Here is an 896,503-nt window from a genome sequence, read left to right on the forward strand (position 1 = left end):
CGGGCATGCCGGTGACGGAGCCGCGCGGCGCGATGGTGGTGGATATCGGCGGCGGCACCACCGAGGTGGCGGTGCTCTCGCTGCAGGGCATCGCCTACAGCGCGTCGGTGCGCGTGGGCGGCGACCGGATGGACGAGACGATCGCGTCGCACGTCCGCCGCGCGCACAATCTGATGATCGGCGAGATCACGGCGGAACGGGTCAAGCATGGTATCGGCGCTGCGACGATGCCGGCGGGCGAGGGGCGGCGGATGACGGTGAAGGGCCGCCATCTCGTCACCGGCCGGCCGTCCGAGATCGAGATCACCGAGGCCGAGGTGGCGGAGGCGCTGATCGAGCCGGTGGGCCAGATCCGCAGCGCGGTGATGGCCGCGCTGGAAAACACCGCGCCGGAGCTGTCGGCCGATATCATCGACGAGGGCATCACGCTGACCGGCGGCGGCGCGCTGCTGTCGCGGCTCGACCAGGCGGTGGCGGAAACCACCGGGCTGCCGGTCAAGGTGGCGGAGAACGCGCTGTTCTGCGTCGCGCTTGGCGCGGGCGCCGCGCTGGAGAACCCGATCTACAACGGGGCATTGTACAGCAGCTGAGCCGCGGTCGGGTAGTGTTTCAGTTTGAAATGCCCCCTGCCAATCGTCGCTGATCCGGTTATATTGATGGCATGACCGTTAGATCACCCGGAACCAACGCGCCGCTCCACCGGCGCACAGAAAAGGCCCTTGAGCGGAAGGCTGCACTTGTCGCTCGCTATGTCGGCGAGGGCATGACGGAAGAGGACGCAGCCGAGCGCGCGCATACTGAAATGCGCGACAACGGCAAGGGCGATTGGCGGCGCGGATGAGCGCCAAGACACCCAAGCGCCCGCGCGATCCGAACCAGCTGGCGAAGCTGATGGTCGATATTGCGACTGGCGAGGAGCAGGACGCTGGCTCAACTCCAGATCAACTGAAGCTTTCCGCCGCCAAGCGTAAGGGGGCAACCGCAAGAGCCCTCTCCCTTACCCCTGAAGAACGCTCCGAAATCGCCAGCATCGCCGCTGCCGCGAGATGGAAGAAAAAGGACTAGGCGGCATCGTCTTCGTCGTCTGCCGCCTTGCGCCATTCCACGTCAGGGCCAAAGTCCGTTTCAAGCACAATCGGCTCTTCATCGGGGTTCGCCGCAGCCCAGTGATCCAAGTCAAAGGTCAGCTGCACAACATCGCCAACCACCTGCTCACGGCGACGGTTAGTTGATCGGACCATTTGGGCGCGGGTAGCGTCGTCGATGTCCACCCAAAAGAAAAATGTTTCCTGACCCTGCTTAACCGGCAGGGAGTGGTATGCGCGGTAGGGGCGTCCGGTCTTACGGTCCACCCGCATTTCCTCGCGCGCTGCCTCGCTGACCTGTTTGATCAGAAGCTTCATGGGATCAGCGGGGGTCGGAAGTTCGACTCCGTTCAGCACAGCAAACTTGGCAATCTCGGCAGGATCAAGTTCGGTTTTGCCGGTCTTGATCTTGTAGAGCTTGATCATTTTCTGGAGCGTTTTATGTCCAGCCATATTGAATCATCCTTTTTCTATAGAGAGACTTAATCGTCGATGGGGTGGATATCACCCCATCCATCCACTTCTGCTGCAGGGATTATGTGCTCGCGCACGCCGACCAGATGCTTGCGGAACTTATTGTATTGGTTCGTTCGACGCTGGATTTGCCCTGCTACAAGGCCGGGGTGGACTTGCAGCGAACGTGCGAAGCCAATCAGGTCGCGCTCCGAAAAGTAAGGAGCCTTCCGACGAATGAAGGCATCCATCATGGATGCAGGAACACAGAACTCCGAGGCTGCCCCGTCAGCAATGGCTTCTTGCTGCTCAACGCTTGCGCTCAAGTGGACGCGCGCATCATGGCCGATATCAATGTCGAGCATCGCAGCACCGTCCATGCCGTCGCGATTTTTCACGTGCTCCAACTCGTGCCGGAGAACGAATAGAAAGTTGTCAATCCGGTCGAAGCGAAGCGTCATGCCGATCACAGGCGACTTCTCGTTGAGCCAGAAGCAAACGCCGTCAATTTTCCCGCCCCGAAGGCCTTCAACAACGACAAAGCGAATGCCTGCTTCTGCAAGTATCCGAGGCACGCGCCGCATATGTTCGGGGTGGCTGCGAAGGGGCTTGATAGCGGCAATTGCTGCTTCAACAGATTGCGGTGAATAAGTAGCAACCAGCATCCCCTCGGCAATGGCCTTTACGCGGTAAAGCCAAGCAAGCTGAGCCGGGGTCGCTTCCACGCTTGTTTGGGTTTTCTTGGCGGCGTGGGGAACCAATATTTCCGCATCTTCAAGCCGGTTCACTTTGAAAAAGCGGCAGAGTTCCCGTTCGACATTTTCCGTGTCTTTCATGCTCTCGGCAACGATCCAGCCGCGTTCAATCATGTTGGCGACTGGCAGATCGCCGTAGATTGTGGCGCGTCCAGCGCGGGCAGGGTCGGGCATCGCTTCAATCCGCGCTTTCGCCAGATCGTATTCGTGTTGCAGTTCCAAAAACCGTTTCGCCTCAACGCCAAAAACCTCTTCCAAAATGATGGCGAGGCCCGCGCTAACTCGGCTTTGTCCGGAGATGACCTTATTCAAACTGCCTTCGCCCATGTCGAGGATCAGCGCGAGCGAGCGCTTCGTCCATCCTCGGCTCTCCAGAAGAGCCTCAATCAATTGTCCTGGCGTGCGGTATTCCATGTGTGATCCCCGTAGCGATTCCGCGTTTTATATCAGTTTTCCCAAAAGGGCAAACTGACCTTTATGCTTGCATATTCTGATGGGCCAGCTAGAACAGCGTCATGAACAAGCTGACCATCGAAGAGCGCGCAAAAATCCTCCACCTTCTTTGCGAAGGCATGAGCATCCGCGCCATTACGCGGCTGACCGGCGCGAGCAAGAACACCGCCTCGAAGTTGCTGATCGACGCGGGCAAGGCGTGCGCCGCGTATCACGACGCCAACGTGCGCGACGTGAAAGCGAGCCGGGTGCAGGTCGATGAAATCTGGTCGTTCACCTACGCCAAGCAAAAGAACGTCGCGAGCGCGAAGGCCGCGCCGGACGCTGCTGGCGATACGTGGACGTGGACCGCGCTCGACGCTGACAGCAAGATGATCGTGTCCTATCTCGTTGGTGGTCGCGATGCGGAATACGCCATGGGGTTCATGGACGATCTGGCAGCGCGCCTTGCCAACCGCGTGCAGCTGACCAGCGACGGACACCGCGCCTATCTTGAGGCAGTCGAGGGCGCATTTGGATGCGACGTGGACTATGCGCAGCTGGTCAAGATTTACGGTCCCACGCTCACGGCACCCGGCCGCTACAGCCCCGCCGAATGCACTGGCGCGAAGAAAATCCGCGTCGAGGGAAGCCCTGATATCGCGCATGTTTCGACCAGCTACGTCGAGCGCCAGAACCTGACCATGCGGATGCACATGCGCCGCTTCACCCGTCTGACCAACGCTTTCTCAAAGAAGGTCGAGAACCACGCCCACGCGGTCGCGCTGCACATGATGTATTATAATTTCGTCCGCATCCATAAGACGCTGCGCGTGACCCCGGCGATGGCCGCTGGCGTGGCGGATCGCCTTTGGGAGATTGCCGATATTGCGCAGCTGGTCGCGGACGCCGAGGAAGCTCCCAAGAAGCGCGGGCCGTACAACAAGCGGACATAAGACTCGACTCTAGGTTAATAGAGAGTAGCTTCTCTTCTCCCGTCTGGGAGAGGAGAACTAATATGGGGCAATACCGTAAGCGCAACGGCAATGACACGTGGCACTGGTGCTCAAATTGCAGCAATTACCCGACCAGCGGGTATACAACGAGTCCCGGGAAGCCAAGCTCTGGTGAGCTTTGCAACGAATGCCAGTCCAAGCAAAAGGCTGGCACCTGTAGCTAAAGGGCCACTCGGTTTTTCACGGAAAACTCAAAAACCGCTTTGTCACCAGCGAAGCAAAGTTCGCCGAGGCTAGAGGCGTATTCGACGCCGCGTGCCTCGGCGAACGCATCGAAGCAAAAAAGGCATAAGGCCGCGCCGTCAAAGGCGCTGGGTACAACCTTGCCCCATATCTCATCCGGTACATGGAAGTTAAATTTGTCTGGCCGCTGACAGAAGCGGCAGCGCTGGCGACCGTTCGCGTTCATGCGACCCTCACTTTTTCAAACTGACCACTACCCGCGGTCGGCATCTGATGACTGTTCTCTTTTTGTTCTCTAATATGACCGGATGCGACTCGGCCATGACCGGACGATCTTCCTTGCGTTGTGCGTGCTCGACGATGCCGCCGAACGGTGCCGGCGCGCGCCGGTGGCGCCGACGCTTGCGCTCCGCCTCGCGCTCGCCTGCCTGCATGCCGCAAGCGATGGTGATCGCGGGATGCATGATCGCTTCTGGCGGGTCGTGTGCGGGCGGGATCGGCCGACCGCGGATCACAGGCGGGGGCAGCAGCGCTGGAACGCCGCGCGCGGGCTGATGGCGCATATCGCCGCCCGCGCCGGGCTCAAGCCCACCGCGGCGCTGTTCGTAAGGATCGGCCGCGCCCGCCGCGTGCCACCGCGGACGGGGCCGGCCGGCGTCGGGCGCGCGGCAGCGGCGAATGCGGCCGAAGATGACGAGCGGCAGCGAGAAAGATGGTGCGCGATATAGGGTCAGGCGCGCCAGTCGCCGAGCGAGAGCCGGGTCGGCAGAATGCCGATCTCCGTCCGGCCGGCACCGTCGCCATCGGACCGCGCGGCCAGTTCGCGTATGCCGCGATCGTCATATTCCTCGATATGGCCGGGGACGTCGACGCGGATCAGAAGCCCGCGCTGGCGGTCACGCGGCATCTCGATCACGGTCGCGACCAGCGCCTCCAGGGTGTCGCGGGCGACCAGCCTCGCCTCCGGTTCAGGCACGCCCTGGCGCGAGACCCGCATCAGGGTGGCGCGGGGGTCCCGGTGCAGGTCGCGCATGGCCGGTCTCCGCGGTCAGTCCTTGACGTGCTCGGGCTTCCCCTTGCGTTTCGTCTCCGCGAACTCTTCGAGCTGCTGCTCGCTCATCGACTTTTCCATCTCGCGGGATGCGCCCTTGAGCTTGCTTTTGGGCGTGTCGCCCCGCTTGGCGGACAATGCGGCACCCGCCGCCTTTTGCTGCGCCGCTGACTTGGCCGGCATGAGATCCTCCAGGCTGTCGCCATCGATGCAGGAACAACGGACGAGCCGGGCCGCGTCTCCCGCGCGCGCCCGTCATTCCGTCGATGATTCGGAACGGCCGGCCGATATGGTCACAATCGAATGACGATGGTCGCACCCGTGGCCTCGGCATCGATGTCGATCGTGCCGCCATGCGCGACGACGATCTGGCGGGCGAGGTTGAGGCCGATGCCGCTGCCCGACCGGCGCGTGGTGAAGAAGGGCAGGAACACATCCTCGCGCAGCGCTTCGGGGATGCCGGGCCCGTTGTCGGCGACGCTGATCACCACATCGTGCCGCGCATCCCCGGCGATGCGCAGCACGACCGCCGGGTCGGCGCGATGCTCGCCTGCGGCCTGCGCGGCGTTGCGCAGCAGGTTGATCAGCACCTGCGTCATCAGGTCGAGGTCGGCATGGATCATCAGATCCTCGGGCACGACGGTGCGGGTGAGCGGCAGGTTCGGCCATTCGGCGGCGATCAGCCGCACCAGTTCCTCCGCCCAGTCGCGCGCAGCGAAGCGCTGCCGCTTCACCTCGGGCGGCTGCGCCACCGCGCGATAGCCCTGCACGAACTCGGTCAGGCCATGCGCGCGGCGCGCCAGCGTGGTGATCGCGGCGCGCGCATCGTCCAGCGTCGCCGCGTCGCCGGGTTCGAGCGTGTCGATCAGCATCGATGCAGTGGCGGCGAGCGACGTCACCGGCGTCAGCGAATTGAGGATCTCGTGCGTCAGCACGCGCACCAGATCCGACTGCGCGGCCATTTCCACCGCATCGAACGCGCCCTCGGCGGGCTGCACCGTGACCGCGCGCAGCGCGACGCCGAGCCGCGAAACCTCCGCGGTGCGCACGATCGCGCGCTGCTGGCGGCCTTCCAGCCGCAGCACCAGCGTTTCCTCCGACGTACCGGTGCCGCCGAGCCGGCGCGCAAAGGTGGCGCCGTAGCGGCGATAATCGTCGATCGTGGTGGCATCGTCATGCCCGAACAGCCGGCGCGCGGCCTTGTTCTGCTGCTCGACCGAACCCGAGGCGTGGACGACGAGCAACGCCACCGGCACGTCGTCGAGCAGCGCCTGCAGGAAGCGGAGTTCGTCGGCATCGGCCAGCTTTTCGGCGCGCAGGCGGCCGAGCGCGGCGTCGAACGCCGTCGCCACTTCGGCGAAACTGCGGCCGCCGGTGCCGTCGAAGCGCATCGCCACGTCGCCCGCCGCGAGCGATTCGACGAAGCGCGCGAGTTGCCGGTTGGTGCGCGTCACATGGTTCCACAGCCACAGCATCGCGCCTGCGACGAGCCCCGCGGCGACGATCCGCGCGGCGCCGAGCCCGGCGACCTCGAGGCTGGCGGAGAACAGCAGGATGGCGAGCGCGAGCGCGACCACGCGCAGCGCCAGCGCCGCGGCGAAGCGGCGGTCAGAGCCCATATTTTTCCATCCGCCGGTAGAGCGCGGCGCGCGACACGCCGAGATCGGCGGCCGCCAGCGAAATATTGTAGCCGTGCCGGCGCAGCGCGGATTCCACCATCCGCTTCTCCGCCCGGTCGAGGTTGAGATCCTCGCCGCCCGGCGCGGCGGGTGCCGTCGTGATCGATGGCGCCGCGACCGGGGCGGGGGCGGCGGCGGGTGCGGGTGCGGGTGGAGCCAGCGAGGGGGCGGTCCGCGATTGGGTGCCCGAGGTGAGCGGGAAATCCTCGGGCGCGAGCGGCGCGTCGCCGGCCAGGATCACCGCGCGTTCCACCGCGTGGCGCAGCGCGCGGACATTGCCGATCCAGTCATGCGCGACCACCGCCGCCATCGCCGCGTCGCTGACCTCGGGCACCGGCCGGTTGTAGCGCCTGGCATAATGATCGAGGAAATGGGTGAGCAGTTGCGGAATGTCGTCGCGGCGCTGCCGCAGCGGCGGCAGTTCGATCTCCACGGTGTTGAGCCGGAACAGCAGGTCGGTGCGGAACACCCGCTCGTCGGCGAGCCGGTCGGGCGAGAGGTTGGTCGCGGCGATCACGCGGATGTCGACCGGGATCGGCTGGTTGGCGCCGACCGGCGTCACCTTGCGCTGTTCGAGCACGGTCAGCAGCTTGGGCTGAAGGTGCAGCGGCAAATTGCCGATCTCGTCGAGGAACAGGGTGCCGCCGTCGGCGGCCTGGATGCGGCCGATGCGATCGGTGCGGGCATCGGTGAAGGCACCCTTCACATGGCCGAACAGCTCGGAATCGATCAGTTCCTCGCTGATCGCGCCCAGATCGACGGTCAGCATCACCTTGTCGGCGCGGCGGGACTGGCGATGCAGTTCGCGCGCGACCAGTTCCTTGCCGGTGCCGTTCTCGCCGAGAATCAGGACGTTGGCCTCGGTGGGGGCGGCGCGCGCGATCAGTTCCCCCACGCGGCGCATCGGCTGCGAGGCGCCGAGCAGCGTCGATCCGGGGGCGCCGGCGCCGGCAATCGTCGCGACCTTGCCGCGCTCGGTGGCGACGGTGCGGCGCGACCGCCGCAGCGCGGCGGCGGTGCGCGCGGTGGCCAGCAGCCGCTCGTTCGACCAGGGCTTGGAAACGAAGTCGGTCGCGCCCTGCTTCATCGCCGCGATCGCCACCTGCAGCCCGACATGCGCGGTGATCATCACGATCACCATCTCGGGATCATGCGCCAGCAGCTTGCCCAGCCAGGCAAGCCCTTCATGCGCATCGGTGGCGCCGCGCGCGAAATTGGCGTCGAGCAGGACGAGATCGGGGGAGCGCTGGGCGATCGCCGTCATCGCCTCGTCGGGGTTCGGAAAGGTGCGCACCTCCGCGAACAGCTGACGCAACAACAGCCGCGCGGCGATGAGGATGTCCTCATCGTCGTCGACGACGACGCACAGATCGAATTCGGGTTTGGCCGGCATGTCGTCCCTTCTCGTACGGTGTGCGGAAACGGACAATCAAAATACGTGCCAAGTGGCCAAGCCCATCTGGCACGCTTCCTGCGTCTTCCCCGGCATGATCTCTTGGGAGGAGCGCATCATGAGGATTCCCGTCGGCATCAGGACGATGACCGTCATCGCCCTGTTTCTCGCCTGCATCGCCGCGCCCACGCTGGCGCCGAGCCACGCCGTCGCCTGCGACGACGCTGCCCCCAAGGTGCCGCTGGCGTGACCGGAAACGGCCAGCGACTGTTCGCGAACGGACAATGCTGTCCGGAAACGGACGGTCGCTTTGCGCGAATCCGGGCATATGCCTCGCCATCGACTGGCACGGTGTTTGCGTCATGAACGATATGAGCGTCATTCGTATCACCCAGGAGCAGAAGCTGGACCGTCCGCAAAGCGGCAGCGGCATGGATCGCGTCGTCGCGAGGCGGGGTATTCCCCTTAACCTCCGCATCGCCGTCGCCGGGGTTGCGGCGATCCTCGTGCTGGCCGCGATCTGGTGGCTGATGCCGCGCACGGGCAGCCAGACGATCGCCGCCGACCGGGTGAAAATCTCCACCGTCTCGCGCGGGACGTTCGAGGATTTCATCCCGCTGCGTGCGCGGGTGACGCCGCTCGTCACCGTCTATCTCGATGCGATCGAGGGCGGGCGCGTCGAGAAGGTGCTGGTCGAGGATGGCGCCACCGTCGCCGCCGGCCAGCCGATCGCGATGCTCTCCAATGCCGAGCTGCAGCTTTCGGTGCTCGCCCGGCAGACCGAGGTGACGCAGCAGCTCAACACGATGCGCAGCCAGGAACTGGCGCTGGCGCAGTCGCGCGTCACCAACGAGCGCACGCTGCTCGAAGCCGAGACCGATCGCCGCAAGGCCGAACGCCAGCACGACCGCGAGGCGGCGCTGATCGGCCGGGGCTTCGTGAGCAAGCGCCAGTTCGCCGACACGCAGGACGATCGCGACTATCAGCGCCGCCGCGTCGCCGTGCTCCGCAACGGCCAGGCCACCGACGAACGGCTGCAGGCGAGCCAGCTCGCGCAGCTCCGCTCCGCCGCGCAGTCGCTCGAATCGAGCCTCACCCTCGCGCGGGCCAACCTCGATGCGCTCAACCTGCGCGCGCCGGTGGCGGGCGGCCTCTCGGGCTTCTCGATCCAGGTCGGCCAGTCGCTGTCGCGCGGCGAGCGGATCGGCCAGATCGACAGCCCCGGCCGCAACAAGCTGGTCGCCGGGATCGACGAATTCTATCTCGGCCGCGTCCAGGTGAACCAGGCGGCGGTGCTCGAACGCGGCGGCAAGACGTTCCGCGCGCGGGTCACCAAGATCTATCCGCAGGTGCAGAACGGCCAGTTCACCGTCGACCTGCAGTTCATCGGCCCCGAGCCGGCCGATCTCCAGCGCGGCCAGACCTTGCAGGCGCGGCTGACGCTGGGCGATCCCGCGCCGGCGCTGCTGGTGCCCAACGGCGCCTTCTATGGCGAGACCGGCGGCAACTGGATCTTCGTCGCCACGCCCGAAGGCACCAGCGCGGTCAAGCGCCCGGTGCGGATGGGCCGGCGCAATTCCGAAGTGATCGAGGTGCTGGAGGGCCTGGAGGCCGGCGAGCGCGTGATCACATCCCCCTACACCGGATTTGCCGACAAGGATCGGCTGGACCTGACACGATGAAAGGCAAGGAGCATATGACCGGAACCCCGCTGCTGCACATGCGCGCACTGAGCCGCGTCTACCGCACCGACACGATCGAGACGGTGGCGCTCGACGCGATCGACCTCGACATCGCCGAGGGCGAGTTCGTGGCGATCATGGGCCCCTCCGGCTGCGGCAAATCGACATTGCTCAACCTCGTCGGGCTGCTCGATAGCCCGAGCTCGGGCAGCTATATGTTCGACGGGCGCGAGGTGGCGGGGCTCTCCGAGGCGGAGCTGGCGTCGGTGCGCAAGGCCGGCATCGGCTTCATCTTCCAGAGCTTCAACCTGATCGACGAGCTGACGGTGCGCGAGAATGTGGAGCTTGCGCTGCTCTATCACGACGTGCCCGCCGCCGAACGCCGCCGCCGCACCGACGAGGTGATGGACCGCGTCGGCATCGCCCACCGCGCGCGCCACCGGCCGACGCAGCTTTCGGGCGGCCAGCAGCAGCGCGTCGCCGTCGCCCGTGCGCTGGTCGCCAGCCCGCGGCTGATCCTGGCGGACGAGCCGACCGGCAACCTCGACACCAGCCATGGCGACGAGGTGATGAACATGCTGAAGGGCCTGAACGCCGAAGGCGCGACGATCGTGATGGTCACCCACTCACCCGCGCATGCCGACTATGCCAGCCGCGTCGTCAACATGCTCGACGGCCGCGTGCTCCAGGAACGGCGCCGCGCGGCGTAAGGGGAAGGGGATCACCACCATGTGGCGCAACTATCTGACGGTCGGTATCCGCGCGCTGGCGAAGAACCGCACCTATGCCTTCATCAACATCTTCGGCCTCGCGCTCGGCATCGCCGCGTGCCTGCTGATCCTCACCTTCGTCCGCTACGAATTCAGCTATGACAGCTGGCTGGAGGATGCCGACCGCACCTTCCAGGTCCAGAGCTTCTATGAGGCGACGCCGCAGGGCGGCGAGGCGTTCGAGCTGCAGATCACCAGCTATCCGGCGGGGCAGGCGCTCAAGAAGGATTTCCCGCAGATCGAGACGTTGGTCTACCTGACCTCGCCGCCGATGACGGTGGTTCAGGATGGCAAGCCGAGCAAGGTCAGCAACGGCATCTATGCCGACGGCAACCTCTTCGACGTGATCCGCGTGCCGTTCGTCCGCGGGGATCGGGCGACCGCGCTCGATCGCCAGGACGCGGTGGCGCTCAGCGAGGCGGAAGCCATCAGGCGCTTCGGCACGGCGGACCCGATCGGCAAGACGCTGACGATCACCACCGGCAAGTTGACGCAGGATTATCGCGTCACCGGCGTGTTCCGCGACCTGCCCAAGAACACGCACATGGCGATGGAGCTGGTCGCGCGCGTCGATATCCCGACGCTGTTCGGCGATCGCCATTTCATGCTGACCTCGTGGAACAGCCAGGGCGGGCAGGTCTATTTCCGGCTCAAGCCCGGCGCCGATATCGGCGCTATCACGCGCGGCCTGCCGGCCTGGGAAAAGCGCAACATTCCCGACGACGTCTCCGATTCCAGCCGCTCCAACCCGGCCGACTATCAGCATTGGGAGATGACCAATGTGCGCGACATTCACCTCGGCCGCGCGCAGGACGCCGCCGAAAAGCCGGGCAGCGACAAGCGCACGGTGCTGACCTTCGCGATCATCGCGATGCTGATCCTGGGCATGGCCTGCGTCAACTTCACCAACCTCGCCACCGCGCGCGCCTCCCAGCGGGCCCGCGAGGTCGCGCTGCGCAAGGTGCTGGGGGCGACGCGCGCGCAGCTCATCACCCAGTTCATCGGGGAATCGATGATCGTGGCGATCATCGCGATGCTGATCGGCCTCGCGCTCGTCGAGATCACGCTGCCGGGCCTCAACGCCTTCCTCGACGCCGACATGACCATATCCTATCTCGGCCTGCACGGCCTGCTGCTGCCGGTGATCGGGCTGACCATCCTCGTCGGCCTCGCCGGCGGGCTCTATCCGGCCTTCTATCTCTCGCGCTTCCAGCCGGCGCAGGTGCTCAAGGCCAACAAGTCGGCCGCGGACGCGCAGGGGTCCGGCCGGTTGCGCAACCTGTTGGTCGTCGCGCAATTCGCGATCTCGATCGCGCTGATCATCTGCACGGCGGTGGTCTACGGCCAGACGATCTACGCCCGCACCGTCGATGCCGGTTACAAGCGCGACGGGCTGCTGCAGATCGCGGCGCTGTCGACGCCGCAGGCGCAGGCGGTGGGCGAGGCGCTGGTGCAGGAGATGCGCAACATCGAGGGCGTGTCCGCCGTCGGCCGCGGCACGATCGCGCTCAACAGCGGCAACAACAATATCACCTCGGTGCGCCGCGCGGGCACCAGCGGCGAACAGCGCGTGGCGCTGGGCATCTATGCGATGGATGCCGGCTTCATCCCGTCGCTGGGCGGGCGGCTGATCGCCGGCCGCAACTTCTCCGCCAGCCAGCCGATGGACGACGCCACCCTGCCGACCCCGAGCACGCCGGAGGCGGAGCGGGCGCTGATGCAGCGCGGGATCAACGCCGTCATCTCCGAAGCGGCGGTGACGCGGCTGGGCTATGACAGCCCGCAGGCCGCGATCGGCAAGCAATTGCTGGTCGCCTTCTCGCCCGGCGATACCGACCTCGGCAACACGCCCGCGACGATCGTCGGCGTCGTCGGCGACGTGCGCTACCGCAGCGTCCGCGATCCGCTCCAGCCGATCATCTATTATCATCGCACCAGCGGCTATTCGGACATGCTGGTGCGCTTCAGCGGCATCTCGCCCGCGACGATGAACGCGCGCGCGGAGGCGGTGTGGCAGCGGCTGGTGCCCGAGATTCCCTATTCGGCCCGCCTCGTCGACGACATCGTCAACGACATGTATGTCGCCGACGAGAAGCGCGCGCAGCTGTTCGGCATGTTCGCGATCCTCGCCGTGGTGATCGGCTGCCTCGGCCTGTTCGGCCTCGCCGCCTTCACCGCGGAGCGGCGCACCAAGGAAATCGGCATCCGCAAGGTGCTGGGCGCGAAGACGATCGACATCGTCCGCCTGCTGGTGTGGCAGTTCACCCGGCCCGTCCTGATCGCCAACCTCATCGCCTGGCCGATCGCCTGGTGGGTGATGCGGGATTGGCTCAACGGGTTCGACATGCGCATCGGGCTGGGGCCGGCGCCCTTCCTGACCGCAGGGCTGCTCGCGCTGGTGATCGCGGTGCTGACGATCTCCGCCCATGCCTGGCGGGTGGCGCGCACCAACCCCGTCCACGCGCTGCGCTACGAATAGCGCCGGCACCGCCGCTTGCCGCCGGGTTCGGGCGGCCGGCGGCGGTGCCGGTGCGCGCCGCGCGCATTCCGGTTTGTGCCGCCACTCGCTTGATCCAGATCGCGCAGGCGCGCAAAGCTGCCGCCCTCGCCGTGCCGTCGCGGCCGGTTGTGATGAGGCGTAGACAGATGGGCGATCCGGTCGAGGTTGAGCTGAAGCTCGAATTCAGCGCCGGCGGCGACGCCGCGCTGCGTGCCGCCGAGGAACTGGGCGCCGCGGACGATGCCGCGGAGCGCCATCTCGTCGCCACCTATTTCGACACGCCCGCCGCCGACCTCGAACGGGCAGGGCTCAGCCTGCGCATCCGCCGCGACGGCCGCCGCCACATCCAGACGCTGAAGGCGGGCGGCAAGGCGGCGGGGCTGTTCGTCCGCCCCGAATGGGATCTGCCGGTGCGCGGCTGGACGCCGGTGCTCGACGATCCCGGCTCGCCCTTTGCGGCCATGCTCGATCCCGCCTGGATCGAGCGGATCGGGCCGGCCTTCACCACCGACGTCCACCGCCATCGCCGTCGCTTCGGCTTCGACGGCGCGCGGATCGAATGCGCGATCGATACCGGCAGGGTCGATAGCGGTGCGCACAGCGATACCGTCGCCGAGCTGGAGCTGGAGCTGCTCGACGGCGACGCGGCAGCGCTGTTCGCGCTCGCCCGCGCGCTGGATCGCCACGCGCCGCTGCGCCTCGGCGTGCTGTCCAAGGCGGAGCGCGGCTATCGCCTGCTCGATCTTGCCGCGGGCGCGGGCGCCGCGGTGCGCGGGGAGCCGATCCGGCTGGGTGCCGAAACCGATGCGCGGGGCGCGTTCGCCGCGATCCTGACGGCCTGCCTTCGCCATTATCGGCTGAACGAGGCGCTGATCCTCGCCGCCGATGGCGATGAACTCATCCACCAGGCGCGCGTGGCGCTCCGCCGGCTGCGCTCCGCCTTCACGCTGTTCAAGCCGCTGTTCGGCGACGACGCCGATGCCGCCCGGTTGCGCGGGGAATTGCGCTGGCTGGCCGGCGAACTGGGCAGCGTGCGCGACATCGATGTGCTGATTCCGCGGGTCGACGCCGCTGCGCAGGCGCTGCTCCGCGCCGAACGCGCGCGCCGCTTCTCCGGATTGCGCGCCGCGCTCGATCTGTCCCGCGCACGCGCGCTGCCGCTCGACCTCGTCGAATGGATGGCGCTGGGCCGGTGGCGGGATGCGGCCGAACTGCAGGCGGTTCAGCACGCACCGGCCCGCGAATTCGCGGAAGCCGTGTTGGCGAAGCGGTTCCGCAGCGTGCGCCGCAAGGGCCGGGATCTCGTCGGGCTGGACGACGAGCATCGCCATCGCGTGCGGATCGATGCGAAGAAGCTGCGCTATGCCGCCGACTTCTTCGCGTCCTGCTTCGGCGGGGACGAGGCGGCGGCACAGCGCCACGCCGCGTTCGTGAAGGCGCTGGCGCGGCTGCAGGACAAGCTTGGCGAACTCAACGACGTGGCGATGGGCGCCGAATTGCTCGCCGGCCTGGGGATCACCGCGACGCTGGCACCGGAAGGCGCCCCGCGGGACAAGGTGCTGGGCAAGGCGGCCAAGGCGTTCGATCGGCTTATCGACACGCCGCGCTTCTGGAAGGACTGAGCGCCCGGCGCCCCGCGACATAGGTGGCCGCCACCGCGCGGTCGTCGCCAAGGATCTGCAGCGCGAACAGCGTGTCGGCGATCGACGCGCCGGCGGTGCGGCGCGCGAGCAACGGCGTCGCCGCCGGATCGAGCAGGACGAAATCGGCCTCCTGCCCCGGCCGCAGCCCGCCGATCCGATCGCCGAGGTTGAGCGTGCGCGCGCCGCCCGCGGTCGCGAGATAAAGCGCGCGGAACGGATCGAGCACCTGGCCGCGCAACTGGCAGACCTTGTACGCCTCACCCAATGTATGGAGGATCGAGAAGCTGGTGCCGGCGCCGACATCGGTGCCGATCCCGATCTTGATCCCCGCCGCGTCGGTTGCGGCGAGATCGAACAGGCCGGAGCCCAGGAACATGTTGCTGGTCGCGCAGAAGGCGATGCCGGCGCCCGCCGCCGCCATGCGGTTGCGCGCGCGGGCGTCGAGGTGGACGCAATGCGCGAACACCGATCGATCGCCGACCAGCCCGAAGCGGTCATAGACGTCGAGATAGTCGGCGGCGTGCGGGAAACGCGCGGCGACCGCGGCGATCTCGCCCCGGTTTTCGGCCAGATGGGTGTGCATCAGCACGTCCGGATGCGCGGCGACGAGCCGGCCGGCATCTTCGAGCTGCGCGTCGGTCGAGGTCAGCGCGAAGCGGGGGGTGACCGCATAGCCCAGCCGCCCGCGCCCCCGCCATCGCGCGACCAGCGCCTCGCTGTCCGCCCGGCCGCCGGCGACGGTGTCGCGGAGATCGGCGGGGCCCAGATCCATCAGCACCTTGCCCGAGACGATGCGCATGCCGCGCGCCAGCGCCGCCTCGAACAGCGCGTCGACCGACTGGGGGTGGACGGTCGGGTAGACCAGCGCGGTGGTCGTGCCGTTGCGCAGCAGTTCGTCGAGGAAGAAGGCGGCGATGGCATCGGCATGCGCGCGATCGGCGAACGCGGCCTCGGCGGGAAAGATGTGGCGGTCGAGCCACTGCAGGAGCTGCTCGCCATGCGAGGCGATGCGCTCGGTCTGCGGATAATGGATGTGGGTGTCGACGAAGCCGGGCACGAGAATGCCGGCCAGCCGCTCGGTCGGCACGTTCGCGAACCGCCCGGCCAGATCCGCATGATCGCCGCAGGCGGCGACGATGCCGTCCTCGACGACGAGCAGCCCGTCCGGGTGATGGCGGATCGCCTCCGCCCCGGCGCGCAGCGGATCCTCCGGCACGGCGAGGATTTCGGCGCGGTAGGCGATGGCGGTCATGCAGCGGGTCTCATGGCAAGCAGTTGCGCGGCGACCGCGATGGCGATCACGTCCGGTTCCTTGCCGGTGATGCCGGGCAGGCCGATCGGGCAGGTCAGCCGCGCACGGGCTTCGCCGTCGAACCCCTCCGCCGCCAGCCGGGACAGGAAGCGCGCGCGCTTGGTGGCGGAGCCGATCAGGCCGACGAAGCCCGCCGCGCTGCGCAGCGCCGCGGCGGTCAGCCGATAATCGAGGCCATGGTCGTGGGTGAGGATGAGCATTGCGGTCTCCGCGCCGGCCTCGCCGATGCAATCGACCGCTTGATCCTCCGCGACCGGCATCACCCCGGGGAAGCCGGCCTCGGCGGCGCGGGTGTCGAACCAGGCGAGGGCGATCGGCAGGCGCGCGACGGCGCGGGCGATGGCGCGGCCGACATGACCGGCGCCGAACAGCATCACCGGCAGCCGGCGGACGTCGGCGGGTTCGACGAAGCGTGCGCCGGCGGCGGGGCGTTCGCCGCGCGCGGAGGGCAGGGGGGCGGCATCGCCGGGGACGCGCCGGACGGTATCGTCGGCCAGCGTCGCGATCAGCGCCTCGCCCTCATGCGCGATCCAGCCGCTGGCGGCCGGATCGACGCGCTCGACCAGCAGGCGGACGCGGCCGCCGCAGCATTGGCCGAGCAGGGGGCCGAGCGGATAATCCTGCACGCGCCAGCGTCCCGGCGCGAGATCGAGGATCGCCCGCGCCTGCTCGATCGCCCGCAGCTCGAGCGCGCCGCCGCCGATCGTGCCGGCGAGGGCGGTGCGGGTGACCGCCATGCGCGTGCCGGCGCCGCGGGGGGCGGAGCCTTCGGTGGCGAGGATGGTGACGAGCGCGACGGGGGTGTCTTGCGCTGCGGTCAGGGCGAGCGCGGCCCAGTCGGAGACGGGGGTCACCGCAGGGGGTCCGCGGCGCGGAACTCAAGCCCCTCCCCTTCAGGGGAGGGGTTGGGGTGGGGGCGAGTGCAGCGCGCTTCGGCGTGAGCCGAAAAAGCGTTGCCGGGGGCATTGAGCCCCCGCCAACGCTGCCCCACCCCTTTCCCCTCCCCTGAAGGGGAGGGGGGCAAACTGCGCCACTCACCCACGCCGCCGCAGCGCCTCGATCGCCATCAGCACGCGTTCCGGCGTTGCCGGCGCATCCAGATCCGGCAATCCCTTGCCGGGCACCGCCGCGGCCACGGCATGGGTCAGCGCCGACAGCACCGAGATCGCCAGCATCAAGGGCGGTTCGCCCACCGCCTTGGAGCGGTGGATCGTCGCCTCGGCGTTGCGGCCGCGCTCCCACAGCCGGATGGTCATCCGTGCCGGGCGGTCGGAGGCGGTGGGGATCTTGTAGGTGGAGGGGGCGTGGGTGAGCAACCGGCCGTCGTCCGCGAACACCAGTTCCTCGGTGGTCAGCCAGCCCATGCCCTGGATGAAGCCGCCCTCGACCTGCCCCAGGTCGATCGCCGGGTTCAGCGAGCGGCCGACATCGTGGAGGATGTCCACCGCCAGCACCTTGTGCTCGCCGGTCAGCGTATCGATCACCACCTCGCTCAGCGCCGCGCCATAGGCGAAATAGAGGAACGGGCGGCCGCTGTGCGTCGCGCGGTCGTAATGGATCCTGGGCGTCGCGTAGAAGCCGGTGGCGGAGAGCGAGACGCGGCCGAGATGCGCCATCCGGCACAGCGCGTCGAACGGCAGGATCTCGTCGCCGGCGACCACGCCATCGGGCGTAAAGCGCACCGAACCGGCATCGCAGCCGAATTTTTCCGCCGCGAACGCCGCCAGCCGCTCACGCACCGTCTGCGCTGCGTTGAACGCCGCCATCCCGTTGAGGTCGGCGCCCGAGGAGGCGGCGGTGGCGGAGGTGTTGGGCACCTTGTCGGTGCGGGTCGAGGTTACCCGCACGCGCTCGACGGGCACCTGGAACACCTCGGCGACGATCTGCGCCACCTTCACCATCAGGCCCTGGCCCATCTCGGTGCCGCCATGATTGATCTGGATCGATCCGTCGGCATAGACCAGCACGAGCGCGCCGGCCTGGTTGAGGTGGGTGGTAGTGAAGCTGATCCCGAACTTGACCGGGGTGAGCGCGAGACCCTTCTTCAGGATGCGGTGGCCGGCGTTGAACGCGGCGACCGCCTCGGCACGCGCCGTATAGTCCGCCGCCTCCGCCAGTTCGGCGATCAGTTCGGGCGCGACATTGTCCTCCACGGTCATGCCATAGGGCGTCACGTCGCGCCCCGGCCCATAGAGATTGGCCTGCCGCACCGCCAGCGGATCGCGGCCGAGACGGGCGGCGATCGCATCCATCACCCGCTCGATCCCGACCATGCCCTGCGGCCCGCCGAAACCGCGAAACGCGGTATCGGAGACGGTGTTGGTCTTCAGCCGGTGCGAGAGAATCTCGACCGCGGGGAAATAATAGCTGTTGTCCGAATGGAACATCGCGCGGTCGTTGATCGCCGGCGACAGGTCGGTGGTGGCGCCGCAGCGCGATGCGAGCTCCAGCCTGATGCCGGCGATGCGGCCGGCATCGTCGAAGCCGACATCATAGTCGATCTCGAAGGCGTGGCGCTTGCCCGTCATCACCATGTCGTCGTCGCGGTCGGCGCGGACCTTGACCGGGCGGCCGGTGCGCGTGGCGGCCAGCGCGCACGCCACGGCGAAGGCGGCGGCCTGGGTTTCCTTGCCGCCGAACGCCCCGCCCATCCGCCGCACCTCGACGGTCACGTCGGCATGGCTGCGGCCGAGCACCTTGGCGATCAGGTGCTGGATCTCGCTCGGATGCTGGGTGGAACTGAGCACATGGACCTGTCCATCCTCGCCGGGAAGGGCGAGCGCGGCCTGGCCTTCGAGGTAGAAATGCTCCTGCCCGCCCATCGCGATGCGGCCGGCGAGGCGGTGCGGGGCGGCGTCGAGCGCGGCGGGCACGTCGCCGCGGCCCATGCGCTGGCTGGGCTCGATCAGCGATCCCGCCGCGCGCGCCGCGGCGATCGTCAGCAGCGCGGGGAGGGGCGTATAGTCGACCTTCGCCAGCCGCGCGGCGACGCGCGCCGCCTTGGTGCTGGTGGCGACCACGGCGAACAGCGGCTGGCCGACATAGAGCGCGCTGCCCTCGGCGAACAGGCGGTCGTCCCCAGCGAACGGGCTGACATCGTTGACGCCGGGGATGTCAGCCGCGGTGAAGATGGCGACGACACCGGGCGCGGCGCGCACCGCGTCGAGGTCGATCGCCTCGATCCGCGCATGCGCCTGCGTCGAGAGGCCGAAGGCGAGGTGCAGCGTGCCCGGCGCCTCGGGCATGTCGTCGACATAGCGCGCGGTGCCGGCGACATGCGCCCCGGCGCTGTCATGGCGCAGCGGCGCGGCGACGAAGCCGGTACCGGCGCCGGGGCGGGGGATGTCGGCCTCAGCCACAGGCGAGCACGCTGACCGGTTCGGCCGGCGCTTCCCATTCGGCCCACAGCCGCCGCAGCAGATTGGCGGCGACGAGGCGGCGATAATCGGCCGATCCGCGCAGGTCCGACAGCGGCTGATAGTCTTCGGCAAGCGCCGCGGCGGCGGCCTCGACGCTGGCCGCGCTCCAGGGCTGGCCGATCAGCGCCGCCTCGCAACCGCTTGCCCGCGCCGGCACGCCGGCCATGCCGCCGAAGGCGATGCGGGCGTCGGTGACGGTGCCGTCGGCGATGGTCAGCGCGAACGCGCCGCACACCGCGGAAATGTCGCTGTCGAAGCGCTTGGACACTTTGACGATGCGGATCAGCGCGTCGGGGGCGGGGCGGGGGACGTGGACGCTCTCGACGAAGTCGCCGGGCTGGCGATCCTGCCGGCCGTAGCGGATGAAGAAATCCTCCAGCTTCAGCGTCCGCCGGGTATCGCCGCGCCGCAGCGTTACCGTCGCCCCCAGCGCGATCAGCGCGGGCGGCATGTCGCCGATAGGCGAGCCGTTGGCGATGTTGCCGCCGATCGTGCCGGCGTTGCGCACCTGCAGCCCGGCGATGCGGCGGACGAGTTCGCCGAGGTCCGGATGGAGCCGCGCCAGCGCTTCATGCGCCTCGGCATAGCGAACGCCCGCGCCGATGGTGAGCCCGCTCCCGTCCTCGACGATGGTCCTGAGATCGGCGATGTCGGCGATGAAGATCAGCGTTTCGAGCACGCGATGCTGCTTGGTCACCCACAGCCCGACATCGGTCGCGCCGGCGACGATCCCTGCATCCGGATGCTCCAGCAGCAGCGCGGCGAGATCGTCGGCGGTCTGCGGCACATAGGCACGGCGTTCGCCGCCGGTCAGCGGATCGGCGTAGCGGATCGCGGTCGTGCGCTGGATGTCGGCGAGCCGCCGCGCGGTTTCGGCATCGTCGCGCGGCGCGATCGCCAGCGCCTCGCCGGCGGCGAGGATCGGGCCATAGCCGGTGCAGCGGCAGAGATTGCCGCCGATGACGTCGGCCACCGCGGTGCCGCGGGTGCCGCAGGCGCCGATGCTGCGGCCGTAGAGCGACATCACGAAACCCGGCGTGCAGAAGCCGCATTGCGATCCATGGTCGTCGGCCATCGCCTGCTGCACCGGATGGAGCATGCCGTCGCGGCACAGGCTCTCGACGGTGAGCAGCGCCTTGCCGTCGAGCATCGGCAGGAACAGGATGCAGGCATTGACCGCGCGCCATGCGACGGCGCCGTCTTCGAGCGTGCCGAGCAGCACGGTGCAGGCCCCGCAGTCGCCCTCGGCACAGCCTTCCTTGGTGCCCGTGCGACCGAGCCGGTAGCGCAGCAGGTCGAGGACGGTGCCGGTCGGGTCGACCGGGTCGATGGTGACGAGGTCATCGTCGAGGAGGAAGCGGATCATGATCGTCCTCCCCGGAACGGGGAGGATCTTAGCCCCTCCCCTTCAGGGGAGGGGTTGGGGTGGGGGCGAGCGAAGCGAGCCTCCGGCAACGCCGGAAAGAGCGCCGCCGGGGGCATTGAGCCCCCGCCGCCGCTCCCCACCCCCGTCCCCTCCCCTGAAGGGGAGGGGCTTGATGCCCGGTGCTTCACGCCACTCATCAGCTCCCCCTGTAGGTCGAGTAGCCAAACGGCGAGACCAGCAGCGGCACATGATAATGCCCCGCCGGCTCGGCCACGCCGAAATCGATCGCGACCACATCGAGGAACGGGGGCTCGGGCAGCACGATGCCCTGCGCGCGGAAATAGGCCGCCACCGAGAATTCGATGCGGTAGCGGCCTTTCCGCAGTTCGGTCTCGTTCATCAGCCCCGGGCAGCGGCCATCCTCGTTGGTCGCGCCGCGGAACACCGCCTCGCCCTCATGATAGAGCGTCAGCGCCACGCCTGCCGCGGGCCGGCCGTGGGTGGTGTCGAGCACATGGGTGGTGAGGCCGGTCATCGCGCCGCCTCCCGCGCGCCGCGGGGCCGCCATTCGGCGAGGAATTCGGGTTCGGCATAAGCGAAATAGGCGGCGAGGATCTCGTCGCGATCGTCGAGGAAGAGCTGGTCGGCGATCGCCGAAACCAGCCGTGGCAGCGCATGGTCGAGGCCGGACAGCGCGGCGGCGGACAGCCCCATGCTGACGAGCGCCGAATAGTTGAACGCGAACAGGCCGTGCAGCGCCGCCGCATCGCCGGGCTCACGCGGCAGGAACTGGAAGCCCGGCCCGAGATAGGGATGCGCCTCGATCAGCGGATTGCGCACGCCGTCGTCGGCGACGTGGCGGTCGCCCCAGCGCGCGATGCGGCTTTCGACCAGCGCCAGTTCGGGGCGCAGCGCCGGATCGGTGACGAGCCCGGTCGAGAGGATCAGGAAGTCGTAGGTGAAGCGGCCATTGGGCGTCGTCACCGCCACCGCGCCGTCCGCGGTCTGCTCGACCGCGGTCCACGGGCTGCCGAGGTGGAGGTGAAACCCAGCGAATGTCGCCGCACGCTCGAACATGTCGGTGGTCGGCGGCTGGTTGCGATCGAAGAAGGACGCCATCACCGCATATTTCGCGCCATCGTCGAGCGCGGGGAAACGCCGCGTCATGCCCGCGCGCTCCATGAAGCGGATGGGGTTGATCCGCGGCATGTCCTTGCGGCGCATGAAGACATGGACATGGCCGACGCCCGCCTCGAGCGCGGCGGTGGCATTGTCGAACGCCGAGGCGCCGCCGCCGAGAACCGCGATGCGGCCGCCTGCGAGCCAGCCGAAATCGATCGGCTCGGACGAGTGCGCATAGAGGTCGCGGGGCAGCGCCGCGATCATCGCCGGCGTGTGCCATTGCCCGCCGCCCTGGATGCCGGTGGCGAGCACGACCTTGCGCGCGCGCAGCGTCTCGCCATCGGCGAGCCTGACGAGATGGAGCCCGCCATGCGGCTCGATCAGGCCGACCCGCGCGTCGTTGCGCACCGGCAGCGCCAGCACCCGGCGATACCAGCGCAGATATCCCATCCAGTCGCCGCGCGGGATCTTGTCGAGCGCATCCCAGCCGTCGCGGCCATGCTGCGCTTCGTACCAGGCGCGGAACGACAGCGCGGGCAGGCCCTGCTCGATCGTCGAGAGATGCTTGGGCGTGCGCAAGGTGCGCATCCGCGCATAGGTGTCCCACGGGCCTTCATAGCCCGCCGGGTTCTCGTCGAGGATCAGGATGTTGCCGATCCGCTCGCGCATCAGCCCGAACGCCGCGCCGAGCCCGCTCTGGCCGCCGCCGACGATGATCACGTCATAGACATGGCCATCGGGATGCGACATCGGCGCGAGCCAGTCCGGCTCGCCCCAGTTGAGCTGCGCGAGGTCATGCGCCAGGCGCGCTTCGAGGTCGGCGAGGCTCATGCCGGCGTCTCCAGCCGCAGCCGCACGATCTCACCGATTTCGGCGATCGCGGTTGCGATCTCGGCCTCGCGGTCATTGTCGAGGCGCCGTTGCATCGCGGTCAATATGCCTGCCTTGTTGGTCCGCCGGACGCAGATGATGAAAGGAAAGCCGAACCGCGCGCGATAGGCGGCGTTCAGCGCATGGAAGCGATCATATTCCTCGCGCGTGAGCCGGTCGAGCCCCGCGGACGCCTGCTCGGCGGCGGAGGACTCGGTCAGGCTGCCGTCGATCGCGGCCTTGCCGGCCAGTTCGGGGTGCGCGCGGATCAGCGCGAGCTGCTCGCCGCGCGTCGCTTCCTGCACCACGCTCATCAGCCCGGCATGGAGGTCCGCGAAGGGCAGGCGCGCCGCGGCGCGCTCCACCACCCACGGGCTATGCTCGAACAGTCCGCCATAGCGGTCGACGAAAGCGGTGCCGTCCTGCGTCACGAGGTGCTGCCCTCGAGCGAGACATGCGCGGAGACGACCTTCCAGCCATCGGGAAAGCGCACCCAGGTCTGGCTCTGGCGGCCGCGCCGATCGCTGCCCTCGCGGAAGAACTCGACATTGGCGGTGGCGAGGTCGCTGCCATAGGTGGCGATCGCCAGCCGGCCGAGCCTGCGCTGCGGCGATCCGCCGCGACCCTTGCGGAATGCGCGGATCTCCTCGATCCCGTAGAGCACCTCGCCGACGCCGTAGCGCACGGTGGTGGGGCTGTGGTGGAACAGCGCGTCCATCGCCGGGATATCGTCTTCCATCAGCGCGCGCTCATAGGCCATGAAGGCGGCGGTCACTTCGGCGACGATGGCGGGGTCGTTCAGGGTCATGCGGGGTGGGTCTCCAGCCAGTGGCGGGCGATGTCGATGCGGCGCGCGATCCACGCGTCGCCGCTCGCCAGCACATGATCGAGGAAGCGGGCAACGGCCCGCGCGCGCGCCGGGCGGCCGGCGATGCGGCCATGCAGCCCGATCGACATCATCCGGCCGCCTTCCTCGCGGAGCTGGTCGAACGTGTCGCGCAGATAGCGGAAGAATTGCTCGCCCTCGGTGAAGCCGTTGAGCGCGACCATCTTCATGTCGTTGGCGTCGAGCGAATAGGGCACGATCAGCTGCGCCCGGCCGTGCGTCCGGTCGTAATAGGGCAGGTCGTCGGCATAGCTGTCCGCATCATAGACGAACCCGCCCTCCTCGGCGACGAGGCGGGCGGTGTCGGGCGAGGTGCGGCCCTGGTACCAGCCGAGCGGGCGGCTGCCGGTGACGCGCCGGTGCGTCTCGATCGCGCGGGCGATATGCGCGCGCTCCAGCGCCTCCCCGGCATATTGATAGTCGATCCAGCGATAGCCGTGGCTGGCGATTTCCCAGCCGGCGGCGAGCATCGCCTCGACCGCGGCCGGGTTCATCTCCATCGCCAGCGCGACGCCGAAGACGGTGACGGGCACCTGCCGTTCGGTGAACAGCCGGTGCAGCCGCCAGAAGCCGGCGCGGCTGCCATATTCGTAGAGGCTCTCCATCGCCATCGCACGCGCGGGATGGCTGGCGGCACCGACCATGTCGGAGAGGAAGGCCTCGGAGCCCTTGTCGCCGTTGAGGACGCTGTTTTCGGCGCCTTCCTCATAGTTGATGACGAACTGCACCGCGACGCGGGCGCGGTTCGGCCAGCGCGGGTCGGGCGGGGTGGCGCCGTAGCCGACGAGATCGCGGGTCATCGTGACCACCCCTCTCCCCTCCGGGGAGAGGATGGGAGAGGGGCAGATCGTGCGTAGCGCGATCTGCGGGATGCCGTCAGGCAGCCCGGTGCCGGGTATGACGACGCTGTACGCTCCGCGCGACTGCCCCTCTCCCCGGCCCTCTCCCCGGAGGGGAGAGGGAGAAGAACTTTAGCCACCCTCATCCCCACGCCTCCAGCGCCGCATCGACGCCGGCGCCGGCCGGCGCCTTATATCCCTCCGCGCGCAGCACCGCTTCCAGTGCGCCGAGCGTGATCAGCACCTTGTGCTTCATCGCGTTGTAGCCCATCGCGCCGATCCGCCAGACCTTGCCCGCCAGCGGCCCGAAGGCGGTGCCGATCTCGATCTCGAAATCCTCGCGCATCCTCAGGCGCACGCGCTCGCCATCGACGCCTTCGGGGATGTAGATGCCGGTGACGTTGGCCATGCGATGGCGATCGTCGCCGAACACGGTCAGCCCCAGCGCGCGGGCGCCGGCGGTGACGGCGCGGCCGGCGGCGGCGTGGCGGGCGTAGCGCGCCTCCAGCCCCTCGCCGAGCGCGACGCGCGCGCATTCGCGGGCGCCGTAGAGCATCGTCGTCGCCTCGGTATGGTGGTTGAGGCGCTTCTCGCTCCAATAATCCATCACCATCGCGAGGTCGAAATAGTTGGAGGCGATGCGCGGGCCGGGGCCCGCCACCAGATCGTCGCGGGCGATGCCGCGCTCGACATGGCGGCGCTCGAAGATATGCGCGGCGGCGCGGTCGGAGACGGTGATCGGCGCCGAGCCGGAGGGGCCGCCGAGGCATTTCTGCAGCCCGCCGGTGACGACGTCGACGCCCCAGCGGTCAACCGCCAGCGCCATGCCGCCGATCGTCGCGGTGGCGTCGACATAGGAAAAGGCACCCGCCGCTGCCGCCAGCGCGCCGATGCCGTCGAGCGGTTGCGCCATCGTCGTCGAGGTGTCGCCATGCACCGAGGCGACGAGGCGCGGGCCGGTGCGGGCGATCGCGGCCTCCACCGCTTCCAGCGGCACGACCTCGCCCCACGGCACCGAGAGCATCTCCACCGTCGCGCCGATCCGCTCGCCGATCTCGCGCAGAAGCAGCCCGAAACGGCCGAAATCGATCACCAGCATCGTCTCGCCGGGCGCGACGAGGCTGACCAGAGCCGCCTCGATGCCGGCGCGCGCGGTGCCGTCGACCAGGAAGGTCCAGCGATTCTCCGTGCCGAAGAGCGGCCGGTAGAGCGCCATCACCTGCTCCATATAGCCGGTCATCTCCGGATCGAACTGGCCGAGCAGGTCTGCGGACATCGCGCGCAGCACGCGCGGATGCGCGTTGACCGGGCCGGGGCCCATCAGCAGCCGCTGGGGCGGATCGATCTCACCGAACAGGAAGGGGTCGAGGTCAGGCAAAGCGCTCTCCAAGCCGATCGATGAAGCCGAGCATAACCGCCAATACGATCTCGGCATCGGCAGGATCGACCCGCTCGGCGGGGTTGTGGCTGATGCCGCCCGCACAGCGCAGGAACAGCATCACCGTCGGGCATAGCGATGCCATGATCATCGCGTCATGCCCAGCGCCGCTGACGAGCCGGCGGACGGGCTGACCCGCCGCTTCGGTCGCTTCGTCGAGCAGGTCCATCAGCATCGGGTCGGACGGTGCTGCCGGCAGGTCGTGGATCAGGGTGCTGGTCAGTTCGACGCCGCGGCGGTCCGCGATCGCGCGGATGTCGCCGAGGATCGCCGCCGCGGCGGCGTCGCGCCGGTCGGCCTCGCCCGCGCGAACGTCGATGGTGAAGGCGACCCGGCCGGGGATGACGTTGGGGGCGCCCGGCGCGACCTCCAGCTTGCCCACGGTCGCGACCAGATCCGACGCCGCCGCACGCGCAACGCGCTCGACCGCAAGGACCATCTCCGCCGCCGCCGCCAGCGCGTCGCGGCGCAGCGGCATCGACGCGGTGCCGGCATGGCCCGCCAGACCCTCGACGACGACCTGATAGCGGTGCTGCGCGGCGATGCCGGTGACGGTGCCGACCGCGCGGCCTTCCGCTTCCAGCACCGGCCCCTGCTCGATATGCGCCTCCAGATAGGCGATCGTCGAACCCGCCGGCCGCGCCGCACCGCGCATGCCGCCATGGCCGCGCAGCGAGAACAGGCCGAGCGCCGCGCCCAGCGTCACGCCGTCGGCATCGGCCATGTCGAACGGCATCCGTTCGAGCGTGCCGGCCACCGCGCGGCTGGTGAGCATCGCCGCGGGGAAGCGCGATCCTTCCTCGTCGCCGAAGGCGATCACCTCGATCGCGAAGGGCAGGCGGCGGCCCGCGGCAGCGAGCGCCGCCACCGCCTCGATGCCGAGCATCACCCCCAGCGGCCCGTCATAGGCGCCGCCATCGCGCACGCTGTCGACATGGCTGCCGATCAGCAGCGCCGGCGCCGCGGGATCGATGCCGTCATAGCGACCGATGAGGTTCGCCGCGGCGTCGATATGGACGGTCATCCCCGCTTCGCGCATCCACACCGCGATCGTCTCCAGCGCGGCAGCGTGCGCCGGCGTCAGATAGGCGCGGAACAGCATGTCGGCGGCGCTGCTGTAGGGCGGGCGCGCCAGCAGGTCGCAGCGCGCGACCGCGCGCGAACCACCGGCTGCGCCCTGGCTCACCACGCGGCGACCGCCCCGTCGCTGCGCGGATCGGTCGCGCCCTCGAACTGGCCGTCCGGGTGGCGGACGATCGCGCCGGCATGGCCCATCGTCGCGGTGAAGGCGGGCAGCAGCTCGACCGCGTGGCCGGCGGCGCGCAGCGCCGCGTACAGCGCCGGATCGAAGCGGTCCTCGAGCTTGAGGCTGGTCGAGTCCTCGCCCCAGGTGCGGCCGAGCAGCCAGCGCGGGCGGGTGATCGCCTCCTGCAGGTTGATGCCGTAGCGGGCATAGCGGCTGAACAGCGCCGCCTGCGTCTGCGGCTGGCCCTCGCCGCCCATCGTGCCATAGGCCATCACCCGCCCGTCGTCGAAGCGGGCGAGCGCCGGATTGAGCGTGTGGAAGGGCTTGCGGCGCGGCTTCAGCGCGTTCCAGCCGGCCTCGGCGAGGCGGAAGCTGGCGCCGCGATTCTGCCAGGTGATGCCGCTGCCGGGAAGCACCAGCCCCGATCCGAACTCGAAATAGGTGCTCTGGATCGCGCTGACGACGCGGCCCTCGGCGTCGGCGGCACCGAACCAGCAGGTGTCGCCCAACTGGCCTGGCTGCGGCCAGGGCAGCGCGCGGGCGGGATCGATCCGGCCCGCCATCGCATCCAGCGCGGCGCGATCGTCGAGCAGCGCCTGCGGGTCGATCGTCATATAGGCGGGGTCGCCGACATGGGTGTCGCGGACGAGGAAGGCCTGCTTGGTCGCCTCGACGAGGCCGTGGACGTGCGCGAAGCCGTCCGCGTCGCCGGCTTCCAGACGGTCGAACAGCGCGAGGATCAGCAGCGAGGCGAGGCCCTGCGTGGGCGGCGTCATGTTGTAGAGCGTGGCGCCGGCGATCTGCGCGGAGAGCGGCACGGGCAGTTCGACGCGGTGCATGGCGAGGTCGGCCGCGGTCACCGGGCTGCCCAGCGCTGCGAGATCGGCGGCGATGTCCGCGGCGAGCGGGCCTTCGTAGAAGCTGCCGAGCCCCTCGTCGGCCAGCCGCCGCAAGGTGGCCGCGAGCAGGGGCTGGCGCAGCAGTTCGCCTTCGACGAGCGGGCGGCCCTCGGGTTCGAAGATGCGCGCCCAGAGGCCGGGCTGGCGGCGCAACTCCGGCCCCTTGGCGGCCGCAATGTCGGCACCCCCGCGCGTAACCGCGACGCCGGCCTCGGCATGGTGGATGGCGTCGCGCAGCAGCCGCTCCAGCGGCAGCATCGCGCGTGTCGCGACGAGCGCGGCCTCCCAGCCGGAGATGGTGCCGGCGACGGTGTTGGCGGCGAGCGGCCCGCGCCACGGCACCGCGGACAGGCCTTCGTAGAGCGCCAGGTCGGCGGCGGAAGCGGCACCGCCGCAGCCGGAGATCGCCTCCACCCGGCCGTCGGGCTCGGCGATCAGCCAGAAACCGTCGCCGCCGATGCTGGTCATGTGCGGATAGACGACGGCGAGCGTCGCGGCGATGGCGACGGTCGCCTCGGCCGCATTGCCGCCGTCCTGCAGGATGGCGAGCCCCGCCTGGGCTGCGAGATGATGGGGTGCGGTCACCATGCCGCGCTGCGATCGTACGGAGTGCAGCATCAGGCGGCCGCCAGCCAGACGAAGCGTGTCACGAACAGCGCGGACAGGATCAACAGGAACCAGTCGCCGCGGCCGATCTTCCCGCGCAGCAGCTTGAGCAGCGCATGCGCGGTGATGCCGAACGCGAGTCCGTTGGCGATGGAAAAGGTGAGGGGGATCAAAGCCACCGTGAGGAAGGCGGGGATCGCCGCCTCGGGATCGTCCCACGCCACCTCGATCAGCGGCGCCATCATCAACGCGCCGACGAGGATCAGCGCCGGCGCGGTCGCGGCGAGCGGGACCAGCTGCGCATAGGGCGCGAAGAAGATCGCGAGCAGGAACAGCACGCCGGTGACGATCGCCGTCAGGCCGGTGCGCCCGCCCGCCTGCACCCCCGCGGCGCTTTCGACATAGGAGGTGACGGTGCTGGTGCCGGCGGTGGCGCCGATCATCGTCGCGATCGAATCGGTCACGAGGATGCGGTTGAGCCGCGGGATGCGGCCATCGGGCCCGATCAGCCCGGCGCGCTTGGTGACCGCCACGAGCGTGCCGAGATTGTCGAACAGGTCGACGAACAGGAACACGAACAGGATCTCGACGATGCCGATGCCGCCCTGCGCGGTGAACACGCCGGCGAGGTCGAGTGCGAAAGCGGTCTCGCCCAGCGCCGCGAAGGAATAGGGGGCGGGCGAGAACTGGACGAGGCCGGCGGCGATGCCCGCGAGCGTCGTCGCGACGATGCCGATCAGCATCGCGCCGCGCACCTTCCACGCGCTCAGCACCGCGATCGCGACCAGCCCGAACAGGGCGAGCGCGGCGCCGCCGGCGCGCAGATCGCCCAGCGCGACGCTGGTCGCCGGGTTGGAGACGACGATGCCGCCGTTCCTGAGGCCGATGAAGCCGATGAACAGGCCGATGCCGCCGGCGACTGCGGCGAACAGGTGCTGCGGGATGGCGGCGACGATCATCTGGCGCACGCCCGCCAGCGTGAGCACGAGGAAGGCGACGCCCGAGACGAACACGCAGCCCAGCGCGACCGGCCAGGGAATGCCCATCTGCTGGACGACGGTGAAGCTGAAATAGGCGTTGAGCCCCATGCCGGGCGCCAGCGCCAGCGGCGTGTTGGCGATGAAGCCCATCATGATGCTGGCGACGCCGGCGGCGAAGCAGGTCGCGGCGGCGACGGCGGCCACCGGCATGCCGGCCTGGCCGAGGATCGCCGGGTTGACGAGGATGATATAGGCCATCGTCAGGAAGGTGGTGACGCCGGCGAGGATCTCGGTGCGCGGCGTGGTGCCGCGTTCGGTCAGCGCGAAGCGGCGCTCCAGCCAGCCGGCGGGTGGCGCATCCTGCATCGCTGATCCTGGCTCAGCCGTCATCAATTCCCCCTGCAGATCGATAGCTCGCCCCTCCCTGGCCGGTCGTTGCCGGACGGCGATGGAACATAACGCCGGTTCGCGCCGTGGGAAGGGGGTGGGTGAAGGGGCCGTTACCGGGGAAATATCGTCGATTCCGGCTGTTTATCCCCCGCGACAAGCGGATCGAACCTCGCTAGAGGGGCGCCATGGCGAAGTCGGCGACAGATGTGATGCAGGAGATCCTGTTCTCCGCGGTGATCGATTCCATCGCGGCGATGAAGATCGCCTCGAAGGGGCTGCCCAACACGCTGCTGCGCGATCTCAACGCGCTGCACGACAATGTGACCTTCGCCGATCTGTCGCCCGAACTGCAGGCGGCGATCGCCACCAACGTCCGCGCCGCGTTCACGCGTCTGCAGAAGGAAGGCTATTCGGTGTCGAGCGGCGCCCCGGTGCAGCCGCGCACGCCGCCGCTGCCGCCCCGCCGCGACACGATGGGCCATGGCGGCCGCGACCGCCGCCCGCCGCCCCCGCCCAAGCGTGACGGCGGGCCGGACGGCAAGGGTGGGGCGCGTCCCGGCGGCGGCGCCGGCCGTCCGCCGCGGGGGCCGCGGCCGAAGAGCTGAGGCTCTTCATTTTCCACCAGTCCCAAAGGGCCAAAGACGTTCGAGACGGTCGCCGAATTGCCCTCTCCCCTTGGGGGAGAGGGCTTTATCCGCGCTCGCCGCGCAGCCGGTTCCAATGGGCGATCCGCTCAGCGATCTTCGCCTCGAACCCGCGCTCGACCGGCGCGTAGAAGGTCTGCGGCGCCATCTCTTCCGGCCAGTAATTGTCGCCCGAAAAGCCGTCTTCGGCGTCATGGTCGTAGGCGTAGTTCTTGCCGTAGCCGATATCCTTCATCAGCCGGGTCGGCGCGTTGAGGATGTTCTTCGGCGGCATCAGCGATCCGGTTTCCTTCGCCGTCTTCCACGCCTTGCCCATCGCCTTGTAGGCGGCGTTGGATTTGGGCGCGGTCGCGCAATAGAGGCAGGCCTGCACGATCGCGAGCTCGCCTTCGGGCGAGCCGAGGAAGTCATAGGCTTCCCTGGCGGCGATGCACTGCACCAGCGCCTGCGGATCGGCGAGGCCGATATCCTCGCTGGCGAAGCGCGTGATCCGCCGCAGCACGTAGAGCGGTTCCTCGCCGGCGGTCAGCATGCGCGCCAGATAATAGAGCGCCGCCTGCGGATCGCTGCCGCGCAACGATTTGTGAAGCGCCGAGATCAGGTTGTAATGCCCCTCGCGGTCCTTGTCGTAGACCGCCATGCGGCGGTGGAGCAGCGCTGAGAGGCCGGCGGCGTCGAGCCTCTCGGCACCCGCCACCGAAAACAGGGTCTCGACCTGGTTGAGCAGGAAGCGCCCGTCGCCATCCGCGCTCGCGACCAGCGCCGCGCGGGCATTCTCGTCGAGCGGCAGCGGCTTTGCCTCGATCGCCTCGGCGCGGGCGAGCAATTCCTCCATCGCCGACGCATCGAGCCGGTTGAGGATCAGCACCTGCGCGCGGCTGAGCAGGGCGGCGTTGAGTTCGAAGCTGGGATTCTCGGTGGTCGCCCCGACCAGCACGACGGTGCCGTCCTCGACATAGGGCAGGAAACCATCCTGCTGCGCGCGGTTGAAGCGGTGGATCTCGTCCACGAACAGCACTGTCTTTTCGCCCATGCGGCGATGGTCGCGCGCCGCGGCGAACACCTTCTTGAGGTCCGCGACGCCGGAAAACACCGCCGAGATCGATTCGAATCGCATGCCCACCGCATCGGCGAGCAGCCGCGCGATCGTCGTCTTGCCCGTGCCCGGCGGCCCCCACAGGATGATCGAGCCGAGCTTTCCCGCCGCGACCATGCGGCCGATCGCGCCGTCCGGCCCGGTCAGGTGACGCTGGCCCACCACTTCTTCGAGCGACTGCGGGCGCAGCCGGTCGGCCAGCGGCCCGGCGGCGGGGGCGGGTATGTCCTGCGGGTCGGGAGCGAAAAGGTCGGCCATGCGATGTTCGATATAGGTTCTCTGGCGCCTGTGGAAAAGTTTGCGCCGTCCATCGCAGGGGTCTTGTATCTTGAAAGCATCAAGATATATCGAATCCATCAACGCAAGATATATCGGAGAAAGATCGAAATGCGTTTTGGAATGGGATATGGGAGCTGGACCGAAGGGTTCGGCATGAAGGAAGGCCCTGGCTTCGGCCATGGCCGTCACGGCCATGGGCGGCATGGCGGCGGGGGCGGCGGCGGCGGCGGTGGCCGCGGTCGTCGCCGGCTGTTCGATGGCGGTGAGTTGAAGCTGGTGCTGCTGCGGCTGATCGCCGACCAGCCGCGCCACGGCTATGACCTCATCCGCGAGGTCGAGGAGCGCACCGGCGGCGCCTATGCGCCGAGCCCGGGCGTGGTCTATCCGACGCTGACGCTGCTCGCCGACATGGGGCTGATCGAGGAGGCCAGCGAAGGCGGTTCGCGCAAGGCGTTCGCGATCACCGGGGCCGGCACCGCGCACCTCGCCGAGAACGAGGCCGACGTTAAGGCCTTGTTCGAGCGGCTCGCATCGCTGAGCGCGATGCGCGAGAAGACCGACGGCGCCCCGATCCGGCGCGCGATGGGCAATATGCGCCAGGTGCTCCACGACCGCCTCAGCCGCGACGATGTCGATGCCGAGACGCTCCACCAGGTTGCCGCGATCCTCGACGATGCGGCGCAGAAGATCGAGAGGCTGTGATGACCAGTGCCATTGCCGACGTACCGACCACCAATGGCAGCCGCTATCTTCAGCAATTGCTGAAGCACTGGTCGCACAATCTCGCGGTCGAGTTCACCACCGAACACGGCACCGTGACCTTCCCCAGGGATGCGCGCGGCGCCGATTATCCGGGCGATGCGGTCGCCACCTTCGATGCGCGCGCGGAGACGCTCGGCGTGCGCATCGATGCGAGCGCGCCCGAGCAGCTCGAAGGGCTGAAGGGCGCGATCGCGCGGCATCTCGACCGGTTCGCGTTTCGCGAGGCGCCGCTGGCATTTGCGTGGCAGGCGGTGGGGTAGGAGGATTCCCCACGCTACCCGCACCACCGCTCGGGACGAACGGCGGACGGGTGGCGCTGCTTGCGGGCGGTTAAGGCACCCGGCTCCGCGCCGGGCCCTTGCCGCCCGCACGGCGCTGGCGAACCAGCCGGACATAGGTGTCGACCAGCTGCTGGTTGACCGCATCCCAGCCGAACCGCACCGTTTCCGCCTCGCCGGCCTTGCCGGCGGCGCGGCGGGCGTCGGGATGTTCGCAATAATAGCGCAGCGCCTCGGCGAAATCGCCGATCGCGCCGGGGGTGACCAGCCGGCCGGAAACGCCGTTGGTAACGAGGCTCTGGCTGCCCGTCGCGATCGCCGCGACCACGGGGATGCCGGTCGCCTTGGCCTCGAGCGTCACATTGCCGAAGGTCTCGGTGACCGAGGGATTGAACAGGATGTCCGAAGAGGCGACCGCGCGGCCGAGGTCGGCGCCGCCCTGGAACCCGACGAACACCGCATCGGGCAGGCGCTTCTCGAACCAGTCGCGCGCCGGGCCGTCGCCGATCACCAGCACCTTGTGACGCACGTTGCGCTTGGCGAGGAGATCGATCGCATCGGAGAAGACGTCGAGCCCCTTCTCCATCACCAGCCGGCCGACGAAAGTGATCACGACATCGTCGGCGGCGATGCCCAGCGATGCGCGCCAGGCGAGATCGCGCCGTGCGGGGGTGAAGATCTCCTTGTCGACACCGCGCGTCCAGATGCCGACATCATAGCTCATGCGCTGATCGCGCAGCAGTTGCGCCATCGATTCGGAGGGCGCGACGATCGCGTCGCAGCGGCGGTAGAAGCGGCGCAGCGCGGCCTCGACGACGGGCTCCATGAAGGCCAGGCCGTAATAGCGCGGATAGGTCTCGAACCGGGTGTGGACGGAGGCGACCACCGGCAGGTTATGCTTGCGCCCATAGCTGACCGCGCGGTGCCCGAGTATCTCGGGGCTGGCGACATGGATCAGATTGGGGGCGAACGCCGCGAGATCGCGCTTGGCGCGCGGCGGGATCATCAGCGGCGCGCGATATTCGCCGCGCCCGGGGAAGGGGAGCGCGGGGATCGGCACGACATCGCCGGTCGGCGGAAAGTCGGGATTCTCGACGACGGGGGAGTAGATGCGCACCGCGGCGCCCTGCCGCAGGAGATAGCCGACAAGGCGGTTCAGCGCCTGGTTCGCGCCATCCCTGACATAGTTGTAGTTGCCGCTGAACAGCGCGATCCGAAGGTCTGAAGTCTCCATTGCGGATGGCCAGATAGTCGGTGCCGCGGGAAAAGACCATCACCCCCGCAGCACCGTTCATCGCCCTCGTCGAAAAGCTCAGCCCGTCCAGCTGACCGTGTCTCCCTCGGCGATGCCGAGTTCGGCGGCGCGGCCCCCGGCCAGTTCGAGCACGGCCGCCACCGGCTCGCCCGACTGCACCGGTTCGAGCGATTCGGGCGTCGTGTTGTCGGCGATCCGCGCAATCGTGCCATCCTTGCGGATGAAGATCATGTCGAGCGGGATGAGCGTGTTCTTCATCCAGAAGCTTGCGGGGCGCGGCGGATCGTAAGGAAAGATCATCCCCCGATCGCCGGCCAGCGACGTGCGGAACATCAGCCCGCGCTCCTGTTCCTCGGGGGTGCGTGCCACCTCGACCGTAAATTTATGCTCGCCTGCCGCGGTCTGGATGCTGAGCGGGACGAACTTCGCGCTCGGTTGGGTGTCGGTCTGGGATCCGGACGTGCAGGCGGTCAGGCTCGCCGCCGCGGAACATGCGACGAGGGCGGCAATAAAGTAACGTACCAACGCTTTACTCCGGTCGGGTAACGACCACTGCGAGCGGGCCCTTGCGGCCCTGGACGATGCGCGCGACCAGTGGCTGATCGGGCTCGACCTCGGCGATCTGACCGCGCCGCAGCGTTTCCATATGCACGAATATATCGGGCGAGCCGTCATCGCGCATCAGGAATCCATAGCCCTTCAGCCGGTTGAACCATTTGACCTTGACGTCCAGCGGCGGCCCCGCGTCCGAAATCAGGCTGACCGGATCGACATGATCGGCCGGGCGCCGGTCGATCGCGTCGGCGTCCGGACCGGTAGCGGTGCTCAGATCGAACGAGACCACGATCGTCGCCTGCATGCCGCGGTCGCGCTGGACCGCCTTGCAAACGACGCGCGTGCCTTCGGGCAGGCTGCGCCGGCCATGATCGCGCAACGCCGAAAAATGAATCAGGATGTCGCCGGCGCCGGGCGTGTCCGGCACCATGAACCCGAATCCGCGCGTCGTATCGAACCATTTGACGAGGCCGCCATGCAGCTCTCCATCGTCGATATCGTCATCTTCCCGATGCCCGCAGCGCGCATCCGCGCCAGAGGATTCATGCAGCCCATCCGAGGTTTCCGGTCGAAAATCGACCATCGCCTCGCGTGGTGGCGATTCAGCGACCTGTTCGTTTCTCATACGCCACTCCCCCAAGCGACTCCTTACTGTAACACGTGCAGGGAGGGGTGTGGAACCTAAACGTAAATTCCTTGTGAACGTCTCCGCTTCGCCGCCGGATTCAATCCGGATCGGCGTCGCCCGGCGCGAGGGCAAGGACGCGCCGCGCCACATCGGGATCGTGCCCCGCGCGCATCAATGCGGCGAAGGCGCGCCGCCGGGCCGCGTCGTCGGGCGGCGCCGACGCGAACGGCCCGATCCGGCGGCGGCGCGCGAAGGCGAGGGCGACCGTCATCGCGGCATCGCCCGCATCCCCGTTTCCGTCCTCGACATCGTCCCGGTCTCCCCGGATCGCCGCATCGGCATCGTCCGCGTCGATGCCGGCGCCCGCGAGCGCGGCGGCGACGCGGCGCCGGCCATAGCCCTTGCGCGTGAGCGCGTTTGCGCGCGCGCGCGCAAAAATCCGGTCGTCGACATAGCCCAGCGCCGCCAGCCGTTCGACGATCGCGGCCACCGGCGGCGCGCCGTCGTCCGCCCAGCCGCGCTGCTCCACCTTGCGATCGAGGTATTGGGAAAGGCGCGCGCGCGTCGTCGCGAACCGCGCGACATAGGCCAGTGCGAGGCGATCGAGGGCCGCGCGATCGAGGGGCGGACGGCGGGATTTGGAGGTAGCCGGAAACACGCGCCACGTTTATGCCACAGTCGGGCCGGAATTAGAACGCTTGTCGTCGGCTAGTACGGCAGGCTTGGATGGTTAATCGGCGGCGGGGGGCCGCCCGGTCGTTAGAGATTGAAAGGGCATCCGAGGATGCTGGAAACGCACGGCTCCGTAAAAGAGAGCGAGGGGATTATGGGCACCTTGTCGCACACGCCCACCGATGATGCGCTGACGCGCCGCTTCTCTGACTTCGCCACGCTCGGCGAGGCGCTGGATTATGCCGCCCGCGGCGTCCGCGGGCTCAATTTCCACGATGCGCGCGGCGGGCTCAAGCGGCCCTATCCGTATAGCGAGCTTCGCGCGGATGCGATCGCGCATGCCTATCGGCTGATCGCGCACGGCATCGTGCCCGGCGATCGCATCGCGCTGGTCGCCGAGACCGCGCCCGAATTCGCCGCCGCCTTTTTCGGCGCGGTCTATGCCGGCGCATGGCCGGTGCCGCTGCCGCTGCCGACCAGCTTCGGCGGCCGCGACGCCTATGTCGATCAGCTCAAGCAGCAGCTCGGCAGTTCCGATGCGCGGATGTTGCTGTTCCCGCAGGAGCTTGCGGCGATGGCGTCGGTCGCAGCCGAGGCCGCGGGCGTGGAAGGCCATGCCTATGAGGCGTTCGCCGAGCGCGCCGCGCCGGAGGCGCCGCTGGCGCAGCCGCAGTCGAGCGACATCGCCTATCTGCAATATTCCAGCGGCTCGACGCGCTTTCCGCATGGGGTGGCGGTGTCGCACAGCGCGCTGCTCGAAAATCTGGCGGCGCATTCGCACGGCATGGAAGTGCGCGAGGGCGATCGCTGCGTCTCGTGGCTGCCCTGGTATCACGACATGGGGCTGGTCGGCTGCCTGCTCTCACCGGTCGCCAACCAGGTATCCGCGGATTACCTGAAGACCGAGGATTTCGCGCGCCGGCCCTTGGCGTGGCTCGACCTGATCACCCGCAACGAGGGCACGACGCTCAGCTATTCGCCGACCTTCGGCTACGACATCTGTGCGCGCCGCATCTCCAGCCAGACCAACATCGCCGATCGCTTCGATCTGTCGCGCTGGCGGGTCGCGGGCAACGGCGCGGACATGATCCGGCCGGACGTGATGCAGGCGTTCGTCGATGCCTATGCCGATGCCGGTTTCAAGGCGTCCGCCTTCCTGCCGAGCTACGGCCTCGCCGAAGCGACGCTGGCGGTCTCGATCATGCCGCCGGGCGAGGGCATCGTCGTCGAGCTGGTCGCCGAGACCGAGCTGTCGGGCGCCGCCGGGCATGAGGATCGCCCGCAGCGTTTCCGCGCGATCGTCAATTGCGGCAAGCCGGCGCGCGGCATGACCGTGGAAATCCGCGAGGAGGATGGCACCCCGCTGCCCGATCGCGCGATCGGCAAGGTGTGGTGCAGCGGCGGTTCGGTGATGGAGGGCTATTTCCGCGACCCCGAGGCGACCGCTGCCTGCATGGTCGATGGCTGGCTGGACACCGGCGACATGGGCTATCTGTCGGATGGCTATGTCTACATCGTCGGCCGCGCCAAGGACATGATCATCGTCAACGGCAAGAATCACTGGCCGCAGGACATCGAATGGGCCGTGGAGCAGCTGCCCGGCTTCAAGGCGGGCGATATCGCCGCCTTCGCGATCACAACCCCGGGCGGCGAGGAAACCCCCGCGGTGCTGGTGCAGTGCCGCACCTCCGACATGGAGGAGCGCGCGCGCCTGCGCGACGAGATCCGGGAGCGGGTGCGATCGATCACCGGCATGAACTGCGTCGTCGAACTGGTGCCGCCGCGCACCTTGCCGCGCACCAGTTCGGGCAAGCTCAGCCGCGCCAAGGCGCGCAACCTCTACCTCTCCGGCGAGATCCAGCCCTACGATCTGGCCGCCTGACGATCTGCCGCCGGCGCGCCCAGCCGGCGGCATCGTCCCTTCGACGATGGCCGAAACAGCCGCCCTGCGCCGCCCCGCGCGGGGCGTCTGCGCGCATGCGTCGTTTTTGTGAAAATTGCGAGCGAATCGCAATTTGCCGCCTGGATCGCCGTGCTTCTTGCGCGTCTGGCCGCCCGATAGGGGGTTTCGGGATCAATATGCGCGCCCAGGCGCTGGACGTGCCGCGCGAATCGTGCAAACCTTCCTCTTGCGGAAGACCGGGAAAGGTGGAAACCTCCAAAACCGGCGCCATTCGAGGGGGAAGAGGATGCCGACCATGTTCACGAAGCTTGACGGACTTGCGAACAACACCTGCTCGATCGCGCTGGCGATCGTGACGATTTACCTCGCCGCGCAGATCATCATCTATCTGACCGGTCTGTAAAAGGCGCCTTGCGCGCCATGACAGCGCCCGCTAAGGCGCACCCTCTTCCGTGACGCGGAGGAGTGTAGCTCAGTTGGTAGAGCATCGGTCTCCAAAACCGAGGGCCGTGGGTTCGAGTCCCTCCACTCCTGCCAGTCATGGCCTGCAGTCGATCGACGGCTCCAACCTTGCGAGGTCGGGGGCGCCGACCTAGGTTGCAGGGCAGAGAGGTAACGAGGTCAGGGCGGCTCCGGTCGAAGGACCGGACAGGCTGCCGGTGGCCTCGTATCTGCGTTTGGCAAGGAACGGTTTCGGTGGCGAAGTTTAATCCCGGTCAGTTCGTGAACCAGGTCAGGGCAGAGACGGCCAAGGTCGTCTGGCCGACGGGCCGTGAGACGGCTTTGACCGCGGTGATGGTCGTTATCATGACGACGCTGCTGGGCGTCTTCTTCTTCGGTGTGGATCGGCTGTTCGGCTTCGTCATGAAGGCGCTGGTCGATCTGGTCGCCGGCTGAGCACAAGGATTTCAGGAACGAGCATGTCGCGCTGGTACATTATCCACGCCTATTCCGGCTTCGAGAACAAGGTTCGCGATTCGATCGTGGCCGAAGCGGCGCGCATGGGTCTCGAGGCGCTGGTCGATTCGGTCGAAGTGCCGACCGAGACCGTGACCGAGGTTCGCCGCGGCAAGAAGGTGCAGTCGGAACGCAAGTTCTTCCCCGGCTATGTGCTGGCGAAGCTCGAGATGAACGACGACGTCTACCATCTCGTCAAGAACACGCCGAAGGTCACCGGCTTCCTCGGATCGAGCGGCAAGCCGCAGCCGATCAGCGAGGCGGAGGCTGCGCGCATCCTCAACACCAAGGAAGAAGCGGCGGCCGCGCCGAAGACCAAGATCAAGGTCGATTACGAAATCGGCGATTCGGTCAAGGTGCTCGACGGTCCGTTCGCCAGCTTCAACGGCGTGGTCGAGGAACTGGATTTCGATCGCAGCCGCGTGAAGGTGTCGGTGTCGATCTTCGGTCGCGCGACGCCGGTCGAGCTCGAGTTCGAGCAGGTCGAGCGCGCCAAGTAAGGCGTGCTCCCGGACGAGCGGGCGTCGTTTTGAAAATTTCCGGCTGAAACCGGGAAAACCTGGCGGGAGCGGGCCTTCGGGGTCGCGGATGGACCGCTAAGCTTGAAACAGAGTGAGTAGGTAAAATGGCAAAGAAGATTACGGGCTATATCAAGCTCCAGGTGAAGGCGGGCTCCGCCAATCCTTCGCCGCCGATCGGCCCGGCGCTGGGTCAGCGCGGCGTGAACATCATGGAGTTCTGCAAGGCGTTCAACGCGGCGACGGGCGATCTCGAAAAGGGCGCGCCGATCCCCACGGTGATCACCGTCTATGCGGATCGCAGCTTCTCGTTCGAGACCAAGACGCCGCCGGCGTCGTTCCTGATCAAGAAGGCCGCGAACCTCAAGTCGGGCTCGAAGGAGCCGGGCAAGGTCTCCGCCGGACAGATCTCGCGTTCGAAGCTCACCGAGATCGCCGAGCTCAAGTTCAAGGATCTGAACGCCAACGACATCGACGCGGCGACCCGCATCATCGAAGGCAGCGCCCGCGCGATGGGCCTCGAAGTGGTGGAGGGCTGATTCCATGACCAAGCTGACGAAGAAGGCGAAGATCATGGCGTCCGCGGTCGACCGCGAGAAGCTGTATGGCGTCGATGAAGCGATCGCGCTGGTGAAGACCAACGCCACCGCCAAGTTCGACGAGACCGTCGAGATTGCGCTCAACCTGGGTGTCGATCCGCGTCACGCCGACCAGATGGTCCGCGGCGTGGTGACGCTGCCCAAGGGCACCGGCAAGACCGTGCGCGTCGGCGTGTTCGCCCGCGGCGCGAAGGCCGAGGAAGCGACCGCTGCCGGTGCCGACGTGGTCGGCGCGGAAGACCTGCTCGAGATCGTGCAGGGCGGCAAGATCGACTTCGATCGCTGCATCGCGACCCCGGACATGATGGGTCTGGTCGGCCGTCTCGGCAAGATCCTCGGTCCGAAGGGCCTGATGCCGAACCCGAAGCTCGGCACCGTCACGATGAACGTCGGTGAGGCGGTCAAGGCGGCCAAGGGCGGCCAGGTCGAGTATCGCGTCGAGAAGGCCGGCATCATCCATTCCGGCATCGGCAAGGCGTCGTTCACGGCGGAAGATCTGCGCGCGAACTTCGACGCGCTGGTCGACGCGGTGGTCAAGGCCAAGCCGTCGGGCGCCAAGGGCAAGTATCTGCGCAAGGTCGCGCTGAGCAGCTCGATGGGCCCGGGCGTCAAGATCGACGTCGCCGAGGTCGCCGCGGCCTGATCGCGGGTCTCAAGCGAACATGAAGCGGGCCGGGGGCAACCCCGGCCCGTTTTGCTTTCAGCCGGCGCCGCGCGTCCGCGCGGTGGCGATCGCGGCGATCGCCCCCACCGCATAGAAGCCGATCTGGGTCACCACTGCGCCGGCATAGCTGCCGGTGTTGACATAGAACCATGCCCCCACGGGCACGCCGGCGACGAGGAAGGGCAGGGTGAGCAGGCTCGACAGCCCGAACGCGCGCCCGAAGCTGGCGGCGCCGAAGCGCTGCGAGAGGGCGAGGCCGAACACGGCGGTGATGGCGGCGGCATGGACGCCGATCAGCGCGATGACGACCAGCATGATCGGGAAGGTGGGCTTGAGCAGCAGCACCGCCCACAGCAGCCCCTGGTTGACGCAGTTGATCGCCAGCGCGATCGCGCCGCCCAGCCGATCCGCGACCCAGCCGAACAGCAGCGATCCGGCGATGCCCGCCAGCGCCATCACCGACAGCAAGGTCGCGCCCTCGGCGACGTCGAACCCCCAGCCGCCGACCATCGGCGCGAGGTGCGTGACGAGCAGCGTACCGCCGGTGCTGATCGCCGCCGCCGCCAATGTCAGCGCCCAGAAGCTGGGTTGCCGGAGCAGCGCCTTTTCCGAAAGGCCCGCGGCCCCGGCATCCTGCGCGACGGCGTCGGCCATCGCCGGCGGCCGATCGACCACCGCGAGCAGCGGCAGCAGCAGCAGCGCCATGCCGCCGGCGAGCATCATATAGGTCGCCGCGAGCCCCGCCGCCGCCAGTACCGCCGCGCAGGCGAGCGGCATCGCCGCGACGAGGAGCGGCATATGGACGAGGCCCAGCGCCCGGCCGCGGCCCTGATCGAACCAGCGCGTCACCAATGTCGCCGGGCTCACCGTCGCGACCAGCGCAAGGCCGGGGCCGATCAGCAGGCCATAGGCGGCGAGATAGGTGCCGACCGAGCCCGCGACCGCGAGCAGCGCATAGCCCGCCGCGCTCATCGCCGCGCCCGCCATCATCAGCGTGCGCAACGAGAAGCGCGCCGAAAGCGTGCCGACCAGCGGCGCGCACAAGGCCATGCCCAGCATCACCAGCGCCATGCCGAGCGAACTGGTGTCGCGGGCGATGCCGAGCTTGGCTTCCACCGGCTCGAGCAGCAGCCCGAACGAGCCGAACATGAAGCCGACGCCGGCGTTCTGCGCGACGAAGGCGATCGCGGCCATGCGCACCGCGAGCGGATGGTTGGGGGCGGCGATCGTGCTCATCCGACGATCACCGGCCGGTCGATCGCGCAGAAGCTGTGGACCAGCAGCGGATGGACGAGATGCTCGGTATATTCCGGATCGAACCAGCGCTCGACATGCGCCCAGTGCGCGGGGTGGAGCATGTAGGTGCCCTCCAGCCCGGCACGGTCGGCATATTCCTGTTCCCACACATGCGTCCAGGCGTGCAGCCCAGATGCCTCGTCCGTATCGGCGATCTGCCAGCGCCGGATCGTGCAGATGTGGCGCGGCAGGCTCGCCGTCTGCGCGGCGAACGCCGCCAGCCGCTCGGCATCGGGGCGGATGCTCGCCCGGAACAGCGCGACGCGATAGAGCCCGCTGCCGTCGGCCGGCCCGCCGATCGCGCCCGATTCGAAGCCCACCCGGTCCTGATGGACGGTCACCGCAGGATCGGCGAGCAGCGCCGCGGCCGGCGCCCAGGCCGGGCCCGCCATCGCCGCATCGCCTGCCGCGCGGTCGGCGAAGGTCACGCGCCACAGCGCGTCGCCGCCATTGTAGACGCCGGGCAGGGTCGGCGCGAACAGCCGCGATTCGGCGTCGAGCGCCGCGGTGGCGGCGGCGATGGTCGCCATCGCCGCGGCGCGGGCGCCATCGGCGAAGGTCGGGACGATCAGGCGGCTATACATCGGCCAGCGCCTCCAGCACGTCCGCGCCTGCCAATGTCGCGCGGCGGCGCGACAGCAGGAAGGGCGGCGCCTCCTCGTTCCACCACTTATCGACCGCGGCGTCGCCGCGCGCCTGGTGCTTGGCCGCCCACACCGCGCCGGCATCGGCCGCCTCCCACACCAGCAGCAGCCGGTTGGGGGCATCGTCCAGCCACATCGCCGGCTCGACCATCCGGTGTGCCAGCCGCAGCCCGCGGGCGGTGTTGCCCGGTGCGTAGCGGGTGAGGTAGGCGTCGAGAAACGCAGCACCCATGCCGGGCTTGGTCTCCACCTCGTCGATGATCCAGATCATGCGAGCGCCTCGTCCACCGCGAGCAGGATCTTGCCGCGGACATGGCCGGCGGCGACGCGGCGATGCGCCTCGCCGGCTTGGTCGAGCGGCAGCACGGTCAGTTCGGGGGTGTGGATGCGGCCGGCGGCCAGCGCGGCGACAAGCGCGTTCAGCTGGCGTTCCTGGTGCGCGAAATCGGCGATGGTGGGGATGATGCGCACGCCGCGCTCGGCGGCGCGGGCGGCGTCGAACATCGGCTCGTCGGCGATCAACGTGGCGATCGGCGCGACGATGCCGCCGGGGCGGACCATCTCGACCGCATCGAGCAGGCTGCCCTGGCCGACCGTATCGACGACGAGATCGACGCCCTCCGGCGCCCAGGCCGCGACGGCTTCGCGCACGCCACCTTCGCGATAATCGATCGCGCGCTCGGCGCCGAGCGACCGGACATAGTCCAGATTGGCGGGGCCGCAGGTGGCGCAGACGCGCGCGCCGGCCATCCGCGCGAGCTGGATCGCATAGCCGCCGGTGCCGCCGGCGCCGCCATTGACCAGCACCGTCGATCCCGATTGCGTGCCGCCGACGTCGAACACCGCCTCCCACGCGGTGATGCCCGCGGTCGGCAGCGCCGCGGCGTCGCGCAGGCCGACATGGTCGGGCAGCATCACCACGCGCTCGCGGTCCGATGCAACATATTGCGCATAGCTGCCGCGCTCACCCTTGCCCTGGTTGGAGGCGGTGACGACGCGGTCGCCCGGCGCGAGGCCGGTCACGCCTTCGCCCACCTCGGCGACGATGCCGGCGGCGTCGAAGCCGACCACGAAGGGGAAATGATAGTCGAAATAGCGCGAGAGCCAGCCTTCGCGCGCCTTCCAGTCGGCCGGATTGACCCCGGCATAGGCGACCTGGACGATCACCTGACCCGGAGCGGCGCGTGGCCGGTCGATCGTCGCCAGCGCCAGCACCTCGGGCCCGCCGAAGCGGTCGAGTGCCATCGCCTGCATGGTCTGCGCCTGCATGCTGATTCCCCTCCTGACTTGCTGTTTCGCAGCATGGTGGCGAATGAAAAACGCAAATGCAAACATAATTGGGCTTCGATGCGCTAAATGCGTTTATGTCTGTTGAAGTTGATGCGCCATCGCGATAGGCGTGAGTCGCGCCCGGCGGCAGACCGGGAACTGGCGGAGAGGCGAGGATGTTCGATTTCAACGGCAAGGTCGTGCTCGTGACGGGCGGAGGTGCGGGCATCGGCCGCGCCACCGCCGAGGCGTTCGCCGCGGCCGGCGCGCAGCTCGCGATCATCGAGGTGGATGGCGATCGCGCTGCCGACGTTCAGGCCGCGCTGGGCGACGCCGCGCTGGTGGTGACGGGCGATGTCACCGATCCCGCGGCCGTCGCAAGCCTCGCCGCTGCGATCGAGGCGCGCTTCGGCGGGCTCGACGTGCTGGTCAACAATGTCGGCGACTTCCTGATGCTGGCCAAGCCGTTCGAGGCGCTGACCCCGGACGAGATCGGGCGGCTCTACGCAACCAATCTGGGCCAGGTCTTCGGCGTCACGCACGCGATGATCCCGCTGCTGCGCAAGCGGGGCGCGGGCGGCAGCATCGTCTCGGTCTCCTCGATCGAGGGCTTCCGCGGCATTCCCAACTGCGTGGTCTATGCCGCGTGCAAGGCAGCGCTGACCGGCTTCACCAAGAGCCTCGCGCTCGAACTCGGGCCGTCGGGCATCCGGGTCAATCTGATCGCGCCCGAGACGACGGACACGCCGCAGGTGCCGGTCTCGCTGATGGTGCCCGAGGAGCATCGCGACCATATCCCGCGCTGGATCCCGCTCGGCCGCTTCGGCACGCCGGCGGACATGGCCTCGGGCATCCTGTTCCTCGCCAGCGATCAGGCGGCGTGGATCACGGGCACCGCGCTGCACATCGATGGCGGCGCGCTGGCCGCCGCGGGCTGGTACCGCGACCCGCGCGACGTGTGGACCAACCTGCCGGTGCTGTCGGGCAACGGCCTCAATTTCTGATGCGAAGGGGCGAACCCATGAAGATACTCGTCGTCGGCGGTGCCGGCATGATCGGCGGCCGCGCCGCGCTCCACCTCAAGGGCAAGGGGCATGACGTCACGATCGCCGGCCGCACGCCGCCGGCCCCCGGCACGCCGCTGGGCGACCTGCCCTTCCTGCGCGTCGACTATATCAACATGGCGTTCGACCGCGAGGCGCTCGGCCAGTTCGATGCGCTGGTCTTCGCCGCCGGCAATGACGTGCGCCACAAGCCGCAGGACATCGACGACAGCTATTGGCACGACGCCAATTCGGTCGGCGTGCCGCGCTTCTTCGCGGCGGCGAAGGAGGCCGGTATCCGCCGCGCGGTCAATGTCGGCAGCTTCTATCCGCAGGCCGCGCCCGAGCTGGTGGCCACCAACGCCTATGTCCGCTCCCGCAAGGAATCCGACGATGGCGTGGCGGCGCTGGCCGACGATAATTTCGCTGCGATGAGCGTCAACGCGCCGTTCGTGGTCGGCGCGGTGCCGGGGCTGACATTGCCGATGTTCGCGGCCTATACCCAATATGCCGAGGGCAAGTTCGCGCCGATGCCCGAATTCACCCCGCCGGGCGGTACCAACTTCATCTCCACCCAGTCGCTCGCCGAGGCGATCGAGGGCGCGCTGGAGCGCGGGGAGCCGGGCGCGTCCTATCTGGTCGGCGACGAGAATCTGAGCTTCCAGGACTATTTCGGGGCGTTCTTCGAAGGCGTCGGCCGCGCCAAGCCGCCGGTGCGCGACGAGGAGCATCCGATGCTGCCCGATGGCGCGCTGTTCTTCGGGCGGGGCAATTCGCTGTTCTACGAAACCGACCCGAAGGTGGCGGACCTGCTTAGCTATCGCCGGCAGGACGTGAAGCCGGCGATCGCGGAGATCGTGGCGCAGTATCGGAGTTGAGCTGTTCCCCTCCCGCTTGCGGGCTACGACATTCACACATCTCGATTGCGGCCGCTTTTTGCCCTCGCCCCTATGGGGAGAGGGAAAGGTCCGCGTAGCGGACCAGGGAGAGGGGCAGTCGCGCCAAGCGTAAAGGCCTGACGGGTTCGCTCTAAAAATGGGCCAACCGGGCAGCAGTGCCAAGCCCTCCGAACCTTTACGCGGAGCGCGACTTCCCCCTCTCCCCGTCCCTCTCCCCGTAGGGGCGAGGGGGCGCGGCGGCAGCCCCTCTCAATCCATCTACGAAGTGTGAATCCTGTAGCCCGCTTGCGGGAGGGGGCTTGGCCCGTCAGATCAGCAGGCGAAACGTCAAACTGATGCGACCGCCGGTGCTTGGGGTCTTGGGAATGGCGTGAAGCCACTCCCGCTGCATGGCGCCCGGCATATACAGCAGTGAGCCTGCGGGCAGTTCGTATGATAGTTCGATCGAACTATCAGCCTTGTTGCGGAAAATGATGTGACGATTTGCGCCGAGCGAGACGATGCCAACGCCTGTTCCGCTCGCCAATTTGGCCGTGTCATCCGAGTGAAAGCCCATCGATGAGGTGCCGTCGACATAGTGGCTGGCAAGGCAGTTGTTGGGGCGAAAGCCGAGCTCCGATCTAAGCTTGTCGCATAGCGCTTCCAGAGGCGGCGGCATCGGCGCCGATGGATATTGCATCTGGGAATAGTTGTAGGCGACCCCGAAGCTGGCGGTACGGCGCGATGACATTCGTTCATCCCACTCGATTGAATCCATCAGGTCATCGAAAAGCCTGTCGGTATCCGAAACGAAAGATCCAATGAGCGTGATGGGAGGCGTCATCCGCTGGAATATAATCCAGCAGATAATGGTCGTCAGCGCAAAATGCCCCGTGTCGCTGCAACTTAGGCGCGCTTTCCTCCCTCATGGTGCCGGTGCCGAGCATAGGAATGTCATGCCGCAGAGCAACAACGCGGGTCGCGTCTTGCGCGGCACGGCATCGCCTGCCACGTGGCGCATCCGATCGAGGAGATGGACCGTGGCCGAGCCGACGCAGAAGCAGCGCATGCTGAATGGCGATCTCTATCATGCGAGCGATCCCGAGATCGTCGCCGATCACCAGGCGGCGCTGGAATGGACCGAGCGCTACAACGCCGCCTCGACCTTGCCTGCCGCGACGCGCGAGGCGCTGCTGCGCGAAATGCTGGGGTCGGTCGGCGCGGGGGCGGTGGTGCGGCCACCCTTCCATTGCGACTATGGCTACAACATCCATCTCGGCAGCGGCGTGTTCCTCAACTTCAACTGCATCATCCTCGATGTGGTGAAGGTGGTGATCGGCGATGGCACGCAGATCGGCCCCGGCGTGCAGATCCTGACCGCCGACCATCCCCGCGACCCTGCCGAGCGGGCGACGGGGCTGGAATCGGGCCGGCCGATCACGATCGGGCGCAATGTGTGGATCGGCGGCGGCGCGCTGATCCTGCCCGGCGTGACGGTGGGCGACGATGCGATCATCGGCGCGGGCAGCGTGGTGACCCGCGATGTGCCGGCCGGCGCGACCGTCGCCGGCAATCCGGCGCGCCAGCGCTGATCGCGGGCGGCTGAGCTATCGCGGGCGGCTGAGCTATCGCGGCCCGGCGGCATCGTCCGCCGGCGCGACGCCCTCGACATCCACCAGATCGGCGCCGGCCATCACCCCGACGATGCGGACGCGCTTCTCGATATGATCGACCGGCACGCGGTGGAGGTTGAGCAGCCAGCGGCCGCCGCGATCCCGCCGCAGCACGAAGCCGCCGCCGTCGCGCACCAGCGTGCCGGTTTCATCGACGGGGTCGCCGGGCGCGCTCACGATGCCAGCGCCGTCTGTCGCGCGAGCTTGCGGGCGCTGCAGCCTTCGAGGATGTCGAGGAACCGGCGGCAGCAGACCGAGGGCGAATCGTGCGTCACGATCCACAGCCGGCTGATCGCATCGCTATCCTTCAGCGGACGATAGGCGAGGCCCTCGATATGGATCGCGGCGAGCGACCGTGCGATCACGGTCACGCCGAAGCCGGCGGAGACCAGCCCCAGCAATGTGGCGAGACCGCCGGTTTCCTGGATGACGTTGAGGGTGAAGCCGGCGGCGCGGCAGAGCTTGGCGATATGATCGTTGAAGCCGGCCCCCAGCGCGCGCTCGTAAAGCACGAAGGGCTGGTCGGCGAGGTCGGCGATGCCGAGCAGGGGGCGTTCGGCGAGCGGATGATCGTCGCGCAGCGCGACGATCAGGTCTTCCTCGATCAGCATCCGCGCCGACAGGCCTTCCGCGAGCACCGGCATGTCGAGGCCGCGGACGAAGGCGATATCGAGCTGGCCGCCGATCAGCGCGTCCATCTGGTCGTCGAGATTGAGCTCGCGCAGCGCGAGCCGGATGCGCGGATGCCGTTCGCGAAACGCCCGGAACGCGCTGGCGATCGTCTCGATCAGCGGCGCCGAGGCGACGACGCCCACCGCCAGCGTGCCGATCTCGCCGCTCGCCGCGCGGCGTGCCTGATCGACGGCATGCTCCACCTGCGCCACCGCCTTGCGCGCTTCCTCCACGAACAGCCGCCCGGGCTCGGTCAGCAGCACGCGCCGGCTGGTGCGCTCGAACAGGGTGACGCCCAGTTCCTCTTCCAGCGCGCGGATCTGCTGGCTGAGCGGCGGCTGCGAAATGCCGAGGCGCGCGGCGGCGCGGCCGAAATGCATCTCGTCGGCCACGCAGATCGCATAGCGCAGGTGACGCAACTCCATGGATCATGTCTTTCTGTGTATGGATCGAGGCGTATTATATATTAGACGGCTAACGGATGAATGTGCATCTAAAAAGGGTTCCATTTCGGGACGCATTCGGCACGCGGTTCGCCGCGCTGCACGATCAATGACATAGCGGAGGGGAACGGCTGGTCGGTATGCAGGCGCTCCCGCGTGGGCGCCCGTTCTCGTCTGTGGAGTAGCGAATGATCGGGGTCGTCAAGGTAGCGCTACAACGGCCGCTCACCTTCATCGTCATGGCCATCCTGATCGCGGTTGTCGGCGTGATGGCCGCGGTGCGGACGCCGGTGGACATCTTTCCGCCGATCCGCATTCCGGTGATCGCGGTCGCCTGGACCTATTCCGGCCTGCCGCCCGAGGATATGGGCGCGCGCATCATCACGCCCTACGAGCGCGTGCTGACCACCACGGTCAACGATGTCGAGCATATCGAGAGCACGTCGCTGCAGGGCGTCGGCATCGTCAAGATCTACTTCCAGCCCGGCGTCGACATCCGTACCGCGACCGCACAGGTCACCTCGATCTCGCAGACCATCCTGCGCCAGATGCCGCCGGGCGTGAACCCGCCGCTGATCATCAACTACAACGCCTCCACCGTGCCGATCCTGCAGCTTGCGCTGTCGGGCCGGGGACTGAGCGAACAGCAGCTGTTCGATACGGGGCAGAACCAGATCCGCCCGCAGCTCACCAGCGTGCCCGGCCTCGCCATGCCCTTCCCGTCGGGCGGGCGGCAGCGGCAGGTGCAGGTCGATCTCAACCCGCTCGCGCTGCAATCCAAGGGGCTGTCGGCGCAGGATGTGGGCAGTGCGATCGCCGCGCAGAACCAGATCAACCCGGCCGGCTTCGTCAAGATCGGTTCGCTGCAGTACAGCGTCCGCCTCAACAACGCGCCGGATTCGATCGCCGCGCTCAACGACCTGCCGGTGAAGGTGGTCAACGGCGCCACCATCTATATGCGCGACGTCGCCTATGTGCGCGACGGATCGGCGCCGCAGCAGAACGTCGTCCACGTCAACGGCACGCGCGCCGCGCTGCTCACGGTGCTCAAGAATGGCAGCACCTCGACCTTGTCGATCGTCGAGGGCGTGAAGCAGGCGCTGCCGCGTATCCAGGCGGGGCTGCCCGATACGCTCAAGATCGATCCGATCGGCGACCAGTCGCTGTTCGTCGAGGCCGCGGTCGAGGGCGTCATCCACGAGGGCCTGATCGCCGCCGCGCTCACCTCGCTGATGATCCTGCTGTTCCTCGGCTCGTGGCGCTCGACGGTGATCATCGCGCTGTCGATCCCGCTCGCCATCCTGGCTGCGATCGCCGCGCTCGCCGCGTTCGGGCAGACGCTGAACGTCATGACGCTGGGCGGGCTCGCGCTCGCGGTCGGCATCCTCGTCGACGATGCGACGGTGACGATCGAGAACATCAACTGGCACCTCGAACAGGGGAAGGGCGTGATCGAGGCGATCCTCGACGGCGCCGCGCAGATCGTGGTGCCGGCCTTCGTCTCGCTGCTGTGCATCTGCATCGTGTTCGTGCCGATGTTCTTCCTGCCAGGCGTGTCGGGCTATCTGTTCGTGCCGCTGGCGCTGTCGGTGGTGTTCGCGATGATCGCCTCGTTCATCCTGTCGCGCACGCTGGTGCCGACCCTGGCGATGTACCTGCTGAAGCCGCACAAGCCGGGCGATGAGGATGAGCATCTTGCCGGCGGCGCGACCTCGCGCAACCCGCTGGTCCGCTTCCAGCGCGGCTTCGAACGTCGCTTCGAGACGGTCCGCAGCGCCTATGTCGGCATGCTCAACCGCGCGCTCCATGCCCGCAAGCCGTTCATGCTCGGCTTCATGGCGGTGGTCGTGGTCTCGTTCGGGCTGCTGCCCTTCCTCGGCAGCAATTTCTTCCCCGACGTCGATGGCGGCCAGATCGCGATCCACGTCCGTGCGCCCGTGGGCTCGCGGCTCGAGGATACGGCGGTGCGCTTCGACAAGGTCGGCCGTGCGATCCGCGAGATGATCCCGGCGGGCGAGCTGGCATCGGTGACGGACAATATCGGCCTGCCGGTCAGCGCGATCAGCACGGTCTATTCGAACACCGGCACGATCGGCCCGCAGGATGGCGACATCCTGATCACGCTGGAGCATGGGCACGCGCCGACCGCGGGCCATGTCGCGACCCTGCGTCGCGAACTGCCGCGCCGGTTCCCCGGCATGAACTTCGCCTTCCTGCCCGCCGACATCACCAGCCAGATCCTCAACTTCGGCGCGCCCGCGCCGATCGACATCCAGGTGACCGGCAAGGATGCCGCCGGCAACCGCGCCTATGCGGAAAAGCTGCTGCGCAAGATCTCGACGATCTCCGGTCTTGCCGACGCGCGCATCCAGCAGCCCGCGCGCGCGCCGCAGCTCAGCGTCGACGTCGATCGCGCGCGCGCCGGCCAATATGGCCTGACCGAGCGCGACGTGACCACCAGCCTGGCAAGCTCGCTCGCCGGCACGGCGCAGACCGCGCCGGTGTTCTACGTCAATCCGGAGAATGGCGTGTCCTATCCGGTGGTGGCGCAGGCGCCCGAATATCTGGTCGATTCGGTCAGCGCGCTGGAGAATGTACCGGTGTCGACCGCGGCCGGGGGCCCGTCGCAGCTGCTGGGCGGCCTTGCCGGCGTGTCGCGCACCACGACGGTGCCGGTGGTCAGCCACTACAACATCCAGCCGGTCATCAACCTGTACGGCGCCGTGCAGGGGCGCGATCTCGGCGCGGTCGCGGGCGATGTCGAGGCGGCGATCCAGTCGCTGGAGAACGAGAAGCCCAAGACCGCGACCGTCACGTTGCGCGGCCAGTACCAGACGATGAACACGGCGTTCTCGGGCCTCGGCTGGGGTCTGCTGGGTGCGGTGGTGCTGATCTACCTGCTGATCGTCGTCAACTTCCAGAGCTGGATCGATCCGTTCGTGATCATCACCGCGCTGCCCGCGGCGCTGGCCGGCATCGTCTGGATGCTGTTCACCTCGGGCACGCCGCTGTCGGTGCCCGCGCTCACCGGGGCGATCATGTGCATGGGCGTGGCCACCGCCAATTCGATCCTCGTCGTCAGCTTCGCGCGCGAACAGCTCGAGACGCTGGGCGACGCGACCGAGGCGGCGCTTTCCGCCGGCGCGGTCCGCTTCCGCCCGGTGCTGATGACCGCGCTCGCCATGATCATCGGCATGGCGCCGATGGCGTTCGGCATGGGCGAGGGGGGTGAGCAGAACGCCCCGCTCGGCCGCGCGGTGGTCGGCGGCCTGATCGCCGCGACGATCGCGACATTGTTCTTCGTGCCGACCGTTTTCTCCTTCGTCCACCGCAAGCGTGCCGCCAAGGCGGCCCCGATGGAAATGAAACCCGCCCATGCCTGATCCCGCCCACACCTCCGAAACCGGCGCCGCGGCGCCGATCCATGCGTCTGCCGGCCCAAGCAACAAGACGCTGAAGCGCGCCGGCATCGGCGCGGTGATCGCCGCTGCCATCGTCGTCGGCCTGGGCATCGCCAGCCGCAACGGCGATGCCGCGGATCTGGCCGCGACCAGTGCCGACGCCGCGGTGCCGACCGTCGCCGTCGTCATGCCCGAGACGGGCGGAAACGGCAGCCCGCTGGTGCTGCCGGGCAATGTGCAGGCGTTCAACAGCGCGGCGATCTTCGCGCGCACCAACGGCTATGTCCGCCGCTGGGTGGCCGACATCGGCGACAATGTCCGCGCCGGGCAGACGCTGGCGATCCTCGACGCGCCCGAACTCGACCAGCAGCTCGCGCAGGCAAAGGCGGATTACCAGACCGCGCTCGCCAACCAGCGGCTCGCGGCCACGACCGCGCAGCGCTGGTCGACGATGCTCGCCAAGGATGCCGTCTCGCAGCAGGAAGCCGACGAGAAGAATGGCGATCTCGCCGCGCGCTCCGCGCTCGCCAACGCGCAGCTCGCCAACGTCCGGCGCCTGCAGGCGCTGCAGGGCTTCACCCGCCTGTCCGCGCCGTTCGCCGGGGTCGTCACCAGCCGCTCGGCGCAGCTCGGCGCGCTCGTCGTCTCGGGCAATGCGGCGGCGCAGCCGCTGTTCACCGTATCGGACACCCACCGCATGCGCATCTTCGTGCGTGTCCCCCAAGTCTATTCGGCGCAGGTCTGCCAGGGCCTCACCGCCAAGCTGAGCCTGCCCGAATATGCCGGCCGCGCGTTCTCCGCGACGGTCACCCGCAGCGCCGGCGCGGTGGACGCCCAGTCGGGCGCGGTGCTGGTCGAGCTGCAGGCGGACAACCGCGATGGCGCGCTCAAGCCCGGCGCCTTCGCGCAGGTGCGCTTCGACGTGCCGACCGCCGGCGGCATGCGGCTGCCGGGCAGCGCCGTGCTCTATGGCAACAGCGGCCCGACGGTCGCGGTGGTGGGCGGCAATGGCCGGGTGACGGTGAAGCCGATCACCATCTCGCGCGACGAGGGCAGTGTCGTCGAGGTCGCGACCGGCCTCGCGGCGGGCGACCGCGTGATCGATACGCCGCCCGACGCGATCCGCTCCGGCGACGTCGTGAAGGTCGCGGCGCCGGCCAAGGGCAAGTAAGGGGCGCCGTGATGCAGGTCTCCCTGGCTGTCCGCGCGCTGCTCGCCGCGACTGCGCTGTCGCTCGCCGCCGGCTGCTCGATGGCGCCGGACTATCGCCCGCCCGAAACCGCCGCGCCCGCGACCTACAAGGAGGTCGCCGGCTGGATCGCTGCGGCGCCGATGGACGCGGCACCGCGTGCGGCCTGGTGGGAGACGTTCGGCGATCCGGTGCTGGACGATCTCGAACGGCGCGCCGAGACCGCCAGCCCGACCCTGGCCGCGGCGCTCGCGCGTTACGACCAGGCGCGGGCGATCGCGCGCGACGCGCGTTCGGACCTGTTCCCGCGCATCGATGTCGGAGGAGACGTGTCGCGCACCCGCGCGTCGGGCAACGGGCTGGGCGGCAGCGGCGTGCCGCGCACCTATACCGGGATCACCCTGGGCGGCACGCTCGATTACGAGATCGATCTGTGGGGCCGCATCCGCAACGGCGTGTCCGCCGCCCGTGCCGATGCCGACGCGGGCGGGGCGGATCTCGCGGCGGCGCGGCTCAGTCTGCAGGCATCGCTGGCAGACGCCTATTTCCGGCTGCGCGGGCTCGATGCCGAGGAGGCGCTGCTGCGGCAGACGGTCGAGGCCTTCGGCCGCGCCTATGAGCTGACCTCGACCCGCCATGAGGGCGGCATCGCCTCCGGCATCGACGTCAACCGGGCGCAGAGCGTGCTCGCGAGCGCGCGGGCGCAGATCTCGGCGGTCGCGCAGGAGCGCGCGGCGGTGGAGCATGAGATTGCGGCGCTGGTCGGCGCGGTCGCCTCGAACTTCTCGATTCCGGCCGAGGTCAAGCCGCTGCAGCCGCCGCAGCCGCCGATGACCGGCGCGCCCTCCGAACTGCTCCAGCGCCGGCCGGACATCGCCGCCGCCGAGCGCCGCATGTTCGCCGCCAATGCGCGGATCGGCGTCGCCCGCGCGGCCTGGTTCCCCTCGCTGTCGCTCGGCCTTTCCGGCGGCGTCGCGACGACGCGCGGCGACCTGTTCTCGACGCCGAGCACCTTCTGGGGCCTCGGGCCGCTTTCCAGCGTGCTGACGCTGTTCGACGGCGGCCGGCGCCGCGCGCAGGTCGCGCTGTCGCGCGCCGATTATGACGAGCAGGCGGCCGGCTATCGCGAGACCGTGCTCGGGGCGTTCCGGCAGGTCGAGGATGCGATCGCCGCCAACCGCTATCTCGCGACGCAGGGTGACGACCAGCGCGATGCCGCCGCCGCCGCCGGGCGCACCCGCGATCTCGCCATGACCCGCTATCGCGACGGCGCCTCGGACTATCTCGAGGTCGTCACCGCGCAGACGGATGCACTTGCGGCGGAACGCGCGGCGATCTCGATCCAGGCGCAGCGGATGCGCGCGCATGTCGCGCTGGTCCGGGCGCTGGGCGGCGGGCTGGGTGACGGCGCCCAGGGCTCCTGATCGGGCGGCGATCGAGCATCTGCTCGGTCGCGCGGTCGCCGCGCTCGAGCCGCTGGCCGGCGGCGATATCTCGGGCATCTGGCTGGTCACGCCGGTCGATGGCGAACGCGTCGTCGCGAAGGCCGGCGACACCGCGCGGGCGGAAGCGGAGATGCTGGCGGCGCTCACGGCAGCCGGCGGACCCGCGCCGGCGGTGCTCGCCGTCTCCGACACGCTGCTGCTGATCGAGCATGTGCCCAATGACGGGCGGCTGGCCGGGCCGGCGTGGGAGGCGCTGGCGGCGGCGCTGGCACCGATCCATGCCGCGACGGGCGCCGCCTATGGCTGGCACCGCGATCACCGCTTCGGGCCGGTGGCGATCGAGAACGGCGAGGCCGCCGACTGGCCGGCGTTCTGGGCCGATCGGCGATTGCGCTGCCATCTGCCGCACATCCCGCCCGCGCTCGCCGGCCGGATCGAGCGCCTCGCGGAGGGGCTTGGCGATCGCCTGCCGGCGCGACCGCCGGCCTCCCTGCTCCATGGCGACCTGTGGGGCGGCAATGTGCTGGTCGACGGCAAGCGCATCGGCGGGCTGATCGACCCGGCCTGCTATCATGGCGACCGCGAAGTCGATGTGGCGATGCTCACCCTGTTCGATCGCCCGCCGCCGCGCTTTCTCGACGCGATGGCGCTCGACCCCGGCTGGCGGGATCGGCTGCCGGTCTACCGGCTCTGGCCGCTGCTCGTGCATCTGCGGCTGTTCGGCGCCGGCTATGCCGGCGCGGTCGATGCCGAACTGGATCGGCTGAGGGTGTGATCGGCGCGGACGAGGGCGATGATATCGGTCTCGCGCTGCAACGCGAAGCCCGGCGTTCGATGGAGCGCGATCGTCGCGACATCGCTCTGCCCGGTACCGCGCAACGGGGTCTGCCCGCGTCGCCGGCCGGTTTCGTCGATCGCGGTCTCGACCCATCCGTCGGCTTCGAGCCCGGCCGGGGCCATATTCCGATCCGGCACGGGATGCTCTAAGGCTCGTGTCGTGCGGATCCTGATCGTCCCGATTGCAGCGCTGGCCATCGCTGCTGCTCCGCCCGTGATCGCGCCCCCCGAACCGGCGCCCCCGATCCGGATTCTGCCCGCACCCGCGCCAGCACTCGTCGAAACGCCCATCGAGGCGCTGGCGCGCGACGCCGCCGAATATGCCGCGCTCTACGACGTGCCGACGACGGTCGCGCTGCGCCGGCTTCATGCCCAGGCCGAAAGCGTTGCCGCGACCGAGCGGATCGAGGCGCGCTTTCGGGGGCGCCTCGCCGGCATTTCGATCGAGCATCGCCCCGCCTATCGCATCAACGTCTATCTCACGGGCGCCGAGCCGGTCGCGCCCGAACATCTGCACGTGGGCGGGCTGGACGTGCCGGTGATCTTCCGCATCGGCGCGCGCGCCACGCGCGATCGCGTCGTCTGGGCGATGACCACGCATCAGGCGGAGATCCGCGCACTGTTCAGCCGCGCGCCGTCGATGGGCTTCGATCCGCGCACCGGCGAACTGGTGATCGCCGTCAACCAGTCGACCGCGCGCAGTCGCGGCGGCGCCGACACGCTGCGGGAGAAGATCGAGGCGATCACCGGCGTGCCGGTACAGATCCGGTTGCAGGACCGCGAGGACCGCAACCTCGGCGTCGAAGGGGGATCGCGGCTCATCGGCGTCGATCCGGACGACGAGCGGCGCAAGCTCTGCACCACCGGCTTCGTCGTCACCGACGGCGTCCGGCACGGCATCGTCACCGCGGCGCATTGCGTCGACACGATCAGCCATTTCGACCCGGCCGGCGGCGAGACCCCGCTCGATTTCGTCGCGCAATGGGGTTGGGGCTATCGCGACGTGCAGGTCCATCTCGCGCCGGGGCCGCTGCAGCCGCTCTTCTACGCGGATACCGCGCGCACCCGGCTGCGCCCGGTGACCGGCCAGCGTTCGCGCGAGGCGACGCGGGCGGGGGATTTCGTCTGCCATCGCGGCGAGAAGACCGGCTATCATTGCGCCGAGGTCGAACTGGTCGATTTCGCGCCCGCGGGCGAGCTTTGCGGCGGCGCCTGCCTGCCGACGTGGGTGACGGTGGCGGGGCCGCATTGCCGCGGCGGCGACAGCGGCGCGCCGGTGTTCGTCGGCACCACCGCCTTCGGCATCGTCAAGGGCGCGAGCTATCGTCCGGACAAGAGCTGCGCCTTCTATTTCTACATGTCGACCGACTATCTGCCGGCCGGCTGGTCGCTGCTGCTGGAGCCGCCGCCGCCCGCGACGAACGCCAGCGCCGCATCCCGCGCCGCCAGCCAGTGAAGCTGCTCCACGCGCGCGTCGGGCAGCGCGCGGTGGGCAGGGTCGTCGTCCCGCGCGCGGACGTCGAGCAGCGTCAATATGTCCTCGACCAGGTCGTCGAGCGAGGCCGCGCCGACATGCGGGGCGATGATGCCGGCGACGGTTTCCCTGCGCGCCGCCTCGGTCGCGCGCAGCCGCAGCGTGTGACGCGGCAGTCCTGCCGCCCGCAGCAGCGCACTCAGCCATTTTCCGTCCCACGAGGGCGCGCTCGCGAACAGGTCATGCCCCTCCAGGCATTCGATCATCCGCTGCGCGACGACATCGTGCGGCGCCCCCTCGCGGACCAATGTCTCGCGCGCGATGCGATGGATCGCCTCGGCCTCGGCGGACCAGTCGGTCCAGCCGGGGGCGGGGCGGATCAGGTGGCTTTCCGCCCTGCCATCCTCGAACACCCATGCGACCTCGATGGGCACGCCCTGCTTGCCGAGCGACGAGGCTTCGAAATCGAGGAAGGCGTGCATCGCTCGCTCCGCGCCTGGGTTCAGGCCGCCACCGGCGCGAGTTCCTCGTCGGGATAGGTCTCGGTTTCGACCCAGGCCTGCATCGCCGCGTTGTAGCGCGGGCCGCGGATCGCGCCGGGCACGAACAGCGCGTCGACCGCGGCGAGGAGATCCGGCGCGAGCCGGATCGTCGCGGCGGCGATGTCCTCGTCGAGGTGCGCGATGCTGGTGGTGCCGGGGATCGGCACGATGTCGCCGCCCTGCGCCAGCACCCAGCCGATCGAGAGCTGCGCGGGGGTGATGCCGGCTTCGGCGGCCAGCGCGTCGAATGCATCGACGGTCTTGAGGTTGTGCGCGAGATTGGCGCCGGTGAAGCGCGGCATGCCGGCGCGGATGTCTCCCGGCGCATAATCGGCGTCGCGCACGGCACCGGCGAGCATCCCGCGCGCGACCGGCGAGAAGGAAACGAAGCCGATGCCGAGCGCGCGGCAGGCGTCGAGCACGGCGATCTCGGGGTTGCGGACCATCGGCGAATATTCGGTCTGCACCGCGGCGATCGGATGCACCGCCTGCGCGCGCCGGATCGTCGCGGCGGACATTTCGGACAGCCCGATCGCGCCGATCTTGCCCGCCTCCTTCGCGCGGACCAGCGCGCCGACCGACTCCTCGATCGGCACGTCGCGGTCGAGGCGGTGGAGATAATAGAGATCGATATGGTCGGTCCCGAGACGGCCGAGCGCATTGTCCAGCGTCCGCGCGATCATCGCCGGCGATCCGTCGAGCCCGCGCGGGCCATCCTCGGCGTGGAGCACGCACTTGCTGGCGAGCGTGAAATATTGCCGGCGATGCATGATCGCCCTGCCCACCAGCCGTTCATTGTCGCCCGAGCCGTAGACCGCGGCGGTGTCGAAAAAGCTTATGCCGCGATCCAGCGCGTGCTGCAGCAGCGCAATGCCGTCCGCCTCGCTGGGGGGTACGCCATAGGCGTGGCTGAGGTTCATGCAGCCGAGGCCGATGGCGGAAACGGTGAGCGGGCCGATCGTGCGGGTGGGCAGCGTCGTCATGGGACCTCCTTGGCAATCCTTCAGGTCCCTAGGCGACGTCCCCGAATCGCGACAAGAGCGGATCGCCGTGGCATAGGCGCGCCGAGACAAGGGAGACCCTGCGATGAAGACCCGTGCCGCCGTAGCGTTCGAAGCCAGGAAGCCGCTGGAGATCGTCGAGCTCGATCTCGAAGGGCCGAAGCCCGGCGAGGTGCTGGTTGAGATCATGGCGACCGGCATCTGCCACACCGACGCCTACACGCTCGACGGGCTCGACAGCGAAGGCCTGTTCCCCTCGGTGCTGGGCCATGAAGGCGCCGGCATCGTTCGCGAGGTGGGGGCAGGGGTGACCAGCGTGAAGCCCGGCGACCATGTGATCCCGCTCTACACGCCCGAATGCCGCCAGTGCAAAAGCTGCCTGTCCGGCAAGACCAACCTGTGCACCGCGATCCGCGCCACGCAGGGCAAGGGGCTGATGCCGGACGGCACCAGCCGCTTCAGCTACAAGGGCCAGACCATCTTCCACTACATGGGCTGCTCGACCTTCTCGAACTTCACCGTGCTGCCCGAGATCGCGGTCGCCAGGATCCGAGAGGACGCGCCGTTCGACAAGAGCTGCTACATCGGCTGCGGCGTCACCACCGGCGTCGGCGCGGTGGTGAAGACCGCCAAGGTCACCCCCGGCAGCAACGTCATCATCTTCGGCCTGGGCGGCATCGGCCTCAACGTGATCCAGGGCGCCAGGATGGTCGGGGCCGACAAGATCATCGGCGTCGACATCAACGACGCGAAGGAGGAGTGGGGCCGCCGCTTCGGCATGACCGACTTCGTCAACCCGACCAAGGTGGAGGGCGATCTCGTCCAGCACCTCGTCGCCTTGACCGACGGCGGCGCCGACTACACCTTCGACTGCACCGGCAACACCGGCGTGATGCGCACCGCGCTCGAGGCCTGCCATCGCGGCTGGGGCGAGAGCATCATCATCGGCGTGGCCGAGGCCGGCAAGGAAATCTCGACGCGCCCGTTCCAGCTCGTCACCGGCCGCGTCTGGAAGGGCTCGGCGTTCGGCGGCGCCAAGGGCCGGACCGACGTGCCGAAGATCGTCGACTGGTACATGAACGGCAAGATCGAGATCGACCCGATGATCACCCACGTGCTGGGGCTGGAGGAGATCAACAAGGGGTTCGACCTGATGCACGCGGGCGAGAGCATCCGCAGCGTGGTGGTGTTTTAACACAAAGAAGGCAGAGCCTCGCTGCGCTCGGCCCCTCACCCCGACCCTCTCCCCCAAGGGGAGAGGGAGGGCTGCCAGCCCTCTCCCCTTGGGGGAGAGGGTTGGGTGAGGGCCTTCTTCTTCCTACCTTCGCTCTGAACGAGCCGGAGAATCTGATGGAAACCCTTTCCACCACCAAGGCCCATGGCGGCACCCAATATGTGTACCGCCACGATTCCACGATGACGGCGACGCCGATGACCTTTTCGGTGTTCGTGCCCGAGCATGAGGAAGGCGCGAAGCTGCCGGTGTTGTGGTATCTCTCCGGCCTCACCTGCACCCACGCCAACGTCACCGAGAAGGGCGAGTATCGCGCCGCCTGCGCGGAACATGGCATCATCTTCGTCGCGCCGGACACCAGCCCGCGCGGCGATGGCGTGCCGGACGACGCCGAGGGCGCCTATGATTTCGGGCTCGGCGCCGGCTTCTATGTCAACGCCACCGAGGAACCCTGGTCGGCGAACTACCGGATGCGCGCCTATATCGAGGACGAACTGCCCGCGCAGATCGCGACGCATCTGCCGGTGGCGGACCTCACCCGCCAGTCGATCACCGGCCATTCGATGGGCGGCCATGGCGCGCTGACGATCGCGCTGCGCAACCCCGACCGCTTCCGTTCGGTCTCCGCCTTCGCGCCGATCGTGTCGCCGATGAACTGCCCCTGGGGAGAGAAGGCGCTGACCGGCTATATCGGCGCCGATCGCGAGGCGTGGCGCCCCTACGATGCCTGCGCGCTCATCGCGGATGGGTCACGCGTGCCCGAAATCCTCGTCGACCAGGGCGAGGCGGACAGCTTCCTCGAAACCCAGCTCAAGCCCGAACTGCTGCGCGAAGCCTGTGCCGAGGCAGGCATCGACCTCACCCTGCGGATGCAGCCGGGCTACGACCACAGCTATTATTTCATCTCCAGCTTCATGGCCGAGCATGTCGCCTGGCATGCCGAGCGGCTGAAGCGCTGAAGCCGGCGGCATGACCGCATCCGCGATCCCGCTCGACACCAGGCGGGTCGCCTTCGATGGCGGCGCGGATGCGGCGCTCGCCCGCGAGATCGCGGTCGAGGCGCCGGTCGCGATCGAATATAACGGCATCGGCTACGCCGTGATGATGGCGACCCCGGCGGACCTCGAGGATCTGGCGGTCGGGCTGACCTTGTCCGATGGGTTGGCGGAGGCGGCGGAGAATATCGACGCGGTCGATGTCCATGCCGTCGCCGGCGGCTGGATCGTCCGCATCGCGCTGGCGCAGGACGGGATGGAACCGGTGCTGGCGCGCGCGCGGACGCGCGTGTCCGAAAGCGGCTGCGGCCTGTGCGGTATCGAGAATATCGAGCAGGTGCTGCGGCCGCTGCCGCCGGTCACGTCGCGGATCTCGACCGACCGCGCCGCGATCGCCGCGGCGCTCGACGCGCTGCCGGCGCATCAGCATCTGAGCGCTGCCACCGGTGCGGCGCATGCGGCCGCCTTCTGCGACGCCGATGGCCGCATCCGCCTCGTCCGCGAAGATGTCGGCCGCCACAACGCGCTCGACAAATTGCTCGGCGGGCTGGTCCGGGGCGGCATCGCGGCAAGCGACGGCTTCATCCTGCTCAGCTCGCGCTGCAGCTACGAACTGGTCGAGAAGACCGCACGGGCGAACTGCCCGCTGCTCGTCACCATCTCCGCACCGACCAGCCTCGCGGTCGAACGCGCGCGGGCGGCAGGGCTCACATTGGCGGCACTCGCCCGGCGCGATTCGATGCTCGTTCTCAGCGATCCCTGGGGCAGCATCGCATGAGCCGGCTGGGCGTCGTCCTCGCGGGCGGCCGCTCCAGCCGCTTCGGGTCCGACAAGGCGTTGGCGCGTTTCGAGGGACGTACCCTGCTCGATCATGCGCTGGCGGCGCTGCGTCCGCATGTCGATGCGGTCGCGGTCGTCGGTCGTGCGGCGGGCGACGTGCCCGGCATCGCCGACTGGCCGGCGCCGGACCTCGGCCCGCTCGGCGGCTTGTGCGGCGCGCTGCGCCATGCCGCGGCGGAGGGTCACGACGCGGTGCTGAGTTGCAGCGTCGATTGCCTCGATGTGCCCGCCGCCCTGCTCACCACGCCGCCCTGCTATCTCGCCGCACAGCCGGTGATCGGGCTGTGGCCGGTGTCGCTGGCCGGCGCGCTCGCGGCCTTCCTCGCGACCGATCCCCGCCGCTCGGTGCGCGGCTTCGCAGCGTCGGTGGGCGCGACCGCAGTCGAAAGCGACCAGCCCCAGCCGAACATCAACACGCCGGCCGACCTGGCAGCGCTCGGCGCGTTCCGGCCGGACGCGGGCTGAACGCCATCGGCGCGGCGCTGCCGGACCGCGCCCGACCGCGGCGGTGCCATTTACCCGGCCACCATCTGTGCCATCGTCACATAGTCGAGCTTGCCGGTGCCCAGCACCGGCAACGCCTCGACCGACCGGATATCGCGCGGGATCGCGAGTTCGGCGACGCCATTGGCCCGCGCCCAGCCCTGCAGCTCCGAGACCGCCGCATTGGCGCGCGTGGTGAACAATACGAGCTGTTCGCCCTTGCGCGGGTCGGCGCGGGTGACGACGGCATGTTCGGCCTCGGGCCAGACCGCGCCGGCATAACCCTCCACCGCGGGCAGCGAGACCATCTCGCCGCCGATCTTGGCGAAGCGCCTGGCGCGGCCGCGGATGGTGACGAAGCCCAGATCGTCGATCGTCACGATGTCGCCGGTGTCGTGCCAGCCCTCCGCGGGCGGCTGCAGCACGCCCGGCGCGTCGGCCTTCAGATAGCCCGCCATGATGTTGGGCCCGCGGATCGAAAGGCGGCCGCCCTCGTCGATCCCCGGCACCGGTTCCACCCGCGCCTCGATCCCCGGCAGCAGCCGGCCGACGCTGCCCGCGCGGAAGTGCATCGGCGTGTTGACGGCGATCACCGGCGCCGCCTCCGTTGCGCCATAGCCCTCCATGATGCGGATGCCGAACTTCTCGCTCCACGCCTTGCGCGTCTCGTCCCGCACCCGCTCGGCGCCGGCGAACACGTAGCGCATCGCGAAGAAGTCGTAATTGCCCGCCATCCGCGCATAGCCGGCGAGGAAGGTATCCGTGCCGAACAGGATGGTCGCGTTGGCATCATAGGCCAGCGCGGGGACGATCCGGTAGTGCAGCGGGTTCGGATAGAGCAATGTCCTGATGCCGTTCAGCACCGGCAGCAGGGTGCCGCCGGTCAGCCCGAAGCTGTGGAACACCGGCAGCGCGTTGAGCACGACGTCCGCCGCGTTGAAGTCGATTCGCGCCGCCAGCTGGTGGCAGTTGGCGAGCAGGTTGCGGTGGCTCAGCACCACGCCCTTGGGCAGCCCTTCGGATCCGCTGGTGAACAATATCACCGCCGGCGCGTCGGCAGATATCGCGCGGCGGCTGTGGCTGCGGCGGGCGAAGCGCGATGCGATCAGCGCGCGCAGTTTGGCGCCCGTGCCGATCTCGCCGGCGACATCCTCCAGATAGAGGACGGCGATGCCCTGCCCGGCGAGCGCCGCGATCAGCGGCTGAAGCTTGCCCTGTTCGACGAACGCCTTCGCGGTCAGCACCGTGCGGACCTCGGCAGCGGTGCAGGCCGCCTGCACATTGGCGGCGCCCGCGGTGTAGTTGAGCATCGCCGGCACGCGGCCGATCGCCTGCAGCGCGAAGAAGGTCACCGCCACCGCCGAGACATTGGGCAGCAGCACGCCCACCGCCTCGCCGGCGCGCGTACGCGGCTCGATCCGGCGGCCGAGCGCGAGCGCGCCGGCGATCAGCCGGCCATAGCTCAGCGGCGTGCGCTTGATGTCCTCCACCACGTGCGTTCCGGCGCCATGAATGTGGCGCGCGTCGAGCAGCGCGGTGAACAGCGACCGGTCGATGTCCGAGGTCGCGAAGATCATCCGGCTCATCTCGTCGTAGAGACGGCGGCCGGCAATGGCGCGGCGGGTGCGCGCGGTCATCTCGCCCTCGATCGCGAAGCGGCGCGGCGGCAGCACCGTCAGGCTGATCTTGGGAAACAGCCGGCGGTTCACCTTGCCCGCCAGGCGCGAGAACGGGCTGAACTGCGCGCCGTCGATCCGCACCGGCACGATCGGGGCGTCGGCCTTGTCGGCGACCATGCCGGGGCCGTCGAAAACCTTCATCAGCGCGCCGGTCACGGTGATCCGGCCTTCCGGGAAGATCACCAGCGTATTGCCCTCGCGCACCGCCTTCACCATCGCCTTGGCGGACATCGGGTTGGTCGGATCGACCGGGAAGGCGCGGAACAGACTGAGCGCCGGCTTGATCCACCAGCGCGCGACGACCGCGCTGTGGACCGCGAACAGCGGTTTGCCGGGCAGGAAGGCGGCAAGCAGCAACCCGTCCAGCCAGGAGACATGGTTGACCACCACCACCGCGCGCTCGCCCGGCGCCGGCATATTCTCGGCGCCCGTCACCTCCACGCGGTAGAGCAGGGTCAGCACCGAGCGGACGAGCGACTTGATCATCGTTTCGGGCAGCAGCCAGCAGCTGATGAGTGCGATGGCGAAGGTGGCGAAGCCGAGCGCGCCGATCACGCCGGGGATGCCGGTGCCGGTCGCCTGCAGCGCCACCGTCACCGCGACCACCGCCACCGTCACCGCCGCGTTGACGATGTTGTTGGCGGCGATGATGCGGGAGCGTTCCTCGGGCGGGCTGGCGCTCTGCAGGATCGCGTAGAGCGGCACGATGAACATGCCGCCCGCGAACGAGATGCCGACCAGGCACAGCAGGATCGGCCAGCTCGCCGGCGCGCGCGCGAAATCGACGACATCCGCGGCGATCTGCGGGGTCGGATAGTTGCGCGTGGCCAGCCAGAGGCCGACCATGAACGCCGCCATCAGCAGCGCGGAGAGCGGCACGTAGCGCGCCGAGACCTCGCCCTGGAGCAACCGGTTCACCATCAGCGATCCGACCGCGATGCTGATCGAGAAGATCAGCAGGAACAGGGTCGCGACCTGCTGCTCCGCGCCCAGCACGCTCGAGACCAGCGGCGCGAAGCCGGCGAGCAGCACCGCGCCGACCGAGAAGAACCAGCTGATGCCGAGGATGCACAGCCAGATGCCGCGCCCGCCATGCGCCGCCGCCAGCACGTTCCAGGTGCTGCGCAGCGGATTGCGATCGATGACCACGTCATGGCGCAGCGGCGGGGCGGGGGGCACCGCAAGGCTCGCGGCGAAGCCGAGGATGGCGAGGCCGGTGGCGGCAAGCCCCGCCTCCCAGGGCGGCAGCACGCCCGCGAGCAGCTGCCCGCCAAGGATGGCGAGGAAGGTGCCCGCCTCGATCAGCCCGGTTGCGCCCATGATCTCATGACGGCCCAGATGCTGCGGCAGGATCGAATATTTGACCGGGCCGAACAGGGTAGAATGGCAGCCCATCAGGAACAGCGCGAGCAGCAGCAGCGGCAGCGACTGGAACCAGAAGCCGGCGAGGCCGATGCCCATGAACAGGATTTCGGCCGCCTTCACCAGCCGTACCAGCCGCGCCTTGTCCCACGCGTCGGCGATCTGGCCGGCAAGCGCGGAGAACAGGAAATAGGGCAGGATGAACAACCCGGTGGCGATCGTCGCCAGCAGCTCGGCCTTCTCCGGCGCGTCGCGGAACAAGGTGAAGCTGGCGAGGAACAGCATCGCGAACTTCAGCACATTGTCGTTGAACGCGCCGAGGAACTGGACGACGAAGATCGGGGCGAAGCGGCGCTTGGCCAGCAGCGAGATATCGGGCGCCGACATCAGTTAGCTCCTTCTTTCATCGTTTTTTCCGGGGCTTGATCGCGGCTGAGCTGGCGGCTGTAAAGCCAGCCGATGCCGATCAGGCTGAAGCCGAGCGCCACGAAGGATCCGATCCGCGCCAGCCCGTCGAGCCCGGCGGCATCGAACAGGAACACCTTGATCACCGCCGCGATCATCAGCAGCAGTGAAGCGACGCGCCACAGGCGGGCGCGTTTGGCGATGCCCCACAGCAGGAAGCCGATCGCGAGCGCGATCGTCACCACCGAGCGCGAGATATCCTCCAACGCGCTGACGCCGGAAACGGTCAGCAGGTTGCCGGCGAAGATCTGGCGCAGCACCGAGGCGGCGAGCACGCCGATCAGCAGCATCTGCGCGATCGCACGCGGCGTCGCGAAGCGGCGCACGGCCTCCGCTTCGTAGCGGCCGGACGCCCACAGCAGCCCCAGCGGCAGGCCATAGGCGGGCAGCAGCCAGCTCAGCACGGGCAAACCGCCCACCGCCTGGTCCCACCACAGCGGGTTGTGCACGATCAGCGTGTACCAGCCGAAATGGGCGAGCGCCGCGCCGATGACGATGCGGCCGGTGATCCGGTGCCGGCGCCAGATCGCGATGCCGGCGGCGGCGAGCAGGGCCTCCCAGCAGGTCCGCTCGACCAGGCCGAGGCGGGTGAAGGCCTCCTGGCTGTCGATGTCGAAGATCTGCTTGAACAGGATGTGGCCGGCGCCGATCGCCAGCGCGAGGCCGGCGGCGGCACCGATCCGGCGCGGGATGGAGGTGAGTCGGGGGGCAAGCAGCGACAGCGCCCCGCCGATCGCGATGGCCGGGATCAGCAGCCGCAGCAGCGTGTCGCGCAGCGCCGGCAGATCGGTCGTCAGCAGCGGTTCGCCGATCAGCGAGACATAGGCCGGCCCCGCCCAATGGGCGAAGGGCAAGGCGGCCCAGGCGAGGATGAGGAACAGCGCCGCGCCCAGCGCCGGCAGCATCGGCAGTTGCGGCCGCGCCCGCGCCGCCGCCGCGATCGCCACGAGCAGCCCGGCGGTGACGAGCGGCAGCGGCGTCGGCGGGACGACCTGCGCGATCAATCCATAGCCGAACAGCAAAGCCAGCACCTGCGCGACCCCGCGGGTGATGCGGTGGCCGGCGCCCCAGGCATAAAGCCCGGCGACCGCGGTCAGCGCCCCCCGGCGCAGCAGCGCCGGCACGAGCGTGACATGCGCCGGCAGGCCGGCGATGCGGTTGAACTGGTCGATCACGTCATGATCGCCGGCGACCAGCAGCAGGGTGGCGCCGAGGCCTGCAACCCAGCCGACCGGCTCGATCCGTCCGTCACCGGCTGCGCGGCCGAGCAGCAGCAACCCGCCCGCGATCAGCGCGATCATCGGCGTCCAGCTCCATTCGGCGAGGCCCAGGATGATGGCGCTGCCGATCAGCAGCGCGACCGCGCTCACCAGCGTGACGAAGCGGAGGTCGTTGCGCCGCTCCGCCGAACGCCAGCCGAGCGCGGCGGCGAACGCGGGCAGCAGCGCCGTCGCCAGCGCGATCAGGGCGAGCGGGGTGTCGCGGCTCATGTCGCCGAGGCGGAACTGGAACAGGGTGACGGCATGGCCGGCGAGCGCGATCGCGGCGATCTGCGCCGCCTCGACGATGCTGCCGCCGCTGCGCCACAGCCGGACCAGCGCCGGGATGGCGTAGATCAGGCCGAGGCCGATCGCGGCAATGGCGAAGTCGCGGATCGCGGGATCGGGCCAGGTGCCGAACAGCAGCAGCGCGATGGCGACCGCGAGCACCGGCAGGCGCGCGAGCTTCGCGTCACGCGTCGAGAGCCAGATGATCGCGAGGGAGATCAGCGCGAACAGGCCCCAGTGCAGCAAGGTGAAGCCGCCGGTGGCGACCAGCGTGGCGATCTGCGCCGCCGCGACGAGCGGGGCGACGCCGCGGATCAAGGTTTGCAGCTTGCCGCTGGCGATGAGCATCGGCAGGCCGACGCCCAGCAGCACGAGGAACAGGCCGAGCGAGACCGCGCTCAACCGATCGAGCGCGCCGGTCAGCAGCAGCACCGCGCCCCAGCCGAAGCCGCCGATCAGCGCGCCGACGCCGAGCCACACCCAGCGCTGGCCGCGCGAGAGCGTGCCGAGCCCGCCGATCGCGAGCGCGAGATAGGTGACGAGCAGCGGCACATTGGGTTCGGTCGAGCCGACCAGCGCCGGCGCCGCAAGGCCGCCGATCAGCCCGAGCAGCGCGCTGGGCGCACCGAAGCGCAAGGCAAGGCCGAGCGCGAGCGCGGTGGTGCCGGCGAGCCCGAAGAACGCCGATGCCGGCGAGATCAGCCCATAGAGGTTGGCGGCGATCAGGATCGACGCGTAGAGGCTGGCGATGCCGGCGCCCGACAGCGCCTGCGCGACCCGCGGATCGCGGACCTTGGCCTCGAACCGCCGCGCCGTTTCGGCGCCGCCGATCAGCAGCGCGCCGAACAGCAGCCCCATGATCACGCGGACGAGCGGGGAGAGCAGCCCGGCATCGATCGAATATTTGACGATCAGCACGCCCGCGACCGCGAGCGTCGCGCCGCCGGCCCAGATCGGCAGGCGGCGGCCGAACAATTCCTCGAAGCTGATCCGCTGCCGCGGCGGCCTGGGTGCGCGGACGGGCCGGGGAGGGGCGGGGGGCGTTGCGTCCGGCGTTTCCTGCGCGCCCGGCGCCTCCGGGGCGACCGGCTTTTCCAGGGCGACAGGCGCCGCGTTGGCTGCGGATTGCGCCGCAGGCTGTTCGATGGCGTCGTCGGGTTCGCCGATCGGGTCCGGTGCGTATTCGCCAGCGCGGGTCGGTGTCGGGGCGTCGCCCGGCGCTGCCGCCGGTATCGGCCGGGACTGCCCTTCCCGACCGCCCACCGGCTGCGCGACGCCGGCAGCTTCGGGCGGTCGTGGCATGCGGTCGCGGCCGTCCAGCAGGTCGAGTCGCTGCCGCAATGCGGCAAGCTTGCTGCGGGTGTCGAGCAGCAGCACCGCGAGGACGATGATCAGCGCATAGGCGAACAGCATGAACGCATCTCCAGATATGCACCGACCGTCTAATCCACAATTGATCACCGTTCAATTAAAAAATTGGACAGTGATCAATTTCACGCCTAGGCGGACCGCCATGGGCAGGCGATCGGATCATAGCCGGGCTGAGCTGGAAAGCCTCATCGTCACCGAAGGGCATGCCCTGATGGCGGAGGTCGGCTTTGCGCGCTTCTCCGCGCGCGAGGTGGCCAAGCGGATCGGCTATTCGGTGGGCACCGTCTACAATGTGATGGGCACGCACGACCGGCTGATGCTGTCGATCAACACGCTGACCTTCCGCCTCTGGGCGGAGCATCTGCGCAGCCGCCTGGCCGACCGGCCAGACGATCGCATCGCGGCCCTGGTCGGCGGCTATTTCAGCTTCGCGCGCGAGAACACCAACCTGTGGATGGCGATCTACGACCATCGCCCGCCGGCCGGCGAGCCGATGCCCGAGGATTATGCCGCCGAACGCGGCGAACTGACCGGCATCGTCGCCGCTGAGATCGCCCGCGTGCTGCCGCCGACCCGGGTCGGCGAGGCGCCGGCGCTCGCCCGATCGCTCGTCGCAACCGTCCATGGCCATTGCTTTTTCGAGCTGAACGGCACGTTCGCGTTGCTCGGCGAGAAAGAACCACAATCCACCGCGCTTTTGCGGGTGCGGGAGTCGCTCGCCGCCGCCGTCTAGATCAGTGAACGATTGCAACATGCGGCGTGAGGACACATGAGGGGCGCTATCGCCGTCACGAACGGCTCCGATCGTATGGTACCGATGAGCGCGAGACCGCTACGCACTGTCCTGGGTTTGCCATGGTGGCTCCTGCAACTTGCAACAGGAGCAAAATCGTTCAAGGACAATCCCCTGATCGGCTCGAAGCGGCTGAACCGCGCCGGGCTGCATGTGCGCCGCATGGCGTTCGCCCACCGCATGGCGGGTATTCGCCGGGCGCGCATGGCGGCGCGGCTGACGCCCGAGCAGCTTGCCGAATTCGATGCCAACGGCTTCGTCCGGATCGACAACGCCCTGCCGCAGCCGGTGTTCGACGCGCTGCGCGAGGCAGTGCTGAACCATGAAGCACCCGCGCGCGAGATGCTGCAGGGCGATACGATCACCCGTCGCATCGCGATCGACAGCGCGTTTCTGCGTGCGGTTCCCGGCGTTTCGGCGCTGCTCGACGATCCGCGCTGGCGCGGGTTGGCGCGCTATGTCGCGAGCCACGACAGCGAACCCGTCCATTATGTCCAGACGATCCTGACGCATCGGGCGGATGCGCCGGCCGATCCGCAAACGGCGTTCCACGCGGACACGTTCCACCCGACGATGAAGGCGTGGTTCTTCCTCACCGACGTTGCCGAGGATGAGGGGCCGCTGTGCTACGTACCGGGCTCGCACAGGCTGACGCCGGAGCGTTTGGCGTGGGAGCGGCAGCGCAGCGTGCTTGCCCCCGATGGGGTCGATCATCTGTCGGCGCGTGGCTCGATGCGGGTGTCGCCCGAAGACCTTCGCGCAATGGGGTTGCCGGAGCCGGCCGCGTTTGCCGTCCGGGCCAACACGGTGATCGTCGCGGATACATGTGGCTTCCACGCACGCGGCCATTCGGTTAGACCGTCGATCCGTGTCGAAATCTGGAGCTATAGCCGCCGCAATCCGTTCCTGCCGTGGGCGGGGTTGGACCCGGCGACGCTGCCGGGCCTTGCGGCGGATCGCGTGCCTTTGATGTGGCGTGCGCGCGATGTTCTTTCGCGCTGGATCGGCCAACCGTGGCAAAATGTCGGCAGGAAGCGTCCAGCTGTTCCCTAGGCTGATGAGTATTCTCGACAGTCCGGGTGCGAACGCATAGTCCTGTCACAAGAAAATTGATCGAAAAATACGTTGGGGTTGCGTAATGACTACGTCCATGATCACCGATACAGCTATCGACGTCGTCGAAGAAGGGCTGGCGGTGATCCGCCAGGAGGCTGCCGCCCTCAAGGAGCTTGCCGACACGATCGATGCCGGCTTCGCCGATGCGGTTCGATTGCTCGTCGCGACGCCGGGACGGATCATCGTGGCCGGAATCGGCAAATCCGGTCATATCGGCCGCAAGGTCGCCGCGACGCTCTCCGCGACCGGATCATCCGCCTATTTCCTGCACGCAGGCGAGGCGATGCACGGCGATCTCGGCATGCTGCGCGCGGGTGACACCGTCGTCGTCCTGTCCAATTCGGGAAAGACGCCGGAATTGCGGCCGCTGGTCGATCATGCCCTGGCCCTCGGCGTGCCGATGGTGGCGATCGTCGCCGATCCCCGATCGTGGCTGGCGGAGGCGTCCGACTATGTCCTGCTGCTCCCCACCGTGCCGGAAGCCTGCCCGGAGCGGATCGCGCCCACCACCTCGTCGACGATGATGCTGGCGCTGGGCGATGCGCTCGCGGTCGCGGCGATGCGGCTGCGCGGCGTTTCGCGTCGCGAACTGGTCGGCTGGCATCCGGGCGGCAATATCGGCCGCGATGCGATGCCGGTCGGCGTGGTCGTGCGCCGCGGCGATCCGTTGCCGCTGGTGGTGTCGCACGCTGGCATGCGCGATGTGGTCTTCGAGATGACCTCGGCGGGCAAGGGCGTGGCGGGCGTGGTCGACGATGATGGCGCTCTGATCGGCATCATCACCGACGGCGATCTGCGCCGTGCGTTCGATCGGATGCTGATCGCGACCGCGGGCGAGATCATGACCGCGCATCCGCTCACCGTCCCGGGCTCGGTCACCGTCGCGGAGGCCCGGCATCTGATGACCGAGGCGAAGATCACCGTGATGTTCGTGATGGACGCGCAAAATCCAGCGCGGCCCGCGGCGGTGCTCCATATCCACGATCTCGCGCCCGCCGGCTGAAGGCGTTCGCCGCATGGCGCAGCCTCTCGCCTCGATCGTCATCCCGGCGCGCTTTGCGTCGAGCCGCTACCCGGGCAAGCCGTTGGCGGCGATCCGAGGTGCGACCGGCATCGCCAAGCCGTTGATTCAGCGCAGCCATGAGGCCGCATCGCAGGTCGGCGGGATCGCATCCGTTCACGTTGCGACCGACGATGAACGGGTCGCGGCAGCGGCGAAGCGGTTCGGCGCCGGGGTGATCGACACGCCGTCGGTGTGCGCGAATGGAACCGAGCGGGTCGCTGCGGCATTGCATCTGCTGCCGGAGGAGACGGAGATCGTCGTCAACTTTCAGGGAGACGCCTTGCTCACGCCGCCGGCTTATGTCGAAGCGCTCGTCGCCCACATGCGGGATCATCCCGGCTGTGCCGTCTCGACAGTGGCGGTCCCTTGCACGGCCAGCGCCTATCGTCACCTCGTCGACGATCAGGCAGCCGGACGCAGCGGGGGAACCACCGTGGTGGTCGATGCGGAGGGTGATGCGATGTACTTCTCCAAGCGGGTCATCCCCTTCGTTCCCGAGGACCGGTTGGCGGATCCGCTGCCGGTGCTGATGCATCTGGGGCTGTACGCCTATCGCCGCGACGCGCTGGCGCGCTATATCGCCGCGGCGCCGGCGCCGGTCGAAGCGCTCGAAGGGCTGGAGCAGCTCCGCTTCCTCCACCATCGCGTGCCGATGGCGGTGGTACGCTGCGAACCCGCCGGGTGGGACAGCATCGAACTCAACAATCCATCCGATCTGGAGCCGATCGAGGCTATTCTTGCTGCGCGGGGCATCGCATAGGGCTATGATGCGCTTCCGAAACAATGAGATAGGTGCCGGTCATCCGATGTTCGTGATCGCCGGGCCGTGCGTGATCGAGTCCGAGGCGATGTCGCTGAGCGTGGCCGAAACGCTGCGCGCAATCTCGGACCGGCTGGGGCTGGCGCTGGTTTTCAAGAGCAGCTTCGACAAGGCCAATCGCAGTTCGTCCGCTTCCTATCGCGGCCCGGGCGAGCAGGAAGGGCTGCGCATCCTCGAAAAGGTGCGCGACGCGACCGGCCTGCCGCTGCTGACCGATATCCACACCCCCGAGCAGGCGCGCGCCGCCGCCGACGTCGTCGATATCATCCAGACGCCGGCGTTCCTCGCGCGGCAGACCGACCTGATCGTCGCGGCGGTCGAGACCGGCATTCCCGTCAACATCAAGAAGGCGCAGTTCATGGCGCCGGGCGACATGCGACAGGTCGTCGACAAGGCGCGCCGCGCCGCGGCCGCTGCAGGCGTGCCTGCCGACAACGTCATCCTTACCGAGCGCGGCACGTCGTTCGGCTACAACAATCTCGTCGTCGACATGCGCAGCCTGGCGATCATGGCGGAAACGGGCTGCCCGGTGGTGTTCGATGCCACGCATTCGGTGCAGCTGCCCGGCGGCCTCGGCGACCGCTCGGGCGGCGAGCGCCGTTTCGTGCCGCTGCTCGCGCGGGCCGCGGTGGCGGCGGGGGTGGACGGGCTGTTCATGGAAACGCATCCCGACCCCGATCAGGCGCTGTCCGATGGCCCCAATGCGTGGCCGCTCGATCAGGTCGAGCCCCTGTTCCGGCAGCTGCTTGCGATCCGCGCGGCGTCGATGCCGCTGCCCGCGCGAGAACTGGCGCACGCATGATCGCGCCCCGGCCGCTGCTGCGCGTGCCGCCCTTTCCGGGCGCACGGGTGAACGACGTCGCCGTCCGCGGGAGGGGCGGCGCGCAGGCGTCGCCGGCGGCCTGCGTCCGGGCATTGCGGCAGCACCGCGTCGGCGGCAGTTTCTGGGCGGCACAGCCGGCGCTGGATCCCGACCGCCGTCTTGTCGCGCGTCCCGCCAGTGCGGTGCAGGCCGAAGCGATGCTGGAACGGGCGCGCGCGGAGAAGACCGAGCACAAGCTGCTGTTCTGGCTACCGGCCGCGCTGTCGTGGCGGCCGACGCGATCGTCGGTGCCGTGCGTAAACGATCCTTGCGACCCGTGGCATATGCTCGCGCACGCAGAGATGCTGTGGGCCGATGCGGCGGACGAGGCGATGCTGATCGCGCGTATCGCCGGCGGGGCGGTGACGCCGTTCGGCGCCGGTCCCTATGCCATCGGGACGGCGGAGGCGCTGGTTGCGCGTCATGTCGTGGCCGGTCTCACCTATATCGATCCGTTCGAGGGCGACGAGAGCGACGCGCTGGCGACCATCGAACTGCTGGGCGGCTGGCGCAGGCTGATCGACAGCAATCGGGCGATCGGCGCGGCGGTGGGCTTCGCGCGCTGGAAGCGCGAGACGGTAGAGCCGTTGCTGTGGAACGGCAGCGACCGCGTGCGCTTCGTTCCGGCCAATCCGGCGATCCTGTCCGAACTCGCGCCGGGGGAGAGCCTTGCCATCTGGAAGGCGCGGGTCCCCGAAGCGTTCCTCGCGGCCGCCGAAGCGGCGCCGAACGACCTTCATGAGGTGGAGGACGGCTTCATCCGCTCCATCGGCCTCGGCGCCAATTGCGTGCCGCCATTGTCGGTCGTGGTCGATCCGGTCGGCGTCCATTATGATCCGTCGCGGCCGAGCGCGCTCGAGAATCTGCTCGAGCATGCCACGTTCGACGCGGCGACGCGCGATCAGGCGGCGCGCCTGCGCGTCGCGATCCGGCTGTCGGGGCTGAGCAAATATGAAATCGGTTCGGGCGCCCTGCCGCGGCCGGGCGGCGCACGCCGTCATATTCTCGTGCCCGGCCAGGTCGAGGATGACCGGTCGGTGCGCGCAGGCGGCGGCACGGTGGCCGGCAATCTCGATCTGCTGCGGCGCGTCCGCGCGCTGAACCCGGACGCGTTCATCCTCTACAAGCCGCATCCCGACGTCGAATCCGGGCATCGCGCCGGCCGCATCGCCGAGGCCGAAACGCTGAGCCTGGCCGATCTGATCGTGCGCGATGCGGCGATGTCGCAATTGCTCGACATGGTCGACGACGTCCATGTCCTGACCTCGCTGGCGGGCTTCGAGGCGTTGTTGCGCGACAAGCCCGTCACCACCCACGGCGTGCCTTTCTATGCCGGCTGGGGACTGACCGAGGATCTGGGTGACGTGCCCGCGCGCCGCACGCGTCGCCGAAGCGTCGACGATCTCATCGCCGCGGTGCTGATCGCCTATCCGCGCTATCTCGACCCGCTGACCCTGCTGCCCTGTTCGCCCGAGGTCCTCGTGCGCCGGCTGGCCGGCGGCGCACGGCGGCAGAACGAGGCGATCGTCTCGTGGCGACGCCTGCAAGGCGCATTGCGCCGAACCTTTTCGCGCATCGGAGCGACGGCATGAAACCGATCGATATCGGCCAACGGTCCTTCCTGTTCCTGCAGGGGCCGCCGGGACCGCTTTTCGCGATGCTGGGCGAGCGCCTGCGCGCGCGCGGCTGCGCCGTGCACCGGATCAATCTGAACGGAGGCGATCGCTACGACTGGCCGGAGGGCGCGGTCGATTATCGCGGCCGACGCTCGCGCTGGTCGCTGTTCGTCAACCAGTTCATGCGCGATCATCGCATCACCGATCTGTTGCTGTTCGGCGATTGCCGACCGATGCACGTGGCGGCGACCGGCATGGCGAAGCTTCGCGGCATCAACGTTCATGTGCTCGAGGAAGGCTATATCCGGCCCGACTGGATGACGCTGGAGCCCGACGGCGTGAACGGCCGCTCGACCCTGTCGCGCGATCCGCGCTGGTTCCTCCAGCAGGCGGCCATGCTGCCGCCGGTGCCGAGCCTGCCGTCGATCACCGCCAGTTTCAAACGCAGGGCGCATGACAGCTACTGGTATTATCACCATGTGGTGACGGGAAAGCTGCGCTTTCCCTTCTATCGACCGCACCGGCCGGGCTCGATCGTTGCCGAAGGGTTGGGATGGCTCGCCAAGTTCGCGCGCGCCAAGCGCCGCGCGCGCCAGTCAAAACGAACTCAGGAAGCGGTCGCCGGAAAGCGCTACTTCTTGTTCCCGCTGCAACTGACTTCCGATTATCAGATCCGCGCGCACTCGCCGTTCGACGACATGGCGACGGCTGTCGAATATGTTCTGGAGAATTTCGCGCGCCATGCTCCGGCTGATACGCTGCTTTTGGTGAAGGAGCATCCGCTTGATTCCTCCTTCTTCAACTGGCGGCGGTTCCTAGCGCGCAAGGCGCTTGCGCTGGGCTGCGAGCATCGCGTGCTGCACATTGATGGCGGAGACCTTGGGGAACTGTCCCATGGATCGTCTGGCATGGTTTGCGTGAACAGCACTTCGGGTACCCTCGCGCTGGGCGCAGGCATCCCCGTAATGGTGCTTGGCGAGGCGATCTACGCCCTGCGTGGCGTGACGCATCAGGCAGGTCTTGATCGCTTCTGGATCGCTCCGCAGGAGCCCGATTCCCGCGTCTATGGCGCGTTCAAACAGGTGCTGCATGCGCGCTGTCTGGTGCGTGGCGGACTCGCAAGTAAATCGGCGATCGATATCCTTATCGATTCGATTGAGGAGCGTCTGTTCGGAGACTGGCAGCATGCTGTGCAGCGCTCAGCCTGATCGATCAGCGCGGTGGCAGCGTTTCCAGCCATTGATTGACGGTGGCGAAATGCGCTGCCCAAGTCGGTGCGTGGAAGCCGGCGAGGCGTGCTATCTGCTTCGCGCGTGCGCGGCTATCGTCGGGCATGTATGCCTCTATCAATGTTCGCCAGCGACGCCCATCAGTTGGCGCCGCATAATCTGGCACCGGGCCCGCCAATTCTCCGAACACGTCGATCTGGCTCGCAATCACCGGCGTGCCATGCGCCAGGGCCTCGACCAGCGGCATGCCATAGCCTTCAACGAACGACGGGAAGATGAGCGCGCGCGCGCCGCGCAGCAGAACCGCCAGTTCGTCGTCGCTGCAGCGTGGAAGCTCGGAAACGACGCCCCGTAGCGCCTTCGTACGATCAATCATCGCAAGGGCCTGATCCGCTTCCCAACCACGCTGCCCGACTATCAGAAGCCTTGGTGCCGCGCTACCGTGCATTTCCACCAACTCGCGCCAGATCTGGAGCATGAGCAGGTGGTTCTTGCGACCTTCGATCGTTCCAAGCATCATAAAATAGGCACTATCGCGCGCGTTTGACACCGTGGCCGCGGGCAGGGGTGTGGTGCCCAGCCAAGCGACGTGGGTAGGCGGCAACGCGAGGCCGTGGCGTCGTGCATAGACCTCGGTCGCTGCATGCGTTGCTGCCGAGTTACAGATCAATCCGGCGCCGGTCCTTAGCATGGTTCGCACTCGGGCTTCATGGCGCTCGTGTTCGCCGGGGCGGCAATATTCCGGATGACTGATCGGGATGACGTCATGAACCATGAAAACGGGACGCATTCCAGACACTGTCAGCCATTCTTCGAGCCCGGGCTGGTCGAGGCCGGTGTGGCCAATGTTCAAATAGATCGCGCCGGCAACACGTTGCGGACCGGCCAGCCCGGAGAGTGAACGCAGTGCCAGGCGAGTCGCGTCACGCCGGAAGCGGTCGCTGCCGGTAAGGATGAGGTCGAACAGCTTTGCCGATAGCGCTACGGGAAGAACGCGGCGCATCGTTCGGTACTGGATCACCGCGCACGCTCTATGCCGGTAATGCTCGACATAAGCCAAGCAGACACGATCGATGCCGGTTGGCAGTCGGCCTGTAGAAGCGCGCCAGATCAGGCGGCTGACGTCCAGCAGGATGGGCGGGTTCGTCATGGCACCGCCTTTGCTTGCGCCCGGTTTGCTCCAAGGCTTCTTACGGTGGAGTGCAGAGGCGCAGTGGACGCGATCATGACCACAGACTTTAGTTCAACTCATGCTGTTTTGTGAATGCAGGCGGTCTCGTCGCATGCGCATCAGCCCGCCGGCTCCAGCCCCGCCTCGTCAAAATGCCCGCGCGCCCGCGCCGCGTTGAAAACGCGGTTGAGCAGCGGGTTGGACCAGCCGCAATTGGTGCTGAAATCGCGCTTCAGCGTGTCGTGGTGAAGCTGGTGCGCTTCCGGCGTCATCAGCAGGCCGGCCTTGCGCATCGCCCGCACGATCCACGGATTGTCGGTGCGGTGCAGCGTGCCGTGGAAATATTGGGCGAAGCTGCCGCCGATCAGCAGCGCCACGAACCCGGCCATCACCCAGCCGGGCAGCCCCACCGTCAGCCAGGCGAGGTTGAGCAGCAGCGAGACGGGCAGGGTGCCGGCGATTACCGTCGATCCGATCTGGCGCCACATCGCGCGGCGGCCGAGCGCATCGGGGCGGGGGTGGTGGTTCTTGAAGTCGTAGACCAGCCGCTCGAACGGGTTGAGCGGCGTCATCGTCGCACGGAACAGGCGGACATACGCGTCCGACGCGCGCGAGCCCTCGTAGAAATAGAGCCGGTCCAGCCCGCGGCCGGGCGGGCAGGGGCGATAGTCCATATACATGTGGATCGCGCCCGAGAGCAGATCGGCGACATACCAGCCGACGAGCAGCGCCGGCAGCGCCAGCCAATGCGGGTCTGCAACCATCCCCGCGATGTTCAACGCCATCGATCCGCCGAAAATGGCGACGATCGCGGCGGTGGCTGCGCTCTTCATCGACCCTGCGTCCATGCCATACCGACGAAGCCGCCATGTCGGTTCCGCACCCCAAAGTCAAAAATTCAGCGCATCGCCCGGCGCGGCGACGGGGCGATCGGGCGGATTGGCCAGCAGATTTCGGTAAAGTGCAATATATTGCTCAGCCATCCGATCGACGCCGAACCTGCGTGCGACGGCGGCGCGGCAGGCGGCGCGATCGAGTTCGTGAACGCGTTCGACGGCGGCGATCGCCTCGTCGAAACTCTTAACGAGATAGCCGGTCACGCCATGTTCGATCAGTTCGGGCATCGATCCCCTGGCATAGGCGATCACGGGCGTGCCGCACGCCATGGCTTCGATGACGGAGAGGCCGAAGGGCTCGTCGAAACCGATCAGATGGAGCAGGCAGCGGGCTCGGCCCAGCGTCTCCCCGCGGACCGCGCCGCCGACCGCGCCGATGTGGCGGATATGGTCGCCGTCGAGGTGCGGCGCGACCTCCCGGGCGTAATAGGCCTCGTCCTGGACGATCCCGGCCATCACCAGCCGGCGGCCGGTGACCTGCGCGGCGCGGACCGCATCGGCCGCGCCCTTGTCCGGATGGATGCGCCCGAAGAACAGCAGGTCGTCGCTGCCGGCCGGATCGAAGGGGAAATCCTCCAGCCTGATGCCATGGTGGATCGTCGCGGCGTAGCGCAGGCCGGGGTGGCGATCGGCGTCGCTGATCGCGACATAGGCGACGCGGTCCTCATAGCGCTTGTAGACCGGCACGATCCGCTCGGACGACATGCCGTGGATCGTCGTCACCATCGGCGTGTCGACCAACCGCGAAAAGGCGAGGGGCACGAAATCGGCCTGGTTGTGGATGATGTCGAAATCACCCGCACGCTCGAACAGATGGGCGATGTGCAATATCTCGCACACCTTCGCGTCCGCATCCGGCGTTTCCGAATAGCCCGCGGGGATCACCCCGTCGAGCCGGCCGCGCGTCTGCGAATCGAGGGTCGCGAACAGCGTCACATCCACGCCGCGCGCAACCAGCGCCTCCGTGAGCAGGCTCGTGACCAGTTCCCAGGGGCCATAATGCCGCGGCGGGGTGCGCCACGAGATCGAACTGAGCATCGCCACGCGCATCAGGGTGCAATCTCCACGATCAGGCCTTCGTTGGGCCGCAGGGTCACGGTCGCGCCGATCGTGCGCGGTGCATCGGCGAGGGTGGACAGCAGGACGCGGCCCGGCGCTGCCTCTGCCGCGTACGGCGCGTCGCCGAGGTTGAGCAGCATCTGGAGCCGCTCCCGCTGGTGGGATCGCTCGTAGCGCAGCACCGGGCCGTCGTCGGCGATCCGCGCGATCGCGCCGATCGACAGCGCGTCATGGGCATGCCGCACGGTCAGCAATGCCCGATGAAGCGAGAGGATCGACACGGGATCCTGCCGCATTCCGGCGACATTGCGCGTTCGCCAATCGGGGTTGAGCGGCAGCCACGGCGTCCCGGTGCTGAACCCGGCATTGCCGGTGTCGTCCCATGGCATCGGCGTGCGCACCGGATCGCGGCCGAGGCCGAGCCCCGGTTCGCGCAACTCGCGCGGATCCTGCACCTGGTCGGGCGGGATCGGCACATCGGCGATGCCCAACTCATCGCCATAATAGAGCGTCGGCGTGCCGCGCAGCGTCAGCAGCAGCATCGCCGCGACACGCGCCTGCGCCTCGCCCAGCCTGGCGGCGACGCGCGGGCGGTCATGATTGCCCAGCACCCAGTTGGGCCAGGCCCCGGCCGGCAGCGCCGCCTCATAGGTCGCGATCAGGTCGGCCAACACCCTCGCATTCCACTGCGCGTCGATGAGCTGGAAATTGAAGGGCAGGTGCACGCCCGGCGCCTCGCGCCCGTAATACTGCATCAGCCGCTCGACCGGCAGGTAGATCTCGCCGATCAGCACGCGTTCCCTGCCGGGCGTCGTCCCGAAACCATCCGCCAGCGCGCGCATCTCGGCCGCGATCGCATGCACGTCCGGCTGGTCCGTCGAGTGATGCTGCAGCACCTTGAACATCTCGGCCATCCCGGGGCGATAATCCGGGTTGGCCGGATTGTCGGGGAAGTCGGCGGACTTGATGATGTGCCACAGCACGTCGATGCGAAATCCGTCGACGCCGCGGGCCAGCCAGAAGCGCAGCGTGTCGATCATCTCGGCGCGCACCTCGGGGTTGCGCCAGTTGAGGTCGGGCTGCTCCTTCAGGAAGGCGTGGTAATAATATTGGCCGGTCGTCGCATCCCATTCCCAGGCGCTGCCGCCGAAATCGCTGATCCAGTTGTTGGGTGGCCCGCCGTCGGCGGCGGCATCGCGCCACAGATACCAGTCCCGCCTGGGATTGTCCCGCGATGCGCGGCTCTCGACGAACCAGGGGTGCGCGCTGGAGCTGTGATTGGGCACGAAATCGAGCAGCAGCTTCAGGCCCCGCGCATGGGTGGCGGCGAGCAGCCGGTCGAAATCCTCGAGCGTGCCGAAGTCGGGGTGGATGCCGCGATAGTCGGCCACGTCATAGCCGAAATCGGCCATCGGCGAGGGAAAGATCGGCGAGAGCCAGATCGCGTCGACCCCCAGCGCCTGGACATCGTCCAGCCGCCGCTCGATCCCCGCGAGATCGCCGATGCCGTCTCCGTTCGAATCCTGAAACGACCGCGGATAGATCTGGTAGATCACGCCGCGTTGCCACCAGGTCCGGCTCATCGGAAACGCTCCTTCGCGATGCGGGTGATGCGGCAGGCGAGGTCCGCCTCGCCGCCGGCGACGATGTAGTGGTCGCCGGCGTCGGCGATGCCGGTGGTGAACACCACCGGGGTCGGCAGATAGAGGCGCTCGGCGATCGGCGCGGTCAGCGCGGCATTGGCCTCCAGCAACGGCACCTCATCCTCCAGACGCAGCACCTTCGAGGGATCGTCGCGGTCGAGCAGCGCCCAGAAGCTGCGATAGATGCCGACGGTCTCGCGCGTCTCGACGCCGTGGTAGATCATCAGCCAGCCCTCGGGGGTCAGCACCGGCTGGCTGCCGCCGCCCAGCTTCATATTGGCGAGCGAACCGCGCCTGGGGATCAGGAAGGGCTGGTCGAGCGGCTTCCAGTGCAGCGCGTCGGGCGATTGGGCGAGGTTGATCGAGGGGCCGCCGGCATAGGCGCTCTCAGGCGCCCAGGCGAAATAGAGCTCGCCCAGCGGCCGGGTGAGCGCCATGAAGCGGCCGCCGACCTTGCCCTCGAACAGGATCATGTCCTTGTTCTGATGGTCGAGGACGACGCCCTCCAGCCGATAGTCGAGGCCGTTGTCGGACGTGTAGAGCGTCGTGCAGTGGCGCTCGGCCGAAACCGCGCAGGTCGTCATGTACCAGCGTCCGTCGATCCTGCTGATCCGCGCATCCTCGATGCCGTAGTGCTGGAAGGATGCGGCGGGCTGGATCGCCTTGTCGTAATGCACGGCGATCACGCGGCCGCCGTCGGGGGCGAGTTCCACCGGCAGCAGCCAGGAGAGCGAGGTCAGCGCGAGCATGCGGTGGGTGGCATGCGCGGTTTCGAACTGGCGCGGATCCTTCATGCTGACGCCCGCAAGCGGGTGCCGGTCGAGCGCATAGCCTTGCGGCGTCCAGCGGATCGCCAGCACATGCTCGCCGGTCACCGGCTCCTTCAGCGCCTCGGCGACGCGCACCATCAGCAGCAGGTTGCCCGACGGCAGCACCGCGAGCCCCGGATTGAACGCGCCCAGCACATAGGTGGGCGCGTCGAGCGACCCCCGCAGCGGCGATCGCGCGAGATCGACATCGTCAGGCCCGAAGATCAGGAAATCGTCGCTCATGCCGCCCTCCCGCGCGCGTCCTCGCCCCTCAATGCTTGGCGCTTCGGAAGGGTGCATGGCAATGGCGGCGCGGCGGCGGTCGGCACGGATCAGCCGTCGAGCATGAAGCGGTAGCGGCCCGTCAGCGGATGCGCGAGCAGCGCATCCTCCTCGCGCGCGCCGGCGCCGATATTGTGGATGATCGCCCAGTGCCCGCCGGGGCCGCGCCGGTCGGAAACGATGCCGATATGCGGCAGCCGGCCGCCGACGAGGCTGGTGACGATGTCCCCGGGCCGCCAGCCGCCGGCCCCGGCGGGAACCGGCAGCCTGGCGCCCTTGCGCGCCATGAAGGCCTGCAGGTTGGGCACGCGGCGATGATCGATGTTGCGATCGGGGCGGCGCAGCCCCCAGGTCTTCGGATAGGCGGCGAAGGCCGCCTTCATGTCGGCATTGACCAGCGCCTGCAGGTCGATCCCGAACGCGTCGCGATAGGCGCGGATCACCACGTCGGTGCAGACGCCCCTGCCGCGGGGCACGTCGCCGTTGGGGAAGGCGAGCACCGAATAGGCGGGGTCATAGCTGCGCGTAACGCCCACCTGGCGCCGCGCCGCGGCGATCAGTGCGGTGGCGGTCCGGTGCTGCGGCTGGGCCGGCGCTGGCGCGGCGAGGCTCGCGGCAAGGCCGGCCAGCACGGCGCGGCGGTCGAGGAACGGGATGGTCATGAGGGCGAGGCTGCCGCCTCTTCGCCGAATGCGCAAGGAACCGCGCAGGGCCCTATCGCCGCATGAAGCCTCTCCACCGCAGCCAGAAATAGGTCGCCGCGGCCGCCATCGCCGCCAGCACCGTGGCGTGGAACGTCCCCCACGGCCCCTCGGCCAGCGGCAGCCCGCCGGTGTTCATCCCGAAGATGCCCGTCACCAATGTCGCGGGCAGCAACAGCGCGGTGACGATCGACAGGATGTAGAGGTTCTGGTTGGTCCGCTGCGCTTCCTGGATGTCGAGTTCCTCGCGCAGCAGGCGGAGCTGCCCCTGCACCTCCAATATGTCGGCATCCAGCGATTGCAGCCGCTGCGTCAGCTTCTCTACCGTCGGCAGCAGCGGCGCGGGCAGTTCCTCGTCCCTTTCCAGCCGCTGGAACACGCCGCGCATGCCGGAGAGCAGGCGGTGGATCTGCGCCAGCCGGCGGCGGATGCCGATCAGGTCGCGGGCGCTGGGCGGATGATGGCCGTCGAGGAAGGCATCCTCGGCGTGCTGGACGTCGGCGGCCAGGGTGCGGCTGATGTCGGTGATGTTGTCGCCGATCGCGCCGACGAGCAGGTCCAGCGCCTGCGCGGGGCCGATCGGCGACGCGCTCCTGGAGAGCCGGCTCTTGGCGATGTCGGCGGAGCGGAGCGGGTGCAGCCGCGTCGTCAGCATCAGGCCGGGCGTCAGCGCGATGCGCAGGGCGCCGACGCGCGCGGTATCCGCCACGTCGAAGTCGCGCTCGAAATCGTGCAGCACGCAGCCGACGGTGTCGCCATCCACCAGCGCGCGCTGGTGCGTGTCGGGCGAGAGCAGCAGTTCGCGCACGTCGGCCGGCAATTGTTCGGCACGCGCGATGAAGCTGCGCGTGCCATGGTCGGCCAGCGCGAGGTGCAGCCAGCGGAAACGGCCGGCGGGTTCGGCCTCGCAGCGCTGCACGGGCAGCACGCCATCCTCGGTGAAGTCGATCCCCCAGATCAAGCCGGGGCCGATCCCCCCGAGCGAGAGGGGCAGGGGCACGAATCCGGGCGGTTCCGCGACGATGGCAGCCTCCGCTTGCTAGATCAGTTGGGCGAACGCCATATACAACAGGCCGGCCAGGATGATCGAGGCCGGCAATGTGAGAACCCAGGCGGTCAGCAGGTTGCGCACCGTGCTGGCCTGCAGGCCGGACCTGTTGGCCGCCATCGTCCCCGCCACGCCCGATGACAGGACATGGGTGGTCGAGACCGGCAGGCCCAGATGGTCGGCGCCGAAGATCGTGCCCATCGCGACCAGCTCGGCGGCGGCACCCTGCGCATAGGTCAGGTGGGTCTTGCCGATCTTCTCGCCGACGGTGACGACGATGCGCTTCCAGCCCACCATCGTGCCGAGGCCGAGCGCGAAGGCCACCGCCACCTTCACCCAGGTGGGGATGAAGCGCGTGCCGGCGTCGAGCGAGCCCTTGTAGGTCTTGAGCGTCGCCTGCTGCGGTTCGGAAAGGCCTGCGGCCTTCTCGCTGCCCAGCCGCTTGATCGCCTCCGAGGCGAGATACATGTCGTTGCGCATGTTGCTCACCGCGGCCGCGGGCACCTTCGCCAGCGAGCCATATTCGGTGACCTGCCGGTCGACATCATGGACGAGCACGGCGAGCGCGCCCGTCGTGTCGGGCGTGAAGCTCTTGTCGGCGATGTAGCGCGTCACCTCGCGCCGTGCGGCGGCGGCATCGGCATCGGCATCGGCATCGGCGGCGACGGGGGCGGGGGCGGGGGCGGGCTGCCCCAGCGCCAGTTGGACGGCGCGCGAACGCTCATGGAACTCGGTGGTATATTGCGCCGGCACCGCGCGGTTGAGCGCATAGGCGGTGGGCACCGTGCCGATCAGGATCAGCATGATCAGCCCCATGCCCTTCTGGCCGTCGTTGGAGCCGTGCGCGAAGCTCACGCCGGTGCAGGTGAAGATCAGCAGGCCGCGGATCCACGGCGGCGGCGGCACGCCATCCCTGGGCGCCTCGTACAGCGCCTTGTTGCGCACCAGCAGCTTCATCGCGATCAGCAGCAGCGCCGCGACGCCGAAGCCGATCAGCGGCGAGACGAGCAATGCGTAGCCGATTTCGGTCGCCTTGCTCCAGTCCACGCCGGCGGTGCCGCTCTTGCCGTGCATGAGCGCGTTGGCGACGCCGACGCCGATGATCGAGCCGATCAGCGTGTGCGAGCTGGACGACGGGATGCCCAGCCACCAGGTCGCGAGGTTCCACAGGATCGCCGCGATCAGCAGCGCGAACACCATCGCGAAGCCGGCGTTGGAGCCGACCTGCAGGATCAGTTCGACCGGCAGCAGCGAGACGATGCCGAACGCCACCGCGCCCGACGACAGCAGCACGCCGAGGAAGTTGAAGAAGCCCGACCACACCACCGCGACATTGGCGGGCATCGCGTTGGTATAGATCACCGTCGCGACCGCGTTGGCGGTGTCGTGGAAGCCGTTCACGAACTCGAAGCCGAGCGCGATCAGCAGCGCGACGAAGAGCAGGGCGAAGGGCAGATAGGTGGTCGGCTCCACGCCCGCCGCGGCGGCATCGGCATAGATGCTGTAGGCGACGTAGACGAGCGCCGCGACGATGGTGGCGAGGAAGCCGATCTTGCCGGCGATGCCCAGCCCCTTGTCGAGATCGGGCCGCCCGAGATCAGGCCGCCCGAGATCCGGCTGCGCGCCCGCCGCATCCATCGCCACCGTCGCGCTCATCGAATCGATTCCCCAGCCTGCCTGCCCTTGGCCGCTAGGCGCGGTTGATGACACTTATGTTGCAGGGCTTGCCCGGGCGCGGTGCGGCGGACGATGGCCGAAGCGGGCTTCGGCACGAAGGGAAGCACCGGAAATGCGCCTTTGCTGCCGCCCATGACGAAGCCCGGAAAGACGCACGCGACGCGCCTGTAGCGTTCGCGGGGGTCCTTCGGCGGACGCTTTCCGCGGTCGCGATCTCGGGCATCGGCGCCGTGGATGGAAACCGTGCCGTTCAGGCGTTGCATGTGCCTTGTCGGCCGCTTTCGGCAATCTGAATGCGGCACCGGCTACTGTCGTAACGCCGACGCCTCGCCATGCAACGTCACGGTAGGCGGCCGAGCGCAAGAATTGTCAATGTGATGAGAACCTTAGCGATAAACGAATATGCGAAAGCGAGTTTTGAATGATCGAACATACGGGTCTTGAGACTGATCGATCGCGCCTTGCAGGCGGCGCTGAGGACCGATCTGTTGATGAGGTGCAGCTTCTCGAGAAGATCGATCTTCTGGCGGCTGAGATCATATCCCGAGCGGGCGAGGCCGAAACCGATCGGCACCTGCCGTCGTCCATAATGGCCGAGCTTGGAGCGGCAGGCCTGTACCGCGCAACCGTGCCGAAGAGCCATGGCGGCCTCGAACTCCCCCTCCCGATCATCGTGAGGATACTCGAGCGGCTCTCGAAGCTCGACGGCTCGCTTGGCTGGATCAGCCATGTGCGCTTTCTCGCGCCGCTCGGGCTCGCGCTGCTTCCGCGCGAACGCTTCGATGCGATCATGAGCGGTGGCCCCGACATCGTCGGTGCCGCTGTCACGCAGCCGACCGGCACGGCCGAAGCGACCGACGGAGGATGGCGTATCACCGGGCGCTGGCCTTTCGCGAGCGGATTCGATGATGCTGACATCGTGGCGTTGCACTGCGTCGTGACGGAGGGCGGCGATCCATTGCCCTCCACGCGCTTGATCTATGCGCCGACCCGCGACCTGCAAAGGGAAGATAGTTGGCATGCGTTGGGGCTGAAGGCGACCGCCAGCCACCATATCGTCGCGAACAACGTGATGGTGAACGCGGCCGACGCCATCGATCTTGCAACCGCTCGGTCAAGTTTGCCCGGGCCGCTTTACAGCGGCATATTCCAGATTTCGACGCTGTTTCACTGCCCGATGGCGCTCGGCGTCGCGCAAGCTGCGGTGGATGATCTCGTGGATCTGGCGCAGGGCGGACGGCGCCAGTTCGGCGCTGCGACCCAGCTCAAGGACTCCGAGACGTTCCTGTTCGAATTGGGCAAGGCGCAAGCGGCGCTGCGTGCGGCGCAGGCCTTTACGGACACGGAAGCGCGCCGGATATGGGAGCAGGCGCAAGCGGGTGTGCTTTCCAGCGGGCTGCCCGAGGCGAAAATCCTGCAATCCGCCATCTGGGTTACGCAGACCTGCCTGCAAGTCGTCCAGTCATGCTTCAGCCTTGCGGGCGGCGCCGCCGTCTACAGCACATCGTCGTTGCAGCGGCGGCTGCGCGACATCCAGACAATGGCGCAGCATGTGAATGTTCATCACCGGCATTATGTGGAGGCAGGAAGAGCGCTTATCCAGACGCAAGGCGTGTAACTGCGAGTTGGAGGACGGCCGCCTTCAATCTCGCGCACGCGTTGCGACAGCGATGTTTCGGGGACACAAGATGTTTCGGGAACACGATATAAAATAGGCGCGATCGGAGCCCGCAGCGGCTTCTGTACGGAGTTTTGTATTGTGTCCCCGTAATACCATGCCACAAAATCCCCGACGTTCCATGTGACAGAGTGGTTCTCGATTGTCGGCTTCGTGTGGCAGCGCTTAGTATGCCCGCCATGCGAACCGCCCTCGATGCCCTACCCGAAACACTGAGCGCGTCTGAAAAAGCGTTCGTCACGATGATTCGGGAGAATGGCTTTTTTCGCACCGAGGTGCTCGGCGACGATGAGGGGCCTGGTTTCTCGTTCACGACTGGCTTCTGGGTCACAGCCAAGCACCCCGAGTTGATCATGTTCAGCATGACGGGTGACATAGCGCACGACATATTTTGGGATCTTTTTAAGGATGCCAGATCGGCTCGATCGCTGCCCGTCGGACGTAGAACCGATCAGGTGTTCGCCAACCTCCCTGCTTACGCGTTTCCCGTAGCGAAACGGCACTATGCCGACCATCTCGGCTGGAGCCGGTGGTTCTACGGCGACGATAAGTTTCCCTGCATCCAGATCGTTTGGCCCGACCGCGGCGGCGTGTTTCCTTGGGAGAAGGGTTTCGACGCGACGTTCGTCAATGACCAGCCTGATCTTAGCGAACACGGGTGGGTGAAGTCGCTTGCAGTTTAAATGCCGGCAACGAGCGCGCCGCAATCCCCAGTTCCTCATGAGGAGGCAGCCCGGCGGCTCAGGCGTACGGCCGTGTGTTTCGGGGACATTGTGTTTCGGGGACATTGTGTTTCGGGGACATAACATGAAATAGGTGCGATCGGAGCCTGCAGCGGCTTCTGAACGGAGGTTTGTGTTGTGTCCCCGTAATGCCGTGTCGGATGAAACCGTGAACAAAACCCGCTCCGGCTGTCGCTACTCCCAAGAGAAGGTTGTGCGCAATTTGCAGCCTGAAGGGGACTGCCCCTCTTCAAATAGCTCCACGCGATCAATCGCATCCAATTGGGGCTGGGTGGATGGTATTGACGATTTGAAATAGGCAGCGCCGTGCGAGCCATTCCAGATTGCTATTTGGTAGACGCCTTCCACTCGTTTTTGCGCAAAGCGTGCAGGGCTGCTGGAATGGCGAGCTTTAACAATCCGACCTGTCGGACGACTGGCCCAGCCAATTCCATACACTTCAAGGGTGCCGAAATCGCCTTCCCAGCGGAAGCTGCCTCCGTGTATACCACCTTCCAAAGTCATGACCTTCTCACCATCGAGCAGATCGATAATCGGCGAATAGCCGCAGAACCGGCCCGGACCCACAATGTCGATGGCGTTGGCTGGAGTGCCGACAAATGCGGAAAGCACCACCGCTGCTGCGACTATTATCTCCACGCTGTCCTCGCTAGCAAACCGGGGTTGTGGAGCGGCGTGCAAAAGGGACCCCGTTATGGGGGTGATCGGCGTCTAAAAGGGACCCCCATCTCGATGGTTTAGGTGCGTCCGCTTGGTTGTAGCCAGGCGGCGGGATCGGGATGTTGATTTTGGAGACGGTGGTAAGGATTCGGCGCGAGCACGCCGACGGTAAATCGATCAAGGCGATCGCGCGTGACCTGCGGGTGTCGCGCAAGGTGATAAGGAAGGCGATCCGAGCCCCGGAGGCGGGCTTTGCTTATCGGCGGTCGGTGCAGCCGCTTCCCCGGATCGGTCCGTTCCAGGAGCGCCTGGATACTCTGCTGACGGAGAACGAGGCACGGCCGCGGCGCGAACGGCTGCGGATGACGCGGATTCACGACCTGCTGCTGCGCGAGGGGTTCGACGGCTCCTACGATGCGGTCCGGCGCTATGCGAAGCGCTGGCTGGACGACCGACGCAAGGATGCCGGCGACGGCGCCGCGGCGTTCATCCCGCTGATGTTCCGGCCCGGCGAGGCCTACCAGTTCGACTGGAGCCACGAGGATGTGGAGATCGCCGGCAAGCCGATGCGGGTGAAGGTCGCGCATATGCGGCTTTGCGCGTCGCGGGCGGTGTTCGTGCGGGCCTATCCCCGCGAGACGCAGGAGATGGTGTTCGACGCCCATGCACGGGCGTTCGCTTTCTTCGGCGGCGTGCCGACGCGCGGCATCTACGACAACATGAAGACCGCGGTGACGACGGTGTTCACCGGCAAGGAGCGGGTCTTCAACCGCCGGTTCCTGATCATGGCCGATCACTACATGATCGAGCCTACCGCCTGCTCGCCAGCAGCGGGTTGGGAGAAGGGCCAGGTCGAGCACCAGGTGCAGACGATCCGGGGGCGGTTCTTCCAGCCCCGATTACGCTTTGCGAGCCTGGAGGAGCTGAACGGGTGGCTTGAGGCCGAGTGCCGCCGCTGGGCGGCGCTGCACCCGCATCCCGATCAACGCGAGCTGACCATCGCCGAGGCATGGGACGCCGAGCGCCCCTCGCTCCAGGTGATGCTGGCGCCGTTCGACGGCTTCCACGAGACGCCGCACGCGGTGACCGGCACTTGCCTGATCAGCTTCGACCGCAACCGCTACTCGGTCATGGCCAAGGCGGCCCGGCGGGCGGTGCAGGTTCGCGCCTATGCGGACCGGATCGTGGTCCGCCTCGACGATGAGGTGATCGCCGAGCATCCCCGCTTCTTCGGCCGGGATCGGATGATCCTCGATCCCTGGCACTACCTGCCGGTGCTGGCCAAGAAGCCGGGCGCCTTGAGGAACGGAGCACCGTTCCAGGACTGGGATCTCCCGCCGGCACTGGCGCGGCTCAGGCGCAAGCTGGGGACAGGCGATGAAGCCGACCGCCGGTTCGTGCGCGTGCTCTCTGCCGTGCTGACCGATGGCCTCGAAGCGGTCGAGGCCGCGATCCGCGAGGCACTCGCCGCCGGCGCTGCCAGCGATGACGTAATCCTCAACATCTTGGCACGGCGGCGAGAGCCGCCCCGGCCACTGACCATCGCCACGTCCGAAGCGCTAGCGCTCAGCCACCCACCGACCGCGGACTGCGCTCGCTATGACCTTCTGCGAGGCGCCCGTGCAGCGGCATGAGATGATCGCCGCGATGAGCGGCCTGGGCCTCAAGGGCATGGCTGGCGCCTTCGACGAGGCGGTCACCACGGGCATGCAGCGCAAGCGCACCGCCATCGAGATCCTGACCGATCTGCTACGCGCTGAGGCTGCTCATCGCCATGCGGCATCGATCCGCTATCGCATGACCGCGGCCAGGCTTCCGGTGGTGAAGGACATCGATGCGTTCGTGTTCGAGGGGACGCTGATCGATGAGCAGCTGGTGCGCTCGCTGCATGCTGGCTCGTTCCTGCCCGGTCAGCGCAATATCGTCCTGGTCGGCGGCACCGGGACCGGGAAGACCCACCTGGCCGTCGCAATCACTGCCAGCGTCGTGCGTGCCGGCGCCCGCGGCCGCTACTACAACACCGTGGATCTGGTGAACCGGCTCGAGGAAGAGAGCCGCCTCGGCAAGGCCGGCGCGCTTGCGGCCCAGCTCTCCCGCCTCGATCTCGTCGTGCTCGATGAGCTTGGCTATCTGCCGTTCGCCCGCTCGGGCGGCCAGTTGCTGTTCCACCTCGTCAGCAAACTCTACGAGCGCACCTCGGTGATCATCACGACGAACCTGGCGTTCGGGGAATGGCCGACCGTGTTCGGCGATCCCAAGATGACGGCCGCGCTGCTCGATCGCATCACCCATCACTGCGACATCGTCGAGACCGGCAACGACAGCTGGCGCCTCAGAAACCGAAGCTAAAACCCTCCCCCCGGACCCCCCACCCGGCGGTTGACCCGGTGGGTCCACAGGAACCTCCCACGGCCGGCACCGCCAGCGCTTGGGGGGCGCGCAGCGCCGGCCGTGGGTCCCTCCTATGGACTACCGGGACAACCGCCCGGCAACCCGAAAAGGGGGTCCCTATTGCACGCCGATATGGGGTCCCGGTTCGACGCCTATTTACAGTCCGGCTTCTCGCATCGACTAGCAGCGCGGGAGCTAGGGCCTGTCCGAGGCAACTCATGCTGGCCCCGAACAGCCGCACACCCATCGCGCTCGCAAACTCGCGGAAGTGCGTGTTCCGGTCCGTGATCGCGCGAAGGCCGGTACGCCCGCCGAAGATCATGTCGGCCAGCACGCTGCTCTCGGCCGCCGCTGGCGCGGACGCCGGCGCGTCCTGCGTGACGACGATCCATTCCAGGATCGTCGAGGGCACGTCGAGCCCGCTTGCACGCTCGAGGCCCTGGAAACCAGGGGCGGAATTGGCTTCGCAGATCCGGTAGCCCTCCTCGTCGAACAATATGTCGATGCCGGTGATGTCGAGGTCGAGGATATCGGCCGCCTTGACCGCCAGTTCTGCCATCTCCGGGGGCGGGTTATAGGCGACGCCCACCCCGCCCAGCGACACGTTCGACTTGAAGCCGCCAGTGAGCGAGCGACGCTCCATGGCTGCAACGACCCGCCCGCCGACGACAAGCACGCGAACATCGCGGCCGTGGCTTGCGCGGACATAGTGCTGCAGAATGAAATCGGCCTTCGCTTCCGCGCTTTCGAGAAGGCCCGCGAGATCCTCGAACTGGCTACGGTTCTCGCATTTGAGGACGCCTGCACCCCGTGTGCCCTTGAGCGTCTTGACGATCACGGGGAAGCCAAGCTCCCGCTCAACGAGATCGACGTCCATAGGGAAAGTCCCGAGGATTGTGCGCGGGATCGGAAGACCCGCCCGGTTCAGGCTTTGTAGCGTGTGGAGTTTGTCGGCCACGCGCTCGATCGTCGCCGGCCCATTGACCAACCGCACGCCGCGTCGCTCGAAATGTCGTAGCAGCGCGAGCGTGTAATAATCGGTCTCCGCGCCCGTCCGGCAGATGATGAAGTCGGGCCGCCCCATCGGGCTGTCATTGTAGGTGACCGCCCAGTCCTCGTCTCCGCCGACAATCAGGTCGAAGCGATGGGGATCGTAAACTGTCAGGTCGATGCCCATGGCGCTGGCGGCTTCCTGAAAGCGCAGGATTTCGGGCACCTCCGGGATCGCTGGATCCAGTTCGTGATGGAAGAGGATCCAGCCGCGCAGCATCTTTGCTCCCGTTTCCTGTTTTGATCCCCGATAGGCTGGCGGCGATCTGCAGTGCGATGCCACGCCCTACACGACGCTTGAAAGCCTTTCGTGACAGCCTTTCCGGCCCCAGGCTTCGATCATGATGGCATTGCGCTAGCATATTTGGTCCAGGATTGCCCGTACTGGATGTCGGGCACCATCAATGAACGATGAGGATCGGCGTGGTGTGCCGGTTGCGAATGACCTCATCCGTCACGCCGCCAAACACGCTCTCCCTTATCGGTGAATGCCCAAATCCACCCAGAATGATCAGGTCGGCATTGCCCGCCACCGCCTGTGCCAGCAGCGTGGCAGCGACGCTCGCATGCTCTGCGCGCGCAAGGCTTTGCCTAGCACTTAGGTTCCTTTCCTGGAGCCGGGTGCACATATCCTCCGCCGGAGTGCGCAGGGTGGGCGGCGCCGTCAAAGGCAGGACCGAGATCAGATCGATTTCAGCGTCGCTCGCACACAGCGTCAAGGCGCAGTCCAGTGCCCGCGTCACTTCGCGCATTCCGTCCCATCCCACCGCGAGACGACGAGGGCGGCCCTCCAGGCCGGCGGGCGGCAGAAGAAGAATCGGCTTGCCGGACAGGAGGAGGAGTTTTTGGAGGAGCATGCGATGCAGTTCTGCGTCGGCGAACGTGTCGATCGGACCGACAAGCAACATGTCGTGGCAGCGCGATTGACGTACCATGGCGCTCAGAGCGGCGTCGACCAGATCCACGAAGATTCGGACCTCGCAATTCTCCTTGCGCGCAACGCTCCAAAGGCGTTTTTCCTTGGCTTCGACAAGTTCGTTGAAGCGTTGGGTGGTAAGGTGCTTCGGATATGCACGTTCTCCCGCAACGGGCGCGGGCGCCAGAAGCGCGAGGGTCAATTCTGCGTCGAATATTCTGGCCACGCCCAGCATAGTATCAGCGAACCCATCGGTCGCTTCCGTGGGGTCGGAAATCGCCAATATGGAAGAAATCGTCATAGAACGGCCTCGTTGGGGTGGTTGCCCGCGAAAGGCTCCAAATCACGCGCTCTTGCGCAATCGCAAGAGCATGATACCGGGCAAGAGGGGCAGCCAAAGCGTGAAAAGGCGTGTCAGCATCGTGCCGGCGAAGGCCGCTTCTAGCGGAACGCCGAGGAGATGGAGCGCCGCCGTGGACGTCGCCTCGAAGCTTCCGAGGCCCAGCGGGACAGGGCCAAGCGTCACGACGATCGAGGCCATGATAAGCGCGATAAACGCCGTCGCGAAGGGCAGCGGCTGGCCGACGGCGCGAACGCATACCCACAATGTCGCTGCGTCTGCCAGGAAGATAAGCGCGTTGAAGCCCGTGACCTTCAGAATGAGAGATCGGTCGCGGAGCAGTTCGGGCGGCGCTTCACCGACCGTCTGCATCAGTGTCCGCGCAATGCCGATTTGCCCCAACGCCGGAGGAAGTGGATGGCGCCCCCTATGACTGAGCCAGAGCGCAAAGGTGGGAATGGCGAACGCGACCGCCAGGAATAAAGTCACGAGACCGGCAATGAGCGGAGACGCCGCCGCATCTTGCCAGAGCAGGAGCAGCATCAGCAGGGCAAAAGTCGCGAATGCGGCGTAAAAGCCGATCATCGATATGAGCAACGCCGCTACGGCAGCGCCTCGCGAAGCACCCAGGGCATGAAGCTGATCGACGAGCAGGACATTCCCGCCCATTCCGGCGCTCGGTATCGCCTGATCGGCAAACAGCTTGAGGACCGCGACCCGCATGAGCCGGGCGAGCGGTTGAGCCGAGTCAGCCCGGTGCAGTACGAGCCGCCAGCCACTGGCCACGCTCGCATAGGTAGCAAGCTGGAGACAGATGGCCAGCACCAGCCAGCCGGGCCTGGCACTCTCGATCAATTCCGCGAACTGTTCAATCTCACCAAAATGCAGGACAGCTGCAAGAACCGCGCCCGCAAGCAGGATAGCCGGAAACCAGCGTCTCAAGAACCGCCCGGCCGTGATTGCGGAACGGCCGTTCTTCCCCGGCGTCAGACCGTCGGTCATGTCGTACGTCGCAGGGCAGACCGCTTCATGACCTCCGAGAGCAGAAGATAGACGACGACCAGCAGGGCGATCACGGCAATAACCGTAGCGCTCGGCGGGGCGAAGCCAAGGAACGCGGCGAAGGGGAGAAAGGGCAGGGCAAGCGCCGCCAACAGTCCGCCGAATGCGGTCACGACCAGCGCACTATGCGCCCGCCCCGTCCAGGCGGGCCCCGTGGTGCGGATGATAAATATTACCAGGATCTGGGTCGCCATCGATTCGATGAACCAGGCCGAGCGGAAGGTCGCGACATCGACGTGGAAGACCTTGAGCAAAAGCACAAAGGTCGCAATGTCGAACAGCGAGGACAGCGGTCCCATGATGGCCGTGAAGCGCACGAGACCCGGCATGTCCCATCCGCGCGGCTGGGCAAGATCGCTCGCGTCCGCGCTGTCGAAGGGAATGCCGATCTGGGAGAGGTCGTAGATGAGGTTGTTGAGCAGGACCTGCACCGCGGTCAGCGGAAGGAAGGGCAGCACCAGCGACGCCAGCGCCATGGTCAGCATGTTGCCGAAGTTCGAGCTCGTCCCCATGCGGATATATTTCATGATGTTGGCGTAGGTGCGGCGGCCCTCAACCACGCCGTCGGCAAGAACGCCGAGATCGGGTGCCAGCAGTATCATGTCGGCCGCCTCCCGCGCGACGTCGGTGGCGCCGTCCACCGAGAGGCCCACGTCTGCCGCGTGGATGGCGGGCGCGTCGTTGATCCCGTCGCCCATGAAGCCCACCGTATGGCCGCGCGCACGAAGCGCCCGCACGACCCGCACTTTCTGATCCGGCGTCACCCGCGCGAACAGATCGACGGTGTCGACCCGCGCAGCGAGCGCCGCATCGTCCAACTTGCCGATCTCCTCTCCCGTGAGCAGGCCCTCGACGGGAAGCGCCAGGCTCGCAACGAGGTGTTCGACGACGGCTCCGGCGTCACCCGATATGACCTTGATACGGATGCCGGCGGCCTCGAGCCTGGCGACCGCCTCAGCCGCGCTTGGCTTGGGCGGATCGACGAACACGCAATAGCCCGCGAAGATGAGGCCATCTTCATCCGCGTCGCCGATGCGATCCTGCTCCGGTGCCGGCTTCCAAGCGACACCAAGCAGGCGCAAGCCCTGTGCCGCCCGCTCATCGTGCAGGGCGATCAGACGACTGCGAAGTGCTTCGTCGATCGCGACAAGGTCGCCCGAACGGTCCTGAGCCCGGCTGCAAAGCGCGAGCATCGTCTCGGGCGCGCCCTTGACGATCTCGATCCGCTCACCTTCGCGCTCGGCCAGCACCGAGACGCGTCGCCGCTCGAAGTCGAACGGCCGTTCGTCGAGTTTTGTCCAGTCGTCGAACGGCCGGCCAGTCATGTGCGTAATCAGTGCCTCGTCGAGCGGGCTTTTGAGGCCCGTTTCGAATCGCGCGTTGATCGCCGCCAGTTCGGCGACGCGATCATCATCCTCGCCGTCGATGCCGGGACGTCCGACGAGCGTGATCCGCGCTTCGGTGAGCGTGCCCGTCTTGTCGGTGCACAGCACATCCATCTCGCCGAGATCGTGGATCGCCGAGAGGCGTTTCACCACGACCTTGGCGCTCGCCATGCGCTGTGCCCCGCGCGCCAGCGACACCGTCATGATCATCGGCAGCAGTTCGGGCGTCAGCCCGACCGCCAGTGCCATGGCGAACAGAAAGGACTGAAGGGGCGGCCGGCCGAGCGCCAGATGCGCCAGCAGCACGAACAGGACGAGGAAGATTGTGAGGCGGGCAATGAGCATGCCGAGCTTGTGGATGCCGCGCTCGAAGGCGGTCGGAGCAGGTGCGGCCGCAAGGGATTGCGCGATCGCGCCGAAACGAGTCCGCGCCCCCGTCTCCACGACCAGCATCGTCGCGGTGCCTGCGATCACCGATGTGCCATGGAAAAACGCACCGCTGGCCTCGGCGGGTGTCGAGGCGTCGGGATCGGGTCCGACGCGCTTCTCGACCGGATAGGGCTCGCCGGTCAGCAGTGCCTCGTTGACCTGCGCGCCGTTGGCCTCGAGCACAATCCCGTCGGCTGGCACAAGGTCGCCCGCACGCAGCTGCAACACGTCGCCAGCCACGATAGCGCTGACCGGAAGTTCGATCGGATCACCGTCGCGCAGCACGGTGGCATGGAGCGCGATCGAGCGCTTGAGCGCCGCGGCCGTGGCTTGCGCCCGATGTTCCTGCACCATGTCGAGCAGCGTCGAGAGGATCACGACCACCAGAATGATAAGGAAGCTTGCAAGATCGCCGGTGAAGCCAGCGATCGCGGCAGCGACGAGCAGGATGGCGACCAGCGGATTGGCGAGGCGGTGGAGGAGATCGACTAAGATGTGCCGCCGGGCGGTTTCCCCGATCTCGTTGGGGCCGTCGCGGGATAGCCGCGCGCCCGCCTCGGCCTCAGCCAGACCTTCGCGAGCAGAGTCGAGGCGCGTCAGCAGGGCCTCCGGGCCATATTGCCAGAATGCGCCGCCGGTGCCCGAGGACGGGGACGATGCGGCCAGGGTCCGGGACAAGTCAGTGGCCGAGAATGAGCGGCAGCTTGCTGTGCGCGAGCATCCGCTTGGTGACTCCGCCGAACGTCTCCATCAGCCGTCCACGGCCATAAGCGCCCATCAAGATGTAGTCCGCATGCCAGTTAGCGGCCTCGTCCGCGATGAGCTGATCGGCAGGGGTCAAGCCATCGTCGACGATGCGGATGGAGGCATGGATGTTGTGCCGCGACAGATATTGGGCGGCTTCGGTCGGCTCGGTCTGCTCGGCGCCGTCGCGGGCCATGAAGATCTGCACCTCTTCGGCTAGCGCCAGGAGCGGGACACACGCCCGCATGGTCGCTGCGGCCGCCCCCTGTCCGTCCCAGGCAATGAGCGCGCGGCCAAGTTTAAAGCCCCTCACGTCGTCCGGGACGGCGACGACGGGCTTGCGCGCCTTCACGACGATGCTGCTCGCCAGCTCCCGCATGTCCGGATAGGGGAACTGATCGAGCTTGCGGTTGAGTATGATGAGATCGGCAAGCGCCGCCGCCTCGATAACGGCCTCAGCGGCGAAACCCGTCACATCGCTCCAGCTCCACACGACATCCTCGGACACCAGGCGGGCTTCAAGACTAGCCTTGTTGGCGGCTTCACGGTCGCGTTCGTCGCCAAGTAGCATGGCCGACCCGATACCGTCATAGTCGCCCGCGATACTCGGGACCATCGTGACATCGATGCAGGACAGGTGGCCGTTCAACGCCCGGGTCAGGTCGAGCGCCGCCTGCAGCCGGGCTTCCTGACCCTCATCGTCATGTATCAGTAAAAGGATGTTCTTCATCGTCACCTCCGTCTTGATGGGCGGAAGCTAGGACTGCAGAATCGCCGGCAATATGCGGGATATTACGGAGATGAATGGTGCGCGCAATGTCACCATTGGAGGTTGCGAACCGGCAGGTCTGATGCTCTCGTCAGTTAGTGGTTGTAAGCAAAGTCGTCTTCGAGTATCTGACAAGCTCTTTCGCGTGTTCCCCATCAGTGCTCCGCATCTCTGGCTTTTAATCGCGGTCAGATCGATATGCTTCACCACATCAAACGTTCATCAAGACCGATGTGGCTGCGTCGAGAAGATGTCGGACAATTGCTCAGCAATGGTGCAACATCGACCCGGTTTCGATAAAACGCTGATGCCAGGACAGGGCCTCGCCCGGCAGGGAGGGCGATTGCTGGCCGTAGGAGCCTTCGCGCGCGCGGCGGTAATAGTCCGCGAGCGCGGGCCGGTAGTCGGGATGCGCGCATTTCTCGATGATGAGGGCGGCGCGCTGTTTTGGGCTGAGACCCCGGAGATCGGCAAGCCCCTGTTCCGTGACGAGCACCTGAACATCCTGGCTGATATGATCGACATGGCTCGCCTGTGGCACGATCGCGGAAATCTTGCCGCCCTTCGCCGTGGAAGGCGTGACGAAGATCGAGACATAGGCGTTGCGCGCGAAGTCGCCCGACCCGCCAATGCCGTTCTGGATGCGCGATCCCATGACGTGGGTCGAATTGACGTTGCCGTAGATGTCGGCCTCGATCAGCCCGTTCATTGCCAGGCAGCCGAGCCGCCGGATCAGTTCAGGATGATTGCTGATTTCCTGTGGCCGCAGGATCATCTTGTCGCGATAGCGGCTCATGTCGGCATTCAGCCGCGTCGCGGCCTCCGGACTCAGCGAAAAGGCGGTGGCGGACGCCATGCGTAGCTTGCCCGAATCCAGCAGGTCGAGCATCCCGTCCTGGATGACTTCGGTATAAGAGGTCATATTCTCGAACGGGCCGGTGACCAGCCCGGAAAGCACGGCGTTGGCGATATTGCCCACGCCCGATTGCAGCGGAAGCAGCGACGCGGGCAAGCGGCCCTTGGCGACCTCGTGCCGGAAGAACTCGATCAGGTGGCCGGCAATGGCATTGGCGGCCGCATCGGGCGCGGCGAAGGGCAGGTTGCGGTCTGGCGCATCGGTCTCGACGATCGCGATGATCTTGTCCGGGTCACAGCGGAAATGGGTGTCACCGATACGGTCGTCTGGGCGGACCAGCGGGATCGGCACGCGGTGCGGGGGCAGGGCGGTGCCGTAATAAATGTCGTGCATCCCTTCCAGGGCCTGGTTCTGCCAGCGATTGACCTCCAGGATTACGCCTTGTGCGCGGTCGAGCCAGGTCTTGTTATTGCCGACCGAAGAGGATGGGATCAGCGATCCGTCCGCCCGGATGCCCGCCACTTCCACCACCGCGACGTCGAGCGGACCCAGAAAGCCCTGCCACGCCATCGGCGCGACCTGGCTCAGGTGCATGTCGAAATATTCCATCTCGCCGCGATTGATCTTGTCGCGCGCGATCGGATCGGAATTATAGGGCAGGCGGAACTCGATGCCGTCGGCCCTGGCCAGCGCACCGTCGAGTTCGGGGCCGGTCGATGCGCCCGTCCAGACCCGGCAACGAAAGCGTTCGCCCGCCGCGTGTGCCGCCTCGATCCGCTTGGCCAGCGCCACGGGCACTGCCTTGGGATAGCCCGAACCGGTGAAGCCGCTCATGCCGATCGTCATGCCGTTGGAAATCAGGCTGGCGGCTGCATCCGCATCCATGATCCGGTTTGCGAGGCCGGCATTGGCGATACGATTTCCCTGCATGTCTTTCTCCCATTGCCTGACAGCCGCCCTGAGCCCGGCGGGCCTTTGATTGTTATTCGGATAGAGCCATTCCGGAAGGGCGACTTATTGTGGGTGCGCCAGCGCGTCCCGAAAATCCGGGTGCGCGATGCCGATGAGCGCGCGGGCTCGTTCGCTGACGCTCTTTCCCTTGAGGTCGACCCAGCCATATTCGGTGACGACGATGTGGGTATCGTTGCGCGGCGTCGTCACCGGCCCGGACAAAGCCGGGACGATGCGCGACACCGTGCCGCGAGCAGCCGTCGAATGACATGCGATGATCGACCGGCCGCCCCTGGACGCATAAGCGCCGCGAACGAAGTCCAGTTGCCCCCCGGCGGCGCTGTACTGGCGTCCGTTCATGAATTCGGAATTGCAGGCACCGTCCAGATCGACCTGCAGGGTGGCGTTGACCGAGACCATCCGGTCGTTGCGGGCGATCACCGCCGGGTCGTTCACATAGTCGACCGGGTGGGCCTCCAGCAGGGGATTGCCGTCGATATAGTCGTAAAGCGGCGCGTCGCCCATCGCGAAGGTGAACACCGAACGACCGGCGTGTTGCTGCTTGCGGCTGTTGTCCACGACCCCGAGGCGCATGAGTTCTGCCATGCCGGGGGTCATCAATTCGGTATGGATGCCCAGATGCCGATGACCGTGCAGCGCCGAACAGACCGCGTCGGGCAAGGCGCCGATACCCATCTGGAGGCAGGCACCGTCCTCGACCAGCCCCGCGATGATCTTTGCAATCGCCAGGTCTTCTGCGCCGGGGGCCGCCTCCGGCAGCGCGAGCAAAGGCGTCGCATGCTCGACCAGCGCCGTCACCTGCGAGACATGGATCACGCAATTGCCCTGGACCCGCGGCATGTGCGGATTGACCTCGAGGATGACCCGGCGCGCAGACCGTGATACGGCAAGGGCATAGTCGGTGTTTGTTCCAAAGCTGAAATTCCCGTCCTCATCCATCGGCGATACGGTGGTGAGGAGCGTATCGACGCCGATATGCTCCGTCAGCATGCGCGGCACCTGGCTGAACGCGACCGGGATCACCTCTACCGGAGGAACATTCTCCCGAAGGCCGATCGCATCGAGGGCGCGTTCCACCCCGCTGTGGAACAGGCTGACGGGCCTGATGCGATCGCGCAGTTCGTAGCGGAGCACGGTCTCACCGGCGATGGCGGTTGCCAGCATGTAATAGAGCGAAATATCCGAGACTTCACCCGCGCTGGCGCGCCTGGCCAGTGCCTCCAGAAGCGCCGGGGGTTGCGACACACCCAGCCCCATCGCGACCTTCGAACCCGGTGGGATCAGGGCCGCCGCCTGGTCGGACGATATGCGCTTGCTGGTGTAGAGGGTAGCGAAGAGATCGCTCATGCCGCCAGTTCCTCGGCGGTCAGGGCATAAAGTGGGGCCGACCCCGCCAGGGCAGCGGCCCTCAGGCCGATCGCCTCGGGCACGATCTGGTCGAGATAGAAACGGGCTGCGGCGATCTTGGCCTTCAGGAAGGTGAGATTTCCCTCGTCCTTGGCGCTGAGCGCTGTGGCGACCGCTGCCTGCCGCGCCATCAGCCAGCCACAGGTCAGCGTCGCCACCATGGTCAGGAAGGAATAGCTTCCGGCCAGGCGGTCGTTCACGCTCGCCTCGTTCAGCATCCACGCGGCGATCTGCTCGACGGCATCGGCCAGCGCGACAAGCGTGGGCTCGTTGTCGATTTCCGCGTGGATGTCGGTAAGCAGCGCCCGCAGCGCCGCGCCGCCGTCGCCGGTCAGCTTGCGCCCGACCAGGTCGGCGGTCTGGATGCCGTTCGTGCCTTCATAGATAGGGGTGATGCGAGCATCGCGATAATGTTGCGCGGCGCCGGTCTCCTCGATGAAGCCCATGCCGCCATGCACCTGCACGCCCAGCGATGCGACCTCGCAGCCGATATCGGTGCCATGCGCCTTGACGAGCGGCGTCACCAGATCGACCCGCGCCTTTGCCGCCGCATCGCCCATATGCGCGCGATCGACCTGACCGGCCGCATAATAGAGCAAAGCGCGCACGGCCTGGGTCTGTGCTTTCATCCGCAGCAGCATGCGGCGCACGTCGGGATGCTCGATGATGGCGACTGATGCCTTGCCCGAAGTGCCATCGGCGCTGGGCGACTGGATGCGGTCGCGGGCATAAGCGATCGCCAGCTGGGTCGCGCGCTCAGCCACCTGTACGCCCTGGTTGCCGACATTGATCCGCGCATTGTTCATCATCGTGAACATCGCCCTGATGCCCGCGCCTTCAGCGCCAACCAGTTCGCCGATGCAATCGTCATTGTCACCATAGGACATGACACAGGTGGGCGATGCGTGGATGCCCAGCTTATGTTCGATAGACACACAATGGACGTCGTTCCGCACGCCCGGCTCGCCGGCTTCGTCAAGCCGGTATTTGGGGACGAGGAACAGCGAAAGGCCTTTGGTTCCCTGCGGCGCGCCGGGTGTGCGTGCCAGTACCAGATGGACGATATTGTCAGCGAGGTCGTGTTCGCCGAAGGTGATGAATATCTTCTGACCCTTGACCCGCCATGTGCCGTCCGGCGCCTGCGTCGCGGTGGTGCGTATCGCGCCCACGTCCGAACCGGCCTGCGGTTCGGTCAGGTTCATGGTGCCGGGCCACTCGCCCGTGATCAGCCTGGGGAGCCAGGTGGCCTGCTGTTCCTGACTGCCATGGGCGACCAGCGATTCGATCGCGCCGGGGGTAAGCATATTGACCAGGGAGAAACCCATATTGGCCGTGCCCAGGTCCTCCATGACCACCGTCGCCAGCGAAAAGGGTAGCCCCTGTCCGCCGAACGCCACCGGGCCTGCGAGCGTGCCCCAGCCATTGTCCACAAAGGCCCGATAGGCTGCCCGGAAGCCCTCCGGCATGGTGACGACACCATTGTCCCATCGCGCTCCGACCGTGTCCCCTGAACGCAGCAGGGGCGCATACTCCCCCTCGGCGAAGGCAGCAGCGCCCTCCACGATGGCATCGACCATGTCTTCACTGGCTGCTGAAAAACGCGGATCGGCGCCGATCTCGCCAATCCGCGCGATGTGGGTAAGCACAAAGCGCTGTTCATCAACGGGAGCCGAGTAGGTCATGAAATCCTCTTCCAGATATAGGCTTCAAGGTTCCTCTTTCGAGGCGGTGTCTTCCTAGATATTGATGTCGTGCTGCGGATTTCAGTTGGCTTCACCCCTCCGGCTACTCCAGGTCGGATGGCTCACTCATCCTGTTTTCGAGAATCCTGAAAATGCGCTGGGCCGCCTCGATGTCTTCGTCGGGAACGCCCGCCAGCAGCGTGCGGCGCTGCCGCGCGAACCGGGCTTCGACATCCGCTGCAACCCGCCGCCCCGCGATGGTCAGATACAGATTCCTGGCACGCCGGTCGGCCGCATCTTCGACCCTCTCCACGAGGCCCAGCGCACATAGCCTGTCCAGTTGCCGAACGAGGGCAGGACCTTCCACGCCCAAAGCTTGCGCCAGACTTCCCTGGCGCGTTCCCTCTCCCATGCGGCTCAATATTGCGAGGGGGATAGCGCTCGAACCCGACAATCCCAGGTCATCGACAACCTTGTCGAGTTGCCGGGAGTAATGGCGCCCCAACAATATCAGTCCGGTCGTCAACTGCTGCTCGCTCAGGGTGCGCTTGTCTGCCATGTCAGATTGATAACGTGATAATTATTAACCTGCAATCTATTGTCACGCAGGAATTTTGCCCAGCCGAGCCGTGCTATCTCTTCAATACGAAGGATACTCGTTGTCCGGTTGACCCGAGCAACCGGATCAATCGTGCGGCGCCTGTTCATGCTGTCAGATCGAGAACGACGCGGCCCTCGATCTGACCTTTGTGCATGCGCTCGAACACGGTGTTGATGTCCGACAAGCCTGCCGTCTCCACCGTCGCTCGAACCTTGCCCTGCGCTGCAAAATCGATCGATTCCTGCAGGTCGAGGCGCGTTCCCACGATCGAGCCACGCACGGTGATGCCGTTCAGCACCATGCCGAAGATGTTGAGCGGGAAATCTCCGGGCGGCAGCCCGTTGAGCGCGACTGTGCCGCCGCGGGCGACGACGCCAACGGCCTGCGCGAAGGCCTTCTCGCTGACTGCTGTCACGAGGACGCCGTTCACGCCCCCGCCGGTTTCGCGCTTGATGACCTCAGCCGGGTCTTCGTTGCGGGCATTGACGGTGATGGTCGCGCCAAGTCGCCGGGCAAGATCGAGCTTGGCGTCATCGATGTCGATCGCCGCCACATTGAGCCCCATCGCCTTGGCATATTGCACGGCCATGTGGCCCAGCCCACCGATGCCGCTGATCGCGACATAGTCGCCGGGCTTGGTATCGGTCATCTTCAGCCCCTTGTAGACCGTGACGCCGGCGCACAGGATCGGGGCGATCTCGATGAAGCTGATGTTGGCGGGCAGATGGCCGACATAATTTGGGTCGGCGACGACATAGTCGGCAAAGCCGCCATTGACGGAATAGCCGGTATTGAGCTGGGTTTCGCACAGCGTCTCCCAGCCGCCGAGGCAGTGGACGCAATGACCGCACGCACTGTAGAGCCAGGGGACGCCCACCCGGTCGCCCTCCTTGATATGGGTCACGCCCGCGCCAACCTGCGATACGAAGCCCACGCCCTCATGGCCGGGGATGAAGGGCGGATTGGGCTTTACGGGCCAATCGCCTTCGGCGGCGTGGAGATCGGTATGGCAGACGCCCGAGGCCTGGATGGCGACCTGTATCTGGCCGGGACCTGCTTGGGGTACGGGCACTTCGTCGATAGTCAGCGGCGCGCCGAACTGGCGGACGACCGCGGCCTTCATGGTCTTAGGCATTGGGTGTTCCTTTCGGAGGGAATGGCCTCGCCTCAAGCGGCGAGGGCAAAATTATCAGTGGCCGAGAATGAGCGGCAGCTTGCTGGTGCTCAGCATTCGGCGTGTCACGCCCCCGAACAGGGCTTCGACGAGCCGGTTGTGGCTGAATGCACCCATGAGGCAGTAACTTGCCTCCCATGTGGCGGATTCCTCCGCGATGATATCGTCGGCATGCCGGTGCTTGCCGGCGACGCGCCTGATCGTGGCATGGACGTCGTGGCGTGAAAGATAGGCGGCCGCCTCTTCGGCGGGGACTCCTTCGCCTCCATCATCGATCGTCAAGAGCATGACCGCCGCGGCGAGCTTGAGGAGGGGTATGCAGGTCCGCATCGTGGCCGTCACCGGATCCGAGCCGTCCCAAGCGATCAGTGCGCGGCCTGTGACGTCGAGGCTTCGGACATCGTCGGGCACAGCGACCACCGGTGTCCCGGAGCGAACGGCGATCGATGCGGTGACGCCGCGCATGTCCGGCTCTGGAAAGACATCGAGCTTGCGATTGACGACGATGAGGTCGGCAAGTCCGGCCGCACGGGTAACGCATTCTGCGAGACCGCCGCTGCTCTCGATCCAGTTCCATTGCACGCCTTCATGGGCCAGCCTCGCCTCGAGCGTCACGCGATTGGCGGCTTCCCGCTCCCGCTCGTCCGCCATCAGCATCGCGGTTGCGGCGCCGCCCGAATAATCGCCAGCGATCACTTGCACCTGCGCGACGTCGAGACAGGTCAGATGGCCTTCAAGCGCGCGGGTGATGTCGAGCGCGGTCTGGAACCGTGCCTCCTGTCCCGCGTCGTCGTGCACGAGGAGCAATATGTTCTTCAATTCCCGTCTCCATCCACGCGGCATCCGCGTTTCATTGATACGGCTATGCGGGTTCGATTGACCCTGTAATTAGTAAGTCTACGCATCCTCTATTCAGAGGAAGTCGTCATAGACCACATGGAGATCCGTTCGGGAGACAGCACATGCTGAGACTTTGCCACGAATCTCGCCCGGTCGCGGCAAGCGGTCTAGAAGGTCGGTCAAGACGAGGGTCAGCTCAAGCTCGTTCAGCACCATAGCCTGCATTAGATGTCAGACCTTCGGTAGCTCGATCATCAGTGGGACAGGAGAGCGCATCGGCTCGCAGCCATGAGGAGATCGGCGGTCACACCCCCCAGCACCCACTCGCGCAGACGGCTATGACCATAGGCACCTGCCACGATCACGCCGGCGGATTCCTCCCGTGCAACGGCTTCGATCGCGGATGCATCATCACCTGTGGCGCGCACCACAAGAGGAACGGCAGCGATACCATGTCGCTTGAGCCAGTCCGCGACATCGTCGAGCCGCTTGCCAGCCTGCGCCGTCTCGTCTTCCGAAGCGATCTCGACGAGCGTGACGTGCGATGCCATTTCCAGCAGAGGCAGGGCGTCGAGCGTAGCCCGCCTCGCTTCCCTGCTATCCTTCCACGCGATCATCACCCGTTCAGGCGAGAGCCTGGTCGCGCCGGTGGGCACGAGAAGAACCGGCCGACCGGCGCGGATGATCAGGTCGCCGATGTCGACTTTTCGCGTCCGGTCGAGCAGCGAGCCGCCCCGGTCCGGTTTGGTGATCAGGAGATCCGCGCTGCGCGCTTCTTCGCCGATAAAGTCGGCGATCGACGCGCTGGTGATCGCAAAGCGCCAGTCGAGGTCTGTCACCCTGCCGCCAAGCACCGTCCGGAATTCCGTTTCGGCAGCGTCGGCCTCCTTTTGAATCTCCGCGAGATTCTGGTCCAGCACTTCGCCGGATATAAAACCGTCGCCATACACATACTGGATGGGTTGGCATGCAGCGATGCCGATCACGCTAGCCTGAAACCGCTCGGCGAGATCGCCGGTGATCTTCAACAGGTCGGCGTTCGACTTGGCGAGTTCGAGGTGGACCATCAGCGTAGCGTAGCTCATCGGGTCATCTCCAGTAGCTGCCCGCGTTCGCGTGTCGCCGGGCCGGCATCACAATCAATGCGCACTGAATCTACGCTGCACGTCCCCGGCCAAGTATCGGGTGATATACTTATCTCCGCGCCAGCGACGTGATCGTGCGCGTGTGTTCGCCATGCCAGAAGATTACGTAACCTTACCGATTTGAGCGCCGCGGACCCGCGAATAGGAGGGGCTGATAAGCTTCACGGTTCTGCCTCGGGGAAATAGCGTGTGAGACAGCTGTATGGCCGCCCAAAACCTGGACATAGCGGCTGCGATCGTCGCCATCGTGGTCGTGTAGCCGGCGGTTCTTCGGGCGGAAAAGGACAAGATGTGAGTGTTTCGACGATTGTTCGCTGCGCCGTGACGGGACTATTTGCCGCCACAGGATTGTGCAGCGTACCGGGCGCACTTTTTGCTCAAATTCCCGAAGCCACCAGAACTGTTCCTGCAGAACTACCTCTCGGTTTCACCCCTGACGGTGACGTGCTGGTCCACACAGCCAGCGGATTTCGCTTTCCTGCACAGGTTGCGGGCTTCACGCGGATGAAGGAGAGCGGGTCAGATCTGAGTGGCGAATATGTCGCGATCGGATATGAGCGACAGCTCGGCCGGGACGACAAGATCATCGTACGGATAGCGATCGTCCACCTCGTGGATATGACGGCTGCAGAACATTACACCATTATGAAACCGTTCGCGATGTCCCATTTTTCTGCGGCTTCGGTCGTGTCCGAGACCAAATTCTCGGTTGGGGGGCAACCGGATTTATCCGGATATCGCGGAGTCTTTGCAGGTGAACGAGACGGACAGCCCTGGCGCTTCAGCTTGACCACTGTGGACTTCGGCTACTGGGATGGACGCCTGGCGTCGGCATATCCGGCTGCACAGGCGAGCGAAGCCGAGAGTTCTTTAGACGGGCTTCTTTCCGCGTTCCGCTGGCAGCGTCCGGTCACACCTGAGCGGTAATGTTCGCGCCGGGATATGTGGTGGAACTGCTCAATTGGCGGGAACAGACATGGCGAATGGATGGGCGCGTGACGGCGCCGTGCAGGATCAGATCAACGACACGGTCATCGATGCCCTTTTGCGTGCTCGCGGCATGATGCCGATGGCCGAGGGCAGCGATGAATGCGATGATTGCGGCGAGGACATTCCGTCGGCGCGCCGCGCCGCACTGCCTCGCACATGCACTTGTGTCGCGTGCCAGGCGAAGCGCGATGCGAATACACGCGCTGTGGGAATTAACCGGCGAGGCAGCAAGGACAGCCAGCTGCGATAGCCTTGCCGACGTGATTCGAGCGTTCGTTCATTGGGCGCCCGATCATGCTCGGACGGGGTAAAACCCTCGACCTTCATGGCTTTGCTTTGTTCTGCGTTGCCGATGGGGCTTTGCGGTGCCGTGCCGGTTTCGGGGCAAGCTCGATCCAGACCGGCGCATGATCGCTTGTCTTCTCCCAACCGCGCACATGCATATCGACCTGAGCGCCGGCGAGGCGGTCGGCGAGCGCCGGGCTGAGGAGCAGATGGTCGATGCGTAGCCCGGCATTGCGGGCATAGGCGTTCCGGAAATAGTCCCAGAAGGTGTAGATGGTCTCGCCGGGATGGAGCGTGCGCAGCGCGTCGGTCCAGCCCTGGCCGAGCAGCCGGAAATAGGCCGCGCGCACCTCGGGGGCGAACAACGCATCGTCGAGCAAGCGCTCGGGTTTGTAGACATCCAGCTCGGTCGGCATCACGTTGAAGTCGCCCGCCAGCATCACCGGCAGGCCGGTTTCGAGCAGGCGGGCGGCATGGTCGACCAGCCGGTCGAACCATCGAAGCTTATAGTCGAACTTGGGTCCGGGCCGCGGATTGCCGTTGGGGAGATAGAGTCCGCCGACGAGGATGCCGTTGACCGCGGCCTCGATGTAGCGGCTGTGGCTGTCGTCGGGATCGCCGGGCAGGCCGCGCCGTGTTTCGTGAATCTCGCCGACGCGGCTGAGGATCGCGACGCCGTTCCAGCTTTTCTGCCCGTGCCAGATCGCATCGTAGCCAAGATCGCGGATCGCGCTCAGCGGGAATTTCTCCTGGGGCGCCTTCAGCTCCTGCAGAACGACGATGTCGGGCTGGCGTTCGGCCAGCCAGCGCAGCAGCACCGGCAGCCGGCCGTTGACGCCGTTCACATTGTAGGTCGCGATGATCACAGGTCGGGGAGGATCTGGTCGGCGCGGCCCCAATGGGCGAGGTTCTTCGACGCCGCACGCTTCACCATCTCCGCCGCATCGCCGATATGCCAATGCGATGGCTTGTCGAGGTCGCGCAATTCCTCCCAGGTCAGCGGCACCGAGATCGGCGCATATTCGCGGGTCCGCGCGCTGTAGGGCATGACCGCTGTCGCGCCGCGCTGGTTGCGCAAATAGTCGATGAAAATCTTGCCCGTCCGCTTGGCCTTCGCCAGCGCCGCGGTGAAGCGCGCCGGCTCCGCCTGCGCGAGCGCCAGGGCGAAACGATGCGCGAAGTCCTTCACCACGGGCCATTCGGCCGAGGGGGTGAGCGGCGCGATGACATGCACACCCTTGCCGCCGGTGACCATCGGGAAGGTGGTAAGCCCCATCTGCGCCAGCACGTCCTGAACATGGAAGGCGGCCGAGACGACATCCTGGAAGTCGAGCCCCTCGTCCGGATCAAGATCGAAGACGAGCCGGTCGGCCTTTTCGACGTCCTCGATCCGCGCGCCCCAGCCATGAAACTCGATCGTGCCCATCTGCACACAGGTGAGCAGTCCCGCAGGCGTATCGACGTACAGATAGGGCTCGTCATGCCCGTCCTTCTCGCGGATGCCGACCTGCTTGACGTCATCGCCGAAACTGCCGGCATCGTGCTTCTGGAAGAAGCATTTCTTCGATCGGCCCTGCGGACAGCGCACGAGGCTGATCGGGCGGCTGCCCGCCCAGGGCAGCATGATCGGAGCGACGATCTCATAATAGTCGGCAAGCTGGCCCTTGGTGAGCTTGCCCTCGGGAAAGATCACCCGCTCGCGGTTGCTGATCTTGACGCTGCTGCGCGCCGGGGCGGTGGCGATTGCCACCGGCGTCTCGGTCTCGATCACGACGGCTTCGGGCTTCTTATCCTCGCGCAGGCCAAGATAGCTGGGATGGCGAAGCACGCCTTCATCGGTGAACTCGACATAGGCGATTTCCGCGACCAGCTTCGGCTCGATCCAGTGCGCGCCGCGCACGGCGGCGCGAGGCGCGTCCACGGTCGGGCCTTTGCGTTCGAGCGGGGCCATGATCTCCATCAACCGCTCGATCTCATCCCCCGTGAAGCCCGTCCCGGCCTTGCCGGCATAGCGCAGCCTGCCATTCTCGTTGACGCCGAGCAGCAGCGAGCGGAATCCCCGCTGCTTGTCTGACGGAGTCCAGCCGACGATGACGAACTCCTGCCGGCGTATGCATTTGGTCTTGAGCCATGTTCCGCTGCGTGAGCCACTATAACGCGCGTCTGCGCGCTTGGAGATGACGCCCTCGACGCCCGCACCGCAAAAACTGGCGAGCAGCTTCTCGCCATTCCCCACGATATGATCGGAATAGCGGATACGCTCTTTGGTATCGCCGACGAGCGCCGCCAGCTTCTCTTTGCGCTCGATGAGCGGCAGACTGGTCAGATCCTCGCCATCGAGCTCGAGCAGGTCGAACGCAAAATAGTCGATTGTCTCAGGATTGCTCTTCAGCGCGGCCTGCAAAGCCTGGAAGCTGGTGCAGCCATCGGAGAGCGTCACGACGGCTTCGCCGTCGATCAGCGCGCTGCCGACATCCAGCTTCAGCGCCTCGGCGATCAGCCCGGCGAAGCGGTCGGACCAGTCGAGGCCCGAGCGGGTGTAGGCGCGCCCCTCGCCGCCGCCGATCGCGATGAGAGTTCGATAGCCGTCATATTTGAGCTCGTGGAGCCAGCGATCGCCAGGTGGCACATGGTCGACGAGCGCGGCTAGTTGCACGGGCTGAAAGGGGGGCAGCACACCGGCTTTCTTGCGGCGGGGTGGCTGCGCGGCGGGCAGGGTCTTTTTGGCAGCGGTCGCGGCAGTGGATGTTTTGGCGTTCGCCTTGCGCTTGGGCACGGCCTTGCCGGCGGCGATCTCCTCCATCGTGCGGCCGCTATCGACGCTGGTGAGATGGGTGCCGATGAGGTCGTCCGAGCCGCCGGCATACGCATCCTGCACCTTGCGCAGGATCCAGTTCTCGGCGTCCGAGCCGCCGGCATACGCATCCTGCACCTTGCGCAGGATCCAGTTCTCGCCCTTTTCCTTGCCGCGCGGCTTCAGGCGAAAAAGTATCCATTCACCCTGCATCCGCCTGCCGTGCAGGATGAAGTGGAGGTGACCTTCGGGGAGCGTCTGACTGGGGTCCTTGCCGGGGATCGGTTCCCACGTACCATTGTCCCACAGCATCACCGTGCCGCCGCCATATTCGCCCTTGGGAATGGTGCCTTCGAACCGGGCATAGTCGAGCGGATGATCCTCGGTGCGAACCGCGAGGCGCTTGTCGTCGGGGTTGCTGCTGGGCCCGCGCGTGACCGCCCAGCTCACCAGCGTGCCGTCCAGTTCGAGACGGAAATCATAGTGCAGGCGCGAGGCCGCATGCTTCTGGACGACAAAGCCGTTGCCAGCGGTAGGCTCGGTAGCGCCGGACGGCTCGGCCGTGCGCGCGAAGTCGCGCTTTTCGCGATATTTGGCGAGACGCTCTTCTGCGGGTGTGACTTTGGCTGTCGCGGCTCGTGGCATGGTGGTTCCGATCGATATCCTCTTCAATCCGTGCGCGTGCGGACTCGTTCCCCGGACGACTGCTCTTCAATGCCACGAACGAAGCGGTAGCTCGTTTGCTCGAACTTCAGCGAGCGGAAGAAATTATGGCTGTTGTTGATCGTGATGTCGCTCATCGCCTCGACCTGGCGGCACCCGGCCTTGGCCAGCGCGGTCTCGGCCGCAGCGAGCATCTCGGTTCCAATGCCGCGGCGGCGGTGTCCCTTGTCGACCACCAGCGCGGTCAAGCGCCCGATCGCGCCGCGATGGACGGTCGCGACGACCGCCCAGCCGCAGCAGCCGACGATCCCGTCCAGATCGGCGACGACCATGCCGGCCTTTGCCTTGCGGGCCGCGGCCAGATTGTCGGCGACCTCCGCGCTATCCAGCGACACGCCGTTCAACTGGCTGAGCAACGCCGATAGAGCATCGCTATCGGCCGAGGTTGCTGCCCGGACCCGCAGCACTGGCGCGGGCGCAGGTTCTGCTTTTGGCTCGGGTTTCGGCTTTGGCTCGGCTTCGGCCTTAGGAACGAGTTTAAGCGAGGGTTTAGGCCGAGCCTTCGCCGCAGATTTTTGCAGTTCCGGCGCTGAATCTTCGCGTGCGCCCGGTGCGGAACGATCCACCGGCGCCCGCTTGGAGCGGCGACGGACGGGTCCGTCTTCACCATCGGGCACGGGCGAGCGCGGCTTTTCCGGGGAAGCGGGTCGGTCCGGCGTCGTGTCGGCCGATTGCTTCCATGTGCTCTGCTCGCTGGTACGGAGATAGTCCTGAATGTCTTGCGCGCTCGCGGTCAGGCCATCGTCGCCGATGCCGAGCAGCGCCTTTCCGCCCGCATCGGTCAGTCCATATTTGCCGAAATCCCCAGTTCCGGGCTTGCGCCGCCGCGACTTCACCAGCTTCAGCCCGCGGTGCTCCGCCATCTCGCGGAGCTGGTCGTCGCCGACCTCCGCCACCTTACGACCAGCCCGCCACGGCAGCATGTGTAATTTCTGCGGCGTCGCCTCGGCGTCTTGAGAATTCAAGATGGCGTAACGACCGGAACGGCATCTGGTGATGTGCGCTCCTTCCCGTATGCGCGCGCACCGCTTCCCTCAGTCCTCGATGATCGCACGCATCGGGTACGACGAGGAGACCGGCATCCTGTCGATCTCTTTCCACGATACCGGCAAATATCTCTATTACGACGTGCCCGTGGCTTTGTTCGAGGAGTTCTGCCGCGCGCCATCGGCGGGGACATTTTTCAATGCGCGTATCAAGGACGATTTCCGCTGTCGACGCGATCCCGAGCGGCGGCGCTTCGGACCGAACGCCTGACCGGTCAGGCTTCGCCAAGCGCACGGTATACCGACATCAGGTGGCGCGAGGCGACCGCACGAGCGCGCGGTGAGCGGATCGTCTCCTCGTTGGTCTCGTGCAGCATGGTGAGCATGTCGAGCACCTCCTGGCGCGGTGTGCCCGTCTCACGCAGATGCGTTCCGATCAGCGTCAACAGATTGGCCCAAAGCGTGATCGCGCCTTCGGCGAACGCGGCATCGTCGTCCGTGACCGTCGCCGCCTCGTCCGATCTGTTCGCCACGGGTCAGGCCCGCTTGCGGGCAGATGGTTTCGCCGCCGGCTTGGTCTCGGCCTTCTTGGCGGCTGGCTTCGCGGCGGTCTTGGCCGCCGCCTTCTTTGCCGCCGCCTTGGACGAGCCGCCGCCCGACGACCCGAGCGAGTTCTTGAGCGCCGCCATCAGGTCGACGACATTGGAGCCGCGCGGATCGCCGCCCTTGTCGTCGCTCTCGATGTTGAGCGTCTTGCCCTTCTTCTTGCGCTCGATCAGCTCCTTGAGCGCATCGGCATAGCGATCGTGGAACTCGCTGGCATCGAACTTGCCGGTCTTCTTGTCGATCAGCGTGGTGGCAAGGTCGAGCAACTCCTCGTCCGGATCGGCGTCGCCGATCTCGCGGAAATAGCTCGTCGCCTTGTTGACCTCGTCGGCGTAGCGCAGCGTCTCCATCACCATGCCGCGCCCACACGCCTTGATGCTGACGACATATTCGCGGCCGCGCATCGCGAGCTGGCCGAGGCCGATCTTGCGGGTGCGACGGAGCGCCTCGCGCAGGACGATGAACGCCTCTTCGGCGAGATCGTCAGCCGGGACGACATAATAGGGCTTCTCGAAATAGATCGCATCGATGTCATGGCTGTCGACGAACTGGGTCAGCTCGAGCGTCTTTTTGCTCTCGAGCTTGACCCCCTCGATCTCCTCGTCGTCGAGCAGGACATATTCGCCCTTGGCATATTCGAAGCCCTTGACGATCTCGTCGAGGTCGACCGGACCGATGCCCGGCACGACCTTTTCATATTTGATGCGCTGGCCCGAGGGTTCGTGGATCTGGTTGAACGCGATCGTGGCGCCGCTCTTCGTTGCCGAATAGATTTCGACCGGGATTGAGACGAGCGCCAGTCGGATCTGGCCTTTCCAGTAGGGACGTGCAGCCATTGATCCACTCCTTCGCGCAGAGTCACCTAATCCGCGATGCCTCTCGCTCGTTCCCGCGCAAACTACATCAATGCGATGAGTCGACGAAGACTTTGGGCTCCGAAGGGCTGAGGGTTGATCGATCGACAGGGCTTCCACGCGGTGAATGAACCACTCCACCCAACAAACTGGCGAGAAAGGCGTTGTGAGGGGTCCTTCGACACTGGAATCATCGTCATCGTCATCGTCATCGTCATCGTCATCGTCATCGTCATCGTCATCGTCATCGTCATCGGTGGCGGCCCGGCCGGGCTCACAGCTGCGCTTTATCTCGCACGCTACTGCCGGCGTCGTCGTCCGCCACGACGGGACCTGCCGCGCGCTGCGGATTACCAGGACGCATAATGCGCCGGGCTCTCGAGACGGCTTCGCATGCGGCGGGGTTTGGAGGGCAGAGCGATGAGGCAGCGATCTCGCCCATCGAGCGGACGGTCAATGGCTTCCGCCTGATATCGGACGAGGGCCTGTGCTATTTAACTGCTGTGCCAGGAAGTGCGGGCTGCGTGCGATCCATCCGTGAATTCCCGTATTTCGGCAGGGCGGTCGTTCGGCCACGCTGAGTTGAAAGACGCGATCAGCGACGATCCGGCTGGCTCATGTGAGCAAACCTGCTTGTCCGTCCTACGGATCCTGCTCGTGAGCCGACGTCGCGTCTCGCGAACGACAAGAGGAGATCGTGACATGCCGGCCCGCAAACCGCTTTCGCCAATCGCGACGACCGAGCCCGCCGGGGGAGGGTTCAATATCGTTGCGTGCGTGGGTCGTGGTCCGCATGCCGACTTTATCGTTCCGCACGCACTTGCGGTGGGCAAGGCACTGGGTGCGCCGGTGACATTGCTGCAGGTTCTCGAGGCCCAGGCTGTGCGCGACCCCCGGCCTGACCCGATCGAATGGGATATGCGGCGTCATGACGCTCGCAAACTGCTGGGTGGCCTCGCAATGGTCGCTGGCGACCCGTCGGGACGCGCCGACATCGCCCTTGCGGAAGGCCGGACTGTCGATGAGATTTGCCGCTACGCCAACGGAAAGGCCGAATGCGTCATCATTCTTGGCCGTGGCGCCGGGGAAGACGTCGATCCACGTCGGATAGGTAGCACGGTCCACAACGTAGCAGGGCGCGCGCCTGGCTCGATCCTGCTCGTGCCCAATGATGCCAACGCCGATCCGGCACCGCGCTACCGGCGGATCCTGGTGCCAGTGGATGGCTCCGCCTGGGCCGAAAGCGTGCTTCCGCTGGCAGTCCGGATGGCAAGAGCCAACGATGCCGAACTGATCCTCGTTCACGTCGTGCCGACGCCTGAACTGACCGAGATCGGTCCGCTCGAGCCCGATGACATCCAGCTCCGCGCCCGTGTCGTCGAACGCAACGAGCGCACGGCGAAAGCCTATCTGGCGCGGGTCCAAGCCTATCTGGCGCAGAATGGCGTCCGCGTGCGCACGCTGTCGCATCGAAGCGACGACGTTCGGGCCTCCCTGGTCGACCTGATCCGCAGCGAGGCGGCAGACCTGGTCGTTGTCTCCGCACGGGGACATGGTGGAAGGCACCATGCCGACCTGCGCTACGGCAGCGTCTCGGCCTATCTGATGGCGCAATCGCCCGTGCCGCTGCTGATCGTGCGCCCGCGTGAAAGCGAGACCGCAGGACGGCAGGACGAAGGCATCTATCTGCGGCGTCCTTCGGCCGTGCAAGGCTGAAGCATGGCGGACATCGAACGGTCGGTCGCGCCACTTGCAGCGTCGGCTGATGAAAGTGCGATCCGACACCGGCTGGCCGGACGGATGCCGCGTGCCGAGCCGGTGCCGGCCTGGGCCGAGCTTTCTTCGCTACCCAAATGGTTGAGGCGCGCACGAGAGGCAGCAAGCACCGCTGACAGCCGGAATGCCGTCGCCGCGGAATGGCTGCTGGACAATGATTATCACGTACAGCGCGCGATCCTGCAGATCGACGAGGACCTGCCCCCCAGCTTCTACCAGCGCCTGCCGGGCATTGCCGGAGAGCAGGCGAGGGGAGCCCCGCGTGTTTATATGCTCGCCCATGCCTTGCTGCGCGCATCGCATCTGCAGATCGCGCTTGGCTCGGCGGTGGAGTTTATCGACCGTTATCAGGACGAAGAGCGGCTCAGCATTGCCGAGCTCTGGGCATTCCCAACAATGCTGCGGCTGGCCTGCCTGGAACTGCTGACCGCGGGCTTCGGACGGCTCTTCGAGGATGTACCGCCACCCTTCGAGGTCCATCCCGAGGGGCAATTGTCGGCAGGCACAGACGATACAGAATGCGTATCCAGGGCGATCGCCAATCTGGCGGTCATCTCGTCAATCCCCTGGAAAATGTTCTTCGATCGGGTCAGCAGGGTGGAAGCCATCCTGCGGCGCGATCCGGCAGCCGTCTACGCGCGTATGGATTTCGACACCCGCGATCGGTATCGGCACGCCGTCGAACAGCTCGCAGCCCACAGCGGCCTCCCCGAGTGGGATGTGGCGGCGCGGCTGCTCAGCCAGTGTCACACCGAGGGCGATCTCCCTACTGGTCACATCGGCTACTGGCTGGTGGGTGCCGGCCGGCCGGCGTTCGAGGACGCTCTTCATGCGCGCCCGCTGACATTTGTCTCGCTTGGCCGCTGGTTGGCCCGCTATCCTGCCGCGCTCTATACGGCCGCCCTCATTCTGGTCGGCATCGCCGGCTTCGCATTGCCCGCCGCCTATCTTCTGACCGTCGAGGCGAAGCTCTCCTCGTGGTTGATCGGAATCGCTTTGATCACGATCCCGGCGTCGGTCCTGAGCGTGACCTTCGTCAATTGGCTCGTGACCTTGCTGGTCGCGCCGCGCGTGCTGCCCAAGCTCGACTTTGAAAAGGGCATCGCCGCCGATTGCCGGACCGCTGTGGTCATGCCCGTCATTGTTGGAAATGTCGCGGACATTACACCGTTGCTGCAACGGCTCGAAAGCCATCGGCTCGCCAATCCCGATCCATCCCTCCGATTTGTTCTGCTCAGCGACCATGTGGATGCCGACAGGGCGATCATGCCCGGCGATGCGGCGATTGAACGGGCACTGGTCGAAGGAATTGAGCGCCTCAATCGACGCTACCCAGGCCCGGACGGCAAGGGTCCCTTTCACCTCCTGCATCGCCCGCGGCTGTACAACGCGGCCCAGGGCTGCTGCATGGGATGGGAGAGAAAGCGTGGCAAACTCGCGCAGTTCAACGCACTGATCCTCCACGGGGCGTGCGCACCGTTCAGCGTTTCGGTCGGCGAGACCGCCCGTCTTGCCGGGATCCGCTTCGTGGTGACCGCCGACGCCGATACGCGTTTGCCACCCGGCGTCGTCAACCAGATGGTGGCCACGCTCGCGCACCCCCTTAACATCGCCCATTTCGATCCGCGCTCCGGCCGGGTGTCGAGCGGATACACCATCCTTCAGCCGCGCGTGGAGATCGCGCCCGAGAACAGTGGGCGGTCGCTGTTCACGCACTTCTTCGGGGGTGACACGGCGATCGACATTTATTCCCGCGCCGTTTCGGACGTCTATCAGGACATTTTTGGATCAGGCATATTCGTCGGCAAGGGCATCTACGACGTGGCGGCCTTCGAACGCAGCCTTGCGGGCCGTGTTCCGGAAAACACGCTGCTTAGCCACGATCTGTTCGAAGGTCTGCACGGACGGGCAGGGCTCGCCAGCGACATCATCGTCTATGAAGGATTTCCCGCAGGCTATCTCGACTATAGCCGGCGCTGGCACCGGTGGGTCCGCGGGGACTGGCAGATCCTGGCCTGGCTGTTCCCGCTGGTCCCGGGCGCCGATGGCAGCCGCGTGCGCAACCGCCTGACATGGTTCGACCGGCTCAAGATCTTCGACAATCTGCGGCGCAGCGTCGTTCCGGCGAGCCTTGTTGCCCTACTGATCGGCGGCTGGTTCCTGCTCGGGGGTAATCCCCTTGTGTGGACATTGCTCGCGCTGGCAGCGCCGGCTGCCTATCTGTTTACCGACCTCGTGACCGGCCTTGCCCAGGGCCGGCGACGCGGCGTGCTCCAGGGGGTGTTGCGGCGCTTGTCGGACCATGCCGGCCGGTGGGCGCTTGCGATCACCTTCCTGGTGAGCGACAGCGCGATCGCATTCTCCGCCATCGCGACCACTCTCACCCGGCTCACTACCAGGCGCCGGCTTCTCGAATGGACGGCGGCCGCGCAGATGTCGGCGCATGTCGCGACACTCCATCCCAGGTGGGCCGCGTGGCGCGCAATGTGGGTGTCGCCACTTTTCGCGATCGTTGTTGGCGTAGCGCTGGCATTGATCGAACCAAAGGTCCTCTTGATCGCCGGCCCTATCTTGCTGCTCTGGCTGCTCGCGCCCGAGATCGCCATCTGGATCACGCGGCCGATCGCGCGCTCTGTCGAGACGCTGGATGATGAGGATCGCCTGTTTCTGCGTCGCCTCGCGCGGCGAACGTGGCTGTTCTTCGAGACATTCGTGCGGCCCGAGGACAACTGGCTTCCGCCTGATAATTATCAGGCGCCTCCGGACGAAGCGACCGCGCACCGTACATCGCCGACCAATGTGGGCATGATGATGCTTTCCACGCTGACAGCATGGAAGCTCGGCCATATCGGTGCGAACGAAGTCGCTGTCCGCCTGCGGAACGTTCTCGATACCCTCGACCGCCTCGAGCGGTATCGCGGCCATATGCTGAACTGGTATGATACGCGCACCGGACAGGCGCTTGAACCACGTTATGTGTCAGCCGTCGACAGCGGCAATCTGGCGGTCAGCCTGGTGGTCGCCAGGAGCGCATGCCGCGAGGCGGCGCGTGCGCCGATCCTTTCGCTCCAGCGCTGGGATGGTCTTGTCGATGTGCTCGATCTTCTCGCCGAGGCGCTCGGCGTGGAGGGCATCGATGGCGACGGCGCCTGCCGCAAACTCGTCGCCGCGATGCGCGAATCCGCGAGGACTGCGCCCGGGCAACCTGCAGCCTGGCATCAGCGCCTCGGCACCCTGCTCGAGCGGGATTGCGGGCAGCTGCAGGACAAGGTCCATCACATCATCGCCATGGGGGACATGCTTCCGACCGACGCGCTCCACGAAGTCCAGGTCTGGGTCGAGCGCGCGGATCATCACCTTCGGGCGATGCAGCGCGATGTCGACACTCTGCTGCCGTGGCAACCGTTCCTCGAGGCGCCGCCCGAAGGCTGCTTCGAAATCGCCGATGAGCTCCTTCCGATGCTGGTCGATGCCTTGTCGGCCGGCTCGGAAGCGACCGCCCTGCGTGCTCGCGCGACCATCGCCGCCTTCGAACAGAAGCAGGGGGAAGGCGATACCCGCGATTGGGCGCGCGAACTGGGCGCTGCACTCGACCTGGGCGCGGCCGCGTCGGCGGCGCTGCGCGATGATCTCGAACGCCTTGCGTCGGACGCGGCGCGGCAAGCTGATGCGATGGACTTTGCCCTGTTGTTCGATGCAACGACCAAGCTGTTCAATATCGGCTATAATGTGAGTGCCGATCGGATCGATCCGCACCATTATGATCTGCTCGCGAGCGAGGCGCGGCTGGCAAGCTTCTTTGCCATCGCCAAGGGCGATGTGCCCGCCGAGCATTGGTTCTCGCTTGGCCGTCCGATCACCAAGCAGGCCCATGGGCTTGCGCTGGTGTCCTGGAACGGCTCGATGTTCGAATATCTGATGCCGAACCTGTTCCTGCGCAGCGATCCGGAGACATTGTTGGGGCAAAGCGATCGCAGCGCCGTCGATCTGCAACGGGATTATGGCGCTGCGCGCAACATCCCCTGGGGTATCTCCGAATCCTCCTTCGCATCGATGGGTGCCGATCGCGTCTATGGCTATCACGCCTTTGGCGTTCCCGCGCTCGGCCTGCGCCGGGGCCTGTCGCGGGACCTGGTGGTGGCGCCCTACGCGACCGCACTGGCGCTGGCCGCGCGGCCGGGGCTCGCGATCCGGAACATGCGCGATCTCGCAGCGCTCGGACTGATTGGTCGTTACGGCTTTTACGAAGCGGTCGATTTCACGCCGGAGCGGGTTCCCGCAGGCGACCGCTTCGCGATCGTCCGTTCCTATATGGCCCATCATCAGGGCATGGCATTGGCGGCGATGGGCAATGCCTTGTGCGGCGACATGTTCGTCGACTGGTTCCACGCCGATCCGCATATCCGCACGATAGACCTGCTGCTGAATGAGCGCATCCCCTGGGAACTTCCCCCCGAAATCTCGCGGATCGAAACGCGCGAAGCCGCGCCGGTGCCGGAAGGCGCCATCCCCCCTCTGCACAGCTGGCCGGCGGAGAGCTCGGGTCGAACGATCGCCGTTCATGTCATCGGCAACGGCCGCATGGCGAGCCGCCTGACCGAGGGCGGGAGTGGCAGTCTCCACTGGCATCGGCACGCGCTGACACGGTCGGATGCGTCTCCCTCCGGCAGCGGCATATCGATCTACCTGCGGGAACGGGCTTCCGGCGCGCTATGGTCCGCCGGTCCGGAGCCGATCCGCTCGGGAGCGACGGACGTTCACACCCGATTCCACGGACATCAGGTCGAGTATCACCGCCGCGATCATGGCATCGCCACGAGCATGACCGTCTCGATCCCGCACGGCGACGATGTCGAGATCCGCCGGATCATGGTCGTCAATGAAACCGATCGGACGCGCACCATCGATTTCACGAGCTATGCCGAGGTCGTTCTGGCGCCGCCCGCCGATGCCGCGCGCCACCCTGCCTTCAGCAAGCTGTTCGTCGGCAGCGAAATGCTCCCCGCAATGGACGGTCTTCTGTTCAGCCGGCGCGCGCGCGACCCGAAGGAAAGCCCTCCGGTGCTCCTTCACCGCGCGATCGCCGATGAGCCAGGCCTGCGCGTGCGAGGCGTCGAAACCGATCGCCTGGCATTCCTGGGCCGGCACGGTCATGAATCAGCGCCGGCGGCATTGAACGGCGACACCTTGCCTGGTGGTCTTGGCTGGACGCTCGATCCGGTGATCGGCCTGCAGGCGGAAATTGAGATACCGCCCTTCGGCCGACGCGAAATCGCCTTCCTGACGATCGCGGCCGGATCACGCGAGACCGTGCAGGAGATCGCGGAGCGGTACACGACGATTCCATCCATGGACTGGGCGGTGAGCGACGCGGCAACCGCAGTGGCGCGCGAGATGCATACGCTCGGGCTCGCGCCGCATCGCGTTCCCGAGGCCCAGAAGCTTCTGTCCCGGCTGCTTCAACCTGTATCGCCACGAGCGACTTACGAGGGTGTGGGCAGCGGGAGAGCGAGCCGCCAGGATCTCTGGGCGCTTGGTATATCAGGCGATCATCCGATCCTCCTGCTAGGCGCTGGAGACGCGGAGCGGCCGGGCCTGCTGCGGTTCCTGCTTTCCGCGCATCAGCTCTGGCGGCATCGCGGCGTGGCCGTCGATCTTGTCATAATGCACGAAGGCGCCGAGGGGTATCTCGAGCCGGTACGCGAACGTTTGCTCGCGGTCCTGCGGGATGCGGGCGTCCAGGATCAGCTGGGCCAGAATGGCGGCGTCCATCTGGTCGGCATCGACCGTGCCGATGGCGATCGCGCGCGGCTGCTCGGGCGCTCTGCGCATCTTCGGCTCGATGAGCGGGGAGGGTCTATCGCCGATCAGCTCTCGCGTCTCGACGCGGAGCCGTTGTCGGGCCCTCGGTTCACGCCTGTCGTGCCGGACGGGCCGGTCGAGGTGTCGGCGCCAGGAGCGTCACCTCCGCGGGAGAGCCTCGCCTTCGATAACGGACTGGGCGGGTTCAAGGACGGCGGGAGGGAGTATGTCGTCGCGCTTGCGCCTGGGGTGCAAACGCCGGCGCCCTGGTCCAATGTGCTCGCCAACAGCGGGTTCGGCACGATCGTCACCGAGGCGGGGCTCGGGTTCAGCTGGGCGACCAACAGTGGTGAGAACCGCATCACTCCCTGGCATAACGACCCCGTCAAAGACCCGCAGGGGGAAATCCTCTACGTACGAGACGAGGAAAACGCGCGGGTGTGGACGACCACGCCGCAGCCGGCCGGCGGCGATTCCGCCGCGCGGGTACGCCACGGCGCCGGCTACACGATCTGGGAGCGGGAGAGCGAGGGCCTCGCCCAGGAACTGACCGTCGCGGTTCCGACCGACGATCCGGTGAAGCTCGTCCGCCTGCGTCTGCGCAATCTCCTGCCCCGAACCCGCCGGGTCACAGCGACCTATTATGCCGAGTGGCTGCTCGGGGCGGTACGCGGCGAATCCGCGCCGCTGCGTGCTGCGGACTATGATGCGGGCGCGCATGTGCTTCTCGCCACCAATCCTTGGAACGAGGAGTTCCAGGATCGGACAGCCTTTCTGACGAGCACGGTGCCGCCACACAGCCTGACGACGTCTCGCTCGGACTTCCTCGGGCGTGACGGCGATGTGCGCCGTCCGCAGGGTCTGGACAAATGGGACCTGGGCGGGCGGCAGCAGGCGGCCGGCGGCGATTGCTGCGCGGCGCTGCAGGTCCATCTCGATATCGCCCCGGGTGAGACAGCCGAGGTTTGCTTCGTGCTCGGACAGGGCACGGACCGCGCCCATGCGGTCGCGCTCGCGCAAAGCTGGCAGGATCCTGCGGCGATCGATCGCGGAATGGTGCAGGTGCGCGAAGCCTGGGAGACCCGCCTCGGCGCGGTTTGCGTGACCACGCCTGACCCCGCGTTCGATATCATGGTCAATCGCTGGTTGCCTTATCAGGTGACCAGCGCCCGGGTTCGTGCGCGCGCCGGCTTCTATCAGGCTGGCGGTGCTTTTGGCTATCGCGACCAGTTGCAGGACGTGCTGGCGCTTCTTCACAGTGATCGGGGGGCGGCCCGGGCGCAGATCCTCGCGGCGGCCGCGCACCAGTTCGAGGAAGGCGATGTCCTCCACTGGTGGCATCCGCCGTTCGATCGAGGTGTGAGGACGCGCTGCTCGGACGACATGCTCTGGTTGCCCTATGCGACCGCGACCTATGTCGAGGCGACAGGTGACCGCGCGATCCTCGATGAAGAGGTGCCCTTCCTGCGCGGCCCGCAGCTTTCCGAAGGCGAATCCGATCGCTATGCCCGCTTCGACGTAACCGACCACCCGGTGTCACTGTTCGAGCATTGCGAACGCGCGCTCGATCGCGGTTATCGCCTGGGCGCACACGGTCTCCCGCTGATGGGCGCGGGCGACTGGAATGACGGGATGAACCGGGTCGGCGAGCATGATCGCGGTGAGAGCGTTTGGCTGGGGTGGTTCCTCATAACGGCGATCGATGGTTTTGTGCGGCTATGTGGCGGCAGAGGCCGGACCGATCTCGCCGACCGCTGGACGCAGCGCGCGCGCAGGCTCGGGGAGGCCGTCGAAAGGTCCGGATGGGACGGCGACTGGTATCTGCGCGCGTTCGACGATGACGGCCGACCCTGGGGATCGCATAACGACGAGGAATGCCGGATCGACGCGATCGCGCAATCCTGGGCGGTTCTGTCCGGCGCGGGCGACAAGGCGCGCGCGACACGCGCCGTTGCCGCCGCGAGACGGGAACTGGTGCGTGATGACGATCGCATCGTCCGGCTGCTCACACCGCCGTTCGACCGGACGCCGCGCGATCCAGGTTATATCAAGGCCTATCCGCCCGGTATCCGCGAGAATGGTGGGCAATATACGCATGCCGCCGCATGGCTTGGCATTGCCACCGCGCGCCTGGGCGACGGGCAGGGCTCCATGGCGCTGTTCGAGCGCATCAATCCGATCAACCATGGCCGTAGCCCTGTCGAGACCGCGCAGTACAGAACCGAACCCTATGTGCTTGCGGGCGATGTCGCCGGAGCGGCCCCGCATGTCGGACGCGGGGGCTGGAGCTGGTACACCGGCGCTGCGGGCTGGATCTGGCGCTGGGCGGTCGAAGAGATATTGGGACTGCGGCTGGTGGAGGGCGGCATCGCCATTTCGTGCTGCCTGCCGCCGACCTGGCCGCATTTTGACGCACGGATCACATGCGCTTCGGGAAGCCTGCAGATCCGCGTGGATAATCCGGCAGGCATCGCGACCGGAGTGGAACGGATCAAGGTCGATGGGGCGGCGTGGGACGGGCCAATAATCCCGTTCCCCGATGATGGCAGCACGAGGATGGTCCATGTCGAGCTCGTCCCGCCTTCCGAACCGTGAGAGCGGCGCGGAAGTCGATCTGCGGGCTACTCCGTCAACTGGGCAAATAGCCGTTCCACATCATCGCGGTGGCACAGATCATTGCCCGGCGTCATCACTGCCGCTGTTCCTGCAGCCAACCCGTACCTGAAGGCGTCGTGCGTGCTTCTCCCGGTGGCCAGAGCATGGGTCATCGCACCGACGAAACTGTCGCCTGCACCAACCGCGCTTTGCGCCGTGACGGCGATCGCCGGGAGGCGAAATATCCCATCCGCGTTCGCAAGCAGGGCGCCTTCGTGGCCCATTGTCACGGTGAGATGGACTGTGTCTCCCTTGGCAGTGAAGGACAGGGCGGCAGCCGCCAGGCTGTCGGGATCACGCAGACGTTCGCCAATCAGCTGCTCGAATTCTCCCAGACTCGGCTTCACGAGGAAAATTCCGCCGGCCGCCAGAGTGGTCGCGAGCGCCGGTCCCGATGTGTCGAGGATCACGCGTGCGTTGCGCCGCCTCGCGATCTCGCCGGCCTGCACATAGAAGTCTTCCGGAACGCCTCGTGGCAGCGAGCCGCTCAGCACGAGCCAATCGTAGACCTGAGCCTCCAGAGCCTTCAGACACGCCTGCCATTCGGTTTGGGCAATGAGCGGCCCCTCCGGCACGAAGCGATATTCCCGACCCGTACTGGCCTCATGAACCGCGAGACTGATCCGCGTGTGATCTTCGATATCGATGCACAGCCGCGGGAGCGCGTATTGGTCGACGAGACCGTTTAGCACCGTTCCCGTCGCCCCGCCGGCAAGATAGACGGCAAGCACGTCTCCGCCCAATCTTTGTATGACCCGGCCGACGTTGATCCCGCCACCGCCTGCATCATAGCGTTCATTGGTGGTCCGAATCTTATGGGTATGCCGCACTTCCTGCGCCGCACATGCGCCGTCGATGGCGGGGTTGAGGGTCACTGTCACAATGTTCGTCATCAACGCTCCTGGTCATTCTCGTTTCGTTGGGCGGCTCTTCTGACACCAGGAGTGGCGCAGCAGACGTGGGTTTTCCTCCATCATTCCGTCGGTCATCCAGCGTGCCTGGAAGGACGCCAAGGTCGATCTGCGTAATCTTCGAGACGAGCAGCTATATCCGGCGGTCAGGCGTTCATGAGTCCGGAAAAGCACTTATGGCATCATTCGAACGCTACAACCTCCCGCGATTTTCGCCGGAACGTGCCCATTGCCACATCCTTTGCCGCGCAGGTCATCGTCGATGATCGCCGGTTGAGCGTGATTATCGGGGACATTTCCAGCGTCGGGGTGCTGGTCAAGGGAGACGCGCCGCTTGCCCTTGGTGCGAAGGTCCGCCTTCGCGCCATCGGACGCGACGAGGTAGCGCGCGTGATGTGGGTTCATGACGGTCTGTTCAGCATTTCCTTTACACATCCGGTCAGTCCTCTCGCGATTGCCCGCGACAACACCTCCTTCTTCCGCGACATGCATACATGGTCGGGCGATACCATTTTGGCGTCCCAGCCATGGGAGAATTGGTCGATTGTCCCCTGAGAAACCGCGTGCTTCAACTTGTTGTTGCCGATGGTAAGCGTATGGCCGGTCATCGGCTCGAACTTGGGGATATCACTTATATCCATGCATCACTGAAGCGTCATTCTGCGGCCATGCAGAACCATACCGCCAGCGCAGTTCGCCACCCATCGGACGACTCCTTACTTGCTCACCGAGGCAGTCCCTACATCGTCTGGTTCGAAGATGCCCGCAAGTCGGACGTCGCCAAGGTCGGAGGCAAGAATGCTTCGCTTGGGGAGATGATCAGCGCACTTCGACATCGGGGTATCCGGGTTCCGGGTGGGTTTGCCACGACCGCGAATGCCTACAGGGCTTTGGTCGAGGCGCACGACATTCGATCGCCGCTCAATGCTTGTATCGAGACATTTCGGGCGGGGCGATCCACCTTGCAGGAGACCGGCGAAGCGATCCGCCGCCTGTTTCTCGATGCGGACCTGCCCGAAGACGTGGCAACCGCTATTCGCGATGCCTATCGCGCGCTGTCCCAGCGGTCCGGCAAGAAGGAAGTCGCGCTCGCGGTGCGGTCGAGCGCGACCGCGGAGGATCTGGCGGATGCAAGCTTTGCGGGGCAGCAGGAGACATTCCTGAACGTCGTGGGAGAACGAGCGCTGCTCGATGCCTGTCGGCGGTGCTACGCCTCGCTGTTTACCGATCGCGCGATCGCCTATCGCGAGGCAAAGGGCTTCGACCATCTTGATGTCGCGCTGTCGATCGGCATCCAGCTCATGGTGAGGTCCGATCTCGCCGGGGCGGGTGTGATGTTCTCGATCGATACCGAGACCGGCTTTCCCGATGTCGCCGTCATCAGTGCGGCGTGGGGCCTGGGGGAAACCGTGGTCCAGGGATCGGTCGATCCTGACGAATATGTCGTCTTCAAGCCTCTCGCTCTTGATGGCCGGTGCCATCCGATCATCGAAAAGCGCCTGGGCGAAAAGGCGCGCAAGCTCGTCTACGCATCAGGGGGCAGCGCGCGGACGACCGTCGTCGAAACCGTTCCGTCGGAACGATCGCGTTTCGTTCTGGACGACGAAGAAATCCTCGAACTGACGCGCTGGGCTATCATCATCGAAGAGCATTACGGCCAGCCGATGGACATGGAGTGGGCGAAGGACGGCGAAACGGGTGACCTGTTCATCGTTCAGGCCCGGCCGGAGACCGTGCAATCCCTGCGCGATATGACGACGCTGAGAACCTATCGGCTCGACCATTCCGCCACGCCGATTCTGACCGGGGCAGCGGTAGGGGAGGCGATCGCCAGCGGCGAGGTGTGCCTCATCCGCGACCCCAGGGACATTGCCAGCTTCCGCGATGGAGCTGTTCTCGTCGCTGAAATGACCGATCCCGACTGGGTGCCGGTAATGAAGCGTGCTGCCGGCATCATCACCGATCATGGTGGTGCCACAAGCCATGCCGCCATCGTCAGCCGCGAACTCGGCGTCCCCGCTATTGTGGGAACAGGCACGGCCACCCAGTTGCTGCACGAAGGGCAGGCGGTAACGCTCTCCTGTGCAGAAGGGGATCGGGGGGCAGTTTATGATGGTGTAATTCCGTTCCAGAGTGAGGAACTGAACATCGGTGACCTTCCCCATGTCCGGACCGACTTGATGGTAAATGTCGCCAGTCCTTCGGCGGCGTTCCGCTGGTGGCGGTTGCCCAGCAGCGGCGTCGGTCTTGCCCGCATGGAGTTCATCATCAGCAACCTGATCAAGGTCCATCCGATGGCGCTTTTCCATCCCGAGCAGGTCAGGGATGCCGCGGCACGCAGGGACATCGACGCCCTGACGAAAGGCTTCCCTGATGGAAAGGCCTATTTCATCGAGACACTGGCGCGCGGGATCGCGCGGATCGCGGCGGCCCATCATCCCAAGCCGGTCATCGTTCGGCTGAGCGATTTCAAAACCAATGAATATGCGCATCTGATCGGGGGAGCCGCATTCGAGCCGTCCGAAGAGAATCCGATGCTCGGCTTCCGGGGCGCGTCGCGTTATTATGACGAACGGTATCGCGACGGCTTCGGGCTTGAATGCCGGGCGCTCAAGCGGGCCCGAGAGCATATGGGCTTTAAGAACATCATCGCGATGGTACCGTTCTGCCGGACTCCGCTCGAGGCCGATAGGGTGCTTGCTGAAATGTCGCGGCACGGCTTCGGGCGGCACGATGAAGGACTGCAGGTCTACATGATGTGCGAGATTCCCTCGAACGTGATCCTAGCGGAGGACTTCGCGGCGCGTTTCGACGGCTTCTCCATCGGGTCAAATGACCTGACCCAGTTGCTGCTCGGCGTGGACCGGGATTCAGCTCTCCTTGCGCCTCTTTTTGATGAGCGCAATGAGGCGGTGACCCGCGCGATTGCCGATGTCATCCAGCGTGCCCATGCCTGCGGCATCAAGGTTGGAATTTGTGGTCAGGCGCCGAGCGATCACCCCGATTTCGCGGCCTTTCTGGTCGAGCAGGGGATCGATTCGATTTCGCTCAACCCGGACAGTTTCGTGTCGACGCTGCTGCATGTAGCCGACGCGGAACACGCCGGGTCCGAAGGGCGATAATCACTGGTAAGGAAATTCTGGGCAGGTTGTACCGGGCCATTCGCAGCCAAATACCAGTTGATTGGACCGGCTTCGCAGCCGACTGCATGAAAGCCGGAGCCGTCTGCGACGATGCCCTCTCCCCGAGAGGGGATGTTGGCGGTGAGTATCAGCAGTCTGAGCGGGGCAGGGGGGCGACAGAGGTCTTGCGTCGATGGGACCGTCGCTTGCCTGTCGGCAGCAGGATTGAGGCTTCGCCCCCGCGTGCGTGCAGATATCATGCCTGCTCACGCGATTACGCGCCATTCCGTTGTATGACATCGCGGTAGAGCTCGACTACTTGGCCAAAGGAAGCTGGATTTTGGCGGCCGACGAACCGGATGTTTGCGCCGAGCGTGATGCTCATGATCACTGATCGTAAGAATTCCACTTCGCGCGCATCGCCTTCTCCTGAGCAATATACATAGCGCTTGAAAGTGCCAGCAGCTTTCACATCGATCCTGAATTGGCGGCCGCGATCGTTCGACTGACTTCGATTCGGATTGCCGCAGGAAGCTGCTGTACATCGAGATTGAGAAACCCCTGAATGATGAGATCCCGGGCTGCGTCCTCGCTCATGCCGCTCGCCATCAGGTAGGAAAGCTTGCTCTGGTCGATCATACCGATGGAGGCCTCGTGCGACAATTGCGCCTGGGCATTGCGGGCTCGCAACGCAGGTACCGACAGAATCTCGCCATCGTCGGTGAGCTTCAGTCCGTTGCAGCCGAGGAAACCCCGAGTGTTGCGCCCTTCGCCAACGAGGGTTGTGCGATTGGAGATGGTGCCGCCGCCTGTCACCATGCGTGTGATGCTCTCCGAGCGAGCGCCGACGCCCTTGAGGTGTATCTCGCTCTCCATCACGCGCTCGGTGCCGTCCGGCGCAAAGATAACAGACTGGTCGTTCGCGACACCGCCGTCTTCGATGACCGTGCGGCTCTGCGAGAAATGATGCTTGAGCGGAGCCACCTGGATGTTGTTTTCGATGATGCGCGCGTCCTTGCCGACGTGCGTGCGTGCGTAACTATGGACCTCCATCGCCGATCCCCAGTGCTCGATGGATACGGAGCGGCATGTCGCGCCCTCCCGGAGGTAGGTCTCGGAGATCGAGAGATGGTGTCCGGCATGAACCGACGCCGGGACCGCGGATCCCGAGATCATTTCCACTTCGGCGCCTTCCTCGACGACCGTGATGTTGTGATGGAACTGCCGGCCCTGCGGCGTTTCGAGCAGCGTGAAGACCTGCACGGGTAGCTGTACTTTGGCGCCCTTGCGGATACGGATGAAGTGACCGACCGGGGCGTGGCGGCTTTCGGCAGCCTGGGCGACGTGTTCGTTCTCGGCAGGATCGATCAGGTTGAACATGAGATCCTGTACCCAGTCGTAGCGCGCGAGCGCATCACTCAGCGGGAGGATCTCGACGTCGGGATCATTTACCGTGATATGGCGAACCTCCTGGTTCACCAGCACGCAAGTCGCGCTGTGCTCGCCTTCGATGCTATAGCCGACGGGCGTCAGCTGCTGCTTTTCTTCCGGAGAGATATCGGCGTCGAGTGGAGTGGCCATGAAAAATTCCTTCCTTCAGATCACTTGCTGAACATCTGCGTCGGCCGGCGGCAACGAGTAGCCGTGCGCCTTGATGTGGCGGAACAGAGTGCGCGGATCTCCGGCGCCGACGATCCGGCCGTCGATCATCAGATGGCCGACATCGGCTTGGACATAGTCGAGAATGAAGCCGGTGTGCGTGATCACAAGCGCGGTGCGATGCGGATCGGCGGGTGTATCGGCGCCGAGCAACCTTTCGATGGCTTTGCCGACGGCCGCGATATGTTCAAGGTCCACCCCGCTCTCCGGTTCGTCGAAAAGGCACAGATCGGGACGCTTGAGGAAAAGCTTCAGGATCTCCCACCGTTTGATCTCGCCGCCCGAGAAGCGACATTGACATCGCGTTCGGCAAAACTCCCAAAATCGAGCGCCGAGGCTTCCGCTTCCAGCAGCGCGGTGGACCCGATCGCTGCCGTGAAGGCCTCGACCGTAACGCCGTCCAAAGCCGGCGGACGCTGGAACGACATGCCGAGGCCCATCTGCGCTCGCTGATCCACGGGGAGCAGATCGACACGCTGACCCTTGAACCAGATCTCTCCCGCCGTGACCCGATAGGGCGAAAGACCCATGATCGTCGCGAGAAGCGACGATTTGCCCGATCCGTTCGGGCCGAACAGCACATGCGTCTCGCCGGTCGGGATCGTGAGATTCACGCCGTGCAGGACAGGCAGGCCGTCCGCTGACACATGCAGATTGCGGATGTCCAAAAGGATATCGGTCAAACGTAAATCTCCTTTGCTCCCCAAGCTCCCACGTCGATGCCTCCCGGAATATCTGTAAGGATACGTAGTTCGGGGTGGCGCAAACGATGCGCATTATAGGGCGCACGCAATCATTTGGTTCGGGTCGAAATGAACTACCCTGTGGACAGGCGCCGGCTAAAATCATAGCGTGCGCCGGCCTTTCCGATCTTGATCGTGAGGAAAAGGTCGCAAATGGCGCGTTGAACATAGGCTCTCGGCTTCGGTCGGGCGGCCTGCGAAATAGAAGACCTTCGGGGAATACGCAGGGCGCGTTTTCCTATGTTTGCGCGCGATCAACCGTCCCGGCTGGCGGGGCGGCAGCGGGAGTGCGTCATGTCTCTGTCCTCTTCGATGCGATACGCGGGATGGTTCGCCGCCCATCCAGAGCGCCGCCGTTCTGCGCGAGCAACCGTGTGGCTTTGGCTATCGTCTTCCGACATTGGATTATCAACCGGGCTACTTGTGGGTCGTTGGTGAACTCATGGTGGCCGGTAGTGAGACACAGGTGAAGCGCTCCCAGGCGTTGGCGTCGATCCTCACGGTAACCACAGTCCTGATCGCAATCGTTGCTCGCTACACGCTTAAACCCTGGCTCGTTGCCGGCGAGCCGTATTTCCTCTTCTGCGTGGCCGTGTTGTTCGCTGCTATCGCCGGGGGCGCGCGCCAGGCGCTGCTCGCTGCGATCCTGTCGGTTGTCGCTGCAACGGTGCTCGAACTGGCCGAACCGTCCACCATGTTCGATACGATCAGCGTTGTAACAGCCCTGGTGCTGGCCGGCGGCATCATATTGTTCGCCGCGGGCAATGCGCCCTGGCAGCGGCGTTCACGCCAGGAGAATGAGCGAGTCGCGGCCCGTCTGCGTGAGGGAGCGGCCGCTGCCGAAGAATTGAATCTGTTGATAGACGGCGCGGAGGGTTATGCGATCTACATGCTGGATCCCGGGGGCCGGGTCACGATCTGGAACGAGGGTGCCGAGAGGCTGAAAGGCTGGAGCGAGGCAGAGATCGTCGGCAAGGATTGCTCGATTTTCTATCCCCTCGACGCAGTGGAGGCAGGCAAGCCAAGCGCAGATCTTGCGCGCGCACGGGAGCTGGGCAAATTCGAGGAAGAGGACTGGCGGGTCCGCAAGGACGGTTCGGAGTTCCTGGCGCACGTCTCGATTACTGCGCTGCACAACGAGGATGGCACGCTTCGCGGGTTCGGCAAGGTCGTGCGCGACGCCACCCAGCAGCGGGCTGCGGAAAGGGCGCTGCAAGCAAATGCCAGCCACCTGCGCTCCATCCTGGCAACGGTCCCCGATGCGATGGTCGTTATCGATGAGCAGGGCAGCATCCTTTCCTTCAGCACTGCCGCCGAAAAGCTTTTTGGCTATGCGGAAACCGAGGTTGTCGGATCGAATGTCAGCCGGCTCATGCCGTCGCCAGATAGAGAGCGGCATGACGGCTATCTCGAACGCTATCTTGTCAGCGGCGAACGCAGGATAATCGGTATTGGCCGCATGGTTCTGGCCAGTCGGCGTGATGGCTCGACCTTTCCCATGGAGCTCTCGGTGGGTGAGGCGACCAGCGACAAGCAGCGCGTGTTCACTGGCTTCATACGCGATCTTTCCGAGCGACACGAGACGGAGGAACGTCTTGAGGAGTTGCAATCCAAACTCATCCATGTCGCCCGCGTCAGCGCGATGGGTACGATGGCGTCGACCCTGGCACATGAACTCAACCAGCCGATCACGGCGGTTGCGAACTATGTGGAGGCTGTGCGGGATTTGCTGGCCGAGGGCAATCCCGACGATCTGCCGATGATCACCGAGGCGCTGAATGATGCAGCAGGCGAAGCGATCCGCGCGGGACATATCGTTAGGCGGCTGCGTGATTTTGTCGCACGCGGCGAAGTCGAGAAGACGGTTGAGAACCTGCCTGACCTGATCGCGGAGGCGGCAGCGCTCGGATTGATCGGTGCGAAGGAGAAGGGCGTTCGGTCCCATTTCGATTTCGACGCTGGCGCAGCGCTGGTACTGGTCGACAAGGTGCAGATACAGCAGGTTCTGATCAACCTCGTCCGCAACGCGGTCGAGGCGATGGCAAACTCGCCTGAGCGCGAGATATGGGTCTGCACGCGGAAGGAAGAAGACGGGATGGTCCGCGTCACGGTGGCGGACACGGGCCCGGGTGTCGCTGAGCATGTTGCACAGCAGTTGTTCACCGCCTTCGTGACCACGAAGAGCGAAGGTATGGGCCTTGGGCTGTCGATCTGCCGGACGATCGTCGAGGCCAATGGGGGACGAATTTTTCTTGAGCCGCGCAAGGGGGGCGGATCGCAGTTTCATTTCACGCTCGTCGGAGCGGACGCGGAGAATATGAATGACGGATAGACGGATGATCCACATAGTCGATGATGAGGAGGCGATCCGGCGCTCGGCGGGGTTCATGCTCAAGACGTCGGGATATACGGTCGCCACCTATCCGTCCGGCACCGCATTTCTGCGTGAGGTTCGCCATGTCGAGCCAGGCTGCATCCTCCTTGATGTCCGGATGCCGGACATGGACGGGCTCGAGGTGCAGAAGGTTTTGATCGAGCGCGGCGTCGCGATGCCGGTCATCATCCTCACCGGCCATGGCGACATTTCTATCGCTGTGCGTGCCATGAAGGCTGGAGCGGTCGAATTTATCGAGAAGCCGTTCGAAAAGGCGACGCTGATCGAGGCGATTTCCGCCGGCTTCGAGCGGCTCGACGGTTTGGGCAGGCGTGCTGAACGCGGTGCGGAAGCGGCCCTGCTGATTGCCGGGTTGACGAGCAGGGAGCAGGATGTGCTCAAAGGACTTGCCGATGGGCTGCCGAACAAGACGATCGCCTTCGACCTTGGCATATCGCCGCGGACAGTTGAGGTGCATCGGGCGAACCTCATGGCGAAGCTGAATGTGAAGAGCCTGTCCGAAGCACTGCGCATCGCCTTTGCGGCCAATCTTGGCGATAGAAACGCCTAGGACCAATACGTAATGACGCAACGGGCACCTGTGCGTCATCTGACCGATCCGGCATGGCTACAGCCGGCGTGTCAGGATTATCATGAACGCACATCTTCCAACTCTCGATGCTACCCGGCCATTCATTATGCTCGTCGAGGACGACTCGGCTGTCCGTCGTTCTGCTCAGCTCCTTCTTCACGCAAAAGGTTACGGTGTTCGATCCTATGCCTCGAGCAAGGCGCTGCTTGCCGATCCGATTGCCTTGGGAGCTGCATGCCTCGTCACCGACTATCTGATGCCGGAAATTGACGGGCTTGGCGTTCTGCGGGCGCTACGGAGTCATGGCTGGAAGGGACCGGCAGTGCTCGTTTCCGCCTATCATTCGGCTCGTCTGGTTGAACTGGCAACACGGGAAGGATTTGCCAGCGTCATCGAAAAGCCGCTGCGTGAGCATCGCCTCGCGGACACTGTTTCCCGGCTCGTTGCGGAAAGCAGGGGACCATCGGGCGGATCTGGGGGATAGGCAGAGCAAGCGCTCGTTATTGTCCCCGCTGTCGAAGATCGCGAGACGGAGCAAGGGGAGCGGATGCGCCATCGCACTGGTATTCGATCGAGGGACGGTGATGAACACGGAAGAGTCTGTTTCGCTCACATTTCATGGCGCTGGGCGCACAGTGACCGGTTCGTGTATGGAAGTCGCTCATGGTAAGCGTCGCCTTCTGATCGACTGTGGGTTGTTTCAGGGTTCACGTAGCCTGGAAGGGCTGAACCATCGTGCGTTTGCGTTCAGGCCGAGCGAAATCGACGCCGTGATCGTGACGCATGCTCACATGGACCACTGTGGGTTACTGCCCAAACTCGTTGCGTCGGGTTACGCCGGCAAGGTCTGGTGTACTGCGCCGACACGTGATTTGCTCGCGTTCATGCTGCCCGATGCGGGCAGGATCCAGGAGAACGATACGGCGCGGCGTAATCGGCGGCAGGATCGCGCTGGCGAGGAGCCGTTCGAACCCATCTTTACGGAGCACGACGGGACACAGGCGGCACGCCACGCTTGTGCGGTGCCACTGGAGACCTGGTTCGAGCCGGTGCCGGGCATTCGGGCTCGCCTATGGAATGCAGGACATATCCTCGGTTCTGCTTCGGTCGAACTGGTTGTCGGCGGACAGCGTTTGCTATTCTCGGGGGATCTTGGCCCCGAGCACAAGGCGTTCCATCCAGATCCGGCCGCTCCCTCTGGCTTCGACCATATTGTTTGCGAGAGCACCTATGGCGACCAGACGCGGAAGCAATACACCATCCGCCAACGCCGTACCTTGCTCCAAGGGGAGATCAGGGAGGCCATCGCGGCGGGCGGGAACCTCGTCATTCCGGTATTCGCGCTCGAGCGAACGCAGGAGTTGCTCCTCGATATTGCCAGCCTGATCAACGCGGGCAGGCTGCCTCGCGTACCGGTTTACATCGATTCGCCCTTGGCTGGGCGAGCGACAGAGGTGTTCGGACGCCATGCTGACGCGCTCGAAGACATGGGGAAGGGCAGGATCTTCGATCATCCTGCGTTTCACTATGTCGAAACTTCGACGGATTCGATCGCGCTCAACGCTGCGTCGGGGGCGATTATCCTGGCTGCGTCCGGGATGTGCGAGGGTGGCCGCATCCGGCATCACCTCTGGCATAATCTGGCGCGTGCGGACTCGACGATTCTCTTCGTAGGATTTCAGGCCGCCGGAACGCTGGGACGCACCATCCTCGATGGTGCAAAGCGCGTGCGCATGTCGGGCCGCACGATCGTCGTCCAGGCCCGGATCCGGCAGATCGAAAGCTACACCGGGCACGCTGATCGCGATGGCCTTATCGGATGGATTGAGGACCGGCATCCTATCACGGGAAGCCTTTTTCTCACACATGGCGAAGCCCGAACCATCGAATTGCTGGGCGCCGAACTGGCTGCGCGCGGTGCGGCAAGAGCGGTCATGTCCCCTGCCATTGGCGATTGCTACCATCTTGCTCGCGCTGGCGCGGCTACCCTCATCGATGGAACCCATGACGAAGCCAACGAGGCAATCGGCCTAGACTGGCGAAACATGTGCGCGGGTCTCCTCGCCAATCTCAAGGAGGAACTCAAAGCGCTTCCGACGAACGCCGCGCGATCAGCCGCGCTGCGCGGCATGATGGACGCCCTGGCTCGACCGGCGGACTGAAAGAGGGCTTGGCTTGGACATCACCGGAAGCTTGGGACGATCGACTATGGGTTTGTCGCACCGGTGATCAGGAGAGGGACGTTAAGGGGAAGGGCGCGCGCAAGCCGAATCGGAAAAAGCCTCGATCCTGCGGGTGGGGCTCAATGGCCGGCGCAGCATCCCGCTGGTGCGCGCTGCGGATGATATGCTCAAAGAGGGAGCATATTTCCCGCCCGCTTGCCCGTCGAGCTGAAGAGACTTGCCGGGCGAGAATGCGAAGTGGTGGCTCCAATTGGGCAGCGCCTTGTCGAGCCTCGTAGGGGCAAGGCCTGATTTCATCCGGGCAACTGCTGCCACCACTGTGCGGTGGAGAGACTCTGCGATCCTATCCAGGGGGCGGGCACGTGCATCAGGGCACCAGCGGCCATCTCGAGATTCGCTCCTCCAGAGTGATCCGCTAGTGCAGATGCAGCAGGGAAATCGCACTACGTAGATGTCCTCTCGCAAGGAGGACGGCTCGTATCCGGTGCCCCGGACCTTAGTAACTTCCCGGATATTTCCACTTCGGGCGCAGCGCTAGCAACGTCGGCGAAACTACCATTGGGAGGCTATGATGACGGATCGCAGACGTGCCGCGGTTGCCGGTCGGATCGAACAGAGTCGTATAAGGCTGCAGGTCGGTCTAGGTCTCTTCCTGAGCATATTGCTCGTTCAAGGCGTCGTCTCGATGACGCTGCCTGGCAAGCAGGGGACAGAGGTCGCCAACGTGCAAGACCGCTTTGCCGTGGCCGAGTTGTCGGCCCGTTGAGCCAAGCCAACCGCATCGCAAATCCCGCGCTCGCCAAGAAGGTGACGCCCGCCGAGGCCGCTGCGGCGCTCATCGGGCACAACTGTTGCTACGAGCGGCCTTTCCGGGTTCCGGCTATTCATAGGGCGCAGGCTTAATAAATCGGGCAAAAGCTAGTCCCTAACCGGACCTGTCAGGTCTGAACCTTGCAACGCGCCAGAAATAAAATGCCAGCAGGCAGGCCATTATGATGCTGCTGGCCGGTCCCAGATAGCGATCCACCGCGTCAAAGCGTTCGCCGAGCGCATATCCCGCCAGGCCCAATGCACAGGTCCATAGCCCGGAACCGAGAATTGTCAGCGGGATGAAGCGAACGAGCGGAATCTCGAATATGCCGGCCGGGATCGAAATCAGCGTTCGCAACCCGGGGATGACGTGGGCGCTAGGGACGGCCCAGTTTCGATGCCGGCAGAACCAGTCTTCGAGACGGCTGATATCGTTCCCATCCAGGGTGAGCCAACGTCCATGTCGATCGGCCCAACGTCGGAGCCGTTCTTCGTTCACGATGCGAGCGACGCTATACCAGAATAGCGCACCTGCGACCGTGCCGGTCATTCCCGACAGCAAAACGCCAACGAGGCTGAGCTTTCCCTGGGCGGCGCTGTAGCCAGCCAAAGGCATGATAAGCTCCGACGGGATCGGCGGGAAGAGATTCTCGAGGAACATGAGCAAGCCTATGCCCAGATAGCCCATGGATTCGACGAGATCGGAGATCCAGTTCGTCACGATCGATGGCTGCCAAAACGCATTGTATTATGAATCCTCAGTCCTGTGCCGGCAGGCCGGCAAGCAATGCCAGGCCAAGCGCGAACGAGACGATCACCGCCGCGGAATCCAGACCCATTCTGAAAATCGTCCGGTCCCGATGTTCCAGGAGACCGACCATGAAGATACCGATGAGCACGGCGCCGAGCAGCGCCGAGAGGGTTTCGAATGGACCAAGCATATTCACCACCGGCTCGCCATCAAAGATCCAGTCACCAACCGGAAGCAGGGACAGATTGATGAAGTTGGTGCCGAGGATCTGGCCGAACGCCATTTCGGGCCGACCCAGCTTCAGCGCGGCGATCACGGTTACCAGTTCAGGCAGCGAGGTCGCTGTGCCAATCAGCGCAAATCCGACGATCGCGCTGGTCAGCCCGGCCTGCTGCGCGATCGCGTCTCCGGTCTGGGATAGCGCGTAGCCCGCGGCAAACAACAGCGCGCCATGGAAGGCAACGCGCGCCCACAGAATAGCGAGCGGGGCGGTGGACACCTCCTCTTTCCCCCTCTTTTCGGGGGCCCCTTCCTCCTTGAGCGCCCAGCTGGTGCGCTCGTCATGTCCGGCGGCCAGCCACAGAAAGGCAAGGCAGAGAATGCCGATAGTCAGGCCGCCGATGCCCAAAGGCCCCACAGCCATGTCGCCAAGAACGATAAGGCCGGCGATCGCGATCAGGATGATCATGCAGAGAGCGGCCATCATCATGGTCGATGGCTGGACAACGATCGATGTCACCGCCTTGCGGCCGACCAGGCCATCGGCAATCGCCAGCAGCAAAATGTTGATGGCGGCCGAGCCGAGAAGGTTGTTGACCGCGAGAGAGGGGTTGCCGATGCTCGAGGCGGTCGCGACGTTGGCCAGTTCGGGAAGAGAGGTGATGCCGCCGAGCAGAAGCATGCCGACAAAGACATGTTCGAGCCGTGTCCTCGCTGCGATCGCATCGAGCGCGCGGGTCAGCCGCCCGCCCGACACCCAGATCACCGCCCCTGCTGCGGCGAAGATCAGGACATTGACCCATATCGGGTAATCGGCGGCGTTTGAAAGCGGCATGGTAGGCAAACTGCCGCCTCCTCACGGCGTTCCCGCTTCGACGTTCTGCGCATGTCGCTTCGGGACGACTTTGCATCCCTGGTGCGGCGTCCGACCGCGAGACGGCGGGATAACATCTGCATCGCGGCGCGCCGAGATCGGTCAAGTTGTCGGGTACACGCCGGCACCGGCGCTGCGGTATCCACCGTGCGTTGGTGTGCGTTTCGCAACGCTTGGGGATTACGGACCGCGCCTGCCTCATGCCTCGACCTGGAAACTTCCGCGGCTGGAACGGTTACTACTCGTGGACAGGGAATGATTTTCCCCAGATGGCCGCCCGGGCCATCCGTTACACCCACCGCTTTGGGGATGCCGATGACCGACAAACCCGTTGTTCTGATCACCGGCGCTGCCGGGAATATCGGCCGTTCATTGGCCGGTGCGCTGCAGGATCGCTATCGGGTGGTCGGCCTCGACGTGACGAAGGGCGACACGAACTATCCCGTTATCGAAGTGGACCTGACCGACGAGAAAAGCGTCGTCGAGGCGCTCGAGCGGATCGGAACCGAGCACGGTCGCCAAATCGCCAGCGTCGTTCACCTAGCCGCCTTCTTCGACTTCAGCGGCGAGGACAAACCACAATATAAGTCCGTCAACGTCGAGGGCAGCCGCAATCTCATCCGCGGCCTGCAGCGCTTCAAGGTCGAACAGTTCGTCTATTCAGGCACGATGCTGGTGCATGAACCGTGCTCTCCAGGTGAGCGGATCGACGAGAGCCGCCCCATCGCGCCGGGCTGGGCCTATCCCCGTTCCAAGGCCGAAGCCGAGCAGGCGATCAGTGCTGCGCGGGGCGGCATACCGGTTGTCTTCCTGCACCTCGCCGGCGTCTACGACGAACGCACGTCCGTTCCGACCTTCGCCAACCAGGTCGCCCGGATCTATGAACGCGATTTCCAAAGCCATCTTTATTCCGGCGATACCGATGCCGGGCAGGCGATGATCCATCGCGAGGACATGATCGACGCCTTCGTCCGTACGATCGACCGTCGTGACCAGCTTGCCGGTGAGACCGTCATCCTGGTCGGCGAACCCGATGCGATCGGCTACGACGACCTGCAGGACCGCCTGGGTGCGCTCATCCATGGCAAGGACGAGTGGGCCACGCTGCGCGTGCCGTCCGCCGTCGCGGGAATCGGAGCGTGGGTTCAGGACAAAGCCGAGCCGGTTATCCCGGACGCGATCGACCAGGGCACGCGTCCGTTCATCCAGCCGTTCATGACAAGGATGGCGAGCGACCATTATGCGCTCGATATCAGCCGCGCTCGTGCGCTCCTCGGATGGGAACCCAGGCACCGCCTCGAAGACGAACTGCCCGCCATCGTCGCCGCGCTGAAGAACGACCCTGCCGCCTGGTACGAGGGCAACCGCATTCCGCCGCCCGCATTCGTCACCGAGGCCGAAGCGATCGGCGAGGACCCCGAGGCGTTGCGCGTGCGCCACGACGAGTGGCGCCGCAAGGCGCACGGCGACACGCGATGGGCGCATTTCGTCAATATCGCGCTCGGATGCTGGATCCTGGTCCAACCTGTGATCGTCGAAGTCGAGGAGCCGGCGCTTTTCTGGTCGGAGATCATATTCGGGACGGCGCTGATCGTCTTTTCCACCCTGTCCCTGTCCTGGCGCATGGCCTGGGCGCGCTGGGCATCCGCCGCGGTTGCCGCCGGCATCATGGCGATCCCCTTCCTGTTCTGGACGGCCAATCCGGCCGCATTCCTGTCCGACACGCTGGTCGGGGCGTTCGCTTTCGGCCTCGCGGTCGGCACGCGCCCCGAACCCGGAACCTCGATGGTCGCGGCGATGACCGGGCCGGATATCCCTCCGGGCTGGAGCTACAACCCTTCCGCCTGGACGCAACGGTTGCCGATCATCGTCCTTGCGCTGATCGGACTACTGGTCGCACGTTATCTGACGGCCTATCAGCTTGGTCATATCGAGAGCGTCTGGGAACCGTTCTTCCCCGGTCTTCCGGACGAACCGGAGAAAAACGGCACCGAGGCGGTGATCACCTCTTCGGTATCCGAAGCGTTTCCGATCCCCGACGCGGCGCTCGGCGGATACACCTATGCGCTCGAGATCGTTACCGGCATCGTCGGCGCTCGCGCGCGCTGGCGCACCATGCCATGGCTGGTATTCCTGTTCGGGCTTATGATCGCGCCGCTCGGTATTGTCTCGATCCTGTTCGTGATCATCCAGCCCATCGTCATCGGAACCTGGGCGACGCTGACATTGATCGGCGCTGCCGCCATGCTGATCCAGATCCCCTATTCGCTCGATGAGCTGCTTGCGACCGTCCAGTTCGTGCGGAGACGGACACGCGCCGGACGTCCGTGGCTGCGGGTCTTCCTGTTCGGCGACACCGACAGCGGCCAGCGCAAGCCACGGACCGATGAGTTCGAACGGGGCCCTGCCGAGGTGCTTCGCGAGATGTGGGCGGGCGGCGTCAATCTTCCCTGGAATCTCGCGCTCGCCGCCTTGCTGGCAACATCGCTCTTGTTCACGCGGCTGACGTTCGGGGCGGACGGGACGATGGCCCACTCGGATCACCTTGTCGGCTTTCTCGCGTTGACGGTGATCTCCCTGGCTGCCGCGGAAGTGGCGCGGCCGGTGCGCTACTGTCTCATTCCGCTTGGCGCATCAACGATGGTGACGCCGTTCCTGTTCGGCGCCGACGCCACGCACAGCGTCGCAAGCATCGTGGTCGGGGCTTTGCTCATCGCGCTCAGTTTACGGCGCGGCGAGATCAGGGAGCGCTATGGAAGCTGGGATCGCTGCATTGTCTGACCGGCGCGCACCTGGGCATCGTCAGCCTTGCTTTTGGCGAGCGCGCCGGCCCGCTTTCGGCTTGGGCTCGGTCACGGATCTGGGCGGCTTCCCTTGCTCTGCGGGCGGGCAGATCATCTCATTCTCCACCTCGCGATTCTGGGGTCTTTTCTTGAGGTCGCTCATTTCCATCTCCTGAAATGACGTTGACCGATCGCCAGAGGCGCCCATGCGCCCCTGGCCTCTCTTGCGGCTTCGGTCAGGACCGCTTGTCCGAAAGAGGTTCGCCGCCGTCCTCCTCTTCAAGTAGCACTGCGGCATCCCCCGCCGCCGACAGACGGACCTGGTTGCCTTCGACCGCAGCGACGAGACCGCCTGACAAATAATGGTGGTGATCGCTATGGGAGCCGCTGTCGGCCTTCGTCATCTTGATGCGATCCCCTTCCACCTTGTCGACCGTGCCGATGTGGACGCCGTCGGCACCGATGATTTCCATATGCTCCTTGATCTCACTCAGATCGGCCATGTCCGTTCTCCTGTCGCTCGGATGTCGGTTTACGATGAACGTGCGAGCCATCGGTTCGGCCACCATGGGCGCAACACTTCGGCGCAGAAATGGCTCTTGCCGTTTGGTCTCCTTGCACAATGGGACAGGCTGTAGCGGGATCGAATGCCTGCGGCTGCTGTTGATTGTCATATCGATCGCAGCCCGAGGTCAAAGTGCCGATCACGACGAACCCGGAATGGCAGCAAATGGCGCTCTATGCCGGCGGCGCCGCTCTATTGCTGATCCTGCTGTTCAAACTTCCCTATGTCGGCCGGCTCCTGCGGTCGCTTTTCTCCTTCGCATTGTTCGCCTTGTGCCTTTTGCTGCTCTTCCAGCAGGCCCCCTTCGATCCCAATCTCGCGCGCCTGACAGCCAGGCTCGGGCTCGACAGCCAGGACGTCGTCGGCGGTGGAGTGCGCATCCGCATGTCTCGCGATGGCCATTTCTGGGCGCAGGTATCAATCAACGGCCTCGAACGGCGCATGCTGGTAGATAGCGGCGCGACGATCACCGCCCTCTCGCAGCCCACCGCGGAACTGGCCTCGGTGCCGCACGGCGTCGGACTGTTGCCGGTGATCCTGCGGACGGCGAATGGCGCAGTGCAGGCTGAGACCGGCACCGTCGATCGGCTTAGCCTCGGCAGCATCGAGGCGCGAAACCTGAAGGTCGTGATCTCGCCGGCGCTCGGCAATGCGGACGTGCTTGGCATGAAGTTTCTGTCTCAGCTGGCATCCTGGCGGGTCGAGAACCGTGTGCTGGTCCTCGTGCCTAAGAAACCAGTTGAAACAGCCTTCCACAAAAGAGGATGATCGATATTGCTTGGCGCCGCCGGCTGATCTCGCAGCACCGTTCGTCCTCATAGCGGCGACTGTTCGCTGAAATGGTGAAGGGTGGAGCGACTCCCAAGCGCGATGGGCGCCGACCAGCGCCCCGGATCTGTGCCGACGGCGCCAAAGCCGGAGAACTCCCTCCAGCTGCCGTTGCGATGTTCGATTACGTCCCCGCCGGCCGCGCGTACGAGCGCCAGACCTCCCGCCACATCCCAGATGTTCGGACGCTCGAACCACGCCATCTCCAGGATTCCCGCTGCGACAAAGGCGCACTCGATGGCAGCGGACCCAGTCTTCCGCCCGTCCCAACCATGAATCGCACCGGCGCGGGCATAGGGCTCGCCGCCAAGCCGCCGCCGGATCGCGGGGTTGAGCGCGCTGTCGAGCGGTGTGCCGTTGAAGCGAAGAGGCCCTCCTGCCGCTGCGTGATAGACGCCAGGTTCCAGAGCATGGCTTGCGCTGCACCAGACCGCGCCGACGATTGGCTGGCCGCGATAGAGCACGCCCACCGAGGAGGCAAAGAGAGGGAAGCTGTTGATGAAGTTGGCGGTGCCGTCGATCGGATCGACGGCCCACAGAAAATCGTGACCAGGGCTTGGCCGGTGATCGATTTCCTCGCCAACGATGTCGTGTGTCGGAAAGGCTTCACCCAGGCGGTCGCGAATGAGCGCCTCTACACGGCCGTCAATCTCCGAGACCGGGTCCTTGAGGTGCATCGGGTTCTCTTCCGTCCCCTTATACTTGATCCGCAACAGGTTGCCCAGCGCAGCGCGGATTTCAGCGCCACCCAATTGCGCCAGTTCGACCGCAACGCTTTCGATGCGGGATAGCAATTCCGGCTCGGGCTGAGGAAAGCGATCCTGTGTCACACGAATACCTTGGGCTTAAGAATCTTCACCGCGGGCACACGGATGCGAATGTCGACGGTTCCCGACAAATCTTCGTTCGGCGAGCGATCATCTAGACGAAACGGGCGCTCCTTGACGGCCATGAGGATCCTCGCCGCCTGCCTTGTCGGGATCGGACAAGGCTGGTCATCGGGCGTCACCGCCCAATGGAGGAGGCTGTCACGCTGATCCGGAGTGACGATCACAACGTCGAGTATACCGTCGCCAGGCAAGGCGTTTCGGGCAAGCGCAAGGCGGGAGCCAGCGTAGCCGATATTCATCACCTCGACCATCAGACACTCGCCTTCCCACGACCATTCGTCCGCGTCGATGGCACAGTGGAAGGGATTGGCCTTGGCGAGCGCAGCTCGAAACGCCGCTCGGCCATTGGCCTGCTTCTCCGCAGTTGAGGACGGTTCCTCCTCCGCCTTGTCGACAGCGTCGGTCAGCACGCCCGACCCCAATGCTTCGACGAACCGCTTGCAACCCCAGGGCCCATCAGCCTCGCATCGATCCAGCCATGTCCACTGGTCCATCGACCACCGTCCCGGCAAATCGCGCCAGGGTCCATCAACGCCCAGGGCATGGGCGATGTTGTTGGAACCGCCCAACGGAAGGATCGCGATCGGGCAATCGGCATTCTCAAACGCAGAGACGACATCGGCAACCGTGCCGTCACCACCCGCAGCGATGATGAAATCGACAGGGGCTTGCAGCGCGACCGCCAGATCTTCGTCGCCGTGAGCGCAATAGATCGTTTTGATGCCCGCTGCCTCCAGCACCGCTTCGATCGCCTCTCGCGGATCGGGATCAGTGCCGGCATTGTCGTTATGGACGAGAAGCGCGCGCATGAGGTTCCTGCAGGCGGAGACGAGTACAAGTCCGGAAAGCCAGATGCCCCGATTTCGTTCCGGATACCTCTAGCGATCAACCAGAGCAGTGAACCCTGTGCCGCCATCGGTCCGCTTGGAGCGGGGCCTCGTGCACTTTGCTGTCCGGCGAAACTTCATCCAGGGCTGCTCGTTTATCGGGAATGTCGACAATGAATGAGAGCAGTTGATGGCCACCTCTTTCGATATTTCTGATAAGGAGGGCGCCTCGCGTAACCGTAACGGCGGGGGACTCCAAGTCTCCATTCGCGAATTTCTACGCCGCCCCAATCTTGTCGGATCGGCCTTCCCTGCATCGCGCTATTTGGTCAAAGCGTTGTTGGAACCGGTCGACTGGATGAATGCGCGCGTCGTTGTAGAATTTGGGCCGGGCACCGGACCTCTCTCCCGAGCCCTCCTTCAAAGGATGCCGCGAGACAGCCGGTTGGTAGCCATCGATGTCAGCCGGCGATTTACCCGCCATCTGCGCCGAACCATCGATGATTCTCGCTTGCTGGCGGTTCCCGCGCCCGCCGCGTCCGCCGACCTCATCCTGGAAAAGCATGGGCTTGGATCCGCCGATCTCATCGTCACCGGCATTCCATTTTCGACAATGTCCGCCGAGGAGGGCGCTCGCACTCTCGATATAAGTGCGCGGATTCTTCAGAGACAAGGGGCACTCCTCGCCTATCAGATGCGCTCGACGATAGCTCCACTGCTCGCCGAGCGTTTCGGAGGCGTTGAAACATCCTATGTTTGGCGGAATATTCCGCCCTGCCACGTTTATCGCGCGGAACGCCCTCGCAAGGCTTGAATCCTATGATTTAAGGGAAAGCAGTTGCGAAAACAGCAGGGGCGCGCGTGTTTCATTGCCATCGACCCGTATCCAGCTATCAGCGGCTACTACCGACGACAGGATATGGGACCGCTGATCGCCCTCGAGCTCGATACCCAGAGCACCATAGTCATCATGGTGGGCACGACCCCGCAAGAATAATGTTGTTCCGGGACGGCGCGGTATTCGGGTTTTGATCGGGATGCCGGCTTCGATCGGAACGCGAAGCATTTCGCGCAGCAAAGCGCCAAAGAAGAAGCGGAATCCCACGGCGGCGGCGACAGGATTTCCCGGCAGGCCCAAAAATGGCCTGTTATCCGCTAGCGTCGCGAACAATATTGGTTTGCCGGGACGCATGGAGACGCCGTTGAAATGGATGGTCGCACCGAGTTTTTCGAGCGTGCCGGGGATCAGGTCATAGTCGCCAGCAGACACACCACCTGTCGAAATGAGGATATCCGCATCCCCGTCGATCAGGCCCTTTTCAAGTTGATCCGCCTCATCGGCCGCATGGTGACAAGAATGGTACGGCAATCCAATTTCACGCAATGCTGCCATTAGCATGGGCCCGTTACTGTCGGGAATGCGCGCAGGATGATCCAGTGACGCCGCATCGGCCGCCAGTTCTGAACCAGTGCAGACGAGCCGCACCCGCGGCCAACGCCGGACCTCCACCTCGGACACTCCCGCCGCCACCATCAACCCGATACCGGCGGGTGAGAGCAGCTTGCCCCGCGCCACCAATGGGGCTCCGGCAAGCACATCTTCGCCCTGCAGGCGGATATTGCTTCCCGCGGGCACCGGCATGGTAAGCGATAGCCGGCGGCCGCCACCAACCATGGTGCTGACAGTCTCTTCCTTGATCAAGACTGAGTCCGCTCCGTTCGGAACGGGCGCGCCAGTCGCGATGCGTGCCGCCTCACCCGCGCGCAGACCTTCCGCAGCTACGCCTGCCGCTCCGTATCGCTCGACAACCAGCATATGAACAGGATCCTCTGCCGAAGCTCTTAAGGTGAAATCGCTAGCCAGCGCGAACCCGTCCATGGCCGATGCGCGGAATCTGGGGACTGGCAGTTGAGCCAGTGGAGGCGTAGCAACGACCCGGCCGGAAGCAACGAACACCGGCACCATTTCTGTGGTAAGTTCGGGCGCGTTATCGCGCAGTATCCGCAAAGCCGTATCGACGTCGGGTTTTGCTCTAACCATGAGACCCCAGCGCCATCAAGTCCGTCGTTCGATTGATGTTGGGAAGTTGCTCTCCCTCTAGCAGTCTGGCGGAGTCAGCGGCGATCAAGCCGGTCCATTCCCGCATGGAGCCGCGAATGTTGCCGGCTAAATGACGATCGAGCGTCGCAGCGAGCGCGCTCGGCCAAATTCCGATCACAGGATGCTCCTGAAGATAGGTCGGTTCATCGCACGCTTTCAAGCGCCGCAAAAGGCTGTCCGGCAGGGTCGGGACATCGCATGGGACGCTCAAAACCCGATCGAGGCCGTGACACGTAGCGTAAGCCATGGCAGCATTAAGCCCACCCAGAGGACCGCGGCCCGGTTCGGGAATATCGGGTGCCGTTATCTCCTCGTTCCATTCCCGGCCGCATATGAGTATCGTATCGACGTGCGGCCGGAGCGTGCCAATCACATGGTCGATCAATGAATGGTTTTTCCACGCCGCCAAAGCCTTGTCGCTGCCAAACCGCCGTGATTGACCACCCGCCAGCACGGCTCCCAGCAGGGTCATCGGGCAAGAAGCGCCGCGTCCGGGCGGACCAGTGAAATCAGCGGTAGCCCAGCCTCGGCGGCTCGAGCAATGGCAAGGTCCGTCGGCGCAGAGATGGTGGCCAGTAACGGACAATTGGCAAGTGCCGCCTTTTCCACCAACTCATAGGAACAGCGCGAACTGAGCAGTGCGAATCCTCCGGACCAATCCATCTGCCTGCGCGCCATGGCGCCGATGAGTTTGTCGAACGCATTGTGCCGACCGACGTCTTCGCACACCAACCTGATCGTGCCTTCATGATCGCAAAGTGCGGCCGCGTGGACCGCCCCGGTGAGATGGTTCAACGGCTGGAGATCGCGCAAGCTGGCGATAGCGGTGAAAACCGCCCGGTGCGAACCGGCGAAGCTGTTATGAACTTTCGGCAACGGACGCATTGCTTGCTCGAGATTTTCAATCCCGCACAAACCACACGAGCTTTCCGATGCACGGTGCCTGACACGATCATGCACGCGGCTTGCCAAATGCGCGGACAAGGTGACGCGTATGATCCATCCGATGGCGCTGTGATAGACATAGATGTCGATGATGTCCCTAGCATTGTCCGCCAATCGCTCGCTAAGGGCAAAACCGGTGGCGAGCTCTTCGAGTTCGGCCGGTGTCGCCATCAAAACTGCGTAGCCGATGCCGTTGACTTCAATGGCAACGGGGCTCTCCACAGCGATAGGGCGATCGCTCGGGGCGCCTTCGTCCGACGGGAACAACCGCTCGAACCTCTGACAGATCGAAACGGAACTGGAGAGGTCGTCCCCCACGTCAGGAACATAAGGTAATGATGGCAGTCGGTCCCTCATTCCAGGGATGCGCCTCTGCTTGTAGAGGAACGACGACGAATATTCTTTTTCCGTACATAAAATGGCCGCCCCAAATAAAGCGCGAATGGTTGCATTCGTTCCAGAGGGTTGGTCACAGGCAGGCGGATACCAAAGCAATGGGTGCACCGGTGATGATTGTGCCGGCGAAACCAGCATATGCCGACGCGACAGCCAGGCGCCTTTCGAAACCAACCAGCGCTTTCCAGGTCCACCAGATCGTCCCGATGCCGGCGCCCAGGGCCAGGAACCAGACTGTTCCCAGCACCCAAATGAACAGGTTCGCTTTGCCTGGCCACATGCTGTTCCAGCCACTGGCGCATCCCAGACCGTGGAGGGCATAGAGAAGCGAAAACCCCGCCGCCCAGACGATCAGTCCGGCGCTGGCCCGTGCCAGAAGCTTCACTGCGCCACTCCCGGGCCAAAGAGGCAGGCAAGTACGACCAGCGTCGCCATACCGGCAAAATCGCCAAACAGCCGCGCTAGCGACAGTTCCAGCACCCGAGCGGGAGAGACGTATCGAGCGGCGATCCGCGCGCGGCCGAACGCGGCGCACAGACCGGCGAGAGCGGCATGGAGCGCGCCATAGGCCAGCAACACCCAGGTAATTGCCGCATAGGCATGGCTGGCAGGAGTCGGCAGCGACGTGATCCCGATCGCGATCATTCCCACGAGCGCGGGTATCTGAGCAATCGCTGCAAGCAAAGCCGCCCCGGAAGCCGAAGACAGTTCATCCGTACTCGCCTTACGTTCTGCTCTGCGTGCCAGCAGCAGGCCAGCCATGGCCGCGAGTGCCGTCACGATCCCGATAGCGTGCCCATCGTTGATAATCTGCGGCGGCGGCCAGCCTGGGGCGACGACCCAGAGAAAAGCGTAGCCAAAGAGCAGTGATGCCAACAGAACCCCATCGGCGACCAGAAGGAAGATACTGCCCCACCAGCCCGGCGCTCCGGCCGCCTCGCGGTGGATCGGCGCGGTCTTTCCGCATCCGATCGAGACCACGCCGACATCCTCGCGCGCGCCCAGCTTCCATGCCCAGCACCAGCCCAGAGCGACGACCCCGGCAAAAGGTACGAGCGTGAGCCAGTAATATCCAAACAGCACGGACAGGAAAAAGCCGCCCGTCACGGCTGCGGTAACGATGGGAAGGCGGGTGTTGCCCGGCAGAATCACGACATGGTCGATCGCCCCGCTAACAGAGTCGACCGCCATGGTCTCACGCCAGCCGTGCCGCGCCTCGGCCAGATAGCCCTCTCCGCGCGCCAGATGAAGCGCGAGCCCCGGATCGATGACGAGCGGCTCGCGGTCGGTGACGTGCGGTTGACTGGCGATGTTATAGGTCGGTGCCGGGATAGGCATTGCCCATTCCAGCGTGCCGGCGCGCCATGGATTGCGCCGGGAGCGGCGGGAGAGGAAAATCTGCAAGCCGACGTCCAGCGCAAACAGCGCGAAACCGAAAGCCATGATGAAGCTGCCGACCGACGACAGCAGGTTGAGCGCGGTCCAGCCCATCTCCGCCGGATAGGTATAGATGCGGCGCGGCATGCCGAGCAGCCCGGTCAGGTGCATCATGAAGAACGTCAGATTGAAACCGATCAGGATCAGCCAGAATGCGGCCTCGCCGAGGCGCGGGACGCGCGACCGGCCGGTGAAATGTGGCAGCCAGTAATAGGCGCCCGCCAGCATCGGAAAAATGAACCCGCCCACCAGGACATAATGCAGATGCGCGACGACGAAATGGCTGTCATGGGCCTGCGCATCGAAGGGGACCATCGCCAGCATCACGCCGGTCAGCCCACCGAGCACGAACACGAGGAAGAAGCCGACGAGGTAGAGCATCGGCAGCTTGAGTTCCGGCCGGCCGTTCCACAACGTCCCGATCCAGGCGAAGATCTGCAACGCGGTCGGCACCGCAACCAGCGCGGAGGCGGCCGAGAAAAATCCCAGCGCCAAGTGCGGAATGCCGGTGGTGAACATGTGATGCACCCACAGCCCGAAGCTGAGAAACGCGAGCGCCAGCAGCGCGGCGACGATCCAGCCATAGCCAAGGATGCCGGTGCGGGCCATGACGGGGAGCACGGTGGAAACCACCCCGGCGGCCGGCAGAAAGATGATGTACACCTCTGGATGTCCGAACAGCCAGAAGAGATGCTGCCACAAGAGCGGGCTTCCCCCCCGGGATGGATCGAAGAACGGCCAGCCGAACGCCCGCTCCACCTCCAGCAGGATCGATCCCAGGATCAGCGGCGGAAAGGCGACGATCATCATCAGCGCGGTGATGAGCAGATACCAGGCGAACAGCGGCATCGTGTCCAGCCGCATGCCCGGCGCGCGGATTTTGAGGATCGAGACGCTGATCTCGATCGCCGCGGCTATGGCCGAAATCTCTACGAAGGTGATGCCGAGCAGCCAGACATCGGCGTTGATCCCGGGTGTATAGGCTTTCGACGACAGCGGCGTGTACATGAACCAGCCGCCGTCAGGTGCCACACCGAGCGCCAGCGCCGCGATCAGGATCGTGCCGCCGAACAGATAGCACCACCAGCCATAGGCGGAGAGCCGGGGAAATGCCATGTCGCGGCTGCCGAGCATCTTGGGTAGCAGATAGAGCGCCAGCCCCTCGAACATGGGGATCGCAAACAGGAACATCATGATGCTGCCGTGCATCGTGAAAAGCTGATTGTAGACAGCAGGACCGACAAAGGCGCTGTCCGGCGTGGCCAGCTGCGCCCGGATCAGCATCGCGAGCACGCCGCCGATCGCGAAGAAGGCAAAGGCAGCCAGGATGAAGCGCTTGCCGATGTCCGAATGGTTGACCGATACCAGCGTCCCGCGCCAACCCTTGGGCGCGCGCCAGATCGCGGTAAGCGCCAGATGACGACGCAGCGCGGTCATTGGCCAGCGCCTTGCCGGAAAGCTGCCCAGCCTGCGGCGTCATGCGCGATGACGCGGAAGCGGTGACTCGCGTGATCGAGTCCGCAGAACTCGGCGCATTGTCCCTCATACAGTCCCGGCCTGTCGGCCACGATCCGCAGCACGTTCACCTGGCCGGGGATGGCATCCATCTTGCCACCGAGGCGTGGCACCCAGAAGCTGTGGATCACGTCGGCAGAGACCAGATGGACATCTACGGGCCGGCCGACGGGAATGTGGAGCGTCCCGCGTGTGAGGATCGGCGTGCTCGCGCCGGGTTGGCGGAATGTCCATTGCCATTGCTGTCCCGTCGCATGGACGACGACGAGGTCGGGTGCGGCACGGGGCAAAGAGCGGTTGCCGAGCACGAGCGCATAACCGAGAAGCGCCGCAAGGACGGCGCCGGGCATGGCCACCCCCAGCCAGCCAAGCCAGATCGCGTCACCGCCCTTCCCGCCAGGCCCGCGCCGGCGGAACGACAGCGCCAACAGCGCCAACACCAGGATCGTGAGGGCGGCAGCACCCGCCAGCATCACCCACCACAAGGTGGCGACACCGGATGCGCCCGGCCCGTGCGCATCGAGCGTGGACATTGGCGAAGCGCAGCCGCCCACGATCAGGGCTGGCCCTATCCGGCAAAGCCGGTGCATGATGCGCCAATGGTCTTGAACAACGATGATGCCGCCGATCCCCTTGAAACGGATGGCCCACTTGTCGATCCGATCGCGGATCAGCCGCATTTCCATCGCACCGAATCGAAGATCGCGGTGGCCGGACACCCGATCCACGCCATGCTCGTGGCCTTTCCCGTGGCGCTGGCGATTAGCACCCTCGGGGCCGACGGCTTCTACTGGTGGACCGGCGACCTGTTCTGGGCGCGGGCGGCGCTGTGGGCTGGCGGCATGGCCTTTCTGCTCGGCGTACTTGCCGGGATATCCGGTACCGTAGAGTTGCTGCTCGTCTCCGGTATCCGCGCGCGGGCTGCAAGCTGGACCCATTTCGTCATCGCCGTCATGCTGCTCTCCGTGCTTGGGGCGAATTGGGGCTATCGCCTGACGACTGGCTTTGAGGAAGCGGTGCTGCCCTGGGGGCTGCTGCTGTCGGCCTTTGCGGCAGCCTTCACCGCGATCACCGGTTGGCATGGCGGCAAGCTGGTGTTCGACTATCAATTAGGCACCTCGTCCACCGGCAAGGGCTGATCCTGCGGCTGGAGAAGCCATTCGGGAACTAGCTGCTCGTCAATCAGCGGTTTGCCCAGTACCAGCAACAGAATGACGATCGCCGATAGCGCCGCTGCGATAAGGGGGGTGAACGGCCAACCGCGTGGCGGATCATAGCTGCCCTGGCGTTCCCCGGCGAGCAGGGTGACGTGCCCGATCCACGCATGAAGCAGGACGAGCGCTCCCACGCCGACCAGCTTCGCGAACATCCACGGCACGAATACGCCGCGCATGAAGAGAAGCGCAGTGCCCGCCGCGATCGCGAAGACGGCCGCCGGCGTTACAAGTCCGATATAGGCATGGTGCGTCAGTATCCGCAGCCGACCATATTCCTCCTGATCGTGACTGGCATCATGGCGTGCCAGCAGCAGCGGTAGACCCACTAGCCCCGCGGACCAGATGCACAGGGCCGCAAGGTGCAGGAATTTTACCGCGGTAATCATGACGTCGCTGCGATGGAGGCCCAGCCGCGCTTGGCTATGATCGCCAGAACGAGCGCATAGGGGATGACGCCGGGCACCCACATGATGAGACCGGCCAGTTGCTGGTCGGTCAGCGGTGACATGCCCCACGCCAGCGTCGTTCCGGCATGGGTAGCGTAAAGCGCGGTCGGCGCGAAAGTGAGCAGTGCGCCCAGCATTCCCATCTGGGCCATCGCAGTGATCGTCATGAGACTGGAGGAAACGGACGGAGCCGCGAACAGACAGCGCCAGAACCAGATGGCGGAGACAAGCAGGCTCAACTGCATGACCCAGTAGACCAATGTGTCCATCAACGCCCGATCGTACAGAGCCGGGAGGTGCCACAGCCACAACAAGGCGGTAGCCGAAACGAATGCGCAACCCAGCGCGCCGGATCGGCGGGCAGGAAAGGCCAGCGCGATAAGAGGAGCGGCCACCGCGACGATCAGGATATGATGCAGTGCCCGGGCTGAGAATAGCGCCACGCTTATGGCGCACAATGGCGACACGAACACTATCGCCAAAACGGCCACGCCGGCCAGTGCGGGCCTAGGCCGGGCTGTGCGTCCGATCAGTACGATTGCCATCGCCAGGCCGGCGAGCAGCACCGGGTCCGTGTTCCAGGCATTCATCGCTTCGGCGGGAAGGGGCGCAGGGCCGCAATAGCTGGTCACTTGCATGCCCCCATCGCTTGAATCACCCGGCTTCGCTCAGAGCGTCATGACCATAGGCGAGCCCAAGAGCCAGTATGGCGCCACCCACGATATTTCCCGCCGTGCTGATGGCCAGATTGGCCACACCACCCGCAATGGCGACTGCGGACCCTGCTTCGGCAAGCCAGCCGAGGGGGAGGATCGACATATTGGCGACCGAATGCTCAAGCCCGGCCGCGACAAAGACCGTCACCGGGCCGACGATCGCGAGGATCTTGGCCGGAATCGTCTGCGCGCCCATCGCCATCCATACCGCCAGGCAAACGAGGATGTTGGCGAGGATGGCTGACGAGAATACGCTGGCCGCTGGCTTCGCTAGCTTGGATTGAACAAGTGCGATCGCAGCATCGCCCACGCCATCTGTCAGCCCTCCTGCAGCGGCAAATAGCAGTGCGATCATACCACTGCCTATCAGATTACCGGTCCAGACGACTGCCCACGCCTTGGCGAGCCGGCCGAATCCAAGATCACCGGTAATGGCCGGAAGCACCTGCATGGTGTTGCCGGTAAACAGCTCTGCTCCAACGATCATGACCATGATCAGGCCAACGGAAAACGCCGCCCCTGAAGCAATGTTCACCAAACCGGTATCAGCCATGGCCGCTTGCGATACGAGCGCGGCGATTGAACCCATCGCGATGAACGCACCAGCGAAGATAGCGAGGATCATCAGGCGCGAAACGGCCTGCTGAGCCTTGGTCGCCAGGGTGGAGGACGCCGCCTGAGCGATCGCCTTGCCGACAGGATCTTCGAAGGATTGCTCCGCCAAGTTCAGCCCACCTTCTCGATGCGGACAGGCACGGCCTTGCTGGCCGGAGTTTTGGAGTTCCTGTCGTGGTGGGCAAGGGCGATCAGCGGATTAAGTTCCGGGTAGTAGCCCACGATTGTGCCAGCCGGCAGATCGAATGGCACGATCTCCAGATCGTCGATGCGGCGAAGATGCTGGTCGCAGGCGTCGCCCACCAGCGACACGCGCTGCCCGGCCGCCAGTCCCGCCCGCTCGATGTCGACAGGGCTGATCAGGATGACATCCCGCTTGCCTTCGATTCCTCGCATGCGGTCGCTATACCCATAGATGGTGGTGTTGAACTGGTCGTTCGAGCGCACGGTGACGAGGCGATAGCGGCCATCGGCGTCGGCGACATCGGTGGCTGCCAGCATCTCAGGAGCGGTGAACTCCGCCTTGCCGCTTTCCGTTTTCCAGATCCGTTCGCGTGCATCGTTGCCCCGATAGAATCCGCCCGGCTCGAACATCCGCGCGTTCATGTCGTGAAACTGCTCGTGATAGGTCTCGGCGATCAGATCGCGCACGAGGCCATAGTCGTCCGTCCACTCGTCCCAGCGTAGCTTGGGATTTGCAGACAGGGTTGTCTTTGCGATGCCAGCCACGATCGCCAGTTCCGATTTCAGATGCTCGCTGGCCGGCTGGCGATGGCCAAGCGAGCCGTGAATGTGGCTGAAGCTGTCTTCGACTGTCACTGTCTGAGGACCACCAGCCTGCATGTCTTCCTCGCTTCGGCCCAAGCAAGGCAGGAGATAGGCGGTGCGCCCGTTGAACAGATGTGAGCGGTTGAGTTTCGTCGCGATCTGCACTGTCAGATCAAGCTGCTCCCATGCTGGTTCGATCCGGCCCTGGTCGGGAATGGCACGCAGGAAATTGCCGCCCAGACCGATGAAAGCGCGGACCGATCCGTCGAGTACGCCTTCACAGACCCTGACCGTCGTCATGCCCTCGTCGCGCGGCGGATCGAAATCGAACTGCTCGGCGAGCTTGTCTAGTGGAACGAGCTCGGGTTTCTCGGAGATGCCAACTGTACGTTGACCCTGAACGTTGGAGTGGCCGCGCACCGGGCAAATACCGGCCCCCGGCCGTCCGATATGCCCACGCATCAGCAGCAAGTTGAGCAACATCGCGATATTTTCGAACCCGTGGACATGCTGGGTCAGGCCCATGCCATAGACGCCGATCACGCGGTCCGCCTCGACATAGACCCGTCCGGCTTCCTCGATATCGGCGCGACTGAGCCCCGATTCCTGTTCGATCCGCTCCCAAGACGTCGCTTCCGCCTTTGCGCGGAAGGCATCATAGCCGGTGCAATGCGCTGCGATGAAATCATGATCGATCACCGTTCCGCCGCGCTGTTCATCCGCAGCCAGAACATATTTGCATAGCCCCATGATCGCGGCGATGTCGCCGCCCGCCCTGACCTGCAAATATTGACAACTGATCTGTGTGTTACGCCCGGTCAGCATCTGGCCGGGCCGTTGGGGGTTGGTGAATTCAAGCAATCCCTTCTCGCGGATGGGGTTGAACGTCACAACCTTGCATCCACGCTCCACCGCTTTCTGCAGCGGATGGAGGAAACGTGGACTGTTCGTTCCCGTATTCTGGCCGAAGAAGAAGATGGCATCGCATTGCTCGAAATCGTCGAGCACGCAGGTGCCGACCGGCGACCCGATCAGTTTGTTGAGCGTGACCGACGTCGTTTCGTGGCACATGTTGGAACTGTCGGGCAGATTGTTGTGCCCATAGAGGCGGGAGAACAGCGCATAGAGATAGGAGGTTTCAAGGCTCGCCCGCCCCGACGCATAGAAAACAGCGGATTTGGGCTCTATAGCCTTCAGTCCCGCGCCTATCGCCGAGAATGCCTCCTCCCAACTGCACGGCACATAACGGTCGCTCGCCTGGTCGAAACGCAGAGGATGGGTCAAACGCCCCTGCTGCTCGAGATCATGGTCGCTCCATTTTCGCAGCTCGGTGACGCTGTGTTCGGCGAAGAAGTCCGGCGTGCAGCATCGCGTCGTCAGTTCCCACAAGGTCGCCTTGGCGCCGTTCTCGCAGAATTCGAAGGCATGGGGATGCTTCGGTTTGCCCCAGGCGCAGCTGGTGCACATGAAACCACCGGTCTTGTTCTGTGTTCGAAGCGTCGCTAAAGCGCCCGGCGAGGACATTTCACGGGCCATCGTTTGGACGATGCCGCGGAGGGATCCCCAACCACCGGAAGTTCCCTCGTATTCGGTGGGCTTAGTATCATCCGTCATCGCAGGCTCTGTCCTCCTACATGCCCCCCCTTCCGTAAGTCTCCCTGCGGTCGATCGGTTGCGCCGTCACATAATGTAACAGTACGGACAAACGATCGAACCAACCCTTAGTGACGAATTAACGCAGGTTGTGTGCGTCAATGTCTGCAAAAAGGGCGGCCGTGACGGACTGGTCAGGCTGCTTGGCGTAGCTGGCTTTTCTTGAGCTCCCTGAGATCGTCCATGTTGAGATATCGATGGGCCTCGAGCCAGTTTTCGTGTGTCTCGACGGCGAGAGCACGGACGAGCCGACGGCATGAGTCGGAGTTTGGAAAGATGCGCACGACGTAGGTTCGACGGCGAATTTCCTCGTTGAGCCGCTCAAGCATGTTGGTGCTTTTGAGATGCTTATGATGCCGTCGCGGCAGCCTGTAGAAGGTCAGCGTCTCCTCGATCGCCTCCTCCGCCCAGGCGACGAGCTTGGGATATCTTCCGCTCCATTTGGCGATCCAGACGGCGAGGTCGCGCCGGGCCTCTTCGACCGAGCGGCGATCGTAGAGCCAGCGCAGTTCCTGCAGGCAATCGTCGTCGGCCTTGCGGGGCAGATGGTCGAGGGCATTGCGCAGGAAGTGGACATAACAGCGCTGGAAGGCGGCCTCCGGCAGCACCTCGCGAACCGCGGCACGCAGGCCGGCATGATCGTCTGCAACGATGAACTCGACGCCATGCAGTCCGCGCTTGCGCATGCCGAGCAGCAGGTCCTTCCACGACGAGCGGCTCTCGCGATTGGCCATCTCGACGGCGAGGATCTGGCGACGTCCGTCCCAGTCGATGCCGATCGCGATCAGCACCGCCTGGCTGGAAACGATCCCGCCCTCGCGTACCTTTTCGTAGCGCGCGTCGAGGATCAGATAGGGAAAGGGCTCGGCAAGCTGGCGACCGGCGAAGGCCGCGAGGCTCGCGTCGAGCCGCTTGTTGATCGCCGAGATCGCTGACGCCGAGACGCTGTGGCCACACAGTTCCTCGGTGATCGCCTTCACCTTGCGCGTCGACACGCCCTGCACATACATCTCGGCAAGCGTCGCAACCAGCGCCTGTTCCGAACGCTGGTAACGCTCGAACAGTTCTGTCGAGAAGCGACCGTTGCGGTCTTGCGGAACCCGCAGCTCGAGTTTGCCGACGCGCGTCACCAGCGTCCGGCTGTAATAGCCCGAACGATAGCCCAGGCGCGTCTCTGTCCGCTCGCTCTTGCTCGCGCCAAGGGCGTCATCCATCTCCGCCTCCAGCATCGCCTGCATCACGCTGCGAACAATCTCTCGCAGACCTTCTCCGCTCTGCGTCAAAAGCTCTTGGACGGCGGCTACCGACGGTTTAACTTCCTTCCCGGTCATGGTGGGTCTCCTTGGTGACGTTGAACATCACCAGCCTGCCATGGCCGCCCCCCGCTCAAAGCGGTTTTTGCAGATACTCCCGCACACTACCTTAACGCACTTTCGTCGGTGATCGGCGCGCCGCCATCTTTCTCTTCGAGCAGCACCGCCGCCGGTCGGTCGTGCTTCACTCCTTCATATGACATTTCATCACTGCTGCTCGGGATAATCTTCCGGCTTGACCGTGCCGACCACCGGGCGATCCTCCACTTTCTCCTGCGGCTGTCCACCACCAGTGCGGTCATCGCCTTCCGCGGCGTCGGGCCGTGCATCGCCCAATGGCCCGCGCGGCATCTCATCAGGGTTCTTCTTGTCTTGTTGATTATCCATTGTCGCCTCCATCGGTTGGCGTGCGCCCATCAGCGCCGGCCGGCGCCTTCACGGCCCGCTCTGGAATCCTCTTCCTCGCCCTCGCGAGTCATCGTCTGCGGGTCGTAATCATCGGGAATGCTCCCGCCGCTCAGCGGGTCGCGCTTCGGCTCGCGGTCGAGCGTGTCGCTCGGCCGCCGCGCGGCACCCTCGGGCTGGTTCTCGGTCGAGATATTGGGATTGCGCACCGTCTCGGTGGGGACGTCGCGCACCGTGCGGTCATCATTCATGGGCCTTCTCCTTATGTGCATCTTTCGGTGCCTTGCCGAATGCCTTGCGCAGCTCATCCTTGGCGCTCTCCAGCACCTGTCGCTGGCCCTCGCCGAGATTGTCACCCGCGCGGTTGATGTAGAAGTTGAGCATGCCCATTGCCGATTGGAGCGGCGTACCCTTGCGACGCTTGCTGTGCTCAGCCGAGCGCTTGAGCGAGGCCGCGATCTTCGCGGCGTCGTCCTGTTTGAACACGCCATCCTCGAGATCGAGCGCGTCCGAATGCTCGGTCACGTCCTGCGACCATTTTTCCCCGGGCATGGCTCAATCCTTCCCGCTGCCGGGTTCGGCCATGCCGCGATGCATTTGCGCGAGCGTCGATTGCGGCACGACGCCCGATGCGGCGACCTGAAGCTTGTTGGAAAGGCCCGAAACGATATGCCCTTTGCCGGAGAGCATCGCCTTCCAGCCGTCGCGCGCCACCTTGGCGGGATCGGCCTTGTCCCGCTGGCCGACATCGGTATCTAGCATGCCCGCGCGCTCGAAAAACTCGGTCTCCGTCGCCCCCGGCATCAGCGTGGTGAGGGTGACCCCGTCGACATCCTTGATCTCGTTGCGCAGCGCCTCGGTGAAATTGTCGACGAACGCCTTGGTTGCGTTGTAGACCGCGTTGAAGCTGCCCGGGATGTAGCCGGCGATCGATCCGGTCACGAGGATCTTGCCGGCGTTGCGGGCGACCATGTCCGTCAGCACTTTCTGCAGCAGATAGATGGTGCCGGTGATGTTGGTATCGATGGAATGGCGCCAATGCGCCACCTCCTGCTCCAAAAAGGGGCCGCCGGTGCCGACGCCGGCATTGGCGCAAAGCACGTCGACCTGGCGGCCCTCGGTCGCGGTGAGGAGCCGGTCGACGCCTTCGAATGTCGCAAGATCGGCCTGGACCGATCGGACATCGACGCCGTGATCCTTGAAATCCTGCGCCGCGGCTTCGATCAGCGGCTCATCGGCGACGACGAGCAGATCATAGCCGTCCTCCGCGACAACATGCGCAAGTTCGAAGCCGATGCCGGTCGAGGCTCCCGTGATGATCGCGAATTTATCGGCCATGCCCATCTCTCCTTACGCGGCAACCCGATCGAGCCCGGGCTTCAGGACCACCTTGGTCACGTCGTTCTGATGATCGTGGAAGATCTTGTAGCCATCGGGCGCCTCGCTCAGTGGCATGCGATGGCTGATCAGGAAGGTCGTATCGATCTTCCCCTCCATGATCGCATTGAGCAGCCCCGGCAGATAATGCTGCACATGGGTCTGGCCGGTCTTGAGGGTCAGGCCCTTCTCCATGAAGGCGCCCAATGGAAACTTGTCGACGAAGCCGCCGTAGACCGCCGGCATCGAGACGCGCCCGCCTTTGCGGCAGGCGATGATCGCCTGGCGGATCGAGTGGGTGCGATCGGTGCCCGTGAAGGTCGAGACCTTGATCTGGTCCCAGACATTGTCGGCGAACAGGCCGTGCGCCTCCAGCCCGACCGCATCGATGCAGGCGTCGGGGCCGATGCCGCCGGTCATCTCCATCAGCGCCTCGTAGGTCTTGCTCTCTTCGAAATTGATCGTCTCGGCGCCGAACTTCGCCGCCAGTTCGAGCCGGCGCGGGAAATGATCGATGGCGATCACGCGTTCGGCACCCATCAGGAACGCCGCCTGCACGCAGAACAGCCCGACCGGGCCGCAGCCCCAGACCGCGACCGTGTCGCCGGGCTCGATCTCGGCATATTCCGCCGCCTGCCAGCCGGTCGGCAATATGTCGGAAAGGAACAACACCTTGTCGTCCTCGACCCCGTCGGGGATGACGATCGGGCCGACATCGCTGAACGGCACGCGGACATATTCGGCCTGACCGCCCGCATAGCCGCCGGTCATATGGCTGTAGCCGAACAGCCCGCTCATCGGCTGGCCGTAGAGCGTCTGGGCGATGTCCTGATTGTCGGCCGGGTTGGCGTTGTCGCAGGCGGAATATTGGTGCTTACCGCAATGGTAGCAGCCGCCGCACGCGATCGTGAACGGCACCACGACGCGCTGGCCCTTCTTGAGCGTCGACCCGGGACCGGTCTCCACCACCTCGCCCATGAACTCATGCCCAAGAATGTCGCCGGCTTGCATCGTCGGGATATAGCCGTCGTAGAGATGCAGGTCCGATCCGCAGATCGCGGTCGAGGTGACCTTGATGATCGCGTCGCGGGGGTTGAGGATCTCGGGATCGTCCACCGTATCGACGCGGACGTCATGCTTTCCGTGCCATGCCAGAGCGCGCATCAGGCCGTCTCCTCTTCGAATTGCTTTCGGGTGCGAGCCGCCGTGGCGATCTCGCCGGTTTCCATGAGCTGCTTGAAGCGCCTGAGGTCACGCCGCGCCTGGATGGCAGGCTCGCGCTGGAACATTTTGGCGATGATCTTGCCGATGAACCCCGCGGGCGGATCATAGAGAATCGTCGCGGTGACCACCGTGCCGCGATCGCCCGCATCGCGGAAATCGATCCGGCCGCTATTGGGCACGTCAGCGCCGTCCTTGGACGCCCAGGCGATCAGCTCATTAGGGCGCTCTTCGGTGATGACCGCATCCCACTCGACCGTTTTCCCGCCCGGCGCCTTGACCACCCAGTGGCTGGTCGCATCATCGATGACATCGACCCGCTCGACATTGTCCATGAAGCTGGGAAGCCGACTGAAATCGCGCCAGTAGGCATAAAGCTCTTCACGCGGGCGCTTGATGGTGACCGAGCGGCCCACAAGACTATCGCCCTTCGCTTCCACCAGATTGCCTGTCGCATCGCCAATCTTGTCGGACCGTTTCGACGTCGTGATCGGCGCGTCGTCATCACGCAGTTCGGACATTTCGCTTCTCCTGCGGGTGTTGTGCTCAGTGAAGAAACAAGGCATTCATGACGCCGTTCCTGCGTGAAGAACGTCCCGTCACGATAGCGGCTCGCCTCGCGTCATTGTGTAGGTGCCGACATCTTCAACGAACCCGCCCCTAACCGTTGAGTTGCCTGTCAGCGCCGCCGCTTAACAATGATCATAGCGAAACTTCACCTCGGCTGGATCGGCCAGGCCTCATCGCTCGTTCAGACCATGCGTTCTTTATTCAGGCAGATTGTCGGATGTTGATGGACCGACTCCTCGCGAACCGACGCGGCGTCGCTCTGACGCCCGAGGAGCGTGCGCGGCTGGAAAGCACGATCAGCGAGGTCCGGACCTTCGAACCGCTGTCAACGGCGGAGCAAAACCCGGCCAGCGGGGCGGAGTAAAAGCAGGCCAGCGGTCGAGGCGTGATGACGATATGGAAAGGGCCCCGATCGGGGCCCTTTCCATATCGTCGCGACCGTTTTCTCCCGGCTATGGCGACGGGATCTCGCCGGTGTTCGGGTCGGCCGACACGGTGGCCTGGTTTTGCTCCGCCCTTCTGGCTGATCGCCGGCCGGCGGACTGTTTGAGGCGGTAGCTGTCGCCGTTCATGGTGAGGATGGAGACGTGGTGGGTGAGCCGGTCGAGCAGCGCGCCGGTAAGCCGTTCTGAGGCGAGGACCTGGGTCCAGTCCTCGAACGGCAAGTTCGACGTGATGATGGTCGAGCCGCGCTCGTAGCGCTGCGACAGCACCTCGAAGAGAAGTTCGGCGCCAGTCGCCGACAGCGGCACATAGCCGAGCTCGTCGACGATGAGCAGCTTCACGGCCGCCAGTTCCCGCTGGAGCTTGAGCAGGCGCCGCTCGTCGCGCGCCTCCATCAGCTGGTTGACCAGCGAAGCGGCGGTCGCGAAGGCGACGGTGAATCCCTTCTGGCAAGCAGCCAGGCCGAGCGCGAGAGCGACGTGCGTCTTGCCCGTGCCGCTGTTGCCCAGCGCAATGACGTTCTCCCGCCGAAGGATATACTCCGAGCGAGCGAGCTCGAGCACCAGCATCTTGTTGAGGCTGGGGATGGCTGTGAAGTCGAAGGTGTCGAGACTCTTCACCGCCGGGAAGCGGGCGGCGCGGATCCGCCGCTCGACCGTGCGCCGCTCCCTGTCGATGAGCTCAAGCTCGATGAGGCGCAGCAGGTAGCGTGGGTGGTCGACACCGTCGCGAGCGCATTCGCGCGCGACCTTCTCATATTCGCGCAGCACGGTCGGCAGCTTGAGCTGCTTGAGGTGGTGGGCGAGCAGCACCTGGGGTGTCCCGCCGGTCGTGCCGGTCGGCATCTTGTCGCCGGTCATGCCGCCAGCACCCCATAGTCCGCCGCCCGTGTCGTCTTCACGTCCGTCCGGGGCAGGTGCGGATAGGCGGCCAGATCGAGACGGGGCGGTCGCCGTTCGATACGCGCCAGCGCGATGAGCTTCACCGCGTCGAAGCCGATGGCGCCGAGCTGCACGGCCTGCGTCACCGCGTCGGTGACGACGGCGAGCGGCAGGGCTTCGAGCAGCCGCAGCACCTGGATGAACTCGCGCTTCCCCTTGGTGCCCATACGAGCTTCCAGAAGGTGGCGCAGATGCTGGAAGATCTCGGGCAGATCCCAGCCCTGCAAGGCGGCCGCCTGGTCGAGCGCGCCGGGCTTCTGCTCGATGAGCGCGAGATAATGCAGCGGGTTGGCGACGAATGCGCCCTCGCCATAGCTGCGCGGATGCCGGGCGATCTCCTCGCCGGCGATGCTGATGACCACCTCGTCGACGAACCCCTTCACCAGGACGTCGCGGAAGCCATAGACGGTTGGCACCGAATAGTCGTTGGTCCGATAGCGCACCAGCGCGGTCGACGATACGCGCGCCGACCGCTTCTCGCACGGCTCCAACGGCACCGCCGGCAAGGCCCGGAAGGCCTGCCGGTCGGCGACGAGGCGCTCGGCGATGGTGTCGGCATGGCGCCCGGCATGCCCGTTCTGTCGAGCCAGGCAATCCTTCGCCAGGCGCTCGTTCAACTCGTCGAAGCTGCGCGCTACCGGAATGGGCACCATGAACATCGCGCGGGCGTGCTTCACCAGCGCTTCGACCTTCCCCTTGTCGTTGCCCTTGCCGGGACGACCGAAGCGGTCGGCAAACAAATAGTGGCTGACCAGCTCGGTGAAGGCCCGCGTGCGCTCGCGCTTGCCGTCGCCGCAGATCCTCGCCACCGCGATCTTCAGATTGTCGTAGAGGATGGACAGCGGCACGCCGCCGAAAAAGGCGAAGGCCGAAACATGACCGTCGAGGAACGCCTCGGTCGTCTCGCGCGGATAGGCCTTCACGAAACACGCATCTGAGTGCGGCAGGTCCATGCAGAAATAATGGACCTTCTGCCGCATGCCGCCGATCTCTGCCCACGCCTCGCCGAAGTCGACCTGGGCATGGCCCGGCGGGTGTGCCAGCGGCACGAACGTCTCGCGGCTGCGTGCGCGGCTCTGCCGGACATAGTCCTTCACCACCGTGTAGCCGCCGCCATAGCCATGCTCGTCGCGCAGCCGCTCGAAGATCCGCTTGGCGGTGTGCTGCTGCTTGGCCGGCGACAGGCGATCCTCGCGCAGGATAGCGTCGATGACCGGCAACAGCGGACCTAGCTTCGGCTTCTCCGGCGGCTTCGTGCGCCGGTAGCCCGGCGGCAGCGAGAACGCGCACATCTTCGCCACCGTGTCCCGGCTCAGACCGAACGCCTTCGCCGCCTCCCGGCGGCTGTGACCTTCCACGAACACAAAACGCCGAACGGCCGCGTAACTCTCCAAGGCAAACATCCCCGCCGCCCCAAAACGAGCAGCTTACCACTGGCAGGATTTCTCTCCGCCGCACCGGCACCTATGCCGGCGCTCCCGTGGCCGGGTTTGTCACCGCCCTACACACTTCATCCATAAATATGAGCTGCAGAAGGAGCTTGGGCGGGTTCCGGACGACACCAGCCTGCTGATCGACCTTTCCTCGACCAACTATGTCGACCTGGACAATATCGACATCATCAACGCCTTCATAAAAGGCGCGGCCTACCGCAACATCAAGGTCACCGTCCGCGGCGATCTCGCCGAGCGAAGCGCGCCGCTGATCAACGCTCCGCTCGCGGGAGTCCGTTTCGCATGAGGGCCTATCGTCAGCTCCTCCTCGCGAACAAGGCCTGGGCTGCCGAGCTCAAGGATGAGCATCCCGAGTTCTTCTCCCGGCAGGTCATCGGGCAGCAGCCCGAGTTTCTGTGGATCGGCTGCTCGGACAGCCGGGTCAGCCCCGAGCAGATGACCATGACGCCCCCTGGAGGGATGTTCATCCACCGCAACATCGCGAACCTCGTCCATGACGACGACCTCAACCTCCTTTCGGTTCTGCAATATGCCGTCGCAGTCCTTCGCGTGAAGCATGTGATCATCTGCGGGCATCATGGCTGCGGCGGCGTGAAAGCGGCCATGACGGGAGGGACCACGGGATCGGTGGATGCGTGGCTTGCGAACGCGCGCGAGGTGCTGGTCGATCATGCCGCCGAGATTGCCGCCGCGGGCGAGAAGGAGGCGCAGATCAACCGCTTCGTCGAGGTGAATGTCCGCGATCAGCTCGTCAGGCTGGCCCGCACGGACACGATCCAGGAAGCGTTTGCCGCGCAGCAACCCTTGCAGCTTCATGGCTGGGTCTACGACATTCGCGACGGCCTCATCAAACCCCTGATGGAAATCGAGGCTTCGACGAGGCTGGACGATGTCGGAGCCCCACATAAGGTTCTCTGACCAACCAGTGGCCATGTGTCTGCCGCATTGTAAGAAAGAAGATTCTCGATCGCAGCCAGGATCAGCTGCCGGAATGCGAAAGTTCGTCACGGTGATAGGCAGGCCTGTCGACTGTCCAATGTATGCGGTTTCGGGCCGTGTAGCATAGACTTTCCTCTCGGCCGACCGCACGTCATTTAATGGGATGTCCTGTCTGATTTAGCGGCTTCGCGCATTTAACGGTGGCTAGCAATGATATCGGATGGTTTGTCGCTCGTCTCATCGATAGACAGGTCTCATGGTCCGGCTCGCGGTGACTGGAATGAAGACAGGCTTGCCACAGCCCTTGTTGACTCTTGTTGAAGTGGAGAACATTTAGAGAACATAAATCTGTTTCGAATGTTCTCTGATGTATGGAATCGCCAACAAATCCGCAGATCGCCGCGCTTCGCGAGCGAATCGCGCGTATCGAAGCGAGCGGCCGCCGTCCATGCGGCGTGCTGCCGTTCGGTCTTCCCGTCCTCGATCGCAAGGTGCCGGGGGGCGGGCTGCAGCTCGGCGCGCTCCACGAAATTGCGGGCGGGAGCAATGGCGCCGTGCATGGTGCGGCGGCTGCGCTGTTCGCGGCCGGGATCGCCGCGCGCACGCCGGGCCAGGTGCTCTGGTGCGTGACGCGCGGCGACCTGTTCGCACCGGCGCTGGCGCAGGCCGGTCTCCATCCCGATCGCGTCATCTATGCCGAGGTGGGCGACGAAAAGGGCGTGCTGGCCTGCATGGAGGAAGGCCTGCGCCATGGCGGGCCGACGGCCGTGGTGGGCGAGCTGGCGCGCCTGCCGATGGTCGCCTCGCGCCGCCTCCAGCTCGCCGCCGAAGGATCGGGCACGATCGCGCTCGCCATTCGCCGCTGGCGCCGCATGGCCGAAGCCGCGGATTTCGGGCAGCCGACCGCGAGCGTGACGCGCTGGCGCGTCACCGCGCTCCCTTCCGCTCCGCTGCCCGTGCCTGGCGTCGGCCGCCCCCGTTGGCTGGTCGAGCTGATTCGTGTGAGAGCGGGGGAGTGCGCCGATTTCGAGCTGGAGGCGTGTGATGACGCGGGCCGTCTCGCTCTACCTGCCGAGTTGGCCCACGGACCGGCTGATGCGGAGCCTGGGCGCTTCGGCGCCGTCGCCTGACGCGCCGCTGGTCCTGGTGGGCAGCACGGGGAGCAAGCGCGCGATCCTCGGCCTCAATGCCACCGCGCTGGAGCAAGGGGCTATGCCGGGCATGGCGGTTGCGAAAGCGCAGGCGCTCATTGCCGGTCTCGACGTGCGCGAGGCCGATCCCGCCGGCGACGATGCCGCGCTGGAGCGGCTCGCGATATGGGCGCTACGGCGTTATTCGCCGATGGTCGCCGCCGATCCGCCCGATGGCCTCCGCCTCGATATGGCGGGCGCTGCGCATCTGCTGGGCGGGGAGCCTGCGTTCCTTGACGATCTTGCGCGACGACTGGCCGAAGGCGGTATCGCCGCGCGGATCGCGATCGCGCCGACCTATGGCGCTGCCCATGCGCTCGCACGTTACGCGGCGTCGCCGTCGATCGTCGACCCGGCAACGCTCGAGGCCAGCATCGCGCCCTTGCCGGTGGCCGCGCTGCGGCTCGACACGGCCACGGTGGCGGCGTTGCGGCGGCTCGGTGTCGATAGCATAGGCGAGCTGGCAGCGCTGCCGCGCGCGCCGCTCGCCCTGCGCTTCGGCCCGGAGGTTTCCCGAAGGCTCGATCAGGCGTTCGGCCGCGCCGCCGAGCCTTTCGAGCTGGTCGAGGCACCCGAGCTGGTCCGTGTGCGGCGCGCCTTCGCTGAACCGATCGCCGCGCCCGAAACGCTGGCGCGCTATACGGGAAAGCTCGCGGGGCAGCTCTGCGAGGCATTGGAGGCGAGGGGGCTTGGCGCCCGGCGGCTCGATCTGCTGTTTCACCGGGTCGACAACCGCATCGAGGCGATCCGTGCCGGGACGGCCAAGCCGCTGCGCGATGCAGGCCGGATGACGCGGTTGCTGTGCGACCGCATCGAGACGATCGCGCCGGGCTATGGCATCGAGCTGATGGTCCTGACCGCGACCATCGCCGAGCCTCTCGACTATCGCACGGGCCTTTCGAGCCTGATCGATCCGGCTGCGCCCGATCTCACCGATCTGGTCGACACGCTTGCCAACCGCATGGCCCATGGCCGGCTCTATCGCTGCGCGCCGACGCAGAGCGAAGTGCCCGAGCGCGGCGTCTGCCGCGTGGAGGCGATGGCGCCGCCGGTCGGCGTCACCTGGCCCGCCGACTGGCCGCGCCCGTCGCGGCTCCTCGATCCCCCGGCGCCGGTCGAAGCCATGGCGCTGCTGCCCGATCATCCGCCGGCGAGCTTCACCTGGGCTGGCGTGCGCCGCCGTGTCCGGCGTGCCGATGGCCCGGAGCGGATTTTCGGCGAATGGTGGGTGCGCGATGGCGAGCTGGCGGCCGTGCGCGACTATTTTCAGGTCGAGGATGAAGCGGGCGAGCGGTTCTGGCTGTTCCGGCGCGGCGACGGCGAAGATCCGGGCACCGGCGATCATCGCTGGTATCTCCATGGCATCTTCGCATGACGCGCTATGCCGAACTGCAATGCGCGTCGCATTTCTCCTTCCTGCGCGGCGCGAGCAGCGCGGAGGAAGTCTTCGCCACGGCCGCGCAGCTCGGGATCGAGGCGCTGGCGATCACGGACCGGAACAGCCTCGCCGGAATCGTGCGCGCGCACGAGGCGGCGAAGGCGGCCGGCGTGCGCCTCATCGTCGGCGCGCGGCTGATCCTCGCCGATCAGAGCGATATCGCCGTCTATCCGACCGATCGGTCCGCCTATGCGCGGCTGTGCCGATTGCTCTCGATCGGCAAGGCGCGCGGCGGAAAGGGCAAGTGCGAGCTGCATTGGGACGATCTGCGGCAGTGGGGCGAGGGCCTGGTCGCGATCCTCGTTCCCGATGCGGCCGACGATCTGACCGCGCTGCGGCTGCGGCGGATCTCGGAGATATTCCCTGGCCGTGCCTTTCTCTCGCTTACCCTGCGCCGGCGGCCGCGCGATTTCCTTCGCCTGCACGATCTGGTGAACATGGCGGCGCAAGCGGGCGTCCCGACCGTGGCGACCAATGACGTGCTGTTTCATAGCGCCGACCGGCGGATGCTGCAGGATGTCATGACCTGCATCCGCGAGGGGCTGACCATCGACGATGCCGGTTTCGCGAAGAACCGGCACGCCGACCGCTATCTTAAGCCCCCTGAAGAGATGGCGAGGCTGTTCCGGCTGTGGCCGGAGGCGGTGGCGCGCAGCGTGGATATCGCCGATCGCTGCCGCTTCAGCCTTGATGAACTGGCCTATCAATATCCGCATGAGGTCGTGGATGAAGGGCTGAGCGCGCAGGAAACCCTTGAAAAGCGCACATGGGAAGGCGCGGCCACACGCTATCCCGAAGGCCTGCCCGATGAGGTGGCCGCCACCCTTCACCACGAGCTGGGCCTGATCGCCAGCCTCGACTATGCACCCTATTTCCTCACCGTCGATGCGATCGTGCGGCAGGCGCGCGCGCTCGGTATATTGTGCCAGGGACGCGGCAGCGCGGCCAACTCGGCGGTCTGCTATGTGCTGGGCGTCACGTCGATCGATCCCTCGCGCAACAATCTCCTGTTCGAGCGTTTCGTGAGCCAGGAACGGCGCGAGCCGCCTGATATTGACGTGGATTTCGAGCACCAGCGCCGCGAGGAAGTGATCCAGTGGGTCTATGAGACCTATGGCCGACATCGCGCCGCCCTCTGCTCGACGGTGATCCGCTACCGCGCCAAGGGCGCGCTGCGCGATGTCGGCAAGGCCATGGGCCTGCCCGAGGACATGATCGGTCTGCTCTCGTCGCAGATATGGGGCTGGTCCACCGAAGGCGCCGAGCCCAAACATGCCGAGGAACTGAACCTCAATCTCGACGATCGGCGTCTGAAGCTCACGCTCGAACTTGCTCGGCAGCTCATCGGCACGCCGCGCCATCTTTCGCAGCATCCCGGCGGGTTCGTGCTGACCGAGGACAGGCTGGACGAACTGGTCCCGATCGAGCCGGCGGCCATGGAGGACCGCCAGGTGATCGAATGGGACAAGGATGATGTCGATGCGCTGAAGATGATGAAGGTCGACGTGCTGGCGCTTGGCATGCTGTCGGCCATGCGGCGGGGCTTTGATCTGCTGCGCGAGCATAAGGGCATCGACATCGATCTGGCCTCGGTGCCGGCGGAAGATCCGCGCACCTATGCGATGATCCGCAAGGCGGATACGCTGGGCACGTTCCAGATCGAATCCAGGGCGCAGATGGCGATGCTCCCGCGCATGAAGCCGCGGACCTATTACGATCTCGTCATCCAGGTGGCGATCGTGAGGCCGGGGCCGATCCAGGGCGACATGGTGCATCCCTATCTCCGGCGGCGCGAGGGGCTGGAATCGGTCGATTTTCCGACACCCGAGCTGGAACGGGTGCTCGGCAAGACGCTGGGCGTCCCGCTCTTTCAGGAACAGGCGATGCAGGTCGCCATGGTCTGCGCCGGGTTTACGGCAAGCGAGGCCGACCAGCTCCGCCGCGCGATGGCCACCTTCAAGCATACCGGCGGCGTGGTGCATTTTCGCGAGCGGCTGATGAGCGGCATGATCGAGCGCGGCTATGGCGAGGAATTCGCCGAGCGCACGGTCAGCCAGCTCGAAGGCTTCGGCAGCTATGGCTTCCCCGAATCGCATGCCGCCAGCTTCGCGCTCATCGCCTATGCGTCGAGCTGGCTCAAATGCTGGCATCCCGAGATCTTTTGCGCGGCCTTGCTGAACAGTCAGCCGATGGGTTTCTATGCCCCGGCGCAAATCGTCCGCGATGCCCGCGAGCACGGTGTCGAGGTGCGGCCTGTCTGCGCCAACAGCTCACGCTGGGACTGCACGCTGGAACAGGCAGCCGAGGATCGCTTCGCGGTCCGGCTCGGCTTAAACCGGGTGGCGGGCCTCGCCAATGCCGACGGCGCGGCGATCGTCGCGGCGCGGGCCGCGCAGCCGTTCGTGGATATCGACGATCTGTGGCGCCGTGCCGGGGTGCCCGCCGCCGCGCTGGTCCATCTTGCCGAGGCCGACGCCTTCAGGCCCGCCTTCGGCCTTGCACGGCGCGAGGCGCTATGGGCGATCAAGGCGCTGCGCGACCAGCCTCTGCCCCTCTTCGCGGCGGCTGCCCGGAGCGATGAACGTCCAGCGCCGGAAGTCGTGGAAGAGGCCGTGCGCCTCAAGGCGATGACGGCGGGTCGCGAAGTGGTCGAGGATTATCGCCATACGGGGCTCACGCTCAGGCAGCACCCTGTATTCTTTTTACGTGCCGAGCTGGAGCGCGAGCGTTTCGTTTCCTGTGCTGCCGCCAATGGGCTGAAAGACGGCCGTCCGGTGCGGACAGCCGGGCTGGTGCTGGTGCGCCAGCGGCCGGGATCGGCGAAGAACGTCACTTTCATCACGCTCGAGGACGAAACCGGCATCGCTAACCTCGTGGTCTGGCCGGACTTATACGAGAAACAGCGGCGGATCGTGCTCACCGCGTCGATGCTTGGGCTGCAGGGCCGGGTGCAGCGCGAAGGTGATGTCATCCACTTGATCTGCGCGCGGCTGTTCGACCTGACGCCGCTGCTCTCCGGCCTGGGCGAGTGCGACGGCAGCTTTCCAAAGGCGGGCGGCCGCGGCGACGGCGCCCGCTTCGGAGCGACCGACGATCCCCGCGAGCGCCCGCCGCGCCTCGCCGGGCTGCGCGGCCCCGATCGACATGAAGGCGCGCTCCGGTTGAAAGCGAGGGATTTCCGTTAGGCTCGTGTGGTTGTCCGGGATTTTCGTCGCGGTTTTCCTGGGGTGGTCGCCGCTGAGAGTTGTTCGGTGGAGTGTTGGTAGCTATTCCCGACTCCCCTCGACCTTGTTGCGGGCCAGTTCCGCCGAGCGAAGTGATCTTCTGGTCAAACGGGCTTGCAATGCGCCCTATAGTCTACCAGATTAGTGGGGAATAAAGAAATTCTATTCCGCCGTGGCGGAGTCGATGCGTTAGTCTGCGGACTGGGTATCGCGTCGGCGCGGTCCAGTGCCTTTGGATCCCGTAGGGTTGTGTGCGTCAATGTCTGCAAAAAGGGCGGCCGTGACGGACTGGTCAGGCTGCTTGGCGTAGCTGGCTTTTCTTGAGCTCCCTGAGATCGTCCATGTTGAGATATCGATGGGCCTCGAGCCAGTTTTCGTGTGTCTCGACGGCGAGAGCACGGACGAGCCGACGGCATGAGTCGGAGTTTGGAAAGATGCGCACGACGTAGGTTCGACGGCGAATTTCCTCGTTGAGCCGCTCAAGCATGTTGGTGCTTTTGAGATGCTTATGATGCCGTCGCGGCAGCCTGTAGAAGGTCAGCGTCTCCTCGATCGCCTCCTCCGCCCAGGCGACGAGCTTGGGATATCTTCCGCTCCATTTGGCGATCCAGACGGCGAGGTCGCGCCGGGCCTCTTCGACCGAGCGGCGATCGTAGAGCCAGCGCAGTTCCTGCAGGCAATCGTCGTCGGCCTTGCGGGGCAGATGGTCGAGGGCATTGCGCAGGAAGTGGACATAACAGCGCTGGAAGGCGGCCTCCGGCAGCACCTCGCGAACCGCGGCACGCAGGCCGGCATGATCGTCTGCAACGATGAACTCGACGCCATGCAGTCCGCGCTTGCGCATGCCGAGCAGCAGGTCCTTCCACGACGAGCGGCTCTCGCGATTGGCCATCTCGACGGCGAGGATCTGGCGACGTCCGTCCCAGTCGATGCCGATCGCGATCAGCACCGCCTGGCTGGAAACGATCCCGCCCTCGCGTACCTTTTCGTAGCGCGCGTCGAGGATCAGATAGGGAAAGGGCTCGGCAAGCTGGCGACCGGCGAAGGCCGCGAGGCTCGCGTCGAGCCGCTTGTTGATCGCCGAGATCGCTGACGCCGAGACGCTGTGGCCACACAGTTCCTCGGTGATCGCCTTCACCTTGCGCGTCGACACGCCCTGCACATACATCTCGGCAAGCGTCGCAACCAGCGCCTGTTCCGAACGCTGGTAACGCTCGAACAGTTCTGTCGAGAAGCGACCGTTGCGGTCTTGCGGAACCCGCAGCTCGAGTTTGCCGACGCGCGTCACCAGCGTCCGGCTGTAATAGCCCGAACGATAGCCCAGGCGCGTCTCTGTCCGCTCGCTCTTGCTCGCGCCAAGGGCGTCATCCATCTCCGCCTCCAGCATCGCCTGCATCACGCTGCGAACAATCTCTCGCAGACCTTCTCCGCTCTGCGTCAAAAGCTCTTGGACGGCGGCTACCGACGGTTTAACTTCCTTCCCGGTCATGGTGGGTCTCCTTGGTGACGTTGAACATCACCAGCCTGCCATGGCCGCCCCCCGCTCAAAGCGGTTTTTGCAGATACTCCCGCACACTACCTCCCGTAGAACGTTCGGGGGGCGGCAGGGCCGATGACACTCCTGAGGGGGCGACGAGCAAAAGGGGGCTTCCGGCCTGCCTCACCAGAGGTGGTCATAACCGGCCGCGCTGCGCGGCACAGAGATGACGCTGATGGATCTTGCTGCGATCGATTTGGAGGCCCGTTGCCTTCCCCGACCTGACTGGTCCCTTGTGATCGAAACGGAGATCCCGGGCGCGTGCGCGATGGGCGCCGGTCGCCAGCTCCTTGCCCATCGAGCACGTAGGGCCTTCGCCCGGCGAATGGCGCGCGAGGCGCGCGCGATCGTCAGCTATCTCGAACAAGGAGCAGGCCTTGAGCAGCATTCCCTATAAAAGCGCCCTCATCGTCGGCACCGGTCCCGGCATCAGCGCTTCGCTGGCGCGCCAGTTGTCGCAGGCAGGGCTCAAGGTTGCGGTGGCGGCGCGCAACGTCGACAAGCTCCAGGGGCTGGTCGAGGATACCGGAGCGCAGGCTTTCGCGGTCGAGGCCACCGATCCAAAGGATGTGGCAGACCTGTTCGCGTCGGTCGAGGCGGGGATCGGCGTACCCGAAGTCGTGGTCTACAACGCCAGCGGCCGGGTTCGCGGGGCCATTGTCGATCTCGATCCCGAAGAGGTGCGCCGCGCGATCGAGGTGTCCGCCTATGGCGGTTTCCTGGTCGTCCAGCAGGCGGCCAGGCGGTTGCTTCCCCTGGGCAAGGGCGCGATCCTCCTCACCGGCGCCACCGCCAGCGTCAAGGGCTTCGCCAATTCTTCCAGTTTCGCGATCGGCAAGTTCGGCCTGCGCGGTCTCGCCCAGAGCACAGCGCGGGAACTGGCGCCCAAGGGCATTCATGTCGCCCATTTCGTGATCGACGGCGGCGTGCGCGGCGCGGCGCGTCCCGACCCCGCCGATCGCCCCGACAGTACGCTCGATCCGGATGGGATCGCCCAGAGCTATCTCACCGTGCTCGCCCAGCCACGCAGCGCCTGGAGCTGGGAGGTCGAACTGCGACCCTGGGTCGAGAGTTTCTGAAGCGATGGCCGGCGACATCATCGTGCTCAGCGATTTGTCTGCCTGCTTCAGGGATGGGGAGGGGCGCATCCGGCCGATGCGCATGCTCGTGGCCCGCGATGATCCCGATGCGCACCGGCGCCATCGGGAAGTGGCCGGCCCGCAATCCTATCAAGGCTGCCTCATGGCGGCGCGCTACGACGGATGGAGACCATAGGAACCGATGACCCGAACCCGCCAGCTCCATCTCGGCGCCTTCATGCGCCCGGTGTCGATCCACACAGGCGCGTGGCGTTATCCGGGCGCCTGGCCCGACGCCAATTTCAACCTCGCTCATCTCAGACGCCTCATCCAGACGCTCGAGGCGGCCAAATTCGACGCTTTCTTCATGGCGGACCATCTCGCCGTGCTCAACATGCCGATCGAGGCCTTGAAGCGCAGCCACACCGTCACCTCGTTCGAGCCGTTCACCTTGCTGTCGGCGCTCGCCATGGCGACGGAGCGGATCGGGCTCATTGCCACGGCGTCGACCACCTATGACGAGCCGTTCCACATCGCCCGGCGGTTCGCCTCGCTCGATCATCTAAGCGAGGGGCGCGCCGGCTGGAACATCGTCACCACCGGAAATCCCGAGACCTCGCACAATTTCGGCAGCGACCAGCATCGCGCACGCCACCCGCTATGAGCGTGCCCGCGAATTCTACGACGTGGTGACGGGGCTGTGGGACAGCTGGGCAGACGACGCCTTCGTGCGCGATGTGGATGCCGGCATCTATTTCGATCCCGATAAGCTCCATGTGCTCGATCACAAGGGGCCGCATCTCTCGGTGCGTGGACCACTCAACATCGCGCGGCCGGTCCAGGGCTGGCCGGTGATCGTGCAGGCCGGGGCTTCCGAGCCCGGCCGGTGGCTCGCGGCGGAGACGGCCGAGGTGATCTTCGGCGCGGAGCAGACGATCGAGGGCGGCAAGGCCTTCTATGCCGATGTGAAGGGTCGGATGCGCGCGATCGGCCGCGATCCCGACCATCTCAAGATCCTGCCCGCCGCCTTCGTGATGGTGGGCGACACGATCGAGGAAGCACAGGCGAAGCGCGCGCATCTCGACAGCCTCGTCCACTACGACAGCGGCATCCGCTCACTCTCGATCATGCTCGACTATGATGTCGCGGGCTTCGATCCGGATGGACCGCTCCCCGAAATTCCCGAGAGCAACGCCAGCAAGTCGAGCCGTGACCGGGTTGTCGAGGCCGCGCGCGAGAAGAATCTCACGATCCGGCAGCTTGCCGCGAGCGCAGGCAGCTATGCGGGGCTGGCCTTTGTGGGCACGCCGGACAGTATCGCCGATGAGATGGAGGCGTGGCTCGAGGAGCGAGCCTCGGACGGGTTCAACATGATGTTCCCCTGGCTCCCCGGCGGCCTCGACGACTTTACCGGCCGTGTCGTGCCCGAGCTGCAAAGGCGCGGCATCTTTCGCACCGAATATGGGGGCAGCACGCTGCGCGATCATCTCGGATTGCCGCGGCCGGAGAACCGCTTGTTCGCGACCGGGCAGGTCCCGGTGGCGGTTAGAGCGTGACATCTGACCGCATATCCTGGAGCGACGCTGCAAACATGATCCGCGAAATCCTCAAGATGGGCGATCCCCGACTGCTTAAGGTCGCGCGGCCGGTCGATGATCTCGCCGATCCGGCCCTCAAGACGATCATAGCCGATCTCTACGAGACGATGCATGCCGCGAACGGGGTCGGCCTTGCCGCGCCGCAGGTCGGCATTGACCAGCGCGTCATGATCTTCGGGTTCAAAAGCAATCCACGCTATCCGGAGGCCGAGCCGGTGCCGGTGACGACGCTGATCAATCCCTGGCTCGAGAACCTCACCGACGAGACCGAAGAGGATTGGGAGGGCTGCCTGTCGGTGCCGGGCATGCGCGGGCTCGTCCCGCGCAGCACTCATATCCGCTATGGCGGTACGCTCGAGGACGGGACGCATGTCGAGCGCGAGGCGCACGGCTTTCATGCCCGTGTCTTCCAGCATGAGTTCGATCATCTGGAGGGCGTGCTCTATCCGCACCGCATTCGCGATCTCACCCGCTTCGGCTTCATCGAGGCACTATTCCCGCAGAGCGATCTCGCCGCTCTGGAAAAGGCGCCGGACGCCTCCCAACCCCCTTTGACAACGATCGGAGATGCGGCATGAGCCAGCTCGACCTCGTCGACAATGACGTCCCCCAGACGCACGAGGATGCAGTCTCGTCCGCCTATGTGCCGGTACTGCAAGTGACGGCCGGTCAGCCCGGGCCGATCGCGGCCAATGGCGGGCGCTCCTACATGGCGTTCGACCGGAATGGCGACGCGGGCACCGGCAAGGCGCTCGAGGACGCGCTCGCGCTGATCGCCGAAGGTGAAGGCCGGCGCGCGGTCGAGCGGATCGCGCAGGCCCCCGCCACCGGTCTCGAGACTGAATTGGGGCTCGGTTTTCGCAGCTATGAAGAATGCCTTGCTCACATCCGGCAGGCGGGCCTTGCCGCGCCGGAAGGGGGCGTGGTGACGCCGCTCCCCTATACGATCTACGAGCAGCCGACCTATTCGGTGGTGCCCTCCCATGCGATCTGGACCGATCCCGCGCGTGCCGATGTCGCGGCGATCCTCCAGCAGAATGAGGACGATAATCTCAGGCGCGACCTGTGGTTTCCCCAGGTCCTTCGCGATGCACGCCGGATCGGCGACAAGTATCCCGGCCTGTCGCCCCGGAGCCCGGAGAGCATGGACCGGCTCGGCGTATCACTCGCCCATCTCGAATCCGCCTGCACCAATTTCTACGACGCGGCCGAGGTCGAGCGGGTGTTCTACCCCGAGATCGAGAAGCTGCTGCTCGACTTCTTCCCGGGCGCGACCGACGCTCTGGTCTATAATCACGATGTGTTCGACGCCGACTATGCCGGTGACCGGACCGAGGATCAGGCCGCAAAGAATCCGGGCGTCAATGCGCGCTACGCCAATATCGTGCACAACGACCTCAACGATAATAGCGGGCGGGTCCGCTGCCGCGAGTTGCTGACCCGCAACCTGCGCAATTTCGGCCGCACGCAGCATTACAGCGAGGAAGAGGCCGACGCGAAAATGGCGCGCCGTTTCATGTCGATCAACCTCGCCAAGCCGATGGAGACGGTCGAGCAATATCCCTTCGTGCTTGCCGCTTGGCCGTCCTTCGCCGACCAGCCGTATGTCACCAATTACCGCATCTACGACGACCGCGTCGGAGAGACGCAGCGCTTCACCTTCCGGCCGACCCACGAATGGTACTGGTTCCCGCAGCAGACCCCTATCGAGGTGTCGATGCTCAAATGCTATGATTCGATCACCGACGGCTCTGTCTCGCGCTGGTCCTTCCACACTGCCGCGATCGATCCGACCGCGCCGGCGAACGCCCGCTGCCGCAAGAATGTCGTTGTACGCTCATTCGTCTTTTTCTGAGCGTTAAGGGCGCGCTGCGCAGGATGGACCCGGATATGCGCCAAGCAGCTTCGTGCCAGGAGCGGGTCGGCACGTGCTGGCGAAAGCTGCCCGGCAGCAAGCGTCGCCTCTCAGCCCTTCAGACCGCCGATCCTGAAAGTCGCCCTTGACCCTGTAGCTGCTACAGGCCTTATGAACCCTTCCGTACCCGGCCCTCCAAGCCGGGCGGGAACGGGGGCGATGTGAGTTTGATGTTTCTTGGCGGCAGGACGTCTGCCGGGAGCAGCGCGCTGGTCATTGCGGCCACCATGGCCAGCCCAGCCTACGCGCAGGCCGACGCCGATCAGGCCGAAGAGGCCGAAACCGAGATTGTCGTTCAGGCGACGCGCACAGGTCGCCGGGTTCAGGACGAGCCAATCCGCGTGGAGGTCATCAACCGCGAAGAGATTGAGGAGAAGCTCGTCATGCGCCCCGGCAACATCGCCATGCTGGTGAGCGAGACGCCGGGCGTACGCGTTCAGACCACATCGCCCGCCCTCGGAGCGGCCAATGTCCGCATCCAGGGCCTCAAAGGTCGCTACGCCCAGATCCTGGCCGATGGTTTGCCGCTTTACGGCGGGCAGACGCCTTCCATCGGTTTGCTGCAAATCCCGCCAACCGATCTAGGTCAGGTGGAGATCATCAAGGGCGCCGCATCGGCGCTTTATGGCCCCTCCGCGCTTGGCGGCGTCATCAATCTCGTGTCGCGTCGGCCAGCGAGCGAACCGCAGGGCGAACTCCTGCTTAATGCCACGAGCCGTGATGGACAGGATTTGACAGGCTATGTCGCAGCACCGCTCAGCAGCACACTCAGCGGCTCGCTGACGGCCGGCTACGACCGGCAAAGCCGTCAGGATCTGAACGACGACGGCTGGGCCGACATGCCCGGCTATGAGCGCTTCACAGTTCGGCCCCGCCTGTTTCTCGATGCCGCCGATGGCACCAGGGCGCTGATGACCTTCGGCGCTATGGCCGAGCAGCGCGATGGCGGGACCATGCCGGGCGCAAATGCACCGGACGGATCGCCTTTTGCACAGACGCTGCGCAGCCGACGTTACGACCTGGGTCTTACGGCCGAGACACCGCTGGGAGGCATCGGCACGTTGCATCTGCGCGGCTCGGGCGTGACCCAGTCTCATCGCCATATCTTTGGCGACGCGGTGGAGAATGACCGCCACCGCACGGCATTTGCCGAGGCGTCGGTCGGCGGCGAGGCGGGCGCTACGACATGGCTGGTAGGCGCTGCATTCCAGTTGGACGACTATCGGTCCAGAACATTCTCCGCGTTCGACTATAGCTACACCGTGCCCGCCCTGTTCGTGCAGGGCGAGCAGGAACTGGGCAACAGGCTGACGCTGGCAGGCAGCCTGCGCTGGGATGCACACAGTGACTATGGCTCGCATTTCAGTCCGCGTGTGTCCGCGCTCTATCGCCCCGGCCCTTGGACGATCCGCGCTTCATTGGGGCGCGGCTTCTACGCGCCGACACCGTTCGTCGAGGAAACGGAGGCCAATGGCCTCGCGCGCCTGCTGCCCTATGGAAAGCTCAAGGCGGAGCTCGCCGACAGCGGTTCGATCGACTTCGGCTATGCCAGTGGGCCGTTGGAAGCGAACCTCAGCCTGTTCGCTTCCAACATCGACCATGCCCAGCAGTTGCAGACGGTGGACGCCGATCATGTCACGCTGGTCAACGCCGATGGCGTCACCCGAACGCGCGGCACCGAAGTGCTGTTGCGCTATCGCTGGCGGACGGTGTCGGTGACAGGCAGCTACGTCCATGTCTCCGCGAGCGAACCGGACCCAGACGGACCCGGTCGGCGGATCGTACCGCTGACGCCGCGCGACAGCGCAGGTCTTGTCGGCATGTGGGAGAAGGAAGGGCGCGGCCGCTTCGGGGTCGAAGCCTATTATACCGGGCGGCAGTCGCTGGACGACAATCCCTATCGGACGCGCAGCAGGCCCTATGTTCAACTGGGTGCGATGGGCGAACTGATACTCGGCAAGGTCAGCCTGTTTCTAAATGCCGAGAACCTGCTCAATGTGCGGCAGACGAAGTACGATCCGCTCCTCCTGCACCGCCGGGCGGCGACGGGCGCGTGGACGGTCGATGCGTGGGCACCGACCGACGGGTTCGTCCTCAATGGAGGGGTGCGACTCCGCTTTGGCGGCGAGTAGGCGTGCGCCTCAGTTCCCCGTAAGCCTGACGGATGATCTGCCAGCCGCCCGACAAGGCCAGCGCGGCCATGACCACCGCGACCGCGATGTCGGGCCAGCCCGTGCCGGTGCCGAATACGCCGAGCGCGGCGGCGACCACGGCGATATTGCCGATCGCATCGTTGCGCGAGCAGATCCAGACCGAGCGCCGGTTGGCGTCACCCTCGCGGTGGCGCCATAGCATCGCGGCGCAGGCAAGGTTGGCGACAAGCGCGATCATGCCCACAATACCCATCGTTTCGGCAGCAGGAACTGTGCCTAGTGTGGCCATCCAGACGGTGCTGCCCAGCACCCACAGGCCGAACAACAGGATCGACACGCCCTTGACCATCGCGGCCCGCGCCCGCCATGCCAGCGCCATGCCTGCAACGCCAAGGCTGATCGCATAGTTGGCGGCGTCACCCAGAAAGTCGAGCGCATCGGCCTTGAGCGATGCGGACCCGGCAGTGACCCCGGCGACTATCTCCACGCCGAACATGACCGCGTTGATCACAAGCGCGATCCAGAGCACGCGCCGCCATGCCTGATCGGTCAGCCGCTCCGCATTATCCTGTGATCCGCCGCAGCATCCGCCGGCCATGTGCATCTCCTGTTTCGGTGATGCTGGACTATATAGGGCCTGTAGCAACTACAGGGTCAAGGGCATGGCATTCACGATCGGCGACATGGGAAAGGCGACGGGGACGAAGATCGAGACGATCCGCTACTATGAGAAGATCGGCCTGCTACCCAAACCCGCGCGCACGACGAGCAACTACCGCGATTACGGGTAAGCGGAACTCGGCCGGCTGTCGTTCATCCGCCGCGCCCGCGATCTTGGGTTCTCGCTTGATCAGGTGCGCGCGCTGCTGAGCATCTCGGGCGATCGCAGCTGCGATTGCGCGGGGATCGACCGGATCGCTCGGGAGCATCTGCTGGAAGTTGACCGCAAGCTGGCCGACCTTGCCGCGCTGAGAACGGAACTGAAAGCCGTGATCGATTCCTGCGATGGCGGCATCGTTGCCGATTGCCGCATCATCGAAGCATTGAGGCCTGCGCTGCCAGTCTGAAAATGACAGCTGTTACCTTCCCTGGCTCACCCCCCCCTCTCCTGACGGGCATAGCCGGCCACTTCACCATTGTATGGAAAATCGCTGTTTTTGGCGCCGGGGCGGGTCAGCCGGCGCTTAGACCCCATGACTGCCGGAGCCTCGGAGGCTCGCATCTGAGATGCTGACTATGGATTTGTCAGCAGCGGAGACGAGTCATGACGGAGGCGGTGAAATACGTTGGTCTGGACGTTCATAAGGAAACCATCGCGGTCGCGGTTGCCGATGGAGAGCGCGGAGGAGAGGTACGTTTCGTTGGCACGGTCGCGAACGAGGATGATGCGATTAGAAAGCTGGTCAAGCGGCTGATGGGACCGGGCGTGACGTTGAACGTCTGCTATGAGGCTGGCCCCTGTGGCTATGGCTTGCATCGGCTGCTGACGAAGCTGGGGCAGGATTGCATCGTCATCGCCCCTTCAATGATGCCGCGACGCCCAGGCGACCATGTGAAAACGGACCGGCGTGACGCGATGACGCTGGCGCGGTTGTTACGTGCCGGCGAACTCACCGCGATCTGGGTGCCGGATGAAGCGCACGAGGCGGTACGCGATCTCATCCGCGCGCGACGTAGCGCACAGGACGATGCCATCGGGGCCAAGCAGACGGTGCGCAGCTTCCTGCTGCGGCATGATCGTCGTTTCAGCGGCAAGGCGGCCTGGACGAAAATGTATTGGCGGTGGTTGTCCGAGCAGCGGTTCGATTTTCCCCATCAGCAACTGGCATTCGAGGAGATGCAGAAGCGGGTGCTGGAAGCGCAGGCGCGGGTTGGAAGGCTGGAGGCGGCGCTGGCCGAAGCGGTGGATTCATGGTGTTTCGCGCCACTGGTCCGCAATCTGCAGGTGCTGCGCGGTATCAGGCTGGTCAGCGCCGCGACGTTGGTGGCCGAGGTCGGGGATCTCACCCGCTTCGACAATCCCAAGCAGTTGATGGCGTATGTCGGCCTGGTGCCGTCCGAGCACTCCAGCGGTGCCCGGACTAAACGGGGCCGGGTCACGCGCGCGGGCAACGCGCAGGCACGGACCATGCTGATCGAGGCTGGCTGGTCGTATCGACTGCCCGCACGCGAGGAGCGACGCTACCGTGAGCGGGTCATCGACCTGCCAGAGGAAATCCAGGCGATCGGGTGGAAAGCGCAGGTTCGCCTGTGCCAGCGTTACCGTCGACTGGCCGCCACCGGCAAGCCGCAGCCCAAGGTGACGACTGCGATCGCGCGTGAACTCGTCGGCTATGCTTGGGACATCGCAAGGCGGGTGTCACCGGTCGTGGCTGGCTGATCGGGGCACAACGATCGAGAAAGGAGGCGCCAGCACACCAACTCATAGCCTTGGCCGGCGTGCCGCGGGCACCCGACTGTGATGGGCAATCCAAGGTGTACGGTGGGGCAGGTTCGTCCGACGCCCGAACTTAGACGGAGGATAGGCCCAGCGACGGATACGGGTAGTGCGGTAACCAACCCGCGGATGAGAGCATGATCAATCGTCGTCGATCAGGCGTCCGCGGCACACCCGCCAAGGTCAATGTAACCGCTGGTCTCGCGGCCAGCGAAGGCGTAAACTCGGCTAGCGTCTCGGATGGCAGTCATGAGAGCGTACATCCGGGTTCGTCCTATGTACCGCTCCCGTCTTGGTGCGACGGGAGGACGTCGATTGGCCGAGCCATCGTGTCACCTTGATGGCTGTCGGGAAAGCCAGATTGGACGAAACCCTTCCGTTGTGGCGAGAGGCCCAGAACTGTATTGAAACGGCCTATGGCTCCGCCAGGGTTGCAGAGCTTCCGCGGGCCTTGGCGGAAAATCTGCACCGATGATTTCGCGGATGCGTTCGCAAGGGCCGACGCTATGCAGCGATAATCTTTCTACGACAGTCAGGCGGTCACGCCCGAAATCGTCTCCGCCAGCGCGACGAGTTTGCGGTCGAGTTCGCGGACGGCGTCAGCAAGATCGTCGTCGACGATGAACGACATGAGCGAAGAGGGCAGATCGTAGGAGACGAGCGTCTTGCCCTCCGGATCTTCATGGATCGACAGGCGCACGGGCACATTGAGGCCGGCCGCCACGTCGTGCCGTAACATTGTCCACGCGATCAGCGGATTTCCCAGGACGATCATGAGGGCTTTGGCCTGGCGGCCCATGACAGCGAGCCACCGACCGTGGTCGATCACGCTGAAGCGCATGAAACCGCTGCTGCCCTCTCGCGCCCTGAACGCGGCTTCGAACTCGGGCTGCGTCGTAGCGCCAGCGGCGACAACGCCGAACCCTTCCTCGACCGACCCGGTGGCTTTCATGAACGCAGCGACCACCTCGTCGAACGGACGATCCGACAGGTGGACGCAGTGCTGAACCTCTATCGTGCTGATCATGCGCTAAGCTCCTCGAACCAACCGAGGCGGCGCATCAGGAGCTTTTCGGCTTCCAGGCAGAGGAACAACGTGGCGCCCAGGGCGACGATGAGTGCGCCGTCTCCCAGGGTGAGCGCCCGGCTTTCGAAAATAGCCTGCATGAAAGGCGCATAAGTATAGACCAGCTGTGCGATTGCCACCACTGTAATCGCGCCGAGCACCGCGGGTGTCCCGACCGCGCCGCGCCAGGTGAGAGATCGCATGTGCAAATAGCGGACGTTGAAGAGATAGAAGATTTCCGCGACCACCAGCATGTTGACGACCATGGTGCGCGCCGTCTCGAGATCGCGACCTTGTCCCAGTGTGTGGAAGAAGACGCCGAGGCTGAGCGCCGCCAGAAGCATGGAAACCAGGACGACCCTCCAGAGCAGGAAGGGCGAGAGCAGCGGCGCATTCGCGGCCCGTGGCCGCCGCTCCATCGTCCCAGGCTCGCCCGGCTCGAAAGCCAGCACCAGGCCTAGTGTCACCGCCAGCACGAGGTTGATCCACAAAATCTGGGTCGCGGTCATCGGCAAGGTAAAACCGATGAGGATAGCCAACACCACAGCAACCGCTTCGCCGCCGTTGGTCGGCAGCGTCCATGCGATGACCTTGCGGATATTGTCATAAACGGTGCGGCCTTCGCGGACAGCGGCCACGATCGATGCGAAATTATCGTCGAGCAGCACCATCTCGGCCGCTTCCTTGGCGGCTTCGGTGCCTTTATGACCCATCGCGGTCCCGACGTCCGCCTGTTTGAGGGAAGGCGCGTCGTTCACGCCATCGCCGGTCATCGCGACGATCAGGCCATGGGACTGCAGCGCCCGGACGATCCGCAGCTTGTGTTCGGGGCTGCTGCGCGCGAACACATCCACCTCCAGCACCCCCGCCGCAAGGGCGTCGTCGGAGAGGGTCTCCAGTTCCTTGCCCGTGAGACCTTGTACATTTTCGTTGATCTTGAGCTGGCGTCCGATCGCGAGCGCCGTGCCAAGATGGTCGCCGGTAATCATCTTGACCGCAATACCGGCGGAGCGGCATTCGGCGATCGCAGCCTTGGCTTCTTCACGCGGCGGATCGATGAAGCCCATCAGGCCGAGAAACACGACGCCGTCGCCGAGATCATCGAACGTGATGCGTGCCTTGGCCGCGGGCAGCCGTTTCATTGCAAAACCCAGCAGGCGCTCGCCATGATCCGCAGCCTGTGCAATGCGCTGTTCCCACAGCGCCGGGTCAACTCCGGCGATCGCCATCACCTCCTCAGGCGCGCCCTTGAGAAATATCACATGCTCGTCGGCCGGCCCGGAATGGAGGGTTGCCATGATGCGATAGGCGGCGTCGAACGGGATTTCGTCGAGCCGCTTCCATTCGTTGCGCAGATGATCGGGATTGAGACCCGCCTTCATCGACAGTGCGACGAGCGCGCCTTCCATGGGGTCGCCGTCGACCTTCCATTGCCCGCCGTCGTTCCTGAGCGCGGCATCATTACAGAGCAGCCCGCAACGGATGATCGCGCTGGCCGCTGCTACAGCGGTAGCATCATCCTGTGCCTCCTCGCAGGTGAGGCCGCCCTCGGGCGCATAGCCGGATCCGCCGACCAGAATATCGTGGTTTTGGATCAGGACCCTGCGCACCATCATCTCGTTGCGCGTGAGCGTACCGGTCTTGTCGGAACAGATGACCGAGGTGGCGCCGAGCGTTTCGACGGCGGGGAGACGACGGATGACGGCGTTGCGTGCAGCCATCCGCTGGACGCCGATAGCAAGCGTGATCGTGATCACCGCAGGCAGTCCTTCGGGAACGACGCCGACAGCGAGGGCAACGACGGCGATCAGGGCGTCGATCCAATGGAATTCCCGCGCGAGGACCGCGAATGCGAACAGAAGCAGCGCGCCCGCCATCACGAACCAGGTGAAACGCCGCGCGAAGCGATTGATCTGGCGCAGCAGTGGCGTCGTCACCGTTTCGACGGCCTGAATCAAGCTGCTGATTCGACCGATCTGGGTAGCGGTGCCAGTGGCCGCAACCACGCCGCTCGCCTGGCCGGAGGCGACGAGCGTACCGGAAAAGGCCATGCTGTGCTGATCGGCGATGCCGGCGATCGCGTCGACCGGCTCTTCCTGCTTCTCGACAGGCACCGATTCTCCCGTGAGCGGCGCCTCATCGATGAGCAGTCCGCGCGCCTTTAGCAATCGCAGGTCGGCCGGCACGCGGTCGCCGGCCTCCAGCATGACGATGTCGCCGGGTACAAGATCGGGGACTGCGATCGTTCGCCGGGCGCCGTCGCGCAACACTGTCGCATGCGGAGCGATCATGTCGCGGATCGCGCCGAGCGCGCGCTCGGCTTTGCCTTCCTGCACGAATCCGACGATCGCGTTGACGAGAACCACTGCGGCGATGACGAGCGCATCCACCATATGGCCGAGCATGGCGGCTGCGAATGCGGCGGCGAGCAGAAAATAGATCAGCGCATTGTTGAACTGGGCAAGAAAGCGCAGAACGGGATGTGCGACCGTCGAGGTCGGTAATGCGTTCGGACCGTGCGCTGTCAATCTTGCCGCGGCTTCACTGTGGCTCAGGCCAGAGACATCGGCGTCGAGACGTTGGAGGACCACTTCGGTCGTCAGGGCATGCCAGTCCGCAAACTTCTCTGGCTTCACCGCTGTCACCCCTTTGTCCGTTGTACCTGCGCTCAGGATCGGGAACAAAGCATCCCGGCTCTATACGGGATCATACTAGGGTTCGCTGCAGGCACTTGCGACCATCCTGGATGAATGAGCGCGCGGTACATCTGCACAGGAACGTCGACAACGACATCGCGCGACAACGCAAACGTGGTTTGGAGAATTCCAAGGTGCCTGCTGGTCGGCTGCTTGGACGGTCATCGCCAGGAACGGAAAGCGCGACATCTTGTTGCCAAGATCTCTTGGCGCTTCGCAAAACGAGACGAGCATGCCTTGCCGCGCCGCCCGATCAGCGTCTCACCGCATCAATGGATCCAACAGAAGCCGCGCGCTGCTTGCCAGCGTTTCAAGCGATGCGTCGCTGGTCAGCCGCGCCCAGTTTGCCGGGATGCTCGTCAAATTCTGCGATTGCGCGCGTACGACGTCGGCAGTGGCATCGGATGCGTCGGGAGGTCGTTCCGCGACCCTCGTAATCCTTCCTTCTTCCGCAAGCTCGAGCCAGAGACCGGCGAAAGGGCAGTCTGCGCGGCGCGCGACCTCCTCGATCGCCTCGCGCTCCTCGGGCAGGCCGAAAACGGCGTCGGCGATCACGGCGTGTCCCGCCGCAAGGGCGGCCCAGGCAAGTCCATCCAGCGCCCTATATGTCGCATGACTGGCTTCGGGGGTATAGCCGGAGGCGGGAAGGGGCGTTTCGGCGAAGATGCCGGCAAGGCGCTTACGCAGGACATCGCTGCGCAGGATGCGGGCGCCGGGTGGCCTGCCGAAGTCGGCTCCAAGCGCTCGCGCCAGTGTCGATTTTCCGGTCCCGGACAAACCGCCTATCGCGATCAGCTCCGGCCGTTCGTCGATGACGAGCCGGCAGGCAAGCTCCAGATAATGTGCGGCGTCTTCACGGACATCACCAGCGCCGCCGCGTTGCGCCCGCGCCGCCGACACATGGGCCCGGATACACGCTCGTACGCTCATGAACAGTGGCATCAGACCGACGGCGCCTTCGTCGTCGGGCGAGAGATCGAGATAGCGATTGAACACCATATTGGCTTCGCGCCGCCGACCCCGCTGCCAGAGATCCATCAGCAGGAAAGCGAGATCGTAGAGGATGTCGGTCGTCGCCAGCTCGGCGTCGAATTCGAGGCAGTCAAACGGAGTAGGGACGCCATCGATCGTCGCAATATTGGCGAGGTGGAGATCGCCGTGAACGTGCCGGATGCGTCCCGCCTTTCCGCGTGCGTCGAGCAGGCCGCTGTTGTGATCTATAAGACGGACAAGTCGCTCGGTAAGCTCGCTGACGGATTTCGGGTCGAGAATATCGGGATAGAGTGCCATAGCCTCGGCATTGCCGGCGACGATCTGGCCAATACGATCCGCGCCATCGCCGGGCCAGGCGATCTGCGATCTGGAATGAAAGTCGACAAGCGTATCAGCCAACTTCTGTAGCGCCGCTTTCTCGAGGGCGTTCGCGTCTGCCAGGTCACTCCAGAGCGCGCCGTCCGGAAAGCGGCGCATCTCCAGGATCCAGTCCACGACGTCGCCGTTACCGTCGATGGCAAGCGCACCGTCCTGATCGCGCGCGACCGGATGCACCGCTTTGTAGAGATCCGGTGCGGTCCGCCGATTGAGCTTGAGTTCGGCGTCGAGAGCCGCCCGGCGCTTGTCGGGCGTGGAGAAGTCGAGATACCCCAGATCGACGGGGCGCTTGATCTTCCAGGCTGTATCACCACTCAGGAAAATGCTCGCGGCATGGGTGTCGATGCGCCGGACAGTCCCTGATGCTGCGAAGGCTTCGCCAGAGGCCAGCCATTGCGACAGATCGGAGGCATCAGTCATGGGAAGCGGTCGCAGTGTCCTCGCGTGGCGGGATCAGAACCGCCGCGCCCGAGAGCGCGCCGCTCCGCAAGCGATCGAGCGCGACATTGGCCTGCTCGAGCGGGAAGGTCTTGGTAATTGTATGCAGGCCCGACCGGGCTGCCATCTCGAAGAAGGATGTGCCATCGTCGCGCGTCAAACTGGCTACCGACAATATTTGGCGCTCTTCCCAGAGATCCGAATAGGCGAAGCTCGGGATATCGCTCATGTGGATGTCGGCGCAAACGACGCGCCCGCCCTTGCGCACCAGCTTCAGGGCGGCCGGAACAAGCGCGCCCACCGGGGCGAATATGAGGGCGGCGTCGAGTTCGACAGGTGGCCGCTCCGTCGAGGGACCGGCCCAGCAGCAGCCGAGCGACCGCGCGAAGGCTTGCGCCTGTACATCCCCTTCGCGGGTGAAGGCATAGACCTCGCGCCCCTGCCAGACGGCGACCTGGGCGATGATGTGGGCGGCCGCGCCGAAGCCGACGAGGCCGATGCGCTGGCCGTCGCCGGCAAGGCGCAGCGCCCTCCATCCGATAAGGCCCGCGCATAGCAGCGGCGCCGCTGCGACATCGGAGAAGCTTTCGGGCAGCGCGAAGCAGAAATGCGCGTCGGCAACGACATGGGTCGCATAGCCGCCGTCGCGGGTGGCGCCTGTGAATTCAGGCGCATCGCAAAGATTTTCTCGGCCGGAAAGGCAATAGCCGCACTGGCCGCACGTGTGGCCAAGCCAGGGCACGCCGACGCGCTGACCGATATGGAAGCCTTCGACCTCCGCGCCGATTTCGAGGACGTGGCCGACGATCTCATGCCCGGGGATAACGGGATAGCGTGCAGGAATCTCGCCATCGGCGACATGCAGATCGGTGCGACAGACGCCGCAGGCGATGACTGCGATGAGTAGCTGGCCGGCGCCCGGACGCGGTACGGGACGCTCGACGCGCCGCAACGGCGTGTGCGGCGCGTCGATCTGCATGGCGACCATCACCGCCATGCTATTGCAACTCCAGCAATGAATTGTCGGCGTCGCTGATGGTGCATGCGCTTATGTTCCGCTGGTTGCGCCTCCTGCAAGGTCGGCCTCCACGAGGATGAGCGTGGGGTCGCCGGGATAGGCCCGCGCGATGAAGCCCAGATCGCGCTCGACCTCAATCGCCTCATGATTGTCGCGGCTCTCGATCGACTGCAAGCGCAAGATGCCCCGGGCGTGCGCAATTTGCGCCGCATGCCGCAGCAAGCTCCAGCCAATGCCTTGCGCCTTTCGGTCGCGGCGGACCGAGATGGCCACCTCGGCCGTCTCGCCTCGCGCATCTGCGGCGAGCGTCGCAACGCCGACAAGCTCTTCATCCTCGTCGAAGGCGAGCACAGTTCCTGCCTGCTTGTCGCTGCGCAGCATCGCGAGGATCTGGTCATGGCCCACATGCTGGACGGCCGAAAGGAAGCGAAAGCGCAAATCCTCGAGCGTCACATTTTCGAAGAAGGATGCGAGCACGCTTTCATCGGCAGCGCTGGCCGGACGAAGGCGCAGCTGCAATCCTGTGCCCGTCGTGAGGCTCGTCTCCGCTTGCGGACTCGATTGTTCGGAAAAATGAGATGCCATTGGGGGAAGCTCCAAAAATCGTAGCCCGCTGTCGAGAGAGGAAGCGATCAATTCCCCAGAAGAACGGGTATGGGCGCGCCATCGACCAGATCATGGGTGACGCCGCCGAGGAAGAGCTCGCGTAGCCGTGAATGAGCAGAAGCGCCGATCACCAGCAGGTCGGCGCGATGACGCCTGGCAAAATCGACCAGGACAGCCGACTGATTCTCGCCTTCGGAGACCAGCGCATGGACCGTCACGTCGAACCCGTGCCTGCTGAGATTGCGGGCGATGTCGGCGCCCGGCTCGGAGCCATGCCCCTTCGTGCTCGACCTGGCATCGACCACGAGCACATCGATTTTTGCGCCGGACTGGACCAGCTTCAACGCATCGCCGAGCGCACGGGTCGCCTCGCGCGTCGCATTCCATCCGATCGCGAGATGCGCGAAGGAGCGCGGCTTCCACTGTGCGGGCAGAACGATCACCGGCCGCCCTGAAGAGAGCGCAATATTCTCGAAGAGCCGGCGCCGCAGATGCGCGTTGCCGTAGGCATCGACCGGCCCAAACAGGACAAGATCCGCATAGCGGGCCTGGACGGGCGCCTTGTCGAGCAGGGCGCCGGACTCGTCACTCAGGACCCGCACCTCGAAACCGTCCCGCTCGCCGAGCCTGGTCACCTTGGCCTGCTTTTCCTCGGCCGCCTCGACATAGTCTGCCAGGAGGAAATAAGGTTGTGCGTAGGCCATGGCATAATCCGGCGTCGGCACTGCCGAGAGGATTGCGACCGTGAGATGGGCGTCATGAAAGCGTGCGAACTCGCGTGCATCTTTCAGAAACTGTTCGTCCTCATCGCCGGTGTCGACGATCGCCAATATGTCCTTCACAGTCATGCTGTCCTCACGTGAAAGTTTCGGATCGATCATCGATTATCCTGCGGCATCCCGCATTCGTGGAATATACTTAGGACCATGTCCCTGCGCCCCACTACAAGCGGTCCCGATGCGAAGTCCGGCGCGCCGCAGCAACAGGCGCTTCTCCTTCCTGACAACCGGCAAGCAGCGTCATGGTCAGCACTCTTTTGTCGCATGATCGACGCAGGTGCAAAGCCGATGTTCGAGGATGGGCTTCTGCAGAATATCGGCGAACAGCGCCTGCTGTTGCTGCTGGAAATAGGCGGCGCGCTGGGTGGTAAGGAGGATAGCAGGACGATGCCATCCTGCCGCGCGCAGTGCCCGCAGCAAATCCACGCCACTCATTTCCGCCATATGATGATCGGTGATGAGGCATGTGGCCTGGAGAACGGTTGGATCCGCCAGGGCATGGGCGCAGCTGGCAAAAGCGCGTACATCGTAGCCGCGGGCTCGAAGGGTCAACTGTAGCGACCTTCGAAGCGCGCTTTCCTCTGCGACGAGCAGGATATAGGGTCGCTCCTGTTTCGTAGAGCTGATGGGATCGGGCATCGGGTAATCCTGCTGGGGTAATGAAGTCTGTCGCCAGCTTCCGTCGGGCACGAGGCGCCGTCCCTACGTAATCATCCCATTTCCGCCCGGCGTTTCCATTCGGTTCGCACCTCGACACGACGCGATAGTCCGCGAGGTCCGGAAGGATGCCATCGCTGCCGGCGACGTTATGAGGCTCGTGGGAAAGAATTTATGATTGCAGAATACGCCAACGCGGTGGCGTAGGTGAATTGTCACGCGGAAGCTCTTGGAGCCCCGACGGCGGATAACTTTGCGAAGACATATGCCCGCAATGGGCGACTGCTGACGAGTTGTTCTTGAGGGAAGATATATAGGATGAAGCGTCTCAGGCTCATACTCCATGGCAAGATCGCACAGGACGAACGGGTGCGTGCAGCTGTGCGTTCTGTTCGCCAGGATGGGCATCAAGTCAGTGTGCGCGTGACCTGGGAAGCTGGTGATGCCGCACGCTTGACGCTCGAGGCTGTGGCGGAAGCCAGGCGGGGCGAGATTGATCGGATCGTCGCGGGCGGCGGTGACGGGACTGTCGACGAGGTATTCGTGACCGCGCACCGGTCCGGGGATTTTGGCGCTTGCTCCTTCGGCATTTTGCCGCTCGGCACAGCCAATGATTTCGCCCGATCGGTCGGGCTCAGGATCGACGATATGACTGCGTGTCTGCGTCTCATCGTCAATGAGCCCGCCACGAGGATCGACCTCGGATTGTTGGGCGAGCGTCCGTTCGTCAATGTCGTCACGGGAGGTTTCGGCGCCCGGGTAACGGCAGAGACAGATCCGGCGTTGAAGAAGTCCCTCGGGGGCCTGGCTTATCTTCTGACGGGTGTGAGCCGCGCCCGCGAGTTCCAGCCATGCCGGGGTCGTTTTCGGGCCGAGGGCTTTGCTTGGGAGGGGATGTTTCTGGCACTGGCCATTGGGAATGGCCGCCAGGCCGGCGGCGGCATTCCGCTTTGCCCCGACGCGCTGATCGATGATGGCCTGCTCGAACTGCTTATCATGCCAAAGATCGATCTGACCGCCGGGCGCGAGGCCATGACGGTGCGCGCGCGTAGCCCTTGGATCGAGTTTGAGGCGGATGAAAACGTCAGCATCAGCATCGATGGGGAATCCGATCAGGTGCGAGGCTTTCGGGCCGAATGCCGGTCGAGGGCGCTGCCAGTGCATCTTGGCCATGACTTGCTGCTGACCGGCCGCGGATAGAGCGGCGTCCGATCCGATCGCACTGCCGACCGGGATCATATTCCCCGGCCGCCACCGTTGGTGGCAAACCACTGTGCTTGCCGTAGCGGCGTCTATGATGGCGACTTACGACGCCATCGTCGAATGGGTCCCGACATGGCGTGACGCGCGGGCAACGGCATCGTTCCGCGCGCTCAGGATATATGCCCGGCCGGGGCGGGGGCCGCAGGCGCCGTTTCGCATCCTCCCATACGCGCGCAGAAGCGCTTCTGGGTGTCGGCGAAAACGCCTGGCACGACATCGGCAATCGCCTGGGCAAGGGCAGGGCGCATGAGGATGCGGCCCTTCTCGAGCCATGCCCGACCGGCGCTGCTTTCGTAGAAGGCGTTGATGCCGTTCAATTCGTCGACCGTGAAGGCCGCCGCGCAACTCTCCTTCATCCGCGCCAGGACGGGCGCCTTCGCCGCTCTCATCGCCTCGGCGAAGGAGTCCCTGTAGGCTTCGACCGCCTTGGGATCGTCTGGAAAGGTGGCGGTCAGATCCTTGAAGGATGCTTGGAGCGCGCTTTGAATATTCTGATCCATTTCCTGCTCGAGGCCCGACAGGGCGACCGAGCGCGCGCACAGGGTCTGGCGTTGCGTCAGGTCGGATCGCTCGGAAGCGGCTTGCGCTGCGGCTGCCGGTGCTGGACAGAGCTGGAGCAAAGCCGTCGAGGCAAGGATGCTGGTGGCTCGTGCAAGGCGGCTCGGCGTGGATGCGGTTGTTCGTTGGTTCATCAATTCCCTCCTTCGGCGTGGGATGGCCTGCCGCTCAAAGGCTCGGCCCGAGGCTTGCCGCGGCGAGAACAGGTTGATAGTGGAAGGCATATATCGGCTCAAAATGGGCGACGAGCGCGCTTCTTCCGGCGCTGCTTGCGCGATCCGCCGAAGATCGTCAGGTGCGGCGCGTAGAGGCCGGCGATGCAGGAGAGCGCGAGAAAAACCAGCGCCACGACCATCGCGATCACCCAGAATCTGGGATCTTCGCGTGAAACGAACCAACCCGCCACGATGGCCGGAACGGCCAGAAGCAGTCTTGCCAGCCAGGCCACGATCAATCTCCTTTGATTGCGTTCGAGCATTGAAGCCAGGGCGATAACGCGGACCGAACCTGGAAACGTATAAGTAATGATACTGCCTCTCCCGTGAGCCTGCGAAGTTTCCGGTCGTCACGATGGGTTATCGTTGGAGGGCAGATCGATGTCCCGCGCTTCGCAGATGGAGCGCAAGCAGCACGAGAAACAAACCCCGGACGAAGAAGCTGAAGCCAATTGCAATCAATGCGCTGGAGGGACCCGCCAAAAGCAGACCAAGGCCAGCTATGGTGTTGAAGAGGCCCATGATCGCAACCCATCCGCGTTGATGTACCGAACGGATAGCGGTGATGATCTCCAGCATGCCGATGAAGAGCAGCAGGATAGCGACCATCCAGACGAGCGGGACGGTCTCCCGGAATGGCTCGACAAGCACGAGCGATCCAAGAAGCGCGCAGAGTGAGCCGAAAATGGCGTCCAGCCAATTGCTTTGCGATCCCGTGGTGGGAAAGGTCGTGGCGGCCGCCCCGGCACCGCCGGCGATCAGGATCATGCCAGTGAAGCGACTGCCGAGGAATTCCGTCACGCCCGGTTGGGCCAAGGCGAATGCGCCGACGATGACGAGCAGCAGCCCCGAGGCGAACGATCGGGTCCAGTCGTTGATCGCACCGCGGTGCGCCGGGTCATCCGGTGTGAGCGCTGCCAGACGCGTGTCACCCGACATTCACTGGCTCCTGCCGGCCGCAACGGGCGGTCGCGTCTGAGCGGTGCCGACCGACCAGCCGACGATCTCGATCGAGACCCGGCCGACGGCTTTGTCGAAGGCTGCCACAATTGCTGCTTTTGCGTTGAGCGTGGCCGCTTCCTCGGCAGAAAACCGACGTCTTTCGATGATCTGCCGGGTCATCGGATCGAGCAGTTCCGCGATTGCCGACACCAGAATGACGGGCGGCGTGTCTGTCTGGACGTCACGTCCATATCGCGCTTCGAAACGATCGACGTCGAGGCGCAGGACAAGCGCATCGGCCGATCCTTCTCGCAGCGTGCGGAGACGAACATGGGGGGCTTGCGTCGCGAACTGGCGTGCCAGGGCCTGGCTGAAGAGATCCGGGGCAGGGGCGGCCCAGCGGGCATCCTTGATGTACAGAACGCTGTCGCCGCGCGCGGTCAGAATCCGGTCGCCCTCGATCTCGGGGGCAAATCTGATGCGTGCCAGCGAGAGGGTGACAGGGGCGGCGTTGGCAGTCCCGGCCTGCGCGTCCTCCCGTTCGGGCACACCGAAACGAAAAAGGTTGTCAGGCTTTCCGCTGCCCAGCATGGCGCCGCATGCGGCCAGCGGCATGAGTAGCGCCAAAGCGCAATATCCGCGCCTGAGCTGGTTCTGTTTCATTGCGGTAACTCCAGTTCCTTGCCGCTATCCTTGCCGATCGCCTGTCGCGGGTTCTGGCGGATCTGCCGGACCAGCGCGTCGAGCGATTCGGCCGTTTCCTGCAGGCTTTGCATGGTGGCGTTGACGGTCGGCAGCGTTCGCGTGCCGATGGCGTCGGTCTGGCGGCCGATATCGGCGATGGTGAGCCGCGCTTCTCCAATTGCGACCTTGAGCTCCCTGGCCGCGCCGGACACTTCCGCCACCGCATTGCGGCCATCACCATCGATAATCCCCCGCGCTGAAGCGGCTGTGCGTTCGATGTCGTCGGCCGCACGATCGAGCTTGGCCAGCGTGGACGCTGCATGGCCGAACATGGCACGGTTGGCGGAGAGTTCCTGCGTCGTGAGCTTGAGATCCTGGACCATGGCGCCGATCGCATCGATATTCCGGTCGGAGAGAAGTCTGTTCACCCGCTGCAGCGCTTCGCCGGCATTCTGAACGACCTGGCCCCCGCCCTGGAGCAGGGACGAAAGCGCGTTCGGCCTGCTCTGGATCACGGGGCGCCGCTTCTGACTTGCCTTGCGCAGCAGGGGCTTTGCCGGTGTTCCCGCGCTGATCTGGACGATCGAGACGCCCGATATGCCTTGTGTCTCGGTCGATGCGAGGGAATCGGTCCTGACCGGCGTGCCTCGCGTCAGAATGATGTCCGTCACCACCCGGTTCGGATCCTCTTCATCCAGACGGATGCGTTCGATCTGTCCGACCTTGATGCCGTTGAACTGCACCTCCGCACCGACGCTCAGACCCCGGACCGGACCGTGGAAGATGATGCGATAGGGATCGTCGGATCCTCCCACGCGGTTGCCACCGAGCCAGACGACAAAAACGATCGCGGCGACGAGCAGCGCGGTCGAGATGATGCCCACAAGGGCATAGCTTGCATGGCGTTCCATCAACGATCTTTCTTGGCGTCATGCGCCGCGCGGCCGCGCGGCCCCAGAAAATAGCGCCGGATCCAGGGGTGATCGGATTGTTCGAGATCAGCGACCGGCGCGACGGCAACGACTGTCCGGTCTGCAAGGACGGCCACGCGGTCGCAGATGGCATAGAGCGTGTCGAGATCGTGCGTGATGATGAACACCGTCAGGCCCAGCGCGTCGCGCAGCGTGCGGATGAGCTCGTCGAACTCGCTGGCGCCGATCGGATCGAGCCCTGCCGTCGGCTCATCCAGGAACAGGATCGCCGGGTCGAGCGCGAGCGCACGCGCGACGCCGGCGCGCTTGCGCATCCCGCCGGAAAGCTCGGAGGGTCTGAGCGCCCCGGCGCCAGGCGGCAGTCCCGCCAGCCTGATCTTGAGACGGGCGATGTCCGCGGTGATGGGCAGGGACAGGCCGCTATGCTCGATGAGCGGGGCCTCCACATTCTCCTGGACGGTGAGGAACGAGAACAGCGCGCCCTGCTGGAACATGACGCCGACGTGGCGACCAACCCACGCCTGGGCATCTTCGTCCTCGATGTTCCGTCCGAGAATTTCTATCGTGCCGCCATCGGGCTGCTTGAGCCCGAGGATGGTGTTGAGCAACACGGATTTGCCCGAGCCCGAGCCGCCGACCACGCCCAGTATCTCGCCGCTGCGGACCTCGAGATCGAGATCCTCGTGGATGATCTTTGGTCCGAACGCCGTGCGCAGACCCCTGACGCGGATTGGCGGGGCGTCGGTGCCGGGGCCGCTCACAGATCGAGAACCATGAAGATGACCGCGAAGATCGCGTCGAACATGATGATCATGAAGATCGACTGGACGACGGCAGCGGTGACCTGTCGGCCAAGGCTCTGGACATCGCCTCCGACCATCAGGCCGTGGCGGCAACCCGCGGCGGCGATGATGATCCCCAGGAACGGCGCCTTGCTCATGCCGATCCAGAAATGGTTGATGCTGACCGTCTCGAGCGTGCGCTGGACGAAGAACAAAGGATTGATGTCGATCGTCACCCAGCTGACGAGCAGGCCACCGAGGATTCCGCCGATATCGGCGAAAAAGGTCAGAAGCGGCATCATCAGGATCGCGGCAAGCACGCGCGGAACGACGAGCGCGTCGAACCGGTCGATGCTCATGACCTGCATCGCATCGGTTTCCTGGTTCATGCGCATGGAACCCAGCTGTGCGGCAAAGGCGGAGGCGGAGCGTCCGGCAAGCAGGATGGCGGCGATGACCACGCCGAATTCGCGCAGGATCGCAACGCCGACGAGCTGCACCGTGAAGACCTCGACGCCAAGGCTGGTGAGCAGATTTGTACCGACGAGCGCAATGATGGCGCCGATGAAGAAGGTCATGATGAACACGATCGGCAGCGCATTGACGCCCGCGTCCTGCATCATGGCGACGGTCGGGGTCAGGCGCAGACGGCGGGGGTGAAAGAGCGTCCTTGCCGCCGCGACAATCAGTTGGCCGGAAAAGACCTGCATCGCATAGGCGTCGGCGCCGAGCGAGACGATCTGCCGCCCGAAACGCTCGAAGAATGCGAACAGGCCCTTCTTGCCGGTGGGCGCAGGGGGTTCGTCTTCCATCGCGGACCCGACGAGGTCGGTCAGGCGCTTCAAATCGTCACGCCCTGACGCAGAGAAATCATGACCCGCGTTCATACTGCGGAGCAGGACGAGCGTTCCGGCGGTGTCGATATGACCGAGCCGCGTGACGTCGATCCGTTCGGAGCGCGTTTCCCCCAGCGCTGCTCGCAGTCGCTCGGCCAGGTCTCCCATGGCCAGCGCGGTCCAGTCGCCGATCGCGTGGAGTGCGGCACCCTCTTCTGCGTGTTCGATGCGAAAGTCCGCCGCGCTCATCGCACCAGGGCCACCCCGATGCGCAGCCGGCTCATGCGGCGATTATAGTCGAGCAGATTCTCGCCATAGCCGACGAAGCTCTGGCCGAAGAGATAGAAGTCCGGGCCGCCACCAAGGATCCGTCGGAGCGGATAGGAGATGTCGGCGCTGACCGCACCCTTGCCACTGCGAAAGTCGAACCGGGTGGAGGTGGAGAGGCGCAGTCCTTCATCCTCCCCGACCTCCATAAACAGACCTGTGTTGCCGCGATACTGGCGAATGTCGGGATTGTCCGACCTGTCGCCGACGAACAGGGACAGGCGCGGTGCGATCGACAGCCTGTAATCGCCGCCCAACGGAATTGCTGCCATCGGCGCTACATAGATACTGTTGATGCTCCGTGAGGCGTCGCCATCCCTGCCGTTCGATTCGTGCCGGATGCCGCCCTGGGCGCTCAGCGATATGCCGTTCGACAGCGTCGCCGACGGCGTCAGGTAGAAAAGTTCGGGCTGAAAGTCGATGTTCCGGAAAGGCGAGGAATGCGCGCCCAGATCCCAGAACATGCGCTGCGTGTAGCCGAAATGCAGCCCGTCGCGCCAGGAACGTGGCAACCCTTCGGCGCGCCTGCTTCCGAACAGCTGATATTTGAAGCTGAACTGGATGCGGGCTTCGCTGTTGGTGTCGGGTCCGTAGACGGCATAGATGGGTTCATAAGCCGACAGGTTGGCGACGAACGCGTTGCCGGCGGAGCGGTCGGATGGCGGCGGCGCTGCCGTCGGCGCCCCGACCCCGTCCTGGCTCGGCGTCGGCTCTACCGCCGCCAATGCGGGAAGGGCGGACAGCGGCCGCAAGGCAATGGCGATCTTCCGCGGCGTCCATGCAGGGATCGAGATATCCGCGCCGTCGAGGGTCTCGTCGAATGCGGCGGCGGTCCGATAGCGCGCCCGCATAAAACCGCCAGCCGGAACGGTCAGGCTGTCCGGGAGATTGGTCGCGCGATCAAGCCACACGCGATCCGTTCGACCTTCCCGCTCGACGACGGCTTCGATGCGGTCGGGCAGGGCGAAGGTTTGCGCTTGGTCGCCATCGTTCAACAGTCGTAGATCGACCCACACCGCGCCATCACCATCCCGCTCGCCAGCGTCGCGAATAAGGACGTCGATTGATGGGGCAGCATGCGCCGGCGCGGCAACAGCCAAAATTGCGGCTGCCATGGTCCATTGGGGGGCGGAGAGCGTCATGCGATCAGATGCTGCCCGCCGTCGACCGGAATGATCGTACCCGTGATCCGCTTCGCCGCATCGCTGACGAGGAAGGCCGCGAGTGCGCCGACATCTTCCACATCGACTGGCCGGCCGCCGGGAACCTCCGAGGCTGCGCGTTCGAGCAACTCATCGAAACGTTCGATGCCGCTGGCCGCGCGCGTCGCGATCGGCCCTGGCGATATGGCATGGGCGCGTATGCCCCTGGGACCGAGTTCGGCCGCGACATAGCGCGTGGCGCTTTCGAGCGCGGCCTTGACCGGCCCCATCAGATTATAATGCTCAACCACGCGCTCGGACCCGTAGAAGGTGACGCAGAGAAGGCAGCCGCCATCGGCCATCAGTGGTTCTGCGAGCTTCGCCATGCGCAGGAAGCTGTGGCAGGAGACATCCATCGCCACAGCAAAGCCCTCGGCCGAAGAATCGACGACCCTGCCGTGCAGATCTTCCCTGGGCGCGAAGGCGATGGAATGGAGCAGGAAATCAAGTCCGCCCCATTTGCGCGTCACCTCGTCGAACAGGGCCTCGAGCTGCCCCGGCTCGCGGACGTCGCACGGCGCGAGCCATTCCGCGCCGAGACGCTGTGCGACGGGCTCGACCCAGCCTTTCGCCTTCTCGTTCAGATAGGTCGCCGCAAGCCGCGCTCCGCATTGTGCAAAGGCTGCGGCACAACCCGCCGCAATGCTCTGTTCGTTCGCGATGCCGATCACCAGGCCGCGCTTGCCTTCCAGATCCACGAGCGGCTTCATTCTGCTTTCTCCACGATCTTGAGGGTATGCAGCGCGATCATGCGCTCCTCGTCGGTCGCAATGACATAGGCTTTGACCTTGCTGTCAGGCAGGCTGATCAAAGGCCCGTTGCCGGCATTGGCGATCTCGTCGATCTCCAGCCCCAGCCATTCGAGCCGGCGGCAAATGCGACTGCGCATGGCGGCATCATTCTCGCCGATGCCGGCAGTGAAGACGATCCCGTCCAGCCCGCCAAGCGAGGATGCAAGCGCGCCGGCCTCCCTGCCAGCCCTCCAGGCGAAAAGGTCCATCGCCTCTTCAGCTTCTGCTGTGCCGGCTTCGGCGAGCGTACGCATGTCGCTCGACAGCCCCGAAACGCCGAGCAGCCCGGATCTCTTGTAGAGCAGCTCCTCGACCTGGGCGGCGCTCATGCCCATCTGGCTTTGCAGATGCAGCACGGCGCCTGGATCGAGGCTGCCGCAGCGCGTGCCCATCATCAGCCCGTCAAGCGCGGTAAACCCCATGGTGGTGTCGATGCTTCGCCCGGCGTCCATGGCGCAAAGGCTGGCGCCATTGCCCAGATGCGCGGCAATGACCCGGCCGGATGCAAGCGCGGGGTCGATCTCGGCCAACCGCCGGGCAATATATTCATAGGACAGGCCGTGAAAGCCATAACGGCGCACGCCCTGATCGTGCAGCGCGCGCGGGATTGCGAGACGCGCAGCGAGGGCGGGCTTGTCGCGGTGGAAGGCCGTGTCAAAGCAGGCCACCTGCGGCAGATCGGGGGAAAGCGCCGCGATGGCGCGGATCGCAGCAAGATTATGAGGCTGATGGAGCGGCGCAAGCGGGCAGAGGGCCTCCAGCGCGTCGAGCAGGTCCGGTTCGATAAGCCTGGGCGCGGCGAATTCGGTGCCGCCATGCACGACCCGATGCCCGATCGCGATGATCTCCCGGCCTTCCAGCGGATACTCGGCAGCCCAGGCGAAAAGGTCGGCCAGCAGATCGGCATGGCTGAGCGACGCGCCGTCCGGCCAGTCCCGTTCGAGCAGGATCGCCCCCTCGACAGACCTGACCTTCAGGCTCGGCGCAATGCCGATCTTCTCGATCTTGCCGCCCGCCGAGAACTGCAGCGCTCCTTGCGTATCGAGCACGAACAGCGAGAATTTGATGCTGGAGGAGCCCGAATTAAGGCTGACGACCGCCTTCATGCCGGCGCGCTTTCAGGGAGACCTGGCGCGGCCTTGGTCGCCGCCCGGGCCATCAGCACCGCCACGGCGCAGGAGGCGAGTCGCGTGCGCAGGCTGTCGGCGCGGCTCGTCAGGATGATCGGCACGCGCGCGCCCAGTACGATGCCCGCCGCGTCCGCGCCGCCAAGGAAGGTGAGCTGCTTGGCGAGCATGTTGCCCGCTTCGAGATTGGGGACGACAAGAATTTCGGCTTTGCCGGCGACCGGGGAGACAATCCCCTTCTCGCGCGCCGCTGCCGCGCTGATCGCGTTGTCGAAGGCGAGAGGGCCGTCGAGCAGGCCACCGGTGATCTGACCACGATCGGCCATCTTGCACAGGGCGGCCGCCTCGAGCGTGGAGGGCATGTCGGGATTGACGGTCTCGACCGCTGCAAGGATCGCGACTTTGGGTTCTTCGATGCCGATCACATGGGCAAGGTCGATCGCGTTGCGGATGATGTCGGCCTTTTCAGTGAGCGTCGGCGCGATGTTGATCGCCGCGTCGGTGATGATGAGCGGCGTCGGATGGTCGGGCACGTCCATCACATAGGCGTGGCTGATCCTGCGCTCTGTTCGCAGACCCGTTGCGGACGGGACCACCGCCCCCATCAGTTCGTCGGTGTGCAGCGAGCCTTTCATGAGGAGCTTAGCTTCGCCCGAGCGGATCAGCACGACGGCCTTTGCCGCCGCGTCATGGCTGTGGTCGGCGTCGACAAGGCGGAAGCGCGCGATATCCTTGCCTGCTTCCTGCGCCGCCTTTCGGATCCTGGCTTCAGGCCCGACAAGGATGGGCGTGATCAGCTTTGCTTCTGCCGCCTCGACAACCGCCAAAATGGCGGCCGGGCTGCAGGGATGGGCCACAGCGGTGCTCTCGGGCGTGCCGCTCGACGTCAGCTCGATCAGACGCCGATAGCCGTCATGATCGCGAAGCTGCACCTCGGGGAGAGTAGCGCGGGGGCGACGCACCTTTTCGGTCGGCGCCTTCACCTCCGCCTGGCCTGAGATGACGACGTCCCCTTCCTGATTGGCGCAGCGGCAGTCGAACAGCACGATGCGATGTTCGGCCCGCTTTTCCGCGACCGTCACCGACGCGGTGATAGTGTCGCCGAGGCCCACCGGATGTGAAAAGCGCAACGACTGGCTGAGATATATCGCGCCGGGGCCGGGCAGTTCGGTGCCCAGCACGGCGGAGATCAGCCCGCCGCCCCACATGCCATGCGCGATGACCCGCCGGAACAGGTCCGTCGCCGCATAGTCGGCGTCGAGATGGGCCGGATTGACGTCGCCCGACACGAGCGCGAAGAGCTGGATGTCGCGCTCGCCCAGGGTGCGCACGATGCTCGCCGTCTCGCCGACCTCGATTTCGTCGAACGTTCGATTCTCGATCATGCCCGCGTCGCTCATCGTTCAGCGCTCCAGAACATAGTGACCGGGCGCATCCGCGATCGGGGCATAGCCCTTGTCGGGGGCGCCTAGCGGCGGGGGCGCAACCGGGTTTCCCGAATGGCGGGCAAGCCATTCGCCCCATTCGATCCACCAGCTGCCGTCTTTGCGCTCGGCGCGTTCCTGCCATTCCTCCGGATCATAAGCGAGACCTTCCGCCTCCCGCGTCTTCACCTTGAAGCGGCGGCCTTTATGGCCGGGTTCGGAGACGATGCCGGCATTGTGGCCGCCGCTCGTCAGCACGAAAGTGATTTCCGCATCGGTCAGAAGATGGATCTTGTGAACCGAGCGCCAGGGCGCGACATGGTCGCGCTCGGTGCCGACCACGAACAGGGGCTTGCGGATCGAGGAGAGCGCGATGCTCTTGCCGCCGGCTTTGTATTTGCCCTCGGCGAGATCGTCGTCGAGATAGAGGCGCCGCAGATACTGGCTGTGCATGGCGTAGGGCATGCGCGTGCCATCGGCGTTCCACGCCATGAGGTCGTTCAGCGATTCGCGCTCGCCCATGAGATAGGTGCCGAGCACGCGCGACCAGACGAGGTCGTTCGATCGCAATATCTGGAATGCGCCGCCCATCTGGCTGCCGTCGAGATAGCCGCGGCTCCACATCATCTTCTCGAGCAGGTTGAGCTGTCCCTCGTCGATGAAGAGGCCAAGCTCGCCCGGCTCGCTGAATTCGGTCTGGGTCGCCAGCAGCGTGGCGCTGGCGATCCGCTCGTCGCCGTCGCGCGCCATTGCGGCGAGCGCGATCGAGAGCAGGGTGCCGCCGATGCAATAGCCGACCGCATGGACAGACGATGCGCCGGTGATCGCCGTGACCGCGTCGAGCGCGGCCATCGGCCCCATCAGTCGGTAATTCTCCATGTCGAGATCGCGGTCCTGTGTCCCCGGATTGTGCCAGGAGATCATGAACACGGTATAGCCCTGGCTGGTCAGCCAATTGACCATCGAGTTCTCGGGCGAGAGGTCGAGAATATAATATTTCATGATCCAGGCCGGGACGATCAGGATCGGTTCCGGGCGCACCTGATCGGTCGTCGGTTCATACTGGATCAGTTCGATAAGCTGGTTTCGATAGACGACCTTGCCCTTGGCCGTCGCTACCGTGTCGCCGACCCGGAAATACTCGACACCAACGGGAGGCAGGCCGCGCACCAGATGCTCCATGTCCTCCATGAGATGCTGGAAGCCGTCGACGAGGCATTTGCCGCCGGTCTCGATGATCCGCTGCTGAAGCAGGGGATTGGTCGCCAGAAAATTGGTCGGCGCGACCATGTCGAGCATCTGCCGTGCGGTGAACTGAACCATATGCTCATAATGGCCGTTGACGCCGCCCACGCCCGTCGTCGCGGCATGCCACCATTGCTGATGGAGGAGGAAAGCCTGCGAGAGGATGTTGAAAGGCGGCTTTCGCCAGGCGGGATCGGAGAAACGGCGGTCCTGCGGCAGCGGCTCGATGGCGAGCGCCGCATCGCTGTCGGACGCGCTGCGCGCCGCATAATCGAAGAGGCGCATATGCTTGCGGCCCATCTTCGCGGCCAGCTGCAACTGCTTGCCCGGTGACAGCGCGAGGTGGAGGGCCCAGTTCGAGAAGGCCTCGTATAGGGTTGCGGGCGAGAGGCCGAGGGTCACCTGTGCGATCGCGCCGCCCGCGGCGTTGTCCAGCGTCTGCGCGATCCCGTCGAGCGGGTCGGGCGGCGATGTCGGGGTGTCAGCGCTCATGATGGGTCCTTCTCGTTCGGAACAGGTTCGGGCTAAGCTCGTGATAGCCTGGTGATTGTCGATGTCTTGGTTCGCCGGGCCTTCCATGTCTGGCGCAACCATCGGTAAGAGTGCAGAGGCTGCCCGGGCGGCATGTCCTGTCGATGGCCGGCGTCACTCCTCGAAATCCTCACCCAGATAGAGCCGCCGCACGTCGGGATCGTGAAGGACAGCTTGCGGCGCGCCGGCGAAGAGGAGCCTGCCGGCATGGATGACATAGGCGATCAACCAGTTCGAGCATTTCGTGGACATTGTGATCGGTGATGAGAATGCCCACCCCGCGCTGCTTGAGCTGGCGTACCATCGCCTTGATGTCGGCGATCGACATGGGATCGATCCCAGCGAAGGGTTCGTCGAGCAGGATGACCTTCGGGTCGGCCGCCATGGCGCGCGCGATCTCGCAGCGCCGGCGCTCGCCGCCCGAAAGGGCGGGGGCGGGCAAGGCACGCAGCCTTGTGATGCCGAAATCGCCGAGCAGCTCGTCCAGCCTGCGGTCGATGGCGTCGTTGTCGCGCAGGCGCAGTTCGAGCACAGCGCGGATATTCTCCTCGACGCTCATGCCCCGAAAGATCGAGGCTTCCTGCGGAAGATAACCAAGGCCGCGCTTGCCACGCCCATCCATGGGCAGGGCTGTCACATCCTCGCCGCCGAGCAGTATCTGTCCTCCGTCGAGGCGGTTGATGCCCATGATGCCGTAGAAGCAGACGGTCTTGCCCGCACCGTTGGGCCCGAGTAGGCCCACCACCTCGCCCGCCGCGACATCGAGCGAGACGCCGTCCAGGACCTTGCGCGATCCGAACGATTTCTCGAGCCGCCTTACCGAGAGCGCGAAGGTGACCGCAGGCTTGGGTCCGCCGCCGCCCGGACGCGCGGCGTCGGGATCGTGCGCCTGGCCTGATCCCGACCCACTGTCGAGCGACGGAGCCTCGTCGAACATCCTCAGATCTCCGACGGGGGTAGCGTCACCGCGGGGAGCCTCGTTAGGCCGCCCCCCGGCATCAGATGGTCTCCACCGCGAGCGCGACGCCCTGGCCGCCGCCGATGCACAGGGTGACAAGGCCGCGCTTCAGTCCCTCGCGTTTCAGGGCATGCAGCAGGCGGGTGGTCAGCACAGCGCCGGTCGCGCCGATCGGATGGCCATGGGCGATGGCGCCGCCCTCGACATTGACGATGTCCTCGGCGACCCCGAGCTCGTGCGTGACGGCGATCGCGATCGCGGCGAACGCCTCGTTGATTTCGACGCGCTCGAGATCGGAGACCGACCAGCCCGCGCGGTCCAGCGCCTGCCGGACGGCGGGAACCGGGCCCAGGCCGAAAAGGCCGGGCGCCACCGCGCCGACGCCGAAGGCGACGAGACGGCCCAGGGGCGTGACGCCGTTGCGGTCGGCCCAGTCCTCGCTCGCGACGATCATCGCCGCAGCACCACTGTTGAGGCCCGGCGCATTGCCTGCCGTGATCGTGCCTTCGGGGCGGAAGGCGGGTTTCAGTTTTGCGAGGCTTTCGAGGCTCGTGTCGGGCCGGTTCTGCTCGTCCTTGCCGAAAATGATGGGACCCTTGCGCGAAGGGATTTCGACCGCGACGATCTCCTCTTCGAAGCGGCCGGCGGCCTGGGCCGCGCTGAAATTCTGCTGCGAGCGGACCGCCCAGGCATCCTGCGCATCGCGCGTAATCTGGAACTTGCTGACCAGATCCTCGGTGACCCAGCCGGAATGCTGGTTGCAGAAGGCGTCATTGAGACCGTCATGGAGCATGGCGTCGACGAGCTTGCCGTCGCCCATGCGGTAGCCCCAGCGCCCTTTCTCGATGACGTAGGGCGCCTGATCCATATTCTCCATGCCCCCCGCGACGACAGCATGGCTGAAGCCGAGCATGATCTCCTGCGCGGCCGAGGCAATCGCCTGCGCGCCCGAGCCACAGACACGGTTGACCGTGAGGGCCGGTACTCTGTCGGGAAGCTTGGCGCCGATGGCGGCCTGGCGCGCCGGGTTCATCTTCGCGCCGGCCTGGACCACCTGGCCCAGGACGACGGCATCGATGGCATCAAGGCCGACGCCGGCGCGTTTTACGGTCTCGGCGATCGCGATGCTGCCAAGAGCCGGCGCGGCCATCTCCTTGAGGGTCCCGCCATAGGCGCCGATCGGGGTCCGGACAGGCGCGCACAGAACGACATTGCTGCTCATGGGAATTCCTTTCCTTGGGCCCTTAGGCCAGATATTTGCCGCCGTTGACCGAGAGGGTCGCGCCGGTCACGAAACCCGCCTCATCCTCGACCAGGAAGAGGACGGCGCGCGCGATCTCTTGCGGGGTGCCGAGACGTCCGACCGGCACACCGGCCAGTACGGCCTTGAGCGCCTCTTCGGGCACGGCGGCGACCATGACCGTATCGGTATAGCCCGGCGCGATCGCATTGGCGGTGATGTTGCGCGACGCGCCCTCGAGCGCGAGCGCCTTGGTGAAGCCGATCACGCCGGCCTTGGCCGCGGCGTAGTTGGTCTGGCCGAACTGGCCCGAGAGGCCGTTCACCGAACTGATATTGACGATGCGGCCGAATCGCCGCTCGCGCATGCTCTCGATCACGGCGCGGCACATGTTGAAGCATCCGCCAAGGTCCACGTCGATGACGCTGCGCCACTGCTCCTCGGTCATCTTGTGGAGCGTGCCGTCTCGGGTGATGCCGGCATTGTTGACGAGAATGTCGATCGGACCGATATCCGCGACGACTTTTGCGACGCCCTCCTGGCTTGCCGTGAAGTCCGCCACATTCCAGCTATAGGCCGGGATGGATGTATCTTTCACGAACTGCTCGGCTTCCTCGTCATTGCCATAATAGTTGACGGCGACGAGATAGCCTTTCTCCTTGAGGAGCCTGGCGGTCGCGGCGCCGATGCCGCTGACGCCGCCGGTGACGAGCGCGATTCTGGCCATGATCATTGTCCTTGAAGCTGGAAAGAGAGGCGGGTCATTGCGCGAGATAGCCGCCGTCGACGGGATAGTAGCTGCCGGTCATGAACGAGGCGCGATCTGACAGCAGGAAGGAGACGAGCCCGGCAACCTCTTCGGGCTGGCCCAGGCGTCCTACCGGATGGTGCGCGATCATCTCGTAGGGCGGGTGGCCGTCGGTCGTGGCATCGACCATCGGCGTGTGGATGAAGGCAGGCCCCACCGCATTGATACGAATATTCTGCTGGGCATATTCAAGCGCGGCGGTGCGGGTCATGCCGATCACGGCATGTTTGGCTGCCGCGTAGCTGATTGATCCGGGCGCCCCGACCGATCCGTAGATCGAACTCATGTTGACGATCGTACCGCCGCCGCCCGCCAGCATCGCGGGGATCTGGTAGCGCATGCCGTAGAAAACGCCGTCGAGATCGACGCTGATGACCCGGCGCCATTCATCCAGATCATATTCCCCGGTCGGCTTGGTGACGGAGCCCACGCCCGCGTTGTTCACCGCGGCGTCGAGCCGTCCGAAGCTCTTCAGGGTGAAAGCCACCAGCGCTTCGACTTCGGCCGCCTCGGCGACGTTGACCCGCAGCGCCTTTGCGCGGTCCGGACCGATCTCGTGCGCAAGGGCGTGGGCCTTGTCCTCGTCGATATCGGCAAGCACGAGCCGCGCGCCGGACGCTGCAAGTTCGCGGGCGATCGCCTCTCCCAATCCCATGGCGGCGCCTGTTACGATTGCGACCTTGTCCTCGAAATCGGGCATGCATGTCTCCGGCTTTTGCGAGCCACCGGCCAGAAAAAGGGACCCGCATAGCGGGCACGGACACACTCCTGGCCGGGAGTCTTACCGCGCGCATTTCGCGCAACCTCTCCGGATGCCCCGCTTTCTCACGGTCGAAACGGCGTGGCGCTTCTTTCGCCGTGAACCCGGCGGCGCGCCATCAGTAACTATACTTATAAGTTTCGTATTCCGGTCGTCAAACCGCTTGTGGACCGCCTCCCGCCGATTGACCCGTGCCCGGGAGCAGGCGGGCAGCTCAGTCCGTCCCCGGTCTGGTAGGGGGGCGTTAGCTGAAGGGGGCGAAATCCTGCGCTCTCATGACTGCCATCCGAGACGCTAGCCGAGTTTACGCCTTCGCTGGCCGCGAGACCAGCGGTTACATTGACCTTGGCGGGTGTGCCGCGGACGCCTGATCGACGACGATTGATCATGCTCTCATCCGCGGGTTGGTTACCGCACTACCCGTATCCGTCGCTGGGCCTATCCTCCGTCTAAGTTCGGGCGTCGGACGAACCTGCCCCACCGTACACCTTGGATTGCCCATCACAGTCGGGTGCCCGCGGCACGCCGGCCAAGGCTATGAGTTGGTGTGCTGGCGCCTCCTTTCTCGATCGTTGTGCCCCGATCAGCCAGCCACGACCGGTGACACCCGCCTTGCGATGTCCCAAGCATAGCCGACGAGTTCACGCGCGATCGCAGTCGTCACCTTGGGCTGCGGCTTGCCGGTGGCGGCCAGTCGACGGTAACGCTGGCACAGGCGAACCTGCGCTTTCCACCCGATCGCCTGGATTTCCTCTGGCAGGTCGATGACCCGCTCACGGTAGCGTCGCTCCTCGCGTGCGGGCAGTCGATACGACCAGCCAGCCTCGATCAGCATGGTCCGTGCCTGCGCGTTGCCCGCGCGCGTGACCCGGCCCCGTTTAGTCCGGGCACCGCTGGAGTGCTCGGACGGCACCAGGCCGACATACGCCATCAACTGCTTGGGATTGTCGAAGCGGGTGAGATCCCCGACCTCGGCCACCAACGTCGCGGCGCTGACCAGCCTGATACCGCGCAGCACCTGCAGATTGCGGACCAGTGGCGCGAAACACCATGAATCCACCGCTTCGGCCAGCGCCGCCTCCAGCCTTCCAACCCGCGCCTGCGCTTCCAGCACCCGCTTCTGCATCTCCTCGAATGCCAGTTGCTGATGGGGAAAATCGAACCGCTGCTCGGACAACCACCGCCAATACATTTTCGTCCAGGCCGCCTTGCCGCTGAAACGACGATCATGCCGCAGCAGGAAGCTGCGCACCGTCTGCTTGGCCCCGATGGCATCGTCCTGTGCGCTACGTCGCGCGCGGATGAGATCGCGTACCGCCTCGTGCGCTTCATCCGGCACCCAGATCGCGGTGAGTTCGCCGGCACGTAACAACCGCGCCAGCGTCATCGCGTCACGCCGGTCCGTTTTCACATGGTCGCCTGGGCGTCGCGGCATCATTGAAGGGGCGATGACGATGCAATCCTGCCCCAGCTTCGTCAGCAGCCGATGCAAGCCATAGCCACAGGGGCCAGCCTCATAGCAGACGTTCAACGTCACGCCCGGTCCCATCAGCCGCTTGACCAGCTTTCTAATCGCATCATCCTCGTTCGCGACCGTGCCAACGAAACGTACCTCTCCTCCGCGCTCTCCATCGGCAACCGCGACCGCGATGGTTTCCTTATGAACGTCCAGACCAACGTATTTCACCGCCTCCGTCATGACTCGTCTCCGCTGCTGACAAATCCATAGTCAGCATCTCAGATGCGAGCCTCCGAGGCTCCGGCAGTCATGGGGTCTAAGCGCGCAACAGTCTCCTGGACGTCGGAATTCACCTGATTTTCGGTGCTGACTGCCCTGCAGTGGACGTGGTCGGTCGATATTATGAGGCTAACCATCGCTCGCTGTTGGGCGACGTCGCACATTTTCTGCATATTGAATTTTGATTATCGGGAGAACCATATGAGGTGTCTTGCCACAAGCAGCGCGGTGAGCGCCGCTCTGCTTCTTTTCAATCAGTCGGCACAGGCTCAATATGCGCCCGTCGATCCAATGCCGATGGGGCAAACGGCGACCAGTACGATGGCGAATAAACTGTCTGGCGACATCGCCAACGGGAACTCGCGGTCCAATTCGGTATCGGCCCGATGTCTTGCTGATTCTGGTCCGGGACCGGAGAGGCGCGCGATGGAAGCCGAATATAAGCGCCGGTTAGCTGCAAAGGGAACCGCGAATGCGAATGCATGGCGGGCCGAACATGGTCGCCGCTATCGTGCGGCTCTCGTTGCAGCAGGGAAGTGCAAATAGTTAACCGAGTTTGCCTGCTATTCCGGTAGGCGGCAATCACATGTTTTCCGACAGGGTAGCATCGCAACCAGGCTACGCCTCGACAACCATGGTTGATTTTGCACGACAAACCCTGTCGCTTTGATCTAGTGCGCGACAACATCAATTTCAGGGTTTGTCGCACATGCTCATCGGGTACATGCGTGTCTCATCGGTCGATGACCGTCAGTCGGTTGACCTTCAACGCGATGCCCTCCTCGCCGCAGGTGTCGATGAGCGCCATCTCTATTCCGACAAGGCATCGGGCGCCCGGGATGATCGTCCCGGCCTGAAGGCTTGTGACCTGCCCCCCGAAGGATCCCTCATTCTGATGTAGAGTCTGCCCACGAGAAGGAGCAGACGCATGAGGAAGAGCCGTTTTACCGAGGCGCAGATCATCGGGATGATCAAGGAACAGGAGGCCGGACTTCCGACGGTGGAGGTTTGCCGCAAGCACGGCCTGAGCACGGCGACCTTTTACAAGCTGAAGGCGAAGTACGGTGGCATGGAGGTATCGGACGCCCACCGGTTGCGGCAGTTGGAGGACGAAAACGGCAAGCTGAAGCGGCTCCTGGCCGACAGCATGCTGGACAACGCGATCCTGAAGGACCTGCTGGGAAAAGGCTGACGACGCCGGGCCAGCGGCGCGACGTGGCGCTCGGCGTGATGCGGGACTACCAGGTCTCACAGCGTCGGGCCTGCGTGCTGATTGGCGTCGATCCCAAGACGGTCAGGCGCGAACGCCCGCCGGACCACGGAGCGATCCGCGAAGCCATGCGGGAGATCGCAGGGCAGCGCCGTCGGTTCGGCTATCGCCGGATCGGCGTCATGCTGGAGCGCAAGGGCATGAGCATGAACCACAAGAAGCTCTACCGGCTATATCGGGAAGAAGGCTTGTCTATACGCCGACGACGCGGCCGCAAGCGCGCCCGAGGCAGCCGGACGCCGGTGCCGGGAGCACTTCGTCCTGGTGACCGCTGGTCGATGGACTTTGTCGCCGATACGTTTGGTGCGTCGCGCAAGTTCAGGATTCTGGCGATCAACGATGATTGCTGCCGGGAGAACCTGTGCTTGGCCGCGGACACCAGCATCTCGGGAGCTCGGGTGGCGCGCGAACTGGATGCGCTGGTTCGCCTGCACGGGAAACCTGCTTGCATTGTCAGTGACAATGGCACTGAATTTACGAGCCGGGCGATCCTGCAATGGGCCAGCCAGAACAAGGTTGAGTGGCATTACATCGATCCCGGTAAGCCCCAGCAGAACGGCTTCATCGAGAGCTTCAACGGCTCATTGCGCGATGAGCTGCTCAACGAGGAGCTGTTCGACAGCTTGGCTGACGCCCGCCGGAAGCTGGCCATCTGGCGCTACGACTACAACCATGTTCGCCCCCACTCATCGTTGGGAAATCGAACGCCTGCACAAGCGCGTCGGACGTTCGTGCAGGACGATAGCATCACGCCCGGCGCGCTTGTGCAGGCGAGCATACCGGAATATTCAACCGCAAGACTCTCGTTATGATCGAGGGACCGCCGGGGGGCAGGTCACTTGCCTCGAATTCCTGAAGGCCGGCGACACCTTGGTCGTTTGGAAACTCGACCGTCTCGGGCGATCATTGACCAATCTTCTGGCGATCATAACCGATCTGAAAAATCGAGGTGTGGCCTTCCGATCGCTAACGGAGCAGATGGACACAAGCACGCCCCATGGTGAATTGCTGTTTTCGCTCTTCGGCGCGCTCGCCCAATATGAACGCGCGCTCACGCGTGAGCGGGTGATGGCAGGCTTGGTCGCAGCTCGACGACGGGGCCGGCGCGGGGGCCGGCCGCCCAGCATTGACGCGGAAACGATCGAGCAGATCACGGCAGCCCTCGATGCCGGCGCAAGCAAGGCGTCGGTGTGCCGATCATTCAAGGTGCCGCGATCGACCCTCATCGGCACGCTCGATCGCATTGGCTGGACGGGACCGGTCAAGGCCTGACCCGATACCCCGCCGCTCTGTTCTGACCGAGGCGCAACACGCCGAGTTGTTCGCCTTGCCGGAGAGCGAGCCAGATCTGGTGCGATACTGGACGCTCAGTTCCGCAGATCTGCGCGTCTTCACGAGCCGGAGGCGTCCCCACAACCGCCTCGGTTTTGCGCTGCAGCTCTGCGCCTTGCGATATCCTGGCCGATTGCTGAAACCCGGCGAATTCATCCCTGATGCTCCTCTCAGGTTCGTCGGGGATCAGCTCGGCGTCGAGCCGGACGCGCTTGCCGATTATGCCACGCGTGGTCCCACCCGGTATGAGCAACTCGATACGCTGCGCGAGGTATTCGGTTTCCGGCAATTGAGCCGTCCGATCCATGCAGAACTGCAGGCTTGGCTCTTGCCGATCGCACTGACCATGACCGGTGGAATCGATCTCGCGCGGATCCTGATGGAAGAATTCCGCCGCCGGCAGATAATCGTGCCCGGTATCACGTCCCTGGAACGCATGGTGAGCAAAGCTCTGTTAGATGCCGAGCGGAACGTGGGCAACCTGCTGACGGGAAGTCTGACTTCAGTGCAATGCGGCCTGCTGGACTCGCTGCTGCTGCAGCACAATGCAGGCCGCATCAGCATTCTTGCCTGGATCCGCCAACCACCCGGTAGACCGGGACGACGTGCCTTCGCGGAAATTCTCGAGCGATTGTCCACATTGCGGGCAATCGGCTTGGAGCCTGTCCTGCTCATCGCCTGGTTGATGCCGATCGTGACGCTGGGCCTGGCGCTGCTGCTCCTCGGGATCGTCATCGCGCTGGGCCGCACCGCCTGGCCACGCTGGTTCGCAGCGCTGGCCAATCCCGTCTCGCTGGTCGCGATCGGCATGCTGATCGCGCGCATCCTGCCCGAGCCGGCGCACACCTGGCTTGACGGCGCCGCGTTCAACCTCGGCTGGCTCGTTGTCTATGCCGTCTCGACGGCGCTGCTCTGGAATGGTGGCCGTTCGCCGGTCGCATCACGGGACGAAGCAGCATGACCGAAGCTGCGACAGCGACAGGCGACGAACAAGTGGGGGAGGAAGCATCAGGCGCTTTCAGCATGAAGCCACTGATGTTCGAGACCTTCGTCTGCTCGATGGCGATGATGTCGTTCGTGGCGCTCGCGGGCCCCATCGCGCGCGTGCTTGGCCTCGAGCCATGGCAGGTCGGCGGGGCGATGACCGCGTCGGGCATCGCCTGGATGATCATGGCGCGGTTCTGGGGCGGCCTTAGCGATCGGCGCGGCGCTCGTCGCTTGACGGCTTAATTGGATCGGGGGCGCCGCGATCAAGCGTTACCGCTCGGTTAGAGAATGGGATGACCAAATTATCGCTGCAACTTTGCCATCGCTTCCACTTCGATGGTTGTAAGCTCGTCGATTGTCAGGTCGAGCGCAGAGCGCTGCGTCTTCAAGTCGACCAACCTTTCCCGGATGCGGGCAATCAATCGCTCCATTTGCTCCTTATGCTCGGGATCGGCATCGTAGAGATCGAGAAACTCCTTGATTTCCTTGATGGAGAAGCCAAGGCGTTTGCCGCGCAAAATCAGCTGTATGCGTCCGATCTCACGCCTGGAATATGCCCGGGTGCTGCCTACCCGTTGAGGGGCGATGAGCCCCTCCTTTTCGTAGAAGCGTAGCGTGCGAAGTGTCAGTCCGAGTTCCTGAGCGACATCCTGGATGCCGTACACTTGTAAATCCGCATCCTTTGCGCGGGTTCTCCCCTTGTGCGTGGGGTTGTCGCGACCCGCGTCCTTAAGCGTTTCATCGTCCTCGGCGAGGTGGAGCGAGTTCCCCATGCCATCCACTCCCTGTCCTCCAATCACGGCTACCCTACCACTCAAGCGCATAAGCTTTGTAGCTTGACAGGGGATAGAGGCTCAGGCGAGCTTTTTGTTCTCCTCTTCGATCAAATCCTTCTTCGAAAGTTTGCCGATCAGCGTTTTGGGCAGGCTGTCCCGGAATTCGAAAGCCTTGGGTAACTCGATCTTGCTGAGGCGATCCTGCAAAAAAATCTTGAGTTCATCGACGGTCAGGTTTGCCCCCTCGTGCAGTGCGACGAACAACTTGGGAGATTGACCTCTGTAGGCATCGGGTATCGCGATTGCGATCGCCTCCTTTACCGCCGGGTGTTGGTAGGCCGCATCCTCGATGATCCGGGGATATACATTATATCCGCCACAGAAGATGATGTCCTTGATGCGGTCGACGAGGAAGAGATAGCCATCCTCATCAAAATAGCCGATATCGCCGGTTCGTAGCGCGCCATCGACGAAGACAGCACTGGTCTCTGCAGGGCGCTGCCAATAGCCCTTCATCACCTGAGGGCCGCGGGCGCACACTTCTCCGCGTTCTCCCTGGGGAAGAACCCGCGAGGGATTCTCCGGATCGCGGATCTCGATGATGGTGCCGGGGAAACTTGGGCCGCAGCTATTATCCTTCACCGTCCCGAACAACGGGTTGCAGGCGATGATTGGGGCGGTTTCGGAGAGCCCATATCCTTCCACGACCCTGGCACGCGTGCGTGCCTCGAACTCCTCGCGTACCTCGAGCGGGAGCGGAGCGCCGCCGGATATACAGGCGCGCACGGCCGAGAGATCGGGTATCTCGTCGTCCGGAAGCGCGTTCAGGGCAACATAGATGGTAGGGACGCCGAAGAACTGTGTCGGTGGCTTGCGCTTCATCGTCCTGAGAACCTGCTTCATCTCAAACCGCGGCAGCAGGACGATTTCGGCGCCGATTTCGACCGAGAAGTTGAGCACCGTCGTGAGTGCGAAGACGTGAAACATGGGCAGGACGCCGAGAGTTCTCTCCTGCTGCGGGCGAAGTCCTCCCACATGCACCACCATCTGGGCGCTGTTCGCCGTGAGGTTGGCATGGGTCAGCATTGCGCCCTTGGGCACGCCGGTTGTGCCTCCGGTATATTGAAGGACCGCGACATCATCAGGGTGACGTTCGACCGCGTCAGGTTCGGCATCATGGGCGAGAAGCGCCTTGAGGCGGACATGAAGGCCTTCGTCGAGTATCCGCGCGTGGTCTTTTCGCTTGAATAGCGCAAAGCCCAGGCCTTGCAGCCAGGGCAGCATATCCCTCATGCCGCACAACACGATCTTGTCCAGCCCGGCACGTGGCGCGACGGCTTGCACTTTCTCGTGGATTATCCGGACGTCCGGTACCGCCATCATGCGCGTTCCCGAGTCCCGGATCTGATGCTCCAGTTCGCGCTCCGTGTAGAGCGGGTTGAAGTTGACCACGATCGCACCCACGCGCAGCGCGGCGAAGTACAATATCACGAAATAGGGGCAGTTCGGCAGGCACAGGCCGAACCGATCGCCCTTGCGCAGCCCCTGATCCTGCAATCCACGTGCTGCACGACGAACGAGTTGCCCCACCTGCGCATAAGTCCAGGTTCGCCCGAGAAAGTCGATGGCGACGCGTTCGGGATAAAGGTTCAACGCATTGTCGAGGAGGTCGGTCAGGAGCCGTGGCGGAATTGCCGGTTCCGGTATCGACGGGAAGGCGCTGATGGCGGGCTGGGGCATGGCGATCTCCAGCATCAGAAGTGGAAACGTCCGCCGAGCGACAGCACGACGGCGTGCGCGTCCTCGAGCTTGCCGTCCATCAGGATCGGCGTCTGCACGGCCGTGCCGGCATAGGCCGCTGTCGTGCGATCAATAGTCGTATCCTTGAACGTGATATACGCTGCGCCCGCATCGAGCGTGAACCGGGAAGACACGGCATAGCTTGTGCCGGCAGCGAAATTCCACCGGTTGCTGTCGGGCACTCGAGCGTCCCGATTGCCGTTGCGCGTCGGGGTCTGGGCGTGTTGAACGCCGGCACGAACGGTCCAGGCCGGTGTGACCGCATAATCGATGCCGCCTGCGAAGCTCCACGTGTCCCGGTAATTTTCCGGGATTGAAACGTTGAGCGGCGCGCCGAGCCGGATAGCGTCGAATTTCGACCAACCCATGCGGGTCACCTGACCGTTGAGGGTGACCTTGGGCGACACCGCCACGCGCGCTCCGAAGATCGCCTGCCAGGGGGTCTCGAACGTGGCGTTTGCATTCACTACGCTGTTTTGCCCGGCGAGCGGACCAAGAAGACCGGTCGTCGTCACCGAACCATCGAGATTATGCTTCACGCTCGACTTGTAGCTGGCGCCCAGTTGCACGGGGCCGGCGCGATATTGCAGCCCGGCCGACCAGCCCAGATCCCAACCATTGCCTTTCAGCTCCTGGTGGCCGTCGGCGAGAAGAGGCGATAGGTTCGGCAGATAGTTGGACAATGATGCGTCTGCATATTCGATATTGAGCGCGGCGCCGATGCTGAGATTTGGCGTAACGAGGTAGGCGATCGATGGCTGGATGTCGTATGTTCGCAGCTTGGTCTTGTCGGCGCTATACCGTGCCCAGCTGTCGGCATCATAATTGGTTGTGAAGCTATAAGGGGAGGCGACGGTCAGCCCCAAAGCGAGCCGTGATGTCAGGCCGACGGCTATCGCGCCGGAGGGTAGTACGCCATTATTGATCGGATCACGAGAGCGTTGGCTCCCGCCTACAGCCGCAGCCGACTGCCCGGGACGGACAATGAGCGTGTTGACATTGTCAACCGACCCTTTGGGAAGGATTATGCTTACGGCCTGGTGGGCATCGACTCCTTCCATGCCTGCGATCGCAGCGGGATTCCACCAGAGGGACTGTACGCCCTGGTCGGCGACCTCGCCCGAAAAGGCTCGTCCGGCACCTCTGGACGATTGTTCCTGAAGGTAAAAGGCCTGCGCGCTCGCGGCTTGCGGCGCGAGCAATCCAGCCGCCAGGGCCGATGTTGCGATCCCAACTTTCCAATTTTTGCCTGCCACGCCCGTCTCCCCTTTCGTGATTGTCAAATTCCTCGTGCTTATCGGATGCGCGTCCATGTCTGCGTCTTGCAAAGGGGCCAGACGATGCAGCCCTTGAGGCGCAAATGATCCCGATCGGCTAATGTGACCGTCGCGCTGTATGTGCCGCCATCCTCAGCGTTGTAGATGGAGCCACCCGACCAACTGCCCGACTTCCACGTAAAACCCTGCAGCATCTGCAATCCACGAAGCGGACGACCGCGCAACGCAGCGGTCTTGTTCTTTTCGTCACGTAGTTCGGGGTTGGCTTTGATCCCGTCGGAACTGATCAAGGCACCACAGATTGATTGCCCGCAGCGGGTGATTTCCACGACGCCATGATGGCTCTCGGTTTGCCAGCGACCGACAACGGTGTCGGCGGGCAATGCAGTGCTCGAAGCCAGTAGTGTCAGAATGATCGACATCGTTCCTCTCCGCGCGCCTTCAGGCGACCGTCTGTTTCACGTCTGGAGCCAATATGCGGCGAATCAGCGTCCCATAACCATCTCGATGACGTATAGGTAAGTCAATAGCTCAATGCGTCATCAAAATGCCTATTAGGTTGTGTGCGAATTGGAGGGTCAGGCGCTGCTGGCCCCGTCGTCAGCGTTCGGGCGTGTTCGTGTGTGACGCCGTCAAGCTATTGATCTTTGCGCGCCTTCAAGCAAGGAAAGATTGCGATAATTGCCCAGTTCCTGAATGCGCTGGATGGAACGCGACACTTCGCCGTCAGCCGCCCCGTTCGCGGCAACGACCAGGCGCCCGTAGCCGCCGGCGTGAATGCGAAAGTCGCTCCAGATCCGGACGCTATCCCCGATGATGCAGGAGACGAGATGGCCCGGATGGAAGTCGGCCCGATCGACAACCGGCTCGGCGTAGCTATCGTTCGCCACAACGACGATGTGGGTTGCGCGGATGACCAGGCCCGGCAGCGTTTGCATCCACTGCAAGGTATCACTGAAGGGGCCGACGTCGGGAGCAGACCAGAACTGCGCGTCCGCGCTGACCGAGGTTGACGTTAGCGTCGTGGTGACCGCTTCACTGTGCCTTTCCCAGGCCAGCCGCCCGTTGGCGGACCACTCCGTTTCCAGGTGGCGCAGGTTGCGATCGAGTCCAGAGGCACATCGCTGCTCCAGGATCAGCCATTCCTTCTCCCGGTCATTCTCATCGACCAGGCGAACCGTCTGAAATGCCATGGCGGGCAATTCGAGTGCAGGAAAACGGCGCAGATGCATTTCGCCGACGATCTGACGCCGGAGGGGATGCTCAGAAAATCGCATGTGTGCGCCTTCGAAAACAGGTGCAGTGGCGCTTGGGGAGAGGCGCAGCCGTCGATAAGACGGGCGCGAGCATCATCGCCGGGATGAGAGTGCGCGGTTTTTCACTGGCGAGCATCCGTACGTTCCTCGGCCAAGACCTCCGATATCAAGCCTCCCGGGAACCGGTGCATGACGATTCCCTCGACGGCGTGAGAAGAGTGCCAAAGATTTTAGTTGACGTAAACGTCATTTCACGCACCATTAGGTAATCAGATGTCCGATTCCCTGGAGAGGCTATCATCGATGCGTAATGTGGTTGTTGCGGGCTATGCCCGGTCCCCCTTTCACCTGGCAGGCAAGGGCGCGCTGGCGCGCGTCCGCCCTGACGATCTGGCCGCTCAGGTCATTCGCGGACTGATTCAGCAGACCGGCGTGAAGGCCGAAGATATCGAGGATATCGTGCTGGGCTGCGCTTTTCCTGAAGGCGAGCAGGGCTTCAACATCGCGCGCCTTATCGGTCTTCTCGCCGACCTGCCGCTCTCTGTCGGCGGCATGACCGTTAATCGCTTCTGCGGATCGTCGATGAGCTCGGTCCACATCGCTGCGGGCCAGATTCAGCTTGGCGCCGGCGAGGCCTTCATCTGCGCGGGCGTGGAGTCGATGAGCCGCGTGCCGATGATGGGGTTCAATCCGCTGCCGAACCCCGAGCTCGCGAAGAAGAGCGCCGCCTATATGGGCATGGGCGACACGGCGGAGAATGTCGCGACCAAATATCAGATCACCCGTGCCCAGCAGGAAGCCTTTGCGGTCGCCAGTCAGGACAAGGCGGCCGCGGCTATCGCGGCCGGCAAGCTCGAGGCCGAGATCGTGCCGATCACGACCAAGGCGGGCGTGGTCGACAAGGATGGCACGCCGCGTGCCGGCACGACGACGGAAACCCTCGCCGGGCTGAAGCCGGCCTTCAGCCAGGACGGCACGGTAACGGCGGGAACGTCCTCGCCGCTGACCGATGGCGCAAGCGCAATCCTGGTCACGAGCGAGGATTATGCGCGCGCGCATGGACTGCCGATCCTTGCCCGCATCAAGTCGGTTGCTGTCTCTGGCTGCCAGCCGGAGATCATGGGCATCGGACCGGTCGAGGCCTCGCGCAAGGCGCTGCAGCGGGCGGGGCTCAGTGTGGACCAGCTTGACGTTGTCGAGCTCAACGAAGCCTTTGCGAGCCAGTCACTGGCCTGCATCAGCGACCTGGGGCTTGACCAGTCGAAGGTCAATCTGGACGGCGGCGCCATCGCGATAGGCCACCCTCTGGGGGCGACCGGTGCGCGGATCGTGGGCAAGGCCGCGGCTCTGCTGAAGCGCGAAGGCGGCAGCTATGCGCTTGCCACCCAGTGCATCGGCGGCGGTCAGGGCATCGCCACCGTGCTGGAGGCGGCGGAATGAGCGAGCAGGCCATCAAGCCAGTCGGCGCCCCGCCGGAAACCATCAAAAAGGTCTGCGTGATCGGCGCAGGCGTCATGGGCGCCGGCATCGCAGCGCAGGTCGCCAATGCCGGCGTGCCGGTGCTGCTGCTCGATATCGTGCCCAAGGAGGGCGGCGATCGTGACGCCGTGGCGAAGGGTGCGGTCGCGAAGATGCTGAAGACCGATCCGGCGCCCTTCATGTCGAAGGCTGCGGCGAAGCTCGTTGAAACGGGCAATATCGACGACCATCTCGAGCGGGTGGCCGAATGCGACTGGATCGTCGAGGCGATCGTCGAACGGCTCGACATCAAGCAGGCGCTCTACGCCAAGCTCGAGCAGCTCAAGCGTCCGGGCACGGCGGTATCGTCCAATACCTCGACGATTCCGCTTGGCCATCTGGTCGAGGGGCGGGACGATCAGTTCAAACAGGACTTCCTGATCACCCATTTCTTCAATCCGCCGCGCTACATGCGGCTCATCGAAATCGTGACCGGCCCCGACACTGATACGGCTGTGGCGAGGCGCGTCTCGGATTTCGTCGATCGAAAGCTCGGCAAGCGCATCGTGCCGGCGCGGGACACGCCGGGCTTCATCGCCAATCGCATCGGTACCTACTGGCTGGCCGTCGCGATCAATGCCGCGATGGACCAGGGGCTGACGGTGGAGGAAGCCGACCAGATCGGCGGAAAGCCGATGGGCGTGCCCAAGACCGGCATTTTCGGCCTTGTCGATCTCGTTGGCGTCGACCTCATGCCGCTGCTCACGAAGAGCCTGTCCTCGACGCTGCCGGCAGGTGACGCCTATTTCGACACGGTGAGGCCGATGCCGCTCGTCGACAGGATGATCGCGGAAGGCTTTACCGGGCGGAAGGGCAAGGGCGGTTTCTACGCGTTCGACAAGGCGACGAAGACCAAGAAAGCGCTCGATCTCGCGACCGGCGAATATCGCGTATCGGTGAAGCCGGCTTCCTTGCCGGGCCGGGCCGAGAAGGACCTGGCAGCATTGGTTGCTGCGCCCGGCAAGGTCGGCGCCTATGCCTGGGAAATTCTCGGCAAGGTTCTTTCCTATGCCGCGAGTCTGGTCGGTGAAGCTGCGGACAACATCGTCGGCATCGATGACGCGATGAAGCTCGGCTACAACTGGAAGTTCGGGCCGTTCGAACTGATCGATCGCCTCGGGCCGGGCAAGCTCGCCGAACGGCTGGCGGCCGAGGGGCGGGATGTTCCCGCGATCCTCAAGGTAGCCGGAGATCGGCCATTCTACCGGGTGCAGGACGGCCGTCGGCAATATCTCGATGCCGCCGGCGACTATCATGATGTCGTGCGGCCCGAGGGCGTGCTGCTGCTGGAAGACATCAAGCTTCATAGCCAGCCGATCCTCAAAAATGGCTCGGCGGCACTCTGGGATGTCGGCGACGGCGTTGCCTGCCTTGAGTTCACCGGCAAGATGAACGCGCTCGACGGCGATGTGATGAAGCTGATCGGTCAGGCGATCCCGGTCGTGCAGGACAAGTTCAAGGCGCTCGTCGTCTATAATGAGGGCAGCAATTTCTCTGCTGGCGCCAATCTCGGCCTTGCCCTGTTCGCGCTGAACATCGCGGCATGGGGCGAGATCGAAAAGCTCGTCGCGGGCGGGCAGCAGGCCTACAAGGCGCTCAAATATGCGCCGTTCCCGGTCGTGAGCGCGCCGGCCGGCATGGCGTTGGGCGGTGGTTGCGAGATCCTGCTCAACAGTGATGCCGTGCAGGCCCATGCCGAAAGCTATGTGGGTCTGGTCGAGTGCGGCGTGGGCCTGATCCCTGGCTGGGGCGGATGCGGTGAAATGATCGATCGCTGGCGCTCCAGTCCCGGCATGCCCAAGGGGCCGATGCCGGCCGTTGCCAAGGTGTTCGAGACGGTATCGACGGCCACTGTGGCAAAGTCGGCCGCCGAGGCGAAGGAGCATGGCTTCCTGCGTCCGTCGGACGGCATCACGATGAACCGCGACCGCCTGCTGGCGGATGCCAAGGCGAAGGCACTGGAACTGGCGGACGGTTACAAACCGCCCGTGGCTCCGGAATTCCGCTTGCCTGGCGCGGGAGGCAAGTCCGCTCTTTCGATGGCTGTCGAAGGATTCCAGGCCCGTGGCCTCGCAACCTCCTACGATGGTGTCGTGTCCGGCGCGCTCGCCGACGTCCTGACGGGCGGCGAGAAGGATCTGATCGACATCGTGACCGAAGAGGATCTGCTGGCGCTCGAGCGCAAGGCCTTCATGCAACTGGTGCGCGACCCGCGGACCCAGGCGCGCGTCGAGCAGATGCTCGTCACCGGCAAGCCGCTGCGTAACTGATTGGCGGCCGGCGGCCCGAGGGCCGACTGGTCAGGAGATATAAATATGCAAGTCTATGACGCCCCGTTGCGCGATATGCGCTTCGTGCTCAACGAACTCCATGCCGATGACGGCTTCGGGGACATTCCCGCGCTGGCGGAGTTCACGCCGGATCTGACCGATGCCATCCTCGAGGAGGCGGCGCGCTTCTGTCGCGACGTGCTCTTGCCGATCAATCGGTCGGGCGACGAGGAAGGATGCCATCTGGAAAACGGCGTTGTGCGGACGCCGGCGGGGTTCGCGCAAGCCTATAAGCAATTCGCCGAAGGTGGCTGGACCGCGCTCGCATCCGATCCAGAATGGGGTGGGCAAGGGCTGCCGGAAGCGGTCAACAAGCTGGTCGAAGAGATGATCTGCTCGTCCAACCTTTCCTTCGGCCTCTATCCGGGCCTCACCCATGGTGCCACCACTGCGATCGAGGGCCATGGGAGCGACGCGCTCAAGCAGGCCTACCTGCCCAAGATGGTAAGCGGTCAATGGTCCGGCACGATGTGCCTGACCGAGCCTCATTGCGGTACCGATCTCGGGCTCCTGCGCAGCCGCGCGGTCCCGCAGGGCGATGGCAGCTACAAGGTCACCGGCTCCAAGATCTTCATCTCCGCCGGTGAGCATGACCTGACCGAGAATATCATCCATCTCGTGCTCGCCCGCCTGCCCGACGCCCCCAAGGGCGTAAAGGGCATCAGCCTGTTCCTCGTTCCCAAATATCTTCCCAAGGAGGACGGCACTCCCGGTCAATCGAACGGCGTCGCCTGCGCCGCGATCGAGCACAAGATGGGTCTCAAGGCGTCGGCGACCTGCCAGATGAACTTCGACGATTCGACCGGTTGGCTGGTCGGCGAGCCGGGCAAGGGCATGGCCGCCATGTTCACGATGATGAACACTGAGCGCGTCTCTGTCGGCATTCAGGGCCTCGGTGTCGGTGAAGCCGCGTATCAGGCGGCCGCCTGGTATGCGAAGGACCGTATTCAGGGCCGGGCGCTCTCGGGCCCCAAATATCCCGAACAGGCTGCCGATCCGATCATCGTCCATCCCGATGTTCGCCGCATGTTGATGACGATGCGGGCCTATAATGAGGGGTGCCGGGCGCTCTCGGCCTGGGTCTCGCGCGCGCTGGACGCGGAAAAACATTCTCCCGAACCCGAAGTGCGCCAGCGTGCGAGTGACTTCATCGCGCTCATGACCCCCGTCGTCAAAGCGCTCTTCACCGACCTTGCGTTCGACAGTGCGAACCTCGCTGTCCAATGCTATGGCGGCCACGGCTACATCCGCGAAAGCGGCGTCGAGCAATATGCCCGTGATGCCCGGATCACCATGATCTATGAGGGGACGAACGGCGTTCAGGCGCTCGATCTCGTCGGCCGCAAGCTCGGCGCCCATATGGGCCGCTATCTGCGCAGCTTCTTCCATCCGGTGTCGGCTTTCATCGAGGAAAACAACGTCGACGGACCGATGAAGCCGATGGTCGAGGCGCTCGCCAAGGCGTTCGGGGCGCTGCAGCTTTCGACGGCCACGGTCGCGCAGCGGGCACTCAAGGATCCCGAAGAGGCGGGCGCGGCGTCGGCGGACTATCTGCGTCTGATGGGCCTGGTGGCCATGGGCTATTGCTTTGCCAAGGCGACCAAGATCGCAGGCTTGCAGCTCTTCTTCGGCAGCGAGGACAAGCGCTTCTACGATGCCAAGATCAAGACGGCGACGTTCTTCTTCGAGCGCATCCTGCCGCAGGCGACGGCCAGCTTCCTGGCGATCAAGGCGGGCAAGAAGTCGCTGATGGCGCTGGAAGACGACGTGTTTTGACGCTTCCGGCAAGCCTCGAAAAGCGGCTGGCCATTCCAGCCATCGTTGCGCCGATGTTCCTTGTGTCGGGACCGGACCTTGTCGTCAGTTGCTGCGAGGCGGGACTGCTTGGCACGTTCCCGGCGCTCAATCAGCGGACCAGCGAAGGTTTCGGTGAATGGCTGGATGAAATCGAGGAGCGGCTGGCTCCCATGCCGGGAGCGGCGCCCTTCGGCGTCAACCTCATCGTCCATAAGAGCAATCCGAGGCTCGACGCCGATCTGGAACTGATCGTTCGGCACCATGTGCCATTGGTCATCACCTCGCTCGGCGCCGTCGCGGATCTTGTCCAGGTGGTTCAGGGCTATGGCGGGCTGGTCTTTCACGACGTGACGAACGTGCGTCATGCGGAAAAGGCGCTCGAAGCTGGCGTCGACGGTCTGATCGCGGTCGCTGCCGGCGCGGGGGGACATGCCGGCACGATGAGCCCGTTCGCACTGGTTGACGAGATACGGCGCTTCTTCCAGGGGCCGCTGGCGCTTTCCGGCGCCATCACGCGCGGCCACCAGATCGCGGCCGCGCAGATGATGGGGGCCGATCTTGCCTATATCGGATCCCACTTCATCGCGTCGGAAGAGAGTCTCGCCTCGCCGGCACAGAAAGACATGGTGATCGGGGCCGGACCAGCGGATATCGTCTATACGGACCGGGTCACCGGCGTCGGGGCCAATTTTCTCCGGCCCTCGCTGGAAGCCGCGACTCTCCCTGAGCCACATGGCGCGCTTTCGGTTTCGGAGGAGGCCAAGGCCTGGAAGACGATCTGGTCGGCAGGCCACGGTGTCGGCGCTACCACTGCCGTCCAACCGGCCCGATCCATCTGTGAGAGACTCATTGCCGAATATCAGGCGGCATTACAATCAGAGTAGGATTGATCCATGAAGGTGCTTGTGCCCGTCAAGCGGGTTATCGATTATAATGTGAAACCGCGCGTGAAGGCGGATGGGACGGGCGTCGATTTGGCGAACGTGAAAATGTCGATGAACCCGTTCGACGAGATCGCCGTCGAAGAGGCTATCCGCCTCAAGGAAAAGGGAGTCGCGACCGAAATCGTGGTGGTGTCGATCGGCGTCGCCAAGGCGCAGGAAACGCTGCGCACCGCGCTCGCCATGGGGGCCGACCGCGCGATCCTCGTCCAGACTGACGATGAGGTCGAGCCGCTCGCCGTCGCCAAGATCCTGAAGGCCATCGCCACCGAGGAGGCTCCGGGCCTGGTGATCCTCGGCAAGCAGGCCATCGACGATGATGCCAATCAGACCGGCCAGATGCTGGCAGCCCTTCTCGGTTGGGGGCAGGGCACATTCGCCAGCAAGGTCGAAGTATCGGGCGAGACTGTCGCGGTGACCCGTGAGGTGGATGGCGGTCTGGAGACCGTAAGCCTCAAACTGCCGGCGATCGTGACGACCGATCTGCGTCTCAACGAACCGCGCTATGCGAGCCTGCCCAATATCATGAAGGCCAAATCCAAGCCGCTGGCGACGAAGACGCCGGCCGATCTCGGTGTTGAGATCGCCTCGCGCCTCAAGACGCTCAAGGTGACCGAACCCCCCAAGCGCTCGGCGGGCATCAAGGTGGCCGACGTCGATGAATTGGTCGCCAGGCTCAAGGAAATGGCGATTTGATAAACTTTCAAACGCGCCGAACTTGCCGAACCTCTCCCATGCAAGTGACGGCGCACCCCGCTTCATCCTGTGCGCACAGAGATGAAGCGGGGGCGGATTTCTCGGAGAATAAGTTATGAATACGCTCGTCTGGGTTGAACATGACAATGCGTCAGTCAAGGATGCGACGCTATCGGCCGTCACCGCCGCTGCCAAACTTGGTGAGGTCCATCTGCTGGTTGCCGGTGCGGGCATCGGCGGCGTGGCCGAGGCTGCTGCGAAGGTCGCGGGTGTCGCCAAAGTCGTAACGTTCGACGATGCGGCGTTCAAACACGCTTTGCCCGAGAATGTCGCGCCGGCCGTCGCGGACCTGATGCGCGGCTATGACGCGTTCGTGGCGCCTTCCACTTCGAATGGCAAGAACATCGCGCCGCGCGTGGCGGCCTTGCTTGATGTGATGCAGGTCAGCGACATCCTGTCGGTGGAAAGCGCTGACACGTTCACGCGTCCCATCTACGCGGGAAATGCGATCGCGACGGTCCAGTCGTCTGATGCAAAGAAGGTTATCACGGTGCGTGGCACAGCCTTCGAGAAGGCGGCCCGCGAGGGTGGCTCGGCCAGTATCGAGGCTGCGACGGGCACGGATGCGGGACTTTCCAGCTTCGTGGGTGCCGAGATCGCCCAGTCCGAGCGCCCGGAACTCACCTCGGCCAAAATCATCGTCTCGGGCGGGCGAGCGCTGGGCTCGGCCGGGCAGTTTCATGGCGTGATCGATCCGCTGGCCGACAAGCTGGGCGCGGGTGTGGGCGCAAGCCGCGCGGCGGTCGATGCTGGCTATGCGCCCAACGATTTTCAGGTCGGCCAGACCGGCAAGATCGTGGCGCCGGAAGTCTATGTCGCCGTCGGCATATCGGGTGCGATTCAGCACCTTGCTGGCATGAAGGATAGCAAGACCATCATCGCGATCAACAAGGATGAGGACGCGCCCATCTTCCAGGTCGCCGATATCGGCCTGGTCGGCGACCTCTTCAAGATCGTTCCTGAACTGACCGAAAAGCTTTGAGGTAAGCGATGACCGGTCTGGAAGAGATCGAACAGTTCATGGCGGCCGGCACCCGGCCGCCCATGATGGACCTGTTCGACATCGATCTGCTTGAGGCGGAGGAGGGGAAGGTCGTCTTTGTCGCGACGCCCACCTCGCAGACCTACAATTTCATGGGCATCGCCCATGGTGGCTATGCCGCGACGCTGCTGGATTCGGCCTGCGGCATCGCGGCGAACTCCGCGGCCCAAGTGCCCATCAACTGCGTCACGCTCGAACTCAAGGTCGCCTATCATGCGCCCTTGACCGACAGGGTCGGGATGGTCCGTGCAATCGGCCAGGTGGTGTCGATGGGCAAGAGGGTGGCGCATACCGAGGCGCGTCTGATCGACATGGCCGGCAAACTCTATGCCTCCGCGACATCGACCTTGCTGCTCGTCGATCGGGCGGCCTGAACAGGAAAGAAGATATGGAAGTCGTTATCCCGCACAGCCTTGGTAAAATCGAAGCGAAGAGCAGGATCGAGGCCGGCCTGCCCAAGCTGGCAGCGCATATCCCGGGAGGCGGTTCGCTCAGTTCCGAGTGGGTATCGGACTACGCACTACACTTGGTCATCGGGGCGATGGGGCAGAATATCCCGGTGCAACTCGACATTGAGGATAGCGAGATTCGCGGCGACGTCAGCGTACCGCTGTTCCTCAAAATGATGTCAGGACAGATTTCGGATTTTGTGAAAACGAGCGCCGAGAAAATGCTCAGCAAGGCATGATGAATTTACTGGCCGCAGGACAATATCGTTGCTCTGCGATGATTGAGTTTACGAGAATCTGCCCTGTTTCCTAGCCGATAGTGTCCGCGCGAGGGCTTTGTGATGGAAGAAATCGCTCCCCGAGTTTTCAGGATCATTAGCCGTCAGCTCGGCGTCTATCCGGATCAGATTGCCCTTGCTTCGTCTTTCTACGATGACATCGGCGTGGATAGTCTCGATGTGCTGGAAGTTGTGATGGCGCTTGAAGACGAATTCGGACTCACTATCCCGGATGAAGCCGCCGGTGAGGTCAAAACAGTAGAGGATGCGGTCAAGCTGGTCGAAGCATGGATAGCCAAGTGAGATAAAACCCACGATCCTCTGAAACCGCAATTCACGACGACAATGAAATCTAGATAGCTCTTTGGTCGCCTGACGTATCACTTCCATGATCAAGGCTACCGTGATCGCGCATAGCCGCCATATGCTTTGCGCCAGAAACGGGATTTCATCTATCGCTTTGCCCACTCGATGACGGAATGGTGTTTCCGAAAAGAATATAGCGAACCATGTTATCTAATGACGAATCGCTGTCTTCTCACATTTGACGAACTGGCTGGTAACGTCGGAGCGGGAAGATGCATGAAAGAGGTAGATCATGCGATACCGTTCATTAGGCCTGGCTACAGTCTTGATTGTCACGAGCACCGCTTGGGCGCAGACGCCGTCGGATAACCAACATGCGCTGATCGGACCGCCCCAACTCCACGCCCTTCCCGTCACCGCTCCGACGCTCGTCGAGGCCTATGGTCCTGATCCTCTGCAGATCGGTGAACTGCGCTTGCCTGCAGGTCCTGGCCCGTTTCCCGTCGTCATGGTCATTCACGGTGGCTGCTGGACCAAAGGCTATGAGACACTGGCAGGCACGGCGCCGTTGGCGAGCGCCTTGACGGACAAGGGCGTGGCGACATGGAATATAGAGTATCGACAGGTTGGTGACACCCGCGGCGGGTGGCCTGGGACCTTCCAGGATTGGGGAGCGGCGCTCGATCACTTGAGGGTGCTGGCACGAACCCAGCCTCTGGACCTGAAGCATGTGGTGACGGTGGGACATTCGGCCGGCGCCCACGCTGCCCTGTGGCTGGCGGCCCGTCCCAGATTGCCTGCCGACAGCGAGGTCCGCGGCGCTGATCCACTGAAGGTTTCCGCCGCGGTCGCCATCGACGGCCCAGGCGACCTGCGAACCCTGTACGGGTTCGACAAGGAGATTTGCGGCCGCCCGATCTTCGTCAACCTGTTCGGGGGCGCTCCTGACGCACAGGCGGGCCGCTACCGTCAGGCAAATCCGATCGAATGGCTGCCTCTGGCCGTGCCTCAATTCATGGTCGCTTCCGTCGTGCTGGAGCCTTCAGCCGCGCAAGCCTATGCAGCAGCCGCACAGTCGGCCGGCGATAAGGCGACGGTGATCACCCTGGAGAATGCGGGCCACTTCAACATGCTTTCGCCTGCGGACCCCACCTGGGCGCCGGTAGAGGCCGCGATCCTCGCGGCGGCGAAAGCAGAGCAATAGTCGAGGCAGCCTCCGGTTTATCCCCATCTCGGTGATCTCTATCTGATGAAGCCCTGCAGAGGTCCGCTTCGAACACCTCCCCCTGGGTTGCGCCAAGGTCGCGTCGGCCGGGGCGAGAGGGTTGCACTTGGGGTGCCCCTGACGATCTCGTTCCATTGAGGCGTCAGTCAGGCTTGAGAGGCTGAAGGTCCGGCGCGGAAATCTTCGTGAAGCGCCACCAGGCCAGGCCTCCGTAGACCAGAATGAGGATGGCGAGGTTGAGCACCTCCCGCGTCTGCTCGGCAAGGCTCGCGCCCATCTGATTGAGCCCGACCATGAGATGAATGCCCGCGGTGGTTGGCAGGAGGCGCGCGAGGAGCGCCAGCCAGGCCGGCGTCGCCTCCGCCGGCCAGGAGAGACCCGCGAGGAAGAAGATGGCGAGCGACGTGCCCATCCACAGTTGCAGGGGTCGTTCCCGTGTCCGGAAGAGGCTGGCCAGCGCAAGCGCCGCCGCCACAGTCGCGCCCACGAACAAACTGCCGCCCACGATCAAGGCGCCAGGAGAGCCGGCGGCGCGGGGATAGTCCTGAAACCAGAACACAAAACCCGCATAATAGGCCACGTCGGCCCAGCCGATCACGAAGAAGGCCAGGGCAATTCCGATAAGGGTGCGCGAGGGCAGACGAAAGCGTCCCAGTGTCTCGCGCAGGGTGGCGGCGAGCATCGTCAGGCCCATCAGCAGGGTCTGGTGAATGATGAGGAAGCCGACCCCGGGGAACACCGTGCTGCCATAGCCTTCGCGCGTGTTGAACAGCGGGCGCTGAACGAGCGACAGGGCAGGGCGGGCGGGTGCGCCCTGCGCCATGGCCTGATCGCTCGCCGCCTCGCCGGCGATCGTGGTGACCGCCAGGCCGATGCCTGACAGCGCCGTGCTGCTGCGCAGCAGATAGGCGCCGTTGCCGTAGAGCGCGACCGTGCCCTGGGCGCCGTTCAGAATATGTCGCTCGAACCCCTCGGGGATGATGACCACGGCCCCTGCGCCGGTCGTCTCGAGCCAGAGCCGGGCGGCTCCTGGAGAGGCCGGGCGCGCGGCAAGATCGGCCTGCTGGAGCGCTGCGATCCGGCGCACGAGACTGCGGCTTGCGCCGCTGTCGTCGAGATCGACGACGGCCACCGGAATGCGGACCGCGACCTCCCCGGAATAGGCTGAAGGGTAGAAGAAGGAATAGAGGATCGTCGACACGACGATCAGCATGAAGGCGGAGCGGTCGGAGAGAACGGCGCGGAAGGTAGCGAGGAAGGCGCGGCCGGTCATCGTCGTCCCCAGACCTCCGGGCTCATCCGCGCCGAGACATAGCGCGGCAGCCCGGCGCCCGAGCCGACGACGAGAAAGGCAAACAGCGCCAGGATCGATCCAAGAGATGCGAGCACGGGTGCGCCGATCATCCATTGCTCCGCGACCAGCCGCGCGAAGCGGGTAAAAGGCAGCAGCGCGCTCCATAGCCGGGCGAAGGCGGAGGCCGACTCGATCGGGAAGATCGCCCCGGCGAAGGCGAAGGAAGCGCCCGCATAGAGGGCGGTCATCGACAGCGCCTGCCCCATGGAAAGGGTGGCCCCGACGATGAACAAGGCCATGCCCGCATAGGCGAGATAGAGGGCGAGATAGCCGCCCATCAGCATCGCCACGCTCCCTTGCACGGGCCAGCCCCGGTAGACCGCGAGATAGCCGGTCGCAAGCGCCCCCCAGAGCAGGAAGATGAGGATATAGGGCGCGATCTTGCCGGCGACGGCGGCGACCGCCTCGCCTCGAGGCCCTGCAAGCCATGCTCCGATGGTCCCGTCCCGCAGCTCGCGACCGAGCGCGCTCACGACCGCGATCATGAACAGCAGGTGCAGGAGTGCGGGGTGGATCAGGGCGACGAGTTGCAGCTCGTAACTGGCCTGCGGGTTGTAGAGGATCCGGCTCTGCACGCTCACCGGCTGCGGCCGCACACGCGCGGGACCGGCGATCGCGGCGCTTTGCTCCCCGGCCAAGGCCTTTGCGTGGGCCTGGACCACGGTGCCGACTTCACGCAACACCGAACCCGAGGGCGTGGAATAGCTCGCATTGTAGAAGAGGAGGATCTTGCCGGTCTCGCCGCGCAGCACGGTGCGCTCGAGATCACGCGGGATCAGGACCACGGCATAGGCGGCGTTGGAGCGGACCAGATGCTCGGCCTGTGCCATGTCCGGTGGCCGCGCCGCGACCTTGAGCCCGGGTGACGCCTCCAGCTTGCGGGTGAGGTCGCGCGCGACGCCGCCGCCGTCCTCGTCGACCACGACGATCGGCAGGTTCCGCATGACGCCTGCCGACAACTGGACCGCGACGATCGCCAGCAGCAGCAGAGGCAGCCAGGTGACCAGCGCCAGATCCCAGACGCTGCCGCGCAGGAAGGCGGTTTCGCGCCGGGCGCTATCGACGAAGGCCCGGATCATTGCGGCCAGTCGAACAGGACCGTCATGCCGGGGCGCAGCCCATCGACCCGCGACACGGGCGACAGGCGCACGTCAAAGCTCTTCACGTCAAAGCCGCTCGACTGGCGGGTCGCGCGCCATGTCGCGAAATCGCCGGCGGGCGCGATGTAGAAGACCCGAAACTGGGCGCAACGATCGCCGAGCGCAGGTATGCGGCCGGTCAGGACCCGTCCCCGGCGGATCGCACTGAACTGATCTTCTCTCAGGGTGAGCGTCACCCAGGGATGATCGATGTCGGTCAGGACGAAGACGGGAAATCCCTGCGGCACGAGTTCGCCCGACTGCGCCAGCCTGCGTCCGATCTCACCGTCCGACGGCGCGAACACCCGGGTTTCCTTCTCGGCCGCCTCGACTTCGGCCAGGGCGCCGCGCGCCTGGCGCACCTGTCCGCTCGCGGCCTGCCGATCCTGTCGCCGCGCCCCGGCCAGCGCCAGATCATATTGCGCGCGCGCCGCTCGGGCCGCTTCATTGGAGGCCAGGGCGTTTGCGCGGCTCTCGTCGCGTTTCTGCCCCGCCAGCACACCCTGTTCAAAGAGGCGCTCGGTGCGCTGATAGGTGGTCTGGGCGAGGTCCGCCGCCGCCTGCGCGCGTCGCCACTGGGCCTCGGCAGCCCGGATATCCTCCGGCCGTGCGCCTTCATCGGCCTTGTCCGCATTCGCCTGCGCGGCGGCGAGCGCGCCGCCGGCCTGTTCGGAGCGGGCTTCGACCTCGGGACTGTCGAGCGTATAGAGCAGCTGTCCCGTCTTCACCGGCTGGCCTTCCTCGACATGAAAGGCCGTGATCCGAGCCGAGACCTTGCTCGTGATCCGCAGTTCGCGGGCCTCGACCATGCCCTGGAGCTGATCGGGAACCGGGCGATAGGCCAGCCAGAGACCGAGGCCGAGAATGACCACGACGAGGAAAGCAATGAGCGGCAGCAACTTGCGCTTCCGCCCGGTCGGAACCGGCGGAGCCGTCTCGTCCGGGGTGACCAGGGTTTCCGATGTGGCGGTCATGGCGTGACCCTTTCACCCTGGTCGATATAGTCCGGCAATGTGGCGATCTGACCGCTGACGTGGAGAAGCTGGGCGAGCGCGACAACGAAATCATATCCGGCCTGGGCGCGCTGGATCCGGGAGCGGGCAAGACCGAGCTGCGCATCGATCACGTCGAGCGAGGTTGTCTGCTGCTCCTGATAGCCGAGGGTCTGGACCCGCAGATTCTCCTGCGCCGCAGTGATGGCCGTGTCGGTCAGCTCAAACCGCCGTCGCGCGGCTTCCGCATCGTTCCAGGACCGCGTGACGCCGATTTCGATCTGGGTGCGGGCTTCGCGCAGGCCCGCATTGGCTTGCGTCACCGTTTCCCGCGCGGCCTGCACCGCTTGCGAGCGGCCCACACCGGAGAAGAGCGTGTAGCGCAGCCCGACGCCCACCGACCAGTCGGGATCGGTCAACAGCGTGTCGCGCCGATCGAAATTATACTGGGCGAAGCCATAGATCGTAGGCCGGAGCTTGGCGCGCTGAAGGGCCACCCCCGCTTCAGCCTGGTCTTCCAGCGCGCCGAGCCGATCCAGTTGGGGATGGGCGCGCAGGGCCGCGTCCACATAGGTGTCGAGCGAACGGAGCGGCTGACGGATCACGAAGATCGGGGAGACGGGATCGACGCCGGACGGCGCCCGCAGCGCGCCGGCAAGCGCTACCTGCGCACTCGCGAGATCGGCCTGCGCCTTTTCCAGTTCGCGCGCGGCGTCGTCGCGCGCTACCTGCGCCTGGAGGCGTTGGGCCCGGCTTATGAACCCTTCCTGTTCGAGCTTGAGGGCGTCCGCGACATGCCGCTCTAATCCCGCAAGCGCATCACGGCGAACATCGCGCACGCGCTCGAGCAACTGCTGGCCGAAATAGAGCTGGGTCATCTGCAACAGACCGTTGTCGATGACGATCTGGCGTTCGGCGCGCGACTGTCCCAGTTGCGCCGCGGCGCCCGCCTGGGCGGCGGGAATCTGGCCGCCGGAATAGAGCGGCAGCGTCGCCGTCACGATCGGCCGGGTGCTGGTGCGCTCGATCTCGAAGCGCAGGGGGTCAGAGATGGAATAATCCTGGGCCACGTCCGCCAGCGGGCCGAGCGGCAGATAGAGGGTTTTCTGATAGCGGATCATCTGTCCTTCGAACTCGACGGTCGGACGCCGCAACGTGCTCGTGGAGCCTTTCTGGGCCTCCTTGCTGCGCACATCGGCGTCGGCGCCCTGGATCGCGTCCGACCGCTCGAGCAGCCTCGCCTGGGCGCTTCGATAATCGAGATCAAGCCTGTCGATCGTTTGCGCCTGCGCGCCCTGACAGACCGCAGTCGCCAGCGCGGCAACCAGCATCGAACATCGCAAGGTCATGAAGAACGTCTCCTGCTCCCGCACGGTAACGTTGACATCCAACCGACTCAATACATATTTGTATCGAAATGCTCCCGCCCGTGATCCCGTGAGCCGCCGCCCGGCACGAACGCGCCCGACCCGGGCGCAGACCCGGGAGCGCATCCTGGATGGCGCTCTCGAGGCCTTCGCCGAACGTGGCTTCCATGGCTCCACCCAGGAAGATATTTGCGAGCGCGTCGGTCTGAGCCGGGGGGCCTATAATTCCAGCTTCCGATCCAAGGACGAATTGTTCTTCGCCCTCTATGACCGGGTGATCGAGCGCTTGCAGTCGAGGCTGGAGGAGGCGACCGCTTGCGCCCTGTCCATGCCCGGCTCGACGGCCGACAATTTCCTCAAGGCCTTTATCGCCAGCTATCCGTTCGATCGAGACTGGTATCTGCTCCAGGCCGAGTTCGGCCTCTATGCCCTACGCCATCCTGCCATGGCGAGCCACTATGCCGAACGGCAAGGACGGATCCTCGCCATCATCGAGGGCGCGCTCGCTGACATCCTTCGCGAGGACTCCCGCATCGTTGCCCGGGGCCTCCCGCGCATCGCGCGACTGATCCTGGCTGTCCACGAGGGAAGCATGTTCCAGGGCCTGCTCGAACCGCACGAGGTCGCAAGCGGAGAGCTTCTGGACTTTCTCGTGGATCTCATGCTGGCGAGGGCGGCAACGAGAGTCGACTAAGAATGGATTGCTGATCTTGCCTTGCGGGAGGCCGCGCAACAGCATGCCTGCCTCTATTTGTGACGTGGGAGATCGTTTAGTGAAGGAGACCGCGCTGTATCGCCGTGGCGACGGCCTGGGTGCGCCTGTTGACAGCGAGACACTTGAAGATCGCGCGAAAATGCCATTTTACGCCATCTTCGCCGATACCCAATATGTTGGCGATCTCCGCGCTCGTAAGACCATCCCGCGCCAGGCCGAGGATATGGAGTTGGCGGCGAGACAGGTCGGATCCTTCGGTATGTTGTGAACTCGGCAAGTGATGTTGTGCTGCGGACCGATCAAACCTCGCCTTTACGGCCCATCCCGCGTGAATATGCTCCAGGATATTCCGGAACTCCCGCGCTGTTTCCTTCAGTCCTGTGCTGTCGCGAATTTCCGAGGCCTCTTCCGCTGACCGTATGGAAAGTTGCAGCGCCTCTTTACGTAGATGCAGCACCGAACGCAGCATGAGGGTTTTGAGTATGATATGTTGCCATCCTGCCCTGCGGATGCGGGCCAGGATACGGTCCGTCAATTGGCGCGCGAGGTGATCCTTCCCGTCGGCAAGCGCCCGCGTCGCAGACAGAAGCATGCACTCGACGTCCGCAATGGCGAGGTGAGCCGAAGTGATGGCGTCGTTCCTGGGAATATTGGGGATGGTGACCGATCGACCCGACGCCATTTCATGTTCGGCAGTCAGGATATCGGCCATGAGTTGCAGTCGCGGCATGTGGTCGCGTACGGCTTTCACGTTCAGTTCGGTCAGGATTTTTCCGCAGAGGTCCGCATCTCCGGCCAGACGAGCGGCTCGTAATATGGCCCGTGCCGTATGAATCTGGACGTCGACGATCTGGTCGCAGAAAAGCAACGGCCATTCCAGTTCTGCCAGAGGCACGCCGCTTTCGGCCAGCACAGCGAGGCGCAATCTTTTCAGCGTCTCCTCGGCAACCGGGGAGACCATATCCGTCAGATGCGCGTCGATCCTATTTCGTGCGGGAATGATCTGCCCCTGCGTCAGCAGGAGCAGCACTTCGGCAATCTTTGCCCAGTCGCGGGCAAAGCCCTGATCGGCCAGGGCACAAGCTTGATCCAGTAGGGGACGCAGTGCCGCGAACTCGGCCTCGTTCGACTGACTCGCCACGATGCTCGCGAGACAGGCCAGGGCGGAGGCCTTCATCATTGGGTTTTCCCGGGCGTGCAGTTGGAGCCATTGCCGGCAGAGCCTTTCCGCCCGCACGACATCGTCCCTCAGCGCCGCTGTCGTAGCACCGAGCAGCGTCAGCAATTCCTCATGCGTGTCCGTGCGTGACAGCAACTTCAGAAGGTGCGTCGCCCCTGCATGCTGCTGCTGGAAGGAAGGACCCATATCTTTCCCAGACCAGCCATGGGATTCGTCAGCAACGCTGTGTCGGGCACGCCCTCGAGCCAATGGGCCAACTCGTTGATACGGCCTTGTCGCAAAGCGACATCCATGACGATCTCACCGCCCAGTCCCCGCGCCCAGGCCGGATCGCCGGCGCGCAGCGAAAGTGCTATTGTTTGCGCTGGCCGGCCGGCGCGCCAGTGATGAAAAGCAGCCCGTTTTAAAAGATGGCTTGGCGAGAAACGAAGCTGCGACTGTCCGCTCAAGGCAAGATGGTGTCGCAGCGCCGGATTGAGCGCAAACATTCCGTGCTTGTCCGGCCTCAATAGGAGACATTCGCGTTGCGCACGTGCGATCCATTGCGCGCCGTCGTGGATGCGCAGGGCAAAATCGTGGCTTTCGGCATCGAGGGGAGCGATCAATGCCGCCTTTTTCAACCATGTGCGCAGAGCGGGCGATAAGGGCGCCAACACGATCTGATCGAGATAACAGATGATCTCGGGCCATACATGCAGTGGCTGCTTCCGGTCGGATACACGACACGCGATGCGGCACAATGCGGGCCAACCCTGTGTGTCCGACATGATCCGGTCGAGGGCTGAAGGGACCCGGGTCAGTTGCTTCAGATCCTGGGCGCTGCAGGCCAGGCCATCGGGGCCGACTTCCTGCCAGTCGGCGTTGAGGACGCCAAATCCCCAAGGGGCGGAGGTTGCAAGGACCGCCCGCCAATCATCGGGAAGAGCATCCACCAGGTCTCTGGTCAGCGTTTCGAGATGTGGCGCTTCCTGAACATCATCGAGGCAAATGATCCCGGGCCTGTCCTGATGCCATATCCATTGCAGAATGGAGTCGATGTCCGCGGCGGTTCCGGCCTGAAGAGCGAGGCGATGCAGGGTGCTCTTCGCCGTGTCGTCGCTTGCAAGCTTTGTCCAAAGCGCCGGGCGACCAGTGTCCGCCGCCTCCTTCCAACCGGCCGCAAGTGTCGCCGATTTGCCGTAGCCGCAAGGCGCACGCAGCAGGCTGACGCGCGCGGTCAATTTAACAGGGCGAAGTGCCGTTTCCGCCAGTCGCGAAAGCAGAGTTGGAGTCCATTCCCTTTCGTGATCCATGACAGGTCGATACTACATGTTCGTGTAGTTCCCTATTGCTATTGTGCTCGTAAGACTCGCGCGAAGCTCATGTTTCGGACGTGAATGAGATGATTGAAGAGAGACAGTCGATTTCGCAGGAACCCTGTGATGGCCGCCCGGTGGAAATGCTCTTCACCGCGCAAAAGGCAATGTCGGACGAGCGCCGGATGCGATTTGGCCTTGCTGAGAGGCGCGCCGCGCTGGCGCGCCTCGCGCTTGCCATACGAAAGTTCGAAGCGGATATCGTTCAGGCCATGGCGACCGACTTCGGCAAGCCGGAGGCCGAAGTGTTTCTGACGGAAATTCTTCCGGTCATGCAGGAAATCCGCCACAGCCGTCGTAATCTGCGCCGATGGATGCGGCCAGTCCATGTCGGATCGACATTGATCGGCTTCGGCACGGCCGGACGGATCGTGCCACAACCACGCGGCGTGTGCCTTATCATCGCGCCCTGGAATTACCCATTCAATCTCTGCCTGGGGCCGCTTGTGTCCTGCCTTGCTGCCGGCAACAGCGCTATCCTGAAGCCTTCAGAGATGACACCTGCTACCTCGGGCGTCATCGCGCGGCTGATCGCCGACACATTTCCGCCAGACCTGGTTACCGTCGCCCTCGGCGGGAAGGAGATGTCTCAGGCCCTGCTCGCGCTGCCCTTCGATCATATCTTCTTCACCGGCAGCCCCGAGGTCGGGAAAGTCGTAATGCAGGCAGCCTCCCGCCACCTGACCTCCGTTACGCTGGAACTGGGTGGCAAGTCGCCCACGATCGTGGGACCGGATGCCGACATAGAGACGGCCGCCAGTTGGATCGCCTTCGGCAAATTCTCCAATGCCGGTCAAACCTGCATCGCGCCCGATCATGTGTTCGTCCACGCTTCGATCCGCGACCGGTTCGTGGAAGCGCTGCGCCGCCGGATCGCCGCCGCTTATGGTTCGGGCATGACGAGCCCCTATCTCGCAAGGATCGTCAATGATCGCCATGCGGACAGACTGGGGGGCCTGATTGCGGATGCCCTGGCCACGGGCGGGCGGATCATTGTCGGCGGCGAAAGGCAGGGAAGGGCGCTGGCGCCCACAGTGCTGGAGGCGATCGCTCCCGAGGCGGCGATCGACCATGAGGAGGTATTCGGTCCCGTCCTGCCGGTCCTGACCTATGATGACATTGAAACCGTGATCGGTCGGATCAACGCAAGACCCAAGCCGCTGGCGCTTTATGTGTTCGATCGTGACCGGGCGAGAGTGGATCATATCCTGGCGGCCACGACTTCCGGCAGTGCAGGCGTCAACCTTACCATCGTCCAATACGTCCACGATCATCTGCCGTTCGGCGGTGTGAACAATTCCGGGATCGGGGCGGCACATGGCCATCACGGGTTCCGGACTTTCAGTCATGAGCGCGCCGTTCTCCAGAACCGCTTCTCCGCTCTGCCTCTCGTCTTTCCTCCCTATTCGGGCCGGGCAGCGCGTCTGATCCGACTTGCCAAACGCTTTCTGGGGTAAATCCATGTACGACTATATCACGATAACCGATAGCCTAACTATCTAAATTAACGTGGCTTTTCCTGCCTTCTGGCGGTCGCCAGCATCTCACGGCGAAGTATGGCGTTCATGCGGGCTTGGTAGCCCTTACCCTGCGATTTGAGCCAGGCGAGCACATCAGCATCAAGGCGTGCCGTCACCTGCTGCTTGATGGGCTTATAGAAGCGCCCACGCTGCCCGTTCCGCCAGAAATCCTCTGTCAGCGCCGGAGAGTCGCTATAGTCGATCCCGCTATCCGGCATCGCCTGCAGGGCATCCAGTTCGGCCTGTTGCGCTTCGGTCAACGGCGGCAGATTGTCCGGATCGAGTTGGAAACGGACGGTATCAGCGTCTTTCTTCTTCATAACGTCGCCTTTCCGTTCGATCGGCCTTTCGAGCCGAAATGATATGAATGATCTCCACATACTCGCCGTCATCGTCTTGCTCGACGACAGTGTGGGCCACGAGGAGGAGCAGATGCCCTTCCACGAGGCCCAAGGTTTGCCATCGTCGCTCGCCACCTTCGATCCGATCCTGATCGCTCAGCGCGAAACGATCTGTGAACGCACGAGTAGCGATCGCAAAGCTGACGCCGTGCTTCTTCAGATTGCTCTCGGCTTTGGCCGGATGCCAGGAGAAGCGCATGGATGGCATTACGGAAATATAATTATGTTTTTGTCGTTACGCAAGGCGCGGCGGTTTGAGCCATCCGGCCCGCGCGAGCGTATCTGCGAGGGTCGATCGGGGCACGTTGAACGTGCGGCTGATCGACGACTTGCTAGCGCCACCGGCAAGGGCGGCGGTGATCTGATCGAGCTTTTCCGCATCGATCGTTCGCGGGCGGCCACCGTAGCGCCCGCGCCGTCTGGCGGCCGCAAGGCCTGCCATGATGCGCTCGCGCGTCAATGCCCGTTCATACTGGGCCAGCGCGCCGAACAGCGAAAACAGCAGCTCGCCATGCGGCGTTCCCGTGTCCATCTGCTCGGTCAATGACCGGAATGACACGTCACGCTCCCTGAGATCGGTCAGGATCGACAGCAAATGCGGCAGGGAGCGGCCGAGCCGATCCAGTTTCCACACGACCAGCGTATCGCCGGCTGCGAGATATTCGAGGCAGGCCCGCAGGCTCGCCCGGTCCTCGCGAGCGCCGGATGCCTTGTCGGAATAGAGATGCCGGCTATCGACGCCGGCTGCGATCAGCGCATCGCGCTGAAGATCGACCGATTGCCGGTCATCTGTGGAAGAGACGCGCATGTAGCCTATAAGCATGTCGGAAAACCCCTGATAGCTTGTTGTGGGACAGTCCTCCTTTCCGGCAGAGTTTATCGGACGCTACGGATTTTGGGCGTGCGTAGATTGCTGGAATTTCCGGGGGGATGCCTGCTAGCGGCGGCATGTGTCGTCGGGCGCATCAGGCGGGGCGCTTATCGTGTGATTTCCATTAGGTTAATCTGTTCGTGCAGCCGCTGCCGCAGCGGACCGTCTTCTGGCCGCGACGATCAATAACGGATTATCCGCCTGCTTACGCTGACCAAGTCGCATGCCCGTCGCCGAATTGATCCCGTGGCGGCTGCACACATCGCTGTCGCCATGCCCGCTTCCTGCTCCGCGCCTCTTCAATTTATCGTAGAAGCTTTTGATGTGTCTTATTAAAATCCTTGGCTTGCCGCTCTCGGTCAGACGATGATTGGACGGATTTCAGTTCACTTTCGTCCATATCTGCGATTTGCACATGATCCGCCCTGTCAGGCACCCCTTTCCCTCCATCCGCCGATCGTCGAGCGTGGTGATTGTTCCAGAGAAGGTTTGGCCGATGTCGGGTACAAAAACACTGCCGCGCCACACGCCCTTCTTTTCAGGAACAAAATCGCGAAACAGGATCAGACCTACCAGATCGTTTGTCCCGCCGCGCCGCGCATCCGCCTTGGCTTTGTCACTTGCCCAGACCACGACCCCGCACATTCTGCTTCCGCACGGCTGGGCTCGCACATGTACGCTGTCCTGCGGATTCTTCCACACTCCGAAAGAAGCGCGCTGTGCCTCGACGGACGCAGATGCTGCAAGTAGCAGCATGGCTGCCAATACGAAACTGAACCTCATCGCCATTCTTCCTCAAGGCCGGATCATCATTTGCGCGACATTTTCCGCGATCGCCATGGTAGGCGCGTTAGTGTTGCCCGACACGATCGACGGCATGATCGATGCATCGACCACGCGCAAACCGTCAATGCCACGTACACGGGCTGCCGGATCGACCACGGATGCCGAGTCACTGCCCATGCGGCATGTTCCTACCGGATGATAGATTGTTTCAGCGCGCGCGCGGATGTCGTCGATCAGAGCCTCGTCGGTCTGGACCGCGGGTCCCGGTCGCACCTCCTCGCGCAAGTGACGGGCGAGCGCCGGCGCATGAAGGAGCTTGCGGGCTAGCTTCGCGCCATTCAGCAAGACGCCCACATCATCGGGATGACTGAGATAATTGCCCTCTATGCGCGGATGAGCCGTGGGATCGGCGATCTTGAGCCCGATCCTGCCGCGGCTCTTCGGTAGAAGGTCGCAGACATGCACGGTCATTCCGTAGCCGAAGGCTGTCTTGCGGCCATGGTCACGCAGGATCGCCGGCAGGAAATGGAATTGAAGATTGGGCCGCTCCCGGCCGGCGTCGGATTTGAGGAAAGCGCCGCCCTCCGAGGCATTTGACGTCAATTCGCCTTCATGATGAAGGAAATAGCTCCATGCGCCGCGTATCGCACGAGGCAGGAAACTGGGCGCCACCCCAAATCCTTCGCGATCGGCCGTGGTTGCCACAGCCGTATAGTCGAGGTGATCGGCGAGATTGGCTCCGACTTCGGGCGCATCCAGAACGATCTCTATGCCATGCTGCCTGAGTTCGCTCGCCGAGCCGACGCCCGACAGCATCAGAATCTGCGGCGAATTGACCGCGCCAGCCGAAAGGATCACCTCTCCACCGGGGCGCAGCAGCAGGTCCCGGCCGCCGACGCGGACCCCGATGGCGCGACGGTCCTTGAACAGTATCCGTTCGACGAGGCCGTTCGTTTCGATGGCGAGATTCTTGCGCGAGCGAGCCGGATCGAGAAACGCTCGCGCCGTGCTGAACCGTTGCCCGTCTTTCTGGGTCACCTGATAGACACCAAAGCCTTCCTGGCTCACGCCATTGAAGTCGGGATTTCGCGGGTAGTGCAGTTCCACCCCAGCTTCGACGAAGTCTTCCGTAAGTGGGTTCACTCGCCCAAGATTGGAGACGCAAAGTGGCCCGGCATTGCCATGATGCTCGTCGTGGATAGCCTGATTGTTTTCGAGCGCGATAAAAAGCTCGCGCATGCGCGGCCAGTCCCAGTCAGCTCCGGCGGCCGCCCCCCAGCCCTCATAGTCCGCCCGATCGCCGCGAATGTAGACCATTGCATTGATCGAGCTGCTGCCACCCAGCGTCTTGCCGCGCGGCCAATAGAGCCGCCGGTTGTTAAGGTGAGGCTCGACTTCGGTCTCACAGTTCCAGTTCACCCATCCCGTGCGGGCAATGACGCCGACGCCAAGCGGCATGTGAATGAAGGGATTGCGATCGCGCGGCCCCGCCTCGATGAGGCAGACAGCTTTATCCGAATCAGCAGAAAGGCGGTTGGCCATGACGCAGCCGGCCGAGCCGCCGCCAATGATGTGGTTTCCGTCAGCGCCGAACCGTAACATCTAGCTACTCCTCTTCTATCCCCATCGCTTTCAAGTCCAATCCCAATTCCTTTAAACTGGGCAGGGGAGGAGGATCGAAGGCTACCAGTGCATCGATAAAGTCATGAAAGCTGTCGTATACGGGGGTTATCGCCCTAGAAGGCAGAGCTTCATCGTGCAGCCATACGGATATCTTTCCATCAATTCTGTCAATTAACAGCATATTACCCAGACCGATTTCCGCAAAAACCACAGATGTTTTTGGAATCTGCATGGATAATTGTTCGTTTATGCGAATTATTCCTAAGCTTCCGTCAGCAGGGCCATATATAACTGAAACGCCAATTCTTCCTGAATCTTCGGAATAGGCGCATTTTTCCGCAGGAAATTCAACATCCTTATTGAAAACTATCGCTGATCCGAATTCAATAAATAAATCACGAAGCTCAGAGGGCAGCAATATCCTTAATGAACTCTCTATCTGGTCTAATTCGATCAAAGAATCTCCCGGCATGTGGAGTGATTCTGCATCGAATGATGGATCAAACTGAAAGGTCATATATTTTCTGCCTTACATCATTAGGGCGTCGCTATCGTGTCCGTTCCGCACCGCGCCTCAATCACGCCACCTGATTGGTATAGCCGTTAGCGGAGGGGCACGACAATCAGGTCAATCTTGGCGCGTCGATGCTTTGATTGGTGCTGCGCTCCATCTACGATTGAATATCCGCCATCCGACTAAGCCCGCGACAACGCCCAGCAGGCCGCCCACGAGATAGGCGGTTGGCGCATCATTCGGCACAAAAAAGAAGCCGCCAGCAACATAGCCGCCGATTACGGCGGTGCGTGTCACCGCACCATAGATCGCGGCGACCTTGCCATGATCGGCGGGCGGGCATTCCGACTGGAACAAGGTTCGGACAGCGACGTTGTGGATGCTGTTTGCGCCGCCGCCTAGGATGAAGGCGACGGCAACGATTGCCAGCCCGATCGGCGCAAGGCCGATCCACAGCATGGTCGCGCCCATGACAGCGGCCGTGCCGAACGCCGCCAGTCCGACCCTATGGCCAATAACCCTTTCGGCCAGCCCAGCGCCGATCAACATCCCAACCGCCCATAGTGCCGTCAGCATTCCAAACGCGGTCGGCCCGCTCCCAGCGTCACCATCACGAGAAACACGAAAGCAACGTCGGCTATGGCGGTCGCAAACACTTCGAGGCTGAGCGCACCCGTAACCACCATCAACCGTCGATTGCGGAGCAGCGGCAGGTAGTCCGCGAACAGGGTCTCCTCCTCCTGATCGTCCCGTTGTGGCTTGCGGCGAAGCCTGCTCGCCATCACGACGAGGGCCAAAAGGGCATAACTGGCGGCATCGGCTAAAAGCGCATTGCGCGATCCGATCCATCCCACCAGTACGCCCCCAGCGACTGGACCAGCGAGCATTCCAAGGCTGCGAACCATTTCCATAAGGGAATTGGCGAGTGCGAGGTCATTCCAAGCCGCTCGCCAGCACTGGAATCAACGCGAATGTTGCGGCGCTGCTGATCGTGAACAGCACGCTCAACAGCGCGGCCCCGGCGAGCGTGAACATGGGATAATAGGCGATAAATGCTATCACGCCCGCTTGCAGAACTGACACCATGACCAGAATGCGGGCCGCCTCCCGGCGGTCGATCAAGCGGCCCGCCCAGGGTGCGGCGATCAGACCGGGTAGCAGCTCCGCGGTCAGCAGCGTCGGCACCGCATAGCCGGATGCGTTCTCGGCAGTGCGGAACATCAACGTCAGCAACGTGATTTCATCGCCGGTCGTCGAAATCGTAAGCGCCACAAGGACCAACCATCCCCAGCCTTGCCGAAACTCAACTCCCACTCACTTAACCTTCCGCACAGCCCCGCACTTTCCGGGTCACTCTGCACACTTCAAATCTCAACCGACAATCAGGTGAATAGCTTTAGCGTTGTTCTGCCAACCACTTAAGCGCCGATAGGCTTGGCATGAACAGATATTCGCCTCCCTTCATGACATTGAAGGTCTGCACACCGTCGATGCGCTTGCGCGCAGGCGCCTGCGGGATCGTGAACCGGCCGTCCTCCTCATGCAGACCAACGATTGGATCGCGCTCCTCGCCGAGGTCGACGAAATTGCCGCGGTTGATCCATTCCTGCTGCATGAACTCGATCGTGTCGTAAGCGCGCGCGCTTATGAAGATGAAGAACAGGCCGCGATCGCCTTTGGCATCGTCTTTCGGCGCCACATCCTCGGAATAAACCGGCCCGAAGGTCGAGGAACGGCGGATGATGCGGTGAATGTTGACGTCGGTGAGCAGTGTCAGCTCGGAATCGCGGGGATTGAGCCGGCGCATATGACAGCCGAGCGGCACGACGCGGCCTTTGGGGTCGTCCTTGAAATTGAAGTCGTTGTTGCGCTGCGGATCGGCGCCGAGGTCCGGGTCGTCATGATCCGGCGACAACGTCAGTGGAGCGCCTGACCGCCAGCGACCGAACATCTTGGCGGCAAGACGTTCGCGGTCCTCCGCCGTCTCGCCATGGGCCTTGAGGAAGGCGTTGAAGCAGCCGACCCGGCTGTTGTACTTGCGCAGGACGACGAAGGTGCCGTTCTTTCCCAGCGCCGCAGGTTCAGGCATGCCGAGCGGCTGGCCGTTCTCGCTCTCGTATCCAAGGATGAACTCGCCCGCCTTGATCGCGCGTTCCTCGCCGGGCAGCGGATCGACGCCGCTGCCTTCGACGGCGGGCTGGGAGATCGAATCCCGGAAGCCGAACGGGTTTTTCGCGCCGTCCGGCGCGCCGAAGCGATGCTCGCCGATCAAGGTGACGCCGCTGCTCTGGTCGAGTTCGGTTCGCGCGGTCGCCAGCGCCTTGTCGAGCGCCGCATCGTCGACCGCGTAGATGGTCAGCGCGAGATGGCAGTTGCCCGGCTTGAACACGTCCTCCCAGTTTTCCGGCGCGTTGGGTCCGAAGTCGCGGAGCTGCTCCGAGCGCGCCGCCATGCCCTGCTGAAAGGGGAGCGGGAATGTCTTGAGCTGCGCTTCAGGAACGCCGAGCGCCTTCAGTCCCTCGAAGCTGAGTGCAGCGCCTATCCAGAAATCGAGATCCTCGTTCCAGTTGTCGGCGGATGCGATATGGGGCGCGAGCCGGCCCAGCAAAGCGCGCGCGCCCTCGGCCTCGTCGAAATGGAGCATCGCATGGATGCCGACATAGGGCTCCGGCCGGCTTCGCAGGATCAGCGCCTGGATATCGTGCAGGTCGAGCGTAACGCTGTCCCTCGAGAAGCGCTCTTTCAGCTTTTGAAGGATCGTCATCGCTCAGCCCACCTTGTCCAGGAATTCGTTGACGGCATGTTCCATCCGCTGAAGCCGACGCACGTCGACGACCGTGACCTGCGGGTTGGCGACGAACCATCCGGCGGCGGTGATCTGATGTTCGGCGATGAAATCCTTGACCTTCGGGCTCGCGATGCCCGGCCAGCCTTCGACCGAGGCGAAGAGCAAATCCATCAGGTCAGGGATCTTGGTGGCGAAGTCGTTGATATAGGTGTCCCAGTCGCCGTCATAGGCGGTGGCGAACAGGATGCGGGTGTCGTTGTCGAAGAAGACGAACCGCATGTTGTGCAGGGTGCCGACCTTCTGCGCCCCGTCGAAATTGCCGTTCACGAGTCCGAAGATGCGTTTCAGCCGGTCCGCGCCGCCCGGCTTGAGGTTGGCGATGGCGGTGAGCTCGGAGACATTGCCGGACTGCGCGCCGACGCGACCGGCCGAGCCGGCCGTGCCCTTGAGGTCGGGATTGTGCTTCGTCACCATCTGCTCGAGCGCGAGCTTGGCGAGCTGCGGCGCGTCGCCGGCCACTTCCTCGATCCGCCGCCGGATGGCCTGAAGGCGGGTTTCGTCGATCTGCGGGTTTTCTTCGGTCTCGGCCATGACTGGCCTCCTTTCGTGATTGCGTGTGTCGATCGGTGCGTCAGTCCGGGATGGCGTCAATGTTTGTCGGCTCGACACGCGGCTGCGCGTTCATCTCATGGCGGTAGCGGGTGGATCGCTCATAGGCGGCGATGCGCACCCGCATGATCGATCCGAGCGGCTGGTGCTCGCGGATACCGTGCCAGGGATTGAACGACAGCACGTCATCGCCATAGACCCGCCGCGCCGGCGAATAGGCGTCCTGCGGCGGGATGCGCAGCGTGGCGATCGGCTGGTGTGGCGACAGCTCTTCGGGCCAGAGCACCGCCGCGTCCTCGACAGGCATCTTGTCGAGATCAGCGCAAAGTTGGGCGCGCAGTTGATACTCAGCACCCTGGTCGCGGAAATGCTCGACAACCAGATCGCGCATCGTAGAATCCTCCACTGTGCCGACGTCCTTGCCGGTGAGCGCGCGGACATTGTCGGAAAGCGGCGCGGCGCTGATCTTGGCGATGTGATCGCCAAAGCGGATCGCCGCCATCGAGTGATAGGTCTCGCCGAGCAGATGGTCGTTGTCGCGCGCGAGCCCGCGCAGCGTCGCGCCGGGCTCGACGCCGACCGCTTCGACCGCGGCTTCCACGCCACGCGCCACCCCGGCCATGGCGCGTTGGAGGAAGGCGGGGTTCTGCGCATTCTTCTCCAGAAGGCCAATGAGCTGGCGATATTTACCGATCGTGCCGAAGCTCAAGGTCGGGATGTTGACGAGCAGGAAATCCTGATTGCGGCCCTGGTCGTCGGGCAGAAGCCGCTCTCCCTCCACGCCGATGACCTTGATCGCCATGCCGCGTGGGGCGGGGATGGTGTCCGAGTGGATATCTCCGGGCGCTGATGAGAGGCGGATCACCACGGAATAGGTGGCCGGGCGAGCGAAAAGCCCCTGGCGCAGATGCTCCGGCAGTTCCGGGACGACGAGTTCGCCCTTCAGGAACCCGTGGCTCTTGGCATGGGCGTCGCGCACCGCATGCCGATGGCGCTCGAACGCCTTGCGGTTGGTGCTCGCCATGATTTCGAGGATTTCGGCGGTGAGCCGCTCCTCGTCTTCGCCGAGCACTTCGACGCTGGTGGAGTAGGGGATATAGGTCTCAGCCAAGGGCGATCCTTCGAACCGGATTTTCGTTGCATTCGAGATATCAGGTGATATCTGGTTTTACGGTGAACGCCGACATGGGTAAAAGGTTTCCATGCCGTGCTGAATTGGAGGTCGATCGCTCATGCGCCTCACGCGAAAGGAAACGCAGCGCCAGACGCGGGATAAGCTGCTCGCCGCAGCACATTCGTCCATTGTGGAAGAAGGGGTGGCGGCCATGTCGATCCGCAACATCTGTAGTGCAGCGGGTCATTCGCAGGGGGCCTTCTATTCGAATTTTGCAAGCAAGGACGATCTGCTGGTCGAGATTCTGCAGGCTCATATCCAGGACGAGGTCGTGCTTCTGCGCGATCTGGTCGCCCACTGCTCCGGCGATGATATCGAGGCGACTCTGCAAGTGCTTGCGGCGCGGCTGGCTAAGCTGGCTGACGAACAGCATTGGTCGCTGCTTTCGATCGAATTGCAGCTTCATGCGCGGCGGGACCCCGCGTTCGCTGAACGGCATCGCGAAGGAAAGGCCGCCTGCCACCATTTGTTCGGAGAACTTGTGGCGGATCTGACGCGGCGCTTTGCGCTTCGGCCTGCCTTGCCGCCGCTGCAGACCGGGATCGGCCTCTATGCACTGTGGATGGGACTGGCGGTCCAGGGCGATGTCGAAGGCGCTATTCCCCGAGAGCAAATGCTTGTCGGCTTCTTTCGCGCGATGGCAGGCCTCGATGCGCCATCCACCCGGTCATGAGCCTTCCTGGCGAAGGACGCCGCAGGATCGGCTGCGATGCTTCAGGCGTGCCCTTGGCTGGAAAAGTGGACGAACGTCGGCGCTTCCATATCCGTTTCCAGGCAACCGAAGAAGACATCGATGAACTCGGCCATGTCAACAATGCGGTCTGGGTGACCTGGATTCAGGATGTGTCGGTGGCGCACTGGCTGACAGCCGCGCGTCCGAGGGATGCCGACACCTATGTTGCTATGGTGCTCAGGCACGAGGTCGATTACCGCGGCAATATCCGGGCGGGCGAAGAGACCTTTGCCATAACCTGGGTCGAAGGGAAGCCGCGCGGAGCGAGATACGCCCGGTGCGTCGAGTTCAAAGACAGTAACGGTCAGACGCTCGTCGCGGCCCTGTCGCAATGGGTGCTCATCGAGAAAGCTACCGGCAAGCTGGTTCGCGTGCCCGCCGAAGTCGCTGCGCCGTTTCTCTATGAAACCCGACGCAAGGAAGAGAATGAATGAGCGACATCCTGAAAGTGACGGTGCTAGGCACCGGTGTCCTCGGCAGCCAGATCGCCTTCCAGGCCGCCTATAGTGGCTTTGACGTTACCGCTTATGAGATCAGCGACGAAGCACTCGACCAGGCGAGGCATCGGTTCGAAACGCTTGTAGAAACCTACGTGAAAGAGGTGACGGGTGCGGCTGACGGCAAGGCAGCCGAAGCTTCGAGACGCATCACGCTCACCGCCGATCTTGGGGCTGCGGTTGCGAATGCCGATCTGGTCATCGAAGCGGTTCCGGAAGTGCTCGAGATCAAGCAGGCGCTCTACGAGAAACTGGCGGGGCTCGCGCCTGACAGAACGATCTTCGCCACCAATAGCTCGACTTTGCTGCCGAGCGACCTCAAAGCCTTCACCGGCCGCCCGGACCGTTTCCTGGCGCTGCACTTCGCCAACAGCATCTGGAAGTTCAACACTGCCGAGGTGATGGGTACGGACGACACCGATCCGGCCGTGTTCGATACCCTGATCGCCTTCTCCTCCGCGATCGGCATGGTGCCGATCCCGGTGCGCAAGGAAAAAGCGGGCTACGTCCTCAACTCCCTGCTGGTGCCGTTCCTGAACGCGGCCACCGATCTGGCTGCCGGCGGCTATGCCGAGCCGGAAGATGTCGACAAGGTCTGGCGGATCGCCACCGGCGCGCCGATGGGGCCGTTCCAGATCTACGACATCATCGGATTGAACACCCCCTACAACATCCTGTCGCACGGTGATGAGCACGCACAGTCGCTCGCCGCGTGGCTGAAGGAAAACTACATCGACAAGGGCAAGCTCGGCATCGCGTCGGGCGAAGGCTTCTACAGCTACAAGCCCGCCGACTGATCCCAACAAGAAAAACAGGAGTTTGCCATGCATTATAGCAGTGGAAACTATGAAGCCTTTGTCCGTCCACGCAAGCCGGAAGGCGCCGACAAAAAGACGGCGTGGTTCGTCGGCTCGGGCCTCGCGGGGCTCGCCGGCGCCGCCTTCCTGATCCGCGACGGCGGCGTTTCGGGCGACCGCATCACCATATTGGAAGAGCTGGAAATCCCCGGCGGCGCGCTCGATGGTCTGGACGTGCCCGAAAAGGGCTTCGTCATTCGCGGCGGCCGCGAGATGGAGGAGCATTTCGAGTGCCTGTGGGACCTCTATCGCTCGATCCCCTCGCTGGAGATCGAGGATGCCAGCGTGCTCGACGAGTTCTACCGGCTCAACAAGGACGATCCCAACTTTTCGCTGCAGCGAACGACGCAGAACCAGGGTCAGGACGTGCCCGACAAGGCGCTGCTAACGCTCAACGACAAGGCGCAGAAGGATCTCCTCTCGGTCTTCCTTGCGACGCGGGAGGAGATGGAGAACAAGCGCATCAACGAGGTCTTCGGCGAGGACTTCCTCAAGAGCAATTTCTGGCTCTACTGGCGCACCATGTTCGCCTTCGAGGAATGGCATTCCGCGCTGGAGATGAAGCTCTACCTGCACCGCTTCATCCATCACATCGGCAGTCTCGCCGACTTTTCCTCGCTCAAGTTCAATCGCTACAACCAGTATGAATCGATGGTCCTGCCGCTGGTGAAGTGGCTGACCGATCACGGGGTTAAATTCCGCTACGGCGTCGAGGTCACCGATGTCGATTTCGACATCCAGCCCGGCTCCAAGCAGGCGACGCGCATCCACTGGAAGGAGCGCGGCGTCGAAGGCGGCATTGATCTCGGGCCCGACGATCTCGTCTTCATCACCATCGGCTCGCTGACCGAGAATTCCGACAATGGCGACCACAGGACACCGGCGAAGCTCAACGAAGGACCGGCGCCGGCCTGGGACCTGTGGCGGCGGATCGCGGCGAAGGATCCGGCCTTCGGCCGCCCGGACGTATTCGGCGCCCATATCCCGGAGACGAAATGGGCCTCCGCGTCGATCACTGCCCTCGACGCCCGCATTCCGGCCTATGTCGAGAAGATCACGAAGCGGAACCCCTTTACCGGCAAGATCGTCTCCGCCGGTATCGTCACGGTGAAGGACTCGGCGTGGCTGCTGAGCTGGACGGTTCATCGCCAGCCGCATTTCAAGAAGCAGCCCAAAGATCAGATGATCGCCTGGTTCTACGCGCTCTTTGTCGATTGCCCCGGCGACTTCGTGAAGAAGCCGATGCAGGAATGCACCGGTGAGGAGATCACCCAGGAATGGCTCTATCACCTCGGCGTGCCGGTCGAGGACATTCCCGAACTCGCGGCATCCGGCGCCAGCACCGTTCCCACGATGATGCCCTATATTACCGCCTTCTTCATGCCGCGCCAGGCGGGTGACCGGCCGGACGTGGTGCCGGAGGGCGCGGTCAACTTCGCCTTCATCGGCCAGTTCGCGGAGTCGAAGCAGCGGGACTGCATCTTCACCACGGAATATTCGGTGAGAACCCCGATGGAGGCCGTCTACACGCTGATGAATGTCGAGCGCGGCGTGCCCGAGGTCTTCAACTCGACCTATGATATCCGTACACTTCTTGCTGCGATCGGTCCGCTGCGGGACGGCAAGGGCATCGATCTTCCCGGGCCGGCCTTCCTGCGCAAACTGCTGATGAAGAAGCTCGAAGGCACCGAGATCGCCAAGCTGCTCGAAGAGTTCCATCTGATCGAGGAGTGAACAAAGACCGGAAGGCACGCGCGGCGTGCGAAAGGTGATGAATGGCCGACGACGATCAGAAGAGCGAACGCGCCGCCGAGGTGACTGGGGCGCACGGCCATCATCACCATCATGAGCCGGACGGCGAAACGCCGTCCGGTCACGTCGACCATGATCCGGTCTGCGGCATGGTGGTCGATCCCGCCAGGACCGCTCACAATGCTGAGTATGAAGGCGAGCGCTACGTCTTCTGCTCGGCCGGCTGCAAGGCGAAGTTCGACGCCGACCCCGTGCATTATGCGGCACTGGCAGCGCATGCTGCACATCACCATGAGGGTGCTGCCGCCCATGGCGATCATTCCCACCATAGCCACACGCATGGACCTGATACCCATGAGCATCACCACGTTGCGGCAGTAACGGCAACCGCAACGGAAGGGACGATCTGGACATGCCCGATGCATCCGGAAATCCGCCGGGATGCGCCGGGTAGTTGCCCGATCTGCGGCATGGCGCTGGAGCCGCTGATCGCGGCGGCGGATGCCGGATCAAGCCCCGAACTCGCCGATATGACCCGACGCTTCTGGATCGGCCTCGTGCTCGCCTTGCCCGTGTTCCTGCTGGAGATGGGCGGTCACCTGATCCCGGCGCTGCACCATTTGGTGCCGATGCGCATCTCGATCTGGATCCAGTTCGCGCTGGCGACGCCGGTGGTCCTGTGGGCCGGATGGCCGTTCTTCGAACGTGGCTGGGCGTCGATCGTCAACCGCAGCCTCAACATGTTCACGCTGATCGCGATGGGCACCGGGGTCGCCTGGGGCTACAGCATCGTCGCGACATTCGCGCCGCAGCTCTACCCGCAGGCTTTCCGAGGCGCCGATGGCACGGTCGCGGTCTACTATGAGGCCGCGGCCGTGATCACCGTGCTGGTGCTGCTCGGTCAGGTCATGGAACTGCGCGCCCGGGAGCAGACCTCCGGCGCAATCCGCGCGCTTCTCAATCTCGCGCCGAAAACCGCCCGGCGGATCGGGCGGAACGATGCTGAAGAGGATATTCCTGTCGAAGCCGTCGTCATCGGTGATCGGCTCAGGGTCCGGCCCGGTGAAACCGTGCCGGTTGACGGCGTGGTCGAGCAGGGTCGCTCATCGATCGATGAATCGATGGTGACCGGCGAATCCATGCCGGTGACGCGTGTAGTCGGCGAAGCGGTCGTAGGAGGTACGCTGAACCAGACCGGCGCGCTCGTCATCCGGGCTGAAAAAGTCGGGCGCGACACCATGCTCGCCCGCATCGTCCAGATGGTCGCGGATGCCCAGCGCTCGCGCGCGCCGATCCAGCGCATGGCTGATCAGGTGTCGGGCTGGTTCGTGCCGGTCGTCATCGCCGTCGCGCTGCTCGCCTTCGCGGCCTGGGGTGTATGGGGGCCGGAGCCGCGGCTGGCGCATGGCCTGATCGCGGCCGTTTCCGTGCTGATCATTGCCTGCCCCTGCGCGCTCGGGCTCGCGACGCCGATGTCGATCATGGTGGGTATCGGCAAGGGGGCGGCCGCCGGCGTTCTGATCAAGAACGCGGAGGCGCTCGAGCGGATGGAGAAGATCGATACTCTGGTGGTCGACAAAACCGGGACGCTTACGCAAGGAAAGCCGGCGGTGACCCGGATCGTCGTGGCCCCGCGATTTGTCGAGGAGACCATCCTGCGGCTTGCAGCCGGCGTGGAGAAGGCGTCCGAGCATCCGCTTGCGCGGGCGATCGTGGCGGCTGCCGACGAGCGAAAGATCACCATCCCCGATGTCGCCGACTTCGACTCGCCGACCGGCAAGGGGGCGATCGGTCGTGTCGAGGGCCGGCATGTGGTGCTCGGCAGCACCACCTTCCTCGCCGAACATGGGGTTGATACAGCGCCGCTCGCGGCACAGGCCGATGAGCTACGCCGCGACGGCGCAACCGCCATCTATATCGGCATCGATAAAGCCATCGGCGGCATCTTCGCCATCGCCGACACGATCAAGGCGACCACGCCTGAGGCACTGAAGGCCCTGCATGCGGAAGGCATCCGCATCGTCATGCTGACCGGTGACAATCGCACCACAGCCGAAGCCGTTGCGAGAAAGCTCGGCATCGATGAGGTCGAGGCCGATGTGCTGCCGGACCAGAAAGCCGCGGTCGTCGAGCGCCTGAAGGCGCAGGGCAAGGTGGTGGCGATGGCGGGTGACGGCGTAAATGACGCGCCGGCGCTTGCCGCCGCCGATGTTGGTATCGCCATGGGATCGGGGACCGACGTTGCGATCGAAAGTGCGGGCGTGACGCTGCTCAAGGGCGATCTCACCGGCATTGTCCGCGCGCGACGCCTGTCGCAGGCGACGATGGCCAACATCCGCCAGAACCTCGCCTTCGCGTTCATCTACAATGCGGCAGGCGTACCGATTGCGGCCGGTGCGCTCTATCCCACGTTTGGGCTGCTGCTGTCGCCGATCATCGCTGCTGCCGCGATGGCGCTGTCGTCCGTCAGCGTCATCGGCAATTCGCTGCGGCTCCGGACAGTGAAGGCATGACGGACCAAGGCCCCGACCTTGTGGCGGGGTCTTGCGTGGGGTCTTAGTCGGCGCGCCTGCCGTTGGGGCGGGACCAGATCAGCGAGAAGGTGTCTTCGCCCTCGTTGTCGAAGAGGTTGGCATAGATCAGAGCGCCGATCTTCTCATGATGCCCTCGGCTGTCAGGGCGTCCGCGATCTGACGGTCGAGTGATCCCACAGCATTGAGCGTTCGCACCATCTCCTCGATGCGTGCGAAGTGAGCCAGATCGTCATAGTTGGCGGTATTGCGGATGATCACATGCTCTGTTCGCGCGCCGGTCTGCCACAGGATCGCGAACCAGATACGGCCTTGCGCACGGCTCTTGTCGACCGTCACGCTGTCGATCACGAGCCGCATCATCTCTTTGCGTTCGTCGATGCCAGCCCGCTTCGAGAACGCGGGCAACAGGGTCGGCAATGGTCAGGATACGCGTTCGCGCGGCGGCGGCCAGGGCGTTAACCTGCTCGACATGCCACCGCGCGTAATCCTGTTAGACGCGTCGGCTTCGCGTATTTTCTCTTCCCACAACGTTTCCAGCGAACGTGCGACGAGCCGCTTTTCCGACTCCACGGCATCATATTGTCGGCGTGCACGCTCCGCTTCGTAATGCGCCTTCTCCCGATTCAGCGCCCATTGACGTTCCAGCAGCCGGTTTTCGCCGTTCATCTGTTCATGAGCCGCAAGCGCAAGGTCGATGCGATCGGGTTGCAGAGCTTCGATCAACAGCCGCTCGACCTCTGCATCAACCTGGTTTGCGCGCACATTCTGGCAGTGCCCGCTCTGCTCGCTATCGATGCAGTGATAGACGGGGGTCTTCTTATGGGCAGAGTGAGTGAAGACCCATGCGGTGTCCGCATATCCCGCAGACCACGATGCCTTGAAGCATCGCTGCGCCACGCAGGGGCGCTCCGCGCCGGCCAGCGCTGAAGTTGCCGATATTGTCGGCGAGCCGCCCGACGTTGCTCATATATGCCTCCCATTGGCTATGCCGATGAGCCCGCGTAGGTGGTGACGCCATAGCCATATAGACGACTGGTCTATTATTCGTTATATATGCTGATCATGAATTTGACACCCAAAGCAGAAGCGACCCGGCAAAACATCCTCGACACGGGCTACAGCCTTGTGTTGAGCAAGGGCTTCTCCGCGCTCGGCCTTCAGGAAATCTTGAAGGTTTCCGGCGTGCCGAAGGGGTCTTTCTATCATTATTTCCCGTCCAAGGAGGCGTTCGGCTGCGCACTTCTTCGTGATTACGTGGACGGTTACGGCAAGAAACTGGACTCGCTGTTATCCGCGGAAGCCATAAGCGGTCGCGAGCGGTTGATGCGCTATTGGCGAGCGTGGCTCGATGATCCCGGGGAAGGTGATCAAGCCGGAGACGGCTGGGCCGAGGATTGCCTCGCCGTCAAACTGTCCGCCGAAGTCGCGGACCTGTCGGAGGCCATGCGGGCCGTTCTGAGCGATGGCGTCGCACGATTGCTGCAACGCATCGCCTCCATGATCGCCGAGGCGCGCGAGGACGGATCGCTTCCACCGGGGGCGGAGCCGTCCGCGCTGGCGCAGGTTCTCTACCAGATGTGGCTTGGCGCTGCGCTGCTCGCCAAACTCACCCGTTCTCGTGCGCCGATGCAACGGGCGATGATCGCCACCGAGCAGATTCTGGTCTGCACGCCGCAATCCAACCATCCGTGAAAGGAACCGAAGAATGAAAATTTTCTACAAGACCCGCGCAACGGCGACCGGTGGCCGTTCAGGCCACACGGCGCTCGACGACGGCAGCCTCGGCCTCGATCTCGCCATGCCGAACTCCGGCAAGCCGGGCGCCAACCCGGAGCAGCTGTTCGCGATGGGGTATGCAGCTTGTTTCGACAGTGCGCTCAACCATGTCGCCCAGCAGAAAAAGCTGGCGCTGATGGGTAGCAAAACGTCCGCGGAGGTCGGAATCGGGCAGACGCCTGAGGGCGGCTTCAAGCTGGACATCGACATTCATGTGGAAATCGCGGGTCTCGATGAGGCCGCCGCGCAGGAACTGGTCGAGGCGACGCATCGGGCCTGCCCCTATTCCAACGCCACACGCAACAACATCGACGTGCGCCTGCACGTCATCACGGTTTAAGGAGGCGTCATGCGTAGCGCCATTCACACCACATTCGGCGAACCGGCCGACGTTCTCGCTTTGGAAGAAAGCCCGGTTCCCGAACCCGGCCCGGGCCAGGTGCGGATCAAGACGATCCTTTCGCCGATCCACAATCACGATCTTTGGACCGTGCGCGGCAGCTACGGCTACAAGCCTGAACTGCCCGCTATTGGCGGTTCGGAAGCCGTCGGTACGGTCGATGCGCTCGGTGAAGGCGTGACCGGCATCACCATCGGTCAGCGCGTCTCGGTCGCCTCGGTTCATGGCTCATGGGCTGAATATTTCCTCGCGCCCGCTGCCGGGTTGGTCCCTGTCCCGGATTCGATCTCCGATGAGGCGGCGGCGCAGCTTATCGCCATGCCGTTCAGCGCGATCACTCTTCTGGACTTCCTCGAAGTGGCAAGTGGCGACTGGGTGATCCAGAACACCGCCAATGGCGCGGTCGGCAAAACGCTGGCAATGCTGGCGGCCGCGCGCGGTGTGCATATCGTCAATCTCGTGCGCCGCGATGCCGGCGTGGAAGAGCTGGCGGCTCTCGGCATCGCCAATGCCGTCTCGACTGCGACCGATGGTTGGCAGGATCGGGTGCGTGCGATCACCGGCGATGCGCCGATACGCGCGGCTGTGGATTCGATCGGCGGACAGGCCAGCGCTGAACTCCTGTCGCTTCTGGGTGAGGATGGGCTGCTGGTGTCCTTCGGCACCATGGCCGGAGAGCCGATGCAGATTTCCTCTGGCAATCTTATTTTCAAACAGGCCGTCGTGAAGGGCTTCTGGGGCTCCAAGGTGAGTGCCGCCATGCCCGCCGAAGCCAAGCGCCGGCTGCTTGGAGAACTTATCCGCCTCGTCGCCAGTGGCGAGCTGAAACTGCCGGCAGGGGCGGTATTCGGGCTGGATCAGGTCGCTGACGCCGTTCGCGCATCGCTGACAGCGGGCAAAGCAGGCAAGGTTCTTCTCAAGCCCTGAGCGACGAAGGAAAGACCGGCGATCGCCAACATCCTGATGTTCTCCAGCCATCAGCGTTGCCAAGGGCCAGACTATCCGTGGTTTGGTCAGGCGACGGAGAGGACGATCTTGCCCTGGATATTGCCACGGGCGGCGCGTTCGTGGGCACGGGCGGCGTCGGCGAGCGGGAAGATGCTGTCGACGACGATGCGGATGGTGCCGTCGTCAAGCAGGCGGGCCGCCTCGGCCAGTTGCGCGCCACTCGAACGGACCTGTGTCGTCGAGACGGTAATGCCCAGCGTCTCGGCTTCGGCATGTCCGGTGAAGCCCAGCGGATAGACCGGGTATAGAGAACCGCCACGCTTCAGGGTGCGGAAGAAGCGGCCGGTATCCGGTCCGCCCACGGCGTCGAGCACGACGTCCACGTCGCGCACGATCTCGTCGGCCGCCGTCCTGGTGTAATCGATGAACTGATCGGCGCCGAGCTCGCGCATCAGCGCCTCGTTCCTGCCCGACGCGACCGCGATGACGCGCGCGCCCTTCCACTTCGCCAGTTGCACGGCGAGGTGCCCGACACCGCCGCCGGCGCCGTTGACAAGGACCGTTCGGCCTTCGAGCTGCGCGTGTGCATGGGTAAATGACTGGAACGGGTTGGGTTCGTCATGACCCAGATCGATCAGGAACTGCCAGGCCGTCAGCAGCGACATGGGCGCAGCCGCCGCGTGAACATGGTCGATGCCCGGTTTGCGCGCGAGGTCCGATGCCGGCACGCTGACATATTCGGCATAGGCCTTGCTGCCTTCCATGACGTTTTGCGGGAAACGGACCATCGCGTAGACCTCGTCGCCGACGCTAAATCCCTCCACGCCATCGTCGAGCGCGGCGACGACGCCGGACACGTCCGATCCGAGGATCAGCGGAAAGGCGGGATGCGGTTGCCACTCGGGGGGAAGCGAGCGGTAGCCGTCACGGAGATACCAGTCCGGCGGATTGAGGCCGACCGCGTGGACGCGGACCAGTACCTCACCAGCCGCCAAGGTGGGGCGGGGCGCATCCTCGTAGCGGAGCACGTCCGGGCCGCCGAACGCGTGCAGGCGAACCGCCTTCATTGTCTCGCTCATCATTGCCTCCTTCGGAAACTTCTAAACTGAAGGAGATGTGGCGACGCGCATTAAGATTGATAATATTGGTAGAAATCGTTTTAGTATTTCCATGAAGGAACAAATAGCATTTGAGCGCCTCACGGGGTTGATCGCCTTCGCCCGTGTCGGGTCGCTGGGCAGCTTCACGGCCGCCGCCCGGTCGCTGTCGATTTCGCCATCGGCGGTCAGCAAGAGCGTCCAGCGTCTCGAGCAGACGCTTGGGGTGCCGCTTATCACGCGCACCACCCGTTCGTTGGCTCTGACGCCCGAGGGCCGGGATTTGCATGAACGGGCGCTCCTGCTTCTTCGCGACGCGGAGGAGATCGAGCAGATGGCGATCACGGCGCGCTCGGAGCCGGCTGGCACGCTGAGGATCGCCGCCTCGCTGCCGATCGGCATCCATGTGCTTGCTCCGAAGCTGCCCGCATTCCGGGAGCGCCACCCCCAGGTGATGGTCGAGCTTCGCCTGAACGACCAGTTCGTCGACCTCGTCGAGGCCGGGATCGATATCGCGGTACGGATCGGCGATCTCGCGGACACGCGGCTCCTGGCGCGCCGGCTCGCGCCGCATCGCTTTTGCTGCTTTGCATCGCCCTCCTATCTGGCATCCCGGGGCAGGCCGTCCCATCCGGACGAACTGGTTGGCCACGATACGGTGAACCTGCGCTACCAAAGCAGCGGCCAGGTGTTGCGCTGGCCTTTCCGCGTCGGGGATCGCGAGGTCGAGATCGTGCCGTCGTCGGGTATCGTCATGGACGCCAGCGAGGCGCTGATGGCGGCGCTGGCCGCCGGTGGTGGTGTCGGCATCAGCGCGGACTTCGTCGCGGCGCCTTACGTGGCGCGCGGCGAGCTGGTGCCGGTTCTGTCGGAATTCGCTGTCGAGCGGCACAATATCACGGCCGTCTGGCCGGAGAGCCGTCGCACCAATCCGGCGGTGCGCGCTTTCCTGGCCCATCTGCAGGGCACCATGCCACGATCAAAGAATATCCACCCCTCATGATCTTCGGCCGCGATGTGATCTGCCATCGCCATCTCGGTGGCGCGGCGCAGGAAAGCCGCCGGATCGGCCCAAGGTAACGCGCTGCCACCGGAGGCCAGTTCTTCGGCTATGATGCGACGGCCACGTTCCTCGACGATTGTACGGCCGCGCGCGCTCAACTCAGCCAGAAGAGTCGATTTCCCGCCGCTTGAGCAGCCCGAAATTGCCACAAGGCCTTTGTTCAACAAGCACCATCCTTTCGTGCCACGTCGGTGGCTGCGAGACGGGCTTCCAACCGCTTCCTGGCCGAAAGTCGCGACCACCGTTTCGATAGACAGAAACAGGGTGCGGCTGTCCTGCGGATAATCGATGAGTTCGGCGCAGCGCAAATAGAAACGACGTGCAGCGTTGTCCTTCGCGTGGACCATCACCGCGCCGAAGCCGATAATCCGGGACGGCGATGCGATCCGCCTCAGCGCATCCGACAGCACGTTCTCCCCAAGCCCCTGGCCGGCGTGATCGAAGCTTACCGCCAGCCGTCCCAACGGGAGCACATTATGCGGCACACGGGGATGCTTCTCTTGATATGCCAGCGTTACGTGTCCAAAACATCAGCAAAGGCTTCCAGATCCTTGGCAACGAAGTCCCAATCCTGCTCGGCAGAAAGATCGCTCGTTTGTTTGGGGCCGTGTTCGGTAATGCGGGGCACGCAAGCAGTCCTGAAGCCGCAATTCCTCGCGGCGAGAAGATCGCTGTTGTGCGCGGCCACCAGACAGACCTCGTCAGGACGCATTCCCAGTATCTCCGCGGTCCTCAGATAGGCTTCAGGGGTCGGCTTATAGGCGCGAGCGACTTCGGCACCCAGGATGGCGTCCCATGGCAGGTTTGACCGCCTGGCAATGTCGATCATCAGGCTGATGTTGCCGTTTGAAAGCGGAGCTATGATGAAACCGGACTTCAGCCGCCGAAGACCGGAAACGACGTCGGGCCAGGGGTCGAGCTTGTGCCAGGCCATGTTCAACGCGTCAATTTCCGAGGACGGGATCGTCTCTGGATCGAGCCCGACATCCAACAACGTCAATTCCAGATTCTCCCGATGCAGAACGTCCAGCCGGGTAAAAGGCCGGCGGCCACTGCGCACTTCCTCCATCGACGGGGAATAACGGCGGCGCCAGGCATCGGCGAACTCTGCCGGATCGCAAGCTACTTCGTATCGGCGGAGGAATGGCGCCACTTCACGCGCAACGCCGCCGCGCCAATCGACAAGGGTGCCAAAAACATCGAACACGAGGGCTCGCACGCCTTTCAGGATCATGGCGCCAAATCTCCGCTGTCAGTCTGAGACAATACCCGGTCGAGAGCAGCGATGAGCGTCCTGTCCGCGTCCTTCGCTATGCTCGCGAAGATTTGGGAGGCTGCATCGAAAATGCCGGAGGCCGGATCGTTTTCTCCCAGGAAAGCGGTGATCTCGCGCATTTCCGGAACCCATCGGTAGGCTTTGCCATACATGTCCGGAATAGCATGCATCAACTGGCCCCGGAGGTTGGGGAGGCTTTCACTCATTTGCTGCGACAGGGCCTGTGCGCAGCCGGCGCGCTCCGAAGCCAGAAACATCGCGGTCCCCAAAGCAACAAGTCCTTTGTTGATCCCGGCGTAGACCATCTTCAATGCCGATGCTGCACCCACCGGACCATCGATCTGGCGCAGCTTCAGGCCAAAGCTGGCGAGGACATCGGCACGACCGTCCGGGTCGCCGCTGATGTAGAATGTCGGGCCGTCCCGGCCCTGTTGCGGAGGAAGGCCGATGATCGCTCCATCCAGCACATCGCAGCCCGTTCCGGACAGTGCCGCCGACACGTCTTGCATGGTAGCCGGATTGATCGCGTTGAAATCGATGAACGCCGGTTTCGTCGGGCTCTGGCGCAGCACGGGTGCCAGCATTTGCGCCAGACCGATCGCCGCGTCCGGCGGAACGATCGACAGGATGAGGTCGCAGCCGGGCAGATCGGACAGGTCGGCGGCGATCATGCCTGCATCGCGTGCGCGCAACGTGCTCCGCTCACTGCGGCTGTCGATGACGGTCAGAACCTGCGCGCCTCTGCCGACAAGTTCGCGTGCGACAGCACTTCCCATCGCTCCCGGCGCGATGACGGCGAGACGCGTTGTCATCTGGTCTCCCTTCAGGTTGCCATCGTTGTGCTTTGAACTGTACATTCATCAAACGAGATTGTTTATGATATCTGCGATCTCGAATCTGGATGACAAAATGAACACGCTCGATCTCGATGCGGTGAAAATCTTCCTGATGATCGTCGAATTGCGCAGCTTCACCAAGGCAGCGGCGGCAATGGATCTGGCGCAGTCGGCGGTCAGCACAAAGCTCCGGAAACTGGAAACGGAACTCGGCCACCAACTGGTCGAGCGTACCCCGCGTTCCGTGCAGCTATCGGCAGCCGGTGCAATGTTTCTCCAGCCTGCCCGCGACCTGATCACTGCCCATGATCTGGCCCTGAGCTCCTTCGGCAGCCGACAAAGAAGGCTCTCCATTGGCTTCAGCAATCATATCTTCGGTCCGCAGATCCCGGCGATGCTTTCCCGCCTGCATTCTCAGGACCCCGGCCTCGTTCTGGAAATGAAAGTCGGTACGACCCGTGAAATCATGGAAGCAATGGATTGTGGTTCGATCGGTGCGGCCTTCGTGCTCCCGCTCGATGAAACGAGACGCGGGGGAGAGGTCGTCGGACAACAGGCGTTCGGCTGGATGGCAGCACCGGGATGGACATGGGACCGTTCGACGTCCTTACCCATCGCCGTTCAGCCTAGCCCCTGCGCCGTCCGGGCGATGACAATCCGTGCGCTTGAGGATGCATCTATTCCATGGATGGAAGCCTTCGTCGGCGGCGGGGTTGCGACGATTGCGGCTGCCGCCGCCGCGGGGCTGGCTGTTGCCGCCCTTGGGCGGCAGGTCGCACCAGCGGACGTGATCGACATGGGGGCGGCGCTGCACCTGCCACCATTGCCTGCTCAGGATATCCTTCTGTATTCCAGCTTGTCTGACGGAGCTTCGAGAAAGTCGCTGCGTCTGATCGGCGCTATGTTCGGCTCGGTCCTGTGACGCGGCACAGAGGAAAAGTCGCCTGACGTCATAAAGATCAGCGATTTCACACCGTTTCCCCTCAGCTTTGGATCAGGAAGGGGAGGGGAAATCGCTGGTCGACTGCGTATCCGACGCAAACAAGGTCGAGCAGTGTCAAGGCTGCGCCATGCGAATTGTCCTGCCCCGATCGGGAGCAACGAGGCCTCCGCGCTCCATGAAGGTTGCAAAGCGCCCCGTGTCGCGCTCGCTCGTCGGCTCGCGGTCATCATGCATGCCATGCTGCGCGATGGCACTTTGTTCCAGGCGTGAGGTAGGATAGAACCAGTTTGCCAGCGGTGCAGCGTCAAAGCTGATCCGAGGGCGGTGTCCGCAGAGGGAACGCAGGGACGAACGATCTGCGAAGGCAGTCAGTTGTTTCAAAGCCCGCACCGAGTCAATGCAACGTTCGCCTCTGTGAGACCCGATACAGCACGACCAAGCTCCAGTTCGGCCAGATCCATGAGAACCTTAAACGATCGGCACCGCCTAGCAACTGCAATTACAGATCCTGACCCTGAAGCGCGGGGGCGTCGCGGCGCTCGATTGCATGCATGCCACGAAAGACTATGGGCAGGGCATTGGTCATCGGCTAGATCGGGGCTGATCCGTTGCTCCTGAAAGATAGCGCAGTCCCTCTGAAGGTCATCACCAAAGCAGCCCCAGGAGGCTGTTCGCCCACTTGACGTATTGCCATGCAACCAAGTGTACCCGCGCTATCGCTTGGGAAGGTCAGCAAGTAATGCTGGTCTCGATCAGACTGACGCCATGACGTTCGCATGTGGAACGGAGATTCGGATCGTCGATCCGATCAGTGACGAAGAAATCGATCACATCCATTCCACACACGCGCACTGGAGCCGAGCGCCCCACCTTGCTGGAATCAGCTACAAGGATCACCTTGCGCGCGTTACGGATGATCGTCTGCGAGACTTCCACTTCATCGATCGCGAAATCGAGCAGACTTCCGTCAATATCGATCGCCGAGATGCCGATGAGCGCATAGTCGACGCGAAAATTTTCGATGAAGCGCATTGCGAGCGCTCCCACCACGGCACGATCGCCGGTGCGCACCTTGCCGCCTACGCAGACAAGTTCCATCGCCTGATGATCTGAAAGGGTGTCAACGACGTTGAGATTGTTCGAGACCACCATGAGGTTGCGATGATGCACAAAATTTGCAGCCACAGCCTCGGTTGTGGTGCCGATATTCACGAACAGGGAAGCGCCATTGGGGATCAGCGCGGCAGCTGCTGCCCCAATACGAGCCTTCGCATTCGATGCGACAGTCCGACGTGCGTCATAGGCCAGGTTGTCAACGCCGGAGGTCACCAGCGCTCCGCCATGAATGCGGGAAAGCAGCGACTGTCCGGCTAGCACGTTCAGGTCCTTGCGGATCGTTTGCGGTGTTACGCCAAGCCGCTCGGCTAGATCTTCAACGGCAACGCTGCCAGCGCTGCGGGCTATCTCCAGGATATGCTCTCGACGTGCTACGACGACATCGCCTTCAGCCGCGGTTCCTCGCTCCATTGCTCCTGCTTCCTGTTTCCTTGTGATCTTGCTGATCACTAAAGCGAAGCGACGCACCGGGAAAGTGTGCTGTAAGCGGGTCCGCGACCCCACCTTGCGGCGCTGAAGCACAGCGCCGAGTCTCCGCGCCCTGATTGGGTGGAAGCTGGTGCTATGACGATGTCATGTGATGATGCTGGCACTAGCCGGGTAACGCGCTTCGAAGTGTTCACCGGCGCGGGGCGCCGTCGGGATTGGCCGCCGGATGTGAAGGCATCGATCGTGGCCGAGAGCTTCTCCGGGCAGGAGACGGTCTGCTCGGTCGCGCGGCGCCATGGCATGAGCCCGTCGCAGCTGTTCACCTGGCGCCGGCAGCTCCGCAAGCAGATGGAGAGCCAGGGTGCGGGTGTGCCGGCATTCGTGCCCGCCGTGGTCGATGTTGGCTCGGCAGAGGAGCCTGGGGCAGCGATCCAGCGGCCGAAGCAGCGGCGGCGCTCGAAGGCGAGCGCCGTGGAACTGGAGATCGACGGCGTAGCGGTGAAGATCAGCCACGGTGCCGACGCCGGGGTGATTGCCGCGGTGATCGAAGCGCTCCGGGCCACCCGATGATCGGACCCGGATCAGGTGCGAAGGTGATGGTCGCCACGCGCCCGGTGGACTTCCGCAAAGGCCCAGATGCGCTGGCTGCGTTGGTAGGTGTCGAGTACGGCGGTGATCCCTATTCCGGCGTGATCTACGTGTTCCGGGCTAAGCGCAGCGATCGGATCAAGCTCGTCTGGTGGGACGGCACCGGGTTGTGCCTGATGGCCAAGAGGCTGGAGTCCGGCGGGTTCAAGTGGCCGGCAATCCAGGATGGCGTGATGCGGCTGACGGCGGCGCAGTTGGGCGCCTTGCTTGAGGGGCTGGACTGGCGCCGTGTGCACGGCGGACGCCGCCCGATTGCGCCGCAGATTGCTGGTTGACGGGATGTTCTGCTCCTGATTCACTGCTTCCATGCCCATGGAAGCGGACCTTCCCAACGATGTCGAAGCGCTCCGTGCGCTCGTCCTCGAGCAGGCCCGCGAGCTCGATGCACTGAAGGTTTTCCAGGCCGAGGTTGAACGCCTGAAGGCGATCATTGAGGCCCTGCAGCGGCACCGGTTCGGCCGCCGGTCCGAGCAGCTCGATCCCGATCAGTTCGAGCTTGCTCTGGAGGAAGTCGAGACGGCCTTGGCCCAGGCCCAGCACGCCGTGGACAAGGCGAGCCGGGCATCTGCGGATCGCCCGCGCAAGGCCAACCGCGGTTCGCTGCCGCCCCATCTCGAGCGGATCGAGCAGGTCGTCGATGTCGAAGATAAGGCCTGCCCCTGCTGTGGCGGCGCGCTCCACCAGATCGGCGAGGACGTGGCTGAACGGCTCGACGTCGTGCCGACCACCTTCCGCGTGCTGGTCACGCGCCGCCCGCGCTATGGCTGCCGCTCGTGCGAGGGCGCGATTGTCCAGGCACCGGCGCCGGCGCGGATCGTCGAGGGTGGTATCCCCACCGAGGCGCTGATCGCACAGGTCCTGGTCGCCAAGTACGCCGATCACCTGCCGCTGTACCGCCAAGCCCAGATCTACGCCCGCCAAGGTATCCAGCTTGACCGGTCCACCCTGGCGGATTGGGTCGGCCGGGCAGCCTGGTACTTGCGCCCCTTGCGCGATCAGATCCTAGAGCGATTGCGACGATCCGAGCGGCTGTTCGCCGATGAGACCACGGCGCCAGTGCTCGATCCCGGGCGTGGTCGGACCAAGACCGGCCAGCTCTGGGCCTATGCCAGGGACGATCGACCATGGGGCAGCGAAGATCCGCCTATGGTTGCCTATGTCTACGCCGCTGACCGCAAGGGTGAGCGGGCCGAGGCCCATCTCGGTGACTTCGCCGGCATCCTGCAGGTCGACGGCTTTGGCGGCTATGCCGCCCTGGCCAGGCGCCGGCAGCAAGTGAGCCTCGCCTTCTGCTGGGCGCACGTGCGGCGCAAGTTCTACGAACTGGCCGAGAGTTCGCCGGTCGCGGCCGAGGTGCTACGCCGGATCGCCATGCTCTACGCGATCGAGGACGAGGTTCGCGGCTCCTCGGCGAAGCAGCGCCGCGCCGTGCGCGCCGAACGGGCCCGCGTCATCGTCGATGACCTGCACATTTACCTCGCGGCACGGCTCCGTCAGGTCAGCGCCAAGAGCAAGCTCGCCGATGCGATCCGTTACGCGCTGACCCGCTGGGCCGGGCTGACGCTGTTCCTCGACGATGGCCGCGTCGAGCTGGATTCCAACACAGTCGAGCGGTCGGTCCGGCCGCTGGCCCTCAATCGCAAGAATGCGCTGTTCGCCGGCTCTGACGAGGGTGGCGACAACTGGGCAGTGATCGCCACGGTGATCGAGAACTGCAAGATATCAGGCATCAACCCGCATGCCTGGCTGACCGAGACGCTGACCAAGTTGGCTCATGGGCATCCCGCGAACAAAGTCGGCGAACTCATGCCGTGGACCGCCGTGGCCTGAGCACACCGCTTACAGTGTGCTGAGATAGGCATCGATTTCAGTCTCGGTCCCAGGCGGCACATGCAAGCCCAGCTTCGAGCGTCGGTAAAGAATATCCTCTGCTGTACGCGCCCATTCGGCCGCGAACAGATATTCTATCTCGGCGGCGTGGAGCCCGGCCCCGAAGTCCTCGCCCAGGTCAGCCGGAACGCTTGCGGCGCCAAGAATCTGGATCGCTTCTGTGCCATATGCCCGAGCGAGGCGGCGAAGCAACTTTGAGGGCATGGCTGGCCACCGCGATGACAGGTCAGCCACAAACCGATCAAAGTCCTGCCCCGGCAGATTTCCACCGGGCAGCGGTTCACCTGCTGTCCAGGCCTTCCCGGCAGTTGGGAACACTTCAGCTATATGCTCCATCGCATGCTCAGCCAATTTGCGATAAGTGGTGATCTTTCCGCCGAAGATACTGAGTAGTGGCGCCCGTGTTTTCTCGGGTTTCTCGAAATCGAGCACATAGTCACGCGTTACCGCAGAGGCGTTGGCAGCATGATCGTCATAAAGCGGGCGGATGCCGGCATAGCTCCACACGATATCGGACGGTGTAATCTCCTTTTCGAAATAGCGATTCACCGTCGCGCACAGATAGTCGACTTCGCCCTGGCTGATTTCAGCCTTGCCGGGTTCGTCCGTCCAGGGCTCATCGGTGGTGCCAATCAGTGTGAATTCGCCTTCATAAGGAATCGCGAAGACGATGCGACGGTCCGGATTCTGCAGCATGAACGCATGGTCGCCATCGTAGAGGCGCGGCAATATCATATGACTGCCCTTGACGAGCCGCACGCCGCGATTGTTGTTGCTGCGCCCGATACGGCCAAGAACCTTATCGACCCATGGACCGGCGGCATTGACCAGCATCCTTGCGCGCACCTGACGGACTGTACCGGCTTTCGTTTCGAGCGTTGCAATCCACTCGCCATTTTCGTTTTGTGCTTGCGTTAGCTGTGTGCGTGTTTCGATCCGGGCGCCGCGGGCAGCCGCATCCATTGCGTTAAGTACGACGAGCCGGCTGTCTTCCACCCACCCGTCTGAATAGACGAAAGCCTTGCCCCGTTTCTTGCCCTTCTGGGGCTTGAGCCCGATCCCGCCCGGGCTCCGGTCGAGGTTTATCGTTTCGGTTCCGGGCAAGTTCTTCCGGCCACCCAGATTATCGTAAAGGAACAGGCCAAGTCGGACCATCCAGGCGGGGCGGGGGGAAAGTGATTGCGGGAGGACGAACCGCAGCGGCCACATGATGTGCGGCGCCATAGCCAGTAACCGCTCGCGTTCGATCAAAGCCTCTCGGACTAGGCGGAATTCGTAATATTCCAGATAACGCAGCCCGCCGTGGATTAGTTTTGTCGATGATGAGGAGGTATAACTGGCCAGATCGTCCTGCTCTACCAGCAGGACCGAAAGTCCGCGGCCGGCGGCGTCGCGTGCTATCCCGGCGCCATTCACGCCTCCCCCCACGATCAACAAATCATAGGTTTCGACGTGCATACCGGTAGCAGGAGAGGGGGGCGGGCATGCGGTCATTCGATCTTCTCTCGATAGGAAGGCGGCGGAAGTGTCCTGGTTCGATCCGAAGGGCATCATTCCCAGGTTTCTTTCGATAGAAAATAATATGCCGAAACCGAAAATGCAAACGAAAGAGTTGACGTTAATATGAAAGCGTGTGCAGATGGGGCAGTTTCAGATGAAAATTGTTCCAACGTGGGGAGACTTGAAGGTGGAATATCGCCGCGCCCTGATCGGCGAACTCATCTCCGAGGCCTTGGCGGTCGCGATCATAATCCTGATCGGTGATGGTGCGGCAGCCATGATCACCCTTTATGACCCGAGTCCCTACGCTCAGGCCTATTGGGGCGTTTGCATCGCCTGGGGGCTGGGCGTGACAATCGCGATCTATGTCACGGGTGCCGTTTCCGGAACACACGCCAATCCAGCGGTCACGCTGGCGCTCGCTTTTTTCCGTGGTTTCCCCAAACGCAAGATTTTGCCTTATTGGATAGCGCAGGTGATAGGTGGGTTCATCGGTGCCAGCCTGGTGCTGCAACTCTATCATCCGGTGATTGACGCTTATAATGCAGCCCATGGCTTGACGCGTGCGACAGGTGGCGCCGCTGGGGTATTCTTCACTCATCCCGGGGAACATATCACCCCGATCCACGCATTCTGGGATGAAGTGATCCTGACCGGCCTCCTGTTGCTGGGAATCTTCGCCATCACGGACGAGTTCAACGATGTTGCGCCACGGGCGAATTCGAGCGCTCTCATGATCGGTCTGCTGGTCGCGACCATTGGCGCGTCCGCAGGATATCTGGAAGCCTGGGCACTCAATCCCGCTCGCGATTTTGGGCCACGGCTTCTGGCTTGGCTCGCCGGATACGATCAGGCCGCTTTTCCAAGTCCCGAGAATTACTGGTGGGTCCCGATTGCCGCGCCGTTACTTGGTGGAACGCTCGGCGCTGGTCTCTATCAAATTGCCGTCAAGCCATATTTACCTTCGCGAAGCAAGTCAGGTGCGCCGGGCGATACGGACATGCCTGTCAAGTAAACCTTTGAAGAAAAGCCCGGAGAGCCGCCTAATGCCTCAGCCTGTGCACATTCTGGCCATCGATCAAGGCACGACATCGACGCGCGCCATCGTGTTCGACAGGCACGCGCGTCCCGTTGCAAGCGCGCAATGTGAGTTCGAACAACATTATCCCGACCTGGGGTGGGTGGAGCATGACCCGGAGGACATTTGGCGCGACACCCTCCGTCTTGCCAAAGAAGCTATCGAGAAGAGCGGGGTGGGTACCGGCGGCATTGCCGGCATCGGCATCACCAACCAGCGCGAGACAGTGGTCGTTTGGGAGCGCGGTACTGGGAAGGTGATCCATCGCGCCATCGTGTGGCAGGATCGCCGTACCGCCAGACTATGCGCCGAACTCAAGGGAGAGGAAGGATTTGAGGCGGAAGTGCGCTCGCGTACCGGCCTTCTCGTCGATCCCTATTTTTCGGGCACCAAGCTCGCCTGGATTCTTGATAATGTCGGCGGCGCCAGAGAGCGCGCTGAAAGGGGTGAGCTTGCGTTTGGCACCATCGATAGTTTCCTGATCTGGCGCCTGACGGGTGGGAAGGTTCATGCCACGGACGTGACCAATGCTGGTCGGACGATGCTCTACAACATCCGCGAGCAACGTTGGGATGAGGAAATGTGTCGTCTGCTGCGTGTGCCGATGCAGGTGCTTCCCGAGGTGCATGATAATGCGCATCATTTCGGCACGACTGACGCTGCGCTTCTGGGCGCAGCAATCCCCATTGCCGGTGTTGCCGGGGATCAGCAGGCCGCGCTGTTCGGTCAGGCTTGCTTTGGCGTGGGAATGGCGAAGTCGACCTATGGCACCGGTTGCTTCATGCTCCTCAACACGGGTACCGAGGCATTGGAATCAAATAACCGCCTCCTCACGACACCAGCCTATCGCCTGAACGGGCAGATGACCTATGCTCTTGAGGGTTCGATTTTCGTTGCTGGCGCGGCGGTGAAATGGTTGCGGGACGGGATCGGCGTCATCACGCATGCTCGTGAAACGAACGATATGGCTACGCGGGTTCCCTCCAGTCATGGTGTCTATATGGTTCCGGCTTTTGTGGGACTTGGCGCGCCTCACTGGGATCCTGATGCGCGTGGTGCGATTTTTGGCCTGACGCTTGACGCGACCCAGGCCCATCTCGCTCGCGCCGCGCTTGAGGCGGTCGCCTACCAGACTATGGATCTTGCAGAAGCGATGGTCTCAGATGGCGGCGCAGCCCCTGCCAAACTGCGCGTCGATGGCGGTATGGCCGCCAATGACTGGCTTTGCCAATTCCTTGCCGACATGCTCGAGACGAAGGTTGAGCGGCCCGTTCATCTTGAGACGACAGCGCTTGGCGCTGCTTTTCATGCGGGCCTTGCAACAGGGCTCTGGGCGGATCTCAACGCTCTGGCCGAAACCTGGACGCAGGGACAGATTTTTGAACCGAAAATGGCGAATTTTGAACGCAAAACGCTCGTTGCCGGATGGCAAGATGCAGTTCGCCGTACGTTGCGTTAGCAAGACGATCTGAGCCAGAAATGCTATAACGGCGGCATTACTAATCTGATATCGGACGTGTCGTCGTACTTCGTCGCCATGATTGCGCAGCTCAACCGTGAGCGCTTCTTGCGGAAAGTCCGGCAATGATGTGCCAAAGCGAACGGGCAAGAGCACGCTGGCCGGCGGTTCTCCGCACAATCGCGGGAACGCTGGGGGCCTACGGCGTGACATCGCTTGCAACCGTGGCCCTCTCGCTGCTGTTGGTCCGGATCGGAATGGGGCAGGCCGAGGCCCTTATAGTCGCAACTTTGGCGAGCTTCGCAATGTTTGCCTTCATTGCCATGGCGACCTTCCATTTCCGCGGTGTTGCTGGTGTGTGGGGGTGGCTGCGACGCTTTCCGTTGTGGCCGGCATTGTCATCCTGCTGACGGCGCTCGGAACAAAGGTATGACGCTTGTGATACCCCAACCGCAACCCGCGCAATGCGGCGCGGCCCTGTCCGGGACAAGCGCTGCGCCGGCTATGCCGCCCGTATATGCATCAGCGTGGCAGCCTTCGAGCCGGTATGCCGATCAACCCATGAGGCTGGGGACGCGACAGTTCGGCATTGGGGGCGTGTCGGTGATCGGGCTGCTGATCCTGTGTGCGGCGTTGTTTACCTGGCGGACCTATAGCGCACCGCCTGCATCGACTACCCTTAACGTGTTCGACGTCCGGGCTCCCGCATCACCCCCAGAGATTCAGCCGGAAGAGAAGGATGCGCTCAGGCCGGTCGAGAGGACGGAAAAGTCTACGGAGCGGCCCAAGGTGCAACTGGTTGAACGCACGATCGTGCCGATCCCGCCGGTGTCGGTGCCCTTACCGCGAGTGACGCCCACGCCCACTCATCCGGCGCCAACGGAACCGGAGACGGCCGCGCCCGAGACCATGCCCGCGCCATTGGCGCCTCAGGTGGCAAGCCACGGAGCCGATAGCTGGGAAGGCCGCGTCCTTGCGGCGCTCAACAAGCATCGCCAATATCCGCGTGCGGCGATGGCGCGGGGGCAACAGGGAGCGCCCTGGATTCGTTTCGTGATGGACCGCGAAGGCAAGGTCCTATCATCCCGCCTCGAACGGTCTTCGAGCTTTCCTGACCTCGATCGCGAAGCGGTTGCGCTTGCAAAACGGGCATCACCACTTCCCAAGCCGCCCGACGACAAACCCGGCGAAACGCTGGAACTGGTCGTGCCGGTGGAGTTCTCCCTGACCCGGTGAAGGCGAGGTAACGTGATGGGCACCGTGTTACACCAGGCAGACCAAAAGTTTCTTCGATTACGCCCCTTCATCGACGATCAGGGGTGATATCATCCCATTCCATCTGATAACTGCTCCATTCTCATCGAGCTGAGGATGTGCCCGACTTCTCATGAGGAGATAATTTCCTCCCGTTTGCGCCATTCGAAATGTGGTCGAAAACGGTCGCACTGACGGCAACCAGGCAAGCCATTCCGCACGAACCCGTGCGAGATCGTCCGTGTGCATTTTGCTATACCAGCGATCAATTCTCTTTTGCATTGCTTCGCCCTCGATGTCCGTCGCTAATGGGCTGATATAATCTACGGTTCCATCAGGCCTGGCTGCCCAGGCAATCGTCGGACTCACTTCTGCAAGGTGCCGGAAATGCGCATCGCTAAGGTGAAGCTTGCGAATGATGTGCTTCTGTTCTGTGACATCGACTGTCACTAACGAAAGACCGATGACGTCGCCGCCTACATCGACAACCTTTTGTACAAATACTTGATAGTCTCGTTCGGCTATAACGACTTCCTGAGTGGGAGTATGGTCATTTTTCAGCGCTGCGTTCAATATTTCTCGGAGTTGGTCGAGAGTGGGGTCGGATAATACCTCATCAATTGTCTTACCCGTAATTTGAAATGAACTGGCTCCCAGCATCTTGGCGAAGAGATCGTTCACGCGTACGTGGCGCAAGTTCACATCCAGGAAGCATAGCCCCGCGGGGGACTGTTGGTACAGGGATCGGAGCTGATGGAGTTGCTGAAACGGCGAGGCGTCGAGTAAAGGTGGGGTATCGGTGTGAGGTGTTCCCAGTCCATCTACCATCTCGCGAGCCTCGTGGGCCGGCACTCCCGCACCAAAAAGCCAGCCTTGGCCCAGCGGACAACCAAGATCCGATAGAATCGAGGCTTCCTTCTCCGATTCTACGCCTTCTGCGACAACGGTAATTCCAAGGCTTTGTCCGAGACCAATGATGGCAGCTGCAATTCGCCGCTTCCCCGCATCCCGGTCCAGGCCACGTACAAAGCGAGCATCGATCTTGAGCTTTCTGAACGGAAAGGCTTCCAGTCTTGCGAGACTGGAATAGCCGGTCCCGAAATCATCGATCGACACTTTAACGCCCAGGGAATCCAGTTTCCGAAGCGTAGCGTATGCTGTTTCCTCCTGAGAATGGAGCGATCCTTCGGTGACTTCAATCTGAAGACGATTCAGTGGAAAACCTGCCCGAACTTCTTCCGCCATGAGCCAGTCAGGCATTTCCTCATGCAGGAGTTGACATGGGGAAATGTTGAAAGCGATGAAGAATGTGCCGGGCCAATCTCTGGCCTGCGCACATGAGGATCGTATCAAAGCCTTGGTAAGATCATCAATCAGATTATGCTTTTCCAGCAGCGGGATGAAGTGATCTGGCGGAATGTTCCTTCCCCCGGATGCCGTCCATCGAGCCAAAATCTCGAAACCTGCGAGATGTCCGGAGTCAATTGATACAATAGGCTGAAAAGCGGGCCAGATATTCCCGTTTGAGATTGCCGATTTGAGTCTGGCTTTAATATAATTATTGCTAAATCCTCTTGTTGATCTTCCTTCTACCGAGAAATTTACAGTGCGATTTGCTTTCGCAGGATTCGTTGCTATGGCCTTCTGTTTTCCATAAATCGCCATGTCATGGGCGACTCGGCTTACTCTCCGCCCCAAAGTTTAACTATCAATAAACTATAAGAGCCCGATCGGAAATTAAGTTGAGTGGTATCAGCAGGTTAGCTTGACGGCCTGACCTGTCGTTGATTCATGAGTTTCGCCAAAAACTACCATGGATACAACGATGTGGACCGATACCACTCGCGCCCTTCATGCGCGAAGCGGGCTGACTTTGCCAAGTGATATGACTGATGCCGAGTGGGCGGTTCTGGAACCATTGCTGCCACCAGCATCACATGTCGGGCGACCTCGCAAATGGTCGCTGCGGCGCATTGTCGAGGCTATCCTATACTTGCTGCGCGGGGGCTTGCCCTGGCGGATGCTGCCGCCTTGCTTTCCGCCTGTTTCGACCGTGCGGCACTGGTTCTACCTTTGGCGCGACAACGGGCTGTGGCTGACGATCAATCACACACTGCTGATGGTTGCACGCGAGGCGCACGGCCGGGAGGCTTCGCCCAGCGCCGGCGTGATCGACAGCCAAAGCGTGAAAACCACGGAAAGCGGAGGGCCTCGTGGCTATGACGCGGGCAAGAAGGTCAAAGGGCGCAAGCGCCACGTCCTCACCGACACCGAGGGAAATCTCGTCCATGCCGTGATCCACACCGCCGACATCCAGGACCGCGACGGCGCGCCGATGGTGTTGGCCGAAATCATTCGGCGCTTCCCCTGGCTGCGCCATGTTTTCGCTGATGGAGGCTATGCCGGAGACAAGCTCAAGGACGCTCTGCGCCGCTTCGGCAAATGGACCATCGAGATCATCAAGAGGTCCGATGCAGCGAAAGGCTTCGACGTGCTGCCCCGACGCTGGGTGGTCGAACGCACGCTGGCATGGCTGAACCGGAACCGGCGGCTCGCCAAGGACTTCGAACAAACCATTGCGTCGGCAGCCGCATGGCTCTTCATCGCATCGATCCAGCTCTTTGCCCGACGCATCGCAAGATCATGAAATCCGCGACGATAATTTTGAATCAGACACTAAGGGACGCATTCTGGGACTGGTTATATCAATCGTAATTCTGAGAGCAGCGATCAATGCTCAGCCCTGTTTGTTGGGCGCCTCATATCAGATGGCGATCGTTCAGGCCGCAATCGGCGCCTGGAACCATTCCCAACCACCCATGCGCTGCGATTTTCGACGGTAAAGCGCCTCATCAGCGCGCTTCACCAGAAGTTGCAGTTCATCGCCGTCCTGGGGGTACAGGCTTGCACCGACACTGGCGCCGACCGCGGCTATGCTTCCATCGATTATGACCGGCTGGCGCAGGGCCGCGTCAATCCGCTGGCAAATTGGTTCGACGGGCCATGGGCTTCGCAGGCCGGGTAGCAGTACAGCAAATTCATCGCCTCCTATGCGGCAAACGAGATCGCCTTCCCGAACGCATTCCTTGAGCCGCTGAGCCACAGTTCTCAGCATTTCGTCGCCTGCATCATGGCCCAAACGATCATTGATCGCCTTGAAGCCGTCCAGATCGATCACAAGTACAGCCATCATATTGTCTGCGATCGCGCCCCGTGTTGCGTGCTCTGCCCATAGATCTTGCAGCACCCGACGATTGGCAAGACCGGTTAGCGGGTCCTCAAACGCAATGCGACGTAATGCGTTCTCGGCCTCACGTCTGCTCGAAATGTCATCGAATAGCGCGATGCCGATGCCCATCTCGTGAAGGAGAATTCCGCGATGCTGAGCCGTTCTGATCCTGTTGTCAGCGCATAAAATTTCGACCTCGCAAACATCTATTTCCGAAATACCATCCGACTGCGCGAGCCAAAGATCGTGCCAAAGCCGACGGGTTTCCCGGCGGTGATGCTCATGCGGATAGGCCTTATCGATCCAGTCACTGACGTTTGTGAAAGTCCCTTCGGCGTAGCCGAACGTCTTTGTAAAAGCCCGGTTGACGAACTGAATCTCTCCTTGCGGTAAGGTGGCCCAGGACAGAGGAATCGGGAGCGCATCCAGAATGACGTGCAAGTCACGGAACGACAGGGCGCCGGCATTCGCCGCGCGTTCAAGAAATTCCTTCATGGTATACCTACTTCGCTAGGCTCGCTGAGGCCTTCATGGCTCCCATGCATACGCAATAGCATGCTTAACCGTTAAATCTTAACCCCGCATCTATGATCCGGGGTCGTGATCGGAAAAATAGACAAAATCGGTCCGGGGCGGCTTCGAAATTGCCTACAGGGGCGTAGGCCTCACCTGCAATCAGATGGACAGTGCGGCCTGCCCAAAAAACGGCGGTTGGCGTTGCTGTCCAGTTTTTACCAGCCACCTCCCAACGCCCGATAGAGCTGAACGGTCGCCGTTCCTTGCGCGATGCGGGTTTGCTCCATCTTGTCCTCGTCCGAGAGGGCATCCAGTCGGGCCTGCAACACATCGCCCAATTGGGTGCGTCCGGCATCGTACAATATCGCCAGTTGGTCGGCGCGTCGGCGCGCCATGTCGGATGTACGGATAAGCCCGGCCAGGCGTTCGTCCAGCCCCGTCCGAAAGCCATAAGCGGATTCAACTTCCTCGAGCGCCGACAGCATGGCCTGGTCATAATTGGCGAGAGCAGCCTCAAGTTCGGCATCGCCCGCCTTCACTCTGGCCTGCAACCTTCCGGCATTGAAAAGCGGCATCGATGCGGAAAGGCCGACCAGACCTCCGGTTCCGCCATAACCTGGCAGGCCGCCCAGTTCGATATGCCCGTTCTGCCCAAGGAAATGGATGGCGAAACGCGGAAGCAGATCGGCCTTCAGGCTCTTGAGGCGCGCCGCGCGCGCGTTCACCAGCCAAGATCGCGCCGCGACATCAGGCCTGCGAGCAAGAATGTCGGAAGGTAGCTGCCCCGTGGGCGCGCCCGGCGTCTCAAAAGTGGCGGAGGCGATCATGGCCGGCGCCTGTTCGGGCAGGTCGCCCGCCAGCACGGCCAGTCGCCGCCGGCGCGCATCGATGAGGGATGTGAGAGCCGGGCGGGAGGCGCGCAGCGCCTCAAGGCCATTGCGAGCGCGGGTGACATCGGCCGCTGTCGCAGCGCCCGTCCGCTGTCGGGCGGCTGCATAATCGACAAGGCGGCCCGCCGTCGCCTCGCTGCGATCAAGGACGGCGAGGCGACGTCTCAGCCCCTGCAACTGCTGATAATTCTCGACGACATCGGCGGCGACCATGAGCCTGACGGCATCAGCCGTTCGTGCGGCACTTTCGGAAAGCGCGCGCGCCATTTCGGCGTCTGCGTGACTTCCACCGAACAGGTCAGCCTCCCAGGTGGCTCCAAGACCTACCAGATATCCACTGCCGCTGTTTCCGGACAGCGATGGCAGCATGGCCTGCCACTTGTCATCGAGCCCGGCATCGCTCTGACTGGCCCAGGCTGTGCCATTTGCGGCAACGGTAGGATAAAGTGCGGATTCCGCGACAGTGACCAGCGCTCGCGCGGCGGCGACATGGGCCTTTGCAGCGCGGATATCGGCGTTTACTTCGAGCGATTTCTCGATCAGCGCATCAAGAGCGGGATCGCCCCACGCCGTCCACCAGCGGTCTGTCCCGGTTATTGCCGCGTCGTTCGCCGCCGCTGCGTCGAGGCGAGCGGGCGGAGTGACGCGTGGCGCGTGAGAAGACGTGTTAGGAACGCTGGCACAGGCGGTGAGCAGCAGCGCGAGCGAGGGGGGAAGCAATCGGCTATGCATTCTGATTTTCCTGGGTGATGTCATCCATGACCTTTAGCCCTGCCTTGAGAGCATCGAACGGAAGCGGCTGACGGCCATCGCCACGAAGAACACGCCCGAGCCGCAGATGATCGCGAGTTCCGGCAGGATCGTTCGCACGCCCGCGCCGCGATAGAGGATCGCCTGGGAGAGGCTGACGAACTGGGTGGTCGGCAGACACAGTGCAATCGTGCGGATCGCCGAGGGCATGCTCTCGAGCGGCGTCGCCGCCCCCGAGAGCAGATAGGCGATGGCATAGACGGGCACCGCGAAGAGCCCGAACTGCGGCATGGATGGCGCGAGCGTCGCCATCCACATGCCGAGCGAGGTGACCGAGAAGAGATAGAGGAACATTGCCGCTGTAAAGAGCAGGAGAGATCCGGTCAGCGGCACGCCCACAGCGCCATGAACGACGAACCAGAGGGACGCGATCGAGGCCAGCAGGATGACGAGGCCGTTGGCAAGGATCTTGGCGAAGGCGATCTCGCTGGCGCGCACGGGCATCACCAGCAGATGCTCGATCGTGCCATGCTCACGCTCACGGATCACCGCCGCGCCGACGAGGATGATCGAGAGCACCGTCACATTGGTGACGATCTGCATGACCGAGGTATACCAGGCCGACTGGGCGTTGGGATTGAAATGCATCCGGCTTTCGACCTGGACCGGCAGCGCCTCCAGGAGGCCCCGGGCATGGAGGAAGTCGAGCGTTTCCTGAGCGAATATCTGCTGGAAATAGGCAGCGCCCAGACCTGCCTGCGTCATGGCAGTCGCGTCGACGAGAATCTGGACGGAGGGCGACCGGCCCGCGAGCGTATCGGCTTCGAAGCGGGGCGGGATCTCGATCACGAAGATATATTGGCCGCTGTCCATCGCAGGGCCGATCGCGGATCGCTCGATGTCCTCGGGTGGTTTGAAATAGGGCTGCTGGATGGCATCGCGCAGTCGGCGCGACAGTTCGGAATGATCCTCGTCCATGATCGCGACCGAAGCGTTCATGACCTCTGCGCGCACCCCGTTCGCAACAAGCTGGATCGCCACGGTGAAAGCGAAGAGGATAAGCGCCATCAGCGTCACATCCTTCATGACACTGCGCAGTTCCTTGCCGCTCAGAAGCGCGACGTTGAGAATCCAGCGCGTCATTTCTCCTGCTTTCCCAGCATCAGGCGTGCGCCGCCCACGAAGAGCAATGCGAGCGCCATCAGGGCCAGATAGGCCTGGCCGAAACTGGCCATGCCCAGACCCTTGGTGAATGTGCCCAGACTGACGATCTGGAACCAGGAGGAGGGAAATGTCAGCCCGATCATATGGCTCGGGCCTGTCAGGGTCGAAACGGGGTAGAGGAGCCCTGAGAAGTTCACCGACGGGATGAGGCAGATGAGCGACGTCGCGAAGATGGCGGCGACCTGCGAGCGCACAAATGCGGAGATCATCAGCCCGAGCCCGGTGACTGACAGGATGAAGAGGAAGCCACCGATCAGAAGGGCCGGCAAGGACCCCTTGAGCGGCACTCCCAAAATGAAGACAGTCACGAGGATCAGCGTCACGAAACTGATCATCGCCAGAAGGGCATAGGGCATCTGCTTGCCGACCAGGAATGCGCCCAGGCTCGCCGGCGAGGCGTAGAGATTGGTGATCGAACCGATCTCCTTCTCTCTCACGACCCCAAGGGCCGTCAGCATTGCGGGAATGAGGATCATGCAGAGCATCAGGACGCCCGGCGCCATGGCGTAGATGCTGCGAAACTCCTGGTTGTAGATGAAGCGGGGTTCGATCGTGGACGAAAGATCAGGGATTGCGAAGAGCTGCGTGGACCGCAGTTGATCGATCGAATAGCGAAGGAGAATGGCCTCGGCATAAGCGCGCGCGTTCGACGCGGGGAAGGGGCTTGCGCCGTCGATCCGCACGTCGATCGCGGGCCGCCGCCCTGCGGCCAGGTCGCGTCCGAAGCCGGGGGGTATGTCCAGCACCATCTTGGCCGATGCCTCGCGCAACGCCTGCTCGGCGGCGGCGTCGCTTTGAAGTTCGGGCTCAACCCGGAAATAGCGTGACCCTTCAAAATAACGTTGCAGGTCGCGGCTCGCGGCACTGCAGTCATGATCGAGCACGGCAAGGCGGATATTCTGGACGTCGAAGGAAATGCTGTAGGCTGCAATGCACAGCAGGATGATCGGGCCGATCAGCGCGAAGGCGAGCCGGATGCGATCGCGCATGAGTTCGGTCGCTTCGCGCCGGGCAAAGGCCCAGGCAAAGCCCGGCCAGTTGCCGGCAGCGGTCGGCAATCGCGGCACGCCCATAGCCATCGCTCGCGCACCGGCGGCCACAGTCGGGGAAGCAGCCGAAGTGTCGGTCGGCAAGGTAGCGGGGGCCGCAGTCGGCACTTCGTCATTATCCTTCTCGAGGACAGCGATGAACGCATCCTCGAGCCGCTCCGCATCATAACGCTGCGTGAGTTCCGCCGGCGCGCCGACGGCCAGAACCCGACCACGATGCATCAGCGATATGCGGTCGCACCGTTCCGCCTCGTTCATGAAGTGGGTCGAGACGAATATCGTCACCCCTTCGTCGCGCGAGAGCCGGATCAGGTGACGCCAGAACATGTCGCGCGCGGCCGGATCGACGCCGGATGTCGGCTCGTCCAGGATGAGGATCTCGGGTCGATGGAGGCAGGCGGCAGCGAGTTGCAGGCGTTGCCGTATGCCGAGCGGAAGCGCCGAGGGAACGGCGTCGGCATGGGCCTCGAGCTCGAACTGGGCAAGCGCGGCCGAAACCAGTTCGCCTGCCTGCGCGCGTGGCACGCGATAGAGCCGCGCATGAAGGACCAAGTTCTGGCGAACCGAAAGCTCTTCATAGAGGGAGAAGGCCTGCGACATATAGCCCACGCGCATGCGCGTCTCCATGTCTCCGGGGGCGATCGGCCGCCCAAAAAGGCTGGCCGTCCCGTCCGTTGCATCGAGCAGGCCGGTCAGCATTTTCATGGTCGTGGTCTTGCCGCAGCCGTTCGAGCCCAGAAAACCGAATATCTCGCCGCGTCCGATGCGAAAGTTCACATGATCGACCGCTACGAAATCGCCAAAGCGCCGGGTAAGGTCATGCGCCTCGATTGCCGGCGCCTCGCCCTTGTCCTGCCAGGCCGGCACGACCAGCGCGTCGCCCGACGGCCGCTTGTCTTGCGGGAGCAGGCGTACATAGGCGGCTTCCAGCGTATCCGCGCCCGCTTCACGCATGATCTCGCCTGTATCCCCTTGCGCGATCACCTTGCCATCATCCATCGCCACGAGGTGGCCGAAGCGCTCTGCTTCTTCCATGTAAGCCGTGGAGACGAGCACGGTCATGTCCGGCCGCTCCGCGCACATCGCATCCACCAGTTCCCAGAACTGCCGTCGCGACAGGGGATCGACACCCGTGGTGGGCTCATCGAGGATGAGCAGGTCGGGATCGTGGACCAGCGAGCAACACAGGCCCAGCTTCTGCTTCATGCCGCCCGAAAGCTTGCCGGCGGGCCGGTCCGGAAAGGGAGCGAGTCCCGTCGCGTCCAGCAGGCGCCGCAGATGCGCTTCCCGCTCGGCTGCGGACAGTCCGAAGAGGCGCCCGAAGAAGTCGATATTCTCGCGGACGGAAAGCGTCGGGTAGAGATTGCGACCAAGCCCCTGGGGCATGTAGGCGACGCGGGCAAGGAAATCCTCCCGCTTGCGACGCTCGGCAAGATCGAAGCCGAGAACCGAAAGACGTCCCGTCTGCAGCTTTTTCACGCCGGATATGAGGCCGAGCAGCGTCGACTTGCCGACACCGTCGGGCCCGACCAGCGCGGTGGTCTTCCCCTTGGGCAGGGAGAGCGAAACCTCGTTCAGGGCGACGATACCACCGTATCGATGCGAAAGGCTTTCGATCCGTATCGCCTCTTCGGGGAGGATCTGAGCGGGCGGGATCATTTGTCGATCTTGGTGAGGTCGGGCCAGGGCTGGTGCGTATCGGTGCGCACGAACCCGTCCGCCGTCATGCCGGCCTTCAGCCTTCCGTCCAGGCGACGGGCGAGATCGGGCGCGATCTGCAGCTTCACCCGGTAGGACAGGTTCTCGCGTTCGCTGGCCGTCTCGACGAATTTGGGCGTGAACTGCGCATCGGGCGCCACAAAGCTGACGCGCGCGGGAATGGCGTCGCCAAAACCCTGCGGAAGAATGCGTGCCTCGTCGCCGATCCTGATCTTGCCGGCGACCGAGGCGGGCAGGAAGATGGTGAGCCAGGCATCCTCGGCATTGACCAGCGACACGATCTTGCCGCCCGGCGGCAACATGGTTCCAGGCTCGACGATCCGATATTCGACGCGCCCGGGCGTCGGTGCGATGATCCGCAGGTCGGCAAGGCCGGCTCTGGTTTGCGCGATCAGGGCGTCGGCCTGGGCAATGGCCGAGCGTGCCTCGCCGACACCGCCGCCCGCCGCCTGCGCGCCACCTTGCGCAGCGCCCAATGCCAGGCGACGCTGCTCCAGCTCGACGTTCGAGACCATGTCGCGATCACGAAGCTTGGCTGTCTCGACCCAGTCGATGCGGGCGAGCTGGGCCTGGCTGTCCCGCGCGGCGAGCTCCCCTTGCGCGCGCATGAGGGCGGACACTGCCTGTTCGCGCTTGGCAAGCGCTCCGGCGAGTTGTGCCTTGAGGTCTACGTCATCCTGCCGGGCGATGACCTGACCCGCCCGGACGAGATCACCTTCATGGACGTCAAGCGACATCAGGCGGCCGGGATATTTGGCGGCGATATCGGTGCGCGTCATCTCGAGACGGCCGTTGCCGCGCACGATGGTTTCGGGGAGCTTGTCGGTGCGTCCAAACATCCACCACAGCCCGAAAGCCAGGGCGATGAGGACGACGGCCAGAATGGGAATGACGATACAGGCCCGCAGCTTCACGCTATGCCTCCTTGAGCGTTCATCGCACAAGCGCCACGCCGATCCGCAGGCGCGTCACGTGCTTGTTATAGTCGAGCAGATTTTCGCCGTAGCCGGTGAAGCCCTGGCCGAAGAGATAGAAGTCCGGGCCTCCGCCCAGGATACGCCGGAACGGGTAGGAGAGATCGGCGGTCAGAGCTCCCTTGCCGCTACCCAAGTTCAGACGGGTAGAAGCCGAGACGCGCAGCCCATCATCCTCGCCGGCCTCAATGAAAAGCCCGCTATTGCCGCGATATCGGCGAATGTCAGGATTGTCCGAAAGGTCTCCGAGATAGAGCCACAGCCGCGGCGCGATCGTCAGCCTTCGGTCCTCGCCGAGCGAGAAGACGGCCATCGGGGCCACATAGAGCATGTTGAGGCTGCGCGAGGCCGCGCCATCGCGTCCATTGGACTCATGGCGAAGGCCGATCTGGCCGCTGATCGTGGCCTTTTCTGACACGGGCAGGGCAGGCGAGAGATAGAAGAGCTCGGGTTGATAATCGATATTTCGGAAGGGTGAGGATTTCGCCGCCACGTCCCAGAACATGCGCTGGGTATAGGCGAAGTAGAGGCCGTCGATCAGCGAGGGAGAGCGGTCCATCCGCGCTCGACTTCCGAACAGCTGATATTTGAAACTGATCTGGATGCGCGCGTCGCTGTTGGTGCCGGGGCCATAGACCGCATAGATCGGTTCGTAGACCGAGAGATTGGGGATGAAAGCATTGCCCCGGGTTCGGTCTGCCGGCGATGGTGTGACAGGGGCTGGCGATATCTGCGTAGAGGTCGGGGGTGTGAGCGAGGGCGCCATAGCCAGGGCGGCAGGTGCAGAGCGGTCGGCTTCAGGATCGACGCCGATCGTCAGCAGGATTTGCTGCGTTGACCAGGAGGGAATGGACAAGACCGCGCCGTCCATGACGTCCTGAAAGTCGATCCGGTAGAGCGCCGCCGCGAAGCCATTGGCCGGGATCGTCAGAACCGCAGCCTGTTTTTCGCCTCGTTGCAGCCAGACCTTTCGATACGTGCCGTTGCTGACCAGATCGGCCGCAACCTTGTCGGGAAGGCGAACCTCCTGCGCGGCTGCCCCGGCATTGAGAACGCGCACATCGACAAGGATATACCTGCTCTCATCGCGGTTGCCGGCGCGCTGGACGACATATTCCAGAGCGCCTTGCGCGTGCGCCTGCGGCGCCAGTACGGCGCTGGCCGCAAGGGCAAGAGGGGCGGCCCGAACGATCACGCGAAAAGATGCTGTCCGTTATCGACCGGAATGACCGTGCCGGTGATCCCCTTCGCGGCATCGCTGACGAGGAAGGCGGCCAGCGCGCCGACGTCGCTGACGTCAACCAATTTTCCTGCGGGAACCTGCGCGGCAGCCCGATCGAGCAGTTCGTCGAACCGGTCGATCCCGCTCGCGGCGCGGGTGGCGATCGGCCCCGGTGAAATGGCATGTGCCCGGATGGCTTTGGCGCCCAGTTCCGCGGCGACATAGCGCGTCGCGCTTTCCAGCGCCGCCTTGACGGGGCCCATCAGGTTATAGTGCTCGACCACCCGCTCCGAACCATAGAAGGTCACGCAAAGCAGGCATCCGCCCGTCGCCATCAGCGGTTCGGCGAGCTTCGCCATGCGAAGGAAGCTGTGGCAGGACACGTCCATCGCGATCGAGAAGCCTTGCGCACTGCTGTCGACCACCCGACCGTGGAGATCCTCCTTCGGCGCGAAGGCGATCGAGTGCAGCAGGAAATCGAGGCCGCCCCAGCGTTCTTGCACTTGGGCGAAAAGCGCCTCGAGTTCGCCGGGGATGCGTACGTCGCACGGCGCAGTCCATTCGATGCCGAGCTGGTCGACGACAGGCTGGACCCAGTCCTTTGCCTTGTCGTTGAGATAGGTAGCGGCAAGCCGGGCTCCGCATCGGGCAAATGCCTCCGCGCACCCTGCCGCGATGCTATGTTCGTTTGCGATGCCGATAACGAGGCCGCGCTTCCCTTTCAGATCCACAAGCGGTGTCATCAAGCAAACCCCTCCAACAGATTGTCTCTGTGAATTGCGATCATGCGTTGAATTGCGATCGTGCGTTTCTCGGCGATATGGTTCTGCCAACGCTTCGCGTGCCTCCGTGGCGCTCTGCATCGCGCCGTTGTCCAGATGCACAGCGAAACCGCGTCCGTCGGCAATCGCTCTGAAGCCTTTGAAGGCGTCGAGCGGCTTTGCTCCTTTTTTACCGTTGCGGCGGGCATGGCTCGCCGTGAAGCAACGTTTCGACAATGGTTTCTGCAATGAGGATCCGCGCGGCATCCGCAGGTATTTCAGGGGCAAGAGATTGCAGGACGGTCGGAAAACTTGCAGGTTGATTGGCTGCGGCACTTAGCAATGCGAAAAAAAGTGCTGGGTGACTCGCCCGGATAATGCCTTGAGCGATCCCGTCCTCGTAAAGGGCACGGCAGCTTTCATAGGCGGGATAAATGAGTTGCTCCGTGACCAACGTTGATCGTTCAGACCTGTCTGCAGCGTGCCGAACGACAAAGTCCCTGACGTAGGGGTGATCGGAGTAAAAATAGACTATGCGAGGAAGTACGTCGCAAAGGCGGTCGTGAACCGAACGGCTTTCGTCGGAGGCAATTTTCGAGATCTCGGAAATTATCCCGGCCGCACTTTTCGTTATTGTGTCAAGGCACGCATTCCAGAGCTGAGCCTTGTTTCCAAAATGCACGCGAATCAGGTTCTGGCTGACACCGGCCGCCGACGCGATTCCTCTCAGATCCGCGCGCTCAAACCCGTCATGCGAAAATGCACAAATGGCGGCAGCCAACAACTCTTGCCTGCCTCCTGCCATATCCTTGGGCCTACGCCCACGGGGCGGAGTGGCAGGAGGAAAGATGACTTCACTCGACATGCGTGCTCCATGATATGTTCAGTTGAACATATATGACGTATTGCGCCGGCACAATGCTCGTTTCAGATTTGGTGGAACGGCGGTCGCCTCATTGACCGCCAAATCCACAAGCGGCCTCATGCAAGCTTCTCGCTCAATATTTGCAAGGTGTGCAGCGCGATCATGCGCTCCTCGTCGGTCGGAATAACATAGACCTTGATCAGGCTATCGGGCAGACTGATCAAAGGGCCGTTGCCAGCATTGGCGATCTCGTCAATCTCGAGCCCGAGCCATTTCAGGCTGTTGCAGATGCGACTACGCATGCCGGCGTCATTCTCGCCGATACCGGCGGTGAACACGATGCCATCTAGGCCGCCAAGTGAGGACGCGAGCGCCCCGGCCTCCCGGCCAGCCCGCCAGGCGAAGAGGGCGATCGCTTCCTCTGCTGGCGCGGTCGTGCTCGCGGAAAGCGTGCGCATATCACTTGATAGGCCCGAGACACCCAGCAGACCGGACTTCCTGTAGAGAAGATCTTCGACTTGCGCGGTAGTCATGCCCATCTGTGTCAGGAGATGCAGCACTACGCCGGGGTCCAGACCGCCACAGCGCGTGCCCATCATCAGCCCATCGAGCGCGGTGAAGCCCATTGTCGTATCGATGCTTTGCCCCGCCTGCATGGCGCACAGGCTGGCGCCATTGCCGAGATGCGCGGCGATCACGCGCCCTGCCGCAAGCTCCGGATCGATTTGCGCGAGGCGCCGGGCGACATATTCATAGGACAGGCCGTGGAAGCCGTAGCGGCGGATGCCCTGGTCGTGGAGCGCGCGCGGCAGGGCGAAACGCGAGGCCAGCGCGGGCTTATCGTGATGGAAGGCGGTGTCGAAGCAGGCGACCTGCGGCAGTCCGGGACGGAGCCTTGCGATCGCGCGGATCGCGGCCAGATTATGGGGCTGGTGTAGCGGCGCCAGCGGGCACAGTGCTTCAAGCTTGTCGATGAGGGCGTCGTCGACGAGGAGCGGCGCGGCAAAATCGGGGCCGCCATGGACGACCCGATGTCCGATCGCGATGATCTCCCGGCCTTCGAGCGGATGATCCGCCGCCCAGGCGAAGAGGTCCGCCAGCAGATCGGCATGGCTGAGCGAAGCGCCGTCGGGCCAGTCCCGTTCGAGCACCATGCTACCATCAGCCGAACGGGCCGCAAGGGTCGGCGCAATTCCGATCTTCTCGATCTTGCCGCCGGCCGAGAGCTGAAGCGTGCCGGCCGGATCGACGACAAACAGCGAGAATTTTATGCTGGAGGAACCCGAATTCAGGCTGACGACCGCTTTCATGTATGCGGCTCCTGCGGCAGGCCCGGCGCGGCCCTGGTCGCCGCGCGCGCCATCAGCACCGCGACCGCGCAGGAGGCAAGCCGCGTGCGCAGGCTGTCGGCCCGGCTCGTCAGGATGATCGGCACCCGCGCGCCCAGCACGATGCCCGCGGCATCCGCACCACCCAGGAAGGTCAACTGCTTGGCCAGCATATTGCCGGCTTCGAGATTGGGGACGACCAGGATATCCGCCTTGCCCGCCACCGGCGAGACGATGCCCTTTTCTTTGGCTGCTGCTTCGCTGATCGCATTGTCGAAAGCGAGCGGGCCGTCGAGCAGGCCGCCGCTGATCTGTCCCCGATCGGCCATCTTGCACAGCGCCGCTGCGTCCAGGGTCGACGGGATGTCGGGGTTGACGGTCTCCACGGCGGAAAGGATCGCGACTTTGGGTTCTTCAATGCCGATCACCTGGGCAAGGTCGATGGCGTTGCGAATGATATCGGCCTTTTCCTGCAGCGTCGGCGCGATATTGATCGCGGCATCGGTGATTATGAGAGGGGCAGGGTGGTCGGGTACGTCCATGATATAGGCATGGCTGATCCGGCGCTCGGTGCGCAGACCAGTGGATGAACGAACCACCGCGCCCATCAGTTCGTCGGTGTGGAGCGAGCCCTTCATCAGCAGCCTGGCCTCGCCTGACCGGACGAGCGCCACGGCCTTGGCGGCGGCATCATGGCTATGGTCGGCGTGGACGATCCGGACGCCCGAGATATCCTTGCCGGCCTCTTGTGCCGCCTGCCTGATCCTTGCGTCGGGTCCGACGAGGATCGGGGCGATCAGTCCTGCTTCGGCCGCTTCGATGGCGGCGAGGAGTGCCGCCGCGCTGCACGGATGGGCAACGGCGGTGCTCTCCGGCTCGCCTTTCGTGAGGTCGATCAGCCTGCGATAGCCGTCATGATCGCGCAGTTGGATTTCGGGTAGCGTCGCGCGTGCGCGCCGGACTTTCTCCCTGGGCGCCTTGACCTCGGCCTGGCCGGAAATCACGAGTTCCCCATCCTGATTGACGCAGCGGCAGTCGAATATGACAATGTCGTGGTCCGGGCGCTTCTCAATGACTGTGACCGAGGCTGTAATCGTGTCCCCCAGGCCCACCGGCCAGGTGAAACGGAGCGACTGGCTGAGGTAGATGGCGCCCGGGCCCGGCAGCTCGGTTCCCAGCACGGCGGAGATCAGGCCGCCGCCCCACATGCCATGGGCGATCACCCGCCGGAACAGATCGGTCGCGGCATAGTCCGCGTCCATATGGGCCGGATTGACGTCGCCGGACACCAGCGCGAAGAGCTGGATATCCTGCCCGGTCAAGGTGCGGACTATGCTTGCGGTATCGCCGACACCGATCTCATCGAAGGTGCGGTTCTCGATCATGGCGTCTTCGCTCATGGCTCAGCGCTCCAGGACATAGTGACCGGGCGCATCCATGATCGGCGCATAGTTCTTTTCGGAGTTTCCGGTCGGCGGGGGTGCTACCGGCTCGCCGGAATGACGGCCAAGCCACTCGCCCCATTCGATCCACCAGCTTCCTTGCTTGCGCTCAGCGCGTCCTTCCCATTCCTCGGGGTCATAGGACAGGCCATCCGCTTTCCTGGTCAGCACCCGATAGCGGCGGCCCTTATGGCCCGGCTCGGAGACGATGCCGGCATTGTGACCGCCGCTAGTCAGCACGAACGTGATTTCCGCGCTGGTGAGGAGATGGATCTTGTGGACCGAGTGCCATGGGGCGACATGATCGCGCTCGGTGCCGACGACGAACAGCGGCTTGCGGACGGCTGAAAGCGCGATGGTCCTGCCATCGACCTTATACTTGCCTTCAGCGAGATCATCGTCGAGGAAGAGCCGCCGCAGATACTGGCTGTGCATCGCATAGGGCATGCGTGTGCCATCGGCATTCCACGCCATAAGATCGTTCATGGGCTCGCGCTCGCCCATCAGATATTCGCTGAGGATGCGCGACCAAACCAGGTCGTTCGATTTGAGGATCTGGAAGGCGCCGCCCATCTGGCTGCTGTCGAGATAGCCGCGCCCCCACATCATCTTCTCGAGCAGGCTAAGCTGCCCCTCGTCGATGAAGAGACCCAGTTCGCCCGGCTCGCTGAACTCGGTCTGCGCAGCGAACAGGCTGACGCTCGCCAGGCGGTCGTCGCCATCGCGCGCCATGGTGGCAGCCGCAATCGAGAGCAGGGTGCCGCCCAGGCAGTATCCAACGGCGTGGACCGACGACGCGCCGGTGATCGCGGTCACCGCATCGAGCGCGGCCACCGGCCCCATCAGGCGATAGGCCTCCATGTCGAGATCGCGATCCTGCGTTCCAGGATTGTGCCAGGAGATCATGAAAACAGTGAAACCCTGGTCCGTCAGCCATTTGACCAGGGAATTTTCGGGCGAGAGATCGAGAATATAATATTTCATGATCCAGGCGGGGACGATCAGGATCGGCTCCGGGCGGACCTTCTCCGTCGTCGGGTCATATTGGATCAGTTCGATGAGGCGGTTGCGGTAGACGACCTTGCCGGGCGAGACGGCAACATTCTCGCCGACGCGGAAGTTCTCGACGCCGACGGCCGGCAGTCCCCGGGCGAGATGCTGCATGTCTTCCAGCAGATGCTGGAATCCATCGACAAGGCATTTGCCTCCGGTCTCGACGATTTTTTGCTGAAGCAAAGGATTGGTCGCCAGGAAATTGGTCGGCGCCAGGACATCGAGCATCTGCCTGGCGGTGAATTGAAGCATGTCTTCATGATGGCTGGTGACGCCGCTCACGCCGGTGGTTGCGGCATGCCACCATTGCTGGTTGAGAAGGAAGGCTTGCGAGAGGATATTGAAAGGCGGCTGCTTCCAGGCCGGATCTGCAAAGCGCCGGTCCTGCGGCAAAGGTTCGATCGCGAGTGTCGCCCCGCTGTCGGTTGCGCTTCGCATCGCATAGTCGAACAGCCGGGTATATTTGCGCGCTACCTTGGCGCCCAGCTGCAACTGCTTTCCCGGAGAAAAGGCCAGGTGCAGTGCCCAATCCGAAAAGGCTTGCAGGAGCGTTGCAGGGGCGAGCCCGGCAGTCACCTGCGCAATAGCGGCACCTGCGGCATTGTCGAGGGTCTGGGCGATGCCGTCCAGCGGGTCGGGCGGTGATGTCATAGTCTCAGCGCTCATGATCGATCCTTGTCTTGTCGCGATAATTTACGGGTGAGTGACGCCGCCGCGGACTGGCTTGGCCTGGAGGCGGCTGCATATGTCTTCCTGGCGTGGCACCGATCGGCGGGCCGGCTCGAAATCAAGCGTCATTCCTCAAAATCCTTGCCGAGATAGAGCCGGCGCACGTCAGGGTCATGGAGGATCGCCCGCGGCTCTCCTTCGAAAAGCAGCCTGCCGGCATGGATGACGTAGGCACGATCGACCAGTTCGAGCATCTCGTGGACATTGTGGTCGGTGATGAGAACGCCGACATTGCGCCGTTTGAGCGCGCGAACCATGGCCTTGATGTCGAGGATAGACAGCGGATCGACACCCGCGAAGGGCTCGTCGAGGAGAATGACTTTCGGATCGGCGGCCATGGCCCTTGCTATCTCGCACCGGCGGCGTTCGCCTCCCGACAGCGCCCCGGACGGCGTATGGCGCACATAGGCGATGTTGAACTCGCCGAGCAGCGCGTCCAGCCGCTTCTCCAGCGTCGCTCGATCGCGGCAGCGCAGTTCCAACACCGCGCGAATATTTTCCTCCACGCTCATGCCCCGGAAGATCGAAGATTCCTGTGGCAGATATCCCATGCCCCGCTTGCCGCGTTCGCTCATCGCAAGTGCGGAGACATCTTCTCCTGCAAGCAGGATGCGGCCACCGTCCAATCGGAGCAGGCCCATGATCCCATAGAAGCAGACCGTCTTGCCCGCCCCATTGGGGCCAAGGAGCCCGACGATCTCACCGGGTGCGACATCGAGCGAGACGCCGTCCAGCACCTTGCGCTTTCCAAACGTTTTCTCGATGTTCATCACACGCAGCATGGGCGTGGGCGTGTCTTCGGGGCCGATGGCGCAGCCCTGTTGTCCGCCGACATCGATCTGGCAAGCGGGATCATCCGGTTTTCCGGCGAGCCATGCATGCGCTTCATCGAACATGCTCACCCTTTCGGGCAGCAGACCGCCCAGCCAAGGGCAAGCCCGGGATTGCCGTGTGCGCTGACCTCATGAGACGGCTTCGAGTGCGAGCGCGACGCCCTGGCCGCCACCGATGCACAAGGTGACAAGCCCGCGGCGCAGGCCCTCGCGTTTCATCGCGTGCAACAGCCGGGTCGCGAGCACGGCCCCGGTCGCGCCGATCGGATGACCATGAGCGATGGCGCCACCCTCGACATTGACCACATCCTCGGCGAGCCCGAGTTCGCGCGTCACGGCTATGGCGATGGCGGCGAACGCTTCATTGATCTCGACGCGGTCGAGATCAGCGACCGACCAGCCCGCCCGTTCCAGCGCTTGCCGGACGGCCGGAACAGGCCCGAGCCCGAACAGGCCCGGAGCGACCGCGCCGACACCGAAGGCGACGAGGCGCCCGAGCGGTGCCACAGCGTTGCGCTCGGCCCATTGTTCGCTGGCGACGATCATGGCTGCCGCGCCGCTGTTGAGGCCCGGGGCATTACCGGCTGTGATCGTGCCCTCCGGCCGGAAAGCCGGCTTGAGGCGTGACAGGCTCTCGAGGCTCGTTTCGGGCCGGTTCTGCTCGTCCTTTGCGAAGACCGTCGGCCCTTTGCGCGAAGGGATCTCGACCGCCACGATCTCCTCGTCGAACGTGCCGGCCGCCTGGGCGGCGCTGAAATTCTGTTGCGACCGGGCCGCCCAGGCATCCTGCGCCTCGCGTGAGATCTGAAACTGCGCGACAAGGTCTTCCGTCACCCATCCGCTATGCTGGTTGCAAAAGGCGTCGTTGAGGCCATCATGGAGCATGGCGTCGATGAGCTTGCCGTCGCCCATGCGGTAGCCCCAGCGTCCTTTCTCGATGAGATAGGGGGCCTGGTCCATATTCTCCATGCCGCCTGCCACCACGGCCTGGCTTAGGCCCAGCATGATTTCCTGCGCGGCCGACGCGATCGCCTGTGCGCCCGAGCCGCAGACGCGATTGACGGTGAGCGCGGGGACGCTGTCGGGCAGCCCGGCGGCGATGGCGGCCTGGCGGGCGGGATTCATTTTCGCGCCCGCCTGGACTACTTGGCCCATGACGGCGGCATCGATCGTGCTGGCGCCAACGCCCGCGCGCTTCAGCGTCTCGGCGATCGCGACGCTGCCCAGGGAAGGCGCGGTGATGTCCTTGAGCGTTCCGCCATAGGCGCCGATGGCGGTGCGGACGGGCGCACACAGGAAGACAGGGCTGGTCATGGGGAAGTCCTTTCCTTGATCCTGAAGCGATTCCCAGACAGTTGGATTGACCTGCCGACTTGGACGATCGCTTCGTGGCGATGGCGGTCAGCCACTACTGAAGATATTTGCCGCCGTTGATTGACAGCGTGGCACCGGTCACGAACCCTTGCTCGTCCTCGACGAGGAAAAGCACGCCGCGGGCAATCTCCTGCGGGGTGCCGAGCCGCCCGACCGGCACGCCCGCCAATACCGCCTTCAGCGCCTCCTCCGGCACGGCCGCGACCATTCCGGTGTCCGTGTAGCCCGGCGCGATCGCATTGACGGTGATGTTGCGGCTCGCGCCTTCGAGCGCGAGCGCCTTGGTGAAGCCGATCACCCCCGCCTTGGCGGCGGCATAATTGGTCTGGCCGAACTGGCCGGAGAGACCATTGACCGAGCTGATGTTGACGATCCTTCCGAAACGCCGCGCACGCATGCCCTCGATAACGGCGCGGCACATGTTGAAGCAGCCGCCAAGGTCCACGTCGATGACGCTTCGCCATTGTTCCTCGGTCATCTTGTGGAGCGTGCCGTCGCGGGTGATGCCGGCATTGTTGATGAGGATGTCGATCGATCCGAGTTCCGCGACGACCTTGGCGATTCCGTCCCGGCTTTCCGAGAAGCTGGCGACGTTCCAGCTATAGGCAGGAATGCCCGTCTCCTCGACGAACCGGTCGGCTTCCTCGTCATTGCCGAAATAATTGACGGCGACGCCATAGCCCTTCTCTTTGAGGAGCTTTGCGGTTGCGGCACCGATTCCGGTGACGCCGCCAGTTACGAGCGCAGTTCTGGGCATGGGCAATATCCTGGATTGAGGGAGAAGAGGACGCATCACCGGACGAGATTGTCGCCATCGACAGGGTAGCGGCCGCCGGCATTCAAGGAGGCTTGGCCTGAGAGAAGCGGGGTCCTGCGCCATTGCGTCGCCAGGCCCCATCGCAGCGCTGTCAGAATCACTGCCTTGCCCTCGAAATCGGACATGTGTGTCCTCCCGGCCGATATGAGCACCGCCCCGAAACGATATCGAAGGCGGCAAGGAGGAGCTTCAGGCCAGAAGCGACACTCCATGCCGAGGGCATACTCTCCTTGAGATTTCTGAGGCTTCTTGTGGCGCTTTTGTCGACGCGAGGCAGCGCGTCCGCCATTAGTAACTATACTTATAAGTTTCGTATTCCGCTGGTCAAACCGGATGGAGCACGGCCGCCCCTGATGGGGCGCGACATGCGACGGAACGAGCCTTGGCGGCGATGAAAAATCCACCGGTCAGATTTTAACATTTGCACAATTATATTGTGTAAAATATATCAACGCCTCAACCTGATCAAGGAGAACCTGGATGAGCGCGCTCTACAGTACCAAGGTGACTGCGGTGGGTGGCCGCGCCGGAACCGTCAAAAGCGACGATGGCCTGCTCGATCTTTCTCTCGCTCTGCCAAAGCCTCTCGGCGGCAAGGGGGACGCGACCAACCCCGAGCAACTCTTCGCGGCCGGCTATGCCGCCTGCTTCGAGAATGCTGTCATCCATGTGACGCGTGCGACGTCGGACAAGGTCAAGGACGACGATATCATCGTAGTGGCCGAAGTCGGCATGCAGCCGAACGGGCAGGGCGGCTTTGCACTGACTGTCGCGCTCGATGTGGCTATTACCGGCCTCGATTCAGCGACGGCCGAGGACATCGTTGCCAAAGCCCATGCCGTCTGCCCCTATTCCAACGCGGTCAAGGGCAATATCGATGTCGCTATCTCGGTGTCGGTGAACTGAGGATCAATGTATGAGCTTGCCGGTCAGCGACGACCCACTCGATCTCGATCGGCAGGTCTGCTTTCCTCTTTATGCCGCGTCGAACCTGCTGGCTCGGCTCTATCGGCCTGTTCTGGCCGATCTCGGGCTGACCTACCCACAATATCTGGTCATGCTTGTGCTGTGGAAGCACGCGCCGCAGACGGTCGGCTCGCTCGGCGAGGCGCTATATCTCGACAGCGGAACGCTGACGCCCTTGCTCAAGCGGATGGAGCAAGCGGGCCTGATCCAGCGGGCGCGGGACCCGCAGGACGAAAGACGGGTGCAGATTGATCTGACTCCCGAGGGGCGCGTCTTGCGTGCATCGGCCGAGACGGTGCCGGCGACGCTCGTCGCGGGCCTTTCCATCACAGAGGGCGAAATCGTGGGCCTGCGCGACCAGGTGCGGGCGCTCGTAGGCATCATCCACGGTTCGCTTGTCGAACGGAGTTGAACGATGACCCAAGAAACTGCCATGCTGACAGTCCACCATCTGGGAGTTTCGCAGTCCGACCGCATAGTCTGGCTCTGTGAGGAACTCCAGATCCCTTACTCTCTCATCCGGTACGATCGCGATCCCGTCACACGCCTTGCGCCCGCGGCCTATAAGGCGCTTCATCCCTCCGGCACCGCGCCGGTTGTGACAGAAGGCGGGCTTTGCCTCGCCGAATCGGGCGCGATCATCGACTATATCGTTGCGCGCCATGGTGGAGGGCGGCTGACCCTTCCGGCCAATCACGCTGACTTTGCAACCTATCTCTACTGGTATCATTTCGCCAACGGTTCGTTTCTGCCTAGCATGATGCTGTTGATGGCGAGCGGGGACATGGCGGCGCTGATGAAGCAACGATTTGATCGAGGCATCGCCGCGCTTGAAGCGCATCTTTCCCAGACTGGCCCTTGGTTGGCAGGCGAGGTGTTCACGGTCGCCGACATCATGATGATCTTCCCTCTTACGACCATGCGGGAATTCGTGCCGCTCGATCTCGCGCCCTATCCCGCTATTCGGGCCTATTTGCACCGGATTGCGCAAAGGCCCGCTTTTGTCAGGGCCATTGAGAAAGCGGATCCGGGGCTGCAACTCAAACTCGAGTGACGTCCAGGTGCATCAGAACTCTGCTGCGTTTGCGCGATTTCACGGATGTGCGGCGTGATCAGCCTTTGTCGGCGGACTGCCAAACGATTGACGCCGCGAACCCTCCTTCGAACGCTGGGCCAGATCATTTTGCGAAATACCGGCCTGGCCAGAACCGCCAACGCAAGGTTTACCATTCGATCTCAGGTTCCGCCGTAAGAACGTTTGTTGCCGTTCGGATATCTGAAAGGCCAAGGACCGCTTATTGCGCGGAGCAACCATCGCAGTTGCTTTCGCCTGTCGCGGAAAGATCCGATACCGCGTTCGTCGCGGCAATGACCGGTTGATTACCGTTCCAACCAGTCATCGGGCGTTCCAGAAGATCTGAGAAGTGTCTCCTTGTGAAAGACACGGGACCGAACGAGAGGGCATAACAAGCCTGTTGTTGGGGAAAGCCCGCCGGCGGCCCGATCTTGCTCGCGACGAAGACTTAAGCGAGACCGGCGGCGAGGGAGCAAGCCTGACCAGGCTTTGCAGTTCGCTTTTGCGTTCAATTCGTCTATTTCCCAGCGAGGAGAGGAACAGCTTGGGCGACCAAGTCCATCGTCCGCTCAAGATAGTCTGCCTTGGCCTGGGCAGTATTGGCCAAATCTCGTCGCCAGAGAATGCGTGTCCTTGGAGCTCCGACAAGTGCATCGAAAACGAAGCCTGCAATAAATGGCAGGTCGTCATCCCGAGAGTCGAGGTTAGAAGCGGCTTGCCGGAGGATGGGCAGGATAACCGATACTCCTGCCGTCGCGCCGATTGAGGGCCGCGGCCTGTTCGTTTCCAGTCCCTGCTTTGCAATCCAATCCACAAGGGTTTGTATGCCGATCAGTTCTTCACTGAGCGAAAGATCGAGCAGCTTCCTTGCGACATGGAGAACCTGTTCCCGCGGCGTTCCGTGCGGAATGGCCGACCTGATCGGCTTGAGGTGGCGAGCGGTTCCATGTTCGGTCGCCGCAACGAGAAGTGCCTTTTTCGAACCATAGCGCGTATAGAGCGTACGCTTCGAGACATTCGCCGCCGCCGCGATCCTGTCCATGCTCGCTCCTTCGGCGCCCTCCGTGATGAACTGCCGAAGGGCAACCTCGAGAATATGCTCGCCAAGGCGTGCCGCCAATTCAAGCGACGGCCGTCCACCCCTGGGATCGCGCGGCGGGAGAGGTTGGGGCCGAGATGGTTTCCTTACTGCCATATGCCTTGATAGCGGCTTTCGATCCGTAAGGGAAAGACTGCACCTGATCGTGGCCTGCTCCGGCGCAATAACAAAACCACTAAGTATACTTACGCATTTTCCGAAAGGGCGCTGCGATCGACTGTCGCTGCGTAACCTCAAGAAGGAACCGGAGAATCATGACGCATATTGCTCTCGTAACGGGTGGAACCCGCGGCATCGGCGCTGCCATCGCGCGGTCGTTGAAAGCCGCGGGATGGAGCGTGGGTAGCGTCTATCATGGCAACGAGAAAGCAGCCGACGCATTTCTGCACGAGACCGATATCCCGATATTCCGCTGGGATGTCGCGGACGAAGCGGCATGTCGGGATGGTCTGGCGAAGGTTGAAAGCGAACTCGGGGCGGTGAGTCTCCTCGTCAACAACGCAGGAATTACGCGGGATGGAATGTTCCACCGCATGACCTGGGCGCAGTGGCGCGACGTGCTGGCGACCAATCTCGATTCAATGTTTACCATGACCCGTGCAGTGATCGAAGGCATGCGCGAGCGAGGTTTCGGGCGGATCATCAATATTTCTTCGATCAACGGTCAAAAGGGTCAGGTCGGACAAGTGAACTACTCGGCCGCCAAGGCCGGGGTCATCGGCTTCACCAAGGCATTGGCCCAGGAAAATGCCGGGCGCGGGATCACGGTCAACGCAGTTTGCCCCGGCTATGTGGATACTGAGATGGTTGGCGCCGTTCCGCAGGAGGTCCGTGCGAAGATCATCGCCAGCATTCCAACCGGCCGGCTGGGCTTGCCAGAGGAAATCGCCGAAGCGGTGGCATTTCTCGCGTCACCTGGTGCCGCATTTTGTACGGGGTCGGTGCTGACCGTTAACGGTGGGCAATATATCGCTAACGGCTGATAGCGGCAGAGCCCAAGGCACTGCCACTACGTAAGAATCCCAATATCGCGCCGATTCACGGGCGCGGAAACTACCCTAACCAGTTCCCTTTATGAAAGGATCACTTCATGACTTATCCATTTGATCAGATCGCCGCCCTCGGCAAGGCCAATGGGCAGCTGGTTGTCGCGCTGGTCAATATTGGCCGGGAAAACAGCGAGACATATGCGCGTATTGGGGGCAAGACGACGTCCGCGCTTGTCGATCAGTTCAAGGATTGGAAGCTCGGCACTGTTCCCGACTTCAAGAGCGAGCCGCTCTCCATCTGTTACAGCGAGTTCCAGTCGTGCGGGGAGGACGCGGTTTCCCGAATCAAGTCCGCGTTCGATGAATGGCAGGAATGTAGCAGGGATGCGCTCACGCAGGCAGCAGAGGGACAGCAAGGTTTCGTGCAAACATGGGCGTCATGGATTCGCCCGGCTTGGCAAGCCTCTCCAGTTGAGCCGGCCGCGACCAAGAAAGCGCAGAAGAGCACGGCGAGTGAAACCTTGACGGCATCCTGAAGGTCGCGACTTCAGGTCGTCGGTCCCCTCTCGCAGGCGGGGCCGACGATCGCCATTTTTCAGCAACCGGATTCGATCAATCCTATGCCTTAGTTGCGATGAATATTGCTAGGCAGAAGCAGGGATGAGGTACTCTCGATCCAGACCATCGGTACGCTTTTTCTGAGCTGCCATTCGTTCGCGTCCATCCAGTGCCTACCCGCCGCGGTGGGTGACCTTACGTTCCGACCTGCGAAACTCAGATACGCGGAAAGACAGGCAGGCGTTCGAACATGAGTGACGCCAGGCTCCAGATGCTGGTGGCGACCAGCAGCACCCCGACAAGTTGCAGCAGTAGCTTGGGCGGCATGCGCCGTGTCAACCAGGCGCCGAAAGGCGCTGCCACGAGGCCGCCGATCAGGATGCCGGTCGCGGCGTTGGTGAACTGCAGGCCGTGAATGCCGACGAAGGCAGTGAGGACCGTGACGGTCACGAAGAATTCCGCAGCATTGGCCGTACCGACGGCTATGCGCGGGGTCATGCCCTGGGCCAGGAGATTACCGGTCACCAGCGGCCCCCAGCCGCCACCGCCTGAGCTGTCGAGGAAACCTCCGAGAAAGCCTAGCGGAGCAACCAGCCTGATCCTGCGGAAGGCAAACGGCCTGCGCGGCGCGCGCCATAACAGGTAGGCGCCGACCGCGATCAGATAGACGAGCAGCACGGGCCGCAAAATATCGCTCTTGAGGAAATAGAGCACCCAGATCCCTGCGACACCGCCGATTACGCCCGGGACTGCGAGCCGGGCAAAGAGCGGCCAGTCGACATTGCGCTGCAAGATATGCGCCATGCCCGCCGCGCCGCTGGTGAAGCTCTCGGCCGTGCGCGTCGCGGAAGAAGCCGCGATCGGTGGAGTGCCGAACAGGACAAGCAGGGAATTGGACAGCACGCCGAAACCCAACCCCAGCGCACTGTCGATAGTCTGGGCGAACAGGCCAATGAGAATAAAGGGCGCAAGCTCGGCCCAGGGGATCGCCGCTATGTCCATCAGCCGCGGTCGCTTTTCGCGAGCGCGGACACCGATCGACCGACCCGGCCGGTCGGCGCGGTCAGCGCATAGAGAAGCGGGAAGCATAGCGCCATCAGCGACAGGAACCCGCTGGCCATCGCGCCGGCGTCCGCGATCCAGGGGAGAATCGCTGCCCATATGGCGAGCGCCAGAACAACGATCAGCGTGCGCTCCTGTTCGCTGTCGTCGAGCGCGGAGAGATCGGTTCGCGACCGGCCTTCGAACAGCGCCCGCAAGCCGAGGCCCGTCCTGCTTCTGGCGTCCACCAACAGGGCGGGCGCCAGAGCCTGTCCCAGACAGTTCATGCTCGCCCCGAACAGCCGCACACCCATGGCGCTCGCAAACTCGCGGAAGTGCGTGTTGCGGTCGGTGATGGCGCGCAGGCCCGTGCGCCCGCCGAAGATCATGTCCGCCAGCACGCTACTCTCGGCGGCCGCTGGCGCGGGCGCCGGTGCATCCTGCGTGGCGACGATCCACTCCAGGATCGTCGCAGGCACGTCAAGCCCGCTTGCGCGCTCCAGCCCCTGGAAGCCGGGCGCGGAATTGGCCTCGCAGATCCGATAGCCTTCCTCATCGAACAATATGTCGATGCCGGTAATGTCGAGGTCGAGGATATCGGCTGCCTTGATGGCCAGCTCGGCCATCTCCGGGGGCGGGTTATAGGCGACGCCGACCCCGCCCAGCGACACGTTGGATTTGAAGCTACCGGTGAGAGAACGGCGCTCCATCGCCGCCACGACGCGCCCGCCCACGACGAGGACGCGAACATCGCGGCCGTGGCTTGCGCGGACATAGTGCTGCAGGATGAAATCGGCCTTCGCTTCCGCGCTTTCGAGAAGGCCCGCGAGATCCTCGAACTGGCTCCGGTTCTCGCATTTGAGGACGCCAGCGCCGCGCGTGCCCTTGAGTGTCTTGACGATCACGGGGAAGCCAAGCTCGCGCTCGACCAGATCGACATCCATCGGGAAGGTCCCGAGGATCGTGCGCGGGATCGGCAGGCCCGCCCGGTTCAGGCTTTGCAGCGTATGGAGCTTGTCGGCCACCCGCTCGATCGTCGCGGGCCCATTGATCAGCCGCACGCCGCGCCGTTCGAAGTGCCGCAGCAGCGCGAGCGTGTAATAGTCGGTCTCAGCGCCCGTCCGGCAGATGATGAAGTCGGGACGCCCCATCGGGTTGTCATTGTAGGTGACAGACCAATCCTCGTCGCCGCCGACGATCAGATCGAAGCGATGGGGATCATAGACCATGAGATCGATGCCCATCGCACTTGCCGCTTCCTGAAAGCGCAGGACTTCGGGCACCTCCGGGATCGCCGGATCCAGTTCATGATGAAAGAGAATCCAGCCTCGCAAATCTCTCACTCCCAGCCTCTTCTGATCCTTGACAAGATCGTGGGGGAAACCGGTACGACGCTATGCCATCAGATCGCCATGGACAGTATGAGATTGGACCATGGCGTTGCCATTACGTGAACGGCTTGATCACCCGTCGCTCGAAAGCCTTTCCCGACGCTCATGGCGCTCCTGGGCGTTGATCGTCATCGTGGCGATTGGGCGGGCTTCGAGCCGGCGAAGCGAGATTGGTTCACCTGTTACCTCGCAATAGCCATATTCGCCATCGTCGATCCTGCGCAAGGCGGCAGCGATCTTGGCAAGGAGCTTGCGCTGGCGATCACGCGCTCGCAGTTCTATCGACCAGTCTGCTTCACTTGAGGCGCGATCATTGAGGTCCGGCTCTCGCAAGGGCTCCATCTGCAAAACGTTGAGCGTGGCCTCAGAGTCATCGAGAATCTGCTTCTTCCAAGCGAGCAGGCGTTGCCGGAAATATTCGAGCTGCAGCGGATTCATGAACTCTTCTTCCGAAGACGGATTGTAGTCGATCGGGACTTGCACCTGAGGGTCAGTCCTGAGTGCAATTCCCTTTAGATTGGCGTGGTCGGGATTCACATTGATGGTGCTCACGATTCCAACTCGCATGTGATTTTTGCTGCGTGAGACATGACATGCATTGTCCCGCTGCAATCTTACCAAAAAACGGCGCTCTGCTCGTAATAGTCACTTTGTGGTCCCAGTGCCACGATAACAGGACAAGTGTATGCATTTTCTAAAGCAAATGAGGATCGGACCACGACATTCATTCGACGTCCGGAGTCCGGTGCCGCGGTCGGACCGGTTCAGGCCGTATGGAAAGACCAGCGGGAAACCGGGCCATCAGTCAGCGCATCATGGCATTTGAGCATCGATTTTTTAACAATGTCGAAATCCATCCAGAACGATCAGGTCGGCATCTTGCCGTATCCTCGCTTCCATTCGTCGCACGAAGCGGGATGTCGCCACGGACGCGGCCCATCTTTCATGACGTAGACCGAAGAGCAAAACGCTTCATCCCTTCAGAGATCACCAGGTAGGCGAGTACCAGAAGGGCGATCGCGCCCAGCAGCATGCCGCTCGGCGGCGCGAAATCCAGAAGCGGCGCGAAGGGAAGGAATGGCAGGGCAAGCGCTGCCAGCAAGCCGCCCAGAGCGGTCACGACCAGGGCAATATGGGCACGACCCGTCCAGGCGGGTCTGGCGGTACGAATGATGAAGACCACCAGGATCTGGGTCGCCATTGATTCGATGAACCAGGCCGACCGGAAGGTCGCGACGTCGACGTGAAAGATCTCGAGCAGGAGGGCGAAAGTCGCAATGTCGAACAGGGAGGAGAGCGGACCCATGATGGCGGTGAAGCGCACGAGGCCGGTCATGTCCCAGCCACGCGGCCGTTCAAGATCGCTCGCATCCGCGCTGTCGAAGGGAATGCCGATCTGGGACAGATCGTAGATGAGATTGTTGAGCAGCACCTGAACCGCGGTCAGCGGCAGGAAAGGCAGCACCAGCGAAGCGAGCGCCATGGTCAGCATGTTGCCGAAGTTCGAGCTCGTCCCCATGCGGATATATTTCATGATGTTGGCATAGGTGCGCCGTCCTTCAGCGACCCCGTCGGCCAGAACGCCGAGATCGGGCGCGAGCAGGATCATATCAGCCGCTTCCCGCGCGACATCGGTGGCGCCGTCCACCGATAGGCCAACGTCCGCTGCATGGATGGCGGGCGCGTCGTTGATCCCGTCGCCCATGAAGCCCACCGTATGGCCCCGCGCGCGCAGCGCCCGCACGACGCGCACCTTCTGGTCCGGCGTTACCCGCGCGAACAGATCGACGCTGTCGACACGGGCGGCAAGCGCTGCATCATCCAGCCTGGCGATCTCCTCTCCCGTGAGAAGGCCTTCGACGGGCAGCGCGAGGTTTGCAACGAGGTGCTCGACGACGGCTCCAGCGTCGCCCGAAATGACCTTGATACGGATGCCGGCGGCCTCGAGCCTGGCAACCGCATCGGCTGCGCTCGCCTTTGGCGGGTCGACGAACACGCAATAGCCCGCGAAGATAAGGCCATCCTCATCAGTGTCGCCGATGCGATCCTGGTCCGGCGCGGGCTTCCAGGCGACACCAAGCAGGCGCAAGCCCTGCGCGGCGCGTTCGTCGTGCAGGGCGATCAAGCGGCTTCGCAGTGCTTCGTCCATCGTGACAAGAGCGCCGGACCGATCCCGCGCCTGCCTACAGAGAGCGAGCATCGTCTCGGGCGCGCCCTTGACGATCTCAATCCGCTCGCCTTGGTGCTCGGCCAGCACCGACACGCGTCGCCGCTCGAAGTCGAACGGCCGTTCGTCCAGCTTCGTCCAGTCGCCCTGCGGCCGACCGGTCATATGCGTGATGAGCGCCTCGTCGAGAGGACTTTTGAGGCCCGTTTCGAACCGGGCGTTGATCGCCGCCAGTTCGGCGACGCGATCGTCATCCTCGCCGTCGATGCCCGGGTGGCCGACCAGCGTTATCCGCGCCTCGGTGAGTGTGCCCGTCTTGTCGGTGCACAGCACGTCCATCTCGCCAAGGTCATGGATGGCGGAGAGGCGCTTCACCACGACCCTCGCGCTCGCCATGCGCCGTGCGCCGCGCGCCAGCGACACCGTCATGATCATCGGCAGCAACTCGGGCGTCAGACCGACCGCGAGCGCCATGGCGAACAGGAAGGATTGCAGGGGAGGGCGGCCGAGCGCCAGATGCGCTAGCAGCACGAACAGTACCAGGAAGATCGTGAGCCGGGCGATCAGCATGCCAAGCTTGTGAATGCCACGCTCGAACGCGGTGGGTGCGGGCGCGACCGCCAGGGATTGCGCGATCGCGCCGAACCGCGTCCTGGCGCTTGTCTCCACGACCAGCATAGTCGCGGTGCCGGCGATCACCGACGTCCCATGGAAAAGCGCGCCGGTGGCTTCGGCGGGAGTCGAGGCTTCGGGATTCGCTCCGACGCGCTTCTCGACCGGATAGGGCTCGCCGGTCAGCAGTGCTTCATTGACCTGCGCGCCATTGGCGGCGAGCGCGATCCCGTCGGCGGGAACGAGATCGCCCGCGCAGAGCTGAACGACGTCGCCCGCCACGATGGCGTTGATCGGGATCTCGGTCGGGTGGCCATCGCGCAGCACGCTGGCATGGAGCGCGATCGAGCGTTTGAGCGCCGCAGCCGTGGCTTGCGCGCGGTGTTCCTGCACCATGTCGAGCAGCGTGGAGAGGATCACCACGGCCAGAATGATGAGGAAGCTCGCAAGATCGCCGGTGGCCCCAGCGATGGCAGCAGCGACGAGCAGAATGGCGATCAGCGGATTGGCGAGGCGGTGGAGAAGATCGACGACGATGTGCCGCGGCGCGGTTTCTCCGATCTCATTGGGGCCGTTGCGGGTCAGGCGTGCGTCCGCGTCCGTCTGAGCCAGGCCTTCACGTGCAGACAAGAGGCGCGCGAGCAGCGCATCCGGGTCGGATTTCCAGAAAGCGTCCCCGACATCCGCCGAGGGAGCCGGGGCGGCCAGGGCCCGGGACACGTCAATGGCCGAGAATGAGCGGCAGCTTGCTATGCGCGAGCATGCGTTTGGTCACGCCGCCGAAGGTCTCCATCAGCCGTCCTCGTCCATAAGCGCCCATAAGGATATAGTCCGCATGCCAGTTGGCAGCTTCGTCGGCGATCAGCTGGTCGGCTGCGGTCAAACCATCGTCGACGATCCGGATCGAGGCATGGATATTGTGGCGCGAGAGATATTGCGCGGCTTCGGTCGGCTCGGTCTGCTCCGCGCCGTCGCGGGCCATGAAGATCTGCACCTCTTCGGCCTGCGCCAGCAGCGGAACGCACGCCTGCATTGTCGCAGCCGCAGACCCCTGTCCGTCCCAGGCGATGAGTGCGCGGCCGAGGTTGAAGCCCCTGACATCGTCGGGCACGGCGACGACGGGCTTGCGCGCCTTCATGACGATGCGGCTCGCGAGCTCAGCGAAGTCGGGGTACGGAAACTGATCGAGCTTCCGATTGAGGATGATGAGATCGGCAAGCGCTGCCGCGTCGATCACGGCCTCGGCGGCGAACCCGGTCACATCGCTCCAGCTCCACACGACATCCTCGGAGGCCAGGCGGGCCTGGAGGCTGGCCTTGTTGTGGGCTTCGCGGTCGCGCTCGTCACCAAGCAACATCGCCGAGCCGGTGCCATCATAGTCACCCGCGATATTGGGCACCATCGTGACATCGATGCATGACAGGTGGCCATCCAGCGACCGGGTCAGGTCAAGCGCCGCCTGCAGCCGGGCCTCCTGACCCTCGTCGTCATGCACCAACAAAAGGATATTCTTCATGCGCGCCTCCGTCTCGATAGGCGGAGGCTATGGCGCGTCCCTGGCCGTCTATATGCGGGATATTACGGAGGTCGATCATATCTCCGCACAGGTGATTTCACTTCACGAACAGACGTTTGGACTATTCTTTGGGGTTATAGTGTACGATGAGCAGATCGCCTTCGAGTGTCTCGATGAGATTCTTCGCCGTGCTTCCGATCAAAGCGTCGAACAGCGCGCCGCGTCCATGGCTTCCAATGACGGTCAGATCGACATGCTGGTCCTCGACATAGTCGCTGAGCAAGCGCTCGGGGCTGCCGTGCTCGATGACGACATCCGTCCTGTCCCTAAGGCGACTGTCGACCCGATCGTCGGCCAGGAATTTCGTGCCAAGTTCTTTCTCCATGGCGCCGAGATCGCGCTTGAAATCCTGTTCGTCGAGATAGCCCGAGAAGGGGACGTCATAGCCATGGAACAGGGTCAGCGCGGCCGCCGGGAAGAACTGCGCCGTCAGCAACAGCGCCTGGAGCGATGCCTCGGAGAAGTCGGTGCCGACGACGATGTCGCGATAGTGCCGGACAGCGCGATCATGGACGACGAGCACCGGCGCCGGCGACCCGCGCACCAGCCGGTTGACGGTGTTACCGAGGAACATGCGGCCCAGCGTCTCGTCACGGGCAATGCCGGTGACGATGAGGTCGCAGCCCTCGCGCGCCGCCATGGAAAGGAGCACCTCGGCCGGCTCGCCTTCCTCGACCAGGATGCGAATGGTGTCGGCCGCCGTGCCCAGATCACGCTTGAGGCGCCATTTCATCCGGTCGACGGGGCTCGGAAGCCGCCGCCAAGAGGCGGGCGTCCGGTCGAACCGGAACTGACGGGTCTCCGCTGGATCGATGACATAGGCTGCGATCAGCTCGGCCTCCCACTCCTGCGCCAGTTGCACGGCCCTGTCGAGCGCCCGGTCGCAGCGGCAGCTCATATCCGTGGCCAGCAGGATTTTTCGCGGACGGGCTGGCGTGGTCATACAGCTTCCTTTCGAGAGTGAGGGAACTGGCAGTCAGTTGAGTTCCTCGAACCAGCCGAGGTGGCGCATCAGCAGCTTTTCGCCTTCGAGGCAGAGAAACAGTCCGATGCTCAGGGCGATGATGAGCGCACCATCCATCAGGGTCAGCGAGCGGCTTTCGAAGACCGCCTGCATGAACGGGGCATAAGTGTAGAGAAGCTGCGCCAGCACCACGACGGCGATCGCGCCGAGGACGGCGGGCGTGCCAAGCGCGCCGCGCCAGGTCAGCGATCGCATGTGCAGATAGCGGACGTTGAAGAGGTAGAAGATCTCGGCGACCACGAGCATGTTGACGACCATGGTGCGCGCGGTCTCGAGGTCGCGTCCCTGTCCCAGCGTGTAGAAGAAGACGCCCAGCGCGAGGACGGCCAGAAGGACCGACACCAGCAGCACCCGCCACAGCATGAACGGAGAAAGTAGAGGCGCAGATGCCGGCCGCGGGCGCCGCTCCATCGTGCCGGGTTCGCCAGGCTCGAACGCCAGAACCAGACCGAGCGTCACCGCCAGCACCAGATTGATCCAGAGGATCTGCGTGGCGGTCATCGGCAGGGTGAAGCCGATCAGGATCGCCAGCACCACGGCTACGGTCTCGCCGCCATTGGTGGGCAAGGTCCAGGCGATCACCTTTCGGATATTGTCGTAGACGGTGCGGCCCTCGCGGACCGCGGCGACGATCGACGCGAAATTATCGTCGAGCAGCACCATCTCGGCCGCTTCCTTGGCCGCCTCGGTGCCTTTGTGCCCCATCGCAGTCCCGACATCGGCTTGCTTCAGCGATGGGGCGTCATTGACGCCATCCCCGGTCATCGCGACGATCAGGCCGTGCGACTGCAGCGCGCGAACGATCCGCAGCTTATGTTCGGGGCTGGTGCGCGCGAAGACGTCGATGTCGAGCACGCGCGCGGCAAGCGCGTCGTCCGAGAGGGTTTCCAGTTCCTTGCCGGTGAGGCCTTGCGGATCCTCGCTGATCTGAAGCTGACGCGCGATGGCAAGCGCGGTGCCGAGATGGTCGCCCGTGATCATCTTGACCGCGATGCCGGCCGAGCGGCATTCGGCGATCGCCGCCCTGGCCTCTTCGCGCGGTGGGTCGATAAAGCCCATCAGGCCTAGGAACTCGACGCCGCCTTCAAGGTCATCGAAGGCGATGCGCGACTTGCCGGCTGGTATCCGTTTCATCGCGAAGCCGAGCAGCCGTTCGCCATGATCGGCCGCCTGTGCGATCCGCTGTTCCCAGTTTCGCGGATCGATCCCGGCGATCGCCATCACTTCCTCGGGCGCGCCCTTGAGGAAGATTACATGTTCGTCGGCCGGTCCCGCATGGAGCGTCGCCATGAAGCGATAGGCGGCATCGAACGGGATTTCGTCCAGCCGCTTCCATTCATCGCGCAGGTGACCGGCATTGAGTCCCGCCTTCATCGCCAGCGCGAAGAGCGCCCCTTCCATAGGATCGCCATCCACCTTCCACAGGCCGGCGTCACGCTTCAGCGTCGCGTCGTTGCAGAGCAGCCCGCAGCGCAGGATCGCGCTCGCCGCCGCAATCGCATCCGCATCGTCCTCGGCGACATCATCCTCGGCGCCTTCGCTGGTGAGCCCGCCCTCGGGCGCATAGCCCGATCCGCCGACGAGGATTGTGGCGCGCTCGATAAGCAGGCGCCGGACCATCATCTCGTTGCGCGTTAGCGTGCCTGTCTTGTCCGAACAGATCACCGAGGTTGCGCCCAGCGTCTCTACAGCCGGCAGGCGCCGGATGACGGCGTTGCGCGATGCCATCCGCTGCACGCCGATGGCAAGCGTGATGGTGATGACCGCTGGCAGGCCTTCGGGGATGATACCGACGGCAAGGGCCACGACGGCGATTAGGGCATCGATCCAGTGAAACTCGCGCGCAATCACGGCGAACGCGAACAGCAGCACCGAGCCGGCCATCACCAGCCAGGTGAAGCGGCGTGCGAAGCGATTGATCTGCCGGAGCAGAGGGGTGGTCACGGTCTCGACGGCCTGCAGCAAGCCGCTGATCCGGCCGATCTGCGTTTGCGTGCCGGTGGCCGCGACGACGCCGCTCGCCTGGCCGGAGGCGACCAGAGTGCCGGAGAACGCCATGCTGCGCTGGTCCGCGATGCCGGCCGCGTCCTCGACGGGCTCTTCCTGTTTCTCGACCGGCACGGATTCGCCCGTGAGTGGCGCTTCGTCGATCAATAAGCCGCGCGCGCGGAGCAGGCGCAGGTCGGCTGGAACACGATCGCCGGCTTCGAGCATGACGATGTCGCCGGGCACGAGGTCCGGGACCGAGACTGTCCGGCGCGCGCCGTCGCGCAGGACGGTCGCGTGCGGGGCGATCATGTCGCGGATCGCGCCCAGCGCTCGCTCTGCCTTGCCCTCCTGGGCGAAGCCGACGATTGCGTTGACCAGGACGACGACGCCTGTGACCAGCGCGTCGACGAGGTGGCCCAGCAACGCTGCCGCGAAAGCCGCTGCGAGCAGGAAATAGATGAGCGCGCTGTTGAACTGGGCGAGAAAGCGTAGGAGAGGGTGCGTCGCCGCGGTGCTCGGCAGTGCATTCGGCCCGTGACGGGCCAGCCGTTCTTCGGCTTCATGCTGGCTGAGGCCCGCGATATCGGCTTCCAGCCGGTCGAGCACCGAGTCAGCCGCCAACGCGTGCCAGGCTTCGATCTTTTCCAGCTTCACGCGTCTACCCCGCTCATCCGTGCAACTTCCCGGAAAGATCAGGGTCGGCGTGGCTCGGGAATATACGGGATCATACTAGGGCCGACCCGGGGGCGCTTACGGGAATATGCGTAATGCGAACCAGCAGGCCGTGTCGCAGGCTTGCCTGGGAAAGGGCGAGGACCGTGCTGGACAATGACCACAGCTATTATCTGAAACGCGTGCTGTTTCATCGACGTCGGCTTGAACAGGCCGGTTGCCCTGAAGCACGCCTTTGCCATGCCCAATTGGTGAAAGCCTATCAGCGCCGTCTGGCGGAAATCCGTGGCAATCGAGCGCTGGCTCCGATCAAGGCACCGATGGCGCTGTCTGCCCGCCCGACTTTGTCCCTCTTCAGTTCCGGCGGTGCGAAGTCCCCCATGAAAGAAACATGCTGAGAATGTCATGCGAACGGCACTTGTAACCGGCGGTACGACCGGCATCGGCGCGGCCATCTGCACCGCGCTTCAGGCTGCAGGCGCTCGTGTCGCTGCGACATATAGCGGCAACGAAGCGCGCGCGGCCGACTTTCCGCTGGGACGTGTCCGACCATGCGGCCTGCGCGGCAGGCGTCGCGCAGGTTGAAGCTGCGATCGGTACCATTGATATCCTGGTCAACAATGCGGGCATCACCCGCGGTTCCAGCTTGCTCAAGATGAGCGAAGAGGCCTGGAAACGGGGTGCTCGGTGTTGATCTCGACAGCTGCTTCAACATGGCGCAGGCCGTTGTAGGCGGCATGAAGGCGCGGCGATGGGGACGCATCGTCAATATCGCTTCGATCAACGGCCAGACGGGTCAGTTCGGGCAGACCAACTATGCTGCCGCCAAAGCCGGCATGCTTGGCTTCACCAGGCCCTGGCGCTCGAGGTGGCGCGCGATGGCGTGACGGTGAACGCGGTCGCGCCGGGCTATACCGACACCGAAATGGTCGCGGCCGTACCGCCCGAGATCATGGAGACGATCGTGGCGCGCATCCCGGTCGGGCGCCTCGCGCAGCCTACGGATATTGGACGCTGCGTTGCCTTCCTCGTTGCCGAAGAGGCGGGGTTCATCACGGGATCGACGCTGTCGGTCAATGGTGGCCAGGCCATTATCTGATGGTGAAGGCGCGACCGCGTCGGTGCAGGGGCTTGTACCTGCCCGCCTTGACGTTCACGGTGAAGCCGGCTGGTGTCCCGCCAAGCTCATTGCGATGCGTTCGCAAGGCATGTCACCAGGTTGAGCAGATCATCGTCATCGAGGGCGTATTGCCGGGGTTCAGCGACGACGGCGGCAATTCCGTAAATCATCATCTTCGCGCGGGCCTCTTCTGCCCGTGTATTGTCGTAGGCGAGAAGCACGGCGAGTTGGTCGACAAGGAGATCGACTTTCCCGGACAGGACGGAGCCGAGTGCCGGGCGATCAAAGAAGACAGTGCTGATGATGTCACGATGCTTGACCGTGAAGGCAGCATAGAAGTCCAGGGCGGAGCGAAAGTGTTCTTCGCGGGGCAGATCGCTAATCCGTGCAATCGCAGTTTCGGCATCCACCACCACCGGTTCCATCAACGCCTCGATGATGTCGTCGCGGGATTTGAAATGATGGTAGATGGCCGCCTTCGACACACCGAGCCTGTCCGCGATCATCTGCAGCGACGTACCCGCGAAGCGATGGGTTCGGAAAAGGTCGGTCGCCGCTTGAAGCAAGCGCTCGCGCCCGCCTCGCGTCCGTTTGAGCGATTGAAGGGCTGGATCGGTTTGACTCATCGTCACCCCATGCACGAAAACTTGACGATCGGTAAGTTCCTAAATACTTGCCGATCGTCAAGTTAGGCCGATAGCGCGGAGTCGCTTCGATGTATGATCAACTCATGGCCGCGTTCCGGCTCGACAACACGCCGCTGCTTGCGATCACGGCGGTGACCTTCCTGTTCGGCTATCTCGAATATATCTACAGCTTCGCGCTCATCTTCCGGGAGAAGAAGGCGCCCTATCCGATCTGGATGCATACCTTCTATCTGGCGCATGACAGCAGCTGGGCGATCATCATGTTCATGGCTGCGGCCAGCCATGAATGGCACTGGTTCTTCACCGCCACGGCGATCGCGCTGCTGGTCTGGAACATATTCGAGATCATCAACATATACATGGTCATCACGGTTGAGCGGCAGGAGGTTTTCGGGGAGGTCTTTTCCCGCCCGGTTACGCTCGGGAACGCACTGCTGAGCGTGGGCCTGCAATGTGGAGCGGCGTGCAAAAGGGACCCCGTTATGGGGGTGATCGGCGTCTAAAAGGGACCCCCATCTCGATGGTTTAGGTGCGTCCGCTTGGTTGTAGCCAGGCGGCGGGATCGGGATGTTGATTTTGGAGACGGTGGTAAGGATTCGGCGCGAGCACGCCGACGGTAAATCGATCAAGGCGATCGCGCGTGACCTGCGGGTGTCGCGCAAGGTGATAAGGAAGGCGATCCGAGCCCCGGAGGCGGGCTTTGCTTATCGGCGGTCGGTGCAGCCGCTTCCCCGGATCGGTCCGTTCCAGGAGCGCCTGGATACTCTGCTGACGGAGAACGAGGCACGGCCGCGGCGCGAACGGCTGCGGATGACGCGGATTCACGACCTGCTGCTGCGCGAGGGGTTCGACGGCTCCTACGATGCGGTCCGGCGCTATGCGAAGCGCTGGCTGGACGACCGACGCAAGGATGCCGGCGACGGCGCCGCGGCGTTCATCCCGCTGATGTTCCGGCCCGGCGAGGCCTACCAGTTCGACTGGAGCCACGAGGATGTGGAGATCGCCGGCAAGCCGATGCGGGTGAAGGTCGCGCATATGCGGCTTTGCGCGTCGCGGGCGGTGTTCGTGCGGGCCTATCCCCGCGAGACGCAGGAGATGGTGTTCGACGCCCATGCACGGGCGTTCGCTTTCTTCGGCGGCGTGCCGACGCGCGGCATCTACGACAACATGAAGACCGCGGTGACGACGGTGTTCACCGGCAAGGAGCGGGTCTTCAACCGCCGGTTCCTGATCATGGCCGATCACTACATGATCGAGCCTACCGCCTGCTCGCCAGCAGCGGGTTGGGAGAAGGGCCAGGTCGAGCACCAGGTGCAGACGATCCGGGGGCGGTTCTTCCAGCCCCGATTACGCTTTGCGAGCCTGGAGGAGCTGAACGGGTGGCTTGAGGCCGAGTGCCGCCGCTGGGCGGCGCTGCACCCGCATCCCGATCAACGCGAGCTGACCATCGCCGAGGCATGGGACGCCGAGCGCCCCTCGCTCCAGGTGATGCTGGCGCCGTTCGACGGCTTCCACGAGACGCCGCACGCGGTGACCGGCACTTGCCTGATCAGCTTCGACCGCAACCGCTACTCGGTCATGGCCAAGGCGGCCCGGCGGGCGGTGCAGGTTCGCGCCTATGCGGACCGGATCGTGGTCCGCCTCGACGATGAGGTGATCGCCGAGCATCCCCGCTTCTTCGGCCGGGATCGGATGATCCTCGATCCCTGGCACTACCTGCCGGTGCTGGCCAAGAAGCCGGGCGCCTTGAGGAACGGAGCACCGTTCCAGGACTGGGATCTCCCGCCGGCACTGGCGCGGCTCAGGCGCAAGCTGGGGACAGGCGATGAAGCCGACCGCCGGTTCGTGCGCGTGCTCTCTGCCGTGCTGACCGATGGCCTCGAAGCGGTCGAGGCCGCGATCCGCGAGGCACTCGCCGCCGGCGCTGCCAGCGATGACGTAATCCTCAACATCTTGGCACGGCGGCGAGAGCCGCCCCGGCCACTGACCATCGCCACGTCCGAAGCGCTAGCGCTCAGCCACCCACCGACCGCGGACTGCGCTCGCTATGACCTTCTGCGAGGCGCCCGTGCAGCGGCATGAGATGATCGCCGCGATGAGCGGCCTGGGCCTCAAGGGCATGGCTGGCGCCTTCGACGAGGCGGTCACCACGGGCATGCAGCGCAAGCGCACCGCCATCGAGATCCTGACCGATCTGCTACGCGCTGAGGCTGCTCATCGCCATGCGGCATCGATCCGCTATCGCATGACCGCGGCCAGGCTTCCGGTGGTGAAGGACATCGATGCGTTCGTGTTCGAGGGGACGCTGATCGATGAGCAGCTGGTGCGCTCGCTGCATGCTGGCTCGTTCCTGCCCGGTCAGCGCAATATCGTCCTGGTCGGCGGCACCGGGACCGGGAAGACCCACCTGGCCGTCGCAATCACTGCCAGCGTCGTGCGTGCCGGCGCCCGCGGCCGCTACTACAACACCGTGGATCTGGTGAACCGGCTCGAGGAAGAGAGCCGCCTCGGCAAGGCCGGCGCGCTTGCGGCCCAGCTCTCCCGCCTCGATCTCGTCGTGCTCGATGAGCTTGGCTATCTGCCGTTCGCCCGCTCGGGCGGCCAGTTGCTGTTCCACCTCGTCAGCAAACTCTACGAGCGCACCTCGGTGATCATCACGACGAACCTGGCGTTCGGGGAATGGCCGACCGTGTTCGGCGATCCCAAGATGACGGCCGCGCTGCTCGATCGCATCACCCATCACTGCGACATCGTCGAGACCGGCAACGACAGCTGGCGCCTCAGAAACCGAAGCTAAAACCCTCCCCCCGGACCCCCCACCCGGCGGTTGACCCGGTGGGTCCACAGGAACCTCCCACGGCCGGCACCGCCAGCGCTTGGGGGGCGCGCAGCGCCGGCCGTGGGTCCCTCCTATGGACTACCGGGACAACCGCCCGGCAACCCGAAAAGGGGGTCCCTATTGCACGCCGATATGGGGTCCCGGTTCGACGCCTATTTACAAACCGGGGTGGCAGTATAGCAGTTCGCCGTCCGATAGCGGAAGCTCTGCAAACCACCATATTTCGACGATCGGCGCGACCGTTTTCCGGTAGTGCGGATGACCTGATGTTTCGGAGATGAAATAAAAATGGGTGCGATCGGAGCCTGCAGCGGCTTCTGACCGGAATTTTATATTGTGTCCCCGTAATGCAGGTTGGTTGGCGCCCAATTGCCGACGTTGCATCAAGGCTCTAGAACGTACGCATGCAGCCCCCTTGGTCCGTTTTCCCCGACATTCCGCGAGGGTCAATCGGTTGGAGAATGGGGCCAGGGGAAGACTATTACGATGAATTTTATCGCTGGTTTTCAAACCTCTCCGCCGCCGAACAGGCGCATTATGCTTTGAACAATCCGCCGCCGGTGGATTGGGTTGATCTGTATGAAATAATCAAGGAACATCCTTGGATCTAACGATAGCTGCTCGCCATGTTCACGCGGGGTCAACAGCTTTCGGCCGCTTTCAGGTGCGCTGGAGGGTGCCGCGGGCAGCGGCTTGTGGCGCGAAGCGGACGAAAAGGCTGCGAACGGTGTAGCAGCCTCTGTCGCCCATTTGTGGACGTTGGCGCCTCGTCATCATCACGCGTCGAAGCCGATCAGGTTCCGATGCTTCTCCATGCGTTGTCCATCAACCATCAGGACGCAGATGTACGCGCGGTCCTGAAAGGTTTCTCCTATCGCGCCGGCAAAGGCACGAGCATTGTCCTCGCATTGTTGAATGCCAGTCGCATGTCCGATCATCTGGTTGTCCTTCTCGTCATCTGCTTGGAGATGTTGCCAGTACCAAACCTCGTAATCGGCCCTGTTTTCAACATACGAACACGAGTATTCAGATGCGTACTTGGAACAACCGCACGCGCTGAGCACGATGCCACTCACAAGCGATGCAAACGCCCTAGTCCTCATAACGTCTGCTCCTCACAGTTCTCCTGCAAACCGATAGCGCAACGAATGTCCGCTTCCCACCATTCCGCGCCGACGGACAGATGGGCGGGAAGCCCGCAGTCGCCGTCAGCGATGTTGGGCCGTGATCGAGGTCTACTTTCGGGCGCGCCGGAAATGCTCTGCCATAGCGGAAATTGGCGCGAAGCGGACCTCGCGCTGGATGCGGGTATCGGCCGAAATGGAAGGACAGTTCTGCGGTCTGCAAATGTGCGCCGATCTGGCGCCTTGCCTGGTAGAGCCCTTACCGCCATCCCCTATTTGACGCCAAATGGGCCTGACGGGGGAAAGCGACGTGAACGACGGGCGCGGGAAATGAGCCATATGGAAGACAAAGATGTGGACCGTCGCGTAGCGATGCTTCTGAAGCGTTATTCAGAGCCGGCCATTCTTCTGAACCGGCCCTATCCGCCCCAGCCTGCGCCGAGCGGGCGCTCCTACTTCGGCGGCCTCCCAACGTTGCCCGATGGTTTCGAATGGCCCCGTACAACCGGAGGCGTGCCGCTGCATTTCCTCTGCCAAGTGGATTGCGCGGATATAACGTGGCAAAATCCGTTACCGAACCGCGGGGTCCTGTTCTTCTTCGGTCGTGACGATGCTCAGCAAATATGGGGCGAGGGCGCTTTGGAAGACGATTGTCGCGTGCTCTACGCTGCAGAAAGTCGCGTGCTGGGTAAGGCAATGGAACCTCCAGCCGATCTGCCCCCAATCGGCTGGAGCTACCCGCGGAGTTCGTTCTGCGACATCTCTCTTGAAAGCGATTCGCCCCAGCGGCTGCATGTCAATTGGCCAGCGCAGCCACTGCGAATGGCTACCTTTCCCGACACCAGCGGCTTACCACCGGCCATCGCCGACACTCAACAGTCTTACTATCGCCTTATTTGCAAAACAACTATTGACGAAATTATACCCTACCTCAATCCGAGTCTTATTACGCGCTCGCTATTAGAAAGAGAGCCGGCAGATCGCCCGGCCTGGGATAGATATGACGAAGTTCTTCCCTTGGCACGCGCGCAGGCCTTTGAAGAAGCGACAGGACAGAAAACGTTTGAAGATCGACTCTTAGTCGGAATGTATGATGGCGCGCGCCGGATGTTCGACGATAAGTCATTCCCACAGTTTTGGATATTGATACATTTCTTCGCAAGAGCGGTGCTCCGTCGACATCGCGGCACCAGCGTGTTTGAAGATCCCGCGCTAACCCCCGAGCAGTTGACGGCGCGAGCAAGCGCAGACGACTTGCTCGATGAAGAGGCGCGAAGCTGGTTTGATCGCTCCTGCATTGTTCCCCTCTCGACGGTCACTAGTGACGACGAGCGTCGCGAATTTCGGGCATGGGCTGCCGGCATTCAGCGCTACCCAAGCGAAACGTCGCCCAGTTATGATACGCTGAAATGGTTGCAACTGGCTGCGTTGTGGGCAATCCGATTATGGGCTGGAGACCCCCATCTCGCAGCCAAACTACCTTCGTCGACCTATGAATGCGTTGCAGCCGAGTTTCACCTCAGCAGAGTTCAGAGGAGTCACGAGAGAGACTGGTATACGTTCGAATTCTCGCAGATGCTTGGACACGCTCCTGCGGCACAGGATGCGAAACCTGCCGATGATCCCTTGGTCTGTCTCCTCAATATCGCCACCGATCGAGGGCTTGGCTGGTCGTTCGGCGACGGTGCGGCATGCAGCTTCTGGATTACACAAACAGATCTCGCGGCGCGTGACTTCAGTCGCGTCCGCGGTACGATCGAGGGATACTGAGGCGGAAACTTGGTGCTTGTACAATGCGATGACCTCGCCTTGGCGGGCGCAGCAGGACGATCAGATGGTTTGGCGGCCGCTGAGGTGGCATTCGATACCTTTTCTGTTTGAACGATGGCAGACGTCCGATGCAACCGACGTCCGCAATGGGAACGTTTCCGACGGTCTGCTTCACGACGGCATCGCGGGGAAAGCTGCCGCCGCGGTTTTCGGCGGAAGGCCGCGACCGGACGATTCGCGCCCATCCGCAAGCCGCTCTTTCCCACCTCAGCGATCATAATCCGGCGGCGTCAGCTTTACCGGCCTGGGGTTGAGCGCCACCCATGCCACCGCCAGTTCGCACATCCGCCCTGGTTCGCCCGCGCGCTTGCGGATTGCCGCCGCCAACGCCGTGGCTTCGGCGAGATCGGCGGCGGGCAGGGGCTTGCCCGATCCGACATGCGCCAGCCACGTGTCGGTCATCCGGCGATATTGCGCGTCCCAGTTGACGCCGCCATTGCCGTCCAGTTCGCGGGCGATCCGGCCGGAGAGGCGGATCACCTCGCCCTGCACCGTCTCGGCCGCGCCGCTGGAGGGCACGAGCAGCTCCCACAATTCCTGATGCCGGTCTTCCCAGCGCGCGGCGGTGGCGACGATCGGCGCCCTGCCGTCGTGCAGCGCGCGGCGCGGCACCGGAGGCACGCCGAACAGCGCGTAGAGGCGCTGCAGGCCGGCGTCGGTCTCTTCCAGATAGTCCGGGTTGAAGCCGGCGCGGTGGAACTCGAAATTGGTGCCGATGCGGGTGATTGCCTCCGCCGCGCGATCGGTCTTCGCAGCGCCGGCCTGAAGCAGGAGGTCGGCCAGCTTCGCCCTCTGCGCAATCTCCGCGTTGCTGCAGCGGATCAGCGCATGTTCGAGGGGTGTGTGGCCCGACCGGTCGAGCGCATCGACATGCGCGCCATGCGCCAGCAGCACGCGGGCATTGTCGACATGGCCCGATCCCGCGGCGTTGTGCAGCGGCGTCCCGCGGCCGCCCTCGCCGGCATTCACGTCCGCACCGAGTTCGATCAGCACGTCGAGCCCGCCGCGCCAGTGACGCGCGCGCGAATGGAGCGGCGTTTCGCCATAGCTGTCGCCCGCGCCGATGTCCGCACCCTCGGCGACCAGCCAGCGCGACAGATCGTCCGGGCATTCGCTGAACGCCAGCGCGGTCTGCTTGAAGACGCCGCCGCGCGCGTCGCGTTCGCATGTCGCGAACACCGCCTTCAGCGCGGCGACATCGCCCGCCTTGAGCAGATCCTCGAAATCCTTGGGGAGCATCTTCTTCTTGCGGGCCATGCTTCGCTCTCCGACGGTTGATCCGCTGTCCTCCTCCGTGCCGCCGCAGCGGGTCAATCCGCGGGAAGGCAGGTGGAGGTGATGCTGCGTCAAAACATGGCTATGGCGATGCGGTGCATGCACCGTTCACCCGCTTCGCCGTCGCCGACTGGTCCGGCGCCAAGGGCAGCAGCCACAAGGGCATCGCGCTGGCGCTGTGCGAGGCGGGGCGGGCGGCGCCGGTGCTGGTGCCGCCGCCGGGGCGGGCCTGGTCGCGCGAGGGGATCGCCGAATGGGTGGAGGCGCAGGCGGACACGCGGTTGCTGATCGGCTTCGACTTTAGCTTCGCGCCGCCGCTTGTCGAACGCGGCGCCTATCTGCCGGGGGAGGGGGCCGACGTCCCGTCCGCGGCGAAGCGCTTCTGGGCCTATGTCGCCGCCTGCTGCGCCGATAGCGATCCCGATCTCGGCGCCGCCAGCTTCCTCGAACGCACGCACCGCCGCCATTTCTATTTCGGCGCCGCCGATGGCCGGAAGGCGGATTATATGCATCTGCGCCGCTGCGAGGCGCACTACAACGCGGGCGGCGGCGGCAAGCCTTCCACCGTCTATGACGCGATCGGCGCGGCGCAGGTTGCAAAGGCGAGCTTCGCGGGGATGCGGCTGCTCGACCGGCTCTCGCGCCGCGTGCCGGTGTGGCCGTTCGATCCGGTGCCGGCCGAGGGTGCGCTCGTCGTCGAGATCTATACGGCGATCGCCGCCCGCGCCGCCGGGCTGCGCAAGGGGCTGAGCAAGCTGCGCGACGGCGCGGCGCTCGACGCGGGCCTTGCGGCGCTCGGTTCCGAGCCCCACGTGCCGCTCGCCCGCTATGACGATCATGCCACCGACGCGATCCTCACCGCCGCCTGGCTGCGCGCCTGCGCCGCACGCGCCGACCTGTGGCATCCACGCGCGCTCACGCCGCAGATTGCCGAAACCGAGGGCTGGACCTTCGGCGTCGTCTGACGCATGTGGACCGCAGTGCCGCCTTAGCTCAGTTGGTAGAGCAACCGCCTTGTAAGCGGTAGGTCATCCGTTCGAGTCGGATAGGCGGCACCATTTCTGAACCCTGCCTGATCCGCCCCGTGCTTTGTGCGCAGGCCCCCATGTGCATTTCGCACGCATCGGATCGTCGTGCCGATGAAACATTTCGCCGCTCATGCGTTTTATCCCGACGATGGTCAGGGAACGTGACATGAGAGACATGGATGCGGAAGCGGGGAAGCGATTGGGCGGTTCCTTTCGGTTCCTCTATTATGATGGCGAAGAAAATCGCTGTCCCGGTTGCGGCGGCAAGCATTGGACGATCGGCCGGTTGATGGCCGAATGCGCCTATTGCGAAACCGCGCTGCCGCTGCAGTCGGCGCACGGCTTCGGCCATACGATGCGCATCTTCGGCCATGGCGCGCCCGGCTATGAGCCGGACGGCAGCGAAGCCTTGGCGATGCATTGATCTTTCCGCCGCGCAGGCTGCGCGGTAGGCTATGCCTGACCATCCGTCGCGGGCGCATCCCGCGCGCGGGGTCCGGAGGGAGCGGCCAGGAACGGTGATGCGCTACGCGATCGGCTATCTTGCGACGGCGCTGGTCTTCGGGCTGCTCGATTTCGTTTGGCTGACCCGCGTCGGCCCCGGCCTCTATCGGCCGATCCTGGGCGATCTGCTCGCGCCGCAGCCGCGCGCCGCCCCCGCCGCGATCTTCTACTTCCTCTATGTACTGGCGATGATGATCTTCGCCGTCGGCCCCGCGCTTAACGGCGGCGGCTGGCGGGCGGCGTTGCTGTGGGGCGTGCTGCTCGGCTTCTTCGCCTATGCGACCTATGACCTGACCAACCATGCGACATTGCGGGTGTGGTCGGTGAAGATCACGCTGCTGGACATGGCCTGGGGCAGTTTCGCGACCGGGCTGGGGGCGCTTGGGGGGTATTGGCTGACCGTGTTCGCGACGGGGCTGGTGACGGGCACGCGCACGGGCTGAGCTTTGGTCAGCATGTGAGCCCGGTCAGCAGGGGCGCAGCCGATAATGGCTGACGCCCCATTCCTCGCCCCTGGCGTGGCCGAACAAGCCGGCGGTGGCGAGGAAGAACAGCCGCCAGCGCCGCTCCCACAACTGCGCTTCGGCGCCATAGACCTCTGCCAGGATCGGCCGGATATCGTCGATCGCGCGGTCGTATCGCGCCAGCCAGTCTTCCGCGGTGCGCGCATAGTTGCGGCCGTTCCAGCGCCATTGCGCGTCGATCGCGAAGAGATCGCCGAACTGGGCCATCAGCCCGTGCGCGGGCATGATGCCGCCGGTGAAGAAATGCTGTGCGATCCAGTCCGCGCGGTTGGCCTGGTCGAAGCGATAGCTGTGCGCGCGGTGGGTGAAGATGTGGACGAACATCGCCCCGTCGCGTTCCAGCCAGCCATGCGCGCGTTCGAGCAGCGCGCGCCAGTTGGACATATGCTCGAACATCTCGACCGAGACGATGCGGTCGAATCGCTCGTCCGTGGCGAAATCGTTCATGTCGCACGTGACGACGCGCAGGTTGGTGAGGCCGCCCGCGATCGCCGCGCCTTCGATGTGGCGGCGCTGGCCGTGGGAGTTGGAGACCGCGGTGATCCGCGCGCGCGGAAACATCCGCGCCATGAACAGGCTGAGCGATCCCCAGCCGCAGCCGAGTTCGAGGATGCGCTGCCCGTCTGCCAGCGCGGCGCGCTCCACGCTGATCGCCAGCGCGCGCTGCTCCGCCTCCGCCAGCGACGTCGCGCCATCCTCATAATAGCAGCAGCTATATTTGCGCGCCGGGCCGAGGACATGGCCGAAGAAGGCGGCCGGCAGTTCATAATGCTGGGCGTTGGCGTCGTCGGTGTGCGTGGCCACCGGATAGTGCATCATCGTCGCGGCGAAGGCGCGCTCGGCGCCGGCACGGCCCGCCAGCCGCCGCCGGGTGCGCGCGCACAACGCATGGATGCCTGCGCGGGTGACGCGATCGGGCAGGGCGGTGCGCTCGACGAGACCGATGGCACGGGCGACGGCGGTCATGCTTCACGCCTCGGTGGCCAGGGAAAGAAGGCGCTGGTGCGCGCCTGATAGGTGCGGAAGGCCTCACCCCGGCTGCGCAGCATATGCGCCTCCAGCGGCGGGATGCCGCTGGCATGAACCAGCAGCACATAGATCAGCACGGGCGCGACCAGCGCGGCCCAACCCCACGGCCACGCGCCGGACAGGTCGATCGCCATGACCGGCCAGGCGAGCCAGCCCAGCCATTCGAAGAAGTAATTGGGATGGCGGGACCAGCGCCACAGCCCGCGATCGCAGACCTTGCCGCGATTGGCCGGATCGGCAGCGAAGCGGCGGAGCTGCGCATCCGCGATCCCCTCGCCGACGATGGCGACGGCGAGGATCGCGGCGGCGATCAGGTCGCGCAGGTCGGGCGCCGTGCGCGGCGCGTGCGCGCCCGCGAAGACCGCCAGCGCCAGCCCGAAGCCGCACAGCGCCTGGATCATCAGAAAGCCGTAGAGGCGCTGCGGCAGCCGGTCCCCCCATTGCCGGGCGAGATCGGCATAACGCGGATCGTCGCCGCCCCTGGCCGCGCGCAGCGCGATATGGCCGCCCAGCCGCAGCCCCCAGCCGCCCACGAGCAACGCCGCCAGCAGCATCCGCGCCGGCTGGCTGTGCGGCGTCGCCGCGCCGAGCGCGAGCAGCACCCCCGCCGCGGCGGTGGCGATCGACCAGCAGGCATCGATCCAGCCCGAATTGCCGGTGCGCATCCGCACGCCCCAGGCCACCGTCATCGCGGCGATGAGCACGACCAGCGCGATGCCGAGCGCGGCGGATGCCGCCATGACTGCTCCCTCCCGAACGTCGTTCCCGCCCAGCTACGCCGTTGCACCGGGTGCGGATGCGACGCTGCCGCGCGATTTAATCTGAAACTAGCACATGTTATTGACAATCACCTGTCCGGCCGAAGCATCCGGGAAGCGTTCCGATCCGTAGCTTGCCGAAGGGACAGGATCGGGCGGGGGACCATGCGGACAGTGGCCGATGGCAAGCGGATCGCGGTGATAGGCAGCGGCATTGCAGGCCTCGCGGCGGCGTGGAGCCTGTCGCGGCAGCATCAGGTGACGCTGATCGAGGCCGCGCCGCGCGTCGGCGGGCACAGCCGCACCGTCGATGTCCGCCTGCCCGACGGAAGCGCGCATGCGGTGGATACCGGCTTCATCGTCTACAACGACACGACCTATCGCAACCTCAACCGGCTGTTCGCGCATCTCGGCGTTGCCAGCCGGCCCACCGACATGTCGTTCGCGGTCTCGCTGGACGACGGCCGGCTGGAATATGCCGCGCGCGACGGGTTGCGCGGGCTGTTCGCGCAGCGCAAGAACATGGTCTCGCCGCGCTTCTGGCGGATGCTCCACGATCTGCTGCGCTTCTATCGCGAGGCGCCTGCGCATGCCGGCAAGCTGGGGCTGGCGACCCTGGGCGATTTCCTTGCCGAGCGCCGCTACAGCAGCGCCTTCCGCGACGATCATCTGCTGCCCATGGCGGCGGCGATCTGGTCCGCGCCGGCGCTGGCGATCCTCGACTATCCGGCGGAAGCCTTCATCCGTTTCTGCGAGAATCACGGCCTGCTGCGCCTTGCCAACCGCCCGCAATGGCGCACGGTGGTGGGCGGCAGCCGCGCCTATGTCGAGGCGCTGCTGGCCGATTTCGCCGGCACGGTCATCACCGGGCGGCGGGTGGTGCGGATCGAGCGCGACGGCTTCGGCGCGACCTTGACCGACGACGCCGGTCAACGCGAGCGGTTCGACGTGGTGGTGATCGCGACGCATCCGCCCGAGGCGCTGGCGATGCTCGCCACGCCCGGCGACGCCGAGCGGGCGTTGCTCTCGCCCTTCCGCTACACCCGCAACCGCGCGGTGCTGCATGCCGATCCGGCGCTGATGCCGCGCCGCCGCTCGGCCTGGGCGAGCTGGAACTATCTCGGCCGCGGCGCGGGCGAGGGGCGCGCGCTCAGCGTCAGCTATTGGATGAACGCGCTGCAGGGGCTTGAAACCGCAACGCCGCTGATCGTCACCCTCAATCCCTGCCGCGAACCGCGCCCCGATCTGGTGTTCGACGAGGCCAGCTTCGACCATCCCCTGTTCGATGGCGCGGCGCTGGCCGCGCAGCGCGAGCTTTGGCGGATCCAGGGCGCGGATCGCATCTGGTTCGCCGGCGCGTGGCAGGGCGCGGGCTTCCATGAGGATGGGCTGCAATCCGGGCTGGCGGTGGCGGAGGCACTGGGCTGCAGGCGGCCGTGGCAGCTCGACGATGCCGACGACCGCATCGTCACCGGCCCGCCGCTGTCGGACGCCGCGTGACGTGACCGCCTCGGCGCTTTACCGCGGCATCGTCGTCCACCGCCGCACCCGGCCGCGGCGCCACCATCTGCGCTACCGCATCTTCCAGATGCTGATCGATCTCGACGAGGTCGCGGCGCTGGGCGACCGCCTGCGGCTGTTCGCCCATAACCGCTTCGGCGTGACCGCCTTCCACGACCGCGATTACGGTGACCGCTCCGGCCGGCCGCTGCGCACGCAGGCGCAGGAGATGCTGGCGCGCGCCGGGGTGGTTGCGCCGCTCGGTGCGATCCGCCTGCTGACGATGCCGCGCGTGCTGGGCCATGGCTTCAACCCGCTGACGATCTGGTTCTGCCACGCTCAGGACGGTCTCCTCGTCGCGCTGATCCATGAGGTGACCAACACCTTCGACGAGCGGCACAGCTACGTGATCGCTGTCGCGGACCCCCACGCGCCGATCATCCGCCAGCGCTGCGACAAGCGCTTCTACGTCTCGCCCTTCCTCGATCTCGATCTCGTCTACGACTTCGCGATCCGCCCGCCGGGGGAAGGCGTCGCCACGGCGGTGACCGCCAGCGACGGGGAGGGGGCGTTGATGGTCGCGCGCTTCGAAGGCGAACGCCGCGCATTGACCGATCGGACGATCCTTGCCGCATGCCTCGCGCATCCGCTGCTCACCGTGAAGGTGGTGGCGGCAATCCATGTCGAGGCGCTGCGGCTTTGGCTGAAGCGCATCGATGTGCGGCGCCACGTGAAGCCGGTGGAGACGAAGGGATAGTCGGCAGCGCCGGCGGGTTCCGCCGCTGATCGCTGAAACGGCACGACTCGTGTATTTGCAAGGCACTTCATACTTAGCTACTCATTAACCAATGCGCGCCATCATAAGCGGCGGGGCATGGGAGGAATGATGAGGGACGATCGAACCTTCCGCCGTGCGGCGGGCTGGGCGGCCATGCTTGCGCTGGCCTCATGCGCGAAGCCGGCGCGTCACGTCGAGGCGCCGCCACCGCCGCCGCCGGTACCCGAGCAGGTGCCGCCGCGTCCGGCGCCGCCGATGGGGGCCTCTGCCACCACCCGCGTGCCGCCGCGCGCTGCCGATGGTCGCTTCCTGACGGTCAATCACGCGGTCGCGCCGGCGGAGGCGGCCTGGCATCTGCGCGCCGGGCTGAACGTCGCGGCGCTGGGCTGCACGGGCGCGCAGGGCGCGGCAATCACCGCAGCCTATAACGCCATGCTGCGCAGCCGTGCGAAACCGCTCGCCGCCGCCGATGCCGCGATCAAGGCGCGCCTGCGGGCGGAGCGCGGCAAGGATTGGCAGGATGCGCATGACGATCGCATGACCCAGCTCTATAATTTCTATGCCCTGCCGCCGGTGCAGCCGGGCTTTTGCGCAAAAGCGGCGGCGATCGCCGCGGCCGAGCCGGCGGTGGATGCGAACGGGTTCTCCGCCTTCGCAACCCAGGCACTGGCCGAACTCTCGGCGCCGTTCGACAGCTTCTATGCCGCCTATGACGACTATCGCGTCGCGCTCGCCGCCTGGGAGGCGCGCTACGGTGCCGGCGCGCCCACCCGTGTCGCTGCCAATGCGCCGGCCTCGGCGCGGGCGGCGGCGGTGGTGGAGGTCGATCTGCCGCCGGCGATCCCGGCGCGCACCGCCGGCCCGCGCATCGCCTATGAAAGCCAGGCCGCGCTCGACGACATCGGGGGCAGCGCGGCGATCAGTTGCGGCGATTGCACGCGGACGGCGGGCCGGCTGGCCGCGCGCGCGGTGACGTCGCGGCCGTGACCGGTGGGCGTCGCGCCCCCGACCGGCGGCGTGGCGTTCAGCGCGGCTTGATCGCGACGCTGCGGATGGTGAGCGTGGTGGCGCTGCCGATGGTGGATGCGCCGGCCTCGGCCGTCAGTCGCTGATAGGGGCAATCGTTCGCCACCGCGAAATCGAACTGCATCGCCGTCGCGCCGGCGCCCTGGCTGATCTCGGCCGGCGCAGCATCGGCTTCGACGCGTGAGGGCAGGCATTCGACGGTCCAGCGGATCAACTCCCGCGCTTGCGGGACGGCGCCGGCGAGCCGGGCGTCGAACCGATAGGCGCCCGCCGGAAGCGCGAGCAGTTGCTGGGCCACGGTGCCGCGACGCCGCGGATCGATGGCGATCGTCAGTCCGCCGGCGGGATCGAAGCCGGTGGTGATTCCCAGGGGTGCGCTGATCGTCCAGTCGAACGACTGGGCGGGGGAGGTGGTCACGTCGCCGCGCGCCGCGCTCTGGCGGAAATCGGGGTCGTGCAGGCGGTTGCCGTCCGCCGCCTTGGTCGCGCCGAACGCCAGATCGTAGATGCGATAGGCGCTGCCGATCGCGCCGGCGCGGATCAGCGTGTCGATATAGGGCGTAATCTCGGCGCGGGTCACCGGATGCGGCGTGCGGCGCAGCGCGCCCACCAGCGCCTCGACGCCCTGGCGCTGTTCTTCGGACATGGTGCGCGCATCGAGAAACAGGCGCGGGCGCCAGCCCGGCGCCTCCGCGAGCCGGGCGAGGATCGCCGGGCGGATCTTGGGATCGAGCGCGCCGGCGCGGACGAAGCCGAGCACCTGGTCCGAATATTCCTGGCGGCGCAGCAGCGCATCGGCGCGCTGCAGCGCGATTTCATACTCGCCGAGGCGCGAGGCCTTGTCGATGTACCAGAGCTGGGTCAGCGTATCGCGCCAGCCGAGCTGGCCGGCCAATGCCATATAGCTGGCCGCCGATTCGTCATCCGCGCTGATCGCCTCTCGCGACAGGCCGGCGACGCGCCACGCGACGACGTTGAACAGGCTGTGGGTGAGGGCGCGGTCGGCCAGCGCGCGGGCTTCCGCGTAGCGGCGGTTGCGGAAGGCGGCATCGCCGGCGGCGGCAAGCGTCTCGTCGGTGGGGTGCTGCGCGGCGGCGGTGGCCGCGTCGTTGCGGCTGAGCGACAGTGCCGAAAGCGAATCCGGCACCATCACCCAGGCCAGCGCCAGACCGAGCAGCCCGGCACCTGCCCGGGCTGCCCAGCGGCGGGCATCAGCCCGCGTTGGCGCGGTTTCCATATTCGTAGCTGTAGCTGTAGTTGTAGTTGTAATAGCCCAGCGCCGGGGCGTCGAACTTGGTCAGGATGGCGCCGACCACATTGGCGCGGCTGGTGACCAGGCGGCGGATCGCGGTCCGTGCGGCACCACGGTGCGCCACGTCGGCCTCGACCACGAACACCGTGCCCTCGGTGATCGCCGCGATCAGCGGCGCGTCGGCGAAGCCCATCACCGGCGGGGCGTCGATCACCACCACGTCGTAATGCGCCAGCGCATCGTTGAGGAAGCGGTTGAGCGACGCCTCGCTGAGCAGTTCCGCCGGGGCAGGCGGCAGCGGGCCCGACGAGATGAAGTCGAAGCCTTCCAGTCCGGTCGGCTGGCGCACGTCCATCACCGTCTTCTGGCCGGTCAGCAAGCTGACGAAGCCGGCATTGTTCTTGAGGTCGAGGAACTTGTGCAGCGTCGGCAGACGAAGATCGGCATCGACGAGCAGCGCGCGCTTGCCGGTCCGCGCCAGGTTCTGCGCGGTGGCGGTGGCCGAGGTCGACTTGCCTTCCGACGGGCGGCTGGACGTGAACACCAGGCTGCGCGGCACGCCGTGCGCGGTCGAGAGTTCCAGCGCCGTGCGGATCGACTGATAGGCTTCCGCCATCGCCGAGCGCGGGTTGCTGATTTCCTCGAACGGGTTCTCGCCGGCCTTGAGCAGCGGGACGGCGCCCAGCGCAGGCACGTTGAGCATGCGCTGGACATCGTCGGGCGTGCGGATCGCGTCGTCGAGATTTTCGCGGGCGAAGACGAACAGCGCGGCAAGGCCGAGGCCGATCGCGAGCGCGATCGCCATATTGACCAGCGGCCTCGGCTTGATCGGGCTGAACGCGGGCTCGGCCCGGTCGATGATCGAGACGTTGTTCGATTCGACGCCGGCCGTCGCGCTCAGTTCCTTGAAGCGCTGGAGAAGGCCGTTGTAGAGTTCGCGGTTGGTGTCGACCTCACGCTGCAGGATGTTCATGCGGACCTGGCGGCCCTGTTCCTCAAGCGCGGTGGACCGCAGCTGGCCGACGGTGGTGTCGAACTGCTGTTCCTGGCCGACGGTGAGCTGATAGGCCTCGCGGATCGAGTCCCGGATGTCGGTGGCCTGGCGATTGATCTGCGCATCAAGCTCGGCGATCTGCGCGTTGAGCTGGATCACCTCGGGGTGATCGGCCTTGTGGCGGCGGCGCTGCTCCTGCAACTCGCCGCGCAGGGTCGCGCGCTGGCCGACGAGGGCCTGCACCGCGCCGTTTTCGATCACTTCGGGCAGGCTCATCAGCGGCGCCCGCTGCGCGGCGCGCCAGCGCTGCTCGGCCTTGATGCGCTCGGCACGCGACGCCGTGTAGGCGGTGTTGAGATCGAGCAGCGCCGCCGAGGTCAGCGACTGCGGCTTGGATACACCCTCACCACCATTGGAATCGCCGCCGCTGGCGCCACCGGCGCCGCCCACCGTCACCAGATCGGATTCGCGGGCATAGGCGATCATCGCCCGCTCGCTGTCCTCGAGCCGCTGCTTCTGTTCGGCGAGCTGGCCGGCCAGATAGTCGCGTGCGTAGGCCGAGGTGTCGAACTTGCGCTCGAGGTTGCCGGTCACATAGGCATCGGCGATGCCGTTGGCGACCTGCGCGGAAAGGCGCGGATCGGGCGAGTCGAAGCGAAGCTGGGCGACGCGCGAGTTGGTCGGCAGTTCGACGCTGGTGTTGGTGCGCAGCAGGTTGATCACCATCTCGCGACGCTGACGGATCGCTTCGGGCGTGTTGGTCTGCGCGGCATCTACCTTCACGCCCATCGCGACCAGGAAGTTGCTGTTGTCGAACAGCTTCATCCGTTCCGCGGTGCGGATCGCGAGGCCGCGGCTCTGCAGGATGGCGAGCTGCGTGTTGAGGAAGCGGTTGGCGTCGGCGATCGATGTCGCCGGCTCCAGCATCTGCGTGTCGACGATCTTGGCGGTCTGCTGCTCGATCTGCACGCTCGCCGCCGAGCGATAGATCTTGGTGGCGAGCAGGGTCGCGACGAGACCGGCGATCAGCGCGAGCGCGACGATCACCGCCACCGGGATCCAGTTGCGGCGGAGGATGCCGATCAGGGCGCCGATGTTGAGGCGGAAGCCCTGATCCTGTTCATCATAGTCGGCGACGTAGGCCTGATAGCCATCATCGCGCGCGCGCACGGCGTGTCCGCCGTTTCCGTCGCGGCGATCGGGGAAGCTGGAGTCGTTCATCAGATCACCTTGAACGGAGCGGTTGTGAGGCGCGTGCGCATCAGAAGCGGGTGAAGACGCCGATCAGCGGCGCGGCCGAGATAAAATCCCGATAGACTTGGCGGAGGCCCGAATAGCCGACCACGACGACATCGTTGGGTTCGATGCGCGGATCGACCGCATCGCCGCGGCGGATCGCGGCGATGTCGAACACCGCGCCCATGCGCTGCCCGTCGACGGTGCGGAACACGATCACCTCGTCGAGACGGGCGACCTGGGTCGGCCCCTTGGCGAGCGCGAGCGCTTCGATGAGGGTGGTCTGCGGCCGGATCGGGAACACGCCGGGGCTGGTGACCGAGCCTTCGACGACGACCTGGCCCGGGGTGGCGGTGGTCACGTAGACCGAGACCTTGGGCGAAACGAGATAGTTGCGGCCGAGCGACTTGGCGATCTCGTCGGCCAGCTCGAAGCTCGTCTTGCCGGCCGCCTGCACGCGGCCGATCAGCGGTATGGAAAGGCTGCCGCCGGCATCCACGGGAACGTCCTTGATCGAAAGATCGGGTTCCTGGAACACGATGACCGACAGCGTGTCGCCCGCGGCGATGCGATAGTCGGTCACGACGGTCGGGGCATCGGATGCCTTGATGGTGCTGTAGGCCACCGGTCCGCGCGGCAGCGAGGAACGTTTCGTGCCGGCGCACCCACCCAACGTCAGCAGCGTGATTGCCACGGACACTGTAACGAACCTGCTCATCTCTTCCCCTTTACCGTACCCGCAGCGTCAATCGGCTCTTCCGGCCATCCGCCCGCATCGGCCACCCCGCGTGGAAGCAGATGCGGTATAAGTGTGAACGGTGGCCGATGCAATTCTCACACAGCCCCGCGCGCAAGCTCTTTCTACGCCATTTCATCCTCCTCTGCGCTCGAAGCCGGGCGCAGCGCCCGCACCAGCAGGCCACAGAGCAGAGCGAATAATGCTGCAACTGCGAAGGTGCGCAATGGATAATCGACGAGGCTATGCAACATTGCGAGGAATATCCCTGCCAGCGCGATCCAGCCGCGGCCGCCTTCGGGCCCCGGCTGCCGATGCCGCAGCATGCGCCATGCTGCGACCAGGAGGAAGAGCGCGAACAACGCCATCGCCACCACCGCGGGCAGGCCGCCTTCCAGCGCCAGTTCCAGATAGTCGTTGTGGGCATGGTTGATGAAATGGCTGCCCAGCGAATCGAGGCTCTCGATCGAGCGGAAATAGGGGTCGAACGTGCCGTATCCCGAGCCGAACGGCCACACCGAGCCGATCGCGTAGGTCACGTCGGGCCAGAAGTGAAAGCGGTTGTCGTCATCCAGCGCGAAGCGGCCCATCAGGCGCTGGAACGCGCCGGTCTGCACCAGGATCGCGACCAGCAGAACGGTCACCCCGGCGATGCTGCCGCCGATCAGCGCAGAGCGGCGGCGATGGCGCACCACCATCGGCACGAACACGGCCGCGAGCGCGAGCAGCAGCAGCACCGAGCCGGTGCGCGAGGCGGTGGCCAATGCTGCGGCTGCGAACAGCGCCATCAGCCCGAACAGACCCCATCGTATCGCCAGCGCGCGGCCCTTGCGCCGCCGGTCGCGCGCGAGCAGCCAGGCCGTGAGCAGCGCCAGCACCATCAGCAATGCCTGGTGATTGCGGTTGGCGAACACGCCGGTGGGCAATCCCTGCTGCGAGGTGTTGTAGAAATAGACGGCGTCGCTGTCGCCGAACACCGCCTGCACCATCGCGAGCAACGCGCCGGCAACCGCCGCACCGACGACGACCCACAGCAGCAAGCGGATCTCGCGTCCGTCCGCCTGCAGCACGGCGACGAACATCGTGACGGGCACGATCAGGGTCAGCCACATCGACACCGTCGCATCCGGAATCAGGCTGAGCGGGCGCGGCTGGTCGAGCGTGCCGGTGAAGTCGGCGGCCTGCAGCAGGAAATCGCGGCCCGGCAGTGCCCGCCAGGTCGCGGGCGGCAGCGGGATCAGTTGCACCAGCGGCAGCAGCAGCACCAGCAGCACGAAGCCGATTCCCAGCCAGTCGAACAGCGCGGCCCGGTCGCGGCGATATTCCGCGAGCATGTACACGAGCACGATCAGGGCTGTGCACTGCACAACGATCTCGGTGGCGGGGAAGCGCGCGCCGCCGCCGCCAAGGATCAGCGCGATGCCCAGCAGCGCCGAACTGAGGAAGGTGCGAACGGGCTGGCGCGGCAGCGGCTGGCCGATCGGGCGGAAGGGGGAAGTCGCCATTCTGCTCCGGTCTTGCTGCGGTTGGACCTGCGGTTGGCCGTCGATGTTCGCAGGCGCACATAGCCGGGTGCGGCATGTCCTGTCGAGCCTTGGCGTGCACCGCCCGCATCCTTGGACCGATTGCGGGTGCGGGCTATGCACCTCGCAGCGCAGCGGAAACGGCTGGTCATGCTGCATCTGCGTGATTAAGGATCGGCGCTCGACGAGGCTGCCGGAGGTCGGCGGTGCAGGCGGCGGGGGGCTCCGGCGATGGGCGTGGTCGGCAAGGCGATCGACAAGGCGAAGCTGTTCCGCTGGTTGCGCGATCAGGACGAGAATCGGGATTTGCGCCGGTTCTTCCGCGAACGGCACGGCATCGATGTCGGGCTGCACAGCTATGGCTGCTTCGATCGCTGGCGGATGCCGGGGCCGCTCGTCATCGGCCGCTATTGTTCCTTCGCGAAGACGGTACGCGTGGTCGATGCCAACCATCCGCTCGACGCGATCACCACCCACCCGATGCTGTACGAGAAGCGCTTCGGCGTGATCGAGCAGGACATGATCCATGCCGAGCCGCTGGTGATCGAGGATGATGTGTGGGTGGGCCACAACGTCGTGATCCTGCCCGGCTGCAAGTTCATCGGCCGCGGTGCGGTAATCGGCGCCGGTGCGATCGTCACCGCGAACGTGCCGGCCTATGCGATCGTCGCGGGCGTCCCCGCCAAGCAGATCCGCTGGCGCTTCGACGCCGAACTGCAGGCGGCGCTCGAGGCGAGCCGGTGGTGGGAGCTGGAGCCGCCGGCGATCCGCGCGCTGCTGCAATCGGACCCCGACGTCATTCGCAACCCGACCGCGGCGCGCGTCGCGGCGGTATTGCCGCCCAGAGGCTGATCCCGGCGCGCGAGCGCGTCAGGCTCAGCGCGTCAGGCCCGCCAGGGGCTCGTCGCCCGGCGCGCATTCACCGACATGGCGCGCGGTGACGCGCATCGTCACGATCACCGGCGCGGGTTCGGCCGGGCTTTCGGTCACGATGTCGAGCGCATAGCTGCCGGCATCGTAGCGGCCATTGCCGGTGAGGGTGAGCGGCCCGGCCTCGTCGGCAGTGCAGCGGCCGCGAAAACGGACCACGCCGCCGGCGATCTCGCTGTCGACGATCGCGCAATCGACGTTGGCCGGCGGCAGGATCAGCCGCGCGGCATTGGCCGCCTCCGGCGGCACGCAGCGCCGCCGGACGTCGGGTTCGGATCCCGCGTCGGGAACCGGCTTGCCGTCTTGCGTGGCGGAGACGAATTCGGTCCGCCGCTCCCACGCGCCGGGCCGCATCGCCTCGTCACCGGCGCCCGCGAGCAGCAGCGCCGCAGCCGCCAGCGCCGCGGCGGCGCGCATCGCGCTCAGGCGGGGCCGACGCGGAAGGCGCACAGCTTGTTCCCGTCGAGATCGCGGAAATAGGCGGCGTAGAAGGCCTGGTCGCCATCCCCGCCACGCACGCCGGGGCCGCCCTCGCAGGTGCCGCCGAGCTCGAGCGCGCGGGCATGGAGCGTGTCGACGGTCGGCCGCTCGCTGGCGACGAGCGCGATCATCGTGCCGTTGCCGATGGTCGCGTCCTGCTGGTCATAGGGCCGGGTCACGCCGAACATCGGCTTGTCCATCGCCACGCCCCACGCGCACATTTCACCCATTTCGAGCACCCGGCCCGCGCCGATCGTCGCGAACAGCGCGTCGTAAAAGCCCTTGGCGCGATCGAGATCGTTGGTGCCGACGAGCGTGTATCCGATCATGTCTGGTCTCCATGGAAATATCGGCGGATCAGGCCTTGCATTCGCCGATCCGCTCGGACCGGCTCTTGAGGCGCATGGTGATCGTCTTGCCCTGCTGCGTCATCACCATCTCGGCGGCGACGTCATAGCGTTCGGGCTGGTAGTTGCCGGACATGCTGATCTGCATCTCGCCCGGCTGCTCGGTGCCCTTGCAGCGCATCACCGCGTCGATCTTGCCGCCGCCCATCTGGAAGCGGTCGTAGCGGCACTCGCCATTGTCGCGCGCCAGCATCTCCTGCGGCTTGTCCGCCTCTTCCTGCGTCACGCAATCCTCGGTGGTCGAACTCTTCGCGGCCGACTGGCCGATCTGGTCGGCGACCTCCTTGGGCAGGCCCGGCACGTCGATCGAGACGAGTTCCGCGGTGGTGCGCCATTGGCCGGGTTTCAGCTTCACCGTCGTGGCCTTGTCCTTCGTCGCTTCCGCGACGTCGGCAACCGAGGCGTTTTCGAGCTTCACCTCGTCGCTCTCGCCGCAGGCGGCGAGCGCAAGCAGCGCGATGAGGGCGGAAGACGCGGTACGCATGATACTCTCCATCGACATGGAAAAAGGAATGCGACCCGTCCGTGCGGCGTTTTGCGGCGATGCTAGCAGGCCGCACGGCCAAGTCGAGGCCGGATCGCTCAGCCTGCCGGGCAGTCGCCGATGCGCTTGCCGGTGAGCTTCGAGGTGATGCTGACATCGCCGTCGCTGGCGAGCTGCGTCTCGACGATCTGCTGCGCGTCGATCGTCGTCGCGGTATAGCTGCCGCGCACGGTTGCGCCGATCGCGCCGTTCAGCCCGTCCTTCCGGCAACTGATCTGTGCCTGCAGCGTGCCGTCGGAGAAATAGTCGTTGGTATAGGTGCAGCTCGTCATCGAGGGCATGAAGAAAGCCGGCTGCGGCTTGGCGGCGTCGGCCGCGGCCAGGCAGACCTTGCTGGTCTCGGTGGCGCCCGCCTCGATCGGGAACACCGCCTTGCCCGTGTCGGTGTTGCGGCCGCTTTCGACGACCGTTATGATTTCCCACTGGCCCGCCTGCAGCGAAATCGGCCCGGCGGGCGCCGCCTCTTCCGTCGCGCCGCCCGAGCATCCCGCCAACATCGCGACCGCGATGGCCGCTGCCATCATCGTCTTCGTCATCCTCTTCCCCCTCCGTCCATAGTGTTTCAGCCGGTTTCCTCGTCGCCGCGGCACGCGCCGGTGCGGCGGCCATCCAGCGCCGCCTCGACGGTCAACTGGTGATCGCCGGCCGGGCCGCTAGCCGCCATCGTCATGCGGTAGCTGTCGCGGGTCCAGTTGCCCTGCGCAGCCAGGTCGCGGGGGCCTTCGTCGCTGGTCGCGGTACATTGCGCGCGGATCGTGAAACCGGCGGCCCCACCGGTCACCTGCGGCGCCGCGCACCCCACCTCGCGGCTGAGGATGAAGCCGAGCGGATCCTTGCTGCGCTCGGGCGTGACGCAGCGCGCGCGGGTCTGCGCCATCTTCGCCACCATGTCGGGGCCAAGCGGCGCGCCATCGAGCAGGACGCGCGAGGGGACGAAGCGCTCTTCCCAGCGGCCCGCCTCGATCGTCACATCTGCCTGCGCGATCAGCGGCAGCGCCAGTGCGGGCAGCGCGAGCCGCCCAAACCCTCTCATCGTGAAACCCGTCCCCGCCCGATTCGTGGCGGCAGACTAGCATTCCGTCGTCACGGTCGCGAACGCGTTTCGCACAGGGTTTTTCCAGGCTTATCCACAGCTTCATCCACGACCGTCGACCGCAGGCGCTACGAACCGACCCTCCTTCCCGAGGGGCAGGCGTTGCTCGACCGGTTGTTCGCGATCATGGCCAAAGTGGAAAGCGGCGTGCGCGCGGAACGCAGCGCAGAAGAACGGCAGATCTTCGATGCCGCGCGCGATCATATATATGCGGTGTTCCACCGATAAGCGCCGCTGGATATCGCTTTCGGACGAGTTGACGGCACCGTCAAATCATGGCCATCACGCAAGCGATGTCTCGGGAAAATACGAAGATCGGCGCCCTGGCGCCTTTGGTGGGTTATCATCTGCGGCGCGCGTCGAGCGCCTTCGCGGTCGACTTTGCGGCAGCGATGGAAGGGACCGGGATTCGCCAGGTGCCGTTCGGCATCATCGCGGTGGTCGCGGGCAGCCCCGGGATCAACCAGGGCGCGGTTGGGCGCGTGCTGGGCATCAAGCGCGCCAATATGGTGTCGCTGATCAACGAACTGGTCGACATGGGCCTCGTCGACCGCACCGTCGATGAGACGGATCGTCGCGCCTTCGCGTTGACCCTGACCCCGGCCGGCACCGCGATGCTGGAAGATTGCCTCGCGCGCATCGATGCGCATGAGCGGCGAATGCTGGCGAGCTTCTCGGATGACGAGAAAGCCCTGCTGCTCGATATGCTGCGGCGGATCGAGAAGGCACGGGTGATCCCGCTGAGCTGACGATCGCCTGCGGGGGGCGCTTCACTGCAACCCCAGCACCCGCGCGGCATTGCCCTTCAACATCTTCTCCCGCAGTTCGGGCTTGAACCCCGCCTCGTCATACGCAGCGATCCAGCGGTCGGGCGGGATCAGCGGGAAATCGGAGCCGAACAGGAATTTGTCGCCGAGCTGCGTGTTGGCGTAGCGCATGATCTGCGGCGGGAAATATCTGGGGCTCCAGCCGGACAGGTCGATGAAGATGTTGGGCTTGTGCAGCGCCATCGAGAGCGATTCATCGGTCCATGGCCAGCCGGGATGCGCCAGGATGATGCGGATGTTGGGGAAGCGCACCGCAACCTCGTCCACCAGCATCGGCTGGCCGTAGCGCAGCCGGATGCCGCCGCCGCCGGGCATGCCGGTGCCCATGCCCGAATGGCCGGTGTGGAAGATGGCGGGCAGGCCATAATGGTCGATCACCTCGTAGAGCGGCCACGCCATCGGATCGCCGGGATCGAAATCCTGCAGCGGCGGATGGAATTTGAAGCCCTTCACGCCATGCTTCTCGATCAGGTCGCGCGCCTCGATCGCGCCGCGCTTGCCCTTGTGCGGATCGATCGAGGCGAAGGCGATCATCACGTCGCCGTTCGCCGCGGCGGCCTCCGCGATCTCCTCGTTGCGCATGCGCTTGATGCCGGTCCCCGCTTCCATGTCCACCGTGAACATCACGAAGCCGATGTTGCGCGCGCGATAATAAGCGATGGTTTCGGGAATGGTCGGGCGCCGGCGATCGGCCTTGAAGTAGCGCGTGCTGGCATCGAGAAATTCGCCGAAGATCGGATCCTCCTGGTCGCAGCAGGAAACCTCGGCATGGACATGCACGTCGATCGCGGCGAGCTTGCTCACGTCCATGCGCATCTCTCCTATTCGGCGAGGATCAGCGCATCGAGCGCCACCGCGCCTTCGCCCTTGGGATAGACCACCACCGGGTTGAGGTCGACCTCGCGGATCGCGGGCGTGCCGGCCAGCGCACGACCCAGCGCGGCGATCAAGGTCGCGACCGCCTCGACGTCGAGCGCCGGGGAGCCGCGATAGCCGTCGAGCAGCGCGCCCTGTTTCAACAGGCGCAGCTCGGCGGCGATGGCATCGGCGGTGAGATCGACCGGCAGCAGCCGCACGTCGTGGAGCAGTTCGGCGGTGACGCCGCCGAAGCCGACGAGGATCACCGGCCCCCATTCGGGATCGTTGCGCGCGCCGACGATCAGTTCGGTCCCGCGCTTGCCCATCGCCTCGATCAGCGCGCCATCCAGCGCGATGCCGGGATCATAGGCGGCGACATTGTCGTAGAGCCGCGCCCAGGCGGCGTCGAGCGCGGCCGCATCGGCGATGTTGAGGATGACGCCGCCGGCATCGCTCTTGTGGCTGAGCGCGGCGGCCTGCGCCTTGATCGCGACCGGATAGCCGACCCGCGCCGCGACTGCCCCGGCCTCCTCCGCGGACGCCGCGAAGCCGCCCTTGGGGAAGGGGATGCCGAGCGGTGCCAGCAGCTCCTTGGCGCGATATTCGGGGATCACGCCGCTCGGCAGGTCGAGCGTGACCGGCTCGGCCCCCGCGCGGGAGACGTCGCGCTCTGCGGCGCGGGCGAGGTGGCGCAGCGCGCGGAAGGCGCGGTCGGGCGACGGGAAATAGGGCACGCCGATCGCGCGCAGCCGCTCGATATAGGCGGCGGGCACCGGCGCGCCGTCGTCCAGCCCCGCGAAGATCACCGGCTTGTCCGGCGCCAGCCTGGTCACCGCGTCGATGATCGCGGGGAATTTGCGCGCGCTGGTCGCCTCGTCGGTCTGGATGATGCCGAACACGAGCGCGGCGAAATTGTCGTCGGCCAGCAACGGTTCGAGCGTGCGGCGGTAGAGGTCGGGATCGACCAGCGCCTGCGCGGTCAGGTCCATCGGGTTGGAGACGGGGATGAAATCGGGGATCGCCGCGCGCATCGCACTGGCGGTGGCGCCGTCCATCGGCGGCAGCGCGAGGCCGATCTGCTCGGCCAGGTCGAGCGTCAGCGCCTTGAACGCGCCGGATTCGGTCAGCACCGCGGTGCCGCCGCGCCTCACCGGTTTCGCGCGGGTGACGAGTTCGAGCACGTCGCCGAGCGCTTCGAGGCTGTCGACCAGGATCACGCCGGCGCGCTCGACCTTGGTCTTCATCAGCTGCCAGTCGCCTGCCATCGCGCCGGTATGGGTGGCGGCGGATTCGCGCGCGGCGCTGGAGGTGCCCGGGTGGAGCAGCACGATCGCCTTGCCGGCGGCGCGGGCGCGTTCCGCCAGCGCCAGGAAGCGCGCCGGCTTGCGGAACTGCTCGACGATCATGCCGATCGCCGGCGTCGCCGGATCGTCGATCAGGTGCTCGACATAATCCTCGACGCCGCTCGCCGCCTCGTTGCCGGTGGAGACCGACACGGTGATGCCCAGCCCCTTCGCCATCAGGGTGGTGCCCAGCACCACCGCCATCGCGCCGGACTGGCTGACGATGCCAACCGAAGGCCTGCCCGCGAGATCGAGCACCGGCGCCTCGACGAAGGTCAGCGGCACGCCCGCGGCATAGTTGACCATGCCCAGGCAATTGGGCCCCTCGATCACCATGCCATGTTCGGCGGCGATCCGTGCCACCGCGGCCTGCGCGGCGAGCCCTTCCTCGCCACCCTCGGCGAAGCCCGCCGAGAAGATGATCGCAGCCCCCACGCCGCGCGCCGCCAGCGCCTCGACCGCCCCCAGCACCGCGCCGCCGGGGATCGCCAGCACCGCGGCGTCGACACCCTCGGGCAGTTGATCGATCGACTTCAGGCAGGGGCGGCCGCCGATCTCGTCGCGCTTGGGGTTGATCAGGTGGATCTCCCCCGCGAAGCGATGCCGCTCGAGGTTCTGCAGCACCGAATTGCCGAGCGCGCCGGGGGTAGGGGAAGCGCCCACGATCACGACCGAGCGCGGGGTGAGCAGGCGGGACAGGTTGGGCATGGTCATCCGATCCGTTCGGGCCAGTAAGCAGGGGGGCACGCACCTCCGTTCGCCCTGAGGAGCCATCGAGCGTGTCGAGATGGCGTATCGAAGCGCCCGGCTCCGGGCATGTCCTTCGATACGCGTCTTCGACTTCGCTCAGCCGCTGCTCAGGACGAACGGCTAAGCGTCGATCAGCCCGCGCGGTCCTTGTCATAAGCCCCGAGCCCGGGCTTGTAGCTCTTCTCGTCGATGAACTGGCGGATGCCTTCCTTGCGGCCGTCACTGTCGTAGGAATTGGCCGCTTCCTGCGCGCGGACCAGATAGTCCTCGGCATCGTCATAGCTCATCACGCTGACGCGGCGCACGGCGTCCTTGGTCGCCTTCAGCGCCACCGGGTTCTTCTTGAGCAGGACATTGGCCACCTCGATCACCCGCGCCCTGAGCGTTTCCAGCGGCACCGCTTCGTTGACGAGGCCCCATTCGGCGGCGGTGGCGCCGTCGATATTCTCGCCCATCATCGCGTGGTACATCGCCTTGCGGAACGGCATCAGTTCCACCGCCACCTTGGTCGCGCCGCCGCCGGGCAGGATGCCCCAGTTGATCTCCGAAAGGCCGAAGGTCGCCTCTTCCGCAGCGAAAGCGAGATCGCAGGCGAACAGCGGGCCATAGCCGCCGCCGAAGCACCAGCCATTGACCATCGCGATCGTCGGCTTCTGATACCAGCGCAGGCGGCGCCACCAGCCATAGCTCTCGCGCTGCGCCTTGCGCGTGCCGGCCAGGCCGAGCGCCTCGGTCTCGCGGAAATATTCCTTGAGGTCCATGCCGGCCGTCCATGCCGCGCCTTCGCCCGAAAGCACCAGGACGCCGACATCCTCGCGGAACTCGAGCAGATCGAGGACCTCCATCATGTCGCGGTTGAGCGTGGGGCTCATCGCGTTGCGCTTGTCCGGACGGTTGAAGCGCACCCAGGCGATCCCGTCCGCGACGTCATAGGCGACGACGCCGTTGCTGCTCGTTTCGGTCATAGCGTGTTTACCCCTAGGCCGAGCCCGATCGGGCTCATTCGACGATGTAGAATTGGATGAGAACATGGTCCGGCATGCGGATGCCGCGACCCACGAAGATCTTCTCGCGCAACCATTGATGCTTGCCTGGTGGCGGATCGAACACCGGTGCACTGCGGAAATAGTAGCTGGATGGATCGACCGTCTCGCCGCGCGCGATCCGCTCGCTCACTTCGGGACTGGCGACGCGCATCCCCGGATTGTGAATGCCGATCACCGTGCCGTCGGCCGCCTTGAGGAAATAGCGGGCCTCCACCCGGGTGAACCCGCCCGGATGGATGGTCTGCCAATCGCCGCCACCGTTCAGCACGGTGCCGTTCAGCCTCGGCCCCGTGACCGTGCCGCCGGTGATCGGCACGAAGCGGCGGCGGCCGCCGTCGATCTCTCCTTGCTCCACCGGCGGCGCCAGCTCGACGCGCACGGTGAAGGCGTAAGTGAGGGCGGGCGGTGTCTCGGCCGATACCGATGGCGCCGCGGCAAGCAATGCTGCTGCCAGTCCCGTGAAGCCTGTGCGAAGATCCGCCATCTGCGTCGGCCTCAGATCGGATAGTGCCCGGGCTCGGTCTCGATCGTGATCCAGCGCAGTTCGGTGAAGGCGTCGATGCCCGCCTTGCCGCCGAAGCGGCCATAGCCGGACGCCTTCACGCCGCCGAACGGCATCTGCGCCTCGTCATGCACGGTCGGCCCGTTGACGTGGCAGATGCCCGACTTGATCTGCCGGGCGACACGCAGCCCGCGCGCGGTGTCCCGCGTGAACACCGCGGCGGACAGGCCATATTCGGTGTCGTTGGCGAGTTCGATGGCATGTGCCTCGTCCCGCGCGCGGATCACGCCGACGACGGGGCCGAAGCTCTCGTCGCGGAACAGCTTCATCGCCGGCGTCACCCTGTCGATGACATGCGCGGGCATCAGCACGCCGTTCGCCTCGCCGCCATTCACCTGCACCGCGCCGGCGCCGACCGCATCGGCGATGAGGCTGCGGACATGATCGACGGTCTTCCGGTCGACGACCGCGCCCAGCGGCGTCTTGCCCGCGCGCGGATCGCCCACCGGCATGCTCGCCACCTTGGCCTGGAACCTGGCGACGAAGGCGTCGGCAACGGCCTCGACGACGATGATCCGCTCGGTCGACATGCAGATCTGGCCCTGGTTCATGAAGGCGCCGAACGCGGCGGCCTTCACTGCCTCGTCGAGATCGGCATCCTCGAGCACGATCAGAGGCGCCTTGCCGCCCAGTTCGAGCAGCACCGGCTTCAGATGCTCGGCCGCGCGCCTGGCGATGATCTTGCCGACCGCCGTGGAACCGGTGAAGTTGATGCGGCGGATGTGCGGATTGTCGATCAGCGCGCCGACGATCGCCGGCGCATCCTGCGGCGCGTTGGTGACGATGCTGACCGCCCCCTTGGGCAGCGCCTCGTCGAACGCCTCGGCGATCAGGCTGTGCGTGCGCGGGCATTGTTCGCTGGCCTTGAGCACCACCGTGTTGCCGCAGGCGAGCGGGGTGGCGACGGCGCGGACGCCGAGGATAATCGGCGCGTTCCACGGCGCGATGCCCAGCAGCACGCCCACCGGTTCGCGGATCGCCATCGCGATGCAGCCCGGCTTGTCGGAGGGGATGACTTCGCCACCGATCTGGGTCGTGAGCGCGGCCGCTTCGCGCACCATCGACACGCCCAGCATCAGGTTGAACCGGGCCCAGCCTTCGGTGGCCCCGATCTCTCCCATCATCGCGTCGACGAACTGATCCGCCCGCGCCGCCAGCGCATCCGCCGCCTTGCCGAGCGCGGCCCGCCGCGCATTGGGGCCCAGCGCGGACCAGGCGGGGAAGGCGGCCGCTGCCGCCGAAACCGCCGCATCGGCATCCGCCACCGTCGCCGCCGGCGCGGTGGTCGCGACCGCGCCGGTCACCGGGTTGAGTCGATCGAACGTGGCCCGGGTTTCCTGGGCCGGCGGTGCGAGTGTAGCCATCTGCGCCTCTCCAAATATTGTTATGTGATATAACCTAAGCGTCGCGCGTGCAAGCGCCTTCAATCAAGCCAGGCCGCAGCGGCGCGCAAGAGCGGCGCGTCGAGGATTTGCGCTGCAATCGCCGTGGCTTGCGCGGGCATGACCGGCGCGGCGGCATGGCCGGCGCAGCCGATGAACTTGGCGACCAGCGCCGAATCGGACAGCGGCCAATCGGGGTGGCCGGCGGCCTGCATCACGCGATGGAACAGGCGGCTGCCATCGTCGAGCAGGATGGTCAGGCTGCCGCTGGCGGCCTCGGCGCGGCCCCACTCGGGATTGCGGCGTTCGATCACCGACGCGCCGATGCGATGGAGGCCTGGATCGGCAAGCCGATCGGCGGTGAAGCTGTCGAGCGTGACGGCGCCGTCGCGCACTGCGGTGGCCACGGTGAAGGGGATGCTGAAGCGCGCGTCGATCGCGCTGGCCGGCTGCGCTTTCGCCGGTTGCGGGCGGATCAGCATCTCCTGGATGGGGCCGGTCTCGGCCTCGATCCGGGTGATCCGCGCAAGGTCGAGCGATGGGCGCAGCGCCAGCGCCGCCTCGATATAGGCATGGGTGCCGCGGCAGGCCGGCCAGGGCTTGAAGCTGACGAGATCGCCGAGGAAGCGTTCGCCCAGCCCGTCGGTGAGCGCGGCCGTGGGCGCGCCACCGGCATAGACGGCGAAGAAGCCCGCCTTGCCGCCCAGCGGGTCGGCAAAGGCGCGCGCGCCGCCGGCGGCAAGCAGCGCCGCTTCCACCGCCGCGCGCGCGACGAAGCCTTCGCGCACGCCCCGCAAGGGAGACGTGGAATCATATTTGATCTCGCCCGGGAAGGCGCCCTGCATCAGCGCGAGGCCCATTGCGTGACGGATGCCATCCGCGCCGAGCCCCAGCAGCTTGGCGCAGCCGGCCGCGGTTGCGATCAGGTTGACCAGCGGCGGCGGATACCAGCCGCGCGCCTCATAGGGGCAGGGCGCGGCGACGGCGAGGCGGCAGGCGAGGTCGCTCGCGCCCGCCATCGCGGCAAGGAAGCGGCCGCCATCGATGCCGCGGTCGGCGTCCGCCAGCGCGAGCAGCGCGGGGACCAGCGCGGCGTTGGGATGCGCCGGGCCGGCGTCGAAGGTGTCGCCGAAATCGAGCGCATGCGCGAGCGCGCCGTTCGCCAAAGCGGCAAGCGACGGGCTGGTTCGTCCGCTGCCGCCGAGCAATCGCGCGGGGCCGGCGCCTTGCTCGGCATGGCGGCGATAGGGGCGGGCGTCTTCGGCCAGCCCGCTTGCGGCGAGCATGACGCCGAGCGCGTCGAGCAACGCCCGGCGCGTGGCGTGGAGCGTGGCGGCGGGCAGCGATGCGGTGTCGATCGCGGCGAGATGGGCGGACAGAGTGCCCGAGATTGTTTCGTCACAGAACATTCTATGCAAACGCTTTCATCAACCCTAAGATCGATGCAAGCGAAAAGGAGAGGATATGCGCAGATCGATCGTGCGTGCGGTGGCGCTGATGCTGGCGACGGCGGTTCCGGCCGCCATCGGGGCCGATGATGGCGGCGTGCTGCCGGCGGGTGCGCATTGGGATGCCGCGGTTCCCGCCAACTGGAACGGCACCTTGCTGCTCTACAGCCGCGGCTACAGCGCCAATCCCGGCGCGCCGGAGGCCGCGCCGAAACCCCATCGCCAGGCGCTGCTCGATGCCGGCTATGCGATCGCCGGATCGGATTATGGCGCTTCGGGCTGGGCGCTGGAGGAGGCGGTGCCGGCGCAGCAGGCGACCGTCGCCGCGTTCGCGGCGCGTCACGGCAAGCCGAAGCGGGTGATCGCCTGGGGATCGTCGATGGGCGGGCTGGTCACGACCGCGCTCGCCGAACGGCGTGGCAGCGGCATCGATGGCGGGGTGGCGATGTGCGCCTCGATCGGCGGCGCGCTCGGCATGATGAACATGGCGCTCGACGGCGCCTATGCCTTCCGCACCCTGATCGCGCCCGATGCGGATATCCGCATCGTCGATGTCGATGACGATCGCGCGAACGGCCGGCGCGTCGCCGCGGCGCTCGCCAGCGCGACGCAGACCCCCCAGGGCCGCGCGCGCATCGCGCTGGCCGGGGTGCTCGCAGGCATTCCCGGCTGGACGCGTGCCGACGGCGCCGAGCCCGCGCCCACCGACTATCGCGCGCAGGTGGACGAGATCGCGAAGGCGTTCGTTATGGGCGTCTATCTGCCGCGCACCGATCAGGAGAAGCGCGCGGGTGGCGCCTTCTCGTGGAACAGCGGCATCGACTATCGCGCGCAGGTGGCGCTGTCGGGCCGGCAGCCGCTGCTCGCCGCGCTCTATCGCGAGGCGGGGCTGGATCTCGACGCCGATCTGGCGAAACTCAACGCCGGGCAGCGGGTAACGGCGAAGCCGGCGGCGGTGGCCTATATGCGCGCGCACTACACGCCCAACGCCCGCCCGCTCGTGCCGCTGGCGGCGGTGCAGATGATCGGCGACGGGCTGACATCGCCCTCATTGCAGCGCGGCTATGTCGAGGCCGCGAAAGGCGCCGAGAGCCTGTGGGTGCGCGGCGCGGGCCATTGCGGCTTCGATACGCCGACCGTGCTGGCGGCGATCCGCCATGTCGAGGCGCGGATCGAGAGCGGGCGCTGGGGCGCGCGGCCCGCGGGGTTCGTGGCCCATACGCCGCCGCCGATGCTGCGGCCCTGCGTGCGGGGCGGAACGTGCCGCTAGCCCGGCCCGAAGGTGGAGACTGACGCCGGCCGCTCGATGGATCAGGAAGCCTTCGTCCCGGATTGCCGGAACAGGTCGAGACAATGACAAGACGGCAGCCTATCCCGGGCCGTCATCGTTTTCGGGATGGCAGCTATCGCCCCGTACCGCCGTGCTCCCAGGTAAATCGATCTCCGACATCCGCTTCCGAAAGCACAAAAAGCGCTATCCCGGGCTGCGCCCGGGACGATGACATATCTGGATGGAGTCTGTCCGGATTGTCAGCCGCCGACATACATTTCGGGGATCATGCGTCATCCGCGTCTGTATAACATTATGTCACAAAATTTCCTTTGAACGATTTCTGGTCGATCGGCATTCTACAGCCACTCCCGGCTGATCGGCACCATCACGCTAGAGGGAGTGCCTCATGTCCAGAATGCCCGAAACAGCAAAAATTTTGCCTTTTCCTCCAACTTCTTCTACGCCGGTGGCGGTGACGGCGGGCCTGCAGGGGCCGCGTCGCCAGCCGGAGACCATGATGTCGTCGACGCTTCTCGACACGGTCAACGCCTTTGTCGAGGAACGCGGCGGGGGCGAGGGGCATTTCAGGACGCCGATGGCCGGCGTCCACATCATCCGCTCGTTCGCGCAGCGCATGCCGATGCGGCAGATGTACCGGCCGTCGCTGTGCGTCGTGGTGCAGGGCGCCAAGCAGATCATGTTCGGGGAAGACAGCCTCGATTATGGCGCGATGGAGTGCCTCGTGGTTTCCATGGAGCTGCCCGGCATCGGCCGCATCGTGCAGGCCAGCCCGACCGAGCCGTTCCTCGGCCTCACCATCGAGTTCGACATCGCGATGGTGCGCGAGGTGCTGCAGCAGATCTCGACACCGCCGGAGCCGAGCACGTCGGGCGGCCCCTGCGTGTTCGTGGGCAAGGTGGATGCCGGGCTGGCGGATTCGATCGTCCGCCTCGTCCGCCTCGCCGGCACGCCGGATGCGGTGGCGGTGCTCTACCCGTCGATCATGCGCGAGATTTCCTACTGGCTGCTCGCCGGGCCGCATGGCGCCGAATTCTGCAAGCTGGCGCTGCCCGAAACCCATGCCGAGCGTGTGGCCAAGGCGATCTACCTGCTGCGCGACAATTACAACCAGCCGGTGCGCGTGGAGCAGCTGGCGGATACCGCGGGGATGAGCCCATCCTCCTTCCACCAGCATTTCAAGGCGCTCACGGCGATGACGCCGCTGCAATATCAGAAGCAGTTGCGGCTGCTGGAGGCGCGGCGGCTGATGGTGGCGGATGCGGCGAATGTCGGCGAGGCGGCCTACCGCGTCGGCTATGAAAGCGCGTCGCAGTTCAGCCGCGAATATGCCCGCATGTTCGGCGTGGCGCCCAAGCGCGACGTGATGAACTACAAGGCGCTGCTGGCCTATGGGTCGCGGTGAATAAGCGTTTTCCTCCCCGACGCCGCGCGCCGGGGAGGAAAAAGAGGCCCCGCAGTATCAGGCAAATTTTCTCCCGGTTCCGGCATGGCGCTCCGCTGCCCCGGCCATATGTCCATGCGAGGCTTTTCGAAGGACATATCCATGGCGCGTTGGACGATCGCAGACATTCCGCCCCAGCATGGCCGCACCGCGGTGGTCACCGGCACGGGCGGGCTCGGTTATGAGGATGCGCTGGCGCTGGCGCGCGCCGGGGCGGCGGTGATCCTGGCAGGGCGGAATCCGGCGAAAGGCGCGGCGGCGATCGCGCGGATCCGCGCCGCGGTGCCGCCCGCCACGATCCGCTTCGAGGCGCTGGACCTCGCCAGCCTCGCCTCCGTCGCCACCTTTGCGGAGCGGCTGGGCGGCGAATGCGAGCGGATCGACCTGCTGGTCAACAATGCCGGCGTGATGCGGCCGCCGCGGCGGCTGGAGACCGCCGACGGGTTCGAGCTGCAGCTCGGCACCAACTATCTCGGCCATTTCGCGCTCACCGCGCGGCTGATGCCGCTGCTGGCGAAGGGGCAGGGCGCGCGCGTCGTCACCTTGTCGAGCATCGCCGCCGGCCGCGGCGCCGTCATCCATTTCGACGATCTCAACGCGCGGCGGCGCTACGATGCGATGTCGTGGTATAGCCAGTCCAAGCTCGCCTGCCTGATGTTCGCGCTCGAGCTGGATCGGCGCAGCGCCGCGCGGGGCTGGGGCATCGCCAGCCTCGCCGCGCATCCCGGGCTTTCCCGCACGGACCTCATCCCCAACGCGCCCGGGCCGCGGACCTTCACCAACACGCTCTTCTCGGCGCTGCGCCTGCTGATGCAATCCCCCGCGCAGGGCGCGCTGCCGACGCTCTACGCGGCGACCGACCCCGGCGCGCAGGGCGGCGGCTATTACGGGCCGGACCGCCTGAGCGAAACCCGCGGCCACCCCGCGCTGGCCGCGGTCCCCGCTCGCGCGCTGGACCAGGCCGCCTGCGCGCGGCTGTGGCAGATTTCGGAGGAGCTGACGGGGGTGGGGTTCGGGTAAGCGGGCTCACGCCACGCCCAGCCGCCCCCGATCGCCCTCGCGCGGCGTCGCCAGATCCTCCGGCGTCAGCAACGCCGCGAGGTCGGCGCCCTCGAAGAACGGCCGGATCTCGATCTCGCACGGGCCCGGCGCGGGATCGGGGCAGCGTTTGGCCCAGGTGACGGCCTCCTCGATGTCCTTCACCTCCCAGATCGAAAAGCCCGCGATCAGTTCGCGCGCCTCGGCGAAGGGGCCATCGGTCACCGTGCGCCGGCCGCCGTCGCAGAGGATGCGGCGGCCGTGCGCGCTGGGCTTGAGCCCCGCGCCCGCCACCAGGATCCCCGCCGCGACCAGGTCCTCGGTGAACCGGTCCATCGCCGCCCAGGCCTCCGCGGTGGGCGGTGTGCCGCGCTCGCTGTCCTCGGTGGCTTTCATGATCACCATCACCCGCATCGTCCATCTCCTCGTCGAGCCCGCCCGCGTGGCGCCTCACCGGCATGACGAAGGGGAGGGCCGGGAATCGACATCGGTGGCGCGGAGTGTGGATGATTTTTCGGGGGCGGGCGAATGCGGTGGCGTTGAACCCCTCGCGCGCGACGTTCAGGACGTCACCGCTGATCCGGCGCCGCGCCCTCCCGCGCCAAGGCCAGCGCCTTCACCGCCTCCTTCGCCGAATGCGTCTCCGGATCCAGCGCCAGCGCGCGTTCCAGCAAGCGGATCGCGCGCGCATCGTCGCGCGGGCGGCCCTTGCCGGTCTGATAAGCGCGACCGAGGGTGAAGCAGCTTTCAGCCTCGCCCAGGGCGCAGGCCTTGTCGAACAGCGCCAGCGCACGCGCGCGATCCTTCTCCACGCCGCGGCCATCGTTCACCAGCATGCCGAGATTGCCGCATGCGCTGGCATCGTCCGCCTCGCAGCTCGCGCCGAACAGCGCGGCGGCGCGCCTGAGGTCGCGCCGCACGCCCAGCCCGTCGCGATGGAGCACGCCGAGATTGTAGCAGGCATGGTCGTCGCCCTTGTCGCAGGCCTGGCGGAACAGCCCGGCGGCGCGGCGCTGGTCCCGCCGCACGCCCTTGCCCAGCGAATAGGAGGCGCCGAGATTGGCGCAGCCGGCGCGGCCGCCGAGATCGCAGGCCTTCCGGAACAGCGCGGTGGCGCGCCGGGCATCCCGTTCCACGCCATCGCCATCGATGTGCGCGAGGCCGAGGTTGGAACAGCCCGTCGCCTCGCCGCCGTGGCAGGCCCAGGCATAATAGTCGACCGCGCGCTCGATCGACTTTGCCGCGCCGCGGCCCTCGCCATAATAGAAGCCCGCCATCGCGCAGCCGCGCATCGCGCCGAGCTGGCAGGCGCGCGCGAACAATGCGAGCGCGGCGGCGTCGTCCTTCGCCACGCCCACGCCCACGCCCTCGCCTTCGGCATGGGCATCGGCCGCGGCAAGGCAGCCATCGGCGTCGGCGGGGTCGGCCGGGTTGGCTTCGGCGTCGTCCATCGGGCAGGCGGGGATCGCCGCTTCGGGCGCCGCAGGCTCGGCCCCGTGCGCGAATACGGGTGGCTGCAGGCCCAGCCACAGGGCGAGCGCGGCGAGGACCGGGAATTTTCGAGCGATGAAATTTTGAGCGATGACCATGGCTTGACCTAGCCCATGGCGCGGGCCGGGCAATGCCGGCGGTCACAGCCTGATGGCCGGATCGGCGCGCCGATGGCGATCAGGCGCAGCGATGGGGATCGGGCGCGGCGGGCGACCGCCGCGCTACGGCAGCGCTCAGCGGCTGCCCGGCGCCGTTTCGGTGGCCGTCGCCGCATTAAGCGCGGCCTCGACCGTGGCGCAGCTTTCCACGCCCTGCACGGCGAGGTCGATCGGGCGGCCGCCGAGCGTGTCGTCATGCGTGTTGAGGAAGGCGATCGCGCCGTCGCGACCCAGCCGGGCGAAGGCAAGCCGAGAGATGCGGCCCTGCCGTTCGGCTTCCTCGGGGGTGAGGCGGGGGGCGTTGAAGCGGCTCTTGAAGGGCTTGTTCATCGATTGGCGTCCTGCTGGCGCTGCTTGTCTGCGGCCTGGCTCTGCCGGCCCTGCTCGTTCCGGATCAGCCGGTCGGCCATCGCCTGCCATGCCGCCTCGGCGCGCAGGCAGCGCTCGCGGACATTGGAAAGGTTGGTCTCACGCGCGGCCCGCGCACTCTCGGCGGCCTGCGCGAGGTAGAATTCGCTGGTGGTGGAGATCGGCTTTCTCCTCGATCGGGGGGCAGTCGGCCCGGCGGGCCGGCGACGGTGCGAAGAAGAAGGCCTTGGCCGCGGCGCGGTGCACGTCGGCACCGCGCGCGGGTAAGGAGCGGTGCGACCGGCGGGATCCTGCGATCCGCCCGGCCGCCGCGCCTCAGGCGGCTTCGAGGTTGACCGCGGAGCTCTTGCCGCGACGATCGACTTCGATCTCGTAGCTCAGACGCTGGTCCTTCTGCAGCGTGACCATCCCGGCGCGCTCGACGGCGGTGATGTGGACGAAGCTGTCATTGCCGCCATCCTCAGGCGCAATAAAGCCATAGCCCTTGTCTGCATTGAAGAATTTCACGGTGCCGATCGGCATGGGGGATTCCTTTCAAGGAATGGATTATTCACCCGCAGAATCACGGGTGAAGCTGGGAGCGCGAGAAAGGAAAAAGAGCCGCAAGGCATCAAATTTCGTCGCCAGCGACGGTAGCGGGTCCAATATAGGCACGGGTACCGCAAAAATCAACGTCGATGGCAGCGCCGGGGAAACCGACGATCAGGCGATCGCCGATGTCGTGATACAGGCCGGAAATGATCCCGATCGCGCGCGATGACAGCAGCAGCCGCGCGGAATCCTTTGCGGCACCCGCGGGAAGCGACACCTGCCAGGCCGTGCCTTCGGCAATCCGGACGTCGCGATACAGGCTGGCGGCGTGCACCACGCCGCCGCAATGGTGCAGGCAGGCGCTGATCCGGCCGATCGCGTACAGCCGCCTGGTTTCGCCATCGATGGCGGGCGCGCGTTCGACGCTTTGCAGCTTGTGCGCGGTGTTGCGCATCCGCGCGATGCGGCGGCGGTCGCTGCCGGGGCCTTGGTGCAGGCCGGCGACGGCGTCGATCAGCACCGACAGCAGCCGGTCGAGTTCCCGCAGATGATTGCCCTGCACCCGGACCCGCGCCAGTTCCGCCAGCGGCGAGGCCGCCGGCAGCCGTTGCGGCGGTTCGCCCGCGACGAACGCGCAGCCCGCGGCAAGCGCGGCGTGCGCGCGGCGCAACTCGGTGAGGCGCTGTTCCATGCGCATGCTCCTGTTACAAGCGGGAGCATGATGCTCTCTCGGTCGCCGGCGCTTGGCCCCGGGCCGGCGATGCGCTGGCGATAGCAGAGGCGGTGGGCGGCCGACAGGGGCAATGGCGGCAAGGGCAAGGGGGGCGGAATGCCGCGCCGTCACACCATCCCGTTGGGATTCGCGCTTGTATCCGGGATGATCTGCAGCACGTCCCAATGCTCGACGATGCGGCCGGCTTCGTCGAGGCGGAAGATGTCGATGCCGGCATAATCATGGTCGCCGGGCCAGTGCTGCAGGCAATGGAGGATCACATGATCGCCGTCCGCAAAGGCGCGGCGGATCTCGACGCGCTTGCCCGGCCAGTCCCGCGCCATGCGTTCGAAATAGGCGATGAAGCCGGCCTTGCCGGTTTCGACATGCGGATTGTGCTGGATATAGTCCGCGCCGGCATAGCGCTCGATCGCCTCGCGCGGGCGGCACTGGTTGAACATCAGGTCGTAGAAGGCGATGACATTGGCCTTGTTGCGGGCGAGGTCGGGCATGGCGGCTCCTTCATGGACGCTTCGCGGGGCGGGACAATTGCAGGATCGCACCGTTTTGGCATGCAATTTCAGTGCGATATCGCGCTCGAACCGTGCCATGAGCGTCGACCTGGGGCAGTGGCGGGGAAACAGGGTTCATGAACGGAAACGGGTGCCGGCGTCGTGCCGCAACGGGCGCGGCGTATCGCCGGGCGATCCATAGCACGGCGATGGCCGCGCTGGCGCTGCTCGCATCCTGCGGCGGTGGCGACGACGACGCGCCGCCCGCGCCTCCACCGGCGCCCAATCAGGCGCCGCGCTTCACCTCGGCCGCCACGGCGCGCTTCGAGGAGAATGGCGCGGATATCGTCTATCGCGCCGCCGCTACCGATGCGGAAGGAAGCCCGGTGACCTTCTCGATCGCCGGCGGGGCGGATGCGGCCCGGTTCGCCATGGAGGCGAACGGCGAACTGCGCTTCGCGGCGCCGCCCAATTTCGACCTGCCCGGCGATGCCGATGCCGACAATGTCTATGAGGTGCAGCTCCAGGCGAGCGACGGCAGCGCATCGAGCAGCCTCGCGCTGAGGGTCAGCGTCACCAATTCGACCGAGGGCGTGACGGTGCGGCGGATTGCCACCGGCTTCGTCGATCCCGTGGCGGTGGCGCCGACCTCCCAGTCGCTCGGCGTCATCCTCGTGGCGCAGAAGAATGGCGCCATCTATCGCGTGACGGTGACGACGGGTGCGCGCGAGCATCTGATCACCATCCCCAATGTCGGCGGCGTCGGCGTGGTCGCGATCGCAGCGGGCCAGGACTATGCCGGCAACGGCAGGTTCTACGTGATGTACGCGACGGGCGGCGGGGTGGTGCTCGGCGAATTCGGCCAGCGCGCCGGCGGGCCCGTCTTCCAATCCGACTTCCGGCTGATCAGCGTGCCGGCGCCGGACTATGCCGGCGGCGGCTGGATCGCCATCGACGGTCGATCGCTGATGGTCGGCCTGGGGGATGGCGGCGGCACCGGCGATCCGACCGGCAGCGCGCAGAACGATGTCTCGCCGCTGGGCAAGATCATCCGCTTCGATCCGAACCCCGATCCCTATGCGGGCGCCTCGCCGAACTTTTATCTGAGCACGGTGATCGCCAAGGGGCTGCACCGGCCGGTCGGCGGCAATTTTCATGCGTCCGATGCATGGCTGGTCGTCGATGCCGGTGAGGACGTCGCCGATGAGGCGACGCTGCTGCAGGGAATCGGTCCGGGCAAGAATTTCGGCTGGCCGTTCAAGGAGGGCAGCAAGGCCGTGCGCGGTGCGCCGCCGTCCGGCCTGGTCGAGCCGGCACTCGAGCATCCGCGTACGGCGGGCGGGCAGGGCTCGGCGCTGATTGGCGTCGCGTTGAACTGGTCCCAGCAGGATTATGTGCTGATGGATCGATCGGGGGCCGTTTATGTCGTCCCCCGATCGTCGGTTGCGCCGGGCGCCGCGCTGCCCTTGGCGAACTTCGATCGCCGCACCGCCGATTTCGTGCCCGATCAGGGGAAGATCGACCGCCCGGTGCAGATTCAGAGCAGTGCCGGCTCGCGGATCTACATCGTCGATGGCGACGGCGATATCTTCGAGGCCGACCTGCCCAGCCGGCCGTCCGGCTGATCGCCGCGCGGTCACGCGAAGATTCTGCCCGAATGCAGGCGCCGGCGGACGGGTCCAGTGCGGCGTAGATCCTTGCTCGATCGCCGCAGCATTCTCGTCGCGCCCATCGCGCTTGCGCCCTGGCCGATCGCGGCTCGGGTTGCGCCGCTGGACCACCCCTGCGCGGTCCCGCCCGTCGCGCTCGTACCGTGGCAGCCGCCCATGGTCGTCAGCTTCGGCGACGGGCGGGCGAGGCTGCGCTTCATCGCCGCAAACCATGGCGCCGACCCGAAGGATGCCACGCACGGGCTGGTGCGGCGGGAACTGGCGCGTGGCGCTCCCCTGGTCATCGTGGAAGGCGTGCCGTCCGCGCTCGGGCCCAATCCGGCGCGGGTCATCGCCGATGGCGAGCATAGGCTGCGCGATGGCCGCATCGCCGAGCCGCTCTATGCATCGGTGCTCGCGGCGCGACGCGGATTGTCGTTCATGGGGGGCGATCTTGCGACGCCGGACCTCATTGCGCACAGCCGGCGCGCCGGCTTTGCCGACGCCGACATCCTCGGCGCACACGTGCTGCGCCGCCTGGCGGGCGAGCGCGATGCGTCGCCCGCCGCGCTGGTCGAACGCACGCGCCGCTTCCTGCCCGACGTCGACGCGTCATTCGATTTCGGGGCCTGGTTCCGGCGGGCCTACGATGGTCCCTATTCTCCGGCCGCGGCGCGCGGGTTGGGCACGGCCTGCGGCACGGATCTGGCCGCACGGATCGTGCGGGTCGAAACCGACGCGCGAAATGCCCATCTCCGGCAATTGATCATGCGCCATCTGGATCGGGCCGAAGAACTGCTGGTCGTGTTCGGCGCCAACCATCTCCTCGCACTTTACCCGGCGTTGAAGGGCCGTTTGCCGGAGGTGGGCGTTGAGCGGGAAGCGGCGTGAACACCAACTCCGAAGCGATGTCGCTGGGGCAGGTTCTGTTCTCCGATCATCCCATGCGCAGCGGAACTAGTTTCAGGGACACAATATGAAACTCTTCGACACCGCCCATGGACACTAGTTTCGGGGACGCAATATCCCTACTGCGTCATAAAGATCGGATATTGGATTGAGGCGCGAGACAGCAGGGACATCGAGCTAGGCGCCTGACGATGGCGGCGGCGAGGTGGATGCGGATGGTGGCGATGGAGTCATGGACATGGCGCTGCGGCCGAACGGGGAGCGCCGCGCGGGATATAGGCTTTGGGAATGGGAGGTTTTTGGCGGGATAGCGGATGGTGGAGGGCTGAGGGGGGAATCGTCTCCATTTGGGAGATGAGGAATCCGTAGGCGGCGATGCATAGGGTGACATGGTGGTGGAAGCCGCGCCATCCGCGGCCTTCATAGTGGCCGAGGCCGCATTGCTGCTTGAGATCGAGATAGTCGCGCTCGATGCGCCAGCGCAGCTTTGTGAGGCGGACGAGTTCGGTCGTGGCGATGTCGGCTGGCAGGGTGGAGAGCCAGAAGCGGGCGGGTTCGGGGTCGCCTTGTGGCCATTCGATCATGAGCCATAGCTCGGGGGAAGGATTGGCGCGCAGGCCATCGCCATTGGCACAGCATAGCCGCAGGAAAGCGAAGCGTCCGCCGAGCGGTTCGCTCGATCCCTGGCGGCAGGTCACGGTCTGCCACGCGCTGTCGGGCAACTCGAGCGCGAGCGCCTTGACCTGAACCGGTTGATGAGCGTGCTTGGGCAGCTTCTGCTCACCAGGCCGAGGGCCACGGCGGTGCGTTCTGGAGCGTGGCGGCGGCGCCTCGCCGGGGCGCCAGACATTGGTGATGGGGCGGATCGCGACCGCGTAGGCTAAGCCCAGATCGGTCACGCCCTGGCGGAAATCGGCGGCGCCGCCATAGCCGGCATCGGCCAGCACGACGCCTGGCGGCAAGCCTTGCGCGATCGCCGCCGCGAGCTGATCGAGCGCGATCCCGGTCTTGGACCGGAAGGGGATATCCTCGGGCACCCTGGCCTTGCGCCGCCGCTCGGCGTCGTTCGCCCAGGCCTCCGGCAGGAACAGCCGGTGCGCAACCGGCAGGCTCGCCGTCTCGGTCGCCAACGACAGGCTGACCATCACCTGGCAGTTCTCGGTCTTGCCGAGTTGTCCGCAATATTGCCGCGCCACGCCGACCGAATGCTTCCCCTTCTTGGGAAAGCCCGTGTCGTCGATGATCCAGGCCTCGACCGGGCCGTCGCGCTCCACCACCGGCAGAACCTGCTCGCGGACACACGCCATCAGCGCCTCGTCCGACCAGCCGCCCTGACCCACGAAATGCAGCAGCGACTGGTGTTTCGCCGATACCCGGTCAGGCCGAACCACCGCCGCCAGCGGCTCCACGCTCTTGCGCTCCACGGGAAGCAGCAGTCCCGTGCAATAATCCCTCAACGGTTCGGCTCGGTCCGCATGCCCGATCACTTTCACAAGACGATCGACATAAGCGTCAAAACGCGCTTCAATCTCCTCCGTCCAGCGACCCTCCATCCCGACCCTCCAGCTCAGTTTGAATCACCGAGCCTATCACATCTGCGCCGGTACCGAATCCCCCCTTCTTCTGACTCAGTAGGGATATGAAACTCTTCGACACCGCTGATCGCGGCGTTCGGCACCGCGGTTTTACATTATGTCTCCGAAACTTGCCGCGGATCTATTTCCTATTGTGTCCCCGAAATCACAGCCACGCGGGCAGGTTGATGGAAAACAGGCATTGTAAGGCGAAGGCGCCGCGCGCGATGTCGCGGCGCTCTCCTTGCCCGGCCGGCTCAGATCGTCTGCCCGCCGGACACCTCGATCCGCTGCGCGGTGACCCAGCGATTGTCCGGCCCCAGCAGGCTGGCGACCATCGGGCCGATATCGTCGGGCATGCCGACGCGGCCCAGCGCGGTCATGTCGGCGAACTGCTTGTTGAGGTCCGCCATGTCGCGCACCGCGCCACCGAGGAAATCCGTCTCGATCGCGCCTGGGGCGACGACGTTGGCGGTGATGCCGCGGCTGCCGAACTCCTTCGCCATGTAGACCGTCAGCGTCTCGACCGCGCCCTTGGCGGCGGAATAGGCAGCAAAGCCGGCGACCGACACGCGGGTGAGGCCGGACGAGACGTTCACGATGCGGCCGCCGTCCGCCAGGACGGGCAGCAGCGCCTGCGTCAGGAAGAACACGCCCTTCACATGCGTGTCGAACAGCGCGTCGAACTGCGCCTCCGTGGTGTCGGCGATGCTCGCCATCTCGCCCTGGCCGGCATTGTTGACGAGATGGTCGAAGCTGTCGCGGTTCCAGGTGGCGGACAAGGCGGCGCGGACATCGGCGGCGAAGGCGGGGACGCTGGCGACATCGCCGACGTCGAGCCGAAGCGCGACGGCCTTGCGGCCGAGCGCCTCGATCTCGGCGACGACGGCCCTTGCCTGTTCCTCGCCGTTGCGGAAGGTGAGGATGACATCGCCGCCGCGCCGCGCGATGCTGAGCGCGATGTTGCGGCCAAGGCCCCGATTGGCGCCGGTGACGAGCGAAATGGTGGTCATGGGAACGTCTCCTTGGGGTGGGGTTGGAACCCCATCCTTGTGCCGTGCGGAGGCGGTGCGTGGTTGCCGGATCCGACGGTTCTCTTGCCTGATCCTGCGGATGCGTTGCCAGCCCTGCCGCGAATAGCGGGTGCTGCGCCCGCCGGCGCCGTCCTTTGCCAATATGCCAGGCTCGAACGAATCGTTGATGTCGCACGGTGCGGTGTCGGACGATTTCGTTCCGATGCCGGGGTTTCGAAATGGACGCGCTCCCGGCCATTCCCCAACGGCCGGCGATCACCCCCGCCCCGCGACACCCCCGCGCCGGAGGTCCGCCACCGGTGCATTGCCGAACATCGCCTTATACTCCCGGCTGAACTGAGACGGGCTCTGGTAACCCACCTCGAACGCCACGCGCTCGACATTGGCGCTGCCGGCGGCGAGCAGCTTGCGCGCTTCCAGCAGGCGCATGTGGCGCTGGAAGGCGAGCGGGCTGTGGCCCGTCACCGCCTTGAAATGCCGGTGGAACGAGGTGACGCTCATCCCTGCCGATGCCGCAAGGTCGGCGATGACGACGGGTGCGTTGTTGTTCGCGCCCAGCCAGTCGGCCGCGGCCTTGATCTGCCGCACGCGATCGTCGCGCTGGCCGATCTGGCGCAGCGTGTCGCCCATCGGGCTCTGCAGCAGGCGGTAATAGAGTTCGCTCTCATAGTTCGGGGCGAGCATGGCGACATCGTCGGGGCTGTTCACCAGCCCGACGAGCCGCGCGAACGCATCGCCGACCGTGCTGTTCAGGTCGCCGGCGGCCACCGCGCAGGTCCAGCGATTTTCGCCCTTGGGCATGCCGAGCATGACCCGCGTCAGCCGGTCGATATCGAGATGGAGGCTGATCCCGACATAGGGCAGGCCGGGCGCCGCGCCGGTCAGTTCATGGGCATAGGGCAGGCCGAAGGACGAGGCCGCGCACGCGCCCGCCACCAGTTCGAAGCGGTTGGCGCCCATCGTCAGCACCTTGGTGCCGCGCGCGACCGCGTAGAACATCGGTTCGAACACCGCCGATACCGGCGCGGTGTCGCTCGTGCTCGACCAGACCATCAGCCGCGTCACCGGCGTCTCACGCCCCACCAGCCCCGGGCCGGACGCGGTCCAGGGGGCGACATCGTCAAGCAGGCGACGGGTGATGCGCTGGGGATCGGACATGGGCGGTAGATAGGCACTTGGCAGGATCAGGCAAGACTAAGGCATGATCGGGAATGTCGTTCCGGTCATCGCTCTCTATCTCCCGATCGACACGACATCCTCACCCAAACCAACTTTGGTAGAAAAGGACAGACCATGATCGATCTGAACGGAAAGCGTGCGCTGGTGACGGGCGGCTCGCGGGGCATCGGCGCCGCGATCGCGCTGGCGCTGGCGGAAAATGGCGCCGACGTCGCCTTCACCTACCAGAACTCAGCGGAAAAGGCCGCGGCGGTGGCCCGATCCATTGAGGGCACCGGCCACCGCGCCTTCGCCATCCAGGCCGACAGCGCCGACCCTGCGGCGATCGCGCGTGCGGTTGACGAAGCCGTCGCTGCGCTCGGCGGGATCGACATCCTCGTCAACAGCGCGGCGATCGGCGTCGCCGGCCCGATCGCCGACCTCGACGTGGACGCCTGGCAGGCGATGATGGACGTCAACGTCCGCGCGCCCGTGCTGTTTGCGAAGGCGGTGATCCCGCATCTCGGCGACGGCGGCCGCATCGTCTCGATCGGCTCGGGACTGGGCGAGCGGGTGCCGTTCCCGGGCGTGACGGCCTATGCGATGTCCAAGGCGGCGCTGACCGCTTTCACCCGCGGCCTCTCGCGCGAACTCGGACCCGACGGCATCACCGTGAACCTCGTTCAGCCCGGCTCGACCGATACGGATGCGAACCCGGCCAATGGCGATGCCGCCGATTTCCAGCGCGGCATGACCTCGCTGGGGCGCTATGGCGAGCCGCGCGAAGTCGCCAACGCGGTGGTGTTTCTCGCAAGCCCGGCGGCGAGCGTGATCACGGGGGCCGTACTGACGGCGGATGGCGGCGCGCTCGCCTGAACGGATCCGGCCATCGCCCGCGCGCCAGTCTCCCGTTTCCGGCCTCCCGTTTCCGGCGCGGCGTGGGCGGGGGGCAGCCTGCGCGCGCGCATGGACCTTCGCGACGCGTCCCCGAGTCTAGCCGAGGCCGGCAGATCAGTGTAGCCGGGATATGAGGGCCCTGGGCCGAGCGTTTTGCCCGGGCCGTTTTCCCGAGTGAAGGAGCGACCGACATACCACGCAAACCGAACTATGACTTCGAGCGGCGCGAGCGCGAACGCGTCAAGGCAGCCGAATCCGCGAAGAAGGCGCTGGCGAAAGCGGAGAAGCGCGCCGCCGGGCAGGAAACGCCCGATGCGGATCCGTCAGGCGATTGACCGGCCCGCTGACCCGATGACGGCAACGTCCGGATCCGGTCTCGCCCAGCTCGGCTGGAAACCCTTCTTCAGCGAACAGGTTTCCGCCGGGCCGGGCCACCATTGCGCGCCTGCCCGCGTCGTGTCGGTTCATCGCGGACGGGTGACCGTCTCGGGCGAAGGGTTCGCGGACTCGATCTCGTCCAGCCTGCCGGTGCGCGGCGGCGCGGAGGACCGACCGACCGTGGGCGACTGGCTGTTGATCGATCGCGACAGCCGGACCCTCGTGCGCATCCTCGATCGGGCGAGCCTGCTCAAGCGGCCCGCGCCGGGCGACGACCGCCGGGTCCAGCTCATCGCCGCGAATGTCGACACGCTGTTCATCGTCACGTCCTGCGACCAGGATTTCAACATTTCGCGGCTCGAACGCTATCTCGTGCTCGCGCGCGAGGCGCGCGTCCGGCCGGTCATCATCCTCACGAAAGCCGATCTCTCACCCATGCCGGGGAGCTTCGTCGATGCGGCGCGCGCGCTCCAGCCGGGGTTGCAGGCGGAACTGGTCGACGGGCGCGATCCGGCGAGCGCCGCGCGCCTCGCCGGATATTGCGGCTTCGGAGAGACGGTCGCGCTGGTGGGATCGTCCGGCGTCGGCAAGTCGACGCTCGTCAACACGCTCAAGGGATCGGCCAGCATCGCCACCCAGCCCGTCCGCGAGGGCGACGGCAAGGGCCAGCACACGACAACGGTCCGCGAGATGCATCGCCTGTCCGACGGCGCGGACGGCGGCGGCTGGCTGGTGGATACGCCCGGCATGCGCGAGCTGCAGATGTCGGATGTGGCGTCCGGCGTAACCGAGGTGTTCGAGGACGTCACCGCCGTGGCGCTCGCGTGCCGGTTCGCGAACTGCACCCACGCCGACGAGCCCGGATGCGCCATCCAGGCCGCGATGGCGGAAGGGAGCCTCGACCCAGCGCGCGTCGGACGGTGGCGCAAGCTGGCCGAGGAAGATGCCGTGAACAGCGGCGCCGCAGCGGTTCGCCGCTCCCGCCCGGCAAAAGGTGGAAACAGGAGATGATGCGTGGCTGATCTTTACCTTCGCGCGCTGGAGTCCGAGCGCAAGCGCCTGTGGGCCGAGTGCCGGCTGAAGGGCCTCTCCCGGGGCACGCCGGAGCGGCTCCGGATCGAAGAGCTCGATACGCTGCTGGCGGAGCATCGGGCGAAACGGGCTGGCTAGGCGGTTCCGGGGATGAACGGGCGTCCGCCGCTCGGACACCGCCGCGAACTGGGGCCCAAGCTCATCACCGTGAACCTCGTCCAGCGCGGATCGACCGACACGGATGCCAATCCGGCGCGGACGGCGACGCCGCCGATGTCCAGCGCGCCCTGACCTCGCTCGGCCGCTACGGCGAACCCAGCGAAGAGGCGAGCGCGGTGGTGGTCCTCGCGAGCCCGGCGGCATGTGTGATCGCGGGGAGCGGTGCTGACGGGGGATGGCGCCGCCATCGCCTTAAGAAAACCTCTACCTAAGCCTGCGCACCGATCACCCGCTTCAGGCGGATTCGGCGCCTCGTGGGCGATGCCGATCGGTCGATCGTGGCCGTCGTCGATGCCCGTACCGGCGCATTTTGTATCCCTACTGCGTCATAAAGATCGGATATTGGATTGAGGCGCGAGACAGCAGGGACATCGAGCTAGGCGCCTGACGATGGCGGCGGCGAGGTGGATGCGGATGGTGGCGATGGAGTCATGGACATGGCGCTGCGGCCGAACGGGGAGCGCCGCGCGGGATATAGGCTTTGGGAATGGGAGGTTTTTGGCGGGATAGCGGATGGTGGAGGGCTGAGGGGGGAATCGTCTCCATTTGGGAGATGAGGAATCCGTAGGCGGCGATGCATAGGGTGACATGGTGGTGGAAGCCGCGCCATCCGCGGCCTTCATAGTGGCCGAGGCCGCATTGCTGCTTGAGATCGAGATAGTCGCGCTCGATGCGCCAGCGCAGCTTTGTGAGGCGGACGAGTTCGGTCGTGGCGATGTCGGCTGGCAGGGTGGAGAGCCAGAAGCGGGCGGGTTCGGGGTCGCCTTGTGGCCATTCGATCATGAGCCATAGCTCGGGGGAAGGATTGGCGCGCAGGCCATCGCCATTGGCACAGCATAGCCGCAGGAAAGCGAAGCGTCCGCCGAGCGGTTCGCTCGATCCCTGGCGCCAGGTCACGGTCTGCCACGCGCTGTCGGGCAACTCGAGCGCGAGCGCCTTGACCTGAACCGGTTGATGAGCGTGCTTGGGCAGCTTCTGCTCACCAGGCCGAGGGCCACGGCGGTGCGTTCTGGAGCGTGGCGGCGGCGCCTCGCCGGGGCGCCAGACATTGGTGATGGGGCGGATCGCGACCGCGTAGGCTAAGCCCAGATCGGTCACGCCCTGGCGGAAATCGGCGGCGCCGCCATAGCCGGCATCGGCCAGCACGACGCCTGGCGGCAAGCCTTGCGCGATCGCCGCCGCGAGCTGATCGAGCGCGATCCCGGTCTTGGACCGGAAGGGGATATCCTCGGGCACCCTGGCCTTGCGCCGCCGCTCGGCGTCGTTCGCCCAGGCCTCCGGCAGGAACAGCCGGTGCGCAACCGGCAGGCTCGCCGTCTCGGTCGCCAACGACAGGCTGACCATCACCTGGCAGTTCTCGGTCTTGCCGAGTTGTCCGCAATATTGCCGCGCCACGCCGACCGAATGCTTCCCCTTCTTGGGAAAGCCCGTGTCGTCGATGATCCAGGCCTCGACCGGGCCGTCGCGCTCCACCACCGGCAGAACCTGCTCGCGGACACACGCCATCAGCGCCTCGTCCGACCAGCCTCCCTGACCCACGAAATGCAGCAGCGACTGGTGTTTCGCCGATACCCGATCAGGCCGAACCACCGCCGCCAGCGGCTCCACGCTCTTGCGCTCCACGGGAAGCAGCAGTCCCGTGCAATAATCCCTCAACGGTTCGGCTCGGTCCGCATGCCCGATCACTTTCACAAGACGATCGACATAAGCGTCAAAACGCGCTTCAATCTCCTCCGTCCAGCGACCCTCCATCCCGACCCTCCAGCTCAGTTTGAATCACCGAGCCTATCACATCTGCGCCGGTACCGAATCCCCCCTTCTTCTGACTCAGTAGGGGTATTATGTCCCCGAAACTGTGCGTCGCTTCGGCCGGCTGGCGCCACCTCGCTGATGACCAGTTTCGGGGCATAATGCTAACTCCAGCGACGCGTGCAGGCATTTAAAAACAGGGTTTGAGTTTTATATTGTGTCCCTGAAATTCACCACTAATTTCGGGGACATAATACTAAACTCCGGACCGCGCTCCAAGCTCAGGACTCGTCTTGCCCGTGATTTGTATTGCGGCGCCGACATTCAGAGGGAGGAGATCCGCGCCCGTTGGCATATGGTCAACTGCCAAGCTGTAGTGGGGCCGGTAGCCGGAGTGACCGATGATGGGTGATGTGGCGCAGAGATTTGCGATGTTTGTCGCGCTGGCGGTCCGTTTGGGTCAACGATATGCTTTGTTCATCGCAATCTTTTCCGGCCTTATCGTCGTGAAACTCGTGCTGCCGGATGATGCGAGCGATTGGCTTTCACTGTCAGTCAGTCTTCCCGTTACGCTGATCGTGTTTCAGCTGCTCTACAAATATGGCGCCACCAGCAATCGGCCCGGTCGGCACAAATGATGCTGGCAGTTGGAATGGCCGGGCGGAGAACTTGCGCTTCAAGGTCATAATGCGAAACGTTCCAGCGCAGTTAAGCCACCGCCGCCACGAACCCCTCCGCATCCACCCCGCATCCCGCAAGATACGCCAGCACCTCCGCCCGCGCAGCGTGATAGCGTTCGGCCGCGTCGTCGCGCTCGGTGGCGGGGCGGGTGCGGAGATCGGTCCAGCTGGTGGTGAGGGTTTGGGCGAGGGTGATGAATTCGGGGGCTGGTGGCATCATCGCGGGCTCCGTATCGAATGGCAGCGAATATATGAAAATCATATTCAAACGTCAACCGCAACGCGCAGTCGCGTCCAGATCGGATAGGAAAATTCCTGCGATGTTCCTTGCGGAATAGGAAAGCAACCGTCAGAACAAAAAGAGAACAAGGGAGTCGAGTCGCCCATGCGCGAGCTGGAGCGCGTCACTTTGCCCGATCCGGAATGCGAGGGCGGTTGCCAGCCCTGCTATCTGGATTGCGCGATGTGCCGCATCGTCATGATGGCAAGGCTTCGCGAAATCGAAGCGCTGCTGCGCGAGCGGCCATCGCGATCTGATCCGAAGAGGGCTCAGTGGAACCTTCGGATGGCAGAAGCTGAAGCGCATGTCGCAATGCTAGAGCCAAGGCTTCAGCAGCTGACGCCGACAGCGGGCCGGGCGGCGCCAGCGGCACAAGTGCCTGTAAAACCGGGGCGAGCGCGGCTGCACTGATCGGCGCGGGGGCGGGGGGAGGGCTGGTGCGCGCGCCGGCCGCGGCCCCCTCCGCCGCCCCGTCTCCCGCCGCGTCCAGGTCGAAGGCGGCGATCAGCGCCACCGCCTCGTCATAGCCCAGCTTGCGCCGCCGGCCGGTTTTCGCCGGATTGTAGAGCGTGGCCACATTGGGCTGCGCCACGCCCAGCACGCGCGCGATTTCGGCCTGGGTCACCCCGCGCGCCTTGAGCAGCGCCAATATCTCCTGCGCGGATTGCATGGCCAAGATCTACCGGCGCCGGTGGCGATCGTCCACCCACAGACGGGCTTGCATCGTATATACGATAATCGTATATTTCGACTCATGCTACAGACTCACCCCCCGGCCGGCGCCCCGCCGGCGATGAACCCGCGGATGGAGGCGCGCGCCCGCGCGCTGCTGTTCGCGATGTCCGGCACCGCCACGGTGCGCCAGCTTCGCGCCGAGGGCTTCGGCGTCAGTGTCGATGCGATCCGCCGGCTGCGGCGCGAGATGGTGGCCGATGGCAGCGCCCGCCGCCTCGGCGCGCGCGCCGACGGCCCACCGGTCGAGGACGAGGCCGATGACGAGGAGGAGCATCCCGCGCGCTGGGCGGAGCAGGGATCGCGGCTGCTGCTGCTGCGGATGCTGGAAACCGGGCAGCATGCGCTGGCCGATCGCGCCGCGTTCGAGGCGGCCTGCGCGGCGGCGGGCCTCGATCCGGCCGGCATCGGCGCGGGCAGCGCGGGCGGCGCGCGGTGAGCCGCGGCGGCGGCGATGATGCGGGCGCGCTCGTCGCCGCGCTGGTCGACGCCGGGCTGGCGCCGGCGCTGCTGGCGCGCGTCGCGCGGCTGCTCGGCCGGCTGGACGCGGCGGACGCCGCGCTAGCCGCCGCCGCGATCGATCCGGTGGCGGAGCGTCGCCGGGCCTATGATCGCGAACGGAAGAGCGCAGGGGCAGGGGGCGGGCGCTCCACTGGAATTCCGGCGGACCGCGCCGCGCCACCCCCCGATAAAGAAACGCCCCCCACACCCCCCAAAGAAATTAACCCCCTCATCGACCCCGCTGGCGGTGCGCCGCGTGCGCGCCGCCGCACCACCGCATCGCGGCTGCCGCCGGACTGGCAGCCCGCGCCGCTCACCCCCGGCACCATCGCCCACGCCACCGTCAACGCGTGGGAGCCGGGGCGGATCGAGCGCGAGCTGGCACGCTTCCGCGATCATTATGCCGCCGCCCCCGGCGAACGCGGGCTGGCGGCGGACTGGCAGGCGCGCTGGCGCACCTGGATCGGCAACGCAGAACAATGGGAACAGCATCGCAATGACAACCGCACGCGCCATCGGCCCCCGCGCGAACGGCCGCTTCACCGATCTTCCGCCGGATCCGCCGCCGCTGCCGGTGACGATCCCGCCTTCAACAACCCGCTGCTGGGCGCCGTGCTTGCCGCCGCGGCTGGGCGCAGCGCTGGAGGGGGCTGAGCGATTGTTCGACCTGCCGCTGCCGACGCCCGCCGAACGCGGCGCGCTGGCCCGCGCCATCGCCGAGATCGAGGCGGCGGGGCGGGGCGCGCCGGTGGCCGCGATCGACATCGCCATCGGCAAGCTCGCGCTCGCCTTCCCGCCGGTGAAGCAGAGCGAGGCCGCCGCCACCGCGCGGCTGGCGCTCTATCGCGAGGCGCTGGCCGACCTGCCGGCGGACATATTGGCGGAGGCGGTCGCCGCCTGCATCCGCCGCTGCCGCTTCTTCCCCACCGTCGCCGAGATTCGGGAGGGCGCGCGCGGCCCGCTGGCGCTGCGCGAATGGCAGCTCGGGCGGCTCAGGATGCTGGCGTGGCGGCATGACCGGGAATTTCGAGGAGAGAAGCAATGACCAGTATCGCAGGCCATGCCGGGCTGACCGGGCTGTCGTGGAACGAACTGACCATCTACCGCGCGCTGGCGGAGGCCGCGGCGGCGGGGGCGCAATGCCCCAATGCCGATGCGCTCGGCGCGCTGATCCGCTGCGCCTCGCCCAGCACCACGCCCACCATCGTCGGCCGGCTGGAGCGCAAGGGGCTGATCCGCGTCGAGCGCTACCAGCGCAGCCGCCGCGTGCAGATCGTCGCGACGGGGGCGTGGACGGCGGAACCGCCCAACCAGTCCCCCCACTGGCGCGAGCGGCCCAAGGCGGGCGTGCCGGCGCCGGCGCGCACGGTGGTGGCGACGCACCAGCCGACGGTGGCGGCCGAGATCGCGGCGTGGGCGCAGAAGCGCGGCGTCTCACTGGCGGACGCGCTGTGCGACCTGGTGTTCGTGGGATGGCAGGTGGAACAGGAGCGTGGGTGAGGGGGCGCTTGTTGGTAGCCCCTCCCCTTCAGGGGAGGGGTTGGGGTGGGGGCGAGCGAAGCGAGCTTCCGCGGCAGCGGAAAAAGCGTCGCCGGGGGCATCGAGCCCCCGCCGACGCTGCTCCACCCCTTCCCCCTCCTCTGAAGAGGAGGGGCTGAAGAAGGGCAAGGAAGGGGAGGGGCAGAACAAGCTCCCCCGCCGCTATGACCGCGCCGCCGTCATCCCGCGCATCTTCGCGGAGGTCGCCACCGGCCGCTCGCTCTCCGCGGTGCTGCGCGCCGGTGCCGAGCGGATGCCCGCCGAGCGCACCTTCTGGGGCTGGTACATGGAGGACGAGGCCGTCCGCACCGGCCTCGCCCGCGCGCGCGCGGCGGGGGCGGAGGCGATGCTCGACCAGGCGCTCGACATCGCCGACGGCGTCACCGAGACGGGCAAGGACGCCGCGGAAGCGGTCGCACGCTCCAAGCTGCGCATCGACACGCGGCTGCGCTACGCCCAGCTCGTCGCCCCGCGCCGCTATGCCGGCCGCGATGACGGCGGCGCCACCCCCGAAGACCCGCCCGAGCCGATCGACGAGGTGCTGGCGCTCACCCGCCTCGCAGCCCTTGCCGATGCGCTGCAGCGCCGGCTGGGGGCCAAGGAACCATGCGACGCGGAGGAATGAGCTGATGATCCCCAGCACCCCGGCCGAATGGGAGCGGCTGCTCGCCATCGCCTCGCCCGCGGAACGCGCCGAGATCGAGGCGATCCTCGCGGCGGACCTGCGCGACATGCCCTGGCGCCCGCAGGTGGGGCGGCAGGCCGAATGCGCGCAGAGCGCGGCGTTCGTCACCGGCTATGGCGGCGCGGCGGGCGGCGGCAAGACCGATCTCATCGCCGGCCTCGCGCTCACCCGCCACCGCCGCAGCGTGATCTTCCGGCGCGAGAAGATCCAGACCGAGGGCGTCATCCAGCGCCTCGCCGAACTGCTCGGCTCCACCGCCGGGCACAACGGCCAGAAGGGGGTGTGGCGGCTGCCCGGCGGCGGCATGGTGGAATTCGGCGGGCTCGACGCGCCCGACGATCACCGCAAATGGCAGGGCCGCCCGCACGACCTGAAGGCCTATGACGAGGTGACCGAGATGCGCGAGGCGCAGGTGCGCTTCACCATGGGCTGGGCGCGATCGGCGGACCCGGCGCAGCGCTGCCGCGTGCTGATGACGTTCAACCCGCCCACCACCAGCGAGGGCCGCTGGGTGATCGACTATTTCGCGCCCTGGCTCGATCCCAACCACCCGCGCCCCGCCGGGCCGGGCGAGCTGCGCTGGTTCACCACGCTGGGTGGGCGCGACGTGGAGGCGGCGGGCCCCGAGCCGTTCGTGCTGTTCCGGGGCGAACCGCTGACCGATTTCGATCCGGCCGAATTCCCGCCCGAGAAAGTGATCGTGCCGCTCAGCCGCACCTTCATCCCCAGCCGCGTGACCGACAATTATTTCTACGTGAAGTCGGGCTATCTCAACACGTTGCAGGCGCTGCCCGAGCCGCTGCGGACGCAGATGCTGCAGGGCGATTTCGCCGCCGGCGTGGCGGACGACCCGTGGGCGGTGATCCCGGCGAGCTGGGTGGATGCGGCGATGGCGCGCTGGCGCGCCGGCCCTGCGGCCCCGCCCGGCGCGATGGACAGCCTCGGCGCCGACATCGCCGCCGGTGGCCGCGACGACATGGTGATCGCGCGCCGCCACGGCGCCTGGTTCGACGTGCCGATCATCATCCCCGGCCGCGACATCCCGCAGGACCGCGCCGGCCCGGAAGCCGCCGCGCGGGTGATCATGGCCCGGCGCGACCGCGCGGTGGTGCATGCGGACGTCGTCGGCTGGGGCCTTTCCTGCGTCAATTTCCTGAGCGCCAACGACGTGCAGGTGGTGCCGGTGAACTTCGCCCGCGCCAGCCGGGAACGCACCGCGGACGGCCGCCTGGCCTTCGCCAACCTGCGCGCCGAAACCCTCTGGCGCCTGCGCGAAACCCTCGATCCCACCGCCGCCACCCCCGCCGCACTCCCCCCACACCCCCAGTTGCGTGCAGACCTCACCAGCTACCGCTGGGACCTGCGCCCGACCGGCATCTTCATCGAACCCAAGGAAGCGCAGAAGACGCGGCTGGGACGATCGCCGGACTTCGGCGACGCCTATGCGATGGCCAACATGGCGACCTTGAAGACGGAGACCTGGAAAGAACTGCGCGCGGCGGCGAAGGGCGGGGACCGCTATGCGGAGCTGGAGTGAGCTGAAAGCAGCGATTGCCGCACGCCCCGAGGGGAGGGGGGATGGTTTGGCGCCTGTCTCAACATTCCGGGCAAACAAAAAAGGCGGCGCCGGAGCGCCGCCCTTATCTGGTGCAGACTGGCTGCTTGTTAACCGCCAGACCACGATCTCTGAAGTGCTCAGGCTAGCTGTTCGAGGTCGCCGGTCAAGCCCTGATGACGAAATCTCATCGGGTTTGGAGTGAATCCAGGCTTGCCCCGCCCGCCGAACCCTGATCGGTTCCCCGCATTGGGGGAGGATGGATATGGCGTGGCGGCTCGGGCTCGATCTTGGCACCAATTCGCTTGGCTGGGCGGCGCTGTCGCTCGATGCGGCGGGGGCGCCGGATGCCATTCTGGCAGCCGGATCGCGCATCTTCGGTGATGGCCGCGATCCGCAGTCGGGCACGTCGCTGGCGGTGGATCGCCGCGCGGCGCGGGCGGCGCGGCGGCGGCGGGACCGGTTCAAGCAAAGGCAGCGCGCGCTGCTGAAGCATCTCGAGGCGGACGGGCTGTTCCCCGCCGATCCCGAGGTGCAGCAGGCGCTGGCCGCGCTCGATCCCTATGCGTTGCGCGCGCGGGCGCTGGACGAGGCGCTGAGCCTGCATGAGATCGGCCGGGCGCTGTTCCACCTCAACCAGCGGCGGGGCTTCCAGTCCAACCGCAAGGCGGATCGCGGCAAGGATGAGGATGCGGGCAAGATCGCGATCGGCGTCGATCGGCTGAAGGATGCCATCGCGGCGGCGGGCGCGCGGACGTTCGGCGAATTCCTCCGCCAGCGCCGTGCGGGCGCCACCGGCGAGAATCAGATACCCAGCGTGCGGACGCGGCTGCGCGCCGAGACGGGCGAGGGGGCGAAGGGCAGCGGCTATGATTTCTATCCCAGCCGCGCGCTGCTGAAAGACGAGTTCGACGCGATCTGGCATGCGCAGGCGGAGCATCATCCCAAGGTGCTGACCGACGAGGCCTATCACCGCCTCCACGAGATCGTCTTCCGCCAGCGCCCGTTGAGGGCGCCGAAGGTGGGCGCCTGCACCCTGGTGCCGGGCGAAGCGCGGCTGCCCAAGGCGCACCCGCTGTTCCAGCGCCGCCGGCTGCTTGAGGAACTGAACGCGCTGATGATCGTCCGCGCCGGCGCGGTCGCGGAACGGCTGACGCCGGAGCAGCGCGACCTGCTGCTGCTCAAGCTGAAGGACAAGGGTAAGGTCACGTTCAAGAGCCTGCGCGAGAAGGTGCTGAAGCTGGACGGCGATGCGCGTTTTAACAAGGAAAGCGAGCACCGCACCGAGTTGAAGGGCGATGAGGTCGCCGCGGAAATGGGCGGCAAGACGCGCTTCGGCTCCTTGTGGCCGCACCTTTCCACGGAGCAGCAATGGACGGTGATCGAGCGGCAGCAGGCGCTGGAGAGCGATGCCGACGAGGCGGCGTTCCGCACCTGGCTGGTCGAGACGCACAAGCTGACAGCCGAGCAGGCGAGGGCGGTGGCGGGCGCGCGGCTGCCCGCTGGGCATGGCCGCTTCGGGCTCACCGCCACCGCGGCCCTGCTCGCCGCGTTGCGCGATGGCCGCACGCCCGAGGGGCGCGGCCCGAATGCGCCCGCGACCGAAGCGGGCCGGGTGGTGGTCTATAGCGAGGCGGCGGCGATCGCCGGCTATCATCACAGCGATCACCGCAGTGGCGAGGTCTTCACGGACGCCAAGGGCCGCCCGGCCTTGCCCTATTATGGCGTGCCGCTGGATCGGCATATCGTGCCGGGCACCGCAGACCCCGACGAGCCGGATGAGGCGGCGCGCATCGGCCGGCTGACCAACCCGACCGTGCATATCGCGCTCAACCAACTCCGTCGCGTCGTCAACCGGCTGATCCGCGTCTATGGCCCGCCCGCCGAGGTCGCGCTGGAACTGGCGCGCGAACTCAAGCTGTCCGAGGATGAGAAGAAGGAGCGCAACCGGGAGAACAGCCGCAACCGCCTCGATGCCGAGAAGCGGTCCTCCAAGCTCGCCGAACTCGGCCAGCGCGACAATGGCGGCAACCGCGCGCTGCTCAAGCTGTGGGAGGAACTGAACCCCGAGAATATCCTCGATCGGCGCTGCATCTATTCGGGGCGGCAGATCTCGATCGGCATGATCTTCTCGGGCGCGGCGGAGGTGGACCATATCCTGCCTTTCGACGCCACGCTGGATGATTCCAACGCCAACAAGATCCTCTGCCTGCGCGAGGCCAATCGCGACAAGCGCAAGCGATCCCCGTTCGAGGCGTGGGGCGGCACCCCGCAATGGGAAGAGATCGCCGAGCGCGCTTCCCGCCTGCCGCGCAACAAGCGCTGGCGGTTCGAGCCCGACGCGATGGAGCGCTTCGCCGAGGAGGGCGGCTTCCTCGCCCGCCATCTCGTCGACACGCAATATCTCGGCCGGATCGCTCATGACTATCTGCGCTGCCTCTATCCCGACAAGGGAGACGGCAGCAGCCATGTGTGGGTTTCGCCAGGCCGGCTGACCGAGATGGTGCGCCGCAAGCTGGGGCTGAACGGTCTGCTCGGCGACCATAATCTCGGCGCCGAACAGCCCAAGAACCGCAAGGATCATCGCCACCACGCGATCGACGCGGTCGTCACTGCGATCCTCGATCGCTCGATGCTCCAGCGTATCCAGCGGGCTTCGGGCGAGGGGGCGAGCGATGCCGAGCTGCTGCGCATCATCGTGCCCGAACCCTGGACGGGGTTTCGGGACGACCTGCAACGCGCGGTTGACCGCATCGTCGTGGCGCACCGTGCGGACCATGGCACGGTGGCCAAGGCCGCGACGCGGGGACGGGACCAGACCGCGGCCCGGCTGCACAACGATACTGCCTACGGCTTCACCGGCGAGGCGGATGCCAAGGGCACGCCGATTGTGGTCCATCGGGCGCCGCTGGGGGCGCTCAAAAAGCCCGAGCATATCGATCAGGTGCGCGATCCGCTGCTGCGCGCGGCATTGCACGATTTCACGGCGGGGCTGAGCGGCAAGCCTTTCGAGGATCGCATCGCCGCCTTCCCCCGGCTTGGGCCGCTCGACTATCGCGGCATCCGCCGGGTGCGCGTGGTGGAGCCGCTGCAGGTGATCCCGATCCGCGACGCCGCCGGCCGCGCCTACAAGGGCTATAAAGGCGATTCCAACTATCGCTACGATGTGTGGGAACTGCCCGACGGTAAATGGGAGCAGCGTGTGCTGCAAATGTACTACGCGCATCAGTCCGGCGAGCCACCGCGCCCGCATCCAGCGGCGCGCAAGGTTCTGAGCCTGCACCGGGACGATGTGCTCGCGATCGAGCGAGGGGAGGGGGGGCGAGAACTCGTCCGCGTCGTGAAATTCTCGACCAATGAGTTCACGCTAGCGCCGCTGAATGAGGGCGGGGCGCTGAAGTCGCGTCATGCGGACAAGGGAGATCCGTTCAGATATCTTTATCCCTCACCCTCGACTTTGAAAGCGTGGCGCGCACGGGAGGTGCGCGTGGACGAACTCGGCCGGGTGCTCGATCCCGGCTTCCCCGCGCGCAAGCGGCGGCGGGTCACGCGGCCCGGCCGCGCGGACGCGGATTGAGACGCGGCGGCGATGGAACGGATCGTCGACATCGCCACCGATGGCCGCCACCTCTCGGCGCATCGCGGCTTCCTGATCGTGGCGGAGGATCGCACCGAGGTGGGCCGCGTGCCGTTGGACGATATCGCCGCGGTGATCGTCCATGCGCACGGCGTCACCTGGTCGACCAATCTGATCGTCGCGCTGGCGGAGCGCGGCGCGGTGATGCTGCTATGCGGCAGCAACCACCACCCGGCCGCGATCTGCCTGCCGATCGACGGCCATCATGCGCAGAACGGCCGGATGCGCGCGCAGTGGGAGGCGAAGCGGCCGCTGGCGAAGCAACTCTGGCGTTCGGTGATCGTCGCCAAGATCCGCTGGCAGGGCGCAGTGCTGGAAGCCAACGGCCGCACCGCCGGCGCCTTCGATCTGCTCGCGCGCAAGGTGGGATCGGGTGATCCCGACAATGTCGAGGCGCAGGCGGCGCGGCGCTATTGGGGCCTGCTGATGGGCGATGATTTCCGGCGCGACCGGGAAGCGGGCGGAACCAATGCGCAGCTCAATTATGGCTATGCGGTGATGCGGGCGATGTGCGCCCGCGCGGTGGTGGCGGCCGGGCTGCATCCTTCGATCGGCATCCACCACGCCAATCGCGGGAATGCCTTCGCGCTGGCGGACGACCTCATCGAACCGTTCCGGCCGCTGGTCGATGCGCTGACGGTGCGGCTGAACGCGGCGGGCATCGCCGAGGTGACGCCGGCGGCGAAGCGCGCCTTTGCGGGCCTGATCGCGCTCGATCTGCCGGGAGCGGGCGGGTGACCACGACCGTTTCGATCGCCGCCACGCGTGCCGCGCAAACGCTCGCCAAATCCTTCCAGAGCGGCCGCGCCGCCGATCTCGTGCTGCCGCAACCACCCTCGGCGCTTGAACTCGCCGGGCTCGACGCACTGATGCGATGAGCGCTAGCCAATTGAGCGGATATCGGCTGATGTGGATCTTCGTGATGTTCGATCTGCCGGTGGGGACCAAGGCGCAGATGCGCGCCGCCACCAAGTTTCGCGAATATCTGCTCGACGAGGGGTTCGAGAAAAGCCAGTTCTCGGTCTATGCCCGCTTCTGCAACGGCAAGGAGCAGTTCGAAGCCTATATGCGGCGGATCGAGGCGAACCTGCCCGACAAGGGCGACGTTCACATCCTGAGCTTCACGGACAAGCAATATGAGAATATCATACGCTATGCCGGCCAGCGCCGCCGGCGGACGCGAAAAAATCCGGACCAGCTCGCGCTGTTCTGAGGAGATTCGAGGATGTTCCTGCTATGCCGACCGGCGATTATCTCTTGCGTTTGCAAAGGGATAATCGCCGGTCGACCATAGCTGTTCAGAGATCGCGGTCCAGCGGCAACAGCGCGGCATCGCCACCGTCTATTTCGCCGACCATAGCTGTTCAGAGATCGCGGTCCAGCGGCAACAGCGCGGCATCGCCACCGTCTATTTGGCCGACCATAGCTGTTCAGAGATCGCGGTCCAGCGGCAACAGCGCGGCATCGCCACCGTCTATTTGGCCGACCATAGCTGTTCAGAGATCGCGGTCCAGCGGCAACAGCGCGGCATCGCCACCGTCTATTTCGCCGACCATAGCTGTTCAGAGATCGCGGTCCAGCGGCAACTGCTCGCTTGCGTTGGCGTTATCACCTTTACCATAGCTGTTCAGAGATCGCGGTCCAGCGGCAACAGGTGGGTGAGGCGATCATCAAGAAGCGCGACCATAGCTGTTCAGAGATCGCGGTCCAGCGGCAACAAGACGAACCCGTGAGCATCATGGTCCTCCACCATAGCTGTTCAGAGATCGCGGTCCAGCGGCAACATGTGGCATAAGGTGCGGGCTGCGGGACGGACCATAGCTGTTCAGAGATCGCGGTCCAGCGGCAACACAGCACGAACCACAGTCTTTGCCACCCGCACCATAGCTGTTCAGAGATCGCGGTCCAGCGGCAACCCGGAAGCCTGCGGAGCGCCGCGCTTCGGCACCATAGCTGTTCAGAGATCGCGGTCCAGCGGCAACATTCGGCACCGAGGCTGATCTTGTCGTCCAACCATAGCTGTTCAGAGATCGCGGTCCAGCGGCAACCGGTGACGAGGGCGAGTGGGATGGCGTCAAGACCATAGCTGTTCAGAGATCGCGGTCCAGCGGCAACTTCGATAGCTGCGCGCATTACGACGCCAAGACCATAGCTGTTCAGAGATCGCGGTCCAGCGGCAACGCAGTTCGCTCTCACTGGTCATGGGTGGTGTACCATAGCTGTTCAGAGATCGCGGTCCAGCGGCAACGTCACCGCGGCACAGGCGTTGCGCAGCCCAACCATAGCTGTTCAGAGATCGCGGTCCAGCGGCAACGATCCTCGAGCCGAGCATCGCCCAGGCAGAACCATAGCTGTTCAGAGATCGCGGTCCAGCGGCAACTCCCGCTCATGCAGCAGGACACCTCGCAGACCATAGCTGTTCAGAGATCGCGGTCCAGCGCAACGAGATGATCCTCGTCACGACAATGCGGCGCGCCCATCCGCGCGGACCATGGGTTCGGTCGGCTTTCGCCATCGCCGCCACCCCCGCGAAACCCCCACCTACCCAAGCCCGTCGAAATGTCCGATCATGTTCTTATGATAGAGGGGGAAATCGAGAAGGCTGCGGCCGCCTTCGGCTGTTCGCTGGAAACCGCGCGGGCGGTGATGGTGCAGGCGCGGTGTCAGGCGCATGCGGCGCGGACCATATTGGTGCGGCAGGGGGAGCGGGCGGAGGAGGTGATCCTCATGCTGTTCGGGCGCGCGCGCGCGGTGATGGTGACGATGGACGGGCGCTCGTTCCGGCTGGGCGACTACAAGGCCGGCGACCTGTTCGGCGCGGTCGAGCGCGGGGCGAGCCAGCGCGCCGACGTGACCGCGACCGAAGCGACCGAGACCGCGCGGTTCCACGCGCCGGTCTTCTTCGAACTGGCGGAGCGGCACAATTGCGTGGCGCTCACCCTCTCGCGCTCGCTGCTGCGGCAGATCGCGCATCTGTCGGACCTGCTCGGCGCGCGGGTCAGCCTGTCGGCGGCGGGGCGGGTCTATGCGGAGCTCGCGCGGCTGGCGGATGCGGGCGGGGCCGCCGCCGGGATCGGGGCGGGCGGCGTACAGCGCGTCAGCCCGCTGCCGTCGGTCACCGAACTCGCATCGCGCGCGCAGACCACGCGCGAGACCGCCTCGCGGGCGCTGAGCGCGCTGGAGCGGCGCCAGATCGTCACCCGGCGCGGCACCGCGCTGGATATCGTCTCGCGGCGGCGGCTGGACGAGCTGATCGTGTGAGCTGATCGTGTGACTGGCGCCCGTGGCGTCAGGCGCCCGGCGCCATCACGCTGTACAGCTCCATATCCTCGCGATCGGCGCTGCCGGGAAGTTCGCCGATGAATTCCATCCGCGCGCCCTCGCTGCCCACGCCGCGGGCGGCGGCGGCGAAGGTACCGCTGGCGAGGAGGGTGTCGGGGCCGGCGAGCTCGGCGATGCGTTCGGCGAACTCGAAGGCGGGGCCGGCGAGGATCGTGTCCGTGCCCGGCGTGGCGCCGATGCCCGTGCTACCGATCCCCGTGCCCCCGATTTCGGTCACGATGCCGATGTGCAGCCCCAGCCGCACCGGCCCGGGCGCGGCGGCGCGCAGCGCGAGGCCGGTGCGCAGCGCCTCGGCGGGATCGCGCCAGGCGAGCAGCAGCCGGCTCGACGACCAGCGCGGCGGTGCCGCCGGCGGCGCGGCGGCAAGCAGGGGGGCGGCCGCCGCCAGCAGCGCGTCCGCGCCGGCCAGCGCGGCGAGGCGCGGCGCATCCTGCGCGCCAGGCACCACCGCGAGGATCGCGACGAGGTGGAGGCGGTCGGCGGGCGGTGCCACCGGGCTGTCGGTGCGCGCGCTGGCGATGATGTGCTGGCGGCGGCCGGCACGGCGCCACAGCCCGGCGCTGCGCGCGCTCTGGCCGGGCGACGGCGGCTGGCCCGGCGGGCAGGCGACGGGGCCGATCACCAGCTGCACCGCCTCCGACTGGAGCGCCGCCGCGTTCATCACCGCGCGGCCGGTGGCGACGAGGTCGGTCAGCCCCACCAGCAGCGCGAAGCCGCCGTCGCCGGCATCCTTCGCCTCGTCGACGATGATGGTCTGGGCCGCCGCGTCCAGCGCGCGGTCGAAGCGGCGCACCCACTGTTCGCCATGCGGGCGCACCGATCGCTCGACGAAACCGGCGACGTCGAGCGGCAATATCAGGTTGAGTTCGGCGCCGCGCGCCAGCAGCCGTTCGGCGACGATGATGTCCGCCCCCGCCGCAAGCGCGCCATAGCCGAAGCCGATGCCCTCCGCCGCGAGGATGCGGTCGATCCGCGGCACGATCTCGGCCTCGGGCAGGCTCAGCGCGAGGTGGCCGGTATAATGGAGGCTGCGCGGCGGGCGCAGCGGATCGAGCCAGCCGGCGTCGCCGCCGCGTTCGCGCAATATCGCGGCGAACTGGCGCAATGTGGAGGCATGATCCTCCCACGCTTGCGGCGCCGCGGCGATCGCGCGGGTCAGCGCCGCCTTCGCGCCGGCCTCGTCGCCCTTCAGCAGCAGCGCTTCCGCCTCGGTGGCGGTGAGCCAATAGGGCGTCTCGTCGGGCACCCCCTGCGCGATCAGGCTCAGCGCCTCGTCCGCGCGGCTCACCGATTCCGCGCGGTCGCCGGCGATCAGCGCGAGGGTCGCGGCGTTGATCAGCGGGTAGGGGGCGGGCTGGCGCGCGGCGGATGCGGCATAGGCATCCCCCGCGCGCCGCGCCTTTTCCCGCCGCGCGGCGCCGCCTGCCAGCAGCGCCTCGTCCTTCAGCAGCCGCCCCTTGAGGTTGAGGATGGCCGGGTCGTCGTCGATCCCGTCGAACCCCGCCGCGCGGAACATCTGCCAGGCATGGTCGAGCGCGCCGCTACGCGCCGTTGCGATGATGCGGAAGATGGCGGGGCTGGACGCGGTCATGCTCTATCCTCGCAGCGAGAGGTGCGGCTTCTGGCGGACGCGGACGCGGACGGGGCGCGGCGATCAGATCGGTTCGGGGATCAACTGCGCGCCGGGATATCGCACGCCCGGATCGAAGATCACCGGCAGGCGCCCCGTGGGCGACGGGCTCCCCGGCGAAACGTCCTGGATCAGGTCGATATTATAGTCGACCAAGTCATGATACTGGGTGGTGCCGATGGGCGGCTTCACCTTCACCGCGAAGCGCGCATAGACGCAATCCGGGATGGGCGTCACGCTGCCCTGGCCCGCCGCGTCGTAATGCATGATGCCGCCATAGCGCAGCGCCGGAAACTTCTTCAGGTCGAATGCCGGCACCGTGTCGCTGAAGCGCATGTTCACCAGTTCGTGGAAGCCGATATAGACCCAGCTGTCGCCGTTCAGCACGATATCCAGCGGCTCTTCGCCCAGCGTGGGTTTCGCCGTCGCCGGCCTGGTGAGCATGAAGGCGTGCGCGTCCGCCTCTGCCGCGAAGATCTGCCCGGTGAAATATTCGAAGGCGAGGCTGACCGGGGTCGAAGCCGCGCCGATCGTCAGGCAGATATGGTCGGGCGTCGCGCTGAACCCGGTGGGCAGCGCGGCGGAAATGGGAATGTCGGTCATTCAATTGTCCCCTTGGTCGTCAAATCCGATAGCAGGCGTTCGACATGCTTGCCGCGATTGGCCCAGATCGCGTTGGCGGGATCGAACGCGCGCATCTCGGTGATGACCGTGCGCGCGCGGAGCAGCCGCGCCCGCGCCTCGGCCGCGCGACCCGTCTGCGCCTCTATCCTGGCGACGCTGAATGCCGTCACGACCGCAATCTCGCGCAGGTCCATGTTGCGCGGGTCGTCGGCGAGCAAGCGGTCGGTGATCTGCGCCTGCGCGAGATAGTGCGCCTCGGCTTCCTTCGGATCGCCCGCCATCAGCAGCGCGCCCGCCAGCCACGCGTGATAATTGCCCACCTGCACCATCACCGGGTCGACCTTGTCGGCCGGGGTGCGGCGCGCGGCATCCTGCATCAGTTCGAGCGCGCTGCGGCAGATGGCGACGCGCGCCTGCGCCGCGGCCTTCTTGTCCTCATGGCTCAACGTGCACAGATTGCCGTCCGCATAGGCGGCCTCCTGCCGATAGGTCGGGTTCGCGGGATCGATCGCGACGAGCCGCTGCGCGAGCCGGCGATAGGCCTCGAAATAGGCGCGCGCGGTTCGCAGGTCACTACGCTGGAGCGCTGCGAAGCCCAGCCAGAATTCGCTCTGGGCGTGGCCGAAGATGCGGTCCCTGTCGTCGGGCGCGCGCGCCAGCAGCGCCGCGGTGGCGCGGTGCGCCTCGCGCCATTTGGGCACCGCGCGGTCGAGATGCCCCGCCCGGTCCTCGTCGGCGCCCATCAGGTGGAGCAGCCGCGCGCGCCGCTCGATCGAATCGACGGGCAGCGCATCCAGATCCTGCGCGGCATAATAGGCATGCGCGCGATCGTTGACGGTGCCGAGCACGTCGAGCCGGCCGACGCCTTCCAGCTTGCCGCGCAGATCGGTCAGCATGAATTCCACCAGGCCCTCCGCGCGGTCGCGCTCCGCACTGGCCTGACGCTTCGCGTCAAACGCCACCACCGCGACCGCCGCGAAAATAAGCATGCCGAGCAGCGCAAGCAGCGTGACGGCTATCACGCGGCGCAGCCGGCGCTGCGCATCGCGCCGCACCAGCGCATCCAGCGGCACCCCGGCAATGCCGGCGACGAGCTTGAGCAGCCCGTAGCGCGCGCCGTCGCCGGCCGGGTTGAAATCCGCCGCGATCGGCTCGCCATCGCCGAACAGGTCGGCCAGGCAGGATGGATCGGCGCCCGGCACCAGCGCCGCCAGGATCGGGCGGCCGGGGGCGACCTCCTGGAACATCTCGATCTCGCGCCGCACCCAGCGTGACTGCGCCGCGGCGGGGGAGCACAGGATGATCAGGCTGGCGGCCTGGGTGAGCGCGCGGCCGACCTCTTCGCTGAGGTCGGCCGCGGCGGGAAGCTCTTCGCGGTCGCGAAAGATCGGCGCCAGCGTGGGCGGCAGCGGGCCGAGCGCGGTGGGCCGGCCGACGATCGCCCTGGGAATGCGCCAGGTTTCCAGCCGCCGGTGGAGCCGCGCGGCAAATCGCGCATCCCTATGGCTGTAGCTGAGAAACGCGCGATAGCGCGTGCCGATCACGGCCCGAGATGCGTCCATTTCTGCCACCCCCCCGAGCGCGTTCTGCAATGCGGTGGCACGCTCTCAGGAATCGTACCGCGATGCAATGGATATGCGTGCGCGTGACGGCCGTCACGCGCAAAGCCGGCTGCGAATCGCCAGATGGTCTGCACCGCATCGGGGCGAAAGGCCGTGCCCGACCGGGGAGATGGGGAGAATCATGATACCGTCCGACTTGACGCGCGAGGAAGAAGCCGGGTTGCGATCGGTGCTGCAATCGCTGGGTTTGCGCACCGATGGCGACATCGAGACCGTGGTTGCGGCGGCGCTGCCCGAATTGTTCGGACGATATTGGCCGATCGCGCGACGGATACTGGAAGCGATCATCGGCATCCCGATGATTCCGCAAGGCGTGCAGGACTGGCTGACCGGCTTGACGCGCTTTCTCGACATGATGTCGAAGCTGATCCGCCGCGGACCGACGCATTGAACGCATAAACCGTCGGCCCTTGTCCGTGGGGACGGGACGGGGCCGTGGTTTTCGTGGGGGGGGCGTGCACGGCAGCGTGCGATCGCCGGGGTCCGGAGCCCCGGGGGAGCGCCGCGCCGTGCCGCCTCTTCACCCCGTTTCGGGGTGTGCCCGGAGCGCCCGTGGCGTTGCGGTACGTGAGACCAGACCGTACCGAAACGCCGCGTGCCAATGGGAGGGTGGGTAAGGGGATCTCGGTTTCCCCTCTCCGGCGAGCAGACGCCGGGGAGGGGAAATTGCGTCGTTCCGATGGTTGTTTTCGCCGCGGTGTCGCACCGGATTTGCGGCGATGGCCACCAGACCATCGGTCATCCCGGCTCGAGACCGGGATGACCTGGAATGGGGCATGTCCGACGTCAGGCCCGCGGAGACGCGATGACGACCCTGACGCGATGACGATCCTACAGCGTGACCTTGCGCGGTTCGCTGGTTTCCGCGGCGTCGGGGCCGCGCACCTTGGCGGCGGTCATCAGCGCAGGTGCGCTCTTGAGGACGCCGCCGAGGCCATTCACCTGCAGGCCAAGCAGCGACCCCGCGGTCTTGAGCGAGCCGACGCGCGAGATCGTCTCCGGATTGGCGCTGGCGCTGCCGACCATGCCGCGGGCCTGGCCGGCAAGCTTCACGTCGCGCGCGAGGCCGATCAGGAGGTTGCCGACCGCCACCGAGATCAGATCCTTCTGCTTCTTGTCCGACGCCTGGTAGGCCGCCGAAACGTCCGCCGACAGATCCTTGCGTTCGTTGAGGACGGCCATGTCCTTCTTGAACTCGGCGGTGTGCGCGTTGAGTTCGCCGATCGACTGCGCGTTCTGCAGCGCGTCGATCTGCGCCTTGCGGCTCACCATCTGGGTGCGGTCGGTCACCGCCTGCGCGAGCAGCGCGGCGGAGATCATGACGTTCTTGGTGGAGAGCGTGGCGTTCTGCAGGAAGCCGTCCGGATCGGCGGCGGCGCTGCTGCCGGAGCCGCCGATGCCCAGCTTTTCCTTGGCGGCGCCCAGCGGGTTGAAGCCGCCGAACTGCGCGAAGCCCTGCGCGGGCAGCGAGAGCGCCAGGGTGGCGGCAAGCATCAATATGGTTTTCTTCACGAAAATACCCCTTCGTTGCAGATGATCAGTTGACGGGCTTGAGGGCGGCGGCGGCGCTGATCGCAAGCGGCAGCGCGTTGGCCATGAGATCCTGTTCGAGCATTGCGGAGCGGCTGGGCGCGGGCGTGCCCGCCGGCACCTCGGTGGGCGAGAGCATCGCCTCCAGCCCTTGCCCCGCGACCTTGGTGGCGCCGCGCATCAGCGTGTAGCCCACGGTCATGCCATATTGCGCGCCGCCCTTGCCGCGGCCGGGATCGAAGGCGATCACCGGGCGGAAGCATTGATCGGTGGTGACCGGCTGCGCCGGCGCGAAGCTGTCCCACCCCGCGAAATCGGTGCGGTAGCGCGCGAGCAGCCCGGGCAGGCCGGCGATCCGTACCGGCGCGGCGAACTGGCCCGCGAACGCGCTTTCGGCGGCGATCGACCACCAGCCCGCCGCCACCGATCCGCGATCGTCGACGGGGGCGGCGCACTGCACCAGCGCGCGGCGCGCGAGCAGCGGCTTGCCCGCCTGGTCGATCGCCACGACATCCTTCGCGCGCAGCGAGATCTTCGCGGCATCGGCGTTGACCGCGATCAGCCCGCCCTCCGCCAGCTCAACGGTGCGGACGAGGCCGACCGGCGCGAACACCGGCCCCTCGATGCCGGGCTTGCGCCCCTCGTTGCGCAGCACGACGAGCTGTGCGCCGAGCGGCAGCGCGCCGCCCTTGTCGGCGATGAGGATGCGGTCGGCGCCGGCCGTGGCGATCGGCAGCTGCAGCGGCTGCGGCTTGAACCTCGCCAGCTTGGCGGCGGCATCGATCAGCGCGTTGCGCACCACCGTGTCACGGCGCTGGTCGGGCGAGAAGCGGGTGTCGCCGGAAATCTGGTCGGTGATCAGCCCGGTGCCATGCGCCGAATAGACGACGCGGCCCGAGCGATCGACGAGATCGACGAACGCATCCGCCTGGTGCCGCTCGATGGTGACGCCGGGGATGTTGCTGGCGAACACCGCGGAAGGCAGCGGCACCACCGAGACGCGCGCGACATAATCGGGCAGCGCGCGCTGGCGGCCGGCCTCGGCACCCGCTTCGCCCACCGCCGCCGCGCGCAGCCGCGCAAAGCCGGGGGCGACGGGCATCGGCGCGAAGCCGCCGCCGGCGCCCAGCGCATCCTGCAGGATCTCGGTGAGGTAGAGGCGGCCATAGCCGCGCGGCATCCGATCGACCGCGACCAGCACCGAAGGCTTGGCGAGCAGCGCCACCGGCGTCACCGCGGTGCGCGTCAGCACCTGGCCTTCCCGATAGTCGCCGAGCAGCGGGCGGACGATCGCATAGCCGGCGCCGGCATAGGCGACCTCGCCCTCGGCGACATCGCTGCCCACCGACGCACCGGCGCGGATGCCCTGCGCACGGCCGCGATCGATCACATAGCCGGCATCGACCTTGCCGACGATCTTCGCCGACTGCGCATAGGGTTTCCACGCCGCCGCCGCCTCGGTGACCAGCGCCTGCATCGTCGCATCGAGATGCGCCGGCAGCTCGGCGCGAAGCCGCTGTTCGACCTGCGCGGTGGGATAGACGCCCTGGCCGACCGCGGAACGCGAGCGGGTGAACACCACCTCGCCGGTATCGGCATTGGCGATGTCGAGCGTCAGCGTGACCGGCAGGAAGCCGTCGCTGCCCGCCGCCTTGTCGACCCGCCACATCGTCGCGCGGGTAAGGCGCAGCGAGGCGATCAGGGTCGCCTTCAGGCGGGCGTTGGGGGTGGTGCCCGCCGGCAGCGACTGCGCGAACTTCGCCTCAGCGCCGGGGAAGCGCGCGAGCATCGCCTGCTGGAACCGCTCGGCAAGCGGCGCCTGCGCCGCCGCCACCGTCGCACAGAATTCGGGCGCGATCATCGCGGCCTCGAGCCCGGCCTCGGTGCCGCAGCTCTGCGCATCGAAGCCATAGACGCCGCGCACCGCCCACACATGCGGCGCCGAAACCTGCGCCGCGGCGGGGGAGGCGGCGGCAGCGGCCGTCACCGCCGCCGCCGTCGCCAGCAGAAGGCCGCCGCGCATCAGCGTGCCGAGCCGCAGCCGGAGAGGCAGAGCAGCACGCTGCGGCCGTTGGCGGTCGACTGCATGTTGGCGAAGCCGGGGCGCCCGCGCAGCTTCTGGTAGAGCGCGAGCTGCAGCGGCACCGATCCGGCGTAGCGCACGGTGAAGCGCATCTCGTTGCCCGCCTGCGAGACGAAGTTCTGGCTCTCCACGCCCTGCGTCGCCTGCAGCGCATCGAGGATGTCCGCCTGCATCGCCATGTCGAGCCGATCGGAGCGCAGGGTCAGCGCATAGTCGTTGAGCTGCTGGGTGTTCTGGCCGCGCGCCGCCTCCACATTGGCGATGCGGCGCCAGTAGTTCTGGATGCGCGGGCCTATCGAGGTGGCCGCGGCCAGCGCCAGCCGCTTGGCGACGACGCCCTCGCACAGTTCCGGCGTGGTCGCGCGTGCCTCTGCATTCACCGTGTCGCTGCCGATGTCGCGGCCGTCGGCGGTGGCGGAGGCGCTGGCGTCGAGCGTGCCGGTGCACACCGCCTCGCCCGTCGCCGGATCGCGGCCGGCATGGGTGATGTTCATCGTGCCGCCCATGAAGAAGGGGGCGTTGCGGCTCTGCAGGCTGTCGAGGAAGCCCTGGTAGCGGGCGTCGCGCTTGAGCATGTCGTAGCGCGGCGGCTGGCCGTCGAAATAGCCCGAGAGCGCCGCCCAGGAATCCGCGAAGGCGACGCCATAGTCGCTCAGCGACCCGCGCAGCGCCGCCATGCCGGTGTCCGCGGCGGAGCCCTGCGGCGGGCGCTGCCAGATGGTGTGGCGGCGATAGCGGACGCGATCATATTCGGACGCGCGCACGTCGCTCTTGCTCGCGCTGGCCTGGGACGTGCGCGCGGCGGCGGAGGCGCTGTTGGCATAGCCGCCCGCTTCGCGGCCCGAATAGCCCGGGCCGTCCTCCGCCGCGCCATAGCCGCCCGCGCTGCGCACGCTGACGCCGCTCGCCGACTTGCTCTGCGAGACCTGCGCGGATTGCGCGCTGATCGCGGCGCCCGAATCGCGCTGATAGTCGACCGTCTCCTCGACCGGGCGGGAATCGTCGCGCGCGGTGCCGGTGTTCTGGTCGAGCATCACGAAGATCAGGTAATTGTCGTTCATCGCGCGCTGCGACGAACTGTCGATGCCCTTGTTGGAGAGCAGCCCGCGGAACCAGGCGCCGTCGATATCGGCGGTGAAGCGCACGAAGAAGTCGTTGCCCTCGCGGCCGCTCTCGCGATCGGTGATCATCTCGGGGCGGATCTGCGCGGCGAGATCGTCGATCGTCGCCTGCGGCACCTCGGCCACGCGCGGCGCGCCGATCGTCGCCTCCAGCATCTGGACCACCACCGCGCGGCGCGCCTCGCGCTCGGCGCGGACGCGGATGGTTTCGACATCCTTCGACTTGCCGACCGGCACGGTGCCGGTGCCGCTGACGACCTCGGCGGAAAGCGGCGCTGCGGCGAGCAGCAGCGGAATCAACGACGCACGAGCGAGCTTGGTCATTTCGATATGTCCTGTGAAGGAAGGGGTGAGGACGGCCGGACGGCCGCCCGGGATCAGAACGGGATCAGAAGTCGCTGCCGAGATCGACGTCGCCGGCGCGGACGACATCGTCGCCGATCTCGACGTCGCCGGCGCGCATCGGCTTGAGCGGCTTGAGCGGTTCGAGCGGGGCGATGCCGCCGTCGCCGGCGGGTGAAGCGGCGCGGCGGCCCCCGCCCGCCGCGCGGGCGGTGGGCGCCGCGGTGGCGGCGACCTCGGGCGTGTCGGACACGGGCCGGTTGAGTCTCTGCGGAGCGGCGCGCCCGGCGATCGCGGTGAAGCGCACGGTGCGGCGGATCTCGTCGAACGCGGGATCGCGGAAGGTGGCGACGGTGCCCGGCAGCCCGGCGGCGATCGCCTTCTCCAGCGCGGTCACCGCGCGGTTCTCGTTGCCCAGCAGCGCCTCGGCGCGCGCCAGCTCGAACAGCACCTCGGGATCGTCGTCATGACGGATCGCCAGGGCCCGTGCCTGCTCCACCGCCACGCCATAATCATGCGCGACGATCGCCGAACGCACCTCCGCCAGCGCGGCCTTGGTATCGCCGGGCAGAAAGCTGCTCACCATCCCGCAGCCGGCCAGCAGCAGCGCCGAACACGGCGCGAGCCATCGCATACTCATCGAACCCCCTTGGGCGCTTAATCCTGCTCGGACGGCGGGTTACAACCGTAACGCGCCCGAGTCTGTGCAAAATATCACTTCATGTTGAGCGGGTTGCGGGTGGCGGCAGGGGGAGGGATGGGGGCGCCGGTTTCCGTCGTTCCGGGTATGGGGCGGGGTGATCGCAGGCGTCGCGACGCCGCACCTGTCGGGAGGGGGCGAGCGGCGGATCAAGCGCGCGCCGCCGAACGCAGGTTTCGGCAAACTGCCGCCGGTGCAACGACGATGGCGCACTCATCGCGCATGGCCCGGATCGTTCCTGCGACAACCGGTTCGCGTGGAGACCTGCATCCGTTCATTGCGATCGGCAGATCGCTTGCCGCGCCGCGCGCGGCGGTTCTGCGCGCCGTGCCCGCAGATGGTGTCGCCAAGGTCCGCGTCGCCGGGCAGCGCCGATCCTGCCTGGCGACGCGACCATCTGTGCGCGGCTGGACATGGGCCGGGAAGAGGCGGCCGCCGTGCATTACGGGGACACAATATAAAATTCTGATCAGAAGCCGGTGCAGGCTCCGATCGCGCCTATTTCGCATTGTGTCCCCGAAATATCTTGTGTCCCCGAAATATCCCGACGCTGGAGAGGCGCCGTATGTTGACCGATATGGTTAGTGGGGGCAATCTCGCGCCCGTGGGGCTGATATCGCCGCTTTGCATAATGGTCACTTAAATCTGTTATTTCATAGTACTGCATTGCGGTGGAAAAGATGAGGGGGATTAAATGAACGCGCTAAAGATGTTCTGCGCCGCATTATGCGTGATCTGTTCACAGTGTTTGACCCAGGCCGCGCATGCAAAATCGGAAACCGCCGTCTCTACGTGGATCGTTGAACCTCCTCAGATCACGTCTGAGCCTATCACGCTTACGAAGGGCGATTTTCTGCAGCGTGCACGATTGCTACCTATCGGGCTTATCGAACTGACTGCAGATGCCCACGTAGGTCCGAACGTCGACGATGTAATCCGTGCAGGTGAGCAACTCTTCGAGTTGGCGGGTGGGACGATGTATAGGCCAAGCCGGTCATCGGCCGGCGTATTTTGTCAAGTAAGAACATTTGATACGGAATCAAAAGGGCTGATAGGAAAAACAATAGTATCGTATAGGCATTGTCTCGTCGATCGCGAACGGGACGGCCAGATCGACGATGCTGTTCTAGCTTTCTCATGTCCATACGATATTCCGATTGTCGGGGTAAAGGTGCCTAGCGGCCCGCCAACACTTGCGGGACCAACCTACCGTCGTCTATCTATCAAAGAGTTTCGCGATGGGCCGATGGTCGGCATTGCATTTGGCGGGATTGCGCTCTTGGATGGCGATCCGCGGTTCATCCGGGCTTTCGGTTCTGGGAACCCGATCCCGCTTTTTGGCGAAAAGCACAGTCGATCGGGCGATGATCCCGGCCAGCGAACTTCCTTTGGTGCGGCTTTTACGATACTGCGCGTTGAGGAGCAGACGGTTACGATCCGCAACGACAGGCCGATTCCCGTGCAGCCGTTTGGAATCATCCGCACAGGCCCTTGCAAGCGCTGATATGCCGAGATCGGCACTGTTCTTCGTAAAACGGGGTGTGCTTTGCGCCAAGAACCGCCCGCCCGCGCGCTTCCAGCCCCGTCTAGAAGCGGACATGGCATTACGGGGACACAATATCAAACGCCGGTCAGAAGCCGCTGCAGGCTTCGATCGCACCTATTTCATATTATGTCCCCGAAATATCCTGAAACGTCAAGGTCAAAAGAATGCTTAAGACTCTTGCAGGCATCGTTGGCGCAACGATGCTCGTTCTCCCTTCTTCTGCTCAGAAACCGGCCATCCCACAAGCGCGTGAATCAATCGCTAGCCCCGCTGAGGCGGCTTCTTCTGCCATCGCGCTTTGCGAGAGCTCCGTAACGACTGGAAAAATGATCGGGAAATTTAAAACTGATGTTTACACCGAATATGAGGTTGCAAGTAGAGTAAAGAAAATTGCCGACTTGCCTGCACTGGTGACAAGATTCATTTTGACAAACGGCAATGGAGCTCATCCGAGCTTGGTGTTGAATATTCTGACACAGGGAGGGGGTGTCTGGGCAATCCCACGGCGGGGCCAAGCATCCTGTGATATCTTGATCACTGGATTTCACGACAGGTCATTCGAGAGCCAAATGCTGTCAGGTTTTTCGACATCGGCTGGGTGGCAAGTCGTCGACAGAGGATCTAAAGATCCCTCTGCACATCTTAAACAATACTATTTTATCAAGCGAATGCCCAATGCTGAATCTGATGCTTTCGGCGTTCTAGTGGATTGATTCCAACGTTTGGTGCCCGCGCCTGACGGCAGCGATAATGTGATCGGGATCAGCCTTCCATACAAACGGCCTGGGTTCCTGATTATGCTCTTTGATGAAGCGGTTGATGGCGGCCTGGAGATCGACGACGGAGCAGAAGACGCCGTTCTTCAGGCGCCGGCGGGTCAGCTTGGCGAAGAAGCCCTCGACGGCGTTCAACCAGGAACACGACGTAGGCACAAAGTGGAAAGTCCAGCGCGGATGCCGGGCGAGCCAGGCGCGAACCTTCGGCTGTTTGTGGGTGGCGTAGTTGTCAAGGATGACGTGGACGGCCTTGTCTGACGGCAGTTCGGCCTCGACCGCGTTCAGGAAGCGGATGAACTCCTGGTGCCGATGCCGCTGCATGTTGCGCCCGATCACCGAGCCGTCGAGGACGTTCAGCGCCGCGAACAACGTGGTCGTCCCGTTGCGCTTATAATCATGCGTCATGGTCGCCCCCCGGCCGCGCTTGAGTGGCAACCCCGGCTGTGTGCGGTCGAGCGCCTGGATCTGGCTCTTCTCGTCCACCGACAGCACGATCGCGTGCGCCGGCGGCGAGACGTAGAGGCCGACCACGTCGTGCAGCTTCTCGGCAAACGCCTTGTCGTTGGACAGCTTGAAGCTGCGCCAGCGATGCGGCGCGAGGCCGTGGTCGTGCCAGATCTTCACGACCGAGGACGCTGCGATGCCCGCCGCCTTGGCCATCGCGCGCACCGTCCAGTGCGTCGCCTCCTGAGCCGGCGCCTCGAGCGTCAACGCCACAACCTTGTCGACGAGCGTCGTCTCGAGCGGCGCGATGCCAGGGGGGCGGGTTTTGTCGCGGAGCAGGCCATCGACACCTTCGGCCATGTACCGCTCCTGCCAGCGCCACACGCACGTTTTCGACTTGCCCGTCTGCGCCATGATCGCAACGGTGCCCAGCCCATCATCCGTCAAAAGGACGATCCGCGCGCGCCATACATGCTTCTGGGGCGACCCACGGGCCGAAACGAGAGCTTCAAGCCGCGCCCGATCCGGTGCCGTGACGACGAAGGTGATACCACTACGCATACCGACTCGTCGCACAATGTCGCGCTCAGCGGAATCCACAAAACGGACTCTTCCGTTCCGATCAATCCACTAGCACATGTTAGGAGCCTTGGCACTGATGCTGCGACCTCTGACGGTGTCCAAATGGACGTCAACATGATTGCAGGCGCTATCCAGTTGCCGTCATCCGATCGCACGGGCTTATCAAAGCCTCAATAAACGAGATTACATTATAGAACGTGACCAATGCCTAAAGTTTGCGACAGACCCAGTTGCCGGTTGGACGTCCGCTTCGCGCCAGAACCTGCTGCCGCGTAAGCGTCTACCCTTGAATGTCGACGTCAGGAGCGGACGATATTGCCAACGTTGCCGTGAATCGCGCTCATTATGTTTGGCCGACGCATGGCGCTAGTCAGTTTCACGCTTTTCGGCTTTGCGAACGAACTCGACTGTCTCGACTTCGATCTCGCGCCAGTAGCGACCGCAGGTTTTCTTGTAGCTCATGCTGAACTCGAGGCCGTCAACGAAGTGATCATGGCGACATCCCGGAATTGGCACCTCGCCATCGGCATCGCACGAGATGACGGTCGCACCATTTTCGAGCTGATCAGTGTTCAAGAGGCAGACGAAGTCCCTAGTCGGCGAAATTGAGCGTGGATCGACCTTGAGGCAGTTGAGGCCATTCCATCGAATTGGCGCTTTGGGCTTGAGCGTGTAACTGAGATAGTTGTCGATTTTGCGTTGAGCATACGCTTGAAGTGTATCGCCTGGATAGGCCTCCCCCAGAAGCAGTCGCGTTCCAACGTGAACCGGCGTCCCGCTAGGCGTGTAGGTTCGGCATTCCTTCTCACGCTCTCGGCTGGACGGGATTTCCAGCAAGATCGCACTTGGCATATTGGGACGTGGGTCCGGTGGACTATCAACCATTGTCAACGGGAAGCAATATGTGCGGTCAGCAATTCTCTGGCACGCTTTGGTCCCTTCGATTCGCCACCCGTGGTTTGCAGTGACGTCTCGTGCTGCTTGCGATCCATCGCAACTGGCGCACAACGGCATAGCGAGAAAAACGCCCACCAAGCGCCAATTTAGGGCTGACAAAATTAAGCCTAGACGCATCGTCCGAGACTGTCCGATGCGTTGAAGGCGGTCAAGACTGATCGTCCCCTGGTTCGGCGGACACGCCGGTTTTCCCGTCATGCTCTGCTCGGCTTGTTCGGTGCGAGATAGCCGAGTGCATGCGGTGCCGGTTGTGATAGCCTTCGATTTATCCAACATTGCTTGCCTCGCTTCTGCATGCGTCGCCCATCGAATTCAATGTCAGCAAATCGTTCGCCATCGCTCGAGCCTAGGGCCGCAGGATCCAGTCGGCCGCGCCCCATCCGCTGGTCACGGCGATATGGCTGTCGATCTGCATTTCGAGCAGCGCGGCGCGTCCCGGCTGCCCACCGGCGATCGGTAGAATCCGGCTCTGCTCGTTTAGCGTAAGACCGCCGCCCTCGCGCATGCCCTCCCGCGGGCCCGCCTTGGGACTAGCACAAGGAGCATGACTGATCGGGCGAACGTCCGCAATTGAGCGCCAACCGCCGCACCACATTCGCCGCACCCGATGTCCGCTTTGCGCCAGTTCCGGTCGACCAGCGCTGCTCGGGCCGTGCCTGGAAGCTCACGCTCAGGTTGACGGCCGCGTCAATTACAGCTTCCCTGCAGTCCATGCTCCTTGAGGTGGGCGCGGCGCGTTTTTGAGGCGCGTGGCCGCACGGTGCCGACGAGCCAATTCTGGCCGTCATTTGCCGGGATGCCGATGCCGATACGGACCGGCGATCGGCACGCCCCGAACGGATTGGGTAGACGCATCGCCGATCAGCCGGCCGCAATGCAAGGCGGATATCAGCCGCAACGCCACCTGAGCGCATCGGCGAGCGCACGCAGCGCGGGCGTCACCTGACGGCTGGGATAATATAGGAACAGCCCGGGGCCGACCGGGCAATATTCGTCCAGCACCTTGATCAGTCGCCCGTCGGCGACCTCCTCGGCGACGTCGCTCTCCCACATATAGCCCAGCGCCATGCCCGCGCGGACGGCGGCGGACGCCACCGTCTCGTCATTGACGATCAATTGTCCGCCGGGGCGGCATCGAACATCGCGGCCGTCCCGTTCGAACTCCCACGGCAACAACCCGCCGCCGACCATGCGATAGTTGGCGCAATTATGGGTTTCCAGTTCCTCGGGCACCAAGGGGCGCGGATGTCGCGCGAAATATTCGGGCGTGCCGACCACCACCGTGCGGAGGTCCGGGCCCACCCGCACCGCGACCATGTCCCGCTCGACGCTCTCCCCCAGCCGGATGCCGGCGTCATAACCTTCCGCGACCAGATCGACCAGGCGGCTGTCGACGTTCACTTCGACCGAGACGTGCGGGTGATCGATCAGGAACTGCGGCAGCTTCGCCGCCAGGATCATGCGGCCGGCGGACGAGAAGGTGGTCAGCCGAATACGCCCGGATGGCTCTCCGCGCCAATCGGCCAGCGCCGACAGGCCGCGCGCGACCTCCGCCAGCGCGGGGTCGAGCGAGCGCAGCAAGCGCTCGCCCGCCGGCGTCGGCGCAACGCTGCGGGTTGTGCGGGCCAGGAGCCGCACGCCCAGGCGCTGCTCCAGCCCTCGCATGGCATGGCTCAGCGCCGACGGTGAAAAGCCGAGTTCGGCCGCGGCGCGCGTGAAGCTGCGGGTCCGCGCCACTGTCGCGAACGCCGCCAGATCATCCAGTTCGCCACGCTTCATTGCTGCAAATCCTTCACAAACCCATGCGGCGAACACCCGCTAATAACACCGACCGTCCGGCACTACCTGCTGATCCATCGCAGGAGATGCAACGATGAGCCTCACCAATTACCGAACCCTTGGCCGCTCCGGACTGGTCGTCAGCCCGCTTGCGCTCGGCACCATGACCTTCGGGGCCGGCCGCTGGGGTGCCGACGAAGCGGCCGCGCGCGCGATCTTCGACGCCTATGTCGGCGCCGGCGGCAATTTTCTCGACACCGCCGACGTCTATTCCGGCGGCGAGAGCGAGGCGATGCTGGGGCGCTTCCTCGCCGAGACGGGCGCGCGCGACCGGCTGGTGATCGCCACCAAGTCGGGTTTTCCCCGCCGTCAGGACACGCCGCTCGCCGGCGGCAACGGCGTGCGCAACATCCGTGACGGCATCGAGGGGTCGCTGGGGCGGCTGGGCATCGACTTCATCGACCTCTACTGGACGCATGTGTGGGATCGCACGACACCGCCCGAGGAAGTGCTCCGGGCGCTGACCGACGCGGTTGGTCGCGGCGACATTCTCCACTACGGCTTCTCGAACGCCCCCGCCTGGTATGTCGCGCAGATCGCGACGCTTGCCCGCGCGCACGGCCTGCCGCAGCCGATCGGACTGCAATATTCCTATTCGCTCATCGATCGCGGCGTGGAACTGGATCTCATCCCGGCGGGCAGGGCGCTCGGCCTGGGGCTGGTGGCGTGGAGCCCGCTCGCCGCGGGGATGCTCACCGGAAAATATGGCCGCGAGAAACTGGCCGATGCCGGCCCCGCCGGCAGCCTGCCCAACCGCTCTGCCGAGACGCGGGAGGGCGGCAGCGACGGGCGGCTGAACGGCGATAATCCCTATGGCGGCATGTTGTTCACCGAAGACAATTTCGCCATCGTGGAGGTGCTGAGGACGGTTGCGGCGGAGATCGGTCGCCCGATGGCGCAGGTTGCGCTGGCATGGGTGGCTCGCCGGCCGGGGCTTTCGGCGGTTCTGATCGGCGCCAGCCGCGTGGCGCAGGTCGAGGAGAACATCGCCTCGCTCGACATCGTCATCTCGCCGGAGCAACAGGCGCGGCTCGATGCCGCCGGTGCGCCGCCGATGCTCAACCCCTACTTCATCTTCGACCTGCCGCGGGACCGCATCTTCGGCGGCCATGCCGTGGAGGCCTGGACATCGGCCGGAACCTGACGATCCGCCCCGCTATCTCGTCGGGTCCGCCTTTCGGTCGATGCGGATGAACAGCGCGCTGGCGGATCCATGCCAAGTGCGAACCTTCGCGGTCGGGTGACCGCGATCCTGAACGAACGGCGGCGTTGCGGGAATATGCGCCGGGCGTCGCAGCGTCGCGCCAGTAAATCGTCCTCATCTCCGGTCGTTGCCGGTGCCGGGCAGGGGCGTGTCGGCGATCAGTCGGCCCGCAGCACCCGGTTGCCCGCGCCGGTCGCCTGAACCTTCACCCTGGCGTCCTTAGGCGCGGTCCAGCGAACGCGATTGCTGGCGCCGACCAGCGTGATCGTGCCGCCGGGCGCCATATCGACCTGGATGGTGTTGGATGCGCCTTCGACCTCGAGGGCGGTGCAGCCCCCGGAGATCGACACCTCGTTGCTCGCGCCTTCGATGCGCAGGCTGCCGCCGTCGCAATCCAGCGCCGTGCGCTGGCCGGCGCCGCTGAACGTCTGGTCCGCCTCCGCGCGTGCGGGCGTCGCAATCACCATCGCCGCGACGATTGCCAATCCGGTGTTGCGCATCATTCGCCTCCTGCCCGTTGCGGGCATTGGCCAACGCCTTCCCGGCGCGTCGGTTCCGGCGGCGCGAGGAGGGGACTGCGGATGCGTCACCCCGTCGGCCGCCCCCGCCGCGCCGCCACCGCCTGGCTGACGCGCCGGCCGAGCGCGGCGGAAAGATCGCGCGCGGCATAGGGCGAGCCGCTTGCCTGCGCGGCGGGTGCGCTGTGGTCGATCGCGGTGGCCAGCCGGTCGATCGCGGCGCGGCCGTCGCTGCGCCACGCACGGCATTCGGCCGCGTCGAGCGCGATCAGCCACGAATAGCCGACGGCGCCATGGTTGCAGTTGACGTCGAGATAATAGTGCCCGTCCTGTTCCAGCAGGAACCAGTGATGCGGGGCGTGATCGACGACGGTCATGGCGGCCATGGCGCGCTCAACCGCCGCGCACCGCCGCGAACGCCATGGCCACGGCGAGCGGTCCCAACGAGACCAGCGCGAGCGACGGAAGCGCCCATCGGCTCGCGCGCGCATAGAGGATGACCGAAAGGACCAGAAAGCCGGGGAGCGATGCGGCGTAGACGCGGAATCCCCATGCGTTCCGGGCAAAGCAGGCCTCGATCTCGGCCTGCGTGTTGCTGAGCTGGCACTCGTTCATCGCGAACGGAAACGCGAAGATGAGCGCCGGCACCAGCGCGACGATCGCGAGCAACCAGAATATCACGTGCCGCATCGCCCAAGCCTTCTTCGCCGAATGGATGTCGCAGGTGCTTCAACGTCCGCTGCCGGGCGCAGGTTTCAGGCGCACCTGATGGGGTTTCGGCAAGGCTGCGCGCGCCGGGAACTGTGGAGAGATTTGTATCCCTACTGAGTCAGAAGAAGGGGGGATTCGGTACCGGCGCAGATGTGATAGGCTCGGTGATTCAAACTGAGCTGGAGGGTCGGGATGGAGGGTCGCTGGACGGAGGAGATTGAAGCGCGTTTTGACGCTTATGTCGATCGTCTTGTGAAAGTGATCGGGCATGCGGACCGAGCCGAACCGTTGAGGGATTATTGCACGGGACTGCTGCTTCCCGTGGAGCGCAAGAGCGTGGAGCCGCTGGCGGCGGTGGTTCGGCCTGACCGGGTATCGGCGAAACACCAGTCGCTGCTGCATTTCGTGGGTCAGGGCGGCTGGTCGGACGAGGCGCTGATGGCGTGTGTCCGCGAGCAGGTTCTGCCGGTGGTGGAGCGCGACGGCCCGGTCGAGGCCTGGATCATCGACGACACGGGCTTTCCCAAGAAGGGGAAGCATTCGGTCGGCGTGGCGCGGCAATATTGCGGACAACTCGGCAAGACCGAGAACTGCCAGGTGATGGTCAGCCTGTCGTTGGCGACCGAGACGGCGAGCCTGCCGGTTGCGCACCGGGGTTTCGCACAGAGTTTGGTATTATGTCCCCGAAACCGATGTTCCCGAAACCGAGAATGTTTCCGGCCCGCTTCAGGAACCGGCCAGCGGATCCCCGCCGCGTTGCGGAGCGGGCTCCAACCCTGCACCCTCGTGCCGTTTTGCCCGCGGTACCGCCACCAGCACCCCCAGCGCGCACAATGCCGCGACGATGGCGATCGCGAACACCACGCCCGGGAAGCGGAACGGCGCCTCCGCGCTCGTGAACCACGCCAGTGCCGGGCTGTAGGCGATCGGCGCCACGATCGCGCCCAGCGACATCAGGCTGCCGCCGAACCCCTGCAGTTCGCCCTGCCGGTCCGCCGGCACGCGGCGCGACAGCATCGCCGAGAGCGCGGGCTGGACGACCGATTGCAGCGCCACCACCGCCATCGCCGGGAAGGCCATCCAGCCCTGCGGGATCAGCATGAACAGCGCGAAGCCTATGATGGCGCCGACGATACCGATCTCCGCGGTGCGCCGTTCGCCCACCGCCGCGACGATCCGGCCGGTCAGCCCCACCTGCACGATCACCATCGTCAGGCCGACGAAAGCGAGCGAAGCACCGATCATCAGGCTCGACCAGCCGAAGCGCACGATCGCGAACCACGACCAGGCGGTGGGGTAGACGAGGCTGGCGAGCTGCCAGAGGAAATAGACCGCCGCGATCGGCAGCAGCCCGGGAATGGCGGAAAAGGAGATCAGCGCCCCCAGCGGATTGGCACGCTTCCAGTCGAAGCGCCGGCGAAGTGCCGGCGGCAGCGTTTCCGGGAAGAAGAACAGCCCGTAGAGCAGGTTGAACGCGGCGAGCGCCGCCGCGGCATAGAAGGGCGCACGCGGGCCGAAGACGCCGAGCAGTCCGCCGACCGCGGGTCCTGCGATGAAGCCGATGCCGAACGCCGCGCCGATATAGCCGAACAGCTTCGCGCGATCGGCCGGCGCCGTGGTGTCCGCGATCGCCGCCTGCGCCGGGCCATAGGTTCCGCCGAACACGCCCGCCAGCGCGCGGCCGACGAACAGCCAGGCGAGCGTCGGCGCGAATGCCATCAGCACATAATCCACGGCATAGCCGGCGAGCGCGCCCAGCAGGACCGGGCGCCGCCCGAAGCGGTCGGCGAGGTTGCCGATCGCCGGCCCCAGCAGGAACTGGAACAGGGCGTAGAGCAGCGCCAGCCAGCCGCCGATCCGCGTCGCTTCGGCAAGCCCGACCTTGCCCACCGTCATCACCAGATCGGGCAGGACGGGAATGACGATGCCGAAGCCGATCGCGTCGATCAGGATCGTCACCAGCACGAAGCGAACGGCGGGGGAGGGCGCGGACATCGCGGTTGATAAGCGGTGCGCGATGGGCGACGTCAATCGGCGGATTGCGGCTGAGCGGCGGGGACGCGAAAAGATGATCAACCGGCTGGCGATTGCAGGGTATCGGTCGTTGCGCGACATCGTCGTGGAACTCGGCGCGCTCACCATCGTCACCGGCGCGAACGGCGTCGGCAAGTCCAGCCTCTATCGCGCGCTGCGGCTGCTCGCGGAAATCGCGCAGGGGCGCGCCATCGCCTCGCTGGCGGCGGAGGGCGGGCTGCAATCGACCTTGTGGGCGGGCCCCGAAAAGTTCAGCCGGGCGATGGTCGAGGGCAAGCAGCCGGTGCAGGGCACCCGGCGATCGGCGCCGGTCGCGCTCAGGCTCGGCTTCTCCGCCGATGATTATGGCTATGCGATCGACCTCGGGCTGCCGATCCCGTCGCTGTCGCGTTTCGCGCAGGATCCCGAGATCAAGGCGGAGGCGGCTTGGACGGGGCCGATCATCGGCCGTGCGAACGTCTTCGCGGAACGGCGCGGCGGTCATATGCGCCTGCGCAGCCTCGTGGATGGCCGCTGGCGCGACCTCGACCACCCGCTTGCCAGTCATGACTCCATGGTTACGCATGCCGCCGATCCGCGCGAGGGGCTCGACCTGCTCCTCCTCAGGGAGCGGATGCGGGGCTGGCGCTTCTACGACAATCTCCGCACCGATCGCGACGCGCCCGCGCGGCGCGCGCAGGTCGGTACCTACACGCCGGTGCTGGCGGGTGACGGCAGCGATCTCGGCGCCGCGATCCAGACGATCATCGAGGTGGGCGAGGGCGAGACGCTGGGCGAGACCATCGCCGACGCGTTCGACGGCGCCACCCTGGCGGTGGGGGATCGCTTCACCGTCGAGATGCGGCAACACGGGCTGTTGCGTCCGCTCGATGCCGCAGAGCTTTCGGACGGCACCCTGCGCTACATCCTGCTCGCCGCGGCTTTGCTCTCGCCGCGCCCGCCCGAACTGATGGTGCTCAACGAGCCCGAGGCGAGCCTGCATCCGGACCTGCTGGCCCCGCTCGCGCGGCTGCTGGTGTGCGCGGCGCGGACGACGCAGATCGTCGTGGTGTCGCATGCCGCGGCGCTGGTCGAAGCACTGGCGGCCGCGGGCGATATCCGTTCCATCCGCCTCGCGAAACGTCTCGGCGAAACCATCGTCGACGATGCGGCGCCGGCGTGGTGCTGGCCCTCACGTTAATCCGTTTGGCGAGGGTGACGATGGCGTTTTCAGCGCCTATGTGCGGTGCACCATCCCAGCCAGATGCAGTGCGAAACAGAACAGGAGACGGTTCATGAGCGAGCTTCACCCCGAAATTGCCGCGGTCACCGCGCGCGTGGTCGAGCGTTCCGCTGCGAGCCGCGCCGCCTATCTCGATCTGATCGCGCGCGAGGCCGACCAAGGCATGGACCGCGCGCATCTTTCCTGCGGCAATCTCGCGCACGGCTTCGCCGCCTCGGGAGACGACAAGCCGGCGATCCGCGGCGGCCGCGCGATGAACATCGGCATCGTCACTGCCTATAACGACATGCTCTCGGCGCATCAGCCCTATGGGCGCTATCCCGAGCAGATCAAGATCTTCGCTCGCGAGGCCGGCGCCACCGCGCAGGTGGCGGGCGGCGTGCCGGCGATGTGCGACGGCGTGACGCAGGGCCAGCGCGGCATGGAGCTGAGCCTGTTCAGCCGGGACGTGATCGCGCTCTCCACCGGCGTCGCGCTCAGCCATGCGATGTTCGAAGGCGCGCTGCTGCTGGGCATCTGCGACAAGATCGTCCCCGGCCTGCTGATCGGCGCGCTGCGCTTCGGCCATCTGCCGATGGTGCTGGTGCCCGCAGGACCGATGCCCTCGGGCCTCGCCAACAAGGAAAAGGTCCGCATCCGCCAGCTCTATGCGGAGGGCAAGGTCGGCCGCGAGGAACTGCTGGAGGCGGAGTCCGCCAGTTATCACGGCGCCGGTACCTGCACCTTCTATGGCACCGCCAATTCGAACCAGATGATGATGGAGGTGATGGGCCTGCACGTGCCCGGCGCCGCCTTCGTCAACCCCGGCACCAAGCTGCGCACCGAGCTGACCCGCGCCGCTACCCACCGCCTCGCCGAGATCGGCCATGGCGGCAATGATTTCCGCCCGCTCGGTCGCGTCGTCGACGAGAAGGCGATCGTCAACGCCGCGGTCGGCCTGCTCGCCACCGGCGGATCGACCAACCATGCGATCCACCTGCCGGCGATCGCGCGCGCCGCGGGCATCGTCATCGACTGGACCGATATCGACCGGCTCTCGGCGGCAGTGCCGCTGATCGCGCGCGTCTATCCCAACGGCCAGGGCGACGTGAACCATTTCCAGGCGGCGGGCGGCATGGCCTTCACCATCCGCACCTTGCTCGATGCCGGCATGCTCCACCGCGACGTGCTGACCGTGTGGGACAGCGATCTCGACGCCTATACGCGCGAACCGGTGATGCAGGGCGATGTGCTCGCCTGGTCCGATCCCGTCGCGGAAACGCGCGACGAGGCGATGCTGCGCCCGGTCTCCGCGCCGTTCCAGCCCGATGGCGGGATGCGGCTGGTCGAGGGCAATCTCGGCCGCGGCGTGATGAAGGTGAGCGCGGTCGATCCGGCGCGCTGGACGATCGAGGCGCCGGCGCGGATCTTCTCCGAGCAGGATGAGGTGGTGAAGGCGTTCAAGGCGGGCGAACTGGAGCGCGACGTCGTCGTCGTCGTGCGCTTCCAGGGGCCGCGCGCCAACGGCATGCCCGAACTGCACAAGCTGACGCCGCCGCTCGGCGTGCTGCAGGATCGCGGCTTCAAGGTCGCGCTGGTCACCGACGGCCGCATGTCGGGCGCGTCGGGCAAGGTGCCGGCGGCGATCCACATCAGCCCGGAGGCGCTGGGCGGCGGCCCGCTCGCCAAGCTGCGCGACGGCGATGTCGTGCGGGTCTCCGCCGAAACCGGCGAACTGACCGCGCTGGTCGACGCGGCCGAATGGGAAGCGCGCGAGCATGCGCCGGCGCCCGCCCCGACGATGGGCACCAGCCGCGAGCTCTTCGCGTTCATGCGCCATGGCGCCGACGAGGCCGAGCGCGGCGCCTCGGCGATGCTCGCCGCTGCCGAGCTCTGAGCCCATGGAAATCGTAGCGGTCGACATCGGGGGGACGCATGCCCGTTTCGCGCTCGCCGAGGTGGAGGGCGGTCGCGTCCTCTCGCTCGGGGAGCCGGTCAAGCTCAAGACCGCCGAACATGCCAGCTTCAAGACGGCGTGGTCGGCCTATGCGCAGATGCTGGGGCGGCCGATCCCGCGCCACGCCGGCATCGCCGTCGCCACGCCGATCGGCGCGGCGACGCTGAAGTTCACCAACAATCCCTGGACGATCCAGCCCGCGACGCTGGACGAGACGCTGGGCATCGACAGCCATGTGCTGGTCAATGATTTCGCCGCGGTCGCCCATGCAGTGGCGCGGCTGCCCGACGACGCCTTCCAGCATGTCTGCGGACCGGATGTGCCGTTGCCGGAAAAGGGGCCGATCTCGATCCTCGGCCCCGGGACCGGGCTCGGCGTCGCGCAGCTGCTGCGCACCGGCTATGGCTATCATGTCATCGCCACCGAGGGCGGCCATATCGATTTCGCGCCGGTCGATTCGATCGAGGATGCGATCCTCGTGCGGCTGCGCCAGCGCTACCGGCGGGTCTCGGTCGAGCGGATCGTGTGCGGGCCGGGGCTGGTCAACATCTATGAGGCGCTCGCCGCGGTCGAGAACCGGCCGATGCTCGTTCGCGATGACAAAAGCCTGTGGGCCGCGGCGCTCGAAGGATCGGATGATCTCGCGGTCGCCGCGTTCGACCGCTTCTGCCTGAGCTTCGGCACCGTCGCCGGCGACATCGCACTGGCGCAGGGCGGGCAGGCGGTGGTGATCGGCGGCGGCATCGGCCAGCGCATCGCCGATCGCCTGCCGCATTCGGGCTTCGCGCAACGCTTCACCGCCAAGGGGCGGTTCGAGGCGATGATGGCCGGCATTCCGGTCAAACTGATCCTTCACCCCGAGCCCGGCCTGTTCGGTGCCGCGGCCGCCTTTTCCAGGGAGCATGGTTGATGAATGTCGAGCAGGTAATGCGGCTCGCGCCGGTGGTACCGGTGCTGGTGATCGAGGATGTCGCGCACGCGGCGCCGATCGCCGAGGCGCTGGTGAAGGGCGGCCTCAAGGCGCTGGAAGTGACGCTGCGCACCCCGGCCGCGCTCGACGTCATCCGGGAAATGTCGAAGGTGGAGGGCGCCGTCGTCGGCGCCGGCACCGTGCTCAATCCGAAGCAGCTCGATGCGGCGCTGGAAGCGGGCGCGACGTTCATCGTCTCGCCCGGCCTCACCGAGCCGCTCGCCAAGGCGGCGATCGCGGCCGGCACCGCCTTCCTCCCCGGCACCGCGACCGCGGCGGACATCATGCGCGGGTTGGATCTCGGCCTCACTCACTTCAAATTCTTTCCCGCCGAAACCTCGGGTGGCCTCAAGGCGCTCAAGGCCTTGGCCGCGCCGTTGCTGCAGGCCCGCTTCTGCCCCACCGGCGGCATCACCGTCGCGACCGCGCCGGACTGGCTGGCGTTCGATCCGGTGCTGTGCGTCGGCGGTTCGTGGGTGGTCCCGGCTGGCGCGCCGGACGTGGCGCTGATCGAGGCGCGCGCAAAGGAAGCCGCGGCGCTGGGGCGGTAAGGACAAAGGGCCGGAGCCAGCGCGTTTCCTTCCCGGCGCGGCGCGCCGGGAAGGAAAGATGTTGCGCTCCACACACCCCACACAAATCCATCAGGGGTTACCTTCGCGCCCCAACCCGTCTATCCGCCCCCAATGCAGTCAGACGCTCTCGTCATCGCGCTGATCGGTGCGCTTGGCATCGGCGCGCAGTGGGTGGCGTGGCGAACCGGGTGGCCGGCGATCGCGTTGATGCTCGCCGCCGGTGTCGTCGCGGGCCCGATCGCCGGGCTGGTCGAACCCCATGCGCTGTTCGGCGAGTTGCTCGAACCGATGATCTCGATCGCGGTCGCGCTCATATTGTTCGAAGGGGGCCTCAGCCTCAATTTCCGTGAGCTGCGCAAGACCGAGGGGGCGGTGACCCGGCTGGTCGCGGTCGGGGCGCCGGTCGGCTGGGTGCTCGGCACGCTTGCGCTCTATTATGTCGCAGGGCTGGTCTGGCCCGTCGCGATCCTGTTTGCCGGCATTCTCGTCGTCACCGGGCCGACCGTGGTCTTGCCGCTGCTTCGCCAGAGCAATGTCGCCGCGCGGCCGCGCGCGATCCTGAAGTGGGAAGCGATCGTCAACGATCCGATCGGCGCGCTCCTGGCGGTCGTCACATATGAGTATCTGCGCCGGTCGGAGGAGGGCGGGACGCTGATCGCGGTGGTGGTGGCGATGATCGGCGCGGCCATCGTCGCCGCGCTTATCGGCTATGCCGCCGCACGCGCGATCGCCTGGGCCTTTCCCCGCGGCCATGTGCCCGAATATCTGAAGGCGCCGGTGCTGCTCGTGTCGGTGATCGGCACGTTCGTCATCTCCAACCTGATCCAGCAGGAAACCGGGCTGCTCACCGTCACCGTGATGGGCATCGCGCTGGCCAACATGCGGCTCGATAGCCTGCGCGACATTCATCCGTTCAAGGAGAATGTCACCGTCCTGCTCATCTCCGGCCTGTTCGTCCTGCTGTCCGCCTCGCTCAATCTCGAGGTGCTGCAGAAGTTCGAATGGCGCTTCCTTGCCTATCTGTTGGTGCTGCTTTTCGTCGTTCGTCCGCTGACGGTGATGATCAGCCTGGCCTTCACGCGGGTGCCGTGGAACGAGCGGATGCTGATCGCGTGGATCGCGCCGCGCGGCGTCGTCGCGGTCGCGGTCTCCGGCCTGTTCGCGCTGCGGCTGACGCATCTCGGCTATGGCGACGGCAGTATCCTCGTCACATTGTCCTTCGCCGTCGTGATCGCCACGATCATCGCGCACGGCTTCAGCATCCGCATCGTCGCGCGCTGGCTGGGCGTGATCGGCGCGATGCAGAAGGGGCTGCTGATCGTCGGTGCTACGCGCTGGAGCCTGTCGCTGGCCGAGCAACTGCGCCAGCTCGGCGTGCCGGTTACCGTCACCGATACCAGCTGGCAGCGGCTGGCGCCGGCGCGGCAGGCCGGCATTCCCATCTTTCACGGAGAAATCCTGGCGGAATCGACGGAAGAGAAGCTGGATCTCGACCAGTTCCAGGTTCTCGCCGCGACCTCCGACAATGAGGCCTACAACGCGCTGGTGTGCAGCGAATTCGCGCCGGACATCGGCCGCGACGCGGTCTACCAGTTGGGCGACGCCGCACGGGACGATCCGCGCAGCCTGCCCGAAGCGCTCAGGGGACGGGCGCTGTTCACCTCCGGGCTGGGCGTGGAGGAGATCGCAGCGCGCGAAGCGGCGGGCTGGGCGTTCCGCAAGACGCGGATCAGCGACCAGTTCGATTTCGAAGCGGCGCAGGCGCATCTGCCCGACGATGCCGACATGCTGCTGCTGGTCCGCAAGAATGGCGCGCTGCGCTTCTTCACCCACGCCTCGCGCCCGACGGCGCAGCCCGGCGACGTGGTGATTTCCTATGCGCCGCCCAAGCATGCCGAAACCGGGGCGGCGATCCCGGACAAGGAACTGGAGAAGGAGAACTCATGAGCGCGCGATCGATCGGCAGGGTGGCGGTGGTGGCGTTGGCCGGATGCGCGGCATCGGCATGCCAGCCGCAACCGGCGCCCGAACCGGTGGTCAACGAGGCCGATCCCGCCGCCAATGCGAACGCGGTGGAGGCCCCCGAGCCGGCCGTGGTCGCAAGCCCGTCGCCCAAGTCGATCATCCGCGAAGGCGTGTCCGCGGAGGCCGATGAGGATGCGGTGCCGCCGCTCGAACCCGCGAGCCTGACGGTGCCCTTCGGCGACCGCATGACGACGACGCTCGACGACGCCGCCCGCGCCGCGATCGACGGGCTGCTGGCGAATCCGGTGGTCACGGCGGGCGGCCCGATTAGCGTGCGCGGCCATTCTGACACGCGCGGCAGCGACGGCGACAATCTCGCTGCGTCGCGCCGCCGGGCGGAGACGGTGCGCGCCTATCTGGTCGAAAAGGGCGTGGATGCGAAGCGCATCACCATCGTCGCGCTGGGCGAGAACCGCCCCGTCGCACCCAATATGAAGCCGGACGGCAGCGACGATCCGGAAGGCCGCGCGAAGAACCGCCGCGTCGAGGTGGAGGTCCAGCCGCCCGCCCCCGCGGCCGATTGAACGACCGCGACCGTCCAGCGTTTCTCCTGGGCGGGTGGCCACGGAGAAACGCATGAGCAAGGTCTATGACGAAGTCGGCACGGTCACCGCATCGGAAGGTCATGTGCTGGTAAGCGGCCCCAACGGCGTCGCGGTGACGCTGACCGCCGACGCCGCATCGGCAATGGCCGAACAGCTTCGCGAAGCCGCGCGCATGGCCCGCGAGCAATTGCCGGGGAATGAAGGCTTCCGCGCCGGATAGACCCCTCATTCTACCCCGGTAAACACCAGTTTCTGCACCCGTCGTCCCGTGTTTACCTCGGTGACATAGAGATTGCCCTTCGAATCCACCGCCATGCTGTGCAGCCAGGTGAATTCGCCGGCATAGCGGCCGATGCGGCCGATCGCGGCGATGGGTTCGTGCGTCGCGCGCAGCAGGATCCAGATCCGGCTGTTCATCATGTCCGCGACGTAGAGATATTTGCCGTCGGGGGAGAGGGCGATGTCGGTCACCGTGCGGGTGCCGCCGGTCTTGGGTGCGATCACCACGTCGCGCACGAAGCTGAGCGTGCCGTCCGCGGCCTGCCGGAACAGTTGCGCGCGGTTGTTGCGGCGGTCGCAGACATAGACATGGCCGTCGCCCGTCGGCACCACACAATGGACGATGTCGCCGAAGCGCCGCGAGGCGGGGTTCGCGCCGCCGTCCGCGGTGCTCGATGCCTGGCTCTGGTCGAAATGGCCCGAGCGGCTCTCGCCCGATGGCGCCTCGGCATAGGCGCCCCAGAAGCCGCCGAAGCTGCCATCCTTGCCCAGAAAGCGGATCACCCGCTTGTTGGTATAGCCGTCCGCCACCAGCACCTGGCCGTTGCCGGCATAGACGTCCGCGGGGTTGCCGAGCAGCGCCTGGTCCTGGTTGCCGTTGGTCCGCTCGCGCTTGCCAAAGCTGCGGATGAACGTGCCGTCCGCGGTGTAGTTCAGCACCGCATGGTCGCCGTCGCCATTGCCGCCGAACCACACCGTCTTCGCCGCATCGACATAGATGCCGTGCACGCTCTTGGGCCATTGGTTGACGCCGTCGATCGTCGGCGCGCTCTCCGGTCCGCCCCAGCCGGCGAGGTAGCGCCCGTCATTGGCGAAGCGGACGACGGTGGGCGCTGGCTTGCAGCAGACCGCGATCGGCGGGCTCTGCGCCGCGCCCGTGTCGGTCGGCGTCAGCGAATGCGGGCGGTGGACGACCCAGACATCGTCATCCTTGTCCACCGCCACGCCCGAGACCTGGCCGAGCAGCAGGTCCGCGGGCAGTTGCGGCCAGGCGGCATCCACCTTGAAGCGGGGGAAGGGTTTGCCGGCGGCGATCACCTCGGTCGCCATCGGCACCAATGCCTGCGGCGGCGCGGCGGCCTTCTGCGCGGGGAGCGAGCTGCCCGCCAGCGGCGCGGCTGCGGCGATGACGAACAGGCCGATGCGGGTGATCGTCCGGCCAAGTGCGCGCATGTTCCTGCCTCCCTGTATTGTTCTATCCCGCGAGAATCATGGGGTGCATGATGCGGTGCGGCAGGATCGAGGGCAATGACGGGCGCGCATGCGGGCAAGGAAATGGCATGAGCCGTCGTGACGGCGGCGAAATGGCGGTTTATGCGGCGCCATGATCGTTCAGATCGAAACCCTGCTGCGCGTGCTCGACATCGCCGGCATCGCCGTGTTCGCGGCGTCGGGCGCGCTGGTGGCGGCGCGCGGCCGGCGCGATTTCGTCGGCGCCTGCTTCTTCGCGCTCATCACCGCCACGGGCGGCGGCACCGTGCGCGACCTCCTGATCGGCGCCCCCGTGTTCTGGATGCACGATCCGACGCCGGTGGTGCTCTGCGTGGTGATCGCGGTCGCCGCCTGGGCGATCCCGCTGCGCTGGTGGCCGGCGCGCGCGCTCGACTGGTTCGATGCCCTGGGGCTCGCCGCCTATGCCGTCTACGGCGCGGGCAAGGCGCTGCATTATGGCATCAGCCCGCTCGCGGCGATGACCGCGGGGATCATCACCGCCTGCATCGGCGGCGTGATCCGCGATATCACCGCGGGCGTCCCCTCGATCCTGCTCCGGCATGAGCTTTACGTCACCGCCGCCTTCGCCGCCGCCGCCACCTTCATCGCGCTCACCGCGCTGGGGCTGCCGGCGCCCTGGCCGGCGCTGATCGGCGCGGTGCTCGGCTTCGCGATCCGCGCTGCGTCGATCCACTGGAAGATCAGCCTGCCCCCGCACCGGGGGCATTGACCGTGCAGCGGGCGCGCGGCGAATCCCGCTTGTGAACAACAGTCACCCCGTCCGATCCGGAGCCATGATGCGCCTCGCCTCCCTCACGATGTTCCTCGCCGCCTGTCTCGCCCAGGCGACACCCGCCGCCGCAAAGCCGGCCGCGCCGCCGCCAGCCGCGCCGCCCAAGCGCCTCGTCATCGTCGACGACGACATCATCGGCCTCAACGGCGTGCCGCTGCTGATGCTGCAGGCGCCCGATGTCGAGCTGCTCGGCATCACCACCACCAGCGGATCGGTGTGGCGCGACACCGCCACCGCCTATGCGCTGCGCACGTTGGAGATCGTCGGCCGCACCGACGTGCCGGTCGTCCCCGGCGCCGTCGTGCCCTTGGTCAACACCGCGGAGGCGACGAAAGCGTGGGAGGCGCAGTATGGCCGCCTCGTCTTCAAGGGGCCGTGGACCGATTACTGGCCCGAGGGCACCCTCCAGGACCATCCCGGCGCCGCGCGGCCGGAGGTGGTGCCCGCGCTGCCGATCGGCAATCCGACGATCGAGGCGAAGGATGAGATCGCCGCCGCCTTCCTCGTCCGCATGGTCCGCGCGCATCCCGGCGAGATCACCCTGTTCGCCACCGGCCCGATGACCAACATCGCCATCGCCCAGAGCCTCGATCCCGGCTTCGCCGCCAATGTGAAGGAGCTGATCTACATGGGCGGCAGCCTGCTGCCCCGCCAGACCTTGCCCGGCGCCTCCGCCGAGCAGTTCGCGCGCGAGTTCGTCAATTCGCCGCGCCGCGAATTCAACATCCGCTGGGATCCGGAAGCCGCGCGGATCATGGCGCACGCGCCCTGGCGCAAGGTGACGATGATCCCGGTCGATCCCTCCACCGGCACCCAATGGACGACGGACTTCTTCGCCAGCCTCAAGCCCGCGGGCACCCGGCTGACCGAACTGATGCAGACCGCGATCGAGCCGGGCTTTCCGATGTGGGACGAGATCGCGGCGATGGTCTGGCTCGATCCCGCGATCGTCACGCATGAGGCGCCGCTCTACATCGATTTCGAAACCAGCCAGACCGCGGCCTATGGCGACACCTTGTCGTGGACCGAGGCCTATCGCCCGAAGCTGGGCGAGCGCGAGCAGCGCGTGATCCTGTCGGTGGACCGGGCGAAGATGGAGGCGGGGATGCGCGCGCTCTACATGCGGCGAATCAAGTGAGCCAAGGGGCGAGTAATGGCGGGCCGCGCCGGCCCGTTCCCAAGCAGAACGCGGCGCATCTGGCCCGCGGTTCACGCTGAACAAGGTTCCAAGATAGCCGGCTTCGTTCAGGGCGTACAGCAATTTCGTGATTTCTGTAGGCCGACAGTGAAAATGAACGCGGGTTACGAAATTTAGAGTGTATCCCTCGGGAATTCGATTGACCGCGTCCATTCTCCCCTTAATTTGCGGGTGAGAGGATGACAGTGTTTCTGGAATTTCTTGGGCAGGGTGAGAATATCGCGTTCAGTGTCGCGCTGGCGCTGATGGTTTTGATCGGACTGGTCGAGGCATTGGGGCTTGGTGCGGCATCGATCGATGTCGATCTTGATCTTCACCTGCCCGATGCGGCCGCGCCGCTTCACTGGCTGGGCATCGGCCGCGTGCCGCTGCTTGTCCTCCTCATCGCCTTTCTCGCCGCGTTCGGGCTGGTCGGGCTCGCCGGCCAGCAGCTCGCGCAGGAACTGACCGGCACGCTGGTCTCCCCCTGGCTCGCGATCCCCGCCGCCGCGGCGGCGGCGCTGCCGGTCACCGCGGCCGGCAGCCGCCTGCTGGCGCGGGTGCTGCCGCAGGACGAGACCACCGCGATCGACGTCGCCACATTGGTCGGGCGCACCGGCCAGATCGTCGTCGGCACCGCCCGCCGGGGTGCGCCCGCCCGTGCCCGCGTGCGCGATGAACATGGCCAGTCGCACTATGTGCTGGTCGAACCCGATAATGACGGACAGGCGATTGGGGAGGGCGAGACGGTGCTTCTCGTCCGCCGCGAGGCGAACCTGTTCCGCGCCATCGTCTACGACTCTCCCCGCTTCTCCAGCTGGACGGAATGATGACCGACATTTTGCCTGCCACATCCGCTTCTTCCGGTTTGATGACCATCGGCTTCATCGCCGGCGGCATCTTCGTCGTGCTGCTGATCATCGGCCTGCTGATCGCGCGGCTCTACCGGCGCGCCTCCAAGGAAATCGCCTTCGTCCGCACCGGCTTCCGGGGCGAGCAGGTGGTGATGAACGGCGGCGCGATCGTGCTGCCGGTGCTGCACGAAACCATGCCGGTGAACATGAACACCGTGCGCCTCGCGGTTGAGCGCAAGAACAATGACGCGCTGATCACGCTCGATCGCCTGCGCATCGACGTGAAGGCCGAATTCTACGTCCGCGTCCGCCCCGATCGGGAGGCGATCGCCACCGCCGCGCAGACGCTGGGCATGCGCACCATGCACCCGGAACATCTGAAGGAGCTGGTCGAGGGCAAGTTCGTCGACGCGCTGCGCTCGGTCGCCGCCGGCATGACGATGAACCAGCTGCATGAGCAGCGCTCCGACTTCGTGCAGAAGGTGCAGCAGGTCTCCTCGTCGGATCTCGCGATGAACGGGCTCGAGCTGGAATCGGTGTCGCTGACCGGGCTCGACCAGACCTCGATCGAGCATTTCAACGCCAACAACGCGTTCGACGCCGAAGGTCTCACCAAGCTCACCGAGCAGATCGAACTGCGCAAGAAGGCGCGCAACGACATCGAGCAGGACACCCGCGTCCAGATCGAAAGCAAGAATCTGGAGGCGCAGCGCCGCTCGCTGACGATCGCGCGCGACACCGAATTCGCGCGGCTGGAGCAGGAACGCGAGATCGAGGTGCGCCGCGCCGAACAGTCGGCGGAGGTCGCGCGCGAACAGTCCGAACGCCAGCGCGAGGCCGATCAGGCGCGCATCGTCGCCAAGCAGCAGACCGACTCCTCCCAGATCGAGGCGGATCGCACGATCCAGCAGGCCAAGATCGCGCAGGCGCAATCGATCGAGATCGCGCGGCAGGAACAGCAGATCGCGGTGCAGAACAAGAGCCGCGAGGAAAGCCAGGCCAAGGCGGAGGCGGACAAGGCCCGCGCCGCCGCCGTCGCCGCCGAGGAACAGGTCGTCACCGCGCGCGAGACCGAGGTTGCCGAGCGCGTCAAGCGCATCGAACTGATCGACGCCGCCCGCGAGGCCGAACGCGCCGCGATCGCGGTGAAGGTGCAGGCGGAGGCCGAGAAGAAGGCCGCCACCGACCGCGCCGAGGCCGTCCGCGCCGTCGCCCAGGGCGAGGCCGAGGCCGAAAAGCTCCGCGCCGAGGCCGCCCGCGTCCGCTTCGAGGTGGAAGCCGCCGGCCAGCGCGCGGTCAACGAGGCGGCGAACCTGCTCTCCTCCGACCAGATCTCGCTGCAGACCAAGCTGGCGCTGCTCAAGGTGCTGCCCGAGGTGATCCGCGAGGCCGCCAAGCCGATGGAAGCGATCGACAGCATCAAGATCGTCCAGGTCGACGGCCTGACCGGCAGGGGCGCCGGTGGCGGCAGCGAGGCCGGCGCGGGCGCGGGCGGCGGCGACGGCAACCTCGCCGACAGCGCCGTCGCCGCGGCGCTCCGCTACCGGGCGCAGGCGCCGGTGCTGGACGGGTTGATGAAGGAATTGGGGCTGGACGGGAGTTCGCTCAACAGCCTGGTTGGTGGGGCTGCGGCGAGGGGGGAGTAAGGGGTCTCCATTCTTCTCAGCTCTTATTGAGATGGGTGGTAAGTTCCGACCAAAACGCGTCGTTCGCGCTCGGATTTTGAACGTCAGCTCCTGCCAGAACCCGCCGCTTGCTAAGGGCGATGCAGCCTGACAGCGACGCGCCATAGATTCGGTCATTCCGCGAGGCCTGGTGCGATCCTAAAACCTGCCGCGAGTTCATCCAACCTCGAGTGGCGGCCCGAACGAATGACATTGGAACTTTCCTCATAGCAGTCGCTCGCCTCAACTGCTCGTAGCCCTCAGCGCATCAATCACCGCGCGAAGTCCAGCGGAAATATAGCGTCGTGTTGGATAGTACAGATAAAGCCAGTCCTCTGGCACGATCCAGTCGTCGAGGCAGGCGATCAGCCGCCCGGTTTCGACATAAGGCCGCGCCCGATCTTCCCACACATAGACCAAGGCCACGCCCGCCAGAGCCGTTTCGATCATAAGCTCATGATCGTGGAGAGCGACCGGGCCTTTGACCTCAACATCGATCTCCTCACCGTTGCGCCCAAAAGACCAAGGATAGCCAACCCCGCTCGGGTACATATTGCGCACGCAGACATGGTTGGTCAGGTCGGCCGGAGTCTTGGGCACCGAGCGCTCGGCAAGATAGTCGGGCGATCCCACCACAGCGAACTTCAGCCGCGGCTTGATCTTCACCGCGGTCATCCCGTCGCGCAAGCTTTCACCTAGTCGGATGCCGGCATCGAACCCCTCCTCGACGATGTCGACCAGCCGGTCGGTTGCGACGATTTCCAGCTCGAGGCTGGGATTGGCGGCGATCAGCGGCCCGATAATCGGCCCCAGCACGAACGGAGCGATTGAATTGGGCGCGTTGATCCGCACCTTGCCGAAAGGCGTGTCGCGAAACTGGTTGAGCGCATCGAGCGCCGAGCCGATGTCGCCAAACGCTGGCGAGAGCTGCGACAACAGCATCGCCCCGGCATCTGTCAGCGACACGCTGCGCGTGGTGCGGTTGAGCAAACGGATGCCGACCCGCGCTTCCAGATTGCTGACCGCATGGCTGATCGCGGAAGCTGTGACGCCGCGCTCCTCGCTCGCTCGGCGGAAACTGCGGTGCCGCGCGACCGCGTCGAAGGCGGCAAGTTCTGAAAGATCGGTCGTGCGCATTGCTGATTCTCACTCAACACTGATTGGAATACTCATCGTCTAATCGCAGCGATCAAACCAGCGCAAATAGCTCCTGTCAGCCGGACAACGGCAAACAGGAGCAAGACGATGACCCTCACGATCCAACAGGCAGATGCGATGATCGTCGCCGGCTCCGCCCGTGCCCATGATCTCGGTATCGCCGCCAATATCGCGGTACTCGACGCCGCCGCCCATCTTAAAGCCTTCGCTCGGATGGATGGCGCGATGCTCGGCTCGATCGACCTCTCGATCGGCAAGGCGCGCACCTCTGCGCTATTCCAGATCAGCAGCGAAGCGGTCTGGGATTACTGCAAGCCCGGTGCTCCCGCGCACAATCTTGAAGCCAGCAACGGCGGCCTGATGCCCTTCCCGGGTGGCCTCCCGGTTGCTGCAGCCGACGGCACCATCATCGGCGCAATCGGCGTGTCGGGCGGCGCCCCGTCCCAGGACCTCGACATCGCCGAAGCCGCGGTCGCCGCGCTCATCGGCTGAACCCTCAACATCGCGACCAACCCTCACGTAAACACGAAAGGATATTCGATATGACCAAGACCATCCTCATCACTGGCGCCGGTTCGGGCTTCGGCGAGGCCGCTGCGATCGGAATGGCCAAGGCTGGCCACAACATAATCGCGACCGCACAGATATCTCCCCAGGTGGCAGCGCTGCGCGAAAAGGTCGCCAAGCTCGGCCTAGACAATCTGCGCGTCGAGAAGCTCGACCTGACCGACCCCTATGATATGGCTTTCATCGCGAAGCTGGATATCGATATCCTGTGGAACAACGCCGGCTATGGCGAGAGCGGCCCGGTATCCGAAATCCCGCTCGATTTGGTCCGCAAGAATTATGAGATCAACGTCTTCAAGCCGCTGGAGCTGACCCAAGCGTTCATCAAGCGCTGGGTCGTCGAAGGCGGAAAAGGCAAGAAGATCGTCTTCACCTCGTCGATGGGTGGGCTGTTCACGCCGGCCGGCTGGGGCACCTATGTCTCGACCAAACACGCGCTGGAATCGATTGCCGAAGCGATCGCTCAGGAAGTCGCACCCTTCGGGATCAAGGTCCAGACGATCAACCCGGGTGCCTATTACACCGGCTATAACGAGACGATGGCGGACACCGCGTTCCGTTGGCTCGATGCCGACAAGAACTTCACCAAGCCGGCTGAGCTTCGCACCACCTTCGATGCGCTGCTCGCCAGCCCGATGGGCCATATGGACGCGCAGGAACAGATCGACCGCATGATCGCGATCGTCCCCGCCGATACCGGCAAGGTCCGCAACGTCAGCCCCAAGGCGGTCGAGGACATGCTGAAGGAAGCACAGGCTGCCGCTTGGGACGCTGAAATCTAAGCCCACCCCCCGGAGCGGCGGTACCCCCTCCGCCGCTCCCGCCATCACCGGAGAAAGACAATGACCAGCAATACCCGTTTCTGGGCGCCCTTTGCCGCGCGCTTTACCCTTGGGGTCGCCGCCTCCAGCGTGGCGATCCTCGCCCTTACGCCCCGCGCCGAGGCGCACACCCCGGCACAGAACAAGGCAGTGGTCGAAGCGAGGTTCGACGCTTGGAAGGCCGGCACCGGCAATCCCTTCGAACTGCTCGCCGATGAAGCCAACTGGACGATCGAAGGCAATTCGATCGTATCCAAACGGTACCCGGCCAAGGAGGATTTTCTCCGCGCCGTCATCCGCCCGTTCAACGCCCGGATGTCGGTCGGCATCAAGCCCGCCGTCCGCAGCATCACGGCCGAGTCCGACCGGGTCGTCATCCTATTCGATGCCGCAGGCACAGCCAAAGACGGCAAGTCCTACGTCAACACCTACGCCTGGTTCTTCCGCATGAAGGCCGGGCGCGTGGTCGAGGCCAACGCCTTCTTCGACGCCATCGCGTTCAACGACCTCTGGGCGCGCGTCACGCCCACCGAGTGATCCCCCGGACGCACCATCAAGCCACCTGAACTCAAGAAAGGACAATCCTCATGGCTGACTTCATTCCTCCTGCGCCGAACAGCGCCTCACCCTTCGCAGATATGCGCGGCCACCATGTCGCGGTGCGCACGCCGGACCTTCAGGCCGCACTCGACTTCTACGTCGGCACGCTCGATTTCCGCGTCGTCGCCAAATGGGACTATGCCGACGAGCAGCTCGCTTATGTGTCGCCCGCGACCGACGATCATTTCTACGTCGAGATCCTCGGCGGCGGCGATCCCCAGCCGCAGGAGGTGCGGACCTATACCGACCTCGGCAGCAGCCTCGGCTGGGCGGGCTATCACCACTTCTGCCTGAACGTCGACAGCGTCGAGGCGACCGTCGAGACGCTCCGCACTCGCGGCGTGACCATCGTCGCCGAGCCGTTCGTGCTCGAAGCGATCAGCCGCAAGCTCGCCTTCTTCTGCGACCCCTTCGGCAATCTGATCGAGCTGGCCGAGGTGCTCGCCTGATCTCCCCCACACGCTGACCGGCCGTCCCTTGCATGAGGGGCGGCCCGCCGCACCAAAACGCAAGGAATACCCCCATGTCCAACTCCATCATGATCATCGGCGCCGGCCCCGGCATCGGCCAAGCGGTTGCCCGCAAATTCGGCCGCGAAGGCTGGCAGGTCGTCCTGACCGGCCGCAACGCCAACCGGCTCGCCGACCTGAACGCTGAACTCACCGCCGATGGCATCATTGCCCGCGCCATCCCCGCTGACGCCACCGATCCCGCCGCGCTCCGCGCCGCCGTCGCCAAGGCCGAAGCGCTGACTGGTGGCCTCACCGCGGTCCACTTCAACGCCGGCGTCGTGCGCAACCAAGACCTGTTCTCGATGACTGACGCCGAGATCGCGAACGACCTCGCGATCGATGTCACCGCCGGGTTCAACACCATCCGCGCCGCCACCGAAGGCTTCGGCGCTCGCGGTGGTACCATCCTCGTCACCGGCGGTGGCCTTGGCGTTCACCCCAGCGCCGACTGGGCCGTCCTCGGCGCCGGCAAGGCGGCTTTGCGCAACATGGTGCAGGGCCTCGCCGAGCCAATGGCTGAGCGCGGCATCCGCATTCGCCTCGCCACCGTCGCCACGCTGGTCGCTCCCGAGTCCAACGAAGCTCGCGGCGCTGCCGATGTCTTCTGGACCCTCGCCACCGATCCCGCCGCCGCCTGGGAGGCGGTCTATCCAGCCGCCTGATCCCGCGCGCCGCAATGGAGTAATGTCATGACCAAGACTATCGTCATCACCGGCGCGACCTCGGGCATCGGCTATGCCACCGCGCTCGCCTTCGCCCACACAGGCGCCAATGTCGCCATCTCGGGCCGCCGTGCCGACCGCGGCGCGGATGCCGTCGCCGAGATCGAGCGGCTCGGGGGCACCGGCTGGTTCCAGACCACCGACGTCCAGGACGCCAGTCAGATCGAAGCCTTCATCGCGGGCGCTATGCAACGGTTCGGACCGATCGACACACTGATCACCAATGCCGGGATCGAGCCGCCGCATGTGCTGCCGCTCGCCGAACTCAGCATCGAGGATGTCGACGCGGTGCTGTCGACCAACCTACGCGGCACCTTGCTCACCGCCAAATATGCGATCCCGCATCTGCGCCGGCCGGGCGGATCGATCATCACCGTCTCCTCGCTCTGGGGCCGTCAGGGTGGCGCGCTCCTCCCGGTCTATTCGGCGACGAAGGGCGGCTCGGAGTCACTGACCCGCGCGCTTGCGGTCGAACTCGGTGGTGACGGCATCCGCGTCAACGGCATCGCACCCGGCTTCATCAAGACCGAAATGTCCGATCGCTTCACACAGGGACGCGACATGCGGCACTTCTACGAATTCAATGTGCCGCTCGGCCGGATCGGCGAAGCGGATGAGATCGCCGACGCCATGGTCTGGCTCGCCTCCGACCAGGCCTCCTACGTCAGCGGCCAGACCATCACGGTCGATGGCGGTCATAACATCAAGATGTCGGTCGCCAATCTCTGACCCGGCCATCCCCATCCATCAAAGGAACACCATCATGACTTCGCAACTGACCCTGATTGCCCGCCTGACCGCCAAGCCAGGGACCTCCGACGAGCTCGGCAATGGCCTCAAGGCCCTGATCGCACCGACGCTCGAGGAAGAGGGCGCCATCGGTTATGTGCTCCACCGCGACAATGACGATCCCAATGTCTGGGTGCTGTACGAGACGTGGCGAAGCAAAGCCGATCTCGATGCTCACTTCGGGCAGCCCTACACCAAAGCGATGATGGATCGGTTTCCCGATCTTCTCGCCAAGGAGATGGAGCTGACCTTCGCCACGGCGATCGACCTGCGCAGCTGATCCCCCTCCGGTCGGTCACCCTATGAAGGGCCGTGCAGTCAGGCTGCCCGGCCCTTCTCTTTGCCCGCCATTCCGATTGATGAACTTCGCTCAGCATGGATCGGAATGTTCATCGGATTATCGCGCCAATGCCTAGGTCGTATTTCAGATCTCAAGCCGAACGGAACCTCCGGCACCGGCCAAGCTGAAAGGAAATCCCCATGAAGACCTGGTTCATCACCGGCGCCTCGCGCGGCTTCGGCGCCCTCGTCACCAACCTCGCTCTGCAGCAGGGCGACGCGGTCGTCGCGACCGCCCGCAACCCGCAGCAGATCACCGATCGCTTTGGCGACCATCCCAATCTCCTCGCCGTCGCGCTCGATGTGACTGACGAGACCCAGGCCAAGGCAGCAACTGATGCCGCCATTGCCAAATTCGGCCGGATCGACGTGCTGCTCAACAATGCCGGCTTCGGCCTCATGGGCGCGGTCGAGGAGGCCAGCGCCGCCGAGGTGGAGGCGGTCTATCGCACGAATGTGTTCGGGCTGCTCAATGTCACCCGCGCCGTGCTCCCGCACATGCGCAAAGCGAAAGCGGGCCGCATCCTCAACATCTCGTCGATCGGCGGCTATCGCGGCGCGGCGGGGTTTGGGGTCTACTCGTCGACCAAGTTCGCGGTCGAAGGCCTGTCCGAAGCGCTCCACGCAGAACTCGAACAGCTCGGCATCCATGTGACGGTCGTCGAGCCGGGCTATTTTCGGACTGACTTCCTCGACGCGACGTCGCTCAGCGTCAGCCCGACCGTCATCGAGGACTATGCCACGACCGCCGGCCGCGTCCGGGGTGTCGCAACGGGCCTCAATCATAACCAGCCCGGCGACCCGGCACGCCTTGCCCAGGTGCTGATCGACTTCGCGGATGCGCCCAATCCGCCGGTGCGCCTGCCGCTTGGCAGCGACACGGTCGCCGCGATCGAGGCCAAGCATGTCTCGGATGCCGCGATCCTCACCAACTGGCGGCAGGTGTCGGTCTCGACCGACTTTCCGTCCGACGCTGCAGCCGCCTGACCCCGGGCGACCGCGTGCCCGCCACAAGCTGAGCGCCGTCGGTTCACCACTGGCGGCGCAGGAGATCGACCATGTCCGCTATCACGCTCGCCAGCCCCTGCTCCCGCACCGTCACACCTGTCCCGACGGGCTGGTCGACCACGCATCGGGGCATCGCATTCGGCCTTGCCGCCGCGCTGATCTGGGGCAGCTATATGGCGTTCTCCAACCACGCCGTCGCGGCAGGCCTGTTGCCGAGCGATCTCGCGTTCATCCGTTATGCGACCGCCGGTCTGATCCTGCTGCCCTGGCTGATCCGCCATGCGCCGCTTCGCTTAGGCGGTATCGGCTGGGGCAAGGGTTTCGCGCTGGCTGTGCTTGCCGGACCGCTGTTCGTGCTGATCGGCACCTCGGGCTATCGCTTTGCGCCGTTGGCGCACGGCGCGGTCATTCAGCTGGGGTCGCTGACCGTCGCGAGCTTCCTCCTCGCCTCTGCACTGGTCGGCGAACGCGCCGGCCGGCGGCGCCTGACGGGCCTTGGCATAATCATCGGCGGCCTCGTCGTCACGGCGGGACCGAGCCTGCTCGCCGGCGGCTCGACCGCCTGGGTGGGCGATCTGCTGTTCATCGTGGCCGGCGTGATGTGGGCGCTGTTCACAGTACTTCAGCGCCGCTGGGCAATCGATCCGATGGCTGCGACCGCAGTGGTGTCGGTGGTGTCGGCCGCGCTCTATGTACCGGTCTATCTCGGCACCGAGGGCCTCTCCCACATTGCTGCGGCTTCGCCCGCCCTGCTTGTTGAGCAGATTCTTGTCCAAGGCGTGTTCGGCGGCGTGGTCGCGCTGTTCGCGTTCAGCCGCGCGGTGCAAGATCTGGGCGCTGGACGCGCGGCACTTTTCCCGACGTTCGCGCCGGCCATCGCCATGCTGGTTGGCATCTCGTTCGACGGCGGTGTCCCTACGATAGTCCAACTCGCGGGCCTGCTGATCCTAACGGCCGGCATGCTGGTCGCGGTCACGTCGACCAGGTCGGCACCGAAGAGAGCCTGATCACGCCCGCTGCCATGTTTCTAAGTGGCGTCGTGCTTGGCAGTTGAAGGACCCTTCCCGACTGGCTCATTGATTTAGGTGTTGTCGCCGCGATCCGTGCCAAGGCGATGGCAGCTGTCACGATCCCGCCAACCTAAACCTTCGGCTCGATCTCCGTCGCTTTCCGGTGGGGGTTGGGGCAGACCCGGATGTCTGCTTTTGGTGAGATTTGCCGTTCGACACGTCGCTGGGGAACGGCAGAAATGTCCGTGCGCCGTGCCAAGGCGGCGCTTTCCAGTGGGTGAAAGCCCCACCCGGCAACATGCTCCAGCCGGAAGCAACCGGGGCAGGCATGGAGGTGACGAAATGTCTGAAGCCCCCGGATGACGGTCACATAGGTGACCGTGCGAGTGTGCAGGCCGCAACGTGAGTGAACGCTGAGCAAACCTCGAAAATGCCGATGTGTGGGCCGACCCGGCCGGACTTCCGGGGAAGGCTGATACGGATGGGGGAGTTTGAGCGACGCTGAACCCATCCGCCACACCGGGGTAGTGGCGGCAGCATGTACACAAGGAAAGCGCACGCAACACGGGAAGCCCCATCACGTGCTCGGGGACGAGCAACCGGACGCCCGCGAGGGATGGGACGGGCGCGGTGGGGTGGCGGAGAGGCCCGTAGTACCGGGGAAGCCGGGTAATGCCGGTGGAGGGAAGGAGCCTCAGTTCAAGGCGAACGCACCAAGTAGTGAGGGACCGCGAGATTGGGAAACCTATCAACTCCGAAAAGCGTCCAGAAACTGCAGACGGCGTTGCACGCGAAAGCGAAGGTGGAAGCCGGCTACCGCTTCTACGCGCTGTACGACAAGATCAGCCGCGACGACATTCTGGCTCATGCCTATGCCCAGTGTCGCTCCAATAAGGGCGCACCGGGGATCGACGGTCAGGACTTCGCGGATATCGAGGCGTACGGCGTCGAGCGGTGGCTGGCGGAACTGACGCTTGCCATCAGAGAGGAGACGTATCGACCGGAACCGATCAGACGGGTCCATATACCGAAAGCCAACGGCAAACTCAGGCCGCTGGGCATTTCCACCGTGCGGGATCGGGTCTGCATGACAGCAGCGATGCTGGTGCTGGAGCCGATCTTCGAAGCCGACCTTCCGCCAGAGATCTATGCCTACCGAACTGGGCGTAACGCCCAGCAGGCCGTGATCGAGGTGGAAGACCAGCTGTTTCATGGCCGTCCCGATGTCGTGGACGCCGACCTCGCCGACTATTTTGGCAGCATTCCCCATCCCGAACTGATGAAGTCCGTCGCCCGCCGGATCGTCGATCCGCGCGTGCTGCACCTGATCAGGTTGTGGCTGGACTGTGCTGTCGAGGAAACCGACGACAAAGGCCGGAAGACACGAACGACGGCGGCCAAGGATCAGCGACGCGGCATCCCGCAAGGCTCACCCATCTCACCCTTGCTGGCAAATCTTTACATGCGCCGGTTCGTGCTGGGATGGCGGAAGCTCGGTCTTGGGCAACGCCTCGGCGCTCGGCTCGTCACTTACGCTGATGACCTCGTCATCCTATGCCAGAAGGGCAACGCGGAAGCCGCGCTCGATCATATGCGCAGGTTGATGGGCAAGCTGAAGCTGACCGTGAACGAGGAAAAGACCCGCATCTGCAAGGTGCCGGACGAGACGTTCGACTTTCTGGGATACACCTTCGGTCGGATGTACTCTCCGACGACAGGAAGGGCCCGCATGGGCTACCGACCGTCGAAGAAGAGCATCAAGCGCACCGTGGATAAAATCCACGCGCTGACCGAGATGACGTCGACATGGCAGGATCCCGCAGTACTGATAGCGAAGATTAACCGGGCGCTACGCGGTTGGGCCAACTACTTTTCGGTCGGCACAACAAGCAAGGCGTACCGGGCCGTCGACAGCTACACGTTGGTGCGGGTGCGTCGGTGGCTGCGTATCAAACATCGAGGCAAGCGACGCAGGGCTCGGGTTTATCCAGACGAGTACCTCTACGAGACCATTGGACTCGTACGCCTGACCAGACTTGGACGTAGCTCGCCATGGGCGAAGGCGTGATGTCTTGTTCGAGAGCCGGGTGCGGGAAATCTGCACGCCCGGTTCGCCGAGCGGGGGGTGAAAACGGAACGTCTGGTAAGCCCTACAGGCGCACCGCACGTCACCGCGTCACCTCCCGACTCTACCAATTCTCGCTATTTTGTGTGGTTCAACGCGATCTGTATCCATATTGCGGCCGTGGACTCCCACCCCGGAGGCCATCCCAGCCTCCGGCGCAAGTCACCCAACCCTCAGCTATGCGTCGCGATCCATTCCTCCAGCACCGGCGCAATCCGCGTGCGCCACTTGCTGCCGTTGAAGATGCCGTAATGGCCCACGCCCGCGGCCATGTGGTACTTCTTCTTGTCCTCGGGCAGGCCCGTCGCGATGGTCAGCGCGGCCCTGGTCTGGCCGAGGCCGGAGATGTCGTCGCGCTCGCCCTCGATCGCCAGCAGCGCGATGTCCTTGATCGCCGCCGGGTCCACGCGGCGGCCGCGGTGCATCATCTCGCCCTTGGGCAGCTGATGCTCCTGGAACACCACCGTGATCGTCTGCAGGTAGAACTCGGCGGTCATGTCGCAGACCGAACGATATTCCTCGTAGAAATCCTTGGTCGCCTCGGCGCTCTCGTCGTCGCCGGCCACGAGGTGCTTGAACATCTCCCAATGGCTCATCAGGTGGCTGCCGAGGTTCATCGTCATGAAGCCCGCGAGCTGGAGGAAGCCCGGATAGACCTCCCGCCGGGCGCCGGGATATTGCAGCGGCACCGTCGCGATCACATTCTGCGCGAACCAGCTGTGCGGGCGCTCGGTGGCGAGGCGGTTGACGGTGGTCGGCGCCTCACGCGTGTCGATCGGGCCGCCCATCATCGTCAAGGTGCGCGGGCGGTTGGGGTTCTCGTCCGCTGACATCACGCAGGCCGCGGCATAGCAGGGCACGGTCGGCTGGCACACCGCCAGCATGTGCGCGCCCGGGCCGATCTGGTCGAGGAAGGCGATGATGTAATCGACATAATCGTCGAGGTCGAAGCGGCCCTCGCTGGTCGGCACCAGCTTCGCGTCGCGCCAGTCGGTGATGTACACGTCATGCTTGGGCAGCATGCGTTCCACCGTGCCGCGCAGCAGCGTGGCATAGTGGCCGGACATCGGCGCGACGATCAGCAGCTTGGGGCCGCCCTCCACGCCTTCGCGCACGAAGCGCTTGAGCTGGCCGAACGGCTTGCGCAGCACGATCTCCTCGCGCACGGCCACGGTCTTGCCGTCCACCACCGTCTCGGTCAGCCCGAAGGCGGGCTTGCCGCGCGGCGCGGATGCGTGCGCGAACACCTCGAGCGCGGATGCGAACACCGGCCCGCCGCCGAAATAGGCGGCCGGATTTGCCGGGTTCTGCAACAGGTTGGCGCTCATGTCGGCAAAGGCGCTGACGCCCGCCAACAGCGAACGCTGCATCTCATAAGCTTGGTAAAGCATCTGGTCCTATCCCACAGACTCGACCGCGCGTTCGCGTGACGAGTCGGACTTTCTAGCGCCCTGGATCATGGTGGTGCAACGTCGTACTGTGGATTTGCGTTCCAGAATGCGACGAATTTCATGCCGCAGGTGCGAACGACGCAAGCGATCCCCGCATTCCCGTTACTTGCGCGGCGCGCCTGGGCGAAGGCCTCTGCCGCGAAGTGCAGGAAAGGGCGATTCGGCGTATGTTTCGAATATCGGCGCCATTCCCGCACCCTCTCCGGTCTGGGGATCCGATGGCCCGATCCTAAGCGCCATTGAGGGCCGCCGCGCGCGCTGCTACGCCCCGCCCATGGCGGAGACCAAGGCAGTGGCCAGCGAGAACAAGGCAGTAGCCATCGAAAATGCGGCCCGCGACGCGGGCGGGGGAGGGGGCGGGCGCCGGCTGGGCAGCCTCGCGATGGTGTGGACGGCGGCGATCCGCTATCCGGGCCATATCGTCGCGGCCAGCCTCGCGCTGCTCGTCGCCGCGGGGGCGACGCTCGCCATCCCCAGCGGCTTCCGGCTGGTCATCGATCGCGGCTTCGCGGCGGGGGCGGATATCCATGAGATCGGCCGCTGGTTCACCTATCTGCTCGGCATCGTCGCCCTGCTCGCGCTGGCGACCGCGTGCCGCTTCTATTTCGTCTCCTGGCTGGGCGAGCGCGTCGTGGCGGACGTGCGGCTGGCGGTGCAGCGCAACCTGCTGCGGCTGTCGCCCGCCTTCTTCGAGGAGAACCGCCCGTCCGAAATCGCCTCGCGGCTGACCGCGGATACCACGATCATCGAGCAGCTCGTGGGCACCACCGTCTCGGTGGCGCTGCGCAACATCATCATGGTGGTGGGCGGCATGGGCTATATGCTCTCGCTCAGCCCCAAGCTGACCGGGCTGATGCTGGTCGGCATCCCCACCGTCGTCGTGCCGATCGTGCTGCTCGGGCGGCGGCTGCGCACCGTCTCGCGGGACAGCCAGGATCGCGTCGCCGATGTCGGCACCCAGATCAACGAGGTGCTGGGGGCGATGAAGATCGTCCAGGCGTTCGGCCAGCAGGCGCGGGAGGTGGCGCGCTTCGGCGCCGCGGTGGACAGCGTGTTCGCCACCGCGCGGCGGCGGATCCTGTTGCGCGCGGCGATGACCGCGATCGTGATGGGGCTGATCTTCGGCGCGATCACCCTGGTGATGTGGCAGGGCGCGGTGGACGTCGCCTCGGGCCGGATGTCCGGCGGCACGATCGCCGCCTTCGTGCTCACCGGCGGGCTCGTCGCGGGCGCGTTCGGCGCGTTGAGCGAGGTCTATGGCGATCTCGTGCGCGGCGCGGGGGCGGCCAGCCGCCTCGCCGAACTGCTCGCCGAGCAGCCGACGATCGCCGCCCCCGCCAGCCCCGCGGCGCTGCCGCAGCCGGCGCGCGGCGCGCTCGCCTTCGATCGCGTCGATTTCCGCTATCCCACGCGGCCCGAACTGCTCGCGCTCGACGGCTTCTCGCTTTCGGTGTCGCCGGGGGAGACGGTCGCGGTGGTCGGCCCCTCGGGCGCCGGCAAGTCGACCCTGTTCCAGCTCATCGAGCGCTTCTACGATCCCGAGCGCGGGCAGGTGCTGCTCGATGGCGTGGCGCTGACCGCGGCGGATCCGGCGGAGGTGCGCGCGCGCATCGCGATGGTGCCGCAGGAAACGGTGATGTTCGCCGCCTCCGCGCGCGACAATCTGCGCTACGGCCGCTGGGATGCGGGCGACGACCAGCTCTGGGCGGCGGCGGAGGCGGCCAACGCGGCCGATTTCCTGCGCCGGCTGCCGCAGGGGCTCGACACCTATCTCGGGGAGGGTGGCGCGCGCCTCTCCGGCGGCCAGCGCCAGCGCATCGCCATCGCCCGCGCGATCCTGCGCGACGCGCCGCTGCTGCTGCTCGACGAGGCGACCTCCGCGCTCGATGCCGAATCCGAACGACTGGTGCAGGTCGCGCTGGAACGGCTGATGCAGGGGCGCACGACGATCGTCATCGCCCACCGCCTCGCCACCGTCCGCTCCGCCGACCGCATCGTCGTGATGGACCATGGCCGCATCGTCGAGGAAGGCGCGCATGACGTGCTGATCGGCCGCGGCGGGCTCTATGCGAAGCTGGCACGGCTGCAGTTCGACGGGCTGGCGGCGTAACGGCGGGGTGTCGCTGGCGTTGCCGGGCGCATGCTGTTCGAGGATGGAATAGGCAATTCTGGCACAAGAGCTGCCGCCCCCCTTCTCTCTCTCTCTCTTTCTCTCTTTCTCTCTCTTCTGACTCAGTAGGGGTATTGTGTCCCCGAAATAAGTCAGGGCAGCGAGTTTAGTATCCCTACTGAGTCAGAAGAAGGGGGGATTCGGTACCGGCGCAGATGTGATAGGCTCGGTGATTCAAACTGAGCTGGAGGGTCGGGATGGAGGGTCGCTGGACGGAGGAGATTGAAGCGCGTTTTGACGCTTATGTCGATCGTCTTGTGAAAGTGATCGGGCATGCGGACCGAGCCGAACCGTTGAGGGATTATTGCACGGGACTGCTGCTTCCCGTGGAGCGCAAGAGCGTGGAGCCGCTGGCGGCGGTGGTTCGGCCTGACCGGGTATCGGCGAAACACCAGTCGCTGCTGCATTTCGTGGGTCAGGGCGGCTGGTCGGACGAGGCGCTGATGGCGTGTGTCCGCGAGCAGGTTCTGCCGGTGGTGGAGCGCGACGGCCCGGTCGAGGCCTGGATCATCGACGACACGGGCTTTCCCAAGAAGGGGAAGCATTCGGTCGGCGTGGCGCGGCAATATTGCGGACAACTCGGCAAGACCGAGAACTGCCAGGTGATGGTCAGCCTGTCGTTGGCGACCGAGACGGCGAGCCTGCCGGTTGCGCACCGGCTGTTCCTGCCGGAGGCCTGGGCGAACGACGCCGAGCGGCGGCGCAAGGCCAGGGTGCCCGAGGATATCCCCTTCCGGTCCAAGACCGGGATCGCGCTCGATCAGCTCGCGGCGGCGATCGCGCAAGGCTTGCCGCCAGGCGTCGTGCTGGCCGATGCCGGCTATGGCGGCGCCGCCGATTTCCGCCAGGGCGTGACCGATCTGGGCTTAGCCTACGCGGTCGCGATCCGCCCCATCACCAATGTCTGGCGCCCCGGCGAGGCGCCGCCGCCACGCTCCAGAACGCACCGCCGTGGCCCTCGGCCAGGTGAGCAGAAGCTGCCCAAGCACGCTCATCAACCGGTTCAGGTCAAGGCGCTCGCGCTCGAGTTGCCCGACAGCGCGTGGCAGACCGTGACCTGCCGCCAGGGATCGAGCGAACCGCTCGGCGGACGCTTCGCTTTCCTGCGGCTATGCTGTGCCAATGGCGATGGCCTGCGCGCCAATCCTTCCCCCGAGCTATGGCTCATGATCGAATGGCCACAAGGCGACCCCGAACCCGCCCGCTTCTGGCTCTCCACCCTGCCAGCCGACATCGCCACGACCGAACTCGTCCGCCTCACAAAGCTGCGCTGGCGCATCGAGCGCGACTATCTCGATCTCAAGCAGCAATGCGGCCTCGGCCACTATGAAGGCCGCGGATGGCGCGGCTTCCACCACCATGTCACCCTATGCATCGCCGCCTACGGATTCCTCATCTCCCAAATGGAGACGATTCCCCCCTCAGCCCTCCACCATCCGCTATCCCGCCAAAAACCTCCCATTCCCAAAGCCTATATCCCGCGCGGCGCTCCCCGTTCGGCCGCAGCGCCATGTCCATGACTCCATCGCCACCATCCGCATCCACCTCGCCGCCGCCATCGTCAGGCGCCTAGCTCGATGTCCCTGCTGTCTCGCGCCTCAATCCAATATCCGATCTTTATGACGCAGTAGGGATATAAAACTCAGGCAAAGCGCTGTGCGCGCAATGCAGGCCAGCGAGTTTAGTATTGTGTCCCCGAAATAAGTCGTGTCCCTGAAATAGGTCAGCTCACCACCCCGCTGCCGCTTTGACGCCGCTGCCCGTCGCGGGCATGTCGTGCCGCACTGACATCCCCCACGAGGCAAGGCCCCCCATGATCACCCTCGATCCGCACGACCTTCAGATCTGCCTGCGCGCAGGGGAGGATGTCGCGGGGCAGGGCGGCATGGTGTTGCCGCCGATCGCGCAGGCCTCGCTGTTCCGCAAGGCCAGCATCGAGGATCTCCATCGCGATCTCGCGCAGGAGCATCGCGCGAGCACCTATTCGCGCGGCACCAACCCGACGGTCAGGGTGCTGGAGGACGTGCTCGCCGCGCTCGAGCGGGGGGAGGCGTGCAAGTGCTTCGCCTCGGGCATGGGGGCGATCGGGGCGCTGCTGTTCGGGCTGCTCAAGGCGGGCGACCATGTGCTGTTCGTCAACGACGTCTATGGCCCCACCTTGGAGCTGGCGCGGCGGCTGGAGGATTTCGGCGTCAGCCACAGCCAGAGCTTCGCCGCCACGCCGGAGGCGATCGCACCGCTGCTGCGCGCGGAAACGCGGCTGATCTTTCTCGAAAGCCCGGGATCGACGCTGTTCCGCCGCGTCGACCTGCCCGGCATCGCCGCACTGGCGCGCGCCCGCGGCATATTGACCGCGATCGACAATACGGTGGCGACACCGCTGCTGCAGAAGCCGATCGACCTCGGTTTCGATCTCGTCGTCCACAGCTGCTCCAAATATATCGGCGGGCACAGCGATGCGGTGGGCGGCGCGCTGGTCGGGTCGGCCGCGCTGATCGAGCGCATCTTCCATTCCGCCTATATGCTGCTGGGCGCGGTGATGCCGCCGTTCGAGGCGTGGCTGTTCCTGCGCGGGCTGATGACCTTGCCCGTGCGCATCCGCCAGCATCATGACGACGCGCTGGCGATCGCGCGCTTCCTTGCGCAGCATCCCGCGGTCGCCGCGGTGTATCACCCCGAACTCGATGCGGCGGACGCGCCGCCGGGCAACTGGCGCGGCCATTCCGGGCTGTTTTCCGTTGTGCTCGCCGAGGGCGGCTTCGCGCGCGCGGTGGCGGTCGCCAACCGGCTGCACTTGTTCGGCAAGGCGGTGAGCTGGGGCGGGGCGGAGAGCCTCGTCATCACCGGGCACAAGCGCGATCCGGGCGACGCCCCCGCGCGCGTGCCCGCGGGGCTGCTGCGGCTGTCGGTGGGGCTGGAGGGGCGCGAGGCGCTGATCGCCGATCTCGATCGGGCGCTGGCATGATCGTCGAGGAGGAAGCGGCGGCGCGGCGCCTGCCGCTCGCGCGCGCGCTGCTGCCGATCCTCGCGCTCGCCGCCGCGATCGCGCTGGCGATGGCCACCGGCGGGATGGGCGGCGACGCGCTGCTGCTCGCGATCCTCTTCGCCGCGACCGTCGCCGGGCTGGTCGCGCGCCACGCCGGCGCGGGGTGGGAGGCGGTGCAGGCGGAAACCGGGCGGCAGGTTGCCGAGGCGCTGCCCGCGATCCTCATCCTGCTCAGCATCGGCGCGCTGATCGGCGCCTGGATGTTCGGCGGCACCATCCCGCTGCTGGTGGTGCTGGGGATCGACCTGATCGACCCGCACTACATGGCGCTGACCGCCTTCGTCGCCACCGCGATCATGTCGCTGATCTCGGGCACCTCCTGGGGATCGGCGGGGACGATCGGGGTGGCGCTGATGGGCGCGGCGGCGGCGATGCAATTGCCGCTGGCGCCGGTCGCCGGCGCGGTGGTGTGCGGCGCCTATCTCGGCGACAAGCTATCGCCGCTGTCGGACATGACCAACATCTCCGCGATCGGCGCGGGCGCCGAACTCTACGCGCATATCCGCCACATGATGTGGACGAGCGTGCCGCCGGCGCTGGCCGCGCTGGCGCTGTTCGCCGCGCTGGGGCTGGCGGGCGGGCCGGCGCCGGCGATGGCGGCGGGGCAGGCGGCGCTGATCCGCACCGAATTGCTCGCCGCCTTCCGCCTCGGCCCGATCGAGGCGCTGCCGCTGCTGGTCGCGCTCGGCGGCATCGTGCTGCGCAAGCCGCCCGCGCTGGTGATCATGGCCTCGTCCATCCTCGCGCTCGTCATCGGCGTGGCCCACCAGGGCTTCGGCGCGGCGCAGGCGGTGGCGTGCGTCGTCAACGGCTTCGATGCCGCCGCCGCCTTTCCCGGCCGCGCGTTCGCGCCCGCGATCGACATCCTGCTCAACCGCGGCGGGCTGATGGCGATGGCGGGCACCCTGCTGTTCATCGTCGCCGCCTTCCTGCTGGCAGGGGCGATGCGGGTGTCGGGCGCGCTCGACCGGCTGCTGGAAGCGCTGCTGGGCATGGCGCGCTCGGCCGGCGGCCTGATCGTCGCGGCGATGGCGGCGGGCGCGGTGATGGTGGGGGTGACCAGCCATGGCGGCGTCACCGCGCTCGTCGTCGGCGGGCTGTTCCGCAAGCCCTTCGCCGAGCGGCTGCTCGCGCCCGAGAACCTGTCGCGCGCGGTCGGGGATTCGGTGACGGTCACCGAGCCGCTGATGCCGTGGACGGTTTCCGCGGTGTTCATGGCGACCACGCTGGGCGTGCCGACGCTGGACTATGCGCCCTGGGCGCTGTTCTGCTGGGCGAGCCCGCTGGCCTCGCTGGCGGTGGCGCTGTGCTTCGCGCCGGCGGCGCGGGGGCCGGTCAGGCTGGTCGCGGAATGAGGCTCAGCGCTCGCTGACCAGCGGATGGTCGAGGCGGACGGTGTCGAGCAGGCTCTCGACCGCGGCGATCTCGCCCGCGCTGCCGGTGGGGTGGAGCGACCAGTTGCAGTGCGGATGCGTCGCGCGGTCGTGGATCTGCAGCGGCCCCAGCACCTGCCGCCAGCGGCGCTGGTTGCCGCCCACGCGGCGCAGCAGGATGGTGACGATATGGTTGTGGAGCTGGGTGGCGTTCATGGCCGGCGCTATGCGCGCGCAAGGGGCTGTGGCGCAACCGGGGCGGGCGCGCCGAGGCGCCGGGCGGCATGCGCCTCCGCGCGGGCGAGCAGCAGCACCAGATCCTCGCGCGCGACGTCGAAGGTTTCGCCGAGGTCCGCCAGCGCCTGGTCGACATCCGCCATCACGATGCCGGCGGGCGGGGCGGGGGGCGCCTCGCGCCACTTCACCGGCACCGGGCGGTGCGGATAGCTGTGCCCCGAATAGCGGTGGAACGCCCAGCCGAGCGCGACCAGCAGCACCGAATTGATCAGGATCGGCGCAGCGAAGGCGGCGAGGTCGGGCGCGGTCAGCGCGGGCGCGGCAAGCACCGTGCTCAGGGCAACCGCGCCGCCCGGCGGGTGGAGGCAGCCGGTGAGCGACATGGCGAGGATCGCCAGCGCGATCGCCGGCGCTGCCGCCAGCGGTTCCTGCGGCAGCAGCGCGATCACCGCGATGCCGACGACGAGCGAGATCGCGTTGCCGCCCACCACCGACCAGGGCTGCGCCAGCGGGCTCGCCGGCACCGCGAACACCAGCACCGCGGAGGCGCCGATCGGGGCGGCGAGCAGGGGCGTGGGGAAGGGCGAGACCTCGCGATAGGTCAGCGCCGCCAGCAGCACCCCCACCAGCGCCCCCAGGCAGGCGACCATCCGGTCGCGCAGCGTGCCGCCCGCCAGCAGCGGCGAGAACCGCGCGTTCCAGATCCGCCGCATGATCTTCCTTCCGTTTGCCGCTGCGGGCGGCGGATAGGGGCTGCGCGCCGGGCCGGGAAGCGAGGAAGGCTTTCAGGGGCTAAAGAGGGTGGGCTTTCATCCTATTTACGGCCGCTTTTCCCCTCGCCCCTACGGGGAGAGGGACAGGTCCGCGCAGCGGACCAGGGAGAGGGGCAGTCGCGCCAAGCGTACAGGCCTTACACGTTCGCTCTGAAAAGTCGGCGGAGTCGCAATGCTGAACCCTCAAAACCGTTCCGCCTTGCGCGACTTTCCCCCTGTCCCTGTCCCTCTCCCCGTAGGGGCGAGGGAACGCAGCGGCAGCCCCGCTCAATCCATCGAAGATGTGTGAATCTGATAGCCCCCGAGGGGCGACGAACCCTGTCCTCAGCGCCCGTCGCTGCGCAGCGTCAGCACTTCCACCCCGTCCGCCGTCACCGCCACGGTATGCTCGAACTGCGCGGAAAGCTTGCGGTCCCTGGTCACCACCGTCCAGCCATCCGCCTCGGTGGCGACCAGCCGGGTGCCCTGGTTGAGCATCGGTTCGATCGTGAAGACCATGCCCTCGCGCAGTTTCATGCCGCTGCCGGGGCGGCCATGGTTCAGCACCTGCGGTTCCTCGTGCATCGCGCGGCCGATCCCGTGGCCGCAATAGTCGCGCACCACCGCATAGCCATGCTTCTTGGCGTGGCGCTCGATCGCGAAGCCGATATCGCCCAGATGCGCGCCGGGGCGGACCTGGCCGATGCCCTTCCACATCGCCTCCTGCGCCACCCGCACCAGCCGCCGCGCCGCCGCGGGGGCGTTGCCGACGATGTAGGTCTTGCTCGAATCGGCGATGAAGCCGTTCTTTTCCAGCGTGATATCCAGGTTGATGATGTCGCCGTCGCGGATGATCTCGGCCGCGTCGGGCACGCCATGGCACACGACATGGTTGATCGAGCAGTTCAGCACATATTTGAAGCCATATTGCCCCTTGCTCGCGGGGCGCGCGGCGAGATCGACGGTGATGAAGCGCTCGACCATGTCATTGACCGCCATCGTCGACATGCCGGCCAGTTCCTGCGTGTCGAGCATCTCGAACACCTGCGCGAGCAGCCGGCCGGAGGTGCGCATCAGCGCAATCTCGTCGGACGTCTTGACCATCAGGCGGCGGCCAGCGTCGCGCCGAAGCCGGGGGCGGCCGCGGCCTCCATCTGCAGGCGCACGATCTCGGTGAACGGCAGCGTCGGGTTGGCCTCCGCCAGCATCCCCATCCGCATCCAGAACTCGGCCTGCGCGTTGATCGAGCGGCACATCACCGTGCTGGCGCGGCGCGCCTCCTCGTGCAGCGCGTCGTCGATCTTCACGATGCCCATCTCGCCTCCGGCACTATGGTTGATATACGAATCATATATTCTCCATATATGTTCGATATGCCGCTGCGGCAAGCAGGACCGCGGGCGCCAGCCGCCACGCTTCCTCATCGGCCGGCAACGCTGCGGCAATGCAATCCGCCGAAATGGAGTGCACCGGCTGCACCTAGACGGCCGGACAGACCGCAGGAGAAAGCAAGATGAGCATGATGATCGTCATTCTGGCGGCGGCGCTCACCCAGCCGGAGCCCCATCGCATAACCGTCGACCATGGCGGAAAGGCGCTCGAGGTCGTCTATCGTGGTGAGGTGACGACGCGCACCCGCCCGGTCGGATCGGCGCCGCCCACGCGCAGCGGCCATGTGCGCTGCGACTGGACGGCGACGGTGCGCGTCCACCGCCAGCTCGCCGGCGATGGCGCCGCGGCGGCACATCCGGTGGCGGGCGAACGCCGCATCAAGGGCAGCCGCGCCGGCGACTGCATCACCAACCGCGCCGCGATCCGCCGCGACATCGCCGCGCGCAGCGCCGAGGTGCAGACCCACGTCGCCGCGCTGGCGGCCGAGGATCGCCCGGCACTGATGGCCGCGCTCACCGCCGGCGGCCAGCGCGAGGTGCATTGAGCCCGGTTTCCCCTCCCGCGTGCGGGAGGGGAGATCACGGCACCGCGATCGGCTCCTCCGCGGGTTGCGGGAAGCGGCGGAACAGCGCGCCGGCGAGCTTCACCGCGACCTTGTCCTCCGCATTTTCGGGCGAACCCTCCGTCTGCACCGTCACCGCGCGGCCGCGCCACACCGGCTGGCCATCCTTGCGCGACACGATCGTCACGTCGAGTTCGGTCGCGATCAGGTCGCGCAGCTTGCCCTTGTCGGCGGGCAAGGTGACCGAGAGGCCCCAATTGCCGGCGCGGGCGCGCGCAGGATCGCGCTGGTCCGCGGTCACCTGGCCGCGGCTGGTGCGCGTCACCGCGACGCGGGCGAGGTAGCGGCTGGCGCCGCGATTGGGCAGGGTCAGGAATTGCGCATCGAGCAGCCCGGCCTCGACCGCGTCGACGAACGGCGATTGCGTATCCGCATCGGCATCGCTGCCCTCGATCACGATCGTGCCGGGCTCGACCGGCCCCGACGGCGCATCCGGCGCGGCACCGGCGGCGAGGATCGTCAGCAGGGTCGCAAGCGCGAGCGGCAGGGCCATAACCATCTCCATGCCCGAACGGGGCGGGCCGCCACCCTAGAGCCAAAGCGCCGCCCCGGCCACCGTCGCGACGCTGTGCACTATAGTGCACATCAGCCTTTTCCGCCCGGATAGGGGGCCGCCTTCAGCAATCCGGCCAGATGCGCGGCATTGCCCGCGACCATCGCCGCGGCCTCGCCGATCTTGTCGGGCGTGCGCGCCAGCGCTGTCAGCGGCATCGATCGTCTCCCCGGCCATGGGCTGCCGCGGGAATGCGATCAGCCGTTCACGGCCGGGAGAACTCCCGGCGGGCCGAAGGGTTCTTGTACGCAAAGGAGATGCCCCATGGCCGACACCGACGAGATGATCCACGAAGACGCGCTGCCCGGCCACGAGAGCCGGCTGGAGCCCAAGCCCGAATGGCAGCCGCGCTACCCGGGATCGGGCAGGCTCGCGGGCAAGGTGGCGATCGTCACCGGCGCGGACAGCGGCATCGGCCGCGCGGTCGCCGCACTCTATGCCCGCGAAGGCGCGGACATCGCGATCGTCTATCTGCTCGAAGACGATGATGCGGCGGAGACGAAGCGCATCGTCGAAAGCGAGGGGCGCAAGGCGATCACCATCCGCGGCGACATCGGCGAGAAACGCTTTTCCGAAACGGTCGTCGCGAAGACGATCGAGGCGTTCGGCCGCATCGACATCCTCGTCAACAATGCCGGCGAACAGCATCCCGACAAGGACATCCGGGACATCACCGAGGAGCAGCTGCGCCGCACCTTCCAGACCAACATCTTCGGCATGTTCTTCCTCGTCCAGGCGGCGCGGCCGCACCTGAAGACGGGGGCTGCGATCGTGAACTGCACGAGCGTGACGATGTACCAGGGCAGCAAGGAACTGCTCGATTACAGTTCGACCAAGGGCGCCATCACCGCCTTCACCCGTTCCCTGTCCGAAAATCTGGTGGGGGAGGGGATCCGCGTCAACGCGGTGGCGCCGGGCCCGATCTGGACGCCGCTCAACCCGTGCGGCGGCGCGACCCCCGAGAAGCTGGAGACGTTCGGCGAAAGCACGCCGATGGGCCGCCCCGGCCAGCCCAACGAGGTCGCGCCGGCGTTCCTGTTCCTCGCCTGCGAGGATTCCAGCTATATGTCGGGGCAGGTGCTCCACCCCAATGGCGGCACGATCGTGAACGGCTGACGCGCCGGTCCGGATGCCGCTCCCGCTCAGGCGGGGGCGGCGATCCAGCGGTCGACCTGCGCCTCCAGCACCGGCAGCGGCACCGATCCGCGGCCGAGCACGCATTCGTGGAACCTGCGCTGGTCATAGCGGCTGCCCAGCGCCGCCTTGGCCTTGTCGCGTAGCGCCAGGATGCGCTGCATGCCCACCTTGTAGGAGGTGGCCTGCCCCGGCATCACGAAATAGCGGCGGATCTCTGAGCGGATCTTGCCGATCGGCTGCGGCGAATTGGCCGCATAATAGGCCAGCGCCTCGTCCTCGCTCCACCCCTTGGCGTGGATGCCGGTATCGACCACCAGCCGGATCGCGCGCCAGATCTCCCGCCCCAGCCGGCCGAAATCGCTGTAGGGATCGGTGTAGAACCCCATCTCCTTCGCGAGCCGCTCGACATAGAGCGCCCATCCCTCGGCATAGGCGCCGTAGGAATAGTTCTTCCGGAACTCGGGGGTGCCGACCATTTCCTGCGCCAGCGCGATCTGCATGTGATGGCCGGGCAGGCCCTCATGATAGACGGTACCCTCGATCTCGTAGGTCGGCGTCGCGCGGGTGTCCGCCAGATGGACGTAGAAGATGCCGGGGCGCGAGCCGTCCGGCGCGGCGTGCGCATAATGCGCGGCACCGCCCGGCTCCTCGCGAAACGCCTCGACGCGCTTGACGATCAGGCCGGCCCTGGGCAGCCGCCCGAACTGCTCGGGCAGGCGCGCGCGCATGCCGGCGAGATAGGTATCTGCCAGCTTCAGATAGGCGGCGCGGCCGGCATCGTCGTTGGGCACGTAGAAACGGTCGTCGCCGCGCAGCAAGACGAAAAAGTCCTCCAGCGTGCCGGCGAAGCCGATCCGCGCCTTCAGCGCCTCCATTTCGGCGCGGATGCGCGCGACTTCGGCAAGGCCGAGCGCGTGGATCTCGTCAGCGGTCATGTCGGTGGTGGTCTGCCGGCGCAGCGCCGCGCGATAATAGGCCGCGCCATCGGGCAGCGCCCCCGCGCCCTGCGGCTGCGCGCTGGCCTGCGCGCGATCCGCGGCCAGCCAGGCGCTCAGCCGGTCATAGGCGGGCTTCATCGATCCGGTCATCGCCCCGGCGACGCGCGCGGTAAGCGCATCCGCCGCCGCCGCGTCGATCCTGCCCGCGGCAACCAGCCCCGCCGCCTTCTTCTTCGCATCGGCATAGAGCGCATTGTCCGCCCCGCCGTCGAACGGCGCGCCGCTGACGAGCCGGCCGATCATGTCGATCGACTGGTCATAGGCGAAGCCCGGCATGCGGATGCCCCTCGCCGCCGACGCCTTGGCGCGGACGAGATAGGCATCGAGCGTGGGGCCGAGCGCGGCGACGCGCGCGACATAGGCCTCCATATCCGCGGGCGTATCGACGCGATGCTTGTTGATCAGGAAGTTGGGCAGCCCGGTGTGCGGCCCGTTGCGATCGAAGATATACTCATGCCCGCGCCACTTCAGCGCGTCCTCGGCGCGTTCCAGCTCCAGCACCCACATGTCGTAGGACACCAGCGCATCCTCGCCGAGCGCGGCGCGATCGAACCGCGCCCTCATCGCCGCGACATTCCCCCGCCGCCACGCCAGCCGCGCCGCCGCGGCGGCATCGCTGGGATCGGTGAACCGATCCTGCTGCTCCTTGCGCCCGAGCCCGGTGAGCTCCTCCGGATCAAGCGCCAGCTGCGCCTCGAACGCGGCATCGAGAAAGGCGGTGAGTGCGGCGTCGGTGGTGCCGGCGGCTGCAGGCGCCGCTGTGTTGCCGGCGGCGCGTGCCGCAGGCGCCAGGACCATGCTGGACGCCAGCGCCAATGAGAAATCGCGTCGTGACAGGGACACGGGAGCCCTTTCCTTATGCTTCATGGGGGCGGGGGTACCGTGGGGGAGGGATCGGGGCCAAGGGTAAAGTTGGGTGGGGCCGCGTCGCTCATTGGGACAATCCTGCCGGTTCCGAGTGACGTTTGTATCGGCAGCTAGCAGTGAAAGCCGACGTTAGGCTCGGCGCAATGCGAGCATCATTGTCACGGGGCTTCGGGGACGCTGCCTTTCGCTGCGTCGCGCGATGTACACTTATGAAGTTGGGCGTGCGCATACCGTCGCGAGGAGAACCACCGACATCTGCTAGGCACGATCGCACCGCTACGTTGCAATTTGGATCTGCGCCTGCGCCATTGCTGCGATGCTGGTCTGGACCTCGGCGTACAGCTCGGCTTCGATGTTCTCGGCATCGATCTCGACAATCAATGCGAAGCGAGCCTTGGGCGGCTCGCCTTTGAGCAGGGCCTTGTTTTTCCACCAGCCGGCGACCGGATGGACAGCGATCAGATTGCGGCGCGCGAGATCCGATGCCTTGCTGGTCAGTTGATCGATGTGCAGCGAGCCTACGTCTCGCCGGACGCTGCCGAAATCCCAGCTGTCGTCTTCCTCGCTCATTGGACCTTCCACGGGATCGGCCAGTTTGCTTATGCGCGCGAGAAATTGCTCGGCCTTCTCGCTCGCCCGATTTAGCTTGAAGCGAAGATTGTGTGACGCATAGCGGTAGCGAGAGCCACGGGACGCTTCCGATGGGTTGGGCTCGACGAACGAACTCAGCGCAACGCGAAGAGTGATTTGCGCATTGCCGAGTTTGCGTAGTTCCTCGACTGGCCAGGGGAGCTCGAAAAGCCGCATTTCCTTGTGGATATCGCCGCCGGTAGCGTCGGAAAGTCCATAGGGAATGATCTCGTCCTGGATTACCAGGGTCAACGCGTTGGACGCGCTGCGTCGCGCACGCGCCATATCTGGCACGCCATAGCCGTAACGCCGGAACAGCGGCGCATACGCTCCCTTGACCGCGTTAGCGGGCAGATGCGACTTCATCTGATCGGTCCAGCGCGCCGAGGCGACATATAGCGCACGGATCGTCTCGGGCCAGAGCTGGGGATATTCCGACCACAATTGCGTGACCTGTCCCGCCGCCAAAGCGGTCGCCGCGCTGGTATCGTGGCAGAGGGTGAAGGAGCGGATCGGATATTGGTGACTGGTCGTCAGCAGTGAGAGAGCGCCATGGGTCATCGGAGGTGTGGCCGAGGTCCAGTTGCCGCCTTCCATAACGATGTCGGGCTTGAGCGGCCACTGCGACGACCAGGACGCAGTTCGCGAGGCCGGCGAGAGATCACCGAATGGTGCCAGCGCGGCTATCGCCTCACCGGGAGGCATCATGGTCTTCTCGGTGAATGCACCTACACAGATCGCGTTCCAGGCCTGCGCGGGCGACTCTAGTTCACTGTCCGCGTGATCGCAGGTCTCGAGATAATGACCAGCCCCGAAGCTGTTCGCGTCGGTATTGCCGGCCGAGTTGAGGATCAGACGTGGCGCATCGCCGATGCCCGATACACCCGCCGCGAGTTGATCGATCTCGCTCGACCATGAGGTCGGCGCGCCGTCATGCGGCGTGTCGTCGCTAGTCGTCGTTGCCAGAGCGAAGGTTCGCCTTCTCTCGGTCACTTCGACAGCATCGACACCATTGCGGGTAACAGCACCCAACAAATGATGCGGATTGAAGCCAGCGTCAGGGATCAGCTTCACTGACTCCAGTCGATAACCGACTGTGAACGGAAGCATATCTTGAAGCCGGGGCGTCAAGTCTCCGAGCAAAGCGAGACCGGCGAGCGCGGTACCATGTCCCTTTAGATCTTCCACGCCCCAGCCCGGATTGGCGGCATGCCGGTCCTCGGCAGCCAGCACAGGCTGGATCAGCGGATGTGCCCGGCTGATGCCAGTATCCATCAAGGTCAAATAACCGACATCCGCGCCATCCGGCCAATTCGCACGCTGCGCGAGGTCGCTGACCCAAGCGGCTTGTTCGACAATGTCGAGCTCATCGAAAAAGTCCGCGGTGACCGTCGGCGCCGCTAGCGCGCGAACCGCGCCCAATCGTCGCACGGCGAGCGCGAGCTGGTCGCGGCTGGCCTCGCCCGTAACGACCGTGTCCTCGGGAAAATGCAGGCGATCGGCACCTATCGCGATGCCATAGTCTGCCGCCCTGGTTACGAAAGCCTCGGCCTGATCCGGCTCGAGCCAGATTTCCCAATGCACGGAACCCGCATCGGTGGGAAACTTGTCAGGCGGGCTCCGCCAGAGCGCTCGCAATCCGGCTTCGACGATTGCCCCCAGGCTCTGCACCAGATCAGCGTTCTTGGGCCGTCCAGGCACCGTCACGCCGTCCTTTTCCTTGTCCGGCATGTTCTCGGCGCCGAACTGCTCGACCTTCTTACGGAGATTTTCGACGCCTTTGGCGGTTGCGAATACCGTCGCGGTCTCAGTTGTGACGCCGTCGGCCACTTCTGACGCGACGCGCAACAGCTCGACGCCGCTTGAGCCCAAACTGTCCTTCTTCAGCTTTTCCCCCGGCCGGCTTCCGACCTCAAGATAGAGGCCCGGCATTTCCGTAGATATTGCGGGTAGCGTGTCGATCGCGTGGAGCAGGGCCTGGGCATGCCCGGCGCGATCCAGAACGTCACTCGGAGGCTTTCCCCCGCCGCCTCCCTTTGACCGGAACGGCTGCGGCGTTCCCAGACCCTGCAGAAGAAAGTGCGGTAGATCGCGTGCCATTGCCGCCTCGTCCTAATCCTTGCAGCGAGCGGCGGCGCTCCAGCGACTCCAGCAAGTCTACGGTGGTTATACGTTCACGATCGCCAAGGACCGCACGCCGCGCGGCGTCTTCGGCGGCCGCGATAACGTCGGCGGTGGAAAGACCGTTTGCGCAGTCGGTGACCCTCTTCCACGACAAATGCGCCGTAGAGAAACCGATCAGGCGCCGCTCAAGGGCATGGCGGATCGAGGCAGTGTCCGGTAGCTCGTAGGAAAGCACGAGATCGAACCGGCGTAGCACCGCGCGATCGAGGATCTCGGCGAGATTGGTCGTGGCGATCACCACGGACGGACCGGTATCCTCGTCGAGAAATTGCAGGAATGAGTTCAGGACGCGACGGGCTTCTCCCACATCGTTGCCGTCGCCACGCGTCGCGGCCAGTGCGTCGATTTCGTCGAACAGATAGACGCCGCGGGTTGACTTTACGGCATCGAAAACGAGCTTGAGCTTTTGCGCGGTCTCTCCCATGAATTTGGTGATCAGCCCGTGCAGCATGACCGTGAACAAGGGGAATTGCAGTTCGCCCGCCAGGCCGTGCGCGCTGAGAGTTTTGCCCGTGCCGGGAGGGCCTGACAGCAAGATACGGCGACGCGGCTTGAGGCCCTTCTCCTCCAGCTTATCCCGCAGCTTCTGCTCGACGACGATGTGCCGGAGTTCATCCTCGATTAGCTCGGGCAAGATTAAGTCACCGAGCCGCGTCGCGGGATAGGATGCTGCCAGAAACTGGGCCAGATCGCCGCGCGGGGCAGCGATCGGCGTCAGCTTAGGCCCTGCCTGCGACGGACGCTGCCCGGCATGCGCCCATTGCCGCAGCTGCTCGGCGAGGCGCGTATGCCCCTTCTGATCCTCGGCCGCAGAAAGCTGCATCGCGAGATCGAAGAATCGATCGGCGTCACCTTCCGCGTGGCTCTTGACGAGACCAATAAGCTGTTGCGCCGATGCCATGCCCCAACATGTATCGCGGGATCACCGCAGATACATCCCCTTTTGGGCCTCCATATCGGAAGCTCGGCTCGGCGTCAGCCTCCGACGCCTAACATATGGCACTTCGGAAGGTCTAGAATCAGATTGGGGTGCGTCGCTGTCAGACGGCTTCGTGCTGAGCGAATGGTAGATTCTGACAAGAGCTGCCGTTCAAAGCCTGCCCGGCGGATAGCGGATTTTGGTCGGGAGCAGCCGGAAATTGGGTCAAGTCGCATCCGCGGTGCACCGCAGCCGGCCGTTCGGGTCCATCGACCGGCTGCCGGGAACCCGACATCGAGGGTCGGGTGCGCCGTCGGAGGGCCGGGAAGCGTTCAGCCGGGACATCGGCCGAATGGCGACGTGGCTCGGTCTCCATGCCGGCGTCGCTTCGACCGGCGCTTACGGCTGAGGCGCTGCCTCATCCTGGCCCGGCGGTTGGGCCGCTTGCGCCTTGCGCATTTCCTCGATTTCAGCCGCGGTCTTGAAATCGATCAGCTCGACCTGGAAGACGAGGTCGGAATTGGCCGGGATCGTTTCCGATGCCTGCGCGCCATAGGCCATCGCCGCCGGAATGCAGAGCCGCACGATCGCGGTTCGGCTCAGCAACTTCAATCCTTCCGAGAAGCCCGGGATCACCCCGCCGACCGGCATCGGCGTCTGCATGTTCTGGTCGAACACCGCCCCGGTCGCGGCGAGATATCCGACATAGTTCACGAGGACCATGTCCTCCCCCGCCGGCTGCGCGCCCGTCCCCGCACGCAGCATCGTGTAGCCGAGCCCGGACGGCGTTTTGGCGGTGCATGCGCGCTGCGACGCGGGCACGATCGGCATCAACGGTAGCGGGATGATCCCGGCATTCGGTTCCGCCGGCTTCGGCGAAGCGGTGGCGGGCGCCGCTGCGCGAACGGCCGGCACGCCGGCGAGCAGCGGCATGACCAGCAATGGCATTACCAGCAATGGCAGGGAGATCCGGGAGATCAGGCGGGGCGTCAAGCGACGGAAGGCGTTCATGATCGGGCCATAGGCAGGATCGACGCGTTCGGGCAAGCGGAAGGCGATGGGCCGGCCCCAAACGAAATCGCCGGAAGCAGCGCAGGCAAAGCACCCACGCCACCCCCGGCAATCCTCACATCACATCCCACGCGAAACGCGCGCTATCCGTCAGTCTCTCAGAACTGAACCGACCGGCCCCCCACCGCGCCCACCGCCGGCGGCGCGAACTTGGTCAGCTCGATGCCGTCGACGGCGGCCTTATATTCCGCGGCGCTCGGGGTGCGGCCGAGGATCGCCGACAGCACCACGACCGGGGTCGAGGCGAGCAGCGATTCACCCTTCTTCTCGGCAGAATCCTCGACGACGCGGCCCTGGAACAGGCGGGTGGAGGTGGCGAGCACGGTGTCGCCCTTCTCCGCCTTCTCCTGGTTGCCCATGCACAGGTTGCAGCCCGGCCGCTCCAGATAGAGGATATTCTCATATTCGGTGCGGGTGGCGGTCTTGGGCTTCACGTCGTCGAACTCGAAGCCCGAATATTTCTGGAGGATATCCCAGTCGCCCTCGGCCTTGAGCTCGTCGATGATGTTGTAGGTCGGCGCGGCGACCACCAGGGGCGCCTTGAACTCGACCTTGCCCTCGGTCCTCTCGATGTTCTTCAGCATCTGCGCGACGATCTTCATGTCGCCCTTGTGCACCATGCAAGATCCGACGAAGCCCAGATCGACCTTCTTGGTGCCGCCGTAATAGGAAACCGGGCGGATCGTGTCATGCGTGTAGCGCTTGGAGACGTCCGGGTTGTTCACGTCCGGATCGGCGATCATCGGCTCGTCGATCACGTCGAGGTCCACCACCACCTCGGCGAAATATTTCGCGTTGGCATCGGGGGCGAGCGCGGGCTTCTCGCCCGAGCGGATCTCGGCGATGCGCGCGTCGGCCTTGGCGATCAGCCCCTGCAGCGTGCCCGCGGCGTTCTCCATGCCCTTGTCGATCATGATCCGGATGCGCGACTTGGCGATCTCCAGCGACTCGATCAGGGTCTCGTCCTGCGAGATGCAGATCGAGGCCTTGGCCTTCATCTCGGCCGTCCAGTCGGTGAAGGTAAAGGCCTGGTCGGCGAGCAAGGTGCCGAGATGCACCTCGATGATCCGGCCCTGGAACACATTGTCGCCGCCGCACTGCTGGAGCATCTGCGCCTGGGTCGCGTGGACGACGTCGCGGAAGTCCATGTGCGGCTGCATCGTGCCCTTGAAGGTCACCTTGACCGACTGCGGGATCGGCATGGTCGCCTCGCCGGTGGCCAGCGCCAGCGCGACGGTGCCCGAATCCGCGCCGAACGCGACGCCCTTGGACATGCGGGTGTGGCTGTCGCCGCCGATGATGATCGCCCAGTCGTCCACGGTGATGTCGTTGAGCACCTTGTGGATGACGTCGGTCATCGCATGATAGACGCCCTTCGGGTCGCGCGCGGTGATCAGCCCGAAATTGTTCATGAAGGCCATCAGCTTGGGGATGTTCGCCTGCGCCTTCTTGTCCCACACCGAGGCGGTGTGGCAGCCGGACTGATAGGCGCCGTCGACCAGCGGCGAGATGACGGTCGCCGCCATCGCTTCCAGTTCCTGCGCGGTCATCAGCCCGGTCGTGTCCTGCGAGCCGACGATGTTCACCTTCACGCGCACGTCCGATCCGGCGTGCAGCACCTTGCCCGGCGTCACGCCCACAGCGTTGCGGTTGAAGATCTTCTCGACCGCGGTCAGGCCCTGGCCCTCGACGCTGATTTCCTTGTTCGGCGCATAGACCGGGGTCGGCTCGACGCCCAGCGTCTCGGCGGCGAAGGTCTGGAGCTTCTTGCCGAAGACGATGGCATAGGAACTGCCCGCCTTCATGAACTCCATCTTCTGCGGCGTGAAAGCGGCGGCGATGTCGACCAGTTCCTTGCCGGCTTCGTCGCGGAGCTTCTTGCCCTTCACGTCGATCTTCAGCACGGTGCCGGTCTCGACCGAGAACTGCTCTTCCAGCACCGGGTTGCCGTCATTGTTGAGGATCGGCTTGCCGTCCGCGTCGAGCTTCCTGGTCCAGTTCTTCAGGTTGATGCCGATGCCGCCGGTCACGTCGACGGTGGTCGCGAAGATCGGCGAGATGCCGTTGGTGCCCGCGACCACGGGCGCATAGTTGACGAAGGGCACATAGGGGCTGGAGCGCTTGCCGGTCCACAGCGCGACATTGTTCACGCCCGACATGCGCGAGGAGCCGACGCCCATCGTGCCCTTTTCGGCGACCATCATCACCCGCTTGTCGGGGTGCTGCGTCTTGAGCGCGACGATCGCCCGCTGCGCCTCGGGCGACATCATGCACTGGCCGTGCAGCTCACGGTCCGATCGCGAATGCGCCTGGTTGCCGGGGGAGAGCAGGTCGGTCGAGATATCGCCCTCGCCGGCGACGAAGGTGACGACCTGGATCTCGTCCTCGACGTCGGGAAGCTTGGTGAAGAACTCCGCCTTCGCATAGCTTTCCAGCACATCCCTGGCGACCGGGTTGCCCGCCGCATAGGCGCCGCGCAGGCGGAACATGTCGGCGTCGTAGAGGAACACCTGGGTCTTCAGCACCGCGCCCGCCTGCGCGGCGATGGCGGCGTCGTCGCCCAGCGCGATGTCGAGCAGCACCTTGACCGAGGGGCCGCCCTTCATGTGCGAGAGCAGGTCCAGCGCGAAGGCGGGGCTGATCTCCGGCACGATCGCCTCGCCGAGGATGATCTGCTTGAGGAAGGCCGCCTTGGCCGCCGCGGCGCTCGTGGTACCGGGCAGGGTGTTGTAGACGAAGAAATGGAGCGCATCGGCGCGATGCGCGCTGCCGGCATCCTCGATGAGGGCGACGATCGCCTCGATGAGTCGGCCGTCGTCGATCGGCTTGGGCGCGAGCCCCTGGATTTTCCTGCTTTCGATTTCGGCGAGATAATCCAGGTAGATGCTCATTATAAATCCACTGCCATGAAGTGCATGAAGCCGGGCGCAGCACCACCGGCCGGCCGTGTTCGGCCCGGCCTGCGGCTGACGGCTCGCGCGTACGCCAACCGCGCCTGACTGGCAAGGCGGCGCACGCCCGCAAAACAGGCGTTTCGGGGGTGCGCCGGGGGCCGCGCCGCATCGCACCGGCGCTGCCCCGCATCGCGATCATGGCCAACGCCGTCCATCGCCGTTAGGCTCGCGCCGGCCGCCCGCTCGCGCCCCGCCCGGAACATCCGGTCGCGTTCGCGAGTCTGGCCGGCGCGCCGGTACATTGGATCGAGACTTTCGGATGAACGCTGCAGCCAGAATATCGCCCTTTTTCACCACCGCGCGGCTCGGTGCCGCCATCCTCGCGCTCGGGTTCGCGGCGAGCGCCCCCGCGGTCGCGCAGACCTATTCCGCGAAGGAGGTCGGCAACTGGACGGTGGCGGCGAGCAAGGACGGGCAGGGCTGCTTCCTCACCCGCACCTATGAGCGCGCGGGGCGCACGACCTTGCTCGTCGGGCTCGAGGTCGATGGCGGCAACCATGTCACGCTGCTCAACGCCAACTGGTCGATCAAGCCGAAGGACCAGGTGAAGCTCGATTTCCGCCTCGCCAGGGCGCGCTATGCGGATCATTTCGCGGTGGGGATGGAAGCGGCGGGCAAGAAAGGCTTCGTCACCAGCTTCGATGCGAAGTTCCTCGCCCATTTTGCCGCCTCGGGCGCGCTCGACGTGTCGCGCGGCAAGGTGCCGGTGGAAAAGCTCGCCCTCGACGGCAGCGCCGCGGCGGTCAAGGAATTGCGGCGCTGCGTGTGGATCCACAAGGCCAACGGGCTGGGCATCGAGACCGGCAAGGACCGCGCGGACGGCATCCCGGCGGACCCGTTCGCAGCCGATCAGGGCCGCAAGCCGAAGAAATGATGTGGGTGGCATGGCCGGAGATTCGCGCGGTTTGCGGCGAGTGGTGCCGCGCTCACGCCGAAAAAATGGCGGTTTTCCGCTGATCGGAACGGATGCACGGCCGGTCAGAATCCGATTGGCGGAACTTTGGCGGTCCGCTTGGATTGTACCGTTGGATTAACGATACGGAATAATATATGTCGCACTCTCTGATGAAACTGGCTCCCGCGGTTGTGCTTCTGGCCGGCGCGGTCGGCCTCAGCGGCTGTGCAACCAAATCCTTCGTGAGGGAGCAGATCGCGCCGGTCAGCCAGCGCGTGGACACGCTCGAAGCAAGGCTTCAGGAGACCGACGGCACCGCGAAGACGGCGCTGGCGGAGGCGCAGGCCGCCTCGCAGACCGCGCAGGCCAACGGCCAGCGCATCGACCAGCTCGGCGCCCGCGTCGATGGCGCCGAACAGCGCATCGCCGCACAGGAAAACGCGCGCAAGCGCCCCCGCAACTAATGGTTTCGGGTCGGCCCCTGCCTGCCGGCCCCGCATGATGAGTCCCCCGAGACGGTCGTCGCTTCCCGTGGCGGCCGTTTCCTTTCGAGCGCTTGGACATCGATGATCAACAGCTTTCCGGCGCTGGCGGCGCTGGCACTGGTCCTTCCCACCGCGGCCGTGGCGGTTCCCCCTGAAGCGACGCAGCAGGCCGCGGAGAGCGCCGTCGTCGAGGAGAAGCCTGGCCCGTCGATCGGCGCGCAACGCGTCGCGGACTGGATCGCCTCCTCGGGTGACAATGCGTCGCTGCCCTATCTCGTCATCGACAAGCCGACCGCGTCGCTGCGGCTGTTCGATGCCAAGGGCAAGATGCTGGCCGAAGCGCCGGTGCTGATCGGCATCGCCGCCGGCGACGACGCCACTCCGGGCATCGGCGCCAAGAACCTCTCGGAGATCGGCCCGGCCGAAAAGACGACGCCGGCGGGGCGCTATCTCGCCAAGTTCGGGCTGGCGGTGGGCAGGGAACGCGTGCTGTGGGTCGATTATGCGACCTCGGTGGCGATCCACCCGATCCCCAAGACCGCGCCGAAGAAGGAGCGCCGCCGCCAGCGGATGCTCTCGGCGACGTCCGACGACAATCGCATCACCTTCGGCTGCATCAACGTGCCGATCGCCTTCTACGGCAAGACGCTGCGGCCGCTGTTCCAGAAGAAGGGCGGCTATGTCTACGTGCTGCCCGACACCAAGACGGTGGAGGAGGTGTTCCCGCGCCTCCGCGTCGAGGCGCTGAGGGCCGGCAGCACGGGCTGATCCGCGCCGCCGGCCCGCCGCGCCCGATCAGGCGGCGGCGTATGTCGGCTGGAGCACGGCTTCGACCAGCGCCGCCTCGCGCAGGTGGCCGGCCTTCTCGTCATAGTCGGGATCGGCGACCATGTCCGTGAACGCCTTGCGGCTCGGGTAGCGCACGAGCGCGACCATGTCCCACGCCTGGCCCTCCTCCGCCGACAGCGCGGGCAGGCCCTCGCCGACATAGACCAGCTCCGCGCCATAGCGCCCCAGCAGCGGGCCGACCGCGGCGATATAGTCGTCATAGCGCGCGCGCCCGCCATCGGGGCGGAAGCGCAGCAGGTTGAGCATGACGATGGGCCTGTCGTCCTCGACGGCGGCAAAGCGCTGCAATTCGCTTTCGATCAGCGTGATCATGGTCGTTCCTCTTGGTTGTGGCCGGCGGGTTGGGACGCGAGGCCCGCCAGGAACCCCGTCAGCACCGCATTCACCTGCGCCGCCGCTTCGAGCTGCGGCCAGTGTCCGGCCTGTTCGATGGTGAGAAAGCCGCGCAGCCCGGGCAGCGCCGGGCGCAGTGCCGCTTCGCTGGGCTGGCGCACCGCGTTCAGCCCGTCGCGCCCGCCCGTCAGGAAGAAGGATGGCTGCCGGATGACCGCGCCGGCATAGGCGCGCCCGGCAAGCGCGTAGAACGGGTCGATCGCGCGGTAATAGTTGAGCCCGCCGTGGAAGCCGGTTTCGGCGAAGCGCGCCACCGCTTCCGCGATATAGACGGGGTCGATCGCGGACAGCGGTTCGGGCGCGGGGCGCAGCAGCCCCCGTGCCGGATCGAACGGATCCCAGCGCAGCGCCGCGGGCGCCTGGCCCGACGTCCAGTAATAATTGCCAGGGATAGTGGTGGCGGCATCCACCCAGGCGGCGTCGGCTTCGGGCCGGATCTGCGCGAACATGTAGAAATCGTCCATACCCGCGGCGCGCAGTTCGTCGAGGAAGGTCGGGCCGCCGGGCTGGATGAAGGGCACGCTGATCGCGAACACCGCGGTGAAGCGGTCCGGCCGCAGCATGGCCGCGTTCCAGGCGACGTTCGCGCCGAAATCGTGCCCGGCGACAACCGCGGTCGCGATGCCCAGCGCGTCGAGCACGGCGACGAGATCGCCCACGCAGTGCACCGCCATATAGGCCTCGGCCTCCTCGGGCGCGTCGCTCTCGCCATAGCCGCGCATGTCGAGCGCGATCGCCCGCCAGCCGGCATCGGCCACCGCCTGCATCTGCGAACGCCAGCTCGACCAGATCGCCGGAAAGCCGTGGCAGAACAGGATGGCGGGGCCGCTGCCCTGTTCGACGACGTGCAGCCGGATGCCGGCAGCGTCGATGTGGTGATGGCGCATCTCGCTTCTCCTCGGCGACCCTGCTAATACAGATGTATTGGCTTGGCAATACGAGTGTATTGGAGAAACTGCGTGGCGGACGATCAGCGGGAGGCTTTGCTCGAAACCGGGGTGGCGCTGGCGCATGCGCGCGGCTTCGGCGCGACCGGGGTGCGGGAGATCACGGCGGCGGCGGGGGTGCCGCAGGGCTCCTTCACCAATCACTTCCGCTCCAAGGAGGCGTTCGGCGTGCTGCTGCTCGATCGCTACGCCGCGCGCATCGAGGGCATCATGCGCGAGACGCTGGAGAATGAGGCGCTGGCGCCGGCCGACCGGCTGACGGGATATTTCGATCGGATCGCCGCGAATGCCGCAGCGCTGGAATGGCAGCGCGGCTGCCTGGTCGCCGATCTCTCCGCCGAGAGCGCGTCGCACGGCGAGGCGATGCGCGCGGCGCTGCAGGCGGCGCTGGAACGCCAATCGGCACGGTTTGAGGCGACGGTCGCCAAGGTTTTTCCAGGGAACGATAGCGATCTTGGCGCCGTTCTGCTGGCGGCGTGGCACGGCACGCTGCTGCGCACCAAGGTGGAGCAGACGCCGGCGGCGATCGATCGCTTCCGCCGCGTGCTCGCCGGGCTGATCGCAGCGAGCCAGAAAGGATAGGGTCGCAATGTCGGATAATCCACGGTCGGTCTCTTTCAGGAATGGCGACATCGACATCGCCGGCGCGCTGCACCTGCCGCCCGGCTTCGATGTGCAGCGCCGCTATCCGGCGCTGGTGATCGCTACGCCCGGCAGCAGCGTGAAGGAGCAGATCGGCGCGGTCTATGGCCGCGAGCTGGCCGCGCGCGGCTTCGTCGCGCTGGTCTTCGACCCGGCCTATCAGGGGCAGAGCGGCGGCTTGCCGCGCGACCGCGAGGATCCGGCGACGCGGATCGAGGACATACGCTGCGCCGCCGACCATCTCGTCACCCTGCCGTTCGTGGCCGAGGACCGGATCGGGCTGCTCGGCATCTGCGCGGGCGGCGGCTATGCGGTCAGCGCGGCGATGATCGACCGGCGCTTCAAGGCGCTGGGAACGGTGGTGGCGAGCAATATCGGCCGCGCGTTCCGCCAGAACGAGGCATCACCCGACGCGGTCGACGAGATGCTGGAGGCGGTCGCCCGCCAGCGCACCGCGGAGGCGCGCGGCGCCGCGCAGCGCCGTGACAACTGGCTGCCGGACACGCCCGAGGACGCCGCGGCGGCCGGCATCACCGATCGCGACATGCTCGACGCGATCGACTTCTACCGCACCCCGCGCGGCCGCAGCCCGCATTCCACCAACCGGCTGCATTTCGAAAGCATGAGCCGCATCCTCGGCTTCGATGGCTTCCACCTCGCCGAACAGCTTCTCGTCCAGCCGGTGCTGGTTGTGGTCGGCGGCCGCCCCGGCACGACCTTTTCATACGCAGACGGCAAGCGCCTCTATGAGCAGGCGCGCAACCGTCAGGGGTTCGTCGCGGTCGAAGGGGCGGGGCATTACGACCTCTACGACAAGCGCGAATATGTCGATCAGGCGATCGAAGCGCTCTGCCCGTTCTTCAAGACGCAGATCGCCGCCGCCTGACGCCGACACGCTCACCCGCTCGGCATTCGCGGCTCCAGCGCCGGGAATGCGTGAATTACGGTGACATTGCCCTTTTCTTGATCTTTGGCCAGCGCCTGGCGGGCCTTGGATCTCGTTCGGCGCCGCAATGGTCAGCCAGCGGGTCGCGATACAGGCGATAATCCTCGTCGCGGAAAAAGACCCGCTGCCGGCCGTTGCCCCGCTGCGTCACATGGTGGGGGATGCCGGGAATGATGAAGCGGGGCAGTTGTGCCATTCCGCCTGGCTCTGCTCAACCGGGGAGCCCGTCAATTTGTGCATTGTCACCGTTCCTCGAGACCAATCATCGAGGCATGGTGGAAAGATTATCCAACCGTTGCAGGTGAGACTTACGCGCGGCACTCTGCAATTAGACGCTCTATTTTGCCAGCAACCTCATGGAGGTCACTCTTTAACATAAACGAGTTGATCCTGACGGAACCACAATCGTAGATACGAAGCCGTCTGAACAAAACATATTCTCTATTGAAATTTGACGGATGTCTCGCACAGCGATTTTGCGATGCCCCAAGATTGATATATATCCATCGCAATAAACCATATATTGGCGCCGATGTCTTATGTTCGAGGCAAATTCAAGGCCAGCGTAAGCCATGGCTCCATAGAACATAGGGTACACTAAATATCCGAAAGCATCAAAAAAGATGGTTTTTTCAGACCGATACCGTGAAAATCAAAATATACAGTCGCCACTACAAAAGCCGAAACGGAAGTTACGACAGCCGCATTTGTCAATACATTGGACTCGGATATAACAATTTTGCGCTTGTGCGTCATATTTGCTACGTGCCAATTTATTGGACGATCGGAATTACGGTGACGCTGCACTTTTCGTGATCTTTGGCCAGCGCCTGGCAGGCCTTGGATCTCGTTCGGCGCCGCAATGTTCAGCCAGCGGGTCGCGATACAGGCGATAATCCTCGTTGCGGAAAAAGACCCGCTGCCAGCCGTTGCCCCGCTGCGTCACATGGTGGGGGATGCCGGGAATGATGAAGCGGCGCAGTCGTGCCATTCCGCCTGGCTATGCTCAACCGGGGAGCCTGTCAATTTGTGCGCCGTCAACGTTACACGTGCACCGTTACCCGTGCCGATTCGAAAGTCGACGGAAACCTGCCGTTATCCCTTCGCGAAATTCGGAGAGGTTGGACCCCGCCCAGCTTCTGCTGGGTCAAGCAATCGAATTTCAGGAGGCTCAGCGCTGATCACATCCAAACAATGGTTCAGTGTTGATAAGGCCCAATGCTGTAATGGTCCGGGATAGTCATCGGTCGCGAAAGTCGTAGAAGTCACGTATCGCATGAACGCCGAATTAATGCGACGAGAGAGGTGTCCGGAAAAATCTGGCTCGCCCTCTTCGCGAATCCAGTAGCTCTCGTTTCTTACAGCATATGCAACATAGTTACTCCAATAAAGCTCCCATGTGAGACTTTGGCTTGTCACCTCAATCTGACGAACGTTCTCGATCGCAAAGATCGGGTCGTCGATGATCGTGCTTTTGCCAAGCGAAGCCTGCCGAACGACGATTCGAAGCTGGTTATCGAGCGGTTCGCCAATCTCGGTTAGGTACAGGTCGAGCCGTCCCGGGGGAAATTTTATATCGTCTTGGTCGGTTGCCATGTGAACAGCCTAGCCGATGTGCGAACGACCGTAAATGAGCGCGGACGGCCATGATCCGCTTCCCGGCCTTCCGTCTGTTTTGTGCCAGATCTCGCTGCCATCGACGCCTGCCAGCGCGCCTGAAAGCGGCCAAAGCCCGATGACCTGACGTGAGCGGCAGGTCTTGGCTACGCTGCACCGAAAGCGGCCGAGCCGGTTCGCCCCCGAAGGAGGCTCCCAACGAAAATGAGCTTTGCGTTGGCTAAGAAGGGCAGCGCGCGTAGCCGGCAATGCCGATGTCAGCGAGACGTGGTTGGTCGACTCGCGCCTGCATTACGGCTGTTTCATCACTGATCACAATGGCATTATCGTGATTTCTATCGATAAACACGCCGTACAAGACGGCCCTACCGGTCTGCAGATCTTTTATCCATAAATGATAATGGTCACGTTCGCCAAATTTTATCTGAACGAGTGGGTGAATTTTACCGTAGCCCCAGTCCAATCCGCTTGAACTAATTACAAGATATTTCTCACCCGGCTTATCTCAGGCCGGCCTTGCGGTTAGATTTGTGGCGAGGTATTTGCCAAAGACATCGGCGTCTGTCTTCGTGTCCTGGACGGCGAGCATCGAGCCAAGGATGAACAGCAGCAGCATGCGACGCCCCTTGAGGCAGGAAATGCGCGGGGGGCAATATCCACCTTTGTCACATTGTGTAGCGCGACCGGCCAATGTCAGCAATTGAGACCGAGGAGCTATGGTCCAGCTTTCCGGCGTTACGACCGCTTTGCGGCAAGCCTCGTCGTCGCGGCCGCCCGGGCGGCCCGAAACCGGACCGTGCCAAGCGGCCACCAGCAGGGCATTACGGGGACACAATTTAAAACTCCGGTCAGAAGCCGCGGCAGGCTCCGATCGCACCTATTTTATATTGCGTCCCCGAAACATCGGCGTCCCCGAAACATCGCGTCCCCGAAACATCCCCGGACGCTTCTAACTAAACCTGCCGCGATGCTCGCAGAGATGCCCCAATGTAGGGCGAAAGCAGTCGATCGAATTCTTGATCACTCAAGCCGTCCTTCCCTACAAGCTGCTTCGATGTGCTCGCTTCCATCAATGTGCGAATCGGTGTACAGGTAAAGGCAAGCTTGAAGTAGCTGATGAATTCAAACTGGTTTGGAACTCTGCCAATCTCTTGCGAGAGCGTTTGAATTAGCATGTGAGGCAAGGCATGAGCTGCTTGTTCTTTCAGCCTTGTCGCGACTTGTTCATTCATCGCAGCGCAAATTCACACGGATAGTGGGTGATCGTCGTGTTCTACGTACTCCTAAATTCGTCCGCAATAGGGCGCGAGCTGCCGCCGAATCATTTTTGGCCCATGATGTCCGCTTCGCGCCAGAATCCGTCGATCTGGCGCCGTCAGGCCGCGCCCGAGAGCGGCGATAGCGCCGGCTAAGGGCGGATAGCGGCTCGCTGCCTCCAGAGATCGAATCCCGGGCAGACGATCATTTCGCCTTCAGCCCGGACCGCCCCGCCAAGCCGTTTGATCGGAGCACGGACGAGCAATTGCTGGCGCCGGCGATCGCTCTCGGCGCTCTCGGTGGCGGTGCCGCAGGCGTCGGTGGACGCGCGATTTTCCTGCGTCAGGATTCAGAGATCGTTTCGTCCTCGATCGCTGCCAGAATCATCCGCTCCCAGATGGCAAGGTCGCCGACGGCTGCCATCCTTCCACTGGGCTCGCGCAACGTTCTCAGCACTGCGAGCGCTGCACCGGTAAAGTCCGGCCAGAGCTTATTCACTGCCTCACCCGCCGATTCCATATCTCCCTCGCCATTGCGGCTGAGTTCATACCCTGCAAGAACGCGGGCGACACGCTCGACGGGAGCGGTATTGGCCGTGTCCATATGTCGCCTCCATTCACACCGATCCAGCACGTCCAACGATCCGGGCCTGGCCAAGTTGCGGCAACACGAAATGTCTCTGGTGAGGCCGGCCGCCCGGTCGCGTTGCGCAGCCTCGATCCGATCGATCGGTGGCTATCCCGAGCCCGGACGCGACGCCCATTGGCCGCTGTAGCAGACGGACGCGTCATCGCTCGATCGGATACCAACGCCTGGTGCCCACGCCTGACGGCGGCGATGATCTTGTCGGGGTCGGCGGTCCAGCGAAGGGGCTTTGTGCCGACGGCATGGTGCCCGGCGACGAAGCGGCCGATGGCGGCCTGGTATTCGATGAGCGCGTGGAAAGCGCCGCCTGGCCTCAGCGCGCTTCCCCCGGCAGGCTCAGGATCTGCGCCTCCGCCGTCAGCCGGCTGCGCAGCTTGGCATAATCCACATCCTGCACCGCCACCTTGTCCGCAATCGCGATGTCGGCGGCGGCCGCGGCGGACTGGCCGAGGATCATGAACACCGGCTCCATCCGGATCGATCCATAGGCGATGTGCGAGGCGGAGAGGGCGACGGGGACGAGCAGGTTGGTCGCCTCGCGCTTCTTGGGCACGATCGCGTCATAGCTGATCGGATAGGCGCCGCCGGGATCGACCTCGATATTGCCCTCGTTGCGGGCGAAGCCGCGGGCGTCGACGATGCGCTGCACATTGTGCGAATCCATGTTGTAGGATCCCATGCCCACCGGTCGCGGCGTCTCTTTCGTGCCGCGCAGATGCGGCTCGGCCATCACGAAATCGGAAACCATGCGCCGCGCCTCGCGGACATACATCTCGCGCGGCCAATGGCCGTTGGCGGCGAACTCGTCCCTGCACAGCCCCCAGCGCGACATTTCCGCGCGGGTCTCGGCGGGCACGCCCGGATCGTTGGCCATGAACCAGAGCAGCCCCTGCTGGTAGGTGCGATGCTCCGCCGCGATCGCCGCGCGCTCGGCGTCGCTGCCCTCGGGGTAGCGATAGTTCATCCCGATATTGTCGAAGGAGAAGGCGCCGTAATTGTTGGTGTCGGTCTTGCCGTTGGGGATGCGATCGAACTTCTTGAAGAAGGTGCGATAGCCGGCATCCATATAGCGCTTGAGCAGCGCGTACTGGCCGGCGTCGTAGCCCGCCGGTTTGGGCAGCGGCACGCGGTTGGCGGCGACGTCGGTCAGGCACATGCGGAAGGTATAGGCCTGGATCTTGTCGTCGGCGGTGCCGTCCGGCGCCGGGCGTTCGGCGCTGATCCGCGGCAGCAGGCCGGACTTCGGATCGCCGGGCACGCGATAGGGATCAACGTCGCGTTCGAACTGGTGGTTGGTGGTGTTGGCGAGCTGGACGCCGTTCAGCGTCTCGCCATAGGTCGCATTGGCCTCGCGCCCCACCGCGAAGCCGACGCCCGCGCCCGCCATCAGATCGCCCTCATAGCTGGCGTCGATGAAGACCTTGCCGGCAAAGCGCGTGCCCGCGGTCGAGCGGAAGGCGATGATGCGGCCGCCGCTGGTCTCGACCCCGCCGGCGCCGCGGTCGATCGGCTGGGCGCGGACGACGGTCGCCCCCGCCGCCTTCACCCAATCCTCGAGGATGCGTTCGGCGACATGCGGCTCGAACTGCCACATCGCCGCGCCATCGACGAAATTCTCGGCACGTTCGGGGCGCTTGGCGAGCGTCCACGCGGCGGGATCGTCATAGTGGCGCTTCACCCGGCGGTAGAATTCCAGCGAGAGTCCGCCGATCGCGCGGTGGTTGCCGGTGTCCGACCAGCCGAGGCCGTTGGTGGTCATCCCGCCGAGATAATCGTCGCGGCAGACGAGGGTGACGCTGCGGCCGAGCCGGCGCCCCTCGACCGCGGCGATCACCCCGCCCGCGGTGCAGCCATAGATGACGATGTCCGCGGGCGGCGGCGGCGTTTCCGCCTGCGCGGGGGCCACCGGCGCGAGCAGCGTCAACAGGGTTGCCGACAGTGCGGCGGTGCGGGTTCTGGCCATGACTAGGTTCCCTGGGTCGTCTCGCGTTGAAACTTGTCCGTTGGTGCCGAGCAGCGGCTGGGCGAAGCCGAAGACGCGTATCGCAGCACCCGCTCCGCGCCCGGCCCCTCGATACGCCATTTCGACTTCGCTCGATGGCTGCTCAGGCCGAACGGGGTTGGGGGAGCGTCGCGCTTCAGAACGTTGCCGCGACGCCGAAGAAGATGCGGCGATCCTCGCGCGAGGAATTGAGCAGGCGCGCGCGCGTCTGCAGATATTGGCGGTCGATCTCGCGGGTCAGGTTGATTGCCTCCACCGTCAGCCGGATGTTGCGGGTGAGGTTGATCTGGCCGGAGATGTCGAGCTGCCCGCGCGCCTCGGCATAGGAACTGCCGCCCGCCGCGGCGCCGCCCTGGCCGAGCAGGTAGGAGCTGCGGTAGATATAGGCGGCGCGCAGCGAGAAGGTCTCGTCCTCATAGAAGCCGATCAGGTTGTAGCTGTGCTTGGAAAGCCCGGGCAGCGGCAGTTCGGCCTGCGTCGCCTCGTCGATCAGAGGCGTCTCGCTGTCGACATAGGTGTAGTTGGCCTGGATGCCGAGATTGTCGAACGGCGCCGGCAGGAAGCGCAGCGACTGCTGGTAGGCGACTTCGAACCCCTTGATCTTGCCCGCCTCGCCATTGACCGGCTGGGTGATCTGGAACGTCCCGAACTGTTCGGAGAGGCCGGGGATGAATTCCTCCTGGGTCACGTTGATCGTGAAGGAATCGACGTCCTTGTAGAAGGCGGCGAAGGTCAGCGCGCTCGACGGCTGGAAATACCATTCCAGCGTCACGTCATATTGCGTCGCCTCGAACGGCCGCAGATTGGGGTTGCCGCGCGATCCGGTGCGCGAGACGAACAGCGGCACGAAGCTGACGCCGACGTCGCTGAGGCTGGGCCGCGCCACCACCTTCGCCGCGGCGGCGCGCAACGTGAGGTTGCGGGTGAGGTCGAGCGACGCGTTGGCGCTGGGCAGCCAATAGTCGAAGCGCGATTTGGATGCGGTCGCCTCGGTATCCGAGAGGAAGCCGGACGAGATGCGCTCGAAGCTGATATAGCGCACGCCGGCATTGCCGGAGATCGGCAGCGATCCGATCTCGCCCTCGAAATTGCCCTTCGCGTAGAAGGCGATCGTGTCCTGATCGACGTCCTTGATCGAGACGCGGCCGAACGGGATGTTCTCCGCGCGGGGGATCGGCAGGTCGAAAGCGTCTCGCGCGGCATCCTTGTCGGTGGTGCCGCCAAGGAAATCACGGGGGAACGTGCCGCTGACGCCGGGGAAGTAGCTGCCCTGGCTGTTGTCGTAGACCAGACCCGGCAGCTCATCGACGGTCAATATGCCGTCGCCGTTGCGGTCGCCGATGCCGAGCAGGCTGGCGGCGGAGGGGATGTTCTGCGGCGCTTCCGAATAGAATTGGATCGTCTCGAAGCGGGTGCCGGTCTCGATCGATTTCAGCGGGCCGAAATCGGTCATGATCTCGAAATCGACGCGCGCGTCATAGCCGACATTGTCGGTGATGAAGTCGTTCTCGAAGATCGAGGCGAGCTGATACTGGCCGGGATCGTCGCGGTTGAAATTGGTGTCGAGCGACAGGTCCGGTACCGGATTGCCCGCGGAGAGATCGTAGCTGGCGTTGGTGACGTTGCCCGCGCGCGGCACGACGACATAGGTGAAGGAGGCGCCGGGGCCGCCATCGGTGCCCTGACCCTTGCTGTAGGAGGCATCGACCGACACCTTCACCCGATCGCCGTCATATTTGGTCGAGAAGCCGAGGTTGGTGGAGCGGAACTCGGTGGGCTCGTCATAGATCAGCGGGCGCAGGGTGACGCCGTTGAAGGTGCCGCTGACGACGGTGCCGTTCTCGTCCGCCACCGCGCCGACGTCATTGTCGTTGAACAGCACCTGATAGTTCTGGCTGTTGCGCTCGCGCTTCAGCCGCGAATAGGTGCCGTCGAGGATGATCTCCCAATCCTCGGCCGGGCGGTATTGCAGCGATCCGTTGAGCGTCAGCCGCTGTTCCTTGCGGTCGTAGATGCGCGCCATGAAGCGGTTGGGGCGGAACAGGCCCGGATCGTTCACCCCGTCGCCATCGCCGTCGATATTGTTGGTCCGCGTCCAGCCGCCGCTGTCATAGGAATAGCCGCGCGTCTGGATGTCCGAATAGGCGGCGCTGGCGAGGACGCCGAAGCGGTCGCCGAAATTCTTGGAGATCAGGGCCGATCCGCGATAGCCGAGATGATCGGCCTGATCGGTATAGGCGCCCTGCAGCCGGCCGCTGGCGACGAAATCGTCGAGTTCCAGCGGGCGCTTGGTCTTGAGGTTGACGGTGGCGCCGAGCGCGCCCTCGGGCATGTCCGCCGAGGGCGATTTGGCGACGACGATGCTCGAGATGATCTCCGGGCTCACCGACTCCAGCGAGGCGCTGCCGCCGGCGCCGGGCCCCAGGAAGGTGCGGCCGTTGATCTCAAGCCGGTTCTGCGAAATGCCGCGCACGGTGAAGTTGGATCCGTCGCCCTCGCGCCGGGTGATCTGCACGCCGGTGATGCGGCTCATCGATTCCGCGACATTCTGGTCGGGCAGCTTGCCGATATCCTGCGCGGTGATGACGTCGACGATCGTATCCGCGCGCCGCTTGACGTTGATCGATTCCTGCAGCGAGGCGCGGATGCCGGTGACGACGATGTCCTCGGCCGGCGCCTCGGGCGCGGGGGGCGGGGGCGCGTCGGCGGGCGCTGGCGCGGGCGCATCCTGCGCGGCGAGGCTGGCGGGGGCGAGCGTGGCGCGCGCCACGGTCTGGCGCCGCTTGAGCACGATCGCGCCACCCGCCTTCACCGGCACCAGATCGGTGCCCGACAGCAGCATGGAAAGCGCGGTGTTGACGTCGATCGTGCCGCGCACGGCGTTCACGGTGATGCCGTCGGCGATCGGGCCGGAAACGAGGATCTGGATGCCCGCCTGGTGCGCGAACAGCGGGATGCCGGTCTGCGCGGCCTGCGCGGCGACGTCGAACCGCCGGACCTGCGCCGCGGCGTGGGTGGGGGCAGCCGCGCACATGATCGTCGTGGCGATCGTGCCGAGCAGGTAGCGCCGCATATGGGCCATCATCGTCTCTCCCTGTTGGTCGGACGCACCTGTCCCCGGTGCGCTCCCGACGATACGAGTCGGTGCGGCGGCGTTTCCGTCAGGGTGTCGGCGGTTTTTTGCGCGAAAGCCGGATTTCGGTGGGCGTGCTCGCCACCTCGACGTCGATCGAAGTGGAGAGCGTCGCGGCGAAATCCTCCGGCTTGTCGATCTGGAACAGCCCGACGAGGCGTTCGCCGGCAAGGCTCGGATCGGCGATGACGAGCTGGCGATGGTTGTAGCGGTTGAACTGCTCGACCGCGCTCGCCAGGCTTTCATTCTCCAGCGCGATCTCTCCGCTGCGCCACGCCAGCGCGCGCTCGATCCGTGCCGGCGCGGTGCCGACGGCGGGGGCGGCGGCGCTGGCGGTGAAGTCGGCAAACTGGCCGGCCTTCAGGATGGTCATCGTGCCGTCCGCGTCGCTCGGCCAGACCGCGACGATGCCCTCGGTCACCGTCACCTGCACGCCATCCGCGCCGCGGCGGACCGAAAAGGCGGTGCCCACCGCGCGCGCCTGGGCGATGCCGGCGTCGACGATGAAGGGGCGGGTGCGATCCTTGGCGACCTGGAACCAGGCCTGCCCGCTGTCGAGCGCGACGCGGCGCGTCTCGCTGCCCAGCATCACCCGCATCTCGCTGTCGGTGTTGATCGTCGCGACCGATCCGTCGCCCAGCGGCAGCCGGCGGATCTCGCCGCGCGCGGTGACGAAGCGCTCGCCGCGGGTGCCCCGCCAGCCGATCATCCCGGCGACCGCGGCGGCCATCGCGCCGCCGATCCCGGCGAGCAGCAAGCGGCGGGTGGGCTGGCGATCGTTCGCCGTCTCGACGTCGGCCGTCTCCGGCACCAGCGCCCGTTCGATCGCGCTCAGCCCCGCCATCGCGCGCAGCAGGGCGCCGGCATGGCGCCGGTCACGGGCGAGCCACGCGTCGAGCGCCGCCTGTCCCTCCGCGTCGAGCGGATGGCGCAGCGCCCATGCGGCGGCTTCCTGCTCAGCGCGTTCGTGCACGGGATGCTGCCTGTTTGGCGGGAGCGCTCTGGCCCTCGGCGGGTTCGGTCATCAGCTTCAGGATCGCGCGCAGGCTGCGGCTCGCCTCGTTCTCGACCACCATCTCGCTGATCCCCAAGGTCGCCGCGATCTCCTTCTGGCTGATCCCCTCGACGCGCCGCATCAGGAAGATGCGGCGGGCACGATCGGACAAGGTGGCGAGCGCCGCCTGGACGCGCCCCAGTTCCTGCCGTGCGACCGCGACGCGCTCGGGCGAGGGAAGGTCGCTGTGGAGATAATCCTCATCTGCGTCGGCCAGCGGATCGATGCGCACCACGGTGGCGGTGCGGCGCTGGCGATGCGCCAGGTTGCGCGCCATCGTGAACAGATAGGCGCGCGGCGAGCCGATCCCGGACACGTCGGGCAATTGGGCGAAGCGGCAATAGCATTCCTGCACGATATCCTCCACGTCGTCCGCAGCGACGAAGCGCCGCTGCAGCCAGACCCGCAGATCGCGTTCATGCGGCAGGATCTCGCGCCCCACCCACTCAGCCAACGCCTCGCGTTCCGTGATTCTTCTCCTCTCCCATCCCCCTTGAGCCGCGGGGGACGATATTCCGTCAGCGGGTGCGGATAAATTTGGGGGCGGGGCCAGCTAGCCCGACTTCGCCGGCACCGGCAAGGCCGGCCCGGCCGGTCGCGATCACCGGCAGCCCCGCCTCGCTCGGCATCGGGATGCCGGAATTCCCGGCAAAGGACGCCGCCCCCCGCCACCCCGGCGGGGGGCTACAGCGCCTCAGAACTGCGCGCGAACGCCCAGGCTGATGCGGCTTCCCGAGAATTCGTAGGTGGTCGGGAAGGCGGGATCCATCGTGTAGCCGGTGGTCTTGGCGTTGCCGATGTTGATGCCCTGCAGCTCGACGCGGAAATTCTCGGTCAACTGATAGCTCGCGGCCAGGTCGAACTGGCCATAGGCATCGCGATAGACCGGATACATGTTGCGCTCGATCCGCTCCACATAGGCGCCCTTGCGGTTGTAGGAGACGCGCATCGCGAGCGGTCCGCGTTCGAAATAGATGGTTGCATTGTACGTATTGTCGGCAAGGCCGATCGGGGAGGTCGGGATGCCAAGGTCGGACTGGCCGGTCAGCGAACTGTCGAGGAAGGTATAGTTGGCGTTGATGCCGAAGCCTTCCAGCCACGGCGTGAACATGCCCAGCGGCACGATGGCGTTGAGTTCGACGCCGCTCACCTTGTACGATCCTTCGGCATTGACCGGCTGGTAGACGTCGAAATCATAGACGCCGTCGATTGTGCCATTGGCGTTGTACTTGGTCACATCCGGAACCACGCCGGTCAACTCGCTCTGAACGACGCCCTTGATCTTCTTCCAGAAATAGGATGCGGCAAGGATGCCCCCGCCGCCGAGATATTTCTCGACGCCCGCTTCCCACTGGTCGGCATAGGTGGGCTTCAGGTTCGGATTGCCGTCCGTGAAGCGGAAGTCGTTCCAGCTTGCGGTGCGCTTGTAGGCAAGGTCGGTCAGCGCCGGGCGGATCAGCGTCTGCGAGGCGGCGGCGCGCAGATAGAGGCTGTCGGTCAATTCGGCATGCGCGTTGAACGCGGGCAGAAACTTCTCGTAGCGGCCGCTGCTGGAAATCGGGGCGTCGGTATAGCCGGTCGAACCGTCATCGTTCTGGACCTGGTGGAAGCCTTCGGAATGGACCGTGGTGCGGACGTAGCGACCGCCCGCGTTGACGAACAGCGGCACCGGGCCGATGTCGAACTCGAAATCGATCATGGCATAGGCGGCGAGGGTTTCTTCCTTCACCTGATAATATTGGCCGTCGTCGAACGGAGTGACGAAGCCGTCGGGCCGGAAGAAATCGCGCGCATAGCTGTTTGAAATCTGCTGCCAGTCGAGCTCTCGGGCCTGATAGGATTTGCCGCCGACGATGTCGGTCACGCTCTCGAGCGGGCTGTCTCCCAGGGTGCGTGTGTTGACATAGGCGACGCTGCCGCGGGTCGGGCCCTGGATCTTCTCCTCGCCATAATGCCGCTCATTGGCCTTGTTGGTGTAGCGGCCACCGACGTTGAAGCGCTTCAGCGCGGGGAAGGCATCGAAGTCGAAATTGTAGGTGACGTCGATCTGGGCGGCATATTTGTCGTCCTTGATCCGCTCGAGCGTCGTTTCATAGGCCTCGAACAGGTAGGAATCCGGCGCATTGTACATGTCGATCGTGCGCGGATCGTCGCTCGGGATCGTCTCGCCGCCATTCTCGGTATAGCGCGTGCGCGACGGTGCATAGGCGACATGCTTGAGATTGGATGCGTCCAGCGTTTTCCGTGCGCCCGAATAGCCGCCGAGCAGGTTGATACGCCAGTTGCCGGTCTCCCAGTTCATCTCGCCGCCGAACTGGCGATAGTCGGTTTTGTTGATGAACTCCTTGCTCAGGAATTCGTGCTGGGTGTTGGTGTAGGAGACGTCCCGCAGCACGACGATCCCGTCATCCGACAATGTGGTCGCGTCGAAGTCGTGGATCGTATCCAGCGTCGAATTGCTCGATGCGGAATAGCCCGCCGCATCATATTCATCCTCGACCGTGTCGTAGGAGCCGATGAAAGCATCGAAGCTGAGGCTGAACTGGTTGCTGGGCTTGTACTGGATGGAGCCGGAAATGCCGAACCGATCCTGATCGTTGAGGTAGACGCGGTCACCCACCTTGTCGAGAAAGACGATGCGGTTGACCTCGTCCTGATCTTTGACGTCGTCGATGGTCACGCCGGCATCGCGTTGCAGCACGGCGATCGCCTGCCGGGCATTGGCATTGTTGCGATCGGTCCAGCGCGAGATCGGGCGGAAGTTGATGCCCGAATTGGAATCCGTGCGGTTTGTGCGCTTCTGCTTGGCGACCGAGATGAGCACGCCGAAATCGCCGAACGTGTTGCTTGCGAGGAAGGAGAATTGCGGATCGACCTTTTCGGAGATCGAGTTGTAGGCGCCCTCGGCCGAGCCGACGACCCGCAGGCCGGGATTGTCGAACGGGCGCGCGGTGCGGATTGCGACCGATCCGGCGATCCCGCCTTCCTCGTCGGCTGCGGTCGGTGACTTATGGACGGTGACCGACTGGATCAGCTCGGATGCGAAGATGTCGAATTCGACGTCACGGCCGCCCGACCCGGACGCTGTCGCCAGCTTGTTGATCGAGACGAAGGTGAATTCGGTCGGCAGACCGCGCACGTTGACTCGCGTGCCGAGACCCTTGTCGCGCTCGATCGTCACGCCGGGCAGGCGCTGCAGTGCTTCGGACAGGTTCTGCTCGGGGAAATCCGCGATGTCGGTTGCGATGATGGAATCGGAGAAACCGATCGTATTGCGCTTCATGTCGATCGCTTCTTCGAGGCTGCGGCCATAGCCGGTGACCACGATATCGCCGTCACCGGCCTCCCCGGCCGGCGCTGGCGCGGTCTGTGCAACGGCCGGCGCGGCGGCCAGCGCGGCAATGGCTGCGCCGAGCAGAAGCGGCGTCATTCGGCCAAGGCGATTGTCCATGCGGTTCATCTGAATTCCCCTTGTTGATTGGTCGGCCGGCGTTCGCCGGATGGATCGCAAATCGATCCCGCCCCCCGTCCGTCGAAACGTCGGGGATTGTCGTGGGCTGGGCAGTGTCGTGGGCTGGGCGGTGCCGTGGGCCGGGCAGTGCTGCCGGCGGGGCGGAGGCCGCCCGGCGTTCAGCGGATCGCGATGATCATCGGCGTCGGCCGGTCATTCCGGAGCCGCTGTCACGCAGCGGCGCCGGTGCGCGGTCATGACTGTAGGAACGGCGAAATGCCGGTGTGCGATACACTGCAACCCCCTGCCTTTGTGGCTTGCCGAGCCCGGTGGGGGAAAGTTGTGACGTGGATGTTACGGTGGCCGAGATTATTCGAAGCGCGATGCCGGTGCTCAGTTTCACGACAGCGTGGCTGTCGCCCTATGAATCACGCATCTGCGGCGTTCCGGGGATATATCCGTTCACACCGTCTGCATGTCGTAAACCACCACCCGCTGCCACAGATGGCTGCAATTCTTCACGAACGCCTGGTGGATCTCATGATCCTGATACGTCTTCTGGTCGGCGGCGTTGTCGAAATACATCAGTTCCGACACGTCGTAGCTCGCGTCCACCACGTCGCGGTTTTCGGTGGGGGCGGGGGTGCCGATCAGCAGGGTGCGGATCACCGGGATCGCGCGCAGCGTCTCGAGGCCGGCGATCAATTGCGCGCGGTCGGCCGCGGCGCCGGGGTTCTTGAGCCAGAAGAAGACGTGGTGGACGAGCGCCGCGGTGGGCGGGGCGGCGCTAGCCGTCGTCGGTCCCAGCGCCGCGCCGGCGCCGCCAATGGCCATCATCGCTGCAATCTCCCTTCGGGTGACGTCCATCCATAGTCTCCTGTGATCGGTTGCGGCCGGGGGGCCATCGAGGTGGATTCGCGCTCGACGATGCTGTGTTCGAACAGTTCGTCGGCGGTGGTTGCGCTGCCCATGCCGTCGAGCGCGGCGATCAGGCATTGGGTGGCGCGATGGGCCATGTCCTCCACGGGCTGGCCGACCACGGTCAGCGGCGGCCAGATGCGCGAGGCGACGATGGTGTCGTCGAACCCCGTCACCGCAAGATCGGCGGGCAGCCGCAGCCCCAGATGATTGGCATGGGCGATCACGCCGGCGGCGAGATCGTCGCTGGTGCAGATGATCGCGCTCGGCGGGGCGGGGCGCTCCAGCAGCACGCGCCCGGCGAACAGCCCGGCGGCATGGTCGAATTCCAGGCCGTGCAGCACGAGTTCCGGATCTTCGTCCAGGCCGTGCGCGGCGAGCGCGGCGCGGAAGCCGCCGAGCCGCGCCTGCACCACGCTATATGCGTCCGGCCCGGCGACATAGGCGATGCGGCGATGGCCGCGCGACATCACGCGCTCGGTGATCGCGACCATCGCCGCGCGATTGTCGATCCTGACGGTGGTGACGCCGGGCAGGCGGGTGCCGGTCGCGATCGCCGCCACCGGCACGTTGAGCGCGGCCAGCGCGGCGGAGCCGCTCAGCAGTTCGGCGACGGGCGGGATCAGCAGCAGCGCGTCGGCGCCGGCACGGACCAGATCCTGCGCCATCCGCTCCGCCTCCGCCCGGTCGGCCCCTTCGCCGCCGCGCAGGGTGAGCTGGAGCCCGTGCGCATTGGTCGCGCGCAGCGACCCCACCAGCACCGCGTCGAGGAAGGGGGTCCGGCGGTTGCAATAGACCAGGCCCACCGTCGTCGCGTGCGCCTTGGCGAGCCGCCGGGCGGCGAGGTTGGGGACATAGCCGAGCTCGGCGATCGCCGCGCGCACGGTGGCGACGGTCGCCTCGCTCGCGCGGTTGACGCCGTTGATCACGTTGGAGACGGTCATTGCGGACACGCCCGCGCGTTCCGCCACCGCCCGGATCGTCACCCCTTCCTGTCGCCGCCTCGCCATCCGCCCCGGTTCCTTCGCGCACCCTGATAGCGCATTCCGGCCGCCCGCAAAGGCGATGGCGGGCCGGGGTGCGGATTATGGCCACGGCTTTCACGCATCGGCGCTGGCAGCCGCAATTTCCCTCAAATCGTCCCCGCCTTCATCGCCGCCACCGCATGGTCGGCGGCGCGCGCGGTCAGCGCCATGAAGGTCAGCGACGGATTGACGCAGGCGATCGACGCCATCTGCGCGCCGTCCGTCACGAACAGGTTGGCGGCATCGTGCGCCTGGCTCCAGCCGTTGAGCACCGACTTGCGCGGATCCGCGCCCATGCGTGCGCCGCCCATCTCGTGAATGGCGTCACCGGGCACATGCTCCTTTTCCTTCACCTTGACGTTCTTCAGCCCGGCAGCGCGCAGCATCTTCTCGCCTTCCTTGCCCGCGTCGGCGATCAGGCGGAGCTCGTTGCTGCGGAAGGTGACGTCGAAGCGCAGCATCGGCATGCCGAAGCGGTCGAGCTTGTCGGGGTTGAGCGAGATGCGGTTGTCCTCATAGGGCAGGCATTCGCCGAACGCGCCGATGCCGAACTTCCAGCCGCCATAGCGGCGCATGCCATGCTTCATCGACGCGCCGAAGCCCTCGGGCTCCGCCGGCTCGCGATAGGCGCCGCCCTGATAGCCATAGCCGCGGCTGAACCCCAGCCCCTCGTCCTTGCCCAGATTGCGGAAGCGCGGGATGTAGATCGCGCCGGGGCGGCGGCCATATTCGATATACTCCTCCATCCCCGGGATATCGCCGCTGACGCCGACGCGGAAGATATGGTCCATGATGTAGCGGCCGAGGGTGCCGCTGCTGTCGAAATGGCTGCGGTCGCTGCCCGGCGCGCGCGAGTTGAGCAGGATCTGGGTGGAGGCCATCGCCGACGCGCACAGGAACACGATGCGCGACCGCACGACCTCGGCCTGCCCGGTCTTCGCATCGACGAAGCGCACGCCCGTCACCCGCTTCGTCGCCGGATCATATTCGAGGTTGGTGACGACGGAATCGGGCCTGAGCGTCAGCCGCCCGGTGGCGCGCGCGGCGGGCAGCGTCACCGCCTGCGTCGAGAAATAGGCGCCGAACGAGCAGCCGTTGCTGCACTGGTTGCGGAACTGGCACTTGGTGCGGTTCTGCTCCGGCTTGTCCTCGGTCATGTTGGACACGCGGGCGTTGATCATCTTGCGGCCGGGAAATTCGCTTTCCAGCCGCTGCTTCAGCCATGTCTCCGCGACGTTCATCGGGATCGGCGGCTGGAACTCGCTGTCGGGCAGATAGGGCAGGTTCTCGCGCGAGCCCGAGATGCCGGCATATTTCTCGACATAGGAATACCAGGGGACGAGATCGTCATAGCCGATCGGCCATTCGCCATCGATGCCCTCGCGCTTGTTCGCCGCGAAATCGTCGGGCGACCAGCGGAAGCTCCAGCGCCCCCAGATCAGCGACTTGCCGCCGACCGCGGCGGGGCGGATCCAGTAGAATTTCTCGCCATTCTCGTAATCGTAGGGGTTCAGTCGGTCATTGTTGTAGAAGGCCTGGTTGCTGGGCGAGACATAGCCGTGCTTGGCGATGAAATAGTCGCTTTCCTCCAGGCGCTCGGGCATCTGGTTGCGCGCGGGCACCTCGTAGGCAGGGCGCCCGTCATAGGTATAGCCCTCGCCATGTTCGACCATGAAGCCGCGATCGAGCATCAGCACGCGCAGGCCCTTCTCGGTCAGCTCCTTCGCCGCCCATCCGCCGCTGATCCCCGATCCGATGACGATCGCGTCGTAGCTGTCGGTTGCTGCCATATGTCTGTCCTTCCTGTCCGACGCGTTCAGAAGCGCAGCGCGCGCAGCGTCTGGAAGCTCTTGGTGATGTCGGGAATGTAGGGCGCCGGGGCCTGGTCGTTCTCGACGTAGAAATGCTGCACCCCGGCGGTCGCGTTGAGCGTGAACAGGCGGGCGAAGTCGATCGTGCCGGCGCCGACCGCCGTCATCTTCCGGTCGGGGCGCATGTCCTTCACATGATAGGAATAGATGCGGCCGGGGAAGCGCTTGATCAGCGCCTCGGCATCCTGCCCCGCATAGATCGCCCAGTAGAGATCGAGCTCGATCTTCATCAGCGCGGGGTCGACCGCCTTCACCAGCCGGTCGAACAGCGTCTCGCCGCCCGGCGCCACCGTGAATTCGAAATCATGGTTGTGATAGGCGAAGCCGAACCCGGCCTGCTGGATCTGGCCGGCGATGCGCGCGATGTTGGTCACCGCGACCTGCCACGCCTCGGCGGTGCGATGCTTGTCGACCATATAGGGCAGCACGATCGTGTCGGCGCCCAGCGTGCGGGCCATCGCGACGCTCGCATCGAACTGTTCGAGCAGCGCGTCATAGCCGATGTGGACGGAGGGCGACTTCAGCCCCAGCCGGTCCATCGCGCCGCGCAGCATCGCCGGGTCCATCTTGTCGTAGCCGCCGCCGCCGAACTCGACCTCGCGATACCCGACCGCCGCGACCTTCTGCAGCGTGGCGACGGGATCGGCGGCGAACAGGTCGCGCACCGTGTAGAGTTGCAGCCCGATCGGGCCGAGCTTCGCCTTGGCGGCGGCGAGGGCGGCGGGGGCGAGGCCGCCGAGCATGGCGGCGCCCGCCGCGCCGAAGATGAGCGAACGACGATCGATGTTCATGCCGAATAGACCTTGTTGACCTGCGAATAGGGGAAGGCGCCGTTATATTCGCCGGGCACCGGCAGATATTCGCGTTCCTGGGTGATGCCGATCTCGGACGTATAATAGCCGGTGATCACGAGCTGGCGGAAATCCTCGAAGAAATCCTCGCCATTGGGGATGCGGTTGTTCATCGCCAGGGTCAGCAATGCATCCTGCTGTTCGGGCGTCGCCGCCGCGCCGGAGACCTCGTAGTCGCGCTGGCTGCGCGCCTCCAGCGCATCGAGCCCTGCCTTGATCGGCTTCAGATCCTTGGGAAGCGCCCAGTCCGCGAGCAGTTTCTCGATATAGGCCGGCACTCCCGCGGCGATCGCGCCCGGCGTATCCGTGGTGGGGATGATCCGCTCGCACAGCGCGGTCATCAGCGCGCGCTGTTCCGCGGTGAAGATCTGGACGCTGGGCGGCCCCTGGTCGATCACCGGCGGGATGCCCGGCGCGGGCACCCCCGCGGCGCGGGCGATGGGGGCGAAGAGATTGGCGCCGAACATGGCGACGACGCCGGCGAGGGCGGTTCTGCGGTCGATCATGGCCGGTCCTTCCCGAGATCCTGGGCGATGGCGTCTTCCGGCAACGGGCGGACCCAGATGTTGCGGAACGACACCGGGCTGTCATGGTCCTGAAGCTGGATCGGCGCGGCGTCGCCATGCGCCTCGTAGCGCCCGACCTTGCGCCACATCGTCGTGCCCAGCATCGCCTGATGGTTCTGCACCAGCACGCCGTTGAGCAGCGCGGTCACATAGGCGGGGCGGACGAGGCTGCCGTCCGCGGCGAAGCGCGGCCGTTCGAAGATGATGTCGTAGCTCTGCCATTCGCCCGGCGGCCGCGACGGGTTCACCAGCGGCGGCTTCCACGCATAGACCGCGCCCGCCGCGCCGTCGGCATAGGTCGGGTTGTCATAGCTGTCGAGGATCTGGACCTCGTAGCGCTGCATGAACCAGATGCCGCTGTTGCCGCGATCCTGCGAGCTTTTCTCCGCCGGCTTGGGTGAGCGGAACTCGAGGTGCAACTGCACGTCGCCGAAGCTCTGCCGGCTGATCAGGTTGTTCTCGCCGCCGCTCTGCGCGCGCGTCGGCACCGTCATCACCCCGTTCGCGATCGTCCACGGGCCGCGCTCGCCGCGCCACGCGTCGAGCGACGTGCCGTCGAACAGCACGACGGCATCGGAGGGGGCACCGCCGGGCTGTGCGGGGGGCGTGACGACCGTTGCCGGGGGGCGATCGGGGTCATGGACGTGCCACTTGCCGCCCGGCAGCATCGGCGTGTCCTTGAACCCCGGCTTCTCCTGCGCGGTCGCGGCCGCGGCGGAAAGCGTCAGCATTCCCGCCAGCAGCGCCCGTTCGATGCGGATGCGCGTCATCGTCCTTCCCTCCCTCACGCCGCGTCGATCGCGCGATAGGCGGCGACGAGCCGCTCCTCACCCGCGCGGTCCGCGACCGAATTGCCATGTTCCATGCCGATCACGCCGCCATAGCGGCGTGCGCGCAGCCAGCGGACGATGTTGGCGTAGTTGATCTCGCCGGTCCCCGGCTCCTTGCGGCCCGGATTGTCGCCGAACTGGATGTAGCCGATCTCCGGCCAGCAGGCCTCCATGGTGGGGATCAGGTTCCCCGACTGGATTTGCTCGTGATAGAGATCGGCGAGGATCTTCACCCCGGGGCTGTTCGCCCCCCGCGCCACCGCATAGCCGCGCGCGATCGACTGCATGTAGACGCCGGGATGGTTGGTGCGGGTGTTGAGCGGCTCCATCACCAGCACCAGCCCGTGCGGCGCGACGATGTCGCCGGCGCGGCGCATCAGGTCGATCACCCGCGCGGTCTGGATATCCTCGGGCACGCGGCGATCCATGAAGCCGGTGACGACGGTCATGTGCTTCGCGTCGAGCCGCTTGGCGATCTCGACCGACGAGGTGATGTCGGCGAGGAACGCGTCGCGCTCCGCATCGTCGTTGCCGCCCAGCAGCGGCCGGAAATCGGCCCATGCGGGCATGCTCGCCACGAACACGCCCATCGTCATGCCGCGGTCGGCAAGCGCCTTCGCCATCGCATTCTGCTGCGCGATCGGCCGCTTGCGCGCTTCATTGTCCTCCCAGGCGCGAAAGCCCTGGTCGGCGGCGAAGGCGATCTGTTCGATCAGCCCGCCGCGGCTGGCGAAGCTGCCCTCGTGCGGGGCATAGGCGAGCGAGAAGCGCGCGGCGTTGGCGGATCCGCCGCCGCCCTGCGCCGCGGCCAGCGCCGGCGCCGCGGCCGCGGCGATGCCGGCCGCGATCATCGTCCGGCGCGAAACGATCATGCCGGCTGCTCCGTCCGGCGCGCCGCGCGCCGGTCATTGATCCAGATGAGGCCGAACACCACCAGCAGCACCAGCGGCACCAATGCCAGCCGCGCGAAGGATTGCGACGCGGCCGCATCCTCCACCGCGCGCAGCGCATCGCCGGTCAGCCGGGTGAAGGCTTCGGAGCCGCCGGCGATCTCCACCTTGGCCTGGTCGAACATCTCGCCGAGACGCGGCAGCACGAAGAAGCTGGCGAGCGCGCCCGCCGAGCCGACGAGGCCGAGCGCCCAGGCGTCGCCGCGCGGATAGCGTTCGGCGACCGAGGCCAGCATCGTCGGCCACATCGCGCACACGCCCAGCCCCCACACGGTCGAGGCGATGAGCGCGGAGACCGGCGATTGCGCCTGCGACAGCATGTAGAGCCCGATCGCGGCGAGCAGGCTGGAAATCCACAGCAGGCCCGGGTTCGAGAGGCGCCCCGCCAGCTTGCCGGCGAAATGGCGGAACACGAACATCAAGGCGCTGACATAGACGAGCAGCAATATGCCGCGCATGCCGACGCGGTTGCTGAGCGCCACGTCGAGCCACTGGCCCGGCGCCAGTTCGGACGAGGCGGTGAGGAACATCGCGCCGAACCAGATGAAGAAGCTGGGGCGGCGGACCACCTCCAGCATCATGCCCTTCATGCCGGCGGAGGTCGCGGTGGCCGGCGGTGTCGGGAAGCGGGTGGTGAGCGCGATCAGGATCACGCCGATCGCGGGCAGCAGCACCAGCCCCATGATCGCCTGCCAGGGCAGCAGGGAGGCGAGGAAGACGCCGGCGAGCCCGCCGACGATCATGCCGCCGGGAAACCAGGCGTGGAGCACGTTCAGCCGGTGGGTGGTGTCTTCGGGATAGAGTCGCGCGGTCAGCGGGTTGATCGAGGCTTCGGCCAGCCCCCAGCCGACGCCGCTGACGAGCATGCCCAGCCAGACGAGATGATAGATCGCCATGCCGCTGGCGATGCTGCCGGCGCCGACGATCAGCAGGGTGCCGGCAACGAAGCACAGGCCGCAGCCGGTCAGGATCCGGCGCATGCCGATCCGGTCCAGCAGCGCGCTGGCGACGAACAGGGTCAGCGCGAAGCCGAGGAAGGCGGATCCGAGCGCAGCCCCGATCCGTTCACCCGCCGCGATCGGATCGATCGGGTCGATCCATTCCGCCTTGAGGCTGCTCGCCACCGCGGAGCGCAACGCGGCGCTGACCGATGCGGTGAACAGCGCAAGGACGCTCAGCCAGAACAGCCTTCGTCGATCGACACCCATTTTATCCGTCCTCTCCCTTGGTCCCGTTCGTGTTTTATGAATCAGGATCGCGACGTTTCCGTCAGTCCAGCCCCAGCCAGCGACGATTATCGGCGGGATCGCTGCCGCCGGCGAAATCGTCGAACGCGCGTTCGGGGCGGCGGATCATGTGCGCCTCGATGAAGGGCGCGCCCTCGCGCGCGCCGTCTTCCGGGTGCTTGAGGCAGCATTCCCATTCGAGCACGGCCCAGCCGGCATAGTCATATTGCGTCAGGCGGGAGAAGATGCCGGTGAAGTCGACCTGCCCGTCGCCCAGCGAGCGGAAGCGGCCGGGGCGGTCGACCCAGTCGGCATAGCCGCCATAGACGCCGGCGCGGCCGGTGGGGTTCAGCTCCGCATCCTTGACGTGGAACATGCGGATGCGGTCATGATAGATGTCGATGAACTCCAGATAGTCCATCGCCTGCAGCACGAAATGGCTGGGATCGTAGAGGATGTTGGCGCGGGCATGGCCGCCGACCGCGTCGAGGAAGCGCTCGAACGAGAGCCCGTCGTGCAGATCCTCGCCCGGATGCAGCTCGAAGCAGAGGTCGATGCCCTCGTCCTCGAACGCGTCGAGGATCGGGCGCCAGCGCTTGCCGAGTTCGCCGAACGCCTCGTCGACCAGCCCGGCCGGGCGCTGCGGCCAGGGATAGATGAACGGCCAGGCGAAGGCGCCGGAGAAGGTGGCGTGCGCCGACAGGCCGAGCCGGCGGCTGGCGCGCGCGGCGAATTTGAGCTGTTCCACCGCCCAGGCCTGGCGCTCGGCGGGCTTGCCGCGCAATTCGGGCGGCGCGAACGCGTCGAACGCCTGGTCGTAGGCGGGGTGCACCGCGACGAGCTGGCCCTGGATATGGGTGGAAAGCTCGGTGATCGCCACGCCCGCCTCGCGGCAGCGGCCGGCGAGCTCGTCGCAATAGGTCTGGCTTTCGGCGGCGAGCGCGAGATCCATGCAGCGCGGATCGTTGCTGGGCACCTGAATGCCCTTGTAGCCGGCGGCGGCCATCCAGCGCGCGGCATTGTCGATCGTGTCGAACGGCGCCGCGTCACCCATGAACTGCGCGAGGAAGATGGCGGGCCCGCGCATCACTTCGCCGCCTTCAGATAGGCGATGATCGCCGCGCGCTTCGCCGGATCCGGCGTGGCGATCGGCATGCGCGTGCCCGGCACCTTCTTGGCCGGGCCGGCGAGATAGGCGTCGAGCGTCGCCTCATCCCACTTCAGCTTCGACGATTTCATCGCGGGCGAATAGTTGAACCCGGGCACCGACGCGGCCGGCCGGCCGACGACGCCGTAGAGATTCGGGCCGAGCCCGCTCTTGGCACCTTTCTGCACGACATGGCACGCGCGGCAGGCGTTGAACGCCGCCGGCGCGGCGGGAGCTGCGGTCTGCGCGCGGATCGGCGCGAGCGCCGCGGCGGTTGCCATCACGGCAACCGAAAACAGGATCAAACGGGTCGGCTGACTCACCCTCGACTCTCCAGTCGTTTATCGTTGGCTTCAATTTACCGGTAAACTATGCAGGATCAAGGCGGTGCGAAAAGATTGTCGCCTTGGACGAGGAAGGATGGAAGATGGCGAAAGGTCGTAAACTGCGGCTGGGCATGGCAGGCGGCGGCGAGGGCGCGTTCATCGGCGCGATCCACCGCGCAGCGGCGGCGCTGGACGGGGACTGGCAGCTGGCCGCAGGTGCGTTCAGCAGTGACGCGGCGCGCAATGCGCGCTCGGGCGAGGCGCTGGGGCTGGATGCGGCGCGGGTCTATCCCACGTTCGATGCGATGCTGGCGGCGGAGCGGGCACTGCCGGCGGATGCGCGAATCGATGCGGTCGCGATCGTGACGCCCAACCATCTCCACATGCCGATGTCGGTCGCCGCACTCGGCGCCGGCTTTCACGTGATGTGCGAGAAGCCGATGGCGCTGGACCTGGCGGAGGCGGAGGCGATCGCCGCGGCCGCGGCGGCGTCGGGGCGCCAGTTCGCGCTCGCCTTCACCTATAGCGGCTATCCGCTGGTCGAGGAGGCGCGGGCGCGGGTGGCGCGCGGCGATTTCGGCGCGATCCGGCTGGTGCAGGTGGAATATTCGCAGGGCTGGCTCAGCCGCCCGATCGATCGCGACGGCAATCGCCAGGCCGAATGGCGGACCGATCCCGCGCGCGCCGGCCTTGGCGGCTGCCTGGGCGATATCGGCACGCACGCCTTCCACCTGGCCGAGCATGTCTCGGGGCTGCGCGTCGAATCGCTGTGCGCGGACCTGACGACGCACGTCGCCGGTCGCCAACTCGACGATGATGTATCGATGCTGCTGCGCTTCGCCGGCGGCGCGCGCGGCGTGCTGAAGGCGACGCAGGTCGCGGCGGGCGACGAGAACGGCCTCAAGCTGCGCGTGCATGGCGAGTCGGGTGGCCTCGAATGGTCGCAGATGGAACCCAACACGCTGGCGCTGCGCTGGCTGGACCGCCCCGCCGAACTGGTGCGCGCCGCCGGCCCCGGTCTCGCCGACACCACCGCGCACCGCCTGCGCACCCCCTCGGGCCACCCCGAAGGCTATATCGAAGCCTTCGCCAACCTCTACCGCGCCTTCGCGGCGCGCATCCGCGCGGGCGAGGGCACGCCGGAGCCGGCGCTGGGCGCCGCCGACTGGACGCCCGGCGTCGCCGACGGCCTGCGCACGATGCACTTCGTGGAGCGGACGATCGCCAGCGCGGCGTCTGAGAGCAAGTGGACGGCAGTGTAGGGAGGCGATCGAGCCCGCTGGCGCGACGCGCATCGGCGGGCTGACGCGGAGAATTCACAATCGGCATCGACAGTGGCGACGCGTCGGGGCGGTACATCCGCCTCATGTTCGTCGCGTGGATGATGTCGGAGGGTGGATGAACTGGATCATCGGGCTGTCGCTGGTTCTGGCTGCACAGCCGCTGGCCGCCGGCGATCCGACGCCGCCGGCGTCGAGCACGATCGAAGCCGATCTCGATCGCCTGGCGCAAGCGGGCGCGTTGCTTGTCGTCAACCGGCAGGAAGACGGCACCCGCACCGAGAAGCGCGTCCAGAAGGTGATGCTGATGGACTGCGACCTGTGGCTCCAGATCGGCACCTTGCCGAACGGCGGCCTCGTCATATCCGGTGCACGGCTGGGTGAGGGCAGCACGATCGGGCCGGCAGGGCCGGGCGGCGAGATCGCGATCCAGGGCGCAAGCGCATCCGACCGCGCGACGATCAGGGTGACACGCTCCGCGGATGCGGTGGTTGCGTCGCTGCAGGCGGCCCAGCGCAAATGCGCGGAGCCGGCGATCTTGTTTCCGGCACCGGGTGGTGGGCGCGGTAGGCGCCCCGGCTAGGCGCTGCTTGCGCCTTCGTCCAACTCACGGATGCGCTCGACGATGGCAGCCTCGAGCTTGTAGATGTCGGTCAACGCGCTCACCCTGTGACGCGTTTCCGCTTTCCCGCTGAACGTGCCGACATAGCGTGTCGTCAGGCTGTTGAAGTGCAGCCGGGCAAGGGGCTTTCGGTTGTTGTCGTCCAGCAGGATCGCGCAGTAACTCTTCGAATCCCTGATGATCGCCCGCTGCGGATCGATGTGCCGGGCCGCGATTGCCTGAACGATGCGGAAGCCGGCAATCTCATCCTCGGTCGTGATGATCCCGTCACCGGCGTCGGACATATCGTCCGTCTCCCCTTCGGGAATGACCTCGGATGCGGGGTTGGCGACGTTCAGAGCGCTGGTGAGGCGATCGTTGACGCGGTCTCGGATCAACGATCCGATGGATGCGACGATAACAGGTTGAAGCTGCTCCTTCACCGCCGCAGTGAACCTGCTGCCCGGCAGAACGCGCGCCGCCATGAGCCGCACGAACTCGTCTGACGGAGCGGCGAACTCCTTTTCGACTTCTATCCTCATGAGAGAGGCCAGTTTCAGCCTGCCAGCCTCCGCCACGATCGCGTCGATGTCGAACTGGCTCTTCGCGAAGCGCTCCAGCGTCGCGGGATCGGAGCGGCGGATCCCATCCATCGAGAAAATGAAGAATGGCTTCGCATCCATCACGTTCGGCTGTTCGATGTCCGAATAGAATTGATAGGTCACGCCGTTGGTCAGGACCGCGATCCGCGCCGGCGTGGTCGAGAAATAGCGATAGAGCTGGCTGGCGTGCTTCGGGTCGAGATCGACGGATGAAGGCTTGCACTCGAGAAGAAGTGATACCTTGCCGTCGATGCACAGCGCATAATCGACCTTTTCGCCCTTTTTGATGCCGACGTCGGCGGTGAATTCTGGAATCACTTCGGCCGGGTTGAACACGTCATAGCCGAGCGCCTGAAGGAAAGGCATCACCAGCGCGGTCTTGGCAGCTTCCTCGGTCAGCAGCAGCTCGCGATGCTGCGCCGTCCTCTTTTCGAGTTCGATGAGTTTTGTCGCCAGATCCATGACCATGCCCCTCCGTTGTGTAAAGAATATGCAAAACTTTGGTGCATAGGGAAGGGCATATGATGCGCCATGCCGAAGACGGTTGGGCGTTCGTGAAATGTACCGATGATTGTCGTTTGTCTTACTCGGTTATGGCTATGTCAGTGCATTGTCGCACTGTGCGTCGTATTACGTGCGGCCTAGGTCAGGTATAAAACGGGGGGTGTGTATGGAAAATAAATTATGGAAAGTGAACGCGGATCAGATGGCTTGCTACAATGTTTATCGAGCGAGGGTTGAAGCCGAGGATCGATGGATTGTGGCCAGAATACAGATCGTCGTTTTGAGTCAGGGATTTTTGTTTGCAGGACTTGCTGCTTTCTCTCCGGCGATTATTAGATCTGACAATATATATGATCTTAAAGCGGCATTGGTGATTTCCGTGATCGGATTCTTGATCGGATTGTTTGGAGTTTGGGGTGTTCACGATGCAGTTGCGGAGATAGGTAATCTAGAAAAGCAGTATGAAGCTGCTCAATATCGCGATCGTCTTGTGGGCTTGCCGTCGTTGCATTCCCATTCCATCCTTCATCGGGGTGGCGCTTATAGGGCGATAGCTTTCAGCTATCTTCTCGGCGCAACCTGGCTCGGATTGTTGATATTCATCTTGTCCCGATTGTGAATCAGATCGGCGGGCCAACGCGCGTGGCGAGGCAGAGTCGCGGGCGCGACGGTAGGGCAGGGCGTGTCGGTCTCGGCATCCGTGAGGCTTCCGGCGCTTGGATCGTTCACCGAGGGCACCATGGCCGGCCGGCTGCGCCGGCGCGATATTACCTGCGCTTCCATTGGCTTATCTCTCTGCAGGATCATGTCGCGATCCCGGTCTATTCTGCGCAATAGCCTCTGCACCCTGATTGCGCTAAGAAAAGGCGGGGTGCAGGAGCCCGCGAAGAACAAGGTGAGGAGAGGGCAGGATGGGATTCATCAGCGGCTATGACGTGGTCATCGACCGGGCGACCGGGCGGCTTGACCTGACGATCGGCTATGTGGTTGCCGGGGCCTATTACCCGGAGATCGGCGAATTCGGCGAATATCTCTATTCGTCGGACTGGACGGGCACCTATGTGGAGGAGACCGTTCCCGGCCAGCGCCTGTTTCAGGGCGGGCGTTATCAGGAGCTGGAAGGCAATGCCACCGCCGGGCCGATGGCGCTGGGGCTCGATCCGAACCCGGCCGGCCCGCGCACCTATCTGCTCAGCTTCTACGCGGTGGAAAGCACGGGCGATAGCAGCGACGACGTGATGCAATATTTCCAGGTGCAGAGCGCGGCCTATCTCACGTCCGGCGTGACGCTGGTCGGCCGCGACTCGCCCGACGGGGTGTTCCCCAGCTCCGACATATTGATCGGCGGCAGCGGCGCGGATCTGCTGCAGGGGCTCGCGGACGACGACCTGCTCGATGGCGGCGCGGGCAATGACCGGCTGGAGGGCGGCGACGGCGATGACGTGCTCGACGGTGGCGACGGCCGCGACGTGCTGGTCGGCGGCGCGGGCGACGACGTCTATATTGCAGAGTTTGGCGATACGTTCGTCGAACTGCCCGGCGGCGGCAACGATCGGGTGGAGACCTATGCCAATGCGATGACCTTGGGCGACAATGTCGAGACGCTGGTGCGGCTGGGCAGTGCCAGCTTCCGCGGCACCGGCAGCGCGACCGCCAACACCATCATCGGCGGCAGCGGCATCGACATCCTCGATGGCGCCGCCGGCAATGACGTGCTTCAGGGCGGCGCGGGCAACGACACGCTGGTGGGCGGCTTCGGCAGCGACGTGCTCGACGGCGGCGACGGCTTCGACACCGCGGATTACAGCGCCTCGAACCGGGGGCTCTCGGTCAACCTCGCGCTCGACATCGTATCGGGCGGGCAGGCGACGGGCGACACGCTGATCGGCATCGAGGCGATCAGGGGCACCGCCTTCAGGGACATCCTGCGCGGCGACGGCGCGATCAACGCGATCTACGGCAATGATGGCGATGACGACATTCGCGGCGGCGGCGGCAACGACGTCCTCGTCGGCGGCGCCGGTATCGACTGGCTGGCGGGCGAGGCGGGCAATGACCGCCTGACCGGCGGCGCGGACACCGACGTCTTCCTGTTCGGCGGCAATGGCGGCCGCGACTTCATCACCGATTTCGGCGCCGGCGCCGCTTCGGGCGACCTGATCCGCATCGGGCCGGGGCTGGCGTTCGACACGTTCGAGCAGATCATGGCGGTGACCGCGCAGCAGGGCGCGGACACGATCATCCGCTTCGATGCCAGCAATTCGGTGACCTTGCAGGGGGTGACGATGACCGACCTCAATGCAGGGGATTTTCTGTTCATCTGACGGATCGGCGTTCCTCCCCGAACTCCCTCGGGGAGGAACGTCACCCGCTCTCCCGATAGGACTGTCATCACCCGGCATCATTTACCTCTGAAAGATTGCGACAGCATCTCAATAGCGCTAGGGCCCGCCGCTATCGGGAATGACTCGCAATTGAGAAGGGGTGAATATGCAGGGGATCAGGCGGTCGGCGCTTGCGGGCGTGGCGCTTTCGATGCTGTGGAGCCAGGTCGCGCGCGCGGAGGATGCGGCGCCGGCGGAGGGTGAGGATGATCGCATCATCGTCACCGGCGTGGTCACGCAATCCTATGCCGGCACCAAGACGGATACGCCACTGATCGAAACGCCGCAGCCGATCACCGTGGTGACCGAGGAGATGTTCACCGCGCAGGGCGCGATCAGCGTGTCGGATACGCTGAACTATGTCGCCGGCGTTACCGCCAACACCTATGGCCCGGATTCGCGCGTGGACGGGGCGACGGTACGCGGCGTCGATCCGCTGCAGTTCCGCGACGGCATGCGCGACATCTTCAGCTATTATGCCAGCATCCGTTCGGACCCGTTCAACTTCTCGCGGATCGAACTGGTGCGCGGCCCCGCCTCGGTGCTGTTCGGGCAGGGCTCGATCGGCGGCATCATCAACCTGGTGTCCAAGACGCCCGAGTTCGAGACGCGCGGCAGCGTCGACCTCGTCTATGGCAGCTTCGACCGCAAGGAGGCGCTGGTCGACGTCACCGGCCCGCTGGTCGACGGGCTGGCCGGGCGGATCGTGGCGCGGGTGCGCGATGCCGGCACGCAGGTGGATCATGTGCCCGACGATCGCGTGATGATCGCGCCCTCGCTCACCTGGCGCGCCAGCGACACCACCGAGATCAGCTTGATCGGCCTTTATCAGGAGGATGATGGCGGATCGACCTCGCAATTCCTGCCGATCGTCGGCACGCTCTATCCCAACGGCACCAACCCGCGGCTGCCCAACAACACGTTCATCGGCAAGCCGGGCTGGGATCGCTATGACGGGCGCCTGCTGCAGGGCACCGGCATCGTCCGCCAGCAGCTCGCGACGGACGTGACGCTGAGCCTCAAGGCGCGCTACATCGACAGCGACCTGACCTATTTCACCCATTATCCGGACAGCTACAGCAACCCGGCCGACCCCTATGTCGAGGGCAGCGGCGGCCGCGTGATCGGCCTTTACAGCGATGCCAGCATCGCCCGGATGAACATATTCTCCACCGATAACAATATGCAGGCCAAGTTCAACACCGGTGCCGCGATCGAGCACACCCTGCTCGCGGGCATCGACTATAGCTGGAACGAGGTCACCAAGCGCGGCGGCATTGGCTATGAATTCATCGACATCTACGACATCGACTATGACGCGCTGACCGTCCCGACGCCCGATCAATATGCCACCCGCGAAACGCAGAAGCAGCTCGGCGCCTATGTGCAGGATCAGATGCGGCTGTGGGATCGCGTGTCGGTGGTGCTGGGCGCGCGGCGGGACTGGGTGCGCACGGGATCGGACAGCAGCGAAACCCGCAAGGACCACGCCACCACCCTGCGCGCGGGCATCATCGGGGAAATCGGCTGGGGCTTCTCGCCCTTCTTCAGCTACACCGAATCCTTCTTTCCGATCGCTGGCACCAACAGTTCGGGCAACGCCTTCGTGCCGCAGCGCGGCACCCAATATGAGGCGGGCATGAAGTGGCAGCCCGACGCCTGGACCCTCGTGACGGTGACGGGGTTCCATATCAAGGAAAGCAATCGCCCGATCGACGACCCCTCGACCCCCGATCCCACCGACCGCACCCAGTCCGGCGAACTGACGACGCGCGGCTTTGAGATCGAGGCCTCGCGCAACCTGCCGGGCAATTTCGACATCCTGCTGAACTATGGCTACAACAAGCTGAAGGCGAACGACAACGCCTCCGCCTTCAGCTACCTGCCCCGCAACACCGCCTCCGCCTGGGGCACCAAGACCTTCAAGGTGAAGGACGGCCTGTCACTGCGGCTGGGCGCCGGCGTGCGCCACAACAGCTCCAGCACCTCGGTCGGCAGCTGGACGATCCGCACCCCCGCCTACACCCTGGTCGATGCGCTCGCCTCGATCGACTATGGCGACTGGCGCTTCTCGCTCAACGCCAACAACCTGCTGGGGGAGACGTTCTACGCGTCGTGCCTGGCGCGCGGGGACTGCTTCATCGGCGCGGATCGGAATATCCGGGCGACGGTGGGCGTGCGGTTTTGATCGCCGCGGCGGGCCGGTTTCCGGCCCGCCTTTACAGGCCGGCCGCCGACTTGCCGGGCTGACGTTCACCGGAAGAGGGAGGTGCCGCGATCCGGTGCGTCGCATCCCCCCGCACCGGCGCCATCGCCCGCCGCTCCACCATCCCGGCGCCGAACAGCTCCGCGAGCGCCAAGTCCTTCAAATGGCTGTACCCGATATGGCAGTTGCAACTCAGCTTCGGGCACGTCCGCGGGCGTAGCGCCTGCTCGAACCCCGCGTCGTAGATATTGCCGATCGGCGTATCGACGAAGTGGCAGCGGCGGGCCTCGCCGTCGCCGCGGACCGAGATCGCGGTTTCGCCCGCGGCGCAGGGGCGGCCGAGGCTGGGCCAGGCGCGGTTGTTGAGTTCGAACAGGGGGTCCACCGCCACCAGCCGTTCGACCTCGGCTTCGGTGTAGCAGCCCTGCAGCGCCTCCTCCGCGTTGATCCAGAGATAGGCGTTGGCGGGGAGGTCGGCGCGGAGGCGTTCGATGTCTTCGAAGTGGCTGCGCAGCGCGACGACGCCGACGCTGTAGCGCACGCCCATCGCTTCCAGCGCGTGGATGCGCTCGAGGAAGCGGGGGCGGTTGGTTTCGCCGGGGTGGTAGGTCGTCCAGAACGCCGCCGAGCGGCGGTCGCACGCGGCGATCCAGTCGATCGGGGTCGAGAGGTTGGTCTGTACCGCCACCGTCTGCACATGCGGTGCGTGGCTGAGGCGGGCGATCGCGTCGCGATAATGGCGACGGACCAGCGCCTCGCCCCATGGCGTGAACAATATGGCAAGCGGATAGGGGCGGGCGAGCGCCCAGTCGGTGAAGCGCTCGAGCTGGGCGCGATCGGTCGCCAAGGTCGCGCGGCTGTCCTTGCGCTTGGCGAAGGGGCAATAGCCGCAGGCATAGTTGCAGCTCGAAAGCGGCCCGCGCCACAATATGGTGAGCGCGGGATCCATCAGTCGATGCGCGACGCCCGCATCAGCGCGCGCACCGCATCCGAATAGAACAAGGGCGGGATCGCGTCCGAATGTTCGAGGCCGCTTTCGGTGAGACGGATGGTGCCGGCCTGCGTGTCGGTCAGCCCCATCGCATCGAGCGTCGCGAAAGCGGCGAAGGCCTGTTCGGGCGTGCGGCCGAACAAGGCGGCGAAGCGCGCCGCGTCCAGCCCGTCGCGGTGGAGCAGCGACTTGAGCACGAAGCGCCGCATCGCCTCGTCCGGCGTCATCGCGATGCCGTGGTGGGCGTGGCGGAACGCCTGTTCGTCGCTCGCCGCGAACGCATCGAGAATGTCGAGCACGCCGCGCCGCGTCACCGCGTAGCGCGAGCTGTAATGCGCCGCCTGCGTATAGGATCGCGCGCCGGTGCCGAGCCCGAGCACGCCATCCTCCTGGCACGAAAATTCGCTGTCTGCCGCCCCGCCGCCGCCCGCCACCGGCCGCCGGAACGCGCGCATCGAGACCTGCTCATAGCCTTCCGCCAGCAGCAGATCGCGCGCGGTGCGATAGAGGGTGCGGCGATGCTCGTCCTCCACCGACGCGCGCCGGTCGAGCCCGGTGCGCGCGCGGACATAGAGCGGGTAGAGGAACATCTCCTCGGGCGCCCAATCGAGCGCGCGGCGGATCGAGTGGGCGAGGCTTTCGGGCGTCTGGTTGGCGGCGCCATAGATCAGGTCGATGTTGAGCCGGCCGAAGCGGTGGGCGCGGATCGTGTCGAGCGCCTGCGCCACGCCCGCGGGGTCCTGCGGGCGCCCCATCGCGCGCGTTTCCGCCTCGATGAAGGATTGCACGCCGATCGAGATGCGGTCGAAGCCGCGTTCGGCGAGCAGCGCGATCGTCTCCGGCGTCGCCGTCTTGGGGGAGGTCTCGATGCCGGCGGATACGCGCGCGGGATCGCCGTTCAGCCGCGTCGCCACCCGATCGAGCAGGCGGCCGAGCGCCCGCGCGCCGAGCAAGGTCGGCGTGCCGCCGCCGATCGCCATCTGCACCGGGCTGACCGCGCCCAGCTCGTCGCGCGCCGCCTCGATCTGGCGGTCGAGCGCGGCGAGATAGTGTTCGGTGCGCGCATCATCGGGGTTGGCGGCGGTGAACAGGTTGCAGAAGCCGCAGCGCATCTCGCAGAACGGGATGTGCAGGTAGAGGAAGATGCGGTCCTTGCGCTCGCCCGCCCACAGGTCGCCCAGCCGCAGCGGGGCCGCGAAGCTGCGATAGGCGCTCTTGTGCGGATAGCCATAGGCATAATCCTGGTAGAGCGGGCCGAGATCGGCGGGCGTCGGGCGGGCCGATGTGGCGAGGCTGCTCATGCGGCCACCCTCACGCGCTGCGGCAGGAGGGTCTGCGCATAGGGCACCTCCCACACCGCGGGGTGGCCGATGCGGTGGCCCTGATAGCCATCCTCGCCGAAGGTGGTGCCGTGATCCGAACAGAGGATCGCCAGCACCGGCGCGCGCGCCTGCAGCGCGGCGAACAGCGCCGGCAACTGCCGGTCGACCGCGGCCAGCGCAGCGCGCTGGCTCTCGGCGGAATCCTGCTGACCGGCGCCGCGATAGAAATGATGGGGCGGGTGGCAGGCGGCGATGTTGACGAACAGGAACAGGCGCCGGTCCGCCGGCTGCGCGGCGATCCGCGCAACGGCACAGCCGATCTGGTTGGCGGCGGAGTCGCGGCAGGCGACGCCGAGATCCTCGTCCCACCAACTTTCGTCGAACAGGCCGGGCAGCACCGATCCCAGCGGCGAGCGCTTGTTGAAGAAGCCGGTGCCGCCGATGCAGACCGTGCGATAGCCATGGCCGGCGAAGCCCGAGACGATGTCCGGCGTGTCGAACACCAAGGTGCCGCCGCCGGTGGTCTCGCTGCCGGGGAAGCGCGCGGCGAACAGCCGGTGATGCGCGGCCGGGTCGGCCTCGCGCGGGGCGGCGGGGGTGGGGAGGAAGCCGGCGAAAAAGGCCTGGTGCGCGGCGAAGGTGAAGCTGGCCGGCGAATGGCGCTTCTCCCAGCCGCCACCGGGCAGGATCGCGGCGAGGTTGGGCGTCTCGCCCGCGGCGAGCGCCTGCGCGGCGACGTCGAAGCGCAGCGTGTCGAACGTCATCAGCAGCAGGTCATGCGTGCCGAGGCAGGCGGCGGCGTCGATCCTCATCGTCATGCCGCATCCCGTGCCGGGCAGGCGGCGCGCGCGTCAAGCCGGGCGCGGATGCGCTCCACCTGCGCCTCGTGCGGGGAGAGGCCGCCGATGCTGAGATCCTTCACGAAATCGCCGAAGATATTGGCCTCCAGCACGGCGTGGCGACGGCCGTCGGCGAGCACCGCGATGTCGATGCCGAGCGCATGGCTGGCGGGGAAGGCGGCTGCGGCTGCGCGCGCGGTGTCGAGCACCGCCGCCCACGCCGCCACGCCGATGCGCGCGACCAACGGCGCCACCGGACCACGATCGCCGCCGAGATGGAGGTTGGTCATCGGATGCCGGCTGGTCCTGAGCACGGGATAGATCGCGCCGCCTTCCACCAGCACCAGCCGCAGGTCGGCGACGCGGCCGGCGATACCGATCTTGGGCAGCCACGCCTCGACGTGCAGGCCGAGCGGCGCGAGCCGGTCGACCAACGCGGCGATGGCGGCGCGATCGGTGAGGCGCCGGACGGCGCGGGTGGCGTGGAGGCGGCCCTGGTCGTCGCACACCGCAGTGGTTACCGCCTGCCAGCGATCGCCGGCGCGGGCGAGCGCGACCATTCCCGCCGCCGCCGAACCATGGCGCAGCTTGACGAATACGCGAGCGGTGCCGGTGGCCGCCATCGCCGCGGTGAGCGCGTCGAAGCCGGCGATGTCGGGGAGGACGGTCGGGGTCGGGATGCCCGCGGCGGCGAGGCGGGCGAGCGTGGCGCTCTTGTCGAAGGCCAGCGCGGCATCGGCGGCGGATGTGGAGATCAGCGCGCCCTGGGTGGCGGTGATCGCCTCCGCCGTCGCGATGCCGGCGACGATGCCGGCGGCAAGCCCGCTGGGCGCGCCGATCGCACCCCCGGCGAGCGCAGCTTCGTCCTGCGGGGCGCCCGCGGCGCGATAGAGCGCGGCGAGCGCGGCGGGATCCTGATCGGGGCTGTCGATGCGGAGGTAGCTGCCGGGCGTTAGCATCTCGGCCAGCCGTGCCGGACTCGAAAGGAAGTCCGTCCACGAAAGGGTGCGCGGAAGGGCGCCGGTGCGGGCGAGGCAGGCGGCAGCGAAGGCGTCGCGCCGGGGGCCACTGGCCGGACCGAGGGTGATGATGGTCACTTTGGAAGCGGCTTTATTCTAGCCCCTCCCCTTCAGGGGAGGCGAAGGGGTGGGGAAGCGACGACGGGGGCTCAACGCCCCCGTTGGCGCTGTTTCCGGCTTTGCCGGACGCTCGCTGCGCTCGCCTCCACCCCAACCCTTCCTCCAAAGAGGAGGGGCCGAGACACCTTCTCACTCCGAAACCGCGATATAGAAATGCGGCTTCCCGTCCCAATCATCCGGCTTCTGCGGGTCTTCCGCCACCAGGTTCGGCGTTGCCGCGCGCAGTTCCGCGACCACCGGTTCGGAGACATAGTGGAACGAGATGTCCAGCTTCTCCAGCCGGCCGAGCTTGCCCGAACCGATCAGCGCGCGCGCGCCGTCGTCGCTGAGCGTGCCCATCGACAGGTCCAGCGTCTTGATGCGGTCGAGGATCGGCGCGGTCGCCAGCGCCTCGGCCAGCGCGTCGCTATATTCGCTGTTGCGCAGCGCCAGCGTTTCGAGCTGCGGGAACAGCTTGCCCTCAAGCAGATCGGCGAAGTCGGCGACCGAGGTGTCGGCGCCATAGTCGTCGGAGCCCAGCCACAGTTCGAAATGGCGGATCGGCGCTTCGGCCGCCAGCGCCTCGCGCGCCACCGTCGCGGCGAGGCCGCCGGTCTCGACCGCGAGGATCTGAAGCGCCGGATGCGTGATCGTGCCGAGCGACAGCTTGTTGCCGCCGCGCACGCGGAACTCGGTGAGGCGCGGGAAGGCGGCCCAGATCGCGGCGTAGCTGTCCTGCTCGATCCAGGAAATCTCATTCTCTTCGGAAATGATGTCGCCGAAGAAGAGCGCGGAGAGGTTGGGGAATTTGTCGCGATTGGCGACCAGCGCCTCGATCGCGCGCGCGGGGTTGACCTCATAGGTCTCGCCATTTTCCGCCCACAGCCCGAAGACGAGCGCTTCCGTCGCGGCGACGCCCGGCTCCTTCAACAGCAGTTCGAGCAGGTCGGTCAGGCTGTGCTCGCCATCATAGACGCAGCGCAGGCGGGGCGCGGTCGCGGCGAAATCCTTGATGTCGCCGGGCTCGTTGAAATCCGCCACCGGCTTCCCGGCGAAGTGCGTCAAGTTGCTGTGAACCGTCATGAATCTCCGCTCCACCAATGTTGTCGGGCGGCAGGTGGACGGGTGCAGCGGGCGCTGTCAACGACGGTACGATGACATGCGCCGGATCGGGCATGGGGCGAGATGGCCATGGCCGATGGCCGTGGGGAGATGTCGGCGATCCCGTCGCCCTCCGGATCGCGGACATGGGCGGCGCGGACCCCCTTGCCACGCTGCTGGCGATCATCCACCCCCTTGCCCGAACCCCGCATCCCCCGCTAAGCGCCGCACCATTCGCAAGGACCCGGTGAGATTCCGGGTGGCTCTTCCGGCCGCCGATCCGCCGGACAACGCAAGGCGCCGCACCGGCGCCGCAGGCCCATCCGAGAACCGATATCGATCGTGCGGGCGCGTGCGCCTGCCGGGTGGGCGACGTGGTGGACATGGCAGACAGTATCAATCGACAGGCGAACACATGGTTCGCGGGCGCCGAAGGCATCAGGCGCGACGTTCTGGCGGGCATCGTCGTCGCGCTCGCGCTGATTCCCGAGGCGATCGGCTTTTCGATCATTGCCGGTGTCGACCCGCGCGTCGGGCTCTATGCGTCGGTGGCGATCGCGGTGACGATCGCCTTTCTCGGCGGGCGGCCGGGGATGATTTCCGCCGCCACCGCCGCGGTCGCGGTGCTGGTGGGGCCGCTGGTGCGCGATCATGGCGTCGACTATCTCTTCGCCGCGACGATCCTCATGGGGTTGATCCAGATCGTCGCGGGGCTGCTGCGGCTGGACCTGCTGATGCAGTTCGTCTCGCGATCGGTGATCACCGGCTTCGTCAATGCGTTGGCGATCCTGATCTTCATGGCGCAACTGCCGCAACTGATCGACGTCGGCTGGCAGACCTATGCGCTGGTCGCCGCCGGCCTTGCGATCATCTATCTCTTTCCGCGGCTGACGAAGGCGGTGCCCTCGCCGCTCGTCGCGATCCTCGTGCTGAGCGCGGTCGGCATCGGCTTCGCGCTGCCGGTCAACACGGTGGGCGACATGGGCGCGCTGCCGCAGGGGCTGCCCAGCCTGGTGCTGCCGCAGGTTCCGCTCAATTGGGAAACGCTGCGCATCATCGCGCCTTACTCGCTGACGATGACTGCGGTCGGGCTGCTCGAATCGCTGCTCACCGCGCAGATCGTCGACGACATGACCGATACGGACAGCGACAAGAAGCGCGAATGCATGGGGCAGGGCGGTGCCAACATCGTCTCGGCATTGTTCGGCGGCATGGGCGGTTGCGCGATGATCGGCCAGTCGGTGATCAACGTCACCTCCGGCGGGCGCGGGCGGCTGTCGACCCTGGTCGCGGGCGCTTTCCTGCTGTTCCTGCTCGCGGTGCTGGGGCCGTGGGTCGGGCGGATCCCGATGCCGGCGCTGGTCGCGGTGATGATCATGGTCTCGATCGGCACCTTCAGCTGGAATTCGATCGCCAATCTGCGGCGCCACCCGCCGACCTCGTCGATCGTGATGCTGGTGACGGTGGCGGTGGTCGTCGCCACGCAGGATCTGGCGCGCGGCGTGCTGGCGGGGGTGCTGCTGTCCGGCATCTTCTTCGCGGGCAAGGTACAGCGCATGTTCGCGGTGGAGCGCAGCCTCGACGCGGACGGCGCCACCGCGCGCTATCGCGTGACCGGCCAGATCTTCTTCGCCTCGGTCGACCGCTTCACCCGCGCCTTCCACGCCGAAGACAGCGCGCGCGCGGTGGTGATCGACGTTTCCGCCGCCCATTTCTGGGACATTTCGGGCGTGGCCGCGCTCGACCGCATCGTCGCCCGCCTGCGCCGCGACGGCCGCACGGTCGAGGTCATCGGCTACAACCGCGCAAGCGCCGACATCGTCGACCGCTTCGCGCTGCACGACAAGACCGGGGTGGAGACGGGCGCGGTGCCGCACTGAGGGGGGATGGATCGAAACCGTCGCCTCGAACACCGAGCGATCAGTTTGCTTCGGCGCCGGCCCCTCCACCATTTGCTGCGCAAATGGTCCCCCTCCCCGACGCTGTGCGCCGGGGAGGAGAAATGCCTTCGTCCTACAGCCCGTAGGACAGCCGGATATAGCCGAAGCGACCCGGGATATCGTAGGTCGTCGGATCATAATTGTTCAGGCTGCACGAGAAGCAGGCCGGCGGATCCTTGTCGAACACATTGTTGATGCCCGCGGTCAGCGCCATTTTCGAGTCGAGCCAGCTCGGGCGGAACTGGAGCTGGACGTCGCCGTAGAAGCGGCTGCTCAGCGTGTTGTCTGCGGAGATTTCGTCGACATCGTCGATATAGCGGCCGGTGAAGGCGGCGGTGACCGGGCCGACCGTCCAGTCGACGGTGGCGAGGCCCTTGAAGCGCGGATAGGCCTGGTCGGGCGAGCCGCGTTCGGTGCCGCGATATTCGGTCACCGTCTCGCCGTCGGTCGAGGGTACCGTCTCACGATAGTTGAGCAGGTAATTGCCCGAGACATAGAGGCCGAACTGGCCGGCGCCGGTCTCCGTCGTGCGCATCGTCAAGGTGAAGTCGATGCCCTTGGTGCGGATGCCGCCGGTGTTGAGCAACTGGCCGTTGATGCCCGAGATGAAGCCCGCCGGGGTGCGCGTCACCGCCGCGCAGCTCAGCGCGTCGCCGGTCTCGGCGCAGCGGCTCAGCAGCACCTGCGCGGGGATCGAGTTGATCGCGTCCTTCACCTTCACGTCGAAATAATTGACCTCGAGGCTGAGCGCGCTGAACACGCCGCCCTGCACCCAGCGCGGGCTGTAGACGCCGCCGAACAGCAGGGTGCGCGCGGTCTCCGGCTCGAGCTCGGTATTGCCGCCGGTGAACACCGGCAGCTGGCCGCCCTGCGGCTCCGCATAGCTGCCGTTCGCCGGCACGCCATTGGCGATGCAGTTCTGCCGCACCGTGGCGTTGCCCGGGAACTGGCCGCCGGCGGCGCTGGTGCAGGGATCGTCGATCGACGCGTCGAAGCGCGAGCGCGCGCCGAACAGTTCGCCGATCGAGGGCGCGCGCAGGCTTTCCGCATATTGACCGCGCAGCAGCAGGTCGCTGACGGGCTTCCACAGCGCGCCGCCGCTGAAGGTGGTGTTGCTGCCGAAGGTGGAATAGTTCGAATGGCGTGCCGCGCCGTTCAGTTCGAACGAGTAGATCGCGGGAATGTCGCGCAGCAGCGGCAGGCGGACTTCGCCATAGACCTCGTCCACGTTGAACTTGCCCGCAGCCGCCTGCGCCGGAATGTCCGAGCTGAAGCCGGCCTGCGTCACCGGATCGGGGGTGAAGCTGCCGAACTGGTAGCGATGCTCGTAACCGATCGCGATGCCGACCGGGCCGCCGGGCAGGTCGAACAACTCGCCCGACAGGTTGGCGGTATAGTCATGCAGTTCCTGGCGGCTGCTGTTCTTCTCGTCGAAGCCCACGAACGCCAGCATTTCCGGCGTGACCGAGCCGAGCCCGCCGAAGATGTTGAACGGCACGCAGGCGCCGGTGCAATCGCTGATCGGGCCCAGCGCCTGCTGCAGGCGCTGCGAATTGACGTTGCCGGTGAACACCTGCTTGGCATCGTTGAAGCCGAACACCGCGCTCGCATCCCAATACCAGGTGCGGCCCAGCATCTCGAACTTGCCGTCGAGCGTGCCGGTGAGCGACATGGTGTTCACCTGCTGGCTGTAGGTGCGCTGCCCCGCCTCGACCAGCCGGCGATAGATGCCCGAGAGATTGCCGTTCTCACGCGACAAGGTGACGCCGAACGGGTTGTAGGGGTTGGTCGCGTCGATCGAGATGAAGTCGAGCAGGTTGCCGTTGCCGACGTCCGGCCCCACGCCCAGCGGCAGGAAGGCCGCCTGGTTCTGCGAGTTGCGGCGGTTGTAGACCGCCTTCACGCTGAGGTTCAGCGCATCCGAGAATTCGGCGCGGCTGTTGATGAAGCCGCCATAACGCTCGACCGGGGTGAGGAAATAGTTGAACGGCGCGAAGTTGAACCGGTCCGCCGCGCCGAAGGACTTGAAGTCGCCGCCGACCAGGCTCGGATCGTAATTGGGCGTGCCCGCCACCGGACCCTTCAGGGTCAGGCTGCGGCCCAGCACGTCGAAGCGGCCGAGCGGGGTGAAGCTGGAACAGCCGCCGACCGGATCGGTGCAGCTCGTCTGGCCGGGGTTGGGGAATTGCGAGATGCTGCGATCGGAGGCGCGCACCGACTGCTGCTTGGTGTAATAGGCGCCGGCGACCATGCGCACGCCTTCACCGCGCACGCCGTAGCTGAGCTGGTAATCCTGGGTCTCGCCATCGCCATCGCCCAGATACTGGCCATATTGTGCGCTGGCCTTCAGCCCATCCTGGTTGGACTTGGTGATGATGTTGACCACGCCGGCGATCGCATCCGAGCCATATTGCGGCGACGCGCCGGACTGGAGCACTTCGATGCGCTCGATCATGTTGGTGGGGATCGAATTGAGGTCGACGCTGGCGGGGATGCCGCTTGCCGAGGCGCCGTTCACCCAGCGCAGGCCATCGACCAGCACCAATGTGCGCTTGGGGCCGAGATAGCGCAGGTCGAGCACCGCGGAGCCGGCGCCGACGCCGCCGCCATCCGGCGGGTTGCCGAAATTGCCCGAATTGTTGAACTTGGAGTTGAGGCCGCCCGAGCTGGCCGGAAGCCGCTGCAGCACGTCCGCGATCGAGGCGAGGCCGGTGCGCGCGATGCTTTCGCCGTCGAGGCTGACGACGGGGGAGGGCTGGTCGAGCGGGCTGCGGCGGATGCGCGATCCGGTGACGATGATATCGTCGCCGTCGTTCAGCGCAGCGTCCGCCTGCGCCGCTTCGCCCGCCTCCGCGCTCGTGCCGACCGTCTGCGCGGCGGCCGGGCTGGTCCATATCGTGATCGCAAGTGCCGAGGCTGCTACGCTACACGCCAAACTCGCTTTCATCGTTGCGCTCCCTTTTTGCTATGCCTGATGCTGATTTCTCGGACGGTCAGGAGAACAGCCGCAAATTCATTACGCAAGCGGCTTTGCTGCAGTCGCAAAATAGTTCGTGACAACTGTGGCGCTTCTGCAACGTAAGGCGAATAATCAGGTGAATTCGGTTGTAATTATTTGGCAGCCGATCGAATATTTGCGCAAGTTCAAGATCATCCCCTTCAAGGCGGAAAGGCGCCGACATATGGCAATTTCGCACCCGTTCGTCGTTCCGGTGCCGCGTTGCGAAAGCCTGTTTCGCACGGGGTAGCCGATTTCGCGTTCGGACGGCGGTGGCTGGAGGTTGCGCCTCCGGGCGGCAGGCCTATGACGATCGCCTTCATGGACATGCCGACCGCCGCCTCCGCCGCGCTGCCCCATGCCGGGCGCCGCTTCGCCGCCTTCCTGTTCGACATGGACGGCACGCTGATCACCAGCATCGATTCCGCCAACCGGGCCTGGACGCGCTGGGCGGCGATGCGCGGCTTCGATCCCGCCCATGTCATCTCGATCATGCATGGCGTGCGCACGGTGGAAACGATGAAGCGGCTGGGGGTCGCCGATCCGGAGGCGGAGGCGGCGTGGATCACCCGCACCGAGATCGAGGATACCGAAGGCGTCGTGCCGATCGCGGGCGTGGCGGAATTCCTCGCCACCATTCCGGCCGGGCGCTGGGCGATCGTCACCTCGGCATCGCGCGCGTTGGCCGAGGCACGGCTCGCGCGCGCCGGCATCGCGGTCCCGCCGGTGCTGGTCACCGCGGAGGATGTCGAGCGCGGCAAGCCCGATCCCGCCTGCTTCCTGCTCGGCGCCGCGCGGCTGGGGGTCGATCCCGTGCGCTGCCTGGTGCTGGAGGATACGCTCGCGGGTCTGGCCGCGGCCGACGCCGCGGGCGCTGCCGGCCTCGCCATCACCGTCACCCACAGCCACCCGATCGCCACCGCGCACCCGGCCATTCGCGACTATCGCGGGCTCGCGGTGGCGGCCGGCGCGGATGGCCTCGCGATCGTTCGTTCCGGGCCGCACGGCGCGGGGTGAGCCGCGATCCCCGCGTCCCGCGCGCGCCGAACCGCGTTGCGTTTTTGCCCATGCTGCTGCATAGGCGGCGCACCAGGTCGCCCGAACGAGCATGGCTTGGCTGAGAGATGATATGCGCTCCCGCTTGATCGAGGGAGGCCGCATGTCGCGCGTCATCAATGTATCATTTTCCGAAGCCGATGTGCGCAAGCGCTGCGGCGAACAGGGCGTTCTGATCAGTGCGATCGAGCCGTTGCTGTCGGGCGGAACCCGCATCGTGCTGACGAGTGCCGAGGGAACGCTCAAGATGAAGCGCGTGTTCGGCGACAAGAACATCATCCCGGGCAAGGTGCGCCGCGCGCCGACGCGCCTGATGGGTGGGGCCTACTAGGACGACGTGCGCGCCGTTTCGCCTTGCAAAAAGGCGGACGGGCGGGCATTCGGGGCAATCGTTCGCATCCCCATCGTAGGCGCGGCCGGCTGAGAGACCAATCGCGCTCCCGCTTACAGTCCGGGAGTTCGCCTATGGATCCAGACACGCAACCCGATCGTCCCCACGCGACGACCCTTCGTGCCGCTATCCCTGCTTCGCTGCGTGTCGGCACGGCGCGCAGCGCGCTCGCCGCGGGCTACGCAGCCCGGATCGACGCGCTGCGGCTACGGCTGCGGACGGGCGAGGGCAGGGATCCGAAAGCGGCGCGGCCATGATCGCCCGGCCTCCCTTGCCCGACGCGGTGCCATCCGCGGAGGGATGCCGCGTCGATGCGCTATAGGCCCGGCGCCGATTCGCCGGCGGCTGGTGATCCAGGCGCCGCCGCGCGCGCGGCGCAGCCGCAGCGATGGACGCAAACCGATATCACCGATCTACGGCGGCGGCTGGCGCTGGGCGAAACCGAATCCCAGATTGCCGACGGCCTCATGCGGCCGCAGGAGGATATACGCCGGATGGCGGCGCGGCTTGGGCTCTTGTCGCGGCTGATCCCGCCGCAAGGCTGAGCGGACCGGGGGCGCCCGAGCTCAGCGATCGGTAAGGCGCCGCACCACCGGGCGCACCGTCGCGCAGGCGGGTGTGCCGTCCCTGCCGGTGCCGTTGACCGTCGTTTCGATAACGCTGCCGCCATCGACGGCGCGATCCAGCCATGCCGGATCGATATCGTGGATGTCGATCTTCATCCGGCGCGACCAGGGCGAGGCGGGGTCGCCGGCGAGATCGCCGATGCGGATATGGACGAAGCGCCGCACCGGGCCTTCGCGGCGCACCTGATCGCCGAAAAATCTGGGGCCGGGGCCGACGCGTATCGGCAGCTCGAACACCAGCGGCTCGCCGTTCCGCGAGGCTTTCGGATCGAGCGGACGATCATCCTTCGCCTGCAGGCTGTGGAGAACACCGACCACCGGATGCTCGACAATGATCCGCAGCCGGATCTCGCTTCGCTCTGGCATCGCTCGCTAGCGCAGCGTGCCGCGCCGCTGCATCGCAAGGGCGGATGCGGGCCGGTTCAGGACCGCGTCGAAACCACGAGGTCGGCGAAACGTCGCGCCTCGGCCTCGCGCAGGCCGGTGACCACGAGGCGCCGGGTCAGTTCGCTGCGATCGAGCCGATCGCCCCGATATGCTCCGACCCAGCGCCGTACCGCGATCAGCTCAGCGGTCGTCATGTTCGACATGCTGTGCGCCATGATCCTCTCCAAGATGCATGAGTCGCGGCGCATTATAATCGGGTTCGGGCGCCGCGGCACCTCTTTCGTGATCAGGCGCTGCCGCCCTATTTCTTCAGCATCTTCACGACCTCGTCGGTGGTCCACAGGCCGTTCGCCATGTAGCGGAAGTTGATGAGGGCAGAGAGGTTGCCGTCCCCCTCGGGAAGCTTGGGCGCGGCGATGGCATCGCGCACCACGCCCACCTCGAACCCCTCTTCCAGGAACTGGCGCACATGCGATTCGACGCACATGTTGGAAAGCATGCCGACGACGATCACCTGGTCGATGCGCTGCTTGCGCAACTGGAACGAGAGGTCGTTGACCTGCTGGCCGTAGAGCTTGTGGGGTGACGCGATGATCGTCTTGCCATCGAGGATATAGGGTTTGAACTCGGCGAGGAAGTCGGCGCCCGATCCTTCGAACCCCTCGAGCGTATAGGGGCCCTTGCGATCGAACACACCGATGTCGTGCTGGAAGATCTCAAGCGGCCCCTGCACCCGCCACTGATGATCCCAGCGATAATAATGGTGCGGGGAAATCGCGACGACCATGCCCGCCGCCTTCGCCGCCGCGAACAATTGGTGGAGGTGGGGGATCAGCCTTTGCTGCGTCACCGCTTCGCCCACCACCGGCCACGCCTTGCCCTTGGGATCCATGAAGTCGTTCTGCGGATCGATCACCACCAGCGCGGCGCGCGAAGGATCGGGAATCATCGAACCCTTCTTGAGCGCGGGGTTGGGCGGATCGGCATAGGGCGGAACCTGCGCCGACGCCGCGGCAGGCAGGAGCAGCAGGCCGATGGCGGCGGCGAAGGCGGCGAACGAAGCGGGCGCGCGAGGCATCAATCCCTCCAAATGCTGGGGCTGCCGGGCGCCGCCATTTGCTGCACCCGGCCGGTGCTGATTGTATTCAGCGCAGGCCGGCCGGCGCGACCATGCCGAGGGTGGGTTTGGATCGCCCCAAGGGCCAGGTGGGGCGGGCCAAAGGATTGGCTTGGCCCCAGAAAAAACGGCCCGGCGGAGACCGCCGGGCCGGAAGTGAGATCGATCCCTCAGAAACCGATCCGGGTCGCCCGCGCCCCATGGTGGAGGTGCGCGATTCGGGCAACCGCCGCTCCTGCAAACGACCAAAAACAGGCGACAAACGGCGCAACGCGCAATGCCGGGCGACGAACGACATGATGGGCCGGCGCAGGGGCACCGGCACCTTCCTCGCTGCTTTTTCCCACCCCCGGTCGGGAACCGCGCGACCGGCTCCGTCTTAGGTTCAGCTTCGCGCTGCTAGCAGCGCGAACCGAACAAAGGAGTTTTCGACGTCGTGATCCATGCTTCCCTTCGATCTCTGGCCCTGGCCCCGGCGCTTGCGCTGGGCGGCGCGCTTGCGCTGGGTGCCTGTGCGGCCGACACGTCCGGCATCGGCTCCACCCCCGCGCCCGCAGCCGGCGAGACGATCGCGGTCTCGGTCGGGCCATGCTTCGGCTTCTGTCCGGTCTATCAGGTCAGCATCGCACCCGACGGTGCGGTGACCTTCACGGGCGAACGCCACACCGAAGTGATCGGCGAGCGCAAGGCAGCGGCGGGGGCCGCGACCTACAAGGCGGTGGCGCGCGACCTGGCGCCGTTCCGCCCGGTCGACGGCACCACCGCGCGCGTGGATTGCGAGGCGGCGATCACCGACACCTCGACCTACACCATCACCTGGACCGACACGGCTGGCCGCCAGACCGTGGCGACGCACCAGAGCCGTTGCTCGGGTGGCCCGGGCAAGGCGCTGGATGCGGTGCTGGGCACGCTGCCGGAGCAACTCGGCATCGCCGGCTGGGCGAAGCAGGTCACGCGGCCGGGGGTGTCGCGCGGCTGATCCGACGGGTCGGCCTTCTCGGGCGTGTACGCGCGATCAGACTCTCCTCCCCGACGTTTCGCGCCGGGGAGGAGCGTGGCTGGGCCGTGCGATCCTCCCGGCCCCCGCTGCATCCGTTCCATGATCCGAAAAGGCGGCGGCGGGGACCATCTGCCCCTTCCGCGCGCGTCCGCACGGCCCCATAATGCGCCTCTCTCGACAAGGAGATCGCGATGAGCGTGCTTGATGGAATCCTGGGCCAGCTGGGCGGCAATATCGACGTCGCCAATATGGCGGCCAAGCTGGGGATCAGCCCGGCGATGGCGGAAAAGGCGATCGCGGCGCTGGGGCAGGCGCATCAGCAGCCCGGCGATACGGTGGCGGGCGCCGCCGCCAAGACCGGGCTCGGCACTGACATACTCAGCCAGATCGTGCATCATATCGGTGGCGAAGGATCGCTCTCGCGCTTCGCGAGCCTGCTCAACGAACACCCGCAGGCGGCCGGCATCCTCGGCATGCTCGACAAGGATGGCGATGGCAACCCGCTCAACGACATCGCCGGCATGGCGAAGGGGCTGTTCGGGGGCAAAAGCTGAGGCCCATCGGCGCGGGGGCGGCGGCGCGGCCGCCCATCGTTCCGTCCGGTCGATAAGGCGGGCGCCTGTCAGCCATAAGCGGACATGTCGCCCAACGGGTTCCGGGCATCGCAATATGCCAGGATCTCGTCGGGAGATTTGCCCTCGTTCATCATTCTGGCAACATTGCCGAAGCGGTCCCACATGAAGGAATGGGTCTGCGTGCCCTGCGCCCAGGGACCGCAATAGAGATACTCGTTGATGAACCGGCTGGCGTAGGCGAGGATATTGCCCATCTCGTCGATCCTCGCGGGCGGCGTGCACAGGTCTGTGTTCAAGAGCGCTGGCTGACCGCCGATATTGGGGATGAGCCTGACAGTGGTTTCGTCGATGGCGATCTGCCTGACGGTCGCGGGAATGAACATCGCGTGGATGTAGGGCGCGCGTACCGTTCCCATCGCCCGTACGATGGTGCAATCCGATCTTTGTGCCTGCGCGGGAATATATTCGAAAAGCGAAAGATAACCCGATTCGAAATAGTGGGGCACACCATCATAGCTCATATGCTGTGCCGGCGAGGTGTGGGTTCGATTGACGTTCGGCAGGGTGCCTTTGACGATAGGGTCATGGTCGGCGCGCAGGAATAGCCGGTAAGTGTCTGGCATGGATCGGTTCCGTAACAGGCGAATGGGTCGGGCAATGCCTTGCCTAGGCGGTGCCGCGCTACCGGAGCGCGCCCATCGCGCCGCCCGTTCGCTACGGTTGCAATCGCCGTGCCTACCAGTCGCGCATGCCCACCGCGCCGCTGCGATATTCGGCGATGCGCCGGCGCGTCGCGGGGGAGAGGTCGGCCGGCAGCGCGTCGGCGGCGAACCAGCGCGCCTCGGCGATCTCGCGCGGGTCGGCGGGGTGGAGGCGGGGCACCTGCGCCGCCGGAACGCTGGCGGCGAACAGCACGACATGGTCGTCCTTGCCCTCGCGGACATTGTGATAGACGCCCACGATCCGCTCGACGTGGATGTCGGTGAGGCCCACTTCCTCGGCGACCTCGCGGTGGAGCGCGGTCGCCACGCTCTCCCCCTTGTCCACGCCGCCGCCGGGCAGATACCAGTGCGGCATGTAGGTGTGGCGCACCAGCGCGATGCGGCCGTCCGCGTCGTGCAGCAGGGCACGCACGCCCAAGGTGCGCGGGCGGCGGATGCGCCACCACAGGCGCGCCGCCTTGATGATCAGCCGGTGATAGAGAGCCATGCGCATCTTCGATACCGCGACGGACGCCGCCGCGCGATCGGGAATCACGCGCTCCGGTCCGGCTTGCCGCGGGTGGGCGCCGTCACGCCCGCTTGACGCGCGGCGGGATTGCCAATTCCGAAAAGATGACCGATCCGTTCTGTCGAAGAAAAAGCGGGACCCGGCTCGCGGCGTCGGCGACGCGGTTCCGGGGCGCTCGGCGCAAACCGCGGGTGTCCGTAGCGGCGATGACAGGAGAGGCCCGACGATGTCCGAACCCGTGCTGCTCTCCGGCGGCAACCCGCAGATCCCCAAGGGCGATGGCGCCGCGCCGGTGGCGGCCTATATCGCGGCGATGCCGGGGTGGAAGCAGGCGGTCGGCAGCCGGATCGATGCCCTGATCGTGGCTGCGGTGCCCGATGTGCGGAAGGCGGTGAAGTGGAACTCGCCGCTCTATGGGGTCGCGGGGCAGGGCTGGTTCCTGGGCATCCACTGCCTCACCCGCTATGTGAAGATCGCCTTCTTCCGCGGCGCCGCGCTCGAGCCGCTGCCGCCGGTGGGATCGAAGACCCCGGACGCGCGCTATCTCCATATCCATGAGGACGATGCGTGGGACGAGGCGCAGTTCACCGCCTGGGTGAAGCAGGCGGCGGCGATACCCGGCTGGGTGCCATGAGCAGAGGCGCATGGGCGAGGATGCGAAGACACCGTCCGAACTGATCCGTCCGAACCATCGCGCCGCCCGCGAAGGGCGGGGTGCCGCGATTGGTGCAGACCCTGTGGTGGATGGCGGGACGATAGAATTCATGGCCGCCGGGTCGACCCGCCCCCCGATCGGCCGTGAACTGCGCCGCGGGCACGAAGGTGAGGTGGAAGCCGTTGTGCCGGCAATGCGCGCCGTTTCACGAGCTGGCCTTCGCCCGAGGCGCTCCCGCCACGATGAATGCCATCGCGCCGCCATGGCAACTGCCGGACGGACGATATTTTCCTCCCTTTTTGCGCCGAGTTGCGGCGGAGGATAAGCGATCGGTAAGGATTTGGCGCGAGAAGCGCATTTCCCGCAGCGGGCATGGCGGCCGGACCAGGTTCAAACGGTTCATGCCCGTGCGGGTGGTGACAGATGCTTCATGTGGGGGAAGCGCTATGGTTGCAGCGCTCGTCGATGCGCTGTTCCGGGATTATGGCGAAGCCGTGTCGAGCGGCGCGATCGAACGCGTCCAGCAGATGTGGTCGTTCCCGGCATTCATGATGTTCGATGGCCGGCAGGTCGTGCTCGATGCCGCGGCGTTCGGCGAAAACAGCAAGCGGCTCGACGCCTTCTATCGCGGGCACGGCATGGCACGGATCGATTATGACGTGATCGAACTGCTCTGCCTCACGCCGACGACGGCGAGCGTGCGCACGATCGTGCGGCTTTACGATTCGGAGGATCGCATCGTCACCCAATGGGCGCACGTCCATCTGCTGAGCGATACCGAGGACGGGCTCAGGATCGCGGCGGCGCTGCCCGATGAGGAAATGCGCGCCTGGGATGCTTTGGCGATGACGCCGGGCGGCCGGGACCGGCGCGCCGGCCCCACCCCCATGAGGCCCGGCAAGCGCGCCGTCGAAGGACGTCAGCGCTCGCCAGGCCTGACCTGAGCCGCGTTCGGGGGGGAGGGGGCGGCCCCGGTCGATCGGTAAATGGGAATCGCCGGCCGGGTTGCAAGGCCTCGCCCCGGGCAGGTGATCGGCGCGTGAATTCTTGCCTGATCGTTTCGGCGGCGGTGTTGCTGCGAAGCCGCATAAGTTCCAGAATTGCAGGCAATGCATGGGTTGGCATGCAAATCCCGCAAGACGCGAATTGACTTTATCGTCCGACGGGTGAAAGTCGACTTGCGACCCGAGAGGCACCCGAGTGGGGACCTCTCCACTCGGCCCGGCCCTTGTGGCCGGGCTTTTTTTTGGGCGTATCGCGGTTTTCGCGCGCTCGCCGCACCCGCGAATCAGAAATATTTCGTCAGAAAGCGGCAAAATATGCGACAGCACCGTCGCTTAGGCGCCGTGCATGATTTTCGCACGATCCCTTCGCCGCGCCCGCGCGCTCGGCCTTGCGCTGCTGACGCTGGCCGCCGCCCCCGCCGCCGCGCAGACGAGTCATGACGAGCAGATGTGGACCAACCTGACGGTGCAGGCGTCGCTGGCGGGGCCGCTGATATTTTTCGCCGAGGTGCAGCCGCGCATCGGCGATCGCGCGGACGGGCTGGAGCAGTTGCTGCTGCGGCCGGCGATCGGCTGGCAGCTTTCGCCGCGCCTCGCCGTCTATCAGGGCTATGGCTATGTCCTCTCGCCGGCGGAACGCGGGCGTGACCTGCGTGAGCATCGCAGCTTCCAGCAGGTGAGCTGGATCGCCGGCAAGCCGTTTGGGGGCGAACTCTCGTCGCGCACGCGGCTCGAGCAACGCTGGCGCAACGATGGCGACGACATGGGCTGGCGCCTGCGCGAGATGGTGCGGCTGGAAGTGCCGGTGCGCGCGCCGGGCAAGATCGCCGCGCTCGGCTATGCCGAGGCGTTCGTTGCGCTCGACGACACCGACTGGGGCGCGCGCAAGGGCTTCGACCAGCTGCGCAGCTTCGTGGGCGCGGAGATCGGCATGGGCGGCAAGTCGACGATGGAGCTGGGCTATCTGAACCAGTATATCGATCAGGCGGGCGGGCGCAGCCGGATGAACCATGTGCTGTCGCTGAGTATCTTCGTGCGGCCTTAGACCCTCCTCGGGAGCCATCGGGAGAGGGCTTTCTAGACCATCGCCGTCCGCAGCCGCGCATCCGGCCCGGTCAGCGCGCGCAGCAGGGCGAGGGCGCGCTCCAGCCGGTCGCGGGGGATGATGCCGCCGATCGATACGCGCAGCGCGGGGGTGGCGCCCGCGGGGTCGACCGCGAAGGCGTCACCGGCGACCACCGACAGCCCGGTCGGGCGCAGCGCGGCGACGATCCCGGCGGGATCGCCGCGTTCGGGGAGGTCCATCCAGAAATGATAGCCCTCGGGCTGGGCGCGATAGGATCCCGCCGCCAGGGTCGCGCGGACGATCGCCTGCCGCGCTGCCGCCTCGGCGCGCACCGCCGCAGTCAGCGTCTCCAGCGTGCCGTCTTCCGCCCAGCTTGCGACCAGCGCGGCGTTGAGCGGCGGTGCCATGATCGCGGTTTCGTGCAGGTCGCCCGCCAGCCGCCAGGCCGCGCCGACATCGGGCGCGCGCGCCCAGGCGACGCGCAGCCCGGGCGTCAGGATCTTGGAGGTGCTGGCGACATGCCAGGTCCGCGCGGGCGCGAGGCTGGCGAGCGGCGGCAGCGGCGCCTCGGGCAACAGGCCATAGGCATCATCCTCGATCAGGATCAGCCCGTGGCGCTCGGCGACCGCGGCGATCCCGCGGCGGCGGTCGAGGTCGAGCGTGATCGTCGTCGGATTGTCGTTGGTCGGCACGACATAGAGCGCGCGCAGCCCCGGCTCGCGGCAGGCGGCATCGAGCGCGTCGGGATCGATCCCGCCCGCATCGCCCGCGATCGGCACCAGCCACAGCGCGTAACGCCGCGCCAGCGCGAGAAAACCGGGATAGGTGCGCGCCGCGACGCCCACCGCATCGCCGGCGCGCAACTCGGCGCTGACGATCGCGTGCAGCGCATGCTGTCCGCCCGCGGTGACGAGCACATCATCCTCGCCGCAGGCGATGCCGCGTGCGCCCAGCAGCCGCGCGCCCACCGCGCGAACCGCGGCCATGCCGCCGGTCGGCTGATAGTGGAGGGGCGGGGCGGCATGGGGGTGGGCGAGCAAAGCCGCCATCGTCCGCTGGATCGCGGGTGCGAGCAGTTGCGGGATCTCCGGCGGCGCATTCATCCCGGTATCCACCGGCTCGCTCAGCGCCACCGCCGGGGCCGGCGCAGCGGCGGCGCGCACGAAGCTGCCGCGCCGGCCGTCGCCCTCGATCAGCCCCAGCCGCTGTGCCTCGCCATAGGCACGGGTGATGGTGGTCAGGTCCACCCCCAGCGCCTCGGCCAGCGCCCGCTGGGGTGGCAGCCGGTCTCCTGCCGCCAGCCGGCCGGTGCGCACGTCGTGCGCCAGCGCCTCGGCAATCGCGAGATATTTGGGGCCGTGGGCAGCGGTGAGATCGGGCGTCCAGTTTTGCATGGCAATTGTCTTGACACAAAAGCCATGCAAACACCATATGCCTATCCATGCAGAATCAGGCCCCCCATGAACAGGTGGCGTCGCAGGGCGACTGGCCGATCCTGCCGCCCTTCAAGACCGGCATTCGCGGGCGCTGCCCGCGCTGCGGCGTCGGCCGCCTGTTCGACGGCTTCCTGAAGCTGCGGCCCGGCTGCGACCATTGCGGGCTGGGCTATGGCTTCGCGGACCCGGCCGACGGCCCCGCCTTCTTCGTGCTGTGCTTCGCCTGCATCCCCGCGGTGACGATCGCGATGCTCATCGAGATCCGGTTCAGCCCGCCCTTCTGGGTGCATCTGGTGACATCGCTGCCCTTCCTGCTGCTCACCTGCATTCCGCCGCTGCGGCCGTTGAAGGGCTGGCTGATCTGCAGCCAATATTTCTTTCGCGCACGCGAGGGGCGGCTCTCCCCGGGCACGCCCGCCGGCCCCGAATGAGCGCGGACCCGGCGCGCGCCATCGTCGCGCAGTTGCTGCGCGCGACCGGGCGCGCGGGCGATGCCGCCCTGGTCGAAGCGGGCGGCGGCGACGATTTCCCCGAAGTCGCGGCGGCGCGGCGGTTGCTGGGCGCTGTGGTCGCGCGGCAGGAGCGGCTGGAGGCGGGGCTCGCCTGCTATGCCGATGACGCGTTCTGGGACGAGGCCCTGCCCGGCGGCGCGCTCGCCGCGCACGACCGCGGCGAGATCGCCCGCAACGTGCTCGCCGGCCGCGCGATCTTCGCGCACCGGGATTGACCGCGATGCGTGGGGTGGGGTGCGTGATAGCGCTGGCGGCGCTGACACTTACGCTCTCCGGCTGCGGCGATGGCGGCCGGGCGGAGCGGCGGGCCGCGCTGGGGCCGAACCCGACCTTCGCGGATTACAGGAAGGCCGCCGATCCGGCGCACGGCGCGCGGCTTTTCAACGCCTGCGCCGGCTGCCACCCGATCAGCCCCGGCGCGCTCGACCGCGGCGGCCCCAATCTGTTCGGCATCATGGGCAAGCCCGTCGCCACAGCGAGCCGCCGCTTCGGCTATAGCGGCGCGCTGCGCGCGGTGGGTGGGCGCTGGACGCCGGAGCTGATGGACCGCTGGGTGGCGGATCCGCGCAAGCTGGCGCCGCGCACGTCGATGAACTTCCAGGGGATAGGCGATCCGCTGGACAGGGCGGATCTGATCGCGTGGATGGAGACGCAGGGCAGGTGAATGCCCATATTTTCCTTCCAGGCGCGTCGTGTCGGGGAGGGGACGTCAGACCGCCGCGATCGCCTCGATCTCGATCATCGCCGCCGGATCATAGAGCGCCCTGACTTCGGCAATGGTGTCGGCTGGATAGGGCGCCGAGAAGAACCGCCGGCGCAGTTCCACCACCTCGTCGAACCGGCTCATGTCGGTGACGAAGATCGTCACCTTGATCACGTTCTCCAGGCGCGATCCGCCGGCTTCGAGCGCGCGGCGCAGGTTGGCGAAGGCCTGTTCGCCCTGCGCGCGGAAGCCGCCCTCGACGATCCTGCCGTCGTCGCCGGCGCCGGCCTGGCCGGAGATGAACAGCAGATCGCCGAAGCGGATGCCCTGCGAGAGCAGATAGGGTTCGTAATTGTCTGGCGTGGTGATGACCTGTTCGCGCATAGCGCAACTCCTTTGGAAACCCGGCGCCGTGCCGGGCGGTTGCGGCAAGGTGGCGACGGCGCCGATCATCGACAAAGGATGGTTTTTCAGCCAATGGATGAGTTCAATTCATCCGAGGGCGGCCGGATGCGATCCTATCTTCCTCTCGTCCGGTTGCGCGCGTTCGAGGCGGCCGCGCGGCTCGGCAGCTTCAAGCAGGCCGCCGACGAGCTGGCGGTGACGCCCACCGCGATCAGCCATCAGATCCGCGCGCTGGAAGCGCATGTCGGCACCCGCCTGTTCGATCGGCGCGCGCGCAAGGTGGTGCTGACCGCAGCGGGGGAGCGCCTCTATCCGGTGCTGCGCGACGGGTTCGACGCGTTCGATGCGGCGCTCGGCGGGCTGGTGCGGCAGAGCCGGCGCGGGCGGGTGACGATCTCCGCCACCACCGCCTTCACCGCGCACTGGCTGGTGCCGCGCCTAGCGCGCTTCCAGCAGGCGCATCCGGAGATCGAGCTGCGCCTGCATTCGTCGGAGGATGTCGTCGCGCTGGGGCGCGGCGCGGCGGATATCGCGATCCGCTATGGCCGCGGGCCCTATCCAGGGGTGGCGGCGGAGCCGCTGTTCGCGGATCGCTTCGCGCCGGTGGCGAGTCCACGGCTGGGGCTGGCGACGCCCGCGGATCTGGCGCAGGCTTCGCTCATCCATTTCGACTGGCGGCGGCCCGATCCGCACAACCCGACCTGGCCGGCCTGGTTCGCAGCGGCAGGGTTGGCCGAGCCGGCGGCGGGCGCCGCCCTGCGCTTCTCCGACGAGAATCTGGCGATCCAGGCGGCGGTTGCCGGGCGCGGCGTCGCGCTGCTCAGCGGCGCGCTGGTGGCGGAGGCGATTGCGGCGGGAGCGTTGGTGCAGCCGTTCGGACCAGTGCTCGAGGGGCTGGTCTATCATCTGGTACCCGCGGCCGGCCCGCCGCCGCGCGGCGCGGTGGCGGCGGCGATCGCGTGGTTGCGCACGGAGGCGGCGGCCGGGCGCTGATGTGCCCGGCGCCCGGTATCAATGCGTGCCGGCGCGCTGGATCACGCTGGCGCGGGCCGTGGCGGCGCGTGCGACCGCGGTCGTCCGGCATTCCGCCACTTCGCGATAGCGCCACAGCGGGGCGCCGCTCTCTTCCCGGCACAGCCGGCGCGCGGTGATGTCGATGCGGCGATCGAGCTGCGCCCGACCCTCCGGCCGGGAAAGGTCGAGGTCATTGGTGTGCACGATCGCCGAACGCTCGGCCGGTTCGGCGTGGAGCGGCGGATGCGCCAGCAGCAGCGCGATCAGGCCGGTGGCGGCGGTCAGCGAGGCGATCGGGCGGATCGTCGCGGCGGTATGAAACATGGCAAGGCACCTGAGCAATTGTCGTTGCCGGTGCCAATCGCTCGTTCTTGCTACGGGATCGCAACAACGAAGAGTTGCTCAGGTTACGAATGCAAATCGCCGGAGGCACGCCTTTGCGCCATCAGGCGCAGATCAGACCTTGCCGGCGTAGATCATCCGGCCCGGCCCCAGCAGGCCGATCACCTGCGAGATCAGGTGCGGCGCCACCGCGAAGCAGCCCTCGCTGCGGCCGGCCTTGCCCCAGCTCGAGACATGCGATTCGCTGACATAGTCGGCGCCGTGGACGACGATCGCGCGCGCTTCCGCATTGTTGTTGGAATAATCGAGCCCGTCCAGCCGCATCGAGACGCCATGCTTGCCATAATAGATGGCGCCGGTGCGATAGGTGCCCTCGCTGGTGGCCAGTGAATTGGGCTGGTTGGAAAAGCTTTGCAGGAAGCCCGAATGGCTCGGGTCCGATCCGCGGCCGTGCGCGACCAGATAGGAACTGGTCTGCCCGCTGATCAGGTCGACGATGTGAAAGCGGTGCTCGCGCGACGCCGCGTTGAAATCGGCGAGCGCGACGCGGTCCCGAAGCTGGAAGGCGCGGCCGTGGGTATCCATCGCGGCGCGGGCGCGATCGAGCAGGCGGGCGAAGGGGAGCTTGTCGAGCTGCGCGGCGGGCCCCGGCGTCGCGGGGACGGGCACCGGAACCGGCAGCCGGCCCAGCGGCGCGAGCACCGTTGGCGGCAATGCCACCGGTGCACCGGCGGCGCGCAGGGTCGATGACGGAATGATGGCAAGCCCGAGCCCCGAAACGGCCTGCCTCACGAATGTGCGGCGATCCATGTCGGGAATTTAACCCGGCTGGGCAGGATTTTAAACCCGGTGCTTAGGGGTTGGGGGCAGCATCGTTCCTCTCTTCGCCCGGCGGATAGGGCGTTTCGCCGCCATCGTCGTCGGGGAGGCGCGTCGTAAGGCCGGTCGCGTCCGCATCCTCGCGCATCTGTTCGTCGTCGCTCACCACCGGCGGCGGTGCGGGCGGGGGCAGGACCTCGGCGGTGTTGGTCTCTTCCTCCTCGACCTCGTTGATCACCGGGATGTTGACCGGTTCCTCGACGACCGGCGACTCCGACACGTCATTGCCGTCGAGCTCGGCGTCGGGACCCGAACCGCCACAGCCGGCGAGGGCGAGGGCGCCGGCAAGCGCCAGCAGCGGAAGCGAAACGCGCATGGATCTTACTCCTTGGAAGCGGTGACGACGGCCTGGGCGCGCCGGGTGGAGGCGTCGATCTTCGACGCCAGCAGCTTGTCCCACCCATAGGGATCGTCACGGAAGTTCATCGTGCTGTTGCCGCTGGCAAACGCCGTCCAGTAGAGCAGATAGACCGCGACCTGCTTGGGCAGCTGCACGCGCTGCGTCTTGCCGGTGTCGATCAGGGTCTGCACCTGGCCGTTCAGCGCCGGATCGGCCTGCACCATCAGTTCGGCCAGCGGCACCGGCTTTTCGAGGCGGACGCAGCCATGGCTCGCCAACCGGTCATAGCTCGAGAATTTGGCGCGTGCCGGCGTGTCGTGAAGATAGACCGCGAACGGATTGTCGAAATCGAACTTCAGCCGGCCAAGCGCGCTGTTGGGCCCGGCGGGCTGGACGATGCGTTCGCCGCCGCCCGGTGTCTTGACGATCTTGTAGCCCTGCGCAGCGAGCGCGGCGCGGCCCTTGGGCCACAATTCGCGCTTGGCGATCGAGGACGGCACGTTCCACGGCGGATTGACCACGATCGAATGGATGTTGGAAACCAGCATCGGCGTTTCGTTGCCGGGGCTGCCGGTGACCGCGCGCATCGAGGTGACGGGCTGGTCGCCCTCGAACAGGGTCAGCACCGCGGCGGCGATGTTCACCTGCACGCGATTGACCGGCAGGTCGCGCGGCAGCCAGCGCCAGCGCTCCATATTCGCCATGATCGCGGCGATGCGATCGCCGACCGGCACGTTGAGCGCGGCCACCGTGCGCGGGCCGAGCTGGCCGGTCGGCTCGAGCCCGTAGCGGCGCTGCGCGCGCTGGACGGCGTCGGTCAGCGGTTCGCCGTCGGTGACGGTGCTGTCTTCCACGCGCAGCCGCGCGCGGACGTCGGCATCGGCGGACTTGGCGGTGACCGCCTTCCAGCCGCCCTCGTCGCGAATCCGCTCATAAGCGGCGAGGCCCTTGCGGAGCCCTTCATAGCCGGCGTAGCGCGGGGTGAGGCCATTGGCCCACTGGCGCAGCCGATCGTCCTTCACCGCGGCGGCGAAGCCGGGGAGCGGATCATAGGCTTCCGGGCGCAGCGCCCACACTTCGAGGAAATCGGCGGTATCGATCCGGCCGCGATGGAGCGCGCTCGCGCGGTCGAGCGCGGCGCGCGCCAGCGCATCGCCCTTCAGGCTCACGGGCTTGGCCATGGTGCCGCTGGTCAGCCCCTGTTCGGCGCCTTCGGCCAGCCATTCCCGCAGGAAATCGGCCTGCGCGTCGCTGAGCTTCGGCAGCGGCTGCGCGGCCGGCGGCAAGGCCGGCTGCGGCGCGATGGGGGTGGGGAGGGGGGCCGGCAGCGTTTCATACTGCAGGGTCGGCGGGGATGTCTGCGCGGCAAGGGGCAGCGGCAGGGCGGCCAGCAGTGCCGGCAGAACGATGAGACGACGCGATACCATGCCGCCTGCTCTACTGCCCGCGCGGGCGGGGTTCAAATGCCATTTTTCATAGGGGGAAAGGAACCAAAGGGCTTTTGTGCCCGCCGTCACTGACCGCCGCCGCGCGGTGCGGCACGCTGGCGCCGCAATCAATGGAGGCGGGCGATGGCGGTGCTGCGGGACATTCCCTATGGCAATTTCAACTTCCTGGTCGATCTGGGCGACGGCAATACCGAGGGGGCCCAGGCCGGGTTCAGCGAGGTTTCCGGCCTGTCGATGACGGTGGAGGTGATCGAATATCGCCTCGGCAACATGGCCGAATCCGGGGCGATGAAGATACCGGGCCGGGCGCATTATGGCGACGTCACGCTGAAGCGCGGCATCATCGGCAGCCTCAACCTGTTCCAGTGGATCGATCAGGTTCGCAACGGCGATATCGCCGCGCGCCGCACGGTGACGATCAGCCTGCTCTCGGAAGACCGAACCGCGCCGGTGACGACGTGGAAGCTGCGCCGCGCCTGGCCGGTGCGCTTCGCCGCCGCGCCGCTGGTCGCCGCCTCCCGCGAGATCGCGATCGAGGAGCTGGTGCTGGCGCACGAGCGGCTCGAACTCGAATGAGCGGGGCGCAGCCGCTGGCGGCGTCGCGCTTCGTCGTCGCGATCGACGGGCTTGGCGAGGATGCCGGCTTCTCCGCCGTCACCCTGCCGCCTTTGCCCACCGTGCCCGCCGAACGCGGGGCGGCGGCGGGGCGGGTGGTGCTGCGGCGGCCGGCGACCGCCGATGGCCGGCTGATCGGCTGGTGGCAGGCCGAACGCGCCAAGCCCGGCAGCGGACGGCGCGACATTGCCATCATCCTGCTCGATGGCGCGGGCCGGCCGGCATTGCGCTGGCAGGTCAAGGGCGCGCGCCCGGTGTTGCTGACCCACGGCGCGCTCGATGCGGACAACGCCGAGGTGCTGAGCGAAACGCTGGAACTGACGTTCGAGGGGATCGAGATCGAGCTGGGTAGGAGGCTGAACTGAACGCAACCCCGGCCGCGTCGCCTACTCCGCCACCGGCGCGGCGCGAACCTGGTCCCGTCCGGCGAGCTTGGCGGTGTAGAGCGCCGAATCCGCCAGCCGCATCGCGGATTCGAGGTTGTCGGGATCGTTCACCGTCGCCAGCCCGCAGGAGAAGGTCAGCGGTTCACCGTCGAGCATCACCAGCGGCGAGCTGCGCATGCGGTGGCGGAGGCGGTCGAGCGCCTGGCGCGCGCGATCGGGCGCGATGTCGAACATCATCACCACGAATTCCTCGCCGCCCCAGCGGCCGACGACATCGGCCTCGCGCAGATTCTCGGTCAGGCAATCGCCGAAATCCTGCAGCACGCGATCGCCCTCGGCCATGCCGTAGCGCTCGTTGACCAGCCGGAAATAATCGAGGTCGAGCAGCGCCACCGCAGCCTTGCGGCCGGCCATCAGCCGGATCGAGGCGGCGCCGATGAAGCCGCGGCGGTTGAACAGGCCGGTCAGCAGGTCGCGCGCCGCCTCGTCGGTGAGCTGGTCGATCCGCGCCGCGGTGGCCGCGGCGGCCATGCCGACACCGGCGAGCAGTTGCCCGGCGAGATCCTTTCCGCCTGCCGGTACCGCATCCACGCGCTTGCCAGCCTGCACCGCGCTCAGCAGCACGGTGGCATGGCGGATCGGTGCAAGAAGCGCACCCAGCGCCGCGATTGCAATGACCGTACCCGCCAGCGTCGCCAGCAGGAGCGGCATGAAGATCTCGAGATGCCATTCGCCGCGTGCCGCCTCTGCCACGAGGAAGGCGACCAGCGGCAGATGTACGGATGCGAAGCAGATCACGAAGATACGCAGATGGTAACTGCGCGGGAACAGGAAGCGGGTCGCGTGATAAAAACGCATCGGCGTCGCATTCTGCAATGAGCGGGCGTGGCAGACGGGGATAGTCGCTTGATACTGCACTGCAACAAGAATGTCATGCCATTATGGACCGAATTCGTCTGGACGGATTTTTGCGGATGGACGCAATTCGCTGGATTCGCGCGGTTTCGGCGACGGACTCGGGGATCGGCACGGCTTGTAACGGGAGCGGGGGCACAATAGCACGAGGGGGGCGGCTCACGGCCGCGGGGGGACCGGATTTCATGACGCTGCTTGCCGCGCTGTTGCGCGCATCGATAATGATTGGACTGCCGCTGGCGGGTATCGCCGGGATGGCGCCGGTTCACGCGCAGGCGCCTACACCCGCCGACGGCCAGCCGGCGCGCATCGCCAAGGGCGATATCCCGGCCTGGCTTGCCGAGCGCGCGCTGCCGGAGCCGACCGCGGCGCAGCTTGTGCGGGCGCGGGGCGGCGCCGCCTATCTGCTGACCGACTGGCAGGTGCGCGGCAGCGACACCGGCCACCAATCCTATTACCGCGTCGCCTCCAAGGTGGTGGAACGCAGCGGGCTGGAGGATGCGGGCAAGATCGAAATCGACTTCGATCCGCGCTTCGAGACCGCGACGCTGAACTTCGTCCGCATCGTCCGCGACGGCAAGGTGATCGACCGTACCGCCGAGGCGGCGTTCACCATCGTCGAGCGCGAGGACCGGCTGGACGAGGAGATCATCAGCGGCCAGCTGCGCGCGATCGCGCATCTGAAGGACGTCCGCGTCGGCGACGTGGTCGATTATGCCGTCACCCATGATGTGCGCAGCACCTTGTGGCCGGGCCATTATTTCAATGCGCTCACGGCGCGTTATTCGGTGCCGCTCAGCCAGCGCAACGTGCGCATCCTGTGGCCGCACGCGCGGCCGCTGCAGTTCCGACCGCGCAACACCACGATCGGCTTCACCAGCCGCCGCGAAGGCGACATGCAGCTTTGGGAATGGATCGGCACCGATCCGCCGTTCGAGCAGGACGAGAAGGATGTGCCGAGCTGGTATCCGCAATATGGCAGCGTCGACATTTCGACGATGGCGCGCTGGTCCGAGGTCGTCGACTGGGCGGTGCCGCATTACGCCGGCGACGTCAGCCTGCCCGCCGATTTCGCCGCGAAGCTGGATGCGATCGCCGCGCGCTGGCCGCGCCCCGAAGACCGGCTGACCGAGGCCACCCGGCTGGTACAGGATACGATCCGCTACGTCGGCGAGGAGATGGGCGAGGGATCCTACGTTCCCCGCCGCCCCGCGCTGGTGGTGGAACGCGGCTATGGCGACTGCAAGGACAAGGCGCTGCTGCTTGCGGTGGCGCTGCGCCGGCTGGGGATCGACGCGGTGCCCGCGCTGGTTTCGACGCGGCCGGGCTATGACCTGACCGAAAGGCTGCCGTCGCCGCTGGCGTTCGACCATGTCGTGGTGCGCGCGGCGCTGGGCGGGCAGGTGACATGGATCGACGCCACCGCATCCTATCAGGGCGGCCGCGGGCTTGCGCTGGTGCCGGCAAGCTTCGGCTATGCGCTGCCGATCCGCGCCGGGCAGACCGCGCTGGAGGAGATGAAGGGCCGCGGCGAACGCGCCGGCGCGATGGTGGTGGTCGAGCGGTTCGCGGTCGACGAGGCGGCGGCGACCGCGCTGACCTTGGCGGTGGAGACGCGCTACACCGGCGGGCAGGCGGATTATGCGCGGTCGCGCAACGCATCGCAGCCGGTCGCGGATCAGGCGCGCGCCAATCTGGAATTCTACCAGAAGCGCTTCCCGGGGCTGGTCGAATCCGTGCCGCTGGCGATCCGCGACGACCGCGACGGCAATGTCGTGACGATGGTGGAGACTTACACGCTCTCGAAGGCCGCGTTCGAGAAGGGCAAGATCCTCGCCGACCTCGTGACCAGCGCCTATACCGTGGCGGACATATTGCCCGCCCGGCAGAGCGGTGCGCGGCGCAACCCGCTGGTGCTGCCGCGCAACCTGACGCGCGAACAGACGATCGAACTCGTCGTGAAGGGGCGACCGGCGGTGCTGCCCGACGATATCGACATGCAGGCGGGCGGCGTTTCCTTCGTCCGCACGTCGACGGTGACGGGCGAGACGCTGAAGATGGTCTACCGTCTTTCGAGCGGCGCCGGCGGATCGGTGCCCGCGACCGGGGCGGAGGGCGTGTTCGCGCTGTCCGACAAGATCGGCGAGGAAAGCGGGCTGACCTTCCATTTCGATCGTGTCGAAAAGAGCGCCGGCAAGAGCGGCGTTGCCGCGCGGGCGGAGGGTGAACCCGATCCCGCGATGCTCGCGCCATGGAAGGAGCAGCTCGATCGTGCCGGCACGCTGATGGTCGCGCCCGACCAGCCGTCGCGGATCGAGGCGCTGTCGATCCTCAACGCGGTGTCGGCGAAGGTGCCGCGCCCGTCGCCGGCGGCGGGCATCGTCGACGGCACCAAGGGCATCGTGCTGGCAGGGCTGGGGCGCTTTGCGGCGGCGCGGACGGCCTTGCAGTCCAGCGTGGAGCAATATCAGGGCCGGCCCGAATTTTTCCGGATGCTGATGGCGGTGCAGCTCGACGGCCGCGATCCCTCCGGCTTCGTCAAGACGCTGAAGCTGACGGTGGAGCATCATCCCGACGAGGTGGCGCGGATCGAGCCGGACTGGCTGCGCAGTTCGTTCTGGCCGCAACTGCAGGGGTTGAAACCGGCAGAGCGCAAGCGGCTGCGCGAGGAGGCCTGCACCATGTTGGCCGGTGCGGGCTGGCGGCAGCAGCCGGCGACCGAGGAAGGCGAGTCGATGGTCGGATGTGCGGTCAAGGTCGCGCTGGACCGTGGCGACGTGCCCGGCGCGCGGGCGCTGCTGGCGCGCGGGCTTGCGGTCGACGCGCTGGTCGATCTGGCGATCGACCGCCGTTACCAGGCGCTGTGGCCCGATATCGACCGGGTGCGGGGCAATGGCTTCCGCGCGCCGATCGAGACGGCGGTGGCCAAAGCCGCGGCGGCCGCGAAGGCGGCGCCCGACGATTTCGACGCGGTGCTCCGCCATGTCCGCGCGCTGCGGCTGGCGGGCGATCCGGCCGCGGCGGTCGCGGCGGGCAAGCGCCTGGCGGAGGATCGCGCGCGGATCGAGGCGACGGGCGGCCAGGCCTTCTGGCTGGTCAACGACTATGCCTATGCGCTGGTCGATGCCGGGCGCACCGACGATGCGGTGGCAGCGATGGACGCGATCATCGCGCTGGGGCTGGAGACCTATCCGCACCTCGTCTCGCAGATCATCAACCAGTCCGAGACGCTGATGGAAGCGGGCCGGTTCGACCGCGCGCTCGCGGTTCTGGCCATGGTCGAGGGGGAAGAAACGCCGGTCAGCGGCTATGGCCGGATGTGGATTCTCGCGACCAAGGCCTGCTCGCTGCGTGAACTGGGCCGTGCGGGCGAAGCGGCCGTGCTGGAGGCGAAACTGGTGGCCGAGACCAACCAGCCGGCGGCGGCGATGGCGGCGGCGTGTCGCGGCGACGTGGCGGCGATCGAAGCGCAGCTTGTCGCGCGGCTCGACGATCCGGATGAGCGCGCCGCTGCGCTGGCAGGCTTCATCCTTTTCAAGCGCAGCTCGCCCAATACCCCGTTCAAGGCGAAGCTGGCGAAGGTGATGGAAACGGTGCGCGCCCGCCCCCAGGTGAAAGCGCGGCTCGAACGCTATGGCCGCGCGATCGATGTCGACGGCGCCGGAACCTATTGGGGCAGCTTCTGATCCGGCGGGAAGGCGGGGCTCAGCGCTTCGCCCTCTTCGCCGGGTGCTGCGCGCGCCACGCCTTCACCGCGGCCAGCGTGCCGGTGATGTGGCCGCGCGGATCGCGATCATTGTGGACGTAGAGAATCCTGCCGTCGGGCGCGATCACATAGGAGACGCGCTCCGAACGGCCGGGCTCGACGGCCATCGCGACGTCATAGGCCTTGATCATCGCGCGGCTGGCGATGCCGACCGCGAACTTGTCCCGGCAGGCCTCGCGCGAGAAGCGCTGCAGTTCGGCGATGCTGTCTGCAGACATGCCGATCACGGTGGCGCCGAACGTCTCGAACTCGGGCGTCTTCTCGGCGAATTCATGCGCCTCGATCGTGCAGCCCTGGGTGAAGGTCTTCGGGAAGAAATAGAGCACCACCGGCCCCTTCGCGAGCGACTTCGCCAGCGAAAAGGCGAAGGGCTTGCCCGCCTGCGCCGCCGGCGTGCTGAACGGCGGCGCCTTCGCCCCCTGCGGCAACGCGGCCTGGGCAGCCGGCATGGCAAGGGCGAACGGCAGGGCGGCGATGACGAGGCGGCGGAGGAGCATCGGGATTACCTTCGGCTGAACTGCACCGGATCATAGGCGCGGGACAATGAAGGGAAAAGCCCGATCTCCGCTGCCTCTCCCCCGAGGGGGAGAGGGCCAGGATCGCGCTACTTCTTCTCGCCGGTCGCCCCGTCGATCGCGCCGCCCGCCTTTTCCGCGGTCGATTGCACCGCTTCCGCGGCACCGGTCACGGCATCGCTTTCGCGCTTGTCCTGCACCACCAGGAAATAGACCGCCACCGCGGCGATCACGACGAGCAGGGCAGCAATCAGCGCGGCCGCACCGCCGCCGCTGCGGCGTTCGATGATGGTGGTCGTGCCCGGTTCCACCCGGCGTTCTTCGGTATGAGCCATTTCGATCCTCCTCAGATCCCCCGTTGGGGGCAAGAACCGCGCAACGCCGGCCAGGTTCCGGTCGGGTGCCCGTCAGGTGGTTGCGCGGGCTGCGCCGATGTGCAGACTTGGCTCCGGGGGATCGCGGGAGATGAGTGAATGAGGGTGACGCAGTCGGCCGCGCTGCCGTGGCGCCGTCTGTCGGATGGCGGCATTGCCATGCTGCTCGTCACCTCGCGCCGCACGCGCCGCTGGATCATCCCCAAGGGCCATATCGAACGCGGCATGACCGCCGCGGCCTCCGCCGCGAAGGAGGCGCTGGAGGAAGCCGGGGTGACCGGGCGGATCGGCGGCAAGGTCGGCACGTTCGACTATGACAAGCTTCTGACCTCGGGCGCGGCGCGGCGGCTGCGGGTGAGCGTGTTTCCGCTCGAGGTGGTGGAGGAACTTGACGAATGGGAAGAACAGGCGCTGCGCGAGCGCGCCTGGTTCGCGCCCGAGGAGGCCGCCGCGGCGACCGCCGAGCCCGAACTGCAGGCGATCATCCGCCGCTTCGCCGCGCAGCTTGTGGTTTGACCGCGGGCATCGACTGAGGCCGCGATCCGTGCAATTCGTGGCACCGGCACCGGGGGGTGCCTCGATCGGGCGGGGACGAGCGGGCGATGCAGGCTGCGGCCGATTTCCATGATGCGCTGCCGGCGGGCACGGCGGTGGGCGATTTCGTGCTGGGCGAGGCGATCGGCCAGGGCGGGGAGGGCATCGTCTATGCCGCGCGCCACCCGCGCTTCGGCGCGGTGCTCGTCAAGGAATATTGGCCCAAGCAGTTGATCTCGCGGGCCGGCGGCGGCGTCGCCGAAGCCTCGCGGGCGGCCTGGGCGCCCGATCTCAGGCGCGGGGTGGAGCGCTTCCTGGCGCTGGGCGAACGGATGGCGGCGTTGCCCGACCATCCCGGCATCGTCCGCATCCATGCCGCCTTCCCCGCCAACAACACCGCCTATCTGGCGATGGAGCGGGTGGCGGGGCGGCCGCTGGCGACGGCGCTGGCGGAAGGCGCGCTGCGCGATCCCGCCGACATCATGACGTTGGCGGACCAGCTTTCGGATGCGATCGCCTTCCTCCACCATCAGGATCTGTTCCACCGCGACATCGCCCCCGACAATGTGATCGTCACGCCGGGGCGTGACTGGCGCGCGGTGCTGATCGATTTCAACGCCGCCAAGGATCTGATGGTCGAGCTGACGCGCAGCGTCGCCGCGGTGGTGAAGCCGGGCTATTCGCCGGTCGAGCAATATCACGGTGCGGGCAGCGAGGCGCCGGGGCCGGCATCCGATCTCTACAGCGCGGGCGCGGTGCTCTATCGCGCGATCAGCGGCGAGGCGCCGCAGGAGGCGAGTCGGCGGCTGTATCGCAGCGATCACAGCACCCTGGTGGCGCTCTCTCCGCCCGGGTTCGAGCGCGGCTTCCTTGCCGCCATCGACCATGCGCTGCAGCCGCGGCCGGAGGATCGGCCGGCGAGCGCCGACATCTGGCGCCGCGAACTGGGGGTGGTGCCGGGCGGTGCTGCGGCGGAAGGGGGTGCGACGCGCCCGGCGCCGACACCGATGGACATATGGCGCCTGCGCGCGTCGCGCGACGAGGCCAGCACGACGATGCACGGGCCCGCGGCACCCGTGCCTCCGGCGCCGGCTGCGGCGCAACCGACCATCGCGCAGACCACCGTGCGGGCCACCGCGCAGGATGCGCCGACCGCACCGTCGCCGCCGCGTGCGGCCGCGGGGGCGAAGGGCGGGCAGGGGCCGGTGACGCTGGCGATCCTCGCGCTGGTGCTGCTCGCCGCGCTAAGCGCCGGGGGGCTGCTCGCGTGGAATGCCGGCTGGCTGGGCGGGGGCGCGGCGGAGAATGCGGGCGATCCGATCATCAACATGCTCGATGCGGCGGCGGAGGAATTGAGCAATTCCGCCGATGCCGCCGATGCCGCCGATGCTGCCGATACCAGCGCCGCTGCGAACGGCGCGGCCGAGGGTGCGGGGCCGGCGGTGACGCCGCCCAAGCCGCTCAACGCACGGATGTGGCTGGGCGAGGCGGATTATCCGCAGGGCGCCACGCGCAACGGCGATGTCGGCATCGCGGTGGATGTCGACGCGGTGGGCAAGCCGGTTGCCTGCGAGACGGTGAAGCGGTCGGGCATCGCCGCCTATGACAGCGCCACCTGCCGGCTGGTGACCGCACGCGCGCGCTTCGATCCGGCGCTGGATACGGCGGGCACCAAGGTTGCGGGTCGCTATACGGGCACGGTGAAGTGGATGCCGCCGGAGTGGCAGGCGGAGCCGGAGGGGGAAGCCTATCCGGAACCCGCCGCCGTGAGCGGGCTGGCCGCGCCCGGCCAATGCGCACTGGGGCCGTACATCGTCTTCTTCGATTGGGACAAGACCGACATCACCCCGGAGGCTGCGACGATCCTCGATAATTTCATCGGCAACTGGCAGCGCTGCAAATCGCCCGAGATCATGCTGGCGGGCCACACCGATCGCGAGGGCAGCGCTGCCTACAACGCCGGGAAGTCGCGCCGGATGGTCGCCTCGGTCAGCGCCTATCTGGCGTCCCGCGGCATCCCCGCATCGATCATCAGCGCGGAGAGCTTCGGCGAAGGACAGCCGCGCGTGCCGACCGCAGACGGCGTGCGGGAGATGCAGAACCGGCGGGTGGAGTTGACGACGCGGTAGGGCGGAGAGGGCATGTCGTCCTCCGGTCGTCCCGCGCGACGTCGAGCGTCGGGCTTGAAGGTCAAGCGTATGCGATCTCCCCCCTTGCCGGACCCCAACAAAGCGGGATTCTTCCACGCGAGAAAATCGCGCTTACAAATTCAGCCGTTCATCGCTATATCGAACGCGCTGACGTCGCGTGCGACGGATATCGGGCTGCCTTTGCTTTCCCTTTGTCCCTTTCTAGCTTTCGAAGCCGGGATGCGCTGCTTTTGGCGCATGCCCGTCATACATGGGATAAAGGATACCCATATGATCACCGGAACCGTAAAATTCTTCAACCCTGACAAGGGCTTCGGCTTCATCGCGCCCGAGAGCGGCGGCAATGATGCATTCGTCCACATTTCGGCTGTCGAGCGCGCCGGCATGCGCACGCTCGATAAGGACCAGCGCGTCTCCTATGAGCTCGAGACGGATCGCCGCGGCAAAACCTCCGCAGTGAACCTGCAGGCAGCCTGACGGTTTGGGCGAGCCTCGCGCTCGCCCAGCCACCCGCAGGTGCACAAGCGTGCGGCCTGACGCGTCAAGGCGTGCGCGCCATGTCCCGAGCGATCAATCAGAACGCGAGGCAGGGCCATGTCATCGCCGCTTGCGCCAAGCGCAAGATCGGCATCGGCGCCATCGAAACCCTTCAGTCCGGCGGTACGCGTGTTGTGATGAACAACGCCGAGAATATCGCGGAAATCGCCAAGCCTATGGATCGAAGGTACTCGCGGGCAATCTTGTCCGGATTACCCCGCGCCTGGCACGGCCGTAAGCTATATTGGAGATAGAGTGCCAGCATTTAAGACCCCGACATTTCAGGAACGCACCGCAGCTGCGGCGACGGCCAGGAGCAGGGCGCTCACGCTCCTGCGCTCGAAGCCTCAAGCCGATGCGGCGTCGGTCGCCGCCGCCGTTGCGCGGCGCGCGGCACGGGAAGCTGCCGAGGCCGAAAAGCGGGCGGCGGCTGCTGCCGCGCGTGCCCTGGCTGCGGCGGAGAAGCAGGCCAGCAAGGCCGAAGCGGCCAAGATCGCCGCGATGCCCGAGCCGACCGAGGCCGACCGCAAGGCCGCCCGCGACGCGCGTTACGCTGCACGCAAGGGGCGCAAGTCTTCGCGCTGATGCGCATCGGCGCGGAAGCTTCGCGGGCATTCCGCACCTGGCGTCCGGTCAGTCGCAGGCTGACAGGACGCCCCCCAGCGTCGACAACAGCTGGTAGCGGCGCCCCCGGAACGCCCTGCGACGATCTGCGGATCCCGCTCTTTACCGGTCGCCGCGTGCTGGTGGACGCGCAGGCAGGTGGAATCGATGATGACCGGTTCGCCGTCGAAACCCGCGGAAACTGCCGCCGGCAGCCGGTCCCATACACCGGTTTTGCGCCAGCGGACGAAGCGGTCGTAGCAGGTCGTCGGCGGTCCGGAGCGCCGCGGGATTTCCGCCTATGGCGAGCCGATCCGGAACCACCGGAGACTGCCGTTCAACACCCGTCGACCATCAACCCTCGGCACGCCTCGCGGCTTGTTCGGCAACGGCGGCGCGATGATCGTCCACGCACGATCCGTCAGTTCGCACCGTCGCCGCGCGATCCAACCTCATCGTGAACGACGAGGCTGGATCACGCACACGCCAAAGCTCAAGCCCGTTTATGCGTTTGCGACCCAACCCCCTCAATTCACCCGCGCGCCTTCGGGACGCTGTTCCAGCGCCTTGCCCCAGATCGTGACGGTGAAGTCGAAGTTGCCCGGATCCCAGGCGATCAGCCGCACCGCGACGGGGACGAAGCTGTTGCCTTCATATTCGGGTTCCACCTTGTAGCGGCTGAGCTTGCCGGAGGCGGCGAGCGGAGCGATCACATTGGCATCGGTGCTCGCCTTGAGGTCTGCGGCGAAGGGGGGCACGTGGAGGATGTTGGGCGCGACCGCCTCTCCGCCGAACGCTTCCGGCAGCAGCAGCATCGGCACCAGTTCGCCCCTATCGACCAGAACCTGCACCTTTTCGCGGGAATCGACCGCGGAATAATCGGGGCCGGTGCCGCCGCCGTCGCCGGTGCCGCGCGTTTTCCTGCCGAACCATCCCATCGCCTGCCTCGCCGGTTGTTCGTGACGGAGCGAGGATGGAAGCCCTGCGGCGCGGGTCAATCGCGACGGGGCGGAGCGACCCGGGGCTGCGGCGGCCCGTGACGGCACGAAGATCCGGCGCTGCCGATTCAACCATTTGCGTTCGCCGCTTAGCCGGTGCTGCCGCCATCATCATCGCGCGAGGAGCCCCCGCTTATGTGCGCTTCCACCCCCGACGTTCCCACCATCCCCGAACGGCAGGCGAGCCGCCTGCCCGACCAGGGCGCCGCCCCGGGCGCGCGCGATCGCCGCGCCCGGCTGGGGCCGCTGCTCGCCGCGCTGACCCGCGCCGACGGCCTCGGCACCCCGCCCTCCACCGCCCGGCCGACGCTCGGCTGATGGTGCAGCCCCTCCGCCACGCGTGCGAAACGCGGCTCAAGGCCATGCAGGCGATCCGTACCGACTATGAGGCGGAGTGGAAGGAGATCGCCCGCTTCGCCCAGCCGGCGCGCAGCCGCTTCCTCAATTCGGAAACCAACCGCAGCCGCCGGCTGCGCAACGGATCGCTGCGCGACGAGCATGGCATCGTCGCCTTCCGCACGCTGGCCAATGGCATGACCAGCGGGCTATCCTCCTCCTCGCGGCCGTGGTTCACATTGACGCTGGGTGATGCGACGCTGATCGACGAGGACGGGGTGAAGCCCTGGCTCTCCGAGGTCGAGCGGCGGCTTTACGCCTTCCTGGCGCAGACCAACTTCTATGGCGCCGCCAAGACCGGCTATGCTGAAAGCGGTTTGTTCGGCACCGAAGCGGTGGCGCTGGTCGAGCATGCCGACGTCGGCATGGTCGCGCATGCGCTGACCGCGGGCGAATATTGGATCGCGCTCAGCGACGCGCTGGTGCCCGACACGCTTTATCGCCGCGCGCCGATGACGGTGCGGCAGGCGGTCGACAGCTTCGGCAAGGCGGTGAACAGCCGCGTGCGCACCGCCTATGACGGCAGCCGCTACGACGAGATGGTGGACGTGTTCCACGCGATCGAGCCCGATCCCGACCATGACGGCCGCAATCCCGCCTCCAAGCCGTGGCGCTCGGTCTATTGGGACGAGCGCGCGTCGGGCGACGAGCTGCTGCGCGTCAGCGGCTATCGCGAGAAACCGTTCTGGGCGGCGCGCTGGGACACGACGGGCGCGGATGTCTATGGCTATTCGCCCGGCATGGAGGCGCTGCCGGCGCTGCGCGAGCTGCAGCTCCAGGTGAAGCGGCGCAACGAGGCGATCGACCTGCTCGTCCACCCCGAGAAGGTGGTGCCGCCGGGGCTGAAGCTGACCGGGCAGCCGCGCAACCTCGTCTCCGCGGCGGGCGTCGACAAGGATGCGATCCTCGTGCCCTACCAGCTGCCCTACCAGGCGGTGGCGGCGATCGGCGACGAGGTCACCAAGTGCAAGGCGCAGATCGACGCGGCGAGCTTTGCCGACCTGTTCAACGCGATCACCAACATGGCCGGCATCCAGCCGCGCACGGTGGAGGAGATCGCCGCGCGCAACGAGGAGAAGCTGACCCAGCTCGGCCCGACGATCGAGCGGGTCTCGACCGAGAAGCTTTCCGCGGTGATCGACCGCGCGTTCGGCATCATGGAGCGCGGCGACCTGCTGCCGCGCGCGCCGGAGGTGCTCGAGGGGCGCGAGCTGCAGGTGGAGTTCGTCTCGATCCTCGCGCAGATGCAGCGGATGGTGGGCATCGGCCAGATCGAGCGCACCACCGGTTTCGTGGGGAGTCTGGCGGGCATGGCGCCGGATGCGGTGGACAAGCTCGATATCGACGAGCTCGTCGACGAATATGCGGCGCGTGCGGGCGCCCCGGCGCGGATCATCCGCCCGGCGGAGGCGGTGGCGGCGATGCGCGAGGGCCGGGCGCAGGCGGCGCAGGCGCAGCAGTTGGCGGCGATGGCGCCGGCGATGAAGCAGGGCGCGGATGCGATGAAGGTGCTGGGGGAGATGGGCGCGGGCTGAGGTGGGCGCTTGAACCCTGTTCCCCGACCGGGCAAGGCGGGCGGGGGCGCATGAACGGAGCATGCCAATGACCCTGCCCGACCTGCCCATCGAGGGTGGCTGCCGCTGCGGCCGCGTGCGCTTTCGCGTTTCGCAGGCGCCGTGGATGGAGACCATATGCCATTGCCGCGGCTGCCAGCGGATGAGCGGCAGCGCCTTTTCGACCACATTGATCGTTCCCGCCGATGGTTTCGAGCAGATCGCCGGTGAGACGGTGATTGGCGGCCTGCATGGTGACGAGGCGCACCACCATCACTGCGACGGCTGCAAGAGCTGGGTGTTCACCACGCCCGCGGCGGATCTTGGTTTCGTCAGCATCCGCGCGACCTTGCTGGACGAGCCGGGCTGGTTCGCGCCGTGGATGGAAACGCAGACCGCGGAGAAATTGCCCTGGGCGGCAACCGGCGCCGTGCGCAGCTTCGAGCGGTTTCCGGGGATGGAAGACTATCAGGCGCTGATCGCGGCATATCGCGAGGATCGCGGGATTTCGTAGCTTCGAGCGGGTCTGCCGCCTTGGCTGCGCTCGGGGCGAACGGAAAAATTATAGGGCTACCCTCGATTTCCTTGCCCCCGTTCGTCCCGAGCGCAGTCGAGCATCTGTCTTCCAGGTCAAGCGGGTTTGGGCGCCCACACGCGATTTTTGGTGATGAGGGTGTTGGCAAGCGCGACGAGTTTTCGTGCGACGGCGATGAGGGCGAGCTTTGGAGCTTTTCCGCGCGCGAGAAGGCCATCGTAGAAGCGCTTCAAGTCGGGGTTGCGGCGGCTGGCGACGAGCGCGGCCATGTAGAGGGTGGATCTGAGCTCGGCGCGTCCGCCGCGTATGGATCGCTTGCCGCGCATGCCGCCGCTGTCGCGGGCGAAGGGCGCGAGGCCGACGAGGGCTGCGGCCTGCTTGTTGGTAATGCGGCCGAGTTCGTGGAGGTATGAGAGGAAGGCCTGGGTGCTGATGGGGCCGATGGCGGGGATGGATCGCAGGATTTTGGCTTTGCGCGTCATCTCGGCATCAGCCTTGATCAGTTCCTCGATCTTCACCTCGATGCGATCGATATGCGTGGCGATCGAGCTCAGCCTTCTTTTATGTTCGCTCTTGAGGAAGCTGCCCTGCGTGACGCTGAGCCTGTTGCGCAGCGCGGTCTGTTCGGCGAGCGCCGCGGTGCGGGCGCTGACGAGTTCCTGAAGCTCCTCCTGCCGCCGGCTCACCGGCTCGGATGCCGAGAGGCCGAAGCGATCGGCCATCAATGCCAGCATGGCGGCATCGATCGCATCGGTCTTGGCGAGTTTGCCGGCAGCCTCGGCGAACAGCCTGGCCCTCAGCGGATTGACGAGCGCCACCGGCAGTCCGGCATCATGCAGATGGCGTTGGACGTCCCGATGATAGCGCGACGTCGGCTCCATCAGCACCAGCTTCACCGCGAACCGGCCGAGCACCTCGACCAGGCGGTCATGCCCGGCACTGTCGTTGCTCACCCGCAGCTGCTCGCCCACCGGGTGAATGTGGATGTCCAAATTGGCCTTGCTCACATCGACGCCGACATGGACCTCCGGCAGCGACTTGTCCTCGACCTTTCCTTGCATACGGGACTTGCTCCCCTTCATCTGTTCAGGCCAGACTTGAAGGGACGGACGGACCGATCTCGACTACGGCTCGAACCAAGGGACACTCGGTCCCGTCCGTCCGACCGCCGGGGGTGGCCACCCCCGGCGGTCGCCCTTCTGGACTACCAGATCGGGCTGACCGCAAGATGCAAGGGACGGGGAGGCCCGCGCGATAATTTCCGGCAGTCTTCGTGTGAGTCGTCCCTCGACTGCGCTCGGGACGAACGGAGATTGGGGGGCTGAGGGTGCGCCCCTCACACGCCCGGCGGGAACGGCGGGAAATCCACCGGAGACACCGCGGCGCCCGGCGTCCCCGCCGTCACCCAGCCATACACCGCCAGCCCGAGCGGACTGAACGCGATCGGCGCCATCGCGACCTGGGTCGCGACGATCGCGCCGGTGCCCCACCACCACGCCGGATGTACGCGGCCGCGGGCGCGTTCGCGGCCGACGCCGATCACGGGGAAGATCATGATCGCGGCGAACACCGCCCAGCCGGCCCAGGGGATGAGCAGCGGCATCGGCAGCAGCCGGCCGAACGCCGGGCCCATCAGAACCGTCATACCGCAGAAGAACAGCCGCCGGTGCCAGTCGGTGCGCCGCCGCAGCAGGATCGCGGCGGTGGCGAGCGCGCCGAAGCAGAGCACGCTGAGGCTGTTCATGAACAGGAAGTAGACGGGTTCGAAGAAGAAGGGCGATGCCCCGCGCCGGACCATTCCCACCGTCATGACGATGCCGAGCAGCACGATCGCCGCCGCCCAGCCTGCGCCGATCCAGCCGAGCCGGCGGTGGAGCGCGACCGCGCCGGTGGTCGCCAGCGCAGTCTGCAGCACATAGAAGAAGGTCCAGCCGAAGAAGGCGAAGGTATGGACGTGCAACAGCGGCGGCGCCGCGAAGGTGGAGCGGCCCATCGCGAACTGCAGCGAAAAGCCCGCGACATTGACCGCCGCCATCGCGATGGCGCCGAGCAGGAAGAAACGATGTTCGGCGGACATCGGCGCCCGCATTGCCTGTGTCGCCATGCCATTCCTCCACGGCGCCGCGCCGATCGTGCGGAGCGGGACGCTAATGGTGTGCGGAGCGTTGCTCAATGGGTAAGTGCGGGCGGATAGTATCCGTTCGTCCTGCGCGCAGTCGAAGGACAGGAAAGGCCCGGTCGCCACTTTCCATGACTTTCGCGTGACTGGCTGCTCGACTGCCCTTCGGACGAACGGCGATTGCGGAATCATGCTATGCCCATGCTTCGCAACAAGGGAGGATTCGATGTTCGTCGATGCCCAGCCGGTCGGTTTCGTTTCCACCACCGAAACCGAGCGGGCGCGCCGCTTCTACACCGATGTCATGGGGCTCAGCCTGGCCGACGATGGTTTTGCGCTGGTTGCGTCGGTGGGCGGGGGCAAGCTGCGGATCACGACCTTGCCCGCCTTCGCGCCTTCCGAAATGCCGTGCTTCGGTTTCCTCGTGCCGGACGTGACTGCGGCGGTGCGCGGGCTTGCAGCGAAGGGGCTGGCGTTCATCCGCTACGACTTCCTCGGCGACGCCCAGGATGCGGACGGCATCTGGAACGGCCCCGATGGCGCGCAGGTGGCGTGGTTCAAGGATCCGGACGGCAACCTGCTGTCGATCGGGCCAACCGGCTGACGTGCTGCCCTGCAACATGACTGAAGCTTAACAGCTGCGTTCGGCTGGGGTTCAGACCCGCGTACCTAAAGTGATTCCCAGCCTGCCGCCGTTGCCATACGGCATGGCGCGCGGGTGAGAAACATGCTGCACTGCGGAACGAAGCTGTGGCTGGAGCATTCAGTGGGAAGGTGCGAGGAGAACCCTCATGGCCGACGGACGACATATCGACAGCCACGAATGGACCGATGTCGATCTCGACAGGGTGGCACGGTTTCATGATCGTGGCTTGTCCGCGGAGCAGATCGCGGCGCAACTCGGGCGCCCGCCCGCGCAGATTTCCGAACGGCTGAAGATCGTCATCAACCGCATCGGCCGTTTCCACTGACGATGCGCAGGCTGGCCGGGGGCTGCCTGTGCGGCACGGTCGGCTACGACGTGGCCGACGCCTTCGGCTATGCGATGAACTGCCACTGCGGCCAGTGCCGCCGCGCCACCGGCAGTGCCTTCAAGCCCTTTGCCGGTATCGAACGCCAGCATCTGCGGCTGACGCAGGGTGCGGACGCGTTGCTCATCCATGGCGACCCCGGTCAGGCGCATGACGTGCATTGCGGGCGCTGCGGATCGCTGCTGTGGTCGGTCGTGCGCGAGAATGCTTGGGTGCATGTGACGCTGGGGACGCTGATCGACGTGCCGTCGATCCGGCCGCAAATGCATATCTTCGTGGGATCCAGGGCGGCGTGGCACGAGATCGCGGACGATCTGCCGCAGTTCGAGGCGTTTCCGGCGTAGGCACGGATGCCCCTCTGCGTTCAGGAGCGAGGCGGCGTGGCGGCGGCGCCTTTCAAGGCGTTTCGCGTTCGGCCAGTTGCTGTTCCGCCGCCCCCATATAATCCCTGACCAGCGGCAGCGCCTCGCGCCGGCGGGTGAACTGGATCTGGAAGTTCACATGCGCATCGTGGCGAAATGCATTGGTCGCGCCCGCCAGATAGAATTGCCACATCCGGAAGAAGCGCTCGTCATAGAGCGCGACGATCTCCGCGCGCACCGCCGCGACGCGATCGTACCAATGATCCAGGGTCAGCGCGTAATGCAGCCGCAGCACCTCCACATCGGTTACCCACAGCCGCGCGCGTTCGGCGGCGGGGGCGATCTGGCTGAGCGCCGGGATGTAGCCGCCGGGGAAGATGTAGCGCGCGAGCCAGCGGTCGGTGGGGGCGGGGCCGTCCGACCGGCCGATGGTGTGCAGCAGCATCACGCCGTCGTCGATGAGCAATGACCGGCAGGTCTCGAAGAAAAGCTGGTAGAAGGGCGGGCCGACATGCTCGAACATGCCGACCGAGACGATGCGGTCGAACCGGCCCTGCACGTCGCGATAGTCGCAAAGTTCGAAGCGCACGCGATCGCCGACCCCCGCCGCCGCGGCGCGCGCCCGCGCCGCCTTCAACTGCTCTTCGGACAGGGTGATGCCAAGCACATCCACGCCGGCGACGCGGTTGAGATAGAGCGCGAGCCCGCCCCAGCCGCAGCCGATATCGAGCACGCGCTGCCCCGCCCGCAGATCGAGCTTGGCGGCGATGTGCGCGCGCTTGGCGGCCTGCGCTTCGTCCAGCGTCATGTTCGGCCGCGGAAAGTAGCCGCAGCTATATTGCCAGTCGGCATCGAGGAAGAGCGCGTAGAGCCGGTCCGACAGGTCGTAATGATGCGCCACGTTGCGGCGCGAGCGGCGCTGCCAGTTCCATGCCGCGAACGGCCCCGCGCTGCTGCGCCACGGCCGCCAGACGTTCAGCCGAACCGCATCGTCATCGTCCCAATGCGTGTTGCGGCCGATCAGGTCGAGAAACTGGCGGATATCGCCCGCCTCGATCAGCATCCGCCCATCCATCCAGGCCTCGCCCAGTGCCAGCGCCGGGTTGAGCGCGGCGCGGCGCGGCGTGGCGTGATCGGTGAAGCGGATGGTGACGGGCGGGCCGTCGGCGGGGCTGCCCACGAAGCGATGCGTGCGGCCGGCGGCGTCGATGACGGTGAGCTGGCCCTTGCGGATCAATGTGCGGAGCAGCGCGGCGAAGAGCTTCATGGCGCAGACGATAGAGGGGGACGCGGGCGGAAGCGATGACGAACGCGTGGCGTTGATGCGCGGATGTCGTCCGGTCTATGGTCGGGGCGCCGGCTGCGCCGATCCGCGCCTTGCGAACGGAGTGCAACGATGTCCGAACCGGAAATCGATACCGACCGCATCGACGAGGCGGTGCTCGCGTTGATGTTCCTCACATTGCACCGCGAATATGATGAGGACTGGTCGCCGTGGCGGGCGTGGAAATCGTTCGACTGGGACGCGCTGGGGCGCCTGCACGGGCAGGATCTGATCCACGATCCGGTCAACAAGGCGAAATCGGTGGTGCTGACGGCGGAAGGGCGGCAGCGATGCGAAGACGCCTTTTATCGGCTGTTCGGCAAAGGCGAAGGATGACCACCCGCACCGCCTCCTGCAGTTGCGGCCAGCTCCGCGCCACCTGCGCGGGGGAACCGGTGCGGGTTTCGATCTGCCATTGCCTCGAATGCCAGAAGCGCACCGGCAGCATTTTCGCCGTGCAGGCGCGGTTTGCGCGCGATCAGGTGGTGGCCGAGGGGCGCTCGACCGCGTGGACGCGGGTGGGGGACAGCGGCGCGGCCGCCACCTTTCATTTCTGCCCCGTCTGCGGATCGATCGCCTATTGGGTTATGAGCGCCGCGCCGGGCTTCATCGCCGTGCCGGTGGGCCAGTTCGCCGACCCGGCGTTCCCGTCGCCGCACGTGTCGGTCTATGACGAGCGCCAGCATCCGTGGGCGATGGCGGCAGGGGAACTGGCGATGGAGCATTTCTTCTGAACGCTTGGGGAAACGCATGCGGACGCGACCCGGCATCTGCCTGAGGAAGAAGCGCTTCGCGACCGAGGAGGCCGCGTGGATCGTGATCCGCCGGGCGGACGTCGTGCTGCGCCCCTATCGTTGTGCGCTGTGCCGGCAATTCCATCTCACCAGCCGGACCAAGGGGATGCGGATCCGGCTTCCGGATCGGCACGGGGGCGGGTGAGGCTCGGCGCATCGTCGCCATTCCGCCGCCGGCGCGGTTGTGGCATGGGCGCACCATGATCGGCATCCTCCTCGCACTTCTCGCAGGCGCCCTTGCGCAGCCGGCGGAAGCCGCCCAGCCGCCAGCGCAACCGAAGGTCTGCGGCTACACCGTCGAACGCAGCTTCCCGCATGATGCCGACGCTTTCACGCAGGGGCTGATCTATCGCGACGGCAATTTGATCGAGAGCACCGGGCTGGTCGGGCAATCGACGATCCGCCGGGTGCGGATCGCGGATGGCCAGGTGCTCCAGCGCATCGATATTCCCGCGGGGCTGTTCGGCGAGGGCATCACCGACTGGAAGAATGAACTGGTCAGCATCACCTGGCAGAACGGCAAGGGGTTTCGCTGGGATGCGACGTCGCTGCGCCGCAAGGGCGAATTCGCCTATCCGGGCGAGGGCTGGGGGATCACGCAGGATGGCCGCCAGCTGATCCTGAGCGACGGGACGCCCGCGCTGCGCTTCCTCGATCCCGCGACGATGCGCGAGACGCGGCGGATCAGCGTGACCGTGCAGGGTCGGCCGGTGCGCAACCTCAACGAGCTGGAATATGTCGATGGCGCGATCCTCGCGAACGTCTGGCACAGCGACTATGTGCTGCGGATCGATCCGGCGACGGGCGCGGTGCAGGCGGTGATCGACCTTTCCGGGTTGCGCGAACAGGCGGGGGCCGGGGGCCCGGAGGCCGTGCTCAATGGGATCGCCTATGACAAGGCCGGCAAGCGGCTGTTCGTGACGGGGAAGAACTGGCCGAAGCTGTTCCAGATCAAGCTGACCGGGTGTTGAGCGGATACGTCGGCGCCTATTTCAGGGACATAATACTGAACTCTCCTGCTGGCGTATTCGCCTCGGCCATTGCAAAAAATTGTGGTGCGCATAGTCATTTACTTTATGCGTAAGAAATTGGAAGGATGTTCCCCATGTGGCCATCGCATCAGTATTTTGGCGACATCAGGGGGGTGTGAATGAATTTAAAGAGCTTGAATACTTGGATCGCTACCGTATCGATGTTTGCGCTCATTGCAGGCTGCGGCGGTGGGGGATCGGGTGGTGGCGGAGTGGTGGTCGCGCCCGGCAATCCGACGCCTTCGCCCAGCCCCACGCCAACGCCCACTCCGACAGCGACGAGGTTTTCCGCGGTCGCCGTGGGGCCTTTACTCGGATATGTGCAGATAGATGTAAGCGGCAACAATCAGTTTTTCGACGAGGGTGACGCCTACACTTATACATCCAGGTCGGGCTCCTTCGGTCTGGATGTTGTGTCTGGCCGCCCCGATCAAACTCGCGGTCGGATTCCTTCGGCGCCTATCCATAGCATGTTGGTCGGCGGTCTGGATGAAACGACCGGTATGACGGTTAGTGGATTGCGCGCGCCGAAAGGTGCCACTGTCATCTCTCCACTCAGCACACTCATCTTCGTGCAGGGTAATGGATCCACCGTGCTTCGGGCGCTAGGTCTCCTGACGGGCAGCAACGCCCTGCGGAGCGACACAAACGTCCTGACCCTCAACCCCGGGGAGGGGATCAAGAGTCCTAATGCGGCGGTGTCTGAAGACGCAGCGCGGATTGCAGTTGTCAACATCCAGCTGTTGGCCCTTTCGCCGCTTCTTAAAGACACCACGGGTGATACCGTCGACGGACTTGCGCCGATGGATGAGGCTGCTCGTTATCTCACTGAGGTGATCGACGAAACGGGTAGCGTCAGGCTGTCAGAAAAAGCGACCATTCTCAAATTGCTCAAGAAAAGCAGAATAGGATCGACTGCTCCTGAAAGGGAGATTGACGTAGTCGCGGATCTTCTTTCAAAATATTTCTCGGCCATGCCGGAACGTATCGCGGATGCGGCGATCGCCAGGTCATGGGCATACGCCTTTCGCTTCTATGTTTTTCCTGAGTTGCGTTATGTCCTGAGTCAAACGCCTTCGTTTCAAATTGAGCGCGTGTCAGCAATTACCCGTGACGAAATCCGATCCGTTGCCGCGGATTTTGCGAAGTCCGAGGTGCCGGTGATGTCCGAACTCGTTGCTGTCCCGAATTATTACGAACTCTCGTACGATAGTAATCCACCTTATCGGAGAACGCTGATAGGGTGTTCTTACCATAATGACTATGATCATCCCGGTTGCAACGATTACACGCTTTTTGTGGGGGCGGAGGAAACGGGAACTGTCATCTCTGTTGAATCTCAGAATGCCAATGCTATCTCGGTGAGACTGGAGAGCAATGGCGATGTTACAATTTCTCGCGTCGGCAACTTTACCGGGCTTGCCTCCTTTACGTATACGACGCGTTCCCGGAGTGGTGCAACGGCGAAGGGTACGGCGTTCGTGAGAGTGTGGGGATTGTAGAGTCGGACGGACGCTTCTTCTTCACCCGCTGTAACCCGAGGGCTGCGGGGAAGATGGTGGGGCACCTTGGCGCCGTCTTCACATCCCCCGCACCCCCATCACCTTCACCTTCACCTTCACCTTCACCTCCGCCGGTGCCAGTCCGTCCGCCTCGACCCGCAGCGCCATCGCGCCGCCACGCCCCGGCATCGCACGTACGATCGCCAGCGCCAGGCCGTTGAAGGCCTTGCGCTGGGGTTCCGGGAAGGCGGTCATGTCGGTCGGGTCGCCATTGTCGGTGGCGACGATCTCGCCGGGGCCTGACACTGTGAAGCGCACCGCCGGCTTGGCGTCGGGCACCAGGGCGCTGTCCTTGTCGAGCACGCGGACCGTCACGAAACTCAGGTCGCGGCCGTCGGCGGTGATCTCCTTCCGGTCGGGGATCAGTTCCAGCTTCGCGGGCGCGCCGGTGGTGCGAACGGACGCCGTAGCCCAGGGCTGGCCGGCCTTCCAGGTTTCCACGCGGACCTCGCCCGGGGCGTAGGTGACGTAGTCCCAGCGGAAGCGATATTCATAGTCGCGCTTCTTGATGCGGCCCTGCGACTTGCCGTTGACGAACAGTTCCGCCTCGTCTGCCGAGGAGAAGACGTGGACGGGCGTGATCTGCCCCTCGCGGCCCGCCCAGTTCCAGTGCGGCAAGATGTGGGCGAAGCGCAGGTCGGGCCGCCAGCGCGCCTGGTAGAGCCAGAAGCGGTCCTTGGGGAAACCCGCGAGATCGATGATCCCCGAATAGGAACTGCGCGAGGTGTAATAGGGTGTCGGTTCACCGAGATAGTCGAAGCCGGTCCACACGAACTCACCGGCGACATAGGGATGCTGGTCGTCGGCAGCGAAGACGCGGTCGGGGGAGGAGCCGAAGTCCGCCGCGTGCATCTCATAGGCGCTCACCTGGTGCGTATCCGGGTTGCCGCCCGACCAAGGGCGCACCGGGCCGCTGATATTGCCCGCCACCGGGAACAGATATTCGCCCCGGCTGCTGAGCGCCGAGGCGCTTTCAGTGCTGAGGATCACCTTGTTCGGAAAGGCGGCGCGAAACGCCGGATACTGGCCGATGATGCCGCGGATGCCGGTACCCTGATAGTTGAGGCTGATCACGTCCACCGCGCCGGGCAGCGGCATATCCGCCTTGGCATAGTTCATCGCGTTGGTGGTGGGGCGCATCGGATCCTCCTCGTGCACGATCTTCACCAGCTGGCGGGCGATGTCCGCCCCGGCCTCCCCGGTATATTGCTCGCCGACCTCGTTGCCGACGCTCCAGATGATGATCGAGGGATGGTTGCGATCCCGCCGCAGCATCGCGCGCAGGTCCGGCTCCTGCCAGTCAGGGAAGATCAGGTGGAAGTCTAGCGGGGTCTTCTTGCGCTCCCAGGAATCGAACACCTCGTCCATCACAAGGAAGCCCATCTCGTCGGCGAGGTCGAGCAGGGCGGGGGCGGGCGGATTGTGGCTCATGCGCAGCGCGTTGGTGCCCATGTCGCGCAGGATCTCGAGCTGGCGCTGTGCGGCGCGGCGGTTGAACGCGGCGCCGAGCGCGCCGAGATCGTGATGATTGTTCACTCCGCGCAACGGGATGTGCTCGCCGTTGACGATCACGCCGCGGTTGGGATCCATCGCGATCGTGCGGATGCCGAACGCGGTCTCGTAGCGATCGACGACGCGGCCGCCGCGGCTGATCGTGGAGACCGCGACATAGCGGTTGGGCTGCTGCGTCGGCGGCGGCCCCCACAGGCGCGGGCTGGCGAGGCTGGTGCTGGCCTTGAGCACCGCGCTGGCGCGCGCGCCGATGCTCGCGCGCTGCGGCGCCAAGGTGGCGACGGGCTTCGCGGCCCGCGTGCCTGCGGCATCGAGTGCATAGATCGAGGTGGTGGCGCTGACCTCGGCGGGCGCCGCGCCGTCGTTGTCGACGGTCAGGTCGACCGCGATCGTCGCGCGATCCTTGCTGACGTCCGGCGTGCGGACGATGCCGCCCCACTGGCCGACATGGACCGGATCGGTCTTGGTCAGCCAGATGTCGCGATAGAGGCCACCGCCCGGATACCAGCGCGCCGAGGCGGGGGGATTGTCCAGCCGGATGACCAGGATGTTGGCGCCGCCGGGCACGGCATAGGGCGTCAGGTCCAGCCGGAAGCTGTTATAGCCATAGGGCCAGCCGCCGACGAGCTTCCCGTTGAGCCAGACGGTGGCGTAGGACATCGCCCCCTCGACATCGAGGAAGATCGACTTGCCCCTGTCCGCCGCGGGGATGCTCAGCGCCTTGCGGTACCAGCCGATCCCCCAGCTCGGCAGCCGACCCATGCCGCCATAGGGCCCTTCAGTGATGAAGGGGCCGGCGATCGCCCAGTCATGCGGCAGGTCGACGCGCTGCCAGTCTGTGTCGTCGAAGCCGGGCTGGACGTAGGAAACATCGCCGCCGGGGTTGCCGGCGGGGCGCTGGTGGCGTTTCGCGGGGTCGGCGATGAAGGCGTTGGCGCTGGGCAGGATCCAGGGCTTGAGCACCTTGAGCCCGGCATCCTCGGTGGCGACCGCTGCATCCGGCCGGGCATCGGCGAGCTTGCCGTCGCCGGTGTCGCTGGCGTCCGGGCGGATGTCGTAGCGCAGGTCGGTGGCGAGGCCCTGCGGGTCGCCCTTGGTGAAGCGCCAGTCAGCCGAGATCCGGATTTCCTCGCGCGCGGCGCGGGCGGGGGATGCAGTGACGGCGGCAAGCGTCAGCGCCAGCGCGATAGATGTCGTCCCACGTGCGATCATGCCGATCCGCCTCCGTTAGCGCTATCATTTTCGCCTTGTTTTAGGATCGGTGGCAGCAAGGAGCAACCTTTTGTAAAAAAGGGCCGTATCTGATCGATGTCGAAACATGTCCGGCAGATGCGGCTGCTTGACTCGGGGAGACAGCTACTCTCATCCTTGGATCAAGGACTTGCCGGAGGGGCCATGGCGGGGGTTCTGATATCCTGTACGCGGGCGGATGATGCGGTTGCCGGGCGCGTCGCCCGGGGGCTGGCCGCGCTGGGTATCGCGATCGAACAGGCGCAGGCTGCGCCGGTGGCCGGCGAGGCAGGGGCCGCGCCGCCACCGCCGGCGGCGGTGCTGGCGCTGTGGACGCCGGCCTCGATCAACTCGGATCTGGTGTGGGACGATGCCGGCGCGGCGCAGAAGCGCGGCGCGCTCGTCAACCTGCTGTGGGGCGCGGAGGAGCCGCCCTTCATGTTCGGCGCGGTGCCCGGCATCGCGCTCGATGGATGGCAGGGCGGCGGCGTGGCGCATGCCGGCTGGCATCGGCTGGGCGCGGCGCTGGAGGCGCTGGGCCTGGCTGCGCCGGGCGCGCTGACGCAGGCGATGGTGCAGACCGAGGCCGAGGCGCGCACGCGGGAGGCGGCGGTGGCGGCGGAGACGGATTCCGCGCGCCGGAAGGCGTTGCGGGCGGAACTGGACGACTGGGCGGTCGCGCGCGGTGCGGCGGGCCATGCGCCGGCGGTTGTGCCTGTGGCCGCAGCGGAACCGTCGCGGCCGCTGTCGCTGTTCATCCCCGCGGAACGGCTGGCCGAAGCCGGGCTGGCACTGCCCGATGCGCAGACGCAGGGCGCGGTGCCGGCCGGGGCAGGGGGCGGCGATGCCGGACTCGGCGCGCTGACCGCCGCGGTCGCGCGCGCGCTGGCGACGGGGCCGGATGGCATGCCGCTCGGGCGGGTGGTGCCGTCTCCGTTGCAGCCGCCGCCGGTGGTGGCGCGGGGGGAGATGGCGCCGCCGCTGCCACGGGATCCGGTTGCGAAGTCGGCCGCGGTGCCGGCGAAGCGCCCGTTGCCGTTGGTGATGCTGGTGCTTGCGGCGGTGGCGATGGCGGCGCTGGCGGCGATCGTCTGGTTTCTGATGCGGGCGTAGCGCCCCGAGGGAAGGGGTGGATGCGTACCCCCCCCGGCATCGCGCTCTGGCCCCCTGGCTCCCGACGCGCTACCGCATCCACCATGATCCGCATATCCGAACTGAAGCTGCCGCTCGACCATCCGGCCGAGGCGCTGCGCGAGGCCGTGGTGCGCCGGCTGGGCGTGGACGAAGCGGCGGTGCGCAGCGTCACCATCGCCCGCCGCGCCAATGATGCCCGCAAGAAATCCGCGATCCTGCTCGTCTACACGGTCGACGTCGATGCCGACGACGAGGCCGACATCCTCGCGCGCTTCGCCGGCGACAACCATGTCCGCATGACGCCCGACACCCGTTACCGCTTCGTCGCCCGCGCGCCGGAACCGTCCACCGCGCGGCGGCCGGTGGTGGTGGGGGCGGGGCCGTGCGGTCTGTTCGCCACCCTGATCCTCGCGCAGATGGGGTTCCGGCCGATCCTGCTCGAACGCGGCAAGGATGTCCGCCGGCGCACCAAGGATACCTGGGGGCTGTGGCGGCGCAGCGAACTCAACCCCGAATCCAACGTCCAGTTCGGCGAGGGCGGCGCCGGCACCTTTTCGGACGGCAAATTGTGGAGCCAGATCAAGGATCCGCGCTTCCTCTCGCGCAAGGTGCTGACCGAATTCGTCGAGGCCGGTGCGCCCGAGGATATCCTCACCGAGGCGCACCCGCATATCGGCACCTTCCGCCTCGTCTCGATGGTCGAGCATATGCGCGCCAAGGTCGAGGCGCTGGGCGGCGAGTATCGCTTCGACACCCGCGTCGACGATCTGGAACTGGCCGAGGGGGCGGATGGCAGGCGCCGGCTGGTCGGGCTGCACCTGCACGACGGCAACGTCCTCGAAGCCGACCACGTCGTGCTGGCGCTGGGCCACAGCGCGCGTGACAGTTTCGCGATGCTGCATGGTCGCGGCGTCTATATGGAGGCCAAGCCCTTCTCGATCGGCGTGCGCATCGAACATCCGCAAAGCTGGGTCGACAAGGCCCGCTTCGGCGCCTGCGCGAAGCACCCCGATCTGGGCGCCGCGGCCTATACGCTGTCGCACCATTGCTCGAACGGGCGCACGGTCTACAGCTTCTGCATGTGCCCGGGCGGGCGGGTGGTGGCGGCAACCTCCGAAGCGGGGCGCGTCGTCACCAACGGCATGAGCCAATATTCGCGCGCCGAGTTCAACGCCAATTCGGGCCTCGTGGTTGGGATCGATCCGGAGCGCGACTATCCCGGCCATCCGCTGGCCGGCATCGAACTGCAGCGGTGGCTGGAGGAAATGGCGTTCGCGGCGGGCGGCGGCGACTATCGCGCGCCGGCGCAGCGGGTGGAGGATCTGCTCGCGGGACGCGCCTCGACCGCGATCGGCGAGGTGGTGCCCTCCTACAAGCCCGGCGTGACGCCCACCGATCTCGCGACCTGCCTGCCGCCCTTCGTGATCGAGTCCCTGCGCGAGGCGATCCCGATCTTCGGGCGCCAGATTGCCGGCTACGACCATCCCGACGCGATCATGACGGGGGTGGAAACGCGCACCTCGTCGCCCGTGCGGGTCACCCGCGGGCGCGATTTCCAGAGCCTCAATGTCGCGCGGCTGTTCCCGGCGGGCGAGGGCGCGGGCTATGCAGGCGGCATCCTCTCGGCGGCGATCGACGGGATCAAGGTCGCCGAGGCGGTGGCGCTGAGCATCACCGGGGACGTGCGGGCCGCGGCGTAAGGGGTGAGGCCGCGGTCATGCGTTGAAGCCCGCGTCGACCGTGACGACCGAGCCGGTCATGAACTGAGCCGCCGGGCTTGCGAGATAGGCGACGGCTGCGGCGATGTCGGCCGGCTTGCCGTAGCGGCCGAGCGCGGTCATCCGCCGGTTGGGTTCGGCCCAGTCGCCGTCGGCGGGATTCTGGTCGGTGTCGATCGGCCCCGGCTGGACGAGATTCACGGTTATGTTCCTGGGGCCGAGTTCGCGGGCGAGCCCGCGCGTGAAGGCGAGCAGTGCCGATTTCGACATCGAGTAGACGGTGAGGCCTGGATAGGGCACGCGTTCGGCGAGGCAGGAGCCGGTCGTGATGATGCGCCCGCCCGCCTTGAGATGCGGGATCGCGGCCTGCGACGCGAGAACCGCGGCACGCGCATTGACGTTCATCAGATCCTCGATGTCGGTGAAGCGCATATCCTCCAGCGGCCCGGAGCGCGAGATGCCGACATTGTTGGCAAGGATATCGAGGCCGCCAAGATAGGCGACGGTTTGCGCGATGGAGCGCTTCACGGCCGCCGGATCGCCGCTATCGGCCTGGATCGCGGTGGCGCGACGGCCCATGGCTCTGATCTGCTCGACGACGGCGGCAGCCTTGTCGGTCGAGCGCAGGTAGGTGATCGCGACGTCGGCGCCGCGCGCGGCGAGTTCCAGCGCGATTCCCGTGCCGATGCCGCGCGATGCCCCCGTCACCAGCGCGCGCTTGCCGGCAAGCGCGCCGTGTTCGGGCCGGTCGGTGGATTGCGGTGCCGGGGTCAGTGCGGCCGCCGGCGCGGCGATGGCGGCCATGCCCGCCGACGCGCCGATCAGCATGCTCCGCCGGCCGATATCGATCTCGTTGATTGCCATCTCGTTCTCCATCGTTTCGCGTTCGGTCGAGGGGGTTTTTCGATGTCAGCTATCGCGGTTGCCGAAGCCGTTCAGCGACCAGCCCGGATATTCCGCCGGCAGGCGGCTGACGGCGTCGAGCCGGGCCAGATCGTCATCGTCCAGACCGATCCGGGTTGCGCGGATATTCTCGCGCAGCTGCTCGACCCGCCTGGCGCCGACGATGACGGTGGAGACGACCGGCTGCTTCAGCAGCCATGCGATCGCGATCTGCGCGGGTGCGCTGTCGTGCTTTTCCGCAATGGATCTGAGCACGTCGATCAGCGGCTCGCCCCGCACCCGGTCGATCGGCGGAAAGTCCAGCTCGGTCTGCCGCCCCCCATCGCCGGTGCCGCCGCCGGAATATTTGCCTGTAAGATATCCGCCGGCGAGCGGGCTCCACACCATGAGCCCCACGCCCTCCGACACGAGCATCGGCACGATCTCGCGTTCGAGATCGCGGCCGACCAGCGAGTAGTAGGCCTGGAGCGAGGTGATCGGCGCGCGCCGGCTGGCCTGCGCAAGGCCGATGGCCTTCATCACCTGCCATGCGGCCCAGTTGGACAGCCCGACATAGCGGACGTCGCCGGCCCGAACGAGGGTATCGAGCGTGTCCAGCGTCTCTTCGATCGGCGTCGCGGGATCGAAAGCGTGGATCTGGTAGAGGTCGATATGATCGACGCCCAGCCGCGCGAGGCTGGCGCGGCATTCGCTCAATAGGTGCCGTCGCGAGGCGCCACGCCCGTTGGGCCCGGGCCGCATGGAGGCGCCCGCCTTGGTGGCGATGATGATGTCGTCCCGGGCGACGCCGAGGTTGCGAAAGGATTGGCCGAGGATCTCCTCGCTGCGGCCATACGCATAGATGTTGGCCGTATCGAAGAGGTTGATGCCGGCATCGAGCGCCGCCTTGACGAGGGCGTCGGCATCCTCCTGCCCGAGCCTTCCCACCTGTCCCCAGATGCCCTCGCTTCCACCGAAGGTCATCGCACCGAAGCAAAGTTCGGAAACGAACAGGCCGCTATTCCCCAGCTTGCGCATACGCATCGTCAAACTCCTGCATGGGTGATCGGCGCCGATATCCCGGGCTACCGATCATGGTTTCCGGTCAGCCGGCGACGACCTGCCGCTCGCCGCTGCGCGCGGCATGCTCGACCGCGGCGACCAGCCGGCTGTTGTGAAGCGCGTGCGCGAAGCCGGGCGTATCATGGGTTCCGGCCGCCAGATCCCGCGCGAGCGCGGCATAGACTTCGCCGACATTGATCGCGGCGCCTGCCCAGAAATCGGCCGCAGTGGGCCCGGAACCGGTGGCGATCGGCGCCGCAGGCGCCTCGAACGGCACATTGGCGGACAAGGTCAGGTCGCCGACCTGCACGCCCGCGAGGTGATTGCCGGTGAGCTTCAGCCAGCCCTGCGAACCCCGGACTTCGAAGACGAAGCCTGCCGCATCCGCCGGCACCCCCGCCAGCACCTGGACCGAGACCGGGGCACCGCTTGCGGTCTTCGCGATCATATCGAGATGATCGGGCGTGTCGCGAACCGATGTCTCGCCGGTGTCGACGACCTCGATCTCCGGCCAGAGCAGTTCGGTACGCGCATCGACGTGCGTGATGTTGCCGAGCACCGCTTCGATAACGTCCAGCACATGGCCCGTCGTGATGGTCATGAAGGTGGCACCGGACGCCGCCTTGTTGAAATAGTCATAGGCTGCCGTCGTCTGCGGGCCGTAGCCGAAGGTCGTGGCGCCGACCCGCGCCGACATCAGGCGGCCGAGCCGGCCTGTCGCCACCAGCTCGGCGGCGCGGCGAACCGCGGGATTGTGCCGCCCCTGCAGCCCGATCGCGGTATGCAGGGAGGTGGCAGCCGCGGCCATTTCTTCGGTCTCGGCCAAGGTCGCTCCGAGCGGAGACTCGCTGTAGACCGCCTTGCCGGCCTTGAGCGCGGCCATCACCAGGTCGCGATGCGCCGGAACCTTAACGGCGACGGTGACGACATCGATGCCGTCATCGGCGATCATCGCATAGGGATCGGCGAACCACCGCCCCGCGCCGAAGGCCTCGGCCGCCGCCTTCGCGCTCTCTTCGCGTCGCGTCGCGACCGCTGCCAGGACAAGCGAGGGCTGCGCCGCAAGCGCCGGGACATGGGATGCGCCGGCCCAGCTCGCCTGCGTATCCGCCCCGATGATTCCAACGCGATAGCCGGTACGTGACATGCCTCTATACTCCGGGAAATGGCTGTGTTCGGACGCCGCTGGTCCGATGCCTGGAACATAGGGGTGGCCCGGGATCGGACCCTATGCAGATCCTATCAGGGATTGGCTCTCCACGATCATTCGACGCGCCGGCTTCCGGCGAATGAGACGAATGCACGCGACCTTGAGGGAATATGCATAGTGCCGGAGGGCGAAATGCGCTGAAAAGGCGGCGCGGCGATCGGTTGCGAGGCTGCTGGGCTTCGCGCCGAGCCGTGTGTTTTGAGCAAGGACGTCATACCCCGATGACCGGACCATCCTTTGCCGACCTGCGCGCCGTCATCGAGCGCCATGCGCGGTACGACTATCTGACGCCGATCGAGGGGCTGAAGGTCGGGCGGACCGACCTGCCGTCCGAAGTGGGGCATTCGATCTATCAGCCCTCTTTCGGGCTGGTCGCGCGCGGCGTGAAGGAACTGATGGTCGGCGAGACGCCATTCCACTACGCGGCAGGAGAGTCGCTGCTCTGCGCCGCCGATGTTCCGGTGACCTCGCAGGTCACCGAGGCAAGCCCATCGGCGCCTTATCTCGCGATTCACCTCGATATCGATCCGAATGTCGTGGCCGATCTCCTGCGCGAGCAGGCCGGCCTGCGCCCCCGGCCGGACGATGGCCTGATCGCGGGGAAATATGTGCTGGATCCCGACCTTTTCGATCCGCTCATCCGGCTGGTCTCCCTGCTGGACCGGCCGCGCGATATCCCGGTCATGGCGCCGCTTATCCGCCGCGAGATCCTGTGGAGGCTGCTGCATACCGACCATGGGCCGCTGCTGAGCCAGCTCGCCTTCGCCAACGGCCACGCAACGCGCATCGGGCGCACGACGGCATGGATCAGGGACAATTACGCCGAAGCGCTGCGCATCTCCGATCTTGCCGCCCGGGCGAACATGAGCGTTCCCAGCTTCCACCGGCATTTCAAGGCGGTCACGTCCCTCTCGCCCGTCCAGTTCCAGAAACGCGTCCGCCTGCAGGAGGCGCGCCGCATCCTTTCGGGTTCCACCACGATCGCGGCGGCCGCCTACGAAGTCGGCTATCAAAGCATATCGCAATTCAATCGGGACTATCGGCGGCTGTTCGATCACACGCCCAGCGACGACGCCGCGATGCTGCGGGCGACCTTGGGGCGCGAACCCTCGCATTCCTCTCAAGCCGTGACCGGCTAGCGTCGCACGGCTCGCCGGACGTCGTGATCGAATGGCGATTTGCCAGCGCGGCGCGAATCCCTGAATGACGCGCGACCGCGCAAGGAGAGGCAAGATCGAGGATAGCATGTTCCACCGGGTCTTTCGCGATGGCCGGATCACCCTGGGCATCGCGTCGCCGATCCGTGCCGGCGAGGAAGGCGCGGTGGATCCCGCCGAGCAACTCGATTTCGCGCGGCAGGCGGATGACCTCGGGATCGCGGCCTATTGGGTGCGTGACGTTCCGCTCAACGGGCCCTGGTATCCCGAATCGTTCGGGCACCTCGATCCCTTCGTTGCGCTCGCAGCAGCGGCCACCACCACGCAGCGGATCGCCCTCGGCACGGCCGCTACCGTGCTCACGCTCCGTCATCCGCTGCATATCGCCAAGGCGGCAGCGTCGCTGCAGATCCTGTCCGGATCGCGCCTCATGCTGGGGCTCGGCGCGGGCGACCGGCCGGAGGAGTTCGCCGCATTTGGCGAGGAGCATTCGGAACGGTCGCGACGGTATCGCGAGCATTGGGAGATGCTCGCCGCCGTGCTGCGCGACCCGAAGGTGATCGGGAGCGATCGGATTCAGTATGAATTGCGCCCTTCGACGTTCGATCGTCCGCCGATGATCGCGGTGGGATCGGGCGGCCAAACGCTGGAATGGATCGCGCGCAACGCTCGCGGATGGTTCACCTATCACCGCGAACCGGAACAGCAGCGCGACCGGCACGCGCTTTGGCGTCGTGCCGTCGATCGCTGGTCGCCTGAGGAATTTCGCGCATTCGCGGTGGCCATGCGGCTGGAGATCGCCACGCCGCATGTCTTCGAGCCGGGACAATTGGGCTACCGGACGGGTCGGGATGGCCTTGAGCACATCTTCGAGCAACAGCGGGATCTGGGCGTCCATCATCTGTTGCTGAACCTTCAGACCGCCCCGAGGCGCAGGGCGAGGCCTTGGCGATGATCGCCGAAGCTGCGTCACGGGCCGGTATCGATCGGGACTGATGGCCGATGCGCCCGTCGGCCGCTCGTGCCGACCGAAGGCGATCCAGGCCGGGGCGTTCGTTTCCTCGAACTGCCCGGGCGGCCGCACGGTGCGGTCGCCGCGCGACGAGCCGCCGCCGCTGGTGGGGTCGGCGGCTCGCGCAGTCGCTGGCGTTCACCCGCGCCCGGGCATCGTGTCGGTCAGCGTGCCCCGGGCGAAGATGCCATGGACGCTCATGCCGCCGTCGCGAGATCTTCGACGAGGCGCCGTGCGGCGGCGGTCGAGGAGGCCGGGTTCTGCCCGGTGATCAGCAGGCCGTCCTGCACGATGTACGAGCCCCAGTCCGGACCGCTCGAATAGAGGCCGCCCTTGGCCTTGAGTTCGTCCTCGACGAGGAACGGCACCACCTCGGTCAGGCCGACCGCGGCTTCCTCGGTGTTGGTGAAGCCGGTGACCGTCCTGCCCTCGACGAGGGGGCGGCCATCGGCGCCGGTCACATGACGCAGCACGCCGGGGGCGTGGCAGACGAGCGCGACGGGCTTGTTCGCCCCGATGAAGCGCTCGATCAGCGCGATCGACGCCGCGCTTTCGGCGAGATCCCAGAGCGGACCATGGCCGCCCGGGTAGAAGACGGTATCGAAATCGTCCGCATCGACCGCGTCGAGCTTCACCGTATTCGCCAGCGCCTCGGCGGCTTCGCTGTCCGCTTCGAAACGACGGGTCGCCTCGGTCTGGAAGTCGGGCTCGTTGCTCTTGGGATCGAGCGGCGGCTTGCCGCCCGCCGGCGAGGCAAGCGTGATATCATAGCCGGCATCCTTGAACACATAATAGGGCGCGGCGAGCTCTTCGAGCCAGAAGCCGGTCTTGCGACCGGTTTCGCCGAGCCGGTCATGCGACGTCAGAACCATCAGGACCTTCATGGATTGTCTCCTTCGCTGAATTTGGGATCCACCCAAGATGATTGAAAACATGATCTGCGTAGACCGGTCGTCTATTGAGTGGGCGTGGGGGATATCGGTCGGTCGAACGCCTATGTCCCGGTCAGTGCCTGGTCGGTCGCGGCCAGGGCTGCGTCGAACGGGTCACCGCTGCGCGCGATCTTGGCCATGATGCTCGCGCCGAGCCAGAGCTGGTAGAGCGACTCGGCGAGATCGCCTGGCGGGCGGCTGGCCTCGATCGATCCATCCGCCTGCCCCTGCGCCACGACGCGCGACAGCCTGGCGATGATCGCAGACGTGCCGTGCTTCAACGCGGTGCGCATCCCCTCCGAAATGTCGGAAACCTCTGCGCCGAGCTTGACGGCAAGGCACTTGCCTTCGGGATCGTCGCGTTCCTGGTTCTGTCGCCAGAACTGCCAGTAAGCGCCGAGCCGCTCGCGTGCCGGCACCCGTTCGTCAGCCAGGAGCGCATCGACTTCAGCAAGATATTTGCCGAAATAATGGTCGAGGAGATCGCGGCCGAACGCCTCCTTGGATGCGAAATAGTGATAGAAGGATCCCTTGGGCACGCCTGCGGCGGCGAGGATGTCGTTCAGGCCGACGCCCGAGAAGCCCCCCGCGCCGATCAGCCGCTGGGCCGTATCCAGAATGTGCGACCGGACATCCGTTGCCCTTTCGGATTTCACTGGCGCAGCCATGATGCGGTTTCCATCCTTGTAGACGACTGGTCTAATATAAGACGGCGTGCGATTGTTCAAGGGGCGGATCGTAAGACTTATCGCGGCACGATCGGGAGACAGCTGACCTTGTGGAAGCTGGTCGCAGCCCGCGGGTGGTTTGTTGGAAGATCAGGAGGCCTGTTCCGGCGCAGCCGCCGCTACGCGTTTCAGGCCGATCATGCGGGCGATGGTTCAGCATTGACCATTCTCCGACTCCCCCTTGGACATGGGGCGGACTGTCCGCCCGCTTCGTTCGCGTTGGGTAGGTCATCTGCGACCGGCGCATCCGATCCGGCGTTCCGGCGGAACGGCGCGCGCACCGGTTCATTGCGCCGTTCGATGCGCCCCCAAGGATCGCGATACGAATGCCGGTCTTACGGCGTCATGATCGCGCCGGTTCGGCACGATCGGTATGGACCCGCACCTCACGCTGCGGAAACGGAATGGCGATGCCGGCCTTTTTCAGCGCGGCGAGGATCTCGAGATAGAGGTCGGACCGCACGGTCATCCGCTGGTTCACATTCTCGACGAAGCACAGGATCTTGAGGTTGATCGCGCTGTCCCCGAGGCTGTCGAGGACGACGCTCGATTCGGGCTTGCGGAGCACGAGCGGATGGCCGGTGACGACTCCGAGCAATATCTTTCTCGCCGCATCGACGTCGCAGTCATAGGCGACCCCCACTGGCAGGGTGACGCGTCCAAGGCTGTCGCCATAGGTCAGGTTGGTCACGCTGCCCGAGATCAGATCGGTGTTGGGGATGATGACCTCGTGGCGATCGAAGGTTTCGATGTGGGTCGAACGGAAAGCGATCTTGTGGACATGGCCGGAGTAGGCGCCGACCTCGATCCAGTCGCCCACCTTGATCGGCCGTTCGATCAGCAGGATGATCCCGCTCACGAAATTGGCGACCACCGACTGCAGGCCGAAGCCCACGCCGACCGAGAGCGCCCCCGCGATGAATGCCAGGCTCGAGAGATCGAGGCCGGCGGCGGTGATGGCGATCAGTGCGGAGAGGGTGAGACCGAGATAGCCGAAGCCGGTGAGGACGGCGGCCCGCACCCCGGCGTCGACATGCAGCCGGTCGAGCACGGCGAAATGGAGCACGCGCTGCAGCCAGCGGGTCAGCGCATAGCCCAGCAGAAACACCAGCGCGAACGTCATGACGCTGCCGAACGACAGGCGGATCTGCCCAACCGCCACGCCGTTTTTCAGCGCCAGGATCGAATCGATGATGTTCTCGGCACTGACCCCCCACATGACCGCGATGATCGGGAGCGTCAGGAGAAACAGGAAGAAGCCGAACGCCAGCGGCAGCAACTGCGGAGTGCGCGATGTGGTTCCTTCCCGACGACGGAACAGGCGTTCGCTGGCTTCGGTCAATGACCGGTAGAGAAACAGCGCGGTGCAGATGACGGCCAGCGACAGCAGCGTCGATGTCAGCACGTAGCGCGCCAGCGCGACGAAGCCGTTCAGCGCCGCCAGCGCCGCAAACGCGGCCGCCGCCGACATCAGGCGGGTGGCGGGCCGGATGGCGTCGGTCGTGCGGCCGGCGTCGGGCCGTTCGAAGCCGGCTCCGCCGGCCGCTCTTCTCGCGCCCTGCGCATCCTTGAGGACGGCTGCAAGCCGCCAGGTGAAGACGCTGGTCGTCGCGACGATCGCGAACGACAGAAGCGCATCGAGCGCGGCAGAACTGCCCGGCTGCTCGTCGACATATTCGAGGAATTGCTCCGCCGCCAGGGCGAAGCCGAGGATCGTCATCAGCCGAATGGCCACGCCCGCCTTGCCCTCTGGCAACTGCACGAGCTGCGCGGCAGGAAAGGCCGGGGTGAACAGGCTCTGGCCCAGCCACCGCGCATAGATGACACTCAGGCCGTCGATGATGATTTCACCGCTTAGCGCCGTCAGCAGCGGAAGGTCGGCGGTCAGGAGGCTGATGGCGGCGAACACCAGCAAGAGCACTGCCGCCGGGATGGCGATGTCGAGCAGGTCGCGCGCAAAGGCCAGCCCGAGCTGGCTGCGTGGCGAACTGGCAGGACCGCTGCGCTGATCGATCGTCGCGCGGAGCGACCGGCGACATTGCGCCGCGATCCAGGCGGCGGCGAGGCCGGCCGTTGCCACCAGAAAGAGGCGAAACGGCAAAGGGATGCCGATCAGCGCCGACGGTGGCTGGCGGACGGACGTATGCCTGGCGAGATCGATCCGGCCGGTGCGCACGTCTCGCGTCGCGGCAGACCACGTCGCTGGGCTGACGACCGGATGGTCATGCGAAAACAGCTTCTGCCGCCGCTTCTGCCGCAGGATCTGGTCTATGTCATGGATCAGTACGCCATTGCGCGCGTCGATATCGCGCGCGGCAATCGTCGGTCCATCGGCGGATGCGACGGCCTGGTTCAGTTCGTTGCGCTTCTGCTTGATCCAGTCGAGTTCGAGCTGTCCCTTCGCCGAACCGGCGTCGAGCTGCGCAAGCTGCGCCCGGGCGATCCGGCCCTTCAGCGTTCCGCGATGGCCGAGGGTAATCGCCTCCTCGCGCTGGACCGTCAGGTCGAGCCGGAGATCCTCCCACTGGTCGATCGTCACCCTATCCCGCCGGGACAGCGGCAGATCGAGCAGCGCCTCGGCGTGGGCCGCCGTCTTGCGCCACGCGGTGATCGCCTTCCAGTCCTCCGGTGCGGTCTGCGCGGCCGCAGGCCAACACGCCGCCATGAAGCACATCGCCAGGCAGAGGCAATGGATCAACCAGCGGGCGATGAGTGCTGCCTCCCAGCCATTTCCGTTCAAGCCTTTAGCGGCAAGCGCGGCCGCGCAGAAGCCCGCCTGACGATCCAATGCCGGCTGGACCGGACCGTTCACGCCGACGGCTGCGCTGCGCGACGGTTGTGAAGGAACAGCGCGATAGTGGCAATGATGGCGAGCAGATAGGTGCCGAACTGGAAGACAGGAGACAAAGGCGCCCGGCCGCCCGATGCCTGCGCGGCGAACGACGTGAAGTCCCACGCGCCGTGCATCAGCATCGGCAGCAGGATCGTGCCGCTTACCCGGCGAAGGACGTAGAAGGCGCTGCCCATCAACGCGGCGAACACGCATTGGAGCAGGGCGGCATAAAGTTGGATGCCGAACAGGGCGTTGGGAATGTGCATGGCGCCGAACAGCGCCGAGGAGAAGAGCCACACCCGGATCTCGCTCGATGTCGAGCCGCGCAGCCCGGTCACCAGCACGCCGCGGTTCACCATTTCCTCGTTGAAACCCACCATCAGCCCCGCCGCGACGAGCATCGCCAGATGGGCGCCTGAAAAGCTCGCCCATCTCGTCGCCGACGCTTCCACGGCGACCATGCCGATCATGCCGGCCAGCACCAGTGCCGCCGCCCATATCGGACCGCTGCGATCGGCCTCTCGCATCGCCGGGCGCCACCATCCGAGCAGCGTCACGGCCGCGACGCATAACAGGGCGCCGAGACCGAGGGGCAGATCGAGGCTGGTAAGCGCGACCCGCGCCGACACCATGTCCGTGTATTGCGCGCTACCGAGGGTCCAGGCCGTGTAGATGATCGCGTTGTAGACCAGGTAGACGCAAAGGGCGGCGCGCCAGTTCGGCTTCATTCTCATCGCTCTTTCCGAGATCGAAGCGTCGGCCGATCGTCACGCAGTCCATCAATCGGGGTCGTACGGGCGACAGGCGTGAGGTGCACGCGCCCGTTGCCGAACGCTTACTTCGCCCAGACCAGATGGCCGACCTTGCCGCCGGTGCGCTCCTGCTCCGCGGCCTGGCAGAATGCCGGATGATCGTTGGCCGAAATCGCGATCTGGGCGCCGAATGCCATTCCGAGCGCTAGGGTCGCCTTATGCTCCAGCTCGCGGCGCTGACCGGCCTTGAAGCTTCGCGGCTTTCCTGCCGCGTCATCATAGATCAGGTCGAATTCGTTGGAGAACGCCTGCGGATCGATCGTGAAGTTCGAGCAGGTCGCCGCGACCGCCTGCTGGTGGCCAAGCGCCTGCAGCATGGCGATATACCCCTCGTCGAAAGACTCGGCGAGCACCGCGCGGATTGCGTCCGTCACGGCCAGGTCCATGTTGACCGTATCCGAGGGCGGGGCGGATGACGCGGGTGGCGTTGCCGTCTGTGCGGACAGGTGGGACGTCATCGCGACGGCGGCAACGAACGCGAGCCAATGAATCCGCATGTTCAGAACCCCCGCCGGTGAGGATCGTAGGGAAATTGCCGGTCCGTCCATTCGTAGGAGAATTGGTCGCGCACGAAGCAGCGTCGTTCTCCGCGGTAGCAACTGACGTTCGGCGCCGGCGAGAAATAGTCGCCGCCATAGCCGTATCGATCGGCGTCCCTGCGCTCGTCGGCCTTGCGCTTGTTCTTGGCGGCCACCGCCGCGGCGATTCCGAGCAAGCCGACACCGATGGCGACGCCCGCTGCGGTATTGTCGTTTCGATCGTGATGGCGGCGATCGCGATGCCAGTCATCATGCCGTCTGGCACTCGCCGGCGTGGCGGCGATCACGGCGGTAACGACGGCTGCGGCGACGAATCTGGTTACAAGACTCATATCGGTGCCCCCAATGTATGAGCATGAATAACATGCGTCAGAAGTCGCGCAATGGTGATGGTAGAAAATGCGCTCATGGCGGCAAGTTGCGAGATTTTTTACAATTTCTTCCCGCATACTTTACGCATTCCCGGCGAAGCGGCCGGCAATGGCTTCGAGTTGAATTCCGGACAAGGGCGATGTGGCTACCCCTTCACTTCGCATCATGGTCGTTCGTGAGCATCCAGCCGCGAGTCTTGTCTCGCCCGGCGTTCATGCTGGCCGGTGGGTCGGCGCGCCGGAGGACCCGCTTCAGACCGACGGCCAATTGCTTCCCGCGTTCGCGCCATCTGCCGACGCTCGGCCGATGGCGCGAACGCGGGAATGCGATCACGACAATATTGGACCGGGCCTGCCCTGTTCCACCACATAGGTGGCGAGATTGGCCAATCGTCCACGCGGCCGGTCGACTTGATCCAGCACCTTCATGTCTGCCCACCAGTGCCGCGCATCCACCCGATACAGTTGGTAACCCCGCTGGTTGTTCAGCAGCTTCACATGGGGGTTGTGGTCCAGCGTATGCAACTGATGGGGCTGACGGGGAGAGCCGGTTCCGCCCGAGGTGATGGACGTCGCCAGGAACTCGCTGGCGAGCGGCGGAGAGAGCGGGTCATCGAGATCTGTCGGCAGATATCCTGCAAGATGCTGATGCATGTCGCCGCTGCCGATCACCACATTGGTCAGTTGCCGATCGGCGATCAGCGCGGCCATGCGTCGGCGGGCGGCGGGATAGCCGTTCCAGTTGTCCGTGCTTCTGACAGCCGCATCAGCGCCATCGGCCCGAACGTCGAACGGCAGCATCAGCACCTGCTGGGCAATGAAGTGCCAGCCCGGTTCCCGATCCATGCCCTCTGCCAGCCACGCTTCCTGCGGAGCGCCCAGCATCGTGCGGGCGGGGTCATCCCGCTCCTCGCATACCAGGTCGTCGCCGCGCGCCTCGCAAAGCTGGTTGCTGCGGCATGATCGGGTGTCCAGCACATGCATGCGCATCAGCGCGCCGAAATCGAACCGGCGGAAGTATCGCGTCCCGCTGCCCGGCCTGAGCGCGCGGCGCACCGGCATATGTTCGTACCAGGCCTGGAGCGCCGCCGCCTTGCGCGCGGCGAACGCGGCGGTGGCGCCGCCGTCCTTCCCCCATTCGGCGGCCCAGTTGTCGTCCACCTCATGGTCGTCGAACGAACAGATGAAGGCGGCGCGCGCGTGAGCCGCGCGCAGGTCGGGGTCGGCCTTGTACTGGGCGTATCGGCGCCGATAATCCTCAAGCGTGACCGTTTCGTCCCCGGCATGGATACGCAGGGGGTTCCTCGCCCGCCGACCGAATTCATAGATATAGTCGCCATAGTGGAACACGGCATCGAGCAACGGCTCGCGTGCCAGATGGCCGAACGCGGTGAAGAAGCCGCTTTCATAGTCATGGCAGCCGACGCTGGCGATGTGCAGCCGGTCTACCAGCGCGCCGGGTGCGGGCAGGGTTCGGGCGCAGCCCACGTCGCTGACGGAGCCGCCCGCCTGAAAGCGATACCAATAGGGCCGCTGCGGGGAGAGGCCGGCAAGCTCCACGTGCAGGCTGTGCGCCTCCTGCGGCATGGCCAGCGCCTCGCCCGATTGCACGATGCGGCGGAAGGCGGGATCGGCCGCGCCCCCCCCCGCCCCCGCCGCGGGGGCCGGCGCCATGCCGCCGGCCGGCGCCAGCGGATCGGGGGCGAGGCGGGTCCAGATCACGAAGCCGTCCGGTGCCGGATCGCCCGACGCCACGCCCAGCGTGAACGGATCCCGGCGCATGGCGCCTGCACGACCCGACAGGGTGGAGCAGGCGCCCAGCAGGCCGATGGAGGCGCCCACCAGCGCCCGGCGATCGAGCAACATGCCGCGCATCCGATCAGAACCGCAGCGAGGCGCCGAAGGTGATCGTCCGGCCGCTGATCGTGCTGGTCATCAGCCGCCGCGCATCGCCGTCGGCATATTGGATGATCCGTTCGTCGCTGAGGTTCAGCCCCTCGACGCGCAATTGCAGCGCGGGGGTGACATTATAATAGGCGGTGGCATCGAACACGGTCGACGGCGTGAAATACTCGCCGATATTGCCGTTGCCGCCGCTGCCTCCGCGATAACGGGACCGATAGGCCACCGATGCACGTGCACCGAACTGCGGCGTATCATAGTAGAGCGTGCCATTGACCGACCATTTGGACAGGTCGGTCAGCGGCAGATGATATGCCACCCCGGAATAGAGCACGTCCGATGAGCCATCGGCATAGGTAATGTTGCCCTGCGCGCCCAGATTTCCCAATGCGCCGGGCAGGAAGTCGAAATTCCGCCGCGCCGCCACTTCGATCCCTTGGATCGAGGCGCCGGGTCCGTTGATCGGCCGGGTGAAGTTGAACACGGTGGATGGGTCCAGCCCGTCCTCCAGCAGCGACAGGGGATATCCGGTCTCGCCATAGGGAATCTGGGCCGTCTCGGTGGTGACGAAGGACTTCATGTTCTTGTAGAAGGCGCCCAGCGCCACGAAGCCGCGCGTGCCGTCATAATATTCCAGCGAAGCTTCGACGGAATCCGCGGTGTAGGGAGCGAGGTAGGGATTGCCCGCGCTGATCGTGCCGCCATAGCCGGGACCCGCACCGTGGCCGCCGCGCTGAGATCACCGAAGCCCGGGCGGCTGATGTTCCGGTTGGCGCCGACGCGGGCGATCAGGTCCGGCCGGAGGTTCAGTGCGATGTTGATGGCAGGCGGGAAGCCATCATAGCTGTTGCTGATCTTCACCGGGACCAGCCCGGCATTGGTCGCCGAGGAACCGCGGGAGGTGAGGCGGGTGTCGTAGTAGCGCACACCGGCGTCGATGCGCAGATCCATGCCGCCGATGCTGGTGTTCAATTCATACTGGGCGAAGGCAGCGATGGTCCGTTCGTTGACGGTATAGTCCGTACCGACCGACAGATTGCTTTCGTCCAGCGCGAAGCCCTGGTCCAGCGCGGCGTAGATTGCCGGCACATCGCCCACCACGAAGGGAATTTCGGCGGTGTAGGGGTTCACCATCGTGGGCAGGTCGGCCAGCGCGCCGGGATTGTTCCTTGTGGCGTTATATTGGTAGGCGCTGTTGTCGAACTGCTTGAACTCGCCGCCGAAGCGCAGCGTGGAGGTGTCCGTCACCTCCCAGCCGAGGGTCGCGCCGGCATTCCAGAATTCGCTCTCGATCCGGTTCTCGCGCCATTGCAGGCTCTGCAGGGTCCAGGCGGACGGGTTGGCGGGATCGAAATCATAGGTATTGACCGGCGTGTCCGTATCAAGCCCGGCGAAGCCGACCGTGTGCCCGCTCGACACCAGATAGGCGCGCTGCCAGGCGGAATCGAACGTGGATCTCGACCATCCGGCGGTGCCGGCCAGTTCCAGCCGGTCGGTCAGGTCGGTGCGGCCGTTCAGGGCGATCTGCCAGAAATCGGTGCTGTCCTGCGTCGGTTTCGCTTCCGATCGCAGGCCCACACCGCTGACCACGGCGTCGGTGATGCTGCCATATCGATCGATGGTGACCGATTGCAGAACCTGCGTGCCGGTGACGTCATTGGCATCCAGGCCGTTGGGGCCGGCATTGCCGATCACATTTTCCGCCCGGTCGTTGGTCAGGTGGCTGTACAGCACATCCAGCGACACGTCGGTTCCGTCGCCCGGATTATATTGCAGCGTGCCGGTCAGGCCCAGCCGCTCGCGATGGTTAAACCAACTGCCATAGGTCTGCGCGCGGCTGTTCCACACGCGGCCGCCGCCCGTGGCGTTGACCAACTGGTCACGAATATCGCCGGTGATCGAAGGGGCGACATTGGCCTCGCCCCAGTTCATCTGCGACCAGTTCCAGTTGCGATAGCCCCATTCGATCGTGTCGGCGGAACTATAGGCGGCGGAAACCAGCAGACCCACGTCGCCGCGACGCACCGAGGCGAGGCCGACGAGGCGCGGCGTCAGCGTATCGGTGTACTGGTTGACCTGTCCCTTGGCGCTCAGCACCATCGTGTCTTCGGCATAGTCGAACGGCTTGGCCGTCCGCAGCGCCACGGTGCCGCCGATGCCGCCTTCTTCCTGCGATGCGGACCAGGATTTCTCGACCACCACCTGGTTGAACAATTCGGATGCGAAGACGCTGTAGTCGAAGGCGCGGCTGCGGCTGACGCCGCCACGGCTGTCAAGGCCGGAGGCGGTGTTGCTGAGCACCTCCATCCCGTTCAGTTGGGTACGGGTGAATTCCGGTCCAAGGCCGCGAAGCGAGATCCGCCGCCCCTCGCCGCTGTCACGCGTAATGGCGACGCCTGGTACGCGTTGCAGGGCTTCGGCGAGATTCTGATCGGGAAAGGCGGCGATGTCTTCCGCGACGATCACCTCCTGCACACCGGTCGCGGCGCGCTTCATCGCCTGAGCCAGGTCCAGGCTGCGACGAAATCCGTTTACCACGATCTCATCCGGTGCGGCATCTTCCGGGACTGGCGCCGTCGTCGCAACGGCGCGGGAGGGGGCAGGCGCGACCGGTCCACTGGCCCGGCGCGCGGCGGCGGTCTGCGGGCGGGGCTGCACGATGATGGTATTGCCCATGATGCGCGCGGCGACCGGCAGGTCGCGGGTCATCCGCGCCAGCCCCTGCGCCGCGGTCATCTGCCCACGCACCGGCTTGCTGCGCAGATCGCGCAGCGCAGCGGGCGCTGCCGCCAGAGGCAGCCCCGTCACCCGCGAGAATTCGATCAGCGCGTCCGACAGATCCTGCGCCGGCGCATCGAAGCGAAAGGTCTGGGTCTGTGCGTTGCGCGTTTGCGCCTGCGCCTTGGCAACCGGAACGGCCAGCAATGCAGCACCCGCCAGCAAGGCGGCGAGATTCGCGTATTTCATGGTGAGACTTCCCGTTATGCTTCACCCCAGAAACGGAACGGGATCGCAAAACCGGACAAAGTTTTTTATTACATTTCAATGACTTTGATGACGGCTTCGTGAAAGCTTTCAAAAGCCGCCATGATCACCGGACCAGAATGATCGAAGGACGTGTCGACACGTCGACATCGTAGGCCTGTTTCAGCACGTCCAGGGTGCCGTCGACATCCGACACGTCAAACCGTCCGGTCACGCGCATTGAGGCCGCTTTGCCAGTCTCGATCCTGATCGGCCGCGGCGAGTATCGACGCAGCTTTTCCACCAGATCCGCCAACGGCGCGTCGCGCGCGACGAACCAGTTGCTGCTGACCTGCTGCTCAGGTTGGAGCATCACCCGTTCCGGCGCGCCGCCCATCAACTGAACGGCCTGGTTCGCGGCCACGGCCAGCGTCGCGTTGCCGCTGTCCACGCGGACCAATCCGCGTGATACTCCCATGACCATTCGGTCGGGGCCCATCCGGTCGATATGGAACGCGGTGCCCAGCACGGTCACGCGCGTCGTGTCCACCGTTACGGTGAACGGGCGGTGCGCATCGTGCGCGATGTCGAAACGCGCTTCGCCGTTATCCAGCGCGACCTTGCGCCGCCAGGGCAGGAACTGCACGTCGATCGCACTGTTCCCGCCCAGTTCGACCGTGGAGCCATCGGCCAGCACGACCTCGCGGATCTCGCCCGGTCCGCTGGCATATTGGCGCGGCACCGCCGGCACCACGAGCAGCGGAACAAGCGCGGCACAGGCTGCAGCTGCACCGATCGCGAACGGCCTGCGCCAGCGATGCCCCCTGGCGGACGGTGGCGGTGCGGCTGGCGCCGCCATCGGCGTCGGGGTCGGGCTGGCGCACGCTTCTGCGAGTTCCGGGCTGTCCCAAATAGCGGCGAGTTCCGCGAAAGCTTCGCGATGGCGTGGATCGGTGTTCATCCACGCATCGAAACGGCGCCCGTCGGCGCTGTCGAATGCGGGCCGGTTCATCCGGTCCAGCCACATGGCCGCCTCCGCGGTGATGCCATCGGTGCTCACGGGCTAGGCTTCCCACTCGGGATCGGCGCGCGAAAGGGCCTTGCGCATGTCCTGCAGTCCGCGGCTCACATGCTTCTCCACGGATGCGACGGAAATGCCGAGATCGGCGGCAATCTGGGCATGGGACCGGTTCTCGATCCGACGCTGCTCGAACACCTTGCGCCTGAGTCCGGGCATGGCCGCCAGCGCCCCTTGCAACAACGAAATACGTCGGCGCCCGTCGATCAGACGATCGGCCAATGGCGCCTCGCATGGATGGCCGTCATCCAACTCGTCCGCAAAGCCGCGTTCCTTTCGCTTGATGTCGACCAGGCTGGTCGCGGCGATTCGCAAGGCAAGGGCATATAAGCTCGCCGGGCGTTGATGCTCGCAATAGGCGAGCAGCTTGATGCAGGTTTCCTGTGCCACATCCTCCGCCACATCGGCCGGCTGGCCACGGCGAACTACGTAATGGACGATTGCGTCGCGCACCGCAGTCCATTCCGCCTGACGCGGGTCGGCGACGTCGCCGACGACAGGCTGACTGTCTGGGGAGGGTTGGGCGGACACCGCGGGGGCCAATAGGCGCGCTTTGTGTCATTTATGCTGCACGCCCAACGGTGCTTGCCACCGGATCTCTGGCGAGAGAGGGGGAGGGCGTCGGTCGCCGCGTGCAGCGATCCGGCGCCGCATCGCCTGGCCTGAACGCGCAGGCAGCGGGCGCCGTATCGTCGAAAAAGATCAATCCACCAGCGCGCGCAGCTTTTCCATCAGCGCCTTGATGCGCTCGGCCGCTTCGGTGAAGGTCGCCACATCGGCGCGGTTGTTGTTGCCGCGCGCTTCCTTGATCGCTTCGACATAGCTTTCCTGGTCTGCCTCGAGCGCATCGACGAGGATCTCGACCTCGTCGGACGACAGCGCAAGCTTGATGGTCTTGGACATGGAAAAGGCCTTCATGGTCTGGGAGACGCGCCAACTAAGGACGCTGGACGGCAATGGCAACCGCCCGCGTGACGCTTACCGCCCCGCCCGATCCGCGATCGATAGGGATGGCGGATCGCTCAATCGCCGCGCGGGCCCGGGATCAGAGGCTTGGTGTCACCAGCAGCCATGTCGCATAGGCGGCGAGCAGAACGCCGAGCGTGGCGGAGGAAGACATCATGCCCCAGCCGACCAGCGTCAGCGTGCGCGAATGCGGCCGTTGCTGGCGGACGTTCCGGTGGCAGCATGCCAGCACGAACATGCCGACCAGCGCGTAGAAGAACAGCAGAAGATCGCTCATAACCAATCCCACCCGGCTTGCGCGTATTCGCGCCTGATGCCCTTGAGCCCGAGGATAGCGCGAATCTCGCAACCGCGAAAAACCGATCGGCGGTGAAACGCCACGGTTGGCCGCGAGCCGTGCAACCGGAGCGGCGAGGCGTGCGTTTGAGACCGTTTATTTTCTGCCGGGAATGTTGAGCAGCCATGGTTTGATCGTGGTCGTCGGCCGGGGCTTGCCATCCAGTCGGCGCGCGCTGATCAGCCGCACCGGCGGCTGCAGCATCTGGCCCTTCATCGGCCCCACGCCGCCGCCGGTGCGCATCGCCAGGATGCGCTTGACCACATCCATGCCCGCCACGACATGGCCGAAGGCGGCATAGCCGGGCCGGCCGGGCTGCGCATCGAGCCCGGGCACCGGCCCGATCATGATGAAGAAATTGCCCATCGCCGAGCCCGGATCGCCGCCCCGCGCCATCGAAATCACGCCGTCGAGGTGGCGGATGCCGGTCATATTGGTCGGCTCATGATTGATCGGCGGCAGCGAGCGGCGCCGATCGGTGCTGATGCCGCCCTGGACGAAGCCGAACTTCGGATCGGTCCTGCGCCGCGCCGAGCGGTAGAAGCTGGTACCGTCGAGCCGGCCATCATCGACATAGGCGAGGAAATTGGCGCTGGTCTTGGGCGCGCGCTTCACATCCGCGGCGATCACGATCGGGCCCGCGCTGGTCTCTATCCGGACGCGGACATAGCCCGGGGTGGGGCGATTGGCAGGCGGCGCGGCCATCGCCGGCCAGGCGATCGCGGCGATCGCGAGTAGCAAGGGCAGCAAGAGACGGAGGAGCGGGGTCGATGGCATATGCTGCAACCGCTAACAACCACGGCCGGCAGCCGCAACCCGCACCTGGCGTGGCGCCGCGCTCCTGCGGCGGGGCGTGCGGCCCCGCTCAGCGCCGCTTGGTATCGCCGCGCAGCCGCTCCGCATTGACGGTGGCGCGCAGGACCTCGGCCCGGGTCTCGATCTCGCGGCGCTCGCTGGCGGAAAGATAGCCGTCGGCGCTGTAGCGATCCGCCAGCGTGTCGATCTGGCCGCGTTCGCGACGCGCACGCTTCGCCTCGCCGCGCGAGAGTTCGCCGCTGCGCCGGCCGTCGCGGATCGCGTCGCTGGCGCGGCCGAGACTGGGGCCGATCCCCGAAGGGCCCGGCAGCGCCGGGGCAGGAGCCGGGCCGGTCGATCGCTGCGCCGCGGCGGGCAGCGCCGGCACCAGCAGTGCGATGGCCGCGATGAAGGCGAATGCGCGCATGCATCTCTCCCGAAGCTGATGCGTTGAACCTAACATGCTGACGCCAGACTGCAAATCGCCGACCATCGGCCTTCGACATGCGGGCGGCGCAGGGCTATCCTTTCGCAGTGCTGTCGAGGGAGCTTGCGATGCGCGGAACGGTTCTGGGGTTCGATCCGGCGATCGGCGAGGGCGTGATCGCCACCGAGGATGGCGGGCGCGTGCGGTTCGTGCGCGCCGCGTGGCGCAGCCCGGGCGAGCCGCTGCCCGGCCGGCTGGTCGACTATGCGCTGGCGGAGGATGGCGCGATCGATATTTTCGTGGTGCCGGGCACCGCGGGTGCGCTGGTGGCGGGCGGTGCCGAGCCGCCGGAGCGGCGCGGAATCATCTACGGCGCGGTTTCGCTCTCCTGCGCATTGTTCACCTACATGCTGGGGCCGTTCGGTGTCCTGACCGTGATCCCGGCGCTGGTGTTCGGCATCATGGGGCGCAATGCGGGCCGCGGGCTGGCCGATCGTACCGGCTATTATCTCAGTACCGCCGGGCTTGTGCTCGCGCTGATCGCGCTGCTGCTGGTGGTGATGACGGTCGCGGCGGTGTTCGGCTTCATCAGCTTCTTCGCGTGGATGCACGGCTTTTCCTGACGGCATTGAACCGCGCGCCGCGGCTGTTAGGGTCGGCGGCAGGATGGGGCACGCGAGGGGGGAGCGATGCGTACGTCGGCCATTGTGCGGGTATCAGGATATGTCGGGCTGGCGGGGCTGCTGGCCGCGACGGCAGGCTGCGGCAAATTGCCGGGCCTCGCCGAAACCACGCTCGACCTGCTGGAACAGGGATCGCCCAAGGCCTGCGTGGCGGAGGATGTGCGCAAGGTGCTGCGCGGCATGATCCGCCCGGCGCCGGGCAGCTTCGCCTTCACCGGCATGGCCGACGCGGATGCGAAGCGGGTGATCGAGAGCTTCGCGATCGATTTCGAACAGACGACACTGGAGTCCAAGGATGAGGATGTTTCACGCGTGACATGCAGTGCCCAGGCGATCGTAAGCAATACGCGCGGCGTGCGCAGTTCGGGGCTGGCGATCCGCTATGACGTGCGCCCGGCCGCCGAATCCACCGACAGGTTCGTGGTCGGCGGCGACGTGAGCGGCGCGACCGCCTTTCTTTCCGGCGCAGCGCTGGCGGCGATCACCGCCGAAGTGCTGACCGGCGAGCGGCAGGGCGGGCCCGCGCCCGATGCCAGCCCCACGGGCGAGGCGACCGGCACGGCCGCCGGCGACGGGTCGATCCGCTGATGCGCGGGATAATCTTCGCGGCGGCAGGCGCCGCCACCCTGTTCGCGGGCCTGCCCGGCACCGCCGTCGACGCGCAGGGCCCTGTGTCCGCGCCCAGGAAATTCTTCATCGGGGTGACCGAGGGCAAGGGTTCGGTGAAGATCGTGCTGCACAAGGCGCGCGCGGTCCATGTCCGCTCGGTCGGCCGGGTGGAGAATGACGGCACGTTGGTGCTCGACCAGCGCGTGGAGCAGGAAGGCGAAAAGCCGATGCAGCGCCAGTGGCGCCTGCGCGAGGGCGCCGGCGGCCAGATCAGCGGCAGTCTGAGCGATGCGAAGACGCCGGTGGTCGGCAAGGTCGCAGGACCCGTGCTGACGCTGAGCTATCAGATGAAGAGCGGTGAGAAGGTGGCGCAGGTGATCACCTTGGCGCCCGACGGGCAGAGCGCGTTCAACAAGATGACGATCCATCGCTTCGGCATGAAGGTGGCGACGCTGGAGGAGACGATCCGGCGGAAGTGAGGGGAGCTTTCACTTTTTCGCTGGCGCGTCGGTCCGGATTTCTTGCTCGATGAAGCCAACAAGGACCGGATGCAGGACCCGTAGTGGCGCACCTTCTGCATCTGTCACCGTCACCGGATGCCACCGCTGGGCGAGGTGCTCGCAACCGATTTTGGCGAGTGGCTTCTCGTCAGGCTTGCTGCCTCCATCACAGGCCTCGATCGCACCTCGTGCACTGATAATTACATTCAATGCAATGATCGCGGGACTTGGCAGGCCTTGTGGAACATGTGGTACTTCAAGGCGGAAATCGGTCTGCTCCCGGGGGAGTGGGGTGCCGCTGCCCCGTTGCCAGAGAACAAACCGCTTGAAGACGCTCGCGATCGGACGTCCATTCTGATCGGTCGCCGGGGCGAAGTGCCCTCGTTCCGTCATCTTGGCACAGACCAGTTGATCCAGCCGCTGCGAACCGCTCGGCTGCGTGATATCGCAGCGCTGAACTGAACCATCCGCCGCGACGATTAACTGGAACCGCGTGTAGACCACGTCCTTCAGTTCGAGGTCCGCGGGATAATCGGAGGCACCGATCCAATTTACTGGATCGATAGGGGTGGGCGGCTTGATCATATTCGCCGCCGCGGCGAACAGCACTGCCGACAGCATGCCGGATCTCCGTGTGTCGGTCCAAGACCGAGCAGGGATGAGTTCGACTGATCTTGGTAAGCCCGTGCGCGACGGTATAATTGGGCGGGGCGGTGCGCGCTTGTCAACGAGGGCGCTTCCCGCGATTCAAGTCGCGCGCGACTCCATCTACCCCGCGCTTCGTGAAATCCCCGCCCCACCCCCATGAGCAGGATATGGCCCTGCTCCTCGCCGAACCGGCTTTTTGCCGGTTTCTCGCGCGGATGGTGCAGATGGCGGGGCTGCTGTCTCCCGCGAGCAATGGCGCCGATGGGCGCGATCTTCATTTTCATGAGGGGCGGCGCAGCCTGGCGTTCGATCTGTTGCGCGAGGCCGAGGCGGGGCAGCCGGTGGCGGCGCGGCATCCGCATGCGGTGGCGACTTTGGTCGCGGCGCTGACCGCCCCCAAGCCTTCCCATCCCCCACAGCCGGCGGCGCGCCGCGGCGAGGAGCCTGACCCACGCTATGACGACATCGACGACGAGCAACCCGATCCCGCTCTCGACGCAGGCGGGCGCCCCGCCGGCTGAGCCAACGCCCACCGCGCTGGGCGGCGAGGCGCCCGCGCCGGACCCCGCGCCCGATGATGTCGAGGCGCGGCTCTATCCCGCCGGCGCGGATGAGGAGGTGGCGCCGCCGCCCGCCGAGCCGGACGGCGTTCCCGAAACCTATGCGCTGGCGGCCCCCGAAGGCGTCGAGCTCGACGCCGAGCTGGTGCTGGAAGCGACGCCGGTGCTGCGCGAGCTGGGGCTCAGCAACGAGGCGGCGAGCAAGCTGGTGCCGGTGGCGGCGAAGCTGGTCGAGAGCGCGGGGACGCGCGCGCTCGACGGGCTGATTGAGGCGGGCGAGCGGCAGCGGCGGGACTGGCTGGAGGCGGCGCGCGCCGACACCGAGATCGGCGGTCGGCGCTGGAACGAGACGCTGCGCAACGCCGGCGTCGCGCTCGATGCGTTCGGGTTTCGCGGCGGGCATCCGTTCCGGCAGGCGCTGGAGGATACCGGGTTCGGCAACCATCCCGACATGATCCGCCTGTTCGCGCGGCTTGGCACGATGGTGGGCGAGGATGGCCAGTTCGTGCGCGGCGATGCCGGGGCGCGGGGGCGGCGGTCCACCGAGGATCTTTGGTACGGCGGGGAATGATCTTCATCCCCTTCCGCGCAGCGGGAGGGGCTGGGGAGGACCTGTTTTCTTCCCCCTTTTAAAGCGTTTCGTGGGCGGATGCCTCGGAGCCGAAGTGGCTCGCTCCGCTCGCGCACTCACCCAACCCCTCCCGCGAAAAGCGGGAGAGGGCTCACCAAGGAGCAGTGATACATGGCAACGATCGGCAACAGTTTCGTCAATCTGATCGATCTCTACCGGTCGATGGGGCCGCAGGGTGAGATCGATGCGAGCGTGATCGAGGTGCTGCATCGGCTTTCGCCGACGGTGAAGGATGCGATCGCCACCGAGTGCAACATGGGCACCACCCACAAGCACACGATCCGCACCGGCCTGCCTTCGGTCACCTGGGGGCGGCTCTACCAGGGCATTCCGCAGTCCAAGAGCACCAAGGCGCAGGTGGAGGACACGACCGGCTTCGTCGAGGGGCTCTCGACGATCGACGAGCGGCTGCTCGACATCTCGCCCAACCCGGCAGCGACGCGGCTGTCGGAGGCGGAGGGCTTCCTCGAGGCGATGGTGCAGGAGGTGGAGACCGGCATCTTCTATTCGGACGTCGCCTCGACGCCGGAGAAGTTCCGAGGGCTCGCCGCGCGCTACAACGTGTCGGGCGGCAGCGGCGCCGGCAACCAGATCGTCAAGGCGGGCGGAACGGGCGCGGACAATACCAGCATCTGGTTCGTCACCTGGGGCGAGAGCCAGACGACCTTGCTGTTCCCCAAGGGCACCCGCGCCGGTCTGCAGCGGCAGGACATGGGCCGTCAGCGCGTGCTGGATGGCGACAACAACGCCTATTACGCGATGGAGGAACAGTTCCGCTGGCATGTCGGCCTGGCGGTGCGCGACTGGCGCTACAATGTGCGCGTCGCCAATATCGACGTAAGCGAGGCGCAGGCGGGCAATGTCGACCTGTACCGCTTCATGCGCCAGGCCTTCTACAAGCTGCAGGGTCGCCGCGCGACCAAGATGGACGATCCCAACGCGGCGAAGAACGGCCGCACCGTGATCTACATGAACCGCGACATGCTGGAGGCGCTGGACGCGCTCGCCACCAATGACGGCGCCGGCGACAATTTCGTGCGGCTGACGCCGATGCAGCTCGAGGGGCAGGAAGTGATGTCCTACCGCGGCATCCCGATCCGCGAGACCGACGCGCTGGTGAACAGCGAAGCCTTGGTCGCCTGAGCCCCCTTTTCGACGGAGATACATGACATGATCATCGACGATACTCTGGTGCTTTCGGAAAACCAGGCGATCACCGCCGCCGCGGGCTCGACCAACGTGATCGACCTCGGCGCGATCGGCACCGCCTTCGGCCACGCCGCTCCGCTGGCACGCGACGTGGGCAAGGGCGGTCGCGTGCCGATCTCGATCGCGGTGACGGAAGCGTTCGCGGGCCTCACCACGCTGACGATCGCGCTGCAGGTGGACGACAATGCGGGCTTCTCGTCGCCCAGGACGGTGGCCAGCTCGGGCGCGATTCCCGTGGCGGCGCTGGTCGCGGGCTATCGCCCGAGCTTTCCGGATCATGTGCCGGAAGGAACGGACGAGCGCTATCTGCGGCTGTTCTACACGCCGGCGGGCACCGCGACCGCGGGGCGGATCACCGCGGCGGTTTCGGCGGGGCGGCAGAGCGGGTGAGGGTGCTGCTTGTGGGGTGAAAGGGGCGGGCCATTTGGCTCGCCCTTTTTGTTGCCATCGTCATCAAATAAACTTCGCAGGAGCGTGCGGATTGGGTGACTACGTGGTGTCTTTGGCATCGGCCGTAAAAGTGCACAACGTTTTACCTGCGGCCGGCTGGATCATCTGGAGAAAATCTGGAATCCATCGAGCAAAGCGCATCGCGACAGGGAGCATGAGTGTGAACAAGCTGGTTGGGTTGGGTTATGTTACTGTATTGGCGCTGAATCTGGCCGCGGTCGCGCCGCTTGGCGCACAGACCTCACCGGAGACGGCGGCGCCTGCGCCGGCAACGCCGACACCCGTCAAGCCGGAGAAGCCGATCTGCCGGACCGAGAAGCAGACCGGATCGCGCTTCGGCAAGCGCGTGTGCCACTCCGCGGCCGAATGGAAGGCGCTGGCCGAGGAAGCCCGGCGGGGTGCCGAAGGGATGGCGCTGCGCCAATCCCTTGAGAACCAACCGGGCTACTGATCGGCGGTGGAATGCGGTTGAGGGAAGGGCGGGCCGGTTGGCTCGCCCTTTTTTTTGGGGGGGGCGAGGAAGGTGTTGCAGGACGGGCCCTTACGCATACCTCAATTCCGTTCGGCCCGAGTGAAGCATGTCCCGAGCGAAGACGAGTGGTCGAGGGGGGAGACACGACGGCACTCTCCACCCGCACCCGTCTAGCGAGGCCGAGACGGCCGGCGTTTTGGCCTACCTCCGGCCGTCTCGGCTTCGCTCGACGGATCCCTCGACTGCGCTCGGGACGAACGGTTGGGTTGGGGGCTCCGAGGTATTTCGGGGAGGTATTTCGGGGACACAATATGAAACTTGAATCTGGTATTGTGTCCCCGAAACTCATCGCGCGGGACGAACGGGTCGTCGGGGGGGGCTTGGGACGAGCGGGGGCGGGGGCATCGAGACAAACGGCTTTTGAGGCAGCGAGGCGAACATGAGGACAGCAACGTCTCCCGCGATTCACGTTCCGCCCCACCGCCCTTACCCCCACGGCCATGGCAAGCAGCATATCCATCTGCAACATGGCGCTGGCGGAGATCGGCGCCGATGCGATCGCCTCGCTCGAGGAGGAATCGGTCAGCGCGCGCGAATGTGCGCGGGCGTTCGATCAGTGCCTGGGCGAACTTCTCGAAATGGCCGAATGGGGCTTTGCGGAGCGGCGCACGGCGCTGGCCGAACTGCCCAACGACCGGCCCGGCGAATGGCAGCATGCCTATGCGCTGCCCGCGGACCTCGCCAATGCGATCCGGGTGCGGCGGGCGGATGCGCGGGCGCCCGATGCGGCGCCGATTTCCTTCCTGATCGCGGGCGGCAAGCTCTATTGCGACGTCGCGCCGGCGCTGTTCGATTATGGTCGTGCCAGCGTTTCCCCCGCCGAGCTGCCGGCGCTGCTGGTGCGCGCGCTGGTGCTGGAGATCGCGGCGCGGATCGCCTTTCCGGTCAAGAAGGACGGGCGGCTGAAGGAAGGGCTGATCCGCCAGGCGGAGGTGGCGCGGGCGCGCGCCATCGCCGATGACGAAAACCGCAACCCGCGCCGCGTGCCCCATTATACCAGCCCCGTCGATGCGGCGCGGCTGGGCTGGGAGGTGGCGTGATGTTTCGCGCCGGCCAGGTCAATTTCTCCAAGGGCGAGATCGCGCCGCAGCTTTATGGCCGCTTCGACGTCGAGGCTTATGCCGCCGCGCTCAAGCGCGCGCGCAACATGATCGTGATGAAATATGGCGGCATCACCAAGCGGCCGGGCACGCGGCTGGTGGCGGAGGTGCTCGATGCGACGCGGCCGGTGCGGCTGGTGCCGTTCCAATTCTCGCTGACGCAGACCTATGCGCTGGAATTCGGCCATGGCTATATCCGCCCCTGCGCGGCGGGCGGCGCGGTGGTGGCCGAGGAATTGCGGCTGGCCGACGTCTCCAATGAGCCGCAGGCGCGGCTGACGGCCTATTTCCACGGCTATGCCGAGGGCGACCATGTCTATCTGACCGGCATTTCGGGGTCGATCGGCGAGCGGCTCAACGGCCGCTTCTGGCGGGTGGTCGAGGTGGTCGATGCGGACCGCTTCATCATCGATGCGGATACCAGCGCGCTCGACGTGTTCGCCGGTGCGACCGGAGGCATCGACCGCACCGCGCCGCCGGTGCCCGCACCCGAGGCGCCGACGGTGCCGCCGCCCGCGCCGCAGCCGCAGCCGCCCAGGACGGGCGGCGGCGGCGGCGGGTTCTGCGTCGCGGCGGACACGATGATCCTGATGGCGGACGGCAGCGAGCGCGTTGCGCTGGCGCTGAACGCCGGCGATCGGGTGATGACCCGCCATGAGGTGGCGATGGAATGGGGCGTGTACCCGGTCGCCGCGGTCGAGGTGGTCGAGGCGGAGGTGATGGCCGCGGCGATCGCCGGGCGGCGGCTGGTCGCGACGCCGGGGCATCGGGTGTGGACGCCCGCCAGGGGCTGGCACGAGATGCGCACGATCGGCACCCCCGCCGGCCGCGCGCTGGTGGTGAAGATCATGGTCGAGCACGCGCACACCTATGTCTCGAACGGCGTGCTCAGCCACAACATCAAGATCGTACGGGAGCATGAGGCCTGATGGGCGTCGCGCGGGCCTATCGGGCGGGATCGCCCTATAACGGCGTCGAACTGGCCGAGCTCGACCTCGAACAGAATGCCGACACGCTCTACCTCGCCCATCTCGATCATCCGCCCGCCAAGCTGGTGCGGCGCGGCCATGCCGACTGGGAAGTGGTGAGCCTGACCTTCGGCCCCGCCATCGCGGCGCCGACGGGCGTCAACACCGTCGCGACGGTGGCGAACACCGATTCCGAGAATGACGGCAACGGCTATTTCCCGCAGCCCGCCACCTACGTCGTCACCGCGGTGAACGATGAAAGCGGGCAGGAGAGCCGCGCCTCGACGCCGGACAGCGCGTTCAACGACCTGACCCTGAAGCGCAACTATAACGGCATCAGCTGGAGCGCGGTGACGGGAGCGAGCCGCTACAATCTGTACAAGGCGGATAATTCGCAATTCTACGGCTATATCGGCACGACCGAGGATCTGTTCTTCCGCGACGACAATATCGGCCCGGCGCTCGACCGCGCACCGCCGCAGGGCGACAATCCGTTCGCGGCGGCGGGGGACTATCCCTCCACCGTCACCTTTCACGAGCAAAGGCTGCTGTTCGCGCGCACGTCCAACCATCCCAATGCGGTATGGGGATCGCGCGCCGGCACCTCCGAATTCGAGAATTTCGATCGCTCGCGGCCGTTGCGCGACAGCGATGCCTACAGCTTCGCGATCGCGGCGGGGCGGGTGAATGCGGTCAACCAGCTTGTCTCCACCACCAGCCTGATCGCGCTGACCGGCGATGCCATCTTCAACGTCGATGGCGACGGGCAGGGCGGGGTGCTGACCGCCAACGCCCAGGCGGTGCGGCGGCAGGTGGGGCGCGGCTGCGCGCGGCTGAACCCGCTGTTGATCGACAATGTCGTGTTCTACCGCCCCTCGGTGGGCAATGCGGTGCGCACGCTGAACTATGCGTTCGAGGTGGAGGGGCTGAAATCCAACGACGTCTCGATCTTCTCGCCGCATCTGTTCGAGGGGCATGACATCGTCAGCTGGGCCTATGCGCAGGAGCCGCGATCTTTGATCTGGGCGGCGCGCGCGGACGGCAAATTGCTCTGCTTCACCTGGGAACAGGAACAGAATGTGTGGGGCTGGACCTTGTGCGAGACCGACGGGCGGGTGCTTTCGGTCTGCGCGATCAGCGAAGGCGGCGAGGACCGGCTCTATCTGATCGTCGAGCGCGACATGCCCGGCGGCACGCGCCGCTTCGTCGAGCGGATGGCGGCGGCGCGGTGGGAGGATGTGGCGGAGAGCTGCTATCTCGACTGCGCGGTTTCCGCCGAGTTCGACGAAGCGCAGGCGAGCTTCACCGGGCTGTGGCATCTGGAAGGGCGCAGCGACGTGGCGGGGATCGTCGACGGCGCGGCGGTGACCGGGCTCAGCGTGAGCGGCGGGCGGGTGACCTTGCCGCCCTCGATCGGCACCGGCCGCAAGGTGACCTTCGGGCTGCCCTTTGCCGCGGAGGTGCGATCCTTGCCGCTGCGGGTGAACATGGAAGGCGAGGGCTGGACGATCGGGCGGCGCCAGCAGGCGGGGCAGATCGTGCTCGACCTGGCCGACACGCGATCGATCCGCGCCGGCGTGGCGCCCGACAAGCTGTTCCCGGTGAAGCAGCGCCTGGACGAGGCGTGGGGCGATCCCGACGCGCTGATGAACGGCGCCTATCTGATCGACAGCGCCAACCATGTCTCCGGCGATGCCGAGGTGCATGTGCGGCAGGATGCGCCCTTGCCCTTCACCCTGCTGGGGCTGTTCATGGAGCCGGTGATCGGTGGCTGAGGTGCGCATCGTGCCCGCGCGGCCGCGCCATGTACGCCGCATCGCGCAAGCGATGCGGGACGCGGATCGGCGCGAATGCGCGGCGATCGGCCTCGATCCGCGCGCGGCGCTGCGGCGCGGGCTGGCGGGATCGGCCTTGTGCCGGACGGCGCTGGTGGACGGCGAGCCGGAGGCGATGTTCGGCCTGGTCGTGCGATCGGCGGTGGCGGGCGAGGGGATGCCCTGGCTGCTGGGCACCGACCGGGTGATGGCGCAAGGCCGCGCGCTGCTGGCGCTGGGGCCGGGGGCGATCGCCGAGATGCAGGCGGTGACGCCGCGGCTGGCGAACCGGGTGGCGGTGGAGAATGGCCGCGCGATCCGCCTGCTCAGGCGCTGGGGATTCGTGGTGGAGGATACTGCGCGGGAGGTTGGGGGCGTGATGTTCCTGCCGTTCGGGATGGGCTCGATCTAACCCCTCTTTGCCCTCGCCCCTGCGGGGAGAGGGAAAGGTCCGCGTAGCGGACCAGGGAGAGGGGCAGTCACGCCAAGCGTGAAGGTCTGACGGGTTCGCTCCGAACAAGGCCGACCAAGCAGCGGTGCCAAGCTCTCCGAACTTTTACGCGACGCGCGACTCCCCCTCTCCCCGACCCTCTCCCCGTAGGGGAGAGGGAGAAAGACCTCTCTCTTCAGGAGAAATTCCAATGATCGACGATGATCCCGTCGCCGCGCGTGCGGTGCGTCGTGATGTGCTTGAGGCCGCGCTGGCCGAGGCGCGGCAGGTGCATGCCGAGGCGGCTTATGCGGCGGAAACCGGCGCTGGTGACGGCAAGGCGCTCGACCGTGCCACCGCCGCGTTGCGCGCCGCCGGGGATCGCCTCGCCGCGCTCGACGCCGCGGGGCGCGAGGCGGAGGCGCGTGCGGCCGCCGTTGCCGTGGCCCAACGCAACGCCGCGCGGGCCGCCGCGCGCGCGGTCGTCGAGTCCGAACTCGCCATCCGTGAGACCGTCGCGGGCGAGATCGACGCCGCGCTGGCGCTGCTGGGGGAGGCGGCACGGCGCTACGACGCCGCCGGTGCGGCCATCGCCACCGCGCTGCGCCCCTTCGCCGACGCGTTCGGCGGCGCCACCGCGCTGGCCGATGCGATCGAGACCGTCCGCCCGCCGATGCGGCGCGAGCGGATCATCCTGGGCGGGCTGCTCGCACGCGCCGGGCTCGATCTCGGCCGCGTCGATTGCCGCGCGGCGGCGCTGCGGGTGGGTGACAAGGGGTTCGCCGCGCGCGTCGCCGCGCGCCGGCGGCGGGTGGCCGACACGCTTGCGCCGCTGGGCGGGGCGGTGCGCTGATGGCGCGGGTTCCGGTCTATGAGGGCGATCGCGTGGCGCCTGCGGCGCCGATGACCGCGCGGTTGCGGCCCGTCGACAATGGCGGTGGCGTGTGGGGCGGCGTGGCGCAGGGGCTGCAGTCGCTGGCCGGCGGGCTCAACCAGATGAGCGACGATGCGAAGGTCATTTCCGACATCAATGGCGCCAAGCGGCTCGATATCGAGGCGAGCGACGGGATCGCCGCGATCCAGCGCGACGTGCTGGGCGCGAAGGGCGAGGCGGCACCGGCCGCGGCGGCGGAGGCCGACCGGCGCCTGACGGAGATGACCGCGGCGATCGTCGAACGCGCGCGCACCGATCCGGAGCGGGCTGCGGTCACCCAGTCGCTTGACCGGCGTGTCGCGCTGTCGCGGCGGCTGATCGCGTCGCACCTCGACCAGGAGGTGCGCGCCGGCGCGGAGCAGGTCGCGCAGGATCGCGCCACGCAGAGCGCGCGGCTCGCGGTCGAGGCGGACGATGAGGAGGAGTATCACACCCAGCTTCGCACCGGCCTCGACGAGATCATGGCGGCGGCGCGGCGGCGGGGCGAGGATGGCGCGGCGGTCGCCGAGCGCCAGCGGGCCTATGCGAGCGACGTCGATCGCCGGCGGATCCAGCGCTTCGTCGATGGCGGGCGGCTGGGCGCGGCGGAGGCGTTGCTCACCGAACATGGCGCGGCGATGGTGCCGGCGGAACGCGCCGCCGCCGAACAGGCGCTGGAGGTGCCGCGCCGCAGCGCGCGGGTGCGGGCGATCGCCGATGGCGCGGAGGCGCGCGTAGCCGAGGCGCAAGGCGCCAATGACCGGGACGGCGGGCTGGCGGCGATGGCTCCGCGCGAGCGGCTGGCGGCCTTGCTCGCGTCGCTCGACAGCGACCGCAGCCTCGACCCCGCGGAGCGCAGCGCCGCCAAGGACGAGCTCGCCCGGCGCGAGAATGCCGCCGCCATCACCCGCCGCGCCGACGAACGCGCCGCCGAGCGTGCGGCGTGGGATTTCGTCGAGGCGCAGGGCAAGGGCGGCTTCACCAGCTTTGGCCAATTGCCCGCCGCGATCCGCGCGACGCTTTCCCCTGAAGCGCGCGATCAGTTCGACGCGCTGGCGCTGATCAACGGCGACCTGCGCCCGGCGACGGAGGATGGCGACGCGGCATGGACCCTGAAGGCGCTGGCGCATGAAGACCCGCAGGCCTTCCTCGACACCGACCTGCGCGGCTGGCGGGACGGGTTGACCAGCCGCAGCTTCGACGAACTGACGGAGATGCAGGAGCTGATCCGTACCGCCCCCAACGGGCCGGAACTGGCACTGCAGCGCCGGGTGTTCGAAGGCGTCGACCGGGCGCTGGGCGGTATGGAGGATGCGGGCGTCGAAGAGATGGCGCCGCGGTTCGACGATGGCGTGTATCGGCCGGGGGAGAGCGGTGGGGCGATGCTGCGGGCGGAGCCGTATAGGGTGCCGGCGGAGGGTGGGGCGGGGTTGTTCCGGCGGACCGGCGCGCCGGGAACAGGAACTGCGGCACGCCAGCCGCGCATCCGCATCATCGGTCGGCCGAAGCCTGCATATCCGCGCGATTGGTTGTCGTTCATCCGCAACAAGGCGGCCGATCTACCCTTTCCGCCTCCGCCTCAGCCGAATGATCTCGATGGCAAATTCGCGTCACGCTTGCCTCGCCCACATGATGTGCAGATCCGCGGTGAGGCCGAGCTTCTTGCAAAGGGTGCGCGCGTGCACGGCTACCCCAATGCTGGCCGAATGATGGATCAGTTCATCTGGCGCTACGGCAAGGCATATGATCCCGGTGTGTCGGAAATGATCGAGGGCATGCCGGTTTTCGCCAGGGAGGTCGAAGCAGGCAGGGAGAGGCTGAAGTCCTGGATCGCGAACACCGTGCGCCAGCAATATACCGGAAAGTCGGCGAACTTTCATGTCGGCACCGACTGGTCTGTTCATGTGGGGAATAGCGACGGCACGAAAAGCGAAAAGGATTGGTACTATGCCATGAACGGATTCAATTATGCGTTCACGGCATCTGTAAAGGTTGTTCCAGATAAAGATGGTGGTTCGATCGTGACCGTGGTGCCGACGCTCTATGTATTCGACCGTTATAATTGGGATCATGTTCACGCACCCGTCGATTATGATTTCTTTGGCATCATCAAAGGGCGGCGTAACTATAAGGACAAGGATTTTCGCGGTTTGCACGAGTCGGGTCTGGCGCGAAATTACGAGGTTCGGGGCGCCAAGGAGATGGGCCGCTTCTGGTTCAAGCTACCCCCGGCACCTGCTCTATAGGCCGTACCTTGGGCGCGCTCCCGAACCTGTCTCCGGCAATGTTTAAATCGATGTAACTCCCCGATGCCGATCGCTGCGGCTAACGTGCGTCGGCATATGTTGCGCATGGTCGGCACTGGCAGGGGAGGGTTCATTGCACTGGAGGCGCGATCGGAGGCGGAATTGGCAATCCATGCGTGGTCCAATCCTGGGGGCGCTGCCATTAATGGGCGCCATGCTGCTTGCCTCGTGCGACGGCTGGGAGGTGCTGGGGCCACCAGCGCCCGACGTGTCGCTTACGCCGGAGCAGGTCCGCGCTGTTCGCATGAAGGGCGGGTGGGGGCCGCTGCCGTCGTCGGCGGAGGATGTCCGGCTCTTCGTTTACGATCCCGGTACCGAATTCGAGACCCAGTTCATTCGCTTCCGGGCGCGCAATGACGAGGCGGACGCATTGTTCCGGCGCTTGTTCGGTGAGCGCACGGAATCGGATGCGGTGAACTGCCTTGAGATATTCAGCAAGAATATGGCGTGGTGGCCGAAGGATTGCCCCGAGGGAATCATCAAGGCACAGCGCCAGTGGCCGCCGGACTATCGCACGGCTCGCGCATTCTCCCAGCGTGGGCCAGAGAAGACAACGATGTGGCTCGCGCTCGGCGCCGGCTGGCATTGATGCTGGCACCATCGCGGCTCGCCGATGGGAGAAGGCGTCCAGATGCAGCATCGGCCTGGGCGGCATCTGACGGAGCCAGTCTAACGCACGGGCGTGCGCGCCTTTCGCCAGTGAATCGCGGTCGACGCCGGCGATTCACGGCCTGGGCACGCGGGCCTAGCCGCGGGGCATGGCCGATATCCTCACCCGCCGCGGGGGCGCCTGATGCCCCGGATCCCCAACCGCCGCGACGATGATCGCGAACCGATCGCGCCCGCGCCGATCGCCGAAGCCCCGCCCGCGCCCGCGACTCCGCCCCCGCCCACGGCTGCGTCTCAGCCCATGGCCGCGCCGGTTGGCGATCCGTCGCTGCCGGCGTCCGCGGCTGACGAGGCCGTCGCCGGGGCCGCCGATCTGGCCGGCGCGGGTGACGCAGGTGCGACGCCACCGGCATCCGCGCCGCTCCCCCCGATCATCCCGACCGAGGCGCATGAGGCTGAGGCCGACCTGCTGCTCGCCGACGCCGAAGATCCCCCGCGCGCCGCCCCCGCGCGCGGCTGGCGCACCGACGCCCAGCGCGTCTACCGGATGGTCTCGGACGAACTGCTGCTCGCCACCGGCGGCAAGCGCCTGCCCACCATCGAAGAGATCGACCGGGCGATCGAAGGCGCGGTCGCCCGAACCACCGCGCAGCATCGGGAGCCTGAGGCCGGACCGCCGCCCGCCGCTCCGCTCTCCGCGCCGGACATCGAAGCCGCCACCAACCGCCTCGCCGCCGAAGCGCTCGACCCCGCCTGGGCGGATGATCCGGAGGCGGTCGCTCGGTCGCGGCGCTGGGTGCGACACATGCTGGATTCGGGCGCGAGCGAGGATGAGGTGCAGGGCATGCTCGCGGAAACGGGCACGCGTGATTGGCTCAACCGATATGCGGCGAAGCTGGGGGATGGTTGGGATGATGAAGGGCCGGAAGCGCCTTCGGCCAAACTGATCCCCGCCGGATGGCAGCCCGCACCATCCGGAGCCGCGCCCGCACCCAATCCTCTCCCGATATCGGCCAGTAGCCAACCAGCTTCCGGAGCGGCGCTGCCACCCTTAAGCGATATCGCAACGATCCAGACGATCATGAGCGATCCGATCCAGAGGTCACGGTATGTTGAACTTGTCAATGGAACGCCCGCTCTGATTAACAACATTCTGATTGACGAAGTCGTTTACGCGCGCGTGAATGACGTATTATTGGATCAACTGAACATTCTGCCGCCAGCGCAGTCCGGCAAGCAGGCTTCCGGAAAAAAGGGTGGGTCGAATGGCGCCGTTGCCGGTGCTTCGAATTTTTCTGGTCTCAGTATCATGACCGTTCCAGATCAGAAGGCACTTAATAATCTCGAAGTGCTAATGATGAAGAATTTCAAAAATAAGATGCAATCTAAGCCGATGCATTTTGCTATGCCTCCGCTGAATGCTGACCAAAGTCTTAGATCGTTCTCGCATGAAATTGCCACTATCACGCTCGCCGCGAAGGTGAATGCTTTGTTCGTAGGCGAACGCTATGTGGGGATTGCGCGGCGAGCGAGTGACGGCAAACTGTTCATCACATCGGTAGCCACAGGAGCGGAGCAGGGTGGTAGTGCGTCGCACATGACGGGCTTTTCCCGCGGCCCCCAACTTCCTGCAGGCTATAAGATCGTCGCCTTGCTTCATACGCACGCCACCGGGCACCTGCTCAAGAATCCTGATTCAGGCAAAATGACTGACAAGATTGATCCCTTTCCCGGCCCAGGAGATCCGACGTCGGTCTGGTACGATGGCATTCCTGCTTATGTTGCCAGCTATAGCGGAAACTGGAAGAAGCCATTCGATCCGACAAAGGTTGTGCTTTATGAAGTCAACCGTGAAGGTTGTCCCAAAAAAGATAATCCTCGTGCGATTAAATACAAGACTATAGTGAACGATATAGATTCTGCAGGCAATGCAACGCCGAGTAAAGGTGCAGATAAATTCGTCAAGATATGGAAATTCAACAATTGGGATGTGAAAGTAACAAAGCCGTAGCGCGAAGCCATGGTTTGCTCCGAAACGGAGCGGAAATGGGTAGGCTCAAGAACGTCGGCTGCTATAGGGTTAGAACATTTAGAGAACATGGGGTGTTGGCAAAGTGGTCGAGGCCGTGGGTGATGGGGATGCAATGCGAGCTGGAACAAAGAGCCAAGCGACCGCTGATCATGGCTGCGTTCACGCCCGGCGCGCCGCATGATCTCCATGCGGTCAGCGATGGCGTGGTTGCTCACACGGCCCTGGTGGGCGCTGGCGATCTTCGTGCTGCTCGGCGTGAATCTCGCATTGGCGTTGCTGATCCTGACGGATCGCACCGGGCGGTCACCGCCGACTGCGGCGAGTGCGGGGGAGGGTGGTGGCCTCGAACCGCGCTCCGCCGCGCATGCCCCGCGCGGGTCCGGCGATGTTCGGCCGGGTTGTCCGCGGGGCGCGCTGCGCCGGGGCGGGGTGATCGATGTGACGATCGACGATCGCGGGCTCGGCATGCTGGGCGTGGAGGCGCCGGATGGGCGGCTGGTGCTGCTCGGCAGCGATCTCGAACATCGGTCGACCGATCCCGATCCCGCCGAGGCGTGGCGGACGGGTCCGTTCGCGATCCGGCGCGTCGGCGGGCATCGGCGGATCTATCGAATCGCTAGCGGCCAGTTGGAGGATCGGCGGTGGGAGGGAAGCGTGCGGCCGCTGTTCGATCGGCCCGGCACCTATGTGCTGCGCTTCGCAGGCAATGATCCCGACGCGCCAGACCCATGGCTGCGCGGCAGTTGCGCTATCCGGTTCGTCGGATGAGCCGCGCCATGCCTCGTGCGGTGCGTGCGACGATCCTGCTGCCGGCGCTGCTGCTCGCGGCGTGCGGTGCGGCGGATCCGGTGGCCGTGCCGGATCCGGCCGATTCCACTGCCACGCGCGCCACCGCCACCGCCACCGCCACGGCCACGCGGCCGCGTGATGCGCTGCGCGGCGATACGCCGCCGGAAGGCTCGCTGCCCTTCGAGGATCCGCCCTGGTTCCACTATGCCGTTCCGCGCGGTCATCCCGACCATGAGGCCGGCATGCGATGGTTCCGGCATGAAAGCGGCTATCGCACGCAGGGCGACGGCGACGATGTCCACAGCTTCGAACGCTATCTGAAGTCGATGGGGCTCGATCTCTCCATCACCCTGATGGATTGGGATGACGGCACCTCGCTCAGCGTTTCGGCCGGCGACTTCCGGTCCTTTCCCGGCAATGTGGGGCTGGAGGTGCTTGGCGGCTGGCTGGGCGTGCGCAAGCAGCGCGGATCGCGCCGCACCGACATCGTCCAGGTCGACGGCATCGAAGGGCAACTCGGCCGCCGCGGCAGGTTCCTGCTGATCCGCATCGAGGATCAGCAATCGCGCGCCTATGACTGCACCAGGGCGAGCCTGCCGGGGCATCCCGCCGCGGGCTTTGCCGATGATGCGGCGTTCGTGCGCTTTCTCACCCGGCACGATACGGCGATCGATGTCGACCGGTGCGAGCGACAAGAAAAGCCATGATGATGTCGGCGGGATAGGCGCCGCGCGGTGGCATTCCGGACGCGCCACCGCGATTTGCATGACGCCGCGCGCTGACCCTGCAGGCGATCGTCGCCGTCCGCCCGCGGCTCAGAACCGCGCCGCCACCGTCACCCCGCCGCCCTTGCTGTCGCCCCACGGCACCACCTGCACCTGCGCATTGCGGCGGGCGGTGATGAGGAAACCGGTCGCCTCGCCGATCGCGGCGCCCACCGCCACGTCATACCAATGATGCTTGTCCGCCTTCACCCGCGCGAAGCCGACGAAGGCGGCGGCGATCTGCGCGGGAATGCCTGCCTGCCAGCCGTGGCGGTTGTGCAGCGTCGCGGCGCTCGCGAACGCGACGGAGCTATGCCCCGAGGGAAAGCTCTTGCGATCGCTGCCGTCCGGCCGCCGTTCGGGGAAGGCCTCTTTCAGCCCATGGGTGATCAGGCTCGCCGCGGCGATGCTGCCTGCCGCCTGCAGCGCGCCATCGCCATCGCCCTGCACCAGCGGCGCGCCGAGCGCGGCCGCGACCAGGGCGTTGCGCGCAATGTCGCTGGCCTTGTCCCAATCCTTCTCGTCCGCCAGGGCAGGTGCGCTCCAGGCGGCACCGGCCGCGCAGGCCAGCGCCAGAACGGGCCGTCGCATCATCCTCGTCCTCCGGCGGGGTCGTCCTGTCGCCCACCCCTGCGCCGCGTCGATGCGCAGGTCTGCGCCGTGCTTCGCATCCGGCCGATCATTCAACATTCGACGCATCCCCTGCGGACAATCCATGTGCCGGAACGGTCCTGTCCGCCACTCTCTTGTCGCATGCCATAAAAGGGCGCAATGCCGCCCCGCATGCGCCGTCGCGGCATATCGACCCGATGTGCATCGCCGACGATCGGAAAAAGATCATTCCCGCCCGCGGTGGGCGATGCGTGCAGCGCCGGTGCAGAATTCTCGCTTTATCGGTTCGGGATCGCAAGCAAGGATAGTATCGGCAATCACCATCTTGCTTATCCCCGCACCGCAGACATTATGGCGACGACCAAGGGGGATGATGTGCGTCTTGCGATTTCAATGTGCCTGGCGGGTCTGATCGCCGGTGGGGCGGCTCATGCGGAAAATGGCGAGGTGCAGCGCGGGCCGGTGCCCGCCTGGGTGGTGACCGCCGAACCGATGCCGGTGCCGGCGGATGCCGCCGGCGCGGTGTTCATCCGCCGCCACGAAACCGAGGTCCGCCTCGATGGCCGGGGGGAGGCGGTTTACACCGGCTATCGCGTCAAGATTCTGCACGCCAGCGCGCTGCAGCTCGGCAACGTCTCGCTCGCCTGGAATCCCGCGGCCGGCGCGCCGGTGGTCCACATGATCCGGATTCACCGTGAAGGCGAGACGATCGACGTGCTGCAGAAGGCATCGTTCGAGATTCTGCGCCGCGAGGACCAGCTCGAGGCGGCGATGCTCGATGGCGTCCTCACCGCGGTGCTGCGCATCCCCGATCTGCGCGTGGGCGATGAGGTGGAGTTCGGCGCGACGATCCGATCGAGCGATCCCACGCTGGGCAAGGATGATGCGGGGCTGCTGCTGCTCGGCCCCGAGCCGGCGCCCGGACGCTACCATCTGCGCCTGAGCTGGGAAGAGGGGGCAAAGCCCATCGTGCAGATGAGCCCGGATATGAAGGCGGCCGCGCAGCAGGGTGCGCAGGCGATCGACTATCGATTCGACAATCCGCCCGCGCTGGTGCCGCCCAAGGATGCGCCGCCGCGCTACGCGTGGCAGCGGATCGTGGAGTATAGCAGCTTTGCCGACTGGGCGGGCATATCGCGCCGGTTCGCGCCGCTCTATGCCGCGGCGTCGCGGCTCGATGCCGGTTCGCCGCTCAGGCAAGAGGCCGCGCGCATCGCCGCGGCGCACCCGCAGCCGACCGACCGCGCGCGCGCGGCGCTGAAGCTGGTGCAGCAGGATGTCCGCTACGTCTATGTCGGGCTGAACGGCGGCAACCTCACGCCGGCGACCGCCGAGGAGACGTGGCAACGCCGCTATGGCGACTGCAAGGGCAAGACCGCGCTGCTGCTGGCGCTGCTGCGCGAACTGGGCATCGAGGCGCAGGCGGTGCTGGTCAACAACGGCGGCGGTGACGATGGCTTCGATGCGCGTCTGCCGAGCCCGCGGCTGTTCGATCATGTCCTGGTGCGCGCGCAGGTGGCGGGCAAGAGCTATTGGCTCGATGGCACGCTGCCCGCGGTCGTGCCGCCGGACGAGGCGCCCATGCTGCCCTATCAATGGGTGCTGCCGTTGACGGCGCAGGGTGCGGCGATCGAACGGCTGGATTGGAAGCCCGCTGCGCGGCCGGACGAGGTCAATCTGTTCGAGATCGACGCGCGCGCGGGCTTCGACAAGCCGGCGCGGATCACGAGCACCACGATCAAGCGGGGGATCGAGGGCCTGCAGCAGGAAGTCCAGTTCTCCGCGCTGACGCCGGCGCAACTGCTCGGCGGATTCCGCCAGCAGGCGATCGGAGACACCTGGCAGACGATCGAGGATGTCCAGTGGCGCTACGACGAGAAGGCGCAGGCGGGTGTGCTGACCATCATCGGCACCGGCGCGGTCGATTGGGAGGATGGTGGCGATGGCGTGAAGTCTCTGGTGCTGCCCGGCGGCGGCTTCAGCCCGCCCGAAAAGCGTGTGCGTGCCGCGGAGCAGAATCAGGATCTGCCCTATTATAACAAGCCGAAGTTCGGCTGTTACGTCACCACCGTCCGCCTTCCCTCGACGACGCGGCCGGGCCAATGGTCCCACAAGGATAACATCGATACGATGATGTTCGGCAGGGCCTATTATCGCGCATTCGATGTGCGCGATGGTGCCCTTCGCATGATCCGCGGCGACCGCGTCGAGCAGAAGGAAGTGGATGCGGCGAGCGCGCGGCGCGACAATGGCCGCATTCCCCGCTTCGACAACAGCATGGCGTGGATCACCTACGACCCCAACGGGGCAAGCGACATCACCGATCAGGGTGGGGCGCGGGTGCCGGCGACCTATGAGATCGACTGGACGGCGGACACAGTGCCCTGCCTGCCGGCAGAATTGATGAAATAGAAAAGGTGGCTGCGCGCTTCAGGTGCCGCGTTCGCTGAGCCGCGCCTGCGCCTCGTGGTGTGATCGCAGCGCCGCGCGCAGGCGATGGTCGGCGAGCTCGTCCGCGGTGGGGCGGCGCCAGCCCTGGCTGGTGCGGATCAGGCGCGTCTGGCAACGCGTGCACCAGCTCCAGAAGGTGTGGCCGTCATATTGGGCGCGCGGCCGATCCGGCTTGTGGCCACTGACCAGACAGCCAAGTCCCAAAACAACCCCCTCCAGTCGATCAAGATACCGCAACCATGCCCCGCGCCGCGGCGCCGGCGCGATCATGCGTCGATCGCGCCGGCCAAGGCAAGCCATTCCTGTCGTTGGGCAATAGCGGGATCGCGCCGGTGTCGCGTGGTCAGTAACCCTGCGCCTTCAGCTTCGAGAAGGAGGATGCGCCGCTGAGCGCGGTGGAGGCGGCGGAGAACAGTCCGCTCACCAGCGCGCCGTCTCCGGCGGAGCGCCGTGCCTTGGCCTCGGCACGCTGGTTGGTGGCGTTGATGTCGAACCCGCGCACGCTGTTGAGGCCCTGCGCATAGATGCGGCCGATATCCTCGCTGGCCAGCATGTCGCCGTCGGCGATCATGTCCGCGGCGGAACCGAAGCCGGCGTCGATGCCGTTGGCCGCCATTGCCGCGCGCTGCCGGCCCTGCACGGCGGCCTTGTCCCGATAGGCGGCCAGCGCCTGCTGGCGGGTGGCGTCGAGCGCGGAGGCGGCGGCTTCACCCTCCAGCCGGGCATTGCGATCGGCGATGCGGGCCTGATAGCGCGCCTGGGCGCGGGCCTGAACGGCGGACATGCCGGTTCCGATGGCGGAAGCGGAAGCGGAAGCGGCGGCGGCGGCGATGGCGAGGGCTGGTGCACACATGGCGCCGCCATGGCGGCATCGGCATCGGACATGAATCGCCGGCGCCGCACCGCCCCCGATTCACGCCGTCCACGCCGGATCCTAGGCAGCGCGTCAATCTTCCAGACTGGAGTGCCGCATGCCCGTCGAGACCGAGGCCAGCTTTACCGGACCCCTCGCCACCAACGGCGTGACCACCGACTTCCCCTTCGCGTTCCAGGCGGCGTCCGCCGCGGAGATCCGCGTGCTGGCGCGCGACGCCGATGGCACCGAGAGCGAACTCGTCCCCGACGCTTATGCGGTGACGCTGGCGGATGACGCCGGCGGCACCGTGCATTTCGCGGTCGCCCCCGCGGCGGGGCTGAGCCTGTTCATCGTCTCCACGCCCGATTTCACCCAGCGCATCGCGTTCGAGAACGGCTCGCGCTGGCTCGCCGGCCCGGTGAACGAGGCCAACGACCGCGCCGCGCTGCGCGACCTGAAGCTGCAGGCCGAGGTGAGCCGCGCGCTGCAGGTGCCGATCGGCGAAACCGCGGCGCCCCTGCCCGGCGAGGCCGACCGCGCGCAAAGCCTGCTCGGCTTCGATGCCGAAGGCCGCCCCTACGCGGCCCACGTGGCACCCGCCGCACTCGAAAACCTCGCCGCGGCATCCGGCGCGATCGACCTGATCGCCGCCAACATCGCGCCGATCGGCGTTGTGGCGGAGGATCTGGAAGGCGCCAGAGCGATTGCTGCCGTGGCGGGGAGCATCGGCAATGTCGATGCGGTTGGGGGACAGATTGGGGATGTGCAGATTGTTGCTGATGATCTTGCTCTTGGTGCAGCGGGAAGCCTAATTAAAGCGACGCCGCAAATTGCCGCCTATGCTGCGGAGCAAGCGGTGATAGCTTCGTCCAACGCGGCCCTTGTAAGTGCAGCTTTGACAGGGTTGCAGATACCAACGGCGTCGGCGTCGATCAAATTCCATGATCACAATGCTCAATACGACGGAGCATTTGGATTTGTGCAGCAATCTACGGCCAATTTCGGAAATTGGTTTGGTGCGGATGGCTGCTGGTGGGCAGAGATCGAAATTCCCCGGGAAAGAATGTTGTCCGCCCGTATCTTTCAATTATTCGGAAATGGTTTCACCGGGGGAAATAATATTGGCTGCCGCTTTTATGGATATGCCTATATCAGTGATCCAAATTTGCGCGGTGTATTCGAGTTTCTATGTCGTCAAACGACCCAGATCATTCGAACGCCGGCTATTCTGAGAAGTTTTCGACGCGCAATAATATATGCAGTTCGAATTGGTATGTCATGGCGATTAAGTGTAATAGATGTGGAAACAGCGGTTATCTATCAAGGGGCACTAGTCGCGATGACGGATGTCGCAGGTCTCTCCAATTTTAATGGCGGCGTTGTGTCCATTGGTAGCCATAGTTCGAGTGCAGTGGCGCCGACGCCGGTGATATCAACGGGATATTGGCCCGGTTCCATCCGGAGGATCGGGTATGTGTCAAGGGCAGTTGATGACGGCGATTTTTCTGCGATTTGCTTGGGCGCTGATCCGATCAGCCGCTTCGGTGGCAGCAACATGCGATGGTATCGCGATCTCAATGGCACGGACGCAAGCTTGGGAAAGCTTTCATCTGTGGTCGCAGATATGAGCGTGCCCGCGATCGTCGTCGGTGATGTTTATAGAGGTGGCCACATTGTGCCGCCCGGCGGAGTTCGTCCGGATAAAGATAGCGACGGTCAGGTATATGCTGCACGGCCTTCCACGTCGGCGGCCGTTTACCGCCGAAATGTTGTGATTCATAGTCATGGACCAAATATTCTTCAGATGCGTGTAGTGACAAAAAGTAATCGAGAGCATGTTGGTTGGAGCGATGTCGCCGGTGTGTCTGATGGTGTGAGCGAGGTAACCGTATCCGTAAATGTTCCGGTCACTCTGGAGTGGTGTCAGGTTATTTGGAGGCTGAAGGATAACGCCGAATCGACCTATCTCGATGGCGCTTGGGTCAGTTTTGGTGGGGTTGCCGGCGTGTTTGGTCAGTCTCAGCTGGCGAACCTCTTTTCCGGTGTTTCTCTTGCTCATTCCTACAGCGGAAAGGTGGCGGTCAGCCTATGTCAGACCGCGACCGCGACCGCGACCGTGTCTGGGACTCGGGGCCAAATTCTGAATCGAATTCTCCCTGGCTATGTCGTTGGGGACGGATTTGTGGCGGCGGTCGAGCAGGCGGCGCAACTGTACGGTGGTGCACAAATGTGGATCACCGACGGTGTGCCGAATTCATCTATGCAGCAATGGATTGACGATTCTGAAGGGTCGCGATCTTGGCAAGATACGATTGCAGCGTTTCAGTGGGGCGCTGGTCAGATGAGTACGATGCTTCTGCCTTGGTTTACGGCCATTCGATCGCCGGATGTCGCGTCGGTTTCTCTAGCAGGCTGCGGAAAAGGCGCTTTCGTTGAGCCGCTTGAGGTGATTCATACGCCTTCGGCTGAGGTTGAAGGATTTGAGATGCGCGGCGGCGATCACCGGAGCGAAGGGCTGTTTTCCTACGTGAGCTGCGAAGCCCGGGTCCCGGCGAACCATCCACTTCAGGCAATCCGCGCGATCGTCGACGAAGCTCTCGAGGTGATGTCCGCTGATTTCGATGCGATGTATTCGCGCATTGGCCGGCCATCGATCCCGCCTGAGAAGTTGCTGCGCGCATTGCTCCTGCAGGTTTTCTATATGATCCGCTCGGAACGCCAGCTCATGGAGCAGATGGATTATAACCTGCTTTTCCGCTGGTTCGTCGGCCTGGCGATGGATGCGCCGATCTGGGATGTGACGGTCTTCACCAAGAACCGGGAGAGGCTGCTGGCCGGGGACATCGCCGCCAGGTTCCTGTCCGCGATCGTAGGGCAGTCTCGTGTGCAGGCGCTCCTGTCAGACGACCACTTCTCGGTGGATGGCACCCTGATCGAAGCGTGGGCCAGCATGAAGAGCTTCAAGCCCAAGGACGGCGAGGCTTCGGGCGGTGACGACGACGACAGCGCTTCGGGCACCGGTCAGAGCGGACAGGCAAAGGCCAAGGGGCGGAACGCCGAACGCGATTTCCATGGCGAGAAGCGAACCAACGCCACCCACGCCTCCACCACCGATCCTGACGCCCGCCTGTTCAAGAAGGCACGCGGCCAAGCCGCGAGGCTGTGCCACATGGCCCACGTCCTGATGGAGAACCGGCATGGCCTCGTCGTCGATGCGACGCTCACTCACGCCACGGGCACGGCCGAACGGGAGGCCGCGCTGACCATGCTTTCCCGCATGAAAGGGCGCCATCGCATCACGCTGGCGGCGGACAAAGCCTACGATACAGCCGGATTCGTCGCCGCCTTACGCGACATTGGCGTTACCCCGCACGTCGCCCAGAACAATGCCAACAGGCGATCCGCTATCGATAGACGCACCACCCGGCACCCTGGCTACGCCGTTTCGATGCGGATCAGGAAACGGATCGAAGAGGTCTTTGGCTGGGCCAAGACCAGCGGAAACCTGCGCAAGACCCGGCATCGAGGGCAGGACCGCGTAGGATGGAACTTCACGCTGACCGCTGCGGCGTACAATCTGGTTCGTCTGCCAAAACTGATGGCGAGGGCGTAGCTATGCGAGGAATCCGCCACACGGCGGGTTCTGGCAGCCAACGATTGCCACCAGATGCCGACTTCCCCAACAACCGTTGCCTGATAAACCCTTCGAGCCCGGCGATCACCGCGCCTCAAGGAGGGTTTTTCCGCGCCCTGCTAGATGCCGCGGTGAAGGGTTCAGGGCCGAATGCCAAGGAGCATTGGGTTTTTGAAGATGGGTTTGCGCAGGCGGGAACGACTGTGGTCGTCTATCCTGGTGTCCGTGAGGATGTTGATGGAAATTTCACGTATGACGGTGATGGGCTGTCCGGCGTTGCTCGTCAGTCAATACGATCATGGGTTGACGACAATTCGGCCTTTGCGATTGCCGGGCAGGAGCAGCCGTTCGAGTTGCAAGACACGTATCATCCGCCCAACACGATCGATGGTAACATCGCGTTTGGCATCACATTAGGCGTTGGTTTCGCTCAGGGAATGCGGGCGTTTAATTACGAGGAGATGCACGTCGATCCATCATCGATAAAATTTGACGTTGGAAACACATCATTTCATTTCGACATCGTTACACCGTTAAATCGACCAATCCGGAATCGTCGAGGAAGTACCTGGACTTCTGGTGAGTACAGAGATGTCGGTGGTGTTGAAGTCTCGCTTGATGGTGGCGCCGCATGGTCATATGTTGGCTTTTCAAATTCGAGCAATGTGGGCCGTGCTTATATATCGGGACGCCGCCGCGTGACGGTTGCGAAGGCGGTCGGCGCATGGCCATCGCATCTGCGAGTTCGAATCGGAAAGGGCGGCCCTTTCGCTTACGGCACCGCTAATCCGGACGGGAACGAGGTGGCTCGCAATTACTGGCTGTATGATGGCGATCAACGGATTATCAATAATGGTATTGGCAGTCCGATGAGGCTTTCGGACGCCGTTTATACCGTGGCGGCGGCTTGATGGTGGTTTTTCTTACTGATGTGTTTCATCCACCTTTGCAGCGGGCGTTCCACAATTTTGTGTACAGCGTAGGTCGAACAAACGACGGCCAGCATCGTACCAATGTAAATTGCCTCGCCCGGAATTGCATCTCCAAAGTGGAACTTAGCGACTAGTTTGAGGCATACGCCGATGACGGGCACATGAATAAGGTACGTCGTGTAAGAGGCATCCCCCAGTTGCTCTGCTAGTGGAATTTTTACGCCTCCTCGGCGCCGTTCCCACGCGGCCATGCCAGCAATGATGCCGCCGAATGCTAAGCCGTAAGCGATGCCGCTCCAATGGAGCCTATCGATGCCATACTCGTAGCCGATGGTAAGTACCAGAAGCGCTGAGCCGATCCAGAAGCATGCGTTGCAAACTACTGTGCTGGTCCTCTGCATAACTAGGCAAGACGCAATCCCGATCATGAAGTCGAGATTAAAAGCAGCCAAATAGGTCTGGATGGGGCTCGGGCTGTCGGTAGGTGGATAGTTAAAGGTGATGGCCGTCGTCAACATCCATGCAAAGAATACAAGAAGGCCGGCGCGCTTGTTCAGGATTAAAATCGAGAATACGCCATAAAAGGCAATTTCGTGAAATAAGGTCCATGCTACGGCAAGAGGTGCTGTTACGTCTGACAGGCGGACTAAGAATATCGTCGAAACCCAGTCCCATAAGCTGCTAGGAAGCTGGGTTACTGTTCCGAATCCGAAGGCCACGAGTAGGCAAAATACTGCGGAATAAAGCCAATATATGGGATAGAGGCGTGAGAATCGGGCGTACGCAAAGTTTCTCCAGCGGCTGGGTTCGCCAATGTCCCGTTCGTGGATGAGCATCATGATGAAGCCTGAAAGGACGAAAAAGAAGTCGACCCCGAGGTTGCCGCGCCATGTGATGTCTCGAAACACGGGGGTGCCCCCATACCGAGGGTCTCCCATGGCGATCGACAGGTGAAACATCACAACGGCAAGGGCTGCTAGCCCCCGGCCAGCCTGTATCGTCCTCAGCATATTGCCCCCGTCGCACGTCAACTGCCCGATTGATGTTGCGGTGCAGCGATCCCTTATAGCGCTCCACTATCTTGCTTGACCAGCGCTCTCAATAGCCTGCCACGCACGGCGGCTCGCCCGCCGCCGCCGTTGGCACTTGCGTCTGTGCAACGCAGCACTCCAAAAAAGGAGATCATCCTTGACCTCTGATATCTGGACCCTGTTCGGCCAGTTCGGTCCGCTCGGGCTGGTGATCGGCTATCTCGTCTGGCGCGAAACGCATGCCGATGAGCGGCGGGCGGCGGTGGAGCGGGAGCGGACCGAGAGCGATCGCGCGCTCGCGGCGGCGCTCTCCGCGCTCACCGTCACCATCCAGCATCTCGAACAGCGGATCGGCCGGTGACCGCGGAGGCGCTTGCCGCGATCCGCGCGGTCACCGGCGCGGCGCATGCGTTGCGTGACGCCTGCGCCTCTGCGGCGCGCTGCATGCCCTGCCATTCGCCACCCGATCGCGCCGTGCCGCCGGCGGACGAGCTGCCGCTCACCGATGAGGAACGCGTGCTGATCGGCCTCGCGCCGTTCTGGCCGCTCGATGAAAGGAGTGTCTGACCATGGCGACCCCCGCCTATATGAACCCCGATCGCATCAACCATCTCACGATCCACTGCGCGGCCACGCCCGAGGGGCGTGACGTCAAGGCCGCGACCATTTCCCAATGGGATGTCGCGAAGTTCGGCCAGGTCAGCTACCACATCGTCGTCGAGCTGGACGGCAGCGCGGTGCGCACGCTGGCCGACGATCGCCGCGGCGCGCATGTCGGCGGGCGCAACACCGGCAATATCGGCATATGCTATGTCGGCGGCGTCGACCGGCGCGGCGTGCCCAAGGATACGCGCACCCCGGCGCAGCGGGAGGCGCTGCGCCGCCTCGTCGCCGAGTATCGCGCGCGCTACCCCGACATCGGCGTCCGTGGACATCGCGACTGGCCGGGCGTCGCCAAGGCCTGCCCCAGTTTCGACGTGGCGAGCGCGCTGTGACCGGCGCGGTGCTTGCCGCCGCGCGCGCCGCGGCCACGCTCGCCGTTCGGCACTGGCCGTGGGTGCTCGCCGGCACCCTCGTCGCCGCGCTGGCGCTGGCGCTGCTGCTGGCGCGCGGCGAGGCGCGGCGGTGGCAGGGCGTCGCGGCGGATCGCGACGCTGCGCTGGCCGCCGAACGCGCCGGCCATGCCGTCTCGCGCGCGTCCGTCGCCACGCTCGAGGCGGCGCTCGCCGAGAGCAATGCGCAAAGCCATGCGCGAGCGGACGCGCTTGCGGCGGCGCGTGCTGCAGCTGCAGCCGCGGATGTCGCGGCCGATGCGCGCTGGCAGGGCACCGCGGCGCAGGTCGCGCGCCTGCGGGCGCTCGCCGCGCAGCCGGCGCTGCCCGGTTGCGCGGTATCGAAGGCGCTGATCGACGCGCTGGAGGGGCTGTGATGCGGCGCCTGATGAACCGCACCGCGGCGCTCGCCGGCCTGTCGCTGCTCGCCGGCTGTTCTTCCACGCCGCCGCCCGCGGTCGCGGTGCGCACGGTGGAGGTCGTGCGGGAGGTTCAGCGGCCTTGCCCGGTCACGCCACCGCCGCGTCCGGCGCCGCTCGACCGGCCGCTGCTCGCGGATGCGGCTGCGCTGGCCGCGCTTCTCGGCGCGCGGCTTGCCGAATGGGCGGGGCCCGGCGGCTATGGCGAACGCGCCGATGCCGCGCTGATGCTGTGTACGGGAGGCCGCTGATCGCGATTCGCATCGCCCGGGTGGGGCTGGCCTGGAACAACGCTTGCCTGGAACAAAGCCTGCCTGGAACAAGGGGGGGGTCGCGGCTCAGGCCGCGGCATCCCCCTTGCCGCGCGCCTCCGCCTGTCGCGCATGGGCCCGTTTCTCGTCGACGCTCGGCTCGCGCCAGCCATCGATCGCACGGATCAGCGGCGTGCCGCAGCGCTTGCATATCGTCCAATAGTCTTCGCCGTCATGGCGTGCGCCGCCTCGATCGGGCTTATGCCCGCGCAGCTTGCACATGATGCCCATACTGTCCCCCCGGGCCAGCACCCTTATCGTGTGGTGTGTTGCGACCTAATCCGAGGGCGGATGACGTGTCAGGTGAAAAGTTGACACTCTTGATCGACGTTTATCCAATGGTTCCGGCGCGCCCGGCCTGCTCCGATCGCTTGACCGCCGCAGCCTCGCGGCGCATAGCCGCGCTCCCGCAGCGCGGGCGCTTAGCTCAGTTGGTAGAGCATCTCGTTTACACGGTGACGCGCTATGGTGCTGTGAGCCGCACATATCCTAGGCTTTCTTGCGTTCGCTGCTGGGAATTTCGGGAATATTCCGGGATTCCGACTCATCCAGCGCGTTTCTGACATCCTCATCCAGCACGTGGGCGTACCGGAGCGTCGTCTTGATATTGGTATGCTGGAGGGCCTTCTGAGCCGCGGCCAGCGAGCCGGTGGCGCGGACGATGCGAGTGCCCCGCGTGTGGCGCAAGTCGTGAAAGCGAAACCCCTCGATCGCCGCCGCTGCCTTGGCGGCCGCCCACACGCCGCGTATGGCGGTCGCGGTCATTGGGTAGCGCTCGCCTTTGCGCCGCTTCTCGCGCGACTTCTGGCAGACATAGGTGAATACGAATGCGCCGGCCTTGGGCTGGTTCTTGATGATCGCGATGAGCGTCGCGGTAAGCGGCCGACGCACGACATCGCCACCCTTGATCCTGGTCGTCGCTTGCATCGTGGTGAAATCGCAATCTGCCCAGCGAAGGCCCAGCACCTCGCTACGCCGCCAGCCGGATTTCAAAGCGAAGTCGCACACATCAACAAGATCGGCCCGGATCTCGGCGAACAGCCTCGGCTCTTCCTCAAGCGACAGTTCCCGCGGCGCCTTCTTCGGTACGCGGAGCATCAGCGCACGCCAGTCCGGCATTTCGCCAACATCGAAGCGAGCCTTGGCGGCGCGACGCCACATTGCCCTGCAAACCTCGACCTCACGATTGATCGTCGCGTTCGATCTGGTGCTGCGCCGCTTGGCGAAATAGCGCTGGATGTCGATTTGAGAGACCTCCGACAGAAACCGGCTCTTGCCCAGTCCCTTCACCATATCGTTCAGCATATATCGGGTTGTCGGCCAGCTTGGCTGCGTCTCGGCGTGGTCCTGATATAGCCCGGCCGCGTCATCTACGGTGATCGGCTCGCGCTTGTTCGGCGGCTCTTTCGCCTTCGCCCGCTCCTGGGCTTCGACAATCAAGGCCTCTGATTTTTTGGCCTTGCCTGTCGAGCCGTAAAAGCGACGACCTTTGATGACGAAGTCGTATTGCCAATACGGCGAGTTTTTGGACCGGTAGACGGACATGCTGGCTGATCCTGACGGGCGCGTTCGATGAAGGATTCGAGATCGGAAATCGTGTACCTCACGGCACGACCGATCAAGACGTATGGCAGGCGGCCGGCATGGCGCTCCTTGCGCAGCGTGCGCGAGCAGAGCCGGAGCCGCTCAGCAGCTTCGTCTTCGGTAAGGAGCATCGCCTCTCCCACGGTTATTCCTCCAGTGCTGCGGTGATCATGGCGCGCCAGATATTGTAGAGGCGCGTCCGCTTCCCGCCATGTGTGCGGTTCTTTCCAAGCGCCGGATGGCATTTAATGCATCCGAGCGAAGCACCGCGCGTGAGAGACCCGGTCTCGACTGACTTCTCCGTTCCGCAGTCGCAGCGGCAATGCCAGCGGCGATTTCCCGCATAAGAGATCGCAGTCCAGCGCCCGAAGCGGCTGCCCGAAAGTTCAGCCCTCGCGGTCATCTATGTTTCCCTTCACTACGTTAAATTCGACCACTGCCACCCACGGGTTGGCATCCCAGGCGCCGGCGCCGTGCAGGCTGTTCCAGAGATGGCGGTAGGCTGCCGGGGGCGAGAGCCACAGGTGTTCGTGGTGCGGCTCGGGCCAGCGCCAGAACTCCTCGATCGCTTTGGACGCGAGCGTCAGACCTTCGGCGATGGCATCGCCGCGGCTGATCGCCTGCAGCGGCTGGCACCGGACATCCTCGACGATCAGCGTGAGGCGCGACGCCCAGCGCGGCATGTGCCTGCCCTGCCGGTGCCGACCGCGGCGGTCGCCGTCGGCTTCGCCCCAGTTCATCGTCGCATCGTCGGCGATGTAGAGCACCGGCTCGTCGCCGCCCATTTCGCTTGGCGCGAGATCGTCATAGGCGGGCGTGCTCCGCCAATGCTCGCGGACGTAGAGGCGGTCACCAACAGAGAAGCGCTGATCCTTGGCGATTTCCGCGCCGAACCGAACAGGGTCGGCCCAGCGGGCATAGCCGCCCCAGCTCCAGCCCGCGCCGAAGGTCGGGCCGGCGACAACCTCCGGCTCCCATATCGGCTGAGGGTTGATCACCCGCCGCGTCTGCGTCTTGCGCCCGGCCAGCAGCGCGCGCACCATCGGCGCGGAGAAGATGATGGGGCGATCCATCAGTTCGATTCCCGCGCAGCCACGATCTTGCCGCCGGCGACGTCAACGCCGCGATCCGTCAGGGCCTTCGTCCACAGCGCGCGCATCTCGTCGGAACAGTGCGCCATGGCATCGATCCACGTCGGTGCCCGGCCGTGTTCCGCCTGGAAGCGGATGCTGTAAAAGATGCTCTGCGCGTTGTGCGGAAGGTGCGGCTCATGCGCGGTGGCGCAGGTCTCGCACGCTCCCTCGCGCGCAGGCATCATGAACATAGAGCCTGCGGGCTGACCGTTCTGATCCTGCATAGGAAGCTGAATTGGCTTGCGCATCAAACGGCCCTCCTCATGAACTTCTCTTTCCATGCGATCTTGAGCGCGCCGATGACGCGTTCGCCCGGCCGAATGGTGAAACCGAAATCCCGCTCGACGGCGGGGCCGCCGATCAACGAAGACAGGATACTGAAACCGCCCGGCATCGGCTCGAGGCGATCCTCCTGACCTCGAAGGTGCGGGCAGACCGTGAGCGCGAAGTCTGCGCATCGGCGGTGCACCGGCGCCTCAGTCGTCATGAACCAGCCTTCGCGGACCTCGCCGAGTTGGAACCACCAGCGATCCCCTTCGGGCGCCTTCTCACCGCAGACGGTGCAGCGCATCTCCGCGATTGAGCGGCGCTGGCGCACCTGATGCGGCTTGGCAAAGATCGGGCGGCCGACCCCGGGCGTGTGTGGCATCCACATCGCCCGGCGCATTCCAACCCAACGGCAAGGCCGGATTTCGTAGTGCTCTTCCGACGACCAGCTGGCGTTCCAAGGGACGGCGATGTTCATGCCGGCACCCCGTTGTGCTCGACCCCGTCCAGCAGGCGGCCGGCAACCTTCTTGTCGACCGGCGAGACGCGAACGACCCGCTCCCCGTGGAAGCCCTGACCGCCCGCGAGGTTGAGCCACTGACCATTCGGCGTGGCGCGCTCGACCTCGCCGCACCGGCGCCAGTCCGGATCCTCGGCGTCGCGGTCGTAGACCGGCTTCCAGTTGCCCCACTGCTTGAAGAAATAGGCGATGCCGTTCGCCGCGCAGAAGTCGCGCGTCGCACGCTGCCAATCGGGATGGTTCGGCCGCGCGTCGGCCCGGGTGGTGATGCGGCGGATCATGCTGCGAGCCCCACGGTATCGGGGAAGCGCGGCCGGTTCGCCGCGACCAGTGCGCGGGCTACGTCCGGGCAGACGCTGTTGCCGATGGCGCGGATCTGCGCGGCCTTGGGCAGCGGGGCATGGACGAGCTTGCCGCGGATCATGCGCGGCACGACGGGATCGAGCACGTAGCTGTCGGGAAAACCCTGCGCCCGGGCCAATTCGCGCGGCGTCAGCATGCGCAGGCCGATGTCGACGATGACATAGGTGACCGCGTCGATCGTCACCGTGACGACGGCGAAGCGCTCGCGCGTCGTGACGGTGGCGAGGGGCTCGTCGACGCGGTGCGCGCCTGTCTCGCTGCCATAGTATTTGATTATGAACGCCGCGACGCGGACGGCCTTCGTCATCAACTCGGGCGGCAGTGCGCCCTCTTCGATCAGCGTGGTCTCGACAATGCGCTGCGTGCAGCCCTTGCCAACGATCGTGCTGAGTGGCTTTCGCGCGTCGTGCCCGACCATGCCGGTGTTCGCCTGCTCGACGTGCGCAGCGACCACGGCGCGATGTCCGCCGCCTTTGCCGCCGCCGGTGCGGATAGTGGGCAGCGGCTGCAGCGGGTCGCCCGCAGCGCCGCGCTTATCGCTGCCGTTGTAGCTGGACAGGAACGCGGTAACCGCCGCGGTCTTCCCGCCGCCGCCGGCAGTGGTCGCCGGCGCGGGCTGGTCGGCGGCAGCACCGACCGAGTTGCCAAACTGGCGATCGAGATGTGCGGCGACCAGCTGGGTCTCGACGACCGAATGCTTGCCGCCGGTCGCGATCGTCGAGAGCGGTGCGGCGAGGTCCTGCTCGCGCGGCTTCTCGCCCGGCCGGCGTTCTCCGTTCTGCAGCGGGGCCATGGCGGCGGCAACTATGCCCAGCGGCGTCGCGCCGGCATCCCGCGCGCTATCGCCGTTGCTGGTCACCGTCGGCAGCGGCGCGCCCATGTCTGAGCCGACCGAGCCGGTGTGGAACTTGGTGATGTGCGGGGCGAGCTGCACCTGCGAGAGCGCGAACTCTCCGCCGTTGGCGGTGGTGATCGTGCGGAGCGGCTCGGCCACGTCGTGCGCGCGCAGGTCTCCGCCATGGGTGACGGGGATGATGGTGCCGTCGACCACGCCATATTCCGGTTGCGTCGTGCTGGTGCGCAGGGGCTCATCAGGATCAAAGACGCGGCTGGCTCGCGTGTTCGCGAAGGCCGTGCCGACGATGAACGGCCGCGCCGCATTGACGACGTAGCGCATGACGCCATGCGCGATCCGCCGCTTGGTCGCGTCCTTCAGCTCGCGAATCCGCTCGAAGATCGACGGGCACCTGATCGACCAGTCGATGCATTCGGCCGCGGTGCGCCACGGCTGCAGCCGCCCGGCCGCGATCTCCCGCGCGTCGTTGTCGTTCGCCGGGTTGCCGTGCGTGCGCGCCGGCCACGTCACCGGTGCGCCGTCGCAACGCATGATGATGTAGAGCCGCTTCCGGCTGGTCGGCGCGCCATAGTCGCAGGCCCGCAGCTCGCGCCAGTCGATGCGATAGCCCAGCCGCTTGATGGTCTTCACCCAGCGGCGGAACTCGGCTCCACGCATCTCCTTGATGATGTGGCCGGTCTCGGGATCGAGCGGGCCCCACTGCTGGAACTCCTCCACATTCTCGACGAAGCCGACGAGCGGGCGGGTGTCCTTCAGCCAGTTGACCACCTCCCATGCGAGGTGGCGGATGTGGCGATCCTTGACCGGGCCGCCCTTCGCCTTGCTGTGTTCCTTGCAGTCGGGGGAAAACCAGGCGCCGCCGACCGGCCGGTGACGCGTCGCCGCGAGCGGCCACACTGCGCGGATGTCGTTGCAGTGATGCTCGGTGCCCGGGGGGTTGGCGGCGTGGATCGCGATGGCGATCGGATCATGGTTGATCGCGATATCGACCTCACGCCCGATGGCCTGGGCGATGCCGGTGGATGCGCCACCGCCGCCGGCGAAGCCGTCGATGAAGAGCCATGCGGGATCGAAGGCCATCAGCGCCCTCCCTTGAATGCGTCGGTGAACGCCGTCGCCGTCACGTCGGCGATGGAGCAGGCGGTGAGCATGCCGCCGATGATGCGCTCGGCGCGCGAGGGCTTGCGGGCGCGGTCGACGAGCGTGCGCGCGACGCGCAGGGCGAGGGTGGCGCGCTGCATTACATCGCCTCTTTCGCGCTCGGCTGCGTGCCAGGCGGCTGCGCGGGCTGGCCCTGCTTCCAGTACCGACCCTCCGGCCCGCAGGTGTCCGCGCCGAACCAGCGCCAGATGCGGGACCGCTCGAACTCTGCGGTGCGGGCATCGCCCGTAACCCCATGAACCACAGAGCGCCGCGAGCGCCGGAGGCAGTTGCGTGCGGGCATGCCATCGTGCAGCCTGCGTGCGAGCAGCGTGACGCAGTGCTGGCAGGTGGCGCAGGTCGGCGCCGCGGCCCGGGCGCCAATGGATTTTCCTGGCATTTCGGGCATCAGGCGTCCTCCCCGCATCCGCGACCGACCAGCTCACCGTTGTCGCCGGCGGTGAAGTCCTGCCAGTGCACCCAGCCGGCTTTCGTGCAGTGGAAGCCCCATTCGCGCAGGCGCGGGCCGGTGATGAACAGGGTGACCGCACGCTCGCCCGGCAGCACCTCGAGGCGGTGCGCCTGGCGGGCGCGGCGGAAGACGAAGGAGCCTGCCGCGCGCTCGGCACGGTGCTCGATACCGCCGGCGGCGATGGTGTGTTCGATGTAGCGCCCGGCCAGCACGACCGAGACGTTCCACCAGGGGTGGTCGTGCAGCGCGCGATCGTCATCCGACCGGAGCACGTCATGCAGGTAGAGGTTGAAGAAGCGGTTGCGCGGGATGATCCACCAGCGCCGCAGGTAAGGCCGCTCAGCCTCACCGATGACGAGGTCGGGCACGCGGCGCGACATGGTGCGTTCCGCCCAGCGGGGGAGCCTGATCCCACCCATCACGCGCGCGCCCTCTTCTGGCCGGCGGGCTGGATCGCAGCCCACACGATGGCCTTGCGGCCGCTCGCGTTGGCGCGGCGTTCGTGCGTGTCGCGGATCAGGCCGAGTGCGAAGAGCTCGGTGATGCGAGGCCGGATCGACAGGACGGGCAGCCCGACCTTGCCGGCCACCTCATCGGCGGTCAGGCCGTTGCTCGCTTCCAGTGCCGCGAGCGCGCGATCGCGGAAGATCTTCGCCCGCGGCGCGATGTCGGCGGCGGCGGCGCGGGAGGTGTCGCGCGCGCTGGCGCCCGGCGCGGGCGCCTGTCGGAGCAGGTCGGTCATGGCTTCCTCTTCTTTCGCGAGGGATCGGTGAGCAGCGAGCCGTCGGCGTTGACGACGATGCGGAAGCCGCCCGGGGTGAGGACGAAGACGCGGTTGCCGGGGCGGCGCTCGATGATCGCGCAGCTGGCCTCGACCATCGGGTATTCGCCGCCGATCGGGATCCAGAACTCGCGCGCGGTGCCGCGGCGCATCACCGTCATCGTCTCGAAGCTGTCGATGTCGTAGCCGAACCGCACCGCCGAGACGCGCTGGTTTCGCGTGAAGCGGTCGCCCGGCGGTATGACGCCGTCCCAGTGGCCGATCTTCGACGGGGCGGTGACGCGCATCATAGCGCGCGCTCGATGCTGCGGACCCAGCGGCGGGCGTCTTCCTCGGCTGCGGCGCGGGTGGCGTAGGGCAGATAGAGACTGCGCCCGCCGTGCCCGACCTCGAACATGCCGTAGCCGGTGGGGCGGACCAGCCGCTCGGCGCCGTGCCGGCGCGCGAACTCGCGGATCTCTGTGTTGGTCGCCTTCACCGGCGGCCTCCGGCGATCAGCGCGGTCACGCCCTGGGCGAGGATGAGGGTGACGACGAACAGGCCGATCAGGATGCCGGCGGTGGTTAGGATGTCGGCGATGCTCATGACACCTGCACCTTCCGATACGCGACGATATCGAACTTGCCGGTCTCATGACGCCAAGCGGCGGGATCGAACTCGCAGGCATCGCCGCGGGCGGTGATGCCGTCGCGATAGCGCACCTCAACGTAGACATGGCCGAGGGGACATGCGCCGCCTCCCCAGTCTTTCCATTGCGCCGCGGGCACGGCTTCCTCGCGCGCCGCGAGCATGGCGTCGGCCACTTCATAGAGGTTCTTCGAGGTCCGGAGCAGATCGACGGGGTCTGCCGGGAAGCTGATAAGATTCATCCGCCCGGCCAACGCCTGACCGGCAAACCAATCGCGCAGCGTCATGCCCGGCCGGCCTTCATAGGCGTTGCAGTCGCCCGGCACTTCCGGGAACGCGCTCGGGTTGTCCGGCGCGCTCACGACAGCACCGCCCGGAGCATCTGCCCCACGAAATAAAGCAGCGCGAACGCCGCCAGAGCGTAGCAGAGGCGCGCGGTCAGCCGGTCATGCCGCGCTGCGATCGGATCGGCCGGCTGGATAAGCCGGCGCTGGGCGGGCGGCTCGCGCCATCCCGTGCGGTTGTAGCTGCTGGACATGGAGCAATCTCCCTTCGGAGATGCTCAATATATGCTTATAGGAATATCATCAAGCCATAAAAATGCTGACAGGCATAATTCACCAATCAGGCGGGCGCTGATCTACCTCGCATTCATCGCCCGCCGGCGCATGCTTCGGCGCTGGCGGCAGGCGTGGCGCAGCGCCATCGAAGGCGCAGCGCACGATCGCGCCCCATTGCGTCGGCGCCTGGAAGATCGTGCGGACCTCGCGCCCGGCCTTGATGATGCCGCCGATGTAGGGCGCGCGCTCGGCGGTGATGTAGCCGATCTGGATATTGTCGGCAGTGAACACGGCCACCGCGCGCTCGTCGGCGGGGTTCTTCGGCTCGGGCCGCAGCTCGATCGGGTCGCCGGGGCGGCACATGGCGATGCCGAAGGCGCGGGTGGGGCCGCGCTTGTTGGGGTATTGCGCACCGACGACGGCGAGGCTCAGCTCGCGGGGCACGGCCTGGCCTAGAACAGGTTCTTGATGCGATCGGCCATGAGGACAAGGCCGCCGATCACGGCAACGCCGGTGGTCAGCACGCTGACAATGAAGCCCTTGCTGGGCAGGTGCGCGACGTGCGCCGTAAGGGTTGCGAGGTCTTTCGGAACATCGGCAAGGCTCTTCAGATCCTCGCGGACGTGCTCCATATGAGCCTCGAGCTTGATGATGCGACCTTCCATATCGCCACCACTACCACCGCCCCGAACGGGTGGCAATTTCGGTGGATCGCCGCCATCTATCCCCGCGTTGACCTTGTCGAGCAGCTCTTGGAATCTCGGATCAAGCTGCATCGCCGGCAACCTCCCTTGCCTTGAAGATCAGCTGATATCGATGATGATCGAGCAACTCCATTCTCAGGCGGATGTCGTCCATCTGTTTGAGAAGGTCTTCCTGATCCTCGCGAACGACCGCGACCAATGCGTTGAGCAGGTGCCGCATCATCTGATCGATCTCGCCGTACGCCGCCGCGCTTTCTTCGAGCGAGAATTTCAACTGCCGCTGCAGCAGCTCCACCTTCGCGGCCATTTCGTCCTCGGGCGGCGGTGCGTCTGCCGGATCATTATCGTCGCTCACACGCGCCTCCCCACCCAGATGATGCGCCCGAAGATGTAGAGATCCTCGGCATCGACCTCCTGATTCTCGACGTTCGGATTGTCGGAGATCACGAGCACACGCGTCCGGCCGATCGTCCGCAGTCGCTTGATCGCGCCGGCGCCGTGGATCGAGCATGCCCAGATGCGATCCTGCTGGTTGAGCTGGCGCTGCAGCGTGTCGATAAGCACCATGTCGCTGTCGAGCAGCGTCGGCATCATGCTGTCACCCTCGCCGCTGGCGACGTAGAGCCGTTCCGGCGGCGAGCGCGTGATGGTGCGCAGCACGTTCGGATCGAACTGCAGCTGGCCGGTCTCGGGGAAATCCTCAAGCGATGAGCCCGGCCCCATCGCATAGGCCATCTCGATTCTGGTCAGGTAGACCGGCCCGTCTTCGTCGGCCGCGCCCTTCACTGGTGGGATGTCAGGCCGCGGCGCGCTGGCGGCTGGCGGTGACCATGCCTCGTTCATGAAGGCCAGCACCGAAACGTTAGCCAACTTAGCCATCAGCCCCAAGCGGCTGGCGGCCGGCTCGACCCCGCGGCTCTCCCATTTGGAAACGTCCGGCTGCGACACGTCCAACTGATCGGCGAACGCGCCTTGGTTGAGCCCAAGATGGCCCCGCAATCGCTTGATATTCTCGGCCAGCACTGTTCGCTCCATGCATACGCGCATAACCTAAGAGCGGCATCCTCGCTAATTCCTACAGGAATATTCGGCTTGACCGATTATGCTTATGGGAATACCGTCGCGGCATGACTGATATCCGCGACATGCGCCGCCGAATTGGCGTCACTCAGACCGAGCTGGCGGCGCTGCTCGGTCTGAACCAGTCAACCATCTCCCGCTTCGAGGGCGGCTCGCTCCCGGTCGATGACCGGACGCTGCTCGCACTCGAGGCGCTCATCGCGCGTGCCGAGGCTGCGAGGCCAACGGCCCTCTGCACCCTCTGCGAGCGCCGCACGGACGACCCCGCCGTCAACAGCTGCACGGCGACCGACTGCCCGTGCGCAGCGCGGGAGGCTGCATAGGTGTTCGCCCTCGTGCTGAGCTGCATCGCTGTCGCGATCGCCGTCACCAATCTGATCATGATCCACCGCGGCAATCTCCGCCTGTGTGATGCCGAGGCCAAGCTGCGCTCGACGATAGCAGCCACCGTTCGCGAAAACGAACGGCGACGCCTGTCATGATCCTCTCCATTCCCCAGGTCCGCTTCGGCGGACGGCGCGCACGGCGGGCATCGCCGCCCCTTCCGCTGTCGGCCTGTGCGCGCCTATCTTCTTCCGCAGGCTCTAACCGATGACCGATCCGCAGATCAGCAGCCGCAACAGGGTTGTTTCCGCTTCTTCGCTGATTGAGGCCGCCGCCTGCGCTCTCTCCGCGATCAAGGATGAGGACGGCCTTACCGATGCGGAGCTCGGCGCCGTTCTGCATCGCGGTGCCGACCAGGCACAGCGCTACCGCACCGGCCTGGCCGAGATGGGTATGATCGCATTCCTGCGCGCCTGCTCGGCGTGGAACGGACGGTTCGCCGCAGAGATCGTCGGCAAGCTTGATCTCAAGCTGTCGCGCGTCGGCGCAGGTTCGCGGTCGGCACGTGGGTTCGCATCGCTGCTCGCCCGGCTACAGGTTGCAGTTAACGCCGCTCTTGAAAATGACGACGAGATCGACGGCGACGAGTTGCGGTCGATGCTCGCGCTGCTCGACGAGACCCGGAACGAGATCGAGGCGATGCAGGCGGGATCGTCGACGCTGCGGGCGGTGGCCTGATGCAGCGCGAGCATGCCTTTACGGAGACCGGATAACCCGGCGGCCGGGCCCGCCGACCAACCAGATCGAACCGCGCACCCGGTGCTTCCGGGAGCGCTTACGCATGCCCGACGCGCACCGGGCTCCTTCGTGCGCAAGTGAAGGGTAGATCAGATGAGCATTTGGATTGATGGGAGGCCGGTCTCCGCGGATTGGAAGCCGGCCCGGGGCGTGACCAGCGTCGGCGATGTCAGCCTCGATAGCGGCGCCACGCTCACCCTGCCTGAGGGCGTGACCAGCGTCGGCTATGTCCGCCTCGATAGCGGCGCCACGCTCACCCTGCCTGAGGGCGTGACCAGCGTCGGCAATCTCAGCCTCTATAGCGGCGCCACGCTCACCCTGCTTGAGGGCGTGACCAGCGTCGGCGATGTCAGCCTCGATAGCGGCGCCACGCTCACCCTGCTTGAGGGCGTGACCAGCGTCGGCTATGTCCGCCTCGATAGCGGCGCCACGCTCACCCTGCCTGAGGGCGTGACCAGCGTCGGCAATCTCAGCCTCTATAGCGGCGCCACGCTCACCCTGCTTGAGGGCGTGACCAGCGTCGGCGATGTCAGCCTCGATAGCGGCGCCACGCTCACCCTGCTTGAGGGCGTGACCAGCGTCGGCTATGTCCGCCTCGATAGCGGCGCCACGCTCACCCTGCCTGAGGGCGTGACCAGCGTCGGCAATCTCAGCCTCTATAGCGGCGCCACGCTCACCCTGCTTGAGGGCGTGACCAGCGTCGGCGATGTCAGCCTCGATAGCGGCGCCACGCTCACCCTGCCTGAGGGCGTGACCAGCGTCGGCTATGTCAGCCTCTATAGCGGCGCCACGCTCACCCTGCTTGAGGGCGTGACCAGCGTCGGCGATGTCCGCCTCGATAGCGGCGCCACGCTCACCCTGCCTAAGGGCTGCACGATCAAGGGTCATCCGCAGGCGGACCCGGCTGTGGCGAGGCAGCGACTGATCAATGTCGCCAGGCATGCGCTTGCGGAGCCGAAGCGGCTGCAGATGAACAATTGGCATGATAAGCGCGGCGGCTGCGGCACCGCGCACTGCATCGCCGGTTGGGCCGTCCATCTCGAGGGTGATGCGGGCTACGCGCTGGAGCGCGATGTGGGCCCCGCCGCCGCCGGCGTCCTGCTGCTCGGCATCGACGCCAGCAAGCTCTTCTTCCTGTCCAACGATGATGCCCGGTCTGCGCTGGAAGGCGTGCTGGCCGAGGCGGGCGAACCCGCGCCGACGATCGGCGCCTGAAGGGGATAGACAATGTCCAATGGACCCGTAGCAGCCGAGCAGCTGCGCCTGTTGATCGAGCGCATCGAGCGGCTCGAGGCCGAGAAGAAGGCGATCGCCGACGACATCCGTGGCGTGTATGCCGAGGCGAAATCGAACGGCTTCGACACGAAGACGATGCGCGCCATCGTCAAGCTGCGCAGCATCGATGAGGCCGAGCGCCGTGAGCAAGAGGCGCTGCTCGATACCTACAAGGCGGCGCTCGGGATGCTTGACGGCACGCCGCTCGGCCATTGGGCCCTGCAGCGCCTGTCGAAAGCCGATCCGAAGCCGGAGGAAGGCGAGGGCGGCGCCGGCGGGGAGCCAGACGCCGGCACTGTCGAGCCTCCGGCGGAAGAAGCGCCGCCGGAGCCGGAGACCACGCCGGAGCAGGCGCGCGCCATGGGTGCCGCCGCGGCGCGCGAGGGCAAGCCGGTCACCGCCAACCCGTTCCCGGCCCGGGACGTCGGCCGTGCCGCCTGGGACGAAGCGTGGTGTCAGGAGCTGGGCACCGACGGCATGGATATCCCCGACGCGCTGAAGCCGACCCCGAAACCGAAGAAGGGTGCGCCCGGCGCCGGCGGTGAGGGGGGCAACGACTGATGGCTGACAGCGAACCCGGATCGGCCCGGTCCGACCTCGAGCGCGACTTCGGCAAGCACGGAGAGATCGTTCTGCCCGGCGACGCCCAGCCGCCGATCCTTACTGCGCCTGTTCGTGCAGCGCTTCATCAGTGGCTGTTCGAGATGAACGCCGAGAAGGAGCTGCAGGCCGTCGGTCTGAAGCCGCGCAGCCGCTGCCTGCTGTCGGGGCCGCCCGGCTGCGGCAAGACGACGCTCGCCCACCACATCACCGCCCGGTTGGGCGTGCCGATGCTCGTGATCCAGAGCCACGAGATCGTCGGCAAGTATCTGGGCGAGAGTGGATCACGCATCGGCCAGCTGTTCCGCCAGGCACGACGCGATCGCTATGGCGTCGCCCTGTTCTTCGATGAGTTCGACGCGCTTGCGAAGAAGCGGGAGGCGTTGGGGTCGCAGGGCGCCGATAACGAGCGCGCCAACATCACCATCGCGCTGCTGCAAGAGTTCGATCGTTTCGACGGGCTGCTGTTCGCCGCGACGAACGTGACGAAGGAGATCGACCCAGCGATCTGGCGGCGGTTTCAGATGCAAATCGAGATCGGCCTGCCGGGCGCATCCGAACGATATGCCATCGTCAAGATGTACCTCGCGCCGTTCGAGGTCGCCGACGATGCGGTCACTGCAATTGCGGAGGCGCTCGACGGGGCGGCCCCCTCGCTCATCAAGGAAGGCTGCGAGGCGATCAAGCGGTCGATGGTTCTCGGCCCGAAGATGGGTCTTCCCATCGACCTGCCGTCGATCATGGATCGGTTCGCGAACAGCGCGTCCGCGTCTGAGGGGATGCCCGAGCCGGCGCTCTGGAGCTCACGTCGCTCGGTGCTGGCAAATCTCGCCCAGGTCGAGTGGCTGGCGTGACGCCTTGGTATCTCAAGAAGCCGCGCGTGCCAGCGACGGGGGCAAAGCGTCCCCGTCGCAAGGCGCCCGGCGCGCTTGAACGCCCGGTGCAGCGCGGCGTCATCGAACTGCTCGAGACGCTTGGCCTGCGCGTCGCCGCGGTACCGAACGGCGCGATGCTCGCCGGAAACGCCGCCAGCCGCGCGCGCCTCATGAAGGCGCTGAAGAAGGACGGGCTGCGCCCCGGCTTCCCCGACCTGATCGTGATGGGCCGCAAGCCCGGTCAGATCGGCGTGCTCGAATGCAAGCGCGAGAAGGACGGCCGGCTGAGCGTGGAACAGAAAGAGTGGCGGGATTTCTTCATCGAGGTGGGCCACCCGTGGGCGTGCGTCACCAGCGTCGATGAAGCCCTCGCTGCCATCAAATCGTGGGGATGGCTGGCATGAGCAGGAACACGTGGTGCCCGCCCGAATATCGGGCCGCCTATGATGCGCTGACGCGCAAGAAGATCCGCGCTGCCGATGCGCGCGCGATGATCGAGGAACAGATGAAGGTCGATGCCGCGCGGTCGCGGCCTGTGGCGCCGCCGACCGCAGAGCCCGAGCCGTCGTGCCCGCCTGTGGCAGACGAGCCCAGGCGCGCCGTCGGCAAGCCCGCGCCGCGGGTCGGCGACCTGGTCCAACTGCCGGAAAGCTACGACCCGATGATCGTGCAGATCGCCCTCAATCGCCGGAAGAACTGGCAGCGTGCCCGCAGCGGCCGTGGCGGCAACCATATGATGAAGGCCGCGCGGCTGATCATGGACGGTAATGCCGAGACGGTTCGCCGGGAGAGCGACCCTGTCGAGCGCGCGAAGAGCTATCTGCGGCGGCGGGGCTATATCGTCTATGACGGCGCCGTCCTCGAGCCCCGCCAGCAGGGCTTTGTCGTCGGCCGCCGCACTGTGCCGAACGCCGCAGCGCTGATCGATCTCGCGCGCAAGATGGGGTGGGCGGCATGACCCGCGAGACCGCCTGCAAGATGATCGAGCGCAACGCCCGTGGCGAGGTGGTGCGGGTGGAGCATCTCTACTTCATCCCGGCTCGAAACATCGGACCCGGTGCGCGAAATCTGCGGACGATGGGGCAGGTGCGATGAGCGCCGCCCCCAGCCTCTACGAGGCGTTCCTCGCCCGCAAGGCGATCGTCGATCCGCCAACCGGCATTGATGCCCCCGTCGACCTTCCCGATGCGCTGTTCGCTTTCCAGGCGGATATCGTTCGCTGGTCGCTGCGCCGCGGGCGCGCCGCCCTGTTCGCCGGTACCGGGCTGGGCAAGAGCCTGATGGAGTTGGCGTGGGGGCAGGCGGTGCACCGCGAGACGGGTCGCCCTGTGCTGCTGCTGACGCCCCTCGCCGTGTCCGCGCAGATGGTGCGCGAGGCCGAGAAGTTCGGGCTTTCCGCGCGGCAGGTGGCATCCGCGGACGACTGCGTCGCAGGCGTGAACATCGCCAACTATCAGAAGATCGGCAATTTCGATCTGGGCCGCTTCGGCGGCGTCATCCTCGACGAGAGCAGCATCCTCAAGTCGACGGACGGCCATTATCGCACGCGTCTGATCGAGGAATGCCAGGCGGTTCCGTTCCGGCTTGCCGCGACCGCAACGCCGGCGCCGAACGACTTCATGGAGCTGGGCAATCACGCCGAGTTCCTCGGAATCATGTCCTACACGGACATGCTCGCCACCTTCTTCACGCACGACAATGGCGACACCCAGAAATGGCGCCTCAAAGGGCATGCCGAGAACGAGTTCTGGAAGTGGATGGCATCGTGGTCTGTCATGCTCCGCAAGCCGTCCGATCTGGGCTATGCGGACGCAGGCTATGATCTGCCGCCGCTGCAGTTCGTGCAGCACACGGTCGGCGCCGATTACGCCCCCAACATCGACACCGGCATGCTCTTCCCGATGCAGGCGCAGACGCTCCAGGAGCGGATCGCGGCCCGGCGATCGACGGTCGATCAGCGGGTGGCGCTGGCCGCATCGATCACGCCGCCCGATCGCCCTTTCGTGTGGTGGTGCAACCTCAATGAAGAGAGCGCGCAGCTTGCGCGGATGATCCCCGGTGCCGTCGAGACCAAGGGCAGCGATCCGGACGACATCAAGGAGCGCAAGCTGCTGGATTTCAGTGAAGGCCGCACGCGGGTGCTCGTGACGAAGGCGGGCGTCGCGGGCTTCGGCATGAACTGGCAGCACTGCGCTGACACCGGCTTTGTCGGGCTCAACGACAGCTTCGAGCAGTTCTATCAGGCGGTGCGTCGCTTCTGGCGGTTCGGCCAGACGCGGCCGGTGACGGCGCATGTGATCGCCAGCGAGATCGAGGGCGCCACCACCGCCAATATCCGGCGCAAGGAATCCGATGCCGAGCGCATGGCCGCGGCGATGGTGATGCACATGGCGGACCTGTCGAGCGCCGCGGTGCGCGGGAGCGTGCGCGACACGCTGGCCTATGACCCGCGCCAGCCCATCATTCTTCCCAATTTTCTGGAGGCAGCATGAGCATCCTTGCCGTCGATCAGGTCGTTACCGACGACTATGCCATCTACCAGGGCGACAGCTGCGAAATCATCCGGGCGCTGCCCGGAGACAGCATCGGCTTCGGCATCCACTCGCCGCCGTTCGAGGGCCTTTACAAGTTCAGCAGCTTCGATCGCGACATATCCAACAATGAGGGCGCCGGCTTCTGGGAGCATTATGCGTTCCTGATTCAGGAGTTGCTGCGCGTGACGATGCCCGGCCGCCTGCACAGCGTGCATGTGATGCAGCTTCCGACCTCGAAGGTCCGGCACGGCCACATCGGAATGCGCGATTTCAGGGGCGAGGTGATCCGCGCCTATGAGGACGCCGGATGGATCTTCCATAGCGAGGTCTGCATCTGGAAGGATCCTGTCGTTGCGCAGCAGCGCACCAAGAGCATCCGGCTGCTGCACAAGCAGGTGGTCAAGGATTCGACCATCAGCGGGCAGGGCCTCGCCGACTATGTCGTGACGTTCCGAAAGCCCGGCGACAATCCGGACCCGGTGTCGGGCTGTTTCGATGCCTATTATGGCGATGGCGCAGGCCCTGACTTCACGAAGTACACGACCGATACCGATGGCCGGAACTGGTATTCGATCGAGGTGTGGCAGCGCTATGCCTCGCCGGTCTGGACAGACATCCGACAGACGCGGACGCTTCAATATCGCGAGGGGCGCGATGAGAAGGATGAGCAGCATATCTCGCCGCTCCAGCTCGACGTGATCGAGCGCTGCATCGATCTGTGGAGCAACCCAGGCGATACCGTGCTGACGCCGTTCCTGGGTATTGGCAGCGAGGTCTATTGCGCCGTCGAGATGGGGCGCAAGGGGATCGGTATCGAGCTCAAGCCCTCCTATTTCGTGCAGGCCGCGAAGAATATCGCGGCGCTGGCGTCGCGCAGCGCGGGGCTTTTCGAGTTCGCCGCATGAGCGCCGCCACCGCCACGCAGCCTGATCCGGACAGCATGACACTGCACTTCGGCCACAATGACCGGCCGACGTGGGCGGAGGAGGCGCCTGTCTATATCCGGTACCGCAATGGCCGCATCGTCGGCCCGCTGCCCGCGCGGACGCGCCGGTGGCGCATCTGGCCGAGCGGGTCGAGCGATTGGGACATCGTCGCTTGGCGCTATGCGGATGAGGCCGCCCGCATGGCCGACGATGCGGCGCGCCAGTCCGATGAGGGCGCTCGGTGAGCGTCATCGCCACAGCCGTTAAGCACCTGCTCGCCGCTGGCGTGACCGGCGACGCATTGGTCGCGGCCATCGCGGAGATGGAAGCGCAGCAGCATGCTGGTGCGGCCACAGACATGGTCGACACGGCGGCGGAGAAGCGGCGGGCGTGGGATCGTGACTATCGGCGCCAGCGCCGCGCCGCAGAGAAAGAGGCGGCTTGTCCACCCGACATCCACCCGACTCAGGTGGATCGGGTGGAAAATGCCGACAATCCTCCCCCTCCCTCCTCCCCTGATAAAAGCCCCCTAGAACCCCAAAAATTAACCCCTCCGCCCACCCCCACGCGCGACACCACGCGAGCGCGCGAGGCGAGCCGCTTGCCGGTCGACTGGCAGCCGGAGCCTTTCGGTGGCGAACTGGCGGAGGCGGTCTCTCGCTGGCCGCCCGGCGCGCTGGACCGCGAGTTGGAGCGCTTTCGCGACTGGGCGGCGAGCGCGAGCGGGCCGAACGCCCGGAAGAAGGATTGGCAGGCGGCATGGCGCAACTGGTGCCGCAGGGCCGAAGACGAAGGCAGGTATCGCAATGGACAACGTTCGACCGCTCAAGGCCGTGGTGGCGCGGGTGGCAGCCGGGATGCCGTCATCCGAGCCCTTGACGCAGACATCGCTCGCCTTGCCGACGAGCCTGCAGGACCTGGATCTCGACACGCTGCCGGCGAGGCTGGACGATACGACGCTGGCGATGGTCCGCCGCATCGCGGACGAACCGCCGCCGGCGCTTACGCGCTGCGATGAGCGGCACTTCAAGCAGTGCATGCGGGTGATGCGGACGACGCTGCCCAGCCGTGCGGCGGAGGACGATCTGAGCGGCAGCCTGTTCGCCACGGCCTATTACAAGTCGCTCGGCCATCGATCGAACGAGGCGATCTCCTTCCTGCTCGAGCACGCGCTGGCCGAATGCAGGTGGTTCCCGACGATCGTCGAATGCAACGCCATCCTCGCGCGCTGGAGCCGCGGCGACGACGCTTTCGCGCGGCATGGCCAAGCGACGGCGATCGTACGCCGCGAGGTGGAGGCGCGTTTCGCCGAGGCGTTCGATGCGCTCGAAGAGGGCAGGCTTTGCCAGGCCGAGATCGACGCGCTGCCCGACCAATGGAAGCGCATCGCGGCCGAGCGCTGCCTGCTCTGGCACCATGACGATGGCAGCTTCACCGATCGCACGGGACTGGCTGCCCGGGACGAGAAACAGGCCAACGCGAATGGGAGTCTCGGATGATGAAAGACGTTAATGGATGGTGCGTGTTGCGCGCAGCTGGTGGCAGCACGCTGCGGCTGGCGACCTCGCTCAACGAGAGCGGCATGGAGGCATGGACGCCCTCGCTGGTGATATCGCGCCGCATCCCGCGCTCGCGGGTGCGGATCGACAAGGCGGTGCCGATGCTGCCCACGTTCGTGTTCGCGCGGGCGCGGCATCTCGACGCGTTGCTCGGGCTGGCGGCGACCGCCAAGAAGGCGCAGCCGGCGTTCTCGGTGTTCCGCTATCAGGGGCGTGTGCCGGTCATCTCCGATGTCGGGCTCGAGCCGCTGCGGACGGCCGAGGCCAAGGCGCTGCCGAAGGACCAGCGGCACGCGTTCGCGGCAGGCGAGGCGGTGCGGCTGAGCGACGGGCCGTTTGCCGGGATGAGCGGCGTGGTGGAGCGCGCGCAGGGCGAGTTCGTGCTGGTCTGCTTCCCCGGCTTTCGCGTGCCGGTGAAGATCTCGTCTTTCCTTTTGCGGCCGGATGAGGCAGAACAAACCCAGCCCGATAAGGGCACCGCCGCACGAGCGGCATGATGCGGGCGAAGTCGGATGGCCATCGGCCTTACCGCCCCCGCCACCAACCGCGGGAAGCGTGCTTCTCGCGGAGTGCTGCTGCATATAACCGAGATCCGCGCGAAACCGGTCAGGTTGATCCGATCACCCAGATGGTGGTGAGCGGGGACTGAGCGGGAGTAGGACTGCCGGCGTGTCGAGCCACCGGCTGCAACGTCTGAGGTGCATGGACGTGACGGCGGGAGAGACCGCACCCAATCGGAGAACCCCATGACCACCACCGTCACCATCAAGACGCACGCCTGGCCGGTCGAGGTCACGACGACCGACGACTATGATAGCGGCGAGAGCCACGTCTATACAGCCGTCACCACCACGGTGCCGCCGGGCACGTCGGTCGACCTGTACCTGACGAGCACGCGCTCGCTGTCGCTGCGTGAGTTGCCGATCCCGCACGAGGATCAGCCGCATGTGAGCGATGCCGTCTCGGCCGCCTAAGCTTAACGGCAAGCCGAGGCAGGCCAAGCAGTCCAACTGGTCGCGTCGTGCTTCGCGCCAGTCGCGCGGATATGGCCGCGAGCATGAGCGGATCCGCGCTGAGCTGCTGCGGGATGAGCCGCTCTGTCGTGAGTGCAGGAAGCACGGCCGCGTCACCGCCGCGGTGATCGCTGACCATGTCGTGCCGTTGGCGCAGGGCGGTTCGGGCGAGCGGTCGAACTACCAGCCGCTATGTCGGCCATGCTCGGACGCGAAGACAGCGCGCGAGGCTGCTGCAGGAAGGACGAAGCCATGACGTTCGATGAGGTGGCCGAGGCCGCTATGCTGGTGGGCACGTACAAGCAGCTTGCCGATGCACGGGCGCGGGTGAACGAGACCGTGATCCAGATTGCCGGCGCGCTGCCCGCGGTACAGGACGCGATCAATAACACCGTGTCGTCTCAGGTGCAGTCGCAAGTCACCGCGGCGCTGGATGCCAGCATTGCGAGCACGGTTGATCGCCTCACCGCGATGGGCATTGAACTGCCGGTCGCGATCTGATGTTGCTGATCGAGATTCCGCGGGCCGCATCGATCGAAGAGGACGATCCCCGCTTCACGCCCGCGATCGTAGAGATCGGCCCATGGCTGAACATTGTGCTTGATGGTGTCGTGCAGCGCTTTGTCATCGGCTATGACATCGATGCCGGCACAGTCGATCGCCTCGTCGTTGATGAGAATGACCACGTCACGCTCAATGCGGCGAAGGATGCGGCGTTGACCGAGACGATCGCTGGCGTGGTTGAGGTGAGCTGGATTGGCGATGTCCCCGCGGCCGGCGGCAAGGTAGTCATCTCATGATCGACATGGATGCACTGGCACGTGCCGCCGAAGGTGATCCGAACGCAAAGGTGACGGTGAGCAAGAAGTGGCTGGCCGAAGTCCATCGGCTGCTCCAGCAGCGGGCGCGCGATAGACGGATGGACAGCGTGCTTGAAAAGGTGTTCAGCTACGGGCGCGGCGCTACACCCCCGGGGGGCGGGGCAAAAGTCTAGGGCGGCTCGTCTCAGGACCGTGCGTGAACCCAATTTTTCGCACGCCCGGATTAAATTTTTGGGACGAATTAAATTTCTGGGCCGCGCAAGCCGGCCGCAAGTATAGCGCAAGTAAAACCGCGATATACTTGGCGAATACTTGCGAGGTGCTATGAAGCGTGGGCCAAAGCCTGAAACGCCTTCGGCAAAATTCGAACGCGGAACGATCAAACCCTATCGGGATGGGGTTAAGACCGAGGTCATAGTGCCCGGCGATCCCCCCATAATGCCGGACTATCTAACGCCCGAGGCGATCGAGGTTTGGCATGAGGTGCTCGGCCGCGTGATGGCGGCGGGAGTGACCGAAGTCGATAGCGCGCTGCTCGCGCGCTACTGCTCGCTCGAGGCGCTCGTGCGCAAGGCGTTTGCCGCCGGCGGAGAACCGCCGCCAGCCGCGTACCTGACCGTGCTCCGTCAGCATGAGGAGCTTCTAAGAATCGCCGGGCCGAAGAGCCGAGTAGGTAGCGGAGGCGCCGCGGATGCCAGCAAGCCGGGCAACCCGTTCGCCCGCAACGGACACCGGGCACGCGCGTGATTATGCCGCCATCGCGCTCGCCTATGCGAAGCGCGCCGCGGCCGACAAGCAGCAGGTATCCCATTGCAAATGGGTGCGGCTGGCGGCGCAGCGGCATCTCGACGACCTCAAGCGGTCGCGGTCGAAGGACTGGCCCTATCGCTTCGACCCGTGGCACGCGAATGACGTCTGCGATTTCGCCGAGAAATTGCCGCACATCGAGGGAAACTGGTGCCGCTGCCCGCGCGCGGATGCGGGCGTCCACCTCGATCGCTGCGGGCTGATCGACCTCGAGCCGGCGCAGATCTTCATCCTCGCCGTCGTGTTCGGCTGGCGGCGCAAGGCGAACGGGCTTCGCCGCTTCACGGTGGTCTACGAGGAGGTGGCGCGCAAGAACGCCAAGTCGACCAAGACGGCGGCGGTCTCGCTCTATTGCCTCGCCTGCGAGAACGAGGTGGGGCCGCAGGTGCTGACCGCGGCGACGACGTTCGACCAGGCGAAGAAGGTTTTCCATCCGGCGAAGCGGATGGTGGAGAAGATGCCGGCGCTGCAGGAAGCGTTCGGCATCATCCCCTGGGCGAAGTCGATCACCTGCGCGGACAATGGTGGCTATATGCAGCCGCTGCACGCGAAGTCGAAGACGCAGGACGGCCACAACCCGCACCTGGTCACGATGGACGAGTTGCACGCGCACAGCGACCGCGGCCTCTACGACGTGATGCGTTCGGCCTTCGGCGCGCGGAAGCAGCCGCTTCTGTGGCAGATCACGACCGCCGGCTCGAACGTGCACGGCGTCTGCTACGAGCAGCGGACGATGGCGACGAAGGTGCTGGAGCGGTCGGTGATCGCCGAGCACATCTTCGGCATCATCTTCACGCTCGATGGCCCCAAGGATTTCGAGCCCGAGCGGAAGGCGGGCGACGACCCCTACGACGAGCGCAACTGGATCAAGGCGAACCCGCTGCTCGGCGCGGCGGTGCAACTGGACGAGCTGCGGCAATATGCGATCGAGGCGCAGAACAGCCCCCTGGCGGAGGGGGAGTTCAAAACCAAGCGTCTCAACCTGTGGATCGGCGCCGCAACCGCGTGGCTCAATGTCAGCCAGTGGATAGCGTGTTCGGATCCGACGCTGCGCCTGTCCGACTTCCGCGGGCTGGAATGCTTCATCGGCACCGACCTTTCGGACAAGGACGACATCACCGCGGTGGTGCTGGCGGCGATCGACCATGACGGGCGGCTGCTGATCAAGACGTGGTTCTACCTGCCCGAGGCGGTGCTGAAACGCGACAGCCAGTCGGAGAAGGATCAGCAGGCGCTCTATCGCCAGTGGCACGCATGGCGGAAGCTTGTGCTGACCAAGGGCGACTTCATCGATCACCGCGTCATCCGCCGGCGCATCGCCCGGCTGAAGAAGGCGCTGAACGTCCGCAAAGCGGTGGGCGACAGCTTCGCCGGCTGGGAGACGATGGCGGCCGGGCTCAACGACGATTTCGACGACGGCACCGGATTCGCCGTCATGCTCGCCAAGAACGCCAACAATTGCTCCGACCCGGCCAAGGATCTCGAGGCGCGGGTGAAGGCGGGGCCGGGCCAGCTGCGGCACGACGGCAACCCGGTGATGACGTGGATGGCCGGCAATGTCGTCGTCACGCGCGCGGTCAACGGCACGATCCTGCCGAAGAAGGAAAAGCCGATGAGCCCGAACAAGATCGACGGCATCGATGCGGCGGTCAACGCGATGGCGCCGATGCAGCGCGAGCAACCGCGTCCGCCCGAGTTTCAGATGATGGTTTTCTGAGGAGCATGGCCGTGACCAATCGGGCCTATTCGATCCTGTCGGTGAAGGCGCTCGACGACGCTCAGCGCGTCATCACCGGCATCGCCACGACCCCCACGGTGGACCGCGTGGGCGACATCATCGACCCGATGGGGGCCAGCTTCGCGGCGACGATCCCCTTCCTGTGGCAGCACGTGCACGACGCGCCGGTGGGTGAGACCAAGTTCGGAAAGCCGACGGCGAACGGCATCCCCTTCGAGACGAAATTCGTTCATCCCGACTCGGTCGAGAGCGCGACCCTGAAGGATCGGCTGCAACTGGCGTGGGACTCGGTGAAGACCGGGCTGGTGCGCGCCGTGTCGATCGGTTTCCGCCCGATCAAATACGCCTTCATGGATGGCGGCGGCATCGAATTTCAGGAAATCGAGATCTTCGAGCTTTCCGGCGTCACCATCCCCGCGAACGCCGAGGCGGTCATCACCGCGATCAAGAGCATGGACACCGCCGCCCGCAAGGCCGCCGGCGTGCCCGAGCCCGAAATCCCCGCCCACCCCGACGACAAAGCCGCGCCTGGCAAGAAGGTCGTCGTGGTGAAGCTGGTGGACCCCGCCCGCGATCGGGCGCCGCCTGTCGTCATCAAATCGATCAAACCGGTGCGAGCGACGCAGTAACCGAAGCAGACGGCCGCGCGCAGCGCCGCCCGATTCCCAAGGAAAACGAAGATGGATATCGCCGCTCAGATTGCGGCCTTTGAGGCGAAGCGTGCTTCGCACCAGGCGCGCATGACGGAAATCATGAAGAAGGCCGCGGGCGAGGGCACCACCCTCGATGAGGCCGAGCAGCAGGAATATGATGGGCTCGATGGTGAGATCCTCGCGATCGACGCGCACATCAAGCGCCTCAAGACGCTTCAGAAGACGCTGGCCACGACCGCGGCGCCAGTCGCCGGCGGCAGCACCGAAGAGGGCGCCGCGTCGCGCGGCGGCCAGCGCATCGAGGTCCGTGGGGTCAACCTGCCCAAGGGCACGGCCTTCACCCGCTATGCGATGGCGCTCGCGCGATCGAAGGGCAACCTGATGGTCGCCGCCGAGATCGCCAAGAGCTGGAAGGACAGCACGCCCGAGGTCGAAACGGTGCTGAAGGCAGCGGTCGCCGCCGGCACCACGACCGATGCCACCTGGGCGAAGCCGCTGGTCGAATACACGAACATGACCAGCGAGTTCGCCGAGCTGCTGCGCCCCGCCACCATCATCGGACGCATTCCGGGCCTGCGCATGGTGCCGTTCGAGATCAAGATCCCGCGGCAGACCGGCGGTTCGACCGTCGGCTGGGTCGGCGAGGGCAAGCCCAAGCCGGTCAGCGCGCTGGCGTTCGACCAGATCAGCCTCGGTCGCGCCAAGACGGCGGGCATCGTGGTGATCACCGACGAGCTGGCGCGTGCGTCCAGCCCCTCGGCGGAGCAGGTCGTGCGTGACGACCTGATCGCGCAGACCGCGCAGTTCCTCGACACCGAGTTCGTCGATCCGGACAATGCGGCGGTGACCGGCGTTTCGCCGGCGTCGATCACCAATGGCGTGACGCCGGTGGTCGCTTCCGGGACGGATGCCGACGCGGTGCGGGCCGATGCGAAGCAGCTGATGGCGAACTTCCTTGCCGCGAACCTGTCGCTGGCGGGCGCCGTCTGGATCATGACCGAGACCCAGGCGCTTGGCCTCGCGCTCATGATGAACCCGCTGGGCCAGCGTGAGTTTCCGGACATCAGCATCTCCGGCGCGAGCGGCGGCACGTGGCTTGGGCTGCCGGTGATCCTTTCGGAGAACATCCCCGCGCAGGCAGAGGTTACCGGCCCGCCGGCGATCCCGGCCGGTTCGCGCATCATCCTTGTCAAGGCGAGCGAGATCCTTCTCGCGGACGATGGCGAGACGATGCTCGACGTCAGCCGCGAGGCCTCGCTGCAGATGGACAGCGCGCCGACCGATCCCCCGGCCGCGGCCACCGTGTTCGTCTCGCTGTGGCAGATGAACCTGGTCGGCATCCGTGCCGAGCGGTACATCAACTGGGGCAAGCGCCGTCCGGGCGCCGTCCAGTTCATCACCGGCGCCGCCTACCAGTAAGCGCGGCAATCGAGGGGCTCGGCCGCCGGTGCGGCCGGGCCCTTTCGCGGGAGAGCGCCATGAAGCACCAATCCTACGTCACCCGGGCGCTCAAGGCGCGCGACCCGCGCTATGCGCGTGTCCTCGGCAAGCTCGGCTATGATACCACCGCCATGGCCGCCGAGGCTGTTGAGGGCGCCAAAGCCGGCGAATCCGGTGAGAGCAAGCCCGATCTCGACGCTCTGCGCGACACATACAAGCAGGTGATCGGCAAGCAGCCCTTCCATGGCTGGGATGCGGAGACGCTGGCGAAGAAGATCGAAGAGCGCCGCGCGGCCAAGTGATGCGCATCCTCGGCTTCACCATCACGCGTGAGAAGGCGGCGCCAGGTCAGCTGGTGAACGTCGACGGGCGCAACGGCTGGTGGCCGCTGATCCGCGAGAGTTTCACGGGAGCATGGCAGCGCAACATCGAGGTGAAGGTCGACACCGTCCTTTCGCACCATGCGGTGTTCGCCTGCCAGACGCTGATCGCCTCCGACATTGCCAAGTTGCGCATCAAGCTCGTGGCCAAGGACGATAACGGCATCTGGAGCGAGGTGACCAACCCGGCCTATTCGCCTGTGCTGCGCAAGCCGAACGGCTTCCAGAACCGCATCCAGTTCTTCGAAAACTGGGTGCTGAGCAAGCTGCAGGCGGGCAACACCTATGTGCTCAAGCAGCGCGATGCGCGCGGCGTCGTCGTCAAGCTGCACGTGCTGGATCCGGGCCGGGCGCGGCCGATGGTCGCGACCAACGGCGACGTTTATTACGAGCTGAAGACCGATCACCTGGTCGGCCTCGAAGGCGAGCTGGTCGTGCCCGCCAGCGAGATCATCCACGACCGCTTCAACTGCTTCTTCCACCCGCTTGTCGGCCTGTCGCCGATCTATGCGAACGGCCTTGCCGCGACGCAGGGGATCGCGATCCAGAACGCCAGCGCGCGGCTGTTCCAGAATGGTGCGCGGCCGGGGGGCGTGCTCACTGCACCCGGCGCGATCAGCGACGCGACGGCCGAGCGGCTGAAGGCCTATTGGGATGCGAACTTCACCGGCGAGAATGCCGGCAAGGTCGCCGTGCTGGGCGACGGGCTCAAGTTCGAGGCGATGTCGGTCAAGGCGACCGATGCGCAGCTGATCGAGCAGCTGAAGTGGTCGGCCGAGGTCGTCTGTTCGACCTATCACGTTCCGCCGTACAAGATCGGCGTCGGCACCATGCCGAGCTACAACAACGTCCAGGCGCTCAACACCGAATATTACTCCCAGTGCCTGCAGGCGCATATCGAGGCGATCGAGCTGTGCCTGGATGAGGGGCTGGCGACCGGCGACCGGCTGGGCACCGAGTTCGACATCGACAATCTGCTGCGCATGGACAGCGTGACGCAGATGCAGGTGCTGAAGGAATCGGCCGGCATCCTGACGATCGACGAGCAGCGCGCGAAGCTGGACAAGAAGCCGACCGAGGGTGGCGCCGCGGTCTATCTCCAGCAGCAGAATTACAGCCTCGCCGCGCTGGCGCGCCGTGACGCGCGCGAAGATCCGTTCGCGACCGCGCCGGCGGCCAACGCGCCAGCAGAGCCCGAAGATGGGTCGGAGGCGCAGGCCGCCAACGATAATGCGCGGCGCGCGGCGATCGCGCTGTTCGAGAAAGACCTGCGGGAGGCGCTGCATGCTTGATACCAAGGCGCTTGCCGAGGCGACCGCGGCGATCGTCCGCGAGTTCCTAGCGAAGGAAGTCGCGCCGCTCGTCGAAACCATCAAGCGCCTGGAGGCCGAGCTGCGGCAACGCGCGGCGGCGCCGAGCGCCGACGACATCGGCAGCCTGGTAGACGCCGCCGTCGTGCGCGAGATCGATCGTCGCGGACTGGTCTCGATCGATGTCGACCAGCTGCGTGAGAGCATCCCCACCACCGACCAGATCGTTTCCCGCGTGATCTCCACGCTTCCGGCGCCAGCCGCGCCGGTGGAGCCCGATATGGAGGCGATCCGCGCGACGATCGACGAACATGTGCGAACGGCGGTCTCTGCCATCCCGGCGCCGCAGGACGGCACCAGCGTGACGGTGGACGATGTCCGCCCGCTGATCGACGAGCAGGTGCGCGCAGCCGTGGCGGCAATCCCGGCGCCGCAGGACGGCGCCAGCGTGACGGTGGACGATGTCCGCCCGCTGATCGACGAGCAGGTGCGCGCGGCCGTGGCGGCGATCCCTGCGCCGAAGGACGGCATCGGCCTGGCCGCGATGTTCGTGAACCGGGACGGCGAGTGCGTCGCCACCATGACGGACGGCAGCATCCACACCCTCGGGCAGGTGGTTGGCCGCGACGCGGACATGGCGGCGCTCGAGCAGCAGGTGCGCCAGATGGTCGCCGCGATTCCCGTGCCGAAGGACGGCCGCGACGCGATGTCGCTGGACGACTTCACCGCCGAGGTCATGGAGGATGGCCGCACCATCCGCTTCGCGATGAAGGCCGGCGATACCGAGCGCGCCTATCAGCTGTCGTTCCCGGTCGTGATCGACCGCGGCGTTTGGCAGGCGGAGCGCGCCTATGAGGCTGGCGACGGCGTGACGTGGGCTGGCAGCTACTGGATCGCGCAGCGCGGTACCGACGCCAAGCCCGACACCGCCGATAGCGGCTGGCGGCTGAGCGTGAAGCGTGGTCGCGACGGCAAGGACAAGGTGGTCTGATGGTCGCGCTGGTCACGCTCGCCGAGGCGAAGGCTCATCTGCGCGTCGAAGACGACGATCAGGATGCGGACATCGACCTGAAGCGCCTCGCCGCCGGCGACATCGTCATCGACTATATCAAGCGGCCCGATCACGGATGGACCGAAGCAACCGCACCCTTCCTGATCAAGTCAGCGGTTCTTCTTATGCTCGGCGAGCTTTTCGCGAACCGTGAGACCGCCGATCTGCCTCCCGGCGCGCGGTCCATCTTGCACCGCTTTCGCGATCCGGCGCTCGCATGATCGGCGCAGGCGCGCGCAACCGACGCATCCGCTTCGAGCGGGCCGAGGTGACGCAGGATGCCTTCGGCGGCGAGGTGAGGACGTGGGTGAAGCTGTGCGACGCGTGGGCGCATGTGATCTTTGCCAAAGGGGCCGAGCGGCGTGAGGCGGCGCAGGAGCGCGCAGCCGCTGCCGCGACATTCATCGTGCTGCACAACCCGCGCACGCGCGACATATCCGTCACCGATCGGATCATTTTCGACGGCGCATCGTGGGACATCGTCTCGAATATCCCCAGCCGGGATTTCAATGCGGAACGCGAAATCGAAGCGGTTCGCGGGGTTCAATAGGAGATCATCATGGGATTGAATGCCACGATTGAAGCCAGCATCCGGGCGAAGCTGACTGCCGCCCCGGATATCGGGTCTGCCGCCTACGATATCGAAACGCGGGCGCGCTATCCGCTCACCGATGGGGTCGGCGCCAACCAAGCGAACAACGTGTTCAGCGACACGCGCACGCTGGCCGCATCCGCATCCGAGTCGATCGACCTCGCCGGATCGCTAGCCAACGTGTTCGGTGTGGTGCTGACCTTCACCGCAATCAAGGCGATCTACGTGAAGGCAGCCGCAGGCAACACCAACGACGTCGTTATCGGCGGCGCAGCCAGTAACGCTTTCGTCGGTCCGTTCGCGGATGCGAGCGACAAGCTTGCAATCAAGCCGGGCGGCTGCGTGATGCTGGTCAACCCTTCGGCCGCCGGCTGGACGGTCACGCCATCGACGGGCGATCTTCTGCTGATCGCGAACAGCGCTGCCGGCACGCCGGTTTCCTATGACATCGTGATCATCGGCGAAGCCTGATGGCCAAGCTCATCGAACTTGGAATGGGCAACTTCGTAAGAAGCTTGACCCTTAGCGTTCGGATTTCCGGACAAAAGCGCGCGGCGGCACGTATTTGGATCGGCGCCCAGATCATAAAGTTGGCCGCGCTCGCGATCGGTTGCTCGGTCGAGATCGAGGTCGAGAAACGCTGATGCGCATGTCTGCCCGGGTCGACGGGGCCCAAAGCCTCGTGCGGAAGCTGGATCGGTTTACCGAGGCGACGAGCAACAAGATCCAGCGTCAAGTGCTGATGGAGGCGGGTGAGATCATCGCCGATCGCGCACGTGAGCTTGTGCCGGTCGATAGCGGAGATCTGCGCGGCAGCATCACCGTCAGCGACAAGGTCAGGGCCTATGACGGCCAAGGATTGACGCTCGGCATCGGCGGCCCGGTGACGATCTACATCGGGCCGCAGCGCGGCAGCAAGCCGGACGGCTTCTATGGCCACATGGTCGAGTGGGGGACGGTCAAGATGGCGGCGCAGCCGTTCATGCGCCCGGCCTTCGATTCGACCAGAGGACAGGTCCAATCCCGCATACGCAATGACCTGGCGGCGGCAATCGCCAAGGCGGCAAGAGGTTGATCGATGGAAGAGGCGCTTCGCGATCGACTGCTTGCCAACCCAGGACTTTCCGCGCTGGTGGGCGACCGCATCTGGTGGGTCGAACGCCCGCAGAGTTCGGCGTTGCCCGCGCTCACGCTGCAACTCATCTCGCCGGGTCGAACCTACACCCACGACGGCCCGGCCGGATTCTACGGGCCGCGCGTGCAATGCGACTCGTGGGGCGGCTCATATGGATCGGCCCGCCTGGTGTCGCGGGCGCTGCTGGCCGCGATCGAGCCGGCCACCACGGTCGGCGGCGTCGAGTTCAAAGCGGCGTTCCTCGATTCCGAACGCGACATGCCGGTATCGGAGATGCCGGACAGGACCACGATCTTCCGGGTCAGCCAGGACTTTTTCGTGTGGTGGAAACTTCCAGCTTGAAGGATTGAGATATGACAGGCGTTCTTGGGTATGGCACCGCGCTCTACCTGACCAATGCTGCGGCGGCGCTGCAGAAGGTGCTCGGGCTGACCAACGTCAACCGCCCCAACCTTACGGTGGAGACGGTCGACACAACCACGCATGACAGCCCGGATGCGGTGCGCGAGTTCATCGCAGGCCTCGCGGATCCCGGCGAGCTTTCGGCGACGATCCATTATGAGCCCGGATCGGCAACCGATGATCTGATCCTCGAGCATCTCGCCTCGCGCGAGAAGCGGCCGTTCAACATCGTGACGATCGGCGCGGCCGGCGCGACCGAGAACAACGAGGGGGTGATCATCCTCACGTCCTACGAACCCGACGATGCGCCGATCGACGGCGTACGCACCGCTACGGTCACCGGCAAGGTGAGCGGCGCGATCACGCAGGAGGCGACCGCGTAATGGCGAACAAGATGCGCGGTGAGGCGACGATCAAGGTCGACGACCGGGAACTCACCCTCCGGCTCGACTTCAACACGTTCTGCGATATCGAGACCAGCACCGGGCTGGACATCCAGCAGCTCGGGCCGGCGCTGTCTAAGAACCCGTCCGCGACCGTCCTCCGCGCGCTCGTTTGCGCGTGCCTGCAGCACCATCATCCCGGCACGACCGAGCGGCAGGCGGGCGAGATCCTATCGATCGTCGATCATGAGGAGATCGGGGAGGTGCTGGGTAAGTTGTTCGAAGCGGCGATGCCCGCGCCGGACCCTCGCAACGGCGCGCCGCGGGCGGAGACGCGGCGTGGAGCTGGGAAGCGCTGATTTCGCAATGGACGGCTGAGGGCTTCGATCCTGAAACCTTTTGGCTGCAGACGCCGAGAACCTTCGTCGCGGTGATGAAGGGGCGGCGCGCAGCAGCCGAGCGTCTCTATGAGATCGCTGGCTGGATCGTCTGGCACGCAGGCTTGCTCACCGGCATCGGGACCAACGCCCCGAAAAAATATCCGAAGCTCGAGCGCATGATGGGGTTGAAGGCAAAGCCGGTCGCCAAGCCGCAAAGCGAGGTTGAGTTGAATGCCAACCTGCGCGCATGGGGGGCGCTGTTGAAGCGGGCGGCTAAAACTTCGTCTTGAAGTCGGGAAAGCCGGTGAAGGGGGAGGGGGTGCAGGTGCCCTGCCACTCCATTGAAAATGGAGTGGCGCTCAATCTTCTGACATGCAAAATCGAGTGCTCGCCCGTTTCTCGGTTAATCACATTGCGTGTCGATGATTTCGAGAACGGGCCATCCTCCTTCTTGTCCTTCAGTGTAATGCTGGCCGGCTGCACCGATGCAACCTCGTTAATGGATTTGCATTCCCCATCGCACCAGCGCGACTTCGACAGGTCTATGCGATAGACATAGTTATACGGTGCGCTCTTTCGATCATTGTACGAGGTCGTGGTGACGGTCCCGGTGCAGACCAGATTGAACGTCATCATCACCGCCGTCGCTGCACCACCCAACATCCGCCACCTCCCTGCCTGAGCCTGAGCGGTTCTACGCTCCGCGATCGGCTTGTTCAACGCGTGGCCCCGTACCATCCAGATCGAAGGAACAGAGCCGGTGGCAACAACCGAGATCGGCGGGCTGCGCATCAGCCTAAGTCTGGACAGCTCCAGTTTCCTCGGCGGCCTCGTGCAGGCGCAGCGTTCGATCGCCGCTTTCGCCGGCCGCGTCGAAGCGCAGTTCGCCCGGCTCAATGATTCGATCAACCGGATAAGCACCCGTATGACGGTGGCGATCACGCTGCCGGCGACGCTGACCGCGCGCGCGGCCGTTAACGCGGCGTCCAACGCGGCGGAGATGCAGAGCGCTTTCGAATATACGTTCGGCAAGATGGCGGGCGATGTCGAAGCGTGGGCCGTTCGCACCGGCGACGCGATCGGCCGGGCCACCGAGGAAATGCAGGCGGGGGCGCTCGCCTTTCAGCAGATGTTCCGGGTGGCGGCGCCGACGGAAGAGGCAGCGGCGGGGCTTTCCAAGCAGTTCGCGCTGCTGGCACAGGATCTTTCCAGCTTCTACAACGTGTCGGGCGATGTCGCGCTGACGAAGCTGCGCTCGGCGCTGCAGGGCGAGAGCGAGCCGATCCGCGATTTCGGCGTGTTCCTGACCGAGGCGGCGGTGGCCGAGGAAGCCGTGCGGATGGGCGCGGCGAAAACGACCAAGGAAGTTTCCGAACAGGCGAAGATCTTGGCGCGCGCGAACATCATCCTGCGCGACACGGTGACGGCGCAGGGCGATGCGACGCGGACATCCGGCAGCTACGCCAACCAGGTCCGCGCGCTGCAAAGCCAGTTCGCCGAGCTGGGGGTCAAGATCGGCAAGATCCTGCTGCCGATCGCCGAGAAGCTGGTGGGGCTGATGACGCGGCTGGTGACGTGGTTCACCAACCTGCCGGATGGCGTGCACAGGGCGGTGGCGGCGGTGGTGGCGTTCGCGGCGGCGCTGGGGCCGCTGATCGTGGTGGTGAAGGGGCTGGTGCTGTTCTTCACGGCGCGCTGGATCATGCGCAGCTTCGGCCTGCTGGGGACGGTTGTTTCCTACCTGATCGCGCCGATCCAGACGCTGGCGACGACGCTCGGCGGCCTGGCGCTTCGGCTGCTGAGCGTCCAAGCCGTGTTCCGGGGCGCCGCCGTGCTGATCGGACGACTGGGTGGGCCGATCGCATTGGCGGTTTCAGCGTTCCTCGTGTTTCGCGACTATGTGATCCCCGTGCTGCAGCAGTTGTGGGAGACGATGCAGGAAACGCTGGGTCCGCGGGTGCAGGCGATCGTCGCCTCGCTCGGCGCGGTGTTCGAGAAGCTGCAGAACGGTCCGGTCGGCACCGCGCTCAACTGGCTGATCAGCGCCCTGGGGGTGCTGCTGGACGTGATCGGCACGGTGACGGCGCTGATCGTGAGCGAGGTGGGTGGCCAGCTCATCAAAGCGCTGGAGATCGTGCTGATCACGATCGGCTATGTGGTCGATGCGATCGGCGGGCTGGTGGACGTCGTGTCGGGGCTGCTGACGGGCGACTGGCAGCGGGCGTGGACAGGCGCCGGCGATGTCGTGGACAGCGTGGCCGGTGGATGGATCGATACGCTGGGCGTGTTTTCCGACGCGGCGGCGGCCGAGTTCCGCAGCGTCTATGAGAGCGCGAAGAAGTGGCTGGTCGATGAGTTCGGCAAGCTGGGATCGGGTACGTCAGCGATCATCGAAAGCATCGTTTCGGCGTTCCGCAACCGCTTTCCGGTGATCGGGGAGAGCGCGCAAGCGGCCTATGTCGAAACGAAAAAGTGGCTGGTCGAGGCCTTCGGGCCGATCGCGACAGCGGTAGGCGAGTTCGTAGATCGCGTGATCGAGCTTTGGAACCGGTTCAAGATGAGCCTGGGGCTCGGTAGCGCCGGATCGTCGGTCGGAAAGTATATCGCCGATCAGACGAAGTCGCCGGCGGCGGAGCAAAAGCGGGTTCCGGCGCTGGCGTCCGACGAGAAGAAAAAGAAGAAGGGCCGCAGCGGGCCGACCGATGAGGATCGCCGGCGCAACTATGACGACGAGTTGAGCCGCATCGAGGATCGCATCCTCGATATGCAGCAGGAGCTGGCGACCAATCTCGAAGATCGCCTGCTCATCGCGCAGAAGCGTGCCGTCAACGATCTGGAGGCGTACGACGCCGAGATAGACGAGAAGGTCAAGCGCAAGGAACTGACGCCGAAGGCGGGCGAGGAACTGAAGCTGCGCAATGCGATGCTCCGGGAGCTGCAGGCGCAGCTGCACGCGCGCGAATGGGATCGCGAGCTCGACGAACAGGCGCTGCGCATCAAACGGGCGATGGTGGATGCGGAGACGGACCTGCTGCGCTCGCGGCTCGATCTGGCACGAACCGCGGCTGAGCGCCGCGAGATCGAGATGCGCATGCTGGAGGCGCAGCAGAAGGCTGAGCGCGACCAGCTGGAATTTATCAAGAAGCATGCCACCGATGATGGCGAAAGAAGCGAGGCGCAGGCCGGTCTCGACAAGCTCGACGAGATCCAACGCAACCAGCGCGAGCGCACCAGGCGGGACACGGCTGGCCCGCTCGAAAGCTATCTCGACAACATTCCGAGCACGATCGGGGAGATCAACGAACAGCTCGAGGAAATGGCGGTCAACCGGCTGAAGGCGATCGAGGACAGCTTTGCCGGCATCGCGCAGAAGGTGCTCGGTGTGAATGGGGCGCTCGGCGAGACGATCAGCATGCTGCTGCGGATCGTGGCGCAGCAGGCCATCCTCGCCGCTTCCAACGGCAGCGGCTTCGGCGGCTTCCTGAGCGGGGTCGGAAGCGCGCTCGGCGCCGTCTTTGGCGGCGGGGCTTCGTCCAGCGCAACGACGATCGCGCAGTCGAGCGCCGCCACCGCGGGAAACTGGTCTCTTTCCGGCTGGGCGAGCGGCGGTGGCGGCTGGATCAAGGGTCTGCCTGGCATCGACCAGAACACGCTCTCGATAAACGGCAAGCCGATCGCGCGGGTTAGCCGCGGCGAGATGTTGAGCGTGACGCCGGCGAATGACATGGGCCGTCAGCCGCAGGTCATGATCAACGCCGACTTCCGGGGCGCCAGCCCCGAGGCAGTGACCGCGATGAGCGCCCGGCTCGACCAGTTCGAGCAGAACCTGCCGGGCATGGTGATCCAGGTCGCCAGCAAGGGCAAGGAAAGGCGCTTCTGGTAATGGCGATCACCTATCCCCGGCCGATGCCCGAACTTACCGGGATGGCCGGTCGCCTGACGCTCGAGCGCGTGGACTATCTCTCGCCCGAGCGCACCGGCGTCATCGGCGGGGTGACGGCGGGTTGGCCGCTGTGGATGATGCGGCTGTCGTTCAACAACATGGCGTTCCGCGACGACGACGAGCTGACCGCCTGGCTGGACAGCCTGCGCGGATCGCAAAAGCGGTTCTTCGGCTATGACCAGACGCGGCCCGAACCGCGCTTCCATGCCAACGGGCGGCCCTACACGAAGACGACCGCGACATGGTCGCAGTCGATCGACAGCGAGGGCACCTGCAACCTGACGCTCGGCGGACTGCTGCGGGGTCAGGTGTTCTCGCCGCGGGACTATGTCGGCTTCGAGTGGGGCGACAATCGCCGCGCGCTGGTGCGCAGCCTCGAGCGTGGCGTGGTCAGCGTCGGCGGTACCGTGACGATCGCGGTGGAGCCCGCGGTTCATGCGGTCGTGCCGCCGACGGCAACCGTGCAGCTCTATCGGCCGTCGTGCCTGATGCGGATCCTGACCGACGATACCGAACTGATGGATCAGGGGCTCGCCTTCGTCGGCGCCGGCAGCCGCATCGCCGCCGTGCAGGACATCATCGCATGAAGACGATCGGCGTTTCCGCCGTCGCGGCGATGGCGCGCGGCGAGGCGATCGTGACCGCGGCGGTGTCGTTCTTCAGCGCCGAGCCGACCCATGTGTTCGGCGGCTATGGCGTGTTCGAGATGGGCGACGACGTCTTCCATGGTCTCGGCGACCGCGCCCTCGCCGAGGTGACGGGCGGCGCGATCGGCGGGTCGGAACAAAATGTCACGCTGACGCTCTCCGGTGTAGATCCGGAGGTGGCCGCGCTGATGGACGCCGAAGATGTCATGGGCGTGGGCGTCGTGATCTACCGCATGATCTTCGACGGATCGGGCCGCAACCTGCTCGACGTGCGGCCCTACAAGCGCGGCCGCGTCGACGAGATCGTCGTGGAAGAGACGATCGGCGGCACATCGACCATCACGGTGCAGGTGGAGAGCGCGGCCCGCGGGCTCGGCCGCAACAATGGCCGGATGCGCAGCGATGCCGACCAGCGGCTGATCGATCCCAACGATGGGTTCTTCAAGCACACTGCTTATGCCGGAGAGAAGCAAATCTACTTCGGAGGCAAAATCAGTTCCGCCGTCAGATCGTCTTTCTAAGGGGGCAGGAATGCGCGACCTGGTGGCACTTCGCCATTATCTGGCAGAACGTGAGGCGATGCCCTTCGATTGGGGGCGCCGGCGGAACGACTGCGGAAGCTTCGTGCTGCTCGGCATTGAGGCGCAGACTGGTCGCGACGTGCTGCCGGGCATCAGCTGGGCGACGGCACGCGGGGCGCTGCGTGTGATCCGCAGCCATGGCGGTCTCGACGGGGTCGTCAACAGCGTGCTGACGCCAGTCGCCTCCGCGCGCGCTTTGCGCGGTGACGTGGCGGCAATCCGTGTCGATGGCGAGATCAGCCTGGTGCTGGTGGAGGGCGAGACGCTTGCAGGCCCGGGCGAGAGTGGCATCGTCCGCCTGCCGAGATCGGCGATGGTTCTCGCCTGGAGCATTTGCTGATGGGAAAGGTGGTTCGCGCCATCGCCGGCGCTGCGATCGCCGGCATCGGCGTTATCATTGGCAACCCGCAACTTGCGCTTGCGGGTGGCAACCTGTTCTGGACCAGCGTAGCGGCGATTGCTTTGTCGCCGGGCCAAAAGGCGCCACGCGCACAACCTACCACGGCACAAATTGGTGAGGTTGCGAGATCAGGGATTTTCGGCAAGGCCGCCGTAGCGGGATCGCTGGTCGACGCTTACAATCATGGCGGAAAGTACGGCACTGACTGGACGGTGCTCATTATCGCGCTTGCTGACCATCGGTGCGAGGCGCTCGAGGGATTTTACGTCAACGATCAGTATGTCGCCTTCGCCGGCGATGGTATGGTCGCTGGCTATAAGGAGCAACTGCAGGTCTTTTGGCGACCGGGCACATGGGACCAGGCGGTTCCTTCCTACGTGCTGACGACCGCGCCGGTATTCCCGGCCGGGCACGCGCTGGCGGGACAGCCGACATGGACCGCGAACGACCGCGGGCGCGGCGTTTCCTATGTCGTGGTCGGCTACAAGGCCGACAAGTCCGACGCCAAGGATCCGGTGTGGACGTCGGGCCGCCCGCAGTTCCTGTGGGTGGTGAAGGGCCTGCAGGTCTATTCGGCGCGCGACGATTCGACGGTGGCGGGCGGCAGCGGCGCGCACCGCTGGGATGATCCGGAGACGCGGGAATGGTCCGACAACCTGATCGACTGTCGCTACACCTGGGCCCGCGGCATCTATGCCGGCGACCGGGTGGACGAACCCGACATGCTGCTGCTCGGCCGCGGGCTCACGGCGGTGGAGGCGCCGCCCGAGCATGTCGCCTTCTATGCGAACATCTGCGATGAGCCTGTCGCCCTGAAAGCTGGCGGAACCGAGCCGCGCTATCGTGCCAACGGCCAGTGGTCCGCGGATCAGGAGTTCGTCGACGTCGAGCTGATGTTCGCGTCGGCGTGCGGCGGTGTGCTGATCGAGCGCGAGGGCAGCGTGGAGGTTGAGCCCGGCCACGCCAAGTCGCCGGTATGGTCGATCACCGATGACGATCTCGTCGTCGGCACGCAGGTGACGCGGCGCGACGTGCCGACCCGCACGGACAATGACTGGGTCAACACCGTGGCGGCCCGCTACATCGAGCCTTCGCAGAAATACAAGCTGCACGGGGCGCCGGTGCGCCGCTCCACCGCTGACGTGATCGCCGACAAGGGGCCGCGCGAGGCGACGCCCGCGCTGGATCTGGTGACGTCGGGCACGCAGGCGCAGCGGGTCGCCGAGATGGCGCGCCGGTTGGGCAGGCTGTGGAAGCGCCGGTCGATCGTGCTGCCGCCGCGCTTCGCGGGCGTAGAACATGGCGACTGGCTGCTGTGGAACTCCGCCCGCTACGGCGGCACCATGCTGATGCGGGTGGAGAGCGATCAGCTCGGCCGCGAATGGAGGAACACCCTGTCGCTCCGGCAGGTCTCCGCGGACTTCGCGGACTGGAACGCTGCGCTCGACGAGCTGGACGACAAGAGCGTGGCCGTGAATCCCGATGTGCCGGGCGGCATCGGGGCGCCCGGCGCCGGCGCCTGGTCGGTCGCGCTCGTCGGCAACACACTGGTGATCACCGGCGCCGCCGATGACGATTATGCCTCGTCGATCATATTCGAGTTTGCCAGCGGTTCGGCGCCCGATCCCGACGTCGATGACGACTGGACACTAATTTCCACGGGCGGGCAGACCGCGACGCGCGCGGAGCTCGCCGGCGTGGCGGTCGATACCGACTATTATGCCGCGGTCTCCTATGTGGTCGACGGCGAGCGCGGTGACCGGCTCGTGCTGGGGCCGGTGAGTTATGCGTCGGAGGATGTGCCGCCGGGCCCGGTGACCTTCCTGAGCGTCACGCCGGGCGTCGGCGAGGCGGACATCGCGTGGCGCAACCCGACCACCAGCAATTTCGACTATGTGGTCGTCTATTCCGCCACGACGACCGATTTCGAGGACGCCGTCGCCGTCTCCGGCGAACTCCGCGGCGGTCTCGGTGCCGACGGGGCCTTCAATCATGTCGTGGCGGCGGGTGTGCGCTCGTGGTGGGTGCAGCCCTTCTCCGATGACGATGTGCCCGGCGCCATCGCCGGGCCCGTGACGGCCACCGTCACCTGACATCCTCCGCGCCGCCGGGCGCGGCGCTTCACGAACGGAGATTCTATGACCGAGCGCGTCGATCTGGCGGCGTCGAGGAACGTCGACCCGTGGGGTGATACCATCGATTTCATCTACAGCGGCGCGCCGCTGCCGCCGATCACCTCGATCGACATGGAGGTGCGCCTCTATCCCGGCGCGCCCGGCGCCGCGCTGCTGACGCCGACGGTGACCTTCGAGGATCTGGCCGACCCGACCGAGGAAGATCCGCTCCAACGCATCCTGCGCGTCATGCCATCGGCGCCGCAATCTGCGTTGGAGGGCATGCCGACCGGGCTCAACCAGCCCGATCCGGGCGATGCCGACCTGTTCTCGCACGACATCATCATCACCTATGCCGACACGGTCGAAGAGAAGCTCGGCTTCGGTGATTTCCTTCTGCAGCCGGGGGTTACCGTCTAATGGCCGACATTCGCAAAGTGCAGGTGCGCGGCCTGCGGGGGCCGGGGCTGAGCGCCGAGGATACGGCGGCGATCAACGCGGCGGTGGAGGCGGCAGAGGGCGCAGCGGAGGAAGCGGGCGCCAAGCTGGGCGAAATTACCGATGCGCTGGCGACGGGCCTCGCTGCGATCGATGCGGCGGTCGAAGACGCCGAGGAAGCCGCGGCGAGCATCCCGCTCTACACCTCGCCGCGCCTCGCGGCGATCGAGGATGCGCTCGGCCTGCCGGCGGTACCGCCCGAGGCGCCGTTCCATGACAGCTTCGCCGGCGGCGCCGGCCTGCTCAAGAACCGGCCGGGATATATCGTTCTGACGCAGAGCGGGTTCGCGGCGCAGGTCGACAGCCTCTCGGTGGGCGACGGCTTCATCGGCGGCACGACAGGCACCAGCGCCTGGGGACTGAAGACGACGGACAGCGTGACGGTGTGGGTGGACCGCATCATCGGCGTCGCGCCGATCACCTATCTGGTCGACCATGTCACGGTTTCGCCGCTGCTCGACCGGTTTCGCGCCGGCGGGACCTGGACAGTGGTCGGTGGTCTGAACACCGGCAATTACACGATCTCTCGGATCGACGACAGCAGCTCGCCAAGCAGTGTGCAGCAGCTCGGCAACCTGCGTGTCGAAGCCTTTGACGTCGTCTCGCACCGGTTCGAGGAACCGGCACCGGGCACGATCACGCTGACGGTCTGCCTCAACGGACGGCAGGCGGGCCCGCCGGTGGTAGTGAGCGGGCTGGGGGTGCCCTTCACGATGAACCACGGGATCACCGGCAATGCCGGCGCGCAGGCGCTGCGCTGGATCCAGATCGCCAAGCCGGCGACGCAGGCGCTCATCACGCTATTCGCGCCGAATCGCGTGGTGCACCGGAACGTGGACGGATCGACGACGTGGCGGCTGCGCGGGCAATACACGGGGGATGCGCCCAGGGCGCTCCGATACCTGTTGCTCGACCATGCAGCCGGCGTCGCGGTGTCCGGCCATAGCAATGTGCTGGTGAACGACCTGGTCGCGGAGAATGGCTGGTGGTCTGGCTGGTTCACGATCTCCAACGCCGCCTCGCTGGCGGTGAAGGATACGGGCGTCCGCCTTTTCGTCCGCCGCCGTGGGCTGATCGACGAGAATGATGCCGAGGCTACCGCGGATGCGTGGGGGCCGATCCAGTATCCGGGCGAAGTGAGCCCGGTGAATGGGCAGTCGCTTGGGGTGCAAGAGGGCCGTCAGGTGCTGGTAACAGCCGGCCTGTATCCGGCGCCGGCGCGTAGCTTCTGGATCGACGGCGAGCCATCGACGATGCAGCCGGAGGCGTTTTATCGTCGGCAACTGCCAATCACCGCGGACACCACCGTTGCGGCGTTCGCCGGGGTGGTGCAGGCGCTCACGGGTACCAGCGTGGCGACCTGCTCGGGCGGCGTTTCGTCAACGGCGATCATCGAGCGGACGGTGGGGACACCCGGCTATATCGCGCTGCGCGACGCGATCGAGCATGCCGGTGGCGCGGGCATCCTGCGCCACATCGACGGCCAGTCGGATATCGGCACCTCCGACGCCGATTACGAGACGGTGTTCCTCGCGATCTACACGGCGCTGATCGCCGAGTTTCCGGACCTCCGCGTGCTGATGGTCCCGTGCTCGTCGGCCTGGGCGGCCGGCGTCGGCAACTATAACCGCATTCGGCGGCTGCAATGGGATATCGCGCGGCGGCGCACCGACATCTGCGTGGGGCTCGGCGCCTATTCCAACGGCGTCCAGAAGCTGGACACGCTGCACAAGCCCGCCCTGGGCTATGCCGAGATCAGCCGGCGCAACGGCCACTGTTACAGGCAGGCGCGCGGCTATCAGCAGTTCGACGGCAATGGGCCGTGGTTCGCAGCGTTCAGCAAGGTCAGCAGCAGCCGCCTGCGCGGCGTGTTCAACCTCGGCCGCGGCGACAGCCTGGCGCTCAACAACAGCGGCTATGGGGGTGATTTCGCGGGCGCCATGCAGTTCGCCACCGCATCCACCTTCGCCTCGCCGATCGCGCCTACGGCGTTCACGATCGACGCGAGCCCGGTCGATATCGGCGGCGGCGTTCTGCAGCAGGGGATCGAGTGGGATTTCGCGGGGACGCCCTTCGCCGGCGCGGCGTTCGCCCGCGCCGCGATCGGCGACAACCCTTACAACCTCGCCAACAACGCGACGATCAACGCCGATCTGGTCAACCGCGCCAGTATGATCGTCGCGCTGAAGGCGGGCGAACCGAGCGTGGAAATGCAGCCCTATTACAGCCCGGACGGCAACGATTACCGCCAGGCCTGAGGAGATCGCCGACATGCCTACCGAACAAGATCCCGACAACCTCATCCCCGATGCCGAGCCGGGCGACGACTTCCCGGTGAGCGATCCGGTCGCGCCGACGTTCAAGCAAACCGAGGAGCTGCTGTTCGCCTTGCCGGATGCAACGGATGTCTGCGTCTCGCGGCCGGCCGATGCATGGTTGCCGGACGGCGTCGAGACAGAGCCGTTCGGCGATCGCGTCATCTTCAACATCACGGTCGGCGCGCTGAAGGCCGCCTGGGCCGCACAGGAAGGAGACTGACATGCCCGGAACACCCACCCCGACCCCGACGCCCACTCCGACGCCCACGCCCAGCCCGCGCCCGCAGAAGCCGGGCACCCGAAAGAAGAAGCGGGAGACCTGACATGATTGCCGCGTTCTTCGGAGCCTGCGTGGCGATTGTGCTGTGGCGGACGTGGCGCTTTGACGCGCTACGCCCCGTCGCGTTCGCATTGCTCGCCGGCTACGTGGAAGCGAACGCCGCTGCGATGCTGTGGCCGTTCCAAACGCGGGTCATTCTCGACATCTTCGCGGAGGTCATCGTCGGCATGACGACAGCCTCCGCGTGGATCACGTTGCGGGGCAGGGGCGGCGCACGGGCGGCGCCGATTATCATTCTGTCGATCCTGAACGTCTGCTGTGCCGTATCCTTGAGCTTCGTAGGGGCGAGCTCGGATGAGAGGCAGTGGCTCTACGTCGTCCTGACGAACATCTTCTTTCTGGTCCAACTGCTGCTCGTGGGGTTCTGGGGGGTGAAACATGCGCGAGCTGGCGTTGCTCGTTGGGGCCGTCGCATTGGTGACGTTGGCCCGGCTCCTGAGGCTCGTTCTCATGGGGGCTAAGCGGAGCGATGAGCTTTGATTGGTCCCTTCTTCTCGGGCCGTACGGGGGCGTCGTCGCAGGCGCTTTCGGCACCGGCTGCGCGGCGGGCTACGCGTTCTGCGTCCGCACCATCCTCAAGGTATCCGATGGCCGCCTCGACGAGTTTCGCGCGGAAATCGCCCGTGAGCGGAAGGACTGCGACGAGCGCATTTCATCGATCAACGACGATCGGCGGGAGGAACGCAAGGCCTATGAGGGCCGCATTTCTCGCTTGGAGAAGCGCGTCTTCGAACTGGAGGACCGATCCTACACCGGCCAGCTACGCCAGATGGCACAGGTCCGCCAGTCCTCGAAGGACATGGGAATTATCGAGCTTGGAGGCACCCCCGATGACGCCTGACGAACCCGAACCCGAAGACCCTCGCGAACAACCAGCGCCGCTTTGGCCGCTACCGGAGGACGTATGACGAGCATCAAGGATCTGCAGACCCGTCTCGGCGTGGACCCGGACGGCAAGGTCGGCCCGGCGACGCTGGCGGCGATCTACAAGGCGCTGGGGTGGGAGGCGACCACGCCCAGCCGCACCATCGCAGACTTCATCGGCGGCTTTATCGACGCGCACGAGGGCGGGCTGTCGATGGACCCTGCCGACAATGGCAACTGGACCGGCGGCAAACGCAACTCCGGCACGCTGGTCGGCTCCAAGTTTGGCGTCACCCCCGGCGCGGTGGCTGTCTATCGCGACGTGCCGGCATCGTCGCTCACCAAGGCCGACATCGCCAACCTGACGCGCGACGAGGCGGTCGCGATCGGCGTGGCGAACTATTTCAAGGCGCCCGGCTTCGACAAGCTGCCCATGAACCGCGTGACGCTCTCCGTGGTGGATATGGGCTGGGGGACGGGGCCGGGGCAGGCGGTCAAGCTGCTGCAGCGCATGGTCGGCGTGGCGGATGACGGCAAGCTCGGCCCGGCGACCGCGGCAGCCTATGCGGCATGGCTCGGCAAGGTCGGCGAGGAACATGGCGCGCGGCAGTGGGGCGATGTCCGCAACGCCTTCTATCGCGCGATCAATCAGCCGCGTTTCCTCAAGGGCTGGATCAATCGCACTTCGTCATTTTTGCCGGGAACGAAATGGTGGAGCGATTGGGCGGGGTTCGGGAAATGACCGCCGAGCGCACCACCTTCCGCTACACGATCGGCATCCTCGCCATCATCGGCGGGCTGGCTGGCCTCGGCGGGCTCTATTTTATCGAGGTCCCGTCCGGCAATCGTGAGCCGTTGCTGCTGGCGCTGGGCATCATCCTCGGCTGGGGCGGGACGGTGATCGGGTACGAGTTCAACTCCAGCCCGAGCGAGCGGCGAGCGGCCGATTCCGCGCTGCATGCCCCGCCTGTCGCCACCACGCAGACGGGCGATGTGAATGTGGAGACGAAGGGATGATTCCAGCCATCCTCGCATCATCGGCCGCGCAGACCGGCTGGAGCGTGTTCAAGCGCTTCTGGTGGGCCATCCCCATGCTCGCCCTGTTCGTGGCGCTGTTGGTCACGCGGGGTACGCTGGCGGGCGTCAAGGCGGAACGGGACGCGGAGAAGGCGGCGCACACGCAGACCGTCGTCAACTATCGCCGAGCCGCCGCCGAAGCCGAAGCATCCGACCAGGCCAACGCGCGCCGGGTGGAGACGCAACAGAAGGAAATCACCGATGCCGTATCGACGGATTATCAGTCTCAGCTTGCCGCTGTGCGTGCTCGTTACGAGCGGTTGCAGTCCGCGTCCCGCCCCGATCCCGGCGGTCGCGCAAGCCCGTCAGTGCCCGGCGTACCCCCTACCGCCGGCGGATCTGATGCAGCCGCCCCGCAAGCTGGACTTCCTGCCGCCGATGCCCTGACCGCGACGGAGCAGGCGCTGCAGCTTCAGGCCTTGCAGGAATGGGCCCGGCGGCAGGCGGCGGTGGACGTGAACGGAGAGAGGTAATGATCCACTGGCTTCCCCCGACCTACATCGTCGACATGCGCCGACCCAATGCGGCGAACAATCCGGTTCGCATCAAGATCCGTCGCGGGGCTCCATACCCCGGCGCTATTCTCGCCCAGGAACGATGGGAGTGGGGTTTCAAGATCCCGCTGTTTTTGCTCGGCTTCGTGCCGGTGCTGCTGACCCGAATTGGCCCGATCGCACGGCATTTGGAATTGATGGGCCACGCTGTCGAGGTGGCTGTGGCGACAACGTTCTATGGCGTCGCGGACATCAATGCCTACGAGGCCCGCGAAGCCGCGGCGATGAGTTCCTATCCTCAATTCAAGGGCTGGGATGCCGGCAAGATCGAGCTGGAACTGAAAAAGCGACGCAGCAAGGCGATGAAGTGGGTTGGGCGACACCGGAAGCTGATCGGCAAGTATGTGATGGCGTTCGCGCCCTAGACCGATTCCCGCCGATGTGGCATAAGGGCGGGGCTGCGGCGGGCTTAGCTCAGTTGGATAGAGCGCTGGTGAGAGCCGGGTCAGGCATGGGTTCAAATCCCATACTCGCCGCAGCATACTCCGACCGGTAGTCCTCCGCCCATGGCGAAGGTCGATGACCGGAAGGACGGAATGGGGTAGCTGCCGAAACTGATCTCGGTAAGGGGTATCCGGCCGAAGTGAACCTTTCAGAAGGGCGCCGGACGAAGCAGCACGTAGTGGCCCGCAGCTACCCCGCCACCCTGACCAACACCTCCGCGAGCTGTTTCATCACGTCGCACCGCTTCTCCAGCTCGCGCAATCGTTCGATCACTCTGGCTATGGTCTCGGGGCTGGTGTCTCCGGACTGGAGGGCGGTGATCAGGGAGGGGGTGTCGCTCATCGGAAACGCGGGTGTGTCACAGCGGCTAGCAGCATGTCAGTGGCGATCATCTTATTGACGTGCTGGCTTCTGCCATATTCACAGATGGCTGTCAGGCCGCTCGGGTGGGTGATCTTCACGCCTTGCGGACCGGGGCCGACGACCTGCCCGCCGGTCTGGCGCGGCGGCCAAATCTCGATCGTGCAGCCGGCGAGCAATTCAGCTTCGTCCATGCTATCCTCCTTTCACCGCATCCACGATCCAGAACGCGACACATGCCAGGCTGGCGACGAGAGCCAGCGCGGCGTGGGCGTAGCGGCGGATGATGAAGAAGGGCGGGAGGCGCATTAGCGCCACGCTTCGACGATCGGCACCATCATTGACTGGCCATAATGGTTCGTTACGAAGCCGTGGAGTTCGCGCATACGCTTTCCATAGATCTCGTCGTCTTCCTCGCGCCGCACGGTTACAGGATCGCCGCGCACCTCGTATCGATGCGACCAGACCGCCCACCTCACGACCGGCCCGGCGCGGAGCATGTTGCGCGCCTTCCGCTTGTTCGCTGTCCGCCAGTTAGCCATTCGCGCCGCCTCCAGTGCTTGCCGCTTTCTTGCAATCTTCGCTCATTCCCATTCTCCCGTAAATCTCTGACCCGAGGCGATGACTGCTGCGGCGAGGGTGATCATGAACCGCCCCGCGATTTTAGCCACGCGCTTTCTAGGCCTAGAAAGAATTGCGGAGACACGCCGAACGCCTTTCCCAACTTCGCGGCGGATTTCTCGCCAATTCGCATTGTCGGCTCATCAGGCCCGCATGCGTCGTAGAAGTCGAGCGACAGCCGGCAAATGCCGAAATCATGAGCGGAGCCGTCGCACATGCGCCACGCCAGTTGGTCCGCTGTCCAACCACGTGCGATCAATTCCTCCGCGATCACCTCGCTTGGGTGCGGCGCCAGGATCTCACTCATCGTCAGGTCTCCTGATTGCGGTGGCGATGTCGCGACACGCTTTCGCAGACTGATCTGGCGCGGGGATGGTGCGGCGGTTCCATGCGGCGATGGCGGCCTCAGGCGTCGAGCGCTGGATCACCAGCCCGCAACCGTCGCCGCGCTCGGCTTCGCACTCCACCTGCCACCATTCTATCCCGGCTTGCACTCGCCCTAATGTTCCGGGCTGTCCGCACAGGGGGCACGGTTCCAGCGCCGCCCGCAGCGCCTCGGTCTCACTCATGGGTGGTGTCCTTGTTGGAGGGTGTGTCGGCAGCTTCGTTCCGCCAGCCTATCCATGACTGCTTTTCAGCCGCCAGACGGATGCGCTGCACTTCGTTGAACCACGCTAAGGCTTTTCTTTCACGCGGGTCGCCAGCGAGGTCTTGCATCGCCTTGACGAGTATTTTCTCTAGCAGCCGGGCATCGTCATGGCCGTACAGATGGATCGGCGTCGCGATGACGTGACCGAATTTCCGGCTCGCGCTCAACTCAACCTCCTATTCAAAGTCTCAAGCCCGGCCGCGGCCGCCATCACCGCGCACCCGGCGACGATCCAGCCCCAATGCCGGGGCCGTCACGCTCCAGCCGATAGCGGTATGTGCTGCACGGTGAGATGATCGCGCTCGATGTCGCGAACAGATCCATCCCGCTCATTGATTCTCTCCTGAACACAGGTGAGGAAATGCCTCCCGGAAGGCCGCACGCCGCTTCTGCGCACCCTTATTCCAAAGGACGTGGATCACGGCGGCTACCCGGTTCGCGGCAATCTTCTGATTGGCGACGGCGACCGAGCGACTGTGGAGATAGTCGCCCTCCAGCTTGGCCGCGATATCCAACGCCGCTTGTTCCGCCTCTCGCAGCGCTGCTATGCGCGCTTCCTCGCGGTGACGGGCGAGGATTTCCACGAGGAGACTATCGTCCGCCCGGCCGCCGAGGATCTCACCCGAGGTAAAATCCTTCTCGAAATAGACGGCGCACTCGGCAGCCGCCTGTCGGTCCTTCGGCGTTACCGTATTCCCGCCATTCATGGTCGCATCCCTTCTCTGCTAAGCCGCGAAGGGCCCACCTCGTTGATGATCTCAGCCAGGATTTGGGCGCGCTTCTCCCCGTAGCCTGATGAGCCGCAGTCGATCAGAAAGCCGTCTGCCAGCAAAACCATGTGAACGACGGCACCGCCCTGATCGCAGTTGATCTCACGGCGGCAGACCAGCGCTTTGTCGCTGGCCAGTTCTTCCCAACGGCTCACCGTCCCTCTCCCTCGTCGGTGGTTGTGGGCGGGGTGGGAGGCTCTGGAAGCGGCATCCAGTGGGTGGGAGGATGCGCCCATTCGCGGACCACCTCGCCGCCCCAGATCCAAGCATCGTGGGCATCGCTGTAGTAACCGCTCGCCATGCGCCAGTTGGAAAAGCTGGGAGCGCTTGTGTCCGCCCACAGCAGTATCTCGCGCATTTTCGGCGCGGTGCCAATGTCCTGCCACTCGCTCATTTTCCAACTCCTGCTTCGATAGCCTGCCGCACCAATTCCTTATCCGCCTCGCTCAGCCCTTTCTCACGGGCATAGCGGTCGAGCGGGGTTTCGGGATCGGCGATGAGGTCGAGGTGGCGGAGGAGTTTCACGAACCGCTCGCCACCTCCTAAATGCACGAAAGGCGGATTCCATAAGGCCAGCGCTTCCTGCTCGCTCATCCGTTCGATCGTGACTGAGGTGGAGGGGGGTGGGGCACGCCGGTTCCAGTCGGAGACAGCTCCTTCCCGGCTCATACGGTGCTTGGTGATATGCTCTCCGCACTCCGTGCTGACACACATAACGGTCCAGACGCCGCGCTCTCCATCAAGGCAGGGCTTGCGTCCACAGAACGGGCAAGGCAGCAGTTCCTCCCCCGCGGCTTCGGGCTTGGCGAGGCGGGGGCGGTAGGCGATTATGTCGGTGCCGGAGCCTACATGCCCCCACCGATAGCGTGACACGTCATTGCCCGATAAAGGGCCATCTCGAAGCATGACCTCGACATCGCCCTCGACCGGCGCACCCGCTCCGCCCGACCAAGGCACAAAAGGCTGCTCGTCTGGATGAGCGGCGTTGTACGCGAAGACGGTGTTCGCCCAATGCGAGGCGGGCAGGCGGATCCACTGGCAGGACGGCCAGTCGACGTTAGGCGGGAAGAAACGACCTCCGTTACCGCATTCGCCATCCTTGTCCTGAAAGAACACCGGAATGTCGTGGGTCAGCCACCCCGGCCGTCCGGACACAGGGATCTCGGGGCCCCAGGTGATGGGCGATTGGCCCGCGGCTGTCTGGGGGGCGGTCATGCGGCCTCCATGGCGCGAATAGGTTGAGCCAAAATGCCGAGCCCATTCAGCTCGGCGTTTTCGAGTGCGCGCTGCGCTTTGTCGCCTGCGGCCCAAAGAGCAGTTCCATTGGACGGCGAGGCGCCCTCGCTCCCGTCAGGCCGGAGGAACCGGAGCTTGCGCGTGAACAGGACAGCATCAGCCTTCGCCCATGCATCCCAAAACCACGGCGCGGACGTGCGGTCCGGCGTCAGCGCGATGCCGTCGCCATGTGCGAAGAATTTATCGAGCCACGGGGCCAGCGCATTGCGGCCGCCAAACGGCGGGTTCATCCAGATGAAGCCATGCCACTCTCGCTCGAGACTATTTTCCCAGAGCCAGCGGCGCCCGCCTTTTGGGCTGGTCGGTATCAGGCGGTCGCCGATCCATGACGGGATGAGGCGCGGTGCGGCAACGTCCATGTCGAACCGGCAACCGAGCGCTTCGAAGACATGCGGCGGCGTGTACCATTCGTCGCTCGCGCCGGGGGTGTCCCAATACGCCATCAGAGACTTGCCTCCTTATCCACTAGCGGGTAAGTGACATAACCACTAGCGGATTGCAAGAGGAAAGCACTAGTGGAAACTGCAGATTCGACTAGCGGAAATGTTCCGGCTACATCCCGGCGCATGACGCGCCCGAAAGAGTTCGACGAACAGCTAGCGTTCCTCGTGAAGCGCGGGACGAAAGAGCGGATCGACGCGGCTCGGGGCGATATGCCGAAAGCGGAGTTTCTGCGCGCAGCGATCGACGAAGCGATCGAGCGCGCCCGCCGCAAGCGCGAAAAAGAGGCGCGGTGAGTGTCCGGGATTTTTCCGGGGATCGTTGTCCCGGAGCATTCCACGTGTTGCCGCTCTGTTCCGAAGCGTCTGGTTGACCGGCCCCAAAAAGCCCGTAAAAGCGCGGTTTCCCGAGTAGGGGCGCTTAGCTCAGTTGGTAGAGCATCTCGTTTACACCGAGAGGGTCGGCGGTTCGAGCCCGTCAGCGCCCACCAGCGGCTTCCCATATCGGCGACGATCCGATCGACATGTGCCGGCGACGCCGTGGTCGCCGCGCCGTGATGTCCGCGCCACCCGCAGAATGATCCGCTTCGGAGCGATATGATGCGGGGCGGTGAAGAATGTCGCAAGCAGCGACGCACCCCGGCCCGGTGATGCCGGAATGTCACGCCGTGCCGAGGAAAACGCCTGGCGAGCGGGAACGGCGATACTTCCGTAACGATCCCTGCCGAACAATGCTTCAAGCGCCGCCGAAACGACCGAACTGCGACATTGTTGCAACAGTTTCACCTTTTTGTGCGCTTGCGTTGAAACCTCCTGAGAGGTAGTGGGTTTTCGCTGTCCGAGTGACACTGTGAAAGGGGACTTCTATGCGGAACCTTGCCATCGCGATGGCATTGGCATCGACTGCGCTCGCCTCGCCCGCAATGGCGCGGGACGATGCGTGGTACATCGGCGTCGAAGCTGGTGCTATGATCGTCGAAGATATCGATCTCGATATCGGCGCGGTCGATAACGGCGCAACCATCGACTCCAAATATGGCTACGATGCCGATGGCATCATCGGCTACGACTTCGGCATGTTCCGCGCTGAAGCGGAAGTCGCCTACAAGCGTGCCAGCATCGACAGCCTGACCTCGACCGCCGGTATCCCGCGCGGCAACTCCGGAACGCTGGTCAACGGCGACTTCGAAGGTGCTGTCGGCACGCTGTCGGCGCTCAGCTTCATGGTCAACGGCCTGCTCGACTTCGGCGGTGAGGAAGATGGCCTCGCCGGTTATGTCGGCGGCGGTGCCGGTGTGGCCCGCGTGAAGTATGACGGGGTGACCGTCCAGACGTCGGAAGGCGGACCGTTCCTCGACGATTCCGATACCGGTTTCGCGTGGCAGGTCATCGCGGGCATCCGCGCGCCGATCACCGAAAACCTGGACGTCGGCCTGAAGTACCGCTTCTTCAACGTCGACAATGTCGACATGGTGGACCGCCTGGGTCGCGATGTGAGCAGCAGGTTCCGCTCGCACAGCCTCCTCGGCAGCTTCATCTACAACTTCGGCGCGCCGACCCCGCCGCCGCCGCCGCCGCCGGAGCCCGCTCCGCCGCCGCCGCCGGTAGAAACCCCGCCGCCGCCGCCGCCGCCGGTCGTCGAATGCACCCCGGGGCCGTACATTGTGTTCTTCGAGTGGGACAAGTCGGACATCACGCCGGAAGCGGCGTCGATCCTCGACAACGCCGTCACCGCTTATGGCAATTGCGGCCAGGCGCAGGTCATGCTCGCCGGTCACGCCGACCGCTCGGGCTCGGCCAGGTACAATGTGGGCCTGTCGGAGCGTCGCAACGCTTCGGTCCGTGCCTACCTCGAATCGCGTGGCATCGCGGGTGGCGTCATCACGACGCAGGCCTTCGGCGAGAGCCGTCCGCGCGTCGAGACTGCCGACGGTGTTCGCGAACTGCAGAACCGTCGTGTGGAAATCACCTACGGGCCCGGCGCCGGCATGTAATGCCGCGCCTGAACCTTCGGGTTCGGGGCTGGAAAATCGGGGAGTCGGTCGTCAGACCGGCTCCCCTTTTTCTTGTCCGCGCCCGGCGGGGGCGGGCGGGCAGGGCAGGGGCGCGGCGCCGCGCGGGCTATCCCGTGCGACGGCGCGGTCGAACAGAGGTTGCCAGCGCCGCGGCGCCGCGCCATGGGGCGGCCGTTCCAGCAAGAGCGAAAAGGCAGCGAACGTGAAGATCGTGATGATCGGGGCCGGATATGTCGGCCTGGTTTCGGGGGCGTGCCTGGCCGACTTCGGCCATGACGTGATCTGCGTGGACAAGGATGCCGGCAAGATCGCCGATCTCGAAGCCAACCGGATGCCGATCTACGAGCCGGGCCTCGCCCAGCTCGTGAAATCGAATGTCGAGACGGGGCGGCTGTCCTTCTCGCTCGATCTGCCGGCGGCGGTTGCCGATGCGGACGCGATCTTCATCGCGGTGGGCACGCCGTCGCGCCGCGGCGATGGCCATGCCGACCTCAGCTATGTGTTCGCCGCCACGCGGGAGATCGGGGCGGCGCTGACCGGCCCGACAGTGGTCGTCACCAAATCCACCGTGCCCGTCGGCACCGGGGACCAGGTCGAGCGGATCCTGCGCGACGTCGCGCCGGATATCGAGGCCGCGGTCGTCTCGAATCCGGAATTCCTGCGCGAAGGCGCGGCGATCGGCGACTTCAAGCGCCCCGACCGCATCGTCATCGGCACCACCGATGAACGTGCCCGCGCGGTGATGCGCGCAATCTATCGCCCGCTCTACCTCAACGAGGCGCCGCTGCTGTTCACCGCACGCCGCACCGCCGAGCTGATCAAATATGCCGCGAACGCCTTCCTCGCGACCAAGATCACCTTCATCAACGAGATCGCCGACCTGTGCGAGCAGGTCGATGCCGATGTGAAGGATGTCGCGCGCGGCATCGGGCTCGACAATCGGATCGGCCCCAAATTCCTCCACGCCGGCCCGGGCTTCGGCGGCTCCTGCTTCCCCAAGGATACGCTGGCGCTGCTCAAGACCGCCGAGGATCATGAAAGCCCGATGCGCATCGTCGAGGCGGTGGTGCAGGTCAACGAACAGCGCAAGCGCGCGATGGGGCGCAAGGTGATCCAGGCCGCGGGCGGCGACGTGCGCGGTAAGCGCATCGGCGTGCTCGGCCTCACCTTCAAGCCCAACACCGATGACATGCGCGATGCGCCGGCGCTGGCGATCGTCCAGACCCTGCTCGATGGCGGCGCGGAGGTGCGCGCCTTCGATCCTGAAGGGATGGAGGCCGCACGGCCGATGCTGCCGGACGTCACGCTGGTGGGCGATCCCTATGCCGCCGCGGAGGGCGCGGACGCGCTGGTGATCGTCACCGAGTGGGACCTGTTCCGCGCGCTCGATCTCAAGCGCGTTGCCCGGCTGATGGCGTTGCCGATTCTCGTCGATCTGCGCAACATCTATCCCCCCGAGGAAGCACTGGCGGCGGGATTCTCCTACACGTCGGTCGGCCGCAGCGCGGTTTCGGGGGATTTTGCCGCAGTGCAACCAAAGATGGCGGAGGACGCGGCGACAGGGTAATAGGACGGCGGAGAAACGGAACCTGAGTCGTGCATAACCGTTGGTCGCCTGAATCTCTGCTGCACTGCGATATGACACTTGCGTAATCAATTCATGTATGGCATTGCAGCATCAATCGAGCACGGCACACGAAGTCATGAGGGAGTGAAACATGGGTATTGGTAGGATCTCCACCGCGATTGCGGCTGTTCTCGCGCTTACGGCCACCCCGGTGATGGCTGCGGGTCAGTCGGTGCGTGCGTCCAGCTCGGCGCTGTCGGCGAAGGCGCTCAGCGGCGCCAAGGCCAACGCGCGCAAGGGTACTTTCCTGAACGAAGCCAGCAAGGCCACTTCGGGCGTGATCATGGGCGTTGTCGCTCTCGGTCTGGTGGTTACGGCGATCGTGATCGCTGCCGACGATGATGATGATGAGCCGACCAGCGACTGATCTTTCAGTCCTACCGGCTTGATTTAGAGAATGGCGGCCCGAAAGGGTCGCCATTTTTCGTTTGTCGTCAAGGGCGTCGCGACTCGGCGCGAATCAGCCCGCTCCTCCCCCTGGCGCTCTGCGGCATGAGCGTGACCATTCCATTCGCGCGGCAAAGGGCGGGGCGGCGGGCGCCGACCTTGAGGTGCGCTGATCGAAGCGTGTGCGCGGGCCGCGCCGGCAATGGCCCCTCCACCACGCTGCGCTTGCTCGGATGCGGCCGATGTCGCGGCTACGGCACGCGCGGCCGCCGCCAGAAACCTCGGGAGAAGCCGGGCCCTGGCTCACGGCCGGGGCGACGATCTGTTTGCCGCCTCGTCCTCACACCCCGTGATACGCCCGGAACCAGTCCACGAACCGCGGCACACCCTCCGCGATGGTCGTGGTGGGCTGATAGCCATGGTCGGCGCGGATCGTCTCGATGTCGGCGAAGGTCGCGGCGACGTCGCCCGGCGGCAGCGGCACCGCCTCGCGGATCGCGCTGCGGCCGCAGCTTCGCTCGATCAGCGCAATCACCTCGTCGAGCGGCTCGGCGCGGTGGTTGCCGACATTGTAGATGCGATGCGGCGCCTGGCTGCCGCCGGGCTTGGGCGCGCCATCGTCGGGCGGCGGCGAATCGAGGCAGGCGATCACGCCGGCGACGATATCGTCGATATAGGTGAAGTCGCGCTGGACGCGCCCGCCATTGCTCACCCGGATCGGGCGGCCGGCCAGGATCGCGCTGGTGAAGATCCATATCGCCATGTCCGGCCGGCCCCAGGGGCCATAGACGGTGAAGAAGCGCAGCCCGGTCAACGGCAGGCGATAGAGGTGCGCATAGCTCTCGCTCATCAGCTCGTCCGCGCGCTTGGTGGCGGCGTAGAGCGAGACGGGGTTGTCGGCGCGGTCGGCGACACTGAAGGGCAGCCTGGCATTGCCGCCATAGACCGAAGAGGAGGAGGCGTAGACCATGTGCCGTGGCCGCCGCGCGCGCGCCAGTTCCAGCAGGTTGAGGTGGCCCATCACATTGGCGCGGACATAGGCGCGCGGATCCTCCAGCGAATGGCGCACGCCCGCCTGTGCGCCGAGATGGACGATGCCCTCGATCTCGGCGCCGGCCACCGCCGTCTCCAGCGCCACCTCGTCGGTGAAGTCGGTCCCGACGAAGCGAAATGCGTCGCCGAACCGGGCGGTCAGGTCCGCCAGCCGGTCGCGCTTGAGCGACACGGCGTAATAAGGGTTCAGATTGTCGATCCCGATCACCCGTTCGCCTCGCGCCAGCAGGCGCGATGCGACATGATGGCCGATGAAGCCGGCGGCGCCGGTAACCAGAAACGCCATGGACGCAGCATCCTTCATCACAATTTTGCTGCGCCGCACAATTTCTCTCGCGACTCCAGCGGCGGTCGGTTATCATGTTGAAAACTCCCCTGGGATTATTTTATGGCCGTTGCGGGGTCGCAACCACCAGAACAGCCTGATTGCCGCCACTTAGGCGGAGTGAAACGCATCCTGCCCTTGGCGCCTTGCCCATCCGCACTGATGCGGTACGGCATTGCGCCGCAACATTGACGGAGCAACACCCTTGCGGATCGTGATTCTTGGCCTCGGATATGTGGGTTGCACGGCGGCTGGCTGCATTGCCAGCCAGGGCCACCATGTCACCGGCATCGACGTCTCGCAGTCGAAGGTCGACGCGCTGAATGCCGGCAAGTCGCCGATCACCGAGCCGGGCCTCGATGAGCTGATCGCCGAGGCGCGCGCCAAGGGGCTGCTCGAGGCGCGCACCACCATCGGCGACGCGCTCGACGCCGCGGACATCGCGATCGTCTGCGTCGGCACGCCGAGCGGCATCACCGGCGCGCACGACATGTCCTATGTCGCGCAGGTCACCACCCAGATCGCCCAGGCGCTGAAGGCGGATCGCGCCACGCCGCTGACCATCGCCTATCGCTCCACGATGCGTCCCGGCACCACCGAAACGCTGATCGCACCGATCGTCGCGGCGGCGCTGGGCGATGGCTGGAAGGATCTCGTCCAGCTCGTCTACAATCCGGAATTCCTGCGCGAATCGAGCGCGATCAAGGATTATTTCGAGCCGCCGAAGATCGTCATCGGCACCGAGGATGGCGCGCCCAACGAAGCGATGGAAGGCCTCCACGCCGGCATCGAGGCGACGACCTTCCACGTCCGCTATCGCGAGGCGGAGATCACCAAGTTCGTCGACAACACCTGGCACGCGGTGAAGGTGGCGTTCGCCAACGAGGTCGGCCGCGTCTGCGCGCTGCAGGGCATCAGCGCCCAGCAGGTCCACGCGATCTTCAAGTCGGACACCAAGCTCAACCTGTCGTCCTACTATACGCGCCCCGGCGGCGCGTTCGGCGGCTCCTGCCTGCCGAAGGACGTCCGCGCGCTGCAATATATCTCGGCGGAACTCGGCGCCAACACCCCGCTGGTCGACATGCTGATGCGCTCCAACGACGCGCACAAGCATTTCCATGCCGATCGCGTGATGAAGCTGGTGCCCAGGGGCTCGAAGATCCTGCTTGTCGGGCTCGCGTTCAAGGCGGAGACGGACGATCTGCGCGAGAGCCCCAACGTCGATCTGGCGCGCAAGCTGCTGGAAAGCGGCTATGAGCTGTCGATCTACGATCCGGCGATCGAGGCGGAGCGGCTGATCGGCCAGAACCTCGGCTATGCCCACTCCAACCTGCCGTCGCTGCGCAAGCTGCTGGTGACCAAGGACGTGGCCGAGGGCACGCGCTGGGATCTGGCGATCGCAGCCAACCGCACGATCAAATCGTTGACGGTGGATGCCGGCATCCTCGTCGACATCGACGCGATCGCCTGAACCCACGCGCCTGACCGCCGCGCCCGAACGAACGAACGCGCGCCCGAACGAACGAAGGAAGGCTGACCGATGGCTACGAACGCTCTGAAGAAGATCGGTGGCGATGCCGCGATGGCGGCGCCATCGCACGCTCAGCCCTTCTCGTCCCCGCTGCTCGATACCAAGCCGCTCGCCGGCAAGCGGGTGCTGATCGTGGTGGAAAACCTGCCGGTGCCGTTCGACCGGCGCGTGTGGCAGGAAGCGCGCACGCTCAAGGCGGCGGGCGCGCATGTCTCGATCATCTGCCCCACCGGCAAGGGGCATGAGGCGCGGCGCGAGACGCTGGACGGCATCGAGATCTACCGGCACCCGCTGCCGCTCGATGCCTCGGGCGCGATGGGCTATCTCGCCGAATATGGCGCCGCGCTGTTCTGGGAAACGGTCTACGCCTGGAAGATCTTCTTCAAGGGCGGGATCGACGTGATCCACGGCTGCAACCCGCCCGACCTGATCTTTCTGGTGTCGCTGCCGCTGCGCCTGTTCGGCGTGCGCTACCTGTTCGACCATCATGACATCAACCCGGAGCTTTACGAGGCGAAGTTCGACAAGCGCGGCTTCTTCTGGAAGCTGATGGTGCTGTTCGAAAAGCTCACCTTCAAGGCGGCGCGCGTGTCGATCGCCACCAACGAAAGCTATCGCCGCATCGCCATCGAGCGTGGCGGCAAGAAGCCCGAGGATGTGTTCGTCGTCCGCTCGGGGCCCGATCTCACCCGCGTCCGCGCGGTGCCGGTCAACCCGGCGTGGAAGAAGGGGCGGCGCTTCATGGTCGGCTATGTCGGCGTGATGGGCGACCAGGAGGGCATCGACCTGCTGCTCGAATCCGCGCGCCACATCGTCTACGACAAGAAGCGCGACGACGTGCAGTTCTGCCTCGTCGGCGGTGGCCCCAGCCTCAAGGGGCTGCAGGCGATGGCCGCCGAGATGGGCCTGTCCGATCACGTCACCTTCACCGGCCGCGCGCCCGACCAGGATCTGTTCGAGGTGCTCTGCACCGCGGACGTCTGCGTGAACCCCGATCGGGTCAACCCGATGAACGACAAGTCGACCATGAACAAGATCATGGAATATATGGCGATGGAGAAGGCCATCGTTCAGTTCGACGTGGCCGAGGGCAAGTTCAGCGCGCAGCAGGCCTCGCTCTATGCGAAGGCGAACGATCCGGTCGACATGGCCGAAAAGATCCTCGGCCTGCTCGACGACCCCGCCAAGCGCGCCGAAATGGGCGCCTTCGGCCGCAACCGCGTCGAAAAGGAACTGGACTGGTCGCGCCAGATCGAGCCGCTGATCGCCGCGTACCAGCGGGTGCTGCGGAAGTAGGGGGCGCTGCGGCGTTTTCATTCCCGTGTCGGGCGGGACGAAAACGCTCGCCCCCAAACCGCGCCTTCCGCCGCACCTAAAGCACCCAGTCGGTCGCCAGCGGCCGGACATCGCCGGTGACATGGATGACGAGGTCGGCGACGGTATCGCCATCGACGTCTCCCAGCAGCCTCGTGGTGTCGGTGTTTTCATCGAACACCATAGCCAGTTGTCCGGCCGTGCCGGTGAGTGCGGCGACGAGCGTGAACGTCCCGTTGCCTTGCGCATTCGAGCTGGCATCGATGGCGGAAAGATCGATGACGTCGGATTCGGCCAGATCGATGATCCGGTCGATGCCCAGTTCCCCGGGCGAATCGAGCAGGCTGGTGTAGATGAAGCGGTCGGCGCCTTCGCCACCGGACAGAATATCGCTGCCCCGACTGCCGATGATGGTGTCGTTGCCGCCGAGTCCGTTGAAGATGCTGTCGCCCCAGCTCCCCTCGATCAGATTGTCCAGCGCATTGCCGTCTGCGTTGACGCCGTCCGCGACGGATGACAGTCGGAAATCCTCGAAATGATCCGGCATGACGAAGTCGACGGGCCCTGTGGAGACGAAGAGTACGTCATGGCCTTCGTCAGGCTCCTCGTGGAGCGACGGCACGAGGGCCGAATAGATGGTGATATTATACCTGTCGTCACCCGCTCCCCCGATCAGCGTGTCGCCGCCGGTGCCCGAGAGATAGTCATTGCCATCGTCGCCGATCAGCGTGTCCCATACGCCCCTCGATGCACTGGCGATGACGTCGTCGCCGCCGCGCCCATCGAGAATCGCGCCGCTGGCAGTACCGTTTCCTACATCCTTGCCGATGAGTTCGTCATTGAAGGCGCCGGCGATGATGTGGTCGATGTCGATGAGCGTGTCATAGCCCTGCCCCGGGGCGATCGGCAGACCGGTAGGGCCGCTCAGCCTTACCAGAACTCGGCCGGCTGCCGCCGAATAATCCACCGTGTCGGAGCCGGTGCCGCCGTCGAACAGGTCGTTGCCGCCACCGGGCATGAAGAAATCGTCGCCGGCACCCCCGTACACCTGATCATTGCCGACCCCACCAGTCAGATGATCGTTGCCGTTGCCACCCCGGATGATGTCGTCGCCGGCGCCGCCGTCGAGCACGTCATTCGCTCCCGCGCCGTCGATGATGTCGTTGCCCCCACCGCCGAGCAGGATGTTGACCTGTGTCGATCCGACGAGCGTATCTGCATAGGCGGAGCCGGTCAGGTTCTCGATGAACAGCAACGTATCGACGCCGACGCCCCCTGTATCCTGCGCGGTGCCGAGGGCCAGATTCACCGAAACGCCGCCGGGCGCCGCAGCATAGCTCGCCGTGTCGGTCCCGGCGCCGCCGCTGAGCAGGTCGTTGCCCGCGCCACCGACCAGCAGATCGTTGCCGCCATTGCCGACCAGCATATTGTCGCCGGCATCGCCGGTGATTTGGTCGTCATGCCCGCTGCCGGTGACATTCTCGATGCCCGCGAACGTGTCGCTGCCGGCGGAGATCGTCGACTGCGCGGTGGTCAGCGCCAGATTGACCCGGATCGCGCCGGTGGCATTGGCATAGCTGGCGGTATCGACACCATCGCTGCCGTCCAGCCGGTCGTTGCCCAGGCCGCCGTTCAGCACGTCATTGCCAAGGCCACCTGCGAGCAGGTTGCCGAAGGCGTTGCCGGTCAGCACGTCGTCGAACGCGCTGCCCTCGACATTCTCGATGCCGCGCAGCGTGTCGATGCCGGCGCCGCCCGTATTCTGCGCCCACTGGCTGAGGAGGTTGATGGTAACCGCGGCGCCCGCGGTCGCATAGCGGGCGAGATCGGTGCCACCGCCGCCGTCGAGCAGGTCATCGCCGTCGCCGCCCGACAAGGCGTCGTCGCCGAGGCCTCCGAGCACTTCATTGGCGCCGCTGTCGCCGCTCAACTGGTCGGCAAGATTGGACCCGACGACGCCTTCGATACCGACGAGCGTGTCCGCGCCGGCACCGCCCGTATTCTGCGCGTTGCCCTGCACCGCAAGGTCGACGGTGACGCCGATCAGGCTGGATGCATAGTCCGCCCGGTCGAATCCCTCCCCGCCGATCAGCAGATCGTCGCCGAGGCCGCCATCGAGCACATCGTCTCCCGTTTGTCCGTCCAGCGTGTCGTTCCCACCGCGGCCGGCCAACCTGTCCTTCGCCTCTCCGCCCTCGATGAGATTGGCGATCTCGTTGCCGGACAGCCTGTCGTCATGGGCGGATCCAACGATGTTCTCGAACCCCGTCACACTGTCGATGCCCGCGCCGATGGTCGATTGCGCTCCGACGATGGCGAGATCGACTGCGATCCGCGCCAGTGCCGACGCGTAGCTCAGCGTATCGACGCCAGTGCCGCCATCGAGACTATCATTGCCGCTGCCGCCCTCGATCCTGTCCGCACCATCCAGTCCAGACAGGGTGTCGTTGCCGCCGAGACCGAAAATAATGTCGTCCGCCACGCCGAATTGATCGCCGGCGATCATGTCCGCATAGGCGGTACCGTTATAGACGGGCATTTCGGATCCTCTCCGTTATTGTCGCTGAACTATCGACGATGTCGGGCCGCGTACAACAGGTCTTCCATATAAGCGGGCAGGGCGGCGACCGGGAAGCGCGGAGCGTGGTCATCCGGACGATTTTTCGTGCAGCCAGTCCCTGGTGCGCGGTATCGCGGTCCTGCCCATCACGGTGCCGGCAGGCGATCGATGCGATGCCGCAAACGATCGGGCCGGAGGGATGTATGTCCTCATCATATGGATTTGAGTTCTACATATTGATCAGATATATCCGACGGACGGTGCCGCGGCCCGCGCGGCAACCGAACCGAGAGGGATGGTCTGACCCGTGCGCCCCGACGCTTCCGATACCCGTAGTCCGCCCGATCGCATCGCCCGGATCGACTGTTTCCCGGTCCGCCCGCGCTGGCTGTTCGTCCGCGTCGAAAGCGCCCAGGGCGCCGTCGGTTGGGGAGAGGCCACGCTCGAAGGCCATGTCGAGTCGGTCTGCGGTGCGATCGATGCAGCGCGCGACAGGCTGATCGGCCACGATCCCGATCGCATCGAGGATGCGTGGCAGTTGCTCTACCGGCTCGGCTTCTATCGCGGCGGCCCGGTGCTGATGTCCGCCATTGCCGGCATCGATCAGGCGCTGTGGGACATGAAAGCGCGCAAGCTGGGCGTGCCCGTGTATCAACTGCTCGGCGGCCGGGTGCGCGATCGCATCGCGGTCTATGCCTGGATCGGCGGCGATCGCCCGCACGACGTTGCCGCCGCTGCTGCCGCGCGCAAGGTGCAGGGCTTCACCGCGGTGAAGATGAACGGCGTCGAGGAAACCGGCTGGCTCGAAAGCACCGCGCATATCGACGGTGTCGTCGAGCGGCTGGGGCTGGTGCGCGATACCGGCATCGATGTCGGGCTCGACTTCCACGGCCGCGTCCACAAGCCGATGGCGCGCGCGATCCTCGGCGCGATCGAGCCGCTGCGGCCGCTGTTCGCCGAGGAAGTTCTGCTGGGCGAGCATCCAGCCGCGATCGAGCAGATCGCGCGCCACACCAGCGTGCCGATCGCGATGGGCGAACGCCTCTACAGCCGCTGGGATTTCCGGCCCTTTTTCGAAAGCGCCGCGATCGACATCGCCCAGCCCGATCTCTCCCACGCCGGCGGCATTTCCGAATGCCGGCGCATCGCTGCGATGGCGGAGGCCTATGACGTGGCCTTCGCGCCGCATTGCCCGATCGGTCCGCTGGCGCTCGCCGCCTGCCTGCATGTCGCGGCGGCGACACCCAATTTCGTGATCCAGGAAATGTCGCTCGGCATCCATTATAACGGCCCGGCCGAGGATCTGACGACCTTGATGACCAATCCGGAGATGTTCGCGGTCACCGGCGGGACGGTCGCGGTGCCCGAGGCGCCGGGGCTGGGCGTCGAGATCGACGAGGCCGCGGTGCGCGAGATGGCGCGCGATCCGCACCGCTGGCGCAACCCCGCATGGCGCGGGCCGGACGGGGGGCTCCGCGAATGGTGAGCCGTGGCGTGCTGGTGACCGGCGGTCTCGGCGGCATCGGCCTTGCCGTTGCGCGGGCATTCGCTGGGGAGGGGGCGTCGATCCTGCTGGTCGATGCCCGCGCCGACGATGGCAGCGCGGTCGCTGCGCTGAAAGCGGCCGGCGCCGCCGATGCGCGCGCTGTCCAGGCGGATGTTGCGGACGAGCAGGCGGTGGAGGCGGCGGTCGACGCCGCCATCGCCGCGTTCGGCAGCCTCGACGTGATCGTCAACGTCGCCGGCATGATGATCTACAAGCCCGTTGCCGAACTGACGGGCGCGGACTGGCGCCGGCTGCTCGACGTCAACCTGATCAGCGCCGCGCTGTTTACGGGGCAGGCGCTGCGGCGGATGCGGGCAGGGGGCGTGGTGGTCAACATCGCCTCGGTCCATGCGCGGCGCACCTCGCCTCTGGTTGCGCCCTATGCCGCGGCGAAGGCCGGGCTGGTCAGCCTCACGCGCTCGGCGGCGATCGAGGGCAAGCCGCTCGGCATCCGCGTCAACGCCATCCTGCCCGGCGCGATCGACACGCCGATGCTCCACGCCAGCCCCAACATCCGCTCGGGCGCGGAGGTGGTCGATCCCGCCGATCTCGGCCAGCCCGAGGATATCGCGGCGCTGGCGCAGTTCCTCGCCTCGGATGCGGCGCGCTTCATCACCGGCGAGGATGTCGTCGCCGATGGCGGCCGGATGGGGCGGCTCTGATGGCGGGGCCGGTCTATCACGATGCCCGCGGTGCCACGGGATCGGTGCCGGCCGCCGCCTCGGGCGCGGTGTGGCTGGCGGCGGCGGTCTCCGCGCTCGGCGGGTTGCTGTTCGGCTATGACTGGGTGGTGATCGGCGGCGCCAAGCCCTTCTACGAGGCGGGCTTCGGCCTCGCCGCGCCCGCCGACCAGGCCTGGGCGGTGAGCTGCGCGCTGATCGGCTGCCTGATCGGCGCGGTCGGCTCCGGCGCGCTGGGCGACCGCTTCGGCCGCCGCGCGGCGCTGCTGCTTGCGGCGCTGATCTTCGCGGTCTCGTCGATCGGCACCGCGCTGGCGCAGGGTTTCGGCGATTTCGTCGCATGGCGCATCTTCGGTGGCGTCGCGATCGGCATGGCCTCGGGCCTGTCGCCGCTCTACATCGCCGAAATCGCACCGCCCGCCAGCCGCGGCCGGCTGGTCTGTCTCAACCAGATCGCCATCGTCATCGGCCTGCTCGGCGCGCAGATCGTCAACTGGCTGATCGCCCAGCCGGTACCGGTGGGCGCCACCGCGGCGGACATCGCCGCGTCGTGGAACGGCACGGTCGGCTGGCGCTGGATGTTCGCGGTGGCGGCGCTGCCCGCGCTCGCCTTCCTGATCGGCTGTCTGTTCATCCCGGAAAGCCCGCGCTGGCTGGCGCAGCGCGGCCAGTGGGATCGCAGCGCCGCGGTGCTGCGCCGCTTCGGCGGCGATGCCTATGCGGCCGACGCGTTGGACGGCATCCGGCAGGCGCTGGCCGCCGCACCCGGACGCAGTCTGCGCGCCGTGCTCGGTGAACCGCGCTTCCGCCGCGTGCTGGCGATCGGCGTGGTGCTGGCGGTGCTGCAGCAATGGTGCGGCATCAACGTGATCTTCAACTATGCGCAGGAGATCTTCGCTTCCGCCGGCTATGCGGTGTCGGATACCTTGTTCAACATCGTCATTACCGGCGCGGTGAACTGCGCCTTTACCCTGGTCGCGCTGGTCACGATCGAGCGCTGGGGCCGGCGGCGCCTCCTGCTGATCGGCTGCGCGGGGCTCGCCGGCATCTATGTCGTGCTCGGCGGCTGCTATCTGGCGGGTGCGCAGGGCTGGCCGCTGCTCGCGCTCGTCGTCGCCGCGATTGCCTGTTATGCGATGACGCTGGCGCCGGTGACGTGGGTGGCGCTCTCCGAGATCTTTCCGGGCGAGGCGCGCGGCGCCAGCATGGCGATGGCGACCACCGCATTGTGGGCCGCCTGCTTCGTGCTGACCTACAGCTTCCCGCTGCTCAACGCCGCAGCAGGAACGGGGATGACCTTCTGGCTCTATGCGGTAATCTGCGTGGCGGGCTTCCTGTTCATCAGCCGTGCGTTGCCGGAGACCAGGGCAAGAGCCTGGAGGAGATCGAGGCGGGGTGGCGGTGATTTCGTAGCCTGCCCCCCCCCCCGCCGTTCGTCCCGAGCGCAGTCGAGGGACGAGTCACGCAAAGATCGCTTGAAAATCCGGCGCGGGCTCCCTTGTCCCTTGCATCTTGCGGTCAGCCCGATCTGGTAGTCCAGAAGGGCGACCGCCGGGGGTGGCCACCCCCGGCGGTCGGACGGACGGGACCGAGTGTCCCTTGTTCGAGCCGTAGTCGAGATCGTCCCTCTGCTCCCTTCAAGTCTGGCCTGAACAAATGAAGGGGAGCAAGTCCCGTATGCAAGGAAAGGTCGAGGACAAGTCGCTGCCGGAGGTCCATGTCGGCGTCGATGTGAGCAAGGCCAATTTGGACATCCACATTCACCCGGTGGGCGAGCAGCTGCGGGTGAGCAACGACAGTGCCGGGCATGACCGCCTGGTCGAGGTGCTCGGCCGGTTCGCGGTGAAGCTGGTGCTGATGGAGCCGACGTCGCGCTATCATCGGGACGTCCAACGCCATCTGCATGATGCCGGACTGCCGGTGGCGCTCGTCAATCCGCTGAGGGCCAGGCTGTTCGCCGAGGCTGCCGGCAAACTCGCCAAGACCGATGCGATCGATGCCGCCATGCTGGCATTGATGGCCGATCGCTTCGGCCTCTCGGCATCCGAGCCGGTGAGCCGGCGGCAGGAGGAGCTTCAGGAACTCGTCAGCGCCCGCACCGCGGCGCTCGCCGAACAGACCGCGCTGCGCAACAGGCTCAGCGTCACGCAGGGCAGCTTCCTCAAGAGCGAACATAAAAGAAGGCTGAGCTCGATCGCCACGCATATCGATCGCATCGAGGTGAAGATCGAGGAACTGATCAAGGCTGATGCCGAGATGACGCGCAAAGCCAAAATCCTGCGATCCATCCCCGCCATCGGCCCCATCAGCACCCAGGCCTTCCTCTCATACCTCCACGAACTCGGCCGCATTACCAACAAGCAGGCCGCAGCCCTCGTCGGCCTCGCGCCCTTCGCCCGCGACAGCGGCGGCATGCGCGGCAAGCGATCCATACGCGGCGGACGCGCCGAGCTCAGATCCACCCTCTACATGGCCGCGCTCGTCGCCAGCCGCCGCAACCCCGACTTGAAGCGCTTCTACGATGGCCTTCTCGCGCGCGGAAAAGCTCCAAAGCTCGCCCTCATCGCCGTCGCACGAAAACTCGTCGCGCTTGCCAACACCCTCATCACCAAAAATCGCGTGTGGGCGCCCAAACCCGCTTGACCTGGAAGACAGATGCTCGACTGCGCTCGGGACGAACGGAGCGGGGGAGATCGCCTCGCATTCATTCTCCTCCCCGATAAAACCGGGGAGGAGATCGCAAATCACCAGCTGTGCATCGTGCCGTCTTCCAGCCGGTTCACCGGCAGGAAGGCGCGCTTATAGTCGTAACCGGCGGCCAGCTCCTCATCGATGTCGACACCCAGGCCGGGCGCATCGCCCGGGTGCATCATGCCGTCCGCAAAGCTGTAGGCGTGCGGGAACACCGCGTCGGTCTCGGGCGTGTGCCGCATATATTCCTGCACGCCGAAATTGGGCACGGAAAGGTCGAAGTGGAGCGCGGCGGCCATGCACACCGGCGACAGGTCGGTCGCGCCATGGCAGCCGGTGCGGATTTGGTAGAGGTCGGCCAGCGCCGCGATCCGGCGCAGGTGGGTGATGCCGCCGGCATGGACCACGGTCGCGCGGACATAGTCGATCAGCTGGTTCTGGATCAGGTCCTTGACGTCCCAGATCGAATTGAAGATCTCGCCCACCGCCAGCGGCGCGGTGGTGTGCTGGCGGATCAGGCGGAACGCCTCCTGGTTCTCGGCCGGGGTCGCATCCTCCAGCCAGAACGGGCGGTACGGCTCAAGATCCCTGCCGAGCCGCCCCGCCTCGATCGGGGTCAGGCGATGGTGGATGTCGTGCAGCAGGTGCACGTCCCACCCCAGCGCCGCGCGCGCCGCCTCGAACAGCTCGGGCACGATGCGGAGATATTTGGACGTGCTCCAGACATTCTCGGTCGGCAGGTCGGCATCCGCCGGCTCGTAGAAATAGCGATCCTTGCTGACGCCATAGGTGCTCGGCATGCCCGGCACGCCGCACTGGATGCGGATCGCCTTGTAGCCCTGCCGCTGATAGTCGAGCGCGGCCTCGATCGTGTCCTCGATCGTCGTGCCGTTGGCATGGCCATAGACCATCACCCCCTCGCGGCTCGCACCGCCCAGCAGCTGATAGACCGGCAGCCCGGCCAGCTTGCCCTTGATATCCCACAGCGCCATGTCGACCGCGGCGATCGCGGTCATCGTCACCGGGCCGCGGCGCCAGTACGCGCCCTTGTACAGATACTGCCAGATATCCTCGATGCGGTGCGCGTCGCGGCCGATCAGGCACGGGATGACATGGTCGGTCAGGTAGCTCGCGACCGAAAGCTCGCGGCCGTTCAAGGTCGCATCGCCGACGCCGGTGGTGCCGTCGTCGCACTCGATCTTCAAGGTCACGAAGTTCCTGCCCGGGCAGGTGACGATCACGCGGGCATTGACGATCTTCGGCACGATCATTCCTTTAAATTGGTCAGGCCGGTCTGGTCTGATGTCTCTCCGCTTGTGTCAAGACGGCTGATGTGGAATCTCGGCATATGGCCAGCGCACCCCGCAAACTTTATCAGCGCATCGCCGAGGATATCGTCTCGGCCATCGCGGATCGTCGCTATCCCCCCGGATCGCGGCTTCCGGGTGAGCGCGATCTTGCCGAACATTATGCGGTCAGCCGGCCCACGATCCGCGAGGCGATGATCGCGCTGGAGATTCGCGGGCTGGTCGAGGCGCGGCAGGGATCGGGCATCTATGTCAGCGCCGCGCCGCAGCCGATGGCGGATCTGCCCGAACTGGATGTCGGCGCGTTCGAACTGGTCGAGGCGCGGATCATGTTCGAGGGGGAGGCCGCCGCGCTCGCCGCGACCGCGATCGAACCCGAAGGGCTCGCCGCGCTCGAAGCGGCGTTGGCGGACATGGCCGCGGCGCTGCCCGGATCCCCCGCGGACCTGCAGGCAGACCGTCAGTTTCACATGCTGATCGCTGAAGCGACGGGGAACAGTCTTGTCCAGTCGGTGGTCGAGATGCTCTGGAACGTTCGCGAGCGCTCGCCGCTGTGCGTCGCAATGTTCGATCAGGCGCGACACGAAGGCATAAAGCCGCGCGTCGACGAGCATCGCCTGATCGTCGAGGCGCTGCGCACCCGCGACCCGCAAGTGGCGCGCCAGGCGATGCGCACGCACCTGCGCCGCGTGACCGACGATCTGCTCGCCGCGACCGAACTGGAACTGATGCAGAAGGCGCAGGCGGAGGCGGAGGCGCATCGGCATCGGATCGCCCGCCGCGCCGCGTTGTAGGCGATCGGGCTTCGGGGTCGTTTGCCTATCGGCATCGAAACCAGCGGCTTTCCTGCCCGAGCTAAGGTCGGGGCAGAAAAAGTCCGGCCGCTCCCGTCAGTCGATCTGCCACCAAAATTCCCACATTACGCCTGACATATTGACAGAGTGGGAAGCCTCTTCTTAACTGGCCTTACCAATAAGGCGGAGACGATATGCTTCGCAAAGCCGCTGTCTCTCCCGATCGATCACGATCAGCTTCCGATCGCGCAACCGAAGGCCATATGATGTCCAAGCTCGCCTGCTTCACCGTGCCGGTGATCCTCGCCGCGGTTGCCGCACCCGCCTTCGCCCAGGATCGGCAGACCCGGCCGCTGGTCGACGGCTGGCGTTTCGAACTGGGGGATCATCCGGCGGCCGCGCAGGCGGGTTTCGACGACAGGGGCTGGCAGCCGGTCGTGCTGCCGCACAACTGGAACCGGATGGGCGGCACCGCCGAAAAGCGCAGCGACTATCAGAACGTCCACGGCCCCGGCTGGTACCGGATGCGCTTCCCGACGCCGGAGAAGATGGGCGATCGCCACGCCTGGATCGAGTTCGACGCGGCGAGCATCATCGCCGACGTCTGGCTGAACGGCGTCAAGCTCGGCCGCCATGCCGGCGCCTTCGCCCGCTTCCGCTTCGATGCCACCACGGCGCTGAAGCCGACGGGGGACAATCTGCTGGTGGTGCGCGCCGACAATTCGTCGCCGCGCGATCCGGGCTCGCCCACCGCCGAGATCCCGCCGATGAACGGCGACTGGCCGATGTATGGCGGGCTCTATCGCCCGGCGCGGCTGGTGCTGACCGCACCGCTCAGGATCGCGATGCGCGACATGGGCGGCCCTGGTGTCTATGCGCGCACCGAGGCGGTCGAAGGCGGCGCGGCGCGCATCGCCATCACGACGAAGCTGGAGAATGACCAGCCCCGCGCCGAGACCGCGGAAATCATCACCACCATCCTCGATGCGGACGGCCGCACCGTCGCCACCGCGCGGGGCAAGCAGCCGGTGGCGGGGAAGGGCAGCGCCGAACTGGCGCAGAGCCTGACCGTGCCGGACGCGAAGCTGTGGGATGTCGGCAGAGCCTATCTCTACCGCGTCCGCGTCGACATCGCCGATGCGAGGGGCCGGCTGCGCGACCGCGTCGAACAGCCGCTCGGCATCCGCACCTTCCGCATCGATGCCGATACCGGCTTCTGGATCAACGGCGCGCATGTCGATCTGAAGGGCGTCTCGCGCCATCAGGACCGGCCGGTGAAGGGCTGGGCGATCGACGCGGCCGACATCGCCGAGGATATGGCGCTGATCCGCGAGATCGGCGCCAACACGCTGCGCCTCGCCCACTATCAGCATGCCGATGCCGCCTATGACGCGGCGGACGAGGCCGGGCTCGTCACCTGGGCGGAAATTCCGCTGGTCGATCGCTCGGCGCCCTGGGGGCAGGAAAAAACCACCCCCGGCTTCGCCGCCAATGCCGAGCAGCAGCTCCGCGAACTGATCCGCCAGACCTACAACCACCCCTCGATCGCGGTCTGGTCGATCGCCAACGAGGTCAACCTCGAAGCCGCCAAGGGGCGCGGCACCTCCAACGCCAGGCCGCTGCTCGAACGCCTGCAGCAGGTGGTGCATGAGGAGGATCCCAGCCGTCCGGCCACGCTCGCCGATTGCTGCGGCTCGATCCCGTCCGAAGCGCGCGCGGGGCTGGATACGGTGGCGGGCATCACCGACGTGATCGGCTACAACCGCTATCATGGCTGGTACGCGCCCGACGTGACCGCGCTCGGCCCCGATCTCGACCGGCTGCATGCGCTCTATCCGAAGCAGCCGATCTCGATCAGCGAATATGGCGCCGGCGGCGCGCTCACCCAGCACAGCGATGATCCCACCGCGGCCCCGATCGCGCCGTTCGGCCGCCCGCATCCGGAGGAGTTCCAGAGCCATATCCTCGAGGAAAGCTGGCGGCAGATCGCGTCCAGGTCCTATGTCTGGGCGAGCTGGGTGTGGAACATGTTCGACTTCTCGAACGAGCTCCGCCTCGAAGGCGACCTCACCGATACCAATGACAAGGGGCTGATCAGCTTCGATCGCAGGACGAAGAAGGACGCCTTCTATTTCTACAAGGCGAACTGGTCGAAGGAGGCCTTCGTGCACCTGACCAGCCGCCGTCATGTCGACCGGCCCTATCCGCTGGCCGAGGTGAAGGCCTACAGCAACCAGCCGAGCGTGCGGCTGAGCCTCAACGGCCGCGATCTCGGCGCGGCGAAATGCGATCTCGGCATCTGCCGCTGGCCGGGTGTGGCGCTGGACGCCGGCGCCAACCTGCTGGAGGCCAGGGCAGGTGCGGTGTCCGATGCGATCGAATGGCAGTTCGCGGGCAAGCCCGGCGTCTACGCGATTCGCGCCGGCACCCTGGTCGGCAGGCGCGGTGCGGACGGTTTGCTGTGGGGGTCGGACGTGTTCGTTACCGGCGGCACCGGCCATTTCCGCGACCAGCCGTCGTCCAGCCGCGGCGGCCAGCCCGGCCCGGTGCGTCCGGTTGCGGGCACGAGCGATCAGGCACCCTATGAGAGCTGGCGCGCGGGCGACTTCGCCTACGCCATTCCCGTCCCCAGGGGCCGTTACCGCGTGACCCTGCATCTGTTCGAGCCCGACGCGGCGGTAAAACCCGGCGCTCGCCTGTTCACCGTCTCCGCCGAGGGCCGCCCCGCGCTGCGCGGGCTGGACGTGGTGAAGGCCGCCGGCGCGCCGATGACCGCGCTGGTGCGGACGTTCGAGGTGGCGGTGACGGATGACGCGCTGAACCTCGCCTTCAAGGGCGAGGCGGGTGAGGCGCTGGTGAGCGGAATCCGGGTGGAACGGGTAAAGTAAACTCCCCTCCCGCTTGCGGGAGGGGTCGGGGGAGGGCCTGTCCGGTGGATATGTGGCCCTTCCAACAGGCCCTCCCCTAACCCCTCCCGCAAGCGGGAGGGGGACTTACGCCGCCTGCGCCTCCGACGGCGCCGTCGTCCATCCCAGTTGCGGCACCGCGATCGTGCGCTTGCCGGCGAGGTCGGTGCGCGAGGCGATCAGGCCGCGCTGCTCGATGAACGCCAGCAGCCGCTTCACCCGCCCCGGCGATTGCGTGCCATAGACCGCGGCGATCGCATCGTTGGAAGGGCAGGCATCGCCTTCGCGCGCGGCGCGGGCGATCAGCAGGAAGGCGCCCAGCATGTCGTCCGGCAGTTCGGCGGCGAGCGCCATCGCCTGGTTCCAATCCTCGTCACCGGCAAGGTCGATGCCCGCGCGCGTCGCCGCGAGGCGGCGGCCGAATTCGGCGAGGCCGATCGACGCGGCGGAGACGCCCAGCATCCGGCAGCGCGTCTGGAAATCCTGAAAGAGCACGGCATTGGCGCGGAAGCCGCTGTCGGGGTCGGCGACGAGGTCGCGCAGCGCGCGGTCGATCGCCTCGGCCAGTTTCCCGGGATCGACCGGCTCCGCATCGGGCAGCGCGGCGGGGGCGGGGCGCTCGATTGCGTCGATCACCTCGGCGGCGGGCACCGGGCGCGGCGCGGGGGCGACCAGCGGCAGGGTCGGCTCGATCGGCACCGGCGCCAGCAGCAGGTCGCGCATGTCGGCGGCGGGGGCCTGTTCGGGCAGCGGCAGCAGCATCACGCCGCCGCTGCGCGCGCTGGTCTTCACCGGGCCGATCTTCACCGCCACCGGCCGGCGCGAGATGGCGGGGCCGAGCGCGAGGAACGAACCGCGCTGGAGGTCGCGGATCTGCTCGGCCTGGCGGCGGTCCATGCCCAGCAGGTCGGCGGCACGCGCCATGTCGATGTCGAGGAAGGTGCGCCCCATCAGGAAGTTGGAGGCTTCGGCAGCGACGTTCTTGGCGAGCTTGGCAAGGCGCTGCGTGGCGATGATGCCGGCCAGCCCGCGCTTGCGGCCGCGGCACATCAGATTGGTCATCGCTGTCAGCGAGGCGCGGCGGATATCGTCGGGCACGTCGCCGGCGGCGGCGGGGGCGAAAAGCTGCGCCTCGTCCACCACCACCAGCGCGGGGAACCAATGTTCGCGCGGGGCATCGAACATCGCGGCGATGAAGGCGGCGGCGCAGCGCATCTGCGCCTCCACGTCCACGCCCTCCAGGCTCAGCACCACCGAGGCGCGATGCTCGCGGATGCGCGTGGCGAATCGGGCGATCTCGCGCTCGCTATGGTCCGATGCCTCGATCACGACATGGCCGAACGGCTCGGCCAGGGTCACGAAATCCCCCTCCGGATCGATGATGACCTGCTGGACCATGCCCGCGCTGCCTTCCAGCAGGCGGCGCAGGAGGTGCGATTTTCCCGAACCCGAATTGCCCTGCACGAGCAGGCGGGTGGCAAGCAATTCTTCGACATCGATCGGCACGGAGCTACCCGTGCCGTCGGTCCCCATATCAACGCTGACGGTCACAGCGCCTCTTTGGCGCACTGGGGCGCGGATCGGCAAGCGCTATGGCATGCGATGCGCCGGATCGCGTATCGGGAACGCAGATGGCGATCGCGCCGTTCTCTGGTCGCAACCGAGGAGATGATGATGAAGGCAAGGCATATCGGCTATGCGATCGGAGCGGCCAGCGTGGCCGCGGGCGTGATCGACCTGGTCGTCCGCCGCCGCCGCATCGCCCGCACGCCGGCGCCCCTGGCCACGGCGTTCGCAGCACCGCCCGTGATCGCGCCGCCGGTGATCGCCGATCGCAGCGGGCCGGTGTGGACGCGCTTCGCCGCCGACGTCACCGATCTCGGCACGCTGGCGGTGGCCGCGGCCCGTTCGGATGGACAGAAGCGTGGCCAGGCGCTGACCGCCTTCGCGCTCGTCGCGCTGGTCGCGACCGCGGACTATCTCGCCGCCCGTGCGGTCCAGCGGCGGTCGCTGGGGCTGGCGTAGGGGCCGTTGCTACTCTTTTCCTCACCGGCGCGTAGCGTCGGGGCGGAAAAAGGAGCGCGGCGCCGGCCGCGATAACTCCGTCCCGCCACACCCTAGCCCCGGCGCGCTTCGCGCGGCATGGTTGCCCCGCGATGGTGCGTAAGATCATCCATGTCGACATGGACGCCTTCTATGCGTCGGTCGAGCAGCGCGACGATCCGGCGCTGCGCGGCCGGCCGCTGGCCGTGGGCCATGGCGGCGGGCGCGGCGTGGTCGCGGCCGCCAGCTATGAGGCGCGCGCGTTCGGGGTGCGATCGGCGATGCCCTCGGTCACGGCGCTCCGCCGTTGTCCGGAACTGCTGTTCGTCCGCCCCCGATTCGACGTCTACAAGGCGGTCTCGCAGCAGATTCGCGCGATCTTCCTCGATTATACCGCGCTGGTGGAGCCGCTCTCGCTCGACGAGGCCTATCTCGACGTGACCGGGAATCGCCGCGGCCTCCCCTCCGCCACCGCGACCGCGGAGGAGATTCGCGCGCGCATCCTCGCCGAAACCGCGCTCACGGCGTCTGCCGGCATCTCCTACAACAAGTTCCTCGCCAAGCTCGCGTCGGACCAGAACAAACCCAACGGCCAGTTCGTCATCACCCCCGCGCAGGGGGTGGCCTTCATCGCCGCGCTCGAGGTGGGGCGCTTCCACGGCATCGGCCCGCGCACCGCGGAGAAGATGAACCGGCTGGGCATCTTCACCGGCACCGACCTGCGCGAACGCGACCTCGCCTTCCTGCAGGCCAATTTCGGCAAGGCGGGCCGCTGGTACCACGCGATCGCACGCGGCGAGGATGATCGCGAGGTGACGCCGGACCGGCCGCGCAAGTCCTCCGGCTCCGAAACCACCTTCGCGCGGGATCTGACCGCACCCGCCGAGGTGGAAGAGGGCGTTGCCGCGATGGTCGACGATGTGTGGGGATGGTGCGAACGCAGCGGCGGCAGCGGCCGCACCGTAACGGTGAAGATCCGCTATGCCGATTTCCAGCAGGTCACCCGCAGCCGCACGCTGGGCAGCCCGGTCGACAGCCGCGCGACCCTGTTCGAGACGGCGGTGGTGCTGGTGCGCGGTCTCTATCCGCTGCGCGCGGGCATCAGGCTGATCGGCGTCACCTTGTCCAAGCTGGAGGATCCCGACGACGGCCCGGTGCGCGAGCCCGAACTGGACCTCGCCGGCTGATACCGTCCCGACCGGTCTGCCACCGATCGGGAGAGGGTTTCGCTCAGGTGCCGCGGGCTTGGCCGGACTATTCGAACTCGCGCGCCAGCGCCTCGGAATCGAGCGTGTCGGTGTTGCGCATCGCGATCGCGCCGCGGATGCCGTTGATGATGCCGATGCCGATGAACAGGTGAATGACGATCCCGAACACGCCGGGAAAGCCGATGAAGAATTTGCCGATGAATTCGAAGAGGAACACCAACAGCAGGATGCTGCCCGCGATCAGTCCGCGGTTACGGCGAAAGCGCCACGCGGCGACCAGCGCGATCACGATCTCGGCGCTCGCCGTTCCTGCCAGCCAGGTCATGCCGTCCTGCATCGACGTGACCGCCTGGCCACCGCCGGTGATCACGGCGACGGCGACGCCGATCACGCCAAGCGCCGCGAATGCCAGAGACGCCAGCATGCCGAGGCGGCAGCAGCGCATCGCATCGTCGATATCGATGATTTCCGGAAACGGCTTCGCCATATGATGATCCCCCGATCGCCCCGCGGCAGATGGTAGCGCAGGGCAAGGGAGGGGCAACAAAAAAGGGCGATCCCCCCCCGGGGACCGCCCTTTTTCGTATCTCGATCCCGTGCCGCGGTGCGGCACGGAAGCCGATCACATCGCGTTGGTCGTGTTGTCCACGACGTTGTCGATGGCTTCGGCAGCGTTCTCGGAGATGTTCTCGATCACGTCCTCGGCGTTCGCCGCAACGTCCTCGACGTTCTCAGCAGCGTTCTCGGTCGGGGTCGTCTCACCGCAGGCGGCCAGGGTCATCAGGCCGGCGGCAGCGAGAACAAAGCTCAGCTTCTTCATTCGTATTGCTCCCATAGCGTCTTGTTCGCATCCGGCCCGAATGCCGTTGCGAGCCGATCCAAATAAAGGGCTCGGTCCGGCCGTCAATGGGAATTTTACACGACCGGGCTCGGGATTTCTCCCGCTCGGTGAGGGGAAATAGCTGAACAACGGCTGAATTCCGTCACTTTTGCGGCGCTGCAGCAAGAGTTTCCGGTGCATTTGCGGCAAGCCATAACATTGTCGTCCAGGCCGCAACATTCTGCCTGAGCTGCGCCGGATCGACCTTGTCGAGCGTATCGTCGGGTGTGTGGTGGATGTCGAAATACCGAGTCCCGTCCTGTTCGAGGTCGATCACCGGCACCCCCGCCTTCACGAGCGGGGCGATATCCGCACCCCCGGTGGCCGGGGCCGGATTGCGGCCGATGCCGATCGGCGCCAGCGCCCGGGCGATGCGATCGCCCAGGGGAGCGGCAGCGGCCGGCAAGGTGAATTTCACCGCCCACACCCGGTCCGCGCCGAAATCCGATTCGGCCGTCAGCACATGCTTCTCGTCGCGATGCGCGGCGAGATAGGATGGGCCGCCGCAGCCGCCCACCTCCTCGGCGCCGTACCACACGACGCGGATCGTACGGCGCGGCTTGCCTGCGGCCATCACCATTTTCGCCGCGGCGGTGGTGATCGCGACGCCCGAGGCATCGTCGATCGCGCCGGTCGCGAGATCCCAGCTGTCGAGATGCCCGCCGATGGTGATGATTCCCGCCGCGGGATCGCTGCCCGGCACCTCGGCGATGACGTTGCCCGATTGCCCGGTGGCGCTGAACGTCGGCGTCAGCACCAGCCGCATCGTCACCGGCTTGCCGCGCTTGAGGATGCGCTGGAGGTTCTCGGCGTCGGGAATCGAGAGCGCGGCGGCGGGAATCGCGGTGCTGCCGGCCGGGAAGACGGTGCCGCCGGCATGCGGGTTGCGGTGATGATCGGTGCCGACCGAGCGGATGACGATCGCTATGGCGCCCTTGGCGGCCGCCACGGCGGGGCCGCGCCGGCGCACGGCGCCGAACACGCCGTAGGAGGATCCGTCCTGCGTCGCGGTCATCGCATGGCTCACGAAGGCGATCTTGCCCGCAAGGCTGCCCGCGGGCGCCGCATCGAGGTCGGCGAGCGTCTCGAACGCCACGACCTCGGCCTCGATCCCTTCGGCGGGCGTCGCCGCGCTGTTGCCGAGCGCGGTCACCGCCAGTTTGGCGGGGAAGGGCGCGGTCACCGCCGCCCGCTCCGCGCCGCGGGTCCACACCGGCATGTCGCAGGTCTCGATGCGGACGTTGCTGAACCCCAGCGCCTTCAGCCGCGGCACCGCCCAGGCACGCGCGCGCGCCTCCGCCTCGGTGCCCGCCATGCGCGGGCCGACCTCGGTGGTCAGCCCCTCGACCAGATCCCAGGCGACGGTGTCGCCGGCCAGCGCCTTGTCGCGCAGCGTGGCCGCCGTCGCGACCGGATCGTCGGCGGGGGCCGAACGGGCCGGCTGGCCGGCGAGGATGAGGGGAAGGGCGAGGGCGGGGAGGATGGCGCGCTGTTTCATGGCCTTGGTGTAACCCGATGAATCCCCATATGGGAACGGGTCCGTTCGCCTTGCGCGCGTTTGCCAATCGGCCTTGCGCGCGCTAGTGGCGGCGGCAGTTTTTCCAGATCAGCATTCCCACGGAGCCCAGACCCCCATGGCCGTCCAATACAGCTTCGTCATGAAGGGCCTGACGAAGACCTTTCCCGGCGCGAACAAGCCGCTGTTCAACAACATCCACCTGCAGTTCCTGCCCGGAACCAAGATCGCCATCATCGGCGTGAACGGCGCCGGCAAGTCGACGCTGATGAAGGTGATGGCCGGTATGGATACCGACTATCAGGGCGAGGCGTGGGCCGCCGAAGGCATGCGCGTCGGCTATCTGGCGCAGGAGCCGCAGCTCGATCCGAACAAGAATGTGATCGAGAATGTGAAGGATGGCGTGCGCGGCACCGCCGACATGCTCGACCGCTTCAACGAAATCTCGACGATCATGGGCGATCCGCCCGAGGACGCCGATTTCGACGCGCTGCTCGCCGAGATGGGCGAACTGCAGGAAAAGATCGATGCGGTCGATGGCTGGACGCTCGACAACCAGCTCGAGATCGCGATGGAAGCGCTGCGCTGCCCGCCCGCCGACTGGAGCGTCGAGAGCCTGTCTGGCGGTGAGCGCCGCCGCGTCGCGCTGTGCCGCCTGCTGCTCGAAAAGCCCGACATCCTGCTGCTCGACGAGCCGACCAACCACCTCGACGCCGAAAGCGTCCAGTGGCTGGAACAGCATCTGATCGAATATGCCGGCAACGTCATCCTCGTCACCCACGATCGCTACTTCCTCGACAATGTCGTGGGCTGGGTGCTCGAACTCGATCGCGGCCGCGGCCTGCCGTTCGAGGGCAATTATTCCGCCTGGCTCGAAGCCAAGGGCAAGCGGATGGAGCAGGAGGACCGCGAGGAAGCGGGCCGCCAGAAGGCGATCAAGGAAGAGCTGGAGTGGATCCGGCAGAGCCCCAAGGCGCGCCAGTCCAAGTCCAAGGCGCGTATCCGCGCGTTCGACGAACTGGTCGAAAAGCAGAATGCCCGCGCGCCGGGCAAGGCGCAGATCGTCATCCAGACGCCCGAGCGCCTCGGCGGCAAGGTGATCGAGGCCAGGGGGCTGACCAAGTCCTATGGCGACAAGCTGCTGTTCGAGGGGCTGGACTTCACCCTGCCGCCCGGCGGCATCGTCGGCGTGATCGGCCCCAACGGCGCCGGCAAGTCGACCTTGTTCCGCCTGATCACCGGCCAGGAACAGCCCGACGATGGCGAGATCGACGTCGGCCCGACCGTGAAGCTGGGCTATGTCGACCAGAGCCGCGACGCGCTCGATGCCAACAAGAATGTCTGGGAGGAAGTCTCGGGCGGGCATGACATCATGCCGGTCGGCAAGTTCGAGATGTCGACGCGCGCCTATGTCGGCGCGTTCAACTTCAAGGGACCTGACCAGCAGAAGAAGGTCGGCCAGCTCTCGGGCGGCGAACGCAACCGCGTCCACATGGCCAAGATGCTCAAGCAGGGCGGCAACGTGCTGCTGCTCGACGAACCGACCAACGACCTCGACGTCGAGACGCTGCGCGCGCTCGAAGAGGCGCTGGAGAATTTCGCGGGCTGCGCCGTGGTCATCAGCCACGATCGCTTCTTCCTCGATCGCCTCGCCACCCACATCCTCGCCTTCGAGGGCAACAGCCATGTCGAATGGTTCGAGGGCAATTTCGAAGCCTATGAGGAAGACAAGCGCCGCCGCCTGGGCGACGCGGCTGATCGTCCGACGCGGCTGGCATACAAGAAGCTGACGCGCTGAGATCGAGCTTGGGACCGCGCCGGACGCATCGGGTCTGATGACTCCGATTGTCCTCCCCGCGCTTTGCTCGGGAAGGACATATCCCATCGCGCGGCCCCTCGCTCCCAAGGGGAAAAGGCTTTACAGGAGCGGGCGCCCCGGGGCGATGCGGGTGCGCTCGATGTCCTGCAGGCGCTCTTCCTGCGCGCGGCGCGTCGCGATGAGGGCGGCCCGTTCCTCGTCGAGCTGGCGGCGCAGCCGGCGATTGCCGCCGCCGCGCATCATCATCCCGATGACGATGCCGAGCAGTAGCAGCAGCGCCATGATCGCCAGCGTCTTGGTCGAATAGTCCATCGCCGATTGCTCCCGTCGTTACGGGGCGACAACCGTCCTGCGGCCGGACTGTTCCGGTGCGCGTGCGGTTTGAAATCGCGGCGCGGTCATGCTTAGGACCGGCATCGATGATGTCCGCCGTTTCCCCCGATCCCGTTTCGCCCGATGCGCCGTTCGATCGCCGGTCGATTCCCGCCGGCGCCGTCGTCGGCCGATGGCGCGCGCCCGATGGCTGGGATCATCGCAGCTTCGCCTGGGATCCGGCCGGGGCGCCGCGCGGCAGCCTGCTGTTCCAGGGCGGCCGCGGCGACATCTTCGAGAAATATCTGGAGGCGTTCGATCATTGGCGCGCCCGCGGCTGGACGATCCGCTCGTTCGACTGGCGCGGGCAGGGCGGGTCGGGCCGGCTCGGCCGTGACGCCGGCGTCGGCCATGCCGAGGATTTCGCCGGCTGGATCGACGATCTCGCCGCCTATGCTTCCGAATGGATGGCGGCAACGCCGGCGCCGCACGTCATCGTCGGCCATTCGATGGGCGGCCATCTGGTGCTGCGTGCGCTGATGGAAAAGCGGGTGAAGCCCGATGCGGCGGTGCTCTCCGCGCCGATGCTGGGGTTGCGCAGCGCGCCGTTCACGCCCGGCATCGCCGGTGTCATCGCGCGCGGGATGACATGGGTCGGCCGGCCCGACCGCGCCGCGTGGAAATCGCCCAACGAGCGGCCGGGGCCGCCCTTCACGCCGCGCGCCCAACTGCTGACGCACAGCGCCGATCGCTATGCCGACGAGCAATGGTGGAAGGTCGAGCGGCCGGAAATCACCCTCGGCGCGCCGAGCTGGCAATGGCTGGCGCTCGCCTTCGCCTCCTGCGCGGCGCTGGAACGGCGCGGCGCGGTGGAGGGCATCGATACGCCGCTGCTGATCCTCAACCCGCTGGAGGACAAGCTGGTCGATCCGGCGGCGACGCGGCGGATCGCGGCGCGGCTGCCCGACGCGCGCATCCGCAACTGGGGACCCGAGTCGGCGCATGAGATCCTGCGGGAGGCGGATCCCGTCCGCAGCGACGCGCTCGCCGAGATCGACCGCTTCCTCGACGAGCGGGCGCCGGCGCGATGAGCGATGCCGACGTCCTGATCGTCGGCGGCGGCATTGCCGGCGCCAGCCTCGCCGCGGAGCTTGCGCCCTTCCTGCGGGTGCTGCTGATCGAGGCGGAGGACCAGCCCGGCTATCACAGCACCGGCCGCTCCGCTGCTTTCTGGGACGAGAGCTATGGCGGCCCCGGCGTACAGCCGCTGACCACCGCCTCGGGTGCCTGGCTGCGCGCGCCCCCGCCGGAGGTTTCCGAACATGGCTTCCTCGGCGATTGCGGCGCGCTCTACATGGGCCGCGCCGAGGATGTCGCGCTGACCGACGCCTATGAGGCGACATTCGGCGGCGCGATCGCGCTGCAACGGCTCGATCGCGCCGCGCTGGAGCGCCGCGTGCCCGGGCTCGATCCGCGCTGGACGCATGGCGTGTTCGAGGCGAGCTGCGCCGATATCGACGTCGGCGGCGTCCATGGCGCCTTCCTGCGCCTTGCCCGTCGCGCGGGTGCAGCGATCCTGCCGTCGCGCCCGCTGCAGGCGGCGGAACGGCGCGACGGGCTGTGGCATGTGCGGACGCCCGGCGGCACGCTGACCGCCGCGACCCTGGTCAACGCCGCCGGCGCCTGGGCCGATCGGGTGGCGGAAGCGTGCGGCGTCATCCCCGTGGGCATCGTCCCCTATCGCCGCACCGTCGTCCAGCTGCGTACCGATCCGGCGCCGCCGGCGGTGCTGCCGCTGGTGCTCGATATCAGCGGCACCTTCTATTTCAAGCGCGAGGGCAGCGGCCGGCTGTGGCTGAGCCCGCATGACGAGACCCCGTCCGACCCGCTCGATGCCGCGCCCGAGGAACTGGACGTCGCGATCGCGATCGACCGTTTCCAGGGCGTCGTCGACTGGCGGATCGACGCGGTGGAGCGCAAATGGGCCGGCCTGCGCAGCTTCGCGCCCGATCGGCTGCCGGTCTATGGCTTCGACCCCGGCGAACCCGGCTTCTTCTGGTGCGCCGGCCAGGGCGGCTTCGGCATCCAGACCGCCCCTGCCGCGGCCCGCCTCGCGGCATCGCTGCTGCTGGGCCGCGTGCCGGATGGCATCGCCGAAGGCATCGATCCGGCACCGTTCTCGCCGAAGCGGTTCGCGGCCTAGCCCCGCACGCGCGGGCTACCGGGTTCACACATTATGGTGTGAGCGATCGGATAGTTCCCCCCCTCCGGCGCCACTGTGCCGATGCCGTGGCGCGTTCAGCGGAGGCGGGATTCCGTCACCCCCGCCGCGCCGCATGGGCCGCGTCGCTGGCCAGCTTGTCGGCACGCTCATTGTCCGGGTGGCCGGCATGGCCCTTCACCCAGGTCCAGTCGATGCGGTGCGGCGCCGACGCGGCGAGCAGCGCCTGCCACAGGTCGGCATTCTTCACCGGCTTGCGGTCGGCGGTCTTCCAGCCGTTGCGGCGCCAGCCCGCGATCCATTTGGTCAGGCCGTCCATCACATAGCGGCTGTCGGTGGAAAGCTTCACGCGGCACGGCCGGTTGAGCGTTTCCAGCGCGCGGATCGCGGCCATCAGTTCCATGCGGTTGTTGGTGGTCGCCGGATCGCCGCCCGCCAATTCCTTCTCATGCGCGCCGAAGCGGATCACGGCGCCCCAGCCGCCGGGGCCGGGATTGCCCTTGCACGCGCCATCGGTGGCGATTTCGACCTCGGGCATCGGGGTCGTCGCTTCGGTATCGGTCATGGTCGGGTCAGGCCAGCAGGTCAGGGGTCTGGGCGTAGAATTCGAGGCGCCTCAGAAAGGCGATCGGATCCTTGCGGGTCACCAGCGCGTCGGCGGGCGTATTCAGCCAGTCCCATGCGCGGGTCAGCAGGAAGCGCAGGCAGGCGCCGCGGGCGAGCGCGGGGAAGGCGGCGCGCTCGGCGTCGGTGAGGCCGAAGCTGCCGCGATAGCCGCCGACCAGCGCCGCGCCGAGCGCGGGGTGATAGCCGGCACCATCATTGTCGAAGCACCAGGCGGCGTGCGTGACCGCCAGATCCCAGGCGCGGATTTCGGTGCAGGCGAAATAGAAGTCGATCACGCCGCTGACCGCGTCGCCGAGCATCAGCACATTGTCGGGGAACAGGTCGGCATGGACCACCGACCGCGGCAGGTCGCGCGGCCAGTGCGTGTCGAGCCAGGCGAGTTCGTCCGCGACGATGCGGCGCAGGCCCGGCCGGATCGCGTCGAGGTCGTCGCCGCAGCGTGCGGCCAGCGCGTGCCAGCCATCGATTCCCAGGCTGTTCGCGCGGTCGCCGGTGAAATCGGCGAGGGCGGCGTGCATCGTGCCCAGCGCGCGGCCCGCGGCTGCCGCCTGCACCGCGGTCGGCCGGCTGACGGAAACGCCGGGCAGGAACTCGATCAGGCAGGCGGGGCGGCCCGCCACCGTCTGGATCTGCATGCCCTGGCGATCGGCGATCGCGCGCGGCACCGGCGCGCCGGCGCCCGCCAGATGATCGAGCAGCGCGATGAAGAAGGGCAGGTCGGCGGCATCGACGCGCTTCTCGTAGAGCGTCAGGATGAAGCGCGCATTGCTGGTGTCGACCAGATAGTTGCTGTTCTCGACGCCCTCGGCGATGCCCTTGGCGGAAACCAGCGCGCCGACGCCCTCATAGCGCGCGAGCAGCGCCGCCAGTTCCTCGGCGGAGACTTGCGTGTAGACGGCCATCGGGCGATCAGGCCGCTTCGAGGCCGCGCGGCAGCTTGAACGCCATCGTCTCGATGGCGGTGGTCAGTTCCTCGCTGACGACGTCATAATGCGCCGACAGGCTGTCGATGACCTCGCGGACGAGCAGCTCGGGTGCGGAGGCGCCGGCGGTGATGCCCAGCGTCTCGACGCCGGCGAGCCAGACGAGGTCGATCTCCGATGCGCGCTGGATCAGCGTCGCACGCGTGCCCGAGCGCTCGGCAACCTCGACCAGCCGCACCGAGTTGGAGGAATTGGGCGCGCCGATCACCAGCATCGCATCGCATTGCGTCGCGATCGCCTTGGTCGCCGCCTGGCGGTTGGAGGTCGCGTAGCAGATATCCTCGCCGCGCGGCGCCTGGATCGCCGGGAAACGCGCCATCAGCGTCGCCACGATCTCCGCGGTATCGTCCACCGACAGCGTCGTCTGGGTCAGGAAGGAAAGCTGTTCGGGGTCGGCGACGTTGATCGTCAGCGCATCCTCGACCGTTTCCACCAGCGTCATCGCGCCCGGCTCGACCTGGCCGAAGGTCCCGACCACTTCCGGATGGCCGCGATGGCCGATGAACAGGATATGCTTGCCGGCGTCGACCAGCCGCTCGGCCTGGCGGTGAACCTTGGAGACGAGCGGGCAGGTCGCGTCCAGCCAGGTCAGCCCGCGCTCGGTGGCCTTGTTGGGCACCGCCTTGGGCACGCCATGCGCCGAAAAGACGACCGGCGCATCGTCGGGCACCTCGTCCAGCTCTTCGACGAACACGGCGCCCTGGGCGCGCAGGCTGTCGACGACGAAGCGGTTGTGGACGATCTCGTGCCGGACATAGACCGGCGCGCCATATTTCTCGATCGCCAGCTCGACGATGCGGATCGCGCGGTCGACACCGGCGCAGAAGCCGCGCGGCGCGGCGATCAGCAGCTTGAGCCGGGGCAGGGCGGCGGGGGGTGCATCGGTCATCACGCAGGCGGCTCTACGCGATTGCTTGCCTGCACGAAAGGCGGTTCCTATGATCCACCGGCCCGAGGGGCGGCAGATCCGGCCGCCGGCAATATAGTTCGAGGAAGACTTCGTGCCCCCCATCAAAGTGTCGTTTGCCGCAGCCGCCGCCCTGACCCTGCTCGCCGGCTGTTCGCGCGACAACGAGATCGTCGATGCCGCGGGCGGCATCGCCGTGACGCGATCCGCCTGCCCGGCGCTGGCGATCCCCGACTATACGGGGGACGTGACGCTGTTCAATCCGCCGGCGAGCCGCGATTCGCGGGCGATCGACGTGGTGGCGACGATCACCAACCTGCGCACGACCTGCAACGACAATGGCTCCGATCTTGCCAGCGCCGTCACGTTCGACGTGCTGGCGCGCCGCGAGGCCGGCAGCGAGGCGCGCGAGGTGACCCTGCCCTATTTCGTCACCGTCGTGCGCGGCGGCAATGCGGTGGTCGCCAAGCGGCTGGGCCGCGTGACGCTGCGCTTCGCCGAGGGGCAACAGCGCGCGACGGCGCAGGCGGCGGCCAGCAGCGTCGTCAGCAAGGCGGCGGCGACGCTGCCGGAAGACGTCCGCCGCCAGATCACCCGCCGCCGCAAGCCCGGGGATGCCGACGCCGCGGTCGATCCGATGGCGAACCCGCAGGTGCGCGCCGCGGTCTCGCGCGCCAGCTTCGAGATGCTGGTCGGCTTCCAGCTCGATCAGGATCAGCTCCGCTACAACGTCACGCGCTGACGCCACCTGCCGGCAGCCGGCGCGCGCCCACGAATCGAAAGGGCCCGGGCCGGTTTCCCGGTCCGGGCCCCTGGGGTTGCACGATGCGCGCGTTATGCGGCTTCGCGCTGGTCCTCGATCGTGACGCTCTGGGTCTGCGGCGCGTCGGCGATCGCGATCTTCTGGGGCTTCATCGCCTCCGGCACCTCGCGGACGAGGTCGATCACCAGCAGCCCGTCGGCCAGGCCCGCATGCTCGACGCGCACGAAATCGGCGAGCTGGAAGCGGCGCTCGAACGCCCGCGTGGCGATGCCGACGTGGAGGAAGCTGGAGCGGTCGCCCTCGGCCTTTTCCTTGCGGCCCGTCACGACGAGCAGGTTCTGCTGCGCGGTGATGTCGATCTCGTCGCGGCGGAAGCCGGCGACGGCGATGGTGATTCGATACTGGTCCTCACCGCGGCGCTCGAGGTCGAACGGCGGATAGCTGTCGGCCTGTTCGGGGCGCGACGTCCGCTCGAGCAGGTCGAAAAGCCGGTCGAAGCCGACGGTGGAACGGCGGTAGGGGGTAAAATCGGTGGTACGCATCTGGAATCAACTCCTCTGATCCGAGCAAATTGATGTGAACGGGCGCCCACGAAGCGACGCCCTTTTCCTTGGTGGCGCAGTACGATCCGTCACCGCGCCGACCGAGAGATAGGTGGAGGCTTGGCGGGTTCAAGCCCTTGCCCGCCAAGCGCATTTGCTTGGCGCGGCGGCGTAGCTGTGACAGGGAGTGATTCGTTCGTTTCGGTACCACGATCTGTCGTTCCGGGATCAAACCAGCGGGTATGGGGCACAGCCATGGCGATCAACGCGACTGAACTGGCGGGCATCATCGCGAAGAACTCGATGCTTGCGAGCTGCGAGACGGACGAACTGGAAGATATTCTCAGCCGCGCGCGGCTGCTGACGATGAAGAAGGGCGAAACGCTGCTCACCCAGGGGGACGACGGCGATTCGCTGATCATTCTGCTGGAAGGCACCGTGCGGATCAGCATGGCGACCAGCAACGGGCGGGAGATCGTGCTCAACTATTGCGATCCCGGTGAGGTCATCGGCGAGATCGCGCTGCTCGACGGCGAACCGCGAACCGCGTCCGCCACCGCGATGGCAGCGGGGCGCTATCTGCGCATCTCGCGCAGCGCGTTCGAAGCGACGATGGAGCGGTTCCCGAAATGGTCGCTCAGGCTGCTGCGCCAAATGGCGAACCGGCTGCGCCAGACCAACTCGATGATCGAGAATGATCGCGCCTTCACCTCCGGCCCGCGGCTGGCGCGCTACATCCAGCGGTTGATGCTGGAACCCGCCAACGACCGCCTCCGCCTCGACCTCAGCCAGAGCGAGCTCGGCAACTTCGCAGGCATCAGCCGCGAGAACATCAATCGCCAGCTTTCCGCCTGGGCCGACAGTGGCATCATCGCGTTGGAAAGCGGGCGGATCCGCGTGACGGATTACGCGATCCTCTCGCGAATCGCGACGTCGAGCGAGTGAGGGCGGGCACGCGCGCCTGACTTGATATTGCCCCGGGCACGGCTCGGGGCGGAACCTGTTGTGCTCAGCCCAGTTGTGAGATGAGGGGTGGTTCCATCGCGATGCCCCGCACATGCAAACGCCCGGACTGTTTCCAGCCCGGGCGCCTGCGTGACGATCGCTCGTCAGCCCCCTTCTTTGGCCATGGCCCACACGCGCGATACGGTCCCTTCTCCGTATCAAGCGGGGCTCCAGGCCTCCCCGAACCACGGCCGTTGCCGACGTTTCAGGCCTTCCGGTTACGCCCGGTGCCGGGGCTTGTCATGGGTGTATTGCTGCTTCGTGATCGATTGCCTTCATCCTGTGTTCATTTGGCAACAGGCTGTTTTGGTTGCCTCAACTCCATGCCCGACGTAGGGCATGGCCCTTGTTCCGCCTGCGAAGATTGCATTCCCAATGATCCTGTCCCGCTACGAGCGGATGATCGCCAAGCGCTATCTGCTGCCCGGCCGCGGGGAGGGGTTCATCTTCCTCGTCGCGTCGATCAGTCTTGCCGCCGTCATGCTCGGCGTCGCCGCGCTGGTGATCGTGATGAGCGTGATGAACGGCTTCCGCGCCGAACTGTTCGACAAGATCGTCGGGCTCAACGGCCATGCCGTGATCCAGGGCTATGGCGGCCGCCTGAACGACTGGCGGGAGATCATGGCGCAGACGAAGGCGACGCCCGGCGTCACCAGCGCGACGCCGATGATCGAACAGCCGCTGATGGCCAGCTATGACGGCCGGGTGGAGGGCGTGATCGTGCGCGGCATGGAGGTGCAGGACATCCGCACCAACGAGACGATCAAGGGCAAGGTGATCGGCCGGCTGACCGACCTTACCCCGGGCAGCAACAATGTGGCGATCGGTGCGCGGCTGGCCGAGGCGCTGGGCGCGACGGTGGGCGGAGAGATCAGCCTGATCAGCCCGCTCGGGCAAAGTTCGCCGTTCGGCACCGTGCCCCGGATCGTCAGCTACCGCATCGCCGCGATCTTCGAGGTCGGCGTCTATGATTATGACAAGGCGTTCGTCATCATGCCGATGGCGGATGCGCAGACCTTGCTGCTGCTGGGCGATGCGGTGGGCATGATCGAGGTGCAGACGGCGGATCCCGACAGGGTCGGCCAGATCCTGGCGCCGCTGGCGGAGAAGGTGGCGCGCGACGGTGTCATCAACGACTGGCGCTCGATGAACGCCTCGCTGTTCGAGGCGCTCTCGGTCGAGCGGGTCGTCATGTTCTGGATCCTCTCGCTGATCATCCTCGTCGCCGCGTTCAACATCCTTTCCTCGCTGATCATGCTGGTGCGCGCCAAGACGCGCGACATCGCGATCCTGCGGACGATGGGCGCATCGCGCAGCGCGATGCTGCGCATCTTCATGACGGTGGGTGTGACGATCGGCTCGCTCGGCACGCTCGCCGGCGTGCTGCTCGGCCTCGTCGTGCTGGTCTTCCGCCAGAACATCGTCAACGCGGTGCAGGCGATCAGCGGCCAGAACCTGTGGGATCCCTCGATCCGCTTCATCACCGAACTGCCGTCGCGCACCGATCCGTTCGAGGTGCTGGCGATCGCCGCGCTCGCGATCGGCTGCACCTTCATCTTCACCTTCTATCCGGCCTGGAAGGCCGCGAGCACCGATCCGGTGCAGGTGCTGCGCTATGAATGACGTGCTCAAGGTGTCGTCGCTGAAGCGCAGCTTCAAGCAGGGCGGCGCGGTGATCGATGTGCTGCGCGGCGTCGACCTGACGGTGGGCGAGGGGGAGATCGTCGCGCTGCTCGGCCCCTCGGGCTCGGGCAAGTCGACGATGCTGCAGGCGGTGGGGCTGCTCGAAGGCGGGTTCGAGGGCCAGATCCGCATCGCCGGCGAGGAAGCCGTGCAGCTCGACGATGCCGGGCGCACGCGGCTGCGCCGCGAGGCGTTGGGCTTCGTCTACCAGTTCCACCATCTGCTGCCCGATTTCGATGCCGTGGAAAATGTCGTCCTGCCGCAGCTCATCCATGGCGCAGCCCCCCGGGCGGCGCGCGACCGCGCCGAAAGCCTGCTCTCCGCGCTCGGCCTCGGCCACCGGCTGACGCACAAGCCCAGCCAGCTTTCGGGCGGCGAGCAGCAGCGCGTGGCGGTGGCGCGCGCGCTGGCGAATCGCCCCGCGCTCGTGCTCGCCGACGAGCCGACCGGCAATCTCGATGAGCGCACCGCGGACGTCGTCCTCGCCGAATTCCTCGCGCTCGTCCGCGGCGAGGGATCCTCGGCGCTGGTCGCGACGCACAATGAGCGGCTGGCGGCCAAGATGGACCGCATCGTTCGCCTGCACGATGGCCGGCTGGCCGAAGCCGTCATTCCCGATTCGGTGCGTTGACGGCCGGCCCGGCGCGCGCCGATGATCGCGGCGTTCATCCGGGAGGGGTTATGAAGACAGGGTTGGGCGATTTCACGGTGCGGCGGCCGGGCGGCGACGCGCAGCCGATGGCAGATTATGCCGGGCAGGTGCTGCTGATCGTCAACACCGCCTCGCAATGCGGCTTCACCCCGCAATATGCCGGGCTGGAGGCGCTCTACCGCAAATATCACGACCAGGGCTTCTCGGTGCTCGCGTTCCCCTGCAACCAGTTCGGCAAGCAGGAACCCGGCGATGCGGAGGAGATCGCGACCTTCTGTTCGCTGACCTACGACGTCACCTTCCCGCTGTTCGCCAAGATCGACGTCAACGGCGATGCGGCGGATCCGCTGTTCGCCTGGCTGAAGGCGCAGAAGCCCGGGCTGCTGGGATCGACGGGGATCAAGTGGAACTTCACCAAATTCCTCGTCGACCGTCAGGGCCGCGTCGTCCACCGCTACGCGCCGACGACCAAGCCGGAAGACATCGCGCGGGATATCGAGAAGATCATCTGAGGGGGAGGGCGTCTCCTAAAATTTCAGAATGAAATCGAGCATTTACCGCGCCGGGGTGACGGGGTTGTGGGCGAGCGCGGTGGCAAGCCCCCCTCACGCCGCCAGCTTCACCGCCTCCTCCGGCACCGACGCCGTGAACCGTTCCGCCAGCGCGCCGATCCGCGCTGGGTCGAACATCGTCAGATGGTCGCCGTCGACCGGCACGATGCGCAGCCCGGGGCAGTGCGCCGACCAGCCGAGATCGGCGCTGCCGGGGCGTTGCGAGCGGAACAGCAGCACCTCGCCATCGTCGATGTCGATCGCGCGCGCCGGGCCGGTGCCGAACCAGCGCCGCCACAGCCGGTCGAGCATGTGGATCTGCAGCGCGCTCTCGAACGCCAGCAATGCGCGTTCGCCCAGCACCCCGCGCCGGCTGTTGACCAGCCGCCGCGCCAGCCGCTGGACGGAGGCGCCGTCGAACAGCTGAACGCCCTCTGCCATCACCCGGAAGAAGCGGCTCGACTGGTCGATGCGGTCGAGCCAGCCGGGCACCGGCAGGCCGATGCGGCGATGCGCGTTCTGCAGCGCGGCGAAGCCGGCGCGGGTCAGCCCGCGTGCGATCCAGCGCATCCGGCGGACGAAGTGGATCTGCGGATAGAGGGGCGACGCCGCGCTGTCGAACAGCACCATCCAGCCGATCCGGCGGCCCCGCTGCTTCAGCGCCAGCGCGGTCGCGAACGCGACATAGCCGCCCTGCGAATAGGCGGCGAGGCGCACCGGCCCGTCCGGGCAGCGTGCCTCGATCTGGCGGCAGCAGCGCTCGACGATCGCCTCCGCATCGACGCCCTCGTCGATCCACTCCTGCCAGTCGCCGAACGCGACCTGTTCGAACGCGAAGCCCTCGCCGCAGCGGTCGGCCAGCCGCTGCAACCGGCTGTCCCGCCCGCCGCCGCCGGCGAACAGGAACACCGCCGGGCGCGCCGCCGCATCGGGCATCCGATGGTCGGTCAGCAGCCGCGCGACCGCGTCGGTGACCTCGTCGAGCGTGCGGTGTTGCATGAGGAATTCGGGCGACAGCTCGATCCCCAGCCGCGCCCCCAGCGCGTCGGTCGCCAGCACCGCGTCGATCGAATCGAGGCCATAGGCATCGAACGGCGTCGCGGGATCGATCGTGCGCCCCTCCAGCGCGAACACCTCGGTCAGCAGGTCTGCGAGCAGCGCGCCGAGCTGGGCGCGGCTCATCCGGCCGAAATCGGAAACGGCAAGACTGTCGGTCATCGAACGCTCCTTATGGTCAGCGAGGTGAGGCGGCGGATGGTGCGGCCGCGGAACCAGACGGGGTCGGCGGCAGGCTCGATCGGCGGCAGGTCGAGCAGGGCCTGCACCACGACGCGCCCTTCCAGCCGGGCGAGCGCCGCGCCGATACAGAAATGCTTGCCCTTGCCGAACGAGACGTCGGCGGGACGCTTGGCGTCGAGCTGCGCGGTATCGGGCGCGGGATAGCGCGCGGGATCGCGGTTGGCGGCGCCGAGCAGCAGCAGCAGCCGGTCGCCGCGGTCGATGGCGACGTCGCCCACCGTCGCATCTTCCAGGGCGATACGGCCGACGCGCTGGACATTGCTTTCCAGCCGCAGCACCTCGCTCACCAGCCGGTCGATCAGCGCCGGCTCGGCGGCCAGCCGGTCGCGCAGGCCCGGCTGCGTCGCCATCAGCCTGACGATCCCGCCGATCAGCCCGATCGTGGTCTCGGCGCCGACGCGATAGGCGAACAGCGCGGTGGCGGCGGCACGCTCGAGGCGCTCGGCCGCGTCGCCTTCAGCCTCGTCGTAGATACGGCGCAGCCCCGATCCGTCGGACGATTCGGCGATGCGCCGTTCGAGCAGCGCCAGCGCCTCGATCGTCCGGGCGTTGACGCGGTCATAGGTGGCGAGCGCCGCCGGATCGAACACCAATGTCAGGTCCGCGAGCAGTTCGCCGAGCTGCGGCACATCCTCCTGCGGGATGCCGAGGATGCGCGCCATCATCCGCTGCGGGAAGGGATCGGCAAGGCCCGCCACCGCGTCGAACGGCGCGCCCGAACGGATGGGGGCGGCAAGCCCGCGCGCGAGGTTGGCCGCGATCGGTTCCAGCGCGCTCAGCTTCACCTGGTTCATGATCGTCGCCAGCGTCCGCCGGTCACGCGCATGATCCTCGCCGGTCTTGAAGAACAGCGCGGCGTCGAGGAAGCGGATCAGCGGGCGATAGTCGCGCCGCGCGCGGCGGCCGACTTCGGCGAGGATACCGGCGGTGCGCACCGCGTCGAAGCGCTCGTCGACCAGCACCTGCTCGATATCCGCCATGCGGGTGAGCACCCAGGCGCCCATCGTCCGGCACCAGTAGACCGGCTGTTCGGCGCGCAGGCGGTGATAGGCCTCCCACGGGTCTGAGATCAGGCTCTCGGCGAAGGGATCGAAGACATAGGCCTCGGGCGAGGCGAGCTGGGCGGGTCTCATGCGGCGAGGCCTCCGTTCAGGCGAAGCAGGTCATTGGCTTCGTAGAGTTCGCGGGTCCGCGCGCGCTGCACCTTGCCGCTCGACGTGCGCGGCAAGGTGCCGGCACGGACGATCAGCAGATCGTCGATGCGCAGCCCGAGCGCGCCGATCACCCCGGCGCTGGCTGCGGCGGCGGCGGCGGTCAGCGCCTCGTCCGCCACGCCGCGTGCCGCGACTTCCTGCACCACCACCGCGCGCTCGCGCTCGCCGGACTGGCTGGCGAAGGCGGCGCAGCCCTGCTGGTGGAACAGCCCGTCGCTCGCCGTCACCACCGCCTCGATATCCTCGGCGGCATGGTTGGATCCCATGACGATGACGATGTCCTTCAGCCGCCCGTGGACGTGCAGCCCCCCATCGTCGAGCGTGCCGATATCGCCGGTGCGCAACTGCCGCACGCCGTCGACGGTGCGGAACAGGGCGGCGGTGGCTGCCTCGTCGTTCCAGTAGCCGGCGGTGATGTGCGGGCCGGCGATGCAGATCTCGCCCGGCTGCCCCGGCGCCACGGGAGCGCCGGTCTCCGGATCGGCGACGCTCACCGTCGCCGCCCCCCAGGCGCGCCCGCAACTCACCCGGCCTTCGCCGTTGGTGGCGATGCCGCTGCCCATCGCCCGGCTCGTCGCCAGCAGGCTGGCTTCGGCCAAGCCATAGCAGGGGAGGAACGCCTTCGCGTCGAACCCGGCGGGGGCGAAGCGATCGGCGAACTGGCCGAGCGTCGCCGCGTTGATCGGTTCCGACCCGCAATAGGCGACCCGCCAGGATGAGAGGTCGAACTCGTTGGCGGCGGCCTGCTGGATGTGGCGCAGGCACAGCGCATAGCCGTGCGAGGGGCCGCCGCTGGTGGTCGCCCGCCAGGTCGAGATCGCCTCCAGCCAGCGGCGCGGGCGCTGGAGGAAGGCGAGCGGCGACATCAAGACGGAGGTGCCGCCGACGAACACCGGCTGCAGCACATGGCCGATCAGCCCCATGTCGTGGAACAGCGGCAGCCAGCCGACCCCGCGCAGCTCCGCGTCATGGCCGAAGGCGTCGGCGATCATCGCATTGTTGGCGAGCAGATTGGCGTGGGAGAGCATCACCCCCTTGGGCCGGCTTGTCGATCCCGAGGTATATTGCAGCAGCGCGACCCGATCGGGCGAGACCATGGCGGGGTCGACGGCGTCGCCATTGGCGCTGGTCTCGTCGACATAGAGGCAGCGCAGCCCCAGCGCCTCCGCCGCGCTTTCGCGGCGCACGGTGAGCGCGGCGGCGGGCTGGGCATCGCGCGCGATCGCGCTGACTCGGTCCGCAGTGCGGCGGCCGGCGGTGTTCGGCAGGGGCACCGCGATCGCCCCCGCGCGGAAACAGGCGAACAGCGCAACGACGAAATCGAGGCAGGGCGGGAACAGCAGCAGCAGCCTTTTTCCGGCGAGGCCGGCGCCGACGATGTCGGCGGCGACCGCATCGACGCGCGCGTCGAGTTCGCCATAGCTCAGCCGCTCCGCCTCACGGCCCTGCGTATCCAGATGAACAAACGCAGTCTTGGAAAAGTTTAATGAAGTATTACTTTTCAAGGCGTCGGAAAGCGTTCGGGAACTTCGCCCGAAATACGGTAGTTCCGCCATCTGTAGTCTCCCCTATGTCAAGAGAAGATGGCATATTTATTGTAGTCAAACAATGAAAATGTGAAAGAATTGCTACGAGTTCTAAAGAGGGGGATGTCGCGTCGATACCGACCGTTGCGGCTTCGTATCGATCTGTTCGGCGGACGATCGTCGGGTGTTGCCGCGTTCGCGACGCCCGCCCTTTCCAGAATCGGTTGGCGGGCCCATAGTCCCGCGATGTCGCATTCGCCGTTCGTACCGCTTCGGATTTTCTCCGCCTTCACCATGCTCGAGGGGGCGATCGACCCCAAGGCCATCGCCAAGCAGGCCCGCAAGCTCGGCTTCCCCGCGGCGGCGATCACCGACCGCAACGGTCTCTACGGCGCGATGGCGTTCAGCGACGGCTGCTCGGCGTCCGGCGTGCAGCCGATCATCGGCACGATGCTGTGCGTGGCGCGGCCCGACCATCCCGATGGCGCGCCGCCCGCCTATGACTGGCTGGCGCTCTACGCGCAGGACGAGCAGGGCTATGACAATCTCTGCCGGCTCGTCTCCGCGGCGCACCTCGACCGGCCGGTCGAGGAACAGGCGCATGTCCGCTTCGAGGCGCTGGAGGGCCGCACCGACGGGCTGATCGCGCTGACCGCGGGCGGTGAGGGCGGGCTCGCGCGGCTGTTCGCCGACTATCAGCACGATCGGGCCTTCGGCTATTGCGACCGGCTGCAGAAGCTGTTTCCCGACCGCCTCTATATCGAGGTCGCCCGCCGGCTGGACGAGGTCGAGGGCCAGGCCGAACCCGAATTGATCGCGCTCGCCTATGCGCGGGATCTGCCGCTGGTCGCCACCAACCCGTGCTGCTTCGCCGAGGCCGATTTCCACGCCGCGCACGATGCCATGCTGTGCATCGCCGATTCCGCCTATGTCGACGCCACCGAGCGCCGCAAGAGTTCACCCGATGCGTGGATGAAGCCCTACAAGGACATGCGGCTGCTGTTCGAGGACCTGCCCGAGGCGCTGGCCAACACGATGGTGGTGGCGCAGCGCTGCGCGGTCGCGGCGCCCAAGCGCAAGCCGATCCTGCCCAGCCTTGCGGGGGACCGCGAGGGCGAGGCGCTCAAGCTGCGCGAGGATGCCCATGCCGGCCTCATGCGCCGGCTGGAACGCGCCGGCATCGCCGACGACGGCGCACGGCAGGCCTATGTCGAGCGGCTGGAATTCGAGCTGAAGATCATCATCCAGATGGGCTTCCCCGGTTACTTCCTGATCGTCGCCGACTTCATCAAATGGGCGAAGGACCATGACATTCCGGTGGGGCCGGGCCGCGGTTCGGGCGCGGGCTCGGTCGTCGCCTGGGCGCTGACCATCACCGATCTCGATCCGCTGAAACTCGGCCTGCTGTTCGAGCGCTTCCTCAACCCGGAACGCGTCTCGATGCCCGACTTCGACATCGACTTCTGCGAAACCCGCCGCGAAGAGGTGATCCGCTATGTGCAGGGCAAATATGGCCGCGACCATGTGGCGCAGATCATCACCTTCGGGCGGCTGAAGGCGCGCGCGGTGCTGAAGGATACCGGCCGCGTGCTGCAGATGAGCTATGGCCAGGTCGATCGCCTCGCCAAGCTGGTGCCCAACCACCCGACCGATCCGTGGACGCTCGATCGCGCGCTCAACGGCGTTTCCGAACTGGCGGCCGAATATAAAGATCCGGGCGTCAAGCGGCTGTTCGACCTGGCGATGAAGCTGGAAGGCCTGCCGCGCCACAGCTCCACCCACGCCGCGGGCGTGGTGATCGGCGATCGCCCGCTCGACCGGCTGGTGCCGCTCTATCGCGATCCGCGTTCCGACATGCCGGTCACCCAGTTCGACATGAAGTTCGTCGAGGGCGCGGGGCTCGTGAAGTTCGACTTCCTCGGCCTCAAGACATTGTCGGTGCTGCAGAAGGCGGTGGCGCTGCTGGCGAAGCGTGGCATCGGCGTCGACCTGGAGGGGCTGGAGTGGGACGATGAAGGCGTCTACGCGCTGCTCCAGAAGGGCGACACGGTGGGCGTGTTCCAGCTCGAATCGGAAGGCATGCGGCGCACGCTGGCAGCGGTGCGGCCGACCAATTTCGGCGACATCATCGCGCTCGTCTCGCTCTATCGTCCGGGCCCGATGGACAACATCCCTATGTTCGGCGCGCGCAAGAACGGCCGCGAGCCGATCGAATATCCGCACCCGCTGCTCGAGGGCATCCTTTCCGAAACCTACGGCATCTTCGTCTACCAGGAACAGGTGATGCAGGCCGCGCAGGTCCTGGCGGGCTACTCGCTGGGCGACGCCGACCTGCTGCGCCGCGCGATGGGCAAGAAGATCAAGGCGGAGATGGACGCGCAGCGCCAGCGCTTCGTCGACGGCTGCGCCCGGCAGGACATCAGGGCCGAAAAGGCCAATGAGCTGTTCGACCTGATCGACAAGTTCGCGGGCTATGGCTTCAACAAGAGCCACGCTGCCGCCTATGCGCTGCTCGCCTATCAGACGGCGTGGCTGAAGGCGCATCATCCGCACGAATTCTACGCCGCGTCGATGTGCTTCGACATGGCGCAGACCGACAAGCTCAACATCTTCGTCGACGACATGCGGCGGATGAGCGTGCCGTGCCTGCCGCCCTGCATCAATGCCAGCGAGGCCGAGTTCACCGTGCAGCCGCATGGCGAGGATCATGCGGTGCGCTATGCGCTGGGCGCGCTGAAGGGCGTGGGCGAACGCGCGATGGAGGCGCTGGTCGACCAGCGCGACAAGACCGGCGCGTTCAAGTCGATCGACGATTTCGCCGCGCGGGTCGATCCCGGCGTGCTCAACCGCCGCCAGCTCGAAAGCCTTGCCGGCGCGGGCGCGTTCGATGGGATTTGCCCCGATCGCGCGGGCATGTTCGCGGTGTGCGAGACGGTGCTCGCCATCGCCGGCAGCGCACACGCGCAGCGCAACAGCGGGCAGGGCGGGCTGTTCGGCGGCGACGCGGCGGTCGCCACGATCAAGCTGCCGCGCAACGCGCACTGGACGCTGGCGGAGCGCATGGTGAAGGAGAAGGAGTCGTTCGGCTTCTATTTCTCCGCGCACCCGGTCGATCGCTACAGCCATATCGCGCGCGCGCATGGCGCGCAGAGCTTCGCGCAGCTCGCGGCGATCGCCGCCCCGGCCGAGGCCTGCCGCACCGGCGCGATCATGTCGGGTCTCGTCGAGGATGCGCGCTGGCGCACCTCGGCGCGCGGCCGGCGCTATCTGCTCGCGACGATGTCCGACGAGAGCGGCCAGTTCATGGCGAGCTGCTTCGAGGAGGACGTGGCCAAGCAGCTCGAGGAAGCCGCGCGCAACGGCGGCTGCGGGCTGCTGACGGTGGAACTCGACCGCCGGCCGGGCGAGGATACGCCGCGCGTCGCGGTGCGGCGCATCCAGCCGTTCGAGGCGCTCGCCAACAATGCGCGGCTGACGCTGACGGTGGCGGTGTCCGATCCGGCCGCGCCGGCGGCGCTGGCCGAGATGCTGGAAGGGCAGCGTGGCGGCCGCGGCGAGATCATCGTCCGCACGACGATGGCGGACGGGGAGGAAGCGCGGCTGCGGCTGGGCCGCGACTATCTGCTCGATGCCGAACTCGCCGCACGGATCGAGCGGCTGGAGGGTATCGAGGATGTCAGCCTGCAGGCGACCGACCCGCCCAGGCTCGCGCTGGTCTCCTGATCCGCGCGGTCGCCGGGCGAAGCCGTTTCTTCACGAACCGCGCCGGCGCGTTTGACGATGAGGCCGACCCCGGCCGGCAGCCCCTGCTGCTTGCCCAGACGCGCGCGTACGCCGGCAGGGAGGGTTGCTGACCGCATTGCGTCGGCCGCTATCGAGCGGACGAGCGATCGCTGACGCGCCCTTCCCGCATGCGTGACGGCGGCGACCGGATCGATGGTGCGAGGACCCTGCGATCAGCGGGCCAATATTTGCTCCAGCCATTCCGATATTTTCGCCAGAACATCGCTCATATGTGCGTTTCCCTGGCGATCGACCATGGTGTGATCATAGTCGGGAAACTCCCAATATGTAACGTTGCGAAACCCCGCCTTTCGAAAATTGGCAACAAAGGCCCTTGCGGATATGACGGGGTTCGACTGGTCCCGGCGCCCCTGGACCACGAGAAACCGGGTCGATGTGGCGCGCATTGCGTCGTCCGAAAGCCGCCTGTCCATAATATCCGACCACCACCGATGGCTGTTCGCGAGCCAGGTTTTCGTGCTGGTGGGATCTTTTCTGATTGCAGCTATCTGCCTGGGCACCGTTATCGCCTCCGAAGGGGGCAGCACGCGAACGAACGCCTCACGGAATGGCATTCCGGTTGCCGATGAAAAGATCACGGCGGCGTTCGGGTGGACTTCAGCGGCAAGGATCTGCATCGCCGCTCCACCTTCCGATCCCCCGAATAAAATGAGTTTCCCGTTCCACCACCCCTCGTTCCGCAAGCGGGCGATGACCAATCGGTAATCGGCCACTCTTTGGCTAATGGTATGGTGCGTCATATAAGAAGGCCTGCAGTGCTCCGGGAAAGCCTTTGGCGCATCGCCTTTCAGAACGCCGTATTTTTCGACAGTAACGATGGCGGCGGTCGGCAACAGCTTCTTGGCGGCCTCGATGTTCGCATTGGATATCACCGACGTACATCCAGATCCCTGAGCGAGGACGAGGATAGGCTGCCGGGCCTCCCCTGCCTGCCGATCCAGATACCATATGATCGTGCTGCCGTCGGGACGAAGGCTGGAACGGGTGAACGGCTTTCCTGCGGCCGCAGACGCGACGGTCAAAAATGACAGTGCGATAATCCAGCGCCACGGCAGCATATGGCACCTCCTCGATATGGACAGATATGCCCGTCAATAATATGTATGACCATACATAATTGTAAAGGATGGATGCTGGACGTGGCTGAAGGTGATGAACGGGCCGGGGATTTCATCACGGCCGGGGGGCTGTTTTTCCTCGCGCATCGGCTGCGCCGGCTATCTGATGCGCTGGTGATCGAATGCGAGCGGTGGTTCGTCGAAGCAGGAATCATTGCGCCGCCGCGAACGACGTCCATGCTCTATCTGATTGAAAATGAAGGGCCTCAGCGTATCACCGCGATCGCATCCGCCCTCAAGCAGTTCCACCCGGTCGTCATAGATTGGGTGAGCAAGCTGAAGAAGCTAGGTCTCGTGACGACAGCCGTCGATGCCGATGATCGCAGACGTACGATCGTTTCCCTCACGCAGTCAGGTCGACGCGAAGTCGCCAAAATACGCAGGGCCGAAGATGCAATCACAGCAGCCTACGTGACGCTGCAAAACGAAACCGGGGCGAGCCTGATCGACGGGATCGCACTTTGGGAGTCGGCTCTATCTCGAAGATCCTTGTTTGTCAGGATCGGCGAGCACGAGGCTCCGCCGCCCGCCTGACCCGCTCCCGGGATCGTGCGGTCTGAACCGGGCGACCGGGGGGGCGTCCATTCTCCGCGGTCGTGTCCGGCACCGCCATGATGATCCCGCAGCCGTCGTCCCAATTGCTGCCATGATCTCCGGGCAGGTAAGCATGCCATGACGATCATCAGGCATGCCATCTTTCCCGATGATACGGCTTCGGTGCTGGGTATCTGGCGGGAGTTTATCGCCCATTCTCCGGTCAATCTCGATTATCAGCGAAATGACGCCGAATTTGCGGATCTGCCCGGGAAATATGCGCCTCCCAGAGGATGCGTTTTGCTCGCGGATCGGGACGGTGAAATCGAAGGCTGCGTCGCACTTCGCGACGTTCGCGGCGACATATGCGAGATGAAGCGGCTGTACGTTCGTCCTCATGCACGCGGCAATCGGGTGGGCCACAACCTCGTCGCGCGATTGATCGCGGAGGCGCGTGCCATCGGTTATCGCGAAATGAGGCTCGACGTGCAGGAGAAGTCCGTTTCCGCCCGGAAGCTCTATACCGCCTTCGATTTCGCCCCGGCCGCGCCGATCTCCTTCAATCCCGTTCCCGGCGCGTCCTTTCTCGGCATTTTCCTGTAGCTGGCACGGATCGCACACGCTCCATTCGATCGCGCTTCGGCGACGGCTGGGCTGGTGTCATGAGCCCTCGCGATGCGATCGCATCCTTTGCTTTCGATCGTCCGGACGACGCCGCGATGGCAAGCGCCTGCAGCGATCCGGGAATGCGCCGGTTCGGTTACGCGCCGTGCGTCTGCCACGTCACCGGGATGCGGAGATAGGTGACGCCGTTCGCCGCCGCTGCGTGGAAATGGCCCGCACGGATGTTGACCTGGATCGAGGGCAGCAGCAGCTTCGGTACGGACAGGCCCGCATCACGCTGCCGGCGCATGGCGACGAACGCATCTTCGCCGACGCCGTCATGGACATGCACGCTCGACCGGCGCTGCTCGTCCACGGTCGTCTCCCAGCGATAATCGTCGCGCCCCGGCGCCTTATAGTCGTGGCACATGAAAAGCCGGGTCTCGCCGGGCAGCGCCAGCAGCCGGCGGATCGAGCGATAGAGCGTGCGCGCATCGCCACCGGGGAAGTCGGCGCGCGCGGTGCCATAGTCGGGCATGAACAGCGTGTCGCCGACGAACGCCGCATCGCCGATCCGATAGGCGACGTCGGCAGGGGTGTGGCCGGGCACATGCAGCACCTCCACCTCGAGCGCGCCGATCGCGAACCGGTCGCCGTCCTCGAACAGCCGGTCGAAGTCCGAGCCGTCTGTCTTCAGATCCTCCATCGCGAAGACCGGGCGGAAGATTGTCTGCACGTCGCGAATATGTGCGCCGATCCCGATCCATGCGCCGGTCTGCGCCTTGATGAACGGGGCTGCCGACAGATGGTCGGCGTGGGCATGCGTTTCCAGCACCATCGCGATCCGCCAGTCCCCCGCGCGCGCAAAGGCGAGGATCCGCTCCGCGGAACGGGTGTCGGCGGATCCGCTGGCAAGGTCGAAGTCGAGCACCGGGTCGATCACCGCCGCGGTCCGCGTCGCGGGGTCGCCCACCAGATAGCTGATCGTGTTCGTCGTCGCGTCGAAAAAGGCCTCGATGAGGGGCTGGGTCATGATCGTCTCCGTTGTGCCTTGCATATATATTAGCATATGCTACATAAGCAATCACTAATGGAGAAGCGACGATGCTGAAGCCGCCGATGGACCTGGCGACGTTCGAAACGAAGGCAGAGCATGTGGCCGCTACCCTGAAGGCGATCGGCAATGCCCGGCGGCTCATGCTGCTGTGCAAGCTCGTCGAGCATGGCGAAATGACGGTCGGTGACCTCGCGCGCGACGTCGGCCTGTCGCAATCGGCCTGCTCGCAGCATCTGGCGAAGATGCGCGACGAAGGCCTCGTCACCTACCGGCGCGAGAGCCAGACGCTCTGGTACGCGATCGCGGACCCCCGCGTCGAAACGCTGCTTGCCACCCTCTATCAACTCTACTGCAAGGAGTGATGCAATGACGCCCGCTGCCCTTTCTCCCGCCGAAACCCGCACCGCGATCGGTGCCGGCGCGCGCCTGGTCGACATTCGCGGTGCCGACGAGCATGCCCGCGAGCGCATCCCCGGCGCGGTGAACGTGCCGATCGACCGGATCGACGATCTGCCACGCGACGGACGCCCGGTGGTGTTCCACTGCAAGTCGGGGATGCGGACCGCTGCCAATGCAGCGCGCCTCGCGGCTGCCGCGGCCGGTGCTCCCGCCTATATCATGTCCGGCGGCATCGATGCGTGGCGCGACGCGGGGCAGGCGACGGTCGTCGATCGGTCGCAGCCGCTGGAAATCATGCGGCAGGTGCAGATCGCCGCCGGCGCCCTGGTGTTGGCCGGCGTACTGCTGGGGCTGCTGGTTGCCCCCGCCTTCTTCGGCCTGGCCGCGTTCGTCGGCGCCGGGCTGATGTTTGCGGGCCTGACGGGCTGGTGCGGGATGGCGAACCTGCTGCGCGTCATGCCGTGGAACCGGCGCGCGGCCGCCTGAGGCCGTGATGGGCATGACCGCCATCCTCGCCGCCCTCGTCTCGGGCGGGGTGATCGGCCTGATCCTCGGCCTCGTCGGCGGCGGCGGGTCGATCCTGGCGGTGCCGCTGCTGATCTATGTCGTCGGCGTCGGGTCGCCTCACGCCGCGATCGGCACCGCCGCGGTCGCGGTGACGGTCAACGCGCTTGCCGGCTTGGTCGGCCATGCCCGCGCGGGGCGGATCAAGTGGCGCTGCGCGGCGGTGTTCGCCATCGCCGGCATGGTCGGCGCGGCGCTGGGGGCGGAACTCGGCAAGGCGTTCGACGGCAAGCGGCTGCTCATCCTGTTCGGTATGCTGATGATCGGCGTCGGCCTGTCGATGCTGCGCGCGCGGCGCACGGCCGACGCCCCCGACGTTCGCCTTACCCGCAACAGCGCTGCGGTCCTGCTGCCCCGGCTGATCCCCATCGGGCTGGGCGTCGGGCTGGCGGCCGGCTTCTTCGGGATCGGAGGCGGTTTTCTGATCGTGCCGGGACTGGTTCTCGCAACGGCGATGCCGCTTCGCTCCGCGATCGGCACCTCGCTGGTCGTCGTCAGCGCGCTCGGGCTGACGACCGCCACCTCCTATGCGGCGTCCGGGCTGGTCGATTGGGGCGTGACGGCGCTGCTGGTGGCGGGGGGCGTGGCCGGCACGATTGCCGGTAACGCGCTCGGGCGGAAGCTCGGTAACCACAAGGGACTTTTGGAGTGGGGCTTCGCCGGCGTGGTCATCGCGGTGGGCGGCTATGTCGTTGCCTCTTCGATATGATGCCGGATGCGTGGCGACGAGCCGAAACCCGCCAGCATTGTCACTCCCTTGCGTCGGTCGCGCAGCGTAGAACGGCGCCAGCGATCACCGGGCGGAGGGCAAGCATGGCAATGGCGTCTACGGCAGCGCGCTGGCTGGGGCTGGCGGCATCACCCGCCTTCGCACTGATGGCGCTGGCCACCGCGGCGGACCCGTCGCGCCCGGCGTTGTGCGGCGGCGCCGGGATCGTCCCGATCGACGCGATGACGGCGATGTATGCACTGATGAGCCTGTTCCATTTGCCGCCTTGGCTCGGGCTGCGCCGGGCGGCGAACGGCGGCTGACCGGTGGCTTTTCGAAGCGGTGCAGTATATTGCACAGGCTCACGCTACCCAGGAAAGCGAGGACAGGATGACCAAAGCCCCTGCACTGCTCGCGCTGCTGTCGCTGGCCGCGGCGCCCGCCGCCGCACAGCCGCCGGTGGGTCCGCACGATCGGCAGGAGGCGGTAAAGATCATCGCCGACCTGCGCAGGATCGTCAGCCCGGACGGGCTGCAGGCGATGGAGACGATCCGCGTCGGCGGGATCGACCAGCTCGTCTCGATCCGCAGCCAGGATCTGCGCAACCCGGTGCTGATCTATTTCCACGGCGGCCCCGGCTTCGTCGAAATGCCGCTCGACTGGTGGTGGGGTCGCGGGTGGGACGAATATTTCACCGTCATCCACTGGGACCAGCGCAACGCCGGCAAGACCTTCACCGCCAGCGGCGCGAGCGACCCCGCGAGCCTGACCCCCGAGCGCTTCCAGGCGGACGCCGAGGAGGTGGTGCAATGGGCGCTCAAGCGCTTCGGCAAGCGCAAGTTGTTCGTGCTCGGGCATAGCTGGGGCAGCGTGCTGGGGCTGAAGCTGGCGGCGGCGCACCCCGACTGGCTGCACGCCTATATCGGCATGGGGCAGGCGGTCGACGGCCCCGAGAGCGAGCGGCGCGGCTGGGCGTGGACGATGGCGCAGGCGCGCGCCGACGGCAACCGGGCGGCGATCCGCGACCTCGAATCGATTGCCCCTTATGCCGAGGGCCGGGCACCGATCCCGGTGCCGGCGATCATGCTCCAGCGCAAATGGCTCGGCCATTATGGCGGTGCCGCGTGGCGGCGGACGGGCGGCGATTTCGAGGCGGCCGCGTTCAGGCTGTCACCCGAATACAGCGACGAGGATGTGCGCAACGCCTTCAAGGGCCAGCCGGCGGTGACCCAGGCGCTGCTTCCCGCCATCCTCGCCACCGACCTGTCGACCGTCCGCAGCCTCGAGACGCCGCTGATCCTGCTGCTTGGCCGGCACGACATCAACGTGTCGAGCACGGTGGCGGCCGAATGGTTCGCCACGGTGAAGGCGCCGGCTAAGCGGCTCGTGTGGTTCGAACGCTCGGGGCATCACATCACCAGCGAGGAACCGGGCAAGCTGCTGACGACGCTGGTGACCTATGCGCGGCCGATCGCCGCGAAGGCGGGGGATGTGGCGCCGTAGGCCCTCTCCCGCGAAGGGCGCTATCGGGCACACAGATCATGTACGGATGAGGAAGGAGCTGCCGCCGCGCTCCCTCTCCCCTCCGGGGAGAGGGGAGTCGCGCGTTGCGTCGTGGTTTGGGGGCTTGGCACCTTCGGTCGCGAACCCGTCAGACCTTTACGCGTGGCGCGACTGCCCCTCTCCCTGGTCCGCTGCGCGGACCTTTCCCTCTCCCCGTAGGGGCGAGGGGCAAGAAGCGGCCGCGCGGGCTTTCTATCCCAGCAACGCCCGGTGCTTGACCAGCGCGCGCACCAGCCGCTCGACATCGTCCGCGTCGTTGTAGAAATGGAACCCCGCCCGGATCTTCCCGTCGCGGCTGGAGGTGATGACCTTGTCCGCCGCCAGCAGTTCCACCAGCCGCGTCTCGTCCGACGCGGGAATCGCGATGAGCGGGCCGCGGCGGGCGTCGTCGTCGGGGGTGGTCACGCCGATGTCCTCGGCGGCGAGGCGGTCGAGCGCGAGGCGGGTGATGGCTTGCACGTGCGCGCCGATCGCGTCGATGCCGAGGTCCAGGATGATGTCCAGTCCGGCGCCGGCGCCGTAGAGGCTGGGCACCGGCGGGGTGCCGCCCTCGAAACGCCGCGCGGTGGGGCTGGGGGTGTTGGCGAAGATGTCCATCGCGTCCGGTTTTGCCTGCGCGAACCAGCCGGTGGTGCGCGGCGTCAACGTCTCGATCAGGCCGCGGCGGACGTAGAGATAGCCGATGCCGCCGGTGCCGATCAGATATTTGAGCATGCCGCCCACGCACGCGTCCACGCCCAGCGCGCGCGGATCGATGCGTTCGGAGCCGGCGGACTGGTAGCAATCCAGCACCACGATCGCGCCGCGCGCATGGGCGATGCGGACGATCTCGCGGATATCGGCGTCGGGGATCTTGCCGCCATGGCGGTAGCAGATGTGCGAGATGGCGACGACGGCGGTGCTCTCGTCGATCGCCTGCGCGAACGCATCGAGCGGAACGATGCCTTCGGGCGCCTCGGCGACATGGACGATGCGGGCGCCGGCACCTTCCTGCGCGTGCCAGATCTGCGCGCTGGTCGGAAATTCGAAGTTGGAGAGCACCACCGTGTTGCGCGGCCCCGAAAAGTCGATCGCGCTGGCGAGCGCGTTGATGCCGGCGGAGGCGGAAGCGGTGATCGCGATCTCGTCCGCATCGACGCCGAACAGCGCCGCGACCTGGCCGCGGACCTTTTCCAGCCGGCCGACCCATTCGCCCCAGTCCGCGCCGCTCGCCACGCGATCGTCGAGATAGCGCACCATCGCCGCGCGGACGCTGTCCGCCAGCAGGCCGTAGGAGCCGCTGCTGAAATAAGCGAGGTCGGGCAGCGACGCGAAGCGCGCGCGGATCGCGGCGAGATCGGCAATCAGGGGCACGGGACAGGCACTCCGGAGAAGGAAAGGGTCACGCCAGGATGTGGATCATCAGCCCGACGATCGCGGCGGGGGCGACGATCGCGACGGCGAAATGCCAGACGCGATAGCCGGTGGGCGACAGGTCGGTTTCGGCCGGCGTGATCGTGCGGCGGATCGCCCAGCCCGCGAACAGCGCGATCAGCAGCGCGTTCAGCGGCAGCAGCAGGTCGGCAATGCCGAAATCGAGCACGTCGAAGAAGGTCTTGCCGGCGAAGGGCGGCAGGAAGCCGAGCGGATGAACGTCCTTCAGCAGGTTGAACGACAGCATCGAGGGCAGGCCGACCGCGTAGATCGCCGCGGCGGTCAGCCAGGCGAGCGGGCCGCGGCGCCAGCCGGTGCGCTCGATCAGCCAGGCGACGACGGGTTCGAGCATGCCGACCGCGGTGGTGAAGGCGCCCAGCGCGATCAGGCAGAAGAAGGCGATGCTGACGATGCGGCCGCCCGGCATGCCGCCGAAGGCGACGGGCAATGTCACGAAGATCAGGTTGGGGCCCTCGGTCGGCTCCAGCCCGTAGAACAGCACCGAGGGAAAGATGGCGAGGCCTGCCATCATCGCGATGAAGATCACCGATCCCGAAACCAGCGCGGCGGACTGCGGCAGCGAGACGCCCTTGGGCAGATAGGCGCTGTAGGTCATCAGCACGCCCACGCCGATCGCGGTGGAGAACAGCGCCTGGCCGAGCGCGGTCAGAACCCCGGTGCCGGTCATCCGGCTGAAATCGGGGTAGAAGAGGAAGTCGAGCGCGGGGCCGAGGCCCACCGTCACCGCATTGTAGAGCACCAGCCCGAGCAGCACGACGAACAGCGCGGTCATCTTGATCCTCGAGACCAGCTCGATCCCGCGCCGCACGCCGCGGGCGACGACGAACGCCACCGCCGCGATGAACGCGCCCTGGAAGGCGACCTGCCGCCACGGCGACCCGATCAGTTCCTCGAAGAGCGCGCGCGAGCCGTCGGCGTCGATGCCGGTGAAGCCCTGCGCGATCGCCAGCCGCGCATAGTCGGCGCCCCAGCCGGCGACGACGCTGTAATAGGAGAGGCCGAAGAAGGGGATGGTCAGGCTGAGCCAGCCGATCGCCAGCCAGGCGCGGGAGGCGCCCTCCGCGGCGACCAGCCGGCGCATGCTGCCGATCACGCTGCCATGGCCGCGGCGGCCGACCGCCATCTCGCCGATCATGATCGGCAGGCAGATGATGCCGACGAACAGGATGTAGAGGATGACGAAGGCGCCGCCGCCATTGGCGCCGGCGACATAGGGAAAGCGCCAGAGGCTGCCCAGCCCGATCGCTGCCGCGGCGGTGGCATAGAGATAGGCGAGCTTGGAGGTCCAGACCTCCCGATTCGCGCCGTCGCCTGCGTCCGTCATGCCGTTCCCCTGTTCGTCACCGATCGGTCTATATGCAAATATATATCCTTTTGCATATAGATTTTGTCGCGGCGACATGAGATTGACGCGGACGAGAGGATGAAGGATCGCGTTTTCATGGCCAAGGACTCACGACCGGCGCGCTCCGTCGCCACCAAGACGCTCGTTGCCGGCGACCGGTGGATGGATGATTATCTGCCGTATCAACTCTATCGCGTGACCAATCGTTTGAACGTCCGACTGCAGGGGCGGCTGAAATCGATCGGCATCAATCTTTCGCAATGGCGCGTGCTGAGCGTTTTGCGCTCCTTCGGCACGCTCAGCATCAGCGGCATCGTCGAACATACGCTGATGGAACAGCCCACGGTCAGCCGCGTCGTGGTGCAGCTGGAGCAGGACGGAATGGTCGCCCGGCAGACCTCCGCGGGGGATTCGCGGATGACGGACATCACCTTGACGGCGAAGGGCGCCGAGACCTTCGACAGCATCCGCGAATCCGCCTATCGCCATGAGAAGATGGCGCTGGACGGGCTCGATCCTGCGCGGCTGGAGGCGCTGCGCGAGACGTTGCGGCTGATCGAGCAGAACATCGAACTGTATGATTGACAGCGGCGCTCCCGCTTGGCCCTAAGGGCGGCCATGCCCAGACCGCCCCGGCCAGCCACGCCGCCATGCCGACGCCGATGACCGAGCGCCTGCCGATCCCGTCGATCGACGGGGTGCTGACCATGTTCTATTATCGGGATCTCGCGGCGGCGACCGACTGGTACGAACGGGTGATCGGGTTCGAAAAGATCCTCGCCTTCGAAGGGCTCAGCCTGTTCCGTGTCCATCAGGGCAGCCAGCTCGCGCTGGTCGGCGAGGGCTTCGGCAGCCAGCAGCCGATCGCCGGCACCAACAAGGGTGCGATCCTCTCCATCCAGACCCGCGTCCTGCAGCAATGGCATGAGCGGCTGTTCCGCTACCAGGTGCCGGGCACCGGCGAGGGGCTGCAGAGCGGCGGCGGCGGGCTGACGATCGAGTTCAAGGTGCGCGATCCGGAAGGCTATACGATCGAGTTCTTCGAGTGGATCGAGTGAGGGACGTTTAGCCCCTCCCCTGAAGGAAAGAGGCTGATCCCCTCTCCAAATCTCACATTCATATTCATTTTCATATTTGCTTTCGTCCCGATCCGCGATAGCGTCCGCGCAGCCGTACCAAGCGGGGGTCGTTATCATGCTTCTTCGTCTGGCGGGCGCGAGTGCGCTTGCCCTCCTTGTCGCCGGCGCCGCGCCGGCCGAGACCACGCCGGTGCCGGGCACGCCCGCGCATCCGTCCGCGCCGGTCGCCGTGGCCACCATCATCCATGCCGGCCATCTGCTCGCGGTGCCCGGCCAGCCGGCGATCGCCGAGGCGACCATCGTCACGCAGGACGGTACGGTGCGTTCGGTGCAGCGCGGCTATGCCGACGCGGCGGCGCTGGGGCTGCCTGCGGGCACCGCGGTGATCGACCTCAAGGACCGGTTCGTGCTGCCCGGCTTCATGGACATGCACGTCCATCTGAGCTCCGGCGGCGCCGCGCGCAGCCCGATGACGCGGCTGCGCGAGGGCCCCGAATATTTCGCGATCAACGCCTATGCCAACGCCAACCGCACGTTGATGGCGGGGTTCACGACGGTGCGCGATCTCGGTTCGCCGGGCGACTCGCTGTTCGCGCTGCGCGATGCGGTGCGCGACGGCATCGTCGCCGGCCCCAAGATCGTCGCGGCGGGGGAGGGGATCAGCCCCACCAACGGCCATGCCGACGTCCATGGCCTGCGCCGCGACCTGATGGAATCGCAGCACCGCCCCGGCGTGTGCGACGGCGCCGACGATTGCCGCCGCGCGGTGCGCGATGCGATCAAGTTCGGCGCGAACGTCATCAAGGTGCATGTCACGGGCGGGGTGCTCGACGAATCGGATGCCGGCACCGGCCAGCAGTTCACCGACGAGGAATTGAAGGCGATCGTCGACGCCGGCCATGCGATGGGCCGAAAGGTGACGACGCACGCGCACGGCAAGGCGGGTATCGATGCCGCGGTGCGCGCCGGCTACGACTCGATCGAACATGCGATGTGGGCGGACGAGGAAAGCCTGAAGCTGATGAAGCAGCACGGCACCTGGCTGATCCCCACCGTCTGGCCGATCACCTGGGTGGGCGACACGCCGGAAAAGGTGCGGCAGGGGCCGTTCAAGGATCTCGCGCCGAACTCGCTCGCCAAGCTCTACAAGCTGGGCGACCAGCCCAAGAAGATGGTGCGGATGGCGATCCGCCTCGGCGTGCCGATCGCGCTGGGCACCGACAACGGCATCGCCCCGCACGGCACCAACGGTTACGAGATGCTGGAATATGTCGAGGCCGGGATGACGCCGATGGAGGCGTTGAAGACGGGCACCGTCAACGCCGCCGCGGCCGGCGGCCTCGAGGATCGCGGCAGGATCGCGCCCGGCCTGGCGGCGGACATCGTCGCGCTCGACGGCGATCCGCTGAAGGACATCCGCGCCGTGCTCGACGTGGATTTCGTGATGCGCGACGGCATCGTTTTCAAGCGCGGCGGCCAGCCGACGGGGGTCATCCAGTGAAGATCAAGACGTTCATCCGCTGCGCGCTGTGCGCCGTCGCCACGCTCGCCCTGCCCGCGACCGCGTTCGCCGAGCCGCTGGTGCTCGACAATGTCACGCTCGTCGACGGCACCGGCCGGCCGGTCCGGAAGAACATGACGGTGGCGATCGACGATGGCCGCTTCACATTGGTGGCGCCGACCGTCGCGGCGAAGGGCGTGGCCGGAAAGCATGTCGACTGCACCGGGCGCTACCTGATGCCCGGGCTGATGGACGTCCACATCCATCTCGGCGGCCCCTACAACCCCGACAAGAACCACGACCAGGGCGTGCAGGCGCTGGCGAGCTTCCTCTATGCGGGCGTCACCACCATCTACGACGCGGGCAACGATGCGAACTTCATCCTGACGCTGCGTGCCGAGGAGCGCGCGGGCAAGATATTGTCGCCGCGGATCCTGGCGACCGGCAATCTCGTCACCTATCCGGGCAGCCACGGCGCGGCGATGGCGATCGAGGTGGATAGCTGGCCGCAGGCGAAGCCCGCGCTCGACAAGCATATCGCCGAGCAGAAGCCGGACATCGTCAAGCTGACCTTGGAAGAACATGGCTGGGGATCGCGCCCGATGATCCCGCTGCTGCCGGTCGACCTGATGCAGGAGATCATCCACTATTACAACGCGCACGGCATCCGTACGACCGCGCACACCTCCAGCGAATTGCGCGCGACCGAGGCGATCTATGCCGGCGTCGACAGCCTCGCCCATCCGGTGATCCAGGGGCCGATCAGCGCCGATTTCGTGCGGCTGATGGCGGCGAAGAAGACGCCGATGGCGACGACCTTGACGATCGGAGAGGGCTATAGCCGCCTCGTCGAGCATCCCGAATATCTCGACCAGCCGCTCTACGCCGCCGCCTACAGCAAGGCGCAGATCGCCGAGCTGAAGAGCAAGACGCTCGCGGAGTGGAAGGCGCGGAGCTGGACGTGGTGGATGAAGCTGATGACGCCGATCGCGCAGGAAAATCTGCGCCAGATCGACGCCGCCGGCGGCATCATCGCGATCGGCACCGACCAGTCGGTCGGCCCCGCGGTGCATCGCGAGATGGAACTGATGCAGGCGGCGGGCGTGGCGCCCGCGCGGATCATCCGCATGGCGACGCTGAACAGCGCCCGCCATCTCGGCCGCGAGGAGGATCTCGGCTCGATCGAACCCGGCAAGATCGCCGATGCGGTGCTGCTGAGCGCGGATCCGACCGCGGACATCAACAACGCCAAGGCGATCGTCGCGGTGATCAAGGCAGGCGCGCTGGTGGATGAGGACAAGCTGCCGATGGCGGGCGGCGCGCAGAAGCGGCGGCGGAATTTTTGACGTTCCTTTCCTCCCCGGCGCGCTGCGTCGGGGAGGGGGACCATTTGCGTAGCAAATGGTGGAGGCCCCGGCTCGGAGCCCGCCGTTTCATCATAATGTGATCAGATAATTAGGCGCTGGCCCCTCCACCACCGGCTGCGCCGGCGGTCCCCCTCCCCGAGCAGAGCTCGGGGAGGAAAAACGGAGCACTTCACCCCAATCAATTTTAATCTTGAAATGTCCCATTTTCACGCAATTATGCGTGGAACTGGAATCGGAGACCGAATATGAAGTGGCCGGCACAGCGCCTGCAGACAGGTTCGCGCAAGAGCTTCGGCATGTATGACGAAGCCGTCAAGCTCGATGCCGCGGGCGTCGACCTGATTCACCTAGAGTTCGGCCGCCCGCACGCCGACACGCCCGAACATATCAAGGAGGCGACCAAGGCGGCGCTCGATGCCGGTATCGTCCATTATGGCGATTTCCGCGGCACCATGTCGTTCCGCCAGGCGCTGGTCGAGAAGCTCGGCCGCTTCAACAAGCTGGATTATGGCGTGGACGAGGTGCTCGTCACCAACGGGCTGACCCACGCCTCGTTCGCGGCGTTCATGGCCGCGGTCGATCCGGGCGACGAGGTGATCCTGCTCGATCCCTATTATCCGCAGCATATCGGCAAGACCGAGCTCGCCGGCGGCAAGGTGGTGTTCGCCGCGCTGGACAAGGCCAATGATTTCGCGATCTCCAAGGCGAACATCGCCGCCAGGATCACCGATCGCACGCGGATGATCGTGCTGGTCAACCCCGCCAACCCCACCGGCCGCGTCTACACCCACGAGGAGCTGCAGCAGGTCGCCGACCTCGCGATCGAGCATGACCTGCTCGTGCTGTCCGACGAGGTGTATGAATATATCACCTATGGCGCCGCCGAGCATGTCAGCATCGCCAGCCTGCCCGGCATGCGCGAGCGCACGATCACCTGCTTCGCCTTCACCAAGGCCTATTCGATGGACGGCTGGCGGATCGGCTATCTGACCGCCGACGCCAGGCTGATGCCGGCGATCCTGCGCCTCGCGATGACCGACGTCACCCACGTCAACGTGTTCATCCAGGAAGGCGCGCGCGCCGCGGTGGAAGGGCCGCAGGATGCGATGCTGGCGATGGTCGAGGCGGATCGCCGCAAGCGCGACATCGTCGTCCAGGCGCTCAACCAGATGCCGGGCGTCACCTGCGCCGAGCCGCAGGGCACGATCTATGCCTTTCCCGACATCAGCGGCACCGGCCACGCGTCGCAGGATCTGGCGATGAAGATCCTGCACGAGGCGCATGTCGTGGTCGAATCGGGCAGCTTCTACGGGCCCGCCGGCGAGGGCCATCTGCGCGTGTGCTTCGGCTCGGAATCCGAGGCGCGGGTGGTCGAGGCGATGGACCGGCTGACGCGCTTCTTCAACACGCTCTGATACCGGCACGCCCGGACACATGGCGGCGGGGGCCGCATCCTTTTGGGGGGACCATCGATGAGGATCACACTGCGTCTCGCGGCCGCGCTGCTCGCGGTGTCATCGATGGCTGCGGCGGCGACGGGGGCGGGGGCTCCCGTCGCCGCGCAGACTGCGCAGGCCCCTGCCGGCTATGATGCGCTGGTTGCGCTCTATCAGGCGTTTCGCGCCTTCGTACCGCCGCCGGTGGTGAAGGACGTGCCGGATTATTCGCCGCCGGCGATGGCGCGGCACTCTGCCGAACTGCAGCGCTTCCAGGCGCGGCTCGCGGCGATCGACGACAGCGCATGGCCGATCGCCCAACGCGTCGATTACATGGTCGTACGCGCCGAAATGCGCGGGATGGAATTCCAGCACCGCGTCGTCGAGCCGTGGAAGCGCGATCCGGCCTTCTATTCCACCACCAATCTCGGCTTCGGCCCGAAGATGCATGGCGCGATCGCCATCCCGACGCTGCCGATCGCAACGGAGAAGGCGGCCGAGCTGGCCCGCCGGCTGGACGCGGTGCCCGAGGCGCTGCGGCAGGCACGGGCGAACCTGACCGACGCGCGCGGCGACCTCGCCCGCCTCGCCATCGCGCAGAAGCAGGTCGAGGTGAACGTCTATGGCGAGCTCGCCGCGGCGGCCGCCAGGGTGCAGCCGTCGCTGGTGGCGCCGGCGAAGCGCGCGCAGGCGGCGGCCGCGTCGTTCAAGGCCTGGCTGGAGGGCATCGAGGCCGGGCTGCCCGCGCATGGCGGCGTCGGGCGCGACAATTATGCCTGGTATCTGCGCAACGTGCTGCTGCTGCCCTACACGCCCGAACAGATCGAGCTTCTCGGCGAGCGCGAATATCAGCGGCAGGTGGCGTTCCTGAAGATCGAGGAACATCGCAACCGCGCGATTCCGATGCCGGAGCCGGTGAAGACCCGCGAAGCGTTCGACGCCAAGCGCGCCGGGGAGGATGCGGACCTGCTGCGCTTCCTGCGCGACGGGCAGTGGATGACGATCCCTGACTATGTGAAGCACGATCCGGAAGAGGGGCCCTATATGTTCCCCTTCGAGAAGGATCCGTCGCGGCCCGGCCTGTTCGACCCGCCGCTGAACCTCCATTTCTTCTTCCAGAGCGAGTTCCGCGACGGCCGCCCGCTGCGCGCGCACAACCTGCCCGGCCACGCCTTCGACGCGCTGCAGGCGGCGCGCGACACGCGGCCGATCCGTGGGCAGCAGCGGCTGTTCTTCGTCAACGGCCTGCGCAACGAGGGCTGGGCCTTCTATCTGGAGGAATTCATCCTGCAGGCGGGGATGCTGGCGGATCGGCCGAAGACGCGCGAGATGGATTATATCCTCGGCGCAAAGCGCGCCGCGCGGATCCTGCCCGAACTCAGGATGCAGTCCAACGACTGGACGTGGAAGCAGGCCAACGCCTCGCTGATCGCGCGCACGCCCAAATGGATGAAGCCGGGCGACGCGGTGGCGCAGTTCGATATCGAGCTTTACCTGCGCCAGCCGGGCTATGGCATCGGCTATTACATGGGCAAGCTGGAACTGGAAAAGCTGCTGGCCGACGTCGCGATGCACGAGGGCGACGGCTTCGACATCAAGCGCTTCCACGACACTTTCCGCGCCGCCGGTTCGATCCCGATCGCGCTGATCCGCTGGGAGATGACGGGCGACGACAGCGAGATAAGGACGCTGCGCGACCGAGATTGAGGCCGGGCGCCATCATTTCTTCCCCGAGCTTTGCTTGGGGAGGACGTCGCTGGCGCCAGCGCCGATGTGCGACCGCGATGGGGCAGCGATACTTTCCTGCCCCGAGCCCCTAGTGAACAACCGGCCCCGCCCGTTCCGCCAGCCGCGCGACAAGGCCAGCGGCGATTTCGCCGAAGGCGCGCGGTTCGGGGCGGTCGCGCCGCTGTCGGGTGAACTTCCGCTTCCGTCCGGGAATTGCGTCGAGGATCATCCTGGCCTCCATCGTTCTCTATTTGTTCTAGCGCGTCTATGCCCGGTTTGCAAGGGGATTGACTCTAATTCTATATAAGTAGACTTATTGCGCATGACCCGAAGCCGATCTCCTTCGCCCGCGACGCGGACATTGCTTGCACTGCTTGTGGAGGCGGGGGAGGGCTGGTCGCACGGTTATGACCTCGCGCGCCTGTCCGGCGTCAAATCGGGCACGCTCTATCCGATCCTGATCCGGCTGGAGGCGCAGGGCCATCTCGAGGCGCAGTGGATGCCGCCCGCGGAGCCGGGGCGGCCGGCGCGGCATGCCTATCGGTTGACGCCGGCCGGCCGCCGGTTCGCGCTCCAGAACCCGGTTGCGTCGCCGCAGCGCGGCCATGCCCCGCTTTCGGGAACCCCCGCCCGATGACTGCGTGCTTGCGCCTGCTCGCCGTCGCCATGGTCCGTCTTGCCGCGCGCCTGCTGCCGGGTGAGATGCGCGAATGGGGGCAGGCGATGCGCCATGAGGTGGCGGCGATCGGCGATGGCGGGGCGGCACTGCGCTTCGCATTCGGGTGCCTGGGCTTCGCATCCGGCCGCGCCATCCTGGCGGGTGCCGGCGCGCGCCCGCGCCGGACGGCGGCGGTCTGCGCAGTCGTCGCCACCGCATCGGGGCTGGCCTATCTCGCGATCGCCGGCGCGCCGTTGCGCTACATCCAGATGAACCTCGCGGCGCTGATCGTCGGGCTGGCGGTCGCCGCGGTGTTGGCCCCACGGCTGCGGGCGATGGCCGGCGCGGCGGGGGCGGCGCTGCTCCTGCTTCTCGCACTGCCGCTTGGCGTGAGCGTGAACGGCGCAACCCGCTGGCTGGCGCTGGGCGGGGTGATCGTCCAGCCCAGCCTGATGCTGGTGCCGCTGGCCACGCTCGGCTTCGCGCGAGAGCGCAACGGCGTGACGGCCGCGGCGATGATCGTGCTTGCCGGCGTGCTTGCCGCGCAGCCCGACCGGGCGATGGCGGGCGCGCTCGCGGCGGCGATGCTGGTGATGGCGCTGCGCCGGTTCGGGGCGTGGAGCGCAGCGGCGCTCGCCGCGGCGGCGGCGGCCTTTCTGGTGACGATGCTGCGGCCCGATACCCAGCCGGCCATGCCCTATGTCGACCGGATCATCGGGTCATCCTTCGCGGTCCACCCGCTGGCGGGGGTGGCGGTGATCGGCGGACTGGCGGTGATGCTGCTGCCGGCCGTGCTCGGCTGGCGCGCCGGCCCGCGCGACCGCGATCTGCACGTGGTGTTCGGCGCGGTGTGGATCGCGATCATCCTGGCGGCGGCGCTGGGCGATTATCCGACGCCGCTCGTCGGCTATGGCGGCAGCGCGATCATCGGCTACGCGCTGTCGCTGGCGGGGTTGCCGGGCAAGCGCGCGCGCGGCGGCGTCGCGGCAAGCGATCTTCCTCCCCGGCGGCCGGCGTCGGAAAGCGGGACCGCTGCCGAACGGCGGTGGTGGCAGGGCCGGCGCCGAACCGTTCCGATCACGCCATGCTAGCGGAGCGTTGGCCGGGGCGGCTCCGCGCCTCCCGTTGATCGCGCGCTCCCGTCGCTCGGCGGGGAGGCGGTTGCCCCCCCCAAGATTAGGTCCAATGCCGGCCCATCCGCGGCTGCGCAGCACCGGCTTGCCCTTGCGCAGCCGCGCCCACCGGGCCCAAGGTGCGGCTGCATGCGCAGAAGAAAGATCCTGTTCGTCGCGACAGTCCTGGCGGTCTGCGCCGGCATTGCGCCTCTCGTCGTTGCGGCGCATGTGGCGGAGACGCGTGCGCTGCGGGCCGAACAGGATTCTCTGGCCGCCAACGCCCGCCGGGCGATGCGCGGCGCGAACCTGAATCTCCAGCAGGCGGAACAGGGGCTGCGCGCGATCGAGAAGGAGCGCTGGCAGGGGTGCTCGCCGGGGCATATCGCCCGCATGCGCCAACTCGCGGTCGACAATCCGGTGATCGACGAGGTCGGCTATTATCGGAACGGCCGGCTCGTCTGTACGAGCTGGGGCACGGTGGAGACGCTGGTCCTCTATGGCACGCCCGATCAGATACGCCCCGGCGGCTTCGCGCTCTTCGCCAGCGTGAAACCGCAGGTCAGCGGCGCCGGGGCGGTGGCGGTGCTGAGCCATCGCAGTCACAATGTACTGATCGCGCGCGAGCGGCTGGTGGATGTGCTGACCAATCGGCCGATCACGCTGGGCATCGCCACCAAGGAGGGGCGCCTGATCGCCGCGGCCGGTGCGGTCGATGCCGGGATCTTCCACCAGATCGTGACGGGCGTGACCGAGGGAGCGGACGACAACCGCCTGTTCGTCGCGGTGCACGACAACCAGCTGGTCGCGTTCGCTATCGCAGATCGCGCGTCTTTCCTGGGGCGGATCGATCAGGAGCGCCTGGCGCTGCTGCCCATCGCGCTGCTGGTGTCCATGATGCTGATCGGGCTGATCGCCTGGGCGGCGCGGCTCCGGCTTTCACCCGATCACGCGCTGGCAGTCGCGATCCGCAAGCGCGAGTTGGTCGCCCATTACCAGCCGATCATGGACCTGGCGAGCGGCCGGTGCGTGGGAGCCGAGGCGCTGATCCGCTGGCCCCTCCGGGATGGCGCGCACGCGATGCCCGACCTGTTCATCCCGCTGGCGGAAAAGACGGGGCTGATCGCGGCGCTGACCGACCTGATGATCGAGCGGGTGGTCGAGGATCTGTCGCCGATGCTCAACGCCGACCGCTCGGTGCATGTCGGGATCAACATCGCCGCGGAGGATTTCGACAGCGGGCGCTTCCTGCCGGTGCTCGCGCAGGCGCTGGAGCGCTCGGGGATCCAGCCCGCGCAGATCTGGATCGAGGCGGTGGAGCGCGGCTTCATCAACACCCCGGCCGCGCGGCGCACGGTGGAGACGGCGCGCGCCGCAGGCCACCTCGTCGCGATCGACGATTTCGGCACGGGCTATTCCAACCTGTCGCTGCTGGAGGCGCTGCCGCTGGACGGGCTGAAGATCGACAAGTCGTTCATCGACGCGATCGGCCGCAATGCCGCGACCAGCGTGGTCACGCCGCACATCATCGAAATGGCGCACAGCCTGGGCATCACCATCGTCGCCGAAGGGGTGGAGACCGAGGCGCAGGCGACCTATCTGCGCGACGCCGGCGTGCAGTTCGCGCAGGGCTGGCTCTATTCGCCTGCACTGCCCGCCGATGCCTTCATGTCCTTCCATCACCAGTGCAACGGCGGCGTGCCGCCGAGCACGCTGCGGTCGGTGGCCTGATCATCGCGCGCCTCTGGCAATACGGGGGTGGCGTACATAGATCAGTGGCCAGCTGAAACGGAGTTCGCCGATGGCCGCCTTCTCGATCCTCGATCTCGTCCGCGTTACCCAGGAAACCGACGCGCGCGGGGCGCTCGACAATGCCCGCGACCTTGCGGCGCATGCCGAGAATTGGGGCTATACGCGCTTCTGGGTGGCCGAGCATCACAACATGCCCGGCATCGCCAGCGCGGCGACATCGGTGGTGCTGGCGCATATCGCGGCGGGCAGCAGCCGGATCCGCATCGGTGCCGGCGGCATCATGCTGCCCAACCATGCGCCGATCGTCATCGCCGAACAGTTCGGCACGCTCGAACGACTCTATCCCGGCCGGATCGACCTCGGGCTGGGCCGCGCCCCCGGCACCGACCAGGTGACGGTGCGGGCGCTGCGCCGCACATTGTCCGGCACCGACACCTTCCCGCAGGACGTGCGCGAACTTCAGGCCTATTTCGCGGATCTGGACCCCGGCCAGCGCGTGCAGGCGGTGCCCGCGGCGGGCACGCATGTGCCGCTGTGGATCCTCGGCTCCTCCACCTATGGCGCGCAGCTCGCCGCGGCCTATGGCCTGCCCTATGGCTTCGCCTCGCACTTCGCGCCGGACCTGCTGATGGAGGCGCTGTCGATCTATCGCCGCCGCTTCGAGCCCTCCGAACAGCTTGCGAGCCCTTATGCGATGGTGGGCGTCAACGTGATCGCCGCGGAGACCGACGCGGAGGCGAAGCGCCTCGCGACGACGCAGCAGATGTCGTTCGCGGACCTGTTCCGCGGGGCGCGCGGGCTCAGCAAGCCGCCGATCGACGATATCGAAACCTACTGGTCCCCCGCCGAACGCGCGCAGGCGCGGCAGATGCTGGCACGCACCGTGGTCGGCTCGCGCCAGACCGTGCGCGACGGCCTCGCGCGGCTGATCGAGGAAACGGGTGCGGACGAGCTGATGATCGTTTCCGACGTGTACGACCATCAGCAGCGGCTGCGCTCGTTCGAGATCATCGGCGAGGCTGCGGCGGACCTGCGGACCGCGGTGGCGGCGTAGGACAGCGGTGGCGTTGGAGGAAACAAGCCCCTCCCTTTTAGGGGCTATCGGATTCACACACTGCAGGACGAGCGCGCAGATATGTCCTCCCCGGAACGGGGAGGGGGCGAGATGGGGTCGATCGTGCCCCCGGCACGATCTTGGATTGCCGGGGGCAATCCAACCCCACTCGCGCGCGCCAGCGCGTGGTGGAGGGGCCGGCGCCGAAGCATTTGATCTCTCTACGGCACGAGCGAGCAGGTCCGAGCCAGCCCCTCCACCACCGGCTTCGCCGGCGGTCCCCCTCCCCGAGCAGAGCTCGGGGAGGAACATTCGGCCCTCCGCCCTGATGTGTGAATGCCATAGCCTCTGAAGAGGAGGGGCTAAACGGTGCCCATCAACCGCTCCGCCAGATAATCCACGAACACGCGGACCCGCGCCGGGATCGTCGCGCCGCCGACGAACAGCGCGTGGAACGGTTCATGGTCGCCGGGATTATAGTCGTCCAGCAGCGTCACCAGCCGGCCCGCCGCCAGGTCCGCCTGGATATGGAAGCTGCCGACACGGGCGATGCCAACGCCGTCGCGGGCGAGCTGGACGACGGTATCGCCATTGTTGGCCTCGACATTGCCGGTGACCATCAGCTCGAAATCGCGGCCGTCGCGGCGAAACGGCCAGCCGGGGCGGGTACGGCGGAAATTGAAGCCGAGGCAGTTGTGGCCCCGCAGCAGATCCTCCGGCTGCCTCGGCGTGCCGTGGCGGGCGAGATAGGCGGGGGAGGCGATGATGCTGCGCATGCTGCCGCCCAGCCGCCGCGCCATCAGCCCGCTGTCCGCCAGCGGCCCCACCCGGATGGCGACGTCGGCGCGGCCCTCGGTCAGGTCGATCACGGTGTCGCTGAGGCTGATGTCGACGAGGATTTCGGGGTAGCGCGCGAGGAAGTCGCTGAGCAGCGGCACGATCACCAGCTGTCCATAGGTGAAGGCGACGCTGACCCTGAGCCGCCCGCGCGGTGAGGCCTGCTCGGCGATCGCCTGCTCGGTCTCGTCGATGTCGCGCAAGATGCGCAGCGCGGCGCGGTGGTAGGTCTCGCCCTCCGGCGTCAGGCTGATCGTCCGCGTGGTGCGGATCATCAGGCGGATGCCGAGCCGCGCCTCCAGCCGGGCGATCGCCCGGCTGACGCCCGACGGCGTCAGCTTCAGCTCGCGCGCCGCTGCCGAGAAGCTGCCGGTGCGCGCGACGCGCACGAAGATGTCCATCTCGCCCGGCCGGTCGCCGCCTTGTCCGATCATCTGTGCCTTCCAGTCAAAGATGCTTCGCGACCTCCGCCTCTAATCCGCGCGCGCCGTCCGGTCCATCTATGCGCCAGTTCGAATGGAGGCAGGAATGAAGGTTTTCGTGACGGGCGCCAGCGGCTTCATCGGCGGCGCCGTGGCCACCCGGCTGGTGCAGGCGGGGCACGAGGTGCGCGGGCTGGTGCGGTCCGCGGCCAAGGCGGATGCGGTGCGCGCCTTCGGTATCGCGCCGGTGTCGGGCACGCTCGACGATCATGCGCTGCTGGCGCGCGAGGCGGCGGCGGCGGACGCGGTGATCAACGCCGCGAGCAGCGACGATCGCGGTGCCGCGGACGCGCTGATCGGCGCGCTGGCGGGCAGCGGCAAGGTGCTGATCCATACCAGCGGCACCAGCATCGTCGGCGACGAGGCGATGGGCGAACCCTCCGACGCGGTGTTCGACGAAGCCGCGCCGCTCGCGCCCGAGCCCGACAAGGTCGCGCGCGTCGCGCTTGACCGCGCGGTGCGCGATGCGCCCGGAATCCGCTCGATCGTGCTGTGCAACAGCCTGATCTACGGCGACCCGATCGGCCCCGACGCGGCGAGCGTGCAACTGCCCCGGCTGATCGCGCAAGCGCGCGAGACCGGCGTCGCGCGGCATATCGGCCGCGGGCTCAACCGCTGGTCGACCGTCCACATCGCCGACGTGGCGGACCTTTATCTGCTCGCGCTGGAAAAGGCGCCCGCGGGCACCTTCGCCTATGTCGAGAGCGGCGAATCCGCGTTCCGGGACATGGTGCAGGCGATCGGCGAGACGCTGGGGCTGGGCGATGCGCAGCCGATGGACGGCGAGGCGGCGGTGGCGCGCTGGGGCCGCGAGATGGCGGTGTTCGGGCTTGGGTCCAACAGCCGCGTGCGCGGGCACCGCGCGCGGGCGCTCGGCTGGGCGCCGAAGCACGACTCCGCCGAGGCGTGGATCCGCGCAGCGCTGGCGCCGGCGGGCGCGGCATGAAATCCAACCCCGCGATCGTCGCGCTGTCGTTCGGCGCCTTCGGCATCGGCGTGACCGAGTTCGCGCCGATGGGGATGCTGCCGGGGATGGCGGCGGACCTCGGCGTTTCCATTCCGGTCGCGGGGTTGCTGGTCAGCGGCTATGCGGCGGGCGTGATGCTCGGCGCACCGTTCATGACGCTGGGCACCACGCGGATGCCGCGCAAGACGCTGCTGATCGCGCTGATGGGCATCTTCACGATCGGCAACCTGCTGTCGGCGCTGGCGGGCAGCTATGGCCTGCTGCTGTTCGCGCGGGTGGTGACGTCGCTCGCCCATGGCGCCTTCTTCGGCGTCGGTTCGATCGTCGCGGCGAGCGTGGTCGCGCCCGATCGGCGCGCGGGGGCGGTCGCGGCGATGTTCATGGGGCTCACCATCGCCAATGTGCTCGGCGTGCCGGCGGCGGCATGGGTGGGCGAGGCGGTCGGCTGGCGGGCGGTGTTCTTCGCGATCGCGGCGGTGGGCGTGCTGGTGATGCTGGCGCTGGCGAAGGCGCTGCCGCAGGTGGCGGGCGCTGGCGAGATCGACGTGCGGCGGGAACTGCGCGTGATGGCGGATCGCCGGGTGCTGACCGCGCTCGGCGTCACCATGCTGCAATCCGGCGCGATGTTCACCGTCTTCACCTATATCGCGCCGATCCTGCGCGATGCGACGCACGCCTCCACCGCGTTCGTCAGCGCGATGCTGGTGGTGTTCGGCCTGGGGCTGACTTTGGGCAACTGGCTGGGCGGGCGTGCCGCGGACAAATCGGTGCGACGCACGACCATCGTCGGGCTGGTGAGTCTCGCCGTGCTGCTGCTGGCGTTCGCGGTGACGATGCACTGGCCGGTGCCCGCAGCGATCTCGATCTTCCTGTGGGGTGTGGCCACCTTCGCGCTGATCCCGCCGCTGCAGCTCAGCGTGATGCAGGCGGCGGGCGATGCCCCCAACCTCGCGTCTTCCACCAACATCGGCGCGTTCAACCTGGGCAATGCGCTGGGTGCCGCGGTGGGTGGCGCGGTGATCGGTGCGGGGCTCGGCTATCCGGCGGTGGCGGTGGCGGGCGCGGGGATGGCGATCGCCTCGCTGCTGCTGCTGCTGGGCATGACGGCGGCCGACGCCGGCTCGCAACGCGCGGTGGCGCGGCCGTGCTGATGCGCTAAAGGGGCGGCAGGATCGATCGCAGGACGTGCACCATGGCTTCGCTACCGCCTCATCTGCTGGAACTGGAAGAGCTGCTGCTGCAGTTTCCCGAGGACTCGGAGGCGTTGCTGCTGAGCGGCGTCGACGGGCTGCTCGCGGCGGTGGCGCTCAGCCCCGATCCGATCCCGCCCGAAGACTGGATGGGGCTCGTCGCGGACGATGTCGATCCCGCGACGTCGTTCGACGATGCCGAACTGGCCCGCATCCAGGAACTGTTCGTCCGCCACGCCGCCGATGTCCGCGCCGCGATCGCGCGCGATCTGTTCGAGCCGATCTACGCGATCGACAGCGACGAGGCCGTCCTGTGGGAAGCCTGGATGGATGGCTTCCACCGCGGCCTGTCGGCGCGCGGCGAGGCATGGGAAGCGCTTGCCCATGACGACGATCCCGACGTCGCGGTGATGTTCGGCGATCTCGGACAGTTGGTGATGGTGGCGATCGACCCCGACTATAAGGATTATGATCCCGAACTGATCGACGAGGCGGAGGCCATCATCCCCGAACTGGTCGCCGGCCTGCACGCGCTGCGCGTCGACCGTATCGGCCCGCTGCTGCCGCGCGGCGAACCGGTGCGCAGCAGCAAGGTCGGGCGCAATGACGTCTGCCCGTGCGGATCGGGGAAGAAGTACAAGAAATGCTGTGGAGCGGCGGCTTAGGGAAGCCGTGTCTTGCGCGTGGTTCGTCGCGCGGGGCGTCGGGGGACGGGGTAGCCTAGACCAGCTCCTCGGCGACGGCCTGATGGACGGTCCGCACCGTCGGCTGGAAGCCGAGGCCGCGGGCCAGCGCCGCGTCGATATGGAGATGCCAGGGATTCTCCATGGCTGCGGATGACGACGCCATGGTGCCGCCGGCGAGGCGGACGAGTTCGTAGATCGTGGTCGGCGCCTCGTCGGCGATGTTGACGGTACGGCGGTCGAAGCGACCGGCCAGCGCCATGTCCACCGCGGCGGCGATGTCGCGGTGGTGGACCGTGCTCATCCGCTGCGCGGGGTGGAAGGCGAAGGCATCGAGATGCGCGGGCAGCATCGCCAGATGGCCGTCGCCATCCCCATAGACGAACGGAAAACGCAGGATCGACCAGACGAGGCCGCTCGCGCGCAGCGCCTCTTCTGCGGCGACCTTGCTCGCCGGATAGGCGAGGTCGGGCGCGACGATGTCGGTCTCCCGCCCGGGATGCGGACTGGTCCGGTCATAGACATGCGCCGTGCTCGCCATGACGAAGCGTGCGGTCGGCGCATGCGCCTGCACGGCGGCGATCAGCGCCTTGGTCCCATCGCGGTTGCTCTTCCAGATCAGCGCGTCGTCGCTGGTGCGGAACACCGCGGCGAGATGGACGATCGCCGAAACGCCGCTGACGGCTTGCGCGAGCGATTCGGGATCGAGCAGATCGCCTTCGATGGCGGACACGCCTGCCGGCATCTGCCGGTCGCCGCGCACGAGCACGCGGCAGTCCCCCCGCGTCGCGGCGATGCGGGGCAGCAGCCGTTCGCCGACGAGGCCGGTGGCGCCGGTGATGAGAATGGTCATGCGGTTTCTCCGTTGAGGCGCCGGTCGAGACGCTCGGTTGCGGTTCGCAGCACGCGCACCGCGATGGCGATGTCGGCATCCGGAATGCCGGCGAAGGCCGCGTCGCGGATGAAGCCGAGATCGGGCAGGTCATGCCACAGCCGCTCGCCCCCGGCGGTCAGCCGCAGTTTTTTCTGGCGCTGGTCGACACTGTCCGGCTCCTGCCGGACCAGTCCCTTGCCGACGAGCGCGGTTATGATCGCGCTCAGCGTCGCGCGCTCGATCTGCAGCGCGAGCACCAGATCGCGCTGCATCGTCGGCCCGGCGGTGGCGAGGTGGTGCAGCACATAATATTGCGTCGCGCCGAGCCCATGGGGCCGCAGCGCATCCTCCATCATCGCGCGCCCGGCAAAATAGCAGCGCTTCGCCCAGGCACCGAGAGCGTCACGGTCGGATCCGGGGGTGGATAGTTTGTTAGGCACCTGACAATAATGTTAGGAGGCAAACATATTGTCAAGCGCGATGTTCCCGTTGCCGCCTACGGCCGATGCGCCATATTTCGGGGACATAATACGAAACTCATGCGAGCCGATGCCGGCGCCCGCTGCGGTGCGGAGTTTGGTATTATGTCCCCGAAATAGAGGATGTCCGCCGCTCAGAGTTTAGTATTGTGTCCCCGATATAGGCGGCCTCAATGAAAAAGGGCGGCGCCATCGGCACCGCCCCTTCCCGTCATTGGCGTCCGATCAGCGGATCGGGCAGTTCGGGTCGAGCCGCATATCCAGATAGCGGTCCACCGAGCCCATCAGGTCGACCATCTCATGCTCGAAGAAATGGTTCGCGCGCGGGATGGTGTCGTGGTGGATGGTGATGTGCTTCTGCGTGCGCAGCTTGTCCACCAGCTTCTGCACGGCACCGGGCGTGACCACCTCGTCGCCGTCGCCCTGGATGATGATGCCCGACGAGGGGCAGGGCGCCAGGAAGGTGAAATCATACATGTTCGCGGGCGGCGCGATCGAGATGAAGCCGCGGATTTCCGGGCGGCGCATCAGCAGCTGCATGCCGATCCACGCGCCGAAGCTGAAGCCGGCGATCCACGTCGACTGCGCCTCGGGATGGATCGACTGGACCCAGTCGAGCGCCGACGCAGCGTCGGAAAGCTCGCCGACGCCATTGTCGAACACGCCCTGGCTCTTGCCGACCCCGCGGAAATTGAAGCGCAGCGTCGCGAAGCCGCGCTTCACGAAGGTCTGGTACAGCGCCATCACGATGCGGTTGTTCATCGTGCCGCCGCCCTGGGGGTGCGGGTGGAGGATCATCGCCAGCGGCGCGCGCGGACGGGGACCTGGGTTGAAACGGCCTTCGAGACGCCCTTCCGGGCCGGGGAAAATTACTTCGGGCATCGAACCTGCTATCAAGACTGACCGGGCCGGGAACGGCCGGATGCGCACGGGGCTGTGCACGCGCGCGGCAGCCTATATAGAGACGTCGTCCCTGTAAGCAATCTTGTGGGCATCGTACCGGGTTGGCAGACCGTCTCTATCTCGATCATGCGGCGACGACGCCCATCCTCAAGGCAGCGCGCGACGCCGTGTTCGAGGGTATGGAGCGCTGGGCCAATCCCTCATCGCCGCATGGCGAGGGGCGCAAGGCGCGCGCCGCGCTGGAGGATGCGCGGCGGCGGATCGCGGCGTCGCTCGGCTGGACGGGCGAGCTGGTCTTCACCAGCGGCGCCAGCGAGGCGATCGCCATCGCGCTCGGCCGCGCGGTCGCGGATGCGCGGCTGATCTCCACCGTCGAGCATGATGCGGTGCATCGCGCCGCGGGCGAGGCGTTCGTGGTGCCGGTGGGCGGCGACGGCACGGTGGCGCCCGACGCGCTTGCCGGCCGGCTGGGGGCGCTGGCCGCGCGCCAGCCGCTGGTCGCGATCCAGTCGGTCAACAACGAGACGGGGGTGATCCAGCCGCTCGACCGGCTGCTGCCGGTGGTGCGCGCGGCGGGCGGGCTGCTGTTCGCAGACTGCTCCCAATCCGCCGGCAAGGTGGCGCTGCCCGAGGCGGACCTGATCGCGATTTCGGGGCACAAGCTGGGCGGGCCGCCGGGCATCGGCGCGCTGCTCGTCAAGGATTTCGGGATGCTCGCCCCCAGCGGCGGGCAGGAACGCGGCTATCGCGGCGGCACCGAGAACCTTCCCGCGGTGCTAGGCTTCGCCGCCGCGCTCGAGGCGAGTCGCAACTGGGTGGCGCGCGCGGGCGAACTGCGCGCGCACATGGATGCGGCGATCGAGGCGGCAGGCGGCATGGTCGTCGCGCGCGGCCCCGATCGGCTGCCGACGATCGCCAGCTATCGCATGCCCGGCATGGCGGCGAGCGCGCAGCTCATCCAGTTCGATCTCGCCGGCATCGCCGTTTCCGCCGGCAGCGCCTGTTCCTCGGGCACGTTGCGCACCAGCCATGTTCTCGCGGCGATGGGCTGGTCCGATGCGGCGGCCGGCGAGGTGGTGCGCGTGAGCTTCGGGCCGGATACCGGCCGCGCCGACATCTATCGCTTCGTCGAGAATTGGCGGCGGATGGCGAAGGAAGCGCGGGCGCGCGCGGCATGACCGCGCCCGTCTATCTGGATTATCAGGCGACCACCCCGCTCGCGCCCGAAGCGCTGGCGGCGATGCTGCCGTGGCTGGAAAGTCAGCACGCCAACCCGCACAGCGCTCACCCGCCCGGCCGCGCCGCGCGCGCCGCGGTGGAGGTGGCGCGCGATGCGGTGACGGCGCTGCTGCCGGCGGGCGGAACGCTGAGCTTCACCGGCGGCGCCACCGAATCGCTCAACTGGGCGCTGAAGGGCGTGGGACCGGGCACGATCGTCACGATCGCGACCGAACATGCCGCGGTGCTCGATACGGTCGCGGCGCTCGCCGCCGCCGGCCGGCCGGTGACGGTGCTGCCGGTGGCCGCGGACGGGCTGGTCGATCTGGACGCCGCCCGCGCGGCGATCGTGCCGGGGGTGGCGCTGGTCGCGGCGATGCTGGTCAACAACGAGATCGGCGTCATCCAGCCGATCGCCGAGCTGGCGGCGCTGGCGCACGCGGCGGGGGCGCTGATGCTGTGCGATGCGGTGCAGGGCTATGGCCGCCTGGCCGTTCCCGAGGCGTGCGATCTCGTCGCGATCAGCGCGCACAAGGTGCACGGCCCCAAGGGCATCGGCGCGCTGTGGATCCGCGACGGCGTGGCGCTGGCGCCCTTGCTCCACGGCGGCGGGCAGGAAGCGGGCGGCCGTTCGGGTACGCTCAGCCCGGCGCTGTGCGCCGGCTTCGGCGCCGCCGCGCGGCTGATGGCGGAGCGGCGGGATAAGGATGCGGCGCATGTCGCCGCGCTGTGGGGGCGCGCGCGGGAAGGCTTTGCGGATTGGGCGCTCAACGGGTCGGCAGGGGCGCGCTACCATGGCAATCTCAACATGCGCCGCGCCGGCGTGGATGTCGCGCGGCTGATGTCCGAGGTGCGCGGCGTCGCTTTCTCGGCAGGATCGGCCTGCGCCAGCGGATCGGGGCGGCCGAGCCATGTGCTGAAGGCGATCGGGCTGGCCGATGCCGCGGCGCGGTCGAGCATCCGGATCGGCTTCGGCCGCTATACGACGATCGACGAGATCGACCGCGCGGCGGCGCTGATCGGCGCGGCGGCGGAACGGCAGGGGGTGCAGGCGGCGTGATCCGGGTTCGTTTCGTCAGCGCCGACGGCAATCATGTCAGCGAGGTCGATGCGCCGGCGGGCGAGCGCCTGCTCGACGTCGCGCAGGCGGACGGCCAGCCGCTTGAAGGCACCTGCGAAGGGCAGATGGCCTGTTCCACCTGCCATGTCATCGTCGACCGCGAGGATTTCGCGAAACTGCCCCGCGCCAGCGAGATGGAAGAGGATATGCTCGACCTCGCCGCGGGCGCGGGCCGGACGAGCCGGCTGGCGTGCCAGATCTTCCTCGACGCGGGCTGGGAGCAGCTGACGGTGCGCGTGCCCGGCGAAGTGCGGAACATGCAGGGGCGTTGACAGGCCGGGGCGGCGGTGGGGCGGGCGATAGCGCGTGGCGGAGGGGCGGGCTCGGACCCTATCGCGCCGATGTCCTTCGATCGAAATGGTTGGGCGCCGGCCCCTCCACCACCGGCTGCGCCGGTGGTCCCCTCCCGAGTTGAGCTCAGGGAGGGCATATGGGGGTCTTGCCCTTCGCGTAAGCTTCGCCCATATGCGCCGCGGGAGTCGGGCGGACGGTACTGTCGCCAACCCGGTCAGATCCGGAAGGAAGCAGCCGTAACGAATTCGTCCCGGGTCGTTCCGGCTCCCACCTCCGAATGCCTTCGATAAGATTCTCGATGGAGCCCGCCATGATCGATGTGCAGCTCCGCGAAGAGGATGTCGTCGCTGCATCGCGCGCGCATTTTCGGCTCCAGCTCACCAATCCCGTCTTCCTCATCGTCTTCGGCCTGATGATCCTCATACTTGGTGCGGGGATAATCATCGAACTCGCCGCAGGCCGGCTCGATCTGTTCCTGTCGGGCGCTCTGGCCTTCATCGTCCTGATGCTGGCGCTGCTCTGGTTCTGGACGGTGCCGCGCACCGCCCGGCGTGCGTTCCGCCAGCAGGCCGGGTTGCGCTATCCCACCAGCTACGAATGGGATGAGGCACAGTTCCGGGTGCGTTCGCAGGCCGGCGAATCGCGGCTGTCATGGGACGATATCTTCGCCTGGCACGCCACGCCCGACATGATACTGATCTATCTCAGCGGCAATCTCTACCATCTGGTGCCGGCGCGCGTCTTCCCCTCGGCCGACGAACGCGCGGTGCTGGAAGGCTTGCTGGCCGGGCATGGCGTGCCGACGCGCCGGGCGGGCGGGCGCAAAAGTTGATGCCGTCCCGCCCGGTCCGCGACCGATCGGGAAAGGGCTCGCTCAGGCGCCGCGCGGGCTTGTCATGAGAAGGTTTCGACAAGCCGCCTCCGCCTCCCTATCCTGATATCCGATGTCCGAATCCCAGCAGCCCTATCGCGTCCTCGCCCGCAAATATCGTCCGCAGACCTTCGCCGAACTGATCGGCCAGGATGCGATGGTCACCACGCTCGGCAACGCGATCAAGCGCGGCCGGCTGGCGCATGCCTTCCTGCTCACCGGCGTGCGCGGGGTCGGCAAGACCTCGACCGCGCGGCTGATCGCCAAGGCGCTCAACTGCATCGGGCCGGACGGGCAGGGCGGCCCCACCATCTCGCCATGCGGCGTCTGCGAGCCCTGCATCGCCATCGCCGAAGGCCGCCACATCGACGTGATCGAGATGGACGCCGCCAGCCATACCGGCGTGGACGACGTGCGCGAGATCATCGAGGCGTCGCGCTATGCGGCGGTCTCCGCGCGCTACAAGGTCTATATCGTCGACGAGGTCCACATGCTGTCGAAGAACGCGTTCAACGCGTTGCTGAAGACGCTGGAGGAGCCTCCGGCGCATGTGAAGTTCCTGTTCGCCACCACCGAGGTCAACAAGGTGCCGGTGACGGTGCTGTCGCGCTGCCAGCGCTTCGACCTGCGCCGCATTTCCGCCGAGCTGCTCGCCGCGCATTTCCGCCGGGTGGTCGAGGCCGAGGGCGTGGTCGCCGAGGATGAGGCGCTGGCGCTGATCGCGCGCGCCGCGGAAGGGTCGGCGCGCGACGGCCTGTCGATCCTCGACCAGGCGATCGCGCATGCCGGGCTTGAGGGCAATGCGGGCGTGAGCGCCGCGCAGGTGCGCGACATGCTCGGCCTTTCCGATCGCGGCGCGGTGCGGCGGCTGTTCGGGCTGCTGATGGCGGGCGATGCCCCAGCAGCGCTGCGGCTGCTCAACGATCAATATGATCTGGGCGTCGATCCGGTGGCGGTGCTGCGCGATCTGCTGGGCGTCGTCCATGGCGTCACATTGGTGCGCGTGGGCGTGGCCGCCGATCCGGCGCAGTCCGCCGAGGAGCGGGAGGCGTTCGCCGGCTGGGCGACGCAGCTTTCCTTCGCGTCGCTGCACCGTCTGTGGCAGCTGATGCTCAAGGGGCATGATGAGGTGACCCGCGCGGCGTTGCCGCTCGAGGCCGCCGAAATGGCGCTGCTGCGCGTGATCCACGCCGCCGAGATGCCCGATCCGGGCGAGTTGGCGAAGCGGCTGCTGCGTGGCGAGATGCCGGGGCTGCCGCCTTCGGGGGGCGCGCCGGTGTCGGGTGGCGGATCGCCGCCGCCGTCCTCATCGTCCGCCGCGCCCGAGGCACCCGCCGCCGCCCCGCCGCCGCGATCCTTCGCGCCCGAGCCGCCGCCGCCCTGGGATCAGGCGCCGGATGGCCCGCCGGCCTGGGAGGAGGAACAGGCGCCGCCGCCGTCACCGCCCCCGTCACCACCGCCGGCCGCCGAACCCGCCGGCCCCGCCTTGCCGGCCGATTTCACCGCGCTGGTGCGGATGCTGGGCGATGGCGGCAAGCTGCAGCTTCAGCAGCAGGTCCACGATTATATGGGGCTGGTGCGCTTCGCGCCGCCCGAACTGGTGCTCAAGCCGTCGCGCCCGGTGCTGCCGGATTTCGTGCGCCAGCTTGCCGAGGCGCTGAAGGCGACGACGGGCGCCGTGTGGAAGGTCTCGCTGGGCGAGGGCCAGGCGGAGCCGACCCTGCTCGACCAGGAGCGCATGCGTGAAACGGCGGCGCGCGATGCCATATTGGCGATGCCGCTGGTGCGCGCGACGATCGAGGCCTTTCCGGAGGCCGAACTCATCCACCCCTATCCGTTGGAAGCAAGGAACGGAACGTTATGAAGGATTTGAACGACATTCTCGCCATGGCGCAAAATGTGCAGGCGGAAATGCAGAAGGCCCAGGCCGCGCTCGACACGATCGAAGTGGAAGGTGCCGCCGGCGGCGGTCTCGTCAAGATCAAGGCGACCGCCAAGGGCCGGATCATCACCGTCGATATCGATCAGTCGCTGCTGGCGCCGTCCGAGAAGCAGATGCTCGAGGATCTCGTCGCCGCCGCGATCAACGATGCGCGCGCCAAGGCGGACGCCGCCTCGAACGCCGAAATGAGCAAGATGACCGCCGGGATGCCGCTGCCGCCAGGGTTCAAGCTGCCGTTCTGAGAACATTCGACCGATTTCGAGCAATGCACCATGGCCGGTGGCGCCGCTGCCGGCCATGGTGCAAGGGCTGGATTGTGCGCCGCAAGGTGCAATTCCATTATAGGCCGAGTGGGATGTTTTGTTTGCATCCAGCGACTTAGTCGGAACCGGGATTTCTTCTGTCCGTTCGTGATTGAGGAGGTCCCAATGGCAAACACGTATCGCCTGCGCGAGCAGGCTTTATTTCCCAAGCCCGCGCAGCGTTCCCACAAGCCGCGCATTCGTCTTTTGTCCCGCGACGATGTCGATCCGCCGGCCGGCGGCGGCGCATTCCTTATCGCCGCGTCCGCGGTGGCCGGTTTTGGCGTATGGGCGGCTTTGCTTTCCGTCATTCTCTGACGCGCACTCTGACGCGCAGGCCGATCATGCTCAGCGCAGGCAGCTATCCAATCCGTCGCGTCTGACGACGCCGATACGTGCCGTGATCGAATTCCCATAGCGGCGGGTAAACCCGCGCGGGCCGATCGCGTTGCGCTTCTTCGGCAGCGGCAGCACCGCGGCGATGCGGGCAGCCTCGCTCGTGCTGAGCCGGCTGGCACCATGGTTGAAGTAACGCTGCGCTCCGGCATTGGCGCCATAGGTGGCGATGCCGGTTTCGGCGACGTTGAGATAGACTTCCATGATCCGGCGCTTGCCCCAGATCCACTCGATCAGCAGCGTGAAATAGGCTTCCAGTCCTTTGCGGAAATAGCCGCCGCCCTGCCACAGGAAGACGTTCTTGGCGGTCTGCTGGCTGATCGTCGATCCGCCGCGGATCCGGCCGCCCTTGCGGTTGCTGAGATAGGCCTTTTCGATCGCCTGCGTATCGAAGCCACCATGAACGCAGAACTTGGCGTCTTCCGCGGCGATCGCCGCGCGTGCCATGTCGGGATCCATGACCGACAGGCTCATCCAGTCCTTCGAGATGCTGCGGCCGCCGGCGATGTCACCGATCATCGTCCAGGTGATCGGCGGCGGCACGAAGCGATAGACCGCCACCATCAGGATCGACAGCAGGACCCACAGCACCACCGCCTTGATCAGCAGCATCAGGATGCGGGCGGGGAAGGAGCGTTTGCGAGCCTTGGCCATGGCTCGCGCCTACCAAGCGATTGCGGCTTGGTGAAGGTGGGAGATGAACTCGGGAGGGAACGGCGCAAGATTCGCTCCCCGACGCTGGGCGCCGGGGAGGAGAAAGTCGCTGATCCTACGACGCGGGCAGAAGCCGGCGTTCGCCGGCGATGCGCATCATCGCCTTCTGAAGCTTGTCGAACGCGCGCACTTCGATCTGGCGGACCCGCTCGCGGCTGACGCCATAGACCTGGCTCAGTTCCTCGAGCGTCTTGGGCTCTTCGGCCAGCCGGCGCTCGGTGAGGATATGCTGCTCACGGTCGTTGAGCGCGTCCATCGCTTCCAGCAGCATGTTGTGGCGGACGTCCTTTTCCTCGGACTCGGCCAGCCGCTCATCCTGCAGCGGACCGGTGTCCGCCAGCGCATCCTGCCACTGGCCTTCGCCATCCTCCCGCAGCGAGACGTTGAGCGAGGTATCCCCGCCCATCGCCATGCGGCGGTTCATGCTGATCACATCCTCCTCGGTGACGCCGAGGTCGGTGGCGATCTTGAGGACGTCTTCGGGGCGCAGGTCGCCATCCTCGAACGCGTCGATCTGGTTCTTCATCCGGCGCAGGTTGAAGAAGAGCTTCTTCTGCGCGGCAGTAGTGCCGATCTTCACCAGGCTCCACGAACGCAGGATGAATTCCTGGATCGAGGCGCGGATCCACCACATCGCATAGGTCGCGAGGCGAAACCCGCGATCGGGCTCGAACTTCTTCACGCCCTGCATCAGGCCGATATTGCCTTCGGAGATCAGCTCGCTCACCGGCAGGCCATAGCCGCGGTATCCCATCGCGATCTTCGCGACGAGCCGCAGGTGGCTGGTGACGAGCCGCGCCGCCGCTTCAGGATCCTGATGTTCCTGAAAGCGCTTGGCGAGCATATATTCTTCCTCCGGCGTGAGGAGGGGAAACTTCCTGATTTCCGAAAGATACCGGTTCAGGCTGGCTTCCCCGCCGAGGGCGGGAATCGTGGCGGGCATGTTGCCGCCGCTGCCGCTGCCTGCGTCGAAGCTGCCATTGTTTGCCATGATGCCTAACTCCCTGGTCGCACTGCGGCGACTCTTCGCGACGTGTATATCAGCTTATACCGAAAGCTTGTTGAACAGTTCCTGCATGTCGGACGGAATTTCGCTTTCGAACGACAAAGCGTGACTATGGATGGGGTGGATGAAGCCCAGGCCGGCGGCGTGGAGCGCCTGCCGTTCGAACCCCAACCGCTTGAGCAACTCGCGATGCGCCGGCTTGGCGCGGCCATAGACCGGGTCGCCGAGCAGCCCGTGGCCCAATGAACTCAGATGCACGCGCACCTGGTGGGTGCGCCCGGTTTCCAGCCGGCATTCGAGCAGCGCCGCATCCGCCAGCCGCTCCAGCAGCCGGTAATGCGTCACCGCGCGCTTGCCGCGGCCTTCGCCCACGATCGCCATCTTCTTGCGATCATGGACCGAGCGGGCGAGCGATGCATCGACTGCGCCGGCGGGGGGATTGGGCCGGCCGCTGACGATCGCGAGATAGCGCCGGTCGATGCTGTGCTTCGCGAACTGCGCCGCAAGCCCCTCATGCGCCCGGTCGGTCTTGGCGACGACGAGCAGCCCGGACGTATCCTTGTCGATCCGGTGGACGATCCCCGGCCGCGCGACCCCGCCGATGCCCGAAAGCTGGCCGGCGCAATGGTGGAGCAGCGCGTTGACCAGGGTGCCGTCGAGATTGCCCGCCGCCGGGTGGACGACGAGACCGGCGGGCTTGTCGACCACCAGCAGATGCTCGTCCTCGAACGCGATCACCAGCGGAATGTCCTGCGCCTCGTTGTGCGCGGGGCGGGGAGCAGGAACATGGATTTCGAACTCGTCGCCGGCGCGCGCCTTGATCGCCGGATCGCGCACCGCGGTGTCGCCCTGCAGCACTTGTCCCGCCGAAATCAGTGATTTGAGCCGTTCGCGAGACAGGGCCGGCACCGCACCGGCGAGCGCGCGGTCGAGCCGCCAGCCATCCGACCCGGGCTCGATGCGTGCGGTGACCGTGGAAACCCCCGAATTCATCGCCTAGCTAGATGGGCATGCGGGTCGAAATTTCAAGGTCGCTGGTCGATGAACTCCTGCGCGCGGCGGCGGCGTCGCCCGGGGCGGAGATCTGCGGGCTTCTGCTGGGCGGGGCGGGGCGGATCGAGGCGATCCTGCCCGCCGCCAACGTCGCGGCGGACCCGGCGCACCGCTTCGAGATCGATCCCGCCACGCTGTTCGCCGCGCACCGCGCCGCGCGCGCCGGCGGGCCCCGGATAATCGGCCATTATCATTCGCACCCCACCGGGTCGGCGGAGCCCAGCCCGCGCGATGCGGAGCAGGCGATCGGCGGCGAATATTGGCTGTTGCTGGGCGGCGGCGCTGCGCGCCTGTTCGTCGCGACTCGGGTCGGCGCGATTGCCGGGCGGTTCGAAGCCGTGGCGATGGCGCATTAGCGTGCATCGCTTGCATCCGCCGCAGGCTGCGCCCAGAAAGACGCCCCCGCCGCCCATTTCCCCCAATCAGCCGGACGTTCCCTGTTCATGATCACTGCCGTCGAACTCGCCAGCCTGCTTTGCTCCCGGCTCTGCCACGATCTGCTGAGCCCCGTCGGTGCACTCACCAACGGCATCGAATTGCTGGCCGACGAGCGCGATCCCGAGATGCGCGCACGCTGCATGGACCTGCTGGCGGACAGTGCGCGGGCGTCGGCCGCCCGCCTCAAATATTTCCGCCTCGCCTTCGGGGCGGCCGGCGGGTTCGGCGAGACCATCGACGCGCGCGAGGCCAAGGCGGCGATCGAAGACCTGTTCTGCCGGGACGGCCGCATCGCGCTCGACTGGATGCTCGAGCAGGATATCGGCCGCACGCCGCTGAAAGTGCTGATGAACCTCGCGCTGATCGCCGGCGAGGCGCTGGTGCGCGGCGGGCGGATGAGCATCGCCGCCGAGCGGGCGGGGCTGCAGACCGAGATCGTCGTGCGCGCCGAAGGCCCGCGCTTCGCGCTCGATCCGGCGCTGCGCCATGCGCTGGAGAATGATCTGACCGACGTCGCGGTGATCGCGCCGCGCGCTGCGCCGGCGGTGCTGGTGCGCACGCTCGCGCGCGAGAATGGCGGCGCGGTGCTGGTTTCGCACCCGCAGGAACCGGCGCTGCTGTTCGGCGCGATGATCGGGCCGCCGGTGGGCTGAGCGGGCTCCAGAATCGGGATTCCTTGGGGCCCGGCTTTGGGTTAGTGCGGATGGGCGCGGCGCTGCCGCGTGGCCAGGGGGCTATGGGGAAGAAAGCGCGCACATGGTATCGCCAATGATCGAGACGCCTTCCCCCAATTGGGATGAGCGCTCGCTGCCGATTTCGATGCTGGTGCTGCACTATACCGGCATGCAGAGCGGGGCGGAGGCGATCGCGCGGCTCGCCGATCCCGAGGCCAAGGTCTCGGCGCATTATGTGATCGCCGAGGACGGCCAGATCGTCCGCATGGTGGCGGAAGACAAGCGTGCCTGGCACGCCGGCCGTTCGTGGTGGCGCGGCGTGACCGACATCAACAGCGCCTCGATCGGCATCGAGATTGTCAATCCGGGGCATGAGTTCGGCTATCGGCCCTTCCCCGAGGAGCAGATCGACGCGCTGGTGCCGCTGGTCGGCGCGATCGTCGGCCGCCACGGCATCACCCGCGGCAACATCGTCGGCCATTCGGACATCGCGCCGGCACGCAAGCGCGATCCGGGCGAACTCTTCCCGTGGCACCGGCTGGCGCGCCTGCGGCTGGCGCTGCCGCGGCCGACGAAGAATCTGATGGACCCCAATTGGACCGACGGCGGCTTCCTGCTGGCGCTGGAACGGTTCGGCTATGACGTTGCCGACAAGATGGCCGCGGTCGTCGCCTTCCAGCGCCGCTTCCGTCCGGAACTGATCGACGGCGAGATCGACGGCGAATGCCGCGCCATCCTGCTCGCGCTGCTGCTGCCCAAGCCGCAGGGGGATGATTGACGCCGATTTTTTCCTCGCCGCGCGGAGCGTCGGCAAGGAAAAGAGCAGGCCTCAATCGAACAGCTGCCCGCCCTTGATCATCCGCAGCACCTTGCCCTGCACGGGCAAGCCATCGAACGGCGTGTTGCCGGCGGTTGCGGCGAGGCGGTTGGTGTCGACCAGCCACGGCGTTTCCGGATCGAACAGGATCAGGTCCGCGGCGGCGCCTTCGCGCAGCACGCCGCCCTCCACGCCCAGCAGCTGGGCCGGGTTGGTCGAGAGCAGGCGGAACAGGCGTTCGATCGCGATCAGCCCGTCGCGCACCAGCGCGAGGCCCATCGGCAGCAAGGTTTCCGCGCCCGCCATGCCGGGGGCGGAATCGGCGAAGGGCAGGCGCTTGTCCTCGGGGCCGCGCGGGTCGTGCGCGGAGCACAGCACGTCGATCGTCCCGTCCGCCACCGCGGCGAGCGCGGCCTGACGATCCGCCTCGTCGCGCAGCGGCGGGGAGAGGTGGGCGAAGGTCCGGAAGTCGCTGACCGCAATGTCGGACAGATGGAGGTGCGCCGGGCCGATGCCGCAGCTGACCTTCTGCCCCGCCGCCTTGGCGGCGCGGATCAGGTCGAAGCCGGCGGCGGTGGTCACCTGGCGGAAGTGGATCGGGCACTCGGCCTCGCGCGCCAGCCACAGGTCGCGCGCGATCGCGATCGCCTCGGCGATGGCGGGGGCGGAGGGCAGGCCCAGCCGCGTCGCGGTTTCGCCCGCGGTCGCCACCGCGCCGCCGGTGAGGCCGCCATCCTCGGCATGGGCGATGAACACCAGATCGTGCGCGGCGGCATAGCGCAGCGCGCGCAGCATGATCGCGGAATCGGCGATCCATGTGCGGCCGCTGGAAACCGCGCGGGCGCCGGCGGTCTTCATCAGGCCATATTCGGCGAGTTCGCGGCCCTCCAGCGCGCGCGTCGCCGCGGCGATCGGGTGGATCCACAGGTCGGGCTTGCCGGCTGCGGCGGCGCGCTGGACGAGGCCGGGGCCGTCGAGCGGCGGTGCCTGGTCGGGCATCAGCCCGGCACGGGTGATGCCGCCGGCGCGCATCGCCGGCAGGTCGATCGCGAAGATGCCGAGGTCGACGATGCCCGGCGCCACCATCGCGCCGCGGGCATCGAGCACCTCCAGGCCGGCGGGCACGTCGATCGCGCCGACCGCGGCGATGCTGCCGTCGCGGATCAGCACGCCGCCCTGCGAGACGCCGCCTTCCGGATCGACGATGCGCGCGTTGAGGATCGCGCGGCTCGTGGTCAGGCCCATCCTTCGACCCCCCGGCGCTTGCGCGTCAGCACGTCGAGGCAGGCCATGCGCACCGCCACGCCCATCTCCACCTGCTCGGTGATCGCCGAACGCGCCTTGTCGTCCGCCACGCTGCTGCTGATCTCGACGCCGCGGTTCATCGGCCCCGGATGCATCACCAGCGCATCGGGCCTGGCATTCTTCAGTCGCTCCGGCGTCAGGCCCCAGAAGGCGTGGAATTCGCGGGGGGAGGGGATGAAGCCGCCGGCCATTCGTTCGTTCTGCAGTCTCAGCATCATCACCACATCGGCATCGGCGATGCCGCGATCGAAATCGGTAAAGGGCGTCACCCCGAGTCGCTCGACCGCAGGCGGCAGCAATGTGGGCGGGCCGACGACGCGCACCTGCGCGGCGAGCGCGGTCAGCGCGAGGATGTTGGAGCGCGCGACGCGGCTGTGCATGATGTCACCGCAGATCGCCACGGTCAGCCCGGCGATACTGCCCTTGCGGCGGCGGATGGTCAGCGCGTCGAGCAGCGCCTGGGTAGGGTGTTCGTGCCAGCCGTCGCCGGCGTTGAGCACCGGGCAATCGACCTTGTCGGCGATCAGCCGCACCGCCCCCGAGCTCTGGTGGCGGATGACGATGCAGTCGGCGCGCATCGCGTTCAGCGTCACCGCCGTGTCGATCAGCGTCTCGCCCTTCTTCACGCTGGACTGGGCGGCGTGCATGTTGACCACGTCGGCGCCCAGCCGCTTCCCCGCGATCTCGAACGACAGCAAGGTGCGCGTGCTGTTTTCGAAGAAGGCGTTGATCAGCGTCAGGCCGGCCAGCCGGTTGTCATGCTTGGTCTTGCCGCGGTTCATCTCCACCCACTGCTCGGCCTCGTCGAGCAGGAAATGGATCTCGTGCGGCTGCAACCCGGCGATGCCGGTGAGGTGGCGATGGGGGAAGGCCTGGCTGCCCACCAGGCCATGATAATCGCGGGGGACGGGGGTCGTCATCGGCTGTGGGCGTTAGCGCCACCGGCCCCCAAGCTCAAGCCGCGCTTGAAGCCGATCGGGCGGGGTGCTAGCCGCCCGCCATGTCCGTAGACACAGCAACCGTCCGCAAGATCGCGAGCCTCGCGCGCATCGCCGCCACCGATGCCGAGGTGGAGGCGATGGTCCCCGAACTCAACAACATCCTCGGCTGGATCGAGCAACTGGGCGAGGTCGACACGACCGACGTCGAGCCGATGACCGCGGTGATCGCCAATCAACTGCGGCTGCGCGACGATGTCGTCACCGATGGCGGCATCCGCGATCGCGTGCTCGCCAACGCCCCGCAAGCCGAACATGGCTTCTTCGCCGTGCCGAAGGTGATCGAATGATGACTGATTTGACGGATCTTGGCGTCGCGGCGATCCGCGACGGCGTGCGCGACGGCAGCTTTTCCGCGCGCGAAGTGGCGACCGCCTTCGTCGACGCGGTGGCGGCGGCGAAGCCGCTCAACGCCTTCATCGTCGAGACCCCCGAGCATGCGCTGGCCGCCGCCGACGCCGCCGACCAGGCGCGTGCGACGGGTGAGCTCAAGCCGCTGTCGGGCGTGCCGATCGGCATGAAGGACCTGTTTTGCACAGAAGGCGTGCAGACCACCGCCGCCAGCAACATGCTGGGCGGGTTCAAGCCGACCTACGAATCGACCGTTTCCGCCAATCTGTGGACGGCGGGCGCGGGCATGCTCGGCAAGCTCAACCTCGACCAGTTCGCGATGGGCTCCTCCAACGAGACGAGCGCGTTCGGCAACGTCATCTCGCCGTGGCGGCGCAACGATGGCGGCAACGCCGCGCTCGCGCCCGGGGGGTCTTCGGGCGGCAGCTCGGCGGCGATTTCCGCGCGGCTGTGCCCGGCGGCGACCGGCACCGACACCGGCGGCTCGATCCGCCAGCCCGCGGCGTTCACCGGCATCTCCGGCATCAAGCCCACCTATGGCCGCTGCTCGCGCTGGGGCGTCGTCGCCTTCGCGAGCTCGCTCGACCAGCCCGGGCCGATGGCGCGCGACGTGCGCGATTGCGCGATCATGCTGGAGGCGATGGCGGGGTTCGACGCGAAGGATTCGACCTCGCTGCAGCTCAACGTGCCAGCGTGGGAAGCTGGGCTTTCCGCCGACCTGCGCGGCAAGACCGTGGGTATCCCGAAGGAATATCGCGTCGACGGCATGCCCGCCGAGATCGAGGCGCTGTGGGATCAGGGCATCGCCTGGCTGAAGGATGCCGGCGCAAATGTCGTCGAGGTGTCGCTGCCGCACACCCGCTACGCGCTGCCGACCTATTACATCATCGCGCCGGCGGAGGCCTCCTCCAACCTCGCGCGCTATGATGGCGTGCGCTACGGCCTGCGCGACCTGCCCGACGGCGCGAACCTGCAGGACATGTACGCCGCGACCCGCGCCGCCGGCTTCGGCGCCGAGGTGAAGCGCCGCATCATGATCGGCACCTACGTGCTCTCGGCCGGCTTCTACGACGCCTATTACAACCAGGCGCAGAAGGTCCGCGCGCTGATCGCCCGCGACTTCGACGAGGCCTGGGCGAAGTGCGACCTGCTGCTGACCCCGACCGCGCCCTCGGCCGCGTTCGCGCTCGGCGAGAAGGCGGACGATCCGCTGGCAATGTATCTCAACGATGTCTTCACCGTGCCCTCGTCGCTCGCCGGCCTGCCGGCGATGTCGGTGCCGGGCGGTCTCGACGCGCAAGGCCTGCCGCTGGGGCTGCAGATCATCGGCAAGGCGCTGGACGAACAGGGCGTGCTCAACGCAGGCCTCGCGATCGAACAGCGCGCGGGGTTCACGGCGCGGCCGGGGAAGTGGTGGTAAGCGACGGGCGTTTGCTCGACAGGTAATACCAAGGATGGTAATACTTCAGCCATGGGTAAGCTCAGCAATCTCACGGTGAAGGGGCAGGTCACGATCCCCAAGGACGTGCGCGACGCGCTTGGTCTCAAGCCCGGCGAGCCGGTTGAGATCGAGTGGCGTGGCGGCGACGAGGCGGTGATCCGCAAGCCGCGCATCGATCGCGACGTGGAACTCGCGCGGATTCGCGCGAGGATGGAGGCCGCGCTGGCCGATTTCGTCAGCCTTCAACCGGGGCGGCCCACCGATGAGATCATGCGGGACATTCGCGGCGACGAATACGATCCTGCATGATCATGGTGGACACGAATGTCGTGATTGATCTGCTCCAGCATGATCCACGCTGGCATCGGTGGTCGTTCGAAGCGGTGGCGGCAGCGCAACTCGAAGGAGAGGTTGCCGTGAGTGCCATCGTGATGGGCGAGCTTGCCCCCGTGGCGAATGATGTTGCCGGCCTCACGGCAATGCTCGATCGGCTGGGTCTTTCGGTTCACGACCTTGCTGCTCCGGCTGCGCATCGCGCGGGTCAGGCCCACCACGCCTACCGCAAGGCAGGCGGCAAGCGGGACAAGATCCTCGCGGACTTTCTGATCGGCGCGCATGCGGTGGATCAGGCAGACGCCTTGATCACTCGTGACCCGCGCCATTATCGCAGTTATTTTCCAGCGCTTGCGCTGATCAGCCCATCGAAAGACGATCATGACTGAAAGCAGCTATCGCATCCAGGGTGCCACCGGCGAATGGGAGGTCGTGATCGGCCTCGAGGTCCATGCGCAGGTCACGTCGAACGCCAAGCTGTTCTCCGGCGCGGCGACGGCTTTCGGCGCCGAGCCCAATTCGCAGGTGAGCCTGATCGACGCGGCGATGCCCGGCATGCTGCCGGTGCCGAACCGCGAGTGCATCCGCCAGGCGGTGCGCACCGGCATGGCGATCGACGCGCAGATCAACCGCTGGTCGCGCTTCGACCGCAAGAATTATTTCTATGCCGATCTCCCGCAGGGCTATCAGATCAGCCAGCTCTACCATCCGCTGGTGGGTGAGGGCGCGATCGAGATCGAGCCCGCGGAAGGCGTGACCAAGACGATCGGCGTCGAGCGCATCCATGTCGAGCAGGATGCCGGCAAGCTGATGCACGATCAGCATCCGACGCGCTCCTATGTCGATCTCAACCGCTCCGGCGTGGCGCTGATGGAGATCGTGTCGCGGCCCGACATGCGCTCGCCGGCGGAAGCCGGGGCCTATGTGAAGAAGCTGCGCTCGATCCTGCGCTATGTCGGCTCATGCGACGGCAATATGGATGAGGGCTCGATGCGCGCCGACGTCAATGTCAGCGTGCGCCGCCCCGGCGAACCGTTCGGCACGCGCACCGAGACCAAGAACGTCAACTCGGTGCGCTTCGTGCAGGCTGTGGTCGAGATCGAGGCGAAGCGGCAGGTCGGCGTGATCGAGGATGGCGGCACGATCGTGCAGGAAACCCGCCTGTTCGATCCGGACAAGTTCGAGACGCGGTCGATGCGCTCCAAGGAGGATGCGCACGACTATCGCTACTTCCCCGATCCCGATCTGCTGCCGCTGGAACTGGACGACGCCTTCCTCGCGGAATGCCGCGCCAGCCTGCCCGAACTGCCCGATGCCAAGCGCAAGCGCTATGAGGGCGAACTCGGCCTGCCGGCCTACAACGCGGACGTGCTGACCGCCGAGATCGAGACCGCGCGCTGGTTCGAGGCGCTGCTCGACGCGCTGGCGAAGCCCGACCTCGCGCGCCAGGCCTCCAACTGGGTGATCTCCGACCTGTTCGGCGCGCTCAACCGGCTGGGCAAGGATATCGAGGACAGCCCGGTGACGCCGCGGCAGGGCGCCGAACTGCTTGGCCTCGTGGCCGATGGCACCTTGTCCGGCACGCTCGCCAAGCAGGTGTTCGAGATCATGCTGGAGACCGGCGACGATCCCGCGCGGATCGTCGAGGAAAAGGGCCTCAAGCAGACCAGCGACACCGGCGCGATCGAGGCCGCGATCGCCGATGTGATGGCCGCCAATGCCGACAAGGTCGCCGACTATCGCGGCGGCAAGGACAAGCTGTTCGGCTTCTTCGTCGGCCAGACGATGAAGGCGATGGGCGGCAAGGCCAATCCCGGCGTGGTCAATGAGCTGCTGAAGAAGGCGCTGGGCTGATTTGCGGCCTGCCGCTCGCTGGAAGCGGGCGGCGGCGCGGTTATTTGCTCCGAATTGGCAATTGATCGCCGTTCCGCGGTCGCACCTGCTTGTGTCCTCCCCGGCTTGAGCTAGACATGTCTTCGAGCACCTTTGGTGCTCTGGGGGTATTGGGGGAATATGAGCAGATTGACGATGCGCACCGCCTGTTCGGCGGTGCTGTGCGCTGTGCTGATCGTGCCGACCGGCACGTTCGCGCAGACGGACGCTGCGCCGGCCGTCGTTGCGGCGACACCGGCAGTGACGGATGCCGCGCCGCAGGGCGGAACCCGCTATCTCGCTGACAGCGTTTCGCCGTTCGGCCCCGCCAGTGTTGGCGAAGCCGAGCGCGCAGCACTGACGATGCCTAATATCGCTTTCCAGCCCACTGGAGAGGAGGCGAAGGATTTCGACAAATATTATGTGTTTCATCGGCCGGGCACCGATTTCGCCAGCGCCTACGCGGATATCAGTGAATGCGACGGCTATGCGCGCGGCCTGACGAGCGGCGTCACCTATATGGAGACGCCCTATCCCTATGCGGGTACGCTGGGCGGGGCGATCGGTGGTGCCATCGGCAATGCCATGGCCGCGGCGATCTTCGGCTCGGCCGAGAAACGCAGGATGCGCCGCGTGAACATGCGTCAATGCATGAACTACAAGGGCTATGAGCGCTACGGTCTGCCCAAGCCGCTGTGGGAAGCCTTCAATTTCGAAGAGGGCTTGTCCGGTGTGAAGGAGGAGGAGCGGCAGCGTTGCCTGAGGCAGCAGGCGCTGGTCGCCTCCGCCACGAACGCGCCGCAGGGCGGGGGGCTGGGGTTGTGATGCGCCGTCCGTTCGCCCGCGCCGTGGCCGGTCTCGCGATGGTCGGCATCGGCCTCACCGCACCCGCGCTTGCGGAAAAGCCGCCCGTTTTCGTTACCACGGCACCTGTCAAGGACAAGCCGGCGGTTACACTCGATCCTGCCCAAGGCTATATGCTGGTGCGGGCGCCGACGCCCGTGGCGCTCTATTTCGTTCGCGAACCGAGCGCCGCAGATCAGGCGACCTATGATGCGCTGCGTAAAAAAGCGCTCGCTGAGTCCCACGCCAAATATCAGAAAAAGCGGGCCGCCTATGACAACGCGAAGATCGCCGCGGCCAAACCGAACAGCACGATCGTCGTGCCGGAAGAACCCGTCGAGCCGACCGAGGCGAATTTCGAATTCACCCCGTTCGCAATGATGGCGGGGGTACAGGTCGGGGCGCTCAACCGGTTCGGCAAGCAGGCCGACGGATCGACCTACGTGCAGGCAGTGACGCCCGGCACATACCGGCTCTACGGTCCGATGACGGTTCTTCCTGGCGGGGCGGTTATGGGTACATGCCTTTGCATGGGCAGTGTCAAGTTTGACGTTGCGGCGGGAGCGATCGTCGATCTCGGCGACATTCTCCTCACGCCGCAGACGACGACCGATCGCATGCTTAACGGTGTCCAGCTTGGCATCGTGCCGCCGGCTGCCGATCGGACCAATGATCCCCGATTGGCCGCGCTGCCGATCCGACCGGCAAGATTCAAGCCCGCCGGAAAGCTGCCGAATTATTTCGGCCTCGGCATTTCGCGCCTCGCAGCCATCCCGGGCGTGATGCGCTATGAACGCGATAATATTGTCGATCTGACGGCGGCCAACTGACGGCGAGCCGCGAGGCCTGCCGACATATATTGCGGGGGAGGGGGCAGTATGAGGATGCCTCATTCATTGCTGACTGCATTGCTCGTAGGGCCCATGCTCTTCGCGGCCACGCCTGCTGCAGCGCGCGAATACTATTATTTCTATCGTGCGAACACGGCGCGCGAAGCCTATATCGCCGACCGCGAGGCGTGCGAGCGTCTCGCCGGCGGCGTCGATCGCCGCGCGGGTCCGATGGTCTACATGCCCTATAATCGCAACCTGACCGGTGCGCAGAATGGATTGGCGCAGGGGATTGCCGGCCTGTTCATCGGCCTGATGTCGGGCGGCGAAACGCGGCGGACAATGAGCGTCGTCGAGCGCACCTGCATGGCCGACAAGGGCTATGCGCGATACGAAGTCGACAAGCAGGTCGTGAAGGACATCGAGAAACTGGACGATGTCGATGCGCGAGTAGAACGCTACTTCGCGCTCGCCACCGCCGACACGCCAACGGGCAAGAGGATGAAGGAATGAAAAGGCTGATCGCGGCTGCGCTGCTCTGGCTGTTCGCAACGTTGCCCGTGCATGCGAAGGCGCCGGTGATCGACCCGGCGAAGGCCTATGTTCTCGTCGAAGTGGGCAATCTCGACGACGCGATGATGAAGGGAACGAAGGTGCCGGGGGTCGTCACGCTGGCCCGCTATGACGCCGAAAAGGGCGATGTGCCGGGTGGTGCTGACCGCATCGTCACGCAGGGCAAGGCGTTCGGCAAGAGCAAGACCGGGCGCCTCTATCTGTTCGAACTCGCCGCCGGCAACTGGGTGATCGAGGGCGCGAATGGAACCGCCTTTTCGCTGGGCAGCATGATGTTCGCGATCGCGCCCGGCGAGATCGTCGATCTGGGTGTGCTTGATCCCGCTGTCGACTGGGCGGAGGGTGAGGCGCCAAAGAGCGTACTCAGCGGGATGATGGGGGCGATGCTGTTCGGCTCTATGCAGCCCAAGGATCCGCGGCCCGTGCGCATCGACTGGCACGCACGCGGTCCCTCGGATCTGGTCGCGCCGCCGGCTCTCGCCGGCCGCACGATCGTGCCGGCCAGCTTCACGCCCGATCGGACGTTCGGCAACTATCTTGGTGGGCTGGTCAACCGTTTCGGCGGCCGCGCCGCCCGGCGCGGCGCCAGCACCGCAACGACTGTTTCTCCCCAGCTCTGACCGACGGGAACCGCGCGTGCGCGGCCAACCATTGCAGGGAACCGCTTGCCCCGTCGTCCATTCAAGCTCGATCGTCAATGCGATGGAGCGGCTGCATGAAAATCGTTGTGGGCGAATTCGATACGCGGCGCGAGGCGGATCGCGCGATGGAGCGGCTGGTGCAGGAATATGGCATCGAGCGCACCGGCATCGCGTTCGCGCCCGAAGGCCGTGGCGAGGGTGAGGGCCGCGTCGCCCAGGGCGGCTCGGCCCTGATGCCGGCGATTTCGATCGAAGCCGATGACGAGACGGCGGATCTGGTGCGCAACGTGCTGGTCACCGCCGGGGCGGCGTACGCGCAGGTCTGCTGACAGGCGCGTACGGCCGCTGGCATTTCGCGCCTATGCGGCGTCCGGGTTGCCTTCTATATCGCCCTGATCGGGCAGGCCGGCGTCGATCGCGCCGGAGGTGTTGGGATCGTCGATCGGTGCGGGACGGTCGGTGTCGCCATCGGGCGGCACGATCTCGTCGGGAACCTCTGCGGGCATGTCGGGTGGGCTGTCGGGGTTGGGATCGGTGGGCACGGTGGCCATCGGTCGGTCTCCTTTCAGGGGAAGAAACGCGCGGGATCGGCACTTGATCCGCCGCCCGACTTGCCCTTGGGCCCAGCATTGCTATAGACGCCGCCGATCGGCGGTGTCCAAGCGGGCGTGGCGGAACTGGTAGACGCGCTGGATTTAGGTTCCAGTATCGCAAGATGTGGGGGTTCGAGTCCCTTCGCCCGCACCAGTCCCGTCACCTGCGCGCTGACGCTGCCCAGACGGATTCACCCGATAAAGGCACGAACGAGCAATGCAGACTGTCGAGACGTTGAACGAGGGCCTGAAGCGCGCCTACACGTTGACCATCACCGCCGCTGACATCGACGCGCGAGTCGAAAAGGAAGTGAAGTCGGTGGCGCCGCAGGTGCGCATGCCCGGCTTCCGCCCCGGCAAGGTGCCCGCCAACATCGTCCGCAAGCTGCATGGCCCCGCGCTCGCGCAGGACGCGCTCAACAATTCGATCCAGGAAGGCGTGCAGAAGCTGATCGCCGACAACCGCCTGCGCCCTGCGCTGCAGCCGTCGGTCGAACTGGCCGATGGCTATGAGCTCGGCAAGGATGCCGAGGTCAAGGTCGAGCTGGAAGTGCTGCCGGACGTGCCGGCGCCGTCGATCGAAGGCCTGAAGCTGGAGCGGCTGACCGTGCCGGTTGCCGATGCGCAGATCGACGAGGCGGTCAACCGCATCGCCGGACAGAACAAGAGCTTCGAAGACGCCCCCGCCGACCATGAAGCCCAGACCGGCGACCTGGTGGTGATGGACTTCGTCGGCAAGGTCGACGGCGAGGCGTTCGAGGGCGGCACCGGCGAAGGCATGTCGGTCGAGATCGGCTCGGGCCAGCTCATCCCCGGCTTCGAGGACCAGATCGTCGGCGTGAAGGCCAATGAAGAGCGCACCATCGAGGTCACCTTCCCCGAGGATTATAACGCCGAGAACCTGAAGGGTAAGGCGGCGACGTTCGATCTGGTCATCCAGGCGGTGAAGACCCCCAAGGAGACCGCGGCCGACGACGAGTTCGCCAAGCAGCTCGGTCTCGAAGGCATCGACCAGCTCCGCGACCTGATCAAGGGCCAGATCGAGCAGGAGCATAACGGCCTCACCCGCACCCACATGAAGCGCAAGCTGCTCGACCAGCTCGCCGAGTCGCACGACTTCGAAGTGCCGCCGACGATGGTCGAGATGGAATTCGACCAGATCTGGCGCCAGCTCGAGCATGAGGCGGGCCATGAGGCCGATCCGGAAGCGGCGAAGGCGGAGCTCGAGAATGATCGCGACGATTATCGTCGCATCGCCGAGCGCCGCGTGCGCCTGGGCCTGCTGCTGTCGGAGATCGGCCAGGCCAACGGCGTCGAGGTCAGCCAGGGCGAGATGCAGCGCCTGATGGCGCAGGCGGCGCAGCAGTACGCGCCCAAGGATCGCGAGCGCTTCATGCAGTACATCCAGCAGGAGCCGATGGCCGCCGCCCAGCTCCGCGCGCCGCTGTATGAGGACAAGGTCGTCGACTTCCTGTTCGACAAGGCCGAGATCAGCGACCGCGAAGTGACCCGCGAGGAACTGGAAGCCGAGATCGAGGCGGACGAGGACGGCAACGTCCACGTCCATGGCCCGGATTGCGGCCACGACCACAGCCATCATGATCATTCGCACGATCATGACCATGGCCACGACCATGCCGAGCCGGCCGCTGCCGCCGAGGCAGAGGCTGAGGCTGAGGCTGAGGCCGAACCGGTGAAGAAGCCTGCCAAGAAGGCGGCGGCGAAGAAGGCCGCCCCGGCCGAGGACGCCGAGGCTCCGGCCGAAGAGTCCGCCGACGCCGCCGATGCCGCCGAGGCCAAGCCGGCGAAGAAGCCGGCTGCCAAGAAGAAGGCCGCCGAGGCGGCCGACGAGGGCGAGGCCGAAGCCGAGCCGGCCAAGAAGCCTGCCAAGAAGGCGGCGAAGAAGGCCGACGCGGAGTAATCCTCGTCCGTCGTGACGTTTGATACTCACCCCTCCCCCGCGTCGGGGGAGGGGCATCATTTTCCGGAGCGCGGCATGAGCCCCCGCATCGCCGTGCTGCTTCCGTGCTACAATGAGGAAGCGGCGATCGCGCAGACCGTGGCCGGCTTCCGCGCCGCGCTGCCCGATGCGCGCATCTATGTGTACGACAACAACAGCAGCGACCGCACCGTCGATGTGGCGCGCGCCGCCGGGGCCATCGTCCGCACCGAGCGGATGCAGGGCAAGGGCCATGTCGTGCGCCGCATGTTCGCCGACGTCGAGGCGGACGTCTATGTGATGGCCGATGGCGACGCGACCTACGATGCCGCCGCCGCCCCCGCGATGATCGAGCGCCTGTTCGACGAGCAGCTCGACATGGTCGTCGGCGCCCGCGCCTCCGAGGTGGAGGCGGCGTATCGCCGCGGCCATCGCCTCGGCAACCGCGTGCTCACCGGGCTGCTCGCGCGGCTTTTCGGGCGCAGCTTCACCGACATCCTCTCGGGCTATCGCGTCTTTTCGCGGCGCTTCGTAAAGAGCTTTCCGGTGCTGTCCTCCGGCTTCGAGATCGAGACCGAGATCAGCGTCCACGCGCTCGAACTGCGCATGCCGGTGGGGGAGGTGATCACCGCCTATGCGGCGCGGCCGGACGGCTCCGCCTCCAAGCTGGCGACCTATCGCGACGGGTGGCGGATCTTCCGGACGATCGGCACGCTGTATCGTATCGAGCGGCCGGTGCTCTATTTCGGCGGGATCGGCGCCGTGCTGGTGCTGGCGGCGGTGATCCTGGCGCTGCCGCTGCTGTTCACCTGGCTCCAGACCGGGCTGGTTCCCCGCTATCCGACCGCGGTGCTGGCGACCGGCCTTACCATCGTCGCCTTCCTCAGTTTCGCCTGCGGCCTCATCCTCGACACGGTGGTGCACGGGCGGCGCGAGATGCGGCGGATCGCCTATCTTTCGCATGCTGCGCCGGGCGCGGCCGACGCCCGAAGCGAGGCCCCTTGAAGCCGCCCCGCTTTCACCCGATGTAGGGACACGGCAAAAGGCTTATAAGCGCGACAAAGGATGCACTTCCCCATGAATAACCCGTTCGGAAACGGCCAGATTCACGATGCTCTGGTGCCGATCGTCATCGAGCAGTCGAATCGCGGCGAGCGGAGCTTCGACATCTATTCGCGCCTGCTGCGTGAGCGGATCATCTTCGTGACCGGCCAGGTCGAGGACCATATGGCCTCGCTGATCACCGCGCAGCTGCTGTTCCTCGAATCGGAAAATCCGAAGAAGGACATCTACATGTACATCAACTCGCCGGGCGGCGTCGTCACGGCGGGCATGGCGATCCACGACACGATGCAGTATATCCGTCCGCGCGTCGGCACGGTGTGCATCGGCCAGGCGGCGTCGATGGGCAGCTTCCTGCTCTCCGCCGGTGAGCCGGGCATGCGCGTGGCGCTGACCAACGCGCGGATCATGATCCACCAGCCGTCGGGCGGCGCGCAGGGCCAGGCGACCGACATCGAGATCCAGGCGAAGGAGATCCTTCGTATCCGGCACCGCATGAACGAGCTTTACGCCAAATATACCGGCCAGCCGCTGGACGTGATCGAAAGCTCGATGGAGCGCGACAAGTTCCTGAGCGCCGAGGAAGCGAAGGGCTTCGGCCTGATCGACCAGGTGTTCGACAAGCGGCCGACGCCGGCTGAAGAGACGACGCAGGCTGCGGCCTGATGAGGGCGGCGGTGCGATCGTGGCCGGCCGGGCGGATGCCCGGAGGCGCGGGCGCGGCGCCGCTCGAATCGGACTGGTATCGGGCCGTGTCATGGCGAAGCAATATTCGCCATTGCCGGTATCAAACTGTGCGGGCTAGGATGGGCCTGGACCAGGGGGCGTATTGCCCGGGGATGATGTGATGACGAAGCTGCAAGGTGGAGATTCCAAGAGCACGCTGTACTGCTCGTTCTGCGGGAAATCGCAGCATGAGGTGCGCAAGCTGATCGCGGGGCCCACCGTGTTCATCTGCGACGAGTGCGTCGAGCTGTGCAACGACATCATCCGCGAGGAGACCAAGTCTTCGCTGGTGAGCCGCAAGGATGGCGGCGTGCCGACGCCGCAGGAGATCTGCGACGTTCTCGACGATTATGTGATCGGCCAGGCGCGCGCCAAGCGCGTGCTCTCGGTGGCTGTGCACAACCACTACAAGCGTCTCAACCACGGCGCCAAGGGCGCGGACGTCGAGCTCGCCAAGTCCAACATCCTGCTCGTCGGCCCCACCGGCTGCGGCAAGACGCTGCTGGCGCAGACGCTCGCCAAGACGTTCGACGTGCCCTTCACCATGGCCGATGCGACGACGCTGACCGAGGCCGGCTATGTCGGTGAGGATGTCGAGAACATCATCCTGAAGCTGCTGCAGGCGAGCGACTATAACGTCGAGCGGGCGCAGCGCGGCATCGTCTATATCGACGAGATCGACAAGATCAGCCGCAAGGCCGAGAACCCGTCGATCACGCGCGACGTTTCGGGCGAGGGCGTGCAGCAGGCGCTGCTCAAGCTGATGGAAGGCACGACCGCGTCGGTGCCGCCGCAGGGCGGCCGCAAGCATCCGCAGCAGGAATTCCTCCAGGTCGACACCACCAACATCCTGTTCATCTGCGGTGGCGCCTTCTCGGGACTCGAGAAGATCATCGCGGATCGCCTGCAGGGCAAGTCGATCGGCTTCGGCGCGTTCGTGGCCGCGCCCGACGAGCGCCGCACCGGTGAGGTGCTGCGCCAGGGCGAGCCCGAGGATCTGCTTAAGTTCGGCCTGATCCCCGAGTTCGTCGGCCGTCTGCCGGTGATCGCGACGCTTGAGGATCTCGACACCGAGGCGTTGGTCAAGATCCTGTCCGAACCCAAGAACGCGCTGGTCAAGCAGTATCAGAAGCTGTTCGAGATGGAGGGCGTGAAGCTGGGCTTTACCGACGATGCGCTGGTCGCGGTCGCCAAGAAGGCGATCGAGCGCAAGACCGGTGCGCGCGGCCTGCGTTCGATCCTCGAGGGCATCCTGCTCGACACGATGTTCGACCTGCCGGGCATGGACGGCATCGACGAGGTGATCGTCGACAAGGATGTCGTCGAAGGCCGCAAGGATCCGGTGCGCGTTTATGCGCAGAAGGAAAAGGGCAAGGCCGGCGACGCCGCCTGAGCTGATGATACGGACTGTGTAAGGCTGGGGCGGCGCGTGAGCGCCGCCCTTGTCGTATCGGGCCTTATCGGCCGGGTGCGCCCGGTTCGCGTTTCACGGGGCGCCAAATGCGCAGCGCCCCTCCACCAGGTGGAGGGGCGCCTTTTCGTCAACAGCCCGTGCGGCTCAGAAGCCGCGGCGCAGCGTCACGAAGAACTGGCGCGGGGCGCCGATCAGCAGCGTCTGGTTGTCGCCGCTGCCGCCGAAGCCGTTGGAGCCGATCGTCGAGACATAATCCTCGTCGGTAAGGTTGGTGACGCTCGCCTCGACGCCGAAGCCGTCGAGGAAGCCTTCGCCCTGGAAGGTGTAGCCGATCGCGGCATCCACCAGCACCCGGTCCGGCACCGACTGGTCGTTGGTGTAGGTGAAGTAGCGCTTCGACATATAGTTCGCGCCGACGCGGCCCATGAACGCGCCATCGTCATACACCACCTCGCCCTTCAGCATGTGCTTGGGGCTGTCGACCACGGTCTTGCCCCTGGTCGCGGTCACGATCGAGCCGTCCGCGGCGAGCACGTCGTCGCGATACTCGGACTCGTTGTAGGAATAGGAGGCGAGCAGCGAGACCGGCGGCAGCGGCTTGTAGAGCGCCGTCACCTCGACGCCATAGTTGCGCACGTCACCCACATTCTGCAGCGTCACCGGGTTGCCGACGATGCCGGCGCCGCTGGTGAGCGCGAGCAGGCGGTTGGTGAAGTTGACATAATAGCCGGCGACCGACGCCTGGAACGCGCCGGCGCGCAGGCGGCCGCCGAGCTCATAGGTGTCGGACTTTTCCGGCTTCAGCTCGTCGCGGATGGCATCGAAGCCGGCCTGCGTCGTCGCGAAGGGCGAGAGGCCGACCGCCGCCGAACCGAAGGCGCGCATGTTCTGCGTGAAGGTGGCGAAGATTTCCGCGCCGCCGATGCTGTAGACCGCACCCACCTGCGGCAGGAACCAGTCGCGCGCCTCGATGTCGCCCGTCGCCAGGCCGCCCGATACGATCGGCCGCGCGCTGTTGCGCACCTGCAGGCCCTTCCAGCCGCCGCTCAGGGTCAGGTCGCCCAAGGTCAGCTTGTCCGAGACGTAATACATATAGGTCTCGGTATCGAACTTCACGTCGAACTGGGTCGCGAACGGATCGCTCTGGAACGACTTGGTCTCGCGCGACGGCGTCGACTGGTCGGCGAGGCCGTAGAAGCGGCGGGCGTTGCGGAACGCGTTGGATTCGAACCAGCCGCCGAATTCGAGCCGGTTGGGGCCGGTCTCATAGGTCACGCGCGCGATCGCGCCGCCGCGGTTCATGTCATATTCGGTGGTGCGGATCGAGATCGGCGCGCCGCCCGGGGTCGGCACATAGGGGGTGAACCAGATGCCCTGGCCGTGATTGTCATGATAATAGCCGGTCAGCGCGACGCGGAGCTGCTCGGTGAGCTGGCCGTCGAAGGTGACGCCGGCCAGATAATCCTGGCGCAGGCCGGCGGCGTCGTAATAGGCGTCGTCCACCGTCTGGTAGGGCGACGGGAAGGTCAGCCCAGCGGTCGGAAAGGGCAGCGGCGCGGTGGCCGAACCCGCGCGTGTCGCCTGGTTCTGATAGACCTGCGCCATCCGCACCGCGGTCGCCCAGTCGGGGGCGAGGTTGTCGCTGCGATAGCCCAGCCGCTCGATCATGCCGAGGCTGAGATCCTGATAATCCTGCTCGCGGCGGTCGGAGAAGTTGAAGAAGCCGGTGATGCTGCTGCCGTCTTCGAATTCCTTCACCAGCTTGGCGTTCGCCTGGTGCTGGCGCTGCACGCCGTTGCCGCGCCACTTGCCGGCTTCGAGATAGCCATAGCTCAGATAGCCCTTCAGGCCGTTGCCGGTGACGTCGCCGGTCTCCAGCCGCACGAAGCCGCGATAGGTGTCGTCCGAACCATAGGTGCCCGAGGCGACGATATCGAACTCGTCCGAAGGGTCGCGCGAGGTGAACAGCAAGGTGCCGCCGAGGTTGGAGACCGAAGCCTCGCCCAGCGCGCCGGCGCCCTGCGCGACGGTGGCGGTGCCGACATTCTCGGAGATGATCGCACGGCTGATGTGCAGGCCGTTGAAATTGCCGTAGCTCATGTCGCCCAGCGGCACGCCATCGAGGGTGAAGCCGAGCTGGTTCTGGTTGAAGCCGCGCAGCGAGATGCGGGTCGACCATTCATAGGCGCCGAACGCGTCGGCGGACTGGAAATTCACGCCCGGCAGCTTGTCCAGCGCCTTCAGCGGGCTGGAACCGGCGGTGAGGCGCGACAGATCGTCGGACGTGACGGTCTGCACCTGGCGGGCCTGGCCGAAGCCGAGGACGACGATATCCTCGCCCTCGTCGACGGCGGGCGCCGGCGCGGTCTCTTCCTGCGCAAAGGCGGGGGTGGCGAGCACGGCAAGCAGGGTAGCCCCCGCCAGCAGGCGGGCACGACGGAACGACATTGGATTCTCCCTGGATATTGGCTCTCTATGGCCAGCGCGCCCGTGTGGGCGTGCACGCTTGCAGCGCGATGACGGTTCGAAGGCGTAACGATGACAGCTCGACAGGCGGCCCATCGGCATCGTCGAACTGCAACATGCGTCTGCGAGAGGGCGGGAATGACGGATGATCGGGATGGCAGGGCGATGGGATATCGGCGGCGCGACGCATTGCGCACGGCGGCGGGGCTGGCGGCGGGGGCGACGGTGGCGGGTCCGCTGAGCGTGGCGGTCGGGGCCGAGGCGTCCGCCCGGCCGCTGCTGTTCGCGCATCGCGGCGCCTCGGCGCTCCGCCCCGAACATACGCTGGCGGCCTATGCCAAGGCGATCGCCGACGGCGCCGGCTATATCGAGCCCGATCTCGTCGCCACGCGCGATGGCGTGCTGGTGGTGCGGCACGAGAACAATATCGCCGACACGACCGACGTGGCGTCGCGCGCGGCGTTCGCCGGCCGCCGCACCACCAAGACGATCGACGGCGTCCGCCAGCAAGGCTGGTTCACCGAGGATTTCACGCTCGCGGAGTTGAAGACGCTGCGCGCCACCGAGCGGCTCGGCGCGGTGCGCCCCGAGAGCCGCGGCTTCGACGGCCAATTCCAGATCGTCACCTTCGAGGAGATGATCGACTTCGCCGCCGCCGAGGCCGCGGCGCGCGGGCGCCTCATCGGCCTCGTCCCCGAACTCAAGCATTCCACCTATTTCGCCGGCATCGGCCTGAGGCTGGAGGATCGTTTCCTCGCTGTGCTCGAGGCGCATCGCTATACGCAGCGCGCGCCGCTGGTGATCCAGTCGTTCGAGGTCGGCAATCTGCGCACTCTGCGCGGCAAGCTCGGTCGCCCGGCGAATGTCACGCTGCTGCAACTGCTCGACGAGGATGCCGCGAAGCCCGGCGACGGCGCCGTGCCCGACTATGCCGCGATGATGACCCCCGCGGGCCTCGCCGCGATCGCGCGCTATGCCGACGCGATCGGCCCCTGGACGCGCAGCATCATCCCGCTCGGCCCCGACGGGCGCCTCGCCGCCGCGCGCCCGCTGGTCGAGGATGCACACCGCGCCGGCCTGAAAGTGCTGCCTTACACCTTCCGCCCCGAAAACCGTTTCCTCGCCGCCGACTTCCGCGACAAGGCCGGCGATGACGCGCGCAACGAGGCCGGCTCGATCGCCGAGATCCGCCGCTATCTGGCAACGGGGATCGACGGCTTCTTCACCGACGATCCGGCGGTGGGACTGAAGGCGCTGGGATAGGTGCGCGGCCTTTGTCCCTCCCCGACGCTGCGCGCCGGGGAGGAAAAGCGACGCCCTCTCCCCTGAACCAACCCTGCCGCTACGCGTTCAGGCGGTGGGGCAATGGGCGGCGATCTTCGTCGGCGGCCTTGATGTAAGGACCGCTGGATGGAAGCCACCGCCCCGGACGTGCGGCGCAGGAACTGGCGCAAGATCGCGACCTGCTCTGCCGCCGTCGTGGCGATCCTGCTGCTCATCGCTTTCCTGGCGCTTGCCATGTTTCCCTGGGGGCTGCTCAAAGGCGTTGCCGAGCGGCGGTTGAGCGACCGCATCGGCAAGCCGGTGACGATCGGTGCGCTCTCCCGCGAGGGCTTCTTTTCGTTTCATCCGACCTTGCGCCTTGGCGACATCCGCGTGCCCCAGCCCGCGCGGGTGCCGCGGGCGGCGGGTCTTGGGGATCTGGCGCGGATCGGTGCGGTGCGGATGCGGGTCTCGATCCCGGCGCTGATCATGGGCGGGTCGGCGGTCGAGACGCTCGAACTCAGCGGCGCCCGCATCGACCTCTATCGCGCGGCGGACGGCTGGAGCAACTGGTCGGGCGCGCCGGACAGGCGGGATGGTTCGGCATCGCGCTCGGCGCTGCGGACCCTGATCGTGCGCGACAGCCGCCTGCGCTATCATGACGACAAGCAGAACCGGCGGTTCGATGCCGCGGTCGCGGTCGATGGCCGCGGGCTGCGGATGTCGGGCACCGGTGCGGTACACGGCCATGCGGTGACCGTCGCCGCCCGCGGCGCGCCGATCCTCGATCATCCCGATGGCAAGGCCTGGCCCTTCTCAGCCGCGATCGAGGGCAAGGCGGTGGGCGCCACGCTGAAGGGCACGATGCCTGCGCCGCTCGATGTCGCGCACCTGCGCGGGCATGCGACGGGGCACGCGATCGATCTCGAGGTGCTCGACGCGATCATCGAGGCCGGGCTGCCGGCGACGCAGCCGGTGACGATCTCCGCCGATGTCGTGCGCGACGGGCGCGACTGGACGATCACCACGCTCGACGGCCGCATCGGCCGGTCCGATATCGCCGGCCATGCGACCGTGCTCAAGCGCAACGGTCGCACCCGGATCGATGGCGTCGTGCGGGCGCGGCGGTTCGACTTCGACGATCTTTCCTCCGACGAGGGGCGCCGGGCAGCCGCCGCCAAGCGCCGCCGCTTCGGCGAGCGGCTGATTCCCGACACCGCGATCGACCTTGCGCGCCTCGCCCGCACCGACGGCAAGCTCAGCCTGCACGCCGATCGACTGCTGTGGCCGGGATCCTCGCCGTTCCGCTCGCTCGACCTCGAACTCATGCTCGACCGCAGCCGGCTGACGCTCGATCCGGTCCGGATGGGGCTCGATCACGGCACATTGTCGGGTAGGCTGGTGGTCGATCAGCGGCAGGGCGGGCCGGTGCTCGCGGTCGATGTGCGGCTGGCGGACGCGCGGCTGATCGATTTCGTGCCGGATACCGGCGCCGATGGCCATCTGATCGGGCGGATCCGGCTCGCCGGCCCCGGCGTCACCGTGCGGCAGGCGATCGGCCGGTCGCGCGGGTCGGTGGCGCTGGTCGCGACCGACGGTACCCTGCCGGCGCGCACCGCCTCGCTGCTGGGGCAGGATATCGTCAAGGGGGTCACCGTCGATGAAGGCAAGCAGGCGGTGCTGCGCTGTCTCATCATCCGGCTGAACGTGGCGGGCGGGGTGGCGCGGCCCGACCCGCTGCTGATCGACACCTCCCGCGCGCTGACCCGCGCCGGCGGCAGCATCAACCTTGCCGACGAGCGGCTGATGCTCGAACTGCGGGGGCTGCCCAAGGCGCGCGCTTTCCTGCGGCTGCAGGGGGCCGTGCCGATCCGCGGCACGATCAAGGCGCCCGACGTTCAGATCCCGGCGGAGGCGAAATCGGCCAGGGGCATATTGAAGATGATCGGCCGCGCGATCGGCGGCAAGGACCGGGAACTGGCACAGGATGCGGACTGCGCGGCGCTGACCCGCGCGACGATGCGCTAGGGAAGGGGGGAGAGCGGCCACGGCTTTGCATCCCCCACCGGCACCCCCTACGCTCCCGCATATGCTGTTCCGCCTCGCTGTCGCCGTCGCCCTCTTCACCGCGACGCTCACCGCACCCCTCGCCGCGCAGGCCGCCGACGGCTGCGGCGCCGAAGCCGCACCCGCGCGCGGCGCGACCGTTTCCGCGATCGACCGCGTCTGGTCCGGCCATGCCGCGCGTTTCGCGCTGGTCGTCACGGATACGCGCATCTTCGTCGGTTATTATGATGCCAACCGGCAGCTCAGCATCGCGGCGCGCCCGCGCGACGCCGATGACTGGACCTACCACAAGGTCGACAGCTGGCTGGGGTGGGACAGCCATAATTCGATCGCGATGGCGGTGGACGAGGCCGGCCAGCTCCATGTCGTCGGCAATCTCCACCGCGATCCGCTGGTCTATTTCCGCACCACCGGCGCGGGTGACGTCCGCACATTGCGCCGCGAGGCGGTGATGGTGGATGCCGCGCGCGAACGGCGGATGACCTATCCGATCTTCCTGCGCGATGCCGAACGCCGGCTGATCCTGAAATATCGCGACGGCGGCAGCGGCAACGGCAATGAGATCTACAATGTCTATGACGCCGCCGCGGCGCGCTGGCGCCCCTTGCTGCAGACGCCGCTGACCGACGGCGAGGGCAAGCGCAACGCCTATTTCATGGGGCCGGTATCCGGGCCCGATGGCCGTTTCCACATCGCCTGGGTGTGGCGCGACACGCCGATGGCGGAGACCAACCATGATCTCTCCTACGCACGCAGCACCGATCTCGTGCATTGGGAACGGTCCGACGGGCGGCCGCTGGCGCTGCCGATCCGGCTCGACGCGGCGGAGATCGTCGATCCGGTGCCGGTGAAGGGCGGCATGATCAACAACAACACCGTCATCGGCTTCGATCCGGCCGGGCGGGTGATGATCAGCTATCACAAGTTCGACGCCGCCGGAGACACGCAGATCCACGTCGCCCGGCGCGATGCGAAGGGCTGGACGCGCGCCCGGGTCAGCGACTGGAAGGGGTTCCGCTGGGATTTCGGCGGCGGCGGTTCGCTCGACAGCCGGCTGGTCGTGGAAGGTGCGCGGCCGGTGGGCAAGGACCGCATCTGCGTGCCGGTGATCCGCGACGGCAGGCGCATCGACTTCCTGCTCGATGCCGCCACGCTCGAGCGCGTCGCCGAGCTGCCGGGGCAGGCGATGGCGGAACGTCTCGCCGGGCGGGTGGCGGTGCCGGCGGGAATGCAGCTCAACAGCGTCGAGGATCCCGGCGGCAGCGGCATCCTCCTCGCCTGGCCGACGCGCCCGCCTCACCGCGATCTGCCCAGCGAGGACATTCCGGAGCCGACCGTGCTGCGGCTGCTGGTGCCACGCTGAGGCGGCACCGGGCTGCCCTTCGCCTCAGAGCGTAAAGCCGCCGTCGATCGTCACGCTGCTGCCGGTCATGTAGCCGGCTTCATCGCGCAGCAGATAGGCGACGAGGCCGGCGATCTCGGCGGGGCTGGCGACGCGCTTCAGCGGGCTGCGTTCGGCGAGCAGATCGAGCGCGCCGGCATTGAGATCGGTGTCGGTGGGCCCCGGCTGCACATTGTTCACGGTGATCGCGCGGGGCGCGAGATCGAGCGCGATGCCCTTCACCATCGCTGCCACCGCTGCCTTGGTGAACTGATAGATGCTGGCGCCGGCCATGCCGGTGCGGATCGCGACATTGCTGCCGATCGTCACCACGCGTCCGCCATCGTTCATCGCGCCGGCCGCGGCCTGGATGGCGAGGAACACGCCACGCACGTTGACCGCGAGCATCGCATCCAGATCGGCCAGTGTCGCGGCGTCGATCGGCGCCATGCGGAACAGCCCGGCATTCACGATCGCCGCGTCGATCCGCCCGAACCGCTCGACGGTGCGCGCGACGGCATCGGCGATCTCGCCCGGATCGGCGCTGTCGGCACGGATCGCGAGCGTGGTGCCGCCATCCGCATCCACATCGGCGGCCAGCGCCTGCGCGGCGGCCTCGCTCGAAACAAAGGTAAAGGCAGTCCGGTAACCGCCGGCCGCCAATCGTTTGACGATCGACGCGCCGATCCCACGCGATCCGCCGAACACCAGCGCAACCTTCTCATGATTCTGCTGCAAGATATCTTCCTTTCTTGATCGTCTGTTCCAGAATGGGACGTGCGGAGGCGCTGGGGGAATCGCCCTCAGCCGCCTCAGCGCGCGTAGCGGGTGAACACCCAGTCGCGATCAGCCACGCGCGCGTCGTGGCAGGCGAAGCAGGCGCGGTGCTGCGCCTCGTCCACGGGGCGCCCGCCAATGAAGCGGCCGAAGCCCCAGCCGCCGCTGTCGCGATAGCGCGCCGCATCCTTCACCATCACCTGCACGGTGGTGGCTTCGCCGGGGACCGTCGCCGAGGCGAAGTCTGCCGACTGCTGGCGTTTCCACGCCAGCTTCACCAGCACCGCGCCATCGGGGAAGGGGCGGGTGCCGCGGCGGAAGGCCTCGGCCGCCACGGGATTGCCGAGGACGACGCGCAACTCGTCGAACGGCGCATCCTCGGTCGCGGGGGCGATGAGTTCCCAGCCGCGATACCCTTCGGGAATCGACACGCCATAGATCGGCGCGGTGACGGCAGGCGCGTGCGCGGACGGGGCGGCGGCGCCGGCCAGCAGCGCCGCCCCGCCTAAGAGGAACAGGCGCGCGCGCGTCACGACCCAGCCATCCCGTCGGCATCGATGATCGCGCGGGCGAAGTCGCGCGGCGCCTCCTGCGGCAGGTTGTGGCCGATGCCGCCCGTGCTCAGCCGATGCTGATAGGGGCCCTCGAAGCGCTTGCGATAATCCTGCGGCTGCGGGTGCGGGGCGCCATTGGCGTCGCCTTCCAGCGTGATCGTCGGCACCCGGATGGCGGGGAAGGCAGCCAGCTGCCTTTCGAGCGCGTCGTAGCGGGCCTCGCCCTCGGCTAGCCCGAGCCGCCAGCGATAATTATGGATCGCGATCGCGACATGATCCGGATTGTCCAGCGCCGCCGCCGATCGCGCGAAGGTGGCGTCGTCGAACGCCCATTTTGGCGACGCGGTCTGCCAGATCAGCCGCGCGAAGGCGTGGGTGTTGGCGGCATAGCCCTGCCGCCCGCGCTCGGTGGCGAAATAGAACTGATACCACCAGGCACGCTCGGCCTCCGGAGAGAGGGGTTTGACGTTCGCCGCCTGGCTGCCGATCAGATAGCCGCTCACCGAAACCAGCGCGCGGATCCGCTCCGGCCGCGCCACCGCCAGAATGCACGCGGTGCGCGCGCCCCAGTCGCAGCCGCCGACGATCGGGTTGTCCAGCCCCAGCGCGTCGATCAGGTCGATCGCATCCTGCGCGAGCGCCGCCTGCTGGCCGTTGCGCGGGGTGGCGTCGGCCAGGAAGCGGGTGGGGCCATAGCCGCGCAGGTGCGGCACGATCACGCGATAGCCTGCCGCGGCGAGGATCGGTGCGGCATCGGCATAGGTGTGGATGTCATAGGGCCAGCCATGCAGCAGCAGCACCGGCCGCCCCTTGGGCGGCCCCATCTCGACATAGGCGATGTCGAGCACGTCGGTGCGCGCATGGCGCGGCGTGCCGAAGCCCTGCTGCCGGGGCGTGGCGGCGGTCGCGGACGACCGCTCCGTCGGCAGTATCAGCGCGGCGGCGGCGCCCGAGACGGCGGAAGCGAGGAAGGCGCGGCGTTGGAGGGTATCGTCAATCGGCATGGTCATGTCCTTGGGGGGCTCGGGGAGGGCGTGTGATCAGGGGATGAGCAGGAGCTTGCCGGTCGTGCGGCGGCTCTCCATGTCGCGATGCGCCTGTGCGGCTTCGGCCAGCGGATAGGTGCCGCCGATCTCGACGGCGATGCGGCCGGCCGCGATCCAGTCGAACAGCTGGCCGGCGCGTTCGCGCAGCAGCGCGGGGGTGGGGATGTGGTCGAAGAATACCGCATAGCCCAGCTTGATGCTCTTCGGCAGGCGCATGATGTCGATCGGGCCGGGTCCGCCCAGCACCGGTCCATACCAGCAGAAGGTGCCCGACCGGCGCAGCGACGCCAGCGATCCGGCGAAGGTCGCAGGGCCCGATCCGTCGAACACCACATGCACGCCCTCGCCATCGGTCAGCGCCAGCACCGCGTCGGCGAAATTGCCTTCGCTCTCGACGATGACATGGTCGGCGCCCGCGCACCTTGCAGCCTCTACCTTGGCATTGGTTGACACCCGCCCGATCACGCGGCCGCCGCGCAGCTTGACGATCTGCGTCAGCCACTGCCCGAGCCCGCCGGCGGCGGCGTGGACGAGCGCGACCTCACCCGCCTGGGTCGGGTGGAAATCGGTGGCGAAATGGCTGGCGGTCAGCCCCTGCATCATCGTCGCCGCGGCGGTGCGATCGTCGATCGCCTCCGGAATGCGCACCAGCGCGTCGGCAGGCACCGCGATCCGCGCCGCATAGCTGCCCGGCGCATAGACCCACGCCACCCGGTCGCCCACCGCGAACTCGCTGACGCCAGCGCCCGTCGCCAGCACGCGGCCCGCGCCCTCCACGCCCAGTATCTTGGGATTGGGCATATCGCCCCAGGCGGTCCCCTGGCGCACGCCGATGTCCATGAAATTGACGCCGGCCGCCGCGACCTCGATCAGCACCGCGTCAGGTGCGGGCACCGGATCCGGGCGCTCCACCACCGCCAGCACGCCGGCATCGCCGGTCTCCCGCATCGTCACCGCCAGCATAGTCATTCTCCTTTATTGAACGATCATTCCAGAATTGAGCAAAAAAAGGGCGAAGCCGAGGGCAGCCTTCAGCGCAGCGCCCTTTTGGTCATCTCGCCCAGCGCGCGCATTTGCGCGGGCCCTGCGCCCGCGCGCGCGGCGATGCGGATGCCGGCGAAGCTGGCGACCATGTAGGTAGCAACGGTATCCGGATCGATATCGGCGGCGACGTCGCCCTGTTCCTGCGCCGCCTCGACCTGCGCGATCACCGCCCTGCGCAAAGCCCGATCCGCAGCGCCGCTGATCTCGGCCAGTTCGGGGCGCGAGCAGCCGAACTCGGCGATCGATCCCACGCCCAGGCACGGCAGCGCTGCATCGGCGACGACGCGGTCGATCATCGCGTGCAACCCCTCGATCGCGCGTGCGCCCGAGGTCATCGCCGCACGATGCGCGCCGATCTCATCCTGGCTGTAGCGCCGCAGCGCGCGTTGATAGAGCAGCCATTTGTCGCCGAACGTGTCGTAGAGGCTCTGGCGCCCGATCCCCATCGCATCGACCAGCATCTGCGCCGACGTGCCCTCGAAGCCATGTTCGCGGAACACGCCGATGGCAGCGTCCAGCGCGGCATCCGAATCGAAGCTTTTGGGTCTCGCCATCCCGATCATCTAATCGTTATGGAACGATCATTCAAGATAAAACGGAACTGTGTCGACAATCGCACGCGCCAAGCGGCGCAGCCGTCCGTCGAGGGCGGCGGGTTGAATCTCACGGGATGGGGCGACGGGAGGGCGGCAGGGCGCCTCTTCCCACCATCATTGTCTAACCCATGACCGGGCTTGCGGCAAGCCGGGGGTCCGGGTGCATGAGCCTTGCCCTCGATTCGTTTCACGAGAGGGATAGCATCGCGATGACACAGGATCAGGGCAGCCTTTTCTATCACGGCACCCGCGCCGATCTCCGCGAGGGGGATCTGATCGCCGCTGGCCACGCATCCAACTTCGGGGCGCGCAAGCCGGCCTCGTGGGTCTATCTCACCGGCACGCTCGACGCCGCGATCTGGGGCGCCGAACTGGCGCAGGGCGAGGGGCGCGGGCGGATCTATATCGTCGAGCCCACCGGCCCGATCGTCGACGATCCCAACCTGACGGACAAGAAATTCCCCGGCAACCCGACCCGATCCTACCGATCCCGCGCACCGCTGCGCGTGACCGGCGAGGTGCTGGAATGGCAGGGACATTCGCCCGAACGATTGCGGGAGATGCGGGACGCGCTGGCCCGGCTGCGGGCGGAGGGTGTGGAAGCGATCGACTGAGGTGACGGCCGGTCTTTTCTTCTCCGAACTCTGCTCGGGGAGGGGACCGCGCCTTTTCCCGGTCAGCGCGACGCGATACGAACCGGCATCGCGCAGCAGAGAGGCGGGGCGGCGTTGGACGACGACTTCACCTTCGAGGGCCCGATCATCCATTGGCGCGGGCCGGCGCCCTTCTTCTTCGTCGCGGTGCCGGCGGATCTCGTCGATGCGATCCGGCACGCGGCACGGTCGCTCAGTTACGGCTGGGGCGTGGTGCCGGTGGCGGCGCGGATCGGGGATGCGCCGGTGTTCGGCACCTCGCTGTTTCCGCGCGACGGCGGCTATCTGCTGCCGCTGAAGGATGCGGTGCGGCGGCAGGCAGGGGTGGAACTCGGCGATCCGGTGTCGATCAGCATGCGATTGGGCAAGCTGAAATCCTAGACCGGCTCGGCCGCGATCACATAGTCATGGCCGTGCCGAAGCCCGTCTTCAGCCTCCACCATCTCCAGCCCACGGGCGCGCAGCGCCTCGCCGCGGGCGGTCATCGCGTCGGCGAGGGTGCGGTCTTCGAGGCGGGCGAGGCGGGGCGCGCACATGTCGATCTGGCCGTTGACGAAACGCGCCTTGTAGCGGATCGGGAAGTGTTTGCCGGCGAGGATCCGGAAACCCGCCGCTTCCAGCTGCGCGGTCACCCAGCCCATCGGATATTCGCGATAGGCGCGCTCGCCGGCGAGCATCAGGCAGGCATCGCGGAAGCGGCCGATTTCCCACACCATGCGGCCCGCCGGCGTCGCCGGTTCCTCATGCACATAGGGCTCGAGCCCGGTGAGGTAGAGCCGCCCGCCGACATGCGGGCGCAGGCGCTTGAACAGCGCCTCCTGGAAATAGGGGGCGAAGCCCTCGATCGCGCCCAGCAGATAGTCGGCGAGCACGGTGTCGAAGCGTTCGCCCGCGAGCAATGTCTCGTCCGCCCAGTTGGAGACGATCAGCCGGTCCTGCGTGCGGCGGACCGATGCCACCGCATCGCGCACCTGCACCGCATGGCCGGTGGCACCCGTCACCGCGACCCAGCGGCTGGTGTCCAGCGCGGCGATCCATCCGATCGAATGCGTGCCGGTGCCCGCATCGAGGAAGGATCCCCAGGGCGTGTCGCCCTGGAGATCCTCGATATGGCGGAACAGGGCGGAGGCGGTGCGCGCCGGGCCCGCCCCGGTAGAAGCGCCGCTCCTCAGAACGCCGTCCTCAGCCCGAACACCAGGTTGCGGCCGCGCAGCGGCGCCGCGTCGCGGATGAACGAGGCGTGGTTGAACGCCAGCTCGTTGGTGAGGTTGGTGGCGCGCACGAACAGCTCCGCATTGGCCGCCTGACCGAAGTCGAGGCGATAGGCGATGGTCGCGTTGACCATGTCATAGCCCGGCGTCCGCGTCTCGTAGGAGGCGGTCTTGTCCTGCTCGAACACATGATAATATTCGGCATCGAGCGTGAAGCCGCCGATATGCGCGTCGGCGCGCGCGCCCAGCCGGGCCGCCGGGATGCGCGGGAGGTTGCCTAGATCGTCCTTCAGCTTCGCCCGGACATAGTCGCCGAACGCGGAGGCGGCGAACTGGGGCGTGAACTGGTGGCGGATCTCGCCGTCGATGCCGGTGAAGGTCGCATCCGCGCCGCGATAGCGGATCAGGCGGAAATCCTCGAACTGGTCGAGCGTCTCGGCGAAGATATAGTTGTCGAATTCCTGATGATAGGCGCCGATCGTGAAGGTCGTTGCACCCGTTCTCTTGCGGAAGGTCAGGTTGATCGAGTGCGCGGTCTCCTCGTCGAGCGAGGCCTGCGTGCCCAGCCGGCTGTTGCCGGTGATCAGCCCCAGCTCATAGGTGTTGGTCGCCAGGTGCACGCCATTGGCATAGAGTTCCTGAGCGTTGGGTGCGCGCTGCGAGCGGGCGAGCGACAGCGCCAGCGAATAATCGCCATTGATGTCCCAGATTGCCGCGCCGGACGCGGAGAAGGGGTTGTGCCTGATGCCGGGATAGAGCGATCCGGCCGGCTCGATCTCCTGCCATTCCTGCCGCGCCGCGAGTTCGAGGCGGACGGCGCCCAGCGGCAGGGTTTCCATCAGGAACAGCGCGGTGTTGGTGGTTTCGGTATCGAGCAGGAAGGCTTCCTCGCCGATCGCGCGGAAGTCGCTTTCCCAGCGCTGCACGCCGAACACGCCGCGCAGGCCGGCGATCGGCTTGTGCGTCAGTTCGAAGCGCAGGTCATAGCCCTTGTTGCGGAAGGTCGTCGCGACCTCGTCATGCTCCAGCTCGTCATGCTCATAGTCGGTGAAGGCGAGGCGGAAGCGCATCTTCTCGAAGCCGGGCAGCGGATCGCGATAATCGCTGCGGATGTCGAAGCGCTGACTGCGCAGCTTCACATAGGGCACGTCCTCATGCTCTTCCTCATGATCATGGTCGTGATCATGATCCTCTTCCTCATGGTCGTGGCCGCCGCAGTGCAGGCTGGCGCCGTGCGGGTGGCAGCCCTCATAGTCGTGGCTGTGCCCGGGCAGGCCATATTCGCTGCGCTGGCGGGTATAGGCGACGCCGAGATAGCCGTCCGCGCCGATCCACGACGCGCCGAGGCTGACGGTGGAGGTGTCGTTGTACGACCCATCGACATGGCGTTCGCCGAAGCCCGAGGGGACGCGATAATCGTCCGACCGGCGATAGACGCCCTCGGCGCGCAGCGCGATCTGGCCGACGCCCGCGGTCACCCCGCCCACCACCGTGCGCTCGTCGTCGGCGGTGCCCAGCCGGCCCTCGATCGCGCCGGAAATGCCGCCGTCGGGCAACGCGGTCGGCACCTTCTGGTCGATCAGGTTGACCGCGCCGCCGATCGCGCCGCTGCCGTACAGCAGCGTCGCGGGGCCGCGCAGCACCTCGATGCCGCTCAGCAGCAGCGGTTCGGTGACGATGTTATGGTCGGGCGAGATGGTCGAGGCGTCCTGGATCTGCGCACTGTCGCTCAGCACCTGCACGCGCGGCGCGGCCTGGCCGCGGATCACCGGCCGGCTGGCGCCGCCGCCGAAATTCTCGACATTGATGCCGGGCTGGCCGGCGAGCGTTTCGCCCAGCGTCGCCGCGCGGCGATGGATCAGCTCCTCGCCGGTCAAGCTCAGCACCGGCGTCGCCGTTTCGTCGGACCGCTGTTCCAGCGCGGATGCGGTGATGACGATATCTCCCTCCGTTCGATGGCTGCCGGCCTGTGCCGCAGCGACGCCCGGAACCGCGGCAATCGCCGACGCCGCGCACAGGAAATGAACTCGATTTCTCACGCCTGACCCCTTTGTGTTGGATGCGGGGTCTCTTAGGGCAATGTTATAACGTTACTCAATGTGGCGCGAGCGCGGGGAAATGCTTTGTAATGTTTGCCCCTTTTTTCCTCCCCGGCGCGCAACGCCGGGGAGGGGAACCGCCAGCCGCAGGCTGGTGGTGGAGGGGTCGGCTCGGACCTGATCGGCCACACCGCAGCATGATCATTTACATCGGCGCCGGTCCCTCCACCACGCGCTGCGCGCGCGAGTGGGGTTGGATTGCCCCCATCTCGCTCCCTCCCCGAGCGGAGCTCGGGGAGGATAAGGGAGTGTCCTTACTTCCTGTCCGTCCGGTACCGGTCGAACCACGCGAGGATCGCCGACGCTTTCGCCGCCGACTGCGACGGCCGCGCGGTGAAGCCGCCGTGGCTGGCGCCGGTCACCTTTACCAGCGCGGTCGGCACGCCGCGGATCTGCAGCGCCGCATAATATTGTTCGGACTCGCTGACCGGGGTGCGATAATCCTCGCTGCCGACCACCACCAGCGTCGGCGTCTTGACGTTGCCGACGAGGCTGAGCGGCGAACGCGCCCAATAGCTCATCGGATCTTCCCAGGGCTGCTTCCGGAACCAGTAGCGCGAGGTGAAGCCGCTGGCGTCCATCGTCAGCGCCTCGCTGATCCAGTTGATCACCGGCTTCTGCGTCGCCGCGGCCTTGAAGCGATCGGTCTTGCCGACGATCCAGCTCGTCAGCACGCCGCCGCCCGATCCGCCGGTGACGAACAGATTGTCCGGGTCGGCAACGCCGGTGGCGATCGCGGCGTCCACCGCGGCGATCAGGTCGTCATAATCCTCGCTGGGGTAATTCTTGTCGATCAGGTTGGCGAACTCGGCGCCGTAGGAGGTGCTGCCCCGCGGGTTGGCATAGACCACCGCATAGCCCGCCGCCGCGTAGAGCTGGTAATCGGTCGCGAACACCGGGGCATAGGCGGTGTGCGGGCCGCCATGGATTTCGAGGATGGTCGGCACGCGCCTGCCGGCGACATGGCCCGGCGGCAGCACGATCCACGCATCGATCTTGCGGCCATCCTTTGCGGTCACCGCCAGCGGCTCGACGCGCGCCATCGCCTTGCCGGCCATCAGCGTGTCGTTGAGGCGGGTCAGCCGCCTGCCGCCGACATAGACGTCCGCCGGGCGGGTGGGGTCGCTGCTGGTATAGGCGATGGTCCCACCGTCCGAGACGGAGAAGCTGCCGCCGGTATAGGGCCGGTCGAGCCCGCCGCCGGCGAGGTCGTCGGCAACGACGGTCAGTCGCCCGTCGAGCGTGATGCGGGCGACCTTCTTCTTCGCATGATCGTCATAGGAGACATAGAGGCTGCGCCCGTCCTTCGCCCACGCGACCGTTTCGATCTCGCGGTCGAGCGCGGCGGTCAGCGGGCGGACATTGCCGCCGTCGCGATCCATCACATAAAGCTGCGTGACGGCGTAGCTGGTATATTTGTCGTCGAAGCCGAGATAGGCGATGCGCTGCCCGTCGGGCGAGACCGCGGGCGAAGCATCGGGGCCGTAGCGGCTGGTCAGCTTGGTGAGCGTGCCGCTGGCGATATCGACGCTGTAGATGTCGCTGTCGTTGAGTTCGCGTTCCCAGTCCGCGCGGCGGTTGGCGGCGAACACGATGCTGCGCCCGTCACGCGACCAGGAGAGCGGCCCGAAATCGTCGAACGCGCCGGAGGTGATCTGGCGCGGGCCGCCGCCATCGGCGGAAACGATGAAGATATGGTCGTTGCCCGGCTTCAGATAGCCGCCGCCGTCGGCGCGATAGGTGACGCGGTCGATCACCTCCAGCGGTTCGGCCCATTTGGCGCCTTCGGGCTTGGGCGGTGCGCTGCCCAAGGTCGTCGGGGTGCCGGGCACGCGCATCGTGTAGGCGATCCGGCTGCCGTCGGGCGACCAGGCGATCGCCTGCGGGCTGTCGGGCAGGCCGGTGATCCGCGCGGTCTCGCCGCTCGCCATCCAGCGCACATAGAGTTGCGGGGCGCCGCCCTCGCCGGTTGCGACATAGGCTAGGCGGCGGCCGTCCGCTGACCAGCGCGGGCTGAAATAGCTGCCCGTCCCCGCCGCCAGCGGCTCCTGCGCGCCGGTTTTCACATCGACCAGCCAGATCGTCTGGCGCATGCGATCCTGCATCACGTCGCCCGAGCGGCGGACATAGGCGATGCGCGTGCCATCGGGGCTGATCTGCGGATCGCTGGCCTGTTCCAGCGCGAACAGGTCGCTGCCGGTGAACAGGCGCGAGGGCGCCTGCGCGGCGGGCGCGGCCGGTGGTTGCGGCTGGGCGAGGGCGGCGGTCGCGCTGCCGGCAAGCAGCAGGGCGAGCGTGATGCGGAGCATGGAATTCCCCTTGTTCATTGTCGTTGTAGGGGAATCTGCCCGGACGGCGGTGCGTGGCAAGCGCAAATCGACGGACCGCGTGGGGAGGTTTCGAGCCGACTGGGGGCCGTGCCGGACGATGCCGATGGCAGCGCTCTTCTCCTGCGGCGCAACCACGCGAGCCGGGCCGGTGCCAGCGGGCGAGGCCATTGCGCTCAAAGCCGCCGGAACATCACCAGTGCGTCCACCATCCCCTGCGTCGGATGCGCGAATGCGGCGGGCAGCCGGCACAGCGTCTCGAAGCCGAAGCTCTCCCACAGGCGCACCGCGCGCGCGTTGGTGGCGATCACGAAGTTGAACTGCATCGCGCGGAAGCCTTGCGCGCGGGCATGGTCGATCGAGTGCGCGCACATCGCGCGGGCGACGCCGCGGCCGGCCGCATCGGGGGCGGTGGCATAGCCGGCATTGGCGACGTGGCGGCCGCCGCCCTGTTGGTTGGCGCGCAGATAATAGGTGCCGAGGATGAGGCCCGCATCCTCATCTGCGGCAACGAAGGTCTCGCGGTCCGCGCTCAGCCAATAGGCGAGCGCGTCCGCCCGGCTCATGTCGCGATCCAGCGCATAGGTTTCGCCGGCGCGGATATGGGGTTCGATGATCGCCCAGACGGCGTCTTCATCGCGGGCGTGGGCGCGGCGGATCTTCATCCGCCGCCGTTATCCCGCCGCCCCTTGCGGGGAAAGTCCTCCCTTACGGGAAAACGGCGCCGCGGGGGGCGACGCCGTTCCCTGCCATGGGAGGCAACACGACCGCGGGCTGAGTTCCGCAATCGTGATCACTCGGCCGGGCAGCGCCGTTCCGGGCGCCGCCCTTGCCCTTACATCTGGTTCGCGTCGATGGCGTCGGCCGCAGCGTCGCCCTCGTTGCGGACCGCGTCCGCCTGGTTCTCGAGCGCGTCTTCGCCAGCCTCGGTGGTGGCGTTGTCGGCCATTTCCTCGATATTGTCGGCGACCGCCTCGGCATTGTCCTCGACATTGTCGGCCGGCTCGCTCTGGCAGGCGGCAAGGCCCAACGTCATCACAGCCATCGCGGTTACCATCATCGACTTACGCATAGTCACTCCCTCTGTTGCGCGAGGCCAGGAAATCCCGGGGCCTTCGCTGGCCGAGGGGATCAATGCGCGGCGACGCAGGTGGTTCCGAAACGACCGAAAACGATTGGCGGATCAGGGCTGCTTGCCGAACAGCATCGCATGTTCCTCCGGCGTCAGCGGCGCGTCGCGACGGCCATAGCGCGCATCCTTGTCGCGATAGGCGCGCTCGACCGCCGGGCGTGCGGCGATGCGATCGAACCACGCCTGGAGGTTGGGATGGTCCGCGAGCACCATCTTGTGGTTCTCATACGGCACGATCCATGGATAGCAGGCCATGTCGGCGATCGAATACTCGCCCGCCAGATAGTCCCGCCCCGCCAGCCGCCGGTCGAGCACGCCATACAGGCGCGCGGTCTCGCTGGTGTAGCGGTTGATTGCGTAGGGCACCTTCTCGGGCGCGTAGATGTTGAAATGGCCGTTCTGCCCGGCCATCGGCCCCAGGCCGCCCACCTGCCAGAACAGCCATTGCAGCACCTCGGTGCGGGCGCGGGGCGCGGCGGGCAGGAAGCGGCCGGTCTTCTCCGCCAGATAGACGAGGATCGCGCCCGATTCGAACACGCCGATCGGCTCGCCGCCATCGGCGGGGGCATGGTCGAGGATCGCCGGGATGCGGTTGTTGGGGGAGAAGGAGAGGAAATGCGGGTCGAACTGCGCGCCCTTGCCGATGTCCACCGGCACGATCCGGTGTTCCAGCCCCGCTTCCTCGAGAAAGATGGAAATCTTGAGGCCGTTGGGGGTGGGCCAGCTGTAGAGGTCGATCATGCCATGCTCCCTGATGGATCGCCGTCGGGATGTAGGGTCTGGCGCCGATCTGCCAAGCGGCGTCAGTGCAGCTTGAGCCGGCCCGACACGCGGCGGTGGAGCAGGCGGGACAGCGCGAGCAGGATCGTGCGCCGCGTGCCGATGATCGCGCGGTGATGGTCGAGGTGCAGCGCCATATAGGCCCATTTGGCGATCAGCCCTTCGATCAGGAAGTTCGCGCCGGCGAGCCCGCCCATCAGCGATCCGACGCCACGGTCGCCGCCCAGCGAGACCAGCGAGCCGCGGTCGCGATAGACATAGGGGCCGGGGTCTCGTTCCGGCCGGCCGAGCGCGCGGGCGAGATATTGCGCCTGTTGCGCGGCGGCCTGCGCACGCGCGGGCACCGGGCGGCCGTCCGCGCCCGGCGCTTCGGCGCAATCGCCCATGGCATGGATCCCGGGCACCGAGGTGCGCAGATGATCGTCGACGACGAACTGGTTGAGACGGCCGGTCTCCAGTCCGTAGTCGCGATTGGTATCGGGCGCCTTCACCCCTGCGGCCCAGACGATCAGCTCGGCGGGCACCGGCCCCTGGCTGGTCTCCAGCCGGTCGGCATGGACGGCGGCGACCTTGGCGTCGGTCAGCAGGCGGACGCCCTTGGCGGTCAGCGCGCGCGCCGCCTTGTCGGAAACGCGCTCCGGCAGGCCGCCCAGGATGCGCGGCGCCGCCTCGACGATCGTCACGTCGAGCGCGAAGCGCTGCGCCTCGGTCAGCCCGGCGGAAAGCTCGTCATGCCCCTCGATCAGTTCGGTCGAAAGCTCGACGCCGGTGGCGCCCGCGCCGACGATGGCGATGCGCAACGTGCGCTCGTCGGAATAGGCGGCGGCGAGGAAGGCGGATGTCAGCCGGCGGTTGAATGCCTCGGCATCCGCGACATTTTCCAGCAGATAGGCATGCTCGGCGGCACCGGGCGTGCCGAACAGGTTGGATCCGCTGCCGATCGCCAGCACCAGCGTGTTGAAGCGCAGCGACCGCGGCGGCACCAGCACCGCGCCGTCATCGTTGCGGATCGCGCCGAGCGCGATGGTGCGCGCCTGCGGATCGAGGCCGATGAGGTCGCCGAACGCGAAGCTGAAATGGTTGCGCCGCGCCAGCACCGGGTAGGAGAGCCCCTCCTGGTGCGAATCCAGCGATCCGGCGGCGACCTCGTGCAGGCTGGGCTTCCAGAGGTGGAAGATCGACCGGTCGATCAGCAGCACGCGCTGCCGGCCCTCGTTCCGCCCGAAGCGCCGGCCGAGGCGGGAGGCGAGCTCGAGGCCCCCGGCGCCGCCGCCCACGATCACGATATCCGCTGCGTCCGCCATGCCGCCTCCCTCGCCGGGTGAACCCGCGCAGGTCATGCAGCATTGGCGGGCGGTTGCAAGGGCGTGGAAGGCCGTTGGGACGTCCTTTTGCGGCGCCGGCGATTTCCTCCCCGGCGCGCAGCGTCGGGGAGGAGAGGTTCGAGCGATCAGAACTTCGCGCGGACGCCGAAATTGACCGTGCGGCCGAAGGTGTGGATCTCGGTGAACTCGGCCTTGGTGCCCGCGAACGACACCTGGCGCTTGTCGAGGATGTTCACCGCCTGCACGAACGCCTCGATGTTGGGCCGGATCTGGTAGCTCGCGCCCAGATCGACGATGCCGAAGCCCTTCTGGTAATAGGCGACGACGTCGTCGGGCGTCGGCAGCGAGGTCACCAGCGCGCCCGAGTCCGTGATGTAGTCGCTGCGATAGGTGTAGCTGACGTTGATCTCGAACGGCCCCGTCTCGAAGAAGGGGGTGATCGAATAGCTCACGTCGGATACGCCCTGGATGCCCGCCGACTGCAGGCCGACACCCGCGCGATCCAGTTCCAGCTTGGTGGTCGCGAAGGTCGCGGTCGCGGTCACGCCGAGGCCGAAGGGCAGCTTGTTGGTATAGCCGAACTCGACGCCGGAGATCTTGGCATCGCCGACATTGGTGGGCGTGGCGACGAGGATGTCGACGGGCAGGGTGGTGCCGTCGCGGACCGCGAACGCCAAGGTCCGCGTCTCGAAGTCGGACGCGACATAGTCGCTGATATCCTTGTGGAAGGCGGCGACGGTGAAGGCGCCGAACTTGCTGAAATACCATTCGAACGACGCGTCGAAGTTCCACGACGTGTAGGGCCGCAGGTTCGGATTGCCCGCCGACGCCTGGAGGTTGAGCGTGGGATCGTTGAGCGCCGCCGCGCCCTCGTTGAAGATGCTGGTGACGGTGACGCTGTTGGTGTTGATCGAGTTGCGCAGCTCGGACAGCGACGGCCGCGTCATCGTCCGCGCGATGCCCAGGCGGAGCTGGACATTGTCGGTGAAGCGGAAGGTGGCGTTGGCGCTGGGCAGCCATTCCTCGTAGGTCGCTTTGGTCGTCACCGGCGTCACGTCGGTGGTCACGCCGCCGGCGCCGTCGGGCACCGCCGACACCGTCGTGCCGCGCACGTCGGTTTCGGTCCGTACATAGCGCACGCCGAGATTGCCGGTCACCGGCACGCCGCCCATCGTGGATTCGAAATCGACCCGGCCGTAGCCCGCATAGATCTTCTCGCCGATCCGGTAGGAGTTCTGGAGGTCGGCCGCGGTCGGTTCGAGGTCGTAGGCGCTCGGGTTCACGCCATCATATTCGCCGGCGAGAACATAGGACTGGTTGAACAGATCCCAGTCGACATTGGTCCAGGGCTGGCGGTTGACGATCGACTGGTCGAAGGCGTTGCCCGGCACCGGATAGGAGAGGAAGTCGCCGGTGCGCTGCACGCCGTCGCGCAATACGGTCGTGGCGCGATCGCGGCGCTGATAGTCGCGGTAGCGGTCCGATGCCTGGCCGCCGAAGCGGATGCGGGTGACGGTGAAGCCGCCGATGCCGAAATCGGTGTCCCGCGAGATGTTGAGGATGGCGGTCTTGTCCTCGTCCTCCGAGTTGATCGGGCGCACCGCGAAGCTCTCGAACGGCATCAGCGACGGATCGGTGAGGTCGAGATCGGTGTAGAGCGAGGTGACGCGGCCGTCGCCGACGACATCGCCGCTGAAATCGAAGGTCAGATTGCCGCCGCGGCCGCTGGCGGTGCGATATTGCACGCGCTGGATCGGCGTATCGAGGTCGCTGCGCGCGCGGGCGTAGCTGAAGCGCGGCTCGATATGCCAGCCGCCCAGATCCAGCTTCACCGTGCCGTTGAGCTGCAGGTTCTCGTGCGACTGATCCATATATTCGGCATAGTTGCGCACGCGCGCGCCGCGGATCGTGCCGGCGACCAGCCGGCCATCCTCGACCACCGCGGTCGACAGGTCGAGGCGCGAGAGCTGGCTGGGGATGTAATAGGTCAGCCGCCGCTCGGTCGTCTCGTTGTTGAACTGCGAATAGAGGCCGTCGATCTCGATCTCGAGGTTGGCCGCCGGCCGCCACTGCATGTCGACCACGGCACTCAGCCGCTCGCGATTTTCCAGCTCGAGATAGGGCTGGGCATCGCCGGGCACGCGCACGGTGCCGAGCCCCTCGATCTCGGCATCGTCCCAGCCGAGGCGCAGGCGATCGAACTGCACTTCGCGCTTGGTGTAGGATATGCCGCCGAGGATGCCGAAGCTGCGATCGGCACTGCGCCAGCCCGCGGCGATCGAGCCGTTGGGGTTGAAGGTGTCGGTGCGCTCCTCATAGCCGCCATAGGCGCTGGCGGCGACGAACGAGCCGCGGTCCAGCGGCTTGGCGAGGCGGATGTCGACGGTGGAGCCGACGCCGCTCTCGACCAGGTCGGCAGTGGGCGATTTGATCACCACCACGCTGTCGATGAGTTGCGCTGGCAGCACCTGCAGGCGGAACTGGCGGCCGGACTGACCCGAGTTGCGGATATTCTCGTTATAGGCGAGCGGCATGCCGTTGAAGGTCACCGCCTGGAAATTGGGCCCGAGCCCGCGCACGCTGATGAACTGGCCCTCGCCCGCCTCGCGGACGATGGTGACGCCCGGCACCCGCTGCAGCGCCTCGGCGACGTTGAAGGCGGGCAGCTTGCCGATGTCGGCGGCGACCACCGCGTCCGAGATCGAGTCCGCGTTGCGCTTGACGTCGAGCGAGCGCTCGACACCGTCGGAGAAGCGCGCGGTGACGACGATGTCTTCCCCCGGGGGCGCGTCATCGCGGGCGGTCGACGGCGTTTGTCCGGCCGCCGCCGCCTGAGGGCGCACGATCAGCGCGCCCGTCCCGTCGCGCACCACGGTCAGCGGCTTGCCCGCGATCAGGCGGCGCACCGCCGTCTCGGCGTCGAACTCGCCGGCCAGCGCCGGCGCGGTCAGCCGCTCGACGGCGCTGCGGGTGAAGAGGATGTCGTTGCCGCTCTGGCGGGCAAGCTGCTCCAGCGCCCGGTCCATCGGCTGCGCGGCGATCGAGATGCGCACGCGGCGCGCCATCGCCTGGGCCTCGGCGGCGGTGGCGACCGCCAGCGTCGAAAGCGTGAGCGCAAGCGCCGCCGATCGGCAAAGCTGCCGTTTCAGACTCGTCATGATCTTGATGTCCCCGTGTCGCGCTCCTCGCGAGCGCTCGCCCCCTCGACGATGGCGGCGGGCATTTCCTCACCCCCCGCCATGAAAAAAAATCAGTCGGCCGCGGAAATCCGGATCGCATCCCCGTCCGCCGCCACCCGCACCGGCAGCAGCACCGCCAGCGAGCGCGCGAACGCTTCGGAATCGCCGACGCGGTAGACGCCGCTCAGCCGCAGGTCCGCGACCCTGGGATCGGAGACGACCAGCGCGCGCGTGCTGTAGCGGTTCATCTCGGTGGCGGCCTGCGCGATCGTCTCGTCGCGGAACGCCAGCCGGCCGCTCTGCCAGGCGATCAGGTCGTCAAGCTCCGGCTGGTCGAGGCGATCGGGCCGCCCCTCCGCCATCGCGATGCGCGTGCCCTGCGCAAGCGGCACCGGCGCAGCTTTGCCGGTCACATCCGGCGCGTCGATCCGTGCGCTGCCCTGGATCGCGGTCAGCGCCACATCGTCGCCATCGCGGCGCAGGTCCAGCCGCGCCGCCGTGGCGATCACCCGCCGTTCCCCCGCCTCGATCACGAAGGGGCGGGTGTCGCGGGCGATGTCGAGGTCGATCCGGCCGGTGGCGAGCGAGAGCGTGCGCGCCGCGCTGCCGGCGCGGAAGCGGATGCGGGTGTCGGTATCGAGCATCACCCGCGAGCCGTCCTCCAGCACCAGGCGGCGCTGCTCGCCGATGCCGGTGCGGTAGACGCCGGCATAGGCCCGCTGCCAGCCCAGGCCCAGCCCGCCGGCGACGAACAGCGCGCCGCCGCCCGCCATCACCGCGCGGCGCGAAAGGCGCGCGGCGGGGGCAGGCGCCGGCGCCTCCCGCGCGATCGGCTGATCGCGCAGGCCGCCGGCGGCATCCCAGATCATCGAGGCGCGTTCGAACGCGCCTTCATGCGACGGATCGGCTTTCAGCCACGTGCGAAACGCGGCCTCGTCTTCGGCCGCGCGATCGTCCGCGTGCAGTCTCGCCAGCCAGTCCGCCGCCTGCCGGTTGATACGCTCCGGCTCGCTGCGGAAGATCACGTCACCAATTCTCCATCCAATCGGCCAGATGCGCCATCGCCTTCGCGATGTGCTTCTCCACGGCGCTCTGGCTGATCCCGAGCTCCAGCGCGATCTCCCGATATTTACGGCCGTCGAGCCGGTGCATCAAGAAGATCTCCCGCGTGCGCGGGCTGAGCTGGGCGACGCCGCTGCGCAGCCGTTCGAGGCGATGGCGGGCGATGAGCGCTTCATCCTGCAAGGGGCGGCGATCGGCGATCGCGTCGGCGGCGGGCTCGGCGACCAGCGTCGATCCCATCCGGCGTTCGCGGCGATAGGCGTCGATCCCGCGGTGCGCGGCGGCGCGGGCCAGCAGCGCCGCGCTGTTCTGCGCCTGCATCTGCCGCTCCGTGATGCCGATCCAGGCATCGTGGAGCAGATCCTCGGCATCGTCGCGCCGCGTCATCCGCGCGATCTGGTCGCGCAGCCGCGCCCAGCCGAGCATCAGCGCCCCGTCGCGCGTCGAACCTTTCGTGCCACCCATCCCTTGCCGGCTAGAGGGGCTCGAATACGATTTGATGACAGATCCGGGGCGCGCCGATGACGCTCGCGCCGGTTTGTCGGTCGCCCGGAGCAATCTGATCCGTTCGGCCTGAGTAGCGGCTGAGCGAAGTCGAAGACGCGTATCGAAGGGCCTCACTCGGAGCCAAACCCTTCGATACGGGCCCCCTCGACCTCGCTCGGGACAGGCTTCGCCAAGCTCAGTCCCTACTCAGGGCGAACGGATCAATAGAACGCTCTAATGCGCCGCCGAGGTATCGACGTTGGGTTTCGGCTTCGGCGACAGCCAGATCACCGACGCCGCGAACAGCAGCACGAAGGCGCTGATCAGGAAGGTGTGATCCACCGCCAGCATCGTCGCCTCCTGATCGACGGTGTTGGCAATGATCTGCCGGATCTGGTCCATTCCGAAGCCCGCGCCCGAAAGGCTGGATTGCACCGCATCGGGCTGTAGTGTCGAGACGATCTCGCTGCGCGACACCTTCTGCGCATCTTCCCAGAAGGTCAGCACCACCGATGTCGCGATCGCGATCGCCATCGTCCGCAGGAAGTTCTGCAGGCCGGCGGCGGACGCGGTTTCGGACGGGTGGACCGCGCTCAGCGTGATCGTGGTCAGCGGCACGATGAAGAAGGGCATCGCGAAGCCCTGCACGAGCTGCGGCATCACCAGCGTCCAGAAGTCCGCCCCGCTCGTCCATTGCGAGCGCCAGACCGACATGATCGCCAGCCACAGCACCGCGCCGCAGACCATGATGCGCGGATCGACCTTGCCCACCATCCGCGCGGCGATGGGGGCGGTGGTGAGCGCCGCCATCGCCGTGAAGGCGGTGACGATACCCGCCATCGTCGCGGTGTAGCCCATCGAGGTCTGCAGCCATTGCGGGATCACGACGATGCTCGCGAAATAGGCCCCGAAGGAGAGCGCGAGCGCGAGAACGCCTGCCGTGAAGCCGCGATGTCGGAAGATCCTGAGGTTTACGATCGGATGTTCCTCGGTCAGCTCCCAGATGATGAAGGCGACGAAGCCGATGCCGGCGAGGATCGCGAGCGTCAGGATCATCGGATCGGCGAACCAGTCATGCTCGCGGCCGAGATCGAGCATGATCTGCAGGCAGCCGATCCAGAAGATCAGCAGCACCAGCCCGATGCGGTCGATCGGCAGGATCCGGCGATCCGTCTCCACCGGCTTGAGCAGCGCGATCGCCGCGAACGTGCAGATCGCCGCCACCGGCAGGTTGATGAAGAAGATCCAGTGCCAGCTCCAGTTGTCGCTGATGTAGCCGCCGATGATCGGGCCCATCGCGGGGCCCAGCAACGTCGTCATCGCCCACAGCCCCATCGCGCGCCCACGCGCTTCGGGCGGGAATATGCGCAGCAGCAGGGTCTGCGACATCGGCATGATCGGCCCGCCGCAGATGCCCTGCCCCAGCCGGCAGGCGACGAGCATGCCGAGCGTCGGCGAAAGCCCGCACATCACCGAGAAGAAGCCGAAGCCGACCATGCTGGCGATGAACACGCGCACCGTGCCGAAGCGCAGCGCGAGCCAGCCGGTCAGCGGCACGCAGATCGCCTCTGCCACCGCATAGCCGGTGATGACCCAGGTGCCCTGGCTGGGCGCGATGCCGAGATTGCCGGCGATGTGCGGCACCGAGACATTGGCGATGGTGAGGTCGAGCACCACCATGAAATTGCTGAGCGCCAGCACCAGCCCGGCGAGAAGCCGCCGGGAGGGTGCGATCAGCGTATAGCTGTCTGCCTGCTGGGGCATCGGCGGGGCCTCACTTTTCGGAAAGGTCGATGTCTACCTCGGCGGAAAGGCCGATGCGCAGCGGATGTTCGGCGAGTTGCTTCGGGTCGAGCGCGATGCGCACCGGCAGGCGCTGCACCACCTTGATCCAGTTGCCCGTCGCATTCTGTGCCGGGATCAGGGCCATCGACGATCCGGTGCCGCCGGCGATGCCGACGACCTTGCCGTGATATTCGACGTCCCCGCCATAGATGTCCGCCGTCACCGTTGCCGGCATGCCGATCTTCACGCGGCGGAGCTGGCGCTCCTTGAAATTGGCATCGACATAGACGGTAGCGATCGGGACGATCGTCATGATCGGCGATCCCTGGTTGACGCGCTGGCCCACCTGCACCTGCCGCCGGGTGACGACGCCGGCGATCGGCGCGCGGATGATCGTGCGGTCGAGGTCGAGCCGCGCCGCATCGAGCCTGGCCTTGGCCGCGAGCACGCCGGGATCGGTTTCCTCGGTCGAGCCGCGCACCAGCACGGCGTTCGCCTCGAGCTCGCCGGCGGCGGCGCCGCGCGCCGACCGCGCCTGGCCGACCGCGGCCTGCGCCTGCAGCAGCGCGGCGCGCGCGGAGGCAAAGGTGGTGCGCGCGGCGGTCAGTTCCTCGCCCGAAACCGCGCCGCTGTCCTTCAGTTGCTCGCGGCGCTGCAGGTCGATGCGCGCCTTTTCGGCGTCGGCCTGGGCGGTCACCAGCCGCGCCTGCGCCTGCGCGATGTCCGCGCCGCGGGCCTGGACCTGCGAAGAGAGCGCGCCGCTGGTCGCGCTGGTCTGGCGGAAGCGGCGCCGCGCTTCGGCAAGGTCGGCTTCGGCCTGCGCGACGGCGATCTTGGCGTTGGCGGGGTCGAGCCGCACCAGCACCTGGCCGGGCTTCACCATGTCGGTGTCCGAAACCTCGACGGCGACGGCCTGCGCCGAGAGCAGCGGGGTGATCTGCGCCACCTCCGCATTCACATAGGCATTGTCGGTGCTGACATGGTTGCGGCCGATCAGGAAATAATAGGCGGCCCACAGCACCCCGGCGATGGCGACGGCGATCGCCAGCCGGATCAGCCATTTGCGCCGCGCGGCGCCGCGATCGGCGGCGGCATCGGCTTCGGCCTGCTGAGGCGCGAGCGGCGGGGAGGGGGCGGCGTCAGCCATGGGGATCTTCCTTGGGAGCGGGGGCCGGGGCGGCGAAGCCGCCGCCGAGCGCACGGACGAGGGCGACGTCGAGCGCGAAGGCGCGGGCGTCGAGCTCCGCCACCGACTGGCGCACGACCAGCAGGCGATCCTCCACGTTCAGCACGTCGATATAGCTGGAAAGCCCGCCTTCGTAGCGCTGGCGGGCAATGGCATAGGCGTCTTCCGCGGCGGTGACCGCGGCGCGGGCGTCGGTCAGGCGCTGCGCCAGCGCGCGCTGGCTGGTCAGCGCGTCGGCCACCTCGCGATAGGCGGTCAGCACGGAGCCGTCATAGCTGGCGACGGCCTCGTCATAGCTGCCGCGCGCGCCGCGATAGGCGCCGGAAAGCGCGCCGCCGTGGAAGATCGGCAGGCTGATGGCCGGGCCGACGCTGCCATAGGTGGAATCGCTCTCGACCAGATTGTTCAGCCCCAGCGACTGCACGCCGATCAGTGCGCTGAGCCGGATCGCGGGGAAGAAATCGGCGCGTGCCACCTTGATGCGGCTGGCCGCCGCCTCGGTGCGCGCGCGTGCCGCGGCAATGTCCGGCCGGCGGCCGATCAGGTCGGTGGTGACGTCCGCGGGCAGGCCGCGCGGCGTGAGTCGCGCGAGTTGCGGGCGGGCGATGTCGAGCCCGCGGTCGGGCCCGGCGCCGAGCAGCGCGGCGATCTGGTTGCGGCGGAGCGCGATCGCTTCGTCCGCTGCGGACAGCTCGGCGCGCGCCGAGGCGACGGTGGCGTCGGCCTGGCGCACGCTGCCCCGCGTATCGAGCCCGTTGCGCTCGCGATCGGCGACCAGCCGGTTGGTCGCGCTGCGCAGCTCGAGCGTCTGCCGGCTGATGTCGCGCAGCGCATGCAGGCGGGCGAGATCGGCGTAGAGATCGGCGATGCCGGTGGTCAGCATCAGCCGCGCCTGCTCGGCGTCGATCTCGGCGGCGCGCGCCTCCGACGTGGCGGCGGCGAGCGCGGCGCGGTTGCGGCCCCACAGGTCGAGGTCGAAGCCGGCGCCGATCGAGGCGCCGCCGCGATCCTGCCAGCCCCTGGGCACGAATTCCTTGGGGATGCCGTTGTTGTAGCTCTGCTTGTCGATGGAGGCCGTTCCATTGGCGTCGATCGACGGCAGCAGCGCGGCGCCCGCCTGCTGCGCCATGCCCTGCGCACGCCGGAATCGCGCGGTGGCGGCGGCGACGTCGGGCGAATTCCTCAGCCCCTCGTCGATCAGCGCGGCGAGCTGGGGATCGCCATAGGCGCTCCACCACTGGTCGGCCGGCCAGGCGGCGGCAGGGGCGGCGGCCGCAGCGCCCAGGCTGCGCGTGGCGGCAACGTCTCCGGCGGCACGCGGCGCTGGCTTCGGGCCGAGATCGGGGACGGATGCGCAGCCGGCGAGAGCAAGCGCCACGGCCAGCGCGCCGGTGGGACGGAGGGGGGATCGACTCGCGTTCATGAAAACCCGTGCGGATTGGTGCGGGGGCGGCAGTGCGCCCGCGAGATGGGTCTTGTCAATCAGAAATCGTACTGTACGGTACGGTCATGGAAACGTCTCATACACACAGGCCGAATCGACGGGAGGCGCGGCGCCAGGATCGCCACGACGCCATCCTCGCGATCGCCAGCCGGTCGTTTCTGGAAAAGGGCTATGCCGGCACGAGCATGTCGGCGGTGGCGGCCGAAGTGGGCGGGTCGAAGGCGACCTTGTGGAACTACTTTCCTTCGAAGGAGGATCTGTTTTCGGCGGTGATCGACCGTGCGGCATCGGATTTCCGCGCGCGCCTCGCGGCGCTGCTGGAACCCGAGGGCGATCTGGGCACGACCCTGCGGCGCTTCGCCGCGAGCTTCCTCGAGAAGGTGACCTCGTCGCAGGCGATCGCGCTCCACCGGCTGGTGGTGGGGGAGGTGCTGCGCTTCCCCGAGGTCGGCCGCATCTTCTTCGAACGCGCGCCGCGCCAGATGCAGGCGCTGCTCGCGGCCTTCCTCGAAAGCGCGATGGATCGCGGCCTGCTGCTGCGCGACGACCCGCTGCTCGCGGCGCGTACGCTGGTGGGGCTGTGCACGACCGGCTGCCACCAGCAGCTTTTGCTCCGCATCATCGACGAGGCGACGCCCGAGATGATCGAGGCCGATGCAGACCGCGCGGTGATGCTGTTCCAGCGCGCCTATCGGGTGGACCAGGGCTGACGACCCATTGCGCCCCGGCGCGCAGCGTCAGGGAAGAACGGTTGACGCCGCTACTGCCGCGCCCGGAAGGTCACACCGATCAGCCGCGGGTCGCTCGGCGTGCCGAGGATCAGCCCCGAATTGCCGGCCTGGATCGTCAGGTTCTGGATATAATCCGCGTCGAACAGGTTGCGCGCGAACAAGGCGACGTCCCAGCCTGCGTCGGAACGGTAGCCGATGCTGGCGTTGGTGAGATTGTAGCCCTCGATGAAGGTGAAGCGCGACAGGCTGGGGTCGCCATAATAGCCGCTGCGCCAGTTCGAATCGGCGTGCAGCACGATCGCGCCGCTCCCGCCCACGGGCAGCGCATAATCCGCGCCGATCGTCTCCGACCAGCGCGGCAGGCCGGAGAGGCGGCGGCCGGTCAGGTCGCAGGCGGTGGTGGCGCTGCCCTGCGCCTCGAGCGGGCAGGGGCCGGCCGGATAGTCGGCATATTCGCCGTGCGCATAGGCCAGCGAGCCGCGGATCTGGAGGTTGCGGCCGATCTGCGCGGTGGCGTCGGCCTCGACGCCCTTCACCGTCACCTTGGGGATGTTGGAGAGATAGCCGCGCAGCGCCACGGTCTGCGTGCTGTCGACGATGGTCGCCTGGAAATCCTTCACATCGGTCCGGTAGCCGGCAAGGTTGAGCACCAGGTGGCGGTCGAACAACCGGGTCTTGAGGCCGACCTCGTAAGTAGTGTTGCGTTCGGGATCGACCACCGCCGTCGCCAGCGCCGGCTGGTTCTGCGCGTCGAGCGGCAGGCCGGACATGTTGATCCCGCCCGACTTGAAGCCGCGCGCATAGCTCGCATAGCCGAGGATCGTGTCGGTCACCTGCCAGGCGATGTTGCCGCGGCCCGAAAGGCTGCCGTCGTCGTCGCTGGCCGAATAGGATTGCGGCCGCAGGATCGAGCGCTTGGCGCTGTTGAGCGCGGCGCTGCCCGTCTCCAGCCCGCCGAACACCGTCGTGTCGTAATCGCCTTCCTTGTGCTCGTGGGTGTAGCGTAGCCCGGCGGTCAGCGTCAGCCGCGGCAGCGGCCGCCAGTTGACCTCGCCGAACGCGGCATAGCTGTCGGTGGTGAAACGGGTATGCCCGTCCTGGCCATAGCCATCGAGCAGGTTGGCGGGCACCGGCGTGGCGTTGGCGCCGGTCGTCGGCCCGATCAGCCAATATGCGGCGGCGGGGCCATAGATGCTGATCGGTCGGCCGGTGATCGTCTGGCGGACATAATAGAGCCCGGCGACATAGCCCAACGGCCCGTCGCCATATGAGGCGAGGCGCAGTTCCTGGCTGAACTGGTCCTGCCGCGAGGGGATGTGCTGCGTGAGCTGGATCGGGATGCCGGTATAGTCGCGGTCGTTCGACGCATCCCAGTTCCAGAAACGCCACGCGCTGACCGAGGTGAGCGTGGCGCCACCCAGCGTCCAGTCGGCGATCGCCGAGACCCCGCCTTCATTGGTGTCGACGCCCAGCGGCGCGTCGATGTCGGTCAGCCGGTCATAGGCATTGGTGCTGGGCGGCGCATAGCCGAGCCCGGCGGCGAGCGCGGAATATTGTCGCGCGGGCGCGCGCAGGCTCTGGCCGACGCGCAGATAGACCTGCGTGCAGCAATCGCTCTCGAAATTGGCGAAGTCGGCGGTCAGCCGCAGCCGGAACGTCTCGGTGGGGGTGAACAGCAGCTGGCCGCGCACCGCCTGGTTGCCGATGCGGTTGTGGTCGCGCCCCGTGACGCTGTTGCGGATCACGCCGTCGCGCCGCGTCATCAGTGCGGAGACGCGGAAGGCGAGGCGGTCGTCGACGATCGGGCCGGTGCCCGACACCTTCACCTGCAGGAAATCATAGTCGCCATAGCTGATCTCCTCGGTGGCGCCGGGGGTGAAGCTCGGCGTGCGGGTGGTGACGCTGATCGCGCCGGCGGTGGTGTTCTTGCCGAACAAGGTGCCCTGCGGCCCGCGCAGCACCTCGATCTGTTCGACGTCCGAAAAGTCGAACGCGGCGGTCGCGGGGCGGGCGTGATAGACCTGATCGACATAGAAGCCGACGCCCGGCTCCAGCCCGTCATTGGCCTGGCTGACCGCGACCACGCTGGAACCGAGGCCGCGGATGGTGAAGGCGGTGTTCCGCGGATTGGCGCTGGAATAGTTCAGCGCCGGCACCAGCGTGGTCAGCCCCTGCGTGTTGATCGTGTAGGACTGGTCGAGCAGCGTGCCGCCCACCACCGAGACCGCGAGCGGCACCGATTGCAGATCCTCGCTGCGAAGGCGCGCGGTGATGACGATGTCGGCGACGCCGCCGGGGGATTCGGCTCCGGCGGCATCGGCAGGCGCGGTCTGCGCGGAAGCCGCGCCGGTTGCGAACAGGGTTGCGAACAGGCTTGCGCCGACCTCCGCCAGCGACCGCAGATGCGCGCGCATGGTCATGAAGCATATCCTTTTTCGACGATCTCGATATTCGATCGTATATCGAGCTTGCTTGCGACCACAAGACGGCAAGCCGCGGTTGCAGCGGATCGGCTTATGGGCTATGGGGCGACGCCCTGCCGGACCAATCGCCGGCAGCCATCGGAGACATGGATTGCTGGTAGGATCGCTGAAAGCGGGCGTGATGCCCCGGATCGTCAGCCGCCAGCCGTAGCGCATCCCGCGCCGCGGCGGATGGGCTCGCGGCACGCCACCCACGACGATGAGTATCGGGCGCATTGCGTGCGTCGCCGGGGCCATTGCCATGGCCCTTTCGGACCGCGCGATGGGCGGGATCGGGATGAAGATGGAAGAGATGGATATCGTCCGGGGCCTGCTGCTCCGGCTGAAGACTGTGAAGGGGCGGAGCCCGCTGGGCACCGCGCTCGGCGAATGGGCGGGGGAGAACCGCGCCTGGCTGGGCGACCGTGGGATCCGGATCGAGCCGAAGGCGGGCAGGATCGGCTGGCGGCGGCTGGTCGCCGCGCTCGAGGCCGCTCCCCAAGGCGCGGCCGGGGTCGAACCGCCGCGCCCGCTGCGCATCGCCGCCGCGCTCGCCGAGGCGCTTCGGCTGGGCAAGGCCGATGCGCGGCTGCTCCAGCTTGCGGTCGGGCTCGACCGCGTGTCGCGCCTGTCGGATCTCGCGCGCCGCATCGCCGAGCATCATCGCGACATGCCGGTGCTGATCGCCGAGATTGCCGGGCACAGCGAACAGGGGCTGCGGATGAGCCTGCTGCTCACCCTTGGCCTGATCCGCTTCCGCCTCAGCCATCGCGGCGCGGCGGAGCTCGATCTCGGCTGGACGCTGTCGCGGCTGCTCGATCGCGGCATCACCGATCGCAGCGGGCTGATCGAGGCGATGGTCGGCCTGCGCCAGACCGCGCGGCTGGGGCTGGAGGATTTCTCCGGCGTCGGCGCCGATGCCGCACGGCTCGTGCGGCTGCTGGCGGGCGCGCTGCGCGAGGGCGCGGCGGGCGTGAACATCCTCATCCACGGCCCGCCGGGCACGGGCAAGACCGAGCTGGCCCGCACATTGGCGGCGGCGGCGGGCGCGGCCCTGTTCAGCGTGGGCGAGGCCGACGAGGATGGCGAGGAGCCCGATCGCTGGGAGCGCGCGCATGCGCTGCAGCTTGCCCACCGCGTCCTCACCGGCCGCGGCGACGCGCTGCTGCTGTTCGACGAGATGGAGGACATGATCGGCGATGCCAGCCCCGGCCCGGGGGACTGGTTCCGCGATCGCGAGGGATCGAAGATCTGGATCAACCGGCTGCTCGAAACCAACGCGGTGCCGGTGATCTGGACGACCAACGCGATCGGCAATGTCGAACCCGCGATCCTGCGCCGGATGAGCTTCGTGCTGCATCTCGACGTGCCGACCCCGGCGGCGGCGCGGCGGATGATCGCGCGCATCGCGGCGGACGAGGCGGTGACGCTGCCGGCGGCGTTCGACCCGCTGCTGGCGGCCGCGCCGGAGGCGGCGACGGTGGCGCGCGTCGCGATGCGCGTCGGCCGGCTCTCGGGCGATGCGGAGGACATCACCGCCTCGGCGCGTTCGCTGGTGACCGCGCTGCGCGCGGGGCGCCCGGTGGCGGAGGCGGAACCGCTCGCCGATCTCGACCTGTTCGAGACCGACCTCGACGTCGCAAGCCTGCTCGGCCGGTTCGCACAGCCGGACGGGCCCAGCGACTTCTCGCTGCTGCTCACCGGGCCGCCGGGAACCGGCAAGACCGCGCTCGGCCATCATCTCGCCCACGCGATCGACCGGCCGCTGATCGTCCGCCGCGCCTCGGACCTGCTGTCCAAGTGGGTGGGCGAGACGGAGGCGCATATCGCCGGCGCGTTCCGCGAGGCGGAGCGGCGCGGCGGCGTGCTGTTGTTCGACGAGGTCGACTCGCTGCTCTACGACCGCGGCGGCGCGACGCGGAGCTGGGAGGTGACGCAGGTCAACGAACTGCTGACCTGGCTCGATCGCCACCCGCTGCCGTTCGTCGCGACCACCAACCACGCCTCGCGGCTTGACCCGGCGGCGCTCCGGCGCTTCGTGTTCAAGCTCGACCTGCGTCCGTTCGGCGCGGCGCGGGCGGCACGGGCATTCGAGCGCTTCTTCGGGATGGCGGCGCCCGCCGCGCTGGCGGAACTGACCAACCTGACGCCGGGCGACTTCGCGGTCGTGCGGCGGCAGATCCGCCACCTCGGCGTGACGGACGCGGAGGCGATCGTCGCGCGGCTGGGGGCGGAAGCCGCGCTCAAGCCGGGGGGCGGGCGGATCGGCTTCTGAGGGCGGGGGCGCCGCTCGTGGCCGGGTTTCCGACCGTACCCGTCATCGTCGCCTCATGCGCCGGTGCCGTGGTCGACCGCAACCGGATCGCAGACGAGAGCGGTGCGCTCCGCCAGGTCGGGAACCCGCGAGAGATAATGGAGATAATGCGGCGATTGCCGGTGCGCCGCCACGGCATCGCCATCGACATAGAGTTCGTCGAGCACGTAACGGCCCGGCTGCGCCTGATCCTGCCACACGTCCCAGCGCAGGTTGCCCGGCTCGGCCCGGCAATGGGGCGCCATATCGGTGAGCAGCGCCTGTAACGCCCCGGCCCTGTCGGGCAGCGCGGTCAGCGTCGCGGTGATCTTCACGGGGTGGGACATGGCGTGGCTCCTTCGAAACATCGTTTGGCGCGTCACGGGCGCGGTGACGCCCGCCGGCCGGACCGCCCGCCGGACGAAAATCGCCCACACCGTCAGCGCGGCGCGATCGAAGGCTGCGGCGAACAATCCCCCGGGGCGTGGATCCTCCCTGCGCCGGTCGAGCGAAGGGCGTGGCCGCACAATAGCAGAGGGTGGTTCCCAACGCCGGTTAAACGGCGTTATTTCGCGTAAGACGGCCGGTCGCGGCCGGCAGGGCATGAGGGGTAGGGCGTGATCGATTTTTCGGGGCTCCAGCAGGCAAGCACGGTGCGGGACGAATGGAAATATCCCGCCGCCGCCGCCAACCGTTCCGGCCTGCTGCAGGTGGATCATGCGCCCGACCACAAGCTCTACTGGGAAGAATATGGCGATCCCGCGGGCGAGCCGGTGATGGTCCTGCACGGCGGGCCGGGCGGCGCCTGCGCGCCGGTGATGGCGCGCTTCTTCGATCCCGCGCGCTATCGCGTGATCCTGTTCGACCAGCGCGGCTGCGGCAAGAGCGAGCCGACCGTGGCGGCGGCGGGGCCGGCGGTGGCGCTGACCCGCAACACCACCGACCATCTGGTGGCTGACATCCGCACGCTGCGCGACGCGCTGGGCATTAGCGGCCGCATGCATGTGTTCGGCGGCAGCTGGGGCAGCACGCTCGCGCTGGTCTATGCGATCCGCCATCCCGAGGATGTCGCGACGCTGGTGCTGCGCGGCATCTTCCTCGGTGACCGCGAGGACCTGCTCTATATGTACCAGGGCAACGCCGCGACCTATGCCGAAGCGCCGTTCTCGATCACCGCGCCGGGCAGCTATGTCGCCTATCCGGAGGCGTGGAAGCCGTTCGTCGAAACCATAGCGCCCGCCGAACGCGACGACATGATGGCCGCCTACAAGGCGATCTTCGACAGGGCGCCGCGCGACGATGCCGATCGCCTCCGCCAGCTGCAGGCGGCGACCGCCTGGTCGGTGTGGGAAGGCACCATCTCCAGCATGATTCCGCCGGCCGACGATCCCGGCAAGTTCGCCGAGGCGGCGTTCGCGCTCTCCTTCGCGCAGATCGAGGCGCATTTCTTCGCCCACGAGCTGTTCCTCGCGCCCGGCGAGATCGTGGACAATATCGGCCGCATCGCCGCGATCCCGACGCACATCGTTCATGGCCGCTTCGACCAGGTCTGCCCGCTGACCCAGGCCTCCCGCCTGATCGAGGCGATGGCAGGCGCGGGCGCGGCCCCCGCGAGCTTCGCCATCACCAATGCCGGCCACAGCGCGATGGAGGCGCAGACGGTGCTGGCGCTGACCGCGATCATGGACGGGCTGCCGCGGCTGGGTTGAGAGCGGATCGACCTTCCTCCCGGAGCCTGGCTCGGGAAGGAAGGTCGATCACCATCCACCCTGCGCGCCACGGCGGCCCGCGTCCTGCCCGCCGTCGAGGTGGACGAACAGGATGCGGCAGGGGCGGCCCGAATGGTTCGCCCAGGCATGGTCGATGCCGCGCTGGACGACGACGCTGCCGGGCTTGAGCGGCACATTGGCATCGTCCAGCATCAGCGTGATCTCGCCGTCGATCACGATGCCGAAATCGATCGCGCCGGCGGAAGGCGGCCCGGTGGGCTGCGCGCCCTGTGCGGTGGCCGGCACCGCCCGGTCCTCGACCGCATCGGGCGGCGCGCATGCGGGCGCGGGGACGGCGACATATTCGGCATGCGGCGCGAGATCGACGAAACGGATGCGCGCGCCCCGGCTTGCGGGCTGATCCTGCCCGAGGCTGCCCGGGGCGATGATCGAGACGAAGCGGGCCTGGTCGAGCGCGTGCCAGGCTGGCCGGGCCGGCTCGGTGCTCACCGGCAGGCTCCCGCCGGGCGCGGCACCGCCGTCATTCCGGGCGGTCGGCTCCTGCATGTGGATGGGGGCGATGAAGCGATAGCCGCGCCCGGATACGGTGGCGATATAGCGGGCCGCGCCGGCATCGTCGCTGAGCGCGCGGCGCAGCGCCGCCATGTTGACCTTGAGGTTGCTCTCGTCGACGGTCGTCGTCGGCCAGGCGAAGGCGATCAGCTCATGCTTCGACACCAGCTCGCCCGGCCGCTCGACGAGCGCGATCAGCAGGTCGAGCGCCCGGCCGCCGATGCGCACGGCGGTGTCGCCCTGCAACAGCAATTGCCGTTCGGGCATCAGCCGGAACGGTCCGAAAGCGAAGATCCGCACATCACTCATACATGCCTCGCACTTCTCCCGGGCGCCGCCGCCCCCGCGCCGGTTCAGGGTGAATTGCGATCCGTCGCCGCCTTCAGCAGGGCGAGCAGATCGGCCTCGTGGATGGGTTTGTTGAGAAAGCCGATCGCACCCGCCGCAAGCGACTGGTCGCGCATCTGGTCGTCTCCGAATGCGGTGACGACGATCGTCGGGATGCTATGGCCGTCATGCGCCAGCTGCCGCAGCAACTGCAGGCCGGACATGCCGCCCAGCTTCATGTCGGTGATCAGGCAGGAAAGCTGGAGCAGCGCGGAGGATTGCAGGAATTCCTCCGCCGAAGCGAACAACAGCACCGTGTAGCCGATCGATTGCAACAGCCCCTCCAGCGCCTCGCGCACGAAGGGATCGTCATCGATGCACGCGATTGTCGGCTTCGTCGGCAAGGTTCAGCCTCTCTCGCTGGCCCGGGACCAAGGCATAGCGGGCGGGCGGGCCGGGCTTCAATTTCCCACTTGGTCTCGCGGAATGGGATGGAGGTCTTGCACAGCTCGACTTTGGTCGAGCGGAGGGGCGAAACACGGCCGCCAATCCGCTAATTCGCCACCCGCACCTCGATCCCATAGGTCCGCGGCGGCGTGATCGTGGCGCGGGGCTCGCCCAGCACCACGAAGGCATGGCCGATATAGCGCTCGTTGGTCAGGTTCTTGCCGAACAGCGCGACCGACCAGCGCCGGTCGGGCGCGGTGAAGGCGATGCGGGCGTTGAACAGGTTGGTCGGCGCGCGGGAGAACAGCCGGTTCTCGCCGGGCTGGTGATAGATCCGGCTCATATATTCATATTCGCCGCGCAGCATGAGTTCGCCGCGGTCGCCAAGCGCGAAGCCGTTCTGCAGGCCCAGGCCGATCTTCACATCGGGCGCGCGATTGAGCCGGTCGCCCGAATAATCGACCAGCGACACCGGATCGACGAAGCGGTCGTAGCGCGCATCGAGCAGCGCCGCGACGGCGTTGATCTGGAAACGCCCCACCGGATGCGCGGTAAGTTCGAACTCGAACCCGTCGATGCTGGCGGTCGCCGCGTTGCGCACGACGAGGAAGCCGAGATCGTCGGCGGTGCGCACCTGCAGATTCTTGTAGTCGTAATGGAAGGCGGTGGCGGAGACGCGCAACCGGCCGTCCAGCCAATCCCCCTTGGCCCCGGCCTCGAACGCCTCCAGCGCCTCGGGCGCGAAGATGTTGGGCAGCGGCGTGGTGATCAGGCTGACGGAGGTCGATCCGCCGCTTTTGAAGCCTTCCGAATAGCTGGCGTAGAGCAGCAGCCGGTCGTTGGGGCGATAGTCGACAGCGATGCGCGGTGACAGGTCGGACCAGCGCGTCTTCTGGCGCGATCGGGGAAAGGAGGTGAAGATCGGCGGGATGTCGACGGTGAATTGCTGGAGAAAGGTGAAGGTCTTGGTCTCGCGGCTCCAGCGCAGCCCCGCGGAGAGGCTCAGCCGGTCGGTGATGCGGTAGCTCGCCTGGCCGAAGGCGGCGACGGCGCGCGTCCGGTTGGACGCATCGATGTGCTGCGTGGTCGGCAGCGGCAGGCCGAGGATCGTGGTGAAATCGAGGTAGATCGGGCTGAACGTGTCCGCATCCTCGCGGAAATGATAGAGTCCGGCCAGCCATTGCAGCCGGCCGCCGCCGGCCGAACTGGCGCGCACTTCCTGGCTGAACTGCGCGGTCTCGTCATATTGGCCGAAATGCACCAGCCTCCGGGCGCTGGCATCGGTATCGATCAGGTTGGCGAGCTTCGCCTCGCGATAGCCGGTGATCGCGGTCAGCCGGACCGAGCCGAGATCGAGCGTGGTATCGAGCGACAGCCCCCAATAGTCGCGATCCTCGCGCGGGTTCGCATCCAGCGCGATGCGCCTGGGATCGAAATCGGGGGCGGCGCTGTTGTGGACCACCACGGGCATGTCGTGATAGCCGCGATCGGCGTTGAGCTGCACGTCGAGCCGGTCGTCGGGCTGCCAGCGCAGCGCGCCGCGGATCGCGAAGCTGCGCTCGGGATCGAGATCGTCGCCGGTGGGCAAGCGCCGCGTATAGCCGTCATGGCGGCTCGCCGAGATCGCGATCTTGCCCGAAAGCGTGGGGCCGAGCGGCGCCATCGCCAGCGCCTGCGCGCCCCAGGCGTCATAATTGCCATAGCGGGCGGCCGCCTCCACCACCACGTCGCGCCCCGGCCGCCGGGTGATGACGTTGATCGCGCCGCCGGTGGCGTTGCGGCCGTAGAGCGTGCCCTGCGGCCCGCGCAGCACCTCGATCCGCTCGACGTCGACGAGATCGAACAGGTTCATATAGGGCCGCGCGAGATAGACGCCGTCGAGATAGACCGCGATCGGCGCGTCCGCGCCGATCCCCAGATCGTTCTGGCCGACGCCGCGGATCGAAATCGGCACCGCGCCCTGGCCCTCGCCGGTGCCGATCGTCAGCCCGGGCGTGAAGGTCACGATATCGCGCAGGTCGCGCGTGCCGCTCCGCTCCATCTGCTCGGCGGTGTAGGCGGAAATGGCGAGCGGCGTATCCTGCAGCCGGGTTTCCTGCCGCGTCGCCGTGACGATGATGTCACCGTCGCCGGGTGCGGGCGTTTGCGCCAGCGCAGGTGCAGCCGCGCCGAGCGCCGTCACGCCGATCATCCACCGTTGCCCCGGTCCCATATCCTGCCCCCGATACTGGATGTCCTGTGGTCGCAAGGCCGCCGTGCCCCCGCAGCGGGCTATCGCGATCGGGAAATCCGCTCAAATCCGATTTGGTCGCGCGCGCGTCGCTGATGGTCGTGCGCCGATCGACCTTGGTCGAGGTGGATGACGGCGCGGCCGCGGATTAGGCTGTGGAACGCGGGGGCGCGCGTCGCGGCTGGCGGCGTGCGCATGGATCGGGCATCGTCGATCGGCCGATGACGTCGACACCTGACAGGGACGGGGGCCGTTGTGAACGCACATCCGACGTCGGTCTTGCCGGGTACGGGGGGCGTGCCGGACCCCGCCGGGCCGCCGCCATCGTCCGATGCAGCGCCAGATGCGGGCGCCATCGCCGAACTGCAGCGGTGCTGCGCCGATATCGCCCGCCTCAACGCGATGCCGGCGACATGGACGGGCATGGATCCCACCGCGATCGTCGAAGCCATGCTCGACGTGCTGCTCGACATGCTCGGCCTCGATTTCGTCGGGCTGCGCTTCACCGAGATGGTGCATATCTTCATCCGCGTCGATGCGGGCTACCGCCCGGGCGGCGATCCCGATTTCGTCGGCGGCGCGATCGACGACTGGCTGGCGACCGATCCCGCACCCGGTGCCGCCGCGCTGGCGCTGGCGGGTGAGGATGTGGCGGTGCTGCCGGTGGCGCTGGGCGAGATCGCCAGCCTGGGCTGGCTGGTCGCCGGATCGCGGCGCGCGGATTTCCCGCGCGAAACGGAACGGTTGCGGCTGGATGTCGCGGCGGCCCAGCTCAGCCTCGCCTGCCGGGAGGTGCGCGACCTCGCCGACCGCGAGCCGGCCGACACGCGGGAGGTCCCGCCGACGGGCGATGCGCTGGCCGAGAGCGAATTGCGGCTGAACCTGATCATCAACACGATCCCCGCGATGGCCTGGTCGTCCAAGGCGGATGGCATGCTGGACTTCTGCAACCAGAACCTGCTCGATTTCGTCGGCTTCCCGGCGGAGGATATCCACGGCCTGGGCTTCTACCGGATCTTCCATCCGGACGACACGCCGGTGCTGCTCGCCGCCTGGCAGGATATCATGGCCTCCAAGCGCGGGCGCGAGGTGGAAGGCCGGATCATCCGCGCGGACGGGGTCTATCGCTGGTTCACCTTGCGGCAGACCCCGCTGCTCGATGCCGATGGCAATGTCGTCAAATGGTATGGCATCCTGCTCGACATCGAGGACCGCAAGCGCGCCGAGACGGCGCTGCGCGAAACCGAAGCCGCGTTGCTGGCGAGCGAGCGCAACCTCAACCTGATCATCAACTCGCTGCCGGTGCTGGCCTGGTCCGCACGGCCCGATGGCAGCGCCGACTTCATCAACCAGCGCTGGCTGGATTATGCCGGGCTGCCGGCGGAACAGATCCTGGGCTGGGGCTTCCTCGATCTCTACCATCCCGATGACGTGCCGGGGATGATGGAGACGTGGCTCCGCGATCTGGCCGGCGCGAAGCAGACCTTCCTCAAGGGCCGCATCCGCGGCGCCGACGGCGACTATCGCTGGTTCTATTTCTCGGGCCGCAAGTTCACGGACGCGAACGGCGTGGTCCGCTGGTTCGGCGTCAATGTGGATATCGAGGATCTGCAGCGCGCCGAGGATGCCCTCAAGGCCAGCGAGGCGGCGCTGAAGGAAAGCGAACGCCGGCTGCAACACATCATCAACACCATCCCCGGGCTGGTCTGGTCGGCGGATGCGGACGGGGCGGTCGATTTCCTCAGCCAGCAATATCTCGACTATATCGGGATGGATCCCCAATATGCGCTGGGCCCGGGCTGGACGATGGCGATCCATCCCGACGATCGCGGCCTCCTGATCGATGCGTGGAGCATGGCGCTCGCCACCGGGCGCGGCAACGAGTGCGAGGCGCGGCTGCGCGACGGGGCGGGGGGCTATCGCTGGTTCCTGTTCCGCGCGAGCCCCTATCACAGCGCGGACGGCGGACGGCCGCACTGGTTCGGCGTCAACATCGACATCGACGATCGCAAGCGCGCGGAAGAGCAACTGCGCCGCAGCCAGGCCGAGCTCGCGCACGTCACGCGGATGACGACGATGGGCGAACTCGCGGTCTCGATCGCGCATGAGATCAACCAGCCGCTGATGGCGATCGTCACCAATGCCGGCACCTGCCTGCGCTGGCTGGAGGATGGCCGCGTCGATATCGCGCAGGCGCGCCAGGCCACCGAGCGTATCGTGCGCGACGGCCACCGCGCCGGAGACATCATCGGCAGCATCCGCGCGCTCGCCCGCAAGCTCCCGCCGACGATGGTGGAGATGGACCTCGAACAGGCCATTCGCGAGATCGCCGAAATGCTGCGGGGCGAACTGCACCGGCGCGGCGTGCAACTGGCGACCGATTTCGCGTCGCCCGCGATCATGGTGATCGGCGATCGAACCCAGCTCCAGCAGGTCGTCCTCAACCTGATCATGAATGCGGCGGAGGCGATGGCGGGCCGCGCGGAGGGCGAACGCCAGATCGCGGTGCGTGCCGCCGCGGTTGCCGGGGGCGGAGTCGAGGTCAGCGTCGCCGATAGCGGCACGGGCTTGAGTCCGGGGCTGGGGGATCGCATCTTCGAAGCCTTCTTCAGCACCAAATCCGGGGGAGTCGGAATGGGGCTTTCGATCTGCCGCTCGATCGTGGATGCCCATGGCGGCCGCATCTGGGCGGCGGCCAACGAGCCGGCGGGCAGCGTTTTCCGCTTCAGCCTGCCGGCCGCCGGGGAGGGCGATGGGCATGCCGGCCTGCGCTGAAAGCGACGCGCCGACCGTCGTCGTGATCGACGACGACGAAAGCGTGCGCGAGGCGCTGGGCGGGCTGTTCCTGTCGGTCGGGCTCGCCACCGAAAGCTATGGATCGGTGCAGGCCTATCTCGCCGCCGACCGGCCCGATCGCGCCGGCTGCCTCGTGCTCGATATCCGGTTGCCGGGGCGCAGCGGCCTCGAATTCCAGGAAGCGCTGGCGCGTGCGGATACGCGGCAGTCGGTCGTGCTGATCAGCGCGCATGTCGATGTCCAGATGGCGGTGCGCGCGATGAAGGCGGGCGCGGTCGACGTGCTGACCAAGCCGGTGCGCGAGGAGGATCTGCTGGAAGCCGTCCATCGCGCGATCGCGGCGGACGGGATGCGGCGCAGCGAGGCCGAACGCAACGCTGCGGTGCGCGCGCGCTATGCGATGCTGACCGAGCGGGAGCGGCAGATCATGGCGCTGGTCACCAGCGGGCTGCTCAACAAGCAGATCGCCAACGAGGTGGGCATCGCCGAGGCGACGGTGAAGCTCCACCGCGGCCATGTGATGCGCAAGATGGCCGCGGATTCGGTGGCCGATCTGGTCCGCATGACCGACCTGCTCGGCCCCGGCTGTGCGGCAGCCGCGGCCGATCCGGTGGTGGCCGGCCGCTGATGCCGGCGCCGACGGCTGCCGGCTTGTGCGGTGCAGCAAAGCCCGCCATGCAGCGCCGATGGATATTCCCGGCCTCTACACGCGGTTGATTCTGTGGATCGGTGACGGCACCGGTCTTTCCGACACCGTCCTCCACATCCACGCCGGCTTGGCGATGCTGATGCTCGGCCGGATGGTCACGCGCCGCGGGCTCGGCACCTTCGTGCCGCTGTGGTTCGTCGTCGCCGCGGAGGCGGCGAACGAGATCATGGACCGGCTGCACTACGGATCGTGGCGCTGGCCGGACACGACCTCGGACATCATCCATACCCTGTTCTGGCCCACGGTGATCTGCATCGGCATCCGCCTGCGCCCCCTCTCCGGGCAGCGCGCGCGGCGGCGGTGAAGCGACAATATTCCTCCCCGGCGCGTCGCGCGGGGAGCAAACTCGCCGACGCATCCTGCAGGATCGGGCAAGTTTATTGAGGTTTCCGGCATTCGGATCCACGCGCCCTGCCCTTAGCCTGCTGAGGCCCAGCCAAGCGAGGTCAGTGCGTATCATGGCGATGACTGCCGAACTTTCATTGCCCGATCGACAGGATCGGCCGCACGCCGCCGGCGGGCGCTCCGGACTGCGGTCGGGCGCCATGCTTTTTGCGCTGTTCCTGGTCAGCGCCTTTGCCCAGATCGACCGGATCCTTCCCTTCATCCTCGCGGAATCGATCAAGGCGGAACTGTCGCTCAGCGATACCCAGATGGGGTTGATCACCGGCGTCGCCTTCGCGATCTGCTACACCGTCTTCTCGCTGCCGCTGGCGCGGGCGTCCGATCGTGGTTCGCCACGCTTCGTGCTGATCGCCTGCATGCTGGTGTGGAGCGCGATGACCGCGCTCGGCGGGCTGGCGACGGGGTTTCTCTTCCTCGCCTTCACGCGCTTCGGCGTCGCGCTGGGGGAGGCGGGTGCGGTGCCCGCCGGCCATGCGCTGATCGCGCGCAGGATCCGGCCGGAGCGCCGCGGGCTGGCGATCGGCATCTTCTCGATGGGCATTCCGCTGGGCACGATGGCCGGGTTCGGGATCGGCGGCGCGATCGACGACACGCTGGGCTGGCGCGTCGCGCTGGTCGGCGCCGGCGCGATCGGCGGGCTGATCGCGTTCTTCGTCTGGCTTGTCGCCGGGCCGACGCCGCCGGCGCGGCGCGCGCCCGCCGGCGCCACATCCTTCCTGCGCTCGAGCCTCGACCTGCTGGCATCGCAGCCGTTCCGCTGGCTGTTCATCGCTGCGATCGTCGTCGGCTTCGCCGCAGGGCCCTTCTATGTCTTCGCGCCGCCCTTTCTGATCCGCACCTTCGGCTACAGCGCCGGTGAGGCCGGGCTGGCGTTCGGCCTGCTGCAAGGTGCGATGGGCATCGCCGGCACCCTGCTGGGCGGTCGCGGCTTCGACCGGGCGGTCAGGACCGGGCGTGGCGGCATGCTCCGCAAGCCCGCCATCCTTTTCCTGTTCGCCGCCGTCACGACTACGGCGGCGTTGTTCTCGCCCATCGGCTGGGTCTCGATCGCGCTGCTGGTGCCGGCCATGTTCTCCTTCGCCTATATGCTGCCCTGGGCGTTCGGCACCGCCCATCGCGTCGCCGGGCCGGGCAGGGAGGCGATGGCCTCCAGCCTCGGCATGGTCGGTTCCAGCCTGTTGGGGCCGGCGTTCGGGCCGCTGTTCGTGGGCATCGTCAGCGATGCGGCGACTGCTGCGGACATTCCCAACGGCCTCGCGCTCGGGCTGCTGATCGTGCCCGCGGCCAGCGCACTCGCGGGGCTCGTCTATCTGATCGCCGACCGACGGCTCGCGGCCATGCCCCCGCAGGGCTGAGCCCCCGCCAATCCGTTTCGGATCGGACAAGCGCCCTCTTCTTGCCCGATCCGGTCGGAGGCTGCCGGACACCCCCTCGCGGGCGGCCTCCATGGCCACCGAAGGCCAAGCCCGAACCCCCGGGCGCCTTCGGTGGCCGCACATACCCCCCACCACAAGGATGATCGACGATGCGCATAATTCTTCCGGCCCTGCTTGCCTGCACCATGCTGCTGCCCGACGCCGCCCGCGCCCAGCAGGCGGCCCCCGATGATGCGGCGCATGGCATGGTCGCGATCGGCGCCGGCGTGGTCCCCGACTATGACGGCGCCAGCGACGTCCGCCCCGTGCCCTTCGCGCTGGCGGACATACGCTGGCGCGGCGTGAGCTTCGAGATCCGCGGGTTGCGCGCGCGGGTCGATCTCGCATCCGACGCGCGGCTGGCGATCGGCCCCGTCATCGGGCCGCGCATGTCGCGCAAGGATGTCGACGGCCCGGTCGGGCTGCTGCCCGAGATCGACATGGCGGTCGAGGCGGGCGGCTATGTCGGCTACCGGTTCGGCGGTGACGAATTCGGGCAGGGCAGCGTGCAGATGGAAGTGTCGCTGCTCCACGATATCTCCGGCACCTATGACGGGCTGGTCGCGACCGCGAACGCCAGCTACGCCGCGATCCGCCGGCCGGACATGATGCTGTCGCTCGACGTGCAGACGAGCTGGGCCAACCGGGATTATACGCGCACCTATTTCGGCGTCACATCCGCCGACGCCGCGGTGAGCGGGCTTGCCGCCTACCGGCCGGGCTCCGGCTTCAGGGATGTCGGCGCGGGGCTGACCGCGGGCTATTGGTTCGATCGCCATTTCGGCGTGATCGGCCGCGCCGGCGCGACCTATCTGGTCGGCGACGCGGCGGACAGCCCCATCACCGACGACGGGAGCCGCTGGCAGCCCACCGCCGGCCTCGCGCTTTCCTACCGCTTCTGACGCGCCGGCAGCAGGCATCCGCCGGCCGGCGATGCTTCGCATCGGACGAAGCGGGGCCGGCGTCCGTCGCCGGCCCCGCACGGCCATCAATAGTCCATCGATGGCGCCGCTGGTGCGACCTTGTCCTCCTTGGGCAGCTCGGCGACGAGCGCTTCGGTGGTGATGAGCAGCGATGCGACCGATGCGGCATCCTGCAGCGCGGTACGAACGACCTTGGCGGGATCGATCACGCCGGCCTTGACGAGATCCTGATACTCGCCGGTCGCGGCATTGAAGCCCCAGTTATAGTCGTCGCTCTCGAGCAGCTTGCCGACGATCCACGCGCCGTCCTCGCCGGCATTGTCGGCGATCTGCCGCGCCGGCGCGCGGAGCGCCCGGCGGACGATGTCGATGCCCGACTGCTGATCGTCGTTCGCGGCCTTGACGCCATCGAGCGCCTTCAACGCCCGCAGCAGCGCGATGCCGCCACCCGGTAGGATGCCTTCCTCGACGGCGGCACGGGTGGCGTGGAGCGCGTCGTCGACGCGATCCTTCCGCTCCTTCACCTCGACCTCGGTGGCGCCGCCCACGCGGATCACGGCGACGCCGCCGGCGAGCTTGGCCAGCCGCTCCTGCAGCTTTTCGCGATCATAATCGGATGTCGTGACCTCGATCTGCTGGCGGATCTGGGCAACGCGCCCGTCGATGTCGGCCTTCGTGCCGGCGCCGTCGACGATCGTCGTGTTGTCCTTGTCGATCGTGACCTTCTTCGCGCGGCCCAGCATCGCGATGGTGACGGTCTCCAGCTTCGTGCCCAGTTCCTCGCTGACGACGTTGCCGCCGGTGAGGATGGCGATGTCTTCCAGCATCGCCTTGCGACGATCGCCGAAGCCCGGCGCCTTGACGGCCGCGACCTTCAGTCCGCCGCGCAGCCTGTTGACGACGAGCGTCGCGAGCGCTTCGCCCTCCACATCCTCGGCGATGATCAGCAGCGGCCGGCCGGACTGGACGACCTTCTCGAGCAGCGGCACGAGCGCCTGCAGGTTCGAGAGCTTCTTCTCATGGATCAGGATGTAGGGATCATCCAGCTCCACCTTCAGCTTCTCGGTATTGGTGATGAAGTAGGGTGAGAGATAGCCGCGGTCGAACTGCATGCCCTCGACGGTCTCGAGTTCGGTTTCGAGGCTCTTGGCTTCCTCCACCGTGATCACGCCTTCGTTGCCGACCTTCTCCATCGCCTCGGCGAGGATGCGGCCTACCTCCGCGTCGCCATTGGCGGAGATGGTGGCGACCTGCGCGATCTCGCTGTTGGCGCTGACGGTCCTGGCATGTGCCTCCAGGTCCGCGACGACGGCGCTCACGGCGAGATCGACGCCGCGCTTGATGTCCATCGGGTTCATGCCGGCGGCAACGGCCTTGGCGCCTTCGCGCACGATCGCCTGCGCAAGCACCGTGGCGGTGGTGGTGCCATCCCCCGCCTTGTCGTTCTGCTTGCTGGCGACCTCTCGCAGCATCTGCGCGCCCATATTCTCGAACTTGTCCGAAAGTTCGATTTCCTTCGCGACGGTGACGCCATCCTTGGTGATGCGCGGCGCGCCGAAGCTCTTGTCGATCACGACGTTGCGGCCCTTGGGGCCGAGGGTGACTTTCACTGCATTGGCAAGCGTATCGACGCCGCGCAGCATGCGATCACGCGCGTCGGACGCAAATTTCACTTCCTTGGCAGCCATTGCGGCCTACTCCTTTCCTTGACCTTTCTGATTGCTTGCGAAACGGGCGGCCGATCAGGCGGCCTGCTTGAGCGGAACGACGGTGTCGATCACGCCGAGGATGTCGCTCTCCTTCATGATCAGCAGATCCTCGCCGCCGATCTTGACCTCGGTGCCTGACCATTTGCCGAACAGGATGCGGTCTCCCACCTCGACCGAGAGCGCGACGAGCTGGCCGTCGTCGGTGCGCGCGCCGGGTCCGACGGCGACGACCTCGCCTTCCTGCGGCTTTTCCTTGGCGGTATCCGGGATGATGATGCCGCCCGAGGTCTTCTCCTCGGCTTCGATGCGGCGGACGACCACACGGTCGTGCAAGGGGCGGAAATGCATGGCAAAACCTCCAGTTGCATAACATGATGTGATTGCCCCCGCCGTTCGATCGAACGGGGGGCTGTACCGGAAATTAAAACGCTGCCTGCGTCGGTTCAAGAGAAAAATTGGCACTCACATGCGCTGAGTGCCAACGAGATCGCCGGAGCGGCCTTTCAGGTGCATTTTCCTCTTGACGCGACTCATGGCCGTTCCAAAATTCGAGCGGCGGCGTCGCGCCGCACCGGGACAATGCGACATCTGCAAAGGAGGTAACGGCCATGTCGCTGCCATTTTGCCGCTTTCTGCACCCCTTCGACGTTGCGCGCCATCCGAGCCTCGAGCCGGAAGTGAAGCGCGCCATCCTGGCCTCATGGGCATCCGACCGCTCCGCCGTGGAGGACGAGCCCGCCATGCGCAAACCGCCCGGCGCCCGCCAGGCCGTGCCGGTCGATGACGTCTTCGCGGCCATGCGGGCGCTGGACGGACGCCCGGACGACGCACGGCTGCAATGATCGATCGCGCGCTGATGGTCCGGCTCGAGGGCTATGGCCTGACGACGGCGGAGATCCATTATTATCGGCCCGATGCGCCGTCGCTGCTGAACCTGTTCGTCTGGCAGGACTATGATCTGGCGCCGGACTTTCCGGTGCTGTTCGATTTCATCGACTATTGGAACCGAGGGATCGAGGGCGCGCTGCACTCCATCCGCATCGTTCACGACCAGTTGGTCCGGCCGGCGGAATGGCGTGCCGCGCGCGGAGATTTCCGTCTCGGCTGAAGCCGCATGCGCGAAGGCCCGCCGCCCCGTCTTCGGAACAGCGGGCCTCCGCGCATCTGTTTCGCTCTCGGCAGTCCGGAAAAGGGCATGGCTTGCCGGCCCGCCCGAAGGCGTCGCCGGCAAGCCACGCATGTCGAAGGATCAGGCCGCTTCGAGCGCCCTGTCCCTCGCCGCCCCGGTCCGGTCATGGGCAGCCGTGCTGCTGCCGATCTCGATCCGGCGGGGCTTCATCGCCTCGGGCACGACGCGCTTCAGCGCGATGCTGAGCAGGCCATGGTCGAAGCTGGCCGCGCCCACCTCGATATGGTCGGCAAGCTGGAACCGCCGCTCGAACGCGCGCGTGGCGATGCCGCGATGCAGATACTCGCCCGAGCCGTCTTCGTCGGGACGCTTGCCGGTGACGGTGAGCAGGTTCTGCTGCGCGACCACCTCGATCTCGTCGGGGCGGAAGCCGGCGACCGCGAGCGTGATCCGATAGCTGTCCTCGCCCTCCTTCAGGATGTCGAAGGGCGGATAGCCATCGGCAATGTCGCTGCGCATGCCGGTTTCAAGCAGATCGAAAAGGCGGTCGAAGCCGACCGTGGAACGCCGATAGGGCGTGAAGTCGAAGTTCGTTCTCATCACCAAATCCTCCTCGTGAAGCGATCTGGGCATGAGCTGCGCCGGTAACGGAGAGCCGGCGCCCTCTATGTCCCACCGGACCCGAACAAGGCGCCCGGCACGGGTGAAATAGTCGCGTCAACGGTCGATTCAAGGCCGCTCGCGTTCGACGGAGGCCTATCCGTCGTTCACTGCGGGGTCCCTCGCGCGACGTTCGTCTTGTCCGGGCCGGCGACCGGCAGCCGCTTCTCCATGACGATCAGTTCCAGATCCGGCCGAAGCGGACGCCCGACGAACGGATCGTCGTAGGGAAACGGCAGGATCGCGCCGGTGGGCTCGTAACCGCGACGCCGGTGCCAGGCGATCAGCGCCGCGCGCTGCCGGATGACCTCCATGCGCATGCGCGGCGCGCCGGCGCTCATCGCCTGCCGCTCGACCTCTTGCTTGATCGCCTTCCCGCTTCCCACGGCCTGCGTATCCGGATCGACGGCGAGCATCGACGTGTGCCAGGCGCCGTCATCGTCGATAGCGACATGAATGCATCCGATGATCGGGCCATCGGCCTCCTCGCGGAGCAGCACGATCCTTCCGCGTTCGAGCAGGCGCCGAACGCCGTCGTCGCTGGTCCGCGGCCCTTCGATCAGTTCGCGCTCGTTGGTCCATCCGTCGGCGCCGCCCGCGGCGCGATAGGCCCTGTTCACGAGCGCGGCGATCCCGGCCGCATCGTGCGGAAGCGCGTCTTCGAAGATCATGACCGGTGGCCTCTTGTCGGGTGGTATGGCGCGGGGCGGGCGATCAAGGCTGCATCCGGGACGGCTGCACCCGGACGAACTCCGCCCGGACCAGGCCGCCGTCGGGCCGGGTGAAGACTTCCGACATCCGGTCGCCCCGAACCGTGAGTGTCAGCTCACGGGTCGTCCTCACGCCGCCGATCCAGTTGGGAAAGGTCGCGCCTTCCACGCGGTTGCCGGCGAAGCGACCCTCGGCGTCCAGCCAATAGGTTCCGAAGAAGCCGATGCTGCTGGCCATCGCGCGCCGGTTCTCGGCGCCGGTGCCGCGGCCCCGAGCGTCGGACGCGAAGCGCGGCGCATCGCCATCGGTCAGCACCTCGACGAAATGCATATCCGTGGTGAACACCAGCATGCCGGCCGGATGCGCACCATAGGGGCGGCTGACATCGCCATTCTCCTCGACCGTGGCGCTGATCATGCGCCAGGTGCCGGCGACGGCGTTGGCCGGGGCGGGCGCTGCTTGCGCCAGCGCGGTCGATGCCGGTGCGACGACGGTGCCGGCAAGCAGCATCGCGGCGCCGATCGCCCTCAGGCGGGTCGAACTCCGACCGCGCCCCACGCGCGCGCGCCGTGGTGCGTCGCGTCCCAGCCTGACATCATCCCGCATGCCTCGCACCCTCATTCTCGCTGACAGAGCCGACATCTAGGTGCGGACGATGGTGTTGCCATGCCGAATCCTCGAACAGGTCTGCCTGATGCTGCGAAGGCCGTGCACCCGCTGCAGGACCGCGCCGATGCGCCCGGACCGACGTCAATTCGTCAAAGGAAAAACCGATGGTGGACGCACTTGGGCTCGAACCAAGGACCCGCTGATTAAGAGTTAGCAGGTCCAAAGATCCCGTACCGAGAGCGAATCGCCCGGCATCCGCCAGTCTTCCCCCTCTGTTCCTTCATTCCGTTCCATTGATGTTCACCCGACTTCACGCTAGGGTGATTGCTGGGTGATTACCTGAGGGCTGAAACGATGGCGACGGGCAAGATAGGTAAGCGCGCAGTTGATGCGATGGCATCAGCCGGCTTTCTATGGGACGAGGACTTGAAAGGCTTCGGCCTGAAGGTGACGGAAACCGGCGCCAAGTCCTATATCTACCAATATCGGATCGGCGGCCGAGGTTCTCCAACGCGTCGCTATACGATCGGCCAGCACGGTTCGCCCTGGACACCGACGACGGCCCGCACGGAAGCGGAGCGACTTGCTCGGCTGGTGGGGCAGGGCTTCGACGTGGTTGCCCAGCGGCAGGAGAACGAACGCAAGTCGGTCAGCCTCGCCATGCCGGCATATGTCGAGGCGTTCATCACGAACTATCTCACGACGCAGTGGAAGGATGAAGCGGACGGCGCTGCAACGCTGCGCAAGCACGTGGTGCCGGTGCTGAAGTCCAAAAGCTTCCCCTCGCTCACCCGCTCCGACATCACGGCGGTAATCGATAAGATCCCAGCCGGGCAGATGGCGACGCGCCGGAAGGTGTTTGCGATCCTGCGCAAAATGATCCGTTGGGGGATCGGCCGCGGTGACATGCCGCAGCAGGATAATCCGCTTGTCGGCTTCGAAGCCCCGCCGGCGCCTGCCTCGCGCGACCGTACCTTGACCGATGGGGAACTGGTGTTGGCGTGGAACGCTGCCGACGATCTGGGCTACCCGTTCGGGCCGATGGTGCGGCTGCTGATCGCGCTCGGGCAGCGCCGCGAGGAAACGTCCGCCATGGAGTGGAACGAGCTTGATGCGGCGTCCGGTGTCTGGACGATCCCGGCGGCCAAATCGAAGAACGGTAAGGCGCATATCGTACCGCTCAACGATGTAGCGCTTGCGGTGATCGACGGGCTTGCCGGCTGTGCCGATAGTGCCAAAAGCGCCAATAGCGCCAATAGCGCGCGGAGGTGGCCCAAGCGCGGGCTGCTTTTCTCCACCACCGGCAAAACGCCGGCCTCGGGCTACAGCAAGGCGAAGGCGCGGCTGGACAAGCTGATGGTGGATGCGGAGGCCAAGCGCGCGAAAGAGACGGGCGACAGTGCCGAGCTGATCGACGCATGGCGTCTTCACGATCTGCGGCGCACGATGGCGACCGGTCTACAGCGCCTCGGCGTGCGGTTCGAGGTGACGGAAGCTGTCCTAAACCACGTCGGCGGATCGAAGGCGGGCGTTGCCGGGGTCTACCAGCGGCACGACTGGAAGGAAGAGAAGCGGGACGCGCTGCAAGCGTGGGGGCGGTTCCTCGAACAGCTTGCCGCGGGCGAGCCCGAGCAATCCAACGTCGTTCACCTCGCGGCGCGAGGCTGAGCACGCGGGGCGGCTAGGGTAGCTCCCGAACGGCTGGTTTCCGCCCGGCCTGCCGCCCCGTCATCATCAAGCGGACGCTCAGCGGAGGGCGAGGATGTTATTCAAAGATAGTAAGCCGGCATTCTGGTCGGATGCCGGGGCGTTGGAGTGGCCTAGGGACACGGATCAATGGACGTTCCTCGCTCGCGCTCTGGAAGAGGTGGGCCGAGCGATGCATGGGGCTCATTGGCGGCTGACTGACGCCGGAGTGGATATTCTTAAGCCGCTCCCGCCTTCGCTGCTGTCGCCTCCCGAGCCGCAGGGGTTAGCTTCCTCCCTGCTCAATATCGATCCCAGCCGCCTTGCAGCTTGGCGCCGCGCTGAAGCGGCGCGGAAGTGGCTGCAGCAGGCCATCGAGAGCGGTGCATTGAAGAGCTCGACGCGCCTTGATCGCTTGGGGTCGTTCGAGGAATGCCCGCCCGGTTGGTGGAACGCGGAAAATCTGAGCAAGAGGTGGTCGCGGTGCAGTCTTGACCGCGCAAATCCGATATTCGGCACCGCCGATATGCCCACGGCCCAATACGTCTTCGTGGACCGCCGGGCGTTGGCCGATCTCGTCGCGTCGGCGTTTCTGGACGCATTGCCTACAATCGAGAGCGGCGACCCCAACCCTGAAGAGGATCGCGAGCAGCCCACGGCGCCCTTCTCACCCGATGATCTCGATGAACGCTATAGCGATTTGGCAGGTGAGGCATTGGAATGCAGCTACTGGACTTGGCCGGTTGCTGTTGCCTGGGCCATCGGCGGGATTAAGGCTGCGGGGTTCATCTACGGGTTCTCGCGACAATATCAGGACGCTCAAAACAAACCCGATGCGGAGGTGACCGGCCCTGCCTCCGTGGTGCTCGATGAATATTATGGGGTGTCAATCGGCGTCCAAAAAGGACCCCCTATCGGCGTGCAAAAGGGACCCCCTTCGTCGAGCTGCGTGACAGGTATGGCGGGCGTGCCGTTCGCGCTGGTTGCGGCGTAGGGCGGGCGTAGCTCGACCGGAGGCGCAACCAGCGCGAAGCGTCTTCTGCCGGTAGTCCCTTGCGTCAGCTGCGGTGTTTGAAGCGCCAGCTGTCGTTGCCGGTCTCGACGATGTCGCAATGGTGGGTAATGCGATCGAGCAGCGCGGTGGTCATCTTCGGGTCACCAAAGACGGTTGGCCACTCGCCAAAGGCGAGGTTCGTCGTGACGATGACCGAGGTGCGCTCGTAGAGCTTGCTCACCAGATGGAAGAGCAGCTGACCGCCTGAGCGGGCGAAGGGCAGATAGCCGAGCTCGTCCAGCACCACGACATCGAGGCGGGAGAGCTGTTTTGCGAGCGCGCCGGCTTTGCCGAGGCGGTTCTCCTCCTCGAGCCGGTTCACGAGGTCGACCGTGTTGAAGTAGTGCCCGCGGGCACCGGCCCGCACGACGTTGGCGGTGATGGCGCTGGCCAGGTGTGTCTTGCCGGTGCCCGTACCGCCGACCAGCACGACGTTGCGCTGGCTCGCCAGGAACGAGCCGCTGTGCAGCGAGCGTACGAGCCCCTCGTTGATGGGGGTGCCGTCGAAGACGAAGCCGTCGAGATCCTTCACCGCCGGCAACCTGACGGCCGACATCCGGTATCGGACCGACGCTGCATGGCGGTGGGTTGCCTCGGCACGCAGCAGGTCGGTCAGGATCTCCATCGTCGTGCGCTTGCGCTGTAGTCCGGTGGTCACCGCCTCGTCGAAGGCACTGGCCATGCCCTTCAGGCCGAGACCCGCCATGGCCGTCATCATCTCATGCCGCTGCATGGAGGCCTCGCAGGCTGTCGTAGCGCGTGCAGTCGGCAAGAGGCGGATGACGCAGCGCCAGGTCCTCGGCCGTGACGATGGCCAACGGTCGAGGCGGTTCTCGCCTGCGGGCCAGTATGTTGAGGATGACATCGTCGCTGGTGACGCCGGCCAGCAACGCCTCGCGTACAGCCGCCTCGACGAGGTTCAGCTCGTCGTCGAGCACCGCCGCCAGCACCCGCACGAACCGCCGGTCAGCATCATCGCCAGCGCCTAGCTTGCGCCGGAGCCGCGACAGCGCAGGTGGCAACTCCCAGTTTTGGAATGGTGCACCGTTGCGCAAGGCGCCGGGCTTGGTGACCAGCACCGGCAGATAGTGCCACGGGTCGTAGATGGTCCGGTCGCGTCCGAAAAACCGGGGATGGTCGGCAACGACCTCGCCGTCGCAGCGCACGACGATGCGGTCGGCATAGGCACGGACCTGGACCGCGCGCCGCACCGCCTTGGCCATGACCGAGTAGCGGTTGCGGTCAAAGTTTATCAGGCACGTGCCGCTCACCGCGTGTTCGCTCTCGTAGAACCCGTCGAAGGGCGCGACGACGGGCTGAAGCACGCTGCGCTCCGCAGCCCAGGCCTGAGCGACCGTCAGTTCCTTCTGCTCGGGATGCTGGTGCGTGTCCGCCCAACGGCGACACTCCGCCTCCAGCCAACCGTTCAGCTCCTCAATGCTGGCAAAGCGCAGGCGTGGTTGGAAGAACCGGCCACGTGCCGTCTGCACCTGGTTCTCGACCTGACCCTTCTCCCAACCGGCTGCCGGCGAACATGCCGTCGGTTCGACCATGTAGTGGTTGGCCATGACCAGGAACCGCCGGTTGAAGACCCGCTCCTTGCCGGTGAACACGCTCGTCACCGCGGTCTTCATGTTGTCGTAGATGCCGCGCGTTGGCACGCCCCCGAAAAAGGCGAACGCCCGCGCATGCGCGTCGAACAGCATCTCCTGCGTCTCGCGGGGATAGGCTCGCACGTATATCACTCGCGACGCGCACAGCCGCACATGCGCGACCTTCACGCGCATCGGCTTGCCCGCGATCTCGACGTCCTCATGGCTCCAGTCGAACTGATAGGCCTCGCCCGGCCGGAACAGCAGCGGGATGAACGCCGGCGCATCCATCACGTCGCGACGCCGCGCCTGCCGCCAGCGGGCCGCATAGCGACGCACCGCATCATACGAGCCGTCAAACCCCTCGCGCAGCAGCAGGTCGTGGATACGCGTGATGCGCAGCTTCTCGCGCCGCGGCCGTGCCTCGTCTTCCTTCAACAGCGCATCCAGTCGCACCTGGAATGGTCCGATCTTCGGCAGCGGCTGAACCTCGCGTCGGTAGCCCATGTCCGCCTCCGGCGACCGGATCGCCTTGCGCACCACCCCACGTGACAGATGCAGGTCGCGCATTATCGCCTTGATGGCTTTCCCCGCCGCGTGCTCGCGCCGGATCCTCAACACCGTCTCCAATACCAACATCCCGATCTCGCCGCCTGACACCTGCCAAGCGAACAGCCTAGACCACCGGGATGAGGGGTCCTTTTTCGACGCCGATCACCCCGCTACCGGGGTCCTTTTTCCACGCCGATCCACACACCACGGACCTGTCTAGCCGCGCCATCGCGCGCCAGACAGGCTGCGATCTCTACGTGGTGAGGAAGCTACGCGTCGATCATGACCGAGAGCTTGCGGAGCGTGGCCTTGCGGCAAAAAAATGCCCCTGCGGGCAAGATCTGCACCATCCATTTATGTGCGCGCATCGCATGCATGAGCGCGTGCGGGCGCGGGGTGGACCGGCAATATGTCTGCTGTCGGCTGAAAGGATTGAGCAACTCCGGGCAGACCTTGTGGCTGGAGGGACAGCGCGAGTGATTGCTGAACGCTATGGAGTGCTTCGGTCTGCTGTATGCAGCTTCGTGGAGAGGAATCTATCGCCGGAAGAACGGGTCCTGCGTCAAGACAAGTTCCGTGTTCGGGCATCACAGCGACGCGCCCGGGATCTCACAAAAAAGGTTCAGCGGCCGGCGTCGACCAGCCCAAGCGTTGATCCACTTTACGCCCGCATATCGTCGATGGTGCCGCGGACGATCGACAGGGCGCTGCGCGACGACATGATTAGCGAGGCATACCTGCAGGTGCTGGAGGGGCGCATAAAGGGGAACGCAACGCCCACCGATATGAAGAAGGTGATCAGCGGCGTATTCAGACGCTTTGCGAATAAGTGGGGCGATGTATCGCTCGACGAGCCTGTTTCCGCGGGGTCCGACACGCTGCTGCGCGATATGATACCGGAAGACGCTGGGCTTTACGCCTGAGAGACGGCGCCCGCCGGCCATCCTGTGGGCGCCGCTTCTATTTCCATGCCCATCTAACACTATGCCTCGAAGTAGAGAAAATGGCGACAGTGAGGGTGATGAACAACGTTACGAGTGCTACCAGAGAGGGGGGCCAAGTGGTTTCGACAAAGGTCCTAAGCGTGTGACCTAGGGGATCATATACGACCGCTCCAGATGCCCCGCCAACTTTCTCGACGGGTACAAAGTGCATCAAGATACAGGACGAGAAAAGTACAAATGTAAGTATAAATAGCACGACGTCTGAAATTCTGCTCAATAAAATATCTTGAAGGCGACTTGAGGACATGTCCCCACGAGATATTAGCCCTCCAGATCTGCTAGAAAACAGGGAAAATGACCCCGTGCTTGCCCGAAGCTCGTCAATATCGACGATTGCATTTAGTGGAGCACTGTGCAGGTGTTTTCCTATCCGGTCGCATAGTTTTAGCATAACCTCGATCTGATCCTGGTAACACCAGATCGTTATGTCGCCCTCGTTAACTCGGGTAACAAATAGGCTGGAGTGGAATTGAGTAGATGATCCGGTGAAGATCCCAAAGCGCTCAACTTCCTTCTTGATACTCTCGGGCGGGTTATTTCCTAAGTTGCGCAATCCAAGATCGCGATGATGGTCATTAGAACCTATGGTTACGTATCGTTCTGCGCCCGCTGGACCAATCTTTATCTTGCCAGTCGCGGGATCGATCTTTTGGGCATCATATCTAGTCTCAAAGCCAAGCCCTTTGAATACCTTCCGAATTGCGTCATCATCGATGCCGCTCGGGTATGCGATGAGGTTCAGTGGAATAGGTATTCTTGCAAACATATCGAGCCCCCTCGAATCTTAACTGTTCGCTCAGATTGAACTCCAAAATTCAAGATGACGCTACCTACAACTGCCAGGTCGCATACAGCTTCGATTCCGAAGAAAAGGCCCGGCTGTGACACCGGGCCTGAATGATGCCAGGATGGCAACTCAGTTGTGGTGATACCGCTACGACTGGTTGAGCGGCCCCCGCGCCTGGTTGATGCCGTAGCGCGGGAAGATCACACCTTCCTCGGGCTCGGTGCCATCATGCTCCCGGTCCTCATCGCCGGGCTCAAGATCCGGATCGCCGTCCATGTCGTCCAGGCGGTCGATCAGGCGTTGCGTAAGGCGAGCGAGCGCGGGCCGGGGAAGCGAGGGAATGGCGGCGAGCAGCACCGCCAGCGGGGTGGAGGCGTGACTAGCCACGGGCCACCTCCATGACGAGCCAGCCGGAATTGGCTGGGACGCCCTGCTCGGCGACGCGCCGGGCGAGCGTGTCATGATGATCGCGCACCGCCTGCTGCATGTCGGCCCAGATCTCGAACCGCCGTTGCTCCGAGCGCGAACCGAACACGTCGGCCAGATCGATGCAGGCTTGCACCTTGCCGTTCCGCATGATCAGCCGCCCGCCGATCATCATAAAGTCGTTGAGGATACGGCCCAGCCCCAACGCCTCCGCGGCGCGGTCGATCAGCATGTTGTGTAGCGCCTCGCGCTCGGGGCCGTGTTCTTCAACCTGCCGATACAGCTTACGCGCGATGGCCTGATGCTCGTCGGGATGGTCGCCGACGTACCAGCCGAGCGACAGGTGATCGAACTTCATGGCGTACCAGCCGCCCACGGCTTCGAACTGAGCGAGCCATGCCGCCGGGTCGAAGGTGGGGGCGGCCTCGGCCGCGCCCGTGGTCTGTGCAGCGCCGATCATGACCGCACCTCATCAAGCGCGCGCTGGATGTCGAAGCGTTCGCCGAAACTGCCCACATGGGAAATGACGGAGGCTAGCGCCTGTTCGTACATCTCCCCCTTCCTGACTGTCGCCCATGCGGTGAGCGCCTTGCGCACCTCAAGCTGTTGCCCTGGAGTGAGGACGCCAAGAATTGCCATGAGGATTAGATAATCGGGGCCGGTGTCCATCCGGCTGATCAGTTCCGCTCGTTTTCGGCCGATCCGGATCGTCGGCGGTTCCGCCTTATGCGGCCATTGCGTCTCTGTGCGCAGCCGGGCCATCTCGGCGCGGCTCTCGCGGTTATAGCGCTGCTGCACCTTGCGCGGCGAGGCGGTGGGCAGCTTGACGACGTTGGAGGCGCTCATGCCCGCGCCTCCCCGTCCAGCTTGGCAATGTGGGCGATGATCCGCGCCTGCACATGGTCGCGGGGCGTACGGCCCCGGCGGATGTGCCCGACCATCTTAGGGTCTGCCACGGCATCGATGCCGAACCGGGTGGCGCTGATGTCGTGACGGCGTAGCGCCCCCTCGATGCGGCCAAGCAGGTTGCGATGGGCGGGCACGGCAGTGGTGCGGAGATTGGTGCGATAGGCGATCATGAGTGCGCCTCCGGGGACATAAGGGTCAGGCCGCCGATCGTGCCGGCGACGCCGAGCATGAGCAGCGTGAACGAGGCGAGGGCCGCCTCGGTGATGTTGCTGGCGAAGGTGACGCTGGCGACGCCGCAGAGGGTCAGCAGCGCGCCGTTGCGGATGGGGTGGCGCTTCATGCTGCGCTACTCGCTGCGAGGCGGGCGATGTCCGCCGTGACGGCCTTGGCAGTGAAGCCGAGTTCAAAGCCCTCCGTCTCGTTGATGATCCCGATCTTTTCGTTGAGTTCGGTGATCGTGTTGACCGGATGCATGATCGCCGCTTCCAGCGCCTCGCACTCGGCATCGGTGAGGTCGCTGCCTCGTTCATCCAGCTTGTCGATGCCGTGGCGGTCGTGAAGGCTCTGCCTCTCGGCCTCGCGCTGGTCCGCGGCGGCCACGAATGCCAGCATGTCGGTGTGCCACGTGTCGTTCAGTTGGAGGCCGCGTCTCACCGACCTAGTGTCAGGCGACTGCCCGTCCGATCGGGGACCGGCGAACGAGCGAGCAAACTGAACATCGCCGGGGTTCTGCGTTGTCAGCATGCGGCGCCCGCCCATCGCATCGTACGTCATGGTGTGATGCGGCAGCGCATCTGCCTCGCGCTGGTAGGCATTAAACGCCGGCATATAGACATCGCGATCAAACGCCTTCCGCGTCGCCTCTGCTTTGCGATAGGTGGCGAGCAGTTCCGTCCAACGCGAAGAGGGCACCGTCGCGGTGGCCGCCGGGATCGCTGCGACAGGCGCGAGCGCGATTGCGCCGAGAACGGCGCGTCGTGTAGTTCTCTCCATAGTCGTTCCTCGCTTGCTGAGGTTTCGATCAGGCCGGGGAGCGAGGGGCCTAATCCTCTCTTCCCGGCCGTCACCCGCGATGGGGTAACGCTCACCGTTATCAATCCATGACAATTGCATGTCAACGGTCATCGTTATGTTGATCGTTCAGCGTTATTCGATTATGTGCGCGCGCATGATCACACCAGCGACATGCCGCGCGGCTCGCGCGCTCATCGGAATGCAGCAGGTCGAGCTTGCTACGGCGGCCGGCGTGGGGGAATCCACCGTGCGGAATTACGAGGCGGGGCGATCGGTGCCGATCGCGAACAACCTTGCTGCGATACAGGCTGCGCTTGGGGCGGCCGGGGTGGAGATCATTGGGGAGGGCGCAGACCCAGGCAGGGGCGGCGCTGGCGTTCGGCTGAAACTAAAATAGACCGAAATAGTATCGAGTGCGGCCCGCCTAAAATAGGCTCGGATAGGGGGCATCTAATCCATGGTTAGCGGCTCCGCCTGAACGCCGCTGCTGACGGATGACGCAGAAACCCCAGCAAAACCGCCTTCGAAATTCCCCGAGAATCCGGGGGAAATATGCTGGTCCACCTCCGATTGGCGTGCCGGCAATCACCCGGCAATCACCACCTCGATTTTCTCGCTGCTGCAGCGTGCCTATTCGCGTGCCGTGCGGCGGGCGTTTCCTTGTGCGCCTACCGTGAATATGGTAGTTATGACTATCGTTTCACGGAGGGTTAGATGCGCGGTGTCACCCACGACGTAAAAGCCAATTTCATGGTCAATGGCGCCCTGCTGCAACGCGCGCGGGCGACTGCCGGCCGGCGCGGCATGTCGCTTTCGGAGTTCATGCGCGCAGCGGTACGTAGCGAGATTGAGAGGGCGCAGTGATGCACAGCGTCGCCGCCCCCGAGACGCTGATGCCGCTCGATGTGGCGTTGCTCAGCCCCGCTGAACTGAAGGCGGGCGCCGAGACCGTCTATCGCCTTGCGAAAGGCTTGAGCGCCGAGATGGCCCATCACCTGTGCGCGGACTTCTGCGACGTGTGGGACAGCATCACGACGCTACCCGACAACATGCTGACGTTGCTGCACAGCCCGCAAGGCTGGACGGCGATTGCCGGCATGATCGCATTCGACTTGGGCGCAGCGGCAAAGCCGTTCGTGCCGACCGTGCATTGAGGAAGGGGCAGGCATGACGGACATCCGTTGGAATATCTTGCAGCCGGTGGACATCGGCGCCGCGTTTCAGGAGGGCATGGCGCAGGGGGAACAGCAGCGCGCCAAGATCGACACGCGCAATGCCTTGGCCGCGTATGCTGCCAATCCCGAAGATCGGAACGTGTTTCAGTCCGCTTTCGCCACGCTGGCGGAGAGCAACCCTGAGGCGGCTTTCCGCTTGGCGGAACACCAGCGCGCCGCCGACGAGCGGCGCCGCAACTCTGACTATCGCTCTGCATATGGTCGCTATGTCGGCGGGGACACGAGTGCGGGAAGCCCCAACGGCGGTAAGCCGGTGGACATCACGACGGGCGGCGTGACGATGCCGGGCCTTGCCTCGGGGGCGCCTGGCATCGTGACCGGCGATCAGCCGCCTATGCCGCGAGATGCGGGCGGCGAGGCTCTGGCCCGCGCTGGCGGACAGCCTTCCGGGATGGTTGATCCCCGCGAACAGGCGTGGCGCGAGATGGTGGCGGCCGATCCCGAAAAAGCGGTCTCGGCGCGCGATGCCGAGTTCAAGCAGCAGTCGGAGCGCCTCAAGGTCGCGAATGACGCCTACGGCTACGCGATCAGCCGCTTGCAGGGCGCCACTGACGAGGCAAGCTATCAGGCGATCCGCAATGGCTTCCTGCAGATGCTGGCGCCGCTCGGGATCGCCGATCAGGTGGCAGGCAATATCCCCGCCAATTACCCCGGCCCGGAGGGCGTCCAGCAGCTTCTGATGTCGGCCATGGACGCCAAGGCGCAGTTGGAGGCGCAAGCGCGGCAGGATCGGCTTGATTGGGACATCCAAGACGACGAGATCGATAATACGCGCGAGGACCGCAAGGCCGATAGCATCATCACCAGTCGCACGGTGCGGGATGGCGTTTCGCAGCAGCGGGAAGCGCGCATGGGGACGCGAGAGGCGCGGCTCGGTCGCGGCGGCGGTTCTGGCGGTGGTCGTCGCCGGGGTGGCAGTGCAAGCGGCCCAACTGCGACCGGCCCGAATGGCGAAAAGATCCGCTGGGACGGCAAGGCGTGGGTGCCGGCTCGGTGAGCGAGCGAAGCCTCGGCGAAACCTTTGAGCTCGCTTCGCGGGGCGATGGCAGCGCGCAGTACGAAATGGCGCAGCATACCATCCGATTGCTGAATGCCGGGGCGGTGCCTTGGGGCGTCGGCGTTGCGGAGGCGTTGCTGTGGGCGCGCCAGGCGGAAATTAACGGCGCCGATCCGGTGGTGCGAACCACGATCACCGGCTTGCTGCTCATTTACACCAGCCTCGCCCAGCAGGAGGGAATCCCCGAAATGGCAGCGGCTGAGTTCGCCGAGGCAATCGCCCGCCTCGATGCGCTCGCCGATGCTGGCGACGAGATGGCCGGCAGTGCGCTGGCGGCAGTGCTGGACGAAGCCAGCCCGGTAATCCTCGCTTGGGCGAAGACGATCAGAAACGCAGGCAAAAGGGACGGAAGCTTATGATTGGTGGCGCAGCAACGGGGCCGCGTGCTGGTCTCTTCGGCAATCCGCTGGCTGGGCAAATGTCCGACTGGCGGCGGGTGACGGAGATCCCGCAGGATGTGATTACGCCGGGCGGCGGCATCGGGGGTGGTCTGCCCGGTGCCCAGCCGATGCCACAGCGCGGGATGATGTTCCCGAGCGTCTCGCCGGATGTGATTGATCAGCCGGCGCCCGCCCCGCAAGCAGGCCGGGGGATGTTCTTCTCTGCCCCATCGTCGATAGCGCCGAGCGGCCCTGCGAATATCGACATGCCGAATGTGCGCCGCATCAAGCCGGGCTTTTTCCAGAAGGGCGGCACAGGTCAGAAGATTGCGGAGATCCTTGGGCCGGCGCTGCTGGGCTTCGCTGCCGGCGATAATCCCGTCTACGGCCAAATCCTGCTTGAGCGGATGCGGCAGAAGCGCGCGGAGGCCGACTATTCCCGGGAGCGCGCAGACCGGCTTGCCGATCGTGATGACGAGCGGAACTGGAAGGCGAACGAAAAGCGCTATTTCCAGTCTGGCGAGGATTATTGGCAGTTCGATCCCATCACGGGCACCTCGTCCCGCGTCGCCGATGCCCCTTCGGCGGGCGAGGAATATGCCTCGGCGATGGGCTTCGACCCCGACACGGACGATTACCGCGACGCCATCCGTGATTACATCTTGCGCGGCTCGGGGCCGACCGCGACCGGGAACGATCTGCTTATCGAGGAAGCCCGCCAGGGCAACCGCGAGGCACTGGAGGCACTGAGGCAGCGCAACCGGCTACAGACGCGCGGCACGCCCACATGGCGACAGCAGAACCCGGAACCTCGCTCGCCGCGCGCAACGCGCAATGCCGGCGGCTCAGGAAGCGGCCGGCGAACCGCGACAGGACCGGGCGGCAAGAAGGTCGAATGGGATGGCTCGCGCTGGGTGCCGGTGAACTGATGGCCGTTCCTCCGCCCCCGCCGGGATTCACGCTTGATAGCGACATCCCGCCTCCGCCCCGTGGCTTTACGCTGGACAGCACCGCCCCTGCCGCGCCCAGTGGGATGATGTTCCCACGGCCGGCGGCAAAGCGTCGTCGGGTCAGCCCGCTGCCGTCTCCTGTGCCGTCGCCGCTGCCAACGCCTCAACCGTCCAGCGCGGACGCAGAGGCTGATGCACTCGCCCGCGACGATATGGGTTTCATGCAAGAGGTGTTCTCTCGCATCGAGCGCGGCCAGACGCGGCAGCAAATCGACCGGTTCGCGAAGGACAACGGGGAGCTTCCGCTCTCGGGCTACCCGACTTTCGAGCAAGCCTATGAAGCGCGGCCGGGGACACCGGTTCGCGCCGGCAAGGTGGCAGGCTCCGCCCTTGCTGGTCTCACCGCCCCGGTAGCGGCGCCTCCCGGATCTGCGGGCCGCCCGGTGGCGAATATCGATGGCTCGATCAGCGTCGGATCGCAGCGCTTCGGGTCGATGGCGGAATACCAGAATTGGCAGGCTGGCCAACTCATCCAGCTTGCGCAGGGCTCGGGCGATACCCCGATCACCATGCGCGACCTCGCGACGGCGGGGCCGTCCGGTGCTGTCGATCAGGCCATAGGGCTCAACGAAGCCGCAAAGCCGGTGTTCGAGGCTGACGGCTCGGTAACGCTCGGCGATCGGGTTTTCCCCAGCCGGGCGATGTACCAGCGCCACAACCGCGAGACCGCGCTCGCTGCGGCGTTCGGAACCGTTCCTGACGATCCGCGGCTGAACAACAACGACCCCTATCGTCGGGCATATCAGCGCGTGTTCGGGGAAGAGGCGCCCTATGTCGGCGGTCGCGTTACGGCTGCAGTCGAAGGCGAAGGGCCGAACCCGGATCGGGATCGCAACACCTTCATCGGGGCGGTTGACGCTGCCGGGCGGGGTGCTGCCGACATCCTGTCTCTGAGCCTCGCCGACGAGTTCGCGGCAGGCATGGACACGCTGACCAGTGGCGGCACCTTCAAGGACAACCTGCTAGCCCAGCGCGAGACGGATCGACGCGATGAGCGCGTAAACCCCTACGCTCGAATCAGCGGCCAGCTTGCGGGCGGTCTGCTCATCCCGTCGAAGGTGAGCGGCACGACACGCACCGCGGCGCGGACAGCGATGCGCACCGGGGTTGGACGCGATGCAGCTATCGCCGCCGGTCGACGGGCCGGCACGTGGCGCATGATGGGAGAGGGCGCCGCCTATGGCGCCGGCTATGGCGCGGGCGCTGGTGAAACGCCGGGCGAGCGGCTGGGAGGCGGGATCTTCGGCGGCGCTCTGGGCGCGTCCCTAGGGTTCGGTGTCGGCATCGGCGCCGAGCGAGCGCCGGCCGTGCTGAAGTATCTCAGGGGTGGCAGCGCGGGACGGTCACAGCCGCTGCCTGGGCTTCCTACTCCCGCCGCGCTCGATGACATTCCGCCCCCGCCTGCTGGCTTCACGATGGACGCGCCTCCGCCGGCCGCTGCTGCCGATGATGTGGCCGATGCCGGCGAGCGGACGCTCTATCACGGCAGCGTCGGTGACTGGCTGCCCGAGAACCCGTCCGAACTCGGCATGACGTTCTACGCGGAGGATGTGCCTAACGCGCTCCGCTATGCTGAGGCCGGCACTGGCGGGCGTCGTGCTGCCGCTGGAGAGGGTTCAGTGAGGGCGCAGACTGTGCCGGACAGCGCGCGTATCCTCGATCTGACATCGCCCGATGGGCTGGAGGTGCTGGCGAACCTGCCGGCGACTGGCCGCATGTCCTCGATCATCGTCAACGACGCCAAGCGTGATCTGTCCCGCATCGCTAACGGCGAGAACAGCAACCTTGCCAGCGGCTCCTTCTGGGCGCTGACGAAACGCGCGGCTGCGAGCGACGCGGCCGGCATCCGCTCGGAGATTGCCGATGCCCTCGCAGAGCGGGGCTATACCGGCATCCGCTTCCTCGATGACCGCAACCCCAGCGTGGCGCTGTTCGACGATGTTCGGGCGGGATTGCCAGCCGATGCATCCGCATCCGTCCCTGAGTTGATGGCCGCGGTTGACCGGGGTGGCTATGCGGCTGCCGCCGATCTGCTGGCAGGCGCGCAGCGGCGCACGGCGAGCCGCATGGCAATGGAGGCGGACGGCCCCGCCTCGATCTCCGCGCCTGCCTCTGGGGGGCGCGTCGTCGATCGGATCGACGTTGGCAGCGTGCCGCCGCCACCGCCTGGCTACATGCTTGATGCACCGATCGGCCGGGCGCGTCCGATGGGCGAACAGGCCTCGCCCGAAGAACTTGCCGCGATCGCGCGGGGAGTGCTTCCCGGGGATGTCCGTCCGATCCCGAGCAATGTCGTGGAGACGATGGAGGAAGCTGCAGCGCTTTCGGATCGCATGCGGCCACTACTGCCAGCGCCGAACGAACGCGACGCTCTCTCGACGCGTGCACTGCCTTCGCCCACCGGCGGCGCCCCTGTTCGCAATCGTGGCCCGGTCGATCTGGTGGGCTGGCTCCGCACACAAGGCGGCCTGCGCGATCAGGGCGGCGAACTGTCAGCGATGGGCATCGACAACACGCCCCGCAAGCTACCGTTCGGGCAGGTAGAGAACAGGCTCGGGCGGCTGGTCGCCGATGAGGGCATGACGCTCGACGATGCCGCGCTGCGGGCGTGGGAGGCGGGCTATTTCCCGAACCACACCAGCCGGCCGACGATCGACGAGTTTCTAGAAGCGCTGGGCAACACTCATGCCGGCAATGCCCGGTCGTTTCATCCCGACGATCTGGCGGAGGTGGCGGCGTTCGAGAACGCACAGGCGCAGCGCTACGCGGTCGAGGCGGCGCGACAGGATGGCGTGCCGCTCGCCGACGATCTGGGCCGCCCGATCGGCATGGAGGATCTGGACGCCAATGCCCCGCCGGTCACCGCCTATGAGGATTTGCCGAAGCTGGGCGGCAAGGTCGGCAACATCAATCTGGAGAATATCGAGACGCGCGGCGACATCCGCCGGCTGCTGCAGACCACTGAGAACCGTTTCGGTGGCTTCGACGCCGCACGCCGCGGTCGTATCACCCAGGCAGAGACGGAGGCTCTTGCCAGCGAACTGAAAATGACGGTCGACGATCTTCTGAAGCGGCGGCGGGGACAGGCTCTCAATGCAGAGGAAGCGCTCGCTGCGCGGCAACTGCTGGCGAAGTCCTCGGATGAGATGCTGACGCTGGCTCGCCGCTATGACGGCACCGGCTCCAGCGACGATCTGGCCGCCTTCCAGCGGGCGCTTCTCCGCCATGCCGCCATTCAGGAGCAAGTGTCCGGTGCGGCGGCGGAAGCGGGCCGGGCGCTGGCGCAATACAAGCAGCTTGCGAAAGCCTCCGCGGTCTATGGCCGGGTGCTGGATAACAAGCTTGGCTCGACTGTCGGCGGTGCCGATCGGCTTGATGAGGTCGCGCGGGGCATTCTCGATCTCCACCGGGCGGGAGCGGCGCCGGGCGACATCAACTCATTCGCCACCAAGGCGCTCAAGCCGACATGGAAGGATAAGCTGGTTGAGCTATGGTACAACTCGCTGCTGTCCAGCCCGCAGACGCACATCGTCAACTCGCTGTCGAACACGCTCACCTCTCTGTCGCAGATCCCGGAATATGCAGCGGCGTCGGTGCTGGGCCAGCTTCGCCGTGGATCTGCCGACCGGGTGCTTGCCTCAGAACTAGGGCCGCGCGTGGTGGGCATGATCGAGGGCGCCAAGCAGGGGCTGGTGTCGTTCGGGCGGACGCTGCGAACCGGCGAAGTGCCCGACCTTGTGACGAAGGTGGAGGCTCGCACGCAGCACGCCATCAGCGGCATCAAGGGCTCGATCATCCGCACGCCGTCGCGGCTGCTGGCGGCGGAAGATGAGTTCTTCAAGTCGGTGGCTCGCAAGATGGAGACCAACGGCCTCGCTATCCGCCGCGCGAAGGCAGAGGGGTTGAAGGGCGATGCCATGAAGGCACGAGCCGCCGATCTGATGGCGAACCCGACTGACGACATGCTGCGATCGTCGCTCGATTATGCCCGGTATCTGACTTACCAGCGTCCGCTCGGGGCGGCGGGCCAATCCATCTCGCGCTTCACCCAGGCGATGCCGCTGGCAAAGCTCGTCATCCCGTTTGTCCGCACCCCGCTCAACATCTTCAAGTATGTGGGCGAGCGGTCGCCGTTCGCGCCGCTGATGAAGGAATGGCGGGCGGAGGTCATGGCCGGCGGCGCCCGCCGCGATCTGGCGCTTGCCCGCGCGACGATGGGCACCGGCATTGCCTCTTGGATCTACTCGCTTGCGGCCGGCGGCAACATCACCGGCGCCGGGCCGCTCGACGCCAACGCCCGGGAGTTGATGAAGGCGGACGGCTGGCAGCCCTTCAGCATCCGCGTGGGTGATACCTGGTACAGCTATCAGCGCATGGACCCGTTTGCGATGACGATCGGCGTCGCGGCCGACCTGTACGAGAAGCGCACGCACATGACCGACCGGCAGGCCGAACACGAAACGGGCCTGCTCATCGCCTCGATCATGCAGAACCTCGCGGACAAGACATGGCTTAGCGGCGCGTCGGACTTCGCGAAGGCAATGGACGATCCGCAGCGGTTCCTGCCCTCCTACATCGGGCGCACCGCGGGTTCGATGACGGTGCCGACGATCGTGGCGGCCGGGACACGGACGATCGACCCCGTGCAGCGAGATACGCGCACTCCGCTGGATTACATCAAGGCGCGCATTCCGGGCCTGTCCAGTACCCTGCCGGCGCGGCGGGATGTGTTCGGCAGGCCGGTGGAGCGGGAAGGGGGCGTTGGTCCCGACTTCCTTTCACCGATCGCGACGAAGGCCGCTCGGAATGATCCGCTCGTTCGGGAGATGCTCGACATCAATGCCCGCTTCGGGAAGATGCCTCGCCGCATCAAGGGGGTGCAACTGACCCCACAGCACTATTCCGAGATGACCCGGATGGCGGGCCAGAAGATCGAACGGGGGGTACGCGCTGCAATGGCATCTCCTTCGTGGCGCACGCTCTCGGATCAGGGCAAGGTGAAGGTGGTGGACCGCATCAAGCGTGAGGCGCGAGAGGATGCCCGCGACCGGATCTTGCAGCGGATGGTCGTAGATGGCGGCGTTCTGAACCTGTCGGACGAGGCGCCCAGCCGGAACATCATCGACGCAACAGGCAGACAGGCCGCCCATCCCTCGGCGCCTGCGCTTCCTCCGCCGCCGCCGGGCTTCGATCTGGATCAGCCGCGGCGCCGCCGCCGCACGCGCAGGGACGATTTGCCACCCCCGCCGCCGGGGTTCTCAATCGACTGAGGTTGCTTCCTCACACGGGGCGTTAAGCTATGGTCGCCGCTTACTGAGGGGCGACCATGCGAACCGGATTGCTAGCTGTCTTTGCTGTCATGCTGCCGCTCGGCGGCGGCGTTCTTGCTCAACCGAAGCCGGCAAGATCGTTTTATGCAAGCACCGTGACTGCCAGTTTCCTTGCGGGCAGTTGCGAAGGCACCAAGCTCGATCCGCTTGAGGCTGATTTTTGCTCCGGCTACATCATCGGTGTTTATGACGCGCTCTCCTTGAATGGTTTGATTTGCCCTAGCGCGGCGTCCACCACGATGCAGGCGGTCGCGATCGGGCGGAAGGAGATACTTGACCACCCTGAGCGGTGGGACCGGAACCCGAGCGTCCTAGTCCGGGATGCGCTAAAGCGTGCGTTTCCATGTCGTTGACCGCGATCTAGAAGAGACCTATCTCTTCGCCCGGCGAGGCTGCCGTGGCATCCGCTTCCGATCTTTTCAGGACGGACGCGGCGCACCCCTCAGTGAACGACCAGCTCTTGCCGCGGCATTCATCGAGATCGTTGGCGTTCGCATCCGCCCAGTTGAAGCCGGCCTTATGCCCCTCACAGCTTCCGAGGCATCCGAAGCCCTCGAATGCGTCCAGCGCTTCCCGATCGCGCAGAGCATCAAACTTGGCGTAGGTTCGACCGCCCCGCGTGCCGCTGGTATCGATGTCCTCCGAGTGCAAGTCGCGAGCGTACCGCTCATCTTCGGGGGGGTGCTGGTCCGCCATTCCAAACGGAGTGGGGCCATCGGCATCGGTTGCTGTCCGCGCGCTCTTGTCGCAGCCGGCGAGCGTGCTTGCCGCCACGATCAATAGGGTTGGGTAAACGATACAATTTCGCATGTGATCATACTCGGCGACATCACAATCGGCATATTTCATGTGGCTAGAGTTTGGCCGCTAGGATGGAGCCCGATGCTACGGTAGGCAACCTCCTCTTAAGGAGGGACAATGCCGATTCGGACAGACCCAGCGCAGGAGCTTGATTTGCTATGCCGCCGATTGGCGAAGGATGCGAGCGAACGCGGCAGCGTAGTCATCGGCACAGTTTTCGGGGTCGAACCCTGGTCGGCTGAGTTTCACGCGATTATTGGCGCGGTCATCGAGCGCACGTCTGAAATAGAAAGGATGATGATTGCTGCGGGAGCAAACGATCATTCTTTGGCGGCAGCCAGGAAAACGTTCTCAGACATTCGATCAGCGATAACCGGTCCGTCATTGAGTACAATTTGGAAAGAGCGCGGAGCGCCTACGCTGCGAGCGGCGAGTCCTCAATTGGCCCTGCTCTCCGCCTTCGTTGGTGCAAACTATTCATATGACATGCCAAATGACGCTGAACAGAATGAGCTTCTAGAACTGCTCGGCACGCTCCTAGGTTGGCTTCGGGGTATCCAGCTGAAAGATCGTGACTTCATTCGGGGCAGCCTCATTGATGGATTAGAGCGGTTTGAGTTCCGCCTGCGCCATATCCATTGGTTCGGCTGGGATTACGCCGCTGCATCGCTCAGAGAGGTAATCGCTGCGTATCTTGTGCTTGAGAAGGTGACTCCCACGCTCTCAAATCCCGATGCGGAGGCCGTGTTGATGAAAATTGGGGGCTTCTTCAAGCGCATGGACGGGATAGTCTCAGGCGCTAAGGACATTCATGAGAAAGCTGATTGGGTGCTTCAGGTTTCCACGTGGGCGTTTCGCGGCCTTGTAGGCACGGGAGGGGCAGCTTTAGCCGGCCTTCTGAATTAGCAGCCAACATGTCATCGCCGTGCTGGCGGCGAACCGGAGAACTCGATGCAGGACACGACGCCGCTCGAACGCGCCTCAACAGCACTCATCGAATATCTGTTGGAGGAAGGGATTATAGGCGAACGCGGCCTTCACGTCCGAGATACAACGCCCGCGATGCGGGCGGCACTGCTCACGCTTCGCAGCCCGTCTCAAGCAATGCTCGCGAGTGCCGGCGGAACTCCCGAGGCACTTCGGATCTGGCAGAAGATGATCGACGCTGCGACGGCCAGCAACGATCACTAGTTTGGTAGCGCGTCGTAAACTCCCACCGCCGCGCGCCATCGTTAGTCTAGGGTCGGCGCCCAGGCAGACATGTTCGAGCCGCTTGATGCCGCGGAGATCGAATGGCTATGCTATTGAGCGGACTTCACGGCAGGGTGCCTGATGAAAACGCGCGAAGAACTGATCGAGATCAGCGGACGCAGCGAGCAAGAGATTTGGTTGCTGGCTGCAGGGATGCTCGCCCGACACGGCGATCATGCGGAACAGACATTGGCAACGATGGCGAACGACGAGATAGATCAGGGCAACGCCCGCGATGCGGCGATGTGGTTAGCCGCCGCGAGCTTTCTGGGCGACTTGATCGCGCTGCAAGAAAAGCACCTGAACTGATCATCCCGGCTCCGCTCGCCGAGCTGATCGAGGCCGAAGGCGAAACCTATGCTGACCTCTCGCGCATGCTGAGGCGGCCAGCCGGATACCTCGCCGATCGAGCGCGCCGCGGCACGCTGGACCGGCTGCCGGGCGACGAACTGGCCGCGCTGCGTCGGTATTTCGGGCGGCCGATCGCGGAGGCGGCAGAATGTACGACCCGAGTTAGGTGACCCTTTTAGATGCTCATGCTACGGCATGACGATGCAAGGGGATGAGTGGGCCGCCCAGGAGCGCCCGGAGCCAGATCTGAAAGGTCAATGGGGTGTCGTCTCGCTGCGAACGGGATCTTGGGTGCCTATCATCTACCGCGACAAGCACGAGGCACGGCGCGCCGCGACGATCATTAATGGCCGTGCTTCGCCTTCATACGCGTCTTAATCGATCTGCGAATCATCTGGTGACGGCAGCCAACCGGTGTAAGCTGCCGTCAGCCCCGCCGGGTCGACGACGGCGAGGGTTAGGGGATGGCGGCGCATGAGAGGCGCCGCCTACCCGCACGCCCTTGACGCTTTATAATGCTCCCGGGCCAATATCGGCGCATAGGGTCGGGCGATGCTTGATCCGATCGACCCGCTCCCGCCGACGCCTCTCACCGATTGGGAGATCCTGGCGGTAGCGAGCCTGATGGTTCAGCGCTGCGACTGCGACCAGTTCATTGCCGAGCGCATGGGGCTGTTGGCATTGCTCGACGACGCGGACGGCGTTGCGACGTGGCATGCCATTGCTATGAAGGTGCAAGCGATCAAGGATGCGCCTGCCGTATGATCGACCGCCTTGATGGACCGATCCCCGCCGTCCCTCTAACCGAGCGTGAGACCGCAGCAATCGCCGCGAAGATGGTCGTGATGAAGGACTGCGACGCGCGGATTGCGAGGCTGCTAACCCGGCTTGACCAGCTTGCCGACGAAGCCGGGCTGGTGACCTGGCGCGCCGTGGCGGTGAAGGTGCGCGCGATCAGGGATGCGCCGGCGGTCTAATCACTGTGTGCGGCAGAGTTGCCGCTTGGCGCTCGCCCCGAACGTCGTTTAGCATTGCTTATGCAGTGGGATGAAGAAGACTGGCGGACCCCGCGGACTCAGGAAGAGATCAGCGAGATCTACATTGACGAGAGCAGCCAGACTAAGAACCGGTTTTTGCTTCTTGGGGGCGTGATCATCCCAAAGCGGCAACTCGCGGCGGCAGAGGCGCGTATCGCCGAGGCGAGGCTACCGGAGCTTCCGTTCGGAGAGATGAAGTGGGGCAAGGTATCGCGCAGCAAGTTGGCCGCCTACAAACGTGTCGCTGATGCATTCTTTGATGCAGCAGAATTTAAGCGGTGTCACTTTCATAGCCTCGTAGTAGACACGGCGTTGCTTGATCATGTCCGCTACAACGCAGGCTCTAAAGAAATCGGGTTCAACAAGGAGATCTACCAACTGGCAACCAAGTTCGCGAAGCTATACCCGACAGCGATATTTCACCTCTACCCCGACTATCGGAACACAAGCCAGCGACCAGATGACCTTCGCGATATATTGAACCATGGCCGTCGTAAGGACCAAGACAGTAGAGACTGGCCATTCCGCCGTTGCCAGTTCAGAGATTCTGCCAAGACTCCTCTGCTCCAGCTAGTGGACATCCTCCTCGGCAGCGTGGCGTTTGGCAAAAACCAGCACTTCGCTCAACCTGATGCCTCACCACACAAGCTCGAACTAGCCCGCCACGTGATGCGCAAAGCAGGCATAAAGCACCTAGACCGCGACACCGCGCGCACGGGGAAATTCACGATCTGGAATCGCCAACTACGGCAGAGGGGCGTCCCTCGGGATTAGATTGGCGCCGCCAATCACCGCTCGGACGCGGCTCCCTTCACCATAGGTGGAGGGCTCATCCCGAGGGAGTATCTGGAATATAGCCCTTCCGAGTCGATGGTCAAACTCGACCCATCGCATTTGCGATTCCTGCTATCCCTGAAATCGTTGCTGCAAAGCATAGGGATGGGCCTCCCGCACCAGCCGCCTCGGTCACCTCCCGCAGGTGCGGCTCGACGGCATCCCCACAACACCGCCGAGCCGGCCCGCGAGCAAGCTCAAACGGAACGTTGAGCGTGTAACCTATTTTGGTTCCGACCGCTCGAAAGCTTCTGAGCTGCGCGCGTTCCCCGCCAAATAAAAGGGCGACGAGGCCGAGGCCCCGTCGCCGAGCGTCGAATGACATCCGCTGCGCGAAGCGGGGGGGGGGGCAAAAGGCGCGCTGCGGACAAGCAATCAATGATCTGGCGGGCGCAATGTTCCTCGCCCTGGTCTCGCCAACTGATCCCAGATCGATGAAAACGGCGGCGGAGTGTGGGGAACTCCGCCGCCAGTCGGTTGCGATAAGACCCCCGACAGATCCGACGCCAGACCAGAACCGGCGCCGGACAGATATGGTTGTAACGAAGCAAAGATTAACGCTGTGATAACTGAGCGCGCCGCTCGGGATCGGGGCGCGCTGGGGCGGCCCGGCGACGCCGTGGGAGCGCCGCCGAGCCTAACCGCCTCTGCTCAAAGAAGACGGCTGCCGGCGACCTACCTGCGCAAGTAGCGCACGCGCGTGACCGCTATCACGGATGCGAAACGAAAAAGGCGGCGGAGCCGGAGCCCCGCCGCCCAAGTTTCTGCCGCACACCGCGACACGGGTCGGCGCCGCGGCTGGAAAGCTAATCACCCGCAATGTGCAATGTTCCGGAGGTGCAAAATGCACACGCCAGATAGCCGCTTAGCTGTGTAGTTGGCCACGGCAGCTTGTCCGGTAGCGCCCCAGCTGCCTTGGTCCGTTCCGCTGTGGGATCAACCGGCATTCGGCTGGACAGGGCGCGCGTTCTCCCCGGCTTTGGCATCGCGGCTCGCCCGGCAATCTGCAACGAGCGCCTGAGCTGATGCTATCAGTACCTTCTCCAAGATCCCCAGATCAGCCATCACGAGCAGCTCGTCCAAGGTGAACTTGGCGCCGGTTCGGTTTCGTAGGGCGCGCTCCATCTTCGAATAGATCTTATCAACACTGTTCATGAAGGCTGTCCCGCTGGGTTCCGATTTGCGGCAAGCCTATCGAGGGATCGGATGCCGCGCACGTCGTTTGTCCATCTGGGACGGTGGGCTATTGGCGCTAAAGGCCATATTGGCACGGACATCGGCAGCCGCCCTTCTCCGCTGAGCTGAGCACTTTGGCGCTTCGCCCATATAGATCACGCCAAAACGGAGTGAATGCGATTCGACTCGCGTCGAACGACAGATAAATTTGCCGCGGGGGAGGGCCTCACATGAAATTTTTGATGTTCGTTGCGGCTGCCGCTGCCGCAACTGGCGCGCCGGCACTGGGCCATGGCGGCGGGCTTAACGCCGAGGGCTGTCACAGCGACCGGAAGAACGGCGGCTATCATTGTCACCGCGGAGGTGGCTCATCAGCACGGCCGCAGACGCTGCTCGGCGCCCACGGCGGGACACCGTCCAGCGGTGGGCGCGCGTTCGCCAACTGCTCCGCAGCGCGCGCGGCAGGCGCTGCGCCCGTGCGGCGCGGTGATCCGGGGTATGGCGCGCATCTCGATCGAGACGGGGATGGTGTAGGATGCGAGCGATGAAAGCGCTCGCGCTGATCACTTTGCCGATGGTGGCTGTCGCCGGTGGTTGCGGTGTTGCGCCGCAGCCTGAGCCACGTAATGAAGCCGCCGAACGCGTCATTCAGAACGAAACCGCTCAAACCCGGCCTGCTCAGACCAAGCCCGATCAACGCAAAGTTCCCGCGGTGCCGACCATCTCGGACTCTGCCGCAATTGCGCGCGCCAAGGCGGCGCTTGCTCACGCCGGCCACAAATGCACCGATGTCAAATCCGCTGAAGAGGTCGGGAATGAGGTTCTCGCCGTATGTGCGGACGGGGACACCTATCGGATCTTCAATTTCAAGGGCGAGGAGATGGCGCTGAACTGCTCGGCAGCCAAACGGATCGCAAACGTGTCCTGCTTTAATGAATGAGGCGCCTCCTGCGAGCTCTCCGCTTCATCAGCCGAGGCCTGCTTCAATGCCGGCAGAGTCTCGCTCGATCGCAGAGATGGCGAGGCGCGAAGAGGCGGCCAGGGTGAAGAGGCCAAAGCCCCGCAGCACCAGGCGCTAACAGCGGTTACCCGTCGTCCGGTCCTTTTGGCGCTAATGGCACTAATGGCACGGCGCCCGGATACTGTTTGGAGCAATTAGCGGAGGCCCACATGCCGCGGATATTCAGCCGAGAGCAGTTCCACGAGATGGTGTGGTCGAAGCCGATGACCGAGCTTGCCAAGGAGTTCGGCCGCTCCGACGTTGCGCTTCACAAGGTCTGTAAGAAGCACGACGTTCCAAGGCCTCCGCTGGGCTGGTGGGCCAAGAAGGCGGCGGGGAAACCCGTTGCCGTGACGCCGCTTCCTCCGAGCGGCAAGCCTTCGAAGATCGTCATCCGCGAACGCGAACCGGAAAACGAACTGGTAGAGAGCACGCGGGCAAAAGCGCGGCAGGTGGGCGCACGCCGCACCGAGGCGGATACAGCGAAGCCGTTGATTGAGCGAACCGTCGCCGAGCTAAAAAAAGCGATCCCCCGGCCGAACGGCTTGGTTGCTACGGAAGGCAGGGGGGTGATTGCCTGCCAGGTGTCTCCATCCTCGATCGCGCGCCTCGGCGACATTCTGGGCGAGTTGGCATCGGCAGCCGCGGCGCAGGGTTTCGCCCTCGTGGCTCGCGAAGGGAGCGCTCAATTCAAATCCGATGCCGGCTGTGTCGCGTTCTCGATCCTGGAGAAATTCAAGCGGACGAAGCACGCCCTCACGGCGGAAGAGCGGGCGGCGAAAGCGGCGTGGCAAGCCCAGTCGGAAGCGGCTTGGAAAAAATGGAACGGCCGGGGAAGTGCTTTTGATCATTGGGAGGCCTCCAGCCGCGACGAGCCCCAGTTTGCTGATTGGGACTACGAACATACGGGATTGTTGTCTGTGGAGTTGGAGGTGGTGCATCTCGGGCTGACCACTCCGCGCCACGCCTTCCGGGATGGCATCACGCAGCGCTTGGAACGGATGGCCTCCGAGATCGCGATCGGCATCGCTGTTATCGCTGCAGCCAAGACCAAGCGGCAGCGCGAGGCCGAGGAGCGCGAGCGCCATGAGCGAGAAGCCAGAGTTGCCCGTGAGGCGGAGGCCCGCCGGAAACACGTCGAGGGGCGCCGGTCGGCCGCTCTGGCGATGATTGCAGCCGATCTTGAAGAGATAGAGCGGCTGAAGCGCGTCCTGCCCACGTGGGCGCCGGACCGAGGCGCTGAGGGCCATCCCCGGTTTGCCACGTTTCTCGAATGGATCGTTGCCCGCCAATCAGAGCTTGAGCAACGGATCTCGCCTGGCTTTCTAGAGGCGCGCTTTGAAGAGGACAGGCTGTTCGGCGACGATGATGATCACGCCTTTTGTTACGACGCGTACAGGGACGAAAACCGATGACCATGCGGTGCGGGCCAGGATGCGAATCGCGTAGCGCCCCTACGCGCCCCCGTGCTTGCCTAAGCGTCCATGTGATTGCCGAAGCATCCCGGCTGGATCGCAGAAGTCGATGAGCATCAAGAGCAGGGTTCAAACGCTGCGCTCGCACCCATTTTGCGCGCAGTGCTTACCCGGTGATTGCTGAGATCAAATTCGTTGTGCCGGCGTAGGCCAACCTGTGGGGCTCAAACCCGCAGAAAACCGATGGTGGACGCACTTGGGCTCGAACCAAGGACCCGCTGATTAAGAGTCAGCTGCTCTACCAACTGAGCTATGCGTCCATTTCGTTATCAGCAGCGCAGGTCTGCGGTCCCGAAGCGATCTGCCGTGTTGCAGGCCTTCCTTGGTGGGAAGGACCTGGTGGACGCACTTGGGCTCGAACCAAGGACCCGCTGATTAAGAGTCAGCTGCTCTACCAACTGAGCTATGCGTCCACATAGTCGCGAGTGGAGGCGGTTCCCTCCGCTCGCTGGCAGGGCGCGGCCCCTAACATGGGATTCGCGGCGCTGTAAACCTCTATCTGCGATTCATGTCAGCCGAAGCCCGTGGTCTTGCGGCTGGCGCGGTCGAGCGACATCAGGATGCCGATGCACAGCATCACCGTGAGCATCGCGGAACCGCCGAACGAGACCAGCGGCAGCGGGATGCCGACCACCGGCGCGAGCCCCATCACCATCGACAGGTTGATCGCCACATAGAAGAAGATCGTCGCCGAAAGCCCCGCCGCGGTCAGCCGGGCGAAGCGCGATTGCGCACGCAGCGAGATGTTGATGCCCCAGCGCGTGAGCAGGACGAAGCCCAGGATCAGCGCACAGCCGCCCATCAGCCCCCATTCCTCCGCCATCGTCGCGAACACGAAGTCGGTATGGCCCTCGGGCAGGTAATCGAGGTGGCTCTGGGTGCCGTTAAGGAAGCCTTTGCCGAAGATGCCGCCCGATCCGATCGCGATCTTGGACTGGCTGATATGGTAGCCGGTGCCCAGCGGATCGCTCTCCGGGTTCATGAAGATCAGCACGCGGTTGCGCTGATAGTCGTGCAGCGCGAAGAAGAAGGCGAGCGGGGCAATCACCACCAGCGCGCCCGCGCCCCCCAGGAACAGCCTGAGCGGCAGCCCGGCGAGGAACATCACGGTGATGCCGCCCGCGGTGATCATCAAAGCGGTGCCGAGGTCGGGCTGAAGCATCACCAGCGCCGCCGGCACGCCGATCGCCGCCAGCCCCGGCCAGATCGCCGTCCAGCTTCGAATCTCGCCGGCGGGCAGCAACTCATAGAAGCGCGCCAGCGTCAGGATGATCGCCAGCTTCATGAATTCGGAGGGTTGCAGGCGGATGAAGCCGAGGTCCAGCCAGCGCTGGCTGCCGCCGCCGACGAAGCCGAACACCTCCACCGCCAGCAGGCCGAGGATGATGAGGGTATAGGCGGGGAAGGCGGCGTTGCGCCACCAATCCTCCGGCACGCGCGACAGCGCCAGCGCCATGCCCAGGAAGGCGATCAGCTTGATCCCCTGCGAGGCGGCCCAGGGGGTGAGGCTGCCGCCGGCCGCCGAATAGAGCACGATCAGGCCGAACCCGCTGATCGCCAGGACCAGCATGATGATCCGCCACGGCAGTTCGGCGAGGAAAGCGGGGACGAGGCTGCGCGGCGTCATTCGTCGATCTCGAGTTCCGCCGCCGGCGCTGGTCGGGCGGTCGCCGGAGCCGGGCTCGCGGCGGGCGTGGGAGAGGGGGCCGGCCCGGGCGCGGTGGCCGAGGCGTTGGCGGCGCTGGCATTGCCCTGCGCCTCGGGCGCGGGGGGCGGGGTGCCGCTGCGCGCCGCCTTCCACGCGGCGGCCTTCGCCGCCATGCGCTGCTCGATATTGCCGCCCCAGCCCTTTTCGAACGTGTCGAGCGCGGCCATCGCCTTCACCGGATCGTAGAGATAGGTGATGACGTCGCGTGCGATCGGCGCTGCGGCGCTGGAGCCGTGGAGGCCGTGCTCGACCACCACCGACACCGCATAGCGCGGGTCGTCGACCGGCGCGAAGCCGACGAACAGCGCATGGTCGCGATACTTCCACGGCACGTTGGAGCCGCCGCGGAAGTTGCCGGCGATGCGGCGCACCTGCGCGGTGCCGGTCTTGCCGCCCATGCGGATGCCCTCCAGCGGCAGCCGGCTGCGCCCGGCGGTGCCGCCGCCGTTCACCACCATATCCATCCCCTGGCGGATCGCGGCGAGATGCTCGGGGGGGATCGGCAGCGCGTCCGCGCGCTTGATCTGGCTCGCGATCAGCGTCGGCATCAGGTTGCGGCCGGAGGCGACGCGCGAGGCCATCACCGCCAGCTGCAACGGGCTCACCTGCAGATACCCTTGGCCGATCGACGTGTTCAGCGTGTCCGACTGGCTCCACTTCTGGTCGTATTTGCGCTCTTTCCACGTGGGGTCCGGCACGGTGCCGTAGCGCTGCGACGGTACCGGCAGCGGATATTCCTGGCCCAGCCCCAATGTGCGCGCGGCGTCCGCGATCTTCTCGATGCCGATGCGGTGGCCCATCGTGTAGAAGTAGGTGTTGCAGCTGCGCGCCAGCGCCCGATACATGTCCATCGGCCCGTGGCGGCCGAGGCAGGCGAAGCGGCGATTGCCCAGCTGGTAGCCGCCGTTGCAATGGACGATCTCGTCGGGCTTGATCCCGGCCGCCTGCAGCGCGGTCGCCGAGACCGGCTTGAAGGTGGATCCGGGCGGATACAGCCCCTGCAGCGACTTGTTGAGCAGCGGGATATGATCGTCCTCGCGCAGCATCGCCCATTCGTTGTGGCCGATGCCGTCGGAGAAGCTGTTGGGATCATAGGCCGGCATCGATGCCAGCGCCAGGATCGCCCCGGTCAGCGTGTCGATCACCACGACGGAGGCGGATTCGGGGCCGATCCGCCGCGCTGCATAGTGCTGCAGCCCGGCGTCGATCGTCAGCCGCAGCGTATCGCCGGTCACGTCCGGCCGCGTCGTGAGTTCGCGCACCAGCTTGCCGCGCGCCGTCACCTCGGTGCGCTTGGCGCCGGGCTTGCCGCGCAGCATCGCGTCCATCGTCTTTTCCAGCCCGTCCTTGCCCACCTTGAAACCGGGGGTGACGAGCAGCGGGTCGCGGGTTTCCTTATACTCCTCGGCAGAGGCGCCGCCGACATAGCCGATCAGGTGCGCCACCGCCGCGCCGGTCGGATAGTTCCGGGTGAAGCCGCGTGTCGGCGCCACGCCGGGCAGGTCGGGCAGGCGCACGCTGATCGCGGCGAAATGCTGATAGTCGAGGCTCGCGGCGACCTCCACCGGGCGGAAGCCGGGGCTGTGCTTGATCTCGTCGAGGATGCGCCGATGCTCGTCGTCGTCGAAGCCGATCAGCCGCTGCAGCGTCTCGATCGTCGCCTCGACGTCGCGCAGGCGGTCGGGAATCACGTCGACGCGGAAGTCGGTGCGGTTGTCCGCGATCGGGCGGCCGCTGCGGTCGACGATCCAGCCGCGGCGCGGCGGGATCAAGGTCAGGTTCACGCGGTTGCTCTCGGCGAGCAGCTTGTAGCGCTCGTTCTCGGCGATCGAGAGCCACCCCATCCGGCCGGCAAGCACCGCCCCGAACGCCGCCTGCACGCCGCCGATGAACAGCGCGCGGCGGCTGAGGGTGAAGCTTTGCGAGGCTTCGGTGACGATCTTGCGGCGGTTGTTCATCGGTCGCTGAGGCGCCAGCGATCGAGCGCCGCGGCGGTGCGCGCGGCGAGGGGGTAGAACAGGATCGACATCACGAATTGAGGAACGATCAGCAGCGCATGGCCTCCGCCCCCGGAGAACAGGACCAGCATCAGCCCGCCGAACAGCGCGAAGGCGATGGCGGCGGCGGCGATCAGCCAGTCCTGCCAATAATCGCGCCAGACGAGCCACCTGTCCACCGCCTCGACGGCGATAAAGATGAGACTCCACAGCAGCACGCCGCTGCCCGGCGGCTGGCCGCTGAGCAGATCGTCGAACAGCCCGAAGGGCGCTGCCGCCCAGATCGGCCAGTAATCGGGGCGCAGCAGCCGCCAGGCGATCAGCATCAGCAGCCCGAACGGCGGCAGCACCGGCGCGTCCGCCACGATCGGGGCGATCGTGATGAGGCTGCCGGCGAGCACCGAGAGCGTCGGCGTGAGGCGGGCCCGGAGGGGATGGATCATCGGCGGGCGGTCGGCATCGTCATCGCGCGTCAGTCGCCATCGACCGAGACCGCGGGTGGCGGCGTCACCTCGAGCGGCACGTAGACGTCCTGAATGACCGCCAGGTCGATGCGGTCGGGGTCGGCGAAGGGGCGCCCGATCGCGCCCTCGCTGTCGACGCGGATCGCGATCGCCACCGGAATGCCGGGGCGATAGATTCCCCCGACTCCCGACGTGACGAAGATATCCTTCGCCGAGAAGGGGTTGCGCGCGGCGGCGAGCGGCCGGATGTCGAGCGTGCCGTCACCGCGGCCGGTCGCGATCGCGGGCATGCCGTCGGTCAGCCGGCGCACCGGCACCACGCTTGCGGGATCGAGGATCAGCATCGCGCGCGACGAGAACAGGCCGGTCTCGACGATGCGGCCGACCAGCCCCTCGCTCGACCGCACCGGCAGCCCGGCGCGCACGCCGTTGGAACGGCCCGCGGTCAGGATGGCATGGCGGTGCGTGCTGGTGGCGCTGGAACTGACGATGCGCGCGGTGGCGATGGCGCCGGGATCGCGATCGACCAGCTTGAGCAGCCGGCGCAGCCGTTCATTCTCCTGCGCCAGCGCCTTGGCCTCGATCAGCTTGGGGCGGCTGGTGGCGACTTCCTCGTTCAGCCGGCGGTTCTGCGCGCCGGCGTTGATGTAATTGCCCACCGCATCGCCCACCGATCCGAACCAGCGGATGACCGAACGGCCGCCGGCGGAAACCGGCGCGGTGACGTCCCCAGCGGCGCCGCGAATCGCGCCGAAGCCGGTCGGGTCGATGATCGAGACGACGAACAGCAGCAGACCCGCCACGAAGCCCGCCACCGCCGCCACATAGGCGGCGAACAGCGAATAGCGCAGGCGGCGCGAATAGCCGGGCTGGCGCGTGGTTCCGAGCGCCATCCTGCGCGCTCCCTCAGGCGGTGATGAGCACGCCGCGGAAGACCGGGTCTTCCAGCGCCCGGCCGGTGCCCAGTGCAACGCAGGTCAGCGGATCGTCCGCCACCGTCACCGGCAGGCCGGTCTCGTCGCGCAGCACCTCGTCCAGCCCCTGCAGCAGCGCGCCGCCGCCGGTCAGGACGATGCCCTGGTCGACGATGTCGGCGGCCAGCTCCGGCGCGGTGTTCTCCAGCGCCATGCGCACGCCCTCGACGATCGTGCCGACCGGCTCGGCCAGCGCCTCGGCGATCTGGCCCTGATTGACCTGGATCTCCTTGGGTACGCCGTTGACGAGGTCACGCCCCTTGATCTGGATGGTCGTGCCGACGCCGTCGATCGGCGGCTTGGCGACGCCCACTTCCTGCTTGATGCGTTCGGCCGTGGCTTCGCCGATCAGCAGGTTGTGGTTGCGGCGGACGTAGGAGACGATCGCCTCGTCCATCTTGTCGCCGCCCACGCGCACCGAGGTGGTGTAGGCGAGGCCGCGCAGCGAGAGTACCGCGACTTCGGTGGTGCCGCCGCCGATGTCGACGACCATCGAGCCGATCGGCTCGGTCACCGGCATGTCGGCACCGATCGCGGCCGCCATCGGTTCCTCGATCAGCCACACCTTGGAGGCGCCGGCATTCTGCGCAGCGTCGCGGATGGCGCGGCGCTCGACCGAGGTCGAGCCGCTCGGCACGCAGATCACGATCTCGGGCCAGCTGAAGCGGCGGCGGCCGTGCACCTTGTGAATGAAGTGCTTGATCATCTGCTCGGCCACGTCGATGTCGGCGATCACGCCGTCACGCAACGGGCGGATCGCCTCGATCGTGCCGGGCGTCTTGCCCATCATCAGCTTGGCGTCGTCACCGACCGCCTTCACCTTCTTGACGCCGTTCAAGGTTTCGATCGCGACCACCGACGGCTCATTGAGGACGATTCCGCGTCCGCGCAGATAGACCACCGTGTTCGCCGTCCCCAGATCGATCGCCATGTCGTGCGACATGAACTTGAACCAATGCGAGATGACCATCGTCTATCCGTTTCCAACCTTCTTGTGTGCGCCCGTGATGTGCCCGATACGCCGCCGATCGAGGATGAGGATGCCCTGATTTTTGTGTCGCACCGGGTCGCAGGATGGGGCCGCTTGGGCTAGACCAACCGCCATGTCAATACGCCGCCTGCCAGAGCATCTTGTCAACCGTATCGCTGCCGGTGAAGTGGTCGAGAGACCGGCCAGTGCGTTGAAGGAATTGGTCGAGAACGCGATCGACGCCGGGGCGCTCCGGATCGCGATCAAGCTGGCCGCGGGCGGCACCGATCTCATCGAAGTGAGCGACGACGGCTGCGGCATGCGGCCGGACGATATGGCGCTCGCGCTCGAACGCCACGCCACCTCCAAGCTGCCCGACGAGGCGATCGAGGCGGTGACGACATTGGGCTTCCGCGGCGAGGCCTTGCCCTCGATCGCCAGCGTCGCGAAGCTCACCCTGGAAAGCCGCGTGCGCGGTGCCGACGGCTGGAGCCGCGTGGTCGACAACGGCGCGGTCGTTTCGGAAGGCCCGGCGGCGCTGCCGCCCGGCACGCGCGTCCGCGTCGAATCTCTCTTCGAGCGGGTGCCGGCGCGGCGCAAATTCCTGCGCTCGGCGCGCGCGGAGTTCGCCGCCTGCGTCGACGTGATCCGTCGGCTGGCGATGTCGCGGTCCGACGTCGGCTTCACATTGGAGCATGAGGGGCGCGTCGCGCTGTCGGTCCAGGCGGGGCAGGATGCGCCGCAGCGGGTGGCGGCGCTGACCGACCGGGCGCTCCGGGAAAACAGCGTGGCGGTGGATCTGGCGCGCGAGGGCGTGCGGCTGGGCGGCATCGCCGGGCTGCCCACCTTCAACCGCGGCGTCGCCGACCATCAATATCTGTTCGTGAACGGCCGCCCGGTGAAGGACCGGCTTCTCGCCGGCGCGGTGCGCGGTGCCTATGCCGACATGCTCGCGCGCGATCGCCATGCCGTCGTCGCGCTGTTCCTCGAGCTGCCGACCGAGGAGGTCGACGTCAACGTCCACCCCGCGAAGACCGAGGTGCGCTTCCGCGATCCGCAGCTCGTGCGCGGCATGATCGTATCCGGCCTGCGCCGCGCGCTGGAGGCGGAGGGGCAGCGCAGCGCGCAGCGCCCCGCGGAAAGCGCGCTTGCCGCCTGGCGGGAAGAACCCATCGTGCAGCCGGACCTGGTCTATGCCGCGCCGGTCACCGCCGCCCCGCCGCCGCGCGCGCCCGCCATGCTGTGGGAACGCCGCACCGGTTTCACTGCGCCGCCGCCGGCGGCGCGCGCCGAACCGGCGTTTGCGCCACTGCCCGCCACGGTCAACCATCCGCTCGGCGTCGCGCGCGGGCAAGTGGCGAAGACCTATATCGTCGCGGAGGCCGAGGATGGCCTCGTCATCGTCGACCAGCACGCCGCGCATGAGCGGCTGGTGCTCGAACGGATGCGCCGCGCGATGGATGGGGGCGCCGTGGCGCGACAGGCGCTGCTGATCCCCGAGGTCGTCGAGCTGGAGGAAACCGCGTGCGACCGGCTCGATGCGCGCGCCGCCGAACTCGCCGAATTCGGGCTCGAGCTCGAGCGTTTCGGCCCCGCGGCGATGCTGGTGCGCGCGACGCCGGCGATGCTGGGGCAGGGCGATGTGAAAGGGCTGGTCGCCGACCTTGCCGACGAACTCGCCGCGTTCGGCGAGGCGCTCTCGTTGCGTGAGAAGCTCGATCATGTCGCCGCGACGATGGCCTGCCACGGCTCGGTCCGCGCCGGGCGGGTGCTGTCGGTCGCCGAGATGAATGCGCTGCTGCGCGAGATGGAAGTCACGCCCCGCTCCGGCCAGTGCAACCATGGCCGCCCGACCTGGGTGAAGCTGGCGCATGGCGATATCGAAAGGCTGTTCGGCCGGAAGTGAAGCGCACCCAAATCGCCCGTGGCGAAGGTGCTGTGGCGTGATATCAGCGCCATGTGGCGTAAGAAGGGACGAGCGATGGGCGATCGGTTGCGGCTCTGGTCCGGCATGATGCTGATGGCGGCGGCGATGCCCGTTGCCGCGAACGCGCAGGAGGCGCCTGCCGCCTCCGAGGCCGCGGCGCCGACCTGCCCGGCAAAGCCTGCGCCGCTGCCCGACGACCTCGTCGGCTGGACGGCGCCCGCCACCGACCGCGCGATGACCAAATATTATCCGCGCGCGCACCTGCTGCGCGGGCTCGCCACGCGCGTCTCGCTCTACCCGGTCGAGAAGGTGGCGTTCCTCGTCGCGCCGGCGAAGCCGGTGCTGCCGGGCACGCATGGCGGGTTGATGGCGATCCGCGTTGAGCGCGCCGGGCGGCTCAAGGTCGCGCTCGACGGGCGCGCCTGGGTCGATCTGGTCGCGGGGCCGAAGCGCTGGGTGCCGGTCGCCTCCGTCGCGCACGGCCATGGCCCGGATTGCTCGGGGATCGCGAAGATCGTCGAGTTCGATGTCGTGCCGGGCCGCTACGTGCTTCAGATCGTCAACGCGCCGGAGGCGAAGATCCGGGCGATGGCGGTGGCGCCGCGGGCGATGGCGGCGCGCTGATCGCCGCACGCCGCGTTCGCGCCGCGTCGACCAGCATGAACAGGCCGACGCCGCTCAGCACCAGCACGGTGCCCAGCGCCTCGGGCCAGCCGAACGGTTCGCCGAGCAGCATCACCGCCAGCAGGATCGTCACCGTCGGGCTCAACGTCGCGATGATCGCATTGGCCTGCGCGCCGATGCGCGCGGTGCCCGCCGACATCAGGAAGGCGGGGACGACGGTGGCGAACAGCGCCAGGGTGAGTATCAGCGGCCAGGCCGACGCCTCGACCGCAAGTTCGCTCACCGGGTGCGTCAGGAAGAATTGCGCGAGCAATGAGAGCCCCGCAGCGCTCATCGCGATGGCGGTGAACAGCGCGGCGCCGCACTTCACGATCAGTTCGCGCGCGAACAGCTGGTAGAGCGCGAAGCTGACCGCGGCGGTCAGCACGAAGGCGGCGCCGGTCAGCGCACTATCGGTCAGCCGCGCGGGTGCGCCGCCGAACATCGCGGCGATGCCGGCATAGCTCATCAGCGCGCCCAGCACCGCGTGCGGCGCGAAGGGGCGCTTGAAGATCAGCCGGCCGAACAGGATGACGAGGAAGGGGTAGGTGAACAGCATCAGCCGTTCGGACTGCGCGTCGAGCCGCGCCAGCCCCTCGAAATCGAGCCACGACGAGAGGTGATAGCCGATCATGCCGACCGCGGCGGCGGCGGCGATCGCTTTCGCCCCCGGCCGCTCATGCACCGGCCGCCGTCGCCACTCGACGATGCCGACCGCGACGAACACCGGCGTGGAGAGCAGCATCCGCAACGCCAGCAGAGCGAGCACGCTCACATCATGCGCATAGGTCAGCTTCACGACGACGCCCTTGGTCGCGAACAGCATCGCGCCGACCGCGGACATGGCATAGCCGGTGATCAGCCAGGATCGTGGCATGGCGGGCATTTCCTTTTCCTCCCCGAGCTTTGCTCGGGGAGGGGGACCATGCGCAGCATGGTGGAGGGGCAGCCGCGCAGCGGCTTGTTCCGGTGGGCCGGCCCTCGGCCGGCGCCCCACCACCACCGGTTGCACCGGCGGTCCCCCTCCCCGTGGCCGGGGAGGAATTCTCAGATCGCGTTCGCCGCGCTCAGCACCGCGCGGACCGAGGCGGTGGCGACATCCTCGTCGATCCCCACGCCCCAGACGGTGCGGCCCTCGCCGGTACGGCATTCGACATAGGCCGCCGCCTGCACGTTGGAGCCCTTGCCGATCGCATGCTCGCTATAGTCGGCGACGTCGAGGTCGATGTCGCACTGGTCGCGCAGCGCCGCGACGACGCTGGAGATCAGGCCGTTGCCGCGGCCGCTGACCGAGCGCATCTGGCCATCGACGTTGATGTGCCCGGAAAAGATGCGGTCGCCATTGGGCGCGCGGGTCTCGTCATAAGCGTCGAGTGTGTAGCGCTGCTCGCCCTCCAGCCGGTAGGTGCTGGCGAAGGCCTGCCAGATGTCGCCGGCATGCAGTTCGCGGCTGGTCTCATCGGCCAGCGCCTGCACATGGCGGCTGAAATCGGCCTGCAGCCGCTTCGGCAGCTTCAGCCCCTTGTCCTGTTCCAGCACCCAGGCGACGCCACCCTTGCCGCTCTGCGAATTGACGCGGATCACCGCCTCATAGCTGCGGCCCAGATCGGCCGGGTCGATCGGCAGGTAGGGGACTTCCCAATATTCGTCGTTGCGCTGCTCCTGCGCCGCGAAGCCCTTCTTGATCGCGTCCTGATGGCTGCCGGAAAAGGCGGTGAACACCAGGTCCCCGGCATAGGGGTGGCGCGGGTGGACCGGGATCGCGTTGCAATATTCGACGGTGCGGATGACCTCGTCGATGTCCGAGAAGTCCAGCTCCGGATCGACGCCCTGCGTGTAGAGGTTCAGCCCCAGCGTCACCAGATCGACGTTGCCGGTGCGCTCGCCATTGCCGAACAGGCAGCCTTCGACGCGGTCGGCGCCCGCCATCAGACCCAGCTCCGCCGCGGCGACGCCTGTGCCGCGATCATTGTGCGGGTGCAGGCTGATCAGCACGCTGTCGCGGTCGGGCAGGTTGCGGTGCATCCATTCGATCTGGTCGGCATAGATGTTGGGCGTCGCCGCCTCCACCGTCGCCGGCAGGTTCAGGATCAGCGGCTTTTCGGGGGTGGGCTTCAGGATATCCATCACCGCCGCGCACACCTCCAGGCTGAAATCCAGCTCGGCGGTGGAGAAGGTTTCGGGCGAATATTCGAAGCGCCAGTCGGTGCCGGGGCGCTTGGCCGCCTCGTCCCGCAGCAGCTTGGCGCCCATCACCGCGATGTCGCGGATCTCGGGACGGCTCATCCGGAACACGATGTTGCGCCATGCCGGCGAGACCGCGTTGTAGAGGTGGACGATCGCGGTCTTCGCACCTTCCAGGCTCTTGAAGCTGGTCTCGATCAGGTCGGCGCGCGACTGGGTCAGCACCTGGACCGTCACGTCCTCGGGGATGCGATCGTTGCGGACGAGGCCGGAGATGAAATCGAACTCGGTGGCGCCGGCGGAGGGGAAGCCGACCTCGATCTCCTTCAGGCCCACCTTCACCAGCAGGTCGAAGAAGCGCGTCTTCTTCTCGCTGTCCATCGGGTCGATCAGCGCCTGGTTGCCGTCGCGCATGTCGGTGGAAAGCCAGATCGGCGCCTTGGTGATCGTGCGCGCGGGCCATTGCCGGTTGGGCAGATCGACCTGCGGAAAGGGACGGTATTTGACGGAAGGATCGCGCAACATGGCTCAGGTCTCGTTCTGCTTCGCCCGCGCCGCGGCAGGCGGTTGATCGGTCGGTTCGGATCAGCCCTTAGGCGGCGGCGCGGCCCCGTAGGCCGCGCAGAAACGCACGCGCCTAAGGGCGCGTAAGTCGAAGCAGAAGGAGGCCGCGATACAATGCCATCGCGGCCTCCTTAATCCGGAACGGCGGGCCGTGTCTACCGCCCGATGCCCGAAATCACTGCTTCATGAAGGCCACGCTGATCTGCAGCGGCACCTCGTCCGGCACCATCGGGATGCCATAGCTGATGCCGAAATCGCTGCGCTTGATCTTGGTGGTGGCGTGGAAGCCCAGGCCTTCCTTGCCGCCCATCTGTTCAGGCATCTTGCCCGCGCCGCTGAACTGCACGTCCAGCGTGGCCGGCTTGGTCACGCCCTTGATCGTCAGATTGCCTGCCACGGTGGCATGCTCGCCATGGACGGTGACCGCGGTCGATTTGAAGGTCGCGGTCGGGAATTTCTCGGCATCGAAGAAATCGGCACCCAGCAGATGCTTGGTGAGCCCGTCATGGCTGGTCGCCACCTTGTTGATCGGGATCTCGATCGAAACGGTAGAGGCGGCGGGCTTGGCCGGATCGAGCACCAGCGTGCCGGTGGCGCTGCCGAACAGGCCGAAATAGTCATTGAAGCCGAGATGGTTGACGCGCCACTCGACCTGGGTGTGGCCGGAATCGACGGTATAGGTGCCGGCGGTGACCCGCTTGGGATCCTTCGCGCCCGGAACCGACATCGTCTGCTGCGCGACGACGGGAACCGCGACGGCGGCGAGGCAGGCGCTTGCGATCAGGAGTGCACGCATCGTTCAACATCCCTGTAATTTCTGGCGGAAATGGCCGGCTGCCGCCCTAGCATGGGGGTGCGGTGCGATCCAGAAATCCGTGCTGCCGTAAGACTTGTCCTGATCCATATGCCCGTTCGCCCTGGGCAGGAGCTGAGCTTGGCGAAGGCCGGTATCGAAGGGTCCGGCTCCGAATTTGGGCCTTCGATACGCGTCTTCGACTTCGCTCGGCCGCTACTCAGGGCGAACCGGTTTGGAGATCATCGAACAGGCTCTCCAGCGCTTCGCCGATCGCCGAATAGACGAGATCCAGTTCATCGCCGGTCACGCAGTAGGGCGGCATGACGTAGACGGTGCTGCCCAGCGGCCGCAGCAGCAGCCCGCGATCGCGGAAGAAGGCGGTCAGCTTCGGTCCGATCGCCGCCAGATAGCCGCCCTCGGGCGCGGCGATGTCGAACGCGGCGATCGTGCCGATCCTGCGGGGGGCCTCGACGCGGGGGTGGAGGCTGATGTCCGCCAGCCGCTCGGCCTGCATCGTGCCCAGCGCGGAGATCCGCTCCAGCACCGGCTCTTCCGTCCAGATCGCCAGATTGGCGTTGGCGGCGGCGCAGGCGATCGGGTTGGCGGTGTAGCTGGAGGAATGGAAGAAGGTCTTGGTGCGATCGGTCGAGTAATGCGATTCGAAGATCCGCTCCGCCGCCATCGTCACCGCCAGCGGCAGCGCGCCGCCGGTCAGCCCCTTGGAAAGGCAGAGGATGTCGGGCACGACGCCCGCCTGCTCGCACGCCAGCAATGTGCCGGTGCGGCCCCAGCCGGTCATCACCTCGTCCGCGATGAACAGCACGTCGTGCCGCGCGCAGACCGCGGCCAGCTCGGCGAGCGTCGCCGCGCCATAGCCCAGCATGCCGCCCGCGCCGAGCAGCAGCGGCTCGACGATCAGCGCGGCGGGTGCCGGCGCTTCGCGACAGGCGGCGTCCAGCGCGTCGATCGTCGCCTGCTCCGCACCCGCGGCGGGAAAGGGGATGCGCACGACGTCGAACAGCAAAGGCGCATAAGCCTGGTTGAACACGCCGCGCGCGCCCACCGACATCGCGCCGATCGTGTCGCCATGATAGCTGTGCTCCATCACGACGATGCGGTGGCGCGGCGTGCCGAGATTGGCCCAGTGGCCGAGCGCCATCTTGAGCGCCACCTCGACCGCGGTCGATCCGCTGTCCGAAAAGAACACCCGGGTCAGCGTCTCCGGCATGATTGCGCGCAGGCCGCGCGCCAGGTCTTCGGCCGGTTGGTGCGTCCAGCCGGCGAAGATGAGCTGGTCGAGCCGTTCGGTCTGTGCGCGGATCGCCGCCATGATGCGCGGATGGCAGTGGCCGTGCGTCGTCACCCACCAGGAGGAGATGGCGTCGAGCCAGCGGCTGCCGTCCGCGCCATGGAGCCAGGCGCCCTCGGCGCGCTCGATCAAGGGCACCGGTTCGCCCAGGCCATGCTGGGTGAAGGCGTGCCAGACGGGGGATTGGTTCATCGGAAATCCTGCGTGTCGAACCCGCGCGCGAAGGCGGCGGCAAGCGTAGCGGGGGTCACGTCCGCCAGCCGGTCGAGCCGGCCGAGGCGCCGCACGCCCGAAAGCGCGGGGATGATCGCCTCGCTGTCCGCCATCGCCTCGCCGATGAAGGCGATGCCCAGGATCGGCACGCCGCGCGCCTTCAGCGCCTCGATCGTCAGCAGGCTGTGATTGATCGTGCCGAGCATGGTGCGCGCGCAGACGATCGCCGGGATCGCCCAGCGCGCGAACAGGTCGGCGTAGAGCGTCTCGCGGGTCAGCGGCACCAGCGCGCCGCCGGCGCCCTCGATCACCAGCGGGGCGTCTGTGGCAGGCGGCGCCAGCGCATCGACATCGATGGTGACGCCCTCGCGCTCGGCCGAGAGGTGCGGGGAGGCGGGCAGGGCGAGCCGCCACGCTTCGGGCAGCACGCGCGCGCCGGAAAGGCGGGCGACGGCCTCGCTGTCGGTTTCCTCCTCCAGCCCGGACTGGACCGGCTTCCAGTAGGTTGCGCCGATCGCCCCGCACAGCGCGGCGCTGAACAGCGTCTTGCCGATGCCGGTATCGGTGCCGGTGACGACGAAGCGCGCGCTCATGCCGCCTCGGCGAGCGATCCCGCCATCAGGTCGACCAGCGCGTCGATATCGTCGCGCGTCACGTTGAGCGTGATCGACAGGCGCAGCCGCGCGGTGCCCTCGGGCACGGTCGGCGGGCGGATGCCGCGCACGTCGAAGCCGCCCGCCTGCAGCGCGGCGCCGGTGCGCATCGTCAGGCCGTTGTCGCCGATGATGACGGGGATGATCTGGCTGCCGGTGCGCGGCACGCCCAGCCGCGCGGCGAGCTGCGCATTGGCATGGTCGAACCGGGCGCTGAGCGCGGCGCGGCGATCGTCCGCGGCGGCGCTCAGCCGGATCGCGTGGCGCACGGCATGCGCGATCAGCGGCGAGGGCGCGGTCGAGAAGATGAAGGGCCGGCCGCGGTTGACGAGGAAGTCGATCAGCACGCGCGAGCCGCACAGCAGCGCGCCCTCCACGCCCAGCGCCTTGCCGCAGGTGTGCAGGCTCAGCACGTCGGGTTCGCCCGCGATGGCATGGGCAAGCCCGCGCCCGCCGGGGCCGAACACGCCGGTGGCATGCGCCTCGTCCACCACCAGCCAGCCGCCTTCGGCGCGGGCGAGCGCGTGGAGGTCGGCGAGCGGCGCCTGGTCGCCGTCCATGCTGTAGAGGCTCTCGACCGCGATCCAGACCTGCCCGGTACCGCCGCCGGCTCGCCAGCGCGCGATCGCATCGGCGAAGCTCTGCACATCGTTGTGGCGCGCGGCGACGCGCCCGGCGCGGCCCAGCTTCATGCCGTCATGCGTGCTGGCATGGATCAGTTCGTCATGGACGACGAGGTCGCCGCGCTGAGGCAAGGTGCCGAACAGCGCCGCGTTGGCGGCGAAGCCGGTGGCGAGGAACAGGGCCGCCTCGCTGCCATAATGGCGCGCCGCCTCCGCCTCGACCGCCTCATGTTCCTCATGATTGCCGCGCAGCAGCCGCGATCCGCCCGAACCGACCGGAACGCCGGCCGCCACCGCATCGGCCACCGCGGCGCGCAGGTCAGCGCTTCCCGCAAGGCCGAGATAGTCGTTGGAGGCGAAGTCCAGCCCCTTGCGCGGGGAAAGCGTGCGCAGCCGGCTGCCCTCCGCGAGCGCCGCGAGTTGCGCCGCGTGCGCGGTCGCGCCGGTGGCGATCCGGTGATAGCTGGTCTTCATCTGCGACGAATCATCCAAAATCCTCTCGGGGGCGCCAGATAGGCGCCGGCAATCCACCGGCGAATATCGAACACGGCGCGCGCGACGGACATCGGCAGGTGGTGCGGCGTCCTTACCGGCAATGGGGGGCAAGTGAAATGGCAGGCGTGGGAAGGTCGGTTCTCATCCTCGGCGCGGCGGCGCTGGCGATCGTCGCCGGCGCGGAAATCGCCCTTCGGATGAAGGCGCCGGTTCGCACCGACAGCCTGCCCTATTATCATGCGGACAACCGCATCGGCTATATTCCGCTCCCCAACCAGTCGGGCACCTATCGCGGCGGGCGCTGGGTGCTCAACGACCTCAGCATGGGCACCGAACGCCCGTTCGCGCCCACGGCCGGGCGCGACATCCTGCTGGTGGGCGACAGCATCGTGTTCGGCGGGCACATCTCGCAGCCGGACAAGCTGGGGCCGCAGCTCGAAAAGGCGTTGGGCGGGCGGGTCTGGCCGATCAGCGCACCGAGCTGGGCGATGCAGAACGAGTTGCAGTATCTGCGTGACCACCCGCAGGTCGTGGCGGGCGCCGACCGGATCGTCTTCGTCCTGAACGCGCTGGATTTCGGGCTGCCGACCTCGTGGAAGACCGACCAGAAGCACCCGCTGCCGCCGCCGCCGCGATCGCTGCTGTGGGAAGCGAGCCTGCGCCATGTCCGTCGTCTGACGGGGATTCGGCCCGATCCGGTTCCGGTGCACGTGCCTGCCGCCATGCGCGTCGCGCCGCGCGATATCGTGGCCGATCTGACCGCGCTGGTCACCGCCGCGCGCAAGCCGATCGTCCTGATCTTCTATCCCGACCAGGCGCAGGCGGCCGGCAGCGATGCGTGCGGTTTTCCCCTGCCGGCGGTCGCGCGCGTACCCGGCATCATCGTCCGGTGCGTCAAGCAGGATGCGCGCTGGCGCCCGACATATTACGCCGATGACATCCACCCTTCGCTGCAGGGGACGCGCGTGCTGGCCGGGATCATCGCGACGACACTCGATGCCGACCGCTGAGGAGAGACGATCGCATATGAGATTTGGCGTGAGATCCGCGGCGATCATGCTGGCGATCGTGCCGCTGTCGCTGCTGGCCGGCGAGGCGATTCTGAGGGTTCACGGCTGGGCAACGCATGCCGGGCGGCCGCTCTATCATGCGGACAACCGCATCGGATACATTCCGCTGCCCAGCCAATCGGGGTCCGCCTATGGCCGGCTATGGGTGTTCAATGAACGCAGCATGGGAACCGCCAGCCCGTTCAGGCCGACCGCGCGGAAGGATATCCTCCTGATCGGGGACAGCCTCGTCTTCGGGGGCCAGTTCACCCAAGCCGACAAATTGGGGCCGCAACTGGAGGCGGTATCGGGCGGCAAGGTCTGGCCGATCAGCGCGCCGAGCTGGGCACTGCAGAACGAACTGCAATATCTGCGGGATCATCCCGAGGTCGTGCAGGGCGTGGATGAGATCATATTCCTGCTGAACGCCAAGGACTTCAGATGGCCATCGTCCTGGGCGTCGAAACTGTCGCACCCGCGCGTGGCGGAGCCGCAGCCGCGGTCGCTCCTGTGGAGCGCGATCCGGCGGAAATGGTACCGCATCTTCGGAAAGCCCGTCGATCCCGCGAAGGTTCGGACGCCCTATCGCCGTCCCCGGCCGCCGCCCGGTCTCAAGCTCACGCCGAGAGACAATGTCGCCGATATGGGTGCGCTGGTCACCGCCGCGCGCAAGCCGATCCACCTGATCTTCTATCCCGACCAGGCCGAGCTTCCGGGCGTGGATCCGTGCGGTTTCGAACTGCCGGACGTCGCGAGGCTTCCCGGCCTGACGATCACCTGCGTCAAGGCGGACAAAAGGTGGTCGCGCGCACTCTACAGCGACCATATCCATCCGTCGGCCGAGGGCGTCCGGGTGCTGAGCCGGATCATCGCCGACAGTCTCGGGCGGGGGCGCTGAACCGCGCGATGCGGGTCGGCAGCCAGCCCGCCGGAGAGGCGGGAAGGTCGCGCGGCGACCTTCCCGTCAAGGCTCAGTTCCGGTCCTTGTCGACCAGCTTGTTGGCGCCGATCCACGGCATCATCGCGCGCAGTTCGGAACCGACCTTCTCGATCGGGTGCGCGGCTGCCGCCTTGCGCGCCGCCTTTAGCTCGGGCTGGCCGACGCGGTTGTCGAGCACGAAGTTCTTCACGAAGCGGCCCGACTGGATGTCGGCCAGCACGCGCTTCATCTCGGCCTTGGTCTCGTCGGTGATCAGGCGCGGGCCGGTGGTGATGTCGCCATATTCGGCGGTGTTCGAGATCGAGTAGCGCATGTTGGCGATGCCGCCCTCATACATCAGGTCGACGATCAGCTTCACCTCGTGGAGGCACTCGAAATAGGCCATCTCGGGCGAATAGCCGGCCTCGACCAGCGTTTCGAAGCCCGCCTGGATCAGGTGGGTCAGGCCGCCGCAGAGCACCGCCTGCTCGCCGAACAGGTCGGTTTCGCACTCTTCCTTGAAGTCGGTCTCGATGATGCCCGAACGGCCGCCGCCGACCGCCGAGGCATAAGCGAGCGCCACGTCGTGCGCGTTGCCGCTGGCATCCTGCGCCACCGCGATCAGGCAGGGCACGCCGCCGCCGCGGACATATTCCGAACGCACGGTGTGGCCGGGGCCCTTCGGCGCGATCATGATCACGTCGAGGTCGGCGCGCGGCTCGATCAGGCCGAAATGGACGTTGAGGCCGTGCGCGAAGGCCAGCGCCGCGCCCTGGCGCATATTGGCGTGCAGGTCTTCGGCGTAGATCGCGGCCTGATGCTCGTCGGGCGCGAGGATCATGACGATGTCGGCCCACTGCGCGGCTTCGGCGTTGGACATCACCTTGAAGCCGGCGCCCTCGGCCTTCTTCGCGGTCGCCGAGCCGCCGCGCAGCGCGATCGCGACCTGGTCCACACCCGAATCGCGCAGGTTCTGCGCATGGGCATGGCCCTGGCTGCCATAGCCGACGATGGCGATCTTCTTGCCCGTGACGAGCTTCAGGTCGGCGTCGCGATCGTAGTAAACCCGCATTGTCATTCCCTCTTTCCAAAGCGTGCCCCGCAAGGGGCATATCAATTCCGAACCGTTCGTCCTGAGTAGGGGCTGAGCTTGGCGAAGACCCGTATCGAAGGATCGTGCCGGGCCCTTCGATACGCCATTTCGCCAGGCTCAATGGCTACTCGGGGTGAACGGATATGATGGCGCGAAGCCGCTTACGCCGCTTCCTTGCCCCGTGCGATCGCCACGATGCCGGTGCGGGCGACCTCGATCAGGCCGACCTCGCGCATCAGTTCGATGAACTTGTCGATCTTCTCGGTGCCGCCGGTCACCTCGAACACGAAGCTGGAGGTGGTCGCATCGACCACGCGCGCGCGATAGACCTCGGCCAGCCGCAGCGCCTCGATGCGATGGTCGCCGGTGCCGGCCACCTTCACCAGCGCGAGTTCGCGTTCGACATGCGGGCCGAGCGCGGTCAGGTCGATCACCTTGTGCACCGGCACCAGCCGCTCGAGCTGGGCGATGATCTGTTCCATCACCGATGCCGAGGCGGAGGTGACGATGGTGATGCGGCTGATCAGGTCGTCGGCGCTGATGTCGGTGACGGTCAGGCTTTCGATGTTGTAGCCGCGCGCGGTGAACAGGCCGGCGATGCGGGCGAGCACGCCGGCTTCGTTGTCGACGATCACCGAGAGCGTGTGCCGCTCTTTCGCTTCTTCCTTGATGTGCATCAGACCAGCGCCTTCGCTTCGTCGCCCAACTCGCCGGAAACCTCGTCCGAATGGAGCATCATCTCGGTATGGGCGGCGCCCGACGGGATCATCGGGAAGCAGTTGGCGAGCTTCGCCACGCGGCAATCGACCATCACCGGGCCGTCATACGCGATCATCTCGGCGATGCCGGCATCCAGTTCCTGCGTGCCGTCGATGCGGATGCCCTTCCAGCCATAGGCCTCGGCCAGCCGCACGAAGTCCGGCAGGGCCTCGCTGTAGCTTTCCGAATAGCGGCTGGAATAGGTCAGTTCCTGCCACTGGCGGACCATGCCCATATATTCGTTGTTGAGGATGAACACCTTCACCGGCAGGCGATATTGCACCGCCGTCGCCAGTTCCTGGATGTTCATCTGGATCGACGCCTCGCCGGCGATGTCGATCACCAGCGCGTTGGGGTTGCCCACCTGCGCGCCGATCGCGGCGGGCAGGCCATAGCCCATCGTGCCGAGCCCGCCCGAGGTCAGCCACTTGTTCGGCCCCTCGAAGTCGAAATGCTGCGCCGCCCACATCTGGTGCTGGCCCACCTCGGTGGTGATGATCGGCTTCTTCGCCCGCGTGGCTTCCCACAGCCGCCGGATGGCGAGCTGCGGCATGATCTCGGTCTTGGATTCGGGGTAGGACAGCGACTTGCGGCTGCGCCATTCCTCGATCCGCTGCCACCAGCCGGTCAGGTCGACCTTCGGGTGCTGGCGCGCCTTCCAGATGCGGACCATGTCTTCCATCGCGCGGCCGACGTCGCCGACGATGCCCAGATCCACCCGCACCGTCTTGTTGATCGACGAGCGGTCGATATCGATGTGGATCTTGCGCGAATTGGGGGCGAACGCATCCAGCCGGCCGGTCACGCGATCGTCGAAGCGCGCGCCCAGGCAGAGGATGAGGTCGGCCTGGTTCATCGCCAGGTTCGCCTCATAGGTGCCGTGCATGCCCAGCATGCCCAGCCACTGGTCGGACGAGGCGGGGAAGGCGCCGAGGCCCATCAGCGTCGAGGTGACGGGCGCGCCGGTGATCCGCGCCAGCTCGCGCAGCACCGCCGAAGCGCCCGGGCCGGCGTTGATCACGCCGCCGCCGGTGTAGAGGATCGGCCGCTCGGCCGCCGCCAGCATGTCGACCGCGGTCTCGATCAGCTTGGGATCGGCCTTCACCTGCGGGCGATAGGTCTTGTGCTGGATCGCGCCGGGCTTGCGATAGAGCGCGGTCGCGACCTGGACGTCCTTGGGAATGTCGATGACGACGGGTCCGGGACGGCCTGAGGTTGCGATGTGGAACGCCTCGTGGATCGTGTCGCCCAGCTTCGCCGGCGACTTCACCAGATAGTTGTGCTTCGAGCAGTGGCGCGTCAGCCCGACGGTGTCGGCTTCCTGGAAGGCGTCGCTGCCGATCAGGTGCGTCGCGACCTGCCCGGTGATGACGACCATCGGGATCGAATCCATCAGCGCATCGGTGATGCCGGTGATCGCGTTGGTCGCGCCCGGGCCCGAGGTGACGAGCACGACGCCGGGTTTGCCGGTGGAGCGCGCATAGCCCTCCGCCGCGTGCGTCGCCGCCTGTTCGTGGCGCACCAGGATGTGGCGGATGCGCTTCTGCTTGAACAGCGCATCATAGATGGGAAGCACGGCGCCGCCCGGATAGCCGAATACGACCTCGACCCCGAGATCGCTCAGGGCTTCGACCAATATATCAGCGCCGCTCAGTTCGGTGGCCATGTCGTCCTCGTGCAAATCTGCCGGGCCTCTCGCAACGGGCGAAGGCCTTGGCAAGGCCGGCTCCGCTAAAGGCAATAAACTATGGTGTCAACGATTGATTGGCTAATTTTATTGCTAAATCATCAATATCGTCGTCATTCAATTGCGCGGTGATGCGTGGCCAGTCCTCTGGGGGTTGCCGGCTGAACCAGGTATATTGGCGTTTTGCGTATTGGCGGGTCGCGGTCTGCGCGCGAACCATCATGGTTTCGCGGTCGATCTCACCCGTGCGCCAGGCAAGAATTTCGGGCACGCCGATCGCGCGCATCACCGGCAGGGCGGGGTCGAGGGCGCGCGCCGCGAGCGCTTCGGCCTCGCCGATTCCCCCGGTTTCGAGCATCGTCACGAAGCGGTCGTCGCAGCGCTTCTGCAGCCAGTCGCGCGGCGGCAGCAGCAGCAGCGGGGCCAGCCGGATGCGATCGCCGATGCCGCCGCTGAGGTCCGCCTGCCACGCCGCGATCGTCCGGCCGGTGGAGCGGATCACCTCGAGCGCGCGGGCGACGCGGGTGGTGTCGGCAGGGGCGAGGCGCGCCGCGGCGGCGGGGTCTTCCCTCGAAAGCGCTTCATGCGCCTCCGCCACCGGCAGCGCGCGCACCGCGGCACGCACCGCCGGATCGATGTCGGGGATCGGGGCGATGCCGTTGAGCAGGGTGCGCAGATACAGGCCGGTGCCGCCGACCAGGATCGGCAGGCGGCCGGCGGCGGCGCTGTCGACGATCGCGCGGCGCGCATCGGCGGCCCAGCGCGCCGCCGAACAGGCCTCCGCCCCGTCGATATAACCGAACAGCGCATGCGGTGCTCGTGCTTCCTCCGCGATCGAGGGGCGGGCGGAAAGGATGCGCAGGTCGCGATAGACCTGCGCCGAATCGGCGTTGACGATGGTCGCGGGCAGGCGCTCGGCAACGGCCAGCGCCAATGCCGACTTGCCGCTGGCGGTCGGCCCTGCGATGAGCGCCACCCGGGTGCCGGTGGGAGGAAGATCATTGTACATCGCGACGCTGATAGCATTGACGGGGCTTGAAGAGAGCGCCCTCGACATTGCGCGCGACGCGGCCGCCGCCGCGGGCGGCCAGCCGGGTGGGACGCGCTGGATCGAAGCCGGCATCGCCGCGGATCTCGCGATCGGTGCGGAGCCGTTCGCGGTGCGCGATGCAATCGAGGCGGCGCTGCCCGGCATCGACGTGATCGTCCAGAAGCCCGAGCACCGGCTGAAGACCTTGCTGGTGGCGGACATGGATTCGACGATGATCACCGTCGAATGCATCGACGAGCTGGCCGACTATGCCGGTATCAAGCCGCAGGTCGCCGAGGTCACCGAACGCGCGATGCGCGGCGAGCTGGATTTCGAGGCCGCGCTCGATGCGCGCGTCGGCCTGCTGCGCGACATGGACGCTGCGATGCTCGACCGCTGCCTCGCCGAGCGGGTGACGATCATGCCGGGCGCCAGGGCGCTGGTGCGGACGGTGCGCGCGCGCGGCGGCACCGCGATCCTCGTGTCGGGCGGCTTCACCCATTTCGCGGATCCGGTCGCCCGGCAGATCGGCTTCAACCGCGCCATCTCCAACCGCCTCGGCCTGGCCGACGGTCGGCTCGACGGCACCGTCGCGCGGCCGATCGTAGGCGCCGAAACCAAGCGCGAGGTGCTGATCGGCGCGCTCGCGGCGCTCAGCATCGGCGCCGAACGGAGCATCGCGATCGGTGACGGCGCCAACGACCTGCTGATGATCGGCGTGGCTGGCCTCGGCGTCGCCTATCACGCCAAGCCCAAGGTCGCCGCGGCGGCCGACGCGCGCGTGCGCAACGGCGATCTCAGCGTGCTGCTCTATGCGATGGGGTTGCCGCGCTCGGAATGGGCGAACGCCGACTGAATTGTCCTCTCCGACGCTGCGCGCCGGGGGAGGACAATGAACCCTACGGCTTCACCGCGATGCATGGATTGCCCGCCGCGGTCACCGCGGTGCACAGTCGGTCGGCGGCCGCCTTGGTGGCGATCGGGCCGGCCTGCAGGCGCGTCACCGAACCCGCCCTGACCTTGTAGGACGTAAGGCCGCCAAGGCCGCTGACGCGCTGCGACAGGCGGCTCCACAGCTTGTCGGCATTGGCGGCGTCGCCGAACGCGCCGAGCTGGATGCGCCAGGCACCGCCCGCCGCCGGCACCGGGGCAGGGCGGGGGGCTGCGGGAGCGGGAGCAGGGGCAGGCGTCGGGCGCGGCGCGGGCCGCGGCGCAGGCGATGGAGCCGGAGTGGGCTTCGGCGTCGGCGCCGCCACCGGCTTGGGCACCGGTGCACCGCGCGCCATCGCGGCGGCCATCTCGGTGCCGCGGCGGCGCTGGTCGGCCGGGATATGCTTGTCCATCTCGCCCAGCGCCCGCTTCGCGGCGGCGAGGCCGGCGGCGGAGGCGCGGGTCATCAGGGCATAGGCGCGCGGCCAGTCGCGCGGCAGGCCATCGCCGTTGAACAGCGCGACGCCCAGGAAATATTGCGTGCGCGGCTCGCCGCGCGCCGCCGACTTCTCAAGCCACGGCATCGCTTCCGCGCGGCGATTGTCCTGGAACAGCAGCAGCCCGTAATTGTCGGCGGCCTGCAGATGGCCCTGCACCGCGGCACGGCGGAACCAGTCTTCCGCCTGCTTGAGGTCGGCAGGCACGCCGCGGCCATATTTATAGGCCTGGCCGAGATTGTATTGCGCGTCGGCATTGCCCGCCGCGGCGGGCTTGCGCCATTCGGCCACCGCCGCCGCATAGTCGTTGCGCTGCCAGGCATCGTAACCGCGCTGCACCGCCGGATCGGCACCGCGCGACTGCGCCGGCAGCCGGGTTCCGGCGCCCGCTGCGGCGGCGAGAATCAGGGTCGAAGCGAGCAAGGCCCGCCCGTGCGCAGCGATCATTCCAGGGTCCCCTTGGCGTGTCGCCGATGGTCGGCGGTGCGGCGCGACCATGCCCCAGCGCCGCAGCGGCGTCGAGAGCGGTCAGCCGGTCGGCGCCGGCGCTTCGGCCAGTAGCCCGGCCACCTCGTCGATGTCGGTTCCCGGGCGGACGAGCAGCCACTGCCGGGGATTGTTGCCGTCCACCACCGTTACCGCGCCGCCGGGGCAGACGCCCAGGCAGCGGACCTCGAGAATGCCGATCGGCGATTTGCGCCCCTTGCGCGCGCCGAGATACTTCTTCAGCGCCTTGGCGAGCGGGGTCTTGCCCTTCTCGCCAAAACCGCCGCCGACCTTCTTCGAACATTTCGCGCACACCAGCACGGTGCCGCGCCAGTCGGATCTGACGCTCGTCTTCAACGCGCGCGGCTCGGCTGGGTCCGCCGCTCCTCGGCGGCGCGCAGCACTTCATAGGCGGCCTGGATCGCCTGGAAACGCTCCGCCGCCGCAGCGTCGCCCCGGTTTACATCGGGATGGTTCGTCTTGGCGAGCGCGCGCCATGCGGTCTTCACCATGTCGAAATCGGCGTCGCTCTCCAGCCCCAGCACCGCGAGCGCGCGCAGTTCATCGCGCGATCGGGTGCCGTCGCCCGCGCCGCCCCAGCCATAGTGCGAGGCCTCGGCATAGCCGGCAGCAGAGCGCCGCTCCTGCGCCTCGCGCGCGGCGGCCTCCTCGGCGTTCAGCCCTTCGAAATAGTTCCAGTTGCGGTTGTATTCCGCGGCATGTTCCTCGCAGAAATACCAGCGTTCCGGGCTGTTGGGAGACTTGGGCGCGGGCCGGTCGCCCGGCCGGTCGCAGCCGTGGCGGTCGCACAGGCGCACCTCGACCGCCTCCCGCTTCGAGCCATAGCCACGCCAGCGGGGGAAGCCCCAGTCATAGGATCGGGAGGAACGCGCCATCCAAGCTCATGTAGATGCGGGCGGCGGGTTTTGCCATGGGCCATCGCCGGCCTTGCGGGAGGGTGCGCGCACGGAGAGCGCCAGCACGAGCAGCGCCGCCGCCGGCAGGCCGAGCACGATGCCGCCCCAGCGCAGGCTCAGCACGCCGCCGGTGACCGCGCCGCCGACCAGCGCCAGCCACAGCAACAGCCAGGGCAATATCGTGCCGCGCGCGCCGGTCTTGCTGTTGGCGATGCCTTCGCCGATCCGCACCAGCGCGCCGGTCATGTAGGTGACGGCGAAGCCCTGCCCGTCGGGTGCGACGATCGCATTGGCCAGCCCCATCGCCAGCACCATCAGCGGGATCGCGCTGCCGCCCATCCCGATGCGGAACAGCCATGCGGCGACCAGCAGCAGCAGCGCCTCCACCAGCAGCAGCCGGCGGATGCGCGCATGATCGCTGCCGGCGCGGGCGGCGATCAGGTGGCCACCGGCGACGCCGCCGATGAACAGCGCCACCAGCCCCAGCCCGAACAGCGCCTGTTCCCAGGCACCGCCCGCGGCGGCGACCGCGAGCCGCGTGGAATTGCCGCTCATGAACGACACGAAATAGCCGCCGAGCCAGACGAAGCCGACGCCGTCGACGAAGCCGGCGATCCCGGCCAGCGCATAGGCCAGCGCGCGTTCGCCGCGGTTCAGGCTGCGCATCGCGCGCTCCGGCGCGGCGCGGCGGCGGGGACGGGGCGGGGCCATCGCAGCATCGCTGTTGCCTTCTCCTCACTGGGCGCGCCGCCTGGGCGGCGCGCCGGAATCTCATGCCAGAGGATCTGTAAGCCGGGTTCTGTCCATCCCCAAGGGGGACTGGGCGACCATTCCTCTAGGGCACGGATCGCTCCGTGCCTCAAGCAACCAACCCGGGCGACGGGCCGGAACCAGGCCCTCGGGTACGAGACCCGGTGTCGCCCCTATTCGGTCTTGCTCCCGGTGGGGTTTGCCATGCCACCCCCGTTGCCGGGGGCGCGGTGCGCTCTTACCGCACCCTTTCACTGTCACCTGGCCGAAGCTTCGGCGACCTGCTTTCTGTTGCACTGTCCCTGAAGCGCGTGCCCGAAGATACGCGCCCCGCCGGGTGTTACCCGGCACCGTGTTTCCGTGGAGCCCGGACTTTCCTCTCCCCTCGCAAGCGAAGGCAGCGGCCGCCCGATCCTCTGGCGCGGCGGCTGTTAGCTCAAACTGTGACGTACGGCAATTTTTCGGTCTCGCATTGGCTGTATTGCCAAGGTATGACAGCTCCCATCATGCCATGTCCCCGGTTTCGCCGCTGATGTTCTGGTCGCGAGACCGCCGTCCCGAGCCGGTTCCCGCAGCTCCGCCGCCGGCTGACCCGTCTGCGGTGCCGCCGCTCGATTCGGCCGGGCAGCCCGTGCCGCTGCCGCCGTCGCGGCTGTCGCGCGTCATCCGCCGGATCAAGCTGGGGCTGCTCGCCTTCCTGCTCATCTTCATGCTGCTCGTCGGCTATCTCGCGATCACCGCGCCGCTGTCGCGCTCGCTGCAGCCGGTCGCGGCGCCGCGGATCACCTTGCTCGCGGCGGACGGCACGCCGATCGCGCGGCGCGGCGCGATCATCGACGCGCCGGTGGTGATCGCGGAGCTGCCCGCACACGTGCCGCACGCCTTCATGGCGATCGAGGATCGCCGCTTCCGGGAGCATTGGGGCGTCGATCCCTGGGGGATCATGCGCGCCGCCTGGAACAATCTGCGCGCCGGCGGCGTGCGGGAGGGCGGCAGCACCATCACCCAGCAGCTCGCCAAGGTCGCCTTCCTCGATGCCGATCGAACCTTCGGCCGCAAGGCGCGCGAGATGCTGATCGCGTTCTGGCTGGAGGCGCGGCTCTCCAAGGACGAGATCCTCGCGCGCTATTTGTCGAACGTCTATTTCGGCGACAATGTCTACGGCCTGCGCGCCGCCGCGCAGCATTATTTCAGCGTGCCGCCGGAGGATCTGAGCGTCGGCCAGGCGGCGATGCTCGCCGGGCTGCTCAAGGCGCCGTCGCGGCTGGCGCCGAGCAGCAATCTGGAGGGTGCCCGCGCGCGCCAGAAGCTGGTCGTCGCGGCGATGCTCGATGCCGGCTTCATCGACAAGGCCGTGGCCGATCGCGCCGGCCCCGCGCGGCTGAAGCTCCGCCGGGTCAAGGCGCTGCCCACCGGGACCTGGTTTTCGGACTGGGCGATGGCGCAGGCGCGTGACGGCGCGGGCGCGGTCTACGCCGAACAGGAAGTGAAGACCACGCTCGACCGCAAGCTGCAGGGCTATGCCGAACGCGCGGTGCGCAACGCCGGGCTGCGCAAGGCGGATGTCGCGCTGGTGGCGATGCGCCCGGATGGGCAGGTGGTCGCGATGATCGGCGGACGCACCTATGCCGATGGCGCGTTCAACCGCGCCACCCAGGCGCGGCGCCAGTCTGGATCGACCTTCAAGCTGTTCGTCTATCTCGCCGCGTTGCGCGCCGGCCTGCGCCCCGACGACACGGTGGAAGACAAGCCGCTGACGATCGGCACCTGGAGCCCGCGCAACTCCGGCGATCGCTACCGCGGCGAGATCACGCTGCGGGAGGCGTTCGCGGTTTCCTCCAACGTCGCGGCGGTGCGGCTGTCGGAGAAGGTCGGGCGCAAGAATGTGATCCGCGCCGCGCGCGACCTGGGGGTGCGCAGCACGCTGGCCGACGATGCCACGCTGGCGCTGGGCAGTTCCGGCACGACCCTGATCGAAATGACCGCCGCCTATGCCGCGGTCGCCGGCAACCGCTATCCCGTGCGCCCGCGCGGGTTGCCCGACGTGCGCGAAAGCTGGTTCGATTCGGTGTGGGATCGGCAGCGCCCGTTCGACGAGGATGAGGTGCTGCCGGCGCTGAAGGACCTGCTGTCCTCGGTGGTCAAGCGCGGCACCGGCCGCGCTGCGGCCCTCTCGATCCCGGTCTATGGCAAGACGGGCACCAGCCAGGACAATCGCGACGCGATCTTCATCGGCTTCGCCGGCGATCTCGTCACCGGCGTGTGGGTGGGCAATGACGACAACAGCCCGCTCTCCGGCGTCAATGGCGGCGGCCTGCCGGCGCGTGTGTGGCGCGATTTCACGGCGTCGGCGCTGGGCGTGCAGCCGCGCGCGGCGCCACGCGCGATCGAAGAGGGCGAGGACGAGGATGAAGGCGCGCTGATCGGCAATATCGGTAATGTCGGCGACATCGCCGTCGACGTCGGCAATGACAGCCTGTCGGTGGACGGCAGGATCGGCGACGTCGGTGTGGGGCTGCGCATCGGCCCGCAGGGCATCGAACTGGAGACGCGCCCGCCCGGGAACGACCCGCCTCCGTCCGCGCCGGAGCGCCGCGACGAAGCCTTGCCGCCGCCCGCTGAGCGCCGCCGCGAATAGCCCGGACCCCTGCCGCGCCCGAGCGAATCCCCCTCCCGGTCGGTCGCAGACCGGACCGAACGGAATAACGCGACGCTTGCACGAGGGACCCAATCGCGCCATCGCTAGTTCAGCGGATAACGCTAGGACAGGATAATGCCATGGCAGAGACGAAAAAGAAGACCGACGGCCTCAATCGTCCCGTACAGCCCTCGCCGGAACTGGGTGCAGTCGTGGGTACCAAACCACTGACGCGCGCCGAAGTGGTCAGCGCGATGTGGGCTTACATCAAGAAGAACAGTCTTCAGGATCCGGCGAACAAGCGCGACATTCTGGCGGATGCAAAGCTCGCCAAGGTGTTCGGCAAGGACAAGGTGACGATGTTCGAGATGAACAAGCTCATCTCGCCGCATCTGAAGCCGGTCGGCTGATCCGGGCCCTTATATTGGCGACTGCTTTCACCACCTGCGCCCGGCCGGATCCTGATCCGGGACGAAGGCCGGGCGGATGACGGCTTTTCGTATCTTTTAAGCGAAGCCGGGGGCGATGGTGCTTCGCGCACCGTTTGCGTCCCGGCTTCGCTCGCCTGCTGGCTCCACGCATTCGGCTATCGTGCACCGTCGTCTTTCTCGGCGGGCGGCACGAAGCTCACCTGCGCCAGCCGCCATGCGCGATCCTCTTCGTTCGGCCAGTAGGTGCTGGGCGGCAGCGCTTCCGCAGGCGGCAATGTGCCGTGCACTTCGGCACGGATGAGGCGGCCGGTCTCGCGCAGCCGCACCTCGGCGCCCGGAAATGCCGTTTCCAGCGACGCCTTCACCGCTTCGGCATCCTCGGACAGGTCGGCGCTGGAAAGGCGGCGCGGCGCGCCATCGACCAGTTCGGCGGTCGACGATCGCAGCGCGTTGATACCGTCGTTGAGCACGCTGAACGAGATCGCCGCCGCGGCGACCGAATCCGCCCACCACCAGCCGAGGCCCAGCCCGACGATGCCGGCCAGCCCGGCGACGCCCGTCATCCAATTGGCCTTGTTCATCAGCGCATCGGTGTGCAGCAGCTTGTCCTGCAGCGCCTCGGCCAGCGGCAGTTCCTTGCGGCCGATGATGAGCGGCGGGATGATCGCATAGATCTGCGCGCCCATCATCAGCCAGCCCAGCCAGATGTCGTGCCCGAACAGGCGGACCGAGCCGACCGTAGCGTGTTCCGCGGTCACCAGCGTCATCGCCGCGTCGTAAAGCAGGAAGGCGCCCACCGCGGTCAGCGCGACCGCGGCAACGAAGAAGCCGAGCCCGTTGACGCGTTCGAACCCGAAGGGGAAACGCGCGGAGCGGCCGTGGCGCGTCTCGAAGCGTGCGGCGATCAGGAACATCGCCGGCGGCACGAGCCCCAGCATATCCTCGATCCACGCCGTCTTCATCGTCTGGCTCTGGCCGAGCACGAGGCCCATCACGCCGACGATGCTGATGGTCCAGGCAATGTTCCACCATTCGAGGCGGACCGCGCGGCGCATCGGCTGCGCGAGCGGCGCGGGAAAGGTCCCCCCGCTCATCGGCTCGCCGCGGCGGGCGCGACCGCCCGGCTGGCGCGCTCGATCAGCATGATCCAGCGATTCTCGCCGTTGCGCATCGCGGCGACGAGATCGAGCCGGTCGTCGCCTTCGCCGGTGGTCGCCAGCGGCGGGCCGAACGTGATGTCGGTCGCCCACGGGCTGTCTGCGGCGACGGGCGCGATCACCAGGTCGAGGCGGCCCGCGCGCAACGCCACGAACAGCGGCTCCGCCGCGCCGCGCCTGATCTCGGCGCGGGCGCCGGTGCGCCGCTCCAGCGCCTCGATCAGGCGCGCGGGGCGATCGGTGCGGGATACCGGAAGACCGGCGGCAACACCTACCCTCAGCCGGTGCGTGGTTTCGACCCGTTCCAGCGTACCGCCCGGATCGCGTGGCAGGGTGTCGCAGCCGGCCAGAAACATGAGAAGGGCGAGGGCGGCACCGCGGGTCATTACGGCCGTTCAACGGCGGGCGGGCTTGCGGGTTCCGTTATCGCCTTTTCCGATTCTTCGAACATTTCAATTGATTTTATTCGGCTGTTTGATGCGCCGGTGCGGGTCCATCTCTCTCTCAACGGCGCCGCGCTGACGCAGCCGCCGCTTTGGACAAGGACGTTTCGAGATGAACAGCACCACCCTTGCCGCCGCGGCGGCACCGCTTTCCACCCACCGCGCCGCGGGCGTCGCGGCGTTCGGCGGCCGCGTCGCGATCGCGGCGATCTTCATCCTCAGCGGCGCGTCGAAGCTTGCCGCGCCTGCCGGCACGATCGGCTATATCGCGTCTGCCGGCCTGCCGCTGCCCACCCTCGCCTATGCGGTTGCGGTGGCGGTCGAACTGCTCGGCGGCATCGCGCTGATCCTCGGCTATCGCACCCGCTTCGTCGCCGCGGCGCTTGCGGTCTTCTCGGTCGCCGCCGCGTTCGGCTTCCACAACCAGCTCGCCGACCAGAACCAGTTCATCCATTTCTTCAAGAACATCGCGATCGCCGGCGGCCTGCTCCAGATCGTCGCGCTCGGCGCCGGCCGCGTGGCGCTCGACGCACGCCGCTGACCTGCTTTAGACAGCCGGCGTCGCGTCCCGCGGCGCCGGCTTTTCCTTTCCTTGCCTCATGGGGGATCACATGACCAACCGTACCACCGACACTGCGCTCGACCGCCTGTTTCTCGACCGCTGGTCGCCGCGCGCGTTCGACGGATCGGCTATGCCGCAGGCCGATCTCGATCTCATCCTCGATGCCGCGCGCTGGGCGCCCTCGGCCTTCAACTACCAGCCCTGGCGCTTCCTCTATGCCCATCGCGGCGACGCCAACTGGGCGCGCTTCCTCGATCTGTTGATCCCGTTCAACCAGGGCTGGGCGAAGGACGCCTCGGTGCTGATCTTCGTCGTGTCCGCCACGACGATGGGCGCCCCCGACAAGCCCCTGCACAGCCACAGCTTCGATGCCGGCGCCGCCTGGGCGCAACTGGCGCTGCAGGCGCATATCGCCGGCTATGCCACCCACGGCATGAGCGGCGTCGACTTCCCGCGCGCGCAGACCGAACTGGGCGTGCCCGATGATTTCCGCATCGAGGCCGCGATCGCGGTCGGCAAGATCGGCGACCCCGCGACGCTGCCCGAAGGCTTGCGCCAGCGCGAAGTGCCGAGCGACCGCAAGCCGCTGGCCGACGTGGCGTTCGCCGGAAACTTCGTGGCGTAACGCGATTAGCCCCTCCCCTTCAGGGGAGGGGTTTGGGGGGTGGGGAGCGGCGGCGGGGGCTCAATGCCCCCGGCGGTGCATTTTCCGGCTTGGCCGGAAGCGCGCTGCGCTCGCCTCCACCCCCAACCCGGACTGGACGACCCGATACCCTGAAGAGGAGCAGATGTTCACCCGATCTGCGCCGCGCTATGCTCCATCGCTTCCATATGCGCCTCGACGGGCTCCGCCTCTGCCGGCGGTTCGCCTTCAACCGTGGCGAACGCCGATCCCCGCTCGAGGGTGCGGTGCACCGGGCAGCGGTCGGCGATCTCCATCAGCCGCGCGCGCTGTTCGTCGTCGAGCGGGCCTTCGATCGAGATGCGGCGGCTGAAGAAGTCCGCCGGCGTCTGCCCCGCGCGGCGCTGGTGGCCGACCGCGGTGCGGATGCGCGAGATCGGCCAGCCCTTGCCGTCGGCATAGAGTCGCAACGTCATCGTCGTGCAGGCGGCGAGCGCGGCGGAAAGCAGGTTGTAGGGCGTCGGCCCCGAACCCAGCCCGCCGACGCTCACCGGCTCGTCCGCCAGGAAGCGCCTGCCGCCGGCCTGGATCGCCACCTGGAACTTGCCGGCGCGGGTCTCCTCCGCCTCGGCATCGGTCGTGAGCGCCGGACCCTCCGGCAATTCGGGCAGGTAGCGCGCCGCCCAGCTCGCGATCGTCTGCGCGGCATAATCGGCATCCGCGCGGTCGTGCAGCAGATGGTCGGCATCGTCGAGCGAGATGAAGCTCTTGGGGTGCTTGGCGGCAACGAAGATGCGCTCGGCATTCTCGATGCCCACCGTATCGTCGCGCGGGCCATGCATCACCAGCAGCGCACGGCGCAGCCCGGCGATGCGCGCGCCCTGGTCGTGGCGGCGAAGATCGTCGATGAGGTTCTTGTCGACCAGGAAGGCGCGGCCGGCGAGCGACACCTCGGCCCGGCCGTTGGCTTCGATCGCGGCCAGCGCGTCGGGTTCGAACTGGTGGAGGGTGTGGGCGATGTCGAACGGGGCGGCGATCGTCGCGATCGCGGTCACGCTCGGCAGGTCGCCCGCCGCCGCGATCACCGCGGCGCCGCCGAAGCTGTGGCCGACCAGCAAGGCGGGCGCCATGCCGGCATCCGCCATCGCCTTCGCGGCGGCGACGATATCCTGCACATTCGCGGCGAAGCTGGTCGCGCCGAACGCGCCTTCGCTGGCGCCGAGCCCGGCGAAGTCGAAGCGCAGCGTACCGATGCCGCAGCCCGCCAGCGCACGCGCGATGCGAACCGCGGCGAGGTTCTCCTTGCCGCAGCTGAAGCAGTGGGCGAACAGCGCCCAGCCGCGCGGGCGCCCTTCGGGCATCTCGATGCGGCCGGACAGGCGGTGGCCGGCGGAGCCGACGAAATCGAACGGGCGCGTGGGCAAGCGTGTCTCCGTGGCGCAGTTGGCGGTCAGGCGAGGGTCGTATGGATCGGGAGCCCGCCCTTGAGTGTCAAGGTAACGGGCGTGCGCTCGGCGACGTCGGCGAGCTGTGCGCGCTGTTCCTCGTCGAGGCCGGCGAGGGTCAGGGTGCGTTTGATCTCGAGACCATGTTCGCCCTTCACGGTGCGCAGCGCGACATCGACGCTGTCCAGCGGCCAGTCCTTGCGATCGGCGTACATGCGCAAGGTGATCGCGGTGCAGGCGCCGAGCCCGGCCAGGATCAGGTCATAGGGCGCGGGACCGGCGTCGGCGCCGCCGAGCGCGGTCGGCTCGTCCGCCACCAGCCTGTGACCGCTGACGTCGATGTCGGTGCGATAGGTGTCGCGTCCGATATGGGCGGTGCCGTGGGCCATGATGCTTCCTTTCGGTTTCGGGCGGCGACCAGCGCCGATACCCCATCCTTGGCGCGGCATGGGATGCCGGATCAGTCGTAAAGATTCAGGGCGTTCATTCGATGAAATCGAAAAGGGGGCCGGCGCATGGTTGCGCCGGCCCAGTCATTCCTGCGCAGGAGGAACGTCGTGGGGCTCGCGGGGGGCCGAAGGGGTGAGAAGAGGGTGAGAAGAGGGTGGAAAAAGGGGTCAGGTGCGGCGCGCCCAGCGCTGCGACACGCGCACCTCGTCGAGCAGGTGGCGGCCGACGAAGAACAGCGCGGCGCCGACGCTGCCGCTGAGGAACAGGATCGTCGCGATCAGCAGGTCGCGCGCGCCGGCGCAGCCGGCCGGATGGCCGTGCAGATGCCGCGCCAGCAGCGCCGAAAGATGGAAGGCGAGCCCGCCGAGCAGCAGCCCCGCCAGCCGCAGCGCGAGATCGACGTCGCGGCGCGCGCGCCAGTTCGCCATGGTTACGCAACTCCTTTGCACGCCGCGGAGTTACGGGGGGCGACATAGCTATTCGAGAGACAGGGGCGGGGCTTTGCGTAGAGATTGCGTAGAACGCGCGGCACGGATCGATCGCGCGGCTGCCAATGCTATGCCAATCCTATGCCGGTGACCGGAAATCCCTCTGGAGATCCTATGCCGACCGATGCAAACGGAACGACCGGCGCCGCGACTGGAGTGGGAATGACCGACCAGACCGGCGCCAAGCCGAATCACGAGCCCAAGGGCGGCCTCCACGCGCTGGCGCTGGGCGCGCTGGGCGTCGTCTTCGGCGATATCGGCACCTCGCCGCTCTATGCGCTGAAGGAAAGCTTCGTCGGTCACCACCCGCTCGCCGTCGATCAGCCCCACATCTATGGCGTGCTCTCGCTGGTGTTCTGGACGATGACGCTGATCGTCACCGTCAAATATGTCGTGCTGATCCTGCGCGCGGACAATGAGGGCGAGGGCGGCAGCATGGCGCTGCTCGCGCTGGTGATGCGGCGGAGCAAGCTCGACGGCTGGAAGGGCCCGGTCGCGGCGCTCGGCGTGCTTGCCACCGCGCTCTTCTATGGCGACGCGATCATCACGCCGGCGATCTCGGTGCTCTCCGCGGTCGAGGGACTGACGGTGGTGGAAGGCGGGTTCGACCGCTTCGTCGTGCCGCTCGCGATCGCGATCCTCGCCGGCCTGTTCCTGATCCAGCGCCGCGGTACCGCGCGGGTCGCCGCCTGGTTCGGTCCGATCATGGCGCTCTATTTCGCGGCGCTGGCGCTGCTCGGCATCGCCAACATCGTCGAGCACCCGGAGATCCTGGGGATCGTCAATCCGTGGTGGGCACTCAACTTCTTCCTGATCGATCCGAAGCTGGGGTTCCTCGCGCTGGGATCGGTGGTGCTGGCGGTGACAGGCGCTGAGGCGCTCTATGCCGATATGGGCCATTTCGGCCGCCGCGCGATCAGCGCCGCCTGGCTCTATGTCGCCTTTCCGTGCCTCCTGCTCAACTATATGGGGCAGGGCGCGCTGCTGTTGAGCACGCCCGCCGCCGCCGCCAACCCCTTCTTCCTGATGGCGCCCGAATGGGCGCGCCTGCCGCTGGTCGGGCTGGCGACATTGGCGACGGTGATCGCCAGCCAGGCGGTGATCACGGGTGCCTATTCGGTCACCCAGCAGGCGATGCAGCTCGGCTATCTGCCGCGCCTCAGGATCAATCACACCAGCGCCGATGCTGCGGGGCAGATCTATATCCCGCTGGTCAACTGGGGGCTGATGCTGCTCGTCATGCTGCTGGTGATGGGCTTCGGCAGCTCGGGCGATCTGGCAGCGGCCTATGGCATCGCCGTCACCGGCACCATGCTGATCACGTCCTGCATGTTCGGCATCCTCGCCTTCGCGGTGTGGCGCTGGCACCCCGCGCTCGCCGGCGTCGCCACCGCGGCGTTCGTGCTGATCGACGGCGCCTATTTCGCCTCAAACATCACCAAGATCCCCGATGGCGGCTGGTTCCCGCTGCTGGTCGCCGCGATCGTCTTCACGTTGCTCACCACCTGGGCGCGGGGGCGGCAGATCATGCGCGTCTACATGCAGGAAGGCGCGATGGACCTCGACCTGTTCATCCGCTCGACGGGCAAGTCGCTCGAACGTGTGCCCGGCACCGCGATCTTCCTGTCGTCGACCACCGACGGCGTGCCGCCCTCGCTGCTCCACAATGTGAAGCACAACAAGGTGCTGCACGAGCGCGTCGTGATCCTGACGGTGAAGACGGAGGGCGTGCCCTATGTCGGCAAGGCGGGCGTGGTCGAGAAGATCGACGCCGGCGAGGGCTTCTACCGGATGGTCATCCGCCACGGCTTCATGCAGGAGGTCAACATCCCGCGCAGCCTGGAAACAGTGAAGGATTGCGGCGGCAAGTTCGCCGCGATGGAGACCAGTTATTTCCTCAGCCGCCAGACGGTGATCCCATCCGAACGGCCGGGCATGGCGCTGTGGCGCGAGAAACTGTTCGCGTGGATGGTGCAGAATGCGGAAAGCCCGATGGCTTTCTTCGGGCTGCCGATCAACCGCGTGATCGAGCTGGGATCGCAGCTCGAAATCTAGCCGGCGAGCGCCTTCGACGCCATGAAGGCGATGGTGACGAGGCCGCAGGAATAGAGCGAAAGGGTGACCGGGCCCTGCATGCCGAGCCAGTCGACGATGCTGGACCAGAGCTGATTGGGGTCTGACATCAGGCTGATGTGCCCCGCGGCGGCAGCGACTTTCGAGACGGGGAAATCCAGAACGGCGTTGGAATCGCGTAGGATTCACTCCGCAGCTTGCGGGGGTAGTTTTACTCAGCCTTCAGGCGGTACCCGATTCCCAGCTCGTTCACGATGATCTGCGGCCGCTGCGGATCCGCTTCCAGCTTTTGCCGCAGCGTCTTCACCAGCACGCGCAGATATTCGACGTGATGGTCCACCTCGCGTGGCCAGACATGGTTCATGATCTGGCTGTGGGTGATGACGCGGCCGGGGAAGCGGGCGAGCTGTTCGAGCACCGCATATTCCTTGGGGGTCAGATGCACCTCGGCGCCGGCGCGCAGCACCTGGCGACGCATCAGGTCGATCTCGACATCGCCCGCCTTCACCGCCAGCGCGCCGCCATCCCGCGTCATCCGGTTGCGCAGCGCGACGCGGACGCGGGCGAGCAGTTCCTCGGTGTCGAACGGCTTGGTCAGATAATCGTCTGCACCGAGATCGAGCGATGCGACCTTCTCGTCGGTCGCATCGCGCGCGGAGACGATGATCAAGGTTGCGTCGGACTGCGTCTTGATCAGCGGCACCAACTCCAGCCCGTCGCGGTCGGGCAGGCCGAGGTCGAGCAGCACGATATCGGGCCGGTCGGCGCGCAGCCGGCTCATCGCCTCGCGGCCGCTCGCGGCCTCGCTGGTCGCATAGCCGGCGCGGGCGAGCGCGGTGGTCATCAGCTTGCGGATGTGCGGCTCGTCATCGACGATCAGCACATGGTGGCGGGTGGTCATGGCAGGTCCTGGTCATCGAGCGCGGAAATCACCGCCGACTCGGGAATCGTGATGGTGAAGCAGGCGCCGGGAGGGTCGACATTGCGCGCGGAAACCGCGAGCCCCATCGCTTCGGCGAACCCCTTGACGATGGCGAGGCCGAGCCCGGTGCCGCCCTTGGCGCGATCCGATCCCTCCAGCCGGGTGAAGGTCTCGAACAATTTGCTCTCCTTGCCCGGCGGGATGCCCGGCCCCTGGTCGATGATGGAGAGCGCGATGCCCTGCGCGTCGCGTCGCGCCGCGATCGTCACCGGCGTATCCGGGTCGGCATAGCGCCCGGTATTGTCGAGCAGGTTGATCAGGCAGTGATGGAAAAGCTGCGGATCGATGCGCACCAGCGGCATGTCCGGCGGGATCTCCAGCCGGATCTCATGGCCGGCCAGCGCGCGCCGGGTGTCGTGCACCGCGGAGGCGACGGCATCGGTCAGGTCGGTCGCCTCGATGCGCAGCGGCAGCGCGCCGGCTTCCACCCGCGCCATGTCGAGCAGGTTGGCGACGAAGCGGTTGAGCCGCTGCGCCTCGTCCTCGACGGTCTCGACCAGATCGGGGCGCGGCTCGATGCGCATCTGCTGGACCGCGGAAAGGATCGAGGTCAGCGGCGTGCGCAGGTCATGGCTGACCGAGGAGAGCAATGCGGAGCGCAGCCGGTCGCGCTCGCGCAGCTGCCGCGCATCCTGCATCTCGCCTTCCAGCGCCATCCGGTCGAATGCGATCGCCGCCTGGTCGAGCAGGCTCATCAGCAGCGGCATCTGGTCCGACCGCAGCGGTTCGCCGGCATCCTCGCGGGCGAGGCCGAGCACGCCGAGCACGCCGCGCGTCGTCGCCAGCGGGTGGAACAGCCAGTCGGAGGCGGTGAGGGTGGAAGAGCCGCGGCCCGCGGGCTGCTCATTGTCGATCGCCCATTGCGCGGCGGCGAGCTCGATCTGGTCGAGCCGGTCCTCCGGCGGATAGGCGGCGCGCAGCTGCGGGCCGGTGGCGGAGGGGAGCAGCAGCACGGTGCGCACGTCGAACAGCCGCGCGACCTCCGCGCAGATCGCCTGCATCAGCGCTTCCTGGTCGGCGGCACCGGTGAGCAGCCGCGAGAAGCCGGCGAGCGCGGCGTTCTGACGCGCGCTCGACTGGGCGAGATCGGCCTGCGTGCGCACCCGCGCGGCGAACTGGCTGGTGACCAGCGCCACGCCCAGCAGCACGAAGATGCTGATGATGTTCTCGGGGTTGCTGACCGTCAGCGTGCCCGTGGGCGGCAGGAAGAAGAAGTTGTAGGCGAGCGAGGCGGTGACCCCGGCGAACAGCCCCGCGCGCAGGCCGAAGCTGGCCGCGGCGAACATCACCGGCACCAGGAACATCATGCCGACATTGCCGAGGTCGATCAGTTCGACCAGTCCACGGGCGATCGCCGTGCACAGCGCCACCGCCGCCAGCGTCCAGAGATAGTCGGAGAGGTCGCCGCGCGGCCGGCGCGGCGCGGCGGCGCCCGGCATCTCGCGCGCCACCTCGCCGTCGCCGGGCAGCACATGGATGGCGACGCCATCGATCGCGCGGACGAGCTGGTCGACGACCGAGCCGTGGCGCAGCTCGAACATCCAGCTTCGCGTCGACTTGCCGATGACGATCTGGGTGGCGCGCGCCTCAGTAGCGAAGTCGCGCAGGCCATCGACCACGCGCTGCGCGGGGATGCTGGCGGTGACCGCGCCGAGGCGGGAGGCGAGCGCCATCGCATCGGCGACGCGCTGGCGCTCGAAGTCGCTGAGACTCTGGCTGCGCTGCGTCTCGATATGGACGACCGTCCACGGCGCCTTCAGCGCATCGGCAAGGCGCTTGCCGGCGCGCACCAGCCCCGGGCCGCTGGGATGCTCGCTGATCGCGACGATGATCCGCTCCCCCACCGCGAAGCTGCCCGCCAGCGCGTGCTGGCGGACATAGTCCAGCATCTGCGCGTCCACCGCCTGCGCGGCGCGGCGCAGCGCGAGTTCGCGCAGCGCGGTGAGGTTGGATTTGGAAAAGAAATGGCCGAGCGCGCGGCTCGCTTCCTCGGGCACATAGACCTTGCCCTCCTTCAGCCGTTCGATCAGCTCGTCGGGCGGGATGTCGACCACCTCGATCTCGGCGGCCTCCAGCATCGCATCGGGCACCGTCTCGCGCACGCGGACGCGGGTGAAGGAGGCGACGACGTCGTTGAGGCTTTCGACATGCTGGATGTTGACGGTCGAATAGACGTCGATCCCGGCGTCGAGCAGTTCCTCGACATCCTGATAGCGCTTGGGGTGGCGACTGCTGGGGGCGTTGGTGTGGGCGAGCTCGTCGACGAGGACGAGCTGCGGGCGGCGCGCGAGGATCGCGTCGATGTCCATCTCGCCGAGGTTGTGGCCGCGATGGTCGACGTCGATGCGGGGGATCACCTCATAGCCCGCGACCAGCGCCTCGGTCTCGCGCCGGCCATGCGTCTCGACGACGCCGATGACGATATCGATGCCGGCCTCGCGCCGCTGGCGGCCTTCGGAAAGCATCTCGTAGGTCTTGCCGACGCCGGGGGCGGCCCCCAGGAACAGCTTGAGACGGCCGCGGCCTTCCTGCGCGGCCTGGCGCAGGAAGGCCTCCGGGTCCGGACGGTCGGGGGCCGAGGTCATGGGCCCGTTGCCCGGTGCGTCCGACGCTTCATTCCGCGATGATTAGCCGGCGTTCGCCATTGCGTCGAGCGCGCGGTTGAGCGCGAGGACGTTGACGGTGGGCTCGCCGAGGAAGGCGGGCACCGGCGTGCGCACCGATCGGTTCACCAGCGCGCGAACCGCGGCCGGATCGAGCTTGCGGGCGGCCGCCACGCGCGGCACCTGGTGCAGCGCGGCCGCCGGGCTGATGTCCGGATCGAGACCGGAGCCGGAGGCGGTCACCAGATCCGCCGGTACCGTGCTGGCGCCATCGCCACGGGTTTCGAGATCGCCCCTCACCCGCTCCACCAGCGCGGCCGAGGTCGGCCCGAGGTTGGAGCCCGAGGAGGAGAGGCCGTCATAGCCATCGCCGGCCGCCGAGGGGCGCGACCAGAAATAGCCCGGGTTGGTGAAGGGCTGGCCGACGATCGCCGAGCCGACCGGCTTGCCGCCGTCGACCACGAGGCTGCCATTCGCCTGCCAGGGCAGGATGGTCTGGCCGATGCCTGTGATCGCCAGCGGATAGAGGATGCCCAGCAGGATTGCGAACAGGATCGCCAGCACGAGGGCGGGGCGGAGTGCGGAAACAAGGTCTTTGGTCATGACAGGGGCTCCTCAGGCCAGGCCGAGGCCGTTGACCGCGAGGTCGATCAGCTTGATGCCGACGAACGGTGCGAGCAGGCCGCCGAGGCCGTAGACGGCCAGGTTGCGCGCCAGCAGCGGGCCGGCACCGACGGGACGGTATTTCACGCCCTTCAGCGCCAGCGGCACCAGCAGCGGGATGATCAGCGCGTTGAAGATGATGGCGGAAAGGATCGCCGATTGCGGCGTTCCCAGCCCCATCACGTTCAGCACGCCGAGCGACGGGTAGAGCGCGATGAACATCGCCGGGATGATCGCGAAATATTTGGCGACATCGTTGGCGACCGAGAAGGTGGTCAGCGCGCCGCGCGTCATCAGCAACTGCTTGCCGAGGCCGACGACCTCGATCAGCTTGGTCGGATCGCTGTCGAGATCGACCATGTTGCCGGCTTCGCGCGCCGCCTGCGTGCCGGTGTTCATCGCCACGCCGACATCGGCCTGGGCGAGGGCGGGGGCGTCGTTGGTGCCGTCCCCGCACATCGCCACCAGCCGGCCGCCGGACTGTTCCTTGCGGATCAGCGCCAGCTTGTCCTCCGGCGTCGCCTGCGCGAGGAAGTCGTCGACGCCCGCCTCCGCCGCGATCGAGGCTGCGGTCAGCGGGTTGTCGCCGGTGATCATCACCGTGCGGATGCCCATCTGGCGCAGTTCGCCGAAGCGTTCGCGGATGCCGGCCTTGACCACATCCTTGAGGAAGATCGCGCCGAGCAGCACGCCGTCCTTCGCCACCGCCAGCGGGGTGCCGCCGGCGCGCGCGATCTCGTCGGTGATGCGGCGCAGTTCGGTCGCGGCCGCCGTGGTGCCCGCGCCCGGATTGGCCCGCAGGATCGAATCCACCGCCCCCTTCTGGATGACGGTCCGGCCGATATTGACGCCCGAGATCCGGGTCTGCGCGGTGAACGGCACCACCTCCGCATCGGCGGGCAGGCTCGCGGTGGTCAGCCCCAGCGTCTCGCGCGCCAGCAGCACGATCGATCGGCCCTCGGGCGTTTCGTCGGCAAGGCTGGCGAGCAGCGCGGCATCGGCAAGATCCTGCGCGCTGGCGCTGCCGACGGTGCGGAACTCGCTCGCCTGGCGATCACCGATGGTGATCGTGCCCGTCTTGTCGAGCAGCAGCACGTCGACGTCGCCCGCCGCCTCGACCGCACGGCCCGACTTGGCGAGCACGTTGAAGCGCACCAGCCGATCCATGCCGGCGATGCCGATCGCCGAAAGCAAGGCGGCGATCGTCGTCGGGATCAATGTGATCAGCAGCGCGGCGAGGATCGCGATCGGCACCTCGCCGCCGGCAAAGGCGGCGAAGCCGGGGATCGTGCCGACCGCGATCAGGAAGATGATCGTGAGGCCGACCAGCAGGATGGTGAGCGCGATCTCGTTGGGGGTCTTCTGGCGCTCGGCGCCTTCGACCAGCGCGATCATGCGGTCGAGGAACCCTTGGCCGGGCTCCACCGTCACCCGTACGCGGATCTCGTCGGAGATGACGCGGGTGCCGGCGGTCACGGCCGAGCGGTCGCCGCCCGCCTCGCGGATCACCGGCGCGCTTTCGCCGGTGATCGCCGCCTCGTTGACCGAGGCCACGCCCGAGACGACTTCACCGTCGGACGGGATCAGGTCGTTGGTTTCGACGAGCACGATGTCGCCGACCTTGAGCGTGGAGGCGGGCACCTCGTCCCACGCGCGGCCGTCACCCTTCAGGCGCTTGGCGACGAGTTCGGCCTTGGTGGCGCGCAGCGAGGCGGCCTGCGCCTTTCCGCGGCCTTCGGCCAGCGCCTCGGCGAAGGTCCCGAACAGCACCGTCAGCCACAGCCAGATGACGAGCTGGAGCTTGAAGCCGATGCCGAGCCCGTCCTGCCCGACGACGAGCAGGACGGTGAGCAGCATGGCGACCACGGCGGTGGTGAACATCACCGGGTTGCGGATCAGCTGCCGCGGATCGAGTTTGCGGAAGGCATCGCCGATCGCGGGCACGATCAGGTCTGCGGTGAACAGCGATTTCTGGTTGGACCGAGCCATATGGGTGCTCCGGGTCTTTCTGGTCAGAAGGTCCGGCCGTTGATCATCGCGAGATGATCGGCGATCGGACCGAGGGCGAGGCTGGGCAGGAAGGTGAGGCCGCCGACGATCAGCACGATGCCGATCAGCAGGCCGGTCCACAGCGGACCGGTGGTCGGGAAGGATCCTGCGGTTTCAGGCGTATGCTTCTTCGCCGCGAGGCTGCCGGCGATCGCCAGCATCGGCACGATGATGAAGAAGCGGCCGATCCACATCGCCACCCCCAGCAGCCCGTTGTAGAAGGGCGTGTTGGCGGTGAGGCCGGCGAAGGCGGAGCCGTTGTTGCCGGCGCCCGAGGTGAAGGCGTACAGGATCTCCGAGAAGCCGTGCGGCCCCTTGTTGAGCGGGCCCGCGAGGCCGGCATCCGTCACCGAGGCGAGCGCGGTGAAGCCGAGGATGACGAGCGGCAGCACCGCGATTGCCAGCACCGCCAGCTTCACTTCGCGCCCCTCGATCTTCTTGCCGACATATTCGGGCGTACGGCCGACCATCAGCCCGGCGACGAACACCGCGAGGATGGCGAACAGCAGGAAGCCGTAGATGCCGGCCCCGACGCCGCCGACGACGACTTCGCCCAGCTGGATGTTGAGCAGCGGGATCATGCCGCCCAGCGCCGTGAAACTGTCATGCATCGCATTGACCGCGCCGCACGACGCTGCCGTGGTGACGACCGAGAAGAGCGCGGATGCGGCGACGCCGAAGCGCACCTCCTTGCCCTCCATGTTCGCGCCGGCCACGCCGAGCTGGTGGAGGATCGGGTTGCCGGCGGCTTCCTGCCAGTAGGTCACGCTGGCACCGATCATGAAGATCGTGACCATCGCCGCAAGGATCGCCCAGCCCTGGCGGGGATTGCCCACCGCCTTGCCGAACGTCCAGGTCAGCCCGAAGCCGATGATGAAGATCGACAGCATCTGCACGAAGTTGGTCAGTGCCGTCGGGTTTTCGAACGGGTGCGCGGAATTGACGTTGAAGAAGCCGCCGCCATTGGTGCCGAGCAGCTTGATCGCTTCCTGGCTCGCCACAGGGCCCAGCGCCAGCGTCTGTTTCGCGCCCTCCAGCGTGGTCACGTCGACCGAGCCGACCAGCGTCTGCGGCACCCCGCTGGCGATCAGGAACACCGCGTAGACGATGCAGATCGGCAGCAGCAGATAGAGCGTCACGCGCGTGCAGTCCGCCCAGAAATTGCCGATCGTGGCCGCCCTGCGCCGCGCGAACCCGCGAAAGAAGGCGAAGGCGAGGGCGATGCCGGTCGCGGCGGACAGGAAGTTGTGGATGGTGAGACCGAGCATCTGCGACAGGTTCGACATCGTCGATTCGCCGCCATAGCTCTGCCAGTTGGTGTTGGTGGTGAAGCTGACCGCGGTGTTGAACGCGAGATGCTCGGACAGGCCGGCATAACCCAGCGGATTGCCCGGCAGCAGACCCTGCAGCCGCAGCACGGCATAGGTCAGCAGCAGCAGCGCGACGTTGAAGATCAGCATGTGGACGGCGTAGCGCCGCCAGCTCTGCTCGGCGGCGGGATCGATCCCGGCGAGCCTGTAGAAACCGGCCTCGACCGGCCCGAGCACGACATGCAGCGGCGTGCGCCGCCCCTCATACAGCGCGTGCAGCCACAGCCCCATCGGCTTGGCCAGCGCGATCAGGATCGCGACGAAAACGAGGATCAGGGTCCATCCCTGCGGGGTCATCTCCTGCCTCCCGTCAGAAACGTTCGGGGCGCACGAGGACGGCGACCAGATAAAGGAGAAGGCCGACCGCGGTGATCGCGGCCAGCCAGAGTTCGATGGTCATGGGCGAAGCCTTCCGTCAGGCGCTGTCGCAAAGCCGGGCATAGGCGAGCGTCGCCGCCACCAGCCCCAGCGTGATCAGGATCCAGAGAAGGTCCTGCATAATCGGTACTCCTGCGAGTGTGTGCAGGTGCCGAAATAGGGCGGGCACGGATTTGAATGCGAGACGCCGGGGGGAGGCGCCGCGTAGGAATCGCGTATGATGAAACCTTCTCCCCTTGTGGGAGAAGGATATGGAGACTTGGGTGGCGCGAAGCGGCGTCCTGGTCGGAGTTGGATGAGGGATGCGCGCCGGAGGCGCGCGCGGCGCGAGAGCGCCGCTCCCCCGCTCCCAACTCCGACCAGGGCCCGCCAAAAGGCGGAACCAAGTCTGCGTAACCAGCGATCATCAGTTGCCGGGTAAATCATGCCCCTGGCATGATTTAGGATCGCCCGGGGGGCGATCCGACCCGCCAACTGGTGATCGCTCCCCCAAGGGCGAAGGAAGGTTACTTCACCTCCACCGCGTAAATCGCGGGCTTTCCTTCCATATTTCCCCGGAACACGATCCATTTCCCGTCGGGCGTGAAATGCTGGTTGGGCTCCAGCGTGTAATCCTGCAGCGCCAGCGTCGCGAGGCGCACCGTTTCCAGCCGGCCCGGCGCGATCAGCCCGTCGCGCGGTGCGGCGGTCGCCTCCGGCTTGAGCACGCTGATCCATTTGCCGGCATCGCTGCCGTCGCCCGAGAACATCGTGCGGTCCGGCGACTGGCTGAAATGGTAGGAACGCTGGTCGTCGCGCAGTTCGTAGCGGGTGCGGGCGCCGCTCAGCACGTCATAGCCCGCCAGCCAGAACACGTGGCCCTGCGGCGTCTGGAGGTCGTACCAGATCGTCCGGCCGTCGCTGCTCCAGAATTCATGGCCGGCGATCTCGCCCGCCATCGTCCGCTCATGCACCTTTTTCAGCGCCGAGCCATCGGTGCGGATCGTCCAGATGCGGTCGACCTGGTCCCACGGTCCCTCGTGGCAGAACATCAGCAGCTTGGGATCGGTGGGAGAGAACTGGACATGGTTGAGCCAGTCGGTCGCGCGGTGGATCGTCCGCTTTTCGCCCTTGGCGATCGAGACGGTGTACATCTCCATCGGCACGCGGGCGGCAAGACGATCCGCCATCCACTTCGCCTTGGCGGCGGCGAAGGAGAGCGGCTTGCCGTCCGGACCGGTGCCGGCATAGCCGGGCGAGCCGGTCTTGGGATCGCGGCGGCCCTGCCGCGCGATCGCCTCGGGCGGCGGCGCCAGTTCGCGCTCGCCCGCGAGCATGGTCTCGTCGGCGTTGATCGCTTCGATCCGTCCGCCCGGAAGGTCGGCGACCTTGCGCGTCCTGCCGCTGTCGACGTCGACCGCCCACACCTGGAACGGGCCGCCATCGTCGACCGCCATATCCCTGACGGTGTAATAGGCGGTGCGGGTGCGCGGCCCCATGAACAGCAGCCGGTCGACGCGCTGCTTCAGCACCAGCCGCGTCTCCCACGTCTTCAGATCGACCGCGCGGATGCCCTCCGGCGTCAGGTAGATCATCTGGTCGCCCTGCGGCGTGAACGGGTTGTAGTTGAAATAGAGCGCGTAATTGCCGGGCGTGTCGTCGATGCGAACGATCCGGCGACCGGTGGTGGGATCGATCCAGCCGTCCGCGGCGAGGGCGGGGGTGGCGGCGGCAAGCGTCGTCGCTGCCAGCATCAGCCGGATTGCCCTGGTCGGTCGCATGTCGCTCTCCCTTTGCGCTTGGGGCAGCGATAGGATGCGTGGTCCCGCTATGTAAAGCGATGGTTCAACTGATGGGAGAACATCGCCGATCAGAACAATTCCCCCTGCCGCCCCGCCGGCGCCCGGAACAGGTCCGTTCTGAGCGGCGCCCACACGCGCTGGTTCAGCCCATAGCGCTTGCACGCGATCCCGAACCGCGTGCGCAGCAGGTCCGCCCAGGGCCCCTGTGCCCGCATGCGGCTGTGGAATTGCGGATCATTGTCCCGCCCGCCGCGCATCGCGCGGATGATCCCCATCACCTTTGCGGCGCGATCGGGAAAATGGGCGTCGAGCCAGCCGCGGAACAAAGGCGCCACCTCATGCGGCAGGCGCACGAGGATGTAGGAGGCATGCTGCGCCCCGGCCTCCGCCGCGGCTTCCAATATATGTTCCATTTCATGGTCGGTGATCGCCGGCACCACCGGCGCCAGCGACACCGTCACCGGTACTCCGGCCTCGGCCAGCGCCTTGATCGCGGCGATGCGCTTTACGGGGCGTGGCGCGCGCGGCTCCAATGTCATCGCGATCTTCGGATCGAGCGTCGTCACCGACAGCATCACCGCGACCAGGTGCCGCGCCGCCATCGGTGCCAGCAGGTCGAGGTCGCGCAGGATCCGGTCGGACTTGGTGGTGATCAGCAGCGGATGGCCGGTTTCGGCCAGCACCGCGATGCAGTCCCGCGTGATCCGCCAGTCGCGTTCGATCGGCTGATAGGGATCGGTGTTGGTGCCCATCGCGATCGGCGCCGGCACATAGCCGCGCTTGCCCAGTTCCGCGCGCAGCAGTTCGGCGGCGTTGGGCTTGGCGAACAACTTCGATTCGAAATCGATGCCGGGCGAAAGGTCATGATAGGCGTGCGTCGGCCGCGCGAAGCAATAGATGCAGCCATGCTCGCAGCCGCGATAGGCGTTGATCGAGCGATCGAACTTGATGTCGGGGGATCGGTTGCGCGTGATGATCGTGCGCGGTTCCTCCACCGTCACCGTCGTGCGCAGCGGCGGCGGCGCGCCGTCTATCTCCTCGCGCGCATCCAGCCAGTCCCCTTCCGCCAGCCGTTCGGGCAGGCTGAAGCGCGTGGGCGTGTGGTTGCTGGTCGCGCCGCGGGCCGGTCGGAGCTTCGGATCCATTGACAAATCATGGCCGAAGCATGAGAACGAATCAAGAACATTGAAGGAGGTGCAGATGGCCAGGTTGAACTATCTCGAACTGCCGACCGCCGATATCGGCGCCGCGAAACGCTTCTACGCGGCCGCGTTCGGCTTCGATTTCGTCGATTTCGGGCCGACCTATGCGGCGACGACGTCGGGCGACACCGATGTCGGGCTGCAGGCGGATGGCAGCGAGAAGACCGCGGCGGCGCTGCCGGTGGTCGAGGTCGAGGATCTGGAGGCGGCGCTGGCCGCGGTCGAGACGGCGGGCGGCACGGTGACGCGCCCGATCTTCGCTTTTCCCGGCGGCCGCCGTTTCCAGTTCACGGATCCCGACGGGCACGAGATCGGCGTCGTCCAGCCCGGCTGAGGGCGCGGAAAAAGGCATGGCCGGTCGCGGGTCGTTTCTGCCGTTCCCGACGTCCGTGGCGGGAGGCAGCTTTTGGTGGAAAGGCGACGCTTGCGCTTCACTCGTAACCGTCATTTATCGCCGGAGTGCGAGTGATACGCCGTAAATGTTGGCAGCTATAAAGAGCACTACACCCACCCAAAATGGCAAGATAAGCAAATCTCGCGGCGCCCTGCTGATCCCGACCGTAGCAGAGGCGATGATGATTAGGGAAAGGCGCCAGTAGGGCAAATCACGATACCTGACCTCATCACGATCCCCGAACGCTCCGAGGGTCATTTTCAGTTGACCGAATAGCGCCCAGTCTAAAAAAACTCCGCCACAGATTGTCGCGGCCACGAACCCCGCCAGGTGCAGACTCTCCAACATTCACCCGTCTTAGCAGACGGGCTAATGTCCGAAAATGGGCGTTAAGGTAGATTTCGGGGACATTTGATTTCGGGGACATAATACGAAACTCCTGCGGAGTCATGCGCGGGATGTGTGAGGGGCAAGTTTCATATTGTGTCCCCGAAATTCCCAGCCCGGCTGAGGAGGCTGTGAAGGCATGGCCGGTCGCGCGCGCTTTTTTGATATTCTCAACGACGTCGACGATAGCGGATTCTGGCGATTAGCGATCGTTCCCGGTCCTCCTGTTTCGATAGAACCGCGCGGGTTGTCGTCGAACCTTACCCAACCAGCGGAACACCCGCACGTTGAGACTCGTCAACATATGGAGTGCGTGTGTGCGGTCGATCAGATTGCATAATCTGAGTAAGCGGGCTGGGCTGAGTTTCTTCGGCGCGATAGCCGTAATTGTCCATTGCTCCGGACTGATACGCGTCGGAACTGTAACGTCGAACCCGTGCAGCCGAAGTATGCGTGCTATGCGACCAACCTGTTCAAGCGAAGCTCTGAACCGAAATTTGTTCGGTCGTTTATCGCGCTCTGGCCGCTTTCGGTGATACCTTTTCCGGACTTCATACGTTCAAAGTTTCTTGGCCATTGCGGAAAGATAAAGTGCCTTCGAAATACCCGCAAGTAGGACATGGACCCGTGAATTTCATTGAATTTCGGGAACATGAATTTCGGGGACATAATATGAAACTCATGCGAAGACGTGCGCGAATGGCTGCAATTGGGCGGCATAAGATCCGTTCGCCCTGAGTAGGGACTGAGCCTGGCGAAGGCCCGTATCGAAGGGTCAGGCTCGGAGCAGGCCCTTCGATACGCCATTTCGACAGGCTCAATGGCTGCTCAGGGCGAACGGGTTGGATTTATCGCTCGTCGCTTTAGAAATCGTCATGCCCCACGTCGATCTCGCGGACGCGGCGCTTCTGGCGCGCCGCGTCGACCAGCAGGCGCAGTTTCTCGCGGCGGGCGCGGGCATCCTCAACGTCGCGGATCACCAGCGGGCCGTCGCGGGTGGTCTCGTCGCTGGAGGCGATGGCGATCGTGCCGATGCCGGCCCACTGGTTGATCAGCGTGAAATCGATGCGGATATCCTTCACGCGATAGAGTTCGATCTCGTCGATGCTCCTGGCGAAGATGCCCCTGTGCAGGATCAGCCGGTCCTCGGTCAGCTCATAGGTGGTGGCGAGGTTGGCCAGCCATTTCCACGCGACGATCAGCAGGCCGATGCCGACGAGGCAGAGCAGCACCGTCAGCCAGCCGGCCAGCGTGCCGCGCAGCCAGCCCCAGGTGGAGGAACGGAAACGATCGATCGTCTCGGGCATCGGCGCTGTGCTCCTGTCGGTCCGCTCAATCGTCTAGGTGATATGCGCCGAGGATGCACGGTGTTCCGATCCAGTCGGCGATGCGCTGCCCCGCGTCGTTCAGCGAATCGGCCGGCACCCCATATTGTCCGTAGAGCTCGATATGCCGGGGTCTGCCGCCATCGCGCGCGCAGGCGAGCCGCACATGCGCGCCGCCCGATCCGCGCGCCGGCAGGATACGCTCCACGTCGACCGCCAGCACGTCCGCGACGGGCACGATGCGCAGTTCGGATGTCGCGAAGATCAGCAACTGTCCGTCGGGGCTGCGCCCGATCTGTCCCACGGCGCGCGCGAAGCCGGGCACGGGCGCGCGGACATAGTCCAGCGCATATTGGCTGAGCGGCCGGGTTGCGACGATCGCGGGATCATATGCGCCGCCCAGCGGCAGCGCCGGAACGAACGCCGCCACGGCCGCGCGCTCCGCCGCGCTGCAGGGCGGGCGATAACCGGTCTGGATGGTGATGTGGCAGGCGGTTTTGGTGCGCGGCTCGGCTTCGTGTACGCTGTTCCTGCCGCCCCATTGCTGCAGCAGCGGCGGAAAGCAGGCGATCGAGATCTGCGACGGGCCGAACTGCCAGCGCCAGCCATAGGTGTTGCTGGTGTCATCGGGTCGCGGTTCGCCCAGCGCGGGCTCGAGCGCCTGCCGGGCGAGTTCCAGCGATTGGCGTGCCCAGTCGCGCGGCAACAGGCTCACCCGCTTGCCCGCCCAGATATAGCCCATGAAGCTGGCCGGCGGCAGCGACGCGTCATGATCGGGGTCCATCTGGAACAGCAGCGGCCGCAGCAGCCCGGGCAGCGGCGGCTGTTCCAGACCGAGCAGCACCACCGGAATGCGGCTCCGCAGCCAGGTGTCGGGCTGCACGCCATAGCGCGCGGCAAGCGTCGCCATGCTCTCGCGCCATGGCAGGCCGAGCGTGTCGAGCAGGGCCTGTATCCGGTTCGTCGGGGTCATCCGCGCAGGCTCACCACATTGGATCGGAAGGGCAGTATGCCCTCATATTGCGACAGCGGCGGGGCGCCGACGACGCGTGCGCCGCGGCCGAGCAGGAAAGCATGGCGCACGATTTCCGCCTGCTGCTCCAGCCCATAGCGCTCCAGCCGCCAGCCGGGCTTCAGGCAATAGTCATAGCGGCAGAAGGGATGGCGCCGCAGCGGCAGCACGATACCCGATTGGTGCTGCCACACATGCACCATCTCATGGATGAACAGCCCCTGGTCGCCGAGCGGCGCCGCCGAGAAATCATCGCGGAACAGCCCGCCTTGCGGGTGGAACCAGATATGGCCGTCGGGCGCCATCGCCACGCGGCGCGGCTGGAAGACCATCCACTTGCGGTTGTGGATCGCCACCCGGTCATAGGCGATCGCATCGCCGAAGACCGAGGCGGCGAGCGCCCGCTCCCCCCCGGTCAGCGGCCGCCCGCCCTTTCTCACCCGCCGTGCCTCACCCGCTATGGTTGCCGGCATGCTCGCCGGCGGCGGGGGCGGCTCCGGCGGCGCCGCGCACCGCCATCGGATATTCGATCTGCGCGCCGTTCGCGAAGGTGAATACCATGTCCATGCGCTGGCCCGGCTTGATGCCGGGGTTGATGTTCCAGATCATCACATGCTTGCCGCCGGGTTCGAACTTGACCGAACTGTTGGCCGGGATCTCGACGCTGGCGAGCGGCTTCATCTGCATCATGCCGTTCTCGCGCGTGGTCTCGTGCATCTCGAAACGGATCGCGACCTCGGATCCCACGGCGCTGAGCTGCGTCGCTTCCGACCCGCCCTTGACGGTGAAATAGGCGGCCGAGGGCGCATCCGGATTGGGCGAAAGGCGCACCCAGCCATCGGTCACCGTCACCTCGCGCTTCTCGCACGAAGCGAGCGCGGGCAGGGCGGCGAGGGCGAGGAGCGGCAGCAGGAGACGGCGCATCGATAGGCATCCTTATGTGACTGTCCGCCATTCTATCGCAGGCGGCCGCCGGTGGGGAACGGTTTTCCGCCGGAACGGATGCAACACCAGAATGTTGCAGGCGGCTTGCAGGCCTGTGAACCGCACCTATATCCGCCTCCGAAACACCGCTGCGGTGCCTCGTTTCTGGGCCGCAGGGGCTGCCAGGCATTTGGGGCAATGAGGGACTATCATGGGTAAAGTTATCGGGATCGATCTGGGTACGACCAACAGCTGCGTCGCCGTGATGGAAGGCGGCAAGCCGAAGGTCGTGGAGAATGCGGAAGGCGCGCGCACGACGCCGTCGATCGTGGCCTTCGCCAAGGATGGCGAGCGGCTGATCGGCCAGCCTGCCAAGCGCCAGGCGGTCACCAATCCCGACAACACGATCTTCGCGGTGAAGCGCCTGATCGGCCGCCGCTTCGACGATCCGGTGACCAAGAAGGACACCGAGCTGGTGCCGTACCACATCGTACGCGGCGGCAATGGCGATGCGTGGGTGCAGGCCGGCGGCAAGGATTATTCGCCGTCCCAGATCAGCGCCTTCACGCTCCAGAAGATGAAGGAAACCGCCGAGGCCTATCTCGGTGAGCCGGTCACGCAGGCGGTGATCACCGTTCCGGCCTATTTCAACGACGCCCAGCGCCAGGCTACCAAGGACGCCGGCCAGATCGCCGGCCTCGAGGTGCTGCGCATCATCAACGAGCCGACCGCGGCCGCGCTCGCCTATGGCCTCGACAAGGACAACAACAAGACCATCGCGGTCTATGACCTTGGCGGCGGCACCTTCGACGTCTCGATCCTCGAGATCGGCGATGGCGTATTCGAAGTGAAGTCGACCAACGGCGACACCTTCCTGGGCGGCGAGGATTTCGACGCGAAGATCGTCGAGTTCCTGGCGGCTGACTTCCAGAAGGCCGAGGGCATCGATCTCACCAAGGATCGGCTCGCGCTGCAGCGCCTGAAGGAAGCGGCCGAGAAGGCGAAGATCGAGCTGAGCTCGGCGGCGACCACGGAGGTCAACCTGCCGTTCATCACCGCCGACGCCACCGGCCCGAAGCATCTCGTCAAGTCGATCTCGCGCGCCGATCTGGAGCGTCTGGTCGATGGCCTGATCCAGCGCACGCTGGAGCCCTGCCGCAAGGCGCTGGCCGATGCCGGCGTGAAGGCGGGCGACATCGACGAGGTCGTCCTCGTCGGGGGCATGACGCGCATGCCCAAGGTCCGCGACGTCGTGAAGAGCTTCTTCGGCAAGGAGCCCCACACCGGCGTGAACCCCGATGAGGTGGTCGCGATGGGTGCGGCGATCCAGGCGGGCGTGCTGCAGGGCGACGTCAAGGACGTGCTGCTGCTCGACGTGACGCCGCTGTCGCTGGGCATCGAGACGCTGGGTGGCGTGTTCACCCGGATGATCGATCGCAACACGACGATCCCGACCAAGAAGTCGCAGACCTATTCCACGGCCGACGACAATCAGCAGGCGGTGACCATCCGCGTGTTCCAGGGTGAGCGCGAAATGGCGGCGGACAACAAGATGCTCGGCCAGTTCGACCTGGTCGGCATCCCGCCGGCGCCGCGCGGCGTGCCGCAGATCGAGGTGACGTTCGACATCGACGCCAACGGCATCGTCAACGTCTCCGCGAAGGACAAGGGCACCGGCAAGGAGCAGCAGATCAAGATCCAGGCTTCGGGTGGTCTGTCGGACAACGACATCGACCAGATGGTGCGTGATGCCGAGAAGTTCGCCGAGGACGACAAGAAGCGTCGTGAGGCGGCCGAGGCGAAGAACAACGCCGAGAGCCTGATCCACTCGACCGAGCGCCAGCTTGCCGAGCATGGCGACAAGGTGGATGCGGCGCTGAAGTCGGAGATCGAGGCTGCGATCGCCGAAGCCAAGTCGGCGGTCGAGGGTGGCGATGCCGCCGCGATGACCGAGAAGACGGGCGCACTGACCCAGGTTGCGATGAAGCTGGGCCAGGCGATCTACGAGAAGGAGCAGGCGGCCGCCGCGTCGCCCTCCGCCGAGGCTCCCAAGGCCGATGATGACGTGGTCGATGCCGAGTTCTCGGAAGTCGACGACAACAAGGCGTAATGGTTGGGCCGTCCCCTTGCCCCTTTCTTCCGGCTGTGGTCGGAAGAAGGCCGGGGGACGGCCTTGACCTCTCGCAAATGCGGGATGCGCGGCCTAGGTCGGGGGCGGCATGAGTATCGAAGCTGATTTTTACGAACTGCTCGAAGTCGAGCGTGGCGCCGACAATGCGAGCATCAAGAGCAGCTATCGCAAGCTGGCGATGCGCTATCACCCGGACAAGAATCCGGGCTGCAAGGATAGCGAGGCGAAATTCAAGGCGATCAGCGAAGCCTATGATTGCCTGAAGGATCCGCAGAAGCGCGCCGCCTATGACCGGTTCGGCAAGGCGGCGTTCCAGAACGGCGGCGGCGGTGGCGGCGGTCACCAGGATTTTTCGGGCTTCGCCGATATCTTCGAGAATATCTTCGGCGAGTTTTCCGGCCGCGGGCAGCGCCAGGCGCGCCGCGGTGCCGATCTCCGCTACGATATGGAGATCCGGCTGGAGGACGCGTTCCACGGCAAGAAGACCGAGATCACCATCGACGTCTCCGCGGCGTGCGAGACGTGCGACGGAACCGGTGCCAAGCCCGGCACCGGCGCCAAGACCTGCGGCACCTGCGCCGGCCACGGCAAGGTGCGCGCGCAGCAGGGCTTCTTCGTCGTCGAGCGGACCTGCCCGAGTTGTCACGGCGCCGGCCAGACGATCGCGGATCCGTGCAACGCCTGCCATGGCGAAGGCCGTGTCGATCGCGAGAAGACGCTGGACGTCACCATTCCCCCCGGCGTCGACGAAGGCACGCGCATCCGCCTGAGCGGCGAGGGTGAGGCGGGCGCGCGTGGCGCGCCACCGGGCGACCTCTACATCTTCATCCATCTCGCGCGCCATTCGGTGTTCGAGCGCGAAGGCACCGCGCTGTTCGCGCGCGCGCCGATCAGCTTCACCACCGCGGCACTGGGCGGCTCGATCTCGATCCCCGGGCTCGATGGCGCGACGCACGAGATCCGCATTCCGGCCGGCATCCAGTCCGGCAAGCAGATTCGCCAGCGCGGCGCCGGCATGCCGGTGCTGCAGGGCCGTGGCCACGGCGACCTGGTGATCCAGATCGACGTCGAGACGCCGACCCGGCTTTCGGCGAAGCAGAAACAGCTTCTCGAGGAATTCCGCGAGACCGAGACGGGTGACGAATGCCCCAACTCGAAGGGCTTCTTCGCCAAGATCAAGGATATGTGGGATCTGACCTGATCGGACGTCGTTGACGGCTGAGGTTCAATACGGGCGGCGCGGTACAGACTGCGTCGCCCGAATTGTTTTTGGATTGAGGTGTTTCCGGGCGTCGTTGTCCTCCCCGGCGCGCAGCGTCGGGGAGGGGGATCGCCGCCGGTAGGCGGTGGTGGAGGGGCCGGCGCCGAAGCCTTCTCCTCGAACATTGCATGATCAGATTGCGTCGGCGCCAGCCCCTCCACCACCAGCCTGCGGCTGGCGGTCCCCCTCCCCGAGCGGAGTTCGGGGAGGAAAAGCGACGCTTCTGCCCTAATTCGAGACACCAGTTCCGAAATCCCCGTGACAAGCGCCCCCGAGTCGGGGCAGCGTGGCGCCAAACCACGCCCCCCGAAACCTGGGGCGCGGCGAAAAAGGGGAGGTATGCCGATGCGTGTCGTCGCGCTGTTATTGCCGCTGATGACAGCGGCCTGCGCCGTCAGCCAGGCGCAGGAAATCCCCAATCCCGAGATCCGGTCGGAGGTGCTGACCCCCGAACTCACTCTGCTGTTCGGTGGTGGCGGCAATATCGCGGTGTCGCACGGCGCCGACGGACTGGTCGTGATCGACGATGATTATGTGCAGATGACGCCCAAGCTGACCGCTGCGCTGGAAAAGTTCGGCAAGGGCCCGGCGCGCTATGTCGTCAACACCCATTGGCATTTCGACCATAGCGGCGGCAACGCCGCGCTCGGCAAGGGCGGGGCGGTGATCGTCGCGCATGACAATGTCCGCAAGCGGCTGGCAAGCGATCAGGTGATTGCGGCGTTCAAGCTCAAATTCCCGCCGTCGACGCCGGAGGCGCTGCCGGTCGTCACCTTCGCCGACGGCCTCAGCCTGCACCTGAACGGCGACACGCTGACCGCCGTGCATGTCGCCAATGCGCATACCGATGGCGATGTGCTGGTGAAGTGGGAGAAGGCGAACATCCTTCACACCGGCGACGTGTTCGTCCGCTACGGCCTGCCCTTCATCGACCTGTCGTCGGGCGGCAGCATCAAGGGGATGATCGCCGGCGCCGAGCGCGCGCTGGCATTGAGCGACGCGCGCACGCGCATCATTCCGGGACATGGGGAGGTCGCGTCGCGCGCCGATCTGGTCGCCTATCGCGACATGCTCGTCGGCATTCGCGATCGGGTGGCCAACGCGCGTGCCGAAGGGCGGACATTGGCCGAGATCAAGGCAGCGAAACCCGCGGCGGCGTGGGACAAGGACCCCAAGGCTCATGTTCGCGGCGACGCTTTCGTCGAATTCGTGTTCGCGACCCTCGATGGGCCGGCAGCCGGGCAAGCCACGGCGCAAAAAGGAAAAGGCGAGCTTATCCCCGCGCCGGTCTGAGCCGGCAGGCGGGGATGCTCAGGCATCGGTCAGACGAACGCGAGAACCGCGCTGACGACGAGAAGCTGGCTGGCGAACGCGAGCGCAAGGCTCGACGCCGTTTCGAACGTCTTCATGTCTTTACTCCACAGAACCTTGTGCCCGACATCGCCATAGGGCGACCGGGGCCATCTTCGGTTTTGATCAAGGCCAGGATTCGCGGATCAGATCGACCGAGGTGGTCCGATCCTGGTCACGGGTTGCACCCGCATCGCACCGGAAGCGGTGCAAGGGCGTAACTAATATTATTTCACGTCGGCGCAATTTTAAAACAGGCGATATTGAGTGCATCAGATGCAATCTACGGATGCGTCACGCTGATGGCGTCATGCAATTGTCACACCCGGCACTGTGGCGCGGACGGATCAGGTGAGCGGGATCATCACCTGGCTGGCATAGCCCGGTCGCTGCGTCAGCCGTTCATACCAGGCGGTCACTGCCGGCAGGGCGGGGCGATCGATGGCGAGGGTGAACCATGTGTAGGCGTAGACGCCCATCGGGATGTCCCCCAGGCCGAAGTTGTCGCCAGACAGCCAGGGGGAACGCTGTAGCGCGCGCTCGACGATCGCCATCTGGGCGGCCGAGGCCGCCGCCGACGCGGCGATCGCTTGCAGATCGCGCGTCTCCGGCGGGCGGCGGACAAGGTTGATGAAGCAATCGCGCTGCGCTTCGGCATAGCCGAACTGCCAGTCCATCCATTTGTCGCCCACCGCGCGCGCCGCGGCGTCGTCGGGCCACAGCGCCGTGCCCGCGGCATAGCGCGCGGCGAGGTAGCGCAGGATCGCGTTCGATTCCCACAGCACCAGCCCGTCATCCTCGATCGTGGGGATCAGCGCGTTGGGGTTGAGCGCCAGATAGGCATCGCTCATCCCGAACTGGCCGCCCACATCGTGGCGGACGTGCGGCATGCCGATTTCCTGGGCGAGCCACGCGACCTTCTTCACATTGTGCGAGTTCAGCCGGCCCCAGATCGTCAGCATCGTCTATCCTCAGCCGAACAGGATGGCGGCGGCACGGTCCCACAAGTCGGGCGAGGCGGCGGCGAGCAGGCCGGTGCGGTCCTCCCCCAGCCGGTAGGGGCTGCCGTCGAAGCGCGCGAGGCGTCCGCCCGCTTCGGTGAGGAACAGTGCGCCCGGCGCATGATCCCAGGGCTGCGCGCGCCAGAACATCGCGACGTCGTTTTCGCCCAGCACCAGCCGCGGATATTGCTCGCCCGCGCACAGCGGCGGCGCGGCTTCGGTGATGCGGCCGGGCAGCCGCTCGATGATCCGCTCGCGCATGCCCGCGGGCAGGAAACGCGTGGTGATCGCGGCGACGGGCAACGCCGCGCCGGTGCCGCGCGCGTGGACGCGTTCGCCATCGACGAAGGCGCCGGCGCCCAGCGCCGCATGCACCATTCGACCGGTGATCGGATCGAGGATCCAGCCGCCCTCGATCGTGCCTTCCACTGCCAGTGCGACCATGATCGCGAAGGGCGGGCGCCCCGCGGCGTAATTGCCGGTGCCGTCGATCGGATCGACGATCCACACCGCGCCTTTCTCGATCCCCGCGACCACCGTCGGGTCGGCGGCCACCGCCTCTTCGCCGACCACACGGGTCGACGGATCGATCGCCAGCAGCCCTTCGGTCAGCCTTTTCTCCGAAAGCTTGTCGGCGGCGGTGACATAATCATCCTCCGCTTTCTCCTCGATCTGGTCCGCGGCAAGGCTGCGGAACATCGGCATGACGACTTCGGCGGAAACCGCGCGCATCAGCGCGTCGACCTGGGCGTTCAGGGGGTGCATCTCAGCTCCGATAATCGGCGTTGATCGAAATATAGCCATGGGTCAGGTCGCAGGTCCAAACCGTCGCGCGGCCTTCGCCCAGACCGAGGTCGACGCCGATCTCGATCTCCTTGCCCTTCAGGTGCGCGGCGACCGGCGCCTCGTCATAGCCCGCCAGCGCCAGCCCATCGCGGGCGACCTGGGTCGCGCCGAAGCGGATCGCCAGCCTGTCGCGCTCGGCGGGTTCGCCGGCCTTGCCGACCGCCATGACGACGCGGCCCCAATTGGCGTCCTCTCCCGCGATCGCGGTCTTCACCAGCGGCGAATTGGCGATGCTCATCGCGATGCGATGCGCGCTGCGATCGGATTCGGCACCCTCCACGTCGATACGGATGAACTTGGTCGCGCCCTCGCCGTCGCGCACGACGAGGTGGGCGAGCTGCAGGCACAGGTCGGACAGCGCCGAATGAAACGCATCCGCGCCGGCATCGTCCATGCTCGCCAGCGGCTCGTTGCCCGCGGTACCGGTCGCGAATGCCAGCACGGTGTCGCTGGTCGAGGTGTCGCTGTCGACGGTGATGCTCGAGAAGCTGCGGCGGTTGGCCGCCGACAGCATCTGCTGCAGCAGTTCGGGGGCGACCGCCGCGTCGGTGAAGACGAAGCCGAGCATCGTCGCCATATCCGGCGCGACCATGCCCGATCCCTTGATGATGCCGACGAGCGACACGGTCTTGCCGCCCACCACCGCATGCGTCACCGCCGCCTTCGCGAAGGTGTCGGTGGTCATGATCGTCGCGGCGGCGGCTTCCCAGTCGCAGGGCTCGGCGGCAAAGGCGGCGTCGAGGCCGGCTTCGGCCTTGTCGATCGGCAGCGGCACGCCGATCACCCCGGTCGAGGCGACGAAAACGTCCGACGGATCGCAGCCGAGATGCTGCGCGGTGCGCGCGGCGATCGCTTCCACCGCGGCGCGGCCGCGATTGCCGGTGAAGGCGTTGGAATTGCCGGCGTTGACCACCAGCGCGCGTGCCTTCCCCAGGGTCAGCGCCGCGCGGCACCATTCCACCTCGGGGGAGGGGCAGCGGCTCTGCGTCAGCACGCCGGCGACGGCGGTGCCCTCCGCCAGCTCGGCATAGGTCAGGTCGCAGCGATCCCACGCCTTGTAGCGTGCACGCGCGACGCGCAGCGCAACGCCATCGATCGGCGGCAGTTCGGGAAAGCTGGCGGGCGCGAGCGGGGATCGGTCGGTCATGCGCTCCTCTTCGTCGGGGTCGAGGCGGGCTATAGGGGGGATGTGCGCAGGATGGAACATGGTGCGGTGGCCTGCCCGTTTTGACTAGCCGAACCGTTGCACAGCACTTATGTGGCGGAACGAAACCATGCGGGATCGACGTTGGAACTGCTGCTCTTCCTTTCTGCGCTGCTCGCCGGGCTGACCGGCGCGCTGACCGGCGACCGCCGGCTCGAAGTGGTGCAGGTCGAGCAGTCCGCCGTTGCCGTTGCCGGCACCGTGGCCCAGACCGTCGCCGCGCGCGCGGTTATGGTGCGTGGTGCGATCCCCCAGCCGCGCAGCCCGTTCGCAATCGCGCGCGCGGCACGCCTGTGGTTCGCCGACGCCGCGCCTGCGCGCGCGTTCGCGCTCGACCTGCTGAGCGTTCGCCGGCGGGAATAAGCACGCCACGCGCCCGCACGCCGACAGCGGCGATGCGGCTTGATTTCATGAACAGGGATGCGCCGTGGCGGTATGGCCGCGCGGCGTTCAGGCCAAGACAAACAGGATAAGCAGCATGTTCGGTGGCATGGCCAAGGCCATTTTCGGATCGTCCAACGATCGTTACGTCAAGTCGCTCGGCAAGATCGTCAACCAGATCGGTTCGTTCGAACCGTCGCTGGAGGCGATGTCCGACGAGGAGCTGAGCGGGCAGACGCAGCGCTTCCGCGACCGGCTGGAAGCCGGCGAGGAGCTCGACGATCTGCTGCCGGAAGCCTTCGCCACCGTTCGCGAAGCCTCGCGCCGCGTGCTCGGCCAGCGCCATTATGACGTCCAGCTCATCGGCGGCATCGTCATCCACCGCGGCGAGATCGCCGAGATGCGCACCGGCGAGGGCAAGACGCTGATGGCGACGCTCGCCTGCTATCTCAACGCGCTGCCGGGCACCGGCGTCCACGTCGTCACCGTCAACGACTATCTCGCCCGGCGTGACGCCGAATGGATGGGCCAGGTCTATAATTTCCTGGGGCTCACCGTCGGCGTGATCGTGCCCAACCTGCAGGAAGACCAGCGCCGCGCCGCCTATGCCGCGGACATCACCTACGGCACGAACAACGAGTTCGGCTTCGACTATCTGCGCGACAACATGAAATATGATCGCGAGCAGATGGTCCACCGGCCGTTCAACTTCGCGATCGTCGACGAGGTCGATTCGATCCTGATCGACGAGGCGCGCACGCCGCTGATCATCTCCGGCCCCACCGACGACAAGTCCGAGCTCTATATGCGCATGGACGTGATCGTGAAGCAGCTCGTGCCCGATGATTATGAGGTCGACGAGAAGCAGCGCTCGATCATCCTCACCGAGGACGGCACCGAGAAGACCGAGCGGATGCTGGAGGCGGCGGGGCTGCTGCAGGGCAGCAACCTCTACGATTATGAGAATACGCAGGTCGTCCACCACCTGAACCAGGCGCTGCGCGCGATCGCGATCTTCAAGCGCGACACCGACTATATCGTGAAGGACGGCAAGGTCGTCATCATCGACGAGTTCACCGGCCGCATGATGGACGGCCGGCGCTGGTCGGACGGTCTGCACCAGGCGGTGGAGGCCAAGGAGGGCGTGCAGATCGAGCCCGAGAACCAGACGCTCGCCTCGATCACCTTCCAGAATTATTTCCGCATGTATCCCAAGCTTTCGGGCATGACCGGCACCGCCGCGACCGAGGCGCAGGAATTCTACGACATCTACAAGATGAACGTGGTGACGATCCCCACCAACGTGCCGGTGCAGCGGATCGACCAGGAAGACGAGTTCTACAAGAACACGCTCGACAAGTTCGGCGCGATCGCCAAGGCGATCAAGGCGCAGGCAGACAAGGGCCAGCCGGTGCTGGTCGGCACCGTCTCGATCGAGAAGTCCGAGCTGCTGTCGGACTTCCTCACCAAGATCGGCACCAAGCATAATGTGCTCAACGCGCGCTTCCACGAGAGCGAGGCGCATATCGTGGCGCAGGCCGGCCGGGCCGGCGCGGTGACGATCGCCACCAACATGGCGGGCCGCGGCACCGACATCCAGCTCGGCGGCAACCTCGAATTCCGCGTGGAAGACGAGCTGCGCGACATGCCGGAAGGGCCGGAGCGCGACGCGGCGATCGAGCGCATCCGCGCCGAGATCGCGGTCGAGAAGCAGCAGGTGCTGGAAGCCGGCGGCCTGTTCGTGCTCGGCACGGAGCGGCACGAGAGCCGCCGCATCGACAACCAGCTCCGCGGCCGTTCGGGCCGTCAGGGCGATCCGGGCCTCAGCCGCTTCTACCTCTGCCTCGAGGACGATCTGCTGCGCATCTTCGGGCCGGACACGTTGTTCGCCAAGATGATGAACAGCAACCTCGCCGATGGCGAGGCGATCGGTTCGCGCTGGCTGTCGAAGGCGATCGAGACCGCGCAGAAGAAGGTCGAGGCGCGCAATTACGAGCAGCGCAAGCAGGTCGTCGAATATGACGACGTGATGAACGACCAGCGCAAGGTGATCTACGAGCAGCGCAACGACATCATGGACGCGGACAGCGTCGACGACATCGTCGTCGACATGCGCGCCGAGACGGTCAACGCGATGGTCGCCGATTCCTGCCCGCCCAACACCTATCCCGAGCAGTGGGATGTCGCGGCGCTGAAGGCGCGCGTGCAGGACGTGCTGGGGCTGGAGCCCGATATCGACGCGTGGCTGAACGAGGATCAGGTCGATCCCGAGATGCTCGAAGAGCGCATCCAGGCCGCCGCCGACGCCGCGATCGCGGCGAAGGCCGCCGAACTGCCGGGCGACACCTGGAACCGCGTGCAGAAGAGCATCATGATCCAGAACCTGGATCATCACTGGAAGGAGCATCTGGCGACGCTCGACGCGCTGCGCGCGGTGATCCACCTGCGTGCCTATGCGCAGAAGACGCCGATCAACGAGTATAAGCAGGAAGCCTTCGCGCTGTTCCAGCGCATGCTCGACGCGATCCGCGAGGATGTGACGAAGACGCTGGCGCACGCCGAATTCATGATGTCGCCGCAGGACATGCCGGATTTCCCCGAACTGCCGCGCATGCCGGACATCTTCACGACGCACATCGACCCGCTGACCGGCGAGGACGACTCCAACGATATCGACGCCGGCTATGGCCTGGTGACGACGCGCCTGGCGCCGATGCAATATATTGCACCGGCCGACGATGCCGAAACGCTGGGCGGCGACCCCGCCGAATGGGAAGGCCGGGTCAGCCGCAACGCGCCGTGCCCGTGCGGCTCCGGCAACAAGTACAAGCACTGCCACGGGGCGCTGTAAGCGCCGCCTTTCTCCTCCCCGGTGCCGCGCGCGCCGGGGAGGATATCGCGGCGCCGGCGCCTCTCGCCTTCTGGATCGTTGCTCTATATATCCCCGGATATGATCCGGAACCTGCTCCTGCTGTTCATGCTCTGCCTCTCCGGCTGCGGAGCGGAGCCGCCAAGGGCGCCCGTCGTGCTCGCGGCGGCGAGCCTGCAGGAGGCGCTGACCGAGGCGGCGGATGCCTGGGCGGCACAAGGGCATCCGAGGCCGGTGCTGAGCTTCGCAGCCTCGTCGGCGCTCGCCCGCCAGATCGAGGGTGGCGCGCCTGCGGACCTGTTCCTGTCCGCCGATGAGGAATGGATGGATGCGCTTGGCGCGAAGGGGCTGATCGATCCGGCCTCCCGCGCATCCTTCCTCGGCAACCGGCTGGTGCTGATCGCGCCCGCGGCGGCGAGAACCGCGCTCGCGGTCGGGCCCGGCATGGCGATCGGCGCTGCGCTGGGGGACGGGCGGCTGGCGATCGCCGATCCTGCCGGGGTGCCGGCGGGCCGCTATGCCAAGGCGGCGCTGACCGCCCTCGGCGTGTGGCGGCAAGTGGCGGAGCGGATTGCCGCCGCCGAGAATGTCCGCGCGGCGCTGGCGCTGGTCGAACGCGGCGAGGCGCCGCTGGGCATCGTCTATGAAACGGATGCGGCGGCCTCGAAGACGGTCCGCGTGGTCGGTGTCTTCCCGGCATCGAGCTACCCCCCGATCACCTACCCGATTGCCCGGCTGAACACCGCATCCGCACCCGATGCGGACGCGTTTCGCGCCTATCTGATCGGTCCGGCGCTGCCGATCTTCCGCGCGCACGGATTTACCGCGCCTTGATGCCCACCGCGGCCGAATGGTCGATCCTCTGGCTGTCGCTCAAGGTCGGCATCGCCGCCGTGCTGCTCTGCCTGCCCTTCGCCTTCGGGCTGGCCTGGCTGCTGGCGCGGCGGCGGTTTCCGGGGCGGACCGTGCTCGACGCCGTCGTCCATCTGCCGCTGGTGCTGCCGCCGGTGGTAACGGGCTGGCTGCTGCTGATCCTGTTCGGGCGCAACGGGCCGGTGGGGGCGCTGCTGCACGACTGGTTCGGCATCGCCCTGGTCTTCCGCTGGACGGGGGCGGCGGTGGCGGCGGCGGTGATGGCGCTGCCGCTGATGGCGCGGGCGATCCGGCTGTCGATCGAGGCGGTCGACCGGCGGCTGGAGGGCGCGGCGCGGTCGCTGGGGGCGGGGCCGTGGGACGTGTTCGCGAGCATCACCTTGCCGCTGTGCCGGCCCGGCATCGCCGCGGCGCTGGTGCTGGGCTTCGCCCGCTCGCTGGGCGAGTTCGGCGCGACGATCACCTTTGCCTCCAACATTCCCGGCGAGACCCAGACCCTGCCGCTGGCGATCTACACCGCGCTGCAGGCGCCGGGCGGGGAGGGGGCGGTGATGCGGCTCGCCATCCTCTCGATCCTCGTCTCGCTGGCGGCGCTGCTGGGATCAGAGGCGCTCGCCCGGAAGCAGCGCCATGCTTGAGTTCGACGCCTGGAAGCGGCTGGGCGACCGCCGCGTCGGCGCGCGCTTCACCGCCGGGAGCGGCGTGACCGCGCTGTTCGGGCCGTCGGGCGCGGGCAAGACGAGCATCCTCAACATGGTCGCGGGGCTGCTGAGGCCCGACGAGGGCCGCATCCTGATCGACGGCGACACGATGTTCGCGCCGGGCGTGGACGTGCCGCCGGAGGCGCGCGCGATCGGCTTCGTGTTTCAGGATGCGCTGCTGTTCCCCCACCTCACCGTCACCGAAAACCTGCATTACGGCACCGCGCGGGCGCGCGGGCGGGCGCCGATCATCGGGTTCGACCAGACGGTGGAGCTGCTCGCGATCGGGCCCCTGCTGACGCGCTATCCCGCGACGCTTTCGGGCGGCGAGGCCAAGCGTGTCGCGATCGGCCGCGCGCTGCTCTCGGCGCCGCGGCTGCTGCTGATGGACGAGCCGCTCGCCTCGCTCGACGCGCCGCGCCGCGCGGACATCCTCGCGGCGCTCGACCGCATCCGCGCCGCGGTGCATCTGCCGATCCTCCACGTCAGCCACGACCGCGCCGAGGTGGATCGCTTCGCCGACGCCGTGGTCACCATCGACGCCTGACCGCGCCCGCGCTATGCCCCGGAAACGATGCGCAAATCCCTGATCGCCCTGCTGCTCTCCCTCGCTCCGGTGGTGGGGCCGGCGACCGCGGCGCCGCTTTCCGACGACACCGCGATCGACGTGCTGCGCCAGTTGCGCGCCGACGATATCCGGCTGGCGACGATCGCCGACCGGATCGCGCGCGCGAGCGCCGCGATCTGCCCGGTGACGCAGCCGCTGCCCGGGCTCGTCGTCCATGATCTCGGCCAATATACCAGCGGCTTCCGCGACGCCGCGCGCAGCCTGTTCGGCGCGGACAAGGGCATCGCGATCGAGGGCATCGTGCCGGGCAGCCCCGCCGAGGCGGCGGGGGTGCAGGCGGACGACCGGCTGCTCGCGATCGACGATGCCCGCTTCGACGCACTGCAGGGCGATGACGACCATATGCCGGCGGTGCGCGCCGCGATCGATCGCGCGATGGCGGACGGCCGCGGCCGGCTCGAGCTGGAACGCGGCGGCCGGCGCCTTGCCATCACGGTGGACGGCGTTCCGGGCTGCGTGTCGCGCGTCGAGATCCGCCCGTCCGAAGCCTATAATGGCTGGGCGGACGGCATAACGGCGCAGCTCAGCTCGGCGATGGTCGACTTCACCCAGGACGACGACGAACTCGCGACGGTGATCGCGCACGAGATGGCGCACAACATCCTGCGCCACCGCGTGCGGCTGAACGAGGCGGGCGTTTCGCGGGGGCTGTTCGCGCAGGTCGGCCGCAACGCCCGGCTGACCCGCGCGACCGAGATCGAGGCGGATCGCCTCGGCGTCTACCTGATGGCGCGGGCGGGCTTCGATCCGCACGCCGCCGCGCGCTTCTGGGACCGGCTGCTGCGGCAGCATGGCGCCGGCATTCTCGCCGACGGCACCCACCTCGGCCGCCGCAAGCAGGTCGCGCTGGTGACGGGCGTCGCGCACGAGATCGATGCGCTCAAGGCGGCGGGCAAGCCGCTGATGCCGCCGCTGCTGGCGGGGCCGCTGCCGGCGCTCGATTGAAGCGCGCGCGCCGCGGGCCTATCTTGGCGGCACGGGAACGAATGGGATTGAAGGACATGGCGGAAGAAATCGCAACGCTCGCCGGCGGCTGCTTCTGGTGCGTCGAGGCGGTGTTCGACGATGTGATCGGCGTGACGTCGGTCGAGAGCGGCTATATCGGCGGCTCGCTCGAGAACCCCACCTACAAGCAGGTCTGCAACGGGGACACCGGCCACGCCGAGGCGGTGCGCATCCGCTTCGATCCGGACGTGATCGGCTATGACGACCTGCTCGACATCTTCTTCCACATCCATGATCCGACGCAGCTCAACCGTCAGGGCGATGATGTCGGCACCCAGTACCGATCGGCGATCTTTCCCAATTCGGAAGCGCAGCATGTCGCCGCCGAGGCGGCCAGGACGCGCGCCGCGGCGGACTGGCCCGATCCGATCGTCACCACCATCGAACATCCGAACACCTGGTACGAGGCGGAGGATTATCATCAGGACTATTTCGCGCGGGTCGGGGACCAGAACCCCTATTGCATGGCGGTGGTGGCGCCCAAGCTGCGCAAGTTCCGCAAGAGCTATGCGGCGCGGCTGAAGGACGGCGTCGTCGCGGCCTGATCGCGCGCTTCCTGCGACCGACGCGGCATAAGTGCAGTTGAGGCGCGGCGTTGTAACGTTCTGGAAATTGACTTCGCGTCAGGGTGCTTCCAGTGGTTCGACCCCATCTCGTGGACGATGAACAGGAGGAAGACGGAATGAAGCGCATTCGCAAGGCGGTGTTCCCGGTGGCAGGGCTGGGAACTCGCTTTCTTCCGGCGACCAAGGCCGTGCCGAAGGAAATGCTGCCCGTCGTCGATCGTCCGCTGATCCAATATGCGGTCGACGAGGCGTTCGAGGCCGGCATCGAGCAGCTGATCTTCGTGAATGGCCGCAACAAGTCGTCGATCGAGGATTATTTCGACCTCGCGTTCGAGGTGGAACAGACGCTGTCGTCGCGCGGCAAGTCGCTCGCCGCGCTCGAGGGCACGCGCCCCAAGCCGGGCTCGATCGTTTCGGTGCGCCAGCAGGAGCCGCTGGGACTCGGCCATGCGGTGTGGTGCGCGCGCGACATCGTCGGTGACGAGCCGTTCGCCGTGCTGCTCGCGGACGACCTGATGGTCGGCCAGCCGGGCTGCCTCAAGCAGATGGTCGAGGCCTATGAGAAGGTCGGCGGCAACATCATCTGCGCGCAGGAAGTGCGCGACGACCAGGCGCATATGTATGGCGTGATCACGCCGGGCGCGCGCGACGGTGCGCTGACCGAGGTGAAGGGGCTCGTCGAAAAGCCCGCGCCGGGCACCGCGCCCTCCAACCTCGCGGTGATCGGCCGCTACATCCTGCAGCCCGAGGTAATGCGCATCCTCGAAGGGCAGGGGAAGGGCGCCGGCGGCGAGATCCAGCTGACCGACGCGATGGCGTCGATGATCGGCAACCAGCCCTTCCACGGCCTGACCTTCGCCGGCACCCGCTATGACTGCGGCGACAAGGCCGGCTTCATCCACGCCAACATGGCGCTTGCCGCCGCGCGCGAAGACATCGGCGCAACGATCCGCGAGATCGGCAAGCAGGTGTTCGCGGTCTGACGATTAGGTTTTTCCTCCCCGGCGCGCCGCGTCGGGGAGGGGGAACTGGCCGATCGCGCGCCCGACTTTCCGTTAGCTCGGCCTTGAGCCGGGATCCCGCTTCTTCTTCTTTTTCGGCCTCCGACTGGGCAACTGCAACGCGTCTGCTCGCTGAATACAATTGCGATCCACCGCGATCGGAGCACGGCAATGCCGATGGACGACGATTTTTGCGATTGCGCTGAGCATGGGCCTCAGCCCATCACGTTCGTCTGCTCCCACATCGTGGATCGAGCATCACCCGAGACGGCCGGGTTTGTCTCCTTCCCAGCGGAGGACGGAGATGATCTCCGAGACGCGTGGTGCGAGGCCTGTGAGGCCTATCTGCAGGAAAATGGCGGCGAATGGGTCGAAGGCGCCGTTGAAGTGCCCGGCGGCATCAGGATCATCTGCGCGGAGTGCTACCGCCGACGCGAAGCCGATGCGCGCCTGGCGGGACGACGAATTGTCCGGCAGGAATGAATCTGCTCGCGCCACATGTTTGGCGCAGACCGGATTATCGATCCAAGAAGTAAGAAGCGGGACCGCGGCTTAAGGCCGGGATGACCGAAATTGGGACGCCTGCGACGTACGCAAGCCGTGCGCGGTTTCCGGCGCCGCCGGAAGCTCGCTGCGCTCGCCTCCACCCCAACCCCTCCTCCAACGAGGAGGGGCTGAAAGCAGCGTCAGCCCGCCTTGGCGACGCCCTGGTCGGTCAGCAGCTGCTGGAGTTCGCCGGCCTCGTACATCTCCATCATGATGTCCGAGCCGCCGACGAATTCGCCCTTCACATAGAGCTGGGGGATCGTCGGCCAATCCGAATATTGCTTGATGCCCTGGCGAACGCCCTGGTCCTGCAGCACGTCGACGGTCTCATAGGTCACGCCGAGATGGTCGAGGATGGCGATCGCGCGGCTGGAAAAGCCGCACTGCGGAAACAGGGGGGTGCCCTTCATGAAGAGCATCACGTCGTTGCCCTTCACCAGCGCATCGATGCGGGCTTGCGTGTCTTCGGTCATTCTCAAAGCTCCTTGTCGGGCGCGGCGGTGGTGAGCTGCAGCGCGTGCAGCACGCCGCCCATCCGGCCGCCCAGCGCGGCATAGACCGCCTGATGCTGCCGCACGCGCGGAACGCCGCGAAAGCTCTCGCTCACCACCCGCGCCGCATAATGATCGCCGTCGCCGGCGAGGTCGGTGATCTCGACATGCGCGTCCGGGATCGCGGCGACGATCATCGCTTCGATCTCATGGGCCGCCATCGCCATATTATTGCGCTTCCATGAACTGGCGGCGCGCCTCGGCGGTCTTGTCCGACAGCGCCTGGCGAACCGTCGCATCGTCCACCTCGACGCCGGCGGCGGTCAGGTCACCCAGCAGCTTGCGCACGACATCCTCGTCGCCCGCTTCCTCGAAATCCGCCTGGACGACCGCCTTGGCATAGGCGTCGGTCTCTTCGGGGGTCAGCTTCATCTGCACCGCGGCCCACTGCCCGAGCAGGCGGTTGCGGCGCGCCGTGATCCGGAACTGGAGATCCTGATCCATAACGAACCTGGCTTCGAAGGCCCGTTCGCGTTCGTCGAAAGTGGTCATCGGCGTCCCTTGCGCAATGCGGCTCATGATCAAGCCGAAGATAGGATGGCCGGGGCCCCCGCGCAACGGCGGGCCGTTACGCGTGCGCGATCATCCGCATCGGCCCCCGCCCGGCGAGCTTACATCCAGGGCCTCTCGGCGGCGCGCTGCCCCTCATAGGTCGCGATGCGATCGGAAAGCGCCAGGGTCAAGCCGATCTCGTCCAGCCCCTCCGCCAGGCAATGCTTGCGGAACGCGTCGATCTCGAAGCGGAAGCGATCCTGAAACGGCGTCGTCACCGTCTGGCTGTCGAGGTCGATGTGGATCGGGTGGGTCTTCGCCACCTCAAGCAGCCGATCGACCGCGTCCTGCGGCAGCACCACCGTCAGCAGCCCGTTCTTGAACGCGTTGCCCGAGAAGATGTCGGAGAAGCTCGGCGCGATCACCGCTTCGATACCGAGATCGGCGAGCGCCCAGGCGGCATGTTCGCGGCTGGAGCCGCAGCCGAAATTGTCGCCCGCGATCAGGATCGGGGCGCCCTTATATTCGGGGTCGTCGAAGATGTTGCCCGGTTCCGCGCGCACGGTTTCGAACGCGCCCTTGCCCAGCCCCGCGCGGCTGATCGTCTTCAGCCATTTGGCGGGGATGATGACGTCGGTATCGACATTCTTCGCGCCGAACGGGATCGCCCGTCCCTCGATGCTGTCCACGGCCTTCATAGTCGGTCCTGCATTCAGTTCGCCGATGCCGGGAACACCGGCAGCTTGATGATGTCCTCGGGCTCGTGCTGGAGCACGAGCGTGGCGTTCATGTTGGTCGCCAGCCCCTTGAGCCGCGCCAGCGAGGCGAGCGACTGGGCGCGATCGGTGTTGAACGCCGGCACCCCGTCATTGACGAGGTTCTCGTTGAAATGGGCGGCATCGCCCGAGATCAGCACCGCGCCCTTGTTGCGCAGCCGCACCAGCAGGCCGTGATGCCCCGGCGTATGGCCGGGCAGCGACAGCATCACCACGCTGCCGTCGCCGAACACGTCCTTGTCGCCCGCCACGGCCTCGACCTCGCCGCCGCCGGTCAGCCAGCGGGCGAGGGGGGCAGGGTCGATGCGGGGCTGGGGGCCGGCCTTGAGCGTATCGAGATCGCCCTTGCCGATCAGCAGCTTCGCGCTGGTGAAGGCCGGCGCCTGGCCGATATGGTCGCCATGATAATGGCTGATGCCGAGCAGGCGGATCTGTTCCGGCTTCACGTCGATCCGCGCGAGCTGTTCCGGCAGGGTGACGGTGAGCGTCTGGCTGATCGGGTCGGTCGCGCTGGTCGGCTTGCCCTTCAGCTTTTCCGGAATGCCGGCATCCCACAGCATGTAATCCGCGCCGTGGCGGATCAGATAGCAGCTGGCGGCAAGCTGGCGGGAGCGGCCGGGATAGGCGTGGACGTCCGAAAATGCGTTGAGATCGTTGACGCGCACCGCGCCGCAATCCAGCCGCCAGAGCTGGACGTCGGCGGTGCTCGCCTCTTCCTTCTTCGACCGGTCGCTCTGCCCCGAGGCGGAGAAGGCGGCGACGCCACACAACGCCGCACCGCCGATCAACGCATACATCACCCGCTTCACGCGCTTACTCCCCCACAAGCTCCCGAACGTCGGTAAGCCGGCCCGTTACCGCGGCCGCGGCCGCCATCGCCGGCGAGAGCAGGTGGGTGCGCGCACCCGGACCCTGCCGGCCGACGAAATTGCGATTGGACGTCGATGCGCAGCGTTCTCCCGCCGGCACCTTGTCCGGATTCATGCCGAGGCACGCCGAGCAGCCCGGCTCGCGCCATTCGAAGCCCGCGGCCACGAAGATGCGATCGAGCCCTTCGGCCTCGGCCTGCTTCTTGACGAGCCCCGAGCCCGGCACCACCAGCGCCTGGTGGACGCCATCGGCGATGCGGCGACCGTCGAGCACGGCGGCGGCGGCGCGCAGATCCTCGATGCGGCTGTTGGTGCAGCTGCCGATGAAGATGTTCTCCACCGCCACGTCCTGCAGCCGGGTGCCCGGCACCAGCCCCATATAGTCCAGCGACTTCTTCGCCGCCGCCTGCTTGGACGGGTCGGCGAAGCTCATCGGATCGGGGACGACGCCGGTGATCGGCACGACATCCTCGGGGCTGGTGCCCCAGGTGACGTTGGGGGCGATGTCGCTTGCCTGAAGCGTGACGACGCTGTCGTAGCGCGCGCCGGGATCGGTCGGCAGCGTCTTCCACCACGCCACCGCCTTTTCCCAATGCTCGCCCGCCGGCGCCATCGGCCGGCCCTTGATATAGGCGAAGGTCTTGTCGTCGGGCGCGATCAGGCCGGCGCGCGCACCGCCCTCGATCGACATGTTGGAAACGGTCAGCCGCCCCTCGACCGACATGTCGCGGATCACCGAGCCGGTATATTCGATGACATAGCCGGTGCCGCCCGCGGCGCCGATCCTGCCGATGATCGCGAGCACGACATCCTTGGGGCTGACCGCGAAGCCCAACGCGCCGTCGACGCGGATCTCCATCGTCTTCGACTGCTTGAGCTGCAAGGTCTGCGTCGCCAGCACATGCTCGACCTCGGAGGTGCCGATGCCGAACGCCAGCGCGCCGAGCGCGCCGTGCGCGGCGGTGTGGCTGTCTCCGCACACCAGCGTGGTGCCGGGCAAGGTGAAGCCCTGTTCCGGGCCGACGACATGGACGATGCCCTGTTCGACGTCGGTCGCACCGAAACAGCGGATGCCGAACTCGGCGGTGTTGCGTTCGAGCGCCGCGAGCTGCGCCGCGCTTTCGGGATCGGCGATCGGGATCCGCCGCCCCTCGGCATCGAGCCGCGCGGTGGTCGGAAGGTTGTGGTCGGGCACCGCGAGGGTGAGATCGGTGCGGCGGACCTTGCGGCCGGCGACGCGAAGGCTCTCGAACGCCTGCGGGCTGGTGACTTCGTGGACGAGGTGACGGTCGATATAGAGCAGGCAGGTCCCGTCGTCGCGGCGGTCGACGACATGGGCATCCCAGATCTTCTCGTAGAGGGTGCGCGGTTGTGCCATAACGGCGCCGCCCTAGCCGAGGCTTGCCGCCGGTGAAAGCCGCAGAACGCGGATTTCCCGATCGGCAATCATGCTGCGGTCACTCGGCGGTGTCGGCGGTGGCCGAAACCAGCGTGCGGGCGTTGCCCGTGCCGGGCAGATCGACCTTCAGCCAATCGCGCGTCGGCAGGCCATAGAGCATGTCGAGCACCTCCAGCTGCAGCCCCACGGGCTTGGTGCTCTGCGAATTCCACAGGATGGCGACGCCGGTGCGCTGCACCGGATCGAACACCATCAGCGAGCGATAGCCGCGCACCGCGCCGCGATGGCCGACCAGCTGGTGGCCCGCATAGGCATATTCGCGGAAGCCCATGCCGTAGGTGACGCCAGAGATCGCGCGGTCCTCGATGCCGAAGCCGCGCGCGCGGCCGGTGACGGTAAGCGGCGCGTGGATCGTCTTGAGCAGGCCGGGGGAGACGACGCCGCTGGCGACGCCCATCTGCGCCTGCATCCAGCGGCCCATGTCGATGATCGAGCTGTTGACGCCGCCCGCCGCGGGCACGCGATAATAGCTGTCGACCACCGGCATCACCCGGGTGCCGACGTGCGAGCGCGCCCAGCTGGGTGCCGACTGCAGACCCTGACGGCTGATCGTGGCGCTGGTCATGCCGAGCGGCAGGAAGATGCGTTCGCGCACGACATCCTCGTAGCGCCGGCCGGTGACCCGCTCGACCATTTCCGACGCCGCATCATAGGCGATGTTCTGGTAGCTGTAGCAGCCGCCCGCGGCGCACTGCATCGGCGCGGTGGCGAGTTGGGTGCGCAGCACGCGCGGATCCTGCCCGGCTTCCAGCTTGCCGTCATAGGCGTTGCGGACGATGCCGAGGCGCTGCGCGAGAAGATCGGTGACGGTCAGCCGGTTCTCGGCACCGCCCGGCAGCTTGAGCGAGGAGGAATAGCGCGAGATCGGCGCATTCAGCGAAATCTTGCCGTCGGCGGCGAGCGAGGCGACGGTGGTCGCGGCGACGCCCTTCGACAGCGAGGCCCAGCGGAACACGGTGCGCGTCGTCACCGGATCATGGGTGCCATATTGGGTGACGCCATAGCCCTTCACGAAGCGCAGCTCGCCATTCTCGACGATGGCGACGGCCATGCCGACCATGCCCGGCGTCGCCACGACCTGCTGCAGCCGGCGATCGAGCCGCGCATAGTCGATCAGGCTCGGCCCGCCGCGGCGCATCACCGCCGGCACCGATCCGGCATAGCCGGAGGTCAGGCCGGGCTGCGCCTGTGCCGCCGCATCGGCGTCCGCGAAGCTGTAGGCGGACGCCGTCAGCGCGATGGCGAGCGCACCGCCACCGGCAACGATCCAGCGATGCACCGGATTCTTCGCGGATTTCGTGATTTTCTTGCTCAAGCGACACCCCGATCCGGCGCTTGCAGCGCACCGGTTAGGGACGGACTGTAACGAAAATATGAATAAAAGGTAACCGGATTTCTCATCGATTCGGCGCGGTGGCGAGTCGATTTGGCTCGATTTTCGGGGGGCTGGGGGCGGTGGGGGCTTACCGGTGTCAACGAGGGGCGGTGGCGGAGGCGCTGCAGCCGTTGTGACGGTTGCGCAACGAGCCCTCTCCGGCACTTCCCGCCAACCGTTTCATCGCGCGAATCGTTTCATAAAGCGCAAAAGGCTGGAGGGCTCGGCACCGCTGCCCGGTCGGCCATTTTCGAGCGAACGCGTCGGACGTCTACGCCTGGCGCGACTGACCCTCTCCCTGGTCCGCTGCGCGGACCTGTCCCTCTCCCCAAAGGGGCGAGGGACAGTAGGGCCGTCACGAACGAGATGCGCGAACGCCTTCGCCGCTGCAACCCTACTCGCGGAACGCCTGGTCGCGGATGCGGGTGATCGGGGTCAGCAGATAGTTGAGCACGGTGCGCTTCTCGCCCAGCAGGTTGACGGTGGCGGTCATGCCCGGGCCGATCGGCAGCATCTTGCCGTTGCGGCGGATGCCCGCCGCATTGGTGCGCACGCGGACGAGATAATGGGTCTCGCCATTGCGCTCGTCCAGCACCGAGTCAGGCGAGATCGCGACGACATTGCCCTCCAGCGAGCCGTAGATCGCCGGATCATAGGCGGTGATGTCGACCTTGGCGCGCTGGCCGATCTTCACCGACGCGATGTCCTTGGGCTGGACCTGCGCCTCGACCAGCAGCGTGTTTTCGCTGGGCACCAGTTCGATCACCGGCGCGCCGGGGGCGACCGAGCCGCCGACGGTGCTGACGAGCACGCGGTTGACGCGGCCGTCGAGCGGCGCGCGCAGCACGGTGCGGCTCTGGCGATCGGCCAATGCGGGCAATGTGCTGCGCCGGGCATCGAGTTCCGCGCGCGCGGCGGCGAGTTCGCCGCCGGCCTGGGCGCGCCAATCCTGCGTGGCGCGGCGCATCGTCGCCTCGGCCTCGCCGATCGCAGCCTGCGCGCGCGAGACCGCGGAGGCGGCGCCGGCGGCCTCGCTCGCCGCAACCGCCGCCTGGCTTTCCGCCTGGATCAGCGACACGCGCGGTTCGATGCCGCGTTCGACGAGCGGACGGATCGCATCGAGCTGCAGCCGCGCCGAATCGCGTGCGGAGATCCGCGCGGCTTCGGCCGAGCGTGCCTCGGCGAGCGCGTTGCGCGACTGGGAGACGCGCGCCGCGGCGGCGGCCTGGAGGCTGGAAAGATCGCCCATGCGCGACCGATAGAGCGCGCGCTCGATCTCCACCTGCGCGCGGCTCTGTTCGTCCGGCGCGCTGGGGAAGACGGGCGCGCGGCCGGCGATTTCGGCTTCGAGCCGCGCGATCTTCGCAAACAGCGCATAGGTGGTCGCCTGGCCGCTGCCGAGTTCGGCGGCGCTCTGGATCGGGCTCAGCCGCAACAGCGCGTCGCCGCGCTTCACCAGCTGGCCGGTGCGGACCAGGATCCGTTCGACCACGCCGCCTTCGAGGTTGGAGACGAGCTGGAGCTGCGAGCTCGGGATCACGCGGCCCTGGCCGCGCACCGTGCGATCGAGCTCGGCGATCGCCGCCCAGATCACGAACAGCACGAAAAAGCCGAAAATGCCCCACAGCATCAGGTTCGATACCGTGCGCGGGCGGATCCTCATCGCCAGATCGTCGATATGCGTCTCAGACATGTGTGTGCTCCAGCCCGATGACGCTCATCGATCCCCCTTGTCCCAATCGAGCCGCGGCGACGGATTGAGCCCGAGCGCCGGCAGCAATTCCCCCATGCGCGACATCAGCGCGTAGCGTGCGACCTCCAGTTCGACTTCGGCGAGAATATACTGCGCCGCCGACTGGAAGAAATTATCCTCGCCCTGCAGCACGCCGATCAGCGAGCCGCGCGAGACGCGGAAGCGCTCTGCCAGCACGTCGCGCGACAGGCGCGCGGCGCCATAGCTGCGTTCCTGCGCGTCGCGCGCCACCTTCAGCGCCTCGAGATCGGACCAGGCGATCGAGGCGTCGCGCTCCGCCTCGATGCGCAGCCGCGCGGCGCGCGCCTCGGCGGTCACCGCCCGCGCCGACGCCTGTCGCGCCCGGAAGTTGCGGCCGCCGAACAGGCGGTAGCGCAGGCCGAGGCGCGCGCGCACGTCATAGTCGCGATCGGTTTCGAACACGCCGTAGCGGCCGGCATCGACGCCCGCGATCACGGTGGGCAGGTTCTCGGAGCGCACCGCCTCGGCATCCATGTCCGCCGCCCGCGCGGCGGCATAGGCAGCGCGCACCGCCGGGGTTTCGCCCGCTGCGGCCACCGCGCGTTCGCGGTCCAGCGCGGGCCAGGCGGCGCGGTGCGGACCGTTCATCATCGGCGGCGGCGGCGCGCCCATCAATTCGGTGTAGCGCGCCTCGGCATTGGCGAGCTGGCGCCGGTAATTGGCCAGCCGGCTGGCGCCGATCGCGACGTAGGAATCGACCTCCGCGCGATCGCCGGGCGCCGAGACGCCCTGGCGGATGCGCTCCTCCACCGCCGCGCCGAGTTCGGTCTGGCTGGCGGCATAGGCGCTGGCGACGGACACGAGCGCGCGATAGGCGAACACATCGTACCAGGCGACGATCGCGCGCAGGCTGACATCATCGGCGGTGGCGGCCACGCCGGCTTCCGCGCTCTCGACGCGGGCCCTGGCGGCGGAGATGCGCTCCACCGTGGCGCCGAAATCCCACACCGGCGCGGAGATCGTCACCGTCGCGTCGGTGCGCTGGCGCGCGCGCGACCGCTCGATGATGTTCTGCGGATCGTTGGAAAATTCGCGCGCGAGGGTGCGGAAGGTGCTGACGTTGAACTCGCCCTGCGGAAAACGCTGCGCCTTCGCCTCGCCGCGCGCGGCGACGGCCTCCGCCCGGCTCGCGCGCGCCTCGGTGAGCGCCGGATGCTGATCGACCGCGAGGTGGATGCGATCGACGAACGTTTCCGGCAGGCCGATCGTGCCGATCAGCCGGACCACCGGGTCCGTCGCCATATCCACCTTCAGCGGATCGCGATCGGGCGCCGGCAGCACGGGCTGCTGGGCGCCGATCGGCGCGGCCATCATTGCAAGCGCGACGGCAAGCGCACTTGCTTGCCCCATCGCGCGGTTACACCACGCCATCCCCACTCCACGCGCCGCCCTCGATGCCGGGCTCGTACCGCAGGAAAGGGCGCCCGCCAAGCGACCTGCGCCGACAACCTCATCGAAGTGCGCAATGAAATGCTGCGGCTTCGACGAAATGAACGGCCCGCGCGGGCGATCGACAATGTTCGCGGGCGGCGGCGGCGTGTGCGGCAAAGGCGAGGCTTAGCAAAACGCGCGGATATGAGCCGTTTCTTGGCAACTTGGTCCATTTCGGTTTGAATCGAGCGGCGACCGCGGGCCGAAACCGTCGCCGCGAAGCTTGGGCACGCGGTTTTTCGATTTGCCCCGGCATGTTGGCCGCGACCGCCAAGACGGCTCGACAGGCGCTCAAAGCCGCTGCACATGGGGCCGTGTGTGCCGCCGGCTCCGGCAAGCGGCTGTGGGAGGAGCAAGGCCGATCATGAGCAACCCCGACGCTGTACCCGAACGTCCGCCGCGGTTCGCCGCCTGGCTGATGGAACCGATGCAGCGCAACCGCCAGACCTACATCAAGGTTGCGATCGCGGCGGCGATGATCAACATCTTCGGCCTGCTGACCTCGCTGTTCACGATGACGGTCTACGACCGGGTGGTGCCCAACAACGCCACCTCGTCGCTGATCGCGCTGACGATCGGCCTTGCGATTGTCGTGATCTTCGATTTCGTGCTGCGCACCTTGCGCGCCTATCTGGTCGACGTGGCGGGGGCCGACATCGACCATGAGGTGGGCGCGACCGTGTTCAAGCGGCTGCTGGCGCTGCGGCTGGACCTGCGCAAGGGATCGACCGGCGCGCTGACCGCGCTGATGCGCGAGCTGGAGACGCTGCGCGAATTCTTCGCCTCGGCGACGCTGACAGCCGTCGTCGACGTGCCCTTCATCGTCGTGACCTTGCTGGTGACCGCGGCGATCGGCGGCGTCGTCGTGATCGTGCCGCTGATCATGATCCCGCTGGTCGTGCTGGTCGGCTGGCTGACGCATCCGGCGATGGACCGGCTTTCGGCGCGCGCGATGAGCGGCGGGCTGCTCAAGCAGTCGGTGCTGGTCGAGACCGTGGGCGGGCTGGAGATGATCAAGAGCGCGGGCGCGGGCCCGCTGCTCGCGCGCCGCTGGGCGAAGGCGGTGGACGACCATGCGGACAGCTCGCTGCGGCAGCGGCTGGTCTCCTCGATCAGCGTCAATTTCGCGAGCTCGGCCAACACCATCGCCTATGCGGGCGTCGTCGTGGTCGGCGTGACCCTGATCGCCAAGAACGAGCTGACGATGGGCGGGCTGATCGCCTGTTCGATCCTTGCCGGCCGCGCGGTGGCGCCGCTGGGCCAGATCGCGCAGATGCTGTCGCGCCTCACCGCCACCCGCACCTCCTACCGCCAGCTGCAGGAACTGATGTCGACGCCGGCGGAAGGGCCGGAGGCGACGCCGCTGAAGATGACGAAGATCGAGGGGCGCATCGAGTTCCGCAACGTGTCGTTCCGCTATCCCGGCGCCGCCGAGCGCGCGCTGGACGGGGTGAGCTTCACGATCGCGCCGGGCGAGCGCGTCGGCCTGCTCGGCCGCGTGGGTTCGGGCAAGTCGACGATCGCGCGGCTGATCCTGGGGCTCTATCCGCCCGAGGACGGGCTGGTGATGATCGACGGCGCCGACATCCGCCAATATGACCCGCCCGAGCTGCGCCGCCACATCGGCGCGGCGATGCAGGACAATGTGCTGCTGAGCGGCACCGTGCGGGAGAATATCTCGCTGGGCCGCGCCGAGGTGGACGATGAGGAACTCGTCCGCCTGTGCACGATTTCGGGCACGCACCAGTTTATGGGGCAACTCGTCAACGGCTATGACCTGCGCCTCGCCGACCGCGGCGAGAGCCTGTCGGGCGGGCAGCGCCAGTCGATCGCGATCGCGCGCTCGCTGGCGGGCAAGCCCAAGGTGATGCTGTTCGACGAGCCGACCAGCGCGATGGACGCGCAGACCGAGGACGCGCTGCTGCAGCGCCTCGGCGCGGAACTTGCGGACCGGACGCTGGTGCTGATCACCCACCGCCCGCCGCTGCTGCGCCTCGTCAACCGCATCATCCTGATGGACCGCGGCCGCGTGCAGCTCGACGGGCCGCGCGACAAGGTGCTGGAGCAGATCCGGCCGTCGAAGGCGGCATAGGGGGCAGGGGGCGTGCATCTCCCCCTCTCCGTTCGTCCCGAGCGCAGTCGAGGGACGGGTCGCGCGAAAAGCGTGTCAGGCTGGGGCGCGGGTCTCCTTGGTCCCTCGACTTCGCTCGGGACCAACGGCGGTAGAGTTCACGCCAGAAACGCCCCCGCCTCCACCGCATAGAGCAGGCCGGCACCATCGAGCGCCGCGGACTTGAGCCCCGCGGCCTCCGGCACGATGTGGCGGACGAAATAGTCCGCCGCGGCGCGCTTCATCGAAAGGAAGGCGGGGTCACCCTCGGCGGTCGCGGCGATGCGGCCCTGGCGCTCCATTTGCCAGCCGGCGACGGCGACCGCGAGCATCGTCAGGAAGGGCATGCTGCCGGCGAGCCGGTCGTCGGCGCCGGCCGCGGCGAGGTGGCGGCCGACCTCGGCGCAATCGCCGATGAGGCGGGAGAGGCTTTCATTTTCAGCGTCGCGCTGCATGTCGGCGATCAGCGCGTCGAACGGCGCGCCGCCGCCCAGCGCCAGCTTGCGGCCGACGAGATCGGCGGCCTGGATGCCGTTGGTGCCCTCGTAGATCGGGGCGATGCGGATGTCGCGATAATGCTGCGCGGCGCCGGTTTCCTCGATGAAGCCCATGCCGCCATGCACCTGCACGCCGAGCGACGCGATCTCGCAGCCGGCATCGGTGCCCCATGACTTGGCGAGCGGGGTGAGCAGGTCCACCCGGTCGCGCGCGGCCGCGTCGCCGAGATGCGCGCGGTCGAGCTGGCCGATCGCATAATAGACCAGCGCGCGCGCGCCCTGCGTCAGCGCCTTCATCCGCAGCAGCATGCGCCGCACATCGGGATGCTCGATGATCGCGACCGGATCGCGCGAGGCGCCGCCGGCGCGCGCGGACTGCACGCGGTCCATCGCATAGGCGACCGCCTGCTGCGTCGCGCGCTCGCCGATCTGGACGCCCTGCAGGCCGACGTTGAGCCGGGCATTGTTCATCATCACGAACATCGCGGCGATGCCGCCATGCTCGGCGCCGATCAGCTCGCCATGGCAATCGTCATGATCGCCATAGCTCATGACGCAGGTGGGGGAGGCGTGGATGCCCAGCTTGTGCTCGATCGAGACGCAGCGGACGTCGTTGGCGGTGCCGTCGTCGCGCAGCCTGGGGACGAGGAACAGCGAGATGCCGCGCGTCCCCGCCGGCGCGCCGGGCGTGCGCGCGAGGACGAGGTGGAGGATGTTGTCCGCGAGGTCATGCTCACCGAAGGTGATGTAGATCTTGGTGCCCTTGATCCGCCAGCCGCCGTCCGCCGCCCGGGTCGCGCCGGTGCGCAGCGCGCCGACGTCCGACCCTGCCTGCGGCTCGGTGAGGTTCATCGTGCCGGTCCATTCGCCGCTGACGAGCTTCGGCAGCCACTTGGCCTTCTGGTCGTCGGTGCCATAGGCGATCAGCGCCTCGATCGCGCCCGGCGTCAGCATGTTGACCAGCGAGAAGCCCATGTTGGCGCTGCCGAGATCCTCCATCACCGCCGCGGCGAGCGCATAGGGCAGGCCCTGGCCGCCGAACGCCGTCGGGCCGGCGAGCGATCCCCAGCCGCCCGCGACGAACGCCTGATAGGCCTCGCGGAAGCCCGGCGGCAGCATCACCCGGCCATCCTCCCAGCGCGCGCCGACGGTATCGCCGATGCGGTTGAGCGGCGCATATTCGCCCGCGGCGAACGCGCCGGCGCCGTCGAGGATCGCCTCCACCATGTCCGGCGCGGCGGCTTCGTAGCGGGCGTCGGCGGCGAGGTCGGCGATGCCGACGACATGCTCCAGCACGAACCGCTGTTCGGCCACCGGGGGCGTATAGGTCATGGCGCGGGCTCCTCTCTTGCCTCTCGTGGGCCGGCGCTATAGCGCCGCAGAATGCCTGGCTCAAACGGCCCTTTCACGACCGAAATCTGCCGCTACGGCACGGCCGCGATCGCGCGCGCGGCGGCGGTGATCGCGGACGGTGGCACCATCGCGATCCCCACCGAAACGGTCTACGGCCTCGCCGCCGATTCGACCGACGGCGCGGCGGTCGCGCGCATCTATGCCGCCAAGGGGCGGCCCGCGTTCAACCCGCTGATTGTCCATGTCCTCGACGTCGCGGCGGCGGCGCGGCTGGCGCGGATCGATGCGGTGTCCAAGCGGCTGATCGACGCGTTCTGGCCGGGGCCGCTGACGCTGGTACTGCCGCTCGCGCCCGACAGCCCGGTCGCGTCGATCGTCACCGCCGGGCTGCCGACGGTCGCGATCCGGTGCCCGGCGCATCGCGCGATGCGCGACCTGCTCGCCGCCTGCGGCCGGCCGCTCGCCGCGCCCTCGGCCAATCCGAGCGGCGGCATCAGCGCGACGCGCGCGGCGCATGTGATGGCGGGGCTGGGCGGGCGCATTCCGCTGATCGTTGACGACGGCGCGACCGCGATGGGGCTGGAATCGACCATCGCCGCCGCGGCGCCCGACCATATCCGCCTGCTGCGCCCCGGCCCGATCACCGCCGAGCAGCTGAGCGAAGCGGCGGGCGGGCTGCCGGTGATCGCGGCGGACGGCGGCAGCATCGAGGCGCCGGGGCAGCTTTCGAGCCATTATGCGCCCGGCACGCCGCTCGCGATCGACGTCGCCGCGCCCGCCGCCGATGCGTTCGTGATCGGCTTCGGCGCGGCCGGCGGCGACATCAACCTCAGCCCCTCCGGCGATCTCGTCGAGGCGGCGGCCGGGCTGTTCGACGCGCTCCACCGCGCCGATGCGAGCGGCCGGCCGCAGATCGCGGTGCGCCCGGTGCCGCAGCAGGGGCTCGGCGCGGCGATCAACGACCGGCTGCGCCGCGCCGCGCATCGCGACTGAGCGCGCAATTTCGCCGCCGATCCGGCCTCGACTCGCCGCATTCATCCACCGTTCAGCGATTTTGTGACTACACCTGTAGTCGTACTTCGATTACATCCGTAGTCAGGGAGGTCGGGACGATGACCGAGCGGATCAGCGAAGCCGAACATGCCGTGATGGAGGTGCTGTGGGACGAAGCCCCGCTCACCGCCGCAGAGGTTGCCGAACGCATCGATCCGGTGCGCGGGTGGAGCGACCGCACCGTCAAGACGATGCTGTCGCGCCTGCTCGGCAAGGGCGTGCTCGCGCATGAGGAAGATGGCCGGCGCTATCTCTATCGGCCCACGATCGCGCGCGTCGATTATGTCGCGGGCGAGTCGCGCAAGCTAATGGACCGGCTGTTCGGCGGCCGGATCACGCCGCTGGTCGCGCACCTCGCCGAGCGTGATGCGCTGAGCGACCAGGATATCGCCGAGATCGAAGCGCTGCTGAAGGCGCTCCGGTCATGAGCGCGTGGATCGTCCAGACGCTGGTCGCCACCAGCCTTCTCATGCTGATCGTGATGCTGCTGCGCGAGCGGGTTGCGGCCGTGTTCGGCCCGCGCATCGCCTATCTGCTGTGGCTGCTGCCGGCGCTGCGCATGGTGCTGCCGCCGCTGCCGCGCACGCTGATCGATCCGCCGATCGAGCAGATCCCGGTGCTGATCGATTTCGTCTCGCTCGACGGCCTGGTCGATGCCGCGCCTTCGGGCGCCGCCGATCCGCTGCCGACGCTGTGGGATCCGATCGCGGCGCTGCCGTGGGGCACGATCCTGCTGGCGGCGTGGCTGGGTGGCGCGGCGCTCCATTTCGGCTGGCACATCCTCGCCTATCGCCGCTTCGTGCGCGAAACGCTTTCGCAGGCGACGCCGCTGCCGCGCCTCGACCGCGACGGCATCGAGGTGTGCGCGAGCCGGGCGGTCGACGGGCCGTTCGCGACCGGCGTGTTCGTGAAGACGGTGGTGCTGCCGCACGACTGGCGCTGGCGCTACAGCGAGGAGGAACTGCGCCTCGCGCTGCGCCATGAGTTCATCCATCATCTGCGGTGGGACCTGTCCGCCAATTTCGCGGCGCTGGCGCTCCTCTCGCTCCATTGGTTCAATCCGATCGCGCACCGCGCCTGGCGCGCCTTTCGTGCCGATCAGGAACTGGCCTGCGACGCGCTGGTGCTGGCGGGGGCAACGCCCGCCGAGCGCCACAGCTATGGCCTTGCGGTGGTCAAGTCCGCCTGTTCGCGGACCCCGGTCGCCGCCTGCACGCTCGGGAGCCGTGACGAACTCAAGAGGAGACTACGCATGATGAAGTCGGGCAAGCGCTCGCCGGGCCGCAGCGTTTCGGGCGCCGTTCTGGCGGTCGCGCTGCTGGCGGGCGGACTGGCGCTGACCGCATCGGGGGGCATGGCTGCCGAGGCTGCGCGCGAGGTGGTGCAGCCGATCGGCGTCGCGCTGGTCGGGGACGCTGCGGCGCCCACCGAGCCCGCGCCGCCGGAAGCGGCCGCGCTTCCCTTTGCCGACATGCCGGAGCCGCCGGTCGCGCCGGTGGCGGCGACGGAACCCCGTGCACCGCACGCCGCGCAGATCGCGTCGGCCGCGCCCGAGGCTCCGCTGCCGCCGGCGCCTCCGGCCCCGCCGGCCGCGCCGCGCTGGGCGGACGGCGCCGATGCCGCCGATGCGGTCGGTGCCGCGGCCGACGCCGCCGAGCGTGCCGCCGATCGTGCGGAGCGCGATGCCGATCGCCGCGCCAACGCCATGGAGCGGGTCGCCGAGGCACGCGAACGCGCGATGGAGCGGGCGGCCGACGCGCGTGAATGGGCCGCCGAGCGCGCCGCTGTCGCGGCCGAGCGCGCGGCGGGGCTGGCCGAGAAGCATGCCGGCCGCCACGCCTATATGATGGTGCTCGACGAAAAGGGCGAACGCCGCATCAGCAGCGACGGGGCCGGCCGCTGCGCCGGCAAGGGCCGCGTCACCGAGACGCAGGTCGTCACCCGCGATCATGGCAAGGGCGAGACCCGCCGGGTCGTCGTCTGCGCCGCGGCGCCCACCGAGGCGGAGGTGCGCAAGCTGACGATCGACGCGCTCGAAAAGGCGCGGGAAAGCTTGGCGCGGTCGCGGGCGCTGCAGGGCGATGGCTTGCGCCAGGCGCTCGCCGGGCTCGATGCCGAACTGGCGCGGCTGCGCGTCGCGCCGGCGAAGTAGGCGGCTTCGTTCGCCAGAGCATCGCTTGCCGGGACCTGCCGCAAGCGGCGGGGGGCGGGGCCGGCGCGCACGAGCATCGCGTCGGCCCTTGCTTCTCATCGCGAAATCGCCACATCGAAGGCCATGAACGATCAACCGACCGGACTGGCGGTGGAGGTCGAGCCGCTGGTGCGGCGGATCCTCGCTCCCAACCCCTCGCCCTACACCTATAGCGGCACGCAGACCTATGTCGTCGGCCGGGGCGAGGTGGCGGTGATCGATCCCGGCCCCGCCGAGCCGGCGCACGTCGCCGCGATCCTCGCCGCGGTCGCGGGGGAACGGGTGACCGCGATCATGTGCACGCACACGCACCGCGATCACAGCCCCGCCGCCGCGGCGGTCGCCGGAGCGACCGGGGCCGAAATCGTCGGGTGCGCGCCGCTGGCGCTGGTCGACGACGGTCCGCGCGCCGATTCGGCGTTCGATGCGGGCTATACGCCCGACCGCGTGCTGGCGGACGGCGAACGCGTTGCCGGCCCGGGCTGGACGCTGGAGGCGGTGGCGACGCCCGGCCATACCTCCAACCATCTCTGCTTCTCGCTGGTCGAAAGCGGCGCGCTGTTCACCGGCGACCATGTGATGGGCTGGTCGACCTCCGTCGTGGCGCCGCCCGATGGCGACATGGCGGCCTATATGGCGAGCCTGGAGCGGCTGATCGCGCGCGAGGACCGCATCTATTATCCCGCGCATGGCGATCCCGTCGAACGGCCGCAGCGCTTCGTCCGCCACATGGCGGCGCATCGCAGGCAGCGCGAAAAGCAGATCCTGTCGCTGCTGCGCGACGGCGAACTGGCCGTGCCGGCGATGGTTGCGCGCATGTATGTCGGGCTCGATCACCGGCTGGTGGGCGCGGCGGGGCGGTCGGTGCTCGCGCACCTGATCGATCTCGGCAATCGCGGCGTGGTGGTTGCCGAGGGCGATCACTGGCGGCTGGCGGCCTGACGACATGCCCAACTGGTTGAAGACGATGCTCGCGACCGCCGCGGGCGTGGCGCTGGCGTTGGTTGCCGGCTGGTATGCGCTGCAGAGCATCGGCACCTATCTCGACGACAAGATCGCGCCCGCGCCGGAGACGATCGCGCAGGCCAGCCTGGAGGGCATTCGCGAGCAGAACCGCCTCTCCACCTTCGCCGCGCGCTATGTGGCGGTGGTGACCAGCGAACAGACGCGGATGGGGCTGTTCAGCGCGCGCAAGACGATGATCATGCCGGGCATGGTCCGCTACGAGGTGGATCTGGCCAAGCTGACGCAGAAGGATGTCGCGTGGGATGGCGCGGCGAAGCGGCTGACGGTCACCCTGCCGCCGGTCGAGACCAGCCGGCCCGAGATCGATATGAATGCGGTGCGCGAATATGACAGCGGCGGATTGCTGATCCGGCTGACCGACGCCGAAAAGACGCTCGACACCGCCAACCGCCGGCGGGCGTGGCAGGAATTGCAGCGCCAGGCGCAGCAGCCGCAGATGATGAAGCTGGCGCGAGACGCCACCCGCCGCGCGGTGGAGCGCAGCTTCGCGATGCCGCTGAAGGCGGCCGGCTTCGATGCGCAGGTCAGCGTGCGCTTCGCAGACGAGCCGCAGCCGGGTAATGGCGAGCAGATGGACCGTTCGCGGTCGCTGGAAGAGATTTTCGGGAATCGCTCGGAATAAGCGCCCAACCAGCCTGGAAGGCGGCCGAGCGGGATGAGGAGTGAAAGAGATGGATGCACGCGGCGGCATGGGCGGAAGCCTGACCGGTGTCGACCTGCGCGCGGAGATCGATCGGCTGCGCAAGGAGCGCAACGCCGTGATCCTCGCGCATTATTACCAGAAGCCCGAGATCCAGGACATCGCGGACTTCGTCGGCGACAGCCTCGACCTCAGCCGCAAGGCGGCAGCCACAGATGCGGACGTGATCGCGTTCTGCGGCGTGAAGTTCATGGCGGATACAGCCAAGATCCTGTCGCCGCAGAAGATCGTGGTGCTGCCCGATCTCGACGCCGGCTGCAGTCTCGAGGATTCCTGCCCGCCGGACAAGTTCAAGGCGTTCCGCGAGGCGCACCCCGATCATATCGCGCTGACCTACATCAACTGCTCGACCGAGGTGAAGGCGCTCAGCGACGTCATCGTCACCTCCTCCTCGGCGGAAAAGATCCTCAGCCAGATCCCGGCGACGCAGAAGATCATCTTCGGGCCGGACAAGAATCTGGGCGGCTATCTGGCACGCAAGACCGGGCGCGACATGCTGCTGTGGCCGGGCGTGTGCATCGTCCACGAGGCGTTCAGCGAAACCGAACTGCTCAAGCTCAAGGCGCAATATCCCGGTGCGCCGGTGGCGGGGCACCCCGAATGCCCGCCGCATGTGCTCGACCATGCCGATTATGTCGGTTCGACCAGCGGCATCCTCGATTATGCCAAGGCGATGGCGGGAGACGTGCTGATCGTCGCCACCGAGCCGCACATCATCCATCAGATGGAAAAGGCGATGCCGGGCAAGACCTTCATCGGTGCGCCCGGTGCGGACGGCAACTGCAACTGCAATATCTGCCCGTATATGGCGCTCAATACGATGGAGAAGCTCTACGTCGCGCTGCGCGACCTGCAGCCGCGCATCGAAATCGAGGAAGGCCTGCGACTGGCGGCGAAGAAGTCGCTCGACGCGATGCTGGCGATGGCCAGCGGATCGGTGGGGCAGGGCGATCTCGGGCCGAGGATGGTGACGGGGGATTGAGTGCAAGGCGCGGAGCCTTGCCGAAGCCAGCGATTTCCCTCCCCGACGCTGCGCGCCGGGGAGGGAAAAGGCGGGTCAGCCCAGATCAGCGCGCGACGCGGGTATAGCCTACCCACGGGCAGCGCTTGAAATCATAGCTGTTGGTCTTGTCCCAGCAGGCCGAATTCAGGTTCGGCAGATTGGGGCGATAATATTCCACGACATAATAGTGGAATTTCAACTCGCGCCGCGAGATCAGGCTGCTGCGCAACTGCCGCATGCGGTTTTGCGCCAGTTCGTAGAACTTGCCCTGCCGCGTGAACAGCGCTGCGCTGCTGACATCGCCCGCGGCCTGGCAGAAACCGAGCTGCGCGCCGACGGTCGAAAACGCGCTGTAGGTCTTGGTGCCGTAGATATCGAGCGCGTCCTGCCCGGCCTTCGCGGTCTTGTTCGTGCGCTTGAAATAGCCCGCGAGCACGTCGTACGAGTTTTTCAGCTCGCCGCGGTGGTGCTGCAGGATCGCGTTATAATTGGCGAGCGTGCCGAGTTGCGGCGCGAACTGGCACTGCAGCGCCGCGACGTTCAGCGCGGCGCGCATGTTCCAGACCAGCGCCGCGCGATATTCGGCCGGCGTCGCACCGGGCAGAGGCAGGCCGAGGCCGGGCTCGCTGCCGGTGACAGCGCCGGTTTCGAACGGTGTCGTCTTGTAAAAGAACTGCGCCGAAGCCGGCGTCGCTGCCCCCAATGCGCACGCGACACCGATCGCGCCCGCTGCCGCCCTGGCGGCTCCCTGCCACGAGTTTCCCAACACGCTTCCCAAAACTCTCTCCCGTGAAGTGGAGATATTAGCCGGTTTTGGCCACGGCTCAACCTATTTGCTCAACACCTTGTTAACTTTTCGGAAGTGTTGCGCGGGGTCCGCAGTCCGGGCGCGTGCCGCTGAATCAAAAGGGCCGCCCGGATCACCCGGACGGCCCCTACATTCGCTGATGAGGCGAACGCGCGATCTTACATCGCGTTGCCTTCCATCATGTTGCTGTCCATCATGTTGCCGCTGTCGTTCATCATCGCGTCGCCATCGGTCATCGTGTCGTTGGCGGTGCCGTCCATCATCGGATCGGTTTCGTTCAGCTCGGTGCTGGTGTTGGTGTCGGTCGCGGGCGTCTCGCCGCCGCAGGCGGAAACGAGCAGGGCCGCACCGGCAACCATCGAAGCGGTCATCAGCTTGGAAACGAGGTGGCGCATATATGACTCCCTAGATTGTCGATTTGGCAGCTTCCGCCTAATACCCAAATCGAGGTGGACATTACCCGCAAAGAGCATGCCCCTCAAGGGTGGTCTGCCGCACAAGCCCCGCAAGGAAGGCCGGGGCGGCCGCCCGCAGGGCCGCATCGAAGGCCTCCGCAGCATCGGCGTGTCCCAGGCGGGCAAGGCTCGTCACCGGGAAATCGGGCAATCCGCAGGGCACGATGCCCCCGAAATGCGCCAGGTCCGGATCGATGTTTACCGAGAAGCCGTGCAGCGTAACCCAGCGCTTCACGCGCACGCCGATCGCACCGATCTTGGCCTCCTGCCCACCATCTTCGGTCCAGATGCCGACGCGTCCGTCGACCGCCCAGGCCTTCACGCCAAGCCGGTCGAGCGCGCCGATCACCCAGGCTTCCAGACCGTGGACGAAGCAGCGCACGTCACGACCGCGGCGCTGCAGATCGAGCTGGACATAGCCGACGCGCTGCCCCGGGCCGTGATAGGTATAGCGACCGCCGCGTCCGGTGCTGAACACCGGGAAACGCCGGTCGATCAGTTCGGCGGGATCGGCGCTGGTGCCGGCGGTGTAGAGCGGCGGATGCTGCAGCAGCCAGACGCGTTCCGCCGCCTTGCCCTCGCGGATCGCCTGCGCGCGCGCTTCCATCTCGTCATGCGCAAACGGATAGTCGGTGAGCCCCGGCGTCTGCTGCCATTCGACGCCATCGAGATCGTCTGTCTGATCCATGCCGTGCACTTGGCCCCTGCTCCGCACGGATGCAAGTGACCGGCAGGGGCGAGTGACCGGCAGGGCGAGTGACCGGCACCGGGGCAGAGCAAGCCCCATGCCAATCGCCGGTTGTGGGGCAAGGCGGCTTGCTGCAAGAGGGCCGCGCTCATGGCTTCAGCGACTCTCTCGATCAGCGCGGTGTGGGATCGCACCACCCGTCATCTCGCCGATCATTGGCGACCGGCGGCGTTGCTGGCGTTCGCCACCATCGGCGTCAATGATGCGCTCTCGGCGATCCTCCAGTCTGCACTGCCCACCGCCGCGCCCGCGATGCGGGTGGCGGGGGTCGTCCTGCTGCTCGTCGGCGCGCTGTGGTCGATCCTCGGCCAGATCGGCATCACCATGCTGGCGCTGGACCGCACCGCCACCGCGCGCGGCGCGTTCGTCGCCGCCTTGCCGCGGCTGGGCGCGATGATCGGGGCGACGCTGCTGATCGCGCTCGCCGGCACGCTCGGCGCGCTGCCGCTGGTCGGCGCGATCGTGATGGGGGCGGCCGACCTGCAGGCGCAGCCGCCGGTGGTGCCACCCTGGATCGGCGTCTACATGCTCGTTTTCCTGATCGTGGCGCTGTGCGTCTGGGCGCGGCTCATCCTGATCACGCCGCTGGTCGCGGTGGGGATGGGGCCCGTCGCGGCGATCCGCGCCTCCGTCGTTTCCACGCGCGGCTGCTTCTGGCGGATCTTCGGCACATTGCTGCTGTACCTGCTCGTCTCGGGCGTGGCCTCGCTCGCCATGGGCTCCGCGCTGGGCCTTGTCTTTCGCCTGCTGGTGCCGGGCCTCGCCTGGCTGCTGGCGCCGGCGTTCACCGCCATTGCCTCCGCGCTGATCTCGATGACGGCGCTCATCTTCATTGCCAAGCTGCACGAGGCGCTCGATCGCCGGCCCGGTGCATGGGAGCGGTCTGCCTGATACCCCCGACATCCTCCAATCCGCACGACCGTCCGCCTGCCTATGACGCGTTGTGGAAGGACATGATGGAAACCTTCCGGCGCGAGCGGACGCTGCTGCTCGCGATCGGCGGTTTCTTCATGCTGCTGCCCACGGCGCTGCTCTATGCCTTCCTGCCGCCCATGCCGCAGCCCGCCGCCGGCGACGATGCGTTCGTGATGATGGTCGCTTATTACCGGCAGCATCAGCCCGAATTCATCATCCACACGCTGTGGATCACGTTCGGCGAACTGGCGATGACGGTGCTGCTCGCGGCACCGGACCGGCCGACCGTGGGCGAGGCGCTGGTGCGGGCGCTGCGGCTCTATCCGTGGCACCTGCTGCAGCGGCTGGTGGTGGTGCTGGCGATGATCGGCGGCGCGCTGATGTTCATCCTGCCCGCGCTCTATTTCTCCGGCCGGCTGGCGCTGTGCACGCCGCTGCTGGCGGTGGGCGAGGGGCGCAACCCGCTGGCGCTGATGCGGCGGTCTCAACAGCTCACGCGCGGGGCGGGCTGGCATATCGCCGCGTTCGTCATTCTCGTGTGGCTCGGTACGACCCTGTTCTCGTCGGCGGTCGGCACGATCTCCGCGGCGATGTTCAAGCCGTTCGGCGCCGGCGGCGTCGCGCACGTCGCCGATGCGCTGGTGCAGGGTGCGGCGATGCTGCCGGGGCTGCTGCTGGGGGCGCTGCTGCCGGTGGTGCTGCTGCGCCAGCTCAAGGCTGCGCAGCGATAGCGTCCCGTTCGGCCAGATAGCGTTCGATCCGCCCGGCGGTTTCGGCCGGCGCGCCAATACCCAGCTTGGTCCGGCGCCAGAGCACGTCCTCCGCGGTTCGCGCCCATTCGTGCGTCGCCAGCCAGTCGAGTTCGCGCGTGCCGAGCCCGCCGCCGAGATCCTCGCCCAGCGCCGCCGCGTCCGTGGCGTCGCCGAGCATGTCGTAGAGCAGCGATCCGTAGGCGCGTGCCATCCGCTCGGCCCGGGCTTCGCCCAGAAAGGGATAGCGCGTGCGGATGTCTCCCAGAAAATCGCCGAACGCCGCGACATAGCCGCCCGGCAGGACCCGCGCGCGGCTCACCGGATGCGCGTCGATGCCGATCGCGGGGCCGAGCTTCGCCAGCGCATCCTCGGCAAGCCGGCGTGCGGTGGTGATCTTGCCGCCGAACACCGAGAGGATCGGCGCACCGGCGGTATCCAGCTCCAGCACATAGTCGCGCGTCACCGCGCGGGCCTCGCTGGCGCCATCGTCGTAGAGCGCGCGCACGCCGCTGTAGGTCCACAGCACGTCCTCGCGGCCCAGCTGCGGCGTGAACCAGCGGTTGGCGGCGCCCAGCAGATAATCGATCTCGCCCGCGTCGATACGCGCATCCTCGGGGCGCTCGACGGGCACGTCGGTGGTGCCGATCAGCAGCTTGTCGTCGAGATAGGGGATGGCGAAGACGATGCGGCGGTCGGGCTGCTGCAGCATATAGGCATGATCGCCGCGATACTGCGCCGGCACGACGATATGGCTGCCCTTGACCAGCCGGATGCCCGCGGCGGCGTTGGCACCGGTCAGCCGCAGCGCCTCCGTCACCCACGGTCCAGCGGCGTTGACGATCGCGCGCGCGGTGACGTTCCGGCCGTCCGACAGCGTGGCCTGCCAGCCGCCATCGATGCGGCGCGCGCCGGTGAGCGCAGTGCGGGTGAGGATGGTCGCGCCATTGTCGGCGGCGTCGCGGGCGTTGAGCACCACCAGCCGGGCATCGTCGACCCAGGCGTCCGAATAGAGGAAGCCGCGCACCGCCGGACCCTTCAGCGGCGCGCGGATCGCGCCATCCGCCTCGCCCCAGCCGCGCGAGCGGGGCAGCGAGGTCGGCCCGCCCAGCCGGTCGTAGAGCATCAGCCCCAGCCGCACGAGCCACCACGGCCGCAGCCTGTCCGCATGCGGCAGCGCGAAGCGCATCGGCCGGATCAGGTGGGGAGCCGCCGCCAGCAGCCGTTCGCGCTCCTTCAGCGCCTCGCGCACCAGCCCGAACTCATAATATTCCAGGTAGCGCAGCCCGCCATGGATCAGCTTGGTCGAGGCGGAGGAGGTGGCGGAGGCGAGATCGTCGCGCTCCACCAGCAGCACCTTCCGATCGAGCAGCGCCGCCTCGCGCGCGATGGCGGCGCCGTTGATCCCGCCGCCGATGATGAGGATGTCATAGTCCATGAGGTCTTCTCAGCATATCGGTTGGACGGGCGGGGCCAACCCCCTATGTTCCGGCGATGCCGAAACCCCCTTCGCCGGGCTTGCCCAGCCGCCAGCAAATCCTCGACTTCATCACGCGTTCCGACCAGCCGGCCGGCAAGCGCGAAATCGCGCGTGCCTTCGCGCTGCATGGCCATGACAAGATCGCGCTGAAAGCGCTGCTCAAGGACATGGCGGACGAGGGGCTGATCGACAGCGCTCCCGGCCGCGCCTTCCACAAGATGGGCGGGGTGCCCAAGGTGACGGTGCTGCGCATCGTCGACATCGAGGGCGACCAGCCGGTGGCGGTACCCGAGCGCTGGGAGGCGGACGGCAAGCCGCCGCCGCGGATCCGGGTGGTCGAGCGCGGCAAGCGATCGGCGCTGGGCGTGGGCGATCGCATCCTCGCGCGCACCGAGGAAAAAGGCGCCGGCTGGCTGGCGCATCCGATGAAGAAGCTCGCGCGCGGCGAGGAACTGATCCTCGGCGTCGTCGAGGAGCAGGAAGGGCGGCTGTGGCTCCGCGCGGTCGACAAGCGCGAGCGCCGCGATACCCAGATTTCGGACGTCGGCCCGGCCCGGCCCGGCGACCTCGTGCTCGCCGAGAAGACCGGCCGGCCGCCGCGGATCACCGCCAAGGTCACCGAGGTGCTGGGCGATCCCTTCGCGCCGCGCGCGTTCAGCCTGATCGCGATCCACAAGTTCGGCATTCCCGACCGCTTCAAGGAAGAGACGCTGGAGGAGGCGGACGACATCGCCACCCAGGCGCTCGGCGCGCGCGAGGACCTGCGCCATCTGCCGATCGTCGCGATCGATCCCGCCGATGCGCGCGACCATGACGATGCGGTCTGGGCGACGGCCGATGAGGACCCCGCCAATCCGGGCGGCTGGCGCGCGATCGTCGCGATCGCCGATGTCAGCTTCTATGTGCGGCCGGGATCGCAGCTCGACCGCGAGGCGCGCAAGCGCGGCAACAGCGTCTATTTCCCCGATCGCGTCGTGCCGATGCTGCCGGAACGGCTCTCGGCCGACGTCTGCTCGCTCAAGGAAGGGCAGGATCGCGCGGCGATGGTCTGCCATCTGGTGATCGACCGCGCCGGCAAGATCCTCGCGCAGCGCTTCACCCGCGCGGTGATCCGCGTGGCGGCGAACATCGCCTATGAGGATGCGCAGGCGCGCATCGACGCCGGCGCGGGGGCGCTCGTCGAGGAGGCGCTGAAACCCCTATGGGCGTGCTGGCGCGCACTCGCCGCCGCACGCGACAAGCGCGAGCCGCTGGACCTCGACCTGCCCGAGCGGCGTGTCGTGCTCGACGAGACCGGCCGCATCGAGAGCATCGCGATCCGCGAGCGGCTCGACGCGCACCGGCTGATCGAAGACTATATGATCGCCGCCAACGTCGCCGCCGCCAAGGCGCTGGAGGCGAAGAAGGCGCCGGTGATGTACCGCGTGCACGAACCGCCGAGCCGGGAGAAGCTGGTCGCGCTCAAGGACTATCTCGATACCTTCGACATCAGCTTCGCGCTGGGGCAGGTCGTGCGCCCCGCCACCTTCAACCAGTTGATCAAGCGGCTGGATGCCAATGACGAGGCGACCCGCGCGCTGGTGATGGAACAGATGCTGCGCAGCCAGACACAGGCCTATTATGCGCCGGTCAATGCCGGCCATTTCGGCCTCGCGCTCGGCAGCTATGCCCACTTCACCAGCCCGATCCGCCGCTATGCCGACCTTGTCGTCCACCGAGCGCTGGTCGGTGCCTATGCGCTGGAGCCCGAGGCGCGCGCCACCCGCCTGTCCGAGGAGGATGCCGCCGCGATGGTACGGCTGGGCGAGACGATCAGCCAGGCCGAGCGCCGCGCGATGGAGGCGGAACGCGAGACGATCGACCGCTATGTCGCCGCCTTCCTCGCGACCCGCATCGGCGAGGTGCTCGATACGCGGATCACCGGCGTCCAAAGCTTCGGCTTCTTCGCCACCGTCGCCGGCTTCGGCGGGGACGGGCTGGTGCCGGTCTCGACGCTGGGCGCCGAACGCTTCCGCTACGACGAGGCGAGCCAGACGCTGGAAGGCGAGGAATCGGGCGACACCTATGCGCGGGGCCAGTTGCTGCCGCTGCGCCTGGTGGAGGCCAATCCGGTCAGCGGCGCGCTGCGCTTCGAACTGCCCGAGGGCGTCAACCACATGCCGATGCGCCATGATCGTCCGCGCAAGGACCGGCGCATCGTCGGCAAGCGCGGCCGCCCGGCGAATGTCCGCCATCAGGGCCGGCGGCGCTGAGCGATGGAGCGGGAAGGGCGGATCGACTGGCTGCGGCTGACGCTTGGCGTGGTGAACTGGGAACTGGGCTGGCCGGCGCTCGACGATGCGCGCTTCGAGCGCATCCTGGCCGGGTTCGCCAGCCATTATGTCGTCACGCGCACATCGTCGGACGCATTCGCGTTCGAGCGCGGCGAGGGCTTCGACAAGTTCCGCCGTTTCGATGCCTTCGCCTATGTCGACAGCGGGCGGGTGAGCCGGCGGCGCAACGCGGCGGTGGCGCTGGACGATGCGGAGACGCCCGAAGGCGCGCGGGTCATGGCCTTTCCCGCCGGCTGGCGATCGATCCAGTTCGAACTCAACATCCGCGTGCTGCTGATCTTCTGGGCCGCGGCGCTGATCGCGCTCAAGCTGCTGCTGGCGCCGGGCAGCAACTGGCTGTGGTGGCTGGGCGGTTTCGTGGCGGTCTACGCCGTTTACGTCCAACTCGCGATGCGCAGCCTCCGGCAAAAATTGCAGGACTGGCTGCGCCGCGAGAGCTGGAACTGATCACTCTTCCAGGAACCGCAGCCCGGCACGCGCCTGCAACCGCTCGGCAAGCACCGCGCCCAGCGCCGCGCCGGGCGTCGCGATCCCCGGAGCCGCGTCCGGCCGGTCGGTGAGCAGGCAGAGCGCGGTCTCCGCGATCATGCGGCTGGTCGATCCGTAGCCCGGGTCGCGATCGCCCGTCACCGTCAGCCGCAGCCCGTCCCCGGCGGCGGTCCTGCCGAGGAAACGCACCTCGTAGAAGCCTGCCTCGCGCTCGGCCTTGCCGGGGCCTTCGCCCGGCTTCAACTGGCTGTCGCCGAACGGATTGGCCTTGGCGATCGCCTCCGCCGTGGCCTTCGCGGCCTCACCCAGCGTCGTGTAGAGCATCTCGTCATAGGCGAAGTCGGTGCCCCAGGGGTGGCCGAGCAGCGCGTTGGTGCGGTGGACATTCTTGGTGTTGATCGTCGCCATGACGAACGGCACCGCCCACACGCCCGCATCCATATCATATTCGGGCAGCATGCCGCTGGGCTGGTGCGGTCCTGCGAAACCCGGCGTCAGCGCGAACGGATCCTTCATCAGCCTGAGCACGTCGAGGCTTTTGGCCGCCGCGGCCATCGTCGCGCGCATGCTGGCGAGGGTGCCGCCCGAGGCGCCGCCCTTCATCCTGGCGACGCGCCCCTTCACCCGCTGCGCGGGCTGGCCGAAGCGCCGCTCCGCCGCCTGCTGCAACATCAGCACGCCCAGGTCGAACGGGATCGAATCGAAGCCGCAGGAGAATAGGATGCGCGCGCCGCTCGCCTTGGCCGCGGCGCCATGCGCGTCGATCATCGCGCGCATCCAGGCCGGCTCGCCGCACAGGTCGACATAGTCGGTGCCCGCCGCGGCGCAGGCGGCGACCAGCCCCGATCCATAGAGCTGGTAGGGGCCGACCGTGGTGAGCACCAACCGCGTCGAGCCGGCAAGCGCGGCCAGCGATTCCGGATCGTCCGCATCGGCCCGGATCAGCGGCATCGTCGCGGAGGCGCCGATCGCATCGCGCACCACCGCCAGCTTGTCGAGATCGCGGCCCGACAGCGCCCAGCGCAGCGAGGGATCGGCGGTTTCGGCAAGATATTCGGCGACCAGGCGGCCGGTGAAGCCGCTTGCGCCATGAATCACCAGATCGTGCGTCCGCATCTGCATCCTCCCTGCCTGCTTCTTTGCCGGGCAGGCTGACGCCCCTTGCGATGCCGCGCAAGCCCGCGAATCGGCGGGGTTTTGTGACAGACCCTGTCACAATCGGCGACCCGATCAGGTGCGGCCATTATGGGTGCATTCGCTCATGATCTGGAAAATTAGACATGAAAAACAATAGTTTGAACCATGTTCTGCATTGGCTGCGGCGTAAAATTTCAATGCAAAAACCGGCTTCACATATCCGTCATATAGACGTAACAATAGTGTCACCGAAACGACATGTGAGAGGTTTGATCCCATGAAGAAAGTCCTGTTCTCGATCCTTGTCGCAGCGCCGCTGATGGCCGGCTGCGCAACGACAGCCGAACGCCAGGCAGCGGCGGATCCCTATGGTTACAAGGCGATCAGCGCTGGCGATCTCGATCTTGCCGAAGCGCGTCTGAAGCGTGAGGCGGCGGTGTTTCCGACGGAACCGTCGGTGCTGCTCAACCTGGCCTTCGTCTATGCCGAAACCGGCCGCGCCACCGAGGCCGCGACGCTGTATCGCAAGGCGCTGAAGGCAGACAATGTGCTGATGAGCGTGCCTGGTTCGGATCGGCCCGGCTGGTCGCACGACATCGCCAAAATGGGGCTCAACCGCGGCGCGGTGTTCGCGGTCCGCTGATCTTCGCTTTCGCCGGTGCGCCGCGGTTACGCCCGCGGCGCCGGTCCCTCAGGGAATCGCGTCTTCTTCCGCGTTCTTCTGCCGCTTTTCAGCGAACCATTGCCGCAGCATCGATTGCACGCAGCCGGTCTGTCCGAAGCTGCCGCTGGCCGAACAGCTGCCTGGCCGCATCGGCCGCGAGGCCTCTTCCAGCCCCTCGACGCGCGACGCCCAGCTCGCACCCGCCGCATCATCCTTCTTGCGCTTTCCCCTCAATTTCTTGGG

Annotated in this window: 895 protein-coding genes, 7 tRNA genes, 2 other RNA genes, 10 pseudogenes, 1 CRISPR repeat array and 1 other annotated feature (2 of these 916 running past the window's edge); of the genes and pseudogenes, 445 read left to right on the plus strand and 469 right to left on the minus strand. The window is 66.3% G+C overall.

What is annotated here, in order from left to right:
- From NX02_RS01285 to NX02_RS01290, 3 genes are all read left to right on the plus strand, one after another.
- Positions 1 to 590, plus strand: the 3' portion of a protein-coding gene (locus tag NX02_RS01285; RefSeq protein ID WP_025290410.1) for a rod shape-determining protein. It extends 448 nt beyond the left edge of the window; 590 of the gene's 1,038 nt are visible here — the last part of the coding sequence; the start codon falls outside the window, past its left edge; the stop codon is at positions 588 to 590.
- Between the two features lie 71 nt (positions 591 to 661).
- Positions 662 to 841: an aminopeptidase P family protein gene (locus tag NX02_RS32940; protein ID WP_162232650.1), complete on the plus strand. Its 180-nt coding sequence runs from the start codon at positions 662 to 664 to the stop codon at positions 839 to 841.
- Complete coding sequence (locus tag NX02_RS01290; protein WP_025290411.1) at positions 838 to 1,065, plus strand: hypothetical protein; 228 nt, start codon at positions 838 to 840, stop codon at positions 1,063 to 1,065. Before NX02_RS32940 ends, NX02_RS01290 begins: the two co-directional genes overlap by 4 nt.
- Here the strand turns inward: NX02_RS01290 and NX02_RS01295 are convergent.
- Both NX02_RS01295 and NX02_RS01300 read right to left on the minus strand, forming a co-directional pair.
- Positions 1,062 to 1,538, minus strand: coding sequence for a hypothetical protein (locus tag NX02_RS01295; protein ID WP_025290412.1), 477 nt, complete (start codon positions 1,536 to 1,538; stop codon positions 1,062 to 1,064). The two genes, NX02_RS01290 and NX02_RS01295, sit on opposite strands and share 4 nt — an antisense overlap.
- A 29-nt stretch (positions 1,539 to 1,567) precedes the next feature.
- Complete coding sequence (locus NX02_RS01300; RefSeq protein WP_025290413.1) at positions 1,568 to 2,707, minus strand: HigA family addiction module antitoxin; 1,140 nt, start codon at positions 2,705 to 2,707, stop codon at positions 1,568 to 1,570.
- Between the two features lie 101 nt (positions 2,708 to 2,808).
- Between NX02_RS01300 and NX02_RS01305 the strand changes: the two genes are divergently transcribed.
- Positions 2,809 to 3,681 (plus strand): IS1 family transposase, encoded by an 873-nt coding sequence (locus NX02_RS01305; RefSeq protein ID WP_025290414.1) that lies wholly within the window; start codon positions 2,809 to 2,811, stop codon positions 3,679 to 3,681.
- 220 nt (positions 3,682 to 3,901) lie between these two features.
- On the opposite strand, the gene NX02_RS32015 is transcribed toward NX02_RS01305, so the two are convergent.
- A complete protein-coding gene (locus NX02_RS32015; RefSeq protein WP_158013856.1) occupies positions 3,902 to 4,150 on the minus strand; it encodes a hypothetical protein in 249 nt (82 codons plus the stop codon).
- Positions 4,151 to 4,232: 82 nt separating this feature from the next.
- Between NX02_RS32015 and NX02_RS01310 the strand changes: the two genes are divergently transcribed.
- Positions 4,233 to 4,652: a hypothetical protein gene (locus NX02_RS01310; protein WP_025290415.1), complete on the plus strand. Its 420-nt coding sequence runs from the start codon at positions 4,233 to 4,235 to the stop codon at positions 4,650 to 4,652.
- A 2-nt stretch (positions 4,653 to 4,654) separates the two neighbouring features.
- Here NX02_RS01310 and NX02_RS01315 read toward each other — a convergent pair whose 3' ends face one another.
- From NX02_RS01315 to NX02_RS01330, 4 genes are all read right to left on the minus strand, one after another.
- The gene (locus NX02_RS01315) at positions 4,655 to 4,957 is read right to left on the minus strand and encodes a hypothetical protein (protein ID WP_025290416.1); all 303 of its coding nucleotides are present in this window, start codon (positions 4,955 to 4,957) and stop codon (positions 4,655 to 4,657) included.
- A 15-nt stretch (positions 4,958 to 4,972) separates the two neighbouring features.
- On the minus strand, positions 4,973 to 5,158 hold the full coding sequence (locus tag NX02_RS01320) for a DUF3008 family protein (protein WP_025290417.1): 186 nt from the start codon (positions 5,156 to 5,158) through the stop codon (positions 4,973 to 4,975).
- A 110-nt stretch (positions 5,159 to 5,268) separates the two neighbouring features.
- Positions 5,269 to 6,594 carry a sensor histidine kinase gene (locus tag NX02_RS01325; RefSeq protein ID WP_025290418.1) on the minus strand — a complete coding sequence of 442 codons (1,326 nt, stop codon included), beginning with the start codon at positions 6,592 to 6,594 and terminating at the stop codon, positions 5,269 to 5,271.
- Complete coding sequence (locus NX02_RS01330; RefSeq protein WP_025290419.1) at positions 6,584 to 8,047, minus strand: sigma-54-dependent transcriptional regulator; 1,464 nt, start codon at positions 8,045 to 8,047, stop codon at positions 6,584 to 6,586. The genes NX02_RS01325 and NX02_RS01330 overlap by 11 nt, the downstream gene beginning before the upstream one ends.
- 118 nt (positions 8,048 to 8,165) lie before the next feature.
- On the opposite strand from NX02_RS01330, the gene NX02_RS33870 reads away from it, so the two are divergent.
- The 5 genes from NX02_RS33870 (at position 8,166) to NX02_RS01350 (ending at position 14,621) form a co-directional block, all read left to right on the plus strand.
- Complete coding sequence (locus NX02_RS33870) at positions 8,166 to 8,297, plus strand: hypothetical protein (RefSeq protein WP_281178283.1); 132 nt, start codon at positions 8,166 to 8,168, stop codon at positions 8,295 to 8,297.
- A 121-nt stretch (positions 8,298 to 8,418) separates the two neighbouring features.
- Positions 8,419 to 9,729: an efflux RND transporter periplasmic adaptor subunit gene (locus NX02_RS01335; protein WP_025290420.1), complete on the plus strand. Its 1,311-nt coding sequence runs from the start codon at positions 8,419 to 8,421 to the stop codon at positions 9,727 to 9,729.
- A 14-nt stretch (positions 9,730 to 9,743) separates the two neighbouring features.
- Positions 9,744 to 10,439, plus strand: coding sequence for an ABC transporter ATP-binding protein (locus tag NX02_RS01340; RefSeq protein WP_039996972.1), 696 nt, complete (start codon positions 9,744 to 9,746; stop codon positions 10,437 to 10,439).
- A gap of 19 nt (positions 10,440 to 10,458) precedes the next feature.
- Positions 10,459 to 12,978, plus strand: a complete 2,520-nt coding sequence (locus tag NX02_RS01345) for an ABC transporter permease (RefSeq protein ID WP_025290422.1) — start codon at positions 10,459 to 10,461, stop codon at positions 12,976 to 12,978.
- Positions 12,979 to 13,145: 167 nt separating this feature from the next.
- The gene (locus tag NX02_RS01350) at positions 13,146 to 14,621 is read left to right on the plus strand and encodes a CYTH and CHAD domain-containing protein (protein WP_025290423.1); all 1,476 of its coding nucleotides are present in this window, start codon (positions 13,146 to 13,148) and stop codon (positions 14,619 to 14,621) included.
- On the opposite strand, the gene guaD is transcribed toward NX02_RS01350, so the two are convergent.
- From guaD to NX02_RS01415, 13 genes are all read right to left on the minus strand, one after another.
- Complete coding sequence (guaD, locus tag NX02_RS01355) at positions 14,590 to 15,894, minus strand: guanine deaminase (RefSeq protein WP_025290424.1); 1,305 nt, start codon at positions 15,892 to 15,894, stop codon at positions 14,590 to 14,592. The genes NX02_RS01350 and guaD overlap by 32 nt on opposite strands.
- The gene (xdhC, locus tag NX02_RS01360; protein ID WP_025290425.1) at positions 15,891 to 16,808 is read right to left on the minus strand and encodes a xanthine dehydrogenase accessory protein XdhC; all 918 of its coding nucleotides are present in this window, start codon (positions 16,806 to 16,808) and stop codon (positions 15,891 to 15,893) included. The genes guaD and xdhC overlap by 4 nt, the downstream gene beginning before the upstream one ends.
- 180 nt (positions 16,809 to 16,988) lie before the next feature.
- Positions 16,989 to 19,313, minus strand: coding sequence for a xanthine dehydrogenase molybdopterin binding subunit (xdhB, locus tag NX02_RS01365; protein WP_025290426.1), 2,325 nt, complete (start codon positions 19,311 to 19,313; stop codon positions 16,989 to 16,991).
- The gene (gene xdhA, locus NX02_RS01370) at positions 19,306 to 20,739 is read right to left on the minus strand and encodes a xanthine dehydrogenase small subunit (RefSeq protein WP_245648730.1); all 1,434 of its coding nucleotides are present in this window, start codon (positions 20,737 to 20,739) and stop codon (positions 19,306 to 19,308) included. The genes xdhB and xdhA overlap by 8 nt, the downstream gene beginning before the upstream one ends.
- Before the next feature lie 196 nt (positions 20,740 to 20,935).
- Positions 20,936 to 21,274 (minus strand): hydroxyisourate hydrolase, encoded by a 339-nt coding sequence (gene uraH / locus NX02_RS01375; protein ID WP_025290428.1) that lies wholly within the window; start codon positions 21,272 to 21,274, stop codon positions 20,936 to 20,938.
- Positions 21,271 to 22,692, minus strand: coding sequence for an FAD/NAD(P)-binding protein (locus NX02_RS01380; protein ID WP_025290429.1), 1,422 nt, complete (start codon positions 22,690 to 22,692; stop codon positions 21,271 to 21,273). Before NX02_RS01380 ends, uraH begins: the two co-directional genes overlap by 4 nt.
- Entirely contained in the window at positions 22,689 to 23,162 is a 474-nt protein-coding gene (gene uraD, locus NX02_RS01385) for a 2-oxo-4-hydroxy-4-carboxy-5-ureidoimidazoline decarboxylase (RefSeq protein ID WP_025290430.1), read from the minus strand. The genes NX02_RS01380 and uraD overlap by 4 nt, the downstream gene beginning before the upstream one ends.
- Complete coding sequence (gene hpxZ / locus NX02_RS01390) at positions 23,159 to 23,539, minus strand: oxalurate catabolism protein HpxZ (protein ID WP_025290431.1); 381 nt, start codon at positions 23,537 to 23,539, stop codon at positions 23,159 to 23,161. The genes uraD and hpxZ overlap by 4 nt, the downstream gene beginning before the upstream one ends.
- Entirely contained in the window at positions 23,536 to 24,417 is an 882-nt protein-coding gene (gene puuE, locus NX02_RS01395) for an allantoinase PuuE (RefSeq protein WP_025290432.1), read from the minus strand. The genes hpxZ and puuE overlap by 4 nt, the downstream gene beginning before the upstream one ends.
- A 181-nt stretch (positions 24,418 to 24,598) precedes the next feature.
- Positions 24,599 to 25,834 carry a pyridoxal-phosphate-dependent aminotransferase family protein gene (locus tag NX02_RS01400; protein WP_025290433.1) on the minus strand — a complete coding sequence of 412 codons (1,236 nt, stop codon included), beginning with the start codon at positions 25,832 to 25,834 and terminating at the stop codon, positions 24,599 to 24,601.
- The gene (locus tag NX02_RS01405; RefSeq protein WP_158013857.1) at positions 25,827 to 27,080 is read right to left on the minus strand and encodes an allantoate amidohydrolase; all 1,254 of its coding nucleotides are present in this window, start codon (positions 27,078 to 27,080) and stop codon (positions 25,827 to 25,829) included. The genes NX02_RS01400 and NX02_RS01405 overlap by 8 nt, the downstream gene beginning before the upstream one ends.
- The gene (locus NX02_RS01410; RefSeq protein WP_025290435.1) at positions 27,077 to 28,657 is read right to left on the minus strand and encodes a gamma-glutamyltransferase family protein; all 1,581 of its coding nucleotides are present in this window, start codon (positions 28,655 to 28,657) and stop codon (positions 27,077 to 27,079) included. Before NX02_RS01410 ends, NX02_RS01405 begins: the two co-directional genes overlap by 4 nt.
- Positions 28,657 to 30,015, minus strand: coding sequence for an NCS2 family permease (locus tag NX02_RS01415; RefSeq protein WP_039996344.1), 1,359 nt, complete (start codon positions 30,013 to 30,015; stop codon positions 28,657 to 28,659). The genes NX02_RS01410 and NX02_RS01415 overlap by 1 nt, the downstream gene beginning before the upstream one ends.
- A 185-nt stretch (positions 30,016 to 30,200) precedes the next feature.
- On the opposite strand from NX02_RS01415, the gene NX02_RS01420 reads away from it, so the two are divergent.
- Positions 30,201 to 30,620, plus strand: a complete 420-nt coding sequence (locus NX02_RS01420; protein WP_025290437.1) for a hypothetical protein — start codon at positions 30,201 to 30,203, stop codon at positions 30,618 to 30,620.
- Between the two features lie 85 nt (positions 30,621 to 30,705).
- Here the strand turns inward: NX02_RS01420 and NX02_RS01425 are convergent, their stop codons facing one another.
- Positions 30,706 to 32,013, minus strand: a complete 1,308-nt coding sequence (locus NX02_RS01425; protein WP_025290438.1) for a replication-associated recombination protein A — start codon at positions 32,011 to 32,013, stop codon at positions 30,706 to 30,708.
- Positions 32,014 to 32,187: 174 nt separating this feature from the next.
- Between NX02_RS01425 and NX02_RS01430 the strand changes: the two genes are divergently transcribed.
- Together NX02_RS01430 and NX02_RS01435 are read left to right on the plus strand one after the other, a co-directional pair.
- Positions 32,188 to 32,736, plus strand: coding sequence for a PadR family transcriptional regulator (locus tag NX02_RS01430; protein ID WP_039996978.1), 549 nt, complete (start codon positions 32,188 to 32,190; stop codon positions 32,734 to 32,736).
- Entirely contained in the window at positions 32,736 to 33,056 is a 321-nt protein-coding gene (locus NX02_RS01435; RefSeq protein ID WP_039996345.1) for a DUF2218 domain-containing protein, read from the plus strand. The genes NX02_RS01430 and NX02_RS01435 overlap by 1 nt, the downstream gene beginning before the upstream one ends.
- Before the next feature lie 70 nt (positions 33,057 to 33,126).
- Here NX02_RS01435 and NX02_RS01440 read toward each other — a convergent pair whose 3' ends face one another.
- From NX02_RS01440 to NX02_RS01455, 4 genes are all read right to left on the minus strand, one after another.
- Positions 33,127 to 34,308: a glycosyltransferase family 4 protein gene (locus NX02_RS01440; RefSeq protein ID WP_025290441.1), complete on the minus strand. Its 1,182-nt coding sequence runs from the start codon at positions 34,306 to 34,308 to the stop codon at positions 33,127 to 33,129.
- A 78-nt stretch (positions 34,309 to 34,386) separates the two neighbouring features.
- Positions 34,387 to 34,803, minus strand: a complete 417-nt coding sequence (locus NX02_RS01445; protein ID WP_053000733.1) for a DUF192 domain-containing protein — start codon at positions 34,801 to 34,803, stop codon at positions 34,387 to 34,389.
- A 55-nt stretch (positions 34,804 to 34,858) separates the two neighbouring features.
- Positions 34,859 to 35,662 carry a cold-shock protein gene (locus tag NX02_RS33990; RefSeq protein WP_342671292.1) on the minus strand — a complete coding sequence of 268 codons (804 nt, stop codon included), beginning with the start codon at positions 35,660 to 35,662 and terminating at the stop codon, positions 34,859 to 34,861.
- Complete coding sequence (locus NX02_RS01455; RefSeq protein ID WP_039996346.1) at positions 35,610 to 36,170, minus strand: RecX family transcriptional regulator; 561 nt, start codon at positions 36,168 to 36,170, stop codon at positions 35,610 to 35,612. Before NX02_RS01455 ends, NX02_RS33990 begins: the two co-directional genes overlap by 53 nt.
- A 168-nt stretch (positions 36,171 to 36,338) precedes the next feature.
- Here NX02_RS01455 and NX02_RS01460 point away from each other — a divergent pair, with 168 nt between their 5' ends.
- The 6 genes from NX02_RS01460 to rplA all read left to right on the plus strand — a co-directional run bounded on the left by NX02_RS01460 (position 36,339) and on the right by rplA (position 40,804).
- A complete protein-coding gene (locus tag NX02_RS01460; protein WP_025290444.1) occupies positions 36,339 to 38,066 on the plus strand; it encodes a fatty acyl-AMP ligase in 1,728 nt (575 codons plus the stop codon).
- Between the two features lie 482 nt (positions 38,067 to 38,548).
- Positions 38,549 to 38,624: transfer RNA gene (locus tag NX02_RS01465), tRNA-Trp, on the plus strand.
- 159 nt (positions 38,625 to 38,783) lie between these two features.
- On the plus strand, positions 38,784 to 38,984 hold the full coding sequence (secE, locus tag NX02_RS01470; protein WP_025290445.1) for a preprotein translocase subunit SecE: 201 nt from the start codon (positions 38,784 to 38,786) through the stop codon (positions 38,982 to 38,984).
- 23 nt (positions 38,985 to 39,007) lie between these two features.
- The gene (nusG, locus tag NX02_RS01475) at positions 39,008 to 39,544 is read left to right on the plus strand and encodes a transcription termination/antitermination protein NusG (protein ID WP_025290446.1); all 537 of its coding nucleotides are present in this window, start codon (positions 39,008 to 39,010) and stop codon (positions 39,542 to 39,544) included.
- 125 nt (positions 39,545 to 39,669) lie between these two features.
- Positions 39,670 to 40,101 carry a 50S ribosomal protein L11 gene (rplK, locus tag NX02_RS01480; RefSeq protein WP_025290447.1) on the plus strand — a complete coding sequence of 144 codons (432 nt, stop codon included), beginning with the start codon at positions 39,670 to 39,672 and terminating at the stop codon, positions 40,099 to 40,101.
- Positions 40,102 to 40,105: 4 nt separating this feature from the next.
- Complete coding sequence (rplA, locus tag NX02_RS01485) at positions 40,106 to 40,804, plus strand: 50S ribosomal protein L1 (RefSeq protein ID WP_025290448.1); 699 nt, start codon at positions 40,106 to 40,108, stop codon at positions 40,802 to 40,804.
- Between the two features lie 57 nt (positions 40,805 to 40,861).
- On the opposite strand, the gene NX02_RS01490 is transcribed toward rplA, so the two are convergent.
- The 4 genes from NX02_RS01490 to NX02_RS01505 are packed head-to-tail and all read right to left on the minus strand — an operon-like array spanning position 40,862 to position 44,034.
- A complete protein-coding gene (locus tag NX02_RS01490) occupies positions 40,862 to 42,061 on the minus strand; it encodes an MFS transporter (protein WP_025290449.1) in 1,200 nt (399 codons plus the stop codon).
- Positions 42,058 to 42,705 carry a Dabb family protein gene (locus NX02_RS01495; protein WP_025290450.1) on the minus strand — a complete coding sequence of 216 codons (648 nt, stop codon included), beginning with the start codon at positions 42,703 to 42,705 and terminating at the stop codon, positions 42,058 to 42,060. The genes NX02_RS01490 and NX02_RS01495 overlap by 4 nt, the downstream gene beginning before the upstream one ends.
- Positions 42,698 to 43,036 carry a hypothetical protein gene (locus tag NX02_RS01500; protein WP_025290451.1) on the minus strand — a complete coding sequence of 113 codons (339 nt, stop codon included), beginning with the start codon at positions 43,034 to 43,036 and terminating at the stop codon, positions 42,698 to 42,700. Before NX02_RS01500 ends, NX02_RS01495 begins: the two co-directional genes overlap by 8 nt.
- Positions 43,033 to 44,034, minus strand: coding sequence for an NADP-dependent oxidoreductase (locus NX02_RS01505; protein ID WP_025290452.1), 1,002 nt, complete (start codon positions 44,032 to 44,034; stop codon positions 43,033 to 43,035). Before NX02_RS01505 ends, NX02_RS01500 begins: the two co-directional genes overlap by 4 nt.
- Before the next feature lie 176 nt (positions 44,035 to 44,210).
- Here NX02_RS01505 and NX02_RS01510 point away from each other — a divergent pair, with 176 nt between their 5' ends.
- Positions 44,211 to 45,038, plus strand: coding sequence for an SDR family NAD(P)-dependent oxidoreductase (locus NX02_RS01510; protein ID WP_025290453.1), 828 nt, complete (start codon positions 44,211 to 44,213; stop codon positions 45,036 to 45,038).
- Positions 45,039 to 45,055: 17 nt separating this feature from the next.
- On the plus strand, positions 45,056 to 45,955 hold the full coding sequence (locus NX02_RS01515) for an NAD-dependent epimerase/dehydratase family protein (RefSeq protein WP_025290454.1): 900 nt from the start codon (positions 45,056 to 45,058) through the stop codon (positions 45,953 to 45,955).
- A gap of 328 nt (positions 45,956 to 46,283) precedes the next feature.
- Here NX02_RS01515 and NX02_RS01520 read toward each other — a convergent pair whose 3' ends face one another.
- Entirely contained in the window at positions 46,284 to 46,733 is a 450-nt protein-coding gene (locus tag NX02_RS01520; protein ID WP_211258268.1) for an alpha-ketoglutarate-dependent dioxygenase AlkB, read from the minus strand.
- Positions 46,734 to 46,995: 262 nt separating this feature from the next.
- Here NX02_RS01520 and NX02_RS01525 point away from each other — a divergent pair, with 262 nt between their 5' ends.
- Entirely contained in the window at positions 46,996 to 47,547 is a 552-nt protein-coding gene (locus tag NX02_RS01525; RefSeq protein WP_025290456.1) for a sugar O-acetyltransferase, read from the plus strand.
- A 33-nt stretch (positions 47,548 to 47,580) separates the two neighbouring features.
- On the opposite strand, the gene NX02_RS01530 is transcribed toward NX02_RS01525, so the two are convergent.
- Complete coding sequence (locus NX02_RS01530; protein WP_025290457.1) at positions 47,581 to 47,805, minus strand: DUF5818 domain-containing protein; 225 nt, start codon at positions 47,803 to 47,805, stop codon at positions 47,581 to 47,583.
- Entirely contained in the window at positions 47,802 to 48,725 is a 924-nt protein-coding gene (locus tag NX02_RS01535) for a LysR substrate-binding domain-containing protein (protein WP_025290458.1), read from the minus strand. The genes NX02_RS01530 and NX02_RS01535 overlap by 4 nt, the downstream gene beginning before the upstream one ends.
- Positions 48,726 to 48,931: 206 nt before the next feature.
- On the opposite strand from NX02_RS01535, the gene NX02_RS01540 reads away from it, so the two are divergent.
- Genes NX02_RS01540 through NX02_RS01560 form a run of 6 tightly spaced genes read left to right on the plus strand, consistent with a single transcriptional unit; the run spans position 48,932 to position 57,071 of the window.
- A complete protein-coding gene (locus tag NX02_RS01540) occupies positions 48,932 to 52,126 on the plus strand; it encodes an efflux RND transporter permease subunit (protein WP_025290459.1) in 3,195 nt (1,064 codons plus the stop codon).
- Positions 52,119 to 53,315: an efflux RND transporter periplasmic adaptor subunit gene (locus NX02_RS01545; protein ID WP_047099716.1), complete on the plus strand. Its 1,197-nt coding sequence runs from the start codon at positions 52,119 to 52,121 to the stop codon at positions 53,313 to 53,315. Before NX02_RS01540 ends, NX02_RS01545 begins: the two co-directional genes overlap by 8 nt.
- 11 nt (positions 53,316 to 53,326) lie before the next feature.
- Positions 53,327 to 54,757 carry an efflux transporter outer membrane subunit gene (locus NX02_RS01550; RefSeq protein WP_025290460.1) on the plus strand — a complete coding sequence of 477 codons (1,431 nt, stop codon included), beginning with the start codon at positions 53,327 to 53,329 and terminating at the stop codon, positions 54,755 to 54,757.
- Positions 54,699 to 55,553 (plus strand): fructosamine kinase family protein, encoded by an 855-nt coding sequence (locus NX02_RS01555; protein WP_025290461.1) that lies wholly within the window; start codon positions 54,699 to 54,701, stop codon positions 55,551 to 55,553. Before NX02_RS01550 ends, NX02_RS01555 begins: the two co-directional genes overlap by 59 nt.
- Positions 55,550 to 55,765 (plus strand): hypothetical protein, encoded by a 216-nt coding sequence (locus NX02_RS32945; protein ID WP_025290462.1) that lies wholly within the window; start codon positions 55,550 to 55,552, stop codon positions 55,763 to 55,765. Before NX02_RS01555 ends, NX02_RS32945 begins: the two co-directional genes overlap by 4 nt.
- A 10-nt stretch (positions 55,766 to 55,775) precedes the next feature.
- Positions 55,776 to 57,071 (plus strand): chymotrypsin family serine protease, encoded by a 1,296-nt coding sequence (locus NX02_RS01560; protein ID WP_025290463.1) that lies wholly within the window; start codon positions 55,776 to 55,778, stop codon positions 57,069 to 57,071.
- Here NX02_RS01560 and NX02_RS01565 read toward each other — a convergent pair.
- Both NX02_RS01565 and NX02_RS01570 read right to left on the minus strand, forming a co-directional pair.
- A complete protein-coding gene (locus NX02_RS01565) occupies positions 56,984 to 57,571 on the minus strand; it encodes a 3'-5' exonuclease (protein WP_025290464.1) in 588 nt (195 codons plus the stop codon). The genes NX02_RS01560 and NX02_RS01565 overlap by 88 nt on opposite strands.
- Positions 57,572 to 57,591: 20 nt before the next feature.
- Complete coding sequence (locus NX02_RS01570; protein ID WP_025290465.1) at positions 57,592 to 58,614, minus strand: aldo/keto reductase; 1,023 nt, start codon at positions 58,612 to 58,614, stop codon at positions 57,592 to 57,594.
- Between the two features lie 103 nt (positions 58,615 to 58,717).
- Between NX02_RS01570 and NX02_RS01575 the strand changes: the two genes are divergently transcribed.
- The 4 genes from NX02_RS01575 to mobA all read left to right on the plus strand — a co-directional run bounded on the left by NX02_RS01575 (position 58,718) and on the right by mobA (position 62,166).
- Entirely contained in the window at positions 58,718 to 59,827 is a 1,110-nt protein-coding gene (locus tag NX02_RS01575; RefSeq protein WP_025290466.1) for an S-(hydroxymethyl)glutathione dehydrogenase/class III alcohol dehydrogenase, read from the plus strand.
- Positions 59,828 to 59,982: 155 nt separating this feature from the next.
- The gene (fghA, locus tag NX02_RS01580; protein WP_025290467.1) at positions 59,983 to 60,825 is read left to right on the plus strand and encodes an S-formylglutathione hydrolase; all 843 of its coding nucleotides are present in this window, start codon (positions 59,983 to 59,985) and stop codon (positions 60,823 to 60,825) included.
- Positions 60,826 to 60,835: 10 nt separating this feature from the next.
- The gene (gene fdhD / locus NX02_RS01585; RefSeq protein ID WP_025290468.1) at positions 60,836 to 61,639 is read left to right on the plus strand and encodes a formate dehydrogenase accessory sulfurtransferase FdhD; all 804 of its coding nucleotides are present in this window, start codon (positions 60,836 to 60,838) and stop codon (positions 61,637 to 61,639) included.
- The gene (gene mobA / locus NX02_RS01590) at positions 61,636 to 62,166 is read left to right on the plus strand and encodes a molybdenum cofactor guanylyltransferase (protein ID WP_025290469.1); all 531 of its coding nucleotides are present in this window, start codon (positions 61,636 to 61,638) and stop codon (positions 62,164 to 62,166) included. Before fdhD (NX02_RS01585) ends, mobA begins: the two co-directional genes overlap by 4 nt.
- 50 nt (positions 62,167 to 62,216) lie before the next feature.
- On the opposite strand, the gene NX02_RS01595 is transcribed toward mobA, so the two are convergent.
- On the minus strand, positions 62,217 to 65,612 hold the full coding sequence (locus tag NX02_RS01595) for an acyl-[ACP]--phospholipid O-acyltransferase (RefSeq protein ID WP_025290470.1): 3,396 nt from the start codon (positions 65,610 to 65,612) through the stop codon (positions 62,217 to 62,219).
- Positions 65,612 to 68,650 (minus strand): DUF2339 domain-containing protein, encoded by a 3,039-nt coding sequence (locus tag NX02_RS01600; RefSeq protein WP_025290471.1) that lies wholly within the window; start codon positions 68,648 to 68,650, stop codon positions 65,612 to 65,614. Before NX02_RS01600 ends, NX02_RS01595 begins: the two co-directional genes overlap by 1 nt.
- A gap of 100 nt (positions 68,651 to 68,750) precedes the next feature.
- Here NX02_RS01600 and NX02_RS01605 point away from each other — a divergent pair, with 100 nt between their 5' ends.
- The 7 genes from NX02_RS01605 (at position 68,751) to NX02_RS01635 (ending at position 76,086) form a co-directional block, all read left to right on the plus strand.
- Positions 68,751 to 69,341 (plus strand): TetR/AcrR family transcriptional regulator, encoded by a 591-nt coding sequence (locus NX02_RS01605; protein WP_025290472.1) that lies wholly within the window; start codon positions 68,751 to 68,753, stop codon positions 69,339 to 69,341.
- A gap of 84 nt (positions 69,342 to 69,425) precedes the next feature.
- Positions 69,426 to 70,454, plus strand: coding sequence for a phytanoyl-CoA dioxygenase family protein (locus NX02_RS01610; protein WP_025290473.1), 1,029 nt, complete (start codon positions 69,426 to 69,428; stop codon positions 70,452 to 70,454).
- Positions 70,455 to 70,551: 97 nt separating this feature from the next.
- Positions 70,552 to 71,520: a KpsF/GutQ family sugar-phosphate isomerase gene (locus NX02_RS01615; protein ID WP_025290474.1), complete on the plus strand. Its 969-nt coding sequence runs from the start codon at positions 70,552 to 70,554 to the stop codon at positions 71,518 to 71,520.
- Between the two features lie 13 nt (positions 71,521 to 71,533).
- On the plus strand, positions 71,534 to 72,340 hold the full coding sequence (locus NX02_RS01620) for a 3-deoxy-manno-octulosonate cytidylyltransferase (RefSeq protein ID WP_025290475.1): 807 nt from the start codon (positions 71,534 to 71,536) through the stop codon (positions 72,338 to 72,340).
- A 7-nt stretch (positions 72,341 to 72,347) separates the two neighbouring features.
- Positions 72,348 to 73,202 (plus strand): 3-deoxy-8-phosphooctulonate synthase, encoded by an 855-nt coding sequence (gene kdsA / locus NX02_RS01625; protein WP_025290476.1) that lies wholly within the window; start codon positions 72,348 to 72,350, stop codon positions 73,200 to 73,202.
- On the plus strand, positions 73,199 to 74,854 hold the full coding sequence (locus tag NX02_RS01630; RefSeq protein ID WP_025290477.1) for a capsular polysaccharide export protein, LipB/KpsS family: 1,656 nt from the start codon (positions 73,199 to 73,201) through the stop codon (positions 74,852 to 74,854). Before kdsA ends, NX02_RS01630 begins: the two co-directional genes overlap by 4 nt.
- 65 nt (positions 74,855 to 74,919) lie before the next feature.
- Positions 74,920 to 76,086 carry a capsule biosynthesis protein gene (locus NX02_RS01635; RefSeq protein ID WP_342671293.1) on the plus strand — a complete coding sequence of 389 codons (1,167 nt, stop codon included), beginning with the start codon at positions 74,920 to 74,922 and terminating at the stop codon, positions 76,084 to 76,086.
- 4 nt (positions 76,087 to 76,090) lie between these two features.
- On the opposite strand, the gene NX02_RS01640 is transcribed toward NX02_RS01635, so the two are convergent.
- The 9 genes from NX02_RS01640 to NX02_RS32020 form a co-directional block, all read right to left on the minus strand.
- Complete coding sequence (locus NX02_RS01640) at positions 76,091 to 77,257, minus strand: glycosyltransferase family 4 protein (RefSeq protein WP_025290479.1); 1,167 nt, start codon at positions 77,255 to 77,257, stop codon at positions 76,091 to 76,093.
- A 140-nt stretch (positions 77,258 to 77,397) separates the two neighbouring features.
- Positions 77,398 to 78,111: a fatty acid desaturase CarF family protein gene (locus NX02_RS01645; protein ID WP_025290480.1), complete on the minus strand. Its 714-nt coding sequence runs from the start codon at positions 78,109 to 78,111 to the stop codon at positions 77,398 to 77,400.
- A 57-nt stretch (positions 78,112 to 78,168) separates the two neighbouring features.
- A complete protein-coding gene (locus tag NX02_RS01650; protein ID WP_025290481.1) occupies positions 78,169 to 79,224 on the minus strand; it encodes a glycosyltransferase family 4 protein in 1,056 nt (351 codons plus the stop codon).
- Positions 79,224 to 80,816, minus strand: coding sequence for an alpha-amylase family glycosyl hydrolase (locus NX02_RS01655; RefSeq protein ID WP_025290482.1), 1,593 nt, complete (start codon positions 80,814 to 80,816; stop codon positions 79,224 to 79,226). The genes NX02_RS01650 and NX02_RS01655 overlap by 1 nt, the downstream gene beginning before the upstream one ends.
- Complete coding sequence (locus NX02_RS01660) at positions 80,813 to 81,928, minus strand: glycoside hydrolase family 130 protein (RefSeq protein ID WP_025290483.1); 1,116 nt, start codon at positions 81,926 to 81,928, stop codon at positions 80,813 to 80,815. Before NX02_RS01660 ends, NX02_RS01655 begins: the two co-directional genes overlap by 4 nt.
- Before the next feature lie 89 nt (positions 81,929 to 82,017).
- On the minus strand, positions 82,018 to 82,629 hold the full coding sequence (locus NX02_RS01665) for a DUF1287 domain-containing protein (RefSeq protein WP_025290484.1): 612 nt from the start codon (positions 82,627 to 82,629) through the stop codon (positions 82,018 to 82,020).
- Between the two features lie 52 nt (positions 82,630 to 82,681).
- Positions 82,682 to 83,629: a transporter gene (locus tag NX02_RS01670; RefSeq protein ID WP_245648732.1), complete on the minus strand. Its 948-nt coding sequence runs from the start codon at positions 83,627 to 83,629 to the stop codon at positions 82,682 to 82,684.
- A 78-nt stretch (positions 83,630 to 83,707) separates the two neighbouring features.
- Positions 83,708 to 85,354: an inorganic phosphate transporter gene (locus tag NX02_RS01675; RefSeq protein ID WP_047099893.1), complete on the minus strand. Its 1,647-nt coding sequence runs from the start codon at positions 85,352 to 85,354 to the stop codon at positions 83,708 to 83,710.
- Between the two features lie 14 nt (positions 85,355 to 85,368).
- A complete protein-coding gene (locus NX02_RS32020) occupies positions 85,369 to 85,656 on the minus strand; it encodes a hypothetical protein (protein WP_158013858.1) in 288 nt (95 codons plus the stop codon).
- A 158-nt stretch (positions 85,657 to 85,814) separates the two neighbouring features.
- On the opposite strand from NX02_RS32020, the gene NX02_RS01680 reads away from it, so the two are divergent.
- Both NX02_RS01680 and NX02_RS01685 read left to right on the plus strand, forming a co-directional pair.
- Complete coding sequence (locus NX02_RS01680; RefSeq protein ID WP_084717581.1) at positions 85,815 to 87,011, plus strand: acyl-CoA dehydrogenase family protein; 1,197 nt, start codon at positions 85,815 to 85,817, stop codon at positions 87,009 to 87,011.
- A gap of 239 nt (positions 87,012 to 87,250) precedes the next feature.
- Complete coding sequence (locus NX02_RS01685; RefSeq protein WP_025290488.1) at positions 87,251 to 87,754, plus strand: DUF4262 domain-containing protein; 504 nt, start codon at positions 87,251 to 87,253, stop codon at positions 87,752 to 87,754.
- Positions 87,755 to 87,988: 234 nt separating this feature from the next.
- Here NX02_RS01685 and NX02_RS31140 read toward each other — a convergent pair whose 3' ends face one another.
- Positions 87,989 to 88,453 carry a hypothetical protein gene (locus tag NX02_RS31140; protein WP_158013859.1) on the minus strand — a complete coding sequence of 155 codons (465 nt, stop codon included), beginning with the start codon at positions 88,451 to 88,453 and terminating at the stop codon, positions 87,989 to 87,991.
- Positions 88,454 to 88,593: 140 nt separating this feature from the next.
- On the opposite strand from NX02_RS31140, the gene istA (NX02_RS01690) reads away from it, so the two are divergent.
- Entirely contained in the window at positions 88,594 to 90,108 is a 1,515-nt protein-coding gene (istA, locus tag NX02_RS01690; RefSeq protein WP_025290489.1) for an IS21 family transposase, read from the plus strand.
- Complete coding sequence (gene istB, locus NX02_RS01695; RefSeq protein WP_025290490.1) at positions 90,095 to 90,823, plus strand: IS21-like element helper ATPase IstB; 729 nt, start codon at positions 90,095 to 90,097, stop codon at positions 90,821 to 90,823. Before istA (NX02_RS01690) ends, istB (NX02_RS01695) begins: the two co-directional genes overlap by 14 nt.
- On the opposite strand, the gene NX02_RS01700 is transcribed toward istB (NX02_RS01695), so the two are convergent.
- From NX02_RS01700 to NX02_RS01755, 12 genes are all read right to left on the minus strand, one after another.
- Entirely contained in the window at positions 90,807 to 92,135 is a 1,329-nt protein-coding gene (locus NX02_RS01700) for an ATP-grasp domain-containing protein (RefSeq protein WP_245648733.1), read from the minus strand. The genes istB (NX02_RS01695) and NX02_RS01700 overlap by 17 nt on opposite strands.
- A 181-nt stretch (positions 92,136 to 92,316) precedes the next feature.
- Positions 92,317 to 93,132, minus strand: a complete 816-nt coding sequence (locus NX02_RS01705; RefSeq protein WP_025290492.1) for a universal stress protein — start codon at positions 93,130 to 93,132, stop codon at positions 92,317 to 92,319.
- 42 nt (positions 93,133 to 93,174) lie between these two features.
- A complete protein-coding gene (locus NX02_RS01710; RefSeq protein ID WP_025290493.1) occupies positions 93,175 to 94,173 on the minus strand; it encodes a lysylphosphatidylglycerol synthase transmembrane domain-containing protein in 999 nt (332 codons plus the stop codon).
- Entirely contained in the window at positions 94,170 to 96,725 is a 2,556-nt protein-coding gene (gene mgtA / locus NX02_RS01715) for a magnesium-translocating P-type ATPase (RefSeq protein WP_025290494.1), read from the minus strand. The genes NX02_RS01710 and mgtA (NX02_RS01715) overlap by 4 nt, the downstream gene beginning before the upstream one ends.
- Position 96,726: 1 nt before the next feature.
- A complete protein-coding gene (locus tag NX02_RS01720; RefSeq protein ID WP_025290495.1) occupies positions 96,727 to 97,521 on the minus strand; it encodes a universal stress protein in 795 nt (264 codons plus the stop codon).
- Between the two features lie 304 nt (positions 97,522 to 97,825).
- Positions 97,826 to 99,346 (minus strand): succinyl-CoA:acetate CoA-transferase ScpC, encoded by a 1,521-nt coding sequence (scpC, locus tag NX02_RS01725; protein ID WP_025290496.1) that lies wholly within the window; start codon positions 99,344 to 99,346, stop codon positions 97,826 to 97,828.
- An 84-nt stretch (positions 99,347 to 99,430) separates the two neighbouring features.
- The gene (locus tag NX02_RS01730; protein WP_025290497.1) at positions 99,431 to 100,735 is read right to left on the minus strand and encodes an acetyl-CoA hydrolase/transferase family protein; all 1,305 of its coding nucleotides are present in this window, start codon (positions 100,733 to 100,735) and stop codon (positions 99,431 to 99,433) included.
- Positions 100,732 to 102,477: an acyl-CoA dehydrogenase family protein gene (locus NX02_RS01735; protein WP_025290498.1), complete on the minus strand. Its 1,746-nt coding sequence runs from the start codon at positions 102,475 to 102,477 to the stop codon at positions 100,732 to 100,734. The genes NX02_RS01730 and NX02_RS01735 overlap by 4 nt, the downstream gene beginning before the upstream one ends.
- Before the next feature lie 103 nt (positions 102,478 to 102,580).
- Complete coding sequence (locus tag NX02_RS01740) at positions 102,581 to 103,036, minus strand: MarR family winged helix-turn-helix transcriptional regulator (RefSeq protein ID WP_025290499.1); 456 nt, start codon at positions 103,034 to 103,036, stop codon at positions 102,581 to 102,583.
- A gap of 145 nt (positions 103,037 to 103,181) precedes the next feature.
- Positions 103,182 to 104,213, minus strand: a complete 1,032-nt coding sequence (gene adhP, locus NX02_RS01745) for an alcohol dehydrogenase AdhP (RefSeq protein ID WP_025290500.1) — start codon at positions 104,211 to 104,213, stop codon at positions 103,182 to 103,184.
- A gap of 54 nt (positions 104,214 to 104,267) precedes the next feature.
- Positions 104,268 to 105,071 carry a universal stress protein gene (locus tag NX02_RS01750; RefSeq protein ID WP_025290501.1) on the minus strand — a complete coding sequence of 268 codons (804 nt, stop codon included), beginning with the start codon at positions 105,069 to 105,071 and terminating at the stop codon, positions 104,268 to 104,270.
- Positions 105,072 to 105,346: 275 nt separating this feature from the next.
- Positions 105,347 to 106,177: a universal stress protein gene (locus tag NX02_RS01755; protein ID WP_025290502.1), complete on the minus strand. Its 831-nt coding sequence runs from the start codon at positions 106,175 to 106,177 to the stop codon at positions 105,347 to 105,349.
- 351 nt (positions 106,178 to 106,528) lie between these two features.
- Here NX02_RS01755 and NX02_RS31145 point away from each other — a divergent pair, with 351 nt between their 5' ends.
- Together NX02_RS31145 and NX02_RS01760 are read left to right on the plus strand one after the other, a co-directional pair.
- Positions 106,529 to 107,164 carry a hypothetical protein gene (locus NX02_RS31145; protein WP_245648734.1) on the plus strand — a complete coding sequence of 212 codons (636 nt, stop codon included), beginning with the start codon at positions 106,529 to 106,531 and terminating at the stop codon, positions 107,162 to 107,164.
- 49 nt (positions 107,165 to 107,213) lie between these two features.
- Entirely contained in the window at positions 107,214 to 107,477 is a 264-nt protein-coding gene (locus NX02_RS01760) for a DksA/TraR family C4-type zinc finger protein (protein ID WP_025290503.1), read from the plus strand.
- A 73-nt stretch (positions 107,478 to 107,550) separates the two neighbouring features.
- Here the strand turns inward: NX02_RS01760 and xth are convergent, their stop codons facing one another.
- Genes xth through NX02_RS01775 form a run of 3 tightly spaced genes read right to left on the minus strand, consistent with a single transcriptional unit; the run spans position 107,551 to position 111,952 of the window.
- On the minus strand, positions 107,551 to 108,378 hold the full coding sequence (gene xth, locus NX02_RS01765; protein WP_025290504.1) for an exodeoxyribonuclease III: 828 nt from the start codon (positions 108,376 to 108,378) through the stop codon (positions 107,551 to 107,553).
- Positions 108,375 to 110,951, minus strand: a complete 2,577-nt coding sequence (gene ligD, locus NX02_RS01770; RefSeq protein ID WP_025290505.1) for a DNA ligase D — start codon at positions 110,949 to 110,951, stop codon at positions 108,375 to 108,377. The genes xth and ligD overlap by 4 nt, the downstream gene beginning before the upstream one ends.
- A 23-nt stretch (positions 110,952 to 110,974) precedes the next feature.
- On the minus strand, positions 110,975 to 111,952 hold the full coding sequence (locus tag NX02_RS01775; protein WP_245648735.1) for a GNAT family N-acetyltransferase: 978 nt from the start codon (positions 111,950 to 111,952) through the stop codon (positions 110,975 to 110,977).
- A 91-nt stretch (positions 111,953 to 112,043) separates the two neighbouring features.
- Between NX02_RS01775 and NX02_RS01780 the strand changes: the two genes are divergently transcribed.
- A complete protein-coding gene (locus tag NX02_RS01780) occupies positions 112,044 to 112,286 on the plus strand; it encodes a KTSC domain-containing protein (RefSeq protein ID WP_245648736.1) in 243 nt (80 codons plus the stop codon).
- Between the two features lie 4 nt (positions 112,287 to 112,290).
- On the opposite strand, the gene NX02_RS01785 is transcribed toward NX02_RS01780, so the two are convergent.
- Together NX02_RS01785 and ku are read right to left on the minus strand one after the other, a co-directional pair.
- Complete coding sequence (locus tag NX02_RS01785) at positions 112,291 to 112,548, minus strand: hypothetical protein (protein ID WP_025290508.1); 258 nt, start codon at positions 112,546 to 112,548, stop codon at positions 112,291 to 112,293.
- A gap of 3 nt (positions 112,549 to 112,551) precedes the next feature.
- Complete coding sequence (gene ku, locus NX02_RS01790; RefSeq protein WP_025290509.1) at positions 112,552 to 113,457, minus strand: non-homologous end joining protein Ku; 906 nt, start codon at positions 113,455 to 113,457, stop codon at positions 112,552 to 112,554.
- A gap of 114 nt (positions 113,458 to 113,571) precedes the next feature.
- On the opposite strand from ku, the gene NX02_RS33055 reads away from it, so the two are divergent.
- The 3 genes from NX02_RS33055 to NX02_RS01805 all read left to right on the plus strand — a co-directional run bounded on the left by NX02_RS33055 (position 113,572) and on the right by NX02_RS01805 (position 123,648).
- Complete coding sequence (locus tag NX02_RS33055; protein WP_025290510.1) at positions 113,572 to 113,841, plus strand: hypothetical protein; 270 nt, start codon at positions 113,572 to 113,574, stop codon at positions 113,839 to 113,841.
- Positions 113,842 to 114,177: 336 nt separating this feature from the next.
- Positions 114,178 to 115,191, plus strand: coding sequence for a universal stress protein (locus NX02_RS31150; protein ID WP_025290511.1), 1,014 nt, complete (start codon positions 114,178 to 114,180; stop codon positions 115,189 to 115,191).
- A gap of 3 nt (positions 115,192 to 115,194) precedes the next feature.
- Positions 115,195 to 123,648, plus strand: coding sequence for a GH36-type glycosyl hydrolase domain-containing protein (locus tag NX02_RS01805; RefSeq protein WP_025290512.1), 8,454 nt, complete (start codon positions 115,195 to 115,197; stop codon positions 123,646 to 123,648).
- A 26-nt stretch (positions 123,649 to 123,674) separates the two neighbouring features.
- Here NX02_RS01805 and NX02_RS01810 read toward each other — a convergent pair whose 3' ends face one another.
- Positions 123,675 to 124,601, minus strand: coding sequence for a 1-phosphofructokinase family hexose kinase (locus tag NX02_RS01810; RefSeq protein ID WP_025290513.1), 927 nt, complete (start codon positions 124,599 to 124,601; stop codon positions 123,675 to 123,677).
- Positions 124,602 to 124,775: 174 nt separating this feature from the next.
- On the opposite strand from NX02_RS01810, the gene NX02_RS01815 reads away from it, so the two are divergent.
- Both NX02_RS01815 and ppsA read left to right on the plus strand, forming a co-directional pair.
- Positions 124,776 to 125,174, plus strand: coding sequence for a PilZ domain-containing protein (locus tag NX02_RS01815; protein ID WP_158013860.1), 399 nt, complete (start codon positions 124,776 to 124,778; stop codon positions 125,172 to 125,174).
- A 113-nt stretch (positions 125,175 to 125,287) separates the two neighbouring features.
- Positions 125,288 to 127,741 (plus strand): phosphoenolpyruvate synthase, encoded by a 2,454-nt coding sequence (gene ppsA, locus NX02_RS01820; protein WP_084718175.1) that lies wholly within the window; start codon positions 125,288 to 125,290, stop codon positions 127,739 to 127,741.
- Positions 127,742 to 128,209: 468 nt separating this feature from the next.
- On the opposite strand, the gene NX02_RS01825 is transcribed toward ppsA, so the two are convergent.
- From NX02_RS01825 to NX02_RS33460, 3 genes are all read right to left on the minus strand, one after another.
- Positions 128,210 to 129,322: a SufD family Fe-S cluster assembly protein gene (locus tag NX02_RS01825; protein WP_025290516.1), complete on the minus strand. Its 1,113-nt coding sequence runs from the start codon at positions 129,320 to 129,322 to the stop codon at positions 128,210 to 128,212.
- A 15-nt stretch (positions 129,323 to 129,337) separates the two neighbouring features.
- Complete coding sequence (locus NX02_RS33455) at positions 129,338 to 129,553, minus strand: P-loop NTPase family protein (protein WP_245648737.1); 216 nt, start codon at positions 129,551 to 129,553, stop codon at positions 129,338 to 129,340.
- A gap of 98 nt (positions 129,554 to 129,651) precedes the next feature.
- Positions 129,652 to 130,083: an ATP-binding cassette domain-containing protein gene (locus tag NX02_RS33460; RefSeq protein WP_245648738.1), complete on the minus strand. Its 432-nt coding sequence runs from the start codon at positions 130,081 to 130,083 to the stop codon at positions 129,652 to 129,654.
- A gap of 502 nt (positions 130,084 to 130,585) precedes the next feature.
- Here NX02_RS33460 and NX02_RS01835 point away from each other — a divergent pair.
- From NX02_RS01835 to NX02_RS01845, 4 genes are all read left to right on the plus strand, one after another.
- Positions 130,586 to 132,475, plus strand: coding sequence for a PAS domain S-box protein (locus tag NX02_RS01835; RefSeq protein ID WP_025290517.1), 1,890 nt, complete (start codon positions 130,586 to 130,588; stop codon positions 132,473 to 132,475).
- Entirely contained in the window at positions 132,465 to 133,088 is a 624-nt protein-coding gene (locus tag NX02_RS01840) for a response regulator transcription factor (RefSeq protein ID WP_025290518.1), read from the plus strand. Before NX02_RS01835 ends, NX02_RS01840 begins: the two co-directional genes overlap by 11 nt.
- A gap of 82 nt (positions 133,089 to 133,170) precedes the next feature.
- Positions 133,171 to 133,593, plus strand: coding sequence for a response regulator (locus NX02_RS31155; RefSeq protein WP_084717582.1), 423 nt, complete (start codon positions 133,171 to 133,173; stop codon positions 133,591 to 133,593).
- A 100-nt stretch (positions 133,594 to 133,693) separates the two neighbouring features.
- Positions 133,694 to 135,271, plus strand: coding sequence for an MBL fold metallo-hydrolase (locus NX02_RS01845; RefSeq protein WP_025290520.1), 1,578 nt, complete (start codon positions 133,694 to 133,696; stop codon positions 135,269 to 135,271).
- Positions 135,272 to 135,352: 81 nt separating this feature from the next.
- On the opposite strand, the gene NX02_RS34055 is transcribed toward NX02_RS01845, so the two are convergent.
- Complete coding sequence (locus NX02_RS34055) at positions 135,353 to 135,736, minus strand: poly-beta-hydroxybutyrate polymerase N-terminal domain-containing protein (RefSeq protein ID WP_425424053.1); 384 nt, start codon at positions 135,734 to 135,736, stop codon at positions 135,353 to 135,355.
- 124 nt (positions 135,737 to 135,860) lie between these two features.
- On the opposite strand from NX02_RS34055, the gene NX02_RS01850 reads away from it, so the two are divergent.
- Positions 135,861 to 136,058, plus strand: coding sequence for a hypothetical protein (locus tag NX02_RS01850; protein WP_025290521.1), 198 nt, complete (start codon positions 135,861 to 135,863; stop codon positions 136,056 to 136,058).
- A 159-nt stretch (positions 136,059 to 136,217) separates the two neighbouring features.
- Here the strand turns inward: NX02_RS01850 and NX02_RS01855 are convergent, their stop codons facing one another.
- Complete coding sequence (locus NX02_RS01855; RefSeq protein WP_025290522.1) at positions 136,218 to 136,823, minus strand: DedA family protein; 606 nt, start codon at positions 136,821 to 136,823, stop codon at positions 136,218 to 136,220.
- A 37-nt stretch (positions 136,824 to 136,860) separates the two neighbouring features.
- Positions 136,861 to 137,907 (minus strand): sodium:calcium antiporter, encoded by a 1,047-nt coding sequence (locus NX02_RS01860; RefSeq protein WP_025290523.1) that lies wholly within the window; start codon positions 137,905 to 137,907, stop codon positions 136,861 to 136,863.
- Positions 137,908 to 137,958: 51 nt separating this feature from the next.
- On the opposite strand from NX02_RS01860, the gene NX02_RS01865 reads away from it, so the two are divergent.
- Entirely contained in the window at positions 137,959 to 140,727 is a 2,769-nt protein-coding gene (locus NX02_RS01865) for an NAD-dependent epimerase/dehydratase family protein (protein ID WP_245648739.1), read from the plus strand.
- A 21-nt stretch (positions 140,728 to 140,748) separates the two neighbouring features.
- Here the strand turns inward: NX02_RS01865 and NX02_RS32040 are convergent, their stop codons facing one another.
- On the minus strand, positions 140,749 to 140,892 hold the full coding sequence (locus tag NX02_RS32040; RefSeq protein ID WP_158013863.1) for a hypothetical protein: 144 nt from the start codon (positions 140,890 to 140,892) through the stop codon (positions 140,749 to 140,751).
- A 73-nt stretch (positions 140,893 to 140,965) separates the two neighbouring features.
- A complete protein-coding gene (locus NX02_RS01870; protein WP_025290525.1) occupies positions 140,966 to 141,232 on the minus strand; it encodes a DUF2171 domain-containing protein in 267 nt (88 codons plus the stop codon).
- Positions 141,233 to 141,426: 194 nt separating this feature from the next.
- On the opposite strand from NX02_RS01870, the gene NX02_RS01875 reads away from it, so the two are divergent.
- Positions 141,427 to 142,062 (plus strand): retropepsin-like aspartic protease family protein, encoded by a 636-nt coding sequence (locus tag NX02_RS01875; protein ID WP_025290526.1) that lies wholly within the window; start codon positions 141,427 to 141,429, stop codon positions 142,060 to 142,062.
- 47 nt (positions 142,063 to 142,109) lie between these two features.
- On the opposite strand, the gene NX02_RS01880 is transcribed toward NX02_RS01875, so the two are convergent.
- Positions 142,110 to 142,952: an inositol monophosphatase family protein gene (locus NX02_RS01880; RefSeq protein WP_211258269.1), complete on the minus strand. Its 843-nt coding sequence runs from the start codon at positions 142,950 to 142,952 to the stop codon at positions 142,110 to 142,112.
- The gene (locus NX02_RS01885; RefSeq protein WP_025290528.1) at positions 142,949 to 143,821 is read right to left on the minus strand and encodes a diacylglycerol/lipid kinase family protein; all 873 of its coding nucleotides are present in this window, start codon (positions 143,819 to 143,821) and stop codon (positions 142,949 to 142,951) included. Before NX02_RS01885 ends, NX02_RS01880 begins: the two co-directional genes overlap by 4 nt.
- 208 nt (positions 143,822 to 144,029) lie before the next feature.
- Between NX02_RS01885 and NX02_RS31160 the strand changes: the two genes are divergently transcribed.
- Positions 144,030 to 144,653, plus strand: a complete 624-nt coding sequence (locus tag NX02_RS31160) for a class I SAM-dependent methyltransferase (RefSeq protein ID WP_084717583.1) — start codon at positions 144,030 to 144,032, stop codon at positions 144,651 to 144,653.
- A 3-nt stretch (positions 144,654 to 144,656) separates the two neighbouring features.
- Here NX02_RS31160 and NX02_RS31165 read toward each other — a convergent pair whose 3' ends face one another.
- The 6 genes from NX02_RS31165 to NX02_RS01915 form a co-directional block, all read right to left on the minus strand.
- Positions 144,657 to 145,880: a molybdopterin molybdotransferase MoeA gene (locus tag NX02_RS31165; RefSeq protein WP_084717584.1), complete on the minus strand. Its 1,224-nt coding sequence runs from the start codon at positions 145,878 to 145,880 to the stop codon at positions 144,657 to 144,659.
- The gene (locus tag NX02_RS31170) at positions 145,873 to 146,412 is read right to left on the minus strand and encodes a molybdenum cofactor guanylyltransferase (RefSeq protein ID WP_084717585.1); all 540 of its coding nucleotides are present in this window, start codon (positions 146,410 to 146,412) and stop codon (positions 145,873 to 145,875) included. The genes NX02_RS31165 and NX02_RS31170 overlap by 8 nt, the downstream gene beginning before the upstream one ends.
- Positions 146,409 to 147,242, minus strand: coding sequence for a formate dehydrogenase accessory sulfurtransferase FdhD (gene fdhD, locus NX02_RS01900; RefSeq protein WP_053000571.1), 834 nt, complete (start codon positions 147,240 to 147,242; stop codon positions 146,409 to 146,411). Before fdhD (NX02_RS01900) ends, NX02_RS31170 begins: the two co-directional genes overlap by 4 nt.
- A 112-nt stretch (positions 147,243 to 147,354) precedes the next feature.
- Positions 147,355 to 147,666, minus strand: a complete 312-nt coding sequence (locus NX02_RS01905; protein ID WP_025290532.1) for a hypothetical protein — start codon at positions 147,664 to 147,666, stop codon at positions 147,355 to 147,357.
- Positions 147,663 to 150,155, minus strand: a complete 2,493-nt coding sequence (gene ctaD, locus NX02_RS01910) for a cytochrome c oxidase subunit I (RefSeq protein ID WP_025290533.1) — start codon at positions 150,153 to 150,155, stop codon at positions 147,663 to 147,665. The genes NX02_RS01905 and ctaD overlap by 4 nt, the downstream gene beginning before the upstream one ends.
- On the minus strand, positions 150,152 to 150,766 hold the full coding sequence (locus tag NX02_RS01915) for a cytochrome c oxidase subunit II (RefSeq protein ID WP_025290534.1): 615 nt from the start codon (positions 150,764 to 150,766) through the stop codon (positions 150,152 to 150,154). Before NX02_RS01915 ends, ctaD begins: the two co-directional genes overlap by 4 nt.
- Here NX02_RS01915 and NX02_RS01920 point away from each other — a divergent pair.
- Positions 150,746 to 151,372, plus strand: coding sequence for a DUF2231 domain-containing protein (locus NX02_RS01920; RefSeq protein WP_245648740.1), 627 nt, complete (start codon positions 150,746 to 150,748; stop codon positions 151,370 to 151,372). The two genes, NX02_RS01915 and NX02_RS01920, sit on opposite strands and share 21 nt — an antisense overlap.
- On the opposite strand, the gene NX02_RS01925 is transcribed toward NX02_RS01920, so the two are convergent.
- From NX02_RS01925 to istA (NX02_RS01985), 13 genes are all read right to left on the minus strand, one after another.
- Positions 151,339 to 151,836: a CopD family protein gene (locus NX02_RS01925; RefSeq protein WP_039996351.1), complete on the minus strand. Its 498-nt coding sequence runs from the start codon at positions 151,834 to 151,836 to the stop codon at positions 151,339 to 151,341. The genes NX02_RS01920 and NX02_RS01925 overlap by 34 nt on opposite strands.
- A complete protein-coding gene (locus NX02_RS01930) occupies positions 151,833 to 152,534 on the minus strand; it encodes a cytochrome c oxidase assembly protein (RefSeq protein ID WP_025290537.1) in 702 nt (233 codons plus the stop codon). The genes NX02_RS01925 and NX02_RS01930 overlap by 4 nt, the downstream gene beginning before the upstream one ends.
- A gap of 16 nt (positions 152,535 to 152,550) precedes the next feature.
- Positions 152,551 to 153,336 (minus strand): formate/nitrite transporter family protein, encoded by a 786-nt coding sequence (locus tag NX02_RS01935; protein WP_245648741.1) that lies wholly within the window; start codon positions 153,334 to 153,336, stop codon positions 152,551 to 152,553.
- Between the two features lie 2 nt (positions 153,337 to 153,338).
- Positions 153,339 to 155,609: an FdhF/YdeP family oxidoreductase gene (locus NX02_RS01940; RefSeq protein ID WP_025290539.1), complete on the minus strand. Its 2,271-nt coding sequence runs from the start codon at positions 155,607 to 155,609 to the stop codon at positions 153,339 to 153,341.
- A 173-nt stretch (positions 155,610 to 155,782) separates the two neighbouring features.
- Entirely contained in the window at positions 155,783 to 156,979 is a 1,197-nt protein-coding gene (locus tag NX02_RS01945; protein ID WP_025290540.1) for an IS256 family transposase, read from the minus strand.
- A gap of 189 nt (positions 156,980 to 157,168) precedes the next feature.
- On the minus strand, positions 157,169 to 157,348 hold the full coding sequence (locus NX02_RS01950; protein ID WP_025290541.1) for a hypothetical protein: 180 nt from the start codon (positions 157,346 to 157,348) through the stop codon (positions 157,169 to 157,171).
- Between the two features lie 29 nt (positions 157,349 to 157,377).
- Positions 157,378 to 157,617, minus strand: coding sequence for a hypothetical protein (locus tag NX02_RS01955; RefSeq protein ID WP_025290542.1), 240 nt, complete (start codon positions 157,615 to 157,617; stop codon positions 157,378 to 157,380).
- Entirely contained in the window at positions 157,610 to 157,918 is a 309-nt protein-coding gene (locus NX02_RS01960; protein WP_025290543.1) for a DUF3175 domain-containing protein, read from the minus strand. The genes NX02_RS01955 and NX02_RS01960 overlap by 8 nt, the downstream gene beginning before the upstream one ends.
- A gap of 3 nt (positions 157,919 to 157,921) precedes the next feature.
- Positions 157,922 to 158,704, minus strand: a complete 783-nt coding sequence (locus NX02_RS01965) for an SDR family NAD(P)-dependent oxidoreductase (RefSeq protein ID WP_025290544.1) — start codon at positions 158,702 to 158,704, stop codon at positions 157,922 to 157,924.
- Positions 158,705 to 158,716: 12 nt separating this feature from the next.
- Positions 158,717 to 159,907 (minus strand): zinc-dependent alcohol dehydrogenase, encoded by a 1,191-nt coding sequence (locus NX02_RS01970; protein ID WP_025290545.1) that lies wholly within the window; start codon positions 159,905 to 159,907, stop codon positions 158,717 to 158,719.
- The gene (locus tag NX02_RS01975) at positions 159,907 to 160,485 is read right to left on the minus strand and encodes an SRPBCC family protein (protein ID WP_025290546.1); all 579 of its coding nucleotides are present in this window, start codon (positions 160,483 to 160,485) and stop codon (positions 159,907 to 159,909) included. Before NX02_RS01975 ends, NX02_RS01970 begins: the two co-directional genes overlap by 1 nt.
- A gap of 501 nt (positions 160,486 to 160,986) precedes the next feature.
- On the minus strand, positions 160,987 to 161,838 hold the full coding sequence (gene istB, locus NX02_RS01980; protein WP_425424012.1) for an IS21-like element helper ATPase IstB: 852 nt from the start codon (positions 161,836 to 161,838) through the stop codon (positions 160,987 to 160,989).
- Positions 161,835 to 163,322, minus strand: a complete 1,488-nt coding sequence (istA, locus tag NX02_RS01985; protein WP_039996352.1) for an IS21 family transposase — start codon at positions 163,320 to 163,322, stop codon at positions 161,835 to 161,837. Before istA (NX02_RS01985) ends, istB (NX02_RS01980) begins: the two co-directional genes overlap by 4 nt.
- Before the next feature lie 333 nt (positions 163,323 to 163,655).
- On the opposite strand from istA (NX02_RS01985), the gene NX02_RS01990 reads away from it, so the two are divergent.
- From NX02_RS01990 to NX02_RS02005, 4 genes are all read left to right on the plus strand, one after another.
- Positions 163,656 to 164,291 (plus strand): carbonic anhydrase, encoded by a 636-nt coding sequence (locus NX02_RS01990; protein ID WP_025290549.1) that lies wholly within the window; start codon positions 163,656 to 163,658, stop codon positions 164,289 to 164,291.
- A gap of 392 nt (positions 164,292 to 164,683) precedes the next feature.
- On the plus strand, positions 164,684 to 165,442 hold the full coding sequence (locus NX02_RS01995; RefSeq protein ID WP_025290550.1) for an ImuA family protein: 759 nt from the start codon (positions 164,684 to 164,686) through the stop codon (positions 165,440 to 165,442).
- Complete coding sequence (locus NX02_RS02000; protein WP_039996353.1) at positions 165,357 to 166,877, plus strand: Y-family DNA polymerase; 1,521 nt, start codon at positions 165,357 to 165,359, stop codon at positions 166,875 to 166,877. Before NX02_RS01995 ends, NX02_RS02000 begins: the two co-directional genes overlap by 86 nt.
- Positions 166,874 to 170,125, plus strand: a complete 3,252-nt coding sequence (locus tag NX02_RS02005) for an error-prone DNA polymerase (protein WP_025290552.1) — start codon at positions 166,874 to 166,876, stop codon at positions 170,123 to 170,125. Before NX02_RS02000 ends, NX02_RS02005 begins: the two co-directional genes overlap by 4 nt.
- A 331-nt stretch (positions 170,126 to 170,456) precedes the next feature.
- Here NX02_RS02005 and NX02_RS02010 read toward each other — a convergent pair whose 3' ends face one another.
- Entirely contained in the window at positions 170,457 to 171,653 is a 1,197-nt protein-coding gene (locus NX02_RS02010) for an IS256 family transposase (RefSeq protein WP_025290540.1), read from the minus strand.
- A 425-nt stretch (positions 171,654 to 172,078) separates the two neighbouring features.
- Here NX02_RS02010 and NX02_RS02015 point away from each other — a divergent pair, with 425 nt between their 5' ends.
- The 7 genes from NX02_RS02015 to NX02_RS02040 all read left to right on the plus strand — a co-directional run bounded on the left by NX02_RS02015 (position 172,079) and on the right by NX02_RS02040 (position 178,425).
- Positions 172,079 to 172,780, plus strand: coding sequence for an SDR family NAD(P)-dependent oxidoreductase (locus NX02_RS02015; RefSeq protein ID WP_025290553.1), 702 nt, complete (start codon positions 172,079 to 172,081; stop codon positions 172,778 to 172,780).
- A gap of 4 nt (positions 172,781 to 172,784) precedes the next feature.
- Positions 172,785 to 172,976, plus strand: a complete 192-nt coding sequence (locus tag NX02_RS02020) for a hypothetical protein (RefSeq protein ID WP_025290554.1) — start codon at positions 172,785 to 172,787, stop codon at positions 172,974 to 172,976.
- 6 nt (positions 172,977 to 172,982) lie between these two features.
- Positions 172,983 to 173,444 carry an LLM class flavin-dependent oxidoreductase gene (locus tag NX02_RS33875; protein WP_281178287.1) on the plus strand — a complete coding sequence of 154 codons (462 nt, stop codon included), beginning with the start codon at positions 172,983 to 172,985 and terminating at the stop codon, positions 173,442 to 173,444.
- The gene (locus tag NX02_RS02025; protein ID WP_281178370.1) at positions 173,422 to 174,336 is read left to right on the plus strand and encodes an NtaA/DmoA family FMN-dependent monooxygenase; all 915 of its coding nucleotides are present in this window, start codon (positions 173,422 to 173,424) and stop codon (positions 174,334 to 174,336) included. Before NX02_RS33875 ends, NX02_RS02025 begins: the two co-directional genes overlap by 23 nt.
- Positions 174,337 to 174,371: 35 nt before the next feature.
- Positions 174,372 to 174,956 carry a peptide deformylase gene (gene def, locus NX02_RS02030; RefSeq protein ID WP_025290555.1) on the plus strand — a complete coding sequence of 195 codons (585 nt, stop codon included), beginning with the start codon at positions 174,372 to 174,374 and terminating at the stop codon, positions 174,954 to 174,956.
- Positions 174,953 to 176,233, plus strand: a complete 1,281-nt coding sequence (locus tag NX02_RS02035; protein WP_025290556.1) for a CmcJ/NvfI family oxidoreductase — start codon at positions 174,953 to 174,955, stop codon at positions 176,231 to 176,233. Before def ends, NX02_RS02035 begins: the two co-directional genes overlap by 4 nt.
- A gap of 230 nt (positions 176,234 to 176,463) precedes the next feature.
- Entirely contained in the window at positions 176,464 to 178,425 is a 1,962-nt protein-coding gene (locus NX02_RS02040; protein WP_053000573.1) for a TonB-dependent receptor plug domain-containing protein, read from the plus strand.
- Here the strand turns inward: NX02_RS02040 and NX02_RS02045 are convergent.
- The gene (locus NX02_RS02045; protein WP_025290558.1) at positions 178,388 to 179,044 is read right to left on the minus strand and encodes a cation efflux transmembrane domain-containing protein; all 657 of its coding nucleotides are present in this window, start codon (positions 179,042 to 179,044) and stop codon (positions 178,388 to 178,390) included. The genes NX02_RS02040 and NX02_RS02045 overlap by 38 nt on opposite strands.
- 64 nt (positions 179,045 to 179,108) lie before the next feature.
- Here NX02_RS02045 and NX02_RS02050 point away from each other — a divergent pair.
- Together NX02_RS02050 and NX02_RS02055 are read left to right on the plus strand one after the other, a co-directional pair.
- Positions 179,109 to 179,513: pseudogene (locus NX02_RS02050) on the plus strand (MerR family transcriptional regulator).
- A gap of 197 nt (positions 179,514 to 179,710) precedes the next feature.
- A complete protein-coding gene (locus NX02_RS02055; protein WP_025290559.1) occupies positions 179,711 to 180,826 on the plus strand; it encodes an IS110 family RNA-guided transposase in 1,116 nt (371 codons plus the stop codon).
- A 589-nt stretch (positions 180,827 to 181,415) separates the two neighbouring features.
- Here the strand turns inward: NX02_RS02055 and NX02_RS02060 are convergent.
- From NX02_RS02060 to NX02_RS31180, 7 genes are all read right to left on the minus strand, one after another.
- Positions 181,416 to 181,910: a DUF302 domain-containing protein gene (locus NX02_RS02060; RefSeq protein ID WP_025290560.1), complete on the minus strand. Its 495-nt coding sequence runs from the start codon at positions 181,908 to 181,910 to the stop codon at positions 181,416 to 181,418.
- The gene (locus tag NX02_RS02065) at positions 181,907 to 184,585 is read right to left on the minus strand and encodes an HAD-IC family P-type ATPase (RefSeq protein ID WP_025290561.1); all 2,679 of its coding nucleotides are present in this window, start codon (positions 184,583 to 184,585) and stop codon (positions 181,907 to 181,909) included. Before NX02_RS02065 ends, NX02_RS02060 begins: the two co-directional genes overlap by 4 nt.
- Before the next feature lie 321 nt (positions 184,586 to 184,906).
- On the minus strand, positions 184,907 to 186,436 hold the full coding sequence (locus NX02_RS02070; RefSeq protein ID WP_025290562.1) for a bifunctional aminoglycoside phosphotransferase/ATP-binding protein: 1,530 nt from the start codon (positions 186,434 to 186,436) through the stop codon (positions 184,907 to 184,909).
- On the minus strand, positions 186,429 to 187,451 hold the full coding sequence (locus NX02_RS02075; RefSeq protein ID WP_425424028.1) for a zinc-dependent alcohol dehydrogenase family protein: 1,023 nt from the start codon (positions 187,449 to 187,451) through the stop codon (positions 186,429 to 186,431). The genes NX02_RS02070 and NX02_RS02075 overlap by 8 nt, the downstream gene beginning before the upstream one ends.
- Before the next feature lie 51 nt (positions 187,452 to 187,502).
- Positions 187,503 to 188,057: a GNAT family N-acetyltransferase gene (locus tag NX02_RS02080; RefSeq protein ID WP_025290564.1), complete on the minus strand. Its 555-nt coding sequence runs from the start codon at positions 188,055 to 188,057 to the stop codon at positions 187,503 to 187,505.
- A 47-nt stretch (positions 188,058 to 188,104) separates the two neighbouring features.
- Positions 188,105 to 188,959, minus strand: coding sequence for a universal stress protein (locus tag NX02_RS02085; RefSeq protein ID WP_245648742.1), 855 nt, complete (start codon positions 188,957 to 188,959; stop codon positions 188,105 to 188,107).
- A gap of 144 nt (positions 188,960 to 189,103) precedes the next feature.
- Positions 189,104 to 189,496, minus strand: coding sequence for a response regulator (locus NX02_RS31180; protein ID WP_084717586.1), 393 nt, complete (start codon positions 189,494 to 189,496; stop codon positions 189,104 to 189,106).
- Between the two features lie 336 nt (positions 189,497 to 189,832).
- On the opposite strand from NX02_RS31180, the gene yegS reads away from it, so the two are divergent.
- Entirely contained in the window at positions 189,833 to 190,714 is an 882-nt protein-coding gene (yegS, locus tag NX02_RS02095; RefSeq protein WP_025290567.1) for a lipid kinase YegS, read from the plus strand.
- Positions 190,715 to 190,887: 173 nt separating this feature from the next.
- On the opposite strand, the gene NX02_RS02100 is transcribed toward yegS, so the two are convergent.
- From NX02_RS02100 to NX02_RS02180, 17 genes and pseudogenes are all read right to left on the minus strand, one after another.
- Complete coding sequence (locus NX02_RS02100; RefSeq protein ID WP_084717587.1) at positions 190,888 to 191,559, minus strand: DUF2059 domain-containing protein; 672 nt, start codon at positions 191,557 to 191,559, stop codon at positions 190,888 to 190,890.
- 8 nt (positions 191,560 to 191,567) lie between these two features.
- Positions 191,568 to 191,783 (minus strand): hypothetical protein, encoded by a 216-nt coding sequence (locus NX02_RS02105; protein ID WP_025290569.1) that lies wholly within the window; start codon positions 191,781 to 191,783, stop codon positions 191,568 to 191,570.
- Positions 191,784 to 191,910: 127 nt separating this feature from the next.
- A complete protein-coding gene (locus NX02_RS02110; RefSeq protein WP_025290570.1) occupies positions 191,911 to 192,489 on the minus strand; it encodes an HdeD family acid-resistance protein in 579 nt (192 codons plus the stop codon).
- Positions 192,490 to 193,155: an ABC-type transport auxiliary lipoprotein family protein gene (locus NX02_RS02115; RefSeq protein ID WP_084717588.1), complete on the minus strand. Its 666-nt coding sequence runs from the start codon at positions 193,153 to 193,155 to the stop codon at positions 192,490 to 192,492.
- Positions 193,152 to 194,087, minus strand: a complete 936-nt coding sequence (locus tag NX02_RS02120; protein WP_025290572.1) for an MlaD family protein — start codon at positions 194,085 to 194,087, stop codon at positions 193,152 to 193,154. Before NX02_RS02120 ends, NX02_RS02115 begins: the two co-directional genes overlap by 4 nt.
- Positions 194,087 to 194,869 (minus strand): ABC transporter ATP-binding protein, encoded by a 783-nt coding sequence (locus NX02_RS02125; protein ID WP_025290573.1) that lies wholly within the window; start codon positions 194,867 to 194,869, stop codon positions 194,087 to 194,089. The genes NX02_RS02120 and NX02_RS02125 overlap by 1 nt, the downstream gene beginning before the upstream one ends.
- Positions 194,866 to 195,975, minus strand: coding sequence for an MlaE family ABC transporter permease (locus NX02_RS02130; protein ID WP_025290574.1), 1,110 nt, complete (start codon positions 195,973 to 195,975; stop codon positions 194,866 to 194,868). Before NX02_RS02130 ends, NX02_RS02125 begins: the two co-directional genes overlap by 4 nt.
- A complete protein-coding gene (locus tag NX02_RS02135) occupies positions 195,972 to 197,195 on the minus strand; it encodes a phospholipase A (protein ID WP_025290575.1) in 1,224 nt (407 codons plus the stop codon). Before NX02_RS02135 ends, NX02_RS02130 begins: the two co-directional genes overlap by 4 nt.
- Positions 197,192 to 197,965 (minus strand): enoyl-ACP reductase FabI, encoded by a 774-nt coding sequence (gene fabI / locus NX02_RS02140; protein WP_025290576.1) that lies wholly within the window; start codon positions 197,963 to 197,965, stop codon positions 197,192 to 197,194. The genes NX02_RS02135 and fabI (NX02_RS02140) overlap by 4 nt, the downstream gene beginning before the upstream one ends.
- Complete coding sequence (locus NX02_RS02145; protein WP_025290577.1) at positions 197,962 to 199,152, minus strand: acetate/propionate family kinase; 1,191 nt, start codon at positions 199,150 to 199,152, stop codon at positions 197,962 to 197,964. The genes fabI (NX02_RS02140) and NX02_RS02145 overlap by 4 nt, the downstream gene beginning before the upstream one ends.
- Positions 199,149 to 200,573 (minus strand): bifunctional enoyl-CoA hydratase/phosphate acetyltransferase, encoded by a 1,425-nt coding sequence (locus tag NX02_RS02150; protein WP_025290578.1) that lies wholly within the window; start codon positions 200,571 to 200,573, stop codon positions 199,149 to 199,151. Before NX02_RS02150 ends, NX02_RS02145 begins: the two co-directional genes overlap by 4 nt.
- A gap of 3 nt (positions 200,574 to 200,576) precedes the next feature.
- The gene (locus tag NX02_RS02155; RefSeq protein WP_047099718.1) at positions 200,577 to 202,334 is read right to left on the minus strand and encodes a PHA/PHB synthase family protein; all 1,758 of its coding nucleotides are present in this window, start codon (positions 202,332 to 202,334) and stop codon (positions 200,577 to 200,579) included.
- Between the two features lie 153 nt (positions 202,335 to 202,487).
- A pseudogene (gene lptB, locus NX02_RS02160) lies at positions 202,488 to 203,310 on the minus strand (LPS export ABC transporter ATP-binding protein).
- A 61-nt stretch (positions 203,311 to 203,371) separates the two neighbouring features.
- Positions 203,372 to 204,553 carry an acetyl-CoA C-acetyltransferase gene (locus tag NX02_RS02165; RefSeq protein ID WP_025290580.1) on the minus strand — a complete coding sequence of 394 codons (1,182 nt, stop codon included), beginning with the start codon at positions 204,551 to 204,553 and terminating at the stop codon, positions 203,372 to 203,374.
- A 22-nt stretch (positions 204,554 to 204,575) separates the two neighbouring features.
- Positions 204,576 to 205,298, minus strand: a complete 723-nt coding sequence (gene phbB / locus NX02_RS02170) for an acetoacetyl-CoA reductase (RefSeq protein ID WP_025290581.1) — start codon at positions 205,296 to 205,298, stop codon at positions 204,576 to 204,578.
- Positions 205,299 to 205,332: 34 nt separating this feature from the next.
- A complete protein-coding gene (locus NX02_RS02175) occupies positions 205,333 to 206,079 on the minus strand; it encodes an SDR family NAD(P)-dependent oxidoreductase (protein ID WP_025290582.1) in 747 nt (248 codons plus the stop codon).
- A 643-nt stretch (positions 206,080 to 206,722) separates the two neighbouring features.
- Complete coding sequence (locus NX02_RS02180) at positions 206,723 to 207,838, minus strand: IS110 family RNA-guided transposase (RefSeq protein ID WP_025290559.1); 1,116 nt, start codon at positions 207,836 to 207,838, stop codon at positions 206,723 to 206,725.
- 748 nt (positions 207,839 to 208,586) lie between these two features.
- Here NX02_RS02180 and NX02_RS02185 point away from each other — a divergent pair.
- From NX02_RS02185 to NX02_RS02215, 5 genes and pseudogenes are all read left to right on the plus strand, one after another.
- Positions 208,587 to 208,742: pseudogene (locus NX02_RS02185) on the plus strand (recombinase family protein); the annotation flags it as partial.
- Between the two features lie 63 nt (positions 208,743 to 208,805).
- Positions 208,806 to 209,959 (plus strand): IS3 family transposase gene (locus NX02_RS33465; protein ID WP_235209564.1). Its coding sequence is split into 2 segments (ribosomal slippage): positions 208,806 to 209,064 and positions 209,064 to 209,959, totalling 1,155 coding nucleotides; the frame shifts between segments, so codons are not numbered across the junction.
- The gene (locus tag NX02_RS33215) at positions 209,910 to 210,419 is read left to right on the plus strand and encodes a recombinase family protein (protein ID WP_025290585.1); all 510 of its coding nucleotides are present in this window, start codon (positions 209,910 to 209,912) and stop codon (positions 210,417 to 210,419) included. Before NX02_RS33465 ends, NX02_RS33215 begins: the two co-directional genes overlap by 50 nt.
- 4 nt (positions 210,420 to 210,423) lie before the next feature.
- Positions 210,424 to 211,155, plus strand: a pseudogene (locus tag NX02_RS31185) (DUF4158 domain-containing protein); the annotation flags it as partial.
- A 281-nt stretch (positions 211,156 to 211,436) separates the two neighbouring features.
- The gene (locus NX02_RS02215; RefSeq protein WP_017503288.1) at positions 211,437 to 211,709 is read left to right on the plus strand and encodes a hypothetical protein; all 273 of its coding nucleotides are present in this window, start codon (positions 211,437 to 211,439) and stop codon (positions 211,707 to 211,709) included.
- Positions 211,710 to 211,768: 59 nt separating this feature from the next.
- Here NX02_RS02215 and NX02_RS02220 read toward each other — a convergent pair whose 3' ends face one another.
- The 5 genes from NX02_RS02220 to NX02_RS02235 form a co-directional block, all read right to left on the minus strand.
- Positions 211,769 to 212,239, minus strand: coding sequence for a MerR family transcriptional regulator (locus NX02_RS02220; protein ID WP_004206963.1), 471 nt, complete (start codon positions 212,237 to 212,239; stop codon positions 211,769 to 211,771).
- Between the two features lie 81 nt (positions 212,240 to 212,320).
- The gene (locus NX02_RS02225) at positions 212,321 to 213,997 is read right to left on the minus strand and encodes a long-chain-fatty-acid--CoA ligase (RefSeq protein ID WP_025290588.1); all 1,677 of its coding nucleotides are present in this window, start codon (positions 213,995 to 213,997) and stop codon (positions 212,321 to 212,323) included.
- Positions 213,997 to 215,298 (minus strand): OmpP1/FadL family transporter, encoded by a 1,302-nt coding sequence (locus NX02_RS02230; RefSeq protein ID WP_025290589.1) that lies wholly within the window; start codon positions 215,296 to 215,298, stop codon positions 213,997 to 213,999. The genes NX02_RS02225 and NX02_RS02230 overlap by 1 nt, the downstream gene beginning before the upstream one ends.
- 38 nt (positions 215,299 to 215,336) lie before the next feature.
- Positions 215,337 to 215,741 (minus strand): DUF2147 domain-containing protein, encoded by a 405-nt coding sequence (locus NX02_RS31190; protein WP_066764031.1) that lies wholly within the window; start codon positions 215,739 to 215,741, stop codon positions 215,337 to 215,339.
- A gap of 210 nt (positions 215,742 to 215,951) precedes the next feature.
- Positions 215,952 to 216,596, minus strand: a complete 645-nt coding sequence (locus NX02_RS02235) for a DUF3422 family protein (RefSeq protein ID WP_025290590.1) — start codon at positions 216,594 to 216,596, stop codon at positions 215,952 to 215,954.
- 282 nt (positions 216,597 to 216,878) lie between these two features.
- On the opposite strand from NX02_RS02235, the gene NX02_RS02240 reads away from it, so the two are divergent.
- From NX02_RS02240 to NX02_RS02285, 10 genes are all read left to right on the plus strand, one after another.
- Positions 216,879 to 218,015 carry a thiolase family protein gene (locus tag NX02_RS02240; RefSeq protein WP_004206969.1) on the plus strand — a complete coding sequence of 379 codons (1,137 nt, stop codon included), beginning with the start codon at positions 216,879 to 216,881 and terminating at the stop codon, positions 218,013 to 218,015.
- Positions 218,012 to 220,363 (plus strand): 3-hydroxyacyl-CoA dehydrogenase/enoyl-CoA hydratase family protein, encoded by a 2,352-nt coding sequence (locus NX02_RS02245; RefSeq protein ID WP_025290591.1) that lies wholly within the window; start codon positions 218,012 to 218,014, stop codon positions 220,361 to 220,363. Before NX02_RS02240 ends, NX02_RS02245 begins: the two co-directional genes overlap by 4 nt.
- A 45-nt stretch (positions 220,364 to 220,408) precedes the next feature.
- A complete protein-coding gene (locus tag NX02_RS02250) occupies positions 220,409 to 222,199 on the plus strand; it encodes an acyl-CoA dehydrogenase C-terminal domain-containing protein (protein WP_025290592.1) in 1,791 nt (596 codons plus the stop codon).
- The gene (locus tag NX02_RS02255; protein WP_025290593.1) at positions 222,196 to 223,104 is read left to right on the plus strand and encodes an NAD(P)H-dependent flavin oxidoreductase; all 909 of its coding nucleotides are present in this window, start codon (positions 222,196 to 222,198) and stop codon (positions 223,102 to 223,104) included. Before NX02_RS02250 ends, NX02_RS02255 begins: the two co-directional genes overlap by 4 nt.
- Before the next feature lie 9 nt (positions 223,105 to 223,113).
- Positions 223,114 to 223,857: an electron transfer flavoprotein subunit beta/FixA family protein gene (locus NX02_RS02260; RefSeq protein ID WP_004206977.1), complete on the plus strand. Its 744-nt coding sequence runs from the start codon at positions 223,114 to 223,116 to the stop codon at positions 223,855 to 223,857.
- Between the two features lie 115 nt (positions 223,858 to 223,972).
- Entirely contained in the window at positions 223,973 to 224,899 is a 927-nt protein-coding gene (locus tag NX02_RS02265; RefSeq protein ID WP_004206978.1) for an electron transfer flavoprotein subunit alpha/FixB family protein, read from the plus strand.
- An 8-nt stretch (positions 224,900 to 224,907) separates the two neighbouring features.
- Positions 224,908 to 225,333, plus strand: coding sequence for a PaaI family thioesterase (locus tag NX02_RS02270; RefSeq protein ID WP_004206979.1), 426 nt, complete (start codon positions 224,908 to 224,910; stop codon positions 225,331 to 225,333).
- Between the two features lie 14 nt (positions 225,334 to 225,347).
- Positions 225,348 to 225,647, plus strand: coding sequence for a polyhydroxyalkanoic acid system family protein (locus NX02_RS02275; protein ID WP_004206980.1), 300 nt, complete (start codon positions 225,348 to 225,350; stop codon positions 225,645 to 225,647).
- A gap of 102 nt (positions 225,648 to 225,749) precedes the next feature.
- Entirely contained in the window at positions 225,750 to 225,989 is a 240-nt protein-coding gene (gene acpP / locus NX02_RS02280) for an acyl carrier protein (protein WP_004206981.1), read from the plus strand.
- Positions 225,990 to 226,284: 295 nt separating this feature from the next.
- On the plus strand, positions 226,285 to 227,196 hold the full coding sequence (locus NX02_RS02285) for an alpha/beta hydrolase family protein (RefSeq protein WP_039996358.1): 912 nt from the start codon (positions 226,285 to 226,287) through the stop codon (positions 227,194 to 227,196).
- A 163-nt stretch (positions 227,197 to 227,359) separates the two neighbouring features.
- Here NX02_RS02285 and NX02_RS02290 read toward each other — a convergent pair whose 3' ends face one another.
- From NX02_RS02290 to NX02_RS02305, 4 genes are read right to left on the minus strand one after another with little or no spacing between them, the layout of a single operon-like run.
- On the minus strand, positions 227,360 to 228,490 hold the full coding sequence (locus NX02_RS02290) for an ABC transporter permease (RefSeq protein WP_025290595.1): 1,131 nt from the start codon (positions 228,488 to 228,490) through the stop codon (positions 227,360 to 227,362).
- Positions 228,487 to 229,650, minus strand: coding sequence for an ABC transporter permease (locus NX02_RS02295; protein WP_004206986.1), 1,164 nt, complete (start codon positions 229,648 to 229,650; stop codon positions 228,487 to 228,489). Before NX02_RS02295 ends, NX02_RS02290 begins: the two co-directional genes overlap by 4 nt.
- Positions 229,647 to 230,684: an HlyD family secretion protein gene (locus NX02_RS02300; RefSeq protein ID WP_004206989.1), complete on the minus strand. Its 1,038-nt coding sequence runs from the start codon at positions 230,682 to 230,684 to the stop codon at positions 229,647 to 229,649. The genes NX02_RS02295 and NX02_RS02300 overlap by 4 nt, the downstream gene beginning before the upstream one ends.
- On the minus strand, positions 230,681 to 232,093 hold the full coding sequence (locus tag NX02_RS02305) for a TolC family protein (protein WP_245648743.1): 1,413 nt from the start codon (positions 232,091 to 232,093) through the stop codon (positions 230,681 to 230,683). Before NX02_RS02305 ends, NX02_RS02300 begins: the two co-directional genes overlap by 4 nt.
- Before the next feature lie 46 nt (positions 232,094 to 232,139).
- Between NX02_RS02305 and NX02_RS02310 the strand changes: the two genes are divergently transcribed.
- Positions 232,140 to 232,763, plus strand: a complete 624-nt coding sequence (locus NX02_RS02310; RefSeq protein WP_025290597.1) for a TetR/AcrR family transcriptional regulator — start codon at positions 232,140 to 232,142, stop codon at positions 232,761 to 232,763.
- 76 nt (positions 232,764 to 232,839) lie between these two features.
- Here the strand turns inward: NX02_RS02310 and NX02_RS30495 are convergent, their stop codons facing one another.
- Positions 232,840 to 233,964 carry a helix-turn-helix transcriptional regulator gene (locus NX02_RS30495; protein ID WP_211258271.1) on the minus strand — a complete coding sequence of 375 codons (1,125 nt, stop codon included), beginning with the start codon at positions 233,962 to 233,964 and terminating at the stop codon, positions 232,840 to 232,842.
- Between the two features lie 137 nt (positions 233,965 to 234,101).
- The gene (locus NX02_RS02320) at positions 234,102 to 235,256 is read right to left on the minus strand and encodes a MalT transcriptional regulator family protein (RefSeq protein WP_158013865.1); all 1,155 of its coding nucleotides are present in this window, start codon (positions 235,254 to 235,256) and stop codon (positions 234,102 to 234,104) included.
- An 89-nt stretch (positions 235,257 to 235,345) separates the two neighbouring features.
- Between NX02_RS02320 and NX02_RS02325 the strand changes: the two genes are divergently transcribed.
- Positions 235,346 to 236,776, plus strand: coding sequence for an aldehyde dehydrogenase family protein (locus NX02_RS02325; RefSeq protein ID WP_004206993.1), 1,431 nt, complete (start codon positions 235,346 to 235,348; stop codon positions 236,774 to 236,776).
- A 47-nt stretch (positions 236,777 to 236,823) separates the two neighbouring features.
- Here NX02_RS02325 and NX02_RS02330 read toward each other — a convergent pair whose 3' ends face one another.
- From NX02_RS02330 to NX02_RS02380, 12 genes are all read right to left on the minus strand, one after another.
- The gene (locus NX02_RS02330; protein ID WP_004206995.1) at positions 236,824 to 237,159 is read right to left on the minus strand and encodes a BrnA antitoxin family protein; all 336 of its coding nucleotides are present in this window, start codon (positions 237,157 to 237,159) and stop codon (positions 236,824 to 236,826) included.
- Positions 237,140 to 237,439, minus strand: coding sequence for a BrnT family toxin (locus NX02_RS02335; RefSeq protein WP_004206996.1), 300 nt, complete (start codon positions 237,437 to 237,439; stop codon positions 237,140 to 237,142). The genes NX02_RS02330 and NX02_RS02335 overlap by 20 nt, the downstream gene beginning before the upstream one ends.
- 36 nt (positions 237,440 to 237,475) lie before the next feature.
- Complete coding sequence (locus tag NX02_RS02340) at positions 237,476 to 238,063, minus strand: recombinase family protein (RefSeq protein WP_025290601.1); 588 nt, start codon at positions 238,061 to 238,063, stop codon at positions 237,476 to 237,478.
- A gap of 429 nt (positions 238,064 to 238,492) precedes the next feature.
- Entirely contained in the window at positions 238,493 to 238,894 is a 402-nt protein-coding gene (locus NX02_RS02345) for a DUF2147 domain-containing protein (protein ID WP_004207001.1), read from the minus strand.
- 12 nt (positions 238,895 to 238,906) lie between these two features.
- On the minus strand, positions 238,907 to 240,499 hold the full coding sequence (locus NX02_RS02350; RefSeq protein ID WP_025290602.1) for a GMC family oxidoreductase: 1,593 nt from the start codon (positions 240,497 to 240,499) through the stop codon (positions 238,907 to 238,909).
- A 4-nt stretch (positions 240,500 to 240,503) separates the two neighbouring features.
- Positions 240,504 to 241,037 carry an SMI1/KNR4 family protein gene (locus tag NX02_RS31195; RefSeq protein ID WP_082733396.1) on the minus strand — a complete coding sequence of 178 codons (534 nt, stop codon included), beginning with the start codon at positions 241,035 to 241,037 and terminating at the stop codon, positions 240,504 to 240,506.
- Positions 241,038 to 241,148: 111 nt separating this feature from the next.
- Positions 241,149 to 241,583 (minus strand): MFS transporter, encoded by a 435-nt coding sequence (locus NX02_RS33470; RefSeq protein ID WP_025290603.1) that lies wholly within the window; start codon positions 241,581 to 241,583, stop codon positions 241,149 to 241,151.
- A 20-nt stretch (positions 241,584 to 241,603) separates the two neighbouring features.
- Positions 241,604 to 241,945, minus strand: coding sequence for an MFS transporter (locus NX02_RS33475; protein WP_037490093.1), 342 nt, complete (start codon positions 241,943 to 241,945; stop codon positions 241,604 to 241,606).
- Positions 241,946 to 241,967: 22 nt separating this feature from the next.
- Complete coding sequence (locus tag NX02_RS33480; protein WP_017503244.1) at positions 241,968 to 242,306, minus strand: hypothetical protein; 339 nt, start codon at positions 242,304 to 242,306, stop codon at positions 241,968 to 241,970.
- Positions 242,307 to 242,430: 124 nt separating this feature from the next.
- Positions 242,431 to 243,798, minus strand: coding sequence for a Dyp-type peroxidase (locus NX02_RS02370; protein WP_004207012.1), 1,368 nt, complete (start codon positions 243,796 to 243,798; stop codon positions 242,431 to 242,433).
- 3 nt (positions 243,799 to 243,801) lie between these two features.
- Entirely contained in the window at positions 243,802 to 244,413 is a 612-nt protein-coding gene (locus NX02_RS02375; RefSeq protein WP_004207013.1) for a hypothetical protein, read from the minus strand.
- A gap of 40 nt (positions 244,414 to 244,453) precedes the next feature.
- Positions 244,454 to 245,542, minus strand: a complete 1,089-nt coding sequence (locus NX02_RS02380; RefSeq protein ID WP_025290605.1) for a catalase family protein — start codon at positions 245,540 to 245,542, stop codon at positions 244,454 to 244,456.
- A 121-nt stretch (positions 245,543 to 245,663) separates the two neighbouring features.
- Here NX02_RS02380 and NX02_RS02385 point away from each other — a divergent pair, with 121 nt between their 5' ends.
- From NX02_RS02385 to NX02_RS02405, 5 genes are read left to right on the plus strand one after another with little or no spacing between them, the layout of a single operon-like run.
- Positions 245,664 to 246,278 carry a TetR/AcrR family transcriptional regulator gene (locus NX02_RS02385; protein ID WP_004207015.1) on the plus strand — a complete coding sequence of 205 codons (615 nt, stop codon included), beginning with the start codon at positions 245,664 to 245,666 and terminating at the stop codon, positions 246,276 to 246,278.
- A complete protein-coding gene (locus NX02_RS02390) occupies positions 246,275 to 246,772 on the plus strand; it encodes an acyl-CoA thioesterase (protein ID WP_004207018.1) in 498 nt (165 codons plus the stop codon). Before NX02_RS02385 ends, NX02_RS02390 begins: the two co-directional genes overlap by 4 nt.
- Complete coding sequence (locus NX02_RS02395; protein ID WP_004207023.1) at positions 246,769 to 247,632, plus strand: 3-hydroxyacyl-CoA dehydrogenase; 864 nt, start codon at positions 246,769 to 246,771, stop codon at positions 247,630 to 247,632. The genes NX02_RS02390 and NX02_RS02395 overlap by 4 nt, the downstream gene beginning before the upstream one ends.
- Positions 247,633 to 247,659: 27 nt before the next feature.
- The gene (locus NX02_RS02400) at positions 247,660 to 249,426 is read left to right on the plus strand and encodes an oleate hydratase (protein WP_017503237.1); all 1,767 of its coding nucleotides are present in this window, start codon (positions 247,660 to 247,662) and stop codon (positions 249,424 to 249,426) included.
- 41 nt (positions 249,427 to 249,467) lie between these two features.
- Positions 249,468 to 251,957 carry a heavy metal translocating P-type ATPase gene (locus NX02_RS02405; protein WP_039996361.1) on the plus strand — a complete coding sequence of 830 codons (2,490 nt, stop codon included), beginning with the start codon at positions 249,468 to 249,470 and terminating at the stop codon, positions 251,955 to 251,957.
- 126 nt (positions 251,958 to 252,083) lie between these two features.
- Here NX02_RS02405 and NX02_RS02410 read toward each other — a convergent pair whose 3' ends face one another.
- Both NX02_RS02410 and NX02_RS31205 read right to left on the minus strand, forming a co-directional pair.
- Positions 252,084 to 252,395: a hypothetical protein gene (locus NX02_RS02410; protein WP_099232143.1), complete on the minus strand. Its 312-nt coding sequence runs from the start codon at positions 252,393 to 252,395 to the stop codon at positions 252,084 to 252,086.
- A 3-nt stretch (positions 252,396 to 252,398) separates the two neighbouring features.
- A complete protein-coding gene (locus NX02_RS31205) occupies positions 252,399 to 252,875 on the minus strand; it encodes a hypothetical protein (protein ID WP_037479890.1) in 477 nt (158 codons plus the stop codon).
- Positions 252,876 to 253,031: 156 nt separating this feature from the next.
- On the opposite strand from NX02_RS31205, the gene NX02_RS02420 reads away from it, so the two are divergent.
- From NX02_RS02420 to NX02_RS02430, 3 genes are read left to right on the plus strand one after another with little or no spacing between them, the layout of a single operon-like run.
- Positions 253,032 to 253,670, plus strand: coding sequence for a TetR/AcrR family transcriptional regulator (locus tag NX02_RS02420; RefSeq protein ID WP_004207029.1), 639 nt, complete (start codon positions 253,032 to 253,034; stop codon positions 253,668 to 253,670).
- A gap of 13 nt (positions 253,671 to 253,683) precedes the next feature.
- A complete protein-coding gene (locus NX02_RS02425) occupies positions 253,684 to 254,094 on the plus strand; it encodes an organic hydroperoxide resistance protein (RefSeq protein ID WP_025290610.1) in 411 nt (136 codons plus the stop codon).
- A 9-nt stretch (positions 254,095 to 254,103) separates the two neighbouring features.
- The gene (locus tag NX02_RS02430; RefSeq protein ID WP_004207037.1) at positions 254,104 to 255,081 is read left to right on the plus strand and encodes a zinc-binding dehydrogenase; all 978 of its coding nucleotides are present in this window, start codon (positions 254,104 to 254,106) and stop codon (positions 255,079 to 255,081) included.
- An 86-nt stretch (positions 255,082 to 255,167) separates the two neighbouring features.
- Here the strand turns inward: NX02_RS02430 and NX02_RS02435 are convergent, their stop codons facing one another.
- Positions 255,168 to 256,181, minus strand: coding sequence for an NADP-dependent oxidoreductase (locus tag NX02_RS02435; RefSeq protein ID WP_082733398.1), 1,014 nt, complete (start codon positions 256,179 to 256,181; stop codon positions 255,168 to 255,170).
- Between the two features lie 37 nt (positions 256,182 to 256,218).
- On the opposite strand from NX02_RS02435, the gene NX02_RS02440 reads away from it, so the two are divergent.
- Complete coding sequence (locus NX02_RS02440; RefSeq protein ID WP_125989423.1) at positions 256,219 to 257,202, plus strand: LysR family transcriptional regulator; 984 nt, start codon at positions 256,219 to 256,221, stop codon at positions 257,200 to 257,202.
- Between the two features lie 23 nt (positions 257,203 to 257,225).
- On the opposite strand, the pseudogene NX02_RS33485 reads toward NX02_RS02440, so the two are convergent.
- The 3 genes and pseudogenes from NX02_RS33485 to NX02_RS02450 all read right to left on the minus strand — a co-directional run.
- A pseudogene (locus NX02_RS33485) lies at positions 257,226 to 257,609 on the minus strand (AAA family ATPase); the annotation flags it as partial.
- Positions 257,610 to 257,776: 167 nt separating this feature from the next.
- Positions 257,777 to 258,496, minus strand: coding sequence for a haloacid dehalogenase type II (locus NX02_RS02445; RefSeq protein ID WP_004207043.1), 720 nt, complete (start codon positions 258,494 to 258,496; stop codon positions 257,777 to 257,779).
- Positions 258,493 to 259,350, minus strand: coding sequence for an NAD(P)-dependent oxidoreductase (locus NX02_RS02450; RefSeq protein WP_025290612.1), 858 nt, complete (start codon positions 259,348 to 259,350; stop codon positions 258,493 to 258,495). The genes NX02_RS02445 and NX02_RS02450 overlap by 4 nt, the downstream gene beginning before the upstream one ends.
- A 64-nt stretch (positions 259,351 to 259,414) precedes the next feature.
- Here NX02_RS02450 and NX02_RS02455 point away from each other — a divergent pair, with 64 nt between their 5' ends.
- The gene (locus NX02_RS02455) at positions 259,415 to 260,296 is read left to right on the plus strand and encodes a LysR family transcriptional regulator (protein WP_004213446.1); all 882 of its coding nucleotides are present in this window, start codon (positions 259,415 to 259,417) and stop codon (positions 260,294 to 260,296) included.
- Between the two features lie 750 nt (positions 260,297 to 261,046).
- Here the strand turns inward: NX02_RS02455 and NX02_RS02460 are convergent.
- Positions 261,047 to 261,955: a DeoR/GlpR family DNA-binding transcription regulator gene (locus tag NX02_RS02460; RefSeq protein ID WP_245648744.1), complete on the minus strand. Its 909-nt coding sequence runs from the start codon at positions 261,953 to 261,955 to the stop codon at positions 261,047 to 261,049.
- Between the two features lie 48 nt (positions 261,956 to 262,003).
- On the opposite strand from NX02_RS02460, the gene tnpA reads away from it, so the two are divergent.
- From tnpA to tnpC, 3 genes are read left to right on the plus strand one after another with little or no spacing between them, the layout of a single operon-like run.
- A complete protein-coding gene (gene tnpA / locus NX02_RS02465) occupies positions 262,004 to 262,432 on the plus strand; it encodes an IS66-like element accessory protein TnpA (RefSeq protein ID WP_281178352.1) in 429 nt (142 codons plus the stop codon).
- A gap of 26 nt (positions 262,433 to 262,458) precedes the next feature.
- Positions 262,459 to 262,785, plus strand: a complete 327-nt coding sequence (gene tnpB / locus NX02_RS02470; RefSeq protein ID WP_245648858.1) for an IS66 family insertion sequence element accessory protein TnpB — start codon at positions 262,459 to 262,461, stop codon at positions 262,783 to 262,785.
- A gap of 31 nt (positions 262,786 to 262,816) precedes the next feature.
- Positions 262,817 to 264,340 carry an IS66 family transposase gene (tnpC, locus tag NX02_RS02475; protein ID WP_025290617.1) on the plus strand — a complete coding sequence of 508 codons (1,524 nt, stop codon included), beginning with the start codon at positions 262,817 to 262,819 and terminating at the stop codon, positions 264,338 to 264,340.
- Between the two features lie 9 nt (positions 264,341 to 264,349).
- Here the strand turns inward: tnpC and NX02_RS02480 are convergent, their stop codons facing one another.
- Positions 264,350 to 265,894 carry a glycerol-3-phosphate dehydrogenase gene (locus NX02_RS02480; protein ID WP_211258328.1) on the minus strand — a complete coding sequence of 515 codons (1,545 nt, stop codon included), beginning with the start codon at positions 265,892 to 265,894 and terminating at the stop codon, positions 264,350 to 264,352.
- 145 nt (positions 265,895 to 266,039) lie between these two features.
- Between NX02_RS02480 and NX02_RS02485 the strand changes: the two genes are divergently transcribed.
- From NX02_RS02485 to NX02_RS02500, 3 genes are all read left to right on the plus strand, one after another.
- The gene (locus NX02_RS02485) at positions 266,040 to 266,915 is read left to right on the plus strand and encodes an MIP/aquaporin family protein (protein WP_228221667.1); all 876 of its coding nucleotides are present in this window, start codon (positions 266,040 to 266,042) and stop codon (positions 266,913 to 266,915) included.
- A gap of 31 nt (positions 266,916 to 266,946) precedes the next feature.
- Entirely contained in the window at positions 266,947 to 268,437 is a 1,491-nt protein-coding gene (gene glpK / locus NX02_RS02490; RefSeq protein ID WP_004207049.1) for a glycerol kinase GlpK, read from the plus strand.
- 603 nt (positions 268,438 to 269,040) lie between these two features.
- Positions 269,041 to 269,673 (plus strand): TonB family protein, encoded by a 633-nt coding sequence (locus NX02_RS02500; RefSeq protein WP_245648745.1) that lies wholly within the window; start codon positions 269,041 to 269,043, stop codon positions 269,671 to 269,673.
- 57 nt (positions 269,674 to 269,730) lie between these two features.
- On the opposite strand, the gene NX02_RS31220 is transcribed toward NX02_RS02500, so the two are convergent.
- Positions 269,731 to 271,356 (minus strand): sensor domain-containing phosphodiesterase, encoded by a 1,626-nt coding sequence (locus NX02_RS31220; protein ID WP_084717589.1) that lies wholly within the window; start codon positions 271,354 to 271,356, stop codon positions 269,731 to 269,733.
- Positions 271,357 to 271,516: 160 nt separating this feature from the next.
- Here NX02_RS31220 and NX02_RS02505 point away from each other — a divergent pair, with 160 nt between their 5' ends.
- Positions 271,517 to 272,338 carry an IS5 family transposase gene (locus NX02_RS02505; protein ID WP_025290619.1) on the plus strand — a complete coding sequence of 274 codons (822 nt, stop codon included), beginning with the start codon at positions 271,517 to 271,519 and terminating at the stop codon, positions 272,336 to 272,338.
- Between the two features lie 132 nt (positions 272,339 to 272,470).
- On the opposite strand, the gene NX02_RS30500 is transcribed toward NX02_RS02505, so the two are convergent.
- The 15 genes from NX02_RS30500 to NX02_RS32050 form a co-directional block, all read right to left on the minus strand.
- Positions 272,471 to 273,415 (minus strand): sensor domain-containing diguanylate cyclase, encoded by a 945-nt coding sequence (locus NX02_RS30500; protein WP_025290620.1) that lies wholly within the window; start codon positions 273,413 to 273,415, stop codon positions 272,471 to 272,473.
- A gap of 236 nt (positions 273,416 to 273,651) precedes the next feature.
- The gene (locus NX02_RS02515) at positions 273,652 to 275,058 is read right to left on the minus strand and encodes an efflux transporter outer membrane subunit (RefSeq protein ID WP_039996367.1); all 1,407 of its coding nucleotides are present in this window, start codon (positions 275,056 to 275,058) and stop codon (positions 273,652 to 273,654) included.
- Positions 275,059 to 275,091: 33 nt separating this feature from the next.
- Complete coding sequence (locus NX02_RS02520) at positions 275,092 to 276,219, minus strand: ABC transporter permease (protein WP_025290622.1); 1,128 nt, start codon at positions 276,217 to 276,219, stop codon at positions 275,092 to 275,094.
- Complete coding sequence (gene rbbA / locus NX02_RS02525; RefSeq protein ID WP_025290623.1) at positions 276,216 to 279,008, minus strand: ribosome-associated ATPase/putative transporter RbbA; 2,793 nt, start codon at positions 279,006 to 279,008, stop codon at positions 276,216 to 276,218. The genes NX02_RS02520 and rbbA overlap by 4 nt, the downstream gene beginning before the upstream one ends.
- Positions 279,005 to 279,982, minus strand: a complete 978-nt coding sequence (locus tag NX02_RS02530; RefSeq protein ID WP_025290624.1) for an HlyD family secretion protein — start codon at positions 279,980 to 279,982, stop codon at positions 279,005 to 279,007. Before NX02_RS02530 ends, rbbA begins: the two co-directional genes overlap by 4 nt.
- A 19-nt stretch (positions 279,983 to 280,001) precedes the next feature.
- On the minus strand, positions 280,002 to 281,237 hold the full coding sequence (locus tag NX02_RS02535; RefSeq protein ID WP_025290625.1) for a phospholipase A: 1,236 nt from the start codon (positions 281,235 to 281,237) through the stop codon (positions 280,002 to 280,004).
- A complete protein-coding gene (gene fabI, locus NX02_RS02540; protein ID WP_245648746.1) occupies positions 281,234 to 282,274 on the minus strand; it encodes an enoyl-ACP reductase FabI in 1,041 nt (346 codons plus the stop codon). Before fabI (NX02_RS02540) ends, NX02_RS02535 begins: the two co-directional genes overlap by 4 nt.
- The gene (locus NX02_RS31225; protein ID WP_039996368.1) at positions 282,216 to 282,890 is read right to left on the minus strand and encodes a TetR/AcrR family transcriptional regulator; all 675 of its coding nucleotides are present in this window, start codon (positions 282,888 to 282,890) and stop codon (positions 282,216 to 282,218) included. Before NX02_RS31225 ends, fabI (NX02_RS02540) begins: the two co-directional genes overlap by 59 nt.
- 116 nt (positions 282,891 to 283,006) lie before the next feature.
- On the minus strand, positions 283,007 to 284,200 hold the full coding sequence (locus NX02_RS02550) for an acetate/propionate family kinase (RefSeq protein WP_025290627.1): 1,194 nt from the start codon (positions 284,198 to 284,200) through the stop codon (positions 283,007 to 283,009).
- Positions 284,197 to 285,618, minus strand: a complete 1,422-nt coding sequence (locus NX02_RS02555) for a bifunctional enoyl-CoA hydratase/phosphate acetyltransferase (RefSeq protein ID WP_025290628.1) — start codon at positions 285,616 to 285,618, stop codon at positions 284,197 to 284,199. The genes NX02_RS02550 and NX02_RS02555 overlap by 4 nt, the downstream gene beginning before the upstream one ends.
- Before the next feature lie 3 nt (positions 285,619 to 285,621).
- On the minus strand, positions 285,622 to 287,379 hold the full coding sequence (locus NX02_RS02560; protein ID WP_025290629.1) for a PHA/PHB synthase family protein: 1,758 nt from the start codon (positions 287,377 to 287,379) through the stop codon (positions 285,622 to 285,624).
- A 128-nt stretch (positions 287,380 to 287,507) separates the two neighbouring features.
- Positions 287,508 to 288,224: an LPS export ABC transporter ATP-binding protein gene (gene lptB / locus NX02_RS02565; RefSeq protein WP_053000735.1), complete on the minus strand. Its 717-nt coding sequence runs from the start codon at positions 288,222 to 288,224 to the stop codon at positions 287,508 to 287,510.
- Positions 288,225 to 288,404: 180 nt separating this feature from the next.
- On the minus strand, positions 288,405 to 289,589 hold the full coding sequence (locus tag NX02_RS02570; protein ID WP_025290631.1) for an acetyl-CoA C-acetyltransferase: 1,185 nt from the start codon (positions 289,587 to 289,589) through the stop codon (positions 288,405 to 288,407).
- A gap of 94 nt (positions 289,590 to 289,683) precedes the next feature.
- Positions 289,684 to 290,406, minus strand: coding sequence for an acetoacetyl-CoA reductase (gene phbB, locus NX02_RS02575; RefSeq protein WP_025290632.1), 723 nt, complete (start codon positions 290,404 to 290,406; stop codon positions 289,684 to 289,686).
- Between the two features lie 35 nt (positions 290,407 to 290,441).
- Positions 290,442 to 290,591, minus strand: coding sequence for a hypothetical protein (locus NX02_RS32050; RefSeq protein ID WP_158013866.1), 150 nt, complete (start codon positions 290,589 to 290,591; stop codon positions 290,442 to 290,444).
- Positions 290,592 to 290,946: 355 nt separating this feature from the next.
- On the opposite strand from NX02_RS32050, the gene NX02_RS02580 reads away from it, so the two are divergent.
- From NX02_RS02580 to NX02_RS02590, 3 genes are read left to right on the plus strand one after another with little or no spacing between them, the layout of a single operon-like run.
- Positions 290,947 to 291,372 (plus strand): organic hydroperoxide resistance protein, encoded by a 426-nt coding sequence (locus tag NX02_RS02580; RefSeq protein ID WP_025290633.1) that lies wholly within the window; start codon positions 290,947 to 290,949, stop codon positions 291,370 to 291,372.
- A gap of 10 nt (positions 291,373 to 291,382) precedes the next feature.
- Positions 291,383 to 291,844 carry a MarR family winged helix-turn-helix transcriptional regulator gene (locus NX02_RS02585; protein ID WP_025290634.1) on the plus strand — a complete coding sequence of 154 codons (462 nt, stop codon included), beginning with the start codon at positions 291,383 to 291,385 and terminating at the stop codon, positions 291,842 to 291,844.
- Positions 291,845 to 291,847: 3 nt separating this feature from the next.
- Positions 291,848 to 292,486 (plus strand): glutathione S-transferase family protein, encoded by a 639-nt coding sequence (locus NX02_RS02590; RefSeq protein WP_230188910.1) that lies wholly within the window; start codon positions 291,848 to 291,850, stop codon positions 292,484 to 292,486.
- Positions 292,487 to 293,024: 538 nt separating this feature from the next.
- On the opposite strand, the gene NX02_RS30505 is transcribed toward NX02_RS02590, so the two are convergent.
- The gene (locus tag NX02_RS30505; protein ID WP_025290636.1) at positions 293,025 to 293,627 is read right to left on the minus strand and encodes a TetR/AcrR family transcriptional regulator; all 603 of its coding nucleotides are present in this window, start codon (positions 293,625 to 293,627) and stop codon (positions 293,025 to 293,027) included.
- Between the two features lie 233 nt (positions 293,628 to 293,860).
- On the opposite strand from NX02_RS30505, the gene phbB (NX02_RS02600) reads away from it, so the two are divergent.
- Both phbB (NX02_RS02600) and NX02_RS02605 read left to right on the plus strand, forming a co-directional pair.
- On the plus strand, positions 293,861 to 294,589 hold the full coding sequence (phbB, locus tag NX02_RS02600; protein ID WP_025290637.1) for an acetoacetyl-CoA reductase: 729 nt from the start codon (positions 293,861 to 293,863) through the stop codon (positions 294,587 to 294,589).
- Positions 294,590 to 294,696: 107 nt separating this feature from the next.
- Complete coding sequence (locus NX02_RS02605) at positions 294,697 to 295,131, plus strand: hypothetical protein (RefSeq protein ID WP_025290638.1); 435 nt, start codon at positions 294,697 to 294,699, stop codon at positions 295,129 to 295,131.
- Positions 295,132 to 295,369: 238 nt separating this feature from the next.
- Here the strand turns inward: NX02_RS02605 and NX02_RS02610 are convergent, their stop codons facing one another.
- The 7 genes from NX02_RS02610 to NX02_RS02640 all read right to left on the minus strand — a co-directional run bounded on the left by NX02_RS02610 (position 295,370) and on the right by NX02_RS02640 (position 305,607).
- Positions 295,370 to 296,155, minus strand: coding sequence for a sulfite exporter TauE/SafE family protein (locus NX02_RS02610; RefSeq protein ID WP_053000577.1), 786 nt, complete (start codon positions 296,153 to 296,155; stop codon positions 295,370 to 295,372).
- Positions 296,155 to 297,537 carry an ATP-grasp domain-containing protein gene (locus tag NX02_RS02615; protein ID WP_245648747.1) on the minus strand — a complete coding sequence of 461 codons (1,383 nt, stop codon included), beginning with the start codon at positions 297,535 to 297,537 and terminating at the stop codon, positions 296,155 to 296,157. The genes NX02_RS02610 and NX02_RS02615 overlap by 1 nt, the downstream gene beginning before the upstream one ends.
- Positions 297,538 to 297,657: 120 nt before the next feature.
- Positions 297,658 to 298,092, minus strand: a complete 435-nt coding sequence (dksA, locus tag NX02_RS02620) for an RNA polymerase-binding protein DksA (RefSeq protein ID WP_039997015.1) — start codon at positions 298,090 to 298,092, stop codon at positions 297,658 to 297,660.
- A gap of 436 nt (positions 298,093 to 298,528) precedes the next feature.
- Entirely contained in the window at positions 298,529 to 301,084 is a 2,556-nt protein-coding gene (gene mgtA, locus NX02_RS02625; RefSeq protein ID WP_025290642.1) for a magnesium-translocating P-type ATPase, read from the minus strand.
- A gap of 1 nt (position 301,085) precedes the next feature.
- Positions 301,086 to 301,880, minus strand: coding sequence for a universal stress protein (locus tag NX02_RS02630; RefSeq protein WP_025290643.1), 795 nt, complete (start codon positions 301,878 to 301,880; stop codon positions 301,086 to 301,088).
- A gap of 121 nt (positions 301,881 to 302,001) precedes the next feature.
- Positions 302,002 to 302,883 carry a universal stress protein gene (locus tag NX02_RS02635; protein ID WP_025290644.1) on the minus strand — a complete coding sequence of 294 codons (882 nt, stop codon included), beginning with the start codon at positions 302,881 to 302,883 and terminating at the stop codon, positions 302,002 to 302,004.
- A gap of 33 nt (positions 302,884 to 302,916) precedes the next feature.
- The gene (locus NX02_RS02640) at positions 302,917 to 305,607 is read right to left on the minus strand and encodes an HAD-IC family P-type ATPase (RefSeq protein WP_025290645.1); all 2,691 of its coding nucleotides are present in this window, start codon (positions 305,605 to 305,607) and stop codon (positions 302,917 to 302,919) included.
- Between the two features lie 164 nt (positions 305,608 to 305,771).
- Here NX02_RS02640 and NX02_RS32055 point away from each other — a divergent pair, with 164 nt between their 5' ends.
- Together NX02_RS32055 and phbB (NX02_RS02645) are read left to right on the plus strand one after the other, a co-directional pair.
- Positions 305,772 to 306,023, plus strand: coding sequence for a hypothetical protein (locus NX02_RS32055; protein ID WP_158013867.1), 252 nt, complete (start codon positions 305,772 to 305,774; stop codon positions 306,021 to 306,023).
- A gap of 7 nt (positions 306,024 to 306,030) precedes the next feature.
- Positions 306,031 to 306,724 (plus strand): annotated as a pseudogene (gene phbB, locus NX02_RS02645) (acetoacetyl-CoA reductase).
- Positions 306,725 to 306,810: 86 nt separating this feature from the next.
- On the opposite strand, the gene NX02_RS02650 reads toward phbB (NX02_RS02645), so the two are convergent.
- On the minus strand, positions 306,811 to 307,371 hold the full coding sequence (locus tag NX02_RS02650) for a TetR/AcrR family transcriptional regulator (RefSeq protein WP_025290648.1): 561 nt from the start codon (positions 307,369 to 307,371) through the stop codon (positions 306,811 to 306,813).
- A gap of 89 nt (positions 307,372 to 307,460) precedes the next feature.
- Here NX02_RS02650 and NX02_RS02655 point away from each other — a divergent pair, with 89 nt between their 5' ends.
- From NX02_RS02655 to istB (NX02_RS02665), 3 genes are all read left to right on the plus strand, one after another.
- Positions 307,461 to 307,895, plus strand: coding sequence for a hypothetical protein (locus NX02_RS02655; protein ID WP_025290649.1), 435 nt, complete (start codon positions 307,461 to 307,463; stop codon positions 307,893 to 307,895).
- Between the two features lie 64 nt (positions 307,896 to 307,959).
- Positions 307,960 to 309,474: an IS21 family transposase gene (gene istA / locus NX02_RS02660; protein WP_025290489.1), complete on the plus strand. Its 1,515-nt coding sequence runs from the start codon at positions 307,960 to 307,962 to the stop codon at positions 309,472 to 309,474.
- Positions 309,461 to 310,189, plus strand: coding sequence for an IS21-like element helper ATPase IstB (istB, locus tag NX02_RS02665; RefSeq protein WP_025290490.1), 729 nt, complete (start codon positions 309,461 to 309,463; stop codon positions 310,187 to 310,189). The genes istA (NX02_RS02660) and istB (NX02_RS02665) overlap by 14 nt, the downstream gene beginning before the upstream one ends.
- A gap of 818 nt (positions 310,190 to 311,007) precedes the next feature.
- On the opposite strand, the gene NX02_RS33490 is transcribed toward istB (NX02_RS02665), so the two are convergent.
- Complete coding sequence (locus NX02_RS33490; RefSeq protein ID WP_245648748.1) at positions 311,008 to 311,169, minus strand: hypothetical protein; 162 nt, start codon at positions 311,167 to 311,169, stop codon at positions 311,008 to 311,010.
- Positions 311,170 to 311,694: 525 nt separating this feature from the next.
- Between NX02_RS33490 and NX02_RS31230 the strand changes: the two genes are divergently transcribed.
- Positions 311,695 to 313,125, plus strand: a complete 1,431-nt coding sequence (locus tag NX02_RS31230; protein WP_162232651.1) for a DUF1963 domain-containing protein — start codon at positions 311,695 to 311,697, stop codon at positions 313,123 to 313,125.
- Between the two features lie 267 nt (positions 313,126 to 313,392).
- Here the strand turns inward: NX02_RS31230 and NX02_RS02680 are convergent, their stop codons facing one another.
- Positions 313,393 to 314,442: an ankyrin repeat domain-containing protein gene (locus NX02_RS02680; protein WP_025290652.1), complete on the minus strand. Its 1,050-nt coding sequence runs from the start codon at positions 314,440 to 314,442 to the stop codon at positions 313,393 to 313,395.
- 113 nt (positions 314,443 to 314,555) lie between these two features.
- On the opposite strand from NX02_RS02680, the gene NX02_RS02685 reads away from it, so the two are divergent.
- The 4 genes from NX02_RS02685 to NX02_RS02700 all read left to right on the plus strand — a co-directional run bounded on the left by NX02_RS02685 (position 314,556) and on the right by NX02_RS02700 (position 316,435).
- Positions 314,556 to 315,425, plus strand: coding sequence for a hypothetical protein (locus tag NX02_RS02685; RefSeq protein ID WP_025290653.1), 870 nt, complete (start codon positions 314,556 to 314,558; stop codon positions 315,423 to 315,425).
- Between the two features lie 17 nt (positions 315,426 to 315,442).
- Positions 315,443 to 315,518 (plus strand) — tRNA-Thr (locus NX02_RS02690).
- Positions 315,519 to 315,654: 136 nt separating this feature from the next.
- On the plus strand, positions 315,655 to 315,912 hold the full coding sequence (locus NX02_RS02695; protein WP_025290654.1) for a hypothetical protein: 258 nt from the start codon (positions 315,655 to 315,657) through the stop codon (positions 315,910 to 315,912).
- A 97-nt stretch (positions 315,913 to 316,009) separates the two neighbouring features.
- Positions 316,010 to 316,435: a DUF2177 family protein gene (locus tag NX02_RS02700; protein WP_025290655.1), complete on the plus strand. Its 426-nt coding sequence runs from the start codon at positions 316,010 to 316,012 to the stop codon at positions 316,433 to 316,435.
- Between the two features lie 24 nt (positions 316,436 to 316,459).
- Here NX02_RS02700 and NX02_RS02705 read toward each other — a convergent pair whose 3' ends face one another.
- Positions 316,460 to 317,482 carry an SAM-dependent methyltransferase gene (locus NX02_RS02705; RefSeq protein ID WP_025290656.1) on the minus strand — a complete coding sequence of 341 codons (1,023 nt, stop codon included), beginning with the start codon at positions 317,480 to 317,482 and terminating at the stop codon, positions 316,460 to 316,462.
- The gene (locus NX02_RS02710) at positions 317,479 to 318,285 is read right to left on the minus strand and encodes a DUF1295 domain-containing protein (protein WP_025290657.1); all 807 of its coding nucleotides are present in this window, start codon (positions 318,283 to 318,285) and stop codon (positions 317,479 to 317,481) included. Before NX02_RS02710 ends, NX02_RS02705 begins: the two co-directional genes overlap by 4 nt.
- 183 nt (positions 318,286 to 318,468) lie before the next feature.
- Here NX02_RS02710 and NX02_RS02715 point away from each other — a divergent pair, with 183 nt between their 5' ends.
- The 3 genes from NX02_RS02715 (at position 318,469) to NX02_RS02725 (ending at position 321,568) form a co-directional block, all read left to right on the plus strand.
- Positions 318,469 to 319,803, plus strand: a complete 1,335-nt coding sequence (locus tag NX02_RS02715; RefSeq protein ID WP_039996369.1) for an NAD(P)/FAD-dependent oxidoreductase — start codon at positions 318,469 to 318,471, stop codon at positions 319,801 to 319,803.
- A 1-nt stretch (position 319,804) separates the two neighbouring features.
- Positions 319,805 to 320,560, plus strand: a complete 756-nt coding sequence (locus tag NX02_RS02720; protein ID WP_039996370.1) for a DUF1365 domain-containing protein — start codon at positions 319,805 to 319,807, stop codon at positions 320,558 to 320,560.
- Between the two features lie 129 nt (positions 320,561 to 320,689).
- Entirely contained in the window at positions 320,690 to 321,568 is an 879-nt protein-coding gene (locus NX02_RS02725) for a hypothetical protein (RefSeq protein WP_162232652.1), read from the plus strand.
- Positions 321,569 to 321,605: 37 nt separating this feature from the next.
- Here NX02_RS02725 and NX02_RS02730 read toward each other — a convergent pair whose 3' ends face one another.
- From NX02_RS02730 to NX02_RS02745, 4 genes are all read right to left on the minus strand, one after another.
- Entirely contained in the window at positions 321,606 to 322,844 is a 1,239-nt protein-coding gene (locus NX02_RS02730; RefSeq protein ID WP_025290659.1) for a hypothetical protein, read from the minus strand.
- Positions 322,819 to 325,074, minus strand: a complete 2,256-nt coding sequence (locus tag NX02_RS02735; RefSeq protein WP_025290660.1) for a GumC family protein — start codon at positions 325,072 to 325,074, stop codon at positions 322,819 to 322,821. The genes NX02_RS02730 and NX02_RS02735 overlap by 26 nt, the downstream gene beginning before the upstream one ends.
- Positions 325,075 to 325,114: 40 nt before the next feature.
- Positions 325,115 to 325,807 (minus strand): polysaccharide biosynthesis/export family protein, encoded by a 693-nt coding sequence (locus NX02_RS02740; RefSeq protein ID WP_025290661.1) that lies wholly within the window; start codon positions 325,805 to 325,807, stop codon positions 325,115 to 325,117.
- A gap of 143 nt (positions 325,808 to 325,950) precedes the next feature.
- The gene (locus tag NX02_RS02745; protein ID WP_025290662.1) at positions 325,951 to 327,330 is read right to left on the minus strand and encodes an O-antigen ligase family protein; all 1,380 of its coding nucleotides are present in this window, start codon (positions 327,328 to 327,330) and stop codon (positions 325,951 to 325,953) included.
- 249 nt (positions 327,331 to 327,579) lie between these two features.
- On the opposite strand from NX02_RS02745, the gene NX02_RS02750 reads away from it, so the two are divergent.
- Positions 327,580 to 328,200 carry a CatB-related O-acetyltransferase gene (locus tag NX02_RS02750; protein ID WP_025290663.1) on the plus strand — a complete coding sequence of 207 codons (621 nt, stop codon included), beginning with the start codon at positions 327,580 to 327,582 and terminating at the stop codon, positions 328,198 to 328,200.
- 24 nt (positions 328,201 to 328,224) lie between these two features.
- Here the strand turns inward: NX02_RS02750 and NX02_RS02755 are convergent, their stop codons facing one another.
- The 5 genes from NX02_RS02755 to NX02_RS02775 all read right to left on the minus strand — a co-directional run bounded on the left by NX02_RS02755 (position 328,225) and on the right by NX02_RS02775 (position 330,742).
- A complete protein-coding gene (locus tag NX02_RS02755) occupies positions 328,225 to 328,728 on the minus strand; it encodes a DUF3617 domain-containing protein (RefSeq protein WP_025290664.1) in 504 nt (167 codons plus the stop codon).
- Positions 328,701 to 329,087, minus strand: coding sequence for a VOC family protein (locus NX02_RS02760; protein ID WP_025290665.1), 387 nt, complete (start codon positions 329,085 to 329,087; stop codon positions 328,701 to 328,703). The genes NX02_RS02755 and NX02_RS02760 overlap by 28 nt, the downstream gene beginning before the upstream one ends.
- Before the next feature lie 28 nt (positions 329,088 to 329,115).
- Positions 329,116 to 329,649: a DUF3617 domain-containing protein gene (locus NX02_RS02765; RefSeq protein ID WP_025290666.1), complete on the minus strand. Its 534-nt coding sequence runs from the start codon at positions 329,647 to 329,649 to the stop codon at positions 329,116 to 329,118.
- A 98-nt stretch (positions 329,650 to 329,747) separates the two neighbouring features.
- The gene (locus tag NX02_RS02770; RefSeq protein WP_025290667.1) at positions 329,748 to 330,245 is read right to left on the minus strand and encodes a DUF3617 domain-containing protein; all 498 of its coding nucleotides are present in this window, start codon (positions 330,243 to 330,245) and stop codon (positions 329,748 to 329,750) included.
- 26 nt (positions 330,246 to 330,271) lie between these two features.
- Positions 330,272 to 330,742: a DUF3617 domain-containing protein gene (locus tag NX02_RS02775; RefSeq protein WP_025290668.1), complete on the minus strand. Its 471-nt coding sequence runs from the start codon at positions 330,740 to 330,742 to the stop codon at positions 330,272 to 330,274.
- Positions 330,743 to 330,904: 162 nt separating this feature from the next.
- Here NX02_RS02775 and NX02_RS33880 point away from each other — a divergent pair, with 162 nt between their 5' ends.
- Together NX02_RS33880 and NX02_RS02780 are read left to right on the plus strand one after the other, a co-directional pair.
- A complete protein-coding gene (locus NX02_RS33880; RefSeq protein ID WP_281178294.1) occupies positions 330,905 to 331,030 on the plus strand; it encodes a hypothetical protein in 126 nt (41 codons plus the stop codon).
- 107 nt (positions 331,031 to 331,137) lie between these two features.
- Entirely contained in the window at positions 331,138 to 331,551 is a 414-nt protein-coding gene (locus tag NX02_RS02780) for a MarR family winged helix-turn-helix transcriptional regulator (RefSeq protein WP_245648749.1), read from the plus strand.
- 21 nt (positions 331,552 to 331,572) lie between these two features.
- On the opposite strand, the gene NX02_RS02785 is transcribed toward NX02_RS02780, so the two are convergent.
- The 6 genes from NX02_RS02785 to NX02_RS02810 form a co-directional block, all read right to left on the minus strand.
- Positions 331,573 to 332,439 carry an amidohydrolase family protein gene (locus tag NX02_RS02785; protein WP_039997026.1) on the minus strand — a complete coding sequence of 289 codons (867 nt, stop codon included), beginning with the start codon at positions 332,437 to 332,439 and terminating at the stop codon, positions 331,573 to 331,575.
- Positions 332,440 to 332,450: 11 nt separating this feature from the next.
- On the minus strand, positions 332,451 to 334,544 hold the full coding sequence (locus NX02_RS02790) for an acetate--CoA ligase family protein (protein ID WP_039996372.1): 2,094 nt from the start codon (positions 334,542 to 334,544) through the stop codon (positions 332,451 to 332,453).
- Positions 334,545 to 334,711: 167 nt separating this feature from the next.
- Positions 334,712 to 335,545 (minus strand): p-hydroxycinnamoyl CoA hydratase/lyase, encoded by an 834-nt coding sequence (locus tag NX02_RS02795; protein WP_025290672.1) that lies wholly within the window; start codon positions 335,543 to 335,545, stop codon positions 334,712 to 334,714.
- A gap of 34 nt (positions 335,546 to 335,579) precedes the next feature.
- On the minus strand, positions 335,580 to 336,110 hold the full coding sequence (locus NX02_RS02800) for a DUF3237 domain-containing protein (protein ID WP_025290673.1): 531 nt from the start codon (positions 336,108 to 336,110) through the stop codon (positions 335,580 to 335,582).
- 11 nt (positions 336,111 to 336,121) lie between these two features.
- Positions 336,122 to 337,552: an aldehyde dehydrogenase gene (locus NX02_RS02805; protein WP_025290674.1), complete on the minus strand. Its 1,431-nt coding sequence runs from the start codon at positions 337,550 to 337,552 to the stop codon at positions 336,122 to 336,124.
- A 59-nt stretch (positions 337,553 to 337,611) separates the two neighbouring features.
- Positions 337,612 to 338,979, minus strand: coding sequence for an MmgE/PrpD family protein (locus NX02_RS02810; RefSeq protein WP_025290675.1), 1,368 nt, complete (start codon positions 338,977 to 338,979; stop codon positions 337,612 to 337,614).
- Between the two features lie 55 nt (positions 338,980 to 339,034).
- On the opposite strand from NX02_RS02810, the gene NX02_RS02815 reads away from it, so the two are divergent.
- From NX02_RS02815 to NX02_RS02825, 3 genes are all read left to right on the plus strand, one after another.
- Positions 339,035 to 340,288, plus strand: a complete 1,254-nt coding sequence (locus tag NX02_RS02815) for an alpha/beta hydrolase family protein (RefSeq protein WP_025290676.1) — start codon at positions 339,035 to 339,037, stop codon at positions 340,286 to 340,288.
- Between the two features lie 520 nt (positions 340,289 to 340,808).
- Positions 340,809 to 341,714, plus strand: coding sequence for an AraC family transcriptional regulator (locus NX02_RS02820; RefSeq protein ID WP_025290677.1), 906 nt, complete (start codon positions 340,809 to 340,811; stop codon positions 341,712 to 341,714).
- 141 nt (positions 341,715 to 341,855) lie between these two features.
- Complete coding sequence (locus tag NX02_RS02825) at positions 341,856 to 342,773, plus strand: oxidoreductase (RefSeq protein WP_025290678.1); 918 nt, start codon at positions 341,856 to 341,858, stop codon at positions 342,771 to 342,773.
- 6 nt (positions 342,774 to 342,779) lie between these two features.
- Here NX02_RS02825 and NX02_RS02830 read toward each other — a convergent pair whose 3' ends face one another.
- The 7 genes from NX02_RS02830 to NX02_RS02855 form a co-directional block, all read right to left on the minus strand.
- Positions 342,780 to 343,205, minus strand: a complete 426-nt coding sequence (locus NX02_RS02830; RefSeq protein WP_025290679.1) for a YciI family protein — start codon at positions 343,203 to 343,205, stop codon at positions 342,780 to 342,782.
- Between the two features lie 155 nt (positions 343,206 to 343,360).
- The gene (locus NX02_RS30510; RefSeq protein WP_025290680.1) at positions 343,361 to 344,380 is read right to left on the minus strand and encodes a tetratricopeptide repeat protein; all 1,020 of its coding nucleotides are present in this window, start codon (positions 344,378 to 344,380) and stop codon (positions 343,361 to 343,363) included.
- A 135-nt stretch (positions 344,381 to 344,515) separates the two neighbouring features.
- Entirely contained in the window at positions 344,516 to 344,770 is a 255-nt protein-coding gene (locus NX02_RS02840) for a hypothetical protein (RefSeq protein WP_025290681.1), read from the minus strand.
- Positions 344,767 to 345,063 (minus strand): hypothetical protein, encoded by a 297-nt coding sequence (locus NX02_RS31235; RefSeq protein WP_245648750.1) that lies wholly within the window; start codon positions 345,061 to 345,063, stop codon positions 344,767 to 344,769. The genes NX02_RS02840 and NX02_RS31235 overlap by 4 nt, the downstream gene beginning before the upstream one ends.
- Positions 345,064 to 345,124: 61 nt before the next feature.
- Positions 345,125 to 345,331: a cold-shock protein gene (locus NX02_RS02845; protein WP_025290682.1), complete on the minus strand. Its 207-nt coding sequence runs from the start codon at positions 345,329 to 345,331 to the stop codon at positions 345,125 to 345,127.
- An 88-nt stretch (positions 345,332 to 345,419) separates the two neighbouring features.
- Positions 345,420 to 346,010, minus strand: a complete 591-nt coding sequence (locus NX02_RS02850; RefSeq protein ID WP_158013869.1) for a hypothetical protein — start codon at positions 346,008 to 346,010, stop codon at positions 345,420 to 345,422.
- A gap of 170 nt (positions 346,011 to 346,180) precedes the next feature.
- Entirely contained in the window at positions 346,181 to 346,564 is a 384-nt protein-coding gene (locus tag NX02_RS02855; protein ID WP_025290684.1) for a nuclear transport factor 2 family protein, read from the minus strand.
- Positions 346,565 to 346,701: 137 nt separating this feature from the next.
- Here NX02_RS02855 and NX02_RS02860 point away from each other — a divergent pair, with 137 nt between their 5' ends.
- Both NX02_RS02860 and NX02_RS02865 read left to right on the plus strand, forming a co-directional pair.
- The gene (locus tag NX02_RS02860) at positions 346,702 to 348,189 is read left to right on the plus strand and encodes a PQQ-dependent sugar dehydrogenase (protein WP_084717594.1); all 1,488 of its coding nucleotides are present in this window, start codon (positions 346,702 to 346,704) and stop codon (positions 348,187 to 348,189) included.
- Positions 348,190 to 348,261: 72 nt separating this feature from the next.
- Positions 348,262 to 349,104: a hypothetical protein gene (locus NX02_RS02865; RefSeq protein ID WP_025290686.1), complete on the plus strand. Its 843-nt coding sequence runs from the start codon at positions 348,262 to 348,264 to the stop codon at positions 349,102 to 349,104.
- A 248-nt stretch (positions 349,105 to 349,352) separates the two neighbouring features.
- Here the strand turns inward: NX02_RS02865 and NX02_RS02870 are convergent, their stop codons facing one another.
- The 3 genes from NX02_RS02870 to NX02_RS02880 form a co-directional block, all read right to left on the minus strand.
- Positions 349,353 to 350,675, minus strand: a complete 1,323-nt coding sequence (locus NX02_RS02870) for an IS701 family transposase (RefSeq protein WP_025290687.1) — start codon at positions 350,673 to 350,675, stop codon at positions 349,353 to 349,355.
- 278 nt (positions 350,676 to 350,953) lie between these two features.
- Positions 350,954 to 351,709 carry an SDR family NAD(P)-dependent oxidoreductase gene (locus tag NX02_RS02875; RefSeq protein ID WP_025290688.1) on the minus strand — a complete coding sequence of 252 codons (756 nt, stop codon included), beginning with the start codon at positions 351,707 to 351,709 and terminating at the stop codon, positions 350,954 to 350,956.
- A 276-nt stretch (positions 351,710 to 351,985) separates the two neighbouring features.
- Positions 351,986 to 352,888, minus strand: a complete 903-nt coding sequence (locus tag NX02_RS02880) for an AraC family transcriptional regulator (protein ID WP_084717595.1) — start codon at positions 352,886 to 352,888, stop codon at positions 351,986 to 351,988.
- A gap of 135 nt (positions 352,889 to 353,023) precedes the next feature.
- On the opposite strand from NX02_RS02880, the gene NX02_RS02885 reads away from it, so the two are divergent.
- The 4 genes from NX02_RS02885 (at position 353,024) to NX02_RS33225 (ending at position 355,486) form a co-directional block, all read left to right on the plus strand.
- Positions 353,024 to 353,764 carry an SDR family NAD(P)-dependent oxidoreductase gene (locus tag NX02_RS02885; RefSeq protein ID WP_025290690.1) on the plus strand — a complete coding sequence of 247 codons (741 nt, stop codon included), beginning with the start codon at positions 353,024 to 353,026 and terminating at the stop codon, positions 353,762 to 353,764.
- Positions 353,765 to 354,097: 333 nt separating this feature from the next.
- On the plus strand, positions 354,098 to 355,174 hold the full coding sequence (gene rsgA / locus NX02_RS02890; RefSeq protein ID WP_342671295.1) for a ribosome small subunit-dependent GTPase A: 1,077 nt from the start codon (positions 354,098 to 354,100) through the stop codon (positions 355,172 to 355,174).
- 3 nt (positions 355,175 to 355,177) lie between these two features.
- Positions 355,178 to 355,333: a hypothetical protein gene (locus tag NX02_RS33065; protein ID WP_169787207.1), complete on the plus strand. Its 156-nt coding sequence runs from the start codon at positions 355,178 to 355,180 to the stop codon at positions 355,331 to 355,333.
- A 12-nt stretch (positions 355,334 to 355,345) separates the two neighbouring features.
- Positions 355,346 to 355,486 carry a hypothetical protein gene (locus tag NX02_RS33225; protein WP_211258274.1) on the plus strand — a complete coding sequence of 47 codons (141 nt, stop codon included), beginning with the start codon at positions 355,346 to 355,348 and terminating at the stop codon, positions 355,484 to 355,486.
- 357 nt (positions 355,487 to 355,843) lie between these two features.
- On the opposite strand, the gene NX02_RS02895 is transcribed toward NX02_RS33225, so the two are convergent.
- Positions 355,844 to 357,166, minus strand: a complete 1,323-nt coding sequence (locus NX02_RS02895) for an IS701 family transposase (RefSeq protein ID WP_025290692.1) — start codon at positions 357,164 to 357,166, stop codon at positions 355,844 to 355,846.
- A 398-nt stretch (positions 357,167 to 357,564) separates the two neighbouring features.
- On the opposite strand from NX02_RS02895, the gene NX02_RS02900 reads away from it, so the two are divergent.
- Positions 357,565 to 357,801, plus strand: a complete 237-nt coding sequence (locus tag NX02_RS02900; protein WP_158013870.1) for a hypothetical protein — start codon at positions 357,565 to 357,567, stop codon at positions 357,799 to 357,801.
- Positions 357,802 to 357,871: 70 nt separating this feature from the next.
- On the opposite strand, the gene NX02_RS02905 is transcribed toward NX02_RS02900, so the two are convergent.
- The gene (locus NX02_RS02905) at positions 357,872 to 358,063 is read right to left on the minus strand and encodes a hypothetical protein (RefSeq protein WP_158013871.1); all 192 of its coding nucleotides are present in this window, start codon (positions 358,061 to 358,063) and stop codon (positions 357,872 to 357,874) included.
- A gap of 256 nt (positions 358,064 to 358,319) precedes the next feature.
- A complete protein-coding gene (locus NX02_RS02910; protein WP_025290695.1) occupies positions 358,320 to 358,793 on the minus strand; it encodes a helix-turn-helix domain-containing protein in 474 nt (157 codons plus the stop codon).
- Positions 358,794 to 358,928: 135 nt separating this feature from the next.
- On the opposite strand from NX02_RS02910, the gene NX02_RS02915 reads away from it, so the two are divergent.
- The 11 genes from NX02_RS02915 to NX02_RS02960 all read left to right on the plus strand — a co-directional run bounded on the left by NX02_RS02915 (position 358,929) and on the right by NX02_RS02960 (position 370,033).
- Positions 358,929 to 359,294: a hypothetical protein gene (locus tag NX02_RS02915; RefSeq protein WP_025290696.1), complete on the plus strand. Its 366-nt coding sequence runs from the start codon at positions 358,929 to 358,931 to the stop codon at positions 359,292 to 359,294.
- The gene (locus NX02_RS02920) at positions 359,291 to 360,010 is read left to right on the plus strand and encodes a hypothetical protein (protein WP_025290697.1); all 720 of its coding nucleotides are present in this window, start codon (positions 359,291 to 359,293) and stop codon (positions 360,008 to 360,010) included. Before NX02_RS02915 ends, NX02_RS02920 begins: the two co-directional genes overlap by 4 nt.
- Before the next feature lie 4 nt (positions 360,011 to 360,014).
- Positions 360,015 to 360,401: a hypothetical protein gene (locus tag NX02_RS02925; RefSeq protein ID WP_162232653.1), complete on the plus strand. Its 387-nt coding sequence runs from the start codon at positions 360,015 to 360,017 to the stop codon at positions 360,399 to 360,401.
- Complete coding sequence (locus NX02_RS02930) at positions 360,398 to 360,856, plus strand: hypothetical protein (RefSeq protein WP_025290699.1); 459 nt, start codon at positions 360,398 to 360,400, stop codon at positions 360,854 to 360,856. The genes NX02_RS02925 and NX02_RS02930 overlap by 4 nt, the downstream gene beginning before the upstream one ends.
- A 40-nt stretch (positions 360,857 to 360,896) precedes the next feature.
- Entirely contained in the window at positions 360,897 to 361,520 is a 624-nt protein-coding gene (locus NX02_RS32070; protein WP_158013873.1) for a terminase small subunit-like protein, read from the plus strand.
- Positions 361,521 to 361,524: 4 nt separating this feature from the next.
- Entirely contained in the window at positions 361,525 to 363,117 is a 1,593-nt protein-coding gene (locus tag NX02_RS02940) for a terminase (protein WP_039996373.1), read from the plus strand.
- Positions 363,118 to 363,400: 283 nt separating this feature from the next.
- Positions 363,401 to 366,712, plus strand: coding sequence for a type II CRISPR RNA-guided endonuclease Cas9 (gene cas9, locus NX02_RS02945; RefSeq protein ID WP_025290702.1), 3,312 nt, complete (start codon positions 363,401 to 363,403; stop codon positions 366,710 to 366,712).
- 12 nt (positions 366,713 to 366,724) lie between these two features.
- Entirely contained in the window at positions 366,725 to 367,510 is a 786-nt protein-coding gene (gene cas1, locus NX02_RS02950) for a type II CRISPR-associated endonuclease Cas1 (RefSeq protein WP_245648751.1), read from the plus strand.
- Positions 367,507 to 367,650, plus strand: coding sequence for a hypothetical protein (locus tag NX02_RS33495; RefSeq protein WP_245648752.1), 144 nt, complete (start codon positions 367,507 to 367,509; stop codon positions 367,648 to 367,650). The genes cas1 and NX02_RS33495 overlap by 4 nt, the downstream gene beginning before the upstream one ends.
- An 11-nt stretch (positions 367,651 to 367,661) precedes the next feature.
- Positions 367,662 to 367,985 carry a CRISPR-associated endonuclease Cas2 gene (cas2, locus tag NX02_RS02955; RefSeq protein ID WP_245648753.1) on the plus strand — a complete coding sequence of 108 codons (324 nt, stop codon included), beginning with the start codon at positions 367,662 to 367,664 and terminating at the stop codon, positions 367,983 to 367,985.
- A gap of 74 nt (positions 367,986 to 368,059) precedes the next feature.
- Positions 368,060 to 369,217: direct repeats of the CRISPR family, unit length 36 nt; unit sequence ACCATAGCTGTTCAGAGATCGCGGTCCAGCGGCAAC.
- A gap of 132 nt (positions 369,218 to 369,349) precedes the next feature.
- Positions 369,350 to 370,033 carry a Crp/Fnr family transcriptional regulator gene (locus NX02_RS02960; RefSeq protein WP_025290704.1) on the plus strand — a complete coding sequence of 228 codons (684 nt, stop codon included), beginning with the start codon at positions 369,350 to 369,352 and terminating at the stop codon, positions 370,031 to 370,033.
- A gap of 28 nt (positions 370,034 to 370,061) precedes the next feature.
- Here the strand turns inward: NX02_RS02960 and NX02_RS30515 are convergent, their stop codons facing one another.
- The 3 genes from NX02_RS30515 to NX02_RS02975 form a co-directional block, all read right to left on the minus strand.
- Positions 370,062 to 371,705, minus strand: a complete 1,644-nt coding sequence (locus NX02_RS30515) for a TRAFs-binding domain-containing protein (RefSeq protein WP_025290705.1) — start codon at positions 371,703 to 371,705, stop codon at positions 370,062 to 370,064.
- A 63-nt stretch (positions 371,706 to 371,768) separates the two neighbouring features.
- Positions 371,769 to 372,347, minus strand: a complete 579-nt coding sequence (locus tag NX02_RS02970) for a hypothetical protein (protein ID WP_025290706.1) — start codon at positions 372,345 to 372,347, stop codon at positions 371,769 to 371,771.
- A complete protein-coding gene (locus NX02_RS02975; RefSeq protein WP_025290707.1) occupies positions 372,344 to 373,930 on the minus strand; it encodes a TIR domain-containing protein in 1,587 nt (528 codons plus the stop codon). The genes NX02_RS02970 and NX02_RS02975 overlap by 4 nt, the downstream gene beginning before the upstream one ends.
- Before the next feature lie 181 nt (positions 373,931 to 374,111).
- Here NX02_RS02975 and NX02_RS02980 point away from each other — a divergent pair, with 181 nt between their 5' ends.
- Positions 374,112 to 374,381, plus strand: coding sequence for a hypothetical protein (locus NX02_RS02980; protein ID WP_158013874.1), 270 nt, complete (start codon positions 374,112 to 374,114; stop codon positions 374,379 to 374,381).
- Positions 374,382 to 374,821: 440 nt separating this feature from the next.
- Here the strand turns inward: NX02_RS02980 and NX02_RS02985 are convergent, their stop codons facing one another.
- The 4 genes from NX02_RS02985 to NX02_RS30520 all read right to left on the minus strand — a co-directional run bounded on the left by NX02_RS02985 (position 374,822) and on the right by NX02_RS30520 (position 379,706).
- Entirely contained in the window at positions 374,822 to 375,502 is a 681-nt protein-coding gene (locus NX02_RS02985; protein WP_158013875.1) for a hypothetical protein, read from the minus strand.
- Positions 375,503 to 375,527: 25 nt separating this feature from the next.
- Positions 375,528 to 377,543 (minus strand): hypothetical protein, encoded by a 2,016-nt coding sequence (locus NX02_RS02990; protein WP_025290710.1) that lies wholly within the window; start codon positions 377,541 to 377,543, stop codon positions 375,528 to 375,530.
- Positions 377,543 to 379,048, minus strand: a complete 1,506-nt coding sequence (locus NX02_RS02995) for a hypothetical protein (RefSeq protein WP_039996375.1) — start codon at positions 379,046 to 379,048, stop codon at positions 377,543 to 377,545. Before NX02_RS02995 ends, NX02_RS02990 begins: the two co-directional genes overlap by 1 nt.
- Before the next feature lie 64 nt (positions 379,049 to 379,112).
- Positions 379,113 to 379,706 carry a tetratricopeptide repeat protein gene (locus tag NX02_RS30520; protein ID WP_158013876.1) on the minus strand — a complete coding sequence of 198 codons (594 nt, stop codon included), beginning with the start codon at positions 379,704 to 379,706 and terminating at the stop codon, positions 379,113 to 379,115.
- Positions 379,707 to 380,460: 754 nt separating this feature from the next.
- Here NX02_RS30520 and NX02_RS32075 point away from each other — a divergent pair.
- Positions 380,461 to 381,270 (plus strand): hypothetical protein, encoded by an 810-nt coding sequence (locus NX02_RS32075; RefSeq protein WP_158013877.1) that lies wholly within the window; start codon positions 380,461 to 380,463, stop codon positions 381,268 to 381,270.
- A gap of 206 nt (positions 381,271 to 381,476) precedes the next feature.
- Positions 381,477 to 382,025 (plus strand): hypothetical protein, encoded by a 549-nt coding sequence (locus NX02_RS32080; RefSeq protein ID WP_158013878.1) that lies wholly within the window; start codon positions 381,477 to 381,479, stop codon positions 382,023 to 382,025.
- Here the strand turns inward: NX02_RS32080 and NX02_RS03010 are convergent.
- The 4 genes from NX02_RS03010 to NX02_RS03020 all read right to left on the minus strand — a co-directional run bounded on the left by NX02_RS03010 (position 382,014) and on the right by NX02_RS03020 (position 385,850).
- Positions 382,014 to 383,093 (minus strand): IS630 family transposase, encoded by a 1,080-nt coding sequence (locus NX02_RS03010; RefSeq protein WP_025290714.1) that lies wholly within the window; start codon positions 383,091 to 383,093, stop codon positions 382,014 to 382,016. The two genes, NX02_RS32080 and NX02_RS03010, sit on opposite strands and share 12 nt — an antisense overlap.
- 387 nt (positions 383,094 to 383,480) lie before the next feature.
- On the minus strand, positions 383,481 to 383,966 hold the full coding sequence (locus tag NX02_RS32085; protein ID WP_158013879.1) for an immunoglobulin domain-containing protein: 486 nt from the start codon (positions 383,964 to 383,966) through the stop codon (positions 383,481 to 383,483).
- A gap of 451 nt (positions 383,967 to 384,417) precedes the next feature.
- Positions 384,418 to 384,576, minus strand: coding sequence for a hypothetical protein (locus NX02_RS32090; protein ID WP_158013880.1), 159 nt, complete (start codon positions 384,574 to 384,576; stop codon positions 384,418 to 384,420).
- Between the two features lie 383 nt (positions 384,577 to 384,959).
- A complete protein-coding gene (locus NX02_RS03020; RefSeq protein ID WP_025290716.1) occupies positions 384,960 to 385,850 on the minus strand; it encodes a LysR family transcriptional regulator in 891 nt (296 codons plus the stop codon).
- A 94-nt stretch (positions 385,851 to 385,944) separates the two neighbouring features.
- On the opposite strand from NX02_RS03020, the gene NX02_RS03025 reads away from it, so the two are divergent.
- Positions 385,945 to 387,054 carry an aldo/keto reductase gene (locus NX02_RS03025; RefSeq protein ID WP_025290717.1) on the plus strand — a complete coding sequence of 370 codons (1,110 nt, stop codon included), beginning with the start codon at positions 385,945 to 385,947 and terminating at the stop codon, positions 387,052 to 387,054.
- Between the two features lie 218 nt (positions 387,055 to 387,272).
- Here NX02_RS03025 and NX02_RS33230 read toward each other — a convergent pair whose 3' ends face one another.
- The 3 genes from NX02_RS33230 to NX02_RS03040 all read right to left on the minus strand — a co-directional run bounded on the left by NX02_RS33230 (position 387,273) and on the right by NX02_RS03040 (position 388,301).
- Positions 387,273 to 387,617 carry a DUF3060 domain-containing protein gene (locus NX02_RS33230; protein ID WP_025290718.1) on the minus strand — a complete coding sequence of 115 codons (345 nt, stop codon included), beginning with the start codon at positions 387,615 to 387,617 and terminating at the stop codon, positions 387,273 to 387,275.
- 83 nt (positions 387,618 to 387,700) lie between these two features.
- On the minus strand, positions 387,701 to 388,018 hold the full coding sequence (locus NX02_RS03035) for a hypothetical protein (RefSeq protein WP_211258275.1): 318 nt from the start codon (positions 388,016 to 388,018) through the stop codon (positions 387,701 to 387,703).
- A 7-nt stretch (positions 388,019 to 388,025) separates the two neighbouring features.
- The gene (locus NX02_RS03040) at positions 388,026 to 388,301 is read right to left on the minus strand and encodes a hypothetical protein (protein WP_162232655.1); all 276 of its coding nucleotides are present in this window, start codon (positions 388,299 to 388,301) and stop codon (positions 388,026 to 388,028) included.
- 234 nt (positions 388,302 to 388,535) lie between these two features.
- Here NX02_RS03040 and NX02_RS33500 point away from each other — a divergent pair.
- A pseudogene (locus tag NX02_RS33500) lies at positions 388,536 to 388,997 on the plus strand (IS701 family transposase); the annotation flags it as partial.
- Between the two features lie 72 nt (positions 388,998 to 389,069).
- On the opposite strand, the gene NX02_RS32100 reads toward NX02_RS33500, so the two are convergent.
- Positions 389,070 to 390,338: a TCR/Tet family MFS transporter gene (locus NX02_RS32100; RefSeq protein WP_025290721.1), complete on the minus strand. Its 1,269-nt coding sequence runs from the start codon at positions 390,336 to 390,338 to the stop codon at positions 389,070 to 389,072.
- A gap of 22 nt (positions 390,339 to 390,360) precedes the next feature.
- Between NX02_RS32100 and NX02_RS03050 the strand changes: the two genes are divergently transcribed.
- From NX02_RS03050 to NX02_RS03080, 7 genes are all read left to right on the plus strand, one after another.
- The gene (locus NX02_RS03050; protein WP_245648754.1) at positions 390,361 to 391,557 is read left to right on the plus strand and encodes an AAA family ATPase; all 1,197 of its coding nucleotides are present in this window, start codon (positions 390,361 to 390,363) and stop codon (positions 391,555 to 391,557) included.
- A gap of 94 nt (positions 391,558 to 391,651) precedes the next feature.
- Entirely contained in the window at positions 391,652 to 393,475 is a 1,824-nt protein-coding gene (edd, locus tag NX02_RS03055; protein ID WP_025290723.1) for a phosphogluconate dehydratase, read from the plus strand.
- A 4-nt stretch (positions 393,476 to 393,479) separates the two neighbouring features.
- Positions 393,480 to 394,445: a glucokinase gene (gene glk / locus NX02_RS03060; protein ID WP_025290724.1), complete on the plus strand. Its 966-nt coding sequence runs from the start codon at positions 393,480 to 393,482 to the stop codon at positions 394,443 to 394,445.
- Complete coding sequence (gene eda, locus NX02_RS03065; protein WP_025290725.1) at positions 394,445 to 395,056, plus strand: bifunctional 4-hydroxy-2-oxoglutarate aldolase/2-dehydro-3-deoxy-phosphogluconate aldolase; 612 nt, start codon at positions 394,445 to 394,447, stop codon at positions 395,054 to 395,056. The genes glk and eda overlap by 1 nt, the downstream gene beginning before the upstream one ends.
- A 132-nt stretch (positions 395,057 to 395,188) precedes the next feature.
- Complete coding sequence (locus NX02_RS03070) at positions 395,189 to 397,024, plus strand: cation:proton antiporter (RefSeq protein ID WP_025290726.1); 1,836 nt, start codon at positions 395,189 to 395,191, stop codon at positions 397,022 to 397,024.
- Complete coding sequence (locus NX02_RS03075; RefSeq protein ID WP_047099725.1) at positions 397,021 to 397,626, plus strand: OmpA family protein; 606 nt, start codon at positions 397,021 to 397,023, stop codon at positions 397,624 to 397,626. The genes NX02_RS03070 and NX02_RS03075 overlap by 4 nt, the downstream gene beginning before the upstream one ends.
- Positions 397,627 to 397,678: 52 nt before the next feature.
- Positions 397,679 to 397,867, plus strand: a complete 189-nt coding sequence (locus NX02_RS03080) for a hypothetical protein (RefSeq protein ID WP_025290727.1) — start codon at positions 397,679 to 397,681, stop codon at positions 397,865 to 397,867.
- Positions 397,868 to 397,872: 5 nt separating this feature from the next.
- Here NX02_RS03080 and NX02_RS03085 read toward each other — a convergent pair whose 3' ends face one another.
- Positions 397,873 to 399,099: an NHL repeat-containing protein gene (locus tag NX02_RS03085; RefSeq protein ID WP_047099726.1), complete on the minus strand. Its 1,227-nt coding sequence runs from the start codon at positions 399,097 to 399,099 to the stop codon at positions 397,873 to 397,875.
- A 151-nt stretch (positions 399,100 to 399,250) separates the two neighbouring features.
- Here NX02_RS03085 and NX02_RS03090 point away from each other — a divergent pair, with 151 nt between their 5' ends.
- The 4 genes from NX02_RS03090 (at position 399,251) to NX02_RS03105 (ending at position 403,608) form a co-directional block, all read left to right on the plus strand.
- Entirely contained in the window at positions 399,251 to 399,868 is a 618-nt protein-coding gene (locus NX02_RS03090) for a trimeric intracellular cation channel family protein (RefSeq protein ID WP_025290729.1), read from the plus strand.
- A gap of 67 nt (positions 399,869 to 399,935) precedes the next feature.
- A complete protein-coding gene (locus NX02_RS03095; protein WP_039997045.1) occupies positions 399,936 to 401,069 on the plus strand; it encodes a nucleoside hydrolase in 1,134 nt (377 codons plus the stop codon).
- Between the two features lie 239 nt (positions 401,070 to 401,308).
- The gene (locus tag NX02_RS03100; protein WP_039996378.1) at positions 401,309 to 401,938 is read left to right on the plus strand and encodes an OB-fold-containig protein; all 630 of its coding nucleotides are present in this window, start codon (positions 401,309 to 401,311) and stop codon (positions 401,936 to 401,938) included.
- Positions 401,938 to 403,608: a flotillin family protein gene (locus NX02_RS03105; RefSeq protein WP_025290731.1), complete on the plus strand. Its 1,671-nt coding sequence runs from the start codon at positions 401,938 to 401,940 to the stop codon at positions 403,606 to 403,608. Before NX02_RS03100 ends, NX02_RS03105 begins: the two co-directional genes overlap by 1 nt.
- Before the next feature lie 261 nt (positions 403,609 to 403,869).
- Here NX02_RS03105 and NX02_RS03110 read toward each other — a convergent pair whose 3' ends face one another.
- The gene (locus NX02_RS03110; protein ID WP_025290732.1) at positions 403,870 to 404,763 is read right to left on the minus strand and encodes a LysR family transcriptional regulator; all 894 of its coding nucleotides are present in this window, start codon (positions 404,761 to 404,763) and stop codon (positions 403,870 to 403,872) included.
- 108 nt (positions 404,764 to 404,871) lie between these two features.
- Here NX02_RS03110 and NX02_RS03115 point away from each other — a divergent pair, with 108 nt between their 5' ends.
- From NX02_RS03115 to ltrA, 10 genes are all read left to right on the plus strand, one after another.
- A complete protein-coding gene (locus NX02_RS03115) occupies positions 404,872 to 405,276 on the plus strand; it encodes a GlcG/HbpS family heme-binding protein (protein WP_025290733.1) in 405 nt (134 codons plus the stop codon).
- Between the two features lie 50 nt (positions 405,277 to 405,326).
- The gene (locus NX02_RS03120) at positions 405,327 to 406,133 is read left to right on the plus strand and encodes an SDR family oxidoreductase (RefSeq protein WP_025290734.1); all 807 of its coding nucleotides are present in this window, start codon (positions 405,327 to 405,329) and stop codon (positions 406,131 to 406,133) included.
- Positions 406,134 to 406,193: 60 nt separating this feature from the next.
- The gene (locus NX02_RS03125) at positions 406,194 to 406,709 is read left to right on the plus strand and encodes a nuclear transport factor 2 family protein (protein WP_025290735.1); all 516 of its coding nucleotides are present in this window, start codon (positions 406,194 to 406,196) and stop codon (positions 406,707 to 406,709) included.
- Positions 406,710 to 406,759: 50 nt separating this feature from the next.
- Positions 406,760 to 407,221 carry a VOC family protein gene (locus tag NX02_RS03130; RefSeq protein ID WP_025290736.1) on the plus strand — a complete coding sequence of 154 codons (462 nt, stop codon included), beginning with the start codon at positions 406,760 to 406,762 and terminating at the stop codon, positions 407,219 to 407,221.
- A gap of 74 nt (positions 407,222 to 407,295) precedes the next feature.
- A complete protein-coding gene (locus NX02_RS03135) occupies positions 407,296 to 407,946 on the plus strand; it encodes an SDR family oxidoreductase (protein ID WP_025290737.1) in 651 nt (216 codons plus the stop codon).
- Between the two features lie 27 nt (positions 407,947 to 407,973).
- Positions 407,974 to 408,735, plus strand: a complete 762-nt coding sequence (locus NX02_RS03140) for an SDR family NAD(P)-dependent oxidoreductase (protein ID WP_025290738.1) — start codon at positions 407,974 to 407,976, stop codon at positions 408,733 to 408,735.
- 34 nt (positions 408,736 to 408,769) lie between these two features.
- The gene (locus tag NX02_RS03145; RefSeq protein WP_025290739.1) at positions 408,770 to 409,075 is read left to right on the plus strand and encodes a putative quinol monooxygenase; all 306 of its coding nucleotides are present in this window, start codon (positions 408,770 to 408,772) and stop codon (positions 409,073 to 409,075) included.
- 200 nt (positions 409,076 to 409,275) lie between these two features.
- On the plus strand, positions 409,276 to 410,121 hold the full coding sequence (locus NX02_RS03150) for an oxidoreductase (protein WP_025290740.1): 846 nt from the start codon (positions 409,276 to 409,278) through the stop codon (positions 410,119 to 410,121).
- A gap of 71 nt (positions 410,122 to 410,192) precedes the next feature.
- A complete protein-coding gene (locus NX02_RS03155; protein ID WP_025290741.1) occupies positions 410,193 to 411,149 on the plus strand; it encodes a DMT family transporter in 957 nt (318 codons plus the stop codon).
- A gap of 739 nt (positions 411,150 to 411,888) precedes the next feature.
- Positions 411,889 to 413,220, plus strand: coding sequence for a group II intron reverse transcriptase/maturase (ltrA, locus tag NX02_RS03160; protein WP_047099727.1), 1,332 nt, complete (start codon positions 411,889 to 411,891; stop codon positions 413,218 to 413,220).
- 230 nt (positions 413,221 to 413,450) lie between these two features.
- Here ltrA and NX02_RS03165 read toward each other — a convergent pair whose 3' ends face one another.
- On the minus strand, positions 413,451 to 414,668 hold the full coding sequence (locus tag NX02_RS03165; RefSeq protein WP_025290742.1) for a polyhydroxyalkanoate depolymerase: 1,218 nt from the start codon (positions 414,666 to 414,668) through the stop codon (positions 413,451 to 413,453).
- A gap of 334 nt (positions 414,669 to 415,002) precedes the next feature.
- Between NX02_RS03165 and NX02_RS03170 the strand changes: the two genes are divergently transcribed.
- The 4 genes from NX02_RS03170 to NX02_RS03185 all read left to right on the plus strand — a co-directional run bounded on the left by NX02_RS03170 (position 415,003) and on the right by NX02_RS03185 (position 421,299).
- Positions 415,003 to 416,838, plus strand: a complete 1,836-nt coding sequence (locus NX02_RS03170; protein ID WP_025290743.1) for an ABC transporter transmembrane domain-containing protein — start codon at positions 415,003 to 415,005, stop codon at positions 416,836 to 416,838.
- Between the two features lie 257 nt (positions 416,839 to 417,095).
- Positions 417,096 to 418,418, plus strand: coding sequence for an IS701 family transposase (locus NX02_RS03175; protein ID WP_025290687.1), 1,323 nt, complete (start codon positions 417,096 to 417,098; stop codon positions 418,416 to 418,418).
- 293 nt (positions 418,419 to 418,711) lie between these two features.
- Complete coding sequence (locus NX02_RS03180; protein WP_025290744.1) at positions 418,712 to 419,863, plus strand: trans-sulfuration enzyme family protein; 1,152 nt, start codon at positions 418,712 to 418,714, stop codon at positions 419,861 to 419,863.
- Positions 419,860 to 421,299: a Na+/H+ antiporter NhaC family protein gene (locus tag NX02_RS03185; RefSeq protein ID WP_025290745.1), complete on the plus strand. Its 1,440-nt coding sequence runs from the start codon at positions 419,860 to 419,862 to the stop codon at positions 421,297 to 421,299. The genes NX02_RS03180 and NX02_RS03185 overlap by 4 nt, the downstream gene beginning before the upstream one ends.
- Before the next feature lie 3 nt (positions 421,300 to 421,302).
- Here the strand turns inward: NX02_RS03185 and NX02_RS03190 are convergent, their stop codons facing one another.
- The 4 genes from NX02_RS03190 to NX02_RS03205 all read right to left on the minus strand — a co-directional run bounded on the left by NX02_RS03190 (position 421,303) and on the right by NX02_RS03205 (position 423,622).
- Positions 421,303 to 421,533: a hypothetical protein gene (locus NX02_RS03190; RefSeq protein WP_025290746.1), complete on the minus strand. Its 231-nt coding sequence runs from the start codon at positions 421,531 to 421,533 to the stop codon at positions 421,303 to 421,305.
- Positions 421,534 to 421,541: 8 nt separating this feature from the next.
- Complete coding sequence (locus NX02_RS03195; RefSeq protein WP_025290747.1) at positions 421,542 to 422,267, minus strand: HPP family protein; 726 nt, start codon at positions 422,265 to 422,267, stop codon at positions 421,542 to 421,544.
- A 384-nt stretch (positions 422,268 to 422,651) separates the two neighbouring features.
- Complete coding sequence (map, locus tag NX02_RS03200) at positions 422,652 to 423,410, minus strand: type I methionyl aminopeptidase (protein ID WP_025290748.1); 759 nt, start codon at positions 423,408 to 423,410, stop codon at positions 422,652 to 422,654.
- Positions 423,410 to 423,622 (minus strand): ParD-like family protein, encoded by a 213-nt coding sequence (locus tag NX02_RS03205; RefSeq protein ID WP_025290749.1) that lies wholly within the window; start codon positions 423,620 to 423,622, stop codon positions 423,410 to 423,412. Before NX02_RS03205 ends, map begins: the two co-directional genes overlap by 1 nt.
- A gap of 197 nt (positions 423,623 to 423,819) precedes the next feature.
- On the opposite strand from NX02_RS03205, the gene NX02_RS03210 reads away from it, so the two are divergent.
- Entirely contained in the window at positions 423,820 to 424,242 is a 423-nt protein-coding gene (locus NX02_RS03210) for a hypothetical protein (RefSeq protein ID WP_158013882.1), read from the plus strand.
- 34 nt (positions 424,243 to 424,276) lie between these two features.
- Here the strand turns inward: NX02_RS03210 and NX02_RS30525 are convergent, their stop codons facing one another.
- Both NX02_RS30525 and NX02_RS33885 read right to left on the minus strand, forming a co-directional pair.
- Positions 424,277 to 424,813: a DUF4136 domain-containing protein gene (locus tag NX02_RS30525; RefSeq protein WP_025290751.1), complete on the minus strand. Its 537-nt coding sequence runs from the start codon at positions 424,811 to 424,813 to the stop codon at positions 424,277 to 424,279.
- A gap of 92 nt (positions 424,814 to 424,905) precedes the next feature.
- Positions 424,906 to 425,031 carry a hypothetical protein gene (locus NX02_RS33885; protein WP_281178297.1) on the minus strand — a complete coding sequence of 42 codons (126 nt, stop codon included), beginning with the start codon at positions 425,029 to 425,031 and terminating at the stop codon, positions 424,906 to 424,908.
- Positions 425,032 to 425,137: 106 nt separating this feature from the next.
- Between NX02_RS33885 and NX02_RS03220 the strand changes: the two genes are divergently transcribed.
- On the plus strand, positions 425,138 to 425,989 hold the full coding sequence (locus tag NX02_RS03220) for an SDR family oxidoreductase (protein WP_025290752.1): 852 nt from the start codon (positions 425,138 to 425,140) through the stop codon (positions 425,987 to 425,989).
- Positions 425,990 to 426,015: 26 nt separating this feature from the next.
- On the opposite strand, the gene NX02_RS03225 is transcribed toward NX02_RS03220, so the two are convergent.
- From NX02_RS03225 to NX02_RS03245, 5 genes are all read right to left on the minus strand, one after another.
- Positions 426,016 to 427,851 (minus strand): DUF885 domain-containing protein, encoded by a 1,836-nt coding sequence (locus tag NX02_RS03225; protein WP_025290753.1) that lies wholly within the window; start codon positions 427,849 to 427,851, stop codon positions 426,016 to 426,018.
- A gap of 300 nt (positions 427,852 to 428,151) precedes the next feature.
- Positions 428,152 to 430,605 (minus strand): S8 family peptidase, encoded by a 2,454-nt coding sequence (locus NX02_RS03230; protein ID WP_211258276.1) that lies wholly within the window; start codon positions 430,603 to 430,605, stop codon positions 428,152 to 428,154.
- The gene (locus NX02_RS03235; RefSeq protein ID WP_025290755.1) at positions 430,511 to 431,590 is read right to left on the minus strand and encodes an AAA family ATPase; all 1,080 of its coding nucleotides are present in this window, start codon (positions 431,588 to 431,590) and stop codon (positions 430,511 to 430,513) included. Before NX02_RS03235 ends, NX02_RS03230 begins: the two co-directional genes overlap by 95 nt.
- A 417-nt stretch (positions 431,591 to 432,007) precedes the next feature.
- Complete coding sequence (locus NX02_RS03240; RefSeq protein WP_025290756.1) at positions 432,008 to 432,655, minus strand: FKBP-type peptidyl-prolyl cis-trans isomerase; 648 nt, start codon at positions 432,653 to 432,655, stop codon at positions 432,008 to 432,010.
- Positions 432,656 to 432,777: 122 nt separating this feature from the next.
- Complete coding sequence (locus NX02_RS03245; protein WP_025290757.1) at positions 432,778 to 435,570, minus strand: bifunctional aconitate hydratase 2/2-methylisocitrate dehydratase; 2,793 nt, start codon at positions 435,568 to 435,570, stop codon at positions 432,778 to 432,780.
- 322 nt (positions 435,571 to 435,892) lie between these two features.
- On the opposite strand from NX02_RS03245, the gene NX02_RS03255 reads away from it, so the two are divergent.
- The 3 genes from NX02_RS03255 to NX02_RS03265 all read left to right on the plus strand — a co-directional run bounded on the left by NX02_RS03255 (position 435,893) and on the right by NX02_RS03265 (position 437,781).
- The gene (locus NX02_RS03255; protein WP_025290759.1) at positions 435,893 to 436,507 is read left to right on the plus strand and encodes a hypothetical protein; all 615 of its coding nucleotides are present in this window, start codon (positions 435,893 to 435,895) and stop codon (positions 436,505 to 436,507) included.
- A gap of 176 nt (positions 436,508 to 436,683) precedes the next feature.
- Entirely contained in the window at positions 436,684 to 436,992 is a 309-nt protein-coding gene (locus NX02_RS03260) for a hypothetical protein (RefSeq protein ID WP_025290760.1), read from the plus strand.
- Positions 436,993 to 437,097: 105 nt separating this feature from the next.
- Complete coding sequence (locus NX02_RS03265) at positions 437,098 to 437,781, plus strand: L,D-transpeptidase (protein ID WP_025290761.1); 684 nt, start codon at positions 437,098 to 437,100, stop codon at positions 437,779 to 437,781.
- A 27-nt stretch (positions 437,782 to 437,808) separates the two neighbouring features.
- Here NX02_RS03265 and NX02_RS03270 read toward each other — a convergent pair whose 3' ends face one another.
- Entirely contained in the window at positions 437,809 to 438,174 is a 366-nt protein-coding gene (locus NX02_RS03270) for a DUF1330 domain-containing protein (protein WP_025290762.1), read from the minus strand.
- A complete protein-coding gene (locus NX02_RS03275; RefSeq protein WP_025290763.1) occupies positions 438,171 to 439,142 on the minus strand; it encodes an alpha/beta fold hydrolase in 972 nt (323 codons plus the stop codon). Before NX02_RS03275 ends, NX02_RS03270 begins: the two co-directional genes overlap by 4 nt.
- 72 nt (positions 439,143 to 439,214) lie before the next feature.
- Between NX02_RS03275 and NX02_RS03280 the strand changes: the two genes are divergently transcribed.
- Both NX02_RS03280 and NX02_RS03285 read left to right on the plus strand, forming a co-directional pair.
- Entirely contained in the window at positions 439,215 to 439,784 is a 570-nt protein-coding gene (locus NX02_RS03280) for a TetR/AcrR family transcriptional regulator (RefSeq protein ID WP_025290764.1), read from the plus strand.
- 7 nt (positions 439,785 to 439,791) lie between these two features.
- Positions 439,792 to 440,730 (plus strand): alpha/beta hydrolase, encoded by a 939-nt coding sequence (locus NX02_RS03285; protein ID WP_025290765.1) that lies wholly within the window; start codon positions 439,792 to 439,794, stop codon positions 440,728 to 440,730.
- A gap of 55 nt (positions 440,731 to 440,785) precedes the next feature.
- On the opposite strand, the gene NX02_RS31255 is transcribed toward NX02_RS03285, so the two are convergent.
- From NX02_RS31255 to NX02_RS03365, 21 genes and pseudogenes are all read right to left on the minus strand, one after another.
- Entirely contained in the window at positions 440,786 to 440,986 is a 201-nt protein-coding gene (locus tag NX02_RS31255) for a hypothetical protein (RefSeq protein ID WP_211258278.1), read from the minus strand.
- 594 nt (positions 440,987 to 441,580) lie between these two features.
- Positions 441,581 to 441,781, minus strand: coding sequence for a hypothetical protein (locus NX02_RS31260; protein WP_211258279.1), 201 nt, complete (start codon positions 441,779 to 441,781; stop codon positions 441,581 to 441,583).
- Between the two features lie 104 nt (positions 441,782 to 441,885).
- Positions 441,886 to 442,386 (minus strand): hypothetical protein, encoded by a 501-nt coding sequence (locus NX02_RS32105; RefSeq protein ID WP_158013883.1) that lies wholly within the window; start codon positions 442,384 to 442,386, stop codon positions 441,886 to 441,888.
- Between the two features lie 974 nt (positions 442,387 to 443,360).
- Positions 443,361 to 443,639 (minus strand): hypothetical protein, encoded by a 279-nt coding sequence (locus NX02_RS32110; protein WP_158013884.1) that lies wholly within the window; start codon positions 443,637 to 443,639, stop codon positions 443,361 to 443,363.
- A gap of 367 nt (positions 443,640 to 444,006) precedes the next feature.
- The gene (locus NX02_RS03290) at positions 444,007 to 444,267 is read right to left on the minus strand and encodes a hypothetical protein (protein WP_025290766.1); all 261 of its coding nucleotides are present in this window, start codon (positions 444,265 to 444,267) and stop codon (positions 444,007 to 444,009) included.
- 197 nt (positions 444,268 to 444,464) lie between these two features.
- Positions 444,465 to 444,614: pseudogene (locus tag NX02_RS33505) on the minus strand (IS630 family transposase); the annotation flags it as partial.
- Between the two features lie 8 nt (positions 444,615 to 444,622).
- Positions 444,623 to 446,272, minus strand: a complete 1,650-nt coding sequence (locus tag NX02_RS03295) for an FAD-dependent oxidoreductase (RefSeq protein WP_039996383.1) — start codon at positions 446,270 to 446,272, stop codon at positions 444,623 to 444,625.
- 175 nt (positions 446,273 to 446,447) lie between these two features.
- Complete coding sequence (locus tag NX02_RS03300) at positions 446,448 to 449,396, minus strand: TonB-dependent receptor (protein ID WP_245648755.1); 2,949 nt, start codon at positions 449,394 to 449,396, stop codon at positions 446,448 to 446,450.
- Between the two features lie 76 nt (positions 449,397 to 449,472).
- The gene (locus tag NX02_RS03305; protein WP_025290769.1) at positions 449,473 to 450,417 is read right to left on the minus strand and encodes a FecR family protein; all 945 of its coding nucleotides are present in this window, start codon (positions 450,415 to 450,417) and stop codon (positions 449,473 to 449,475) included.
- The gene (locus NX02_RS03310; RefSeq protein ID WP_245648756.1) at positions 450,401 to 450,952 is read right to left on the minus strand and encodes an RNA polymerase sigma factor; all 552 of its coding nucleotides are present in this window, start codon (positions 450,950 to 450,952) and stop codon (positions 450,401 to 450,403) included. The genes NX02_RS03305 and NX02_RS03310 overlap by 17 nt, the downstream gene beginning before the upstream one ends.
- 240 nt (positions 450,953 to 451,192) lie before the next feature.
- A complete protein-coding gene (locus NX02_RS03315; protein WP_084717599.1) occupies positions 451,193 to 453,958 on the minus strand; it encodes a TonB-dependent receptor in 2,766 nt (921 codons plus the stop codon).
- A gap of 453 nt (positions 453,959 to 454,411) precedes the next feature.
- Entirely contained in the window at positions 454,412 to 454,786 is a 375-nt protein-coding gene (locus NX02_RS03320) for a Dabb family protein (protein ID WP_039996386.1), read from the minus strand.
- Positions 454,783 to 455,877 (minus strand): LacI family DNA-binding transcriptional regulator, encoded by a 1,095-nt coding sequence (locus NX02_RS03325; RefSeq protein ID WP_025290773.1) that lies wholly within the window; start codon positions 455,875 to 455,877, stop codon positions 454,783 to 454,785. Before NX02_RS03325 ends, NX02_RS03320 begins: the two co-directional genes overlap by 4 nt.
- Before the next feature lie 122 nt (positions 455,878 to 455,999).
- Positions 456,000 to 457,682: a GMC oxidoreductase gene (locus NX02_RS03330; RefSeq protein ID WP_025290774.1), complete on the minus strand. Its 1,683-nt coding sequence runs from the start codon at positions 457,680 to 457,682 to the stop codon at positions 456,000 to 456,002.
- Between the two features lie 26 nt (positions 457,683 to 457,708).
- Entirely contained in the window at positions 457,709 to 458,554 is an 846-nt protein-coding gene (locus NX02_RS03335) for a sugar phosphate isomerase/epimerase family protein (RefSeq protein ID WP_025290775.1), read from the minus strand.
- Positions 458,551 to 459,120: a gluconate 2-dehydrogenase subunit 3 family protein gene (locus NX02_RS03340; RefSeq protein WP_025290776.1), complete on the minus strand. Its 570-nt coding sequence runs from the start codon at positions 459,118 to 459,120 to the stop codon at positions 458,551 to 458,553. The genes NX02_RS03335 and NX02_RS03340 overlap by 4 nt, the downstream gene beginning before the upstream one ends.
- Positions 459,117 to 459,950: a 3-keto-disaccharide hydrolase gene (locus tag NX02_RS03345; RefSeq protein WP_025290777.1), complete on the minus strand. Its 834-nt coding sequence runs from the start codon at positions 459,948 to 459,950 to the stop codon at positions 459,117 to 459,119. Before NX02_RS03345 ends, NX02_RS03340 begins: the two co-directional genes overlap by 4 nt.
- 14 nt (positions 459,951 to 459,964) lie before the next feature.
- On the minus strand, positions 459,965 to 460,882 hold the full coding sequence (locus tag NX02_RS03350; protein ID WP_025290778.1) for a hydroxypyruvate isomerase family protein: 918 nt from the start codon (positions 460,880 to 460,882) through the stop codon (positions 459,965 to 459,967).
- Positions 460,879 to 462,168: an MFS transporter gene (locus NX02_RS03355; RefSeq protein WP_025290779.1), complete on the minus strand. Its 1,290-nt coding sequence runs from the start codon at positions 462,166 to 462,168 to the stop codon at positions 460,879 to 460,881. The genes NX02_RS03350 and NX02_RS03355 overlap by 4 nt, the downstream gene beginning before the upstream one ends.
- A 61-nt stretch (positions 462,169 to 462,229) precedes the next feature.
- Entirely contained in the window at positions 462,230 to 463,273 is a 1,044-nt protein-coding gene (locus tag NX02_RS03360) for a sugar phosphate isomerase/epimerase family protein (protein WP_025290780.1), read from the minus strand.
- On the minus strand, positions 463,273 to 463,656 hold the full coding sequence (locus tag NX02_RS03365; protein ID WP_425424030.1) for a c-type cytochrome: 384 nt from the start codon (positions 463,654 to 463,656) through the stop codon (positions 463,273 to 463,275). The genes NX02_RS03360 and NX02_RS03365 overlap by 1 nt, the downstream gene beginning before the upstream one ends.
- A 104-nt stretch (positions 463,657 to 463,760) precedes the next feature.
- On the opposite strand from NX02_RS03365, the gene NX02_RS03370 reads away from it, so the two are divergent.
- Both NX02_RS03370 and NX02_RS03375 read left to right on the plus strand, forming a co-directional pair.
- The gene (locus tag NX02_RS03370; protein ID WP_039997059.1) at positions 463,761 to 464,921 is read left to right on the plus strand and encodes a Gfo/Idh/MocA family protein; all 1,161 of its coding nucleotides are present in this window, start codon (positions 463,761 to 463,763) and stop codon (positions 464,919 to 464,921) included.
- A 136-nt stretch (positions 464,922 to 465,057) separates the two neighbouring features.
- Positions 465,058 to 465,522 (plus strand): hypothetical protein, encoded by a 465-nt coding sequence (locus tag NX02_RS03375; RefSeq protein WP_025290782.1) that lies wholly within the window; start codon positions 465,058 to 465,060, stop codon positions 465,520 to 465,522.
- Here the strand turns inward: NX02_RS03375 and NX02_RS03380 are convergent.
- Complete coding sequence (locus tag NX02_RS03380; protein WP_342671296.1) at positions 465,519 to 466,610, minus strand: type I restriction endonuclease; 1,092 nt, start codon at positions 466,608 to 466,610, stop codon at positions 465,519 to 465,521. The two genes, NX02_RS03375 and NX02_RS03380, sit on opposite strands and share 4 nt — an antisense overlap.
- A 202-nt stretch (positions 466,611 to 466,812) precedes the next feature.
- On the opposite strand from NX02_RS03380, the gene NX02_RS32115 reads away from it, so the two are divergent.
- The 3 genes from NX02_RS32115 (at position 466,813) to NX02_RS03395 (ending at position 471,218) form a co-directional block, all read left to right on the plus strand.
- On the plus strand, positions 466,813 to 467,265 hold the full coding sequence (locus tag NX02_RS32115; protein WP_158013885.1) for a hypothetical protein: 453 nt from the start codon (positions 466,813 to 466,815) through the stop codon (positions 467,263 to 467,265).
- A 292-nt stretch (positions 467,266 to 467,557) separates the two neighbouring features.
- Positions 467,558 to 468,970, plus strand: coding sequence for a calcium-binding protein (locus NX02_RS03390; RefSeq protein WP_025290785.1), 1,413 nt, complete (start codon positions 467,558 to 467,560; stop codon positions 468,968 to 468,970).
- Positions 468,971 to 469,136: 166 nt separating this feature from the next.
- Positions 469,137 to 471,218, plus strand: a complete 2,082-nt coding sequence (locus NX02_RS03395; RefSeq protein WP_158013886.1) for a TonB-dependent siderophore receptor — start codon at positions 469,137 to 469,139, stop codon at positions 471,216 to 471,218.
- Between the two features lie 31 nt (positions 471,219 to 471,249).
- Here NX02_RS03395 and NX02_RS03400 read toward each other — a convergent pair whose 3' ends face one another.
- From NX02_RS03400 to NX02_RS03420, 5 genes are all read right to left on the minus strand, one after another.
- Positions 471,250 to 472,185 carry an STM4011 family radical SAM protein gene (locus NX02_RS03400; RefSeq protein WP_025290787.1) on the minus strand — a complete coding sequence of 312 codons (936 nt, stop codon included), beginning with the start codon at positions 472,183 to 472,185 and terminating at the stop codon, positions 471,250 to 471,252.
- Positions 472,185 to 473,528: an STM4012 family radical SAM protein gene (locus NX02_RS03405; protein ID WP_025290788.1), complete on the minus strand. Its 1,344-nt coding sequence runs from the start codon at positions 473,526 to 473,528 to the stop codon at positions 472,185 to 472,187. The genes NX02_RS03400 and NX02_RS03405 overlap by 1 nt, the downstream gene beginning before the upstream one ends.
- On the minus strand, positions 473,525 to 474,367 hold the full coding sequence (locus NX02_RS03410) for an STM4013/SEN3800 family hydrolase (RefSeq protein WP_039996389.1): 843 nt from the start codon (positions 474,365 to 474,367) through the stop codon (positions 473,525 to 473,527). Before NX02_RS03410 ends, NX02_RS03405 begins: the two co-directional genes overlap by 4 nt.
- The gene (locus NX02_RS03415) at positions 474,364 to 475,485 is read right to left on the minus strand and encodes an STM4014 family protein (protein WP_053000591.1); all 1,122 of its coding nucleotides are present in this window, start codon (positions 475,483 to 475,485) and stop codon (positions 474,364 to 474,366) included. Before NX02_RS03415 ends, NX02_RS03410 begins: the two co-directional genes overlap by 4 nt.
- Before the next feature lie 171 nt (positions 475,486 to 475,656).
- Positions 475,657 to 476,589: an STM4015 family protein gene (locus NX02_RS03420; protein WP_025290791.1), complete on the minus strand. Its 933-nt coding sequence runs from the start codon at positions 476,587 to 476,589 to the stop codon at positions 475,657 to 475,659.
- A 255-nt stretch (positions 476,590 to 476,844) separates the two neighbouring features.
- Positions 476,845 to 476,900, plus strand: a sequence feature (sul1 is cis-regulatory element that is thought to sense ions involved in sulfur or methionine metabolism; They are found in Alphaproteobacteria).
- Positions 476,901 to 476,990: 90 nt separating this feature from the next.
- Here NX02_RS03420 and NX02_RS03425 point away from each other — a divergent pair.
- On the plus strand, positions 476,991 to 478,487 hold the full coding sequence (locus NX02_RS03425; protein WP_025290792.1) for a SulP family inorganic anion transporter: 1,497 nt from the start codon (positions 476,991 to 476,993) through the stop codon (positions 478,485 to 478,487).
- Between the two features lie 133 nt (positions 478,488 to 478,620).
- On the opposite strand, the gene NX02_RS03430 is transcribed toward NX02_RS03425, so the two are convergent.
- Entirely contained in the window at positions 478,621 to 481,494 is a 2,874-nt protein-coding gene (locus NX02_RS03430; RefSeq protein ID WP_025290793.1) for a TonB-dependent receptor domain-containing protein, read from the minus strand.
- 357 nt (positions 481,495 to 481,851) lie between these two features.
- Here NX02_RS03430 and NX02_RS03440 point away from each other — a divergent pair, with 357 nt between their 5' ends.
- The 3 genes from NX02_RS03440 (at position 481,852) to NX02_RS03450 (ending at position 483,537) form a co-directional block, all read left to right on the plus strand.
- On the plus strand, positions 481,852 to 482,562 hold the full coding sequence (locus NX02_RS03440) for an HAD-IA family hydrolase (protein ID WP_245648758.1): 711 nt from the start codon (positions 481,852 to 481,854) through the stop codon (positions 482,560 to 482,562).
- Between the two features lie 142 nt (positions 482,563 to 482,704).
- Positions 482,705 to 482,932, plus strand: a complete 228-nt coding sequence (locus tag NX02_RS03445; protein ID WP_025290796.1) for a hypothetical protein — start codon at positions 482,705 to 482,707, stop codon at positions 482,930 to 482,932.
- A 371-nt stretch (positions 482,933 to 483,303) separates the two neighbouring features.
- A complete protein-coding gene (locus tag NX02_RS03450; RefSeq protein ID WP_025290797.1) occupies positions 483,304 to 483,537 on the plus strand; it encodes a hypothetical protein in 234 nt (77 codons plus the stop codon).
- Between the two features lie 21 nt (positions 483,538 to 483,558).
- Here the strand turns inward: NX02_RS03450 and NX02_RS03455 are convergent, their stop codons facing one another.
- The 3 genes from NX02_RS03455 to NX02_RS03465 all read right to left on the minus strand — a co-directional run bounded on the left by NX02_RS03455 (position 483,559) and on the right by NX02_RS03465 (position 485,083).
- Positions 483,559 to 483,984 (minus strand): DUF5990 family protein, encoded by a 426-nt coding sequence (locus NX02_RS03455; RefSeq protein ID WP_025290798.1) that lies wholly within the window; start codon positions 483,982 to 483,984, stop codon positions 483,559 to 483,561.
- Between the two features lie 56 nt (positions 483,985 to 484,040).
- A complete protein-coding gene (locus tag NX02_RS03460; protein ID WP_025290799.1) occupies positions 484,041 to 484,220 on the minus strand; it encodes a hypothetical protein in 180 nt (59 codons plus the stop codon).
- Positions 484,221 to 484,306: 86 nt separating this feature from the next.
- A complete protein-coding gene (locus tag NX02_RS03465; RefSeq protein WP_025290800.1) occupies positions 484,307 to 485,083 on the minus strand; it encodes a cysteine hydrolase family protein in 777 nt (258 codons plus the stop codon).
- A gap of 475 nt (positions 485,084 to 485,558) precedes the next feature.
- Here NX02_RS03465 and NX02_RS03470 point away from each other — a divergent pair, with 475 nt between their 5' ends.
- Both NX02_RS03470 and NX02_RS03475 read left to right on the plus strand, forming a co-directional pair.
- Positions 485,559 to 486,101, plus strand: coding sequence for a DUF6438 domain-containing protein (locus NX02_RS03470; protein WP_025290801.1), 543 nt, complete (start codon positions 485,559 to 485,561; stop codon positions 486,099 to 486,101).
- 212 nt (positions 486,102 to 486,313) lie between these two features.
- Positions 486,314 to 486,676 (plus strand): hypothetical protein, encoded by a 363-nt coding sequence (locus NX02_RS03475; RefSeq protein ID WP_025290802.1) that lies wholly within the window; start codon positions 486,314 to 486,316, stop codon positions 486,674 to 486,676.
- A gap of 68 nt (positions 486,677 to 486,744) precedes the next feature.
- Here the strand turns inward: NX02_RS03475 and NX02_RS03480 are convergent, their stop codons facing one another.
- Together NX02_RS03480 and NX02_RS03485 are read right to left on the minus strand one after the other, a co-directional pair.
- On the minus strand, positions 486,745 to 487,320 hold the full coding sequence (locus tag NX02_RS03480; protein WP_047099728.1) for a hypothetical protein: 576 nt from the start codon (positions 487,318 to 487,320) through the stop codon (positions 486,745 to 486,747).
- 112 nt (positions 487,321 to 487,432) lie between these two features.
- Positions 487,433 to 487,906: an NUDIX domain-containing protein gene (locus NX02_RS03485; RefSeq protein WP_025290804.1), complete on the minus strand. Its 474-nt coding sequence runs from the start codon at positions 487,904 to 487,906 to the stop codon at positions 487,433 to 487,435.
- Positions 487,907 to 488,153: 247 nt separating this feature from the next.
- Between NX02_RS03485 and NX02_RS32120 the strand changes: the two genes are divergently transcribed.
- The 3 genes from NX02_RS32120 to NX02_RS03500 all read left to right on the plus strand — a co-directional run bounded on the left by NX02_RS32120 (position 488,154) and on the right by NX02_RS03500 (position 490,631).
- A complete protein-coding gene (locus NX02_RS32120; RefSeq protein WP_025290805.1) occupies positions 488,154 to 488,561 on the plus strand; it encodes a DUF1801 domain-containing protein in 408 nt (135 codons plus the stop codon).
- Positions 488,562 to 489,028: 467 nt separating this feature from the next.
- Positions 489,029 to 489,526, plus strand: coding sequence for a hypothetical protein (locus NX02_RS03495; RefSeq protein WP_025290806.1), 498 nt, complete (start codon positions 489,029 to 489,031; stop codon positions 489,524 to 489,526).
- Between the two features lie 406 nt (positions 489,527 to 489,932).
- Positions 489,933 to 490,631: a DUF2490 domain-containing protein gene (locus tag NX02_RS03500; RefSeq protein WP_025290807.1), complete on the plus strand. Its 699-nt coding sequence runs from the start codon at positions 489,933 to 489,935 to the stop codon at positions 490,629 to 490,631.
- 32 nt (positions 490,632 to 490,663) lie between these two features.
- Here the strand turns inward: NX02_RS03500 and NX02_RS03505 are convergent, their stop codons facing one another.
- Positions 490,664 to 492,046, minus strand: coding sequence for an aminotransferase-like domain-containing protein (locus tag NX02_RS03505; protein ID WP_025290808.1), 1,383 nt, complete (start codon positions 492,044 to 492,046; stop codon positions 490,664 to 490,666).
- A gap of 47 nt (positions 492,047 to 492,093) precedes the next feature.
- Between NX02_RS03505 and NX02_RS03510 the strand changes: the two genes are divergently transcribed.
- From NX02_RS03510 to NX02_RS03520, 3 genes are read left to right on the plus strand one after another with little or no spacing between them, the layout of a single operon-like run.
- Complete coding sequence (locus NX02_RS03510) at positions 492,094 to 492,519, plus strand: DUF983 domain-containing protein (protein WP_047099729.1); 426 nt, start codon at positions 492,094 to 492,096, stop codon at positions 492,517 to 492,519.
- On the plus strand, positions 492,516 to 492,815 hold the full coding sequence (locus tag NX02_RS03515) for a hypothetical protein (RefSeq protein ID WP_025290810.1): 300 nt from the start codon (positions 492,516 to 492,518) through the stop codon (positions 492,813 to 492,815). Before NX02_RS03510 ends, NX02_RS03515 begins: the two co-directional genes overlap by 4 nt.
- A 5-nt stretch (positions 492,816 to 492,820) precedes the next feature.
- Positions 492,821 to 493,264 (plus strand): c-type cytochrome, encoded by a 444-nt coding sequence (locus tag NX02_RS03520; protein WP_025290811.1) that lies wholly within the window; start codon positions 492,821 to 492,823, stop codon positions 493,262 to 493,264.
- Between the two features lie 45 nt (positions 493,265 to 493,309).
- On the opposite strand, the gene NX02_RS03525 is transcribed toward NX02_RS03520, so the two are convergent.
- A complete protein-coding gene (locus NX02_RS03525; protein ID WP_039996395.1) occupies positions 493,310 to 493,687 on the minus strand; it encodes a RidA family protein in 378 nt (125 codons plus the stop codon).
- 93 nt (positions 493,688 to 493,780) lie between these two features.
- Here NX02_RS03525 and NX02_RS03530 point away from each other — a divergent pair, with 93 nt between their 5' ends.
- Positions 493,781 to 494,701 carry a LysR substrate-binding domain-containing protein gene (locus NX02_RS03530; protein ID WP_211258280.1) on the plus strand — a complete coding sequence of 307 codons (921 nt, stop codon included), beginning with the start codon at positions 493,781 to 493,783 and terminating at the stop codon, positions 494,699 to 494,701.
- A gap of 18 nt (positions 494,702 to 494,719) precedes the next feature.
- Here NX02_RS03530 and NX02_RS03535 read toward each other — a convergent pair whose 3' ends face one another.
- The 4 genes from NX02_RS03535 to NX02_RS03550 form a co-directional block, all read right to left on the minus strand.
- On the minus strand, positions 494,720 to 495,046 hold the full coding sequence (locus NX02_RS03535; protein WP_025290813.1) for a UrcA family protein: 327 nt from the start codon (positions 495,044 to 495,046) through the stop codon (positions 494,720 to 494,722).
- A gap of 132 nt (positions 495,047 to 495,178) precedes the next feature.
- Complete coding sequence (locus tag NX02_RS03540) at positions 495,179 to 495,874, minus strand: murein L,D-transpeptidase catalytic domain family protein (RefSeq protein ID WP_025290814.1); 696 nt, start codon at positions 495,872 to 495,874, stop codon at positions 495,179 to 495,181.
- A 43-nt stretch (positions 495,875 to 495,917) separates the two neighbouring features.
- On the minus strand, positions 495,918 to 496,259 hold the full coding sequence (locus tag NX02_RS03545; RefSeq protein ID WP_025290815.1) for a hypothetical protein: 342 nt from the start codon (positions 496,257 to 496,259) through the stop codon (positions 495,918 to 495,920).
- A gap of 5 nt (positions 496,260 to 496,264) precedes the next feature.
- On the minus strand, positions 496,265 to 497,710 hold the full coding sequence (locus NX02_RS03550) for a L,D-transpeptidase family protein (protein ID WP_025290816.1): 1,446 nt from the start codon (positions 497,708 to 497,710) through the stop codon (positions 496,265 to 496,267).
- A gap of 144 nt (positions 497,711 to 497,854) precedes the next feature.
- Here NX02_RS03550 and NX02_RS03555 point away from each other — a divergent pair, with 144 nt between their 5' ends.
- Together NX02_RS03555 and NX02_RS30530 are read left to right on the plus strand one after the other, a co-directional pair.
- Entirely contained in the window at positions 497,855 to 498,307 is a 453-nt protein-coding gene (locus tag NX02_RS03555; protein WP_025290817.1) for a phage tail protein, read from the plus strand.
- On the plus strand, positions 498,304 to 498,711 hold the full coding sequence (locus NX02_RS30530) for a phage tail protein (RefSeq protein ID WP_025290818.1): 408 nt from the start codon (positions 498,304 to 498,306) through the stop codon (positions 498,709 to 498,711). Before NX02_RS03555 ends, NX02_RS30530 begins: the two co-directional genes overlap by 4 nt.
- Before the next feature lie 21 nt (positions 498,712 to 498,732).
- On the opposite strand, the gene NX02_RS03565 is transcribed toward NX02_RS30530, so the two are convergent.
- Positions 498,733 to 499,590, minus strand: coding sequence for a GGDEF domain-containing protein (locus tag NX02_RS03565; RefSeq protein ID WP_025290819.1), 858 nt, complete (start codon positions 499,588 to 499,590; stop codon positions 498,733 to 498,735).
- 242 nt (positions 499,591 to 499,832) lie between these two features.
- Between NX02_RS03565 and NX02_RS30535 the strand changes: the two genes are divergently transcribed.
- Entirely contained in the window at positions 499,833 to 503,333 is a 3,501-nt protein-coding gene (locus tag NX02_RS30535) for a DUF3857 domain-containing protein (RefSeq protein ID WP_025290820.1), read from the plus strand.
- Between the two features lie 19 nt (positions 503,334 to 503,352).
- Here NX02_RS30535 and NX02_RS03575 read toward each other — a convergent pair whose 3' ends face one another.
- Together NX02_RS03575 and NX02_RS03580 are read right to left on the minus strand one after the other, a co-directional pair.
- Entirely contained in the window at positions 503,353 to 503,910 is a 558-nt protein-coding gene (locus NX02_RS03575) for a peroxiredoxin (protein WP_025290821.1), read from the minus strand.
- Between the two features lie 107 nt (positions 503,911 to 504,017).
- Positions 504,018 to 504,263 (minus strand): hypothetical protein, encoded by a 246-nt coding sequence (locus tag NX02_RS03580; protein ID WP_025290822.1) that lies wholly within the window; start codon positions 504,261 to 504,263, stop codon positions 504,018 to 504,020.
- 138 nt (positions 504,264 to 504,401) lie between these two features.
- Here NX02_RS03580 and NX02_RS03585 point away from each other — a divergent pair, with 138 nt between their 5' ends.
- The 5 genes from NX02_RS03585 to NX02_RS03605 all read left to right on the plus strand — a co-directional run bounded on the left by NX02_RS03585 (position 504,402) and on the right by NX02_RS03605 (position 508,108).
- Positions 504,402 to 504,818 (plus strand): NUDIX hydrolase, encoded by a 417-nt coding sequence (locus tag NX02_RS03585; protein WP_047099730.1) that lies wholly within the window; start codon positions 504,402 to 504,404, stop codon positions 504,816 to 504,818.
- An 86-nt stretch (positions 504,819 to 504,904) separates the two neighbouring features.
- Positions 504,905 to 506,965, plus strand: a complete 2,061-nt coding sequence (locus NX02_RS34060) for a protein kinase domain-containing protein (protein WP_025290823.1) — start codon at positions 504,905 to 504,907, stop codon at positions 506,963 to 506,965.
- Between the two features lie 291 nt (positions 506,966 to 507,256).
- The gene (locus tag NX02_RS03595) at positions 507,257 to 507,463 is read left to right on the plus strand and encodes a cold-shock protein (protein WP_025290824.1); all 207 of its coding nucleotides are present in this window, start codon (positions 507,257 to 507,259) and stop codon (positions 507,461 to 507,463) included.
- 80 nt (positions 507,464 to 507,543) lie between these two features.
- Entirely contained in the window at positions 507,544 to 507,777 is a 234-nt protein-coding gene (locus NX02_RS03600; protein WP_039996396.1) for a hypothetical protein, read from the plus strand.
- Between the two features lies 1 nt (position 507,778).
- The gene (locus NX02_RS03605; RefSeq protein WP_025290825.1) at positions 507,779 to 508,108 is read left to right on the plus strand and encodes a DUF6481 family protein; all 330 of its coding nucleotides are present in this window, start codon (positions 507,779 to 507,781) and stop codon (positions 508,106 to 508,108) included.
- A gap of 10 nt (positions 508,109 to 508,118) precedes the next feature.
- On the opposite strand, the pseudogene NX02_RS33510 reads toward NX02_RS03605, so the two are convergent.
- Together NX02_RS33510 and NX02_RS03610 are read right to left on the minus strand one after the other, a co-directional pair.
- A pseudogene (locus NX02_RS33510) lies at positions 508,119 to 508,572 on the minus strand (transposase); the annotation flags it as partial.
- Between the two features lie 81 nt (positions 508,573 to 508,653).
- On the minus strand, positions 508,654 to 509,064 hold the full coding sequence (locus tag NX02_RS03610) for a hypothetical protein (protein ID WP_025290826.1): 411 nt from the start codon (positions 509,062 to 509,064) through the stop codon (positions 508,654 to 508,656).
- A gap of 195 nt (positions 509,065 to 509,259) precedes the next feature.
- Here NX02_RS03610 and NX02_RS30540 point away from each other — a divergent pair, with 195 nt between their 5' ends.
- The 3 genes from NX02_RS30540 (at position 509,260) to NX02_RS03620 (ending at position 511,587) form a co-directional block, all read left to right on the plus strand.
- Positions 509,260 to 509,442, plus strand: coding sequence for a hypothetical protein (locus NX02_RS30540; protein ID WP_025290827.1), 183 nt, complete (start codon positions 509,260 to 509,262; stop codon positions 509,440 to 509,442).
- Complete coding sequence (locus tag NX02_RS03615; RefSeq protein WP_039997068.1) at positions 509,442 to 511,055, plus strand: portal protein; 1,614 nt, start codon at positions 509,442 to 509,444, stop codon at positions 511,053 to 511,055. The genes NX02_RS30540 and NX02_RS03615 overlap by 1 nt, the downstream gene beginning before the upstream one ends.
- Before the next feature lie 67 nt (positions 511,056 to 511,122).
- Positions 511,123 to 511,587, plus strand: coding sequence for a GFA family protein (locus tag NX02_RS03620; RefSeq protein WP_025290829.1), 465 nt, complete (start codon positions 511,123 to 511,125; stop codon positions 511,585 to 511,587).
- A gap of 116 nt (positions 511,588 to 511,703) precedes the next feature.
- Here NX02_RS03620 and NX02_RS03625 read toward each other — a convergent pair whose 3' ends face one another.
- The gene (locus tag NX02_RS03625; protein WP_025290252.1) at positions 511,704 to 512,669 is read right to left on the minus strand and encodes an IS110 family RNA-guided transposase; all 966 of its coding nucleotides are present in this window, start codon (positions 512,667 to 512,669) and stop codon (positions 511,704 to 511,706) included.
- A 275-nt stretch (positions 512,670 to 512,944) separates the two neighbouring features.
- Positions 512,945 to 513,712: a hypothetical protein gene (locus NX02_RS03630; protein ID WP_025290830.1), complete on the minus strand. Its 768-nt coding sequence runs from the start codon at positions 513,710 to 513,712 to the stop codon at positions 512,945 to 512,947.
- A 241-nt stretch (positions 513,713 to 513,953) separates the two neighbouring features.
- On the opposite strand from NX02_RS03630, the gene NX02_RS03635 reads away from it, so the two are divergent.
- From NX02_RS03635 to NX02_RS03645, 3 genes are all read left to right on the plus strand, one after another.
- Complete coding sequence (locus NX02_RS03635; RefSeq protein WP_025290831.1) at positions 513,954 to 514,331, plus strand: VOC family protein; 378 nt, start codon at positions 513,954 to 513,956, stop codon at positions 514,329 to 514,331.
- A 187-nt stretch (positions 514,332 to 514,518) separates the two neighbouring features.
- Positions 514,519 to 514,698 (plus strand): hypothetical protein, encoded by a 180-nt coding sequence (locus tag NX02_RS03640; RefSeq protein ID WP_025290832.1) that lies wholly within the window; start codon positions 514,519 to 514,521, stop codon positions 514,696 to 514,698.
- Between the two features lie 2 nt (positions 514,699 to 514,700).
- Positions 514,701 to 515,102: a GFA family protein gene (locus NX02_RS03645; RefSeq protein WP_025290833.1), complete on the plus strand. Its 402-nt coding sequence runs from the start codon at positions 514,701 to 514,703 to the stop codon at positions 515,100 to 515,102.
- A 52-nt stretch (positions 515,103 to 515,154) separates the two neighbouring features.
- Here the strand turns inward: NX02_RS03645 and NX02_RS03650 are convergent, their stop codons facing one another.
- Positions 515,155 to 516,387 carry an SAM-dependent methyltransferase gene (locus NX02_RS03650; protein ID WP_025290834.1) on the minus strand — a complete coding sequence of 411 codons (1,233 nt, stop codon included), beginning with the start codon at positions 516,385 to 516,387 and terminating at the stop codon, positions 515,155 to 515,157.
- Positions 516,388 to 516,516: 129 nt separating this feature from the next.
- On the opposite strand from NX02_RS03650, the gene NX02_RS03655 reads away from it, so the two are divergent.
- From NX02_RS03655 to NX02_RS33235, 5 genes are all read left to right on the plus strand, one after another.
- Entirely contained in the window at positions 516,517 to 516,780 is a 264-nt protein-coding gene (locus NX02_RS03655) for a DUF6429 family protein (protein WP_025290835.1), read from the plus strand.
- Positions 516,777 to 517,178 carry a GFA family protein gene (locus NX02_RS03660; protein ID WP_025290836.1) on the plus strand — a complete coding sequence of 134 codons (402 nt, stop codon included), beginning with the start codon at positions 516,777 to 516,779 and terminating at the stop codon, positions 517,176 to 517,178. Before NX02_RS03655 ends, NX02_RS03660 begins: the two co-directional genes overlap by 4 nt.
- Positions 517,179 to 517,194: 16 nt before the next feature.
- On the plus strand, positions 517,195 to 517,383 hold the full coding sequence (locus NX02_RS03665; RefSeq protein WP_025290837.1) for a hypothetical protein: 189 nt from the start codon (positions 517,195 to 517,197) through the stop codon (positions 517,381 to 517,383).
- A gap of 55 nt (positions 517,384 to 517,438) precedes the next feature.
- Positions 517,439 to 518,209 carry a glutaminyl-peptide cyclotransferase gene (locus NX02_RS03670; protein ID WP_211258281.1) on the plus strand — a complete coding sequence of 257 codons (771 nt, stop codon included), beginning with the start codon at positions 517,439 to 517,441 and terminating at the stop codon, positions 518,207 to 518,209.
- 179 nt (positions 518,210 to 518,388) lie between these two features.
- The gene (locus NX02_RS33235) at positions 518,389 to 519,771 is read left to right on the plus strand and encodes a hypothetical protein (RefSeq protein WP_211258282.1); all 1,383 of its coding nucleotides are present in this window, start codon (positions 518,389 to 518,391) and stop codon (positions 519,769 to 519,771) included.
- A gap of 78 nt (positions 519,772 to 519,849) precedes the next feature.
- On the opposite strand, the gene galB is transcribed toward NX02_RS33235, so the two are convergent.
- On the minus strand, positions 519,850 to 522,555 hold the full coding sequence (galB, locus tag NX02_RS03675) for a beta-galactosidase GalB (RefSeq protein ID WP_025290839.1): 2,706 nt from the start codon (positions 522,553 to 522,555) through the stop codon (positions 519,850 to 519,852).
- 183 nt (positions 522,556 to 522,738) lie between these two features.
- Between galB and NX02_RS03680 the strand changes: the two genes are divergently transcribed.
- The gene (locus tag NX02_RS03680) at positions 522,739 to 523,686 is read left to right on the plus strand and encodes a hypothetical protein (protein ID WP_025290840.1); all 948 of its coding nucleotides are present in this window, start codon (positions 522,739 to 522,741) and stop codon (positions 523,684 to 523,686) included.
- 83 nt (positions 523,687 to 523,769) lie between these two features.
- Positions 523,770 to 525,407, plus strand: a complete 1,638-nt coding sequence (locus NX02_RS03685) for an NAD(P)/FAD-dependent oxidoreductase (RefSeq protein ID WP_025290841.1) — start codon at positions 523,770 to 523,772, stop codon at positions 525,405 to 525,407.
- Between the two features lie 15 nt (positions 525,408 to 525,422).
- Here NX02_RS03685 and NX02_RS03690 read toward each other — a convergent pair whose 3' ends face one another.
- The 3 genes from NX02_RS03690 to NX02_RS03700 form a co-directional block, all read right to left on the minus strand.
- On the minus strand, positions 525,423 to 526,289 hold the full coding sequence (locus tag NX02_RS03690; RefSeq protein WP_245648759.1) for an SDR family NAD(P)-dependent oxidoreductase: 867 nt from the start codon (positions 526,287 to 526,289) through the stop codon (positions 525,423 to 525,425).
- 45 nt (positions 526,290 to 526,334) lie between these two features.
- On the minus strand, positions 526,335 to 527,351 hold the full coding sequence (locus tag NX02_RS03695; RefSeq protein WP_025290843.1) for an aldo/keto reductase: 1,017 nt from the start codon (positions 527,349 to 527,351) through the stop codon (positions 526,335 to 526,337).
- 61 nt (positions 527,352 to 527,412) lie between these two features.
- Positions 527,413 to 528,516 (minus strand): Gfo/Idh/MocA family protein, encoded by a 1,104-nt coding sequence (locus NX02_RS03700; RefSeq protein WP_025290844.1) that lies wholly within the window; start codon positions 528,514 to 528,516, stop codon positions 527,413 to 527,415.
- Between the two features lie 284 nt (positions 528,517 to 528,800).
- Between NX02_RS03700 and NX02_RS03705 the strand changes: the two genes are divergently transcribed.
- Together NX02_RS03705 and NX02_RS03710 are read left to right on the plus strand one after the other, a co-directional pair.
- Complete coding sequence (locus NX02_RS03705; protein ID WP_025290845.1) at positions 528,801 to 529,718, plus strand: AraC family transcriptional regulator; 918 nt, start codon at positions 528,801 to 528,803, stop codon at positions 529,716 to 529,718.
- A gap of 106 nt (positions 529,719 to 529,824) precedes the next feature.
- Positions 529,825 to 530,691: an LLM class flavin-dependent oxidoreductase gene (locus NX02_RS03710; protein WP_211258283.1), complete on the plus strand. Its 867-nt coding sequence runs from the start codon at positions 529,825 to 529,827 to the stop codon at positions 530,689 to 530,691.
- Between the two features lie 254 nt (positions 530,692 to 530,945).
- On the opposite strand, the gene NX02_RS03715 is transcribed toward NX02_RS03710, so the two are convergent.
- The 15 genes from NX02_RS03715 to NX02_RS03785 all read right to left on the minus strand — a co-directional run bounded on the left by NX02_RS03715 (position 530,946) and on the right by NX02_RS03785 (position 545,432).
- Positions 530,946 to 531,632, minus strand: coding sequence for a type 1 glutamine amidotransferase domain-containing protein (locus NX02_RS03715; RefSeq protein ID WP_025290847.1), 687 nt, complete (start codon positions 531,630 to 531,632; stop codon positions 530,946 to 530,948).
- 110 nt (positions 531,633 to 531,742) lie between these two features.
- A complete protein-coding gene (locus NX02_RS03720; RefSeq protein ID WP_025290848.1) occupies positions 531,743 to 532,348 on the minus strand; it encodes a TetR/AcrR family transcriptional regulator in 606 nt (201 codons plus the stop codon).
- Positions 532,349 to 532,751: 403 nt separating this feature from the next.
- Positions 532,752 to 535,220: a mechanosensitive ion channel family protein gene (locus NX02_RS03725; protein ID WP_162232656.1), complete on the minus strand. Its 2,469-nt coding sequence runs from the start codon at positions 535,218 to 535,220 to the stop codon at positions 532,752 to 532,754.
- Entirely contained in the window at positions 535,217 to 535,969 is a 753-nt protein-coding gene (locus NX02_RS03730) for a CPBP family intramembrane glutamic endopeptidase (protein WP_025290850.1), read from the minus strand. Before NX02_RS03730 ends, NX02_RS03725 begins: the two co-directional genes overlap by 4 nt.
- A 107-nt stretch (positions 535,970 to 536,076) precedes the next feature.
- Positions 536,077 to 536,439 (minus strand): hypothetical protein, encoded by a 363-nt coding sequence (locus tag NX02_RS03735; protein ID WP_025290851.1) that lies wholly within the window; start codon positions 536,437 to 536,439, stop codon positions 536,077 to 536,079.
- A gap of 113 nt (positions 536,440 to 536,552) precedes the next feature.
- The gene (locus tag NX02_RS03740; protein WP_025290852.1) at positions 536,553 to 536,924 is read right to left on the minus strand and encodes a hypothetical protein; all 372 of its coding nucleotides are present in this window, start codon (positions 536,922 to 536,924) and stop codon (positions 536,553 to 536,555) included.
- 369 nt (positions 536,925 to 537,293) lie between these two features.
- Positions 537,294 to 538,829 carry an alkaline phosphatase D family protein gene (locus NX02_RS03750; RefSeq protein WP_025290854.1) on the minus strand — a complete coding sequence of 512 codons (1,536 nt, stop codon included), beginning with the start codon at positions 538,827 to 538,829 and terminating at the stop codon, positions 537,294 to 537,296.
- A 13-nt stretch (positions 538,830 to 538,842) separates the two neighbouring features.
- The gene (locus NX02_RS30545) at positions 538,843 to 539,559 is read right to left on the minus strand and encodes a TonB-dependent receptor domain-containing protein (protein ID WP_084717605.1); all 717 of its coding nucleotides are present in this window, start codon (positions 539,557 to 539,559) and stop codon (positions 538,843 to 538,845) included.
- Positions 539,442 to 541,832: a TonB-dependent receptor gene (locus NX02_RS03755; protein WP_053000596.1), complete on the minus strand. Its 2,391-nt coding sequence runs from the start codon at positions 541,830 to 541,832 to the stop codon at positions 539,442 to 539,444. Before NX02_RS03755 ends, NX02_RS30545 begins: the two co-directional genes overlap by 118 nt.
- Before the next feature lie 124 nt (positions 541,833 to 541,956).
- A complete protein-coding gene (locus NX02_RS30550; RefSeq protein WP_025290855.1) occupies positions 541,957 to 542,889 on the minus strand; it encodes a FecR family protein in 933 nt (310 codons plus the stop codon).
- A 3-nt stretch (positions 542,890 to 542,892) separates the two neighbouring features.
- Positions 542,893 to 543,450, minus strand: a complete 558-nt coding sequence (locus NX02_RS03765; protein ID WP_084717606.1) for an RNA polymerase sigma factor — start codon at positions 543,448 to 543,450, stop codon at positions 542,893 to 542,895.
- A gap of 159 nt (positions 543,451 to 543,609) precedes the next feature.
- The gene (locus tag NX02_RS03770) at positions 543,610 to 543,810 is read right to left on the minus strand and encodes a hypothetical protein (protein ID WP_025290857.1); all 201 of its coding nucleotides are present in this window, start codon (positions 543,808 to 543,810) and stop codon (positions 543,610 to 543,612) included.
- 142 nt (positions 543,811 to 543,952) lie between these two features.
- Positions 543,953 to 544,150 (minus strand): hypothetical protein, encoded by a 198-nt coding sequence (locus NX02_RS03775; protein WP_025290858.1) that lies wholly within the window; start codon positions 544,148 to 544,150, stop codon positions 543,953 to 543,955.
- 156 nt (positions 544,151 to 544,306) lie between these two features.
- Complete coding sequence (locus tag NX02_RS03780; RefSeq protein ID WP_245648855.1) at positions 544,307 to 544,915, minus strand: peptidylprolyl isomerase; 609 nt, start codon at positions 544,913 to 544,915, stop codon at positions 544,307 to 544,309.
- A 160-nt stretch (positions 544,916 to 545,075) separates the two neighbouring features.
- The gene (locus NX02_RS03785) at positions 545,076 to 545,432 is read right to left on the minus strand and encodes a hypothetical protein (protein ID WP_025290860.1); all 357 of its coding nucleotides are present in this window, start codon (positions 545,430 to 545,432) and stop codon (positions 545,076 to 545,078) included.
- Between the two features lie 128 nt (positions 545,433 to 545,560).
- On the opposite strand from NX02_RS03785, the gene NX02_RS30555 reads away from it, so the two are divergent.
- The 3 genes from NX02_RS30555 (at position 545,561) to NX02_RS03800 (ending at position 547,203) form a co-directional block, all read left to right on the plus strand.
- The gene (locus NX02_RS30555) at positions 545,561 to 546,055 is read left to right on the plus strand and encodes a hypothetical protein (RefSeq protein ID WP_025290861.1); all 495 of its coding nucleotides are present in this window, start codon (positions 545,561 to 545,563) and stop codon (positions 546,053 to 546,055) included.
- A 66-nt stretch (positions 546,056 to 546,121) separates the two neighbouring features.
- Entirely contained in the window at positions 546,122 to 546,703 is a 582-nt protein-coding gene (locus NX02_RS03795) for a hypothetical protein (RefSeq protein WP_025290862.1), read from the plus strand.
- Positions 546,703 to 547,203, plus strand: a complete 501-nt coding sequence (locus tag NX02_RS03800; RefSeq protein WP_025290863.1) for a DUF3833 family protein — start codon at positions 546,703 to 546,705, stop codon at positions 547,201 to 547,203. Before NX02_RS03795 ends, NX02_RS03800 begins: the two co-directional genes overlap by 1 nt.
- A 9-nt stretch (positions 547,204 to 547,212) precedes the next feature.
- On the opposite strand, the gene NX02_RS30560 is transcribed toward NX02_RS03800, so the two are convergent.
- Positions 547,213 to 547,845 (minus strand): energy transducer TonB, encoded by a 633-nt coding sequence (locus NX02_RS30560; protein WP_025290864.1) that lies wholly within the window; start codon positions 547,843 to 547,845, stop codon positions 547,213 to 547,215.
- 194 nt (positions 547,846 to 548,039) lie between these two features.
- Here NX02_RS30560 and NX02_RS30565 point away from each other — a divergent pair, with 194 nt between their 5' ends.
- The 15 genes from NX02_RS30565 to NX02_RS03880 all read left to right on the plus strand — a co-directional run bounded on the left by NX02_RS30565 (position 548,040) and on the right by NX02_RS03880 (position 562,922).
- On the plus strand, positions 548,040 to 548,393 hold the full coding sequence (locus tag NX02_RS30565; protein WP_053000599.1) for a hypothetical protein: 354 nt from the start codon (positions 548,040 to 548,042) through the stop codon (positions 548,391 to 548,393).
- Positions 548,329 to 549,003 (plus strand): hypothetical protein, encoded by a 675-nt coding sequence (locus NX02_RS03815; RefSeq protein ID WP_025290866.1) that lies wholly within the window; start codon positions 548,329 to 548,331, stop codon positions 549,001 to 549,003. The genes NX02_RS30565 and NX02_RS03815 overlap by 65 nt, the downstream gene beginning before the upstream one ends.
- A gap of 171 nt (positions 549,004 to 549,174) precedes the next feature.
- Positions 549,175 to 550,206 (plus strand): major capsid protein, encoded by a 1,032-nt coding sequence (locus NX02_RS03820; protein WP_025290867.1) that lies wholly within the window; start codon positions 549,175 to 549,177, stop codon positions 550,204 to 550,206.
- 27 nt (positions 550,207 to 550,233) lie between these two features.
- Complete coding sequence (locus NX02_RS03825; protein ID WP_025290868.1) at positions 550,234 to 550,662, plus strand: Bbp16 family capsid cement protein; 429 nt, start codon at positions 550,234 to 550,236, stop codon at positions 550,660 to 550,662.
- A gap of 91 nt (positions 550,663 to 550,753) precedes the next feature.
- Positions 550,754 to 551,173, plus strand: coding sequence for a hypothetical protein (locus NX02_RS32135; protein WP_158013890.1), 420 nt, complete (start codon positions 550,754 to 550,756; stop codon positions 551,171 to 551,173).
- Between the two features lie 521 nt (positions 551,174 to 551,694).
- Positions 551,695 to 552,294: a phage connector family protein gene (locus NX02_RS03835; RefSeq protein ID WP_025290870.1), complete on the plus strand. Its 600-nt coding sequence runs from the start codon at positions 551,695 to 551,697 to the stop codon at positions 552,292 to 552,294.
- The gene (locus NX02_RS33240) at positions 552,291 to 553,283 is read left to right on the plus strand and encodes a Hint domain-containing protein (RefSeq protein ID WP_025290871.1); all 993 of its coding nucleotides are present in this window, start codon (positions 552,291 to 552,293) and stop codon (positions 553,281 to 553,283) included. The genes NX02_RS03835 and NX02_RS33240 overlap by 4 nt, the downstream gene beginning before the upstream one ends.
- Entirely contained in the window at positions 553,283 to 555,097 is a 1,815-nt protein-coding gene (locus NX02_RS03845; protein ID WP_025290872.1) for a phage tail protein, read from the plus strand. The genes NX02_RS33240 and NX02_RS03845 overlap by 1 nt, the downstream gene beginning before the upstream one ends.
- Positions 555,090 to 555,548 (plus strand): hypothetical protein, encoded by a 459-nt coding sequence (locus NX02_RS03850; RefSeq protein WP_025290873.1) that lies wholly within the window; start codon positions 555,090 to 555,092, stop codon positions 555,546 to 555,548. The genes NX02_RS03845 and NX02_RS03850 overlap by 8 nt, the downstream gene beginning before the upstream one ends.
- Positions 555,549 to 555,777: 229 nt before the next feature.
- Positions 555,778 to 556,419, plus strand: coding sequence for a hypothetical protein (locus NX02_RS03855; protein ID WP_025290874.1), 642 nt, complete (start codon positions 555,778 to 555,780; stop codon positions 556,417 to 556,419).
- Positions 556,419 to 558,725, plus strand: coding sequence for a hypothetical protein (locus NX02_RS03860; RefSeq protein WP_025290875.1), 2,307 nt, complete (start codon positions 556,419 to 556,421; stop codon positions 558,723 to 558,725). Before NX02_RS03855 ends, NX02_RS03860 begins: the two co-directional genes overlap by 1 nt.
- 205 nt (positions 558,726 to 558,930) lie before the next feature.
- The gene (locus NX02_RS03865; protein ID WP_025290876.1) at positions 558,931 to 559,374 is read left to right on the plus strand and encodes a hypothetical protein; all 444 of its coding nucleotides are present in this window, start codon (positions 558,931 to 558,933) and stop codon (positions 559,372 to 559,374) included.
- Positions 559,375 to 559,578: 204 nt separating this feature from the next.
- A complete protein-coding gene (locus NX02_RS33890; RefSeq protein WP_047099731.1) occupies positions 559,579 to 561,405 on the plus strand; it encodes a hypothetical protein in 1,827 nt (608 codons plus the stop codon).
- A gap of 219 nt (positions 561,406 to 561,624) precedes the next feature.
- Complete coding sequence (locus NX02_RS03875) at positions 561,625 to 562,194, plus strand: hypothetical protein (protein ID WP_047099732.1); 570 nt, start codon at positions 561,625 to 561,627, stop codon at positions 562,192 to 562,194.
- A gap of 8 nt (positions 562,195 to 562,202) precedes the next feature.
- A complete protein-coding gene (locus NX02_RS03880; protein WP_162232657.1) occupies positions 562,203 to 562,922 on the plus strand; it encodes a hypothetical protein in 720 nt (239 codons plus the stop codon).
- 108 nt (positions 562,923 to 563,030) lie between these two features.
- On the opposite strand, the gene NX02_RS03885 is transcribed toward NX02_RS03880, so the two are convergent.
- On the minus strand, positions 563,031 to 563,573 hold the full coding sequence (locus tag NX02_RS03885) for a phosphatase PAP2 family protein (protein ID WP_245648760.1): 543 nt from the start codon (positions 563,571 to 563,573) through the stop codon (positions 563,031 to 563,033).
- Positions 563,574 to 563,966: 393 nt separating this feature from the next.
- On the opposite strand from NX02_RS03885, the gene NX02_RS03890 reads away from it, so the two are divergent.
- Positions 563,967 to 566,003 carry a DUF3857 domain-containing protein gene (locus NX02_RS03890; RefSeq protein WP_245648761.1) on the plus strand — a complete coding sequence of 679 codons (2,037 nt, stop codon included), beginning with the start codon at positions 563,967 to 563,969 and terminating at the stop codon, positions 566,001 to 566,003.
- Positions 566,004 to 566,021: 18 nt separating this feature from the next.
- On the opposite strand, the gene NX02_RS03895 is transcribed toward NX02_RS03890, so the two are convergent.
- On the minus strand, positions 566,022 to 566,246 hold the full coding sequence (locus tag NX02_RS03895; RefSeq protein ID WP_158013891.1) for a hypothetical protein: 225 nt from the start codon (positions 566,244 to 566,246) through the stop codon (positions 566,022 to 566,024).
- 139 nt (positions 566,247 to 566,385) lie between these two features.
- On the minus strand, positions 566,386 to 566,895 hold the full coding sequence (locus NX02_RS03900; RefSeq protein WP_025290883.1) for a hypothetical protein: 510 nt from the start codon (positions 566,893 to 566,895) through the stop codon (positions 566,386 to 566,388).
- A 2,488-nt stretch (positions 566,896 to 569,383) separates the two neighbouring features.
- On the opposite strand from NX02_RS03900, the gene NX02_RS03905 reads away from it, so the two are divergent.
- Together NX02_RS03905 and NX02_RS32140 are read left to right on the plus strand one after the other, a co-directional pair.
- Positions 569,384 to 570,511, plus strand: coding sequence for an IS5 family transposase (locus NX02_RS03905; RefSeq protein WP_025290884.1), 1,128 nt, complete (start codon positions 569,384 to 569,386; stop codon positions 570,509 to 570,511).
- Positions 570,512 to 570,513: 2 nt separating this feature from the next.
- On the plus strand, positions 570,514 to 571,443 hold the full coding sequence (locus NX02_RS32140) for a hypothetical protein (RefSeq protein WP_158013892.1): 930 nt from the start codon (positions 570,514 to 570,516) through the stop codon (positions 571,441 to 571,443).
- Here the strand turns inward: NX02_RS32140 and NX02_RS03910 are convergent.
- The gene (locus NX02_RS03910; protein ID WP_025290885.1) at positions 571,422 to 572,474 is read right to left on the minus strand and encodes an acyltransferase family protein; all 1,053 of its coding nucleotides are present in this window, start codon (positions 572,472 to 572,474) and stop codon (positions 571,422 to 571,424) included. The genes NX02_RS32140 and NX02_RS03910 overlap by 22 nt on opposite strands.
- A 178-nt stretch (positions 572,475 to 572,652) precedes the next feature.
- On the opposite strand from NX02_RS03910, the gene NX02_RS03915 reads away from it, so the two are divergent.
- The 5 genes from NX02_RS03915 to NX02_RS03935 are packed head-to-tail and all read left to right on the plus strand — an operon-like array spanning position 572,653 to position 574,217.
- Positions 572,653 to 572,856, plus strand: a complete 204-nt coding sequence (locus NX02_RS03915) for a hypothetical protein (protein WP_025290886.1) — start codon at positions 572,653 to 572,655, stop codon at positions 572,854 to 572,856.
- Complete coding sequence (locus NX02_RS03920) at positions 572,853 to 573,062, plus strand: hypothetical protein (protein WP_025290887.1); 210 nt, start codon at positions 572,853 to 572,855, stop codon at positions 573,060 to 573,062. The genes NX02_RS03915 and NX02_RS03920 overlap by 4 nt, the downstream gene beginning before the upstream one ends.
- A 2-nt stretch (positions 573,063 to 573,064) precedes the next feature.
- Positions 573,065 to 573,490, plus strand: a complete 426-nt coding sequence (locus tag NX02_RS03925) for an N-acetylmuramoyl-L-alanine amidase (protein WP_053000600.1) — start codon at positions 573,065 to 573,067, stop codon at positions 573,488 to 573,490.
- Complete coding sequence (locus tag NX02_RS03930; protein ID WP_025290889.1) at positions 573,487 to 573,924, plus strand: hypothetical protein; 438 nt, start codon at positions 573,487 to 573,489, stop codon at positions 573,922 to 573,924. Before NX02_RS03925 ends, NX02_RS03930 begins: the two co-directional genes overlap by 4 nt.
- Entirely contained in the window at positions 573,924 to 574,217 is a 294-nt protein-coding gene (locus tag NX02_RS03935) for a hypothetical protein (RefSeq protein ID WP_025290890.1), read from the plus strand. The genes NX02_RS03930 and NX02_RS03935 overlap by 1 nt, the downstream gene beginning before the upstream one ends.
- An 87-nt stretch (positions 574,218 to 574,304) precedes the next feature.
- Here NX02_RS03935 and NX02_RS03940 read toward each other — a convergent pair whose 3' ends face one another.
- From NX02_RS03940 to NX02_RS30575, 19 genes are all read right to left on the minus strand, one after another.
- Positions 574,305 to 574,508 (minus strand): DUF1660 family phage protein, encoded by a 204-nt coding sequence (locus NX02_RS03940; protein ID WP_025290891.1) that lies wholly within the window; start codon positions 574,506 to 574,508, stop codon positions 574,305 to 574,307.
- Positions 574,509 to 574,766: 258 nt separating this feature from the next.
- Complete coding sequence (locus NX02_RS03945; RefSeq protein ID WP_025290892.1) at positions 574,767 to 575,822, minus strand: tyrosine-type recombinase/integrase; 1,056 nt, start codon at positions 575,820 to 575,822, stop codon at positions 574,767 to 574,769.
- The gene (locus tag NX02_RS34065; RefSeq protein WP_211258284.1) at positions 575,714 to 576,106 is read right to left on the minus strand and encodes a helix-turn-helix domain-containing protein; all 393 of its coding nucleotides are present in this window, start codon (positions 576,104 to 576,106) and stop codon (positions 575,714 to 575,716) included. Before NX02_RS34065 ends, NX02_RS03945 begins: the two co-directional genes overlap by 109 nt.
- Positions 576,107 to 576,247: 141 nt before the next feature.
- On the minus strand, positions 576,248 to 576,934 hold the full coding sequence (locus tag NX02_RS03950) for a hypothetical protein (protein ID WP_053000601.1): 687 nt from the start codon (positions 576,932 to 576,934) through the stop codon (positions 576,248 to 576,250).
- Complete coding sequence (locus NX02_RS03955; protein ID WP_211258241.1) at positions 576,934 to 577,242, minus strand: hypothetical protein; 309 nt, start codon at positions 577,240 to 577,242, stop codon at positions 576,934 to 576,936. The genes NX02_RS03950 and NX02_RS03955 overlap by 1 nt, the downstream gene beginning before the upstream one ends.
- On the minus strand, positions 577,242 to 577,739 hold the full coding sequence (locus NX02_RS30570) for a hypothetical protein (protein WP_158013895.1): 498 nt from the start codon (positions 577,737 to 577,739) through the stop codon (positions 577,242 to 577,244). Before NX02_RS30570 ends, NX02_RS03955 begins: the two co-directional genes overlap by 1 nt.
- On the minus strand, positions 577,736 to 578,062 hold the full coding sequence (locus NX02_RS03965; RefSeq protein WP_025290896.1) for a DUF5131 family protein: 327 nt from the start codon (positions 578,060 to 578,062) through the stop codon (positions 577,736 to 577,738). Before NX02_RS03965 ends, NX02_RS30570 begins: the two co-directional genes overlap by 4 nt.
- The gene (locus NX02_RS03970; RefSeq protein ID WP_025290897.1) at positions 578,059 to 580,080 is read right to left on the minus strand and encodes a DNA cytosine methyltransferase; all 2,022 of its coding nucleotides are present in this window, start codon (positions 580,078 to 580,080) and stop codon (positions 578,059 to 578,061) included. Before NX02_RS03970 ends, NX02_RS03965 begins: the two co-directional genes overlap by 4 nt.
- Complete coding sequence (locus tag NX02_RS32145) at positions 580,080 to 580,241, minus strand: hypothetical protein (protein WP_158013896.1); 162 nt, start codon at positions 580,239 to 580,241, stop codon at positions 580,080 to 580,082. Before NX02_RS32145 ends, NX02_RS03970 begins: the two co-directional genes overlap by 1 nt.
- A gap of 307 nt (positions 580,242 to 580,548) precedes the next feature.
- On the minus strand, positions 580,549 to 581,031 hold the full coding sequence (locus NX02_RS03980; RefSeq protein WP_025290899.1) for a hypothetical protein: 483 nt from the start codon (positions 581,029 to 581,031) through the stop codon (positions 580,549 to 580,551).
- Entirely contained in the window at positions 581,031 to 581,354 is a 324-nt protein-coding gene (locus NX02_RS03985; protein ID WP_025290900.1) for a hypothetical protein, read from the minus strand. Before NX02_RS03985 ends, NX02_RS03980 begins: the two co-directional genes overlap by 1 nt.
- Complete coding sequence (locus tag NX02_RS03990) at positions 581,351 to 581,683, minus strand: hypothetical protein (RefSeq protein WP_025290901.1); 333 nt, start codon at positions 581,681 to 581,683, stop codon at positions 581,351 to 581,353. The genes NX02_RS03985 and NX02_RS03990 overlap by 4 nt, the downstream gene beginning before the upstream one ends.
- A complete protein-coding gene (locus NX02_RS03995; RefSeq protein ID WP_025290902.1) occupies positions 581,680 to 581,871 on the minus strand; it encodes a hypothetical protein in 192 nt (63 codons plus the stop codon). Before NX02_RS03995 ends, NX02_RS03990 begins: the two co-directional genes overlap by 4 nt.
- Before the next feature lie 103 nt (positions 581,872 to 581,974).
- Positions 581,975 to 582,382, minus strand: a complete 408-nt coding sequence (locus NX02_RS04000) for a hypothetical protein (protein ID WP_025290903.1) — start codon at positions 582,380 to 582,382, stop codon at positions 581,975 to 581,977.
- Positions 582,379 to 582,558 carry a hypothetical protein gene (locus NX02_RS04005; protein WP_025290904.1) on the minus strand — a complete coding sequence of 60 codons (180 nt, stop codon included), beginning with the start codon at positions 582,556 to 582,558 and terminating at the stop codon, positions 582,379 to 582,381. The genes NX02_RS04000 and NX02_RS04005 overlap by 4 nt, the downstream gene beginning before the upstream one ends.
- 79 nt (positions 582,559 to 582,637) lie before the next feature.
- Complete coding sequence (locus NX02_RS04010; RefSeq protein WP_025290905.1) at positions 582,638 to 583,024, minus strand: HIRAN domain-containing protein; 387 nt, start codon at positions 583,022 to 583,024, stop codon at positions 582,638 to 582,640.
- Positions 583,025 to 583,032: 8 nt separating this feature from the next.
- Positions 583,033 to 583,356, minus strand: coding sequence for a hypothetical protein (locus tag NX02_RS04015; protein ID WP_158013897.1), 324 nt, complete (start codon positions 583,354 to 583,356; stop codon positions 583,033 to 583,035).
- Complete coding sequence (locus tag NX02_RS04020) at positions 583,346 to 583,591, minus strand: hypothetical protein (protein WP_158013898.1); 246 nt, start codon at positions 583,589 to 583,591, stop codon at positions 583,346 to 583,348. Before NX02_RS04020 ends, NX02_RS04015 begins: the two co-directional genes overlap by 11 nt.
- A 44-nt stretch (positions 583,592 to 583,635) precedes the next feature.
- Positions 583,636 to 584,307 (minus strand): XRE family transcriptional regulator, encoded by a 672-nt coding sequence (locus tag NX02_RS30575; RefSeq protein ID WP_025290908.1) that lies wholly within the window; start codon positions 584,305 to 584,307, stop codon positions 583,636 to 583,638.
- A gap of 104 nt (positions 584,308 to 584,411) precedes the next feature.
- Between NX02_RS30575 and NX02_RS04030 the strand changes: the two genes are divergently transcribed.
- From NX02_RS04030 to NX02_RS04185, 35 genes and pseudogenes are all read left to right on the plus strand, one after another.
- Positions 584,412 to 584,687 carry a helix-turn-helix domain-containing protein gene (locus NX02_RS04030; RefSeq protein WP_025290909.1) on the plus strand — a complete coding sequence of 92 codons (276 nt, stop codon included), beginning with the start codon at positions 584,412 to 584,414 and terminating at the stop codon, positions 584,685 to 584,687.
- Complete coding sequence (locus NX02_RS32150) at positions 584,688 to 584,846, plus strand: hypothetical protein (RefSeq protein ID WP_158013899.1); 159 nt, start codon at positions 584,688 to 584,690, stop codon at positions 584,844 to 584,846. It abuts the gene before it with no gap.
- 109 nt (positions 584,847 to 584,955) lie between these two features.
- On the plus strand, positions 584,956 to 585,426 hold the full coding sequence (locus NX02_RS04035; protein WP_025290910.1) for a hypothetical protein: 471 nt from the start codon (positions 584,956 to 584,958) through the stop codon (positions 585,424 to 585,426).
- A gap of 153 nt (positions 585,427 to 585,579) precedes the next feature.
- Positions 585,580 to 586,701 carry a leucine-rich repeat domain-containing protein gene (locus NX02_RS33245; RefSeq protein WP_211258285.1) on the plus strand — a complete coding sequence of 374 codons (1,122 nt, stop codon included), beginning with the start codon at positions 585,580 to 585,582 and terminating at the stop codon, positions 586,699 to 586,701.
- A gap of 12 nt (positions 586,702 to 586,713) precedes the next feature.
- Positions 586,714 to 586,950 (plus strand): annotated as a pseudogene (locus NX02_RS33520) (DUF2312 domain-containing protein); the annotation flags it as partial.
- 515 nt (positions 586,951 to 587,465) lie between these two features.
- Positions 587,466 to 588,215: an AAA family ATPase gene (locus NX02_RS04050; RefSeq protein ID WP_245648762.1), complete on the plus strand. Its 750-nt coding sequence runs from the start codon at positions 587,466 to 587,468 to the stop codon at positions 588,213 to 588,215.
- Between the two features lie 86 nt (positions 588,216 to 588,301).
- Positions 588,302 to 588,640 carry a VRR-NUC domain-containing protein gene (locus NX02_RS04055; RefSeq protein WP_025290914.1) on the plus strand — a complete coding sequence of 113 codons (339 nt, stop codon included), beginning with the start codon at positions 588,302 to 588,304 and terminating at the stop codon, positions 588,638 to 588,640.
- On the plus strand, positions 588,637 to 589,194 hold the full coding sequence (locus NX02_RS04060; protein WP_025290915.1) for a hypothetical protein: 558 nt from the start codon (positions 588,637 to 588,639) through the stop codon (positions 589,192 to 589,194). The genes NX02_RS04055 and NX02_RS04060 overlap by 4 nt, the downstream gene beginning before the upstream one ends.
- Entirely contained in the window at positions 589,191 to 589,331 is a 141-nt protein-coding gene (locus tag NX02_RS32160) for a hypothetical protein (RefSeq protein ID WP_158013900.1), read from the plus strand. Before NX02_RS04060 ends, NX02_RS32160 begins: the two co-directional genes overlap by 4 nt.
- The gene (locus NX02_RS04065; protein ID WP_025290916.1) at positions 589,328 to 590,728 is read left to right on the plus strand and encodes a DEAD/DEAH box helicase; all 1,401 of its coding nucleotides are present in this window, start codon (positions 589,328 to 589,330) and stop codon (positions 590,726 to 590,728) included. The genes NX02_RS32160 and NX02_RS04065 overlap by 4 nt, the downstream gene beginning before the upstream one ends.
- Positions 590,725 to 591,675 (plus strand): DNA-methyltransferase, encoded by a 951-nt coding sequence (locus tag NX02_RS04070; RefSeq protein WP_025290917.1) that lies wholly within the window; start codon positions 590,725 to 590,727, stop codon positions 591,673 to 591,675. Before NX02_RS04065 ends, NX02_RS04070 begins: the two co-directional genes overlap by 4 nt.
- On the plus strand, positions 591,672 to 591,941 hold the full coding sequence (locus tag NX02_RS04075) for a hypothetical protein (protein ID WP_025290918.1): 270 nt from the start codon (positions 591,672 to 591,674) through the stop codon (positions 591,939 to 591,941). The genes NX02_RS04070 and NX02_RS04075 overlap by 4 nt, the downstream gene beginning before the upstream one ends.
- Positions 591,942 to 592,502: 561 nt before the next feature.
- Complete coding sequence (locus NX02_RS04080; RefSeq protein WP_025290919.1) at positions 592,503 to 593,195, plus strand: hypothetical protein; 693 nt, start codon at positions 592,503 to 592,505, stop codon at positions 593,193 to 593,195.
- Positions 593,192 to 593,752, plus strand: a complete 561-nt coding sequence (nusG, locus tag NX02_RS04085; RefSeq protein WP_158013901.1) for a transcription termination/antitermination protein NusG — start codon at positions 593,192 to 593,194, stop codon at positions 593,750 to 593,752. Before NX02_RS04080 ends, nusG (NX02_RS04085) begins: the two co-directional genes overlap by 4 nt.
- 249 nt (positions 593,753 to 594,001) lie before the next feature.
- Positions 594,002 to 594,229, plus strand: coding sequence for a hypothetical protein (locus NX02_RS04090; protein WP_025290921.1), 228 nt, complete (start codon positions 594,002 to 594,004; stop codon positions 594,227 to 594,229).
- Positions 594,210 to 594,524 carry an HNH endonuclease gene (locus tag NX02_RS31295; RefSeq protein WP_025290922.1) on the plus strand — a complete coding sequence of 105 codons (315 nt, stop codon included), beginning with the start codon at positions 594,210 to 594,212 and terminating at the stop codon, positions 594,522 to 594,524. The genes NX02_RS04090 and NX02_RS31295 overlap by 20 nt, the downstream gene beginning before the upstream one ends.
- Positions 594,521 to 594,769, plus strand: coding sequence for a hypothetical protein (locus NX02_RS04100; RefSeq protein WP_025290923.1), 249 nt, complete (start codon positions 594,521 to 594,523; stop codon positions 594,767 to 594,769). Before NX02_RS31295 ends, NX02_RS04100 begins: the two co-directional genes overlap by 4 nt.
- Complete coding sequence (locus NX02_RS04105; RefSeq protein WP_025290924.1) at positions 594,769 to 595,068, plus strand: hypothetical protein; 300 nt, start codon at positions 594,769 to 594,771, stop codon at positions 595,066 to 595,068. Before NX02_RS04100 ends, NX02_RS04105 begins: the two co-directional genes overlap by 1 nt.
- Positions 595,065 to 595,262, plus strand: coding sequence for a hypothetical protein (locus NX02_RS04110; RefSeq protein ID WP_025290925.1), 198 nt, complete (start codon positions 595,065 to 595,067; stop codon positions 595,260 to 595,262). Before NX02_RS04105 ends, NX02_RS04110 begins: the two co-directional genes overlap by 4 nt.
- A gap of 151 nt (positions 595,263 to 595,413) precedes the next feature.
- Complete coding sequence (locus tag NX02_RS04115) at positions 595,414 to 595,836, plus strand: hypothetical protein (RefSeq protein WP_025290926.1); 423 nt, start codon at positions 595,414 to 595,416, stop codon at positions 595,834 to 595,836.
- A complete protein-coding gene (locus NX02_RS04120; RefSeq protein ID WP_025290927.1) occupies positions 595,781 to 597,613 on the plus strand; it encodes a terminase large subunit in 1,833 nt (610 codons plus the stop codon). The genes NX02_RS04115 and NX02_RS04120 overlap by 56 nt, the downstream gene beginning before the upstream one ends.
- Before the next feature lie 11 nt (positions 597,614 to 597,624).
- A complete protein-coding gene (locus tag NX02_RS33075) occupies positions 597,625 to 598,263 on the plus strand; it encodes an HK97 family phage prohead protease (protein ID WP_158013902.1) in 639 nt (212 codons plus the stop codon).
- Positions 598,264 to 598,314: 51 nt separating this feature from the next.
- Entirely contained in the window at positions 598,315 to 599,706 is a 1,392-nt protein-coding gene (locus NX02_RS04130) for a phage major capsid protein (protein WP_025290929.1), read from the plus strand.
- A gap of 59 nt (positions 599,707 to 599,765) precedes the next feature.
- Positions 599,766 to 600,029: a hypothetical protein gene (locus NX02_RS04135; RefSeq protein ID WP_025290930.1), complete on the plus strand. Its 264-nt coding sequence runs from the start codon at positions 599,766 to 599,768 to the stop codon at positions 600,027 to 600,029.
- Positions 600,029 to 601,399, plus strand: coding sequence for a phage portal protein (locus NX02_RS04140; RefSeq protein WP_025290931.1), 1,371 nt, complete (start codon positions 600,029 to 600,031; stop codon positions 601,397 to 601,399). The genes NX02_RS04135 and NX02_RS04140 overlap by 1 nt, the downstream gene beginning before the upstream one ends.
- Positions 601,392 to 602,408, plus strand: a complete 1,017-nt coding sequence (locus tag NX02_RS04145; protein ID WP_025290932.1) for a hypothetical protein — start codon at positions 601,392 to 601,394, stop codon at positions 602,406 to 602,408. Before NX02_RS04140 ends, NX02_RS04145 begins: the two co-directional genes overlap by 8 nt.
- Positions 602,408 to 602,689, plus strand: coding sequence for a head-tail connector protein (locus tag NX02_RS04150; protein WP_025290933.1), 282 nt, complete (start codon positions 602,408 to 602,410; stop codon positions 602,687 to 602,689). Before NX02_RS04145 ends, NX02_RS04150 begins: the two co-directional genes overlap by 1 nt.
- Complete coding sequence (locus NX02_RS04155; protein WP_025290934.1) at positions 602,686 to 603,018, plus strand: phage head closure protein; 333 nt, start codon at positions 602,686 to 602,688, stop codon at positions 603,016 to 603,018. Before NX02_RS04150 ends, NX02_RS04155 begins: the two co-directional genes overlap by 4 nt.
- 9 nt (positions 603,019 to 603,027) lie before the next feature.
- Positions 603,028 to 603,531, plus strand: coding sequence for a hypothetical protein (locus NX02_RS04160; RefSeq protein WP_025290935.1), 504 nt, complete (start codon positions 603,028 to 603,030; stop codon positions 603,529 to 603,531).
- Positions 603,531 to 603,704 (plus strand): hypothetical protein, encoded by a 174-nt coding sequence (locus tag NX02_RS32170; RefSeq protein ID WP_158013903.1) that lies wholly within the window; start codon positions 603,531 to 603,533, stop codon positions 603,702 to 603,704. The genes NX02_RS04160 and NX02_RS32170 overlap by 1 nt, the downstream gene beginning before the upstream one ends.
- Positions 603,704 to 604,135, plus strand: a complete 432-nt coding sequence (locus tag NX02_RS04165) for an HK97-gp10 family putative phage morphogenesis protein (protein WP_025290936.1) — start codon at positions 603,704 to 603,706, stop codon at positions 604,133 to 604,135. The genes NX02_RS32170 and NX02_RS04165 overlap by 1 nt, the downstream gene beginning before the upstream one ends.
- Positions 604,136 to 604,138: 3 nt before the next feature.
- Entirely contained in the window at positions 604,139 to 604,537 is a 399-nt protein-coding gene (gene gp17, locus NX02_RS04170) for a tail completion protein gp17 (RefSeq protein ID WP_025290937.1), read from the plus strand.
- Positions 604,538 to 604,548: 11 nt separating this feature from the next.
- The gene (locus tag NX02_RS04175; RefSeq protein WP_025290938.1) at positions 604,549 to 604,980 is read left to right on the plus strand and encodes a phage tail tube protein; all 432 of its coding nucleotides are present in this window, start codon (positions 604,549 to 604,551) and stop codon (positions 604,978 to 604,980) included.
- A complete protein-coding gene (locus tag NX02_RS04180; protein ID WP_025290939.1) occupies positions 604,980 to 605,339 on the plus strand; it encodes a hypothetical protein in 360 nt (119 codons plus the stop codon). Before NX02_RS04175 ends, NX02_RS04180 begins: the two co-directional genes overlap by 1 nt.
- A gap of 71 nt (positions 605,340 to 605,410) precedes the next feature.
- The gene (locus NX02_RS04185; protein ID WP_162232658.1) at positions 605,411 to 605,650 is read left to right on the plus strand and encodes a hypothetical protein; all 240 of its coding nucleotides are present in this window, start codon (positions 605,411 to 605,413) and stop codon (positions 605,648 to 605,650) included.
- On the opposite strand, the gene NX02_RS32175 is transcribed toward NX02_RS04185, so the two are convergent.
- The gene (locus NX02_RS32175) at positions 605,634 to 606,080 is read right to left on the minus strand and encodes a hypothetical protein (protein WP_158013904.1); all 447 of its coding nucleotides are present in this window, start codon (positions 606,078 to 606,080) and stop codon (positions 605,634 to 605,636) included. The genes NX02_RS04185 and NX02_RS32175 overlap by 17 nt on opposite strands.
- A 40-nt stretch (positions 606,081 to 606,120) precedes the next feature.
- Here NX02_RS32175 and NX02_RS04190 point away from each other — a divergent pair, with 40 nt between their 5' ends.
- The 15 genes from NX02_RS04190 (at position 606,121) to NX02_RS04260 (ending at position 619,172) form a co-directional block, all read left to right on the plus strand.
- Positions 606,121 to 609,243, plus strand: a complete 3,123-nt coding sequence (locus NX02_RS04190) for a phage tail tape measure protein (RefSeq protein WP_158013905.1) — start codon at positions 606,121 to 606,123, stop codon at positions 609,241 to 609,243.
- Complete coding sequence (locus NX02_RS04195) at positions 609,243 to 609,890, plus strand: hypothetical protein (RefSeq protein WP_025290942.1); 648 nt, start codon at positions 609,243 to 609,245, stop codon at positions 609,888 to 609,890. The genes NX02_RS04190 and NX02_RS04195 overlap by 1 nt, the downstream gene beginning before the upstream one ends.
- A complete protein-coding gene (locus NX02_RS04200; RefSeq protein ID WP_025290943.1) occupies positions 609,887 to 610,471 on the plus strand; it encodes a hypothetical protein in 585 nt (194 codons plus the stop codon). The genes NX02_RS04195 and NX02_RS04200 overlap by 4 nt, the downstream gene beginning before the upstream one ends.
- Before the next feature lie 10 nt (positions 610,472 to 610,481).
- On the plus strand, positions 610,482 to 610,871 hold the full coding sequence (locus NX02_RS04205; protein ID WP_025290944.1) for a DUF6950 family protein: 390 nt from the start codon (positions 610,482 to 610,484) through the stop codon (positions 610,869 to 610,871).
- A complete protein-coding gene (locus NX02_RS04210) occupies positions 610,871 to 613,024 on the plus strand; it encodes a phage tail protein (protein WP_025290945.1) in 2,154 nt (717 codons plus the stop codon). The genes NX02_RS04205 and NX02_RS04210 overlap by 1 nt, the downstream gene beginning before the upstream one ends.
- Positions 613,025 to 613,069: 45 nt before the next feature.
- Complete coding sequence (locus NX02_RS04215; protein ID WP_025290946.1) at positions 613,070 to 613,465, plus strand: hypothetical protein; 396 nt, start codon at positions 613,070 to 613,072, stop codon at positions 613,463 to 613,465.
- Positions 613,465 to 615,801, plus strand: coding sequence for a hypothetical protein (locus NX02_RS32955; RefSeq protein ID WP_025290947.1), 2,337 nt, complete (start codon positions 613,465 to 613,467; stop codon positions 615,799 to 615,801). Before NX02_RS04215 ends, NX02_RS32955 begins: the two co-directional genes overlap by 1 nt.
- Before the next feature lie 13 nt (positions 615,802 to 615,814).
- A complete protein-coding gene (locus NX02_RS32960) occupies positions 615,815 to 616,081 on the plus strand; it encodes a hypothetical protein (RefSeq protein ID WP_025290948.1) in 267 nt (88 codons plus the stop codon).
- A gap of 104 nt (positions 616,082 to 616,185) precedes the next feature.
- Positions 616,186 to 616,662 (plus strand): hypothetical protein, encoded by a 477-nt coding sequence (locus tag NX02_RS04230; RefSeq protein ID WP_025290949.1) that lies wholly within the window; start codon positions 616,186 to 616,188, stop codon positions 616,660 to 616,662.
- Positions 616,663 to 616,670: 8 nt separating this feature from the next.
- A complete protein-coding gene (locus NX02_RS04235; RefSeq protein WP_025290950.1) occupies positions 616,671 to 617,042 on the plus strand; it encodes a hypothetical protein in 372 nt (123 codons plus the stop codon).
- Positions 617,043 to 617,105: 63 nt separating this feature from the next.
- A complete protein-coding gene (locus NX02_RS04240; RefSeq protein ID WP_025290951.1) occupies positions 617,106 to 617,807 on the plus strand; it encodes a glycosyl hydrolase 108 family protein in 702 nt (233 codons plus the stop codon).
- A complete protein-coding gene (locus tag NX02_RS04245) occupies positions 617,804 to 618,082 on the plus strand; it encodes a hypothetical protein (RefSeq protein WP_025290952.1) in 279 nt (92 codons plus the stop codon). Before NX02_RS04240 ends, NX02_RS04245 begins: the two co-directional genes overlap by 4 nt.
- Positions 618,079 to 618,615 (plus strand): hypothetical protein, encoded by a 537-nt coding sequence (locus tag NX02_RS04250; RefSeq protein ID WP_025290953.1) that lies wholly within the window; start codon positions 618,079 to 618,081, stop codon positions 618,613 to 618,615. Before NX02_RS04245 ends, NX02_RS04250 begins: the two co-directional genes overlap by 4 nt.
- On the plus strand, positions 618,615 to 619,061 hold the full coding sequence (locus NX02_RS04255) for a hypothetical protein (protein WP_025290954.1): 447 nt from the start codon (positions 618,615 to 618,617) through the stop codon (positions 619,059 to 619,061). The genes NX02_RS04250 and NX02_RS04255 overlap by 1 nt, the downstream gene beginning before the upstream one ends.
- A 37-nt stretch (positions 619,062 to 619,098) precedes the next feature.
- Positions 619,099 to 619,172, plus strand: a tRNA-OTHER gene (locus NX02_RS04260).
- A 157-nt stretch (positions 619,173 to 619,329) separates the two neighbouring features.
- Here NX02_RS04260 and NX02_RS32185 read toward each other — a convergent pair.
- The 12 genes from NX02_RS32185 to NX02_RS04300 form a co-directional block, all read right to left on the minus strand.
- Complete coding sequence (locus tag NX02_RS32185) at positions 619,330 to 619,482, minus strand: hypothetical protein (RefSeq protein ID WP_158013906.1); 153 nt, start codon at positions 619,480 to 619,482, stop codon at positions 619,330 to 619,332.
- On the minus strand, positions 619,479 to 619,694 hold the full coding sequence (locus tag NX02_RS04265) for a hypothetical protein (protein ID WP_025290955.1): 216 nt from the start codon (positions 619,692 to 619,694) through the stop codon (positions 619,479 to 619,481). The genes NX02_RS32185 and NX02_RS04265 overlap by 4 nt, the downstream gene beginning before the upstream one ends.
- Positions 619,695 to 619,808: 114 nt before the next feature.
- Positions 619,809 to 620,042 carry a hypothetical protein gene (locus NX02_RS04270; RefSeq protein ID WP_025290956.1) on the minus strand — a complete coding sequence of 78 codons (234 nt, stop codon included), beginning with the start codon at positions 620,040 to 620,042 and terminating at the stop codon, positions 619,809 to 619,811.
- Positions 620,043 to 620,143: 101 nt separating this feature from the next.
- On the minus strand, positions 620,144 to 620,428 hold the full coding sequence (locus NX02_RS04275) for a helix-turn-helix transcriptional regulator (protein ID WP_025290957.1): 285 nt from the start codon (positions 620,426 to 620,428) through the stop codon (positions 620,144 to 620,146).
- Complete coding sequence (locus NX02_RS32190) at positions 620,421 to 620,690, minus strand: Lar family restriction alleviation protein (protein WP_158013907.1); 270 nt, start codon at positions 620,688 to 620,690, stop codon at positions 620,421 to 620,423. Before NX02_RS32190 ends, NX02_RS04275 begins: the two co-directional genes overlap by 8 nt.
- Positions 620,683 to 620,937, minus strand: a complete 255-nt coding sequence (locus NX02_RS04280; protein ID WP_025290958.1) for a hypothetical protein — start codon at positions 620,935 to 620,937, stop codon at positions 620,683 to 620,685. The genes NX02_RS32190 and NX02_RS04280 overlap by 8 nt, the downstream gene beginning before the upstream one ends.
- A 43-nt stretch (positions 620,938 to 620,980) precedes the next feature.
- Positions 620,981 to 621,103 (minus strand): hypothetical protein, encoded by a 123-nt coding sequence (locus NX02_RS33895; RefSeq protein WP_281178299.1) that lies wholly within the window; start codon positions 621,101 to 621,103, stop codon positions 620,981 to 620,983.
- Positions 621,100 to 621,477: a hypothetical protein gene (locus NX02_RS04285; protein ID WP_025290959.1), complete on the minus strand. Its 378-nt coding sequence runs from the start codon at positions 621,475 to 621,477 to the stop codon at positions 621,100 to 621,102. The genes NX02_RS33895 and NX02_RS04285 overlap by 4 nt, the downstream gene beginning before the upstream one ends.
- Positions 621,474 to 621,695, minus strand: coding sequence for a hypothetical protein (locus NX02_RS32195; protein ID WP_158013908.1), 222 nt, complete (start codon positions 621,693 to 621,695; stop codon positions 621,474 to 621,476). Before NX02_RS32195 ends, NX02_RS04285 begins: the two co-directional genes overlap by 4 nt.
- Positions 621,692 to 621,934, minus strand: coding sequence for a DUF551 domain-containing protein (locus NX02_RS04290; protein ID WP_025290960.1), 243 nt, complete (start codon positions 621,932 to 621,934; stop codon positions 621,692 to 621,694). Before NX02_RS04290 ends, NX02_RS32195 begins: the two co-directional genes overlap by 4 nt.
- Entirely contained in the window at positions 621,931 to 622,755 is an 825-nt protein-coding gene (locus NX02_RS04295; protein ID WP_025290961.1) for a Lar family restriction alleviation protein, read from the minus strand. Before NX02_RS04295 ends, NX02_RS04290 begins: the two co-directional genes overlap by 4 nt.
- Positions 622,752 to 623,279: a methyltransferase domain-containing protein gene (locus tag NX02_RS04300; RefSeq protein ID WP_025290962.1), complete on the minus strand. Its 528-nt coding sequence runs from the start codon at positions 623,277 to 623,279 to the stop codon at positions 622,752 to 622,754. Before NX02_RS04300 ends, NX02_RS04295 begins: the two co-directional genes overlap by 4 nt.
- A gap of 123 nt (positions 623,280 to 623,402) precedes the next feature.
- Here NX02_RS04300 and NX02_RS32200 point away from each other — a divergent pair, with 123 nt between their 5' ends.
- From NX02_RS32200 to NX02_RS04320, 5 genes are all read left to right on the plus strand, one after another.
- Positions 623,403 to 623,573: a hypothetical protein gene (locus NX02_RS32200; RefSeq protein WP_158013909.1), complete on the plus strand. Its 171-nt coding sequence runs from the start codon at positions 623,403 to 623,405 to the stop codon at positions 623,571 to 623,573.
- 118 nt (positions 623,574 to 623,691) lie between these two features.
- Positions 623,692 to 623,767, plus strand: a tRNA-Val gene (locus NX02_RS04305).
- Positions 623,768 to 624,142: 375 nt separating this feature from the next.
- Positions 624,143 to 625,270 (plus strand): OmpA family protein, encoded by a 1,128-nt coding sequence (locus NX02_RS04310; RefSeq protein ID WP_025290963.1) that lies wholly within the window; start codon positions 624,143 to 624,145, stop codon positions 625,268 to 625,270.
- A gap of 223 nt (positions 625,271 to 625,493) precedes the next feature.
- The gene (locus tag NX02_RS04315) at positions 625,494 to 626,858 is read left to right on the plus strand and encodes a UDP-glucose dehydrogenase family protein (protein WP_025290964.1); all 1,365 of its coding nucleotides are present in this window, start codon (positions 625,494 to 625,496) and stop codon (positions 626,856 to 626,858) included.
- 151 nt (positions 626,859 to 627,009) lie between these two features.
- Positions 627,010 to 627,285 (plus strand): hypothetical protein, encoded by a 276-nt coding sequence (locus NX02_RS04320; protein WP_162232659.1) that lies wholly within the window; start codon positions 627,010 to 627,012, stop codon positions 627,283 to 627,285.
- Between the two features lie 360 nt (positions 627,286 to 627,645).
- Here the strand turns inward: NX02_RS04320 and NX02_RS04325 are convergent, their stop codons facing one another.
- Positions 627,646 to 628,644 carry an NAD-dependent epimerase/dehydratase family protein gene (locus tag NX02_RS04325; RefSeq protein WP_025290966.1) on the minus strand — a complete coding sequence of 333 codons (999 nt, stop codon included), beginning with the start codon at positions 628,642 to 628,644 and terminating at the stop codon, positions 627,646 to 627,648.
- A gap of 253 nt (positions 628,645 to 628,897) precedes the next feature.
- Between NX02_RS04325 and NX02_RS04330 the strand changes: the two genes are divergently transcribed.
- On the plus strand, positions 628,898 to 630,154 hold the full coding sequence (locus NX02_RS04330; RefSeq protein WP_245648856.1) for a nucleotide sugar dehydrogenase: 1,257 nt from the start codon (positions 628,898 to 628,900) through the stop codon (positions 630,152 to 630,154).
- 69 nt (positions 630,155 to 630,223) lie between these two features.
- Positions 630,224 to 631,510, plus strand: coding sequence for a glycosyltransferase family 4 protein (locus NX02_RS04335; RefSeq protein WP_025290968.1), 1,287 nt, complete (start codon positions 630,224 to 630,226; stop codon positions 631,508 to 631,510).
- Positions 631,511 to 631,586: 76 nt separating this feature from the next.
- Here NX02_RS04335 and NX02_RS04340 read toward each other — a convergent pair whose 3' ends face one another.
- Positions 631,587 to 634,067, minus strand: coding sequence for a beta strand repeat-containing protein (locus NX02_RS04340; protein WP_025290969.1), 2,481 nt, complete (start codon positions 634,065 to 634,067; stop codon positions 631,587 to 631,589).
- A 328-nt stretch (positions 634,068 to 634,395) separates the two neighbouring features.
- Between NX02_RS04340 and dgoD the strand changes: the two genes are divergently transcribed.
- From dgoD to NX02_RS04360, 4 genes are all read left to right on the plus strand, one after another.
- Positions 634,396 to 635,574 (plus strand): galactonate dehydratase, encoded by a 1,179-nt coding sequence (dgoD, locus tag NX02_RS04345; RefSeq protein WP_025290970.1) that lies wholly within the window; start codon positions 634,396 to 634,398, stop codon positions 635,572 to 635,574.
- Complete coding sequence (locus NX02_RS04350; RefSeq protein ID WP_025290971.1) at positions 635,568 to 636,296, plus strand: SDR family NAD(P)-dependent oxidoreductase; 729 nt, start codon at positions 635,568 to 635,570, stop codon at positions 636,294 to 636,296. The genes dgoD and NX02_RS04350 overlap by 7 nt, the downstream gene beginning before the upstream one ends.
- Positions 636,296 to 637,849: a sugar porter family MFS transporter gene (locus NX02_RS04355; RefSeq protein ID WP_025290972.1), complete on the plus strand. Its 1,554-nt coding sequence runs from the start codon at positions 636,296 to 636,298 to the stop codon at positions 637,847 to 637,849. Before NX02_RS04350 ends, NX02_RS04355 begins: the two co-directional genes overlap by 1 nt.
- 142 nt (positions 637,850 to 637,991) lie before the next feature.
- Complete coding sequence (locus tag NX02_RS04360) at positions 637,992 to 638,957, plus strand: IS110 family RNA-guided transposase (RefSeq protein WP_025290252.1); 966 nt, start codon at positions 637,992 to 637,994, stop codon at positions 638,955 to 638,957.
- Between the two features lie 101 nt (positions 638,958 to 639,058).
- Here NX02_RS04360 and manD read toward each other — a convergent pair whose 3' ends face one another.
- Complete coding sequence (gene manD / locus NX02_RS04365) at positions 639,059 to 640,270, minus strand: D-mannonate dehydratase ManD (protein WP_025290973.1); 1,212 nt, start codon at positions 640,268 to 640,270, stop codon at positions 639,059 to 639,061.
- A gap of 83 nt (positions 640,271 to 640,353) precedes the next feature.
- Here manD and NX02_RS04370 point away from each other — a divergent pair, with 83 nt between their 5' ends.
- Positions 640,354 to 641,106: a FadR/GntR family transcriptional regulator gene (locus tag NX02_RS04370; protein ID WP_025290974.1), complete on the plus strand. Its 753-nt coding sequence runs from the start codon at positions 640,354 to 640,356 to the stop codon at positions 641,104 to 641,106.
- Positions 641,107 to 641,369: 263 nt separating this feature from the next.
- Positions 641,370 to 643,994 carry a glycoside hydrolase family 2 gene (locus tag NX02_RS04375; protein ID WP_025290975.1) on the plus strand — a complete coding sequence of 875 codons (2,625 nt, stop codon included), beginning with the start codon at positions 641,370 to 641,372 and terminating at the stop codon, positions 643,992 to 643,994.
- Between the two features lie 105 nt (positions 643,995 to 644,099).
- On the opposite strand, the gene NX02_RS04380 is transcribed toward NX02_RS04375, so the two are convergent.
- On the minus strand, positions 644,100 to 645,563 hold the full coding sequence (locus tag NX02_RS04380; RefSeq protein WP_025290976.1) for a helicase HerA domain-containing protein: 1,464 nt from the start codon (positions 645,561 to 645,563) through the stop codon (positions 644,100 to 644,102).
- Between the two features lie 123 nt (positions 645,564 to 645,686).
- Here NX02_RS04380 and NX02_RS04385 point away from each other — a divergent pair, with 123 nt between their 5' ends.
- Complete coding sequence (locus NX02_RS04385) at positions 645,687 to 646,037, plus strand: hypothetical protein (protein WP_162232660.1); 351 nt, start codon at positions 645,687 to 645,689, stop codon at positions 646,035 to 646,037.
- A 131-nt stretch (positions 646,038 to 646,168) separates the two neighbouring features.
- On the plus strand, positions 646,169 to 647,242 hold the full coding sequence (dinB, locus tag NX02_RS04390; RefSeq protein WP_025290978.1) for a DNA polymerase IV: 1,074 nt from the start codon (positions 646,169 to 646,171) through the stop codon (positions 647,240 to 647,242).
- Between the two features lie 67 nt (positions 647,243 to 647,309).
- On the opposite strand, the gene NX02_RS04395 is transcribed toward dinB, so the two are convergent.
- From NX02_RS04395 to NX02_RS04405, 3 genes are all read right to left on the minus strand, one after another.
- Positions 647,310 to 647,750: a hypothetical protein gene (locus NX02_RS04395; protein ID WP_025290979.1), complete on the minus strand. Its 441-nt coding sequence runs from the start codon at positions 647,748 to 647,750 to the stop codon at positions 647,310 to 647,312.
- A gap of 135 nt (positions 647,751 to 647,885) precedes the next feature.
- Entirely contained in the window at positions 647,886 to 648,083 is a 198-nt protein-coding gene (locus NX02_RS04400; protein ID WP_025290980.1) for a hypothetical protein, read from the minus strand.
- Positions 648,084 to 648,246: 163 nt separating this feature from the next.
- Entirely contained in the window at positions 648,247 to 649,641 is a 1,395-nt protein-coding gene (locus NX02_RS04405) for a M20/M25/M40 family metallo-hydrolase (RefSeq protein WP_025290981.1), read from the minus strand.
- Between the two features lie 136 nt (positions 649,642 to 649,777).
- On the opposite strand from NX02_RS04405, the gene ettA reads away from it, so the two are divergent.
- On the plus strand, positions 649,778 to 651,457 hold the full coding sequence (gene ettA / locus NX02_RS04410; RefSeq protein ID WP_025290982.1) for an energy-dependent translational throttle protein EttA: 1,680 nt from the start codon (positions 649,778 to 649,780) through the stop codon (positions 651,455 to 651,457).
- Between the two features lie 120 nt (positions 651,458 to 651,577).
- Here the strand turns inward: ettA and NX02_RS04415 are convergent, their stop codons facing one another.
- Complete coding sequence (locus NX02_RS04415) at positions 651,578 to 651,790, minus strand: hypothetical protein (protein WP_025290983.1); 213 nt, start codon at positions 651,788 to 651,790, stop codon at positions 651,578 to 651,580.
- A 107-nt stretch (positions 651,791 to 651,897) separates the two neighbouring features.
- Between NX02_RS04415 and NX02_RS04420 the strand changes: the two genes are divergently transcribed.
- Both NX02_RS04420 and NX02_RS04425 read left to right on the plus strand, forming a co-directional pair.
- Entirely contained in the window at positions 651,898 to 652,881 is a 984-nt protein-coding gene (locus NX02_RS04420; RefSeq protein ID WP_025290984.1) for an alpha/beta fold hydrolase, read from the plus strand.
- On the plus strand, positions 652,878 to 653,993 hold the full coding sequence (locus NX02_RS04425) for an NAD(P)/FAD-dependent oxidoreductase (RefSeq protein ID WP_025290985.1): 1,116 nt from the start codon (positions 652,878 to 652,880) through the stop codon (positions 653,991 to 653,993). The genes NX02_RS04420 and NX02_RS04425 overlap by 4 nt, the downstream gene beginning before the upstream one ends.
- A gap of 115 nt (positions 653,994 to 654,108) precedes the next feature.
- On the opposite strand, the gene rnhA is transcribed toward NX02_RS04425, so the two are convergent.
- From rnhA to ispH, 3 genes are read right to left on the minus strand one after another with little or no spacing between them, the layout of a single operon-like run.
- Positions 654,109 to 654,576, minus strand: a complete 468-nt coding sequence (gene rnhA, locus NX02_RS04430; protein ID WP_025290986.1) for a ribonuclease HI — start codon at positions 654,574 to 654,576, stop codon at positions 654,109 to 654,111.
- Between the two features lie 7 nt (positions 654,577 to 654,583).
- Positions 654,584 to 655,540 carry a homoserine kinase gene (gene thrB, locus NX02_RS04435; protein ID WP_025290987.1) on the minus strand — a complete coding sequence of 319 codons (957 nt, stop codon included), beginning with the start codon at positions 655,538 to 655,540 and terminating at the stop codon, positions 654,584 to 654,586.
- Between the two features lie 7 nt (positions 655,541 to 655,547).
- Entirely contained in the window at positions 655,548 to 656,510 is a 963-nt protein-coding gene (ispH, locus tag NX02_RS04440; RefSeq protein ID WP_025290988.1) for a 4-hydroxy-3-methylbut-2-enyl diphosphate reductase, read from the minus strand.
- 112 nt (positions 656,511 to 656,622) lie between these two features.
- Here ispH and NX02_RS04445 point away from each other — a divergent pair, with 112 nt between their 5' ends.
- Positions 656,623 to 657,270, plus strand: coding sequence for a hypothetical protein (locus tag NX02_RS04445; protein WP_025290989.1), 648 nt, complete (start codon positions 656,623 to 656,625; stop codon positions 657,268 to 657,270).
- Positions 657,271 to 657,362: 92 nt separating this feature from the next.
- Here NX02_RS04445 and NX02_RS04450 read toward each other — a convergent pair whose 3' ends face one another.
- Positions 657,363 to 657,833 carry an Hsp20 family protein gene (locus NX02_RS04450; RefSeq protein ID WP_025290990.1) on the minus strand — a complete coding sequence of 157 codons (471 nt, stop codon included), beginning with the start codon at positions 657,831 to 657,833 and terminating at the stop codon, positions 657,363 to 657,365.
- 255 nt (positions 657,834 to 658,088) lie between these two features.
- Between NX02_RS04450 and NX02_RS04455 the strand changes: the two genes are divergently transcribed.
- The 4 genes from NX02_RS04455 (at position 658,089) to NX02_RS04470 (ending at position 661,685) form a co-directional block, all read left to right on the plus strand.
- Positions 658,089 to 658,778 (plus strand): Crp/Fnr family transcriptional regulator, encoded by a 690-nt coding sequence (locus NX02_RS04455; protein WP_039996404.1) that lies wholly within the window; start codon positions 658,089 to 658,091, stop codon positions 658,776 to 658,778.
- A gap of 435 nt (positions 658,779 to 659,213) precedes the next feature.
- Positions 659,214 to 660,461 (plus strand): lipoprotein-releasing ABC transporter permease subunit, encoded by a 1,248-nt coding sequence (locus tag NX02_RS04460; protein ID WP_025290992.1) that lies wholly within the window; start codon positions 659,214 to 659,216, stop codon positions 660,459 to 660,461.
- Positions 660,454 to 661,152, plus strand: coding sequence for an ABC transporter ATP-binding protein (locus tag NX02_RS04465; RefSeq protein ID WP_025290993.1), 699 nt, complete (start codon positions 660,454 to 660,456; stop codon positions 661,150 to 661,152). Before NX02_RS04460 ends, NX02_RS04465 begins: the two co-directional genes overlap by 8 nt.
- Positions 661,153 to 661,202: 50 nt before the next feature.
- Positions 661,203 to 661,685 carry a glutathione peroxidase gene (locus NX02_RS04470; RefSeq protein WP_025290994.1) on the plus strand — a complete coding sequence of 161 codons (483 nt, stop codon included), beginning with the start codon at positions 661,203 to 661,205 and terminating at the stop codon, positions 661,683 to 661,685.
- A 93-nt stretch (positions 661,686 to 661,778) separates the two neighbouring features.
- Here NX02_RS04470 and NX02_RS04475 read toward each other — a convergent pair whose 3' ends face one another.
- Genes NX02_RS04475 through NX02_RS04485 form a run of 3 tightly spaced genes read right to left on the minus strand, consistent with a single transcriptional unit; the run spans position 661,779 to position 665,742 of the window.
- A complete protein-coding gene (locus NX02_RS04475; protein ID WP_025290995.1) occupies positions 661,779 to 662,942 on the minus strand; it encodes a phosphopantetheine-binding protein in 1,164 nt (387 codons plus the stop codon).
- Positions 662,939 to 664,156 (minus strand): cytochrome P450, encoded by a 1,218-nt coding sequence (locus NX02_RS04480; RefSeq protein ID WP_025290996.1) that lies wholly within the window; start codon positions 664,154 to 664,156, stop codon positions 662,939 to 662,941. Before NX02_RS04480 ends, NX02_RS04475 begins: the two co-directional genes overlap by 4 nt.
- Entirely contained in the window at positions 664,153 to 665,742 is a 1,590-nt protein-coding gene (locus NX02_RS04485) for a fatty acyl-AMP ligase (RefSeq protein WP_025290997.1), read from the minus strand. The genes NX02_RS04480 and NX02_RS04485 overlap by 4 nt, the downstream gene beginning before the upstream one ends.
- Positions 665,743 to 666,009: 267 nt before the next feature.
- On the opposite strand from NX02_RS04485, the gene dnaE reads away from it, so the two are divergent.
- Positions 666,010 to 669,486, plus strand: a complete 3,477-nt coding sequence (dnaE, locus tag NX02_RS04490) for a DNA polymerase III subunit alpha (protein ID WP_025290998.1) — start codon at positions 666,010 to 666,012, stop codon at positions 669,484 to 669,486.
- A 233-nt stretch (positions 669,487 to 669,719) separates the two neighbouring features.
- Here the strand turns inward: dnaE and NX02_RS04495 are convergent, their stop codons facing one another.
- Positions 669,720 to 670,625 carry an alpha/beta hydrolase gene (locus tag NX02_RS04495; protein WP_025290999.1) on the minus strand — a complete coding sequence of 302 codons (906 nt, stop codon included), beginning with the start codon at positions 670,623 to 670,625 and terminating at the stop codon, positions 669,720 to 669,722.
- An 81-nt stretch (positions 670,626 to 670,706) separates the two neighbouring features.
- Here NX02_RS04495 and NX02_RS04500 point away from each other — a divergent pair, with 81 nt between their 5' ends.
- On the plus strand, positions 670,707 to 671,219 hold the full coding sequence (locus NX02_RS04500; RefSeq protein ID WP_162232661.1) for a MarR family winged helix-turn-helix transcriptional regulator: 513 nt from the start codon (positions 670,707 to 670,709) through the stop codon (positions 671,217 to 671,219).
- Positions 671,220 to 671,357: 138 nt separating this feature from the next.
- Positions 671,358 to 671,822: a GNAT family N-acetyltransferase gene (locus NX02_RS04505; RefSeq protein WP_025291001.1), complete on the plus strand. Its 465-nt coding sequence runs from the start codon at positions 671,358 to 671,360 to the stop codon at positions 671,820 to 671,822.
- Between the two features lie 157 nt (positions 671,823 to 671,979).
- Here the strand turns inward: NX02_RS04505 and NX02_RS04510 are convergent, their stop codons facing one another.
- Complete coding sequence (locus NX02_RS04510) at positions 671,980 to 672,855, minus strand: MBL fold metallo-hydrolase (RefSeq protein ID WP_025291002.1); 876 nt, start codon at positions 672,853 to 672,855, stop codon at positions 671,980 to 671,982.
- Between the two features lie 71 nt (positions 672,856 to 672,926).
- Here NX02_RS04510 and NX02_RS04515 point away from each other — a divergent pair, with 71 nt between their 5' ends.
- The 5 genes from NX02_RS04515 (at position 672,927) to NX02_RS04535 (ending at position 676,054) form a co-directional block, all read left to right on the plus strand.
- A complete protein-coding gene (locus NX02_RS04515; protein ID WP_025291003.1) occupies positions 672,927 to 673,241 on the plus strand; it encodes an ArsR/SmtB family transcription factor in 315 nt (104 codons plus the stop codon).
- Positions 673,242 to 673,245: 4 nt separating this feature from the next.
- The gene (locus tag NX02_RS04520; protein ID WP_025291004.1) at positions 673,246 to 673,764 is read left to right on the plus strand and encodes a rhodanese-like domain-containing protein; all 519 of its coding nucleotides are present in this window, start codon (positions 673,246 to 673,248) and stop codon (positions 673,762 to 673,764) included.
- Positions 673,765 to 673,771: 7 nt separating this feature from the next.
- Positions 673,772 to 674,551, plus strand: a complete 780-nt coding sequence (locus tag NX02_RS04525; RefSeq protein WP_025291005.1) for a sulfite exporter TauE/SafE family protein — start codon at positions 673,772 to 673,774, stop codon at positions 674,549 to 674,551.
- 104 nt (positions 674,552 to 674,655) lie between these two features.
- Positions 674,656 to 674,874 carry a hypothetical protein gene (locus tag NX02_RS04530; protein WP_039996406.1) on the plus strand — a complete coding sequence of 73 codons (219 nt, stop codon included), beginning with the start codon at positions 674,656 to 674,658 and terminating at the stop codon, positions 674,872 to 674,874.
- Positions 674,875 to 674,941: 67 nt separating this feature from the next.
- A complete protein-coding gene (locus NX02_RS04535) occupies positions 674,942 to 676,054 on the plus strand; it encodes an alpha/beta hydrolase (protein WP_025291007.1) in 1,113 nt (370 codons plus the stop codon).
- 252 nt (positions 676,055 to 676,306) lie between these two features.
- Here the strand turns inward: NX02_RS04535 and NX02_RS04540 are convergent, their stop codons facing one another.
- Positions 676,307 to 677,467, minus strand: a complete 1,161-nt coding sequence (locus NX02_RS04540) for an aminotransferase class V-fold PLP-dependent enzyme (RefSeq protein WP_025291008.1) — start codon at positions 677,465 to 677,467, stop codon at positions 676,307 to 676,309.
- A 28-nt stretch (positions 677,468 to 677,495) separates the two neighbouring features.
- The gene (locus NX02_RS04545) at positions 677,496 to 678,872 is read right to left on the minus strand and encodes a sodium-dependent transporter (protein ID WP_025291009.1); all 1,377 of its coding nucleotides are present in this window, start codon (positions 678,870 to 678,872) and stop codon (positions 677,496 to 677,498) included.
- Positions 678,873 to 678,989: 117 nt separating this feature from the next.
- Here NX02_RS04545 and NX02_RS04550 point away from each other — a divergent pair, with 117 nt between their 5' ends.
- From NX02_RS04550 to NX02_RS04575, 6 genes are all read left to right on the plus strand, one after another.
- A complete protein-coding gene (locus NX02_RS04550) occupies positions 678,990 to 679,478 on the plus strand; it encodes a MarR family winged helix-turn-helix transcriptional regulator (RefSeq protein WP_025291010.1) in 489 nt (162 codons plus the stop codon).
- A complete protein-coding gene (locus NX02_RS04555; RefSeq protein ID WP_245648763.1) occupies positions 679,475 to 679,951 on the plus strand; it encodes a VOC family protein in 477 nt (158 codons plus the stop codon). Before NX02_RS04550 ends, NX02_RS04555 begins: the two co-directional genes overlap by 4 nt.
- Positions 679,952 to 680,087: 136 nt before the next feature.
- Complete coding sequence (locus NX02_RS04560) at positions 680,088 to 681,473, plus strand: metal-dependent hydrolase family protein (protein WP_025291012.1); 1,386 nt, start codon at positions 680,088 to 680,090, stop codon at positions 681,471 to 681,473.
- Positions 681,470 to 682,819, plus strand: a complete 1,350-nt coding sequence (locus tag NX02_RS04565) for an amidohydrolase family protein (protein WP_025291013.1) — start codon at positions 681,470 to 681,472, stop codon at positions 682,817 to 682,819. The genes NX02_RS04560 and NX02_RS04565 overlap by 4 nt, the downstream gene beginning before the upstream one ends.
- Positions 682,820 to 683,085: 266 nt before the next feature.
- A complete protein-coding gene (locus tag NX02_RS04570) occupies positions 683,086 to 684,255 on the plus strand; it encodes a pyridoxal phosphate-dependent aminotransferase (protein WP_025291014.1) in 1,170 nt (389 codons plus the stop codon).
- A 57-nt stretch (positions 684,256 to 684,312) separates the two neighbouring features.
- Positions 684,313 to 685,983 (plus strand): DUF885 family protein, encoded by a 1,671-nt coding sequence (locus tag NX02_RS04575; protein ID WP_025291015.1) that lies wholly within the window; start codon positions 684,313 to 684,315, stop codon positions 685,981 to 685,983.
- 109 nt (positions 685,984 to 686,092) lie between these two features.
- Here NX02_RS04575 and NX02_RS32205 read toward each other — a convergent pair whose 3' ends face one another.
- Positions 686,093 to 686,233 carry a hypothetical protein gene (locus NX02_RS32205; protein WP_158013911.1) on the minus strand — a complete coding sequence of 47 codons (141 nt, stop codon included), beginning with the start codon at positions 686,231 to 686,233 and terminating at the stop codon, positions 686,093 to 686,095.
- Positions 686,234 to 686,326: 93 nt separating this feature from the next.
- On the opposite strand from NX02_RS32205, the gene NX02_RS04580 reads away from it, so the two are divergent.
- The 4 genes from NX02_RS04580 to NX02_RS04595 all read left to right on the plus strand — a co-directional run bounded on the left by NX02_RS04580 (position 686,327) and on the right by NX02_RS04595 (position 690,580).
- On the plus strand, positions 686,327 to 686,641 hold the full coding sequence (locus NX02_RS04580; protein ID WP_025291016.1) for a PadR family transcriptional regulator: 315 nt from the start codon (positions 686,327 to 686,329) through the stop codon (positions 686,639 to 686,641).
- A complete protein-coding gene (locus NX02_RS04585) occupies positions 686,638 to 687,753 on the plus strand; it encodes a hypothetical protein (protein ID WP_158013912.1) in 1,116 nt (371 codons plus the stop codon). The genes NX02_RS04580 and NX02_RS04585 overlap by 4 nt, the downstream gene beginning before the upstream one ends.
- Before the next feature lie 171 nt (positions 687,754 to 687,924).
- Positions 687,925 to 689,505, plus strand: coding sequence for an EAL domain-containing protein (locus tag NX02_RS04590; protein ID WP_025291018.1), 1,581 nt, complete (start codon positions 687,925 to 687,927; stop codon positions 689,503 to 689,505).
- Positions 689,506 to 689,575: 70 nt separating this feature from the next.
- Positions 689,576 to 690,580, plus strand: a complete 1,005-nt coding sequence (locus NX02_RS04595; protein WP_025291019.1) for an LLM class flavin-dependent oxidoreductase — start codon at positions 689,576 to 689,578, stop codon at positions 690,578 to 690,580.
- A gap of 362 nt (positions 690,581 to 690,942) precedes the next feature.
- Here the strand turns inward: NX02_RS04595 and NX02_RS04600 are convergent, their stop codons facing one another.
- Entirely contained in the window at positions 690,943 to 691,851 is a 909-nt protein-coding gene (locus tag NX02_RS04600; protein WP_025291020.1) for a LysR family transcriptional regulator, read from the minus strand.
- 94 nt (positions 691,852 to 691,945) lie between these two features.
- Between NX02_RS04600 and NX02_RS04605 the strand changes: the two genes are divergently transcribed.
- From NX02_RS04605 to NX02_RS33525, 3 genes are read left to right on the plus strand one after another with little or no spacing between them, the layout of a single operon-like run.
- Positions 691,946 to 692,845, plus strand: a complete 900-nt coding sequence (locus tag NX02_RS04605) for an NAD-dependent epimerase/dehydratase family protein (protein WP_025291021.1) — start codon at positions 691,946 to 691,948, stop codon at positions 692,843 to 692,845.
- Positions 692,842 to 694,017, plus strand: coding sequence for an MFS transporter (locus tag NX02_RS04610; protein WP_025291022.1), 1,176 nt, complete (start codon positions 692,842 to 692,844; stop codon positions 694,015 to 694,017). Before NX02_RS04605 ends, NX02_RS04610 begins: the two co-directional genes overlap by 4 nt.
- 41 nt (positions 694,018 to 694,058) lie before the next feature.
- Positions 694,059 to 694,721, plus strand: coding sequence for a UPF0149 family protein (locus NX02_RS33525; RefSeq protein ID WP_025291023.1), 663 nt, complete (start codon positions 694,059 to 694,061; stop codon positions 694,719 to 694,721).
- 55 nt (positions 694,722 to 694,776) lie between these two features.
- Here NX02_RS33525 and NX02_RS04620 read toward each other — a convergent pair whose 3' ends face one another.
- From NX02_RS04620 to NX02_RS04630, 3 genes are all read right to left on the minus strand, one after another.
- Positions 694,777 to 695,592 (minus strand): NAD-dependent epimerase/dehydratase family protein, encoded by an 816-nt coding sequence (locus NX02_RS04620; protein WP_025291024.1) that lies wholly within the window; start codon positions 695,590 to 695,592, stop codon positions 694,777 to 694,779.
- A complete protein-coding gene (locus NX02_RS04625; protein WP_025291025.1) occupies positions 695,589 to 696,053 on the minus strand; it encodes a MarR family winged helix-turn-helix transcriptional regulator in 465 nt (154 codons plus the stop codon). The genes NX02_RS04620 and NX02_RS04625 overlap by 4 nt, the downstream gene beginning before the upstream one ends.
- Before the next feature lie 264 nt (positions 696,054 to 696,317).
- Positions 696,318 to 696,974: an alpha/beta hydrolase gene (locus NX02_RS04630; protein WP_025291026.1), complete on the minus strand. Its 657-nt coding sequence runs from the start codon at positions 696,972 to 696,974 to the stop codon at positions 696,318 to 696,320.
- Between the two features lie 122 nt (positions 696,975 to 697,096).
- Here NX02_RS04630 and NX02_RS04635 point away from each other — a divergent pair, with 122 nt between their 5' ends.
- The 8 genes from NX02_RS04635 (at position 697,097) to NX02_RS04665 (ending at position 703,060) form a co-directional block, all read left to right on the plus strand.
- Positions 697,097 to 698,173 (plus strand): cysteine desulfurase family protein, encoded by a 1,077-nt coding sequence (locus NX02_RS04635; protein WP_025291027.1) that lies wholly within the window; start codon positions 697,097 to 697,099, stop codon positions 698,171 to 698,173.
- Positions 698,170 to 699,273: a cysteine desulfurase family protein gene (locus NX02_RS04640; protein WP_039997109.1), complete on the plus strand. Its 1,104-nt coding sequence runs from the start codon at positions 698,170 to 698,172 to the stop codon at positions 699,271 to 699,273. Before NX02_RS04635 ends, NX02_RS04640 begins: the two co-directional genes overlap by 4 nt.
- On the plus strand, positions 699,270 to 699,605 hold the full coding sequence (locus NX02_RS04645; RefSeq protein WP_025291029.1) for a 2Fe-2S iron-sulfur cluster-binding protein: 336 nt from the start codon (positions 699,270 to 699,272) through the stop codon (positions 699,603 to 699,605). Before NX02_RS04640 ends, NX02_RS04645 begins: the two co-directional genes overlap by 4 nt.
- 199 nt (positions 699,606 to 699,804) lie before the next feature.
- Positions 699,805 to 699,902: signal recognition particle sRNA small type (gene ffs / locus NX02_RS31305), an RNA gene on the plus strand.
- 35 nt (positions 699,903 to 699,937) lie between these two features.
- Positions 699,938 to 700,459 carry a YcxB family protein gene (locus tag NX02_RS30580; protein WP_158013913.1) on the plus strand — a complete coding sequence of 174 codons (522 nt, stop codon included), beginning with the start codon at positions 699,938 to 699,940 and terminating at the stop codon, positions 700,457 to 700,459.
- 112 nt (positions 700,460 to 700,571) lie between these two features.
- Positions 700,572 to 702,362, plus strand: a complete 1,791-nt coding sequence (locus tag NX02_RS04655; protein ID WP_025291031.1) for a DNA polymerase III subunit gamma/tau — start codon at positions 700,572 to 700,574, stop codon at positions 702,360 to 702,362.
- Positions 702,359 to 702,682 carry a YbaB/EbfC family nucleoid-associated protein gene (locus NX02_RS04660; RefSeq protein ID WP_025291032.1) on the plus strand — a complete coding sequence of 108 codons (324 nt, stop codon included), beginning with the start codon at positions 702,359 to 702,361 and terminating at the stop codon, positions 702,680 to 702,682. The genes NX02_RS04655 and NX02_RS04660 overlap by 4 nt, the downstream gene beginning before the upstream one ends.
- Positions 702,683 to 702,868: 186 nt before the next feature.
- On the plus strand, positions 702,869 to 703,060 hold the full coding sequence (locus NX02_RS04665; RefSeq protein ID WP_025291033.1) for a hypothetical protein: 192 nt from the start codon (positions 702,869 to 702,871) through the stop codon (positions 703,058 to 703,060).
- Between the two features lie 30 nt (positions 703,061 to 703,090).
- Here NX02_RS04665 and mtgA read toward each other — a convergent pair whose 3' ends face one another.
- The 3 genes from mtgA to NX02_RS04680 form a co-directional block, all read right to left on the minus strand.
- Positions 703,091 to 703,792 (minus strand): monofunctional biosynthetic peptidoglycan transglycosylase, encoded by a 702-nt coding sequence (mtgA, locus tag NX02_RS04670; RefSeq protein WP_025291034.1) that lies wholly within the window; start codon positions 703,790 to 703,792, stop codon positions 703,091 to 703,093.
- A 115-nt stretch (positions 703,793 to 703,907) separates the two neighbouring features.
- The gene (gene rpoH, locus NX02_RS04675; protein ID WP_025291035.1) at positions 703,908 to 704,843 is read right to left on the minus strand and encodes an RNA polymerase sigma factor RpoH; all 936 of its coding nucleotides are present in this window, start codon (positions 704,841 to 704,843) and stop codon (positions 703,908 to 703,910) included.
- A 54-nt stretch (positions 704,844 to 704,897) separates the two neighbouring features.
- On the minus strand, positions 704,898 to 705,851 hold the full coding sequence (locus tag NX02_RS04680; protein ID WP_025291036.1) for an RluA family pseudouridine synthase: 954 nt from the start codon (positions 705,849 to 705,851) through the stop codon (positions 704,898 to 704,900).
- Between the two features lie 17 nt (positions 705,852 to 705,868).
- Between NX02_RS04680 and NX02_RS04685 the strand changes: the two genes are divergently transcribed.
- The 3 genes from NX02_RS04685 to NX02_RS04695 all read left to right on the plus strand — a co-directional run bounded on the left by NX02_RS04685 (position 705,869) and on the right by NX02_RS04695 (position 707,801).
- Positions 705,869 to 706,267 carry a M67 family metallopeptidase gene (locus tag NX02_RS04685; RefSeq protein ID WP_025291037.1) on the plus strand — a complete coding sequence of 133 codons (399 nt, stop codon included), beginning with the start codon at positions 705,869 to 705,871 and terminating at the stop codon, positions 706,265 to 706,267.
- 87 nt (positions 706,268 to 706,354) lie between these two features.
- On the plus strand, positions 706,355 to 707,002 hold the full coding sequence (locus NX02_RS04690) for a histidine phosphotransferase family protein (protein WP_025291038.1): 648 nt from the start codon (positions 706,355 to 706,357) through the stop codon (positions 707,000 to 707,002).
- Between the two features lie 115 nt (positions 707,003 to 707,117).
- Complete coding sequence (locus NX02_RS04695) at positions 707,118 to 707,801, plus strand: N-acetylmuramoyl-L-alanine amidase (RefSeq protein WP_425424032.1); 684 nt, start codon at positions 707,118 to 707,120, stop codon at positions 707,799 to 707,801.
- A 51-nt stretch (positions 707,802 to 707,852) separates the two neighbouring features.
- Here the strand turns inward: NX02_RS04695 and NX02_RS04700 are convergent, their stop codons facing one another.
- Entirely contained in the window at positions 707,853 to 709,085 is a 1,233-nt protein-coding gene (locus NX02_RS04700; protein WP_047099736.1) for a dihydroorotase, read from the minus strand.
- Positions 709,076 to 710,065 (minus strand): aspartate carbamoyltransferase catalytic subunit, encoded by a 990-nt coding sequence (locus NX02_RS04705; RefSeq protein ID WP_025291041.1) that lies wholly within the window; start codon positions 710,063 to 710,065, stop codon positions 709,076 to 709,078. The genes NX02_RS04700 and NX02_RS04705 overlap by 10 nt, the downstream gene beginning before the upstream one ends.
- An 80-nt stretch (positions 710,066 to 710,145) precedes the next feature.
- Here NX02_RS04705 and gatC point away from each other — a divergent pair, with 80 nt between their 5' ends.
- The 10 genes from gatC to NX02_RS04755 all read left to right on the plus strand — a co-directional run bounded on the left by gatC (position 710,146) and on the right by NX02_RS04755 (position 717,356).
- Positions 710,146 to 710,433 (plus strand): Asp-tRNA(Asn)/Glu-tRNA(Gln) amidotransferase subunit GatC, encoded by a 288-nt coding sequence (gatC, locus tag NX02_RS04710; RefSeq protein ID WP_025291042.1) that lies wholly within the window; start codon positions 710,146 to 710,148, stop codon positions 710,431 to 710,433.
- Positions 710,433 to 711,914, plus strand: coding sequence for an Asp-tRNA(Asn)/Glu-tRNA(Gln) amidotransferase subunit GatA (gene gatA / locus NX02_RS04715; RefSeq protein ID WP_025291043.1), 1,482 nt, complete (start codon positions 710,433 to 710,435; stop codon positions 711,912 to 711,914). Before gatC ends, gatA begins: the two co-directional genes overlap by 1 nt.
- Before the next feature lie 51 nt (positions 711,915 to 711,965).
- On the plus strand, positions 711,966 to 712,244 hold the full coding sequence (locus NX02_RS04720) for an AbrB/MazE/SpoVT family DNA-binding domain-containing protein (protein WP_025291044.1): 279 nt from the start codon (positions 711,966 to 711,968) through the stop codon (positions 712,242 to 712,244).
- Positions 712,241 to 712,657 carry a type II toxin-antitoxin system VapC family toxin gene (locus NX02_RS04725; protein WP_025291045.1) on the plus strand — a complete coding sequence of 139 codons (417 nt, stop codon included), beginning with the start codon at positions 712,241 to 712,243 and terminating at the stop codon, positions 712,655 to 712,657. The genes NX02_RS04720 and NX02_RS04725 overlap by 4 nt, the downstream gene beginning before the upstream one ends.
- On the plus strand, positions 712,650 to 714,122 hold the full coding sequence (gatB, locus tag NX02_RS04730; RefSeq protein ID WP_025291046.1) for an Asp-tRNA(Asn)/Glu-tRNA(Gln) amidotransferase subunit GatB: 1,473 nt from the start codon (positions 712,650 to 712,652) through the stop codon (positions 714,120 to 714,122). The genes NX02_RS04725 and gatB overlap by 8 nt, the downstream gene beginning before the upstream one ends.
- A 159-nt stretch (positions 714,123 to 714,281) precedes the next feature.
- A complete protein-coding gene (locus tag NX02_RS04735) occupies positions 714,282 to 714,965 on the plus strand; it encodes a hypothetical protein (RefSeq protein ID WP_245648764.1) in 684 nt (227 codons plus the stop codon).
- Complete coding sequence (locus tag NX02_RS04740) at positions 714,965 to 715,813, plus strand: hypothetical protein (RefSeq protein WP_025291048.1); 849 nt, start codon at positions 714,965 to 714,967, stop codon at positions 715,811 to 715,813. The genes NX02_RS04735 and NX02_RS04740 overlap by 1 nt, the downstream gene beginning before the upstream one ends.
- 93 nt (positions 715,814 to 715,906) lie before the next feature.
- Positions 715,907 to 716,326 (plus strand): hypothetical protein, encoded by a 420-nt coding sequence (locus NX02_RS04745; RefSeq protein WP_025291049.1) that lies wholly within the window; start codon positions 715,907 to 715,909, stop codon positions 716,324 to 716,326.
- A complete protein-coding gene (locus NX02_RS04750) occupies positions 716,323 to 717,006 on the plus strand; it encodes a hypothetical protein (RefSeq protein WP_025291050.1) in 684 nt (227 codons plus the stop codon). The genes NX02_RS04745 and NX02_RS04750 overlap by 4 nt, the downstream gene beginning before the upstream one ends.
- Before the next feature lie 95 nt (positions 717,007 to 717,101).
- Positions 717,102 to 717,356 carry a hypothetical protein gene (locus NX02_RS04755; protein ID WP_025291051.1) on the plus strand — a complete coding sequence of 85 codons (255 nt, stop codon included), beginning with the start codon at positions 717,102 to 717,104 and terminating at the stop codon, positions 717,354 to 717,356.
- Between the two features lie 30 nt (positions 717,357 to 717,386).
- On the opposite strand, the gene NX02_RS04760 is transcribed toward NX02_RS04755, so the two are convergent.
- Positions 717,387 to 717,578: a hypothetical protein gene (locus NX02_RS04760; protein WP_025291052.1), complete on the minus strand. Its 192-nt coding sequence runs from the start codon at positions 717,576 to 717,578 to the stop codon at positions 717,387 to 717,389.
- 111 nt (positions 717,579 to 717,689) lie between these two features.
- On the opposite strand from NX02_RS04760, the gene NX02_RS04765 reads away from it, so the two are divergent.
- The 5 genes from NX02_RS04765 to clpX all read left to right on the plus strand — a co-directional run bounded on the left by NX02_RS04765 (position 717,690) and on the right by clpX (position 722,740).
- Positions 717,690 to 717,774, plus strand: a tRNA-Leu gene (locus NX02_RS04765).
- Between the two features lie 63 nt (positions 717,775 to 717,837).
- On the plus strand, positions 717,838 to 719,541 hold the full coding sequence (gene tig / locus NX02_RS04770; RefSeq protein ID WP_025291053.1) for a trigger factor: 1,704 nt from the start codon (positions 717,838 to 717,840) through the stop codon (positions 719,539 to 719,541).
- Positions 719,542 to 719,616: 75 nt separating this feature from the next.
- A complete protein-coding gene (locus tag NX02_RS04775; RefSeq protein WP_025291054.1) occupies positions 719,617 to 720,564 on the plus strand; it encodes a glycosyltransferase family 2 protein in 948 nt (315 codons plus the stop codon).
- A gap of 72 nt (positions 720,565 to 720,636) precedes the next feature.
- Positions 720,637 to 721,287 carry an ATP-dependent Clp endopeptidase proteolytic subunit ClpP gene (gene clpP, locus NX02_RS04780; RefSeq protein ID WP_025291055.1) on the plus strand — a complete coding sequence of 217 codons (651 nt, stop codon included), beginning with the start codon at positions 720,637 to 720,639 and terminating at the stop codon, positions 721,285 to 721,287.
- 181 nt (positions 721,288 to 721,468) lie between these two features.
- On the plus strand, positions 721,469 to 722,740 hold the full coding sequence (gene clpX, locus NX02_RS04785; RefSeq protein ID WP_025291056.1) for an ATP-dependent Clp protease ATP-binding subunit ClpX: 1,272 nt from the start codon (positions 721,469 to 721,471) through the stop codon (positions 722,738 to 722,740).
- Positions 722,741 to 722,905: 165 nt separating this feature from the next.
- Here clpX and NX02_RS04790 read toward each other — a convergent pair whose 3' ends face one another.
- Positions 722,906 to 725,209: a TonB-dependent receptor gene (locus NX02_RS04790; protein WP_025291057.1), complete on the minus strand. Its 2,304-nt coding sequence runs from the start codon at positions 725,207 to 725,209 to the stop codon at positions 722,906 to 722,908.
- Positions 725,210 to 725,365: 156 nt separating this feature from the next.
- Between NX02_RS04790 and NX02_RS04795 the strand changes: the two genes are divergently transcribed.
- The 3 genes from NX02_RS04795 (at position 725,366) to NX02_RS04805 (ending at position 729,920) form a co-directional block, all read left to right on the plus strand.
- Positions 725,366 to 726,490 (plus strand): glycerophosphodiester phosphodiesterase, encoded by a 1,125-nt coding sequence (locus NX02_RS04795; RefSeq protein WP_025291058.1) that lies wholly within the window; start codon positions 725,366 to 725,368, stop codon positions 726,488 to 726,490.
- 147 nt (positions 726,491 to 726,637) lie between these two features.
- Entirely contained in the window at positions 726,638 to 728,518 is a 1,881-nt protein-coding gene (locus NX02_RS04800) for an AsmA family protein (protein WP_025291059.1), read from the plus strand.
- A 61-nt stretch (positions 728,519 to 728,579) separates the two neighbouring features.
- Positions 728,580 to 729,920 carry a BNR repeat-containing protein gene (locus NX02_RS04805; RefSeq protein WP_025291060.1) on the plus strand — a complete coding sequence of 447 codons (1,341 nt, stop codon included), beginning with the start codon at positions 728,580 to 728,582 and terminating at the stop codon, positions 729,918 to 729,920.
- A 24-nt stretch (positions 729,921 to 729,944) separates the two neighbouring features.
- Here NX02_RS04805 and NX02_RS04810 read toward each other — a convergent pair whose 3' ends face one another.
- The 5 genes from NX02_RS04810 to NX02_RS04830 form a co-directional block, all read right to left on the minus strand.
- Complete coding sequence (locus NX02_RS04810) at positions 729,945 to 730,676, minus strand: SDR family NAD(P)-dependent oxidoreductase (protein ID WP_025291061.1); 732 nt, start codon at positions 730,674 to 730,676, stop codon at positions 729,945 to 729,947.
- 74 nt (positions 730,677 to 730,750) lie between these two features.
- The gene (locus NX02_RS04815) at positions 730,751 to 731,248 is read right to left on the minus strand and encodes a cytochrome P460 family protein (protein ID WP_025291062.1); all 498 of its coding nucleotides are present in this window, start codon (positions 731,246 to 731,248) and stop codon (positions 730,751 to 730,753) included.
- A complete protein-coding gene (locus NX02_RS04820) occupies positions 731,245 to 732,273 on the minus strand; it encodes an alpha/beta fold hydrolase (RefSeq protein ID WP_342671297.1) in 1,029 nt (342 codons plus the stop codon). The genes NX02_RS04815 and NX02_RS04820 overlap by 4 nt, the downstream gene beginning before the upstream one ends.
- 36 nt (positions 732,274 to 732,309) lie before the next feature.
- Positions 732,310 to 733,278, minus strand: a complete 969-nt coding sequence (locus NX02_RS04825; RefSeq protein ID WP_025291064.1) for a quinone oxidoreductase family protein — start codon at positions 733,276 to 733,278, stop codon at positions 732,310 to 732,312.
- Positions 733,279 to 733,346: 68 nt separating this feature from the next.
- On the minus strand, positions 733,347 to 733,913 hold the full coding sequence (locus NX02_RS04830; RefSeq protein WP_025291065.1) for a TetR/AcrR family transcriptional regulator: 567 nt from the start codon (positions 733,911 to 733,913) through the stop codon (positions 733,347 to 733,349).
- A 251-nt stretch (positions 733,914 to 734,164) separates the two neighbouring features.
- Between NX02_RS04830 and arr the strand changes: the two genes are divergently transcribed.
- Positions 734,165 to 734,569: an NAD(+)--rifampin ADP-ribosyltransferase gene (arr, locus tag NX02_RS04835; RefSeq protein ID WP_039997119.1), complete on the plus strand. Its 405-nt coding sequence runs from the start codon at positions 734,165 to 734,167 to the stop codon at positions 734,567 to 734,569.
- Positions 734,570 to 734,683: 114 nt separating this feature from the next.
- On the plus strand, positions 734,684 to 734,989 hold the full coding sequence (locus NX02_RS04840) for a DUF1905 domain-containing protein (RefSeq protein ID WP_025291067.1): 306 nt from the start codon (positions 734,684 to 734,686) through the stop codon (positions 734,987 to 734,989).
- Here the strand turns inward: NX02_RS04840 and NX02_RS04845 are convergent.
- The 13 genes from NX02_RS04845 to NX02_RS04905 form a co-directional block, all read right to left on the minus strand.
- Complete coding sequence (locus tag NX02_RS04845) at positions 734,986 to 735,609, minus strand: hypothetical protein (protein WP_211258286.1); 624 nt, start codon at positions 735,607 to 735,609, stop codon at positions 734,986 to 734,988. The genes NX02_RS04840 and NX02_RS04845 overlap by 4 nt on opposite strands.
- 167 nt (positions 735,610 to 735,776) lie before the next feature.
- Positions 735,777 to 737,858: a TonB-dependent receptor domain-containing protein gene (locus tag NX02_RS04850; RefSeq protein ID WP_025291069.1), complete on the minus strand. Its 2,082-nt coding sequence runs from the start codon at positions 737,856 to 737,858 to the stop codon at positions 735,777 to 735,779.
- 314 nt (positions 737,859 to 738,172) lie between these two features.
- On the minus strand, positions 738,173 to 740,227 hold the full coding sequence (locus NX02_RS04855) for an alpha/beta hydrolase family protein (protein WP_025291070.1): 2,055 nt from the start codon (positions 740,225 to 740,227) through the stop codon (positions 738,173 to 738,175).
- Between the two features lie 194 nt (positions 740,228 to 740,421).
- The gene (locus tag NX02_RS04860) at positions 740,422 to 740,910 is read right to left on the minus strand and encodes a GNAT family N-acetyltransferase (RefSeq protein ID WP_025291071.1); all 489 of its coding nucleotides are present in this window, start codon (positions 740,908 to 740,910) and stop codon (positions 740,422 to 740,424) included.
- Positions 740,911 to 741,080: 170 nt separating this feature from the next.
- On the minus strand, positions 741,081 to 741,317 hold the full coding sequence (locus NX02_RS04865; protein WP_025291072.1) for a hypothetical protein: 237 nt from the start codon (positions 741,315 to 741,317) through the stop codon (positions 741,081 to 741,083).
- Between the two features lie 111 nt (positions 741,318 to 741,428).
- Positions 741,429 to 742,118: a glutathione binding-like protein gene (locus tag NX02_RS04870; RefSeq protein ID WP_025291073.1), complete on the minus strand. Its 690-nt coding sequence runs from the start codon at positions 742,116 to 742,118 to the stop codon at positions 741,429 to 741,431.
- A 62-nt stretch (positions 742,119 to 742,180) separates the two neighbouring features.
- Complete coding sequence (locus NX02_RS04875) at positions 742,181 to 743,461, minus strand: NAD(P)/FAD-dependent oxidoreductase (RefSeq protein WP_025291074.1); 1,281 nt, start codon at positions 743,459 to 743,461, stop codon at positions 742,181 to 742,183.
- A gap of 146 nt (positions 743,462 to 743,607) precedes the next feature.
- The gene (locus tag NX02_RS04880) at positions 743,608 to 746,640 is read right to left on the minus strand and encodes a TonB-dependent receptor (RefSeq protein WP_025291075.1); all 3,033 of its coding nucleotides are present in this window, start codon (positions 746,638 to 746,640) and stop codon (positions 743,608 to 743,610) included.
- Between the two features lie 92 nt (positions 746,641 to 746,732).
- Positions 746,733 to 747,686 carry a FecR family protein gene (locus NX02_RS04885; RefSeq protein ID WP_025291076.1) on the minus strand — a complete coding sequence of 318 codons (954 nt, stop codon included), beginning with the start codon at positions 747,684 to 747,686 and terminating at the stop codon, positions 746,733 to 746,735.
- 1 nt (position 747,687) lies between these two features.
- Positions 747,688 to 748,188, minus strand: a complete 501-nt coding sequence (locus tag NX02_RS04890; RefSeq protein ID WP_025291077.1) for an RNA polymerase sigma factor — start codon at positions 748,186 to 748,188, stop codon at positions 747,688 to 747,690.
- Positions 748,189 to 748,443: 255 nt separating this feature from the next.
- On the minus strand, positions 748,444 to 749,973 hold the full coding sequence (locus NX02_RS04895) for a DHA2 family efflux MFS transporter permease subunit (RefSeq protein ID WP_025291078.1): 1,530 nt from the start codon (positions 749,971 to 749,973) through the stop codon (positions 748,444 to 748,446).
- 10 nt (positions 749,974 to 749,983) lie between these two features.
- Positions 749,984 to 751,141 (minus strand): HlyD family secretion protein, encoded by a 1,158-nt coding sequence (locus tag NX02_RS04900; protein ID WP_025291079.1) that lies wholly within the window; start codon positions 751,139 to 751,141, stop codon positions 749,984 to 749,986.
- Positions 751,134 to 752,603, minus strand: coding sequence for an efflux transporter outer membrane subunit (locus NX02_RS04905; protein WP_025291080.1), 1,470 nt, complete (start codon positions 752,601 to 752,603; stop codon positions 751,134 to 751,136). Before NX02_RS04905 ends, NX02_RS04900 begins: the two co-directional genes overlap by 8 nt.
- A gap of 86 nt (positions 752,604 to 752,689) precedes the next feature.
- On the opposite strand from NX02_RS04905, the gene NX02_RS04910 reads away from it, so the two are divergent.
- On the plus strand, positions 752,690 to 753,334 hold the full coding sequence (locus tag NX02_RS04910; protein WP_084717614.1) for a TetR/AcrR family transcriptional regulator: 645 nt from the start codon (positions 752,690 to 752,692) through the stop codon (positions 753,332 to 753,334).
- A gap of 50 nt (positions 753,335 to 753,384) precedes the next feature.
- Here the strand turns inward: NX02_RS04910 and NX02_RS04915 are convergent, their stop codons facing one another.
- Positions 753,385 to 755,769 carry a TonB-dependent receptor gene (locus NX02_RS04915; protein WP_053000741.1) on the minus strand — a complete coding sequence of 795 codons (2,385 nt, stop codon included), beginning with the start codon at positions 755,767 to 755,769 and terminating at the stop codon, positions 753,385 to 753,387.
- A 310-nt stretch (positions 755,770 to 756,079) separates the two neighbouring features.
- Between NX02_RS04915 and NX02_RS04920 the strand changes: the two genes are divergently transcribed.
- Positions 756,080 to 758,092: an AAA family ATPase gene (locus NX02_RS04920; protein ID WP_025291083.1), complete on the plus strand. Its 2,013-nt coding sequence runs from the start codon at positions 756,080 to 756,082 to the stop codon at positions 758,090 to 758,092.
- 53 nt (positions 758,093 to 758,145) lie between these two features.
- Here NX02_RS04920 and NX02_RS04925 read toward each other — a convergent pair whose 3' ends face one another.
- Entirely contained in the window at positions 758,146 to 758,457 is a 312-nt protein-coding gene (locus NX02_RS04925; RefSeq protein WP_025291084.1) for a putative quinol monooxygenase, read from the minus strand.
- Between the two features lie 270 nt (positions 758,458 to 758,727).
- On the opposite strand from NX02_RS04925, the gene pip reads away from it, so the two are divergent.
- Positions 758,728 to 759,819 (plus strand): prolyl aminopeptidase, encoded by a 1,092-nt coding sequence (gene pip, locus NX02_RS04930; RefSeq protein ID WP_245648765.1) that lies wholly within the window; start codon positions 758,728 to 758,730, stop codon positions 759,817 to 759,819.
- A gap of 48 nt (positions 759,820 to 759,867) precedes the next feature.
- Here pip and NX02_RS33255 read toward each other — a convergent pair whose 3' ends face one another.
- The 3 genes from NX02_RS33255 to NX02_RS04945 form a co-directional block, all read right to left on the minus strand.
- Complete coding sequence (locus NX02_RS33255; protein WP_047099737.1) at positions 759,868 to 760,701, minus strand: winged helix-turn-helix domain-containing protein; 834 nt, start codon at positions 760,699 to 760,701, stop codon at positions 759,868 to 759,870.
- Between the two features lie 44 nt (positions 760,702 to 760,745).
- The gene (locus NX02_RS04940) at positions 760,746 to 761,123 is read right to left on the minus strand and encodes a response regulator transcription factor (RefSeq protein WP_025291087.1); all 378 of its coding nucleotides are present in this window, start codon (positions 761,121 to 761,123) and stop codon (positions 760,746 to 760,748) included.
- 149 nt (positions 761,124 to 761,272) lie between these two features.
- Complete coding sequence (locus tag NX02_RS04945) at positions 761,273 to 763,357, minus strand: TonB-dependent receptor (RefSeq protein ID WP_025291088.1); 2,085 nt, start codon at positions 763,355 to 763,357, stop codon at positions 761,273 to 761,275.
- 294 nt (positions 763,358 to 763,651) lie between these two features.
- Between NX02_RS04945 and NX02_RS04950 the strand changes: the two genes are divergently transcribed.
- The 5 genes from NX02_RS04950 (at position 763,652) to NX02_RS04970 (ending at position 769,623) form a co-directional block, all read left to right on the plus strand.
- Positions 763,652 to 766,171 carry a PAS domain-containing sensor histidine kinase gene (locus tag NX02_RS04950; protein WP_211258287.1) on the plus strand — a complete coding sequence of 840 codons (2,520 nt, stop codon included), beginning with the start codon at positions 763,652 to 763,654 and terminating at the stop codon, positions 766,169 to 766,171.
- Positions 766,155 to 766,820, plus strand: a complete 666-nt coding sequence (locus tag NX02_RS04955; protein WP_025291090.1) for a response regulator transcription factor — start codon at positions 766,155 to 766,157, stop codon at positions 766,818 to 766,820. The genes NX02_RS04950 and NX02_RS04955 overlap by 17 nt, the downstream gene beginning before the upstream one ends.
- Before the next feature lie 58 nt (positions 766,821 to 766,878).
- Positions 766,879 to 767,205 (plus strand): hypothetical protein, encoded by a 327-nt coding sequence (locus tag NX02_RS04960; RefSeq protein WP_025291091.1) that lies wholly within the window; start codon positions 766,879 to 766,881, stop codon positions 767,203 to 767,205.
- A 160-nt stretch (positions 767,206 to 767,365) separates the two neighbouring features.
- Positions 767,366 to 768,661: an MFS transporter gene (locus NX02_RS04965; protein ID WP_245648766.1), complete on the plus strand. Its 1,296-nt coding sequence runs from the start codon at positions 767,366 to 767,368 to the stop codon at positions 768,659 to 768,661.
- A gap of 170 nt (positions 768,662 to 768,831) precedes the next feature.
- Positions 768,832 to 769,623, plus strand: a complete 792-nt coding sequence (locus NX02_RS04970; protein WP_025291093.1) for a MipA/OmpV family protein — start codon at positions 768,832 to 768,834, stop codon at positions 769,621 to 769,623.
- A gap of 86 nt (positions 769,624 to 769,709) precedes the next feature.
- On the opposite strand, the gene groL is transcribed toward NX02_RS04970, so the two are convergent.
- A complete protein-coding gene (groL, locus tag NX02_RS04975; protein ID WP_025291094.1) occupies positions 769,710 to 771,332 on the minus strand; it encodes a chaperonin GroEL in 1,623 nt (540 codons plus the stop codon).
- Between the two features lie 54 nt (positions 771,333 to 771,386).
- A complete protein-coding gene (gene groES, locus NX02_RS04980; protein ID WP_025291095.1) occupies positions 771,387 to 771,701 on the minus strand; it encodes a co-chaperone GroES in 315 nt (104 codons plus the stop codon).
- A gap of 260 nt (positions 771,702 to 771,961) precedes the next feature.
- On the opposite strand from groES, the gene NX02_RS04985 reads away from it, so the two are divergent.
- Both NX02_RS04985 and NX02_RS04990 read left to right on the plus strand, forming a co-directional pair.
- Complete coding sequence (locus NX02_RS04985; RefSeq protein ID WP_025291096.1) at positions 771,962 to 772,195, plus strand: hypothetical protein; 234 nt, start codon at positions 771,962 to 771,964, stop codon at positions 772,193 to 772,195.
- Positions 772,192 to 772,461 (plus strand): usg protein, encoded by a 270-nt coding sequence (locus NX02_RS04990; protein ID WP_025291097.1) that lies wholly within the window; start codon positions 772,192 to 772,194, stop codon positions 772,459 to 772,461. The genes NX02_RS04985 and NX02_RS04990 overlap by 4 nt, the downstream gene beginning before the upstream one ends.
- Positions 772,462 to 772,602: 141 nt before the next feature.
- Here NX02_RS04990 and NX02_RS04995 read toward each other — a convergent pair whose 3' ends face one another.
- From NX02_RS04995 to NX02_RS05005, 3 genes are all read right to left on the minus strand, one after another.
- Positions 772,603 to 773,082 (minus strand): Hsp20 family protein, encoded by a 480-nt coding sequence (locus NX02_RS04995; protein WP_025291098.1) that lies wholly within the window; start codon positions 773,080 to 773,082, stop codon positions 772,603 to 772,605.
- Positions 773,083 to 773,249: 167 nt separating this feature from the next.
- A complete protein-coding gene (locus tag NX02_RS05000; protein WP_025291099.1) occupies positions 773,250 to 773,813 on the minus strand; it encodes a GNAT family N-acetyltransferase in 564 nt (187 codons plus the stop codon).
- A 43-nt stretch (positions 773,814 to 773,856) separates the two neighbouring features.
- Positions 773,857 to 774,459 carry a lipocalin-like domain-containing protein gene (locus NX02_RS05005; RefSeq protein ID WP_211258289.1) on the minus strand — a complete coding sequence of 201 codons (603 nt, stop codon included), beginning with the start codon at positions 774,457 to 774,459 and terminating at the stop codon, positions 773,857 to 773,859.
- A gap of 357 nt (positions 774,460 to 774,816) precedes the next feature.
- On the opposite strand from NX02_RS05005, the gene NX02_RS05010 reads away from it, so the two are divergent.
- Both NX02_RS05010 and NX02_RS05015 read left to right on the plus strand, forming a co-directional pair.
- Entirely contained in the window at positions 774,817 to 776,130 is a 1,314-nt protein-coding gene (locus NX02_RS05010; RefSeq protein ID WP_025291101.1) for a tyrosine-type recombinase/integrase, read from the plus strand.
- 247 nt (positions 776,131 to 776,377) lie between these two features.
- Positions 776,378 to 777,142 carry a hypothetical protein gene (locus tag NX02_RS05015; RefSeq protein ID WP_158013915.1) on the plus strand — a complete coding sequence of 255 codons (765 nt, stop codon included), beginning with the start codon at positions 776,378 to 776,380 and terminating at the stop codon, positions 777,140 to 777,142.
- A 64-nt stretch (positions 777,143 to 777,206) separates the two neighbouring features.
- Here NX02_RS05015 and istB (NX02_RS05020) read toward each other — a convergent pair whose 3' ends face one another.
- Both istB (NX02_RS05020) and istA (NX02_RS05025) read right to left on the minus strand, forming a co-directional pair.
- Positions 777,207 to 777,935: an IS21-like element helper ATPase IstB gene (istB, locus tag NX02_RS05020; RefSeq protein ID WP_025291103.1), complete on the minus strand. Its 729-nt coding sequence runs from the start codon at positions 777,933 to 777,935 to the stop codon at positions 777,207 to 777,209.
- Positions 777,922 to 779,433 (minus strand): IS21 family transposase, encoded by a 1,512-nt coding sequence (gene istA / locus NX02_RS05025; RefSeq protein WP_025291104.1) that lies wholly within the window; start codon positions 779,431 to 779,433, stop codon positions 777,922 to 777,924. The genes istB (NX02_RS05020) and istA (NX02_RS05025) overlap by 14 nt, the downstream gene beginning before the upstream one ends.
- A 195-nt stretch (positions 779,434 to 779,628) precedes the next feature.
- Here istA (NX02_RS05025) and NX02_RS32215 point away from each other — a divergent pair, with 195 nt between their 5' ends.
- Positions 779,629 to 779,826 (plus strand): hypothetical protein, encoded by a 198-nt coding sequence (locus NX02_RS32215; RefSeq protein WP_158013916.1) that lies wholly within the window; start codon positions 779,629 to 779,631, stop codon positions 779,824 to 779,826.
- A complete protein-coding gene (locus NX02_RS32220) occupies positions 779,823 to 780,269 on the plus strand; it encodes a hypothetical protein (protein WP_158013917.1) in 447 nt (148 codons plus the stop codon). The genes NX02_RS32215 and NX02_RS32220 overlap by 4 nt, the downstream gene beginning before the upstream one ends.
- Before the next feature lie 1,015 nt (positions 780,270 to 781,284).
- Here the strand turns inward: NX02_RS32220 and NX02_RS05035 are convergent.
- The 6 genes from NX02_RS05035 to NX02_RS05055 are packed head-to-tail and all read right to left on the minus strand — an operon-like array spanning position 781,285 to position 783,597.
- Positions 781,285 to 781,524, minus strand: a complete 240-nt coding sequence (locus tag NX02_RS05035) for a hypothetical protein (RefSeq protein ID WP_025291106.1) — start codon at positions 781,522 to 781,524, stop codon at positions 781,285 to 781,287.
- Positions 781,517 to 782,023 carry a hypothetical protein gene (locus NX02_RS05040; protein ID WP_025291107.1) on the minus strand — a complete coding sequence of 169 codons (507 nt, stop codon included), beginning with the start codon at positions 782,021 to 782,023 and terminating at the stop codon, positions 781,517 to 781,519. The genes NX02_RS05035 and NX02_RS05040 overlap by 8 nt, the downstream gene beginning before the upstream one ends.
- A complete protein-coding gene (locus NX02_RS05045; RefSeq protein ID WP_025291108.1) occupies positions 782,020 to 782,409 on the minus strand; it encodes a hypothetical protein in 390 nt (129 codons plus the stop codon). The genes NX02_RS05040 and NX02_RS05045 overlap by 4 nt, the downstream gene beginning before the upstream one ends.
- Positions 782,406 to 782,642 carry a hypothetical protein gene (locus NX02_RS05050; protein WP_039996412.1) on the minus strand — a complete coding sequence of 79 codons (237 nt, stop codon included), beginning with the start codon at positions 782,640 to 782,642 and terminating at the stop codon, positions 782,406 to 782,408. The genes NX02_RS05045 and NX02_RS05050 overlap by 4 nt, the downstream gene beginning before the upstream one ends.
- Positions 782,639 to 782,812, minus strand: coding sequence for a hypothetical protein (locus tag NX02_RS32225; protein WP_158013918.1), 174 nt, complete (start codon positions 782,810 to 782,812; stop codon positions 782,639 to 782,641). The genes NX02_RS05050 and NX02_RS32225 overlap by 4 nt, the downstream gene beginning before the upstream one ends.
- A complete protein-coding gene (locus NX02_RS05055) occupies positions 782,809 to 783,597 on the minus strand; it encodes a hypothetical protein (RefSeq protein WP_158013919.1) in 789 nt (262 codons plus the stop codon). Before NX02_RS05055 ends, NX02_RS32225 begins: the two co-directional genes overlap by 4 nt.
- Between NX02_RS05055 and NX02_RS05060 the strand changes: the two genes are divergently transcribed.
- The 8 genes from NX02_RS05060 (at position 783,584) to NX02_RS05090 (ending at position 792,851) form a co-directional block, all read left to right on the plus strand.
- A complete protein-coding gene (locus NX02_RS05060; protein WP_211258290.1) occupies positions 783,584 to 783,883 on the plus strand; it encodes a helix-turn-helix domain-containing protein in 300 nt (99 codons plus the stop codon). The two genes, NX02_RS05055 and NX02_RS05060, sit on opposite strands and share 14 nt — an antisense overlap.
- A gap of 317 nt (positions 783,884 to 784,200) precedes the next feature.
- Entirely contained in the window at positions 784,201 to 784,350 is a 150-nt protein-coding gene (locus NX02_RS32230) for a hypothetical protein (RefSeq protein ID WP_158013920.1), read from the plus strand.
- Complete coding sequence (locus NX02_RS05065) at positions 784,350 to 784,640, plus strand: hypothetical protein (protein WP_025291112.1); 291 nt, start codon at positions 784,350 to 784,352, stop codon at positions 784,638 to 784,640. The genes NX02_RS32230 and NX02_RS05065 overlap by 1 nt, the downstream gene beginning before the upstream one ends.
- 13 nt (positions 784,641 to 784,653) lie before the next feature.
- Complete coding sequence (locus tag NX02_RS05070) at positions 784,654 to 785,718, plus strand: hypothetical protein (protein WP_025291113.1); 1,065 nt, start codon at positions 784,654 to 784,656, stop codon at positions 785,716 to 785,718.
- Positions 785,715 to 786,137, plus strand: coding sequence for a hypothetical protein (locus NX02_RS05075; protein WP_158013921.1), 423 nt, complete (start codon positions 785,715 to 785,717; stop codon positions 786,135 to 786,137). Before NX02_RS05070 ends, NX02_RS05075 begins: the two co-directional genes overlap by 4 nt.
- Before the next feature lie 59 nt (positions 786,138 to 786,196).
- Positions 786,197 to 787,087: a hypothetical protein gene (locus NX02_RS05080; RefSeq protein ID WP_025291115.1), complete on the plus strand. Its 891-nt coding sequence runs from the start codon at positions 786,197 to 786,199 to the stop codon at positions 787,085 to 787,087.
- A 242-nt stretch (positions 787,088 to 787,329) separates the two neighbouring features.
- A complete protein-coding gene (locus NX02_RS05085; protein WP_162232662.1) occupies positions 787,330 to 792,438 on the plus strand; it encodes a hypothetical protein in 5,109 nt (1,702 codons plus the stop codon).
- Between the two features lie 56 nt (positions 792,439 to 792,494).
- Positions 792,495 to 792,851, plus strand: coding sequence for a Rap1a/Tai family immunity protein (locus NX02_RS05090; protein WP_162232663.1), 357 nt, complete (start codon positions 792,495 to 792,497; stop codon positions 792,849 to 792,851).
- A gap of 7 nt (positions 792,852 to 792,858) precedes the next feature.
- Here NX02_RS05090 and NX02_RS30585 read toward each other — a convergent pair whose 3' ends face one another.
- Positions 792,859 to 793,347 carry a hypothetical protein gene (locus NX02_RS30585; RefSeq protein ID WP_025291118.1) on the minus strand — a complete coding sequence of 163 codons (489 nt, stop codon included), beginning with the start codon at positions 793,345 to 793,347 and terminating at the stop codon, positions 792,859 to 792,861.
- Between the two features lie 69 nt (positions 793,348 to 793,416).
- Here NX02_RS30585 and NX02_RS32235 point away from each other — a divergent pair, with 69 nt between their 5' ends.
- From NX02_RS32235 to NX02_RS05125, 6 genes are all read left to right on the plus strand, one after another.
- Complete coding sequence (locus tag NX02_RS32235; protein ID WP_158013923.1) at positions 793,417 to 794,205, plus strand: hypothetical protein; 789 nt, start codon at positions 793,417 to 793,419, stop codon at positions 794,203 to 794,205.
- Positions 794,206 to 794,250: 45 nt separating this feature from the next.
- On the plus strand, positions 794,251 to 794,490 hold the full coding sequence (locus tag NX02_RS05105; RefSeq protein ID WP_025291120.1) for a hypothetical protein: 240 nt from the start codon (positions 794,251 to 794,253) through the stop codon (positions 794,488 to 794,490).
- A gap of 141 nt (positions 794,491 to 794,631) precedes the next feature.
- A complete protein-coding gene (locus tag NX02_RS05110; RefSeq protein ID WP_025291121.1) occupies positions 794,632 to 794,859 on the plus strand; it encodes a hypothetical protein in 228 nt (75 codons plus the stop codon).
- Between the two features lie 594 nt (positions 794,860 to 795,453).
- Positions 795,454 to 795,666 carry a hypothetical protein gene (locus tag NX02_RS05115; RefSeq protein ID WP_025291122.1) on the plus strand — a complete coding sequence of 71 codons (213 nt, stop codon included), beginning with the start codon at positions 795,454 to 795,456 and terminating at the stop codon, positions 795,664 to 795,666.
- Positions 795,663 to 795,878, plus strand: a complete 216-nt coding sequence (locus NX02_RS05120; RefSeq protein ID WP_025291123.1) for a hypothetical protein — start codon at positions 795,663 to 795,665, stop codon at positions 795,876 to 795,878. The genes NX02_RS05115 and NX02_RS05120 overlap by 4 nt, the downstream gene beginning before the upstream one ends.
- A gap of 60 nt (positions 795,879 to 795,938) precedes the next feature.
- Complete coding sequence (locus NX02_RS05125) at positions 795,939 to 796,712, plus strand: DUF3800 domain-containing protein (RefSeq protein WP_025291124.1); 774 nt, start codon at positions 795,939 to 795,941, stop codon at positions 796,710 to 796,712.
- A 996-nt stretch (positions 796,713 to 797,708) separates the two neighbouring features.
- Here the strand turns inward: NX02_RS05125 and NX02_RS05130 are convergent.
- A complete protein-coding gene (locus tag NX02_RS05130; protein ID WP_025291125.1) occupies positions 797,709 to 797,927 on the minus strand; it encodes a hypothetical protein in 219 nt (72 codons plus the stop codon).
- A 263-nt stretch (positions 797,928 to 798,190) separates the two neighbouring features.
- On the opposite strand from NX02_RS05130, the gene NX02_RS31310 reads away from it, so the two are divergent.
- The 3 genes from NX02_RS31310 (at position 798,191) to NX02_RS05140 (ending at position 800,363) form a co-directional block, all read left to right on the plus strand.
- Positions 798,191 to 798,496: an excalibur calcium-binding domain-containing protein gene (locus NX02_RS31310; protein ID WP_245648857.1), complete on the plus strand. Its 306-nt coding sequence runs from the start codon at positions 798,191 to 798,193 to the stop codon at positions 798,494 to 798,496.
- The gene (locus NX02_RS05135; protein WP_025291126.1) at positions 798,493 to 798,888 is read left to right on the plus strand and encodes a hypothetical protein; all 396 of its coding nucleotides are present in this window, start codon (positions 798,493 to 798,495) and stop codon (positions 798,886 to 798,888) included. The genes NX02_RS31310 and NX02_RS05135 overlap by 4 nt, the downstream gene beginning before the upstream one ends.
- Positions 798,889 to 799,118: 230 nt before the next feature.
- On the plus strand, positions 799,119 to 800,363 hold the full coding sequence (locus tag NX02_RS05140) for a hypothetical protein (protein WP_025291127.1): 1,245 nt from the start codon (positions 799,119 to 799,121) through the stop codon (positions 800,361 to 800,363).
- 244 nt (positions 800,364 to 800,607) lie between these two features.
- On the opposite strand, the gene NX02_RS05145 is transcribed toward NX02_RS05140, so the two are convergent.
- The 7 genes from NX02_RS05145 to NX02_RS05175 form a co-directional block, all read right to left on the minus strand.
- A tRNA-Lys gene (locus NX02_RS05145) sits at positions 800,608 to 800,683 on the minus strand.
- Between the two features lie 77 nt (positions 800,684 to 800,760).
- Positions 800,761 to 800,836: transfer RNA gene (locus NX02_RS05150), tRNA-Lys, on the minus strand.
- A 98-nt stretch (positions 800,837 to 800,934) separates the two neighbouring features.
- Positions 800,935 to 802,050: a rod shape-determining protein RodA gene (gene rodA / locus NX02_RS05155; protein WP_025291128.1), complete on the minus strand. Its 1,116-nt coding sequence runs from the start codon at positions 802,048 to 802,050 to the stop codon at positions 800,935 to 800,937.
- Positions 802,047 to 804,089 carry a penicillin-binding protein 2 gene (gene mrdA / locus NX02_RS05160; protein ID WP_025291129.1) on the minus strand — a complete coding sequence of 681 codons (2,043 nt, stop codon included), beginning with the start codon at positions 804,087 to 804,089 and terminating at the stop codon, positions 802,047 to 802,049. The genes rodA and mrdA overlap by 4 nt, the downstream gene beginning before the upstream one ends.
- The gene (gene mreD / locus NX02_RS05165; protein WP_025291130.1) at positions 804,086 to 804,571 is read right to left on the minus strand and encodes a rod shape-determining protein MreD; all 486 of its coding nucleotides are present in this window, start codon (positions 804,569 to 804,571) and stop codon (positions 804,086 to 804,088) included. The genes mrdA and mreD overlap by 4 nt, the downstream gene beginning before the upstream one ends.
- A gap of 29 nt (positions 804,572 to 804,600) precedes the next feature.
- Positions 804,601 to 805,485: a rod shape-determining protein MreC gene (locus tag NX02_RS05170; protein ID WP_025291131.1), complete on the minus strand. Its 885-nt coding sequence runs from the start codon at positions 805,483 to 805,485 to the stop codon at positions 804,601 to 804,603.
- Positions 805,486 to 805,498: 13 nt separating this feature from the next.
- On the minus strand, positions 805,499 to 806,536 hold the full coding sequence (locus NX02_RS05175; protein ID WP_025291132.1) for a rod shape-determining protein: 1,038 nt from the start codon (positions 806,534 to 806,536) through the stop codon (positions 805,499 to 805,501).
- Between the two features lie 133 nt (positions 806,537 to 806,669).
- Here NX02_RS05175 and mutL point away from each other — a divergent pair, with 133 nt between their 5' ends.
- Together mutL and NX02_RS05185 are read left to right on the plus strand one after the other, a co-directional pair.
- Entirely contained in the window at positions 806,670 to 808,442 is a 1,773-nt protein-coding gene (mutL, locus tag NX02_RS05180) for a DNA mismatch repair endonuclease MutL (protein WP_025291133.1), read from the plus strand.
- 75 nt (positions 808,443 to 808,517) lie between these two features.
- Complete coding sequence (locus tag NX02_RS05185; RefSeq protein ID WP_025291134.1) at positions 808,518 to 809,087, plus strand: hypothetical protein; 570 nt, start codon at positions 808,518 to 808,520, stop codon at positions 809,085 to 809,087.
- On the opposite strand, the gene NX02_RS05190 is transcribed toward NX02_RS05185, so the two are convergent.
- The 6 genes from NX02_RS05190 to NX02_RS05215 all read right to left on the minus strand — a co-directional run bounded on the left by NX02_RS05190 (position 809,023) and on the right by NX02_RS05215 (position 815,942).
- Positions 809,023 to 810,003, minus strand: a complete 981-nt coding sequence (locus NX02_RS05190; protein WP_025291135.1) for a DMT family transporter — start codon at positions 810,001 to 810,003, stop codon at positions 809,023 to 809,025. The two genes, NX02_RS05185 and NX02_RS05190, sit on opposite strands and share 65 nt — an antisense overlap.
- A 170-nt stretch (positions 810,004 to 810,173) precedes the next feature.
- Positions 810,174 to 811,835, minus strand: a complete 1,662-nt coding sequence (gene leuA, locus NX02_RS05195; protein ID WP_025291136.1) for a 2-isopropylmalate synthase — start codon at positions 811,833 to 811,835, stop codon at positions 810,174 to 810,176.
- Between the two features lie 214 nt (positions 811,836 to 812,049).
- Positions 812,050 to 812,670: a YceI family protein gene (locus NX02_RS05200; protein WP_025291137.1), complete on the minus strand. Its 621-nt coding sequence runs from the start codon at positions 812,668 to 812,670 to the stop codon at positions 812,050 to 812,052.
- 217 nt (positions 812,671 to 812,887) lie between these two features.
- Entirely contained in the window at positions 812,888 to 814,171 is a 1,284-nt protein-coding gene (locus tag NX02_RS05205) for an adenosylmethionine--8-amino-7-oxononanoate transaminase (RefSeq protein ID WP_025291138.1), read from the minus strand.
- The gene (bioD, locus tag NX02_RS05210) at positions 814,168 to 814,785 is read right to left on the minus strand and encodes a dethiobiotin synthase (protein WP_025291139.1); all 618 of its coding nucleotides are present in this window, start codon (positions 814,783 to 814,785) and stop codon (positions 814,168 to 814,170) included. Before bioD ends, NX02_RS05205 begins: the two co-directional genes overlap by 4 nt.
- Positions 814,782 to 815,942, minus strand: a complete 1,161-nt coding sequence (locus NX02_RS05215) for an 8-amino-7-oxononanoate synthase (protein ID WP_084718199.1) — start codon at positions 815,940 to 815,942, stop codon at positions 814,782 to 814,784. The genes bioD and NX02_RS05215 overlap by 4 nt, the downstream gene beginning before the upstream one ends.
- Positions 815,943 to 816,088: 146 nt before the next feature.
- Here NX02_RS05215 and NX02_RS05220 point away from each other — a divergent pair, with 146 nt between their 5' ends.
- A complete protein-coding gene (locus NX02_RS05220) occupies positions 816,089 to 816,973 on the plus strand; it encodes a hypothetical protein (RefSeq protein ID WP_158013924.1) in 885 nt (294 codons plus the stop codon).
- A 28-nt stretch (positions 816,974 to 817,001) separates the two neighbouring features.
- Entirely contained in the window at positions 817,002 to 817,910 is a 909-nt protein-coding gene (locus NX02_RS05225; protein WP_158013925.1) for an SGNH/GDSL hydrolase family protein, read from the plus strand.
- A 73-nt stretch (positions 817,911 to 817,983) separates the two neighbouring features.
- Here the strand turns inward: NX02_RS05225 and ilvC are convergent, their stop codons facing one another.
- From ilvC to miaA, 4 genes are all read right to left on the minus strand, one after another.
- Positions 817,984 to 819,003, minus strand: a complete 1,020-nt coding sequence (gene ilvC / locus NX02_RS05230; protein ID WP_025291143.1) for a ketol-acid reductoisomerase — start codon at positions 819,001 to 819,003, stop codon at positions 817,984 to 817,986.
- Between the two features lie 182 nt (positions 819,004 to 819,185).
- Positions 819,186 to 819,701, minus strand: coding sequence for an acetolactate synthase small subunit (ilvN, locus tag NX02_RS05235; RefSeq protein ID WP_025291144.1), 516 nt, complete (start codon positions 819,699 to 819,701; stop codon positions 819,186 to 819,188).
- Entirely contained in the window at positions 819,701 to 821,449 is a 1,749-nt protein-coding gene (locus NX02_RS05240) for an acetolactate synthase 3 large subunit (RefSeq protein WP_025291145.1), read from the minus strand. The genes ilvN and NX02_RS05240 overlap by 1 nt, the downstream gene beginning before the upstream one ends.
- 79 nt (positions 821,450 to 821,528) lie before the next feature.
- Positions 821,529 to 822,479 carry a tRNA (adenosine(37)-N6)-dimethylallyltransferase MiaA gene (gene miaA / locus NX02_RS05245; protein ID WP_039997135.1) on the minus strand — a complete coding sequence of 317 codons (951 nt, stop codon included), beginning with the start codon at positions 822,477 to 822,479 and terminating at the stop codon, positions 821,529 to 821,531.
- On the opposite strand from miaA, the gene serB reads away from it, so the two are divergent.
- Complete coding sequence (gene serB, locus NX02_RS05250; RefSeq protein ID WP_025291146.1) at positions 822,472 to 823,356, plus strand: phosphoserine phosphatase SerB; 885 nt, start codon at positions 822,472 to 822,474, stop codon at positions 823,354 to 823,356. The genes miaA and serB overlap by 8 nt on opposite strands.
- Before the next feature lie 43 nt (positions 823,357 to 823,399).
- Here the strand turns inward: serB and NX02_RS05255 are convergent, their stop codons facing one another.
- The 5 genes from NX02_RS05255 to rnpB all read right to left on the minus strand — a co-directional run bounded on the left by NX02_RS05255 (position 823,400) and on the right by rnpB (position 826,500).
- Positions 823,400 to 824,374 (minus strand): SPOR domain-containing protein, encoded by a 975-nt coding sequence (locus NX02_RS05255; protein ID WP_025291147.1) that lies wholly within the window; start codon positions 824,372 to 824,374, stop codon positions 823,400 to 823,402.
- A gap of 81 nt (positions 824,375 to 824,455) precedes the next feature.
- A complete protein-coding gene (locus NX02_RS05260) occupies positions 824,456 to 824,770 on the minus strand; it encodes a hypothetical protein (RefSeq protein ID WP_025291148.1) in 315 nt (104 codons plus the stop codon).
- On the minus strand, positions 824,767 to 825,309 hold the full coding sequence (locus NX02_RS05265) for a J domain-containing protein (RefSeq protein WP_025291149.1): 543 nt from the start codon (positions 825,307 to 825,309) through the stop codon (positions 824,767 to 824,769). The genes NX02_RS05260 and NX02_RS05265 overlap by 4 nt, the downstream gene beginning before the upstream one ends.
- Positions 825,310 to 825,315: 6 nt before the next feature.
- Complete coding sequence (locus NX02_RS05270; RefSeq protein WP_053000604.1) at positions 825,316 to 826,041, minus strand: YoaK family protein; 726 nt, start codon at positions 826,039 to 826,041, stop codon at positions 825,316 to 825,318.
- Between the two features lie 61 nt (positions 826,042 to 826,102).
- Positions 826,103 to 826,500: RNase P RNA component class A (gene rnpB, locus NX02_RS31095), an RNA gene on the minus strand.
- A 91-nt stretch (positions 826,501 to 826,591) separates the two neighbouring features.
- Between rnpB and NX02_RS05275 the strand changes: the two genes are divergently transcribed.
- Both NX02_RS05275 and NX02_RS05280 read left to right on the plus strand, forming a co-directional pair.
- Positions 826,592 to 828,718 carry a transglycosylase domain-containing protein gene (locus NX02_RS05275; RefSeq protein ID WP_084717618.1) on the plus strand — a complete coding sequence of 709 codons (2,127 nt, stop codon included), beginning with the start codon at positions 826,592 to 826,594 and terminating at the stop codon, positions 828,716 to 828,718.
- A gap of 140 nt (positions 828,719 to 828,858) precedes the next feature.
- Positions 828,859 to 829,128 (plus strand): SWIB/MDM2 domain-containing protein, encoded by a 270-nt coding sequence (locus NX02_RS05280; RefSeq protein WP_025291152.1) that lies wholly within the window; start codon positions 828,859 to 828,861, stop codon positions 829,126 to 829,128.
- Positions 829,129 to 829,304: 176 nt separating this feature from the next.
- Here NX02_RS05280 and NX02_RS05285 read toward each other — a convergent pair whose 3' ends face one another.
- Positions 829,305 to 830,243 (minus strand): cation efflux transmembrane domain-containing protein, encoded by a 939-nt coding sequence (locus NX02_RS05285; protein WP_025291153.1) that lies wholly within the window; start codon positions 830,241 to 830,243, stop codon positions 829,305 to 829,307.
- Positions 830,240 to 830,692: a hypothetical protein gene (locus NX02_RS05290; protein WP_025291154.1), complete on the minus strand. Its 453-nt coding sequence runs from the start codon at positions 830,690 to 830,692 to the stop codon at positions 830,240 to 830,242. Before NX02_RS05290 ends, NX02_RS05285 begins: the two co-directional genes overlap by 4 nt.
- A 169-nt stretch (positions 830,693 to 830,861) precedes the next feature.
- Here NX02_RS05290 and NX02_RS05295 point away from each other — a divergent pair, with 169 nt between their 5' ends.
- On the plus strand, positions 830,862 to 831,290 hold the full coding sequence (locus NX02_RS05295) for a DoxX family protein (RefSeq protein WP_025291155.1): 429 nt from the start codon (positions 830,862 to 830,864) through the stop codon (positions 831,288 to 831,290).
- 70 nt (positions 831,291 to 831,360) lie between these two features.
- Positions 831,361 to 831,936, plus strand: coding sequence for a nitroreductase family protein (locus NX02_RS05300; RefSeq protein WP_025291156.1), 576 nt, complete (start codon positions 831,361 to 831,363; stop codon positions 831,934 to 831,936).
- 167 nt (positions 831,937 to 832,103) lie between these two features.
- Here the strand turns inward: NX02_RS05300 and NX02_RS05305 are convergent, their stop codons facing one another.
- The 3 genes from NX02_RS05305 to NX02_RS05315 all read right to left on the minus strand — a co-directional run bounded on the left by NX02_RS05305 (position 832,104) and on the right by NX02_RS05315 (position 834,256).
- On the minus strand, positions 832,104 to 833,357 hold the full coding sequence (locus tag NX02_RS05305; protein WP_025291157.1) for a bifunctional alpha/beta hydrolase/OsmC family protein: 1,254 nt from the start codon (positions 833,355 to 833,357) through the stop codon (positions 832,104 to 832,106).
- Positions 833,358 to 833,383: 26 nt separating this feature from the next.
- Positions 833,384 to 833,767, minus strand: coding sequence for an OsmC family protein (locus tag NX02_RS05310; protein WP_025291158.1), 384 nt, complete (start codon positions 833,765 to 833,767; stop codon positions 833,384 to 833,386).
- Between the two features lie 228 nt (positions 833,768 to 833,995).
- Entirely contained in the window at positions 833,996 to 834,256 is a 261-nt protein-coding gene (locus tag NX02_RS05315; RefSeq protein ID WP_025291159.1) for a hypothetical protein, read from the minus strand.
- A gap of 222 nt (positions 834,257 to 834,478) precedes the next feature.
- On the opposite strand from NX02_RS05315, the gene NX02_RS05320 reads away from it, so the two are divergent.
- Positions 834,479 to 836,371 carry a potassium transporter Kup gene (locus tag NX02_RS05320; protein ID WP_025291160.1) on the plus strand — a complete coding sequence of 631 codons (1,893 nt, stop codon included), beginning with the start codon at positions 834,479 to 834,481 and terminating at the stop codon, positions 836,369 to 836,371.
- Here NX02_RS05320 and NX02_RS33900 read toward each other — a convergent pair.
- The 9 genes from NX02_RS33900 to NX02_RS05360 all read right to left on the minus strand — a co-directional run bounded on the left by NX02_RS33900 (position 836,368) and on the right by NX02_RS05360 (position 847,360).
- Positions 836,368 to 836,499: a hypothetical protein gene (locus tag NX02_RS33900; protein WP_281178305.1), complete on the minus strand. Its 132-nt coding sequence runs from the start codon at positions 836,497 to 836,499 to the stop codon at positions 836,368 to 836,370. The two genes, NX02_RS05320 and NX02_RS33900, sit on opposite strands and share 4 nt — an antisense overlap.
- 101 nt (positions 836,500 to 836,600) lie before the next feature.
- Entirely contained in the window at positions 836,601 to 837,290 is a 690-nt protein-coding gene (locus NX02_RS05325) for a response regulator transcription factor (RefSeq protein WP_025291161.1), read from the minus strand.
- Complete coding sequence (locus NX02_RS05330; protein WP_025291162.1) at positions 837,287 to 839,956, minus strand: sensor histidine kinase; 2,670 nt, start codon at positions 839,954 to 839,956, stop codon at positions 837,287 to 837,289. The genes NX02_RS05325 and NX02_RS05330 overlap by 4 nt, the downstream gene beginning before the upstream one ends.
- 42 nt (positions 839,957 to 839,998) lie before the next feature.
- The gene (gene kdpC / locus NX02_RS05335; RefSeq protein WP_025291163.1) at positions 839,999 to 840,577 is read right to left on the minus strand and encodes a potassium-transporting ATPase subunit KdpC; all 579 of its coding nucleotides are present in this window, start codon (positions 840,575 to 840,577) and stop codon (positions 839,999 to 840,001) included.
- 12 nt (positions 840,578 to 840,589) lie between these two features.
- Entirely contained in the window at positions 840,590 to 842,626 is a 2,037-nt protein-coding gene (gene kdpB / locus NX02_RS05340) for a potassium-transporting ATPase subunit KdpB (RefSeq protein WP_025291164.1), read from the minus strand.
- A gap of 23 nt (positions 842,627 to 842,649) precedes the next feature.
- Positions 842,650 to 844,353 carry a potassium-transporting ATPase subunit KdpA gene (gene kdpA, locus NX02_RS05345; RefSeq protein WP_025291165.1) on the minus strand — a complete coding sequence of 568 codons (1,704 nt, stop codon included), beginning with the start codon at positions 844,351 to 844,353 and terminating at the stop codon, positions 842,650 to 842,652.
- A 13-nt stretch (positions 844,354 to 844,366) separates the two neighbouring features.
- On the minus strand, positions 844,367 to 844,456 hold the full coding sequence (gene kdpF / locus NX02_RS05350) for a K(+)-transporting ATPase subunit F (protein ID WP_039996413.1): 90 nt from the start codon (positions 844,454 to 844,456) through the stop codon (positions 844,367 to 844,369).
- A 484-nt stretch (positions 844,457 to 844,940) separates the two neighbouring features.
- Complete coding sequence (locus NX02_RS05355) at positions 844,941 to 846,194, minus strand: oligogalacturonate lyase family protein (RefSeq protein ID WP_039996415.1); 1,254 nt, start codon at positions 846,192 to 846,194, stop codon at positions 844,941 to 844,943.
- Positions 846,195 to 846,283: 89 nt separating this feature from the next.
- Positions 846,284 to 847,360 carry a PA0069 family radical SAM protein gene (locus NX02_RS05360; protein WP_025291167.1) on the minus strand — a complete coding sequence of 359 codons (1,077 nt, stop codon included), beginning with the start codon at positions 847,358 to 847,360 and terminating at the stop codon, positions 846,284 to 846,286.
- 55 nt (positions 847,361 to 847,415) lie between these two features.
- Here NX02_RS05360 and NX02_RS05365 point away from each other — a divergent pair, with 55 nt between their 5' ends.
- Positions 847,416 to 847,751, plus strand: a complete 336-nt coding sequence (locus NX02_RS05365; protein WP_025291168.1) for a VOC family protein — start codon at positions 847,416 to 847,418, stop codon at positions 847,749 to 847,751.
- 1,310 nt (positions 847,752 to 849,061) lie between these two features.
- On the opposite strand, the gene NX02_RS05375 is transcribed toward NX02_RS05365, so the two are convergent.
- The 4 genes from NX02_RS05375 to NX02_RS05390 are packed head-to-tail and all read right to left on the minus strand — an operon-like array spanning position 849,062 to position 851,459.
- The gene (locus NX02_RS05375) at positions 849,062 to 849,505 is read right to left on the minus strand and encodes a PH domain-containing protein (protein ID WP_025291170.1); all 444 of its coding nucleotides are present in this window, start codon (positions 849,503 to 849,505) and stop codon (positions 849,062 to 849,064) included.
- 25 nt (positions 849,506 to 849,530) lie between these two features.
- Positions 849,531 to 850,496, minus strand: coding sequence for a hypothetical protein (locus NX02_RS05380; protein ID WP_025291171.1), 966 nt, complete (start codon positions 850,494 to 850,496; stop codon positions 849,531 to 849,533).
- Positions 850,493 to 851,008 carry a hypothetical protein gene (locus tag NX02_RS05385; protein ID WP_047099740.1) on the minus strand — a complete coding sequence of 172 codons (516 nt, stop codon included), beginning with the start codon at positions 851,006 to 851,008 and terminating at the stop codon, positions 850,493 to 850,495. Before NX02_RS05385 ends, NX02_RS05380 begins: the two co-directional genes overlap by 4 nt.
- Positions 850,986 to 851,459: a copper chaperone PCu(A)C gene (locus tag NX02_RS05390; protein WP_025291173.1), complete on the minus strand. Its 474-nt coding sequence runs from the start codon at positions 851,457 to 851,459 to the stop codon at positions 850,986 to 850,988. Before NX02_RS05390 ends, NX02_RS05385 begins: the two co-directional genes overlap by 23 nt.
- Before the next feature lie 211 nt (positions 851,460 to 851,670).
- Here NX02_RS05390 and dnaK point away from each other — a divergent pair, with 211 nt between their 5' ends.
- From dnaK to NX02_RS05405, 3 genes are all read left to right on the plus strand, one after another.
- The gene (gene dnaK, locus NX02_RS05395) at positions 851,671 to 853,569 is read left to right on the plus strand and encodes a molecular chaperone DnaK (protein ID WP_025291174.1); all 1,899 of its coding nucleotides are present in this window, start codon (positions 851,671 to 851,673) and stop codon (positions 853,567 to 853,569) included.
- A gap of 109 nt (positions 853,570 to 853,678) precedes the next feature.
- Positions 853,679 to 854,791 carry a molecular chaperone DnaJ gene (gene dnaJ / locus NX02_RS05400; RefSeq protein WP_025291175.1) on the plus strand — a complete coding sequence of 371 codons (1,113 nt, stop codon included), beginning with the start codon at positions 853,679 to 853,681 and terminating at the stop codon, positions 854,789 to 854,791.
- Between the two features lie 399 nt (positions 854,792 to 855,190).
- Positions 855,191 to 856,144, plus strand: coding sequence for an MBL fold metallo-hydrolase (locus tag NX02_RS05405; RefSeq protein ID WP_084717619.1), 954 nt, complete (start codon positions 855,191 to 855,193; stop codon positions 856,142 to 856,144).
- 404 nt (positions 856,145 to 856,548) lie between these two features.
- Here the strand turns inward: NX02_RS05405 and NX02_RS05410 are convergent, their stop codons facing one another.
- From NX02_RS05410 to argJ, 3 genes are read right to left on the minus strand one after another with little or no spacing between them, the layout of a single operon-like run.
- Positions 856,549 to 857,163 carry a glutathione S-transferase family protein gene (locus NX02_RS05410; RefSeq protein ID WP_025291177.1) on the minus strand — a complete coding sequence of 205 codons (615 nt, stop codon included), beginning with the start codon at positions 857,161 to 857,163 and terminating at the stop codon, positions 856,549 to 856,551.
- Positions 857,164 to 857,172: 9 nt separating this feature from the next.
- The gene (locus tag NX02_RS05415) at positions 857,173 to 857,967 is read right to left on the minus strand and encodes an inositol monophosphatase family protein (RefSeq protein ID WP_025291178.1); all 795 of its coding nucleotides are present in this window, start codon (positions 857,965 to 857,967) and stop codon (positions 857,173 to 857,175) included.
- A gap of 1 nt (position 857,968) precedes the next feature.
- Complete coding sequence (gene argJ / locus NX02_RS05420; RefSeq protein WP_025291179.1) at positions 857,969 to 859,195, minus strand: bifunctional glutamate N-acetyltransferase/amino-acid acetyltransferase ArgJ; 1,227 nt, start codon at positions 859,193 to 859,195, stop codon at positions 857,969 to 857,971.
- Positions 859,196 to 859,336: 141 nt separating this feature from the next.
- On the opposite strand from argJ, the gene NX02_RS05425 reads away from it, so the two are divergent.
- The 9 genes from NX02_RS05425 (at position 859,337) to NX02_RS05465 (ending at position 867,759) form a co-directional block, all read left to right on the plus strand.
- Positions 859,337 to 859,615, plus strand: coding sequence for a hypothetical protein (locus NX02_RS05425; protein WP_025291180.1), 279 nt, complete (start codon positions 859,337 to 859,339; stop codon positions 859,613 to 859,615).
- A gap of 115 nt (positions 859,616 to 859,730) precedes the next feature.
- A complete protein-coding gene (secA, locus tag NX02_RS05430) occupies positions 859,731 to 862,484 on the plus strand; it encodes a preprotein translocase subunit SecA (protein ID WP_025291181.1) in 2,754 nt (917 codons plus the stop codon).
- A gap of 99 nt (positions 862,485 to 862,583) precedes the next feature.
- Positions 862,584 to 863,336: a molybdate ABC transporter substrate-binding protein gene (gene modA / locus NX02_RS05435; protein ID WP_039996417.1), complete on the plus strand. Its 753-nt coding sequence runs from the start codon at positions 862,584 to 862,586 to the stop codon at positions 863,334 to 863,336.
- Complete coding sequence (gene modB, locus NX02_RS05440) at positions 863,336 to 864,013, plus strand: molybdate ABC transporter permease subunit (RefSeq protein WP_025291183.1); 678 nt, start codon at positions 863,336 to 863,338, stop codon at positions 864,011 to 864,013. The genes modA and modB overlap by 1 nt, the downstream gene beginning before the upstream one ends.
- Positions 864,006 to 864,623: an ATP-binding cassette domain-containing protein gene (locus NX02_RS05445; protein ID WP_025291184.1), complete on the plus strand. Its 618-nt coding sequence runs from the start codon at positions 864,006 to 864,008 to the stop codon at positions 864,621 to 864,623. Before modB ends, NX02_RS05445 begins: the two co-directional genes overlap by 8 nt.
- 27 nt (positions 864,624 to 864,650) lie before the next feature.
- Positions 864,651 to 865,649 (plus strand): M48 family metallopeptidase, encoded by a 999-nt coding sequence (locus NX02_RS05450; RefSeq protein WP_025291185.1) that lies wholly within the window; start codon positions 864,651 to 864,653, stop codon positions 865,647 to 865,649.
- A 56-nt stretch (positions 865,650 to 865,705) separates the two neighbouring features.
- Positions 865,706 to 866,254, plus strand: coding sequence for a peptide-methionine (S)-S-oxide reductase MsrA (gene msrA / locus NX02_RS05455; RefSeq protein ID WP_025291186.1), 549 nt, complete (start codon positions 865,706 to 865,708; stop codon positions 866,252 to 866,254).
- Positions 866,255 to 866,391: 137 nt separating this feature from the next.
- A complete protein-coding gene (gene galU, locus NX02_RS05460) occupies positions 866,392 to 867,258 on the plus strand; it encodes a UTP--glucose-1-phosphate uridylyltransferase GalU (RefSeq protein ID WP_025291187.1) in 867 nt (288 codons plus the stop codon).
- 189 nt (positions 867,259 to 867,447) lie between these two features.
- Positions 867,448 to 867,759 carry a hypothetical protein gene (locus tag NX02_RS05465; protein ID WP_025291188.1) on the plus strand — a complete coding sequence of 104 codons (312 nt, stop codon included), beginning with the start codon at positions 867,448 to 867,450 and terminating at the stop codon, positions 867,757 to 867,759.
- Between the two features lie 203 nt (positions 867,760 to 867,962).
- Here NX02_RS05465 and grxD read toward each other — a convergent pair whose 3' ends face one another.
- The 9 genes from grxD to NX02_RS05510 form a co-directional block, all read right to left on the minus strand.
- Positions 867,963 to 868,295: a Grx4 family monothiol glutaredoxin gene (grxD, locus tag NX02_RS05470; protein WP_025291189.1), complete on the minus strand. Its 333-nt coding sequence runs from the start codon at positions 868,293 to 868,295 to the stop codon at positions 867,963 to 867,965.
- A gap of 2 nt (positions 868,296 to 868,297) precedes the next feature.
- Positions 868,298 to 868,540, minus strand: a complete 243-nt coding sequence (locus tag NX02_RS05475; RefSeq protein ID WP_025291190.1) for a BolA/IbaG family iron-sulfur metabolism protein — start codon at positions 868,538 to 868,540, stop codon at positions 868,298 to 868,300.
- A gap of 1 nt (position 868,541) precedes the next feature.
- A complete protein-coding gene (locus NX02_RS05480) occupies positions 868,542 to 868,865 on the minus strand; it encodes a DUF1476 domain-containing protein (RefSeq protein ID WP_025291191.1) in 324 nt (107 codons plus the stop codon).
- A 119-nt stretch (positions 868,866 to 868,984) separates the two neighbouring features.
- Positions 868,985 to 869,563 (minus strand): 3-isopropylmalate dehydratase small subunit, encoded by a 579-nt coding sequence (leuD, locus tag NX02_RS05485; protein WP_025291192.1) that lies wholly within the window; start codon positions 869,561 to 869,563, stop codon positions 868,985 to 868,987.
- A gap of 14 nt (positions 869,564 to 869,577) precedes the next feature.
- The gene (locus tag NX02_RS05490; RefSeq protein WP_245648767.1) at positions 869,578 to 870,450 is read right to left on the minus strand and encodes an N-acyl homoserine lactonase family protein; all 873 of its coding nucleotides are present in this window, start codon (positions 870,448 to 870,450) and stop codon (positions 869,578 to 869,580) included.
- A gap of 4 nt (positions 870,451 to 870,454) precedes the next feature.
- Positions 870,455 to 871,888, minus strand: coding sequence for a 3-isopropylmalate dehydratase large subunit (gene leuC, locus NX02_RS05495; RefSeq protein ID WP_025291194.1), 1,434 nt, complete (start codon positions 871,886 to 871,888; stop codon positions 870,455 to 870,457).
- A gap of 79 nt (positions 871,889 to 871,967) precedes the next feature.
- Positions 871,968 to 873,284 carry a serine hydrolase domain-containing protein gene (locus tag NX02_RS05500; protein ID WP_025291195.1) on the minus strand — a complete coding sequence of 439 codons (1,317 nt, stop codon included), beginning with the start codon at positions 873,282 to 873,284 and terminating at the stop codon, positions 871,968 to 871,970.
- 454 nt (positions 873,285 to 873,738) lie between these two features.
- Complete coding sequence (locus NX02_RS05505) at positions 873,739 to 875,037, minus strand: HlyD family type I secretion periplasmic adaptor subunit (protein WP_025291196.1); 1,299 nt, start codon at positions 875,035 to 875,037, stop codon at positions 873,739 to 873,741.
- Positions 875,038 to 875,061: 24 nt separating this feature from the next.
- Complete coding sequence (locus NX02_RS05510; protein WP_047099741.1) at positions 875,062 to 876,489, minus strand: TolC family protein; 1,428 nt, start codon at positions 876,487 to 876,489, stop codon at positions 875,062 to 875,064.
- Positions 876,490 to 876,913: 424 nt separating this feature from the next.
- Between NX02_RS05510 and NX02_RS05515 the strand changes: the two genes are divergently transcribed.
- Positions 876,914 to 878,641 carry a type I secretion system permease/ATPase gene (locus tag NX02_RS05515; RefSeq protein WP_025291198.1) on the plus strand — a complete coding sequence of 576 codons (1,728 nt, stop codon included), beginning with the start codon at positions 876,914 to 876,916 and terminating at the stop codon, positions 878,639 to 878,641.
- Between the two features lie 137 nt (positions 878,642 to 878,778).
- Here the strand turns inward: NX02_RS05515 and NX02_RS05520 are convergent, their stop codons facing one another.
- Complete coding sequence (locus NX02_RS05520) at positions 878,779 to 880,488, minus strand: acyl-CoA dehydrogenase family protein (RefSeq protein ID WP_025291199.1); 1,710 nt, start codon at positions 880,486 to 880,488, stop codon at positions 878,779 to 878,781.
- Positions 880,489 to 880,539: 51 nt separating this feature from the next.
- Between NX02_RS05520 and NX02_RS05525 the strand changes: the two genes are divergently transcribed.
- The 6 genes from NX02_RS05525 (at position 880,540) to nadA (ending at position 886,461) form a co-directional block, all read left to right on the plus strand.
- Positions 880,540 to 881,502: an L-threonylcarbamoyladenylate synthase gene (locus NX02_RS05525; protein ID WP_025291200.1), complete on the plus strand. Its 963-nt coding sequence runs from the start codon at positions 880,540 to 880,542 to the stop codon at positions 881,500 to 881,502.
- A 119-nt stretch (positions 881,503 to 881,621) separates the two neighbouring features.
- Entirely contained in the window at positions 881,622 to 881,990 is a 369-nt protein-coding gene (locus tag NX02_RS05530) for a BlaI/MecI/CopY family transcriptional regulator (RefSeq protein ID WP_025291201.1), read from the plus strand.
- Positions 881,987 to 883,714, plus strand: a complete 1,728-nt coding sequence (locus NX02_RS05535) for a M56 family metallopeptidase (protein WP_025291202.1) — start codon at positions 881,987 to 881,989, stop codon at positions 883,712 to 883,714. Before NX02_RS05530 ends, NX02_RS05535 begins: the two co-directional genes overlap by 4 nt.
- Positions 883,715 to 883,837: 123 nt before the next feature.
- The gene (locus NX02_RS05540; protein WP_039996421.1) at positions 883,838 to 884,695 is read left to right on the plus strand and encodes an MBL fold metallo-hydrolase; all 858 of its coding nucleotides are present in this window, start codon (positions 883,838 to 883,840) and stop codon (positions 884,693 to 884,695) included.
- Positions 884,696 to 884,699: 4 nt separating this feature from the next.
- Complete coding sequence (locus NX02_RS05545) at positions 884,700 to 885,401, plus strand: DUF4230 domain-containing protein (RefSeq protein WP_047099742.1); 702 nt, start codon at positions 884,700 to 884,702, stop codon at positions 885,399 to 885,401.
- Between the two features lie 49 nt (positions 885,402 to 885,450).
- Positions 885,451 to 886,461, plus strand: coding sequence for a quinolinate synthase NadA (nadA, locus tag NX02_RS05550; RefSeq protein WP_025291205.1), 1,011 nt, complete (start codon positions 885,451 to 885,453; stop codon positions 886,459 to 886,461).
- An 85-nt stretch (positions 886,462 to 886,546) separates the two neighbouring features.
- On the opposite strand, the gene NX02_RS05555 is transcribed toward nadA, so the two are convergent.
- The 3 genes from NX02_RS05555 to lipB all read right to left on the minus strand — a co-directional run bounded on the left by NX02_RS05555 (position 886,547) and on the right by lipB (position 888,433).
- On the minus strand, positions 886,547 to 887,251 hold the full coding sequence (locus NX02_RS05555; RefSeq protein WP_245648768.1) for a hypothetical protein: 705 nt from the start codon (positions 887,249 to 887,251) through the stop codon (positions 886,547 to 886,549).
- A 197-nt stretch (positions 887,252 to 887,448) separates the two neighbouring features.
- Positions 887,449 to 887,685 (minus strand): hypothetical protein, encoded by a 237-nt coding sequence (locus tag NX02_RS05560; RefSeq protein WP_025291207.1) that lies wholly within the window; start codon positions 887,683 to 887,685, stop codon positions 887,449 to 887,451.
- A 61-nt stretch (positions 887,686 to 887,746) separates the two neighbouring features.
- Positions 887,747 to 888,433 (minus strand): lipoyl(octanoyl) transferase LipB, encoded by a 687-nt coding sequence (gene lipB / locus NX02_RS05565; RefSeq protein WP_025291208.1) that lies wholly within the window; start codon positions 888,431 to 888,433, stop codon positions 887,747 to 887,749.
- 150 nt (positions 888,434 to 888,583) lie between these two features.
- Between lipB and NX02_RS05570 the strand changes: the two genes are divergently transcribed.
- Entirely contained in the window at positions 888,584 to 889,384 is an 801-nt protein-coding gene (locus NX02_RS05570; protein ID WP_158013928.1) for a hypothetical protein, read from the plus strand.
- A gap of 62 nt (positions 889,385 to 889,446) precedes the next feature.
- A complete protein-coding gene (locus NX02_RS05575) occupies positions 889,447 to 890,139 on the plus strand; it encodes a hypothetical protein (RefSeq protein WP_025291210.1) in 693 nt (230 codons plus the stop codon).
- Here the strand turns inward: NX02_RS05575 and glpD are convergent.
- Positions 890,120 to 891,595, minus strand: a complete 1,476-nt coding sequence (gene glpD, locus NX02_RS05580; protein ID WP_025291211.1) for a glycerol-3-phosphate dehydrogenase — start codon at positions 891,593 to 891,595, stop codon at positions 890,120 to 890,122. The two genes, NX02_RS05575 and glpD, sit on opposite strands and share 20 nt — an antisense overlap.
- A gap of 56 nt (positions 891,596 to 891,651) precedes the next feature.
- On the opposite strand from glpD, the gene rnr reads away from it, so the two are divergent.
- Together rnr and NX02_RS05590 are read left to right on the plus strand one after the other, a co-directional pair.
- On the plus strand, positions 891,652 to 893,889 hold the full coding sequence (gene rnr, locus NX02_RS05585) for a ribonuclease R (RefSeq protein WP_025291212.1): 2,238 nt from the start codon (positions 891,652 to 891,654) through the stop codon (positions 893,887 to 893,889).
- A 3-nt stretch (positions 893,890 to 893,892) separates the two neighbouring features.
- A complete protein-coding gene (locus NX02_RS05590; protein WP_025291213.1) occupies positions 893,893 to 894,417 on the plus strand; it encodes a hypothetical protein in 525 nt (174 codons plus the stop codon).
- Here the strand turns inward: NX02_RS05590 and NX02_RS05595 are convergent, their stop codons facing one another.
- Positions 894,418 to 895,575, minus strand: coding sequence for a saccharopine dehydrogenase family protein (locus tag NX02_RS05595; RefSeq protein WP_025291214.1), 1,158 nt, complete (start codon positions 895,573 to 895,575; stop codon positions 894,418 to 894,420). It lies immediately after the preceding gene.
- A 298-nt stretch (positions 895,576 to 895,873) separates the two neighbouring features.
- On the opposite strand from NX02_RS05595, the gene NX02_RS05600 reads away from it, so the two are divergent.
- The gene (locus tag NX02_RS05600; RefSeq protein WP_025291215.1) at positions 895,874 to 896,239 is read left to right on the plus strand and encodes a tetratricopeptide repeat protein; all 366 of its coding nucleotides are present in this window, start codon (positions 895,874 to 895,876) and stop codon (positions 896,237 to 896,239) included.
- A 48-nt stretch (positions 896,240 to 896,287) separates the two neighbouring features.
- Here NX02_RS05600 and NX02_RS05605 read toward each other — a convergent pair whose 3' ends face one another.
- Positions 896,288 to 896,503, minus strand: partial view of a hypothetical protein gene (locus NX02_RS05605; protein WP_039996424.1) — the 3' end only. The gene runs 219 nt beyond the window's last position; the window shows 216 of its 435 coding nt (coding positions 220-435); its start codon lies beyond the right edge, outside the window — the gene reads right to left on this strand; it ends in the stop codon at positions 896,288 to 896,290.

This window comes from Sphingomonas sanxanigenens DSM 19645 = NX02 (genome assembly GCF_000512205.2).
In the GTDB taxonomy this organism is placed as follows: Bacteria; Pseudomonadota; Alphaproteobacteria; order Sphingomonadales; family Sphingomonadaceae; genus Sphingomonas_D; species Sphingomonas_D sanxanigenens.

Coding starts and splice junctions, on each gene's coding strand:
- NX02_RS32940 (WP_162232650.1), top strand. CDS start 662: ATGACCGTTAGATCACCCGGAACCAACGCGCCGCTCCACCGGCGCACA.
- NX02_RS01290 (WP_025290411.1), top strand. CDS start 838: ATGAGCGCCAAGACACCCAAGCGCCCGCGCGATCCGAACCAGCTGGCG.
- NX02_RS01295 (WP_025290412.1), bottom strand. CDS start 1,538: ATGGCTGGACATAAAACGCTCCAGAAAATGATCAAGCTCTACAAGATC.
- NX02_RS01300 (WP_025290413.1), bottom strand. CDS start 2,707: ATGGAATACCGCACGCCAGGACAATTGATTGAGGCTCTTCTGGAGAGC.
- NX02_RS01305 (WP_025290414.1), top strand. CDS start 2,809: ATGAACAAGCTGACCATCGAAGAGCGCGCAAAAATCCTCCACCTTCTT.
- NX02_RS32015 (WP_158013856.1), bottom strand. CDS start 4,150: ATGAACGCGAACGGTCGCCAGCGCTGCCGCTTCTGTCAGCGGCCAGAC.
- NX02_RS01310 (WP_025290415.1), top strand. CDS start 4,233: ATGCGACTCGGCCATGACCGGACGATCTTCCTTGCGTTGTGCGTGCTC.
- NX02_RS01315 (WP_025290416.1), bottom strand. CDS start 4,957: ATGCGCGACCTGCACCGGGACCCCCGCGCCACCCTGATGCGGGTCTCG.
- NX02_RS01320 (WP_025290417.1), bottom strand. CDS start 5,158: ATGCCGGCCAAGTCAGCGGCGCAGCAAAAGGCGGCGGGTGCCGCATTG.
- NX02_RS01325 (WP_025290418.1), bottom strand. CDS start 6,594: ATGGGCTCTGACCGCCGCTTCGCCGCGGCGCTGGCGCTGCGCGTGGTC.
- NX02_RS01330 (WP_025290419.1), bottom strand. CDS start 8,047: ATGCCGGCCAAACCCGAATTCGATCTGTGCGTCGTCGTCGACGACGAT.
- NX02_RS33870 (WP_281178283.1), top strand. CDS start 8,166: ATGAGGATTCCCGTCGGCATCAGGACGATGACCGTCATCGCCCTGTTT.
- NX02_RS01335 (WP_025290420.1), top strand. CDS start 8,419: ATGAGCGTCATTCGTATCACCCAGGAGCAGAAGCTGGACCGTCCGCAA.
- NX02_RS01340 (WP_039996972.1), top strand. CDS start 9,744: ATGACCGGAACCCCGCTGCTGCACATGCGCGCACTGAGCCGCGTCTAC.
- NX02_RS01345 (WP_025290422.1), top strand. CDS start 10,459: ATGTGGCGCAACTATCTGACGGTCGGTATCCGCGCGCTGGCGAAGAAC.
- NX02_RS01350 (WP_025290423.1), top strand. CDS start 13,146: ATGGGCGATCCGGTCGAGGTTGAGCTGAAGCTCGAATTCAGCGCCGGC.
- guaD (WP_025290424.1), bottom strand. CDS start 15,894: ATGACCGCCATCGCCTACCGCGCCGAAATCCTCGCCGTGCCGGAGGAT.
- xdhA (WP_245648730.1), bottom strand. CDS start 20,739: ATGATCCGCTTCCTCCTCGACGATGACCTCGTCACCATCGACCCGGTC.
- uraH (WP_025290428.1), bottom strand. CDS start 21,274: ATGACCGGCCTCACCACCCATGTGCTCGACACCACCCACGGCCGGCCC.
- NX02_RS01380 (WP_025290429.1), bottom strand. CDS start 22,692: ATGAGCCTCGCCGACCTCGAAGCGCGCCTGGCGCATGACCTCGCGCAG.
- hpxZ (WP_025290431.1), bottom strand. CDS start 23,539: ATGACCCTGAACGACCCCGCCATCGTCGCCGAAGTGACCGCCGCCTTC.
- puuE (WP_025290432.1), bottom strand. CDS start 24,417: ATGACCCGCGATCTCGTCGGCTACGGCGCCACCCCGCCCGACCCGCGC.
- NX02_RS01410 (WP_025290435.1), bottom strand. CDS start 28,657: ATGCTGCACTCCGTACGATCGCAGCGCGGCATGGTGACCGCACCCCAT.
- NX02_RS01415 (WP_039996344.1), bottom strand. CDS start 30,015: ATGACGGCTGAGCCAGGATCAGCGATGCAGGATGCGCCACCCGCCGGC.
- NX02_RS01420 (WP_025290437.1), top strand. CDS start 30,201: ATGGCGAAGTCGGCGACAGATGTGATGCAGGAGATCCTGTTCTCCGCG.
- NX02_RS01425 (WP_025290438.1), bottom strand. CDS start 32,013: ATGGCCGACCTTTTCGCTCCCGACCCGCAGGACATACCCGCCCCCGCC.
- NX02_RS01430 (WP_039996978.1), top strand. CDS start 32,188: ATGAAGGAAGGCCCTGGCTTCGGCCATGGCCGTCACGGCCATGGGCGG.
- NX02_RS01435 (WP_039996345.1), top strand. CDS start 32,736: ATGACCAGTGCCATTGCCGACGTACCGACCACCAATGGCAGCCGCTAT.
- NX02_RS01440 (WP_025290441.1), bottom strand. CDS start 34,308: ATGGAGACTTCAGACCTTCGGATCGCGCTGTTCAGCGGCAACTACAAC.
- NX02_RS33990 (WP_342671292.1), bottom strand. CDS start 35,662: ATGTGGCGCGGCGCGTCCTTGCCCTCGCGCCGGGCGACGCCGATCCGG.
- NX02_RS01460 (WP_025290444.1), top strand. CDS start 36,339: ATGGGCACCTTGTCGCACACGCCCACCGATGATGCGCTGACGCGCCGC.
- nusG (WP_025290446.1), top strand. CDS start 39,008: ATGTCGCGCTGGTACATTATCCACGCCTATTCCGGCTTCGAGAACAAG.
- rplK (WP_025290447.1), top strand. CDS start 39,670: ATGGCAAAGAAGATTACGGGCTATATCAAGCTCCAGGTGAAGGCGGGC.
- rplA (WP_025290448.1), top strand. CDS start 40,106: ATGACCAAGCTGACGAAGAAGGCGAAGATCATGGCGTCCGCGGTCGAC.
- NX02_RS01490 (WP_025290449.1), bottom strand. CDS start 42,061: ATGAGCACGATCGCCGCCCCCAACCATCCGCTCGCGGTGCGCATGGCC.
- NX02_RS01495 (WP_025290450.1), bottom strand. CDS start 42,705: ATGTATAGCCGCCTGATCGTCCCGACCTTCGCCGATGGCGCCCGCGCC.
- NX02_RS01500 (WP_025290451.1), bottom strand. CDS start 43,036: ATGATCTGGATCATCGACGAGGTGGAGACCAAGCCCGGCATGGGTGCT.
- NX02_RS01505 (WP_025290452.1), bottom strand. CDS start 44,034: ATGCAGGCGCAGACCATGCAGGCGATGGCACTCGACCGCTTCGGCGGG.
- NX02_RS01510 (WP_025290453.1), top strand. CDS start 44,211: ATGTTCGATTTCAACGGCAAGGTCGTGCTCGTGACGGGCGGAGGTGCG.
- NX02_RS01515 (WP_025290454.1), top strand. CDS start 45,056: ATGAAGATACTCGTCGTCGGCGGTGCCGGCATGATCGGCGGCCGCGCC.
- NX02_RS01520 (WP_211258268.1), bottom strand. CDS start 46,733: ATGGATTCAATCGAGTGGGATGAACGAATGTCATCGCGCCGTACCGCC.
- NX02_RS01535 (WP_025290458.1), bottom strand. CDS start 48,725: ATGGAGTTGCGTCACCTGCGCTATGCGATCTGCGTGGCCGACGAGATG.
- NX02_RS01540 (WP_025290459.1), top strand. CDS start 48,932: ATGATCGGGGTCGTCAAGGTAGCGCTACAACGGCCGCTCACCTTCATC.
- NX02_RS01545 (WP_047099716.1), top strand. CDS start 52,119: ATGCCTGATCCCGCCCACACCTCCGAAACCGGCGCCGCGGCGCCGATC.
- NX02_RS01550 (WP_025290460.1), top strand. CDS start 53,327: ATGCAGGTCTCCCTGGCTGTCCGCGCGCTGCTCGCCGCGACTGCGCTG.
- NX02_RS01555 (WP_025290461.1), top strand. CDS start 54,699: ATGTCGCGCTGGTCCGGGCGCTGGGCGGCGGGCTGGGTGACGGCGCCC.
- NX02_RS01565 (WP_025290464.1), bottom strand. CDS start 57,571: ATGCACGCCTTCCTCGATTTCGAAGCCTCGTCGCTCGGCAAGCAGGGC.
- NX02_RS01570 (WP_025290465.1), bottom strand. CDS start 58,614: ATGACGACGCTGCCCACCCGCACGATCGGCCCGCTCACCGTTTCCGCC.
- NX02_RS01575 (WP_025290466.1), top strand. CDS start 58,718: ATGAAGACCCGTGCCGCCGTAGCGTTCGAAGCCAGGAAGCCGCTGGAG.
- fghA (WP_025290467.1), top strand. CDS start 59,983: ATGGAAACCCTTTCCACCACCAAGGCCCATGGCGGCACCCAATATGTG.
- fdhD (WP_025290468.1), top strand. CDS start 60,836: ATGACCGCATCCGCGATCCCGCTCGACACCAGGCGGGTCGCCTTCGAT.
- mobA (WP_025290469.1), top strand. CDS start 61,636: ATGAGCCGGCTGGGCGTCGTCCTCGCGGGCGGCCGCTCCAGCCGCTTC.
- NX02_RS01595 (WP_025290470.1), bottom strand. CDS start 65,612: ATGTCGGCGCCCGATATCTCGCTGCTGGCCAAGCGCCGCTTCGCCCCG.
- NX02_RS01600 (WP_025290471.1), bottom strand. CDS start 68,650: ATGCTGTTCGCCTATGCGCTGATCATCGTCCTCGCGGTGCTGCTGCTC.
- NX02_RS01605 (WP_025290472.1), top strand. CDS start 68,751: ATGGGCAGGCGATCGGATCATAGCCGGGCTGAGCTGGAAAGCCTCATC.
- NX02_RS01610 (WP_025290473.1), top strand. CDS start 69,426: ATGAGCGCGAGACCGCTACGCACTGTCCTGGGTTTGCCATGGTGGCTC.
- NX02_RS01615 (WP_025290474.1), top strand. CDS start 70,552: ATGATCACCGATACAGCTATCGACGTCGTCGAAGAAGGGCTGGCGGTG.
- NX02_RS01620 (WP_025290475.1), top strand. CDS start 71,534: ATGGCGCAGCCTCTCGCCTCGATCGTCATCCCGGCGCGCTTTGCGTCG.
- kdsA (WP_025290476.1), top strand. CDS start 72,348: ATGCGCTTCCGAAACAATGAGATAGGTGCCGGTCATCCGATGTTCGTG.
- NX02_RS01630 (WP_025290477.1), top strand. CDS start 73,199: ATGATCGCGCCCCGGCCGCTGCTGCGCGTGCCGCCCTTTCCGGGCGCA.
- NX02_RS01635 (WP_342671293.1), top strand. CDS start 74,920: ATGCTGGGCGAGCGCCTGCGCGCGCGCGGCTGCGCCGTGCACCGGATC.
- NX02_RS01640 (WP_025290479.1), bottom strand. CDS start 77,257: ATGACGAACCCGCCCATCCTGCTGGACGTCAGCCGCCTGATCTGGCGC.
- NX02_RS01645 (WP_025290480.1), bottom strand. CDS start 78,111: ATGAAGAGCGCAGCCACCGCCGCGATCGTCGCCATTTTCGGCGGATCG.
- NX02_RS01650 (WP_025290481.1), bottom strand. CDS start 79,224: ATGCGCGTGGCGATGCTCAGTTCGATCTCGTGGCGCACCCCGCCGCGG.
- NX02_RS01655 (WP_025290482.1), bottom strand. CDS start 80,816: ATGAGCCGGACCTGGTGGCAACGCGGCGTGATCTACCAGATCTATCCG.
- NX02_RS01660 (WP_025290483.1), bottom strand. CDS start 81,928: ATGAGCGACGATTTCCTGATCTTCGGGCCTGACGATGTCGATCTCGCG.
- NX02_RS01665 (WP_025290484.1), bottom strand. CDS start 82,629: ATGACCATCCCGTTCCTCGACCGCCGCGCCGTGCTGGCCGGCCTTGCC.
- NX02_RS01675 (WP_047099893.1), bottom strand. CDS start 85,354: ATGGATGCGGCGGGCGCGCAGCCGGATCTCGGGCGGCCTGATCTCGGG.
- NX02_RS32020 (WP_158013858.1), bottom strand. CDS start 85,656: ATGCAACGCCTGAACGGCACGGTTTCCATCCACGGCGCCGATGCCCGA.
- NX02_RS01680 (WP_084717581.1), top strand. CDS start 85,815: ATGATCGAACATACGGGTCTTGAGACTGATCGATCGCGCCTTGCAGGC.
- NX02_RS01685 (WP_025290488.1), top strand. CDS start 87,251: ATGCGAACCGCCCTCGATGCCCTACCCGAAACACTGAGCGCGTCTGAA.
- istA (WP_025290489.1), top strand. CDS start 88,594: ATGTTGATTTTGGAGACGGTGGTAAGGATTCGGCGCGAGCACGCCGAC.
- NX02_RS01700 (WP_245648733.1), bottom strand. CDS start 92,135: ATGCTGCGCGGCTGGATCCTCTTCCATCACGAACTGGATCCAGCGATC.
- NX02_RS01705 (WP_025290492.1), bottom strand. CDS start 93,132: ATGACGATTTCTTCCATATTGGCGATTTCCGACCCCACGGAAGCGACC.
- NX02_RS01710 (WP_025290493.1), bottom strand. CDS start 94,173: ATGACCGACGGTCTGACGCCGGGGAAGAACGGCCGTTCCGCAATCACG.
- NX02_RS01720 (WP_025290495.1), bottom strand. CDS start 97,521: ATGAAGAACATCCTTTTACTGATACATGACGATGAGGGTCAGGAAGCC.
- scpC (WP_025290496.1), bottom strand. CDS start 99,346: ATGCAGGGAAATCGTATCGCCAATGCCGGCCTCGCAAACCGGATCATG.
- NX02_RS01730 (WP_025290497.1), bottom strand. CDS start 100,735: ATGAGCGATCTCTTCGCTACCCTCTACACCAGCAAGCGCATATCGTCC.
- NX02_RS01735 (WP_025290498.1), bottom strand. CDS start 102,477: ATGACCTACTCGGCTCCCGTTGATGAACAGCGCTTTGTGCTTACCCAC.
- NX02_RS01740 (WP_025290499.1), bottom strand. CDS start 103,036: ATGGCAGACAAGCGCACCCTGAGCGAGCAGCAGTTGACGACCGGACTG.
- adhP (WP_025290500.1), bottom strand. CDS start 104,213: ATGCCTAAGACCATGAAGGCCGCGGTCGTCCGCCAGTTCGGCGCGCCG.
- NX02_RS01755 (WP_025290502.1), bottom strand. CDS start 106,177: ATGAGCTACGCTACGCTGATGGTCCACCTCGAACTCGCCAAGTCGAAC.
- NX02_RS01760 (WP_025290503.1), top strand. CDS start 107,214: ATGGCGAATGGATGGGCGCGTGACGGCGCCGTGCAGGATCAGATCAAC.
- ligD (WP_025290505.1), bottom strand. CDS start 110,951: ATGCCACGAGCCGCGACAGCCAAAGTCACACCCGCAGAAGAGCGTCTC.
- NX02_RS01775 (WP_245648735.1), bottom strand. CDS start 111,952: ATGCTGCCGTGGCGGGCTGGTCGTAAGGTGGCGGAGGTCGGCGACGAC.
- NX02_RS01780 (WP_245648736.1), top strand. CDS start 112,044: ATGCGCGCGCACCGCTTCCCTCAGTCCTCGATGATCGCACGCATCGGG.
- ku (WP_025290509.1), bottom strand. CDS start 113,457: ATGGCTGCACGTCCCTACTGGAAAGGCCAGATCCGACTGGCGCTCGTC.
- NX02_RS31150 (WP_025290511.1), top strand. CDS start 114,178: ATGCCGGCCCGCAAACCGCTTTCGCCAATCGCGACGACCGAGCCCGCC.
- NX02_RS01805 (WP_025290512.1), top strand. CDS start 115,195: ATGGCGGACATCGAACGGTCGGTCGCGCCACTTGCAGCGTCGGCTGAT.
- NX02_RS01810 (WP_025290513.1), bottom strand. CDS start 124,601: ATGACGAACATTGTGACAGTGACCCTCAACCCCGCCATCGACGGCGCA.
- NX02_RS01815 (WP_158013860.1), top strand. CDS start 124,776: ATGAGTCCGGAAAAGCACTTATGGCATCATTCGAACGCTACAACCTCC.
- ppsA (WP_084718175.1), top strand. CDS start 125,288: ATGCAGAACCATACCGCCAGCGCAGTTCGCCACCCATCGGACGACTCC.
- NX02_RS01825 (WP_025290516.1), bottom strand. CDS start 129,322: ATGGCCACTCCACTCGACGCCGATATCTCTCCGGAAGAAAAGCAGCAG.
- NX02_RS01835 (WP_025290517.1), top strand. CDS start 130,586: ATGGTGGCCGGTAGTGAGACACAGGTGAAGCGCTCCCAGGCGTTGGCG.
- NX02_RS01840 (WP_025290518.1), top strand. CDS start 132,465: ATGACGGATAGACGGATGATCCACATAGTCGATGATGAGGAGGCGATC.
- NX02_RS31155 (WP_084717582.1), top strand. CDS start 133,171: ATGAACGCACATCTTCCAACTCTCGATGCTACCCGGCCATTCATTATG.
- NX02_RS01845 (WP_025290520.1), top strand. CDS start 133,694: ATGAACACGGAAGAGTCTGTTTCGCTCACATTTCATGGCGCTGGGCGC.
- NX02_RS01850 (WP_025290521.1), top strand. CDS start 135,861: ATGATGACGGATCGCAGACGTGCCGCGGTTGCCGGTCGGATCGAACAG.
- NX02_RS01860 (WP_025290523.1), bottom strand. CDS start 137,907: ATGCCGCTTTCAAACGCCGCCGATTACCCGATATGGGTCAATGTCCTG.
- NX02_RS01865 (WP_245648739.1), top strand. CDS start 137,959: ATGTCGCTTCGGGACGACTTTGCATCCCTGGTGCGGCGTCCGACCGCG.
- NX02_RS32040 (WP_158013863.1), bottom strand. CDS start 140,892: ATGAGCGACCTCAAGAAAAGACCCCAGAATCGCGAGGTGGAGAATGAG.
- NX02_RS01870 (WP_025290525.1), bottom strand. CDS start 141,232: ATGGCCGATCTGAGTGAGATCAAGGAGCATATGGAAATCATCGGTGCC.
- NX02_RS01885 (WP_025290528.1), bottom strand. CDS start 143,821: ATGCGCGCGCTTCTCGTCCATAACGACAATGCCGGCACTGATCCCGAT.
- NX02_RS31160 (WP_084717583.1), top strand. CDS start 144,030: ATGGCCACCTCTTTCGATATTTCTGATAAGGAGGGCGCCTCGCGTAAC.
- NX02_RS31165 (WP_084717584.1), bottom strand. CDS start 145,880: ATGGTTAGAGCAAAACCCGACGTCGATACGGCTTTGCGGATACTGCGC.
- NX02_RS31170 (WP_084717585.1), bottom strand. CDS start 146,412: ATGACCCTGCTGGGAGCCGTGCTGGCGGGTGGTCAATCACGGCGGTTT.
- fdhD (WP_053000571.1), bottom strand. CDS start 147,242: ATGAGGGACCGACTGCCATCATTACCTTATGTTCCTGACGTGGGGGAC.
- ctaD (WP_025290533.1), bottom strand. CDS start 150,155: ATGACCGCGCTGCGTCGTCATCTGGCGCTTACCGCGATCTGGCGCGCG.
- NX02_RS01915 (WP_025290534.1), bottom strand. CDS start 150,766: ATGTCCACGCTCGATGCGCACGGGCCGGGCGCATCCGGTGTCGCCACC.
- NX02_RS01925 (WP_039996351.1), bottom strand. CDS start 151,836: ATGATTACCGCGGTAAAATTCCTGCACCTTGCGGCCCTGTGCATCTGG.
- NX02_RS01930 (WP_025290537.1), bottom strand. CDS start 152,534: ATGCAAGTGACCAGCTATTGCGGCCCTGCGCCCCTTCCCGCCGAAGCG.
- NX02_RS01940 (WP_025290539.1), bottom strand. CDS start 155,609: ATGACGGATGATACTAAGCCCACCGAATACGAGGGAACTTCCGGTGGT.
- NX02_RS01945 (WP_025290540.1), bottom strand. CDS start 156,979: ATGACCGGGAAGGAAGTTAAACCGTCGGTAGCCGCCGTCCAAGAGCTT.
- NX02_RS01950 (WP_025290541.1), bottom strand. CDS start 157,348: ATGGATAATCAACAAGACAAGAAGAACCCTGATGAGATGCCGCGCGGG.
- NX02_RS01955 (WP_025290542.1), bottom strand. CDS start 157,617: ATGAATGATGACCGCACGGTGCGCGACGTCCCCACCGAGACGGTGCGC.
- NX02_RS01960 (WP_025290543.1), bottom strand. CDS start 157,918: ATGCCCGGGGAAAAATGGTCGCAGGACGTGACCGAGCATTCGGACGCG.
- NX02_RS01965 (WP_025290544.1), bottom strand. CDS start 158,704: ATGGCCGATAAATTCGCGATCATCACGGGAGCCTCGACCGGCATCGGC.
- NX02_RS01970 (WP_025290545.1), bottom strand. CDS start 159,907: ATGCGCGCTCTGGCATGGCACGGAAAGCATGACGTCCGCGTCGATACG.
- NX02_RS01975 (WP_025290546.1), bottom strand. CDS start 160,485: ATGTCCGAACTGCGTGATGACGACGCGCCGATCACGACGTCGAAACGG.
- istB (WP_425424012.1), bottom strand. CDS start 161,838: ATGACCGGCGACAAGATGCCGACCGGCACGACCGGCGGGACACCCCAG.
- istA (WP_039996352.1), bottom strand. CDS start 163,322: ATGTTTGCCTTGGAGAGTTACGCGGCCGTTCGGCGTTTTGTGTTCGTG.
- NX02_RS01990 (WP_025290549.1), top strand. CDS start 163,656: ATGAGGGCCTATCGTCAGCTCCTCCTCGCGAACAAGGCCTGGGCTGCC.
- NX02_RS01995 (WP_025290550.1), top strand. CDS start 164,684: ATGGAATCGCCAACAAATCCGCAGATCGCCGCGCTTCGCGAGCGAATC.
- NX02_RS02000 (WP_039996353.1), top strand. CDS start 165,357: ATGACGCGGGCCGTCTCGCTCTACCTGCCGAGTTGGCCCACGGACCGG.
- NX02_RS02005 (WP_025290552.1), top strand. CDS start 166,874: ATGACGCGCTATGCCGAACTGCAATGCGCGTCGCATTTCTCCTTCCTG.
- NX02_RS02010 (WP_025290540.1), bottom strand. CDS start 171,653: ATGACCGGGAAGGAAGTTAAACCGTCGGTAGCCGCCGTCCAAGAGCTT.
- NX02_RS02020 (WP_025290554.1), top strand. CDS start 172,785: ATGGCCGGCGACATCATCGTGCTCAGCGATTTGTCTGCCTGCTTCAGG.
- NX02_RS33875 (WP_281178287.1), top strand. CDS start 172,983: ATGACCCGAACCCGCCAGCTCCATCTCGGCGCCTTCATGCGCCCGGTG.
- def (WP_025290555.1), top strand. CDS start 174,372: ATGATCCGCGAAATCCTCAAGATGGGCGATCCCCGACTGCTTAAGGTC.
- NX02_RS02035 (WP_025290556.1), top strand. CDS start 174,953: ATGAGCCAGCTCGACCTCGTCGACAATGACGTCCCCCAGACGCACGAG.
- NX02_RS02040 (WP_053000573.1), top strand. CDS start 176,464: ATGTTTCTTGGCGGCAGGACGTCTGCCGGGAGCAGCGCGCTGGTCATT.
- NX02_RS02045 (WP_025290558.1), bottom strand. CDS start 179,044: ATGGCCGGCGGATGCTGCGGCGGATCACAGGATAATGCGGAGCGGCTG.
- NX02_RS02055 (WP_025290559.1), top strand. CDS start 179,711: ATGACGGAGGCGGTGAAATACGTTGGTCTGGACGTTCATAAGGAAACC.
- NX02_RS02060 (WP_025290560.1), bottom strand. CDS start 181,910: ATGATCAGCACGATAGAGGTTCAGCACTGCGTCCACCTGTCGGATCGT.
- NX02_RS02070 (WP_025290562.1), bottom strand. CDS start 186,436: ATGACTGATGCCTCCGATCTGTCGCAATGGCTGGCCTCTGGCGAAGCC.
- NX02_RS02075 (WP_425424028.1), bottom strand. CDS start 187,451: ATGGCGGTGATGGTCGCCATGCAGATCGACGCGCCGCACACGCCGTTG.
- NX02_RS02080 (WP_025290564.1), bottom strand. CDS start 188,057: ATGGCATCTCATTTTTCCGAACAATCGAGTCCGCAAGCGGAGACGAGC.
- NX02_RS02085 (WP_245648742.1), bottom strand. CDS start 188,959: ATGATCGATCCGAAACTTTCACGTGAGGACAGCATGACTGTGAAGGAC.
- NX02_RS31180 (WP_084717586.1), bottom strand. CDS start 189,496: ATGCCCGATCCCATCAGCTCTACGAAACAGGAGCGACCCTATATCCTG.
- yegS (WP_025290567.1), top strand. CDS start 189,833: ATGAAGCGTCTCAGGCTCATACTCCATGGCAAGATCGCACAGGACGAA.
- NX02_RS02100 (WP_084717587.1), bottom strand. CDS start 191,559: ATGCCTTCCACTATCAACCTGTTCTCGCCGCGGCAAGCCTCGGGCCGA.
- NX02_RS02110 (WP_025290570.1), bottom strand. CDS start 192,489: ATGTCGGGTGACACGCGTCTGGCAGCGCTCACACCGGATGACCCGGCG.
- NX02_RS02115 (WP_084717588.1), bottom strand. CDS start 193,155: ATGAAACAGAACCAGCTCAGGCGCGGATATTGCGCTTTGGCGCTACTC.
- NX02_RS02120 (WP_025290572.1), bottom strand. CDS start 194,087: ATGGAACGCCATGCAAGCTATGCCCTTGTGGGCATCATCTCGACCGCG.
- NX02_RS02130 (WP_025290574.1), bottom strand. CDS start 195,975: ATGAGCGCGGCGGACTTTCGCATCGAACACGCAGAAGAGGGTGCCGCA.
- NX02_RS02135 (WP_025290575.1), bottom strand. CDS start 197,195: ATGACGCTCTCCGCCCCCCAATGGACCATGGCAGCCGCAATTTTGGCT.
- fabI (WP_025290576.1), bottom strand. CDS start 197,965: ATGAAGCCGCTCGTGGATCTGGAAGGCAAGCGCGGCCTGGTGATCGGC.
- NX02_RS02145 (WP_025290577.1), bottom strand. CDS start 199,152: ATGAAGGCGGTCGTCAGCCTTAATTCGGGCTCCTCCAGCATCAAATTC.
- NX02_RS02150 (WP_025290578.1), bottom strand. CDS start 200,573: ATGAGCGACGCGGGCATGATCGAGAATCGAACGTTCGACGAAATCGAG.
- NX02_RS02155 (WP_047099718.1), bottom strand. CDS start 202,334: ATGAGCGCTGACACCCCGACATCGCCGCCCGACCCGCTCGACGGGATC.
- NX02_RS02165 (WP_025290580.1), bottom strand. CDS start 204,553: ATGAGCAGCAATGTCGTTCTGTGCGCGCCTGTCCGGACCCCGATCGGC.
- phbB (WP_025290581.1), bottom strand. CDS start 205,298: ATGGCCAGAATCGCGCTCGTCACCGGCGGCGTCAGCGGCATCGGCGCC.
- NX02_RS02175 (WP_025290582.1), bottom strand. CDS start 206,079: ATGCCCGATTTCGAGGACAAGGTCGCAATCGTAACAGGCGCCGCCATG.
- NX02_RS02180 (WP_025290559.1), bottom strand. CDS start 207,838: ATGACGGAGGCGGTGAAATACGTTGGTCTGGACGTTCATAAGGAAACC.
- NX02_RS02215 (WP_017503288.1), top strand. CDS start 211,437: ATGACCGAAGCTGCGACAGCGACAGGCGACGAACAAGTGGGGGAGGAA.
- NX02_RS02220 (WP_004206963.1), bottom strand. CDS start 212,239: ATGGGGAACTCGCTCCACCTCGCCGAGGACGATGAAACGCTTAAGGAC.
- NX02_RS02225 (WP_025290588.1), bottom strand. CDS start 213,997: ATGCTGGAGATCGCCATGCCCCAGCCCGCCATCAGCGCCTTCCCGTCG.
- NX02_RS31190 (WP_066764031.1), bottom strand. CDS start 215,741: ATGTCGATCATTCTGACACTACTGGCTTCGAGCACTGCATTGCCCGCC.
- NX02_RS02235 (WP_025290590.1), bottom strand. CDS start 216,596: ATGCGATTTTCTGAGCATCCCCTCCGGCGTCAGATCGTCGGCGAAATG.
- NX02_RS02240 (WP_004206969.1), top strand. CDS start 216,879: ATGCGTAATGTGGTTGTTGCGGGCTATGCCCGGTCCCCCTTTCACCTG.
- NX02_RS02245 (WP_025290591.1), top strand. CDS start 218,012: ATGAGCGAGCAGGCCATCAAGCCAGTCGGCGCCCCGCCGGAAACCATC.
- NX02_RS02250 (WP_025290592.1), top strand. CDS start 220,409: ATGCAAGTCTATGACGCCCCGTTGCGCGATATGCGCTTCGTGCTCAAC.
- NX02_RS02260 (WP_004206977.1), top strand. CDS start 223,114: ATGAAGGTGCTTGTGCCCGTCAAGCGGGTTATCGATTATAATGTGAAA.
- NX02_RS02265 (WP_004206978.1), top strand. CDS start 223,973: ATGAATACGCTCGTCTGGGTTGAACATGACAATGCGTCAGTCAAGGAT.
- NX02_RS02270 (WP_004206979.1), top strand. CDS start 224,908: ATGACCGGTCTGGAAGAGATCGAACAGTTCATGGCGGCCGGCACCCGG.
- NX02_RS02275 (WP_004206980.1), top strand. CDS start 225,348: ATGGAAGTCGTTATCCCGCACAGCCTTGGTAAAATCGAAGCGAAGAGC.
- acpP (WP_004206981.1), top strand. CDS start 225,750: ATGGAAGAAATCGCTCCCCGAGTTTTCAGGATCATTAGCCGTCAGCTC.
- NX02_RS02285 (WP_039996358.1), top strand. CDS start 226,285: ATGCGATACCGTTCATTAGGCCTGGCTACAGTCTTGATTGTCACGAGC.
- NX02_RS02290 (WP_025290595.1), bottom strand. CDS start 228,490: ATGACCGGCCGCGCCTTCCTCGCTACCTTCCGCGCCGTTCTCTCCGAC.
- NX02_RS02295 (WP_004206986.1), bottom strand. CDS start 229,650: ATGATCCGGGCCTTCGTCGATAGCGCCCGGCGCGAAACCGCCTTCCTG.
- NX02_RS02300 (WP_004206989.1), bottom strand. CDS start 230,684: ATGACCGCCACATCGGAAACCCTGGTCACCCCGGACGAGACGGCTCCG.
- NX02_RS30495 (WP_211258271.1), bottom strand. CDS start 233,964: ATGATGAAGGCCTCCGCCCTGGCCTGTCTCGCGAGCATCGTGGCGAGT.
- NX02_RS02320 (WP_158013865.1), bottom strand. CDS start 235,256: ATGGATCACGAAAGGGAATGGACTCCAACTCTGCTTTCGCGACTGGCG.
- NX02_RS02325 (WP_004206993.1), top strand. CDS start 235,346: ATGATTGAAGAGAGACAGTCGATTTCGCAGGAACCCTGTGATGGCCGC.
- NX02_RS02330 (WP_004206995.1), bottom strand. CDS start 237,159: ATGAAGAAGAAAGACGCTGATACCGTCCGTTTCCAACTCGATCCGGAC.
- NX02_RS02335 (WP_004206996.1), bottom strand. CDS start 237,439: ATGCGCTTCTCCTGGCATCCGGCCAAAGCCGAGAGCAATCTGAAGAAG.
- NX02_RS02340 (WP_025290601.1), bottom strand. CDS start 238,063: ATGCTTATAGGCTACATGCGCGTCTCTTCCACAGATGACCGGCAATCG.
- NX02_RS02345 (WP_004207001.1), bottom strand. CDS start 238,894: ATGAGGTTCAGTTTCGTATTGGCAGCCATGCTGCTACTTGCAGCATCT.
- NX02_RS02350 (WP_025290602.1), bottom strand. CDS start 240,499: ATGTTACGGTTCGGCGCTGACGGAAACCACATCATTGGCGGCGGCTCG.
- NX02_RS31195 (WP_082733396.1), bottom strand. CDS start 241,037: ATGACCTTTCAGTTTGATCCATCATTCGATGCAGAATCACTCCACATG.
- NX02_RS33470 (WP_025290603.1), bottom strand. CDS start 241,583: ATGTTGATCGGCGCTGGGCTGGCCGAAAGGGTTATTGGCCATAGGGTC.
- NX02_RS33475 (WP_037490093.1), bottom strand. CDS start 241,945: ATGGAAATGGTTCGCAGCCTTGGAATGCTCGCTGGTCCAGTCGCTGGG.
- NX02_RS02370 (WP_004207012.1), bottom strand. CDS start 243,798: ATGACGATCCTTCAAAAGCTGAAAGAGCGCTTCTCGAGGGACAGCGTT.
- NX02_RS02375 (WP_004207013.1), bottom strand. CDS start 244,413: ATGGCCGAGACCGAAGAAAACCCGCAGATCGACGAAACCCGCCTTCAG.
- NX02_RS02385 (WP_004207015.1), top strand. CDS start 245,664: ATGCGCCTCACGCGAAAGGAAACGCAGCGCCAGACGCGGGATAAGCTG.
- NX02_RS02390 (WP_004207018.1), top strand. CDS start 246,275: ATGAGCCTTCCTGGCGAAGGACGCCGCAGGATCGGCTGCGATGCTTCA.
- NX02_RS02395 (WP_004207023.1), top strand. CDS start 246,769: ATGAGCGACATCCTGAAAGTGACGGTGCTAGGCACCGGTGTCCTCGGC.
- NX02_RS02400 (WP_017503237.1), top strand. CDS start 247,660: ATGCATTATAGCAGTGGAAACTATGAAGCCTTTGTCCGTCCACGCAAG.
- NX02_RS02405 (WP_039996361.1), top strand. CDS start 249,468: ATGGCCGACGACGATCAGAAGAGCGAACGCGCCGCCGAGGTGACTGGG.
- NX02_RS02420 (WP_004207029.1), top strand. CDS start 253,032: ATGCTGATCATGAATTTGACACCCAAAGCAGAAGCGACCCGGCAAAAC.
- NX02_RS02425 (WP_025290610.1), top strand. CDS start 253,684: ATGAAAATTTTCTACAAGACCCGCGCAACGGCGACCGGTGGCCGTTCA.
- NX02_RS02430 (WP_004207037.1), top strand. CDS start 254,104: ATGCGTAGCGCCATTCACACCACATTCGGCGAACCGGCCGACGTTCTC.
- NX02_RS02435 (WP_082733398.1), bottom strand. CDS start 256,181: ATGAGCGAGACAATGAAGGCGGTTCGCCTGCACGCGTTCGGCGGCCCG.
- NX02_RS02445 (WP_004207043.1), bottom strand. CDS start 258,496: ATGATCCTGAAAGGCGTGCGAGCCCTCGTGTTCGATGTTTTTGGCACC.
- NX02_RS02450 (WP_025290612.1), bottom strand. CDS start 259,350: ATGACAACGCGTCTCGCCGTCATCGCGCCGGGAGCGATGGGAAGTGCT.
- NX02_RS02455 (WP_004213446.1), top strand. CDS start 259,415: ATGATATCTGCGATCTCGAATCTGGATGACAAAATGAACACGCTCGAT.
- tnpA (WP_281178352.1), top strand. CDS start 262,004: ATGTCATGTGATGATGCTGGCACTAGCCGGGTAACGCGCTTCGAAGTG.
- tnpB (WP_245648858.1), top strand. CDS start 262,459: ATGGTCGCCACGCGCCCGGTGGACTTCCGCAAAGGCCCAGATGCGCTG.
- tnpC (WP_025290617.1), top strand. CDS start 262,817: ATGCCCATGGAAGCGGACCTTCCCAACGATGTCGAAGCGCTCCGTGCG.
- NX02_RS02480 (WP_211258328.1), bottom strand. CDS start 265,894: ATGACCGCATGCCCGCCCCCCTCTCCTGCTACCGGTATGCACGTCGAA.
- NX02_RS02485 (WP_228221667.1), top strand. CDS start 266,040: ATGGGGCAGTTTCAGATGAAAATTGTTCCAACGTGGGGAGACTTGAAG.
- glpK (WP_004207049.1), top strand. CDS start 266,947: ATGCCTCAGCCTGTGCACATTCTGGCCATCGATCAAGGCACGACATCG.
- NX02_RS31220 (WP_084717589.1), bottom strand. CDS start 271,356: ATGGCGATTTATGGAAAACAGAAGGCCATAGCAACGAATCCTGCGAAA.
- NX02_RS02505 (WP_025290619.1), top strand. CDS start 271,517: ATGTGGACCGATACCACTCGCGCCCTTCATGCGCGAAGCGGGCTGACT.
- NX02_RS30500 (WP_025290620.1), bottom strand. CDS start 273,415: ATGAAGGAATTTCTTGAACGCGCGGCGAATGCCGGCGCCCTGTCGTTC.
- NX02_RS02515 (WP_039996367.1), bottom strand. CDS start 275,058: ATGCATAGCCGATTGCTTCCCCCCTCGCTCGCGCTGCTGCTCACCGCC.
- NX02_RS02520 (WP_025290622.1), bottom strand. CDS start 276,219: ATGACGCGCTGGATTCTCAACGTCGCGCTTCTGAGCGGCAAGGAACTG.
- rbbA (WP_025290623.1), bottom strand. CDS start 279,008: ATGATCCCGCCCGCTCAGATCCTCCCCGAAGAGGCGATACGGATCGAA.
- NX02_RS31225 (WP_039996368.1), bottom strand. CDS start 282,890: ATGTCGAGTGAAGTCATCTTTCCTCCTGCCACTCCGCCCCGTGGGCGT.
- NX02_RS02550 (WP_025290627.1), bottom strand. CDS start 284,200: ATGAAAGCGGTCGTCAGCCTGAATTCGGGTTCCTCCAGCATAAAATTC.
- NX02_RS02555 (WP_025290628.1), bottom strand. CDS start 285,618: ATGAGCGAAGACGCCATGATCGAGAACCGCACCTTCGATGAGATCGGT.
- NX02_RS02560 (WP_025290629.1), bottom strand. CDS start 287,379: ATGAGCGCTGAGACTATGACATCACCGCCCGACCCGCTGGACGGCATC.
- lptB (WP_053000735.1), bottom strand. CDS start 288,224: ATGCTGCGTGTGATGAACATCGAGAAAACGTTTGGAAAGCGCAAGGTG.
- NX02_RS02570 (WP_025290631.1), bottom strand. CDS start 289,589: ATGACCAGCCCTGTCTTCCTGTGTGCGCCCGTCCGCACCGCCATCGGC.
- phbB (WP_025290632.1), bottom strand. CDS start 290,406: ATGCCCAGAACTGCGCTCGTAACTGGCGGCGTCACCGGAATCGGTGCC.
- NX02_RS32050 (WP_158013866.1), bottom strand. CDS start 290,591: ATGTCCGATTTCGAGGGCAAGGCAGTGATTCTGACAGCGCTGCGATGG.
- NX02_RS02580 (WP_025290633.1), top strand. CDS start 290,947: ATGAGCGCGCTCTACAGTACCAAGGTGACTGCGGTGGGTGGCCGCGCC.
- NX02_RS02585 (WP_025290634.1), top strand. CDS start 291,383: ATGAGCTTGCCGGTCAGCGACGACCCACTCGATCTCGATCGGCAGGTC.
- NX02_RS02590 (WP_230188910.1), top strand. CDS start 291,848: ATGACCCAAGAAACTGCCATGCTGACAGTCCACCATCTGGGAGTTTCG.
- phbB (WP_025290637.1), top strand. CDS start 293,861: ATGACGCATATTGCTCTCGTAACGGGTGGAACCCGCGGCATCGGCGCT.
- NX02_RS02605 (WP_025290638.1), top strand. CDS start 294,697: ATGACTTATCCATTTGATCAGATCGCCGCCCTCGGCAAGGCCAATGGG.
- NX02_RS02610 (WP_053000577.1), bottom strand. CDS start 296,155: ATGGACATAGCGGCGATCCCCTGGGCCGAGCTTGCGCCCTTTATTCTC.
- NX02_RS02630 (WP_025290643.1), bottom strand. CDS start 301,880: ATGAAGAATATCCTTTTGTTGGTGCATGACGACGAGGGTCAGGAGGCC.
- NX02_RS02635 (WP_025290644.1), bottom strand. CDS start 302,883: ATGACCACGCCAGCCCGTCCGCGAAAAATCCTGCTGGCCACGGATATG.
- NX02_RS02650 (WP_025290648.1), bottom strand. CDS start 307,371: ATGAGTCAAACCGATCCAGCCCTTCAATCGCTCAAACGGACGCGAGGC.
- NX02_RS02655 (WP_025290649.1), top strand. CDS start 307,461: ATGTATGATCAACTCATGGCCGCGTTCCGGCTCGACAACACGCCGCTG.
- istA (WP_025290489.1), top strand. CDS start 307,960: ATGTTGATTTTGGAGACGGTGGTAAGGATTCGGCGCGAGCACGCCGAC.
- NX02_RS33490 (WP_245648748.1), bottom strand. CDS start 311,169: ATGATCGGACATGCGACTGGCATTCAACAATGCGAGGACAATGCTCGT.
- NX02_RS31230 (WP_162232651.1), top strand. CDS start 311,695: ATGGAAGACAAAGATGTGGACCGTCGCGTAGCGATGCTTCTGAAGCGT.
- NX02_RS02680 (WP_025290652.1), bottom strand. CDS start 314,442: ATGGCCCGCAAGAAGAAGATGCTCCCCAAGGATTTCGAGGATCTGCTC.
- NX02_RS02695 (WP_025290654.1), top strand. CDS start 315,655: ATGAGAGACATGGATGCGGAAGCGGGGAAGCGATTGGGCGGTTCCTTT.
- NX02_RS02700 (WP_025290655.1), top strand. CDS start 316,010: ATGCGCTACGCGATCGGCTATCTTGCGACGGCGCTGGTCTTCGGGCTG.
- NX02_RS02705 (WP_025290656.1), bottom strand. CDS start 317,482: ATGACCGCCGTCGCCCGTGCCATCGGTCTCGTCGAGCGCACCGCCCTG.
- NX02_RS02710 (WP_025290657.1), bottom strand. CDS start 318,285: ATGGCGGCATCCGCCGCGCTCGGCATCGCGCTGGTCGTGCTCATCGCC.
- NX02_RS02715 (WP_039996369.1), top strand. CDS start 318,469: ATGCGGACAGTGGCCGATGGCAAGCGGATCGCGGTGATAGGCAGCGGC.
- NX02_RS02725 (WP_162232652.1), top strand. CDS start 320,690: ATGAGGGACGATCGAACCTTCCGCCGTGCGGCGGGCTGGGCGGCCATG.
- NX02_RS02730 (WP_025290659.1), bottom strand. CDS start 322,844: ATGGAAACCGCGCCAACGCGGGCTGATGCCCGCCGCTGGGCAGCCCGG.
- NX02_RS02735 (WP_025290660.1), bottom strand. CDS start 325,074: ATGAACGACTCCAGCTTCCCCGATCGCCGCGACGGAAACGGCGGACAC.
- NX02_RS02740 (WP_025290661.1), bottom strand. CDS start 325,807: ATGAGCAGGTTCGTTACAGTGTCCGTGGCAATCACGCTGCTGACGTTG.
- NX02_RS02745 (WP_025290662.1), bottom strand. CDS start 327,330: ATGGCGACTTCCCCCTTCCGCCCGATCGGCCAGCCGCTGCCGCGCCAG.
- NX02_RS02750 (WP_025290663.1), top strand. CDS start 327,580: ATGGGCGTGGTCGGCAAGGCGATCGACAAGGCGAAGCTGTTCCGCTGG.
- NX02_RS02760 (WP_025290665.1), bottom strand. CDS start 329,087: ATGATCGGATACACGCTCGTCGGCACCAACGATCTCGATCGCGCCAAG.
- NX02_RS02765 (WP_025290666.1), bottom strand. CDS start 329,649: ATGCGTACCGCGTCTTCCGCCCTCATCGCGCTGCTTGCGCTCGCCGCC.
- NX02_RS02770 (WP_025290667.1), bottom strand. CDS start 330,245: ATGACGAAGACGATGATGGCAGCGGCCATCGCGGTCGCGATGTTGGCG.
- NX02_RS02775 (WP_025290668.1), bottom strand. CDS start 330,742: ATGAGAGGGTTTGGGCGGCTCGCGCTGCCCGCACTGGCGCTGCCGCTG.
- NX02_RS02785 (WP_039997026.1), bottom strand. CDS start 332,439: ATGGACGTGAGCAAGCTCGCCGCGATCGACGTGCATGTCCATGCCGAG.
- NX02_RS02790 (WP_039996372.1), bottom strand. CDS start 334,544: ATGACCATGCCCAACCTGTCCCGCCTGCTCACCCCGCGCTCGGTCGTG.
- NX02_RS02795 (WP_025290672.1), bottom strand. CDS start 335,545: ATGACCGAAACGAGCAGCAACGGCGTCGTCGCCTATGACGTCGCGGAC.
- NX02_RS02800 (WP_025290673.1), bottom strand. CDS start 336,110: ATGGCGGATCTTCGCACAGGCTTCACGGGACTGGCAGCAGCATTGCTT.
- NX02_RS02805 (WP_025290674.1), bottom strand. CDS start 337,552: ATGGCTACACTCGCACCGCCGGCCCAGGAAACCCGGGCCACGTTCGAT.
- NX02_RS02810 (WP_025290675.1), bottom strand. CDS start 338,979: ATGTTCTGTGACGAAACAATCTCGGGCACTCTGTCCGCCCATCTCGCC.
- NX02_RS02815 (WP_025290676.1), top strand. CDS start 339,035: ATGCGCAGATCGATCGTGCGTGCGGTGGCGCTGATGCTGGCGACGGCG.
- NX02_RS02820 (WP_025290677.1), top strand. CDS start 340,809: ATGTCGTCGACGCTTCTCGACACGGTCAACGCCTTTGTCGAGGAACGC.
- NX02_RS02825 (WP_025290678.1), top strand. CDS start 341,856: ATGGCGCGTTGGACGATCGCAGACATTCCGCCCCAGCATGGCCGCACC.
- NX02_RS02830 (WP_025290679.1), bottom strand. CDS start 343,205: ATGCGGGTGATGGTGATCATGAAAGCCACCGAGGACAGCGAGCGCGGC.
- NX02_RS30510 (WP_025290680.1), bottom strand. CDS start 344,380: ATGGTCATCGCTCAAAATTTCATCGCTCGAAAATTCCCGGTCCTCGCC.
- NX02_RS02840 (WP_025290681.1), bottom strand. CDS start 344,770: ATGAACAAGCCCTTCAAGAGCCGCTTCAACGCCCCCCGCCTCACCCCC.
- NX02_RS02845 (WP_025290682.1), bottom strand. CDS start 345,331: ATGCCGATCGGCACCGTGAAATTCTTCAATGCAGACAAGGGCTATGGC.
- NX02_RS02855 (WP_025290684.1), bottom strand. CDS start 346,564: ATGCCCGACCTCGCCCGCAACAAGGCCAATGTCATCGCCTTCTACGAC.
- NX02_RS02860 (WP_084717594.1), top strand. CDS start 346,702: ATGAACGGAAACGGGTGCCGGCGTCGTGCCGCAACGGGCGCGGCGTAT.
- NX02_RS02870 (WP_025290687.1), bottom strand. CDS start 350,675: ATGGAGGGTCGCTGGACGGAGGAGATTGAAGCGCGTTTTGACGCTTAT.
- NX02_RS02875 (WP_025290688.1), bottom strand. CDS start 351,709: ATGACCACCATTTCGCTCGTCACCGGCGCCAATCGGGGCCTTGGCCGC.
- NX02_RS02880 (WP_084717595.1), bottom strand. CDS start 352,888: ATGTCCGATCCCCAGCGCATCACCCGTCGCCTGCTTGACGATGTCGCC.
- NX02_RS02885 (WP_025290690.1), top strand. CDS start 353,024: ATGATCGATCTGAACGGAAAGCGTGCGCTGGTGACGGGCGGCTCGCGG.
- rsgA (WP_342671295.1), top strand. CDS start 354,098: ATGCGGATCCGTCAGGCGATTGACCGGCCCGCTGACCCGATGACGGCA.
- NX02_RS33225 (WP_211258274.1), top strand. CDS start 355,346: ATGAACGGGCGTCCGCCGCTCGGACACCGCCGCGAACTGGGGCCCAAG.
- NX02_RS02895 (WP_025290692.1), bottom strand. CDS start 357,166: ATGGAGGGTCGCTGGACGGAGGAGATTGAAGCGCGTTTTGACGCTTAT.
- NX02_RS02900 (WP_158013870.1), top strand. CDS start 357,565: ATGATGGGTGATGTGGCGCAGAGATTTGCGATGTTTGTCGCGCTGGCG.
- NX02_RS02905 (WP_158013871.1), bottom strand. CDS start 358,063: ATGATGCCACCAGCCCCCGAATTCATCACCCTCGCCCAAACCCTCACC.
- NX02_RS02910 (WP_025290695.1), bottom strand. CDS start 358,793: ATGCAATCCGCGCAGGAGATATTGGCGCTGCTCAAGGCGCGCGGGGTG.
- NX02_RS02915 (WP_025290696.1), top strand. CDS start 358,929: ATGGAGGCGCGCGCCCGCGCGCTGCTGTTCGCGATGTCCGGCACCGCC.
- NX02_RS02930 (WP_025290699.1), top strand. CDS start 360,398: ATGACCAGTATCGCAGGCCATGCCGGGCTGACCGGGCTGTCGTGGAAC.
- NX02_RS02940 (WP_039996373.1), top strand. CDS start 361,525: ATGATCCCCAGCACCCCGGCCGAATGGGAGCGGCTGCTCGCCATCGCC.
- cas9 (WP_025290702.1), top strand. CDS start 363,401: ATGGCGTGGCGGCTCGGGCTCGATCTTGGCACCAATTCGCTTGGCTGG.
- cas1 (WP_245648751.1), top strand. CDS start 366,725: ATGGAACGGATCGTCGACATCGCCACCGATGGCCGCCACCTCTCGGCG.
- NX02_RS02960 (WP_025290704.1), top strand. CDS start 369,350: ATGATAGAGGGGGAAATCGAGAAGGCTGCGGCCGCCTTCGGCTGTTCG.
- NX02_RS30515 (WP_025290705.1), bottom strand. CDS start 371,705: ATGACCGCGTCCAGCCCCGCCATCTTCCGCATCATCGCAACGGCGCGT.
- NX02_RS02970 (WP_025290706.1), bottom strand. CDS start 372,347: ATGACCGACATTCCCATTTCCGCCGCGCTGCCCACCGGGTTCAGCGCG.
- NX02_RS02975 (WP_025290707.1), bottom strand. CDS start 373,930: ATGGACGCATCTCGGGCCGTGATCGGCACGCGCTATCGCGCGTTTCTC.
- NX02_RS02980 (WP_158013874.1), top strand. CDS start 374,112: ATGATACCGTCCGACTTGACGCGCGAGGAAGAAGCCGGGTTGCGATCG.
- NX02_RS02990 (WP_025290710.1), bottom strand. CDS start 377,543: ATGCGCGGCGGCCTTCTGCTGGCGACGGCGGCGGCGGTGACGGCCGCT.
- NX02_RS02995 (WP_039996375.1), bottom strand. CDS start 379,048: ATGACCAAGCTCGCTCGTGCGTCGTTGATTCCGCTGCTGCTCGCCGCA.
- NX02_RS30520 (WP_158013876.1), bottom strand. CDS start 379,706: ATGAGTATGCGATGGCTCGCGCCGTGTTCGGCGCTGCTGCTGGCCGGC.
- NX02_RS32075 (WP_158013877.1), top strand. CDS start 380,461: ATGAACGCGCTAAAGATGTTCTGCGCCGCATTATGCGTGATCTGTTCA.
- NX02_RS32080 (WP_158013878.1), top strand. CDS start 381,477: ATGCTTAAGACTCTTGCAGGCATCGTTGGCGCAACGATGCTCGTTCTC.
- NX02_RS03010 (WP_025290714.1), bottom strand. CDS start 383,093: ATGCGTAGTGGTATCACCTTCGTCGTCACGGCACCGGATCGGGCGCGG.
- NX02_RS32085 (WP_158013879.1), bottom strand. CDS start 383,966: ATGCCAAGTGCGATCTTGCTGGAAATCCCGTCCAGCCGAGAGCGTGAG.
- NX02_RS32090 (WP_158013880.1), bottom strand. CDS start 384,576: ATGCGCGAGGGCGGCGGTCTTACGCTAAACGAGCAGAGCCGGATTCTA.
- NX02_RS03020 (WP_025290716.1), bottom strand. CDS start 385,850: ATGAAGCGTGGCGAACTGGATGATCTGGCGGCGTTCGCGACAGTGGCG.
- NX02_RS03025 (WP_025290717.1), top strand. CDS start 385,945: ATGAGCCTCACCAATTACCGAACCCTTGGCCGCTCCGGACTGGTCGTC.
- NX02_RS33230 (WP_025290718.1), bottom strand. CDS start 387,617: ATGATGCGCAACACCGGATTGGCAATCGTCGCGGCGATGGTGATTGCG.
- NX02_RS03035 (WP_211258275.1), bottom strand. CDS start 388,018: ATGGCCGCCATGACCGTCGTCGATCACGCCCCGCATCACTGGTTCCTG.
- NX02_RS32100 (WP_025290721.1), bottom strand. CDS start 390,338: ATGTCCGCGCCCTCCCCCGCCGTTCGCTTCGTGCTGGTGACGATCCTG.
- NX02_RS03050 (WP_245648754.1), top strand. CDS start 390,361: ATGGGCGACGTCAATCGGCGGATTGCGGCTGAGCGGCGGGGACGCGAA.
- edd (WP_025290723.1), top strand. CDS start 391,652: ATGAGCGAGCTTCACCCCGAAATTGCCGCGGTCACCGCGCGCGTGGTC.
- glk (WP_025290724.1), top strand. CDS start 393,480: ATGGAAATCGTAGCGGTCGACATCGGGGGGACGCATGCCCGTTTCGCG.
- eda (WP_025290725.1), top strand. CDS start 394,445: ATGAATGTCGAGCAGGTAATGCGGCTCGCGCCGGTGGTACCGGTGCTG.
- NX02_RS03070 (WP_025290726.1), top strand. CDS start 395,189: ATGCAGTCAGACGCTCTCGTCATCGCGCTGATCGGTGCGCTTGGCATC.
- NX02_RS03075 (WP_047099725.1), top strand. CDS start 397,021: ATGAGCGCGCGATCGATCGGCAGGGTGGCGGTGGTGGCGTTGGCCGGA.
- NX02_RS03080 (WP_025290727.1), top strand. CDS start 397,679: ATGAGCAAGGTCTATGACGAAGTCGGCACGGTCACCGCATCGGAAGGT.
- NX02_RS03085 (WP_047099726.1), bottom strand. CDS start 399,099: ATGCGCGCACTTGGCCGGACGATCACCCGCATCGGCCTGTTCGTCATC.
- NX02_RS03090 (WP_025290729.1), top strand. CDS start 399,251: ATGATCGTTCAGATCGAAACCCTGCTGCGCGTGCTCGACATCGCCGGC.
- NX02_RS03095 (WP_039997045.1), top strand. CDS start 399,936: ATGCGCCTCGCCTCCCTCACGATGTTCCTCGCCGCCTGTCTCGCCCAG.
- NX02_RS03100 (WP_039996378.1), top strand. CDS start 401,309: ATGACAGTGTTTCTGGAATTTCTTGGGCAGGGTGAGAATATCGCGTTC.
- NX02_RS03105 (WP_025290731.1), top strand. CDS start 401,938: ATGACCGACATTTTGCCTGCCACATCCGCTTCTTCCGGTTTGATGACC.
- NX02_RS03110 (WP_025290732.1), bottom strand. CDS start 404,763: ATGCGCACGACCGATCTTTCAGAACTTGCCGCCTTCGACGCGGTCGCG.
- NX02_RS03115 (WP_025290733.1), top strand. CDS start 404,872: ATGACCCTCACGATCCAACAGGCAGATGCGATGATCGTCGCCGGCTCC.
- NX02_RS03120 (WP_025290734.1), top strand. CDS start 405,327: ATGACCAAGACCATCCTCATCACTGGCGCCGGTTCGGGCTTCGGCGAG.
- NX02_RS03125 (WP_025290735.1), top strand. CDS start 406,194: ATGACCAGCAATACCCGTTTCTGGGCGCCCTTTGCCGCGCGCTTTACC.
- NX02_RS03130 (WP_025290736.1), top strand. CDS start 406,760: ATGGCTGACTTCATTCCTCCTGCGCCGAACAGCGCCTCACCCTTCGCA.
- NX02_RS03135 (WP_025290737.1), top strand. CDS start 407,296: ATGTCCAACTCCATCATGATCATCGGCGCCGGCCCCGGCATCGGCCAA.
- NX02_RS03140 (WP_025290738.1), top strand. CDS start 407,974: ATGACCAAGACTATCGTCATCACCGGCGCGACCTCGGGCATCGGCTAT.
- NX02_RS03145 (WP_025290739.1), top strand. CDS start 408,770: ATGACTTCGCAACTGACCCTGATTGCCCGCCTGACCGCCAAGCCAGGG.
- NX02_RS03150 (WP_025290740.1), top strand. CDS start 409,276: ATGAAGACCTGGTTCATCACCGGCGCCTCGCGCGGCTTCGGCGCCCTC.
- NX02_RS03155 (WP_025290741.1), top strand. CDS start 410,193: ATGTCCGCTATCACGCTCGCCAGCCCCTGCTCCCGCACCGTCACACCT.
- NX02_RS03165 (WP_025290742.1), bottom strand. CDS start 414,668: ATGCTTTACCAAGCTTATGAGATGCAGCGTTCGCTGTTGGCGGGCGTC.
- NX02_RS03170 (WP_025290743.1), top strand. CDS start 415,003: ATGGCGGAGACCAAGGCAGTGGCCAGCGAGAACAAGGCAGTAGCCATC.
- NX02_RS03175 (WP_025290687.1), top strand. CDS start 417,096: ATGGAGGGTCGCTGGACGGAGGAGATTGAAGCGCGTTTTGACGCTTAT.
- NX02_RS03180 (WP_025290744.1), top strand. CDS start 418,712: ATGATCACCCTCGATCCGCACGACCTTCAGATCTGCCTGCGCGCAGGG.
- NX02_RS03185 (WP_025290745.1), top strand. CDS start 419,860: ATGATCGTCGAGGAGGAAGCGGCGGCGCGGCGCCTGCCGCTCGCGCGC.
- NX02_RS03190 (WP_025290746.1), bottom strand. CDS start 421,533: ATGAACGCCACCCAGCTCCACAACCATATCGTCACCATCCTGCTGCGC.
- NX02_RS03195 (WP_025290747.1), bottom strand. CDS start 422,267: ATGCGGCGGATCTGGAACGCGCGGTTCTCGCCGCTGCTGGCGGGCGGC.
- map (WP_025290748.1), bottom strand. CDS start 423,410: ATGGTCAAGACGTCCGACGAGATTGCGCTGATGCGCACCTCCGGCCGG.
- NX02_RS03205 (WP_025290749.1), bottom strand. CDS start 423,622: ATGGGCATCGTGAAGATCGACGACGCGCTGCACGAGGAGGCGCGCCGC.
- NX02_RS03210 (WP_158013882.1), top strand. CDS start 423,820: ATGAGCATGATGATCGTCATTCTGGCGGCGGCGCTCACCCAGCCGGAG.
- NX02_RS30525 (WP_025290751.1), bottom strand. CDS start 424,813: ATGGCCCTGCCGCTCGCGCTTGCGACCCTGCTGACGATCCTCGCCGCC.
- NX02_RS33885 (WP_281178297.1), bottom strand. CDS start 425,031: ATGCCGCTGACAGCGCTGGCGCGCACGCCCGACAAGATCGGCGAGGCC.
- NX02_RS03220 (WP_025290752.1), top strand. CDS start 425,138: ATGGCCGACACCGACGAGATGATCCACGAAGACGCGCTGCCCGGCCAC.
- NX02_RS03230 (WP_211258276.1), bottom strand. CDS start 430,605: ATGGCACGCGATCTACCGCACTTTCTTCTGCAGGGTCTGGGAACGCCG.
- NX02_RS03235 (WP_025290755.1), bottom strand. CDS start 431,590: ATGGCATCGGCGCAACAGCTTATTGGTCTCGTCAAGAGCCACGCGGAA.
- NX02_RS03245 (WP_025290757.1), bottom strand. CDS start 435,570: ATGAGCATCTACCTGGATTATCTCGCCGAAATCGAAAGCAGGAAAATC.
- NX02_RS03255 (WP_025290759.1), top strand. CDS start 435,893: ATGAACGCTGCAGCCAGAATATCGCCCTTTTTCACCACCGCGCGGCTC.
- NX02_RS03260 (WP_025290760.1), top strand. CDS start 436,684: ATGTCGCACTCTCTGATGAAACTGGCTCCCGCGGTTGTGCTTCTGGCC.
- NX02_RS03270 (WP_025290762.1), bottom strand. CDS start 438,174: ATGATCACGCTGATCGAAAGCGAATTGCAGCGCTTTGCCGCCGTCGAG.
- NX02_RS03275 (WP_025290763.1), bottom strand. CDS start 439,142: ATGCGCCATCACCACATCGACGCTGCCGGCATCCGGCTGCACGTCGTC.
- NX02_RS03285 (WP_025290765.1), top strand. CDS start 439,792: ATGTCGGATAATCCACGGTCGGTCTCTTTCAGGAATGGCGACATCGAC.
- NX02_RS31255 (WP_211258278.1), bottom strand. CDS start 440,986: ATGGCACAACTGCCCCGCTTCATCATTCCCGGCATCCCCCACCATGTG.
- NX02_RS31260 (WP_211258279.1), bottom strand. CDS start 441,781: ATGGCACGACTGCGCCGCTTCATCATTCCCGGCATCCCCCACCATGTG.
- NX02_RS32105 (WP_158013883.1), bottom strand. CDS start 442,386: ATGGCAACCGACCAAGACGATATAAAATTTCCCCCGGGACGGCTCGAC.
- NX02_RS32110 (WP_158013884.1), bottom strand. CDS start 443,639: ATGAATGAACAAGTCGCGACAAGGCTGAAAGAACAAGCAGCTCATGCC.
- NX02_RS03290 (WP_025290766.1), bottom strand. CDS start 444,267: ATGGACACGGCCAATACCGCTCCCGTCGAGCGTGTCGCCCGCGTTCTT.
- NX02_RS03295 (WP_039996383.1), bottom strand. CDS start 446,272: ATGGCCAGAACCCGCACCGCCGCACTGTCGGCAACCCTGTTGACGCTG.
- NX02_RS03300 (WP_245648755.1), bottom strand. CDS start 449,396: ATGATGGCCCATATGCGGCGCTACCTGCTCGGCACGATCGCCACGACG.
- NX02_RS03315 (WP_084717599.1), bottom strand. CDS start 453,958: ATGAACCGCATGGACAATCGCCTTGGCCGAATGACGCCGCTTCTGCTC.
- NX02_RS03320 (WP_039996386.1), bottom strand. CDS start 454,786: ATGATGGCCATTGGCGGCGCCGGCGCGGCGCTGGGACCGACGACGGCT.
- NX02_RS03325 (WP_025290773.1), bottom strand. CDS start 455,877: ATGGCGAGGCGGCGACAGGAAGGGGTGACGATCCGGGCGGTGGCGGAA.
- NX02_RS03330 (WP_025290774.1), bottom strand. CDS start 457,682: ATGGCAGCAACCGACAGCTACGACGCGATCGTCATCGGATCGGGGATC.
- NX02_RS03335 (WP_025290775.1), bottom strand. CDS start 458,554: ATGAACATCGATCGTCGTTCGCTCATCTTCGGCGCGGCGGGCGCCGCC.
- NX02_RS03340 (WP_025290776.1), bottom strand. CDS start 459,120: ATGATCGACCGCAGAACCGCCCTCGCCGGCGTCGTCGCCATGTTCGGC.
- NX02_RS03345 (WP_025290777.1), bottom strand. CDS start 459,950: ATGACGCGCATCCGCATCGAACGGGCGCTGCTGGCGGGAATGCTGACG.
- NX02_RS03350 (WP_025290778.1), bottom strand. CDS start 460,882: ATGATCGTTTCGCGCCGGACGATGATCGCGGCCGGCATCGCCGCGGCC.
- NX02_RS03355 (WP_025290779.1), bottom strand. CDS start 462,168: ATGGGTGTCGATCGACGAAGGCTGTTCTGGCTGAGCGTCCTTGCGCTG.
- NX02_RS03360 (WP_025290780.1), bottom strand. CDS start 463,273: ATGCGCGGGCCCGCCATCTTCCTCGCGCAGTTCATGGGTGACGCGGCG.
- NX02_RS03370 (WP_039997059.1), top strand. CDS start 463,761: ATGGCGAAAGGTCGTAAACTGCGGCTGGGCATGGCAGGCGGCGGCGAG.
- NX02_RS03375 (WP_025290782.1), top strand. CDS start 465,058: ATGAACTGGATCATCGGGCTGTCGCTGGTTCTGGCTGCACAGCCGCTG.
- NX02_RS03380 (WP_342671296.1), bottom strand. CDS start 466,610: ATGGTCATGGATCTGGCGACAAAACTCATCGAACTCGAAAAGAGGACG.
- NX02_RS32115 (WP_158013885.1), top strand. CDS start 466,813: ATGGAAAATAAATTATGGAAAGTGAACGCGGATCAGATGGCTTGCTAC.
- NX02_RS03390 (WP_025290785.1), top strand. CDS start 467,558: ATGGGATTCATCAGCGGCTATGACGTGGTCATCGACCGGGCGACCGGG.
- NX02_RS03395 (WP_158013886.1), top strand. CDS start 469,137: ATGCAGGGGATCAGGCGGTCGGCGCTTGCGGGCGTGGCGCTTTCGATG.
- NX02_RS03400 (WP_025290787.1), bottom strand. CDS start 472,185: ATGGATCCCGCGCTCACCATATTGTGGCGCGGGCCGCTTTCGAGCTGC.
- NX02_RS03405 (WP_025290788.1), bottom strand. CDS start 473,528: ATGAGCAGCCTCGCCACATCGGCCCGCCCGACGCCCGCCGATCTCGGC.
- NX02_RS03410 (WP_039996389.1), bottom strand. CDS start 474,367: ATGACGATGAGGATCGACGCCGCCGCCTGCCTCGGCACGCATGACCTG.
- NX02_RS03420 (WP_025290791.1), bottom strand. CDS start 476,589: ATGACGGTTCACAGCAACTTGACGCACTTCGCCGGGAAGCCGGTGGCG.
- NX02_RS03425 (WP_025290792.1), top strand. CDS start 476,991: ATGGCAGACAGTATCAATCGACAGGCGAACACATGGTTCGCGGGCGCC.
- NX02_RS03430 (WP_025290793.1), bottom strand. CDS start 481,494: ATGAAAGCGAGTTTGGCGTGTAGCGTAGCAGCCTCGGCACTTGCGATC.
- NX02_RS03440 (WP_245648758.1), top strand. CDS start 481,852: ATGACGATCGCCTTCATGGACATGCCGACCGCCGCCTCCGCCGCGCTG.
- NX02_RS03445 (WP_025290796.1), top strand. CDS start 482,705: ATGTCGCGCGTCATCAATGTATCATTTTCCGAAGCCGATGTGCGCAAG.
- NX02_RS03450 (WP_025290797.1), top strand. CDS start 483,304: ATGCGCTATAGGCCCGGCGCCGATTCGCCGGCGGCTGGTGATCCAGGC.
- NX02_RS03455 (WP_025290798.1), bottom strand. CDS start 483,984: ATGCCAGAGCGAAGCGAGATCCGGCTGCGGATCATTGTCGAGCATCCG.
- NX02_RS03460 (WP_025290799.1), bottom strand. CDS start 484,220: ATGGCGCACAGCATGTCGAACATGACGACCGCTGAGCTGATCGCGGTA.
- NX02_RS03465 (WP_025290800.1), bottom strand. CDS start 485,083: ATGCCTCGCGCGCCCGCTTCGTTCGCCGCCTTCGCCGCCGCCATCGGC.
- NX02_RS03475 (WP_025290802.1), top strand. CDS start 486,314: ATGAGCGTGCTTGATGGAATCCTGGGCCAGCTGGGCGGCAATATCGAC.
- NX02_RS03480 (WP_047099728.1), bottom strand. CDS start 487,320: ATGCCAGACACTTACCGGCTATTCCTGCGCGCCGACCATGACCCTATC.
- NX02_RS03485 (WP_025290804.1), bottom strand. CDS start 487,906: ATGGCTCTCTATCACCGGCTGATCATCAAGGCGGCGCGCCTGTGGTGG.
- NX02_RS32120 (WP_025290805.1), top strand. CDS start 488,154: ATGTCCGAACCCGTGCTGCTCTCCGGCGGCAACCCGCAGATCCCCAAG.
- NX02_RS03495 (WP_025290806.1), top strand. CDS start 489,029: ATGGTTGCAGCGCTCGTCGATGCGCTGTTCCGGGATTATGGCGAAGCC.
- NX02_RS03500 (WP_025290807.1), top strand. CDS start 489,933: ATGATTTTCGCACGATCCCTTCGCCGCGCCCGCGCGCTCGGCCTTGCG.
- NX02_RS03505 (WP_025290808.1), bottom strand. CDS start 492,046: ATGCAAAACTGGACGCCCGATCTCACCGCTGCCCACGGCCCCAAATAT.
- NX02_RS03510 (WP_047099729.1), top strand. CDS start 492,094: ATGCAGAATCAGGCCCCCCATGAACAGGTGGCGTCGCAGGGCGACTGG.
- NX02_RS03515 (WP_025290810.1), top strand. CDS start 492,516: ATGAGCGCGGACCCGGCGCGCGCCATCGTCGCGCAGTTGCTGCGCGCG.
- NX02_RS03520 (WP_025290811.1), top strand. CDS start 492,821: ATGCGTGGGGTGGGGTGCGTGATAGCGCTGGCGGCGCTGACACTTACG.
- NX02_RS03525 (WP_039996395.1), bottom strand. CDS start 493,687: ATGCGCGAACAGGTCATCACCACGCCAGACAATTACGAACCCTATCTG.
- NX02_RS03530 (WP_211258280.1), top strand. CDS start 493,781: ATGGATGAGTTCAATTCATCCGAGGGCGGCCGGATGCGATCCTATCTT.
- NX02_RS03535 (WP_025290813.1), bottom strand. CDS start 495,046: ATGTTTCATACCGCCGCGACGATCCGCCCGATCGCCTCGCTGACCGCC.
- NX02_RS03540 (WP_025290814.1), bottom strand. CDS start 495,874: ATGGATCGCCGCACATTCGTGAGGCAGGCCGTTTCGGGGCTCGGGCTT.
- NX02_RS03545 (WP_025290815.1), bottom strand. CDS start 496,259: ATGCGCGTTTCGCTTCCGCTGCTGGCGCTTGCCGGCGCCCTCGCCCTC.
- NX02_RS03550 (WP_025290816.1), bottom strand. CDS start 497,710: ATGGTATCGCGTCGTCTCATCGTTCTGCCGGCACTGCTGGCCGCCCTG.
- NX02_RS03555 (WP_025290817.1), top strand. CDS start 497,855: ATGGCGGTGCTGCGGGACATTCCCTATGGCAATTTCAACTTCCTGGTC.
- NX02_RS30530 (WP_025290818.1), top strand. CDS start 498,304: ATGAGCGGGGCGCAGCCGCTGGCGGCGTCGCGCTTCGTCGTCGCGATC.
- NX02_RS03565 (WP_025290819.1), bottom strand. CDS start 499,590: ATGCGTTTTTATCACGCGACCCGCTTCCTGTTCCCGCGCAGTTACCAT.
- NX02_RS30535 (WP_025290820.1), top strand. CDS start 499,833: ATGACGCTGCTTGCCGCGCTGTTGCGCGCATCGATAATGATTGGACTG.
- NX02_RS03575 (WP_025290821.1), bottom strand. CDS start 503,910: ATGCTCCTCCGCCGCCTCGTCATCGCCGCCCTGCCGTTCGCCCTTGCC.
- NX02_RS03580 (WP_025290822.1), bottom strand. CDS start 504,263: ATGGCTCATACCGAAGAACGCCGGGTGGAACCGGGCACGACCACCATC.
- NX02_RS03585 (WP_047099730.1), top strand. CDS start 504,402: ATGAGGGTGACGCAGTCGGCCGCGCTGCCGTGGCGCCGTCTGTCGGAT.
- NX02_RS34060 (WP_025290823.1), top strand. CDS start 504,905: ATGCAGGCTGCGGCCGATTTCCATGATGCGCTGCCGGCGGGCACGGCG.
- NX02_RS03595 (WP_025290824.1), top strand. CDS start 507,257: ATGATCACCGGAACCGTAAAATTCTTCAACCCTGACAAGGGCTTCGGC.
- NX02_RS03600 (WP_039996396.1), top strand. CDS start 507,544: ATGTCCCGAGCGATCAATCAGAACGCGAGGCAGGGCCATGTCATCGCC.
- NX02_RS03610 (WP_025290826.1), bottom strand. CDS start 509,064: ATGGGATGGTTCGGCAGGAAAACGCGCGGCACCGGCGACGGCGGCGGC.
- NX02_RS30540 (WP_025290827.1), top strand. CDS start 509,260: ATGTGCGCTTCCACCCCCGACGTTCCCACCATCCCCGAACGGCAGGCG.
- NX02_RS03615 (WP_039997068.1), top strand. CDS start 509,442: ATGGTGCAGCCCCTCCGCCACGCGTGCGAAACGCGGCTCAAGGCCATG.
- NX02_RS03620 (WP_025290829.1), top strand. CDS start 511,123: ATGACCCTGCCCGACCTGCCCATCGAGGGTGGCTGCCGCTGCGGCCGC.
- NX02_RS03625 (WP_025290252.1), bottom strand. CDS start 512,669: ATGCAAGGAAAGGTCGAGGACAAGTCGCTGCCGGAGGTCCATGTCGGC.
- NX02_RS03630 (WP_025290830.1), bottom strand. CDS start 513,712: ATGGCGACACAGGCAATGCGGGCGCCGATGTCCGCCGAACATCGTTTC.
- NX02_RS03635 (WP_025290831.1), top strand. CDS start 513,954: ATGTTCGTCGATGCCCAGCCGGTCGGTTTCGTTTCCACCACCGAAACC.
- NX02_RS03640 (WP_025290832.1), top strand. CDS start 514,519: ATGGCCGACGGACGACATATCGACAGCCACGAATGGACCGATGTCGAT.
- NX02_RS03645 (WP_025290833.1), top strand. CDS start 514,701: ATGCGCAGGCTGGCCGGGGGCTGCCTGTGCGGCACGGTCGGCTACGAC.
- NX02_RS03650 (WP_025290834.1), bottom strand. CDS start 516,387: ATGAAGCTCTTCGCCGCGCTGCTCCGCACATTGATCCGCAAGGGCCAG.
- NX02_RS03655 (WP_025290835.1), top strand. CDS start 516,517: ATGTCCGAACCGGAAATCGATACCGACCGCATCGACGAGGCGGTGCTC.
- NX02_RS03660 (WP_025290836.1), top strand. CDS start 516,777: ATGACCACCCGCACCGCCTCCTGCAGTTGCGGCCAGCTCCGCGCCACC.
- NX02_RS03665 (WP_025290837.1), top strand. CDS start 517,195: ATGCGGACGCGACCCGGCATCTGCCTGAGGAAGAAGCGCTTCGCGACC.
- NX02_RS03670 (WP_211258281.1), top strand. CDS start 517,439: ATGATCGGCATCCTCCTCGCACTTCTCGCAGGCGCCCTTGCGCAGCCG.
- NX02_RS33235 (WP_211258282.1), top strand. CDS start 518,389: ATGAATTTAAAGAGCTTGAATACTTGGATCGCTACCGTATCGATGTTT.
- galB (WP_025290839.1), bottom strand. CDS start 522,555: ATGATCGCACGTGGGACGACATCTATCGCGCTGGCGCTGACGCTTGCC.
- NX02_RS03680 (WP_025290840.1), top strand. CDS start 522,739: ATGGCGGGGGTTCTGATATCCTGTACGCGGGCGGATGATGCGGTTGCC.
- NX02_RS03685 (WP_025290841.1), top strand. CDS start 523,770: ATGATCCGCATATCCGAACTGAAGCTGCCGCTCGACCATCCGGCCGAG.
- NX02_RS03690 (WP_245648759.1), bottom strand. CDS start 526,289: ATGGCAATCAACGAGATCGATATCGGCCGGCGGAGCATGCTGATCGGC.
- NX02_RS03695 (WP_025290843.1), bottom strand. CDS start 527,351: ATGCGTATGCGCAAGCTGGGGAATAGCGGCCTGTTCGTTTCCGAACTT.
- NX02_RS03700 (WP_025290844.1), bottom strand. CDS start 528,516: ATGTCACGTACCGGCTATCGCGTTGGAATCATCGGGGCGGATACGCAG.
- NX02_RS03705 (WP_025290845.1), top strand. CDS start 528,801: ATGACCGGACCATCCTTTGCCGACCTGCGCGCCGTCATCGAGCGCCAT.
- NX02_RS03710 (WP_211258283.1), top strand. CDS start 529,825: ATGTTCCACCGGGTCTTTCGCGATGGCCGGATCACCCTGGGCATCGCG.
- NX02_RS03715 (WP_025290847.1), bottom strand. CDS start 531,632: ATGAAGGTCCTGATGGTTCTGACGTCGCATGACCGGCTCGGCGAAACC.
- NX02_RS03720 (WP_025290848.1), bottom strand. CDS start 532,348: ATGGCTGCGCCAGTGAAATCCGAAAGGGCAACGGATGTCCGGTCGCAC.
- NX02_RS03730 (WP_025290850.1), bottom strand. CDS start 535,969: ATGAAGCCGAACTGGCGCGCCGCCCTTTGCGTCTACCTGGTCTACAAC.
- NX02_RS03735 (WP_025290851.1), bottom strand. CDS start 536,439: ATGGACCTGGCCGTGACGGACGCAATCCGCGCGGTGCTCGCCGAGTCT.
- NX02_RS03740 (WP_025290852.1), bottom strand. CDS start 536,924: ATGAGTCTTGTAACCAGATTCGTCGCCGCAGCCGTCGTTACCGCCGTG.
- NX02_RS03750 (WP_025290854.1), bottom strand. CDS start 538,829: ATGTTGCTCGATCGCCGGGCGCTGGTGGGCGCCTCCATCGGCCTGCTG.
- NX02_RS03755 (WP_053000596.1), bottom strand. CDS start 541,832: ATGAAATACGCGAATCTCGCCGCCTTGCTGGCGGGTGCTGCATTGCTG.
- NX02_RS03770 (WP_025290857.1), bottom strand. CDS start 543,810: ATGTCCAAGACCATCAAGCTTGCGCTGTCGTCCGACGAGGTCGAGATC.
- NX02_RS03775 (WP_025290858.1), bottom strand. CDS start 544,150: ATGAGCGATCTTCTGCTGTTCTTCTACGCGCTGGTCGGCATGTTCGTG.
- NX02_RS03780 (WP_245648855.1), bottom strand. CDS start 544,915: ATGGCCGCGCCGCCTGCCAATCGCCCCACCCCGGGCTATGTCCGCGTC.
- NX02_RS03785 (WP_025290860.1), bottom strand. CDS start 545,432: ATGCGCGCATTCGCCTTCATCGCGGCCATCGCACTGCTGGTGCCGGCG.
- NX02_RS30555 (WP_025290861.1), top strand. CDS start 545,561: ATGCGCGGAACGGTTCTGGGGTTCGATCCGGCGATCGGCGAGGGCGTG.
- NX02_RS03795 (WP_025290862.1), top strand. CDS start 546,122: ATGCGTACGTCGGCCATTGTGCGGGTATCAGGATATGTCGGGCTGGCG.
- NX02_RS03800 (WP_025290863.1), top strand. CDS start 546,703: ATGCGCGGGATAATCTTCGCGGCGGCAGGCGCCGCCACCCTGTTCGCG.
- NX02_RS30560 (WP_025290864.1), bottom strand. CDS start 547,845: ATGCTGTCGGCAGTGCTGTTCGCCGCGGCGGCGAATATGATCAAGCCG.
- NX02_RS30565 (WP_053000599.1), top strand. CDS start 548,040: ATGGCCCTGCTCCTCGCCGAACCGGCTTTTTGCCGGTTTCTCGCGCGG.
- NX02_RS03815 (WP_025290866.1), top strand. CDS start 548,329: ATGACGACATCGACGACGAGCAACCCGATCCCGCTCTCGACGCAGGCG.
- NX02_RS03820 (WP_025290867.1), top strand. CDS start 549,175: ATGGCAACGATCGGCAACAGTTTCGTCAATCTGATCGATCTCTACCGG.
- NX02_RS03825 (WP_025290868.1), top strand. CDS start 550,234: ATGATCATCGACGATACTCTGGTGCTTTCGGAAAACCAGGCGATCACC.
- NX02_RS03835 (WP_025290870.1), top strand. CDS start 551,695: ATGGCAAGCAGCATATCCATCTGCAACATGGCGCTGGCGGAGATCGGC.
- NX02_RS03845 (WP_025290872.1), top strand. CDS start 553,283: ATGGGCGTCGCGCGGGCCTATCGGGCGGGATCGCCCTATAACGGCGTC.
- NX02_RS03855 (WP_025290874.1), top strand. CDS start 555,778: ATGATCGACGATGATCCCGTCGCCGCGCGTGCGGTGCGTCGTGATGTG.
- NX02_RS03860 (WP_025290875.1), top strand. CDS start 556,419: ATGGCGCGGGTTCCGGTCTATGAGGGCGATCGCGTGGCGCCTGCGGCG.
- NX02_RS03865 (WP_025290876.1), top strand. CDS start 558,931: ATGGGCGCCATGCTGCTTGCCTCGTGCGACGGCTGGGAGGTGCTGGGG.
- NX02_RS33890 (WP_047099731.1), top strand. CDS start 559,579: ATGCCCCGGATCCCCAACCGCCGCGACGATGATCGCGAACCGATCGCG.
- NX02_RS03875 (WP_047099732.1), top strand. CDS start 561,625: ATGGCGTGGTTGCTCACACGGCCCTGGTGGGCGCTGGCGATCTTCGTG.
- NX02_RS03880 (WP_162232657.1), top strand. CDS start 562,203: ATGCCTCGTGCGGTGCGTGCGACGATCCTGCTGCCGGCGCTGCTGCTC.
- NX02_RS03885 (WP_245648760.1), bottom strand. CDS start 563,573: ATGATGCGACGGCCCGTTCTGGCGCTGGCCTGCGCGGCCGGTGCCGCC.
- NX02_RS03900 (WP_025290883.1), bottom strand. CDS start 566,895: ATGTGTGCACCAGCCCTCGCCATCGCCGCCGCCGCCGCTTCCGCTTCC.
- NX02_RS03905 (WP_025290884.1), top strand. CDS start 569,384: ATGCGCGGCGGCGATCACCGGAGCGAAGGGCTGTTTTCCTACGTGAGC.
- NX02_RS32140 (WP_158013892.1), top strand. CDS start 570,514: ATGCGAGGAATCCGCCACACGGCGGGTTCTGGCAGCCAACGATTGCCA.
- NX02_RS03910 (WP_025290885.1), bottom strand. CDS start 572,474: ATGCTGAGGACGATACAGGCTGGCCGGGGGCTAGCAGCCCTTGCCGTT.
- NX02_RS03925 (WP_053000600.1), top strand. CDS start 573,065: ATGGCGACCCCCGCCTATATGAACCCCGATCGCATCAACCATCTCACG.
- NX02_RS03935 (WP_025290890.1), top strand. CDS start 573,924: ATGCGGCGCCTGATGAACCGCACCGCGGCGCTCGCCGGCCTGTCGCTG.
- NX02_RS03940 (WP_025290891.1), bottom strand. CDS start 574,508: ATGGGCATCATGTGCAAGCTGCGCGGGCATAAGCCCGATCGAGGCGGC.
- NX02_RS03945 (WP_025290892.1), bottom strand. CDS start 575,822: ATGTCCGTCTACCGGTCCAAAAACTCGCCGTATTGGCAATACGACTTC.
- NX02_RS34065 (WP_211258284.1), bottom strand. CDS start 576,106: ATGCCATCCGGCGCTTGGAAAGAACCGCACACATGGCGGGAAGCGGAC.
- NX02_RS03950 (WP_053000601.1), bottom strand. CDS start 576,934: ATGGATCGCCCCATCATCTTCTCCGCGCCGATGGTGCGCGCGCTGCTG.
- NX02_RS03955 (WP_211258241.1), bottom strand. CDS start 577,242: ATGCGCAAGCCAATTCAGCTTCCTATGCAGGATCAGAACGGTCAGCCC.
- NX02_RS30570 (WP_158013895.1), bottom strand. CDS start 577,739: ATGAACATCGCCGTCCCTTGGAACGCCAGCTGGTCGTCGGAAGAGCAC.
- NX02_RS03965 (WP_025290896.1), bottom strand. CDS start 578,062: ATGATCCGCCGCATCACCACCCGGGCCGACGCGCGGCCGAACCATCCC.
- NX02_RS03970 (WP_025290897.1), bottom strand. CDS start 580,080: ATGGCCTTCGATCCCGCATGGCTCTTCATCGACGGCTTCGCCGGCGGC.
- NX02_RS32145 (WP_158013896.1), bottom strand. CDS start 580,241: ATGCAGCGCGCCACCCTCGCCCTGCGCGTCGCGCGCACGCTCGTCGAC.
- NX02_RS03980 (WP_025290899.1), bottom strand. CDS start 581,031: ATGGGTGGGATCAGGCTCCCCCGCTGGGCGGAACGCACCATGTCGCGC.
- NX02_RS03985 (WP_025290900.1), bottom strand. CDS start 581,354: ATGACCGACCTGCTCCGACAGGCGCCCGCGCCGGGCGCCAGCGCGCGC.
- NX02_RS03990 (WP_025290901.1), bottom strand. CDS start 581,683: ATGATGCGCGTCACCGCCCCGTCGAAGATCGGCCACTGGGACGGCGTC.
- NX02_RS04005 (WP_025290904.1), bottom strand. CDS start 582,558: ATGTCCAGCAGCTACAACCGCACGGGATGGCGCGAGCCGCCCGCCCAG.
- NX02_RS04015 (WP_158013897.1), bottom strand. CDS start 583,356: ATGCAGCTTGATCCGAGATTCCAAGAGCTGCTCGACAAGGTCAACGCG.
- NX02_RS04020 (WP_158013898.1), bottom strand. CDS start 583,591: ATGGCCGCGAAGGTGGAGCTGCTGCAGCGGCAGTTGAAATTCTCGCTC.
- NX02_RS04030 (WP_025290909.1), top strand. CDS start 584,412: ATGACTGATATCCGCGACATGCGCCGCCGAATTGGCGTCACTCAGACC.
- NX02_RS04035 (WP_025290910.1), top strand. CDS start 584,956: ATGACCGATCCGCAGATCAGCAGCCGCAACAGGGTTGTTTCCGCTTCT.
- NX02_RS33245 (WP_211258285.1), top strand. CDS start 585,580: ATGAGCATTTGGATTGATGGGAGGCCGGTCTCCGCGGATTGGAAGCCG.
- NX02_RS04050 (WP_245648762.1), top strand. CDS start 587,466: ATGAACGCCGAGAAGGAGCTGCAGGCCGTCGGTCTGAAGCCGCGCAGC.
- NX02_RS04060 (WP_025290915.1), top strand. CDS start 588,637: ATGAGCAGGAACACGTGGTGCCCGCCCGAATATCGGGCCGCCTATGAT.
- NX02_RS32160 (WP_158013900.1), top strand. CDS start 589,191: ATGACCCGCGAGACCGCCTGCAAGATGATCGAGCGCAACGCCCGTGGC.
- NX02_RS04065 (WP_025290916.1), top strand. CDS start 589,328: ATGAGCGCCGCCCCCAGCCTCTACGAGGCGTTCCTCGCCCGCAAGGCG.
- NX02_RS04070 (WP_025290917.1), top strand. CDS start 590,725: ATGAGCATCCTTGCCGTCGATCAGGTCGTTACCGACGACTATGCCATC.
- NX02_RS04075 (WP_025290918.1), top strand. CDS start 591,672: ATGAGCGCCGCCACCGCCACGCAGCCTGATCCGGACAGCATGACACTG.
- NX02_RS04080 (WP_025290919.1), top strand. CDS start 592,503: ATGGACAACGTTCGACCGCTCAAGGCCGTGGTGGCGCGGGTGGCAGCC.
- nusG (WP_158013901.1), top strand. CDS start 593,192: ATGATGAAAGACGTTAATGGATGGTGCGTGTTGCGCGCAGCTGGTGGC.
- NX02_RS04090 (WP_025290921.1), top strand. CDS start 594,002: ATGACCACCACCGTCACCATCAAGACGCACGCCTGGCCGGTCGAGGTC.
- NX02_RS31295 (WP_025290922.1), top strand. CDS start 594,210: ATGCCGTCTCGGCCGCCTAAGCTTAACGGCAAGCCGAGGCAGGCCAAG.
- NX02_RS04100 (WP_025290923.1), top strand. CDS start 594,521: ATGACGTTCGATGAGGTGGCCGAGGCCGCTATGCTGGTGGGCACGTAC.
- NX02_RS04105 (WP_025290924.1), top strand. CDS start 594,769: ATGTTGCTGATCGAGATTCCGCGGGCCGCATCGATCGAAGAGGACGAT.
- NX02_RS04110 (WP_025290925.1), top strand. CDS start 595,065: ATGATCGACATGGATGCACTGGCACGTGCCGCCGAAGGTGATCCGAAC.
- NX02_RS04115 (WP_025290926.1), top strand. CDS start 595,414: ATGAAGCGTGGGCCAAAGCCTGAAACGCCTTCGGCAAAATTCGAACGC.
- NX02_RS04120 (WP_025290927.1), top strand. CDS start 595,781: ATGCCAGCAAGCCGGGCAACCCGTTCGCCCGCAACGGACACCGGGCAC.
- NX02_RS04130 (WP_025290929.1), top strand. CDS start 598,315: ATGGATATCGCCGCTCAGATTGCGGCCTTTGAGGCGAAGCGTGCTTCG.
- NX02_RS04135 (WP_025290930.1), top strand. CDS start 599,766: ATGAAGCACCAATCCTACGTCACCCGGGCGCTCAAGGCGCGCGACCCG.
- NX02_RS04140 (WP_025290931.1), top strand. CDS start 600,029: ATGCGCATCCTCGGCTTCACCATCACGCGTGAGAAGGCGGCGCCAGGT.
- NX02_RS04145 (WP_025290932.1), top strand. CDS start 601,392: ATGCTTGATACCAAGGCGCTTGCCGAGGCGACCGCGGCGATCGTCCGC.
- NX02_RS04150 (WP_025290933.1), top strand. CDS start 602,408: ATGGTCGCGCTGGTCACGCTCGCCGAGGCGAAGGCTCATCTGCGCGTC.
- NX02_RS04155 (WP_025290934.1), top strand. CDS start 602,686: ATGATCGGCGCAGGCGCGCGCAACCGACGCATCCGCTTCGAGCGGGCC.
- NX02_RS04160 (WP_025290935.1), top strand. CDS start 603,028: ATGGGATTGAATGCCACGATTGAAGCCAGCATCCGGGCGAAGCTGACT.
- NX02_RS32170 (WP_158013903.1), top strand. CDS start 603,531: ATGGCCAAGCTCATCGAACTTGGAATGGGCAACTTCGTAAGAAGCTTG.
- NX02_RS04165 (WP_025290936.1), top strand. CDS start 603,704: ATGCGCATGTCTGCCCGGGTCGACGGGGCCCAAAGCCTCGTGCGGAAG.
- gp17 (WP_025290937.1), top strand. CDS start 604,139: ATGGAAGAGGCGCTTCGCGATCGACTGCTTGCCAACCCAGGACTTTCC.
- NX02_RS04175 (WP_025290938.1), top strand. CDS start 604,549: ATGACAGGCGTTCTTGGGTATGGCACCGCGCTCTACCTGACCAATGCT.
- NX02_RS04180 (WP_025290939.1), top strand. CDS start 604,980: ATGGCGAACAAGATGCGCGGTGAGGCGACGATCAAGGTCGACGACCGG.
- NX02_RS04195 (WP_025290942.1), top strand. CDS start 609,243: ATGGCGATCACCTATCCCCGGCCGATGCCCGAACTTACCGGGATGGCC.
- NX02_RS04200 (WP_025290943.1), top strand. CDS start 609,887: ATGAAGACGATCGGCGTTTCCGCCGTCGCGGCGATGGCGCGCGGCGAG.
- NX02_RS04205 (WP_025290944.1), top strand. CDS start 610,482: ATGCGCGACCTGGTGGCACTTCGCCATTATCTGGCAGAACGTGAGGCG.
- NX02_RS04210 (WP_025290945.1), top strand. CDS start 610,871: ATGGGAAAGGTGGTTCGCGCCATCGCCGGCGCTGCGATCGCCGGCATC.
- NX02_RS04215 (WP_025290946.1), top strand. CDS start 613,070: ATGACCGAGCGCGTCGATCTGGCGGCGTCGAGGAACGTCGACCCGTGG.
- NX02_RS32955 (WP_025290947.1), top strand. CDS start 613,465: ATGGCCGACATTCGCAAAGTGCAGGTGCGCGGCCTGCGGGGGCCGGGG.
- NX02_RS32960 (WP_025290948.1), top strand. CDS start 615,815: ATGCCTACCGAACAAGATCCCGACAACCTCATCCCCGATGCCGAGCCG.
- NX02_RS04230 (WP_025290949.1), top strand. CDS start 616,186: ATGATTGCCGCGTTCTTCGGAGCCTGCGTGGCGATTGTGCTGTGGCGG.
- NX02_RS04235 (WP_025290950.1), top strand. CDS start 616,671: ATGAGCTTTGATTGGTCCCTTCTTCTCGGGCCGTACGGGGGCGTCGTC.
- NX02_RS04240 (WP_025290951.1), top strand. CDS start 617,106: ATGACGAGCATCAAGGATCTGCAGACCCGTCTCGGCGTGGACCCGGAC.
- NX02_RS04245 (WP_025290952.1), top strand. CDS start 617,804: ATGACCGCCGAGCGCACCACCTTCCGCTACACGATCGGCATCCTCGCC.
- NX02_RS04250 (WP_025290953.1), top strand. CDS start 618,079: ATGATTCCAGCCATCCTCGCATCATCGGCCGCGCAGACCGGCTGGAGC.
- NX02_RS04255 (WP_025290954.1), top strand. CDS start 618,615: ATGATCCACTGGCTTCCCCCGACCTACATCGTCGACATGCGCCGACCC.
- NX02_RS32185 (WP_158013906.1), bottom strand. CDS start 619,482: ATGAGCGACACCCCCTCCCTGATCACCGCCCTCCAGTCCGGAGACACC.
- NX02_RS04265 (WP_025290955.1), bottom strand. CDS start 619,694: ATGGACGAAGCTGAATTGCTCGCCGGCTGCACGATCGAGATTTGGCCG.
- NX02_RS04270 (WP_025290956.1), bottom strand. CDS start 620,042: ATGGCTAACTGGCGGACAGCGAACAAGCGGAAGGCGCGCAACATGCTC.
- NX02_RS04275 (WP_025290957.1), bottom strand. CDS start 620,428: ATGAGTGAGATCCTGGCGCCGCACCCAAGCGAGGTGATCGCGGAGGAA.
- NX02_RS32190 (WP_158013907.1), bottom strand. CDS start 620,690: ATGAGTGAGACCGAGGCGCTGCGGGCGGCGCTGGAACCGTGCCCCCTG.
- NX02_RS33895 (WP_281178299.1), bottom strand. CDS start 621,103: ATGAGCGGGATGGATCTGTTCGCGACATCGAGCGCGATCATCTCACCG.
- NX02_RS04285 (WP_025290959.1), bottom strand. CDS start 621,477: ATGAATGGCGGGAATACGGTAACGCCGAAGGACCGACAGGCGGCTGCC.
- NX02_RS04290 (WP_025290960.1), bottom strand. CDS start 621,934: ATGAGCGAGTGGCAGGACATTGGCACCGCGCCGAAAATGCGCGAGATA.
- NX02_RS04295 (WP_025290961.1), bottom strand. CDS start 622,755: ATGACCGCCCCCCAGACAGCCGCGGGCCAATCGCCCATCACCTGGGGC.
- NX02_RS04300 (WP_025290962.1), bottom strand. CDS start 623,279: ATGGCGTATTGGGACACCCCCGGCGCGAGCGACGAATGGTACACGCCG.
- NX02_RS32200 (WP_158013909.1), top strand. CDS start 623,403: ATGACGCGCCCGAAAGAGTTCGACGAACAGCTAGCGTTCCTCGTGAAG.
- NX02_RS04310 (WP_025290963.1), top strand. CDS start 624,143: ATGCGGAACCTTGCCATCGCGATGGCATTGGCATCGACTGCGCTCGCC.
- NX02_RS04320 (WP_162232659.1), top strand. CDS start 627,010: ATGGGTATTGGTAGGATCTCCACCGCGATTGCGGCTGTTCTCGCGCTT.
- NX02_RS04325 (WP_025290966.1), bottom strand. CDS start 628,644: ATGGCGTTTCTGGTTACCGGCGCCGCCGGCTTCATCGGCCATCATGTC.
- NX02_RS04335 (WP_025290968.1), top strand. CDS start 630,224: ATGGCTACGAACGCTCTGAAGAAGATCGGTGGCGATGCCGCGATGGCG.
- NX02_RS04340 (WP_025290969.1), bottom strand. CDS start 634,067: ATGCCCGTCTATAACGGTACCGCCTATGCGGACATGATCGCCGGCGAT.
- NX02_RS04350 (WP_025290971.1), top strand. CDS start 635,568: ATGGTGAGCCGTGGCGTGCTGGTGACCGGCGGTCTCGGCGGCATCGGC.
- NX02_RS04355 (WP_025290972.1), top strand. CDS start 636,296: ATGGCGGGGCCGGTCTATCACGATGCCCGCGGTGCCACGGGATCGGTG.
- NX02_RS04360 (WP_025290252.1), top strand. CDS start 637,992: ATGCAAGGAAAGGTCGAGGACAAGTCGCTGCCGGAGGTCCATGTCGGC.
- NX02_RS04370 (WP_025290974.1), top strand. CDS start 640,354: ATGGCCAGCGCACCCCGCAAACTTTATCAGCGCATCGCCGAGGATATC.
- NX02_RS04375 (WP_025290975.1), top strand. CDS start 641,370: ATGATGTCCAAGCTCGCCTGCTTCACCGTGCCGGTGATCCTCGCCGCG.
- NX02_RS04385 (WP_162232660.1), top strand. CDS start 645,687: ATGAAGGCAAGGCATATCGGCTATGCGATCGGAGCGGCCAGCGTGGCC.
- dinB (WP_025290978.1), top strand. CDS start 646,169: ATGGTGCGTAAGATCATCCATGTCGACATGGACGCCTTCTATGCGTCG.
- NX02_RS04395 (WP_025290979.1), bottom strand. CDS start 647,750: ATGGCGAAGCCGTTTCCGGAAATCATCGATATCGACGATGCGATGCGC.
- NX02_RS04400 (WP_025290980.1), bottom strand. CDS start 648,083: ATGAAGAAGCTGAGCTTTGTTCTCGCTGCCGCCGGCCTGATGACCCTG.
- NX02_RS04405 (WP_025290981.1), bottom strand. CDS start 649,641: ATGAAACAGCGCGCCATCCTCCCCGCCCTCGCCCTTCCCCTCATCCTC.
- ettA (WP_025290982.1), top strand. CDS start 649,778: ATGGCCGTCCAATACAGCTTCGTCATGAAGGGCCTGACGAAGACCTTT.
- NX02_RS04415 (WP_025290983.1), bottom strand. CDS start 651,790: ATGGACTATTCGACCAAGACGCTGGCGATCATGGCGCTGCTGCTACTG.
- NX02_RS04420 (WP_025290984.1), top strand. CDS start 651,898: ATGATGTCCGCCGTTTCCCCCGATCCCGTTTCGCCCGATGCGCCGTTC.
- NX02_RS04425 (WP_025290985.1), top strand. CDS start 652,878: ATGAGCGATGCCGACGTCCTGATCGTCGGCGGCGGCATTGCCGGCGCC.
- rnhA (WP_025290986.1), bottom strand. CDS start 654,576: ATGACCGATACCGAAGCGACGACCCCGATGCCCGAGGTCGAAATCGCC.
- thrB (WP_025290987.1), bottom strand. CDS start 655,540: ATGGCCGTCTACACGCAAGTCTCCGCCGAGGAACTGGCGGCGCTGCTC.
- ispH (WP_025290988.1), bottom strand. CDS start 656,510: ATGACCGATGCACCCCCCGCCGCCCTGCCCCGGCTCAAGCTGCTGATC.
- NX02_RS04450 (WP_025290990.1), bottom strand. CDS start 657,833: ATGCGTACCACCGATTTTACCCCCTACCGCCGTTCCACCGTCGGCTTC.
- NX02_RS04455 (WP_039996404.1), top strand. CDS start 658,089: ATGGCGATCAACGCGACTGAACTGGCGGGCATCATCGCGAAGAACTCG.
- NX02_RS04460 (WP_025290992.1), top strand. CDS start 659,214: ATGATCCTGTCCCGCTACGAGCGGATGATCGCCAAGCGCTATCTGCTG.
- NX02_RS04465 (WP_025290993.1), top strand. CDS start 660,454: ATGAATGACGTGCTCAAGGTGTCGTCGCTGAAGCGCAGCTTCAAGCAG.
- NX02_RS04470 (WP_025290994.1), top strand. CDS start 661,203: ATGAAGACAGGGTTGGGCGATTTCACGGTGCGGCGGCCGGGCGGCGAC.
- NX02_RS04475 (WP_025290995.1), bottom strand. CDS start 662,942: ATGACCGACAGTCTTGCCGTTTCCGATTTCGGCCGGATGAGCCGCGCC.
- NX02_RS04480 (WP_025290996.1), bottom strand. CDS start 664,156: ATGAGACCCGCCCAGCTCGCCTCGCCCGAGGCCTATGTCTTCGATCCC.
- dnaE (WP_025290998.1), top strand. CDS start 666,010: ATGTCGCATTCGCCGTTCGTACCGCTTCGGATTTTCTCCGCCTTCACC.
- NX02_RS04495 (WP_025290999.1), bottom strand. CDS start 670,625: ATGCTGCCGTGGCGCTGGATTATCGCACTGTCATTTTTGACCGTCGCG.
- NX02_RS04505 (WP_025291001.1), top strand. CDS start 671,358: ATGACGATCATCAGGCATGCCATCTTTCCCGATGATACGGCTTCGGTG.
- NX02_RS04510 (WP_025291002.1), bottom strand. CDS start 672,855: ATGACCCAGCCCCTCATCGAGGCCTTTTTCGACGCGACGACGAACACG.
- NX02_RS04515 (WP_025291003.1), top strand. CDS start 672,927: ATGCTGAAGCCGCCGATGGACCTGGCGACGTTCGAAACGAAGGCAGAG.
- NX02_RS04520 (WP_025291004.1), top strand. CDS start 673,246: ATGACGCCCGCTGCCCTTTCTCCCGCCGAAACCCGCACCGCGATCGGT.
- NX02_RS04525 (WP_025291005.1), top strand. CDS start 673,772: ATGGGCATGACCGCCATCCTCGCCGCCCTCGTCTCGGGCGGGGTGATC.
- NX02_RS04530 (WP_039996406.1), top strand. CDS start 674,656: ATGGCAATGGCGTCTACGGCAGCGCGCTGGCTGGGGCTGGCGGCATCA.
- NX02_RS04535 (WP_025291007.1), top strand. CDS start 674,942: ATGACCAAAGCCCCTGCACTGCTCGCGCTGCTGTCGCTGGCCGCGGCG.
- NX02_RS04545 (WP_025291009.1), bottom strand. CDS start 678,872: ATGACGGACGCAGGCGACGGCGCGAATCGGGAGGTCTGGACCTCCAAG.
- NX02_RS04550 (WP_025291010.1), top strand. CDS start 678,990: ATGGCCAAGGACTCACGACCGGCGCGCTCCGTCGCCACCAAGACGCTC.
- NX02_RS04560 (WP_025291012.1), top strand. CDS start 680,088: ATGCTTCTTCGTCTGGCGGGCGCGAGTGCGCTTGCCCTCCTTGTCGCC.
- NX02_RS04570 (WP_025291014.1), top strand. CDS start 683,086: ATGAAGTGGCCGGCACAGCGCCTGCAGACAGGTTCGCGCAAGAGCTTC.
- NX02_RS04575 (WP_025291015.1), top strand. CDS start 684,313: ATGAGGATCACACTGCGTCTCGCGGCCGCGCTGCTCGCGGTGTCATCG.
- NX02_RS32205 (WP_158013911.1), bottom strand. CDS start 686,233: ATGATCCTCGACGCAATTCCCGGACGGAAGCGGAAGTTCACCCGACAG.
- NX02_RS04580 (WP_025291016.1), top strand. CDS start 686,327: ATGACCCGAAGCCGATCTCCTTCGCCCGCGACGCGGACATTGCTTGCA.
- NX02_RS04585 (WP_158013912.1), top strand. CDS start 686,638: ATGACTGCGTGCTTGCGCCTGCTCGCCGTCGCCATGGTCCGTCTTGCC.
- NX02_RS04590 (WP_025291018.1), top strand. CDS start 687,925: ATGCGCAGAAGAAAGATCCTGTTCGTCGCGACAGTCCTGGCGGTCTGC.
- NX02_RS04595 (WP_025291019.1), top strand. CDS start 689,576: ATGGCCGCCTTCTCGATCCTCGATCTCGTCCGCGTTACCCAGGAAACC.
- NX02_RS04600 (WP_025291020.1), bottom strand. CDS start 691,851: ATGATCGGACAAGGCGGCGACCGGCCGGGCGAGATGGACATCTTCGTG.
- NX02_RS04605 (WP_025291021.1), top strand. CDS start 691,946: ATGAAGGTTTTCGTGACGGGCGCCAGCGGCTTCATCGGCGGCGCCGTG.
- NX02_RS04610 (WP_025291022.1), top strand. CDS start 692,842: ATGAAATCCAACCCCGCGATCGTCGCGCTGTCGTTCGGCGCCTTCGGC.
- NX02_RS33525 (WP_025291023.1), top strand. CDS start 694,059: ATGGCTTCGCTACCGCCTCATCTGCTGGAACTGGAAGAGCTGCTGCTG.
- NX02_RS04620 (WP_025291024.1), bottom strand. CDS start 695,592: ATGACCATTCTCATCACCGGCGCCACCGGCCTCGTCGGCGAACGGCTG.
- NX02_RS04630 (WP_025291026.1), bottom strand. CDS start 696,974: ATGCCCGAAGTAATTTTCCCCGGCCCGGAAGGGCGTCTCGAAGGCCGT.
- NX02_RS04640 (WP_039997109.1), top strand. CDS start 698,170: ATGACCGCGCCCGTCTATCTGGATTATCAGGCGACCACCCCGCTCGCG.
- NX02_RS30580 (WP_158013913.1), top strand. CDS start 699,938: ATGATCGATGTGCAGCTCCGCGAAGAGGATGTCGTCGCTGCATCGCGC.
- NX02_RS04655 (WP_025291031.1), top strand. CDS start 700,572: ATGTCCGAATCCCAGCAGCCCTATCGCGTCCTCGCCCGCAAATATCGT.
- NX02_RS04660 (WP_025291032.1), top strand. CDS start 702,359: ATGAAGGATTTGAACGACATTCTCGCCATGGCGCAAAATGTGCAGGCG.
- NX02_RS04665 (WP_025291033.1), top strand. CDS start 702,869: ATGGCAAACACGTATCGCCTGCGCGAGCAGGCTTTATTTCCCAAGCCC.
- mtgA (WP_025291034.1), bottom strand. CDS start 703,792: ATGGCCAAGGCTCGCAAACGCTCCTTCCCCGCCCGCATCCTGATGCTG.
- rpoH (WP_025291035.1), bottom strand. CDS start 704,843: ATGGCAAACAATGGCAGCTTCGACGCAGGCAGCGGCAGCGGCGGCAAC.
- NX02_RS04680 (WP_025291036.1), bottom strand. CDS start 705,851: ATGAATTCGGGGGTTTCCACGGTCACCGCACGCATCGAGCCCGGGTCG.
- NX02_RS04685 (WP_025291037.1), top strand. CDS start 705,869: ATGCGGGTCGAAATTTCAAGGTCGCTGGTCGATGAACTCCTGCGCGCG.
- NX02_RS04690 (WP_025291038.1), top strand. CDS start 706,355: ATGATCACTGCCGTCGAACTCGCCAGCCTGCTTTGCTCCCGGCTCTGC.
- NX02_RS04695 (WP_425424032.1), top strand. CDS start 707,118: ATGATCGAGACGCCTTCCCCCAATTGGGATGAGCGCTCGCTGCCGATT.
- NX02_RS04700 (WP_047099736.1), bottom strand. CDS start 709,085: ATGGGCCTGACCACGAGCCGCGCGATCCTCAACGCGCGCATCGTCGAT.
- NX02_RS04705 (WP_025291041.1), bottom strand. CDS start 710,065: ATGACGACCCCCGTCCCCCGCGATTATCATGGCCTGGTGGGCAGCCAG.
- gatC (WP_025291042.1), top strand. CDS start 710,146: ATGTCCGTAGACACAGCAACCGTCCGCAAGATCGCGAGCCTCGCGCGC.
- gatA (WP_025291043.1), top strand. CDS start 710,433: ATGACTGATTTGACGGATCTTGGCGTCGCGGCGATCCGCGACGGCGTG.
- NX02_RS04720 (WP_025291044.1), top strand. CDS start 711,966: ATGGGTAAGCTCAGCAATCTCACGGTGAAGGGGCAGGTCACGATCCCC.
- NX02_RS04725 (WP_025291045.1), top strand. CDS start 712,241: ATGATCATGGTGGACACGAATGTCGTGATTGATCTGCTCCAGCATGAT.
- gatB (WP_025291046.1), top strand. CDS start 712,650: ATGACTGAAAGCAGCTATCGCATCCAGGGTGCCACCGGCGAATGGGAG.
- NX02_RS04735 (WP_245648764.1), top strand. CDS start 714,282: ATGAGCAGATTGACGATGCGCACCGCCTGTTCGGCGGTGCTGTGCGCT.
- NX02_RS04740 (WP_025291048.1), top strand. CDS start 714,965: ATGCGCCGTCCGTTCGCCCGCGCCGTGGCCGGTCTCGCGATGGTCGGC.
- NX02_RS04745 (WP_025291049.1), top strand. CDS start 715,907: ATGCTCTTCGCGGCCACGCCTGCTGCAGCGCGCGAATACTATTATTTC.
- NX02_RS04750 (WP_025291050.1), top strand. CDS start 716,323: ATGAAAAGGCTGATCGCGGCTGCGCTGCTCTGGCTGTTCGCAACGTTG.
- NX02_RS04755 (WP_025291051.1), top strand. CDS start 717,102: ATGAAAATCGTTGTGGGCGAATTCGATACGCGGCGCGAGGCGGATCGC.
- NX02_RS04760 (WP_025291052.1), bottom strand. CDS start 717,578: ATGGCCACCGTGCCCACCGATCCCAACCCCGACAGCCCACCCGACATG.
- tig (WP_025291053.1), top strand. CDS start 717,838: ATGCAGACTGTCGAGACGTTGAACGAGGGCCTGAAGCGCGCCTACACG.
- NX02_RS04775 (WP_025291054.1), top strand. CDS start 719,617: ATGAGCCCCCGCATCGCCGTGCTGCTTCCGTGCTACAATGAGGAAGCG.
- clpP (WP_025291055.1), top strand. CDS start 720,637: ATGAATAACCCGTTCGGAAACGGCCAGATTCACGATGCTCTGGTGCCG.
- clpX (WP_025291056.1), top strand. CDS start 721,469: ATGACGAAGCTGCAAGGTGGAGATTCCAAGAGCACGCTGTACTGCTCG.
- NX02_RS04790 (WP_025291057.1), bottom strand. CDS start 725,209: ATGTCGTTCCGTCGTGCCCGCCTGCTGGCGGGGGCTACCCTGCTTGCC.
- NX02_RS04795 (WP_025291058.1), top strand. CDS start 725,366: ATGACGGATGATCGGGATGGCAGGGCGATGGGATATCGGCGGCGCGAC.
- NX02_RS04800 (WP_025291059.1), top strand. CDS start 726,638: ATGGAAGCCACCGCCCCGGACGTGCGGCGCAGGAACTGGCGCAAGATC.
- NX02_RS04805 (WP_025291060.1), top strand. CDS start 728,580: ATGCTGTTCCGCCTCGCTGTCGCCGTCGCCCTCTTCACCGCGACGCTC.
- NX02_RS04820 (WP_342671297.1), bottom strand. CDS start 732,273: ATGCCGATTGACGATACCCTCCAACGCCGCGCCTTCCTCGCTTCCGCC.
- NX02_RS04825 (WP_025291064.1), bottom strand. CDS start 733,278: ATGCTGGCGGTGACGATGCGGGAGACCGGCGATGCCGGCGTGCTGGCG.
- NX02_RS04830 (WP_025291065.1), bottom strand. CDS start 733,913: ATGGCGAGACCCAAAAGCTTCGATTCGGATGCCGCGCTGGACGCTGCC.
- arr (WP_039997119.1), top strand. CDS start 734,165: ATGACACAGGATCAGGGCAGCCTTTTCTATCACGGCACCCGCGCCGAT.
- NX02_RS04855 (WP_025291070.1), bottom strand. CDS start 740,227: ATGCTCCGCATCACGCTCGCCCTGCTGCTTGCCGGCAGCGCGACCGCC.
- NX02_RS04860 (WP_025291071.1), bottom strand. CDS start 740,910: ATGAAGATCCGCCGCGCCCACGCCCGCGATGAAGACGCCGTCTGGGCG.
- NX02_RS04865 (WP_025291072.1), bottom strand. CDS start 741,317: ATGCGTAAGTCGATGATGGTAACCGCGATGGCTGTGATGACGTTGGGC.
- NX02_RS04870 (WP_025291073.1), bottom strand. CDS start 742,118: ATGATCGACCTCTACAGCTGGCCCACCCCCAACGGCCTCAAGATTTCC.
- NX02_RS04875 (WP_025291074.1), bottom strand. CDS start 743,461: ATGGCGGACGCAGCGGATATCGTGATCGTGGGCGGCGGCGCCGGGGGC.
- NX02_RS04880 (WP_025291075.1), bottom strand. CDS start 746,640: ATGACGAGTCTGAAACGGCAGCTTTGCCGATCGGCGGCGCTTGCGCTC.
- NX02_RS04890 (WP_025291077.1), bottom strand. CDS start 748,188: ATGGGTGGCACGAAAGGTTCGACGCGCGACGGGGCGCTGATGCTCGGC.
- NX02_RS04895 (WP_025291078.1), bottom strand. CDS start 749,973: ATGCCCCAGCAGGCAGACAGCTATACGCTGATCGCACCCTCCCGGCGG.
- NX02_RS04900 (WP_025291079.1), bottom strand. CDS start 751,141: ATGGCTGACGCCGCCCCCTCCCCGCCGCTCGCGCCTCAGCAGGCCGAA.
- NX02_RS04905 (WP_025291080.1), bottom strand. CDS start 752,603: ATGAACGCGAGTCGATCCCCCCTCCGTCCCACCGGCGCGCTGGCCGTG.
- NX02_RS04910 (WP_084717614.1), top strand. CDS start 752,690: ATGGAAACGTCTCATACACACAGGCCGAATCGACGGGAGGCGCGGCGC.
- NX02_RS04915 (WP_053000741.1), bottom strand. CDS start 755,769: ATGCGCGCGCATCTGCGGTCGCTGGCGGAGGTCGGCGCAAGCCTGTTC.
- NX02_RS04920 (WP_025291083.1), top strand. CDS start 756,080: ATGGCCCTTTCGGACCGCGCGATGGGCGGGATCGGGATGAAGATGGAA.
- NX02_RS04925 (WP_025291084.1), bottom strand. CDS start 758,457: ATGTCCCACCCCGTGAAGATCACCGCGACGCTGACCGCGCTGCCCGAC.
- NX02_RS33255 (WP_047099737.1), bottom strand. CDS start 760,701: ATGAGTGATGTGCGGATCTTCGCTTTCGGACCGTTCCGGCTGATGCCC.
- NX02_RS04945 (WP_025291088.1), bottom strand. CDS start 763,357: ATGATCGGCGTGACGGCGCTCGGCGCGGCTGCACCTGCGCTGGCGCAA.
- NX02_RS04955 (WP_025291090.1), top strand. CDS start 766,155: ATGCCGGCCTGCGCTGAAAGCGACGCGCCGACCGTCGTCGTGATCGAC.
- NX02_RS04960 (WP_025291091.1), top strand. CDS start 766,879: ATGGATATTCCCGGCCTCTACACGCGGTTGATTCTGTGGATCGGTGAC.
- NX02_RS04965 (WP_245648766.1), top strand. CDS start 767,366: ATGACTGCCGAACTTTCATTGCCCGATCGACAGGATCGGCCGCACGCC.
- NX02_RS04970 (WP_025291093.1), top strand. CDS start 768,832: ATGCGCATAATTCTTCCGGCCCTGCTTGCCTGCACCATGCTGCTGCCC.
- groL (WP_025291094.1), bottom strand. CDS start 771,332: ATGGCTGCCAAGGAAGTGAAATTTGCGTCCGACGCGCGTGATCGCATG.
- groES (WP_025291095.1), bottom strand. CDS start 771,701: ATGCATTTCCGCCCCTTGCACGACCGTGTGGTCGTCCGCCGCATCGAA.
- NX02_RS04985 (WP_025291096.1), top strand. CDS start 771,962: ATGTCGCTGCCATTTTGCCGCTTTCTGCACCCCTTCGACGTTGCGCGC.
- NX02_RS04990 (WP_025291097.1), top strand. CDS start 772,192: ATGATCGATCGCGCGCTGATGGTCCGGCTCGAGGGCTATGGCCTGACG.
- NX02_RS04995 (WP_025291098.1), bottom strand. CDS start 773,082: ATGAGAACGAACTTCGACTTCACGCCCTATCGGCGTTCCACGGTCGGC.
- NX02_RS05000 (WP_025291099.1), bottom strand. CDS start 773,813: ATGATCTTCGAAGACGCGCTTCCGCACGATGCGGCCGGGATCGCCGCG.
- NX02_RS05005 (WP_211258289.1), bottom strand. CDS start 774,459: ATGCGGGATGATGTCAGGCTGGGACGCGACGCACCACGGCGCGCGCGC.
- NX02_RS05010 (WP_025291101.1), top strand. CDS start 774,817: ATGGCGACGGGCAAGATAGGTAAGCGCGCAGTTGATGCGATGGCATCA.
- istB (WP_025291103.1), bottom strand. CDS start 777,935: ATGCAGCGGCATGAGATGATGACGGCCATGGCGGGTCTCGGCCTGAAG.
- istA (WP_025291104.1), bottom strand. CDS start 779,433: ATGTTGGTATTGGAGACGGTGTTGAGGATCCGGCGCGAGCACGCGGCG.
- NX02_RS32215 (WP_158013916.1), top strand. CDS start 779,629: ATGACCGAGAGCTTGCGGAGCGTGGCCTTGCGGCAAAAAAATGCCCCT.
- NX02_RS05040 (WP_025291107.1), bottom strand. CDS start 782,023: ATGATCGGCGCTGCACAGACCACGGGCGCGGCCGAGGCCGCCCCCACC.
- NX02_RS05045 (WP_025291108.1), bottom strand. CDS start 782,409: ATGAGCGCCTCCAACGTCGTCAAGCTGCCCACCGCCTCGCCGCGCAAG.
- NX02_RS05050 (WP_039996412.1), bottom strand. CDS start 782,642: ATGATCGCCTATCGCACCAATCTCCGCACCACTGCCGTGCCCGCCCAT.
- NX02_RS32225 (WP_158013918.1), bottom strand. CDS start 782,812: ATGAAGCGCCACCCCATCCGCAACGGCGCGCTGCTGACCCTCTGCGGC.
- NX02_RS05060 (WP_211258290.1), top strand. CDS start 783,584: ATGTCAACGGTCATCGTTATGTTGATCGTTCAGCGTTATTCGATTATG.
- NX02_RS05055 (WP_158013919.1), bottom strand. CDS start 783,597: ATGACCGTTGACATGCAATTGTCATGGATTGATAACGGTGAGCGTTAC.
- NX02_RS32230 (WP_158013920.1), top strand. CDS start 784,201: ATGCGCGGTGTCACCCACGACGTAAAAGCCAATTTCATGGTCAATGGC.
- NX02_RS05065 (WP_025291112.1), top strand. CDS start 784,350: ATGCACAGCGTCGCCGCCCCCGAGACGCTGATGCCGCTCGATGTGGCG.
- NX02_RS05070 (WP_025291113.1), top strand. CDS start 784,654: ATGACGGACATCCGTTGGAATATCTTGCAGCCGGTGGACATCGGCGCC.
- NX02_RS05080 (WP_025291115.1), top strand. CDS start 786,197: ATGTCCGACTGGCGGCGGGTGACGGAGATCCCGCAGGATGTGATTACG.
- NX02_RS05085 (WP_162232662.1), top strand. CDS start 787,330: ATGCAAGAGGTGTTCTCTCGCATCGAGCGCGGCCAGACGCGGCAGCAA.
- NX02_RS05090 (WP_162232663.1), top strand. CDS start 792,495: ATGCGAACCGGATTGCTAGCTGTCTTTGCTGTCATGCTGCCGCTCGGC.
- NX02_RS30585 (WP_025291118.1), bottom strand. CDS start 793,347: ATGAAATATGCCGATTGTGATGTCGCCGAGTATGATCACATGCGAAAT.
- NX02_RS32235 (WP_158013923.1), top strand. CDS start 793,417: ATGCCGATTCGGACAGACCCAGCGCAGGAGCTTGATTTGCTATGCCGC.
- NX02_RS05105 (WP_025291120.1), top strand. CDS start 794,251: ATGCAGGACACGACGCCGCTCGAACGCGCCTCAACAGCACTCATCGAA.
- NX02_RS05110 (WP_025291121.1), top strand. CDS start 794,632: ATGAAAACGCGCGAAGAACTGATCGAGATCAGCGGACGCAGCGAGCAA.
- NX02_RS05115 (WP_025291122.1), top strand. CDS start 795,454: ATGCTTGATCCGATCGACCCGCTCCCGCCGACGCCTCTCACCGATTGG.
- NX02_RS05120 (WP_025291123.1), top strand. CDS start 795,663: ATGATCGACCGCCTTGATGGACCGATCCCCGCCGTCCCTCTAACCGAG.
- NX02_RS05125 (WP_025291124.1), top strand. CDS start 795,939: ATGCAGTGGGATGAAGAAGACTGGCGGACCCCGCGGACTCAGGAAGAG.
- NX02_RS05130 (WP_025291125.1), bottom strand. CDS start 797,927: ATGAACAGTGTTGATAAGATCTATTCGAAGATGGAGCGCGCCCTACGA.
- NX02_RS31310 (WP_245648857.1), top strand. CDS start 798,191: ATGTTCGTTGCGGCTGCCGCTGCCGCAACTGGCGCGCCGGCACTGGGC.
- NX02_RS05135 (WP_025291126.1), top strand. CDS start 798,493: ATGAAAGCGCTCGCGCTGATCACTTTGCCGATGGTGGCTGTCGCCGGT.
- NX02_RS05140 (WP_025291127.1), top strand. CDS start 799,119: ATGCCGCGGATATTCAGCCGAGAGCAGTTCCACGAGATGGTGTGGTCG.
- rodA (WP_025291128.1), bottom strand. CDS start 802,050: ATGACGCCGCGCAGCCTCGTCCCCGCTTTCCTCGCCGAACTGCCGTGG.
- mrdA (WP_025291129.1), bottom strand. CDS start 804,089: ATGAACAACCGCCGCAAGATCGTCACCGAAGCCTCGCAAAGCTTCACC.
- mreD (WP_025291130.1), bottom strand. CDS start 804,571: ATGATCCATCCCCTCCGGGCCCGCCTCACGCCGACGCTCTCGGTGCTC.
- NX02_RS05170 (WP_025291131.1), bottom strand. CDS start 805,485: ATGGCGCTCGGAACCACGCGCCAGCCCGGCTATTCGCGCCGCCTGCGC.
- NX02_RS05175 (WP_025291132.1), bottom strand. CDS start 806,536: ATGGTCATCTCGCATTGGTTCAAGTTCATGTCGCACGACATGGCGATC.
- mutL (WP_025291133.1), top strand. CDS start 806,670: ATGTCAATACGCCGCCTGCCAGAGCATCTTGTCAACCGTATCGCTGCC.
- NX02_RS05185 (WP_025291134.1), top strand. CDS start 808,518: ATGGGCGATCGGTTGCGGCTCTGGTCCGGCATGATGCTGATGGCGGCG.
- NX02_RS05190 (WP_025291135.1), bottom strand. CDS start 810,003: ATGCCACGATCCTGGCTGATCACCGGCTATGCCATGTCCGCGGTCGGC.
- leuA (WP_025291136.1), bottom strand. CDS start 811,835: ATGTTGCGCGATCCTTCCGTCAAATACCGTCCCTTTCCGCAGGTCGAT.
- NX02_RS05200 (WP_025291137.1), bottom strand. CDS start 812,670: ATGCGTGCACTCCTGATCGCAAGCGCCTGCCTCGCCGCCGTCGCGGTT.
- NX02_RS05205 (WP_025291138.1), bottom strand. CDS start 814,171: ATGAACCAATCCCCCGTCTGGCACGCCTTCACCCAGCATGGCCTGGGC.
- bioD (WP_025291139.1), bottom strand. CDS start 814,785: ATGAGCGCGCGCTTCGTCGTCACCGGCACCGATACCGGCATCGGCAAG.
- NX02_RS05215 (WP_084718199.1), bottom strand. CDS start 815,942: ATGAAGACCAGCTATCACCGGATCGCCACCGGCGCGACCGCGCACGCG.
- ilvC (WP_025291143.1), bottom strand. CDS start 819,003: ATGCGGGTTTACTACGATCGCGACGCCGACCTGAAGCTCGTCACGGGC.
- ilvN (WP_025291144.1), bottom strand. CDS start 819,701: ATGCACATCAAGGAAGAAGCGAAAGAGCGGCACACGCTCTCGGTGATC.
- NX02_RS05240 (WP_025291145.1), bottom strand. CDS start 821,449: ATGGCCACCGAACTGAGCGGCGCTGATATATTGGTCGAAGCCCTGAGC.
- miaA (WP_039997135.1), bottom strand. CDS start 822,479: ATGTACAATGATCTTCCTCCCACCGGCACCCGGGTGGCGCTCATCGCA.
- NX02_RS05255 (WP_025291147.1), bottom strand. CDS start 824,374: ATGATCGCTGCGCACGGGCGGGCCTTGCTCGCTTCGACCCTGATTCTC.
- NX02_RS05265 (WP_025291149.1), bottom strand. CDS start 825,309: ATGGCGCGTTCCTCCCGATCCTATGACTGGGGCTTCCCCCGCTGGCGT.
- NX02_RS05270 (WP_053000604.1), bottom strand. CDS start 826,041: ATGGCCCCGCCCCGTCCCCGCCGCCGCGCCGCGCCGGAGCGCGCGATG.
- NX02_RS05275 (WP_084717618.1), top strand. CDS start 826,592: ATGTCCCCGGTTTCGCCGCTGATGTTCTGGTCGCGAGACCGCCGTCCC.
- NX02_RS05280 (WP_025291152.1), top strand. CDS start 828,859: ATGGCAGAGACGAAAAAGAAGACCGACGGCCTCAATCGTCCCGTACAG.
- NX02_RS05285 (WP_025291153.1), bottom strand. CDS start 830,243: ATGAGCGGGGGGACCTTTCCCGCGCCGCTCGCGCAGCCGATGCGCCGC.
- NX02_RS05290 (WP_025291154.1), bottom strand. CDS start 830,692: ATGACCCGCGGTGCCGCCCTCGCCCTTCTCATGTTTCTGGCCGGCTGC.
- NX02_RS05295 (WP_025291155.1), top strand. CDS start 830,862: ATGAACAGCACCACCCTTGCCGCCGCGGCGGCACCGCTTTCCACCCAC.
- NX02_RS05300 (WP_025291156.1), top strand. CDS start 831,361: ATGACCAACCGTACCACCGACACTGCGCTCGACCGCCTGTTTCTCGAC.
- NX02_RS05310 (WP_025291158.1), bottom strand. CDS start 833,767: ATGGCCCACGGCACCGCCCATATCGGACGCGACACCTATCGCACCGAC.
- NX02_RS05315 (WP_025291159.1), bottom strand. CDS start 834,256: ATGGCGAACTGGCGCGCGCGCCGCGACGTCGATCTCGCGCTGCGGCTG.
- NX02_RS05320 (WP_025291160.1), top strand. CDS start 834,479: ATGACCGACCAGACCGGCGCCAAGCCGAATCACGAGCCCAAGGGCGGC.
- NX02_RS33900 (WP_281178305.1), bottom strand. CDS start 836,499: ATGTCAGACCCCAATCAGCTCTGGTCCAGCATCGTCGACTGGCTCGGC.
- NX02_RS05325 (WP_025291161.1), bottom strand. CDS start 837,290: ATGACCACCCGCCACCATGTGCTGATCGTCGATGACGAGCCGCACATC.
- NX02_RS05330 (WP_025291162.1), bottom strand. CDS start 839,956: ATGACCTCGGCCCCCGACCGTCCGGACCCGGAGGCCTTCCTGCGCCAG.
- kdpC (WP_025291163.1), bottom strand. CDS start 840,577: ATGACCAAAGACCTTGTTTCCGCACTCCGCCCCGCCCTCGTGCTGGCG.
- kdpB (WP_025291164.1), bottom strand. CDS start 842,626: ATGGCTCGGTCCAACCAGAAATCGCTGTTCACCGCAGACCTGATCGTG.
- kdpA (WP_025291165.1), bottom strand. CDS start 844,353: ATGACCCCGCAGGGATGGACCCTGATCCTCGTTTTCGTCGCGATCCTG.
- kdpF (WP_039996413.1), bottom strand. CDS start 844,456: ATGACCATCGAACTCTGGCTGGCCGCGATCACCGCGGTCGGCCTTCTC.
- NX02_RS05355 (WP_039996415.1), bottom strand. CDS start 846,194: ATGCGACCGACCAGGGCAATCCGGCTGATGCTGGCAGCGACGACGCTT.
- NX02_RS05360 (WP_025291167.1), bottom strand. CDS start 847,360: ATGGATCCGAAGCTCCGACCGGCCCGCGGCGCGACCAGCAACCACACG.
- NX02_RS05365 (WP_025291168.1), top strand. CDS start 847,416: ATGGCCAGGTTGAACTATCTCGAACTGCCGACCGCCGATATCGGCGCC.
- NX02_RS05375 (WP_025291170.1), bottom strand. CDS start 849,505: ATGCCCGAGACGATCGATCGTTTCCGTTCCTCCACCTGGGGCTGGCTG.
- NX02_RS05380 (WP_025291171.1), bottom strand. CDS start 850,496: ATGACCCCGACGAACCGGATACAGGCCCTGCTCGACACGCTCGGCCTG.
- NX02_RS05385 (WP_047099740.1), bottom strand. CDS start 851,008: ATGCCGGCAACCATAGCGGGTGAGGCACGGCGGGTGAGAAAGGGCGGG.
- NX02_RS05390 (WP_025291173.1), bottom strand. CDS start 851,459: ATGCGCCGTCTCCTGCTGCCGCTCCTCGCCCTCGCCGCCCTGCCCGCG.
- dnaK (WP_025291174.1), top strand. CDS start 851,671: ATGGGTAAAGTTATCGGGATCGATCTGGGTACGACCAACAGCTGCGTC.
- dnaJ (WP_025291175.1), top strand. CDS start 853,679: ATGAGTATCGAAGCTGATTTTTACGAACTGCTCGAAGTCGAGCGTGGC.
- NX02_RS05405 (WP_084717619.1), top strand. CDS start 855,191: ATGCCGATGCGTGTCGTCGCGCTGTTATTGCCGCTGATGACAGCGGCC.
- NX02_RS05410 (WP_025291177.1), bottom strand. CDS start 857,163: ATGCTGACGATCTGGGGCCGGCTGAACTCGCACAATGTGAAGAAGGTC.
- NX02_RS05415 (WP_025291178.1), bottom strand. CDS start 857,967: ATGCACCCCCTGAACGCCCAGGTCGACGCGCTGATGCGCGCGGTTTCC.
- argJ (WP_025291179.1), bottom strand. CDS start 859,195: ATGACCGACCGATCCCCGCTCGCGCCCGCCAGCTTTCCCGAACTGCCG.
- secA (WP_025291181.1), top strand. CDS start 859,731: ATGTTCGGTGGCATGGCCAAGGCCATTTTCGGATCGTCCAACGATCGT.
- modA (WP_039996417.1), top strand. CDS start 862,584: ATGATCCGGAACCTGCTCCTGCTGTTCATGCTCTGCCTCTCCGGCTGC.
- modB (WP_025291183.1), top strand. CDS start 863,336: ATGCCCACCGCGGCCGAATGGTCGATCCTCTGGCTGTCGCTCAAGGTC.
- NX02_RS05445 (WP_025291184.1), top strand. CDS start 864,006: ATGCTTGAGTTCGACGCCTGGAAGCGGCTGGGCGACCGCCGCGTCGGC.
- NX02_RS05450 (WP_025291185.1), top strand. CDS start 864,651: ATGCGCAAATCCCTGATCGCCCTGCTGCTCTCCCTCGCTCCGGTGGTG.
- msrA (WP_025291186.1), top strand. CDS start 865,706: ATGGCGGAAGAAATCGCAACGCTCGCCGGCGGCTGCTTCTGGTGCGTC.
- galU (WP_025291187.1), top strand. CDS start 866,392: ATGAAGCGCATTCGCAAGGCGGTGTTCCCGGTGGCAGGGCTGGGAACT.
- NX02_RS05465 (WP_025291188.1), top strand. CDS start 867,448: ATGCCGATGGACGACGATTTTTGCGATTGCGCTGAGCATGGGCCTCAG.
- grxD (WP_025291189.1), bottom strand. CDS start 868,295: ATGACCGAAGACACGCAAGCCCGCATCGATGCGCTGGTGAAGGGCAAC.
- NX02_RS05475 (WP_025291190.1), bottom strand. CDS start 868,540: ATGGCGATGGCGGCCCATGAGATCGAAGCGATGATCGTCGCCGCGATC.
- NX02_RS05480 (WP_025291191.1), bottom strand. CDS start 868,865: ATGACCACTTTCGACGAACGCGAACGGGCCTTCGAAGCCAGGTTCGTT.
- leuD (WP_025291192.1), bottom strand. CDS start 869,563: ATGAAGGCCGTGGACAGCATCGAGGGACGGGCGATCCCGTTCGGCGCG.
- leuC (WP_025291194.1), bottom strand. CDS start 871,888: ATGGCACAACCGCGCACCCTCTACGAGAAGATCTGGGATGCCCATGTC.
- NX02_RS05505 (WP_025291196.1), bottom strand. CDS start 875,037: ATGTCTGAGACGCATATCGACGATCTGGCGATGAGGATCCGCCCGCGC.
- NX02_RS05510 (WP_047099741.1), bottom strand. CDS start 876,489: ATGGCGTGGTGTAACCGCGCGATGGGGCAAGCAAGTGCGCTTGCCGTC.
- NX02_RS05515 (WP_025291198.1), top strand. CDS start 876,914: ATGAGCAACCCCGACGCTGTACCCGAACGTCCGCCGCGGTTCGCCGCC.
- NX02_RS05520 (WP_025291199.1), bottom strand. CDS start 880,488: ATGACCTATACGCCCCCGGTGGCCGAACAGCGGTTCGTGCTGGAGCAT.
- NX02_RS05525 (WP_025291200.1), top strand. CDS start 880,540: ATGCCTGGCTCAAACGGCCCTTTCACGACCGAAATCTGCCGCTACGGC.
- NX02_RS05530 (WP_025291201.1), top strand. CDS start 881,622: ATGACCGAGCGGATCAGCGAAGCCGAACATGCCGTGATGGAGGTGCTG.
- NX02_RS05535 (WP_025291202.1), top strand. CDS start 881,987: ATGAGCGCGTGGATCGTCCAGACGCTGGTCGCCACCAGCCTTCTCATG.
- NX02_RS05540 (WP_039996421.1), top strand. CDS start 883,838: ATGAACGATCAACCGACCGGACTGGCGGTGGAGGTCGAGCCGCTGGTG.
- NX02_RS05545 (WP_047099742.1), top strand. CDS start 884,700: ATGCCCAACTGGTTGAAGACGATGCTCGCGACCGCCGCGGGCGTGGCG.
- nadA (WP_025291205.1), top strand. CDS start 885,451: ATGGATGCACGCGGCGGCATGGGCGGAAGCCTGACCGGTGTCGACCTG.
- NX02_RS05560 (WP_025291207.1), bottom strand. CDS start 887,685: ATGCGCCACCTCGTTTCCAAGCTGATGACCGCTTCGATGGTTGCCGGT.
- lipB (WP_025291208.1), bottom strand. CDS start 888,433: ATGGATCAGACAGACGATCTCGATGGCGTCGAATGGCAGCAGACGCCG.
- NX02_RS05570 (WP_158013928.1), top strand. CDS start 888,584: ATGGCTTCAGCGACTCTCTCGATCAGCGCGGTGTGGGATCGCACCACC.
- NX02_RS05575 (WP_025291210.1), top strand. CDS start 889,447: ATGATGGAAACCTTCCGGCGCGAGCGGACGCTGCTGCTCGCGATCGGC.
- glpD (WP_025291211.1), bottom strand. CDS start 891,595: ATGGACTATGACATCCTCATCATCGGCGGCGGGATCAACGGCGCCGCC.
- rnr (WP_025291212.1), top strand. CDS start 891,652: ATGCCGAAACCCCCTTCGCCGGGCTTGCCCAGCCGCCAGCAAATCCTC.
- NX02_RS05590 (WP_025291213.1), top strand. CDS start 893,893: ATGGAGCGGGAAGGGCGGATCGACTGGCTGCGGCTGACGCTTGGCGTG.
- NX02_RS05595 (WP_025291214.1), bottom strand. CDS start 895,575: ATGCGGACGCACGATCTGGTGATTCATGGCGCAAGCGGCTTCACCGGC.
- NX02_RS05600 (WP_025291215.1), top strand. CDS start 895,874: ATGAAGAAAGTCCTGTTCTCGATCCTTGTCGCAGCGCCGCTGATGGCC.